Annotated in this window: 607 protein-coding genes, 1 pseudogene and 4 riboswitches; of the genes and pseudogenes, 400 read left to right on the top strand and 208 right to left on the bottom strand. The window is 58.4% G+C overall.

The annotated features are described in order from the left end of the window. Positions 1 to 145: 145 nt before the first annotated feature. From GYN08_RS08755 to purD, 28 genes are all read left to right on the top strand, one after another. Positions 146 to 1921 (top strand): sensor histidine kinase, encoded by a 1776-nt coding sequence (locus tag GYN08_RS08755; RefSeq protein WP_166273787.1) that lies wholly within the window; start codon positions 146 to 148, stop codon positions 1919 to 1921. Further along, positions 1893 to 2678: a response regulator transcription factor gene (locus tag GYN08_RS08750; protein WP_166273786.1), complete on the top strand. Its 786-nt coding sequence runs from the start codon at positions 1893 to 1895 to the stop codon at positions 2676 to 2678. The genes GYN08_RS08755 and GYN08_RS08750 overlap by 29 nt, the downstream gene beginning before the upstream one ends. A gap of 106 nt (positions 2679 to 2784) precedes the next feature. Further along, positions 2785 to 4113, top strand: coding sequence for an extracellular solute-binding protein (locus GYN08_RS08745; RefSeq protein ID WP_166273785.1), 1329 nt, complete (start codon positions 2785 to 2787; stop codon positions 4111 to 4113). 86 nt (positions 4114 to 4199) lie between these two features. Beyond that, complete coding sequence (locus tag GYN08_RS08740; RefSeq protein ID WP_166273784.1) at positions 4200 to 5078, top strand: carbohydrate ABC transporter permease; 879 nt, start codon at positions 4200 to 4202, stop codon at positions 5076 to 5078. Positions 5079 to 5094: 16 nt separating this feature from the next. Next, complete coding sequence (locus GYN08_RS08735; RefSeq protein ID WP_166273783.1) at positions 5095 to 5988, top strand: carbohydrate ABC transporter permease; 894 nt, start codon at positions 5095 to 5097, stop codon at positions 5986 to 5988. Positions 5989 to 6729: 741 nt separating this feature from the next. Beyond that, positions 6730 to 8574 carry a right-handed parallel beta-helix repeat-containing protein gene (locus tag GYN08_RS23675; RefSeq protein ID WP_328802911.1) on the top strand — a complete coding sequence of 615 codons (1845 nt, stop codon included), beginning with the start codon at positions 6730 to 6732 and terminating at the stop codon, positions 8572 to 8574. A 548-nt stretch (positions 8575 to 9122) separates the two neighbouring features. After that, positions 9123 to 10739 (top strand): right-handed parallel beta-helix repeat-containing protein, encoded by a 1617-nt coding sequence (locus GYN08_RS23670; RefSeq protein ID WP_328802910.1) that lies wholly within the window; start codon positions 9123 to 9125, stop codon positions 10737 to 10739. Between the two features lie 286 nt (positions 10740 to 11025). Beyond that, positions 11026 to 11850, top strand: coding sequence for an RNA polymerase sigma factor (locus GYN08_RS08715; RefSeq protein ID WP_166273782.1), 825 nt, complete (start codon positions 11026 to 11028; stop codon positions 11848 to 11850). Positions 11851 to 11906: 56 nt separating this feature from the next. After that, complete coding sequence (gene clpP, locus GYN08_RS08710; protein WP_166273781.1) at positions 11907 to 12500, top strand: ATP-dependent Clp endopeptidase proteolytic subunit ClpP; 594 nt, start codon at positions 11907 to 11909, stop codon at positions 12498 to 12500. 169 nt (positions 12501 to 12669) lie between these two features. Next, positions 12670 to 13854: a GNAT family N-acetyltransferase gene (locus GYN08_RS08705; RefSeq protein ID WP_166273780.1), complete on the top strand. Its 1185-nt coding sequence runs from the start codon at positions 12670 to 12672 to the stop codon at positions 13852 to 13854. Between the two features lie 316 nt (positions 13855 to 14170). Beyond that, positions 14171 to 15118 carry an ABC transporter ATP-binding protein gene (locus GYN08_RS08700; RefSeq protein WP_166273779.1) on the top strand — a complete coding sequence of 316 codons (948 nt, stop codon included), beginning with the start codon at positions 14171 to 14173 and terminating at the stop codon, positions 15116 to 15118. 2 nt (positions 15119 to 15120) lie between these two features. Then, the gene (locus GYN08_RS08695; protein WP_166273778.1) at positions 15121 to 15858 is read left to right on the top strand and encodes an ABC transporter permease; all 738 of its coding nucleotides are present in this window, start codon (positions 15121 to 15123) and stop codon (positions 15856 to 15858) included. 7 nt (positions 15859 to 15865) lie between these two features. Then, positions 15866 to 17053 (top strand): sensor histidine kinase, encoded by a 1188-nt coding sequence (locus GYN08_RS08690; protein WP_166273777.1) that lies wholly within the window; start codon positions 15866 to 15868, stop codon positions 17051 to 17053. Then, positions 17050 to 17652 carry a response regulator transcription factor gene (locus GYN08_RS08685; protein WP_166273776.1) on the top strand — a complete coding sequence of 201 codons (603 nt, stop codon included), beginning with the start codon at positions 17050 to 17052 and terminating at the stop codon, positions 17650 to 17652. Before GYN08_RS08690 ends, GYN08_RS08685 begins: the two co-directional genes overlap by 4 nt. Before the next feature lie 147 nt (positions 17653 to 17799). After that, complete coding sequence (locus GYN08_RS08680; protein WP_166273775.1) at positions 17800 to 18096, top strand: DUF1294 domain-containing protein; 297 nt, start codon at positions 17800 to 17802, stop codon at positions 18094 to 18096. A 153-nt stretch (positions 18097 to 18249) separates the two neighbouring features. Continuing rightward, positions 18250 to 18684 carry a universal stress protein gene (locus GYN08_RS08675; RefSeq protein ID WP_166273774.1) on the top strand — a complete coding sequence of 145 codons (435 nt, stop codon included), beginning with the start codon at positions 18250 to 18252 and terminating at the stop codon, positions 18682 to 18684. A 276-nt stretch (positions 18685 to 18960) separates the two neighbouring features. Beyond that, positions 18961 to 19062, top strand: a riboswitch (purine riboswitch). Positions 19063 to 19396: 334 nt separating this feature from the next. Next, on the top strand, positions 19397 to 19879 hold the full coding sequence (gene purE, locus GYN08_RS08670) for a 5-(carboxyamino)imidazole ribonucleotide mutase (RefSeq protein ID WP_166273773.1): 483 nt from the start codon (positions 19397 to 19399) through the stop codon (positions 19877 to 19879). Continuing rightward, a complete protein-coding gene (gene purK, locus GYN08_RS08665; protein WP_408015051.1) occupies positions 19876 to 21093 on the top strand; it encodes a 5-(carboxyamino)imidazole ribonucleotide synthase in 1218 nt (405 codons plus the stop codon). Before purE ends, purK begins: the two co-directional genes overlap by 4 nt. A gap of 159 nt (positions 21094 to 21252) precedes the next feature. After that, a complete protein-coding gene (gene purB, locus GYN08_RS08660) occupies positions 21253 to 22551 on the top strand; it encodes an adenylosuccinate lyase (protein ID WP_166273772.1) in 1299 nt (432 codons plus the stop codon). Between the two features lie 24 nt (positions 22552 to 22575). Further along, positions 22576 to 23481: a phosphoribosylaminoimidazolesuccinocarboxamide synthase gene (locus GYN08_RS08655; protein ID WP_166273771.1), complete on the top strand. Its 906-nt coding sequence runs from the start codon at positions 22576 to 22578 to the stop codon at positions 23479 to 23481. Positions 23482 to 23636: 155 nt separating this feature from the next. Then, entirely contained in the window at positions 23637 to 23879 is a 243-nt protein-coding gene (gene purS, locus GYN08_RS08650; protein WP_018978120.1) for a phosphoribosylformylglycinamidine synthase subunit PurS, read from the top strand. Positions 23880 to 23884: 5 nt separating this feature from the next. Then, a complete protein-coding gene (gene purQ / locus GYN08_RS08645; protein WP_166273770.1) occupies positions 23885 to 24574 on the top strand; it encodes a phosphoribosylformylglycinamidine synthase subunit PurQ in 690 nt (229 codons plus the stop codon). After that, positions 24552 to 26813 carry a phosphoribosylformylglycinamidine synthase subunit PurL gene (purL, locus tag GYN08_RS08640; RefSeq protein ID WP_166273769.1) on the top strand — a complete coding sequence of 754 codons (2262 nt, stop codon included), beginning with the start codon at positions 24552 to 24554 and terminating at the stop codon, positions 26811 to 26813. The genes purQ and purL overlap by 23 nt, the downstream gene beginning before the upstream one ends. After that, on the top strand, positions 26798 to 28273 hold the full coding sequence (gene purF / locus GYN08_RS08635) for an amidophosphoribosyltransferase (protein ID WP_166273768.1): 1476 nt from the start codon (positions 26798 to 26800) through the stop codon (positions 28271 to 28273). The genes purL and purF overlap by 16 nt, the downstream gene beginning before the upstream one ends. 668 nt (positions 28274 to 28941) lie before the next feature. Further along, a complete protein-coding gene (gene purM, locus GYN08_RS08630) occupies positions 28942 to 29982 on the top strand; it encodes a phosphoribosylformylglycinamidine cyclo-ligase (protein WP_166273767.1) in 1041 nt (346 codons plus the stop codon). After that, positions 29979 to 30812, top strand: coding sequence for a phosphoribosylglycinamide formyltransferase (purN, locus tag GYN08_RS08625; protein WP_328802909.1), 834 nt, complete (start codon positions 29979 to 29981; stop codon positions 30810 to 30812). Before purM ends, purN begins: the two co-directional genes overlap by 4 nt. Positions 30813 to 30900: 88 nt before the next feature. Next, positions 30901 to 32448 carry a bifunctional phosphoribosylaminoimidazolecarboxamide formyltransferase/IMP cyclohydrolase gene (purH, locus tag GYN08_RS08620; RefSeq protein WP_166273766.1) on the top strand — a complete coding sequence of 516 codons (1548 nt, stop codon included), beginning with the start codon at positions 30901 to 30903 and terminating at the stop codon, positions 32446 to 32448. 207 nt (positions 32449 to 32655) lie between these two features. Then, positions 32656 to 33939 carry a phosphoribosylamine--glycine ligase gene (gene purD, locus GYN08_RS08615; protein WP_166273765.1) on the top strand — a complete coding sequence of 428 codons (1284 nt, stop codon included), beginning with the start codon at positions 32656 to 32658 and terminating at the stop codon, positions 33937 to 33939. A 715-nt stretch (positions 33940 to 34654) separates the two neighbouring features. Here purD and GYN08_RS08610 read toward each other — a convergent pair. Then, positions 34655 to 35551, bottom strand: coding sequence for an AraC family transcriptional regulator (locus tag GYN08_RS08610; protein WP_166273764.1), 897 nt, complete (start codon positions 35549 to 35551; stop codon positions 34655 to 34657). A gap of 349 nt (positions 35552 to 35900) precedes the next feature. On the opposite strand from GYN08_RS08610, the gene ilvA reads away from it, so the two are divergent. Next, complete coding sequence (gene ilvA / locus GYN08_RS08605; RefSeq protein ID WP_206023655.1) at positions 35901 to 37190, top strand: threonine ammonia-lyase IlvA; 1290 nt, start codon at positions 35901 to 35903, stop codon at positions 37188 to 37190. Between the two features lie 118 nt (positions 37191 to 37308). On the opposite strand, the gene GYN08_RS08600 is transcribed toward ilvA, so the two are convergent. Next, positions 37309 to 38580: a mechanosensitive ion channel family protein gene (locus tag GYN08_RS08600; protein WP_166273763.1), complete on the bottom strand. Its 1272-nt coding sequence runs from the start codon at positions 38578 to 38580 to the stop codon at positions 37309 to 37311. A 190-nt stretch (positions 38581 to 38770) separates the two neighbouring features. On the opposite strand from GYN08_RS08600, the gene GYN08_RS08595 reads away from it, so the two are divergent. Further along, positions 38771 to 40087: an ArnT family glycosyltransferase gene (locus tag GYN08_RS08595; protein WP_328802908.1), complete on the top strand. Its 1317-nt coding sequence runs from the start codon at positions 38771 to 38773 to the stop codon at positions 40085 to 40087. Positions 40088 to 40157: 70 nt separating this feature from the next. Continuing rightward, a complete protein-coding gene (locus GYN08_RS08590) occupies positions 40158 to 41198 on the top strand; it encodes a S66 family peptidase (RefSeq protein WP_166273762.1) in 1041 nt (346 codons plus the stop codon). Positions 41199 to 41286: 88 nt separating this feature from the next. Here GYN08_RS08590 and GYN08_RS08585 read toward each other — a convergent pair whose 3' ends face one another. The 3 genes from GYN08_RS08585 to GYN08_RS08575 form a co-directional block, all read right to left on the bottom strand. Further along, positions 41287 to 42687, bottom strand: coding sequence for an ABC transporter substrate-binding protein (locus GYN08_RS08585; RefSeq protein ID WP_166273761.1), 1401 nt, complete (start codon positions 42685 to 42687; stop codon positions 41287 to 41289). 346 nt (positions 42688 to 43033) lie between these two features. Continuing rightward, positions 43034 to 43858, bottom strand: coding sequence for a carbohydrate ABC transporter permease (locus GYN08_RS08580; protein WP_328802907.1), 825 nt, complete (start codon positions 43856 to 43858; stop codon positions 43034 to 43036). Next, positions 43855 to 44829: a carbohydrate ABC transporter permease gene (locus GYN08_RS08575; RefSeq protein ID WP_206023654.1), complete on the bottom strand. Its 975-nt coding sequence runs from the start codon at positions 44827 to 44829 to the stop codon at positions 43855 to 43857. The genes GYN08_RS08580 and GYN08_RS08575 overlap by 4 nt, the downstream gene beginning before the upstream one ends. Positions 44830 to 45075: 246 nt before the next feature. On the opposite strand from GYN08_RS08575, the gene GYN08_RS08570 reads away from it, so the two are divergent. Continuing rightward, a complete protein-coding gene (locus tag GYN08_RS08570; protein ID WP_166273836.1) occupies positions 45076 to 45888 on the top strand; it encodes a glycerophosphodiester phosphodiesterase in 813 nt (270 codons plus the stop codon). A gap of 175 nt (positions 45889 to 46063) precedes the next feature. Then, the gene (locus GYN08_RS08565; RefSeq protein ID WP_166273760.1) at positions 46064 to 47632 is read left to right on the top strand and encodes a Ppx/GppA family phosphatase; all 1569 of its coding nucleotides are present in this window, start codon (positions 46064 to 46066) and stop codon (positions 47630 to 47632) included. A 196-nt stretch (positions 47633 to 47828) separates the two neighbouring features. On the opposite strand, the gene ppk1 is transcribed toward GYN08_RS08565, so the two are convergent. Continuing rightward, positions 47829 to 49931: a polyphosphate kinase 1 gene (gene ppk1, locus GYN08_RS08560; RefSeq protein WP_166273759.1), complete on the bottom strand. Its 2103-nt coding sequence runs from the start codon at positions 49929 to 49931 to the stop codon at positions 47829 to 47831. A 634-nt stretch (positions 49932 to 50565) separates the two neighbouring features. On the opposite strand from ppk1, the gene GYN08_RS08555 reads away from it, so the two are divergent. The 3 genes from GYN08_RS08555 (at position 50566) to GYN08_RS08545 (ending at position 52615) form a co-directional block, all read left to right on the top strand. After that, entirely contained in the window at positions 50566 to 51465 is a 900-nt protein-coding gene (locus GYN08_RS08555) for a hypothetical protein (protein ID WP_166273758.1), read from the top strand. Positions 51466 to 51622: 157 nt separating this feature from the next. Next, positions 51623 to 51913 carry a putative quinol monooxygenase gene (locus GYN08_RS08550; RefSeq protein WP_166273757.1) on the top strand — a complete coding sequence of 97 codons (291 nt, stop codon included), beginning with the start codon at positions 51623 to 51625 and terminating at the stop codon, positions 51911 to 51913. A gap of 51 nt (positions 51914 to 51964) precedes the next feature. After that, entirely contained in the window at positions 51965 to 52615 is a 651-nt protein-coding gene (locus GYN08_RS08545) for a histidine phosphatase family protein (RefSeq protein WP_166273756.1), read from the top strand. Between the two features lie 146 nt (positions 52616 to 52761). Here GYN08_RS08545 and fucU read toward each other — a convergent pair whose 3' ends face one another. The 4 genes from fucU to GYN08_RS08525 form a co-directional block, all read right to left on the bottom strand. Further along, positions 52762 to 53184 (bottom strand): L-fucose mutarotase, encoded by a 423-nt coding sequence (gene fucU / locus GYN08_RS08540; protein ID WP_166273755.1) that lies wholly within the window; start codon positions 53182 to 53184, stop codon positions 52762 to 52764. A gap of 18 nt (positions 53185 to 53202) precedes the next feature. After that, positions 53203 to 53880 (bottom strand): class II aldolase/adducin family protein, encoded by a 678-nt coding sequence (locus tag GYN08_RS08535; RefSeq protein ID WP_166273754.1) that lies wholly within the window; start codon positions 53878 to 53880, stop codon positions 53203 to 53205. Positions 53881 to 54144: 264 nt separating this feature from the next. After that, the gene (locus GYN08_RS08530) at positions 54145 to 55854 is read right to left on the bottom strand and encodes a rhamnulokinase (RefSeq protein ID WP_166273753.1); all 1710 of its coding nucleotides are present in this window, start codon (positions 55852 to 55854) and stop codon (positions 54145 to 54147) included. A gap of 50 nt (positions 55855 to 55904) precedes the next feature. Beyond that, positions 55905 to 57683, bottom strand: a complete 1779-nt coding sequence (locus GYN08_RS08525; protein ID WP_166273752.1) for an L-fucose isomerase — start codon at positions 57681 to 57683, stop codon at positions 55905 to 55907. Between the two features lie 318 nt (positions 57684 to 58001). On the opposite strand from GYN08_RS08525, the gene GYN08_RS08520 reads away from it, so the two are divergent. The 15 genes from GYN08_RS08520 to GYN08_RS08450 all read left to right on the top strand — a co-directional run bounded on the left by GYN08_RS08520 (position 58002) and on the right by GYN08_RS08450 (position 85214). Continuing rightward, positions 58002 to 58796 (top strand): DeoR/GlpR family DNA-binding transcription regulator, encoded by a 795-nt coding sequence (locus GYN08_RS08520; RefSeq protein WP_166273751.1) that lies wholly within the window; start codon positions 58002 to 58004, stop codon positions 58794 to 58796. A gap of 712 nt (positions 58797 to 59508) precedes the next feature. After that, positions 59509 to 60657 (top strand): beta-galactosidase BglB, encoded by a 1149-nt coding sequence (bglB, locus tag GYN08_RS08515; protein WP_166273750.1) that lies wholly within the window; start codon positions 59509 to 59511, stop codon positions 60655 to 60657. Further along, positions 60650 to 61948 carry an SGNH/GDSL hydrolase family protein gene (locus GYN08_RS08510; protein WP_166273749.1) on the top strand — a complete coding sequence of 433 codons (1299 nt, stop codon included), beginning with the start codon at positions 60650 to 60652 and terminating at the stop codon, positions 61946 to 61948. Before bglB ends, GYN08_RS08510 begins: the two co-directional genes overlap by 8 nt. Positions 61949 to 62498: 550 nt before the next feature. Beyond that, positions 62499 to 63365 (top strand): ABC transporter permease, encoded by an 867-nt coding sequence (locus GYN08_RS08505; RefSeq protein ID WP_235946091.1) that lies wholly within the window; start codon positions 62499 to 62501, stop codon positions 63363 to 63365. A 13-nt stretch (positions 63366 to 63378) separates the two neighbouring features. Further along, positions 63379 to 64254 carry a carbohydrate ABC transporter permease gene (locus tag GYN08_RS08500; RefSeq protein ID WP_166273747.1) on the top strand — a complete coding sequence of 292 codons (876 nt, stop codon included), beginning with the start codon at positions 63379 to 63381 and terminating at the stop codon, positions 64252 to 64254. A 41-nt stretch (positions 64255 to 64295) separates the two neighbouring features. Beyond that, entirely contained in the window at positions 64296 to 65981 is a 1686-nt protein-coding gene (locus tag GYN08_RS08495) for an extracellular solute-binding protein (RefSeq protein WP_166273746.1), read from the top strand. A 78-nt stretch (positions 65982 to 66059) separates the two neighbouring features. Continuing rightward, positions 66060 to 68132, top strand: coding sequence for a hypothetical protein (locus GYN08_RS08490; protein ID WP_166273745.1), 2073 nt, complete (start codon positions 66060 to 66062; stop codon positions 68130 to 68132). A 113-nt stretch (positions 68133 to 68245) separates the two neighbouring features. Next, complete coding sequence (locus GYN08_RS08485; RefSeq protein ID WP_166273744.1) at positions 68246 to 72484, top strand: Ig-like domain-containing protein; 4239 nt, start codon at positions 68246 to 68248, stop codon at positions 72482 to 72484. Between the two features lie 170 nt (positions 72485 to 72654). Then, positions 72655 to 74931: a helix-turn-helix transcriptional regulator gene (locus GYN08_RS08480; RefSeq protein WP_166273743.1), complete on the top strand. Its 2277-nt coding sequence runs from the start codon at positions 72655 to 72657 to the stop codon at positions 74929 to 74931. A gap of 45 nt (positions 74932 to 74976) precedes the next feature. Further along, the gene (locus tag GYN08_RS08475; protein WP_235946024.1) at positions 74977 to 75741 is read left to right on the top strand and encodes a hypothetical protein; all 765 of its coding nucleotides are present in this window, start codon (positions 74977 to 74979) and stop codon (positions 75739 to 75741) included. A 4-nt stretch (positions 75742 to 75745) separates the two neighbouring features. After that, on the top strand, positions 75746 to 80167 hold the full coding sequence (locus GYN08_RS08470) for a glycoside hydrolase family 2 TIM barrel-domain containing protein (RefSeq protein WP_235946023.1): 4422 nt from the start codon (positions 75746 to 75748) through the stop codon (positions 80165 to 80167). Positions 80168 to 80238: 71 nt separating this feature from the next. After that, a complete protein-coding gene (locus tag GYN08_RS08465; RefSeq protein ID WP_166273742.1) occupies positions 80239 to 82842 on the top strand; it encodes a GH36-type glycosyl hydrolase domain-containing protein in 2604 nt (867 codons plus the stop codon). Between the two features lie 218 nt (positions 82843 to 83060). Continuing rightward, positions 83061 to 83219, top strand: coding sequence for an antibiotic biosynthesis protein AlbB (locus tag GYN08_RS08460; protein WP_166273741.1), 159 nt, complete (start codon positions 83061 to 83063; stop codon positions 83217 to 83219). Between the two features lie 56 nt (positions 83220 to 83275). Further along, positions 83276 to 83938 (top strand): ATP-binding cassette domain-containing protein, encoded by a 663-nt coding sequence (locus tag GYN08_RS08455; protein ID WP_235946019.1) that lies wholly within the window; start codon positions 83276 to 83278, stop codon positions 83936 to 83938. Between the two features lie 235 nt (positions 83939 to 84173). Next, complete coding sequence (locus GYN08_RS08450; RefSeq protein WP_166273740.1) at positions 84174 to 85214, top strand: bacteriocin biosynthesis protein AlbD; 1041 nt, start codon at positions 84174 to 84176, stop codon at positions 85212 to 85214. A gap of 98 nt (positions 85215 to 85312) precedes the next feature. On the opposite strand, the gene GYN08_RS08445 is transcribed toward GYN08_RS08450, so the two are convergent. Further along, positions 85313 to 85954 carry a DUF1129 family protein gene (locus GYN08_RS08445; RefSeq protein ID WP_166273739.1) on the bottom strand — a complete coding sequence of 214 codons (642 nt, stop codon included), beginning with the start codon at positions 85952 to 85954 and terminating at the stop codon, positions 85313 to 85315. A 54-nt stretch (positions 85955 to 86008) separates the two neighbouring features. Then, complete coding sequence (locus GYN08_RS08440) at positions 86009 to 86656, bottom strand: YukJ family protein (RefSeq protein WP_235946012.1); 648 nt, start codon at positions 86654 to 86656, stop codon at positions 86009 to 86011. Positions 86657 to 86858: 202 nt separating this feature from the next. On the opposite strand from GYN08_RS08440, the gene GYN08_RS08435 reads away from it, so the two are divergent. The 3 genes from GYN08_RS08435 (at position 86859) to GYN08_RS08425 (ending at position 90207) form a co-directional block, all read left to right on the top strand. Then, complete coding sequence (locus tag GYN08_RS08435) at positions 86859 to 87674, top strand: alpha/beta hydrolase (protein ID WP_166273737.1); 816 nt, start codon at positions 86859 to 86861, stop codon at positions 87672 to 87674. A 754-nt stretch (positions 87675 to 88428) separates the two neighbouring features. Continuing rightward, positions 88429 to 89043: a DUF47 domain-containing protein gene (locus GYN08_RS08430; RefSeq protein ID WP_166273736.1), complete on the top strand. Its 615-nt coding sequence runs from the start codon at positions 88429 to 88431 to the stop codon at positions 89041 to 89043. 174 nt (positions 89044 to 89217) lie between these two features. Further along, positions 89218 to 90207, top strand: coding sequence for an inorganic phosphate transporter (locus tag GYN08_RS08425; RefSeq protein ID WP_166273735.1), 990 nt, complete (start codon positions 89218 to 89220; stop codon positions 90205 to 90207). A gap of 65 nt (positions 90208 to 90272) precedes the next feature. Here GYN08_RS08425 and GYN08_RS08420 read toward each other — a convergent pair whose 3' ends face one another. Continuing rightward, positions 90273 to 91370 (bottom strand): hypothetical protein, encoded by a 1098-nt coding sequence (locus tag GYN08_RS08420; RefSeq protein ID WP_166273734.1) that lies wholly within the window; start codon positions 91368 to 91370, stop codon positions 90273 to 90275. Between the two features lie 189 nt (positions 91371 to 91559). Here GYN08_RS08420 and GYN08_RS08415 point away from each other — a divergent pair, with 189 nt between their 5' ends. Beyond that, positions 91560 to 92534, top strand: coding sequence for a hypothetical protein (locus GYN08_RS08415; protein WP_166273733.1), 975 nt, complete (start codon positions 91560 to 91562; stop codon positions 92532 to 92534). Between the two features lie 60 nt (positions 92535 to 92594). Here GYN08_RS08415 and GYN08_RS08410 read toward each other — a convergent pair whose 3' ends face one another. The 6 genes from GYN08_RS08410 to GYN08_RS08385 form a co-directional block, all read right to left on the bottom strand. After that, positions 92595 to 93569 carry an acetylxylan esterase gene (locus tag GYN08_RS08410; RefSeq protein WP_166273732.1) on the bottom strand — a complete coding sequence of 325 codons (975 nt, stop codon included), beginning with the start codon at positions 93567 to 93569 and terminating at the stop codon, positions 92595 to 92597. A 105-nt stretch (positions 93570 to 93674) separates the two neighbouring features. Then, positions 93675 to 94697: a glycoside hydrolase family 130 protein gene (locus GYN08_RS08405; RefSeq protein WP_166273731.1), complete on the bottom strand. Its 1023-nt coding sequence runs from the start codon at positions 94695 to 94697 to the stop codon at positions 93675 to 93677. An 87-nt stretch (positions 94698 to 94784) separates the two neighbouring features. Then, positions 94785 to 95660 (bottom strand): carbohydrate ABC transporter permease, encoded by an 876-nt coding sequence (locus GYN08_RS08400; protein WP_166273730.1) that lies wholly within the window; start codon positions 95658 to 95660, stop codon positions 94785 to 94787. After that, a complete protein-coding gene (locus GYN08_RS08395; protein ID WP_328802906.1) occupies positions 95661 to 96533 on the bottom strand; it encodes a carbohydrate ABC transporter permease in 873 nt (290 codons plus the stop codon). It abuts the gene before it with no gap. Positions 96534 to 96882: 349 nt separating this feature from the next. Further along, on the bottom strand, positions 96883 to 98211 hold the full coding sequence (locus GYN08_RS08390; RefSeq protein WP_166273729.1) for an ABC transporter substrate-binding protein: 1329 nt from the start codon (positions 98209 to 98211) through the stop codon (positions 96883 to 96885). A gap of 282 nt (positions 98212 to 98493) precedes the next feature. Further along, positions 98494 to 99261: a helix-turn-helix domain-containing protein gene (locus GYN08_RS08385; protein WP_166273728.1), complete on the bottom strand. Its 768-nt coding sequence runs from the start codon at positions 99259 to 99261 to the stop codon at positions 98494 to 98496. Positions 99262 to 99451: 190 nt separating this feature from the next. On the opposite strand from GYN08_RS08385, the gene GYN08_RS08380 reads away from it, so the two are divergent. From GYN08_RS08380 to GYN08_RS08370, 3 genes are all read left to right on the top strand, one after another. Further along, a complete protein-coding gene (locus tag GYN08_RS08380) occupies positions 99452 to 100408 on the top strand; it encodes a glycoside hydrolase family 113 (protein WP_166273727.1) in 957 nt (318 codons plus the stop codon). After that, positions 100405 to 101691, top strand: a complete 1287-nt coding sequence (locus GYN08_RS08375) for an AGE family epimerase/isomerase (protein WP_166273726.1) — start codon at positions 100405 to 100407, stop codon at positions 101689 to 101691. Before GYN08_RS08380 ends, GYN08_RS08375 begins: the two co-directional genes overlap by 4 nt. A gap of 67 nt (positions 101692 to 101758) precedes the next feature. Continuing rightward, on the top strand, positions 101759 to 103012 hold the full coding sequence (locus GYN08_RS08370; RefSeq protein WP_166273832.1) for a glycoside hydrolase family 130 protein: 1254 nt from the start codon (positions 101759 to 101761) through the stop codon (positions 103010 to 103012). Between the two features lie 207 nt (positions 103013 to 103219). Here GYN08_RS08370 and GYN08_RS08365 read toward each other — a convergent pair whose 3' ends face one another. From GYN08_RS08365 to GYN08_RS08355, 3 genes are read right to left on the bottom strand one after another with little or no spacing between them, the layout of a single operon-like run. Then, entirely contained in the window at positions 103220 to 104317 is a 1098-nt protein-coding gene (locus GYN08_RS08365) for a LacI family DNA-binding transcriptional regulator (RefSeq protein WP_166273725.1), read from the bottom strand. A 46-nt stretch (positions 104318 to 104363) separates the two neighbouring features. Then, entirely contained in the window at positions 104364 to 105653 is a 1290-nt protein-coding gene (locus GYN08_RS08360; protein ID WP_166273724.1) for an ABC transporter substrate-binding protein, read from the bottom strand. Continuing rightward, the gene (locus GYN08_RS08355; RefSeq protein ID WP_166273723.1) at positions 105650 to 107548 is read right to left on the bottom strand and encodes a cache domain-containing sensor histidine kinase; all 1899 of its coding nucleotides are present in this window, start codon (positions 107546 to 107548) and stop codon (positions 105650 to 105652) included. The genes GYN08_RS08360 and GYN08_RS08355 overlap by 4 nt, the downstream gene beginning before the upstream one ends. A 264-nt stretch (positions 107549 to 107812) precedes the next feature. Between GYN08_RS08355 and corA the strand changes: the two genes are divergently transcribed. From corA to rlmD (GYN08_RS08330), 5 genes are all read left to right on the top strand, one after another. After that, positions 107813 to 108769 carry a magnesium/cobalt transporter CorA gene (gene corA / locus GYN08_RS08350; protein WP_166273722.1) on the top strand — a complete coding sequence of 319 codons (957 nt, stop codon included), beginning with the start codon at positions 107813 to 107815 and terminating at the stop codon, positions 108767 to 108769. A gap of 326 nt (positions 108770 to 109095) precedes the next feature. Continuing rightward, a complete protein-coding gene (locus GYN08_RS08345; RefSeq protein WP_087800104.1) occupies positions 109096 to 109386 on the top strand; it encodes a YerC/YecD family TrpR-related protein in 291 nt (96 codons plus the stop codon). A gap of 3 nt (positions 109387 to 109389) precedes the next feature. Further along, on the top strand, positions 109390 to 110172 hold the full coding sequence (locus GYN08_RS08340; RefSeq protein WP_166273721.1) for a sirohydrochlorin chelatase: 783 nt from the start codon (positions 109390 to 109392) through the stop codon (positions 110170 to 110172). Positions 110173 to 110317: 145 nt separating this feature from the next. Further along, entirely contained in the window at positions 110318 to 111199 is an 882-nt protein-coding gene (locus tag GYN08_RS08335) for a diacylglycerol kinase (RefSeq protein ID WP_166273720.1), read from the top strand. Between the two features lie 171 nt (positions 111200 to 111370). Continuing rightward, positions 111371 to 113311 carry a 23S rRNA (uracil(1939)-C(5))-methyltransferase RlmD gene (gene rlmD, locus GYN08_RS08330; protein ID WP_166273719.1) on the top strand — a complete coding sequence of 647 codons (1941 nt, stop codon included), beginning with the start codon at positions 111371 to 111373 and terminating at the stop codon, positions 113309 to 113311. Positions 113312 to 113436: 125 nt separating this feature from the next. On the opposite strand, the gene GYN08_RS08325 is transcribed toward rlmD (GYN08_RS08330), so the two are convergent. After that, positions 113437 to 116007: an FAD-dependent oxidoreductase gene (locus GYN08_RS08325; protein WP_166273718.1), complete on the bottom strand. Its 2571-nt coding sequence runs from the start codon at positions 116005 to 116007 to the stop codon at positions 113437 to 113439. Then, entirely contained in the window at positions 116004 to 116318 is a 315-nt protein-coding gene (locus GYN08_RS08320) for an ArsR/SmtB family transcription factor (protein WP_166273717.1), read from the bottom strand. Before GYN08_RS08320 ends, GYN08_RS08325 begins: the two co-directional genes overlap by 4 nt. A gap of 215 nt (positions 116319 to 116533) precedes the next feature. Here GYN08_RS08320 and GYN08_RS08315 point away from each other — a divergent pair, with 215 nt between their 5' ends. Beyond that, positions 116534 to 117421 carry a fructose bisphosphate aldolase gene (locus tag GYN08_RS08315; protein ID WP_166273831.1) on the top strand — a complete coding sequence of 296 codons (888 nt, stop codon included), beginning with the start codon at positions 116534 to 116536 and terminating at the stop codon, positions 117419 to 117421. A 123-nt stretch (positions 117422 to 117544) separates the two neighbouring features. On the opposite strand, the gene GYN08_RS08310 is transcribed toward GYN08_RS08315, so the two are convergent. Next, positions 117545 to 117853 (bottom strand): hypothetical protein, encoded by a 309-nt coding sequence (locus tag GYN08_RS08310; protein WP_166273716.1) that lies wholly within the window; start codon positions 117851 to 117853, stop codon positions 117545 to 117547. 401 nt (positions 117854 to 118254) lie between these two features. After that, the gene (locus tag GYN08_RS08305; RefSeq protein ID WP_166273715.1) at positions 118255 to 119781 is read right to left on the bottom strand and encodes a S8 family serine peptidase; all 1527 of its coding nucleotides are present in this window, start codon (positions 119779 to 119781) and stop codon (positions 118255 to 118257) included. Between the two features lie 307 nt (positions 119782 to 120088). Between GYN08_RS08305 and GYN08_RS08300 the strand changes: the two genes are divergently transcribed. The 3 genes from GYN08_RS08300 to GYN08_RS08290 all read left to right on the top strand — a co-directional run bounded on the left by GYN08_RS08300 (position 120089) and on the right by GYN08_RS08290 (position 123463). Next, positions 120089 to 122374: an ATP-binding cassette domain-containing protein gene (locus tag GYN08_RS08300; RefSeq protein ID WP_166273714.1), complete on the top strand. Its 2286-nt coding sequence runs from the start codon at positions 120089 to 120091 to the stop codon at positions 122372 to 122374. After that, on the top strand, positions 122364 to 122783 hold the full coding sequence (locus GYN08_RS08295; RefSeq protein WP_166273713.1) for a MarR family winged helix-turn-helix transcriptional regulator: 420 nt from the start codon (positions 122364 to 122366) through the stop codon (positions 122781 to 122783). Before GYN08_RS08300 ends, GYN08_RS08295 begins: the two co-directional genes overlap by 11 nt. A gap of 113 nt (positions 122784 to 122896) precedes the next feature. Then, on the top strand, positions 122897 to 123463 hold the full coding sequence (locus tag GYN08_RS08290) for an SF0329 family protein (RefSeq protein ID WP_166273712.1): 567 nt from the start codon (positions 122897 to 122899) through the stop codon (positions 123461 to 123463). A 108-nt stretch (positions 123464 to 123571) separates the two neighbouring features. On the opposite strand, the gene GYN08_RS08285 is transcribed toward GYN08_RS08290, so the two are convergent. Continuing rightward, a complete protein-coding gene (locus GYN08_RS08285; RefSeq protein WP_166273711.1) occupies positions 123572 to 123778 on the bottom strand; it encodes a DUF2536 family protein in 207 nt (68 codons plus the stop codon). Positions 123779 to 124004: 226 nt separating this feature from the next. Between GYN08_RS08285 and GYN08_RS08280 the strand changes: the two genes are divergently transcribed. The 27 genes from GYN08_RS08280 to GYN08_RS08150 all read left to right on the top strand — a co-directional run bounded on the left by GYN08_RS08280 (position 124005) and on the right by GYN08_RS08150 (position 151753). Then, positions 124005 to 124613, top strand: coding sequence for an accessory gene regulator B family protein (locus GYN08_RS08280; RefSeq protein WP_166273710.1), 609 nt, complete (start codon positions 124005 to 124007; stop codon positions 124611 to 124613). A gap of 6 nt (positions 124614 to 124619) precedes the next feature. Then, the gene (locus tag GYN08_RS08275; RefSeq protein WP_166273709.1) at positions 124620 to 124766 is read left to right on the top strand and encodes a cyclic lactone autoinducer peptide; all 147 of its coding nucleotides are present in this window, start codon (positions 124620 to 124622) and stop codon (positions 124764 to 124766) included. A 43-nt stretch (positions 124767 to 124809) separates the two neighbouring features. After that, positions 124810 to 126093 (top strand): sensor histidine kinase, encoded by a 1284-nt coding sequence (locus GYN08_RS08270; protein ID WP_166273708.1) that lies wholly within the window; start codon positions 124810 to 124812, stop codon positions 126091 to 126093. Positions 126094 to 126104: 11 nt separating this feature from the next. Continuing rightward, a complete protein-coding gene (locus GYN08_RS08265; protein WP_166273707.1) occupies positions 126105 to 126827 on the top strand; it encodes a LytR/AlgR family response regulator transcription factor in 723 nt (240 codons plus the stop codon). A 259-nt stretch (positions 126828 to 127086) separates the two neighbouring features. Beyond that, entirely contained in the window at positions 127087 to 128121 is a 1035-nt protein-coding gene (locus GYN08_RS08260; protein ID WP_166273706.1) for a hypothetical protein, read from the top strand. 17 nt (positions 128122 to 128138) lie between these two features. Beyond that, positions 128139 to 130709 carry a hypothetical protein gene (locus tag GYN08_RS08255; RefSeq protein WP_166273705.1) on the top strand — a complete coding sequence of 857 codons (2571 nt, stop codon included), beginning with the start codon at positions 128139 to 128141 and terminating at the stop codon, positions 130707 to 130709. Next, a complete protein-coding gene (locus GYN08_RS08250) occupies positions 130706 to 132283 on the top strand; it encodes a hypothetical protein (protein WP_166273704.1) in 1578 nt (525 codons plus the stop codon). Before GYN08_RS08255 ends, GYN08_RS08250 begins: the two co-directional genes overlap by 4 nt. After that, positions 132267 to 133952, top strand: coding sequence for a YcaO-like family protein (locus GYN08_RS08245; protein ID WP_166273703.1), 1686 nt, complete (start codon positions 132267 to 132269; stop codon positions 133950 to 133952). The genes GYN08_RS08250 and GYN08_RS08245 overlap by 17 nt, the downstream gene beginning before the upstream one ends. A 14-nt stretch (positions 133953 to 133966) precedes the next feature. Next, the gene (locus GYN08_RS08240) at positions 133967 to 135253 is read left to right on the top strand and encodes a hypothetical protein (RefSeq protein ID WP_166273702.1); all 1287 of its coding nucleotides are present in this window, start codon (positions 133967 to 133969) and stop codon (positions 135251 to 135253) included. A gap of 15 nt (positions 135254 to 135268) precedes the next feature. Then, on the top strand, positions 135269 to 136087 hold the full coding sequence (locus GYN08_RS08235) for a lantibiotic dehydratase C-terminal domain-containing protein (protein WP_166273701.1): 819 nt from the start codon (positions 135269 to 135271) through the stop codon (positions 136085 to 136087). Beyond that, positions 136074 to 136808, top strand: a complete 735-nt coding sequence (locus GYN08_RS08230; RefSeq protein ID WP_166273700.1) for a SagB family peptide dehydrogenase — start codon at positions 136074 to 136076, stop codon at positions 136806 to 136808. The genes GYN08_RS08235 and GYN08_RS08230 overlap by 14 nt, the downstream gene beginning before the upstream one ends. A gap of 51 nt (positions 136809 to 136859) precedes the next feature. After that, entirely contained in the window at positions 136860 to 137615 is a 756-nt protein-coding gene (locus GYN08_RS08225) for a hypothetical protein (RefSeq protein ID WP_166273699.1), read from the top strand. Between the two features lie 19 nt (positions 137616 to 137634). After that, positions 137635 to 138537, top strand: a complete 903-nt coding sequence (locus tag GYN08_RS08220) for an ABC transporter ATP-binding protein (protein ID WP_166273698.1) — start codon at positions 137635 to 137637, stop codon at positions 138535 to 138537. Next, positions 138530 to 139288 (top strand): ABC transporter permease, encoded by a 759-nt coding sequence (locus tag GYN08_RS08215; RefSeq protein ID WP_166273697.1) that lies wholly within the window; start codon positions 138530 to 138532, stop codon positions 139286 to 139288. Before GYN08_RS08220 ends, GYN08_RS08215 begins: the two co-directional genes overlap by 8 nt. A gap of 137 nt (positions 139289 to 139425) precedes the next feature. Next, positions 139426 to 139596, top strand: coding sequence for a thiazolylpeptide-type bacteriocin (locus GYN08_RS08210; RefSeq protein WP_166273696.1), 171 nt, complete (start codon positions 139426 to 139428; stop codon positions 139594 to 139596). Positions 139597 to 139669: 73 nt separating this feature from the next. Beyond that, positions 139670 to 139840 carry a thiazolylpeptide-type bacteriocin gene (locus GYN08_RS08205; protein ID WP_166273695.1) on the top strand — a complete coding sequence of 57 codons (171 nt, stop codon included), beginning with the start codon at positions 139670 to 139672 and terminating at the stop codon, positions 139838 to 139840. Between the two features lie 73 nt (positions 139841 to 139913). Beyond that, positions 139914 to 140084 (top strand): thiazolylpeptide-type bacteriocin, encoded by a 171-nt coding sequence (locus GYN08_RS08200; protein ID WP_166273695.1) that lies wholly within the window; start codon positions 139914 to 139916, stop codon positions 140082 to 140084. An 83-nt stretch (positions 140085 to 140167) separates the two neighbouring features. Further along, positions 140168 to 140626, top strand: a complete 459-nt coding sequence (locus tag GYN08_RS08195) for a hypothetical protein (RefSeq protein ID WP_166273694.1) — start codon at positions 140168 to 140170, stop codon at positions 140624 to 140626. A gap of 202 nt (positions 140627 to 140828) precedes the next feature. Continuing rightward, positions 140829 to 142043: a Bcr/CflA family efflux MFS transporter gene (locus tag GYN08_RS08190; RefSeq protein WP_166273693.1), complete on the top strand. Its 1215-nt coding sequence runs from the start codon at positions 140829 to 140831 to the stop codon at positions 142041 to 142043. A gap of 355 nt (positions 142044 to 142398) precedes the next feature. Further along, positions 142399 to 143766 carry an amino acid permease gene (locus GYN08_RS08185; RefSeq protein WP_166273692.1) on the top strand — a complete coding sequence of 456 codons (1368 nt, stop codon included), beginning with the start codon at positions 142399 to 142401 and terminating at the stop codon, positions 143764 to 143766. A gap of 128 nt (positions 143767 to 143894) precedes the next feature. Next, positions 143895 to 145616 (top strand): methyl-accepting chemotaxis protein, encoded by a 1722-nt coding sequence (locus tag GYN08_RS08180; RefSeq protein ID WP_166273691.1) that lies wholly within the window; start codon positions 143895 to 143897, stop codon positions 145614 to 145616. 211 nt (positions 145617 to 145827) lie between these two features. Further along, positions 145828 to 146931, top strand: a complete 1104-nt coding sequence (locus tag GYN08_RS08175; protein WP_166273690.1) for an acyltransferase family protein — start codon at positions 145828 to 145830, stop codon at positions 146929 to 146931. 290 nt (positions 146932 to 147221) lie between these two features. Further along, positions 147222 to 147863 (top strand): helix-turn-helix transcriptional regulator, encoded by a 642-nt coding sequence (locus GYN08_RS08170; protein WP_328802905.1) that lies wholly within the window; start codon positions 147222 to 147224, stop codon positions 147861 to 147863. A gap of 18 nt (positions 147864 to 147881) precedes the next feature. Continuing rightward, a complete protein-coding gene (locus tag GYN08_RS08165) occupies positions 147882 to 148685 on the top strand; it encodes a pyruvate, water dikinase regulatory protein (protein WP_166273689.1) in 804 nt (267 codons plus the stop codon). Positions 148686 to 148944: 259 nt separating this feature from the next. After that, on the top strand, positions 148945 to 149949 hold the full coding sequence (glpX, locus tag GYN08_RS08160; RefSeq protein WP_166273688.1) for a class II fructose-bisphosphatase: 1005 nt from the start codon (positions 148945 to 148947) through the stop codon (positions 149947 to 149949). Between the two features lie 161 nt (positions 149950 to 150110). Next, positions 150111 to 150647, top strand: a complete 537-nt coding sequence (locus tag GYN08_RS08155) for a hypothetical protein (protein WP_166273687.1) — start codon at positions 150111 to 150113, stop codon at positions 150645 to 150647. A gap of 200 nt (positions 150648 to 150847) precedes the next feature. Continuing rightward, positions 150848 to 151753 carry a cation diffusion facilitator family transporter gene (locus GYN08_RS08150; RefSeq protein WP_166273686.1) on the top strand — a complete coding sequence of 302 codons (906 nt, stop codon included), beginning with the start codon at positions 150848 to 150850 and terminating at the stop codon, positions 151751 to 151753. A gap of 154 nt (positions 151754 to 151907) precedes the next feature. Here the strand turns inward: GYN08_RS08150 and GYN08_RS08145 are convergent, their stop codons facing one another. Continuing rightward, positions 151908 to 153140, bottom strand: a complete 1233-nt coding sequence (locus tag GYN08_RS08145; RefSeq protein ID WP_166273685.1) for an MFS transporter — start codon at positions 153138 to 153140, stop codon at positions 151908 to 151910. A 96-nt stretch (positions 153141 to 153236) separates the two neighbouring features. Further along, a complete protein-coding gene (locus GYN08_RS08140; RefSeq protein ID WP_166273684.1) occupies positions 153237 to 153839 on the bottom strand; it encodes a TetR/AcrR family transcriptional regulator in 603 nt (200 codons plus the stop codon). Between the two features lie 242 nt (positions 153840 to 154081). Between GYN08_RS08140 and GYN08_RS08135 the strand changes: the two genes are divergently transcribed. The 3 genes from GYN08_RS08135 to GYN08_RS08125 are packed head-to-tail and all read left to right on the top strand — an operon-like array spanning position 154082 to position 156473. Beyond that, positions 154082 to 154849, top strand: coding sequence for a spermidine synthase (locus tag GYN08_RS08135; protein WP_166273683.1), 768 nt, complete (start codon positions 154082 to 154084; stop codon positions 154847 to 154849). Between the two features lie 27 nt (positions 154850 to 154876). Continuing rightward, the gene (locus GYN08_RS08130) at positions 154877 to 155551 is read left to right on the top strand and encodes a histidine phosphatase family protein (protein WP_166273682.1); all 675 of its coding nucleotides are present in this window, start codon (positions 154877 to 154879) and stop codon (positions 155549 to 155551) included. 49 nt (positions 155552 to 155600) lie between these two features. After that, on the top strand, positions 155601 to 156473 hold the full coding sequence (locus GYN08_RS08125; protein WP_166273681.1) for a hypothetical protein: 873 nt from the start codon (positions 155601 to 155603) through the stop codon (positions 156471 to 156473). A gap of 156 nt (positions 156474 to 156629) precedes the next feature. Here the strand turns inward: GYN08_RS08125 and sstT are convergent, their stop codons facing one another. From sstT to GYN08_RS08100, 5 genes are all read right to left on the bottom strand, one after another. Further along, on the bottom strand, positions 156630 to 157859 hold the full coding sequence (sstT, locus tag GYN08_RS08120) for a serine/threonine transporter SstT (RefSeq protein WP_166273680.1): 1230 nt from the start codon (positions 157857 to 157859) through the stop codon (positions 156630 to 156632). Between the two features lie 243 nt (positions 157860 to 158102). Next, positions 158103 to 160076: a TcaA NTF2-like domain-containing protein gene (locus GYN08_RS08115; RefSeq protein WP_166273679.1), complete on the bottom strand. Its 1974-nt coding sequence runs from the start codon at positions 160074 to 160076 to the stop codon at positions 158103 to 158105. 46 nt (positions 160077 to 160122) lie between these two features. Continuing rightward, on the bottom strand, positions 160123 to 160983 hold the full coding sequence (locus tag GYN08_RS08110) for a hypothetical protein (protein ID WP_166273678.1): 861 nt from the start codon (positions 160981 to 160983) through the stop codon (positions 160123 to 160125). A gap of 200 nt (positions 160984 to 161183) precedes the next feature. Further along, the gene (locus tag GYN08_RS08105; protein ID WP_166273677.1) at positions 161184 to 162542 is read right to left on the bottom strand and encodes a PFL family protein; all 1359 of its coding nucleotides are present in this window, start codon (positions 162540 to 162542) and stop codon (positions 161184 to 161186) included. A gap of 19 nt (positions 162543 to 162561) precedes the next feature. Next, the gene (locus GYN08_RS08100) at positions 162562 to 162831 is read right to left on the bottom strand and encodes an ACT domain-containing protein (protein WP_268952860.1); all 270 of its coding nucleotides are present in this window, start codon (positions 162829 to 162831) and stop codon (positions 162562 to 162564) included. Positions 162832 to 163950: 1119 nt separating this feature from the next. Here GYN08_RS08100 and GYN08_RS08095 point away from each other — a divergent pair. Beyond that, entirely contained in the window at positions 163951 to 164649 is a 699-nt protein-coding gene (locus GYN08_RS08095; protein ID WP_166273675.1) for a hypothetical protein, read from the top strand. A 90-nt stretch (positions 164650 to 164739) separates the two neighbouring features. Here the strand turns inward: GYN08_RS08095 and GYN08_RS08090 are convergent, their stop codons facing one another. Next, positions 164740 to 165405 (bottom strand): TetR/AcrR family transcriptional regulator, encoded by a 666-nt coding sequence (locus GYN08_RS08090; RefSeq protein ID WP_235946009.1) that lies wholly within the window; start codon positions 165403 to 165405, stop codon positions 164740 to 164742. A 185-nt stretch (positions 165406 to 165590) separates the two neighbouring features. Between GYN08_RS08090 and GYN08_RS08085 the strand changes: the two genes are divergently transcribed. The 5 genes from GYN08_RS08085 (at position 165591) to rlmD (GYN08_RS08065) (ending at position 169808) form a co-directional block, all read left to right on the top strand. Continuing rightward, complete coding sequence (locus GYN08_RS08085) at positions 165591 to 166349, top strand: SDR family oxidoreductase (RefSeq protein WP_166273674.1); 759 nt, start codon at positions 165591 to 165593, stop codon at positions 166347 to 166349. 189 nt (positions 166350 to 166538) lie between these two features. Then, positions 166539 to 167021 carry a DUF2975 domain-containing protein gene (locus GYN08_RS08080; protein WP_166273673.1) on the top strand — a complete coding sequence of 161 codons (483 nt, stop codon included), beginning with the start codon at positions 166539 to 166541 and terminating at the stop codon, positions 167019 to 167021. Positions 167022 to 167031: 10 nt separating this feature from the next. Then, the gene (locus GYN08_RS08075; RefSeq protein WP_166273672.1) at positions 167032 to 167265 is read left to right on the top strand and encodes a helix-turn-helix domain-containing protein; all 234 of its coding nucleotides are present in this window, start codon (positions 167032 to 167034) and stop codon (positions 167263 to 167265) included. Positions 167266 to 167440: 175 nt separating this feature from the next. Continuing rightward, on the top strand, positions 167441 to 167716 hold the full coding sequence (locus GYN08_RS08070; protein ID WP_166273671.1) for a DUF7660 family protein: 276 nt from the start codon (positions 167441 to 167443) through the stop codon (positions 167714 to 167716). A gap of 238 nt (positions 167717 to 167954) precedes the next feature. Continuing rightward, on the top strand, positions 167955 to 169808 hold the full coding sequence (gene rlmD / locus GYN08_RS08065; protein WP_166273670.1) for a 23S rRNA (uracil(1939)-C(5))-methyltransferase RlmD: 1854 nt from the start codon (positions 167955 to 167957) through the stop codon (positions 169806 to 169808). A 382-nt stretch (positions 169809 to 170190) separates the two neighbouring features. Here the strand turns inward: rlmD (GYN08_RS08065) and GYN08_RS08060 are convergent, their stop codons facing one another. After that, positions 170191 to 170670, bottom strand: coding sequence for an NAD(P)H-binding protein (locus tag GYN08_RS08060; RefSeq protein WP_166273669.1), 480 nt, complete (start codon positions 170668 to 170670; stop codon positions 170191 to 170193). 23 nt (positions 170671 to 170693) lie between these two features. On the opposite strand from GYN08_RS08060, the gene GYN08_RS08055 reads away from it, so the two are divergent. After that, positions 170694 to 171203: a TetR/AcrR family transcriptional regulator gene (locus GYN08_RS08055; RefSeq protein ID WP_166273668.1), complete on the top strand. Its 510-nt coding sequence runs from the start codon at positions 170694 to 170696 to the stop codon at positions 171201 to 171203. A gap of 99 nt (positions 171204 to 171302) precedes the next feature. On the opposite strand, the gene GYN08_RS08050 is transcribed toward GYN08_RS08055, so the two are convergent. The 4 genes from GYN08_RS08050 to GYN08_RS08035 all read right to left on the bottom strand — a co-directional run bounded on the left by GYN08_RS08050 (position 171303) and on the right by GYN08_RS08035 (position 175195). Continuing rightward, complete coding sequence (locus GYN08_RS08050; RefSeq protein WP_166273667.1) at positions 171303 to 172055, bottom strand: iron ABC transporter ATP-binding protein; 753 nt, start codon at positions 172053 to 172055, stop codon at positions 171303 to 171305. After that, positions 172052 to 172987: an iron chelate uptake ABC transporter family permease subunit gene (locus GYN08_RS08045; protein WP_408015053.1), complete on the bottom strand. Its 936-nt coding sequence runs from the start codon at positions 172985 to 172987 to the stop codon at positions 172052 to 172054. The genes GYN08_RS08050 and GYN08_RS08045 overlap by 4 nt, the downstream gene beginning before the upstream one ends. Before the next feature lie 125 nt (positions 172988 to 173112). Next, positions 173113 to 174111, bottom strand: a complete 999-nt coding sequence (locus tag GYN08_RS08040; protein ID WP_206023673.1) for an ABC transporter permease — start codon at positions 174109 to 174111, stop codon at positions 173113 to 173115. Between the two features lie 43 nt (positions 174112 to 174154). Beyond that, complete coding sequence (locus tag GYN08_RS08035; RefSeq protein WP_166273664.1) at positions 174155 to 175195, bottom strand: siderophore ABC transporter substrate-binding protein; 1041 nt, start codon at positions 175193 to 175195, stop codon at positions 174155 to 174157. A 274-nt stretch (positions 175196 to 175469) separates the two neighbouring features. On the opposite strand from GYN08_RS08035, the gene GYN08_RS08030 reads away from it, so the two are divergent. The 6 genes from GYN08_RS08030 to GYN08_RS08005 all read left to right on the top strand — a co-directional run bounded on the left by GYN08_RS08030 (position 175470) and on the right by GYN08_RS08005 (position 180632). Further along, entirely contained in the window at positions 175470 to 175844 is a 375-nt protein-coding gene (locus tag GYN08_RS08030) for a GntR family transcriptional regulator (RefSeq protein ID WP_166273663.1), read from the top strand. A gap of 6 nt (positions 175845 to 175850) precedes the next feature. Next, complete coding sequence (locus GYN08_RS08025; protein ID WP_166273662.1) at positions 175851 to 176714, top strand: ABC transporter ATP-binding protein; 864 nt, start codon at positions 175851 to 175853, stop codon at positions 176712 to 176714. 1 nt (position 176715) lies between these two features. Continuing rightward, positions 176716 to 177354 carry an ABC-2 transporter permease gene (locus GYN08_RS08020; protein ID WP_166273661.1) on the top strand — a complete coding sequence of 213 codons (639 nt, stop codon included), beginning with the start codon at positions 176716 to 176718 and terminating at the stop codon, positions 177352 to 177354. Between the two features lie 15 nt (positions 177355 to 177369). Next, positions 177370 to 177681, top strand: coding sequence for a YfzA family protein (locus GYN08_RS08015; RefSeq protein ID WP_166273660.1), 312 nt, complete (start codon positions 177370 to 177372; stop codon positions 177679 to 177681). Positions 177682 to 177763: 82 nt separating this feature from the next. Further along, positions 177764 to 178771 carry a tRNA dihydrouridine synthase gene (locus GYN08_RS08010; RefSeq protein ID WP_166273659.1) on the top strand — a complete coding sequence of 336 codons (1008 nt, stop codon included), beginning with the start codon at positions 177764 to 177766 and terminating at the stop codon, positions 178769 to 178771. A 361-nt stretch (positions 178772 to 179132) separates the two neighbouring features. Then, the gene (locus GYN08_RS08005; RefSeq protein ID WP_166273658.1) at positions 179133 to 180632 is read left to right on the top strand and encodes a DEAD/DEAH box helicase; all 1500 of its coding nucleotides are present in this window, start codon (positions 179133 to 179135) and stop codon (positions 180630 to 180632) included. Between the two features lie 123 nt (positions 180633 to 180755). On the opposite strand, the gene GYN08_RS08000 is transcribed toward GYN08_RS08005, so the two are convergent. Both GYN08_RS08000 and GYN08_RS07995 read right to left on the bottom strand, forming a co-directional pair. Next, positions 180756 to 181805, bottom strand: a complete 1050-nt coding sequence (locus tag GYN08_RS08000; RefSeq protein ID WP_166273657.1) for an NADH:flavin oxidoreductase — start codon at positions 181803 to 181805, stop codon at positions 180756 to 180758. A gap of 211 nt (positions 181806 to 182016) precedes the next feature. Continuing rightward, positions 182017 to 182622 carry a TetR/AcrR family transcriptional regulator gene (locus GYN08_RS07995; RefSeq protein WP_166273656.1) on the bottom strand — a complete coding sequence of 202 codons (606 nt, stop codon included), beginning with the start codon at positions 182620 to 182622 and terminating at the stop codon, positions 182017 to 182019. A gap of 129 nt (positions 182623 to 182751) precedes the next feature. Between GYN08_RS07995 and GYN08_RS07990 the strand changes: the two genes are divergently transcribed. The 5 genes and pseudogenes from GYN08_RS07990 to GYN08_RS23660 all read left to right on the top strand — a co-directional run bounded on the left by GYN08_RS07990 (position 182752) and on the right by GYN08_RS23660 (position 188485). Further along, entirely contained in the window at positions 182752 to 183459 is a 708-nt protein-coding gene (locus tag GYN08_RS07990) for a DNA alkylation repair protein (RefSeq protein WP_166273655.1), read from the top strand. Between the two features lie 174 nt (positions 183460 to 183633). Beyond that, positions 183634 to 184203, top strand: a complete 570-nt coding sequence (locus GYN08_RS07985) for a PadR family transcriptional regulator (protein WP_166273654.1) — start codon at positions 183634 to 183636, stop codon at positions 184201 to 184203. Further along, positions 184184 to 184915: a CPBP family intramembrane glutamic endopeptidase gene (locus GYN08_RS07980; protein WP_235946004.1), complete on the top strand. Its 732-nt coding sequence runs from the start codon at positions 184184 to 184186 to the stop codon at positions 184913 to 184915. The genes GYN08_RS07985 and GYN08_RS07980 overlap by 20 nt, the downstream gene beginning before the upstream one ends. A 246-nt stretch (positions 184916 to 185161) precedes the next feature. After that, positions 185162 to 187054: pseudogene (locus GYN08_RS23665) on the top strand (rhamnogalacturonan lyase); the annotation flags it as partial. After that, complete coding sequence (locus tag GYN08_RS23660) at positions 187031 to 188485, top strand: cohesin domain-containing protein (protein WP_235946082.1); 1455 nt, start codon at positions 187031 to 187033, stop codon at positions 188483 to 188485. The pseudogene GYN08_RS23665 and the gene GYN08_RS23660, both read left to right, overlap by 24 nt. A gap of 308 nt (positions 188486 to 188793) precedes the next feature. On the opposite strand, the gene GYN08_RS07970 is transcribed toward GYN08_RS23660, so the two are convergent. Further along, the gene (locus tag GYN08_RS07970) at positions 188794 to 189681 is read right to left on the bottom strand and encodes a prenyltransferase/squalene oxidase repeat-containing protein (RefSeq protein ID WP_166273652.1); all 888 of its coding nucleotides are present in this window, start codon (positions 189679 to 189681) and stop codon (positions 188794 to 188796) included. Between the two features lie 97 nt (positions 189682 to 189778). Here GYN08_RS07970 and GYN08_RS07965 point away from each other — a divergent pair, with 97 nt between their 5' ends. Next, the gene (locus GYN08_RS07965; protein ID WP_166273651.1) at positions 189779 to 190777 is read left to right on the top strand and encodes a hypothetical protein; all 999 of its coding nucleotides are present in this window, start codon (positions 189779 to 189781) and stop codon (positions 190775 to 190777) included. A 16-nt stretch (positions 190778 to 190793) separates the two neighbouring features. Next, complete coding sequence (locus GYN08_RS07960) at positions 190794 to 192434, top strand: hypothetical protein (RefSeq protein WP_166273650.1); 1641 nt, start codon at positions 190794 to 190796, stop codon at positions 192432 to 192434. A gap of 285 nt (positions 192435 to 192719) precedes the next feature. Here GYN08_RS07960 and GYN08_RS07955 read toward each other — a convergent pair whose 3' ends face one another. Next, positions 192720 to 194129: a sensor histidine kinase gene (locus GYN08_RS07955; protein WP_166273649.1), complete on the bottom strand. Its 1410-nt coding sequence runs from the start codon at positions 194127 to 194129 to the stop codon at positions 192720 to 192722. After that, a complete protein-coding gene (locus GYN08_RS07950; RefSeq protein ID WP_166273648.1) occupies positions 194113 to 195597 on the bottom strand; it encodes a hypothetical protein in 1485 nt (494 codons plus the stop codon). The genes GYN08_RS07955 and GYN08_RS07950 overlap by 17 nt, the downstream gene beginning before the upstream one ends. 351 nt (positions 195598 to 195948) lie before the next feature. Here GYN08_RS07950 and GYN08_RS07945 point away from each other — a divergent pair, with 351 nt between their 5' ends. Then, entirely contained in the window at positions 195949 to 196449 is a 501-nt protein-coding gene (locus GYN08_RS07945; RefSeq protein ID WP_166273647.1) for a hypothetical protein, read from the top strand. Positions 196450 to 196520: 71 nt separating this feature from the next. Here GYN08_RS07945 and GYN08_RS07940 read toward each other — a convergent pair whose 3' ends face one another. Next, a complete protein-coding gene (locus GYN08_RS07940; protein ID WP_166273646.1) occupies positions 196521 to 197582 on the bottom strand; it encodes a sensor histidine kinase in 1062 nt (353 codons plus the stop codon). Further along, on the bottom strand, positions 197579 to 198253 hold the full coding sequence (locus GYN08_RS07935; RefSeq protein ID WP_166273645.1) for a response regulator transcription factor: 675 nt from the start codon (positions 198251 to 198253) through the stop codon (positions 197579 to 197581). Before GYN08_RS07935 ends, GYN08_RS07940 begins: the two co-directional genes overlap by 4 nt. Positions 198254 to 198392: 139 nt before the next feature. Here GYN08_RS07935 and GYN08_RS07930 point away from each other — a divergent pair, with 139 nt between their 5' ends. The 7 genes from GYN08_RS07930 (at position 198393) to GYN08_RS07900 (ending at position 205574) form a co-directional block, all read left to right on the top strand. After that, positions 198393 to 198989: a hypothetical protein gene (locus tag GYN08_RS07930; protein WP_166273644.1), complete on the top strand. Its 597-nt coding sequence runs from the start codon at positions 198393 to 198395 to the stop codon at positions 198987 to 198989. Beyond that, complete coding sequence (locus tag GYN08_RS07925; protein ID WP_166273643.1) at positions 198986 to 199792, top strand: hypothetical protein; 807 nt, start codon at positions 198986 to 198988, stop codon at positions 199790 to 199792. The genes GYN08_RS07930 and GYN08_RS07925 overlap by 4 nt, the downstream gene beginning before the upstream one ends. Then, a complete protein-coding gene (locus GYN08_RS07920) occupies positions 199768 to 200724 on the top strand; it encodes a DUF2262 domain-containing protein (protein WP_166273642.1) in 957 nt (318 codons plus the stop codon). The genes GYN08_RS07925 and GYN08_RS07920 overlap by 25 nt, the downstream gene beginning before the upstream one ends. 140 nt (positions 200725 to 200864) lie before the next feature. Continuing rightward, the gene (locus tag GYN08_RS07915; protein WP_166273641.1) at positions 200865 to 201335 is read left to right on the top strand and encodes a hypothetical protein; all 471 of its coding nucleotides are present in this window, start codon (positions 200865 to 200867) and stop codon (positions 201333 to 201335) included. 193 nt (positions 201336 to 201528) lie between these two features. After that, positions 201529 to 203118, top strand: coding sequence for a glycosyltransferase family 39 protein (locus tag GYN08_RS07910; protein ID WP_166273640.1), 1590 nt, complete (start codon positions 201529 to 201531; stop codon positions 203116 to 203118). Continuing rightward, on the top strand, positions 203111 to 203626 hold the full coding sequence (locus GYN08_RS07905) for a hypothetical protein (protein WP_166273639.1): 516 nt from the start codon (positions 203111 to 203113) through the stop codon (positions 203624 to 203626). The genes GYN08_RS07910 and GYN08_RS07905 overlap by 8 nt, the downstream gene beginning before the upstream one ends. 214 nt (positions 203627 to 203840) lie before the next feature. Further along, the gene (locus tag GYN08_RS07900) at positions 203841 to 205574 is read left to right on the top strand and encodes a sensor domain-containing phosphodiesterase (RefSeq protein WP_166273638.1); all 1734 of its coding nucleotides are present in this window, start codon (positions 203841 to 203843) and stop codon (positions 205572 to 205574) included. A gap of 184 nt (positions 205575 to 205758) precedes the next feature. Here GYN08_RS07900 and GYN08_RS07895 read toward each other — a convergent pair whose 3' ends face one another. Continuing rightward, complete coding sequence (locus tag GYN08_RS07895) at positions 205759 to 206286, bottom strand: pyridoxamine 5'-phosphate oxidase family protein (protein ID WP_166273637.1); 528 nt, start codon at positions 206284 to 206286, stop codon at positions 205759 to 205761. Positions 206287 to 206602: 316 nt separating this feature from the next. On the opposite strand from GYN08_RS07895, the gene GYN08_RS07890 reads away from it, so the two are divergent. Then, positions 206603 to 207499 carry an SDR family oxidoreductase gene (locus tag GYN08_RS07890; protein WP_166273636.1) on the top strand — a complete coding sequence of 299 codons (897 nt, stop codon included), beginning with the start codon at positions 206603 to 206605 and terminating at the stop codon, positions 207497 to 207499. 129 nt (positions 207500 to 207628) lie between these two features. Next, positions 207629 to 208525 (top strand): SDR family oxidoreductase, encoded by an 897-nt coding sequence (locus tag GYN08_RS07885; protein WP_166273635.1) that lies wholly within the window; start codon positions 207629 to 207631, stop codon positions 208523 to 208525. Between the two features lie 128 nt (positions 208526 to 208653). Here GYN08_RS07885 and GYN08_RS07880 read toward each other — a convergent pair whose 3' ends face one another. Then, on the bottom strand, positions 208654 to 209292 hold the full coding sequence (locus GYN08_RS07880) for a hypothetical protein (RefSeq protein ID WP_166273634.1): 639 nt from the start codon (positions 209290 to 209292) through the stop codon (positions 208654 to 208656). Between the two features lie 165 nt (positions 209293 to 209457). On the opposite strand from GYN08_RS07880, the gene GYN08_RS07875 reads away from it, so the two are divergent. Next, complete coding sequence (locus GYN08_RS07875) at positions 209458 to 210045, top strand: hypothetical protein (protein WP_166273633.1); 588 nt, start codon at positions 209458 to 209460, stop codon at positions 210043 to 210045. A gap of 106 nt (positions 210046 to 210151) precedes the next feature. Here GYN08_RS07875 and GYN08_RS07870 read toward each other — a convergent pair whose 3' ends face one another. Together GYN08_RS07870 and GYN08_RS07865 are read right to left on the bottom strand one after the other, a co-directional pair. Further along, positions 210152 to 210607 carry a GNAT family N-acetyltransferase gene (locus GYN08_RS07870; RefSeq protein ID WP_166273632.1) on the bottom strand — a complete coding sequence of 152 codons (456 nt, stop codon included), beginning with the start codon at positions 210605 to 210607 and terminating at the stop codon, positions 210152 to 210154. Positions 210608 to 210742: 135 nt separating this feature from the next. Further along, entirely contained in the window at positions 210743 to 211366 is a 624-nt protein-coding gene (locus GYN08_RS07865) for a DJ-1/PfpI family protein (RefSeq protein WP_166273631.1), read from the bottom strand. A gap of 197 nt (positions 211367 to 211563) precedes the next feature. On the opposite strand from GYN08_RS07865, the gene GYN08_RS07860 reads away from it, so the two are divergent. From GYN08_RS07860 to map, 3 genes are all read left to right on the top strand, one after another. After that, entirely contained in the window at positions 211564 to 213582 is a 2019-nt protein-coding gene (locus GYN08_RS07860) for an elongation factor G (protein ID WP_166273630.1), read from the top strand. A 271-nt stretch (positions 213583 to 213853) separates the two neighbouring features. Further along, positions 213854 to 214804: a glycoside hydrolase family 43 protein gene (locus GYN08_RS07855; RefSeq protein WP_166273629.1), complete on the top strand. Its 951-nt coding sequence runs from the start codon at positions 213854 to 213856 to the stop codon at positions 214802 to 214804. 112 nt (positions 214805 to 214916) lie between these two features. Then, entirely contained in the window at positions 214917 to 215666 is a 750-nt protein-coding gene (gene map / locus GYN08_RS07850; RefSeq protein ID WP_166273628.1) for a type I methionyl aminopeptidase, read from the top strand. Between the two features lie 236 nt (positions 215667 to 215902). Here map and GYN08_RS07845 read toward each other — a convergent pair whose 3' ends face one another. Next, the gene (locus GYN08_RS07845; RefSeq protein ID WP_166273627.1) at positions 215903 to 216256 is read right to left on the bottom strand and encodes a YtxH domain-containing protein; all 354 of its coding nucleotides are present in this window, start codon (positions 216254 to 216256) and stop codon (positions 215903 to 215905) included. Between the two features lie 225 nt (positions 216257 to 216481). Between GYN08_RS07845 and GYN08_RS07840 the strand changes: the two genes are divergently transcribed. From GYN08_RS07840 to GYN08_RS07815, 6 genes are all read left to right on the top strand, one after another. Next, the gene (locus tag GYN08_RS07840; RefSeq protein ID WP_166273626.1) at positions 216482 to 216748 is read left to right on the top strand and encodes a hypothetical protein; all 267 of its coding nucleotides are present in this window, start codon (positions 216482 to 216484) and stop codon (positions 216746 to 216748) included. A 291-nt stretch (positions 216749 to 217039) separates the two neighbouring features. Continuing rightward, positions 217040 to 220444 (top strand): S-layer homology domain-containing protein, encoded by a 3405-nt coding sequence (locus GYN08_RS07835; protein WP_166273625.1) that lies wholly within the window; start codon positions 217040 to 217042, stop codon positions 220442 to 220444. A gap of 231 nt (positions 220445 to 220675) precedes the next feature. Next, positions 220676 to 221335 carry a M48 family metallopeptidase gene (locus GYN08_RS07830; protein ID WP_166273624.1) on the top strand — a complete coding sequence of 220 codons (660 nt, stop codon included), beginning with the start codon at positions 220676 to 220678 and terminating at the stop codon, positions 221333 to 221335. Positions 221336 to 221395: 60 nt separating this feature from the next. Further along, positions 221396 to 222838 (top strand): serine hydrolase domain-containing protein, encoded by a 1443-nt coding sequence (locus GYN08_RS07825; protein ID WP_166273623.1) that lies wholly within the window; start codon positions 221396 to 221398, stop codon positions 222836 to 222838. A 122-nt stretch (positions 222839 to 222960) separates the two neighbouring features. Beyond that, positions 222961 to 223770, top strand: coding sequence for a WD40/YVTN/BNR-like repeat-containing protein (locus tag GYN08_RS07820; protein ID WP_166273622.1), 810 nt, complete (start codon positions 222961 to 222963; stop codon positions 223768 to 223770). Positions 223771 to 223961: 191 nt separating this feature from the next. Continuing rightward, positions 223962 to 224585 carry a LysE family translocator gene (locus GYN08_RS07815; RefSeq protein ID WP_166273621.1) on the top strand — a complete coding sequence of 208 codons (624 nt, stop codon included), beginning with the start codon at positions 223962 to 223964 and terminating at the stop codon, positions 224583 to 224585. Positions 224586 to 224696: 111 nt separating this feature from the next. Here the strand turns inward: GYN08_RS07815 and GYN08_RS07810 are convergent, their stop codons facing one another. Beyond that, the gene (locus tag GYN08_RS07810) at positions 224697 to 225506 is read right to left on the bottom strand and encodes a polysaccharide deacetylase family protein (protein ID WP_166273620.1); all 810 of its coding nucleotides are present in this window, start codon (positions 225504 to 225506) and stop codon (positions 224697 to 224699) included. Positions 225507 to 225770: 264 nt separating this feature from the next. On the opposite strand from GYN08_RS07810, the gene GYN08_RS07805 reads away from it, so the two are divergent. From GYN08_RS07805 to GYN08_RS07780, 6 genes are all read left to right on the top strand, one after another. Further along, positions 225771 to 226352, top strand: a complete 582-nt coding sequence (locus tag GYN08_RS07805; protein WP_166273619.1) for a hypothetical protein — start codon at positions 225771 to 225773, stop codon at positions 226350 to 226352. A 98-nt stretch (positions 226353 to 226450) separates the two neighbouring features. Further along, positions 226451 to 227323, top strand: coding sequence for a hypothetical protein (locus GYN08_RS07800; RefSeq protein WP_166273618.1), 873 nt, complete (start codon positions 226451 to 226453; stop codon positions 227321 to 227323). Positions 227324 to 227525: 202 nt separating this feature from the next. Continuing rightward, positions 227526 to 227882, top strand: coding sequence for a DUF2087 domain-containing protein (locus GYN08_RS07795; RefSeq protein WP_166273617.1), 357 nt, complete (start codon positions 227526 to 227528; stop codon positions 227880 to 227882). An 11-nt stretch (positions 227883 to 227893) separates the two neighbouring features. Next, complete coding sequence (locus tag GYN08_RS07790) at positions 227894 to 229231, top strand: MFS transporter (RefSeq protein WP_166273616.1); 1338 nt, start codon at positions 227894 to 227896, stop codon at positions 229229 to 229231. A 17-nt stretch (positions 229232 to 229248) separates the two neighbouring features. Beyond that, on the top strand, positions 229249 to 229863 hold the full coding sequence (locus GYN08_RS07785; RefSeq protein WP_166273615.1) for a histidine phosphatase family protein: 615 nt from the start codon (positions 229249 to 229251) through the stop codon (positions 229861 to 229863). 107 nt (positions 229864 to 229970) lie between these two features. Then, complete coding sequence (locus GYN08_RS07780; protein ID WP_166273614.1) at positions 229971 to 230585, top strand: DUF2087 domain-containing protein; 615 nt, start codon at positions 229971 to 229973, stop codon at positions 230583 to 230585. A 531-nt stretch (positions 230586 to 231116) separates the two neighbouring features. On the opposite strand, the gene GYN08_RS07775 is transcribed toward GYN08_RS07780, so the two are convergent. The 4 genes from GYN08_RS07775 to GYN08_RS07760 all read right to left on the bottom strand — a co-directional run bounded on the left by GYN08_RS07775 (position 231117) and on the right by GYN08_RS07760 (position 236894). Further along, entirely contained in the window at positions 231117 to 231527 is a 411-nt protein-coding gene (locus tag GYN08_RS07775) for a DoxX family protein (RefSeq protein WP_166273613.1), read from the bottom strand. 239 nt (positions 231528 to 231766) lie between these two features. Further along, positions 231767 to 233461 carry a cellulase family glycosylhydrolase gene (locus GYN08_RS07770; protein ID WP_166273612.1) on the bottom strand — a complete coding sequence of 565 codons (1695 nt, stop codon included), beginning with the start codon at positions 233459 to 233461 and terminating at the stop codon, positions 231767 to 231769. 379 nt (positions 233462 to 233840) lie between these two features. Beyond that, on the bottom strand, positions 233841 to 234950 hold the full coding sequence (locus GYN08_RS07765; RefSeq protein ID WP_166273827.1) for an aminopeptidase: 1110 nt from the start codon (positions 234948 to 234950) through the stop codon (positions 233841 to 233843). Between the two features lie 225 nt (positions 234951 to 235175). After that, complete coding sequence (locus GYN08_RS07760; RefSeq protein ID WP_166273611.1) at positions 235176 to 236894, bottom strand: cellulase family glycosylhydrolase; 1719 nt, start codon at positions 236892 to 236894, stop codon at positions 235176 to 235178. Between the two features lie 279 nt (positions 236895 to 237173). Between GYN08_RS07760 and GYN08_RS07755 the strand changes: the two genes are divergently transcribed. The 4 genes from GYN08_RS07755 (at position 237174) to GYN08_RS07740 (ending at position 241194) form a co-directional block, all read left to right on the top strand. After that, entirely contained in the window at positions 237174 to 238886 is a 1713-nt protein-coding gene (locus tag GYN08_RS07755; protein WP_166273610.1) for a methyl-accepting chemotaxis protein, read from the top strand. A gap of 386 nt (positions 238887 to 239272) precedes the next feature. Beyond that, entirely contained in the window at positions 239273 to 240184 is a 912-nt protein-coding gene (locus GYN08_RS07750; RefSeq protein ID WP_166273609.1) for a P-loop NTPase family protein, read from the top strand. A gap of 31 nt (positions 240185 to 240215) precedes the next feature. After that, the gene (locus GYN08_RS07745) at positions 240216 to 240743 is read left to right on the top strand and encodes a GNAT family N-acetyltransferase (protein ID WP_166273608.1); all 528 of its coding nucleotides are present in this window, start codon (positions 240216 to 240218) and stop codon (positions 240741 to 240743) included. A 22-nt stretch (positions 240744 to 240765) separates the two neighbouring features. Next, positions 240766 to 241194, top strand: coding sequence for an NUDIX domain-containing protein (locus GYN08_RS07740; protein WP_166273607.1), 429 nt, complete (start codon positions 240766 to 240768; stop codon positions 241192 to 241194). A 132-nt stretch (positions 241195 to 241326) separates the two neighbouring features. Here GYN08_RS07740 and GYN08_RS07735 read toward each other — a convergent pair whose 3' ends face one another. Next, on the bottom strand, positions 241327 to 243147 hold the full coding sequence (locus GYN08_RS07735) for an ABC transporter ATP-binding protein (RefSeq protein WP_235946001.1): 1821 nt from the start codon (positions 243145 to 243147) through the stop codon (positions 241327 to 241329). Between the two features lie 296 nt (positions 243148 to 243443). Here GYN08_RS07735 and GYN08_RS23935 point away from each other — a divergent pair, with 296 nt between their 5' ends. Beyond that, entirely contained in the window at positions 243444 to 244133 is a 690-nt protein-coding gene (locus GYN08_RS23935; RefSeq protein ID WP_166273606.1) for an OmpA family protein, read from the top strand. 128 nt (positions 244134 to 244261) lie between these two features. Here GYN08_RS23935 and GYN08_RS07725 read toward each other — a convergent pair whose 3' ends face one another. Further along, positions 244262 to 244732 (bottom strand): C40 family peptidase, encoded by a 471-nt coding sequence (locus GYN08_RS07725; protein ID WP_206023651.1) that lies wholly within the window; start codon positions 244730 to 244732, stop codon positions 244262 to 244264. A 2-nt stretch (positions 244733 to 244734) separates the two neighbouring features. After that, a riboswitch (cyclic di-AMP (ydaO/yuaA leader) is annotated at positions 244735 to 244874 on the bottom strand. Positions 244875 to 245213: 339 nt separating this feature from the next. On the opposite strand from GYN08_RS07725, the gene GYN08_RS07720 reads away from it, so the two are divergent. The 8 genes from GYN08_RS07720 to GYN08_RS07685 all read left to right on the top strand — a co-directional run bounded on the left by GYN08_RS07720 (position 245214) and on the right by GYN08_RS07685 (position 254893). Continuing rightward, complete coding sequence (locus tag GYN08_RS07720) at positions 245214 to 245369, top strand: aspartyl-phosphate phosphatase Spo0E family protein (RefSeq protein ID WP_166273605.1); 156 nt, start codon at positions 245214 to 245216, stop codon at positions 245367 to 245369. 96 nt (positions 245370 to 245465) lie between these two features. Next, entirely contained in the window at positions 245466 to 245963 is a 498-nt protein-coding gene (locus GYN08_RS07715; protein WP_166273604.1) for a CYTH domain-containing protein, read from the top strand. A gap of 144 nt (positions 245964 to 246107) precedes the next feature. Further along, complete coding sequence (locus tag GYN08_RS07710; protein ID WP_328802904.1) at positions 246108 to 246500, top strand: NifU N-terminal domain-containing protein; 393 nt, start codon at positions 246108 to 246110, stop codon at positions 246498 to 246500. 84 nt (positions 246501 to 246584) lie between these two features. Continuing rightward, positions 246585 to 247325 (top strand): pseudouridine synthase, encoded by a 741-nt coding sequence (locus GYN08_RS07705; protein ID WP_166273823.1) that lies wholly within the window; start codon positions 246585 to 246587, stop codon positions 247323 to 247325. 143 nt (positions 247326 to 247468) lie between these two features. After that, positions 247469 to 248140: a vWA domain-containing protein gene (locus GYN08_RS07700; protein WP_166273603.1), complete on the top strand. Its 672-nt coding sequence runs from the start codon at positions 247469 to 247471 to the stop codon at positions 248138 to 248140. Beyond that, complete coding sequence (locus tag GYN08_RS07695) at positions 248140 to 248928, top strand: PP2C family serine/threonine-protein phosphatase (protein WP_166273602.1); 789 nt, start codon at positions 248140 to 248142, stop codon at positions 248926 to 248928. The genes GYN08_RS07700 and GYN08_RS07695 overlap by 1 nt, the downstream gene beginning before the upstream one ends. Continuing rightward, positions 248925 to 250922, top strand: coding sequence for a protein kinase domain-containing protein (locus tag GYN08_RS07690; protein WP_166273601.1), 1998 nt, complete (start codon positions 248925 to 248927; stop codon positions 250920 to 250922). The genes GYN08_RS07695 and GYN08_RS07690 overlap by 4 nt, the downstream gene beginning before the upstream one ends. 173 nt (positions 250923 to 251095) lie before the next feature. Further along, complete coding sequence (locus GYN08_RS07685; RefSeq protein WP_166273600.1) at positions 251096 to 254893, top strand: collagen binding domain-containing protein; 3798 nt, start codon at positions 251096 to 251098, stop codon at positions 254891 to 254893. Between the two features lie 136 nt (positions 254894 to 255029). Here GYN08_RS07685 and GYN08_RS07680 read toward each other — a convergent pair whose 3' ends face one another. The 4 genes from GYN08_RS07680 to GYN08_RS07665 form a co-directional block, all read right to left on the bottom strand. Continuing rightward, a complete protein-coding gene (locus GYN08_RS07680; RefSeq protein ID WP_166273599.1) occupies positions 255030 to 256220 on the bottom strand; it encodes a response regulator in 1191 nt (396 codons plus the stop codon). A 29-nt stretch (positions 256221 to 256249) separates the two neighbouring features. Further along, the gene (locus tag GYN08_RS07675) at positions 256250 to 259423 is read right to left on the bottom strand and encodes an ATP-binding protein (RefSeq protein ID WP_235945999.1); all 3174 of its coding nucleotides are present in this window, start codon (positions 259421 to 259423) and stop codon (positions 256250 to 256252) included. 229 nt (positions 259424 to 259652) lie between these two features. Further along, the gene (locus GYN08_RS07670; RefSeq protein ID WP_166273597.1) at positions 259653 to 260405 is read right to left on the bottom strand and encodes an SGNH/GDSL hydrolase family protein; all 753 of its coding nucleotides are present in this window, start codon (positions 260403 to 260405) and stop codon (positions 259653 to 259655) included. Between the two features lie 435 nt (positions 260406 to 260840). Further along, complete coding sequence (locus tag GYN08_RS07665; protein WP_166273596.1) at positions 260841 to 261920, bottom strand: permease; 1080 nt, start codon at positions 261918 to 261920, stop codon at positions 260841 to 260843. Positions 261921 to 262159: 239 nt separating this feature from the next. Between GYN08_RS07665 and GYN08_RS07660 the strand changes: the two genes are divergently transcribed. From GYN08_RS07660 to GYN08_RS07595, 14 genes are all read left to right on the top strand, one after another. After that, positions 262160 to 262840 (top strand): Na-translocating system protein MpsC family protein, encoded by a 681-nt coding sequence (locus tag GYN08_RS07660; RefSeq protein ID WP_235945997.1) that lies wholly within the window; start codon positions 262160 to 262162, stop codon positions 262838 to 262840. A gap of 163 nt (positions 262841 to 263003) precedes the next feature. Continuing rightward, on the top strand, positions 263004 to 263402 hold the full coding sequence (locus GYN08_RS07655) for a response regulator (protein ID WP_166273595.1): 399 nt from the start codon (positions 263004 to 263006) through the stop codon (positions 263400 to 263402). Between the two features lie 153 nt (positions 263403 to 263555). Further along, a complete protein-coding gene (locus GYN08_RS07650) occupies positions 263556 to 264236 on the top strand; it encodes a Na-translocating system protein MpsC family protein (RefSeq protein ID WP_235945995.1) in 681 nt (226 codons plus the stop codon). A gap of 145 nt (positions 264237 to 264381) precedes the next feature. Continuing rightward, positions 264382 to 264771 (top strand): response regulator, encoded by a 390-nt coding sequence (locus GYN08_RS07645; protein WP_166273594.1) that lies wholly within the window; start codon positions 264382 to 264384, stop codon positions 264769 to 264771. A 131-nt stretch (positions 264772 to 264902) separates the two neighbouring features. Then, positions 264903 to 265952: a selenide, water dikinase SelD gene (gene selD / locus GYN08_RS07640; protein ID WP_166273593.1), complete on the top strand. Its 1050-nt coding sequence runs from the start codon at positions 264903 to 264905 to the stop codon at positions 265950 to 265952. Between the two features lie 80 nt (positions 265953 to 266032). After that, positions 266033 to 267082 carry a tRNA 2-selenouridine(34) synthase MnmH gene (gene mnmH / locus GYN08_RS07635; protein WP_166273592.1) on the top strand — a complete coding sequence of 350 codons (1050 nt, stop codon included), beginning with the start codon at positions 266033 to 266035 and terminating at the stop codon, positions 267080 to 267082. Between the two features lie 28 nt (positions 267083 to 267110). After that, positions 267111 to 268238, top strand: coding sequence for a WG repeat-containing protein (locus GYN08_RS07630; protein ID WP_166273591.1), 1128 nt, complete (start codon positions 267111 to 267113; stop codon positions 268236 to 268238). Between the two features lie 412 nt (positions 268239 to 268650). Further along, positions 268651 to 269289: a deoxynucleoside kinase gene (locus GYN08_RS07625; RefSeq protein ID WP_166273590.1), complete on the top strand. Its 639-nt coding sequence runs from the start codon at positions 268651 to 268653 to the stop codon at positions 269287 to 269289. Positions 269290 to 269365: 76 nt separating this feature from the next. Next, entirely contained in the window at positions 269366 to 270034 is a 669-nt protein-coding gene (locus GYN08_RS07620; protein ID WP_166273820.1) for a deoxynucleoside kinase, read from the top strand. A gap of 25 nt (positions 270035 to 270059) precedes the next feature. Continuing rightward, positions 270060 to 270782 carry a hypothetical protein gene (locus tag GYN08_RS07615; protein ID WP_166273589.1) on the top strand — a complete coding sequence of 241 codons (723 nt, stop codon included), beginning with the start codon at positions 270060 to 270062 and terminating at the stop codon, positions 270780 to 270782. A 158-nt stretch (positions 270783 to 270940) separates the two neighbouring features. After that, the gene (locus GYN08_RS07610) at positions 270941 to 271786 is read left to right on the top strand and encodes an undecaprenyl-diphosphate phosphatase (RefSeq protein WP_166273588.1); all 846 of its coding nucleotides are present in this window, start codon (positions 270941 to 270943) and stop codon (positions 271784 to 271786) included. Positions 271787 to 271989: 203 nt separating this feature from the next. Continuing rightward, positions 271990 to 273054, top strand: a complete 1065-nt coding sequence (locus GYN08_RS07605) for an iron-hydroxamate ABC transporter substrate-binding protein (protein ID WP_166273587.1) — start codon at positions 271990 to 271992, stop codon at positions 273052 to 273054. 221 nt (positions 273055 to 273275) lie between these two features. Continuing rightward, the gene (locus tag GYN08_RS07600) at positions 273276 to 273863 is read left to right on the top strand and encodes a hypothetical protein (protein ID WP_166273586.1); all 588 of its coding nucleotides are present in this window, start codon (positions 273276 to 273278) and stop codon (positions 273861 to 273863) included. 296 nt (positions 273864 to 274159) lie between these two features. Then, complete coding sequence (locus tag GYN08_RS07595; RefSeq protein WP_166273585.1) at positions 274160 to 275050, top strand: L,D-transpeptidase family protein; 891 nt, start codon at positions 274160 to 274162, stop codon at positions 275048 to 275050. A 148-nt stretch (positions 275051 to 275198) separates the two neighbouring features. Here the strand turns inward: GYN08_RS07595 and GYN08_RS07590 are convergent, their stop codons facing one another. Continuing rightward, the gene (locus GYN08_RS07590) at positions 275199 to 275588 is read right to left on the bottom strand and encodes a hypothetical protein (RefSeq protein ID WP_166273584.1); all 390 of its coding nucleotides are present in this window, start codon (positions 275586 to 275588) and stop codon (positions 275199 to 275201) included. Between the two features lie 3 nt (positions 275589 to 275591). Further along, complete coding sequence (locus tag GYN08_RS07585) at positions 275592 to 275792, bottom strand: helix-turn-helix transcriptional regulator (RefSeq protein ID WP_166273583.1); 201 nt, start codon at positions 275790 to 275792, stop codon at positions 275592 to 275594. Positions 275793 to 276258: 466 nt separating this feature from the next. Here GYN08_RS07585 and aroD point away from each other — a divergent pair, with 466 nt between their 5' ends. From aroD to GYN08_RS07560, 5 genes are all read left to right on the top strand, one after another. Next, entirely contained in the window at positions 276259 to 277017 is a 759-nt protein-coding gene (gene aroD / locus GYN08_RS07580; protein WP_166273582.1) for a type I 3-dehydroquinate dehydratase, read from the top strand. A 689-nt stretch (positions 277018 to 277706) separates the two neighbouring features. Next, the gene (locus tag GYN08_RS07575) at positions 277707 to 278297 is read left to right on the top strand and encodes a hypothetical protein (protein WP_235945993.1); all 591 of its coding nucleotides are present in this window, start codon (positions 277707 to 277709) and stop codon (positions 278295 to 278297) included. Positions 278298 to 278562: 265 nt separating this feature from the next. Further along, positions 278563 to 279357: a nucleotidyltransferase domain-containing protein gene (locus GYN08_RS07570; protein ID WP_166273581.1), complete on the top strand. Its 795-nt coding sequence runs from the start codon at positions 278563 to 278565 to the stop codon at positions 279355 to 279357. A 6-nt stretch (positions 279358 to 279363) separates the two neighbouring features. Then, on the top strand, positions 279364 to 280680 hold the full coding sequence (locus GYN08_RS07565; protein ID WP_166273580.1) for a class I SAM-dependent methyltransferase: 1317 nt from the start codon (positions 279364 to 279366) through the stop codon (positions 280678 to 280680). 76 nt (positions 280681 to 280756) lie between these two features. Next, on the top strand, positions 280757 to 283306 hold the full coding sequence (locus GYN08_RS07560; RefSeq protein WP_235946072.1) for a metallophosphoesterase: 2550 nt from the start codon (positions 280757 to 280759) through the stop codon (positions 283304 to 283306). Between the two features lie 48 nt (positions 283307 to 283354). On the opposite strand, the gene GYN08_RS07555 is transcribed toward GYN08_RS07560, so the two are convergent. Both GYN08_RS07555 and GYN08_RS07550 read right to left on the bottom strand, forming a co-directional pair. Beyond that, positions 283355 to 283843 carry a hypothetical protein gene (locus GYN08_RS07555; protein ID WP_166273578.1) on the bottom strand — a complete coding sequence of 163 codons (489 nt, stop codon included), beginning with the start codon at positions 283841 to 283843 and terminating at the stop codon, positions 283355 to 283357. 227 nt (positions 283844 to 284070) lie between these two features. Then, entirely contained in the window at positions 284071 to 285861 is a 1791-nt protein-coding gene (locus tag GYN08_RS07550; RefSeq protein WP_166273577.1) for a DUF4127 family protein, read from the bottom strand. A 251-nt stretch (positions 285862 to 286112) separates the two neighbouring features. Between GYN08_RS07550 and GYN08_RS07545 the strand changes: the two genes are divergently transcribed. The 15 genes from GYN08_RS07545 (at position 286113) to GYN08_RS07475 (ending at position 306837) form a co-directional block, all read left to right on the top strand. Further along, on the top strand, positions 286113 to 286451 hold the full coding sequence (locus tag GYN08_RS07545) for a sigma-70 family RNA polymerase sigma factor (protein ID WP_166273576.1): 339 nt from the start codon (positions 286113 to 286115) through the stop codon (positions 286449 to 286451). Then, positions 286448 to 286621: a helix-turn-helix domain-containing protein gene (locus tag GYN08_RS07540; RefSeq protein WP_235945990.1), complete on the top strand. Its 174-nt coding sequence runs from the start codon at positions 286448 to 286450 to the stop codon at positions 286619 to 286621. Before GYN08_RS07545 ends, GYN08_RS07540 begins: the two co-directional genes overlap by 4 nt. 631 nt (positions 286622 to 287252) lie before the next feature. After that, positions 287253 to 287621, top strand: coding sequence for an Asp23/Gls24 family envelope stress response protein (locus GYN08_RS07535; RefSeq protein ID WP_166273574.1), 369 nt, complete (start codon positions 287253 to 287255; stop codon positions 287619 to 287621). An 81-nt stretch (positions 287622 to 287702) separates the two neighbouring features. Continuing rightward, a complete protein-coding gene (locus GYN08_RS07530; RefSeq protein WP_166273573.1) occupies positions 287703 to 288590 on the top strand; it encodes a radical SAM/SPASM domain-containing protein in 888 nt (295 codons plus the stop codon). Positions 288591 to 288821: 231 nt separating this feature from the next. Then, positions 288822 to 290129, top strand: a complete 1308-nt coding sequence (locus GYN08_RS07525) for an acyl-CoA dehydrogenase family protein (protein WP_166273572.1) — start codon at positions 288822 to 288824, stop codon at positions 290127 to 290129. Between the two features lie 227 nt (positions 290130 to 290356). Next, positions 290357 to 290779, top strand: a complete 423-nt coding sequence (locus tag GYN08_RS07520; protein ID WP_166273571.1) for a hypothetical protein — start codon at positions 290357 to 290359, stop codon at positions 290777 to 290779. A 78-nt stretch (positions 290780 to 290857) separates the two neighbouring features. Then, positions 290858 to 295975, top strand: a complete 5118-nt coding sequence (locus tag GYN08_RS07515; RefSeq protein WP_235945988.1) for a DUF4132 domain-containing protein — start codon at positions 290858 to 290860, stop codon at positions 295973 to 295975. 213 nt (positions 295976 to 296188) lie between these two features. Further along, a complete protein-coding gene (locus tag GYN08_RS07510) occupies positions 296189 to 297910 on the top strand; it encodes an alpha-keto acid decarboxylase family protein (protein ID WP_166273570.1) in 1722 nt (573 codons plus the stop codon). 258 nt (positions 297911 to 298168) lie between these two features. Further along, positions 298169 to 299626, top strand: coding sequence for an N-acetylmuramoyl-L-alanine amidase family protein (locus GYN08_RS07505; protein ID WP_166273569.1), 1458 nt, complete (start codon positions 298169 to 298171; stop codon positions 299624 to 299626). 474 nt (positions 299627 to 300100) lie between these two features. Beyond that, positions 300101 to 300670, top strand: coding sequence for a hypothetical protein (locus GYN08_RS07500; RefSeq protein ID WP_235945986.1), 570 nt, complete (start codon positions 300101 to 300103; stop codon positions 300668 to 300670). A 217-nt stretch (positions 300671 to 300887) separates the two neighbouring features. Then, positions 300888 to 301649 (top strand): methionine ABC transporter ATP-binding protein, encoded by a 762-nt coding sequence (locus tag GYN08_RS07495; protein WP_166273816.1) that lies wholly within the window; start codon positions 300888 to 300890, stop codon positions 301647 to 301649. Beyond that, positions 301646 to 302323: a methionine ABC transporter permease gene (locus GYN08_RS07490; RefSeq protein ID WP_206023650.1), complete on the top strand. Its 678-nt coding sequence runs from the start codon at positions 301646 to 301648 to the stop codon at positions 302321 to 302323. The genes GYN08_RS07495 and GYN08_RS07490 overlap by 4 nt, the downstream gene beginning before the upstream one ends. A gap of 47 nt (positions 302324 to 302370) precedes the next feature. Then, positions 302371 to 303225 carry a MetQ/NlpA family ABC transporter substrate-binding protein gene (locus GYN08_RS07485; protein ID WP_166273568.1) on the top strand — a complete coding sequence of 285 codons (855 nt, stop codon included), beginning with the start codon at positions 302371 to 302373 and terminating at the stop codon, positions 303223 to 303225. A gap of 168 nt (positions 303226 to 303393) precedes the next feature. Further along, entirely contained in the window at positions 303394 to 305097 is a 1704-nt protein-coding gene (locus tag GYN08_RS07480) for a methyl-accepting chemotaxis protein (RefSeq protein ID WP_166273567.1), read from the top strand. Positions 305098 to 305211: 114 nt separating this feature from the next. After that, positions 305212 to 306837 (top strand): glycosyl hydrolase, encoded by a 1626-nt coding sequence (locus GYN08_RS07475; protein WP_166273566.1) that lies wholly within the window; start codon positions 305212 to 305214, stop codon positions 306835 to 306837. Between the two features lie 51 nt (positions 306838 to 306888). Here GYN08_RS07475 and GYN08_RS07470 read toward each other — a convergent pair whose 3' ends face one another. Both GYN08_RS07470 and GYN08_RS07465 read right to left on the bottom strand, forming a co-directional pair. Continuing rightward, on the bottom strand, positions 306889 to 307443 hold the full coding sequence (locus GYN08_RS07470) for an NAD(P)H-dependent oxidoreductase (protein ID WP_166273565.1): 555 nt from the start codon (positions 307441 to 307443) through the stop codon (positions 306889 to 306891). Positions 307444 to 307573: 130 nt separating this feature from the next. Next, the gene (locus GYN08_RS07465) at positions 307574 to 307963 is read right to left on the bottom strand and encodes a winged helix-turn-helix transcriptional regulator (RefSeq protein WP_166273564.1); all 390 of its coding nucleotides are present in this window, start codon (positions 307961 to 307963) and stop codon (positions 307574 to 307576) included. A gap of 176 nt (positions 307964 to 308139) precedes the next feature. Between GYN08_RS07465 and GYN08_RS07460 the strand changes: the two genes are divergently transcribed. The 3 genes from GYN08_RS07460 to GYN08_RS07450 all read left to right on the top strand — a co-directional run bounded on the left by GYN08_RS07460 (position 308140) and on the right by GYN08_RS07450 (position 309874). Continuing rightward, positions 308140 to 308637 (top strand): LURP-one-related/scramblase family protein, encoded by a 498-nt coding sequence (locus GYN08_RS07460; protein ID WP_166273563.1) that lies wholly within the window; start codon positions 308140 to 308142, stop codon positions 308635 to 308637. A 79-nt stretch (positions 308638 to 308716) separates the two neighbouring features. Continuing rightward, positions 308717 to 309301, top strand: a complete 585-nt coding sequence (locus tag GYN08_RS07455; protein ID WP_166273562.1) for a DUF1273 domain-containing protein — start codon at positions 308717 to 308719, stop codon at positions 309299 to 309301. A 48-nt stretch (positions 309302 to 309349) separates the two neighbouring features. Continuing rightward, entirely contained in the window at positions 309350 to 309874 is a 525-nt protein-coding gene (locus GYN08_RS07450) for a hypothetical protein (protein WP_166273561.1), read from the top strand. 130 nt (positions 309875 to 310004) lie between these two features. Here the strand turns inward: GYN08_RS07450 and GYN08_RS07445 are convergent, their stop codons facing one another. Further along, positions 310005 to 310499: a hypothetical protein gene (locus GYN08_RS07445; protein WP_166273560.1), complete on the bottom strand. Its 495-nt coding sequence runs from the start codon at positions 310497 to 310499 to the stop codon at positions 310005 to 310007. A gap of 144 nt (positions 310500 to 310643) precedes the next feature. Here GYN08_RS07445 and GYN08_RS07440 point away from each other — a divergent pair, with 144 nt between their 5' ends. From GYN08_RS07440 to GYN08_RS07430, 3 genes are read left to right on the top strand one after another with little or no spacing between them, the layout of a single operon-like run. Next, positions 310644 to 311351 carry a response regulator transcription factor gene (locus tag GYN08_RS07440; protein ID WP_166273814.1) on the top strand — a complete coding sequence of 236 codons (708 nt, stop codon included), beginning with the start codon at positions 310644 to 310646 and terminating at the stop codon, positions 311349 to 311351. Further along, positions 311348 to 312811 (top strand): sensor histidine kinase, encoded by a 1464-nt coding sequence (locus tag GYN08_RS07435; RefSeq protein WP_166273559.1) that lies wholly within the window; start codon positions 311348 to 311350, stop codon positions 312809 to 312811. Before GYN08_RS07440 ends, GYN08_RS07435 begins: the two co-directional genes overlap by 4 nt. Further along, entirely contained in the window at positions 312808 to 313971 is a 1164-nt protein-coding gene (locus tag GYN08_RS07430) for a WD40 repeat domain-containing protein (protein ID WP_166273558.1), read from the top strand. The genes GYN08_RS07435 and GYN08_RS07430 overlap by 4 nt, the downstream gene beginning before the upstream one ends. On the opposite strand, the gene GYN08_RS07425 is transcribed toward GYN08_RS07430, so the two are convergent. Then, the gene (locus tag GYN08_RS07425) at positions 313955 to 314110 is read right to left on the bottom strand and encodes a hypothetical protein (RefSeq protein ID WP_166273557.1); all 156 of its coding nucleotides are present in this window, start codon (positions 314108 to 314110) and stop codon (positions 313955 to 313957) included. The two genes, GYN08_RS07430 and GYN08_RS07425, sit on opposite strands and share 17 nt — an antisense overlap. A gap of 221 nt (positions 314111 to 314331) precedes the next feature. Between GYN08_RS07425 and GYN08_RS07420 the strand changes: the two genes are divergently transcribed. Next, positions 314332 to 315354 carry an LCP family protein gene (locus tag GYN08_RS07420; protein ID WP_166273813.1) on the top strand — a complete coding sequence of 341 codons (1023 nt, stop codon included), beginning with the start codon at positions 314332 to 314334 and terminating at the stop codon, positions 315352 to 315354. 143 nt (positions 315355 to 315497) lie between these two features. Here the strand turns inward: GYN08_RS07420 and GYN08_RS07415 are convergent, their stop codons facing one another. Together GYN08_RS07415 and GYN08_RS07410 are read right to left on the bottom strand one after the other, a co-directional pair. Further along, the gene (locus GYN08_RS07415) at positions 315498 to 316277 is read right to left on the bottom strand and encodes a Cof-type HAD-IIB family hydrolase (RefSeq protein WP_166273556.1); all 780 of its coding nucleotides are present in this window, start codon (positions 316275 to 316277) and stop codon (positions 315498 to 315500) included. Between the two features lie 95 nt (positions 316278 to 316372). Then, positions 316373 to 317149, bottom strand: a complete 777-nt coding sequence (locus GYN08_RS07410) for a Cof-type HAD-IIB family hydrolase (protein ID WP_166273555.1) — start codon at positions 317147 to 317149, stop codon at positions 316373 to 316375. Between the two features lie 289 nt (positions 317150 to 317438). On the opposite strand from GYN08_RS07410, the gene GYN08_RS07405 reads away from it, so the two are divergent. After that, on the top strand, positions 317439 to 318845 hold the full coding sequence (locus GYN08_RS07405; RefSeq protein WP_166273554.1) for an NAD-dependent malic enzyme: 1407 nt from the start codon (positions 317439 to 317441) through the stop codon (positions 318843 to 318845). 147 nt (positions 318846 to 318992) lie between these two features. Here the strand turns inward: GYN08_RS07405 and GYN08_RS07400 are convergent, their stop codons facing one another. Both GYN08_RS07400 and GYN08_RS07395 read right to left on the bottom strand, forming a co-directional pair. Further along, positions 318993 to 320150: a DUF418 domain-containing protein gene (locus GYN08_RS07400; RefSeq protein WP_166273553.1), complete on the bottom strand. Its 1158-nt coding sequence runs from the start codon at positions 320148 to 320150 to the stop codon at positions 318993 to 318995. Then, the gene (locus GYN08_RS07395; protein ID WP_328802903.1) at positions 320150 to 323530 is read right to left on the bottom strand and encodes a M14 family metallopeptidase; all 3381 of its coding nucleotides are present in this window, start codon (positions 323528 to 323530) and stop codon (positions 320150 to 320152) included. The genes GYN08_RS07400 and GYN08_RS07395 overlap by 1 nt, the downstream gene beginning before the upstream one ends. Before the next feature lie 239 nt (positions 323531 to 323769). On the opposite strand from GYN08_RS07395, the gene GYN08_RS07390 reads away from it, so the two are divergent. The 5 genes from GYN08_RS07390 to GYN08_RS07370 all read left to right on the top strand — a co-directional run bounded on the left by GYN08_RS07390 (position 323770) and on the right by GYN08_RS07370 (position 328413). Further along, the gene (locus GYN08_RS07390; protein ID WP_166273552.1) at positions 323770 to 324471 is read left to right on the top strand and encodes a copper homeostasis protein CutC; all 702 of its coding nucleotides are present in this window, start codon (positions 323770 to 323772) and stop codon (positions 324469 to 324471) included. Positions 324472 to 324922: 451 nt separating this feature from the next. Beyond that, positions 324923 to 325126 (top strand): DUF6440 family protein, encoded by a 204-nt coding sequence (locus tag GYN08_RS07385; protein ID WP_166273146.1) that lies wholly within the window; start codon positions 324923 to 324925, stop codon positions 325124 to 325126. A gap of 463 nt (positions 325127 to 325589) precedes the next feature. Next, entirely contained in the window at positions 325590 to 326405 is an 816-nt protein-coding gene (locus GYN08_RS07380; RefSeq protein ID WP_166273551.1) for an ABC transporter permease, read from the top strand. After that, on the top strand, positions 326402 to 327196 hold the full coding sequence (locus GYN08_RS07375; RefSeq protein ID WP_166273550.1) for an ABC transporter permease: 795 nt from the start codon (positions 326402 to 326404) through the stop codon (positions 327194 to 327196). Before GYN08_RS07380 ends, GYN08_RS07375 begins: the two co-directional genes overlap by 4 nt. A 59-nt stretch (positions 327197 to 327255) precedes the next feature. Next, the gene (locus tag GYN08_RS07370) at positions 327256 to 328413 is read left to right on the top strand and encodes an ABC transporter ATP-binding protein (protein ID WP_166273549.1); all 1158 of its coding nucleotides are present in this window, start codon (positions 327256 to 327258) and stop codon (positions 328411 to 328413) included. 80 nt (positions 328414 to 328493) lie between these two features. Here GYN08_RS07370 and GYN08_RS07365 read toward each other — a convergent pair whose 3' ends face one another. The 6 genes from GYN08_RS07365 to GYN08_RS07340 all read right to left on the bottom strand — a co-directional run bounded on the left by GYN08_RS07365 (position 328494) and on the right by GYN08_RS07340 (position 341401). Continuing rightward, the gene (locus GYN08_RS07365) at positions 328494 to 329852 is read right to left on the bottom strand and encodes a hypothetical protein (protein WP_166273548.1); all 1359 of its coding nucleotides are present in this window, start codon (positions 329850 to 329852) and stop codon (positions 328494 to 328496) included. A 73-nt stretch (positions 329853 to 329925) separates the two neighbouring features. Next, on the bottom strand, positions 329926 to 330378 hold the full coding sequence (locus GYN08_RS07360) for a bifunctional (p)ppGpp synthetase/guanosine-3',5'-bis(diphosphate) 3'-pyrophosphohydrolase (RefSeq protein WP_166273547.1): 453 nt from the start codon (positions 330376 to 330378) through the stop codon (positions 329926 to 329928). 98 nt (positions 330379 to 330476) lie between these two features. Further along, positions 330477 to 332003 (bottom strand): glycine betaine uptake BCCT transporter, encoded by a 1527-nt coding sequence (locus GYN08_RS07355; protein ID WP_166273546.1) that lies wholly within the window; start codon positions 332001 to 332003, stop codon positions 330477 to 330479. 451 nt (positions 332004 to 332454) lie between these two features. Beyond that, a complete protein-coding gene (locus GYN08_RS07350) occupies positions 332455 to 333285 on the bottom strand; it encodes an aldo/keto reductase (protein WP_166273545.1) in 831 nt (276 codons plus the stop codon). A gap of 276 nt (positions 333286 to 333561) precedes the next feature. Continuing rightward, positions 333562 to 334917, bottom strand: coding sequence for an MFS transporter (locus tag GYN08_RS07345; RefSeq protein ID WP_166273544.1), 1356 nt, complete (start codon positions 334915 to 334917; stop codon positions 333562 to 333564). A gap of 244 nt (positions 334918 to 335161) precedes the next feature. After that, entirely contained in the window at positions 335162 to 341401 is a 6240-nt protein-coding gene (locus tag GYN08_RS07340; protein WP_166273543.1) for a cadherin-like beta sandwich domain-containing protein, read from the bottom strand. Between the two features lie 300 nt (positions 341402 to 341701). Between GYN08_RS07340 and GYN08_RS07335 the strand changes: the two genes are divergently transcribed. Then, positions 341702 to 343426 carry an alpha/beta hydrolase gene (locus tag GYN08_RS07335; RefSeq protein WP_166273542.1) on the top strand — a complete coding sequence of 575 codons (1725 nt, stop codon included), beginning with the start codon at positions 341702 to 341704 and terminating at the stop codon, positions 343424 to 343426. An 89-nt stretch (positions 343427 to 343515) separates the two neighbouring features. On the opposite strand, the gene GYN08_RS07330 is transcribed toward GYN08_RS07335, so the two are convergent. Then, positions 343516 to 344520, bottom strand: a complete 1005-nt coding sequence (locus GYN08_RS07330) for an FUSC family protein (protein WP_166273541.1) — start codon at positions 344518 to 344520, stop codon at positions 343516 to 343518. A gap of 199 nt (positions 344521 to 344719) precedes the next feature. Here GYN08_RS07330 and GYN08_RS07325 point away from each other — a divergent pair, with 199 nt between their 5' ends. Continuing rightward, positions 344720 to 345379, top strand: a complete 660-nt coding sequence (locus GYN08_RS07325) for an HAD family hydrolase (protein ID WP_166273540.1) — start codon at positions 344720 to 344722, stop codon at positions 345377 to 345379. 309 nt (positions 345380 to 345688) lie between these two features. Here GYN08_RS07325 and GYN08_RS07320 read toward each other — a convergent pair whose 3' ends face one another. The 6 genes from GYN08_RS07320 to GYN08_RS07295 form a co-directional block, all read right to left on the bottom strand. Next, positions 345689 to 347188 carry a methyl-accepting chemotaxis protein gene (locus tag GYN08_RS07320; protein ID WP_166273539.1) on the bottom strand — a complete coding sequence of 500 codons (1500 nt, stop codon included), beginning with the start codon at positions 347186 to 347188 and terminating at the stop codon, positions 345689 to 345691. 290 nt (positions 347189 to 347478) lie between these two features. Then, positions 347479 to 349326, bottom strand: coding sequence for an oligopeptide ABC transporter substrate-binding protein (locus GYN08_RS07315; protein WP_166273538.1), 1848 nt, complete (start codon positions 349324 to 349326; stop codon positions 347479 to 347481). 15 nt (positions 349327 to 349341) lie between these two features. Then, complete coding sequence (locus GYN08_RS07310; RefSeq protein WP_166273537.1) at positions 349342 to 350262, bottom strand: ABC transporter permease; 921 nt, start codon at positions 350260 to 350262, stop codon at positions 349342 to 349344. Between the two features lie 33 nt (positions 350263 to 350295). Further along, the gene (gene opp4B / locus GYN08_RS07305) at positions 350296 to 351258 is read right to left on the bottom strand and encodes an oligopeptide ABC transporter permease (RefSeq protein ID WP_166273536.1); all 963 of its coding nucleotides are present in this window, start codon (positions 351256 to 351258) and stop codon (positions 350296 to 350298) included. 5 nt (positions 351259 to 351263) lie between these two features. Beyond that, positions 351264 to 352193, bottom strand: a complete 930-nt coding sequence (locus GYN08_RS07300; protein WP_166273535.1) for an ABC transporter ATP-binding protein — start codon at positions 352191 to 352193, stop codon at positions 351264 to 351266. Next, positions 352180 to 353241: an ABC transporter ATP-binding protein gene (locus GYN08_RS07295; protein WP_166273534.1), complete on the bottom strand. Its 1062-nt coding sequence runs from the start codon at positions 353239 to 353241 to the stop codon at positions 352180 to 352182. The genes GYN08_RS07300 and GYN08_RS07295 overlap by 14 nt, the downstream gene beginning before the upstream one ends. A 349-nt stretch (positions 353242 to 353590) precedes the next feature. Here GYN08_RS07295 and GYN08_RS07290 point away from each other — a divergent pair, with 349 nt between their 5' ends. Continuing rightward, a complete protein-coding gene (locus GYN08_RS07290; RefSeq protein WP_166273533.1) occupies positions 353591 to 354874 on the top strand; it encodes a cytochrome P450 in 1284 nt (427 codons plus the stop codon). Between the two features lie 242 nt (positions 354875 to 355116). Further along, positions 355117 to 357117 carry a CAP domain-containing protein gene (locus tag GYN08_RS07285; protein WP_166273532.1) on the top strand — a complete coding sequence of 667 codons (2001 nt, stop codon included), beginning with the start codon at positions 355117 to 355119 and terminating at the stop codon, positions 357115 to 357117. Between the two features lie 92 nt (positions 357118 to 357209). On the opposite strand, the gene GYN08_RS07280 is transcribed toward GYN08_RS07285, so the two are convergent. After that, positions 357210 to 358094: a helix-turn-helix transcriptional regulator gene (locus GYN08_RS07280; RefSeq protein WP_166273531.1), complete on the bottom strand. Its 885-nt coding sequence runs from the start codon at positions 358092 to 358094 to the stop codon at positions 357210 to 357212. Positions 358095 to 358258: 164 nt separating this feature from the next. Here GYN08_RS07280 and GYN08_RS07275 point away from each other — a divergent pair, with 164 nt between their 5' ends. Continuing rightward, entirely contained in the window at positions 358259 to 359410 is a 1152-nt protein-coding gene (locus GYN08_RS07275) for a Gfo/Idh/MocA family protein (protein WP_166273530.1), read from the top strand. Positions 359411 to 359447: 37 nt separating this feature from the next. After that, the gene (locus GYN08_RS07270; RefSeq protein ID WP_166273529.1) at positions 359448 to 360560 is read left to right on the top strand and encodes a Gfo/Idh/MocA family protein; all 1113 of its coding nucleotides are present in this window, start codon (positions 359448 to 359450) and stop codon (positions 360558 to 360560) included. A 91-nt stretch (positions 360561 to 360651) separates the two neighbouring features. Here GYN08_RS07270 and GYN08_RS07265 read toward each other — a convergent pair whose 3' ends face one another. Next, positions 360652 to 361860: a MalY/PatB family protein gene (locus GYN08_RS07265; protein ID WP_166273528.1), complete on the bottom strand. Its 1209-nt coding sequence runs from the start codon at positions 361858 to 361860 to the stop codon at positions 360652 to 360654. Positions 361861 to 362205: 345 nt separating this feature from the next. Here GYN08_RS07265 and GYN08_RS07260 point away from each other — a divergent pair, with 345 nt between their 5' ends. From GYN08_RS07260 to GYN08_RS07250, 3 genes are all read left to right on the top strand, one after another. Continuing rightward, positions 362206 to 364356 (top strand): 5'-nucleotidase C-terminal domain-containing protein, encoded by a 2151-nt coding sequence (locus GYN08_RS07260; RefSeq protein ID WP_166273527.1) that lies wholly within the window; start codon positions 362206 to 362208, stop codon positions 364354 to 364356. A 245-nt stretch (positions 364357 to 364601) separates the two neighbouring features. After that, entirely contained in the window at positions 364602 to 365765 is a 1164-nt protein-coding gene (locus tag GYN08_RS07255) for an S-layer homology domain-containing protein (protein ID WP_166273526.1), read from the top strand. Positions 365766 to 365949: 184 nt separating this feature from the next. Further along, complete coding sequence (locus GYN08_RS07250; RefSeq protein WP_166273525.1) at positions 365950 to 368328, top strand: glycoside hydrolase family 3 N-terminal domain-containing protein; 2379 nt, start codon at positions 365950 to 365952, stop codon at positions 368326 to 368328. 651 nt (positions 368329 to 368979) lie between these two features. On the opposite strand, the gene GYN08_RS07245 is transcribed toward GYN08_RS07250, so the two are convergent. Then, the gene (locus tag GYN08_RS07245) at positions 368980 to 369780 is read right to left on the bottom strand and encodes an SDR family oxidoreductase (RefSeq protein WP_166273524.1); all 801 of its coding nucleotides are present in this window, start codon (positions 369778 to 369780) and stop codon (positions 368980 to 368982) included. 259 nt (positions 369781 to 370039) lie between these two features. On the opposite strand from GYN08_RS07245, the gene GYN08_RS07240 reads away from it, so the two are divergent. From GYN08_RS07240 to GYN08_RS07230, 3 genes are all read left to right on the top strand, one after another. Beyond that, complete coding sequence (locus GYN08_RS07240) at positions 370040 to 371839, top strand: ABC transporter ATP-binding protein (RefSeq protein ID WP_166273523.1); 1800 nt, start codon at positions 370040 to 370042, stop codon at positions 371837 to 371839. Beyond that, a complete protein-coding gene (locus tag GYN08_RS07235) occupies positions 371832 to 373691 on the top strand; it encodes an ABC transporter ATP-binding protein (protein ID WP_166273522.1) in 1860 nt (619 codons plus the stop codon). Before GYN08_RS07240 ends, GYN08_RS07235 begins: the two co-directional genes overlap by 8 nt. A 229-nt stretch (positions 373692 to 373920) precedes the next feature. Further along, on the top strand, positions 373921 to 374190 hold the full coding sequence (locus GYN08_RS07230) for a hypothetical protein (protein WP_166273521.1): 270 nt from the start codon (positions 373921 to 373923) through the stop codon (positions 374188 to 374190). 103 nt (positions 374191 to 374293) lie between these two features. Here the strand turns inward: GYN08_RS07230 and GYN08_RS07225 are convergent, their stop codons facing one another. The 4 genes from GYN08_RS07225 to GYN08_RS07210 all read right to left on the bottom strand — a co-directional run bounded on the left by GYN08_RS07225 (position 374294) and on the right by GYN08_RS07210 (position 377135). Beyond that, positions 374294 to 374890 (bottom strand): GNAT family N-acetyltransferase, encoded by a 597-nt coding sequence (locus tag GYN08_RS07225; protein WP_166273520.1) that lies wholly within the window; start codon positions 374888 to 374890, stop codon positions 374294 to 374296. Continuing rightward, positions 374887 to 375357 (bottom strand): pyridoxamine 5'-phosphate oxidase family protein, encoded by a 471-nt coding sequence (locus GYN08_RS07220; RefSeq protein ID WP_166273518.1) that lies wholly within the window; start codon positions 375355 to 375357, stop codon positions 374887 to 374889. Before GYN08_RS07220 ends, GYN08_RS07225 begins: the two co-directional genes overlap by 4 nt. A 55-nt stretch (positions 375358 to 375412) precedes the next feature. Then, positions 375413 to 375886: a translation initiation factor IF-3 gene (gene infC, locus GYN08_RS07215; protein WP_166273516.1), complete on the bottom strand. Its 474-nt coding sequence runs from the start codon at positions 375884 to 375886 to the stop codon at positions 375413 to 375415. Positions 375887 to 376085: 199 nt separating this feature from the next. Beyond that, a complete protein-coding gene (locus GYN08_RS07210; protein WP_166273514.1) occupies positions 376086 to 377135 on the bottom strand; it encodes a LacI family DNA-binding transcriptional regulator in 1050 nt (349 codons plus the stop codon). Between the two features lie 312 nt (positions 377136 to 377447). On the opposite strand from GYN08_RS07210, the gene GYN08_RS07205 reads away from it, so the two are divergent. The 12 genes from GYN08_RS07205 (at position 377448) to gntK (ending at position 394828) form a co-directional block, all read left to right on the top strand. Beyond that, on the top strand, positions 377448 to 378410 hold the full coding sequence (locus tag GYN08_RS07205) for an ABC transporter permease (protein ID WP_166273512.1): 963 nt from the start codon (positions 377448 to 377450) through the stop codon (positions 378408 to 378410). A gap of 25 nt (positions 378411 to 378435) precedes the next feature. Beyond that, on the top strand, positions 378436 to 379317 hold the full coding sequence (locus tag GYN08_RS07200; RefSeq protein ID WP_166273510.1) for a carbohydrate ABC transporter permease: 882 nt from the start codon (positions 378436 to 378438) through the stop codon (positions 379315 to 379317). Between the two features lie 40 nt (positions 379318 to 379357). Further along, positions 379358 to 380959, top strand: a complete 1602-nt coding sequence (locus GYN08_RS07195; RefSeq protein ID WP_166273508.1) for an ABC transporter substrate-binding protein — start codon at positions 379358 to 379360, stop codon at positions 380957 to 380959. 47 nt (positions 380960 to 381006) lie between these two features. Then, the gene (locus tag GYN08_RS07190) at positions 381007 to 382578 is read left to right on the top strand and encodes a glycoside hydrolase family 32 protein (protein ID WP_166273506.1); all 1572 of its coding nucleotides are present in this window, start codon (positions 381007 to 381009) and stop codon (positions 382576 to 382578) included. A gap of 3 nt (positions 382579 to 382581) precedes the next feature. Then, positions 382582 to 383529: an ROK family protein gene (locus tag GYN08_RS07185; protein WP_206023648.1), complete on the top strand. Its 948-nt coding sequence runs from the start codon at positions 382582 to 382584 to the stop codon at positions 383527 to 383529. A gap of 122 nt (positions 383530 to 383651) precedes the next feature. Next, positions 383652 to 386891, top strand: a complete 3240-nt coding sequence (locus GYN08_RS07180; protein WP_166273504.1) for a GH32 C-terminal domain-containing protein — start codon at positions 383652 to 383654, stop codon at positions 386889 to 386891. 268 nt (positions 386892 to 387159) lie between these two features. Beyond that, positions 387160 to 388404: an FxLYD domain-containing protein gene (locus GYN08_RS07175; RefSeq protein ID WP_166273502.1), complete on the top strand. Its 1245-nt coding sequence runs from the start codon at positions 387160 to 387162 to the stop codon at positions 388402 to 388404. 13 nt (positions 388405 to 388417) lie between these two features. Next, positions 388418 to 389581, top strand: a complete 1164-nt coding sequence (locus GYN08_RS07170) for a S1C family serine protease (RefSeq protein WP_166273500.1) — start codon at positions 388418 to 388420, stop codon at positions 389579 to 389581. A gap of 317 nt (positions 389582 to 389898) precedes the next feature. Continuing rightward, entirely contained in the window at positions 389899 to 390798 is a 900-nt protein-coding gene (gene gnd / locus GYN08_RS07165; RefSeq protein WP_166273498.1) for a phosphogluconate dehydrogenase (NAD(+)-dependent, decarboxylating), read from the top strand. A 117-nt stretch (positions 390799 to 390915) separates the two neighbouring features. Continuing rightward, positions 390916 to 391587 carry a GntR family transcriptional regulator gene (locus tag GYN08_RS07160; RefSeq protein WP_166273496.1) on the top strand — a complete coding sequence of 224 codons (672 nt, stop codon included), beginning with the start codon at positions 390916 to 390918 and terminating at the stop codon, positions 391585 to 391587. A gap of 241 nt (positions 391588 to 391828) precedes the next feature. Then, positions 391829 to 393190 (top strand): GntT/GntP/DsdX family permease, encoded by a 1362-nt coding sequence (locus GYN08_RS07155; RefSeq protein ID WP_166273494.1) that lies wholly within the window; start codon positions 391829 to 391831, stop codon positions 393188 to 393190. Positions 393191 to 393280: 90 nt separating this feature from the next. Then, entirely contained in the window at positions 393281 to 394828 is a 1548-nt protein-coding gene (gntK, locus tag GYN08_RS07150) for a gluconokinase (RefSeq protein ID WP_166273492.1), read from the top strand. Between the two features lie 188 nt (positions 394829 to 395016). Here the strand turns inward: gntK and GYN08_RS07145 are convergent, their stop codons facing one another. Next, complete coding sequence (locus tag GYN08_RS07145) at positions 395017 to 396087, bottom strand: S-layer homology domain-containing protein (protein ID WP_166273490.1); 1071 nt, start codon at positions 396085 to 396087, stop codon at positions 395017 to 395019. 582 nt (positions 396088 to 396669) lie between these two features. Beyond that, a riboswitch (SAM riboswitch) is annotated at positions 396670 to 396806 on the bottom strand. Between the two features lie 162 nt (positions 396807 to 396968). On the opposite strand from GYN08_RS07145, the gene GYN08_RS07140 reads away from it, so the two are divergent. Further along, positions 396969 to 397757 carry a carbon-nitrogen family hydrolase gene (locus tag GYN08_RS07140; RefSeq protein ID WP_166273488.1) on the top strand — a complete coding sequence of 263 codons (789 nt, stop codon included), beginning with the start codon at positions 396969 to 396971 and terminating at the stop codon, positions 397755 to 397757. A gap of 19 nt (positions 397758 to 397776) precedes the next feature. Here GYN08_RS07140 and GYN08_RS07135 read toward each other — a convergent pair whose 3' ends face one another. The 7 genes from GYN08_RS07135 to GYN08_RS07105 all read right to left on the bottom strand — a co-directional run bounded on the left by GYN08_RS07135 (position 397777) and on the right by GYN08_RS07105 (position 406220). Beyond that, positions 397777 to 398874 (bottom strand): glycosyltransferase family 2 protein, encoded by a 1098-nt coding sequence (locus GYN08_RS07135; protein ID WP_328802902.1) that lies wholly within the window; start codon positions 398872 to 398874, stop codon positions 397777 to 397779. Positions 398875 to 398937: 63 nt separating this feature from the next. Beyond that, positions 398938 to 400467, bottom strand: a complete 1530-nt coding sequence (locus GYN08_RS07130) for a phytoene desaturase family protein (RefSeq protein ID WP_166273486.1) — start codon at positions 400465 to 400467, stop codon at positions 398938 to 398940. Between the two features lie 42 nt (positions 400468 to 400509). Then, a complete protein-coding gene (locus GYN08_RS07125; RefSeq protein ID WP_166273484.1) occupies positions 400510 to 401907 on the bottom strand; it encodes an aldehyde dehydrogenase family protein in 1398 nt (465 codons plus the stop codon). Beyond that, positions 401894 to 403402 carry a phytoene desaturase family protein gene (locus tag GYN08_RS07120; protein ID WP_166273482.1) on the bottom strand — a complete coding sequence of 503 codons (1509 nt, stop codon included), beginning with the start codon at positions 403400 to 403402 and terminating at the stop codon, positions 401894 to 401896. Before GYN08_RS07120 ends, GYN08_RS07125 begins: the two co-directional genes overlap by 14 nt. 108 nt (positions 403403 to 403510) lie before the next feature. After that, positions 403511 to 404299 carry an alpha/beta hydrolase gene (locus tag GYN08_RS07115; RefSeq protein ID WP_235945976.1) on the bottom strand — a complete coding sequence of 263 codons (789 nt, stop codon included), beginning with the start codon at positions 404297 to 404299 and terminating at the stop codon, positions 403511 to 403513. A 386-nt stretch (positions 404300 to 404685) separates the two neighbouring features. Next, the gene (locus tag GYN08_RS07110; protein WP_166273480.1) at positions 404686 to 405525 is read right to left on the bottom strand and encodes a 1,4-dihydroxy-6-naphthoate synthase; all 840 of its coding nucleotides are present in this window, start codon (positions 405523 to 405525) and stop codon (positions 404686 to 404688) included. Further along, the gene (locus GYN08_RS07105; RefSeq protein ID WP_166273478.1) at positions 405522 to 406220 is read right to left on the bottom strand and encodes a futalosine hydrolase; all 699 of its coding nucleotides are present in this window, start codon (positions 406218 to 406220) and stop codon (positions 405522 to 405524) included. The genes GYN08_RS07110 and GYN08_RS07105 overlap by 4 nt, the downstream gene beginning before the upstream one ends. A 207-nt stretch (positions 406221 to 406427) precedes the next feature. Here GYN08_RS07105 and GYN08_RS07100 point away from each other — a divergent pair, with 207 nt between their 5' ends. The 3 genes from GYN08_RS07100 to GYN08_RS07090 all read left to right on the top strand — a co-directional run bounded on the left by GYN08_RS07100 (position 406428) and on the right by GYN08_RS07090 (position 410743). Then, positions 406428 to 406946, top strand: coding sequence for a mismatch-specific DNA-glycosylase (locus GYN08_RS07100; protein WP_166273476.1), 519 nt, complete (start codon positions 406428 to 406430; stop codon positions 406944 to 406946). A gap of 175 nt (positions 406947 to 407121) precedes the next feature. Further along, the gene (locus tag GYN08_RS07095) at positions 407122 to 409542 is read left to right on the top strand and encodes a bifunctional diguanylate cyclase/phosphodiesterase (RefSeq protein WP_166273474.1); all 2421 of its coding nucleotides are present in this window, start codon (positions 407122 to 407124) and stop codon (positions 409540 to 409542) included. A gap of 310 nt (positions 409543 to 409852) precedes the next feature. Then, the gene (locus tag GYN08_RS07090) at positions 409853 to 410743 is read left to right on the top strand and encodes an aldo/keto reductase (RefSeq protein WP_166273472.1); all 891 of its coding nucleotides are present in this window, start codon (positions 409853 to 409855) and stop codon (positions 410741 to 410743) included. A 132-nt stretch (positions 410744 to 410875) separates the two neighbouring features. Here the strand turns inward: GYN08_RS07090 and GYN08_RS07085 are convergent, their stop codons facing one another. Continuing rightward, on the bottom strand, positions 410876 to 411181 hold the full coding sequence (locus GYN08_RS07085) for a hypothetical protein (protein WP_166273470.1): 306 nt from the start codon (positions 411179 to 411181) through the stop codon (positions 410876 to 410878). A gap of 505 nt (positions 411182 to 411686) precedes the next feature. On the opposite strand from GYN08_RS07085, the gene GYN08_RS07080 reads away from it, so the two are divergent. Next, the gene (locus GYN08_RS07080; protein WP_235945973.1) at positions 411687 to 412841 is read left to right on the top strand and encodes a polysaccharide deacetylase family protein; all 1155 of its coding nucleotides are present in this window, start codon (positions 411687 to 411689) and stop codon (positions 412839 to 412841) included. Between the two features lie 345 nt (positions 412842 to 413186). Further along, positions 413187 to 414458, top strand: a complete 1272-nt coding sequence (locus GYN08_RS07075; RefSeq protein ID WP_166273468.1) for a methyl-accepting chemotaxis protein — start codon at positions 413187 to 413189, stop codon at positions 414456 to 414458. 204 nt (positions 414459 to 414662) lie between these two features. On the opposite strand, the gene GYN08_RS07070 is transcribed toward GYN08_RS07075, so the two are convergent. Next, positions 414663 to 415583 (bottom strand): AEC family transporter, encoded by a 921-nt coding sequence (locus GYN08_RS07070; protein ID WP_166273466.1) that lies wholly within the window; start codon positions 415581 to 415583, stop codon positions 414663 to 414665. A gap of 291 nt (positions 415584 to 415874) precedes the next feature. Between GYN08_RS07070 and GYN08_RS07065 the strand changes: the two genes are divergently transcribed. Beyond that, positions 415875 to 416669: a DUF4261 domain-containing protein gene (locus tag GYN08_RS07065; RefSeq protein WP_166273464.1), complete on the top strand. Its 795-nt coding sequence runs from the start codon at positions 415875 to 415877 to the stop codon at positions 416667 to 416669. Here GYN08_RS07065 and GYN08_RS07060 read toward each other — a convergent pair. The 3 genes from GYN08_RS07060 to GYN08_RS07050 form a co-directional block, all read right to left on the bottom strand. Then, positions 416663 to 417778 carry an MFS transporter gene (locus GYN08_RS07060; protein WP_166273462.1) on the bottom strand — a complete coding sequence of 372 codons (1116 nt, stop codon included), beginning with the start codon at positions 417776 to 417778 and terminating at the stop codon, positions 416663 to 416665. The genes GYN08_RS07065 and GYN08_RS07060 overlap by 7 nt on opposite strands. A gap of 199 nt (positions 417779 to 417977) precedes the next feature. Further along, the gene (locus GYN08_RS07055) at positions 417978 to 418553 is read right to left on the bottom strand and encodes a TetR/AcrR family transcriptional regulator (RefSeq protein WP_166273460.1); all 576 of its coding nucleotides are present in this window, start codon (positions 418551 to 418553) and stop codon (positions 417978 to 417980) included. Between the two features lie 228 nt (positions 418554 to 418781). After that, the gene (locus GYN08_RS07050; RefSeq protein ID WP_166273458.1) at positions 418782 to 419819 is read right to left on the bottom strand and encodes a PocR ligand-binding domain-containing protein; all 1038 of its coding nucleotides are present in this window, start codon (positions 419817 to 419819) and stop codon (positions 418782 to 418784) included. Between the two features lie 274 nt (positions 419820 to 420093). Between GYN08_RS07050 and GYN08_RS07045 the strand changes: the two genes are divergently transcribed. From GYN08_RS07045 to GYN08_RS07015, 7 genes are all read left to right on the top strand, one after another. Next, positions 420094 to 421230, top strand: a complete 1137-nt coding sequence (locus tag GYN08_RS07045; protein WP_166273456.1) for a glycerol dehydrogenase — start codon at positions 420094 to 420096, stop codon at positions 421228 to 421230. Positions 421231 to 421260: 30 nt separating this feature from the next. Continuing rightward, positions 421261 to 423021, top strand: coding sequence for a dihydroxyacetone kinase subunit DhaK (gene dhaK, locus GYN08_RS07040; protein WP_166273454.1), 1761 nt, complete (start codon positions 421261 to 421263; stop codon positions 423019 to 423021). Positions 423022 to 423157: 136 nt separating this feature from the next. After that, the gene (locus GYN08_RS07035) at positions 423158 to 425287 is read left to right on the top strand and encodes a serine aminopeptidase domain-containing protein (RefSeq protein ID WP_166273452.1); all 2130 of its coding nucleotides are present in this window, start codon (positions 423158 to 423160) and stop codon (positions 425285 to 425287) included. 127 nt (positions 425288 to 425414) lie between these two features. Further along, positions 425415 to 427235, top strand: coding sequence for a sensor domain-containing diguanylate cyclase (locus GYN08_RS07030; protein WP_235945968.1), 1821 nt, complete (start codon positions 425415 to 425417; stop codon positions 427233 to 427235). Positions 427236 to 427496: 261 nt separating this feature from the next. Beyond that, complete coding sequence (locus GYN08_RS07025; protein WP_166273450.1) at positions 427497 to 429536, top strand: beta-galactosidase; 2040 nt, start codon at positions 427497 to 427499, stop codon at positions 429534 to 429536. 67 nt (positions 429537 to 429603) lie between these two features. Beyond that, positions 429604 to 430314, top strand: a complete 711-nt coding sequence (locus tag GYN08_RS07020; RefSeq protein WP_166273448.1) for a pirin family protein — start codon at positions 429604 to 429606, stop codon at positions 430312 to 430314. Positions 430315 to 430337: 23 nt separating this feature from the next. After that, the gene (locus GYN08_RS07015) at positions 430338 to 430688 is read left to right on the top strand and encodes a hypothetical protein (RefSeq protein ID WP_166273446.1); all 351 of its coding nucleotides are present in this window, start codon (positions 430338 to 430340) and stop codon (positions 430686 to 430688) included. 97 nt (positions 430689 to 430785) lie between these two features. Here GYN08_RS07015 and GYN08_RS07010 read toward each other — a convergent pair whose 3' ends face one another. From GYN08_RS07010 to GYN08_RS07000, 3 genes are read right to left on the bottom strand one after another with little or no spacing between them, the layout of a single operon-like run. Then, a complete protein-coding gene (locus GYN08_RS07010) occupies positions 430786 to 431328 on the bottom strand; it encodes an arsinothricin resistance N-acetyltransferase ArsN1 family A (RefSeq protein ID WP_166273444.1) in 543 nt (180 codons plus the stop codon). A gap of 20 nt (positions 431329 to 431348) precedes the next feature. Beyond that, a complete protein-coding gene (locus GYN08_RS07005) occupies positions 431349 to 432134 on the bottom strand; it encodes an arsenite methyltransferase (protein ID WP_166273442.1) in 786 nt (261 codons plus the stop codon). Positions 432135 to 432193: 59 nt separating this feature from the next. Next, a complete protein-coding gene (locus GYN08_RS07000) occupies positions 432194 to 432679 on the bottom strand; it encodes a MarR family winged helix-turn-helix transcriptional regulator (RefSeq protein ID WP_166273440.1) in 486 nt (161 codons plus the stop codon). A 131-nt stretch (positions 432680 to 432810) separates the two neighbouring features. On the opposite strand from GYN08_RS07000, the gene GYN08_RS06995 reads away from it, so the two are divergent. From GYN08_RS06995 to arsC, 3 genes are all read left to right on the top strand, one after another. After that, positions 432811 to 433161 carry an ArsR/SmtB family transcription factor gene (locus GYN08_RS06995; RefSeq protein ID WP_166273438.1) on the top strand — a complete coding sequence of 117 codons (351 nt, stop codon included), beginning with the start codon at positions 432811 to 432813 and terminating at the stop codon, positions 433159 to 433161. 115 nt (positions 433162 to 433276) lie between these two features. Further along, positions 433277 to 434572 carry an arsenic transporter gene (locus GYN08_RS06990; RefSeq protein ID WP_166273436.1) on the top strand — a complete coding sequence of 432 codons (1296 nt, stop codon included), beginning with the start codon at positions 433277 to 433279 and terminating at the stop codon, positions 434570 to 434572. A 37-nt stretch (positions 434573 to 434609) separates the two neighbouring features. Beyond that, the gene (gene arsC, locus GYN08_RS06985; RefSeq protein WP_166273434.1) at positions 434610 to 435029 is read left to right on the top strand and encodes an arsenate reductase (thioredoxin); all 420 of its coding nucleotides are present in this window, start codon (positions 434610 to 434612) and stop codon (positions 435027 to 435029) included. A 591-nt stretch (positions 435030 to 435620) separates the two neighbouring features. On the opposite strand, the gene GYN08_RS06980 is transcribed toward arsC, so the two are convergent. After that, entirely contained in the window at positions 435621 to 438431 is a 2811-nt protein-coding gene (locus tag GYN08_RS06980) for an endo-beta-N-acetylglucosaminidase (RefSeq protein ID WP_166273432.1), read from the bottom strand. Positions 438432 to 438757: 326 nt separating this feature from the next. Here GYN08_RS06980 and GYN08_RS06975 point away from each other — a divergent pair, with 326 nt between their 5' ends. Beyond that, positions 438758 to 439444 (top strand): DUF559 domain-containing protein, encoded by a 687-nt coding sequence (locus GYN08_RS06975; protein ID WP_166273430.1) that lies wholly within the window; start codon positions 438758 to 438760, stop codon positions 439442 to 439444. Positions 439445 to 439805: 361 nt separating this feature from the next. On the opposite strand, the gene GYN08_RS06970 is transcribed toward GYN08_RS06975, so the two are convergent. The 3 genes from GYN08_RS06970 to GYN08_RS06960 form a co-directional block, all read right to left on the bottom strand. Continuing rightward, the gene (locus GYN08_RS06970; RefSeq protein ID WP_166273428.1) at positions 439806 to 442241 is read right to left on the bottom strand and encodes a GH36-type glycosyl hydrolase domain-containing protein; all 2436 of its coding nucleotides are present in this window, start codon (positions 442239 to 442241) and stop codon (positions 439806 to 439808) included. 283 nt (positions 442242 to 442524) lie between these two features. Then, positions 442525 to 443256, bottom strand: coding sequence for a hypothetical protein (locus GYN08_RS06965; RefSeq protein WP_166273426.1), 732 nt, complete (start codon positions 443254 to 443256; stop codon positions 442525 to 442527). Between the two features lie 117 nt (positions 443257 to 443373). Then, the gene (locus GYN08_RS06960) at positions 443374 to 444126 is read right to left on the bottom strand and encodes a hypothetical protein (RefSeq protein ID WP_166273424.1); all 753 of its coding nucleotides are present in this window, start codon (positions 444124 to 444126) and stop codon (positions 443374 to 443376) included. A gap of 179 nt (positions 444127 to 444305) precedes the next feature. On the opposite strand from GYN08_RS06960, the gene GYN08_RS06955 reads away from it, so the two are divergent. Beyond that, the gene (locus GYN08_RS06955) at positions 444306 to 445097 is read left to right on the top strand and encodes a DUF3891 family protein (RefSeq protein WP_166273422.1); all 792 of its coding nucleotides are present in this window, start codon (positions 444306 to 444308) and stop codon (positions 445095 to 445097) included. A 73-nt stretch (positions 445098 to 445170) separates the two neighbouring features. Here GYN08_RS06955 and GYN08_RS06950 read toward each other — a convergent pair whose 3' ends face one another. Together GYN08_RS06950 and GYN08_RS06945 are read right to left on the bottom strand one after the other, a co-directional pair. Further along, positions 445171 to 446124 carry a WYL domain-containing protein gene (locus GYN08_RS06950; RefSeq protein WP_166273420.1) on the bottom strand — a complete coding sequence of 318 codons (954 nt, stop codon included), beginning with the start codon at positions 446122 to 446124 and terminating at the stop codon, positions 445171 to 445173. After that, the gene (locus GYN08_RS06945; RefSeq protein WP_166273418.1) at positions 446108 to 447406 is read right to left on the bottom strand and encodes a helix-turn-helix transcriptional regulator; all 1299 of its coding nucleotides are present in this window, start codon (positions 447404 to 447406) and stop codon (positions 446108 to 446110) included. The genes GYN08_RS06950 and GYN08_RS06945 overlap by 17 nt, the downstream gene beginning before the upstream one ends. A 381-nt stretch (positions 447407 to 447787) precedes the next feature. Here GYN08_RS06945 and nikA point away from each other — a divergent pair, with 381 nt between their 5' ends. The 12 genes from nikA (at position 447788) to GYN08_RS06885 (ending at position 460714) form a co-directional block, all read left to right on the top strand. Continuing rightward, entirely contained in the window at positions 447788 to 449419 is a 1632-nt protein-coding gene (gene nikA, locus GYN08_RS06940) for a nickel ABC transporter substrate-binding protein (protein ID WP_166273416.1), read from the top strand. Between the two features lie 35 nt (positions 449420 to 449454). Then, positions 449455 to 450399: a nickel ABC transporter permease gene (gene nikB / locus GYN08_RS06935; RefSeq protein ID WP_166273414.1), complete on the top strand. Its 945-nt coding sequence runs from the start codon at positions 449455 to 449457 to the stop codon at positions 450397 to 450399. Further along, entirely contained in the window at positions 450396 to 451226 is an 831-nt protein-coding gene (gene nikC, locus GYN08_RS06930) for a nickel ABC transporter permease subunit NikC (protein ID WP_328802901.1), read from the top strand. Before nikB ends, nikC (GYN08_RS06930) begins: the two co-directional genes overlap by 4 nt. 34 nt (positions 451227 to 451260) lie before the next feature. Beyond that, entirely contained in the window at positions 451261 to 452061 is an 801-nt protein-coding gene (locus GYN08_RS06925) for an ABC transporter ATP-binding protein (RefSeq protein WP_166273410.1), read from the top strand. A gap of 1 nt (position 452062) precedes the next feature. After that, positions 452063 to 452863 carry an ATP-binding cassette domain-containing protein gene (locus tag GYN08_RS06920; protein ID WP_166273408.1) on the top strand — a complete coding sequence of 267 codons (801 nt, stop codon included), beginning with the start codon at positions 452063 to 452065 and terminating at the stop codon, positions 452861 to 452863. Between the two features lie 609 nt (positions 452864 to 453472). Then, complete coding sequence (locus tag GYN08_RS06915; RefSeq protein WP_166273406.1) at positions 453473 to 454972, top strand: TROVE domain-containing protein; 1500 nt, start codon at positions 453473 to 453475, stop codon at positions 454970 to 454972. A gap of 114 nt (positions 454973 to 455086) precedes the next feature. Next, positions 455087 to 456319 (top strand): RtcB family protein, encoded by a 1233-nt coding sequence (locus tag GYN08_RS06910; protein ID WP_166273405.1) that lies wholly within the window; start codon positions 455087 to 455089, stop codon positions 456317 to 456319. Positions 456320 to 456423: 104 nt separating this feature from the next. Beyond that, positions 456424 to 456639 carry a hypothetical protein gene (locus tag GYN08_RS06905; protein WP_166273403.1) on the top strand — a complete coding sequence of 72 codons (216 nt, stop codon included), beginning with the start codon at positions 456424 to 456426 and terminating at the stop codon, positions 456637 to 456639. Between the two features lie 12 nt (positions 456640 to 456651). Next, on the top strand, positions 456652 to 457470 hold the full coding sequence (locus tag GYN08_RS06900) for an RNA 2'-phosphotransferase (protein WP_166273401.1): 819 nt from the start codon (positions 456652 to 456654) through the stop codon (positions 457468 to 457470). A gap of 2 nt (positions 457471 to 457472) precedes the next feature. Next, positions 457473 to 458324, top strand: a complete 852-nt coding sequence (locus GYN08_RS06895; protein ID WP_166273806.1) for a TatD family hydrolase — start codon at positions 457473 to 457475, stop codon at positions 458322 to 458324. Between the two features lie 193 nt (positions 458325 to 458517). Then, complete coding sequence (locus GYN08_RS06890) at positions 458518 to 458868, top strand: hypothetical protein (RefSeq protein WP_166273399.1); 351 nt, start codon at positions 458518 to 458520, stop codon at positions 458866 to 458868. Positions 458869 to 460081: 1213 nt separating this feature from the next. Next, positions 460082 to 460714 (top strand): AAA family ATPase, encoded by a 633-nt coding sequence (locus GYN08_RS06885; protein ID WP_166273397.1) that lies wholly within the window; start codon positions 460082 to 460084, stop codon positions 460712 to 460714. Positions 460715 to 460887: 173 nt separating this feature from the next. On the opposite strand, the gene GYN08_RS06880 is transcribed toward GYN08_RS06885, so the two are convergent. From GYN08_RS06880 to GYN08_RS06870, 3 genes are all read right to left on the bottom strand, one after another. Further along, positions 460888 to 461139 (bottom strand): hypothetical protein, encoded by a 252-nt coding sequence (locus GYN08_RS06880; RefSeq protein ID WP_166273395.1) that lies wholly within the window; start codon positions 461137 to 461139, stop codon positions 460888 to 460890. After that, positions 461132 to 462166, bottom strand: a complete 1035-nt coding sequence (locus GYN08_RS06875) for an exonuclease domain-containing protein (RefSeq protein ID WP_166273393.1) — start codon at positions 462164 to 462166, stop codon at positions 461132 to 461134. Before GYN08_RS06875 ends, GYN08_RS06880 begins: the two co-directional genes overlap by 8 nt. A 184-nt stretch (positions 462167 to 462350) precedes the next feature. Beyond that, entirely contained in the window at positions 462351 to 462995 is a 645-nt protein-coding gene (locus GYN08_RS06870) for an NAD(P)-dependent oxidoreductase (RefSeq protein WP_166273391.1), read from the bottom strand. A 282-nt stretch (positions 462996 to 463277) separates the two neighbouring features. Between GYN08_RS06870 and GYN08_RS06865 the strand changes: the two genes are divergently transcribed. The 4 genes from GYN08_RS06865 (at position 463278) to GYN08_RS06850 (ending at position 468310) form a co-directional block, all read left to right on the top strand. Further along, positions 463278 to 464888, top strand: a complete 1611-nt coding sequence (locus GYN08_RS06865) for an alkaline phosphatase (protein ID WP_166273389.1) — start codon at positions 463278 to 463280, stop codon at positions 464886 to 464888. A 310-nt stretch (positions 464889 to 465198) separates the two neighbouring features. Next, positions 465199 to 466176 (top strand): ABC transporter ATP-binding protein, encoded by a 978-nt coding sequence (locus GYN08_RS06860; protein WP_166273387.1) that lies wholly within the window; start codon positions 465199 to 465201, stop codon positions 466174 to 466176. Then, positions 466176 to 467693 carry an ABC transporter permease/substrate-binding protein gene (locus GYN08_RS06855; RefSeq protein WP_166273386.1) on the top strand — a complete coding sequence of 506 codons (1518 nt, stop codon included), beginning with the start codon at positions 466176 to 466178 and terminating at the stop codon, positions 467691 to 467693. Before GYN08_RS06860 ends, GYN08_RS06855 begins: the two co-directional genes overlap by 1 nt. A 41-nt stretch (positions 467694 to 467734) precedes the next feature. Continuing rightward, the gene (locus tag GYN08_RS06850) at positions 467735 to 468310 is read left to right on the top strand and encodes an STM3941 family protein (RefSeq protein WP_166273384.1); all 576 of its coding nucleotides are present in this window, start codon (positions 467735 to 467737) and stop codon (positions 468308 to 468310) included. A gap of 344 nt (positions 468311 to 468654) precedes the next feature. Here GYN08_RS06850 and GYN08_RS06845 read toward each other — a convergent pair whose 3' ends face one another. Continuing rightward, positions 468655 to 469392, bottom strand: a complete 738-nt coding sequence (locus tag GYN08_RS06845; RefSeq protein ID WP_166273382.1) for a superoxide dismutase family protein — start codon at positions 469390 to 469392, stop codon at positions 468655 to 468657. Between the two features lie 247 nt (positions 469393 to 469639). Between GYN08_RS06845 and GYN08_RS06840 the strand changes: the two genes are divergently transcribed. The 9 genes from GYN08_RS06840 (at position 469640) to GYN08_RS06800 (ending at position 482222) form a co-directional block, all read left to right on the top strand. Continuing rightward, positions 469640 to 470617, top strand: coding sequence for a sugar ABC transporter substrate-binding protein (locus GYN08_RS06840; protein ID WP_166273380.1), 978 nt, complete (start codon positions 469640 to 469642; stop codon positions 470615 to 470617). Further along, a complete protein-coding gene (locus GYN08_RS06835; protein WP_166273378.1) occupies positions 470614 to 472080 on the top strand; it encodes a sensor histidine kinase in 1467 nt (488 codons plus the stop codon). The genes GYN08_RS06840 and GYN08_RS06835 overlap by 4 nt, the downstream gene beginning before the upstream one ends. Next, entirely contained in the window at positions 472055 to 473602 is a 1548-nt protein-coding gene (locus tag GYN08_RS06830; protein ID WP_166273376.1) for a response regulator, read from the top strand. The genes GYN08_RS06835 and GYN08_RS06830 overlap by 26 nt, the downstream gene beginning before the upstream one ends. Further along, positions 473599 to 474885 (top strand): D-xylose ABC transporter substrate-binding protein, encoded by a 1287-nt coding sequence (gene xylF / locus GYN08_RS06825; RefSeq protein ID WP_166273374.1) that lies wholly within the window; start codon positions 473599 to 473601, stop codon positions 474883 to 474885. The genes GYN08_RS06830 and xylF overlap by 4 nt, the downstream gene beginning before the upstream one ends. A gap of 397 nt (positions 474886 to 475282) precedes the next feature. After that, positions 475283 to 476401 carry a sugar ABC transporter substrate-binding protein gene (locus GYN08_RS06820; protein ID WP_166273372.1) on the top strand — a complete coding sequence of 373 codons (1119 nt, stop codon included), beginning with the start codon at positions 475283 to 475285 and terminating at the stop codon, positions 476399 to 476401. Positions 476402 to 476514: 113 nt separating this feature from the next. Further along, positions 476515 to 478083, top strand: coding sequence for a sugar ABC transporter ATP-binding protein (locus GYN08_RS06815; protein ID WP_166273370.1), 1569 nt, complete (start codon positions 476515 to 476517; stop codon positions 478081 to 478083). Positions 478084 to 478182: 99 nt separating this feature from the next. Further along, positions 478183 to 479358: a sugar ABC transporter permease gene (locus GYN08_RS06810; RefSeq protein WP_166273368.1), complete on the top strand. Its 1176-nt coding sequence runs from the start codon at positions 478183 to 478185 to the stop codon at positions 479356 to 479358. Between the two features lie 613 nt (positions 479359 to 479971). Continuing rightward, positions 479972 to 480976, top strand: a complete 1005-nt coding sequence (locus GYN08_RS06805) for a Gfo/Idh/MocA family protein (RefSeq protein WP_166273366.1) — start codon at positions 479972 to 479974, stop codon at positions 480974 to 480976. Between the two features lie 133 nt (positions 480977 to 481109). Continuing rightward, positions 481110 to 482222, top strand: coding sequence for a WG repeat-containing protein (locus tag GYN08_RS06800; protein ID WP_166273364.1), 1113 nt, complete (start codon positions 481110 to 481112; stop codon positions 482220 to 482222). Positions 482223 to 482382: 160 nt separating this feature from the next. On the opposite strand, the gene GYN08_RS06795 is transcribed toward GYN08_RS06800, so the two are convergent. After that, a complete protein-coding gene (locus GYN08_RS06795) occupies positions 482383 to 483261 on the bottom strand; it encodes a 3'-5' exonuclease (RefSeq protein ID WP_235945965.1) in 879 nt (292 codons plus the stop codon). 284 nt (positions 483262 to 483545) lie between these two features. Here GYN08_RS06795 and GYN08_RS06790 point away from each other — a divergent pair, with 284 nt between their 5' ends. The 3 genes from GYN08_RS06790 to GYN08_RS06780 all read left to right on the top strand — a co-directional run bounded on the left by GYN08_RS06790 (position 483546) and on the right by GYN08_RS06780 (position 487592). Beyond that, positions 483546 to 485621: a methyl-accepting chemotaxis protein gene (locus GYN08_RS06790; protein WP_166273362.1), complete on the top strand. Its 2076-nt coding sequence runs from the start codon at positions 483546 to 483548 to the stop codon at positions 485619 to 485621. A 122-nt stretch (positions 485622 to 485743) separates the two neighbouring features. After that, positions 485744 to 486127 carry a hypothetical protein gene (locus tag GYN08_RS06785; RefSeq protein ID WP_166273360.1) on the top strand — a complete coding sequence of 128 codons (384 nt, stop codon included), beginning with the start codon at positions 485744 to 485746 and terminating at the stop codon, positions 486125 to 486127. A gap of 247 nt (positions 486128 to 486374) precedes the next feature. Continuing rightward, positions 486375 to 487592: a threonine synthase gene (locus GYN08_RS06780; RefSeq protein ID WP_166273358.1), complete on the top strand. Its 1218-nt coding sequence runs from the start codon at positions 486375 to 486377 to the stop codon at positions 487590 to 487592. A 671-nt stretch (positions 487593 to 488263) separates the two neighbouring features. Here the strand turns inward: GYN08_RS06780 and GYN08_RS06775 are convergent. The 3 genes from GYN08_RS06775 to GYN08_RS06765 form a co-directional block, all read right to left on the bottom strand. Then, positions 488264 to 488941, bottom strand: coding sequence for a DUF559 domain-containing protein (locus GYN08_RS06775; protein WP_166273356.1), 678 nt, complete (start codon positions 488939 to 488941; stop codon positions 488264 to 488266). Between the two features lie 674 nt (positions 488942 to 489615). Continuing rightward, positions 489616 to 489984 (bottom strand): hypothetical protein, encoded by a 369-nt coding sequence (locus tag GYN08_RS06770; RefSeq protein ID WP_166273354.1) that lies wholly within the window; start codon positions 489982 to 489984, stop codon positions 489616 to 489618. A 16-nt stretch (positions 489985 to 490000) separates the two neighbouring features. Continuing rightward, the gene (locus GYN08_RS06765; RefSeq protein ID WP_166273352.1) at positions 490001 to 490993 is read right to left on the bottom strand and encodes an AraC family transcriptional regulator; all 993 of its coding nucleotides are present in this window, start codon (positions 490991 to 490993) and stop codon (positions 490001 to 490003) included. Between the two features lie 174 nt (positions 490994 to 491167). On the opposite strand from GYN08_RS06765, the gene GYN08_RS06760 reads away from it, so the two are divergent. From GYN08_RS06760 to GYN08_RS06750, 3 genes are all read left to right on the top strand, one after another. Further along, the gene (locus tag GYN08_RS06760) at positions 491168 to 493162 is read left to right on the top strand and encodes a glycoside hydrolase family 31 protein (protein WP_166273351.1); all 1995 of its coding nucleotides are present in this window, start codon (positions 491168 to 491170) and stop codon (positions 493160 to 493162) included. Positions 493163 to 493316: 154 nt separating this feature from the next. Continuing rightward, positions 493317 to 493679: a hypothetical protein gene (locus tag GYN08_RS06755; protein ID WP_166273349.1), complete on the top strand. Its 363-nt coding sequence runs from the start codon at positions 493317 to 493319 to the stop codon at positions 493677 to 493679. Positions 493680 to 493874: 195 nt separating this feature from the next. Then, positions 493875 to 494849, top strand: a complete 975-nt coding sequence (locus GYN08_RS06750; RefSeq protein WP_166273347.1) for an aldo/keto reductase family protein — start codon at positions 493875 to 493877, stop codon at positions 494847 to 494849. Between the two features lie 81 nt (positions 494850 to 494930). Here the strand turns inward: GYN08_RS06750 and GYN08_RS06745 are convergent, their stop codons facing one another. Further along, entirely contained in the window at positions 494931 to 495233 is a 303-nt protein-coding gene (locus tag GYN08_RS06745; protein ID WP_166273345.1) for a hypothetical protein, read from the bottom strand. Positions 495234 to 495318: 85 nt separating this feature from the next. Then, complete coding sequence (locus GYN08_RS06740; protein WP_166273343.1) at positions 495319 to 496032, bottom strand: hypothetical protein; 714 nt, start codon at positions 496030 to 496032, stop codon at positions 495319 to 495321. 251 nt (positions 496033 to 496283) lie between these two features. Between GYN08_RS06740 and GYN08_RS06735 the strand changes: the two genes are divergently transcribed. Both GYN08_RS06735 and GYN08_RS06730 read left to right on the top strand, forming a co-directional pair. Continuing rightward, positions 496284 to 497462: a phosphodiester glycosidase family protein gene (locus tag GYN08_RS06735; RefSeq protein ID WP_206023647.1), complete on the top strand. Its 1179-nt coding sequence runs from the start codon at positions 496284 to 496286 to the stop codon at positions 497460 to 497462. 113 nt (positions 497463 to 497575) lie between these two features. Then, complete coding sequence (locus GYN08_RS06730; RefSeq protein ID WP_166273341.1) at positions 497576 to 499075, top strand: methyl-accepting chemotaxis protein; 1500 nt, start codon at positions 497576 to 497578, stop codon at positions 499073 to 499075. Between the two features lie 148 nt (positions 499076 to 499223). Here the strand turns inward: GYN08_RS06730 and GYN08_RS06725 are convergent, their stop codons facing one another. The 4 genes from GYN08_RS06725 to GYN08_RS06710 form a co-directional block, all read right to left on the bottom strand. Continuing rightward, on the bottom strand, positions 499224 to 499433 hold the full coding sequence (locus GYN08_RS06725; protein WP_166273339.1) for a hypothetical protein: 210 nt from the start codon (positions 499431 to 499433) through the stop codon (positions 499224 to 499226). Positions 499434 to 499654: 221 nt separating this feature from the next. Continuing rightward, positions 499655 to 500086 (bottom strand): hypothetical protein, encoded by a 432-nt coding sequence (locus GYN08_RS06720; RefSeq protein WP_166273337.1) that lies wholly within the window; start codon positions 500084 to 500086, stop codon positions 499655 to 499657. Between the two features lie 87 nt (positions 500087 to 500173). Further along, positions 500174 to 500545 (bottom strand): hypothetical protein, encoded by a 372-nt coding sequence (locus tag GYN08_RS06715; protein WP_166273335.1) that lies wholly within the window; start codon positions 500543 to 500545, stop codon positions 500174 to 500176. A gap of 43 nt (positions 500546 to 500588) precedes the next feature. Continuing rightward, complete coding sequence (locus GYN08_RS06710) at positions 500589 to 500954, bottom strand: hypothetical protein (RefSeq protein WP_166273333.1); 366 nt, start codon at positions 500952 to 500954, stop codon at positions 500589 to 500591. Between the two features lie 319 nt (positions 500955 to 501273). Here GYN08_RS06710 and GYN08_RS06705 point away from each other — a divergent pair, with 319 nt between their 5' ends. Both GYN08_RS06705 and GYN08_RS06700 read left to right on the top strand, forming a co-directional pair. Next, positions 501274 to 503205: an AAA family ATPase gene (locus tag GYN08_RS06705; RefSeq protein WP_235945963.1), complete on the top strand. Its 1932-nt coding sequence runs from the start codon at positions 501274 to 501276 to the stop codon at positions 503203 to 503205. Beyond that, on the top strand, positions 503202 to 504542 hold the full coding sequence (locus GYN08_RS06700) for an McrC family protein (protein WP_166273329.1): 1341 nt from the start codon (positions 503202 to 503204) through the stop codon (positions 504540 to 504542). The genes GYN08_RS06705 and GYN08_RS06700 overlap by 4 nt, the downstream gene beginning before the upstream one ends. 50 nt (positions 504543 to 504592) lie before the next feature. Here GYN08_RS06700 and GYN08_RS23930 read toward each other — a convergent pair whose 3' ends face one another. Further along, on the bottom strand, positions 504593 to 504724 hold the full coding sequence (locus GYN08_RS23930; protein WP_268952854.1) for a hypothetical protein: 132 nt from the start codon (positions 504722 to 504724) through the stop codon (positions 504593 to 504595). Between the two features lie 346 nt (positions 504725 to 505070). Between GYN08_RS23930 and GYN08_RS06695 the strand changes: the two genes are divergently transcribed. The 9 genes from GYN08_RS06695 (at position 505071) to GYN08_RS06655 (ending at position 521912) form a co-directional block, all read left to right on the top strand. Next, entirely contained in the window at positions 505071 to 506996 is a 1926-nt protein-coding gene (locus GYN08_RS06695) for a 3'-5' exonuclease (RefSeq protein WP_166273327.1), read from the top strand. A 163-nt stretch (positions 506997 to 507159) separates the two neighbouring features. Continuing rightward, complete coding sequence (dptF, locus tag GYN08_RS06690) at positions 507160 to 508965, top strand: DNA phosphorothioation-dependent restriction protein DptF (RefSeq protein ID WP_166273325.1); 1806 nt, start codon at positions 507160 to 507162, stop codon at positions 508963 to 508965. Between the two features lie 5 nt (positions 508966 to 508970). Next, complete coding sequence (dptG, locus tag GYN08_RS06685; RefSeq protein WP_166273323.1) at positions 508971 to 510377, top strand: DNA phosphorothioation-dependent restriction protein DptG; 1407 nt, start codon at positions 508971 to 508973, stop codon at positions 510375 to 510377. Then, on the top strand, positions 510358 to 515622 hold the full coding sequence (dptH, locus tag GYN08_RS06680; protein WP_166273321.1) for a DNA phosphorothioation-dependent restriction protein DptH: 5265 nt from the start codon (positions 510358 to 510360) through the stop codon (positions 515620 to 515622). Before dptG ends, dptH begins: the two co-directional genes overlap by 20 nt. A 47-nt stretch (positions 515623 to 515669) precedes the next feature. Continuing rightward, on the top strand, positions 515670 to 517772 hold the full coding sequence (locus GYN08_RS06675) for a DEAD/DEAH box helicase family protein (protein ID WP_166273319.1): 2103 nt from the start codon (positions 515670 to 515672) through the stop codon (positions 517770 to 517772). Between the two features lie 15 nt (positions 517773 to 517787). Further along, positions 517788 to 517961 carry a hypothetical protein gene (locus GYN08_RS06670; RefSeq protein ID WP_166273317.1) on the top strand — a complete coding sequence of 58 codons (174 nt, stop codon included), beginning with the start codon at positions 517788 to 517790 and terminating at the stop codon, positions 517959 to 517961. Further along, a complete protein-coding gene (locus tag GYN08_RS06665; protein ID WP_166273315.1) occupies positions 517961 to 519973 on the top strand; it encodes an AAA family ATPase in 2013 nt (670 codons plus the stop codon). Before GYN08_RS06670 ends, GYN08_RS06665 begins: the two co-directional genes overlap by 1 nt. Next, a complete protein-coding gene (locus tag GYN08_RS06660) occupies positions 519942 to 520403 on the top strand; it encodes a DNA phosphorothioation-associated protein 4 (RefSeq protein ID WP_166273312.1) in 462 nt (153 codons plus the stop codon). Before GYN08_RS06665 ends, GYN08_RS06660 begins: the two co-directional genes overlap by 32 nt. Positions 520404 to 520508: 105 nt before the next feature. After that, positions 520509 to 521912 carry a hypothetical protein gene (locus GYN08_RS06655; protein WP_166273311.1) on the top strand — a complete coding sequence of 468 codons (1404 nt, stop codon included), beginning with the start codon at positions 520509 to 520511 and terminating at the stop codon, positions 521910 to 521912. Positions 521913 to 522101: 189 nt separating this feature from the next. On the opposite strand, the gene GYN08_RS06650 is transcribed toward GYN08_RS06655, so the two are convergent. The 5 genes from GYN08_RS06650 to dndB are packed head-to-tail and all read right to left on the bottom strand — an operon-like array spanning position 522102 to position 528211. Beyond that, a complete protein-coding gene (locus tag GYN08_RS06650) occupies positions 522102 to 523235 on the bottom strand; it encodes a cysteine desulfurase family protein (protein WP_166273310.1) in 1134 nt (377 codons plus the stop codon). An 18-nt stretch (positions 523236 to 523253) separates the two neighbouring features. After that, positions 523254 to 523631: a DndE family protein gene (locus GYN08_RS06645; RefSeq protein ID WP_166273309.1), complete on the bottom strand. Its 378-nt coding sequence runs from the start codon at positions 523629 to 523631 to the stop codon at positions 523254 to 523256. After that, on the bottom strand, positions 523628 to 525619 hold the full coding sequence (dndD, locus tag GYN08_RS06640; protein ID WP_166273308.1) for a DNA sulfur modification protein DndD: 1992 nt from the start codon (positions 525617 to 525619) through the stop codon (positions 523628 to 523630). Before dndD ends, GYN08_RS06645 begins: the two co-directional genes overlap by 4 nt. 17 nt (positions 525620 to 525636) lie before the next feature. Then, complete coding sequence (gene dndC / locus GYN08_RS06635) at positions 525637 to 527127, bottom strand: DNA phosphorothioation system sulfurtransferase DndC (protein WP_166273307.1); 1491 nt, start codon at positions 527125 to 527127, stop codon at positions 525637 to 525639. Next, positions 527120 to 528211, bottom strand: a complete 1092-nt coding sequence (dndB, locus tag GYN08_RS06630) for a DNA sulfur modification protein DndB (RefSeq protein WP_328802900.1) — start codon at positions 528209 to 528211, stop codon at positions 527120 to 527122. Before dndB ends, dndC begins: the two co-directional genes overlap by 8 nt. 297 nt (positions 528212 to 528508) lie before the next feature. Here dndB and GYN08_RS06625 point away from each other — a divergent pair, with 297 nt between their 5' ends. Next, complete coding sequence (locus tag GYN08_RS06625) at positions 528509 to 528988, top strand: hypothetical protein (protein WP_206023646.1); 480 nt, start codon at positions 528509 to 528511, stop codon at positions 528986 to 528988. A gap of 58 nt (positions 528989 to 529046) precedes the next feature. On the opposite strand, the gene GYN08_RS06620 is transcribed toward GYN08_RS06625, so the two are convergent. Further along, entirely contained in the window at positions 529047 to 529706 is a 660-nt protein-coding gene (locus GYN08_RS06620; protein WP_166273305.1) for a PIN domain-containing protein, read from the bottom strand. Beyond that, complete coding sequence (locus tag GYN08_RS06615) at positions 529696 to 530271, bottom strand: hypothetical protein (RefSeq protein WP_166273304.1); 576 nt, start codon at positions 530269 to 530271, stop codon at positions 529696 to 529698. Before GYN08_RS06615 ends, GYN08_RS06620 begins: the two co-directional genes overlap by 11 nt. Before the next feature lie 84 nt (positions 530272 to 530355). On the opposite strand from GYN08_RS06615, the gene GYN08_RS06610 reads away from it, so the two are divergent. Further along, positions 530356 to 531282, top strand: coding sequence for an AlbA family DNA-binding domain-containing protein (locus tag GYN08_RS06610; RefSeq protein ID WP_166273303.1), 927 nt, complete (start codon positions 530356 to 530358; stop codon positions 531280 to 531282). Between the two features lie 51 nt (positions 531283 to 531333). Here the strand turns inward: GYN08_RS06610 and GYN08_RS06605 are convergent, their stop codons facing one another. Next, entirely contained in the window at positions 531334 to 534228 is a 2895-nt protein-coding gene (locus GYN08_RS06605; RefSeq protein ID WP_166273302.1) for a DUF3427 domain-containing protein, read from the bottom strand. Next, the gene (locus GYN08_RS06600) at positions 534228 to 534626 is read right to left on the bottom strand and encodes a (deoxy)nucleoside triphosphate pyrophosphohydrolase (RefSeq protein ID WP_166273301.1); all 399 of its coding nucleotides are present in this window, start codon (positions 534624 to 534626) and stop codon (positions 534228 to 534230) included. The genes GYN08_RS06605 and GYN08_RS06600 overlap by 1 nt, the downstream gene beginning before the upstream one ends. 232 nt (positions 534627 to 534858) lie before the next feature. On the opposite strand from GYN08_RS06600, the gene GYN08_RS06595 reads away from it, so the two are divergent. Next, entirely contained in the window at positions 534859 to 536001 is a 1143-nt protein-coding gene (locus GYN08_RS06595) for a hypothetical protein (RefSeq protein ID WP_166273300.1), read from the top strand. A gap of 201 nt (positions 536002 to 536202) precedes the next feature. Here the strand turns inward: GYN08_RS06595 and GYN08_RS06590 are convergent, their stop codons facing one another. Then, positions 536203 to 536544 (bottom strand): hypothetical protein, encoded by a 342-nt coding sequence (locus tag GYN08_RS06590; protein ID WP_166273299.1) that lies wholly within the window; start codon positions 536542 to 536544, stop codon positions 536203 to 536205. 346 nt (positions 536545 to 536890) lie between these two features. On the opposite strand from GYN08_RS06590, the gene GYN08_RS06585 reads away from it, so the two are divergent. After that, positions 536891 to 538036, top strand: a complete 1146-nt coding sequence (locus tag GYN08_RS06585) for an NAD(P)/FAD-dependent oxidoreductase (RefSeq protein WP_166273298.1) — start codon at positions 536891 to 536893, stop codon at positions 538034 to 538036. Positions 538037 to 538116: 80 nt separating this feature from the next. On the opposite strand, the gene GYN08_RS06580 is transcribed toward GYN08_RS06585, so the two are convergent. Together GYN08_RS06580 and GYN08_RS06575 are read right to left on the bottom strand one after the other, a co-directional pair. Beyond that, the gene (locus tag GYN08_RS06580) at positions 538117 to 539223 is read right to left on the bottom strand and encodes a hypothetical protein (RefSeq protein WP_166273297.1); all 1107 of its coding nucleotides are present in this window, start codon (positions 539221 to 539223) and stop codon (positions 538117 to 538119) included. Between the two features lie 176 nt (positions 539224 to 539399). After that, positions 539400 to 540104, bottom strand: a complete 705-nt coding sequence (locus GYN08_RS06575) for a hypothetical protein (RefSeq protein WP_166273296.1) — start codon at positions 540102 to 540104, stop codon at positions 539400 to 539402. A gap of 179 nt (positions 540105 to 540283) precedes the next feature. On the opposite strand from GYN08_RS06575, the gene GYN08_RS06570 reads away from it, so the two are divergent. Then, positions 540284 to 540508 carry a hypothetical protein gene (locus GYN08_RS06570; protein ID WP_166273295.1) on the top strand — a complete coding sequence of 75 codons (225 nt, stop codon included), beginning with the start codon at positions 540284 to 540286 and terminating at the stop codon, positions 540506 to 540508. A gap of 136 nt (positions 540509 to 540644) precedes the next feature. Here GYN08_RS06570 and GYN08_RS06565 read toward each other — a convergent pair whose 3' ends face one another. Further along, positions 540645 to 540959: a hypothetical protein gene (locus GYN08_RS06565; RefSeq protein ID WP_166273294.1), complete on the bottom strand. Its 315-nt coding sequence runs from the start codon at positions 540957 to 540959 to the stop codon at positions 540645 to 540647. Between the two features lie 737 nt (positions 540960 to 541696). Between GYN08_RS06565 and GYN08_RS06560 the strand changes: the two genes are divergently transcribed. The 6 genes from GYN08_RS06560 (at position 541697) to GYN08_RS06535 (ending at position 549656) form a co-directional block, all read left to right on the top strand. Continuing rightward, positions 541697 to 543364 carry an ABC transporter substrate-binding protein gene (locus tag GYN08_RS06560; RefSeq protein WP_166273293.1) on the top strand — a complete coding sequence of 556 codons (1668 nt, stop codon included), beginning with the start codon at positions 541697 to 541699 and terminating at the stop codon, positions 543362 to 543364. Between the two features lie 257 nt (positions 543365 to 543621). Continuing rightward, positions 543622 to 544626 (top strand): ABC transporter permease, encoded by a 1005-nt coding sequence (locus GYN08_RS06555; RefSeq protein WP_166273292.1) that lies wholly within the window; start codon positions 543622 to 543624, stop codon positions 544624 to 544626. 10 nt (positions 544627 to 544636) lie between these two features. Then, on the top strand, positions 544637 to 545545 hold the full coding sequence (gene nikC, locus GYN08_RS06550) for a nickel transporter permease (protein WP_166273291.1): 909 nt from the start codon (positions 544637 to 544639) through the stop codon (positions 545543 to 545545). Positions 545546 to 545741: 196 nt separating this feature from the next. After that, positions 545742 to 547769 carry an McrB family protein gene (locus GYN08_RS06545; RefSeq protein ID WP_166273290.1) on the top strand — a complete coding sequence of 676 codons (2028 nt, stop codon included), beginning with the start codon at positions 545742 to 545744 and terminating at the stop codon, positions 547767 to 547769. A 99-nt stretch (positions 547770 to 547868) separates the two neighbouring features. Then, on the top strand, positions 547869 to 548309 hold the full coding sequence (locus GYN08_RS06540) for a MarR family winged helix-turn-helix transcriptional regulator (protein ID WP_166273289.1): 441 nt from the start codon (positions 547869 to 547871) through the stop codon (positions 548307 to 548309). A 324-nt stretch (positions 548310 to 548633) separates the two neighbouring features. Next, positions 548634 to 549656 carry an NADH:flavin oxidoreductase/NADH oxidase gene (locus GYN08_RS06535; RefSeq protein ID WP_166273288.1) on the top strand — a complete coding sequence of 341 codons (1023 nt, stop codon included), beginning with the start codon at positions 548634 to 548636 and terminating at the stop codon, positions 549654 to 549656. A gap of 449 nt (positions 549657 to 550105) precedes the next feature. Here the strand turns inward: GYN08_RS06535 and GYN08_RS06530 are convergent, their stop codons facing one another. The 3 genes from GYN08_RS06530 to GYN08_RS06520 are packed head-to-tail and all read right to left on the bottom strand — an operon-like array spanning position 550106 to position 551609. Further along, entirely contained in the window at positions 550106 to 550579 is a 474-nt protein-coding gene (locus GYN08_RS06530; protein ID WP_166273287.1) for a hypothetical protein, read from the bottom strand. Positions 550580 to 550605: 26 nt separating this feature from the next. After that, positions 550606 to 551157 (bottom strand): hypothetical protein, encoded by a 552-nt coding sequence (locus tag GYN08_RS06525; RefSeq protein ID WP_166273286.1) that lies wholly within the window; start codon positions 551155 to 551157, stop codon positions 550606 to 550608. Between the two features lie 47 nt (positions 551158 to 551204). Beyond that, on the bottom strand, positions 551205 to 551609 hold the full coding sequence (locus tag GYN08_RS06520; RefSeq protein ID WP_166273285.1) for a cupin domain-containing protein: 405 nt from the start codon (positions 551607 to 551609) through the stop codon (positions 551205 to 551207). A gap of 246 nt (positions 551610 to 551855) precedes the next feature. Between GYN08_RS06520 and GYN08_RS06515 the strand changes: the two genes are divergently transcribed. From GYN08_RS06515 to GYN08_RS06490, 6 genes are all read left to right on the top strand, one after another. After that, the gene (locus GYN08_RS06515) at positions 551856 to 552320 is read left to right on the top strand and encodes a GNAT family N-acetyltransferase (protein ID WP_166273284.1); all 465 of its coding nucleotides are present in this window, start codon (positions 551856 to 551858) and stop codon (positions 552318 to 552320) included. A 26-nt stretch (positions 552321 to 552346) separates the two neighbouring features. Beyond that, on the top strand, positions 552347 to 552772 hold the full coding sequence (locus GYN08_RS06510; RefSeq protein WP_166273283.1) for a hypothetical protein: 426 nt from the start codon (positions 552347 to 552349) through the stop codon (positions 552770 to 552772). 180 nt (positions 552773 to 552952) lie between these two features. Further along, complete coding sequence (locus GYN08_RS06505) at positions 552953 to 554317, top strand: cryptochrome/photolyase family protein (protein ID WP_166273282.1); 1365 nt, start codon at positions 552953 to 552955, stop codon at positions 554315 to 554317. 21 nt (positions 554318 to 554338) lie between these two features. Then, entirely contained in the window at positions 554339 to 555292 is a 954-nt protein-coding gene (locus GYN08_RS06500) for a dipeptidase (RefSeq protein WP_166273281.1), read from the top strand. Positions 555293 to 555322: 30 nt separating this feature from the next. Next, entirely contained in the window at positions 555323 to 557485 is a 2163-nt protein-coding gene (locus tag GYN08_RS06495; RefSeq protein WP_166273280.1) for a DUF2357 domain-containing protein, read from the top strand. Between the two features lie 6 nt (positions 557486 to 557491). Then, positions 557492 to 558121: a DUF1269 domain-containing protein gene (locus tag GYN08_RS06490; protein ID WP_166273279.1), complete on the top strand. Its 630-nt coding sequence runs from the start codon at positions 557492 to 557494 to the stop codon at positions 558119 to 558121. A 320-nt stretch (positions 558122 to 558441) separates the two neighbouring features. Here GYN08_RS06490 and GYN08_RS06485 read toward each other — a convergent pair whose 3' ends face one another. Together GYN08_RS06485 and GYN08_RS06480 are read right to left on the bottom strand one after the other, a co-directional pair. Next, positions 558442 to 560850 (bottom strand): LamG-like jellyroll fold domain-containing protein, encoded by a 2409-nt coding sequence (locus GYN08_RS06485; protein WP_166273278.1) that lies wholly within the window; start codon positions 560848 to 560850, stop codon positions 558442 to 558444. 378 nt (positions 560851 to 561228) lie between these two features. Then, positions 561229 to 561534 carry a hypothetical protein gene (locus GYN08_RS06480; protein WP_166273277.1) on the bottom strand — a complete coding sequence of 102 codons (306 nt, stop codon included), beginning with the start codon at positions 561532 to 561534 and terminating at the stop codon, positions 561229 to 561231. Between the two features lie 417 nt (positions 561535 to 561951). On the opposite strand from GYN08_RS06480, the gene GYN08_RS06475 reads away from it, so the two are divergent. From GYN08_RS06475 to thiD, 4 genes are all read left to right on the top strand, one after another. Beyond that, complete coding sequence (locus tag GYN08_RS06475; RefSeq protein WP_166273276.1) at positions 561952 to 562275, top strand: YesK family protein; 324 nt, start codon at positions 561952 to 561954, stop codon at positions 562273 to 562275. Positions 562276 to 562342: 67 nt separating this feature from the next. Beyond that, positions 562343 to 562447, top strand: a riboswitch (TPP riboswitch). A gap of 232 nt (positions 562448 to 562679) precedes the next feature. Then, on the top strand, positions 562680 to 563345 hold the full coding sequence (gene tenA / locus GYN08_RS06470) for a thiaminase II (RefSeq protein ID WP_166273275.1): 666 nt from the start codon (positions 562680 to 562682) through the stop codon (positions 563343 to 563345). Between the two features lie 192 nt (positions 563346 to 563537). Further along, complete coding sequence (thiM, locus tag GYN08_RS06465) at positions 563538 to 564374, top strand: hydroxyethylthiazole kinase (RefSeq protein ID WP_328802899.1); 837 nt, start codon at positions 563538 to 563540, stop codon at positions 564372 to 564374. Next, positions 564371 to 565471, top strand: a complete 1101-nt coding sequence (gene thiD / locus GYN08_RS06460; protein WP_166273273.1) for a bifunctional hydroxymethylpyrimidine kinase/phosphomethylpyrimidine kinase — start codon at positions 564371 to 564373, stop codon at positions 565469 to 565471. The genes thiM and thiD overlap by 4 nt, the downstream gene beginning before the upstream one ends. Before the next feature lie 842 nt (positions 565472 to 566313). On the opposite strand, the gene GYN08_RS06455 is transcribed toward thiD, so the two are convergent. The 3 genes from GYN08_RS06455 to GYN08_RS06445 form a co-directional block, all read right to left on the bottom strand. Further along, positions 566314 to 566460 (bottom strand): hypothetical protein, encoded by a 147-nt coding sequence (locus GYN08_RS06455; RefSeq protein ID WP_166273272.1) that lies wholly within the window; start codon positions 566458 to 566460, stop codon positions 566314 to 566316. Positions 566461 to 566697: 237 nt separating this feature from the next. After that, the gene (locus GYN08_RS06450; protein WP_166273271.1) at positions 566698 to 567867 is read right to left on the bottom strand and encodes an ROK family protein; all 1170 of its coding nucleotides are present in this window, start codon (positions 567865 to 567867) and stop codon (positions 566698 to 566700) included. Then, positions 567864 to 568667, bottom strand: a complete 804-nt coding sequence (locus GYN08_RS06445) for an N-acetylmannosamine-6-phosphate 2-epimerase (RefSeq protein WP_206023645.1) — start codon at positions 568665 to 568667, stop codon at positions 567864 to 567866. Before GYN08_RS06445 ends, GYN08_RS06450 begins: the two co-directional genes overlap by 4 nt. Positions 568668 to 568963: 296 nt before the next feature. On the opposite strand from GYN08_RS06445, the gene GYN08_RS06440 reads away from it, so the two are divergent. The 5 genes from GYN08_RS06440 to GYN08_RS06420 all read left to right on the top strand — a co-directional run bounded on the left by GYN08_RS06440 (position 568964) and on the right by GYN08_RS06420 (position 575511). Then, positions 568964 to 570313 (top strand): FAD-dependent oxidoreductase, encoded by a 1350-nt coding sequence (locus GYN08_RS06440; protein ID WP_166273270.1) that lies wholly within the window; start codon positions 568964 to 568966, stop codon positions 570311 to 570313. A 103-nt stretch (positions 570314 to 570416) separates the two neighbouring features. Continuing rightward, positions 570417 to 571712: a citrate transporter gene (locus GYN08_RS06435; protein WP_166273269.1), complete on the top strand. Its 1296-nt coding sequence runs from the start codon at positions 570417 to 570419 to the stop codon at positions 571710 to 571712. Between the two features lie 15 nt (positions 571713 to 571727). Further along, positions 571728 to 573872, top strand: coding sequence for a hydantoinase/oxoprolinase family protein (locus tag GYN08_RS06430; protein ID WP_166273268.1), 2145 nt, complete (start codon positions 571728 to 571730; stop codon positions 573870 to 573872). Positions 573873 to 573912: 40 nt separating this feature from the next. After that, complete coding sequence (locus tag GYN08_RS06425; protein WP_166273267.1) at positions 573913 to 574599, top strand: hypothetical protein; 687 nt, start codon at positions 573913 to 573915, stop codon at positions 574597 to 574599. A gap of 54 nt (positions 574600 to 574653) precedes the next feature. Next, positions 574654 to 575511: a MurR/RpiR family transcriptional regulator gene (locus tag GYN08_RS06420; RefSeq protein WP_166273266.1), complete on the top strand. Its 858-nt coding sequence runs from the start codon at positions 574654 to 574656 to the stop codon at positions 575509 to 575511. A 28-nt stretch (positions 575512 to 575539) separates the two neighbouring features. Here the strand turns inward: GYN08_RS06420 and GYN08_RS06415 are convergent, their stop codons facing one another. The 7 genes from GYN08_RS06415 to GYN08_RS06385 all read right to left on the bottom strand — a co-directional run bounded on the left by GYN08_RS06415 (position 575540) and on the right by GYN08_RS06385 (position 586001). After that, complete coding sequence (locus GYN08_RS06415) at positions 575540 to 576874, bottom strand: hypothetical protein (protein WP_166273265.1); 1335 nt, start codon at positions 576872 to 576874, stop codon at positions 575540 to 575542. Positions 576875 to 577074: 200 nt separating this feature from the next. Beyond that, positions 577075 to 578013 (bottom strand): prenyltransferase, encoded by a 939-nt coding sequence (locus tag GYN08_RS06410; protein ID WP_206023644.1) that lies wholly within the window; start codon positions 578011 to 578013, stop codon positions 577075 to 577077. A gap of 884 nt (positions 578014 to 578897) precedes the next feature. Next, positions 578898 to 581429, bottom strand: coding sequence for an alpha-xylosidase (yicI, locus tag GYN08_RS06405; protein ID WP_166273264.1), 2532 nt, complete (start codon positions 581427 to 581429; stop codon positions 578898 to 578900). Between the two features lie 83 nt (positions 581430 to 581512). Beyond that, complete coding sequence (locus GYN08_RS06400) at positions 581513 to 582391, bottom strand: carbohydrate ABC transporter permease (protein WP_235945956.1); 879 nt, start codon at positions 582389 to 582391, stop codon at positions 581513 to 581515. Beyond that, positions 582391 to 583323 (bottom strand): carbohydrate ABC transporter permease, encoded by a 933-nt coding sequence (locus tag GYN08_RS06395; protein ID WP_166273263.1) that lies wholly within the window; start codon positions 583321 to 583323, stop codon positions 582391 to 582393. Before GYN08_RS06395 ends, GYN08_RS06400 begins: the two co-directional genes overlap by 1 nt. Before the next feature lie 29 nt (positions 583324 to 583352). Continuing rightward, positions 583353 to 584672 (bottom strand): ABC transporter substrate-binding protein, encoded by a 1320-nt coding sequence (locus tag GYN08_RS06390; RefSeq protein ID WP_166273262.1) that lies wholly within the window; start codon positions 584670 to 584672, stop codon positions 583353 to 583355. 297 nt (positions 584673 to 584969) lie between these two features. Then, positions 584970 to 586001 (bottom strand): LacI family DNA-binding transcriptional regulator, encoded by a 1032-nt coding sequence (locus tag GYN08_RS06385; protein WP_166273261.1) that lies wholly within the window; start codon positions 585999 to 586001, stop codon positions 584970 to 584972. A 256-nt stretch (positions 586002 to 586257) separates the two neighbouring features. On the opposite strand from GYN08_RS06385, the gene GYN08_RS06380 reads away from it, so the two are divergent. After that, a complete protein-coding gene (locus GYN08_RS06380; RefSeq protein ID WP_166273260.1) occupies positions 586258 to 586974 on the top strand; it encodes a metallophosphoesterase in 717 nt (238 codons plus the stop codon). An 84-nt stretch (positions 586975 to 587058) separates the two neighbouring features. Here the strand turns inward: GYN08_RS06380 and GYN08_RS06375 are convergent, their stop codons facing one another. The 3 genes from GYN08_RS06375 to GYN08_RS06365 form a co-directional block, all read right to left on the bottom strand. Continuing rightward, positions 587059 to 587802 carry a hypothetical protein gene (locus GYN08_RS06375; RefSeq protein WP_166273259.1) on the bottom strand — a complete coding sequence of 248 codons (744 nt, stop codon included), beginning with the start codon at positions 587800 to 587802 and terminating at the stop codon, positions 587059 to 587061. Between the two features lie 216 nt (positions 587803 to 588018). Then, positions 588019 to 588285, bottom strand: a complete 267-nt coding sequence (locus GYN08_RS06370; protein ID WP_166273258.1) for a YkgJ family cysteine cluster protein — start codon at positions 588283 to 588285, stop codon at positions 588019 to 588021. A gap of 1 nt (position 588286) precedes the next feature. Further along, positions 588287 to 588994: a peptidylprolyl isomerase gene (locus GYN08_RS06365; protein ID WP_166273257.1), complete on the bottom strand. Its 708-nt coding sequence runs from the start codon at positions 588992 to 588994 to the stop codon at positions 588287 to 588289. A 146-nt stretch (positions 588995 to 589140) separates the two neighbouring features. Between GYN08_RS06365 and GYN08_RS06360 the strand changes: the two genes are divergently transcribed. From GYN08_RS06360 to GYN08_RS06330, 4 genes are all read left to right on the top strand, one after another. Further along, complete coding sequence (locus GYN08_RS06360) at positions 589141 to 589824, top strand: TIGR00266 family protein (protein WP_166273256.1); 684 nt, start codon at positions 589141 to 589143, stop codon at positions 589822 to 589824. 249 nt (positions 589825 to 590073) lie between these two features. Continuing rightward, positions 590074 to 592362 carry a YcdB/YcdC domain-containing protein gene (locus GYN08_RS06355; RefSeq protein ID WP_166273255.1) on the top strand — a complete coding sequence of 763 codons (2289 nt, stop codon included), beginning with the start codon at positions 590074 to 590076 and terminating at the stop codon, positions 592360 to 592362. Positions 592363 to 592644: 282 nt separating this feature from the next. Beyond that, on the top strand, positions 592645 to 597426 hold the full coding sequence (locus GYN08_RS23645; protein ID WP_235945953.1) for a S8 family serine peptidase: 4782 nt from the start codon (positions 592645 to 592647) through the stop codon (positions 597424 to 597426). 491 nt (positions 597427 to 597917) lie between these two features. Further along, positions 597918 to 601364 (top strand): S8 family serine peptidase, encoded by a 3447-nt coding sequence (locus GYN08_RS06330; protein ID WP_166273254.1) that lies wholly within the window; start codon positions 597918 to 597920, stop codon positions 601362 to 601364. Between the two features lie 187 nt (positions 601365 to 601551). Here GYN08_RS06330 and GYN08_RS06325 read toward each other — a convergent pair whose 3' ends face one another. From GYN08_RS06325 to GYN08_RS06295, 7 genes are all read right to left on the bottom strand, one after another. After that, positions 601552 to 602496, bottom strand: a complete 945-nt coding sequence (locus tag GYN08_RS06325) for an NAD(P)-dependent alcohol dehydrogenase (protein WP_166273253.1) — start codon at positions 602494 to 602496, stop codon at positions 601552 to 601554. A gap of 243 nt (positions 602497 to 602739) precedes the next feature. After that, positions 602740 to 603729 carry a class 1b ribonucleoside-diphosphate reductase subunit beta gene (gene nrdF / locus GYN08_RS06320; RefSeq protein ID WP_166273800.1) on the bottom strand — a complete coding sequence of 330 codons (990 nt, stop codon included), beginning with the start codon at positions 603727 to 603729 and terminating at the stop codon, positions 602740 to 602742. 274 nt (positions 603730 to 604003) lie between these two features. Further along, positions 604004 to 606088 carry a class 1b ribonucleoside-diphosphate reductase subunit alpha gene (gene nrdE, locus GYN08_RS06315; protein ID WP_166273252.1) on the bottom strand — a complete coding sequence of 695 codons (2085 nt, stop codon included), beginning with the start codon at positions 606086 to 606088 and terminating at the stop codon, positions 604004 to 604006. After that, positions 606075 to 606434, bottom strand: a complete 360-nt coding sequence (gene nrdI / locus GYN08_RS06310) for a class Ib ribonucleoside-diphosphate reductase assembly flavoprotein NrdI (protein WP_166273799.1) — start codon at positions 606432 to 606434, stop codon at positions 606075 to 606077. Before nrdI ends, nrdE begins: the two co-directional genes overlap by 14 nt. Before the next feature lie 577 nt (positions 606435 to 607011). Beyond that, positions 607012 to 607590 (bottom strand): GNAT family N-acetyltransferase, encoded by a 579-nt coding sequence (locus GYN08_RS06305; protein ID WP_235945950.1) that lies wholly within the window; start codon positions 607588 to 607590, stop codon positions 607012 to 607014. 41 nt (positions 607591 to 607631) lie between these two features. Beyond that, positions 607632 to 608381: a 2,3-diphosphoglycerate-dependent phosphoglycerate mutase gene (gene gpmA / locus GYN08_RS06300; RefSeq protein WP_166273250.1), complete on the bottom strand. Its 750-nt coding sequence runs from the start codon at positions 608379 to 608381 to the stop codon at positions 607632 to 607634. A 177-nt stretch (positions 608382 to 608558) separates the two neighbouring features. After that, the gene (locus GYN08_RS06295) at positions 608559 to 609212 is read right to left on the bottom strand and encodes a hypothetical protein (protein ID WP_166273249.1); all 654 of its coding nucleotides are present in this window, start codon (positions 609210 to 609212) and stop codon (positions 608559 to 608561) included. Positions 609213 to 609586: 374 nt separating this feature from the next. On the opposite strand from GYN08_RS06295, the gene GYN08_RS06290 reads away from it, so the two are divergent. Together GYN08_RS06290 and GYN08_RS06285 are read left to right on the top strand one after the other, a co-directional pair. Continuing rightward, positions 609587 to 610738 carry an iron-containing alcohol dehydrogenase gene (locus GYN08_RS06290; protein ID WP_166273248.1) on the top strand — a complete coding sequence of 384 codons (1152 nt, stop codon included), beginning with the start codon at positions 609587 to 609589 and terminating at the stop codon, positions 610736 to 610738. Between the two features lie 246 nt (positions 610739 to 610984). After that, a complete protein-coding gene (locus tag GYN08_RS06285; RefSeq protein WP_166273247.1) occupies positions 610985 to 611467 on the top strand; it encodes a hypothetical protein in 483 nt (160 codons plus the stop codon). Between the two features lie 86 nt (positions 611468 to 611553). Here the strand turns inward: GYN08_RS06285 and GYN08_RS06280 are convergent, their stop codons facing one another. Beyond that, the gene (locus tag GYN08_RS06280; RefSeq protein ID WP_166273246.1) at positions 611554 to 613203 is read right to left on the bottom strand and encodes a DUF4179 domain-containing protein; all 1650 of its coding nucleotides are present in this window, start codon (positions 613201 to 613203) and stop codon (positions 611554 to 611556) included. Further along, positions 613160 to 613744 carry an RNA polymerase sigma factor gene (locus GYN08_RS06275; RefSeq protein ID WP_166273798.1) on the bottom strand — a complete coding sequence of 195 codons (585 nt, stop codon included), beginning with the start codon at positions 613742 to 613744 and terminating at the stop codon, positions 613160 to 613162. The genes GYN08_RS06280 and GYN08_RS06275 overlap by 44 nt, the downstream gene beginning before the upstream one ends. 227 nt (positions 613745 to 613971) lie before the next feature. Between GYN08_RS06275 and GYN08_RS06270 the strand changes: the two genes are divergently transcribed. The 3 genes from GYN08_RS06270 to GYN08_RS06260 all read left to right on the top strand — a co-directional run bounded on the left by GYN08_RS06270 (position 613972) and on the right by GYN08_RS06260 (position 617597). After that, positions 613972 to 616098, top strand: coding sequence for a class I SAM-dependent methyltransferase (locus GYN08_RS06270; protein ID WP_166273245.1), 2127 nt, complete (start codon positions 613972 to 613974; stop codon positions 616096 to 616098). Between the two features lie 176 nt (positions 616099 to 616274). After that, on the top strand, positions 616275 to 616997 hold the full coding sequence (locus GYN08_RS06265) for a M50 family metallopeptidase (protein ID WP_166273244.1): 723 nt from the start codon (positions 616275 to 616277) through the stop codon (positions 616995 to 616997). Positions 616998 to 617066: 69 nt separating this feature from the next. Further along, positions 617067 to 617597, top strand: a complete 531-nt coding sequence (locus tag GYN08_RS06260; protein ID WP_328802898.1) for a YkvA family protein — start codon at positions 617067 to 617069, stop codon at positions 617595 to 617597. Between the two features lie 88 nt (positions 617598 to 617685). Here the strand turns inward: GYN08_RS06260 and GYN08_RS06255 are convergent, their stop codons facing one another. Next, positions 617686 to 618558, bottom strand: a complete 873-nt coding sequence (locus GYN08_RS06255; protein WP_206023642.1) for an ROK family protein — start codon at positions 618556 to 618558, stop codon at positions 617686 to 617688. A gap of 147 nt (positions 618559 to 618705) precedes the next feature. Between GYN08_RS06255 and GYN08_RS06250 the strand changes: the two genes are divergently transcribed. After that, positions 618706 to 621729 (top strand): beta-mannosidase, encoded by a 3024-nt coding sequence (locus GYN08_RS06250; RefSeq protein WP_235945947.1) that lies wholly within the window; start codon positions 618706 to 618708, stop codon positions 621727 to 621729. Positions 621730 to 622326: 597 nt separating this feature from the next. Here GYN08_RS06250 and GYN08_RS06245 read toward each other — a convergent pair. Further along, on the bottom strand, positions 622327 to 624567 hold the full coding sequence (locus GYN08_RS06245) for an endonuclease MutS2 (RefSeq protein ID WP_166273243.1): 2241 nt from the start codon (positions 624565 to 624567) through the stop codon (positions 622327 to 622329). Positions 624568 to 625344: 777 nt separating this feature from the next. Further along, positions 625345 to 625920 (bottom strand): hypothetical protein, encoded by a 576-nt coding sequence (locus GYN08_RS06240; protein ID WP_166273242.1) that lies wholly within the window; start codon positions 625918 to 625920, stop codon positions 625345 to 625347. Between the two features lie 455 nt (positions 625921 to 626375). On the opposite strand from GYN08_RS06240, the gene GYN08_RS06235 reads away from it, so the two are divergent. Together GYN08_RS06235 and pdxK are read left to right on the top strand one after the other, a co-directional pair. Then, positions 626376 to 627602 carry an MFS transporter gene (locus tag GYN08_RS06235; protein WP_166273241.1) on the top strand — a complete coding sequence of 409 codons (1227 nt, stop codon included), beginning with the start codon at positions 626376 to 626378 and terminating at the stop codon, positions 627600 to 627602. Positions 627603 to 627827: 225 nt separating this feature from the next. Beyond that, positions 627828 to 628637 (top strand): pyridoxine/pyridoxal/pyridoxamine kinase, encoded by an 810-nt coding sequence (gene pdxK, locus GYN08_RS06230; RefSeq protein ID WP_166273240.1) that lies wholly within the window; start codon positions 627828 to 627830, stop codon positions 628635 to 628637. A 126-nt stretch (positions 628638 to 628763) separates the two neighbouring features. Here pdxK and GYN08_RS06225 read toward each other — a convergent pair whose 3' ends face one another. After that, on the bottom strand, positions 628764 to 628928 hold the full coding sequence (locus GYN08_RS06225; RefSeq protein ID WP_166273239.1) for a hypothetical protein: 165 nt from the start codon (positions 628926 to 628928) through the stop codon (positions 628764 to 628766). Positions 628929 to 629214: 286 nt separating this feature from the next. On the opposite strand from GYN08_RS06225, the gene GYN08_RS06220 reads away from it, so the two are divergent. After that, positions 629215 to 631119 (top strand): sensor histidine kinase, encoded by a 1905-nt coding sequence (locus GYN08_RS06220; RefSeq protein WP_166273238.1) that lies wholly within the window; start codon positions 629215 to 629217, stop codon positions 631117 to 631119. A gap of 81 nt (positions 631120 to 631200) precedes the next feature. Here the strand turns inward: GYN08_RS06220 and GYN08_RS06215 are convergent, their stop codons facing one another. Continuing rightward, positions 631201 to 631482 (bottom strand): NHLP leader peptide family RiPP precursor, encoded by a 282-nt coding sequence (locus tag GYN08_RS06215; RefSeq protein ID WP_166273237.1) that lies wholly within the window; start codon positions 631480 to 631482, stop codon positions 631201 to 631203. Between the two features lie 204 nt (positions 631483 to 631686). Beyond that, a complete protein-coding gene (locus GYN08_RS06210; RefSeq protein ID WP_166273236.1) occupies positions 631687 to 632622 on the bottom strand; it encodes a hypothetical protein in 936 nt (311 codons plus the stop codon). 159 nt (positions 632623 to 632781) lie between these two features. Here GYN08_RS06210 and GYN08_RS06205 point away from each other — a divergent pair, with 159 nt between their 5' ends. From GYN08_RS06205 to GYN08_RS06195, 3 genes are read left to right on the top strand one after another with little or no spacing between them, the layout of a single operon-like run. Beyond that, on the top strand, positions 632782 to 633252 hold the full coding sequence (locus GYN08_RS06205) for a cupin domain-containing protein (protein ID WP_166273235.1): 471 nt from the start codon (positions 632782 to 632784) through the stop codon (positions 633250 to 633252). A gap of 1 nt (position 633253) precedes the next feature. Then, positions 633254 to 633574 (top strand): hypothetical protein, encoded by a 321-nt coding sequence (locus GYN08_RS06200; protein WP_166273234.1) that lies wholly within the window; start codon positions 633254 to 633256, stop codon positions 633572 to 633574. A 25-nt stretch (positions 633575 to 633599) separates the two neighbouring features. After that, positions 633600 to 636491: a CHASE3 domain-containing protein gene (locus GYN08_RS06195; protein WP_166273233.1), complete on the top strand. Its 2892-nt coding sequence runs from the start codon at positions 633600 to 633602 to the stop codon at positions 636489 to 636491. A 165-nt stretch (positions 636492 to 636656) separates the two neighbouring features. On the opposite strand, the gene GYN08_RS06190 is transcribed toward GYN08_RS06195, so the two are convergent. Beyond that, on the bottom strand, positions 636657 to 638483 hold the full coding sequence (locus GYN08_RS06190; protein WP_166273232.1) for an ABC transporter ATP-binding protein: 1827 nt from the start codon (positions 638481 to 638483) through the stop codon (positions 636657 to 636659). After that, complete coding sequence (locus tag GYN08_RS06185; protein ID WP_166273231.1) at positions 638467 to 640218, bottom strand: ABC transporter ATP-binding protein; 1752 nt, start codon at positions 640216 to 640218, stop codon at positions 638467 to 638469. Before GYN08_RS06185 ends, GYN08_RS06190 begins: the two co-directional genes overlap by 17 nt. Before the next feature lie 376 nt (positions 640219 to 640594). Here GYN08_RS06185 and GYN08_RS06180 point away from each other — a divergent pair, with 376 nt between their 5' ends. The 5 genes from GYN08_RS06180 (at position 640595) to GYN08_RS06165 (ending at position 644353) form a co-directional block, all read left to right on the top strand. Further along, positions 640595 to 641512 carry an ABC transporter ATP-binding protein gene (locus tag GYN08_RS06180; protein ID WP_408015052.1) on the top strand — a complete coding sequence of 306 codons (918 nt, stop codon included), beginning with the start codon at positions 640595 to 640597 and terminating at the stop codon, positions 641510 to 641512. Further along, the gene (locus GYN08_RS06175) at positions 641509 to 642444 is read left to right on the top strand and encodes an ABC transporter permease (RefSeq protein ID WP_166273229.1); all 936 of its coding nucleotides are present in this window, start codon (positions 641509 to 641511) and stop codon (positions 642442 to 642444) included. Before GYN08_RS06180 ends, GYN08_RS06175 begins: the two co-directional genes overlap by 4 nt. A gap of 81 nt (positions 642445 to 642525) precedes the next feature. Next, entirely contained in the window at positions 642526 to 643242 is a 717-nt protein-coding gene (locus GYN08_RS06170) for a response regulator transcription factor (protein ID WP_206023641.1), read from the top strand. Continuing rightward, positions 643239 to 643676: a hypothetical protein gene (locus GYN08_RS23470; protein WP_206023640.1), complete on the top strand. Its 438-nt coding sequence runs from the start codon at positions 643239 to 643241 to the stop codon at positions 643674 to 643676. Before GYN08_RS06170 ends, GYN08_RS23470 begins: the two co-directional genes overlap by 4 nt. After that, on the top strand, positions 643565 to 644353 hold the full coding sequence (locus GYN08_RS06165; RefSeq protein WP_328802897.1) for a sensor histidine kinase: 789 nt from the start codon (positions 643565 to 643567) through the stop codon (positions 644351 to 644353). The genes GYN08_RS23470 and GYN08_RS06165 overlap by 112 nt, the downstream gene beginning before the upstream one ends. A 234-nt stretch (positions 644354 to 644587) precedes the next feature. Here the strand turns inward: GYN08_RS06165 and GYN08_RS06160 are convergent, their stop codons facing one another. After that, on the bottom strand, positions 644588 to 645835 hold the full coding sequence (locus GYN08_RS06160; RefSeq protein ID WP_166273227.1) for a GNAT family N-acetyltransferase: 1248 nt from the start codon (positions 645833 to 645835) through the stop codon (positions 644588 to 644590). A gap of 704 nt (positions 645836 to 646539) precedes the next feature. On the opposite strand from GYN08_RS06160, the gene GYN08_RS06155 reads away from it, so the two are divergent. The 10 genes from GYN08_RS06155 (at position 646540) to GYN08_RS06110 (ending at position 656242) form a co-directional block, all read left to right on the top strand. Further along, positions 646540 to 647772, top strand: a complete 1233-nt coding sequence (locus GYN08_RS06155) for an aminopeptidase (protein WP_166273226.1) — start codon at positions 646540 to 646542, stop codon at positions 647770 to 647772. An 83-nt stretch (positions 647773 to 647855) separates the two neighbouring features. Beyond that, the gene (locus tag GYN08_RS06150) at positions 647856 to 648269 is read left to right on the top strand and encodes a DivIVA domain-containing protein (protein WP_166273225.1); all 414 of its coding nucleotides are present in this window, start codon (positions 647856 to 647858) and stop codon (positions 648267 to 648269) included. Between the two features lie 81 nt (positions 648270 to 648350). Further along, entirely contained in the window at positions 648351 to 648671 is a 321-nt protein-coding gene (locus GYN08_RS06145; protein ID WP_166273224.1) for a thioredoxin family protein, read from the top strand. 187 nt (positions 648672 to 648858) lie between these two features. Further along, positions 648859 to 649392: an RNA polymerase sigma factor gene (locus GYN08_RS06140; RefSeq protein ID WP_166273223.1), complete on the top strand. Its 534-nt coding sequence runs from the start codon at positions 648859 to 648861 to the stop codon at positions 649390 to 649392. Next, the gene (locus GYN08_RS06135) at positions 649376 to 651196 is read left to right on the top strand and encodes a hypothetical protein (protein ID WP_166273222.1); all 1821 of its coding nucleotides are present in this window, start codon (positions 649376 to 649378) and stop codon (positions 651194 to 651196) included. Before GYN08_RS06140 ends, GYN08_RS06135 begins: the two co-directional genes overlap by 17 nt. Before the next feature lie 84 nt (positions 651197 to 651280). Continuing rightward, a complete protein-coding gene (locus GYN08_RS06130) occupies positions 651281 to 651625 on the top strand; it encodes a hypothetical protein (RefSeq protein ID WP_166273221.1) in 345 nt (114 codons plus the stop codon). Positions 651626 to 651869: 244 nt separating this feature from the next. Next, positions 651870 to 652409: an RNA polymerase sigma factor gene (locus GYN08_RS06125; protein WP_166273220.1), complete on the top strand. Its 540-nt coding sequence runs from the start codon at positions 651870 to 651872 to the stop codon at positions 652407 to 652409. After that, the gene (locus GYN08_RS06120; RefSeq protein ID WP_166273219.1) at positions 652393 to 654138 is read left to right on the top strand and encodes a hypothetical protein; all 1746 of its coding nucleotides are present in this window, start codon (positions 652393 to 652395) and stop codon (positions 654136 to 654138) included. The genes GYN08_RS06125 and GYN08_RS06120 overlap by 17 nt, the downstream gene beginning before the upstream one ends. A gap of 189 nt (positions 654139 to 654327) precedes the next feature. Then, positions 654328 to 654864, top strand: coding sequence for an RNA polymerase sigma factor (locus GYN08_RS06115; RefSeq protein WP_206023638.1), 537 nt, complete (start codon positions 654328 to 654330; stop codon positions 654862 to 654864). After that, entirely contained in the window at positions 654848 to 656242 is a 1395-nt protein-coding gene (locus GYN08_RS06110) for a hypothetical protein (RefSeq protein ID WP_166273218.1), read from the top strand. The genes GYN08_RS06115 and GYN08_RS06110 overlap by 17 nt, the downstream gene beginning before the upstream one ends. Before the next feature lie 83 nt (positions 656243 to 656325). Here the strand turns inward: GYN08_RS06110 and GYN08_RS06105 are convergent, their stop codons facing one another. Both GYN08_RS06105 and GYN08_RS06100 read right to left on the bottom strand, forming a co-directional pair. After that, entirely contained in the window at positions 656326 to 657615 is a 1290-nt protein-coding gene (locus GYN08_RS06105) for an MFS transporter (protein WP_166273217.1), read from the bottom strand. A 182-nt stretch (positions 657616 to 657797) separates the two neighbouring features. Further along, positions 657798 to 658763, bottom strand: coding sequence for a S8 family peptidase (locus GYN08_RS06100; RefSeq protein ID WP_166273216.1), 966 nt, complete (start codon positions 658761 to 658763; stop codon positions 657798 to 657800). A gap of 62 nt (positions 658764 to 658825) precedes the next feature. Between GYN08_RS06100 and GYN08_RS06095 the strand changes: the two genes are divergently transcribed. Continuing rightward, a complete protein-coding gene (locus GYN08_RS06095) occupies positions 658826 to 660028 on the top strand; it encodes a cation:proton antiporter (protein ID WP_235945940.1) in 1203 nt (400 codons plus the stop codon). 126 nt (positions 660029 to 660154) lie between these two features. Here GYN08_RS06095 and GYN08_RS06090 read toward each other — a convergent pair whose 3' ends face one another. From GYN08_RS06090 to queC, 5 genes are all read right to left on the bottom strand, one after another. Continuing rightward, on the bottom strand, positions 660155 to 660550 hold the full coding sequence (locus GYN08_RS06090; RefSeq protein WP_166273214.1) for a rhodanese-like domain-containing protein: 396 nt from the start codon (positions 660548 to 660550) through the stop codon (positions 660155 to 660157). A 123-nt stretch (positions 660551 to 660673) separates the two neighbouring features. Then, positions 660674 to 661171, bottom strand: a complete 498-nt coding sequence (queF, locus tag GYN08_RS06085) for a preQ(1) synthase (protein ID WP_166273213.1) — start codon at positions 661169 to 661171, stop codon at positions 660674 to 660676. Positions 661172 to 661211: 40 nt separating this feature from the next. Next, positions 661212 to 661976 carry a 7-carboxy-7-deazaguanine synthase QueE gene (gene queE, locus GYN08_RS06080; RefSeq protein WP_166273212.1) on the bottom strand — a complete coding sequence of 255 codons (765 nt, stop codon included), beginning with the start codon at positions 661974 to 661976 and terminating at the stop codon, positions 661212 to 661214. Beyond that, a complete protein-coding gene (queD, locus tag GYN08_RS06075) occupies positions 661973 to 662476 on the bottom strand; it encodes a 6-carboxytetrahydropterin synthase QueD (RefSeq protein ID WP_166273211.1) in 504 nt (167 codons plus the stop codon). The genes queE and queD overlap by 4 nt, the downstream gene beginning before the upstream one ends. Further along, positions 662473 to 663135: a 7-cyano-7-deazaguanine synthase QueC gene (queC, locus tag GYN08_RS06070; protein WP_166273210.1), complete on the bottom strand. Its 663-nt coding sequence runs from the start codon at positions 663133 to 663135 to the stop codon at positions 662473 to 662475. Before queC ends, queD begins: the two co-directional genes overlap by 4 nt. A gap of 631 nt (positions 663136 to 663766) precedes the next feature. Here queC and GYN08_RS06065 point away from each other — a divergent pair. From GYN08_RS06065 to GYN08_RS05985, 17 genes are all read left to right on the top strand, one after another. After that, positions 663767 to 664513, top strand: a complete 747-nt coding sequence (locus GYN08_RS06065; protein WP_166273209.1) for a metal-dependent hydrolase — start codon at positions 663767 to 663769, stop codon at positions 664511 to 664513. A gap of 91 nt (positions 664514 to 664604) precedes the next feature. Beyond that, complete coding sequence (locus GYN08_RS06060; protein ID WP_166273208.1) at positions 664605 to 665909, top strand: MFS transporter; 1305 nt, start codon at positions 664605 to 664607, stop codon at positions 665907 to 665909. Positions 665910 to 665994: 85 nt separating this feature from the next. Then, the gene (locus GYN08_RS06055) at positions 665995 to 666750 is read left to right on the top strand and encodes a VWA domain-containing protein (protein WP_166273207.1); all 756 of its coding nucleotides are present in this window, start codon (positions 665995 to 665997) and stop codon (positions 666748 to 666750) included. Positions 666751 to 666843: 93 nt separating this feature from the next. Then, positions 666844 to 667290: a tellurite resistance TerB family protein gene (locus GYN08_RS06050; RefSeq protein WP_166273206.1), complete on the top strand. Its 447-nt coding sequence runs from the start codon at positions 666844 to 666846 to the stop codon at positions 667288 to 667290. Between the two features lie 289 nt (positions 667291 to 667579). Next, positions 667580 to 668179, top strand: a complete 600-nt coding sequence (locus GYN08_RS06045) for a TerD family protein (RefSeq protein ID WP_166273205.1) — start codon at positions 667580 to 667582, stop codon at positions 668177 to 668179. A gap of 51 nt (positions 668180 to 668230) precedes the next feature. Next, a complete protein-coding gene (locus GYN08_RS06040) occupies positions 668231 to 668812 on the top strand; it encodes a TerD family protein (protein WP_166273204.1) in 582 nt (193 codons plus the stop codon). 130 nt (positions 668813 to 668942) lie between these two features. Further along, positions 668943 to 669524 (top strand): TerD family protein, encoded by a 582-nt coding sequence (locus GYN08_RS06035; RefSeq protein WP_166273203.1) that lies wholly within the window; start codon positions 668943 to 668945, stop codon positions 669522 to 669524. Positions 669525 to 669571: 47 nt separating this feature from the next. Next, on the top strand, positions 669572 to 671059 hold the full coding sequence (locus tag GYN08_RS06030; RefSeq protein WP_166273202.1) for a TerD family protein: 1488 nt from the start codon (positions 669572 to 669574) through the stop codon (positions 671057 to 671059). Positions 671060 to 671224: 165 nt separating this feature from the next. Beyond that, on the top strand, positions 671225 to 672007 hold the full coding sequence (locus tag GYN08_RS06025; protein ID WP_166273201.1) for a TerC family protein: 783 nt from the start codon (positions 671225 to 671227) through the stop codon (positions 672005 to 672007). A gap of 305 nt (positions 672008 to 672312) precedes the next feature. Further along, positions 672313 to 673497, top strand: coding sequence for an HpcH/HpaI aldolase/citrate lyase family protein (locus GYN08_RS06020; protein WP_166273200.1), 1185 nt, complete (start codon positions 672313 to 672315; stop codon positions 673495 to 673497). Continuing rightward, positions 673460 to 674965, top strand: a complete 1506-nt coding sequence (locus GYN08_RS06015; RefSeq protein WP_166273199.1) for a phosphoribosyltransferase family protein — start codon at positions 673460 to 673462, stop codon at positions 674963 to 674965. The genes GYN08_RS06020 and GYN08_RS06015 overlap by 38 nt, the downstream gene beginning before the upstream one ends. Then, positions 674962 to 676113, top strand: coding sequence for a cysteine protease StiP family protein (locus GYN08_RS06010; RefSeq protein ID WP_206023637.1), 1152 nt, complete (start codon positions 674962 to 674964; stop codon positions 676111 to 676113). The genes GYN08_RS06015 and GYN08_RS06010 overlap by 4 nt, the downstream gene beginning before the upstream one ends. Further along, positions 676110 to 676937, top strand: coding sequence for an HAD family hydrolase (locus GYN08_RS06005; RefSeq protein ID WP_166273198.1), 828 nt, complete (start codon positions 676110 to 676112; stop codon positions 676935 to 676937). Before GYN08_RS06010 ends, GYN08_RS06005 begins: the two co-directional genes overlap by 4 nt. A gap of 91 nt (positions 676938 to 677028) precedes the next feature. After that, the gene (locus GYN08_RS06000; protein ID WP_166273197.1) at positions 677029 to 678078 is read left to right on the top strand and encodes an ATP-grasp domain-containing protein; all 1050 of its coding nucleotides are present in this window, start codon (positions 677029 to 677031) and stop codon (positions 678076 to 678078) included. A 54-nt stretch (positions 678079 to 678132) separates the two neighbouring features. Continuing rightward, positions 678133 to 678945, top strand: coding sequence for a hypothetical protein (locus tag GYN08_RS23465; protein WP_206023636.1), 813 nt, complete (start codon positions 678133 to 678135; stop codon positions 678943 to 678945). A 30-nt stretch (positions 678946 to 678975) separates the two neighbouring features. After that, positions 678976 to 680106, top strand: coding sequence for a toxic anion resistance protein (locus tag GYN08_RS05990; protein WP_166273196.1), 1131 nt, complete (start codon positions 678976 to 678978; stop codon positions 680104 to 680106). Between the two features lie 110 nt (positions 680107 to 680216). Beyond that, positions 680217 to 680492 (top strand): hypothetical protein, encoded by a 276-nt coding sequence (locus GYN08_RS05985; RefSeq protein ID WP_166273195.1) that lies wholly within the window; start codon positions 680217 to 680219, stop codon positions 680490 to 680492. Between the two features lie 92 nt (positions 680493 to 680584). On the opposite strand, the gene GYN08_RS05980 is transcribed toward GYN08_RS05985, so the two are convergent. Next, on the bottom strand, positions 680585 to 681292 hold the full coding sequence (locus GYN08_RS05980) for an AIM24 family protein (RefSeq protein WP_166273194.1): 708 nt from the start codon (positions 681290 to 681292) through the stop codon (positions 680585 to 680587). A gap of 13 nt (positions 681293 to 681305) precedes the next feature. Continuing rightward, the gene (locus tag GYN08_RS05975) at positions 681306 to 681773 is read right to left on the bottom strand and encodes a hypothetical protein (RefSeq protein WP_166273193.1); all 468 of its coding nucleotides are present in this window, start codon (positions 681771 to 681773) and stop codon (positions 681306 to 681308) included. A 286-nt stretch (positions 681774 to 682059) separates the two neighbouring features. On the opposite strand from GYN08_RS05975, the gene GYN08_RS05970 reads away from it, so the two are divergent. Then, positions 682060 to 682221, top strand: a complete 162-nt coding sequence (locus GYN08_RS05970) for a hypothetical protein (protein WP_166273192.1) — start codon at positions 682060 to 682062, stop codon at positions 682219 to 682221. Between the two features lie 129 nt (positions 682222 to 682350). Here the strand turns inward: GYN08_RS05970 and GYN08_RS05965 are convergent, their stop codons facing one another. The 4 genes from GYN08_RS05965 to GYN08_RS05950 all read right to left on the bottom strand — a co-directional run bounded on the left by GYN08_RS05965 (position 682351) and on the right by GYN08_RS05950 (position 687770). Next, positions 682351 to 684042, bottom strand: a complete 1692-nt coding sequence (locus GYN08_RS05965; protein WP_166273191.1) for a methyl-accepting chemotaxis protein — start codon at positions 684040 to 684042, stop codon at positions 682351 to 682353. A gap of 377 nt (positions 684043 to 684419) precedes the next feature. Beyond that, positions 684420 to 686642 carry an Ig-like domain-containing protein gene (locus GYN08_RS05960; protein ID WP_166273190.1) on the bottom strand — a complete coding sequence of 741 codons (2223 nt, stop codon included), beginning with the start codon at positions 686640 to 686642 and terminating at the stop codon, positions 684420 to 684422. 207 nt (positions 686643 to 686849) lie between these two features. Continuing rightward, positions 686850 to 687263 (bottom strand): ImmA/IrrE family metallo-endopeptidase, encoded by a 414-nt coding sequence (locus GYN08_RS05955; protein ID WP_166273793.1) that lies wholly within the window; start codon positions 687261 to 687263, stop codon positions 686850 to 686852. Positions 687264 to 687362: 99 nt separating this feature from the next. Further along, positions 687363 to 687770, bottom strand: coding sequence for a helix-turn-helix domain-containing protein (locus GYN08_RS05950; RefSeq protein ID WP_166273189.1), 408 nt, complete (start codon positions 687768 to 687770; stop codon positions 687363 to 687365). A gap of 310 nt (positions 687771 to 688080) precedes the next feature. On the opposite strand from GYN08_RS05950, the gene GYN08_RS05945 reads away from it, so the two are divergent. The 3 genes from GYN08_RS05945 (at position 688081) to GYN08_RS05935 (ending at position 690102) form a co-directional block, all read left to right on the top strand. Further along, the gene (locus GYN08_RS05945) at positions 688081 to 688578 is read left to right on the top strand and encodes an ArpU family phage packaging/lysis transcriptional regulator (RefSeq protein WP_206023635.1); all 498 of its coding nucleotides are present in this window, start codon (positions 688081 to 688083) and stop codon (positions 688576 to 688578) included. Positions 688579 to 688660: 82 nt separating this feature from the next. Then, positions 688661 to 689197, top strand: coding sequence for an RNA polymerase sigma factor (locus GYN08_RS05940; RefSeq protein ID WP_166273188.1), 537 nt, complete (start codon positions 688661 to 688663; stop codon positions 689195 to 689197). Then, positions 689194 to 690102 carry a hypothetical protein gene (locus tag GYN08_RS05935; protein WP_166273187.1) on the top strand — a complete coding sequence of 303 codons (909 nt, stop codon included), beginning with the start codon at positions 689194 to 689196 and terminating at the stop codon, positions 690100 to 690102. The genes GYN08_RS05940 and GYN08_RS05935 overlap by 4 nt, the downstream gene beginning before the upstream one ends. Before the next feature lie 159 nt (positions 690103 to 690261). On the opposite strand, the gene GYN08_RS05930 is transcribed toward GYN08_RS05935, so the two are convergent. Beyond that, positions 690262 to 690504, bottom strand: coding sequence for a type B 50S ribosomal protein L31 (locus tag GYN08_RS05930; RefSeq protein WP_166273186.1), 243 nt, complete (start codon positions 690502 to 690504; stop codon positions 690262 to 690264). 655 nt (positions 690505 to 691159) lie between these two features. Between GYN08_RS05930 and GYN08_RS05925 the strand changes: the two genes are divergently transcribed. The 6 genes from GYN08_RS05925 (at position 691160) to GYN08_RS05900 (ending at position 697755) form a co-directional block, all read left to right on the top strand. After that, complete coding sequence (locus tag GYN08_RS05925) at positions 691160 to 691627, top strand: phage holin family protein (protein WP_328802913.1); 468 nt, start codon at positions 691160 to 691162, stop codon at positions 691625 to 691627. Positions 691628 to 691653: 26 nt separating this feature from the next. After that, entirely contained in the window at positions 691654 to 692640 is a 987-nt protein-coding gene (locus GYN08_RS05920; RefSeq protein ID WP_166273184.1) for a peptidoglycan recognition protein family protein, read from the top strand. Positions 692641 to 692688: 48 nt separating this feature from the next. After that, complete coding sequence (locus GYN08_RS05915) at positions 692689 to 692853, top strand: hypothetical protein (protein ID WP_166273183.1); 165 nt, start codon at positions 692689 to 692691, stop codon at positions 692851 to 692853. Positions 692854 to 693047: 194 nt separating this feature from the next. Beyond that, complete coding sequence (locus GYN08_RS05910) at positions 693048 to 694454, top strand: deoxyguanosinetriphosphate triphosphohydrolase family protein (RefSeq protein WP_166273182.1); 1407 nt, start codon at positions 693048 to 693050, stop codon at positions 694452 to 694454. A 210-nt stretch (positions 694455 to 694664) separates the two neighbouring features. Further along, the gene (locus GYN08_RS05905; RefSeq protein WP_166273181.1) at positions 694665 to 695624 is read left to right on the top strand and encodes an MsnO8 family LLM class oxidoreductase; all 960 of its coding nucleotides are present in this window, start codon (positions 694665 to 694667) and stop codon (positions 695622 to 695624) included. Between the two features lie 361 nt (positions 695625 to 695985). Next, positions 695986 to 697755 carry an ABC transporter ATP-binding protein gene (locus GYN08_RS05900; protein WP_166273180.1) on the top strand — a complete coding sequence of 590 codons (1770 nt, stop codon included), beginning with the start codon at positions 695986 to 695988 and terminating at the stop codon, positions 697753 to 697755. Between the two features lie 149 nt (positions 697756 to 697904). On the opposite strand, the gene GYN08_RS05895 is transcribed toward GYN08_RS05900, so the two are convergent. Further along, a complete protein-coding gene (locus GYN08_RS05895) occupies positions 697905 to 699458 on the bottom strand; it encodes an aminotransferase-like domain-containing protein (protein ID WP_166273179.1) in 1554 nt (517 codons plus the stop codon). 404 nt (positions 699459 to 699862) lie between these two features. Further along, entirely contained in the window at positions 699863 to 700813 is a 951-nt protein-coding gene (locus GYN08_RS05890; RefSeq protein WP_166273178.1) for a D-2-hydroxyacid dehydrogenase, read from the bottom strand. Positions 700814 to 701001: 188 nt separating this feature from the next. Here GYN08_RS05890 and GYN08_RS05885 point away from each other — a divergent pair, with 188 nt between their 5' ends. Together GYN08_RS05885 and thpR are read left to right on the top strand one after the other, a co-directional pair. Next, positions 701002 to 701874, top strand: a complete 873-nt coding sequence (locus tag GYN08_RS05885; protein WP_166273177.1) for a YihY/virulence factor BrkB family protein — start codon at positions 701002 to 701004, stop codon at positions 701872 to 701874. Between the two features lie 104 nt (positions 701875 to 701978). Beyond that, positions 701979 to 702617 carry an RNA 2',3'-cyclic phosphodiesterase gene (gene thpR, locus GYN08_RS05880; RefSeq protein WP_166273176.1) on the top strand — a complete coding sequence of 213 codons (639 nt, stop codon included), beginning with the start codon at positions 701979 to 701981 and terminating at the stop codon, positions 702615 to 702617. A 167-nt stretch (positions 702618 to 702784) separates the two neighbouring features. Here thpR and GYN08_RS05875 read toward each other — a convergent pair whose 3' ends face one another. The 3 genes from GYN08_RS05875 to GYN08_RS05865 all read right to left on the bottom strand — a co-directional run bounded on the left by GYN08_RS05875 (position 702785) and on the right by GYN08_RS05865 (position 705169). Then, a complete protein-coding gene (locus tag GYN08_RS05875) occupies positions 702785 to 703246 on the bottom strand; it encodes an AraC family transcriptional regulator (RefSeq protein WP_166273175.1) in 462 nt (153 codons plus the stop codon). Between the two features lie 217 nt (positions 703247 to 703463). Next, a complete protein-coding gene (locus GYN08_RS05870) occupies positions 703464 to 704594 on the bottom strand; it encodes an anti-sigma factor (protein ID WP_166273174.1) in 1131 nt (376 codons plus the stop codon). Further along, a complete protein-coding gene (locus tag GYN08_RS05865) occupies positions 704591 to 705169 on the bottom strand; it encodes an RNA polymerase sigma factor (RefSeq protein WP_166273173.1) in 579 nt (192 codons plus the stop codon). Before GYN08_RS05865 ends, GYN08_RS05870 begins: the two co-directional genes overlap by 4 nt. Before the next feature lie 576 nt (positions 705170 to 705745). Between GYN08_RS05865 and GYN08_RS05860 the strand changes: the two genes are divergently transcribed. The 11 genes from GYN08_RS05860 to tsaD all read left to right on the top strand — a co-directional run bounded on the left by GYN08_RS05860 (position 705746) and on the right by tsaD (position 721518). After that, positions 705746 to 706711 carry a cell wall hydrolase gene (locus GYN08_RS05860; protein ID WP_235945934.1) on the top strand — a complete coding sequence of 322 codons (966 nt, stop codon included), beginning with the start codon at positions 705746 to 705748 and terminating at the stop codon, positions 706709 to 706711. Positions 706712 to 706895: 184 nt separating this feature from the next. Continuing rightward, entirely contained in the window at positions 706896 to 707579 is a 684-nt protein-coding gene (locus GYN08_RS05855) for a metal-dependent hydrolase (RefSeq protein WP_166273172.1), read from the top strand. A 246-nt stretch (positions 707580 to 707825) separates the two neighbouring features. Next, complete coding sequence (locus tag GYN08_RS05850) at positions 707826 to 708407, top strand: TetR/AcrR family transcriptional regulator (protein ID WP_166273171.1); 582 nt, start codon at positions 707826 to 707828, stop codon at positions 708405 to 708407. Positions 708408 to 708541: 134 nt separating this feature from the next. After that, complete coding sequence (locus GYN08_RS05845; RefSeq protein ID WP_166273170.1) at positions 708542 to 710989, top strand: YhgE/Pip domain-containing protein; 2448 nt, start codon at positions 708542 to 708544, stop codon at positions 710987 to 710989. A gap of 649 nt (positions 710990 to 711638) precedes the next feature. After that, positions 711639 to 716231: a glutamate synthase large subunit gene (gene gltB, locus GYN08_RS05840; RefSeq protein WP_166273169.1), complete on the top strand. Its 4593-nt coding sequence runs from the start codon at positions 711639 to 711641 to the stop codon at positions 716229 to 716231. 230 nt (positions 716232 to 716461) lie between these two features. After that, positions 716462 to 717424: an ABC transporter ATP-binding protein gene (locus GYN08_RS05835; protein WP_206023634.1), complete on the top strand. Its 963-nt coding sequence runs from the start codon at positions 716462 to 716464 to the stop codon at positions 717422 to 717424. Further along, the gene (locus GYN08_RS05830) at positions 717417 to 718199 is read left to right on the top strand and encodes an ABC transporter permease (protein WP_166273168.1); all 783 of its coding nucleotides are present in this window, start codon (positions 717417 to 717419) and stop codon (positions 718197 to 718199) included. The genes GYN08_RS05835 and GYN08_RS05830 overlap by 8 nt, the downstream gene beginning before the upstream one ends. 248 nt (positions 718200 to 718447) lie before the next feature. Next, complete coding sequence (gene tsaE / locus GYN08_RS05825) at positions 718448 to 718981, top strand: tRNA (adenosine(37)-N6)-threonylcarbamoyltransferase complex ATPase subunit type 1 TsaE (RefSeq protein ID WP_166273789.1); 534 nt, start codon at positions 718448 to 718450, stop codon at positions 718979 to 718981. Next, entirely contained in the window at positions 718968 to 719801 is an 834-nt protein-coding gene (gene tsaB, locus GYN08_RS05820) for a tRNA (adenosine(37)-N6)-threonylcarbamoyltransferase complex dimerization subunit type 1 TsaB (protein ID WP_166273167.1), read from the top strand. Before tsaE ends, tsaB begins: the two co-directional genes overlap by 14 nt. 107 nt (positions 719802 to 719908) lie before the next feature. Next, positions 719909 to 720436, top strand: a complete 528-nt coding sequence (rimI, locus tag GYN08_RS05815) for a ribosomal protein S18-alanine N-acetyltransferase (protein ID WP_166273166.1) — start codon at positions 719909 to 719911, stop codon at positions 720434 to 720436. Between the two features lie 5 nt (positions 720437 to 720441). Then, a complete protein-coding gene (gene tsaD, locus GYN08_RS05810) occupies positions 720442 to 721518 on the top strand; it encodes a tRNA (adenosine(37)-N6)-threonylcarbamoyltransferase complex transferase subunit TsaD (protein ID WP_166273165.1) in 1077 nt (358 codons plus the stop codon). 471 nt (positions 721519 to 721989) lie between these two features. Here tsaD and GYN08_RS05805 read toward each other — a convergent pair whose 3' ends face one another. Continuing rightward, positions 721990 to 723951 (bottom strand): ABC-F family ATP-binding cassette domain-containing protein, encoded by a 1962-nt coding sequence (locus tag GYN08_RS05805; RefSeq protein WP_166273164.1) that lies wholly within the window; start codon positions 723949 to 723951, stop codon positions 721990 to 721992. Positions 723952 to 724253: 302 nt separating this feature from the next. Between GYN08_RS05805 and GYN08_RS05800 the strand changes: the two genes are divergently transcribed. From GYN08_RS05800 to groL, 4 genes are all read left to right on the top strand, one after another. Further along, positions 724254 to 724865, top strand: coding sequence for a 5-formyltetrahydrofolate cyclo-ligase (locus GYN08_RS05800; RefSeq protein WP_166273163.1), 612 nt, complete (start codon positions 724254 to 724256; stop codon positions 724863 to 724865). Between the two features lie 184 nt (positions 724866 to 725049). Beyond that, on the top strand, positions 725050 to 725535 hold the full coding sequence (locus tag GYN08_RS05795; RefSeq protein ID WP_166273788.1) for a MogA/MoaB family molybdenum cofactor biosynthesis protein: 486 nt from the start codon (positions 725050 to 725052) through the stop codon (positions 725533 to 725535). A gap of 281 nt (positions 725536 to 725816) precedes the next feature. Next, complete coding sequence (gene groES, locus GYN08_RS05790; protein ID WP_166273162.1) at positions 725817 to 726098, top strand: co-chaperone GroES; 282 nt, start codon at positions 725817 to 725819, stop codon at positions 726096 to 726098. Between the two features lie 78 nt (positions 726099 to 726176). After that, the gene (gene groL / locus GYN08_RS05785) at positions 726177 to 727805 is read left to right on the top strand and encodes a chaperonin GroEL (protein WP_166273161.1); all 1629 of its coding nucleotides are present in this window, start codon (positions 726177 to 726179) and stop codon (positions 727803 to 727805) included. Positions 727806 to 728008: 203 nt separating this feature from the next. Here groL and GYN08_RS05780 read toward each other — a convergent pair whose 3' ends face one another. Then, a complete protein-coding gene (locus GYN08_RS05780) occupies positions 728009 to 729679 on the bottom strand; it encodes an S-layer homology domain-containing protein (RefSeq protein ID WP_166273160.1) in 1671 nt (556 codons plus the stop codon). A 354-nt stretch (positions 729680 to 730033) separates the two neighbouring features. On the opposite strand from GYN08_RS05780, the gene GYN08_RS05775 reads away from it, so the two are divergent. From GYN08_RS05775 to GYN08_RS05765, 3 genes are all read left to right on the top strand, one after another. Continuing rightward, entirely contained in the window at positions 730034 to 730237 is a 204-nt protein-coding gene (locus GYN08_RS05775; RefSeq protein ID WP_166273159.1) for a helix-turn-helix transcriptional regulator, read from the top strand. Further along, positions 730234 to 730662: a DUF6442 family protein gene (locus GYN08_RS05770; protein ID WP_166273158.1), complete on the top strand. Its 429-nt coding sequence runs from the start codon at positions 730234 to 730236 to the stop codon at positions 730660 to 730662. The genes GYN08_RS05775 and GYN08_RS05770 overlap by 4 nt, the downstream gene beginning before the upstream one ends. A gap of 130 nt (positions 730663 to 730792) precedes the next feature. Further along, positions 730793 to 733027, top strand: a complete 2235-nt coding sequence (locus tag GYN08_RS05765; RefSeq protein WP_166273157.1) for a sensor domain-containing protein — start codon at positions 730793 to 730795, stop codon at positions 733025 to 733027. Between the two features lie 547 nt (positions 733028 to 733574). Here the strand turns inward: GYN08_RS05765 and GYN08_RS05760 are convergent. From GYN08_RS05760 to GYN08_RS05750, 3 genes are all read right to left on the bottom strand, one after another. After that, on the bottom strand, positions 733575 to 735551 hold the full coding sequence (locus GYN08_RS05760) for a beta-glucoside-specific PTS transporter subunit IIABC (RefSeq protein ID WP_166273156.1): 1977 nt from the start codon (positions 735549 to 735551) through the stop codon (positions 733575 to 733577). A 250-nt stretch (positions 735552 to 735801) separates the two neighbouring features. After that, positions 735802 to 736632: a BglG family transcription antiterminator LicT gene (gene licT, locus GYN08_RS05755; protein ID WP_166273155.1), complete on the bottom strand. Its 831-nt coding sequence runs from the start codon at positions 736630 to 736632 to the stop codon at positions 735802 to 735804. Positions 736633 to 736942: 310 nt separating this feature from the next. Further along, positions 736943 to 738382 (bottom strand): 6-phospho-beta-glucosidase, encoded by a 1440-nt coding sequence (locus GYN08_RS05750; protein WP_166273154.1) that lies wholly within the window; start codon positions 738380 to 738382, stop codon positions 736943 to 736945. Between the two features lie 338 nt (positions 738383 to 738720). Here GYN08_RS05750 and GYN08_RS05745 point away from each other — a divergent pair, with 338 nt between their 5' ends. After that, positions 738721 to 739938: a dicarboxylate/amino acid:cation symporter gene (locus GYN08_RS05745; protein ID WP_166273153.1), complete on the top strand. Its 1218-nt coding sequence runs from the start codon at positions 738721 to 738723 to the stop codon at positions 739936 to 739938. Between the two features lie 237 nt (positions 739939 to 740175). Then, positions 740176 to 741237, top strand: coding sequence for a Gfo/Idh/MocA family protein (locus GYN08_RS05740; protein ID WP_166273152.1), 1062 nt, complete (start codon positions 740176 to 740178; stop codon positions 741235 to 741237). Between the two features lie 117 nt (positions 741238 to 741354). On the opposite strand, the gene GYN08_RS05735 is transcribed toward GYN08_RS05740, so the two are convergent. The 3 genes from GYN08_RS05735 to GYN08_RS05725 all read right to left on the bottom strand — a co-directional run bounded on the left by GYN08_RS05735 (position 741355) and on the right by GYN08_RS05725 (position 743420). Continuing rightward, positions 741355 to 741759, bottom strand: coding sequence for an Lrp/AsnC family transcriptional regulator (locus GYN08_RS05735; RefSeq protein ID WP_166273151.1), 405 nt, complete (start codon positions 741757 to 741759; stop codon positions 741355 to 741357). 41 nt (positions 741760 to 741800) lie between these two features. Continuing rightward, the gene (locus GYN08_RS05730) at positions 741801 to 742481 is read right to left on the bottom strand and encodes a GntR family transcriptional regulator (protein ID WP_166273150.1); all 681 of its coding nucleotides are present in this window, start codon (positions 742479 to 742481) and stop codon (positions 741801 to 741803) included. Between the two features lie 177 nt (positions 742482 to 742658). After that, the gene (locus tag GYN08_RS05725) at positions 742659 to 743420 is read right to left on the bottom strand and encodes an MBL fold metallo-hydrolase (RefSeq protein ID WP_166273149.1); all 762 of its coding nucleotides are present in this window, start codon (positions 743418 to 743420) and stop codon (positions 742659 to 742661) included. Between the two features lie 250 nt (positions 743421 to 743670). Here GYN08_RS05725 and GYN08_RS05720 point away from each other — a divergent pair, with 250 nt between their 5' ends. Together GYN08_RS05720 and trxA are read left to right on the top strand one after the other, a co-directional pair. Further along, the gene (locus GYN08_RS05720) at positions 743671 to 744006 is read left to right on the top strand and encodes a thioredoxin family protein (RefSeq protein ID WP_166273148.1); all 336 of its coding nucleotides are present in this window, start codon (positions 743671 to 743673) and stop codon (positions 744004 to 744006) included. Positions 744007 to 744042: 36 nt separating this feature from the next. Then, positions 744043 to 744357, top strand: a complete 315-nt coding sequence (gene trxA / locus GYN08_RS05715; RefSeq protein WP_166273147.1) for a thioredoxin — start codon at positions 744043 to 744045, stop codon at positions 744355 to 744357. Positions 744358 to 744414: the final 57 nt, after the last annotated feature.

Genomic DNA, 744414 nt, shown 5'->3' with positions numbered 1-744414 from the left:
TGTATCTAGGATCACTTTTTAATGGTTTTTCAAAAAAATGTTTCTTTCGCATGGATTGCTCCCCTGATGCTTCCCGCTTATAATGACCCTATTCAAAAGTCTCCCGGACTTTTGTCACTTCATGTCCAAGAAAGGCGAATCCATAATGCTCTCACGTCTGAAGAAGTGGAATACCTTGCGGAACCAAATCTTGACGGTCTTTCTGGTCGTAATGGTCATTGTTCTGCTGATTGTCAGCTTCTTGACTTTCAGACCCGTCTCTTCTCTTTTAAAGAGCAATGCCGAAATGCAGATTCGACAGGTTGCAATCGAAGCCAGCGGAAGATTCGATTCCCTGTACGAGCAGGTCAATATGGTATCCAAGCTGGTCACGACCAACGGGGAAGTCCAGCATGCTTTGACTCAGGATTATTTCGGCCGCGAGGTAAGTTTTAGCGAACGCCAGCGTCTGAAAGGGATCGTGAACACGATTCAGGCCAATTCCGAAGGAATCTTTTCGTTCGAACTGTATACCGGGGAACTGGAACGAATGCTCCCGCTGGACGACTCCGAGCTGACGGCCCGAATCACCGACCCTTGGATTCAAAAAGCCGATGAAGCAAAGGGGCAGCTGGTTATGCTTGGACCCGATCCGAACGACCGCAATTATTTCTTGGCGATCCGCAGGGTAAATCTAATGGAACACAGTTATGCCAAAGGGGGATACCTGCTGATCAGCATTTACCGTTCTTATTTCCAATTCGCGAATCAGGAACTGACGGGGCACACCAACCAATATTCCATTCTTCTGGACCGGGAATCGAAGCCACTTACTTCTAATTACGGCGGACCAACGGATTCCCTCGTGAATTTCCCGGATACGACGGTGCAGATCGACGGCCGGGATTATATCATGACCAAGCAATCTTCCGCCGCGACCGGATGGACCGTTTTGATTCTCACACCTGTAAGCGCTCTTACGAGCGGCGTGAACGTATTGCGCTATGGCATTATTTTCTCGGGTTTTATCGGTTTCGTCATCTATTCGATCTGTTCCTTCTTTCTCTCTACCATGATCACCACCCCGATTCTGCGCTTGACCCGAACGATGCAGCAGGCCGGCGAGGGGACGCTGACGCAAAACCCCAAAGTTTCCGCCGTCAACGAAATCAATGAGCTCAACAGTACATATAATCAGCTGGTCAAAGAAACAAATCATCTGATTCGCATGGTATATCAAAAAGAAATCATACGCAGCCACAGCGAGCTTCGGGCTCTCCAGGCACAGATTAATCCGCATTTTCTATTCAATGCTTTGGATGCGCTGCGATGGTCGCTTGAAGACAACGATCAAAGGGAGCTCGCCGAACACGTCATCGCGATGTCCAATCTGTTTCGCTATACGATTACCAAGCAGTCCGGAGAAGACTGGGTATCCATGAAAGATGAAATCCAGCATATTGAAGACTATATGGAGATCATGAAGATGCGCTTCGGGGAACGTTTGAAATGCCGCATTTCGCTCTCGCCGGAATGGGAGCGGGTGGAGATTCCCAAGCTGCTGATCCAGCCTTTGGTGGAGAATGCCGTGCTGCACGGAGCAGGCAATAAGCGGGGCGACTGTACCGTCAGTCTGACCATAGAACCTGCCGGGAAGGAGAATCGGCTCCGGATCGAAGTTCGGGATGACGGACCGGGCATGGACGAGAAAAAGTTGGACGAGGTGGCGGCCTCGATGAAGGAGGAAGGCGTGCGCTCGACTTACGGTCAGGGCATGGCGATCTCCAACGTGTATAAAAGGCTGCGCCTGTATTATCCTCATCTTATGCCCGAGCAGGCGTTATCGATCGAGAGCGAGCCTCGCCGCGGGACGCGCATATTTTTCGAAATACCGATTAACGGAGGGATGGACGATGTACGCCAAGACGATACTGGTCGTTGACGATGAGCCGAGAACGAGACAAGGCATTCAAAAAATGCTCGATACGTGGGCGGAAGGCAAACACCGGATTTTGACGGCCGCGGACGGAAACGAAGCGATCGAGACGATCCGACGCGAAAAGGTTCATATTCTGTTGACCGATATCCGCATGCCGGAAATTACGGGAATCATGCTGCTGAAAGCGATGAAAGAGCAAAATCTTTTTCCCGTCGTGATCGTGATTTCCGCCTACTCCGAATTCGAATATGCCAGGGAATCGCTCCGATTGGGCGTCGTCAATTACCTGCTTAAGCCGATCAGCAGGGACAAACTGATCGAAGCCGTGGAAGACGCGCTGCGCATCGAAGAGAAGCAGGAACGAACGGAAATTATCGAGAAGGTAGTGGACGATCGGTTGGTCAAGGCGAGCGAAAAAGGCCGGGAAGCGAGGGAGCCGATTCGCGAAGCCATTCTCTACATCGACCGGAATCTTCAGAACGAAATCACCCAGAAGGAAGTAGCGGATCATGTGCACTTGAATCCCAGCTACTTCAGCGCTCTCTTTAAAGAGCAGACCCGCGTGACTTTCAGCGAATACGTCACCCGCCGTAAAATTCAGCATGCCAAGCAGCTGCTTCTCACGACCAATCTGCCGATCGGGGAAGTGGCGGAAGAGTCGGGTTATAAGACGGCGAAGTATTTTATCAAAATTTTCAAAGAACTCGAAGGAATGACGCCGAGCACCTATCGGAAACTCGAAAATGAAAGGGCTTTCTAAAAAAAAGAGAATTTTATCCAATCGCTGTGCCCTTACGCCTTCAACACCCCGATGTTAGACTTTGAATGCACGGAACGTACAAACAACTTTCAAGGGGGTAGTTGAATTGTCCAAAAAGAAAGCGCTTCCGATTCTATTGTCTGCAGCTTTGATTTTAATCCTGATCTTGTCAGGCTGTTCCTCTTCCGAACCGACAGCGAAAGGAAGCGGCACGAATGCCGCAGGCGGCGGCCAGACGGTCGTCAAGTTCATGCATTTGTGGCCGGAAGGCAGCTCGAACGCCCAGTATAAGATCGTCGACAACATTATCAAAGAATATGAGAGCGAGCATCCGGACGTGAAGATCCAGACCGAGATTTTGGGCAATGACCAGTATCGGGACAAAATCAAAGTTCTCGCCTCTTCCAACGAACTTCCCGATGTCGGCATGACCTGGTCGGACGGATTTTTACAGCCTTACGTCGAAGGAAATTTGTTTACGCCGCTCGACGATGTGATCGACGCGAACCTCAAAGATGCTTTTATCCCCGGCGTCAAAGAGTCGTATGCGGTGGACGGCAAGACGTACGGCATGCCGCTCGAGTTGAATATCTCCTACGTTTTTTATAACAAAGAAATTTTCGAGAAGTACAACCTGGCAGTGCCGAAGACGTTCGAAGAGTTCAAAACCGCGGTTAAAACGCTGAACGATAACGGAGTCATTCCGGCAACGGTAGGCAACAAGGAAGGCTGGCCGGGTTCCTTCTGGTTCATGTATTTGGCGGATCGGATCGGCGGCCCGACAATTTTGACCGACGTCATCGACGGCAAGACGAAATTCGACGACCCGGCCATCGTCCAGGCGGCGACCGAAGTGCAGAATTTGGTGGACATGAACGCTTTTGAAAAAGGCAACAGCGGCCTCTCCAACGACGAAGCCAAAGGCTATTTCATGAACGAGCAGGCGGCCATGTTCCTGACGGCGACCTGGGAGCTGCCGAATTATACGACCAGCCCGGACGTCGACCAGGCCTTCAAGGACAAGATCGGTTACTTCAAGTTCCCGCTGTATGACGGAGGAAAAGGCACGGACATCAACAGCTACGTAGGCGGTCCCGGCGTCGGATTGTTCGTAGCCGAAAATTCCAAGGTCAAAGAAGCGGCCAAAGACTTCGCGGCATTCCTCGTCAAGGAATGGGGAGAGCGCTCCGTGACCGAAGCCGGCGTCATTCCGGCAACCAAGGTCGATACGGAAGGCAAAGACCTCAACCCGATGTACACCGAAATCCTGAACGATCTGAACGGCGCTTCGAACGTGACGACTTACTTCGATACGCAGGCCAGCCCGAACGTGGCCGAGCTGCATCACGATCTGGTCTCGGCGCTGTTCGGCAAGCAGATTACCCCGCAGGATTTCGTCAAGCAGACGCAGGAAGCGCTCGACGCCGAAAGATAAGGGCTCGAGATCCCCGATATTTCTGCCGCGAAGAGGGCATATGAGCATATGCCCTCTTCCTTTATCCCAAGGGAGGGAACGAAGCCTTGAAAACCGTAATGTCCAACAAATGGGCCATTGCCCTCTATGTATGGCCGGCACTGCTGCTGATCGGCTGCCTGATTTATGTCCCGCTCGTCATGACCGGTTACTACGGACTGATGGACTGGAACGGATTCGCGCCTAAACGTTTTATCGGATTGGAGAATTACGGCCGTTTGATGCAGGACAGCATGTTCTGGAAAAGCACCTACCATTCCTTCCTGCTCGGCATCTTTTCGACGCTTAGTCTGCTGCTGTATCTGGCTGTGTCGCTGGTTCTCGCCAGCCGGATCAAGGGAGCGGATCTGTTTCGCAAAATTTACTTAATCCCCATGCTGCTCTCATCGGTCGCGATCGCGCAGCTGTGGTCCAAAATCTTCGATCCGTCCAACGGCATGATCAACAGCCTGCTCATCTCGCTCGGCGTGGAAAATCCGCCGCTGTGGCTGTCGGATCCCAATATCGTCTTGTTTTCCATTTTTATTCCGATCATCTGGCAGTACGCCGGCTTTTATATCATCATTTATTATGCCGCGCTGAAGAACGTGCCGGAGGAAGTCGTCGAAGCGGCCCGCATCGACGGAGCTTCTCCTCTGCAGATCGCTCTTCGCGTCAAGCTGCCGCTGATCTCCTCCGTATTCAAGGTGACGATCGTGCTGGCGCTGGTCGGTTCCCTCAAGTACTTCGATCTGATTTACGTGATGACGGGCGGCGGACCGAACCATGCGAGCGAAGTCATGGCCTCCTATATGTACGGGGAAGCCTTTACCAAGTACAACTTCGGCTACGGCAGCGCGATCGGCTTTGCCCTGCTGATCATCTGCCTGATCGTGACCTGGCTGATTCGCAAGCTCACGACGTCCAAAGACGACTACCAATACTGAAAAGGGGGGACAACCGATGAGCGATTTTGCAGCAAAAAAGCATTCGGGCCTGGATGGCGCCGCGTCGAGAAGCGGACGTTCGGCCGGCAGCCGGCTCGGAACGGGACTCCTGTATGTGATACTGGGAGTGCTGGCCTTTCTGCAGGTGTATCCCCTGTTCTGGCTGTTCTTGTTCTCTCTCAAAACGAATCAAGAAGTGTTCGGCGCCTCGCCGTTCGCTCTTCCTCAGGATCCGCAGTGGGGGAATTACGCCAAAGCCTGGACGCAGGGGCATATCAACCTGTACTTCCTGAACAGCGTATGGTACACGGCGGCGGCCGTGTTTCTCACCATTATCCTGGCCAGCTTCGTTACCTTCGCCATCACCCGGATGTATTGGAAGCTGAACCGTCTCGTTCTGGGATTGTTCATGATCGGCCTCATGATTCCGCTCCATTCGACGCTGATTCCGCTGTTCAGTTTTTTCAAAAATGTCGGTCTGATCGATAATCCGCTGTCGATTATTTTATCCTATACGGCATTCAATCTTCCGCTGACGATCATGATTCTGCTCGGGTTTTACCAGACGCTGCCGAGAGAGATCGAGGAAGCGGCCGTGATGGACGGCTGTTCGGTACATCGGATTTTTTTCCGGATCACGCTGCCGCTCACGACGCCCGTTATTGCGACAACGGCTATCATTAACATGATTTACAATTGGAACGAGTTCGTATTCGTCAATACGTTCATTAACTCGGACCGTCTGAAGACGCTGACCGTCGGAGTCAACAGCTTCGTCGGCCAGTATTTGACGGACTGGGGCGCGATCGGCGCAACGCTCATCATCAGCATTGTTCCGATTCTTATCGCTTTTCTGGTGCTGAGCAACCGAATCGTGGAAGGGATGGCCGCCGGTTCCGTCAAAGGGTAGATCAAGTCCTCATTCAAAAGTACCATAAGAAGTAAACCGGCTTGCCGCCTCGGCATGGCCGGTTTATTTGTGTTTTCGAAACAAATTAGAGCGTAAGGTGGCTAGGAGCTACAAGCTGTGGAACGGTAAGAAAGGTCCCATAAGAATCGCGTACGATTTCTTATAGGAAGAGAATGTGTACAAATGTGGAACGGAAGGAGATAAGATGAATATTTTTGGAGGTTTTCTAATGGAGGTTCCATATTCGGGAGAACCATAAAAAATTAGAGAGCCATTATTCCTAAAAAAATCTTAAGTTTTTTTGCCGGTCGATACCTTTCTCTTATTATTTTTAGCTTAAACCCAGACGAAACCAAAGCGTAAAAGCACAGCGGAGCGCAGTCGACGAATCGATAACGCCTTAAAGATTTTTCCTCTCAGCTATAGTACTTAAGACTGAAAATAATCAAAAATACAAAAGATATACTGCAAGGCGAATGTTTTTTTTTGAAGTTGTTAGTTCATCCGACCGAAAATGAATTCGCCTGTAATTTGTCAAAAAGAATCACCGATATAAATCCATGTAAAGAAAAGCGCATAGGTTAAACGACTGCTGTTGAAAGGTTCTTCGAACGTGCTTCAATTCTTTTGCTCTTTCTTTTTTTAAAAGAAAATTTATTTTCTTTAAAAATGATTTGGCTTCTCGGGAGAAAGGTCGGAATAAAGCTGTTGAAAAATTAACATCATTGGGGGCACATCAAAGTGGGTAAAAACAAAGCGTTAAAAGTGGTATTGGCTTTTTCTTTGGCAGCCGGAAGCGGTGTAATCGGGATTGGACAAGCTCAAGCGAATGCGGTTACGGAGTATAAGGCTTCTTCAAACTTCAGCACCGGCACGCAGGGTTACCAGCAATGGTCCTACGGCCAAATGATTAACGGACAATATACGGATTTAACTTATAATTCGGCTCGGAAACAGTGGGAAGGCGAAAAGGGTTATCCTTGGGTAAACGGCAGCGACATGTACCCTGCGGATAATGGGGATGCCGTCCGAAAGTGGGTTTCTCCGGGAAGCGGAACGGTCTCCATCTCGGCGATGGCAAGAAAAAGAACCCCTAATGGAGACGGAGCCGTTGTGACGATTCGTAAAGACGATACCGTTCTCTGGACAGAAACGCTGGTGCGCGCCAAAACTTACTATGCTGAAAACGTGAGCAGCATCCCGGTCGAGCAGGGGACAGTGATTTACTTTATCTTAAATAAAAAAGGCGATTCGGTATCCGACCAAACGCTTTGGAACCCGACTGTGACCTTTACGGCTCAAAGCCCGGCACCGACGCCAGAACCGACACCAGAACCGGCACCGACACCGGTACCGACGCCAGAACCGACACCAGAACCGGCACCAGAACCGACACCAGAACCGGCACCGACGCCAGAACCGACACCAGAACCGACACCAGAACCGGCACCGACACCGGTACCGACACCGGTACCGACGCCAGAACCGACACCAGAACCGGCACCGACACCGGTACCGACACCGGTACCGACGCCAGAACCGACACCAGAACCGGCACCGGTGGACATCAACACCGTTTCGGTGACAAGCTACGGCGCGGTAGCAAACGACGGCAAGGACGATCTGAGCGCATTCAATGCGGCGGCCAAAGCGGCCAAGTCCCAGGGCAAAACGCTGACGATCCCGGCAGGCGAGTTCTTGCTGAGCAGCATTTTCACAATCGACGGAATCAAGGTCGTAGGCGCAGGCTCGGCGGAGACAGTACTCATTTCGACAAACCCGGAAAAAGGCTCGATCGATCTGAAAGGCGACAGAGTCGAACTTCGCAATCTCAAGCACGAATACAAGACAACCGTGCCTAGAGGCAACGGCGCCCACGAGAAAAACAGCATTACGGTACGCAGTGCGAGCAATTTTGTCATCGACAATATTCATGTCAGCAAGTCCAGCACGGCCGGCATCATGATGGCTTATGGCTCTAAAAATGGCGTCATATCCAACAATACGGTCGAAACTACGGGTGCTGACGGCATCCATATGACGACGGAATCCCATCACATCACGGTTGAAAACAATACGGTGATGGGCGTAGGAGACGACGGTATTGCAGTAGTTAGTTATGGAACCAGTTCAACGCCGGTCAACAATATTACGATCCGCAACAACAAGATCGGCAATTTCTCGAAAGCTCGCGGCATTTCGGTCGTAGGCGGAGAAGATGTTCTGATCGAGGGCAACAACGTGGCTGATACTATGATGGCGGGTATCTATATTTCGGCAGAGGGATCCTACAATACGCTTAATGTCGATCGGATCAAAGTCAACGGCAACACGATCCATCACACGGGCATTCAGGAGCCTCAGAACCATCCGAACGTACTCGTATATGCTTCGACAGGGGTCATCGATAACGTCGAATTCAACAACAACATGATTACGCACGGCGCGCACCGCGGCATCGGTGTATGGGGCGACGCGACGATCAAGAATGTCACGTTCCGTCAAAACACGCTGATCAACACAAACGGCGCAGCGACAACTTTCAAAAACGGGATCATCAAGCTCATCGATAACATCGGCTTCTAATCTTTTCAAATCTTCTCTCACAAAAATTCGATTCCGCGGGGACCAGGTCGCAACTGGTCCCCGCTTTTTTTAGGCAACAAATCCGAAACGGTCGACTGGCCATGGAAGCCTAAATCCGGTTCTAGGAAGAGCGATTCGAGAAATGAGAGCCAATCTTCCTGAAAAAGCCCGTAGTTTTTTTTATGCAGTCGGCACCTTCTTCTTATTCTTTTCCATTAAAATCCATTTATACTAAAGAAGAGAAAACGAAACAAAGCAGCATCAAAGAAGCGGTTAAGCGTCGTTATCTCATTTCCGTTGACAGAAGCTTTAGGCTGGCAGAACCATGGAATGCTCCTGTATATCCCACAAAAGAGACTGACTTTTTCTAACTTGCTAGTTCCAACGGTTCTAAAGTAACATCCCCTGTAAAATGTCGAAAAAAATCGCCGATATAGGGGCATGTAAAGACAAGCACACGGATCGGACGGTTGCCTGAAGGGACCTTCCCGGTTCCGCTCGAAACAAGTTCGATTCAGGAAATCATACATCATTGGAGGAACATCATAGTGGGCAAAAATAAAGCGGTAAAAGCGGTATTGGCACTTTCGTTGGCGATCGGCGGCGGCTTAATGGGGATCGGACAAGCTCAGGCAGCCACGACTTCATATAGCGCTTCTTCGAATTACAGCACGACTACGCAGGGTTACGGACAGTGGTACTACGGTCAAATGGCAAACGGGCAGTATACCGACCTGAGATATAACGGAACGGTAAAACGCTGGGAAGGAACCAACGGTTATCCTTGGGTGAGCGGCAGCGACATGCACCCGGGGGATACTTCGGACGCCGCAAGAAAGTGGGTATCTCCGGGCAAAGGAACGGTTTCCCTGTCAGCCATGGTAAGAAAAAGAACCGTCGAAGGCGACGGAACGGTAGTTACGATTCGCAAAGACAGCACGGTTCTGTGGACAAAAACGCTGCTGAATGCGACAGAAACGACGCCGGACAACTTGAATAATATTCCGGTCGAACAGGGTACGGCGATCTACTTCAGCGTAAACAAAAAAGACGGCAAGAACTTCGATCAGACGCTGTGGGATCCGACCGTGACGTTTACGGAAGCCAGCCCGGCGCCGGCACCGGCGCCGACTCCGGTAGATACCGCGAGCATTTCGGTGACAAGCTACGGCGCGGTAGCGAACGACGGCAAGGACGATCTGAACGCATTCAATACGGCCGCTAAGGCAGCGAAGGCGCAGGGAAAAACGCTGACCATCCCGGCGGGCGAGTTCACGTTGAGCGGAATCTTCGTCATCGACGGCATCAAAGTGGTGGGCGCAGGCAAATCGGCAACCGTACTCGCTTCGACGAATCCGGAAAACGGCTCGATCGATCTGAAGGGCGACAAAGCTGAGCTCCGCAACCTCAAGCATGAATACAAGACGACGGTGCCCAGAGGCAACGGCTCGCATGAGAAAAACAGCATCACGGTACGCAGCGCGACCAACTTCGTGATCGACAACGTGCACGTCAGCAAGTCCAGCACGGCCGGCATCATGATCACGTACGGAGCGGCCAACGGCACGGTGACCAACAACCTCGTCGAGAATACCGGTGCGGACGGCATTCATATGACCAACTCCGTCAACTCCATGACCGTGGAAAACAACGTGGTGCGCGGAGTGGGCGACGACTGCATCGCGGTAGTCAGCTATAAGGACGGAGCCGATCTGCCGGTCCGAAACATCACGATTCGCGGCAACGACGTCGGCTACAATTCGAAAGCGCGCGGCATCTCGGTCGTAGGCGGCACGGACGTGCTGATCGAGAACAACAAAGTGCAGGAAACGCAGATGGCAGGGGTCTATATCTCGGTAGAAGGTTCTTACAATACGCAGAATGTGGATCGGGTCAAAGTCAACAACAATACGATCAATCACACGGGGATTCAGGAACCGCAGAACCATCCGAACGTGCTGGTGTACGCTTCGCAGGGTGTCATCGACAACGTGGAATTCAATAACAACATGATTACGAACGGCGCGCACCGCGGCATCGGCGTATGGGGCGACGCGACGATCAAGAACATCACGTTCCGTCAAAACACGTTGATCAACACAAACGGCGCGGCAACAACCTTCAGTAACGGGATCATCAAGCTCATCGATAACATCGGCTTCTAATCTTTTCAAATCTTCTCTCACAAAGATTCGATTCAGCGGGAACCAGGTCGCAACTGGTTCTCGCTTTTTTTGTGCCGATTATCCCATTATTCAAGGTTGTATGCCGCGCCGTATTCCGAATCGGAGTCCGGTTTGGTTTAAAATCTCTATGTGGTGTTATAACCTTATAACAGAAAGTCGAAACACGGTCTGCGGAAAAAAATAAAATAAATTCGTTTCGTCGGAGTATCGTTTGGAGAGATTCGTTCGTTTAAGCCGATGAATCCGGCAGGGAGGAGGGAACGGAATGGCAGAGACGAAGACAGGCAGGGCAGAATTCGGTATCGAACAGAACGGACAAAAAGAGGAGCGGCAATCTGCGTCGAACCGCGCCCGGTTCGACGAGCTGATCTCGGAGCACGGCGAAGCCCTGAAAAAGTACTGCAGGTTCCTGACCGGTTCGTCACCGGACGGAGAGGATCTGCTGCAGGAAACCTGGCTTAAAGCGTGGTCCGCGTTTCGCGGCGGAGGAAAGACCTGGAATCGTACGTATTTGCGCAGCGTCGCGTATCATGCCTGGATCGACCGGATGCGCAGGGGACGCGAAGAAACCGGGCTCGAAGCGGAAGCCGAAGCGGCTGCCGAATCGCCGGATCCGCTGAAGCTGTGGCCGGCCGCGGATCGTCTGGTGCGGGTATTGACGCCCGATCAGCGCACCGCATATCTGCTGATGGAGTATTTGCGCTTCACGGCGGCGGAGACGGCGGAACTGCTTCGCACGACGGAGGGCGGCGTCAAAGCCGCGCTGCATCGGGCGAGAAAGAAGCTGGACGAGTACCGGCAGGAGGAAAGCGAGACAAAAGCCGCGCCGGACGGCAGAGAGACGGCAAGCGGGACGGAAGACGAACAGACGGTCTACGCTTATATGGAAGCGATTCGTCTGCAGGACGTGCGGGCGCTGCTTATTTTGCGGAACGGAGGCAGCGGCGAAGAAGCGGTTCTCGCGGTTCGCTGCGCGGCCGCACCGAAGCCGGGAAGGACGGAACGGCCCGGGCGCCGTCCGTATTCGTGCCGAGGCGGCAGAACGGACGCAAGCAGCCTTCCGCCTTTCCTTCTCTTTTCGGCGGCTTGAGAACCTGCGGCCGCCGCGGATTCCACCTTATTTGCATTCCGAGGAGGAAACGAACGATGAGCACTTTCATTCCTTACGTCGTGGAACAAACGAGCCGCGGCGAGCGATCTTACGATATTTATTCCAGGCTGCTGAAGGACCGGATTGTCTTTCTCGGTTCCGCGATCGACGATCAGGTCGCCAACAGCATTACGGCGCAGCTGCTGCTGCTCGAAGCCGAAGACCCGGAGAAAGACATTCATTTTTACATCAACAGTCCGGGCGGCGTGACCACGGCGGGCTTTGCCATCTATGACGCCATGCGCCATGTGAAGCCGGACGTGCATACGATCTGCACGGGCATGGCCGCTTCTTTCGCGGCGATTCTGCTGCTGGCCGGTTCCCCGGGCAAGCGCTGCGCGCTGCCGAACAGCGAGATCATGATCCATCAGCCGCACGGCGGCGCGCAGGGGCAGGCCAGCGACATCGCGATCAGCGCCAAGCGGATCATCCGCACCCGCGAGCGGCTGAACGAGATCGCGGCCTCGCATACGGGCCAGCCGATCGAACGAATCGCGCGGGACATGGACCGGGATTACTTCATGTCGGCGGAAGAAGCGCTGGAATACGGCGTTATCGACCGGATTATCGACGGATCGAAGCGCGCGTAGAAGGTTTGACCCGGACGAATCGGCCCGTGAAGCCGAATACAGAGGCCCCCTCCGCATCGCGAAGGGGTCTTTTTTGCGGATAAGACTCCGGCAGACTCGCAGGAATTCGCCGCCGCGACGTAGAAGCATGAAGGTGGATACGGAGAAGACGAAGGAGGTAAACGAACCGATGGAAATCAGACGGCTGACCGACGCGGAGTTCGATGCGAATATCGCGCTGGCGGAATATGCGTTTTTATACAAATTGAGCGAGGAGAAAAAAGAGGAGCGCAGAGCCCGGTTCGCGGACGAGCCGGTATGGGGCGCCTTCGAGGACGGAGAGCTGTGCGCCAAGCTGGCCTTGATTCCACTCGAAGTCTACGTGCACGGGCGGCGGGTCAAGATGGGCGGAATCGGCGGAGTGGCGACCTGGCCCGAGAAGCGGCGCAAAGGCATGGTTACCCTGCTGCTGCGCCGGGCGCTCGAGGAAATGAAAAATCAGGGGCAGCTGTTGTCCTATCTGCATCCTTTTTCGGTCGCTTTTTACCGCAAATACGGATGGGAGCTCTTTACCGACAACAAAAACTATTCCATCCCTGTGGATAAACTTCCGGTCCGCAAAAACGTTCCGGGACGCGTCGTACGAAATATCCGCGAGATCGAGGTGCTGAAGTCCGTGTATGACCGTGTCATTCCGCGGTATAACGGGGCGATGACCCGCAGCCGGAGTTGGTGGGAGAACCGCGTGATGAGCGGAATCCCGTATACGGCCGTCTATTATAACGAAGCGGGAGAACCGGAAGCTTATGTCCTGTACGAGATCGAAAACAGAGTATGGATCACCGAAGAGATCATCTGGTTGAACGAGACGGCCCGGCAGGGAATGTGGGATTTTATCGTCAATCACGACTCCAAGCTGAAAGAAGTCCAGCTCAAGCTGCCCGTCGACGATCCGATGTCCCTGCTTCTGTCCGACCCCAGGGTCAAACAGGAGATCGAGCCTTACTTTATGGGACGGATCGTGGACGCCGAAGCGTTCATTCGGGCCTATCCTTTCGCCGAAGCCGATGCGCCGTCCCGGTTTATCCTCCAGATCGAAGACCGCGACGCACCCTGGAACGAAGGCGTTTGGAGATGGACGATCTCGCCGGATGGACAAGGAAAGCTTGAGCCCGTTCATACTCCTGGGGATACCGGACATGAAGCGGAGGAGCGGATCTCCGTATCCATCGGAATCTTGACCGCCATGCTGCTCGGCTATCGCCGCCCGCCGGACCTTCAGCGCTTCGGCCTGATGGAGACTTCCGAAGCGGTCGCGAAAAAGCTGGATGTCTTGATTCCCGCGCGGACGCCCTATCTGCCCGACTACTTTTAAACAGTTTTGAACAGGTTACCCCCATGTCGGGGATAACTGGAAGAAGAAACAAGGTTTTCTGAAAGTTACCCACATGTGTATAACTTCCGAAAAAGACGGCAGAGCGTTTTCTGCGGTCTTTTTTCTTGTTTGAACGCCCCTTATCCCCAAATTATGCCCGGATGGGCGTAATTCTTCTCTGCCGTTCGGGTGACAGTTGTCATCCGAAAATCGTGACAGCCCATACTACTGTCATGTTCTCCGCTTCGGTAAGCTGAATACATAGAGAACAGCGGCCAACACGCACCGAACACCAACCGACGGAGGAGAGAAACTCATGACAACCGTAATCGAATTGAAAAACGTCTCCAAAACGTTTCGCGGCAAAAAAGCGGTCGACGGCGTCAGCTTCGCGATAGAAAAAGGAACGATCACCGCGCTGCTCGGACCGAACGGAGCGGGGAAGACGACAACGATGTCCATGATGCTGGGCCTGCTTCAACCGAGCGAAGGCGCCTTGAGCCTGCTGGGCGGAGCGCCGGGCGACCGGAGAACCCGCGACCGCATCGGCGCCATGCTGCAGGAAGTTGCCGTCATGGACGGTCTGAAAGCCAGGGAGCTGATCGACCTGTTCCGCAGTTATTACAGCAGGCCGGCCGATCGGGATTATCTGATTAAGCTGAGCGGATTGAGCCCGTCTGATCTCAATCGCAGCGGACAGAAGATGTCGGGCGGGCAAAGAAGAAGCCTGGGCTTCGCTCTGGCGATGGCGGGCAATCCGGACGTGCTGTTCTTCGACGAACCGACGGTCGGGCTGGACACGACGGCGCGGCGCCGGTTCTGGGACGAGGTCCGGCAGCTGGCGAAGCAGGGCAAGACCGTGCTGTTCTCGACGCATTATCTGGAAGAAGCGGACAGCGAGGCCGATCGGATTCTGCTGTTCGACCAGGGAAAGATTGCCGCGGACGGAACGCCGGACGAGATCAAGCGCGCGCTGGTCAAACGAAGCGTCTCGTTCCTGCCGGAGACGGCGGATGCCGATTGGCAGAAGCGAACGGCCGGGCTGCTCGGCATGCGGCTGGAGAACGAAGCGGAGGTTACCGAATCGAACGGACGCATCATCGTTACGGCCGAAGATACCGACGCCGTGCTGCGAATTTTGATCGAATCGGGTCTCGGCATCCGGGATATCCGGGTCGATGTCGGCCGTCTCGATGCGGCTTTTGAACAGCTTACCCGCAATCACGGAACAAACGCTCAAATCGATACCCGGGAGGCGATCTAATCATGAAAAGTTTGTGGATGCAGAGCAAGGCGGAAATCTTGCGAATTGTTCGCAATCCTTATTTCGTATTCTGGTCCCTGGCCATGCCGATCCTGTTCTACTTCATTTTCACCCGGGTCCTAAACGGCGATATGCCGAACCTGGAAGAGTGGCAGGCACATTATCTGATGTCGATGGCGGCGTTCAGCGTGATGGGCACCTCGGTTATGACGTTCGGTCTCCGGCTCGTGCAGGAGCGGACGCAGGGTTGGTCGACCGTGCTGCGCACGACTCCGCTGCCCGGCGCCGTCTACGCCGCAAGCAAGATGTTCGCCCAAATGCTGCTTAACCTGCTTTGCATCGTCGTTATCTTTACTTCGGGTTGGCTGATCAACGGCGTCCGTCTGAGCGCGTCCCAATGGCTGATGGCCGGATTGTGGATCGTTATTGCTTCGCTGCCTTTCTTGGCGCTGGGCGGATTGATCGGCTGCATGAAAAAAGTCGACACGGCAAACGGCATCAGCAACGTGCTGTATATGGGACTCGCCATCTCCGGCGGGCTGTGGATGCCGTTCGAGATCATGCCGGAGGCGATGCAGCGGGTCGGAAAGTGGCTGCCTTCCTACAATTACGGCGACGGGGCCTGGTCGATCGCGGCGGGCGGAAGTCCTTCTGCGGTAAGTATGCTGATTCTGCTCGGCTACCTGATCGCTTTTATGGTAATATCGGGATATGTGAGAAAAAAGCAGGAGGCGGTGTAAGCAAGCGATGAAAAACATCGGAACCTGGTTTCGGCTGCCGAAAAAGTTCGGAATCGTTCCTTATATCTTTCTGATGTATTTGATCTTTCCGATCGTCAGCCTTCAGGGCAAGTCGGATTCGGTCAAAATGCTCATCTACATACTGGTTGCCGTGTTCGTTGTCGTTTATCGGCAGATTTATTGGGCGAAAACGGACCGTGGATTCAACGTGCTGCTGCTGATCCTGATGCTCCTGACCTCCGTTTTCACCCTGCTGGGCGATATCGGCAACCTCTATCTCGGGCTCTACTGCTCATTTTTCGTCGGATGGATTCGCGACAAAAAAGCGTTCTTCGTTTTTCTCGGACTGCTGCTGATCCTGGGTTCGCTCCCTATTCTGTTTACGACGAGAACGCTCGAGATGGCAGACATCATGGCAATCATCCCGTTCTTTATTATTTTGGGGATGATGCCTTTTGCCGTTCGTTCGGTTAACCGGCAGATCGAACTGCGCGAGCAGTTGGCCGCGGCCAACGAACAGATCGGCGAGCTGATGAAAAAGGAAGAGCGGATGCGAATCGCGCGCGACCTGCACGACACGCTCGGCCATACGCTGTCGCTGATCACGCTCAAAAGCCAGCTGGTGGAACGGCTCGCGAGCAAAGATCCGGAACGCGCGCAGCACGAAGCGAGAGAAATTCAGGAGACGTCGCGCGCCGCGCTGAGTCAGGTGCGCGAACTGGTCTCGGAGATGCGGGCGATCAAGCTGAGCGAGGAATTGATCGAGGCGCGGGAGATGCTGCGCACGGCGGAGATCGCCATGCATGTGGAAGGAGACGAGGGGCTGGAAGGCGTGCCGGATCTGACCCAGAATATTCTCAGCCTGTGCCTGAAAGAAGCGGTCACGAATATCGTCAAACACAGCCGGGCGCAAAGCTGTACGGTTACGGTGCGCCGCAGCGGTTCCGAGGTGGAAATGAAGATCGAGGACGACGGCATCGGGCCGAGCGGCAGGAAGAACGAGGGACGAGAAGAAAAAGCGGGCGGCAGCGGATTGGAGAACGTGGGCGGCGGCAACGGCCTCAAAGGAATGCGAGAACGGCTGGCGCTGATCGAAGGCACGCTGGACCTGGCTTCGCGGCCGGGCCGGGGAACCGTGCTGAGCGTAAAGATCCCGCTGGTCGTCCGAGCCGGACAGGGAGGCAAAATGGCATGATTCGTATTATAATAGCCGAAGACCAGCGTCTGCTGCGCGGAGCGATGGCGTCGCTGCTGGGACTGGAAGACGACATCGAAGTGGTCGGCGAAGCGGGCGACGGCGAAGAGGCGCTGCGAATGATCGAAAAGCTGCAGCCGGATATTTGCTTGATGGATATCGAAATGCCGAAGCTCAGCGGACTGGACGCGGCGGAAAAGCTGAAAGCGGCCGGTTCCGCGTGCAGAGTCGTCATCCTGACGACTTTTGCGCGGCCGGGCTATTTCGAACGCGGCGTCAAAGCCGACATTCGCGGCTACCTGCTCAAGGACGAACCGGTAGAGAAGTTGGCGGAAGCGATCCGGCGCGTGATGCAGGGACACCGGGAAGTGTCGCCGGAACTCGTGTTCGGCAGTATGCGCGAGGAGAACCCGCTTACGCCGCGAGAGCAGGAAATTTTGCGGCTGGCCGCGGAAGGCAGCAGCGCGAGCGAGATCGCGGAAAAGCTGCATTTATCCTACGGGACGGTGCGCAACTATATTTCCGAGACGCTCGGCAAGCTGGCGGTCAAAAGCCGGATCGAAGCGGTGAAGCTGGCGGAGGAAAAAGGTTGGATTTAGTTCGCTCGCGCCATGAACGAATAACTTTCGTTCATAGCGCGAGCGAACGGGATTACGTTCACGCTTTAGGAACGAATCCCGCATACGCCTGCCGTATCGTTCAAATCATCCAACCATGCTTTTGGTAACGGGAAATGAGGGAATCAAATGACTCTAACCATTCCGGCGATCGATCTCGTGTTAGCGGGATGGTTGATCGTGCTGAACGCGATCGCTTACGCGATCATGGCTTCGGACAAGCGGCGGGCCCGAAAAGGCCGGCACCGGGTGCCGGAGCGCACGCTGTTTATTTGGGCGGCCGCGGGAGGCGCGCTCGGAATCTGGGCGGCGATGCGGACGAAGCGGCACAAGACGCAGCACGCTTCGTTCAAGTTCGGCGTCCCGGCGCTGCTGCTGTTGAATATAGCCGTATACGGGGCGCTGTTTTACCTGTTTAACCGCTAAAGGCCCGTACCGGCGGGGAAAGCAAGCAAGAACGTTTGATTCTTCTTTTCGAAAGGGTAATAATGAAAGCAGACGGATATCCGCCTTCGGCGCCGCATCGGCGGCAAGCGCGGATGCAATCCGAATTCGAGAGGAAGAAAGAGGTGCTTGATTATGCTGTTCACCAAAATTCTGGTGGCCTATGACGGTTCCAAAGCGTCGAACAAAGCGCTCGATCGCGCGGTCGCGCTGGCGAAAGCTTCGCCCGAAGCCACGCTGGAAGTGCTGCACATTTACGATTATCCGCGATTCTTTGTCGGAGACGGCATCGCGCCGGTACCGGGAAGCGTAAACAAGGAATTTTTCGACCTTGCGGAGCAGACCGTGGAAGAAGCGCGCCGCCGCATCGGCGAATCGGGGATCGACGCTCGGATCGAGATGCGTCAGGGCGCGCCGGCCGTACTGATTCTGGAATACGCGAAGGAAGTGGATGCCGACCTGATCGTGATCGGCAGCCGCGGACTCGGGGCGATTCGCGAATTCGTGCTCGGCAGCGTCAGCCACAACGTCGTGCAGCAGTCGCGCATTCCGGTTCTGGTCGTGAAGTAACGGCCCGTTCGTGGCAGCGGAAAAACGAAGAAATAGAAGGAACGGGGCCCGGCGGCGCGATGCGTTTGCCGGGCCTTTCGTATCCGGAAATTTTACAAATCGGTCGCTATTTAGCGTGGAAACGGTTATAAGTACGGTTATACGGCCCGGGGTTTGTGTAAAAACGAACATTGGGATTTTACGTTTTTAAAATGTTCGGCTTTTAATTTGACACGGCATGTACGAAATTGTTAAACTGAAACTGAAGTCGGGCGCGTGACAACCGCGCTTCCGACACGAACCAATTGAACACTGCACCGTATAAAGCCGGGGATAAGGCCCGGCAGTATCTACCCGGGAACCGTAAATTTCCGGACTACGGGACAAACGAAGGGGCCGGTAACGGGCGCGCGCATGCGCGTTCCGTCCATCGGCTTCGGCGCCGGCTTGCCGGCCGCCGCTCCCGCACGCCCTATGAACGAGACTCCGTTTCACCGCAGCCCGACTCGAGCCGGGCTGCGAAGGAACGCGCGTTTTTGTCTTGGCGCGCCCGTGCCGGGAGGCCTGCTGAGGCCGTATTCGACGCGCCGTCCGCCATGTCGGACGAATGACGCCCGAGAACGGATGTGAAGGCCCGACGTTTCTTCCCGTGTCCGGATTCCCGAGAGATCATTGCGATTTTGCGGAAATGCCGGACTTTTTTTCATCCAAAACGATCAATGGAGAGTGAATCATGTCTTTGCAGGTAGCGGTCATTATGGGCAGTACGTCCGACTGGGAAACGATGCAGCACGCTTGTCAGATTCTCGAAGAACTCGAAATCCCGTATGAGAAGAAGGTCGTCTCGGCCCATCGCACGCCGGACCTGATGTTCGAGTACGCGGAGAAAGCGCGCGAACGCGGATTCAAAGTCGTCATCGCGGGAGCGGGCGGCGCGGCTCATCTGCCGGGGATGGTGGCGGCGAAGACTCCGCTGCCGGTCATCGGCGTGCCGGTCAAGTCGGCCGCGCTGAACGGTCTGGATTCGCTGCTGTCGATCGTGCAGATGCCGGGCGGCATTCCCGTGGCGACGGTGGCGATCGGCAAAGCCGGCGCGATCAACGCCGGCCTGCTGGCGGCGCAGATCGTCGGCGTCTCCGACGACGCGGTGCTGGACCGGGTGGCGGCCCGCCGCGCGAGAATCGAGCGCGAAGTGCTGGAGGCGGAGCTGCCATGACGGAAGGAGCGAACGGAATGAAGCGGAGCGGAGCGGAGTTCGGAGCCGAAGGCGCGCGCAAGGAAGCGCGCATGATCGAGCCGGGCGCTGCGATCGGCGTGCTCGGCGGCGGCCAGTTGGGCCGCATGATGGCGCTGGCCGGAGCGCCGCTCGGTTACCGCTTCGTGGCGCTGGACCCGGCGCCGGAAGCGCCCTGCGGCCAGGTGGCGGCGCAGATCGTCGCCGCCTATTCGGACAAGGACGCGGCGGCGGAACTCGCCGAGCGGACGGACGTGATCACGTACGAGTTCGAGAACGTGGACGCGGAAGTGGCCGCTCTGCTCGAAGAGCGGTCGTACGTGCCGCAGGGCAGCCGGCTGCTGTACACGACCCAGCACCGGCTGCGCGAGAAGGCGGCGCTGGAGGCGGCGGGAGCGACGGTCGCCCCTTACGCGGAAGTCAAGAGCGAAGCGGAGCTGGACGCGGCCGTGAAGCGTCTCGGCACGCCGTGCGTGCTGAAGACCGCGACCGGAGGCTACGACGGCAAAGGGCAGGTCGTCGTTCGCGACGGCAGCGAAGTCGCGTCGGCTTACGCGGAGCTGGCCGTCACGGGCGCGGAGCTCGTGGTCGAGCAGTTCGTCAAGTTCCAATGCGAGATTTCGGTCATCGCGGCCCGCAGTTCGAGCGGCGAGACGAGCACGTTCCCGCCGGCGGAGAACATCCACCGCCGCGGCATCCTGCACGCCTCGATCGTGCCGGCCCGCGTGCCGGCGGACGTGCTGGCCGAAGCCGAACGGCTGGCGGCGAGAATCGCGGAGTCGCTGGGCGCCGTGGGACTGCTCGCCGTCGAGATGTTCTACGGCAGGGACGGCGTCCTGTACGTGAACGAAGTCGCGCCCCGGCCGCACAACTCCGGCCACTACACCATGGAAGCCTGCACGACGTCGCAGTTCGAACAGCATGTGCGCGCGATCTGCGGCCTTCCGCTCGGCAGTCCCGAGCTGCGCACGCCGGTCGTCATGGTCAACGTGCTCGGCGAACATCTGGCCGGCGTGCATAAGCTGATGCTGTCGCCGGAGAGCGCGGGAACGGAAGCGGTTCGCCCGAAGCTTCACCTGTACGGCAAAGCCGAAACCAAGGCCGGCCGCAAGATGGGGCATATCAATCTGCTCTGCGGCGACACGGCCGACGCGCTGGCCTGGATCGAAAGCGCCGGCATCTGGCCGTCGGAATAACGTTCGGACGGCGCGGCGCCGACGGTCGAAACGCGAAAGTCGGCCGTCGGCCTTTTAACCCTATATAATGTAAGAAGGCTTCGTCCGCCGCTGCGGCGGGACCTGCGCAAGGCGCGTGCGGCGAACCTCAAACTTTACCCTTTGGAGGCTATACCCCTTATGATCGAACGTTACAGCAGACCGGAAATGCGCAATATCTGGAGCGAGGAAAACAAATTCAAAGCATGGCTGGAAGTCGAAATCTGCGCCTGCGAAGCGTGGGTGGAACTCGGCGTGATCCCGGCGGAAGACGTCAAAAAGATCCGCGAGAACGCGACTTTCGACATCGACCGCATCTACGAGATCGAGCAGGAGACCCGCCATGACGTAATCGCGTTCACCCGCGCCGTATCGGAAAGCCTCGGCGACGAGCGCAAGTGGGTGCATTACGGCCTGACTTCGACCGACGTCGTCGACACGGCGCTCGGCTACCTGCTGCTGCAGGCGAACCGAATTCTCGAGCGCGACATCCTGAACTTCATCGAGATTCTGAAAGACAAAGCGATCGCCTACAAAAACACCCCGATGATGGGCCGCACCCACGGCGTTCACGCGGAACCGACCACGTTCGGCCTGAAAATGGCGCTGTGGCACGAAGAGATGAAGCGCAACCTGGAGCGTTTCCGCCATGCCGCCGACGGCGTGCAGTACGGCAAAATGTCCGGCGCGGTCGGCACGTACGCCAACATCGATCCGCGCGTGGAAGAAATCGTCTGCGCCAAGCTCGGCACGAAAGCCGCTCCGATCTCGACCCAGACGCTGCAGCGCGACCGCCACGCCGAATACATGGCTTCGCTCGCCCTGATCGCGACGTCGCTCGACAAGTTCGCGATCGAAGTGCGCGCCCTGCAAAAGAGCGAGTTCCGCGAAGTGGAAGAAGCTTTTGCAAAAGGTCAAAAAGGCTCGTCGGCGATGCCGCACAAACGCAACCCGATCGGCAGCGAAAACATCTCCGGCCTGTCCCGCGTCATCCGCGGCCACATGCTGACGGCTTACGAAAACGTGGGGCTCTGGCACGAACGCGACATCTCGCACTCCTCCGCGGAGCGCGTCATTCTGCCGGACGCGACGATGCTGCTCAACTATATGCTGAACCGCTTCGGCAATATTATCAAAAACTTGACCGTGTTCCCGGAAAACATGAAGCGCAACATGGAACGCACTTACGGCGTGCCGTTCTCCGGCCGCATCCTGACCAAGCTGATCGACGCCGGCATGAGCCGCGAAACGGCTTACGATACCGTGCAGCCGCGCGCGATGCAGGCTTGGGAAGAACAGCGCAGCTTCAAGGAAATCGTGCTGGCGAGCCCCGCGATCACGGACGTGCTGAGCGCGGAAGAGATCGAAGACGCGTTCAACCCGGCCTGGCATCTGAAGCATGTCGACACGATCTTCGCGAAGCTCGGCCTGAACGAATAGTCCGGTAAAAAGGGGGAAGCATTCATGTTCGTATCTTCGCAGGCTTTGTCCACCGCCGAACCTCTGGTGGACGCGCCGCTGCTCTACAAAGGAAAAGTGCGCGAGCTGTACGATCTCGGCGAGCATTACCTGATCGTGGTGACCGACCGCATCTCCGCGTTCGATTACGTGCTCGATCCGGCGATCCCGTACAAAGGCGACGTGCTGAACAGCCTGAGCGCGTACTGGTTTCGGCAAACGGCCGACCTGCTCGAAAACCACGTCGTCCACACGGACGTGCTGAAGCTCGGCGCGGTCGCCAAAGACCCGCTGGCGCTCAAGAACCGCATCATGGTTACCCGCAAAGCGGAACGGATCGACATCGAATGCGTCGTGCGCGGCTATATCACGGGCGGCGGCTGGCGGCAGTACCGGGCGGACGGCCGCATCAACGGCATCCCGCTGCCGGAAGGCCTGCGCAAGAACGAAGCGTTTCCGGAGCCGATCTTCACGCCCGCGGCGAAAAACGACGTCGGCCACGACGAGGACATTCCGTTCGAGCGCATGGAAGAACTGATCGGCGCAGAGCTGGCCGCGGAGCTTCGCGACAAAAGCCTCGCCCTGTACGAATTCGCCCGAAAAGCCTGCGCCGAGAAAGGCATCATCCTCGCCGACTGCAAGTTCGAGTTCGGATTGGTCGACGGCAAAGCGATCCTGATCGACGAGATCTTCACGCCGGACTCTTCCCGCTTCTGGGCGGAGGACAAGTACGAGCTGGACGTCGAGATCGACAGCATGGACAAAGAACCCGTTCGCGCTTATCTGTCCGGTACGGATTGGGACAAGAACAGCGCGCCGGACCCGCTTCCCGCGAGCGTCGTCGAAGAGACGACGAAGCGCTATCTCGGCATTTACGAGCGGCTGACCGGCAAAAGCCTGCTGGGCATTTAAGTTTTCGTATACGCACCGACGTTCAAGCGTGTCCCGTCAGGGACGAAAGCGGCCCGCCGCGCATCATACCACTATAAAAACGGCCCATTCCCGCCTCCGTCAGCCTTTTAAGCAGAAGGAAGAGAGTCGGGAAGGCCTTAATCGGGAGGATATCCATGAAAGCCAAAGTCTACGTCACCATTAAGCAAAGCGTACTCGATCCGCAGGGGGTTGCCGTTCAGGGCGCGCTGCATTCGCTGGGCTTCAACGAAGTGGAAAGCCTGCGCATCGGCAAGTATATGGAACTCGAGCTCGGCGACGTGAACAAGGAAGAGGCCGAAGGACGCGTGAAATCGATGTGCGAAAAGCTGCTGGCCAACACCGTCGTCGAAGACTACCGCTACGAACTGGAGGGTTAAGCGCCATGAAATTTGCAGTGCTCGTATTTCCCGGTTCCAACTGCGACATCGACTGCTACAAAGCGGTAGAGAGCGTGCTCGGCGAGCCCGTCGATTATGTCTGGCATACCGCGACCGACCTGTCCGCTTACGACTGCATTCTCGTTCCGGGCGGTTTCTCCTACGGCGATTACCTGCGCTGCGGCGCCATTTCGCGCTTTGCTCCCGTCATGAACGAAGTGGCGAAGGCGGCGGAAGAGGGCAAATTCGTGCTCGGCATCTGCAACGGTTTCCAGATTCTGACCGAAGCCGGACTGCTCCCGGGCGCGCTGCGCCGTAACATGTCGATGAAGTTCGCCTGCCGCGACACGGTGCTGAAGGTGGAAAACAACGCCACGCCGTTTACCCGCGACTACGAAGCCGGCGAAGAGATCATCATCCCGATCGCGCACGGCGAAGGCAACTACTACTGCGACGAGGAAACGCTGGAAGAGCTTCGCGCGGGGGGCCAGATCGTGTTCCGTTATAAAAGCAATCCGAACGGTTCGGTCGACGATATCGCGGGCATCACGAACAAAGCGGGCAACGTGCTCGGCATGATGCCTCACCCGGAACGCGCGGTCAATGAAATCCTCGGCACGACAGACGGCAAGAAGATGTTCACATCGATCATTAACGCTTGGAGGGAACAACATGACGCAGCAAATGTCCGTTAAGGAACCGACGGCGGAGCAAATCGCGGATCAGCAAATTTACAAACAGATGGGCGTGTCGGACAGCGAGTTCGAGCTCATCTGCGGTTTTCTCGGCCGTAAGCCGAACTACACGGAAATCGGCGTTTTCAGCGTCATGTGGTCGGAGCACTGCGCGTACAAAAATTCGAAGCCGCTGCTGCGGAAGTTCCCGGTAACCGGACCTCGCGTCCTGATGGGACCGGGCGAAGGCGCGGGCATCGTCGATATCGGCGACAACCAGGCGGTCGTGTTCAAGATCGAAAGCCATAACCACCCTTCGGCGGTCGAGCCTTTTCAGGGCGCGGCAACGGGCGTGGGCGGCATTATCCGCGACATCTTCTCGATGGGCGCGCGCCCGATCGCGTCGCTGAACTCGCTGCGCTTCGGCAAGCTCGAGAGCGACCGCGTGAAATATCTGTTCGAGCATGTGGTCAGCGGCATCGCGGGCTACGGCAACTGCATCGGCATCCCGACGGTGGGCGGCGAAGTGGTGTTCGACGAAAGCTACGAAGGCAACCCGCTCGTCAACGCGATGTGCGTCGGCCTGATCGACCACGACAAAATTCAGCGCGGCGTGGCGAAAGGCATCGGCAACCCGGTGTTCTACGTCGGTCCTCCGACGGGACGCGACGGCATCCACGGCGCGACATTCGCGTCGGAAGAGCTGACGGAAGACTCGCAGGAACGCAAGACGGCGGTTCAGGTCGGCGATCCGTTTATGGAGAAGCTGGTCATGGAATCGTGCCTCGAGCTGATCGACAGCGGCATCGTCATCGGCATCCAGGACATGGGCGCGGCAGGCCTGACCTGCTCCAGCGCCGAGATGGCGAGCAAGGCAGGCAACGGTCTGGAGCTGTATCTCGACCAGGTGCCGCAGCGCGAAGACGGCATGACGGCGTATGAAATGATGCTGTCGGAGTCCCAGGAGCGCATGCTGTTCGTCGTCGAACCGAAAGACGAGGCGCAGGCGACGGAAATCTTCGAGCGCTGGGGCGTCATCTGCGCGAAAGTCGGCAAAGTGACGGACGACGGACGTCTGAAGCTGCTGCACCACGGCGAGGTCGTCGGCGACATGCCGGTGCACGCGCTGGTCGACGAATGCCCGATCTACAACAAGACGTCGAGCGAGCCGGCTTATTACGCGAAGAATGCTTCGGTCGATACGACGGCGTACAAAGAAGTGACGGAACTGGGCGGCGCGCTGAAAAAGGTGCTGGGTTCCCCGAGCGTCGCGAGCAAAGCGTGGGTGTACGAGCAGTACGATTACATGGTCCGCACGAATACGGCGGTGCGTCCGGGTTCGGACGCCGCGGTCGTCACGATCAACGGCACGCGCAAAGCGCTGGCGATGACGACGGACTGCAGCGGACGCTTCGTCTACCTTGATCCGGAAGTGGGCGGACGCATCGCGGTCAGCGAAGCGGCGCGCAATATCGTCTGCTCCGGCGCGGAGCCGCTGGCGATCACGGATAACCTGAACTTCGGCAGCCCGGAGAAGCCGGAAATCTTTTGGCAGATGGAAAAAGCGGTCGACGGCATGGCCGAAGCGTGCCGCGAACTGGATACGCCGGTCATCGGCGGCAACGTCAGCCTGTACAACGAAAACGCCAAAGGCGCGATCTACCCGACGCCGGTCGTGGGCATGGTAGGTTTGGTGCATGACACGGACCATATCACGACGCAGCATTTTAAAGGCGAAGGCGACGTCATCATCCTGACGGGCGTGACTCGCGCGGAGCTCGGCGGTTCCGAGTTCCAGCAGGTCGTGCACGGCGTAACGGAAGGACGTCCTCCGCAGCTTGACCTCGCGGTCGAGAAAAAGCTGCTGAGCGGCGTGCTGGAAAGCATCCAAAGCGGCCTCGTGCGTTCGGCGCACGACCTGTCGGACGGCGGCCTCGCGGTCGCGCTGGCGGAAAGCTGCATCGGCGGCGGCCTGGGCGCGCAGGTTAGCCTGCATACGGGCGAGATCGGCGAAGAGGGACTTCGTCCGGACTTTGCCCTGTTCAGCGAAAGCCAGTCGCGCATTCTGCTGTCGGCGGCACCGGAAAACGCGGACGCGCTGCTGAGCGGACTGGGAGCGCACGGCGTGCCGGCGGTGAAAATCGGACGCGTATCGGGTCTCCAGCTGCATATCACCGTAGACGGCAAAGAAGTGCTCAGCGAAGAAATTCACACACTCAAGCAGGTCTGGGAGGATGCGATTCCATGTCTGATGAAGTAAAGCAGCCGCTCTGGACCGGGGATTACTACAACGAGGGAGCGGATCAGATCGATCCGTTCGACACGCTGCGCGAAGAATGCGGCGTGTTCGGGGTCTACGGACATCCGGACGCCGCGTCCCTGTCCTACTACGGCCTGCATGCACTTCAGCACCGGGGAGAGGAAAGCGCGGGGATTTGCGTCAGCAACAGCGTCAACTTCAACTATCATCGCGGTTTGGGCCTCGTCAAAGAAGTCTTTGACAAGGATACGCTCGCCGGACTTCAGGGAAGTCATTCCATCGGGCATGTCCGTTACTCGACGAGCGGAGGCGGAGGCCTGACCAACGCCCAGCCGCTCGTGTTCAAGTATAAAGGCGGCGATCTCGCCATCGCGACCAACGGCAATATCGTCAACGCGCCGCAGATCCGGCGCGAGCTGGAGGAGAGCGGTTCGATCTTCCAGACGACGAGCGACACGGAAGTGGTGGCGCATCTGATCGCCCGCTCGCCGAAAGAGTTCGTCGAAGCGGCGAAAGACGCCATGAATCGGATCGTCGGCGGCTACGCGTTCATGCTGCTGACGCACGACAAGCTGCTCGTCACCTGCGACCCGAACGGTCTGCGTCCGCTGACGATGGGAAGGCTCGGAGACGCGTACATTTTCACGTCGGAGACGTGCGCTTTGGAAGTTATCGGCGCGGAAATCGTGCGCGATGTCCGTCCGGGCGAGATGCTCATTCTCGATCGGGACGGCCTGCATGAAGACCGCTTCACGGAAGAACATCGCAAAGCGCTGTGCGCGATGGAGTACATCTACTTCGCGCGTCCGGACAGCGACATGAACGGTTCGAACCTGCACTCCGCCCGCAAGCGTATGGGCAGCGTGCTGGCGCGCGAGCAGTTCGTCGACGCCGACGTCGTCACCGGCGTGCCGGATTCCAGCATCTCGGCCGCGATCGGCTACGCCGAGCAGACGGGCATTCCGTACGAGCTGGGACTCATCAAGAACAAATACACCGGCCGGACGTTTATCCAGCCGAGTCAAGAACTGCGCGAGCAGGGCGTCAAAATGAAGCTGAGCGCCGTGCGCCGCGTCGTCGAAGGCAAACGGGTCGTCATGATCGACGACTCGATCGTGCGCGGAACGACGTCGCGCCGCATCGTGAACCTGCTGAAAGAAGCGGGCGCGACGGAGGTGCATGTGTGCATCACGTCGCCGCCGTTCAAAAACCCATGCTTCTACGGCATCGATACTCCGGACAGCCGCGAACTGATCGCGTCCTCGCGCACCGTCGAAGAGATCCGCGAAGAGATCGGCGCGGACTCGCTCGCTTTCCTCAGCTACGAAGGCCTGATCGAAGCCGTAGGCGGGGAAGATCGGGATTCTTATAAAGGCGGGCTGTGCATGGCCTGCTTCGACAACGATTATCCGACCCAGGTGGATTTCGGCGGGGAGGAAAAGTTCGGGTGCGGGTGTTGAGGTGACGGGGGTGGATGCGTCGGGAGGTCGCTGCGGGTAGAGGGGCCTTCCGATCGCTGTCTCAATTCGATTCCTTTTATTGGAGTAAAACATTTCAGAGGTGGGAATCGAATTTCAAAGGCGACCTATAGCGTATGCTTCCGATGCAGTTTTCCTACAGAAAACTTTTAGCTTCTTCAGGCTCCCTCTACCCTCCGCTGACTGCGGCGCATCCACACCCGTTTTGGGGTAGGGGAGAGGGCAGTGCTGTTTTTTCTTCTTCTCGAAAAAGCAAGTCGCTATTCGCTGGTTGCTAATGTCTTGAACTTGGCTCGCTTCGTAGAAGCCGAGCCGCACTTGACCCTAAGCTGTTCTCAAGCGGAGGGCTTTTGCGCAGCAGGACTTGATTTGTCAGTTTGTTCTTTTCGGATGAAGTCGAAAAGATCTTTGCCCCTATAAAAATTTCCAGGCGCAAGCGGCGCTTGCATCTGGAAATTAAAATGTGTGTTCGGAAGCTGTTAAGCGGAGGGAGAAATTCAGTGAAAGACGCCTTTGAACCCGAAAAATACAAATAAAAACTTCAATCCATTTTTCGGGTGAGACAGCGGCTTGAACGAATTTCTCCCGCAGCGCCCTTCAGCTTCCCCACGAACAGGATTTTAATTTCAAAGATAAAGGATGTGTCGGTTGTGTCTGAAGCCTACAAAAATGCCGGAGTCGACATCGCGGCGGGCAACGAAGCGGTCGAGCGGATGAAAAAGCACGTCAAAAAAACGTTCCGTCCCGAAGTCATGACGGATCTGGGCGGGTTCGGCGCGCTGTTCGGGCTGAACAAAGACGCGTACGAAGAGCCGGTGCTCGTCTCCGGAACGGACGGCGTGGGCACGAAGCTCAAGATCGCGTTCGCGATGGACAAGCACGACACGATCGGCATCGACGCCGTCGCCATGTGCGTGAACGATATCGTCGTGCAGGGCGCGGAGCCGCTCTTTTTCCTCGATTATCTGGCGACGGGCAAAGTGGTGCCGGAGAAGATCGAAGCCATCGTCGCGGGCATCGCGGAAGGCTGCCTGCAGTCCGGCTGCGCCCTGATCGGCGGCGAGACGGCGGAGATGCCGGACATGTACACGGAAGGCGAATACGACATCGCGGGCTTTACGGTGGGCGTCGTCGACAAGAAAAAGATCATTAACGGCCAATCGATCTCGGCCGGCGACGCGGTGATCGGGCTGGCTTCGAGCGGCGTGCACAGCAACGGCTTTTCGCTCGTGCGCAAGCTGCTGCTGGAGCAGCACGGCTATCAGCTGACGGACGAAGTGGAAGAGCTGGGCGGCACGCTGGGCGCGACGCTGCTGGAGCCGACCAAGATCTACGTCAAGCCGCTGCTGCAGCTGATCCGATCGATCGAAGTCAAAGGCATGGCGCATATCACGGGCGGCGGCTTTATCGAGAACATTCCGCGGATGCTGCCGGAAGGCGTGAACGTCGAGATTCAGCACGGCACCTGGCCGGTGCTGCCGATCTTCGAGCTGATGCAGCAAAAGGGCGATATTTCCGACAGCGACATGTACACGACGTTCAATATGGGCATCGGACTCGTGCTCGTCGTGGCGGATGCCGACAAGGAAGAAGCGCTCCGTCAGTTGAAAGAAGCGGGCGAAGAAGCTTATCTGATCGGCCGCGTGACGGAAGGCGAGAAAGTCGTGACGTTTGCGGGGAACGCGCAATGAGTCGCAGCGAGCAGGAAGTCCGTACGGGAGCGGAGCCGCTCGGCTCCGACGAACAGGTGCCGCAGAAGCCCGGACCGATGCCGTCGCTGCCGAACGAACCGGCTCCGGAAGACGACGGGGGTGCCGCGACGGCTGCGCTCGAAGACGACCCGGCCGTCCAGCTCATGGAGCTGGAAGAAGCGCTGCCGCAGCCGGTAGGACCGGTCATCGACCGGCCGTACCGCGTCGCGGTGTTCGCGTCCGGTTCCGGCAGCAATTTCCAGGCGCTGCTCGACGCTTCCCGCGCCGGCAATCTCGGCGCGCAAATCTCGCTGCTCGTCTGCGATAAGCCGCAGGCCCGAGTCGTGGAACGCGCCCGCGCGGCGGGCGTGCCGATCTTCGTGTTCACGCCCAAGGAATACGAGTCGCGCGAAGCGTACGAACGCCTCATTCTTGCCGAGCTGGAAAAAGCGAAGATCGACCTGGTCGTGCTCGCGGGCTACATGCGCCTCATCACGAGCGTGCTCGTCGAGCCGTACGCCGGGCGGATGATCAATATCCATCCTTCGCTGCTGCCGTCTTTTCCCGGCAAAGATGCCGCGGGCCAGGCGATACAGCACGGCGTGCGGGTGAGCGGCGCGACGGTGCATTTCGTCGACGGCGGCATGGACACCGGTCCGATCATCGCCCAGCGCGCCGTGGAGGTCATGGCGGAAGATACGGCGATCGAGCTGCAGGCGCGCATTCAGGACACGGAGCGGCTGCTGTACCCGGAAGTCGTCTCGTGGTTCGCCGCGGGACGGGTGAAGCTGGAAGGCCGCAAAGTCGTTCTTTTTAACAACGAACATTGAATAGCGAACATCGAAAATCCGCCTTCGGGCGCTGCTTATCAACGAGCGAGTTTCCCCATTCCAACCATCCTAAGGAGGACTTTTCATCGTGAGTATCAAAAGAGCGCTGGTCAGCGTATCGGACAAAACGGGCATCGTGGACTTCTGCCGCGAACTGTCGCAGCTTGGCGTGGAGATCGTATCGACGGGCGGAACGAAAAACCTGCTCGCGCAGGAAGGCGTGCCGGTCATCGGCATTTCCGACGTGACGGGTTTCCCGGAAATTCTGGACGGACGCGTCAAAACGCTGCATCCGGCGGTACATAGCGGCCTGCTCGCCGTGCGCGACAGCGAAGAGCATCAGAAGCAGATGGACGAGCTGGGCCTCGGCTACATCGACCTCGTCGTCGTGAACCTGTACCCGTTCCAGGAAACGATCGCGAAGCCGGACGTGGCTTACGAAGACGCGATCGAGAACATCGATATCGGCGGTCCGACGATGCTGCGTTCCGCGGCGAAAAACCACGCGTTCGTCAGCGTGGTGGTCGACGCGGCCGACTACGGCAAAGTCATCGAGGAAGTGCGCGCCGAAGGCGATACGACGCTGGATACCCGCAAGAAGCTGGCCGCCAAAGTCTTCCGCCATACCGCCGCTTACGATGCCCTGATCGCCGACTACCTGGCCAAGCAGACGGGCGATCCGCTGCCGGAGCGCTACACGGTCACTTACGAGAAAATCCAAGATCTGCGTTACGGCGAGAACCCGCACCAGGCGGCCGCTTTCTACCGCGCGCCGCTCGCGCCTGCGGGCACGCTGACCACCGCCGAGCAGCTGCACGGCAAAGAGCTGTCTTACAACAATATCAACGACGCCAACGCGGCGCTTCAGATCGTCAAAGAATTCAGCGAACCGGCCGTCGTGGCGGTTAAGCATATGAATCCTTGCGGCGTAGGCGTGGGCTCGACCATCGCCGAAGCGTACAATAAAGCGTACAGCGCCGATCCGGTGTCCATCTTCGGCGGCATCGTGGCGGCCAACCGCACCATCGACGCCGAGACGGCGCAGCCGCTGAGCGAGATCTTCCTCGAGATCGTGCTGGCTCCGGACTTCACGCCGGAAGCGCTCGAGATCCTCACAAAGAAGAAAAATATCCGTCTTCTTAAAATGGGCGAACTGACTTCGGCGGAAGGCCGTCAATCCGTGCATGTCGTGACTTCGATCGAAGGCGGCATGGTCGTGCAGGAGAGCGACGTGCACTCCCTGAGCGACGCCGATCTCAAAGTCGTGACCAAGCGCCAGCCGACCGAAGACGAAATGAAGCAGCTGCTGTTCGGCTGGAAAGTCGTCAAGCACGTCAAGTCCAACGCGATCGTGCTGGCGGCGGACGACATGACGATCGGCGTGGGCGCGGGCCAGATGAACCGGGTCGGTTCCGCGAAGATCGCGCTGGAGCAGGCCGGCGACAAAGCGCAGGGCGCGATTCTCGCGTCCGACGCGTTCTTCCCGATGGGCGACACCGTCGAACTGGCGGCCAAGCACGGCATCAAAGCGATCATCCAGCCGGGCGGCTCGATCAAAGACGAAGAGTCGATCAAAGCGGCCGACGAAGCGGGCATCGCGATGATCTTCACCGGCGTGCGCCACTTCAAGCACTAAGAGCGAACAAGGAGAGGCGGCAGCGCTGAGCGCATTAACGTCCCGCCGACGACCCGAAGCGGTCAGGCACGGTGTATCACAGCGATCGGATCGACGCGCGGCGCGCAGGCGGAGCGGATTCTGCGGACAGGCGGACCGTTTCCCGGGAGCGGCGCGCGTTTTCTTTTGGGAAAAGGAACACACGAGGACGCGAAAGGGGCGGATTTGATGGATATTTTGGTAGTGGGAGGCGGCGGACGCGAGCACGCGATCTGCGCATCGCTGGCCCGGTCGCAGCGAGCCGGGAAAATTTACTGCGCGCCGGGCAACGCCGGCATCGCGCAGGTGGCGGAATGCGTCGACATCGGCGTGTTCGATTTCGACAAGCTGACGGCGTTCGCGCTGGAGAAAGGGATCGGCCTGGCCGTGATCGGCCCGGACGATCCGCTGGCCGGCGGCATCGTGGACGCGTTCGAAGCCAAAAGCATTCCGGTCTTCGGCCCGCGCGCCAACGCGGCGGAGATCGAAGGCAGCAAAGCCTTCATGAAGGATCTGCTCAAGAAATACAGCATCCCGACGGCGGCGTACGAGACGTTCGACGACTACGAGACGGCGCTGGCTTACCTGCGCCGGCAGGGCGCGCCGATCGTCGTCAAGACCGACGGCCTGGCCGCGGGCAAAGGCGTCACCGTCGCGCAGACGCTGGAAGAAGCGGAGAAGGCGCTGCACGACGCCATGGTCGGCGGCGCGTTCGGCACGGCCGGCAGCACCGTCGTCATCGAAGAATTCATGACGGGCGAAGAGATGTCGATTCTCGCGTTCGTAGACGGCGAGACCGTCCGCGCGATGCCCGCGGCGCAGGATCACAAGCCGGTCTACGACGGCGACAAAGGCCCGAATACCGGCGGCATGGGCACCTATTCGCCGCTGCCGCATATCGATCCCGCGATCATCGAACGCGCGATCGAAGAGATCGTGAAGCCGACCGCCCGCGCCATGGTCAGCGAAGGACGGCCGTTTACCGGCGTCCTGTTCGCCGGTCTCATGATCGAGCCGGACGGCACGCCGCGCACGGTCGAATTCAACGCGCGGTTCGGCGATCCGGAGACCCAGGTCGTGCTTCCTCGCCTGGAGAGCGACCTGCTGGAGATCTTCCTCGCCGCCGTGAACGGCACGCTTGCGGACGTCGAAATCCGCTGGAGCGACGAAGCGGCCGTCTGCGTCGTGCTGGCTTCGGAAGGCTACCCGGCCTCATATCCGAAAGGGCGGGTGATCACCGGCATCGCGGAAGCCGAAGCCGGAGGCGATGCTTTCGTCTTCCATGCGGGCACGGCGCGTAACGACGCCGGCGAGCTGGTCACCGCCGGCGGCCGCGTGCTCGGCGTCGTCGGCCGCGGCGCCGGCATCGCCGAAGCGCGGGAAGCCGCCTACAAGGCGTCGGAACTGATCGCGTTCGAAGGCGCGCACAAGCGCAGCGACATCGCGGCGAAGGCACTGACGCCGCGGCAGTGAAGCGGCGGCGGTGGCGGGCCGAGCCGCGAAGGCGGATTGAGCGCAGCTCGGCATCGCGGCGAAGGTGTACTGACGCCGCGGGGATAGAGCGGCGGCCGGGCGGACCGAGCCGCAGAGGCGGGACTGAGCGCAGCTCGGCATCGCGGCGAAGAGGCTGACACCGGGAGAGCGAAGCGATGTTGGGGGAACCGGAGCGGTTTCTTGCGGACCTGCCGCGTTCGGGACGCTTGCATTCATGCTTGGACCGACGAAGCCTGCACTGTTGTATCGATCATCGATACAGTGCGGGAAGAGAAGACGAGAACGATCCGATGTTCCGATCATTTTAACGGAACGTCATTCCTTTAGCGGCCCTTTCGGGGGCCGTTTTGCATTCTAACGGAACGTGATTCCGTTAGAATGCAAAAACCGGCGATTTGGCGTCCGAAAAACGCCAAATCGCCGGTTTAAGGGCACACGGTTCCGTTAGAATTTCCAGCGGTCGATATTTACGCTCTAAGGGTCGCTGTGTTCCGTTAGCGCGGAAAGCAGCGACACGACGCTCAGAAATCGTTAGCCTTCGCCGCGCCAGCTCTCGTAGCGCCGGCCCGCGCGGCTCCCGCCTTCGCCGTTCCGGTCTTCGCAGCGCCAGCCTGCATCGCGCCGGCCCGCGCCGCGCCGCGCCGATCTTCGCCGCTCCGGTCCTCCATAAGCCAGCCCATCGGCGTCCGCTGCCCTACTCCTGCTTCTCCACCGGCACATACAGATCCATCTGGAGATTTTTATCCCCGTGGCTTCGTTCGTCATACAATTCGAAGTCGACGCCGCCTTTGGCATAAGCGTAGCCCGAATTCGGGAACCATTCGTTATAGACGTACGTCGTCATCCCTTGGATGGCCGTGGTGAAGGCGCCGCCGTCGCGATCGGCCGTGGGCGAAGTGAATACGGCGTAGGTCGAGGCGGGGATGACGGCTGTCTGCATTTTCTCCGGCACGTTGTCGAAATCGGCTACTTCAACGCCGATCAGGTACAGAAAGTGTTCGGGTTTGTCCGGCAGCATGATGCAGGCCCCGTACTCGGCGTGGTTGACGGGAGACAGGACTTCATGAAAGTCATGCATCCAATTTTCCTCGAAATAGCGATTCCAAAAAGCCGGAATGTCCGTCATGTTTTCGCCGGTCATCCGGGTTTCCAGGGCATAGCCCGCCAGCTTGAATTCGGGTCTTGTCATAATCGTCGGTCTCATCATCATTCCTCCGGTCATGTTATATTGAGCCAGCTTGGTCAGGTCCACCCGCTCGGGAACGCGGCCGGTGGCGTGGATTCGATACTGCTCGGGGGTCAAGCCGTACGTTTTGCGGAAAGCTTTGGTGAAGCCCGCGTGCGTCTCGAAGCCGTAATCGAGGGCGATCTCCAGCAGGGTGCGGCCGCTGGTCAGGTCCGCCGCCGCGTAGGCAAGCCGGCGTCGGCGGATATACTCCATGACGGGCAGCCCGGTGCGCGACTGGAACACTTTGTAGAAGTGGTACAGCGAGAAGCCGGCCAGCGACGCCAGTTCTTCGGCCGTCAGCCGTTCCTTGAGATGATCTTCGATATGGTCCAGCGTGCGCTGGAGGCAGGCGGTATAGTCCATGTTTTCGTTCCCTCCCGATCGGTAATTTCATATTAACAGAACGAAAAAGCGAACGCTTGTCCGTTTTTGCGATTTTCTCGGGAAGGGAGATCGGGCCGGCGGGAGGCGGGGACTCTTCTTCTTCGGAAGCGTTGTCGGCAGTTCGGGGCTTCCGCATTTCCTCGGCGGAGAACCCGCACCGCGGACGGTCGGCAACGGCGCGAAAACGGCGGAAAACGGGGCGGCCGATCGACGCTTCTTTTCCGCGCGGAACTTGAATTTTTCGCGAAATCGCGTTACCTTTAAGTTTAATTCGATAAAACGCTGCAGTGCGATATAGAGAAACAATACCAGGAGCGAGGAGAACGACATGAGAACCGAACCTACCGCGGAAGCGGACGATATGAAGAACGGCGGCTTGGTGACGATGGAGGACATCGTTCGTGCGCATCACCGCCTGCGCGAAGCGATCGTGCGCACGCCGCTGCACCGGGATGCCACGTTGTCGGCGAAGTACCAGTGCGACGTCTACTTGAAGCGCGAAGACCAGCAGGTCGTGCGCTCGTTCAAGATTCGAGGTTCCTACAATAAAATCCGCAGCCTCAGCGAGGAACAGCGCGAACGCGGCATCGTCTGCGCGAGCGCGGGCAACCATGCCCAGGGCGTCGCCTTTTCCTGCCATGCGCTCGGGATCTACGGGAAGATCTATATGCCGAGCACGACGCCGAACCAGAAAGTAAAAATGGTGCGCAAATTCGGAGGAAAGAGCGTCGAAGTCATCCTGACCGGCGACACGTTCGACGACGCCTACGAAGAAGCGATGAAGGCCTGCACGGAGCAGGGGCTGACCTTTATCCATCCGTTCGACGATCCGATGATCATCGCGGGCAACGGCACGGTCGGCATGGAGATCATGGAAAGCCTGGAACAGCCGGCCGATTACGTGTTCGTCACGATCGGCGGCGGCGGTCTGGCTGCCGGGGTGGCCCAGTACATCAAAACGATGAGCCCGTCCACCCGTCTGATCGGGGCGGAGCCGCTCGGCGCCGCTTCGATGAGCGAAGCGATGGCGCGCGGCCAGGTGGTCACGCTCGACGAAATCGATAAATTCGTCGACGGCGCCGCCGTGAAGCGAGTCGGCCAGCAGACGTACGACATCTGCAAGAAGATGCTCGACGAAGTGGTCAAAGTGCCGGAAGGCAAAGTCTGCACGACCATCCTCGACCTGTACAACGAAAACGCGATCGTGGCCGAGCCGGCGGGCGCTCTTCCGGTCGCTTCGCTGGATCTGTACCGCGACGAGATCAAAGGCAAGACCGTCGTCTGCGTAATCAGCGGCGGCAACAACGATATCGACCGGATGCAGGAGATCAAGGAACGCTCGCTGATCTACGAAGGGCTGAAGCATTATTTCCTGATCAACTTCCCGCAGAGAGCGGGAGCGCTGCGCGAATTCCTCGAGAAGACGCTCGGTCCCGACGACGATATCGCCCGTTTCGAATATACGAAGAAGAACGACAAAGAAAACGGCCCGGCGCTGGTCGGCATCGAGCTGGCGACGCGGGAAGACTACGAGCCGCTGATCGCCCGCATGGACGCGCACGGCATCAAATACACGGAATTGAACCGCGATCCGAGTCTGTTCAGCCTGCTGATCTGAATCGAGCCGTCCTCAGGCCGCAGTTAATCAGCTTCCATCCCCAAACAAAGCCTGTCCGACCCCCGTTGATCCGGGTTCAGGACAGGCTTTTTCGATAAAGAAGCCGGCAGACATAAGCTTAATCCGTGCCTTTGGACAGATTGGGCGCGGCGAAATGACTGTCGCGGCGATCGTTCTCCCGCTGTTTCGCATCGAAGCGCCCGCCGGAGGGACGCTTCGGCTCGGCCGGCTGCGGGCCTTCTGCCGATTCTTCCGCCGCGCTCGGGTTGTCCGCGTCTTTTTCCCGCGGGCCGGACTGCGAGGCGTCGGGCACGAACGGCATGCCCTGCTCCCCTTCGAACAAAACGCGCTGCGCCGGAAACGCCAATTTGACGCCTTCCTCGCGCAGGACGCGCAGAATCATAAGGTTGATCTCCTGCGCCGTGACCAGGTAATCCGCCCATACGGTCGTCTTGGTGAAGCCGTTGAACAAAATGCGCAGCGAACTGGCCGCGAAAGCATTGAATTTGACCTGGACCGTCGATTCGTCGACGTTGTCGTTGCTTTCGAATTCCTTCTGCATGCGCGCCACGGCCACTTTCAGACGTTCGGGATCGGAATCGAGTCCCACTTCGAGATTGAAGTTGATGCGCCGTCTGCCCATCTGGCTCCAGTTCGTAATGGACTGGTCGGCGATTTTGGCGTTCGGGATGATGACCAGCGAATCGTCGAACGTCCGGATTTTGGTGCTGCGGAACGTGATGTCTTCGACGATCCCCTGGGTCTCGGGCGTCTGGATCCAGTCTCCGCGGACGAACGGTTTTTCCAGAATCAGCACGACGCCGCCGAAAATATTGCCCAACGTGCTCTGCGCCGCCAGCGCGATGGCGAGACTGCCGAGCCCCATGCCGGCCACGATTCCGTTAACGTTGAAGCCCCATTCCGAGAGTATGGCGGCCAGCGTCAGCAGCACGACCAGAATGCGCAGAAAACGCGAGAGGAACGGGATCAGCATGCTGGTATTATCCTGTCCGAACTGTTTGCCGATGCGGGCCAGCAGGAACGAGGACGAAGCGGACAGCTGATAGACGGCCCAACCGACCAGCGCGATGGTGAAAGTTCGGAAGAACGGACGCAGCCAGTGCTGGGCGCTCCAGCCGTCCCCGATGAAATAACGCACGCCGAAATAGGCGCCAAGGAGCACGAACAGCATTTCCAACGGGCGCTTGAACGCTTCGAGCGTCGTCACGATTCCGCGGACGTGGTCGAATCTTTTCATCAAAAAAACGTATAAGTATCGCACGAACAATCGGCGAAACGCCAAAAACAACAAGAAAATGCCGATTGCGATCAAGGCATCGAGCCATCGGAATTCCCGAAAGGCCGACAGCACGGATTCGACGAATGTCATGGGCAGCGACCTCCTTTGATGTAGACTGCTATTTTCTGAAAGTCATCTCTTGTTTACATACCCGATATTTGTACGCAGGCAACGCAAAACGGGAAGAATGAAGGCGGATTCGGAAAGCTCTTTTTGTGGCTGGTACAAAATTCGGATAGAATGGGAGGAAAGAGAGACGGAAACGAGGAGGAGAGAAGGCGTGCGATTTTCCATGCAGAGGCCGGAGGAAACGAGGCCGAGAGACCGGATTTGGTTGGCCGGCATCATGGCTTTCGTACTGGCGGTGTCCTGTTTCGTTGTGTTGGCGCACAATGACTATTTTTTATTGGGAGACTTGAACCAACCGAACAACGACGACGTGAAATATGTTCGAAGCGCTCAGACCCTGCTGGAAGGAGGACCGCTTACCTATATCAATCACGATAGCGGAACGGAGCCTAGTGCCTTTATTATGCCGGGGATGCCTTTGCTGCTGGCCGCCTTTATCGGACCGTTCGGGGAGCAGGGAGGTATCGTCGCGTTCCGGCTGTTCCAATGCCTGGAGCAGGCGGCCTGCGTTTACATTCTGTTTCTGATCGCCCGCCGGGTGTTCGACCGCAGGGTCGCCTTTGTTGCGTGTGTAATCATGGCGCTGTATCCGCCGGACTATTTCTCTTCGGGCGTCATTTTGACCGAATCGACTTTCCGGCTGCTGTGCATGCTGCTCGTGCTGAGCATGATGATTGCCGCCGAGACTCGAAAAGGTTCGTCTTACATAGCGGTAGGCGTTCTGACGGCTGCCGCTGCCTACTTCAAGCCGCATGCTTCGCTGCTTCCGGGTGTGATGCTGTTTCTGTGGATGAGGGAACGTTACAGCGTCAGAGAGATGGCTAAGTTTACGGCAATGATCGCAGGGACATTCATACTCCTGCTCTGCCCTTGGTGGATTCGCAACATGCTGACATTCGACCGCTTCATCCTGTTTACCAGCTCGGCGGGCAGTCCTTTTCTGCTCGGGACCAGAATCAATTATCAGATGCCGCCGGCCGGCTTTTTCGATGCCTACCCGCAGTATGATCCGGCTACCCTATTCAAAGGGTGGGACGACGGAGCGATCTCCAAAGGCCTGGACATTCTGCGCTACGGCTTCTCTCACCATTTTTGGACGTATCTGCGCTGGTACACGCTCGGCAAACTGGAAGGGCTGTATATCGATCCGTATTACTGGCGTCCGATCTGGCCGATCCAGCGTCCGTTGATGGATGCGCTGCAGAAGATTTTGATGTCCGTGACGTTTGTCGGTTTCGTATGGGCGCTGATTCGGGAACGCTTCGGCCGCATGCTGCCGCTGCTGCTGACTTTTGCTTATTTTACGGCCATTTACATTCCTTTCGTGGCATTCGGGCGCTATGGGTATCCGACTATCGCGTTCATCCTGCCGTTTGCGGCGTACGGGCTGTGCCAAGCATGGGACTTCATCCGTCTGCGGCATAAGGTCCGGATCAAGTCGAGCGGAAGATATACGTTTAACAAATAGGTAAGCTTGAACAAAAAGTCCGGTCGTGCCCGTTACAAGCGGCGGCCGGTCAAGCGAAGGAGCGCTGAGCATGATCCGTTATCCGTTTTTGAAAGAAGGCACGACGATCGGCGTGACGGCCCCGTCTTCCGGGCTGGAGCCCGAGCTGCACGATATGCTGAGGCAGGCGATCCGCCGCATGGAGGAAGAGGGCTTTTACGTATCCGGCGGCGATACGATTTGGACGCAGCACAAAGCCAAATCGGCACCCGCCCCGCTGCGCGCGGAAGAGCTGAACCGGATGCTGCAGGACGAAAACATCGGTCTGGTGCTCCCGCCTTGGGGCGGCGAGCTGCTGATCGAGGTGCTGGAGCATATCGAGTACGATCGGATCGGAGAGAAGTGGATACTCGGCTATTCGGATATCAGCCTGCTGCTGCTCGCCGTCACGCTGCGAACAGGATTGGCTACGGCGCACGGCACGAATCTGATCGATTTGCGCAGCGGTACCCCTGACGAAACGACCGCCAAGTGGCGCGAAGCGCTGACTACGCCGCCCGGCGGCGTGATCGAACAGCATGCGTCGGCTCTGCATCAAGTGAAGTGGAAGCACCAACTGGACGAGGCGGAGCGGGAGGGTCTCGGGGAAGACGTGTTCAATCTGACGGAGCCTACTATTTGGAGAAGCGTATCGGGCGGCGATGTCGGCATGAAAGGCCGGCTGCTCGGAGGCTGCGTCGATGTGATCCGGCATCTGATCGGCACGCCGTACGGCGATGTGCGGGCTTTCCGAGAAGCCCATATTCCCGGAGAGCCCGTGCTGTGGTTTCTCGAAAACTGCGAGCTGAACACGGCGGATCTTCGCCGCTCGTTGGTCCAAATGAAGCTGGCCGGCTGGTTCGAGAACTGCTCGGGTCTGATGTTCGGCCGCAGTCCGGCCAATACGCCGGTCGGCGGTTATACGGCGGAAGACGTATACCGCGATATGGCCGAGGAACTCGGCGTCCCGGTTCTGCATGACATCGACTGCGGCCATATGCCGCCGCAGCTGACGCTGATCAACGGCGCGATGGCGGAAGTGGAATTTTCGGAGGAGCAGGGGACGGGAACGGTCAGGCAGACGTTGAAGTAAGGGAACACAAGAAAAAGGAAAGGCCCGGAATTTCGGGCCTTTCCTTTTTGCTTTAGGTACGAACGGCTTGCCCGTATCTGCCGAAGATTTACTGCGCGACCGTGCTGTTGTACTCCTGAATCTTCTGCGTGATCTCCGCCGAGGCGCGATCCAGCGCGTCCTGAGGCGCTGCGGCGCCGGTGAGCGCTTCTTCGATCGCCGTTTCCGTCAGCTGGCGGGCTTCCGGGAATACGCCCATGACGGCGCCGCGGGTAGCCGGCGTCAGCTCGGTGTTATGCAGCTGATCGATCGCCGTCTGGAACTGCGGATATTTCTTCAGGTTTTCTTTGACCAGATCTTCGTTATAAGCTTCTTTCGTGATCGGGAAGTAGCCCGTGTTCACGTGCCAGTGAGCCTGCGTCTTCGGCTCGGCGAGGAACTTGATGAATTTCCAAGCCGCCTGCTGTTCTTCTTCCGGACGGTCGTTCAGAATCCAGAGGCTGGCGCCGCCGACGACCACGCCGCCTTTGTCCGCGTCGGCTTCCGTCGGCTTAGGCAGCGGAGCCGTTCCGACTTCGAACTTGCCTTCGGCCGCCTGCACGATGCCGCGCAGGGAAGCCGTGCTGTCGAGCGTCATGGCGATTTGCCCTGCGGCGAAAGCTTTTTTCGTATCGTCCGTTTTGCGGCCGAGGTTCAGCATCACGCCTTCGTCGACCATCTTTTTCCACCATTCCACCGTGCTGACGGCGGCCGGCTGGCCGAGCTGAGCTTCGTCCGCCATGCCGTCGCGGCCGTTGCTGTGATTCAGCAGCTCCGCGCCCTGGTTGGCGAGCAGCTGTTCCATGAACCAGCCGTAGATCGCGAACGATCCGCCAGTCATGCCGTCTTTCGTGAGCTTTTTCGCGGCCGCTTCCACTTCCGCATACGTCTTCGGCGGGTTCTCCGGATCGAGGCCGGCCGCTTTGAAGGCGTCTTTGTTATAGTACAGAATCGGGTTCGAGGTGTTGAACGGCATCGAGTAGAGACGGTCGTCGAACGTGTAATAACCGAGAATGTTCTCTTCCAGATGCGAAACGTCGTAGCTTTCCGCGTCGATAAACTGCTGCATCGGGGTGATGGCGCCGGAATCGATCATGAAGCGGCTGCCGATCTCGTACGTTTGGATCATCGTCGGTCCCGTGCCGGAGCCCATCGCCGTTTTCAGCTTGTTCAGGCTCTCGTCGTATGTACCCTGGAACACGGCTTCGACTTCCACTTCATCCTGCGATTCGTTGAACTGCTTGACCAGTTCGTCGACGACTCCGCCGAGTTCGCCGCTCATCGCGTGCCACCAGACGACTTTGACCGGTTCTCCGCCCGTCGTCTTTGCGCTTTCTCCCGTGTTTGTCGAAGCGGCCTCGGCCGTGCCGTTACCGCTTGCCGTTTGTCCGCCGTTTCCTCCTCCGCAGGCGGTCAAGACCACCATCAGCATGCACAGGCAGGCGAACATCCATTTACGACTCGTTTGCATGAAACTTCCCACTCCCTCTTCTGAATAGTTATTTGTATGGGGCGAAGCTTTGAAGCCTTGAAAAAGGACCCGGCGGAAGGCGAAGCCGCGCCTATCTTCGCGTGTCCGTCCGGGTTATCAGGAAATCCGGTCTTCCCGCACAAGGTAGGGGGATGCCGGGGCAGAACGGATTCCACGAGAACCGCGCTTCGCCCGTAAGCGGCACGCGGACCGTTTCGATCGGAGGAGCCGGGCGGATAAGCGCCGTCTCCGCTGCCGCACGAACCGTCCGGAAAATTCCGGGTTCGTGCGGCAGCGGAAACGGCGGCCGTGCCCGCTTCCTTGGATTCTTCGGCGTAACGCCGTTTCAGCCCTTGAGCGCGCCGGCCGTCAATCCGCCGACGAGGCGGCCGAGGCCGAGCGCCAGCATGATCAGCGAAGGGAGCAGCACCAGCACGAGACCGGCCATGACGAGGTTCCAGGCCGTCATTTCGGAGAACTGGAGCATGCTCACGCCGATCTGGACCGTGCGCATCTTCTCGCTGCTCGTGACGAGCAGCGGCCACAGATACATGTTCCAGTGGTTCAGGAACGAGTAGACGCCGAGCGTCGCGAGTCCCGGCATGGACAGCGGCACGGCCAAGCGCAGGAAGATGCGGATATGGCCGCATCCGTCGATGCGAGCAGCTTCCATCAGCTCTTTCGGAAGCTGGAGGAAGAACTGGCGCATCAGGAACACGCCGAACGCGGTCGCCAGGAACGGGACGGTCAGGCCGGCGTAGCTGTCGAGCCAGCCCCAGCTGCGCACCGTCAAGTAGTTCGGGATGACCGCGACTTCCCAGGGAATCATCATCGTGGACAGGAACAGCGCGAAGATGATCTTTTTGCCGGGGAAACGGAGAAACGCGAACGCATAAGCCGCCATGCAAGACGTGATCAGGCAGCCGATCGTGATGACGCTGCTGACGACGAAGCTGTTCAGGATGAAGCGGGCGATCGGGATCGAAGCCAGCACGCCGGAGAAATTGTCCAAATGCAGCCCGGTCGGCCACAGCTTCGGCGGATACGCCGCCGATTCGGCTTCCGTCATCAGCGAGTTCGACAGCGTGATCCAGAACGGAAACAGAATGAAAATCGCGGCCAGCGCCGACAGCAGATAGGCCAGAACGCGCGATGCGGAAACGCTCTTCACTGGTAATGCACCTTCCTTTCGGCAAACACGAACTGCAGCACCGTAATCAGCAGCACGATCGCGAACAGGACGAGCGCCTGCGCGCTGCCGACGCCGAAGCGGAAGTTCACGAACGCGTCTTCGTACAGCTTGAACACGAGCACGTTGGTGCTGTTAACCGGTCCGCCTTTGGTCAAAATGTTGATCTGTCCGAACGCCTGGAACGCGCCGATCACGGAAGTGACGGAAGCGAAGAACAGCGTCGGCGAGACGAGCGGAAGCGTCAGACGCCAGAACGTGCGCAGCGGGCCGGAACCGTCGATCTTGGCGCTCTCGTAGATTTCTTCCGGAATGCCCTGCATGCCGCCGAGCAGCAGGATGAAGAGGAAGCCGATGTTCATCCAGACGGTCATGAGCGAGATCGAGAGCAGCGCCATGTTCGGATCGGTCAGCCACTGGACGGGCGCAAGGCCTATCTTGCCGAGAAAATAATTCAGCGTTCCGAGCGTGGGATGGAACAGGATCATCCACATGATCGAGCCCGTGCTGACGGATACGGCGATCGGCAGCGCGAAGACGAAGCGGAATATTCTCATGCCCCGAATCCGGCTGCGGCAGACGGCCGCGAAGGCGAGCGCCAAGGCCAGGCTGGCCGGAACGGTCAGCAGGATGAACTTGAGCGTCACGATCAGGCTGTTCGGGAATCCCGGCGAATTGAACAGATTGCGGAAGTTCGTAAGGCCCACGAAATTCGCCACCTGCCCGCGCGGATTCGTCGAATGCAGACTCAGGTAAACGGACTGGACGAGCGGATAAAAGAGGAAGATGCCGAACAGCAGCAGGGCGGGCGCGATAAAGACCGCCGCCAGCGCCGCTTCCCGGAACCGGCCCAGATTCGCCGCCCGGGCGGGTTCGCTGCCGCGGATCGCGCCCTGTTCCTGCTGAAGCGGAACGGGGGCGGCCTTCTCCATGTTTTCGATGCGGTTTTCCATGCGTATGCCGTGCCTCCTTATGTAGTTCGGTCGGTATGCCGTGCTGCCGGGATCGTCGCGTCCCGGCCAAACATGTCTAGCCTAACAAGGCAGTGTAAAATAAAAACCCCCTCTTTTGTAAAATATCCATTTTACGGTAAACGTTTGCGTTTAACATCGCCTTTACGCTGGGCGGGTATACTGAATGGAAGGATTTCAGACCAACGAGGCCCGGCATGCAGCCGGACCGGAGAAGAGGCGATCATGATGAACGAGTCTATTCGCGGCATTGCCGCGCTTCAGGCGGAGAAGCGGCAGGCGGCGGGAAGACCCGGCGCCCCGATTATTTTTGCGCACCGGGGAGCTTCGGGTACCCGTCCCGAAAACACGATGGCGGCGTTCCGCCGGGCGGTGGAGCTGGGAGCGGCGGGAATCGAGACCGACGTGCAGCTGAGCGCCGACGGCGAACCCGTGCTGATTCACGACGAAACGCTGACCCGCACGGCGGGCGCGCCGGGCTGGGTAGGAGACAAAACGTACGAGGAGATTCGGGGGCTGGATGCGGGAAGCTGGTATCATCCCGAATTCATGGGCGAGCGCATCCCGCATCTGGACGAGCTGCTGCAGCTGAGCAAAGAAACGGGAATCGTCGTTAACATCGAGCTGAAAAATACGCTTCGCGCTTACGAAGGGATCGAGGAGAAAGTCATCGCCGCCGTGCGCGCGCACGGATTGGAACGGCAGACGGTCATCTCGAGCTTCAATCATTATTCGCTGGCGCTGTGCAAAAGACTGGCTCCGGAAATTCGGACCGGCATTCTGTATATGGAAGGTTTGTACCGGCCGTGGGACTACGCGAAGTCGATCGGCGCCGACGCCCTGCACGCGTACGACCCGGCCGTTCGGGCCGAGTGGGTGCGCGAAGCGCTGGAAGCCGGCGTCGATTATCATCCGTTCACGGTCAACGACGAGACCCGCATGCGCGAGCTGATCGGAATGGGAACGGCAGGCATCATTACGGATTATCCGGACCGGGCGGCGCGTCTGCTGGCGGAGCGGGACGAATCCCGTACGCCGTGAACGGCGAAAAAACCGGGATAAAGGTAAAGTCTGTGTAAAAACAAGGGCGGCGCGCATTGCGCCGTCCTGTTTGGTTTGCTAAGGTTAAGGCTAAAGAAGACGTAAAGAAACCGGCCTTCAATCACCCTCCGGCGGCCCGATCCGCGGAAGCCGGAGACAAGGAGCTGTACACATTATGACTACCATATCCGAAAGTCTCCGCCCCGAGGCGGAGCGGACGAGCCTGCGGGCCGGCATCATCGACATCGGTTCCAACTCGATCCGGCTCGTCGTTTACGAAAGCAGCGGCGGCGGTTCTTACCGCGTGCTGACCGAGTCGCGCGAGGCCGCGAGGCTCAGCGCGCTCGTTACGCCGGACGGGATCATGCCGTCTCCGGCGATCCATTCCGTCGTGCCGGTGCTGCGGCAGTTTACCGAAATCTGCGAAGCTTACGGCGTGGAGCAAATTCGCGCGGTCGCCACGGCGGCGATCCGCAACGCGTCGAATTCCGGCCAGATCATCGAGATTTTGAACCGGGAGACGGGGCTGGACATCGAATTGCTGCCCGGCGAGATGGAAGGGCATTACGGCTTTATCGGCGTCGTCAACAAGATCGACATCGCGGAAGGATTCATTATCGATATCGGCGGCGGCAGTACGGAAGTCACGCTGTTCAAGGACCGGCGCCGCGTATCGAGCTATTCGTTCCCGTTCGGCGCCGTCAACATGAACGTGCGCTTCGGCGGAAGCGGAAGCTGGACGGAAGAGCGCGTGCGCGAGCTTGAAAGCTTCGTTCTGGCGGAAGCCCGCAAGCATCCGTGGATGTCCGCGCATCCGGGGCTTGACCTGGTCGGCTTGGGCGGGACGATTCGCGGACTCGGGAAAATGGATCAGCGGCGCCGCAATTATTCGCTCCCGCATACGCATAATTACGTCATGCAGGGCGAAGACGTCGATCATTTCTACCATTCGCTGCCGGGGATGGACAACAACCGGCGCAAACGGGTTCCGGGACTGTCCAAGAGCCGGATCGACATCATCGTGCCGGGCATGATCATTCTTCGTACGCTGTTCCACCATATGAAAGCTTCGCGTTATATCGTCAGCGCGACGGGGCTGCGCGAAGGCCTGTTTTTCGAACTGCTGCATCCGGAACAGGCCGTGCACGACAACGTGCTGGAGTTCGAGCTGCGTTCTCTGCTGGCGAGCCAGCCGGAGCCCAGGCAGCGCCATCTGCAGCAGACGGAACGCTTCGCGCGCATTCTGTACAAAGAATTGGGCGAGGGCGAAGAGGACGCATGGAATCGCAAGCTGCTGCGCGTAGCGGCCTGGACGTATCAGACCGGCACCGAAATCGGGTACATCGACTATGAAGAGCATACGCAGTATCTGCTGACCAAGCGGCCGCTGGCCGGGCTGACGCACCGCGAGATCATCCTGACCGCCCTGATCGCCGCCATTGCCGCCAAGGTGAAATGGCGCAAAAGCGTCACGGCCCAGACGTACAAAGACATTCTGCTGCCGAAGGACGAGGAGCGTACCCGCCGGCTCGGCGCCGTGCTGCGGATGGCGGTCGCCCTGGACGCCAGCGAGACGCAGGCGGTCACGGATCTTGCGGCCAAGCGCCGCGGCGACCGGTTCGAGCTGAAGCTGAGCTGCCGGACGGAAGCCTTCATGGAAATTCGCGATCTGAAGCTCGCGACCAAGGACTTCGAGAACGAATGGAACGTGAAGCTCGAACTCAAGATCGAATCGGCAGGCTGAACGGACAGAGCGCAGGCGCGGACCGATGCCGGGACGAACTCAAGGACGCCGGCGGCCGAGCCGTAAACGAGAAAAGCCGCGTTCTCCATCTTTGAAGATGGGGAACGCGGCTTTTTGCGTAGGGCAAGAGTTTGAAAGGAACGGAAGAACGCGGAAGTGCCGGCATGAAACCGCTGACGGCTTCTCGGCGCGGCGGCTACAGCAGCGTCGACTTCCACGTCCGGATATCTTCGGCCCGGAATTGGCTGCGGTAAGGCTCTTCGCCGTTCTGGAACAGCTCGTAGCCGCCGCTGGACGTCAGCATGCGCGCCTTTACGTTGTCTTTCAAGTACATTTTGACGATATTGAGCAGCGTATCCTTGGAGCTCGGATCGAGAATCGGGCACATCAGCTCGACCCGCCGGGTCAGGTTGCGCGTCATCAAGTCGGCGCTCGCCAGGAAGATTTCCGATTCGCCGCCGTTTTCGAAATAGTAGATCCGCGAGTGTTCCAAATAGCGGTCGACGATGCTGCGCACCGTGATATTTTCGCTCAGCCCCGGAACGCCCGGGCGCAGACAGCAGACGCCGCGCACGATCAGGTCGATCTTGACGCCGGCCTTCGACGCTTCGTACAGTTCGTCGATGATCTGCTGGTTGGACAGCGAGTTGAACTTCGCGATGATGCGGGAAGGGCGGCCCTCTTTGGCGTGCTCGGCTTCGCGGCGGATATTGGTAACGAAAGTGCCCATCATCGTATCCGGCGCGACCGAAATTTTCTGCCAATCCGGATGGCGCGAATAGCCGGTGATATGGTTGAACAGCTCGGACGCGTCTTCGCCGATCGAAGCATTGGACGTCATCAGGCCCACGTCGGTGTACAGCTTGGCGGTCGTATCGTTGTAGTTGCCCGTCCCGACATGCACGTAGCGGCGCAGCCCGTCTTCCTCCCGGCGGACGACGAGGATCGCTTTGGCGTGCGTCTTAAGGCCGACCAGTCCGTAGACGACGTGGCATCCGGCCTGCTCCAGCGCGCGCGCCCACGTAATGTTGCGTTCTTCGTCGAACCGTGCCTTCAGTTCGACGACGACCGTAACCTGCTTGCCCGCTTCGGCGGCTTCGGCCAGCGAGCGGATAATGGGGGACTTGCTGCTGACTCGGTAGAGCGTCATCTTGATCGCCATGACGTTCGGGTCTTCGGCGGCCTGCTCGACGAAATCGCTCACGGCGTCGAACGATTCGAACGGATGGTGCAGCAGCACGTCGCGGTCCTTAAGCGCGGCAAAGAAATCGGTGTCTTCGCCTTCCGCGAATTCCGGCGGATAGATGCAGCGGGCGGGCGGATAACGCAGCGCATCGCGGTTCTTGACGGAGCCGGCGAACGAAGTCAAGAAGCCGAGGTCGATCGGTCCGTCGATCTCGTAGACGGCGTCGTCGATCTCGAATTCTTCGAGCAGCAGCTGCAGCGCATACGGATGCAGCCCTTTCTGCACTTCGAGGCGTACGGGAGCGCCGCGTCTGCGCTTGCGAAGCTTGTTCTCGATCTCTTCGAGCAGATCTTCCGCTTCTTCCTCGTTGATCTCCAGGTCGGCGTCGCGAGTCAGACGGAACGCGTGCACGTCGACCGGCTTGTAGCCGCTGAACAGCGTCTGGACATGATGGCAGATCAGTTCGTCGATCAGAACGTAGCTCTGCTTCTTGCTGTGGCTGCGGCTCGCGACCGGAATCAGCCTCGGCAGAATAGAAGGCACCTGGACGATGGCGAAGTAATACCGTTCGTCGTCGGGCAGATCGGACGTGACGTTTTCGCTCTCGAGCACGGCCGCCAGGTAGACGTTTTGGCTGTGCACGAGCGGGAACGGCCGGCTGAGGTCGACGGCCATCGGCGTCAGAATCGGAAAAATCACGTTATGGAAGTAATCGTCCGCCGACTTTTTCTGGCTTGCGCTCAAGTCGTCGTAACGGTTCAGCACCAGATTTTCTTTTGCCATAAGACGGATCAGATCGCGGTATGTACGGTACCCGGCTGCCACCATCTTTTCGATCCGCTTGGACAGGCGCTTATACAATACGGGCGGCGTGTAGCCCGAAAAGTCTTTTTTGGTAATCCCGGCCTTAAGCTGATTGCGGATACCCGCGACGCGGACGCTCATGAATTCGTCCAGGTTGCGCGAGACGATCCCGAGAAACTTGGCGCGTTCCAGAAGCGGCGTATCCGGATCCTGCGCTTCTTGGAGCACGCGATAATTGAATTCGATCCAACTGAGGTCACGATTGATGTAATACGGGGACGTTCCCCGGTGAGCGGCATGGTTATCCATAATTCCTCCATATTATTCGCGCTGGGCGGGCGGCCGGAAAGCCTCGTCCCGCCGCATATCCGGCGTTTTTAAAACGTGAATCGCGATATTTCCTTTTCGTCTGTGTCGACTTCAGAAACGTTTACGGACGAAATCGGCTGCGGTTGCGGAGCCTCCGCTTTTTGCCCGACTTGATTTATTTACCCTGTCCGGGAGCCGCCGACATTAAGCGCGCTCGATAACTTTACGTCTTCGGACAGCCTTTTCTAAGTATATCGTCAAATTGTTAAGTCAATGTAAAAATCTCCTTTTCCCATTTTAATTCCAAATATGGGCTTTCGAAACGGAACAAAGTCGAAGAAAAAGGGTGAAACGGTGAAGCCGAGCGTTTTTGATCCTTCGATCGTTCAAAACGGAATCAAGGGGAGAGCCGCCTCAGGAAGCCGATTATCAGCGGAGAGTAAAAAAAGACAAAAAGGGTTCGATACGGTTCTGTCCGTACGGCGCGCACAAAGCCGGGAGATAGGAGAAGAGGCGGGCCGCTCCGCCGGCCGAAGCGCGGCCGCGGCGGAAGCATACCTTTTTCGGACGGGCCGCGCTATGATAAGGGAACGACGCCGATTGCGGCGAAACGGCGGAAAAGGGGCGGTTTGCGATGAAAAAAGAGGAGTATCTATTGAGAGGCGGCGACCTGACGGTCACGGTCAAAGCGCCGGAGTCGTGCGGCGGCACGCGCTTTGACCGGACAGGTTGGATTGCGCAGGTAAGGCTGGAGAGCGCGGGCGTCGACTTCTGCGTGCCGGAGAGCCTGGAAGCGGGCGCGGGTACGGGCGGCGAAGGGCTGTCGGGCGAGTTCGGGATCGACAAGCCGATCGGCTACGCGGAAGCGCGCCCGGGCGGCGGGTTTCATAAGATCGGCGTCGGGACGCTGACCCGAATCGACGGCGGGCGTTACGACTTTGCGCGGACCTACCCGGCGGAGGCGCACGAAGTGCGAACGGAGAGCGGGCGCGGCGAAATCCGGTTCGTCTCGGAAGCCCCGGACAGAGGCGGTTATTCGGCGAAGCTGACCAAGACGATCGCGATCGACGGACGCCGCCTGCATGTTCGTTACGGGCTGAAGAATCTCGGCCGCAAAGCGATCTCCACCAATGAATACGTGCACAATTTCGTCGGGATCGGCGGACATCCGGTGGGACCGGATTATGTGCTGAGACTGCCTTACGCGCCGGAACTCAAAATGCTGGGCGACGGCGGCGTAGAGGAGAAGCTGGCGCTGACGGACGGCGAGCTGACCTGGACCAGCGAAGCCGGCGGCGAATATTACGCGCTGTTCGGCGGGTTCCCGGTCGGCGAAGCGCCCTACTGGGAGCTGCTGCATAAGCCGAGCGGAGCCGGCGTGCGCGAGAGCGGCGATTTCGACGCCGCCAAGCTGGCGGTATGGGGAGCGGGCCACGTGGTAGCGCCGGAAGTGTTCATCGATCTCGAACTTGAGCCGGGCGAGAGCCGGGAATGGACGCGGACGTACGAGTTTTTTGCAGGAGGCCGATCATAACACCCGCCGCATTGATCGGTTGTCCGACAGAACGAGAAACGGATTCGCGCGTTAGGCTGTCGCTGCTGGCCGCGGCTCCTCTTCTTATGGTAACTTAAGGGAGTAAGCCGTACGCGAGAACGGGACTTTTAACCCGCCAACAGAAGGAGGAACAACAATGATCGTTATTCATGCCGATATGCAGATCAAGCCGGAGAAGAGGGAGGCTTTCCTGCAGACGGTCCAGCCGCTTGTCGCCGGATCGCAAGCCGAAGACGGATGCCTGCGCTACACGCTGACCCAGGACGTCGCGAACCTCGACCGTTTCACGATGATCGAAGTCTGGGCCGACGAAGCCGCGGTCGAGCGCCACAACGCTTCGCCGCATTTTACCGGATTTTTCAAGGTTGCGAACGATTTCTTTGCAGTGCCGCTCAAGGCGGAGAAATTCAGCGCGGCGGATCTCTAGGGAGACGGACTGCCGGAACATACAAACCGAGTGGATATGGGAGGGCGCGGAATGGGAAAAAAGGTGAATCTATATCTGGTCCGGCACGGCGAGACGTATCTCAATCGCTACGGCAGAATGCAGGGCTGGGCGGACAGTCCGCTGACCGAAGAAGGCAAAGTCGTCGCGGTCGCGGCGGGGCAGAAGCTGGCGGATACCGAGTTCGCTTACGTGTATACGAGCGATTCCGGGCGAACGCTTGAGACGGCCGAGATTATCCTGAAAGAAAGCCGGTATCCGATCCCCGTCATCAACCGGACCAAGGCGTTTCGGGAAACGTTTTTCGGCAGCTTCGAAGGGGAAGTCTCCGCGGTCGCCTGGAGCAAAATCGCGCAGGAAAACGGCTTGACGAATTTTAGGGAACTGATCGCGGGCTGCACGGTATCGGAGATCGCCGATCTCACGAAAAAAGCGGACCCTTATCATCATGCGGAAAACTTCGAGGAGCTGTGGGCGCGCATCGGAGGCGGGCTGGACTCGCTCGTCGACCTGGACTGCGCGGACGGCGCCAATATCCTGATCGTCACCCACGGCAATACGATCCGCAACATCGTGAACCGCTTCTGCCCGGACATCGACGTCACGATCGACATCCGTAACGCGAGCGTGACGATTCTGGAGTATGCGGACGGGGAGTATAGGATGGTTAGTTTTAACGGGTGAGCGGAGAGAGTCGAAAAAGGGCTTCGGGTCCGCAGTGACCTTCCCGAATCGAAGAAAAGGAGAAAGGCCGCGGCCTTTCTCCTTTTTCGTTCTGCGAAACCTCGACCGTATCTCCCTTCCGCTTCGGGAGGCCCGGAGGAATCCGCTTAGATCACGCCTTTTTTCAAAATAATGTTCCCGTACAGCGCCTCTTCGCCGGTCACGACGATCGCATAGGCGTTTTTGGCGCGTTCGTAAAAGGCGAAGCGGTCTTCGAACGCCAGCTGCGCGGACGCGTCGTGGACGGCGACGATCTCGCGGTACGCGTCCCAGATCGTCGGCACGACCGGGTCGCCGGGCACGACGCTCATCAGCGCGGCCTGGTGATCGGCGTACGGATCGAGCGGCAGCAGCTCCAGGATGGCGTCCAGCAGCGGCGGAATGCCGAGGCCGTCGCAGCGGATAACCCGGTCGTGCAGCGAGTGGCCGGGAAAGTTGGCGTCCGCCAGCACGATCTCGTCGCCGTGGCCCATCCGCATCAGGGCGTGGACGAGATCGGGGGAGAGGATTTTCGGGATCTTTTTCAGCATGTCGGCCGAACTCCTCTCCTAAAAACCGTAAAACGAACGCAGCGCGACCAGCTCGTCGATCCGGTGCTTCGGCAGCTCGCGTTCGCCGTCGATCATGCGCGTGAGGAACGTGAGCTTGGCCGTGTATTCCAGGCGCTCCATGTTCATGTAGGCGTCCATCACGCTTTTGCCCCAGGTCAGCGCGCCGTGGCTCTCGAGCAGGACGGCCGTCTTCTTGCCGAGGAAAGGCATGATCGAATCCGGAATTTCTTCGGTCGACGGCGTGCCGTACGGCGCCAGCGGGATCTCGCCCATGGCGATGACGGATTCCGGCATCATCATTTTATCGAGGGATTCGCCCTTGATCGCAAAAGCGGTGGCATAAGGCGGATGGGCGTGAACCACGCCGTTCATCTCCGGACATTCGCGGTATACGCGCAGGTGCATTTTGACTTCGGTGGACGGGCGGTAGCCTTCGCTCGCTTCGACGATCTCGCCGTCCAGGTTGACCCGGACGAGCATATGCGGCTCCAGGTAGCCTTTGCTGACGCCGGTCGGTGAGGCGAGGATTTCCGTCTCGGAGAGGCGGGCGGAAATGTTGCCGTCGTTGGCGGCGATAAAGTCCTTGTTGAACAAATTGCGGCCGATATCGCAGATCTGCAGGCGCAGCAGGCGCTCGCGTTCGGTCGGATCGGCGATCGTGTGCGGTTGGGTCATGGGACGGATTCTCCTTTTTGGTCGGTTGAATGGATAATGCGTGTCGGTAAAGGATGCCGGTTGCAGCTAAAAGGATGAGATTGCGGCAAGCGATAAGCTAACGAATGCTGGACACGCTATTCGAGCGGATATTGAAGTCAGGAAAAGGTAACGAATCCACGTATCGCTATTTCGGATTTTTGCCGCCATTTCAGACGAATAAGAAGAAATAGCGTGCTCAGGATTCCTTGGAAACAGAATTAGCCTTTGGGAGCCTCTCTGACGTCATGAAGATTCGTTGGGCAGATAGCGTTCGAGCGCAAACGAGCGCTCGACGATCTCCGCCCGGCGGGCGAAGTCCAGCTCGCCCAGCGCGGCGAGCTGCACGAGCGCGCTGCCGGCCGCGCTCGCTTCGACCGGGCCCGCGATGACGACGCGGCCGGTGCGTTCCGCCGTCAGGCGGCAGAGCAGGCGGTTGCGGCTGCCGCCTCCGACGAGATGGACCGCGGCGACGCCGCGGCCCGAGATCGCCTCAAGCTCCTCGATCGCCCGGCCGTAAGCGTCGGCCAGGCTCTCGAGGATGACGCGCGCGATCTCGCCGCGGCTGCCGGGCACCGGCTGCCCGGCGTCCCGGCAGTACTGCCGGACCCGCTCCGGCATATCGCCCGGAGCGGCGAAGCGCGGATCGTCGGGATCGATCCGCGCGGCGGCGGGGCCGGCGGACTCGGCCAGCGCCGCCAGGTCCGCGTGGCTCAGATTCTCGCCCGCGGCATTCCAGTGTCTGCGGCACTCCTGCAGCAGCCACAGGCCCGTAATGTTCTTCAGCAGGCGGTTTCCTCCGCCGAAGCACCTTTCGTTGGTGAGGCCGCTCCCGTAGGCGGCCTCCGACAGCACCGGCCGCGGGGTCTCGATCCCCGCGATGGACCAGGTGCCGCAGCTGATGAAGGCTGCGGCGGGGCCGGCTTCTCCCGGCGCGGCCGTAAGCGCGCCGGGAGCCGCTTCCGGAAGCGAAGCCGGCTTGGCGCTCCGGCCCGCCGCCTGGAGCTCCGCGGCGGGGCTTTTCGCGGTTCCCTCACTCGAGGTTCCCTCACTCGCGGTTTCCTTACTTGTGGTTCCTTCACTCGCTACTCCTTCGCTCGCCGCTTCGCCCCGTCCGTACGGCACCGCCGCCGCCGCCGAAGCCGTGTCGTGCGACGCGCCGGCCACGACGCGCAGCGGGCCGCAGCGAAGCTCGGCCTGCAGCTCCGGCCGCAGCTCGCCGAGCACCGTGCCCGCCGGCACGATCGGCGCCAGCAGCGCCGCCGGAATGCCCAGGCGCTCCAGCAGAAGCGCCGAAGGTTCGCCGGAATCGGCCGACAGCAGCCCGCCGGTGCTGAGGATGGTTCGCTCCGCCGCCATCACGCCCGACAGCGCGTAGTGGAACAGATCCGGCATCATCAGGAAGCGCGCGGCCCGCTCGCGCAGCTCCGGCTCTTCCCGCAGATCGGCGAAGAGCTGATACGCCGTGTTGATGGCGGCCGGCTGATTGCCGCTCAGCCGGAACTGTTCGGCGGGCGGCACCCGGCGCTCCAGTTCCTCGGCGTGCCGGGACATTCGCTCGTCGCGGTAATGGTGAGGCCGGCGCAGCAGGCGGCCGTCCGCTCCGATCCAGCCGTAGTCGACGCCCCAGGTGTCGACGCCGACGCTCAGGATCGGAGATCCTTCGGCCGCCGCGATCCGAATGCCCGTCTTGATCTCCGCCAGCAGTCCCTCGGCGTCCCAGTACAGGCCGCCGCCGTCTTCGACCGGCACGTTGTCGAACCGGTGAATCTCGCGAAGTTCCAGCCTGGCGCCGTCGTAACCGGCCAGCATGACCCGGCCGGAACTGGCGCCGAGATCGACGGCCAGCACCCTTTTAATGCCGGAACGGTCAGGAGCTTCAGAGGCCGTAACCCGCGCTTCGCGGCTCGCGTTTTCCTTCTGTCGCTCCTGTTCCGGCCGTCCCCGTTCGCTCATGGACGTTCCCCGCTTTCCGATGAAAATGGGCTTTTACTCAGCCGTGTCTTTCAATATAAAGGTCCGAAGTTTTTGCAGGCCGCGTAATCCGCCGCTTCGAGATTTTCCGTGCCGAACAGCGACCAGACGCGCGGGCGGAAAATCTGCCGTTCATCCACGTTGTGCATGCTGACCGGAATGCGCAGGATGGAGGCGAGCGTAATCAGGTCCGCGCCGATATGGCCGAAGCTGATCGCCCCGTGGTTGGCGCCCCAGTTGTTCATGACGTCGTAAACGCTGGCGAACGATCCTTTGCCCGTCAGCTTCGGCGCGAACCACGTCGTCGGCCACGTCGGGTCGGTGCGTTCGTCGAGCGCGCGGTGCACGTCTTCCGGCAGGTCGACCGTGTAGCCTTCCGCGAGCTGGAGCACCGGCCCAAGCCCTTTGACCAGATTGAGACGGGCCATCGTGACCGGCATGCCGCCGCGCGTCAGATAATCCGTCGAGAAGCCGCCGCCTCGGAAATATTCCTGCGAGGCCGGGCGGAACAGCGTTTTCTCCAGCATGCGCGAGACTTCCTTGTCCGTCACGTCCCAGAACGGCTTGATTGCGGGCTTGCCGTCGATTTCCTGCTCGCCGGTCCCGTCCAGCGCCGCCGAACCGGAGTTGATCAGATGCAGCAGGCCGCCTTCGGCGGGACCTTCCAGCTTGTGTCCCGTCACGCGTTCCACGGCCGCCGGACTCCAGAACGTGCGCACGTCCGCGAAGATCTGCGCCGTGCCCGTCAGCAGATGGTTGAACAGCATGACGACGCCGTTGAGGCTGTCGTTCTCCGTGGCGACGATATACGGCGCGCGCCGTCCGTTCCAGTCGAACGAGGAGTTCAGGATCGTCTCCATGAAGTCGCCGTTCGGGAAATGGTCCGTCCAATGCCGCTGACCCTGGAAGCCGCCCGCCAGCGCGAAGTGCCCGCCGGCTTCTTCCTCGAAGCCCAGTTCCGCGAGACGCGGGTTGCCGGCCATGAGGTCGCGCGCGATCAGCGTCATTTTGACGACGAATTCCCACTGTCTCTCCTGTTCTTCGTCGCTGATGATCAGATGCTCGGGGTTGTTGTTCGGGCCCATCTTGCAGTTGGCCTTCGTCCATGCCAGCGCTTTTTCGTATTCGTCCTTGTCGTAAATCTCTTCTTCGACGCGGCGCACGAACTCCGACATGTCGACGTATTCGTTGCGCATGCCCAGATAATGCTGGAACAGATCTTCGTCGACGATCGACCCGGCGATGCCCATCGAGACGGAGCCCATCGAGAGATACGCCGTTCCTCTCATGATCGCGGCGGCCAGCGCGGATTTCGCGAAGCGCAGCAGCTTGGTCCGCACGTCGGCCGGAATGTCTTCGCTGCCCGACTCCTGCACGTCTTCGCCGTAGATGCCGAACGCCGGGATGCCTTTTTGCGCGTAAGCCGACAGCACCGCCGCCAGATACACCGCGCCCGGGCGCTCCGTGCCGTTAAATCCCCATACCGCGTGCGGGATCGAAGCGTCCATGTCCATCGTTTCCGAACCGTAGCACCAGCACGGGGTGACGGTGATCGAGACGCCGACGTTTTCCGTCTTGAACTTGGCGGCCGCGGCGGATGCTTCGGCCACGCCTCCGATCGTCGTGTCGGCGATCACGCACTCGACGGGCGATCCGTCCGGATAACGCAGATTGTCCCGCAAAAAAGCGGCCGTCAGGCGCGCCATGCCCATTGTCTGTTCTTCCAGCGATTCGCGTACTCCTCTTCTTCTGCCGTCGATCGTGGGACGAATTCCGATTTTCGGATACTGCTTGATAACGGTGGATGGCATAACGTTCCTCCTTGAATGTGGGTGGAATTGCGGACCGGAACCGGCACTGGCGGAAATGAACCAAGAGAGGACGGCCGGCGGGCAAAGAGGGAGTTTCGAGTGTGTTAAAGCGCTATCATTTTAAGGCGGCCGCCGTTCTTTTTCCGGTTTCTTCCTCATCTTAAATTTCCGAATCGACAAAGTCAACATAAAAGCCACATTATATTTGGTTTAATCTGTGGTTTTGAGGTATTTAACGCTATTGAATATGAATATATTGTGGTTTTCTTTTTTTCGTGATACGGTAAAAAGCAATCGAAAGATGGGAGCGGATCGGGCATGAAAGCGGAGCAGCGGCGGGAATGGATTATCAACGAACTCTATAGAAACAAAAAAGTGCAGGTGTCCGCGCTGGCGCAGGAGTTCGGCGTATCGGAAGAGACGGTGCGTCGCGACCTCGACAAGCTGGAGAAAGAAGGCATCGCGCAGAAAAATTACGGCGGAGCCGTGCTGAGCGCGCCGACCAACCTCGACCCGTCCTACGCGAGCCGGCACGATCTCAACCTGGAGGCCAAGCGCCGCATCGCGGAGCACGCGCTCGGATTGATTCACGACGGCGACAGCATTATGGCGGACACCAGCTCGACCGCGTTCGAGACGCTGCGGATGCTGGCGGAGCGGCGGGCGAATCTGACGCTGATCACCAATTCGCTCGTGGCGCTGTCCGCGCTGCAGCAGTCGGGTCATCGGCTGATCGGCACCGGCGGCACGCTGGGCGCGTCGACCAGTTCGTTCGTCGGACCGGACGCCGCGCGAACGATCGAACGCTACAACGCCGACGTGGCGCTGCTCGGCTGCAAAGCGCTGTCGATGAACGGCGGCATCTGCGACTCCAACGAAGCGGAGAGCGAGCTGAAGCTGCTGATGCGCAGGCAGGCCAACAAGACGATCCTGCTGGCGGACCGCTCGAAGTTCGACCGTCTGGCTTTTATCCGGCTGCTCGATTTCGCCGAGATCGACTTCGTGGTGACGGACCGTCGGCCGGCGGAAGAATGGGTCGAATTTTTGCGTCGGCGCGGGGTTACGCTGGTATATGGGGAAGAAGCGGCGGGAAACGGACGGCTGCCGGACTGACGAAGCGGGGAAAAGACGGCTTTTTCCCGCGTCTTCACCTCCCGCGTACTTTCCTCCGCCATCTTCCTGCACCACCTCGTTTCGCCGCTTGGCTTTGCCATCTCGCTCCGCTCGGTATCGGACTTGCTCGACACGTCAAATAACTGCGCATAAGCAGTTATTTTTCTTTTTGGTGCCCGATTTTCCAAAATAACTGCACATGAGCAGCTATTTCAAGAAAATGAGGCGAAAAAGGAGGCTGTACAAAATAATAAGTGCTCTCCTGCATCTATTTTCGTGAAACGATCGTTTTTAAGCAAAATAAGTGCTCTGGCGCAGTTATTTTAAAATCCGGGCGTTTCGTATCCGTCAGAAGTTAGAGCGACAGCGGCCGGCGAACGGGCGGGCGTACGCTCAGATGCACGAGCAGGCGCACGAACAGACGGACGAGCAGATAGACGGCGTCCCGCTTTCTGCAGGGCAGGAAGAATTTCGATCCCGAAAAGTACAGGAATATTGGAAAAGTACAGATTTTTAACCCCCGACGAAGCGCGGCCGAAGTTCTTTCGACGATCGAAAGAATCTCGGACCGCGTTTTTTCGCGTTTTCTCGGAGTATGCAGGATTCTTGTTTATTTACGCGGGCGTCCCGGACGGTCTACACTCGCGGTACGGCATGGGGGAAGGCGGCATTCGTTTTCCGTGTACGCAGACGGGACAGAAGGAGCGATAAAATGACTACGCTTACAAAAGAAAGCCTCGAAGAAACGATTCTCAAAGTCATCGAACGAATGAAGGATATGCGGGGGTCGATCAAAGAAACGGCGCCGATCGGCATCATTTCGATGGAGAATTGGGAATGGCCGCAGGGAGTCGGGCTGTTCGCGCTGTACGGCTATTACCGCGAAACCGGCGATCGGGCGCTGCTGGATTTCCTGACGGACTGGTTCGACGCGCGGATCGCGGAAGGACTGCCGGCCAAAAACGTCAACACGATGTGCCCGATGCTGACGCTGGCATACGTAGCCGAAGAAACCGGACGTCCGGATTATTTCGATCTGTGCCGGGACTGGCTGGATTACGTGCTGCGCGATATGCCGAGAACCGAGGAAGGCGGCATTCAGCACGAGGTCAGCGGCAGCGCCAACGAAGGCCAGCTGTGGGACGACACGCTGTACATGACCGTCCTGTTTACGGCGAAAATGGGCGTGCTGCTGAAAGAAGACGCCTGCATCCAGGAGAGCGTGCGGCAGTTTCTCGTGCATTTGAAATATTTGACGGACCCGGCGACGGGACTGTTTTTCCACGGTTGGACATTTCTCGAAGGCGGGCATCATTTCGCCAAAGCGCTGTGGGCGCGCGGCAACTCCTGGTATACGGCGGGGCTTGTCGATTACCTGGACATGACGGAGCAGCCGGAAGGGGTCAGATCGTTCCTGCTCTCGTCGCTGCGACGCCAGGCGGACAAGCTGCTGGAGCTGCAGTCGCCGGAAGGCGCCTGGCATACGCTGCTGGACGAGCCGGATTCGTATCTCGAGACGTCGGCGACCGCCGCTTTCGCTTACGGCATGCTGAAGGCGTACCGACGCGGTTATTTGGAAGAGGCGTACCGCGACTCCGCCCTGCTGGCGCTGGATTACGTGCTGGGACAGATCGATGCGGACGGCGTCGTGCAGGGCGTATCGTACGGAACGGGGATGGGACGAACGCTGCAGGCGTACCGCGACATTCCGATCTGCCCGATGCCGTACGGCCAGTCGATGGCGCTGCTGCTGCTGGTGGAAGCGATGAAGCATGAAGGCGGCGCGGCGGAAGGCTCGGGTTCGCACGGGCCAAAAAGAACGGCGGAAAGCCGGGGAGAAGGAGGGCGTTCCGATGGATAAAGCGGAGAAAACGCGGCCGGGGGAAGAACGGATGAGGATTCCCGGCGCGGAAACCGGGGGCGCGCCGGCACTCGGCGCGCCGATGCGATCCGCCTCGGCGGAACCGGCCGGAGCCGACATGGGTCAGGCGCCCGGTGCCCGGCAGGGGTCCGACGCGCGGCAGGCGTCCGACATGCGGCAGCCGGCCGACGTAGGGCCGGCTGCCGATGCCGGCGATCCGGGTTCGGCCGGCGGCTCCGCCGCGGCGAACGGAGCCGCGCCGGGGCTCCCTCCGAGCGCCGTCCCCGTCTTGGACGGCGCCGCTTTCCACGGCGCGGCCGAGCTGGAGCCGGCGCCCGCGGGCGGCGTGTACCTCCGCCGTATCCCCGCCTTCGTGCGCCGGCGGCTCGGGGCGCGCGGGCGCTTTATCGCAGCCGAGTCCACGGGCTGCGAGCTGCGCTTCGTCACGTCGTCGCAGACCGCGGACGTGACGCTGTCCCTGCCGGTGCAGGCCGGCACCGTCACCGTGTACCGCGGCGGAATGTTCCATTCCGAGCACCGGCTTCCGGCCGGCGAGATCCGCACGCTGCGGCTGACCGCGCCGCCGCGCCTGCAAACGGCCGACGCCGCCCGGTTGTCGGCTTCGGGCTTCGCGCCGGACGTCTGGCGCGTCCGCTTCGCCCGGGGGGAGGCCGTGTATTACGGCCTGAACGCCTTCGGTGAAGAGGTGCGGCCGCCGACGGCCGGCGAGCTGCCCCGGACGAGGCTGCTCGCCTACGGTTCGTCGATCACGCACGGCGGCGAACAGAGCCGCTCGGCCTATATCGATCAGGCCGCCCGGCGGCTGGGGGCCGACCTGTACAATCTCGGGATGAGCGGCTCCTGCCTGTGCGAAGCGGAGATGATCGACTGGATCGCCGGACGCGACGATTGGGACATCGTTTTTCTGGAGCTGGGCGTCAACATGAGAGACGGCATGGGCGGGGAGGAATTCCGCGAGAAAGTCCGCTATGCGCTGGAGAGGATCGCCGCTCGTCATCCGGACAAGCCGATGTTCCTGACGACGATCTATCCGAACTTCGCCACGTTGGGCGAAGAATCGCCGAAAGCCCGGGAACAGGATCTGCTGTTCAACGGCATCCTAAGAGAAGAGGTCCGGCGGCTGAATCACGACCGGCTGCACTTGATCGAAGGCGATACGGTGCTTGACGATCCCGGCGGCCTATCCTGCGATCTGATTCATCCCGCCGACGAAGGACATATCCGCATGGGCGAAAATTTGGCTCGGCAGATACGGGAGACGTTGCGATAAGCCGCCCGACCGAGCGATCTTTCGCGGACCTCGCGCCGGTGCGTGCTCGGACTCCGGCGACGGTTCGGACCCTGCGCCGCGGCGTTCTCCGGCTCGGGCTTCGCGTCCCCGGATTCCCGCACTGCGCGATCCTTTCGCCCGCGCGGCCTTTTCGGCCCGGCGCTCCGACAAGCGCCGGGCCGAAAACATGCCGCCGCTTCGGCCGCTTCCGCGTTAACCCGATTCGCGCAGCATTCCTCCTGCGGTTAACCTTGCGCAAACCGCGCCGTTATGCGGTTTGCAGGCGATAAACGCGAAAACTGAATATTGCCGCAGACCGGCGCCGGCGGTATCGTTGCAGTCAGAAACGGCCATTTCGACAGCTTGAACATCGCAAAATGATAACGCTTACCAAAAGGTCGGCGAGCGGACGGCGGCGTGCCTCCCTCCCGGACCGGCGGCAAAAGGAGGTTCCGGCATGAAAGCCAATCCCACCGAAGAAGTCGGGCTGTTGACGAACGCGTCAAAGCCGACCCGGCGCTTCTGGCAGACTCAGCGCTTCAAGACGAACATGCCGCTGTGGCTCATGTTCGTTCCCGTCATTCTTTTCTATCTCGTCTTCAAGTACGCCCCGATGGCCGGGTTGGTCATCGCCTTCAAAAACTACACGTTTTACGAAGGCGTCTGGGGCAGCCAGTGGGTCGGACTCGACAATTTCAAGATGCTGTTCACCCAGGCGCAGTCGCTGCAAATTATCCGCAATACGCTGCTGCTGAGCGTGCTCAGCGTCGTGGTCGCTTTTCCTTTTCCGATCATTCTCGCGATCATGCTGAACGAGGTGCGCAAAAAGTGGTTCCAGAAAACCGTGCAGACGCTCGTCTATCTGCCGCATTTCTTCTCGTGGGTCATCGTCGGCGGCCTCGTGGTCACGATCTTCGCCCAATCGGGCGTCGTCAACGTGCTGCTGGAGCGGCTGACCGGCCAATCGTTCGCCTTCCTGTTCCATGAAAGCTCGTGGGTCGCCATTTTCCTCGGATCGGGCATCTGGAAAGACGCCGGATTCAGCGCCATCATTTATCTCGCCGCGCTGACTTCCATCGACCCGAGCCTGTACGAAGCGGCGTCGATGGACGGGGCGGGCAAATGGAAGCAGATCCGCCACATCACGCTGCCCGGCATCGCGCCGACGATCGTGATCATGCTGATTCTGGCGATGGGCCGGGTCATGGAAGTCGGTTTCGACCAGGTCTACGTGCTGCAGAACTCGATCGTGTCCGGCATTTCCGAAGTCATCAGCACTTATATTTACGCGATCGGCTTGCAGGGCGGACAGTTCAGCCTGACGGCGGCGCTCGGCATGTTCGAATCGTTGGTGGCGTTCGTGCTGGTACTGATCACGAATGCGGTCGCCCGCCGCTTCGGCAAGGGACTTTGGTAGAAGGAGGGATAATATGCGATCGACAAGAGGAGAGCGCACGTTTTACTTGTTCAATTATGTGCTGCTGACGCTGGCCGGCATTCTGTGCCTGCTGCCGCTGCTGCATCTCGCTTCGCTGTCGCTGAGCGGCAAAAACGCCGTCCTGTCGGGCTTCGTGTCGCTGTGGCCGAGAGACGTCACGTTCGAGTCGTACAAGCTGCTGTTCGAAGGCACGCCGATTCTGCGCGCGTTCGGCAACAGCGTGCTGATCACGGTCGTCGGCGTGGCGCTGAGCATGATCGTGACGATCTGCGCCGCTTATCCGCTGGCCCGCCGGGAATTCTACGGACGCCGCTGGATTTCGCTGGCGATCGTGTTCACGATGCTGTTCACCGGCGGCCTGATTCCGACGTATCTCGTGGTCAGCTCGCTGGGTCTCGTCAACACGTACGGCGCGCTCTGGCTGCCGGCGCTCGTCAGCACGTACAACATGATGATCATGCGGTCCTTTTTCGAAAACATCCCCGAGGAATTGGTGGAGGCCGCGCGCATCGACGGTTCCGGCGAATGGAGGCTGCTGCTGCGGATCGTGCTGCCGCTGTCGCTTCCCGTGCTGGCCACGATCGGATTATTCTACGGCGTGTACTATTGGAATTCGTTTTTCAACGTGATGATCTACGTCAACAGCCCCGAGAAGCTGAACCTCACCGTGCTGATCCAGCAGATGGTGCGCAGCCAATCGGTGCTTCAGGAGATCAACGCGATGGATACGCAGCAGGCAAACAACATCACGCCGGAAGGGATCAAGTCCGCGGGCATCATGGTCATGATCATTCCGATGCTGATCGTCTATCCGCTGCTGCAAAGATATTTCGTAAAGGGAGTCACGATCGGAGCCATCAAAGGTTGAGAATCGTCAATCCGCATCTATCCTAAGGAGGGTCAATCCGTATGACGAGAAAAAAACTTTCCGCAGTCCGTTCCGCCCAAAAAGCCAAAAAAGCCGTATATGCCGCTCTTGCCGTGACGTTCGCCCTGACCGCGGCGGGCTGCAGCGGCGGCGGAGGCTCGACAAGCGCCGAAGGGGAAGGCGGAGCATCCGCCGAGAAGCGCGGTTCGATCACCGTTTCCTTGTACGACCGCGGCACGGTGCCTTCGTCGGAAGGCACGATGGACAACAACCGCTGGACCAAGTGGGTCAATGAAAAAGGTCCGGTCGACGTGAAATACGTGACGGTGCCGCGCTTCGAATCGCTGCAGAAGTTCAACGTGCTGTTCGCTTCTCGTCAGGCACCCGATCTCATTTTCGAGTACGACACCGCTTATCAGGGCCAGCTCTACAACCAGAAGCAGTTGATGCCGCTGGACGACCTGATCGCGCAGCACAGCACCGAATACAAAGCGATGCTGGAAAAATATCCGGCGCTGCGGAAAGCGGCCACGATGGAAGACGGCAAAATGTATCTGCTCGGCCGTCCGATGGCGCTGAATCCGCACCATTATCTGCTGATCCGCAAAGATTGGCTGGATAAGCTGGGACTCGAAGTGCCGAAGACGCCGGAAGAATTCCTCGCGGTCGCCCAAGCGTTCACGCAGCAGGACCCCGACGGAGACGGCCAGGCCAACACGGAAGGAACGGGGCTCAGCTTCGTGGCCGGCATCATCTTGAACAATATGTTCGGCACGGGCTTCACGCTGTTCGGGGAAGATCAGATTCCTTGGGTGCTGGAAAACGATCAGGTCGTGCACGATTGGGACCGCATCCGCGCTTCGATCGCGTTCCAGCAGCAGCTGTATGACGCGGGAGTCGTCGACAAAGATTTCGTGACGGACAAAAACGGCGAGAAGCAGAAGCAGATGTGGATCTCCGGCAAGCTGGGCATCACCGGCAGCAACGGCGCGGACGTCGGCTCGTACGAAGCGCTTAAGCAGAACGTGCCGGATGCCGAAGTCATCGCGATGCCGCTTCCGGAAACGCAGTTCGGCAGCTACAGCCCGACGCTGAGCAGCCCCGTGCAGATGACCGGCATGATCAATTCGGCGGCCAAAGATCCGGAATCGGTCATGAAAATGGTCGACTTCATGGTCACCGACGAATACACGAACACCATTCAGAACGGCATCGAAGGCGAACATTACGAGAAAACGGACGACGGCCGCGCGAAACCGATCGACCCGGAGAAGAACAAAACGGAGCTCGAATACAACCGCGACATGAGCATGCTGACCCCGCTGCTCGGCAAAAATTACGGATTGAAAAACAAAGTCGATCCGACGCCGGCGGAGCAGGATTACATCAAAATCTATGACCAGGCGGTGGAAGCGTACATGAATCCGGAACGTCCGATGGTCGGCATCACGCAGCGTTCTTACCTGCCGCTGCTGCCGCAGAACCTGGCGACGATCAACACCAACGCCAACAAGACGATCCTCGACATGGCGATGCAGACCATCGTCGGCGGAGGCGGAGAGGCGGCGGTCGACAAGTTTATCTCGGATGCGCAGGGCGTATGGGAAAAAGCCGGAGGCGCGCAGATCGACGAGTTTTACGCGAAGTGGTACGCCGAGAACAAGGACGATGCCATCCTGATGGAAGACATTTACGAGATGGGCGAACAGATGAAGAAGGAAGAATAAAACGGCGGAAGTCCGCGGAAGCGAAACGCTTTTAAGTCCGGAAAAGGATAAATCTCGCGGCGGGAAGGGGAGTCTGCGTTGAACGAATGGACAATTCGCGCGATGCGCCGGATTTACGAAAAGGCATCGGACGGCATCGTCGTCGAAGACGGGCTGATCCGCTACGATTGGTCCGGGCATACGCGTCAGATCGCGCATCTGCCGTACTGCCACGAAGGCCGGTACTCGGCCGGTTATTACGCGCTGGAAAGGCTGCTGACTTGGGTCGGCGCGCCCGACACCGAAGAAGAAGCGGGCGGCAGAGCGTCCGGACTCGCCCGGTCGCGACAGGCCGCGGAGCCGAGCCAAGCGGCTTTCGGCGCCGCGGTCGACCGGCCGGGGGCGAGAATATCCGCGTCGGCCGCCGATCCGGCCGATCGCCCGGGCGAGGCGGGATTGGACACGCTGCGGGCGCTGGCCGGGCTGCAGATCACGGATCCGCAGAGCGAGTTTTACGGCGCGTTCCGCTGGTACGCGGAGGAGGAAGAAGTGCAGGACTCGAACGCGGCGTTCTTCATTCTGATGCCGCTGGTGTCGCTGCGGTTGAGGGTGCCGGAAGCCGTTCCGGCGGAGCATGCCGCCGTCACGGACGAGATGCTCCGGCATGCGGCGGCCTGGTTCGAGCGGGAATGCCGGGAGCCGGAGCTGTATTACCCGAACAAGACGATGAGCGACGGCGCGATGCTGCTGGCCGCCGCCGGTCTGCTCGGCGACGGCGCACGGCTGAACGCGGCGGCGGATTACTTCGAGCGGTGGGAGTCTTATACGTCGCGGAGGGGCTGGGGATGGGGCGAGAACATGAGCCTCGTGTACCAGAGCGTCATGCTGAACGCGCTCGAAATTTCCGTGCCGCTGCTGAAGGAGCTGCGTCCGGAACTTGCGGAGCGCCTGGCGGCGCACCGGGAGACGCTGCTGAACATTTTGCGCTTTCACGACGGGAGGGAATTGGTTCCGTCCATCCGCAGCTACAACTTCGGCGGCGAAGTTCGGCGTTCGAGCCTGGCCTGGCTGATTGCCGGCGTAACGGGGACGGAACAAGCGGAAGAAACGGAGTTTCACGTCAACGACTTCTCGACGCTGCTGCTGTTCGACAGCGCGTTTCGGGAAAGGGGGCCGCAGGACGGAATCGGGGCGGAAGCGCGGCGGAAGGACGCGGCGGACGCGCTTCCCGCGCCCCGAGTCCGAGAGGAGCGCGTGTTCGACGGCGCGAGGGCCTACAGCTGGATCGGCCGGCGGACGCGGCTCGGCAGCCTGAACGCGTTTCCCGTCATTCCCGGCAGCTACCAGCACGAGAATTGGGGACTCGGCTGGCAGAGCTTTCCGCTGTCCGCGGCGGCCGAAGAGGGGCAGGTGTCGTATGCCCGCTGGTACGTGGACGACGGGGAGACGGTCCGGACGCATCCGGCGGAGAGCTATAAGACCGCTTACCTGATGCCGGCGCTCTTCCGGCAGCGGCCGTATCCGGAAGTGCGCACTTACGCCGCCCAGAACGGACATGCGCTGCTGGCGCTGCGGGTGCTGGAGAATCTGCGGCAGCCCGCGGCGGAAATCGCCGACGAGTGGATCGTCCACCGATATGCGGGCGAAGCGGAAGAAGTCGCGGGCGGCGACGGACGGACCTGGCATGTGCTGCGCTATCCGGGAGCGGCGATCGCGATCGCCGCTCTGCAGGGCATCCGGTTCGGCGAGGAAGAAGGGAAGCCGGCGTCCGGAAGCGGCGGCGCGGAAGACGGTCCCCAGACAAAGGGATCCTTGGCGGGGAACGAGCCGGACGCCTCTGGCGAGCGGAAACTGAACCCGGCGGAACGCCGGCCCGGCACGCTGCGCGCCGAGCGCGAGGAAGGGCGGCTGAAGCTGCGCCAGCTGCTGTACGCCGGCGCCCGGAGAACGCTCTGCGCGCCGCGGCTCGAGACCGGCTGGGCGGTGCTCTGCCTGGACGAAGCGGCGGACGAAGCCGCCGTACGGGCAAGGCTCGAGCAGGTGACGATCGAAGACTCGGTGCTGGACGACCGCGAAATGCCGCGCGATCCGCATGAACGCATCCGCCGTATCCGTCTGCTCGAAGGAGGCCGCGAACGGACCGCGTTGAATATCGACCCGCACGGAAGCTGAAGCGAAACGCCGAAAGATTCAACGCGCGTGCCGTCCCGAACATATCGAATACCGCACTCGCTTTTACGTCATCGATAATAGTCAATCCAAGAAACGGCAGAAGGAGATGACCTATGAAAGGAAAAGTATGGAAACAACTGAATGTATGCGTTATCATAACGGTGTTGACGGCAGGGCTTTTGCCCGTAGGAGCGACGGGGCGGACGCAGGCCGCGGAAGCGGCGGCGAAGTCCGTCGAAACACAGGCGGCTGCGAAGCAAACGGAGGCTGAGGCCTCCGGTCCTGTGTCGTCCGATGCCGTCCGGCCCTCTTCGGCCGACCCCGCCGAAGAGGCCGCGGAGACGACCGAGCCCGCATCTTCGGCGGCGGTCGTCGCCGAGACGTTCGAGTCCGGAACGGCGGGTTCGCCGCCGACGGGCTGGTCGATCACGAATCCGCCCGCCGGCGTTTCGGCCCTGATCGCCGACTCGCCGGGACGGGGCGGCAAGGTGCTGCGGGTCTCGCAGGCCGCGCCGGTCGCCCAGGGGTATAACTTCCGCCATAACGCTCCGGTGACGACGGGGAAAAGCTCGCTGTCGTACGCTTTCAGCGTCGAACAGAATAACGCGGTGGTCTATCTGCCGACCCCGGCGCTTCCCGCGCCGATCGGCTCGATCGTCCAGTTCGCCGTGTACGACGGACAGATCAGCTACATGAAGCAGGACACGAAAGGCTGGACCAAGCTGATGCCGGTATCGCCGGACGTCTGGTACGACGTGCGCGTCGCGATGGACAGCGGCGCGGGCACGTTCGATCTCGAAGTCGACGGGCGCCGTCTGCTGACCAAAGAACCGATGAAGACCGCGGACCCGATGACGAGCTTCTATCTCGGCATTTATAAGGAAAGCTCAGGGGCCGCCAGCTTCGACGACATTTATGTAAACGAATACATTCCGGCGTCGGCCGCCGCATTCGGCGAACCGGAATATTGGGTGGCGACGGGAAGGACGGTCGACTTGAAGCTGAATTTCGAGCCGGCGAACGCGACGGACCGCAACGCGGCTTTCTCTTCGAGCGACGAGAGCGTGGCGACGGTCGACGCCAACGGCCGGGTAACCGGCATTGCGCCGGGCACGGCGGTCATTTCGGCGCAGCCTGACGAGCCGGTCCCGGCGGCCGAGGCGACGGTCACCGTCGCGGACATTCCGGCATCCGGCATTACGATCGCGCCGCTTGACCGTCCGGTGCCGGCTGGATCGCGCGTGCTGCTGGACGCGACGATCGAACCGGAAGACACGACGGAAGCGGAGCTGAGCTGGAGCTCGGCCAACGAATCGGTCGCGACGGTCGACCGATACGGGGAAGTAACCGGCGTCGCGCCGGGACAGACGACGATCACGGCCCGTTCGGCAAACGGTTCGGCCGAAGCCGAAGCATCGGTTGCGGTAGAGGCGCGCACCGTCATGGCCGAGCTGTTCGTGTCGCCGCAGGGCGTCGATACGGGAGACGGCAGCCGGGGCGCGCCGTTCGCGACGATCGCCCGGGCGCAGCGGGAAGTCCGGGCGCTGAACGATGACATGACGGGCGACATCGTCGTGAATCTGGGGGCGGGTACTTACGTGCCGGCCGGGACGCTGGCGTTTACGCCGGAAGATTCGGGCACGAACGGACACTTCGTCGTGTACCGCGGCGCGGGCGGCGAAGATACCGTCATCAGCGGCGGAAGGGAAATAACCGGCTGGACGGAAACGCAGGCGGGCAGCGGCATTTACCGGGCCGACGTCGGGAGCGGCTTGGAGACCCGCCAGCTGTTCGTCGACGGCGTCCGCGCGGTGCGGGCGCGCAGCGAAGGCGGGCTGGACCGACCGAACAAGACGGCCGCCGGCTATGCGTCGCGGGATACGGAGATCGCGTCTTGGAGCGACCCGAACGAGCTGGAGCTGGTATTCGAGGATGTATGGACCAATTCCAGAGTCCGGGTGCAGTCGGTGACGGAAGCGAACGGCCTGGCGGAATTCACGCTCCGCGAGCCCGGCTGGTCCAACACGGAGAACCGGGGACAGACGTCGGCGACGCTGCCGGTCCGTTACGAGAACGCGATCGAACTGCTCGACGAACCGGGCGAATGGTACCATGACCGGGATGCCGGAGTCATGTATTATATGCCTCGCGAATGGGAGGATCTGAGCGCCGCGCGGGTGATCGCGCCGGTGCTGGAGCAGCTGGCGACGGTGACGGGCGAATCGGCCGACAATCCGGTCCGCAACCTGAACTTCGAGGATCTCGCCTTCATGTACTCGACCTGGACGCATCCGAGCACGGACGCCGGCCATTCCGACGCCCAGAACAATCATCTGCGGTACAAAGGAACGCCGGACGAACTGGCGCCCGCCGCGGTCGAGATCGAGTTGGCGAACACGGTGAACTTCAGCGGCACGACATTCGCGAAGCTCGGCATTACGGGGCTTCGGCTGCAGAACGGCGTGCAGAACAGCTTGATCGAAGGCAATCGGTTCTACGACATTTCGGGCGGCGCGATCAACGTCGGCCAGCCGGATTCGTCGGACCGGAACGTGTTCAATCCGGACGATCACCGGCTGAGCATGAAGAACAACGATATCCGCAGCAACGTCATCCACGATATCGGCGTCGATTACAAGTCGGCGGCGGCCGTATCCGCGGGATATCCGCTCGATATGGAAATCAGCCACAACGAAATGTACAACCTGCCTTACAGCGGCGTGCACATGGGCTACGGCTGGGCGAAAGATTTTGATCCGGTTACCAAAAATGTAAAAATCGAGAATAACCTGATTTATGATCTAATGGGAATGGGACTGCGCGACGGCGGCGCGATCTATACGCTGGGCACGACGGGCGGTACCGCGGCCGACAAAAACCTCGTTCGGGGCAACTATGTGCGCAATCAGTTGGATGCCAATGCGGCGCTTTATACCGACGAGGGATCGGCCTACTGGCGGTTCGAGAACAACGTCATCGACCTGAAAGACACGCCGCCGTGGACCTCCTCGATCCGCTGGGCGATGGCTTACGTGGCGTCGATCCACGACGTGGAGTACGTGAACAACTATACGACGACCGGCACTTACACCAATAACGGCACAGGCGTCGTATTCGAAAACAACACGGTCGTGCCGGACGCGAATTGGCCGCAGGAAGCGCGGGCGATTATCGACAATGCCGGTCTTGAATCCGCTTACTTATCGCTGAACGACGCGGAGATCGGCCGCTGGAGCGCGGCGGATCTCGAACTCGAACCGGGACAGAGCGCGGCGCTTGCGCCGATCAAGCGCGGCGGCAAGGATGAAGCGCTCGGCAGCGAGGGCGCGGAAATCCATTATCGCAGTCTGAATCCTTCGGTCGCGACGATCGACGCGCAGGGCGAGGTGACGGGCGCCGCGCAGGGAACGGCGGAAGTCGAAGCGCTTATTATCGAAGGAAGCGTGCTGCGGACGGTGAAGGCGCAGGTACAGGTCGGCGACGTGCCGGAAAGCATCGCGCTGGAAGGCCAACCGGGCGGCGTCGCGCATGTTCGCGAAGGCTCGACCCGGCAGCTTGAACCTTACGGAGTCACGAAGTTCGGAGATCGGGAACCGCTCGGCAAAATCAAGTACAAAAGCTCGGACAAGTCGGTATTCGACGTCACGCCTTCGGGCGAGCTGACGGCTCTGTCCGTCGGAACGGCGGCGCTCACGCTGACGGCCGAATCGGAGTCGGGCGACAAGATCGTCACCGAATATACCGTGCGCGTCTGGAACGGGCAGAGCGCCGACGTCCATTCGCTGGAGCCGGAGATCGGCAATCCGGAAGGCTGGTACGTCAATACGCCGGCCAACGGGCTCAGCGAGCTGGAAGACGGCGTGCTGGCGCTGCGCGCGCCGGCCGGCTATATGGTCTACGCGGAGCGCAAGTTCCAGAACGAAATGCTGGAGTTCGATCTGAAGATCGACGATGCGCCGGATTCGGCCAACTGGTACGCGATGATGCTGGGCAGCCAGGATATCGAACAAAACTACAATACCGGCACCATGTATCTGGTAATCGCGGACGGCAAAAAAATCGAGCTGCACCGGTTCAATAAAGGCGAGCGCACGATCCTTTACGGAGCGCTCGACAAAGAAGGCAAAATTCCGGGCCTTGAAGGCTTCGGCGTTCCGAACACGATGCTGACCTTCGGCCAGAAGCACGAGCTCGAAACGGGCGTGTTCCAGGAAGAAGGAGGCGTGCGCATCATTCTCAAGTCGGACGGCCAGGAAGTATTCAACTATCTCGACACCTCGGAGGAAGCGATCGGCGAAGCGGGGCATCTGGGCTTCATTTCCCGCCAGCGGATCACGGAATTGTCGCATTAAGCAAGAAGAGGGGCCGTATCGGCGCAGCGGAGAGCTTTCTCTCCCTGCGCCGGTTCGTCCGTATGGCGGCAGGAGTCCGTTCGGGAGAAAAAGGACGGTTTTGACGGAACGGCCGGGCATTCGACGCGGCCTTCACGGCTGCGCCGCGGGTCATACAGGGGAGGGAGAACATGCATAAAAAGTGGCTTTACCGGCTCATTTTGTCGTATCTGCCGATCCTGTTCGCGGTGGTGTCCTGCCTCGTGATCGTTTTTTTCATGACGCTGAGCGAGACGGTGCGCAAGCAGACGCTCCGCGCGAACGAGATCTACGCGCAGAATCTGGTGCAGGTGGTCGATACTTCGCTGCGGGGAATCGAGACGCCCACGATCAAGGGGCTGCTGCTGAGCGACCGGGTCAGCGGTTTTTTTCAGGAGTCGGCCGTGTCCACGCCCTACCGCGATTACGGAGTGACCGAGGCGCTGCTCGATTTCATGTCTCCCCTGCCGATGATCGATTCCGTCTACCTGTACCGCAAAGCCGACGACAAAGTGCTGATGCAGTCGTTTTCGTCCACGCTGCCGGCGTTCGGCGATCGGGATTTTATCGAGCGAACGCTGGCCGACCCGGCGGCGCCCGCCTGGAGCGGCCTGCGGCAGATGCAGCTGTTTCCGGGCGACCGCGAGCCGAGGGCCGTCGTGTCGCTCAGCAAGCAGGTGCCCTATTTTTCCGGGGAACAGGGCTTGATCGTCGTCAACGTGCGCAAAGAGTCGATCCAGTCGATGATTCAGGAAATGAGCCGTGAAAATACCGACGTCTGCATCAAAGACGAATTCGGCGGCATCATCGGAGGGTCCGAGCAGAGCTGCTCCGATGAAGGAGGACGCGAAACGATCCGGATGACTTCGGCTTATACCGGATGGGGCGTGGAGGTGCGCTTGGCCGGCGCCGGCGCGTTCTCGCTGCTGACCGCTTTTTCCGGCGCGTGGGCGCTGCTCGGATTCGCCGCCGTCATCGGGGGGATCGCCGCCATGACGTATATCAGCCACCGGCATTACCGGCCGCTCGGACAGGTCATGAACCGGATCGCCGCGCTGGCGGAGCAGCACCGGGGACGGGGGATTCTGACGCCGGGCCGAAGCGACGACGAATTCGCGTTTATCGAGCGCTCGCTGGAGAAGCTGATCGAACAGACCAACGACTATGAGCGCCAGCAGGCGGAAGGGCTGCCGTACCGGCGGGCTCATATGTTCAAGGAGCTGCTGGAGGGCAGCCGAGAGATGCCGCCGGAGGAATGGAGCCGGGAGACGGAAAATCTCGGCGTGACCGGCGAATTCGAAGGCAGCGTCGTCGGCGTCGCCGAGATCGACGCCTATGCTTCGCTGTCGGCGGAGCATACCGCCCGGGACTTGGCGCTGTTCAAATTCATGCTGCGCAGCGTCATTCAAGAGATCGCGGACGAATGCGGGGAGCCGCTCTGGACGGAATGGATCGGGCCCGACCGGCTGGGCTTGCTGTACCGGCGGCGTCCGGATTCCGCCCGGCCGGCCGATGCCGCCCGTCTGGCGGCAATGGCGCAGCAGGCGGGCGGATGGCTGAAGCAGAACGCGAAGTTTACGGCGACTTTCGGCTTCGGCGGCCCGGCCGGCGACCTTTCCGGCATTCCGGCCGCATACCGCAAAGCATCGGCCGCGTTGGACCGCAAAGTGGCGGAAGGCCCGGACCGCGTGTATGTGTTCGGCCGCGCCGGGGAAGGCGCCGCCAAGGGAGAAGGCATGGACGTGATGGTGCAGACGGTGCGCGAAGCGGCGCTGGCGTTCCGGCTGGGCAGCGCGGAATGGGAAGAGCTGGTGGAACGCTTCTTCGCCCTGATCGCGTCGGACGGCTATTCGAAGGAAGATATCGTCCGGCTGCTGAATCTGCTTCAGGCGCAGTTCGGGCGGGAGATGCAGGAGCTGCCGCAGCCGATGCAGGACATCTGGAACGGCTGCGACCTGCGCGGCATTCCGTCCTCGCCGGGGGATTTCGAATGGATCGGGGAACTTCGCGCCCCGCTGCTCGACTCGCTGCGCGAAGCGGAAGGAAGACTGCGCGAAGGCCGGATGAACCGCGAGCATTACGACTTGGCGAACCGGATGCGGGAATACGTCGCCGAGCATTACAGCGACCCGGACTTCTCGCTTACGCATATCAGCGAAGCGTTCGACGGCAATGCCAAAGCGATCAGCCGGATCTTCAAGGAAGAGATCGGCGAGAAGTTCGTCGATTATCTGGCCCGGCTGCGGATGGAAGAGGCGAAGCGGCTGCTCGTGGAGACCGAGGAGTCCGTGCAGACGATCGCGGAAAAAGTCGGTTATCTGTATCCGATGTCCTTTATCCGCGTGTTCAAGAAGCTGGAGGGACTGACGCCCGGCGAGTACCGCAAAGAGCGGCAGAACGGCGGCCCGAGACGAAAGCGCGGCGGTTGACGGCCTGCGCTGCCGGAGCACTGGGGAAAACGGAAGGAGAAGCGCATGAAAAGGTGGATATACCGGGCTTGGAGTCCGGATACGGAAGCGGCGGCGGCTTATTTTCGGCAGGCGGAAGGCGAGCGGGACCGTCTCGAATCCGCAATGGAGGAAGCCGGCGCCGCGCGGCTGAGCGTCTTCGGCGAAGGCGGGCACTGGTTCCTGTATGCGGAAACGACCGGGCCGACGGAAGAAGCCGATGCCGCGCCGTTGGATGCGGAAGCTCTTTTTCCCGGGGCGGAGAACGTGCTGTCGGTCTGGCCGGGAGAACGCGGAGGAAGGTTGTTCGTGCCGATGACGGACATTTTCCATTATCGGCGTCCGGATGCGAGAGAACCGTGGCGGAAAACGGCGGCGCCGAACAAGGGGGAAGCGGACAGAGGGAAGGCCGAGAGCGATCTGAAAGCCGGCGGGGCCGGGGGAGGAAGGTCGTCGGAAAGTCACGGGCGCGTCGCGCGGCTGAAGCCGGACATGACGGCGAGCTACGTTTTTTACCATTATCAATATCAGGAAGAGAAGCCGGGGGACGGGGACAAATACGGGATCATCGGGCTGCATGAAAACCTGCTGTTTTTCTATGCGGAGCGTCCGGCCACGATCGGGCCTCCGCCGTACGAAGGAACGCTGAAGACCCGCAATACGCCGAAAGATTGGGGATCGGCGATGCAGCCGCATTTTATCGAATGGCGGGATGCGCCGGAGGGGCAGACGGTCTGGCTGAACGCGGACCGGGTGCTGGAGGCGCGGCTGCCGGATCAGGAAGGAGACTGAAGCGATGCCGAGAGAGACGAAGGATACGGGAGCACGGGCGGAAGCCGTCATGCCCGGGCAAGCGAACCGCGCGGCGATGCCGGGAGATTCGGGGCGAGACCGGATCAGCCTGAACGGGGAATGGGATTTCATGCCGCTGCCCGATCGGCCGCAGGAGCTGTCGCTGCCGAAGTCGGCGGTTTACGGGGAACGGAAGGTGAGGGTGCCGTCCAGCTGGCGGGGGTCGTACGAATCGCGGCCGGGGTACGCGTTCGGAAAGATCGAAGAGTACGATTACGAGTTGTTCGCGCCGTACGGTTATCCGCCGGAGTGGGACGCCGCGGAAGCGGGCCTGCTGCGCCGGAATTTCGCGGTACCGGAAGCCTGGGCGGGACGGCGGATCGTGCTTCGGCTCGACGGCGTCATGCAGCAGGCGGCGGTCTATCTGGACGGGGAGCGGATCGCGGTCTGGCGCGACGGCTATCTGCCGCTGCGTCTCGACGTCACGGATCGGGCGCGTCCCGGCGGAACCCACGAGCTGCAGGTCGTCTGCGCCAATTTCGACAAGACGGCGATCCCTTCGGGGGCGATCAAAGTGACGGGACTGACCGGCTCCTGGTTCGGTTATCTGGGGCGTGGGCTGTGGCAGGACGTCTGGCTGGAAAGCTACCCGCGGGCGGCGCTGGAACGGATCGCCGTTCGCACTTCGGTGCGGGAAGGCAGGCTGGAAATCGACGCGCTCGTCGGCGGAAGCGGCGGATGCCGGCCGTCCGGCGATCTGTCGGTCGCGCTGAAGGTGCGTCGCGCCGGCCGGCCGGAAGAAGCGCCGGTGCTGGAAGCCCGGGCGGAGGTGAAAGCTTCAAGCGGGGCCGGTGCGGTACGGGAAGGCGGCGAGGGGAACGATTGGCCTCATGCCCAGGCCGGGAACGCGGCGCCGGCAGCCGGCGGCCCGCATACGGGCAGCAAGGCGGAAGAAGGATCGGGGGACGGGTTCCCGTTTCGTCCCGGAGAAGCTGCGCATTCCGGCCGGCTGTGCGAAAACGACGCGCTGCCTCCGATCGGCGCGGCGGAGTTTCGGCTGGATTGGACGGACGCGGAGCTGTGGAGTCCGGACTCGCCCGTCTTGTACGAAGCCGAACTGGAGCTGCAGGAACGGGGGACTCCGATCGACCGGACGCTGGAAAGGTTCGGGTTCCGCGAGTTCTGGAGCGAAGGGCCGAATTTCATGCTGAACGGCGTTCCGCTTCGTCTGCGGGGCGACTCCTGGCATTTTCAGGGGCCGACGCAGCAGACGGAAGAATACGTGCGATCCTGGTACGCCGTATGCCGGGAGGTCGGGGTCAACTGCATCCGGCTGCACGCGGAACCTTACCCGGAATATTTCCTGCGCGTCGCGGACGAGACCGGCATGCTGCTGGTGAGCGAAACGGCGATCTACGGTTCGGGCAAGTCGATGGCGGCGGATCATCCGGACTACATCCGGAACTGCATGGAGCATGTGCGCCGTCTGGTGCTGCGCGACCGCAACCATCCGTCGGTGATTCTCTGGAGCGTGGAGAACGAAATGCGCTGGGTCGACGGCCGCGACGAATTCAAGCGGCATATTCCCGCCATGATGGACGCCATGCGCAGTCTCGATCCGACGCGTCTCATCGTGGCGGAAGGGGATAACCGGCTGCTGCCGAAAAATCTGACCGAAGTGGAGAGCCGGCATTACAACATCGACGGCACGATCGGACAGTGGGATCGCAGCGTGCCGCTGACGTTCGGCGAGCACGGCAGCTGGTGGTATATTTGTCCGCAGAACGCCAGCGTCTATATGGGGCTAAACGCGTACCGGCACACCGACGAAGCGGTCAAAGGGCTGGCGGAAAAAGAGCGGCTGTTCGTCGAATATGCGCGCCGCCGAGGCGTGTCCGGCATTTCGACGTTCAACTTCGCCCATTATTTCATGAGGGCGATGCCCGAGCGGGATATTCCGCTGGAGTGGGAAGAGCTGGAGTCGCCCGGCGTGAAGCCGGCGTATATCCCGGCCTACTCGCTGACGCTGAACAACGGACTGCTGCCGCCGGAATATCCGCTTTACCGCCCGAACCCGTCCTTTGCGATCATGAAGGAAGCTTTCCGCCCGGCCGCGCTCATCGCCGCCGAATACGATCGCTGCTTCTTCGACGACGGGGAGATCGCGCGAAGCTTTGACGTGCATAACGATACGCTGACGGGGCGCGACGTCGAAGTGGAATTTACCGTGACGCAGAACGGAGACGAAATCCGCCGAGAGACGCTGATGTTCCGGCAGGAGCCGGCGGAAACGAAGACGGCCGAATTCCGCTGGATGCCTCGTCCGGCATCGCGCCCGGCAGGCCGGGCGGCGGAAGCCGGGTATGCCGAGGACGCCGCGGAACTGACGGCTGTCCTGTATCATGACGGCGAGCCGGTGCACGAAGTCCGGAAAACGTACCGGATCTTCCCCGCCGCCATGAAGACCGATCCGGTGACGGTCGACGGCGAAAGCTTCTATGTCGGAGGGGCGGACGATTACGGGCTGATCCGTTCGCTGCTGCCGGGCTGCCGCGAAGTCGAGCCGGAAAGATTGGCCGATCTGCCGCGGGGGGCGCTGCTGATCGTCGGCAGCCGCATCCTTGATCGGAGCGGAGTCATCGAGCGAGGGGCCAAGAGCTTCGCTGCGCGCGGAGGACGCCTGCTGGTGCTGGAACAGGACAGCTTCTCGATCGGCGGCCTGGCGCTGAGCCGGCGCGATTTTCTCCGCGCCCATTCGGGCGGCCGCGATCATCCGGTGCTCGCCGGACTCGGCGACGACGATCTTATGTTCTGGGACCCGGAGCTGCGCGAGGAGGGGCCGGTGCCGATCATCGACGCCGCTTTCGAAAAGCCGGCGGCGGGCGACTTCCGCCTGCTGCTGGAATGCGCCGCCGGCGACTTCGGCGACGGCGGCGATCTGTGGACGCCGCTGCTGGAATACCGCGGCGGGGAAGGATACATGCTCGCGAACCAGCTCGGGCTGACGGGCCGGTTCGCGCGCGTGCCGCAGGCGTGCCTGCTGCTGCGCCGGCTGCTGGCGCATGCGGGCCGCGCCGACGCCGCGCGGGCGGGGGCGCGCGGCGCCCTGACGGCTCCGCCGGGCGGAGCCGAAGGAAGCGCGGCCGCGCCGGTGCGCTTCCTGGCCGCGCGAGGCGGCATGGCCGAGCGCTTCTTGGCGGCGCTGTCGCTGCCGTACGAGCCGCTGCGCCGCGCCAGCGACCTGTCGGCGCTGGCGGTTCGCCTGAGCGGGGAGAGCGCGCCGGAAGCTGCGCGGAGCTCGGCCGTCCGGCCCGGACTGCTGCTGCTCGATCCCGCCCTGCTGCGCGAGCCGGGCGCGCCGGAGGCGGCCCGCGCCTTCGCCGAAGCCGGCGGCGCGGTGCTGGTGCTGCCGTGCGACGAATCGCACGGCGACGCGCTGTCGCGCCTGCTCGGCCGTCCGGTCTCGGTGACCGCCCACGAGGCTTACCAGCTGGAAGCGGATTATGCCCGTCCGCTGGCCGCCGGCCTGAGTCCGGCCGATCTGTTCGGCCTGGACAAAGTGCACCTTTCGCCGCGCGACGTCGACAATCTGCCGCTGGGCCTGCACCGCATCGACGCCGAAGGCGTCCGCCGGGTCTGCGTCAGCGTCGAAGGGACGGCATGGAAAGATTATTTCGTGCACAAGCACACGGCCGAGCACAGCCGGTTGGCGCTGGTCGAGCTGAATCGCGAGCGCGCGAGAAGACCGGGTGCGTTCGTCGTCGAAGCGCCGGTCGGCTCCGGCTCGATCGTCTGCTCGCAGATTCCTCTGCGGCCGGGGCTCGACAAGAGCCTGCGGGTGTACGCCAGGCTGCTGGCCAATATGGGCGCCGCTTACGCGGACGATCTGTGGAGCAGCGCCAAAGGCGACGCCCAATACGCGGCGGAAGCGATGATGGCGCTGCCGTGCGAGCCTTATCAGAACGAAGAAGAGATGAGGGCCTATTATACCGATCCCGAATTTTCGCTCAACAATCTGGGCGAAGGGCTGTACGGCTGGATGAAGAAAAAAGAACGCAGTCCCGAAGACGGGAAGATGCGCATTCAAGGCTCGGCCGGGGGGCTGTGGTTCCTGAGCGCTTTCGTGCTGCCGCCGGAAACGGAGCCGCGGGAAATGGGCGCCGCGGAATCGGATGCCGAAGCCGGACGGCCTTTCCGGCTGCGGATCACGGGAAACGCGGTCTCGGTCGAGCCGTGGCTGAACGGCCGTCGGCTCGAAGGCCCTCATTATCCGTCGGAGCTGCGTCCGGGCGTCAACCGCCTGATCGCCGTCGTCCGCGGCGCGGCGGAAGATATCGCGCTGGGCGTCTTTTTCGAACATCCGGACGGCACGCCGATGGACGATCTGCGCTATCGCATGACGATCGACGAGGTCGAACCGAAGTAAACGGGGGCCGACAGAGGCCCGACTAGATTTTCCGAATCCGCAGACCGCAGCCGAAAGGAGCGAATCCAACCATGAACGTTAACGAAAAACGAAGCGCAGCCGGGAATGCCGGCCGATTGTCCGCGCTCGGTCCCGCCGCGGCCGCGGCCGCCGGGGCAGCGGCGCTGTCCGCCGCCCGTTCCGGCGCCGACGGCGCTTCGTCCGTCGGAGAGACGGTGCCGGACACCGCCTCTCCGTCCGCCGCCGGCATGCCCGAACGCCGCTCGGACGGCGCTTACGCTTTCCTCGACGAAGCGCGCGAAATCGAGTTCTACCGCCGCGATCTGCCGACGCCCTGGATGAACTACCTGTCCAACGGCACTTTTCATATGATGCTGTCGCATGCCGGAGGCGGAGTCGCCTTTTACAAGTCGCCGCAGATCTGGAGAATTACGCGCTACCGCTTTTTCCACCTGCCGACCGACCGCTCCGGTCCTTATCTGTACATCCAGGAAACGGACCGGGGAAGCGGTTCGGACGCGGGTTCGGCTGCCGATTTGAATCGGGCTTCGGCGGAATACTGGTGTCCGACCAACGAGCCGTCCTTCACCCGCCCGGACGCCTGGAAAAGCGCGCACGGCATGGGCTACACCCGCTTCGAAGCGGCGAAGGGCGGCATCTCCGCCCGTACGGTCTATTTCGTCGGTCCGGAAGAGAATTCGCTGATCTGGAACCTTAATCTGACCAACGACGGTCCCGAGGAAAAAACGCTCAACGTGTACGCCTATGCCGAATTCGGCATGATGGAATTCATGCGCGAGCTGCAGTGGCAGTGCTACAACAAGCATCAGGTGTCGGTCACGCATGCGGAAGGCGGCGTGCTGCTGTACCGCTACGGCGTCGAGAACCAACCGAAGCCGGAGGAGACGCCGCTGGTCTATTTCGCCGCCGACGTTCCGCTGACCGGCTATGACGGCGACCGCGACGCGTTTATCGGCAGCTACCGGAGCGAATCGAATCCGCTGGCGATCGAGCGCGGCGGCTGCACGAATTCGACGCTGCTCGGCGGCGATCCGTGCGGCGCGCTGCAGATGACGGTGACGCTGGCGCCCGGCGAGACGAAGGAGATCAACGTGTTCCTCGGCACCGCGCCGGACGAGGCGGAGGCGCTGCTGGCCGTGGAGCGGTCTCGGCAGAAGGACTTCGCAGCGCGTTCTTTTGCCGGATTGCGCGAGAACTGGGACGATTACCTGGGCGCCTGGAACTGCGAACTGCCGGACCCCGAGGCGCAGCGGATGCTGAACGTCTGGAACCCGTATCAGGCGCAGCGCAACTTCCTGTTTTCCCGCAACATCTCGTTCTACGCGACGGGCACGTTCCGGGGCGTGGGCTTCCGCGACACGGCGCAGGACGTTCTGGCCGTCGTCCCGCACGACATCGAAGCCGCGAAAGACAAGCTGCGCCTGCTGCTCGGGCAGCAGTACGCCGACGGACACGTGAACCATTACTTTTTCCCGCATGAAGGCTGGGACCCGGTGACGAGCGTCCATTCGGACGATCATCTGTGGACGGCGCTGGCGGTGTGGGATCTGATCGCGGAGAGCGGGGACGCTTCCTTTTTGGCCGAACAGATTCCGTATTACGACGGAGGGGAAGGCAGCGTCTACGAACATCTGCGGCGGGCGATCGATTTTACGGAAGACCATCTGGGCGCGAACGGCTTCCCGCTCATGCTGCGTTCGGACTGGAACGACCAGCTGTTCCGCGTCTGCCGCGAAGGCAGGGGCGAGAGCATCTGGACGGCGATGCAGTTCGGGACGGCGCTGCTCAAGATGATCGATCTGGCGCCTATGGCGGGCGGCGGCGAAGACGCGGAACGCTACCGGAAGCTGTACGATGACCAGCAGAAGCGGGTAAACGAGGCGGGCTGGGACGGCAAATGGTTCCGGCGCGCGGTGATGGACGACGGGCGCTTTCTGGGAACGGACGAGCACGATCAAGCCAAGCTGTGGCTGAACGCGCAGACGTGGTCGGTGCTCTCGGGCATGGCGGACGGGGAAAAAGGGCGGATCGCGATGGACAGCGTGAGGGACATGCTCGATACGGAGCTGGGCATCAAAAAGCTGCATCCGCCGATCGTCGATTTCCCGAGTGCCGAAGATCCGCTCACGAATTACAATCCCGGAACGGGCGAAAACGGAGCGGTATTCTGCCATGCCAACACGTGGGCGATTATCGCGGAGTGCATGCTGGGCCGCGGCGATCTGGCGTACAAATACTACCGGCAGCTCATCCCGAGCGTGGCGATGGACAAGGCCGGAATCGAACGCTACCGCGCGGAGCCTTACGTGTACGCGTCGAACCTGTTCGGCCCGGATTCCGACAAATTCGGCCTGGCGAACGTCTCCTGGCTGACGGGAACGGCCGCCTGGATGTACGTGGCCGCCACGCAGCATATTTTGGGCGTCCGGGCGTCGCTGGAAGGGCTGCGGATCGATCCGTGCATCCCGCCGGAGTGGGAAGGTTATACGGTATCCCGCCGTTTCCGGGGCGCCCTGTACGAGATCGAGGTTCGCAACGAGAGCGGGGAAGGCCGCGTCGTCAAGGAAGTCTTCGTCGGCGGAGAACGCCTCGAAGGGAACCAGCTGCCGATATACGCTCCGGGAGAGACGGTGAGGGTAGAAGTCGTTTTGTGATTCGCATTGAACCGAACAGGGATGAACCGGGCAGGCCGTCATTTAAATGGCGGCCTTTTCGCTTTTTTACAAAAAAGTTACGGATGGAGAATAGATATTGAAAAAATGAAGCTGAAGACTTAATGTATATACACACCAATAAATTACATAAAATAAGAATATCGAGAGAAGCTTAAGCCAATTCCGGAACTCGCAGCTTATATTAAGGAGGAATTTTCATGGAAAAACGTCACGCCTGGATTTCCGTACTGGTCACTGTCATTTTTTTGGTTTCGGGTATTGTATACGCGGTAAAAGGAGATCTGCTTTTTACGGTTATCGCGTTCGCGGTTGCCGCTTTGTTCGGGCTGCGTTTCTTGAAGGCGGGCCGTAAGTAATGCGGCCGCTGCAAATCGAAGGGTTATCCGCGTGATACAAGCCGGGAGAAATCGTATTGGATCGTATCGATTTAACGCTGGAAGGCGGCAGGGTTTACGGGCTTCTCGGGATAAACGGTGCGGGCAAGACGACGCTCTTGCACACGATTTGCGGGTTGAATCGGCGTTTTTCGGGCGGTTTTCGAATGTCCGAAGTCGCCATCAATCCCGAATCCGATGAAGGGGACTGGTTCAGGGTCAAATGCGAGCGTTACTTGGCTGCGGATTCGCCGGTTTTGTTTGGCGAGCTGACGATGAGGCAGTACGCGGAGTTCGTTCATAAGCTGTATCGCCGTTCTTTCGAAGAAGGGGAGCTCGTCGAATTGGCCCGGCAGTTTCATTGCGAAGCGTACTTGGATCGGACGATTGGCGAACTGTCTCTCGGAAATAAACAAAAAACGGTTCTCATGACCGGCCTGCTATTGAATACGCCGCTGTTTATTCTGGATGAACCGCTTGTCGGCTTGGACGTGGAATCCATCGAGGTTTTTTACGATAAAATAAGGGAATACTGCCAGCGGGGCGGGAGCGTCTTGTTTTCTTCTCACTTGCTGGAGATCGTTCAAAGATTTTGCCAGTCGGTCTTTATTTTGGATCGTAAAAAAATTGCGCTGCATGTGCCGGTCGATTCGAATACCGATCTTCACCGGATTTTCTTCGAGGTGGTTCGCCATGAATGACGTTTCGTCGATGTTTCGTTTTCTGACCCGGCAGTTCTACGGCAAGTACGGTAAAAAAGACGGGATTCGGATCGCGTTCGGTCTTCTGGTCCTCGTCGTATTGGAAGTATCCCTGCTGCGGCAGGCGGGAATCGGAGCCGCGATTTTGGATCGTCCTTATATCATCGGGTCGCTTATTTTCATGAACGTATACTTGACGGCCTTATTCGTGTTATCGCAGTGGAGAGACTCTTTTATGGAATTGGTATGCACCCTGCCGATTTCTTCCCGAGTATTTTGGACGGCGGAAGTGTTGTTCGTCCTTATGGATACCTGTCTGCGAAGAACGGTTTTCTTTTTGATTCTTCCGGTTTTTCTGGTTGTTCGGAGCGAACTGCCTTTTTACGAAAGTCTATACTGGCTGGCCAAGTTCGCGACTTTGACTTTTTATGCGGTCATGCTGGGCATTTTGTTCGGAAATCTTGTGCTTTATGCTCGCCTGGCGAGAATCGCGTTACACGGGGCTGCGCTGGTCGTCGTTTGCGTGGCGGCATTTCATTGGAGAGCGGCTTACGCCTTTCCTCTTCTGCTTCATGCCGCTTGGATGCTTTGGAAGGAATATCCGCTTTTACTCAGACCTGTCCCCCCAAAAAAACATGCGGCCGATCGAGCTCGAAAAGGAAGTTTTTCTTTTTATCGGCGAGAGTGGAAGAGATTCGTTTCATCCAAGCCGATGCTTTTGAATTATGGAGTCATGGCCGCCTTTTCGGCTTTTTTCTGTTATAACTTCGTTCACTCGAGAATTGCGGGGTTATCGGGGGCTCTGACCGCGCTGGCCGCGCTCCTGTTATCCGTTTCGCCGATCGCGCTGCTTTATTCCATCGAGAAAAACAATCGCATTCTTTTGTTGGCTCTGCCGATTCGGCCCAAGTCTCTTTTTTGGCAGAAATACGGATTCTACTCCGGCCTGTTGATCGCGGCTTTTGCGACGATCGTCGCGGTTTTGTCCGGGGTGCTGAAAGAAAGGCCTTCCTTGTGGGCGGTCCTGCAAGGATTGGAACTTGTCGCCGCCGGCGCGGCCATCCGTCTTCGCGTTGACGAACGGCAGCCTCTTATGCAGTGGACGACCGAACAAAAGTTGTGGAACAATTCCCGCAAATACCGGTCCTACGCATTTTGCGCGCCGTTGTTCCTTGCCGCGCTGCTGCCGCAGCCTTATTCCAATCTGGGCGTCATCCTGCTTTTTGCGATCATATTTTACATTTTGAGTATAAGGGAGGGCGGCTTCTTTGCTTAAAGCGAAGGCGAGCCGTTCCGAATCGGATGTAAAAAAAGGACGCCGCAGGCCTGCGGCGTCCTTTCTTTTTGAACCGGGGAGACTTCGCGGTCCGAATTCTATCTTCTCCGCAGCAGCGCGAACTGGCCCACGAAGCCGGCCGCCGCGAGCGCGAGGCTCAGCCAGTACGGAATCGTGACGACGGGCATGATCCGGATCAGCAGCAATCCCGCGATCCCGACGGCAACGAGCACCGCCAGCATCGTGCCGACGTTACGCGCGTTGAATTTCGGCGGCGCCGGGACGCCCTCGCCGGGATCTCGGCGAACGAGGCGCATCAGCACCTCGACAAGAACAAGCGCTCCGACGACGACGATCAGCAGCAGGCCGATATTGACGTTCTCGGTTTCCGGCGCGAATAACGCGGTCAAGCCGAGCAGAAGGAACGTCCAGCTCAGCGCCGCCCAAGGGGCGAGCAGCCACAGGCGCGAACGGTTTTCGGCTCTGCGCTGCGGCAGTCCGGCGAGCGCTCCGTCGGCGAAAGCGACCGGATCTTGCCCGAACAGTTTGGCTGCCGTGCCGCCTTTTTGCTGGGCGGCAAGCAGCTCGCGGCCGCGCGCCAGCAGCCAGTCCTCGCCGCTTTCTTCCGTAACCCGGCTCGACCTGACGTGCACGATGACTTCATCGAAATATTCGGCGTTCTTTTTGCTTAATTGGTCGCGGATACCGTTGATCTCGCGAATTGTTTTTCTGACGCTCAAGCTTGTAATCCTCCTCGATATCTCCTGGATGGCCTTGATGGGAACGGGAACGGATCAGTCCGCCGCATGGCCGCGTTCGTCTGTTTCCCACGACTGCGACTGAAAGGCGAGAAAGAGACCGATCCACCGGTCCCCTTCCGCGAAGCGGACCAGAATCGCTCCGTCCCGAAAGGCGCCGTTATCGTCATGCCACGGCCGCGCGTTGCCCTGATTCATATGGATGTTATGCAGCCCCCGTCCGGGGCGAAAGCCGAAATAATAGTCCGGCGTCTCCGGTTCGGGGCCCCAACTGTCGCCGAAGACGTACAGATCCGCGCGGGCCGCGATGGCCGAATCGATCAAGGCGACGATCTTCTCGTTCAGGTCGTTGTCCGGTCCCGGCAGACTGGCCGGCAGCGGGACCATTTCTTCGCGGCGGAACAGCGGACGACGGACGAAATCCAATCCCCGAACCGGCAGCTCCTTCTCGATGGGAGTAAGCCCGCGGGGCAGCGCTTTCAGCTGCTCGGCATCGCCGGGGAAACAGGGACGGATGCAGTAAAGCAGCTCCGACGGCGAAGCTTTGGACTTGATGTTGATCGACGCCCGGTAGCGGGTTCCCCGGTCGTCTTCCAAGCAAATATGAAAGTGCGGCTGACTGCCGAATCCGTGAATCGACCGAACCGCCTTGGCTTTCAGCACGCCGTAACGATAGCGGCTCAATGGACATTCCCTCCCGTGCTGTTGGACTCTTTTAAGCATATCGCAATCGGAGGTTCGGGTCTACGCCGGAAGAGGTCAGCTTGGCGGAGACGAAGAAGGAAGCACGGACGAAGTTCAAATTGACAGGAAGTCGCTCGGGGCGGTAAGATAGATATAATTCATACCAAAACACTAGGGATTAAAAAACGGGGAGGCTGCTGCCATGGAACGCCAGATTCTGATCCGCCACGAACAACACGATTTGACCGCCACGATTCATTACCCGACTTCGGGAGGCTGTGAAGGCCGTCTGCCGCTGACGGTCATCTGCCACGGATTCGTCGGAAGCCGGATCGGCGTGGATCGGCTCTTTGTGACGACGGCGCGCGAACTCGCCGCCGAAGGGCAGCTGGTCGTCCGCTTCGACTATGCCGGCTGCGGGGAGAGCGGCGGCGTTTACGGCGAAGAGGGGATCGAATCGATGATCCGCCAGACGCGGACCGTGCTCGATTACGCGATGACCTGCGCGGATATCGATCCGAGCCGCGTAACGCTGATCGGGCACAGTCTCGGCGGCGCGGTGGCGCTGCTGACGGCGGTCCGCGACCGCCGGGTCAAGAGCCTGGCGTTGTGGTCGGCCGTCGGCTACCCGTTCAACGATATCGTCAAGATTACGGGACGCGGCACGTATGACGAGTCGGTCCGCACGGGCAGCGCCGATTACCTCGGTTATTCGTTTACGCCGGTATTTTTCGAATCGCTCGGCGCGTTCCAGCCTTTTCAGGAAGCGGGCAAGTTCTACGGCGACGTGCTGGTCGTGCACGGGACGTCGGACGATGTCATCCCCGTCGACTATGCCTTCCTGTACCAGAAGCTGTTCTGGACGCGGGAAGACGCCCGCTGCGACAAGGAGATCATCTTCCAGGCGAACCATACGTATTCGTGCGGCCCGCACCGCCGGCAGCTGCTCGATATTACCAAACGCTGGCTGCAGGACCGGCATAAGAACGAGGTCGATTGGCAGCACTGGACGATCTGACGTCTCGCGGAGCGCTGCCGGGGCTGCTGGCAGCATTGGACAATCTGCCGCGCTGCCGGGGCGGACGATCCGGCTCTTCAGAAATAGAGGCGCGAGAGCACCTATTTCGCGCAAATCCTCGTCTAAATTCAAAATAAGTGCAGGAGAGCAGCTATTTTGCGAAAAAGAACGAAATCAGAGGCGGAAAAACGTAAATAAGTGCTCCTACGCAGTTATTTTGTCAAAAAGCACTCATAAGCCGAAAATAAGTGCCCCTGCGCACTTACTTTCGGTTTTTCTTTGTTTCCGGCCTGCCGAGGCACCGCCGCTCCCTAGCGGAGCTCGGGAGCTCCCGAATTCCCGAGCTCCCAAGCTCCCGAGCTCCCGAGCTCCCGAGCTCCCGAGCTCCCGAGCTCCCGCTCCCGAGCCGCGAACTCGCAATCCCCAACCCGCCCAGTACCCTCCCGATTCGCCCCGCATTGTGCATCAAAGTCGCTGCTCTTCGCAGCCCGTTTGCCCTTTTCCTTTCAGGCTCGTTTAATAAACGCAGTGTAAATTGTAAACAGATCTACAAGGGTTCCGGAACCCGAAAAAATATTAATCCGCAGGAATCGGCTTTTTTGTTAAATTAATTGAGTTTTCATGTAAAAATTACGTGAAAATCGTAAGAAAATTTCGTTTGAACCTTTACATTGTTATGATAAAATGATGGAGGTCGCAGAAGCGGCTTCAAAGTCCTGTCCAGGATTTTGAAAATTTGAAAAGGGGTTTTAAAATGCGTGCAAAAAAGAAAGATATTTTCTTTCAGACTTTGGAAAACATGGCCGATACGATCGTACAGGCCGCCGACTATTTCTCCAAGCATGTCGCGGATCTGAAAGACGTCGACCTGTTCGTCAAAGATATGAAAGATTATGAATCCAAATGTGACGAATTTACGCATACGATCATCACCGAGCTCAACAAAACCTTCATTACCCCGCTTGAGCGAGACGATATCCTGAAGCTGGCCACCACGCTCGACGACGTACTGGACGGGCTCGAAGCGACCGCTTCGCGTTTTTATATGTACAACCTGGGCCAGCCGGATAAATATATGGTTCAGTTCGGAGAAATTCTGCGCGAATCGGCGTACGAAATTCAAAAAGCGATCCACCTGCTGTCGCAGAAGAAGCTGCTGGCGATCCGCGAATATACGATCCGCCTGAACGACCTGGAGAATCAGGGCGACGAGCTGCTGCGCATCTGCATCAAGGAGCTGTTCGCGAACGTGACGGATCCGATCGAGCTGATCAAGCGCAAGGAAATCTACGAGCGCCTGGAAACGACGACCGACAACTGCGAAGACGTTGCCGATATTCTGGAAACTATCATTATGAGCAACTCCTAAGCGGAGCCTGCCATTTTAGGGCTAAAGGAGGTCTGGACCGCTTTTTTCCGAGATGCGCTTCCGAGCTTGGGCTTCGTCTCATCTTCGGCGTTTGTTTCGTAAAAAGACAGCGGCACGGCGTTTGCGGGACCGTAAACGCGGCGGAGCCGTCTTTCTTGATGCGGTCAACATACTATGGAAACAACTATTTTGGTTCTCGCGATCGTCGTTATTCTGGCGCTCGCCTTCGACTTCATCAACGGGTTTCACGATACGGCCAACGCGATCGCGATGTCGGTATCGACCCGCGCTCTGAAGCCGCGTACCGCCATTCTGCTGGCGGCCGGGATGAACTTCCTGGGCGCCATTACGTTCACCGGCGTCGCGAAAACGATCGGGGGCAGCATCGCCGACCCGACCAAGCTGGACAACGGGATCGAGATCGTCATCGCGACGCTGATCGCGGCGATCATCTGGAACCTCGCGACCTGGTGGTTCGGCATCCCGTCCTCGTCGTCGCACGCCATGATCGGAGCGCTCGCCGGCGCGGTATTCGTCGGCGCGGGTTCGGATAGCGTCAACTGGAAAGGGTTCCTCGAGATCGTCGAGGCGCTCATTTTCTCGCCGCTGATCGCGTTCGCCGTCGGTTACGTCATCATGATGATTCTCAAATATACCGTAGGACGGCGCAGCCCGCATACGGTCAACAAAGGCTTCCGCTCCATGCAGGTGCTCACGGCCGCGCTGCAGTCGTTCGCGCACGGCACGAACGATGCGCAAAAAGCGATGGGGATCATGACGTTCGCCCTGATCTCCGCCGACAGATGGGACACGCTGGAGCCGCCGCTGTGGGTCAAGTTGGCCGCGGCGACCGCTATCGCGCTCGGCACGTCGGTCGGCGGCTGGAAGATCATCAAGACGCTCGGTACGAAAATTTTCAAAATCGAGCCGATCAACGGCTTTGCGGCCGACGTGTCTTCCGCTTCCGTTATCTTTACCGCAACGATGTTCCACCTGCCGATCAGCACGACGCATGCCGCCACTTCTTCGATTCTCGGCGTAGGCGCGGCCAAGCGCTTCCGGGAAGTGAAATGGGGCATGGCCGGACGGATCGTGGTCGCCTGGTTCATTACCATCCCGATCGTGGCCGTCATGGCCGGATTGATCTTCAAACTGCTGTTCTGATACAAAGCATGACAAAAGACCTTGCGGAATCATCCGAAAGGTCTTTTTTTTGCAAGCAGAAATGATCAGAAGGAGATTGTCCGTACCGCCGCCTTTCCTGCGGAGGAGGAGTCATCGACAAGGAAATAAGCTTTTTTCGAGGCCGGATCGTAACGGAGAAATCTCGCTTTTGTTGCCAGGTCCTTCTGCGCCGAAGCGACCGGAGACGAAGCGTCGGCGGCGTACAGGTTCCAGGTTCGGGCCGTCAGATCGCGCACGAAAACGTAATTGCCGGCGACCTGCGTTTCCCAGCCGCTCGGCTCAAGGCCTTCCTGTAGATCGAACATGAGCGCATGGTCAAGAGAGACTTTGCCGGAATCCAGATTGTATACCGTGTGAAAAGACTGCTTCTTCGCGGGATCGGGACTTGCCGCGTTTGCGGGTCTGATCCCGTTGTAGCCGAAAGAGTTCCAGACTTGGAGCCGATTCCGCGCGTCGATCTTCAACTGCTTGTAGATCTCGAGGCTCGGCAGCTCGCGAACGGACTTGTTATAAAGATTCACGGTGCGGACGAAAAAATCCGAAGCCATGATTCGCTGTCCTTGATACTGGATCGCAAGGTACGGATATGCGGAGAAGTCCCAACCTTCTATGCTTACGTATTCGTACATCGCGCTCGGCTGGATGCCCGCGTCGTAACGCAGCACTTGATGCCCGCCCGAATCGTATAGAACAAAAAGATTTTCGCCGCGTACCGCCAGCTGTTCCTTCGCTTTGGCGGAAGGCGCGCCCCAGCGAGCTTCTCCGCGCTCCGGCAGCTTTAGCTTATAGACGGTGCTGCTTATTTCCTTGCCGCTGCCGTCGTAAACGTGCTTCTCGATCTTTCCGGATTCGCCGGCGGTAAGCAGTACCACCTTTAGCGGATTTGACAGCACCTCGGCATCGAGTGTTTTTTGGTCGGGCAAAAGGCGCTTCAGACGGCCGCTGTCCAGATCGAGGAAAGCCGCCGAGTCGGAGGATCGCAGCAGAGCGGCGCCGCCGCCGACAGGCAGCACCTTTTCGGCGGACAGCCAACGATCGGACAAAAGCGTCTGCGCAGCTGCCGAGGCGGTGCCGATCGGGAGAATTGCGGCGGCACAGAGCAGAAGAGCGGCCGACACTTTCGATAGAAGCAACTTCATCATACAAAACCCCTTTCTTGACGGTGCGAATGTGTATGGATATTTGATAGACATCCGCAGAACGGCTTTCGCTGGTTGTTTTGGCGGAAAGGTTTCGTGGTGTGTATTATACAATATGAAGCAAAATCGCCGCCGCGTTATCTGTAACATTTTCCGGCGGAGACCCGTCTAATAATTATGGAGGTGTTTACGATGAACAAAACCGCGAAAATGATGAGCCTGGCCTCCGCGCTGCTGTTGACTTTTGCTTTGACAGCCTGCTCGACGGCCAAAGCGCCGGCGCCAGAGCCGGGAGAAGTGCCTGCCAATACGACCCAGGAACCGCCTGCCGATCCGGCGCCGAGCGAACCCGCCAAGCCCGACGAATCGCAGCACGAAGCCGTCGAAGCGACCGGCGTATATAACGGACAAGCCGATCCGCATACGATCGAAGTGAACGTGGACGGCAAGCCGACTTCGTTCCAGCTGTCGGAAGGAGCGGCGTCGCAGCTCGAAGGCCTCAACGAAGGCGACACGATCTCGTTCGAATACGTGGAACATCCGGTCGAGGGCAGCGGCACGCCGCAGCTGGAGATTCAATCGCTGGCAAAAGCCGATGCCGCTTCGTCGGGAGAGGCCGGAGAAGGAACGGGAACGGCAGGCGGAACGGAAACGCCGGATGAGACGGCGGCTTCCGAGCGCCCCGCGACCAAAGAAATCTCCATGATGAGCGAAGGCATGCCCGATAAGCGTACGGCCGCATTGAAGCAGGGCGACGGCTACTCGCTGTACGTGTTCGACGCCTATACGTTCGATGACGCGAAAAACCGATTGTACCTGACCGCTTATCCGGACTACTATGCGGATATCGAAGTGCTGCCGGCCAAGGTGAATCTGGACGAACTGCGCAAAAGCGGCGAAGCCGAATTCAAGCAGTACGGGGAAGTCAAAGAATACTCGGGCGACCAGCTCGCGGAAGGGCCGCTGTACGGCGCGTCCCTGCTGCTTCAGGTGTCGGACGAAAAAGGGGTGCACGATTACGTCGTCTGGGAGCCGGGCGGCTCGAACGCGTACGTGTTCCGCGTTCACGCCCCGAGCGGAGAAGCTTCCGAGACGTTCCTGACGCCGGCGCTGACGTCGCTGACTTCGATTCAGGCCGATTCCGGCACGGGCACGGCGAAAAAGTAACTTTTACGGGTAGACAAAAAGGGACGCATTCGACAAGCGAATGCGTCCCTTTTTTCGTCTTCACAGCCCGCAGATTTCCGTCAGCGCCCGGTCGCCGACGCCCGGCAGCCATTCGTGGCCGTGCTCATGCAGCAGGATCATTTCTTTGTCCGCCGTAATCTTGTTGTAGGCGGCGAACTGCGTGGACGGCGGGCAGACCGTGTCGGTCAATCCGGTCACCCAGATCACGCGGCCGCGAATGCGGGGAGCCAGATTCTGAATGTCGATGTAACCGAGCCTGCGGAACGTCTCTTCCTCGCGCTTATGCTGGGGGTCGAACCAGCGGAAGTAATACGAGAGCTCTTCGTAAGCGGAAGAGACGACTTCCATTTCCCACGCGCGGCGGTAATCCGACAGGAACGGATAGACGGGGATCGCCAGCGCGATGCGGGGTTCCAGCGCCGCGCATGCGGCCGTCAGGGCGCCGCCCTGCGAGTAGCCGTAAGCGGCGACCCGCGTCTCGTCGACTTCCGGCATGCTCATCAGGATGCGCGCCGTCTGCACCGTGTCGAGGAACACGTTCCGGTAATACAGGCTGTCCGGACTGTCGTCTTCGAGACCCCGGATGATATGGCCGCGCAGCGTCGGGCCTTTCGTCCGCAGATTGTCTTCGGACGGCCCGCCCTGCCCGCGGCAGTCCAACGCCAGCACGCTGACGCCGCTTGCCGCATACAGGATCTTCTCGCCCCAGTCGCCGCTGTCGCACGAATAACCGTGGAACATGACGACGCCGGGACCGGCTTCGACGGGTTCGGCGCCGGCGGGGCGTTTGGGCCGCACGTATTTGGCGTGTACACGAGCGCCGCCCACGCCGGTAAAGTACAGATGAAAGCACTCGGCCGCCGGGCTGGTCATCTCCGCGGGCACCAGTTCGTAATCCAGCGGCTGCGCGTCGAGTTCGGCCAGCGCCCGCTCCCAATAAGCATCGAAGTCGTCCGGGAGCGGACTTTTTCCTTCGTATTCGCGCAGTTCGCGCAGAGGCATATCCCGATCCATGTTCATTCCCCCGTTTTCATTGGAAATAGCGGCTCCGGTTATCCGACTAACCGAAACCGCTTTCTTTCCCAGTATATGATTTTCGGGCGTCGATGCCCAGTCCTGTTACATCCGTCCGATCTCGCGATCGTCGCCGATGATTTCGTTCGTCTCGATCACGTAGCGGACGATTTCTTCCGCCGTCGTGTAGGCGACGCCCACGTACGTATCGGCCGCGCCGTAATAGATGGCGATGCGTCCGGTATCCGCGTCGTGCAGCGTGGCGCACGGGAACACGACGTTGGCGACGAAGCCGCGTTCTTCGTACCATTCCTCGGGCGTCAAAATGAAGTTGGCGGAGCGGTATTTGACCTTGGAAGGTTCGTCGAGATCCAGGATGACGGCGCTCATGCTGTAGACGAGACCGTTGCAGGTGCCGGTCACGCCGTGATAGAACATCAGCCAGCCTTCGCTGGTCTCGATCGGAGCAGGACCGCCGCCGATCTTGACGGACTGCCACCAGCCCTGGCCGCCCTTGCTCATGACATGGCGGTGTTTGCCCCAGTAGACGAGGTCGGGGCTTTCGCTCAGGAACACGTCGCCGAACGGCGTGTGGCCGCTGTCGCTCGGACGCGACAGCATGACGTAATTGCCGCCGATCTTCCGCGGGAACAGCACGCCGTTGCGGTTGAACGGAAGGAACGGGTTTTCCAGCCGGACGAACGTCTTGAAATCTTCCGTGCGGGCCAGCCCGATCGCGGCCCCGTAGAAATCGGTGCACCAGATGATGTAATAGACGCCTTCGACCTGAACCAGCCGAGGGTCGTAGGCATAGCCCGGATTGAACGGACGGCCTTCTTCGTCGACGAAGTCGATCGGCCGTTCGTCGAACGTCCAGCTCAGCGCGTCGTCGCTCCAGCCCAGCGACAGATGCGGACGGCCGTTGACCGTCTCGGCGCGGAACACGCCGACGAAGCGGTCTTCGTACGGAGCGACGGCGCTGTTGAAAATGCGGGCGATGCCGGGAGCGGGGTTGCGGGGAACGATCGGATTGGCGGAATGGCGCCAGATCGGCGCTTCCAGGCCTTCCGGTTTGTTTTCCCACGGCATGCGAGGCAGCGAATTTCCGATGATGCGTACATTGGACATGAGGACAGTCTCCTTTTTATGAGCGTAAGATTTGCCGGGCTGAGCCCGGCCGTCATCTTTCGGGCAAGAGTGCGCGGCGCGACGAAATCAGCCTTTTTCCGAGCCTTGGGCGAAGCCGTTATAGATGTACTTTTGCAGCGACAGGAACGCGATCAGCGTCGGGATAATCGTAATGATGATCGCCGCACAGATGACTTCCCACTGGGAGCCGTACGGGCCTTTGAACTTGAATAAGGCGGTGGATATGACCTGCAGCGACGTCTTGGGCATGTACAGGAACGGTGTATAGAAGTCGTTGTAGATGCTGACGCCTTTGATAATGACGACCGTGACGATCGCGGGCAGCAGCAGCGGCAGGATAATGCGGAAATAGATGGTGAAATACGAAGCGCCGTCCAGCATCGCCGATTCGTCCAGCGAGACCGCGATCGTGTCGAGGAACTGGAGGAAAATGTAGACGGCGATGATGTCCGTGCCCAGATACAGCACGATCGGCGCCAGTCGCGTGTTGAACAGATTCAGATCGTTGATGATCTGGAACGTGGCGACCTGCGTCGTTACGCTCGGAATCAGCGTGGCCAGCAGGAACGCGCCGAGCAGCAGTTTTTTGCCGCGAAATTGGAACCGGCTCAAAATATACGCGATCATCGATCCGGTAAAGGTAGCTCCGACGATCGACACGACCAGAATAATCATGGTGTTCATAAAGCCGACCATCATCTTGCCGTTGACGAACGCTTTGGTGTAATTGTCGAAGTTCAGCCAGTTCGACGGCGGCGTCAGCGGTCCGGTCGAGCCGTATTCGGCCCCCGTCTTGAGCGAAGCGAACAAGACGACGACGATCGGCACGAGCGCGGCCAGCGCGCCGATGATCAGCGAAGCATACTTGACAATCGAGGCGGCCGTATAGCGGAACGTATGCGAACGGGATGTATGGCGTGCGGCGGGTTTGGCGGCCTGCATCTATTTCTCCTCCTTTACGAACAGCTGCTGGATCAGCGTGACGACAACGACGATGAAGAGCAGCACGACGGCCATGGCCGAAGCCAATCCGACTTTTCCGTATTTGAATGCGACGTCCACAGTCTGAATGACGAAGGTGTTGCTGCCGTTCGAGCCGCCGGTCATGATGTACGGAATATCGAACGCGCTGATCGCGCCGCTGATGGACAAGATGATGTTGAGCTGGACGATCCTTTTGATGCTCGGCAGGATAATGTGACGGAACTGGTGCCAGCGGTTGGCGCCGTCGATGTCCGAGGCTTCGTAAATGTCTTTCGAAATCGAAGAGATGGCGCCGAGGAATACGATGAAGTTGAAGCCCATGTATCTCCATACGGAAGCTCCGGCGAGCGACACGTTAATGATATTCGGGTTCAGCAGCCATTTCTGGGTGAGGAAGTCGAGGCCGATCAGGCTCAGCACGGTATCGAGGGTTCCGCCCGGCTTGAAGAAGAACAGGAAGATGAAGCCGATCGCGACGCCGTTCAGCAGATACGGGAAGAACAGTACGCCTTTGAAAAAGTTTTTGCCGCGAACGTTAAAGCTCAAGATCGTGGCAAAGTACAGGGCAAGCCCCATCTGCACGAACGTGGCGAAGAAATAGTAGAGACTGACCTTGAAGACGGAAAAATATTTGGGATCGGTAAAAATGCTCTTATAGTTGTCGAACCCGACATACTTGAGCGTCTTGCTGTACCCGTTCCAGTCGGTAAAGCTGTACCGGAACATGTTGACGACGGGCAGATAGGCAAACGTGATGAGCAGCGCCAACGGAATAACGGTAAAGCAGGCGATAATCAGGATTCGCTGGTTGCGGTAACTCAAATTCCACACCTCCGTAAGGGTCTTTCGTCCGGTCCTGCCGGCTATAAAAAGGAAGAGGAGACGCGGCGCGTCTCTTAGTCTGTCGAGAATGTCTTATTCGTTCTAGAAGCGCAAAGGCTGCGGGAGAAATTCGTTCCGGTCGCGTGTTGAAATCGAGAAAAGAGATCGAATTTGAGCGGGATTTTCTCGATTTCAAAGGCGATCACTATCGTTCCTCCACTGAATTTCTCCCTCCGCCTCCTCGCTTCACTCGGAATTAGACTTTCTCGACAAGTTAGGAGACGCGGCGCGTCTCGTTCCTCCGAAGCCCTTTTCTATGTCCGCCGGCCGAAGCCGGCGGTGTTTGCATGTGGCGCGATTACTTTTCGCTTACGACTTTGGCGCGGGATTTCACCCAGGCATCGTTAAGTCCCTTCATGATGTCGTCGTAGGAATCCGGACGGTTGCCGATGCCGGCTTCGATGATGACTTTCTTGAAGTCCGGCTGCCAGAGACCGATTTCCGCGTCCTTGTCGATCTTGTCGACCCAACCTTGTTCTCCGTCTTTGGCCGGCGTCTGCGTTTCGAACTTCACGTCGGTTCCTTCGAACTGCTTCAGAATTTCCGGCAGCTCGGCGCCTTTGACCGGGCTCATGCCGCCGCCTTCGGTCGTCGGATAGCCGGATTCGTTGATGAACCAGTCGACCCAGGCGCGGGCCGCGGCTTTGTTTTCGCTGTGTACGTTGATGCCGAGCGTATAATCGTCGGCCAGCGGCACGATGCGCTCTTTGGCATTGGTCGGGAACGGCATGAAGCCGATATCGTCCGGGTTCGGCGCGATTCCTTTGATCTGGCCGATCGCCCAGGAACCGAGTACCATCGTTCCGATTTTGCCGTTGGCCAGATCGGCTTTGGACGATTCCCAGTCGGTCGTCGTCGGATCTTCTTCGATGAGACCGTTCTTGGCCGCGTCGTACATCACTTTATACAGCTCGTAATGCGGAGCGCCCGGGACGAAGTTGTCGTCCGTGTTCGGCTGCTTGATATTGACGTAATCCGCATCGCCCGCCACCGTGGTCAGCACGGCTTCCCACTGCGTCAGCGGCCAGCCGGCGGCATAGTTGGTATAGATCGGCACGGCGTCGGTCTTGTCCTTGATCGCCTGCAGCGCCTGCATGAATTCGTCGATCGTCTTCGGAGGATCGGCGATGCCGGCCTGCTGGAAGACCGCTTTGTTGTAAATGACGCCCGAGTAGTTGATCGTGATCGGGATGCCGTAAGCTTTGCCGTCGACTTCGCGTTCTTCGAGTCCGTCGTACTGCTTGGACAGCTCGTCCATCGTGCCCAGCGGCTCGAAGAATGTCGGCGTGTCGGCCAGCGGAATGCTGGTCGGCAGCAGCAGGACATCGCCGTAATCGTTCGTGTTCATGCGGATTTTGATCTGGTCTTCGTAATTGGCCAGCGCTTCGAAATTGACGTGCACATCGGGATACTTTTCGTTGAACTTCTTGGCGTAGTCCTGGAAGACGGTGTCGACGATGTCGGTACGCTGGGTGATGACGGTGATGTCGCCTTTCGGCGCGCCGTCTTCGGCGGCGCCGTTCGAACCGGACGCGGACGTTCCGCTGTCCCCGGAGGAGCAGCCGGTAAAGAGGGAAGCGGACAGCGTCAGAGCGGCCAGACTCATAATGGATTTGCGTTTCTTCATGATTTTGAACCCCTTTCTTTGTTGGGAACTGCTTGATTTCACACGCTAACAAAATAGATAAAATCAGGCGTATGACTTAGGTGTAGTGGAGATGAATGCGCTTTCTGATATGGATTATAGACCCGCGGAATTTTTTTATCGATGTGCTGATTTGTTATTTATAGTCGTGGTTTGTTATTCTTCGTTTTGTTATTTTGTTTTGGAAGTTTAAAAGGGGCGGAGAGGTTGGCAGCATGGGCGGAAAATAAAAAAACGGAAGAGCCGGCGATGCGGCTTCTTCCGTCAGGAGCGTGAACGAAAAGCGTTGTTTTTATAGTCTTTGGGCGTCATGCCGACGATTTTTTTGAACAGTTTGTTGAAATGGACGGGGTCTCCGTAACCGACCTTCTCCGCCACCTCGTAGTTTTTGAGTTCCGGCTGTTCGACCAGGAGCCGCTTCGCGCGATCCATTCGCAGGGCGATCAGATAGTCGGTCAGCGTCTGCCCGGTTTCGAGCTTGAACAGCCGGCTGACGTAGCTGGGATTCATCCCGAGGCGTTCCGCCAGCTCCGCGAACTCCAGCGGTTCGGCATACTCGCTTTCGATCATCGACTTCAAGCGCTCGACGGCGTAATGATCCGGGGAAGATTCCGTTTCCGGTGCGTCCGATCCGGCAGAAAGTTCCTCTTCCTTCTTCCGCGCGGAGCGGATCTGCGTCAGCAGGGCGAGCAGCTCGGGTTTGTCGATCGGCTTAAGCAGATAGTCGGTCACGCCGAAGCGCAGCGCGCGTCTGGCGTATTCGAAGTCGTTGAATCCGCTGAGCACGATGACGGGGAGATTCGGCATGATTTCGCGGCTGCGCCGGATCAGTTCGAACCCGTCCATGACGGGCATGCGGATATCGGTAATCAGCGCGTCGATGCCGCCTGGCGGAAGGGTCGACAGCCGGTTCCAGGCTTCCGCTCCGCTGCGGTGCGAGCCGACGATTTCGGCGCCGGGCACTTCGCGCAGGCAGATCTTCTCAAGCCCCAGTCGGATCAGATCCTCGTCGTCCGCAATCATGATTTTCATGGCTGGGTCCTCCTTGTCTCTGTGATTTGTTATTTATTTGTTTCTTTATCATACCGCAAAAAAGCAAAAAAATGTTTTTGAATATTGTGAGAGTTGGACTTGAAAAAGCGTTTGAAAACGTTTATAAAGAAGTTATTGAAATGATTTGTAATTTAAATAACAAAATAATAACAAAATGCAAGGAGGGTATATGGAAAAGCTGGAGGAGTTCGTTTGCGGGATGACATGGGGCTTTATGGGGATACGCGGAAGCTGGGGAAATGACGAGGCTCGGCGGTCCATGCGGGAAATGGCGGAAACGACAGGCGCCGATTGGATCGCGATCGCGTTCTCGGCGCTGCAGGATACGGCGCATTCGACCGAAGTTCGCTTCCGGGAAGAGCCGACGGTGACGGACGAGGAAGTGCGCTGGGCCGTGGCGGAAGCGAAAAGCCTGGGCTTGAAAGTCTGCCTCAAACCGATCGTCAACTGCGCGGACGGCACATGGAGGGCGCATATCAACTTTTTCGACAAGGACGTTCCGTGCGAGCCCAAATGGTCCGACTGGTTCGCTTCCTACGGACGCTTCATGACGCATTACGCGGAAATCGCCGAACAAACGGGCTGCGAGATGTTCTGCGTCGGCTGCGAGATGGTGCAGACGGATCGCAGGGAGAACGAATGGCGGGAGCTGATTGCTCGCGTGAGAGAAGCGTACTCCGGGATCGTGACCTACAACTGCGACAAATATCAGGAAGATAACGTGACCTGGTGGGATAGCGTCGACGTCGTTTCTTCCAGCGGCTATTATCCTTCGGACGATTGGGAAGCTCAGCTGGATCGGATCGAGAACGTCGTGCGGGCGGCGGGGAAGCCTTTTCTGTTTCTCGAAGCCGGCTGTCCGAGCCGAGAAGGCTCGTCTGCCGTTCCCAACGATTGGACGCTGGAAGGGGGCCCGGACGAAGAGGAACAGGCTGCCTTTTACCGGGCGATGTTCGGCAGCTGCGAGCGGCGTTCCTGGGTCGGCGGCTTCATGCTGTGGGACTGGCCCGCGCGTCTGTACGAGCGGGAGAGCGCGGCGCAGGACGACGGATACTGCATCTACGGCAAGACGGCGGAAGGAATCGTGCGCCGCTATTATGAAGGGAAACGGGGGAAATCCGAATGAGCGCGGCGGACTTGACGGCCGGTTGGCGGGAAGAGCTGGACCGGGAACTTCGGCATAATATTTTGGGGTTTTGGATGGAACATGCGCCGGCGGCGGGAGATAGCGGGTTTGTCGGAGAAATCGGGGCGGATATGGACGTGCGCGGGGACGCGGACCGCAGTCTGGTTCTGAACGCGCGCATTCTGTGGACGTTCTCGGCCGCCTACCGCCGCTTCGGCAGCGAGGAGTACTTGAGCATAGCCGACCGTGCGTACCGCTATTTGCAGGAGCGTTTCCTGGACCGGAAATACGGAGGTTACTACTGGATGGTGCATGCCGACGGAAGCGCGGCGGAGACGAAGAAGCAGGTGTACGGCCAAGCGTTCGCGATCTATGCGCTGAGCGAGTACGCGCAGGCGCTGGACGAATCGGCGCGGGCGGGCGCTGCGGAAGCGGGTTCGGAAGAACGCCGCTCGCTGCGAAGCGAACTGGAATCGGGCGCGCGCGAGCTGTACCGCCTGATCGAAGCCCACAGCCGCGATCCGCTGCACGGCGGTTATATCGAAGCGCATGCGGAGGATTGGAGCGATACGGAAGATTTCAGTCTCAGCGGCAAGGACCTGAACGAGAAAAAATCGATGAACACCCATCTGCACGTGCTGGAAGGCTATACGAATTTGTACCGTATCTGGCCGTCGGACGAGCTCAAGAACCGGCTGGGCGAGCTGATCGAAGTCACGCTGACGCATATCGTCGATCCGGCGAGCGGACATTTTCGTTTGTTCTTCGACGATGAATGGAACGTCAAGTCCGATCACGTATCCTACGGACACGATATCGAAGGCAGCTGGCTGCTGATGGAAGCGGCCGAAGCGCTCGGCGGCGAGGCGCTGATCGAACGCGCGAAAGCGACGGCGCTGAAGATGGCGGAAGCCGTGCTGCGGCGCGGCGTCGATGCCGACGGCGGCATCTGGAACGAAGCGTCCGGGGGCAGTCTGGTGGACGATTCCAAGGATTGGTGGCCGCAGGCCGAAGCGATGGTCGGGTTCTACAATGCGTACGAGCTGACCGGCGATGCCGCCTACAGGGAAGCGGCGGCTCGGTCCTGGGCGTTTATCCGCGACTATCTCGTGGACCGGGAATTCGGGGAATGGTACTGGAGCGTCTCGAACGACCGGACTCCGAATCGCAAAGAGCCCAAAGTCAGCGCCTGGAAATGCCCGTACCATAACGGACGCGCCTGCCTCGAGATGCTGGCGCGCCTGGAGCGGACGGAAGCGGCTTTGCAGGAATCGAGCCGGTAACCGATACCGGTAACCGAGCCGAAGGGCGGAACGAAGACAAAAGACAACGGAGGAGAACAAGATGCAGATGCAGGAACCGAAAACGGACAGAGAAGTAAACGGGCAGCGCGCGGACGGAGAAGGCGCGGCGCTGTTCGAGCGGCGCAAACGCCAGGTAACCGAACGTTACGAAGCGCTGGTAGCCCGGCCCAACGAGCGGATCGAACCCGGAAACGGAATTTATGACCGTTACGTCAATCCCGTGCTGACGGCGGAGCACGCGCCGCCGATCTGGAAGTACGACTTCGATCCGGAGACCAATCCTTACTTTTCGGAGCGTCTGGGCGTAGGAGGCGCGTTCAACCCCGGCGCCATGTATTGGAACGGCCGATACGTGCTGGTGGCCCGCGTGGAAGGAGCCGACCGCAAATCTTTCTTCGCCGTCGCCGAGAGCGACCGTCCGACCGAAGGATTCCGCTTCCGCGACCGTCCGATTCTGATGCCGGAAACGGAAGATCCCGACGTGAACGTCTACGACATGCGGCTCGTGCAGCATGAAGACGGATGGATTTACGGCCTGTTCTGCACGGAGCGCCGCGATCCCGCCGCGGCTCCGTCGGATCTGTCCAGCGCCGTCGCGCAGTGCGGCATCGCCCGAACGCGCGACCTCGAACGTTGGGAGCGCTTGGCGGACCTGAAGACGCCGTCCGCGCAGCAGCGCAACGTCGTGCTGCATCCCGAATTCGTGGACGGCAAATACGCGTTCTACACCCGCCCGCAGGACGGCTTCATCGACGCGGGTTCCGGCGGCGGCATCGGCTGGGGACTGTCCGATTCGATCGAAAACGCGGTGATCGAACGGGAGATCATTATCGAAGAACGGGCTTACCATACGGTCAAAGAGGTGAAGAACGGACAGGGTCCGGCCCCGATCAAGACCGATAAAGGCTGGCTGCATATCGCGCACGGCGTGCGAGGAACGGCAGCGGGACTGCGCTACGTGCTGTACGCCTTCCTGTCCGACCTGCGGGAGCCGTGGAAGGTGACCCATCGCCCAGGCGGACATCTGTTGGCCCCGGAAGGCATCGAGCGGGTCGGCGACGTGTCGAACGTGCTGTTCTGCAACGGCGCGACCGTTAACGAAGACGGAGACATCCATATCTATTACGCCTCGTCCGATACGCGCATTCACGTGGCCGCGACCAGCGTCGAGCGTCTGCTCGATTACGTCCTGCACACGCCGGAAGATCCGCTGCGCTCCCATGCCTGCGTCCGGCAGCGGCTGGATCTGATCGAGCGGAACCTCGCTTATCGGGAGGCGGAGCAGAGCGGACGGGCCTAAGCGGCCCGTCGACACCGCAAGGCCGCCGAGGCCGCGCGCCCGGGCGGCGACTGCCGCCGCGGCCGACCGAGAAGAAGCCGGATTTCGTCCGAAGCCGCCGAATAAAAGTCCGGCCCGATCCGCGGCAGCGAAAAGCCCGACCCTTTCGCTCACGCGAAAAGGTCGGGCTTTTTCGGTTGGCCGGATTCGGGGACCGCCCGCGGCCGGTCAGGCTTCATTTTCCCCGGCAGCTTCCCGGGCGGGAGCGCATTCCGTCACGGAATGGCGGAATACAAGGTCGGACGCGACCAGAATTTTCTCGAGCGGGGCTTTGGCATCCTGCACGCGTTCCAGCAGCCGCAGGGCGGCGCGCCGGCCCATCGCTTCCTTCGGCACGTGCACGGTCGTCAGTCCCGGCTGCGCGCGCCCGGCGTCCTCGATGTTGTCGAAGCCGGTCAGCGAGACCTCCTCGGGCACCCGGACGCCGACGGATTCCAGCACCCGCAGCGCCACCAACGCCACGGAATCGTTGGCGCAGACGAGCGCCGTCGGCATCGTGCGCTGTTTGCGCCGCTTGAGCAGCCATTGGCGAAGCTCGCCTTCGAAGCTGCCGTCGTCGATGCCGGTCAGCGTATTCATGGGATCGTCGCCGTCCTGCGGCTTGATCCCGTGCGTCTCCAGCGCGGCGCGATAGCCGCTCCAGCGGTCGCGGAAGCTGCGGGAGAAGCCGGAGCTTCCGATAAAATGAAGCCGGCTGTGGCCGCTGCCGAGCAGATGGTTGGTCAGGCGCATGCTCGCGTCCGTATTGTTGGCGAACACGCTGTCCGCGGGGATCAGCGGATCTTCGTGATCGATCAGCACGGTCGGCAGGCCGATCCGGTGCACTTCCAGCAGCAGCGGAGTCGAGATTTGGCCGATCCCGATCAGCCCCAGGATGCCGCTGGGATTCAGCACGCTGGTCACGGCGTCGATCCGCTGCTCCGAGATGATGATGACGCCGAAGCCTTTCTCTTCGAGCGTCTCGGTCACGCCGTCCAGAATGCGGCCCCAGTACAGGGACTCCCGGGTCTGAAAGCGGACGTTCGGCATCAGCACCAGCACCGATTGACGGGCGGAAGAAGCGGATGGGAGCCTTTCGGGCTCGCGTCTGGCCGCCTGTCCGTAACCTCGGGGCTGCGTGAAGTAGCCGAGCTGCGAAGCGGCCTGGATGACGCGTTCCCGGGTGCTTTCGCTGACGCCGCCTTTGCCCGACAGCGCTTTGGAGACGACGAATTTGGAAACGCCGAGCTGGTCCGCGATTTGCTGCATCGTTATTTTTTTTGCCATGATGTTCGCTCCTCTATTTCGAATAACCTCCGGAACTCCGGTCGGTCTATGGTTTGGAACTCGTGCTGCGCGCTTCCTTCCAGTTGCGGTTCAGCCGATCGAACGCCTCGCCCAGGTCGTCCGCGGCGATCAGTTCCTGCATGTAGCCGCCCGACCAAAAGGAGAAGTTCGCCCGCTCCGCCAGATCGATAAACGCGTCCCCGGTCTGAACGCCTTCCACGAAGGTCGGCCGGAACGAGAGGAATTCCCGGAACTGCGCCATCTTGGGAGTCTGGGTGCTGTCGACCGGCAGAAAGCCCCAGTCGTCCACGAACCCCGATTTTTTGACGAAAAATTCGACCCAATCCTGGGCCAACTCCGGCTCGGCGCTGAATTTGCTCACCCCGATAAAATAGTCGGGATTGAGCGGGGCGTAATACGAACCTCCGTTATCGTACGGGAAAGGGAAAAATCCGATTTCGTCCGGATCGGCTCCGGCGTCGACGAGCTGCCGAATCGCCCAGCTTCCTTGAAAATACATGGCGGCCCGTCCGGAAGCAAGTTCCGTTTTCGACGTTTCCCAGGTGTTGGCGAACAGATTCTTCTCGGCATAGCCTTCGCGCACCAGCCGGCGCACGATCTTCAAGCTGTCGCCCCAAGGACCGTCCAACTGCCAGGGCTCGTCGGTCAGCGCCATCCGGTTGAGGTAGCCGGCACGGCCCGAAGAATAATTGACCAGGATGTCGCCCCATTCCTTCAAAGGCCATTTGGCGCCGTAATTCAGGTACACGGGAACGATGCCGATGTCTTTCAGCTTGGCGCAGGCGGCGAAGAACTCGTCCAGCGTCTGCGGAATTTCGTCGATGCCGGCCTGCTCGAACGCCTTTTTATTGTAAATGATTCCGTCGGTAGCGGTGCCCGTCGCGAGTCCGTAGCGCCGGTCTCCGTATTTGCGCATATCCGCAAAGCGCATGTTCTCGAACAATTCGTCCTTCAAAGGGGCGAAAAAGTTCGGGAGCTCGCTGCCGGGCATGTTGATCGGCAGCAGCAGCACGTCGCCCGCTTCGCGGGTGGACAGCCTCGTCATGATGTCGCCGGCATAGTCGGACAAGCCCTCGAAGCGGACGTCGGCGCCGGGATGTTCGGCTTCGAAGCGCTTCGCGTAGCCGTCGAACACGCCGTTCTCGATCAGGTCGATCCGGTTGGTCAGGACGGTCAGCGACCGCGTCTCGGGGGCGGGCATGGCAGGGACCTCCGGCGTACTGCCGGGCGCGGTGCAGGAAGTCAGCCCGAGCAGCAGCGCGCACGCGGCCGCGCGGACGATCCGCCCGAAGGCGGCCGAATGGATCATATTCATATTCCGGGCTCCGTTTCTTCAATAGTGGTGCCGGGTGCCGGACCGCCCGGAGGCAGCGACAGATCGACGGTCGTTCCGATTCCCGGCTCGCTGAATACGCGCAGACCGCATCCCGGTCCGTAGCGCAGCGCGAGGCGGTGGTGAACGTTCTTGAGTCCCACGCCGCCCCTCACCCGCTTGCGGGAAGGCAGCCCGCCGGCAATGTCCCGGTTCAGCCGCTCCAGCGTCGCCGGGTCCATGCCGCAGCCGCTGTCGGACAGCCGGAAGCGCAGCTTATCCTTTTCGCGTCCAGCTTCGATGCGCAGACGCATCAGCGGCTTGTCGTCCAATCCGTGATAAGCCGCGTTCTCGATGATCGGCTGCAGCGTCAGCCGGGGCAGACGCTCGTCCATCAGTTCTTCCGGAACTTCGATCTCCAGCGCGAAGCGTCCCCGGTAGCGATAGTTCAGCAGATCGACGTAACGGGCGGCGTGTTCCAGCTCTTCGCGCACCGTCGCTTCGCCGCCGGGGTCGCCGGTGCTGTAGCGGAGCATGCGCCCGAGAAGGGCGATCATGTCCGCGGAATCGACGTCGTCGTTCAGCTCGGCGGTCATCCGGATCGCTTCGAGCGTGTTGTACACGAAGTGCGGATTGATCTGGCTTTGCAGGGCGCCGAGCTCCGCTTCTTTTTTCTGCGCTTCGATCCGGTAGATGTCGGCGATAAGCTCCTCGATGCGCACGAGCATAAAATTGAACTGGCTGCCGAGCCGTCCGATCTCGTCCCGCCGCCGAACCTGAAAACGGACGCCCAGGTCGCCCTGCTGCACGCGCTTCATCAGCTGCATCATGCCGTCGAGCGGGCGGGTCAGCGCCGAAGAGAGGAAGATGGAGCTGAGCAGCGCGATCAGCGTCACGCCGAGGGTCGCGGCAAGCGTGGCGTTTCGCGTATGGGCCGCTTCCCGGGTCAAGGCGTCCAGCGGAATCGACAGCACGACTTTCCACCCGGTCTGCTTCGAAGTATCGTACACGACCAGCTGTTTGCCCCGGCCGCTTCCGGCGTCCGCGGGCGGATCGTATACGAAACTTCCCTGCTCTCCGGCAAAACGGAGGAACAGGTCGCTGCCCGAGATGTTCGTGCCCAGATCCCGCATGCCGCTGCCGTAAACGAGCACGCCCGCCGCGTCGACGACCAGCGAGCGGCCTCTCGTCACCTGGTCCAGCTCGTCGAAGGTCGGCTCGAACGCGCTGACGTTCGTGTCCACCGCGATCAGCCCGATCGGCTTCTGAAAACCGTCCATGACCTGGCGCACGACGGTGAAGGCGTAGCGGGTGCTCTGCAGGTTGCTTTCGAACGCCTGGGTCGGCAGCAGCAGCGCTTTGCCGCCCGAGTCCCGGGTCTTTTCCCGCCAATACCGGTAGCTGCCCTCGATGTCGAGCCGCAGTCCTCCGCCGGCCGCCGAATAATAGCTGCTGCCGTAGCTGTCGAACACGTAAATCGAGCTCGAGTTTCCTTTGAACGTATTGACCATATTCATGTTGTCTTCGATCCCCCGCTGAATGGACAGCCGCAGCACGTAATCGTCCGAAGCCGAAATCTGCTCGCCGAGACCCGCGTGCTGTTGGGCGTAACGGTTGGAGAGGTCGAGGTTTTTCTTGAAGTCGTCGACATAAGAAGGCATGGCGGAGAGCGCCGTCATGTCGTCGATATAATCGTCCAGGCGGTCGATCACCTGACCGATCAGCTTCTGCGAATAGGCGGCCGTGTTGTTTTGAATGGAATGGGAATAGCTGCCGTACGAAATGGCGCCGATGAGAAAAAGCGGGAAAAGGATCAGCAGGACAAAGACGACCAGCAGCTTTTTTTCCATCCGCATATCGGCAAACCGGAAACGGGAAGAGCGCTTGGGGGCAGACATCGCGATATTCACCACTAACCTATAAATTGTTTGCTGTATAACATAAATTTAGTATAACAAATCGGAAAAACCGACGTCCATAGCCGGCGTCGGGAAACGGAAATTTTATCGGGCGCAAGCCGGCTGCCGAGGCGAAAAGGGAAAGATTGCAAGCCGCCGCGGGAGGCCTTACGATAGAGAAGCATTTGCGCGGCGCGGGGAGGCAGGGCCGCTCGGCCGAAAAATTCGAATTCTACCATCGAAAGCAGAAGGAGGGCGGCCGCCTTGATTCGGACGCTTGCTGTAACTCGCGATTATCAGGTCAAACTCGATATTCCGCTGACGGAGCTGGAGCCGTCGGATTATAAATGGTTCTGGGCCGATTTTGTCGCGCCCACCGCGAAAGAAACGGAACTGCTCGATACGTATTTTCATTTTCACCATCTGGAAATCGAAGACTGCCTGAACGATGTCCAGCGTCCCAAGATGGACCCGCACGAAAAATACGTGTTCCTGATCACCCACGCGCTCGGGAAAAGCGGCCTGGAAGCCGGGGAAGTGGACCTTTTTCTCGGGCAAACGTTCCTCGTCACTTTCCACTTCGAACGCATGAAGCAGATCGACGAGGCCTGGGAGCGCACCGCCGCGCGCGGAACGGACCCGTCCAAGGAAACGAATCCCGTGACGGCGGCGTATCTGGTGCTCGACGCGCTGGTGGACGAATATTTCCCGTGCGTGTTCCAGATCGAAGACGAACTGGCGGACTTGGAAGAGAGAGGACGCACGGAATCGGTCGACAAGCTGCTGGGCCAGGTGTTCGATCTGCGCGCGCGGCTGCTCAGGCTGCATCACACGGTTGTTCCGATGCGGGATCTGCTGTACCGGATCATCAATTCGCAGCATGTCGACGACGAACAGAGATACCGCGTGTACTTTACCGACATTTACGATCATCTGCTGAAGTTGTCCGAGATGATCGATTCGAACCGCGAAATGACGGCCGATCTGCGCGACAGCTACATCTCGCTCAACTCCAACCGGATGAACGGCATCATGAAGACGCTGACGGTGATCACGACGATCTTCATGCCGCTGACGCTGATCGCCGGCATCTACGGGATGAATTTCGACAATATGCCCGAGCTCCGCTCCGAATACGGATATTTTGCGGTGCTCGGCATGATGGTGTTCTTGGCGGGTGCGATGATCGGCTGGTTCTGGCGCAGAGGCTGGTTCAAATAAACGAAGTCGGAAATGGCGGGAGGAAGCCGAAACGGGTCGGCAGCGGATCCGCAAAGCGGGCAAAGGTTCGCCTGGAGCGGACACCCGCCCCGTCAAAAACGCGAAAAGTGACGTCCTGACGGCAGGTGTTGTCCGTTTGGCCTGCATCGCGTGAAACCGTTAACGCTTGAAAAACATAACTTGGGCCGCTACAATGATAAAGTAAGCACAAATATTCTGGCCTTCAGGCTTATGACTCGGCATCGAAAGCGTTTCGAAAGCCGGGAAATCCCGGCGGTTCGCCGCTTTGAGCCTATAACCAGTAAACGGTAGGGGATGATCTTTCAGTGCAGCTGAAAAAGTTAAACGATAAAACGGTCGACCAATTGTTCGAGGCGATCCTGACGCTCAAAGATCTGGAGGAATGCTACGTATTCTTCGACGATCTGTGCACGGTCAACGAAATCCAGTCGCTCTCGCAGCGTCTCGAAGTGGCGCGCATGCTCGGCAAGGGCAGCACGTATAACCAGATCGAAGCCGAGACGGGCGCCAGCACGGCGACGATCTCGCGCGTGAAGCGCTGTCTGAACTACGGCAACGACGGCTATAAGATGACGCTCGATCGTCTGGGGCGCTAACTTATGACGATCAAAGCGGGCGCGCTGATTATCAGCCACGGTTCGCCGCAGCCCGAATGGGTGCAGGCGGTGGAGGAAGCGGCCGGCGAAGCAAGAATCAAGGAACATATGCCGGTCGCGGTGTCGTTTCTGGGCAATGTGGAGGGCGCGTCGATCCAGGACGGGATCGACGCGCTCGAAGCGGAAGGCGTCACGGATATTTTGGCCGTGATGCTGTTCGTGTCGGAAGGCAGCACGCATATCGACGAGATCGAATACGCGCTCGGCATGAAGAGCGAACCGGATAAGGAAACGGATCTCGAGCCGTTCCGAATCTCGGCGCGCATGCACGTCGGCCGTCCGATGGGCGACGATCCGGACGTGGCGCGCATGGTCTGGGACAAAGTATCCCCGGTTTCGGTAACTCCCGAAAACGAGGTGATCCTGCTTGTCGGCCACGGCAGCATTCACGACGGCTTCCGTCAGCGCTGGGAAGCGGGAGCGTCCGCTTTGACGAAGCGGGTCGGCGAGACGAGCGGGCTGGTCTGCGATTACGCGCTGCTCAATCCCGACAACGTGCGGGCCAAGACGCAGGAATGGACGGAGAAGGGACGCCGGGTGCTGATCGCCCCGATCTTCCTGAGTACGGGCTATTTCCTGCAGACGGTCATTCCGCGCAAGCTCGAAGGCTTGACGTACGGATATACGGGCGAGGCGCTGCTCCCTCACCCGCTGCTGCCGGCCTGGGTCGAGCGGCAGATCGAGCAGCTGCTCGAAAACGTCGGCCGGGAAGACGCGGCGGAGTAACAAGATGACAGGAAGCGAAGAAGCGAAGGTCCCTCCCGAGGCGGCCTTCGCTTCGAAGCGTATCGGCGACCGCCGCATTCGCCGCCGAATTCCCGGCTGCCGTGCGGAGGGCAAGAACTTATAAGGAACGGGTGGAGTTTGACAGATGAGAAGAGCGAGGCTGATCTACAATCCGACGTCCGGACGCGAAGAAATGCGGCGGCGGCTGCCGGATATTTTGCAGCGCCTTGACGAAGGCGGAATCGAGACGACCGTGCATGCCACGACCGGCGAAGGCGACGCGACGATCGCCGCGGCCGAAGCGGCTAAGCGCGGCTACGATATCGTGATCGCGGCAGGCGGGGACGGAACCATTTACGAGGTCGTGAACGGACTGGCGAACCAGGAACACCGTCCGGAACTGGGCGTATTTCCGCTCGGCACGACCAACGACCTGTCGAGAGCGCTGGGCATTTCCCGTCAGTGGGAAGACTACTGCGATCTGGTACTGCGCGGGGAATCGCGTCCGATCGACGTAGGCCGGGCGAACGACCGTTATTTCATTAACATCGCGGGCGGCGGCTCGCTGACGGAGCTGACGTACGAAGTCCCGAGCCGGCTGAAGACGATGATCGGACAGCTCGCCTATTACTTCAAAGGCGTCGAGAAAATGGTCAACCTGACGCCCATGCAGCTGAAGATCGACGCCGAAGGCCAGGGGCCGATCGAAGGCGAGTTCATGATCTTCCTGATCGGCAACACGAACTCCGTCGGCGGATTCGAAAAGCTGATGCCGGGCGCGCGGATCGACGACGCCCAGCTCGACGTCATTCTGCTCAAAAAGTGCAACCTGGCGGAATTCATCCGTGTCGTCTCGATGGCGCAGCGCGGCGATCATTTCAACGATCCGAACGTCATCTATTTCCGCACGCAGCGTCTCGAAGTGACGTCGCCGAACGACGTGCTGCTGAATCTGGACGGCGAACTCGGCGGACGCCTGCCGGGCGTGTTCGAAGTGCTTCCGCAGCATCTGCGGGTGTTCGCGTAAGATAAGCGTGTCCCGCCGGGAAATAACATGTTACAATACGGGAGGAACGACCGCTTCGGCGTCATTCCTCTTTTTTGTCATGTCCGGAAAACAGAGACGGGCGTGCGGCGAATCGCTTGTCCTATGAACGAATAATAAAGATCAATACGAGCGAAAGAAGTGAACTTATATATGAAGAACAACAATAACCGCGGAGGTTCGGCAAGAAGCGGCGGGTCGGGCGGAAAACGGGGTTCGGCAGCCGGTTCTTACGGAAAAGGCGGCTCCTCGCGCGGACGCGGAGCGTCCAGGCCGACAGCTGCAGCGGCGGAGATCGAAGGTCTTCCGGTCGCCAAAAACGACGAAGTCACGCTCGACATTATCGGCATGAACCACAGCGGCGAAGGCGTAGGCCGAGCGGACGGATACACGCTGTTCGTGGCGGGCGCGCTGCCGGGCGAGAAGATCTCGGCCAAAGTGTTGATGACCAAAAAGCAGTACGGGTATGCCAAAATGCAAAAGCTGCTGCAGCGCAGCCCGGCGCGGGTCGAAGCCCCGTGCGAAATCTTCGACCGCTGCGGCGGCTGCCAGATCCAGCATATGGACTACGCGGCGCAGCTCGAATGGAAGCGGCAGCAGGTCGCGGACAGCCTGCAGCGGATCGGGAAGCTGAACGTGCAATCGTTCGTCGCGCAGTCCGCGAACGGGACTTCGGACGAGGACGAAAATCTCGAAGGAAGCACGCGGGTATCCGGGGATACGGCGCGGGCAGGAGCGCATGCGGCCGGGCTCGGCGAAGCGAGCCGTCAGGGCGATGCGGCTTACGAGGTGTCGCCGGCAGCCGATCCGGCGGCGAGCACGCAGAGCGAGGCGGCCGAATACGCGCTGGAAGCTTCAACGGATCAGCCTCGCCAGACGCTGGAAGCGGAAGCTTTCGGCGGAGGAGAAGGGCACGAGGATTCGGGTCAGCCGGGCGAAGAGAGCAGAACCGGAAATGCGGCGGCGGAACAAACGCCCGAAGCGGCCGGCACGGCCGGTTACGACGAAAACGCAGCTGTTTCCAGCGGGGGCCAGGCAGCTGCGGGTGAGGGCATCCTCGTGCCGCCGACGCTCGGCATGAGCGAGCCGTGGCGCTACCGCAACAAAGCCCAGGTTCCGATGGGCGAAGAAAGCGGCCGCCTGATCGGCGGCTTCTACGCGCGCGGCAGCCACCGCATCGTCGACATGCAGACGTGCATCATCCAGCATGAAGCCAACGACGAGATGGTCGAAGCGGTCAAAGCAATCGGCCGCGAGCTGGGCATCTCCGCTTACGACGAAGAAACGGGACGCGGCCTGCTGCGCCACGTCGTTGTCAAAGTTGCTTTTGCCACGGGAGAGAAGATGGTCGTGCTGGTCACGAACAGCGACCGCCTGCCGAAGGCCGAACAGTGGATCGAAGCGATCCGCGAGCGCGTGCCGGGCGTCCGCAGCATCTGCCACAACGTGAATACCCGCCAGACGAACGTCATCTTCGGCGACAAGACGACCGTGCTGTGGGGCGAAGAAGTCATCCACGATTATATCGGCGACGTGAAGTTCGCGATCTCGGCCCGTTCGTTCTACCAGGTGAACCCCGCGCAGACGGAAGTGCTGTACGGCAAAACGTTGGAGTATGCCGGCCTGACGGGCAGCGAGACGGTCATCGACGCCTACTGCGGCATCGGCACGATCTCGCTGTTCCTGGCGCAAAAAGCGAAGCGGGTCTACGGCGTCGAGATCGTCAAGGAAGCGATCGAGGACGCGCGCAAAAACGCGGAGATCAACGGCATCACGAACGCCGAATTCGAAGTCGGAGCGTCCGAAGACGTGATTCCGCGCTGGCGGGAGCTGGGCATCACGCCCGACGTGATCGTCGTCGACCCGCCGCGCAAAGGCTGCGACGCCCGCCTGCTGGAGACGATTATCGAGATGAAGCCGGAACGCGTGGTGTACGTGTCATGCAACCCGGCCACGCTGGCGCGCGACCTGCGCGTGCTGGAAGACGGCGGGTTCAAGACGGTGAAGGTGCAGCCGGTGGATATGTTCCCGCAGACGGTGCATGTGGAGGCCGTGGCGCTGCTTGAGCGGCTTGTGGAGCTTCCGACCGATTGAGCAAACGCAGCGGAATATTCCTAAAAGAGATATAGAAGCCTTTAGGACAAAATGTGTGAATTCACTTCATTATCCAAAAAGACCTCGAATCCGCTTCGGCGCGGATTCGAGGTCTTTTTGATTTTCTATACGAACAAATTGTGGTTGGCCTGCGCCGCATGACCCAAATAATAACCCACGCCGCCGCTGCGAACGGGGGCGATCAATTCTTCGCGCTTGATGCCCATCAGATCCATGGACATTTGGCAGGCGACGATCTCGACGCCCTGATCTATGGCGCTCTGAAGCAGTTCTTCCAGCGAAGGCACGTTGTGACTTTTCATCAGGCCGCGGATCATTTTGGGACCGGCACCGAACATGTTCATTTGGGACAGACCCAGCTTGCGGCTGCCGCGCGGCAGCATCATGTCGAACATGCGGCCCATCCTATTTTTGGACACCCGCGGGCTCGCGTTTTTGCGAATGATGTTTAATCCCCAGAAGGTGAAGAACATCGTCACTTTGCGGCCGCTGGCCGCCGCGCCGTTGGCGATGATCAGCGAAGCGATCGCTTTGTCGAGATCGCCGCTGAACACGACCATTGTGCTGGCGGAATCGCCGCTTGGAACCGTACCCGGCGCGTCGGCCGAGAGCGAAGGAACCGACGGAGTTGACAGGGCCGAAGCCGCCGCGTTTGCCGCAGCTTTCTTGGCGATCACGGCTTCGATCACGCCGCCGGCCAGACGTTCGCGCTGCACCAGCGCATTGCCGGTCATTGAAGCCCAGGCTGCGATATCTTCATAGAATCCCGGATCGGACGCTTGAACGCGCAGCGTCTGTCCGTCCTCCAGACGGTCCATCGTCTGCTTGACCTGCATCAGCGGTCCCGGGCAGCTTAAGCCCCGGGCGTCCAGCTCGCGATCGATAGAACTCGGAGCCGCGGGAGCGGACGGCGCATGCTGCGCCTCCGCGGTCTGTACCGCGTGTTCTTTTACAATGGGAGCGGCAGGCTGTAAACTTTTACTTCCGCCTCCGCCGTTGTCGTCGTTATCGCCGCCGGGAAGAGGGGCCGGCTTGAACTGCGCCTGGCGATACGTTTTGTAGCCGCCGCTCAGGTTTCGGACGTCGAATCCGTGCTGCCGCAAAATTTGCGAAGCCGTGTACCCGCGCAGGCCGACCTGACAGTACGCCCAGATTTCTTTGGCAGGGTCCAATTCGTTCAGCCGCCCGCGAAGCTCGTCGACCGGGATGGAGATCGAGCCGGGGATGTGTCCGCCGCGGTGTTCCAGATCGCTGCGCACGTCCAGCAGAACGGAGTTTTCCGGGATGCGCTCGTCAAGCTGATCGTACGTAAACGAGCGAACACGGCCTGCCATGATATTTTCCGCCGCGTAGCCGGCCATGTTTACCGGATCTTTCGCGGAAGAGAACGGCGGCGCGTAGCTCAATTCCAGCTCGGTCAGATCGCTCACATGACCGCCGAAGTGGATCGCGACCGCGATATCGTCGATCCGTTTCTCCACGCCTTCATAGCCGACGGCCTGCGCGCCCAGCACCTTGCCTTCCGGCGTGAATAGCAGCTTCAGCATGATCGCGCTGGCACCCGGATAATAGGAAGCGTGGGAGGACGGGTGCACGATCACGCTGCGGTAGTCGACGCCGAGCCGCTTCAACGTTTTTTCGCTGCTGCCGGTAGAGGCTCCCGCCATGTCAAATACTTTGATGACGGACGTGCCCATCGTGCCTCTGTAAACGGAGTTCAGTCCGGCGATCCGGTCCGCGACGATTCGTCCCTGCTTGTTGGCCGGTCCGGCCAGCGGGACCGCCGTTTGGCCGCCGTGCACGTAATCGCGCACTTCGATCGCGTCGCCGACGGCGTAAATATGCGGAATATTGGTCTCCAGCGCTTCGTTGACCATGATATGTCCGCGCGCGCCGAGTTCGATTCCGCTCGGTTTCAGGAATGCCGTGTCCGGGGTTACCCCGATCGCCAGAATGACCAGATCGGCGGACAGAACGCGGCTGTCGGCAAGCTCGACGCCTATTCCCCGGTCAAGCGAGCGGAAACCTTGTACGCGCTGCGAGAACAGCAGCTTCACGCCGTGCTGCTCCATCTCCTGCGCCAGCGCCGCCGCCAGCTCGGGATCGAAAGGAGCAAGCAGCTGGGCATTGCCTTCGACCAGCGTTACGTCCAGACCGGCTTCTTTCAGGTTTTCCGCCATTTCGACGCCAATGAATCCTCCGCCGATCACGACCGCGGATTGTCCGGTGCCGGAAGAAACTTTCTCCTTGATCCGATCAATATCGGGGATATTGCGGACCGTATAGATCAGCGGATGGTCTTTGCCCGGCAGATCGGGAACGATCGGACGTGCGCCCGGCGACAGGATCAGCTCGTCGTAGCTTTCTTCGTAGAGTCCGCGTTCCCGGCTCTGCACCTGAACGGTACGGCTTTGCGGATTCACCGAGATCACTTCGCTTTGCGTGCGGACGTCGATCCGGAAGCGGTCGGCCATGCCTTTCGGCGTCTGAACGAGCAGGCGCTCGCGCTCGGCGATCGAGCCTCCGATGTAGTAAGGCAGGCCGCAGTTGGCGAACGAGATATAGGGTCCTTTTTCGAACATGATAATCTCTGCATGCTCGTCCAATCGGCGCAGACGCGCGGCCGCGGAAGCTCCTCCTGCCACACCGCCGACAATCAATACTTTTTTGCTCATGCTTGACACTCTTCCTCTCCGAATAAGGCTTTCACGACTTCTTCAATTCGTTGATCGGCCAGAATATAATTGACTTCGAGACCTTTGCGTTCAGTCGTCACGATGCCTGCTGCGCGCAGTTTCTGCAGATGCTGGGAGATCGTCGACTGCGGGATATCCAGGCATTCCTGCATATACGAGACGTTGCATTTCTTTTTGCGCATCAATCCGCGGACAATGCATAGGCGAATCGGGTGGGACAAAGCCTTCAACAGATTGGCGGGTTCGTCGAACTGGTTCAGATCGTTTTTATCAAAAGCGGGTAGCGTCATCTTCATCGCTCCTATATCGTTATATTCAAATAATACGATATATGACTCGGAGTGTCAAACGGATTCGAATTTCCTAAGGCGAGCGAGTAGGAGGCCGGATCATCCGATCGTCCCGAATTTCCCGATTTCCGGATAACCCGGGCACGTTTCGGTTAATAAGAAAAGGGAGATCTTCCATTCGCAATCCGAATTTTCGGAAAGAAAGGAGCATCATGATGAACGAGAAACAATTGGAACGGATCAAGAACGGCAAAGGATTTGTAGCGGCACTGGATCAGAGCGGAGGCAGTACGCCGAAGGCGCTGTCGGAGTACGGCGTGGAAGAAACGGCCTACTCGGACGAAGAAGGCATGTACGCTGCCGTGCACGAGATGCGGACCCGGATCATCAAGAGCAAAGCGTTCGATTCGGAGCGGATTCTCGGCGCCATCCTGTTCGAGAACACGATGGATCGGGAGATCGACGGCAAGCTCACTTCCGATTATCTGTGGGAAGAGAAAGGCATCGTTCCGTTCCTGAAAGTGGACAAAGGACTGGCGGACGAGGAAAACGGCGTTCAGCTCATGAAGCCGATGCCGGACCTGGACGGGCTGCTGAAGCGGGCGACAGAAAGGAATATTTTCGGCACCAAGATGCGTTCGGTCATCCATAAAGCCCAGCCCGACGGCATCAAACAGGTGGTCGACCAGCAGTTCGAGATCGGCAAACAGATCGCCGCGGCGGGCCTTGTTCCGATCATCGAGCCCGAAGTCAGCGTGCTGATCGACGACAAAGCCCAGGCGGAAGAGCTGCTCAAGCACGAGATCGCCAAGCATCTGTCCGAGCTCGACCCGGATACGAAGGTAATGCTTAAGCTGACGATTCCGACCGAAGACAACCTCTACCGCGATCTGATCGAAGATCCTCATGTGCTCCGCGTCGTGGCGCTGTCCGGCGGTTATCCGCAGAAGGAAGCGAACGAGAAGCTGACCCGCAACCACGGCCTGATCGCCAGCTTCTCCCGCGCGCTGGCGCAGGACTTAAGCTTCAGCCAATCGGAGGAAGAGTTCGACCGGACGCTGTCCGCTGCGATCGAATCGATCTACGCGGCTTCGATTACCTGATTGCCCTGATCGCTCCGTACAAGCGGACATCCGCAATCGAATCCAATTCCTTTCGGCCATCAAAGAGCAAAAACCCAGAACTTCCTAACGGAAGTCCTGGGTTTTTGACTATTCTGCCTGCCGTTATTCTTTTCTCCATGCACCAAATTGCAAAAGATCTTGAAAAACGCCTACTCCCAGCAGCGCCGCTATAAAGAGCATGCAGCCTAAATTCATCTTTCGACTAAATCCTCGTTTGAATCCGTCCGCGAAAATATACACAAACAAGAGCAAATTAGGGATCAGTAAAATCACGTAGATTTCAAACATGTCCCATCCCGTATAAGCCTGCGGCGCCAAGACGAAGGCGCTTATACCGAGAAACCAACCGGCGACATAAAACGGGATAAGCAGAAGATTAAGAACGATATAAAAAAGCACGGTTTTAATCAAAGTATTTTCCTCTTAGTCGATCTCGTTTGAATAAGGATAGAAATCAGTTAGAGCGTGGTCATGCACCCGTTCTCCTGAGGCATCCAATACACCGTAGATTTGGAACTCATTTCATTATACAGTTTGGCCAACTTTTTTTCGGCTAAACCACAGGTGCACAACCGTCATAATTTCATGTTTACCGAAATCGAAGAGGCGGCGTAAAAAGAGGTCGAGCAGCGCCTGCTGAAGCTGATTCATTTACGCAACGAATACGGCGCGTTACCGGGGCAGAAAAAAGTCAAAAAAGAGACGCGATTAAATTCGCGTCTCTTTTGCCGTGGGGCGAAATGAGCTTGCTCAAGCTTACGCTTCGGCAGACCACCGGGCGAAAATTTCGCATTATGAAAGCATACAGCTTTTTATCTCAATTGGAACGAAGTCGAAGCGCTGCTGCCGGTGTAGTTGGACAGGGAAACGGCGGCTTTGACTTGATAAGTGCCTTTCACGCTGCTTTTGCCCGTAGGGAAGCTGAACGAAGCCGTGCCGCTCGATCCCGTCGTGGCTTGGGCCGTCGCGACGGTGCCTTTAGGGTTGGTAACCGTCAAGGACACGGTCGCTCCCTGCAGAGCGATACCCGCGGAATCCGTCGCTTTGACCGAAATGGCGACCGTCTCTCCGGTTCTGTACGACGATTTGTTGGTCGATACGAAAGTCTTCGTCTCCAGCGTAGGAGCCGGTGCCGGAGCAGGGGCCGGCTGGGAACCGGTCGATTGCGGCGCTTGAATCAGGCCGTAACCGAACCAGTTATCGCGTCCGGCCGCGCCGAGGTCGATCACGCCGCCGGCGAGTTTGGCTCTCAGTTCGACGTGCGTCAGCGACGGATAAGCCTGTTTGAGCAGGGCCAGATCGCCCGCGACGTAAGGAGCGGCCATGGACGTTCCGCTCATTTTGACATACTGATTGCCGAGGTAGGTGCTCAATACGTTGACTCCGGGAGCGGCTGCTTCGATCGCGGAGCCCGTGGCGGAGAAGCTGCCTCTTTGATCGGCGGAATCGACGGCCGCCACGGCGATGGCCGAATCGTAGCGCGCCGGGTAGTTGACCGTATCGCCCGATCCGTCCGCAGTGCCGTTATTGCCGGCTGCCGCGACAACGAGGATGCCCTGCGCATAAGCTTTATCGACGACCTGCTTGAGCGAAAAAGAATCGCTTGTGGCGCCGAGGCTGAGGTTGACGATGTTCATCTGATTCGTGATCGACCAGTCGATGCCGGCTACGACGTCGGACAGGTATCCGCTGCCGTTCTGATCCAGCGCCTTGACGGCATATAGGCTGGCATCCGGCGCGATCCCGACTGTGCCGATGCCGTTGTTCAAAGCGCCGATGATGCCGGCGACATGGGTGCCGTGTCCGTTATCGTCCGAATAAGAAGACGTGTAGGAGACGACCGAAGCCCCGCCCGCGATCGCCAGATCTTCGTGAGCGGCGATGCCGGTGTCGATAACGGCGACTTTAACGCCTTTGCCCGTGTAACCGGAAGTCCAGGCCGACGGAGCTTTCGTTTTCGAAATGCCCCAATCTTGGGTCTGCTCGGTACGGACCGGTTGGTCGATTTCGATCGATTCGATATTCGGATTATTTTTCAATCCTTGAATGGCTGCGGCCGGAATGCTGACGGCGAGAGCCGGGATATTTCGGAATTCTTGGTTGACGCGGCCTTTTGCCTGCTCGACCAGTCCTTTGTCCGCTTTGTCTTTGAAGGTGACGATTACCCGCTCTTCGGCCGAAGAGGCGGCGGATTCAACCGTTTGTTCCGACGTTTGCTGCGCGACTTTTCCGCCTCCGCCGGCCGGCTGGGGCAGGGTAGAAGGTTTCGCCGAAGCCGCTGCGGGAAGCGTTCCCAGAGCGAGCGAGAGAGACAAGATGACTGAACTGATTTTTTTCATGGAAATCCCCCTATGCCATTCTTATTCTTCTCTCCGGTTCAAGAAAGAAGCTTGCTGTCTTTATCGGCGGTGGGAGAAAGAAAGTTAACAACGAGCAGAAGCGAAGATTCGACATTTTTTGCGGCTGTCCGAAATTCGAAATGCGGCTCCGGCGTCGGCGTAGCCGGTGGGCGGCGGCTTTCGGCTTGCATCCCCGGATGCCGCGGAGTTGAAAGGAAAAACGGAAAGGATTATCATATACATAACTAGGTTATATAATATCTCAGTTATGTATTTGGCGGCGAAAGCACGCAAGGAAGGTGAGTGAATGGGCAAGAACCAGGAGCATGAATACATTCGGCTGATCGGCGCGCGGGAAAAGAACCTCAAAAACGTGGACGTGCAAATCCCCAAAAACAAAATCACGGTCTTTACCGGCGTGTCGGGCTCCGGCAAGTCGTCGCTCGTATTCGATACGATCGCGGCGGAATCGCAAAGGCAGCTCAATGAGACGTATTCCAGCTTTATCCGGCATCGTCTCCCGCATTACGGGCAGCCGAAAGCCGACGCGATCGAAAATCTGTCGGTGGCGATCATCATCGACCAGAAACGGATCGGCGGCAGCGCGCGCTCGACCGTGGGCACCATTACGGATATCCACGCCCTGCTGCGGCTGCTTTTTTCGCGGAACGGAGAGCCTTTTGTCGGCTATTCGGACGTTTTTTCGTTCAACAATCCGCAGGGCATGTGTCCCGAATGCGAAGGGCTGGGGCGGGTGGACCGGATCGACGTCGGGCGTCTGCTGGACCCCGAACGTTCGCTGAACGAAGGCGCCGTGCTTTTCCCGACGTTCGAGCCGGGGGGATGGCGGCTGAAGCGGTACGTCCATTCCGGGCTGTTCGACAACGATAAAAAGCTGAAAGATTATACGGAGCGGGAAATGGAACTGCTGCTGCACGAGAACGGGCTTAAACTGTCTTCCCCCGATCCCGAATGGCCCAAAACGTCGCTGTACGAAGGGCTGATCCCGCGGATCGAGCGCAGCTTTTTGCAGAAGGAAGAGGGGGAGCGGGCGAAGTACAAGCGGGAGATCGCCCGGATCGTCGGCCGCGAAATCTGCCCGGCCTGCGGCGGGGCGCGTCTGTCGAAGCATGTGCTGACGTGCACGATCGGGGGAATGAACATCGCGGACTGCTGCGCGATGCCCGTATCCGACCTTGCCGCCTTTATCGGCGGCATCGATCACCGGGCAGCCGAGACGATGGTCGACGCGATCGTCGGCAGGCTCGAACATTTGACGTCGATCGGGCTGGGCTACCTCAGCCTGGACCGGGAGACGTCCACGCTCTCGGGCGGCGAATCGCAGCGCATCAAGATGGTGCGTCAGCTCGGCAGCAGCCTGACGGGCCTGCTGTACATCTTCGACGAGCCGAGCATCGGGCTGCATCCGCGGGATCTGGAGCGGGTCAATACGCTGATGAGGATGCTGCGGGACAAGGGGAATACGGTGCTGATCGTCGAACATGATCCCGACGTGATCGAAATCGCGGATCATGCGATCGAGATGGGGCCGGAAGCGGGCGCCGCGGGCGGAAGGATCGTGTACCAGGGTTCGCTGGAAGGGCTGAAAGCTTCGGATACGCGCACGGGGCGGGCTTACCGCAGCCGTACGCCGATCAAGCGGCAGCCCCGAACGCCGTCGGGCCGCTTGAGCATTCGGAACGCGAATCTGCATAACCTCAAAAACGTCAGCGTCGATATTCCGAGAGGCGTGCTGACGGTCGTGACCGGGGTGGCCGGTTCGGGGAAAAGCACGCTGATCAACCGGGTGCTTCCGAGATCGTATCCGGATATCCGCTTGATCGACCAAAAGCCGATCCATGCGTCCAAACGTTCGAATATCGCGACGCACAGCGGCATTTTCGACGATATCCGGGAATTGTTCGCCGAAGCCAACGGGGTCAAAGCCTCGCTGTTCAGCTTCAATTCGGCGGGCGCCTGCCCGGCCTGCAAAGGGCTGGGAATCACCTATACCGATCTGGCTTTCATGGACCCCGTCGCATCGGTGTGCGAGCGATGCGGAGGCCGCCGCTTTACGGAAGAAGTGCTGGCTTATGCCTGGAACGGCAAGAACATAAGCGACGTGCTGGCAATGACCGTCGACGAAGCGCTCGATTTTTTCCGGGGACATCCGCTCGCCGCGGTGCTGCGCAATCTGCACGAAGCGGGCGTCGGCTATATCGCGCTCGGGCAGCCGCTGAACACTCTGTCGGGAGGCGAGCTGCAGCGGGTCAAGCTGGCGCCGGAGCTGGATCGCGGCGGCGGCGTCTACGTGCTCGACGAACCGACGACCGGCCTGCATATGTCCGACGTCGCGCGGCTGATCGCCGTGCTGAACCGCATGGTCGACGCGGGCGGCACCGTGATCGTGATCGAGCACAATCTGGACGTCGTCGGGCAGGCCGACTGGGTCATCGATCTCGGTCCCTCCGCAGGCCGCGAAGGCGGGGAGATTCTCTACTCGGGCGAAGTGCGCGGACTGATGAAGTGCGAACGTTCGGACACGGGCAGGTATTTGAAAAACGATCAGAAGGGGGAACACGATGCGGAATAAAAATCTGGAAAGCCGGTATATCCCGTTTCAATGTCTGATCTTGAGCCGGGTCAACCGCTTCAGCGTCGAAGGCGTCACGACGGCGCAGTATACGATTCTCGATATTTTGGACAAGCAGGGGGACAAAACGACCAAGGAACTCACCGAGCTGCGGGGCATTTCCCAGGCGGGCATGTCGAAGCTGACGAAACGGCTGCTCGACAAAGGGTATATCCGGCAGAGCCGCAGGGAGACGGACCGCCGCGTGTACGATCTTTCCCTGACGCCGGAAGGCCGGGAATTTCTGGCGAGATCCGAACGTTTCAGACATACGATGCTCGACCTGATCGAAAGCAGGCTGACGGCCGAGGAAGCGGAGCAGTTTGCGGCTTTGTGCGAAAAAATATCGGCGGCCGGGGACGAGGAGTGAAGCAGCGGAATGCCTCGTACGGGATCGCACGAAAGGCCGCTTTCCCGCTCCGGATGTGATAAAATAAAGGATCAACCGCCGTTCCGATCTCAGACTTATAATAGGAGGATTCCATGTCCTGGAGCAAACTGCAGCAGCAGCTGGAGAGCTTTCTGTCTCCGGCGTTGAAAGGAAGAGTCGAATACCGCGCCACCAGCTACCGGTATCTGCTCGATAAATCGGGAACCTGCCATATCGCGGTGGATCAGAAAAACATCCTCAATATGAGCGACAAAAACAATGCTATCCGCTGGTATCAGAGCGAGCAGGAGATCAAAAGCGACCCCGAATTTTACGTTCCGGTCGGTCCGGAAGACATCGAGGCGGTCAGAAAAAGCGCCAAGGGCCCTATTCCCGAAGACCGGCTCAAAGTCATGGCCCGAAGCAAAAAAGCGGGGGAACAGGCCAAAGCGCTGATGTCCGCCCAGGCTTCGCTGACCAAATCGAATTTCGTCGCCGCGGCGAACAAGTTTTTGACGACGCCGATCGAAGAAAGTCTGGAAAGCCCCGATATTCTGCCGAACATTTTGGCTTTGATGGACAGACGGGTCGGCAAAAAGCGGATTCAGAACCTGTCCGAACAGATACAGACGAAGCATCCGATCGTGCGGTATTTTTACGAACTGAGACGCGACGCCTGATCGGAACGTCCGCCGCGCCGACAGATCGCGCGTGCGGCGTGTGCGAGACACGGAAAAACCGGACGGCCTCGGCCGCCCGGTTTTTTGCGCTTCTTACTTCTTGAGGCTTCAGCTCGCCGCGAAATGCACGACGGCGCTGTACAGCATTTTATTGCGAACCGGATCGAACGTGACTTGATGCTGAACGTGCTTCACCCGAAGCAGCAGCGGCTTGTTGATTTCGACCCGCTCTTCGATCTGGCGTTCCAGCTCGCGGAAGTCGTAGGCCTGCAGGCATTCGACTTTGTCTTTGATCATATCGAGAATAAGTTCCATATGCGGGATAAGCCTCCTCTTCAGACAAACAGGATATGCAAGAGAACTGCAGGATTCATTGTAGACGAGCCGAAGGAAGGCGGCAAGACGCTTGCGACCGAAAAATCGACGATTGCGACAAGCCTTGTCGTCTGAAGACAAACGATTCCGATTCAAAAACGTTCGTTTCGGATAAAGCCGGCTTTATCGCTTGAGGGCGGGTTAAGATGAAGTCAGGAGGTGGGCAATGAAAACGCAAGCGATGCCGTGGCCGGAAAGGACGGCTCTGGCGATTACCGACCGGTTGACGTCGAATCGCCAAGTCGAACGTCTGGATTACCTGAAATGCAAACTCGGGCTTGAAATGATGTTGATCAACGTATCGAAGCTGATTGTGGTCTATGCATTGGCATTCCTCATGCAAGTCGCCGTTCCGACGCTGCTGTTCCACTTGGCTTTCTTGTCGATTCGGACATTCGCTTACGGGGTGCACGCGAAATCGAGTCTGGTTTGCACGTTTGTCAGCAGTCTGTTTCTGGTCGGGATTCCGTTTCTGATCACGGACCGGTTCATTCTCCTGCCGCTGCCTGCGCTTCTCGCGTGGGGCATATTCAATGCTTTTTTTCTAGCCAAATACGCTCCGGCCTCGACGGCCAAAAACGCCATCGGTTCTGCCGCGAAGAAAAAGCAGCTTCGGCGTAAAGCGCTGGCGTCCAATGCGATCGTCGTTCTGCTCGCGGCAGTTATGCCTTCCCTGGAAGCAGCCAATCTATTGGTGATCGGAAGCTCGGTCGCCGTTATCTTCGTACTGCCTCTCACTTATCGTTTGTTCGATCCATCATCCCATAAGGAGTGAATGAATATGAAAGAGAGCTTGATTAATACTTTTGTGAAATTCGGAGAAATGAGCATAGGGTCCTGCTGCGCGTTTGCCTTTTACGAACCTGAAATTCCGTATGAATTGAAAAAAGATATGGAAGAAGAAATTATGGAAGATTTGGACAAGTGATTGTATAATGAGTTCATTCTTATTTTAAAGGAATGACTACATAATGAGCGTATTCATCGTTATGCTCCAACTGCTGCTGATGGTCTCTACGGCGCAGATTATAAATCAAGGCAAATACATATCTTGGAAACCATTGGCAGTTACCATTGCGGCGGGCATTTTGTTCGCCTTTTCTTTTCGTTGGTTCGGAGTTTACACCTCGATTCCCATGCTGTTAGGGGCTTTTCTTATTTTGTACATGAGCGAGCGCGATGCTCTGAAGGTGCTGGGCGGATTATCTTACGGAACCATTTTGCTTCTTCTGAGCGACGCGTTGGTGACTTTGATCGAAAACGCCCTATGGTTCACGATCGGAAGTCCTGCGTTTTATGCCGTTTACGCAGTTCTGCTGATCGTATTTTCATTGGCGGGAAGTATCGGAATACGCGTGTTCAAGCAGTCCGTTGAACGGAAAGAAATGCTGGACGACCGACTTAAGAAGCTGCTCGTTTACTTGGGAGTGCTCACCGTCGTCGTTTACTATCTCTGCATCTACTTGAGCGCCTACATCGGCGAGACGGTCGAGCTGATCCAGCTGAACCTGTTCTTCTTCGTCGTGTATCTGCTGATCGCTTTTCTGGCTTTTTACTTCTATTCCAAATCTCTTCGCAAAGCGTACGAAATCAAGCAAAAAGAACTTCAACAAGAGGCGATGCAGCGCTACACGCAGGAATTGGAACAGCAGTATACCGAGATTCGCAAATTCCGGCACGATCATCAGAATATTCTGTCTTCGCTCGATGCTTTTATTCAGGAAGAAGACTTCGAAGGGCTCAAGCGGTATTACCGGCACAAATTGAAGCGGGCGTCGGAGCATCTTGCGGCCGAAAATTTCAAATTGGAGAACTTGAGCCGGATCAAAGTCAAGGAAATCAAAAGCATCGTCGCCTCGAAGCTGATCCGTGCGCAGGAACTGGGGATCGACGCGACGTTCGAAGCGCGGGAGGACATCGAGTTCGTTCCCGCCGATTCGGTCGCAATGGTGCGGGCGCTCGGCATCCTGCTGGACAACGCGATCGAAGAGCTGCAGGAGGTTAAGAGCGGCAGCATGACGGTAGGGTTCATCCGGGACCGGAAAGCGCTCCATATTATCGTACAGAACAGCTGCAGGCCGGATATGCCTCGGGTACACAAATTGAAAGAAGCCGGTTTCTCCACCAAAGGGAAAAACCGGGGATTGGGACTTGCCAGCTTGACGGAGCTGATCGGACAGCTTCCGAACGTGGTGTCCGAGACGATCGTCGAGGATGGGCAGTTCAAGCAGATTCTCGTCATTAATTATACGTAGAAGGTGATCCTATGCTGTCCGTATTCATATGCGAAGACGATCCCAAGCAGCGGGAGCGGCTCCGCAAAATCGTAACCGATTATATCATGATCGAAGCGCTCGATATGGAGCTGGCGCTCGATACCGGCGATCCCGTCTCGGTGCTGGATTATCTGGAACGCCATCCCAAGACGACGGGATTGTATTTCCTCGATGTCGATCTGCAGCACGAAATGTCCGGCATCGCGCTGGCTTCGGAGATCCGCGAACGGGACGACTCCGGCAAGATCGTGTTCGTGACCACGCACGGAGAGCTGTCTTACCTGACGTTCATCTATAAGGTGGAAGCGATGGATTATATCATCAAGGACCGGCCGGACGAGATCGAACGCAAGGTGAGGGAGTGCATCGCGGTAGCCGACAAGCGCCATTTGAGCGACAGCGGAACGCAGTCGCGCCGGTTCAAGGTCAAGGTCGGCGAGAAGACCCGCTCTATCGACCATAAGGATATCATGTTTTTCGAATCGTCCAGCGTTCCGCACAAGATCATTCTGCATATGGACAACAGCCAGCTGGAATTTTACGGTTCGATCAAGGAACTCGAAGAGATCGGCGGAAGCTTTTACCGCTGCCACAAGTCTTACGTCGTGAACAAGGACAATATCAAGAGCGTCGATCGGGCCAAAAGGGAGATCGAGATGATCAACGAAGAGATCTGCCTGGTGTCCGTGCGCGCGCTCAAAGGATTGGACTGACCCCGCGCCGACGCGATCCAACTGCTTATATAGAAGCCGCTTTGCCTCCGTATTCCGGAAGCGAAGCGGCTTTTTCGTGCGTTCTTTTTCCTTCCTCCTTTCCGACGATTCGGATATCGCGAACGTTTCTTGCGGCGCCGAGCGACGATTCTGCGCGAAATCCGCGGTTTTGCGATCAAAACCGGGATGAAGGAGCCGTCCGCTCTATACTTAAGCCACAAGGAAGAGAACCATAAAAACGCGCAGAGGAGAGACCGAAATGCCGATCCGGATTTACGATTACGAAGGGAGCAAGCTCCCGCTCATGCTGAAGCTGGCGGAGGAAGTGCTGGAGGTTCAAGTGCCCGGGAGCTACTACCTCGATACGGACTGGCTGAACGGACCCAACATTCTGGTGACGCTGGAAAAGGCGGAAGACGAAGGACGGCTGCTGGGACCGCTCGAACGCTGCACAGCGGACTATAAGCAGGAACGCCCGCTCGACTTCGAGACGGTCGAGAGAGTGAAAGCGAAGTACCGCAAAGAGCAGCGCAGGCTGAGCGACCTGGAACTGCGTTCGGGCGCGGACGCCGTCATGCGGGAAGACGGCGAAGTGCGGCTCGGAGAAGGGAAAACGGGCGTATACAACTCGGAATACCATCTGGAGCTGTTCCGCCGGTATCGCTGCCTTCTTCAGCCGGTGCACAACAAAATGCTGGCGGGTCTGGGCGAACTGGACGAGCCGCGCCGAATCCGGATGTTTACCGACATGTTCCTTCATATCGCGACGCTATACAACGGGGACGCCGCGCAGGGATACATTTCCTATCTCTCGCATGTGCTGGGGTTCTTCTCCAGGCTGAAGCTCGAAGGGCATATGGAAAACGTGCAGGAGCGCTTCGAACGCTTGTACCTGAACGTTTTTGCGGAAGAGAGCGACGGCGGCCGGGAGAAGGACGGAGCGGCGTTGGACGAGTGGAAGCGCGCCTGGGCGGACATCGACCGGGATATGCGGCTCAGCTTTGCCAAAGAACTCTTCGAAGAAGAAGATCATATGGATCTGGGCGAGCAGTACCGGAGATTCGAACGGTATATCGCGGGGATGGACAATCCCTTCCACAAACGGCTGCTCGAACGGGGCGATCTGGAAGAGATGATGATGTCCGACGACATGCTGATCTACCGCAATCTCATTAACCTCTTCTACATGACGCTGCCTCTGTTCGAACAAGGCATGGCTCAGAAGCACGTCTACGGCTACTGCGCGATCCGCCGGATCGAGGAGAGCCGCACGGGCCTGTTAATGAAAATTTAGAGAAAGGAGCTGCCGTTATGCCATCCGTTAACCCGTTTATCCTGGTGCGAACGAATTCCCTGGACAAACAGGCGGTCGAAATCGACTGCCGGAACGAATTGGAGAACCGCAATCGGGAACTGCTTGAACTGCGCCGCCGTTTCGATGCCGCCAAGGCGGAAGTGATCGCGGCTCTGGAGACGCTTGTCGAAAGCGAAGGTTCGAGCCGGCTGCTGAATCTCAAGCGTGCCGTGTACAACGAAAAATTCGCCCGCTTCGAAAAGCTGCTGCGGGAAGCCGGACCGGAACTTGCGTCGGCCGCCGGAACGGTGGAAGAGTTCCGTAAGCTGTGGACCGCGCTGGCCGAAGCGGACGTCGCATATACGGACTTTTACGACGAAGTGTGCATCCGCGCCAGACGAAGCATGCATGCCGCCGCCGGCGGCAGCGCCGAACTGCAAAATAATCTGCTGATGATCCAGCCGAATATTCATCCCAAGCTGCGCAGGTATCTCGATACGCCGCCCGAGCAGCACAAGAACGCGGAGAGAAAGCTCGACTACACCCTGTACAAAGTTCTGGCAAGAGCCGCCTTCAAGACGAGCCCCTTCGCCGAAATTACGCGGGTAGGCCGCGCCGAACTGGTCCGGGGAGGCGGCGCGGAGCCGACAAGCGGGGCGGAACTGCGCACGGAGAGACGCTGCAAGATCAATTACACGTTCCTGAACCGCCTGATCTTCGAATACCTGCTCGGCGAGGACAGCTTCTACGGCCGGGTGCGCTACAAAATTCCGCCGCTGTCGATCGAACGCGCGGACGGGCAGGTGGCGATCAGCTTCGTCGCGACCCGGGACGACCGCAAAAGCGAGAAGATTTTCGAAACGAGCGAGATTCTGAAGAAGCTTCGGATGACCGAAGAGCTGGCGCGCTTCTTCAAGTCGAACAGCGTCAATCACACGGTGGGCCTGTCCGATTTCGAAGATTTGTTCCGGGGAAGAGGAGTCGCGCGGGCCGAGCTGTGCCGGCTGCTTCGCGAATATGTGCAGATCGGGCTGCTGATTCCGGCCGTCGGATTCTCGCAGCAGACGGAAGCGGGCTTTATCGAAGAAATGCTCGAGGCGGGACGCCTGTATCTGCCGGAAGACAAGTTCGATGCGCTGAAGCGTACCCTGGACCAGCTCGTCGCCATCAAGCTGGAGCTCGAGCGGTGCGGCGATACCGCAGAGCGGAGCCGGCTGTACGCCGAGGTCGGCGGGCTGCTGGGCGAGCATCCGGAAACGAGACGGATTCGCATGGACCCCAGCCGGATTTTCTACGAAGACGGCATTATATCGACTCCGCTGCCGTTTGCGCAGGAGTGGATCGAAGACGATCTGCGGACGTTCGAAGCTCTGCAAAAAGTCTCGCTGCTGTTCGACGTCAATATCCGGATGCAGCTGGAGCTCGGCGCGCGGCTCGACCGGGAAGGCGTCGGCGAACTCGACAGCCGCTTCTTCACCGTCCTGTTCGAAGTATCGAAGCACATCCTGCCGTATTGGTCGGGGCCCCTGTACAGCTACGAAGGCAGCGGCTCCGAATGGGTGAAGACGCTCGACCGCCTCAAGCTGCGTTTTATCGAAGAGCTGAACACGCTCTGCGCGGGCCGCGCGGAGGCGGATATCCTGCCGCTGGTCGAAGCTTACGGGCGCCGGATTCCGGAAGAGATCTACCGGATGGCCGACCTGTCTTCAAGCTTTTTCATCCAGGTGAACGGGCAGCGCAAGATCGTCAACGCCATCTACGACGGACAAGAGAAATATAAATCGAGATTCATGGATTACTTCCCGGATTACCTGCACGAGAGCGAAGCCTACAAGCGATTCGAAGAAGATTATTATTACGCCCAGGGTTACCGGGAGTATACGGAGAACTTCGGCTTCAACGGCAACATCAAGGAGTCGACCCTGACGAAATGCGTCAAGACGGTCGGCACGGGCCGCAAGCGATTCTCGAAAATCGCCGAGGATTACCTCAAGGTCGAAGCGCTGTCCATCGGCTGCGACCCGGCCACGAAGGCGGTCCGCTTCTTCGAAAAAGAAACGGGAATGCCGCTCAAAATTTTGTTCAGGGGATCGCTGATTCCGACGGCGATGCCGGGCTATATCTCGACGCTGCTGCAGCTGTTCGCTTCGGGCCGCATGACTTTCAAATTTTCCGATCTGATCCGGGAAAGTACCGTGCCCCGCATGACGGCCGGACGGGTCGTCGTCTGCCGCCGGAGATTCGCGCTGGCCGCCTCGGCTTCTCTGCTCGGAAAAAGGGAGGAAGAAAGCGCGGCGGATCATTACAAGCGGCTGAACCTGCACTTCGCCGAGCGGGAAGAGAGCACCCGGTTCTTCATTACGGCAAAGCGGGATCTGTCGGACAAGACCTTCAGGCTTATCGACTTCAAGCCGTTCTATGTGGACGCGGCCAATCCGGTATCCCTGAAAGTGCTGGAAAAAGAAATCATTCAGAAATACGCCGAATCCGGCTACGAAAACCTGTATATCGAGGAATTCCTGGGGGATGACGCGCCTTACGCCACGGAGTACGACATCGAATTTTACAAAAAGGAGGGACAGCCGTGAATCCGGACCTTCGGCTGCTGAACCGGGAGAACGTGATGGTCTACCGGGGAGAAGATACGACGCTGCTCAAAACCAGTTACAAAACGTTGAAATTCCGGCTCGATGCCGCCCGGCATGAACGGCTGCTCGACATTTTGCGGAAGACGAAAGGCGGCGCTTCCCTTGCCGAGCTGGCGGGCGGAGAGCGCGGGGAGAATCTGAAGCTGATCAAGATGCTTACCGGAAGCGGCGTCCTGTTCGCTTACGGGGAAGGGGATGCCGTTCACCGTTACGGCGGCGAAGCGTGGTTCCCGATTCTGGCCCAGTATTGGCCGCACGCGGATGCGCCGCACGGGGCGATCGAGCGCATCGTACATACGCCGATTGCCGTTTCGCGGGAGCTGGCGCAGAGTCTGCCGGAGCTCGAAGGCACCTTCGAGAACTACGGGAAGAAGGCCGTCGTCTACGACCGTCCGGACGAGGTGCCGGAAGAAGCGCTGCTTATAACGGCGAACCGGGACGACCTGAACGGCCGGCGCGATTACGTGCTGCTGCAGGCTTACAATTCCGGCTGGTGCGGAACGGCGGTCGGCCATCTCGAATACAAACGGCTCACCTCCGAGATCCACCCGCTGCTGCGGAAATTCGGGCCTTTCTATCTGCTGATCTTCGCTCTCAAAAGGCTGGCCGGTTTCGGCCGGGACACGTTCTATATCAACGAAAACATCAAGTTCATCGAGACGGATTCGCTGCTGGGCGAAATCGAGGTGGTCAGCACGTCTCAGGCGCCTCTGACGGTGCACGAATGTTCGCCGATCGAGCGCATTGACCGCTTCGAACGTTATTTGACGGAAGGCAGGCTCGGGCTGCGGATCGCGAACCAATCGGACGAATACGGCCGGCTCAAGCAGATCGGATTTTCCGCTTACGGCATCCGCGATACCTCGGACCGCGAAGAGTACGGAACGGCGGGACTGAATTTCGAAGAAAACGGCGTGGACGCGATCATCTTCGCGCTGGAGCGGCATTTCGCCAAACAGACGGGCGGCGAATGGCTGGTCGCGAAGGCGGACGATTATTACTACCGCAAGACGCAGCTGCTTCTCGGCCACCTGGAAGAATCGGGTCGGCGCTTCAAGCTCGACTCTTCCGCCCGGGAATCGGTCAAGACGCTGCGCGCGTACCGGGATTTCCTGTCCGGTACCGAAATTTGCCTGGAGCATTTTCCCGTCTCGGGTTCCTACAAGGTCTGGATCGCGGACCCGAACGGAAGGCTGTTCGGAAGCGGACTGAAGACGATCCGACTGCGCGAAGAGCTGGAGCGGGCGGTCGTCCATTATATTTGCCGCAGGCTGAACGAAGAAGTGCGGATTCGCCTTCCGTTCGACGCGAGAGAGACGGAGACCGACCCTGCCGCGCTTCCCTGGGGGATGCTGCCGGAAGACGGCGACGAATCGGCGTTCATCGAAAAAGCGCTGGAGCTGTTCAAAGCGCACAATATCCGCTACGAAGAGCGGGCCTGGAGCCGCGAATACGAGCTGCTGGAAGCGGGCTTGTGCGCAAGGCGGATCGACGTGGGTGAGTACAGTGCGTGAGGAGCGGATGTTCAACAAAGTGCGGGAAATGGTCGTCGTCAGCGAAGCCGAAGGCTGGAACGGTTACATCGCTTCCAGATTGGCCGACAACACGGAATTCGAGATCGAAGAGTGGGACGAAGGAGGCCTCGGACGGCTTGACCTGGACATGACAAGGGCGCTGGCGGAATCGGCCGGTCCGGAAACGTACGGCGTGTACGACTTGATCGGCAAGCGGATCGAGATTCGCAGCCTGCTCGATCACGCCCCGCTCGATACCCGAGCGGCGGGCGCGGATGAGCCGGACGATTCCGGGAGCGTCACGTTCGAGCAGTTTCGCAGCCGGGATTTCCGTTCGGTCGTCGAAGCGATCGAACCTTACCGGTCCAGCCTGGTGCATCCGCTGTTCGGAATCTTCAAGGGACATTACCGGGGAATCGCGGATTCGATGCCGCTGATCGCTTTCGATGCCCGGCTGGGCACGCGAAGCTACGACGCGTACGGACGTTCTTCCAGCTACGAAGAATCCTATTATACGGGCCTGCTGGAAGCGTTGGAGAGGTTCCACGGAGCCGCCCCGCAGAATGCGGACTTCATCCGGATGAGCGAGAGCGAACTGGAGGAGGAGGGAACCCGGTACGTGCCCATGCGGCACTTCTGCCGCTACACGGAGAAGCAGTACGGGATGAGCGCGTTCGCCTTCGGCCGTTATTCGCCGGAGAAGCGGATCAAGTGGAGAAAAGCCTACGATTACGGACAGTCATGCGAGGTGCTCGTTCCCGAGCAGATCGCGTACTTCTCCAGCGAGCAGCTGGACCGCTTCGATCCGGAACCCCGCTACGTCGCGGAGACGTCCAACGGAACCGCGATCGGGAGCAGTTGGGAGGAAGCGGCTGTCGCATCCTTGATGGAAGTGATCGAACGGGACGCCTTCCTCGTCCACTGGTACACGAAGTCGAGCCCGGTGCGTCTGGAAGGAGCCGAACGATACTCCGACCCCGAGATCCGGCTGATGATCGCGTATTTGGAAGCGATGGATTATCGGACCCATCTGTTCGACATCACGCTGGATTCGGGCATTCCCGCTTACTGGGTGCTGCTGGAATACAGGGGCGAAGATCCGGACTGCCTGGCGTATTATACGGCGGCCGGAGCAAGTCCGAACCCCGTTTCCGCAATCCGCTCGGCTCTTGTCGAAGCTTCGACTTCGATCAAAGTGTTCAAAGCTTATATGTACGCCAAATACTCCAAGGAAGAACTGGAGGAGCTGCAGCGGGATTACGCGAACGTAAGCCGGCTTGAGGATCATCTGTATCTGTATTCGTCGAGCGCCATGAAGGAGCATCTGCTGTTCGCTCTGGAGACGGAGCGTACCGAAGAATTGGAGCGCAACGTCGTCAGGCGCCGCCTCGGAAACGGAGAGAAGCTGGGACGGCGGGAACTGCTGGACCGCCTGCTGAAGCCGCTGCTGCCGAATCATCCGGAGATCTACATCTCCGATCTGAGCCAGAAGTTTCTGGGCGAAATGGGCCTGAGCTGCACCAAGATCCATATTCCGTCGATGCAAAATATCGGCTTCGGCATGCAGTACCAGAATATCAACCTTGAACGGCTGGAGCAGGCGACCCGCCTGAACGGTCTCGACGGAAACATGCGGTTGGCCGACAGCATTCCCCATCCCTTTCCGTGAAAGGAGCGGCATACGTGGAAGAATTGGAATTCGAGTATTACAAGCGGTATTCGCAAAGCCGCTATCAGATGACGCATCTGACGCATTTGACTCCGTTCGTCAAAAGGCCGTACTTCTCCGGAGGAACGATCGCGCATCCCGAGAAGGGAAGCGGACTGGAAGCGCTGCTCGATCGCCTGACCGCGGATACGCTGCGGATCGACCGGTTCGATATTCTGAGCCGCTATCAGGATCATAACGCTTCGCCTTCGACGAGAAACATGCATTCCTGCCAGCTGCTGTTCGTGATCGACCGCAGGGTGCACTTCTATGACCTGTACGAAGACCGGCTGTATCTGACGGACCCGCGGGAATTGGGACCGTGCTGGAACAGGGACCGGATCTATGTGATCGGCCTGTCCGATCTGCTGAACATCTCCAGGTATTACAGCGAATTTTCGCTGTATCTGAGCATTCTCGACGCGGGACATGTGCTGGGCAACGCGAAGAACGCGCTGAATGCGCTGGGAGTCCGATACCGGATCTACGAAGCGGCCGACACGGAAGAGGTATTCGACCGGTTGGGCATACCGACGGATTCGATTTACGGCTCGTTCATGCTCGACTTGGAACGTCCGCCCGGGTCTCTGGCCGTGACCGGAGCTGCGCGGAGCAGCCGGATTCCGGCGCTGAAAAGCTTCGACGAGCTGCGGCCCACGGAATATGTCAGTCCGCTGCTCCGAAGCTTCCGCGCTGCCGGCGGAGACCGGAGAAAAGCCGAAGCTTCAAGCGGCGTCGTTCCGATCCCGGCCTGCAGGGGTCTGCGCAGTTCGGCGCACACCATGATCGGCAACTTCAATATGTCGGAAACGTTCGAACGATTCGAACCGGAAGAAGCGGTAAGGCTGCTGAGCCGGGTGAGGGACCGATCTTCCAATCCCGCCCTTCGCTTCTGCGTCGCCGAGAAGGAGAAGATTTGGACGGACGACGGAGAGTTCGTAGACAAGCGGATCGACTTCAAGCGGATCCTGTACAACGATCACGAATTTTTCGACCTGCAGACGTATTCCAGGGTGGTGATCTGCTACTCCGAGGATCGCGAGATGCGAAACGCGGGCTTGATTCCGGCGCTGATCCCGGCCGGAGAGCTGATGCAGGCCGCCTGCCTGTACAGCGCCGACCGGGGCTACGCCTTCCGGCCGATGAAAAATCACAACGACGCTTATCTGAAGGAAGTGCTCGGATTGGGAGAAGGCTGGGAGATCAATTACATCGGCGTCTTGTGCGGCAGCGAAGTCAGTCCGCTCAGGCGGGTGCTTTAGAAAGGAGGAGCGAAGATGTGGCATTCGTTTCACGCTTACATTCACGATTATTCGGCGCTGGACCGTTACTTGCAGCTCGAGTTTCCGGCCTTCGTCAAGGAGCGGATCGCTCCCGGGGAAGACTGGTTCTTCATCCGCTACTGGCTGGGAGGGCCGCATATCCGTCTTCGCCTCAAGAGAGCGGAAGGATTCGGCGCGGAGGAGTTCGCGGAAGCGTTCGGCCGCTCGGTCGGTCGATTCCTGGAGATGAACCCCGTCCGCCTGATCGACTATGAACGCTTCTACACGGACGCGATGCTGGCCGGCGAAGGCATTACGGAGACGTACTGGAAAGCTCACGGCACGGTGGAACCCGATCGATACGAGCCCGAGTACGGCCGGTACGGGGGAGCGAACCATATGGCGCGTTCGGAAGCGGTGTTCCGCGCCGGCAGCGAGCTGGCGCTGACGCTCAATACGTTGGCTTTCCCTTATCGGGTACTCGCCGCCTGCGACCTGCTGCATTGGAGCCTGGGCGGACCCGGCGCCGCCGAATCCGCGTTCGGACGCTATGCGGAATTGTGGAAAAGTTACCGTTCCCGCGACGCATCGTCTTTCCGGAGCTTGAAGGAAGCGGCGGTCCAAAGAGCGGGAGCGCTGATCGCCGCGGATTCTCCGCCCGAACGCTACCGGAACTATCTGGACTCTCTTCGGAACCTCGGAGACCTGCACGAAGGCGTGCTCTTCTCCCACGTGCACATGATGAACAACCGGATCGGCGTTCACCCCGAGCTTGAATACGAGCTTGCGGCGCTGCTCGCGGAAGAGGGGGAGAAGCGATATGCGCGGCATTGAGGAGAAGGCGGAGCAGGGCGGCACGCTCTGGTGGGAGACGGAGCCCGACCGTTCGGCGCTGCGCAGATACTTCCACGAACGCTCCGTCTCGCGGAAGAATTACACCTCGGTCCAGATCAAGAAAGTGAAGGCGGTCAAGCGGTGGGACCGGAAGGAAGGCTTGGCGTTACGGCGTTTCGAACCGCAGACGGAGCTTGAAGAGCTGCTGCTGCGGCGCCGAACCCGGCGGTTCAGGTCGGCCGCCGAACCCGACGCGGAACTGCTGGCCAGGCTGCTGCAGTTCGCGGTCGGAGTCACCGACGAACGCAGCGGATACTTCGCCTATCCGTCGCCCGGAGCGCTCTATCCCTGCACGCTGTTCCTGAGCGTCGACCTGCCGGAACTTCGGGGGAACGTTTACCGCTACAATCCCTATCTTCACGTGTTGGAGCTCTACGCGCCGGGACGCGCCGATCCGTTGGAAGCCGCGATTATCGACCGGGAACTGGCCGCGTTTCCGATCAAGCTGTTCTTTGCGAGCGACTATCAGCTGCTGGAGGAGAAATACGGCGAGCTGTCCTACCGGCTGCTCAATCAGGAGATCGGTCACATGGCCCAGAATTTGTCGCTGTGCGCGGAAGATCTGGCGCTGAACACGGTATGCATCGGCGGATTTTACGAAGAGGAATTCAAGCGGGCCGTGCCGGATTACGACTTACTCTATGTCATGGTGGTGGGCTGAATGTTTTGTATATTGAAAGCCGAGAATCGGCTGATCCGGGATGGACAGACCTTGTATATTGAACACATTTTCGACAAAAGCATTGCGCAAATCCGCCTCCGTCCTTCCGTCGATTACGCGGCGCTGCACAAGATGCTGTACGAAGGAATCGGGATCGGAAAAGCGAAAGCGGGCGGAAGCGAGGAGGCGCGGCTGCTGCTCGGCATGGCGAAGGTTTCGCCCGAGCGCTTTCTGATCGCGGACGACCCGAGCCTGCTCAACAAGGAATTGAATCTGCGCAACGTCTTCCTGCTCTGCGAACGCACCGGAACGCCGACCGAGGAACTGCGGCACTACCGGGAGGCGCTGGAGCGCACGGCGGTCCGGGTGTTGGGCGATGCGAACGGAATGCTCTCGGCGCTTCTTCTCGGCAGCGGATTCCGATTGGCCGGGCAGGGGGAAGGAAATCCGGCCATCGCGGTCGCGGAGCGGGAATGCCTGAAGGAACACGAGGAAGAGTTGAAATCGTTCAGCCGCATCCTGCCGTACTCGACGACGGAAATGACGCTCGGTCCCTGCCTGTTTTCGCCGGAAGAGAGGGAGTCGCTGACGCGGCGGCCCGCCGGCGGCGAAACGGAAGTTCCTTCGCGCGGAGCGAGTCCTTCCTACGCCAATGTGCTGACCGTGTATTCGCTGCTGATCAACAATCTGATGTATCTGATCAACGACACGCACCAGAAGCTTTACGTGGACGCGGCGCTTCCGATCAACCGGATCTTCCGCTTCACGCTTCCCGAGATGAAGTTGACCGCCGCCCAAGTGTTTTGAACAAAAAGGAGGGAATCCCATGTCTACTCTGATCAAGATGGAAGGCCTGTCGAAAAAGTACGGAAGCAAGCAGGCGCTCGAAGACGTCAGCTTTACGGTGGAACGGGGCAGCATCGTCGCCGTGCTCGGCCACAACGGCGCCGGCAAGACGACGCTGATCAATTCCATCATGGATATCGTCGATTACGAAGGGCGCATCGAATACGGCTTCGATCGCAAGGAGCTGTACCGCAAGGTCGGCTATCAAATGCAGTCCTCCTCTTACGAGAAGGAAGCGAAAGTATACGAGGTATGCAAGCTGTACCGAAAAATACTGAAAAGCGACGTCGATCTCGACAGCCTGCTGGAAGAATTCGACTTCGCGTCCTGCCGGAACATGTACGTCAAAAATCTCTCGGGCGGCCAGCGTCAGAAGCTGTCGATCCTGCTGACCCTGATCGGCGAGCCGGAGCTTATCATTTTCGACGAGCTGTCGACCGGCCTCGATTCCATGACACGCCGCCAGATCTGGGACTACATCAAACGGCTGAACGAAGAGAAAGGCGTGACGATCATTCTGACCAGCCATTTCCTCGACGAAGTGGAATATCTGGCGGATCGGGTCGTGATTCTGGACAAGGGCCGGATCAGCCGGATCGGCGACGTGTCGACCCTTATCCGGGAAGAGTTCGAAGCGGCGAAGAAAATCGAGTTCCGCACCGACGACCGCGAAGCGTTCGGACAGTGCTTCGGCAGCGAGCTCTCGAATAACGGCGGCCTGCTGTGCATTCGCTACAAAGAAGACGCCGAAGAAGAGATTTACCGGCAGGTGAAGCGGCTGGGCGGCTATGATATCGCGATCAAAAACTACACGTTCGAGGACGCCTTCCTGAAAATGCTGGGCTACAAACTCGTGAAGAATGGAGAGATCTCGCATGGATAACCTGCTCGCCCTCTCGGGCTACCAGATCAAGCTGGTGATGCGCAACGCCAAGAGCCTTATTCTCGGATTCTCGCTTCCCATCGTCATGTTCTTCATCTTCAGCAATCTGTTGGCCGGCTATAAGGTCGACGGCGGCGTTCCGCTGACGGAGCTGCTCGTTCCCGCTTATATTCCGATCATCATCGTCAACGGGGTGTTGGTCATTTACGGCCAGACGTTCCTGCTGTACAAGGAGCAGGGCAACCTGCTGAAGTTCAAGCTGCTGGGCATTTCCGGGCTGACCGTTTCGTCCGGATTATATATCGCCACTTTCCTGTTCCAGATCGCCGCCTCTTTTCTGCTGATCGCTTTCGCAGCCGGAATCAAGCATATCGCGATTCCTTATGCGAGCCTGCCGAATATCGCGGTGGCCTTCCTGCTCATCAACCTGTACCAGTTCGCGATCACTTACTTCCTGACGTCGTTCATCGGCAAAAGCGTAACGTACCAGGGCGTATCCCAGATGGTGTTCTACTATCAGATCTTCCTGGGGGGACTGACCTTCCCGCCCGAGATGTTCCCGAGCTTCCTGCGGGAGTTCGTCTACATCTTCAATCCGATCGTCTACGGGCTGGAGATGATGCGCGGACTGTGGGCAGGCAGCGGAACCCTTCTCGATTACGGGAAGGAAGCGCTGATCCTGGTCGGCGTCTCGCTGGCTTTCGTCGCGGCGGGCGCCGTGCTCCAGAAAAAATTCGGAAAGCTGAATTGAAGCCGAAGTGCCGGCGAAGCCGCGGCGTTACCGGATCGTAATGGCTAGCGGAGGCGGGGGTTTTTCGAATCTTCAAAGCCCGACCCGAGCTATTCATCATAAAGCACAACCAACCCCATTCAAAGGAGAGATCGAACATGGAAAACACGAACAACAAGCTGGTAGAGGAACTGTTCTCGGACATCGAGGATTTGGATTTCGTGGAGATCAGCGAAGCGACCGCGCTGCCGGAAACGGCGGCGACGAGCGGATCGATGGTCAGCAACGGCTGCTCGACCTGCGGTTCCAGCTCCTGCTGCTCGTCCTGATTCACAGCTTGCGGTCACGCCCCCGACAATGAGCTTATAAACGCATTTTACTTATGAAAAGGAGAGATCGAACATGGAAAACGCGAACAACAAGCTGGTAGAGGAACTGTTCTCGGACATCGAGGATCTGGATTTCGTGGAGATCAGCGAAGCGACCGCGCTGCCGGAGACGGCGGCGACGAGCGGATCGATGGTCAGCAACGGCTGCTCGACCTGCGGTTCCAGCTCCTGCTGCTCGTCCTGATTCACAGCTTGCGATCACGTCCCCGACAGTGAGCTTATAAACGCATTTTACTTATGAAAAGGAGAGATCGAACATGGAAAACGCGAACAACAAGCTGGTAGAGGAACTGTTCTCGGACATCGAGGACTTGGATTTCGTGGAGATCAGCGAAGCGACCGCGCTGCCGGAGACGGCGGCGACAAGCGGATCGATGGTCAGCAACGGCTGCTCGACCTGCGGTTCCAGCTCCTGCTGCTCGTCTTGATTTCGCACATACGCATCCGGGCGTTCAGGCCGGTTTGAAAGGCCGCCGAACGTCGTCACCCGGCACGGAAAGGAGAGAGTCGAATGGAAGAACTGCTCGGGAAACAACTCGCCAAGCTGGAACTGCCTTTTTTCGAACAATTGAGCCGCGAAGCTTTTGCGGATGATACGCTGTACCTGTTATTCGAAGCGGCGGCGGAGCACGAGCGAAACGGTCTGAAAGGAAGCTCGCTCCGATTCTTGTTCGTGAATGACGGAAAAGCGTTCATGCGCTCGGACGGCCGGAATTCCATCCATATTTACGAAAGCGGACGTTTGGATCTGGCGCGAGGAGAATCGCAGTATATCCTGCTTCTCGGGGAAGAGGAACAGGATTCCCTTTCCAAGGAAGCCGAAGCGCTGTTCGCCCGGCTCCAAAACGTGCTGCGCCGCAAGCGGGTGCAGTACCGGACGCTGGAATGCGAAGCCGTCCCTTCCGCGAAGCACGGCGTCCGGGTGCTCCGGGCGGCTTCGCTTCGGATCGGAGCGGCGGCGATGCTCTGACTGCGCGGCAAACTTAACGAACATGAGCAAAAGGAGAGTCCGGGCGGCCCGAAGCTGTCAGGATTCTCCTTTTTTCGTCTTTTCCGCTGCCGGCCGCATCCGCGCAAGAAAGGACATGCGTCGTTGACAGTCTCTTCCATGGCTTATACAATTCCTTCTATGATTATTCATAGTTTGTTTCATCAAAGGAGAACCTTCAACCATGCCGCATAACCCCACGGGCCGTGAGCGCCTGGGCCTCGCCCTGCTGCTGTCCACGCTCGGCATTCTCGGACCGCTCAACATCGATATGTATCTGCCCAGCTTCCCGGGCATCTCGTCCGATCTCGGCGCGCAGGCGTCGCTTGTCCAGCTCAGCCTGACCGCCTGCCTGATCGGGCTGGCGGCCGGACAGATCATCGTCGGTCCGATCAGCGACGCGCGCGGACGCCGCGGCCCGCTGCTGATCTCGCTGCTGCTGTTCGCGGCGTCGTCCGTGATGTGCGCGCTGTCGACCAGCATCGAGATGTTGATCGCCGCCCGATTCCTGCAGGGACTGACCGCCTCGGGCGGCATCGTGCTGTCGCGCGCGATCGTCCGCGACGTATTCAGCGGCCGCGAGCTGACGCAGTTCTTCTCGCTGCTGATGGTCATCAACGCCGTCGCGCCGCTGCTTGCCCCGATTGCCGGCGGCGGGGTGCTGCTGCTGCCGGGCTCGAGCTGGCACACCATCTTCTACGTGCTGGGCCTGCTCGGCTTCCTGATCCTGCTGACGGTCGGATTCAAGCTGAAGGAGACGCTGCCGCCGGAGAAAAGGGTGCCGAGCTCGATCGGGCACTCGCTGCGCACGATGGGCAGCCTCATGCGGGACAAGTCGTTCATGGGCTACGCCCTGACGCTCGGCTTTATCCACGGCGGAAGCTTCGCTTATGTGGCGGGCACGCCGTTCGTCTATCAAGACATTTACGGCGTGTCGCCGCAGACGTTCAGCATCCTGTTCGGCATCAACGGCATCGCGATCATTACGGGCAGCTTCATTATCGGGCGCTTCAGCAGCATCGTGCCCGAACGCAGTCTGCTGCGAATCGGCGTGATTACGGCGGCGAGCGCGACGTTCCTGCTGCTGATCGCTTCGATCGTGCAGGGCCCGCTGTTTACCATCGTCGTCCTTCTGTTCGTGTATATGATCACGATCGGCATCACGGCGACAAGCACGTTCACGCTGGCCATCGCGCGCCAGGGCCACCGGGCCGGCAGCGCCAGCGCGGTGCTCGGCCTGTTCCCGCTGCTGATCGGCTCGATCGTGTCTCCGCTCGTCGGCCTGGACGAGACGACTCCGGTACCGATGGGCGCCATCTTGTTCGTTACGGCGCTGCTCGGCGCGGCCGCGTTTTTTGTGCTGACGCGGGCGGACAAGCAGACGGACGCAGCCGCATAAACGAGCAGGACGATTCGCGGCCCCTGAACGGATTCCGTTCAGGGGCTTTTTATATGCGAAATCGGATTCGAAGAGCTGAAAAGAAGACACGCCCTAACCCTGAATATAATTTTTTTTGTTTTTTTTTGCGGGACACTTAAGTTGAATGTTTTATTCGAATCGATGATGCAAAAGCATTCTGCATGAAGGAATGTCCTCTCTTAAGGAACAACAGTCCCTTATGAAGACTACACGGGCGCTGCGAGGGTGATCTTTTCTGTTGTGTTCCCGGCTGGCTTGTCATAGAATTTGCTGGTGCGTTTTGGCGGTGCCGGAACGCGGAAAAACGGCAAAACATATATGGGGGCACAGCTTTATGGAAGAAAAACAACTGAACCGGGGTCTGAAAGCCCGGCATATCGAGCTGATCGCGCTGGGAGGGACGATCGGGGTGGGCCTGTTCATGGGTTCCTCGAGCACGATCCAATGGGCCGGACCGTCCGTGCTGCTGGCGTATATGCTGGCGGGGATCGTCATGTTCTTGGTCATGCGGATCATGGGGGAGATGCTGATCGCCGAGCCGGTGACGGGATCGTTCGCGACGTTCGCGCATAAATATATCCATCCGGTCGCGGGTTACCTGACGGCCTGGAGCTACTGGTTTCTGTGGCTGACGGTCGGCATGTCCGAAGTGACGGCGATCGGCATTTATTTCGGTTATTGGTACCCCGACATTCCGCAGTGGATTCCGGCTCTGGTCGGCGTCGGCATCATCGCGGCGGCGAATCTGGCGGCGGTGAAGTTCTACGGCGAGTTCGAATTCTGGTTCGCCATGATCAAAGTCGTCGCGATCGTCGCCATGCTGATTCTGGGGACCGGCCTTATCTTCTTCGGCTGGGGAAACGGAGGCGTGCCGATCGGACTCGGGAATCTGTACGAGCACGGCGGATTTTTCGCGGGCGGGCTGAAAGGGTTCCTGTTCGCGCTCTGCATCGTGACCGCCGCTTACCAGGGCATCGAGCTGATCGGCATTACGGCGGGGGAAGCGGAAAATCCGACGGTTACGCTGCGCCGCGCGATCCAGAACATCGTCTGGCGGATTCTCGTATTCTACGTCGGCGCGATCTTCGTGATCGTGACCCTTTATCCGTGGAACGAAGTCGGCGTAACGGGCAGTCCGTTCGTGCTTACCTTCGCCAAAGTCGGCATCACGGCGGCGGCCGGCATCATCAATTTCGTCGTGCTGACGGCGGCGATGTCCGGCTGCAACAGCGGCATTTACAGCGCCGGGCGCATGCTGTACACGCTGGCCGAGCACGGCCAGGCGCCGAAATTTTTCCGTAAAGTCTCGAGCAGCGGCGTGCCGCGGAACAGCATCATGACGACGATCGCTCTGCTGCTCATCGGAGTGCTGCTCAATTACTTGATGCCGGGCTCCAAGCTGTTCCTGTACATCTACGGGGCCAGCATTCTGCCGGGCATGATCCCGTGGTTCGCGATGGCGATCGGACAGTTCCGCTTCCGGCGCGAGCATGCGGACGAAATCGGCAGTCATCCGTTCAAGTCGCTGTTCTTCCCGGCGGCGAATTATTTCATTGTCGTGTTCTTGATCCTTGTCCTGACCGGGATGGCGATTAACGCGGATACGCGAATTCCGCTCGCCGTGGGCGGAGGGTTCGTGCTGATCATGCTGGCGGCCTATTACGCGCTCGGCATTGGCAAAAAAGCGGGGGAGTCGCGCTGACGCGGCCCCGCTTTTTTTTGCGAATGTTTTTACAGAGGATTCCAAAAAAACCAGGAATAAAATCTCATTCACATTTGTCGAAATTTGCCGATAAAAAGAATAAGATTTTAACCGGAAGGGTGATCCGAATGCTCAAGAGACTGCGCTTTAACAATATGCCCCTTAGTTTTAAAATGCTGTTTCCTCTGGCTCCTCCGTTGATTGCGCTTGTGCTGCTGTCGGCGCTGTCGGTAGGACTCGTCTCGCAATTGTCGAACCGGCTGATTGACCGTCTGTACAACGAAGCGCATCAGAGCATTTCCTGGCTGCTGAACGCCGACCGGGACTTTTATCAGGCGCTGTCGGATCAGCAGGCTATCACCGCTTTGGGCGGCGGTACGTCTGCCGAACTGCAGGCGAGCTTCGACGAAAACGTCGTTCAGACGGAAGAGCGCGTGCTGAAGGCCGAATCCATTATGAAAGCGAATGCGGAACGCTTCGAAAGCTACAAGCATCCGGATTCCGGCAAGACCGCGTTCGAGCTGTTCGACGAATTCAAAACGCAGTTCGCGGCCTGGAAAGCGGGACCGGTAGGCGGCTCCATGGAGCAGTTCGACGCGGCGCGAGGCAGCATCAACGAGATCGAGGAAATTTTGGACGTTTACAGCGAAGACGTGATCGCCGAGAGCGCCGCTTATCAGCAGCAGCTTCAGCGCACGATCTGGATCGGCCTCGCGGCCGCGCTGCTGGTGTCGGCCGCCATCGGCGCCGCGGTTATCCGCAACGTTCGCCGCCGGACTCAAATCGTCGTCGGCCTGATTCGCAAGACGGCCGACCTCGATCTCAAATACGATTCGACCTATGAGCGTTTCTTGGAGGAGAAGGACGAGTTCGCCCTGCTGATCCGCTCGGAAGGGGAAGCGCGCAAAGCGTTCCGGGAGATCATCGAAAACGTGCAGCGCGAGAGCCGGGAAATCGAACAGACGATGGATCGCGTCGCCGGACGAATGGCCGGGCTCGACGACAGCGTACAGGATATTTCGGCCACGACGCAGCAGCTGTCGGCAGGCATGGAACAGACCTCGAGTTCGACGGCGGGCATGAGCGAGACTTCGATCGAAATCGGACGGGCGCTGGAGTCGATCGCGCTTAAAGCGCAGGAAGGCGCGCGATCGTCGGAACGCCTCAGCGCCCGGGCCGCCGAACTGAAATCGACATTCCAGCAGTCTTATCGGGAAGGTACGGCTTCTTACGAGGAAGTGAGAGGCAATCTTGAGCAGGCGATGGAGGAATCCCGCGCGGTGGAGCGCATTACGCTGCTGGCCGAGTCGATTCTCCAGATTACGGCGCAGACGAATCTTCTCTCGCTGAACGCTTCCATCGAAGCGGCGAGAGCGGGCGATGCCGGCCGAGGCTTTGCCGTGGTCGCGGCGGAAATCCGCAAGCTGGCCGAAGATTCCAAACAGGCAGCCGACGAAATTCAGGAAGTGACGGGCACGGTGCTTCGTTCGGTCGGCAGCCTGAAAGACAATTCGGAAAACCTGCTGGAGTTTTTCGCCGAAAGCGTTCAGGGAGACTATGCCCTGATGCTGCGGGCGACGGAAGAATATGCCGAAGGGGCTGTCGATACGGAGGCGCTGTCGACCGATCTCAGCGCCACGACGGAAGAACTGCTGGCCTCGATGGAAACGTTGGTCAAAGCGACGGACGAAATCGCGATATCCGCGAGCGAAGGCGCGAGCGGAACGGGGACGATCGCGGAGAAAGCGGGGCTGGCCGCGGAAACCGCTTCGGACGTGCTGAACGGCGTGCAGACCTCGAAGCGCGGGATCGACACCCTGGCGCGTTCGGTCGAGAAGTTCAAGCTGTAAAAAAACGAATCAAAGAGCATCAGCCGCATAGAAGGGGGATCCGGCCGGATTCCCCTTTATTTTTTTTGACTCTTCTCTTCTCAGGGCGAAGCATACCGTTATTTGATCGGTTAGCTAACTTGTTCCAAAAATGTTTTTGAAATTATGGATGCGTGCTATGTATTTTCTGTTATAGTGTGTAAGGAAATTGAAAATCCGGGGAGGGAAAAGCGTGAAGGGGCCAAAGCCCGAATACATACAGGAAGTAAGTACGGTCAGGGTAATTGCTTGTCTGAGCATCGTTCTGCTGCACGCGATACACTTTACCGTAGGATTCGACATGGAGCAAGGATCGACGGCCGCGGATTACGCCTTGTTGACGGCAGCCGGAATCTTGTCTTTCGGGACTCCCGCTTTCGTATTTATATCGGAGATGCTCCTGGCACACTCTTATCCGGACCGTCTGACCCGCGAGTTTTATAAAAAAAGACTGCTTTTGATCCTGCTTCCCTTCGCCTGCATGGCCGTTTTTTATGCGTTTTTTGCGCATTACAACGAGCCGTCGCAGATTCCCCGATTCCTCCTGCTGAACTTCGTGGGCGGCTATCACGGATGGTTCGTTCTGGTCATTTTTCAGTTTTACATTCTTCATCGGCTCTTTACCAAATACTTATCCAGAGTCCCCGCAAAAATCATGCTGCCTGCCGCGTTTGCGATCAATGCGGCGTATCTGTGCGTGTTCAATTTTATCGAGCCGCCCGATTATCCGGGAACGTCTTTCGTCTGGGAAAGAGGGTACTGGGTTCCTTTCTTCGGATGGTTCTTCTATTTTTGCCTGGCGTATTATTGGGGAAAAGATTACGGCAAGTTTCTGGCGGGGATCCGAAAGTTCCGAGCGGGAATCGCGGCGTTCGTTCTTGCTTCTCTCGCTCTCGTCGTATACGTCAATTCGTTGGGTTTCGGATTGATCCATTTCAACTCCAAACGGGCCGACATGCTTCCTTTGAGCGTCTCGCTGATCCTGCTGCTGTTCCTGGCCGCATCCCGGCTGAACGTCAAATCGCGCATCATGAGCCTGGTCGACCGCTGTTCCTTCGGGATCTATCTGATCCACTATGCGTATCTGACCGTGTACGGCGGAATAATCGATGCACTCTGGGAGATCGGATATTGGAAAATCCCGCTGCTGTTCGTCTTCGCGCTGGCTTCTTCGATCGCCACGGTTCTGCTGGTCAACAAGCTGCCTTTCGGCAAATACATATTGGGAAGGACCGGCGGCAAAAAAAGAAGAGCGGGAATCGGCCTGCTTGCCGGACGAAAAGGGATGGAACTGTAGCGATTTTCGTTTGCGAGGGCCTGCCTCCCGGCAGGCTTTTTTTGTGCTGAAAAGAAATGAGCGAAAACGTTATACAGTGTGTCATAATAGAAGAGAAAGAAGCCTGTATCGGCGAAAATGGGCTTATAATTGCTGCTTAATGAGTTCATAAGCAAAAATAATAGGTTAATAGTACGTCATATATGTTTCATTTTATGGATTAGTGTCGTATTATATGTGTACGCAGAGGCGGATACGGATGAAGATTCGTTACCGGGCTCAACGCGAAAGCAGGAAATCGGAGGGTAGCCGTGATCGAATTGACGGCAAGGCAGTTGAAGATCGTAGATATCGTGAAGAAGCAGGCTCCGATCACCGGCGAGCAGATCGCCGAGAATCTGGGGCTGTCCCGCCCGACGATCCGCTCGGATCTCTCGCTGCTGGTCATGCTGGAATATATCGACGCGAAGCCGAAGGTCGGGTACTTCCCCGGCCGCAAAGCGAGCGGCGGCGGAAACGGCAGCGACCGGATGAGGGAAGCGAAAGTGCGCGACATTCAGAATGTGCCTATCATCATCCGCGAGACGACGACGATTCAGGATGCGGTCGTGACGCTCTTTTTGCAGGATGTGGGGACGCTGATCATTTGCGACGAAGAAGGGAAGCTTGCCGGGGTCGCTTCGCGCAAAGATTTTTTGAAGGTGACGCTGGGCAATCCCGGTTCCGCCTCGATGCCGGTCAGCATGGTGATGACACGCATTCCGAAAGTCGTGACGACGTCGCCGGGCGAGTCGGTGCTGGAAGCGGCGCACAAGATGATCATGCACGAGGTAGACAGTTTGCCGGTGATCGACGCCGGCCCGGAAGAAGCGGGCGGCAGACCGGCGATCGTGGGACGGCTGACGAAGACGGCCATCGTCCAGCTTCTCCTCGAGATCGAAACTACGGGATAACGGGAGGACACGCAGACGATGGGACAAGGCACGCCATTCATTACAATCTGTTCGGACTCGGTCGGCGATACGGCGGAAGCCGTCGTACAGGCCGTCATTCACCAGTTCGAGCACCGGGAAGTATCGATCAAGCGCTACGGCAACGTAAGGCACGAAGAGGAGCTGCGCAGGCTGATGGAAGAAGCGGCCGAGCATAAGGGCTTCGTCGCCTATACGCTCGTTCAGCCGGAGCTGCGCGAGACCATTCGCGAGGAAGCGGTTCGGCTGGACGTGCGGATCGTCGACATCATGGGTCCCATGATGCAGGCGTTCATCGACACGTTCAGCGGAGCGCCGCCGACCCGGCGGCCCGGCGTGCTGCGCCAGATGGACGACAATTATTTCCGGCGGATGGAGGCGATCGAATTTACCGTGGCCAGCGACGACGGCCGCGACCTCGGCGCGATGCTGAAAGCCGACATCGTGCTGATGGGGATTTCGCGCACGTCGAAGACGCCGCTCGGCATCTTTCTCGCCCATCGCGGCAAAAAGGTCGTCAACTATCCGGTCGTGCCGGAAATCGCGCCTCCGCAGCAGCTGCTGGGGCTGCCCAAGGAGCGGCTGGTCGGCTTGACCATCGCGCCGGAGGCCATGCTGAAGATCCGTTCCGAGCGCCTTCGCTCGCTCGGTCTTCCGGTCGGTTCGCAGTATGACAGCCTGGAGCGCATCAAGGAAGAGTTGGAATATGCCGAAGCGCTGTACAATCGAATCGGCTGTCTGGTCGTCGATATTACGGACAAGGCGATCGAGGAGACGGCGAGCCTGATTCTCGGCAGGTTATAACGTTTCCGGCAGGCGCACATGGAATGCCGGCAGACAGAAGGCCCGCAGAGAACGGCGCGAAGACAAGAAACGACGGAAAGTTCAAAGGACGTTCGGCGTTCATCGACTTGACGCGGATCCGCTCGGGTTTCATGGACGGTTCTCCGGTTGAAGCGAACGCTGGCGGACTTTCGACACTTATAGGCTTTAACGCGGGGATCGGGGAATGCGTTCATCCCCGGCCGACAGGCGCCCGACGAATCGAATGGAGGGATTGGAAATGGAACGGGAATTGACTCTGGAAATTGTACGCGTAACGGAACTGGGTGCGCTCGCGGCGGCGAAATGGGTCGGCAGAGGGGACAAAAACGCGGCGGACGACGCGGCCACGACGGCGATTCGCTCCATGTTCGATTCGGTTTCCATCGACGGCACGGTCGTGATCGGCGAAGGCGAGATGGATGACGCCCCGATGCTCTACATCGGCGAGAAAGTCGGCACCAAGGAAGGCCCGGAAGTGGACGTGGCCGTCGATCCGTTGGAAGGGACGGAGGTCGTGGCCGCCGGCCTGCATAACGCGCAGGCCGTTATCGCCATCGCGGAGAAGGGCAGCCTGCTGCATGCGCCCGACATCTATATGGAAAAGCTGGCCTGCGGCCCGGAACTCGCGGGCAAGCTGAGTCTGAACGACCCGGTCGAACTGACGCTGCAGAAGGCGGCGCACTATACGGGCCGGGCGCTGTCCGATCTGACCGTCATGGTGCTGGAGCGCGAACGTCATGCCGACCTGATCTCCCGCCTGCGCGCGGCCGGCGTGCGGATCAAGCTGCTCGGCCACGGCGACGTGGCGGGCGCGATCGCGTCGGCGCTGCCGGACAGCGGCGTCGATCTGTACCTCGGCTCCGGCGGAGCGCCGGAAGGCGTGCTGGCCGCCGCGGCCATGCGATGCCTCGGAGGCGACATGCAGGGACGCCTGCTGCCGGACGGGCCGTTCGAGAAGCAGCGCTGCGTCTCGATGGGCATCGAGGACCCTTCCCGCGTCTTGACGCTGGAAGACATGGCGGGCACGGGCGACGTGCTGTTCGCCGCGACGGGCGTCACGAGCGGCGAATTCCTCGACGGCGTCCGCATGATCGGCTCAGACCGCGCCGAGACGCATTCCGTCATCATGCGCGCGAGCAGCCGCACCGTCCGCTACATCCGCAGCATGCATTACCTGCCGCTGAAGCAGTTCCCCGCCGGCCTGCCGGAAGTGCCGAGCATGGGACGTGCAGCTTCGCTGTAAAAATGCTCCTTACCCCGCCCCGGTTTCCGATTTTATGCGGAACGGGGCTTTTTTGCGTCTTTTTCGCTTCTGCCGCGTATGAACAGCGGGAACGAGTACGTTTTACCCTCGATAGGCAATTATACTGCGGCCGGCACGGCGCACCATTAGGGAGGAACGGGATGAAAAGTTATGATTTCCGCGACACGATCCATTGGGGAAGCGAGAGAAGATTGAGGGTGGATAATGCAGCCGGTGAGCAGGTCGGCCTGATCGGACGCGGCAGCTTGGAAGGCTGCGAGCGCAAAAATACGTTCGCTTACTGGCCGGAAGGCGGCAGGGAACCGTACCTGCTGGGGATTCGCAAACGCGGAATCACCGACCTGTTGGCGGTGAGTTATGCGCTGACCGGACCGGGATCGGCCGGCTCCTTCCGCGATAAATCGGGCAACAGCCTGCTGTATTTCTGCGTAACGGGGATGCTGGACGGAGTCGAGGTGCGAATCGAAGAGAACTGGGACGAGGAGTTGGAAATCAAAACGGCCGGCCGCCTGACGGCTCTGATCAAGCAGGAAGGCTTTTCGCTGCGAACGGCCTTGCAGATCGACGAGGCGGCGGAAGAAAATTCTTCGCTGTTCGCCCTGTCGCTGATGGCCGTGTTTATGTTCAACGTTTACAAAAAGGAATCCGCCTTTATCGAGGAGTTGCTGTTCAACTGACCCGCCGATCGGCCTCCGTTTCGCACAGTTTGCAGCCTGAAGCCAATTCTTGCCCAGAGTCAACAAAGTTTGGTCGCTATCAGACTATTTGCCGGGGCTTACAACGTTCGCCGGCGGCTATAATGTTTCTCTAGACCCACTGCCAGCCCGCTTGTTATGATGGACAACGTTCCTGAAATACAGGGTTTGGAGGCGGAACGATGGTCGACATTTATGACAAAATCAAAGAAGGCGAACGAGGGGCCTGGGCCAGCATAGTCGCTTATTTGGTGTTGTCCGCGCTCAAATTGACAATCGGCTACGTTTTTCTGTCCAGCGCGCTGCAGGCGGACGGATTGAATAATTTAACGGATATCGTGGCTTCGGTCGCCGTACTCGTCGGACTCCGGATTTCGCAAAAACCGCCGGATGCGGATCATGCCTACGGTCATTTTCGCGCGGAGACGGTCGCGGCCTTGATCGCGTCCGTCATTATGGCGCTCGTCGGACTGCAGGTGCTGATAGACGCGGCACGGAAGCTGGCCGGCGGAAGCGGAGAAGCGCCGCAGGCCTGGGTAGCGGGCGTCGCCGTGCTCTGCGCGGCGGCCATGTACGGCGTCTACCGGTACAACCGCGATTTATCGATCAAGACGGGAAGTCAGGCGCTGATGGCCGCGGCCAAAGACAACTTATCCGACGCTCTCGTCAGCATCGGCGCGGCGGTCGGCATCCTCGGCTCGCAGCTCGGCATGCCCTGGCTGGACGTGATCACGGCTTTCGTCGTCGGGCTTATTATCTGCAGGACGGCCTGGGAAATTTTGAGCGACTCCCTGCACCGGCTGACCGACGGTTTCGACGAACAAAAACTCGCGGAGATCCGGGACACGATCGGAACGGTCGAAGGCGTCCAGGAAGTGCGCGAAGTCAAGGCGAGGGTCAACGGCAGTCAGACCGTGCTCGACGTGGTCGTCGAAGTTTCTCGCGATCTGAGCCTGGTCGAAGGGCACGATATCGCCGACCGGATCGAAGAAGAGATGAAGGCGAAGCACGACATTTATTTTGTCAGCGTGCATGTGGAGCCGAAAGAGGAAGAAGCGCAAAAACCGGCAGCCGACAAAGAAGTATAGGCGTATGCCGTCGGCGGTTGGGCTGTACGGAATGGGGCTGCACGACAAAAAAGGACTTCGAATCCCCGCCTTGGCGCGAAGACACGAAGCCCTTTTTTCGATTGCGGTCTTTTTTTGTTCCGCGTTCGGGAAGCGCTCGAGATTTCCGAACGTTTTACGTATGCTCGACCGCCCCAGGGCCCGCCAGGCTTGCCGCGCGTTTCCGGTCGCTTCGGCCCACGTACAGCACGAGCAGGAAGCAGAGGAAGAGCACGATCGAAGCCGAGACGTACGGATAATTGATATTGACGTCGAACAGCGCGCCGGCGACGATCGGTCCGGCAATATTGCCCAGACTGCTGTAAGCGGAGTTCAGGCCGGCGGCGAAGCCCTGCTGATCGCCGGCGCGGCGGGAGATCTGCGTGCCGATCGCCGGACGCAGGATGTCGATCGCCAGGAACACGATAAACGTGACGGTCACGATCAGCCAGTACGGATGCACGAACAGCGTCATCAGCACGAAGATCGCGGCGGCGGCCAGACAGATGGAGATGACCCGCTGCTCGCCGAAGCGGTTCAGCAGCCAGCCGAAGATCGTCGCCTGCACGACGGCGCCGGCGATGGAGCCGAACGTGATGATCACCGCGATATCGCGCGCCGTAAAGCCGAACTTGTGGTCGACGAACAGGCCGAACACCGTCTCGTAATTCGCCAGACCGAACGCGCTGACGAACACGATGACCAGGCTGAGGAAGTACGGCGTCCGGTACGACGTCATCAGCTGCTTGAACAGGCTGTCGCGCTTGCCTTCGGCCGCCTTGGCGATTTCGGCCCGGCGCTCCATGCTGAGCGATTCCGGCAGTACGAGCAGCGTGATGAAGCCGGAGATCAGGGCCGCGATGCCGGCGGCGAAGAACGGCACGCGAATGCCGAATTCGGCGAGGAAACCGCCGATGCCCGGACCGATAATGAAGCCGGTCGTGATCGCCGCGTTAATGAATCCCATGCCTTTGGCGCGTTCTTCGTCCGAAGTAATGTCGGCGGTGTAGGCCATGACGGCCGGCATGATCAGCGCGGCGCCGACGCCGCCCAGAATCCGCGAGACGAACAGCAGCCAGGGAGCGTTGGCGATACCGAACAGGAATTCCGACACGGCAAAGATCAGCATGCCGGCGATAATGACCTTTTTCCGACCGAGTCGGTCGGACAACCGTCCGGCGATCGGCGAGCAGACCAACTGCGAGACGGAAAACGTGGCGACGAGCAGACCCACGACACTGCCTCCGATATGCAGCGTATTCATGTAGGTCGGCATGATCGGGACGACCAAACCTATTCCGGTAAAGACGAGAAAAATATTGAACATGAGCAGCAGCATGGCCGCCCGGTTACGAAGCATTAACGACATGGTAAACATCCTCCAACGATGTGCTTTTGATAAGCGTTAATTTTATATACTGAATATTCGGTCTGTATCGGAGCGTGAAAAAAGCGCGAACGGCCGCTAAGTCTCCGGCCGCCCCGCGATGCCGTAGAGAAATACTTCGATCGCCAGGCGATAAGTGTCGAGCGCCTGCTCGAGGCTGATGCGCCGGGACACCTGGCTGAGCCCGATCACGAGCGCCTCCAGCACGACGGCAAGCCCTTCGGCCGCACCCGGCTTGAATTCGCCGCTGTCGATGCCCTGCTGGATCAATCCGCGGTTGAACGCGAGATGGCTTTCGACCATTTCCGCCAGCCGGTCTTCGACTTCGCACGTCTTGTCGCCGCCGACAAAGAACTCGTCCGCCGCCTTGGTCAGCGGATGGTTCAGGTCTTCCCGTACCATCTGCTCCGCGAAGCCGTACATTTTTTCCGTAATCGACGTATACAGATGTTCCTTCTCCTGCCACTTGGCGATCCAGTCGCGGTCCCACTCGTCGAGCAGGTAGAGGAACAGGCCTTCCTTGCTCTTAAAATGATAATAGATGTTGCCCTTGCTGCTCCCCGTCGCGTCCGTGATGTCCTCGATCGAGGTCGCTTTATATCCTTTCTGCACGAACAGATGGCGCGCGGCATCGGCGATGCGCTTGCGGGTCTGTTCGCTCTGCAGCTGCTTTTTGTTCAAAACGGCGCCTCCTTGAATCCTGAACTTTCGTTCAGTATATTAACACGAATATCCGAAGAAATGCAACTTTATCGCTTCGGAACGCTTAACGCCGGGCTGCCGGCATGCCGAGAGGGAGCCGAAAGGAATAGGAAATCGTTCCGAATTTTGCGGCGGCGTTCCGTATTCCTTATAATTGAGGGAAGATCCCAAAAAGGCACGGATCGTATCCGTGTCTTTTTGCCGTAGGGAGGAGTGTCGGTATGGAGCTGCTGCGCCGGGCCGAAGAGCCCGGATTTGAGGTCGCCGTTTACGAGACGGACGAGCTGTACGGGGAAAAAGGGCGCTTTCGCGTGCTGCAGTTTGCCGACGGTGATGTGCAGGGCGCGCTCGATTTGAACGATCCGAAGCGGATCGTGCTGGAATACCCCCGGGCGATCGTTCATTTGATGGAGCACAACGATCCCGGATTCGAGCGGGCGTTCATCGTCGGGCACGGGATCGGCACGATCGCGGGGCACTTTGCGGGCCGGGACATCCGTACGGCGGAGATCAGCCCGACGATCGCCGAGTGGAGCCGGACTTTTTTCGGTTATGCGGGACCGGCCGCGGGAATCGGGGACGGACGCGAGCTGTTGGAACGGGAAGCGGACGGTTCGCTGGATTACATCGTGCTGGACGCTTTTACGGAAAAAGGAACGCCCTGGCATCTGTTCACGCGCGAATTTTGGAAGTTGGCGCGGCGGAAACTGAACGAAAGCGGGACGATTCTGCTGAACGTGTTCGGCCGGGGCCGGCGGGATTCGTTCGTCGAAGCGGTATGGGCCGGCCTGTCGGAAACGTTTGCCCATACGCGGGGGTTCGCGCTGCCGACGGACGACCCTCGGGATCCGACAAACCGGATTCTGGTCGGGGCCAAGCGTCCGATCCAAGGAAAACTGCGGCGGATGGCGGGCTTCGAGCCGTCGGAACCCGAGCCCGGTACGGTACTGGAAGATGTCATGTTCGGTTATTCGGACATGAGGCGCTGAATTCGATAGACAGGGGGACATACATAGATGAAAAAAAATATCGAAACGCCGGAGCAAACGGACGAAAAGAAAGAAACGGCGATCACCACGCTGTACATGACCCGGCACGGCCAGACGGAATGGAATCTGGAAGGCCGATTGCAGGGGAGAAAAGATTCGCCGCTGACCGAAAAAGGACTGCTGCACGCCCGCTGGCTCAGAGATTCGCTGGCGGACGCGCCTCTGGACGCGATCTATTCCAGCTCGAGCCCCCGCGCCCTGAGAACGGCGGATATTCTGCGCGGACGCCGGGCGCTGGAAGTGACGGCCGTGGACGATCTGCGGGAGATCGACATGGGGAATTGGGAAGGCCGGACGGGAACGGAAATTCAGGCCGAACTGCCGGACGATTACGACCTGTTTTGGAACGATCCGCATTTGTTCGAGCCCGTGCACGGGGGCGAATCGTTCCTGGATCTGGGGCACCGCGTCGTTCCCGCGATCGAGCGCATATTGAACGTCAATCAAGGTCGCAGTCTGCTGGTCGTGACGCATGCCGCCGTGCTTAATTTGCTGATGACCGCATTCCGCCGGCAGCCGGTCTCGGAAATGTGGAAGCCGCCCGTTCTGGAATCGACCTGCCTGTGCAAAGTCGTGTACGGACCGGAAGGGATGAAAGTGGAGCTGCACGGGGACGTCTCGCATTATCGGGAGCAGGCTTAACGCGCCGAAAAAAGCGTCCGATCAACGAATCCCAAGGAGGCACACCGTAATGTTGGAACTGAGCGACCCGGCATGGAGCCGATTGACGACGGCTTACGGGGAAGGGGACGAGGCGGCGGAACTGCTGCGCCGTCTGAGGCCGGACGCGGCGAACGGGGAACTGCGGCAGGAGCTGATCGAGCTGCTGCTGCATCAGGGTACGATCTACGCGTCCACGCTGGCGGCGATGCCGTATTTGGCGGACATGGCGGAAAAAGCGGGCGACGAAGAGGCGCTGATCGATCTGTATATCGCCGGCGGGATGATGACGGCAGGCCGCGAAGGAGAAAGCGGCGAACCGGTCGAACGATCCGGCGAATTCCGGCGGAGCCGCCAAGGAGAGCTGGATGCGAAAATCGTGCGGAGCATCGCGGCCGGCTGGCGCGAGGGGGTAAGCCGGCTTGCGGCTTTGCATGAGCGCGCGGCGCGGCAGGCGCTGAAAGCCGTACAGGCGGGATCCGCGGAAGCCGTCTATCTGCTCGCGGCGCATGCCGCATATGCCGGGCACGCCGAGGCGGCCCGGCTGCTGTTCGAGGGTCCGGCCGGCGACGAATATGCCGGGATCTGCCCGTCCTGCGGCGCGGACTGGTATGTCCGGCCGGAAGCCGGCGGCTCCCGGTCCGAAGGGGAGCCGGAGAGATGGGTCGTCTACACGGACGACCCGGTCATGCCGGGGACGGACGGACTGCCTTCGGCGGACGTCCGTCCCGCGGCGCAGGCGGAACTGCGCCCGGCACTGCGAATGCTTGGGAGCGAAGCGCGGCGGCTCGGCGCGCGCCGCCTGGCCCGGGCGATCCCGTCGCTGGATGGCCGGGCTTCCTGCCCGGCCTGCGGGCGGGAAGCGTCGGTATGGGAGGCGCTTACGGCTTGGCGGCGGACTTGAACGTAGCCCGGCTGCTTCTCGCCTTCCGATCTTTGCTCCGACCGAACGATCGAGCGGCCGAATGAGCGAATGCCGCCCGACAAAAAGCCGTCTTGACCGCTTCTGCGGCCGAGACGGCTTTTTTGTTTTTTTGGCTGGGGAACGGAAGCGAAGCGCTTAGCCCTTTTTCAAGAAGGCAGTGCCGTCCTTGCGCTTGCGCGCGCGGTCGGCGGCGGCGGTAAAGAGCACGTCGGTCGAAGAATTCAGCGCCGTTTCGCACGAATCCTGCAGCACGCTGATAATGAAGCCGGCGGCTACGACCTGGATGGCGATCTCGTTCGGGATGCCGAACAGGCTGCACGCCAGCGGAATCAGCAGCAGCGAGCCGCCGGGCACGCCGGAAGCTCCGGCCGCCGCTACGGTGGAGAGCAGGCTGAGCAGCAGCGCCGTGCCGAAATCGACCGGAATGTTCAGCGTATGGGCCGCCGCCAGCGTAAGCACGGAGATCGTGATCGCCGCGCCGCCCATGTTGATCGTGGCGCCGATCGGAATGGAGACGGAATACGTTTCTTTGTCCAATCCCAGCTTCTCGGACAATCTCATGTTGACCGGGATGTTGGCCGCCGAGCTGCGGGTAAAGAAGGCCGTGATGCCGCTCTCTCCCAGGCAGGTCAACACCAGCGGATACGGATTGCTGCGAATCTTGAAGTAGACGATCAGCGGATTGACGACGAAGGCCATAAACAGCATGCAGCCGACCAACAGGATCAGCAGTTTGCCGTAATCGATCAACGATTCCAGACCGTTCGCGGTAATGGCATCGAACACCAGGCCCAGAACGCCGAACGGCGCCAGGTTGATGACCCATTTGACGATGAGAGTCAGGGCGTCCGACAGACCGCCGATTACTTCCTTTACGCCTTCCTTCGCATGTCGCAGCGCGATTCCGAGCAGGACGGCCCAGGCCAGAATGCCGATATAGTTGGCGCTGATCAGAGCGTTGACCGGATTGTCGACAATCTTGAGCAGCAGCGTTTGCAGCACTTCGGCGATGCCCTGCGGCGGGCTGAGTTCCTCGGAAGTCGTGACGAGCGACAGGCTGACGGGAAACAGGAAGCTCACGATCACGGCGGTCAGGCCGGCGAGAAACGTGCCGATCGCGTACAGCGCGATGATCGATTTCATATTCGTTTTCTGGCCTTGACGGTGCCGCGATATAGCCGCCATGACCAGGAACAGCACGAGGATCGGAGCGACGCCTTTCAGCGCCCCGACGAACAGCGTGCCCAGCAGCGCGATCCATTTTGCCCCGGGAAAGACAAGAGCCAGAATGATGCCGACGACAATGCCGACGAGAATTCGCTTAACCAGGCTGATTTGATTCCATTTCATGATCCATGTACGCATAAACACCCTCCGAAATCGAATATGGCAATATCGCCGCCGTTTCGTTTATTTAGCCGGCCGGCAATATAGGTTTGTGACAGTTTACCACACAAAAGCGTTGATGTATGCACGTATTTGAAAGTTTTTATGAAATCTTTTGGAGGCGGCATGCCGTTTCGGCAGTCGGAAAAACGGTCTGCGCAAACAGCCCGATCCGAAAAGTTTCGGACCGGGCTGCTGTCGTTATCGTTCAAACGAGTCGGGTTACTTGATCTCTTTGGTGCTGAGCAGCGTATGGGCTTTCAGGGCGCCGTCGACCACGCTCAGCTTATAAACGGAGTTGTAGCTTCTCGCCGTACCTTCCATATCCTTGTTGTAGATGATGTAGGACTCGCGCGTGGACACGGTATACGTGGAGTCGCCGTTGTCCTTGAAGCCGGTCACGACGGCGTCTTCGAATTGTTCCGTAATCCCTTTCGTCTCCAAATATCCGATGTAGTCGGACGATTCCTTGGAGGCCGGCCCCGACGGGTCCATATGCCAGGTTACGTAGCTGAAATCCCGGGCGTTGATGGCCGCGACCGATGCGTTCAGATAGTCGAGCATGAAAGATTGGGCGTCTTCCTGCTTGAACGCGGCGCTGCCGGAAGCCGATGCCTGGACGGCCGAGCTGCCCGAAGCGTCTGCGGCGGAAGCGGCCGCGGCGCTCTTGGACAGAGCCGCCCGTTCCTTCTCGAACGCCGAATTCGCGCGTTCGACGTTGGCTCCCGATTCGCTTACGTAAGCGGAATTGTAATCGGTGATCCACCATTCCTTTTGATCGCCGTGACGGGCGATCTCCAGACGGACCGCCGAATGTTCTTCTTCGTCCGGGCTGTCGGAATCGACATACTCATACCGAATATCCGCCGTCAAATAATCTTCGTAAAAGCGGATGCTGAGCGGATTGACGGCGACTTTGCTGAGCGCGTAGCGTCTGTCGGGGTTATTTTCCATATCCCAGGTCAGAAATTCGGAAAATCGTCCGTTCGGGTCGTAGCCCGTCAGCTGCTTTTTGCTGTGAGAGTTGGTCGCCTTGGCCCAGTTTTCCATCGTCGAGTAGGCCAGGTCGGCGACTTTTTCGGCTGCCGCCTGCTGGAGGGCGGAGCCGATCTCGTAGTTGGATTCTTCGGCGGTATCGATCTTCGCCTCGCTGCTGAGCTCGACGCCGTAAGCGTCTGCGGCGACTTTGAGATCGACCTGCTGCGGGAGAGGACCGAACGTCTTGTAGTCGTTCGGCGCTCCATCTGCTTCCTTGCCGTTCAAACTGACGGTCGTCGCGATGTCGGGGAACTTGAGCGAGAGGCGGTTCATCCGCGAAGCTTCGAAGATGACGGTATTCGGCGCCGTATAATCGAAGGCGCTCACCTGTCCGTCGTACGGCTGGCTGCCGTACGCTCCGGTCAGCGCGCCTTCGTAATCGTAAAAGGAAGGCCATAAATTTTCGACCGTATCGGCGTCCGCCGCTATTCCGCCGACCTTCATCGAACTTTTGACGTCGTCGGACGGCTCGGAATTCTGCGCGGCGACGGATACGGGAGCGACATGCGCGCTCCATTTGCTGCCTCTCCAGGAGCGCTCTTTGACAAAGGTCAGCCAGGCGTCCGGCAGATCGGCGTTCGGACCTTCGAGTTCTTCCCTGAGCTGGTCGCTGAACGAATCCCGGCTCGGCGCGTCTTCCTCGGTCGTCTCGGCCAGCTGGATCGCGGACAGGATGCCTTCCTTGTAGGCGCTGCGGACGCTTTCGTTTTCCAGCGTCGCCCCGAACGCCTTGAGGCGATCGTCGGCCAGAATCGGCGAATCCGCGTCGTCCAGGTAAGAAGCCAGCGCAGCCGGGTCTTTGGCGTCGATCGCCGCGTTAAGCTTCTTCGCCAGTTCTTCCGGAGTGGACGGTCCGTAGGTCATCCGCAGAATCAGAAAAGCGGCGGCCAGCAAAACGACGACTCCGCCGATCGTGCCGGCCAGGATTTTGTTCTTCTTCGACATGGGCCGCTTGGGCTTGGCTGCCGGAGCGGCCGGGACCGCAGGGGCTGCCGAATCGCTCCGCATCGCGGGCATCGGAGTCGGAGTCGGCGTCGATGCCGAGGGCGACAGCGGGGCCGCCGGTTCGCCGGCGTGATTCCGCTCCAGCGGAGCGCCGCATTTTTCGCAGAACTTCCAGGCGGGATCGGCCGGAGCTCCGCATTTCTGGCAGTACATCAATCAATCATTCCTTTCGGGAAAATGGCATCGCCTGCATGAACGCTTAGAAAAAATTCATAAACTGCGCAGCCGTTTTTTCGAAAGCGGCCTGCAGTTGGAGATTGAACGTAATGGCCGTCACGGCAACCACAAGAAGCATGAACAATCCGACCAGAGGAAGGATGCGGGCTTGGGAGACGCGGAACAGCTGGGCTGCGGCGAACAGCGTAAGCGCAAGCGCGGACAGCACCACGACCGTCAGCACAACGAAGCCGAAGCGGAGCGACACGAACAGCATCAGGGCGGACACGAGGAAGCCTGCGCCGACCGAAAGCTGAACCGCGCCGATCTTCGCCAGACTTTCTTTCCAGGAGACTTTATGCGTGCCGAGCCCGCCGCCGAGCAGAATCGCGCCGGCCGTCAAGGCGATAAGCGACACGAGTCCCAGGACGAACATCGGACTCAAAATGGCGAATTGATCGCTGGCATACTTATAGCCTTCTCTCCATTCGGATCGCGAACCGCCGCCGCTCAATTCGAAAACGGTATGTATGACGTTTCTTTTCAGCGACCAGGCCCACAGCATATAGCCGATCAGCGAAGCCGCCAATCCGATCAGACCGTAACGCAGGTCGGATTCGCCGCGAAGCTGAAGTGCCGACAGCGGATTTTTGAGCAGTTCCAGCAGCGTGCCTTTTTCGAACTTGGACAGCTCGCCCTTGACCAGCTCGCCGTAATTGCGGGCATTCGGCTCGCCGCCGGCGAAGCCCGACGGTTGAGAAGCCTGCTGAGGAGCCTGCTGAGAATCTTGAGGGGAAGCCTGAGAAGAAGCCTGCTGCGAAGCGGGAACGGACGGAACCGAAGCCTGGCAGACGTGGGTCTGGCCTTCCGTGATCGGACTGCCGCAGTTTGTGCAAAATGACATGAATGTTTTACCCTCCTGGTATGTAGTCGCATAGACCGGATGATTTTGCCTTTTTTATCTGTATTCAGGCATTGTTTATAATAACATTTTGCTAAGTGGGAGACTAGAAGAGTTTATGAAAAAAGTTGCATTCCCGGGCCTCGGGAACAGAAAAAAAGCTCTGCCGGGTTCTGGTGCCCGGCGAAGCTTTCGTACACGCCCTAGTTCTTGAAGCTGTGAATCGGTGCCGGTACCCGTCCGCCGCGGTTGACGAACGGCGCGCAGTCGAAGCGGTTGACCGGCATGACCGGCGCATAGCCGAGCAGGCCGCCGAATTCGGCAATCTCGCCGACGTCCTTGCCGATGACGGGAATGAGGCGGACGGCGGTCGTCTTGTTGTTAACCATGCCGATCGCCGCTTCGTCGGCGATGATGCCCGCGATGGTCGAGGCGCTCGTGTCGCCCGGAATCGCGATCATGTCCAGTCCGACGGAGCAGACGCACGTCATCGCTTCCAGCTTCTCGAGCGTCAGCGCGCCTCGCTGCACCGCTTCGATCATCGCCTGGTCTTCGCTGACCGGAATGAACGCGCCGCTCAGGCCGCCGACGTACGAGGAAGCCATGACGCCGCCTTTTTTGACATTGTCGTTCAAGATGGCGAGCGCCGCCGTAGTGCCCGGAGCGCCGGCTTCCTCGAGCCCCATCACGCGGAAAATCTCCGCGATGGAGTCGCCGACCGCCGGCGTCGGAGCGAGCGACAAGTCGATGCTGCCGAACGGCACGCCGAGGCGTTTCGCCGCTTCCTGGGCGACGAGCTGGCCGGCCCGCGTGACTTTGAACGCCGTCCGCTTGATCGTTTCGCACAGCGTCTCGAAGTCGGCGTCCTTCACTTCTTCCAGCGCTCTTTTCACCACGCCCGGTCCGCTGACGCCGACGTTGATCTCGCATTCCGGTTCGCCCGGTCCGTGGAAAGCGCCCGCCATGAAGGGATTGTCTTCGACCGCGTTGCAGAACACGACCAGCTTGGAGCAGCCGAGCGAATCGCGGTCCGCCGTCAGCTCGGCCGTTTGCCGGATGATCTCGCCCATCTTTTTGACCGCGTCCATGTTGATGCCGCTGCGCGACGAGCCGATATTGACCGACGAGCAGACGCGTTCCGTGACGGCCAGCGCTTCCGGAATGCTGTCGATCAGCATGCGGTCGCTGTCGGTGTACCCTTTTTGCACCAGCGCGGAGAAGCCGCCGAGGAAGTTGACGCCGACTTCGCGCGCCGCGCGGTCCAGCGTCTCGGCGATCGGCACGTAGCTGTTCGTCTCTACCGGACCCGCCGCGATGGCGATCGGCGTGACGGAGATGCGCTTGTTGATGATCGGAATGCCGAATTGGCGCTCCAGGTCCTCGCCCGTCTTGACCAGCTTTTCGGCAAGGCGGGTGATTTTGTCGTATACCTTTTGGTTGAAAATTTTGAGATCCGAATGTCCGCAGTCCATCAGGCTGATGCCCATCGTGATGGTGCGCACGTCCAGCTTCATCTCGGAGATCATCGTGTTCGTTTCCTGTACTTCGAATTTCGAAATCATGCGAAGCTTATCCCCTTTCTCAAATCCGGTGCATGCTGTTGAAAATGTCTTCGTGCTGCAGCTTGATTTCGACGCCGATGCCGAGGCCCAGTTCGTGCAGATCGGTAATCAGATCCTCGAACGCCTTGGCCGGCTTCGCAATGTCCACGATCATCATCATGTTGAAGTAATCCTGCACGATCGTCTGCGAGATGTCGAGAATATTCACGTTCTGCTCCGCGAGATAGGTGCACACTTTGGCGATGATGCCGACTTGGTCTTTGCCCAGTACCGTAATAATGCCTTTCAACGAAAAAGCCCCCTTATTCATATACGCCTGCGATTGCGGGATACCCGCCAAAAGCGGTACCCGGTAATGCTTCAACGCGTTAAGTTATGACTCATTATGTCAGATAGCGGGCAAGGCTTCAATCGAAGATTTTGTGGAGAAAAAATGTAAGGGCTTTATCGCTTCTGAAGCCTGTTTGGAGGCAAGCCGAGACGGGCCGCGGATCGAACGCTGAGGAGGCGGGGGCGAAAGTTCGTTCAGAATTCGTTCAGAGCCGGTTGGTATATTGGGCGAACGATATAAGCGCGGGCCTCGGACGATATGCCGGGCGCAGAGAAGGACAGAACATGGGGGTAAGGGCTTTGAATATTCGAACACGCAATATGGAATGCGGCCGGAAAGGCCGGCACGGCGGGGGACGCAGCGGGGACCAGGATAAGGTCAGGAAGTGAACGAGGGGGACGCAGGAGGAAAGCGGAAGAGGAGACGGCAGGGCGGGATGAAAGAGCGAGGTAAGAAGGCGAGATAGAAGAGCTGGATAAGAAAGCGGGATAGAAGAGCGGGATACAAGAGCGGGATAAGAGATTAAAGATAAAAATATTAAGTGATTAAAGATTAAAGATTAAAGATTAAAGATGAAAAGATAAAAACATTAAAGATAAAAACATTAAAGATAAAAACATTAAAAGATGAAGACGGGGGAGCCGGGGGGGTCGGCTTCCGTCTTCGGGGGGGCTTGGGAGAGCGGTTAGGCTCTCTTTATTTAAAAGAATTCGCTCGGCGCGGCCCCAACTTTTCATCCGCACGGAGTGATGCACCGAAAAGTTGGGGCTTGTTCAGAAAATGTTCAGATCGGGGGGTTATACTCATACGGTAACCACCCGGCGGGGAACCCCAACTCTCTCCGCCGGAAGCCTCGCTGAAACCGCCCCCGCTTCATGGTTTCGAGCACCGAAAGACACCCGTACAGTTTGTTCTGTGCGGGTGTCTTTTTTCGGGTTCGGCGGAAAATGCGATTTTAATCTTTTTCCGCGGGCCTGCTTGCCAAGATGGACGGAACCGGGTAATAAATGGAAGAGACTGCCGGAACCGGACAAGAAACGGCCCTGCGCCCATTTTCCATAGAAAGGTGTGACCGCCATGACCCGCATCCCCCGCGCGCTGCTGCTCGTCGTATGGCTGGCCTTCATCGTGTACGCGCTGTTTTTCGCGCCCGGAGCGGGCGGCGGGGAGGACCCCTGGTTCGTGCCGCTGCTGACGCTGCAGGCCGTCGAGCCTTCGCTGCTCGCCATGTTCACGCTGCTCGGATTGTTCCCGCTGACCTATGCCTGCCTGCTGCTGAGGCACGACGATCGCGTCGTCCCGGCCTGGCCGTTCGTGCTGCTGTCTTTTGCGCTCGGCGTATTCGCGCTGCTGCCTTACTACATTCTCACGTCGCATACCCATGCCGGATCGCATACGCTCCGCCTGTCCGAAAGCATACGCCGAACGGCGGAGTCGCAGGTCACCCACGCTATCCTGTTCGTCCTGACGCTGGTGGTCATGGGCTGGGGATTCCTGGCGGGCGACTTGGGCGTCTATGCGGAAGCGTTCCGCACGTCGCGGTTCGTCAACGTGATGACGATCGATTTCGCGCTGCTGACGCTGCTCTCGGTATACGCCATCTATACCGGCTCGCGCCGGCGTTCCATGCCGCAGGCGATGGCGCTGCTCGGGCTGATCCCGATTCTCGGGCTGCTCTTATACATCTGGATGACGCGGATGGACCAGAGCGCCTCGCCTTACGTTCCGTCCCATAAGCCGGCGAAGAACCGGCGCAGGGCGCGCAGCAGCGGCTGAATGCCGCGCTGCCCGGCTGCGAATCGAATTCGGCGAGACTCCGCAGGCCCCGGCTTATCCGAGGCGGCGGAGTCTTCGGCGTGCCGTCTGTCAATCCGTGCTCGCTCGGGCGTCCGGATCCCGTCTTCCGCTGCGGTACACGACGTCCGGGCCTTCCAGCCGGCTGCGGATATACTCCAGCAGCTGGCTCGCCATATAGTCGGGGGAATGGGCGAAGCTCCCCTTGATCCACTCCAGAATCATGCCCCAGATCGCATAGGCCTGATAGCCGGCGAAGAGAGCGCGGTCGATTCGGGGATTAAGCTCGGCCGTTTCCAGATCGTGCAGGCTCAGTTCCTTGATGACGGCGCAGATCCGATCGGGGAATCCGGGCAGCGCCCGCGACTCCACGATCAGGGCGTAAAAGGCGGCGTGACGATGCACATGTTCGAAAATCTTGATGCCGGAAGCGGTCAGTTTGCGGATATCCAGCGAATCGGCATGCCGATAAGGCTCCCGGTAAGAAGCGATCAGGTCGGTCATCGTATCGTCGACGGCTTCGGCGAGCAGCTCTTCTTTGTCCCGGTAATGCTTGTAGAAGGTCCCCCGGTTCAGGTCCGCGCCGCGCACGAGATCGGTGATCGAGATGTCTTTGAAATCGCGCTCCCGCATGAGGGCGATCAGCGTCTCCTTGAGCGCTTTTTTGGAACGGCGGATGCGTCGGTCGATCGAAGAGAGAGAGTCGGGCATGGCGGATTCCGCCGGTGTGCCGGGCATGGACAGTCCTCCTTTTCAACAAAAATAAACATAATGAACAGAGAAGCGGGAAAATGGTCGTTAACGCACAAAACGCTCCCTTTTTACCGATTGTATGCGCTGTCTATGATTTATTATACTGGTCTCAGCGGTAATTAATGAACATTTGTTGAAAAAACAATTCCAACCTACAGGAGGCCAAAAAGATGAAACTTCAGGGCAAAACGGCGATCGTAACGGGCGCGGCATCGGGCATGGGACGCAGCATCGCGATTCTGTACGCGGCGGAAGGCGCGAAGGTGGCCGTGTCGGACATCAATCTCGAAGCGGCGGAAACGGTCGCGCAGGAGATCAAGGACGCGGGCGGCGAAGCGTTCGCGATCAAGACGAACGTGGCGTCCGAAGAGGACATTCAGCAGTTGGTCGACCGAACGGTGGAACATTACGGCACGCTCGACATTCTCGTCAACAACGCGGGCATCATGGACGGCTTTACGTCCGCGGGCGACGTGACGGACGAGCTGTGGGAGCGCGTCTTCGCGATCAACACGACGGGCCCGATGCGGGCGATCCGCAAAGCGCTCCCGATTTTCCTCGAAAAAGGGCAGGGCGTCATCGTCAACATCGCTTCGGCGGGCGGCTTGAACGGTTCGCGCGCGGGCGCGGCGTATACGGCGTCCAAGCACGCGGTAATCGGCCTGACGAAAAACGTCGGCTTCCAATACTCGGTCAAAGGCATCCGCTGCAACGCGATCGCGCCGGGCGGCGTGGCCACCAACATCTCGGCTTCCATGGGCCAAGTGAACGAGTTCGGCATGGAGCGCGCGATGATCGGCATGGGCATCAACCCGCGCGTCGGCGCACCGGAAGAAGTGGCCAAAGTGGCGCTGTTCCTCGGCTCCGACGACGCCAGCTTCGTCAACGGCGTGACGATTACCGCCGACGCGGGCTGGACGGCTTACTGATCGGGGAACGCCGTCCGCAGCAGGAGGCTTCCGGACGACCGGCGGCGAGCGCTTTTTACCGACCTTTTCGGCTTCTGCCGGAGAGGTCTTTTTTTTGCTTTCTCTAAAATTAACAACATATTTTTATTGTAAAACGATAAATAATGCGATAAGATCGAAGCAAATCCAATCATAAGCGAGGGAAGGGTTATGCATCGAGGAACTACGCTTTTTTTGAAGGCGGCGGTCGTGCTGATCGGGCTTCCGATTCTGGCGATCTACATTTTTCTGGTACCGGGAATCGGGAATTTTGCGGCGGAACTGTACCCGGAGTATACTGCGATCAGGATCTGGATCTGGATCGATCTGTACGCGACGGCGATTCCGTTCTATCTGGCGCTGTACCAGTCGTTCAGGCTGCTGATCCATATCGAGCGCAGGCGGGCGTTCTCGGATCTGGCCGTGCAGGCGCTGAAAAAGATCAAATACTGCGGAGCGGCGGTGGGCGGATTGTTCGCGATCGGCATGCCTCTCTACTATATGATGGCGGAACGGGACGACGCGCCTGGGATCATCGTGATCGGCCTGGTCATCATCTTCGCTTCCTGGGTCATCGCCGTGTTCGCCGCCGTGCTCCAGAAGCTGCTGCAGGAAGCGATCGCGATCCAGCTTGAAAACGAATTGACGGTCTGAGGTGAAATCCATGGCAATCATCATTAATATCGACGTCATGCTGGCGAAGCGAAAAATGAGCGTGACGGAATTGTCCGAGCGGATCGGCATCACGATGGCGAACCTGTCGATCCTCAAAAACGGCAAAGCCAAAGCGGTCCGCCTGTCGACGCTCGAAGCGATCTGCAAAGCGCTCGATTGTCAGCCCGGCGACCTGCTGGAGTATCGGGCGGACGAAGAAGAAGCGCCGGAGCAGGCGGAGTGACGGCTTGGCGGGGGAGCGGCCTCCCTGCCGAATCCGACCGTCTGCGCCGCAGTACCCAAGTTTTCCCCTGCCGTCTGTCACGGTTTTGTCGAAATCCTTTTGCCGCTGTTCTCTATTAAGAGACGCGAGGGATGACGTACACTGGAAGCAGGCATAAGCGACAGGGGGAGCGGGAATGAACATCTACGAGGAATTGGAAAAAGTGACGGGGCGCGAAGGGTTCGTATCGTTTGTTCATCGGTTGGCGGGGGATCTGGAGAACAATTCGGATAAATGGGCGAACGTGACGCTGAAGGATTATCTGTTGAGCATCGCTTCCTGGGTCGAGGACGGCGCGCCGGAACGGGAGGAAAAAGAAAGACGGGTGCCGGAGGCGGCGTTTTCTTCGGGAAGAGACGTGGAGTGGGAGCGTCTGGCGTTCCTGCTGTTCGCGGCGAGCCGATACGAATAAGCCGGCCCCGCGATTCGCGGAGCGTCGGCCGTGCGATAACCGGGACCCTTTCCGCCGAGGCGGGAAGGGTCTTTTGGCGAAAAGGAAAATGCGGCGGGCGGCTTGCCCGCAAAGCGTAGTCGCCGGACTCCCCTTCATGGTATAGTGAACACGGAAACAATGGACGGACGTTGGCGGTACGCAGCATGCGGCACGACAGTTATTCAACAATTTTATAATAGATGGAGAGTTAACAGCGATGAGCGAACAAAAAGGCAAGTTCAAATCGACGGGATCGGCGAACGGGAAAAAGGACCGCGAGCGGAACGGACAGGGAGCCGGACGTCCGGACGGGAAGCGTGCGGACGCGCGCGGAAGCCGTCCGGACGGCGGAAAAGGCGGAGCGGGACGCAAGCCGGAGAGCGAAGGATTCGGAGCGGCGGGCGGCAGCGGCGCCAAGAGCGCGTCGGGACGTCCGTATGCCGGCCGATCGGCCGCTCCGGCCGCGGGCCCGGAGCGCACGGGACCGGGACAGCGCGACGGCAAGCGCTACGACGAGCGCGCGGCCGGTTCGGCCTCGCGCGGCGCGGGCAGCGGATCGCCGGCTTCCGGCAGCGCGTCGGGCCGTCCGCATGAGGGCGCCAAGCCTTATGCCGCCGGCAAAGGCCAGGGCAAGCGCACGGCCGCTCCGGTCGACGCGGAGCAGATCAAGATCGGCGACCGCATCGTGGTGACGATCAAGCGGATCGGCATTAACGGCGAAGGCGTCGGCTACTACCGGCGCAAAGCCGTCTTTGTCGACGGAGCGATCACGGACGAAGTCATCAAAGCCGAAGTGACGGAGACGCAGGAGAAGTTCCTGAAGGCGAAGCTGATCGAAGTGGAAAAGCGTTCGCCCGACCGGGTGGAACCGCCCTGCCCCGTATTCGGCATCTGCGGCGGCTGCCAGATCCAGCATATCTCGTACGAAGGCCAGCTGAAGGCCAAGCTCGAGATCGTGCGCGAAGCGTTCAGCCGATACGCGAAGCTCGACAACCTCAAAATTAAGCCGACGCTCGGCATGGACCGTCCGTGGGACTACCGCAACAAGGCGCAGCTGCAGGTCGAGCGCCGAGACATCAAGGGCGGCAAGGTCGAGATCGTGGCCGGCCTGTACGAGATCGGCAGCCACGAGATCGTGGACATCAGCGGCTGCCCGATTCAGCATCCGCAGGTCAACCGCGCGATCGAGCGCGTCAAGGCCGTGCTGGGCGAGCTGAACATTCCGCTGTCCAAAGGCGACAGCCGCGGCGGCCGCAGCGACATCAAGGGCAGCGGTACCCGTAAAGGCGTCCGCACGATCGTGGCCCGCGCCGGCTTCCAGTCCGGCGAGATTCAGGTCACGCTCGTGACCGAGACCGCCGATCTGCCGCGTCAGGACGAACTGGTCGAACGGCTGCGTCTTGAACTGCCGGAGATGAGCGGACTGTCGATCAACGTCAACCCGCTCAAGACCCCGCTGATCTTCGGCGAGAAGACGGTCAATCTGTGGGGATCGGAAGCGATGAAAGAATCGCTCGGCGATCTGCAGTTCGAACTGTCGCCGCGGGCGTTCTTCCAGCTCAACCCGGAGCAGACGATCAAGCTGTACGAGACGGTGAGAGCCGCGGCCGCCTTGACGGGCAAAGAGACTGTCGTCGACGCTTACTGCGGCACCGGCACCATCGGCCTCTGGCTGGCGCCTTACGCCGCCGAAGTGCGCGGCATCGAAGTGATCCCGGAAGCGGTCGAAGACGCGCAGCGCAACGCCGAACTGAACGGCCGAGGCAACGCGCAGTTCTTCGAAGGCGAAGCGGAAGACCTGCTGCCGCGCTGGGCCAAATCCGGCCTGACGCCGGACGTCATCGTAGCCGACCCGCCGCGGACCGGCCTGGACCGTACCTTCCTCGACACCGTGCTGCGCACGAAACCGAAGAAATTCGTCTACGTCTCGTGCAACCCGTCGACGCTGGCGAAAGACTGCAAAGTGCTGCTGGACGGCGGCTACGAAATCCAGTCGGTGCAGCCGGTCGATATGTTCCCGCAGACGAGCCAGGTGGAAGCCGTGACGGTGCTGGTGCGCAGCGAAGCGTAGAGGCTTGTCAGGCTGGCGGCAGACGTGTGAGGCGCATTTCATAGCCAAAAAAGAGAAGCGTCTTTCCTAAGACGCTTCTCTTTTTTGGCATGAAATAACCGAGGAAGTCCGCTGCAGATCCGCCGACCGCTGCTAACGGATCGCATGTCCGTTAGAGAGGCGTTTGGGGCGCCGCTCGAATTTTAACGGATCGCAGCGACCGTTAGACGTCCCGATCCTGCTCAAACGGCCGAGAAACTCGCCTTTTTGCCATCTAAGCGCCGCCTCGATCCGTTAAAAAATCAGCATCGCCCGATTCGGCTTCTAAGCGTCGTGTCGATCCGTTAGCGCGAAACGGCCCAGTCGATCGGTTCCGAACCGAAGCCCGCCGCCCTGCCGCGTTTCACTTTCCCACATTGACGATCCTGCCGCTCCAGCCCGGCTCTCCGGCTGCCGCGCGTATCAGGCAGTCGGCGCAGTCCGCGTACGGAATCGGGCGAAGCGGGGCGATACGGGCCCGCGGACCCGCGGTATAGTTCAGCGTGGCGTCGGCGTATTTGAGCACCGAAGCCCGCACGATGATCCAATCCAGGCCGCTTGCCATCACCGCCTGCTCGGCCGCGCTTTTGTCTTCGATCGCTGTCCGGAACATGCGGCGCATGCCGCGCACCATGCCGCGATGGCAGAAGGCCAGTTCCGTTCCGTCGCTCAGATTGATGCCGCTCTGCATAATCAGGCGTTTGACCCCGGCGCGCCGGCTGGCGGCGAGAATGTTGGCCAGACCTTCCGACATGATCGTGCCCGGCGCGAAGTTCGCTGCGGTTACCTTCAATCCCGCCCGCAGGTTCGTCCATCCTCCTGTTCGTTCATCGCTTTGCGGCATGCCGCCGGGCGCTGATCGAATGGATGGCGGAGAAAGAATTCGACAAGATCACGATTCAAGATCTGTCCGAACGGGCGGACGTCAGCCGAAGAACGGTGTACCTGCATTACGAAGACAAGTTTGACCTGCTCGACCAACTGATCGCGGAACATATCGGAAATTTGGAGAGAATCTGCGAAGACATGGACGAAGACGTGGATTACGAACGCGCGGGGCGGCTGTGGTTCGAGTATTTCGAAAGCGCGGCTTCGTTTTTCTCCGCCTTGCTGACGAGCAAGGGAAGCCCGTTTTTTCGCCGGCATTTCCTGGACTTTTTTATCCGCGAATTGGAGAAGGGTACACCGGCATCGGCAAAAACCGAACAGTCCGTGGAAATCGGAAGAGATGTCGAAATGCATTTTTTGGGCGCCGCTATGGTCGGGATCGTGGAATGGTGGTTCCAAAACGGCAGACCGTATCCGCCTTCGACGATGGCTTCCCGCTTGGGAACGCTGCTCGAGCGGAACGCCGAAGCCGTATTATCCTCGACATAAAAAAGCCGCTCCCCGCCGAGCGCGGAAGCGCGTCGGACGTCGGGAACGGCTTTTGGCTGATAGGTTGGCGATCGGTGCGGCATTCGGAGCCCATCCGGCTCAATACACCGCGATCGGCCCGTACGGCCCCTGCATGATCTCGATTTTCGTTTCGAAAATATCGGTCAGCAGCTCGGGCTTCATGATTTCGTCCACGGTGCCGAACGCGGCGATCCGGCCGTGTTTCATGGCGCAGATCCGGTCCGAATATTTGGCCGCGAAATTGATGTCGTGCAGCACGGTCAGAATAGTCCGGCCGAACTCGGAAGCGGCGTACTTCAGATGCTCCATCATCTGCACGGAACGGGCGACGTCGAGGTTATTCAAAGGCTCGTCGAGCAGCACGTATTCCGTTTCCTGGCACAGCACCATCGCGACGTAGGCCCGCTGCCTTTGACCGCCGGACAGCTCGTCCAGATACCGGTTCTCCAGCGCGGTCAAATCCAGAAAGTCGATGTACTTGGAGATAATCTCTTCGTCTTCGTTCGTCAGCCTGCCTTTGGAATACGGAAAGCGTCCGAATCCGGCCAGCTGCCTCACGGTCAGCCGCGTCACGAAATGATTCTCCTGCCGCAGGATGGTCAGAACCTTGGCCAAGTCTTTCGATTTGGAGGACGAGACGTCCATATCGGCGACCGTGATCCGTCCTCCGTCCGAATCGAGCAGCCTGCCGATCATCAGCAGCGTCGTCGACTTGCCGGCGCCGTTCGGTCCGATGAGCGAAGTCAGTCCCGCTTTCGGAATTTCGATATTCAGAGGGCCGATGGCCGCTTCGGACGTATACGATTTTTTGACGTTCTCGATTTGTATCATAGACTGCCCCTTCTTAAGATCACGATTAAAAACAGGATGCCGCCGAACAGCTCGATAATGATGGATACGACGCCCTGCGCATGGAACACATGATTCATGATAAAGTAAGCGCTCGTGATAATGACGAACGCGATCGCGAACGCCATCGGGAACACGTACCGGTGATCGTACGTTCGCGCGGCCTGATAAGTTAACGTGGCAACCAAAAATCCGTAAAACGTAAGCGGACCGACGAGCGCCGTCGAGACCGCCATCAGGATCGACACGAGTACCAGCACATAGATGACGCCGGCTTTGTGCCGGCTTCCGAGCGAAGTCGAGACTTCTCTTCCGAGCGACAGCAGGTTCAGGCGCTTGGCATTAGCCAGCAGCAGGACAGCCGCGACGACGACGATGGGAATCGCGATCGGAAAATAAGCGGCGTCCGCGTTGTTGACCGAAGCGAACAGCCGGGTCTGCAGCAGATCGAACTCGGACGGCGCCAGCAGTCTTCGCATGAAAGCGGAGACGGAACCCAGGCCGGTTCCCATGATGATTCCGACCAGAAGCAGGATTTGCAGATTGCCGTACTTGCCGGACAGCAGCCAGCCGTACAGGATCAGACACATCAGCACCATGGCCGCCACTTGATACAGAAAAGAATCCACGCCGCTGAAATTCACGAATGCCGCAGTGCCCAGGAAAAAGAGCGTGCTCGTATGGATCGTGGAGTACAGCGCTTCAAAGCCGAGCAGCGACGGCGTAATGATCCGGTTGTTCGTAATGCTCTGAAAAGAGACGGTGGCAAGGCTCTGGCAGACGGCCGCGATCAGCATTGCCGCGATCGCGACAGTTCTTCTTTTGACGACCGGGATAAAAGAAGGCGAAGTGACCGGAACGGGATTGTTATACACCAACAGCCCGTAGGAAGCCAGAAGGCCCAGGAGCAGCAGCGTGACGAGCAGCAGCCAATAGTTCCGGACTTCTTTCGGCGTGCGGAAAGCTCCGGACGATCTTCTTTTCCCGGAAAGCCGGGTTTGGGTTCTGACGGGTGACGGATTGCTTTGCGTTAGTTCGCTCATCGCGGTGTTCTTGCGGACCTCCTTTGCTTCAACAAAATCAAGATGAACACGGCCGATCCCACCGTTCCGAGAATCAGGGAAACCGGGATTTCGAACGGCATGATCAGCACCCGCGACAGGATGTCGCATGTCATAATGGTTCCCATCCCCAGCAGGCACACCCAGGGCAGATTGCTTCGGAGATCGTCGCCTCTGAACATGGATACGATATTGGGCACGATCAATCCCAGGAAAGGCAGGTTGCCGATGACCGCCGCGACAATGCCGACCGCCAGCGAGATCAGCGCCGTTCCGAGAAAGATAATCCGGTTATAGTTGACGCCCAGACTCGTGGCGACGTCCTGACCCAAGCCGGCCAGCGTCAGGCGATCGGCGCAGATGAAGATCAAAACCGTCACCAATACGATAATCCACAAATATTCGTATCTGCCGATTTGAACGTTCGAGAAGGAACCGATGTACCAGCTCTCGATATTCTGGGTCATTTGGAACAGAAGTCCGACGAACGTCGAGATTGCGGAAATGACCGCTCCGAGCATCATCCCGACGATCGGCACAATCAACGACGAACGCAGCTTGATTCTTCGCAGCAGCAGGAAGAACAGCGATGTCCCGATAAACGAAAAAAGGATCGCGCCGGTCATCCGCAGCAGCAGGCTGGGGGCCGGGAAGATCAGGTAAACGGATAAAAGCCCCAATCCCGACCATTCGATGGTTCCGGTCGTGGTGGGCTCGACGAGGCGGTTCTGCGTAACAAGCTGCATGACGAGTCCTGCCATGGCCATCGCGGCGCCGGTCAGCATCAACGAGAGGGTTCTCGGCACCCGGGTGGTGAAAAACATCTCTTTGCCGTCAGCTTGTCCACGAATATCGTAAACGCCGGTGAACAGGGAAATCGCGCCCAGAGCAAGAATGGCGAAGACGGCCAGAATGAAAGGCCACGTCCAAAGCTTATTATGATGATGCCGGAGCGGGTTAGAACCCACTCCGGCCATTTGTGACGCTGCATTTTTCAACACGATGCGAGACTCCTTTGGATTACTCGGCTAAAGTCGCCGCGAGGTTGTCGAACAGCTCGATGTATGTTTGGATCGACTCGTTGGTGTACGTATCGTTCGGCGCGTATACGGTATGTCCTTCTTTGATCGCTTTGGTGTTTTTCAGGGCAGGCGCTTTGTCGATCACGTCCTGCGCGGGCACGGCTTCCGTTTCGCTGGCGATCGCCGCGTCGCGGTCCAGCACGAAGATCCAGTCCGGATTGCTCTGCGCGATGGCTTCAACCGAAATATCGTCGCCCTGGTGGTCGGTAGAAGAAGCGGCGACTTCCAGAGCCGGAGTCCAACCGAAGATTTCGTACATCGGTCCCCAGACGCGTCCGTAATGCGGAGCCGCGAATCCGATATCCCCGCCGGACACGATCACGCTCATCACCTTGTCTGTTCCGTTGTAAGCGGCTTTGGCTTTGGCGATCGAATCGTCGAACTTGGCGATCAGAGCGTCGGCTTCCGCCGTTTTATCGAAAATTTTGCCCAGATTGACGGTCGAATCTTCGAGCCCTTTCACCAGGTTTTCTCCCGGCGTCGCCGATTTTTCGGAGACGTCGAAGCTGAAATCGACGACGGCGGCGTTAGGAACGAGCTTTTTGATGTCTTCGTAATAGCCTGAGAATCTTTGTCCGACAATGACCAGATCGGGATCGGCGGCGGCCAGAATTTCGAGATTCGGCTCGCGGTGATCGCCGATATTTTGAACCGATTCGTCCGCTACGTAAGGAGAGTCGGCAGGCATGACAGTTTTCGGCGCGGCGGCCAATTTAATGCCCCAGTCGGACAGCGTTTCGAATGTCCGGTTGTCCAGAGCGACGACCTTTTCAGGGTTTACGGGTACGGTAACCTTGCCGTGAATATCGGTGATTTCGACGGTCGCGGGCGCTTCGGCAGCCGTTGTCCCGGCAGCGGGAGCCGCGGCGGAAGCTTCGGGCTGGGCAGCCGGCGTACTCGAATTGGAGCAGGCGCTCAGCATAAGCATCGCGGCCAATACCGGAGCGGACGTCAATTTCAACAAAGCGGATTTTTTCATAACAACCTCCTGAGATAAAGTGTATGTAAGTTTCTGTGTGCGGCGCGTGTCGGCCGGTCGGCTCCTCTTGCAAAGAGAGTGCCAACGAGGACGATATAGTCAGATAATGATAATCATTATCAACCAACGAGATTTATTATAACAAAATCCATGTATTAATCAATCATTATTGTGCATAAATTTTGTTTTCGTCGTTTCGATTGACAAATTACTCCTAGTGATTCATAGTGTACTTGTTGAATAAGTACACTACAGTTCGGTAAGGTGGTTTCATGTGGAGATCATAATCAGCAGCAATACGAGCAAACCGATTTACGAACAGATCACGTCGCAGATGAAAGCCATGATCATGAACGGAGAACTGCGGACGGGCGATCCGATTCCGTCCATGCGTTCGCTGGCCAAGTCCATCCACGTCAGCGTAATCACGGTGCAGAAGGCTTATGAGGACTTGCAGCGGGACGGCTTCATCGAGACGACGGTGGGACGGGGCAGCTTCGTGGCGGCGAGGAATCGGGATTTCATTCAGGAGGAACTGCAGAAGAAGCTGGAAGAACATCTGAGCTTGGCGGCGGAAGCGGCTCGAACCGGAGGCATCTCCTTGGATAAAGCGATCGAATTGCTGACTCTATTCTATACGGAGGAGTAGGAAGTCATGACGTACAGTTTGGAAATCGATAATCTGACCAAAACCTATCCCGGTTCGGACTTTCGGCTGGACAATGTCTCGTTCTCGATCCCCCGCGGGACGATCATGGGATTCGTCGGCGAGAACGGAGCGGGCAAGACGACGACGATGAACGCCGTGTTGAACATCGTCAAAAAAGACGGCGGCACGATCAAAATCTTCGGCCGGGAAATGGGCGATAAAGACCGGGACATTCGCGAGCAGGTGGGCGTCGTGTTCGACGGAGCCAACTTCCCCGAAATGCTGACGCCGGCCAGGCTGGCGAAAGTAATGGCCGGTACCTATAAGCAGTGGGATCAGGAACGCTTTTTGAACATGACTGCGAGATTCAACCTGGATACGGGGAAGAAGATCGGCCGGTATTCGAGAGGGATGAAGATGAAGCTGGCGCTTGCCGTCGCGTTGTCGCATCGGCCCAAGCTGCTCATTTTGGATGAAGCGACCGCCGGCCTGGACCCGATCGTCAGAGACGAAATTTTAAGCGTTTTTCTGGAATTTATCGAAGACGAAGACCATTCCATCTTGATGTCCTCGCATATCACCGGCGACCTGGAGAAGATCGCCGATTACATCACGTTCATTCATCGGGGCCAAATACGGCTGACGGAGAGCAAGGATCGCCTGATCTACGAATACGGCATAGTCCGCTGCAAAGCCGAACAATTTCGGCTGATCGACCGCGCGGATATGATGGCCTACAGAAAAAGGGACTATCAGATCGACGTGCTGGTGAATAACCGGGCAGCCTTTGAACGCAAGTACGGCGGAATGGTCGTGGACCGGGGGAGCATCGACGAGATCATGCTGCTTCTGGTCAAGGGAGGAGATTAACATGACCGGTTTGGTAACAAGCAACTTTTATTCCATGCAGGGCAATATCAAGCTCTCGCTTATGATCGCTCTGCCGATCGCGCTCGTTCCGTTTCTGCTCGGGGACGCCTCCATGATTCCGATGATTGTCGCGATCCAGATCTTTGTTTTCGCTTCCAATACGGGAACTTCTTTGAAGATGGACGAGTCGTCCAAATGGAACAAATTCGAAATCACCCTGCCGGTCACGCGCACCGCGATCGTCAGCGCCAAATACGTTTCTTTTATGCTGCTGATCCTGCTGGGACTTGCGACCAGCCTCGTTACGGTGCTGCTTCAAAGCATACGGGGCGAGCTGTCTTTCGATCTGCTCTTCTCCGGGTACAGCTTCGGGCTGCAGCTTTCTCTGATGACGATCGGAATCGTCTATCCGCTCATCTTGAAGCTCGGCGCGGAAAAAAGCGAAACGCTGCTGTTTGCGGCGGCGGGTCTGTCGGTCGCGCTGCGGTTTCTGCTCTGGTATCTGCTGCATCTGTCCGACGCGACGATCGATTTCAGAAGTTCCGAGGTGGACCGAGTGTCCCTGATGGTCGCACTGGCGATTTTTGCCGCGTCTTATGCCGTATCCGTCATGATGTATCGCAGCAAAGAACTTCACTGATTCGGGGGGATTTCATTGGCCGGAAAACGAAATGCGGTTCCGTTTTTGAAAAGATATTGGGTATCGTCTATCGGCGTTTTTTTGTTGTCGCAAATTTTCTTTATGGGGTCCGAGGCGGCGGGGTGGATTCTTCGTTACCGGGATCCCGAAGGGACGGTATTCGGAAAGATTCTGAACTCTTCGCTGATTACGGAATGGTTCGATTTTTACGAAACGCCTCAGTATAATCTGCTCACCGTCTTTTTCGGCCTTTTTTTCCTTCTGCCCGGCATAATAAGCGCGGTAAAAAGCGGTCTTCGTCTCCGGATGTCTCAAAATACGCATTAGTCTATTCGGCGGCGGCTATGTATAATGTTATACGGAAATCAAGACGCTGTTATCATCAATACGAGATAGAGAGGTTTTTGCAATGACGCAAAATTTTTGGAACGAGCTTCCTCGTCCCTTTTTCATATTGGCCCCGATGGAGGACGTGACGGACGTCGTGTTCCGCCATGTCGTAAGCGCGGCGGCCCGGCCGGACGTTTTTTTTACGGAATTCACGAATACGGAGAGCTACTGCCATCCCGAAGGGAGCCACAGCGTGCGCGGACGTTTGACCTTTACGGAAGACGAGCAGCCGATGGTGGCCCATATCTGGGGAGATAAGCCGGAATACTTCCGCCGCATGAGCATCGGCATGGCGGAGGAGGGGTTCAAGGGCATCGATCTCAACATGGGCTGCCCGGTGGACAACGTGGCGGAGAACGGAAAAGGCAGCGGCCTCATCTGCCGTCCCGAGCTTGCGGCGGAGATTATCCAGGCCGCCAAAGCCGGGGGACTGCCGGTCAGCGTGAAGACGCGGCTCGGCTTCACCGAAGTCGACGAATGGCGCGGCTGGCTGACCCATATCCTGAAGCAGGACATCGCGAACCTGTCCATCCATCTGCGGACAAGGGAGGAAATGAGCAAAGCGGCCGCCCACTGGGAGCTGATCCCGGCGATCAAGCAGCTGCGCGACGAGATCGCGCCGCAGACGCTGCTGACGATCAACGGAGACATTCCCGACCGCCAAACGGGGCTTGAGCTCGCGGAAAAATACGGCGTGGACGGCATTATGATCGGCCGCGGCATTTTCCACAATCCGTTCGCGTTCGAGCAGGAGAAGAAGGAACACGGCAGCGAAGAGCTGCTGAACCTGCTCAAGCTGCATCTGGATCTCCACGACAAATATTCGGCGGAGCTGGAACCCCGTCCGTTCAAAGCGCTGCCGCGCTTTTTCAAGATCTATGTCCGGGGCTTCCGCGGAGCGAACGAACTGCGGGTCAAGCTGATGAACGCCAGATCGACGGAGGAAGTGCGGGCGGGATTGGCGGAGTTCGAGAGCCGGATGCGGGAAGGGGCAGCGGCGGATCACGGCGGCGAGTTCGCTGAATAAAAGGTTTAAAAATTCACTTGAATCGTTGATCTATCAGTAGTTTGAATTGAACTTCCTAATCGTCACTGCTATAGTCATACTACAAAGAATTCAATGCAAAAGGAGCCGTGCGTCAACACGACTCCCGATGCAATAGCCGCTTTTAAGGGCGGTGGGCTTTAAGGTTGGCCTCAAAATGAATAGACCGCTGCCTTGGCTGAGGGCGGTCTATTTCTTTTTGTGGAAAGAAAGAATCAGTACGACCAATGCTGCGAACGAGATCATCAACATCCTAAAACGCCCATCCTCTTTTCTCACGATCTGTGGTACGCTTATCCGATATCCGCACAGCACCAAGCGAGACCGAAGGAGTTTACCAAACATGATCGATAACAATCCGAATTCCGACATCCAGCAAAGCGGCTCGGCTCAGGCTGAACCGTCTGCTTTCTCCGACTACAACCTCGGCCCCGACATTCTCCGAGCGCTCGAAGCGCTGAATTACAGCAGCCCCACCCCCGTCCAGCAGCAGGTGATCCCGCAGGCTCTGCAGGGCCGAGACGTCACCGTCAAATCCCGCACCGGCAGCGGCAAAACGGCGGCGTACGGCATTCCTTTGTGCGAAAAGCTCGAATGGGAAGAAAGCCGTCCGCAGGCGCTGATCCTTACCCCGACGCGCGAACTGGCCGACCAGGTGAAGGAAGACATCATGAACATCGGGCGCTTCAAGCGCATCAAAGCGGCGGCGATCTACGGCAAGCAGCCGTTCGACCGCCAGAAGCGGGAGCTGACGCAGCGCAATCATGTCATCGTCGCTACGCCCGGACGCATGATGGACCATATCGAAAAGGACACGATCGACCTCGAACGCGTCCGGTATCTGGTCATCGACGAAGCCGACGAGATGCTGAGCATGGGCTTTATCGAGCAGCTGGAGAAGATTATCAAGCAGCTGCCGACGGAGCGCGTCACGATGCTGTTTTCAGCCACGCTGCCGCAGGACGTCGAACGTCTCTGCCACCGCTACATGAACGAACCGGTCGATATCGAGATCGGCTCGCCGACGGACAAACGTCAGACGCAGATCGAGCACAGGCTGTACCGGATCGGCGAAAAAGCCAAGCCGGCGCTGCTGCAAAAGGTGACGGTCGTCGAAAATCCGGACAGCTGCATGATTTTCTGCCGGACCAAGGACAATGTCGACGCCGTGGCGGCTCAGCTCGAGCGTCTCGGCTACCCGGTCAATAAGATCCACGGCGGCATGGAGCAGGACGACCGCAACCGCGTCATGAACGAGTTCCGCGCCGGGCAGTTCCGCTACCTGGTCGCGACCGACGTGGCCGCGCGCGGCATCGACATCGACCGGATCACGCATGTCGTCAACTACGACCTGCCGATGGAAAAAGAAAGCTACGTCCACCGCACCGGCCGGACCGGCCGCGCGGGACAAAGCGGCATCGCGATCACGTTCGCCACGCCGTTCGAAGACAAGTTCCTGGGCGCGATCGAGAGCTACGTCGGCTTCGAGCTGCCGCTCGCCGAGGAGCCTTCCGCTTACGCGGTGTCCGAAGCGCAGGCGGCGTTCGACCGCAAGCTGCGCGACCGCCCGGCGCCGAAGAAGAGCCGGGGCGAAGAGCTGAACGCGGACATCATGAAGCTGTATTTCAACGGCGGCAAAAAGAAAAAGCTGCGTCCCGTCGACTTCGTCGGCACCATCGCCCGGATCGAAGGGGTGACCGCGGACGATATCGGCATCATCAGCGTCCAGGAAACCGTGACTTACGTGGACATCCTGAACGGCAAAGGCGCTAAGGTGCTGAAGGCGATGCAGGAGACGACGGTAAAAGGCAAGCTGCTGAAGGTGCAGAAAGCGCGGACCTGACGCAGAATCGAACAGAGGAAGAAGGATCGGCAAAAAGATCTTTCTCGCGCAAAAAAGAGCCTGGACAAACGCGTTGCTGCGTTTGGGTCCAGGCTCTTTTCGTTAACCGTTCGGTTCTTCGGCTCAGTACAATTCCTGCACGGCGGCCGGGGAGAACGCCACCAGCTCGTCTTGGCGTCCCTGCCGGACTTTGTTCGCCCAGGCCGGATCGGCCAGCAGGGCGCGGCCGATCGCGACGAGATCGAACTCGCCGTCTTCCAGACGCTTCAGCAGGTCTTCGATCCCGCTCACTCCCGCGCCTTTGCCTTCTTTGAACAAAGTCAGGAATTCGCCGTCCAGCCCGACCGAGCCGACGGTGATCGTCGGTTTGCCGGTCAGCTTTTTGGTCCAGCCCGCGAGGTTCAGGTCGGAACCTTCGAATTCCGGCTGCCAGAAGCGGCGTGTGGAGCAGTGGAACACGTCGACGCCCGCTTCGCTCAGCGGCTTCAGGAACCGCTCCAATTCTTCCGGCGTTTCCGCGAGCTTCGCCGTATAGTCGCTGCCTTTCCATTGGGAGAAGCGGAACACGATCGGGAAGTCCGATCCTACGGACGCGCGGCACGCTTCGATCACTTCGACCGCGAAGCGCGTGCGCTGGACCATATCGCCGCCGTAGCGATCGGTGCGCGGATTCGTTTTGGCCCAGAAAAATTGATCGATCAGGTACTCGTGCGCGCCGTGCAGCTCGATGCCGTCAAAGCCGGCTTCCTTCGCTGCCGCTGCCGAATGCGCGAACTGCCGCACGATTTCGGCCACTTCTTCCTCGGTATACTCGCCCACTTGGCCGCGAGCGCCCATATGCCAGATCTGCGGAATGATCTTGCCGCCTGCCGCGTGGACTTGGGACACGACGTTCTTCCAGCCTTCAAGCGCCGCTTCTCCGTAAATATGCGGCACGTTCGGCTGATTGGAGGCGTCCGGGTGATCGATGATCGTGCCTTCCGTCACGATCAGGCCGACGTCGTTCTCCGCTCTGCGGCGGTAGTAAGCGGCCACATTCTCGCCCGGCACGCCTTCCGGCGAAAATTGACGGGTCATCGGCGCCATGACGATCCGGTTGGATAAAGAAAGAGTGCCCGAAGAGAAGGGGCGGAACAGCGATTGAACGGAGCGATTGGATTGCGAATCGGTCATGAAAGTCAGCCTCCTGTTATATGTGTAATCAAAATTTTAAGTATGTGAATGCGGCATCCGTCTCGTCGAACATTCATTTCGTGCATCTCTCGATCGGCTATCCGGTATCGAGTATCGGGCCTCACCTCCTTCATATGGGGTTCAAGTTTTTGACTGCTCGGTCAAGTAAGAGGCGGAAAAGAACCGGCGTATCTTCCCGATAAGCCGGTATCTAAATATCCGAAGGATCGCGCTTGGTTTCTTCGATCAGCGCAATCGTCGTGCGCATCACGCCGCAAATCTCTTCTCGCGGGATGCCGGACTTCTCCATCATCTTCGCGCCGTTGATCGCGTTGCCCAGATAAGCGGCCAGTTCTCGGCTGCCCAGCCGCGAAGTAATCGTGCCCTCCGCCTGCCCGGCGCGAATCGCCTGCTCGATCATCGCTTCCGTGCGCTCCATCATCTGCCCGATCTGCCGATTGACGTCGGCATCTTCGCTTCCGAATTCCTGCGAAGCATTGATTATCAGACAGCCGCGCAGCCGCGCTTCTTCGTCGGGGTATAACGCCGCTTCGCAGATCGCTTCCAATTGGCGAATCGGCAGCGTCTCTTCGGCGATCCTTTTTTCCAAAATCGACAGATTCCGTTCCCTATACAACGCCAACGACTGTAAAAATAATTCCCGTTTGTTTTTGAATACGCCGTACAAACTCTGCTTCTTCACCTGCGTGGCGCGGGTCAGGTCTTCATAGGACGTGGAGTGAAAACCTTTCGCCCAGAACACCTCCATGCATTGATGAAGCGCGAGGTCGGCATCGAATTCCCTTGGTCTGCTCATGGGAGAAGCTTATCAGTTATTGACTGCGTAGTCAATAATCAATCGGAACAGCCGCTTCCAAGGACGGTCTGTTACCGACATGCTATAATGAGCCCAAATTCCTCCAAAGCGAAAGGAGTCGGTCCATCCATGAACATGCAGGAAGTCATGAACGAGCTGGAGTCCCTCGGCACGGAACGCACGAAAAAGCGGTATCTCTCCGAAGGCGCGCGCGAGCCGGTGTTCGGCGTAGCCGCCGGAGCGATGAAGCCGATGGCGAAAGCGATCAAGAAGGATCAAGCGCTGGCGGAAGAGCTGTACCGGACGGGGAACTACGACGCGATGTATTTTGCCGGGGTGATCGCCGATCCTTCGGCCATGACGGAAGCGGACTTCGACCGCTGGATCGACGCCGCGTATTTCTACATGATCGCCGATTTCGTCGTGGCGGTGACGCTGTCCGAGGCGGACATCGCGCAGACGGTGGCGGACAAGTGGATCGCAAGCGGGGACGAGCTGCGGATGTCGGCCGGATGGAGCTGCTACTGCTGGCTGCTCGGCAGCCGGAAAGACGAAGAGTTCGACGCGGAGAAGCTGGACGGCATGCTGCGGCTGGTCGAGCGGACGATTCGCGAAGCGCCGGAGCGCGCCAAACACGCGATGGCGAACTTCGTATATACGACCGCCGTTTCGTATACGCCGCTGCATGAGCGGGCGCTGGAAACGGCCGAATCGACGGCGCCGGTGGAAACGGGACAGGGACCGGCCAAACGCAAAGTGCTGCAGACCGCGGAAAATATTCGGAAAGCCGCGGAAAAAGGGCAGCTGGGCTTCAAACGGAAACATGTGCGCTGCTGATCGCCGTATCGAAGACTGCCGGGAGATTCCCGGCAGTCTTTTTGCCGCGGATTCAGTACAAGCGCTGCTGCGAAGACAATTATTTCACGAGGCGGATTGTGATTCGTACGTTGATCGGTTATGATACTAATGTATCTTAAAGATACATAATAAAAAACGAAAAAGGAGGGGAGCATGAAAAGGATCAACACCACCCACTTCGCCATTTTGGGGCTGCTGCGGATCAAGCCCATGAGCGCCTACGAACTCGTGAAGTTTTCGAAAGAAAGCATCGGCCTGTTCTGGAACGAATCCTACGGGCATATCCACAAAAGCATCAAGCAGCTGGAAACGGAAGGCGACGTCGAAGTCGTGGAAGAGGCGGCGACGGGCAGGCGGAAAATCGTGTACGGCGTGACGGGACAAGGGCGCGAACGGCTCGATTCGTGGTTGGTTCGGCCTCCCGAAGAGTCGGTCATACGCAACGAACTGCTGATGAAGGTGTTCGTCGCGGACGAAAGCCGCATTCCGCAGATCGTCGCGTTCGTCGAGGAAGAACTGCGGGCGAGCGAGGAGATGACGGCGGTACTGGCGGGAATCAGAAGCGGCATCCCGGCCGGACACGACAGGCAGACGCAGCTCTGGCTGCTCACGCTCGATTACGGCGAACGGTATGTGCGAATGACGACGGAATGGTGCAGGCATGCGCTGGACACATTAAATCATCCGAACGAGGTGCGGGAACATGGGTATGATCATGAATAAAAAAAGAGTCGGCGTTATTCCGGTCGCGGCGATTACGCTTGTCGCGATTGCGTGCGCTCCCCTGCTGGTGTGGCTTAAAGGCCATGCTCCCCTTGCCTTGAACGTATTCGCGAACGAACGGTACAACCTGGAGATCGGTTATCAAGTCACCGTGCTGGCTCTGGCCGCGATCGTGATCGGCCTCGTTTACGCCATGACGGGCCGCGAAGGGCTGGCGTATCTGAACCTGAGGAGGCGGGGCGGCGTCATCCGGCCGGAACCGTGGATCGGCGTCAAGCCGAAAGCGGGGGAAACGTGGAGACATCTGGGATTGAACTTTGCGGTCGTCATCACGCTGGCCACGGCGATCGTCATCTATTTTCAGGTAGTTCACGGGAAAAGCATAAGCTTCGACTGGGTTCCCGGCATTTTTCTGGTGCTTGCTTTTGCGCTTGCGAACGCTTTTTCGGAGGAAATCCTGTTCCGCTTCTCGTTCGTCGCCGTCGTAAGCAAATACGGCTATTCGCCCTACCTCGCGCAGGGGCTGGCGGCCGCGATCTTCGGCGTCGTGCATTATTTCGGCAACCCGGGCGGCTTGGTCGGCGTGCTAATGGCCGCTTTTATCGGATGGTTCCTGGCCAAGTCGATGTTGGAAACGAAAGGGTTCTTCTGGGCGCTGATCATTCATTTCCTGCAGGATGTCGTGATTTTTACCGCTTTGTTCATGGAGTAGCGCTGCGACGTTCGGCTTTGCGCGGCGAAAAAATAACCGAAACCTTTGCCCGGAAGCAAAGGTTTTTTTGTCGTTTAGCGACTTGTTTTTAAGTTAGTAAACGAGCGGAAAATTTCAGAAATCCATTTAATAAATATTGTGGAAATCTTTTATATTCGGTAAGATGCCTATGAGGGATGTGGTTTTCAAAGAATTAAAAGTCTGTTTTTAGTTAAATGATGAGGAGGTTTGATCGATTTGAAAAGAATGAGGGCAAAAGTACGGCAAACCGCGCTTTTATTCGGTACGGCGGTATTGGGGATATCGCTGATCGGTCCGGTCGGACCGCTGCCTGCAGCGGCCGCGGAGAGCGCCGGTGGGTCCCGGCAGATGGAATATCTGGAGCGCGGGCTCGTGGCGGTAAATACGGGTGAAGGCGTCTTCGTCAGCTGGAGACTGCTCGGAACCGATTCGGAAGGCACGACGTTCAATCTCTACCGCGACGGACGGAAGGTAAACGCCGAGCCGATCTCGTCGAGCACCAACTACCTGGACGCCGATGGGCAGACGAATTCAAGTTATTATGTAAGCGCTATACTGAACGGGAAAGAAGTCGGCACTTCGGACAAAACGAAACCCTGGACCGATTCGTACAAGTCGATTCCTCTGCAAAAGCCGGCGAATGCCGTGCTGCCGGGCGGCGAATCGATCCCTTACAGCGCCAACGACGCCAGCGTCGGCGACCTGGACGGCGACGGCGAGTACGAGCTGATTTTGAAGTGGAGCGCCGGCGATCAGGACAATTCCCGCTCGGGCTACACCGGCGAAGTGCTGATCGACGCTTACAAGCTCGACGGCACGCGGTTGTGGAGAATCGGGTTGGGCAAAAACGTACGGGGCGGCGCGCATTATACGCAGTTCATGGTGTACGACCTGGACGGCGACGGCAGAGCGGAAGTGGCGATGAGAACGGCCGACGGCGCGAAAGACGGAACCGGCCGAACGATCGGGGACCCCGATGCCGATTACCGGAACGCGAACGGATACATTTTGCAAGGACCCGAATACTTAACGATTTTCGACGGAGCGACGGGCCGGGAATTGGTCAGCACCGATTTCTCGCCGGCGCGGGGCAATATCGGGGATTGGGGCGATACTTACGGCAACCGGGGCGATCGCTTCCTGGCGGGCATCGCGTACTTGGACGGGAAGCGGCCGAGCTTGATCATGACACGCGGCTATTACGCGAAAACGATGCTGACCGCTTACGACTTCCGGGGCGGCGAGCTGAAAAAGCTCTGGACGTTCGACAGCGACGACGGCAATCAAGAGTATGCGGGGCAGGGCAACCACAGCTTGAGCGTCGCGGACGTGGACGGCGACGAGCGGGACGAGATCGTCTTCGGCGCCGCGGTCATCGACCACGACGGTACGGGATTGTACTCGACAGGTTGGCGCCATGGAGACGCGCTGCATGTGGGCGATCTGAACCCGAACCGGCCGGGACTCGAAGTGTTCCAGGTGCACGAGTCCGGACCGTACGGTTTGACGATGCGCGATGCCGCCACGGGCGAACTGCTGTGGAGCGTGGCCACGGGCGAAGACACGGGCCGCGGCCTGGCGGCGGATATCGATCCCCGCTATCCGGGAGCGGAAGCTTGGGCCATCTCCGGCGAATGGAACAGCAAAGTCGGCCATCTGCATACGGCTGCCGGAGAGAAAATCGGAGAAGATATTCCGAGCTCGAACTTCGCGATCTGGTGGGACGGCGATTTGTCGCGCGAGCTGCTCGATCACGACTGGACGGATTACGATATCGGGATCGGAACGCCGCGCATCGACAAATGGGATTACGAGAACGGCAAACTCGTTAATCTGCTGACGATGGAAGGCGCGACTTCGAACAACGGCACCAAAGGCAATCCGGTTCTGCAGGCCGATCTGCTCGGCGATTGGCGCGAGGAAGTGATCGTGCGGAATCTCGACAGCACGGAGCTGCGCCTCTACACGACCACCGATCTGACGGAACATCGCATTCCGACGTTGATGCACGATCCGGTGTACCGGTTGGGAATCGCTTGGCAGAACGTGGGCTACAACCAACCGCCGCATACGAGCTACTTCCTGGGCACGGGCATGGAGAAGCCTCCGGTATCGAACGCCGACTACATCGTGCCCGCGAAGATCGACATCGACCCGCACGTATTGGCCGGCAAATTGACGGGCAGCGTGAAGATCGGCATCGGGATTCCGGACAACGCCGCAGCATTGGCCGGTTCTTCGGTTCGGCTTGCGGTGAACGGGAAGGACGTAGCCGCGGAGATCAAAAAAGACGCAAAAGGCTATCAAGTGAAGGCGGATCGCAGAGCGTTCGTGCAGGCGCTCGCCGGACAGACCGGCGAAGTGGAAGCGAAGATCGCCATCGTCTCCGATACGGGCTCCGCGTTCGTCGGAACGGATACGGTGATCGTCAAAACGGAATCGCTGACCCTGTCCGTTCGGGGAGACGACTCCGTGAAAGCGGGCGAGGAATTCAGTCTGAGCTATGCGGTGAACGGAGCGGGCGACAGCATGCGCGAATTGAACTTGAATCTGTCCTACGACCCGGAAGTATTGGAATTCGTGGCGGCGGAGTCCGCCGTCAAACAGCTGAATTTCAGCGCCGAAGCCGGGCAGCCGGGCCGTGTTACCGTGAAGGCGAGCGGAACGTCGAATCAGCTGTTCAATAAGGAAACGTTGTTCACGGTACGCATGAAAGCGAAAGAGACGGAAGCGGCAAGAAGCGAAGTAGCGGCTCGTGACATCGTCTATGCCAACGCGAAAAAAGAACGTCACGCGATCGCGGACGCCGTGCATGCTATTAACTTGTTCTTCGAAGCGCGCGAAATCGCGGTGAGCGGGGAAGGCGGCGCTTCCGCGATCGATTCGAACCGGGGCACGCTGCGCCTGAGCGCGCAGGTCAAGCCCGCCAACGCGAATCAGTCCGTGACTTGGTCCGTGTACGGCCTCGACGGCGAAGCGACGGAGCTCGCTTCGATCACCCCGGACGGCCTGCTGTCCGGCAACTCGAAAGGGCTTAACGGCCAAGTGAAAGTCATCGCGACGGCGACGGACGGAAGCGGCGTGACGGGAGAACTGACCGTCGATATTTCCAATCAGCTGCAGGCGCTGACAGGTTCCTTATTCGGAGCCGAACCGGCATGGGCGGCGGGCAGCGAATACGACAAAGCTTTCGACGGAGACGTGAATACGTATTACGATTTTAAAAACGGCGCGGGAGGCTATGCCGGCATGGACCTCGGCGAAGGGGCCGAGGCACGCCTTGACCAAGTCCGGTTTTATCCGCGCAAAGGCATGGAAGTCCGAATGGTCGGAGGCAAATTCCAGGGCTCCAACGTATCGAGCACGGAAGGGTTCGTCGATTTGCACACGATCGGCGAACAGCCGGCCGCGGGATGGAACACGGTAAACGTTTCGGCGGATACCGCATACCGTTACATCCGTTACTATACGCCGGAGACCGGGAACGCCAATGTCGCCGAACTGGAATTTTACGCGGCTCCGGCCGCTTCGGACCTGATGCCGGAATAATCGGGATCGGAATCCGGCAGGGCTTCGAAGCAGCCGACAAAGAATCCATAAAGAACCGCAGCGTCCGCTGCGGTTCAACGTGTCGAGAAAGTTCAACGTGACAAGAAGCAAGAAGACGGAGAGAGAAATTCAGTGAAGGAACGACAGTGTTCGCCTTTGAAATCGAGAAAATTCCATCAAAATTCAATCCTTTTTCTCGATTTCAACACGCGACCGGAACGAATTTTTCTCGGAGTCCGCTTGCTTCCCGTGTCTACGTACTTTTCTCGACAACCTGAACCGCAGCGTCCGCTGCGGTTCTTCCGCGTTTAAAAGATCCGTCTGAGCTGCCCGCTCAATGTCTCCGACACTTCCCCGATCCCCGGCAGCGCCTCCAGCAGCCCGAACGTCTCCCCGCCCCATTCGCCGTCCGGGTCCCAGACCTGTCGGCCGATCCGCACCTTTTCCCCGTCCGTATAAGGTTCGATCCGCGCCAGCGCCTCTTCGACGAATCCTTCCGGCAGCGGTCGGCCGAGCTTTTGCGACCATTCCGTCAGAAACGACAGTCCGCGCAGCAGATCGTATTCGAAAAATCTCGGGAAGCACGGCTTCAGCCAGTCTTCGTTAATGACCTCGCCGCTGGACTTGGAGCAGACCAGGCGGTGTTCGATCAGATACCGCGCGCCTTCGTCGAGAACGTTTATTTCCCGATCGGTGAACGCCCGGTCCGTATGCCGCAGAATCGCTTCGAGCGGAGGAAGGGTGGACACGAGGGAGCTTTTGCGGGAACCGACATAGGCATCGGGATCGCAGTTCAGTCCGCCGTCGGGCAGCTGATGACTCAGCAGCCATTCGCGAATCCAAGGCATCTCCTCGTCGACCGGACGGCCGCAGGCGCGCAGAATCATGTAAAAGACGGCGAGTTCGCAGTGGCAGCAGTCCCATTTGGCGCGGTCGGCTTCGTTTTGCGGCGCGTCTTCCCCGGTAATGACGAACCGCGGCCAGACGCGCGTTCGGAGCAGCCGTTCGGCTTCGAGAATCGCGGATTCCGGGATGCGCCCCGCTTCGCCCAATTCGTGCAGCGCCGACATCCGCCACCAGGCGCCGTCCCATTTGCGCCGGCTGTCTTCGTCGCTCCCCGGGTCGAAGTGCGTCGTCGTTTCCAAAAAACGGACCGATCGTTCGATGGCGGCGGCGACAGCGGATCGAGAGCTCATAAGCATTCCCCTTTGACGTTTGTTTTTTTGCCTGCCGTCAGGCTTTCCCTGTATCATGGAGCATAACGGAAAAGAGTTCAAGGGAAGGAATGAAAGCATGGGACAACGGGTCAATCTGGCGCTGGTTCGCGGAGGCGGATACCGGCTTTATTATCACCATTGGTGCGCGGAGACGCTGACGAGGGACTTGTTTTGGGGAGAAGAATACGCTTTGCGTTTTATCGAGGCGCAGCGCGGGGTGGAACCGGAAGAATGGATGAACGAAGATTGGGCGGAAGGCGGAGCGGTCGTCGACCTGGATCGGAAAACGCTGCTGCTCTACGGAGGGGGCGACATTTTGCTGGATATTCCGCTCCGGCAGATGTATATGCGCCTGCTGGGAGCGTCTTGGCCGGGCTGGGAGGTCAAATGGGCCGGCGAAGGGATCGTCGGGCTGGCCGATTACGTCGGCTATGCGGGACATCGCCTGCTGGGAAGTTTTCTGCACGATCCGGACATTCCGCTTCTGACGCCGGCGGAGAAAAAGGAGTGGATCCTCACGGTCGCGAGCGTCCGTTTCCCGGACGGGGAACTGCTGCTGTATCCGCAGAGCACGTTTTACGAGTATACGCTGGAATACGGGGAACGTTCGGCGGCTTATTTCGACCGTTCGCTCGGGGTGAAAGAGCTGTATACGCAGGATTGGCCGGAACCGGTGCCCAGCGGAGGGCTGCATCTCGATATCGCCGAGCGTCTGCTTTATTTTTGGCATGCCGATTGCGTCAGCGGCATGGCTGCCAAGCTGGCTCCGTACTGGCCGGGTTGGACGATCGTCGATCTGGGAGAAGAATACGGGCTTCATGCCGGCCTGGCGGAAGGAAGACTGACATTCGGCGAGCCGGACCCGGAAAAAAAGCTGGCGAGATTGCGGGAGATGCTGCTGTACGAGTGGAACAGTCCGGTCGAAGGCGTGCTTCGGTTCGCGGAGTCTCAAGCGGAAGCGGGCAAAAGCGTCGCGGTCAACGCGGCCGCGCTGTCGGACGATCGGACCGAACCGGATCGGGAGACGAAAAAGGAAATTTTGGAGCGGGCGATCCGCGGAGCGGGTTTGGGATGAATCAGGGGGGATGAACTTGAATTGGACGCATATTTTGGGACAAGGACTTTTCGGCGAACACGGGCGGCCCGACGGCCTGTATTGGAACGAAGACCGCAGCTTGATGGCCGTGACGTCCACGTTCGATTCGATGCAGTGGAGCGCGCGGGACCTGAACGGAGGATTGAAGGTGCGCCGGCGGGTGTCGATCTATCGCACCGAAAGTTTGAGCCGGTTGGCCGTACTCGACCTGCGGGGGCCTTGGCCGATCAACGACGCGGCGTTCCGCCCCGGCCGGAACGAACTCGCGATCGGGAGGGGAAGTTATGACGGCGGTTATTTGTTCGAAGGCGAACTGCTGCTGTGGGATTACGAGAATGACGTCAGCCGTTCTCTGTTGGACGTCTCCCGGGAAGTGACGGCCTGCCGGTTCGACGAAAACGGAGAGCGGCTGTACATGATGCTGCGGCCGTTCTCCGAAGAGGCAGAGGAAGGCGATCCGTTCGAAACCTACGAAGCGTACGAAATGGAAAACCCTTCGGCCGAGGGCCGCGTGGTCGCGGGAGAATTGAAGCCGGTTCCCGCCGAAAAAACGGGAATCGCCGAGCCTTATGCCGAGCAGGACGCGAACGCCGTGCTCGGCCTTTTGCAAGAAATGTCCCGCGGCGATTTCGAGATTCGCCGCCGCGTGTGGGATATTGCATGGCTGGGCGAGCGGGAGATCGCCTGCGTCGGAGGCAGCCGCCAGCTGGAGCGATGGGATCTGGATACGGGACGGACCGGTTCGTGGGGCAGCGATTCGGCGGGAGAGGCTTACGAACTGATTCGTGCCGCAGACGGCACGCTGCTCGTCAACTGCTCGAAGCGCGAGCTCGACGGCGGAATGTTGAAGCACCGGTCGACGCTGCTGCGGTGGGACGCCGATTCGGGAAGCTGCTCGGCCGTGCTGGAAACGGACGTTCCGTATTCGCTCAGCCGAAACGCGGCAGGAGTCCTGCTGGCCCGGGACTGCTCGGGCAGCCGGAGAAAAGGGACCGGCACCCGCGATTTCCTGCTGAACGGCGGATTCGAACGGGAGGAAGACTTGAATCTTGGGCACTACGACCTGTTCAACCATTACTTGAGGATCGACGGCGCGCCGGGGCTTTATTTTTTGCAGGGAACGCCGGCTTCTTCGCACGAGCACAAATGGGTATGCGCGTTCGAGCCTTCGAATTCGCAGGTTCGCAGGCTGTTCCCGCTGAACACCGATTCGACCGAACGCGAACATTTGATGAGCGACGGCGGATGCTTCTGCACGGACGAGCTGGGCGAGTCGCTGGTTCTGGCCGCCGGTATTCACAGCTACCGGCCGGGACGCGCCGCCGATTCGGAAGTGCTGGCAAGGCGCGCGTTGGAAGACGGGAAGACGCTCTGGGAGCTGCGTTTCGGAAGCCCGGTTACGGCGGTGACGTTCGAGCCGGAAACGCGGACCGTCTGGTTCGCGCTGGCGGAAGGGAAGCTGGGCTGCGTCGACTCGGCAAGCGGCAGGCTGCTGGCTCTGGAAGACGTGAGCGTCGAAGGGATCAGCACGGTCATTATGTCGCTCGCGCCGCGCGGAGGACGGATCGCCGCGGGCACCATCGAAGGATGGATTCTCGTAGGGGAAGCTTCCGGCGCTTCCGCGAAATTTGAATAGAAAAAAGGAGGACTCGAATGACGAGTCCTCCTCAGGCTGTCCTCGAAAGCTGCGTAGACGCGGGAAGCGAGAAGACTCCGAGAGAAATTCGTTCCGGTCGCGTGTTGAAATCGGGAAAAGAGATCGAATTTTTGCGGAGTTTTCCCGATTTCAAAGGCGAACACTATCGTTCCTTCACTGAATTTCTCTCTCCGTCTTCTCGCTTCTAGCTACGCTGGACTTTCTCGACAAGTTGAGGAGGACTCGAATGACGAGTCCTCCTTCGAACGTTATATGAGGAAGCTTTCAAGTCGCTTCCGCGGATTCCACCGCCAGCGGGAGCGTCACGGTCACCGTCGTGCCCACGCCGTACTCGCTGTCGATCTTGATCTGTCCGCCGTGCAGGCGGACGATTTCTTTGCTGATCGCAAGGCCCAGGCCGCTGCCGGACATTTTGGAGCTGCCTTTGTAGAAGCGTCGGCCGATCTTTTCGAGGTCTTCCGCCGGAATGCCTTCGCCGTCGTCCTGTACGGAGATGTGAACCTGCAGATCTTCGCGTACCGCCGTCAGCCGAATTTCGCCGTTCAGTTCCGAGAACTTGATCGCGTTGTCGATCAGGTTGACGAACACCTGCTTGAGCCGGTTGAGGTCGGCATGCATCGGCAGCGGTTCTCCGGGCAGCCGGGTGCTCAGCACGACGCCGCGCCGGTTGCCGGCAAGACTGTACTGGAGGTCGAGCTGCGCCAGCAGGTTGTTCAGGTCTACGGGAACGGACCTCATCCTGATCTCGCCCGCCTGGTATTTGGAAAAGTCGAGCAGGTCTTCGACGAGCCCGATCAGCCGGTCCGTCTCGCTGGTAATGACGCCGAGACCCAGCATGGTCGTCTCCTCGTCTTCCAGCCCGCCTACGACCAGCGTTTCGCCCCAACCTTTGATCGACGTCAGCGGCGTGCGCAGCTCGTGGGAGACGGTGGAAATGAAGTCGTTTTTCATTTTCTCGCTCTTGGACAGCTCTTCGTTCATATGATTGAGCGATTCGGCCAGCGTGCCGACCTCGTCGTTATGCTTGAGCACGGCCTTGGCGGTGAAGTCGCCGGTCGCCATTTTGCGCGAAATGACCGTCAGCTCCTTGATCGGGGCGACGATGCGGCGGGCGATAATCAGGCTGAGTCCGAATCCCAGCAGCAGCACGGCGGCTCCGATGCCGATCGACCAGCCGATCAGCTTCGCTACTTCCCGGTACAGCGGCTCGGTCGAAACGGAGAAGCGAAGCGTCCCGATCACTTCACCGTAGCTGACGAGTGGGCTGGACACGGCCATGATCCGCTGCTTGAAAGCCTTCGAGTAGCCCGTATAGCTGCCGACGCCGCCCTGCTGGGCGACACGGACATCGGGAGTGCGAATACGCTGGGAAGAGGAGAAGCCGTAGGAATCGACGACCGTCCGCCCCTGCAGATCCAGCACCTCGACGCGGCTGCTCTCGCCCGGAACGAGGTTTTCCAGAATGTAGCGGGCCCGCTCGGGCAGCGTATACCCTTCCATGAATTGATTGGACAGCGTTGCCGCCGTAACGGCGCGGGACTGCACGATCTGCCGGGCGCTGTCGAAGTAATACGTATACACGGCCGCCGCAAAAATGGCTTCGAGCACCAGCACGATGGTCAGGAGCAGCAGTCCGATTTGGAGCAGGAGTCGGCCCTTAATGCTCTTCAACATTGCTGTCCGCCTCCTCTGCCTCGTCGGTGTCCAGTCCGGCCAGCTCGACCACTTCGGCTTTGGTGAGCCGGAGTTCTTCGTATTTGTCGGCTTCTTCGCCGGTTAATCCGGCATTTTCGGCGGGAAGAAGGGCGACCGTGATCTCCGGCGATCGGCCGGGCATTACCGAGCCGGTGCCGCCGAGCACCACATAGTCGCTTTCGCTGCTGTCCAGAACCGTCTTCAGGCGCTCCCATTCTTCGGGAAGCAGCTGGCGCAGCGTCAGCAGCGGAGCAGGCTTTCCGTTTTCCGGCACGTACATGAACCGAACTTCCCCGGCGGCGTTTTCGCTGCCCGCAGGAAGGTCGATCCGATACAGGCCGAGCCAGCGGTCCGGAATGCGCAGGTCGAACCCCCACTGCCAGAACCGGTCTTCGACGAACGTCATGCCGCGTCCGCCGTCCCATCGGTAATACGACTCGCTCCACAGCTGCGGCGTGCCCGACGAATCCTCGGCGCTCGGCAGCGGATTGGGAAGAGCGACCTCCAAAATGCCGTCTCCGTCGACGTCGCGGTTCTGCGCCGGATAATCGATCCACCATTTCTGTTCCGTAGCGCCCAAATCCCGGCTGTAATCGGGACGGCCGAGCTTCAAGTTCTGCCGGGATGCGCGTTTGCCGTAGTCGCTCTGCGTAAGCGAGAGCACGTTGGCCAGCCTGCCGCCTTCCCAGGCAAACAGGACGGCATAGCCCGAACGGGTCGTGCTCAGAATCTGAGCGAACAGTCCGCTGCGGTCCGCCGAAGCGCGTTCGATTCTCATGTTGGCGACGGCGCCGTCGGTGCGGCGTTCCGCGAGCGCCGCCAGTCCGCCGTTTTTTGCGCCGATCAGCGTAATCTCCGAGTGCGTGTCCTCGGTGCCCACGGCGGGAGGAACGAGGGCAATCTGATCCAGGCCGTTCCCGAGCAGGTCGCCGACCGCGATCTGTTCGTACGATTGATGGAAGAGCGACTGGGCTTTGCCGCCGGAGAAAGAGTACACGAACAGCTCTTTGGGCAGTCCGGAGCCGCCTCCGTCATAGCCGAGCAGCAGTTCGTGCGACGATGCGTCCGTCAGCGGCTTGATGGCCAAATAATCGAGATTCATGCCGCTGCCGGTAATCTGGTCGGCTTTTTTCCATACGCCGTCTTTTTTGTTCAGGATCAGCACATTGACTTCGTAGTCGGTATCGGGTTTCTTATAGGAAACGATCAGTTCTTGCTCGCCGTCGCCGTCGAGATCGGCCAAACGGATGGCGCTGCCCTGATCGGATTGGTCGGGAGTGGTAAGCTGGTACCCGGCAGGCAGGAAGGGCTGCACGGCGCGGTACAGCGACTGCTCTTCGTTCGCGAGGTTGGGCGCGTGCAGCAGGTCGCCGGGCGAAGCGATCCGGCCGCATCCGGCGGCAATCATCAGAAGAAGCAGCAGTCCGGCGATTTTTAAGGCGTTCATAAGCGGGTTCTCCTTCGGAAAGTCAGAGCTTTTTTTATTTTATCGGCATCCGTGCCCGGTTTGGAAATACGACAGCCGTAAGGTTCGGCGGTTCATTTTCGCAAGTAAACGGGCGCAGGTCAAGGGGAAAATTCGGCCGGACCGAAACGGCGGACAGCGGAGGGGCCGCGGGTACGCCGACCTCGAAGCCCCGGGCGGCCGCGCAGATGCGCGAACGGCAAAAAACGCCGACCGTAGGCGGACGCGCGGCGAAGAACCGGATCTAAACGAAACGTTATCGGCTGTTCAGTTTGAATTTATTATTGGAGGTTATGCTGAGGTCATCAACCGAAGACCAGGAGGTTTCCCGTCATGCAAAAAAACGTCACGAACAAAAACGATCTTCCGCCGCTTCTTCCGTTCCGGATTGCGGCCGCGGCGCTGAAAACCTTATATGTGCTGCCGCATGCCGCCGTCATCTTGTTCGGATACGGGCTTGCGTTCGTATTGGCCGCGATGTCCGGTTATGCGTTCAATGCGGCGGCCGCCAACACGGGAGGCGGCCCGGGCGCGATGCTGCTGAGCTTCGGCGCCGGGGCCGTCCTGCTGGCTGCCGCGCTGCCGGTCGGACTCAAGACGACGAACTTTGCGCGCCGGTTTCTGCGCGGGAAGGAAGCGGGAATCCGGAATCCGTCCAGACGGCCGGCCGGAATCCGCACGCTCGAAGAAGCTTATCGAAGCGGCAAAAGCCTCTTCGGCTCTTTGGCGCTGACGATGTTCGGAACCGGATTGTTTTCGCTGGGGCTCGGCATGGCGCTGGACGGACTGAACATGCTGATGCTGCCGGGCGTCGCGCTTTCGTTTCACTCCTGAAGGCGCCGAAGGCATGCCCGCCTTACAGGGCGCCTTCGGCGGATCGCCATCCGTCGGCCCGTCGGCCGCCGTTATTCTCTCGGCAGCGTCACCGTCACGGACGTGCCTTCGCCGGGATAGCTGTCGATCCCGATCTCCGCTTCGTGCAGCGTCAGAATCTTGCGCACGAGCGTCATGCCGAGTCCGCTGCCTTCCGAAGCGTGCGAGGTGTCTCCCTGATAGAACTGGTCGAAAATTCGGGCCAGCGTCGCTTCGTCCATGCCCGGCCCGCGGTCGCGCACCGTGACGGTTACGGCGTCCGGACCGCCGTTCACCCGAACGCTCAGAAGCGAGCCGTCCGGCGAAAACTTGATGGCGTTGTCCAAAATGTTGACCCAGACCTGATTCAGCAGCCGGGCGCTGCCGAGATATTCGGTCTCCTCGAGCTCCAGATCGAAATTGAGCGCCTTGGCGGACCATTTGCTCTCGGCCATCAGGATCGCGCGGCGGATCTGTTCGCTGACGGAGAAGATTTCTTTTTCCGAGGCGACCCGTTTGGATTCCAATTTGGACAGTTCCAAAATGCTGTTCGCCAGTTGGGCCAGCCGGTCCGATTCCGCGATCATGATCGACAGATATTCCTCCCGTTCCTCTTCGGACACCCCGCCTTCCCGCAGCAGTTCCGCAAACCCTTTGATCGAAATGATCGGCGTTTTGAATTCGTGCGAAAAGTTGTTGATGAAGTCTTTGCGCAGCAGTTCGACGCTTCCCAGCTCTTCCGCCGCTTTGTTGTAGCTTTTGGCGAATTCGTTGATTTCCAGCGAATGCGAGCCTTTGTTCAGCCGGATGCGGGTGGCGAAATTCCCTTTCGCCAGTTCGTTCATCGCCGCGATCATATGCCGCATAGGCTTGATCAGCACGCTGTTGATCATCAGCAGGATGGCCGCGCCGATCATGAGACTGATTACATAAGCGAAGATCAGCAGGGGAACGCTCGGCTGCTCGTAGAAGTTGTCGGGCAGCCAGCCCCAGTGGATCAGCAGCACGCAGAGCAGCGCCGCCGCGCTCAGCAGAAACAGGATGATCACGAACAGATTGATCGACAGCAGCAGGAACAGGTTCAGCTTGGAGGCCGGAGAACGGAGCTCTTTCATGCCTTTTTCACCGCCCGGTATCCGAGCCCGCGTACCGCCTGAATCTCGAATTCCGGATAATGCTCGAAGCGTTTGCGCAGCCGATTGACATGCACGGTGATCGTGTTTTCCCCGCTTTCCGTCTCCAATCCCCAGATTTCGTCGAGCAGCTGCAGCCGCGTGAATACTTGGCCCGGATAAGCGAGCAGCTTGTACAGCAGATAAAATTCCTTCGGAGGAAGCGCCTGAATGTCGTCGCCGCGAGATACGGTCAGCGCGTCGTAATTCAGCGTCACGCTGCCGATCGCGATCCTGCGCTCGTTCACGATCCGCGAACGCCGCAGCAGCGCCTGAATGCGCAGCAGCATTTCCTTTTTGTCCACCGGCTTCGTCATGTAATCGTCCGTCCCTACGAGAAACCCCTTGTGCTTGTCTTCCGGAAGCTCCTTGGCCGTGACCATCAGGATCGGCATCCGGTAATCGGCTTCCCGCAGCATTCTCGTCAGCTCGTATCCGTCCAGATTCGGCATCATGACGTCGGCGACGATCAGATCGAACTGGTGCTCCTCCAGCTTCTCCAGCGCTTCCCGGCCGTCGAAGGCCGACGTCACCGTATAGCCTTCGGCCCTCAGCACGGCTCCCATCAATTTGTTGGCGTTACGGTCGTCTTCCGCAATCAGGATATGAAACAAATCCGCCCACCCCTTTCTTCTATTTTAATGATATAGCGGCCGAACGTAAACTTAAGCTAAACGATTTCGCGAAGAAAGTTTATTTTCGATTTAGGTTGGCGGACTATGCTGGACAGGGCAACAGAAAGGAGAAGGGATTATGCGGCACATGAAAAGCGGGAAGAATCACGGCGAAGAAGCGTTTTGGAGTGATTCCCGTCAGGGGCAACCGTCCGAAATCGTGATCAAATCGATCTTCGCGCCGTTTCTGTTCCCGTTCAAAATGATTTTCTTATTGTTTCGACTGCTGTTTCTGGCCGGCGGCTGGGGAATGGTCGTGACCGCATACTGCGCGGTCCTGGGAACGGGCTTGATCGGAGCCGCGGGACTGCTCGGAGGTTTCTTATCTGTCAAAAACGGCTTCGGCGCTTCGCTGCTCAGCTTCGGAACCGGATTTTTCTCGCTGGGCTTGTGCCTGCTGGGCCTGGCGGCGGCCGGTGCGGCCGCGGGCGCGTTCATCCGCATGATGACGGGGAGAACCGCTGCGCAAAGACGAAGTCGCGCGGAAGAAGGCCGGCTTTCGAAGTTCGGGAGCGGGAACGGGCTGAAGCTGGCGGCAATTCTGCTGGCGGCAGGCCTGCTGACGGGCGGGATCGGCGTCCTGGCGGGCGGCTTCGAACACACGCCTCGTCCCGAGCTGCCCTTCTGGCATAACGGCGAATGGGATGATCGGAACGGAGGAGGGGGAGCGCCATGAACGCCGAGAGAATGGCCAGGCAGATGCGCTTCTCCGCCTGTTCGGCCGGCTTCAATCTGCTGATCGCGGCCGCCAAACTGGCGATCGGCCTGTTCGGCACTTCGCTGCTGCTGTGCTTGCATGCCTTCTGCAACGTAGGCATGGCGACAGCCAAACTGACCGCGGTCAAAAGCCACCGCGCTTACGGGAAGACGGACGATTCCCGACCGGATTCCGGCGAAGAATGGCTCTGCTGCCTGCATATGGGGCTGATCGTGGCAGGGTCGAGCCTGATCTTTTTGCTGTACGGCGCGGCGGTTCGGCATTTCGGTTATTCGCCGGCCTATTCGTTCAAGGGAGCTCTGCTGATCGCGGTCGTCTCGTTCACGGAAATCGGCATCGCGGTATTCGGCATGTTTGTGGCGGGAAGAGCGAAGAAGCCTCTGGTCACGGCCATCAAGCTGACGAACTTGGCTTTTTCGCTGTTTACGCTGGCGCTGGTCCAGACCGCGATTCTGTCGTTCAAGGAGCAGCAGGATCATTCCGCCTACAACGGCATGATCGCCATGGTTCTCGGCGGCGTGTCTCTGCTGATCGGACTCGGCATGGCGATGCGGGCTTCGTATAAGCTGCAGGAGATCGGCGAAGCGGACCGACCCGAAGCTCCCGTTCCGTCTGCGGCGGCCGCGATTCGGTTTCGGAGCCGGCCTCGCTCTGGTATGATCGTAGATAGACAGCGGCCGATGCCCGACCTGATCGAGGCTCGGTCCGAATCAAGCGACGAAGGAGAGAGTCTGACATGTATTACGGCACCGACAAAATGACGGAACTGCTTAAGCGCGTCTATGCGCGCGAGCCCGGGGCCCGGGAGGAACTGGACGCGATCGAAGCGCCGCATGCGCTTTCGGCGGACGGAACCGCTCTCGTGCTTCTTCAGTTCAAGCATGCGCAGCGTCTGCCGAGCGGGCGAATTCGCATTTTATCGAAAGCTCCGGAACCCGATGCGGAATCGTTCCTATGCGCGGACCTGTACCGCTGCCTGCCTTCGGGCGGAACTTCCTGGACCCATATTCCCGTTCCGGGTCCGTTCGGGCCGGCCTCGGTCTTTTTCGAGGAAAGCGGCGCCGGAACCGGAGCGGAAGGTCGCTTCGTTTTCGAATCGGCCGACGGCCGACGGGCGAGCGCTTCGATGGCCCAGATGGGCATGTCGTTCCGTCAGTTGGATCTGATTATGGAAGGCGCGGAGGAATCGGAGATCGAAGAGGAATTCTATGCGATGGGAGAAGCGGTCGTGCCTCCGCCTCCGATCAAGCGAACGGCCGCCGACAATCCTCCGATCGGCTGGGCCGGCGGGCTGTTGACGTTCAAGACGGAGCTTCAATGGTTCGAGGGCGAATGGGAGGCGGAAGGGCGGCGCATCGACATTCGTCTCCAAACGCCGGAAAGAAAGCGGGCGTTGGAGCTGCTTCCGATCTTGGAGCAGCGGATCGCCGGTCTGGAATCGACGGACACGTCGGCCCGCCGTCTGGCGGCGGATGAACTGCTCGACGCGAAAAACGATTTTTGGCTGGACGAAGACGAAGAAGAAGCGACTCCCGAACAATTTGCCGGCTTGATGGAACTGGAATCGCTGACGCTGGACGAAGACGGGGACGTGGCGCTGTGGTATGACGACGGAGAACTGTTTGCGGGCCATACGATCTGCGTCCGTTTTGATGCGGCCGGCGTTTTCCTGTCGGCCGACATGATGGGATGAATCGGCGAAAAACGATTGGCCGCCGCGCCGCCGAAAAAGGGGCTTGCCGATTCGTTTTTTTCTGCGCTCAAACGGTTACAAATAGTGAAGAGGCACGACGTTCGGCGAACGGATCGGCCGGCGCAGAGGAGGACACACACATGTACAAACGGCTGATTGCGGTTTTGGCGATATCCATCCTGCTCGGCGGCTGCGGCAGGGAAGCGGAAAATGCGGCGGCTCCGGGCCCGGCGGCGGCTCCGATCCGAAAGGAGGCAGCGGCGGCCGCGCGCGATTACGAGGGCGAAGGAGAAGCTTGGACGGCCGAATACTCCATGTATGTGCCGGAGGACGGAGGAAAGCTTCGCGCGCGCTTGACTGCCCGTTACGAAGGCGACGAGCCCGCTCCGACGGGCGAGGTCAAATATTCGTATTACGGAGCGGACATCGAAGCGGGCAGCGGCGGTCTGGTCGTCAAGCAGGTGCCCGATAACGGCATTTATCTGCTTCGGGACCTGACCACGACGGAATATGTGCCGGACCAATCCGGCACGGTGGAACTTCTGCTGATTTGGAACGGAGGCAGACGTTCCGAGACGATTCGCCTGAAGCCGGCGGGAGAGTATTTCTGACCGGTCCGCGCATCGAACGGCGGATCGGGCGCATAAGAAGCGCGGCACGTTTTCCGGCAGTCGGGAAACGTGCTTTTTTTTGCGCTGCTCGCCCAAATTCCGCCGCATTTTTCAGCTTTTTTTCAGGCTTGTTGCCTATACTGGTTGAAGACCGTTTCCTTATGGGAATTTTTTGCCGAGAAGGGGCTGGACCATGCCGCAAGTATTCAAAAAAGCTTTCTATCTGATCCTGACGTTTTTTTTCGGACTGTTTGTCGTCTCGTCGTTTTTCGTGCGGGCCGAATATAACTTTGCCGCTTACGGCGACAATCCGATTCTGGACACGCAGCGGCCGATCGTGCTGATTCTGCTGCTGCTCGCCCTGGCGGCCCTTGCGCTGTTCGCCTACCGGCTGTGCCGAAAGCTGAACCGGTATTCCCCCGCCGCTGTCGTTCCGGCCGTGCTGGGCGCGTCGCTGCTCGTGCAGGCCGCGCTGATCTTTCTGCTGCCGCGGCTGCCTACGGACGACTCGCAGACGGTGCTGGCGCTGGCGCTCGATATGCTGTATCGGAACGACTACTCCACCTTCGAGCCGGGCGGATATCTGCATATGTTTCCGTTCAATTTCTCGATCGTGCTGTATCTCAAGACGCTGCTGGCGATCTTCCCGAACAACTACCTGGTCATCAAGCTGTTCAACATCCTGTTCTCGCTGCTGACGACGCTGATGATCTATCTGATCTACCGGGAGCTGACGGGACGGAATAAGGCGAACGATTATGGCGTGCTTCTGTTCGCCGCGTTCTATGTCCCGTCCCTGCTGATGCCGAATCTGATCTACAACGACGTGATCGGAACGGCTCTGCTGACGTCGGCGATTTATTTCGTACTCCGGTTCGTCAATACGAAGTCGTTCAAGTCCATCGTCTTCGCGGCGCTTCTGCTGGCGCTGGGCAATTATTTCCGCGGCATCGGCGCGATCGTGCTGATCGCTTCGGTTCTCTGCATTCTGCTCGGCATCCGCAGAATCGGCGTACGGCGCGGCCTGCTGTCGCTGCTCGTGTTGGCCGCGCTCTTCAACGTGCCGGCCTGGACGCAGAACGCGGCGCTGCAGGCGGGCGGCGTGACGGAAGATCCGGCCACCGAACATTCGGCGCCGGTCTACATGTGGCTGAACATGGGGATCAACCTGGAGCGCTTCGGTTTCTGGGACAACATGCAGAGCTACCGGATCTATCAAAGGGAAGCGGGGTACGACAAAGCCGTCAGCGCGGAGCTGTACAAACAATCCATCCGCGAAAAGCTGTCGGACGCTTCGTTCGGCGAGCTGCTCGGCATGTATTATAAAAAGCTGATCTGGACCTGGACCGAAGGCACTTACCAGATCGACCGCTACGGAATCGGCAGCGGGTCGCCGGACCGAGGATTCGCCCGATCTTCCATCGCCGGCAGCTACAGCTACGATACTTGGCTGACCGGGCTGTTCGAGGGCGATTCGGCCGCTCGCGCCGGCCTGCTGTGGGCCCTGTACGCGGCCGGCGTGCTCATGTACGCGTTCGCCGGCGTGAGGCTGGTTACCGGCATTCGCGCCAAGCGTTACGGCGAAGTGCTGCCGGTACTGGTGCTGCTGGGGTTCATCGGCTTCTATCTGCTGTGGGAGATCAAATCCCGATACTTGTATCCGGTCTATCCGCTGTTGATCGTGCTGTCGTACATGGGCTTCAAAGATACGCTCGCCCTGCTGGCGAACAGCGCGTTAGGACGGCGGTTGGTTCCGGACGAGGAGGAATCGATCGATGGATAAAAAAAAGACCGGAACTCTGCTGTCGCTGCTCGGCTTGTCCGTCCTGCTGTCGGCCTGCGAGGCCGTGACGGCGCAGAACATCCCGAGCACGCTTACCGCCGCCGGAAGCGGAGGAGCCGGCATGGGAGGGCCGGGCGCGCGGATGGAGATGCCCGGAAGCTTCGCCGGGAGAGGCGGATTTAACGGGCGCGGCGGCATTCGCCAGGCGCTGGACGCCGATCTGATCGGCCGGATCGCGGCGCTGGAAGGAGATAAAATGACGCTGGAACTGCTCGAGAGCGGAACCGGGACGGCTGGCGGCGGCTCACGGTCGCCCGGGGGCGCCGCAGCCGATCCATCGGATTGGGAGTCGACCGGGATAACCGTAATGCTGACGCTCGGGAGCGGCGTCAAGATTACGGGCGAATCCGGTTCGCTGCGCTCCGACGGGCTCAAAAAGGGGCAGGTCGTGATGGTTTGGTATAAGGAAGGGAGCGAGAGAGTCGAACGGATTCGCACGTTGAAATAGCGGGATTCCGTTAGTGCCGTGAATGAAGAGCGAGAAATTGAATTGTGAAAATTTAAATTTCGAAGAATTAAAGCTTACGAAGTCGAAATTAGAGGTAAAACCGCGAATAAAGTAGAAAAAATTGTCTGTTTGAGGCGTGACGCCTGCCTGCTTATCCTTTATAACAAGCTCATATACCTATTCCGGTACAACTATAGACCCATGGAGGCTTATTATGAAACCGATGAAGGAACAGCGGCAGGATTTGATCCGGATCACGTCCAAAACGCTGTTCTCGCTTTTGCACTCCGTCATCGATGCCAATACTTTTTTTATGGCTTACAATAACGGCAAACAGAACACGATTCTCAGTACCTGGAACGCCGATGAAGAGATGGTCAGGGAAGGAAGCGTTCTGCCTTATCCGATCTCTTACTGCAGTCTGGTCAATAACGAAGGACCGATTATCATCGAAGATACCACGACTTCGCCTCTTACGCGGGAAATGCCGGTGACGTCGGAGATCGGGAAAGCCAGCTTCCTCGGCGTTCCGATCCATCTGGAAAACGGCGAATTGTACGGCACGATCTGCTCGCTGGACCGGGAGCACGCCTTCACTGCGGAGGATGTCGAGCGGCTGAGCCATGTCGCCTCGGTCATCGCGAGTCTCATTCATCTGGAAGAGACGACGTATTTCGACGATTTGACCGGCTTCCTGCGCCACAGCGCCCTGGAACAATTTTACGAGCGGGAACTCGAAGATTCGCCCAAAGCCGTAATTTTCATGGATTTGGACAACTTCAAGGAAGTCAACGACGGCTACGGACACACGACCGGGGACCGCGTCCTCCAGTCGCTGGCGGACGCGATCCGCAAAGCCGCCGACGACGACTGGCTGCTCTGCCGATACGGCGGCGACGAATTCGTGATCGTTCTGCCCACGAACGAAGCGGAGCGGGTGCAGGAAGCGGTCGACCGTCTGGTCGCGGCTTTTCGCGTCGAAGATCTGCCTTTGACCGAGCAGGAAGAACAGCTGACTCTCTCGATCGGGGTCTGCCTGGAAGCGGACTCGCTGCGCGAATATATCGAACGGGCGGATACGGCGATGTACAGCATCAAAAAGGGCGGAAAGGCGGGGATGGGCATATTTCGCATCGAGGATCAGCAGGCGGAGCTCGATATGCGGCAGGCTCTGCAGAAGGGCGAATTGGAGCTCTATTATCAGCCGATCGTCGATTCCGTAACGGGATATCCCGTATCGTACGAAGCGCTGCTGCGCTGGAACCATCCCCAGCGAGGGCTCGTCTCTCCCGTAGAGGCGATCGAAGCGGCGGAAAAGGCGGGATTGATCGAACAGGTCGATCTCTGGGTACTGCGCGAAGCGTGCCTGGCGCAGCGCATGCTGAGCCCGGAGAAACGCATTCATGTCAACATTACCGTCAAGTCGCTGCGCGATCCGTATTTTGTCGAGCTTGCGGCGGAAGTATTCGTGCAGACCCAATGCCCGCCGGAAAAAATCGAGATCGAACTGAACGAGACGACCCAGCGGCTTGACGCTTCGCATATTTTGCCGCAGATGCTTCGGCTGAGCGAATGGGGCGTGACCTTTTCCCTGGACGATCTCGGAAGCCGTTCTTCCTCGGGCATAGGACTGCTGCAGGAGCTGCCGGTCGCCACGCTGAAGATCGACCGGATGCTGATCCGCAATGCGCAGCAGAATCCGGTCAGCCGCGCGATGATCCGCGGCATCATGGGGCTGTCGAGAGAACTGGACCTTTCGGTCGTAGCCGAAGGCGTGGAGACCGAAGAGCAGCGCGCCCTGCTGGTTTCGCTCGGCTGCCGGGAGCTTCAGGGCTACCATTTCTCGCGTCCCCAACCTCTGGGAAGGCTGCGCCCGGAACCGCGGTCTTATTTGCGGGAGGAAATTGTGTTCGGGAAAGATGCAGGAGGCGGCTTGAAAGCTCAATGACGGGGCCGAAAGCAAGAATGCGGCATGGCGGTATGGATGCGGCATAAGAATACGGCCAGACCAAAACAAGGTTCCCCAAATGGCGGGGAACCTTGTTTTCGTTGCAGGGACGGATCAAGGGCTTTCCCTGCGCCCCGCTGCCGGCCGACGGACCGTACGTGGACCGGCAGCCGCGCGCCGCGTCTTACGGTTTCGGCGTCGAAGTCAGATCGACCGTCTCGTTGAGGCCGGGTTCCGATTTCGGATCGGAGCCTTTGCCCACCGCTTTTTTGAGCAGATGGGTCATCATTTTCACGGCGCTGCCGCTCTCCCAGTATTCGGCCGTTTCCGCTTTGACGCGGATAAGGACGAGGTTGGGGTCGTCGTAGGGCGTATCGAGAATTTTTTCGTACATTTTGTTCCACAGCACTTTTTTGCGGGCGTCATCCTCGACGAATTCCGCTCTGCCGCTGATCGACACGTAAGACTTGTCCGCATAGGCCACGTTGACGCGGGGGTCCTTAACGATTTCGTCGTATTTGGCCGTATCCTTTTTCGTCAAAAACCACAGGTCGCCGTCGAACTCGATATGTTGGGTTTGCATCGGACGGGACACCAGGCCGGCATCGGTCACCGTGGTCAGCATCGCCGTTTCGATATCTTTGATCAGATCGCGCACGGTCTCGACCGCTTTCGGATCGGAGGTCGTGGCATGTTCGCTCAGGTTGGACATGGTGAATCGCTCCTTTTCCGCAATGGGCATTTGTTAAACCCTTAAACGTCAGGCCCTGCGGATAAACGGCTATTTTTCGACAAATCGGCAGCCGGATCGCCTCGTCGAAAAAATGTCATAATGCCGCCGAAAAGAAAACGCCGCATTACCCGAAAAGCGCTCGTTTAAACCGCAACCGCTGCGGTTACATAGAAAAGGAGTTCGACGGCGGCGGGCATTTACCGTCCCGGCATAGGCCGTCGATACACGAAACGGTTGTACGGAAACGACGGCAGCTTGCATGAAGTCCATTCATTATGACGAGGAGGCGTTCAGCATGACCGACCAGTATACGTTTCAGGATCCGACCAAGCAGTTCCCGAAAGCGGGACCGGAGTACGAACAGCAGCAGGAGGGACCGGGCCTTCAGCAGGACATGGCTCCGAAGCCGGATTCCGGCGAGACGTCGTACGTAGGCAAGGGACGGCTGACCGGCCGTAAAGCCGTCGTCACGGGAGCGGACAGCGGCATCGGCCGCGCCGCGGCGATCGCTTACGCGAGAGAAGGCGCCGACGTGGTGCTGTCCTATATGCCGGAGGAAGAGCCGGACGCGCAGGAAGTCGTCAAGTTGATCGAAGCCGAAGGCCGCAAAGCGGTGGCCGTGCCCGGCGACGTGAAAGACGAGCAGTACTGCGTGAACTTGATCGAGACGGCCGTCAAAGAATTGGGCGGCCTCGATATTCTCGCGATTGTGGCGGGCAAGCAGCAGTTTGTCGAAAGCATCGACGAGCTGACGACGGAGCAGTTCGACGAGACGTTCAAGACGAACGTATATGCGATGTTCTGGCTGTGCAAAGCGGCGATCAAGCATATGCCTCCGGGCGGATCGATCATCAATACATCGTCGATTCAGGCGTACAAGCCGGCTCCGATCCTGCTGGATTACGCGACGACGAAAGCGGCGATCAACACGTTCAGCAAGGCGCTGGCGCAGCAGGTCGCCGAAAAAGGCATCCGCGTCAACGTGGTCGCGCCGGGTCCGGTCTGGACGCCGCTGCAGGTCGCGGGCGGACAGCCGCCGGAAAAACTGCCGAGCTTCGGCGAGCAAACGCCGCTCGGGCGCCCCGGCCAGCCGGTGGAAATGGCGCCGGCGTACGTCTTCCTGGCCAGCCAGGAGTCGAGCTATGTCAGCGGCGAGACGCTGAACGCGAACGGCGGCATGCCGACGCCTTAAGCGGAGGCGGACGGCATAAGCCGCAAGAAGATTCCGAACTTGTCATCGGCAGACGCTCATCGCGAACAGCCCGCCGGAACGCCGCAAGCGCTGCGGCGTTCCGGCGGGCTTCATAAGGAGGAGAATAACATGACCGATCAATATACGTTCCAGGATCCGACCAAGCAGTTCCCGAAAGCCGGCCCCGAATTTCAGCAGAAGCAGGAAGAGCCGGGCCTGCAAAAAGAGATGACCCCCCTGCCGGACTCGGGCGAAACGTCGTACCGCGGCACGGGCCGATTGACCGGCCGCAAAGCCGTCGTGACCGGAGCGGACAGCGGCATCGGCCGCGCCGCGGCGATCGCTTACGCCAGAGAGGGCGCCGACGTCGTGCTTGCGTACCTCCCGGAAGAGGAAGCGGACGCGCAGGAAGTGGTCAAGCTGATCGAAGCCGAAGGCCGCAAAGCGGTTGCCGTCCCCGGCGACGTGCGCGACGAGCGGTACTGCGTGAATCTGATCGAGACGGCCGTCAAAGAACTGGGCGGCATCGATATTCTGGCGAATATCGCCGGCAAGCAGCAGTTCGTGGAACAGATCGAAGACCTGACGACGGAACACTTCGATGCCACGTTCAAGACCAATGTATACGCGATGTTCTGGCTGTGCAAAGCGGCGATCAAGCATATGCAGCCGGGCAGCACGATCATCAATACAGCCTCGATCGAAGCTTACGAACCGGAGCCGATCCTGCTGGATTACGCGACGACCAAAGCGTCGATCAACACGTTCAGCAAAGCGCTGGCGCAGCAGGTCGCCGAGAAGGGCATCCGCGTCAACGTCGTGGCGCCGGGTCCGGTCTGGACGCCGCTGCAGGTCGTCGGCGGCCAGCCGACGGAAGTGCTGAAGGAATTCGGCGAAGAGACGCCGCTGAAGCGTCCGGGTCAGCCGGTCGAAATGGCGCCGGCGTTCGTGTTCCTGGCGAGCCCGGAATCAAGCTACGTCGTCGGCGAGACTTTGAACGCCAACGGCGGGATGCCGACGCCTTAACGGACAAACCGGGCCTGCCGCCTCACAAGGCCTGCCCGGATCCCGGGCAAAAGGCTCGGAACGTCCGAAAAACCGATTCTCCGTCCGGAGAATCGGTTTTTTTCGTCTTCGGGGACGCGGACCCCGGTTTACTGCGAATCCGGGGGATCGATTTGCAGGTAGAAGTCGGGCTTGAGCAGATATTCGGGCGGGTACAGATCGTCGCGCGACGACAGCAGCCCAAGGAAACGGATGATCGGAATACCGACGGGGTCCTGCCTCGCCTTTTCCGAAAGATCGGGAATTTCGTGCGCCGACAGGGCGGCGATTACAAAGACGTCTTCGCGATCCGACATGCGGTACAAAATATTGCGTTCGTCGAACACTTTTTCCGAGTCGTCAAGGGTTAGCAGGCGAAAAAGCCGGCTTTTCCAGCGCACGTCGATGACTCGAAAAACCTGGCGGTTCACCAGTTCGATCATGCGTTTTGCTGTCAGATTCAATTCGATGCCCGTAATATAACCGTTCTCGTCCATATCGTTGCCGTACAGCGTATCGTAGCCTTTGCAGAAATCCTGCTTGTAAGTGAGCTTGGCGATCTTCATCCGGTCCAGCTTGGGGGCCGGATCTTCCGCGGGTTCCGCGATGTGGGGGATATGCAGGCGTTCCGCAGGCACATGGCCGAGAATGTCGCCGGCAAGGCCTTCCAAGGTCGAGCGGTGCGTCGGAGGCATCAAATAAATGTGACCCATCGGCCAGTATCCGTCGTCGAAGCAGGTCATGCGCATAAGAGGAAAGCTCCTTTTTGAGGAAATATTCATGGACGCCGAGGTATCCCCGAACGGTAAAATAGACGCCGTCCGGCAAAAAAGGTTGCGCCGCGATCGAATCGATGAGACCTGCAGCGTCCCGGTAACGTTTATATAGAGATTGGAAAGAAAGGAGAGGGTCGGATGAAAAGGAAGCAAGCCGTGCCGGGTCTGCTGTCGGCTGCCTGCATCGCCATGACGGTCGGCTGCGGCGGGGAACGGGAAGAAAAATTCGAACCCAACGTATTTTCCGAGCGGGATATGTGCATCGTCAAAGCGGAGGAGACCGGTTCGCGTGTCTGCTACGGGATGGAACGGGAGGAAGCCGAAAAAGCCGTCGGAGCGCTCGTCGGCGAGGAGAAGCCCGGTGGTATCGCTTACGAAGAAGGAGTCCGGCTGACTTATCGGGAAAACAAGGTCGTTGGCATGGATCTGCTGGAGGACTCGCGTGGTCGCTACCAAACGGCGCGGGGCGCGCAGGTCGGCATGTCCCGCGAAGAACTGGTTAAGCTGTACGGCGATCGTTACATGAAGCCCGAAAGTCCGGGAATGCTCGTTTATTATTACGACTCGCGGACGAAAGAACTGCTAACGGAGGCAAACCCGGAGATGATGAAAGGGGGGATGGATGAGGCGCAGGATTGGTATACCGCATCCGTCATTCTCCGCGCCGACGACAAGGCCGAGTTTATTTCGCTCATGGACAGACGACGGGCCGTTTATATGAATTGACGGCGGTTCGATCCCGGCGGAACGCGGCAGGAAGCGCGTCATTCAAGCCGAAAAAGGTCGTTTCCCGACGGACGGGAAGCGGCCTTTTTTGGGGAATGAAAAAGACTTACAGTTCCTTCGTCATGAACATGCTGTTCGGATCGAGCGCATAATCCCCGAACGGTCCGCACTCCGCAAATCCGTGCTTCTCGTACAGCGTGCGGGCCGGCACGAACGCGTCCATCGATCCCGTTTCCAGACTGATCCGCTTGTATCCTCGCCTGCGGGCCTCTTCGATAATATGAATCAGCAGCTTCTCCGCGATGCCTTTGCGCAGGTGACGGCTGTCGGTCTTCATCGACTTCAATTCCGCATGGGTCGGGTCAAGCTCCTTGATTGCGCCGCAGCCGAGCAGCTCGCCGTCTTCCCAAGCGCTCCAAAACGTGATTTCCGGCTTGCGCAGCTTGTCGAGATCCAGCGCGTGAATGCTCTCCGGCGGCGAATGCAGCTTCATGCTATCCAGATGATCCTGCAGCAGCGCCGCGACTTCCGGACCTCTCAGATCGTCGATTACAATATTCATGGCAAGGTCCTCTCATTTAAGTTATGTTTGCTCACATAAAATGATTATATCTCCTTTTTTTCGTCTCTTCAATTCTTTTCGAAACGTATTTGACTCTCTTTTTGGATATGTATCCTTCTTTTGTGATAGGTTAAATCACATAATCGTCTCCATCAAGGCATAGAAATAAGAAGGGTCGCCGGTATTGAAGTAGTTATACCAAGCCTCCAACGTTTCCGGACTGAACAGTTCCAGCAGCGCGATGACTTCGCGGGCCAGCAGGAGTCCGCCCGAAGCGCCGGTAGTGATCAGATTGCCGTCCGTCACGATCTTTTCGTCCCGGTAATAAGCGGAGCCTCGGTACGCGGGGCAGAATAAATTCAAGTATTCCAACCCGTTGCTCGTATGCGGACGGTTATCCAATATGCCGTGATTGGCCAGCGCCGCGGTTGCTCCGCATATGGCGGCCGCCCTGCCCCCCGCATTCAGCAGTTTTTCGGTTTTTTCGATAATCGGCAGATGTTCGGGATCTTCCCAAGTATTCGCGCCGGGCAGGAGCAGAATAGCGGAAGTCTCGTGCGTGACCTCCTCGACCGTCAGATCGGGCTGAATCGTCATGCCTCCCATCGTGGTGATCGGACGTTTGGAAGCTCCGACCGTTTTGACGGGCAGGCGGCTGCCGCGATGTTTGAAATATTGTCCCGAGTTAAGCTGCGCGGTGACCATTCCCAGTTCCCAATCGGCCATCGTGTCCAGCACGTAAGTATAAGCGTATTTCATGGCTCCTCCTTGGCGGTGCGTTTATTTGTCGAGCAGAGCCCAACCGTACAGCTTGAACATGGACAGCGTAATGTCGAGGATCGCGAAAAAAAGCGGCGGGAGCATTCCTTTCTTTTTCTCCTGGGACGCGCTTGACCGAAGCTTTGTTTCCCGGGTACGGTACATACAGAATACGATTTCGCCAAAGGAGCTTTTTTATGAACAAAACGATCGGAATGCTGGCTCATGTGGACGCGGGCAAAACGACGTTCGCCGAGCAGCTGCTTTACCATACGAACAGCATCCGCAGCCGCGGCCGGGTGGATCACAAGGACGCTTTTATGGACAATCACGAGATCGAGCGGGCGCGGGGCATTACCGTGTTCGCCGGGCAGGCGGTCATGCGGTATCGCGATTCGACGTATTACCTGCTCGATACGCCGGGTCACGCGGATTTCTCGGCCGAAATGGAACGCGCGCTGCGGACGATGGACTATGCGGTCGTGCTGCTCAGCGCGGTGGAGGGCGTCGAGGGGCATACGGAGACGGTCTGGCAGCTGCTGCGTCGTTACGGGATTCCGGCGTTCTTTTTCATCAATAAAACGGATCGGGAGGGCGCGGACGTCGAGCGGGTACTGGGCGAGATCCGCAGCCTGCTGACCGAAGACGCGGCGGAGATCACGGAATCGTTGAAGCCGGCCGGCTTCGAAGAAACGGCTTCCGCGGCTTCCGTAGAGAGAACGTTTATTCTCGACGATTCGCTTAAAACGTTCCTCGCGGAACGGGACGAAGCGCTGCTGGAAGACTACCTGGAAGACCGATTGACGCCGCGGCAGTGGACGGACTCCCTGATCGCCATGATCCGCGAGTGCCGCGTCTATCCGTGCCTGCACGGCTCGGCGCTGCTGGATAGCGGGGTGACGGACTTTTTGGACAAGTTCGACCGGCTGACCGTGACCGATTACGCGGCGCCGGAGCGTGCTGCGGAAGAAGCGTTCGCGGGACAGATCTACAAGATCGGGCACGACGAGAGCGGGACGCGGCTGACGTATATTAAGGCGCTGCGCGGTTCGCTGAGCGTGCGGGAATTCGCGAAATACCGGGGAGCGGGAAACGGCTTGCTGGAAGAAAAGGTCACGGGAATCCGTATTTACAGCGGCGATCGTTATACGCAGGCCGACCGGGCCCATGCGGGCGAGCTGTTTGCCGTGACCGGATTGACGGAAGCGCAGGCCGGAGCGGGAATCGGAGAACTGGCCGACGAACGCGTCCCGTTCGAGATGACGCCGACGCTGACGGCGGACGCGGCTTTTCCGCGCGAGCTGCCGGTCAAGGACGTGCTGCGGATCTTTCGCATGCTGGAAGCCGAAGATCCGGCGCTCGGCGTAGTATGGGAAGAAGAACTGCAGCAGCTCCATATCCGCATGATGGGCGCGATTCAGCTCGAAGTGCTGAGCAGCGTGCTGAAGGAACGGTTCGGGCTTGACGTTTCTTTTGGAACGCCGGAGATTTTGTACCGGGAAACGGTAGCGGCTCCGGTAACGGGCTACGGGCATTTCGAGCCGCTGAAGCATTATGCCGAGGTCCATCTGCGGATCGAGCCCGGCGAGCGGGGGAGCGGCGTCCTATTCGCGGATGCCTGCCATGCGGACGATCTGTCCGTCGGCTACCGCAATCTGGTCGGACAGCATGTGCTGGAGCGGGAGCATCACGGCCTGCTGACCGGTTCGCCGCTGACGGACGTCAAGGTCACGCTGCTGACGGGAAGGGCGCACAACAAGCATACGCACGGCGGAGACTTCCGCGAAGCGGCGCTGCGCGCGCTGCGGCAGGGGCTCGAGAAGGCGGACAACGTGCTGCTGGAGCCGTGCTATCGCTTCCGCATTCGGGCGGAGCTGGAACATATGGGCCGAGTGATGGCCGATGTGCAGCAGGCGCACGGCATCTTCGATCCGCCGGAGACGAGCGAGACCCATCTGCTGCTGATCGGCCTTGCGCCGGCGGCGACGTTCATGAATTACGGAACGGAGCTTGCTTCTTACACCCGCGGGAAAGGTCTGCTGAGTCTGACTTACGGCGGCTATCGTCCGTGCCACAACGCGGAAGAGGTGATCGCCCGGCGCGGATATGACAAGAACGCCGATCCGCTGTATACGTCTTCGTCGATCTTTTGCGCCAAAGGGGCGGGATATTCGGTGCCTTGGGACGAAGCGGAGGCGGCGATGCATTTGCTGTAACTCGATCATCCGGCCCGACTGGCCAGGGAAGGACAGTCGGGCTTTTCGAGGCAAAAAACTTACAAAATTTATCATATATTGTTGACATTTGCTTTAGATCAACCTAAACTTTTATACATAAAGCTGAAGTTAAAGCGCATACATAATTCGGGAGCTTTGGCGGAAGGCTTTAGGAAAGGAGGAGCGAAAGGAAGAAACGGCGGTTTTTGAAAGCGTTATCTATTTGGTTGGGATTACTCACACACGTACAGAAGGGCAGGGATAAACCGAAATGAAGCGCAAATTCGGCATTTTACTTATCGTGCTGACCGTTATGGCGGCAGCGCTCGGCGAAACTCGCAGTTATGCGGCCCATTGGGAATTAAGCGGCGATGTCGGCGTGCATGATCCTACGATCATCAAGGAAGGCAGCAGCTGGTACGTCTTTTCGACCGGCCCCGGGATTCAGGTGCTGCGTTCCGACGACGGCGCGAATTTCTATCGGGTTCCGCAAATCTTCTTGAACGCTCCGTCATGGTGGAAAACCCATGTTCCCAATCAGAATCCGATGGATGTCTGGGCGCCCGACGTCAAGTCGTATAACGGAAAAGTATGGCTCTATTATTCCGTTTCGACCTTCGGCAAAAACGTATCGGCGATCGGTCTTGCCTCGGCGAGCAGCGTCGGCGCGGGAAGCTGGAAAGACGAAGGAATGGTGCTGGCGACCAACGGCACGCAGGATTACAACGCGATCGATCCCGAGTTGGTCATCGACGCGAACGGCGATCCTTGGCTGGCCTTCGGTTCGTTCTGGAGCGGATTAAAGCTGACCAAGCTCGATAAAAATACGATGAAGCCGACCGGCAGCCTTTACTCGATCGCCCGGCGCACCATAAACGACGGAGCGATCGAAGCGCCTTCCATCACGTATCGAAACGGCTATTACTATCTGTTCGCTTCCGTTGACAAATGCTGCAGCGGAGTGAACAGCACGTACAAAATCGTGTACGGCCGTTCGAAAAACATTACGGGACCTTACGTGGATAAAAACGGCGTAAGCCTGATGAACAACGGCGGAACCGTTCTCGACTCCGGCAATGCCCGTTGGAAAGGACCGGGCGGTCAGGACGTCTACAACTCGAACCTTATCGTTCGCCACGCCTACGATGCCGAAGACGGCGGCAATCCGAAGCTGCTGATCAGCGACTTGATCTGGGATTCCGGCGGTTGGCCGAGTTATTGACGGTTCGGCCCTGCGGTTGCACGCTTTTCCGAAGCGCGTTATCCTTATGAGACAGATGCGGCGGCTTAAGGCTCCGCTCCGACAAATTCATAAGGAATCGAGCGATAAATCCATGATCACACTCAAAAGCGAACGCGAAATTCAACTGATGGACGCGGCCGGGGATCTCCTGGCGGCCTGCCATAAGGAAATTGCCAAAATGATCAAGCCGGGGATCACCACGATGGAGATCGACCGGTTCGTGGAGAAGTATCTGAAGCAGCACGGCGCCACGCCGGAACAAAAAGGCTATAACGGCTACGAATACGCCACCTGCGCGTCGATCAACGACGAGGTCTGCCACGGGTTCCCTCGCCGCCAGCCGCTCAAGAGCGGCGACATCGTGACGATCGACATGGTCGTCAACCTGAACGGCGGATTGGCCGATTCGGCCTGGACCTACGCGGTCGGCGACGTCTCGGAGGAGGATCGGCGCCTGATGGAAGTGACCCGCCGCGCCCTGGAACTGGGCATCGGGCAGGCCGTTGCCGGAAACCGGCTGGGCGATATCGGCTACGCCATCCAGAGCTACGTGGAAGGCGAAGGCTTCTCCGTCGTGCGAGAGTATACCGGACACGGCATCGGACCGACGATTCACGAGAAGCCGCAGGTGCTGCACTACGGCGAACCCGGCAAAGGCCAACGCCTGAAGGAAGGCATGGTCATCACGATCGAGCCGATGGTCAACGCGGGCGTCTGGCAGACGTCGCGCGACGACAACGGCTGGACGGCCCGCACGCAGGACGGCCGCAACTCGGCGCAGTACGAGCATACGCTGGCCATTACGAAGGACGGTCCGCGGATTCTGACGTCGCAGGACTAAGCGGCCGGCGCAAATCCGGGAAAAGAGCAGGGAGAAAGCGGGACTACCCGCCGACTCCCTGCTCTTTTTTTGATACGGTGAGAAGCGCGGGGGAAAGCGTCCCGATCAAGTTGACGGCCGTCCGCTTTCGTTCGCGCGATCTCGTACGATTCTCGCAGCCTGGGCATAATCCCGCGCGGGCGCGTCAAAAAGCCCTTTCCCGCCTGGGGAAAGGGCTTTGATTCAGAAGGAACGGGTTACATGCTTCCCGCGCTTCCGTCGGTCGGCTTGTCGCCCGTGCCGGAAGTGCGCATGGAATCCTGCACGTTCGATTTGACGTCGCGCGCCGCGGATACGGTATCTTCCTTGAGTTCTTTCACGGCGCCGAGCGTTTCCTTGACGACGCCCGTCACTTCCTGGCTCTTCTCGGCCAGCGCATGACCCTGCTCGTTGACCTGAGGGCCGACTTCGCGCAGAGCTTCCGCGGCGTCGAGCACCGTGTGGCGAATTTGCTCGCCCTTCTGGGTAGCGACGAGAACGGCGGCTCCGGCTCCGATCAGCGCACCTGCTGCGGCGCCGATCGCGGCTGTGGTAACAAAGGATTTTTCCATGGTTATAATCTCCCTTCGATTAAAATCTTTGTTCGTTATTACCCGGTTGGCGGAGCTTTTAACAGAAAGCGGTTCTAAAAAAGCTTGAGTCCGTTTATCGAGCGGATGGAATTATTCTATTTTTTACATAGAGATCGATTCGATAAAACCCCCTGTTAACAATTGACTGCTATGCTGGAACCCGACTGGAGAGGGGTTTCCAGAATACATAACGGGGAGCGAATCATGCTTAAAACCTGGGTACGCGCATTATCGGTAACGCTGGCTTTTGTTTTGCTGTTGGGAGTATTGAGTCCTGGATTGTCCGTTCGCCACGCGGCGGCGGCAGACGGCGCGCAGCCGAAGATTCTTCTGGCAGGAGGCTCGCAGTGGCAGTATCTGGATAACGGAACGCAGCCGCAAACGGTATGGCAGAGCGTCTACGAAGACGGAGCGTGGCAGTCCGGTCCGGCTCCGCTCGGATATAAAGAACCGGCCGACGAAGCTTTCTAAACCGCCGAATTCGGCGGTCTGAAGACTTCGACGGGATACGGAGCGATCCAAAGCCCGCAGGGCGAAACGGCTTACTTCCGCGCCGAAAAAACGCTGGACGCTTCGCAGCTTCAAGAACAAACGAAGTTCGAAGCGCAGTTCGGGCATTTCGGCGAAATCGTTTTCTATGTCAACGGTCAAGAAGTTTACCGAAGCGCATCCGGCGGAGCGGTTGAAGCGAGCGCCCTTCCGCGCGTCGATAAAGTCGATCTCACGGAAAAATTGCGGGGCGTCCTGAAAGAGGGCTCCAACGTGTTCGCGGCGGAAGTAAGCCGCGCGAACGGGTCCGACTTGTACTTCGACATGAGCCTGACCGCTCAAGCGCAGACGGAGACCCCGATCCCGGCGGGACGTCCGGAATCGATCACGCTGAACTTCAACGGCGACCCGTCCACGAGCATGGGCTTCGCCTGGTACGCGCCTAAGGACGTGACGGGAACCAAGCTTGAAGTGGTCGAAGCGGACCGACGCGTAAACGGAGCTTTCCCGGCCGAAGGCGTCATGACGTACGAAGGCACTTCCGTCACGACGGCGGTCTACGAGACCAAAGCCGACAAAGACGCGAAAAAAACTACCGAGTACAGCAGCCATAAAGTGGTGGCGAACAACCTGAAGCCGGGCACGACGTACGCTTACCGCGCCGGCGACGGAAACGAAGGCAACTGGAGCGGAATCTCCACCTTCACGACGGAAAGAGCGGGACGCGAAGATTTCGATTTCCTGTTCACGACCGATTCCCAAGGCACCACGCAAACCGATTTCAAAATTTGGAATACGGTGCTCCAAGCGGGACTGAACAAGTTCCCGAAATCGGAATTCGTGCTGATCTCCGGCGACGAGGTGGATAACGGAGACCGCGAAGAGCAGTGGAAATGGTTCTTCGGCGAAGCAAGCGAAATCTTGACGAAAATGCCGCTGATGCCGGTCGTGGGCAACCACGAGAGCAAAAACTACGACAATTTCGCGACCCATTTCAATCTGCCGAATCTGTCGGCTACGGGCGCCAAGCCGGACGGGTCGGTCTACGCGTTCGACTACGGCCCGGTGCATTTCATGGTGCTGAACAACGAATATTCGGGCAGCAGCTCCGACGCGAATATTCGCGACGTGTACGACAAGCAGGTTCAATGGCTGCGGAACGAAGCTTCGCGGACCGATCAGAAGTGGAAAGTGGTCGTCCAGCACAAGGCGCCTTATTCGGTGGCCAACCATGTGGACGATACGGACGTCAAATATTTCCGCGAAAACCTGACGAAAGTATTCGACGAATTGGATATCGACATGGTGCTGAGCGGACACGACCACACGTATACGCGCAGCTACCAAATGTACGATAACCGTCCGCTCACGGACATCGTGCCGGATCAAGACGGATTCGTCACGAATCCCGAAGGCACGCTGTACCTGATCACGAACGCGGCCGGCAAAAAGATGTACAAGATGAAAACGGACCGGACATTCGACTACGCCGCGAAATCCGGGCAGCCGAATCTGCCGATGTTCTCGGGCTTCCGGGTCACCGGCGACACGCTGAGCTACCAGACGTACACCGTCGATCCGGACAGCGGCGAGGCGGTATTCTTTGACCGTTACGGCATCCGCAAAACGGACGAAAGCGCGGAAAAGCCGCAGGTAAGCAAAGTGACCGCGACGTTCCACGGCGACAGCCGCACGTCGAGAGGCCTGACGTGGTATACGCCGCAGTCCGTGACGGGCAGCGACGTTCAGGTGACGGAGAACGGCGCTGACTTCTCGCAGGCGATTCCGTTCAAAGGCGACAGCTACATTTCGACCAACTCGCCTGAAGAGCGGGTGCACAAAGCCGTCGTATCCGGATTGAAAGCCGGAACGACGTACAGCTACCGCGTCGGCGACGCTTCCCGGGACATCTGGAGCCAAACGGGCACGTTCCGTACCGACGACGGCAGCAATTCGTTCACCTTCATCGATCTAGCCGATACCCAGGCGAAGGAAGAAGACGAAGCGGCGCTGTCGGCGGAGACGCTGGAAAAGGCGCTGCAAACGGTGCCGAACGCCGAATTCGTCGTGCATAACGGCGACATCGTCGACACGGGCACCAAAGAACTGCAGTGGGATTGGCTGCTGGGCCATTCGCAGGACAGCCTGATGCGGACAACGATCGCGCCTTCGGCGGGCAACCACGAAGACGAGAACTACGCGTTCATCGACCACTTCAACCTCGATACGCCGGAAGGTTCGGCAACCGAGACGGGCGCTTACTACTCGTACGATTACGGCAACGCGCATTTCATGGTGCTGAACTCGAACGAGAATTCGGAGACGTACGCCAACTTCTCCGTCGATCAGGTGGAATGGATGAAGCGGGACGCGCAGGCCGCCAAAGCGGCGGGCGCCCAGTGGATTATCGTCAATATCCACAAAGGCCCTTACACGACGTCCAACCACGCGACGGACAAAGACATCATCGGAGAAAACGGCGTACGCAAAAAGATCGCTCCGCTGATGGCGCAGCTCGATATCGACTTCGTGGTGCAAGGACATGACCACATCTATGCCCGCACCAAGCCGATCAAGAGCGACGGAACGGCCGGACAGGCTTCCGTCATCAAAGAATCCGTCGGCGGGCAGCAGGTGGAATACACGGTGAATCCGGACGGAACGATCTACATGATCCCGGCTACCGCCGGCGCCAAAGTGTATTACAAGAACAAAAAAGACGCGCTCGGCGACGCTTATTACAATCTGTTCGAGCGTGCCGAGGAGAACCATGCCGCCAAATACGGCCCGGACCCGTCGAATAATACCCGTCCGGTACGCGGACAGGTGCAGAACTTCGTCGCGATCACGATCGACGGCGGACGCTTGACGGCCACGACTTACGAAATCGATCAAAAGATCGACAATGCCGCTCCGTTCGTGATCGACCGGTTCGGCATTGTCAAAGAGACGCAGGCACCGGCACCGGCTCCGGGCGGAAGCGCGCCTTACGTGCCTGGAAATCCTGCGCCGACGTTCCCGGCTGCTTCGTCGCCGGCACCGGCCGCCCCGGCTCCGGCAGCGCCTACGCCTACGCCGGCGGCACCTGCGGCACCGGCGCCGAACGCTCCTTCGGCGCCTGCGGATAACGCGACTGCCATCCCGCAGCCGGCGCTGAACGATCTGGCCGGACACTGGGCGGAATCGGCGGTACGCCGAGCCGTAGCCGCCGGATTCGTCAGCGGCTACGCGGACGGAGACTTCCGTCCGAACGCCAAAGTCACGCGCGCCGAGTTCGTGACGATGATTGCCCGCGCGCTCGATCTGCCGACGCAAGCGGCACCTGCTTCCTTTGCGGACAGCGATCGCGTCGGAGCCTGGGCGGCGCCTCACGTGGCGGCCGCGGTCGAAGCGGGAATTATTAGCGGCTACGCGGACGGAACGTTCCGTCCGGGCAAAGCCATGACGCGCGCCGAACTGACCGCGACGATCGTCCGGGCGGCGAAGCTTCCGGTCGATCCGGCGGCGAAACTGTCGTTCCGCGACGCGGCGGACGTGCCGAAGTGGGCCGTGCCGTACATCGCGGCAGCGAACAAAGCCGGTCTCGCCGGCGGCACAGGCGGCGGACGTTTCGCTCCGAACAAGGAAGCGACCCGCGCCGAAGCGGTCAGCATGATTCTGGCGATGATGAACAAGTAAATTCGCTTCGCGCGGCAAACGTGTCGACGAATAAATGGAGACGAATAGATCGAAAGGAAACGGCTTTCCGTTTGCGAAGACCCATGAAGAAGCGCTTTCCCCGGCGCTTCTTCTTTTTTATGCCGAATTCCGCCGAGCCGAAAGTTGTGGCCGACCGAAACGCTATCTATACTGGGACTAGCGAGAGATCGAATACGAAGCAAGCGGAAAAAGGCAGCGAAGGAGTTTTCCATGAACATCGAACATAACAACCAAACGATCGAATTCCACGTCGAATACGCCAAACGCAAAAAAATATACGTTCAGCTCGATCCGAACGGCTTGGTCACGGTCAAAGCGCCGAACGGCATGCCGGAAGAGGCGATCCGCGAGGCCGTCGCGGGGCAGGCCGATTGGATCTTGGAGTCCCGGGCCAAACAGGAAAAAGCGCGCGAAGGCCCCAGACCGAAAGAATACCGCGAAGGCGGCGAAGGAGATTTCCTGCATTTGGGCCGCCGCTGCCGACTGGACGAGCTGATCGCCACGGAAGGGCGGACCGAAGAGCAGCTGCGCGCCGACTTGAAGAAGTTTTACTTTTCCAGCTGCAAAAAGGTCGTGAACGAGCGGATCGGCGCCTACGCCAAGCAGCTCAAAGCCGAACCGAAGTCGATCGAGATCATAGAATCCGCGACCAAATGGGGCAGCTGCGATTCGAAAAGAAGGCTCAATTTCAACTATCTGCTGGCGATGGCTCCCGTGTACGCAATCGACTACGTCATCGTGCACGAACTATGCCACATCCACCATATGAACCATGACCGCTCGTTCTGGCGCAAGTTGGGCAGCATCCTGCCGGACTATAAAGAGCGGGAAGCCTACCTCAACCGCTACGGGCATTTTATGGTCATGTGACGCTCCGGCATCGGGAGAAGACTAATCCGGGTGTACGCATTTGGGAAGGAGAGCTGACTTATGATAGCCGGGCAAAACGAATATGCCGCTCTGCCGAAGATCATCGAACGCGCGGGGCTCGAAGTCAACAGCCTGGTGCTGCTGCGCGGAGGCCGCTCCGTACTGGAATGGTACCGGAAGCCGTATCGGCGCGGCGTTCCGCAGCTGCTGTATTCGCTCAGCAAAAGCTTTACCTCGATCGCCGTCGGCATCGCCTGCGACCGGGGCCTGCTGAAGCTGGACGATCCGATCGTTTCCTTTTTTCCCGACAAGCTGTCTGCCGGCATCGGAGCCTCTCCGAATCTTGCGGCCATGAAGGTCCGCCATCTGCTGTCGATGACGGCGGGGCACGAAGGCGATATTTATCCCGCCGTCGTCTCGCGCGAGGATTGGGCGGCGGCTTTTCTGGAACAGCCCGTCGAGCGCGAACCGGGTACCCATTACCGCTACAGCACGCCTTCGAGCTATATGCTGTCCGCCGTTGTCGAACGCGTGTCGGGCATGAACCTGGTCGATTTCCTCATGCCGACGCTGTTCGATCCGCTGGGCATCGCCCGGCCGGCGTGGGAGGTCTGCCCGCTCGGCGTGACGGCCGGCGGAATGGGGCTGAGCCTGGCGACGGAAGACGTCGCGAAGGTCGGACAGATGCTGCTGGACGGCGGCCTCTATGACGGACGGCGCATCCTGTCGGCCGAATACGTCAAGCAGGCCTCTTCGGAACAAAGCGACAACCGCGCCGGCGTGGGGCCGGAGCGGATCGACTCGGCGCAGGGCTACGGCTTTCAGTTCCATTTATGCCGCTTCGGGGCGTATCGCGGCGACGGCTCGTTCGGGCAGTTGTGCCTGATCTCGCCGAAGCACGGTCTCGTGGCGGCCGCGGGCTGCGCCTTTCCGAGCATGGGCAAACTGCAGACGCTGCTGGACTTCATTTTCGAACTGTCCGGCGAAGCGCCGCCTCGCGTCGATCGGTCGGCCGAAGAAACGGATGCCGATCTTGAGGCGAAGGCGATATCCGGCGAATTCGCTTCCCGAATGCCGTTTATTCCGGGAGCCGTGTACGAACTTGAGGACAACCCGGCCGGACTGCTCTCCGTCTCTTTCCGTTTGACGAAAGGCGGACTGGAGCTGACGGCCGACTACGGCGGGGAAGACGAGAGAAGCGGCACGCTGCCGTTCGATTTCGGGCGGCCGCTGGAAGCGGAAGGCGTCTTCGTAAAAGACTTGTCCCTGCATCGTCAGCGTGTCGTGACCTCGGCCGAAAGCGCCGGGGAAGGGGAGCGGATTCTGCGGCTTACGATGCGGTATATCGAGACGCCTTACATCGCGGTTCATACGATCCGCGAAGCCGACGGAGGCATCGAATGGAGGTTCTCCCTTAACGTTTCGTTCGGCTTCAAGACTTATAAAGCGCTCGGACGAATGAACGGAACACGGGCGGAAATCCGGCATCCGAGCCGGCGTTAGGTTCCCCGCCGGCAGGAGATTGGTTACCGAATTTTAACCTCGAAGTGACAACGCGTGCGGATGCTGTCACTTTCGCGCTTCCGAAGTTTGTTATACTGGCGGCGAATGAGGAGGTTATCATCATGATGAAACGACACCGATTTTCGATAAATGCCGGCGGCTTGGCTTGCGTGCTTCTCGCGGGCAGTCTGCTGGCGGGCTGCTCCGCGCAGAGCGGGCTTGCCGGCACGGGAGCTTCGCCGCTGCCCGTATCGCCTTCTCGGACGGCTTACGAGCCGTCCGCCGCAGAAACGCCGGAGCCGGAAGCGAAAGCTGAATCCGGCACGCCTGCCGAACAAACGCAAACCCGCGAAACTTATCTGGACGACAGTCTGGCGGGCTGGAAAATAGAAGCTCAAATAAACGGCAAGTCCAATATCGACAATACGCTGTACGCCACACGGGACGGCGGCCAAGAGTGGAAAAAGATCGACGATTCCCGCAAAGGCTCTTTCCCTTCCGGTTCGGTGGGCGCCGTGCGATTCGCCGACGAACGGCGCGGATGGGTCTCGGTCGATACGCCGCAGGAAGGGAACCCGCTTCTGTTCGAGACCCGGGACGGCGGCTTATCCTGGAGCCCGACGGCACTGAAGATCCCGGCCGACTTCCGCACCGCCCGATTCCGGCCGAAAGCGCCGCTTCTGTTCTCCGGTACGGAGCTGGGCCTGTTTATCGCGCAGGCCGATTACGCAGCCGGCAGCGGAGAGGAAAATCCGCTGCTGTTCTACGTCACTTCGGACGGCGGCGAGACTTGGTCCGATCCGCTTCGGAGCGAGCAGGGGGAACTGCACGGATTAAGCTGGAAAACGAAGCGCCTCGCCGACGAGACCGGGCGCGCCTGGTCGATCACGATCGAAGGCCGAACCTGGACGTTCGAGCGCGGCGACGAGTGAGGCGGGAAGAAGATGTGACGGGAAGAAGAACGGAAGGAGCCGGATGCCGGTTCCTTTTTTTTGTCGACGCCTCGCCGAGCAGGAGGGTGCGCGGACTGCCTCGCGGCTTCGTTTTCGGCCTCCGGCGGACCGTATTCTTTTTCGCTTTCCTGTGATAAACTGGATCAAATTCGGTTTCGGGAGGTTGGGAAATGGAGCATTTCGGGCTGTTTGCGTTCATGTCGTTTCTGCTGATTCTGCTGCCGGGGCCGGACACCGGTCTGGCGACGCAGAATACGATGATTTACGGGCGAAAAGGCGGCGTCCAAACGGTATTGGGCAGCGCGGTCGGCACGCTGGCGCATACGTTTGCCGCCGTGCTCGGCCTGTCCGCGCTGATCGTGAAGTCGGCGCTGCTGTTTTCCGTTTTCAAATATGCGGGAGCGCTGTACTTGATCTACCTGGGCATTACGTCGCTGATCGCGCTGCGCCGGAACAAGGGCAATCCTGCGGCCGATCCGGATAACCGCCATCGAAACCGCTCGCCGCTCCTTCAAGGAATGCTGACGAACATGCTGAATCCGAAGGTCGCCGTCTTTTTCCTGACGTTCCTGCCGCAGTTTCTCGCCGCCGGCGCGGAACCGCTGGTGCCGTTCCTGCTGATGGGCTTGACCTATACGGTCATGACGGTAGTCTGGATGTTCTTCTACGTCTGCCTGCTGGATCGGATCGGCGCCTGGCTCAAGCGTCCGTCCGTGCGCGGCGCGATGCAGGGCGTGACCGGTTTCGTGCTGCTGGGCTTCGGCGTGAAATTGGCGCTCGAGCGGCGTCCGTAGATCGACTCGGCGATTCGCGGCGAGCCGAAAAAAGACACGGGGATGGGAATCCCCGTGTCTTTTGCGTATCTCGCTTGCGATCTTTTCGTCCGCGCTCGTCCGCCGGTGAGGTTATGCGTCCAGCCGCTTGGTCTCCCCCGCGCCGATCTCGATCGCCTGTCCGTCGGCCGTCACCCAGACGGATACGGCCGACGGATTGCGCACCATCGCCCCGCTGACCGAAAACTCCAGCCTTTGCAGGGCATCCAGATAATCCGCGATTTCGATATTCGTCGCGTACCAGATGTCTTCCCGTCCGGAAATGCCGGCGCAGAATTCTTCGATCTCCTGCCAGTTGTCGTCGTTGTCGAATTCGTAGCTGTGGCCCCAGACGTACAGCAGCGCCAGATTGGCGTAGTGGGCGGGCGGATCGAGCTCCAGAAACTTTTGTCCGTACTCGCGCATCTGCTTGTGATGGCAGGTCGGGTGCCAGGTCAGCGGCCGCCGGGGCACCGCGAATTCGCCGGTCGAACGGACCGTGCGGCAGTAGCGGATGCCGAGCGATCCGATCGCTTCCGCGACTTCCTCCGTATAGGCGCCGTAGGGGTAAGACATGCCCCGCACGGGATAGCCCGCCAGTTCCTCCAGGGCGCCGCGGTCGTCCATCACTTCCATGATCAGGCGCTCCCGCGGAATCCGTTCCAGAAACGGATGGTTGACGGTATGCGCGGACACTTCGTGCCCCGCGTACAGCGCCGACACTTCCTCGTACTTGACGTAGCCGGGTTCGTCGAACTTGCCGGAATTGAGGTGGAACGTCGCCTTAAGGCCGTGCCGATTGAAGATCTCGACGAGCCGCCGGTCCTGGGTGCGTCCGTCGTCGTAGCTGAACGTCAGCGCTTTGTGCCGTCCGCCGGGAAAAAGGTTCAATACAAGATTCATGCTCTGCCCCCTTGTTCGGTGTGACCCGGGTATTTCGCGGCGATTTCCGCTGCGGGATTTCCGCGATTCCACGAATAGAATACGCTTACAGCATGCCGCGGTCAATGCCGTCTAAGGCCCGCAGGCGGGTCTTTGCATAAAAAAACGGCCGTGAGCCTCGCATTCTTTCGTTCAGCGGGTACAATAACGGTAAGAGGAAGACGGCGAGCCGGCGGACGCATGCGGCAGCCTTCTTTCATTCAAACGAAACGGGAGGGATCGCCCATGTGGAGACTGTTTTTCGGTCCGAAGGAAAAAAAAGGGCCAAAACGCCATGTGCCGACTCAGGAAGAGCTCGAGGAAATCTGGTACCGCTACTTTTACGAAACGCATCCCCGGCTCGAATTGAAGGAATGGGCCGGCCGCCTGCGGGTATTCCGGTTCTGCCGGGCCAATGCCGACCAGACGGGCGACCGTGACCGGCTGATGGCGGCGTTCCGCGTTTCCTCGCGGGAAGAGCTGGAGAAGGTATGCGGACAGCTGGGCATTACGCTGGAAGAACTGCCGGAAACGGACGAAGCGAGCGCGGCCGCCGATCGGTTCCGCATCCCCAATCATCCGAACCTGCGCCAGCCTGGCCATCTTCGTCTGTTCGGCCTGCCGGCGCACGTCTGGGTACGGCGGGATAAGCTCGTCGTGACGATCTCCGATGCCGACAAGCCGTCCGACGTGACGCCGCGGACGGTCAAAGCGGTGGAAGGCCTGGAAGCGAAGCTCGGCGAATTGGCCGAACGAGCCGTCGATCCGCCGCTGAACGACAAGCACTGCCTCAGCCCGAAATTTTATCCCGAGCTGTTCGAACGCTAAGCGGCGCGGCATAAATTCCTTTTCCAACCCTGGGCGTCATGGTAAAATACATCAGTTCGTTCACACCGGCAACCAAGCATTAGGGGGAAAAAGAAAGCATGATTCTTGCACCGCGCATTTACGCTACCATTCAGCATTTGTTTATGAAAGGCATCATCGAGACGGTCGAGCTCCGGGAAAAGCCCGAAAGCGAAGAAGAGGGCAAGCGGACGTATCTGCTGACCGCGGACGGAAAACCGAAATACGCGCTGCGCATGGACGCGCCCGAAAATATCGCCATGGCCGAGCAGCTGTACAAAGCTTATCCGGACAGCCCGCTGCTGCCGAAGCTGCTGTATGCCGATCCGGTCAAAGGTTATCTGGTCCAGCCTTACGTCGACGGAACGGCGGGGGGCGAAGCCGCGGACCGGGGATCGAAAAAAGTCTGGCTGCCGCAGCTCGTCGACGAGCTGCTGAACCGCTACGAAGCGGACGAGGCGGGAGGCAAATGGGGAAGGCTGACCGAGCCCTGCTCGTCCTGGAGCGAATTTAACGAGCGGGAGCTGTCGAAAGCCCGGGAGAACTTGAACGGCCTGCAGCCGGCGGAAGACTGCGAGCGAGTGGCGCTGCTGCTCGAGCCGCTGGCGGAAGCCGGAGGCAAATACCTGCTGCACGGCGGCATGGATGCGCGCAGCCTCGTGTTCCGCAAGGCGGAGCTGGTCGGGGTGCTCGAACCGAAGCCGACGGCCGGACCGGTGCTGTACGATTTTGTGCAGGCCTTCTGCTCGACGCCGGACGACCTGTCGCTGGAAGTGCTGTTCGGCGCCTACTCGGGGCTCGGCATCCAAACGGCGGATCAGGAGCGGCTGGTGCAGGAAGCGCTGCTGCGCCTGTACTGCCGGATGGGCGTGTGCGCCGCGGAGAACGGAAGCGAGCTGCCGGAATATCTGGCCGCCTGGCAGTTCTGGCGGATGCTGCTGCCGGAAGCGTAAGCGGAAGGGGAATCGGCCGCGCGGAAACGGAAGATGAAGACAAGGAAGCGGAGACCGCGATGCGGCCCGCTTCTTTTTTTTGCGTTGACAACGGGACAATCCGGCATTAACATCTAATTTAACAAATAACTAATTAGATTTTTGTTAAATTAGATAGGGGGAAGGAAGAGCTCTCTTTCCCCCGGCTGGAGGAGAAGCGAACATGATTGAACGGGAAACAGCGGAAACAAACGAAAATCCCAAGCCGGAATCGCTCCCGGAGGCGCTGCGCAGGCAGAGGGACTCGGTCATCCGGAATTTTTTGGACAAGGAAGGCCGGCTGAAAAGCATTCCGTCGCAGTTGAAGAAAAAGTTGATCGTGCTGGAGCATCTGACAGGCAAGCTGGAGCCGGACCGCCCGTACTCGGAGAGCGAGATCAACGCGTTCATCCGCCTGTATCATGACGATTACGCGACGATTCGGCGGGAATTCATCGTGCAGGGCTTCATGACGCGGGAAAACGAAATTTACAGGCGAACCCCGGCGGCTTCGGCCCGCCGCTGGGAAGAACTGTCGTAAGGGGGGGCGGGATGAACGAACTGCTGAAGGTAATGAAAAGCGAGCCGGCCTACCGCAAGCTGGCGGCGGCCAACTTCGTCAGCGGGATCGGCGACTGGTTCAGCAGCGTGGCGATTCTGAGCCTGCTGCTTCAACTGACCGGCTCCGGCATGGCGGTCGGCATTACGCTGGCCGCAAGGACGCTGCCGTTTCTGGCCATGGGACCGATCGGCGGCATGCTCGCCGACCGTCGGAACAAAAAGGCGATTCTCGTCGTTTCCGATTTCTCGCGAATCGGGCTGGCGCTGTCCCTGCTGCTGGTCGACTCGCCGGATCGGGTCTGGATCGCTTACGCCGCGACGGTCGGGCTGGTCGTGTTCTCGGCGCTGTCGCTGCCGGCCAGGCAGGCGCTGATTCCGCGCATCGTGCGCGCCGAAAATTTGCAGGCTGCCAACGCCTTCGATCAGAGCCTGGCGGGCATGAACATGACGCTCGGCGCGATGCTCGGCGGCGCGGCCAGCGCGGCATTCGGGCCGCAGTGGTCGTTTCTGCTGAACGCGGCGACGTTTCTGGCGTCGGGGCTGCTGGTTTGGCGCATGCCCTACGGGGAGCCTGGGCAGGAGGAGGGGCGCAACGCGCAATCGCCGAAAGGCGCCGGACGGAACGTCCGGACCGCAAGGGGCGAACAGGCCCGGCAGATCGGACGCGCCCGAGAGGCCGAGCAGATCAGAAAGGCCGAGCAGGCCCGAAGCGAGTCCGACTTCTGGAAAACGTTCCGGCGTTTGGCCTTGATGAGGGTCGTCGCCGTGCAGTCGGTCGCCTGGCCGATCGGCGGCGGAGCGATCAACGTGCTGATCAGCGTGTACGGGTATCAGGTGTTCGGCGCGGGGGACCGGGGAGTCGGGCTGCTGTACGGCTGCCTGGGGATCGGTTTTATTCTGGGGGGCCTGCTGGCGCCTTATTTTAAGCGCTGGCCGGTGCAGGTGTTGATTGCGGGCGCCGCGGCGGAAGGGCTGGCCCATATTCTGGTCAGCGCCGCGCCGAATCTGGCGCTCGGCGGCGCCTTCATTCTGCTGGCGACGCTCGGCGGAGGGGTCGGCAACACGGCGCTGGCGACGCTGATCATGCGCGCCGTGCCGGAACGGGTCCACGGGCGGGCATTCGCGTTGAACGAGACGCTGTCGAACGTCACGATGGGCGTGTCGATGCTGGCCGCCGGCGTCTTGTTGGATGTTCTGCCCGCTAGGACGATCGGTCTGGGAGCCGGCCTGCTGATCGTCTTGTCCTGCATCCCGGCGCTGACGCTGCTGCCGCAGAGGCGGGAGCTGAATGCCGCAGCGGGGTCCGCGCGGCCGCAGCCTCAATCTTGAATACGCGGAGGATAAACATGGACATCACGTTTTGGCTGATTCGCCACGGTTTGAAGGAGGCGTCGATGGGCGACGTGCCGCTGACGCCCGAAGGCGTCCTGCAGGCGCGGGCCGCCGCCTATGCGTTGAAAGACCGTCCGCTCGCGGCGGTCGTGACCAGTCCGCTGCGGCGCGCGCGGGAAACGGCGGCCTTTGTGGCCTCGGCATCCGGGCGGGAAGCCCAAGTGGATAGCCGGCTGCGCGAGCGCGCGAACTGGGGCGACGTGCCCGGGCAGACGTTCGGGGAATTCGCAGCGGTCTGGGACCGCTGCACGAAAGACCCCGATTATGTCCCGCCCTGCGGCGGAGATTCGGTCCGTCTGGCGTCGGCGAGGCTGGGTGCCGCTCTGCGGCACTGGGCGGGCTTATGCGCTCCGGGCGGCGAGATCGCTTTCGTCACGCACGGCGGACTGATCACCGATTTTCTGGCCTGCACGTTCCCGGAAGCGGAGCTGAATGCCGTTTGCCCGAACTTTGCCGACGAGCAGAGCGGGCTTGTGCCGGAATGCTCCTTGACCGAGCTGATCGCCGGGACAGGCGGAACGTTCCGCCTGGGCGTTTTCGCGGACGTCCGCCATCTCGGCCGCGATTAGAGGTTTGGCAGCTTCGGCAGGGAGCGTCCGTCAAGGTTGCTTCCTCTGCCGGATTCATGCTCTAATTGGGGAAGAAACGGAATCAACCCGAGAGGAGTTCGGTTGGCATGCAATTGGAGAAACTGGTCGCTTACCACAAGGCGCTGGCCGATCCGACGCGGATTCGGATGCTGATCCTGCTCAGCGAAGGCGAGCTGAACGGGCAGGCGCTTGCCCAGCGGCTGAGCGTCACGCCGGCGACGATTACCCATCACGCGTCGAAGCTGCGGGCGGCGAGCCTGATCCGGGAGCGGCGGGACAAAAATACGATTTATTTTTCGCTCGACGATTATTTTATCCGCAGCAGCGGCTCGGCCACGGCCGAATTGATCTACCGGCGCGGAGCGGAAGCTTCGGAAACGGCAGCCGATTCGGAGATGCTGGAGCAGCGGGAGAAGACGAAAGCTTCCGTGCTGAAAAGCTTCTTCGCCGCCGACGGCCGTCTGAAAAGCATTCCGGCCCAGCTCAAAAAGAAGCTGATCGTGCTGGAGGAGATGGTCCGCCGGCTCGAGCCGGGACGCAAATACGAGGAGCGGGAGATCAACGACTTTATCAGAACGTTCCATGACGACTTCGCCACGCTGCGTCGGGAATTCATCATGCATCAATACATGTTCCGCGAAAACGGCATCTACGAGCTGAACCCGCCGGAATTGTGGGAGCGTTGGGAGACGCTGAAATAAAGCGAGGCCTGCGTGCGGCGCCCGTTTGCGATGCGAATACCGCAAGGGTGCTCCGCGTGGATTCCCGAGCGGCTTATGGTTTTAACGGAATCAGCAGACGCTTAGCGGGCATTTGGAGCGGCGGGGAAATTTTAACGGATCCAGGTGACGCTTAGAGCAGAAATCAGCTGATTTTTGGCGGAAAAAGAGGCTGGGCGAGCGGCTAACGGACATGCGATCCGTTAAAATCGCGGAGAGGCTTGATTTGCCGGTCTAAGGGACATAGAATCCGTTAGCCGAGCCGAGCCGAGCCGAGCCGAGCCGAGCCGAGCCGAGCCGAGCCGAGCCGAGCCGAGCCGAGCCGAGCCGAGCCGAGCCGAGCCGAAGGCCGCCGCTGCGGGCAGGCTGCCGGGCTTCCGCCGGCGGTCGCATGCTCGCCGGACAAATCCCCGATTCTGCACAAGGGAACACCCGCGAAAAAAGAAGCTGCAGGGCATTTGCCCGGCAGCTTCTTCGCAGTATACGCTTTCGCAGCACGGCGCGCTTCTTCGCTCAGCGTTTCTCCTTCGGAGGACGCGTCGCCCACAGGATCCACCAGATGAACAGAGGCTGCACCAGCAGACGGAGCCACAGGTAGATCGGCGGCGTGTAGTGCTGGCCCGGCATCGGAATGTTCATGATGGCGGAATAGATGTTGGCGGGGAAGATCGCGATCAGGAAGATCGCGATGATGATGCCCATCTTTTTGCGGATCGGCGGCACGAACAGCAGGATCGCCAGAATCCATTCGACCACGCCGGAGATCCAAACAATCCATTTGCGCAGCGGCACGAAGTCGGGCAGCATGGCGGCGAATCCGATCGTTTCCTGAAAATGATAAATGCCCGCCGCCACGAACAGCAGGGCGAACAGGATGCGCCCGATCGTGCGCGGGACGGTTGTCGGGGGATTGCGGTCGTTCATCGCATTCAGCTCCTTTTCGATGGATGGGTCCGGATACGGTTGCAAGTTTTCGTCAGGCAAGGATGCGAATACCTGTTATTACCCGCCTGCCGCCTTGCGTACACCGCGAAGGGGAAAAAGCCCGGTCAAGCGGCGCAACACGGATGGCGGCACGCAAAAAAACGGAAGGTCCGCGCAGCGTTCGCCGGCGGAAGCCTTCCGCTTTTTTTAAGTTGGAATCCGGGCTGCCGCCCCTTGCTTTAAGACGCCGTGCCCGTCACGTTCGAGCCGTTTTTAACGATCGTATACGTGATTTTCTCGCCGCTCCAGAAGTGGAACGTCAGCTTGACCGTGCCGTCGTTCGTTTCGTTGAAGAACGCCGGCTGCAGCTTGATGCTGCTCGCGGTCGGGCTGAATGCCGTTTCAAATTCCTTGAACGTCGTCCAATTCTGCGGGCCGGCGCTGCCGCCGCTCGCGTAGACGGCTTCCATCGTGGCCAACTGGTCGCCGTTGAACGCCGTCGGAATCGAGAACGAAGCGGTCGTGCCGCTCGAGTTCGACAGCTTCGGCGTCTGCTGGAGCACGACGTTGAACTTCCAGTCCGCGCCGCCGCTGAATTTGGCCGTAATGACCGCGCTCTTGCCGAGCGTGCCCGACGAAGTCAAGCGCGACAGCAGGGAGGCCTTGAACGTCAGCGTGCTGCCGCTCAGCGAGTAATCCGTGCCGGATTTAAGCGCCGTGCCGTTTGCCGTCAGCGAGGAGAGCGCGCGGCCGTTCAGGTTGAGCGTCACGCTCTTGTCCTGCGCGGCAGCTCCTTTTTTGACATAGACCAGGTCGCTCGAAGCCGTGGCGGAACGTCCGCTCCAGCTCGCCTTGACGATGTTGAACAGATCGGCGTCGGACCATTTGTAGGTCGTGCGGTTGAAATGCTGACCGTTGTCCCACAGCATGGACGCGATCTGTTTTTGTTTCAGGTAATGGCCGATGTATTCGAAAAATTTCAGCTTCTCGCCCTGCTCGATGACGCCGGTGTTTTTGTCGAAGCCGAGCAGGCCGTATTCGCCAACGATGACCGGAATGCCTTTGGCCACGAAAGTGTTGTAGACATTGTCGAAGGTCGTCGTGATGTCGTTTTGCACTTCGGCGTTAAATGTCGTGTAGCCGGCGATGTTCACGCTGAACGGCCAGAAGCCGTAGTAGTGAACGGTCGCGATGATGTTTTTGTCGTTCCATTTGGAGATCGCGTTATAGGTGGCCGTCATGCGTTCCTGCGACGGCGAAGCTTCCAGCGTCGAGATGACGAGCGGACGGGCCGCGTTGCCGCCGCCGGAAGCGCGAACGATCCGATGAAAAGAATCGTTCAACTCGTTCAGCAGCGCCTGCTGCTTGGCTTCGTCGGTCGTGCCGCCGTCGGTGAAGCGAGGCTCGTTGACGCTTTCGAACATCAGCTTGTTCGGGCTGTCTTTGAAAGCATTTGCGATCTGCGTCCAGACCGCGTTGTAGCGGGCGAGGGTTTGGGTACGGTTGCTTTCCATCTTGCTGAGCCAGACCCACGAGTCGTGGTGCACGTTGACCATGACATAGAGGTTCGCGTCGAGCGCCCACTGGGTCACTTCCTTGACGCGAGCCATGTAGGCGGGATCGATCGCGTAGTTCGGCGCTCCGCCGATATGGGCATCCCAGGTTACCGGGATCCGAATGCTTTTATAACCCTGGGCGGCGATGCCCTGAATGAGTTCCTTCGTGACGCGGGGATTGCCCCAGGCCGTCTCGTCGGCGCCTACGGCATCGAGCGAGTTGCCCAGGTTCCAGCCCGGCTGCATCGCTTCGACGTAAGATTGCATGGCGCTCTGCGGAGCGGCGGCCGATGCGGGGGAAGAGACAGGCAGCAGCGAGAACAGCAGCGCGGCGGCGAGCGCCAACGCGGCGAACGGTCTGACGGATCTTTTTCTCATATCGATCTCCTTTTCGAGGGGATGTCGCAAACGAAAACTGGAAATGTAAGCGTTTGCTGATACTAAAATATCATAGATATAAATTTGGAAACACCCGAAGAATCAGTCATAAAATCATATAAAAATCAGGCATTCGCACAAAGGGACGGAGGAGAAGGTCTTTCGGCTTCAGCTGCGATCGAGTCTTCCTCGCGGACGACCGCGAATCGCAAAAAGTCGACGTCTCGCGAGAACGCAGGTAAAAGCCTGTTCGAAGGGGGCGGCAGACAAAAAACGGCCCTCCGCATGGAGGGCCGTACTTCTTCGATCTGAGTTTCCGCAGAAGGCTGCGTATACCTTCTTCGGCGAAGGTTCGCGAAACGGAGGATGCAAGGCGGGTTCAGATCAGGTTTTCCGGATTGAGTCCTTTCAGGGAGTCGACCACGAACCGTCCGTTTTTGCTGACCCGCACGTCGTCGAAATAGATTTCGCCGCCGCCGAATTCTTCTTTCAGCAGCAGCACGATATCCCAGTGGATATCCGACGCGTTGCCGTTATCGGCATTCTCGTAAGCCTGTCCGAGCGCAAAATGGATGCTGCCGTTGATTTTCTCGTCGAAGCCGATATCGTTCATGATCCGGTTCACGTAAGGGTTGGTGCCGATCGCGAACTCGCCGATATAACGGGCCCCTTCGTCGGTATCGAGCAGCTCGTTCAGCTTGACGTTATTGTCGCTGCGGCAGGACACGATTTTCCCTTTTTCGAACGTGAACGACAGATCTCCGAAGCTCTGTCCCAAGTAGGAAGAGCGGGTGTTGAACGTGATCGTGCCTTCGACGGAATCGCGGACCGGAGCGGTATAGACTTCGCCGTCGGGCAGGTTGACTTTCCCGTCGCACTTGATCGCGGGAATGCCTTCCACCGAGAAGCTCAGGTCGGTGCCCGGCGCCTTGATGCGCACGCGCTTCGTCTCCGTCAGCAGCTTGGCCAACGGGTCCATGGCGGCGGACATGCGGCTGTAGTCCATCGTGCAGGTATCGTACAGGAACTGCGTGTACGCTTCCGTGCTCATCTCCGCCAGCTGCGCGTAAGCTTTGGTCGGGTAGTTGAACAGAATCCATTTTTTCTTCGTCTGCTCGTCCGTGACCGGCTTGTACCATTTGCGGTAGGCGTCGCGTTTGGCGGCCGGAACGTCGGCGTATTCGGAAACGTTGTTTTCGCCGAGGATGAGCAGGACGGCGTCCATTCGTTTCATCTGGTCGAGCTTCATCGCCGCGTCGAGCTTGAACTGTTCTTCGCTGCCGCCCAGCATCATGCGCCGATTGACGGCATAGTCGCTGACGTCGACGAAGGCATGTCCGCCGGCCTGGTGGATCTCGTCGATAAACGGCGCAAGGATATCGGCGTCATGCACGTCGAGCGCGCGGATCAGCACGTTTTCCCCCGGCCGCACGTCGGCGGAATAATGCACGACGGTACGCGCGAGCTGCTGTAATCTGGGGTCTGTCATCATAAAAGTTCCTCCCGGGCTTCCGTTCGTCGGGCCGGCCCGGCCCTCGAGAAAACGGAGTGCTGCCGGAGCGTTGGAACGGATGTCATGGCTGTCTGTTCGTGGCTGCCTGGTCTGACTTAATCATAAGGCAAAACAGGATAGCTGTCTGCCGGCAAAAGGAAAACCGCCCGGCATCGTGGAGCGATGCGGGCGGCCGAAGTCGGCATTTTTCGTAAAATGGCGTTACTGCGCCGGCTGTCCGCTTACGCTTCCGCCGGTCTTCGTGATCGTGTAGGTCACCTTGTCGCCGCTCCAGAAGTGGAACGTCAGCGTAACCGCTTCGTTATCGCGCACCTCGTTCAGCAGCGTCTGCGTCAGCGCAATCTCGCCGCCGGCGTAATCCGGGTCGAAAGTCCGCCCGAATTCCTTGAACGACGTCCAGTCGTTCGGTCCGGCATTGCCTCCGGATACGTATACGGCTTCCATCGTGGCGAGCTTGTCGCCGCCGAAGTCGGCCGGGATGGCAAAGTCCGCCGCTGTACCGCTCGCGGCTTCCAATACCGGCGTCTTATGCACGGTCAGATAGAAATTCCAGTCCGGGCCTTTGGTGAAGCCGGCGGTCAGGACGGAATTGACGCCCAGCTTGCCGGGCGAGGTCAGACGCTGCAGCGTGGCCGCCGGGATCGTCAGCGTTTCGCCGTTCAGGCTGTATTCCTTGTTGCGGACCAGACGTTTGCCGTCGGCTTTGAGCGACGTCAGCTTGTTGCCGTTGAGCTGCAGTTGGATGACGGCATCGGTTACCGTTTCTCCCTGGCGCAGCATGATCAGATCCGTTTCGGCCACGGCCGAACGCTGCTTTTGACCCGAGCGGATGATTTCGTACAGTTCGGGGTCGGACCATTTGTATTGGGTGCGGCTGAAATGCTGTCCGTTGTCCCACCACATGCCGGTCAGGCGTTTTTCTTTCAAATAATAGGTCAGGAATTCGAAGAACTTCAGTTTTTCTCCCTGTTCGACGACATCGAGGCCCTGATCGAAACCGAGCAGGCCGTATTCGCCGACGATGACCGGAATGCCTCGGGCCGTAAACGTGTCGTACACGTTGTCGAACGTCGTGACGATATCGTTACGGGTCGTTTCGTCGAACGTCGTCGTGCCGGCGACGTTCACGCTGAACGGCCAGTAGCCGTAATAGTGAACGGTGGCGATCAGGTTTTTATCGTCTTTCAGCTGCTCGAACGTTTGATACAGCGCGTCCATGCGTTCCTGGGAAGGGGATGCTTCGAGCGTGGACAGGACGAGCGGTCGGGTCGCGTTTTTGCCGCCCGAACTCCGGACGATCTCGTGGAACGACAGGTTCAGCTCGTCGAGCATCTCCTGCGCCACCGCTTCGTCGGTCGTGCCGCCGTCCGTGAAGCGCGGCTCGTTGACGCTTTCGAACGAGAGCTTGTCGGATTCGTTTTTGAAACGCTCGGCGATCTGCTTCCATACCGCGTTATAGCGGGCCAGCGTCTCGTCATGGTTGCTTTCCATCTTGCTGATCCATACCCACGAGTCGTGATGCACGTTGATCAGGACGTACAGGTTTTCCGTACGGGCCCAGCCGACGACTTCCGCGACGCGGTCGAGGTAAGCGGGATCGATCTTATAATCCGGAGCCGGTCCGATATGGTTATCCCAGGTGACCGGAATGCGGATGCTGTTGAAGCCCTGGCGGGAGATCTGCTTGATCAGTTCGCGCGTGACGCGCGGATTGCCCCAGGCCGTCTCGTCGGCGCCGACGGAATCGAGCGTGTTGCCCAGGTTCCAGCCGGGCTGCATACGGTCGACGTAAGTTTGCATCTTGCTTTTCGGCGGATTTTCCGCGGCGGAAGCTTTACCTGCGGCGGCGGGCAGCATCGAGAGCATCAGCACGGCGGCGAGCAGCACGGCAAAAGCGGGCTTGAAGCGTCTTTTGAACATGTGAACCTCCTTGGGGGTATGTAAGTTCTGTGACAGTGCGCGGCCAGACATTTTTGTAACCGCTTTATCCTTTACCCCGTCAAACTTGCGGTGAATATAAAACGTTATCGAAATGAAGGGTTTTTCAAAAATAAAATCGTTTCTCTCAAATCCGGAGCAAAAAGTCGCAAATTTTTCGGCGGGGCTTTATATTCGGAATCGATTTTCCGATAAAACAAGTACTGGAATTTGCCTTACATTTCATGGATTTTATTCACAACAGGGAGAGTGCAGAACAGAATGAAAAAATTCAGGCTCAACATAGGCGCGAAAATCGGAGTCGGCTACCTGCTCGTGATCGTGGCCTTGGCTGCCGCCATTCTCATCGTGCGCGGCCAGATCGACAAGCTGGAGAACGAGATGAACTTTATCGCTGGTCACGACATGGACGTTCACGACCGCATCAGCCAGATCTCGAAAAGCGCGGTCGACATGGAAACGGGCCAGCGCGGCTTCATTATTACGGGCGAAGATAAATACTTGGGTCCATATAACGCCGGCAAAGAATCCTGGCAGCAAAATTACAACGCGCTGTACGAACTGGTGTCGGATAATCCGGCCCAGCAGGAGAAATTGAACGAAATCAAAGCCAAGATCGAAGACTGGATTCAAGTGGCGGGCGAAGCGACCGTGGCGATGAAGCGCGCGGGTGACACCGAAGGGTTGAACCAATTCTTCGTGGACGACCCGGGCAAACAGGACATGGACGTTTTCCGCCAACTGGTTGACGGCTTCGTGACGACGGAAAAAAATCTGACGGAGAAGCGCGTAGCCGATCTGCATAACAGCAACCAGACGCTGGAAGGACTGCTTCTCATTCTGCTCGGCGTCGTCGTAGTCGTCGCGCTCCTGCTGGCCTGGTTCATTTCTTCGGGCATCTCGCGCAGCGTGAGAACGGTGACCGGCACGATCCGCGATATCGCTTCTTCCGGCGGCGATCTCACGAAGCGGATCGAAGTGAAAACGAGCGACGAGATCAAGGATCTGGGCGAAGCGACCAACCTGCTGCTGGCCAGCCTGCAGGATATGATCCGCGACCTGAAAGACAACACGACGCAGCTGATCGGCGCTTCCTCCGCGCTGCAGCAGGGCGCGCAGGAGAACTCCCGCGCCGTCAAGGAAGTGACGACTTCGATCCAGCGCGTGGCCGAAGGTTCGGAACGTCAGGTATCGCAGACGGAAGACATTTCCGCCGTCATGCAGCAGACGATCACCGGCTTGGAACAGGTGGCGGAAGCGACCTCCGACGTGGCCGAACTCGCGAAGGAAACGCGGGGCGTGGCCGCCGACGGCGAGCAGCGCATCAAGCGCAGCGTCGCGGAAGTGCAAAGCGTGGCCGATGCCTTCCTGAGCATTCGCGGCAGCGTGTCGGAACTGGCGGAACGTTCGAACGAAGTGCTGTCGATCACGAGCTATATTTCCGAGACGTCCAGCCAGACCAACCTGCTGGCGCTGAACGCGGCGATCGAAGCGGCCCGCGCCGGAGAGCACGGATTGGGCTTCAGCGTCGTCGCGTCCGAGATCCGCAAGCTCGCCGACCAGTCGTCCCGTTCGACGCAGGACATCAGCCGCATCATTACGGCCATGACGAGCGGCATCCGGGAGATCGTCGACCTCGTCGAAGCCAGCTCGGGCAGCGTCGATCACGGCGTCGCTTCTCTCGGCGACGCGGGCAGCGCGTTCGAAGCGATCGTCGAGCGAGTCAATTCGCTCAGCGGCCAGATGGTCGAAGTGGCCGCGACCGTCGAACAAATGTCGGCGGGCTCGCACAGCGTCGGCACCTCCGTCATGGAAATTACGCGCGTGACGGAAGAGATGGCCGCGCTGACGGAAGAAGTATCCGCCATGAGCGAAGAACAGGCCGCTTCCATGAGCGAGATGGAAGGAACTTCGCTCCGCCTGAAAGAAATGGCCGATTCGCTGTCGGACATCGTGGAGAAATTCAAGATTTAAGCGAAAATACCGAAAGAACGTAAGCAAGCCTCCGGCGCCGCGCCGGGGGCTTTTTGTTGTTTGCGGGTTACACTGTCCGGTTCGCGGGCTCCGGGCTCTCCATAGCTGCGAAAAAGCACTTATTTTCTTCCGAAGCGCTTTTTTTGGAGAAATAGCTGCAGGAGAGCAGCTATTTGGCCGTAGGAATGCTCTTTTCCTCCTTTTTTTGTGAAATAGCTGCTCTGGTGCAGTTATTTCTAAAGGATGTCCGTCAATTCGGCATTCGGCGGAGCATGCCAACCGGCAGCCCGGTCAGGTTCGACAGACAGAGCAAGAAAAGTTCGGAACTCCTCCGTATGCTCCCTTATAATGAAGAGAGCACACGGAATTTGAGGAGGAAACGGTTTATGCGAACCCGACTGATCCTGGTGGAAGGCCTGCCGGGCTCGGGCAAGACAACGACGGCGGAGACGATCCGGAGGCTGGTGGAAGAAGGCGAACCGGAGACGGATGTCCGCCTGTACGAAGAGGGAAGAACGGATCATCCCGCCGATTACGAAGGCTTCGCTTATTTGACGGACAGCGAGTGGAGAGAGCTGGAAGCGGCGCTTCCCGGATGGACGCGGCAGCTGAAAGCGGAAGAGAAGCGCGAATCCCTGATCGAAGACGGCGGGACGCTGCTGGCCTATCGCTCGATTCGGGAGCGTACCGGCCGGGATCTGCCGGAGCCCGCGCTTCGCGCCATCGAAGGACGAGATGTTTACGAACTGCCGCTGGGGCTGCACATCGAGCTTATCGCGGCGGCCTGGAACCGCTTTGCGAAGCAGGCGTCGGCATCGGCGTCGCGGGGCGGCGGCAGCGTCGCGTACATCTTCGAGTGCTGCTTTATTCAGAATCCCGTGACGATGGCCATGATCCGCTGCGGCGCGGAACCGGAGACGGCAATCGGCTATGTAAAGCGGCTGGAAGAAGCCGTGCGCGAATTGAATCCGCTGGTGGTCTACGCCGATCAGCGGGATGTCGGGAAAACGTTCCGGCGTGCGGCGGAGGAACGCCCGGGCGAATGGTCGGACGGGTTCATGGACTACTATTTGAATCAGGGCTGGGGGGCGGCCAACGTAAAGCTGCCGGCGGACGGCGAAGCGGCCGGTTCTTCGCGCGAATCCGCCATCGCCGGGACGATCGAGGTGCTTCGCGCGCGGCGCCGGCTGGAGGAAGAGATTCTCGGCCGGCTGGAGATTCGAACGGAGAAGTTCGATAACTCCGCATATGACGAAGAAGAACGGACGGCCGCGCTGCGCCGCATGCTGCGGAACTGAACGCTTTTTTCGGATCGAGAGGGGAAGGAAGATGAAGAACACGGATATTCGGCTTGTGCCGCTCGCGGCCGACGATGCCGACGCGCTGCTGGCATTCGAGCGGGCAAACCGCGGTTATTTCGAACGCTCCGTTCCCGGACGGGGAGACGCTTATTACGAGCGGGATGGTTTTGCCGCGCGGCATGCCGCGCTGCTGAACGAACAGGCGGAAGGCGGATCGCGGTTTTACCTGGTCAAAGACGGCGAAGGAACGATTATGGGACGCGCCAACTTGAACGATGTCGATCCGGCCGCATGCTGCGCCGAAGCCGGTTACCGGATCGGCGAGCGGTTCTCGGGCCGCGGACTGGCCAAGCGGGCGCTGACGCTGCTGATCGCCGAAGCGTCCGCCGCCGGTCTGGAACGGCTGACGGCCAAAACGACGCTGTCCAATCCGGCTTCGCGCCGCGTGCTGGAGAGCTGCGGGTTCGAGCAAACGTCGGTCGAAGAAACGCCGTACGAACTGAACGGGCAGCCGGTCGTTTTTGCGCACTATACGCTGGAGTTGGAACGAAGCTGACTTCCGAAGGAGGCTATCAAGCATGTTTATCGTAAATGTCGAAGGGGCGATCCGCAGGCACGGACGCTGGCTGCTGATCAGACGCGGCGCGAAGGAAGAGCATGCGGCCGGCACGCTGGCGCTCGTCGGAGGCAAAGTCGAAGCGGAAGGCGCTTCGGCGGACGTATTGGAAGAGTCGCTGCGGCGCGAGATTAGGGAAGAGGTCGGCATAAGCGTCGCGGAGCATATGCGCTACTCGCACAGCACCTCGTTCGTGACGGACCGCGGCGATCCGGTGGTGAACGTCGTTTTCGCCTGCGAGTGGACAAGCGGAGAGGCGTTTGCGGCGAGTCCCGAAGAGGTGGCGGAAGTGCTGTGGCTGACGACGGAGGAAGCGTTCGATCGCGCGGACGTGCCGGAGTGGACGCGGGAGAGCGTGCGGCGCGCCGAGAACGCGCTGGCACGGCGGTGAAGGATTTACTCTAACGAATGCAGGAGAGAAAAGCAAAAAGAAAAAGCTGCCGGTGCTCGATTGAACGAGCGCAGGCAGCTTTTTTGTGGGAATCGGACCCGAAGTTGCGATGATAATCGGCGGTTCCGGGATTCAAGCGAAGCGAACAGACGGCTCTTCCCCGTCCCGGCTCCACAGCTCCCGGAAGTATTCGCTTCGCTCCAGCAGCTCGTCGAAGCTTCCCTGGTCGACCAGCCGCCCGCCGCGCATCAGCAGAATGCGGTCCACGCTGCGGATCGCGTGCAGCCGGTGGGCGACGATGATCAGGGTCCGTCCGCGGAAACGCTCCAATACCGTTTCCATGATGATCCGCTCCGTGATGTTGTCCAGCGCCGAGACCGGCTCGTCCAGCACGATCATGCCGCGGTTCTGAGCGAACACGCGGGCAAAGGCCAGGCGCTGTTTTTCGCCGCCGGACAGCTTCGCGCCGCGTTCGCCGACCGGAGTGTCCAGACCTTCCGGCAGACTGCGCGCTTTCTCGCCGAACCGGGCATCATCCAGCGCCCGGTACAGCTCCGCCTCGTCCGCCGGTTCGTCGAAGACCAGATTGCCGCGCAGCGTATCGTCGAATACGGGCGCATCCTGAGAAATGTAAGAGAGGCGGGCGTACAGGCTGTCCAGTCGGAGTTCGTCGATATCCGTTCCGTCCAGCAGGATGCGTCCCGAATCTTTTTTCAGCAGGCCGAGCATCAGCTTCACGACCGTGGATTTGCCGCTTCCGCTGAGGCCGACGATCGCGACGGACGAGCCTGCGGGGAGCGCGAACGAGACGTCCTGCAGCAGCGGAGGCTCTCCCTCGCCGTAAGCGAAGCGGACCTGGTCAAAAACGATCCCGCCGCGCAGTTCCGCGACTTCCCGGCCCTGTTCCAGATTGCGGTCGGCGGGCGCGCTCAGATAACGCTCGAAACGCTCGTATGTCAATCGGTCCAGCTTATAGTCCACGTAGATCACGCTCAAGATGGCGATGGGCGAATATACTTTGTCGATCAGCAGCAGCAGGGCCAGTACGACGCCGACCGTCGTCCCGCCGGCGGCGGCGTCCCGAATGCCGAGTGCCAGCACGACGATTTTGATCAGAATGACCAGCAGCTCGAACAGCGCGAAAAAGGATTCGTGAATCATGCGGATCCGTACATTTTTGCGGACGATATCCTCGGCGGCGGAGGTCAGCTTCCCGATCTCGTGCCGGTAGCGCCGGTTCAGCCGGAAAACGACCAGCTCCATGAATCCGCGCACGGAATACCGGGAACTTTTCTCCTGGCTTGCCAGCAGCGATTCTTTGACCGAGTAGAGGAAGCGCAGCAGCAGCCGCGTCAGAATGAAGACGATCACGTATCCGGCCAGAACCGCGAGCATGACCGCCGGGCTGTAGAAGCCGATGAACAGCAGGCTGAACAGCATCGCCGGCAGCAGCTCGTGCAGGATGCGCAGATAGAATCCGTACACGATACCCGCTCCGGCCTGGGCTCCGTTTTCGATCGTTCGGATCAATTCGCCCGTGCCGAGGCTGCCGTAAGCGAGATAGTCCATGCGGGAGATCCGGGACAGCGCAAGCAGCTTGAGACGTTCCGCAATCCCTACGGGAAGCGCCGTCTCGGGATATTCGGTCAGATAGTTGAAGACGGCGCAGACCGCCAGCAGGCCGCCGTAGAGCAGCAGCGTGCCGCCCAGCTCGCCGAGGCCGGAAGACAGGGGAACGGCGTCGATCAGACGCTGAAACGTATGAATGCCGTAAGCTCCGAAGAACTGCAGCGCGAAGCCGAGGAGGATATACAGCAGGATTTGTTTTTTGAACAGGGAGACGCAGGATTTGAGCACGATGAAGCCGCCTTTCGAAATGGGATGAAATGCTGCGCGCAGCAAAAAGAGAATGCCCTGCCGGGCATCGCGTCGAAGAATGAAGAGTTTGATCAAAAGGGCGGACTTCCCCCTTGATAGCCGGTACGCGTTTTGATCCGGCCCGAAACTCAGTTACTTCGAACGATGCGGCAGAACATTCTCCGATTCACCCCGTTTGGAAAGATGCGTTTACTATAACAAAAAAACGGAAACCGGTAAAATCGAAAAAAACTTTCTCCCTTTTGCAACTAAATGATTCGGCCGAGCGTCATTAAAAGAGAAGGCGGCGGGCGCGAAACTTTTTTGCGGCCATACGCGTATAAGTCTCCCATGTGCGGCGTTCGCGCCCAATCGATTGGAGGCTAAGCGGAATGAAAAAAACGAAATTCAATGCGGCAGCGCGCACATTGGCGCTCCCGCTGGCGACGATGCTGATCTTGGCGGCCTGCGGCGAAGCCGACAGCCGGGATGCGGCGGCATCCGACACGGAAGAAGCATTCTCCTCGGCGGCCGAGGACAGCGCGGAAGCGGGGACGGATACGGCGAAGGCGAACGAGGAGGAAGGCGGCAGAGGTACGCCGATTACTCCGGGTACGCCGATCAAGCCGGGCAAAGCGATCGAACCGGGGACTCCCATCAAGCCGGGCAAAGCGATCGAACCCGGAACTCCCATCAAGCCCGGCGAGCCGATCACTTTCGGCACAGGAGACGAGCCGGTGAAGCTGGAGATCGAGGATACGCTGCTGTTCGATTACGACAAAGCGGAGTTGAAGCCGGAAGCTTCAAAGACGCTGGACGGAATCGTCAAGGCGCTGAAGGAGTTGGACGGCGCTTCGGTCGAGATCCAGGGGCATACCGACGACCGGGGTTCCGACGATTACAACCTGGATCTGTCGGAACGGCGCGCGCAGGCGGTGCTTCGCTATTTTGAAGAAAGCGGGCTCGAGAACGTGAACTTTACGGCGGCAGGTTACGGCAAAAAGCAGCCCGTAGCCTCGAACGATACCGAAGAGGGACGCGGACGAAACCGCAGGGTCGATCTGGTGGTCGCTCCCGACTGACCGCTTCGGCCCGGGACCGCGTCCGAAACGTCCTCCGCCCCGAAACGATAAAACCCGTTCCCCGGCTCATGCGCCGGAAGGAACGGGTAAGTGAAAAGTATTTAGTTGGATGAGTACATAAACGACGATCAGCTTTCGATCATTTGGCCGTAAGTCCAGTCGCTCGTTACGCGTTTGGCCGTCACATAACGATTGGCCCAGTACGAGTTGGACAGGCTTGCGATGCTGACGCCTTTGCTGCTCGAAGAGTTGGCGAACTTGCCGTTGCCGACATAGAATCCGACATGCGAAATGCCGCGCCCCGTCGTGTTGAAAAAGACGAGATCGCCTACGCGAAGATTGGACTTCGATACGGTAGTGCCCTGCTTGGCCTGGCTTGCCGCGGTGCGGGCCAGCGTAACGCCGAATTTTTTGAAGATGTATCTGGTAAATCCGGAACAATCGAAACCTGATGTGGTGGTGCCGCCGTATTTGTAAGGCGTTCCTGCGACTTGACTGACTGCGGTGTTGATCGGCATGGAGCTGGCTGCGTATGTACTCGCTGCCCCTGAAGTGAATACAATGGCTGCTCCCAATACGGAAATGACTAGCTTCTTCAAAAAAGTTTTCCCCCTGATGCCTACGGAGTTAGCTAAGGGTTCGGTGGAAGGAATTTCCCTATACTCCCTCTGGAACAAGAATAATTCACCCGCGATGGTTCCCCCGTTTTCTTGCGAAAAAGAAATTCGGCATTTATTAAGATTTTGTAACTATTGATACTTTACCTTACTGCCTGCTGATTTGTCAAACTCCCCTGAAAAACTTTCGGTACCGCATGATTATAACAGCCTAATTATGAAACACAAGTGACAAAATTGTAATTAAACCTAGGAAAAACGTACGTATTTGTTACAAATAGCTCTATAGGGTGACTGAGTTAAGCAATTTCGAAGCTTTCGAATAATAGTTTTCGGCAGAAAACGAGTTTTCGAACAGCTTTTTTCAACAATAATTTCGATAAAATATTGAGTTTCACTCTTTCCGGAAAACGAACTTTTACCGATTTATGGGTTAAGAGGAGTCGTATGGGAGGTTGTGGGGATGAAAAGCAAAGAAATCCAAGTTGAAATGGAGCGCCAGCGCAGCATTCTTCATCAGTTGGCGAGCGAATACGGATTTTTGGACAATCGGGTTCTGATGCAGTCTCAAAAGCTTGACGAATGGTTGAACAAATACGAACGTCACAAAAACGGCTGAAGCGGCTGCGCTTATTTGGGGGCGGCCGCATTTTCGACTTCTTCGGTTTCGGGGTATACTGAAAGAGACGGAACGGAAGAAGGAGGAGAGCGCGAAATGGCTATGGAGATCGAACGCAAATTTTTGTTGGACCGCAAGCCGGACGAACTGATCGCCGAAGGGGCGTTTACGCGCCGGACCCGGCAGGTGATCGAGCAGACCTATCTGGCGCTGGACGAACAGCAGGAAATTCGCGTGCGCCGACTGGTCGATGCCGACACGGGCGCGGTCGAATATACGCATACTTTCAAGCAGGGCAACGGAATGAGCCGGGAAGAGGTCGAATATTCGATTACGGAGAGCATTTACGAACAGCTTTTCCGGGCATCCGGCGCAGTACCGCTGACGAAGACCCGAACGACCGGCGAGTGGAACGGGATCACGGTCGAACTCGACCGCTACGATCAATTGAACCTGACGGTGGCGGAGGTGGAATTCGATTCGCTGGAAGAGGCGGAATCGTTCGTTCCCCCGGAATGGTTCGGCGAAGATATCAGCTCGAAACGCGAGTACAGCAACAAAAAAGTCTGGCGAGACCTGCAGAACCGAAAATGAAGCCGATAGGACTCGGGATTTCCGAGCATGCGGGTTTAATGTAAGAGGAAGCAAAGCGTCCGCCATCGAAGTCGAAGCCTTGTCCGCGAAGCGGGCGGGGCTTTTTTTGCTCGAGCGGAAAAGATTCGGAAAGAGAGCGCGAACGTGGACGAAACCGCTCTTCGCCGCCTGAAATCCGATTTAGCCAAGCCGCTTGCGGCGGGCGTATGGTACAATGAAGCCAATCCGTGCAGGTTAACATGGAAATCAATGAAAGAGGTGAGGATCATAGCGGTTCAAATTCATATTCAGCATACGCCTAATCCCAATGCGGTTCGCGTGGGAGCCGACGCCGTTTTGTTCGAAGGTCCGAAAAGCACGTCCGTGAAGGCGGGAGAATCCAGCGATCATCCGCTCGCCGCGGCGCTGGTCGCGATCGACGGCGTCGACAATATTTTCGGGATGCGGGATTTCGTAACCGTCAGCAAACTGCCCGATGCCGATTGGGACAGCATTCTTCCGCAGGTGGAAGAGGCATTCCGTCAGGTGTACGAATAAGCGCTCCTTTCAGGAGCGTTTTCGCTTTTCGGCAGGCTGGCAGCAGGTTATTACTATAGAGAGTAAAGAAAGTTGGCAGGTTTCATGCGGATCAACAAATACATCAGCGAAACCGGCTATTGTTCGCGCCGGGAGACGGACCGGCTGATCGCGGCCGGGCGCATTACGATCGACGGGGAAGTCTGCGCCGCCGGCGCCGAAGTTTCTCCCGGCAGTCTCGTCAAGATCGACGGAGAAGACATTCCGCCCAGGGAGAATCCCGTCTACCTGGCGCTCCACAAACCTCGGGGAATCGTCTGCACGCACGACAGAGGAGTATCCGGCAATATCGCGGATTATATGAACTATCCGGTGCGCATTTTTCCCGTAGGCCGGCTCGATAAGGATTCGGAAGGCTTGATCCTGCTCACCAACGACGGTGGCATCGTCAATCGGATGATGCGGGCCGAGTACGGGCACGAGAAAGAATACGCCGTAACGGTGGATAAGCCGGTCACCGAAGAGTTTTTGGGGAGGATGGCCGCCGGAGTCGCCATTTTGGGGACCGTCACGCTCCCCTGCCGGACTTACCGGATCGGCGAGCGGGCTTTCGGAATCGTACTGACCCAAGGGCTGAACCGGCAGATTCGCCGCATGTGCAAAGAATTGGGCTACCGGGTGACGGAGCTGCGCCGCGAACGTATCGTGAATCTGCATCTGGGCGGGCTGGACGCGGGACGCTGGCGGGAACTCGAGGCGGAAGAGCTGGAGGGCCTGCGGGCGGCGCTGGGCGAAGCGAACGATTCCGTCCGTCAAGCAGGGAATCCGGGGCTTCTTCCCGAATAAGAGCGGTGTTCGCGAACGCGGAACAACGCTCTTCGCGCATCGAGCGCCGGACGCGCGGGTACGCAGCGTTCGGGACGGCGCGGCAGGGAGAGACAAAGCGGCGGAAGCGACGTCGCGATTATAGAATGAAGGGGCTGCTTTCGATGTTTGAATTCGACCAGATACCGTTTGCCGCGGAGTTTGCGGAAAATCCCGAGCCGAGATGTCCGTGCATTTTGCTGCTGGACACCTCGTATTCGATGAGCGGACAGCCGATCGATGAGCTGAACCGCGGACTTGCTTCGTTCAAGGAAGAGCTGATGACGGACAGCATGTCCGTCAAACGCATCGAGCTGGCCGTAGTCAGCTTCGGGCCGGTGCAGGCCACGTCCGATTTCGGCACGCCGGACGATTTTTATCCGCCGATGCTGACGGCCAGCGGCAACACGCCGATGGGCGCGGCGATCGAGAAGGCGGTCTCCATGCTGGAGACGCGCAAGAACGTGTATAAGCAAAACGGCATTTCCTATTATCGTCCATGGATCTTCCTGATTACGGACGGGGCGCCGACCGACGACTGGCAGCGCGCCGCGTCGTTGGTACGCGAGGGAGAGGCGGCGAAGTCGTTCATGTTCTTCGCCGTCGGCGTGGAGAACGCCGACATGAACGTGTTGGGACAGATCGCGACGCGGACGCCGCTGAAGCTCAAAGGGCTTCGTTTCGCCGACCTGTTCTCCTGGTTGTCGAACTCGCTGAACTCGGTCTCGCACTCGACGCCGGGCGACCAGATCCGTCTGGAAAATCCGGCCTCTCCGGAAGGCTGGGCGCTGATCTGATGTGGCGGTATTCGAAAGCTTCCGTACGGGGAACATCGCATGCGAAGACGGACAAGCCCTGCCAAGACCGTGCGCTGTGCCGGACCTTCGACGGTCCGGGCGGAGCGGAAGTGCTGCTGGCGGCCGCTTCCGACGGAGCGGGCAGCGCTTCGCGTTCGGAGGAAGGGGCCGAGCTTGCTTGCTCGATGTTTGCCGATGCGGTGGACCGGCATCTGAAGTCCGGCGGCCGCGTCGAGGAGCTTACGCGCGAATTTTGCGAAACGTGGCTCGGCCGGTTCCAGCGGGCGGTGCGGAGGCGCGCGGCGCAGGCGGGCTGCCGTTCGCGCGAGTATGCCTGTACGTTCCTGGCCGCGGTCGTGTGCAAAGATGCGGCGGTCTTCGTCCAGATCGGGGACGGCGCGATCGTACTCTCGGAGAAGGAGGACGACTATATGTGGGAATTTTGGCCCCAGCAGGGCGAGTACGAAAACACGACGTATTTCGCGACGCAGAGCAGCGCGAAAAAAGCGATGCAGCACAGCCTGCATGCCGGCCGGACGTACGGCGAAGTGGCCGTGTTTACCGACGGGCTGCAGCGGCTGGCGCTTCATTATCAGACCAAGACGGCTTACGGGCCGTTCTTTCGTCCTTTTTTCTCCGTATTGAGGCGGTTGGAGACGGCGGAAAATGATCGTTACGACGACTCGCTGCGCAAGTTCCTCGACTCGGAGCGCGTAAACGAGAGAACGGACGACGATAAGACGCTCGTGCTGGCGACCCGAATGATGCCCCGGGAAGACGCGTCATGAAGCGGGCGGCCCGGATCGTCGACGGAAGCGGCAGAGAAGTGGCGTTCGGACGGGAGCTTGGACGGGGCGGGGAAGGCTCGGTATTCGAGATCGCCGGTCGTTCGGATCTCGCGGCCAAGGTATATCACAAGCCGCTGCCCAAGGAGAAGCAGGAGAAGATCGAAGCGATGGTCCGGCTGAAGACGGAACGGCTGCTTCGTTTCACGGTCTGGCCGGTCGACGTGCTGCGCGACGGCGCACGCCGGGTCATCGGCTTCTTGATGCCCGTGCTCAGCGGCAAAGAGATCCACAAGTTGTACGGGCCTAAGACCCGTCTGACGGAATTTCCCCAGGCCGGCTATTCGTTCCTGATCCATACGGCCGCGAACCTGGCTCGCGCTTTTGCCGCGGTGCACGAGGCGGGGCATGTAGTGGGCGATATCAACCACAGCAATTTCTATGTCACGGACCAGGCGACCATTCTTATGCTGGATTGCGACAGCTTCCAGGTTCAATCGGACAGCACGCGTTTCGGCTGCGACGTCGGCATTCCGATGTACATGCCGCCGGAGCTGCAGGGCGCGGCTTCCTTCCGGGGCATCGTTCGCACCCGCAATCACGACAACTTCGGACTGGCCGTCTTCATCTTCATGCTGCTGTTCATGGGACGGCATCCGTTCGCGGGCAAATATTCGGGTTCCGGCGACATGCCGATCGAGCGGGCGATTCGCGAATTCCGCTTCGCTTACGGTCCGGGCGCGTCCTCGCGGCAGATGCAGCCGCCGCCGGGCGCGCTGCCGATTCACGTCCTGCCGCCCGAGGTGCAGTCGCTGTTCGCCCGGGCATTCTCGCAGGATTCCATGACGCGGAGGCCGGACGCGCAGGAATGGATCGCGGCCCTGCAGGATATGGGCGGCAGCCTGGTTCCCTGCGCCGCGAATCCCTGGCATCAGTATCCGGCCTCCGCCGGTTCCTGTCCGTGGTGCGCGATGGAAGGCGCGACCGGAGGCCTTCTGTTTCGGCCTGCGGACCCGGCCCGCGGCTCTGCGGGAGCCGCCGGCGCGGCGCAGACGGGCGGGGTTCACCGCGCGGCGCGCGACTCCGCGGGCGGCTTCCAGCTGCCTGTCGCCTGGACGCAAATCCAGCGCGTTCCCCCGCCTCCCCCGGCTCGGACACTGCCGGAGCCTTCATCGCTGCCTTCGCAGCCGTCCGAGCCCGTCGCCGCCTACTTGCGGCGGCGGAAGCGGCTGGGCGCGCTCTCGATCCTGTCGCTGGCGGCGGCGGCCGGCGTCTGGATCTTCCTGCCGGGCTTCTGGATGATTACGGCCGGCTCGCTGGCCGGATTCAACCTGCTGCTGCTCGCGGCGGGAAGAGGACGCCGCGCGCTGCGTTCCGCGCGTACCGAAGAACGCGATCTTCTGCGTTTGCGGTGGAACGAACTGTCCCGCCGTTACGCCGAGGCCAGCGAACCGCGACCTTTCGCGGACAAGCTGCAGGAGCTTGAACGGGCGAGGAACGAATATCTCTCGCTGGAAAGCTTCAAGGCTGCCGAACTTCGGCGCCTGCAGGCCAAGCAGCGAAGCGGTCAGATGAAGATTCATCTGCGCCGTCACCGGATCGAGCAGGCGCATCTCGACGGCATCGGACCGGGCCGGAAAGCCTCGCTTGCGCTGTTCGGCATCGAGACCGCGCTGGAGGTCGAGACGCATCGTCTGGCGCGCGTGCCGGGCTTCGGCCCGGCGAACACGCGGATGCTGCTCGCCTGGCGCGATCGGATCGAGCGCCGCTTCGTCTTCGATCCGGTGCTCGGCCGGGTGCCTCAGGCCGAAGTGCTTGCCGTGGAGCGTGCGGTCGAAGCCCGCACGCGCGAGCTGGAGCGCCGGCTGTCCGCGGGCGCATCGGAACTGATGCGCATTTCTTCCGGCATCCGCTCGCGCCAGGAAGCCGCGCTGCGCGAGGCGGGCGGAACGGCCCAGGCGCTTGCGCAAGCGGAACTCGACGTGAATGCCCTGTAACGATAAAAAGCGAGACGAACCGAAAGCCGCCTTGTGCGGCTCTCGGTTCGTCTCGCTTTTTTTTGCGTGTTCGGAACCTGTTCATTTTTTGTATATGTGCTTGGGATATGCTTCTGTTCAGGCAAGTGCCGAGCAAGCATAGGTACATATACCATTTAGGAGGGTAACGAAACATGAGAAAGCGAATAAGCCTGCTGGCCGTCGGCCTGCTGCTTGTCGTTCAGATTCTGCAGGGCTTCGGCTTTGTGGCGAACGCAAGCGCGCAGCCGACGGTGACGGAAGCGACGTATACGGCAGAGGGAGCCGGCGGAGCGCCGGAGCAGCCGGAAGTGATCGTAGGCGGCGGAGAACAAACGTCAACCCCGGCAGAAGCGGGCAAGACAGACGCCAAGACCGGACTTTCCGCCCTGGCTGCGCAGCAGAGAGAACCGAAAGCCATGACGGAAAACCTGATCACTTCCGTCGATTTGACGGTATTTGATTCGGCAGGCGGCACGGTGACGGATGCCGTCTACGAACAGGGAGCGAAAGTAAAGCTCGATTTCAATTGGGTACTTGGAGACGGGCACGATTACGTGAAAGGCGACACCTTTACTTTCGATCTGCTCCCGGCAGACAAGTTCGTGCTTTTCAACGACATTTCCGGCGACCTGATGATGGATGACGGGCAGAGCGTCGGCACGTTCGACGTCAATCGGCAAACGCGCCAAGTCGTGATGACGTTTAACGAGTGGATTGCCGAATATGACGCGGTTCAAGGCAAGATCAGCCTGGAAACCCAGTTCGACAAACAGAAAATTACGGGTTCCGCGCAGCAGCAGATCAAATTCCCGATCCGGAGCGGCGAGCAAGTCGTCGATCTGGTGTTCAAAACGGACGTCAAGCCGTTGATGAGCAAAGCGGGAGCCGCGAACGGAAATTTGAATGCCAAAAGCATTAATTGGACGCTTGAAGTGAACCGCGGCGGTCAGACCGTGCAAAATGCGGTCGTGACCGATCCGCTTCCGAAGGGACTGAAGCTGGACCCGAGTTCGGTTGTCGTTTATCCGATGACGATCAATCTGGACGGCACGGTAGCGGCCCAGAGTACGGCTTTGCCGGCAAGCGAGTATACCCTGGGCAACACGGCGGACGGGAACGACTTTACGCTCTCGTTCAACAATCCGATCAGCTCCGCGTATCAAATCAAGTTTTCGACGGACCTGACAAGCGAAGCGGCATTCGTGAACGACGAAGCCGGATTCGAAAACAAAGCGACGTTCGGCGGAGACGGAATCGACGGGGCGAATGCGTCCGCGACGGTCACGGTCAAGTCCGGCGAACTGCTGAACAAAAAAACGACCGGCTACAGCAAAGAAAAACAGACGATCGATTGGGCAATCGAGTACAACTACGGCGAGCAGCCGATCGCAAACGCGGTTCTGACCGATTCGTTCGACGATTCGCACAAGCTGAACGGCAGCGTGAAAGTCTATCGGGTTTCGCTGGCGACAGGCAATCCGGTGAAAGGCGCATTGGTCGATTCCTCGGCTTACGAAGTCACGAACACGCCTGCAAACGGAGGGAAAGCAGGTTTCGTGCTTACCTTTAACGGTCCCGTCGATTCCGCTTACCTGATCGAATATCAGACGGTGGCGGCGGGCGAAGTGTACAAGGACGGCTCCGTCGTCAACGAAGTCACGACGAACGGCGTCACGAAGAAGGCGTCCCGCAGCGTCGTCCAGGTTTTCGGAGAAAAAGGCTTGAGCGGCACGAACTATGCGACGCAGCGCGCGAATTGGACCATTACGCTCAATCAAAACGAAGCGGACATGAATAATCTCAAAGTTACGGACACATTCCCGAACGGCGGATTGACGCTGCTGCCGGGTACGCTGTCGGTCAAGGATTCGAGCGGCGGCACGGTCGATTCGGCCGCTTATACGCTGGCTCCGTACGGAGATCCGGCAAGTTACAGCAAAGGATTTACGCTCGAATTCAAAGGTACGGTCTCCGAAAAGTACACGGTAACGTACCAGACTTCATTCGATACCGACGACCTGACGGGAACGGACAAAACGATGCCGAACCGCGCCCTGATCGCGTGGATCGATACGGTTACTGCCGAGCCGCACACGGTTACGAAAGTAACGCCGTTCGATCCGAACGGCTACACGAAAAACAACGGCTATAAAAACGGTTCTTACAACGCGAAAACCAAGGAAATCACCTGGAACGTAGGCGTCAACTACAACCGGGACAGCCTTGCCGACGCTTCGATCGAAGATACGCTGGAAGCGAACCAGAAGTTGATCGAAGGCTCCGTAAGCCTGCACAAAATGACGATCGCTCCGGACGGTACGCCGACGGCCGGAAGCGAGGTGGCGGAAGCCGACTATGAAGTCGATTACGACGCCCAAAGCCGCAAGCTGGTCGTTACGTTCGGCGAAGCGATCGATTCCGCTTATATCCTGACCTTCAAGACCAGCCTGGAAGGCGAAATCATCAACAACGCGGTCAAAAACACGGCCGTGTTGAAAAAAGGATCGACCGCTTCCGCTTCGCTGACAGGAACGGTCAACATTCCGAACGGCGGCGAATACGTTTCGAAGAAAGGCGCGCAGAACGGGGAAGTCGTCGATTGGCAAATCGTGATCAACGCCGGACAGTCGTACGTAAGCGACGCGTTTATCACCGATATCCCGAGCGCCAACCAGGTCCTTCTGCCGAATACGTTCAAGCTGTACCAAGCCGAAGCCGCTTCGAACGGTACGCTGACGAAATCGGGAGCAGTATTGAAGGACGGCGAAGCGTACACGCTGAAGATCGAGCGCGACGCGCAGGGCAAAGAATCGTTTGTCCTGAGCTTTAACGAAGACATCTCGACCGCTTACATGCTGGAATACCAATCGTTGATTAACGCCAACAACGGCGAAAAAGTGACGAACAGCGTTTCGTTTGCAGGCAACAACGTGAAGGAAGTGACGCTGGATAAGCCGAGCGAAGTTACCGTCGGCGTATCCTCGGGTTCGGGCAGCGGCAGCGGCGTTCGCGGTCAGCTGACGGTCGTCAAAGTCGACGCGCAGGACCCGGCGCAGATGCTGGAAGGCGCGACCTTCACGCTCGACCTCAAGCGAAATGACGGCACGATTGTCCGAATCGGTACGCAGACGACCGGCGCGGACGGCAAAGCCGTATTCACCAAGCTGCTGTCCGGCAGCTACATTCTGAAAGAAACGAATGCTCCGGAAGGTTACGTGCTGGATCTTGCCGCCGCCGAACATGCGGTAACCGTCAATGCTTCCGGCACCAATGCCGTAACGATCAAAAACAGCAAAAAACCGACCGATCCGGTTACGCCTACGGATCCGGAGACGCCTCCGACAGACCCGGGTACGCCGCCGACCGATCCGGTTACGCCTCCGGCAGACCCGGGTACGCCGCCGAGCGATCCGGAGACGCCTCCGGCAGACCCGGGTACGCCGCCGAGCGATCCGGGCACGCCTCCGGTAAACCCGGGTACGCCGACGCCGGAAACGCCGACGCCTAGACCGCCGGGCCTGTACTTCCCGGAATTCCCGCTTCCGACTCCGCTGATCGTGGTTCCGGAAGACGGCTCGCCTTCGGGCGGAATCGAAGTCGATCCCGATCCGGTCACGCCGGAACCTGTGCAGCCTGCGCCGACTTCCCCTGTCGCGCCGCAGCCGGCCGTGCAGCCGGAACCGGACGACAGCGTGGACCTCTTCGACGAGACGCCGCAGGGCGGACTGGATGTCGATCCGGATGCCGTGCCGGTACCGCAGGAGCCTTCCCCGTTACAGTCGCCGGACGAACCGACTCCTTCCGGAGCCGCAGCGCCTGCGGGCGGCCTGCTGCCGCAGACGGGCGAAAGCGACCAACTGCCGCTTCGCGCCGCCGGATTCGGACTGATCCTGCTCGGCCTTATCGGATTCCTGCTGGTTCGGAAACACAGCACCGAAAAACAAAATTGATTTGCAGCTGTGCATGAATTCCCCCAATCCCCCTCATCAAGCTATAAGAAAGGCCGCTGCCGAAGTGCGAATGCACTTCGGCAGCGGCCTTTCCGCATTCAAAACTCGGCAAGGGAGAACCGGGCGAAGCCGAAGCTCATCCCGCGCCCGAGCGAAGAGCGGCGGGCAGGGCATCGGTATCGGAGAATTCGCCCGCATTCCAACGCTCGTACCACTCGGACAGCATGTGCGGCATCTCTACATCCAATTCCTGCTCGAACAGACGCTCCGCCTGCCGATATTGAACGTCCACGGCGCCGCGGTCGCCCAGCAGCGCGTACGCCTGCAGCAGGCCCAGATGCGCATGCTCGGAATAAGGATGCAGTTCCGTCAGCTTTTTGTACTCGGCGGCCGCTTCGACGCTTCTCCCCTGCTCCAGCAAAAACAAAGCCAGACCCGAAGCATGGTGAAAGTGGATCGCGCTCAGCCTTTGACGCTCGCCCTGCGCCCAAGCGTAATCGTAATCGGCGAAATATTCGCCGATGTAAAGCCGGGACAGCCGAAGGTGCTCGGCACAGTTGGCTTCGTTCACGGGGCCGAGCGATTGCACGCCGGCTTCGAACCGATCGACGTCCAGCGAAGCCTCGCCCAGACGAAGCGTATAGCCTTCGCCGCCGCTTGCGTTGACGATCTCCGCGCCGATGCCGCTCTGTTTAAGGCATTGGCGAATCTGATAGATGGTCGTATACAGATAAGTGGATGCCTGTTTGAACGGCGAATCCGGCCAGAACTGCTGGAGCAGCGCGCCTTTGCCGACAAAGCGCTCGCGATGATGGACCAGGTAAGCGAACAATTCCTGCGCGCGGGTCGTACGCCAGCGGAACGGCTTCACATCCGCCGCGGGTTCCGGCAGGGCATGGGCTCGCAGCGTTTTGAAGCAGCCGATCACCGTTTCCGCCGTTTGCGTTTCCGGTTCCGGAACGGTTTGCCTTCTTCCGTTCAACCGGGACAAGGTCTTGGCCAGCCGGACCCGCTGGACGGGCTTGAGCACGTAATCGAGCGCGTTGAGCTCAAACGCTTCGATTGCGTATTTGTCGTATCCGGTGACGAATACGATGTCCGAATCGGGGCTTGCCTGCTGCATCATTTCCGCGGCCTGCATGCCGTTGATCTCGGGCATTACGATATCGAGAAAAATGACGTCCGGCCGGTTTCGTCGCGCGGCTTCGACGGCCGCCGCCGGATCGGTGTAAGATTCGATATTTCCGAATTCCGGAAGCTCGCGCAGCAGCTTTTCCATATGCATCACGGCCAGCTTTTCATCGTCGATCAGCAGAGCCTTCATCATGTTCGTTTCACCTCTTTACGATTTTGCGTTTAGTCTGAAGCCATTTCGCCGTTCGGCTTGGCCGCATACGCCGCCGGGATGCGGAACGATACGGTCGTGCCGGCTCCCGGTCGGCTGTCGATCGCCAGGCCGGAACCGTACATCCGCTTCAGCCTGCGATCCGTGTTCAGCACGCCGATGCCCTGCCGGCCGCTGCGGGCGGGAGTCAGCAGGCTCCGCACCATGTCTTCATCCATGCCGACTCCGTCGTCGCGGACCGTGAACACGATGCCGTCGCTGCGGAGTTCGGCGTTCAGCGAGACGGACCCGCCTTTGGAACGGCTGAGCACGCCGTGCCGAACCGCATTTTCCACCAGGGGCTGGATGCAGAGCGGCGGCAGCATGATTTCGTCCGGGTCGATCTCTTCCGCGATATTCACCTCGACGCGCAGACGGTCCTCGAAGCGCATCGATTCGATGTACAGATAAGAACGGACCAATTCCAACTCCCGTTCCAACGGGACGAGCGGACGGGAACTCCAGTAATCGAAGCTGATTTTGAGGTACGAGCCGAACGCTTCGATCGTCTCGTTCATCCGATCCAGATCGATCCCGCTCAGCGCCGTAATAGAATTCAGGGCGTTGAACAGAAAATGGGGCTGGATCTGGGCCTGCAGATAAGCGGCTTCCAGGCTCAAACGTTCGCTTACCGAGCGCTTGAGGTCGGTTAACGCCTTGACCCGGTAGTTCAGCTCCAGCGCATCGGCCGGCTTGGAGAGATAGTCGTTCGCGCCCGCCGCAAATCCGGCATAAATGTCTTCCGGCCGGCTGCGCGCCGTCAGCAGCAGGATCGGCAGTTCCGCTCGGGAATACCGCTCGCGAATGCGGGCAGACAGTTCGTAGCCGGACATCTGCGGCATCATGACGTCCGCGATGATCAGATCCCAAGGGCATTCCTCCAGCCGTTCCAACGCTTCGGCGCCGCTTAAAGCGGAAGTCACGCGGTAATGTTCTTCGGGCAGCATGCTGCGCAGCACGCGAAGGTTGACCGGATCGTCGTCGACGGCGAGCACAGTCGGCCGGGAATCGGAATCTTCCGGCCCGTCGTTCCAGCCGGGTTCCCCGCCGCGAACTTCGGCCAAGCCGGCCGCGGCCGGGTGCGCGGGCAAAGGCGACTCGCGGCGCTTTTCCGGCGCTTCGGCAATCCGCCGGACATCGGCGTCTTCGTCGAAAAGGAACAGGGCCCCGGCAGGGGCATCGGCGTTCCTCCGGTTCCCGGAAAGCGGCTCTCCGACGGAGACTTCCGCAAGCGGCAGAGAAAAGAAGAAGGAAGAGCCCCTGCCGGGCTCCGATTCCGCCCGAAGCTCGCCGCCGTGCAGTTCGGCCAAGCTGCGGCTGATGCTGAGCCCCAGGCCGATCCCTGCCGCGTTGCGCAGCGAATCGCCCTGTTCGTACGGGGAGAAGATTCGCGCAAGCTCCCGGCCGTCGATGCCGATTCCGGTATCGGAAACCCGGATTTCGGCGTGCCCGCCGACGACTTCGGCCCGCACGGTTACCTCCCCCGAAGGCGTGAATTTGATGGCGTTATGCACAAGGTTGAACAGAATCTGCGTCAGCCGCTTCTCGTCCGCATAGACGGCAGGGAAGCCATCGGGGATCTCCAACTTTAATTCCAGCGGCTTGCCGGCTGTCATATACCGAAGCATGTCCAGGACGCCGGCGGCCGCGGACTGAACTTTGACCGGCCCCGGGCGAACGGTCAGCCGGTTTTCGCGCAGCTGCGAAACGTCGAGCAGGTCGCCGAGCAGCACGTTCATGCGGCGGCCGACCTGGCCGAGCAGCTGCAGATCCCGGCGGGAGCGTTCCGTCAGCGCGTCTCCTTCGGCAGCGAGGACGCTGTCCGCCATATTGATCATGCCGTGCAGCGGCGTGCGCAGCTCGTGCGAAGTGTTGGCCAGGAAATCCGCTTTCGTCTGATTCGCTTTTTGAAGCTCTGCCGCAAGTCCGGCCAACGCCCGGTGGTTGCGGAAATAATGCCTGATCGCATAAGCGACTGCGCCGAGGAAGGCGAGCAGGATATCGAAGGCATAAAAGCCCGGCTCGACCCAACCCGCATTTTTGAAGCCGCCCCAGATCAGGGTCGAAGTCATGCCGGCAGCCGCGATTAACAAAAATACGGCTCCGCGATCTTTAAGAAGAATGTGGCGAATCAGCAAAATCGGTACCCAGAAGGAAGGGAACAGCGTAGCGACGCTGAAGACGCCGATCCTTGCGGAATAAAGTCCGGCTTCGACGGGAGCCAGTACGATGAACGCGCCGTAAAGCCACGCCAGCCCGAAGTAAATCCGGTACTTCCGCTGACGCTCGGGCTCCAACGCGAAGGAGACGGCGAGTTTCAGCATCAGGGTGGACATGGCGGCATAAGCGAAAATGGAAATCTTTTTGGCCGCCGCATAATCGAACGGCCATACGGCCAGCAGAATTTTGTCCTCGTCCAGCGAAATGCTGAACATGGCCGCGATCAGAAGCAGGGTGAACAGCAAAAAGACTTTATCCCTTTTGCTGAACAAGTAGATCATGGCGCTGTACAGCGCGTGCATGAGCAGGATGGCGAGCGTGATCAGCTGCATGCCGACGTTGTAGGTCCGCTCGGAGTTGATCGCGTTGGACGAACCGAACTTGATCGAGCGTACGATGCCGCCTCTGCGGGCATTCTCGAAATTGGCGGCTTCGACCACCAGCTCGATTTCCGCCGTTTCCGGCAGCGACACCAGCTCGGTATTGACGTTCGCGATATGGGCTTCCTTGGTCTCGGAGGGGCGGCCGAGTCCGTCTTTTAATTCATTGTTGACATACAGGCGAAAGGAGGTTTGCACCTCTTTGACCATAAGCTTATAAGAAAAATCCTGCGAAGGATCGGTCAGAATGCGAAGACGGTAGCTGCCGAATCCTTCGGCCGAGTCGGAGCCCGTTCCCAGCCTGCCTTTCCAATTCGCGGGCACCTCGATCAAATCCGGACGTCCCTCGCCGGAAACACCCGAGCGGATGAAGCGGCCGGGGTAAAATTCCCACTCTCCGTCGAGCCGCAGCGTATGCCAGTTGTCGAGCTTCGTTCCCCGAAGGTCGAGCACGCCGTTCGAAGCGCGGGGCGCTCCCTGCATAGAATAAGGGTTAGTCAGCACGAGGCGCAGTCCCGCGAGAACGACCAGGAGCAGAATCAGCATCAAAAATACCGAAAGGGTAGGCGATAGCCGAAAAGGTGTTTTGGTTTTTTTAGAGGTAGAGTGTCTCATGTTATCTACTTTAAATCGAGCGGGCGATCGAATCCATACTTTATTTTCCTGATTGCGCATAAATTCGGCATTCGTTCCAAACAAAAAGCCGAAAAGGGGAAGAGTCCCGTTTTTCGGCGTATGACGGTTATTTTTCGGTAAGGCGGCGTTCGGCGGGGAATCATCGTTCCTGCAGCAGATGTCCGTAATCCCTGTTCAAAAACTCCATGACTTTGTCGCAGATCAACCGATGGCCTTCCTTGTTCGGATGAATACCGTCGGAACAAAGGAAGCGGGTAAAATCCGGATGCTCCAAAAACGCTCCCCGCACGTCGATCACTCGGGTTCCGGTCGATTGCGATACGTTCAGGATCGTCGAATTGTAGCGTTCCTGCCACCAATAAATTTTCGTGACGCTGCCGAGCCACTGAAGAATGCTGCGCTGCGCTTCCGGATCGTTTCGGCTGACCCATTTGAAATAACTTTCCGCGTTCAGCGGAGGCAGCGTCATCAGCACGGGCGTGATCCGCAGGCTTTTGAGATAATCGATCGACTCGATCAGCATGGTCTTGAACTCGTCGAATCCGGTCTTGGGCCGGTGCTCGGCGTGCGGATCGCGGGCGATCTCGTCCCAATCGAAATCGCAGTCGTTGCCGCCGTACTCGATCAGGACGATGCTCGGCCGGTCGTTCAGCGCGTCGCGCTTGAGATGGCCGATGCCTTTGAGCAGCGTGTTGCCGAATCTGGACGTATTTCGAACCGCGCCCTGGAGGCTGCTTTGAAGCAGCGAGACGTAATTTTCTTTTAAAATGACGTACTTGCTGCGCGCCTCGTCGTACACGACGCCTTTGGAGATGGAGTCTCCCGATACCAGATAGCGGATGCCTTCCTCCGCGCTCGGCGTTTCCGCTTTGTTCGTGCTTTCCCGATTCATTCGCTCACCCCGCGTTTTTCGATTTTGCGATGCGCTGCCTTCATGTTTCCGCGTCGTTCGCTCTACTGTTCATTGTACGCCCCGCTTCCGAACAGGGGCAAGCCGGAACGACGGAACGGGTTCCTTTTTCGAAAAAAAACGGCCGCTCCACCAAGGAGCGGCCGTCAACTTGTCGAGAAAGTCTAATCTAATGAAAAGCCGACAAGCAGGGGAGGAAATTCAGTGCAGGAGCGATAGCGTTCGCCTTTGAAATCGGGAAAATTCCTTTACCATTTGATCCTTTTTCCTGATTTCAACACGCGACCGGAACGAATTTCCTCCGCAGTCCCTGCGGATTTTCTACGTACTGGACTTTCTCGACACTCTAGGCCGCTCCACCAAGGAGCGACCGTTCATCGTTTTTTCGCCAAAAGGCCCGTTCCGCTGAACTCCGGCTTACAAAATCAACATTCCCGCCAGTCCGCAGAGCGCGCCCAGCACGACGACGGAACCGGCGACGAACAGCAGCACTTTTTTCGGGAAAGAGCGCGATACCATCAGCAGGGAAGGGAGGCTGACGGCCGGCAGCGTGAACATCAGCGCCGCTGCGGGTCCGCCTGCGAGGCCGAGCGCCATGAACGACTGCACGATCGGGATCTCCGCCGCCGTCGGGATGACGAACAGCATGCCCGCGATCGCGAATCCGGCGATCAGCAGCAGCTGATTCCCGCCTTCGATTCCGCCGGCCGGGAACAGCCATACGCGCGCCGCGCCCAGCAGCAGCACGAAGATGAAGTAAGCGGGCACGAGCGTCAGCGCCATGCTGCCCACGCTCTTGATCCAGCGGAGCAGCAGCGGCTGTTCCGGCGCGGCGGAAGCCGTGGTCAGCGTCCCTTCGGGTTCCGGCTGCATTTCTTCCGGCAGCTTCGCTTCCGGGGCAAAGCGGTTCGCCCAGTAGCTGACCCCGAACACGAGCAGGATGCCGAAGACGATCCGCAGCGCCACGAACTTCCATGAGAGAACGAAGCCCATGAAGATCAGCGTCGCCGGGTTAAGCGTCGGATTGCCCATCCAGAAGGCGAGGCTGGCGCCGACGGATGCTTGTTTCTTGCGCAGGCCGACGGCGATCGGAGCGGCGCAGCACGAGCACATCATGCCCGGCAAGCCGGCCGCTCCGCCCGCGAGCGTGCTGCCGAACGACGTTTTGCCGAGCGTCTTGAGCAGCCACTGCGCCGGCAGCAGCACCTGCACGAGCGAACCGAGCAGGATACCGAGCACGGCGGCTTTCCAGACGGCTTTGAAGTAGACGACGGCATAGTCCCAGGCCGCGGCCCAGGAAGGCGCGGCTTGCCCGCCTTCGCCGAGAATCGACGATCCGATCGAATGATCGGCCGCCGCCTTGAACGCTTTATGGTAATACGGCCACCATTTCACATAAAAAAGCCCCGCAGCCGCGATCAAAATAAATACGGCGGCAAGCAGGATTGCTTTGTTGCGTTGGGAATGGGAGCCTGAAGCCGAAGAAGCAGCAGACATGTTACAAAAACCCCCTGTTGTCGAATATGCTTTACAAACGCCAATTATAGCATAACCGCCGCAAAACGATATCGTTTTTTACGCTTGCTATCTAAAAGTTTTCCTAATTTTGCTATCGCTTCTTCAGGAAACTTACAGTATACTGGTTTAGAATGCTCATTATTCGGCTGCTTCACCTAGGTCGTAGAGCCGATGTGTCCGAATTCTGGGCATATCTTGACAAGCTGGGCCGGTGTTTGATGATGAATGAAAAAGAAACAATCAGCCTGGTGACGAGTTACGTCGGAAAGCTGCTGAGAAATCGTTTCGGCAAGGGCCCCGAAGCGGTAAACGTCTTTCTGTGCGAGCGCTGCATCGTGTTCCATCTGCGCAACTTCATGGGACCGGTGGAGAAGTTTTTGCTGACGCAGGAAGAAGAAAAAGCGTTCCGTTACACGCGCGAGCTCCTGATGGAATCGCTGCTGCCGGAACTCAAAGTTTTTTTGCAGGAAAACGCGGATTTGAACGTATCGGAGTTTTATTACGATTGGGGCGTTCATAACGCGTCCGGAGCGATCGTCGGTATGTTCGGTTCGGCGCTCGACAGCCAGGAAGATTATCCGGGCAAAGAGGACGTTCACGAAAAAGTCGTCAACGTGACGGCCGCGATCCAAAAAATTCCGGAACACATCGACTCCTGGTGGGTCACCCCGAAAATGTTGGCGGTCTTTAGACAGGGTATAACCGTACTGCTGGAAAAAGAGATGGTCGAGTTGGGCTATACGGAAGTCCTCAAAGCGACCAAGCGTCGTCTGGAAAAGCGCATGCTGGAACAAGACGCGAACGCCGGCGCCATTCTGAACAAAAAGTTAACGGATCTGTACGCGGATTGGGATTTCGATCGCGATCGCAGCGTCGTCATTTACATATTTCAGGAATAGAAGCCTGCCTGAAGCCGCATAAGCGCGGTTTCGGGCAAGTTCGGAAAAGAATACGATCGGCAACGATTCAGACTCCCGCGGGATGCGCTGATCAATCGGGTCGAAGAAAGGGTGCGGGCGCACCTCTTCTTCGGCCTATTTTTTTGGACAAAGGAGGGTCAACTTGGTCAAAGATGCGATGTGCGTGCTCTATATTGAAGACGATCGTTCCAGCATGCTGCTGATGCGGCATATATTCAAGAAGAAACTGCCCCGGCTTACCCTGCTGGAGGCCTGGAATGTGGAAGAAGGGCTGGCGCTCGCGCGTCTGCACCGTCCGAAGTTGATTCTGATGGACATTCAGCTGCCCGACATGGACGGGTACGAGGGAGTGGCCGGTCTGCGTTCCGATCCGAACACGACATCTATTCCGGTATGGGCGGTTAGCGCAAGCGCGCTCGACGACGACGTAAAGCAGGGACTGGAAGCGGGATTTCAGAAGTATCTGAAAAAACCGCTCGGAATGGGAAGTTTCGTCAGATTGGTCGAGGAAGCGCTGGAACCGGAAACGGCCGAAAAATAAAGCCGGAAAAATACGGAATTCGGCCCTGGTTTGACCAATGTGCGCGAAATAGGTGTATACTGGTGGGGAATGCTCACGTTCGGCCACGCCGCCAGCACCCAGATCCTGAACGCCGGGTATACCTTGGGGAAGTGAAGTACAGGTAACCTAGACATGATGAACAAAAAGGATCAAATCAAGCTGATTACGGGTCATGCGGGCCGACTGCTCAGAAGCCGCTTCGGCAAGGGACCCGAAGTGCTGGGAGTCGCTCTGGATGACCGCAGCGTCGTGCTTCATTTTAAGGGATTCCTGAATCCCATGGAAGACGTTCTGCTTGCCGAGAAAGAGGAGAAGACGCTGAGATACGCCCGGGAGCTTATGATGAAGTCCCTGGTACCGGAGCTGCAGACCTTTTTCGAAGAAGCGCTCGGGTTTCGGCAGACGAAAGTCTTCTACGACTGGAACTTGGATGACGCTTCCGGCGTAATCGTCGCTCTGTTCGAACAGGAACTGAGTACCGTCCGGGATTACGAAGGCAAGGAAGAAGTGCATCGGCAGACCGTCGAAGTGCTGACGAAGACGCAGGCAAAGCCGAGCACGATCGAATCCTGGTGGGTCGATCCGCGGACGCTGCTGATTTTCCGAAGAGGAATCGCGATTCTGTTGGAAAAAGAACTTAACAACCTCGGTTATACGGACGTCATGAAGACGGCCAAGCGCAAGGTTGAAAAGAGGTTGCTGTGGCAGGACGCTCGTTACGGAAGAGCCGTGCGCAGGCCGCTGCAGGACCTGTATATCGATTGGGACTTCGATCGGGACGACAGCATCATCGTCTGCCGATTCGATGTCTGAAAGGCCGGAAGGCCGGAGGGCCGGAGCAAATTCATAAAGCGGGAGCGAATCGGACATCTTCGGATGAGCCGAACATTCGAGCCGGAACGAGGACGTGCATGCGCGTGCCTTTGTTCCGGCTTCTTTTTTTTAAGGAGTGATTTTGTTGCAAAACGCGAAAAACCGGATTTTGTATATCGAAGACGACGTCTCCAACATGTTGGTGATGCGTCACGTGTTCAAACAGAAGCTTTCACAGCTGACTCTGCTGGAATCCCTCACCGTCGAGGAAGGCCTCGAGCAGGCGCGCGCCGCAAGTCCCTGCCTGATCCTGATGGATCTCAAGTTTCCCGGCATGGACGGATATCAAGGGCTGACCGAGCTGCGCCGCCGGCCGGAAACGCTGCTTATTCCCGTGTGGGCGGTAAGCGCCTGCGTACTGGACGAAGAGATCGAGCAGGGAATGCGGGCGGGATTCGACGTTTATTGGACGAAGCCGCTCGAAATGAAAAGCTTCGTTCAGGCAGTGAGGACCTTTTGGAGTTCCTGTTCGTGAAGAGCGGCACCGCTGCCGGAGGAAAAGTGGTAGAATGGACAGGAGCGCATCCGTGCGCCGAGTTCGATCTTCGCGATTCGCCGGACGGCTGTCCGGCTTCCATAAACGGAAATGACGAAAGGAAGGTTCCCATGTCCACACCCGAAAAAATCAAACTGACTTCCCTCTCCTCCAAAGGAGGCTGCGGCTGCAAAATAGGCCCCGCCGATCTGGCGCAGGTGCTGCGCAACCTGCCTCCGCAGGCCGCCAATCCCAACCTGTTGGTCGGACTTGATACGAGCGACGACGCCGGCGTCTACCGGCTGACCGACGAGCTGGCGCTCGTGCAGACGCTCGATTTCTTTACCCCGATCGTCGACGATCCGTACGACTTCGGCCAGGTGGCCGCGGCCAACGCGATCAGCGATATCTACGCGATGGGCGGACGTCCGCTGACCGCGCTGAACATCGTCGCGTTTCCGATCCATACGCTCGATAAATCGGTCCTGACCGATATTCTGCGCGGAGCGGGCGACAAGATGGCCGAAGCCGGCGTCACGCTCGTCGGCGGCCATTCCATCGACGATAAGGAGCCCAAATTCGGCCTGGCGGTAACGGGCACCGTTCACCCGGACCGTGTGCGCACGAACGCCGGCGCCAAGCCGGGCGACAAGCTGATTCTGACCAAGCCGATCGGCGTGGGCATCCTGACGACTTCGATCAAGAAGGACCTGCTGAGCGAAGAAGAGATCGCCCGGGTCACATCCGTGATGGCGACGCTGAACAAGACGGCCGCCGAAATCATGGAGCCGTACGACGTGCACGCCTGTACCGACGTGACGGGCTTCGGCCTGCTCGGCCATGCGACCGAGATGGCCAAAGGCAGCGGAACCGGCATCGTGATCTCTTCCGGCGACGTGCCGCTGCTGCCGCGGGTGCGCGAACTGGCCGAAGGCGGTTCCGTGCCGGGCGGCACGCGCAACAACTACGCGCATATCGAAGGCGACGTGACGTTCCCCGAGGAGATGGACGAGATCGGGCGCTTCATTCTGTGCGACGCCGTGACGTCCGGGGGCCTGCTGATCGCCGTAGCCGGCGATCAGGCGGACGAACTGCTGGGCAAGCTGAGAGCGGCGGGCGTGGAAGCTTCGGCGATCGGCGAAGCGACCGCCGAGAACGCCGGCCGCATTACCGTCATTTAACATTTTGGGCGGCCGGACACGGAAAAGGTTCGGCAGTCGTTCGGCGGCCTTCCGGCGGCTCATCAAAGGAGAGAACGAATTTGTTTCAGGATATTACGATAGAAGAACTTTTGGCCAAGCGGGCGAGCGGCGAGATCTCGACGATCGACGTACGCTCCCCGTCCGAGTACCGCAGCGCCTCCATCCCGGGCAGCGTGAACATTCCGCTGTTCGACGACGAAGAGCGAGCCGAGGTCGGCACGCTGTATAAACAGGTCGGCGTCGAACAGGCCAAAGATCGGGGCCTGCAGATCGCCTCGGCCAAGCTGCCGGAATTCGTCCGGCAGTTCAAAGAGGTCGAAGGACAGAAAGCCGTTTTCTGCTGGAGAGGCGGCATGCGCAGCCGGACGACGGCGACCGTGCTCGACCTGATGGGCATCCGCGCGTATCGGTTGAACGGCGGATTCCGCGCCTACCGCAAGTGGGTCGTGGGGCAGCTGGACACTTTCGAGCTGAATGCCCGCGCGTTCGTGCTGAACGGCAACACCGGCAACGGAAAGACGGCCATTCTGCACCGGCTGCGGGAAGAGGGCTATCCGGTCATCGACCTTGAAGGAATGGCCGGGCACCGGGGGTCCGTATTCGGCGGCATCGGCGTGGAAGCGCGCAATCAGAAGACGTTCGACGCCCTGCTGCTGGAGCGCCTGATGCAGATCGGCGATGCGCCTTACATTCTGCTCGAAGCCGAGAGCAAACGAATCGGCAAAGTGGAAGTTCCGGCTTTTTTGATGAAAAAGAAGGAACAGGGCGTGCAGCTGCGCGTCGAACTGCCGATGGAGGAACGGATTCGCCATATCATCGAGGACTACAGGCCGGAAGAGCACGCCGAAGCCTGCATGGCGTCTTTCCTGCGCATCAAAGAGCATATCCACCAGCCGATCGCGGCCGACATTCATCGTTTGATGGAAAGCGGCGAGTACGCCGACGCCGTGCGGATGATGCTGGAATTCTATTACGATCCCAAGTATGAGTATTCCGAGGGCCGGTTGAATCCCGAGGCGACGCTGGAGATCCGGACTGCGACGGCCGAAGAAGCCGCGGAGCGGATCAAGGATATTCTGGCGGCGGAGTTCGGGAGACCGAATCGCTGATCGAATAAAACGTGACGGAGAGGCAATCATGATGAAAAGAATGTTAACAATCTCGTGTGTCGTCGGATTTTTGCTAATCGGGGCAAATTCGTCCGGGCCGGCCCATGCAGGCTCGACGGGGCTCCATACGGATTTGATCCATACGGGCACTTTGGCGGAGACGTCTTCGGTAAGCGATGATTTATATCCCGTTATTATCGGGGAGAATCAAATCGGTTTTATCGATGCCGGGGGGAACGCAATCGAAGGGCTTGTGTACAACCAAAACGAACTGGGTACGGATCTGTTTATCGAGGGTCTGATCGGCGTGAAACAAGGAAAGCTATGGGGATTTGCCGATCGGACGGGGAAGCTTGTTATTCCTCCGAAATACCAAGACATAAGATCGTTCAGCAGCGGACGGGCGGCCGCGAAGGCAAACAACAAGTGGGGGTTCATAAATCGTGCGGGCAAATGGGTCGTTCAACCGACCTACCGCGAAGTGCAGGACTTTCATGAAGGACGGGCGGCCGTCAAAATCAATAAGTCTTGGGGATATATCGACCTGAACGGGAGCTTAATCGTCAAAGCCAAATTTAAAGCAGCCGGACAATTTTCGGAAGGACTCGCGGGAGTCCAAGTGAACGACACTTTACTAGTGTATATAGATAAAAATGGCAGGGAGGTTATTCGTTATCCCGCTGCTCCATTCGGAACGCTTGAAGCCGGACCTTTCAGAAACGGAGCCGCTGCCATAGTTATCAACGGGAATTCTGTTTTCTATATCGATAAGACGGGAAAATTAATTTTCGATAAAGGTCAGGACCCCGAATACCGTCACTTTTTATCGGATTGGCCTGATTTCTCTGAAGGACTTGCCGGAGTGAAAAACTCCAAATATGCTTACCAGAAATACGGTTTTATCGATACGACGGGCAAATTCGCGATCAAGCCGGCTTACGATTTCGTGAAACCTTTTCATAACGGGCTGGCCGCGGTAAGCTTGAACGATAAATGGGGATACGTTAACAAACAAGGAAAAGTCGTAATCCCCATTCAGTATGATAACGCCGACGATTTTAAAGGGGAGCTGGCCATGGTTAGCCGTAACGGACAGATTATGTACATCGGCAAGCAGGGCCAAAGGGTATGGACTTTTGCTTATCCGACCCCATGACGAATACTTAAAAGCTGCGGTAGAGAAATCATTTGCCGAAAAGACCTTTAGGGGTCTTTTCGATATGCCTTGAAAGCCCAATTTGTTGTAAAAGCTTGTCGGCTGCGGGAGAAATTCATTCCGGTCGCGTGTTGAAATCGAGAAAAAGGATCAAATTTTAGCGGAATTTTCTCGATTTCAAAGGCGAACGCTGGCGCTCCTCCACTGAATTTCTCCCTCCGCCTTCTCGCTTCACTCGTAATCAGACCTTCAAGGCACGTTGAAAAGACCCTTCGGGGTCTTTTTTTTACGCTTTTTTATGCCGCATGATTTTTGAATTTGCCTATCCGGTTTTGCGGCCGGCTGTGATACAATGTGTGAGTCTATTTTCGGACCGGCGCCGCTTAGGGCGGCAGAAGCAGGAGGATTCCCAATGAACCAAGTTCCCTTTATCGCCGTGGAAGGACCGATCGGAGCGGGCAAGACGACGCTCGCGACGATGCTGGCCGCGGAATTGAATATGCCTGTGCTCAAAGAAATCGTCGAGGAAAATCCATTTATGGAGCGGTTCTATCAGAATCTTGACGAGTGGAGCTTTCAGCTCGAAATGTTTTTCCTGTGCAACCGGTACAAGCAGCTCGGCGACACCGAGTCGAAGCTGATCCGCCAGGGCACGCCCGTCGTGTCGGATTATCATATTTACAAAAATTTGATCTTCTCCGAACGCACCCTTAAAGGACGCGAGCGCGAGAAGTATCGGCAGATTTATCATGTGCTGACCGACGATCTGCCGAAGCCCGGCGTCATCGTATATATCAAAGCCAGCCTGGAAACGCTGCTCGCCCGCATCGCCAAGCGCGGACGCTCGTTCGAGCAGGACATGGACCGAGCCTATTTGCGGCAGCTGATCGAAGATTACGAATCGGCGATGGCTTCGCTGGCCGTAACCGAGCCGGAGACGACCATCATTACCGTCGACGGCGACGCCGTGGACTTCGTGGCCGAGCCGGAACATTTTGACGCGATCGCCGAACAGGTCAAAGCGCATATTTACGGCGGTCCCGTCCGCTGAACGAGGAAGCCGCTTCGCGCAGCCGAATCGAGTCCCGCGACGATATTTTCAATTACAGAAGGAGTCTGACATGACCATGACACAATCCCATATTCCCGCCGATGCCCTCATTACGGTAGCCGGCACGGTAGGCGTCGGCAAATCGACGCTGACCGCGGCCCTGGCCGAACGTCTCGGTTTCAAAACTTCGCTCGAAAAGGTCGACCACAATCCCTATCTCGAAAAGTTCTACCACGACTTCGAACGCTGGAGCTTCCATCTGCAGATTTATTTCCTCGCCGAGCGCTTCAAGGAGCAGAAAGCGATCTTCGAGGCCGGGGGCGGATTCGTGCAGGATCGCTCCATTTACGAAGACACGGGCATTTTCGCGAAAATGCACGCCGATCAGGGCACGATGTCCGCGGTCGACTTCGAGACCTATTCCAGCTTGTTCGAAGCGATGGTCATGACTCCGTATTTCCCGCATCCCGACGTCCTGATCTATCTGGAAGGCAGCCTGCCGTCCATCCTGGGACGCATCAACGAGCGGGGGCGCGAAATGGAGATCCAGACGGAAGTGACCTATTGGGAAAAGATGCACGTCCGCTATGCCGATTGGATCGGGAAATTCGACGCCTGCCCGGTACTGCGCCTGAACATCGACGAATACGACGTGAACGATCCGGCTTCGCTGGACGAGATCATCGTCAAAGTGAGCGAAAAAGTTGCGGAAGCCCGCAGGGAGAAAGCCGGCTTGAACGTCTAATGACCGAATACGGAGGTGGCGGCGCATGAATCTGTTCCGAATTTCGCCTGTCGTGCAGGGGAAGAACCGCATGGAAGACTTTCTGCGTGACTGCTTCGTCAGCATCGGTTACCCGGGGATCGGAAACTTGGAAGAGGCCGACGGGACAGAGGTTTCTAAGCGGCTTAATCGGGTGTATGGATATGAAGGGAGCGAGCTTGAGCGCCGCGCGGAGGAAGTCGTCCTGTTCGTCCGCGGCATGAAAGACGGCGATTACGTCTTGGTTCCCTGCGGAGGCAGCGTCTGGTTGGGCGATCTGGGCGATTACTATTATCGCGAAGATTACGACAATCCGGATGAGGCGACCTGCCACCGCCGGGGCGTCACCTGGCTCGGCGTGCTTCCGGCGGCCTCGCTGAATCCGCTGCTGCGGGAATTCGCGGCGGCGCCGGAAGCCGAAGGAACGGCGGCTGCGGCGTCGCGTTTTCCGCTTCCGGCGGAACTGGCGGGCCTCGAAGCGTTCGCCGCTCAGGCTCCCGGCGGGAGGCTGCCCGGAATTCAATCGGCGGCGACCTCGGAGGCGAATGCTTATAAGGCGGGGCAGCTTGAGCAGCAGGCCGTTCCTTCGCCCGCCGCCGGATTCGCGGCATCGGTCATAGACGAAGAAACGCTGCGCGAAGCGGTCGCCGTACTGCGGGAAGCGCTTCGCGGCGGCGATCCGCAGCTGCGCGTGCGCGCCGCGGAAGCGCTGCTCCGGTATGCCAGATAACCCGGCCGCACCGAAGCGTTTCCTTCCCCAGGGAGGCGCTCTTCGGTTCCGGCGGAAAACCGCCGTTCGGCTGTCGATTTCGCATGCTGACCTGCCCTGTATCGCCGTGCTAAGATAGGAAATGCCTTAGAAAAAAGAACGCGGAGAGGCGTGAGAGAGTGGACTGGGATTTATTTTCCTTATTCAAGTCGCTGATTTTGGGGTTTGTCGAAGGGATGACGGAGTTCGCTCCGGTATCGTCGACGGGGCATATGATCATCGTCGACGATCTGTGGCTGAAATCGAGAGAATTTTTCGGCTCCAAAGAGGTGGCGAATACGTTCAAAGTCGTGATTCAGTTGGGTTCGATCCTGGCGGTCGTCATCTTGTTCCGGGAAAAGTTCTATCAGCTGCTCGGTCTGCGCGGACGCCATTCCGGCGCGCCGGCGGGTACGCCGAAGCTGAATCTGCTGCATGTGCTGATCGGCCTGCTTCCTGCCGCGGTTCTCGGGCTGCTGTTCAACGATTATATCGATGAGCATTTGTTCTCGCTGGAGACTGTGCTGGGCGCGCTCGTGATCGGAGCGATTCTGATGATCGCGGCCGATATCGTCATGCGCAATTCCAAACGCAGAACGATCGAAAGCGTGGATGAGATTACATACGGAAAAGCTCTTTATATGGGATTGTTCCAGTGCATCTCGCTGTGGCCGGGTTTCTCGCGCTCCGGCGCGACCATCTCGGGCGGCGTCTTGGTGGGCATGAGCCACCGCGCCGCGGCCGACTTTACGTTCATTATGGCCGTTCCGATCATGCTGGGAGCGAGCTTGGTATCGCTGCGGCACAGCTGGGCATCCTTCACGCTGGACGCGCTGCCTTACTTTATCGTCGGCTTTATCAGCGCTTTCGTATTCGCGATGATTTCGATCCGCTTCTTCCTGAAGCTGATTAATCGCATCAAACTGATTCCGTTCGCGATTTATCGGATTGTGCTGGCGGTCGTTCTGTACTTCGTATGGTTCTGATCGTCCGCTCGGCCCGCTCTTTCAAAACCGTACGGCCTTATCGGCCGTACGGTTTTTTTAGGTGCTTATCCGAGACAATGTGACAATAATCCATGAAATATAGTAATCATTGTCCATGGACGAAGGGGAAAGGCATTTGTTATGATCTCCATGGATATGATAATGATAACCATTATCAAAATACATATAGGGGGATTACACATATGTACAAACGAAAATACCGCCTGGCGGCCGCGGCTTTCCTGCTGCTGCTCGTCATGGTGCTCTCGGCCTGCGGGGCTTCGAACGACGCTCAGAAGGCGGAAGGAAGCGAAAATGCGGCGGCTGTCACGGAAAAGGAAAGCGCGTCTGCCAATGAGGGGGCCGATAAGGCCAAGACCGAAGCCGAGCCGGCAGCGAAGGAAGAAGCGTCCGACGGCGAGATGCGCACCTATGCGAGCGTTAAGGGCGACATCAAAATCCCGGCCCATCCGCAGCGGATCGTAACCGACTACTATGCGGGCGAGCTGCTGACCGTCGGAGCGAATGTGGTCGGCGCGGAACCGAGCGTCAAGGACAATCCGTTCTTCGAAGGCCTGCTGAACGATACCGAAGACGTCGGCTACCCGACCAACCTGGAAAAGGCGATCACGCTTAAGCCCGATCTGATCGTCGTCATGTACGACGACCAGTACGACGCGCTGTCGAAGATCGCGCCGACGGTATACATTCCTTACGGCACGGCAAGCACGGTCGAAGACAACGTCAAGCTGTTCGGCGATCTGACCGGACGTGCGGCGGAAGCGGACGCGTTCCTGGCCGACTTCGAAAAGATCGCCGAGGAAGGACGCGCCAAGCTTGCGGGCGTCGTCGACGAGAACGCGACGTTCGGTCTTTACGAAATCACGGACAAAGGCGAGCTCTGGACGTTCGGCGAAAATTCCGGTCGTGCCGGCCAGGCGATCTACAACGCGCTGCAGCTGAAGATGCCGGAGAAGATCAAGACCGATGTCGCCGACAAAGACGGCTTCCTGCAGCTGTCGATGGAGGTGCTGCCCGACTATGCGGCGGACTACATGTTCGTGACCTCGTACGATCCGGAGAAAAAAGGCGACAAGCTGAAAGAGCTGCAAAATTCCGCCGTATGGAAAAACCTGCCGGCGGTGAAGGCTAACCGCGTCTTCGTCAACGACTTCGACAAGTTCTACCGCTACGATCCGATCTCGATCAAGGGACAGGTTACGGAGATTGTCGACATGCTGACAAAGAACGCCGAGGAAAGCAAGTGAAAATATTTTGAATCAACAGGGAAACGGCGGCGGGACGCATGAAATGGCCTGCCCCGAAACCTCTGCCTTGATCGAGCCCGCGGCCGCCTTTGCGATGCTGCGGGCTTTTTCGCGGTTCGGCGCGGATCGAAGGAACAGGCCGGGGAAAAACGGCGAAAACGCGACTTCGGGTATAATAGACACGTATACCGTAAGAAGTATCGGAAAGGAGCGCGGGTATCGTGACTCTCGGAAGTCTGGCGAAAAGTATGCTCAGGGGCATCGTCTTCCTTTTTTATTTCCCCATTTATTTGATTCAGCTTGCCGCCGGATGGCTGTGGGGCAAAGTGCTGGAACCGTCGGTTTCCTGGCTGCTGCTGCGGATCATGGTCCCGACTGCGGAATGGGTATGGCGCCATGCACTGGGGCCGCTGTGGCGGTACGCGTTCCAAATTCCGGCCCGTTGGCTGTGGGAGAAGCTCGTTCGGCCGGCGCTGCGTTTCGTTTCGGCGTATATCGTCTATCCCTTTTTCCGTTACGCCGTGTATATGCCGCTGCGGTTCATTTGGATTTACGGACTGCGGAGCTTCTACGTTCATATTTTGCGTCCGGTCATGCACGCCTGCCGCATCGCGGCGTTCTGGCTCGGCACGGCTATCGCCGCATTGTGGCGCTTCCTGATTCTTCGCCCGCTTCGCTGGTTGTGGAGAAACGCAATAAAGCGTCCGATCCGCTGGCTTTATCGGGAAATGGTCGCTCCGCCGCTTCGCTGGATCAAGCGGGAAGTGCTGAAGCCCATGGCCCAATGGCTTAAAGATAGGTTCCGTTGAACGGTTTACGATTCGGATACAATTCGGAGGCTTTTTCGCAATGCATGCTGTATAAAATAGACGAAAGACGGGCGGGAAAAGCGGCAAAGGATACAGTTTTGTCTCTTTTGCGCAAAACAATAGCAAGCGGTTTAGTTTAGGGTAAAATAAAACGGCGGCGCTTTCGATGCGGCAGCGGATAAGTCAAATATTGTCGATTTGTGCAACTTATCTCGCCCCGCCGACGTCTAATGATAAAGAAGCGTCCGATTTACACGGTGCTGAATGCACGACGCAACAGGAAGGGGATACCTCACATGAAAAATTTGAGAAAATGGATGACGGCGCTGACTTTGCTGGCCTTGTTCGTCGGAAGTTTTTCGTTCGCGGGAGCCGCGCAGGCGGCAGGCGGCGATCAGCTGCTCATCATCAACAAAAAGACGAACCAATTGGCCTTTTTCGATAACGGGAAGCTGAATTCGACTTTCCCGGTCGCAACCGGCAAAACGAAAGACTTGACCCCCGAAGGCAAATTCAAGATCGTCAACAAAATCAAAAACCGCCCTTATTACAAAGACAACATTCCGGGCGGCGATCCGACGAATCCGCTGGGAGACCGTTGGCTCGGCCTCGAAGTCGGCAGCACGTACGGCACGACTTACGCGGTCCACGGCAACAACAACGAGAATTCGATCGGCAAATATGTCAGCGCCGGCTGCATTCGGATGCATAACAAAGACATTCGCTGGCTGTTCGATCAGGTCGACAAAGGGACTTATGCGGTCATCACGTCGTCGAGCCTGAGCTTTGAGCAGATCGCGGCCAACAACGGCTACTCGCTGAACGGCAGCGGCGAATTCACCGGCAGCGTGTTCGTGAACGGCAAGCTCAAGACGATGGACGACGAAATCATGAACATCGATTCCCGCCTGTACATGCCGCTGCGCGAAGGCTTCGAAATGCTCGGCGGCACGGTCAACTGGAACGCCAAAACGATGACCGTAACGTCCAAAGTCGGCAGCAAAACGATCGTCCATAAGGCGAAAAGCGGCACGGCCAAAGTCAACGGCAAGTCCGTGAACATGACCGCTTCCCGCTTCGTCGGCAACAAGCTGTACATTCCGCTGCGCGACGTATCGAAGCTGTCCGGCTATACGGTCAAGTGGTACGGCAAAGAAAACGTCGTGTCCCTGATCGCGCCGAAATAAGCATGAACGTTTCGGGCGGCCGAAATCCTCGGTCCGCAGCGCCGAACGCGGAAAAGCGCCTCTCCCTTCGGGGAGAGGCGCTTTTTGCCGTTGGCCAGAAAGAGAACGGAAAAGAATCGGGCGACGAAGCGACCGGGCCGCGGCGCATTCAACGATATTTCCGCGTCTGCAAAAATTCGATCATCGGATGCAGGAAGATGCCGACCGCCAGCAGAATCAGCAGCCAAGGCGATTGGACATCGTATAAATATCGCTCTCCTATCACCGACAGGAACAGCAGGACCAGCAGAACGTAATAGCCGATCATTCCGCTTCGTTCCGAAATGCGCCGCCCCAGTTCTTCGTCCTGCCGGACGCCGTCGTCCTCGCCCTTGTGTCCCCAAGCGATCGCGGAGAAGAACATCGACAGAGTAATGCCGATCGCGTAAATCTCGCTGCTTCCGATTTGCTGCCCGTTTGCCATTTTGTACAGCGTGTAGCCGATTACGATCAGAGTGGCGGAGCCGGAGATCCAGCCCAGAATTTTTTTGGTCTTCACGGTTCATCCCTTCCTTTCCGGTATGAAGCACTGTTCCATGGTGAGCCCCAAAATGCGCGCGAGATCGAAAGCAAGCTGAAGGCTCGGATCGTATTTGTCGTTTTCGATAGCATTAATCGTCTGGCGGCTGACGTCGCACAGTTCGGCGAGCCGGCCCTGGGACAGACCGAGACGTTCGCGGTATTCTTTGATTCGGTTTTGCATGGCATGACCGCTTTCTGCAGAGAGTGGGCGCAGGAGCATAAAGACTGATCCCGGGGTTGCCGGCTCCTTCGACATTTAAGATGGGTGTCAAGAATGTTTTACACTTTGATTGTAGCGAAAAGGCGTAATTTTGTAAAGACGGATGGGAGGCGAAGCGCGGAATGCGCGGAATGCGCGGAACTGCCCGGCGGAAGCGGCGAAGAACGGTGTCTCCGTTACGCGGAGCGTCTCTGTCGGCTCGAACCGGGACCCCGGTGCTTTCGGAATCTCGGTGCCGTTCGGAATCCCGGTGCCGTTCGGAAGACCGGTATCGTTCGGAAGACCGGTATCGTTCGGAAGACCGACGAAGCCGGGCTTCGCCTGCTGCGGCAGCCGATTCTGTTCGCGTGTCTCTGGTAATTAACGCGGATATGCGTTACCGTAGAAGAACGAGATACCGGGCAGCCGGCGAAGGGAGAAGAACGGAATGAACGGGATAGTGGAAGTGAGAGGCGTACGCCTGGGAGAGGGCGCGCCGAAAATTTGCGTGTCGCTGACAGGGCGAACACGGGAAGATCTTCGCGAAGAGGCTGCGATGCTGCGAACGATCGACCTGGATTTCGCGGAATGGAGGGTCGATTTCTTCGAAGCGGTCGATTCGATCGGTACGGTACGGGAAGTACTGGCGGAGCTGCGAGGCCTGCTGGGGAACATCCCGCTGATCTTTACGTTCCGCAGCGCCCGCGAAGGCGGACAGCGGGAACTGCCGACGGACGATTATATCCGTCTGAACCGGGAAGCCGCGGCTTCCGGTCATGCCGATGCCGTCGACATCGAGCTGTTTGCCGGAGACGAGGCGGTTCGCGATTTGACGGCCGAAGCCTGCCGTCTGGGCGTCGTCTCGATCGTGTCGAACCACGACTTCGACAAGACCCCTCCGAAGGAGGAACTGACGGCGCGCCTGCGCCGGGCGCGCGAACTGGGCGCCGACGTGCCGAAGCTCGCGGTCATGCCGCGAGATCCCGGCGACGTGCTGGCGCTGCTTGAAGCGACCTACATCGCGAGCTCGGAAGGCCTCGGTCCGGTCATCACCATGTCGATGGACCGGACCGGCGCGATCAGCCGCGTCGCCGGCGGCACGTTCGGCTCCGCGCTGACGTTCGGCGCGGCGAAGCAGGCTTCCGCGCCGGGGCAGCTTGCCGCGTCTGAGCTGCGCGGCATCTTGAACGCGCTGTACGGCGGGTAAGACCGGCGGAGAAGCGAAGGCCGTGGAGCTCCGGGGAGCGGCCGGAAGGAAATCCGCAAAGAAGCGCGACATTCGGCGCGGCGGCTGTGCCTGTCCCCCGCGTACGACCGCAGCCAACGAAAAGGCGAAAATAAGTACGCCACGACACTTATTTTCGCTTTTTTTGCGTTTTGGGAACAAATAGCTGCGTATAAGCACTTATTTGGCAGATTCCGTGCGTTTCTCGGCGATTTTTTGTAAAATAGCTGCTCCGGTGCATCTATTTTCTTTTTCGCGATCGATTTTTGTTAAATAACTGCTTATATGCACTTAATTTAAGATTCGATGATCCGATCGTTGGTTTGGCTATTGGTTTGTCTGCTGTTCAGGCTTTCAGGTCCTGGCATTTCCGACCGCCGATCCTCAAAAGGAAGAAGATGACTTGGACTTTGCGGTCAATTTTGGAAGCTTCGCCGGGATCGTCTGCATAGTCCTTTTATGCGTATCCACACTGTTGCCTTTGACTGTACCCAGGCTGCCGGAGGACAAGATCATGAACAAGGAATACCGCGTCCGACTCCGGCCTTTGTTCGGTAAATTTGAATTGCTCAAAAAATAGATAAAACTTTGTGAATAATATTACATTCCTTTCTATAGCTTTGTGATAGATTGAACAAAGTAAAGAGAAAATATGCATAAGGGGAGACATAATGATGAACAAAGCAGCAGCAGGTTTGGGATTGGTACTGGGATTCGCATTGCTGGCAGGATGCGGCAATAACGATGCGACGACGGCGACGACCGAAGGCGAACAGAATCCGGCGGCAACCGAAGCGCCTGCGAAAACGGAAACGCCTGCGGCAGCCGAAAAGACGGATGCGCAGACAAGCCCTTCCATCGTAAACGATCAAGACGCGTTCCTGAACGCGATCAGCGCCAAAGGCACATGGATTATCGCCGTGCTGAACGACATGACGATCGATCAAGATCTGGTCCTCGACGGACAATTCGAAAATAAAGGCGAGCCTGCGCGCAAAATCGCCCTGTATTCGCAGGATGCGGACCGCAACGTAACGGCACGCTACACGCTGACGGCTCCTAAAATGACCGTCAACAGCGAAAATGCCCGCATTCAAGGCGGCACGTTCAAGGGAGACGTCTACGTGACCGCCAACGGATTCCAAGTGGTCGACGGCACGGTCGACGGCAACCTGTACTTCTCGACGCAGGAACAGCTGGACGCTTTCAAGCTGGAAGACGGCGCGAAAGTTACCGGCGAAACGGCCGTCAAAGCCGAGTAAGCGAATCTTCGGCGACTTTTCACAGCGTAACCCCCACTCTCCGGAACCTTCATTCGCCGGAGCCGAAGCTCCGAACCGCCAAGCGGTTCGGAGCTTTTTTGCGTGCGCGGCGCAGCGCCTGGCGAACGCAGGAGCCGCGAAGATCGCCATACTTTCGCCCTTCCGGCCGGCTTCCTTTTCCTCCACAATAAAAAGCATCCGATCAACGGCAAAGAGATCCGTCAGGACATCCGTCATAAGATCCAGCAGAAGGAGGAGAACGACCATGACCCTAATCGATTCCGCCATGCGTACCCGCATCCGGCAAGAACTTGCCCGCATCGAACACGAAGAGAACGTCCGCATCCTGTACGCCTGCGAGTCCGGCAGCCGGGCATGGGGGTTCCCTTCGCGAGACAGCGATTACGACGTGCGCTTCCTGTACGTGCACGAACCCGACTGGTACTTGTCCGTATTCGACCGCCGCGACGTGATCGAGCGCCCGATCGACGATCTGCTCGACGTCAGCGGCTGGGATCTGCGCAAAGCGCTGCGGCTGTTCCGCAAAAGCAATCCGCCGCTGCTGGAATGGATGCAGTCGCCCATCGTGTACGTGGAGCGGACGGAAGCGGCGGACGAAATCCGTTCGCTGGGCGGGCCCGCTTTTTCGCCCAAAGCCTGTACCTTCCATTACCTGCACATGGCGCGCGGCAATTACCGGGACTACCTGCAGGGCGAATACGTGAAAAGCAAAAAATACTTCTACGTGCTGCGTCCGCTGCTGGCGTGCGCGTGGATCGAACGGTTCGGCGAAATGCCTCCGATGGCGTTCGATACGCTCAAAGAACTGCTGCCGCCCGGCGAGCTGCGAACGGCCGTCGACAGGCTGCTGGAACGCAAAAAATCCGGCATCGAGCTGAAAGAAGAACCTCGTATCGAGGTTGTTAATCAATATTTGGAAAACCAAATTTCTTATTTCGAACATGCAGCCGCGCAGATGGCAAGTTCCGGCGAACCGGTCGACGACCGGCTCGATCCGCTGTTTCGGTCCGTGCTGCGGTCGGCCTGGGAGGAGCGGTAAACGATCATGGCCATCATTCAACTGAGCTCGACGCATCCCGATTTCACTTTTCTGATCCGCAAAAATCCCGAGACCGGCATGCTGATCCGTCCCGTCCGCAAAGGACTGGCTTACGGCTGGTACAGCGATCCGCGGACGTTCAACGTGTACTTCAAAGACGCGGACAACGAAGTTTCCTACAAACGCAGCGAGCAGGAGGAATTCGAATATTTGAACGTGTCCCGCTACAATACGCCGCTGTTTCCGCTTGGCGCGATCAACGAGTTTTTCTCGCATCCGCTCAAGCCCGACGAACGCGATACCGCAGGACATACGCATACGCTGTTCGTGAACATGATCCATGTGGAGCGCGACCGCTACATCGACTTTTTCGCCAAACATCTGCCGGATATCTCGTTCGAATTGGAGCATCTTGCGCACAAAAGCTATTCGCTCAAAATGACGACGGACCGCAATCTGTATGTGCTGCTGCATGCGGCAAGCGTGCTGTTCCTGTTCTTGTCGATGTTCGGCAAAGAATTTCTGGACCTTACCGACGCCGTGCTGGAAAAATACATCCGCAGCGTGAATATCATCGACGCGCCGTTCTACATTCGGAGCTTGTTCGTCCGCAATTTCCTGAATTCGCGCGCCCGGTTCCGCAAATATGCCGGCGAGCTGGAGCGGACGGACCGCTGCGAGATCCGGTTCGATTTCGGCGGCACGGCCTATCAGCGGCGCAGCGCGATTACGGAGCTGCTGGCATTCGACAAATCGATCCTGGACATCGGCTGCGGAGAAGGTTTTTACGCCGTTCCGTATGCGGAACGGATCAAGGACGATCACGGCTATTACGCGGTCGACGTGAACGAGGAAGCGCTGGCGCAGACCGCGTCCAAGGCGCAGCGCAAAGAGCTCGAAAACCTGATTCCTTTTTCGTCGCTGGAGCATTTTTTGGAAAGCTACGGCGGCGAGCGGGTAGACGTCATTTTGACGGAAGTGGTCGAGCATATGGGCAAAGAAGAGGCGGCGTCGCTGGTGCGGCGCGTGCTGGACGACGTCGACTTCGAGCGTTTCGTCATCACGACCCCGAATGCCGACTTCAACGCTTACTACGAATTGGAAGGGCTGCGGCATGAAGATCACGACTGGGAAATGGGGCGGCGCGAGTTCCGGGCATGGATCTCGGCGCTGGCCGAAGTACGGGGATTGGACACGCAATGGCTGGAGATCGGCGACCGGGTAAACGGCACCGCGACGACGCAGGGGGTCCGGTTTATCGCGAAAGACCGATACGCTTTGACGGGAACAGGAGGAGCCGCGCATGACGGAATGGAGCCATAACAAGGAAAAGAAGGATGAAGGACAAACCGCGCCGGCCCAAACGCCGGAAATCCGGACGAAAGTCCATACGATTCTCATGCTGGTGGGACCGACGGAATGCGGGAAAACGACGTTCGCGAACCGGGTGCTGATCCCCGCGCTGCGGATGGAGGACGAGGAGCGCGGACTGCGCGGCAACGTGCAGCTGCTGTCTTCCGACGTCATCCGGCAGGAGATTCTCGGATACGAGTACGACAAATACGACTCGGTCATGCTGGAATCGAGCGAGCAGGCGTTCCGATTGCTGTTCGAACGGCTGCGGCTGGCGACGAGCTTTCCGATCAACGCGGAATTCGTCATCGTCGATACGACGGGACTGGCGGAAGACTTTCGGCAAAAAGTGCGCGAGGTCGCCAGAGACAACCATTACCGTGTGGAAGCGGTCGTATTCGATTATCGCAGACGGGGCGACTATTATGCCTCGGAGCGCTCGAAGCGGCTGATCTCGAACCATATCGGCCGGCTCAAAAAAGACGTGCTGCCCGTGCTGGCGAGAGAAGGGTATGACGCCGTGCACCGGATTCGCGCGAAAGATTTCGGCGGATACGAACCGACCGCCTATTCCGTCGTGGTGGAGAACCGCCGGGAGTACATGGACTGCATTCTCCCGGGCGGCCGGAATTACGTCGTGATCGGCGACGTGCACGAAAGCGTGGACGCGCTGCGAGGACTGCTGCTCGATTACGGATGCAGCCTGGAAGAGGATCGGCTGCTGCCCGAAAAGCCGGCGAATACGACGTTCATCCTCGCCGGCGACTGGATCGACAAGGGCAAGCGGACGAAGGAAACGGTCGAATTTCTGTACTTGAACCGGGATCGTTTCCTGTTCGTCAAAGGCAATCACGAGAACTTCGTGTACAAATATCTGCGCGGGGAAGTGGACGGCGTGGATCGCGAGCTGCTGGACAACTACTTCGATTCGATTCCGGCGCTGAGGGAAGACGAGGCGCTGCGCGCCAAATTCGACGAGCTGGTCGAGGCGTCGCTTCCGTTCTGCCGGCGGATCGGCGTCGGCGAAGGACAGCCTTCCTTCTACGTCACCCACGCGCCGTGCGAACGGAAATATATCGGCAAGTTGGACGCGGCGGCGCAGCGGCATCAGCGGACATTCCGGCTGCGCCCGGACCTTCCGAAGGAAGAGCAGCTGTCGTTCCTGCCGCTCGAAGCGGTCGGGAATCATCCGTATCATCTGTTCGGCCACGTCGCCGCCAAGCGGGCGTTCCGGCTGCGCAACAAGCTGCACCTCGATACGGGCGCGGTGTACGGCAATCTGCTGACGTCGGTCAGCATGGGTTACAAGCCGTTTTTCAAGGCGCATAAGTCGCCTTCCGCCGGTATCGCCGAAGAGCTGGAGACGCTGTTCCCTCAGGAACGCCGCATTCGTCCGCGCGAACTCAGCGAAGACGATCTGCGCCGTCTGCGCTATATTTCGCGCCGGAAGATCAATTTCGTCTCCGGCACCATGCCGCCGGCGGATAAGGACCTGCGCGCCGGCGAGCTGGAATCGCTGCGGCGCGGGCTCGATTACTTCCGGGGACACGGCGTCCGCGAAGTCGTGCTCCAGCCCAAATACATGGGCTCGCGCTGCAACGTCTATCTGCACCGCGGCGCGGAGGAGAGCTTCGCCGTCAGCCGGGGCGGCTACAAGATCAAGGGGACCGATCTGACGGCGATCTACGCTCGCCTGCTGGAACGCTTCGGCGGCTATATGGAGCAGCAGGGCATCCGAATCCTGATTCTGGACGGCGAGCTGATGCCGTGGCATACGCTCGGAGAAGGCTTGATCGAGCGGCAGTTCCGGCCGATCGGCGCGGCGCTGAAGAGCGAGCTGGGCTTCCTGCGGAAACACGGCTTCGAGCAGGCGCTGGACCGCCTGACGGAACAATACGACGCAAGCGGCTTCGACCGCGACCGCATTCATATGCCGAAGGGCAAGCTGAGCGAAAAGTACGGAAACGGCGCTTACCAGAACTTCAAATACGTGCACCAGATCCGGCAGGCGAGAATGCCTCTGGCCGCTCACGAGGAAGCGTATGCCGTCTACGATCGGCAGCTCGATCTCTACGCCGGCGAAGGCGAAGCCGAATACAAGCCGTTCGGTCTGCTGAAGATCGTCTATGAGGACGGGCGCGAAGAACAGCCCGGGCTGACCCGGAAGCAGTCGGAGCTGTACGGATTGCTGTCGGACGACGCGCAGCTGCAGCTGAATTTGGAAGAAGAAGGCGCGTACGAACGGGCGGCCGCCTTTTTCGAGACGCTGACGTCGGAGCAGGGCATGGAAGGCGTCGTGATCAAGCCGGAGCTTCCGAAGGACGGCGCGGCGCCGAACATGAAAGTGCGCAATCCCGAATACCTGAGCATCGTGTACGGCTACGATTATCGTTTTCCGCATAAGTACGGCAAGCTGCTCAAGCAGAAAAGCATTCAGCGCAAGCTGCGCACTTCGGTCGACGAGCATAAGCTCGGCCTGCGCATGCTGGCGGTACCGATCGACGACATCTCGCCCGAACACGCGGAATACCGCGAAACGGCTTCCGACCTGCTGTTCGAGGTGGCGGGAGAGAAGGAGATCGATCCGCGGCTGTAACCGCATGATGCCGTTAAATCGTGTGAGGGAAGGGCTCGCTCGGGACCGTCAATCGATCGCCAGCAGCTGCCACTGTCCGTTTTCGTCCTGCTCGAAGTAGTAATAATATCCGCCGTTCTGCACGGAATCGCTGCCGGCCATCAGCACGTCATGGTCGACCTGCACGAGCACGCGGTTTCTCTCTGCCCGGACATCCGTAACTTTTCGGAAATCGTACTCGTCCTCCAGCATGTAATCGAAAGCTCCCGGGGAATCCGGTTTGACTTCTTCGTTTAATGTCTTGGCGTCTTTTCGGATCACGGCGTCCAGGACGGCTTTTAATTTGGTTTCGATCCCCGGATTCCACAAGGGACTGTCCACCGCATCCCAATCGACATGAACCCCGGGATCGATCCGGGCCTCGCTTTTGGCGGGGACGGCTTCCGTATTTGCGCTTTGAACCTCGGGGGGGCTGTCGACATCGGATTCGGGCCGGCAGGCTGCCAAAGAGCCGACAGCCAGCAAGACGATGCCGAGGGCAAAAACGATTTTCTTCATGGGGTGCCTCCTTTCAATGAAGTGCTTTCTGTAATGAAATATCTCTTTTGATGAAAAGGACGATTAGCATGCCCGAAAGGTTACGGCTTCAGTCGCGCTAAAGGAAGGAATAAATCGAGGAAGGAAACAAAAAGAAGCCCGATCGTGCCGAACGCACGCGACCGGGCTTCTTTTTTTGGCGGTTGGAAGAGCTGCGAGGTGTATGCGGGCCGCAGCTTCGGCTTACCTTATCGGCAGGCTCCCTGCGAAGTCCGCTCCAGATCGATCTCCGGATTCAGCGAGATCTCGAACGCGCGCCACCAGATGAAGTCCGGGTCGTCTTGCGGCAGCACGACGCCGGCATACTGAGCGAAGCGCCAGTCGCGGGCGTTCGGACCGGGCTCGCCCTGCGGAACGCCGAAGCGGCGGATGGCGCAGGCCGGCGTCCTGCCGCCGATGCCGAACGCCGGCATGGCGGCCAGCTCGTTCGTGCGCGTCTGCATGTCGGCGCGCAGCAGCTGCGTGAGATACTCGTAATCTTCCGGCGTGTTGAAGATGCGCATGTTCTGGTCGGCCGTCACGTTCGTGTACGGCGTGCGGGCGCGGGATTCCGTCCGGATAACGCCGATTTCCAGCGTTTTGTACGAATAGTCTTTCAGGAAGCGCTTGAACAGCAGCGATCCGTGCGCGTCGAGCGCGGGGCCGAGCTGCCGTTCCTGCGTTTCTTTTTTGAGGAAAAAGAAACGCGACAGCGCCATGCCGAGCGAGATGCCGATCTTGTTGCCGGCGGTGTTCCAGCCGCTGTAGCCCAGCAGGCTGCCCGTCGCCGGAGTATTCAGCAGCTTCGGCGTGACGACCGCGCCGGACGAACCGCCGCGCGTAAAGTCGACGACCAGCGTCGGTCTATTCGCCGCGCGGTTGGCTTCCAGATGCGCGACGGCGCCGTCGACGGCGTCTTCGCTCGTCAGCGCCACTAGTTCGAGTTCGAACGCGGCGGCATCCGTTTCGGAAGCGGCCGGCGAACGGCCGTCTCCGCTGTAAGTTCCGCCGGCGATGTCGATATGCCGCAAAATGTTGGTATGCACGTCCATATATTCGTACGCATTGACGATCTCCGATCCGTCCCGTCCGAAGTAGCGGACGGCGACCGCCGGCTTGACCGGCTGGGCGTTCGCGTGCAGGCGCGCCGCCATGCGGGCCATCAGCGCGTGTCCCAATCCGTCCGCATCCGGCAGAATTACGGCTCGATCCGGATTCTGCCCGCCGCTGCCGCCGAGCATCTCGTCGATCCGGGCTTCGATCCAATGAATTTCGTTCGCCTGCACGCCCTGCGTCGAAGCGTCGTCGACGCCGAAGGCGGCGAAGTCCGCGCCGGCGTCCCGAACCAGCGCTTCCAGCACGAAGCGGTTCGTCTTGAACTTATGCCGGCGGGCGTTGTAATAGAGCGTCTTGTCGAAATGAACCGTGTCTTCGTAAGGCGTACCGTCCGGCTGCAGATCGTACCCGTTCAGGATTTCGTCGAATTCCGTCCGCTCCGCGCGGGGCTTCATCATGAGCGCCCGGGATTCGTTGTACGTCTCGATGCTCAGTCCTTCGGCCATCGTCGTGGTCGCGAGCCGCATCACCGTATCGAGCAGGAACACCGGCTTGTCCGGATACCGGCGCTTCAGCCCGGCGACCGTATCCAGCAGAGCCGTCGCGGCCTCGTCGTAAGCGGGATACTCGCCGCCTCCGTCTTCCCGCAGCCGGCGGCTGCCGATCAGCCCGCCGTATACGAGCATGTCGATCGAGATAATGAAGCCGTCGGCTTCGGCCGCGCGGCTTTGCAGAAACTGCCGCACGCCTTCCGTGCTGCCGTATACGGCGCCGCTCGTGCCGACCACTTCCGTGCCTTCCACCTCTGCGGTATCGTCCATCCGGTTGCGGATGACGGCGCGGTCCGGCGTCAGCACTTCCAGTCCTGCGGCTTTGCCCTGCACAATGACGTCGTCGAGATTGGCCGGACGGTCGTCCAGCGGAATGTACGCTACTTTTTTCATGGGGATCGCTCCTTCGGTTCGATTTGGTCTGAAATTCCGGTCTTCACTTAGGGAGGAGGAATAGAAGCTCTTTTTACAACCGCCTCTCGAAAAAAATATGTATAAAAAAATCCCCTCTAACCGTGTACGCGGAGACGCCGGAAACGTTGTGCAAAGAAGAAACGAGACAAATGGTTCTATCCAAAAGGCAACAGTTATATTATAATCGTATCGAACAAGTGTTCCTATTTTGGGTGCGAGGGGTGAATGCGGTGGAAGAAAACACAATCGGCTACTATCGACGGGAATTGGAACGCGCGGCTTGGCGGGAACGTTATTATCAGCGTAAAAAAGCCGCCCGGGAGATCGCCTGGAGCGATTCCGGCCGGGAAAACGAACAGGCCGATCCCGGGGAATTCGAGGCGGAATGCGCGATGCGCGAATATTTGGAGCTGATTCCTTTTGACAATGGGAGGAAAGTGATGCGGGCGCTGTATGCGGAAGGGAAGACGGAGGCGGCCGCCGCGGCCGAATTGCGGATCAGCCAGCAGGGGGTGAGCAAATGGAAACGCAAATCGCTGGAGCATCTTCGCCGGACGCTCGATTTATGAGTCTGCTGGAACGTTCGCGCTCCGGCGATTCCGAAGCGCTGCGCAAAGTGGTCGAACTGCTGGAACCCGATATCGAACGGCTCAGCCGCCGCATGCGGATGGAACGCGAAGACGCCAAGCAGACGCTGCGGACGGAACTGATCGGACTTGTGCTGGGCGAACGGCGGTGAACGAACTGCTCGGAGCACCGCCTGCTTTTTGCGCGAACGGCCGGGCCGAATGTTCAGCAGACCAATAAATAGCTGCGTATAAGCAGTTATTTATGCGTTTGAAGCCTGCCGATCGAAAATAACTGCGCCAGAGCAGCTATTTTGCAAAAAAGAGTGCCAAAAGAGGGGCAAACGGACAAATAGCTGCTCTCCTGCAGCTATTTTCTGCGAAAAGGTGTTTTGTAGAGAAATAAGTGCTTTTTTGCAGTTATTTCGCAAACCGCCGCCGCCCGGCTTTGACTGGAACGGCAGCGGAATCGCAGTTCGCCGGCCGAACGGGATCGGACGGCGGCAGGTCGGCGCTTCGGCGCGGCGTGCGCGAGTCGGCCGGAAGAGACGTCGGTCCCTTTTTCGTATGTCATGAATTTGGAGATTTTAATGAAAAACGCGAACAAGCCGCGACAAAATCGCGATCGATTCGTTCATACTTATAAAAGAGCTTTAATGACGGGAAGTTTCCGATGACAGAAGGTTCCTTATGGAAAGCCGTATGCCGGCAAGCCTTCCCTGCGCCTGCAGGGACCAAGGCGCCGGATGACGTCTGTGTGGACAGAGGGGAAAGACTGCACATCCATTTTAAGGGGGATTCGCGATGAACATCGAAACGGGATACGGAAGCATCAGAGTCGCCGAGAAGGCGCTGCAAAAAATCGTGGCCGGAGCGGTCGCGGAGACGGAAGGCATCGCGCTGTCCGGCGATTCCGCGGCTCTGCAGGATCGGCTGCGCGCGGCGGGCCGAAGCGGGCGGATCGTGCTGCGCATGAGCGACGCGGGACTCGAGATCGAGCTGCGCATCGACGTGCGGTTCGGCGAACGCATTCAGGAAGTCTGCCGCCGGCTGCGGGAGAACGTGCAGGCGAGCGTCGAGAAGCTGGCCGGCCTGCCGGTCCGGGCGGTCAACGTCGCGGTGGAAGGCTTGAGCGGACCGAGAATCGACCGCGGCGGCGCTTTTTCCGTCTGAGAGGCTTTTCGGGGTTGAGCTTTTTCCGGCGGGGACACATAATAGACACAGAACCCACACCCGGAAATGGAGCGTCAATTCTTGAAAACATTCAAAAAAGTCTATATCGAAATTACGAGCGTGTGCAATCTGTCCTGCCACTTCTGCCCGCCGACGGCGCGTCAGGCGAAGTTCATCAAGCCCGAGACGTTCGAGCAGATTCTGGACAAGATCGATCCGCACACGAACCATATCTATCTGCATGTCAAAGGCGAGCCGCTGCTGCATCCGAAGATCGACCTGCTGCTGGACGCGGCGCACGAGCGCGGTTTCAAGGTGAATATTACGACGAACGGCACGCTGATCGAGAAAAACCGGCATAAGCTGCTGGGCAAGCCGGCGCTGCGCCAGATGAACTTTTCGCTGCACAGCTTCGACGGCCATGCCGGTTCGACGGACCGCAACGGTTATCTGGCCGATATTTTGACTTTCGTGCGCGACGCGTCGGAGCATGAAGTGTCGAACAAGGTCGTCTTCTCGTTCCGCCTGTGGAACTTGACCGAAGACAATATGACCAACGTCGCCCGCAGCCGCAACCGGGAGACGCTGGAGCTGATCGAGCGCGAATACGGCCTGGACTACCGGATCGAAGAGAAGTTTGAGCGGGGCAAAGGACTGAAGGTGTCGAACAACGTCTACCTGAACCAGGACCACGAATTCCAATGGCCGAGCCTTAGCGCGCCGGAAGACGACGGCAAAGGCTTCTGCCATGCGCTGCGCAGCCACGCGGCGATTCTCGTCGACGGCACGGTCGTGCCGTGCTGCCTGGACGGGGAAGGCGTCATCAATCTGGGCAACGTGCTGGAGCAGGAGTTTTCGGAGATCGTCGAGAGCAAGCGGGCCAACGACATCGTCTACGGCTTTTCCCGCCGCGAAGCGGTGGAGGAGCTGTGCCGCAAATGCGGATACCGGAAGCGGTTCGGGGCCTGAGTTCGCGGCGCGGGAAATCGGGTTGCGCCTTGACGGACTACAATATAAAAAAACGCTATAATTCAAGGCGATAAGCGGCGGTTCGGAGATTTCGATACATAAATCCGAGTCGGCCGCTTTGCTTTTGCATGCTTTTTTTCTCTATAATGAAAGGAAGACATGAACAGGCAGGGCGCGGTCCGGGCGAAGCCGCTCGAGACGTCCGGACGGCCCGCGAAAGGGATGAACGGCATGAGACAAAAAGCGATCGACGTTTTCGTGAGAAACGAACGCGAGGAACGGCTGGCGGTCTGGGCGGACGCGCTGGCGGAACGGTTTGCGGAACGTGCGGCGGAGCACGACCGGGAAGGTTCGTTCCCGTTCGATAATTTCGAAGAATTGAAAGCGGCCGGCTACGCCAAGCTGACGCTGAGCGAAGAACAGGGAGGAGACGGGCTGTCGCTGTACGAATGGCTGCTCGTGCAGGAGCGCATCGCTCGCGGAGACGGTTCGACCGCGCTCAGCGCGGGCTGGCACGGCGGCATGATGCTGCATTACCGAGAGACGGACATCTGGCCGGAGCCGAGTTACTCGGCTTTCTGCCGGGACGTCGTCGCTTCCGGCGCGATGATCAATAAGTTCGCGAGCGAGCGCGCGACCGGCAGTCCGACGCGCGGAGGACGTCCGCAGACGACCGCGGTGCGCGTCGACGGCGGCTGGAAGCTGAGCGGGCGCAAGACGTACAGCACGCTCAGCCCGCTGCTGACCGATTACATCGTCAGCGCGGGGATCGAGAATTCGCCGGAAGTCGGCGATTTCGTTATCCGGCTCGGCCGTCTCGGAGAGGAATCCGGGGCCGCGGCGGCTTCTCCGTTCGCGCGGGGCGGAGCGATCCTGCCCGCGCCGGCGGACATCGCCCGCCGCGCGGAAGCTTCGCAGCGCCGCGCGGCGGAGCTGCGGGCGGCGGCAGGCGTCACGCTCGAAGAAACCTGGGACACGCTCGGCATGCGGGCGACCGGCAGCCACGATATCGTTCTGGATAACGTCTTCGTGCCGGACGAACAGGTCATGGGCATTTACGCGCCGGGACAGCCCAAAGGCGGAATCGACGACGGCGACGGCTGGCTGCTGCATATTCCGGCCTGCTATCTGGGCATCGCGCATGCGGCGCGGGATTACGCGCTGAACTTCGCGAAGAACTATACGCCGAACAGCTTGAAGGAGCCGATCGCGACGCTGCCGCATATCCGGCAGTGGATCGGCCAGATCGAGAGCGAGCTGCGTCTGGCGCGCACGGCGCTGTACGATATCGCGGACCGCTGGGACCGCCTGCCTGAAGAGCGGGCTTCCATGCGTCCCGAGTTCGGGTGGGTCAAATACAACGCGACCCATCTTGCCGCGCAGGTCGTCGACAAGGCGATGAAGATCGTCGGCGGTTCCAGCTTGTCCAGAAGCGTGCCGTTGGAGCGTTATTACCGCGACGTGCGGGCCGGCCTGCACAATCCGCCGATGGAAGACGCGGTGCTGCAGACGCTGGCGCGCACGGCGTTGGAAGAATAAGAGGTCGGTCTCCGGAGGTGCGGAGCCGGTTTGCGCGAACTCGGCCTTAAGGCAGGGTTTTTTACGCACCGGCGCCGGATGCCGGGGACTTTACGACGATAACCCGTCCGCTCCCGCGGCGGGTTTTTTTGCGTTCCGGATTCTGGTAAAATAAACTTCAAGTCATATAGGAACGTTTATTCGCTTTTCGGAAAGGTTCATGGAACGAACGGTGAGGAGGAATCGAGATGAAGCTGACCGCAATGGTGAAAAGTCCCGGCCGCAGACGCGGTATCGCGGGACGGGAATTGGATCTGCCGGGCATGCCGCGAACGCTGCGCGAGCTGATCGAACAGACGGTTGACCTGATGATAAGCGAGTACGAAGACAAACGCATCGGAGGCGATCTGCTGCCTTATTTGACGGAGAAACACATCGATACCGGAGCGAGCGCCGGAAAAGTGGGCTTCGGCAGCGTTTACGGCGACAGCGCGCCCGACGCGGAAGGTGCGACGTCGGCTGCCCTGCTCGGATTCGAGGACGGGTTATATCGGGTGTTCGTGCGCCAGGAGGAAGTAACGGGGCTTGACGTTCCGCTGACGCTGGTAGACGGCGACGAAATCGTCTTTATGCGGTTTACGATGCTGGCCGGCGGACTCTGGAGAAGGTAAGGAAGCTCCGGCGGCGGGAAACGGAACGGCGGGCGATCGAGAAAAGGCATGACAAGCGATAAAGGAGGCTTATGCAGAATGAACGAGGATCAGGATCAACGGATGCGGAAAGAGCGGGAGGAACGCTATTTCGAAGCGCTGAAAAATAGGGCGCGCGAGCTCGAAGGCAGGGAAGCGGAGATTGCCGGCCTGCTGCTGGATATTGTCGAGGAGGGCTATGTCGACGAGCGCCACGAGCCGGTGCGGCAAATCCGCGCTCTGTTGGAAGAAAGGGCGCAGGACGAACCGGATACGATGCTGGAGCCGCTGGAGTACGTCGTTTTCCTGCTGGCGGGAGAAGAGGTATCGGGCCGCGTATCCCGGGCGATCGAGCTTGCGGCGGAATATCCGTATTCCGCCGGATACATGCGGCGTCCGTTCCGCACTTCGGACCTTTCCGCGCATCTGGTATCCGTCCTGACCAAAATTTCGGGGCTGCTGTGGATGCGGGCGTCGGATTTTTCGCTGGAAGATTACCTGAGCCTGCCGGAATATTCGAACAGCCGGACCCGGTCGTTCTACCGAAGCAGCCGGGTGCTGCCGGACCTGATCGCGCAGCGCCTCGACGAGGGCGACGAGCGGACCGAATCCGCGCTGCGCGAGATCATTCTGGGCGAGAATCAGACGGCTCTGCTCAGCCGCGAGATGATCTCCGGCATGCTGATGAGCCATCGTCCGGACATGCACGAGCTGGTCGGGAAGCTGCTGATCGCGGCCAGGCTGCAGGAAGGGCTTCGGCAGTCGATCGTCGAGAGCATGGATTTCGGGACGCCGGAAGCTTTCGCATACCTGCTGAAGCTGATTCTGGATCAGGGGTTCGTCCGCTACGCTTCTGTCGTCCGCGCGGCCGCGGTCTGGTCGGGGCTGCCGCTGGAAGCGTCCGAGGAGCGGGTCGTGTCGAAAATGCTGGAAAAGACGCATGCGGCGCTCTCCGACGCGGCGCTTCGGGCGGAGTGGCTGGATTCCCGCAACGGGCAGGAGGTGTACGTCGCCCTGTTCGCCCAGGCGATGATCGAGGAGAACGAACTCCCTTCCCAGGTGAAGCGAATCATGGAGGACGGCGAGCATTACCGTAAAGTAGCCGCGCAGTATGTGCTGTCCATGAGCCGGCGGGAAGAGCTGAAGTACGCTTCGGCGCTCGATCTGCTGCATGGCGAAGAACGCGATCCCGAACTGCTGTATTGGATGCTGAGCAATTATACATACGATTACGAAGCGAAGTGGACGGCGGAACACGAAGTTGACGAAGACACGGCCTGGATGAAGGACGATCCTCAGCGGAGGCTGAATTTTCGCCCGGCTCCCGGGCTGGAAGACAAGGAGGAGCGGCGCCGACAGTTCGAGGCATGGACGAAGCTGCTCGAGAACGGTCCCGCCAAGCCGATCAAAGGTACGTCGGGCGCGCTCGATTTCCTGTCTTACCGCTATGACCCGGCAGACGTGCTGCGCAAGATGATGTATCTGACCGCGTTCGACATGGACCGCGAATGGACGGCGCGGCTGATCGCTCTGTCCGGACGAATGAGTCGGGACGGCCGCCATGATCTGCTGAAATTTTTCTTGAAGCATTTGGAGGCCGAGGAACAACGGAACTTCGTGTTCGAGATGCTGGCGGACAAAAATATGCGCAACCGTGAAACGGCGCTCAAGCGGGCGAAAGGCTTAACGCTGTCGGATGACGAGATGCGGCGGGTCGAAGGGCTGCTTAAGCTCAAGACGGGAACGCTGCGGCAGGGCGCGATCGCGCTGCTGCTCGAACAGCCTTGCGAAGCCTTGGCCGGCTCGCTGGAACGGCTGCTGGGTGCGAAGGCGGAGCTTCAGCGTCTGGCCGGACTGGAACTGCTGACGGAGCTGTCCTCGAACGAAGAACGTTCGGCGGACTACGAAGCGCTGCGTCCGCTTGCGGGCAAGGTGGAGAAGCCGACGCCGAAGGAAGAGCAGCTGCTCAAGAAGCTGGAGACGCCGGAGCGGCGCAGCGAATACTCGGCGGCCAAAGGTTTCGGATTATGCGATCTGAACGCGGTAGAGCCTTGGCTGCTGGAATCGACCGAAGAACCGCTGGACTTCCAAAAGTTCTTCTCGCTCGATCCGAAGCAGGCGGAGGGTTTTATCCGCGGCTTGGACGAGCTGGTGCACGAATTCCGCGATTACGAATACGAATATTCCTATTACGCCGGCGCCAAGCAGCAGGCGCTGGTCGGGACGGATTTTCGGGTGATGGCTTATCGGTCGACGGACTGGGTATCCCTTGTTCTGGATGACGGGTGCCGCCGCGAACCGGAATTGGATCGGTACCCGCTGGCGGAGAAATGGAGGGCGTATGTCGAAAACAGCGGATTGGATGCGCTGCAGCTGCTCCAGCTCTATCTGATCGTACAGACCAGAGATCTTGCGGGAACGCTGGACGATCATTATCACGAGTTCTCGGATCATTACGATTATCAGAAGAGGGGGCGCATGCGGCTGCTCGACGGTTGGAGAGGACAGTGTGTCGCGAATCTGTACCCGCTGGAGTATCTCCGCCCGCTCTGGAAGCTGCTAGGCAAGTGCCGCTACGAAGACGCGGTATGCACGCTGATCAACGTCTTCTACACGGACAGCGATCCGCAGCCCGCCTTCGAGGCCGCGGCTTCGGCGATGGAGCGGCTGCTGGCCGAGGTTCCCGCGGATGCTCCAGACAACGAACGGCCGGTCTGGCTGGTGCTCGCCAATACCTGGCTGCCCGTCCTGCGCGGACGGATCCACGACAATGCGTCCGTGCGCCGTTATCTGCCGCTCAACGTGCGTTATGACGAAGCCCGGAAGAAGCTGGGCGAAGATGACGGATCTTCGATCGATATCCGCCTTTTGCTCAAAGCGCATAGCGAAGGCTGGATCGGCGACAACGAGGTCTATAAAGCCGTTCTTGGCAGCCGCCGAGGTTATGCGCTTCGCCAACTGACCGCGAATCCGCCGGAAGAATTGAAACAAAGCGAACAGCTGCAGACGATCCTGAAACGAATGATCGATCGGCTGCTCGAGATCGAGCTGGCCCGGGGCGATCTGGCGACCGAAGCGACTCCGCTTACGATGGTTCTTCAGCGCATCGAGGGTCTGGATACGTTTATCCGCATCCTGATCAGCCTGGGCGGGGAGACGTTCGTCCGGGGGTTCATCTACAGCTACAGTGACAATCAGACGAAGGAGGAGTCGCTGAGCCATCTGCTGCGCGCCTGTTATCCGGCCAAAGACGATAACGCAGCCAAACTGGCAGAGAAGCTGAAAGGAACCGGCATCTCGGAGCAGCGCCTGCTGGAAGCCGCGATGTACGCGCCGCAGTGGATCGACATCATGGCCGAACATCTGGATTGGCCGGGACTGCGCAGCGCCGCCTGGTATTTCCACGCGCATATCAACGAGAGCTTCTCGGCGGAAAAAGAAACGGTCGTCGCGCATTATTCGCCGATCACGCCGCAGGAGTTCAACGACGGCGCGTTCGACGTGCAATGGTTCGAAGAATCGTACCGGACGATCGGCGAGAAGCGCTTCAAGCTGCTGTACGACTGCGCCAAATATATTTCCGGAGGCTCCAATCACCGTCGTTCGCAGCTGTTCGCGGACGCGGTGCTCGGCAAGCTGAAGCTCGAAGATACGCGCAGGCAGCTCGAAAGCAAGCGCGGCAAAGATCGACTGCTGGCGTACAGCCTGATCCCGCTCGGCAAAAATCGCGAGCAGGATCTGCGCGATCGTTACGATTTCCTCCAGAAGTTCCTGCAGGAGAGCCGGAAATTCGGCGCGCAGCGCAGAGCCAGCGAAGGGGCGGCCGTTCGGATCGCGCTCGGCAACCTGGCGCGCGGCGCAGGTTACGCGGATGCCACGCGGATGCAGTGGGACATGGAAGCGGGCAAGATGGACGAGCTGGTCATCTACACGCGGCCGAGCAAGATCGAGGATGTAGAGGTTGCATTGGCAATCGCTGCTGGCGGCATGCCGGACATCGAAGTGACCAAAGGCGGCAAGAAGCTGAAATCCGTGCCGTCCCGTCTGAACAAAAACGAACATATCGTACGGCTCAAAGAAATCAAAAGCGAGCTGACCGACCAGCACCGACGCTTTGTCCGCGAATTGGAGCATTCGATGGAGCACGGAGCGATCTTCCGGGTATCCGAGCTGGTCAAGCTTCACGGCAACCCGGTGGTCTCGCCGCTGCTGGATCATCTCGTGTTCAAGCTCGTCGGCGCAGCGTCGGAGAAGCCGGTGCTCGGTTATTTCCGGGAAGACGAACGTTCGCTGACGGACATCGAGACCCGTCAAGGCATGCGGCTGGCCGAAGACGCGGAGCTGGTTATCGCGCATCCGGTCGATCTGAACGGCAGCGGGCAGTGGCATGTGTATCAGCGCGATTTTATCGACCGCAGCCTGCATGCCGAATCGACGGGCCGCTTCGAAGCGCCGAAGCAGCCGTTCAAGCAGATCTTCCGGGAGCTGTATGTCCCGAACGCGGACGAGAAAGCGGCGGGCGCGTCGTCGTCGCGCTACGCGGGACATCAAGTGCAGCCGAGCAAGACGGTCGCGCTGCTGCGCGGACGCGGCTGGACGGTCAGCTACGAGGAGGGACTGCAGAAGGTCGACTACGAACATAACGTGATCGCGACCTTGTATGCGATGGCGGATTGGTTCTCGCCGGCCGATATCGAAGCGCCGGCGCTGGAAACGATCGAGTTCTCCGACCGCCGCACGCGCAAGCCGCTGAAGCTCGAAGACGTGCCTCCGGTATTGTTCTCCGAAATTATGCGCGACGTCGATCTGGTGGTCAGCACGGCTCATGTCGGCGGCGTCGATCCGGAGGCGAGCCTGACCACGATCGAGCTGCGGACGGCCATCGTGCGCGAAGCGCTGGATCTGCTCGGCAAAGAAAACGTCCGTCTGGACGGAAATTATGCGCGTGTTGCGGGAGAACTGGGCGAATACGCCGTACATCTGGGCAGCGGCGCGGCGTACAAGCAGGCGACGGGCGCGCTCAATATCATTCCCGTCCATGCCGGTCAGCGCGGTCGACTGTTCCTGCCGTTCCTGGACGAAGATCCGCGCACGGCGGAGATTCTGTCGAAGATCGTGCTGCTGGCCGAGGACGCGAAGATCAAAGACCCGCAGATTTTGGCGCAGATCCGGGGCTGAACGCCGAAACGAAAAGCTTGGCCGAAGACTCGCGCTCCCGTCGTACTTCGTCGGCGGCCGCAGCGGCGTTTTTCGCCCGGCGTTCGGGGAAAGAGCCGCCTTTTTCGAAAATAGCTGACCTGTCGCCCCGCTTCCGGGGTAATCATAGTTAGGGGTTGACCTGTTCGGCGGAAGCCGGCAGGCAGCACGCGATCACGGAAGGAGTGTGCCGGAATGGCCAAAACGATTATGGGAAAAGTCCGTTCGAACACGCAGGGGAAAGGCAAACCGACTCTGGGAACCTATCTGTTCGATTGTTTGCGAAAAGAAGGCGTCACGGAAGTGTTCGGGGTGCCGGGCGACTACAACTTCACGCTGTTCGACACGTTGGAGGAATACGAAGGGATCAAGGCGGTTCCGACCCGCAACGAGCTGAACGGAGGCTACGCCGCCGACGGTTACGCGCGCGTCAAAGGACTGGCGGCGCTCATTACGACGTTCGGCGTCGGAGAACTGAGCGCGGTCAACGCGATCGCCGGAGCTTACAGCGAAAACGTGCCGATCGTGCACATCGTCGGTTCGCCGAAATCGGAAAAGCAGAAACAGCATAAGCTGATGCACCACACGCTGATGGACGGCGATTACGACGCGTTCCGGCGGGTATACGAGCCGATCTCGGCCTATACGGCCGTGCTGACGCCCGACAATGCGATGGCGGAAATCCCGAAGGCGATCTCGATCGCCAAGCGGTTGAAAAAGCCCGTCTACCTCTCGGTCGCCATCGATCTGGTGCAGCAGCCGATTTCGATCAAGACGCCGAAGCCGGAAATGCGGAAAACGAATGAATCGTCGCTGAAGTCGGCCTCGAAGCACGCGCGGAAGATGCTCAAACCGGCGAAGAAGGTCGTTCTGCTCAGCGATGCCAAAGTGAAAAGCTGGAAATGGGAACCGCTTGTGCGCGAAGTGGCGGAAAAGCTGCAGATCCCGGCCGCTTCGACGGCGATGGGCAAAGGAGGATTCGACGAAAGCCATCCTAACCATATCGGCATGTACGGCGGAGCTTTCGGCAGTCAAAAAGTTCGGGAGATCGTGGAAAGCGCCGACTGCCTGATCGTGGCCGGATTCGTGCCGTCGGACATCAATCTGGCGAGCGAGACGGCCAATCTGAATCCCAAAAAAATGATTATCGTGCAGCCGGAGTCCGTCAGCGTCGGCGGTCAGGAATACACGGATATTTTGGGAGCGGATATGCTGCGCGAATTGGCCGGCCTCGGCTTGACGGGCGAACAGCCGATTCCGGGCGCCGATCGCCCGTACAACAGCGGTACGCAGCTTGACGGAAGCCTTCCTCTGGCGGCGAAAGACTACTATCCGCTGATTCAGCGGCTGCTGCAGCCGGGGGACATTATCGTCGCGGAGACAGGTACTTTTGCCTATGGCCTCGGACAGACGCATCTGCCGCAGGGAGCGACCTATATCGCGCAGGGCGGCTGGCAGAGCATCGGTTACGCGACGCCGGCGGCGCTCGGCGCCTGCATGGCCGCCCCGAGACGGCGGGTGCTGCTCTTCACCGGCGACGGCTCCCTGCAGCTGACGGCGCAGGAGCTCAGTTCGATGATGGAATACGGCTGCAAGCCGATCGTCTTCGTTCTGAACAACGGCGGGTATACGATCGAGAAATACTTGAACTTCCGGGTGCCGGTCGAAGACCAGCCTTATAACGAAATTCCGGGTTGGAATTACGTGAAGCTGGTCGAAGCGTTCGGCGGCGGCGCCTACGCGCAGCGGGTGAGAACGATCGGCGAACTGGCGCGGGCGTTCCACGATTCCGAGCTGCAGCGTTCGGACAAGCTGTGCCTGATCGAGATGATGGTGCCGGACGACATGGACGCGCCGGAGTACTTGAAACGGATGAGCGAGGAAATGGAGAAGCAGGAGAGCGGCGGCAAAAAATGACCGAAGCGCGCGCGTGAAGCGGCTTTTCCGGCAGGAGCGGAGAGAACGGAGGCCCGGCGTCCGCGCCGCGTCATAAAAGAAGCGGTGCCCGGTTACCGAAAGGAACCGGCGCCGCTTCTTTTTTTGTGCGTAAAATCAAAAGAAAACAAGTCTCCGCAGTGAAACTTTAGCTTTCGCCCGGGCGTCTATATCTACGATGCGCTTTTTGCGGCGCGTTCAATATTTTTGGGAGAAGGAGAGATACGGGGTGGAAGAAGCATGATGAAAAAAGCGGGGCGGACGGCATTCGGAAAAGTCTGGATTGCGGCGATTTTTGCTTTGGCGGCGGTGTTTTTCCTGTCGGTGCAGGTGAGCCAGGCGGCTTCGGCGACGAAGATCGTGCTCAATGACAGGGAAGTGACCGGTGCCAGAGACGTATTGACCGTGAAAGGGACGACCATGGTGCCGATCCGGGTCATTTCCGAAGAACTCGGTTACGCGGTCGGCTGGAATTCAAGCAGCAAACAGGTCACGGTCGGTCCTTCGGGGGACCGGATCACGCTGACGCTCGGCAGCCGCTCCGCGGCAGCGCCCGAAGGAACGGTTACGCTCGAGCAGGCTCCTTTTTCGCAGGGGAACACGACCTATGTGCCGCTGCGCTTCGTCGGAACGGAGATGGGGCTTACGGTCAAGTGGGACGGAGCGGGCAAGACCGTTTACCTGGAATCGCCGCCCATGCTCGAAGAGCCCGGAACGAAGGGACCGAACGATGACGTCGATCCGCCGGCGGAAGTGCCGAGCGCGGGGCAGCCGACATCCGCGGCGGTCGAACAGATCAGCTTCAGCGATAACCGGCTGATGATCGGCGTGAGCGGCAGCGTGGAGCCCAAAGTCTCGGCGATAGATTCGCCGAACCGGATCGTCGTCGATCTTCCGGACACGTCGTTCAGCCCGCTGTTCGCCGAAGGCCAAGGACTGTTGAAGGGACAGCAGGGGACGATCGCGGCGAACGGAGCGCCCGGCGTGACGGGAATTCGTTTCGCGCTGAATGACGATTCGCCGATGCGGGTACGGATCGTCCTCGACCTGAGCAAGAAGACAGGCTATCAATTGTATCGGGAAGGCAGCCTGATCTTTATCGATTTGAACAACGCGGGAGGAACCCAGACGCCGGGCGTAGGAGACAACGGCAAGAAGATCGTCGTGCTCGACCCGGGACACGGCGGGAAAGCGACCGGAGCCATTTATACCGGCGGTCCGACGTTGATGGAGAAAGACGTCAATCTCGACATGGCGCTCAAAGTGGAGGCGCTTCTGAAACAGGTGGCGGGGCTGGACGTCGTCATGACCCGCAGCGACGATACCGACGTTTCGCTGCAGGGACGCGTGGACATCGCCGAGAACTTGAACGCCGACATCATGGTTTCGATTCATGCGAACAGCATGACGAAAGGGACCAAACCGACGAGCGGCACGGAAACGCTGTACACGAAACCGGAGAGCAAAAAGCTGGCGGAGACGATTCACAAGCATCTCATCAAAGCGACCGGACTGCCGGACCGCAAAGCGAGATATCAGAATCTGCACGTCGACCGGGAGTCGAACCTGCCGACCGCGTTGGTCGAAACGGGCTTCCTGTACGCCGGCGGGGACGTGGAGAAGATTACGGATCCGGCTTGGCAGAACCGAGTGGCCGAAGCGATCGCAGCGGGTATCGTGGAGTATTTAGGATTGTAAAAAAAGGGCCTTCCTTCGGGAAGGCCCAGGCTGTCGAAAAAGTCACGTAGACGCGGGAAGCGAGCAGACTCCGAGAAAAATTCGTTAGCGTATGCTTACGAAGTGCCTTTCTTCGAAAGGCTGTAGGTCGCGTGTTGAAATCGAGAAAAAGGATTAAATTTTGATGGGATTTTCTCGATTTCAAAGGCGAACACTATCAGCGTATGCTTCCGAAGCGGCTTTCTACGAAAGCCTGTACTTCACTGAATTTCTCTCTCCGCCGTCTCGCTTCTAGCTACGTTAGACTTTCTCGACACGTTGAGCCTTCCTTCGGGAAGGCCTTTTTTTGTTGGAAGAAGGGGGAGAGCGCGCGGGCGCCGCAAAAGAAAGATTGTGCGGCGCGAAGTGACGGGATAGGCTCGCGGAAAGGGTAAAAGGGGATAGACCGCCGCGGCGGAAGAGCCGAAGTAGGCGGACAAAGGAGAAAACGAATACATGAATACATCCGATCGGGAAAAATCGAAGGGACAGATACCCCCCGCGGAGACGGCGGCGGACCAAACATTATCCCCGACGTCTTCGGGCCGGCGCGGAATGCGCTTGGCCGCTTACGCGGGGGTCGGGCTGGCGGCGGGAACGGCACTCGGGTTGATCCTTAAGGCCGTGCAGTCCCTGAGCGGGCATCGGGTATATCGGCTGCTGTTGAACGCTGATTATGTGCCGGTTCTGAAAAATTTTCGTTTGAGCGAATGGACGGAATTCGTCATTCATCTGATTATCTCGGTTGTGCTCTGCGTGGTGCTGGGACTGCTGTGGGAGCGGCGGGCGAAACGTTCCCTTCCGTCTGCCGGACGGATGACCGGCATAACGGCCTTGATCGGCGGCGCAATCGGTCTGCTTCTGTATCCTACGACGCTGCTGTCCCGGGGAGGCACGCCGCCGATCGACAGCCTGCCCGCCTGGCTGTGGTGGCTGGGGGTCCATCTGCTGTACGGAGCCGCCGTAGGCCTGCTGCTGTACGCCGTTTTGCGCGCGAAAAATTCCGATGCGCTTCCTCGCCGATAGAGGCGGGAAACCCTCAAAGGCATGAGGAAGAAAAACGTTTCTACGAAAAAGTTTGGACTTTGTTGTGGCGACAAGCATCCCCGCCGCTGCGGCAAATGTAAAAATAATATTAAAATTCTTGCTAAAAATGGTGACACAGAGCGCCAGTTACCTTATAATTTAGTCGATTAAAGAATGTAACAGCTTCGAAAAATACTGATACAAGGAGGGCTCGACCATTCTATCCCTGCAGGAAGTCAGCAAGACGTATACGGCGCAGGGCCAGACATTTCGGGCCGTTCTTCCCGTCAGCATGGAGATCGAGACGGGCGGCATTCACGGCATCATCGGGACAAGCGGAGCGGGCAAGTCGACGCTGCTGCGGCTGATGAACATGCTGGAAAGACCGGACAACGGGAAGGTGCTGTTCGAAGGACGCGATCTCATGCGGGTAAGCGAGCGGGAACTGCGCGAAGCGCGGCGGTCGATCGGAATGATTTTTCAGCAGTTCAATCTGGTGCATAACCGTACCGTGCATGGCAATGTCGCTTCGGCGCTTGAGCTGGCGAGAACGCCCAAGCACAAACGGGAGGCCCGCATCAGGGAAGTGCTGAGCTTCGTCGGTTTGGAAGACAAGATCCGCCAGTACCCGGCGCAGCTGAGCGGCGGACAAAAGCAGCGCGTCGCCATCGCGCGGGCATTGGCGAGCAGCCCCAAGCTGCTGCTGTGCGACGAGCCGACCTCGGCTCTCGATCCGCAGACGACGGAAGACCTGCTTAACGTACTGCTGCACATTAATCGGACGCTGGGGGTCACGATCGTGATCGTGACGCACGAGATGGAAGTCGTCCGGCAGATCTGCACGCGCGTCTCCGTCATGGAGATGGGGGAAGTCGTCGATACGTTCGACCTTCCGAAGCGCGCGGAAGAGAGCGTCCGTCCGAAGCTGTCCTACCGGGAACAAATTCTCGGCTTGGTACATAAGGAGGAGACGCCATGAGTATCGACCGGATCATGGAGATCTGGGCGCAGTATCACGAGCAGATCTGGAAAGCGATCGGCCAGACGTTTTATATGGTCGGAATGTCGACAGTCGCGGCCGTAATTCTGGGCATTCCGCTAGGAACGCTGATCTATTTGACGCGGCCCGGAGGAATGCTGGCCAACCGTTCGGCTTCCGTATCTCTGAATACGCTGGTCAACGTCATTCGTTCTTTCCCGTTCCTGCTGCTGGTCGTGTTCATGTTTCCGCTCACTCGGGCTATCGTGGGCACGACGATCGGGACGACGGCAGCGACGATTCCGCTGGCGGTTGTGGCGATCGCAGGCTATTCCCGTCTCGTCGAACAGGCGCTGCTGGAAGTGCCGCGGGGCGTAGTGGAGGCGGCGAGGTCGATGGGCGCGTCGCGTCTGGAGATCGTGTACAAGTTTCTGTATGTGGAGGCGCGTTCGGGACTCGTGCTCGGCTTGACCACCTCGATCGTCAGCTTCATCTCGTACTCGACGGTCGTCGGCATTGTCGGCGGCGGCGGCGTGGGCGACTTCGCCATCCGCTACGGCTATCAGCGTTTCGAGATGGACGTTACGATCTGCATGATTGTGCTTATGGTACTGCTCGTCCAGATCGTGCAGGTGGTAGGCAGCACGATTTCCCGCAAGATCGACAAACGATAACGGAAACATCGGCAACACAATACACTTAACGGGGGTACAACACGATTATGAAAAAGTCTCTGATCCTTATCTTGACCGCACTGTTTCTCGTATTGGCAGGCTGCGGACAAAGCGCCTCGACGTCTTCGGACAAGGCGAACGGCACGACCGACCAAGCCGCATCCGAAAGCAAGGACAACAAGGAAATGACCACGCTCAAAGTCGCTTCGCTTCCGGCGCCGATGGATGCCATCCTGCTGCTCGTGAAGCCGCTGCTCGTCGAAGACGGCATCAACCTGGAGATCGTCGAAATGTCCGACAATATCCAGCCGAACGACGCGCTGGCGAACAAGGAAGTGGACGCGAACTTCTTCCAGCACGTGCCTTACGCCGAAGCGTACAACGACGCGCACGACAGCAAGATCGTGCCGGTACAGCCCGTGTATAACGCCCTGTACGCCGGTTACTCGAACAAATACAAGTCGATCGACGAACTGCCGGACGGCGCTTCCGTCGCGATTCCGAACGACCCGCCGAACATCGCGCACTCGCTGCTGCTGCTTGAACAGAACGACCTGATCGAGTTGAAGGAAGGCGCGGGAATCAAAGCCACCCTGCAGGACATTACGTCGAATCCGAAAAATCTGCAGTTCAAGGAAGTCGATCTGCTGACGCTGAACCGTATGATGGACGACGTCGACATGGTCACCATGTATCCGGCTTACGCCAAGCCGCTCGGCTTGTCGGCCAAAGAAGACGCCCTGATCGTCGAGAAGGACATGCAGGCGTTCGCCATTACCCTGATGGCGCGCGAAGACAACAAGGATGACCCGGCGATCCAGAAACTGGCCGAACGCATGCGCGGGCCGGAAGTCGAGAAATTCCTGAAAGAAGAATACACGGATACGTATCCGGCGTTTTAACTTTTTGTTAAACGGATAGCGGGAAGACCGATCGGCTGAGGCCGATTGGTCTTTTTTTGTCGAAAAAAGACCGACCGACCTTAACTTAAGGAATACACCTGCCGAAATAGTATGGAGAGCAATTGGATTTGCGGAAATTATTCGGGACAGCAGAGGAGCGGCATCAAGATGAAGCTTACGATCAGGCAGAAGTTACTTGGCGGATTCGGGATTATCATCGTATTGATTATTGCGTTGAACACCGTGACGAACTTGGGGACGAGAGTGCTCGGGGAACGGGCCAACGAACTGAAGGACCAGCATATTCCTAGCGTCGTTAGGCTCGAGGAAATCAACGACCGGTTGAAGACGATCGATCAACTGACGATGCGCAACATTTTGGAAACGGACAATGCCGGCATGGAAGGCAGCCGCAAAGAGATCGATCAGGCGATCGTGGACATGGACGACGCGATCGAAAGATATTCCGCGGCGTTGACGTCGAAAGAAGAACAAGAAGGGGCTGCTGCGTTCAAGCAGGCGGCGGACGGTTATAAAGCCGCCGTGATGCAGATTTTGGAATTGTCCGGAGTCAATCGGGATGACGAAGCTGCCGCCATGCAGAAAAACACACAGGAGCTCGTGGTCAAGATGACGGAGGCCCTGCGCGGCTCGATCGACCAGAAGGTCCAGACGATGAACCAATCGGCCGAGGCGCAGGCGGAAGAAACGCGCAGCATTCTGAAAATCTCCATTGCCTCGGTAGTCATCGCCGTCCTGCTGTCCGTTCTGCTGGCTTTCGTGATCTCCCGCAGCATTACCCGCCCCCTTGCTTCGATGACCCGTCAAGTCGGTTATATGGCCGAAGGGGAATTGGATAAACTGGACGAACTGCCGACCGGTCTTAAAGGGGAAATGGGCCGACTGGCTTCCGCCCTGCAGAAGATGGGCCATAATCAGCGAGACATTCTGCTCGAAGTCGGACGTACGTCGGGAGCGCTTGCCGACTCTGCCGAAAACTTCAAGTCGGTAGCTCAGGAAAGCTCGGAAGGCGCCGAACACTCGGCTTCTTCCATGCAGCGGATGGCGGAATCGAGCGAGGCGCAGTTGGAAAGTTCGCGCGCCGGCGGCGAATTGATGCAGCGTATGATGGATAAAATTTTTATCATTCGGGACCGGATCGGCGAAACGTCGGAAGCGGCCGAGAACGCGAGTGCCCATTCGGAGCAGGGCGGCGAAATCGTCGGGGAAGCGGTCCGCCAGATGGAGTCGACGACGGAAGGCATGGGCGAAATGACGGAAGCCGTCGAAGCGCTGAACCGGCGCTCCATCGAAATCGGAGAAATCGTCCAACTGATCACGAATATCGCCAGACAGACGAATCTGCTGGCGCTCAACGCCTCGATCGAATCGGCGCGCGCCGGCGAACACGGTAAGGGCTTTGCGGTCGTCGCCGGCGAAGTCGGCAAACTGGCCGAGCAGTCTTCGTCCTCCGCCGCGCAGATTATCGGCATGATCGACATGGTTCGTGCGGATGCCGAGCGGCTGAGCGAAGTCATCAAGCAGGCGTCGAGCCGCGTCGCGGCCGGAAGCGAAGCGATCCAGGCGACCGGCGAACTGTTCGGACGCATCCGCGAAACGGTCGGCCGGGTCGGAATGCAGAGCGAGCAGGCGGTTCAGGCGTCCGGAGAAATGGTTCAGGTCGTCGAGACGGTGGCGTCGTCCATTATGGAAAGCGGAACGCAGATGGAGCGCACCGCGGAAGAAATTCAGAACGTGTCGGCCGTATCGGAACAGCAGGCGGCTTCCATGCAGGAAATGTCCGCCAGCGCGGTATCGCTGTCGGACATGGCCGCGGAGCTGGAGCGTTTGCTGGCCCGGTTCAAACTGTAAATCCGAATTCAAACCGGGACCCCATTCTTCAAGAATGGGGTCTTTTGGCCGATAAAGGAAAAGATAGCCTGTGAGCAATCAGAGGCGGCAGAGAGAAAAAAGGGGATGACGGGGTTGAAGGGAAGACGCGGGGAATTCAAAAGATTATGGGCGGTCGCGTTGGCCGCGGCGCTGCTGACGGGAACGGGAGCGTCGCTGCAGCCCGGCAAAGCCGAGGCCTACAGCGTCTGGAACGTGTACAACGAGGCTATGAGATTGAACAAGCAGGGAAAGTATGCGCAGGCGATCGCCAAATTCGAACAGGCCGGGCGCGAAATGGCGGCCAGCCGCGATTACGGCAATGCGGGGCGCATGTACCGCAACGCGGGCGAAGCTTACGTCAAGCTGAAGCAGTATGACAAAGCGGTGTCCAGTTGGGATCTCGAATCGGGCTATTATGCCAAAGTGAATCTCGTTCAGGACAGCATCGCGGTCAAACGCAAAGCGGACGCTCTCCGCAGTTCGGTAGAGCTGTATTACGAGACGGGATTGTCCGATTCGGCGCTGCGGAATCGCAATCGCGATCTCGCGCCGTTGGAGCCGGCGAACGGCATTTTGCTCGGCGCGTATGCGGAACAGAACAAGAAGGTGCATAATTCGGCGGGCGGGAAGTTCTATGCCGACGAATATCCGAAGTTTGCCGGGAAAAAGCATGCCGGCTACCTGATTTATTTCACCTACAACATGCCGCTGTCCAAGATTCAGTCGCATATCGATGCGGCCAAACGCAACGGCACTGCGCTGGAGCTCGGGGTACAGCCGATGAACGGCATGGCGGAAGTGCAGGATAACGCCTATCTGCATCAGCTGGCGAAAGACGCGGCTGCGTCCGGCGTTCCGATCTTCCTGCGTTTCGCCAACGAAATGAACGGCAACTGGGCACCGTGGACCAGCACGCCGCAGACGTATATCGACAAGTTCAGAATGGTGGCGGACGTCTTCCATAAGGAAGCGCCGGACAACGTGGCGATGGTCTGGGCGCCGGGAGCCAACCCGATCGACAATATTCGGAGCTACTACCCGGGCGACAAATACGTGGATTGGGTCGGCGTCAGTCTGTATTCGATCTATAATCCGACCGCCGATCCGCTGAAGCAGGGCATCGACCGGAGCAGCCATATCGCCAAGCTCGACGCGGTATATAACTGGTACGCGGACCGGAAGCCGATCATGATCGCCGAAGGCGGGGTATCGTACATGTATCCGGAGGAGAAGCGCGACGTGACCGATTGGTCCGTCTATCAGACGCAGCAGCTGTTCGCCACGCTGCCGATGAAATATCCGAAGGTCAAGGCGGCCTTTTGGTTCGATGTGGATGCCAAGGGCACGACCGACCGGATCAAGTATTACGGATTGTCGAACAATGACAAAATGCTGGCAGCCTACAAAAAAGCGATCGCGAATCCGTATTACCTGAGCGCTGTCGGAAGCGGTACGACGCTGTCCTACAACCCGATCGCATCGACGGTTCCGGCAAAAAAATTGAAAGTGTCCGGGTACGTCAAGACGTGGTCGCCGACGCTCGGCAAAGTGGTTTACAAGATCGGCGGCAAACAGGCAGGCGCCGCGGCGGCTCCGCCGTGGACGGCCGAGATCGATTTTGCCAAGTACAAAGGCAAAAATATCGCGATCGACGTGCTGGCCTTCGACAAGCAGGGCAAGCTGGTGACGACGCAGACGGTGAAGACGAAAGTGCAGTGAAAAAAGCAAGGGAAAAGACTTGGGTTTCAAGTCTTTTCCCTTATTTTGTATTCAGGATTCCACTTTGATTTCCGCGCTTTGCGCCTCCAATACATGCCGCGCATAACGCTCCGCGCTCTCTTGGAGCTCTTCTTCGCTTGTCCGCGAATTGACTCCGTATTGAATGAAAGGCTTCTCGTAGCCGCTTTGCAAATACCTCGCCGTCATCTCGAACGGGAGCAGCAGCGTGTTCATCTCGTGGAGATAGTCGCCGTTCGGGCTGTAATCGCCGTCCCGGAGACCCGTGGATACGGCAAGTCCGATCGTCTTGCCTCGGAACAGCCAGGAACCTTCGCCGAACGCCCATCCTTCCAGCAGCACTTCGTCCAGCCACTGCTTCATCAGCGGCGGGCAGTTGAACCAATAGAACGGAAATTGAAAAATAATGCGGTCGTGCGCTTCCGCCAGCGCTTGCTCCGCTTCGATATCGATCACGCTGTCGGGATATTTTTCATACAGAGAGCTTACCGTGATCCGATCCGGATATTTGCGGATCTCTTCCAGCCATCTGCGGTTGAGACGCGAAGTGTCCAAAGCGGGATGCGCGGCGATTACCAAAGTTTTCATAACGGATGCTCCTTCCTGTTCTTCGAATCGATAAGCTTAAGCCTATTGTAGAAGCGGCGGGACGGGCTGTTAAGTACGCACTTTCCGGTAACCGCGGGGCCGGTCCGCGCAAAACGGCGGGACGTCGGCTTTATTCCGAACCTTCTTCCGCCCCGGAACCGCCGAAGTTCTCTTCCAGCATCAGGCTTTTGTCGCCGTACACCCGGTCCAGATGGGCTTCGCCCCAATGGCAGAAAAAGTCCAGCACGCCGATCAACCCGCCGCCGTATTCGCTTAATTCGTATTCCACTTTCGGCGGAACTTCTTCGTAGTCTCGGCGCAGCACGATGCCGTCCCGTTCCAGCTCCCGAAGCTGCTGAGTGAGCATTTTATGGCTGATGTTCGGGATAAGCCGCCGAAGCTCGTTGAATCTTTTCTTTCCCTCGACAAGGTGATACAAAATCACGCTTTTCCATTTTCCGCCGATCACGTCGAGCGTGACTTCGACGCCGACCCGGTATTTTTTTTGAGGCTGCTGCACAGTCCATGCCCTCCTTTTGCTTGTCCGCCGCCGATTCGCTGTTTCGGGGCGGCTTGGATATATGTCTCAGTCTAACACGGCGCGCGGGCGAAAATATGCAACGAACAGAGCCCGGCCGACGTTTATAAAGGATAAGGCAAGACGTATGCAGATCGATGAACCAAGGAGGAACTCTCATGGAACTTTATTTTTCGGACAACTTTTTCGGCATGGGCGAGACGGAAATCATGAACGAGGCCGGGGAAGCGGCGGGCACGCTGGATTTGCGCAGCGCGTTCGGCTCGTCGCTCGACGTGTACGCCCGTTCGGGCGAACTGCTGTACACGGGCAAGTTCCGCATGATGATGAACCGGTGGCGGGTGCTGGACGCGAACGACACGGAGGTCGGAATGCTGCGCCCCCGATTCACGCTGTTCAGCAAGAAGTTCGAATACGACGCGGGCGAACGCGGCGTGTACGAAATCGAATCGCCCAACTTTTCCAAGGAATATTCGATTACGGAAAACGGGACGGAAGTGGCAACCTTCGCCAAAACGAACGGCTGGCTGCGCAGCGACGCCTATGTGCTGAACAACCGGTCGAGGCTGGACGATTACGAGCTGGTCGCCGTCGTGATGGGCGTGAACGCGATTCGCAAACGCCAGCAGTCGGCCGCCAATTCCGCCGGGAGATAAGGTCGGCCGGGCATGACCGGCAGGCTCTCCGGCACTTATGGTACACTGGAATCAAAAGGATCGGGGAGGCTGCATCAACGTGAAAAATTTGCTGGTCACCGGCTACCGCGCGAACGAGCTCGGCATTTTCAACCAGAAGCATCCGGGCATTCCGTTCATTCGCGAGGCGATCAAGCGCCGGCTGATTCCGCTGATCGAGGAAGGGCTGGAGTGGGTCATCACTCCCGGCCAGTACGGCGTCGATCTGTGGGCATGCGAAGCGGCGATCGAACTCAAAGAAGATTATCCGCAGCTCAAGCTGTCCGTGCTGGCCGCGTTTGCGGGCATGGACGAGAAGTGGAGCGACGAGAAGAAGGACTATTGGCAGAACCTGCTTAAAAAAATCGACTACTACGGGCTGGTGAGCAAGGAGCCGTACAGCGGACCGTGGCAGTTCAAAGCGAGAGACGGGCTGCTGCTGCGCAAATCGGACGGCATGCTGCTGGTGTACGACGACGAAGCCGCGCCCGGCAGCCCTCGCTATTTCCGGGAGGCGGCGCTCAAGATGCGCGACGAGGAAGGGTATACGCTGATCCAGATCACGCCCGAAGACATTCAGTCGGTAGCGGACGACATGCAGGCCGATCTGGTCGAGGCTCAGGGCGACGGAGGAGATTGGAGTTAGCACGAAATATCAAAAGGTGTCGGCATCAAACCCGAGGGGGAGGCAGGCATGGAGCTTTATTTCTGCGGACAAAAAAGGCCGTTCGGCAAAGGCGTCATCCGTCAGATCGGCGGGAATCGGAAAGGATCGATCGATTACAAAGGAGAAGGCGAAAACGGTCTCTATGTGCTGGACGGCGAAGATTACGTGCTGTACCGCGGCTGTCTGGAACGTTCGCCGAACAAATGGACGGTCCGTGACGCGAGGGAAGAGATCGTAGGACGCCTGAGCCGGGAAAAAAACGGAACCGAAACCTACTTCGGATACGACGCGGGGCAGCGCGGTTACTACCGGATCGAATCGGATATCGGCGGATATCGGATCAAAGGGACGAACAAAGAAGCGGCTTTCGTCGATATGAAGAAGCATTGGTTGAAAAGCGGCGAGTATTGTCTGCAAACCGAAGACGGCATGGAATCGGCCGTCGGCGAATACGAATGGGTCGCGGTCATGCAAGGCATCGAAGTGCTTCGCGGTCAGCGTCCTTTTTGGCAGAAAGCGATAGCAAAAGTGATCAGCGGCACGTTTTTCTGATAACCTATACGGCGGAAAATGCCGAAAACCGCTTGGAGACACGTTCGAACGTGTCTCCAAGCGGTTTTTTCGCGGTGTCGGCGTCGCCCGCGTCCGACGCGTCGGATCGCCGAAAGACGCTGCCCGACGCTTATTTGCGGTTGAACGAAAATCCTTCTTCCGCCAGATACTCTTCCGCTTCCTCGCGCGTCTCGAACGCCATTTCCAGGCTGAAGCCGGAGTAGACGAAGAACGTCTCGTCCTCGAATTTCAGGATCAGCTCCTGACCTTCTTCGTCGGTCCAAATCTCGTCGCCCGGAGACTGCGCCGAATCCGCGGAGCCGCGCTTCGGCGCGGATGCGCCTTCGGCCGGAGCCAGCGAACGAATCGACGCGTCGACGATTTCGCGCAGCTGCGCCTCGGTATAGTCGCGGACGTTGACGAAGCCTTTGTCGTCCGTGTCGTAATCGCCGACCAGTCCGGCGAATACGTAGCCGTTGCCGTTCGGATGGAAGCGGTAGCCGACCGTTTTCTTCTCGTGGGCGCTGCCCTCGAAGTGATAATTCACCCGTCCGAGCGAGACGTCGTTGCGCGTAAGTTCCGGAAACGAATCCAAAATGGCGAGCTTTTGTTCGAAAGTAAGCATATAAAAGTGAACCTCCAGTGGAGTGAATTGATCTGCTTGTCATTATAGCATACGGTCGCTGAAGTACGCGGGCTCCTTTTCATTCCGGGGGCAAAACCGATATAGTTTAAATAGCGAGTAAAAAAGAGAAGAGGCTGTTCAATGCTGAATAACGCGAAAATATTGATTGTCGAAGACGATGCTCCCATCGCCGACCTGCTGGCCTACGGACTCGCGATGGAGGGCTTCCAGACGCGGACCGCTCCGAACGGAGCGCGCGGTCTGGCCGAACTGGAACAATTCGTTCCCGATCTGCTGCTGCTCGATTGGATGCTGCCGGACCAGAGCGGACTCGATATTTGCAAAAAAGTAACCGCGACCCACAATATCCCCATTCTTATGATCACCGCCAAGTCGGACATTACGGATAAAGTGCTGGGCCTGGAGTTCGGCGCGGACGATTACATCACCAAGCCGTTCGACCTGCGCGAGGTAGTCGCCCGGGTGCGGACGATTTTGCGCCGGACCGTTCAGACGGAAGAGGAGCCGGGCGGAGAGAGAAGCGAAGAAATCCGCGCCGGAGAGCTGACGATCGGAGTCCGGGAGCGCGAAGTCCGGATCGGCGAAGAATCCGTGGAATTGACGCCCAAAGAATTCGATCTGCTGCTGACGCTGGTCAAGCGTCCGGGACAGACGTTTACCCGTTCCGAGCTGCTCGATCTCGTATGGGGCTATCAATTCGCCGGGGACACGCGGACCGTCGACACCCATATCCAGCGGCTGCGCAAGAAGCTGGGAGACGGAGGCCAGCGGATCGCGACAGTGTTCGGCATCGGCTATAAATTCGAAAAACCGCCGGGAAGCGGCTCATGAAGAGGATCAGCACCAAGTTTTTGGCCGGTTTTTTCCTGATTTTTCTCGTTTCCTTCCTCGTTCTTAACAGCGCCGTCAAGGAAACGATCTTCACGAGCAACCAGGAGCGCGTCACCTCCGAATTGGCCGACTTGAAAAACAACAGCAGCGTGTACGTACGGCAGGCTTTCCTGATCAATCATTTCACGAACAACGAGCTTTACTTCGGTCAGATGGCTCAGGAGATGGCCGCCGACCTCAACCATGCGACCGGCAGCATCGCGGGCGTCTACACGGTGGACGGAGAGCTGCTGTATGCCACGGAGAAATCGAAGTTCACCGGCGTGACGACCAGCGACCTTCGGCGCGCGATCGGCGGTCAGACCGCTTACAGCATCGCGTACGACTCCACTCGGGCCTCGGTGCTGTTTTCGTATCCCGTCGTCATCGACGGAACGAAGGTGGGCATTCTGCGTTTCGCCAAAGATTTCAGCCCGCTGTACGCGCAGACCGGCCGGATTTTGGATATCGTGTTTTACGTGACCGTTCTGATCTTTGCCGCGGCGTTCCTGTTTTCTTACGTGCTGTCCCGGCATATCACCATCCCGCTCGTCCGGCTGACCCGCGCTTCGAACGAAGTGAAGAACGGGAATCTGAACGTCCGCCTTCGCTTCAAGCGCAAAGACGAGATCGGCCGGCTGGCCGACAACTTCAACGATATGATCGCCCAGCTCGACCGTCAGATCGCCATTATTCAAAAGGACAGGGACCGGCTGAAAGAGCTGAACGAGCAGGAGAAGCTGTTTTTCGACAACGTGACCCATGAGCTGAAGACGCCGTTAACGTCGATTCTCGGTTATGCGGAGCTGATCCGGCAGAAGGAGACGCAGGACCGCGAATTTTTCGAAAAAGGCATGAATCATATTATCCAGGAAAGCAAGCGGCTGCACGAAATGGTGATCCGGCTGCTCGAGATGGCGCGCAAAAATCCGCCGGAAAACGAGCTGGAGCCGGTTCCGGCCGGCCGGATTTTGCGTGACGTGTGCGAATCGATGACCATTCGGACGCAGCGCTACAAGAAAAGCATCGTGTGGGAGATCGACGAAGATCTGCTTGTGACCGGCCAGAGCGACCGGCTGCGGCAGCTGTTTATCAATCTCATCGACAACGCCATCAAATACAGCCTGCCGGTTTCGCGGATCTCCGTCTCGGCGCGCGAACGGGACGGCAGAGCGCTGTTCGTTTTCGATAATCCCAGCGAGCCGATCGAGACCGAACGCCTTGACGAATTGTTCCGTCCGTTCCGCGGGACGGGCGGCGGAACGAGGGAAGACGGGAGCTCGGGGCTCGGGCTTGGCATCGTTAAATCGATCGTCGACGATCACGGCGGCTCGATCGCTTTGACGCATGCGGACGGCCACACGGCGGTTACGGTCGAACTCGCAGGAATGGATGCGGAAGGGAAGGGGGAGCGGAGATGAATAATAAAAAAACGGTTTTCCTGCTTGCCGCCGTCTGTGTGCTTTCCGTCCTCTTCTCCGGCTGCGGTTCGGGAATGAAGACGGCTACCATCGTCATGTCGGACGGTACGGACGAGCCGGGCATCGGAGGACGGAAATTCGAATCGTTCCATATCGCGGACATTTATCGGCTGCCCGAATCGTTTACCCGGAACGAACGGATACTGGGCTGGTCGGCTTCCGGCGGCGTGCTGGCTTTTGCCCGGGAACGGGACGAGACGGGCGCCGCGATGATCAACCGTATCGCTTTTCCTTACGAACAAAGCGATACGCTGCGCAGAGTCAAGCCGGACACGACGGAAGGCGTCCTCTCTCCCGACGGCCGGTTCATCGCCGAGACCCCGTCTTCCGCTTCCCGTACGTCATCCGCGCTGCAAATCGTTTCGCTGGCCAATGCCCAAACGACGGCGATTCCGACGAGCGCCATGCCGAGTCCCGCGTTCATTCAGAACTTCGGTTGGTCGGATAACGGGCGCTATCTGGTATATCTGACCGTCGATCCGAGCGGAGGCGGCGACGCGCGGGTCGGAGTGTACGAGGTGAGCTCGGGCAAAGCGCGCGTGTACCGGATCGACGGATCTGACGAAGCCGTCGAAGGCAGGACGCTGCTGAGCGCCGACGTCTCCGACGACGGACGGAGCGTTCTGCTGACTGCTTTCAAAAAGTCCAGAAACGACGATAAAGAGGTTCTTCTCGGTACGGTGCGCGGAAACGCAATCGAGATCGTTTATACCCATTCGATCGAGTCGGAGCATACGGAATGGATCGGTTCCGATCAATTTCTGTTCCTCGGAACGGAAGGGACGCTGTATCAATACGACCGGAGAAACGGCGCGCTTGCCGTGCTGCTGGAAAAGGTGGACAGTTTCGCGCTTTCCCAGGACGAAAGCCGTATCGCTTATTCCCTGTACGACCAAGAAACCATATACGCGGGAAAAATGCAGGGGAAGAACGTGCTGTACAACGAGCCGGTCTATCACGGCCTGCTGCCCGAGCTGCTGACCTGGAGCCCCGACGATAGCGGCAATCTGCTTATTTACGGTTCGAAATTGTACGCGTCGCAGTCCTATGCCCCGGGGGACACGGAAGGGCGTCAAGCGTTCGTCATTCGTTTTCAATAATCTGCGCCGCTGCCGCGTTCGGCGGCGGTTCGTATCGGCCCGACGTCTTTTTCGGCCTGCCGTCCCTTTGGACGGCGGGCTTTTCGGGCTGCTTGTCCTGCAAGTTCTTCAGCCGCATCCCGCTCGGTTTTTGTGACATTTTGTTTACATCCTGATCAAACTTTCGCCACATGAGCTCTTTATGATGGAGACGAGCAGGAAATGCAGAGCGGAAAACAGCGAACAAAGGCAAAGAATCCGGAACAATTCCGGGAGTCGGCGTTCTCTTCGTCGTCTCCGGCGATGTGCCGGATTCGGGAAATCGCGCCTTTCGAGCGAATGAAGAAAGGAAGAATCGGAATGACAGCGAAAAAAAGCGGAATGACCGCCGGGAAAAAGAAAATTTTAATCATCTCGGCCGCCGCCGTGGTGCTCCTGTTAGGATTTGCGGCCTATTATGTCTTGTCCCTGTATCGGGGGTTGGAAAGCTTGAGCAAGCCGCCCGAAAGCTCTCCGTTCAAGGCGGTGAGCACCGAGGACTTGAAAGTCGCGGCTCCGCCGGAATGGAAGGGGACCGAACCCGTAAACATTTTGCTGATGGGCGTGGACGCGCGCGACGCGGAGGACGACGACGTGCCTCGTTCCGACAGCATGCTGGTGGTCAGCCTGGACCCCGTCAAGAAGAGCGTGCATCTGCTCTCCATTTTGCGCGACGTGTACACGGAGATTCCGGGGCACGGAAAAGGCCGGATCAATACCGCGATTACGTACGGCCCGAATACGGCCATGCAGGCGGTGAGCGACCTCCTCGGCGTGCCGGTTCAATATTATATGTATACCGACTTCCAGGGATTCATCAAGCTGGTCGATGCGGTAGGCGGCGTGGACTTTTACGTGGAAAAAGACATGTATTATCCGAGCGAAGCCGACAAGCATCAATACGACATCGATCTGAAAAAGGGCGAGCAGCATCTGAACGGAGACGCCGCGCTGCAGTACGTGCGGTTCCGTCACGACGCGATGTCCGACTATTCGCGGACCGAACGGCAGCGCGAGTTCCTCAAAGCGCTGAGCGAAAAGGTGAAATCGACCACCTCGATCATGAAGCTGCCGGATATTTTGAATCAGGTCGCGCCTTTCATCGATACGAACCTGTCGGTCGACGATATGTGGAAACTGGCTTCGGCGAGCTACCAGAGCACGCTGGAAAGCACCGAGCAGATTCCGCCGATGAACCTGATCAACGAGACTTACGTCGGCCGCGCGGCGGTATTGAAAGTCAAAAACGAGAATGAATTGAAAGAATACGTCCGGCGGAAGTTGGACAATCCGGATTCCGAGAAGCCGGAGAACAAGGAGAAGGTGGAGGCCGCGGAGACGGACGGCACGGGAACGGCCAATTAAGAGGATTTCAAAAAGGACGGCGAAATTTCGCCGTCCTTTTTTCTGTTCGAAAAGTTCGTGCCGTCGAAAAGCCGTTCCCGCCCAAGCGCAGAAAAAGCAGAGACGCAGCTTGAGGCGGGGCGTGCGGGGAGACTCCTCTTCCGCTACAGCAGCCCGACCATTTTCAAGCCGTGGGCGATTCCGTCGTCCTCGTTGGTCTTCGTGACCCACTTGGCGGCTTCCTTCGCTTCCGGCATTCCGTTGCCCATCGCGACGCTGTTCGGAATGCCGCTAAGCATCTCAAGATCGTTCAGCGCGTCACCGAACGCGTACTGGCGCTCCGGCGGAATGCCTAGCTTTTCGGTAATTTTGCGGATGCCTTCGAGCTTGCTTCCTCCCGCGGGGAGGACGTCCGCCGACAGCGGGCTCCAGCGGATGAAATGCAGCGAAGGGAAGATCGCTTCGTACAGCGCTTCGTCCGCTTCGCTGCAGAACAGCGATGCCTGATAAACGAACCGTTCTTTGTAAAAATGCGGATCCGGTTCCGACAGCGAGATGTAATTCAGCATCATGCCGAAGCCCTGCGCGACGAATTCGTCGTCCGGCACGGTCGCTTTCATCTGTTCGTCGTCGATCAGAATGACCGGATGGTTGTGTTTCAGCGCGATCTCCGTCATCTGTTCCAGCGAACGCTTGTCGATCGGATTCGCGTAGATGACTTGGCCGTTCAGCACGACATACTGCCCGCTGTAGCTGACATAGGTATCGATCCCCAGCTCTTCGCGGATTTCCTTGAACATGAACTGCGGCCGGCCGGTCGCGATCGCGACGATATGGCCCCGGCGCTTAAGCTCGGCTACCGCTTCCTTGGCCGACTGCGGAACCTTTTTTTGTTCGTCCACCAGCGTGCCGTCGATATCGAAAAAAACAATGCTCTGTTCCATGCTTGCGCCCCCGTTTCTTAAGTTTGGATGCTGCCCGGCGCGCGTTCTCGAAGCCTGCTAGGGCCGACGGAAAACGAGCCGTTCCGGCCGCTCCCTTAGAGCAGTCCGGCCAGCTTCAGTCCGTGCGCGATGCCGTCTTCGTTATTCGACGTCGTGATCCATTTGGCGGCTTCTTTCGCTTCCGACAGTCCGTTGCCCATCGCGACGCTGTTTTGGATTCCTTTCAGCATCTCCAGGTCGTTCAGCGCGTCTCCGAAAGCGAATTGGCGTTCCGCCGGGATGCCGAGTTTTTCCGTGATTTTGCCGATTCCTTTGAACTTGCTGCCGCCCGCCGGAAGAACGTCGACCGAGAAGGGATGCCAGCGAATGAAATCGAACGCGTGAAGCAGCGACTCGTAAGGCTTCTCTTCGCCTTCGGCGCAGAAGAGCAGCGATTGATAGATAAAGCGGTCCTTGTAGTACAGCGGATCGTGCGTCGGCATGATGTTCACCTGCAGCGTGCCGATGCTCTCGTTGATGCGGTCGCTGTTCGGCACATTGGCGCGCATGTCCTCATGGTCCATGTATACGATGGCGTGGTCGTTTTCCAGCGCGAGATCGGTCAGCGTCTGCAGCGCTTTTTCGTTGAGCGGGTTCGTGAACACCACTTCGCCTTCCAGCACGACATAAGAGCCGTTATAGCTGACGTAGGTATCGATATTCAGTTCTTTGCGGATATGCTCGAAAAAGAAAGGGGCCCGTCCCGTCGCGATCGCGACGATATGTCCCTGTTCCTTCAGCGCGGCGATCGCCTCGCGGGTCGAGTCGTTGACTTGTTTGTCGTCGTTCAGCAGCGTGCCGTCAAGGTCGAAAAAGATGATGCTTTTTTCCATATGCGTTTCCCTCCGTTTGCGGCTGCCGCGGATGTTCCGCGGGTCGGCGCGATTTGTATCGGTTTTCTCTAGGGGCAGTCTCGAGAACGGCCGCGCCTTGTCTTTGCAGGGCGGACCCTTGTCCCCGGACTGCCGGATCTCTGTCTTCCCTATTATACCATGAGGAGAGCAGGGGAATCTTTTGTTTAAAAACTGTGATATAATAAGTCCGAATTTGGTTTGTAAGCGTTATCAGAGAGCGAGCGAGCTTTAGTGCCCGCCGCCAATCCGTATCCTCAGGAGGTAGACGATGGCCCTTGGAACGAGCATGATCATACGTTTGCAGATGGACAAGAAACAGGTGACGTTCGGCGAGGTGGCCGGCGCGATCGGCGACGGAGGCGGGGACGTGGTCGCGATCGACGTCATCCATGCCAGCCCCGACCACACGATCCGCGACCTGACGGTCAATCTTCCGGAGAAAATGCGCGAGTCGGTGCTGGAAGCGGTCGAAGCGCTGCCCGGCGTCACGATCGTCAACGTGTCGGACCGGACGTTCCTGGCGCATCTGGGCGGGAAGATCGAGATCCGGTCGAAGACGCCGGTCAAGAACCGCGAAGACCTGTCCCATGTGTACACGCCGGGAGTGGCCAAAGTGTGCCGGGCGATCCACGAAGATCCGCAGAAAGCGTTCACGCTGACGATCAAGCGCAACACGGTGGCGGTCGTGTCCGACGGAACGGCGGTGCTGGGGCTCGGCGATATCGGACCGCGCGCGGCGATGCCGGTCATGGAAGGCAAAGCGATGCTGTTCAAGCAGTTCGCCGGCGTGGACGCGTTCCCGATCTGTCTCGATACGAAGGACACGGAAGAGATCATTCGCACGATCAAGCTGATCGCGCCGGCGTTCGGCGGCATCAATCTGGAAGACATCGGGTCGCCCCGCTGCTTCGAGATCGAGCGCAGGCTGAGCGAGGAATTGGACATTCCGGTCTTCCACGACGACCAGCACGGGACGGCCGTCGTCGTATTGGCGGGGCTGCTGAACGCGCTGCGCATCGTCGGCAAAAAGCTGGAGGACGCGAAGATCGTCGTGCTCGGCGTCGGGGCGGCCGGCTCGGCCTGCATCAAAATGCTGCTGTCCGCGGGCGCGCGCAATCTGATCGCGGTCGATCGGTGCGGCGCGCTGCACAAAGCGGAAAAGTACGATAACGAAATGTGGGATTGGATCGCGGACAACTGCAACCCGAACGGGGAGACCGGCGAGCTGGAGCAGGTGATCGCGGGCGCCGACGTCTTCGTCGGCGTGTCCCGTCCGAATCTGCTGACGCTGGAACATATCAAGTCGATGGCGCCCGATCCGATCGTGTTCGCGATGGCGAATCCGGACCCCGAAATCGATCCGGAACTGGCGGAAGAGCATGTGCGGGTGCTGGCGACGGGCCGAAGCGACTTCCCGAACCAGATCAACAACGTGCTCTGCTTCCCGGGAATGTTCCGCGGCGCGCTGGACTGCCGCGCCAGCGTCATCAACGAGGAGATGAAAGTGGCCGCCGCCCAGGCGATCGCTTCCGTCGTCGAAGACGACGAATTGAACGAGCAGTACATCATTCCGAGCGTGTTCAACGACAAGGTCGTCGACCGCATCCGCGACGCCGTCGTTCAAGCCGCGCTGCGGACCGGCGTGGCGCGGCGGACGCCGCCGGAGTTTCGCTAAATACAAGCATTATAAAAGGATGACAGCAAAAAAGGAGCGCGCGCAGCCGCTCCTTTTTTATGCCGAGCTTCTATATGGATTTTATCTTTTCGAATCCGAATCATGCATGCGGCAACGGGCCAAAACCTTCAGCCTGATCCCCTACGCTTACTCGCCTTGGATCACGGTTCCGCTTTTTTCGGCTAAAGCCGTTTTTTTGCTGGGCGAAACCGCGGACGAACCGACGAACAAACGGTCGAACCGCCGCATTATCGTTTCAAGCGGCCCGCCCGGAAGCCGGGTAAGCAGCCATCCTGCCGCAACGACGCCGATCGCGACCAACCCATCGCCGAATGGCACTTCGCCGAGCCCGCTTTCGATCCCGTTCAATCCGAGAATCCATACGACGACAAATTGAGCCGCATACAGAGTCAACGATACGCGGCCGACGGCAGCGAAAGGAGACAGCAGGGCCGCGGCTTTTTTGGCGATCAGTCCGCATAAGCCCAAGACGAGCACCGCCAGGCCCGTACCGGTGGCCGTTTGAAAAGTCGAGGCTGAATGCGGTGCCCAACTGAACAGCATATGCCACAAAGGCCCGTTCGTGTTGAGCGGCCAGGTCGCGTATTCGTCCGGCGGCTGGGCATGAGCCGGATCGGCAGCGGCGACCAACCACTGTTCGAAGGCGGCGGACCAGCCGGGCAGAACGTGGACAGCCATGATTCTTCCGGCGATAAAAAAGAACAGTCCGCTTGCGGCTAGGGTTATTCCGCTGCGAAGCGAGGTCAGATCCAGCCGCCCGAGCGCCATGCCCAGCACGAACGTAGGCGCCAGTGCCAACGCGGACATGGGACCGCCCGCCAGATCGCCGAGCAGGAAAGCGCCCGAAAACAGGCTTCCTCCGAGGATCATAAGCGGCGGAGCGATCAGCAGCATTGCGCCTGCCGTAACGAACAGAGTCCGTGTCGAACGGCGAATCAAGACGAGCGCCAGAACAAACAGTCCCGCGTAAGCGGGCAGGATCACGCCGAACGGGCCGTTAAGCATAATCAACAGATAGCCGATCAGATCGACGAAGACGGCGCGGGCCAGCATGCGGGCGCGAAACGGCTTGATATCATTTTCGCGCTGCGTCATGCGTCCGAACATAATTGAGTAAGAAATGCCGCCGCATAAAATAAACAGCAGGGTCGTATTGCCCGATACGAGCGATCCGTTGATGCCGTTCAGAGCGAAATGCTGGATAAACATGCCGATCACGGCAAGTCCGCGGGCGGCATCCAGTGCGATCAGGCGTCCCGCTCCTTTGGGTTTGAGTGCGTTCATCAGTTCCTTCCTTTCTGTGCGTCAAGCATGCGGCTTACGATAACGGCAGCCTGCGCGCGAGTCGTAGTTTGTTTCGGACCGAATTTGGAATCGTCCAAGCCTTGAATAATCTGATTTGCGCTTAACAAAGCCGCAGCGTCTTGCGCGTAATCGGCAATCTCATTTTGATCCGAGAAAACGACCGGCGCTTTCGATCCGGGGCTGCTCGGCGCGGCGGTACCCGAACGGTTGCGTTCAAATGCTTTTGCAACGATGACGGCCATCTCCTCGCGGGTAATCGGCCGATCCGGCTGCAATCGACGGTTCCCCGTGCCGCCCGCCAATCCGGCCGCCGCGGCGGCTTTCAGCTCGCGGTACGACCATCTTTCCGGATGGACGTCATTGAACAGAAACGGAACCTGCTGTTCGCGAAGATCGAGAGCCCGTACTATCAGGGTCAAAAACTCGGCCCGCGTCACCGGTTTGTTAGGAGCAAAACGGCCGGGAGCGACGCCGCTGATCATTCCCCGTGCCGACAAATCCTTCACCGCCGCTCCGGCCCATTTTGTCGCAGCGCCGAGATCCGAAAAGGCTGCGCCGGCAGAAGCTTGATTGCTGCTGGTGCTGCCGGTTTCGGCATCGAAGATCGCATTGGCAAGCAGACGGTATTGATGCTGCGGATGGCCGATGTTGGTCAATTCATTGGCGAAGACCGTAATATGTTTGCCGTCGCCTTTGTAAGTGAAGGCTAACGTTTTTCCTTTGGCTTTATCGTGTCCCGGCCACCAGCCTGCTTTGAAAAAGTCGCTGCGGCTGCTGATCGAGGCCAGTACCTGCGCGGGCTTCGGAAGCTTCGTCACGTAAGCGCCGGTAGACGTGTAGAAATATTCCTGTTCGTCATAAGGAGCGGTAATCGGATTGTCCTGCTTCACGTCCGTCAGGAACAAGCCTTCGTAACTTTCCCAGTCCGGACTTGCAAAAGCGAAGCCGGGCATCCATTCTTGAATATTCTGCATGCCCATTCTGCCGTAGGCGATGTAGGGCACTCCTGCTTCCACAAGCTTATCCGAATCGAAAGTATTGACGAGTACGCCCGCGCGGTTTGGTTCGCCGGCGACTTTAAAACCCAGATTTCGCAGCACGTAAGCGGCTTCTCCGAGCGCGCTGACCGTTACCGCTTCGAGCTTTTTCCCTGCGGGCGGCTGATCGCCGAAAGCGAACAGGTCGAGCGTATAGTCGGAAGCCAGCGGTTCAAGATCGTCGTAAGCAGCCGCGAAATCTCCGGCTTCGTATCCGTCTCCGCCGGTCGTGAGCATGGTGACCGTTTTGTTCGCGTTCAACAGCGCATTGACCGCTTTGATCGCATCGTTGTTGGTGTTGGCGATTCGAATATAAGCGGAACGTTCGGGCATCTTCGACTTAGGAATAGAGACTTCGCTTACCGGAACCGTTTTATCCGCAAAAGCGCCGGCCTCGCGAATCGTATAGCGGTCGAACCCGCGCAGATCGGCAAAGTTCTGCACCACCGTGGCGGCCACGCTTTCGAAGTCCGATACGTCCGGGCCGTCGTACAGCACCGTATTGGCCAAAGCCCGCTCTGCCTGCCGCATGTTGACGACGAACGATCCGGCAGGGTACGTCGCACTGCCCACGCTGACGTCCGCTTCGGAGCGTTCTACCTTGATTCCGTTGCGAAGCAGGTATTGAATCATGCGGTAAGCTTCCAATGGATTTTTTTGCAGCTTCCGATCCACGGGCAGCACGTAATAATCCGGGAAAAAGGTCTCGCCGTTTTTGCGCGGCCGTCCGATTGCTTGTTCCTTGGCATTCACGAGATAGCGGTCAACGGCAGGGTCATCGATATTATCGATGCCGCGTTCGTAAATTTTCAATTGATTGAAAAATAATTTTTGTTTGTTCTTCTGAACGAAGTGGGTCGCCGCGGCTGCGCTGTAGTACAACGTTCGTACTGATTCTTCGTTCATTTCCGGCGTTTCCAGCGTATGCCCGAGCGCGCCGTGGTGCATCGCGTACATGGCAGTGAATACCGGCGAAGCGTCATCCCAACCGGAAGACGTGCCTTTGGATTCATAAGCCGGATTTTTAACCTTTTTTTGGTGTTCAACGTAAGGGATATGATAATAATCGTATTTGGTGTTGGCGATCCCGGCTTCGCCCATCGCTTTCGCCTGCTCAACCATGCTGTCGATCAGCAGATCATATTCCACATTGGGATCGTGAGGCGGCGTGGACGGTTCGATCAAGAATGCCGTATCGAATCCGTGCATATCGAGAAAAGACAACGGCGACCATTTGGCGATCTGCTGCGTAACGCTTTGGGTCTCCGGCTGCGTCTGATACGAGTTATCGCGGTTGAGGTCGAAAAACTCGGCATTGGTTCGCATCGTATGGGTCATGCCGTCCGGATTGTCGGTATATACGAAGATAAAAAAGACGTCGTTGAGCGTATCGTCCGTCTTCATATTGACCTGCTCCGGTTGACCGTTTTCTGAAGTTGTTTTGTAGTTCACGGCATCATCCAAAGCCATGCTTTTGAAATAATTGACGATCGCATCGACGCCGGGCGATTCGTGCGGATGGATATTGTTCAGCCAGATCGGAACCTGATAGTCCTTGACGCGGCCTGATTCGATATCCGCGCGAAGCTTGGCCGGATCGTTCATCATCGCCGGATGCGTCACTTGAAGATAGTTGTCGACGACGTCTTTATCGCGCGCGACGACGGTCATGTAAATATCTCGGCCTTCGACGGATTTGCCGATCGAAGACGTCTTGATATAACGGTCGTTTTGCTTGGCTGCCTGGGCGGTCACTTTATCGATTTCCGGCTTGAGTTCGTCGTAGGTATGGAAACTGTCATACGGAACCAGCTTGATCGGCGCCTGAGCCAGAACCTTTCCGGCCACAGAGGCTTGAAGTTCAAACGTGCCCATAAGCGATAGGTAACGAGGCGGCTGCAGTAAGCCGGAATCGCCCAAGTCTTCCACCCCGTAAGCGAGATCGAAACTCAGCTCTGCCGTGAGTTCCCCGTTTTTAACCGTGGTCTTGGCGATGCGGATAAAAGGCTTGCCGGTGTAGTCGCGTGTGTTCAGGTCGAATGACTTCCATTGGGAAAGCGGTTTGCCTCCGTAGGTCCATTGGATTTGCTCGGCCGAAACGTTTTTGGGCAGTTTGAATTTGACCCTAATCTTGCGTTTCTGCGACAAGGAAGCAACGTTCTGACTAAGCTGCAATCGAGGTGGCTGTTCGCTCGGTGCGAGCGCCGCTGCGGTTGGCGGATAGGCATAAGCGGACGGAGCCGCATGGGCAAGACCGGCAGTCGATAGCATGACCGCCGACAAAGCCAGCAGGGATTTACGTTTGATCGTTGATGGTTTCACTCTGATTTCTCCTTCTCTGCATCTGCCCCGCCGGAAGTCCCGGCGGCGCGGATGATGGGGGCAAATGGTTTGTTGCTCGCTTTTCATGCTAAGCTTGATCAATTATAAAGAAAGGGTATGGCGGAAGTTTGACCAAGATGTCAAAGAAATGTCACAACGCGCTTTGAAGGACTTCGAGGCGCCATAAACGGTTTCGCTTGTTGGGAACAGGCTCGAATTATGGGAACGGAGGATTAACGATGCTGCTTGAAGTAATCGCCTGTACGCCGGAGGAAGCCGCGGCAGCGGAAAGGGGAGGCGCGGACCGGATCGAATGGATCGCCGATCCGCTGTCCGGCGGCGTAACGCCGGACCTGTCGCGCGCGGCGGAGATGCGCCGCGCGGTAAAGCTGCCGATCCGCGTCATGGTCCGGCCGCGGGGAGGCGGGTTCGTCTACTCCGAAGACGAACGGGAAGAGATGCGGCGGGACATCCGCCGCATCGCGGCCGCAGGCGGGCTCGACGTCGTGACCGGCGTGCTGACGCCGGAAGGGACGGTGGACGAGTCCGCGCTGGCCGGACTGCTGAACGCGGGGCCGGGCCTCGCGTTCACGTTTCACCGCGCGTTCGACGAGGCCGTCGACCTCCCGCGCGCGCTGGAGACGCTGTCCGTCTACCCGCAGGTGACGGACGTGCTGACCTCGGGCGGAGCGCCGGGCGCGCCCGAGGGAGCAGCCGCCCTGGCGGAGCTGCTGCGCCGCTCCGCGGGGCGGCCGCCGCGGATTCTCGCCGGCGCGGGCCTGACGGAACGGAATTTGCGTCCCTTCCTGGACGCCGCCGGCGCGGACCGGATTCATATCGGGTCCGCGGCCCGCTTCGGCGGCGATCCGCTGGCTCCGGTCGATCCCGAGCGGGTGCGGGCGCTCCGCCGGATTATGGAGGAACGGGCGGCGGGCCGCTAAAAAGCTGCCGTAGAAGCCGCAGGGATGCGGCGGCACGCCGAAAATGCAGCCTCAAGGATGAGCCGGACACGAGGAGCCGGAGACGAAGGCCGCCCCGGTTTGTCCCGTCAGTCTGAAAAATAGCTGCGTATAAGCAGTTATTTGCGTGCATATCGCTCGATTTTTATAAATAGCTGCATAAGAGCAGTTATTTTGCGAAAAAGGGCGGAAAAAGGAGCTCTATGGAAGAAATAGCTGCTCTCCTGCACCTATTTTCTTAAACGCACCATTTTATCGTGAAATAAGTGCTTTGTCGCAGTTATTTGGGTAACGGAAACAGCAGGAAACAGCAGCAGCGAAACCCCGGGCGTTAAACTTTCGTAAAGAGGACGACCCCGGGGCAGCCGGGACCGGAACGTTCGGCGGGAAGACTCGGCGAGCATGCACGAAAAGCAGAGGGAGGAACCCGAACATGCTGATTCGCAAGCAAAATGAAAACCGCTTTTACGAAAAATCGACGGATTATCTGCCTGAACTCGGATCGACCAAAATCACGGTGTTGGTCGATCGCGAGACAGGCGTGAACTATGTGTATACCTGGTGCGTTCCGAATTCGAGCGGAGGCTTGACGCCTCTGCTGGACGCCGACGGGAACGTAGTGGTGGATGAAATCTGACGCCGGACGGAGCTGCTTCCCCGGCTGCCGCGGCCTGCGGCAGCTTGGACCGAAGCCTCCAGCCGTTCGGCCAAACGGGCCGGGCAGCGAGAAGACGGCACAAGCCGAAAAAAGCGAAAAGACCGAAAAACCGGAAGAACATAAAAACCGGAAAGAGCGTAAAAATCGGAAAAGACCGGGAAAGAGCGTAAAAACCGAAAAGGACCGGGAAAGCCTAAACAAGGCTTTCCCGGTTTTTTGGCGTTTCGCCGAAAACGCAGCCGATTTCCCCGTCTCCGAGCGACCTTCTCCCCGCGCCGCTTCCCCGGTTCTGCCGCCGCAGCTCCGCCCCCGTTCCTCCTTTTCCCAAAAAAACGCTTGCATCCCGATTCCTGTTTCTGTTATATTGGTGACCTTCTCTTTTTTTCTCACCTTGTCTGAAGTGGACGTTCACCGTCAACACAAAGCTTATCGGAGGTGCAAGATGATTTCTTTCAGGACCCGTTTGTTCAAGAGCAACCCCAGGCTTTATTCGGCGCTGGCCGCCAAAGCCTACGCCCGCAACATCCAGTACAGGGGCTCGCATCTGCTGCATAATTTCGCGAGCGCCGTGTTCGGCTACCTGTACGCCTGCATCTGGATCGGCCTCGGCCGGGATCATTCGCTCGGCGAATACGGCATTCTCGGCATGATGCAGTACATCACGTTCACCCAGGCTTCGCTGTGGATATCGAGCTTCACCACGCCGGGACTGGGCATCCCGCAGTCGGTCCGCACGGGGCAGATCGCGCTCGATTTGATGCGGCCGGTGCATTTGTTCGCGCATTTGGCGGCGAAGGAATGGGGGCAGATCGGCTATCAATTCCTTTACAAGTCGATCCCCGTCTATGTCATCATGCTGCTGGCGCTCGGCCTGACGCCCGCGCATCACGGAACGACGCTGCCGATCGCGCTCGTCGCCCTGGCGGGGTCCGCCTACCTGTCGATCTGCATCGGCTACCTGATCGGGGTCAGCGCGCTGTGGACGACCGAATCGTCCTGGCTGCATTGGGGCAACCAGGCGCTGATGAATCTGCTGGCCGGATTTTTCATTCCTCTCCAATGGCTGCCGGAATGGCTGCAGGCGATCGCCTGGGCGTCTCCTTATCCGTTCATGCTCTATGCTCCGACACAGCTGTACCTGAGAAAAGAACATCCGATCGTGCTGCTCGGGACGCTCGCGTGGTGCGCCGCGCTGACGCTGACCTGTCTGCTCGCGACCCGAATGCTGCGGCATAAAGTGGAGGTGCAGGGCGGATGAACACTTACATAAAGCTGTATCTTCTGCTGGTTCGAACCAGCATCCGCAGCCGTATGCAGTACCGCTTCAACTTCGCGTTCGGCACGATTCTGGCGGCGTTTATTCAGCTGTCCGAATTTCTCATGATCGCGATCGTGTTGGCCAAATTCGGCGCGGTACGGGGATGGAGCGTGCACGAAGTCGGTTATTTGTTCGCGGTCATGACCCTTTCCAAAATGCTGTACCGAACCTTCGCCGACGAGGTCCACCATCTGGAGCGCTATCTGGTCGAAGGGGAGCTGGACCAGCTGCTGACCAAGCCGCTGCCGGTGCTGCTGTCGCTGATGCCCCGCGGCTTTCGGCTGATGCCCGGCGAACTGCTTCAGGGAGGAGGAATTCTGGCCTGGGCGCTCGGCGCCATGCTGGCCGGAGGCCAGGTGACGTGGTGGGCGGTTCCGCAGACCCTATTCGCCGTTCTGACGGGAGCGGTCGTGCTGTTCGCGATCGGCCTCGCGACGGCGACCTGCGGATTCTGGACGACCCGAATCTCCATGCTGCAAAATATGACCGAAGACGCGGCGCAGACGGCGGCGCGTTATCCGCTGACGCTGTATCCGGGCTGGATGTCGGGGCTGCTGCTGACGGCGCTTCCGGTGGGATTGGTCAATTACGTGCCGGCGCTGTACATTTTGCGGGGAGAGCTGGGAGCGTGGGTCTTTCCGCTGCTGGCCGCCGCGGCCTGCCTGGCGGTGCTGCTGGCACTGCGATTCTGGAAATTCGGCATAAGCAAATATCAGAGTACGGGAAGCTGAACACGGAATGCGGGCATGCGAAACGGGAAAGGACAAGCACTGCGCGAAGGAGGAAGAAGATGACGGATTCAGCGGCGGGTCAAGCTTCTCATGAATCGTCAAGGCGAACGGAAACGGCAATCGAAGCGGTCGCCTTATGCAAAAGTTTTAAAACGCCGGTGGCGGCGAAAGGAAGGTTTTCCGGCATCCGTTCGATGTTTTCCAGGGAATACACGGTCAAAGAGGCGGTAACGGACATCGGCTTCACGGTGGAAAAAGGAGACTTCGTCGGCTATATCGGTCCCAACGGAGCGGGGAAGTCGACGACGATCAAGATGCTGACGGGCATTCTGCATCCGTCGTCGGGAAGCGTGAAGTTGGCAGGCATTGATCCCCATCGGGACCGGACGAAGTGTGCTTCCAAGCTCGGCGTCGTATTCGGTCAGCGGAGCCAGCTCTGGTGGGATCTTCCGGTGAAGGACTCGTACGACATTCTGGCGCATATGTACGGGGTGGAAGAGAAAGACAAGCTTAGGCGTCTGCCACAGTTCGACGAACTGTTGGCGCTGGGCGAGTTCTGGGATACGCCGGTGCGCAAGCTGTCGCTCGGCCAGCGGATGCGGGCGGATATCGCCGCCGCGATGCTGCACGATCCCGATCTGCTGTTCCTCGACGAACCGACGATCGGACTGGATGTCAACGCCAAGCGGAATATTCGTGGTTTTCTGAAAATATTGAACGAAGAGTTCGGCAAGACCATTCTGCTCACGACCCACGACATGGACGATATCGAGCAGTTATGCCGGCGGGTGATGGTGATCGGCGGCGGGCAGTTGACCTATGACGGCACGATCGAAGGACCGCGGCGGGAGATCGGGCTGCCGACGGAGATCAAGATCACGTATCAAGGTAGGTATGAGCTGCCGGACGAGTGGAACGCGGAAGATGCGGCGCAGGGTCCAGCTGACTTGTTTGTCAGGGTTGACGAGGCAGGGCCAGCCGGTGCTGCCGGAGGGGAGCCGCCGACCCTGTCATCGGCATCCGGCGTTATCGGCCGTGCGGAGCTTCCGCGTATGCGCATCGTGTCGCGCGGCGAGCGCACATTGACCGTCGAGGTCAACCGGCAGGAAGTCCGCACAATGGATGCGCTGCGCGAACTCGGCCGCTGGGGCGAGATCGACGACGTGGAGATGCGCGAACCGGATTTCGAAGAGATTATTCGGCGGGTGTATGGGTAGAAAACGCAGAGAAGCCGTTCAGCTAGCAGCGAAAAAAAGAGCCGACAGCGCCGATGCTGTCGGCTTTTGCTATGTTCGGATCAATTTTCTCTAGACGAGGCATCGGCGTCGGACAGTCGAAAAGCTTGCATACGCCCGTCCGCTTGCAAGTCGATAAACAGCTTCGCTTCCGGATGATAAACGGCATCATGGAATTCGATCTCCGTGACCGGATGCGGCGCGGAATCGGGAAGCGCACGGGCCGCAGAGTTCGAAGCGGCGCTTTCGACAGCCGTTTCCGGCCGCGAATCCGCGAGATCCGCAGAAACGGCTCCGACCTGCGGCAGCGCCCAGATGTGCAGCGGCACGCCGCGCCCCCAGAAGAACAGCCGATTTTCCGCGGCTGCCATGCCTCCGAGCGGATAAGGGAAACATTCCGAACTCGGCACGAAAGCCGTCGACCGCAGATAAGGCGGAACATCTCTCGCGACGAGGGAGACCGAGCCGGTACGCGCGTCATGAATAGCGATCACGGGCTCGGAGCCGATCTCTTGATAGTCTTCTTCGTCGAGAATATCCGTATCGACTCTGCCCCAGGCGGCAAGCCGTTCGTTATCGATCCAAGCGGCCGGCATATCCCAATCTTCGGTCTGGAAAAAATGCTTCAGCGACTCCCCGTTTTCCGAAGCCCACGGATCGTCCAGCCATTCCCGCAGAGACCAGGCGGCGAGCAGCCCGACCGGCTGCCACACCCAACCGGTATCGGCGATCCGGCTTCCGTCCGGCGACGTCAGCAGGCCGCCGTGAAAATAATTCAGCTCCGGCAGCGTCGGGCTGTCGGCTTCGGCCGTTTCGGAAGCTTCGCCCGCTTCGTCGCGACCGGGAAAAGCCCGCTCGGCAAGCGGCCGAAGCGAAGGCAGTTCGGTCAATTCGACTCGGTTCCAATCGGAGCCGTGGATCAACAGCGTCCGCTTCTCCAGCTCGGCAAAAGCAAGCGGAAACCGGCTTTTGTCCGTGTAATAACTGCCTCGATCGAGTGTCAGCAGCTCCGCGGTTTTTTCGATCGGACCTTCCGGCAAAGCGTATACGGCCGCATAGCGGCCGTATCGATTGGATACCGCCGCATAACGTCCGTAAGCGTCGACGACGATTTGAATCGGCTTGAGCGGATCGAATTCGGGGATATTCAGAGCCGATAAGATCCGTATGCCGCCCCGCAGCGGCGACACCTGCAGAAGCTCCGCGCGATCGTTGACGGCGAGCAGCTCGCAGAGCTCGGCAGACTCCGCATTCGGCTCGGCAAGCGGGCAGGGAGCGGCAGATGCCGCAGATGCCGCAGCGCCGACCGGCGCCGATAACTCGTCCGATGCAAGAGCCGTTCGGTGCGGCAGCGGATGAATAGCAGTGATCCGGCCGGCCGAAGAAGGCAGAGCGGGGAAAGGGACAGCAGCCAGCGACATGATCCATAACCTCGTTTCTATAATGTTCGATTTCCGTCATGCTTTGTTTCTATTATCTCTTAGGGTTCTTTTTTTATTCCTCGTCGTTCGTTTGAGTCTCGTCGTCGTGCGAAAGCAGCGTATCCAGCGCACGGCTGTATTTCGCCAACCGTTTTTGATCTTTCTCCGACGGCTTTTTGATCCGGGTCAGATCCATATTGTCCTGCAGATCGAGAATTTTGACCCGCGCTGCCAAGCGGTTCTCTTTGATGCGCAGAATGAACTCGTGGTAATTCTCGTCGTCGCGGCGGGACAGCCGGTCGATGGCCTCGACGATCTCGTCGGAGAATCCTTCGCGGCGCAGATCGTCGAGCGTCAGGTCGGTATCCTCGATCGTATCGTGCAGCACGGCGATGATCTGTTCTTCTTCGGTCAGCGCCTTCAGCATGAGCCGAATCGGGTGGAACACGTAAGGATTGCCGCCTTTGTCGGTCTGGCCTTCATGATAACGGGCGGCAAGGGCAATGGCTTTGGATAAGGTAGACATCTGGGTTCCTCCTTTTTCCTTCATCTCTTCTCTATTTTACCCCATTGGATCCTAAACCAAAAAGCACCCCGGAAGGGGTGCTCAGACTGCAAATGGGCTCAGGCGTTCTTAGAAGCCGGCTGCTGCGTTCTTCGCTTGGCCGGAGCCAGTTCCTTCGCTTCCCGGTTCAGCGTCTTCAGCAGGCTGGCCGCCATCATAATGATGACGAAGGAGAACGGGAACGCCGCGATGATCATGGTGTTCTGCAGCGCCTGAAGACCGCCGGAATACAGCAGCACGAGCGCGATGGCCGTGAGCAGGGCGCCCCAGGTCATTTTCAGGACGTTGTTCGGATTCTGGGAACCGTTCGTCGTCATCATGCCGAGGACGAAGGTGCCGGAATCCGCCGACGTGATGAAGAACGTGCCGATCAGGCAGATGGCGAGAACGGAGATGACTTCCCCGAACGGGAAAGCCGCCAGCATGCCGAACAGGGACTGCTCCGTGGCCAGGGAAGAGATGACCGCCTGTCCGCTCCGCTCGAGCGAGATGGCCGATCCGCCGAAGACGGAGAACCACAGGAACCCGATCACGGAAGGGGCGAGCAGCACGTAGGCGACGAATTCGCGGATCGTGCGGCCTTTCGAGACGCGGGCGATGAAGATGCCGACGAACGGAGACCAGGAAATCCACCAAGCCCAGTAGAAAATGGTCCATCCGTTGATCCAGGTGCGGTTTTCCTCGTTGAGCGGCGAAATTCGGAAGCTCATGTTCAGGAAGTTCTGCAGGTAGCGGCCGATCGTATCGGTAAACAGGTTCAGCGTGAACAGCGTAGGTCCGAAGACGAAGACGAGCGCCAACAATCCGGCCGCGAGCAGCATGTTGACGTTGCTGAGAATCTTGATGCCTTTGCCGATTCCCGTCAGGGCCGAAATCATGAACAGCACGGTCACGGCCAGAATGATGATGAACTGATTGGTCATGTTCGAAGGAATGCCGAACAGGTACGACAACCCTCCGTTAATCTGTACGGCGCCGAAGCCGAGCGATGTCGCAACACCGATCACCGTGGATATCACGGCGATGACGTCGATCGTTTTGCCGATTCCGCCGCTTGCGTGTCGTCCAAGAATCGGCTTCAGCGTCGAACTGATCAGACCCGGTTCGCCGCGTCTGAACATAAAGTAAGCCAGGGAGAGGGCGACCAGACCGTAGACGGCCCAGGCGTGAATGCCCCAGTGGAAAAACGTGTACTGCATGGCTTCGCGCACGGCGAGATTCGTTCCCGTCTCGCCGCTGGGGGCGCTGATCGCGTAATGGCTGATCGGCTCGGCCGTTCCGTAGAACACCAATCCGATGCCGACGCCGGCGCTGAACAGCATGGCGAGCCAGGTAGGGCGGGAAAATTCGGGCTTGTCTTCGGCTTTGCCGAGTTTGATCCTGCCCAACGGACTGACCAGCAGATACAGGCAGACCGCGACGAAGCCGCTCACGATAATCAGGTAGTACCAGCCGAAGCTGTCGGTCAGGAATCCCTGGATCGTGGCGGTCACCCGCTCGAACGCCTGAGGGATCAGAGCGCCGATCAGGACCAGCGCCGCGATAATGGACGCCGAAATATAAAATACGCTTGAAGCTTTCTTCATAACAAAATGACAACTCCCATCTTTGATTTGCTCGCAGAGGGTTTTCTCTTTATGATTTGCGAGTCGGTCAAGCAGACTTAGGAAACGGATCTTAAATATGAAGCCTGGCCGGTGTTCGAGGCTCAAGTATACCCAACTCTCGATGACGATGCAAAAATTCAATCGTGTAATCTCGATTTTGTAAGCGCAACCAACTCAGCAGGGATAAGGGCTGGCAAAAAAATAAAAAAAATTGCTCGTCGTACCGAAAAAACGGTTTTTTCCGTACAAAAAGTCCGCCTGCACGCGTAGACGAAGCGCTGCCTGAATCGGAGAAAACGAATCCGTTTTCGGCATCCGAACGATGCTGCCCGGAATCGCTCCATACGAAAAACCGCCTTCTGCGAAGAAGGCGGTTCGAGCGGTCCGTGACCGAGTTTTGTTTTAAAGGAGTTCCCCGATCGTGAGCCGATCAGAAGTTGAAGTTATCCGGGTCCGGACCGGTGCGCTCGTTTTTGTTCAGCGCTTCGAGGCTCGAAATGTCTTCCGGCGTCAGCGTGAAGTCGAAAATATCGGCATTTTCGACGATTCGGCTTTCCTTGACGGAGCGGGTCAGGACGATTACGCCCTTGTCCAGCACCCAGCGGAGCAGGATTTGCGCCGGGGATTTGCCGTACTTGTCGCTCAAGCTTTTCACGGCTTCGTTGTCGAACAGGCGTCCCTGCGCCAGCGGAGACCAGGCTTCGACTTGAATGCCTTTTTGCGCGCAGTAGTTCAGCAGCTCGCTCTGGGTCAGCAGCGGGTGGAATTCCACCTGATTGACGGCCGGTACCACCTCGGCGTCTGCCAGCAGGTCGTCCAGATGATGCGGCTGGAAGTTGCTGACGCCGATCGCGCGAATGCGTCCGTCTTTGTACAGTTTTTCCATCGCGCGCCACGTGTCCTTGTATTTGCCTTTGACCGGCCAGTGGATCAGGTAGAGGTCCAGCACGTCGAGGCCCAGCTTCTCCATCGTGGCATCGAAAGCGGCCAGCGTTTCTTCGTAGCCCTGATCGCCGTTCCATACTTTCGATGTAATGAACAGGTCGTCGCGGTTGACGCCCGACTCGCGGATCGCTTCGCCCACGCTTTGTTCGTTTTTGTAAGCGGCCGCCGTATCGATTCCGATGTAGCCGGCTTTAATCGCCGCTTTAACGGAATCTTTCGCCTCGTCGCCGTCCTTTACCTGCCATACGCCCAGACCGAACCATGGCATTTCCACGCCGTTATTCAGCTTTACCTTTGCGGTTAAACTCGTCGTCATTCCAAACTCCTCCTCTGTCGTCAACAAATTAAGCGATTCTTCCTAAAGACGCGAATCTGTCTTGAATCGGAATATCGCTATTCGGTTACTAATTATAACAAACTTGCTTCGCATAACAAAACTCATTTATAAGATACCCGCCAGGTACAGCTTCAATCGGATTTCGGCAAAAGGAACGCAAAAAGCCGAAAATAACGCGTTCGCGCGCAATTTCGGCTTCGGTAAACGGAAAAGGAAGTTCGGCATCCGCAGAGCGGAGCCGGCGCTTCCCTTTTTTTAAGCTGCGGGTTCTTCCGCCGGCTTCTTATAAGGAACGCGCAGCAGCACGGCCAGACCGATGACGGCCATCACGACGAGCGACAGCAGCGCCGCGCGGCTCGCCAGCGTGCCGTGCCCGGCCAGCGCCCAGGTGACGGTGCCGTATACGAGCGGACCGAGCACGGAAGACAGCTTGCCGGAGAAGGCGAACAGTCCGAAGAACTGGCCTCTTTTGTCGGGAGGAGACAGCTCGACGATCATGGTGCGCGACGTGACCCAGAGCGAGCCCATGGCTACGCCGTACAGGCAGGCGGCGGCCCAGAACACGGCGTTCGAGAACGCGGCGGCGGCTAGGATCAGCGCGAGGATCAGCACGATCGCGACCAGTCCCGACGATACTTTGCCGCCGACTCTGCGCGTGATATGGCCGAAGATGAACGAACCGATGATCGCGCAGACGGTCGCCACCAGATACAGCAGGATAAACTGTCCGGCGCTGAAGCCCATTACCGCCGTGGCGTAGACGCTCATCATGGCGATGGCCGTCGCGACGGCGTCGTTGAAGAAGAAGTAGGCGACCATGAAAGTGAATACGGCGCGGTGCTTTTTCGCTTCCTTGAACGTCTCGTAGATGTCGCGGTAGCCGCTGAAAAACGATCGGCGTCCTTCGCTGGCGGCCGGCGCCGGAACGGCCGGTTTTTCCTTGTACAGCAGCATGATCGGCAGCGAGAAGATCAGGAACAGCGCGGCGGTCAGGATGAACGCGAACGGGTAGTCGCCGCTGCCGACGATCGCGTACACGACGAGCCCCATCAGCGTGCCGACGTAGCCGACCGCCACGCCGAAGCCGGAGACCAGCGGAACCTGCGGACCCGTGGCGATATCGGGCAGCATATTATCGTAGAACAGCTGGCTGGAGTTATAGAAGAATTTGGCCCCCGTGAAAAAGATCAGCACCATAACGATGGTCAGCGGCAGACCGAACATCGACGAAGGGCTGTCCGTGTAGGCGGTGAATCCCATCAGGAACGTAAAAAGAATCGCGGCGAGCGCGAACGGAACGAGAAACGCTTTTTTGCGGCCCGTTCGGTCCATCCACACGCCGAGCAGCGGAGTGAACACGACGAGCAGCAGCCCCGAAGCGGCGTTGGCGTAGCTGATGAACGTGCTGGCGATCTGATCCATCCGGGCGTCGCCGCCCAACACCTGCTGGAGATACAGCGGGAAGAAGATGGTAACGATGTTGGAAGAAAAAATGGTGTTCGCAAAGTCGAACAGCGCCCAGGACAATACGGGCAGCGACAGGAACAGCCCCGTACCGAGACCGCTTTTGCGGGTACGGCGGGGCGGTTTGGAAGCGGCGAGCTGAGACATGACAATCCCCTTTTCGATGGATTTGGACTCCGGCGGCAAGCCGGGTTTTGGATAAGTTCTCTTAACCGGATCATACCATTATTGAAGGGCCGTCGAGGACGAAAGCGGGCAAGATTTACGGCGGGCAAACAATTTTGACGCAGTTTTACAGTGGATGTATCGAACCGCATAAAAAGAACCCTGGCGCTTCATGCGCCAGGGTTCTGATCGACTCGTCCAATCCGTTTAAAAGGAAGGACGGGTCTTATTTGCTGAAGTTCTCTCCGCCTTCGGGGCGCAGAGTAAAGCTGTGATTCCGAGAAGCTTCTTCGATCTCTTCGTAAGCCCAGTTCGAAACCGGAACGTCCGGCCAGCTGGCCGACCCTGTCTCGTACAAAGGTCCGCGGTCGAACAGGCGATTGACGATCTTGACCGCTTCGCTTCGCGTCAGCGAAACGTTCGGGCGGTAAGTGCCGTCCGCGTAGCCGCTCAGAATGCCGGCTTTCCGCGCCGCGGAGATATCCTTGGACGCCCAGTGGCCGCCCGTGTCTTTGAAGCCGCCCGCAGCCGAAGAGGAGGCCAACTTCTTATAACGGGAAGCAATGGCCGCCATTTCGCCCCGGCTGATCGGAGCGTCGGGCCGGAACAGACCTTTGTCGTTTCCGACCATCAAACCGCTGCTTCGTACAAAGGCGATTTCTCCCGCTGCCCAATGCGAAGACTTGACGTCGGGGTAACCCGATGGGGCGGACGCCGCCGTATACCCGAGATTTCTGGCCAGGATAGCGGCCATTTCGGCGCGGCTTATCGTGCGGTTCGGTTTGAATGTGCCGTCTTTGAAGCCTTTGATATAAGCTTTGTGGGACAGCGTGCCGCCGTCGGCGTTTCCGTTCGGGCTGTCGTTCGAATCTCCGGTGCCGTTCGCGGGACCGAGCAGGCTGTCCAGATCGGCGCCGTTCATGTTCAGTACGGTAAACGTACTGAATTTGTTGACTCCGAACTCGAGGCCTTTCAGACCCTGCTTATAATCGACCACTTTGGCCCGGATCAATTCTTTGTCCCCGTCGCTGTGCTCGATGAAGATGGCGAGGTCGGACAGGAACGCTTCCCTTTCGGCCGGATCGCTCGGGAGAGCGACGCCGGTCAACGGCAGAACCAGCGTTACGGCCCGGCTCTGCATGTTCGTTTCGATCGTCATCGGGCGCGCCACAACCGTGATCTGGTCGTTTTGGGCGACTTGGCGAACAATTCTTTCCACTCTGGCGCGGCTTTCCACGGCGAGTCGTTCCGACTCTTCCTTGATCGGCACCAGATGGAAATAAAGGTCTTCGTCGAATCCGTTCATCGATGCTTGAGGCACGATGATTTTGATGTTTTCCGTAAAGAGTTCCATATCCACGCCGGCACCCCCGAGAGCCTGAACGGCGGCTTTCGCCACATTAAGACGCTGGTCGGTGACTTCGTCCTTGTCGTCCGGGATGACGACGCGAGCCGTCTTGCCTCCCGATTCGGCAAGTTTTTTCAACGCTTCGGTACTGTACTCTTGGCTCAACGTCACGATGTCGCGTACGCTGTTTCCTTCTCTCGTGCGATCGATCGGGATCTGCGTCAGCAGAGGTCCCTGATTCAATTCGCCGGTTTCGACCCGGATCGTCACTCTCTCCTTGACCGGAGCCGGCGACGGACTTGGCGTCGGAGCCGGAGTCGGCGACGGACTTGGCGTCGAAACCGGAGCCGGCGACGGACTTGGCGTCGGAGCCGGAGCTGGCGACGGACTTGGCGTCGGAACCGGAGTCGGCGACGGATCGGGTGTCGGAACCGGAGCCGGCGACGGATCAGGTGTCGGAACCGGAGTCGGCGACGGATCAGGTGTCGGAACCGGAGTCGGCGACGGATCGGGTGTCGGAACCGGAGTCGGCGACGGATCGGGTGTCGGAACCGGAGCAGCGGCGCGTTTGACGGTAAGCACATAGACTTTTACCGTTCCGTTTTCGGCCAAAACGACGATATTGAATTCGCTGCTGCCTTCCGGCAGACGATCGAGCGACGCGCCGTTCTTGCCCGTGATTTGGTATGTCGCCGTCTTCGGATCGGAGAGCACGGCATCCAGTTCGAGGGCTTGGACTTCATGTCCGACTTCGAGCGTGTACTGCGTAATTTCCGGAGCGAATTCCGGATCAAGCTTGCCTGCATTCGGCGCAAGCCGGATCAAGTTGGCGTCTTTGGCCGAATGCTGCCGAACGAGATGGAGCGAGTAGATTTGCTCCGTCCGCCCATCCTGCGCCGATACCCGGATTTCGAATTCGTTGTCGCCCTCCATAAGAGCGACTTCTTTGGCGCCGCCGACAGAAATGCCGTTGATCGACGTCTTTGCCAGAGGGTCTGTTGTCAACGCTTCGATCGATGCGCTGCGCACGTTATAAGGGACCCGTGCCGTATAACGATGTTCCTTGGCGGGGAAGTCCGGCGTAAGCGCTTCTGTTCCGCGTACGGACGTCACGTTAAGAGAAGCCAAGGTAGCGTCCTTCGGCAAGATTTCGCGATGAACGACGACTTTGTAAGTCTTGAGCGTCACGCCGTCGGGAGCCTTGACGGTTACGGTAAGGATGTTGTCGCCTTCTTCCAGCGCGACGTTTCCGCCCTGAACCGGCTTTCCGTTTTGCGTGATCGCATACGTTGCTCCGATGGCGTTGACCGTCGGATCGGCAGCCAGCTTATCGACCGAGTGGTCCACGTTCAAAGCGTATTCTTCCGTTTCCGGAGAGAAGGCCGGGGACAATCCCGGAAGATTCGGGCCCAGCACCAGATTTTTCAGCGTGGCATCGGTGCTCGGATTTTTGATCAGGTTGATCGTATAGCGCTGCATGCTTCCGTTTTGCGCCACCGCATAGACTTCGATGACGTTCAAGCCGGTCTGAGGCGCGAGCACGTAAGGCTCTTCCGAGAGGGTGCCGTTCATATAGACGCTCACGCCCGCATTTTCGTCCTGTGCTTTCACGCCCAGCGTGACGGTGTTCACCGTGGCGGGAACCGAAGCCCCGTACAGGAAAACGTTCGGAGCGAAGTTCGGAACGGGCACGACGGAAGCTCCCTGGTCGTCCGTCAGCGACAGCTCGCCCAGATTCGCGTTGCCGGAAGGAGCGCGTACAACGGTAACCGTGTACGTTTTGCTGGTCTGTCCGTCCTGAGCCTTGGTCACGAACGCGATCCGATTTTCTCCGACGGCCAGATTGATCGGCGCCTGTTTGACGGACAGATCATTGACCGTGTAAGAAGCGTTGGGATCGGCCGTTACCGCGGAAGCGGACAGGGCCGTTACATTGTTCGCCACATACTCGCGGTAAGTCGAAGTCGACGGATCGAATCCGCCGCTCAGCGTTTTTCCGTTCAAGAAAATGTCGGCGAGGTCGGCATTGGAAGACGCTTTGCGCACGACCGTTACCGTGTACGTTTTATAAGTTCTTCCGTCCTGCGCTTTAACGACGATTTCCGCCGTGTTGATCCCCGTTTGAAGGTTCAAAGCATAGCGTCCGCCGCTTTGTATCGGCAGGCCGTTCAGCGACAGTTGGGCATTTTCGTCGTCAGCTGTAGGAGAGAACTCCAGCTGCGTCGTCGCATTTTCCACCGTCACCGCGTATTGGACCTGATTGCGTTCGAATGCCGGAGACAGCGTGCTTTCGGATACGTTCAGAGCCCGGAGGTCGGCGTTGGAGGACGCTTCCCGCACGATGGTGACCAGCGTCGTTTTTTCGTACGACTTACTCTCGGAAGTGACTTTGACGACCGCCGTATTGAGACCGACGCGAAGCGTCTTGTCGTAGGCGGTGCCGCTCTTGTGCGGCGTTCCGTCCACCGTCAGGCTTGCCGACTTGTCGGAAAGCGTAGGCGTCAGCGCGATCCGCGAGACGTCGTTTGCCACACGAACGCTGTAAGCCGTATTTTCGTTCGCGAATGCCGGCATCAGCGTTCCGGGATCGGCCTTCAGATCGGCCAGATCGGCGATATCGGAAGGCGCTTTGACGATGAGCAGCTTGTACGTTCTCGAAGTGATGCCGTCTTCGGCCGTAACTTCGATATTGAAATAGTTGTTCCCGCTGATCAGATCTTTTGCGGTGAAGACCGTTCCGTCCGCATGGTCGATGCCGTTGACGCGGAGAGAGGCTCCGGGAGCCGCAGTAGGTCTGAAAGCAGCCTCCGTCGCATTGTACGGAACATTCAGAACGTAATCGCCCTTGTTGCTGTCGAAAGAAGGAGACAGCCCTCCCGGCTGGGTCGACAGGCTAAGCAGTCTCGCGTCGGCCGACTGCTTGCGAATGACGATGACCGTATAACTTTTGACGGTTCTTCCGTCTTCGGCCGTAACCTGCACCGAGACGGTGTTCCGGCCCGGTTTGAGATCGACGTTTCCGCTGGCTTTGGTCTCGGCTGCGGAGCCGATCGGGCTTCCGTTAAGCTGCACGCTCGAGAACGGTACCGATTTTTCGACGTCTACTCTAAGCCGCTGTACGCTGCCTTCGACTTCGGCCGTGTAATTCGGCGTATTGCTGGAGTAAACCGGCGTCAGCGGTACGGGATTCGTCCCGTTGAACAGCGCCAGGCCGTTGACGGCCGCGAGGTCCGCGTCGTTGCCCGGATAACGGATGATATCAAGGCCGTATTCCTTGAATCCGGTGCCGTTTTTGTCGGATACCCGAATTTTGACCAGCTTGTACGTGCCGACCGCCAAGCCGCTGACGGTGAACTTCGGATAGGAGCAGGTTACCTTGACTCCGCTGCCGTTGTCGGCATAAGCCGTAACCAGAACGTCGTTCGGATTGGCCGCGGTGACGCTGACCGTAATGTCGTTGTTCGGATTGCCGTTCGTTTTATTCGGAACGTGCACTTTGTTATACGTGATCGTTCGGCTGAAGAACGGGTCCATGACGCCCACCGAAGGCTTGATGGAAGTCAAGTCGTATTGGCCGGCGACGACGGCGAGCGAGAAACTGCTCGTGCTGACGCTGTTGGCGAGCCCCTGGCCGTCATCCAGCTTGACGGTGATCTGGGCGGTGCCGGCCTGGTCGAAAGCAGGCGTCAGCGTAAGTTTCTTCTGCGCGCCTTCGCCGCTGATCGCGATATTGCCGTCGGGGATCAGTTTTTGGTTCGACGAAGTGACCGCGATGCTTACAGGATCGCCGTCCAGCTCGTTAACCATGAAATCTTTGGTTGCGGGCGTGTTGACCGTCGTTTTCACCCCGTAATTGAAGCCTTCGCTCGATTTCCATTTGCCCGCGACGATGCTGCCGTTTTTGCCCGCGGGCGAGTAATCTCTGGCGACGGCCGCGTCGCCCGGATTGTCGAACCGGTAAAGCGCCGCGAGGCCCGGTTCGGTGCCGCCGAGACGAATGCCCATGTCATTGGCGACTTCGTTCGGGGTCTTGGCTTTATTCCAGAAGCGGACGTCTTTTATGCCGCCGGTGTAGTTGGCGTCCTGCGTCCATGCGCTTTCGCCGATATAGTTGATCGGTCTCGGGCCTCCGCCGTTTTCTTTGCTGGCATTGACCATCAGGCTGAGGTCCGCCGGGCCGGAAGCTTTCAGAACGCCGTCCCAGTAAATATAGGCCGTTTTCTGAGCATGATTGTATACCATGGCCACATGCGTCCATTTGTTCGTCGGAAGCACTTCCGAAGTGGCGACTTTATACTCTTTGATGCGAGTGCCCTTCTGGGGAAGAACGGTGAGACTTACTCTTCCGGTGTTGCCCTCGAATCCGAAAAATACGTTGAAGTTGTCGGGACCGTAGGCGCTCTCGAAAAAGCGCGCCCAAGTCGGCCGGCTGGTCGGATATACCCAGCTTTCGAACGTGAACGAATTCGCGTAAAGTCCGAGGTCGGGAATGGAAGCGTAGCTGCCTCCGTCGAGATCGTAATAGAAGGATCCGCCCACTTCGGTCACGAATGGAGCATCGTTGACCGGCGTTACGGTAATCTGCGCAACTTTCACCTCGCTGCCAAAGTGATCGGGTACGGCAGAATAATTCGCGTTTTGATCGATCCAGTTCTGGTTCGTTCCGTTAGGATCCGCGAGCCAGTCCCGGTATTTGATCTGAGCCGTACCGTTCCAGTTCGCTTTCGGGACGAAACGGATCGGAACGTTGCCGCCGAGCACGAAGATCGTGTTCGGCTTTTCGAGCGCATACCAGACGGTGCCGTTAAAATACTGCCATTGACCGTTGGTATTGTCCATTTCCGTCACGCCGACTCCCTGAGAGTAGAGCGTTGAGGCTTTTTGTCCCGGCGATTCGAATTGATCTTCCGCGATGGGAGTCAGATAGACGTTCGCGGTTACGCTTTGCGCCGAAAATTGAGTCGAAGCGTCCTGCGGAATATCCGTCATGGCAGGATCGGAATCGACGACCTGAGATTCTTCTGCATAAACGCCGATCAAGGGATAATTCGAAGTGCCCAGCAGGAAGGAGAAGATCAATAAGCAGATTAATACTCTGGATAGTTTCTTTTTTCGCACGCTTTCATCTCCATTTTCTTCGATGTCCTAACATTTGCTGCGGGTGTCCTCGGTACGAGCGCTTCTGGCAGGTCGAAAAATTCCCCTGTACTGCTCGTTTATACAGTCCTCCTTCCGCTTGCCTTACAGATGGAAACTACGCCATAGTTATCGGTGAGATATAGCCCTCAGTGTATACTTTCCATCCGAAAGAATATAAATTTTTAGATTTAATGAATTTCTTGCGAAATCGGCCGAATGATCGACAAATTTCTTCGGGAATAATAGGATACAGAGAGTATGAAAAAAGGAGAGGATACAATGGGATACACGGGGAGAGCCGGATTTTCGTCTTCGGCGGGAGGCGGCGGTTCCCGGCTTCGGAAGTGGGGAAGAATGCTGCTGCTGGCCGGCAACCTGATCTCGCTGGCGCTCGGGATCATCTATTTGTTTGAAGGGCGGGCCGCCGGTTGGTGGAATTTATACGGTCTGCTGATGCTGCTGACGCTGCTCGGCAACCTGCATTTGGCGATGGGACGCGGTTTACATAGGGGTTGGGAATATGCCTATCTCGCTCTGCACGCGCTGGGAATGATCGCGGTACCTCTGCTGAATACGGCGGCTTCGTCTTCGCTGGGCGATCACGATTCCCGCAGCGTCTGGTCGGCGATCCTCATGCTGGCGCTGTTCGCGTTGGGAGCGGCGGTTGCTTTCCTGAGATGGAGAAGCGGCACGGAAGATCGGGGAGAAGGCCGCGGATACGCCCCATATTCCGCTTACGGCGGTAGTTCATCGGGAAGCGGACGGCTCAAAAAAACGCTCAAGGCGCTGCTGACGCTCTGGTTCCTGCTGAACTTCGCGTTTGGCGTCTACGTGGCGGCGATTCTGCTCGGAACGGTCGATCCCGGCCTGCTGGAAGTGGTCGTGCCGGAATACGCGCTGTTCTTCGGATTGATGGTTCTCGGCGCAGCCGCGCTGTTGGTCAAAATGTACGGGCGTTCCGAGCGTTTTGCGGTCGGCGTGCTGCGCGCCGGGGTTCGGTGCATCGGATTGTTTGTCTTGATCGTCTGCCTGCTGCCGCTCGCTTCCGCGCCCAAGATCATCAGCGAAGCGAAGGAGGCTTATACGGCGGCGTTCGGCGCGGATCCTTTGAATGCGCAGGACGAGCATTTCATGAAGACCGCCTTTTTGCTGCCGGATTATTTTTACGGAGCCAAAAGCGAAGATTACCGGGTGCAGCCGGATATCGTCTATTATGAAGGCAAGGAAGGCGTGGATGCCGGCGTGAAGCTGGCTTTCGACGCTTATATGCCTCCTGAAGGGGCCAAGGATCTACCTGGACAAGGATCGGTGCTGATCCGCATCCACGGAGGCGGTTGGACGATCGGCGACAAGGGAGCCGGCAACTATGCGCAGATGAACAAACACTTCGCTTCGCAGGGCTATGTCGTATTCGACGTGCAGTACGGGCTCAGCGATCAGAAAAAATTCGTGGAATCCGCGCCGGTGCCGGAGCAGGTGGTCGGCAGCTTCAATATCGACGATATGCTTCGCCATATCGGGCTGTTTACGACCTACATGGCGGATCATGCGGAAGAATACGGAGCAAATACGGAATCGGTATTCCTGTCGGGCGGTTCGGCCGGCGGTCAGCTGGCGGCTGCGGCCGGACTCGCGCCTTATGCCGAAGGGTTCGGGAAAATAATCGATCCGCGCATCACGGTAAAAGGCATCATTCCGTACTATCCGGCCAACGGCCTGGCGGCGGACGTGGGCATTACGGGCAGCACCGACGAACTGGCCGATCCGGCGCTGCTCGTGAACGAGGACAGTCCGCCCGCGCTGATCTATCAAGGCCAAAACGACGGCATCGTCGATCCGGAGATCGCGCGAACGTTCGTCCGCGCGTACCGGGATGCCGGGAATGACCGGGTGGCGCTGGTGGAGATGCCTTTCGGTACTCACGGCAGCGATATCTACTACGCAAGCTATTACAACGAGCCGTTCACGTACATGATGGAACGGTTCATGAGCCGCTATAAATAAACCGGTTCGGCGGCGGTATATATCCGCGCCGCCGAACGCAAAAAACCGCCCGAGCAATCGGGCGGTTTTTTTACGGAGTTCAACGTCGGTCACGAACGGACCGGGACGGGAGAAGGGCTGCGGCCGCTTTTTTGTTCGACTGCCGAGCTGACGTCGTCCGGGCTGCCGCCGTTTGACGCCGAGCGGGCGGGATCTTCCAACGGATAAGCGATATCCGTCGGAACGATCAGGCCGAGCGTTTGCAGCTCGCCCAGGATGCAGGCCACGTGATAACGGTAAATGACGGCCTGCGACTCGGGAGAGAGCGCGCTTTCGGCTTTTTGGTTGGACGCTTGAAGCAGGCTGGTACCGAGGCTCGCGACGCCCTGGGGATCGGGATCGGTCAGCAGCCGGATCATCCGCATATGCGAATAAGTGTTGCGATAGACGTCGAGTTCCTGCTCGATACGCGAGACGAGGGCATGGTTTTTGTTTTTGCCCAGGTCGAATTCTTCCTTGTACGTGTCGCAGGCTTTTTGCAGCGCGGCGAGATCTTTTTTGAGCGGGCTGATATGGATGCCTCCGCCCTGGCGCAGCAGTTGACGGACCAACGCCGACAAATGGCGCCGGACGGCCAGCCTGGACTTTTCCAGGTTGCGGTCGTGCTTGGGAGGGAACAGGAAGTAGTTGACGAGCACGGCGACCCCGATGCCCAGCAGCGTGTCGAGCACCCGGTGCAGCGCGTAAGCGAATGCCGGCTCTCCGTCGCGCAGATTGAGCATGATGGCGAGGAACACGATGCAGGCGATCGAGACGGACTTGTTCCATTTCAGCAGATTGCAGACGGCGATGACGCAGACGATGCCCAGCGCGGAGAGGTAGGCGTTATGCGGCTCGATAAAAGCGAACAGACCGCCGAAGGCGGCGCCGACCAGCGTGCCCATCGTCCGGTTTTTGCCCGCGGCGTAAGAGCTCGTGATGGAACTCTCCATGGCGATGACGGTCGCGATAGCGGCATAGAACGGATATTCCAAATTTAAGGCAAACGAAATCAGTACGCAGAGCAGCACGGCGACGGCCGTCTTGATATTCCGCATCCCGATCGAAAATCTCATGGTGGATTCAAGTCCTTCCTATTGTCGGATTTCAATTATCGGATTTCAAATTTAAATAACCTATTTTCAAAATGTTTATCCATGTGAAATATTATACGTACTCCGAAGGCATAGGGCAATTGTCGAAAGTGTGGCGGGTTGCGAAAAGCTTCGTAGGCGGTTAAGGTGGAAAAGAATATGCGTCAAGGAGGGGATACAGATGATCGAAGCGTTTATTTTCGACATGGACGGAGTCATTATCGACAGCGAGCCGATGCACTTCGAAGTGGACCGGCGGATTATGGCGGATTACGGCTATCCGGTTACCCAGGAGAAGTTGGAGGAGTACGTCGGCATGACCACCCCCGAACTGTGGACCGCCATTCGGGCGGAGTTCGGCATGAGCCAGACGGTGGAAGAAATCGTGGCGTATCAGATGGGGCATAAGATCGAAGCGCTGCGCGCCGCGGACATGGAGCCGATCGACGGCATTCGCGAGCTGCTCGCCGAACTGAAGAGGGCGGGCATCCCGTGCGCGGTCGCTTCTTCGTCGCCGCCGGCCTTTATCGAAGCGGTGCTGGAAAAGTTCGGGCTGCGAGGCGAATTCGCGGCGGTCGCGAGCGGGGAGGAAGTACCGCGAGGAAAGCCGGCGCCGGACGTATTCCTGCGCGCGGCCGAACTGCTCGGCGCGAATCCGGAACGCTGCGTCGTGCTGGAAGATTCGAAGCACGGCATCGACGCCGCGAAGGCGGCGGGAATGAGCTGCATCGGGTTCGTGAATCCCAATTCCGGCCGCCAGGATCTGACGCGCGCCGATCTGATCGTCGACGACATTCGGAAGATCCGGCTGGACGATCTGGCGAAGGCGGAGGAGAAATAAGGCCGGGGCTGCCGGCGGCACGCTTCGAAAACGGACCGATCTGCGAAGGCGTCCGAAAGCGGGCGCTTAAGTACGTCCATCCTGAAATCGGACCCGATATCGGCGGCGAAAAAGGCTTCGAAGCGAAGACGAGGCCGGAATCCGGAAAAAAGGCACGAAAACGAAAAAAGCCGCGGCGGCGCCATGAGCGCTTTCGCGGTTTTTTCGTGCGAACGGATTCGGTTCGACTGCAAGGAGGCCTTTGATCGTTCGGGAAAGGAAGCTTCCCAGACGAGCCGAAGATGGAAAAAGTTGTATCCGGAATCGGGATTAAGCCGTTTTTTCGACGAGCTCCGGCTTGTCGGCTTTCTCTTCGGAGCGCTCGGTCAGCCCGCGCAGCGCTTCGATCATCGTATCGAGTCGGCTCACGCTGTCCGAAATCTGACGGATCGAATCGCGCTGGCGGTACACGCCGCTGGCGACCATCTCCACGGAAGCCGACGTCTGCTGGCTGATCGCCGAGAAGTCGGCGACCTGGCCGGCCACGCCTCCGTTGAATTCTTTGAGGCTGACGATGTTCTGCTGGACTTCGGCCGACTTGGCGAGCACGGTCGCCGCATCCTGCGTGATGCGATCGAACAGTTCTCCCGTTTCGTATGTGCTGCGCTCGAGGCCTTCCAGCGTCGATTCGCTTTTGCGCACATAATCCGATACGGTACCGGTCTGGCTGCGGATCTGCTGCAGCAGTCCGGCGATGTCTTCGGCGGAAGATTGGACGTTGCCGGACAGGCTGCGGATTTCGCCGGCGACGACCGCGAAGCCGCGGCCCTGCTCGCCGGCGCGCGCCGCTTCGATGCTGGCGTTCAGCGACAGCAAATTGGTCTGGTTGGCGATTTCCGTAATGGCGGTCAGGATCGCCTGCGCTTCTTCGGCATAACGGTTCAGCAGATCGACCTGAGAGACCGTCTCGGTCATGCTGCCGCGTACGAGCGACATATCTTCGCGCAGTTCCTCGGCCTTGCGGCCGCCTTCTTCCGTGAGACGCGTCGTGCTGAGGGAGAGAGCGTTCATTTCGCCGGTCTCCTCGCTGATCCGTTCGATGCTTTCGCCGGATTGGATCATCGCTTCGTTGATTTCCTGCATGTTCTGCGCCTGAATCTCGATGCCTTTGGAGATTTCCGCGAAGCTGCCCGCGGCTTCTTCCGAAATGCGCGACGTCTCGTTCGCGCCGGAGGCGACCGACTCGCCGAACGTTTTCAGTTCGGACGCGGAGCGTTCGACTTCGACCAGCAGCGCTTCGATCATGCGTTTTTGCCCTGCGGATTCTTCCAGCATGTTCCGGCCGATGGTGCAGACCGCGTAGTTGGCGACGCCGACCATGACCATGACGATGTACAGCACCGCGTAATCGAGCGGGCTGTAAGCCGGGACGTGAGAGTTGACGAACAGCTGGAGCGTCAGCGACAGGACGCCGGCGATGCCGCCCATGACGATCACCTGCTTGCACAGATAAACGAGCGAAAGCGTCATATAAATGAAGAGCGCCACCCAGATGATCGTGCTCGGGATAAACAGGAAAAGGATGTTTCCGACGATGAAGCAGCCCAGTACGAGCGGATACTTGCCCCACTCCTTGTCCGCGACGAATTTATACAAGGCGTAGTAGACGCCCATCAGTACGGTGTTGATCGCCAGAACGACCAGCGTGCTGGAGAGCGTCATGAGCCCGGTCAGCCAAAGAATGGCGAAGATCGGATACAGCGAGACGAGCAGCGATTCCAGGGTAAAGAAGATCAAAGTGGAAGAATGTCTTTCGAATTTGGTCGGCATTGAGCGGATGTCCCTTCTTTCTCGTTGAATATAATGTTCGCATGCGGCGAAGGTGCCGAGATTGCGGCTAACTATGTTATCGTCAGCCCAAGAGCATTTATTGACTGAAAAAAATAAGGTTTCGACAGAAAAGGCATAAAAAATGGAATTTCGAGGCGCGTAACGAGAAGAAGCCGGACTTCCGCCCGAGGCTTCCGAATTCGGATAAGCGATAGCGCGGCAAAAAAAGATTCCCCGGAAAAAGCTTCCGGGGAATCTTTGCCGGGCGAATCCGGCTGCGCAGGACCGATTTACTCGGCGACGACAGGCTTATCCGAATTCAGCGCGAGCTGATACAGATACACGCCGCTGCCGGTAGCGATGTCGTAGTTCATGACGCGTTTGTTGACCGGTACGAGCGAGGCGCGGTAGAGCGTCGGAAAGACCGGTACTTCGTCGACCATCAACTGCTGCCAATCTTTGTAGACCTGCTGACGATGAGCCACGTCCATCGACGCTTCCGATACGCCCTCCTTCAGCAGACGGTCGTTCTCTTCGTTGGACCAGCGGGAGAAATTGAACAGGGCATCCCGGCCGTAAAGGGCGGTCGGATCGACGTCGTAGCCGAGCGACCAGGCGCCCTGGAACACGTCCACGCTCGGATCGTCGTCGCCGTTCTGTCCGACCCGGTCATAGAACGTGTTGAATTCGAGCATTTCCAGCTTGACGTTGAGCCCGATCGCTTTCCAGGACTGGACGTAATACTGGGCCAAAGGTTCGGCGACGTCGCTGCCCGTCATGGAGACGAAGTTGATCTCGAGCGGGGTGCCGTCCGGATTGGTGCGGAATTCGCCGTCCATCTTGTAGCCGGCTTCGTCGAGCAGCCGCTTGGCTTCTTCCGGATCGTAGGCGACGCCCGGATTTTCGGTATCGTGGAAGTCCGGGTGGGACGGCGCGATCAGCGTCGTCGCGTTCCAGCGCAGACCGTGATAGAAGCGCTGTCCGACCTGGTCGTTATCGACCGCGTACCACATGGCTTTTCGCAGGTTGACGTCGGCCATTTTCGCATCGGGATTCGTGACGACTTCCTTCGCTTTTTTGTCCCAGGTTCCGAGCTTAAAGCCGATATACGTATAAGCCGCGTCGGTGTCGCCGAGATATTGGACGTTCGACATGTCGGCGTTATCGGGATACTGGTCGGCGGGGAAGGCGTCCACGAGATCGACGCCGCCCGTTTCGAGCTGCTGTACGACCGTAGACGGGGAAACGACGCGCAGCGTAACGCCGTCCAGCGCCGGCTTGCCGCGCCAGTAGTTGTCGTTGCGCTTGTACGTCACGGATTCGCCCGGCACGATGCGGTCCACGACGAACGGACCGAAGCCGATCGGATGCTCGCGGGTTTCGGGAGCGGCGGCCATCTCGGTAATCGGAATGTCTCCGTAAACATGCTTCGGAACGACGCTGGTCCAGAGGCCGCCGCTGAGCAGGGAAGGGGTGGCCTTCAGGAAGGTCATCCGCAGTTTTTTGTCGCTCAGCGCGACGAGGCCGGAGATCGTATCGGCTTTGCCTTCATGGTATTCCGCCATGCCTTCGATGTTTTCGATGTCCGATCCGTAGCGCGGCCCGTCGTATTCCGGATGGCCGATCACTTCGAACGCGAAGATCCAGTCTTCCGCCGTAACGGGTTTGCCGTCCGACCAGTTGACTTCGTCGCGGATCGTGAAGGTGAACACGCGTCCGTCGTCGGATACTTCGTATGTGGCGGCGCCGTCGTTCGTGTACACGTAGTTTTCGTCGACGGTCAGCATGCTTTCGGAGAAAAACTGCGAAACGTTCGCGTCCGGGACGCCGGAGGAAAACAAGGGATTGAGCGTGCCTTCGAACGGCGTGTCGGAAACGAGACCGTAATTCAAGCTGCCTCCTTCGATCGCCGTGCCTTCGTTGGCTGCGGCCGTATCGAAGTCTTCGATCGAGACCAGCCCGTCTTCCGACTTGTCGTCTTCGGCGGCCGTCCCTCCGCCTGCCGCCGCCTGGCCGGACTCCGCAGCTCCCGCCGCCGGTTCGGCCGTCTCCGTTCCGCCTCCGCAGGCGGACAATACCATCATCATGACCAGCAGCAGCGTAAAGAGACGAAATGCCCCCGTATACGATTTCTTCATTTCTCTTTTCCTCCCTTATCCTCTTCTTTGTCTGGCATCCGTTGCGCGCTTCAAGGCTTGACCGACATTGTTTATGCAAAGCATCAATACAAGGATCAGCACCGATGCGGGCAACCATATCCACCAGCGGGATTCCAACGTCTGCGGGTTCGTCGCGTAGCTGACCAGCGTGCCGAGGCTAGGCGTGCTTTCGGGGAATCCGAAGCCGAGGAAGGACAGACCCGATTCGAGACCGATATTGCCGGCCAGATTGAGCGTAAGCGTCACGATAATCAGGGAACTGAGGTTGGGCAGCACCTGCGCAAGCATGATTTTAAAATGCGGGGTGCCCATCGTGCGTGAAGCTTGGACATATTCCATTTCCCGTTCCTGCAGCGCCCTCGATCGGATCAGCCTCGCTTTGCCCATCCAGAGAAAGGCGGTCATGATGAGGGAAAAGGATACGATGCTATATTTCGGAACCGCGGTAACGAACGCGATCACGATCATCGTCATCGGCAGCACCATGAAAAAGTCGACGACCCGCATCAGCGCATGGTCCACCATGCCCCCGAAATAGCCGGCGACGAGGCCGAGCGTGATTCCGATGATGCCGGCAAGTCCCGTCACGATAAAGCCGATGCTGAGCGAATTTCGCGTCCCGATAATTAGCTGTCCGAAAATGTCGCGTCCTCCGTAATCGGTGCCAAGCCAGAAGTTGGCGGACGGTTTCTCGTACAGGGCGAACAGGTCGACCCGGACGATCTCGTCCTGATCCAGGAATAGGGCGGTGCCGTACACGGCCAGTACGATAAGGGAGAACAGAATCAGCGAGATCAGGGCGACTTTGTCCCTGACGATTTCGCGCCATAAAATGCGCAGCCCGGACGGGCTTTTCTCGTCGATGCCGCGGACTTCAAGATCCTGCACGACCAGGTTGGGATCGATATTTTCCATGAATGACGGCGCTCCTTTCCGAGGCGGATACGGTTATTTGATGCGGATGCGCGGATCGACTGCGCTCAAGATCATGTCGGACAGCAGCGCGCCGACGATCGAAGCGATGCCGAACAGCAGCACCAGGGACGTGACGACGCTGAAGTCGCGGATCGAAATGGAGCTGATAAACAGCTGGCCCATCCCGGGATAGCTGAAAATGTTCTCGATGAACACGGTGCCGCCGATCAGGCCGGTGATCTCGTATCCGAAAAAAGCGGCGATGGGCAGCAGCGAATTGCGCAGAATATGGCGGTTGTAAATGCGCGATTCGGAAGCGCCTTTGGCGCGGGCGGTCAGCACGAAATCTTTCTGCTTCGTGTCGATGATTTCGCTGCGCAGATACTGCACGGTCGAGACCGTGGTGATCAGCGCCATGGACAGCGACGGAAGCAGCAGATGGTAAATTTTGCTCATCGCATAAGCGAACGTGCCCGCGGCGCTGCCCGGCGCCACGCTGCCTTCGGTCGGGAACCAGCCGAGTTGGAACCCGAAGACCCAGAGCATCAGCAGCGCGAAGATGAATAAGGGAGCCGCGAAACCGAGATATGTATAGCCCGTGATCAGCCGGTCCGACCACGTATCGTTGTAGCGCCCGCTGATGATGCCGAGCGGAACCGCGATCACGTAAGTCAGGATCAGCGTGGCGACGGAGAGCCAAACAGTGTTCATCATCCGCTCGCCGATCAGCTGCGTTACCGGCATTTTGAAGCGGAACGACTGCCCCAGGTCGCCGGTCACGGCGTTTTTGATCCAATCCCAGTACTGAATGAACCAGGGGTTATTGAGGCCCAGCCGTTCCCGCTGCGCTTCGATGGCGGCCGGGTCGATGTTCGGGTCGATGGAACCGGTCAGCGCGTCGCCGGGCATCGCTTTGGCCAGCAGGAACACCAGAAGGCTTAAAAAGAAAATTTGCGGAATCATGACGAAAATGCGTCGGACGATCGTTTTCCACACGGGCGTCAGCTCCTTTCCGGAAGTGCCGCGAGATGGGTGTCGGAGACGGGACGGAGGGCATAGGCGAGTCCCGCTTCGTCGAAGTAATCGGCATAACCGTTTTCGTACTCGGCGTTGACAGAAGCCCGGAAGGCGGACAACCGCTCGCGCCGACGCGGATCGACATCGGGGATGGCGGACAGCAGGCGTTTCGTATAGATGTGACGAGGCCGCTCGAAAATGTCTTCGGTCGTGCCTTGTTCCACATGCCGGCCCCGATACATAATGCCGATCTTGTCGCACATATGCCGGATGATTCCGAGATCATGGCTGATGAAGAGATAAGTCAGACCCAGCTCCTGTTGGATATCCTGAAGAAAATTCAGCACCTGGGCCTGGACGGACACGTCGAGCGCCGATACCGGCTCGTCCGCGATAATCAGCTTGGGCTTCAGGGCGATCGCGCGGGCGATGCCGATCCGCTGCCGCTGCCCGCCGGAGAACTGATGCGGATATTTATAGAGGCTTTCGGGACTCAATCCTACCCGTTCGAGCAGTTCGGCCGCCCGGAATTTCTCTTCTTTATGAGAAAGCGATTCGTAATTGCGCAGCGGCTCGGCGATAATGTCGAGCACTCGCTTCTTGGGATTGAGCGAAGAATAGGGATCTTGAAAAATCATCTGCATGTCCCGGCGTGCGGCCGAACGGTTTCTCGCGGCGGTCAATTCCTGACCGTTGAAGAGGACGCTGCCCGAAGTAATGGCATTCAGGCCGATGACGGCTCGTCCGGTCGTCGTTTTGCCCGAGCCCGATTCGCCGACCAGGCCGTACGTCTGTCCCGGTTCGATGGACAGCGAGACGCCGTCGACGGCTTTGACGAATCCCTGCGTCCGGCCGAATAGGCCGCCGCGAATCGGGAAATGGACCTGCAGGTCGCGGACTTCAAGAAGTGCCATAGCGGAATTCCTCCCCGTTTATGGAATAGGCGTCTGCCGAAGGCGGCAGGCCGGCGTCCGAAGCGGAATCCGGAAAGCGAAAACGGAGATGGCAGGTGCAGCGGACGAAATGTCCCGGTTCGATCTCGTGCAGTTCCGGTTCGCTCTCGTGCTCCGAAGCTTCGATCCAAGGAATACGCGATTGAAAACGGCAGCCGCGGCGGGGAAGATGTTTGAGCGAGGGCACGATGCCTTGAATCGTATGCAGCCGGGAGCCGGATTCCGCCGAGTTCGGAATCGATTGAAGCAGCGAGCGGGTATACGGATGCTTGGGGTTGGAGGTGAGCGTGAAAATGTCGGCGATCTCGACGATTTGTCCGGCATACATGACGGCGACGCGGTCGGCCATTTCGGCGACAACGCCCAGATCGTGCGTGATCAGGATGACGCCGGCGTCCATATCGTTCTTCAGCGCTTTGATCAGATCGAGAATTTGCAGCTGAATCGTGACATCGAGCGCCGTGGTCGGCTCGTCGGCGATCAGCAGGCTCGGCTGGTTGGCGATCGCGATCGCGATGACGATCCGCTGGCGCATGCCGCCGGACAATTCGTGCGGATACTGCGCAGCGGTGCGTTCCGGGGACGGAATGCCCACTTTGTTCAGCAGTTCGATTGCGGCGTTCCGGCGCTGCGCGCGGGAAATGCCGTTTCGGTGAAGCAGAAGCGATTCTTCGATCTGTTCGCCGACGGTCATAAGCGGATTAAGCGCGGAGAGCGGGTCCTGAAAGATCATGCCGATTTCGCTGCCGCGCAGCTTGTTGAGCTTGGCGGCCGGCATGCCGATCAAATCTTCGCCTTTGTAATAGATGCGGCCGTCGATGCGGGCGTGAGCATGCAGTCCCATGACGGAGAAAGCGAGGGCGCTCTTGCCGGAACCGGATTCGCCGACGATGGCGAGCACCTCGCCGCGGTTGACGGTCAGCGATACATCGTCGACTGCCGCATAGTAGTCGTCGCCGATCCGGAAAGAGGTGGTCAAACGTTCGATTTTCAACAGGCTCTTTTTCAATATTCATCCTCCATTCCTTGTTTTGTCACAATCATGTAATATTATTAGCTTGATTGTTCGATATCCCGGACTTTTCGGAAGAGAAATAAGTGAATTAAGCTATTTATGGGATATAAGATATCATAAAAGAAAGAAAATGTAATCCATTTTTCGGAAAAATGATTTAAAATCAAATTCATGTAATAAAAAATAACGTATAAAGATAGATATAAATTAATCTTGTTAAAGAATTCGCTTCCTTGCCCAAGAGTCTTCGGACAGGAAGCGCCGCCCGGAAGATTTGTTCGTTCGAAAAACAGGTAATACGTTGACATGGAAGCATGCTTCAGCACGAAAGGAGAGAATCGCCATGACACAGCAAGGACAAACGCCGCAGGAGCATACGCCGGACAACAGCCTGGCTCTGCTCAAGGACGGCTACGATTTTATTTTTAAGCGGCGCAGGGAAATGGAGACGGAAATCTTCCGCACGCGTCTGCTGGGACAGCCGGCGATCTGTATCGGAGGCAAGGACGCGGCGGAGCTGTTTTACGATACGTCGAAGTTCCAACGTTCCGGCGCGATTCCGAAGCGGATCCAGAAATCGCTGTTCGGCGAGAACGCGATTCAGACGATGGATGGGGACGCGCATCGCCACCGGAAAATGCTGTTTATGTCGCTGATGTCGCGCGAGCGTCTCGACGTCTTCATGCAGCTGCTCGCGCAAGAGTGGGAAGCGGCGATCGGCAGATGGGAAGGTGCCGGCGAAGTGGAGCTGTTCGGCGAATCGCAGGAGCTGCTGCATCGGGCGGCCTGCCGCTGGGCGGGCGTGCCGATCGAAGAGGAGACCGTTCGTAATCGTGCCGACGACATGGGCGCCATGGTCGAAGCGTTCGGCGCGGTCGGTCCCCGGCATGCGGCGGGCAGACGAGCCCGGCGGCGAACCGAAGAGTGGCTGGAAGGATTCATTTTGGATCTGCGGGCCGGCGAGTTCAAAGCGGACGAAGGCACGGCCGCTTACGCGATGGCGTTCCACCGCGATCTGCAGGATCGGGAGCTGGACTCCCGAATGGCGGCGATCGAACTGATCAATATCGTCCGGCCGATCGTGGCGATCGGTCGCTACGTGGTCTTCACGGCGATCGCGCTGCACGAACATCCCGAATATCGGGAGAAGCTGGCCGCCGACGAAGGCAAATACCGGCAGTGGTTCGTGCAGGAGACGCGCCGTTATTATCCTTTCACGCCGTTCCTCGGCGCTTCGGTTATTCATGATTTTACCTGGAAAGGGCATGAATTCGAGGAAGGAACGATGGTGCTGCTCGACGTATACGGCACGACGCACGATCCCGCGCTGTGGGACGAAGCCGACAAGTTCAAGCCGGAGCGGTTCGAGAACTGGGGCGGAAGCCCGTTCGATCTGATTCCGCAGGGCGGCGGCGATCCGAACAGCGGCCACCGCTGCGCCGGCGAATGGCTGACGATCGACGCGATGCGGGTCTCGCTGGAATTCCTGACGAACCGTATGGCGTACGACGTGCCGGAGCAGGATTTGGAACTGAGCCTGTCGCGCATGCCGGCGCTGCCGGAGAGCCGATTCGTGATAACAAACGTACGGCTGGCGAGCAGCGAGGCGGCACCCAACAGAGGTTGATTTACCGTTGTAATAGGAAGCAAAAGAGCTTCGGATACCCAAGTATCCGAAGCTCTTTGACGTCTAAAGCAGGAAATTTAGAGAAGACCATCGAAAGCTTTACAGTCCAAAGCGAGTTAGCAGGTCTCGGAAACGGGGATAACGAGGGGAGAACCAAAGTGAATAGGACGAGGGGAAGCAAGAAAAGTCGACATCATCAGGGGAGCGGAAAGAAGCTGAGCCGCAGGTGGGGAGTTTGCTTATTGGCCGCGCTCATGGCCGTGACGGTCATGCCGGCGTATCCGGCGAAACACGTATCCGCCGCTTCGGCGGCGCAAGGAAGCTTCACGCAGGATCAGCTGGACGGATTGGCTTATCTGAACGAGATTCGGGCAAAAGTAGGGGTTGGACCGTTGGAGCTGGATGCCAGGCTTTCGCAGGCTTCTCAAGCTCACGCCGCTTATTACAATCAATATCGCTTTGAAGGATTAGAGGCGCACCGGGAGAAGGAAGGGACCGCAGGGTTCACAGGCATTACAGCCGGAGATCGCGGCAAGGCCGCCGGTTGGCCGAATCAGTCCGTAGCCGAGGTCATGTCTTATAACAATGCTACGACGCGGAAAGCCATCGACTCCTGGCTGAGCACCGCCTATCATCGCAAGATCATTTTGGACGGCAAGTACAACTCGGTCGGTATCGGGCTTCAGGAAGGCACGGCTGTCATGAATCCGGCTTATCTGTCGTATACGCCGAACGGACCGGAAGTAACGGTCTATCCGTATGACGGCATGAAAGAGGCGAACATCGGATTTTACGGCTTTGAAATTCCCAATCCGCTGGATCGGATCGGCGTCGAACATTCGGGAGGTATCATCTCGGCGTTATCCGGTCAGAAAATCGAATCGTTCCAGGCCAGCATTACGGATTCCAAAGGACAGGATGTGCCGTTTTACAACGAGCTTCAGTACGATACGTTGTACCTTTATCCGAAAGAAGTGCTCGACGGCTACAGCCTTTACACCGTGAACCTTGACTATACGGTGCGCGACGAATCGCAGCCTCGCCATAAGACCTGGTCGTTTACCACAGGCAAAGGACGGGAAATTCAAAGACTATCGGCTCAGTATGACGAATTGGTCGTGAATCCGGGCAGCAAACTGCCGCTGCGAATCGCCGCCCGATATAATGATGGCACATCCGGGATACCCAAGACGGCTCTAACCTATTCGAGCAGCTCGGCTGCGGGGCTGAAAGTCTCGGCGGACGGCGTTCTCGAAGGGGTTAAACCCGGCAGCTACAAGCTGACGGTCAGTTCGGGTTCGGTGCGTGAGCAGATTCCGGTCAAGGTCTTCGAACGCTTGAAGAGCAAAAAATATCCGGCCGGCGATCCTGCCAAAGCGAAAGACATCGCCGGACACGCCGATCAGGCGGCGATCGAGTGGGCACTGCGTTCAGGAGTGGCTGCGACGGATGCAGGCGGCAACTTCCGTCCGGATGCTTCGGTGACGGAAGCGCAGTTTCTGACCATGCTGCTGCGAACTTACAAAGTCGATTACGAAGCTTATGCTTCCAAGAAGAAAAAGCATTGGGCGGAAGGGGCATATAAAGTTGCAGCAGACCGCAACATGCTGCTGTTCAGCTCGAAATCGGGCAAAAGCGACTTCCGCGACAAACCGATCGATCGCTACCGCGCAGCCGGCCTGGTCGCGTCGGCTGACGGCGTAAACTTCGACTTTTTAGAAGCGGTAAAGTATGTCCAGGCTAACGGTTACATGCTCGGCAAAACCGGCAACCAGAGCTGGATGTTCGGTTATGACGATACGGTCACCCGCGCGCAAGCGGCCGTCATTCTGATGAAGCTGCAGTCCGAGATGAAGCAGCTGACCGGCGCGCCGGCTTCGGTTACGCCGAAGGAGAAACTGCCGAAAGAACCGTTCCCCGAAGTGTACGTAAAGCCGGAGTTCGGGCAGAAAACCCTGATCGCCGAATTCCTTGAGAACGGCACGCTGCGGGTTGAAGGACAATTTGTCGATCAGGCCAACAAGCAGCTGGATATTCAGGTATCCGAACGCACGGAAGAGGGGCGGAGCAAAGGAGAACTTGAGGTGATCCCGGTTTCGACGGATGCGGCAGGCCGCTTTTCCGTCGTTTCGACGAAAGCTTATGCCGAATCCATGCTCAATCTTTATTTCCGAACAGGAAATGTCAGCTACTTCATTCAAGTTAAAAAAGGGGCGATGAACGCATCCGAGTACTCGAGCTAGAATGATCCATAGGCATAAATGATCGTAACGGCCAAGCGCCTCCGAATCCATTCGGAGGCTTTTTGTCGTTAAGAAGGGTGATCCTTCGTTCTTTAGAGGCGGAAATAACGATCCATCCATCTTTTTCGATACTGATGCGGAGTCGCGTTCATATTCTCTTTGAACAATTTGCAAAAATAAGACACGTTGGTCAGCCCGATTTCCTCGGCGATCAGCGAAACCGGCTTGTCGGTCGTCGCGAGAAGGCGGACGGCCTCATGGATTCGGCGGGTCGAGATGTATTCCGAGATGCTGACGCCGATCGCGTCCTTAAACAAGTGAGATAGATGATACGGAGAAAGGTGCAGAGCGGCGGCGAGGTCGTCCAGCCGGTACGGCAGATGGTAGTTCGTCTCGATCCAGCTCAGAATTTCTTCGGCCCGGTGAAGCTTGCGCGCGGCCGAAGGCGAGGTTTCTCCCTCCGAGCGGTTCCACATCGGCTTGATCGCATGGAACAAGTTGATGAGAAACAGCGAGATCTCTTCGCCCCGTTCGGCTTCCGTCATGCGGAGCGAACGATCCCGGAAATCCCGAAACAAATGCGCCAGCATATGATCATCGCCGATGCCGTACAGGCACGGATCAGGCAGCCGTTCCCGATGCAGCCGCGCGAAAAAAGCATGCAGCAGCGGCCATTTTTCGAAATACGCTTCGAACAGGGTCGGCTCGAACACGGTCAGCGAACGTTCGAAGCTTTGGCCGTCGGAGTAATCCGGTCTCACCCGGTGCAGCTGATAAGGCTGAAACACGCAGAGCATGCCCGGCTCGATCCGGTAGCTGCGATTGTTGACGATCAACGTTCCGCGTCCCTGATGGATCAGCAGCAGCTCGATGCCCAGATGGGAATGGAACGTTTCCGGATGCTCGTTGTCGACGCTGCGGCGCCTGTAAGCGAAATCGATCGATTTTTCGTTGAAACGATAAACGTTGTTCGCCATGCCGCATGCCTCCCCGGTTTTCCATTTTCCGATAAACCCACTATAAATAATCTCCCGCACAACCGCAATCCAGCGTTATTTTTTCAGCCTTACAGCCTCACAATCGCACGGAAAAACACTTTATTCTTAGGGGGCAGACAATAATTCTCAGGAGGAACCCTCTTATGTTAAAAGTTGCGATCATCGGCACGGGCGCGATCTCCGGTGCTCATATCGACGGTTATTTGCGGTTCAAGGACCGGTGTCAAATCGTGGCGCTGTGCGACCTGTATCCCGAAAAAGCGGAAGCGAAGAACCAAGCGCACGGCTTGAACGCCAAAATCGTAAGCGATTACAGGCAGCTGCTGGACGACGAAATCGATCTGGTCTCGATCTGCCTGCCTCCGTACGAGCATGCGCCGGTCGCGATCGATTTTTTGGAAGCGGGCAGTCACGTATTGGTCGAAAAACCGATGGCGTCCTCGTTGGAAGAATGCGACCGAATGCTCGAAGCGGCGCGGCGTAGCGGCAGGATGCTGTCGGTCGTGGCGCAGAACCGGTTCACGAACCCGATCATGAAGCTTAAGCAGATGCTGGATACCGGTCTCGCCGGCCCGATCCTGCATGCTCAGGTCGATTCGTTCTGGTGGCGCGGGCACTGCTATTACGATCTGTGGTGGCGGGGGACCTGGGAAAAAGAAGGCGGGGGCTGCACGCTGAATCACGCCGTGCACCATATCGACGCGCTGATCTGGATGATGGGGCGTCCCGAGCGGATTCAAGCTTTCATGAGCAACGGGGCGCACGATAACGCGGAGGTCGAAGATCTGTCCGTCGCGCTGCTGAAATATCCGAACGGCGCGCTGGGGCAGGTAACAAGCTCGGTCGTGCATCACGGCGAAGAACAGCAGCTGATTTTTCAGGGAAAACAGGCCCGCCTCTCGGCTCCATGGAAAGTGAAAGCTTCCGTATCGCGGCCGAACGGCTTCCCCGAAACGAACGAAGTATTGGAAAAACAGCTCCAAGAAACGTATGAGGCTCTGCCGGATCTGCCGCATCAAGGACATGCCGCGCAGATCGATGACGCGCTGAACGCGATCGAAAACGGGCGGCCGCCGCTGATCGACGGCGTCAGCGGACGCGCGACGCTGGAAACGATCACCGCCATCTACAAAGCGGCCGGCACCGGAGAGAACGTCGTGCTGCCGCTCGCGTCCGACGATCCTTTCTATACGCGCGAAGGCGTGCAGGCGAACGCGATCCGTTTTTACGAAAAAAGCGGACACGTCGAGAACTTCGCCGATCAATCGATTACCGTCGGAACCAAGTTGGAATAGCGTGTCCCGATCATCCATCCCATACCCGAGGTGACTTATGAATAAAAAAGACGGAATGAATTACGCGCCGGTCGGCAAACCGAAACCGGTCGTTCATGGCGGAGAATTCGCGTTCGCGGCGATCGCGCTGGACCACGGCCATATTTACGGCATGGTCAACGGGCTGCTCGAAGCGGGCGCCAAGATCAAATGGGTGTACGACGCCGATCCGGCAAGAGCGGAACAGTTCAAGAAGACGTATCCGCAGGTTCGCGTCGCGTCGTCTGAAGAAGAGGTACTGTCCGACCCCGAAGTGCGGCTGGTGGCGGGCGCGGCCATCACGTCTCGGCGCTGCGCGCTCGGCCTTCGCGTCATGGATGCGGGCAAAGATTATTTTACGGACAAAGCCCCGTTCACGACGCTGGAGCAGCTGGAGCAGGCCCGGGCGAAGGTGCGCGAAACGGGCCGCAAATACATGGTCTACTACAGCGAACGCATCCACGTCGAATCCGCCGTATATGCCGGTCAGCTGATCGACAGCGTCGCGATCGGTCGGGTCGTGCAGGTGACCGGTTTCGGCCCGCATCGCCTGAACGCGCCCAATCGTCCGGAATGGTTTTTCCGAAAAGAGCATTACGGCGGCATCCTGTGCGATATCGGCAGCCATCAGATCGAGCAATTTCTGCATTACGCGGGCTGCAGGGACGCCCAAGTGCTGCACAGCAAAATCGCCAACTACAGCTGCCCGCAGTACCCGGAACTCGACGATTTCGGCGACGCGACGCTGCTGGGCGACAACGGCGCCACGAATTACTTCCGCGTGGACTGGCTGACGCCGGACGGGCTGAGCACATGGGGAGACGGCCGCACGATCATTCTCGGCACCGAAGGCTATATCGAGCTGAGAAAATACGTCGATATCGCCCGCGACCGTTCCGGCGACCATGTGTATCTGGTCAACGGGGAAGGCGAGTTCCGGTTCGAGGTCGGAGGCGAGGTCGGCTATCCGTTCTTCGGCGAGCTGATCCTGGACTGTCTGAACCGGACCGAAAACGCCATGACGCAGGAGCATGCTTTCCTGGCGGCCCAGCTGTGCCTGGAAGCGCAGGCGGGGGCCGACGTCATCCCGGCGGCGGGAGCGGAAGAGGCACCTGCCGGCATTCGAAAGTAGCCGCCCAAAAAGGCTGTCCCGAAATCCGCGAACCGGATCCGAGGCAGCCTTTTCTGTTCGGTATATCTTTTGCAAGCTTATCTTTTTGGACTTAATCCGTTTTCCCGCTCCGAAGCTCCGCTACCGCCGCCTTCAGCTGTTCCATCGCCTGTTCGACGATCGAGCGCGAGCAGGCGACGTTCATTCTCATGTAGCCCGCGCCTTCGAGGCCGAACATCGTACCGTCGTTAAGGGCGATGCCGGCTTTGTGCAGCAGGAACTGCATCAGTTCCTTGGCGTTCAGGTTCAAGCCGCGGAAGTCGATCCACAGCAGATAGGTCGCTTCCGGCAGGTTCATGGACAGTTCCGGCAGATGCTCTTCGATCTGATCCCGCACGTATTCCATGTTGCCGCGGACGTACGCCAGCAGCTCGTCCAGCCATTCGCCGCCGTGGGTATAAGCGGCTTCAGTCGCCGTCGCGCCCAGCGTGCTGATCGAACCCAGGCCGTGCATTTTGGCGACCGTGCGTTGGAACGTCACGCGCAGCTTGCGGCTCGGAATCACGATGTTCGAGACCGACAATCCGGCCAGGTTGAACGTCTTGCTCGGCGCGGTGCAGACCAGGCAGTTGTCGCGCGCCGCGTCCGAGACGGAGGCGAACGGCACATGCGCTTTCGGTTCGAAGATCAGGTCGGCGTGGATCTCGTCGGCGACGACGAGCACGTCATGCTTGAGGCAGATCTCCGCCAGCTTCTCCAGATCGGCGCGGGACCAGATCCGGCCGACGGGGTTGTGCGGACTGCACAGAATGAGCATTTTGACGTCGTCCGCCAGCTTGAGCTCCAGATCCTCGAAGTCCATCTCGTAGCCGCCGTTCTCGGTAACGGTCAGCGGGTTCATGACCAGCTGCCGCCCGTTCTCGCGCACCACGTTATAGAACGGCGGATAGACCGGCGTCTGAATGGCGATCTTGTCGCCCGGCTTCGTGAAAGCTTCCACGGCAAAAGCCAGCGCGGGCACGACGCCCGGCGTAAAGGTGATCCACTCGGGATCGATCGTCCAGTCGTGGCGTTCCTTCATCCAATTCACGACGGCGTCGAAGTAGGCCGGTGTGCGGAACGTATATCCGAAGACTCCGTGGTCGACCCGCTTGCGCATCGCGTCCAGTACTTCCTGCGGCGCGGCGAAGTCCATGTCGGCGACCCAGAGCGGCAGCGCGTCCGGCGCGCCGAATACTTTTTCGCGTCCGTCCCATTTCTCGGAAGCGCTCTGCAGACGGTCGATCTGCGTATGGAAGTCGAAGCGGCTTTTTAACGTCATGTTCACGATTCCTCCTTGGTTTCGGCAGGCGGTTCGGCGCGTCCGCGAAACCCGCGTTCCGCATGCTGCGTTCCGGTTCGAAGACGCGCCGAAAGCCGGCCCGTATCTGATTCATTATGCGTCATGGCCCCGTTTAAAGCAACGTTTCGAGACGGGAAGAAGGCGGCCGTTTTGTTCGGGTTTTGTTAAAAAACGGCGGCGAAAATGCATTTTATGTAAAAGCTATTTACTTTTGCTTGCTTGTTTATATATGATTGTGGGGAAAAAGTCGGCTTTTTGTTCGGGTTTTGTAAGGAAGAAGCAGAGGCGGCGACCATTACTTTTCCTCAAGGGGGCAAAAGATTCATGAAGAGAAGCAAAGCGAAGAAAAACGTCCGTGCCGCATTGACGGCCGCGGTGCTCGTATCCGCGCTGACGCCGGCGCTGGGCGGACAATCCGCGCAGGCCGCGGAGACGACCGCTTCGAACGGATTCGATCTGCGCATTTTACATACGAACGACACGCATGCCCATTTGGACAATATCGACCGCCGCGTGACGGCGATCAACACGGAACGCAACGACCGCACGCTGCTGCTGGACGCGGGCGACGTCTTTTCGGGCACGCTGTATTTCAACCAGTACGGCGGACTCGCGGATCTGTATTTCATGAACCAGCTCAAATACGACGCCATGGTATTCGGCAACCACGAATTCGACAAGGGACCGGCGGGCCTGGCGCCGTTCGTCAAAGAAGCGAAGTTCCCGTTCGTCAGCTCGAACATCGACTTCTCGGCCGATAAAGATCTGGGACCTCTCTCCGTCAAAACGATCGGCGATCCTGCGGCGGCAGGCAAAATCTATCCGTCCGTCATCAAAGAAGTGAACGGCGAGAAGGTCGGCATCATCGGCCTGACGACGAGCGACACGGTCGCGCTGGCTTCCCCGGGCGAAACGGTCAAATTCAAGGACGATATCGAAAGCGCGCAAAAAGCGGTGGACGAACTGACGGCCAAGGGCATCAACAAGATCGTCGCGCTGTCCCATCTCGGCTATGCGGAAGATCAGGAGCTCGCCAAGGAAGTGGACGGCATCGACATTATCGTCGGCGGCCACTCGCATACGCAGCTCGACGAGCCGACCGTGTACGAAGGCGGAAAAGCTCCGGTCGTTATCGTGCAGACGGGCGAATACGACAAGAATCTGGGCAGGCTCGACGCCACGTTCGACGACAAGGGCGTGCTGACGAAATGGGAAGGCAAGCTGATCAACCTGGACGCCCAGAACGAGGACAAGTCTTACGTCATCAAAGGCGACGAAGCTTCGGCCGCCAAGCTGAAGGAATACGCGGCCAAACTCGAGGAATTGAAAACGACCGTGATCGGCAAGTCCGACGTGACGCTGGACGGAGAGCGCGGAACGGTGCGCAAGCAGGAAACGAACCTGGGCGACTTCATGGCCGACGGCATGCGGGCGAAGGTCGAGAGCATCGTCGAACTGGGCGACGCCAAAGCTTACGTGACGATCCAGAACGGCGGAGGCATCCGCGCTTCCATCCCTGCCGGCGACATTACGCTGGGCAGCCTGCTGACGACGATGCCGTACGGCAACAATCTCAGCGCGCTGAAAATGACCGGTGCGGAGATCAAAGCGGCGCTCGAAAACGGCGTCAGCGGCGTGGAGACCGGCGAGGGCCGCTTCCCGCAGGTATCCGGCATGAAATTCACGTACGATTCCAAGCAGCCGGGAGAGAAAATCGATTCCGTAACGGGGCAGGTGACGCAGGAAGGCTCCCGCATTACCGATATTCAAATTCTCGGCGAAGACGGCAAGTATACGCCGATCGATCCGAAAGCGTACTATATCGTGGCGACGAACTCGTACATCGCGGCGGGCGGAGACTTCTACAGTTCGATGGCCGCGGCCAAAGAAGACGGACGTTACTACGAGCTGAACCTGGTCGACTACGAAGTATTCCGCGAGTATCTCGACAGCGTAGGCGACGTCAAGCAGAAGACGGAAGGCCGCATCACGGACGCTGCGGGATCGGCGGTCGAAGCTCCGGCAGGCGGGAAGCCGGCGGCGTCGACGTTCTCCGACATCGCGGGGTACGCGAAAGCGGACGCGGTCGAAGCGGCCTACTCCGCAGGAATCGTGAGCGGTTACGCGGACGGCACGTTCCGTCCGGCGGCAGCCGTGACGCGCGCCGAATTCGTGACGATGCTCGGACGCGCGATCGGCGCCGAAGGCGACGCGTCGAAGCACACGTACATCGATAACGTTCCGGCATGGGCGGCTCCTTACGTGTCGGGATTGGAAGAACGCGGGCTGCTCGGCAGCTTCCAAGACGAAGTCTTCGGCCCGAAACTGCAGGTAACGAGCGGCGAAGCGGCCGAGCTGATCGCGCTGGCGGCGAACGTCGATCCTTCGACGATCGAGCTCAGCGGCTCCGCCGATACGAAAATCACGCGCGGAAACCTGGTCGACATGCTCGCGAAATACCTGATCAAAGGCTGAACCGGCGGCATGCCGGCTCCCGCTTTTGACGCAAACCCCAAAAACGGCGGCCCGCCTCCTTCAAGGAGCGCGGGCCGTCTTGCGTACCGAAAATGCTTGCTGTCCTGCTATTCGGAAGAAGAGGGCGAGTCTTCCTTTTTTGCATCAAAAGAAGTTTTTTTGTAAGGTAGTAGGGGAGAACGATAGAATCCGAACGTTGGACACGCCTGTCTCTCGGACAGGGCTACAAGGAGGAGAAATCAAACATGTACAAGCCGACCACCCACAGATCCCGCAAACGAATCTTAATTCTGGCCGCCGCTTCCCTGATCGCGGTGCCCGCCTTGAGTTTCCCGGCCGCGCACGCGGAGCAGACGCCGCCGTCCGCTTCCTCGGGTGCGCCGTCCGCCGGCGCCGTATCGCCTGAGCCGTCGGCTCCGCCGCTCCAAGCCGCTCCGCCGACGGCTCCGTCCGCGGGGCCCGGAACTTCGATGCCGTCCGACGAGGTTCCGCCCGCCGACGGCGTCTCTGCCGCTTCGGAAGCTCCCGTGCAGTCGCTTCCGGGCGACACGGCGGCCCCGGCTCCCGCTCCTGCGGGAACCGATAAGACGCCGGCCGATCGGACGAAGACGCCGGCCGCTTCGGCGACGGGCAAGCCCAAGCCGGCTGCCGGAACTCCTGCGGCTCCCGCCTCTCCTACGGCGCTCGCAGCCAAAGAACCTTTTTACGATATCGCCAAAGACCCGAATCGCGACGCGATCATGACGCTGTATAACGAAGGCATCGTCAAGCCGGCCAAAGACCGTAAATTCCGGCCCGCGGCGGAGATCGGCCGTGCCGACTTTACGGTTATTCTCGGCCGCGCGATGAACGCGAACGGCAGCATTTTCGACGTGTATTTCACCGATCCCATCCCGGACTGGGCGATCCGCTACGTCGGCGGCCTGTCCGCGGCGGGTATCTACGAAGGTTATCTCGACGGCGACACATTCGGCCCTAAAAAGCCGGTGACCCGCGCCGAAGCGGCCGCCATGGTCGCGCGCGCCGCTCATCTGGAATCGCAGCCTCTCCCGCAGGGACTGGGCGGCGTAGGCAACATTCCGGTATGGGCGCTGGACGACGTGGGCGCGGCCTACGCGGCCGGCCTGATCGAAGCGACGAGCACCGGAACGCTGAACCCGAACAAAAAAGTCACGCGCAGCGAAATGGCGGCCATGGTCGCTCCGCTGCTTGAGGCGGACGCCTTCCACACGCCGATCAAGATCGAAGAAGATATTACGCTGCCTCAGCAGCCGCAGCCCCAATTAGAGCCGGTGCCGCAAACGCAGCCAGTGCCGCAAACGCAGCCGGTGCCGCAAACGCAGCCAGTGCCGCAAACGCAGCCGGTGCCGCAGCCGCAGCCGGTGCCGCAAACGCAGCCTCAGGGCTAAAGCCAGCCGGCGTGAAATGTTCGTCGGACAACGCGGAAACGCCGCTTTCCTAAGGGAAGGCGGCGTTTTTTGCGAGGCGGCGTAGATTTTTCCGAAAAGGTTTTATATAATCGTACTCGTAAAGTAAAGCGTTTACATGAATGCGCAGCACATCGGTATCCTACCAAAGGGGGCAGCACTCGATATGACGTATAAAGACGCATCGAAGCCGGTACAGGAACGTGTGGACCATCTTCTTGCACAAATGACGCTGGAGGAGAAAATCGCCCAGCTCACATCCGCGCGCACGGGAAGCATGATCTCCGACGTGCAAAACTTCGTTTTCTCGGCCGAATTGACGAGCAGGAACGTCCCGCACGGCTGCGGCTATATCGGACGGATCGGAGGAGCGACGGATCTGCTTCCGGCGGAAATGGCGCGCGCGATGAACACCATCCAGAAGCACTTCGTGGAAGAAACCCGGCTCGGCATTCCCGTGCTGTTCATGACCGAGGCGACGTCGGGCGTGCTCAGCCGCAACCATACCCTTTTCCCGCAAAACATCGGCGCCGGCGCCATGTTCGACGAAGAGCCGGTGCGCCGGATGGCCGACGCCATGCGCCGCGAGATGATCGCCACCGGCGAACGCTGGGCGCTCGGGCCGGTCGTCGACGTGATCCGCGACCACCGCTACGGCCGCTACGAGGAATCGTTCGGCGAAGACGTCTATCTGGTCAGCCAATACGGCTCGGCCTACGTGCAGGGGCTGCAGTCGGACGATCTGACGAAGGGGATCATCGCGACGCTGAAGCATTTCGTGGCCCAGGGGATCAGCGACGGCGGGCGCAACTGCGGACCGGTGCATATTACGGACCGCGAGCTGCTGGACGGCTACGCCGTTCCGTTCGAAGCGGCGATCCGCGACGCGGGCGCACTGTCGGTCATGGCGGCGTACCACGAGATCGATCAGGTTCCGGTGCACGCTTCCTCCCATATTCTGCGCGAACTGCTGCAAAATAAATTGGGCTTCGAAGGCCTGACCGTCTCGGACGGCAACGGCATCCAGCTGATCCAGTCGTTCCAGGAATACTGCGAGACCCAGGAAGAAGCGGTAAAGCTGGCGCTGGAAGCGGGCATCGAATGCGAACTGGACTTCATGTTCGAGAAATATTTGAAGGGACTCGTGGAAAAAGGCGAAGTGGAGCCCGGATTGGTCGACTCCGCCGTGCGCAAAGTGCTCGATCTGAAATTCCGCCTCGGTCTGTTCGACAATCCTTACGTGGACGAATCCGCGGTTGAGTCTTCCGTTTGTACACCGGACATGGTAGAGCTGTCGAAAGAGATGGCGCTGCGCACGATGACGCTGCTCAAGAACGAGAACGGCATTCTGCCGCTGAAGCCTTCGCTTCGCAAGGTGGCCGTGGTCGGTCCGCTCGCGCACGTCAAAGAGTTCGCTTACAGCGACTATTCGTATCCGGCTCATATCGAAGACATGTATTACCATTCCGAAGGACTGACGGAAGAAGAAGTGCTGGCCCGGACGCTCTTTTTCAAAAAGAAGGACACGCGCTACGAGGACCTTTACCATCAGGACATGCCGACCGTCTACGAAGCGCTGAAAAGCGCGCTGCCGCAGTCGGAAGTGACGTATTCGATCGGGATCAAGGACACGTTCGATTATAACGGCGACGCCGACTTCTACCAGATCGAGGCGGCGGTCGAGATCGCTCAAGACGCGGACGTGATCGTGGCGGTCTGCGGCGACACGAGCGGCATGGGACGGGAAAACGACAGCGGCGAATCGACGGATCGCGTGGAGATCTGCCTGTCGCACGAGCAGAAAAAATTGCTGCGTGCCCTCAAGGAAACCGGCCGCCCGGTGGTGCTGGTGCTGTGCAACGCGCGTCCGCTCGAGCTGTTGGAAGAAAGTCAGTCGATGGACGCCATTCTCGAAGCTTGGAAGCCGGGAATGCGCGGAGCGGAAGCGATCGCGGAGACGCTGACCGGCGCATACAATCCGGGCGGTAAACTCTCGGTCACGCTGCCGAAAGCGCTGGGCCAGCTGCCGGTGCACTATTCGCAGCTCGCCACCGGACACAAGCAGTTCTGGCGCGGCAAATACTTGGAGATGGATCTGGCGCCGCTGTACCCGTTCGGCTACGGCTTGAGCTACACGACGTTCGAAGCGGAAAACGTCCGGTTCGAGCAGACGGCGGACGGCATCGCGGTAACGGCGGACGTGCTTAACACGGGCGGCCGCGAAGGCGATCAGGTCGTGCAGGTGTACGTCCGCAAAAAGTACGCCAGCGTGCTCCAGCCGGAGCGCGAGCTGAAGGCGTACAAGCGCGTGAGCATCCCGGCCGGCGGCCGCGTCTCGCTGAAATTCGAGATCTTATTCGATTCGCTCGGCTACCACGACCGCGATCTGAAGCTGGTGCTGGAAAACGTGCAGCTCGACGTCATGCTCGGCTTCTCGTCGCAGGATATTCGGGCGGAGGAGACGTTCAAGCTCGCGTTCGACGGAGGAAAACGGGAAATTGCGCGGCGGGTGTTCGCGAATTCGGCCGAACTAAGCGGAAACTGAACTTGTCCGCGGAAAAGTGCTCTTGCAAACTGGGAATGTGAAGAGGTCATGCGAATAGAGCATACGAATAGGGGAAAGGAAGGCCGAAGCGGCGCTGCGAGCAGGACACGTACTCGGCACCCTGACGGAATAGCTGCATAAGAGCAGCTATTTCCTGAATCATCGAGCGTTTTTTGAAAATAACTGCGTCAGAGCAGCTATTTCGCGGAAAAGGACGTAAAAAGGGGATTAAAAGCAAAAATAGCTGCTCTGCTGCAGCTATTTTCTGAGAAAGACTATTTTGGAGCCAAATAAGTGCTTATTCGCAATTATTCGAAAACGGAATCCGTCGGCCTGTTCCGGAGCGAACGCGCTGTATGCGCCGGCGGCGATCATCCTCGGCTCGGTGCGCTTCGCTTCGTCGGCGGCTTGCTTCGGCAGGCGACTGTTTGCTTCGCAAAAAGGCGGCGCGGTCCGGCGGCGATCATCCTCGGCGGGAAAACGGCTCGGTGCGGTCCGCCGGCAGCTTGTCGGCTTCCCGTTCTCCGCTTCAACAAGCGGCCGAAATGAATCTCGCGCGCAGTCCCGGACTTTCCTCACGAGGACCTTCTCCCGGCGGCAAGAAGCAGCCTTCCAGGCTGCTTCTTTTTCCGTTCCGAGTCTGGGTCGAAGTCATCCCACGAACAGCGATTCCGCCCCGTCGATATGCACGACCGCGCCGCTGATGTGATCCGACTCCTCCGAAGAGAGGAACAGCACCAGATTCGCGACCTGCTCCGGCTTGCCGTTGCCTTCCGGCAGCGGTACCGTGCCTTCCGGGTATTCGACGGGTTTGGTGTTCATATCGTCCGCTTCCGGTTCCTTGTCCTCGCTGCTGAAAATGTTCGTGTCGATCGTGCCCGGAGCCACGACGTTGACGCGGATATTGGACGGCGCCAGCTCGAACGCGGCCATTTGGCCGAACGCGGCGATCGACGCTTTGGACGTGCTGTAGGCGGAGAAGCCTTTTTGCGAAAAGACGCGGGTGCCGCTGAGCGAGCTGGTCAGGACAATGCTGCCTTTGCCGTTTTCTTTCAAGTAAGGAATGGCGTATTTGACGCTGGTGAACGTGCCTTTGACGTTATTCGTGATCGTCTCGTCCCATTCGTCGTCTTCGATCGATTCAATCGGGCCGACGACGCCCAGGATGCCGGCGTTGGCGAACAGCGTATCGATTTTGCCGTATTCGCCTGCGACCTTCTCCAGCGCTTCGCGGTACTGGGCGGGCGCGGAGATGTCGACGGTCAGCGCCAGCGCTTGTCCGCCGGCCGCTTCGATCTCGGCGCGGACGCTCTCGACGAACTGGGAATCGCGATCGATCAGGGCGACTTTCGCGCCTTCTCGCGCGAGCAGCAGCGCGGCGGCGCGCCCGATGCCGGAGCCGGCTCCGGTAACGACCGAGACTTTGCCGTTCATTCTTGGGGAATTGGGCATCAAGATCACTCCTTCGGTTTGATGGGCTTTCGATTCTATAGTTACCCTTTCGCAAATTCGCTAATCACGCATAAATATGCGAAATTTTAACATTCGCCCTCCGAGGAAGTTTTTCGGCTTGGTTGGGGGGTAAATAATTTTTAACATAATCCGGTATAATGGAAATATCGCTTTTCAAGGGGCGCTTGCAAGGTTGTTGGTCGGATGGTTTCGGTTGAGGTCTTTAACATTAAACGCTGTACGGTTCGGAGGAATGATCATGTCGCTAGTGTTTGCCTTTTTAAAAAAATACCGTACCGCATCTCTTCTGGCGCTGCTCATGATGGTCATCGAGCTGGCGGTCGAGCTGGCTCAACCGTATCTGATCTCGAAGATTATCGATGACGGCATCGCGAATTCGGATCTCGGCGTAGTCTGGATGTGGGGCGGAATTCTGGTCGCGGGAGCCGTATTCGCGTTCGGAGCGGGGGTGGCCAGTTCGTTCTTCGCCTCCTATGCGAGTCAGGGCTTCGCCAGCGATCTGCGCGAAAAATTGTACGACAAAGTGCAATCGTTTTCTTATTCCGTGTTCAGCAGGTTCGCCACTTCGTCGCTGATTACGCGGATGACGGGCGACGTCACGATGCTGCAGGATACGGTATTCATGAGTCTGCGCTTCATGACGCGGGTTCCGCTGGTCGTCGCGGGCAGCGTGATCATGGCGATGATCGTCAATATCAAGCTGGGTCTGCTGCTCGCTCTGACCGTTCCGCTGCTGCTCGTGTTTGTCTTGTGGATCATGCGCCGCGCGGGCGGAATGTTCAAGAACGTTCAGCGCCGGCTCGATAAGGTCAACAGCGTCATCCAGGAAAACCTGACCGGTATCCGTCTGATCCGCGTCTTTGTCCGGATGAAGCACGAGAACGGCCGCTTCGCGGCTTCCAGCGGCAAGCTGATGAAAAACACGGTGTCGGCGCTGCGCCTGACGGAAACGACGATGCCGTTCATTATGCTCGTCATGAACGTTGCGATCGTCGCCGTGCTGTGGTTCGGCCGCGCGGACATCGCGAGCGGAAGCGCCAGCGTCGGCGAAGTGGTCGCCGTCGCCAATTACGCGCTGCGCACGATCGGCGCGCTGTCCGCCTTTTCCTGGATCGCGGTCACGTTCTCGCGCGCCGGAGCTTCCGCGCAGCGGATCGGCGAAGTCATGGACACGGAGAGCGGCGAATTCGCGGACCGCACAGGAGCAGAGCGCGGCCGTGCCGAAGCCGGAGCTTCCGCGCTGCCGAAAGTTCCGTCCGCCGATTCCGCCGACCGGTCGGCCGAGCCGGCCGTTCAAGGCGAAGTCGAATTCGAAAACGTCGCGTTCAAATATCCGACCAGCGATATCAAAGTGCTGGAAGATATTTCGTTCAAGATCGGCGCGGGCAGGCGGGTCGCCATTATGGGCGCCACCGGTTCGGGCAAGTCGTCGCTGGTGCAGCTCATTCCGCATCTGTACGACCGCGACCGGGGACAGATCAAGATCGACGGCCGGGGCATCGACGAATGGAACACGGAACATCTGCGCCGCAGCATCGGCTACGTGCCGCAGGAAGTGCTGCTGTTCACCGGCTCGATCCGCGAAAACATCGCCTGGGGGCGCGAAGACGCCTCGATCGAAGAGATCGTTCAAGCGGCGAAAATCGCCCAGATCCACGAGACGATCGAGAAGCTTCCGAACGGCTACGACACGCAGCTCGGCCAGCGGGGCGTGAATCTGTCCGGCGGCCAGAAGCAGCGCCTGTCGATCGCCCGCGCGCTGGTCCGCCGGCCGGCAATCCTGATTCTGGACGACAGCACGAGCGCGCTCGATCTGGCGACCGAAGCGAAACTGCTCGGCGCGCTGGAAGACATCGCGTGCACGACGTTCCTGATCACGCAGAAGATCAGCTCCACCGAAGCGGCGGATCTGATTCTGCTGCTGGACGAAGGACGTTTGATCGAAAGAGGAACGCACGGCGAACTGATGCGGAATTCGAAGCTTTACCGCCACATTTACGAATCCCAATTTGAAAAGGGGGAAGCGCTGCATGCCTAAGTCCAATGCGCTGACCGAGCCCTTCCTGCAGCCTCGGCCGCCGGTCATCGCCGATCCGTCGAAGGCCAGCGGCGAATACAAGAAGAAAAAGCGGGCCAAAAACGTCTCCGGTACGTTGGCCCGAATCTGGGCCTACCTGGCCCGCCGCAAGCTGAAGCTCGGATTGGTCCTGTTTATGGTATTGATCAGTTCGGCGCTGTCGCTGCTCGGCCCGTATATGATCGGAGTCGCGGTCGACGACTACTTGAGCGGAGGAGACGGCTTCTGGGGGCTCGGCTGGGGCCGCTTCCTGATCGTGCTCGGCATCGTCTATCTGCTGGGTCCGATCGCCATGTTCCTGCAGAGCATCTGGATGATCGAGATCGCGCAGGAAACGGTATACCGGATGCGGGTCGATCTGTTTTCCCATCTGCACAAGCTGCCGATTCCGTTCTTCGGCAAACGTCAGCAGGGCGAGCTGATGAGCCGGGTCACGAACGATATGGAGAACGTCAGCGCCACGCTGAACAGTTCGGCGATCCAGATTTTTTCCAGCATTCTGATTCTGTTCGGCACGCTCGGCGTCATGCTGTCCTTAAGCCCGCTGCTGACGCTGCTGACGTTTATCGTCGTGCCGCTGATGGCGCTGGGCATGCGATGGATTACCCGGCGCACCGGTCCTTTGTTCAAGGAGCGCCAGAGCAATCTGGGCGACCTGAACGGCTATATCGAGGAAACGCTGTCCGGACAGCGCATCATCAAGGCATTTTCCCAAGAAGACCGGGTCAAGCAGGAATTCGCCGTGCGCAACGAGCGCATCCGGCTGTCCGGCTTCTGGGCACAGACGATCTCCGGCATGATCCCGAAGCTGATGAACAGCCTTAACAACCTCAGCTTCGCGCTCGTCGCCGGGCTCGGCGGCATTCTCGCGATCAACGGCCAGGTGACGGTCGGCGTGATCATCATTTTCGTCGAATACGCGCGCCAGTTCACCCGTCCGTTGAACGATCTGGCGAACCAGTGGAACACGCTGCTCTCGGCGATCGCCGGCGCGGAGCGGGTATTCGAGATCATGGACGAAGAAGTGGAAAACAAAGACGAAGGGAAAGCCTCCAAGCTCGACCGGATCGAAGGCGCGGTCAAATTCGAAGACGTCTCGTTCGGATACGACGAAGGACAGACGACGCTGTCGGACATCTCGTTCGAAGCGAAGCCCGGCGAGACGATCGCGCTGGTCGGTCCGACCGGCGCCGGCAAGACGACGCTGATTCAGCTGTTGTCCCGCTTTTATGACGCCAGCAGCGGCAAGATCACGATCGACGGCCGCGAGATCGGCTCGATCCAGCGCGAGAATCTGCGCTCGCATATGGCGTTCGTGCTGCAGGATACGTTCCTGTTCCAAGGCACGATCCGGGAAAATATTCGCTACGGCCGCCTGGACGCGACGGACGAAGAAGTCGAAGAAGCGGCCAAGCTCGCCAATGCGCATTCGTTTATCGTCCGGCTGGAGGGCGGCTACGACAAGATGTTGGATAACGGCGGCAGCGGGATCAGCCAGGGACAGAAGCAGCTGCTCGCCATCGCCCGCGCGATGCTCGCCGATCCGGCGATTCTCGTGCTCGACGAGGCGACCAGCAGCATCGATACCGTGACGGAGATCAAGATTCAGCAGGGGCTTCAGCGCCTGATGAAAGGCCGGACCAGCTTCGTCATCGCCCACCGGCTCAACACGATCCGCCAGGCGGATCAGATTCTCGTCTTGAAGGACGGCGGCCTGCTGGAGCACGGTTCGCACGAAGAACTGCTGGAGCAGGGCGGGTTCTACAGCGGGTTGTACAACGGACAGGATATGCACGAGGAAGCGGGGGATTGAGCGGTCGAGCGATAGGACCGGGTTGATTACGCTGTGGAATCAGGTTCCGCGATTTGCGTTGACCCCGACTCTTTACGGAGAGTCGGTTTTTTTGCTGTACGTTCTGCAGCAGAGCGAAAGCGCAGCGGTGCAGCTTTGGCCGGGAATATGACCGCAGACGAAGCGAAGTCGCTCCTTCATGCCGAATCGCCTATAATCAAAAGAAAAAGCATGGAAAGAAGGACGGGACTTGCTTACTTATTTGCTGCTGGCATTCATGCTTCTCTCATTGGGATTTATCGGTTATCGCACGGTCCGGCACGGCCCTGAATATCGGTTAGTGGAAAATGCGGGATTGGCGGTCGTGATCCTGGTCGCGGCTTCGGCATTGGGCGAAGCGGCCGGGGCCGGCGATTGGTTCCGCTGGGCTCGTTATGCCTACGCGGTTCTCGGCGCCGCTTATATCGCTTACGGCGCGTATGCGAAGTACCGCGGGGGAACGGACGGATACGGTCAGTAAGGGAAGCATCCCTCGTAAAAAGACAACAAAAAATGCGGCCGCTAGGCCGCATTTTTGTTGTCCTTGCACCTGCGCCGTTTTACCGCCTCTGCGGCGCTCCCGTTTACCGGCTTTCCTGCCCGTATTCGCTCGCCAGCATCGAATAGGCGGCCAGGTCCACGTAGCGTCCTTTTTCGAATTCGTGCTGCCTCAGCAGCCCTTCCCGCACGAAGCCGAGCTTGTCCATCAGCCGGACCGACGCCGAGTTGTCCGGGTCGACCCGCGCTTCGATCTTGTTGGCGCGAAGCGGGCCGAAGCCGAAGTCCAGCACGGCGCGCACCGCTTCCGGCATCAGCCCTTTGCCCCAATGTCCGCGCGCCAGATCGTAGCCGATCTCCATCCGGTTATGTTCGCGTTCGATGCCGAGGAAGCCGCAGGTGCCGACGAAGGCGCCGCTCTCCCGCTCTTCGATCATCCAGCGGATGCCGGTGCGTTCGCGGAAAATGCGGGCGTGCCAGCCCATTTCGTCATCCGCTTCTTCCGCCGTTTCAAAAGGATCGAGCGGCAGATAGCGCATCACTTCTTCGTCCGCATAGAGCGCGAACAGGCCGTCGCGGTCTTCGGGCCGCGCTTCGCGCAGAATCAGGCGGGGCGTCTCCAACAGCGGGAATTCGCTCCAATCGAAAATGGAGCTGCCGTTTTTCGTTCTTGTTTCGTTCATCGCTTCAATTCCTCCAATGTTTCTTCCCACCGCGCCACGACGGCGCCGGGGTCGTGCAGTTCGATCGTGATGCCGCTCGTCAGCGCCGCGTATTTGGCGACGTCGGCGCGGGTTTCCAGCACGGACGCGGCGAAGCGGGCGCGGGGATGCCGCGCGTCCGGGAGTTCCGGCAGCGGCTCCGCGCGCAGGCGGACGGTATACGACACCCCGCCGCATACGACGCCGAGCAGTCCTTTGCCGTCGCGCAGCAGATTGCCCGCCGTGTTCGTGCCGAGCCACAAGGCGATTCGCAGCCGGCCGCGCGATTCGGCCCACACTTCGCCGGCGCTGACCATCGCCTGATGCGGATAGCCTTCCCCGTCGACGGTGTGCAGCGTCATGGCGATCTCCGTTTTGCGCTCCAGCCGCGTACCGTCGAGCAGGGCATAGAGATCGTCGTTCAATGAAGCGGTGTTCGCGGTGTCCATTTCTTCACTTCCTTTTGCGAAAATGCCGGGATCGGCCCCAAACGGGAACCGTCGCTTAGGCCGGGTCCACCTGCACCGCCGCCTGTTTGCCGCTGACTTGAATGCCGGTTTTTTTCTGCCCGGTTCCTTTCAGGTCGCGCAGCAGCTCTTCCAGCAGTTCCTTCGCTTTCGCGCCTTCCTTGCCGGATACTTTCACCACGAATTGGACGGAATCGCCGCCTTCGAGGATGCGCTGCGCCTGGTTCTTTTTCGTCTCGTAATCGTGCTCTTCGATGTTCGCGGTCAGCCGGATTTCTTTTACTTTCGCCGGCCGGGCCGCTTTTTTCTCCTGCTGCTTCGCTTCCTTCGCTTTGCCGGAAGAGATCAGGGTGCAGGGAGGAGGACTGGAGTAAAGGGAGGTGCAGACCAGGTCCACGCCCAGCTCCTTCGCCAGCTTCAGCGCTTCGCTTGTGGGCATGACGCCCAAAGCTTCGCCGTTTACGCCGGTGACGTCCACTTCGGCGGCTTTGATTTTTTCGTTTTTGATCATGGGGAATGACTCCTTTTATAAGGGGATGCACCGCCCGAACGGGACGGGATCACTCAGATTCGTTCCGTCCCTTTTCCGGCTGCTCTTTCTTCGTATGGTTCTCCGGGCCGCTGCTCCGCATGACGACCGCGACGGTCGGCTCCGCCGGAAGAATTCGGTGTCTAAACGTTTCCCGGCGTAAAAAAGTTGGGTCGAGGCATCAGCTTTTATGCTGTCCTTCCGCCGTCGATTCCCGGGGGATCGGCTTGGTGTACACATGGGTGACCTGATACGGCTGCTGCGGATTCCGGATGCGGGACAGCAGCATTTCGCCGGCTTTGACGCCCATGTCGCTGCTGTAAATGTGCACGGTCGTCAGATGGGGTTCCACGATCCGCGATTCCGACGAGTCGTCGAAGCCGCAGACGCGCACGTCGCCGGGCACGGACAGCCCGCTGTTTTTGAGCGCGCGCATCAGACGGACGGCGATAAAATCGTTGGCGCATACGAACGCCTGCGGCATGTTCGCGATCCGCTCCAAGCGGCGTTCCATCCAATCGGTCTCGAACAGGAAAAAGCGGTCTTCGTCGAGGATGGATTGTTCGCGGGGAATGCCGAGGCCGGCATCCGTCAGCGCGCGTCCGTAGCCGATCCAGCGCTCGCGGAAGCTTTTGCAGTGGTTATAGTCGCCGACGAATCCGATTTCGGTCAGGCCGTCCTCGATCAATTTGCGCGTCATCGCATAGGTGCTGTGTTCGTTTTCCATCAGCAGAACGTCGGCGCCGAAGTCGGGGTAGAAAGCGTCGGCCGCGCAGTCGATAAAGATGACCGGAATGCCGAGTTCGGTGAGCAGGCGGCTGTAGACGGGATCGAACAGCTCGATGCAGACGATGCCGTCCACGCCGCCCGCGTCGAAGTTGACCGGAAGCGCGCGTTCGCCCCGCTCGTCGTCGCGCACGATATGGATCGACAGATTATAGCCTTCCAGGCTGATCTTTTTTTCCAGTCCGCTGATGACCTGGGAGCCGAAATGCGACGTGTTCGGCATATTGGTCGTCAGCAGCGCGATATTGCCTGTTTTTTTGGGCAAAAAACCGTCGCTTTCCATATACGCGAACTGCTTGTACTTCAGCTCGATCGCCTTTTTGATCACGCGGGCGCGGGTTTCTTCGGGTATGCTCCCGCTGTCGTTCAGCGCTTTGGAAGCCGTGTTGCGGGAAATGCCGAGCGCGTCCGCGATATGTTGAATGGTCACTTTCTCTTTGGCCATGGATGCGGTCCACCTTTTTCGATTCGGTTAGGATAAGAAGCTTCTGCCGCCGGTCGGCGCGAAGATAAGGCTTACATCGTCAAATGTAACGCAAAAAGTGCCGAATAGCAATCCGTTGTTTACAAATGTAAATTTATAAAAGCGTTAATGCCTAATGATTATCAAACAAATGTAAAAATTATTTTGACAAAATGAGTTGACATATGAATCATCCCTCTGTTAAATTGTAAACGCGGAAGAGGTCAAACGTAAAATGTAAGCCCTTACGATCTGCCGCGACCAAATCGATCAGCAAGGAATGGAGGAAGGGGAATGGAGAATTCGGCAGAGACCGGGACCGGCAGCCGGCCGCTTCACCGAAAAAAAGCGGCGGGCAGTCGGCTGGGGACGTTCAAAAAGAACGGATTTCTGTACCTGCTGCTTGCACCGGCGCTTTTATTAACCGTGATCTTCAAATACGTGCCGATGTACGGCGCCGTAATCGCTTTTAAGGAATTCAGTCCGATCCGGGGAATTCTGAACAGCGAGTGGGCGGGACTGAAGTACTTTGAGAAGTTTCTGTACTCGCCCAATTTCGAAGTCATCTTTATGAACACGCTTAAACTCAGCTTCTACGGACTGCTGTTCGGCTTTCCGGTTCCGATTCTGTTGGCGCTGATGCTCAATCAGGTCCGCAAAGCCGGAGCGAAAAAGAACATTCAACTGTTTCTGTACGCGCCCAATTTCGTGTCGGTCGTCGTCATTGCCGGGATGCTGTTCATTTTCTTGTCTCCGACCGGGCCGATCAACGCGGTGGCGACCTGGATCTTCGGCCAACCGCTGATGTTCATGACCGATCCCGCTTACTTCCGCTGGGTGTACATCCTGTCCGACATCTGGGCGACCGCCGGCTGGGCTTCGATCATTTACGTGGCGGCGCTGGCGGGCGTCGATCCCGAGCTGCATAACGCGGCCAGCCTGGACGGAGCAAGCCTGCTGCGGCGAATCTGGCATATCGACCTGCCGACGATCAAGCCGATCATGGCCATCGTCTTCATTCTGGCGGCGGGCGGCATCATGTCGATCGGCTTCGAGAAAGCCTATCTGCTTCAGACGTCGATGAACCTCCCGTCTTCGGAGATCATCGCGACCTACGTCTACAAAGTCGGCCTGCAGTCGGGGGATTATTCGTACTCGGCGGCCGTAGGATTGTTCAATTCCGTCATCAACGTCATTCTGCTGCTCACCGTGAATTTCGTCGTCAAAAAGCTCAACGACAATCAGGGCCTCTACTAATCTTGCCGGAAAGGAGGGAACCGCGATGACTGTCAAAAATACGCCGTTCGACCGGTTTCTGCTTCTGTTAAACGGATTGTTCCTCACGTTGGCCGTTCTCGTCGTCGTCGTCCCGTTCGTGTATATCATCGTGGCTTCGTTCATGGACCCGACCGTGCTGCTCAATCGGGGACTTTCGTTCAGCCCGTCCGATTGGAGCCTCGAAGGGTACCGCAAAATTTTGAGCAACGACGCCATGATCCGCGGCTTCTTCAACTCGCTGCTGTATGCCGGGGCGTTCGCCATCTTCACGGTTCTGGTCTCGGTCTGCGCGGGGTACGCGCTGGCGGACGAGACGCTGGCCGGGCGCAGGCTGGTCATGACGCTGTTCATCATCACGATGTTTTTCGGCGGGGGACTCATTCCGACCTACCTGCTGATCCGGCAGCTCGGCATGCTGGACACGCCGTGGGCGCTCATCATACCGGGCGCGGTCAACGTGTGGAACATCATCCTGGCGCGGACTTTTTTCAAAAGCATTCCGAAAGAACTCAAGGAAGCCGCGAATGTCGACGGCGCTTCGGAATTCAAAATCTTTATGCGCATCGTCATTCCGCTCTCCAAGCCGATCATGTTCGTGCTGGCGCTCTACGCGTTCGTCGGGCAGTGGAATTCGTATTTCGACGCCATGATCTATCTCGAAAACTCCAAGCTGTTCCCGCTGCAGCTCGTGCTGCGTTCGATCCTGATCCAGAACCAGGCGGCGCCCGGCATGATCGGCGACCAGCAGGCGATGGCGGAGCTGAAGAGACTGTCGGAAATGATCAAGTATTCGTCGATCGTCGTGTCCAGTCTGCCGCTGATCGTGATGTATCCGTTCTTCCAAAAATATTTCGAAAAAGGCGTCATGGTCGGTTCCTTGAAGTAACCCTGCCGCTTCGTCCACTATCCGAAGGAGGAAATCGCAAATGAAGAAGCTTCGCCTGCCTCATTGGAAAAAAGCGCTCGCCGCATCCGCCCTGTCTGCCGTGCTCGTCGTAACCGCCTGCGGAGGCGGTTCGTCCGAACCGCAGAAGACCGCGGACGGCAAACCGATTCTGCGCGTGCTGACTTCAAGCTCGCCGCTCGCTCCCGCCGATCCCAACGAGAAGCTGGTCGTCAAGAGACTCGAAGAGAAAACCGGCGTGCATATCGACTGGACCAGCTATACGAGCGACGTGTTCGCGGAAAAGCGCAATCTGGCGATGGCCAGCGGCGATCTGCCGGACGCCGTTTTCGCCGCGGAATACAGCGATTACGATCTGCTCAAGCTGGCCAAGGACGGAGCGATCGTACCGTTGGAAGATTTGATCGACGGGCAGATGCCGAATTTCAAAAAGGTGCTTGACGAACATCCCGAATACCGGTCGATGATTACCGCGCCGGACGGCCATATCTATGCCTTCCCGTGGATCGAGGAATTGGGTTCGGACAAAGAGCGCATTCAGTCGGTGGACGATATGCCGTGGATCAACGTGGAATGGCTGAAGAAGCTGGGGCTTGAGATGCCGAAAACGACGGACGAGCTTAAAGAAGTGCTGATCGCGTTCAAAACGCAGGACCCGAACGGCAACGGCAAAGCCGACGAAATTCCGCTCTCGTTCATCGATAAGCCGGGCGGCGAAAATCTGACGTTCCTGTTCGCCGCGTTCGGCCTTGGCGAAAATCCCGATCACCTGGTCGTGACGGACGAAGGCAAAGTGGTCTTCACCGGTACCGAACCCGGTTACAAAGACGCGGTCAACTACGTGCACGACCTGTACAAAAACGGACTGGTCGATATCGAATCGTTCCAGCAGGACTGGAATACGTATGTGGCCAAAGGCAAAGACGACCGCTATGGCCTGTATTTCACCTGGGACAAAGCGAACATTACCGGCATGAACGACAAATACGATCTGATGCCCCCGGTCGCCGGACCGAGCGGCGAAGTCAACGTCACGCGCAATAACGGCATGGGCTTTTTCCGCGGCTCGATGGTCGTGACCAGCACGAACAAGCAGCTGGAGACGACGGCGAAATGGGTCGATCAGCTGTACGATCCGCTGCAGTCGGTGCAGGACAACTGGGGCACTTACGGCGACGAAACCCAGCAGAACATCTTCGAATTCGACGAAGCCAAACAGATGCTGAAGCATCTTCCGCTGGAAGGATCCGCTCCGGTCGAACTGCGCCAGAAGACGAGCATCGGCGGACCGTTGGCCATTCTTGACGAATATTTCGGCAAGTATACGACGATGCCCGACGACGCCAAATGGCGGATGGACTTGATGAAAAAGGTGCTTGTGCCGCATATGACCGCCGAAAATACGTATCCGAACGTCTTTTTCAGCATCGACGAACTGGACCGTCTCTCCACGATCGAGGCCGATCTGTTCCCGTATATGCTGCGCAAACGCACGGAATGGTACCAGAACGGCAAAGCCGACGCGGAATGGGACGCTTACTTGGCGGAGCTGGATCGGCTCGGGCTGCAGGAATGGCTGAAGATCCGGCAGGACGGCTACGATCGCAGCGCCGTAAAATCTTAAGAACGAAAACGCAGTGCCGATAGCAGGCAATAGGAGGCGGACCGGATATGACAATGCAAAAAACGAAAACCGATTACCGGGGAACTTATCACTTCTCTCCGCGGCAAAAATGGATGAACGATCCCAACGGCATGGTGTACTTCGACGGCGAATACCATTTGTTTTTCCAGCATCATCCGTTCGGCGATACGTGGGGTCCGATGCACTGGGGACATGCGGTGACGCGCGACCTGACGAACTGGGAAGAGCTGCCGATCGCGCTGGAACCCGACGAACACGGCACGATCTTCTCGGGCAGCGCGGTGGTGGACTGGAGCAACACAACGGGATTTTTCCCGGACGGACCGGGACTGGTGGCGATCTTTACCCATCACTCGGAGCGCGAGGGCGTTCCGACCGTGCAGACCCAGAGTCTGGCTTACAGCCGGGACAAAGGGCGCACATGGATCAAATACGAAGGCAATCCGGTGCTGAAACGCGCGGACCTTCCGGATTTTCGCGATCCCAAAGTTTTCCGGCACGAACCGAGCGGACAATGGATCATGGTCGTCGCCTGCGGGCAGATCGTCTCCTTCTACCGGTCGCCGGATTTGAAAGAATGGACCTGGAGCAGCGACTTCGGCCAAGGGATCGGCTCGCATGACGGCGTCTGGGAATGCCCGGATCTGTTCGAACTGCATGTCGACGGCGATCCGGCCAAAAGCCGTTGGGTGCTGCTGGTGAGCATCGGCGACGGGGGGAGCGGAACGGAAGGCTCGCGGACGCAGTATTTCACGGGCGATTTCGACGGCAGTACATTTGCGCCGGACGAAGCTTCGCGGCAGGTTCGCTGGCTCGACCACGGCCGCGACAACTATGCCGGGGTCAGTTGGTCGGACATTCCGGACGAAGACGGCAGGCGGCTGTACCTGGGCTGGATGAGCAACTGGCGCTACGCGAACCAGACGCCGACCGACGGCTGGCGCGGCGCGATGACGATTGCGCGGGAACTGACGATGGAGACGGCGAACGGCGTCGAGACGCTGATGCAGCGTCCGGCACGTGAACTGGAAGCGGCGCGCGTGCCGGTGCTGGAGTTGACGGACGTCGCGCTGCCCGAGCTGCGGCAGGCGCTGAAGCCGCTGCGGCTGGACAGTTTCGAGCTGGATGTTCGGGCCGAAGCGGGCCGTTCCTTCGAATTCCGGCTGCGCGAAGGGGAAAGCTGCGCAACGCCGGTCGGCTTCGACGCGGAAGCCGGGGAGCTGTACATCGACCGGAGACAATCGGGCGAATGCGGATTTCACGCGGATTTCGCGGGATACCATGCGGCGAAAACGGTCGGCGGAGCGGCGGACACTCGGCTGCGCATATTCGTCGACCGCTCCTCGGTCGAGGTCTTCGAAAACGACGGACGTCTGGTCATGACGGATCTGATCTTCCCCGAAAGCGGATCGGATCGGCTGTCCGTATTCGCGGACGACGAGAATTTGATATTCCGCCGTGTGGGCATATACCGGATTGCCGGGTCGGTCGGCGAAGCGGCGGACGAACAGCCTCGGCGGAAGAGCGATGAACAAGCGGGAAGAGAAGAAGCGGATTCGGTGCCGCCTTCGGACGCCGATCCCGTCAAGGGGGCGTAAGGGATGACGGACGGATATTTCGAACGGGCGCCGCATTCCGGCAGGCCCGCGGTGATCGGCGCGATCGAAGCCGGCGGCACCAAGTTCGTCTGCGGAATCGGCGACGATAACGGCTCGATTCACGATTCGATCAGCTTTCCGACGGGGCGTCCGGAAGAAACGCTGCGCCGGGCGATCGATTATTTCTCCGAAAGCGGCGTAAAGGCGATCGGCGTGGGTTCGTTCGGGCCGATCGACCTGCGCCCGGAAAGCCGGACTTACGGCTTCGTCACGACGACGCCGAAGCCGGGCTGGAACGGCTTCGATTTTCTCGGCGCGCTGCGGGGCTCGTTCGGCGTGCCCTGCGGCTGGGATACCGACGTGAACGCCGCGGCTTACGGCGAAGCGATATGGGGCGCCGCCCGCGGCCTCGACAGCTGCGTCTACTATACGATCGGCACGGGCGTCGGGATCGGCGTCTATGCCGAAGGCCGGCTGCTGCACGGACTGCTGCATCCCGAAGGCGGGCATATGCGCCTTCGCCGCCATCCGGACGACGGCTTCGCGGGCGTCTGCCCTTACCATGGCGACTGCCTGGAAGGCATGGCCTCCGGGCCGGCGCTCGAAGCGCGCTGGGGAACGAAAGGGCACGAGCTGGCGGAGGATCATCCCGCCTGGGAGATGGAAGCCCATTATATCGCCGAGTCTGTCGCCTCGGCGATCCTGCTTCTCTCGCCGCGCCGGGTCATTCTCGGCGGCGGCGTCATGCAGCAGCAGCATCTGCTGCCGCTGATCCGGCGGAAAGCGGCCGATATTCTGAACGGTTACGTCGCCGCGCCGGAACTTGCCGAAGGACTGGACGATTATATCGTCGCGCCGGGACTGGGCACGCAGTCCGGCCTTCGCGGGGCGCTGGCGCTCGGCATCCGGGCGCTGGAACGATCTGGCGAGCAGGCCGCGGCATCGGAATAAGAAAAGAGCGGCGATCGAAAGCCGCGCGCTGTCAGGGCCCGCTAACTCGGATTGGAATCGTTAGCGGGCTTTTCGTTTTGGAACGGCCCCGATCAGACAGAGTCGAAAAGAGGAGGATTTTCATGAACAAAAACAAAACGGCCGTCTCGCTGCTGTGCGCGGCGCTGCTGCTCGGCATTCTGCCGATAAACGGAATTCGGGCATCCGAGCCCGCAGCCGTTCGGGAACCCGTCTGGAACCACAATTTTGAAAGCGCCATCATCGAAACCGGCACCTGGACCGCCGACGAGCGCGGCATACGCGGCACGGCGGAAAGCGGATCGGCCGCGGGGCGCATGTACACCGTAAACCAGTCCGGCGGCTTTGTATTCGGCGGCGACCTCTCGCCCGGATCGGCGGACGCTTCCGCCGGGTTGGTCTTTCTGGCCGAAGCCGACGGGACGGGCGGTTACGCCGCGCTGCTGGAGCGGGAAGCGGACCGCATGCGCGTGCGGCTGGTCGGACCGGACGGAACGGCGGCCGAGTCGGCCGGCACTTATCCCAGCGAAGAAGGGGTAAAGCATCGGCTGGAGATCGTGGCCGAAGACGGCCGGGTGCGGATTTATGCCGACGGTTACGAGCCGGCGGCGATCGAAGCGGAACTGCCGACGTCCGGCGGGCAATCCGCCGGATTGTCGGTGCTGCGCGGAACGGCCGTTTTTCAAGACACGTATTCGACGCCTTTGGAAGATTACTACGACGAGGCGTATCGGCCGGCATACCATTATTCGCCGCAAAGAGGTTCCGCCAGCGACCCTAACGGAATGATTTATTACAAAGGCGAATATCATCTGTTCCATCAGGACGGAGGACGCTGGGCCCATGCGGTCAGCACGGATATGCTGCATTGGAAGAGTCTGCCGCTTGCGCTGGAATGGAACGAGCTGGGCCATATCTGGTCGGGGTCTACGATCGCCGACCCCGGCAACGTCTCGGGATTGTTCGACGGATCGCCGGACGGCGGCGGCATGATCGCGTATTATACGTCCTACAATCCCGACGCGCCGGGCGGCAATCAGCGGATCGGGATCGCTTACAGCTCCGATCGGGGCCGAACCTGGCATTATCCGCAGGACCGCCCGATCGTGATCGACAATCCCGGCCGAGAGGGCGACGACCCCGGCAGCTGGGATTTCCGCGACCCCAAAGTGGTGCGCGACGAAGAACGGAATCGCTGGGTCATGGTCGTATCGGGCGGCGACCATATTCGCTTTTTCACTTCGACGAATCTGGTCGACTGGACGCTCACCGACAATTTCGGTTACGGCGAATACGTGCGCGGCGGCGTCTGGGAATGTCCCGATCTGTTTCCGCTCCCCGTGGACGGCACCGACGAGAGCAAATGGGTGCTGATGATCAGCACGGGAGCCAATCCGGCGACCGAAGGTTCGGACGCCGAATATTTCGTCGGCGAATTGACGGATGACGGCAAATTCGTCAACGACAATACCGCCGGACAAGTGCTCAAGACCGATTGGGGCAAAGAGTTTTATGCGTCTTCTTCGTTTACCGACGCCCCGGACGGCCGGGTCGTCACGATGGCATGGATGACCAACTGGGATTACCCGTTTGCGTTTCCGACAGCGGGCTGGAAAGGCGTGCTCAGCCTGCCGAGAGAACTGACGCTGACTCGGACGGACGAAGGGATACGGCTCGTTCAGCGGCCGATCGCCGAACTGGACGGGCTGCGCCGCGAGCTGCGCGCGATCCGCGAAACGGTCGTAACCGACGCTTCGCCGAATCCGCTGCAGGGATTGTCCGCCGGCGCTTACGAGATCGAAGCGGAGCTTGAACTGCCCGCGGACGGCGCGGCGGACGCATTCGGTTTCCGGGTGCGGGAAGGAGGCGGGCAGCGGACGGAGATCGGCTATTCGGTCAAAGAGGCCAAACTTTCGATCGATCGTTCGGCTTCGGGGATGACGGATTTCTCGCCGGCGTTCCGTTTGCGTCAGGAAGCGGCACTCGAACCCGAAGACGGAATCGTCAAGCTGCGCCTTTTCGTGGACGAATCGTCGGTCGAACTTTTCGCTAACGCCGGAAAAACGGTCTTCTCCGATGTCATTTTCCCGGACCCGGCAAGCCGGGGCATGAGTTTCTACGCGCAGGGAGGCTCGGTCAAGATCCGCTCGCTGAACGTACATGCGCTGAATTCCGTCCGGAAAACGCAGCCCGCTTCCGATCTCGTGCTGGATGCGGCCGAAGTGGAACTGGGCCCCGGCGAAGTCCGGAATCTGTCGGCCGCTCCGCGCGCGTCCGCTTCCGAGGGATCGCCGCTGAGCTGGACCAGTTCCGATCCGTCGGTCGTGTCGGTCGCGGCGGACGGCGGCACTGCCGCGCTTCGGGCCGTCGCTCCCGGCCAAGCGTCGGTCACGGCCAGAGCCGCCGACGGGACTTCCGGCAGCGTGCGGGTGACCGTGCATGGAGGGCGCTTCGTGTCCGAGCTCGGCAGGCTCGATACCGCGCCGGGTTCCGCTTCCTGGATTGTGACGGAAGACGGTCTGCGCGGAAGCGATAGCGGGGATACGACAGCCGTCTCCGCGCGGCAGGCCGGCGACTTTACTTATGAAGCGACCGTAAAGCTGGATGCGCGGGGCGGCGCGGCTTCGCTGCTGTTCCGCTCCGATGCGTCCGGCGGCAGCGGCTACTACCTCAATCTCGATCCCAATATGGACGCGGTTCGGCTGTTCTACAAAATAAACGGAAAATTCGAGGAACGCCAGGTCGTCGGGAACTCGCCCGCTTCGATCGAATCCGGCGGCACGTATCGGTTGAAGGTACAGGCCAAGGGCCCCGTGCTCCGGGCTTGGCTGGACGGCAAACGGGTAATCGACGTCAAAGACGGAACATTCGCCCAAGGAAGATTCGGTCTGCACGCTTTCGGCGGCAGGGCTTCGTTCCAAAACGTCAAAATATCCAAACTCTCGCCGCCGCGCCTGGATAGCTTCAAAATTATGAATCCGTCTTCCGGATCGTCGCTCGCGGCATCCGAGAGCGAACGGGGTGCTTCGGTCGTCCTGACGTCATCCGTCGGTGCCGCGCCGGCTTGGACGGCAGTCCCGACCGGCGGCGAAGACGGCTCGATCTCGCTGCGGATCGAATCCGGGCCGGCGCTGGACTTCGATACCGGCCGCGGGATGCTTCAGCTGTACGATTATATGGGGTACGACAATCAGCGCTGGATCATACGCAAGCGCCCGAACGGAACGGTGCTCCTCATAAACGCCGCGAACGGGCTGGCCCTGTCCGCCGAAGCGGACGGCCGTGCGCAGCTTCGGACTCCCGATCCGAACAGCGGGGCCCAGCAGTGGAAATTGAAAAAATAGTCCGGGAGCCGCTTCCGACAAGCAAGGTCGTCGGAAGCGGCTCTTTTTTGTCGTTGAATCGTTCTTCGGCTGACGAGGCTTATTCGGTTTTCGTCCCTGACCATGGATAAGCTGCCCGAAATTGAACATTTTTGGCCATCAGGAAATTCCCTCCTTAATCCTCATGAATTGTGCTACATTATAAGCATCCAAGCAGGCGGATAGGTACAACGGTCCGTAAGCTTGTTCAATGGTCATACGAATCGCTTACTTACGGGAGGGGTCCTGAATGTATTGCAATCACTGCGGAGCGCGTCAGCCGGCGGACGCGGCGTTCTGTTCGTCGTGCGGCATGCGTCTGAACGCCGCGGAACCGAGAGAAGAAACCGCCGGGCTGCCGGTGTCCGCGCAGCTGGCCAAGCGGCCGATCCATGAAGCGGCGGAACCGAACAAGTCCGAAATGACAGCCGTCCCGGTCAAACGCAAAGGCGGCTTCCGGCATCCCATGTGGATCATCCCGGTGCTGCTGCTGGGAATCGGCGCAGGCGGCGTGTACATGCTGTACGAACGGGAGACCGATATCAACGAACAGGCGTCCGCGCTGCATCAAGAGGCCGGCAAGCTGGCGCTGGACGGGAAATACGACGAAGCGCTGGCCAAGCTGCGGCAGGCCGGGAAGCTGCGCCCGGAATTCGCGGCCGCAGAGACGGACCGGGCGCTGGTGGAGACGGCGCAGCGGGTGCACCAGAAGCTGAATACGGTCGCCTCCCAACTGAAGCAGAACAAGCTGGAGCCGGCGGAGAAGTCGCTCGGCGTGCTGGAAGCGTCGCTGAACAAGCGGCCCGAGCCGCTGTTCAACCGGGAAAAAGCAGCAGCGGCGGACAACCGCGACCGGCTGTCCGTCCTGCTGGTCAAGCAGGAATTGGACAAGCTGAACGACGTGGAAGCGCTCGGCTACAAGCTGGAAGAAGTGGATCGGCTGGCTGCGGAAGAAGCGGACGAGGTGCATAAGCTGATCGTCGGCAAGATCGTGGCGATCAGCACGAAGAACGCCGAAGCGCTGCTGCAGGACAAAAGCTTCGACGAAGCTTCCCGGGCGGTAAAGACGGGGCTGAGCTACGCGAAGAAGGACGCAAGCCTGCTGGCTCTGCAGGACCGGATCGGCTCCGAGCAGGCGGCGTTCGAAGCGGCCGAACAGGCACGCATCGAGCGGGCGCAGCAGCAGGCGGAAGCCGACGACCTGACCAATCGCACGGCGGCGGTCGACGTAAGCGGACTGAATATCGAAGTCTCGGACTACGGCGACATTACAACGACGGGGACCGTAACCAACGTGGCGACCCGGCCGATCTACGGCGTCGAGATCCATTATTCGGCGTACGACGCGTCCGGAGGATATCTGTTCTCTTCGTCCACTTACGCGTCTCCGTATGATTTGGCTCCGGGCAAGAGCGGCACGTTCACCTCTTACGATTACGGCTGGTACGATTACGTGCAGATCCAGGTCGACAACGTCACCTGGTATCTGGAATAGGAGGAGGCTCGGCATGAAAAAAGGATGGTTATTCAGCGGGTTGGCCTCCCTGCTGATCGCGGCCGGAACGGGCGGCGCTTCGTGGTATGTCATGGAGCGGGTGCCGCAGGAGATGGACGGAGCGCCGCTGTTGGCGGCGGCTCCCGCGAGCAAGGCGGCTGCCGCTAAGACGCAGTCGCAGAAGCAGGAGCAGGCTCCGAAAAACGCCACGCTTAAGGAAATCATCAACGAGACGCAGAAAAAAGTCGTCATGATCCAGTTGGAGGACGGCTCGCTCGGCTCGGGGTTCCTGTACAACGAAAAAGGCGACATCATCACCAACGCGCACGTCGTCGAAGGCGCCCGCAAGGTGAAGGTCAAAACGGCCGACGCCCGCACATTGGACGGCGAAGTGATCGGCGCCGGCACCGATACCGACGTGGCGGTAGTGCGAGTGCCGGAACTGGCCGGCGAGACGCCGCTGAACATGGCGGAGAAGGAAGGGGAGGTCGGCGACGAAGTGCTGGCGCTCGGCAGTCCGCTCGGTTTGCAAAATACGGTCACGACGGGAATTATCAGCGGAACGGGACGCGATCTGACCATCGACCCGTACGTGTACAGCAACTTGTACCAGATCTCCGCGCCGATCGCGCCGGGCAACAGCGGAGGGCCGCTGGTCGACGCGAAGACCGGGTCCGTGCTGGGGATCAATTCGGCGAAGGTCACGGAGGAAAATTCGATCGGCTTCAGCATTCCCGTCGCCGAAATGATCGACACGGCCCGGGGCTGGTCGAAGAATCCCGGAGCCGACCTGCCGGAGCTGGTCTCGACGGAAGGCACGGACGCCGGCGATTACGGCTGGTCGGCGGCGGACGATGCCGAGTATCTCGTGACCGCGTACTATAACAGCCTGTCCGCCAAGGACTACGTTACGGCTTATTCCTTCCTGGGCAGCAGCTGGCAGGCGGGTACCGACTACAACGGCTTCCGCGACGGCTATCTGAATACCGGAGACATCTTGGTCAACTCGATTTCTTCCGAGCAGAACGGGGACGAGATCAAGGTCGTCCTGCACATCACGGCGGAGGAATTCAAACAATCGGGCACTGTCTACACGGATTATAAACTGACCTACCGGGTAGGATACGAGAACGGCATGCTGAAGATTATCAGCGGCAAAGGAGAAAAATTGTCCTGAGCGGATGATAAGAAGAATCGAAAAAGGAAAATATTGTTTGCAAGGCGGAGAGCGGGGTAATGGTGAGCAGAACGTTCTCGGTGCAGGCGATGAAGGCGGCGCCCGAACAGGGGGCCGCCTTCGTACGTTTGATCCGAATCCGGGCTCCAATCCGCAAGCTGTGAATTTTGACACAAATAAACCGCTTTCATTTTTTTCTTTACAAGAGCGGAGGAGGAGGCGTAAGATAAAAAAGAAAGTTGTATACAGGTATACTTGTTTAATTATCGACTGTGCCGTGTATGGAAATATAGGAAACCGCAGAAGGAGTGGACAGCATGAAAATTGGCATGATCGGCCTCGGCAAGATGGGCTATAATCTCGTATTGAATCTGTTGGAAAACGGGCATGAAGTCGTCGTGAACGACGTCAACCCGGAACCGGGACGCGAACTGGCGAAGAAGGGCGCGTCGGCCGCGGAATCGGTGGCGGATCTGGTCGGACAGCTCGAAAAACCGCGCGTCGTCTGGGTCATGGTGCCGGCCGGCCCGATCGTCGACGGGGTGCTGAACGGCCTGTCCGACCTGCTGGAAGAAGGCGATATGATCATCGACGGCGGCAACTCGCAGTATAAGGACTCGATCCGCCGTTCCGAGACGTTGGGCCGCAAAGGCATCTTCTTCTTCGACGCGGGCACGAGCGGCGGCATGTCGGGCGCGCAGAACGGCGGCTGCTTCATGATCGGCGGAGACAAGGAAGCGTTCAAGACGATCGAGCCCCTGTTCAAGGATCTCGCCGTAGAGAACGGCTATCTGTACACCGGGCCGAGCGGCAGCGGACACTACCTGAAGATGGTGCACAACGGCATCGAGTACGGCATGATGCAGGCGATCGGAGAAGGCTTCGAAGTGCTGGAGAAAAGCGCGTTCGATTACGACCACGAAGCGGTAGCCCGCGTCTGGTCCAACGGTTCGGTCATTCGCGGCTGGCTGATGGAACTGACGGAGAACGCCTTTTCCAAAGACCCGAATCTCGACGAGATCAAAGGCGTCATGCAGAGTTCGGGCGAAGGCAAATGGACGGTGCAGGAAGCGCTCGATCTCGAAGTGAGCACGCCGGTCATCGCGCTGTCGCTGCTGATGAGATACCGCTCGCTGGAGAACGACACGTTCCACGGCAAAGTCGTCGCGGCGCTGCGCAACGAATTCGGCGGACACGCGGTCGTGAAGGAAGACTGACCGCCTTCCCGTGCGGAACTTTCCCTTTAAGTATGATAAAATCAGGGGAAGTGCGTTTGCCGGGGAAGGGAATACCGCGTTCTTCGGCAGGGCAAATTCGGTAACGGGGGTTTGACCATGCAATATCCTTCCGCTTGGCTCCAGGGCGCTTCGCTCGGCGAGTCCATCGCCAGCCGGCTTCGGCTGCAGATTATCAACGAAGACATCAAGCCGGGCGAAGTCATCTCGGAAAACCGCGTCGCGGAAACGTTCGGCACCAGCCGCTCTCCCGTGCGCGAAGCGCTGAAAATGCTGGCCGGCGAAGGGCTGATTCGCCTGGAGCGAATGGGCGCGGTCGTCGTCGGGCTGAATCTCGAAGACGTGAAGGAGCTGTACGACGTGCGCTACCTGATCGAGAGTTTCGCCCAGCAGCGGTTGGCCGGCCGCGACAACGCGTCGCTCGCTTCGGCGCTCGAACAGGCGATCGACCGGATGAAGCTGGCCGCGAAGCACGGAGACTACGTGGAGTTCGCCTACCAGGACTTTTCGTTCCATGAGCGGATCGTGACGGAGGCTCGGCATACCCGCATTTTGCATCTATGGAACAGCATCCGCCCCATCGTCATGACCGTCATTTTGCTGACGACGGAAAAGGGATTCAAGCAGGGCGTCGACCGGATGAACTGGGTGGCGGACAAACACCGGATGGTGATCGAAGGGCTGCGTTCGGGCAGCGCCGACGAGATTCGGGAAGTCGTCAAAGCCTATTTCGACGATTCCGGCGAGACGCTGGATCGCAGCTTGCCTTGAAGAGCGGTCTCGGTTGACAGTGGCCCGGAAACCGGCTTCGGCCGGCTTCTTTCCGGCTAACTTGTCGACAAGTATACTAAGCAAAAAAGCAAGCGCATACTTAAGGGAAGGCATACGGAGACTTTTCGGTTCGCGAAGGGCCGGAGGTTAGGAGTCTTCGATCGGAGAAGATTTTGTAAGCGTTACGAAACGAAAAATTGCGGCTGCCCGCAAACGGGTGCCTATTTTGAAGGAGGATCTTATGGAAAGTTTGTTCGGACTCAGCCACAATGCCACGCTGCTCGTATGGACGGCGGTCGCGATCGTATTTCTCGTTCTTCTGATCGCCAAATACAAATGGAATCCGTTCGTCACGCTGCTGATGTCCGCGCTCATTCTCGGCCTGCTGGCCGGAATGGAAGCGCAGACACTGATCAAGTCGGTTACCGGCGGCCTCGGCGGCACGCTCGGAACGATCGCGATCGTCATCGGTCTCGGCACGATGCTGGGCAAAATGATGGCCGAGTCGGGCGGGGCCGAGCGCATCGCCAATACGCTGATCGACAAATTCGGCATCAAGCGCGTCCACTGGGCGATGGTGATCGTCGGCTTTATCGTCGGAATTCCGGTCTTCTTCGAAGTCGGCGTCATCCTGCTGATTCCGATTATTTTCCTGGTCGCGCGCAAAACGGGAATGTCGCTGCTGCATATCGGCATCCCGATTCTGGCGGGCCTTTCGACCGTGCACGGCCTCGTGCCGCCGCATCCGGCGCCGATGATCGCCATCGAGGCGTTCGGCGCCAATCTGGGCACGACCATTCTGTATGCTTTGATCGTCGGGATTCCGACGGCGATTATTGCGGGTCCGGTGTTCGGCAAGTTTATCGGCAAACGCATTCTCGTTGCGCCGCCGTCCGAGCTGGCCGACCAGTTCTCGGCCAAGAGTTCGGACAACCTGCCGGGCTTCGGCATCACGCTGTTCACGATTCTGCTGCCGGTGCTGCTGATGCTGCTCGGCTCGATTGCCGGCATCGCCGATCCGGCGGGCACAAGCGGATTTACGCACTTCGCGGAATTCGTCGGCCATGAAGTCATCGCCCTGCTGATCTCGGCCGTCTTCTCGTTCTTCTCGCTGGGCTTCGCCCGCGGGTTCACGAAAGCGGACATCTCGAAATTCACGTCCGACTGCCTGGCGCCGACCGCTTCGATCATCCTGATTATCGGCGGCGGGGGCGCGTTCAAGCAGGTGCTGATCGACAGCGGCGTAGGCGACGCGATCGCCGCGCTGGCAAACCAGTCGCATATCAACGTCATTCTGTTCGCCTGGCTCGTGGCCGCGCTGATCCGCGTCGCGACCGGTTCGGCTACCGTCGCCATGACGACGGCTGCCGGCATCGTCGCTCCGGTGCTGGCCGTGTCGACCGGCGTCAACATCGAATTGGTCGTGCTGGCGACGGGAGCGGGTTCGCTCGTGCTGTCGCACGTCAACGACGCCGGCTTCTGGATGATCAAGGAATTCTTCGGCATGACCGTCGTCCAGACGCTCAAGTCGTGGACGGCGATGGAGACCATCTTGTCGGTGGTCGGATTAATCTTTATTCTTATCTTGAGCGTTTTCGTTTAATAGAGAAGAGAAGCACGGAAAATAAGCAGGCAAAAGCGGGCCGGAACCTCCGGCCTGCTTTGCCGCATTCGGAAGGAAGGATCTCGACTTATGAACGATAAACTGATGATTGGCGTCGATATCGGCACCACAAGCACCAAGGCGGTGGTGTTCAAGGAAAACGGGGAAGTGGTCTCGCAGGCCAATATCGGCTATCCGCTGCATACGCCGTCTCCGTCGGTGGCCGAGCAGGACCCCGACGAAATCTACCGCGCTGCCGTCCGGGCAATCGCGGGAGCCGTACGCGAAGCGAATGCGGAGCCGGAACACATTCTGCTTCTTTCTTTCAGCTCGGCGATGCACAGCGTGATCGGCGTCGACGTGGAAGGGGCCCCGGTAACGCCGTGCATCACCTGGGCGGACAACCGCAGCGCGTCCTGGACGAAAAAGCTGAAGCGGGAAATGAACGGACACGAAATCTACCTGCGTACGGGAACGCCGATCCACCCCATGTCGCCGCTGTCCAAGCTGCTGTGGCTGCGGCACGACGAACCGGAGCTGTTCGAACGGTCGGCCAAATTCGTCTCGATCAAGGAATACGTCTTTTTCCGCTTGTTCGGCAAATACGTGATCGACCATTCGGTCGCTTCCGCGACGGGCATGTTCAATCTCGAAAAGCTCGATTGGGACGAAGAAGCGCTTGAAGCCGCCGGCGTGACGCCCGAACGTCTGTCCATGCCCGTGCCGACGACGCACATCGTCAAAGGGCTTGAGCCGATGTTGGCGGAAGAGCTCGGGCTGTCTCCGGATACGCCTTTCATTGTGGGAGCGAGCGACGGCGTGCTGTCGAACCTCGGAGTCGGGGCAATCCGTCCGGGCGTCGTCGCGGCGACGATCGGAACGAGCGGAGCGATCCGCACCGTCGTCGACCGTCCGGTCACCGATCCGAAAGGACGCTTTTTCTGCTACGCGCTGGCGCCGGGGCTTTGGGTAATCGGAGGACCGGTCAACAACGGCGGCATGCTGTTCCGCTGGGTACGCGACGAGTTTGCGGCTTCGGAGGTCGAAACGGCCAAGCGGCTCGGCATCGATCCGTACGACGTTCTGACCCGGATCGCCGAGCAGGTGCGACCGGGCTCGGAAGGACTGCTGTTCCATCCGTACCTGACCGGCGAGCGCGCGCCGCTGTGGAACCCGGATGCGCGGGGATCGTTTTTCGGCCTGACGATGAACCACCGCAAAGAGCATATGATCCGCTCCGTGCTGGAAGGCGTCATTTTCAATCTCTATACGGTGATGCTGGCCATGGAAGAGCAGATCGGGCGGCCGCAGAAAATTCACGCGACCGGAGGATTTGCCCGCTCGCCGCTGTGGCGGCAGATGATGGCGGACATTTTCGACCAGGAAGTCGTCGTGCCGGAGAGCTTCGAGAGCTCCTGCCTGGGCGCCGCCGTGCTCGGTTTGTACGCGCTCGGCCGCGTCCCGTCGTTAGACGTGGTGGAAGACATGATCGGCGGCACGCATCGGCACGAGCCGATGGAAGACAACGCGAAAATCTACAAGCATCTGCTGCCGATCTTCATTTCCGTGGCGCGCAGCCTGGAGAACGAATACGAGTCCATCGCCCGCTTCCAGCGGGAGATGGCGGGAGAGATCTGAGCGCCGAAGCATCGTTTTTTCCGCGGTATCGAGATACGAATACCGGAAAACGCGGAGCATGATGCGCATGTCAAAAGCCGCGTGGCCGTCGACGATCGTCGATCGGGCACGCGGCTTTTTGGCACGCTGCGGGAGCGGGGACATGAAGAGGAAGCAGGCGCGGCCTGGCGGGCTCCTACCGGGGCCGCTTAACGGGCGCCGCTCGGCGTATGGTCGATCGACGCGGCCATTACGTCGCCGTAGGCCCAATACGACGGAGGGACGTCGCTCCACGTCATCGGCAGCCCGGCATCGGCCGGCCGGCCGATCAGCCGGTTGATCAGCGCCGCGATCTCGGCGCGCGTTACCGCCCGGTCCGGCCGGAAGCTGCCGTCCGGATAACCGCTCAGCGCGCCGTGCGCCGCGGCGGCCGCGATAGCGCCGGACGCCCAATGCCCGTCCGTGTCCTTGTACGCCGTGCCGGAGCCGCCGCTTTCCGCGCTCCAGCCGAACACATTGGCGAGGATGCGCGCCAATTCCGCGCGGCTGACTTCCCGATTCGGTTCGAACCGGTCGGCGCCCGTGCCCTGCATCCAGCCGTTCGCGGTGACGAACGCGACGCTGGCCGCCGACCATTTGCCCGGCTCGACGTCGCGGAACTTCATATCGGCCGCCGCGTATTCTTGGCCCATCGACCGCTGCAGGATCGCGGCCAGCTCGACGCGGGTCACGTTCTGCTCGGGACGGAACAGGCCGTCCGTGTAGCCGCTCATGTAGGCGGGATACTTATGCGCCGCCGGGGTCATCGCGAAAGCGTAGTCGGCGCCGGCCCCGCCGACGCGAAGAACGCCGCCTGCCGCGCCGGCGGCGTTCTGGTTTCGGCTATCGAAAGTCAGATAGCCGGCTTTCTCGCCGACAACGTAATAGTCGGCTTCCGCCGGAACCGTTCGCTCGTACCGGCCGGCTCCGCCGCCCTCCCGCGGGAGCGGCCCAGCGAAGACGGAACGGCCGGGGACGCGGCCTGCGGACCGGTTGCCGGCGGTATCGGCCCAATACAGGGTGAGAGTCACCCCGTCCAGCGGCTGCCGGGTCACCGCGTCGGTCACGCTGACGCGCAGCGCGGCCGCGTCGGCGGCCGGCATTCCGCTCCCGGCCGCTTCGGGGAAGGCGGCCGGCGAAGCGGAAGCGTAAGACGGCGCCGGGAACAATAGGCCGGCGCCCAACAGCAGGGCGGCAAGAGACGGACCGACGCGCTTGGGCGTCAGGGGTTTGGACTTCATGGCAATCGCCTCCGTAATCGGGATAAAGTCTTAAACCGAGCGGCAGAAAACGGCTTGACGGACCGATGACGCTGTGCGAGCATTCGGGGGGCGGGCGGCTGTGAAGAAGCGGTGTATACGTATTACATAAACCTGCACCGTACAGCCTGACCCGCGAGCCGCAGCTTGTAAGGAAAAAATGTTAAAGGATGGGTTTTGAGGAAGCGGAAAAGAGCCTTTCCGCAGGCGAGCCGGGAAAGCTCGTTTGCGAAAAGGCTCCCGTTCCGAAAGCGCCGACGGTCCGGATGATTGCATTTGAGGATGGAATCACGCGTCTGATGCAGCCGGGATCGGAGCGAAACGCGAACCGATCCGGTGCCTGTCGGCGAGAAGACAAGAGCGGCGTTGGGACGGCCGGGCGCGGGAAGCGTTCCGGCGGGCGAAGGCCGGCGGCGTGGGCCGAGGGCTTCGCGTATAAGAACCGGCGGAAGCCGGGCTTACGCGGTAAGTGAAAGAGCGGGAGCAGGCGGCGAAGAGGCGGGAAAGGCGAGACGTCAAAAAGCCTCTTCCCGATAAGAAGAGGCTCGAATAGGCGAAGGTCTCTTCTTATCTCTCCGTGTATTCGGCCGGCCGCGCAGCGGACGGAACGAACATACGAGCAAGAATTAGCACCGTGCCCCGTAAAGGGGTCGGTTGCCGGGCTTCATCGGGCTGGTCCCTCCGCCTGCTCTTGATAAGATGTTCAATTCATCATCTATAAAAGGTGCATATGTTTGAATTATGGCATGCCGTATCGGGACTGTCAACGGTGGCAGCGTTTGCAATTGCCATCTTCTATCGTATAGGCTTAAGAGAAACCCGCAGCCGCATAAAAAGCACGGTTGAGGAATGGAGGCATTGCGATGGCGAAATGGAAAATCACCTGCATTCAGTACGATATCGCATTCGGCGATCCGGAAAAGAACTACGAGGCGATCGAAGCCCGAATCGAGCGGGCCATGGAAGACAAGCCGAATATTCTCGTTCTGCCCGAGCTGTGGACGACAGGGTACGACCTGACACGATTGGGCGAAATCGCCGAAGACCAAGCGTCGCGCACCAAAAGTTTCCTCTCGGAAATGGCCCGCAAACACGGCGTCCATCTGGTGGGCGGATCGACCGCGAAGAGCACTCCTCAAGGCGTGTTCAACACGATGCTGGTGTACGACCGCGAAGGGCGCTTGTGTTCGGAGTACGATAAGGCGCACTTGTTCCAATTGATGGACGAACATCTGCATCTGAATACGGGAACCGAAAAAGGATTGTTCGAACTGGATCATGTCCGAAGCGCGGGTGTCGTCTGCTACGATATCCGTTTTCCCGAATGGATCCGCGCGCATATGTCCGACGGCGCGGAAGTGCTGTTCGTCGTGGCCGAATGGCCGATCGAAAGGCTGGATCACTGGCGCGCCCTGCTGATGGCCCGGGCGATCGAAAATCAATGTTGGGTCGTCGCCTGCAACCGGATCGGCAGCGATCCGGATCATGACTTCGCCGGGCATTCGACGATTATAGATCCGTGGGGAGAAGTGATCGCCGAAGCGAACGAGACGGACGAGTTTTTGACCGCGGAGATCGACACTTTGGCCGTTCAGGAAACGAGGGGCCATATTCCGGTCTTCAGCGACCGAAGACCGGAGCTTTACCGGTAGGCGGTAGGCCCAAGAACGTTCAGACTTTGATTTTGCGGCCTTTCCAATTCACGGAATGGAAAACGTTCACCCGGATGAACGAATACAAATAGATGCCTGCGAAAAACAAAAAGAAGATCGGATAAAAAAGGAAAACCGCTTTTTTGAAATTACCCACCCGGCCGGCAAACCATGCGGTCTGAACGGCGTACAGCGCATACAATGCCCCGCTGAACAGGATGGAGGCCGGATTCCAGGCGATAAGGGAAGAGATCAGGGCCGATGCGGCGATGAAGCTGCCGGAAATCCAGAAGATGACCATGAGCATGACGATGGGATGAGTGGATTTGGAGCCGACGGCGAAGCTTTTGCACCAACCCTCGATCAGGCTTCCTACGCCTTCCGGGTACATGCGCAAAGAGATAAGGCCTTTGCCGCCGAGGCAGCGAACAGGAAGATCCTGTTCGAGAAAGACTTCTCCCAGCGCCAGATCGTCCATGATGGCGCCCTCGATTTTTTTGTGGCCTCCCGACAGGAAGTAATCGTCCCGATTGCATAAAATGCACGGGCCGAACGAACCGGCCGTTTTGAACCGCGAGCCCCAAACGGTGAAAAGGTTCATTCCGACCACGACGATAATATTAAAGACGACGGAGATGTATTCGTACAGGCGCTCGACGGTGTGAAACGGCTGCAGCGCCGTAATGCCCCGGGCGCCCTTTTCCTGATAAAAATGCAGCAGCCGGCTTAACCCGTCCGCGCTTTCGAACTTTGTATCGGCGTCCAAAAACAATAACCAGCTTCCTTTGGCCTGCTGAGCGCCGTACCAGCAGGCCGACGATTTGCCCGCCCCTTCATTCCGCAGCACCTTTGCGCCGAAGCTTTCCGCGACGGCCGCTGTCCCGTCCGACGAATCGTCGTCGATCACCAGAATTTCGAAGGACTTGAACCGCTGCTCCCGCAGCGACCGCAGCAGGGGGAGGATTCGGCTTTCTTCGTTTCTGGCCGGAATAATGACGGACAGAAACGGAAGGCCGGTCGCAGAGCCGGAGGAGGAAGCCGGGACCGGCAGCGACCGGAACACGAGAACACCGGCTATCACGGCCGCAAGTCCGACCGCCAGCTTAATGATATCCACAGTCGTTATAACATCCGCCACCTTTCCTATCTTACGGTTTTTATCTCGCTTTCCTTATCTCGCCTATTTCACCGAATAATCGAACAGCTCGCCCGTATCGTCCTGGATCAATTCCTGGGCGGCAATCTTGGCCGACAGAAGCACGATCGGGACGCCGGCGCCGGGATGCGTGCTGCTTCCGGTAAAGTACAAATTTTCGCAGTGGCTCGCTTTGCTTTGCGGACGATAATGGTTGCTTTGTTTCAGAATGGGCTGCAAACCGAATGTGGCGCCGTTATACGCATTGAATTTCGAACGGAAATCGAGCGGCGTCGTATGCGTCTCGGTCACGATCTCGTTCTCGACGTTTTCGAAGCCGCGAATCTTTTTCAACTCATTCAGGATGTAACCGCGATAATAAGCAACCGTCTCTTCGTTCCATTCGTAATCGGATTCGGCCGCATTGGAGACGGGCATCAGGATATACAAGCCGTCTTTTCCTTCCGGCGCCAGAGACGGGTCCGCTTTCGAAGCGATGTACACGTAGAAAGAAGCGTTCGTCAGCTTTTTGCCGTCGAAAATATCTTTCAGATTCTGGTCCAAGTTTTCGTTGAAAATAAAATTATGCACATGCTCCGTTTCTTCGTACTTCCGGTCCATGCCGAGGTACAGCAGGAAGCAGGAGCAGGAATACTTCATGCTGTCGACCTTTTCGTCGGTATACTTTCCTTTGGCAGGCTTGTCTTGGACCAGGTGCTTGATCGCGTACGGGAAGTCCGCATTGCAAACGACGTAATCCGAAGAAATTTTTTGCCCGTCCACGATAATCCCGTCCGCTTTTCCGTTTTGAATGGAGATCTCCTCTACGTTCTTGCCGTAATGAACGATTCCTCCAAGCTCATTGAACAGCCTTTCCATCGACAGGGCCATCGTATACATGCCGCCCTTGATAAACCATACTCCGTACAGGAATTGAAGCATGGGAATCATCGTATAAAAAGAAGGGCTGGTCAGAGGGGAGATGCCGATGTACAGCGTTTGAAAACTGATCATTTGCCTCAGCCTTTTGTTCTTGATATACCGGCCGACGAACTGATCCGCGGTGTCGTAAGGCTTCAGCTTCACCGCTTTTTTCAGCATCGGAAGATTATAAAAGTCGGACCTTTTGCGGAAAGGCCTCGGAAGAATGTAATGCTTGGCAATGACGAATTTTTGGTAAATTTCATTCATATACCGAAAAAAGCCCGCCGTGTCTTCTTCGCTGATCGCTTCGATCGTTCGGGTCAGCTTGGTCATGTCGGAAGAGATGTCGAAAGGCTGGTCGGGAATATCGCTGAAGTAAGCCCGGTAGATCGGGTCCAGCTTTTCCATCGGAATGTAATCGTCCGGATCGCGGCCGCACAGTTCGAAGACTTCCCGGTAGATTTCCGGCAGCATCACGATGCTCGGCCCCAGATCGAACCGGTATCCCCCTTCCAGTTCGATGCGGTTCATTTTCCCTCCGGGCGTTAGTCCTTTTTCGTAGATCTCCGCCTGATAACCCGCATGCTGCAGCCTTATGGCGGCGGCAAGCCCTGCTACACCTCCTCCGATGACGATCACCTTTTTACTCATGTAAACCCTCATTTCCGTCTCGTATTTGCTTCGTTTCTTCGATTAGAGCAGCCACTTTCGCAGCTTTTTCAACGCGTTCAGGTTCTGATCGGAATACGGCGGAAATTTCCCCGGAAAACGCAGGTAATGATAGGTTCGGACATTCGTTTTTTCATAACTGAAAGCCAGAAAGCCGGCTTTGCCGTGATAAGCGCCGTATCCGCTTTGTCCGACCCCGCCGAAGGCGATATGGGGACTCGCGGCATGATGGATCACTTGATTGACGCTGATGGTGGAGGAGCGCATATAGTCGTTGAACCGCTGAATTCGATGTTTGTTTGTGCTGAAGATGTATCCGGTCAGCGCATCGCGCTGAAGGCTGTCGCCGGACAATAAAGTTTCCAGATCCGTATAGGGAATGACCGGAAGAACCGGACCGAAGATTTCTTCCCGCAAAACGGGACTTCCCGGTTCGATATCCGTTAACACGGTCGGAGCGATAAAGCGTTCGGAGGAATCATGCTCGCCGCCGAGGCGGACCGTGCCCTGCCCGATAAATTCAACGACCTTTTCAAAATGGGCGTCGGTACAGATCCTGCCGTAATCCCCGCTTGCCTGCGGCTGCTCTCCGTAAAAAGCGGAAAGCGCGGCGGAAATTTCGTTCAGCGTCTGCTCGTAAACGGAGCGATGGACGAACAGGGTATCCGGCGCGATGCAGGTTTGGCCCGCATTCAGGAACTTCCCCCAGACGATGTCTTTGACGGCGGCTGCCGAAAAGCCCGTTTCGTCCAGGATGCACGGGTTTTTCCCGCCGAGTTCCAGGATCACCGGCGTAAGCTGCTTGGCGGCCTGATCGGCCACCAGCTTGCCGGTTTGTCCGCTGCCCGTGAAAAAAATCAAGTCGAAAGGGGCCGAAGTCAGCAGGGCCGCGGTCTGTCCGTCTCCCGTCACCACATGCAGCTGTTCGGGAGGGAAATTTTGATTGATGATCTCTTCCAGCAGTTCGGCCGATGCCGGCGCGTATTCGGACGGTTTGATCACGCAGGAGTTCCCGCCGGCGATCGCTCCGATCACCGGCATCAGCGTAAGCTGGACCGGATAATTCCACGAACCGATGATCAGGGCGCTGCCGTACGGATGCCTCTTTTTTCGGAGTCTTTCTATGCAGCCCAATTTAAGATGCAGCGATCCCCCAGGCCGGTTCCATTTGGATAGATGCTTGCATACATAATCGATCTCGTTCAACAGAACGGCAATCTCGGACGAAAAAGATTCGAAAGCCGGTTTGCCCAAATCGGAATAAAGGGCATCGGTCAATTCTTTTTCGCGCTCCGAAAGAATGGTTTTCAGCTTTAAAAGCTGCCCTTTACGCATCTCGCTCGAAGGGCTGCCTTTGGACAACAGTTCTGCCCGCTGCCTTTCCGGTAAGGCTGTCAAAAAATCCGTTTTATCGTCCGGCATGGGAAAAATCCCTTTGAACGATTTTCTTGCTGACAAGCTGGCCGCTTAACGTGACCATAGGCATTCCGCCTCCCGGATTTACGGTTCCGCCCACGAAGTATAAGTTGTTATAGCGTTCACTTTGTTTGGGATGCTTGAAGCCTTTATTTTTTTTGCGGTCCGACAAGGTTCCGTAAATCGCGCCCCGGTCGGAGCCGTACATTTTTTTGATATCTTCCGGCGTCCATACGTCTTTGGTTACGATATTGGCCCGCAGATCGTGCAGGCCCATTCGCTCCAACTTGATCAGGGTCCGCTCGGCGAATTGTTCGTATTCCTCCCGGGTAATGGGGTGCTGATCCTGAATATAAGGGATATGGGGCAGCACTTTGATGTTTTCGTGTCCTTCCGGCGCCTGCGACGGATCCGTCTTATTGACGTTGACCAAATAAATGACCGGATCGTCCGGCAGTTTATGCTGATGGAAGATGGACTGCATCTGCTGCTTCATGTTTTCCGCGAAAAAGAAATTATGGTGGCGAAGCTGCGGATAGCTTTTTTTCACGCCCAAATGCATCACGAGACCGGAGCTGGCCGGTTCGAATTTTTTCTTCAATTTGCCTACGAAATCGCTGTCTTCTTCCAGAAGCCGTTCGTAAACCGGGATGACTTCCATATTGGAAACGTAATAATCCGCGGTCAGCCTTGTTCCGTCTTCCAGAAGAGCGCCCGTAATTTCGCCGTTCTTTTTTTCGAGCTTGGCGACCGGTTTGCCGAGGTGGAAATCGACTCCGACTTCCTCGGCCAGCTTCACCAATCCGCCCGCCAGCTTATTCAAACCGCCGGGCACGTACCAGACTCCCTGTTCATGCTGCATGTAGATCATCATGTTCAGCACGGCCGGCGCGTCGTAAGGAGACGAACCCACGTACTTGATGAAGTAGGACAGCATATCGCTGAACTGTTTGTTGCTGATCCGTTTGTCGATCGCCCGGCGAACGGTGGAGAACAAATCGAATTTTTTCAAGGCAGCGAACAGGGTCGTATGTTTCATGATTTCTTTCGTCGAGTCCACGCCGTGCGTAAAATACGTTTTATCCGTCATCTCGTAAAGCATCTTCGAATAATCGAGCAGTTCCCGATATTCGCGCATGTCTTTTTCGCTTAGGGAGTTGTTCTTCTCCTGCATTTCCCGCAAATCTTCGTATAAGTCGATGACGTTGCCGTCGGGGAAAAAGGAACGCCATTGATGATCAAGCTTTTCGATCCGAACGTAATCCTTCATCGATTTGCCGCTGGCCGCGAACAAATCTTCGAACACTCGGGGCATCGTCAGAATGGACGGACCCAAATCGAAGCCGAAACCGTCCTGGTCCAGCCGGTTCAGCTTTCCTCCGATATGATTGTTTTTTTCGTATAACGAGACATCGTACCCCGCCTGAGCCAGCGAAATCGCGGCCGACAACCCTCCGAGTCCGCCTCCGATAACCAGTACGCTTTTGTTTGTGTTTTCCACTTGTCGGATTTCTCCTTCCCATGAATCGAAAATGGTGTTCGTTCCTGCGCCAACCCGGCATGCGCTTTACGTTATTGTACCTGCCGGGGAACGCTTGATCAGAAGTGCTTAATTCGCGGGAAATTCGGCCGCCTCCCTGATTTTGCGCGCGACCGTTTCCCAGGCTTCCTCCGCTTTTTCTTTCGGACCCAGATGGGTAAAAGCGTGTTTGCAGTCTTCGAACAGGATTTCCTGAACGTCTACCCCGGCTTCTCTTAATTTCTTCGCGTAACGTTCGGCTTCCGGCCTGAACGCGTCATGTTCCGCGATCACGATAAGAGCGGGCGCCAATCGGTCGCTGACCGTCGCGTAAACGGGAGAAGCGAGAGGGTTCTCCGCTTGGCCTTTTTTCGGCACGTAACACATGTTCAAAAGATGGGCGGCTTGAGGATACCGGGCACGCAGCATGTCCGGTTCCGGTTTGTTCGAGTGCGGGGTGGCAAAATCCAGCATCGGACAGTTCAGCACTTGAAGCCGGGGTTGAGCCTCCCCTTTTTCTTCCAGATAAAGACAAAGAGCGGCAGCCAGATTCGCGCCGGAGCTTTGCCCGCCGATCATGATCCGTTCCGAATCGAAATTCAAGTCGTCCGCATTTTTCTTGATCCACCGAAAAATTTCATACAGCTGTTCGATCGGCTTCGGAAAAGGATACTCCGGCGCTTTGGCGTATTCGACGTTCGCCACGACGCATTCCGTCCGGTTGGCCAGGTAGCGGCAGTACGGATCGTCCATCTCTTTTTCGTGCATGATGAACGCTCCGCCGTGGAAATTGATGTACACCGGGAGTTTTTTGCGCGCGGCTTCCAAAGGATAGTACAGGGCGATATCCGCGGTTTTCACGGATGTCTCGACTTTCATCTCTTTTTTCTCTCCGACCGGCTCGAAGGGGAGCAGGGGCGTCTTTTTGGCCTGATTGGGCAGGAGACGAAGGAGCCTTGCCGCCATAAGGGTGAACAATAGGATAACCTCGCTTTTTTTAACCGTTTCGCTTGAAGACAGCCTATGTATGCTTCCGCAACACTTATAGTTACCCGAAAAAGAAAGCGGCGGATGCAAAACTTGGTCACTTCCGCAAAAAAAGGTTTATTCTGCTGTCGGATACGGGCCGGTTCGTTCCGAAAAGATTCGTTCAGCAGTCCTTCATCCTAATAAAGACGCCCGACTTTGATTGAGAAAAGTCGAGCGTCTTTGTCTTTTACTGCATGCGGGGTACCCGCAAATGATGAATCGGCCGGCATCGGATATCAATAGCCGGGCTGCAGCAGCTTCTCGTCGAACGCCGGCACCAGGCCTTCGCGGGCCGCGCGGGTCAGCAGCGAACGGATCGCCGCGTAGCCGTCTTCGCCGAGATCGGCGGTGAACTCGTTGACGTAGAGCGCGATATGCGAATCGGCGACGGACGAATCCATTTCCTGCGCGTGCTCCAGCACGTATTCGCGTGAAGCTTCCGGATGCTTCCAGGCGTATTCGACGGAAGCGCGCACCCATTCGGCGATCGGTTTCGGATCGACGGCGCCGCGCTTGGCGATGATCGCGCCGAGCGGGATCGGCAGGCCGGTATCGGACTCCCACCAGTCGCCCATGTCGGCGAGCTTGTGCAAGCCGTAGTTCTGATACGTAAAGCGGGCTTCGTGGATGACGAGTCCGGCGTCGATCTCGCCGCTTTGCACGGCCGGCATGATCTTATCGAACGGCATGACGACCACTTCTCCGATGCCGCCCGGAATGCTTTGCGCCGCCCAGAGGCGGAACAGCAGGTAAGCCGTCGAGCGTTCGCTCGGCACGGCGATGCGCTTGCCGGACAGGTCCGCCGGCGACGCGGCGTCCTTCGTCAGAACGAGCGGGCCGCAGCCGCGGCCCAGCGCTCCGCCGCAGGGGATCAGGGCGTATTCGTTCAGCACCCAGGGAAGGGCGGCGTAAGAGATTTTCATGACTTCGGGACCTTCGCCGGCCGCGGCCCAGTTGTTGGTGATATCGATATCGGCATACGTCACTTCAAGCTCCGGCGCGCCTTCGATCAGGCCGTGCGTCAGCGCGTGGAATACGAACGTGTCGTTGGGACACGGGGAAAATGCGATCTTCAAGCGAACAACACCTCCGGTAAAATTGAGCTTGCCATGCGAAGCGCGCCCAGCGCTTCGCCGATCTTCCAGGATTCGCGGTCGCGCGGGCCGACCGCGTTCGAGATCGCCCGCAGCTCAAGCGCGGGCAGCCCGAACTGCCGGGCGGCTTCCGCCACGCCGAAGCCTTCCATGCCTTCGGCCGCCGCGCCGGGCACGCGCGCGGCAAGCGCCTGCGCGCCCGCAAGCGTGCCGGTCGTCGTGGCGACCGTCAGCACCGGCCCGAGGCGCGCGTCCAGGCCGGCGCCCCGCAGCGCGCAGGCCAGAGCGGCCGAGACTTCGTCCTCGGCCGGAATCACGGACGAGCCGAAGCCCAGCTCGTCCACGGAAATAAAGCCGTCCGGGCTGTCCGAGCCCAGATCGGCCGCAACGATTCGGCTCGCGACGACGAGCGAGCCGATTTCCGCCGCGCCGGCGAAGCCTCCGGCAATGCCGGCGCTGACGACGCGGGCGTAGCCGCCGCCCGCCAGCGCGCGCGCCGTGCCGGCGGCCGCCGCGGCGACGCCGACGCCGGCGGCGACCACGTCGAAGCGCTCATCGCCGTTCAGGCCGGCGAGCACCGCTTCGCGCTCCGCCTCGACGGCGGTCACGACGAGCACGCGCGGCTCGGCCGGGCGGACGCCGCCGGCTTCGTTTAGGTTCTGCTGCGGCTGGTACATTCGATCGACTCCTTGTATGATGATAAGGGCTGTTCATCATAAAGATTTGAAACAACCTATTCGTTAACGGTAACTCTAAAACTAACGATTGTAAAGCGACTGCCGGATGCCGAAAGACATGCCGGAAAGCGGGCTCCGCACGGAACGTCGTTTCCTGTCGGGCCGGCTTTGCTTTGCGGTCGGCCGGAAAGGGGAGTGCCGGCCGCCATGCCGGAAATCAACGATCATCTGGACCACGGGCTGTCCGTGCTGTTTATCGGCTTCAACCCGAGTCTCCGTTCGGGAGAAACCGGGCATCATTATGCCAATCCGCGCAACAACTTCTGGCGCATCCTCGAAGAATCGGGACTGACCCCGCGGCGCTACTCGCCCGCGGAGGACGGAGAGCTGCTGAAACTGGGTTACGGCTTTACGAATATCGTTGCCCGCCCGACGCGCGGCGTCGAAGATATCGCGCGCGAGGAATACCGCGAAGGCCGTAAGATTCTGCGGGCCAAGCTGTCGTCGTATCTGCCGAGGGTAGCCTGCTATGTGGGCAAGGGAGTCTATACCGAATTTACCGGCCGCAGACAAGCGCCTTGGGGCTTTCAGCCGGAGTCCGCCGTCGACGGCGTCGTCGACTTCGTGGCTCCTTCTTCCAGCGGGCTCGTCCGTATGCCCATGAGAGAAATCGTGGAGATTTATACCGAGCTTCGCTTCTATCTCGAGGACGAGCTGAAGCATTGAACCGGGGGACAGAAGCCGACGGGACCGCCCAAACCGGCATATGCAGGCTTGAAAAAGGACCGACTGCCGGAATTTACCTGTCCGAAGGACGGGAAAATGCCGATATAACAGATAGCTTAATCCGTCTGTCGACCAAGATCGTCAGATAAGAGGCAGGGCTCGAAAGGGGAAACACATGGAAATTGCACAGGGCACATATAACCTCGGACTGGTCGTTGTTTCCTGCATCATATCGGTACTCGCGTCGTACGCGGCGCTGAACCTTGCCGGCAGAATCCACTTGGCGCACGGAAAGTCCCGAGCTTTTTGGCTTGCCGGAGGCGCGGTGTCCATGGGCCTCGGAATCTGGTCCATGCATTTCGTCGGCATGCTGGCTTTGGAGCTGCCCATGCGGATGACTTATAACATTCCGCTCATCATTCTGTCGATGATCATGCCGATTTTCGTCTCGTTCATCGCGCTCTGGACGGTGAGCCGGCAAAATCTGACCTGGCGTTCTCTGCTCATCGGCGGGCTGCTGCTCGCTTCGGGCGTGGTCGATATGCACTATACCGGAATGGCTTCCATGGCGATGAAAATAAGCTACGATCCCTGGCTGGTCGCCCTCTCGGTCGCGGTCGCGGTCCTTGCCTCCATCGCGGCGCTGGCTCTGATGCGCGAACTTCGCCGAGAAGGGAGACGGCTGCCGGTCAAAGTGGCAAGCGCGCTCGTTATGGGGGCGGCCATTGCCGGGATGCACTATATCGGCATGGCGGCAGCAAGCTTCCACGTTCATGAAGGACATATTCCGGAATTCGGAGGCAGTCAAGTCGATACGAACAGCCTGGCGCTGATCATCGCGCTGAGCAGCCTGCTGCTGATCGGTTTCACGATTTACGGCGCGTTTATCAACAGCCGCCTGAATCAGAAGGACAAACTGATTCGGCGGCAGGAAAAATGGTATAGAGCGCTGTACGAGAACAACGTCGACGGCATTATTTCCATCGATACCTCAGGCGAAATCGCGGACATCAACCCTGCGATCTTGGATCTGACCGGCTTGAAGCGCGAAGATTTCGTCGGTCAACCGGTCGAAGTGCTGCGCCGATTTTTCGATCCCGAGGCGTACCGGCAGGTCCGGGTTCGGCACGGCGAAGCATCCTTATCGTCGGCGCTGGCTTACGAAACGCAAATTTCGCATCCGAACGGGCGGACCATTCAGCTCGGCGTCGTCAGCGTTCCGGTCAATCTGGAAGGGGGCATTACCGGAACCCATATTATCGTGCGGGACATCACCCGGCAAAAAGAAACGCAGGCGCGCGTCGAACATTTGGCTTATCACGACGAGCTGACCAATCTGCCGAACCGCCGTCAGTTCGACGCGACCGTCCAGGAACGGATCGAGCGATCGCTCGGCACGGAGCGGTTGGCCGTGATGGTGCTCGACATTGACCGCTTCAAGATGATCAACGACTCGCTCGGCCATGCCTACGGCGATACTTTTCTTCAGAAAGTCGCGCAGCGGATCGGCGAAGTGATCGATCCGTCCAAGGCGGCGCTGTCGCGGATGGGCGGGGACGAATTTGCTTTGCTGTGCCATTCGTTTGCATCGGACGAAGAAGTCGCGGAACTGGCCGGGCGGATCGTTTCGATCCTTCAAGTTCCTTACACGCTGAAAGACAACGACTTTTACGTCAGCGCAAGCATCGGCATCGCCATGTACCCCGAGCACGGCGAAACCCGCGAAGAATTGATCAAGAACGCCGACTCGGCCATGTACGAAGTGAAGCGCGGAGGGAAGAACGGCTATCGTTTGTATTCGGCGGAGCTGGACGACGAGCTCCTGTTCAAGATCGAAGTCGAAGCCGATCTGCGCAAATCGATCGAGCGCGGCGAGCTGGAAATTCACTATCAGCCTCAGTACCGGATGCCGGACCGCGAACTGATCGGGATGGAAGCGCTGCTGCGCTGGCGTCATCCGGTTCGCGGGATGATTCCGCCGGGACGCTTCATTCCGATCGCGGAAGAAACGGGACTGATTATCGAGATCGGCAGTTGGGTGCTTCGCGAAGCGTGCCTGCAGGCCAAAGCCTGGCACGACGAAGGCCGGGCTAAAGTTCCGGTGTCGGTCAATCTCTCGACCCAGCAGTTTCACCAGCCCGACCTCGAGTTCGAAATCGAACGCATTCTGGCGGAGACCGGTCTGGATCCCCAGTACCTCGAACTCGAAATTACGGAAAGCATGATGATGGACGCTTCCGCGTCGATCGATATCCTGAATCGGCTGAACGGGCTGGGGATCCGTCTCAGCCTCGACGATTTCGGGACGGGTTACAGCTCGCTCAGTTACCTCAGCGTACTGCCGATCAACCGGCTTAAGATCGATCGCTCGTTCGTCATGCGGCTCGAAGAAAGCGGGAGCGAGCAGGCGATCGTCAAAACCATCATTGCCATGGCTTACAGCCTGGGCATGGATGTCATCGCCGAAGGCATCGAAACGGAAGGACAATTGGAGATTCTCACCGGGCAGCGCTGCTTGGAGTTTCAGGGTTATTACTTCAGCCGCCCGGTTCCTCCTCATCACCTGTTCGACGGAGAGACGCAGCGCGGAGCCTAAAGGCTCCGCCAGGCTGTCGAGAAAGTTACTTCAGCGCGGGAAGCGAGAAGACTCCGAGAGAAATTCGTTCCGGTCGCGTGTTGAAATCGAGAAAAAGATTAAATGTTAAGCGGAATTTTCTCGATTTCAAAGGCGAACGCTGTCGCTCCTTCACTGAATTTCTCTCTACGTCTTCTCGCTTCCAGTTACGCTAGATTTTCTCGACACGCAGCGCGGAGCCTAAAGGCTCCGCGTTTTGGTTTGCCTCCGTTTTTGGTTATAGTTGGAGGGAAGGCCCGGGCGGCCGATCAAGCGAAAGAGGGGATGCGCGATGAACCGATATTCGGCGGACGAGATCCGCGAGGGATTGAACAGCCGGACCGTCCGATTGGCGGACGGAACGGAACTTCCGGCAATCGGCCAGGGGACCTGGTATATGGGCGAGGACGCCCGGAAAGCGCGGCAGGAAGTCGAGGCGCTTCAGTTGGGACTGGACCTCGGAATGACGGTGATCGATACGGCGGAAATGTACGCAAACGGAGGCGCGGAGCGCATTGTCGCGCGCGCGATCAAAGGAAGGCGCGACGACGCCTTTCTCGTCAGCAAAGCGCTTCCGAGCCATGCGGGACGCCATTCGATCGTTAAAGCTTGCGAAGACAGTCTGCGCCGTTTGGAGACGGAGTTTATCGATCTGTATCTGCTGCATTGGCGGGGGAACGTGCCGCTTGCCGAGACGGCGGAGGCGATGGAGAGACTGAAGAAGGACGGGAAGATCGGACGTTGGGGAGTATCCAATCTGGATACGCGGGATATGGAAGAGCTGTCGGAGACGCCGGACGGCGGCGGATGCGAGATCAATCAAGTGCTGTACCACCTGGGCTCGCGAGGCATCGAATACGATTTGCTTCCCTGGCAGCGCCGCGCTTCGATGCCGATCATGGCTTACTGTCCGCTGGCGCAGGGAGGCTCGCTGCGCCGCGAACTGATGGACCATCCCGAAGTTCGACAGATCGCACAGCGATTGTCGGCCGCGCCGGCCCAAGTGCTGCTGGCCTGGGTCATCCGAAGCGGCGACGCAGTGGCGATTCCGAAAGCGTCCGATCCGGATCACGTGACCGAGAATGCCTCAGCCGCGCTGATTGAACTGACCGAAGAGGACCTGAAGCGCCTGGACCGCGCCTTCCCGGCACCGGGGAGAAAAGTCCCGCTCGATATCGTCTGAACGGCGAAAATCCGGCGGACGAAGAACTTCTTAAATTTTTGACATCATAACAAAAAGACCCGGCTTCCTCATGAAATGCGGAAGTCAGGTCTTTTTGCTTGGCAAACGTCGCGGCTGTCTCCTCATAGGCAGTTAACCCTGGACGCCGTCTTTATAATGTTTGCTCCAGTTCTTGTCGCCGGTGTGCAGCACGTCTTGTACCGTTTTTTCCAGCGTGGAGAGCAGGTCGGCCTTGATTTGCGACACTGTATCGAAATAGACGCGCTCTTCGTTTCCGTTGATTCTTTCTCCGTAAATCGCGAGAGCGGCATTGTCGCAACGATGTTTTTCGACGAGTTGATCAATCGACTGGAGTGCGTGCTCTACATAGGCCGAAATGCCCTTGTGTTCTTTCGGGAGCAGGTCTCGCAGTTCTTGTACACGGTTTTGCATTGGCATGATGGGTCACCTCTTTGATGAATGTAAATTTACAATATCACATTTTCACAAAATATTCATTAATTTTTCCTTAAATCTATTTTTACATATGATTAAAGGGATAAAACCAATGAAAATAAGGAAAATGCAGCTTGGGGAAAACCGGCTTAGCGTCAGGAAAGGTCGATTTTTGAAGTTTTTAAAGTGTCTAACTTGTGTCTAATTGATATTTCGGTTGGTTGTTTTCATTTGTTTATAGTTTTTCGCTGCTTGGTAGATAAAAATTTTAGGACTATTTTACTAAAAAGCCCCAGGCTCGAAAAAACGCGAATTTTCTAACAATCTGTAACTTTTTTTAACCGCGATGTAAAGACATGCCGCCCGGCCAATCCCTATACTTGGACGCAGGAGTTGGAACCGGGCACAGCGATGAAGCACCCGTACGAAAATTCCGTAGCATCCGGACAGACGGCCGCCGAAACGGCAATAACGAGCGGCCCCCCGGAAAAAAACGGAGGTAGGGACAATGAAAAGCTTCGATTGGAAAAGGATTTGGAAAAGCGGAGGGCTTGTCTGTCTGACAGCGCTGCTGCTTCTGGCGGCGGTGCCGCGGGCGGAAGCGTCCGGCGTTCGCGAAATTCCGCTGGGTTATAATGACGAATTGACGGGCATCAAAGCGGAAATGAAGGACGGCGCCTTGTACGTCCCGCTGCGCGAAACGTCGAACAAGATTCATCTGGCGGTCAGCGGCACGAACGAAAAGATCGTACTCACGGGCAGCAAGCATCGCATCACGATCGTTCCGGGCGCGCAGGAGGCGATCAGCGGCGGTCAAACGGCCCCGCTCAAGACCTACGTCAGCGCAGGTCGCACGATGATTCCGGCTTCCCTGCTTAAGAGTGCTTTCCATTTCGGCGTCGCTTACGATGCCGGCGTGCCCGTGGTTCGGATCACGAGCGGCAAGCAGAAGCTCAGTCTTCAGGATTTCGTTCTGCAGAACCGCGGCACGGAGGACGGCGGCCGGGGCAAGACCGAAGACAAGCCGCAGCAGCAGAAGCCGGTTCCGACTAAGCCGATTTACTTGACCTTCGACGACGGACCGACGGCGCATACCGGCGAGCTGCTCGATATTTTGGACAAGTACGGCGCGCGCGGCACGTTCTTCATGCTGGGGCCGAATATCGCTTCTTACCCGAACGCGGTCAAGCGTCTGGTGCAGTCCGGGAACGCGGCGGGCCTGCACGGCATGACGCATGTCAAAAGCAAATTTTACGCTTCTCCGGCTTCCGCTTTGAAGGAGATGGAACAGGATAACGCAGCGCTGCGCAGCGCGGCGGGCATCGACACGACATTGATCCGGACGCCTTACGGCAGCAAACCTTATTTCACGGAAGCTTACCGCAACAAAATGATGTCCGCGGGATTCCATTTATGGGATTGGAACGTCGATTCGGAGGACTGGAAGTACAAGACCGATCACAACAAGGTCATCCGAAGCGTACTGCAGCAGATCGAAACGGTAGAAAAACAGGGAACGGTCCCAATCGTGCTGATGCACGACCAGCCGGCGACGCTCAAAGTGCTGCCGGAAGTGCTGAAGACGCTCAAAGCCGAAGGCTTTACGTTCGAAGTCATTGACGGTCAAACGACTCCGGTCAACTTCTGGCACGACAAACGTTAATCGTATCGGAATGGGTCCTTTCGTGAAGAAAGGGCCTATTTTCTTTTGCCGAAGGGGTTCAAACCGCCCGGTCAATGTGGGATAATCGTCTCGGGTTGAAAAAAGGAGATCGTGATTGGCACCGGAGGCACGCAGGGGGCGTGTAAGGAAGGAGGATAAACAAATTTGTTTTTTTGTTAATTGAAGCGTTTACAAATTCGATATAAAGAATAACAAGCGGGTTTGAAGAAGGCCGAAAGCGTCTGTTCCGGGGGGGACGGCGGAGACCGGCCGGAATCGGCGTCCCGCGCGATTGTCGATCGCGGAGGGCGGAACCCGGAATCGAAGAGTTGGGGGACATTGCAGATGAAGTGGAATCTAGGAACCAAAATGGTCGCCGGTTTTGTTTTGATTTCCGGCGTGACTTATGCGACAAGCGCTTTTTTTATTTTCTTTTTGAAAGCTTATATCGCTCCTTCGATGGCCGATTGGCTGTACACGGTCATCATTTTGCTGCTGGGCGTCTTTTGGAGCGGGGTTCTGGGCTGGCTCGTCTCGAAACTGCTGACCAAGCCTCTCGTTCGGCTCGCCAAGACGGCGCGCGAAGTCTCGGACGGGAACTTGGCCGTCGACGTGCCCGTTCGCGGGACGCAGGACGAAATTACCGTTTTGAACGACGCGTTTCGCCAAATGGTGGGCAGTCTGCGGGATATGGTTGAAGATATCGCTTCCGGTGCGGGAGTGACTTCCGAGAACGTGCGCATGATGAGCGCCGCCATTTCCGAAGCCGCCGATCAAATCGAGGAAATCTCGGGCGGCGTCGATCGGATTTACGAAGGGGTCGAGCATCAGCAGCAGTCCACGGAAAGTTCGCGCCGCAATGCCGACGAAATGCTCGAAGCGTTTCGCGGCATGAAGCACAGTTCGGAAGAAATGATCGGCCTGTCCGGCGGTATGGAAGACTCCGTTCGCACGACCCGCGACATCTTTTTTTCGCTTCGGGAGGGAATGGACGAGCTCGCCGCTTCCAGCGTCCGCTCGGAAGAGATGGTTCTTCGCCTGGAACGCGAAGCCGCGGACATCGAAGTCATCAACCGCTCGATTCGCGATATCGCCGAACAGACCCATCTGCTCGCGCTGAACGCTTCGATCGAAGCGGCGAGGGCCGGCGAACACGGTTCCGGATTTGCGGTCGTGGCGCACGAAATTCGCAAGCTGTCCGAACAGAGCGCGGATTCCGTCGGGCAGATCGGCGATCTGATTCGCCGCATTCAGGATCAGGTTCGCGATACGGTGGCGCTGATCCAGCAGCAGGGCGAACGGGTAACGCGCGAGGCGCAGCATACCGGCGCCGTCGAAGAGAAGCTTGAACTGCTGGGAGCCGCGGTCGACAGCATGGTGTCTTCGGTGCGCAGCATCGAAACGATGATCTCGCAGCAGACCGGCCGCGTAGACCTGGCGCATCGTCACGCCGGCGAAATCAGCGAACGGGCGATGCTGTTCGCGGAAGAAGCCAAACGAATTTCCAGTTCGATTCACGAAGAGACGGCGATCATGCAGGAACTGTCCTCTTCGTCGGAAGAACTGAACCGCATGACCGGACGTCTGCTCGACAAGACGACGGCATTCCGCATGTAAAAGCCGGAGGCCTCCTGGCGGCGTGCGCGCGATCCGCGCGGCGTCGTCCATCCGAAGACCCGTATCCGAACCAAAAATCCCGCAGCGGATAGACGGACGTAAAGTCCGCCGCTGCGGGATTTTTGCGTTCGGCAGCCTGCGCGTCAAGCGAACTGTTCCATTGTAGCGGGCTCGGGGCCGCGGAGCTGTGAAGGATGTCTCAGTCTAGAGGCCCCGGGCGACCGTAATGAGGATAGTGACCGTGACAATATTGAGAATCGTCGAGACCAGTACCGTCTGGGCGGCGAAATCCGGTTCGTTGCGGTATTCTTCGGCCAGAATGGAAGAATTGACGCCGGTCGGCATGCCGGAAGCGATTAGCAGCGCCTGCGCCGGAAGCCCTTCGAGACCGAGCGCCAAAATAAGCAGGTAACCGATAACGGGAGCCGCGATCAGCCGCAGAATCATGCTGAAATAAATATCGAGCCGGCCGAGCCTCAGCGGATATTTGACGATCTGGGCGCCGAGCGTGAGCAGGGCGACCGCAACCATCGAATTTTGAATATAGCCGAGCGGCTGCGTAACGAAATTCGGCAGAGGCACGGAAAAGACGTGAAATACGAATCCGAGCACGAGCGCGTACGGGACCGGCATTTTCAAAAAGCCGATCAGGACGCTGCGATAGTTTCCGCTCAGCTTGGCTCCCTGAATCGAGATGACGCCGTACGTAAACGTCAGCAGACTCTGGAACGACATGATCAGCGCCTGGATCGAGGCCGCAAGCGGCGCGCCGGCGAATACAAGCTGATTGATGGGCAGCCCGTAGTTGCCGGAGTTGTCCAGCAGAACGCTGTTCGTGAAGGCTGCTTTCATGCCGCCCGAATATTTCAGCGAACGGGTTAGCGCGAACGAAATCAAGTAAAGTACCCCGATATAAAGGCTGTAAAAAAGCGCCACGCTGCCGAGCAGCTCGAACGAAATATTGGATTGATACAAGCTCATAAAAACGACGGCGGGCGTAATGTAATAGAAGTTTATTTTGGACAGGGTATACAGGTCGAGTCGAAACAGCCGCTGCATCAACGAGCCCGCGATAATCAGGACGAAGACAGGCAGTACGACGTTAAGCAAAATCTGGACAATCATCGGAGGCTTCATCTTCTTTCGATCGGGTTTTCGCCGAAAGGCGAATCGTGTTCCATTATAGCACCAATACGCGCGGCGGAGTGCCGGACGGCTGCGGGAATGAAAACGATTCGGGTGCCGATTTGCCTATTATTTTCCGTGTGAGCTTTAGACTTTTGGTTATTAACCTGCGCTGTAGGACGGCATTTCTTAAGTCTCCGGCAGGAGTTGCGCTTTTTTGGGCTGATTTTTGCCAGGTAAAGGGTAAATAAATATTTGATTATACATATAATTTTCCGAAAAGGGGGCATCATGATGGAATTGTTCGAACGCTTCGGTGAGGAACGGAAGCGAAACAAGCGCAGCAAGCGTCCGGTCGAAGCCGGACAGTCGCTGCTCGGCTTCGTGCTGCTGCGCGAGCGGGAATGCGATTTTCCGCGTTTCATCCGCAATCTGAAAAACGATTGGGATCTCGGAATTTCCGCGCTGCCGGAGCACGGGATGATGGAATTCGAAGCCGACGGGTTGACGGTGACCTGCTCGCTGGTACGCGCTCCTCTTCCCGGCGACGAAGTGGAAGAGTGCTGCAGCGTCAACCCGCTCTGGCCGGAAGCCGCGCAGTCGATCGACGGCTACCGCGCCCATGTGATCGTATCGGTATCCGGAATCGCCGATCCGCTCGGCGGCCATGTGCTTTTTACCCAGGTGCTGTGCAGCATGCTGAAGCAGGAGCACGCGCTGGCTCTGTATATGTCGCCGATGGTCGTGTCGGCCGAGGCATACGTCCAAAACGCCATGCTGCTTAAGGAAGGCGAACTGCCGGTGCAGCTGTGGGTATTCGTAGGGCTGTACGAGGAGGAGGAAGGCGTGTCGTCCTATACGGTAGGGCTTCGCAATTTCGGGCACGAAGAGATCGAAGTGCTTCGTTCGCGCCGGGATCTGGCCGATGTGTTCGAGCTGACGTTCAACATCGCGGGTTACATCGTGGACTGCGGCGCGACGCTGCGTGACGGCGAAACGATCGGATTTTCCGTGGAGCAGCGTCTGCCGCTGAAGCTGTCGCCGGGCATAGCGGTCGAAGGGCAGTCGATCAAAATCGGTTATTGAGAAATATTTCGGACAGGCGGTTTAATGGCGAGTCCCGCCAGCGAGACGGCGGCAAAGATCAGGAAAGTCTGATCGTAGCCGACCGCTTCGATCAAGCCGCCGGCTGTCCATGAACCGGCGGCTTGGCCGACGCCGAGCGCCAGGAAAGAGAGGGAGATCTGCGCCGCCGCGGCTTTCGATGCGCCTGTCCCCCACAGAATGAACAGTCCGGTCAGGAACATATAGGCGGCTCCGAAGGAAGCGGCCGACAACAAATTGATCCAAGGCGACGCCAAAGGGACCGCGGCGATCGAAAGCGACAGAAGCAGAACCCCCGCGGCATAAGCCCGGCGCAGGCCGAATCGCCGAACCGCCTGCCCTCCCAGGCCGCCCGCGAGCCCGGCGACGCCGATCGCGATCCAGTACAGCGATGACGTCTGAGCGGAAACGCCTTGCTCCGACTGCAGGTGGCTCATAAAATAAGTCCAATAAACCGCGGAGCCGGCTCCCGTCAGCAGGGAGGCGGGGAGAAGAAGTCCGGAGCGGCGCGCTTCCTGTACCAGTTCTGTCCGTGCGGGCGCCCTTCCCGAACCGTATGGGACTCTTTTTGCCAGCGCCGCGATGACGAGCAGGCCGATCAGGGCGAACAAGCCGTAAGCGCCGCGCCAATGCCCGGCCAGCAGCAGCGCCGCCGGTCCCGACACGGCGATTCCCAGACTGGTTCCGCTGTTGAGCCGCGCGTTCAAACCGTCGCGCCGCGCCTCTTCGACGCTCTCGCCGACGAGATGCCCCAATGCGGGAGATACCCAGCCCGTGCTGACGCCTGCGACGAACAAACCGGCTGCCAGCCAGTACGGGCCCGGAGACAGCGCGATGCCGGTCAATCCCGCAACGGCAAGCAGAGCCGTAAGCAGAAGGGTCCGTTTCGTTCCGGCAATTCGCAGCGCGAAAGAAGCGGAGAGCAGGCCTGACGCATACGCGGCGTAGCTGAGGGCCTGCATCAAACCGGCCGCCGCGCTGCCGATTCCGAGCTCTTCCGAGATTTCGGGCAGAAACAAGCCGAAAGCGAACCTGGCAAATGCGTAACAGAGCGCGACTAAGGCCATTCCGGGGAGAAGGATCGATTTCATAGTTCTTCGCCTCTTTCTTTTTTGAAAAATTTAGATAGAACGATCACTATATTTTGTCCAAAAAAGCAGCACCTTAAAAAAGAGATCAGGTACCGCTCCCCTCGTCCCGCGAATCCCCATCCCGCGGGGCGCGGCAGGCATCCCGCCGGCATCGCGGAGGACGGAGGGCGCAGAATCGGTCGCGCGGAACCGCTCAAAACTAGGGCTTGCTGCGCGAAGCGCCCGCCGGGGGAAACAGCAGCTCGGCCATGGTGACCAGCTCGCGCGCGACCGTATCCGCACTCTCGCTCTCGGCCAGAGCCGTCGATCCTTCCAACAGGAGGCAGAGCCGCAGCGTTTCTTCCGGGGAACGCAAAGGATCCGAAGCCTGAACGAATTCCTTCAGCCGACGCTTGTGGCCGTTCGCCAATTCGACGATCGGATGGTCGGGTTTCGAACCGTATTCCTCTTTGGCGCGCAGAAACAGGCAGCCTTTGGAGGAATGGTCGGTCAGCCAGCGGGCGTGGGCGACCGCGATCCGCACGAACGCGGAGTCGGGATGCTCGCCGTTGTCCCGAAGATAAGTATCGAAGAACGTCAGATGATCCATATACCGTTCTTCGCGGCGCTTCAGCACTTCCGTCGCAAGCTCGTCTTTGGAACCGAAATGGTTGTATAAAGTCATTAAGGCGATGCCCGAGTCGCTTACGATTTTTTTCAATCCGATCGAATGAAAGCCATGATCGTAAAACAAAATTTCGGCCATGTGAAGCAGGTCTTCTTTTTTTGTGCTCATGTCGATACCTCCATAAATAGATAGAACGATCACTCTACTATAACTCATAACCCGAAATAAAGACCCGCGACACGCGAAAAGCCGCCGAAATTGTTCGGCGGCGCAAGTTTCCGGCACGCTTACGCTTACGGGCTCACCCACAGCGACGGATTGCCGAAGCTGCGGTCGAGCTTTCCGCTGAACCAGCGGCCGTTGGCTCGAAGACCGGCATCGATTCGCCGTTTTTCGTTACGATTTATAATACTTGCGATATACGGCGGGCGTGATTTCTTCGTACTTTTTGAACGTTTTGATAAAGTATCCCGGCTCGTTGAAGCCCAACTCGCCGCTGATCTGCGCCACCGGCATGTCCGTGTTCTCAAGCAGCTGCTTCGCCCATTTGATCTTCAGGCGGGCCGTATAACCGGAATAGCTTTCTCCCGTTTCTTTGGCGAACAGGCGGCTGAAATAGCTGGGACTGATATGGCAGAGTTCGGCCATCTTTTTCAGCGGGACGGATTCGCTTTTGTGCGCATACAAATAATCGAAAGCGGGCTTCAGCACCGGGTTGGCGCATCGTTCGCCCTCTTCTTCTTCGGCGCCCAAATAGGCTCCGGCCAAAATATGGGTCATTTCCTTGCGCACGTTCTCCAGATTTTTCATCGTATAGCCGGGCAGAATATCGGACAGACGTGGAGAGGCGCCGGTGCCGGAAGAAGACGCTTTTTCGAACATTTCCACGATCAAATTTTTGTTCAGCGCCTCTTCCACGATATAGCTGCACAGCAGCGAGAGCATGCCTGCGATCGTGACGATTTCCTGGTAGGACATGACGGGAAGGTCGGCGTAATGGTCCTTCAGCTTTTCCCATTTTTCGCTGTACAGTTTGCGGTTCTTGGACGTCAGAATTTGTTCCAGTTCGGCCGAACCGGAAGGATCGGAGAGCCGGACCTGTCCAGCCATGACGGCGCCTATGTATTTGTCGTCGATGATGACGGGAACCGCGATATCGATGATGTTGTAATGGCAGAGATAGATGTAAGGTTTATTCGAACGGACCGCTTCCAGCCCGCCGCGCGAATCGCATTTCTGGCAGTAGGGCAGCAGGTCTTCGTCCTGGCGCACTGCTTTGCAGAACGACTGGCAGCCGCTGTGGCTGGTGACGGCGTTGCCTTTGTAATCAACGGTCAGAATCGCCAGCTTGGTGACGGAGGCAAGGGAATCTTGAAGGCGCTCCCATTTTGGCAGATCGAAAATTTTTTGAATGCTGAGGTGTTCGCCGATCACGGGGATTCCTTCTTTCGGAAATGGGATTTTGAACACTGATTAATGATAAAAAGAAGTTGTAAGCGATGACAAAAAGGTGCCATTTCGCAGGCGAAGTACATTAAATTACGATTGCAGATTATAATATATTGCTCTTAAAGTCCAATGTAAACCTAAAATTTGTGGATTATCATGGAGGAAAGCGCGGCCAAGACACAATTTAGCCACTTTTATCGCACTCTTCAGGCACCCGGTCACGGCCGGCACATTCATTTTATAAACGGAGGGAATTATTATGAGAAAAGCTTTTATCAGCCCGTCGAAGTATGTACAGGGAGAAAACGAACTGCTGAATCTGGGTTACTTCGTCGGCTCGTTCGGCAAGTCGGCTCTGCTGATCGCCCATCCGGACGACGCGGCGCGCGTCAAAGACAAGCTCGACGCTACCGCGGAGAAGTTCGGAGTCACTTTCGTTGAAAGCGGTTTTATGGGCGAATGCTCCCGTCAGGAAGTGGCGCGTCTCGAGCGGATCGCGGCGGAAAACAACTGCGACTGCATCGTAGGCCTCGGCGGAGGCAAAGCGATCGACGCGGCCAAGTGCGTGGCGAAAGGCGAGTCGCTGATCATCTGCCCGACGATCGCCGCGACGGACGCGCCGACCAGCCACTCCGCCGTGCTGTACACGCCGGAAGGCGCGTTCGACGATTATGCGTACTTCAAGCAGAGCCCGAGCGTGGTGCTGGTCGACACGACCGTCATCGCGAACGCGCCGACGAGATTCCTCGTCTCCGGCATGGGCGACGCGCTGTCCACGTATTTCGAAGCCCGCGCGACGTCGCGTTCGTACTCGAAAGTCAACGCGGGACTGCCGAGCGGCGTCCGCGAAGGGCTGACGGCTCCGGCGTTCGGCACGAACGCGGCCATGGCGCTGGCGACGCTCTGCTACGAGATGCTGCTGCGCGACGGATTGAAGGCGAAAGCGGCCTGCGACGCGAACGTCGTGACTCAGGCGCTGGAAAACATCGTCGAAACGAACATCCTGCTGTCGGGTCTCGGCTTCGAAAGCGGAGGCCTGGCGGCCGCCCACGCGATCCACGACGGCCTGACGGCGCTGGAAGGCACGCACCATTACTTCCACGGCGAAAAAGTGGCGTTCGGCACGATCGCGCAGCTGGTGCTGGAGAATGCCCCGACCGAAGAACTGAACCAGGTGATGGACTTCTGCCTCTCGGTCGGTCTGCCGGTCTGCCTGGCGGATATCGGCGTGGAGTCGATGACCCGCGAAGAGCTGCTGGAAGTGGCGGAAAAAGCCTGCATCCCGGAAGAATCGATTCATGCCATGCCTTTCCCGGTTACGGTAGAAGAGGTGGCGGCAGCCGTTCAGGCGGCCGACCGAATCGGCAGCGCGTACAAAGCGTCCAAAGGGCTTTAAGCCCGGAAGAGAAAGAGGAGGGTTCACGTTTTGAAAAAAGTCATCAACAAACCGGAAGATCTTGTTATGGAAATGTGCAGCGGGCTTGCGCTGGCGCATCCCGAGCTGGAATTCGTGCAGAAATATAAAGTGATCAAGAAAAAAGAACCGAACGCGAACAAAGTCACGCTGATCAGCGGCGGGGGCAGCGGCCACGAACCGGCGCACGCCGGCTTTGTCGGCAAAGGGATGCTGGACGCGGCGGTCTGCGGCGACGTATTCGCTTCGCCTTCGCAGATTCAGGTGTACCAGGCGATCAAAGCGACCGCCGGGGACAAGGGCGCGCTGCTCATCATCAAAAATTACAGCGGCGACATGATGAACTTCAAGAACGCCGCCCATCTGGCGGGCGAAGACGGCATCGAGGTCGATTACGTCCGCGTCGACGACGACATCGCCGTCGAGGACAGCCTCTATACCGTCGGACGCCGCGGCGTGGCGGGCACGGTGCTCGTGCACAAGATCGCGGGCGCCGCGGCCGAAGAAGGCCGCAGCCTGGCCGAGGTCAAGGCGGCCGCCGAGAAAGCGGCGGCGAACGTGCGCAGCATCGGCTTCGCGCTGACGTCCTGCACGGTGCCGGCCAAAGGCACGCCGACGTTCAAACTCGGCGAAGACGAGATCGAATACGGCGTCGGCATTCACGGTGAGCCGGGCATCCGCCGCGAGAAGATGGTCACGGCCGACGAGCTGGCGGCTCACACCGTATCGGACCTGATCCGCGACATGAAGCTCGCGGGCGGCGAAGGCGAAGAGATCGCGCTGCTGATCAACGGCTTCGGCGCGACTCCGATGCAGGAGCTGTATCTGTTCAACCATGCCGTCACGCGCGAGCTGACGGAGAAGAAGATCAAGATCAACCGTACGTTCGTCGGCAACTACATGACGAGCATCGACATGGCGGGCATCTCCGTCACGTTCATGAAGCTGGACGACGAGCTGAAAAATCTGCTGTCGAGCGAAAGCGACGCGCCGGCGTTCAAAGTGTCCGGTCCGGTCGCGCCGCCGGCTTACGAAGAACTGCGCCGTTCCGGCGCGGACGATCTGCCGGCTTCGTTCAAGGTCGAGACGCCGGAAGAATACGCGAAGGTATCGGGCGATAAGATTACCCTGGGCAACATGATCTACCTGATCGACAAGATGAGCGAGGTCATCATCGAGAACGAAATTCCGTTCTGCGAGCTGGACTCGCACGCGGGCGACGGCGACTTCGGCATGAGCGTCGCCAAAGGCTTCAAGCAGCTCAAGCGAGAATGGAAAGACATCCTCGCCCATGAAGACAAGTCGATCGGCGGTTTCCTGAACGAGTGCTCGCTCGTCATCATGGAATACTGCGGCGGCGCTTCCGGGCCGATCTGGGGTTCCGCGTTCCGCGCGGCCGGACGCTCGGCGGGCGACAAGACGGAACTGGACGTCTCCGGGTTCGCGGAGCTGATGCAGGCCGCCGTGGCCGGCATCCAGTCGACCGGCGAGCGGTCTTTCGGCCGCGGGGCGGTCGTCGGCGACAAGACGCTGATCGACGCGCTGGTTCCGTGCGCGGACGCCTGGACGGCGAGCGCGGCTGCCGGTGACGACGTCAAAACGGCGTTCGCCAAAGGCGCGGAAGCGGCCGCGACGGGAGCCAAAAAGACGGAGGAGATCGTGGCGCGCATGGGCCGCGCGGGCGCGGTCGGCGAGCGCAGCATCGGGTATCCGGATGCGGGAGCGCACGCTCTCGGCGTGATCTTCGCGGCGCTGTCGGACAGCTTGAAGTAAGAAGAACGAATAAGCGGGAACGCAAATAAAAACAAGGGGCGGCGGTACGGCTGGAATCCGGACCGCCGGTTTTTCTCCTGCCTTCATAAGCGACATTTCATAGACTGATGCGATCCAATCGCGAGGAGCCGAATTTGTGAAAACGATATCCAATCTGTTCAAGAAACCGACGGGCCTGCTGGCCTTGTCCCTGGTTCTGATTCTGCTGGGCAGCTGGCTTGCCGGCATGTTCAACACTTCTTTTTATAAAGTGAACGTCAAGGAAATCTCGTTCAAAGCCGACCACGGCACGCTGAACGGTCTGCTGTACATGCCGAAAGGAGCGGGCCCGGACGATCCCCGTCCGGTCATCGTGACTACCCACGGCTATCTCAATACGAAAGAAATGCAGGACGCGCCGGCGATCGAAATGTCGAGACGCGGTTACATCGTGCTGGCGCTCGACATGTACGATCACGGCGATTCGCGTTGGGACGGCGATATCAAGGTCGGCGAGCAGTTCTCGACGTTCTGGATCTACTCCCAGTTCGACGCCGCCAAGTATATGTACGACCAGCCTTACACGAAAAAGGACGAGAACGGCAACGCGTACCTCGCGGTCAGCGGCCATTCCATGGGCGGCTTCTCCACGCTGCTCGCCATGTACATGGACGAAATGAATGCGCTTCAAGCCGGGCACCGAATGATCTATACCGGGATCTCGGTCGGATCGGACTTCTCTTACGCCGCGGCCGTCGCGCCGCAGGATCAGCTGACGGCCGCTTACGGCAGCCGCACGGTCGGCATGATCGCCGGCCGTTACGACGAGTTCTTCTTCAATAAGTCCGACGAAGAGAAGACGGCCGAAGAGAAAGAAATCGTAGGCACCGTCATGCGCAAAGACTTCGCCAAAACGCTGTCGGGACGCGCCTTCCTGGGACTCGGTCCGGACAGCGCGGAACAAGCGCAGGCCGGGCGGTATTATACGGTCGACTCCGGCGACGTGAAAGTCGAAGATCAGATCGTACGTCCGTCGCAGGGCGGCGAACGGATCATTTACACGCCGAACCAGACGCATCCGTGGAATCATTTCTCGCCGGAGACGACCGGTCACCTGATCGACTTCTACGCCCACGCGTTCGAAGGCGTCACTTCGCCGAGCCAGACCGATGCCGGCCTGTCGTCCGGCAATCAGATCTGGTGGCTGAAGGAAGCGTTCAACTTCGTGGCCATGATCGGCTTCTTCCTGATGATCGTGCCGCTGTCGGCGCTGCTGCTCCGTCTGCCGTTCCTGAAAAAAGCGGTCACGACGGTGACCGCTCCTCTGGCCAAGCCGCTGCGCGGCGGACAGACGGCGGCGTATTGGATCGCGATCGTGTTCAGCGCGCTGATTCCGGCGATCCTGTTCCCGACGCTGATGGACAAGCAGGCCGGAGGACTTCGCGTCCTGACGATCGTCGCGATCGCGCTGCTGTTCGTGTCGATCGTGTCCGCCGTCGTCGGCTTCGTATCGGGCCGCAAATCCGCGGCGATGAAGCATGTCGGCATCGGAGGCGCCGTGCTCGCGATCGTATCCGCCGTCCTGTGGATTTTGTTCGCCAAGGCGGACGGCATCGTGCCGCTGAGCCCGTTCTTCAACGAACCGACGACGAACCAGATCGTCTACTGGGCGCTGGTGTCCGCTTCGATCACGGCGTTCATCACGTTCGCGTTCTATTACTTCAACAAGAAGCGTTCCGGCGCGAGCTTCGGGGATTACGGCATCAGCCTGAATCCGGTAACGATCGTCGCCAGTCTGTGCACGGCGGCTCTCGCCGTCGCGGTCGGCTATCTGCTGCTGTTCGCCGTGCAGGCCGTGTTCGGCACGGACTTCCGCATTTGGACGTTCGCGGTGCGCACGTTCACGTTCGAACATTTCGTGACGGCGCTGCGCTACATGCCGTTCTTCCTGATCTACTATTTCGTCAGCGCGATCGCGCTGAACGCGGATACCCGTTCGCGCAGAGGAGGCTACGCGCTTGCGATCTTCCTGAACGTGGGCGGCCTGATCCTGTGGCTCATCGCCCAGTACGGACTCGATTTCGCCCGCGGCGTCGCGCTCTATCCGGACCAAAATCTGAACGGCATCCTGCTGTTCGCCCTGGTTCCGGTGCTTATCGTCGCGGCGATCTACGCCCGCAAGCTGTTCGAGAAGACGAACAACGTCTGGCTGCCGGCCTTCGTGAATACGATTCTGTTCACTCTGGTGACAGTCGCGAATACGGTCATGTTCTGGAATCTGGTTTAATCCCTACAGGTCTTATCGAAAGCCGCCGCATTTTTGCCGGCGGCTTTTCTTGTTTTTGCTAAAAAAAACACCCCTGCCGGCAGATATAAATAACGTGGACAGCAAATGCTTGGCGGAGGCAGATAAGATGAATAAAATGCTGCAGGACCTTTTGCGGGGCAAAAAGTTCGTAGGTTCCAATCTAATCAGAGTCAATATCCTATTCATGATTATATTCGCGTTGAATGTCATTTTCGGGTTCGGCTACATGGCGCATTCCGTACGGGCCGATTATCAAAAGGTACGGCAGGCGGCCGATCTGCGCATTCAGCTGCTGATGCTCGAGAACGCGCTGATCGACCAGGAGACGGGACAGCGGGGCTTCCTGCTGACCGGAGACGTGCAGTTCCTCGAGTCGTTCGACGAAGGCGTGCAGAAATACGCCAAAGTCGCCGCGGGCCTGTCGAACGGGAGCGAAGGGGTAAAGGAATATCCCGATTTGCAGGAAAAAGTCGCCGCCCTGATCGAGGAAGGAATAAAGTGGAAGACCGAGTACGGAGATCCGCAGGTCCGAAAGATCGTGGCCGGCGGAACGATTACGAAAACGGAACTGCTGAGCGGCAAGCAGCAGTTCGATACTTTCCGGGCGGCGGAAGAAGATACGCTGAAAATCGTCGAAAAACTGCGCGATGATCGCCGGGCGGTCATGCTGCGCAATCTGTATTACTTGTTCGGCGCAGTCGGAGCGATATTCATCGTGGTCCAGTTCATCATGCTCTTTTATCTGCAAAAAGGATTGACCCGAATTACCCGGCCGATCATCCAGCTGGACGAAGCCGTCGCTTCGTACGAAGCGGGCAATATTCATTCCGGGCTGCCGGCCTATCGCGAAGACAACGAAATCGGTCGTCTGGTAGGCAGTTTCGGTATGATGCACGAAGAGATGGCCAGGGAGAAGGTTATCTTGAAAGAAACCTACCGGATGATCAATGTGCTGAATCAGACGCGCAGCATCGAAGAAGCTTACCGGGTGACTTTGGATTCGATCCGGTCGCTGGTTCCCTGCGATCGGGTCTCGGTCATCACCCAGAACGAAAAATACGGGTTTTCGATCAAAGCGCTGTTCGAGCACGATTCGTTTACCCGGCAGGACATTCCGCTCGGCGGAGAAGAAGGGGACGTGTACGATCTGCTGCGCGGCGGATTTTCGATGATTCATGCCGACTGGTCGCAGTACCGGGCCAAGGGCGTCATCACGGATAAACTGTACGAGAACGGAATTCGTTCTTCCATGCATATCATTTTAAGAAAAGAAGTCCGGATTTTCGGCGTGCTGAACCTGATGTCCAGCGGCAGGAACGCTTTTTCCCAACAGGATAAGGAACGCCTCGAACTGCTGGCCCCCATGATCGTCACGGCGCTGGAAAACGCGACGGAAACGACCCGGATTCGGGAAATGGCTCTGCACGATTCGCTGACGGGATTATGGAACCGCAGACATTTCGATCATTCGCTGGAGATGCTCGCGGACAAATACGGACAGAGCGAACGCGATAATCCGTTCAGCCTGATCCTGCTCGACGTCGACCGGTTCAAATTGTTCAACGACACATGGGGACATCCGGAGGGCGACCTTGTGTTGAAGCATCTGGCCAAGCGGCTTGAAGACTGCGTCGGTCCGGGCGATATTCCGGTGCGTTTCGGCGGGGAAGAATTCGCTGTGCTGCTGCCCGGGACAAGGCTGGAAGAAGCGAGACTTACGGCCGAGCGAATCCGGGAAAAGCTGGAATCGGAATCGCCTTCGCGCAAATACAAGATTACGGCAAGCTTCGGCGTAGCCGAATGGGGCACAGGATTGGATCGGCAGGGGCTGATCGAAGCGGCCGATCAAGCCCTTTATCAAGCCAAGGAGTCCGGACGAAACCGGGTATGTGTCCACCGTCCGGGAAAAGGCGGAGAACTCGCTTAAGAGAACGGTTAGCCGCCGTTCCCGCAACCTCGGAACGGCGGCTCTCTTGAAGGAAACAGCGGATTCGAGGGCGAACGACAGGGCAAAGACAGCCTAGGCAGCATGCGGGCTGTCTTTTTTTGCCGTTCAAAGAAAACGGTTGCGGCAGGGATACGCGGGGCGACCTCGAATGTTTAAGGCACACGCATGCAAGCGAACGCGCAAAGGCATGCAAGCGAACGCGCAAAGGCATGCAAGCGAACCTCGAGAGGAGCAACCGTCATGACACAGCCGCAGAAGAGGCTTACTTACGAGAGCGTCCGCATGGGCGTCGACTATTACCCCGAGCATTGGGAAGAAGCGCTGTGGGAGGAAGACGTCTCGCTGATGCAAAAATCCGGCGTCGCCGTCGTCCGGATCGGAGAGTTCGCCTGGAGCCGGATGGAACCCCGGGACGGCGAGTTCGACTTCGGCTGGCTGGACCGGGCGATCGACTTGTTCGGCCGATACGGGATCGACGTCGTCATCGGAACGCCGACCCATACTCCGCCGAGATGGCTGACGGACAAGCATCCCGACGTGCTGCCGGTCTTCCCGGACGGCTCGGTGTATTATCCGGGCGTGCGCGGCCACCGCTGCTTCAACAGCCGGTCGCTGCGCCGTTACGGCGAGAGGCTGATCGACAAGTTGGCGGAGCGTTACGCCGGTCATCCGGCCGTAATCGGCTGGCAGACCGACAACGAATTCAGCATGCTGGACAGCCAGAGTCCGCAGGCGGCGGAAGACTTCCGCGACTGGGCATACCGCAAATACGGCACGCTGGATAACTTGAACCGCGAGTGGGGCACGGTCGTCTGGAGCGGAGAATATTCGGACTGGAGCGAGATTACGCCGCCGCTCGGCGGATCGCCGTATCAGAATCCGTCGTTCCTGCTGGACTTCGCCCGCTTCCAGTGGGACACGGTCGCCGATTTCCAGAACGGGCAGATCGCGGCGATCCGGAAGCACTGTCCGAACCATTTCATCACCCACAACTTCCACAGCTACCCGCAGCGCCTGGATCTGTACAAGGTCGGCGAGGCGCTGGATTTTGCTTCTTTCGACTACTATCCGAACACGTCGCCGGACAAAGCCGCGACGTCGCCTTACAGCGGCGCGCTGTCGCTCGACGTGACCCGCGGCGTCAAGCGGAAGAACTTCTGGATCATGGAGCAGCTGAGCGGCTCGCCGGGCGCTTGGATGCCGATGTGGCGCATGCCGCAGCCCGGCTATATCCGGGCTTACGCCTGGCAGGCGATCGCCCGCGGCGCGGACACGGTCGTGCACTTCCGCTGGCGCAGCGCTCCGATCGGCGCGGAGCAGTTCTGGCACGGCTTGATCGATCACAGCAGCGTGCCGGGCCGCCGGCTGGCCGAATTCGCGCAGACGAGCGAGGAAGTAAGGCGCCTCGCCCCGCTGCTTGAAGGCACGGCGCCGGAAGCTCAGGTGGCGATCCTTATGTCGCACGAACAGCTTGAAGCGCTGCGCATCCAGAAGCAGACCGACAATTTCGATTATTACGAAAATATCAAGGAATACCACCGGGCATTAACGAAGCTCGGCATCGGCTGCGACGTGATCGACTGGCGCCAGCCGCTGGAAGGCTATCGCGTCGTTATCGCGCCGAATCTGTATCTGCTGGACGAAGAAGCGGCGGAACGGCTGTGCCGTTTCGCGGCCGACGGAGGCACGCTGCTGCTGACGGCGCGAACCGGCGTGAAGAACATGAATAATGTCTGCGTGATGCGGCCGCTTCCCGGGCTGCTGTCGGACTGCGCCGGCGTGACGGTGCGGGAGTATGACCCGCTCGGCAGCGATATCGTTCGTTTGGATACGGAAGAGGGCGGGCAGTTCGCCTGCAGCCAATGGGCGGATATCCTCGACCCCGTAGAAGGCGAACGCACGGAAGTGCTGGCCCGATACGGCGGCCATGTCTTTTTCGCGGGCGAGGCGGCGGTGACCCGCCATGAGTTCGGGCGGGGAGAGACGTATTATCTCGGCACGCATCCCGAGGAGGATTATTTGCGCAGCCTGCTGCTGCGCATCGCCATGCAGCGCGGTTTGGCCTGCGCGGAAGGACTGCCCGCAGGGGTGCAGATATCGGTGCGCGGCGGCGATTCCGGTTCCTATCTGTTCGTGCTGAATCTGGGACGCGAAGCGCGCAAATTCCGATTGGGCGGCATTTATGCCGAAGCGGTCCGAGGGGAAGGACTGCTGAGCGGCGAACGGCCGGGAAGCGAGCTGGAACTGCCGGCTTACGGCGTAGAGATTTTTCGGTTATAATTTTTATTAAGCCGCTAACTTTATTTTTGTTTTCCAGACTTCCAATCGGAAAGGGGCATGCCCTACCATGATTCAAGTATATCCGGCAAGTTCGCGTTTCGAATACGACAAAGGCTGGCTGAAAGGCGGCCACAGCTTCTCCTTCGCGGAGTATTACGACCCGGAGAACGTCAAATTCGGTCCGATGCGCGTCTGCAACGACGACGTCATCGCGCCCGGCAAAGGCTTCGGCGCGCATCCGCACAGCGACATGGAGATCGTCTCGATCATTCTGTCCGGCAGGCTGCGCCACGAAGACAGCCTGGGCAACGTCGCCGTTACGGGCTTCGGCGGCGTGCAGCGCATGAGCGCGGGAACCGGCGTGATCCATACGGAGCATAATCCGTCCGAACACGAAGACGTGCATATCTTGCAGCTCTGGTTCGAACCGGCGGAGCGGGGCAAAGCGCCTTCCTATACGACAGGCGAGTTCGATACCGCCGCGCTTGACGGCGCTCTGGTGGCGATCGCGTCCGGTCAAGGACTCGAAGGCGTGACCGATATGGGACAGGATATGACGATTTATTTGAGCCGGATGGAGGAAGGACAGAAGATCGGATTCAAGCAGGCGGCGGGACGCCGCGTCTTCCTGTTCGTCATCGAAGGAGAACTGAACGTCTCCGGCGCTGGCGATACCGTCAGCCTGGGACGCCGCGACACCGCCCGGATCACGGAAGCGCCGGAGCTGTCGCTGATCGGAAACAGCCCGGTCTTCTACATGCTGGTCGATCTGCCGTAAGCGGAAAAAGGAGGAAGCGACATATGACTGCATCAGAACATGATTACGAGCGCATTCTCGTCAAGCACGCGGTGACGGGGCGCATGTTCGTCAACAGCGGGACGGACGACGTGACCTATACGCTCGAACGGTTGGGCGAGGACGGCGGCGCCGTGCTGAGCATTCAGGGAATTTCGCCCTGGCTGGCGGAAGAGATCCGGGAAGTCCGCCGCGAACTCAACGTATTCCACTTCGAAGAGCCGCCCGGCGCGCCTCCGGTCAAGCACTGGTTCTACGTCGGCGAGCACGATGTGACTTACGACGAATCGACTTCCGCGCTGACGATCCGCACGGGAGCGGAAATCACGTACAAGCCCGACGAGTACTGGGCGTAACGATCGGAGAAAAAGGAAGATCAAGAAGAGAGCCGCACGGTGCGGATTCGGGCACCGTGCGGCTCGTTTTCGTTTGGCTTAGGCTGCTACTCGGCTGCTACTCGGCTGCGCCTCGTTCTCCCAGCAGCTTTTCCATAATCATCACGTCGACTCTGCGGCCGTTCAGCATGCCCTGCTGCTCGAACGTACCGACTTCCCGGTAGCCGGCTTTGCGGTACAGCTTTCGGCCCGCGGCATTGAAGGGGAGGGCAAGCAGCACGATTTTATGGAAATCTTGCTCCAGCGCGGCCCGCTCCAATTGTTCCAGCAGCCGGGTTCCGACGCCGGTTCCCCGTTCGGTGCGCGCGATATAGACGGACAGATCCGCTACTCCGTCATAAGCGCAGCGCTGCGCATAACGGTTGAGAGAGGCCCAACCGACGACCTCGCCGCCCTTTTCCGCGACCCGTACGGCGTATCTGCCGCGATGTTCCTCGAACCAGGCGAGCATGTCGCCGGACGTCTTGGGCGCCGACTCGAGCGTGGCGAACCCGTCCTCGATCCCTTGATTGTAAATGTCGCGAATCGTCTCGAGATCCCGCGCTTGCGCGGGACGAATCGACAGAGACGACGAAGAGAGTATCCCGGTTTTTTCTTCCATGACAGTACCCCCTCCGATTTTTAAGGCTTGACGGCGCGAATAACGGCCGAGCGGATGTAGTCGTCGATCTGCGCCCCCGGCACCCAATCGCGGATGAAGCTTCGGGATTCTTCCTTGGGTTCGATGGAGATATCCGCAAAACCGCTTCGTTCCAGCATTGTCGTCAGTTCGGCGGCGGAAGAAGCTCCGGAAATGCAGCCCGAATAAAGTTCGTGCAGATCGTTTTTGATCGCGGGCGGCAGCTCGGCCGTCGTCACGATATCGGAAATCGCCAGCCGGCCTCCGCTGCGCAGCACGCGGAACGCTTCGTCGAATACCTGCTGCTTATCCGGGGAAAGATTGATCACGCAGTTGGAAATAATGACGTCGATCCCGTTGTCCGCGACCGGAAGATGCTCGATCTCGCCCAAGCGAAATTCGATGTTGGACGCCTTGGCCTTTTCGGCATTGCTTCGGGCTCTGCTGATCATTTCCGGAGTCATGTCGACGCCGATGACTTGCCCTGCCGCGCCGACCTGCCGCGCTGCCAGGAAACAGTCGAAGCCGCCGCCGCTGCCCAGGTCGAGCACCGTCTCGCCCGGACGCAGCGAGGCGATGGCCTGCGGGTTGCCGCAGCCCAGACCCAGGTTCGCGCCTTCGGGAGCGGCCTGCAGCTCGGCGTCGGAATAGCCCATCAGCGCGGAAGCGGCGTTCGCGTCCCGGTCGGGAAGGCTGCTTGCGGAGCAGCAGGAAGAAGGAACTGCGGCAATCCCGCGGTAATGGCTGCGTACGTTTTGACGAATCTGGTCTTTGTCGATCGAATTCATGAGGGATCATTCTCCTTTTGATAAGAGGGATTGAATTATATTTTGTTGCATAAATCAAGTTATTCGGGATCGTTCGGCGTTGTATCTTCGGCTTGATCGTCTCTGATCGGGGCGCAGCAGCGGTCGGATTTGGCCATGGCGCCGTTCAGCAGATCGATGGAACGGAGCACCGTTTCGCGTTCGAACGGCGTCAGATAGGAAAACACTTCGTCCAGGTAGCCGTTCATCTGGGTATCGATCGTCGCGGCGACGAATTTGCCGGTAGTCGTCAGCGAGAGCAGCGATACTCTGCGGTCGGCGGGAGACGGCGACTTTTCGATCAATTCCATTTTGACCAGGCTTTGAATCTGCCGGCTGAACGTCGTGATATCGGTTCCCAGCGACTCGGCGACCTGCTGCATGGAAGGGGCTTCCGCCCGGTCGATCTCGTACAAAATGTGGCTCTGCGCGGCGGACAGGTCGTGCCCTCCGACGCTGCAGCAGTTTTTGTTCAGCAGTCCGAAACGTCTCGTCATGATTTGGAACAGTTCTCTTTTGTTTGTCATGGTTTCACCTCGTGACTCCGTTATAAACTATTTATTTGCATTATGCAAGTTATTTTTGGGGATAAATAAGTGCTTGCTTATATTAGAGCGCTGTACTATGATGATTTTGCAAGAAGCGAAGGAGGAAGAGAATGGACCCGATCGGTGAAATGGCGGAACATCTCAAGCTGCTCGGCGACCGGACAAGGCTGACCATGCTCGCCCTGCTCCGTCAGCGCGAATGGTGCGTGTGCGAATTCGTCGAAATTTTCGATATGTCGCAGCCGGCCGTGAGCCAGCACATGCGCAAGCTGAAAAAAGGCGGGCTGGTGCGCGAAGAGCGGCGCGGACAGTGGGTTTATTATTCGCCGAATATCGAAGACAAACCTTATATCGCGGCGATTCTCGGATCTCTGCCCGAGCCGGCCGAAATTTTGCGCCTTATGGGAAAAAGACAACCCGAAGCCGCCTGCGGCCCGGAATCTTCGATTTGCTGTTCTTAAAAGAAAATCCGTTCGTCTCCCCGAAAGGAAGAGGCGCGTTTAATATATAAGCATATGCTTATTTAATAAGGCATATGTATGCTGTGGCTTTCAATTTATCGACGGAGGTTTCGCCGTGCTGTCTGTTATTCTTGCTTGCCTGATTTTCCTGATTACGCTGACGTTCGTGATCTGGCAGCCCCGCAACCTGTCGATCGGGTGGTCGGCCTGCGGCGGAGCGCTGCTGGCGCTGCTGCTGGGCGTGGTCGACCTGCAGGACGTCGCGGACGTGACGGGAATCGTGTGGAATGCCACTTTGGCCTTTATCGCCATTATCCTGATCTCGCTCATACTGGACCGGATCGGCTTCTTCGAATGGGCCGCCCTGCATATGGCCGCCGCGGCGAAGGGAAGCGGCATCCGCATGTTTGTCTACGTGACGGTGCTGGGCTCCCTGGTCGCCGCCTTTTTCGCCAACGACGGAGCGGCGCTCATACTGACTCCCATCGTGCTGGCCATGGTGCGCGCGCTGCGTCTGGACGAGAAAAAGGTCTTTCCGTTCATCATCGCCAGCGGCTTCATCGCGGACACGACTTCGCTGCCGCTCGTCGTCAGCAACCTGGTCAATATCGTATCCGCGGACTTTTTCGGAATTACGTTTATGGAATACGCCGGACGCATGATCGTGCCGACCTTATTCTCATTGGGCGCAAGCATCCTGGTACTGTACTTGTATTTCCGCAAAAGCATCCCGGTGCATTTCGACGTCCAAGGGCTCAAAACGCCGGCGGACGCGATCAAAGATAAGCGGATGTTCCGGCTCTCCTGGTACGTGCTGGCTCTGCTGTTGGTCGGCTACTTCATCAGTGAATTTTTCGCCGTTCCGGTGTCTGTCGTGGCAGGGGTCATCGCGCTCTTGTTCCTGTTGATCGCCGGCCGCAGCTCCTCCGTTTCGGTTCCGGAAGTGGTCAAGGGCGCGCCCTGGGCGATCGTCTTCTTCTCGGTCGGCATGTACGTCGTCGTGTACGGCCTGCGCAATGCCGGACTGACGGATGTGCTGGCGGGCGCCATTCAGCGGGCGGCCGACGGAGGCCTGTTCGCGGCGACGATGGGCATGGGCTTCCTGGCGGCTTTCATCTCGTCCGTCATGAACAATATGCCGACGGTGCTGATCGACGCGCTGGCGATCGACGCGACGCATACGTCCGGCAGTATCCGGGAAGCGCTGATTTATGCCAACGTCATCGGTTCCGACCTGGGTCCGAAAATCACTCCGATCGGTTCGCTGGCTACGCTGCTGTGGCTGCACGTGCTGAGTTCCAAAGGAGTCAAGATTTCCTGGGGCACTTATTTCAAAACGGGCATCGTGCTGACCATCCCGGTTCTGTTCATTACGCTGCTGGGCTTGTATCTGTGGATGCTGGTTTACTGATTCCGTTATTCCATTCAACTTGAAGGAGAGATCGATCATGTCCAAAAAAACGCTGTATTTTCTCTGCACCGGCAACTCCTGCCGCAGTCAAATGGCGGAAGCCTGGGGCAAAAAGTATCTGGGAGACGAGTGGAACGTGCTCAGCGCCGGCATCGAAGCGCACGGGCTGAATCCGAACGCCGTCAAAGCGATGCAGGAAGCGGGGATCGACATTACCGGCCAGACGTCCGATATCATCGACCCGCAGATTCTGAACAGCGCGGATTTCGTCGTGACGCTGTGCGGGGACGCCGCGGACAAATGCCCGGTGACGCCGCCGACGGTGCGCCGCGAGCACTGGGGCTTCGACGATCCGGCGAAGGCGCAGGGAACGGACGAGGAAAAATGGGCAGTATTCCGGCGAGTGCGCGACGAGATCGGCGAGCGGATTCGCACATTTGCCGAAACGGGGAAATAAACCGGAAAGCAGACCGAAGAGCAGACCGAAAAGCAAAGCGGAAAGCCAAGCGAAAAGCAGACCGAAAACCAAACCGAAAAGCAAGCGATAAAAGAGCCTCTTTTCTCCGCGGAGAAAAGAGGCTCTTTTTCTTGGCTTGCGCATCGGCCGATCGGATTGCCGGCACGGACAAATAACTGCACAGGAGCAGTTATTTGCGGAAAAAACAGACGAAAATCGAAAATAAGTGCAGGTGAGCAGCTATTTCGCGCACAATCGGCATTTGGGGCACGAATTTGGCGAAATAACTGCTCATATGCGCTTAATTTATTGAAATGCCCGTACATTTAAAAAATAGCTGCTTATTTGCAGTTATTTTGCGCGGCGGTCGTCGAGAACGTTTCGAAGAAGCAGCTCCGGCCGAGCAAGCGCCTTCGCCGCCGAGGCTGCTTCGACGGAGCCCCTGCCGCCGCGCGCCGGCACCGCACCGCGTCAACCCTGCTTCGCCGCACGCCGGCACCGCACCGCGTCAACCTTGCTTCGCCGGCACTTCGCCGGCACCGCACCGCGTCACCCCTGCTTCGCCGCGCGCCGGCACCGCGTCGCGCCGCCTTACTCGCCTCGCAGCACGACCGGCTCCGACTTGTTGCCGCTGTAATCTTCCAGCACGACTTCGACTTTCGAAGCCGTCGAGACGAAGCTGAGGCTCGCTTTGGTCGTGCGGCCGCGGATGATCCGGTCGCGGTCGCCGACGTTGTACGTCGTCGGGAACGAGCGAAGTTTGCCGTCCTCGTAGACGTACAGATAGCGCCAATCGCGCGTATTCGGCATCGGCAGGCTCAGCGTGTCGCCATTCCAGGACCAGTCTTCCGCGTAGGGCTCGGCGACTTTGTCGGCAAGCGTCCCGGCGATCGAGACCGGGGTCAAGCCGTTTTTGCTGACGGTCGCGATATATTCGTCGCCGTTTTCCGGCAGATCCTTGAATACCGCTTTCGTCTCGCCGTGCGGGATCGTCAGCGTCTTTTCGATCGGCTGCCCGGTCGTCGTCCGGTTGACGGTGCGGATACCGACCGTCGTATCGCCCTTGACGCTGCGCGGCACGGTCCAGCTTACCGTCAGCTCGCCGTTCGCGCCGGAAACGGCTTTGAGCTGTGCGGGCGCTTTGTTCAGGTTGAACGGAGCTTCGGCCGCGGCGCTTTCCTTACCGTCCGGTCCGACCGCTTTCACTTTCACGACGCCCGACTGCGCCGGAATGTTTTTGATATAAAACGTCTCGTCGTATTTGCCGCCTACGAACGTATCGTTGACGTAGACGTTGTACATCTGTACGTCGTCGTAATTTTCGTCAAGATTCCAGTTCACGACCATCTCGCCGCTTTCCGGGTAGACGGAATCGATCGAAAGGCCCGTAGGCGCGGCAGGAGCGGCCTGCGCATCGTTCGAAATCCGAAGCTCGCCGACGTTCATGCGGTAGTCCTGCACCGGCTTGGCGCCGGGAGCGAACGCCAGTCCGAACGCGGCGACCTCGCGGCCCGCGTAAGCGCCGAGGTCCAGCTCCGCCGTTTTCCATCCCTGCGTTTTCTTTCCGCTGCCGGGCACTTCGACCTTCACGACTTCTTCGGGAGCGTCCGCGAAGATCAGGCCGACGCTCATGAGCGAGTCGTCGCTCTTGACGTTCTTGTTATACGTCACCTCCAGCGTCGAATCCGCTCCGAGAGACAGATCCGTCTTGTACAGCCGCAGGAACGTCTCGGCGTCGAGTTTTCCGCGCAGCGCCAGCGAGCTGCCGCCTTCGTACGCGCCGATCAACGGATGGTCGAAGCGGCCGCCGGTCTCGTACTGACGGCCGTAATCGAAGGCGACGTCAAGCCGGCTGCCGTCCGTTTCCTGCCACCACTGCCAGCTCGGCAGGATGTCCTGCAGGCTCATGTTGGACCATTCTTCGCCGTTCGACACTTTGCCGTTCACGTAGTAATCCAGACCGTGCCCGGTGTTGAAGTTCGTGCGGAACGTATCGCCGCCCACGACCGAACGCTCCGCGATCACGGAAGCGATGCCCGGCCAATAGCGATTGTCCGCATAGACGTCGGACGCCGTGTTTTGCGCGGACACGGCCGTGTCGGACGGATCGAGATTCGGCCCCGACCACCAGAGCCGTTCGCGGATATCGGTCATCCACTGATAGCCGTTTTCGCTGCGGCGGCTGCTCGGCCAGCCCTGGCCCATGTCTTCGTCGAGGCCCGCGTGCACGAAGTCCGCGCCGAGCGTCGCCAGGCTGGTCCGGGGCTGCCCGCTCTCGCTCAGCTTGGCTTGAAGCGCCGAGCCCTGAACGTTTTTGAACCGGTCGCGGCCCGCTTCCAATCCGGCGTAGCCGTGGTCGAACAGATTGAAATCCGTGCCGTACTCGGCGTTCCAATCGGCCAGGAATTTCTCCGCGGCGTCGATCTGATTTTTGCCCATGCCGTAATCGAAGAAGAACGAATCCGACACCTGCTGCCCGTCTTCCTTGTCGTGCAGGAACATGATGTTGTTATCCCGGAACGTGCGCGCGAACGTGTTCGAGCCTGTATCCGTATCGAGCGAATCGTACCACTGGATGTACAGGCCCGACTGCTTCAGCGTCTTGACGAACTCCTGATAATCCGGAATATCCGCGACGGCGACGTTCGGCCCGATCTCCTCCTGATTGACGAAGTAGCCGTCGTAGCCGAAGTATTTCGCCATCTCGATCAGCTTTTCCGCTACCGGAAAGTTCCCGTTTTCGTCTTTGACGATCATCTGCTTGTACGTCTGCTGGCCGCGGTCGTTGTTGGAGAAAAAGATGCCGGCCAGCGACATGACGCCGTTTTTGTGCGCCGCGTCGGTATAGGTCGGGTTCGGAATGTTCAGCATGCCGAATTCGAACCATTTCTGCTGCCAGTCTTTTTGCGCAAGTTCGTCGTAATATTCCGGCGGCGTATAAGCGGTCGCGGTGCCGTGCCAGTACGAATAGTAATCCGTGTACTGCCAGAAGTTGAAATGGTACTGCGCGAACTTGTTGGTATAAGGCGCATTTTCGATAAACGCGTTGCCGTAATCGCCCGCCACGTTCATCATATGCACGTCCGGGCTGAGAGACGGATTCGCCTGGGTCGCGGCGAACGGCGCGATGCGCGGCTGAAGCGGCACGCGCGAACGCAGCAGCTCGGCGTCGGGATCGCGTTCGGGCGTCCAGTCGAGAATATGGCCGGCGGTATATCCGTGCACGCTCGGCTGGTTTTGTCCGTGGGCGCTGTCGCCTCGGAACGGCCAGGTATCGCCGGCGCTGGCCTGAAGCGGCAGGGCGGACGCGATCAGGGCAAAAGCGAGCGCCGCGGCAGCGGCTCTGCGGGGAAAACGGGACTGGGAACGGCGGGACGGCTTGATCCTTTTGCGGGTGCTCATGGGATTCCTCCGTTTCGGTAAATGGTCAAAAGCAGACGACGGATCTTTTGAAGCGGGTTCCTTATCTAAGCTATACGATGAAAACCCTTACAAAAAGGGGCGAAACTAAAGATCGAAGGGTCAAAATAAAGAAAAAGTCCGAATTTGCACTCCGCTGGCATTCTTCCCCGTTTCGTTCTACAATAAAAGCAATCGTTTTTTTGTACGGATCGGCGACGAAGAACGTCCCGCTCCTTTCCTGTTACCGGGAAAGGCAGCCGGGGCGTTTTTTGTTTTCTTGCCGCCCGTACTGCCTGTACGCACTCTTAGACCCGGGAGGTATTTTTATGGATTTTGACTCCGCGCATCGCCTGTTTCTCGAGCATCATCTTGCGGAGCGCTCCGGCGAACGCCGGGATCGCCTGCAGCGCGGACACCGCGAAGCCGAACGGCTTTTCTGCCGAAACGTCTGGTGGCCGCTTCGCCAAAACTTCGACCGCCTGCATCCCGAGTACGAAGTGACCGATTGGAGGGGGTTGGCTTATTTTTGCGATTTCGCCTGGATCACGCCTTACGTGAAACTGATCATCGAGATCAAAGGCTTCGGCCCGCATGTCCAGGACATGGACCGCCGCAAATTTTGCCGAGAGCTGAACCGCGAGACGTTTCTGACCGCTATGGGATTTCAGGTAGTTTCTTTCGCTTACGACGACGTGTCCCAACGCCCGGAATTGTGCATCACGCTGCTGAGGATGCTGTTAGGGCGGTATACGAGTTCCGAAAGTCCGGTATGCGTCAAATCAGGCTTGCTTGCGGAACGGGAAACGATTCGATTGGCCTGCACGCTGGCTCGTCCGCTTCGACCGATCGATATCAAAACGCATTTTCAAATCGACCATCGCACCGCGATCAAAATTTTGCAGTCTTTGTGCGAAAAAGGCGCCCTGAATGCGGTCTACGCCAATCCGAAAACGGACAAACCCCGATATATCGTTCGTTACGAGCTGCGCGGCGAGGCGTTGAACTGGCTTTGATCCAATGAATGCGAATAAAACGACATAAAATGTTGCAGCCATCCATCATTTTCGCTCTCGTCTACCGATTTCCTCGAAAATGTTGCAGCTATCCATCATTTTCAGCTCTTTTTAACGATTTGAGGCTCTTTCTTGTGAAAATGATGGATACTCGCAACATTTTACGTCGATCAGTCATTGATTAAGTGAATTTGTTGGATGCTCGCAGCATTTTGACTATATACGGAAACGCAAAAAGGGCGGTATTCCCGCCCTTAGGTTGTAGAGAGAGTCACGTCGGCGATAGAAGCCGGCAGCGTCGGACTTTCTCTACGCGTTGAGATTGTTATAAAAGCGATCTTTTAGCAAACTTCCAAAAAGATTAGCCCAACACCACGACGACCTCATGGCTGCTGCCCGCTTCGAACACCGGCAGCACATTGCCTTCGACCGCTGTGCCGTCGACGGTGACGGATTTGACGCCTTTGGATACATGATCCGGGTTCTGAACGGAGATCTTGTATTCGGCGCCGCGGAACGAACGGACGATGCTGTAGCCGTCCCACGCCTGCGGAATGCAAGGGTTCACGCGCAGGCCGTCGTAATCCGGTTGGATGCCGAGAATCGCCTGCGTGATCGCGACGTAGTTCCAGGCCGCCGTGCCGGTCAGCCAGGAGTTTTTCGCTTCGCCTTCGCGCACCGCGTCTTTGCCTGCGATCATCTGCGAATAGACGTAAGGCTCCATGCGGTGCACTTCGCTGATGTCTTCGAGATACGCCGGCGCGATCTTGGCATACGTCTCGAACGCGCGGTCGCCGCGGCCGATGACGGTCTCGGCGATCGTCACCCAAGGGTTGTTATGGCAGAAGATGCCGGCGTTTTCTTTGTAGCCCGGAGGATAGGTCGAGATCTCGCCCAGGTTCAAGTAATATTTCGAGTAAGCCGGCTGCTGAAGCATGATGCCGTAGTCCGTTTCGAGACGGTCGCGCACGGAGTTCAGCGCTTTTTCGGCCAGTCCTTCTTCGACGCCGATGCCCGCCATGACGCAGAAGCCCTGCGGCTCGATGAAGATCTGGCCTTCTTCGTTCTCGCGGCTGCCGATCTTCTCGCCGTGGTAGTCGTAAGCGCGCAGGAACCAGTCGCCGTCGAAACCGTGCTCCATCGTGACTTTGCGCATGTTTTCGATTTCGCGTTCGGCGCGGGCCGCTTCGTCTTCCAGGCCGCGTCTGCGGGCAAGTTCCGCGTAGTCCGGTCCGGCGAACACGAACAGTCCGGCGATGAAGACGGATTCCGCCGTTTTGCCGTCCAGGTTGGTCGTCGTCTGGAACGATTCGCCCGGTTCGTTCGAGAAGCAGTTCAAGTTGAGGCAGTCGTTCCAGTCGGCGCGTCCGATCAGCGGCAGGCCGTGCGGGCCGAGATTATTCGTCACGTGGTCGAAGGAACGCTTCAGGTGCTCGAACAGCGTCGCGCTGCCCTGGCGTCCGCTGTCGAACGGCACTTCTTCGTCGAGGATGCCGTAATCGCCCGTTTCCTTGATATAGGCGGCCGTGCCGGTAATCAGCCAGAGCGGATCGTCGTTGAAGCCGCTGCCGACTTCGTTATTGCCCTGCTTGGTGAGCGGTTGGTATTGGTGATAAGCTCCGCCGTCGTCGAACTGGGTGGAGGCGATATCGATAATCCGTTCGCGGGCGCGGTCCGGAATCTGATGCACGAAGCCGAGCAGATCCTGGTTGGAGTCGCGGAAGCCCATGCCCCGGCCGATGCCGGATTCGAAATACGAAGCGGAACGGGACATGTTGAACGTAACCATGCACTGATACGGATTCCAAATATTGACCATCCGGCTCAATTTCTCGTCGCTGCTGTCGATCGAATATTTGCCGAGCAGTCCGTCCCAATAAGCGGCGAGGTCGGCCAACGCGGCATCGACCTGATCGTCGGTGGCGAACGCTTCGATCATCGCTTTGGCCGGCTTTTTGTTGATGACGTTCAGGCTTTCCCATTTCTCTTCCTGCGGATTTTCCACATAGCCCAGCATGAAGATCAGGGATTGTTCTTCGCCCGGCGCTAGTTCCAGATTGATGCCGTGCGAGGCGATCGGCGACCAGCCGCTGGCGACGGAGTTGCCCGATTTGCCTTCCGCGGCGACCTTCGGCGTGTCGAGCCCGTTGAACGCGCCGAGGAACGAGTCGCGGTCGGTATCGAATCCGTCGATCCCGCGGTTGACGGAATAGTAGGCGTAATGGTTGCGGCGCTCGCGGTATTCGGTCTTATGGTAGATGACGGAATCCTCGATTTCGACTTCGCCGATGCTCAGATTGCGCTGGAAATTGGTCATGTCGTCGTGCGCGTTCCAGAGACAGAATTCCAGGTAGGAGAAGAGCGAAACCCTTTTCGGGGAATCGCCGACGTTGCTCACGGTCACGCGGTACACTTCGGCGTTGAATCCGAGCGGAACGAAGGCCAGCTGGTTGACCTTTACGCCGCCGCGCTGTCCGGTGATCGACGTATAGCCGAGGCCGTGGCGGCATTCGTAAAAGTCCAGATCGCGCTTGACCGGCATCCAGCCGGGCGTCCAATAATCGCCTTCGTCATGCACGTAGAAGTAACGGCCGCCGTTGTCGAGCGGGACGTTGTTGTACCGATAGCGGGTCAATCTTCTCAGTCTGGCGTCGCGATAAAACGAGTAGCCGCCCGCCGTATTGGAGATCAGGCCGAAGAACTGCTCGTTGCCCAGATAGTTGATCCACGGATAAGGCGTTTTTGGCGTCTGAATGACGTACTCCTTGCGGGCGTCGTCGAAGTAACCGAATTTCATCGTATGGACTCCTTTCAAAATACCCTCGATTGGTCGTAAACAACTAGAGTATAATAGGGATGTAAGCGGTTTACAATGGGTTGGGCACAAATGACTTGGAATGTTCAGAAATCGTTTTCGAAAAATGAGGAAAAAGAGCGGCCGCCGACGGAGAACGATACGGGCGGCCGCGGGAATAAGCGTTGGCGAAGCGAAAAAGTCTCGGAAAACTTCGGGAAAAGCCGCGGCCGTCCGGGTGGACGTGCCGCGGCTCCGAGCGGATTCGCGTTGATGACGCCGCGCTTCAATCGCTCCATGTGCGCGCGCGTTTACCGTCGTCCAGGGTCAGAATGAAGCCGCTGCCCAAATGGGCGAATCCGCTGCCCGTCGTCCCGCGTTCTTCGCCGGCCAATTCCGCGCTGAATTCGGGGCCGACATACCGGGCTTGCCGGGGCGGGAGCACGATCGGATCGAACGAGACGTCTGCTCCCTGCTGCCCGTCCGCGGATCCGTAGTCGATCCGCGCTCGAGGCTGAATCGTGACTTCGCTTCCGCTGTTGTTTTTGACCAAAATCGAGCATTGGCCGGCGACTTTGCCGTCTTCGAACTGATAAGTGCAGTTGCTCTGGTCTTGATCGACGGCAAGCGCGTAGACGCCGGATGGGACGAGCATTTGATAGCCGGTCAGCGCCGCTTTGCTCAACATCGGCAGCAGCCACAGCAGCGCCAAGCAGAACAAGATCCGGTGCCGATTGAGCGAATCCCAGATCAGAAACAGCGCCCGAAGCCCGAAACCGAGAAAGATCAGGCCCGAATAATTGAAATTCCCGCCTCCGGGAAGCGGAATCGACAGCGGAATATGCAGAGCCAGCAGCGTTTCTTCGTACAGGGGACGCGTACCGGGATAGCGGATCGACAGCAGCGTCAGGACGGCGGTCAGAATCATGGCCCTGCGGAAACGTTTTTTGTCGCGGATCCAGGGCGTTTTGCCGGAATAGTAATCGGCCGCGGACGGATTGTGGGATGGATTGTGCATGCGAATGGCCTCCTTTGCCGGTGCTTGGATCGAAGTCTTTTTAGGATGCCTGTCTTGAATTGAACGCTGCGCGTACAGTTTTCGTTACGGTTTGTCCGGACGGAAATGGCGGGAGCGTCAGCGCCGGTCCGTCATCCAGGTGCGACCCCATGTCCGTTCCCGGCGGCCGTCGCTTATCGTGAGCAGAAAATTGCCGTTTTGGAGAGCGCTGCTTATGCCTGACGTTCCTTCAAGGTCTTCAAGCCGCGAAGGCCGAACGGTAAAGCTGCTTTCGATTCTTGCCGGGCCGCGCGGGTCCAGATGCACGGGATCAAGCTCCGCGTCGACGAACGTGTCCCGGTTCATGCCGCCTTTATAGAAGATCCGTACCGAAGCCGCGCCGTCGATCGCTTCGCTTCCGTGATTGTGCGCGACCAGCATGCAGCCGCCGGATATCTGCGCGTCTTGAACGACTGTATGGCACACCGATTGTTCCTGATCGAGATCGACCGCGTAGATGCCCGGCGGGACCAGCGTCAGGAAACCGGCCAGCAGCGCTTTGTTGAGGAAGGGAATCAGACAGACGAGAAAAAGGCAAAACAGAAAGCGCTGGCGGTTGAGCGAGTTCAGGATCAAGTAGAGCGTCCACAAAATGCCGCCGATAAACAATAATCCGGTATAATGAAAAGGTTGGACGCCGCCGGGCAAGTGAAGAAAGAGCGGGATTCGCAGCGCCAGCAGCGCTTCTTCGTACAAGGGACGCGTGCCGGGGTAAGGAATCGAGAGCACGGACAGGGCGGCGGTCAGGATCATGGCCAGCCGGAACCGCTTTTTATCGCGAATCCAGAGCTCGGACCGTGAAGAAGGCCGATCCGCGGAGTTTGAATTCATAGGCTTCTCCTTTCCATGGAGATTTTCGGCTTATTTAAGCTTATACGTTTCAAAACCGCTTTCCGTTACGGCCAAGCGGCAATTCGGGTAATGAACGGTATGACGACGGAACAAAAGGACGGGTGCGCGGACCGGCATCGCTTCCGCGTCCCCGCCGCAAAGAATGGGGGAACCGACCAATGATCGTACGCGAGACCGAACACCACTTCGTGCTCGTTCGGCAGCATGACCACGGAAACTTTGCGGGGCAGGCGGCCGAACGTTTTCAGGACAAATTTTACATGATGGAAAGAGTGGGGCCGTCGCCGGGTATGCCGGAAGTGACGAAAGAGGCGATCGTGCTCGGCGTCACGGAACACGACCGCGCCTGGATCCGTCCCGACGAAACGCCGGTATGGGACGACAAGCTGCATGCGCCTTACTCGTTCAACGAGTACCCGCTGCTGCCGAAGCTTACCTTTTACCGGATGGGCATCGACGAGCTGGAGGAGAAGCATCCCTACGCGGCGCTGCTGAACACCCTGTATTACAGCGTGTTCGAGGATATCCGCACGTCGGACCGCGAGGAGTGCGTGGCGTTCGTGCAGCACGAGGAAGAGCGCCAGCAGCGTATTCGTTCGAAGTATACGGGCGTGCAGGAAGAGACGCTGCTGCTGCACCGCCAAGTGCTGCAGACCTGCGACGGCATGTCGCTGTACGTCTGCTTGAACGCGCCGGGCACGCCTAAGGAAGAGGAGCACGAATGGTTCAAAGACGGCATTCCGGGCTCCGAGCCGTTCGGCGGAGGCGGGCTGCTGCAGCTGAGCTGGCAGGACGAGCAGACGATCAAAGCCGATCCTTCGCCGTTCGGCGGGAAGATCACGGCGACGCTGCGCGAGAAGGTCGTGCCGAAAGACCGCATCCGCGAAGTCGGCATCGCGCAGGCGTACGAGGAGACGGAGTGGAGCGAGCGGGAGATCACGTTCGTGTAATCCGCAAAAAGAAGACGGACGAAAAAGAGGCCGAGCCGGAGCGATCCGGTTCAGCCTCTTTTTTATGCGGAATTCAAGCTCCGGATGCCAGCCCGCCGGAGCCTTCCGGTTCGGCCGGCCGCGTATCCGCAGACGAGGGAGCTTCCGTCCGCGCCTCGACGTCCGGCCCGGCAGCCGCGGCGTAACCTGCTCCGGCCGCGTCTGCCCCGGTTTCCGCCTCAGCCTCCGCCCCGTACAGAGCCAGCGCTTTTCTCGCCGTCATCCGCATCCGGTTTTTCAAATACTCGCCTTCGACGACTTTCACCCGTTTGCCGAGAAAGCGCAGTTTGGTCAGCACGTATTCGCCTTCGCTGCCGTTAAAAGTCAGGTGAATCCGGTACGTCCGTTCTTCCTCGTCGAACTCGACCCGCTTGTCGAAGCAGGAAAAAGCGTGCAGAATCCGCGTCAGCTCGGCATTGAACACGCGGATGACTTCGACGGTCGCTTCGTAACGCGGGCCTTCCGCGATCCTTTTCTGCGCCTGCGCCGACAGTTCTTCGTAACGGGAGCGGGCCATGCGCACCTCTTCCGCGGACACGATATGGCACAGCCGCGTATGCATCAGCGAACGGGTCGCCGAGTTGTACCAGTGCAGATACCATTCGCGCTTGACCATCGAATACTCGAGTTTGCAGGGAATGCCCGGCTGCGGATCGTTCAGTTTGCCTTTTTTGGTCCGGCATTGAAGCCGCATTCCCTGACGGCGGCGCAAAACGGAGCGGAGCTCGCCCAGCAGCGGGTGAACCGTCTGCACCTCGCGGCTGCCGGCTTTCTGCTCCAGCCCGCCGGTCAGGTCCGGCATTCCGTCGTCCAGCGTGCATTCCCGCAGCTTCTCGATCGTGCGGGGTTCGAGCGCTTCGGCGGCCGCCGGGTGTTCCAGCATCAGCTTCAGCCAGGAGCGCTCCTGCGACGTCAGCGTGTAGACGCCCGTATCTTCCAGACGGGACGACAGCTGGTAGCTGAATATTTTCTCAAACGGATGCATCATAATAGTCCGCGATCTCCTTCCATTCGTCGATGAACGACTGTCTGAGCTCCGCCGGTTCCAGCACCTCGCAGCTCGAGCCGAATCCGCGCAGCCACGGCCGGATTTCGGTGATACCGTTGACCTTGATCTCGTATACGAACGATTCCGGCGTTTCTTCCACGATCTCGCCCCACTGTCCCTGCAGCCGGACGCGCTCTTCGATGAAGTCCGCCTGTCCGTTCGCCGGCCGGTAGAATCTTGCCCGTACCGTCACCGTCTCGCCCGTGTCGATCAGCCAGCTGAAGCGCATGCGCTCGTCGAGATCGGCTTTTTTTAACGTGAAATAAGGTTCCGGCACCTGCTGCTCTTCGGCGATGTCGACCATGCCTTCCATGCGGAACTTGACGAACCGGCCTTTGGGCGCCGCTCCGATCAGATACCATCTGCCGTACTGGTGGTCGTAGACGACTTTGAGCGGGAGCGTGCTTTCGCGCCGGGCTTCGCCTTCGCGGCCGAACAGGGGATTGGTGTCTTTGGCGGCGTAGCTTTTGCGTTTTTTGGGCGAAAAGTATTGGAACGAAATGCGTGTGCGCAGCCGGATCGTCCGCAGCAGCGTGTACAGATGGGCTTCGTCCAGAATGCGCGCGTCGTAATGATATTTATAGGAAAAAGGCTCCAGCAGCCCGTCGTCCCACTCTTCCTCGGGCACGGCGGCTTTGAGCGCTTTTTTGAGATTGTCGCGCAGCAGATAGCCCTGGACCGAGGGGATCTGCGTGTTCGCCATGATGTCGACGAATTCGTACAGGTCGATCAGTTCCTTACGCGACAGGCAGTCGGTCAGGTCATTGTTCAGGATGTAGCGGTACGGCCGGCCTCCCGGTTCGCGCCGCACGACGCCGATCTCTTCCAGATAACGCAGGTCGGAGCGGATCGTTTTCTCGTCCGGCATGACGGCGTCGGGCGGAAGCTGCTCGCAGCAGGCGTCCATCAGCTCGGCGGCCGTCTGCGGGTTGCCTTTGAGCGACGTCAGCAGCAGCGGCAGCCGGCGGCTCTCGGATTCCTTCATCGACTTGGCCCGGTACAGGAACAGCAGTACCGGCTCGGCCGAATCGGCGTACCCGTAGCGGAACAGGTCGGCAAAATCCGCGTCTCCGCTCACTTCGCGCAGGCGCCGCACCGTTTTGTCGAAAGTATGTACGGAGATGCCCAGCCGTCCCGCGAACTGCTGCCGGTCGTAGCCGCCGCCGGTCAGTGCCAGCAGGCGGAGGAACTGGATCTCCTTGTCGAAGCTTTCTTTGGCCATGAGACTATCCTCCGTTTCTCGTACCTCTTTATTGTAGGGATTATGAAATCATTTGTAAAAATCCGGGCGCTTCGCGTATGCACATTTTAAGCGGAAAGGAGGGAGGAGGGACAGGGCGTAAGTATGGCAATACATATATTGTCTCACACTGCCGAGAAAGTTACGTCGGGCAGAGCAGCGAGCTGGCCCCTGGAGAAATGACTTCCAGCCGCGTGTTGAAATCGGGAACAATGATTAGATTTTTAGCGGACTTTTCCCGTTGAAAGAATATGCAACTAATGACTTAGCATTGACAAAACAGTCATCGCTCGATAATGTAACGAATGAATATGAGAATCATTATCAGAATAATCATCAGAAAAAGAAAAGGGGAACTTTTGCATGTTCAATATCCATCGCCGTTCGGCGGTACTGATCGGAGCGTTTTTGCTGCTGGTTGCTTTAACGGCTTGCAGCGGCAAAGAAGAATCGAAAGCGACTGCCGAATCTTCCGCGCAAGACCAAGCTTCGGCCAAAACGATTACCATTTCGTGGCCTCGCGATATCGGGACCATGAATCCTCATACGTATAACCCGTCGCAGCTGTTCGCGCAGTCGATGCTGTACGAGCCGCTGGTCAGCTACGGCAAGAACGGCAAGTTGGAACCCGCGCTGGCCGAGTCCTGGGACATTTCCGAAGACGGAAAGAGCTACACCTTCCATCTGCGGCCGAACGTGAAGTTCTCCGACGGCAGCGACTTCAACGCCGAGATCGTCAAAAAGAACTTCGACGCGGTGCTCAAGCATCGGGATACGCACGACTGGCTGGGCGTCGTCGGCGTGATCGACCAGACCGAAGCGGTGGACGAGCATACGTTCAGACTGACGCTGACCGAACCGTATTACCCGGTGCTGCAGGATCTATCGGTCGTTCGGCCGTTCCGTTTCCTCGGCGAAGCGGGATTCCCGGATAACGGCGACACGGCGGAAGGCGTGAAGCAGGCGGTCGGAACCGGTCCGTGGCTGCTGGCGGAATACAAGCAGGACGAATACGCGGTGTTCAAGCGCAATCCGAATTATTGGGGCAACGCGCCGGCGATCGATCAAGTGACGGTGAAGATCATTCCCGACGCGGAAACGAGAGTGGCGGCTTTCGAAAAAGGCGAGCTGGACCTGATTTACGGCGAAGGCGTCATCAGTCTGGATGCGTTCCAGGAGCTGCAGGCGAATGACGAATATACCTCCAAGCTGTCCGACCCGGTCGGCACGCGCAGCCTGCTGCTGAATTCCTCCAATCCCAAATTGGCGGACATTCGGGTTCGCACGGCGCTGCATCAAGGTTTCAACAAGAGAGCGATGGTCGAAGGCATCACGTCCGGGCTGGAAGAGCCGGCCGATACGATCCTGTCCAAAAACTATCCGTATACCGACGTGGATCTGAAACCTGTCGAATACAATGTCGAACAGTCGCAGGCTCTGCTGGACGAAGCGGGTTGGCTGCTGCCGGCGGGCAAGACGGTTCGGGAGAAAGACGGCCAGAAGCTGGAGTTCGAATTGATCTATGAGAAGACCGATCCGATCCAGAAAGCGATGGCGGAAACGATTCAGGCGGAATGGAGCCAGCTCGGCGTGCAGGTCAATCTGACGGGACTGGAGCTGACCGTGCAGATCAAGCGCCTTAAAGCGAACGACTTCGATCTGTATTTCTGGTACAACTACGGCGCGCCGTACGATCCGCATTCTTTCGTGAACGTGGTATCCAGCCCGGGCTTCGGCGTCTCCGAGACGCTGAGCGCGATTCCGATGAAGCAGGAGCTGGACAAGAGCATCCATGAAGTGCTGTCCTCGACCGACGAGAACAAGCGCCGCGAACTGTACCGCTCGATTCTGGAGACGCTGCAGGAGCAGTCCGCGATCGTTCCGATTTCGTACATCAAGAAAACGGCCGTGTATCAGAAAAAAATTACGAAGTTCGAATTCCCCGCGAACCGTGACGAAAATCCGTTCGCAGGGTTGGAGACGCAGACGCCGTAACAAGCGCCGCGCGGTTCATCGAGGAGGACGCAGCATTGATTCGTTATGTCGGCAAAAGAATGTTGGCCATCGTGCCGATCGTGTTTATCGCCACGCTGGTGACGTTCGCGCTTATCCATATTTCCCCGGTCGATCCGGCGGAAGCTTATCTGACGGCGGCCCATATTTATCCGACGCCCGAGCTGCTGGAACAGAAACGGCGGGAGTTCGGATTGGACCGCCCGTTGATCGAGCAGTACGTCGATACGCTCGGCCGAATCGCCCGATTGGACTTCGGCAGTTCGTATCTGACCAATCGTCCCGTATGGGACGAAGTGAAAGCAAGGCTGCCCGCGACCGCCGAACTGGCCGTAAGCAGCATCTTGTTCTCCGTGCTGGTCAGCGTGCCGCTCGGCGTTCTGGCCGCCGTCTACCGGCGGGGGTGGGTCGACCTTCTGACCCGCGCGATCGCCTATTTCGGCGCTTCGATTCCGCAGTTCTGGCTGGGCTATCTGCTGATGTTCTTTTTCGCGGTCAAGCTCGATCTGCTGCCCGTCGAAGGACGGGGGGACTGGCGGAATCTGGTGCTGCCGACAATCACGCTGTCTTTCGTGCTGATCGCCTTATATACGCGCATGCTGCGTACCGCCATGTCGGAGCAGCTTGACGAGACGTACGTGCGATATGCCCGGACAAGAGGGCTGCGCGAACGTTCCGTCGTGCTGAAGCACGCGCTGAAGGTCGCGATCATGCCGCTGATCACGAGCATGGGCATGAATATGGGCAGGCTGCTGACCGGAACCATTATCGTGGAGCAGGTCTTCTCGTGGCCGGGGTTCGGGCGGTATTTCGTGGAAGCGATCTTTAACCGGGACATTCCGGTCATTCAATGTTACGTCTTCCTGGCGGCCTGCTTGTTCATCGTATGCAATCTGATCGTCGATCTGATCCAGATGTATATGGACCCGCGGATCTTGACGGAAGGAAGGGCGAATACGTGAGCAAAAAATGGCATACGGCCTTGAAAGGTCGGCATACGATCGCGGCCTGCTCGGTTTTGATTCTCTTTTTCTTCGCCGTCGCGATCTTCGCGCCCTGGATCGCGCCGCATGATCCCGTGAAAGTCGATCTGGCGCATAAGCTGGACGGACCGTCCGCGCAGCATTGGCTCGGCACCGATCACTTGGGCCGCGACAATCTTTCCCGCCTGATCTACGGAGCCAGAGTCTCGCTCGGCTTCGCGTTCGTGATTTTTCTGTCCTCGTTGGTGCTCGGGATTCTGATCGGCGCTCTGTCGGGTTACGTCGGCGGTTGGCTGGATAATCTGATCATGCGCGTCTGCGAAGGGATTATGGCTTTTCCGAATCTGGTACTGGTGCTCGGCATCGTGGGAATCTTCGGACCGGGGCTGATGCAGGTGCTTCTGGCGCTGCTGATGGTCCAGTGGGTGTATTACGCGCGAATCTGCCGAAATATGGTCATCTCGCTGAAAGAGCGGCCGTTCATCGCGGCGGCGCGGGTCAGCGGCTCGTCTTCGTGGCAGATTATCCGCAGGCATATCATTCCCAACGTGCAGCGTCCGATCGTGGTGATCGCGACGCTGGAGATGGGCTGGGCGATCATGGACATTTCCGCGCTGTCTTTTCTGGGACTGGGGATTCAGCCGCCCAACGCGGAATGGGGAGCGATGATCCACGAAGGCACGAGCCATATCCGCAGCCACCCGGAGCTGATGATCTACCCGGGAATTTTGATTCTGATCGTCGTGATCACGTTCAATATCGTCGGCGAAGCGCTGTCCGAACGTTACGGCGTCGCCAAGCGTTAAGCCGGAAAGCGAATGCTGAAAAGGAGGGGGAAAGATGCGGGAAACCAACGTGCTGGAAGTCCGCGGTCTGCGGGTCGGATTAAAAGCCGGCGAGCCTGCGGAGCTGCTCCAGTCGGTCGGCTTGAGCCTCGGGCGCGGCCGGGTGCTGGGGATCGTCGGCGAAAGCGGAAGCGGAAAATCCCTCACCTGCAGCGCGATTCTCGGGCTTCTGGATACGCGATCAATGACGGTGGAGGGGAGCATCCGGTTAAACGGGCGGGAACTGACCGATCTGCCGGGCAGAGCGTTAAGACGAATCCGCGGCAAAGAGATCGGCTGCATCATGCAGAATCCAATGAACGCTTTTACGCCGGTATATACCGTCGGCTCGCAGTTCGTCGAGACGCTGCGCACTCATTCGCGGCTGTCCAAAGCGCAGGCCCGGGAGCAGGCCGTCCGCTCGCTGGAATCGGTCAACCTGCCCGAGCCGGACAAGATCATGAAGCGTTATCCGCATCAGTTGAGCGGAGGGATGCTTCAGCGCGTGATGATCGCGATCTGTTTGTGCCTGCGTCCGGATTTGGTCATCGCCGACGAGCCGACGACCGCGCTGGATGCCGTCAATCAGCTTCAGGTGCTGCGGGAATTGGAGCGGCTGAAGACGGAATGCGGCACTTCCGTTCTGCTGGTCTCGCATGATCTCGGCGTGATCGCCCAGATGGCGGACGAGGTCGCGGTGATGAGAAAAGGCGAGATCGTCGAATATGCCGGCGTGCACGAACTGTTCGACGACCCTAAGCACGAATACACGCGCATGCTGCTGCAAGCCAGACCCCGCATCGGAAAGGAAGCTTGATATGCTCCAGGTTCAGGAAGTCGGTTACGGCTACGGTCATCGAAGTTGGTGGAGATCCCGAAGCGAAAGTGATTTTGTGCTGAAGCGGGTCTCCTTCGAATTGGAAAGCGCCTGCTGTCTCGGACTGCTCGGGACGAGCGGCGCGGGGAAAAGCACGCTGGGCCGGGTCGTGCTCGGTCTGCAAAAGCCCCACCAAGGGCAGGTCTTGTTCGAAGGCCGGGATCTGTACGCGGCCGGCGGCCGGCTCCGCAAAACGCTGCGCCGGGAGGTGCAGGTCGTGTTCCAGGACTGCCATTCCTCCGTCAATCCGCTGATGACCGCGGATCAGATCATCGGCGAGCCGCTTCGCAATTACGAGCGGCTGTCGGCCCGAGAGTTGAAGCGGCGGACAGGCGAACTGCTGGAACAGGTCGGATTGTCCATTGACGACGGAAGCAAACGACCGGATCAATTCAGCGGCGGACAGCTGCAGCGGATCAATATCGCCCGGGCTATCGCGCTTCGTCCCAAACTGATCGTGCTCGACGAGCCCGTCAGCAGCCTGGATCGGATGCATCAGTCGCTGATTCTGGACCTGCTGGCCGAGCTGAAAGCTTCGCTCGGCGTGTCGTATCTGTTCATCACGCACGATATTCAGGCCGCGATGACGCTGTGCGACCGGGTCGCCGTCATGGACCGGGGAGAGATCGTGCATCTGACGGACTCGCCGGATTCGCTGCGGGATTCCGGGCAGACGGCGGTCAGGGATCTGATCGAGGCCGTGCTGCCGGAGCATCCGGCCGATCGGCTTACGTTATTTTGATTTTGGACGGCCTTCCCTTTTATGAGGGGAAGGCTTTTTGTTGTGGAAATTATCATGCTTTCGCTAAGACGCGAAGTATATCAGGCAATGATCTGCCTGGCCGCAAGCTTCGCGATGCGTCTTCGCAGGAGCCATGCTTCCGCCAAGGCGCGAAGTATAACAGGCAATAATAGTTATTGCCATACTTCCGCCCTGTTCCCTCGCTCCGCATCGTGCGAATATGGACACAGGCAAGGGAATACGCCAAGGCCGGCAGGCCGGAAGCGGAATTTCCGATCGTCCGAGGCGCCAGAGAGGGTTACTTCGACTTCTAATCGGCAGGTCGCCGGTTCGAATCCGGCTTCCGTCATTACGCGGCGGAATAGCTCAGCGGATAGAGCAGCAACGTTCCTTCTCACCATTCTTCCTCGGACGAGCTTTTACTTATATGACAATCAACTTTTCCAGTTCGACCGGCGAGGCGCCGAAGAGGGCTACTTCGACCCTACGAAACCCAAACGGCAGCAGGCGGGTTCGAGTCCCGCCGCGGCCTTCTTCATCGATTTCCTCGCCGGATCTTTTATCGCGATTCCAATATTCTTTTACCTATATAAAAAGGAGGCCGCCGACATGAGCCGAGCCGTTCAGCGTTTTACCCCGCCGCATGCACCCAACCGAGAAGGATACCGCAGCTATCGGCGCAGCATCGAAGAAGAATATCTGCAGATGCTGCTGACCAACACTTTAGGCCGGACGTTTTACGCCGACGCGAACGAGCTGCTGGCTCAGGCGGCCGAAACGCACGAGATGATGGCCGAACTCAATCCGGAATTCATGGCGCGGGCGCTGCCTTTCGCCCGCAAGCAGGGCTTCATGCGTCTGCAGCCGATCTACGGTCTGGCCGTGCTGTCGAAAGCCCGCCCCGATCTGTTCGCCAAAGTCTTTTCGCAGGTTGTCCTGATCCCGTCCGACCTCGCCGAATTTCTGACCATTCTCAAAAGTCAGGGTCGCGGCCAAGGCGGGCGCGCCGTTAAGCGGCAGGTCGCGAACTTCCTGCGCGGAACGACCGAATATTGGGCGATCAAATACGGGGGCCGCGGCCGCGGTTACAATCTGGGCGACGCGATCGCCACCGCGCATCCGGTTCCGGTCGACGAGCGCCAGCAGGCGCTGTTCCGTTATCTGCGCGGCCATGAGCCGAGCCTTGCGCAGCTGCCGCAGATCGCGGCCGTCGAGCAGCTCAAGAAAGCGAACAAAGAGAAAGAAAAAGTTCGCCTGATCCGCGAAGGCAAGCTGCCTTACGAGACGGTCACGGGCGCGGTCACGGCCACCAAAAGAATCTGGGAAGAGCTGCTGTATCAGATGCCGACGTTCGCGCTGCTGCGCCATCTGAACATGTTCGAGCGCGAAGGGCTGTTCGAGAAACCGCAGCATCTGCGTTACGCGATCGAACGCCTGACGGATGCCGAAGCGCTGCGCAAAAGCAAAATTCTGCCGATGCGTTTCGCGACCGCTTACGATCAGGTGAAGCGCGCGTCGCTGAAGGAAGCGCTGGCGGAAGCCGTCGAGCTGACGTTCGCCAGCCTGCCGGATCTGCCGGGACGGACCGCGATTCTGCTCGATATCTCCGGTTCGATGGAAGGCGAATATCTGCGTACCGGTTCCGTGTTCGCGCTGGCTCTGCATAAAAAAACGGGCGGCAATTCCATCTTCCTGCTGTTCGACGACCGCGTGCACGATCCGAAGCCGTCGAAAACGGCGGGCATCATGAGCCAAGCGGCGAGAATCAAAGCCAGAGGCGGAACGAATACCGGTCTTCCGGTACGCCATCTGACGGAGCTGCAGGAGAACGTCGACCAGATCATCATGATCACGGACGAGCAGCAGAACGAAGGCAGTCCTTTTTACCGGGAGCTTCGAAACTATCGCAGCAAGATCAATCGGAACGCGCAGGCGTTTATCGTGGATCTGGCTCCCTACCGGGGTTCGATGGTTCCGCCGGAAGACGAGAACACGTATTACGTCTACGGGTGGAGCGATCAGGTGCTGCCTTATATTTCGGCGGCGGCGCGAGGTTTCGGTCCGATGAGCGAACGCGTGGCGAAGATGGATCTGGACCGGCAGGAATGACGAGGCGGAGATGTCTTCGAAGGCCTTAAGGGTAATGGAGAATAAACGATGACTGCGGCGGCTACGCGGGATGCGTATCTGTCGTTTTTTCAATATAGAAGGGAATGAACAAATATGAGTTACGAGACGATCGGAAAAGTACGGGTATGGGGAAAGACGGACGAAGGCGCGCTGAAACAGGCCCAGACGTGCGCGTATCACGGCAACGTGGTGCAGGCGCTGCTGATGGCCGATCATCACAAAGGGTACAGCCAGCCGATCGGCGGCGTCGTCGCGTACGAGGGACAGATCTCGCCGAGCGGCGTCGGCTACGACATCGCCTGCGGCAACAAAGCGGTGCGCACGAACCTGATGGCCGCCGACGTGAAGCCGAACATCAAACGCATCATGGACGAGATCGCGCGCCGGATCGAATTCGGCATCGGCGGCGTCAACGCCAAAAAGTCCGACCACGAGCTGTTCGACGATCCCGACTGGTCGGTGTACCGGCAGGTCGGCGGAGCCGGCGACGTGCACGACAAGCTGCGCAAGCTGGCGCGGGAACAGCTCGGCACGGTCGGCAGCGGCAACCATTACGTCGACATTTTCGAAGAGCCGTCCACGGGGCGGATTTGGATCGGGAATCACTTCGGCAGCCGGGGCTTCGGGCATAAGACGGCGAGCGGGTTCCTGAACCTGGCGGCGGGCCGCGAATTTCTGGGCAAAGCGCCGGGCGAAAGCATGGACCAGCCGCCGGTGCTGCTCGACCTGAACAGCGAACTGGGCGATCTGTATTACCGCGCGATGAAGCTGGCCGGACGCTACGCTTACGCGGGCCGCGATCATGTCATCGATCAGGTGCTGGACATCCTCGGCGCGGAGAGCGACTTCGAAGTGCATAACCATCACAATTTCGCCTGGAAAGAAGAACATGACGGCAAAGAATGCATCGTCGTGCGCAAAGGGGCGACGCCTTCGGCGCCGGGGCAGCTGGGCTTTATCGGCGGCAGCATGGGCGACATCTCGGTCATCGTGCGGGGGAAGGACACGGCGGAGAACCGGGAAGCTTTTTACAGCACGGTACACGGAGCGGGCCGTGTCATGAGCCGGACCCAGGCCGCGGGGAAAATGAACTGGAAAACGCGGGTGCGCCTCGGCGGCGAAATCAGCGAAGACCGGATGATGAGCGCGGTCAAGCGGTTCGGCGTGGAGCTGCGCGGCGGCGGAACGGACGAAAGTCCGTTCGTGTACCGGCAGCTGCAGGAAGTGCTGGACGCCCACTCGGAGACGCTCGACGTGCTGCATACGCTGAAGCCGATCGGCGTGGCGATGGCGGGCGCGAACGAATACGATCCGTATAAAGATTGAGCTTGGGCAAGGCCGCGAGTCCGCTGTCCGTCATTGCGAAAATTCGGCTCCGGGGAAACAAACGGGGCCTTTTTCGCGTTCAATAAAGAAAGGGGAAGTTAGCGATGGAAGAAGATCCGAAAATCCGGGCCTTGTATGAACGTTTGGACCTGCTGACGATGCGTCTGGACGAGGATGCGGAAAAGGCTTTGATCGCGCTGATCGACCTGCATGCGGAAGCGTCGGAAATCGTCGGCCTTCATGATATCGTCGACTTCGTCGCGCTCGCGATCGACCGGGAAGCGACGGCTCGCGTGGCCGTAGAGAATAAAAAGAATTGAGGGAAACGCAGTATGGGGAAAACGAAAAAAAAGCAAAACGGCGAACCGCCTAAACCGCGTGCCGGCGCAGGCAATCCGTATCGCGGACCGGGTCGAGAACCCAAGCTGTCCGCAGCCGAACGCTACAAAAAAATCAGCAAGCTGATGTCGATGATGCTGCGCCATTCGCCGGAAGAATTCGGACTGACACTCGATCCGGAAGACGGTTCGTGCGGCCTGGACGAGCTGCTCGAGGCGGTGCGCCGCCGCACGGGTTACGAACAGACGACGGAGGAAGACATTCGCGGCGTGGTGCGCAGATCGGACAAGCAGCGGTTCGAGATCGTGGAAAACAGAGCGGTTGACAGCGAAAGCGGCCGAGCGGCAGGAGCGGACGGCGGCGAAGCGGCATCGGAACGCAGCGGAAGGATTACGGCAGCTGGCGGGAAGCCGGAAGCTCAAGGCATCTCGGAAGCGGAAGAAGAGCCTCCGGGCGCTCCGCGCATTCGGGCGCGTTACGGTCACAGCTTCGGCCGGGTGACGTATCCGGAAGGCACGCCGCCGAGCGTGCTGTATCACGGCACGAGCCGACATGCCCTGCCGTCGATCGCGGAACACGGGCTGCTGCCGATGGGTCGTGAGTATGTGCATTTGTCGGCCGAGACGCAGTTCGCCGCGCTGGCCGGACGGCGCAAAGGCCGACTGGTCATGCTGCGCCTGGATACGGCCGCCGCGTCCGAAGCGGGCGTCGTGTTCTACGACGCGGGCAGCGGCGTCTGGTTGGCGGAGCGGATTCCGCCGGGCCTGATGGACGAAGACGAGGAATTCGAAGGAGGATTACCTGAACCATGAATATGAATCAAAAACGAGAACAAACTCAACGCAGCCGGTCAAGCGGCCCAGCCGGACGGAACCGGCCGCCGCAGACGATCGATATCGGCGTCAATCTGATGCACCGCTCGTTCGGCTCCGACCGCGAGCAGGTGGTCGAAGCTGCCGCGGCGGCCGGGGTGACGCCCCTGGTCATTACCGGAACGAGCGTGCGCAGCAGCGAAGCCGCCGCCGAGTATGCGCGTCGTCATCCGGGCCGCCTGTACGCCACGGCGGGCGTGCATCCGCATGATGCCAAAAGCTGCGGCGAACGTACGCTGCAGAGCCTGCGGGATCTGGCCGCGCAGGACGAAGTCGTGGCGATCGGCGAATGCGGACTGGATTACAACCGCAATTTTTCTCCGCGCGACACGCAGCTGGAATGGTTCGCGAAGCAGGTGGAGCTGGCGGAGGAGCTGGAGCTGCCGCTGTTTCTGCATGAGCGCGAAGCGCACGAAGATTTCGCCATGATCCTGCGCCGGATGAAGCCCGCGGAGCTGCCCGCTGTCGTGCACTGTTTTACCGGCAGCGAGCAGGAACTGCGCGCCTACCTCGATATGGATCTCCATATCGGCATCACCGGCTGGATCTGCGACGAACGGAGGGGACGCCATCTGCGCGAGCTGGTGCGCCTGATCCCTCCCGATCGGCTGATGATCGAGACGGACGCGCCGTTTCTGACGCCGCGCGATCTGATACCGAAACCGAAAGACGGACGCAACGAGCCGGTCTATCTGCCGCATGTCGCGAAAGCGGTCGCCGAGTGCACGGGCAGAAGCGCGGAGACGGTCATGGAACAGACGACGGCGGCGGCCCGGGCTTTTTTCCGCATTTAAGCCCGAACGCCGCACACAGATCATTTCCGCCGATCCGCAGCTTCGGTTGTCGCCGATGTGCAGCTCGATTCTCATCAATGTGCAGCCCTATTTTCATCAATTTGCAAAATGATCTTCGCCGATCCGCAAGGTTTGCGGGGAATCGTTCGTCTTTACGAAGAACGTTCAAAATCGATGCAGGGGAGATGCGAATATGGACAAGCGATACGGCGACGAACGGTTTGAACTTATAAACTCGACGCTTGGGCAGATCGGGACGAATATGGATAACATGCGCGAGACCGTGAACAGGGCGGCGTCGGGCATCGAAAAGGCGGCGGAAGGAACCGGCGGGCTGGACCGCGGTCTGCAGGCGATTCGCGATCTGATGTCGGAACGTCGGGAAGAGGGCTTCCTGGCCGAAGATCTGGCGGATCTGGCTCAAGACCTGAAGGGACTGCGCGAGGATCTGGCGGACTTGAAGCAGGATCTCGGAACGGTCCGCGAAGATCTGGCCGATCTCAAGCAGGACCTGTCGATGCTGAAAGGGGACCTGGCTGACTAAGCGCCTGCTCCGCGTCCAAAAAGTTCGGGAACTCCGGAAACCGCGTCTTCTTAAGCGGGTCCGGGGTTCTTTTGCCTGCCTGAGCCCGTTACGATAGCGCCGCCTGCCGCGAAGCTTGCGTCGAGGTTAATCCGTTTTAAAAGTCTTCATAAGGGACCGATGAGAGGCGATACGTGATCGATAAGGGACGATAAGAGGCGACGAGCGGCAGCAAAGGACCGGTGTAGAGCCAACGGGGAACGGTGTATGACCGTGGGAGATCGGTGTATGACGGACGGGGGATCGGAGGCGAGGAGGTCCCGAATGGCCGGTAAATTTTGCGCAGACGTTCTGCAAATAGCTGCGTATAAGCAGCTATTTGCCCGATTATCGTCCGATTTTCGGAAATAACTGCGCCAGAGCAGCTATTTGTCCGAAAAGGACGGGAAAAGGCGTTCCAACAAACAAATAGCTGCTCTCCTGCAGCTATTTCTTTGAAAAAATCGTTTTGGAGGGAAATAACTGCTTTCACGCAGCTATTTTGGACGGCGCGGTAAGCGGCATGACGGAGGACGGCGCGGCTGACGGGCCGACGGCTTTCCGCTGGCACGCTGCGGGTTGCCGAAGCCGAGCCATCCTCCGCTGATGCCTCGCTCGGCCGAAGCCGGGCCATCCTCCGCTGACGCCTCGCTCGGCCGAAGCCGCGCCTTCCCGCCGCTGACGCCTTGATCGGCCGAAGCCGAGTCATCCCCCGCCGATGCCTTGCCGCGGGCATTCCGCCTTTGCCAACGCCGAGCCGCGCTCCGCAGTTTATCGGCATCGCGCCTTATCCCGCCGACGCTCCGCGATCCGGCGGCATTTTGCCGGCTTGCGTTCATGCTTCGGCCATCGCGGCAAGCGTTCGGAGCTCGTTCGGCGTTCCGGGGCATGGGGGCGAAGTTTTGCACGGACAAGCCGGATTATGCTCAAAAAAACGTTAACGGGTGCCGAAAAAGGTTAGAAGTAAAGTAAGGGGACGTTCGGGCGGCGGGAAGGTCGCGTTCGGGCGGAACCTCCCGGGAGCTGCGGCAGCGCGAACGAAATTGAATGAACCATTTCGAATTGATTATGTTAAAATGAAAATTATCATAATCGTTGAAGCAGAGGCGCGTTCCCATGACGCAAGCGTGGGGAAACGCACCTATTCATTCTAAATCAGCCATCAAGCAGGCAAGTGAAGGGGATGAAAGACAATATGCGCAAACTGGTATTTTTCGTAGGGGGAGCCGGAAGCGGCAAAACGACGATCGCCAAAGGAATCACGATCAAGGAACATCCGGTCTTTCTCGATATGGACACGGCGTCGCGTCCGGCCAGCGAGAAGATCATGACGCTCGCGGGACACGATCCCCATGATCGGGACTCGCAGGCGTACAAGGAGCTGTGCCGCGATCTGGGCTATCGCCTGACGATGGACACGGCGCTGGAAAATCTGGAGCTCGGCTCCGACGTCTTTGCGGTCGGGCCGTTCACGAGCGAAATCCGCGATCCAAACTGGATTCACGAAGAGCTGGCGAAGATCGGGGCAACCGTGAACGACGTCGAAGTCAAAGTCGTGTACGTGTACCTCGGCGACATGACGCAGTACAAGAAGCGCATCCAGGACCGCGGCCACAAAGCCGACGAGTGGAAGCTGGCGAACTGGGACCTGTTCGTGCAGCGGATGCAGCGGACGGAAGTGCAGTGGGAACTGCCGGGCCGTTCCGTGCTTTATTTCGACAACTCCCTGGGAACGCTGGAAGAGAACATCATCAGCGTGGAACGGTTCATTTACGGCGATCCGGAAGCGACGGAAGACGGCATTCCGGTATCGCTGGGCGAAGCCTGATCGGGCCGTTCGCCGAATAAGGAAGCCGCAGTATGAAAAAGCAGTATAAAAAAAGCCCGGCCTGCCTCATCCAGAGGCGGCCGGGCTTTTTGCCGTGGACGCGGCCGGCTGTCCGCTCCGGAAGTCTCCGCTGCGCGAGCGGCGGGCCGCAAGCGCAAGTATCGCGCCGGAGCCTACAGGTCTTCTTCCCGGTCGTACAGCCGGCTCTTGGGCTGCTCGCTCTTGACCTCGGCCGATACGCGCCGGAAACGGCGCAGATTGAGGACGAAGGTATAACCGCGCAGCGCGGCCAGCAGCAGCGGAAGCAGAATGCCGGGCAGCGTGTACAGGTCGAAGAAGAAAATGGCGGCGATCGCGAGGGCGACGAACAGCACGTCGAACATCATCTTCTGCTGCAGCCGCAGCTGAAGCTTGCGCTTATCCATGCTCCCCGCCCTCCGATTCCGCGGAGCCGGCCGCCGCTTCGCTCAGCCGGGCGGCGAACTCGTCCTCCGACAGGATGCGGACGCCGCTGCCCGCCGCGGCCAGGCGTGCGGCCGACTGCGTCTTGCCGCTTGCAGGGCCGCCTGCGGCGTATTTCGCGTAATCGCTGCGTCCGATGACGACATAATCGGTCTTCCATTCGACCGATTCCGAGCAGAGAGCGCCGAATTCGGCCGCTCGGCTCTGGGCTTCCGCCTTTTTGAGGCCGCTCAGCCGCCCGGTGAAGACGATCCGCTTGCCGTACAGCGGATTGCCGCGGTCCGCGCCCGGGTTGGGCGCCGGAGGGACCGCCTTGGCTTTCGCGGTTCCCGCCGAACCGCCGGCCGTTCCGGCGCCCGAAACGCCCGTCTTCCGCGCGCTTCGCGTGCGCCCGCTTTTCGAAGCGGACGACGAGAAGGAAATATGACCGCCGTCCTGCAAAATCTGTCCGATCCGGTAGCCGTAACGTTCGGCCAGGCTGCCGCAGTCCGTCGCTTCTCCCGCTTCGGAGCAGCGGAGAAAAATCTTCGCCGCCGTGCGGGCATCGTCCATCGCGTCGTGATGCTTGAACGCGCCGAGACCCAGCTCGCGGGCTACCGTGTTCAGTTTATGGTTCGGCATGTCCGGCCAGATTTTGCGCGACATCAGGCAGGAGCACATATATTGGATATGCGGCATGTCCAGTCCGTGATCTTCGGCGCTGCGCCGCAGCACGCTCATATCGAACGAAGCGTTATGCGCGACGAGAATTCGGTTCTCGATCCGGCGGCGGAGTTCGGGCCAAATGTCGGTAAAGGAAGGCGCGTCCTCGACCTGGTCCGGCGTGATGCCGTGCACCGCGATGCAGAAGTAATCAAAATCGTCGTGCGGATTGACAAGCGTGTAATATTCGTCGACGATACGCCCGCCGCGCACGTCGACCAGGCCGACCGCGCAGACGCTCCCGCGTTTGGCATTGGCCGTTTCGAAGTCGATCGCCACGAAGTCCATTGTTCCGATTCCCCCTCTATATACAGGCGCGGACGCAAACTCGCCGCTGCGGACTGGGAAAGAGGCTTCCGTCCGGAGCGGCATCGGGATTGCCCGTTTTGCATAGGCGCCGTGATGTGTTTCGCTGCCTGCTTACGACCTTACGACCGGGAACGCCCAACCTTTCGGCGAGGCGTCCGTGCCGTCAGCTGCCGATGAACGGACAGTGCCGGACGTAGTCCGGCGTCTCGATCTGACCGACGAGAAAGCGTGCCACATCTCCGTTGTAGATGCGGTTGCTTGTCATTCGCTGGAGGTCCGCCTTGACCGCGCAGCCGCCCTGGCCCTCCTTGACGACGGGGAGCCGGACGAGCGTCCAATCGACGGAACTGCCCTGCAGCACCGCCAATTCCGCTACCCGATCTTGGGCGAACTGGGGATGGAGCGAGCGCAGCATGCGCGATACGACGCGGCCGCCGAGCGACTTGTGATCGCCCGGCAGCTTCAGCGACAGGCCCGTGACGCCGATATAGCGCCGAACCCCCGCCCGCTCCATTTCTTCGAGCACCTGCCGGGTGACCGCGCTGTACATTGGAGCTTCGTGCGGAGGGCGGCCGAACGTATTGATGACCGCCGAGCATCCGTGCAGCAGTTCGCGCAGCGAATCGAAACGCATGGCGTCGCCCTGGACGACGGACAGCCTGGCGGCCATTTCCGGCGGCAGCTGCATGCTCCGCACGCTGCGGACAAGCATCCGGACCCGATAGCCCTGCTGCAGCGCGCAGCTGACGACGTATCGTCCCACGCTGCCGGTCCCGCCGATCACGGCAATGAGCTTGGATTGATTCATGTGACCCTCCATCTATACCTATCCTGGAAATTCGTTGGTCGATTCCTTTTCTAAACGGAAAAGGCCTCCTTTCTATTATGCGTTTCCGGCGGCCGCGTTTCAACTTTGAGGCGGGAAGCGAGCCGCCAGGGAGGGTTTTTTTTACACAAATCGTAACTCTTCTTAATATTCCGCAAACGCTATCTTCCTACACTGGAAAAGGTTTCAAAACTAGACAAAAGGGAGTGGAACGATTTGCAAAAGGTTGGATCGGCACGCGAAAAGCGCAAGGCGACGACATGGATGGCCGGGGCTCTCTCGGCGGCAATGCTGCTCGGAACCGGAATGCAGACGGCGGCGGCTGCGGAGCAGCCGAATATTTCGGCGCAGAATGTCATCATCATGATTCCGGACGGCATGGGCATGGACGGCACGACGCTGACGCGCTGGTATAACGGCGGAGAGCCGCTGGCGATGGACGAAATGGCAAGCGGACTCGTGCGTACATATTCCGCCGATGCCGCTATCGCCGACTCGGCTCCGGCCGGAACGGCTTTCGCGACCGGGCATAAGTCGCACACGGGCTACGTCGGCGTGCTGCCGGACGAAACCACGATGCCGGGCCTGGATCCGATCGCCGAAGGCGACGCGAAAAAGCCTGTGGCGAACGTGCTGGAAGCGGCGCGGCTGGCCGGCAAATCGACGGGCATCATCGCCACTTCCGAAATTATGCACGCGACTCCGGCGGCGTTCAGCGCGCACTATCCGGACCGCGGCAACTATGACGCCCTGAGCGAGCAGCAGGTCTACGCGGGCATCGACGTCGTGCTGGGCGGCGGCGCCAAATACTTTACCCCGGCAGGACGCAAAGACGGCGAAGACCTGCAGGCGGTTATTCGCGACCTCGGCTACGATCTGGTCAAGACTCCCGCGGAGCTGACGGCTTCCGATTCGGACAAGCTGTGGGGCATGTTCGCCGACACGGCGATGAGCTACGACATGGACCGCGATCCGAGCAAGCAGCCGAGCCTGGCCGAGATGACGTCCAAGGCGATCGACGTGCTGGACCGCAACGAAGAAGGATTCTTCCTGATGGTCGAAGGCAGCAAGGTGGACTGGGCCGCGCATGCGAACGATCCGATCGGCATTATCAGCGACGTGAACGCGTTCGACAAAGCGGTGGCCGAAGCGCTCGCGTTCGCGAAGGAAGACGGCAACACGATGGTCATCGCGGTAACGGACCACGGCAACGGAGGCATTTCGATCGGCGACCGGGCGACGACGGGCACGTACGACGAAGAGCCGCTCGAGACGTTCACGGGCCCTCTGCTCAAAGCGAAGCTGACGGGCGAAGGCGTGGAAGCCAAGCTGGCCAGCCCGCGTACGAACAACAATATCAAGCAGGTCATGGCCGAATACTACGGCATTACGGACCTGACCAATAAAGAAGTCGAAACGATCCGCCGCGGGGACAAAGGCAAGCTGAATTCGATCATCGGTCCGATGATCAGCGAGCGGGCGCATATCGGCTGGACGTCGGGCGGCCATACGGGCGGCGACGTGGTGCTGTACTCGTACGCGCCGAACGGCCAGAGACTCAGCGGCGTGCTGGAAAACACGGATATCGCGCGCGCGATGGCTTCCGCTCTCGGCGTCGATCTGGACGCGGTAACGGAGCGCCTGTTCGTGCCTGCCGAAGCGGCTTTCGAAGCCAAAGGGGCCGAATGGGAAATCGACGACAGCGACAAAGCGAACCCGGTGCTGGTCGTGACGAAAGGCGAAGATACGCTGCGCCTGCCGGTATATAAAAACATCGCGGAACTGAACGGCGAAGAAGTGACGCTGGACGGCAGCGTGGTCGATAACGGCGAGCGGATTTTCGTGCCGCAGGATGCGGTGGATCTGCTGCCTTAAGGCGGCCGGACACGCGGCGGGCTGCGGAACACGTTGTCCTCGGCCGGCGCGCATCCACGTCTGCGGCAGCGGAACGAACACCCCGGAATAAGAATTCCGGGGTGTTTTCCGTGCCTTGAAATCCGGTGCGGGTTCGGTCCCGCAGAAGGATTTCGGCACCTTCGAGCCGCGTTCCGCCGTTTTTTGATCTCGCGTGATACCAAGCGGCCAAAAGCGGGTATTGATAGGAGAAAGCAGGCGCTTGGATCGCGGGAGAAATAAGACCGCTGCAGGCCGACGCTTTCTACGACAATCGATCCGGGAGAAAACTATGATCTCATTTGAAGGAGTCACCAAAATTTATCCCGACGGCCGTACGGCCGTCGCCGGACTGTCTTTCGAAGTGCAACGAGGCGAATTTTTCGTCCTGATCGGCCCCAGCGGCTGCGGAAAAACGACGGTACTGAAGATGATCAACCGTCTGATCGAGACGAGCGGCGGCCGAATCGCGATCGACGGGCGCCCGATCGGCGATTACAAGCTGAACGAGCTGCGCTGGAATATCGGTTATGTGCTGCAGCAGATCGCCCTTTTTCCGCATATGAGCATCGCGGAAAACGTGGCGGTCGTGCCGGAGCTGATGAAGACGCCGCATGAGGAGACCGACAAACGGGTCGAGCGCCTGCTGCGCATGGTCGGACTCGAGCCTGACGTGTACCGCGACAAAAATCCGGCCGAGCTGTCCGGCGGACAGCAGCAGAGAGTGGGCGTCGTCCGTGCGCTTGCCGCCGACCCCGACATTCTGCTGATGGACGAGCCGTTCAGCGCGCTCGATCCGGTGACGCGGGAGAAATTGCAAAACGACCTGCTGGATTTGCAGCGCGACATTCACAAGACGATCGTGTTCGTGACCCACGACATGCGCGAAGCGCTGAAGCTGGGCGATCGCATCTGTCTGATGAACGAAGGAGAAATCGTGCAGATCGGAACGCCGGCGGAGATCGTCCACCGGCCCGCGAACGACTTCGTGCGCGAGTTTTTGGGCGATGCGGGAGCCGGCGGCGGCCGGTCCGGGCTTCCTGAGCTCACCGCGGAAGACCTGGCCGAGCTGCTGCAGCCGGACAGCCGCCTGATGAACGACGGAGCGGTCACGATCGCGGGCAGCACCGCAGTAAGCGAGCTGCTGCGGCACTTCGCCGCCGAGGAGCGGCTGCTCGTACGCCGCGGCGACGACGTTATCGGTCTGCTGGACCGGGAACGTACGCTCAAGCGTCTGGCCCGCGAATTCGAAGAAGGGGGCGAAGCTTGATGTCGACGTTTCTGGACGTGCTCCGCGAACGGCAGGACCAGCTGTGGACGACGCTCGGTGAACATATCGCCCTGTCGTTCGTCTCCCTGCTGATTGCCGCGCTGATCGCGGTGCCGCTCGGCCTGCTGCTCGCGCGCAATCCGCGCGGCGCCGAAGGCGTGATCGGCGTCACCGCCGTGCTGCAGACCATTCCGTCGCTGGCGCTGCTCGGGTTGATGATTCCTCTGCTCGGCATCGGCCGCGTGCCGGCCGTGGTCGCGCTCGTGATCTACGCCCTGCTGCCGATTCTGCGCAATACATATACGGGCGTGCGCGAAGTCGATCCTTCGCTGCTCGAAGCGGCCGACGCGATGGGCATGAACCGGCGGCGGCGACTGATCAAGGTCGAGCTGCCGCTGGCGATGCCCGTCATTATGGCCGGCATCCGTACGGCAACCGTGCTGATTATCGGCACGGCCACGCTGGCCGCCCTGATCGGCGGCGGCGGTCTTGGCGAACTGATCCTGCTCGGGATCGACCGCAACGATACGAATCTGATCCTGCTCGGCGCGATTCCGGCTGCCCTGCTGGCGATTGTGTTCGACTTCGCGCTGCGCTTTCTGGAGAAGCTGTCGCTCAGAAGAACGCTCGCGGCGTTGGGCGGATTCGCTCTCGTCATCGCGCTCTTCTTGATCGTTCCGCTGCTCGGCCAGTCGAACAAGGCCGATCTGGTCATTGCCGGAAAGCTGGGCGCGGAACCGGAAATTCTGATCAACATGTATAAAGAACTGATCGAACAGGATACCGATCTGACGGTCGAACTGAAACCGGGTCTCGGGAAAACGTCGTTCGTCTTTGCCGCCCTGCAGAGCGGGGAAGTGGACATTTATCCGGAATTTACGGGCACGGCGATCAGCGAATTTTTGAAGACGACGGCCGTCAGCACCGATGCCGCCGAGGTGTACGCCCAGGCCCGCGACGGGCTGAAGAGCGAATTCGGCATGGCGCTGCTGGAGCCGATGGCTTATAACAATACGTACGCGCTGGCCATGTCCAAGCGATTGGCCGACCAATACGAAGTAACGTCCATCTCCGGGCTCAAGCCGCTGGAAGACAATCTGGAAGCCGGCTTTACGTTGGAATTTTCGGATCGGGAGGACGGATACCTCGGCATCCAGAAGCTGTACGGGATCGAATTCCATACCGTGTTCACGATGGAGCCGAAGCTTCGTTACCAGGCGATCGAGAGCGGCGATATCGATCTGCTGGACGCTTATTCCACGGACAGCGAGCTGGCGCAGTACGACCTGACGGTGCTCGAAGACGATAAAGGACTGTTCCCGCCGTACCAGGGAGCGCCGCTCATGCTGCAGAAGACGCTCGACGAGCACCCCGAACTTGCGGATGCGCTGAACGTGCTGGCCGGACAGATCACGGACGACGAGATGCGCAAGATGAATTACGCGGTCAACGCCGAAGGACGTCCGGCGGAGGAAGTGGCACGCGAATTTTTGCAAACGAAAGGGCTGCTGCGCTAAGATCGAAAGACCTATTCGACATCGAAAGGGAGAAGACTTCCATGGATATGGAGAAACGGACAGAAGGCGGCGGGCCGCTGCATTTTTACCAGAAACGGGGAAAGGCGCTGCAAATCGCCCTATTCGGACTTCTTTTTGTGGCGGTGGGCGTATATCTCGTGAGTCTCGGTTCGAGTCCCGGACCGGACCGGTCGGTTTTCGGGGTGCTGATCGGCGCATTGTCCCTGCTGCTGGGAGCGGCTGGGCTTTGGTTCGGCTTCAGGCGGGCTTTCCGTCTGTCTCCGGTGCTGACGCTCGACGAAAAAGGCTTCCACGACCGGGTGGCCGCGGCCGGCGCCGGCTTCGTCGCCTGGAGCGAAGTCAGCCGGATCGAGCCTTACACGCTGATGGATCAGCCTTACATCGGCGTCGATCTGCATGATCCCGGAGCGTTCATGGCGCGCCGCGGCGGTTTTATGAAAGGGTTGATGAAGGCGAATCGAAAATTGGTGTCGATGCCGGTCAACATTCCCATGCAGGGCTTCGGTCCGGAGGCGGCGGTCATCCTGCGGGAGATGGAAGAATATTGGCTGCGTTTCGGCGATCCGAACCGATTCGACGAGCAAGAGGAAGAATGAATGCGTGCTTATGCCGAAGCTCTGCCGATTCCGGCCGAGCCGCAGCCGAAAAACACCGGCGTCCTGACGGACGCCGGTCAGGCTGTCGAAAAAGTCACGTAGTAGAGAGAAGCAAGCCGGCTCCGAGAGAAATTCGTTCCGGTCGCGTGTTGAAATCGGGAAAAGAGATCGAATTTTAGCGGAACTTTCCCGATTTCAAAGGCGAACACTATCGTTCCTTCACTGAATTTCTCTCTCCGCCGTCTCGCTTCAAGCTACGTTAGACTTTCTCGACACGTTGACCGGCGTCTTGACGGACGCCGGTATTTTTGCGCGTTCTTTCGCTTTCGGGAAGCGGACATTCGTTATTTCGGAATATTCCCTCCGGCGATCCGGTCTCCCGAGTCCCCTGCCGGATCGGTCTTCTGATCGTCCGGACCCGCGTGGATAATGATCGAGCGGCCCGCGATGGACATCGGGCTGTCCGGTTGCAGATTCGCGTCTTCAAGGAAGAATTCCTGCACCGCCGTGCCGTCGGAGGCGGCGGTCAAATTTTTGGTGAAGTCGCCGACATGCGCGCCTTTCGGATTGTCATGGCCGTGTTCGTGTTTCGTCGGATTGAAGTGGCCGAGGGCGGTGGCGAAATCGTTGTTTTTGACCGGCATCTGGTGAACGTGAATGCCGTGCGGTCCCGGAGGAAGGTTCGACAGGCTGACTTTGACGCGGACGCCGCCTTTCTCCTCCGTCAGATCGATCCCGCCGTGCACGGCGCCTTTCGCGTCCTTGACGAGAACTTTGGCCGACCCGGCCGAAATCGCGCCGTTCGTGCCGTCCCAATAGATCGGTACGTCCAGCATGCCGCCGAGCGCGCGCACCGGCACGTAGGTCGTGCCGTTGTAAGTCAGCGCGGCGGGCGCTTTGGAGCCGTCGCTGCCGACAGGAGCCGGCGCCTGCTGCCTTTCGCCGAACGCATAGAACGTCAGTTTGGATGCCATGGCCGTCACGGACGTATCCGCCGCGGCCGCGGACAGACCGGAGAACAGGACGGCGCCGCACAGAAAAGAAGCCGCCAGATGCCGTTTGCCGAGAGGTTTTTTCGACACGTTGAAATTCCTCCTCGAAAGTCGGGATTAAGAACGAAAAGCGCTCTTTGCTGCTCCTTACCCCTCGCGAAAAACGGCGAAACGGCATGTGATTACAATTACATAGGCACATCTGTAAAAAAAATCTATTCAGAGAGCGGCCGATTTGCTACAGTAGAAAAACTGGATTCCGGGAGATCGGACTTCAATATTTTTGGAATAAAATGTTATAATTTAAATATCTTTATCCAGGGAAGAGGGATCGCGCTTGCACAAGACGATCAGTCTGGCGCTCGGTTCGATATGCGCCATTTTTCTGTTTTTTACGATGATTTCGGCGATCCGCTTCATGCAGTCCGCCTGGCAGCCGCCGCAGACGCAGGAAGAATCGGACGAACGCTACCGGCTCGTGCTCATTACGCAGGATCTCGGAACGCCGTTCTGGAACAAGGTCGGCGAAGGCGCCGAAGAAGAGGCGGAGCGCCTTGACGTGAATCTGGAAGTGTGGGGCACGTACGGGGAAGACCGCGAAGATTTTCTCAAGCAGCTCGAGATCGCCATCGATTCGGGAGTGGACGGGATCATCGTGCAGGGCATGGACGAGGATGCGTTCGACAACCTGACCAAGGTCAAGGCGGCTTTTTACGGCATTCCCGTCATCACGGTCGCGAGCGACGTGCCGATGTCCGAAAGCATGCGGAAAACGTATGTGGGCTCGGACGCGCTGGCGGCGGGAAAGATGATCGCGAACCGCCTGATTGCCGATATGGGAGAAGAAGGCGTGGTGGTGATCATGGGAGACGACCGCGAGGAATACGATCAGCGGAGGCGGCTCGAAGGGATTCGGAGCGTGCTGGACGATTATCCGGGCATCCGCGTCGAATATACGGTCACTTCCGACGAAGGGGAAGAGATCGCGGCCGCGACGCAGGAGGTCATGAACCTTTCTCCCGACGTTAGCGCTTTCGTTTCGGTGGACGCCAACCTGACTGCCGCGATGGTGCGGGAGATCGGCAGGCGTTCGCAGCTGAAACCGTATCACATCTATTCGTTCGACGATCATCCGGACATATTGCCGCTGCTGCGTCAAGGCAAGCTGGACGCCGTAGTGGAGCAGTCTCCGTCCGAGATGGGCGAGATCGGCGTGCGGATGATGGTGCGCTGGCTGGACGGCGATACCGTTCCGCTCGATGCCGAAGGGTACCCGACGGACATTCGCCTGCTGACGACGGAGGACGCGCAATGATCGGAATTCAACGGAAAATTTGGACGCTGACCGCCCTGATCATGTTCATCATGGCGTCGATCTGGATCATGCTGACCTATTACAACCAGAAGACGCAGGATCAGTACAACGATATTCTCCAGCGCTATCTGCACATGAACGAAGTGACGGCGTCGAGCCGGCAGACGGTCAATTCGCTCAACATCTACCTGCTGACGCCGACCGAGGGCAATTTGAGCAGCCTGAAGCGGAACGAGCAGCTGCTGAGGGAAGCTCGGAGCTCGGTGGCACTGCTGCGCAACGAAGAGAACGACTTCGCGCTGACCAGCTACATGAACCTGATCGACAGCCTGCTCGAGGCGACGGACCGCTCCGTCATGTTTCAATCCGAGCGGGAAAACGAAGATTCGTCGAAGGCGTTCGCGGAAGCGACGCGCATTTCCCGTTACATCTCGGAAATGACGCTGCAGCTGATCGACATCGAATTGAATACGTACGAACGCTTCTACCGCAGCATCATCGAACAGGCCGAAGAACTGAAGAAGCTGGGCATCTGGATTCTGCTGTCGATCACGTTCGGGCTGCTGCTGTTCGCCTACTGGTTCTCGCTGAGCATCACAAGGCCGGTGGAACAGCTCACGAAAGCGGCCCAAGAGCTGGCAAAAGGAAAGTTCGAGCGGCAGATCGTGGTCAACTCGTCGGACGAAATTTACTTTTTGGCCACGACGTTCGAGCGGATGCGGGTCAGCATCAATAACCTGATCGTGGAAATGCAGGAAAAGGCGAGGTTGGAAAGCGAGCTTCAGAAGAGCCGCCTGCTGCTGCAGGAGAGCCAGCTGCGCAGCCTGCAGAGCCAGATCAATCCGCATTTCCTGTTCAACATTCTCGATACGCTGTCCAAAAAGTCTTTTCTGGAAGGGGCGGAGGAGACGAGCGACCTGCTGGTGAGCGTCGCCGGACTGCTGCGTTACAATCTCAAGCGGCTCGACCGCGCGGTAACGCTTCATGACGAAGTGCGCGTGATGCGTCAGTACATGGAGATCCAATCGGCGCGATTTACGGATCGGCTGCGTCTGGTGACCGAGATCGACGAGCGCTGCCTTTCCGTGCAGATGCCGGGTCTGACGCTTCAGCCGATCGTGGAAAACGCGGTCATTCACGCGATCGAGCCGTCGGAGAGCGGAGGAACGATTACCGTCGCGATCACCGACGAAGGCGACCGGGTAGCGGTGGAAATTGCCGACGACGGCCCGGGAATGGACGAAGACAAAATTCGCGGCATTCTCGAAGAACGCGAGATGCAGCCGGAGGGGCACTCGACGGGAATCGGCTTCGGCAACGTCGTGCGGCGGCTGCGGCTGTTCTACGGCGTGACGGACGTGATCGACGTCGAGAACCGGCCGGGCGGAGGCGTGCGGGTAGTGCTCAAATTACCGAAGACAAGGAGAAGCGACACCTATGACAAGACTGCTGATCGTGGATGACGAGCAGGTCGGCCGGGAAGGCCTGCAGGCCATTTTGCAAAAAAGCTTTCCGGAACTTGCGATCGAACAGGCGAAAAACGGCCGGATGGCGGTCGAACTGGCGGATTCGTTCCGCCCGGACCTGATTCTGATGGATATTAAAATGCCGGGCATGGACGGACTACAGGCGGCGGAAATTATCGGGGAAAAATATCCGCACGTCAAGATCGTCATGGTGACGGCTTACGATACGTTCGATTATGCCCGGCGCGCGCTCAAGCTCGGGGTAAAAGATTATCTGCTCAAGCCGAGCAAGGCGGGGGAGATCAAAAAGACGGTCGGCCGGGTGCTGGAGCAGATCGGGGAAGAAGCCCGCGAACGGGAGCGCAGCCGGCTGCGCGAAGATGCGCTCGAGCGGGTAATGCCCGTAATCGAGACGGATATCGTGACGCAGCTGCTGTTCGATCACGTGCACGAAGTGCATTCGGACGAGCTGGTGGCCTGGTTGGGCGCGGATGCGGACAGCGAGACGTTCGCGCTGTCGGTATTGGTGCCGGCGGGGGCGGAAGGCGCCTATGCGGCAATCCGCGATCGAATCCGGCGCGACGGAGCGGGCTGGGTCGGCGCGCTTTACGGCCGCCAGATTCCCATTATCGCTTTCCGGGACAAGAACCGTCCGTTCCGCGTGCAGGCGTCGGAACTGGCGCGTACGCTGCTGGAGGCGGCCGGCGGCCATTCCCGCGAAGGCTGGCTGATCGGCGTGGGCAACGTCTGCGATTCGCTGGCCCGGGTACGGCAGTCCTACCGGGAAGCGCTGATCGCGATTCCCGACCCTTCGCAGCCGGTCCGCTACCGTCTGTACGCGGAGAAGCCGGAGCGGGGGCCGGGAAATTCCGTACTGGACCTGCCGGACAAGCGCTGGGAGCAGCATTTCTTCGAGCAGATCCGGGTCGGCGACTGGGACGGCATCCGGTCGGAAACGCTGGATTTCCTGCGGCAGTGCGAGAGCGAAGGCGCGGATCGGCTGAACGCCCAGCAGCGGGTGCTGGAACGCTTATGGGTCGCTTCGCGCGTGCTGGCGGAGATGGGCGTGGAGATCGGGACGCCGACGTTCTCGTTTCAGGCGCAGGATTACCGGCAGCTGCGGTCGGAAACGGGCGCGGTTCTCGACCGGATCAAGCAGGCGTACGCGGAGCATTTGGAGCGGATCAAGCCAGATACGGTCCGGCGGATCAAGCAGTATATCACCGAGAACTCGCACGAAGACATTTCGTTGGAGGCGATCGGCGAGAAATTCGAGTTGAGCCCATTTTATATCAGCAAGCTGTTCAAGGAGCAGATCGGGGTCAACTACATCGACTTCCTGACCCAGTGCCGGATCGACAAGGCGAAGAAGCTGATGAGCGATCCGGCCCGTAGCCTGAAAGAAATTACGTTCGAAGTGGGCTACCACGACCCGAATTATTTCAGCAAAGTCTTCAAAAAGATGTGCGACATCTCGCCGACGGAGTACAGAAAAGCGCTGCTGGGAGGTGCGGAATGACCGGAGGGCCGAGCGCAGCGGCAGGAAAGGCGGACCGGAGCCGCAGCCGCGGAGCGGCAGAAGCCGGCAGCGGCCCTTCGTTCCGGCAGCTTGCGGCGCTGGCATGCGCGCTTCTGCTTCTGCTGCTGGCGCTGGCGGGGTGTTCGAGCGGAAGCGGCGGGCCGCAGGCGGCGAACTCGGCCGAAGACGGCCGTTCGTCCGCCGAATCTTCCGGCGGGGCGGGGCATGGTGGAGGCTGGGACGGCGCGGAGGCAGGCGCTTCATCCGGTTCGGAGCAGGCGTCCGGAAGCGGGGAAGAAGCCGCGCCGCCGGCCAAGCCGGACGCGATAAGCGGGGAAAAGCGGATCAAGATCGGATTCGCCATGGACACGCTGCTGGAGGAGCGGTGGAAAAAAGACCGCGATCTGTTCGTCGAGGCGGCGCAGCGGCTGGGCGCGGAGGTGATCGTCAAGTCCGCGGACGGAGACGACGCGAGGCAGATCGCCCAGGCGGAAGCGATGATCAGTCAGGGCGTCGACGTTCTGGTCATCGTTCCGCATAATGCGGAAGCGACGGCGGCGATCGTAAGCAAAGCTCATAAGTCCGGCATCAAAGTCTTGTCCTATGACCGCCTCGTGACGAACGCGGACGTCGATCTGTACGTCTCCTTCGACAATGTCGAAGTGGGGCACCTTCAGGCGGAAGCCATCATGAAGATTGTGCCGAAGGGGAATTACGTCTATATCGGAGGCGCCGATACGGACAACAACGCCCGCCAGTTCAAGGAAGGCGTGTTCGAGGCGCTGCAGCCGTCGATCGAGCGGGGCGACATTCGCATCGTGTACGACCAATGGTCGAAAGATTGGAAGCCGGTCTACGCGCTGGAGAACATGCTCGAAGCGCTGAAAGCCAACGGAGCGGGAGGCATCGACGCGGTCATCGTCGCGAACGACGCGACCGCGGGCGGCGCGGTTCGGGCGCTGGAACGATACGGCTTGGCGGGAAGCATCCCGGTCGCCGGACAGGATGCGGACCTTGAAGCCGTCCGCCGCATCGTCGACGGCACGCAGACGATGACCGTCTATAAGCCGATCGGCCGGCTGGCCGAAGATACGGCAAGACTCGCTGTCGCGCTGGCCAAGGGCGAGCCGACCGGAGCAACCCGGCGGGTCAACAACGGCAAGATCGAAGTGCCGTCGATTCTGCTGTCCCCGATCGCGGTCGACGCTTCCAATCTGGACGGGACGGTGATCGCGGACGGCTTCCATTCGCGGGAAGAAGTCTACGGAAAAGGCGGCGAATAGGGAGGACGATCCCTATCCGCGAAAGACTGTAAAAATTTGTCGTGCCGAGCGCGCGTTTATTCCGGATTCAGGAATGAAAACGCCCGGACTTGACGGATTTTTGCAGTCTTTTTTTGCATGGCGGAGCAGAAAACCGTCTCATGCCCGATTTCGGAATCCAAAGCCCCTCAGTCAGGAAAACGGCTTAACGGCGCGGTTTTTCAGACGGTCGCTCGCTTGTTCGGAGCGTTGTCCCGCACTTTTGTGCAAACGCTTTCCCGAAGAGATTAAAAAAGTACAGAAGGTAGCAAAAGAGTGCTAATGATAAGCGCTTACAGAGAATGAAAGCGGTGTTATATTTAATCCTGCCAGAACGATTTACTCCATCATCAGACAAACCGAAAGGGGTTAGGTCAAATTGAAGAAACACTTTAAGGGGATTGTGCTTCTCATTGCGGTCATGATGTTCTCGATCGTCGCAACCGCCTGCGGCAACGGCGGCGGAACAAGCGGCAGCGGAGGAAGCGTAAGCGTCGGAATCGTACTGCCGACCAAAGACGAACCGAGATGGGTGCAGGACGAGCAGCGTTTCAAAGACGCGCTGTCGGGCACCAAGTATACAACCGAAATTCTGTTCAGCCAGGGCTCTTCCGCCAAAGAAAAAGAAAACGTGGAAACGCTGCTGAACAAAGGCATCAAAGTGCTGATCATCTGCCCGCAGGACGGCGACGCCGCGGCGGCAGCGGTAGAAGCGGCGAAAAAAGACGGCGTGACCGTCATCGCTTACGACCGTCTGATCACAAGCACCGACGCGGTCGACTACTATGTCACATTCGATAGCCTCGCGGTAGGCGCGGCTCAAGCGCAGTACCTGATCGACAACGCAAAAGGCAGCGGCCAGCCGCTCTACCTGTACGCAGGCGCCGCTACCGACAACAACGCTTTCCTGTTCTTCCAAGGCGCATGGCAGGTTCTGCAGCCTAAAATCGCGGACGGCACATTCAAAATCGCCAACTCCACGGAAGCCGAAAAGCTGAAAGACACGAAAGACCTGTCCCGCGACCAAATGAGCAGCATCATCGGCCAGGTTACGACGAACTGGGATCCGAACGAAGCCAAGAACAAAGCTCAGACTCACCTGACGGCAGCCGCGGCGGACATGAAGGGCGACGTTGCCATTCTGGCTCCGAACGACGGCACGGCACGCTCCATCGCCGACGTATTCGGTTCCGACAGCGCGGTAACAAGCTACGTCATCACCGGTCAGGATGCCGAGCAGGCTTCCATCCAGTATATCCTCGACGGCAAGCAGTCCATGACGGTCTTCAAAGACGTGCGTACGCTCGTTAAAGACGCAATGGGCATGGCAGTCGAAGTACTCGACGGCAAAACTCCGGAAACGACAGGTTCTTACAACAACGGAGAAGTGGACGTCAAAGCGAAACAAACCGACGTTATCGTCGTCGACAAAGCAAACGTGCAAAAAGAACTGATCGATTCGGAATACTACAAAGCCGAAGACTTCACGGGCCTGTAAGCACAGGACGGCGGGTTAACCGTATACCACAGCAAACAGCCGGCTGAGAAGCAGGGACGGGGACGCCCCGTTCCTCTTTCTCGGTAAACCGGGCGGTAAGGGGTGCGATAGAAATGGGCGGAAATATACTGGAAAAAACGAACGGACCTACAGCCGGAGGCCCGAACGGCAACATTTTGGAGATGCGGAACATTTCCAAAAGCTTTACCGGCGTCAAAGCGCTGCAGGACGTGAATTTTCAGGTCAAAAAAGGCGAGATTCACTTTCTTGTCGGCGAAAACGGCGCAGGCAAATCGACGTTGATGAAGGTGTTGAGCGGGGTCTACCCGTACGGCACATACGAGGGCGACATCGTTTACGAAGGAACGGTACAGCAGTTCGCGAAGATTACCGACAGCGTCAAGACGGGCATCGCGATCATCTACCAAGAGCTGGCTCTTTTTCCGGACCTGAGCGTATACGAGAACATTTTCGCGGGCAACGAGGTCAAAAAAGGCGGCGTGATCGACTGGAACGAGACGATCATCGAAGCTCGCAAGATGCTGGACAAGGTTAAGCTGAACGTCAACCCCGAGACGCTGATCCGCGATCTGGGCGTCGGCAAGCAGCAGCTCGTCGAAATCGCCAAAGCGCTCAGCAAAGACGTCAAGCTGCTTATTCTGGACGAACCGACGGCGGCGCTGAACGAAAACGACAGCGAGAACCTGCTTAATCTGCTGCGCGAGCTGAAGAGCCAGGGCATCACCTGCATCATGATCTCCCACAAGCTGAAGGAAGTCATCTCGATCGCCGACAAAGCGACCGTGATCCGCGACGGCAGAACGATCTGCACGCTGGACGGGTCCAAAGGCGAAATTACCGAAGCTTCGATCATCAAGAACATGGTCGGACGCGATATCGAGGACATCTATCCGAAGCGGCCCGATAAAAAGTTCGGCGACCCTATTCTCGAGGTCAAGAACTGGACCGCATTCGACCAACAGCTGGGCCGCAATGTTGTCAAAAACGTCGACCTCTATGTGAAAAAAGGCGAAATCGTCGGTATCGCGGGCCTGATGGGCTCGGGCCGTACGGAGTTCGCGCTCAGCATTTTCGGCAATCCGAGAAACTACAAGCTGGACGGCGAACTGTACGTCGACGGCAAGCGCAGCAAATTCTCGCATACCAGCGAAGCGATCAAGGCGGGCATCGCTTACGTGACCGAAGACCGCAAAGGCGACGGGCTGTTCCTTCTGCAGGACATCAAGAACAACGTCAGCGCGGCGAATCTAAAAGGAATCGCGCCCGGCGGCGTCATCAACGACAACGAAGAAGTCAAAGTCGCCAACGAATACAAAGGCTCGATGAACATCAAGGCGCCTTCCGTGGAACAGCTCGTCGGCAATCTGAGCGGCGGCAACCAGCAGAAGGTCTCCCTCGGCAAATGGCTGTTCGTCGGACCGAAGCTGCTGATCCTGGACGAACCGACGCGAGGCATCGACGTCGGCGCCAAATTCGAAATCTATACCATCATGAACAAGCTGATCGCCCAGGGCATGAGCATCATCATGATCTCGTCCGAACTCGGCGAGGTGCTCGGCATGAGCGACCGGATTTACGTCATGGCCGAGGGCCGGATCAAAGGCGAAATCCCGGCCGAAGAAGCCGATCAGGAAAAAATCATGCATTTCGCGACGCAGTAAAGCGTCCGCTGCATGCCGTGCAGCTTTGCGTTACGCCGGGCGTGTCCGATTAAAGACGCGAAACGAATAACGCACCTAACGCATTAGGAGGGGAAAACCATGAACTTCTTCCAAGAAGCCAAATCTTTGCTCAAAGTGAATATCCGCGATTACGGCATGTACATCGCTTTGTTCGTCATCATGCTCACCTTTACCATCTTGACGGACGGTCTGTTCATGTCCTCGCGCAACATCAGCAACCTGCTCGACGCCACCGGCTACATCGCCGTTCTGGCCGTCGGCATGACGCTGGTCATCGTCATCCGCCACATCGACTTGTCGGTCGGCTTCGCCGCCGGCTTTATGGGCGCCATCGCGGCGATCATGCTGTCGCAGCTGGGCGTGCCGGTCTACTTCACCATTCCGATCATCCTGATCCTCGGCATCGTGATCGGCATGTTCAACGGCGTGCTGGTCGCGTCCGTCGGCATCCCGGCCTTCGTCTCCTCGCTCGCGGCGATGCTCATCTTCCGCGGCGCGCTGCTCCAAGTGACCGAGAAGACGGGCACGATCATCGTCAAAGACGATACGTTCAACGCGTTGGGCAACGGCTACCTGCCGTCGCTCGGACAAATCGCGGGCCTGAACGTGCTGGCGCTGATCCTCGGCGCGCTGGTCATCCTGTACTTCGTATACGCCGAAATTTCGAAACGCGGCCAGAAGATCAAGTACAAATTCGACGTGCCTTCCAACAAGATCTTCGCCGTCAAGCTGGTGTTCGTCTCCGCGATCATCGCTTACGTGACCTGGATTCTGGCCGGCTACAACGGCTTCTCCTGGACGGTCGTCATCACCCTGCTCGTCGTGGCGATCTACCATTTCCTGACGACCAAAACGGTGCTCGGCCGTCACATCTACGCGGTCGGCAGCAACCCGGAAGCGGCTCACCTGAGCGGCATCAACGTTAAAAAGATTACGTACATCGTATTCGGTTCCATGGGCATGCTGTCCGCCTTGTCCGGCATCCTGTACACGGCGCGTCTGCAATCGGCAACGACGACGGCCGGCACGCTGTTCGAGCTTGACGCGATCGCGGCCGCTTACGTCGGCGGCGTATCCGCGGCGGGCGGCGTCGGCAAAGTCACCGGCTCCATCATCGGCGCGGTCGTCATGGCTTCCCTGTCGAGCGGCATGAACCTGCTGGGCGTCGGCATCTCGTACCAGTACATGATCCGCGGCGCGGTTCTGGCGCTTGCCGTTATCTTCGACGTCATGACTCGCAGAAAAAGAGCTTAATCTGTCGGCTTCGCTCCCGGCGATCGCCGTTCGAACCCCGATCTTCCGCAGCCGCTTTTGCACTTCTTTCCTTTCCGGAGAGAGTCGCAGAAGCGGCTTTTGGCATTGCGTCATCGCGTGGGCGGCCGAGGCTGCGGAGTCGGCCTTCTATCGGCGGCCGCGGAAGGCTGCCGGGCATGCTGACGGAACGAGCCGACGCGGAGAGGCGAAATGCGGCTGGTTTGACAATGTAACGGAACCAGGAGACGCTTAACGGGTATTTTGAGCGGCGGGAAAATTCTAACGGATTCAGGTGACGCTTAGAGCGGGAATTAGCTGATTTTTGGCGGAAAAAGAGGCTCGGCGGGCGGCTAACGGATATGCGATCCGTTAAAATCGCGGAAAGGCTTGATTTGCCGGTCTAAGGGACATGGAATCCGTTAGCCGAGCGGTTTGCTGCACGGCGGCCGTCTCGCTACCTTTTCCCGAGCCGATCTGGTAAAGTATACAAGGAAAGGCCTTACATAAAAGCGGCCCCATGCTAAACGATAGTCGAAGCGGCTGTCCGAACCCTGCGGCAGACGGGCCGATATGTAAATCGAAAACGATTTCTATCTATCAAGGAGGAGAAACAATGAGCGAGGCGGCAAACGGCAACATCAAATGGGGCATTTTGGGGACGGGCTGGATCGCCGAGCAGTTCGCTTCCGACCTGAAGCATGCTTCGAACGGCGAACTGTACGCGATCGGTTCGCGGACCGAAGAGAGCGCGCGCAAATTCGCGGATAAGTTCGGCGCGCCCACGGCGCACGGCAGCTACGAAGATTTGGCCAACGATCCGGAAGTGGACGCGATTTACGTAGCGACTCCGCATCCTTTTCATAAAGAAAACGTGCTGACGGCCTTGAACGCGGGCAAAGCGGTACTGTGCGAAAAGCCGTTCACGGTTAATGCGGGCGAGCTGAACGAGCTGATCGAGACGGCGCGCGAGAAAAAGCTGTTCCTGATGGAGGCGATGTGGTCGCGTTTCCTGAAGCCGCTTGAACAAGTTCGGCAGTGGCTGTCGGAGGAGAAAATCGGCGATGTCCGCGTCGTCAAAGCCGAGTTCGGCTTCGATGCCGGATGGAATCCGGAAGGCCGTCTGCTGAACCCGGAACTGGGCGGCGGCGCGCTGCTGGACGCGGGCATCTATCCGGTCTCGTTCGCTTCGATGATCTTCGGGCCGAATCCGGACAATATCTGGACGACCGCGCATATCGGCGAGACCGGCGTGGACGAGCATTTCACGATCCTGCTCGATTACGGCGACGGCAAGACGGCTTCGCTGCACGGGGGAATCCGCCTGGATATGCCCAACGATGCCTTTATCCACGGAACCAAAGGCTACATTCATATCCCGCAGTTCCTGTTCGCGAAGGAAGCGACGCTGTACGTTTCCGGCGAGGAACCGGTCAAAGTCACGGACGACCGGGAAGATCGCGGCATCAAGGGCTACGCGTACGAAGCCGAGGAAGTCGGCCGCGCGCTGCTGGAAGGCCGCCGCGAGAGCGGCGTGATCTCGCTGGCCGAGTCCATGGGCATCATGCGGCTGCTGGACAACGTGCGCGCGCAGTGGGGACTGAAGTACCCGTTCGAGTAAAGGTTTTGCGCGAAGCGAAGCCGGCCGGGCCCGATTTTCCGAAAGGGAAATCGGGTTTTTCGCGATGCCGGGACCGAAATCGTGGGTAAATAACTGCTAGGCTTATGTACATACGAGAGAGGGGAAACAGACATTGAAAAAAAGAACATCCATCCTGCTTGCGCTGGCTTTGACCGTGTCGGTCTCGGGAGCCCCCGGATTACCGGCGGCGCATGCGGCCGACAGTGCGGCAAGCATCGTGAACGGCACGGCCAAAACGGTAAGTTACGACGCGATCGGCGGATTGAGCGAAGGACTCGCTTTCTTCTGGAACGCCGGCAATAAGCTGTACGGATATACGAATACGGACGGCAAGACGGTCATCAAGGCGCAGTTCGACGAAGTCAAACCGTTCAGCGAAGGTCTGGCCGCCGTCCGCAAAGGGAAACTGTGGGGTTTCGTGGACAAAAAGGGCAAAATAGCGATTAAACCGCAGTACGAGCGGGTCGTCGAAGGCTTCAACGGCGGACTGGCGGCGGTCAAGAAAAGCGGCGGCAAATGGAATTATATCGATAAGACCGGCAAAACGAAGCTCACCGCCGCTTACGACGAAGTTCACGAGTTCAAAGACGGCATGGCCGTCGTATGGAAGCGCAAAGGATCGGCGTATGTCGGCGGCTTTATCGACCTGAACGGCAAAGAAGTCGTCAAGCCGCAGTACGCGATGCTGGACGTGTTCAGCGAAGGCCTGGCTCCTGTCATGAAGAACGGGAAGTGGGGCTATATCGACAAAAAAGGAAAAACGGTCATCAAGCCGCAGTTCGACGGAGCCGCGCCGTTCAGCGAAGGTCTGGCCCTGTTCCTGCAAAACGGAAAATACGGCTACGTGAACGCCAAAAGCAAAATCGTCGTCAAAGCGCAGTATACCGGCGGGCAGGCGTTCAGCGAAGGGCGCGCGGCCGTGAAAGTCGGCGGCAGCGCAAGCGACCGAAGCGGCAAATGGGGCTACATCGGCGCAACCGGCAAACTGGTCATTCCCGCGCAGTACAGCGACGAAGGCGCCGAGGTCGGTTCTTTCAAGGAAGGAATCGCTTTTGTGCAGCGCCAAGGCGGAAACAAAATTCTGATCGACCGGTTCGGCAAAGCGATCGTCGATTTGCGAACGAACGATATCACGGTCGGCGAATTCGAAGGCGGCGCGGCCGTCGTGAATGCGCCGGTCGGGCAGGGACATTATTACTTTATGAAGAACCCGCTGAAGAAGTGATTGCGGGAGCAGCCTTCCCGGCGCGAATGCGCGGTTGAAGCGAATATTCGTGCCGACAAGCTGAGCGACCAGACCCGAACGACGAACACCGAACGACGAAAAGAACCGCCCGACGGACCGGAGTCCGCGAGCGGTTTTTTTTTGTCGCTTGGCGAAACGATCACTCCGCCTGTTCCGGCTCCGCGAGCGGCCGTTCGGCTGCGGCAGCCGCCGCTTCCGGCCGGGACGCGGAATTCGCGGCTTCTGCCGCAGCGGCGCCTTGAGGAGCTTCTTCCGCCCGCGTCGGCATCGGGAATGCCGGCAGCGCGTCGAAGTAAGCGCGCAGTTCCGCTTCCTTGCGCGGATCTTCCAGCGCAATTTTCCCCTTCAAATAATGCTCCACCGCCAGCTCCCACGTCGGCGCGATGCGGCGAGAAGCCAGCGACTTCGCCGCCGAGCGGACGATGCGGCGTTCCTTCGAATTCGAGAACGTGTCTTTGTATTCCTTGGCCAGCGTCAGATCGAGCTTCTCGTAGGCGGCGCGGAAAATGTCGGCGGTCATCTTCGCGTCGTCCAGCGCGCGGTGGGCGGCTCCCGAAGCTTCGATGCCCAGCATTTCCAGGGCGCCTTCGACGCTGACGTCGTTCTTGAGCCCCTGCGTCTGCAGGAAGCCTTTCAGCAGGTCGAGCGAAGGGGTCTGCGTCCAGTACGTCTCGTCCAGCTTGTGCATCCGAACGTCCTGCACGATGCGCTTGATGTCCTCGCCGCCCCAGACGACGAAGGTGACGGGACCCGGCTTGGCGTCCAGCCATTCCCGGAAATCCCCGATAACTTTCGGGAAGCGGGCCGCGCCGTCGATCGATTCCTGCGGAATCCCCGTCTTTTTCTTGATGAAGGAATTCAGCTTGGCAAAATACACGGGCTTGATGAATGCCGCGAACGTATCGGTATCCCGCAGCGATTCGTCCAGCCGCACGGCACCGATCTCGATCACTTCCATCGGGTGCGGGCTGGCAAACTTGCGGCCGTTAAACTCAATGTCCAAAACGATATAATTCAAAAGTTCTGCCTCCATGCCGTATAGAAAATGAAAAACAATCGCTTTGTACAGTTTAACAAAAAAACGGCCGCAAAGGGCAAAGGAATGCGAAACCTCCACGCGAAAAAGCGATTCGTTCATTTTTGCGGCGAACGGAGGAAAGAGGCTGCATTAGGAGCTTTCGGTGCCGATGGCAAAAAAATGGGAAAAAATAGTTAGGAATCGTGTAATTATTTTGTCGAAAAAGGCCGATAAAACGCTTATAGCGGCCGGGAGTGGCCCATGTGCAGAAAGGGGTACAAATAATGGCGAAACAAATAAAGGAACAGAAGCAGAACGAACCGAGGAAGGCGAAGCGTCTTTCGCTGAAAGTCAAACTGCCTTTGCTGATTAGCTTGCTGATCGTGATCGTATTGGTAGGTTCGAACCTGCTGGCTTTCACTTTCAGTTCTGCTTTGATCACGGTCAAAAGCAAGGACGAGATCAATGCCAATGCGGACCGGACGAGCGAGAGCCTGTCGGCGCTGGTCGATCTGGAAGGTCAACTGGCCCATAACATATCGGTATCGCCCAGTCTTCGGAATCTGCTGGAGCTGAGGGATGCCGGAACCATGAACGAAGAGGCATTCTTTTCTCCGTCAAACGCGCTGCAGGCCCAAACGAACGAGCTGTTCAAGGAAGCGCAGGCCGGGTCGACCGGAATCGAGTCGATGATGGTTGCGGACAGCAAGGGAACGATCGTGGCTGCCAGCAATCCGGATTCGCTGAAGGGAGACCGCTCGGACCGCGAATACTTCCAGAAAGTGATGCAGTCGGGCCAACCCTTCATCAGCGATGCGATTCTGTCGAAAACGACGGGCAACCTGATCGTCGTTTTCGCTCAGCCGGTTAAGGGAAGCAGCGGAAAAGTGCTCGGCGTGTCGATCAATACGATATCGGCCCAATTTTTCGTCGAGAAGCTTCAGAACATCCAGATTAACAAAGAAGGCTCCCTCATCGTGACAAGCCGCGGCGGTACGGTTATGTACGATTCGAAGGACGACTCGACAGTGGGGAAACCTTATGAGTCGGAAGGCTTCGAAAATCTGTTGGCCGAGGAAACGAACGGGGAAATTTTGAAAGGCAGCGTGGAAAACGATCAATCGTACATCCGCTATTCCAAGATTCCGGCTGCGGATTGGGTCGTGCTCGTACAGGACTCCTACAAAGATATTCAAGCTCCGCTCGGCGGCCTGCTGAAAAACATGCTGCTGGCGATTCTGGTCTCGATTCTGCTGGCCGTAGCGGTCGGTATCCTGATCTCGCGCAGCATCACCGTGCCGATCGCGCGCCTGAACGGACTGTTCAAGCGGCTGGCGGAGGGGGATCTGACGGCCCGTGCGGAAGGCAAGTACAAGAGCGAACTCGCCGACCTGGCGGACAGCTTCAACACGATGGCCGACAGCAACAAGCTGCTGATCGGGCAGATGAACCACTCTATCGAAGTGCTGACCGCCAATACGACCGACCTTGAGCGCACCTCGCAAAGTACGGCGCGTTCGATCGGCGAAACGTCGGTCACGACGATGGAAATCGCGAAAGCGATGGAATCGCAGTCGCACGACACCGAGCGTATCGTCGGCCGGTTCTACGGCATCGGCGAGCGGATCGAGTCCCTCGGCCGCAAGACGGAAATCATTCAAGGCAGCGCCGATTCGATCAATCAAGTCTTCGATGCCAGCAGCAGCGTCGTGAGCAGCCTGATCGATATCAACGCCAAAAACGAGCTGGAAATTCAAAATATTTCGACGACGACCGAAATGCTGGCCGAAAGCTCGCAGCGGATCGGACAGATCACGGACGCGATCAATCAGATCTCGACGCAGACGAACCTGCTGGCGCTGAACGCTTCGATCGAGGCGGCAAGAGCCGGAGAGCACGGACGGGGCTTTGCCGTAGTGGCGGATGAAATTCGCAAGCTGGCGCAGCAGTCGGCCGACCAGGCGAACGAAATCGGCGGCATTATCCGCCAGACGCTCGAACAGGTGGAGAAGAGCAACGAAAGCGTCGGAGCGATCCGCGAAATTTCGTCGACGCAAAACGAATACGTGGACCGCACCCGCCAGTCGTTCGAAGACATCATGCAGAGCGTAACGGCGATTACGGGTCAAATCCGCGACATGGCGTCGGAATTCAAAGCCATGGAACGCGATAAGGACGAAGTGCTGGAAGCGTCGCAAAGCATGTCGGCGTCGGGCGAGGAAGTGTCGGCTTCGGTTCAGCAGGTGACGGCGACCGTGCAGGAACAGTCGGGCATGGTCAGCCACCTCGCCGATATGGTACAGAGCATCGAACGTCTGACCCAGGAACTCGGCGAAGCGGCCGCCAAATTCAAGATTTAAGCGGCCTTGGGCAGCCGGAGGACGGAGCCGCGGCCGAACGACGCTTACGCACCTGCAACGAAATACCGTCGCCCGGCCTTCGCTTTTTCGGGAAAGGCCGGGCCTAAGGAGGAAGCCGCATCATGCCTATCAAGCCGATCAACAACGTGAGAAACGCTTCCCGCGTCGTTCCGGTTCAACCCGTGCAGCGTCCCCAGGCGGCCGGACTGAGATTCAAGCTGCCGGGCACCGAGCAGGCGGGACGCCCCGTGCATCGCCGCAGGTCGTCGCCCGGCCGCCGGCTGGTTATCCATGAAGACGGCTGGGTCCGGGAGTACGGCATGCTGCCGGACGGAACCCGCATTTTGCTCGCCGAAACGCCCGAGCATAAAATGCATGCGCTGCCGATGCAGCCCGTCAATGAACGAAGCGTATCCGTTTCGCCGTCCGCGGACGAGCACGATCCCGAATGCAGCATGAGAATCAGCGGGCGCAAACTCAAGTCGCTGTTGGAAGACGAGGCGTGACTTGACGAAGTCCGCGAAAACGAATCACGAGCGGCCCGCATGTTCCTATAGGGACATGCGGGTTTTTGCATTCGGAGAAGACGAACGGAGAGCAGGACGGCCCGAAAAGACGGGCTTCGGCGAAAATTTGTAAATCTATCACTTTCCTGATAGAATAACCCCGAATAAAGAGATCGTGCAGCTTCGTACGGATGAATGTCCGGGAGCCTTAGCGAACGCGAACAACAACAGGAAAGAAGGAACCGTGATGACTTACAGCTATCTTTCTCATCTGCACTGTCCGAAATGCGGCACCGAATACGACGCTTCGCAGCTGCATCAGCTCTGCGTCTGCGGCGCGCCTCTGCTTGTCGACTACGATCTGGAACGCCTCGCAAGCGAAGTGAAGCGCGAAGATATCGCGGCGCGCCGCCCGGATCTCTGGCGCTATCACGAACTGCTGCCGGTACAAAGCGAAGCCAACGTCGTATCGCTCGGCGAAGGCATGACGCCTTTGCTTCCGGTTCCGGCGCTCGGCGAAAATATGGGCATCGAGCATTTATACATGAAGGACGAAGGCATTATTCCGACCGGATCGTTCAAGGCGCGGGGAGCGGCGGTCGGCGTCTCGCGGGCAAAAGAACTCGGCGTGACGGAGCTGGCGATGCCGACCAACGGAAATGCCGGAGCGGCATGGGCGCTGTATGCGGCCCGAGCCGGCATTCGCGCGACGATCGTCATGCCGGTCGACGCGCCGAAGATTACCCGCAACGAATGTGCCGTATCCGGCGCCAATCTGGTACTGGTCGACGGCTTGATCAGCGACGCGGGCAAAATCGTCGGCCGCGCGGTGCAGGAATTCGGCTTGTTCGATGCTTCCACGCTGAAGGAACCGTACCGGATCGAAGGCAAAAAGACGATGGGACTGGAGCTCGCCGAGCAGTTCGGCTGGGACGTGCCAGACGTGATCCTGTATCCGACCGGAGGCGGCGTGGGGCTGATCGGCATCCATAAAGCGCTGAAAGAGCTGCAGGCGATCGGCTGGATTCCGGCGGAACGCAGACTGCCGCGTCTCGTCGCGGTGCAGGCCGAAGGCTGCGCCCCGATCGTCAAAGCCTGGGAAGAAGGGCGGGAAGAATCGGAGTTCTTCCCGAATTCCGAGACGATCGCGTTCGGCATCAACGTGCCGAAGGCGCTGGGCGATTTCCTCGTGCTGCAGGCGCTGCGCGAGACGGACGGCTGCGCGATCGCGATCGGAGACGAAGCGCTGCTGCGCGAGCAGGAGAACGCCGCGCGGCTCGAAGGCGCGTTCGTCTGCCCGGAAGGCGCTGCCGTATTCGCCGCCGCCCGCGCGCTGCGCGCTTCCGGCTGGATCGCGGACGGCGAACGGGTCGTCGCGCTGAACACCGGCGCCGGCATCAAATACCCGGACACCGTATCGGCCGAAGTGCCGGTGCTGCAGCCGGAGGACAGCCTGAAGCGCTAAACGCGCGGTGATGTACTCGCCGCTAAGGCTGCCAGCTGGACTAGCGCGTTAGGCGCTGCTTGCACGCAGCCGAAGACGGACTGCCTGCCGCCGGCAGCCGCGTTTTTCGCGGCAGCGCGGGCTATAAGGCGGCAGCGGCAAGAGCGCGGAAGGCGGGAAGCCGGCCGTCAAAAAAAGGATCGCCTGTGAAGGCGATCCTTTTTTTGAGCCAATATTGAACGATCCTGCGCGCTCGCCGGTCAAAGCCGCATCGAAGCCGCACCGAAGCCGCAGAAGAATCACTTTGAAAGACGCGACCCGTCGAGCGCTCCGAAATAACTGCAGGAGAGCACTTATTTTACTTCGAAACGGCCTTTTTAACAAAATAACTGCAGGAGAGCGCTTAATTCGTTCTTTTTACCTCAATTCCGGGCCTTTTTCGCGAAATAGCTGCTCCGGCGCAGTTATTTCTATAACTTGAGTCTAATTTGCGGAAATAGCTGCTTATATGCAGTTGTTTTTCGATTCTCTTGCGCTCCGCCGTTCCTGTCGAGCACGCTCATCCTTCCTGCGCGCTTCACCGTTCCTTTCGTACTCCGCCGTTGCTCCTGCGCGCTTCGCCGTTTCTTTCGTACTCCGCCGTTGCTCCCGCGCTTCGTCGTTCCCCGCACGCTCAGCCTTCTTTCCCGCCTCTATAAATACCCGAATGCCCCGTCGCTCAGCGAGTACCGCACCACCCGCTTGTTCTGCGCGCCCGATTCGCGGGTCAGCACTTTTTGTTCGCACAGCGCATTCAGCAGTTCGACCGCCGTTCGGTGGTTGACGCCGAGGTGCTTCCGCACGTCGATCGGGCGGATCGGGCGTCCCAGCGCGCAGGCGAGCCGGACAGTCTCGCGTTCCGCGCCGGAGGAGCGCGTGCCGGGGCTTCCGCCGCCGAGCTCCGCGTGATATCTCCCCAGCACCATCCGCAGCAGCGTCATACAGAGTTCCGGCCGCTGGGCTACGTCGTCGTAGGCGAAAGAGATGACCTGAAAGCCCACGGCGGTCAGGAACGTCTCCCGGTTCAGTTCGCGGCAGTATTTTCGGCGGTCCATGTCTTGAACGTGGGGGCCGAAGCCCTTGATCTCGATCACGAGCCTGACGTACGGCGTCATCCAGACAAAATCGCAAAAATAGTTCAGTCCGCGCCAATCCGTCACTTCGTACTCGGGATGCAGCCCGTCGAAGTTCTGCCGGAGCGGCCACCAGACGTTTCGGCAGAACAGCGTCTCGGCCTCGCGATGCCCGCGCCGCAGCCGGTCCCGACGTTCGCCGGTTCGCGCCTTCAGATGTCGGTCGAGAAAAAAGAGATGCGCTTCTTCGAAATCCATATTTGTTCCTCCTTGCGTAGGTTTGATCGACGCGCAAAAAAACGCCCCGGCTCGCTTCCCCGTGAAAAGGAAAGGAGCGGGACGTTCTTCGTCGCCGTTCGGTAATGGGACGATCCGGCCGGCAGTCGGCTGCGGATCGTTTGAAAGTATCTTCATTGTAGAACGAAAGCCTCCGGTCTGCCAAGCGTTCGGAGGAAATCCGGATTCAGCCTTTCGATGACTGCGGGCGAGCTCGGCCGGCTCGGCCGCCGCCGCTGCACTTGCGGTCGCCCTCCGCGCGCCGTCTGCCGCCCCGCAGTCGCCCTGCCCGCAGCACGCCCATCGCCGCTTCAGTCGCCTCGCCCGCCGCGCCGCCGCTGCACTTGCGGTCGCCCCCTCGCGCGCCGTCTGCCGCCCCGCAGTCGCCCTGCCCGCAGCACGCCCATCGCCGCTTCAGTCGCAGCGCCCGCCGCGCCGCCGCTGCCAACACGCCGCTGCCCGCTGCCAACACGCCGCTGCCCGCTGCACCGCTTGCCGCCCGCCGCACAACGCCCCGCCCGCGGCCCGTTTGCCGCCAGCCTTCCCCGATCGCCGCGCCGCCGCTGCACGGCTCCGCCTTCCGAACCGCTCGCCACCGCCCGCCGCGCCGCCGCGCCGCCGCGTGCTGCCCGCCATCGCCTTCCGTTCCCGCCAGCCTACTGGCCGGCCGTTCCCGCTTTGTCCGAAGCCGGCTTGATTCCTTCAAGCTCCGCTTCGATCAGACCGGCTTCGTTCGGCTTTTTCCGGCTGTCGTGGGTATAGCTGATCAGATACAGTCCGCCCGGTTCGATCAAGTTCCAGGTGTTTTCTTCGTCGACGCGGATCTTCCACGTCTCGCTGTCCGCCGCTTGGGAGGAGAACGAATTGTAGGCGGTTATCGACAGTTGATGATCGCCTTCGGTGCTTTTCTCCTTGATCGTCAGCAGGGCCGACGTGTGGGACGTTCGCCCTCCGCCGCATGCGCTCAACGCGATCGCGCACAGCAGCAGAACCGTCAGCATCGCGAAGCTCTTTTTCCTATGCATAGCTGTTTCTTCTTTCCTATTCATAGACGTTTCTCCTTTCGTATTCGGCTGCTTCCGTTTCTCGGCGTCCTTGTTCCCGTTCCGATAAAGGCATCCGCTTGGCGTACGCCCCCGGCGGCATCCCTTTGATCTTACGGAACACGCGGCCGAAATATCCGGGGTCCGCATAGCCTACCGTCCGCGCGATCTCCTGCACCGGCATATCGCCGCGCCGCAGCAGCGCTTCGGCTTCCTGGACGCGCAGCATGTTGACGTATTCCGTAAGCGTCCGGCCGGTGGAGCGCTTGAACACATGGCAAAAATACGTCGGCGTCACGCAGCAGAACTTCGCCGCGTCCCGGACGCCGATCGGCTCGCGGAAACGGTCGCTCAAATGCAGCAGCAGAGGGTATACGACGCTGTCGCTGCCGGCATCGCCGCTTCCGCGGCCCGTCCGCCCGCTCCGTTCGGCCGCTTCGCCCGGGGCGGAAGCGCGCAGTGCCAGAGCGAAAGACGCCAGCAGCGCCGACTTCACCATCAGCTCGAAGCCCGGCGCGCCGCTTCGGTACTCGTCGACCGCGCGCAGCAGATGAGCCCGAATGTCCGCCGCCTCTTCTTCGCCGTAAAAAGAACGGAGTCCCAGCCGGCCTTCCAGCAGCGGACGGACGTAGCGCGTCTCCGTATGGTCGAGCGCGTGATTGCGCAGCAGCGCCTCGCCGAACACCAGCGCATGCAGTTCGCTGCCGGGTTCGAGCGGAAACGCCGCATGCAGCTGGGCCGTGTTGACGAACGCGCAGCCGCCGGCGGCCAGTTCGCGCAGCGAGGAACCGACCTGCACCCCGAAGCGGCCCCGCGACACGACGATCCATTCCAGATGTTCGTGCCAGTGCGGCGGAATGCAGAACATGTCGGGGTCCGACTCGCGAATCCGGAACGCGTTCAGCGGAAACGTCCGGTCCGGAATATGCGTATGTTCGCGCCGCCGTTTTTCGTTCTCGGATGCGGCGGTCACGCCAAGCGCGAAAGCCATGCCTTTTCCTCCTTTACCCTATCATGAAGGTTCATGCTGCCCAAAACGTAATTTAGTCCTATCTTCCCGTATTCGGCGCTCTGCTGCTCGCCCCCTGCTTCCCGTTATAATAAGTCTGAAAAAAGATAGCGTGATCATCACGGCCTCACAACCGACAAGAGGAGGAACCCCGATATGCTGTACGAAAAGGACAACGCGCTGATCTGGGAATACGACCACGAGAGTCTTCGCATCGAACCGTGGGGAGCGAACGCGTTTCGCGTGCGGGCGTCGAAAGACGCTCTGCGCGATGACGATTGGGCGCTGCTGCCGGCCGGCGAATCTTCGCCGAACGCCGCCGTTACCGTCGCGGAGGACGGCCGCGGCGCCGCGATCGTCAACGGCAAAATCCGCGCCGAAGTGGACAAGAGCGGCCGGATCGCGTTTACGAACGACAGGGGAGAGACGCTGCTGCGGGAAACGGAGAAGACGTATCAGCTCAAAACCGGCGGGCGCGACATCGTGCCGATCCCGGGCAGCAGCGATTATGCCGTCACCGTACGGTTCGAATCGAATCCCGGCGAGAAGCTGTACGGCATGGGGCAGTACCAGCAGTCTTTGTTGAATTTGAAAGGCTGCCGCCTCGAACTTACCCACAGCAACAGCCAGGCGAGCGTGCCGTTTCTGCTGTCGAACCGGGGTTACGGCATGCTGTGGCACAATCCGGCGATCGGACAGGCGAGCTTCAACGTCAACGTGACGGAATGGACCGCGGCGTCGACCCGGCAGCTCGACTACTGGATCGCGGCGGGCGATACGCCGGCGGAGATCGAGGAAGCGTACGCCGGCGCGACGGGCAAAGTGCCGATGATGCCGGAGTTCGGGATGGGCTTCTGGCAGTGCAAGCTGCGCTACCGCAGCCAGGAGGAGCTGCTGGGCGTCGCGCGCGAACATGTCCGACGGGGACTGCCCGTCTCGGTGATCGTCATCGACTTTTTCCACTGGACGAACCAGGGCGACTGGAAGTTCGACGAGAAATACTGGCCGGACCCGGAAGGCATGGTGCGCGAGCTGAAAGAGATGGGCATCGAGCTGATGGTATCCGTGTGGCCGACCGTGCAGACGGAGAGCGAGAATTACGGCGAGATGGTGGAAAAAGGGTATCTGGTCCGCTCCGACCGGGGCGTGCGCACGCAGTTCCAGTTTCTCGGACAGAACGAAATTTTCGACGCCACCCATCCGGACGCGCGGCGCTTTCTGTGGGAGAAGATCAAGCGCAACTATTACGACAAAGGCATCCGGCTGTTCTGGCTGGACGAAGCCGAGCCGGAATTCGCCGTCTACGATCACGATATTTACCGCTATCACGCGGGCCCGGCGCTGCAGGTCGGCAACTGGTATCCGAGCCAGTACAGCCGTACGTTCTATGAAGGAATGACGGGGGAAGGCCAGGACAACGTCATGAATCTGGTCCGAGCCGCCTGGGCGGGCAGCCAGCGCTACGGCGCGCTCGCCTGGTCCGGCGATATCGCGTCGACCTTCGAAGTGCTGGGGCATCAGGTGCGTGCGGGGCTGAATATGGCGATCGCGGGCATTCCGTGGTGGACGACGGACATCGGCGGCTTTCACGGGGGGAACCCGGACGATCCGGCTTTCAGGGAGTGCATCGTCCGCTGGTTCCAATACGGAACGTTTTGTCCCGTCATGCGGCTGCACGGGGACCGCGCGCCGTACCGCGAAGCGGACACCGGCCTGCCGGGCGGCGGGCTGTGGGGCAGCGGCGCGGACAACGAAGTCTGGAGCTACGGGGAAGAGGCGTACGACATTTTCGCGGATCATATGAGGCTGCGCGAGCGGCTGCGTCCGTACATCGCCGAACTGATGAAGGCCGCGCACGAAAAAGGCACCCCGCCGATGCGCCCGCTGTTTTACGATTTTCCGGACGACGAGGCGGCATGGGACGTCGACGATCAGTTTCTGTTCGGGCCGGATCTGCTCGTCGCGCCGATTCTGCAGGCGGACGCGCGCAGCCGAAGCGTCTATCTGCCGGCCGGCGCGAAGTGGACGGACGCGTACGGCGGCGAGACGTACGGCGGCGGACAGACCGTGTTGGCCGAAGCGTCGCTGGAACGGATTCCGGTATATCTGAAGAACGGGGCGAAGCTGCCGATTCGGGAGAACCGAGACTAAGGCCGCCCGCGGTCCGGCTTCTGCTCATGGCGCCGTGCTCCGGTGTGCTTCGAAGCGGGAGACGCTGGTCTTCGCCATTTCCCGCTGGTATACTGAGGAAGGCTTGCGAATGGGCAGGCCGACAACTCCAAGCGAGCGAAACAAGGAGGAGACCATGACAGAGAAATTCAAGATCGAAGCGGACCCGTCCCGGAAGTTGTTTGTGGCAGCGGTCGGAGGCTCTTTTCAAATAAGCGACGCGGGCGGATTGGCCATGGCTTTCCTGCAGGAAGGCGGCAAAATCCAGTCCCAGACGAGCGAGTATACGTTTGTCGCCGACACGCGCGAACTCGAAAGCGTCGATCCGGCTCTGCTGGAGATGCTGGAGCAGGCATTCAAGATGTACAAGACGATCGGATTCAAGAAACTTTATGTCGTCGAATCCAAGTCCGCCGACACAAGCCGGCAAATCCGCGAAATCGCGGAGAAGATGAACTTCGGCGGCGAATTCGTACAGAGCATGGACGAGATCAAGTAAATCGTTGACGGCTATCGACAGCGATAGGCCGAAACCGCAAGAAGCCGTTCCGAGCGCCTCCGCGTTTCCCGGAGCGGCTTTTTGCGGTTTTCGGCTGTATTCGGAAAGCGCTTGCGAAGCTTCGGGCACTGCGTTAATATTTAATCGAATGATTAATGTATATAGAAGTATATCGAATTCGAGGAGGAACCATCGATGAAATACCGGAATCTGGGCCGCACCGGCCTCAAAGTCAGCGAGATCGGACTGGGCAGCTGGCTGACGTACGGCACGGCGGCCGAGCAGCAGGCGGCGGACGCCTGCATCGAAGCCGCTTTCGAGCAGGGAATCAATTTCTTCGATACCGCCAACGCGTATAACCGGGGCGAAGGCGAGAAAGCGATGGGCGCCGCGCTCCGCAAATACGAGCGTTCGAGCTACGTGCTCAGCACCAAAGTATTTTTCCCGATGGGCGACGGTCCCAACGACCGCGGGCTGTCCCGCAAGCATATCATGGAGCAGTGCGAAGCCAGCTTGAAGCGGCTCGGCACGGATTACATCGACGTCTACTTCTGCCACCGCTACGACGGCGAGACGCCGGTCGAAGAGACGCTGCGCGCGCTCGACGACCTGACGGCGCAGGGCAAAATCCTGTACGCCGGCGTCAGCGAATGGACCGCCGCGCAGATCACGGACGCGGCCGCGATCGCCGACCGCCGCAATCTGCGCCTGCTCGCTTCGAACCAGCCGATCTACAACCTGTTCGAACGCTATATCGAAGAAGAAGTGCTGCCCGTCTCGCAGAGCGCCGGGCTGGGCCAGGTCGTCTTTTCCCCGCTGGCGCAGGGCATCCTGACCGGGAAATACAAGCCCGGCCAGCAGCCCGCCGCAGGCACCCGCGGCGCGGACGATTCCGTCAACCAGGTCATCGGCAGCTATCTGCGCGACGACGTGCTGACCGTCGCCCAGGAGCTGAACGCGCTGGCCGACAGTCAGAACCTGAAGCTGTCCCAGCTGGCGCTGGCCTGGGTGCTGCGCCAGGCGGGCGTCAGCTCCGCGATCATCGGCGCGAGCCGTCCGGAGCAGGTGCGCGAGAACGCCGCCGCGTCGGGCGTCGTCTTGAGCGAAGAGACGATCGCCGAGATCGACCGGATCATGGAGCCGGTGAAGGACTTCGCGCCGGCGCGATAAGCTTCGGCCCGCATGCTAAACAGACCGCGGAGAGAAATCCGCGGTCTGTTCGGCGTATACGCGTAATCGGTGCCCGTTCTTTTATTCCACCCACAGCGCCAGCAGGATGAACGCCGCATAGGACGCGGCGACCGCGGCCGCCGCGCCCAGCGGAACCGCCCACAGCAGGTGGGTGCGCAGCGGCTTCAGCGTCTCGAGCAGACGCCGGCCCGGCGGCATCAGCTCCCGGCGGCCGCGCTCCAGCATCCGCGATACTTTTTCCGCGTCGGCTTCCTGCATGTCGGCCCAGAGCTGCTCGTACTCCGCCCGGATGCTTTCGAATTCCGGACTGTCTTTCACCGGATTCGCGGTTTTGGATCGGATGATGCTCAATGTCCGATGCATTCGAATCTCCTCCTTATCGGTATGCCGGATCTGACCGGTATTGACCTGCCGTCTGCTCGCGAGGCGCTATCTTCCGCATCCGCGGCTATTCCGCGATCCGAAACTGCGGATTGCCCAGATGGTCCCGGTTGCGCTCCGTCATGTTCGTCAGGAAGCCGCGCGTCCACTTCTCCGGGCGAGGGGCGTTGTAGGCCTCGTACCCGCCTTCCAAAGCCAGTCTGCGGATATCGAGACTGACCGCGTACAGCTCTTCCAGCGCGGCCCGCTGCCGCTCGTCGGGAACGATGAGAGCGTCGTCGGCCGGAACCTCGTCTTCCGCTCCGTTCGCCGGCGGCAGGTAGGTCGTAGACGGATAGGATCGGATGAAAAATTCCGGATTGACCAGTTCGTTTTCCCCGGGCCGCGAGAAGAGCGAGTAGAGATTCCAATACGCATCCCGAAGTTCGAACTGCTCATGACCCAACTGCCGAAGCTGCCAGGCGGGATAGCTTTCTTTTAATCCTACCACGGGCACGCCCTCGGGGGTTGTCTCGATCAAGCCGATGACGGAATCGGCGGCGCTCGCCATGTCTCCCACCGACTCCCCGTAAAAGATCCGGCTCACTTCGCGGTAATGCAGCATCTGCGCCCATGCGTACGCGAGCGCGCCGGCGAGCAGCAGGACCGCCGCCAGCAGCGCAAGTCCCGCCCTTGTCCGCAGCAGCTGCGCGAGAGCGGAAGGAGCGGAGGGGGCGGCCGCTTTGCGTTCCTTTTCCAATTCGAGCCGTTCGTTCACTTCCGCCGAATGACGTCCGTCCATCCGAGTGCCTCCTTTCGTTCCTCTTTATTCATTAACCTTTCGGCACACGCAAAAGTTACGTTTTTCGCTGCTTCTTTTTCGCATTCGGCTGCCGCGGACGGTCCGCTTCGGCGTCTTAAAAAAACCTCCCCAGAAATTGTTCCCAAAAGGTTTATTTTTCTCCGCCTTATGCAGATATATAACAGGGGAGTACATAGATCCGGGTTCGGTGCATGCGCCGTACGAGAACCGGACGGAGAGGGGCCTACACCATGAAGAAAACAATCGGAAGAAAAACAATCAAAACGCTGCTCGCGGTCGCGCTGGCCGCGGGCGTGACAACGACCGGAATCGCGCCGGGAACGACGGGGAAGGCGGCCGCCGCGGTCTCGTCCAAAACATTCGGCTATTCGGACCCGGCGGCCGGCCGGACCTACGTGCCGATCCGCGTGCTGAGCGAATTTTCGGAGGCGAAGGTTGGCTGGGACGCGTCCTCCAAGCGAATCGATATCGTCAAAGGCAAGAAGAAGATCACCCTGCACGCCGGCAAAAAGAAAGCTTACGTCGACGGCAAGCCGGTCAAGCTCGACGCGGCGCCTTTCAGCGACCGAAACGTTACGTACGTGCCGCTCGGGCTCGCCGCCGCGGAGCTGGGACTCGGCCTCAAGTGGGACGGCGCGACTTCCTCCATGCATATCGAGAGCGGGGAAAAGGAAATGGACCTGCCGGTCATCAAGCGGGGTTCGCTGACGAACAAGCCGGTCCGCTATCGCCAGCAGAAATTTTACGTCGGCGGTGCGCCGCTTACGGCGAATATCGTGACGGTGCAGCTGATGAACCCGCGGGTATCGCTGGACGCCGCGTTCGCGAACCACAAAGTCGGCGCCGTGCAGGATCTGCGCAGCATCGCGGCCCAGAACGGCGCTTACGCGGCGATCAACGCCACTTATTTCGACGCCTATACGTCCGCGGCCTATAAAGCGCCTTACGGCTATCTGGTCAGCAACGGCCGCATGAAGTTCGTCAACGGCGGCACGGACCGGACCGTATTCGCTTATGACGGCAACCATCTGGCGCGGCTGATCCCGGGCCTGAAATTCGGGGCGGCTTACGAAGCGGGACAGGTCGAAGGGGCCGTTCAAGCGGGACCGCTGCTGCTGAAGAACGGCAAGCTCGCGCTCCGCGCGTCGGCGGAAGGCTTTCGCGACCCGCATGTGCTGAACGGCAGAGCGGCGCGCAGCGCGATCGGCATCACCGCCAACCACGAACTGATTCTGCTGACCGTTCGCGGAGCGACCTTGAAGCAGCTGGCGGGAATCATGAAGCGGGCCGGCGCGTATCAGGCGATGAATCTGGACGGCGGCGCTTCGAGCGGACTGTACGTCAACGGAAAATATGTGACAAAGCCGGGACGCAAAGTCAGCAATGCGCTGTTGGTCAAAGTGAAGTAAGCGGGATCATCCAACGAAATTAGAACTAAAGTTGGAACTTTAGTCTAATAGGAACAAGACTTTATTCCGATAAAGAATAGGGGCTTTAAGAAAAAGATAGGGATGTGAACGCGATGAAGAACTTGAATCAACTGCATTACGAAGATTTGCGCCTCAAAAATCAGCTGGTGTTCTACTCGCTGACGGTTACGGTGCTGTTGGCCATCTTGATGTACGCCTTGGTCGAGATGAACACGGCATCCCGGGTCATGCTGATCGCCGGCGACCTGATCACGCTGGGCGCGGTAGGTTTCCTGCATTTCGCGCGCAAGCAAGAACAGGCTTTGCCTTACGTGGCGCTGAGCATGCTCGCGATCGCCCATACGGCGGCCAATCTGATCGTGCCGAGCATGGTAAATATCGTGCCGGTCTATCTGCTGCTCGTGCTGTCGCTCGTCTATATGCGCCGGGGACCGATGTATACCGGCTTTGCGGGGGGCGCGCTGCTGCTGGCCGCGTATTTGTACCGGGGCGGCGATTACGGCATGGAAAAAGACCAGGTTATCGCGCATTTGATCTTCTTCCTCATCATCAGCGCGATCATGTACAACTTCCAGCGGATCGGCGACCGCATGACCGGGCAGCTGGAAGAAGCGCAGCGGCAGACCCAGGAACTGCTGGAGATCACCGAGCGCAAGAGCGCTTCGCTGCGCGAAAACGTGCGGGTCGTGTCGGAGAACATGGAGGCGGTATCGACGGGCAGCGAAGAGAACGCCGTATCGTTCGAAGAGATGCATGTAGCCGTGCAGGAAGTGACGAAGGGCGCCGTCTCGCAAAACGAACTGCTGACCGGCGTGACCGATTCCATCCGCGTCAGCGGCGAACAGCTCGGCAGCATGCTGGAGTCGCTGCATCAGCTGCGCGAGAAGAGCGTCACCGCGGCGGATTCGTCGCATAGAGGCGACGAGATCGTCGGCGGGCTGTACCGCTTGATCGGGCAGTTCGAGACCCAGGTGCGCGCCGCCGCGGAAGAAGTCAATCAGCTGGCGGAGCAGGTATCCGCTTCTTCGCAGCTGATCGGCACCATTCAGGAAATTTCGTCTCAGACCAATCTGCTGTCGCTCAACGCCAGCATCGAAGCGGCGCGCGCCGGCGAATTCGGCCGGGGCTTCTCGGTCGTCGCGGGCGAGATCCGCAAGCTGGCCGAGCTGTCCGCGAGAGCGGCCGAGCAGATCTCCGGCAATCTGTCGTTGGTCGGCGGCCATTCGGACAGCACGCAGCGCAGCATGCAGTCGATCGCGGTCCGGATGCAGGAATGCATGGGCATGGTCGAAGAGACGCGCGACGTGTTCACGTCCATTACTTCGTCCGTCGAGGAAGTGAGCCAATCGGTCGTGCGCTACGACGGCATGATCGGCACGGTGCACGCTTCGTCGGAAGAGATCGAGCGTTCGTCCGAGAGCCTGGCCGCGATCAGCGAGCAGTCCACGGCCGCGCTGCAGCAGGTATCCGCGTCGCTGACCGAACTGGTCCGCAAAAACGGCGACATGCTGGAACGTATCCGGCATAACGAGAGCGCCCTGCGCGGCATGGCCGGCGAAGACGCCGAGCCGCAGCGCGCGCTGGAAGCCTGATCAGCCGCAGCATCCCTTTTACGATAAGAAAGCCCGCCGGCCGAAGCATTCGGTCAGCGGGCTTTTTTGGGCTAGGGCAATGACCGCCCAGCCGTAAACGGATAACAGCATTCGAACTCCTCCTTCCGGTCGAAGCGCGGGTACCGGTTCAGCGTCCGCCGCTGCCGCGTTCGTGCCAGTGGGTCAAGATGTAGAGGATGCCGCCGAACATGCAGCCCGCCGTCGCGGCGCTGATCACGAATACCAGCAGGACCATCCCCAGCAGATGAGGCTGAGGCGAACTTAGATTCATGGCCAGCAGCAGCGTACTCAGCAGAGTCGGAATCCAGAACGATTTGGAGCGGAAAAAGGGTCTCATCGCGAAACCTCCTATCAGGTAAAAGTAATAATACAGCCGCTTCCAGCGTAAGTCGTCCGAAAGTAAAGGCCGAAAAGCAAGCAGAGGCAGCCGATCCGGCAGAGCGTGACCGGAGGCAGATCCCCGAAGGGCACCGCGCCCGGCAGCGCAAGCGCGCCGCACGTGATGCCGCACGTATACCTTTTCAAGCGGGGCGCATCCTTCGTCTGCCGCCGGCGGCTCTACATGCATTCATCCCGGACGGATACCTGCCCGTCCTTCCCGATCGTCACGGCCGAAGAGCCGGTCAGCCGATCCGTATAGCCGCATACCGTTCCGGTATACGCGCGCCCTTCGGCGTCGACGGCCCGCAGCTTCACGGAACCCGCGCTGTCAAGGCTCAGTTCCGGGCGGATATTGCGCTTCTCGCCGGCCGGGATCTTCCGTTCGTAGCCGTACCGCGACTGTTGGCCGTCGACGGACAGCTCCACCGATACGAGCTCCGAGCCGGAGCGGTTGTCCAGCGTAACGACCAGCGGCCGCATCGATTCCCAGACGGGCTTCAGCTTGAAAAAGCAGAACAGGGCCGCGGCAAGCAGAATCGCCGTTATCGACAGCAGGACGATTCGCTTGCCCGGACGGACTTTTTTGTCGGCAGTGCGTGCGGATCTCACTCGGCATTCCTCCGTTGATCGAAATGAGGCGGTTCGCCCCTTAAATAAGACGGAGGAAAACGCGAAAAAGTATCGACGAAGCCGGAATCAGAAATAGGTCGCCCAGGCATACAGGCCGCAAACTGCGCAAAAGCAGCCGATCCAGCAGAGCGTGACCAGATGGCGGCGGGTATTCGGCAGGTACTTTTTCTCCAAATACATGAAGATCAAGCCCAGCGAGAGCACGATCGCAAACGCGAGCAGATCCGTTTGAACCGGAGGCAGATCCCCGAAGATCACCACGCCCAGCAGCGCCAGCGCGCCGAATGTGAGGCCGTACGTATACCTTTTCAAGCGGGGTACGTCTTTCATCTGCCGCCGGTCCGGGCCCGTCACGATAAAGCGCGGAAAGACGGCATGGACCAGCAGGATCACGATCAGATTGCCGAAAGCAATGATGGGGAACGACGTCGGATTCATCGGTTAGACCTCCTATTCGTTAGAGCATGGTCCAGCACTGCCGTCAAGGCAGCGGGTTCCATGCCATGTAAGCCGCGAACAAAGCCAGCAGAATGCCGAAAGACAGCAGCGTCGCGATATGCCTGCGGGTATTCGGCAGGTACCTGCGTTCCAGTAGGGCCTGTGCCAGCGCGAACAGCGCCACGATGCCGAGCATCGCCCAGAACTTGATATCTTTGTCCAGCTCCGAAAACGTCAAGACGGCAATCGCGACGATCATCACGATATTGGCGATATACGCATAGAGGCTGGGCCTTCCGCCCAAATCCCGAAGGGTCCGCCGGTCTTCTCCGCGCACGATCATCCGGTGAACCAGCGTATAGATTCCGAGGACGACGACAATCACGATCAGAAAAGGAAGAAGGGTCATGGGGTTCACTCGCTTTCGGCTTGGAATGCTTCGTTTCTATGAACAATACGCGTCGAGCAGCGGAAAGGTTACACATAAGGGAATATATGCATGAAATTCCTGTTATAATTTAAACGGAGCGGAGATCGGGAGGACGATGAAAATTCGTTTCTGAACAGGGCAACGTTTACCGAGATCGATGCGTTATAGAAGCATGATGGACAATCCGTACCCGGATTCGCCGTCCGGCTGTCCGATCTGTCCGAGAGAAAACAAACCGATGGAATTCGAGTCCGGAGCGAAGATCGAATGACAGATGCCTAACAGAGGAGAAAAAGAAATGAACGAACAAGCAATTTTGCGCAGAAACGAATTCGAAAAATGGATGTTGAATAAGAAGCAGGGTAACGGAAGGCCTTACGCTCCGAAGACGATCAGTGATTACGCCGTAGCTCTGGCGGGAGCCGCTAAAAAGTTGAAAGAAGCGTCTGCGCTGGAAACGACCAATATGTTCGAAATCGGCGAATACGATCGTTATGTGAAAGTGAAGGCCATTATTACCACAGCGGAAGGGTTTGAAGAGATCGATCGCAAAGCCCGTACTCAGGATTTTACGCAAGGGCTGAAGTTTTACAAAGAATTTCTTGAAGACAAGGAGCATGCAGCCATGACCGAATCCGCTCGATCTAATTCCTCTGAGGAAGCGTACCACGACAAAAACATCATCCTCTACGGCCCTCCCGGAACAGGCAAGACGTATCACACGGTGATCTACGCCGTCGCCATGATCGAAAACAAACCGCTGCAGGATATAGTGGAAGAAGCGGGGGCGGACGGGGGATACGAACAAGTCAAGACTCGCTACGACAAATATAAAGCAGCCGGACAGATCGTTTTTACCACGTTCCACCAATCCTACGGTTACGAGGAGTTTATGGAAGGGATCAAGCCGGTCATGGCGAATGCCGAAGAAACGGGCGCAGACTCGGGCGATATTTCTTACAAGATCGAACCCGGTATATTCAAACGGTTCTGCGAGAAAGCCGGCGAACCTATAGTGGCAGCCGATAATGACTACGGCATTCGAGAAGAGCCTGTTATCTGGAAAGTTTCGCTGGGAGATTCCAAAGACAAAGGCGTTATCAAACGTTACTGCTACGAACATGGAATGATCCGCTTAGGTTGGGACGAGTACGGGGAGAACGTGAACGAGGCTACTGTATATGCAAACGGCGGCAAAGGCGTGATCAACGCGTTCGTGAATGAAATGCAGCAGGGCGATATTGTGCTTGTGCTCAAAGACGAGAAACATATCGGAGCGATCGGAGTCGTTGCAGGGGATTATGAGTGGCGCGAAGATCTGGACAGTTATAAACGCACCCGAAAAGTGAATTGGCTTCTCAAGGGAGACGATGTGAATATAAACGTGGTGGAGATGAACGGCGGCGTAAAGCTTACATTATCTTCGGTTTATCGCCTGCACAGGGTCACTCTCAATAATGTGCTGTCCATCTTGCAAGAGCACCAAGCGGCCCTGCCTCAGTCCGTCGCCCGCGAGAACCCCAACAACTACGTCTTCATCATCGACGAAGTCAACCGCGGGAATATCTCCAAGATCTTCGGCGAGCTGATCACCCTGATCGAGCCTTCCAAACGTCTGGGCATGCGGGAGGCGACCAGCCTGCAGCTGCCGTACTCGGGAGAGCTTTTCGGCGTGCCGAATAACGTCTACCTGCTCGCCACGATGAACACGGCGGACCGTTCCATCGCCCGGCTGGATACCGCGCTGCGCCGCCGGTTCGCTTTTGCCGAGATGATGCCGCGGCCGCAGCTTCTGTCCTCGCTCCAGATCGACGGCACGGGGCTGGATCTGGAAAAAATGCTGGATATGATCAACCGGAGAATCGAAGCGCTGTACGACCGCGAGCATATGCTGGGACATGCGTATTTCTTGGGTTTGAAGAACGAACCGACGCTCGAAAAGCTGGGGCAGCTGTTCGAACATGCCGTCATTCCGCTGCTGCAGGAGTATTTCTACGACGACTACGAGAAGATTCGTCTGGTGCTCGGAGATAACCGCAAAGCCGACGAGCGGGATCGCTTCATCACGGAAGTCGCCATTAACGCAAACGATCTGTTCGGCAGCGGCGGAGACCGTTACGCGGACGAGCGCAAGACGTACCGCATCAATGCGGAAGCGTTCAAGCGGGAGGAAGCTTACCGGGGCATTTACGAAAATCGATCTGCGGCGAACGCGGCGGTGCAGCCGTGAATGCGCGACCGTCAGCTCGGGGCGCAGCCTTCACGCTGAGGGAATACGACACGCTGTGCCGGGGAGCGGGCGTTAACGCGTACGGTTATGTAGGTCTGCCCGAGAAGACGTTCGATCAGTTGGAAAAATTCATCCTCGAGACTCCGACGGCCGGCGACCCGCTCGACGATCCCTCGATGCTGCTTGCCCTGGGCAGCCGCCCGGGAGCAGGCCGCACGATTACCGCCCGCAATTACGTGGGCATGATCGCCCTGCCGGACGGCAGCGTCGTCGAGATTCTGCCCAAGCTGTACGACCGCCGTGCGGAGAACCCCGAGCAGTCGGCCGAACGGGCGCGGCGGACGTTCCTGCATATGCTGCGCACGATCGGCGATATTCCCAGCAAAGTCTCGCGGCAGACCGGCCTCGGCACGTCGCGCGGCACGCTGCTCGATATCTTTATCCGCATGTTCGCCGAAGAAGCGCTGCTGCTGGTCAAGCGGGGCTTGAAGTCGGATTACCGCGAGCACGAGGACAACGAACGTTTCTACAAAGGCAAACTTCAGGTCTCGGCGCATATCCGGCACAATGCCGTGCATCGGGAACGTTTCTATATCCGTTACGACGAGTTCGGCATCGACCGGCCGGAGAACCGGCTGATCAAGACGACGCTCGAGCGGCTGATTCGTCTGACCGGCAGCAGCCGCATTCAAAAAGAACTGCGGATGCTGCTGGACGCGTTCGACACCGTCCCGTCCTGCGCTGATCCGGCGCGGGAGTGGGACAAAGTGTCCATGGACCGCAATATGCAGGAGTACCGGACCGTGCTGGATTGGTGCCGCATTTTCCTCGACAGCAGAAGCTTCACCCCGCTCGGGGGAGCCGACCGCGCCTATGCGCTGCTCTTCCCGATGGAGCGAATCTTCGAACGTTATGTCGCTCTGCTGCTGAAGCGCCGCTTCGCCGAGTCTTCCGTACAGGTGAGCACGCAGGATACGGCGCATAAGCTGTTCGAAGAACCGGCGCGTTTTCCGCTGAGACCGGACATCGTGCTGCGGGGAACTCCGTCCGGCACGATCGTGATGGATACGAAGTGGAAAATGCTGTCCCGGCGGTATGGGCGGGATTACGGCATCTCGCAGTCGGACATGTATCAGATGTACGCGTACGGGAAAAAGTACGGCGCGAAGAAAGTGGTTCTGCTGTATCCCCGAGCGAATTCGGAAGACAGCTTCAAAACCCCGGTCGAATACGACAGCGGGGACGGAGTGAAAGTAGAGGTGATGCTGCTGGATCTGGAGCTGGGGGAGCAGTGCGTGGACGAAGCGATCCATAGCATACTGCTTGCGGAAAGTTAAAAGGTAGCGTCCAAACTCGAACGCGGCTGCGGCGGTTCCGCGCAGCCCGTTCAGCGGAACAAAAACAGCGCGATCGCCAGCACCGCGTGTACGGCAGCCATAATTCCCGACACGACATGCTTTTTCGTTCCGCGCACGTATTTCAGATCGACCAGAGCGTGCACCAGGTAGATCGGAGCCACCGTACCTATAGCGGCCGGCAGCGCGGTCTTTTCCGGGAGCAGGCAGCCCTCTCCATAGACGCGTCGGAACACCTAAAAGTTAAAGAGAAGAATAGTTATTCGAATGAATTCGAGCCTAAAATTGTTATTTCTTCGTGAATCGGATTCCCATTTCCGCCCAGACCAAGTACAATAAGGACAGCAAGCAAAGTCTTATGACCCATGACATTAGACATGCGCAATCGTGAACTGCCCCTTTATATTAGGCGGCGCGGACTCTGTGAATCCGGGCCGTCCCATCATCTCGCCAGATTCCGGAAGCACCGGACCTTCAACGGGATCTGACATCATCAGGGAGTGACAACCTATGGCTTATATGATCCCGGAAACCATCCCCAAGAAAGCTACGGCGGGCGAACGCCTGCTGTTCCATACGCTCCGCGAACACCTTCCCGACGATTACATCGTCTACTACGAACCCCAAATCGGCGGCCGGCGCCCCGACTACGTCGTGATCGGCCCGGACCTCGGCATGCTCGTGCTGGAAGTGAAAGACTATACCGAGAGCACGCTGTACGAACTTTATCCCGACGAATGGCGCGTCTATAACACCCAGGGCCAGCTGAGCACGGTCAGCAACCCGCTGCATCAGGCTCGGGGTTACGCGTTCCGCATTACGGACAAGCTCAAAAAAGACAAAAGTCTCGTCAAAATCGGCGGTACCTATCACGGCAATCTCAAATTCCGCTTCGGCTTCGGCGTCGTGCTGACCCGCATGCGGGAAACGCATATCGTCAAGCACCAGCTGCACCGGGTGATCGATCCCCAGTTCCTGCTGACCCGGGACGATATCGACACGGAACACGAAGACTTCGACGGGGTCAAGCTGCTGGAGCGGATGCTCGGCATGTTCACCGTTCCTTTTCACCAGAGTCAGCTGCTCAGCGAAGAAGACGTCAAAGCGATCCGCTACCATCTGTTCCCCGAAGTGCGGATCAGCGCGGAATTCAAAACCCCTGCGCATTACGACGATCAGCTGCTGCTGTCGCTGCATAATCTTCAGGCGATGGACCTGCATCAGGAATCGCTCGCGCGCCAGATCGGCGACAAGAACCGCTTGATCCGCGGCGTCGCCGGCAGCGGCAAGACGCTCATCCTGTCCGCACGCGCCCGCCTGCTGGCGAAGGATCATCCGGAGTGGAAGATCCTCGTGCTCTGCTACGGCATCCCGCTGTCCCGCGTGCTGCGCTCCATGATCGAGAAGATGATGGAAGAGCCGGAGGATTTGTTCGACTTTGCCGTTATGAGCACGGACGAAAACGGTAACGGCATTGCCCCCAAGCACAACATCGAAACGGCGACTTTTCACGAATGGCTGTGGAACGCGCTGAAGATCCGGGACGACGGCATCGAAATGCTGCTGCCCAAGATCGACCGCGGCGAGACCATCCTGCCGAAATACGACGCAATATTAATTGACGAAGGCCAGGATTTTGAACCCGAATGGCTGGAGCTGCTCAGCAAAGTCTTAAACCCGGAAACGCAGTCGCTGCTGCTCGTGGAAGACAAAGCGCAGAACATTTTCAGACGGAAAACGAGCCTGTCGTCCAGCACCGGACTCGACTTCCGCGGACGCTCCAAGATCCTGAGCATTAACTACCGCAACACGTCGCAGATCGTCAATTTCGCCTGGGACTTCTACCGCACGCATTCGGCGCTGAAGGATCGGGTCAAAGAAGGGACAAGCATCGAAGGTGTAGAGATCATCCCTCCTCAGAGCACCAAACGCAAAGGCGCAGAGCCGATCATCAAGCAGTGTGCCAATTTCAATGAAGAAGCCGCCTGGGTCGCCGCCGCGATTCGCAAGCTGCATACGGAGAAAAAGGTCCCTTATTCGGATATCGCGATCCTGTACCGGATACGGAACCGCTATTCGTATTCGTACGTGGACCGGCTGCGGAAAGAGCTGGATCGGTTGGAGATTCCGCATGACTGGATCGCGGAGAGTACGGCGTCCAAACGGGCCTACGACCGCGGAGCCGAGAAAGTGAAGCTTTCGACGATCGACAGTTCGAAAGGACTGGACTTCAAAGCGGTGTTTATCGTGAACGTGGAGAGCATGCCGTTTAAGCTGGAGGAGAACGTGGAGCGGGAGGTTTCGCTGTTTTATATCGGGATGACGCGGGCGATGGATTGGTTATTTTTGAGTTATTGTGAGGCGGAGGGGTTTGCTGGGTGGTTGGAAGGTAGGCAGCCCGTTAATGGTAGTATTTTCAAGCTACAACAAAGGTGACAATCAAGTAGCCAGTAATTATTGATATAGTAAAAGAAGATGGATTTTTAAAAAGAATGACCTTATTACAGGAGATAGGATGTAGATTTGCGAATTGTTAGTATTAAAGAAACTGAAATTATCGTACTGACTTATAGCTAACATTTAGTTCGGAGGCCCTTACATGACTTCTATTCAACCGAATCACCTCATTAACATCCTAAAACGCTGTAAACAATCATCCAAAGAAGCCGTCGAAAACCTCGAAAGCTTCAGTGATTTTAAACAATACATGCATATTCAACGCCCGGTAGAAGTCGAACTCGAGCAGCATATCAACGAAGCCCATGATTCTGCTGAACCACGCTTGATTCTGGTTTGCGGCGGGGTAGGCGACGGCAAGTCGCATATCCTGTCGTATCTCAAAAACAAGCATTCTTTCTTGAATGATGAGTCGCTTTTCTATCTACATAACGATGCGACTGAAAGTTTTTCTCCTAAAAGAACCTCGATTGAGACGCTGGCGAAGGTACTGCAACCTTTCTCCGATGAAGGCTTGCAAGCCGGCGGTACGCAAAATATCGTACTGGCGATCAACCTCGGCGCCCTGAACAACTTTATCGATTCGGAAGAAGGCAAAGCTTTTTCAAGATTGAAAACTTATGTATATCAAAAGAAAATCTTAGAGTCGGTCATTGCCGACGAAGCAAGCCCCGATGATCATATCTTCAAATACGTGAATTTTAGCGATTATCACATGTATCAGTTGACAGCTGACGGACCGAAATCGAATTATATTAAAGGCATTTTCCAGAAGGTTACGCAACAAACCGCAGATAATCCTTTTTACCAAGCTTATCTGCGGGATCGAGAAGAAGATTCGGAGATTGCCGCCAAGAATCCGATTATGCAAAACTACGAGCTGCTTCAGCACGAAGACGTACAAGACAAGATCATTACGCTGCTCATTCAAGTCATGGTTAAGGAAAAGCTGATCATCTCCACCCGGGCGTTGTTGGATTTTGTATACAACTTGCTTGTCCCGTCCGTTATGGAAAACATGAGTCACAAGAAAATCGTCGAATATGTACGCGAACAGGATTTTCAAGATTATGTAGCTTGCCTGCTGCCGTTCCAGATTTTCGAAAAGGTTGATACGTCGGCTATTCACCAAGCGATCGATCGAATCAATCCGACTCGTATGCGTACGGAACAGCTTGACCAGTTTTTAATCGAGTTCAAGTCCAATCGAGAGGGTGCCGGGCTTTTTGCCAATCATATCAGCATCACTCGACTGCCGTATTTTTCACGATCTCTATTTCAACAGTCGCCTTGGCGCAATGGGGACAATAAAGAGCAGACTTACAAACAGCGCTTGATCAAACTTTTCGTTTACCTTTACTACTTTATTCCGAAAGAACAACATCAATCGTTCAAGGACAAGACATATGAGCAGTTCATGCGTTATCTGTTCTATTGGAACAAACATGAAGTGCCGATGCTTGTGAGTTTGTATCGAGAAGACATCCATGATGCGATTTATAAATGGAACGGCGAAGCGAACAACGACTTGGTTTATATACAAGTCGGCCAGCCGCAGACTCAATATTATGCGCTGCAGAAGCTGGAGATTGAGCCGCATATCGAACGTGCTAATACTCTTCCCGAAACGGAACTGTTCAAATTCTTAACCATGATGAGAATCCAGTTTAGAACCAAAGGAGCGAATTATGCCGATGGCTTCGAGATTCCTACGATCGATATCGATTACTCTTTGTATTCGCTCTTGATTCGCATCAAACAAGGGTATCGCCCAAATAAGAAAGATAAGTTCCAATACATCAAGTTTGTCGAGTTCATTGATAAGCTGAACAACGCCGGGACACAAAAGAACGAAATGGTCTTTGAAAGCAAACAATTCGGAAAGTCGACTCGCTACCGTTTGCAGTACGACGAGACATTCGATCAATACTCGTTTATGGAGACGTGAATCTAATGAGTTATCACTTGAATCTTGAAGAAGTTCGCAAGCAATTCAAGTTCGATTCTTCGATCAAGCACAATCCGAAAGTCGACCTTGAATTTCTGCCATATACAACAAAGTTCAAAGAAACCCAGTATAACTTCCGGGAAGTGACGGGGGAGTTTATGCGATTGGTCGGACAAAAGAAATTGCCGGAAGCTGTCGATGCGGAAAAATTGTTGAGCACGGCGTTGGACTCTATTCATTTTAACCAAGCAAATCAGCGCGGCGAGTTTAGACAAATGATGAAGACCCTTTTCTTGGACGAGAACGATCAGCTTTACTTATTCCATCCACAAACGTTGTATTACATCAATACTATAGAAAATGAAAATAAGAGATTAGCGCTCTTTTTATACAATGTGCTCTGGAATCGGCAAAAGCCTTGGTCTGTCGACACATCGGATCAGACGGACGCAGACTTAATGAGCAAGTTGTTATTCCGCTCTTTGCCGGCTTTAATGGATGCGAAGGAAGGTAGCAAAAATTATGCGGTAATGCTGCCTGAGATTTCGGATTTGTTCATTCAAGATTTTCAGTGGCTTACGACCAAGAACGAGCTGTTTACGCAGCAAGTCGAGAAAATCATTTCTTATTACTACTTCTTCTATGTCACGCAATTCGCCATTCGAAACGAAGCTTTATTCAATTCGAATGATAATGCAATTCGTCCCGTTTATTTCACTTTCGAAGAAGAAGAACGGTTGTCCAAAACAAGAGTGAGCTATGAGTATGGTTGGAGAAGCTTGGAAAAGTCGGTTGGACGAATTTTCTCGCATGTGAATCTGCTAAAGATGTTGAATTTTGCGGACGTTTCTCAAGAGGGACAATCTTTGCAGGTTCCGCTTTCTTATGAGCAAATCGCGGAGCAAGTTCGGCATATGAGCTTGGAAGAACAACAAGTCTTGGAGCAACAACTTGATCAATTGATCGAGGAATACCAACAGAAGCTGTCGGGCGATAGCCGGTGGGCGCTGATGGGAACTGTAGCAGATCGTTACGAATTTCCGGCCTTAAATAAGATTCATCATCTCTATCGCATGATTGATCATCAATTCAATCAGACTTCCAGATCCAAACCCTATAACGAATATAAGCAATGGTTTGTCCATTTTTGTCAAAAGACCTTCCTGAAGTCTCGCGGACGTTCGGGCAAAATGTTGATTTTGGACACCGATTATTTGCTGTTCTTGACCAAATTAATTATCAAAGACGAGGACAAAGTCCGCTTGAAGCGATTGGTCGACGAGTTTGAAATTCGAGGGATTATATTTGACCGAGACACGCTGACTGCAATTGTCGATTATTTCGAAAAGCTAAACTTATTGGAGAAAAAAAGCGATAGTGGGGATGCTATATATGTCAAAGCATTTTTATAATTACCTGGCTGAACGCATCAAGCGTTTCTTTAACGACACCAATATTCAGCCCGGCGAAAAATACCATATTCAATTTGAGCGAACCGAACAAGTCGAAGACTTAGTTGCACAAGTTAAAACATTGTCAGATGCCGAGCCTTTTTACATGCAGACTGAAGAAGGCGTCTATCAATCGGTTTGCTTGGTCGCTCCTGAAGCGAAAGTTCTAGTAGCTTCCAATTCCAATGAAGTGACACCGGACTTTTTGACGACGTTGCGAAATAAAGTCGGTACGCAAGAAGATCCTTTTATGGATAAAGCAATGCTGCTCATTCATAATTCTAACCTGGATAGTCTTGTGCAAGGGATGACTTCTTTCGGTAAAGAGGGCATGCCTTTTCATATCAATTCGATCGAAGAGAACTTGCAAGAGATGATGAGCAGCTCCAAATTGTCTCAAGCGGAAAAGCAGATTTTAAAATTCAGTATGGCCGCCAACAAAGCTCAGCAAGGCATTCATGAGCAGGTCACGTTGTTCGATTACGAGAAAATTCTGACCGTTCTTAATAATCAGAAACTTGAAGATAAAGATTACAAAGATTTTGGTCTGTTCCGAGATTCGGAGTTATTCAACACGCCTATGAAGGAGAAACAGATTCAAGAACGTTTGATTCAAAATCAAGCACTTTTTAGTAATGTAGAAATGGCTCACCAGTACGGCCCGATCGATATCAGCTTGGAACGCCATTTCGACGAGCAAGGGGTCAAAGAGCTCTCAGCGATGGATTGGCAGTCTACCGATTTCGGCAGAGTCATACGTTCCAATCAAAAAAAGCTTGAAGGTAAAGGCTTGGAATACATCGAACCCATCAAAAAGCTCACGCTTGAAGGATTGACCTATTGGGAACGCCCGGACGGAGAAACCAAAAGCAAACAACGTAAGCGCAATTTGATCATCTTTAATCCAGAACAGCATAGAAAGGTTACTCTGGAGTTGCCGTTCAGCGATTTTATCAAAAACCAATTCATCTCGAATACGACGATCAAATACAACATTAACTCCGAAGCGTCGGGCAAAAAGATCAAAGTCGAATTGACTCACTCGCCGGGACAAACCAACTTTTACGGCGTGAAATATAAAACAGACGTCTCGCAAACGTACGATTTCAGAATCGCGATTGTCGAAACCGAAGAGAAGCTGCTTCAAGCCATTCAAACTTCTTATACCGTGAACTTGGTTAAATCGAGATCCAAACATTCCAGCATCCTTATCAATTCGGACGATGAACAATGGATCTTTAACAAAGACCAACCGGATGTCATGAAATTCGAATTGATGGAAGAGTTCGAGCAGAATCAGTTCGAGATCGCGGAAACGGACGAGCTTGTCGTAACGAAAAATCCCGATATGGCAAGCGAAGAAGAACTGATCCATTTTGTCATCAAATTGGTTAACACCGAGATCCCGCTGTCTATTCAGGATGTCGTGGACCGCCCGGTTCCGATCGGCGGTTTCAACGTGTGGAAGATGAAGCGCGAGAAACAAGAACACTTCGTTTATCGCATCGAAAACGACAAGATGAAGATCATTCAAGGGACAAGAGAGACTTACGCTCAAGGCGAATTCAAAAAGAATCTGGAGCGCGAGCTTAAACTGATCGAAGCCAATCACCTTTACTTCACAGAAGAGGTTGGCACTTTGAATCCTGAGCCGATTAACGTGCCTGAGCCTGTCAAAGAGGCCTATATCGATCTGCTTCGTTATTTCCGCGACAATCAATTGCTGCCTAGCTTGGCTTATTTCGACGAAGATTATGCTATTCTCGCTAAGCGCTATGTACAAGCTTACTTGAAAGAATTAGAACAGCTGCAAAACGGACAATCTCTGCTTCCTTCCCACCGGGAGATGGTTCTTCTAGGAACAATTCGAAAGGGCTTGAAAGATCCGGAATGGTTATATACGCCGCTTCATCCGCTTAACCTGGCTTATCAACTGCAGATAAACGACTTGATCGGAAAAGAAGCGATTAACGACGAACTTTTACGTTCGCTCCGACCGACCCATCTACTTCCTTATGTTTCTTATAACAATGCGCTGTATAAAGCAATTGAGCCAAGCGATTCTTACGAATGGACGACTTATATCGATCAGAGCTTGCCGAGATTCGAGTCGTCGAAGATGTTCGTAAACAAGCTCGTTCAAGAAAAAATCGAAGAATTTACCGAACATTTCTCTTACCTGTTCGATCTGGATTATCGCGCTCCGCTGAAGATCAACACGATCAATATGGGAGATTGCCAGGAGATCCTTCAAGGGCTGTTCGAGTATTACAAGCGGCAATTAAAGCGGGAAATTGAAAAAAACGATCTGTTGCCGATCGAGCTGCACATTTATGCGGAAAAAGGCATCAACAATGTCTTTGAAGAGATGTCGCAGTATAGCGATGCCGAAGAGATTGCCAAGAACTTTAACCTGAAATTGGAGCTGGAAGGTTATCACTCGGAAGAGCTACTGAATATTTTCCGCGATCAAGTGAAGTTCTACTCTCGCGACGTAGCGGCTAACCAATACGAATACAGCCACGTTACTTTCTATCAAATGAGCAGGATCGAGCAAGTGGCGACGAGCAATGCTTCCGAAATGATTACCGGCGTATCGCTGTTCGGACTGGTTTCGGGTATTCCGTCCGTCTTCATTAACGAAGATTATAAGACTGGTTTCGGAACGAAATACTATAGAACTTCGGACGCGCCTTTGCTTGCTTTGGTTCCAAAGCTTAATTCGCTGCTCCGTGTAGCTCGTACCCTGGATAACTACCAAGAAGATATGAACATCGTAACCGCGATTTCAGCCGAGCATAAGCAGAAGTTGGATGCTGTATACGATTCCGCACATTGGGTGACTTTCATCGAGCCTAAAGTAGACTTGAGTTTCTTCAAAAATAACGATGCGCAGAAAGATTTGCTGGTCATTCATTACAGCGATCAGTACACGTCTTCAAGCGGTTTTGATGCAATAACGGTAACAAGACGCTCGAAGCAATATCAGAAACTGATCAAGGAGTTTTTGCATTCGCATGAGATCAAAGCTACGGATGAAGTCTTGCCGCCGATCATCAATTTCTTTAACGCGATTAACGGCAACTGGCTGCTCCGTTTATTGGCACAGAAAAATCAATTCCCTAGAGAAAAGATTAGTATATTGTCTGCGGTGAAATTAGCATTGGCTGCCTTTGCGCATAAAGACATCATCTGGATTCCGATCTCCATGGAAGAAATTCTGCGAATCTCCGGAGGAACAGGGCTTCGTCAATCGGAAGGACTGTTCTCGACTCGTAACCTGGGTAGATTCGGTTCTTATAGCGACGATCTTCTGCTGATCGGCATCGAGCAGCAAGATCAAAACGTCAAAGTTCACTTTTACCCCATTGAAGTGAAGATCGGTCATAACCCGTCTGGGGTTTACGAGAAAGCGATAGCACAAGTCAAAGAGACTCGGCAACTGTTGCTGGACTTTTTGACGGAGAGCGAAGAAGATCCGTTCAAAGCCAAACTGTATCGCAATTTCTTCATGCAGCTCGCAATTGCCAGCGCCGAGAAAATGGATCTCTATTCGATCTGGCCGGAACAGTATTGGCAGAATGTAACGGACAGCGGCTTGAGAGAAAAACTGTTGAACGATGATTATACGATCTCGAATGCTTTGGAAGAATACATCGGTGATGGAGCGGTCATTTCGTTCAAGAAAGAGCTGGTCTTTACGGAGATCAAACGGACGGAAGACGTGCTTGTGTTCGATTATCCAGAGAAAAGCGGATACGACTTCATCATCAAGGATATTGAAGAAATCAAAAATCATATCCAGAGCGAATATGGCGATATTCCGGCGGATCAGTTGCTTTCGAAGCTTTATGTTGCTGGAGAAGAGGAAGTTGTGGTTTTACCGGGGACTAGAGAGACTGAGGACACTAAAAGCATAGAGGGCTCGAAATGGCCTCAGCTTGTGGCGGAAACCACTGAAGGCTACGAAGCTGATCAGAGGGAGCGGGCTGCATCCGATAGTTCGGAACAGCCGGGTGACACGAGGCAGCAGAAGGAGAAAGTACAGCCAGTCGCAATGGAGCAGAGCAAGCCACTGGAGATTTTGTTTGGACATAATGCTCAAACCCAGGAAGAGATCAAGTGGTATCCGACTTCGACAGATAAAGTCATGCACACGAATACAGGAATCATCGGCACAATGGGAACGGGGAAGACCCAGTTCACGAAGTCATTGATCACACAGCTCAGCCGCAGCAGCCAAGATAACGTGAACGGTACAAAGATCGGTATTCTGATCTTCGATTATAAAGGCGACTATATTAAGCCGGACTTTACAGAGAAGACTGGGGCGAAAGTATATGACCTTTACCACCTGCCATATAATCCACTGTCGCTCTACGTCACGAAACCAATCCGTCCGTTGCTGCCTGTGCATACAAGCGGCTCGTTGACCGATACGATTGCCAAGTCCTTTAACTTAGGGCAGGTTCAAGTGAATACTTTGAAAGGGGTCATTATGGATGCCTATAATCAGAAAGGCATCATAAAGAACGATCCAAACACTTGGGAGCAGCCAGCACCGACGCTTAGCGAAGTGTACGACATCTATGCAGGAAGAGAAGATGCGAAGGTCGACAGCTTGTATGCAGCTTTGCAAGAGCTGTACGAAATGGAAGTCTTCGAACCCGATGCGAGCAAGACGATTCCGTTATTTGACATGATTGATGGGATTACCGTTATCAATTTGTCTGGCTTCAACGCAAGCATTCAGAATCTAGTGGTATCGATTACGTTGGACGTATTCTACAATCAGATGCAGATGCAAGGGCACAGTTCGATCAATGGGAATTATCGTGAGATCACGAAAATGATCTTGGTCGACGAGGCAGACAACTTCTTGAGTAAAGACTTCACTTCGATTAAAAAGATTCTCAAAGAAGGACGTGAGTACGGAGTAGGAACGATTCTGTCTACGCAGTTCCTAAGCCATTTCTCGACGTCGGATAACGATTATGCTAATTATATTCTGACTTGGATCGTGCATAATGTTTCGGAGATGTCCGCGAAAGAGATTCGGATGGTGTTCAGCACGCAGAGCAAGGGCGAGGAAGAGAACATCATGAATCGGATTAAGTCGTTGCAGAAGCACTTTAGTATTGTGAAGGCTGGAGCAGGACAACCGGTTTGGATGCGGGATCGGGCTTTTTGGGAACTTAATATTTAAATAAGTATTTTCTATAATATATAAAATAATGAGTTTCGGAGGATCTTATGGGATTCAAAAACTTAAATATTTCTTATCAATATAGATCGGATCAAGAATCAGGAAATATTATTAAGGACTTTTATATCCCAGTTTTATCACAAACCAAAATATATAAAAGAGCTGTAGGTTATTTCTCTAGCGGTTCCTTGATGCTTGCTGCAAAAGGAATTTCTGAACTCATTGATAAAGGCGGCAAAATGCAATTAATAGCTTCTCCTCGACTCAATGAAAAAGATATTGAGGCTATTGAACTAGGCTATCGGTTAAGAGAAGATGTGATTGAAGATTCTATAATAAGATCTATTACCAAGCCTACTACGCTTTTGATGAAGGAGAGGTTTAACTACTTGGCATGGCTTATTGCCAATGAACAATTGGATATAAAAATTGCTATGACTAGGAATGTCCTGAGCTATGGTCTTTACCACGAAAAAATTGGAATAATGGAGGACTGGGAAAATAACAAAATCGCCTTTTCTGGATCATCTAATGAAACAGAGGGTGGTCTATACAATAATTTTGAATCAATCGATGTATTTTGTAATTGGCAAGATGGTGACGATATTCGAGTCCAAAGAAAAGAATTAGACTTTGAAAAACTCTGGGGAAATTCTACAAGCCAATTAGAGATCATTGAATTTCCACAAGTAGCCAAAGAAAGGTTATTAAGCTATAGAACCTCCCAATATGCTGAAAGAGATCCGGAAATAGAAGTCACGCATGTAGACATAAATAAATCAAACTTAAATACTCCTCGCATGCCAGAAAATTTAGAAATTAGAGATTATCAAAAGGAAGCTATCAAAAGCTGGTTTAGAAATGAATGCAAGGGTTTGCTTGAAATGGCAACTGGAACGGGGAAGACGATTACCGCTATCACAGCAGTGACTAAGCTGTGGGAAGTAACCCAAAGGCTTGCTGTAATCGTAGTTTGTCCATATACACATCTCGTTGATCAGTGGGTAAAAGATTTAAAAAAATATAATATGAGTCCGTTGATTGCTTATAATTCTAGGAACCTGTGGGAAGAAGATGTCAATAATCATATTACGGCTTTTCAGTCAGGAGCCATAAATCACTTTTGTTTGATAACAACAAATGCTACTTTTTCACTGCCTCATATGCAAGTGATCCTTAGAAAGTTAAATAAAAATGTAGTCTTCATTGCTGACGAAGCTCACCATCTGGGTGCTGAAAGTAGTAGAAAGCTTCTTATTGAAGAATTCCCTTATAGGCTAGCTTTATCTGCTACTCCTAATCGTTGGTATGATGAAGATGGAACTGATTCCTTGCTCTCTTATTTTGGTAATCAAGTTGTCTTTCAGTTCGGTTTAGAAAAGGCTATTGGCAAGTACCTTACAGAATATTATTATCATCCGCATATTATTTACCTTGATGAAGATGAAAGTGAAAAGTATTATGAAGTTACTCGGAAAATTGTAAAGTTGTTCCCGAAAGATGGAAACTTTAAAAATGATGACTCAAAAGGGCTCACAAGCCTTCTTATTGAAAGAGCTAGAATTTTGAGTAGAGCAAGGAATAAATTAATTAAACTAAAAGAACTTTTAAGTAATAGAAAGGATTCCTTGTACAATATTGTTTATTGTGGTGATAGTTCTGTTGATGGAGAAAGGCAGATAGATGCAGTTAGTAAGTTGTTGGGAAATGATTTAGACATGAAGATACATTCGTTTACTTCTCGAGAAGATGCAATTCAACGAAAAGAATTGCTGGAACGCTTTGAAACAGGTGACCTACAAGCACTGATTGCGATTAAATGTCTTGATGAGGGAGTTGATGTTCCAGCAACACAGAATGCATATATATTGGCAAGTAGTACAAATCCACGAGAATTCATTCAGAGACGTGGTAGAGTTTTAAGAAAACATCCCCAAAAAAAATATTCTTATATTCACGATTTTATTGTCCTTCCTCGTGAATTAGATCAAATTGAATTAATCGAACCAACATTATTTAATATGGAGAGAAATATAGTAAAACGTGAATTAACACGACTCTCTGAATTTGCTGATTTGGCTCGTAACGGACCTTTAGCGCACGAAGAAATTGCTAAAGTAAAGCATGCTTATAATCTATTAAATTTTTAGGAGGATTCAAACATAGTGGAAGAGAAAGAAGAGATCCAAGCAATTTTAGCAGAACTTCCAGAAGCACATGCATGGATACTTAAGGAAATTTTGCAGCAGGAAAAGGAATTGTTGAATAGGAAGAATCTTCAAGGCAGCAACATTGTTAATCAGATTATGGATATTGTCAAAGAAAGGGTGAAAGATTAGTGTTATTGGAATCCATAAAACTTTTTAATTTTAGGCAATATTATCAAGAGCAATATATTGAATTTTCTCAATCCTCTACTCGAAATGTAACCGTTATTCACGGCGAGAATGGCGCCGGGAAAACGGCGTTGTTAAATGCGTTTATGTGGTGTCTATATGGGACACTCAATCTCCCAAATGGAAAGAATATTATAAATGAGCATGCCATTTCTACTGCACTAGAAGACAGTGAGGTAGAAGGTTCTGTTACGTTGAAGTTTACAAGTAATGGGAAAAAGTATACCCTTGTTCGTAAAGTTACAGCAAAGAAAAGCTTAAAAGACATTTATTACCATGATCCTGAAGTGGTTCTAGAGTATCGGGAAGATGGTCAATCAGAGATTATTACAAATCCCACAGTAGAAATTGGAAGGATTTTACCTGAGGATCTTAGAAGTTATTTCTTTTTTGATGGAGAGCGTATTGATAATTTGTCAAAAGAAAGTGGTTCTGCAGATATTAAAAGAGCTATCAAAAATATTATGGGTCTGGAAATTTTAGAAAGAGCCATTTCGCATACTGAAAATGCTAGAAAAAAATTCCGCAGTGATCTAAAAAATGTAGGAGATTCTAAGACAGCCAATCTAATAGAAGAAATAGAAAAGTTAGATCAACAAATGATTGATTTTCAAAACCAAGAAAAACTGCAAAAAGAGAATTTAAGAGCTACGAATAAACAAATTAAAGAAGTTGAAGATCGTTTGAAGCAGATCGAAGGAGCAAAACATTTACAAGAGCTGCGAGATCAGAAAACCAACCAGCTAGAAGAAATAAGAGGAGTTATAAAAGATGTTCGTAAAAAGTTAACCTTATTAATAAGTAAAAATGGTTATCTTGCATTTAGTCATTTGGTAGCACAAAAAGCAGAAGCATTTGTTAGAAGTAATAAAAGTCAGAAGCCGATTACGGGAATTAAAAGACACTTTATTGAATCTCTTGTGGAAAATAGAACTTGTATTTGTGGAGCAGAATTAACAGAAGGCTCTTCACACTGGCATCATATTAATAATCTAATGAGTAAAATTAGTAATGATCAGGTCGAAAATAAAACATTTGATTTTATGGGTGATTTGAAAATAATTACCGAGAAGAAAAAAAACCTTTTTTCTGAAATGAAGCAATTAAAGGTAGAAGAATTAAGCAAACTACAGGAAGAAAAAAAACTAAATGAAGAAATTGAGGAGATTAGTCTTCAGTTAACAGGTAAAGATTCTGAGGAAATAGCAGAATTAGAAAATCGAAGAATTCAGTTGATTGAAGGTAAGAGTGAAATAGATAGAAAGATTGGCGGTATAATATCTAAAATCGAGGATATAACAAAGCAAATTCAATCAAAACAATTTGAACAATCAAAAATAGATAAAATAGAAAGTAGAGCTAAATTGACACAAAAAAGAATGGATACTTGCGAACATTTAGAAAAAACAATGCGGAAGATTTTAAACATTCGTGAGAAGCTAGTAAGAATACAATTGCAGGATAAAATTTCGAGTGTATACTCTCAATTTTTGCGTAAAGGTTATACTTTAAAACTCTCAGATTCTTATGAGTTGAATGTATTGAATAATACAGGAAACATTGTAGGGATGTCGCAAGGAGAACGCCAAATTACTAGTTTGTCTTTTATCGGAGCAATTGTAGATATTGCGCGTGAGCAATTCAAAAAGGAAAATAAGCAAGATTTTGACGAAGGAGGGATTTATCCATTGGTTATGGATTCACCTTTCGGCGCTTTAGATTCTGATCATAGGGAACGCATAGCTAAAGGCATACACAAACTAGCAGATCAAGTCATTGTAATTGTTTCAACTTCGCAATGGAAAGGAGAAGTCGAGAACCAAATGAAAACATTGATTGGTAAAGAGTACAAGTTATCTTACAATGATCCACGTACAAGTGATCAGCAATACGAATTCACAAAAGTTGAGGAGGAGAAAAGAAATGGTCACGAGAAGGAGAATCAGGAGGCCTAAGGAACAGGAGTTGCTTTATAAGAAGCTTGTAGACGAAGAGGAATTCGGTGTCTTTTCGACTTATAAAGATGCATTCATGCTTGCGGGCGCTGTCGGGTTTATGGAAAAAAAACGTATCGAGTTCACGTCACAGGCAGAGGGAATGCCTTGGAGTGTATTTAATTTAGAAACTGATGAACCTTTTATCGATGCTATTGCGCTTATCGAGACAGAAGATCTTAGTTTGTTTAATCAAGATGATGAAGCGTTTGATAAAAAAATGAAAATCTTTGAAGAATATGCTGCAGGCGGAATTGAGATTATTTATGAAAAGATTATGGTACACCCCAAACAATCATTAAATAACTTTTTTGAATATATTATGAGTATGGAAGATGATTTAACTGATAAAGAAAGAAACCTTAAAGGCATAGCAGATATACTTTTTTGAAACTATTTTATATTTGAGAAGTAGAAGCCTCTCGTTTTGTGAAAGAAGTAAAATATATTTCTTATCTCAACAATTGTAATGAGTGATTTGAAGTGGAGGCACATCATGGATATCTTAGGGATAATAGATGATTTTTTGGACGGTGATAGGTTAACAGATAGGCAAGTTAAAGATGCGATCACTGAACTCAATGATGGGATGCTTTTAGAAGAAGTTGCTAAGAGATTAGGTGTTAGTGTTAAAAGCTTGAGAGAGAGACTTCTAAAAGAAGACTATGAGATTGATTCAGACAATATTGTTATTAACAATAGAGAAAACAGAAATTCTAATACAAAGGTGGGAAAAGAAAAGATCGATCCAGACTTACTCTTACGAATTGCTGTAGAAACACAATATAATTCAACTGATTTCGTAGCTAAGGCATTTAACATCAATTTGGATCATCTTGTATCTCAACTAAAAGAAAACGGCTATAAATTACGATGGCTTGTTCATTGTAAAGGTGGAGTTCTTAAAGATAATTCGCTTTTAAATGTGCTTGCTGAACTCAATTTAAATAATAAAACTTTAAATGAGGTTTCTCTTGAACAAAATATTAGCTCAAGCCAGATGTTAAGACAATTTAGAAAAGAAGACATTAAGGAAAGTTGGGTATATGAAACTAGTAAAGATGGTTCTACAAGTATTGCGGACATGGATGAAATTAGTGTTTTGACCGATGTAGTAACTGGAAAATTGTTGTGCTTAAATTATAACAATCAAAAGGTTATAGATAATTATCAGATTGATACTATATTCGGAAGAGATTTCATAACAAACATACAAAGGAAATTAATTGAAAATAAGCATTATATTATTTTGGATAAAATTCTTATAAGGAAAATAAAAAACTACCTGCCTCAATTATCGTATCTTTCCGAATGTATTTTTTACACAATTGAAGGTGTTAAATTCTTATCGAGAAATAAATGGTCAGTAGAAGAAAATCTAAAAACTTATCGTGATAGCAAAGCACTTGAAGAAAAGCTCCCAATATTTTTCACACAAATTTCAAAAGAATCACATCCACATCTTTTAGAAGACAATAAGAACAGCTCTAAAGAGCAGCAAGAGCTAGAAAAAACTAATATTCCTTTAGCTGAGCCAACAGGAGCTAGAGATTACCATTTAGATTCTGAAAAAAAACAATTGCCGATGTTGAAGGAAACGCAAGAAGTACCTAATAAAGCAGAAGAAGAAGAGCAGCCTACAACTGAGGAATCACAGTTAGCGCTGAAAGATGTTTTCTCAAAGGAAGATATAAAAATCCTACATGAGATAATTGCAGAAAGAAAACTTAACATTATAGAACAATCTAAATTTTCTAATCAAGTTAAGTCTTCAAGTCAAACGTATACCATACATTTAAATGATAAGATTAATGATGAATTGATAAGTTTTAGCGAAAGAAACAAGTTGTCGATTTCTAGAGTGATTGAAATAGCCTTGCGAAACCTTTTTCGAAAATAAGTACAAGTTTGAATTAGGTGATTTTATTGATTTGAGAAGCTGTGAGTTTGAATGTGATAATTTATAAAGAGCCATTTAGCATTCATAAATATTTTATAATTTTATTTAGATTTACTCTAATGGCTCTTTGTTTTTCTAATTAGTTAATCTTAATTAATTAGAACTAAGAATTTTAAAAATAGGTTTACGTTATTGAATTTTTTTGAATATAAATAAGTCTTTTTCAGAAACCTCTCTTTCTAGACTGATTCGTATAGTTTGTCTTACTTCTTCTAATGACCTACCAGCAGCACTCAACACATGACTCGGCTTACTAGAACTACAAGCCGATCCAGAAGAAAGCGCAACATAATCAGCCAATTTCTTAAGCAGCAGCTCATTATTCACTCCAATGAACTGCAAGCTAATCAACCCAGGAATCTTATCTTTTTCATCACTGTTGAATTTGATCTTCCCAGATAGGTTAGTCTTGAAAATGTCAGTCAAATACTGCTCAAGCTCAGTCAAGCGCTGTACATTCTGCTCAAGGTTAGCGGCAGCCAATTCAGCAGCTTTACCCAGCCCCACAATATTATGAACGGCAAGCGTACCGCTACGATAGTTGTTCTCTTGCCCACCTCCATGCATCAGAGGAGTCAAACGAGTATAAATCTCTTTCGACTGCTTGCGAATGATCGCAGCGCCTATCCCTTTCGGGCCGCCGATCTTATGTCCGGACATCGAGAGGAATCGAACACCTTTCAGGTTCTTCAAGTCGACTGGCACTTTACCGATTACTTGTGTAGCATCCGTATGGAAGAAGAGACCATTCTCCTCGAACAACGCGGATAGCTCGGCAATCGGGTTAAGCGAACCAATCTCATTATTTCCCCACATGATCGAAGTGAGAAGTGGCTGCGTTTGTGCAGCCGCTTCTTTTATTTGTTCTACCGTTACTCGCGCATATTGATCCACATCCAAGAAAGAAACCTCATAGCCGCGCTCTCCTAAGAAGTTGAACGTCTCGATCACGGAAGGGTGTTCCACTTTTGTTGTCATGAGACGTTTATTCGCTCCATCTTCCCGACCGTAATAATCTGCAATGCCTTTGATAATCATGTTATTGCTTTCCGTTGCGCCGCTAGTGAAAACGACTTCGTCCGGATCGCAGCCAAGCAGCGAGGCGACTTGCTCGCGGGCTTTGGCTACGGCTTTTTTGGCGTTTTCCGCTAAGGAATAAAATTTGCTGGACGGGTTGCCGTACTCCTCTTGGAGATAGGGCATCATGGCTTCCAACACTTCAGGGTGAATCTTGGTTGTTGCGCTATTATCCAAGTAAAGCATGCAGATCCCTACTTTCCGTTAGAGTATTAAGGCACGGAGAAAACGCTCGGAATTACCTGCGCTCTTATATTCGCCTGCAAGAGAACGAATCCCGCGTTCCAAATGGGCATTGAAGTAACCCGGGAAGTATTCTTCGTCTGTTAGTTCTTTGCCTGCTGCTTGCGTGATAAGAGCTTTGAATACATAGTCGTATTCGCCTGTTACGGTATTACGGTTCAGCACCAACCCGTCCGAGAAGTCTTTGGTTACAGGTTCGACTCCGCCATCTAGAACGCTATTTCTAAGCGATAGGCTGACTGCGTAACGGATCAAGATATTCGGCGTGATGCTTGTAGCCGAGCTTAATTGAGTTAGATTGTCTTTGGCATATTTCGATGTTCGTAAAGTGAAGTTCATAGCTGGTTGCTCTCCTCACTGATGGTAAAGTAGCGACCCTTCACGATTTTGGCGCTGTCCATGGCTTGATCGAATTCGAGGGTGTAGCACTTGGCTGTAATATCTTTGAGAAGTTCATATTGTTCCTTGGAAACTTCGGAATCGGTCGTAAACATCAATACTTGATCGCCGCATCTTGGAATGAAATGTTGAATGAGAGCTCTCTTATGATCCTGATCCAGACGACCCATTAAAGTATCGAATACAAACGGAAGTTTCCAACCTGAGACTTTGAACATGGCCCAAATCACGGTCAGCATGAGCATTTCCTTTTCGCCTGCTGAGAGACGTTCTTTGGTGATCAAATGCTGCTGACGATTATAGAGATGCAACTCAAAGGTCGAATGATCGATATGAATACGGTCGATGTATTCTTTTTTGCGGAAAAGAATATTAACCATCTTGGTCGCCTCATTCGCTACGTCGTCCAACTTTTTACGCCATTGCCGGTCTCTGAACCGTTGGCTGACCAACAGCAGTTTTTCGGTCATTGCAAAGGAATTCTCAGCTTTGTGATATTCACGAATTTTGTCTGTGATTTTATTTGCCGCAGCAGTATGAAGGCGGATCGTTTCCGTAGCTTCATGAATTTCTTTGTTGTAGTGCTCGATGAGCAAGCGCAATTGCTCAACGCGTTTAGTCTTAGTTTCGATCTGTGCAAGGATTTCTCTGAATTCGCTGGACTGATCGTTGACTTCAATCGCTTTACGCAATCTTTGAGCTTCGATGAGCAATTCAGCGTTTCTGTCATATAGTTGAATATATTGCTTGGGATCGATTTGCTCGATCTGCTTGAATAAGTTATGAATCTCGCTCCGTTGCGCGAACGAAGCTCGATGAATTAATTGAATGTTCTCTGGCTGCATAATCTCTAAGATGCCCTTATGTAGCTGAGCAATATCAAGGCTTACATTCGATTTTTGGAGCTGATGAACCAGTGCGTTTAACTTCTCTATCTCTAGAGCGGAAGAGACATATTCGAAAGACTCATTTTCTTTCTCTAAATCCAATTGCTTTACGACTTTACTCAACAAATCTTTGGCAATATAGAAGGGAAGGAGAGAGTTTGTAAACGAACGAATTTGTTCGGTGTTTGCTTTTCTCTCATTCTCGATTACGTTAACTTGGCTAGCCAGTCGTTGCCGTTCTTCACGCTGCAAACCGCCATGTTCGTCGAAGTCTTTCTTATGCTGCTTGATCTCATCGTTTAGATGAGTAATTTCATCTTCACTGAGGACAATTAGAGAGGCTTTTTCCTCGACAATCGTTTGAAGCTCCGCAATTTTGTTCATTAATTCTTGTTGGTCGGCAATTTCTTTAGCCGCACTTGCGTTCTTCTGAGCATATTGCATTCGGTAAGTCTGCAGATCTTTTTCCAAGTTCATAAACAAATCCAGATTGAATAGGATTTTACCGGACTCGCTCAAGTACTCCGGGATCTTTTCGTCCGATACGATCCTCGAAATGTCCTCCCCGTCAAAAAGACAAAGTTCAAAAAGACGGGGAGGCATTTCTTCGCGCAAGCGATTTTGGAAGTCGGATTGTTCTTGATTATTTAAGTGCACACCATTTCTTTGGACAGAAAATTCTTCTCTAAGTTTTCCTTTTTTGAAATGCCAATGCCTAATTATCACGTAACGGGTTGGCTCGAATTCTTCAATCGAAGTGTATTCTAATCTAATTTGATATTTGTTTTCTCCGCTTTGAACAGCTTTACGATTTAAGAGAGAAAGAATTTTTTTGAAATAAGGCTCATTATCGACCATGAATCCATACGCCATTGAGCCAAATAAAACGATACGTAGAGACTCTAGAATTGTCGTTTTTCCGGCTCCGTTTTTACCTCCTAACAAAACTACGTTTCGTTCCTTAGTAGTTTCAAAGTCAAAGGCGTGAGATGGGCCATAATAAGCACCAATGTTGCCAAGCAACAGCTTAGTAATATGCATGAAGAGCTAATCCACCTTTACAAATGCAAGAAGTCTTGCTTCAGAGTTTTATCGAATGCTTGGAACAGTCCGCGTCTTACTTTTACGCCGGAGTAATCTTTTTCTACGGAGATCAATTGTTTGAGTACGCTCAAGTTCACGCCCTCTTCTTGGCAAAGCGTCTCCAGATCAGTGAGTTGATCGTCTTTGAATACAGGTCGGTCATTGTGATCCCAATCGTACACTTCGCCTGTTTCTTCTTCAACGATCATCGGCAGGCGGTCTTCCCACTGCAGGTCGTCGTGCCAGTATTTGCGGATGGCTTTCAATTCTTCAATAGTGATCAGTTCAATCGTCGGATCATGTAATTCGCGAATTTGTTTCTGCGTGCGCAGCAATTCTCTCAAGATTTCTTCGCGAGCTTTCAAGGTGAAAGGACCTACGCCCAGGCGCTTAAGTTCATCTCCGTCTTGAATAACGATATCCAATTCTTCCACGGTAGCCAGGTTGATATTGTTTTCATCCAAGTATTGCTTCAAATTTTCTTTGAGGATCGGCTCGCGACCATTGAGCTCGTCATTAAAAGGAAGCAGATAAACTTCACCGTTCATCCGTTGTTTTTGTCTTTTGGTTTTATCTTCTCGGATTTGCACCAAGAAGCTTCTGAAATCATACAACGGACGCAGCCAGTCTACGCCGTTATTGATAAATCCGCTCAAAGCTTTGTCTTCGCTTACGACCGTGCAAGTCCAGCAACCAAAGCGGCTATTTCCGCAAGAGCCGGCGCTTTCCTTAACTTCTTTATCTACGATCAACGGGCATTCGCTATTGGAGCTTTGGTAAAGTTCAAGCAACTCGTTATTGTCGTCTCCCCAAGGGGATTCATATTGAAGCAAGAATTCCCAGACATCGTCTACGTTAAAAGTACGAATCGGCGCAAAAACAAAAGCGTTTCTCAAAGTCGAATGACGCATGAGCTTCTTGCCTTCGATCGTGTGCGACTGCATGACGGCAGCGCGAGTAGCACTTTCCGAATCGCGTACGCCGAGCAGCATGATGACTTCGCCGAATTGGTCGACTTTATCCAAAATGAAACGGTTAGCAGGCTCAATTTTCAAACGGTCCGTACACCATCTGAACTTTTGACGCGGCGTCGGATAACCTTTGCCGATAATCGAAGACCAGAAAGTTTGCTCGACTTTCGGGCGTACTTTTTGCGTTTCGAAAGGCAGACCGAGTTCCAAAGCCTTGGCTTGAATGCGACCGAGCGTTCGCGTAATCTTATCGATAATAAGCGGCGTCTCCACCTGAGTGTCCGAGGAGATCACATAGACTTTCTTATGCAGTTGGGAAGGTTCAAGTTCTTGAAGAGCTTGAAAGACGAGCTGAACGACGGCCGTCGAATCCTTACCGCCGCTGAATCCTACAACCCAAGGGCGTTCGTCCATTTGATAGACTTCTTTGACGAGTTCTTTGGCTTCCGTAAATTTGGTGCCTGTGTTGAATATGTTAAGTCCGAAATCAACCATTTTGAGAAGCCTCCTTGAACTTGTTCTCCATCTTCTGTTCTTGCTCGGTGAGAGGGAGACCGATTTTTGATTTGATCAGGTTAGCGGTGAGCTGCACCGTTTCGCCTGTTTTATTAATGCGGCCGGTATTGCCGTAAGCTCGGCCTTGCCAGTCCGTTTTGTTTTCGCGATTCCAGTCAATACTCTTGAGTTTCTTAATGTAAGATTGCCATTCATCCGGATGATTGAGATATAAGTAGTAGCCTATGACGCCCAAGGCTTCCAAAAAGATTCCGTGCGCGACTACCGAGTGAACTCTAAGTTCGCGCGGAGAGATTTTCTTTTTCAAGACGTCTTGCCACTCGGGAATCGAATTGCAAAGCAACTCCCAAAACTCCGACACAAAAGATTTTTCTTGCTCCGAAACCAAGTCTCCTTTTCGCTTATTGATAAGCTTGGAGGTGGCGTTAAAGATATGATTGAGAGCAAAAAGCTTAGGCGAGTTCTTGGACAGCGATACTTTCTCGCGATCCGTATAACGCTCCAACAGAGGAATATCGGCAATTAGGCTCTTGGTAATAAGCGAAAGTTGATCCCGATGATCATATAAGATTCCGATCGAAGACGTCGTATTTACGGCATGTCGATTGAGGTCCGAGAACATCTGCTGAGAGCGAGTCAGGCCTAAATCATGAAAAAAGACCACTGAGATCGTCTCGTCGCCAAGATCGGGAGAGATTTTCAGGGCTTCTTCGATAGCGGCTCTACGATGTTGACCGTCATTGATCAAGAACTTAGAATCGAGAGAGATGGTTAAATAGCCTATGTCTTTCATATCCTTCGAGCTTTCCTTGAACTTCATGTCTCCGTCTACCGAAGCTGTAAGAGAAGAGAAAATGTAGTCTTTCGGATTCTCTAAAATATAATTGGCGATGTCGGGAATTCGCGATTTGTTCATCAGACGCTGCGCGCGATGTTCAGCCGGAATTTCTTCTTCATCGAACAAAAAGATCTTAGGAATTAGACGCAACGGACACATGACGGTGTAAAATTCTCTACCCGCCTGAATGCCTCGGAGTGCAGGGAAAGTATAACTGAAGTTCATCAGCATTCTCCTTTATTACGTACGTAATAATGTGCTTTGTACGTGTATTTTACCTTAAGACGAACAGACGTTCAAGAGAACATGAGCGATTTATCGTGTGCGTTTTGCTAAATTTGATTTATAAGTGACGTTTTTTTCGCATACTAAGAGCAAGCCTTTATAAATTCACGCAAAACGTTTTTTTATCTCCGTAAACAGATCCCGACTTACCTCGAACTGCATCTGCAGGGACGCTCGATCAGCAAAGCCTACCGCGACGAGTTCGGTTCGTATGTCGGCTTCTTGAGTTGGGCCGAAATGTTGAACGAACGGGAGCAGCAGGTGTACGAGCGGTACGAAGCCTGGCTGCGCGATGTGGAGAAGACGGTCATGACGAAAAGCTACAAGATGATCGTGCTGCTGGATATGCTGGAACACGGCGCGAAGCACTGGGATGAGCCGGTGACGGCGGAGGAAGCGGCAGCGTTTTTCCACGGGTATCTGACGGAGAAGGAATACCGGAAGCGGATCGACTTCAGCGACAAGGAATCGAAGCGGCTGTGGGATTGGAACGAGCAGACGCGGGCGAAGGTGGCGAAGCTGATCGCGGACATGCCGATGAGCAAGTGGGCGGGAGCGAAAGGCAGTCAGGTGGAGTTTGCGGATGGGAAGTTTCGATTGGCGTTCGATGTGGCGGAGGAAGATCGGGAGCTGCTGTATCGGTGGACAAGGGAAATCTGCGAGTATCGGCTGCATGTGCATTTTGAGCGGCGGGCGCAGACTGAACATTTACAATAAGAAAGCACGGTTCCGTCGCGCTCACGGAGCCGTGCTTTTTGGTATGGATACAATCCTATTATTCTTCCCCGATCAGCAAATGCTCCAACTTGGCTCGAACTTCCTGGAAGTGCGGGTCTTGAGCAACAAGTTCCAAGCCTTCTGCCGGCACCGTCACAAACTGTTTCTCGACAAAATCGTATAATCGTTTTTCTTCCGGAGCACAGAATAGGAGATAGACAATGAAATCTTTGATGTTTCGAGTCACTAAGATGGCGTCGTTCAGATAGGCGGAAACAAGAATACGAGCGTCGGAGGTTTGCAGGTATTCGAGTTTGTAGTCTTTCATTCCGCCTTGCGTAGTTGTTTGCTGGCGAGGCCGAATTTGATCTTGATATTTTTGAATCGCATAACTGCTGAACTTCCTCAGTTCATATTCGAGAGAAGAAGAGAGATCGAAACTTTCTTTCTCTAAAGAAGCTATGATTCGATTGAGTTGTTCCTGAGTTTCATTGGGCAGCACGTGCATTTGGACGCTTAACTCGCGCACGACTTCCTGCGGAAGCAAAATTGCGGCACCGGTATCTCTGACCTCGTGCAGACTTTTTGTCCAGAATTCTTCTGCACTTTCTTTTAAGCGCTGCAGCTCGGCTTGATTTGAATCTTTCCCGGTCAAGTAGCGCAGCAGGTTGGTATCCAGCATATAAGTCACAGGCGCATCCGGTTGTTTATTGCTCATGATCGTCGAGATCCTTTTCAGGAATTCCGTTACGACCGTCCCGCCACAGTTCTATCGCCATTTTCGCAGCTTGCGCCGTTCTTTCGGCAATTTTGTTTCTTTCCTGAAGAAAGTCTTGGAACCCTTCTTCAGATTCAAATTGTTCGCTGGAAATTCTCCATGAAGAGTGTTCCCCTGCGACCTGCTCAGCCTTATACTTTCCGGCGATACAGTTCCGTCTAACCTGTTGAGGCGTAATGCCTTTGTATTTTGAGACTTCGCGCACGGTAAAATATTTGGGCGCAGCCCGCTTGTTTGGATTCGAAATTTCTTCTTCTCTTTCTAATTCGGAAACGACCCGTTGGATCTCTTCCTGAACGTCGCCGTCTTCGATCGTTTTTGAAAATTCGTCTTGAATTTCCGGGGACAGCTTCGCTTGAGCTTGCTGCAGTTTTCTTTCGGCTCGAAGTTTGAGAATATGCGCCTGCACCAGCGTATCGGCATCCGTTTCGCTGATTCGCATCTTTTTAATAATTCGATTTTTGAGGCCATCGTAAGAGGAATCTTTTTGCTTAAGGCTTCCCATAGACGACTCAACTCCTTTTGTTTTATGGTAGAAATATACCACAAACTATTCGAAAAGAACATTTGGAACATGGAGGTTGCGTACATGGATAAAATCAAAGACTTGCTTTTGAATGGACACGAAGGTTATGAATTAGATTTTAAAGCCGTTCAATATTCTCCAGCGTATCTTGCAGAGTTAATCAAAGATATTGTGGCTATGGCGAACTGTCATATAGAAGGCGACAAGTACATTGTCATAGGTGTAAAAGAGCGTTCGGAAGGAAATGAATATAAGGGTATTCCACCAGAAGAATTTATCGACTCGGCCGTTTACGCTGAAGCCGTACATAACCATGTTGAGCCGGAACTTACTTTTGAATATTTTAAATACGAGTACGACGGCAAGTTATTTGGTATTTTTAAGATTTTTAATAGTGAGAACAAGCCATATATGATCAAAAAGAAAATTGGGAAATGGCAAGAGGGTGATTCGTGGATTAGGAGAGGGAGCAGAAATGATCGTTTGAAAAGACCTGATTTCGATAGGATCTATGAAGGAAGAGAGCAAATCGATATTGCCTTTTGCGAAGAAGAGTTATTTGCTCGTAAGGAAGAGTATGGTTGTGCTTCGATAGAGGTTTGTATTTCGAACTATTCCAAAAAGCCAATAACTATAATTTCAGGTAGTTTTCAGATTATTGATTTGAACGGCCGTTTACGAACGAGGCACTCGGTACGTGGGTGGAAAGAATATTCTAATAACGACTTTAAATTATCGTTGAAGCCATTTGATGAAGAAGTAGGCCATATTTTCGTGAATTTCGAGTCTAATGACGCGCTACTGCTCCGAATGAATGAGTTTGGAAATCCGGACCAAGAATTTTTTAAATTCAGATTGATTCTGAGAGATGCCAGAGGAAAGGAATATATTAAGGAAACTGTGGGATCTGTATTTGCGCAAGGCGAAGTGTTATGGAAAGTCCAAAAATTTTTAGAGAAGCCCAAAGGTTGGTTAGGAAGAAGGCGGTAAGAAAAGAGGTTACAGTCAACTTACAACTGTAACCTCTTTAACATATCGATTTCAATCCCCCGTCAAATACCCATACAACTTACTCTCCACCGCATGCTCCAACACCAAATTCATATGCACCACCGGAATCGAATTGCCGTTTTCGTCCGCCATGGTGCTCTCGACCGCGCTTTTTCCGTCGTAATGCGCTTGTCCCAGGTAATAATATTCGGGTCCTTCCGAGTCGTCTTTCTTCACGAAGATATGCAGCTCGATGCCTTCGCGGTCGGCGTCCAGGATGAGCTGGACTTCTTCGGATTGCAGGGTTCGGCGGCTGCGGGTGGACCATTGGAGCACTTCCGCGTTGACGAATTCGTCCTGGTACTTGGTGCTGGCTCCGATGTTTTCGTGCTTCTTGTAGGTGACGAAGATCGGGCAGGTGCCGTTTTTGATCTTGTAGCCGAATATCGTAGGGGTGCCGTCCTTGTCCCAATTCAGCAGCTTGCTGGCGTCTTTTCTGGAATATTTCTTGTACAAGGTCATTGTCGCTTTGTTGTCGTACTGCTCGTTTTTGGTAAAGGCGGTTTGGATCAGATCCGACACCGACTGCAGGAAGTAATCGTCTCGACGCAAAGCTTCTGCCATCGCGGGATGGAAGCTGTAATTCCCGTCGTCGTCCTGCCGGACAAGCGGCGTGTTTCCGTATTTTTGCCGCGCCTGCTCGTTGAAGAATTCCAGGCTCAGCACTCGCATGACCGATTCCAGCGTATCCACGCCTACCCGGCAGCCGTCCGCGCGCAGCCGTTCCAGATAATCCGACTTCGCGACGGCGCCCTGCTTCAGCAGCATGTCCAGCAGCAGAATCTCGTGCCGTCTTTTCCCGTTCAGCATTTCGCCGGTGAGCATCGTCAAAACCTGCTGTTCCGGCTGCGACAGACTCGGCACCGGTTCTCGGACCCTCAGCAGAAAATGATAATAGCTCGGGAACTTGTCGGCAAAAATCAACGGGTCGAGCGAATGGTTCTCCACGAAGTCCATCAGCAGCGGAATGCGGTTCAGCCGATTTTTCAATTCCAGATACGCTTCTCGCAGCAGCTTGAACGCGGTCAGATTGCTTTCGCTGATCGACTTGAAGATCTGCTGCCGCGCGACTTCTTCGAAGTTGATCGAAGACAGGCCGCGGATATAGCTGGTGTCTTTCATATGCCGGCGGATATTGTCTTTATTTTGCGACTTGTCTCCGGATAGGGCGATCGGGATCAGGTAGTTGTTTTGGTAGTTGCCGATGAAGTCGATCACGGTCACGAATTCTTTGCTCTCGTGCTTGCGCAGTCCGCGGCCGAGCTGCTGGATGAAGACGATGCTGGACTGGGTCTGACGCAGCATCACGACCTGGTTGATCGACGGAATATCGATGCCCTCGTTGAAAATGTCCACGGTCAGGATGTACTGCAGCTCGCCCTGCTCCAGCTGATTGATCCGGCGTTCGCGTTCTTCTGGACTGTCAGTGCCGTCCAGCGCCGCCGTTCGGTAACCGCGAGCATTCAGCATGGCGGACAATTCGGCGGCTTCCGCTTTGCGGCTGCAGAAGATGAGGCCGCGGACGGATTCGCCGGAGTGCCCGTAATATTCGATTTTTTCCGTCAGATAATCGACGCGCCGTTCCCGATCGTCTTCGGATAAAGCGGAAGCGTCGGCCAACAGCTCGCCGTTACACCTATAATCCGTCACGCCGAAATAATGGAACGGGCACAGCATGTCTTCTTCCAGCGCTTCCTGCAGCCGAATCTCGTACGCGATATGGTAGTCGAACAATTCGTAAATGTTAAAAGTATCCGTCCGTTCCGGCGTCGCGGTCATGCCGAGCAGGAACTTGGGACTGAAATGTTCGATCAGGTTGAGATAAGAAGCCGCGCCGGCTTTGTGAACCTCGTCGATCAGGATATAGTCGAAAGTGTCGGCGGCGAACAGGCTCAGATGCTCGGCTTTGGATATCGTTTGGATCGTGGCGAATACATACTTGGCCTCCGCGTCCCTTCGATCGCCGGAGAACATGCCGTAGTCGCTGTCGGGTCCGCCGATGATTTTCCGGTAGTCGCTGATCGCTTGGTTCAGAATCTGCTCCCGGTGCACGACGAATAACATACGGCGAGGTGCCGCGCTTTTGACGTCGAAGGCGGACAGATACGTTTTGCCGGTGCCGGTGGCCGAGATGACCAAGCCTCTGCGGGCTCCGCTTTCGCGCAAAGCGCCGAGGTTTCGCAAAGCCTGCCGCTGCATCTTGTTCGGCTGTACCGGGCTTAACACGCCGTAAGGCGTCGTGTTTTCCGGGAGCGGCGGAAGTTCGGCCTGCAGCTTCTTGTCCGCTTTGCGCGTCTCGGTGTACATGATCTGATAAGCTTCAATCCATTCGGACGAGAGAGGCGTAGCCGCCTGCCAGGCTTTGTCGAATTCGGCGTGGAACTGCGCGAGCAGACCGCCGTTTTCGAATGAAGTCAGCTTCACGTTCCATTCATAGTTGGTCTTGAGCGCCGCGGCCGTCAGGTTGGCGCTGCCCATGATGATCGTTGAATGCCCGGGATGCCGGAACACGTACCCTTTGGCATGAAAACCGCTTAATTCCGTCAGACGCACCTCGATATTGGGAATCTTCAGCAGCTCCCGAAATGTCTTGGGATGATTGAATTTCAGATAATGGGAAGTCAGGATTCGGCCGCTAACGCCTCGGGCATGCAGATCGGCGAGGTGGGCTTTGAGCACGGCCAGACCGCTTTCCGTGATAAAGGCCACCGAGAACGTAAACGACAAACAGTGCTGCAGCTCATCCAACAGCGGGGTCAGGATATAGTCGCCGTTTTGCCGATCGTTGAGAAGCAGCTTGGGCTTGTATCGCTCCGGCGATTCCTGCTCATGGTTGATAAATCCCCAATTCAGGGATTCGTTCAAATGTCGCGTAGAATGGTCCATCAGGGCATCATCCGCTCCTTAATCTTCTCTACCGCCGGAACATCCGCCGGTGCCCAGTCCAGCTCCCCGAGCGCCTCGGCGGCCAGCCATTGGATGTCGACATGCTCCGTCAGCGTCGGCCGGCCTTCGATCAGCGAGCAGTAGAAGGTCGACAGATGCACGAAGCCGAAGTCGTATTCGTGCACCGTCGTTTCGATAAACTCCCCGATCTCCACCGTGCAGTTCATCTCCTCGCCGATCTCGCGCTTCAGCGCTTCCTGCGGCGTCTCGCCTTCTTCGATCTTGCCGCCGGGGAACTCCCACTTGTAAGGCAAAGCCTTCGTATTCCCGCGCTGGGCGCACAGTATTTTGCCGTTCTCCACGATGACGGCTCCGACGACGTGTATGTGTTTTTTCATGAGTTCCTCCGGTATCCAAGGGTAGGTAGAACTAGAACATAAGAGGCTTCCTGCTTCTTATTTTAGTATGGAAAGGGGAGGAGAGCCAGGCCGGCGTATTCGGGGGCTGGGCTTCAAGATGCGGCATCGTCAGGCGAATCTTATATTTCCCAATCCAAGCAGCAACTAGATGTGGAATTTTGCTCGCCTGCTTGGTATGATTCAAGAAAAAGCAGCGGGGGTTGTCGTGAGAATGAATGATTTTGTGAAGGAGCAGATCGGGTCGACGCTTCATAAGCTGGCCGTGATTCTGTTTCCGCTGGCGGTCTTTTCCGCTTATTTCGGGCCTTATGTGTTTGCGGGCGCCATGCTTGTGTTTTTTCTGGTCACTTCGTTCGGGATGCTCAAGAAAATGCTGTTTTACATGCTGCTGCTGGGCCTGGTCTCTTTGATTCCCGGGCTGAACATCGTGGTGTGGGTCGTCATGGTGATCTTTTTCTTGATGAGAATCGGATTCGTGGTCAAACATTGGCGGCCTTTTGCGTCGGGCGTGGCGATCTACGGCGGCTCGGCGTTGATCGCGACAAGAGGAAGTTACATTGCGGAATTGAGAAGGTTCGCCGAAGAGCTCGGGAATCCTGTACCCGATACATATTGGTTCGAGGCGGTGCTGGTATCGGTATCGGCGGCGCTGGCGCTGCATCTGACGCTTCGCTGGTTGTATGCGCATCGTTACGGCAGCGCCGCGGCTCTGGGCATTATGGGAAGCGTGCCCTTGATCATCATTTCCTTCATTCTGCCGTTTCTTAAGCTGCATATCGGAGGAGACGCCGTGGCGCATTATCATGGGACCGGCGAGCATTTAGGGCACGCGGGAGAACCGCTGGGAGGGCACCATGGAGGAGCGGAAGTGCAGGACCCTCAGCATCTTCATGTCAAATCTCATCTGCGTACACCGCCCGACGGCGATCCGACCAACAATTTGTCGTACCGCGGTCCCGACGCGAAGCCGGTCAATCCGGATACGCTTGTCCATGTAGGCGAACATATGCGTACGGCCCCCGACGGCATCGCGGAAAACAACTTCTCGTACGCGGGTTCCGAATCGACGGCTTTCTCCGGCATCGCGCCGCCCTTGCACGCGCCGGATCGAACCGCGATCGACGACGACCTGATGGACGAACTGCTTCGGGGCGGATACGGGAGCGGAATTGCGGTCGAAGGCGAGAAGGATGAGTATTTCTACGGCAAAGACGGAGTGCTCTTAAGCGCAAGCGCATTGGCCCCGGCCGTTCGCCAAAAAATGACGGAAGTCGACAAGCACAGGGCGGTCGGACAAAACGCGGTGGATCGCATCATCAATCAGCACGGCCGAAACGACGGTCTGCAGTCCTGAACGGACGAAGGCCGCAAGCATCCCTTTCTTCGGAAACGGATGCTTTTTCGTGTGTGCGGATAAACGGGGATAAGGAACGCCGTGCGGAAGAGCGTTTTGACGGCGCCCCACGCCAAACAGCGCCCGCCTCCCCATCGGAGACGAACGCTGCCTGGCGATCCATGCCGATCGGGATCCTTGCGGGTCCGGTCGGCTTTTTCGTTAATCGAGTTCTTCCTCGTCTGCCGCTTCTTCGCCGTCCGCGTAGTCCGCGAACAAATCCAGCGCTTCCAGCAGGGTGGTGACGTCTCCGGATACTTGAAGCAGCACGGTCTCCCCGTCTTCGACGCCGGCGCGTTCGTACTGCACGTCGGTCAGCAGGTCGCTGTCCGTCAGCTTCATCGAAAGGTGGTCGGCCAGTTCTTCGGGACCCAGATTCGAGATTTCGTCCAATCCGACCGGAATCACGGCTGTGATCCGATTGTTTTCTTGAAGGGATTTAATCTGTTGAAGCGTGAAAGGTTGGGTAAGGATGTCCTGCGCAGATCCGGATGTTGTGGCCATAAGTGAGCGCTCCTTTTGGATAAAAGATGTGAGGGTCAAGCGGCACAGCGTATAGAGATCAGGAAGTGGAAGGTCGAACTTGGGGAATATGTAAAAAAGTAAAGGTACACTCCTATTCTAGAAGGGGATACCCAATTTGGGTATTTAGTAATATGATATCTCGAGAAAAATGTTGAACCAGGCATAAATCCCTAATCGTTCGTCTGGTTACAAAGCTCCGAAATAGGGCTCTATCGGTTCATGGGACCGCCCGCCGAGAAGACTGCGCGAATCTCCTCCCGAAGTGGTAAAATAACCGGAGTTCGACGATTTTTCTTTTTAAACCGAAGCGGAAAGGAATTCTCTCATGAAAAAAATCATCGTCGTCGGCTCCGGTATTCTCGGGGCATCGGCGGCTTATCATTTGTCTCGCTCGGATGCGCGGGTCACGCTGGTGGACGCCGGGCATCCCGGACGCGCGACGGACGCGGCGGCCGGCATCATCTGCCCGTGGCTGTCGCAGCGGCGCAATCAGGCGTGGTACCGCCTCGCCAAGGGCGGCGCGCGCTATTACGCCGAACTGACGGAGCGGCTGCGGGAAGAAGGCGAGCGCGATACAGGCTATGCCCGGGTAGGCGCGATCAGCCTGCATGCCGATCCCGCCAAGATTCAGCAGATGCGGGAGCGCGCCGAGAAACGCCGGGAAGACGCGCCGGAGATCGGGGAGATCGAAGTCTTGGACGAAGCGCGGGTGCGGGAGCTGTTTCCGCTGCTGGGCGAAGGCTATCTGGGCGTTCGCGTCAGCGGAGCCGCGCGGGTGGACGGACGCGCGCTGCGAGGCGCGATGGTATCGGCGGCCCGGCGGGGCGGCGTGACGGTGCGGGAAGGAAGCGCCGTGCTGAACGCGAATGCGGCGGAAGGCCGCGTCACCGGCGTTACGGTAGGCGAAGAGACGCTGGAGGCGGACGAAGTCGTGGTCTGCGCCGGAGCCTGGGCCGGAGAGCTGCTGCGGCCGCTGGGGCTGGATTTTCGCGTAACGTTTCAAAAAGGGCAGATTCTGCATCTCCGGATGCCGGATCGTTCGGGCGGCGGAGAATGGCCGGTGGTCATTCCGCCGACGGATCAGTATCTGCTGGCTTTTGACGACGGGAAAATAGTCGCGGGCGCGACGCACGAGAACGACGCGGCGCTATCGGACATTCGCGTAACGGCCGGCGGCATGCATGAAGTGCTGGACAAAGGAATGGCGCTGGCGCCCGGCCTGTCGGACGGCGAATTGGAAGAGGTGCGGGTCGGCTTCCGGCCGTTTACGCCGGGCTTCCTGCCGGTCATCGGGCGGGTGCCGGGCTGGGAAGGGCTCATCGCGGCCAACGGCCTCGGCGCGTCCGGCCTGACGATGGGACCGTTCCTCGGCCGCCAGCTGGCCATGCTTGCGCTCGGCCTGGAACCGGATCTGCCGCTGGACGATTACGCGGTGGAGAAGGCGCTTGGCGAAGGCTCGCTGCCGCATTGAACATAATCAAGCCGCCGGGAAAGTTCCCGGCGGCTTTTTTGAAACGGTAAGTCTTCTTCTTATGGGAATTCGGCGTCCGGCTATACCGTTTGGAAAGCAAGCAGGGCGGGCGTCGACAGGCTGCCGGCCGTGGAGGCGGACAGAATCCGGGTCAGCGATTGATTCGGCGCAAGCGTAACGGTCGCGACTTCGACTCCCGCCTGAGTCGTGGCGCCCTCCTGGGGTCCCGCCAGTGTCGGAACTTTGTAAGTCACGCCGTCTCCGCTCCACTGCAGCGCCCCGCCGTAAGGTTTTACGCGGGCTCCGACATAAATTTTGACGGTCTTTTGGACGGAAGTCGGATTGCTCAGATTGACGGTCAGGCTGTATTTCACGCCGTAATGGCCTTTGTTGCTGGCGACGGCTTTGGTGCTGCCGGGGGACGGATCGTAGGAGTTTTCCGAGGTCATCAGGTTGTCCTTGACCCCGTTGCTCATGTTGTAATATTTCCAGCCGTCGCCCGCCGCGTAACTTACCGAGCTGTCGATATCCGCAAAGTTCCAGGAACCGCGCGGATGAAGCTCGCCGTTCCCTCCGGTTACGTAATCGGTGACCGGGTTCTGGTTGAGGCGCAGGTTGGCGGAAGAATTGGAGGCCGCGACCGTACGGAGGCGGTAATTCAATCCGACGGATGCCGCCGTATTGCTGAGCGTGAATTCCAGTACGCCTCCGACGAGCGATCCGGCCGGAACGACCCATTCTTTGACGACTCCGACGTTGCCTGCCGCGATCGAACTGTCGGTCGGGGCGATGTTGTCCATGGTTCCGCCCAGCAGCGCCGCCGCCATGCATTTGCCGTGCTCCACGTAATTGGCCGCGATCGCAACGGAATTGCTCAAATTATGCACAGAGTAGGAAGTCGACCCCGCGTTGCCGATCGTGATCCCCAACTTGATCGGAGTGCTTCTGCCGTTCAAATGCCATAGGAAGACGCGGTAGCGAATACTGGAACGTCCCGTCGTCGTGTCGTGCCAGAGCGTGACGAATCCGTTCGGAAACGGAACGCTGCCGCTGATCGTTTCCGGATTGTCCGAGCAGACGAAGCGAGTAGCGGTATTTGCCTGCGTACCGGTCAGATGTACGGGGACCGAACCGGCTGGAACGACGGGGAAAGAAGTGACGGATTTCGTTGGCTGTGTGCAAGTCATGGATATTCCCTCTTTTCGTCAAATTGAAAGTATGAAGGCTCCGAAAGGGAAGAAGAAAGAAGCCGTCCTTCCCCGACGCTTCTTTCTTTTTTCGTTCTTCATTAAGGGAGGAAAGGAAAAGAGGATTTTCACAACCGCAGCACCGAACTTTTTGGAAGGGTTCTGTTTTCGCCGTTCTACTCCGTCAGCCGGGTGCATTCGTTGTATTCGCCCGTGCATACGTCGAACGGGGAATCGTCCTGCAGGCTGCGGTATCCGCTGCCGTCGGCGTAATAGATGCCCGGGACTTCGGTCGCGAAAAAGGATTCTTTTCCGGCCGCCCACAGATCGAGGTAGATCGTATACGGGGCGCCTTTGACGAGATGTTTCAGCTGCTCCGAGGTCAAGGTGCCCGGCTCGTCGAGGTCGCGGCGGACGGGAAAGGTCGTCGTGCGGTTCATCCGATCCTTGTCCAGGGAGATCATGTCGAGCGGGTTAGTGGAGGTGAGGATCGCGACCGTCGGCTTGAAGTCGAGGCTGACCAGCGTATCGCCTTCCAGCTTGTAATCGACCAGGATGCCTTCGTAGGGATGCGAATGCGTGTCGGCATATTCCCAGTGCTGCGGCGAGCCGTATGGGGCGGCCGGCACGGGCTTCGTGGGCTTATGCCGAATTACGCGGGCGGGATCGATGTCGGGGGCTTCGTAGTCGATGACCGGCTTGGCGTCGACTGGCGGCTGCTTGGCGTTCGCGGCCGGAGCGGAATCGGCGGCAGGGATCTCCTGCGCGGAGCCGCCGCCGGCGCGGTCCGGGGCCGGGGTACAGCCGGCAGAGGAGACGGCCAGTCCCAGCGCAAGCAGCGCGGACAGCGTTTTGGAGATCGTTGCAGCGGTAAACTTCATAAAGCAGGGCTCCTTTCGGTGATGAAGATGCGGTCTCTGCGGACTTTTTTTCAGCATACCGATTCGTAAAAGGGTAAAAGTAACGATCATGTGGCCTGGCGGTAACGATCTGTTCACCGTGCGCGTTTATTAAAAGGTAGGGTACGCGGGAGAGAAGATCCTAAAAGGAGCGTGGAAGCATGACCGAATCGGCGAGCAGGCAGGAGCTTCGGCGAAATATGATTTGGGCGGTCGGATGTATAGTTTTTTTGGTGGCGATGATGGCGGCGCTGGCGATTATGGGGCGCTATACGGCCATCTGGATTGCCGTTCCTCCGCTGCTTCTGTCCCTATGGATGCTGCGCAGATACCGCCGGGAGAAGCGGCGAATCGGTACGGGAAGCGAAGAGCCGAACGCAAAATGAATATCGGGCATGACAAAGGCCCCGCCCGGGGGAGCGCGATTCAGCACTCTTCCGGCGGAGCCTTTTTATGTCGAGATCAAGCAGGCGGCGGCCGGAACCCATCTGCTGCTTTTCATTGTCCGCTCCTCCCGTCTCTCTAATCCAGCAGCCGGATCTCCACCGGCGAAAAGTCGTAAACGGGATACGAGTAGAACGAGCCGTTCTTCGTTTCGTCCGCTTGAATCTCGATGCCGTTCATCTTATCGTCCGCGTTCTCCGCTTCCTTCGCTTCGTCTTTCCGGGGGAAGACGTAAGGGATTCTGCCCTTCGTCTGCGGCTGTGCCGCCGGCTTCGTGTAAGCCTGCGAGTCGCCCGCCGCGGCTTCGCCGCCGGGAGCGGAAGCGCGTTCGGCGCAGAAGGAAATCGGCAGCAGCAGGAGAGCGCAGACGGCGGCGGTTTTCCGGGATTTCATGGCGAGACCTCCTTGTCCGAGTATCGTTATGCTTATTTTACACGAAAAAGATGGAAAAAACTTCAATCCATCTCCGATCTCTTCAAGTCCCGAAAAGGTAAGCGAGCGGCGTCAGCATAAACAGGTACAAGATAAGCACCGCCCATGAAGCATATGTCGCGATTTTGTACAGCGGGGGCCTGCGGCGGAGCGGAAGAAGCCTAAGGGCGAGCAGGCCGGCGATCAGCGCGAGCAGAAACCCGGGCAGCCACTCGGAACCGTACAGACGGAAGGACGGGAAAAAGAACAGGTAAGCGGAGACGGCGCTCATCGCAAGCAGCAGCGGCGCCAGCAGACGATCTTGGATACTCAGGGCAAATCCCTCCTTCTTTTACCGAATTAAACGGGCGCCGGAAGCGGAAAGTTGCCGGGAATCGAAAAAATAAGCCGCGCCGGACGTTCGTTCGTATGGGATTCAACAGGAAAAAAGCCGGTCTATTTTTTCAAACGTTTCGATCGGTTCGTATAGATGAAAGGAAAAAATGGACATCAAATCACTTAAAGTGTTATTTTAATTAACATATAAAACTTGTAAAGAAAAATATATTGCGAATAACCTCTCTATCATGTAAGTTATACTCACTCGACACGAGGCCGAGGAGTAGACGACAATCCAATATACATAATGAACATGACATGTTGGGCTTGACGGGCGGCGTGCGCGGGCAGAATGCGATCTTGAGGGGAGCGTACTGTTCATGAGAAAAAGATTAGGTTGGCTGTTTCCGGTCATGTTGGTGCTGGTACTGATGTTGGCGGCGTGCGGCGGAGGCGGAGAGAGCGCTTCGCAGCCGGCGGCGCCAAGCGAGGCGGGAGGAGAGACGGCCGCGACGGAACCGGCGGCCGAAGGCGGCAGCGGCGGTACGCTGATCGTGGGACGCGGCGGCGATTCGGCGGCGCTAGATCCGTCGATCGTCACCGACGGCGAATCGCTGAAGATCGCGCAGCAGGTGTTCGATCCGCTGCTGGCGTACAAATCCGGCACGACGGAAGTGGAGCCGGCGCTCGCGGAGAGCTGGGAAATCTCGGACGACGGTCTCAAGTACACGTTCAAGCTGCGCCAAGGCGTGAAGTTCCATGACGGGACGGACTTCAACGCCGATGCGGTCGTGTTCAACTTCACCCGTTGGAACGACCCGAACAGCGAATACAAATTCGAAGGCGATTCGTTCGACTACTACGATTCCATGTTCGGACCGGAAGAAGCCCGCGTGATCAAAAGCGTGACGGCGCAGGACGAGTCGACGGTCGTGTTCGAACTGAACCAGCCGCAGGCGCCTTTCCTCCAGAACCTGGCCATGCCGCCGTTCTCGATCGCCAGCCCGAAAGCGATTCAGGAATCGGGCGCGGACTTCAAGGCGAACCCGGTCGGAACCGGCCCGTTCGTGTTCAAGGAATGGAAGAGAAGCGACTCCATCACGCTGGAGAAGAACCCCGACTACTGGCAGGAAGGCCTGCCGAAAGTCGACACGGTGATCGTGCGCTCGATCCCGGACAACACGGCCCGCTTCAACGCGCTGCAAAACGGCGAGATCGACCTGATGGAAGATCTCAGCCCGGACGATCTGGCGACGCTCGAGAGCAACCCGGATCTGCAAAAGTTCAACCGTCCTCCGTTCAACGTGGCTTATCTCGGCTTCAACGTGACGAAGAAGCCGTTCGACGATCCGAAGGTGCGCATCGCGCTGAGTCACGCGGTCGATAAGCAGGGCATCGTCGACGCGTTCTTCGCGGGGCAGGCCGAGCCGGCCAAGAATCCGATTCCGCCGTCGCTGTGGGGCTACAACGACAGCATCGAAGATTACCCGTACGATCTGGAAAAAGCGAAGCAGCTGCTGGCCGACGCCGGTTACGCGAACGGCATCGAGCAGCCGCTCACGTTTTACGCGATGCCGGTAGCCCGTCCGTACATGCCGGACGGCCGCAAAGTCGCCGAAGTCATCCAGGCGAGCTTCGCGCAGGTCGGCGTGACCGTTAATATCGAATCGCCGGAATGGGCGACTTATCTGGACGACCTGAGCAAGGGCGAGAAAGACGACTTGTTCATCATCGGCTGGACGGGTGACAACGGCGACCCGGACAACTTCTTCTATCCGCTGCTCGACAAAGATTCCATCGGCGGCAACAACTACGCGCAGTACGCCAGCGAGCCTCTGCACGAGCTGCTGGTGAAAGCGCAGCAGGAGACGAACCAGGACGAACGCGCCAAGCTGTACGAAGAGGCGCAGGTCGTCATCCACGAAGACGCGCCGTGGGTGCCGCTCGTGCACTCCACGCCGCTGCTGGCCGCTTCGAACAAAGTGCAGGGCTACGAGCCGTCGCCGACGGGATCGGAACCGTACGCGGACATCTCGATTCAGGAGTAAGACGGCCGCGTCCGAGGCCGCGGCGAAGGATGCTCCTTCGCCGCAGACGGGCGGATCGATATGATCGACCAAGTGGGGGAGACCGCGAGCCTGAAGCTCCGGTCCTGCTCCCGGCTGCGGCCCGAGAGGAACGCCCCCGCGAGCGGCGCTCTTCCCGGGCCGTGCCTTATAATCCCGTATTCGAAGCGGCCTTCGCATCGTTCGTGCGATGCCGAGCCGGCCGCGACCACTACAAACCTACGGCGGGTGATGGATAAGTGACTTCTTACGTTTTCAAAAGACTGCTGGTGCTGATTCCGGTGCTGCTGGGGATGACGATCATCGTGTTCTCGATCATCCACGCCATTCCGGGCGATCCGGCGGATACGATATTGGGCGAAAAGGCCACGGAGCAGTCCAAGCAGGCGCTGCGCGACCAGTTGGGATTGGACCGGCCGTGGCTGGAGCAGTATTTCAAGTACCTGGGCGATCTGCTGACCGGCGATCTGGGCAATTCCATCCGCACGCGGGCGCCGATCTCCGAAGAGATCGTGCCGTATTTGGCGGCGACGTTCGAGCTGACGGCGGCCAGCATGCTGTTCGCGGTGTTTTTCGGCGTCAATGCGGGGATTATCAGCGCCTGGAAGCATAATTCCTGGTTCGATTACATCTGCATGCTGATCGCGCTGCTCGGCGTCTCGATGCCGGTATTCTGGCTCGGCTTGATGGAGCAGTGGATCTTCGCGAACGAGCTGCACTGGCTGCCGTCGAGCGGACGGATGAACGCGCGCGATCCGATGGAGGCGGTGACCGGATTCTATGTGTTCGACGCTATCATTCAAGGGCAGTTCGGGCAGCTGTGGACGGTCATGAAGCATCTGGTGCTGCCGGCGATCGCGCTCGGCACCATTCCGATGGCGGTGATCGCGCGGATGACCCGATCCAGCATGCTGGAAGTGATGCAGCTCGATTACGTGCGCACGGCGCGGGCCAAAGGTCTGTCGCAGTTCGCGGTCGTCTACCGGCACGCGCTCAAAAATTCGTTCATTCCCGTGCTGACCGTCATCGGCATCCAGACGGGCGCGCTGCTCGGCGGCGCCGTCTTAACAGAGACCATTTTCGCCTGGCCGGGCGTGGGGCGCTACATTTTCGAGGCGATCAGCAATCGGGATTATCCGGTGATCCAGTCCGGCATCTTGATCGTCGCCGTCATCTTCGTTTTGATCAATCTGCTGGTGGATCTGCTGTATGTCGTGTTCGATCCGCGCATCCAGTATAAATAGGAGGGATATCATGAGCGACGCATTCCTGAAAGCCGATATCCGTCCCTCCGAAGGTACGGTGAACAAGAAAGCGCAGCCCGGCCCGTGGCGGGACGCGGCCCGGTCTTTCGCGAAAAACAAGACGGCCGTGGTCGGTCTGTGCCTGGTGCTCTTCTTCGTGCTGCTGGCGCTGCTGGCCCCGCTGATCGCGCCGTTCGATTACAAGACGCAGGTGCTGACCGACCGGCTGAAGCCGCCGTCCGGCGAGCACTGGTTCGGCACCGACGATCTGGGGCGGGATCTGTTCAGCCGGGTCATCTACGGCGCACGCATCTCGCTCTGGGTCGGTCTGCTGTCGGTCGTGGGCTCGATCGTCGTCGGCACGCTGCTCGGCATCATTGCCGGTTTCTACGGCAAATGGGTGGATATGATCATCTCGCGTCTGTTCGACATCCTGCTGGCCTTCCCGGGCATCCTGCTCGCGATCGCGATCGTGGCGATCCTCGGCCCGTCGCTGCAAAACGCGCTGTACGCGATCGCGATCGTCAATATCCCGACCTACGGGCGGCTTGTCCGGTCCCGGGTGCTGTCGCTGCGGCAGGAGGAGTTCATCACGGCGGCCCGCGCGCTCGGCGCGAACGACGGCCGCATCCTGTTCAAGCATATTCTGCCGAACAGCTTGACCCCGATCATCGTGCAGGGGACGCTTGGCGTCGCCACCGCGATCATCGAAGCGGCGGGCCTGGGCTTCCTCGGTCTCGGCGCCCAGCCGCCCGACCCCGAATGGGGGAAAATGCTGTCCGACTCGAGGCAGTTTATCCAGACCGCGCCGTGGACCGTCATTTTTCCGGGACTGTGCATTCTGCTGACCTCGCTCGGCTTCAACCTGATGGGCGACGGGCTGCGGGACACGTTCGATCCGAAAATGAAAGGAAGATAGCGCGGCGAATTTAATGAAGCGAAACGAAAAAGAAAAAGGTTGTTCGGATCCGCGTCGGCGGTCCGGGCAGCCTTTTTTTGTTCGTTCGGCGTCTTCGCGGGAGCGGTCTTCTTTTGATTCCGGGAGCCAGCGGTTAAAATAGAACTATTGGCCGCGTCTCGGCGGTACGGCGCACGGATAGGAGGAGAAGAGGCTTATGATCAAACAAAACGGAAGCTGGTGGAAAGACGACCGAATCCCCGGCCTGATCGCGCGCAAGCAGGTCGACGGATTTCTGTTCGGGCACGGATTCGCGATTCCGGCCGATTTTTACCCGGACTTCGGCGAAGCCGGCGGCGGCTCCCTTCCTGCGATCGGGGAGAGCCGCCCGGTTCGGCTGCTGCACGAAAACGGCGGCGTGTACGCCACGTACGAAGCTAGGCTGGAGCACTGGCGCATCGCCGTGCCGAGCGGCAAATCTTCGCTGGAGATCCGTTACGACTCCAACAAGGAACTGAAGCAGTTCCTGCTGTCCGTCTTCTCCTCCACTTACTTGGAGGTGAAAGAATGGGCGGAGCGGCTCGCCAGTCAGCCGGCCCGTCAGGACGGCGGTTCCGCGCAGAGCCGCGAATACGGCCCGGCCGGCGTCTATGCCGCCGCGGCGGAAGCGCGGCAGGCGGAAGCCGCCCGGCGCGCGGCCGCCGGCAGCCGCCGCATTCCGCCGCGCGGCGAAGCGGCGGACAGAGCCGCGGCGCGCAGCCCGTTCGATACGCCGGACGCGTATCTTCCGCGCGAGGAGCGCGCCGAATATCTGTATCTCTACCGCACGGATACGCCGTTCACGTACCGGCTGGAGCTGCGCCCGCTGGGCGGCCAGGAACTGCGGCCCGCGCACTTTTTCGTCACGGAGACCGGAGCCGAATATTTGGTCGCGCCTCCGCCGGAAGACGCAGGAAAGCCGGCCGAAGCGGGCGGTCCTCCGGTCGAGCCGCGGCCGCATATTCCCGATGCGGGCGTGCGCGCGGCGGTCGGGAAAATATCGGCGTATATCCGTCAGAGAGGCTTTTCGTTCCCGGACGGTCTGGTCGAGCATTTGTATCTGTCGCTCAAGACCCGGCCGTTCGTGATCCTCGCCGGCATCTCGGGCACGGGCAAAACGCAGCTCGCCCGGCTGTTCGCCGAAGCGCTGGGCGCGTCGACGGACAACGGGCAGTTCGCGCTGATCCCGGTGCGTCCGGACTGGAGCGATCCCGCCGATCTGATCGGCTACAGGGATCTGTCGGGGGCGTTCAAGCCCGGTCCGCTGACGCTGGCGCTGAAGGAAGCGGCACGGCCGGAGAACGCGGACAAACCGTATTTTATCGTGCTGGACGAGATGAATCTGGCGCGGGTCGAGCATTATTTCAGCGACGTGCTCAGCTTGATGGAGACGCGCCGCCGGACGGTCCGGGAGCCGGAAGAAGACGGAAACGGCGATCGCGGGGTTCGGAACGGACCCCCGCCCGGCGAGATCGCGACGCAGCCGCTGCTGCCGGAATCTGCCTTGGAACGCGAGGAAGACCGGCGGGCTTACGGCAATCTGTCCATTTCGGGCAACGTGTACGTCATCGGGACGGTGAACATGGACGAGACGACCTATCCGTTCAGCAAAAAGGTGCTCGACCGCGCCGGCACGATCGAGTTCAATCATATCGACCTGATGCAGCTGCCGCGGCTTCGCGCCGAGGCGGAACCGGAAGCCGGCACGCTGACGGCGGACCGGCATCTGCTGGGCGGCGACTATCTGCAGCTGGTGGACGCGATGCGGGATTATGCCAAACTGATCGAGCGCACGTCCGAAGAGCTGGCGCAGATCAACGGGATGCTCGAGGAGATTCAGGCGCACGTCGGCTTCCGGGTAAGGGACGCCGTGTGCTTTTACCTCATTTATAACGAGCGCTTCGGCCTCATGACCCGCGCGGAGGCGTTCGACAACCAGCTGATGCAGAAGATTCTGCCGCGCATCCAGGGAAGCCGATTTTCCGTCAAAAGGGTGCTGCTGGATCTGCTGCGGCACTGCCTGGGCGGCGAAGCGGCAAAAGCGTTCGACTGGCGCGAGCTGGAGGATTCGGCGGAACCCGTCTATTCGGGCCGCCGCAGCCGGGAAACGCTGGCCGCCGCCCGCTATCCGCAGAGCGCGCGCAAAATCGCGTACATGCTGCGGCGGCTGGACGAGGACGGGTTCACGTCGTATTGGTTGAGCTGAGAGAGAGCCGCCGGCCCGCTGCCGCTGGCCGAACGTCCGCAGAGGCGCTATAATACAGAAACGCATCATCCATTTAAGCGAACGAAACAGGTGAACTTTATGCATCCGAACGAACCGAACGGACTTTTGAATAATTGGCTGGAGCTGGCGAATATCCAGGCGGGAATCAATGCGCGGCTGGAACGCGCGCTGGAGGAAGAGCCGGGCTTGTCGCTGAACGAATTCTATGTGCTGCATTTCCTGTCGCTGAACGAGAAGAAAAAGCTGCGGCTGCAGCAGCTCCAGGAACGGGTCGGACTCAGCCAGAGCGCGATGTCGCGCCTGGTGGTCCGGATGGAAGCCCCGAAATGCGGCGCGCTGCGGCGGCATATGTGCGAAGACGACCGGCGCGGCGTGTATACGGAAATGACGGAGCTCGGCGCGGACAAGCTCGAGCGCGCGCGGCGGACGGTGGACGCCGTGCTGCGGTCGCTGGTGGAGCAGGAAGGACTTCCGGACGAGCTGCGGACGTTCCTGCTGCGCGCAGGCTCTCCTTTATAGAACGCGGATAGAAGAAGTTAGGGGAAAGTAAAAGTAAAAGTAAAAGTAAAGGCCGGGGCGGGTACGCTTCGGTTTTTTTGCGTGCATGCGGCCGCCGTTGCGGGAAGGTTCGACTCGGCGTGCGAAGTCCATGTTAAATCGGCATTCGGTTTGCGGCATGTGCGCCGAAGCAGAAGTCGGGATTCCGCACGGGAAGCCTGCTCCGGCACGCTCGTGCCCGCTCGTGCCCGAGACGGATGGCCGGACCCAAATTGACAGGGAAAAAAGGATAGGCTAAAATACATGCAGACGCATACATCTAAACGGAACCGAGGCGAATTTTACATGGAAAACTTGTTCAGCCCTTATACATTGAAAAATCTCGATCTTAAAAATCGCGTGGTCATGCCGCCGATGTGCCAATACTCCGTGGAGCAAAAAGACGGCATCGCCACCGATTGGCACTATGTGCATTACGTGAGCCGCGCGGTCGGAGGCACGGGACTCATCATCGTCGAAATGACCGACGTCGAACCCGACGGCCGCATTACCGACAACGATCTCGGCCTGTGGTCGGACGAGCAGATCCCGGCTCTGAAGCGCATCGTGGACGCGGTCCACGGTTACGGTTCGAAGATCGGCATCCAGATCGCGCACGCCGGACGCAAAGCGGAAGACGCGGAAGTGCCGGTCGCTCCGTCCGCGATCGCGTTCGACGAAGGCTGGAAAACGCCGCGCGCCCTGTCCACGCAGGAAGCGAAAGAGATGGTCGGCAAGTTCCGCAGCTCGGTGGAGCGCGCGGTCCGCGCCGGTTTCGATACGATCGAGCTGCACGGCGCGCACGGCTATCTGATCCATCAGTTCCATTCGCCGCTGACGAATAAGCGCGACGACGAATACGGACGGGATCGCACGCTGTTCGGCCGCGAGATCATTCGCGCCGCCCGCGAAGTGATGCCGGAAGACATGCCGCTGATCATGCGCATTTCCGCGCAGGAATACGTGGAAGGCGGCTACGGCATCGAAGAAAGCGCGGAGATTTCGCGCGCGTATCGGGAAGCCGGCGTCGACATGTTCCACGTCTCTTCCGGCGGCGAAGGCCCGATCGGCGCGGGAGGCAGACCCGGCACGCATGCCGGCTACCAGATCCCGCTCGCGAGAGCGATCCGCGAGAAGCTGGACGTTCCGGTCATCGCGGTCGGCCGTCTGGACGAAGCCGCGCTGGCCAACGCCGTGATCGGCAACGAAGACGCCGACCTGGTCGCGGTCGGCCGCGGCATGCTGCGCAATCCGTACTGGACCATCGAAGCGGAAGCGCAGCTGCGCCGGCCTTCGACGGCGCCGAAGCAGTATGAGCGCGGATTCTGATTCTGCGCTGACGTAAGCGGCCCTCGGGGGCCGCGGCGTGCGACGAGCTTACGAGTCGCGCCCGGACAAGCCGCGCGCCGGGTGGATGGCGCAGGGCCGCCGCGTGTGCGGGGGAACCGCACAGCCGCCGAGTCGAATGCTGGCCGGATGGGGCGGAACGGCGCAAGCGCCGCGTCGAATGTTCGCGGCATGTGACGGAACGGCGCAAGCGCCGCATCGATTGCTCGCTGCACATGGCAGAACCGCCTAACCGCCGCGTCGAATGTTCGCCGTATGTGGCGGAACCGCAGAGCTGCGCGCCCGGCTCCCTGCTCCCGCAAATAGCTGCGTAAAAGCACTTATTTTTCTTTTCAAAACCCTTTTTTAAGAAATAGCTGCAGGAGAGCAGTTATTTCTCCGTTCAAGAACATTTTTTCGCTCTTTTTCGTAAAATAGCTGCTCTGGCGCAGTTATTTTGAATAATCGAGTCCTTTTTGTTCAAATAACTGCTTATACGCAGTTATTTGGCGAAGCAGATGCGGGGGCCCGTCGGATGGCTCGAATGTGATCAGGCTCGTGCCCGATTCCGCGGAGCGAGCCGCACAGCGAGCGAATGCGGTGCGGAAAAGCGCTTCGAGCAGGCGGCCGGAGCCGCGGGGCAGCGGAAGCGGCGCGGCCCGGCGGACCGGTCTGCCGAAGGTCCGCCGGCCGAATCGATCCATACAGGAGCCGAGAAACTCGCCCTCCGTGCCGGAGGCCGGGTTTCCCGGCAAGCCAAAAAGCCGTTTTCCCTCAGGAAGGGAAAACGGCTTTTCGAGTGCCGCACGGCTGTTTCGAGTGCCGCACGGCTGTTTCGAGTGCCGCACGGCTGTTTCGAGTGCCGCACGGCTGTTTCGAGTGCCGCACGGCTGTTTCGAGTGCCGCACAGCTGTTTCGTTTACCATGCAGCCGCTCCGGCCGCATTAAAGCGCTAGTCGTCCAGGTTCACCGTCGAGATGCCGGGCAGGCCGCTCTTCGACGGAGTGAACCAAATATCGCCGTCGTCGACCATCGCGCCCTGCCAGTTCACGAACAGCTCGGAGAACGAGGTGTCGGCGAGGCTTTCGCGGATGTCTTCCGTGAAGATCTTGTTATAGTTGTTCAAGAATTGAGCTTTGGTCTTGATGACCCGCTTTTTGGTCTTCGCGTCGTCGTCGCCGTTATACACGGTCAGCGGATAATGGACGCGGGCCGCGACGGCGGCTTTGTCGCCTTTGGCGACGGCGCGCTTCAAGTTGGCGTAGTAGGCTTTGAAGTTGGCCGCGCTTTTGAAGCCGGCCACGTCGACCAGCCGCTTCTCGACGGACGAAGCCGCTGCCGAAGCCGCCGTCGCGGAACCCGCAGCCGTCGAAGCCGATGCCGCGATCGAAGCCGCGGAACCCGCGGCCGCCGAGAACGGCTGCGCGGATACCGGAACGGCGAGCGAAGCGGCGAGCAGCCCCGTCGCGGCCAGAGCCGTCGTTTTTCTCCATGTATTTTTCATCGTGAATCCCTCCAGTCGTAAAATCAATGCCGTCCAAGCGCCGTTTTCTATTCGCCCAAGCTTCCGTAAGTCCCGTCGTCCACCGGTTCCATCCACTCCGTCTCGCCCGGCGTCAGCGCCAGGTGTACGAACCAGCTGTCCTTCGTCGCGCCGTGCCAGTGCTTGACGTTCGGCGGAATATTGACGACGTCGCCCGTTTTGAGCGTCCGCGCCGCCCTGCCTTCCTCCTGGTACCAGCCTTCCCCGCCGGTAACGATCAGCACCTGGCCTACTTTGTGCGAATGCCAGTTATTGCGCGCGCCCGGGGAGAAGGTGACGCTGCCGATCGCCGCGTTCAGCGGCGTCGGATCGGTGAAGATCATGTTCAAGTACGTGTCGCCGGTAAAGTAGTTGTTTTCGACCTTGTCGCCCAGAGGAAAAAGGCCGCCGCTGTTCAGCGATTCGTGAGCCATGGTTCATCCCTGCTTTCTATAGAGGTAATGAAGTGCGTTAATATACGCTTGTTCATTAAGTATAAAACCTTTCCGGAAGTCCGCAATCGACAAAAGAGGCCGGGATATTCAATAATGAACGAAAGACGCTCAAGTATCCGGATTTTTGCGGGCTGTGTCCGCTTTTGTTTTTGGATATACTGGAGAACGGGAAGCGGGAGAGAACGCCGGCCCGCAAACGGGAAAAGCGGAAAGGGTGAAAAGATATTGGAAACGATCAAGATCGGCAGCGCGGAAGAGTTGGAGCAGGCCTTTTTGATTAGAAAAACGGTATTCGTAGAAGAGCAGGGAGTGCCGCTGGAGGATGAATTCGACGAATTTGACCGTCCGGACGCGGCCTGCGAGCATGTGCTCGTCTTTTACGAAGGCAGGGCGGTCGGCACGGGCCGGATTCGCGTCGTCCAAGGCACGGGCAAGCTCGAGCGGATCTGCATTCTGGAGCCGTACCGCAAGCACGGCATCGGGCGGCGAATTCTCGAAGCGCTGGAGCGGATCGCGGCCGAAAAAGGGCTGGTCGGCGTGAAGCTGCACGGACAGAGTCAGGCGCGGGGCTTCTATGAAAAGCTTGGCTACGCCGCCGCGTCGGACGAGTTCATGGAAGACGGCATCCCGCATCTGCTGATGGTCAAGGCGCTGCGTGATTCTGCGAGCGAGCAGACTTCCTGTTCGTAAGTTATGCCCAAAGGTAAGGGATGGTTATGAATAAGCTCAAACCCGTGGTGGCTCTGTTGATTTTTTCTTTCGTTTGGCTCCAGGCAGGCTGCTTGAGAAGCGGCGACGACGTTTATTTTCGCTCGGAGTACGTCGGGACCTCGGCCGCGTTCGATATTCGCCTGGTTGCCATCCAAACGAACCCGTCCGCGCCCGAAACTTCAACGCTGCTGATCGAGTCGAAGGATGAAGACGGAGCGAAGGCCGGAGAGAAAGTGAAAATGTATTTTAAGCTTTCCGAAGGGATGATCGAAGGGACGGTCGGAGAAAAAGTAGAGGTGCCGATCGATCAGATTCCGGATCAGGTCTTGAACGGGCTTGATTTCGAGACGACGCTGGTATACGGCGACGGCGAAGAAGAGCAGGCCGTCTTCAGCCGAGAAAGCATACAAAGAAAGTTTTTTAACCCGTAATTAGTGCCGATGCCGTTTCCCGGATCAACGGGGAACGGCTTTTTCGCGCGGTCGCTTCGTCGCTTCGTCTGTATTTCGCCGGTGTTCCGATCGTAACCCGCGCGTTTCCGTTTCGTCCCGCGCTCGGGTAATATAGGGGAAAAGCCTATTTATCGAACGCCGGAAAGGGGAACGCCTCACTTGAAACTGTTTATTCACCGCAAAGACCTTCGCACCGAAGACCTGACGGCCTTCGACTATCTGCACGAAGCGGGCGCTCCCGCGGCGCATCTGCTCATTCTCGATCCTTTTTTGCTGAAAAGGGGCCGGGAGAAGGAGCACAGCGGCGTCAACTTCCTGCGTCACGTCAACCGTCTGCGCAGCAGGTACGAGCAGGCCGGCCGCGTCCTGCATATCGCCTACGGCGCGCCGGAAGAGGTGCTGTCGCATCTGCTCGGCCGGCTCGAAGGCGGACCCGAGGAGATCGACGAAGTCGTCGCCCACCGGGATTTCACGCCGTACGCGCGCGATCGCGACCGCAAGCTGAAAGGAGCGGCGGAGGCGCACGGAGCCGCGTTCACGCTGCTCGTCGACACGCTGATGATCGAGACGGAGCGGTTCGCCGAATTTACGGGCAAAGACGGCTTTTACAAAATCTTCGCGCCGTTTCACCGGAAATGGCTGGAGTATTTGGCGCATGCGCCGAACGAACCTTCCTCCGTCGCGCTGGGCGACCTGCGGGAAGGCCGAATCGAGCCGGAATGGCCGAGCCGCTTCGATCTTCCGTTCGATCTGGACGAATACGAGCCGGCCGACGAATGGAAGGAGAAGCTGGAGCCTTTTCTGGAAGACGGCATCGCGGAATACGGGGAAAAGCGCGATTATTACCCCGAGCTTCCGGCCAGCGGCGTCAATCCGCACGTCAGCGCCGGCGCCGTCTCGATCCGCGAGCTGTACGCCCGGGCGATCCGCCGCGAAGGCAGCGACGAATGGGTGCGCCAGCTGGCGTTCCGCGACTTTTACCAGTACCTGGCGATCTACGACAAAGACTATTTTTCCTATGAGAAAAAATACGACCTGTCCGCCCTGACGGACGAGCATTTCGAACGCTGGGCCAAAGGCGACACCGGCATTCCGGTCATCGACGCGGCCATGCGGGGCCTTAACGAGACGGGGCTCATGCCGAACCGGCTGCGGATTCTGTGCGCCATGTTCCTGACCAAAAACCTGCAGTGTCCGTTCACGCTCGGGGAGAACTATTTCCGCCGCAAGCTGCTGGACTACGACAATATTCAGAACCGGGGGAACTGGCTGTGGTGCGCGTCGCTCGGCGCGAATTCGGCTCCGTATTTCCGCGTTGTCAATCCCGTGACCCAATCCGAGAAGTACGATCCGAACGGCGAATACATTCGCGAATGGCTGCCGGAGCTGCGGGACGAGGACGCCAAAAAGGTGCATCTGCCGCGCCCGGACGCCGTCGTCGATCTGAAAGCTTCGCGGGCGGCGGCGATCGGGACGTACAAATCCATCGTAAACGGCCGGCAGGAGGAAGCGGAACCGGAATAAACGCGAAAAGGAGTTGGGAAAATGCGGATCATCGACCTGCACGGCGATGCGCTGGCCAAGATCGAAGCTTCCGGCGGAGGGCTGTCCTATACGGACGCCCCGGAGCTGATGACCAATCGGAACCGGCTGAAGGAGGGCGGCGTGGCCGTTCAAGGCTTCGCGATTTTCGTCGATCCGGCGCTGCCGGGACACATGCGCTTTCAGTCGTGCCTCGACCAAATTCATTATTTTTACGAGGAGATTCTGGATAAGCACGACGACATGACGCTGATTACCGATTGGTCGCAGATCGCGCAGCCGGAGGAAGGGAAGATCGGGGCGCTGCTGACGCTGGAAGGCGCGGACCCGATCGAAAACGACCTGAAAAGGCTGCATCTGCTGTATCGGCTCGGCGTGCGTTCCGTCGGCTTGACGTGGAACTATGCGAACCAGGCCGCGGACGGCGTGCTGGAGCCGCGCGGGGGCGGGCTGACGTCGCTGGGCCGCGAGATCGTGGCGCTGAACAACCGGTACGGCATGCTGACGGACGTCAGCCATTTGAGCGAGCGGGCTTTCTGGGACGTGCTGGAATGCGCCGATTATCCGATCGCCAGCCATTCCAACGCGAGGGCGCTGTGCGGTCATCCGCGGAACCTGACGGACCGGCAGCTGCGGGCAATGTTCGAGCGCGGCGCGCAGGTGCATGTCGTGTATTTCCCGCCCTTCGTCGTCGACGCGCAAGAAGGGCGGAGTGCGGGGATCGGCGACCTCGCCGCGCATATCGACCGGATGTGCGAGCTGGGCGGCGAACGCCATATCGGCTTCGGTTCCGACTTCGACGGCATCACGGAGACGCTCGAAGGATTGGAGCACGCGGGGCGCAGTCAGAACCTGATCGACGCTCTGCTGAAGCGCTGGAGCGAGGAACAGGTGCGGGGATTCGCTTACGGTAATTTCGCGCGTTACGTATCGGGCATCGGACGCGCGGCGAAGTAGGCAGGCGGGCCGGGAAAAGGCGGACGGAACATGCGGCTTATGCCGGTGCGGACGACGTTCGGCGGAACGCGTGTCGGGAAAATCAATTATTCGAAAGAAGGCGAAGCCATGTCGTTCTCTTCTCCGGTCGGTCCCGATTCCGGCACCGAGCTGCTGCGGATCGAGACGGATCTGTTCGAACTGTATATCGCCGGCGAACCGCTGCACGAGACGGCGGAACGCCTCGGGCTGCATCGCGATCCGGACAGCGGAGAGCGGCTGACGGCCCGTTTCGGCGCAGAAGCGGCAAAGACGCGGTTGACGGAATGCCGGGTGAAGCTGTTCTCGCCGGAGAGCGGGGCGGCGGAAGCCTGGGAGCCGGGAATGCCGGCTTACCCGTGTTTTTTCGAGACGAAGGCGTACGAGCTGACGCTGGTCAAGGCGAATCCGGCGCTGGATTTGACGTTCCATCATGAAAACGTCAATCTGCGGCGGCGGATCAAGCCGAGAGGAAGCAGCGTGTTATCCGGCACGCTCGATTTCGGCAGCGAGATCGGCGAGACGGAGCTGGAAGTCCGGCTGAACGGACGTCCCCTGCTGACGGTCGGCATCGAAGTGTTTCCCGCCAAAATGGATTACCGGCGCGATTACGTCCGGCTGATGGAGGAAGTGAACGAGGAGGCGTACGACTTGACGTTCGACTTCCTGCGCCGGACGTACCGACCTGCCGAAGAGCGGGAGACTTTTCGTCAAAGCCTGACGGAATTTCATACGATACTGCGCCGGGTATTCGATCGCATGGAAAGCGCCATGAGGCGTATCGAATCCCATCCGCATCACCGGCTGGGCAGCGAGCGCCGGCTGGTCGAGGCCGGACGCGCACGCCGAACCGACCGGAAGGCGCTGGACGATCTGCGCCGGCATCCGCAGCGGCTGCAGGCGGACGAGCGGGGCTGGCTGGAGATCGAAGCTTTGGGGAGCCCGGAGAGCGAAGGAAGAGGCTTCGGCGCAGGAAGCGCAAAGCCTACGCGCTACATGCCGACCCGGCTGCTGGAATCCCGGCGGGTCATCTCGGCCGATACGGACGAGAACCGCTTCCTGCGCTGGATGCTGGAGCGGACGTCCCGGCGGGTCGACGAGCTGCGCGGGGAACTGAAAGGCAGCCGCGCCGGGCGCGATCCGCTGCTGGAGCGCGAGCTGGAGACGATCAGCCGGCGCCTCGGCGTCATGCTGAACGCGGACTTTCTGCGCGAAGCCGGTCCGCTGCGGCGGATGAACGTCAGCCTGGTGCTGCAGATGGCGCCGGGCTACCGCGAGATGTACAAGCTGCATCTGCTGCTGCTCAAAGGTCTGTCGATTCGCGAAGGGATGCTGCGGTTGTCGCTTAAGGACATGGCGCAGCTGTACGAGTATTGGTGCTTCCTGAAGCTGCGGCGGCTGCTGGAGCGGCGCTGCCGGGTAATCAGCCGCGCGGGTTCCGGCATCGACCGGAGCGGGCTGTTTCCGTCGCTGGTCCGGGGCGGCGCTTCCCGGATCGATTACGAACATCGCGAGAGCGGCGCGGAGCTGTCGCTGGTTTATAACCCGTCGATGCTCGGACGGAGCCGGCCGACGACGGAGCAGCGGCCGGATCTGCTGCTGACGCTGCGGCGGCCGGCGGACGGGCCGGCGGGAGGCGGACTTGCGGGCGGCAGCCGCAGTACGTTCGGCGGCAGCGCGGCCCAAAGCGTCGCGGCCGGAGCCGCCGGAGATCGCGGCGCGCGGAAGGGAGCCGGCGACCCGGGCAGCCGGGAGACCGCCTTCGTGCTCGACGCCAAATACCGGCTCGATCCGGCCTTGCCGGGCAGCGCCTATGCTTCGCTGCACGGGACGCCGGGTCCGCTGGAAGAGGACATTAATGTCATGCACCGCTACCGGGACGCTATCGTGCGGCGCAGCCGGGAGAGCGGGGAGTACGAGCGAAGCGTGTCGTCGGCCTGCGTGCTGTTTCCGTACGCGGACGAGTCCGAGTATGCCGGGCACCATTTTTACCGGAGCATCGGCAAGGTCGGGGTGGGCGCTCTGCCGTTTCTGCCCGGTTCGACGAGGTTGGTCGAGCGCTGGCTGGACGTACTGCTGGGAACGGCTGGTGCGGCAAGCGAAGATGGGAGAACGGCCGAAGAAAGGGGTAATGACGGGGGGATGCAGCCCGACCCCTACACGAAAAGGATGTGAGCGAAATTGGAAAACGTCATCGTCGTTTTTTTCAATGAGGAAAGCAAGGCTTATCAAGCTCTGTCGGAACTGAAAAGCCGCTCCGTCGCCCCCGATTACACCGTCACGGAAGCCGCCGTCGTGAAGAAAGAAAACGGCCGCGTCACGTTCAAGGACGGGTACAACTTCGATACCGGCTTCGGCGGCCGCCTGCTGGCGGGCAGCCTGATCGGCTCCTTCGTCGGCATTCTCGGCGGGCCGTTCGGCATCCTGCTCGGCGGCAGCATCGGCTCGCTGATCGGCGCCTCGATCGCCGGCAGCAAAGCCGAGGAGAATATCGGCATTTTGGAGCTGACGGCCGACTCGCTCGCGGAAGGCGAGAGCGGATTGGTCGCGCTGGCGCAGGAAGAACGGATCGATTCGCTGAACGCCTACTTTCAGTCGCTCGGTTCCCGCCTCGTGCTGCGCCGCGACGTGGAAGACGTCGAGGACGAGCTGGTTCAGGCGCGCGAAGCGGAAGAAGAGATGGCGAAGGAAGCCCGCCAGAAGCTGCGGGACAAGCGTCAGAACGAACTGCGGGATCGGGCGGAGAACGTCCGCGACCGAATCAAGGAAGAGTTCGACCAGTTCCGCGAGCGGTTCAAGGGCGATCGCTGAGGCGGCGGATCGTTCCGGCGCCGAAGGCGATAAGGCGGCCTTTTTCCCGGAGCCCCAGGGCCCGAAGCGGCCGGGCCGACCGGCGGCCCCGCTGCGCAGAAGCGCGAAGAACGCGCGAAAGCCCGTAAAAGGCGCGAAAAGGCATCAAGGCGCGAAAAAGGCACGCATGAATATTCATGCGTGCCTTTTTCTGCCGCTCGTTCGAGCGGCCTGCCTCTGTGAGCCGACTGCTCGAGCGGGCCGCCGCAGCCGCTCCGTCAGCCGCTTCTCCCGCCGGACGGCCGGGCTTTCGGCGGGAGAAGCGGGAACCTTACGCCCGGTTATTTCGCCAGCGCCGCGATCTCGGAGGCGCTCAGCGCTTTGTCGTACACGCGGACTTCGTCCAGACTGCCTTTGAAGTAAGGGTCCGCCGCGAAGCGGCTTTTGCCCAGCCACGCTTCGCTCGTCCGCAGGTCGCGCGGTTTGTACGTCATCGCCGCATTGGTTCCGGCGGCTTTGCCATCGAGATAGAGCGTGCCCGTATCGCCGGCGAGCGTGACGGCGACATGGACCCATTTGCCCGTCGGCAGCGGCGAAGAGGTCAGGATGCTCTGGTCTTTCCCCTCGCGGTGAATGGTGAACTGCGCGCCCTGCCCCTGCGAAGGAGTGAGGAACATATAGCCGTCCATGCCGCCGCCGAAATCGAAGACGCGCTGCCAGTTCGCGCCGCCGTCCCATTTGACCCAGGCGGCGAACGTGTAATCGGAAGCGTCGGTCACCGCGGCCGGCAGATTGACGTAGCCGTCTTTGCCGTCCAGCAGCGCCGCTTTTCCGCTTTTTCCGTTCTTCGCGTACGAAGCGCCGTTTTCGAGCGTGCCGTTGTAGCCGTTCGGCGAAGCGTCTTTCAACCGGTTCTTCGAAGCGTCTTCAAAGTCGTACGAAGCGATCAGCGGGCTCTGCGCCGCTTCCGGCACGGTGAGCTTGAACGATTTGTTCTTCTTGGCGCCGCCGTTCGCGATCGTGGCGGTCAGCGTCACTTTGGCATCGCCTTTGCCTGCCGCCGGACGGGTAACCGCGCCGGTATTCGAGACGACGGAAGGCTTGGACGAAGACCAGGAGATTTTCGTGCCCTGCGTGGCGGAAGTCGGCAGCGTCAAGTCGTAATAGACGTCGCCGGACAGGCTCAGACTCAGCGCTTTGTCGACGGCGGAGACGATGCTTTTCGCCGTGACGTTCGCCGCCTTCGTTCCCCAGACGCCCGTGCCTTCCGCGGACAAAGCGGACAGGGTCAGCGTCTTTTCGCCGGATTCCGGGTTGGTTTCATGCAGGAAGACGCCTTTGTACGTTTTGCCGCCGGTTTGGATCGTGACATTGCGCTCGCCTTCGAGCTTCCACGTGCCGGATACCGCGCCGCTCAGCGTTCCGTCCGCTTTCAGCGTCACGGAGACGTCTTTGACGATGTCGGCGCTGATTTCTTTGGTCTGCGCGATCCAGCGGTAGCTGCCGGGAACGTCTGAAGCTTTGACCGCGGCCGTGGAATCGGCCTCGCCCGCATAGCGGTACGGCGCCACGACCGGCCAGCCGTCCGCGTTCATGGCCATCTCGTGCACGCGGATCTCGTGCTCTTCGCCGCGTCCTGGGAAGCGGGAGTGGAAGATGAGGAAGTGCTTGCCGGTCTCCTCGTCGTAGTAAGCGGAGTTATGCCCCGGCGAGACCGCTCCGATGCCCAAGCCGGCTCCCGGGTCGCCGAGCTGGCGCTCGAACAGATAGTTGCCGATCAGCTTGACGCCGTACGGCTCGATCGAATCGTCGTCGAACAGCGGCTTGGACGGGTCGGCTTTGACGTTCGCCATGTCATGGCCCTGGGCGTCGAGGAACGGACCGTCCGGCGTTTTCGAGCGCACGACGCGCAGGTTGTAGCCGCCTACCGCATCGAGCCCTCCGAAGGACAGGAACATGTAATAATAATCCGTTTCCGGGCTGTACAGCATGTACGGGCCTTCGATCCGGCTGTGGTTGCCCCCGATCAGCTTTTTGCCGTAGCCCTGGCCGGGCAGCGGCTTGCCGGTCTTGGCGTCCATCTCCATAATGAAAATGCCGCCGGAGTAGGAGCCGTACACCATCCACAGTTTGCCGTTTTTATCGAAAAAGACGTCCGGGTCGACCGCGTTCGGATGCTTCGTCGCATCGTAGATCGTGCCGTCTTCGCTCTTCTCGTCCCACATGCCCGATTTCAAAAAGATGCCGGCATCCTTGTACGGTCCTTCAATCTTGTCGGCGACCGCGATGCCCATCGCCGAGCGCGGAGAGTCGCCTTTGCAGGCGTTGTAGTACATGTAAAACTTGCCGTCCGCCAGCTGAATGACGTCGGCCGCCCACAGCGTGTCGCTCTGCGCCCATTCCAGCGCTTCCTTCAATTCGGTCTTCACGTTCGGGATGATCGGATTGGAATCCGTCACGCCGGAGGCGATCAGGTCCCAATTCATCAGGTCCGTCGATTTGGCGGCCGCGAGATGCGAGCCGAATACATAGAACGTATCCCCGACCTTAATGACGGACGGGTCGTGTACGGAAGCCTCCCGGAACGTCGGCGCCTTGGCATTGAAGGTCGGCATCGTGACGGACTTTTGCGCGAGAACGGCGGAAGCCGGCGCTGCGCTTGCGGTCGGAAGGGCCCCTGCGGAAGCGGGGAGCAGCAGAGCCGCGGCGATTACGGTAATGCCTGTTTTGGTCCAAGTTTTTCGGTTCATGGAAATCTCCTTTGCTTTTTAGTAAACTCTAATATTAACTTAACTAGGGATATGTCTAAGTTGATTTATCCGAAACAAAACCTTGATACCGCTTACAAAAGCTATTAAACACATAATTCGTTTATTTTTCAAGACTTTATTTCGGGTTTCGTCAAATAATCTTTTATTTAGTTAATATTAAAGTTAATCAAATTCTCGGGTAAGCAAGCTCTCCGGATCTGTAAGAAGCCTTTAGGTTTTCAACAACCCGGCAAGCCCGCCGGGACCAGCCGGCGGCTGAAGCGTCGCAAAAAGCCCCGACTCCGCGAGAAGGAGTTCGGGGCTTTGCGAATGGGGAATCGGACGGGAAGCATCCTGCGGGCATCGGAATCGCCTTCGTCAGCCGACGGCAGGAAAAGGATTGTGCTTCAGGCAGACCAGCGTGACATAGCCGTCGTGCACGGATACGACCGCGCGCGTCGTGCGCATGCCGTACAGAATGTACGAGCAGCCGTTGTCGCGCCGGCCTTCGTACTTATCGATCCGGCGCGGAGAACGGAGGAACTCACCCAGCATCTCGTCATCGAAATGGGCGCGTTCCATGTCTCGTTCCGCACGTTCGGTCAGCAGCAGCCGATTTTGCTCCAGCGCCTCTCTCAAATGTGCCGTAATCATTTCCGAGTCCACTTCGGGGGATTTGATCATCAGTAAGCCTCCTTCTGCTTTTTTGCGTTTTCGCTTTTTAGCTTTTTCGCTTTAATGAATGAATGGATTTTGCTTAAACTCTATTTTGCACAAAAAAGCTTGTTTCGTAAAGAAGTTTAATAAACCAGTTGTCAAATTACCTTACGCGAATGAAGCGGAGAAGGTATTGAAACAAGGGAATGGCGAAGGCTTTGCCGGGCCGCCGTATAAATCATAGTGCCGCTTCCGACCGGAGAGATAGGAACAAAGTCATTGTTTTTTGTTTTGTAAGCGCTCTATGACGGAAGATGCCGCCGGCTGCCCGCTTGGTTGACGAAAGCCCCTTTTTTGTTTATTCTTGAAACCGTTATGCGTCCGATTTTTCAAACAAATGGACTTATGCGGATAAATGGAAACATTAACAATATTTTTACTTCTTTGGCGGGCATTTATGCTATTCTCGTGGGCAAGGAGGTGTTCAAGCTGAGCGGCATCGTGTTTTTATCAGCGTCGACGTTTATCATCCTGATGGGCGCTTCATACTTGATCTATAAAAAATTTCCTTACCGGCAGCAGTTGACCTACATTCCGTCCGGAGTCGCGCTGTTATTGAGTTTCCTGATGATTTTCATAAGCTTCGATCTGAACCGATTCGACGGGTTGACCATGAGCGGCATGAGCGTGGCGGTAGGGCTGGCCAGCCTGGCGGCTTTTATGTGCTCTCCGCTGATCGATTATTTCTTGCGTTACCGGCAGCATTGACAAAAGTACCCGGCGGGGGCTACAGTAGACAACGTAACGTCACCCGCTCGTCGGGCAATCGAATAACGCATTCCACTGGGGGGGCCGCGGCGCGGCTGAGACAAGAACAGTTCTTGGACCCTTCGAACCTGATCCGGCTCGTACCGGCGTAGGGAAGTGGAGCCGGTCCTTTTCAGAAAATTTTGCTTGCATCGTCGTTTGTTCGTACGGATGCCGCGTTTGCCGCCGCCTTATCCTTTTCCAGCGGGAAAAGGATAAGGCGGCCGAACGGCAGCCGGTCGGCCGGCGCCGCGTGCTGCGTTTAACGGGAACCGCTCCATTTCGGAGCGGTTTTTTTGCGTCCGTTCCTTCCGTGGAAATGTCCGTTCGGGCGGGAGCCCAAATTACCGGAGGTGCGTCAATTTATGTCTTTTACCGAAGAACTCCGCCGCGGAGCGGACCCGATCTACGAAGCGATCTTCAAACATCCGTTCGTGCGCGGCATTGCCGAAGGCACTCTGTCGAAAGAGCAGCTGATCCATTACGTCAAACAGGATTTCGAATATCTGAACGCCTACATGCGCATCTACGGCATCGCGATTTCCAGATGCGAGAAGCGCGAGCATATCCAGATGTTCAACGAACAGATCTCTTTTATTCTGAACAGCGAAATTCATCCGCACCAGAACTTCTGCGAACGCGCGGGCGTCACCTACGAGGAGCTGCAGGGCTATCCGCTGGCGCCGTCGGCGCACCACTACACCCGGCATATGCTGAACGCGGCTTACGAAGGCACGCTGGAAGACATTTTGGCCGCGCTGCTGCCTTGTCCCTGGACCTATACGGAAATCGGACGGCGTCTGCTGGACGAAGTGAATCCCGCCCCGGATCATCCGTTTTACGATTGGATGCACTTCTACGGCAGCCGCGAGATCGGCGTCACGGAGAAGATGCGCGAACTGCTCGACGAATGGGCGGAAGTCCTGACTCCGGCGCGCAAGGAGAAGCTGAAAGAGCAGTTCGACGCCAGCTGCAGGCTGGAATACATGTTCTGGGATATGGCGTACAAGCTGGAGGAATGGCCGGTCTGACCGTGAAAAGCGGAGGCGTACAGCCGGAAACGGGACCGAAGAAGGGCGGCGTCCGGCTTTCCGCGGCGGTCGCGAATGTCGACGGCGGTCGCAGGCCGTAGGCGGGCACCTTGCGCAGGAGCGGGCATCCAGGTCAGGAAAGGGCGTCCCTGCCTACAAAAGCAGGGACGCGTAATCACGAAGCGGAGGACGATGAAGATGCGAAAAGAAACGGGAGAACTGCTTGAGCGGCTGCGGAGCGAGCGGCCGCTGGTTCATAACATTACGAATACGGTGGTCACGAACTTCACGGCCAACGGGCTGCTGGCGCTGGGCGCTTCGCCGGTCATGGCTTATGCGCGCGAAGAAGTGGCGGACATGGCCAAAGTGGCGGGCGCGTTGGTGCTGAACATCGGCACGCTGACGGCGGAGCTGGTCGAAGCCTGCATCATCGCCGGCAAAGCGGCCAACGAAGCGGGCGTGCCGGTGCTGCTCGATCCGGTCGGCGCGGGAGCGACGCCGTACCGGACGGAATCTTCGCTGCGCATTCTGCGCGAAGTGAAGGTCGCGATCGTGCGCGGCAACGCGGCGGAGATCGCTCATCTGACGGGCGAAATACGCGAGATCAAAGGCGTGGACGCGGGCGACGGAGGCGGCGAAGCGCCGGTGGAACTGGCCGTGCGAGCGGCGGCCAAGCTGGGCACGGTCGTGGCCGTGACGGGACGCGAGGACGTCATCACGGACGGAACGAAAGGCTTTGTGGTCGCCGGCGGCGACGAGCTGCTGGCGCGCGTCACGGGAGCCGGATGCCTGCTGACCTCGGTCATGGGCGCGTTCGCCGCGGTGGAACGCGATCCGCTGCGGGCGGGCGCGGCGGCGCTGACGCTGTACGGCGCGGCTGCGGAGGCCGCGGCCGTTCAAGCGGGCGGACGCGGACCGGGCAGCTTCCAGATCGCTTTCCTGGATGCGCTGGCCGGACTGTCCGCGAATTCGGCGGGCGCGGATGCGGTGCGTCCGCTGGAGCTTGCGGCCGGGGGAGGCGCAAGATGACGGCGCCCAGAGCGCTGACGATCGCCGGCTCGGACAGCGGCGGCGGCGCGGGCATTCAGGCGGATATCAAGACGTTCCAGGAGTTGGGCGCGTTCGGCATGTCGGCGATCACGGCCGTTACGGTGCAGAACACGCTCGGCGTCGGTGGCGTCTATCCGATGACGCCGGCCGCGGTGGTGGAGCAGATCGACGCCGTCGGCTCCGATATCGGCGTCGACGCGCTCAAGACGGGCATGCTGTTCGACGCGGCGATCATCGAAGCGGCTTCGGCGCGCATTGCCGCGTTCGGCTGGACCAACGTGGTGGTCGATCCGGTCATGATCGCCAAAGGCGGAGCGGAGCTGCTGCGCGCCGAAGCGGTAGAGGCGATGAAGCGCTATCTGCTTCCGCTCGCACTCGTCGTTACGCCGAACATTCCGGAGGCGGAAGCGCTGGCCGGGATGCCGATCCGCACGATGGAGGACCGCCGCGAAGCGGCGCGGCGCATTGCCGCGCTCGGCGCGAAGACGGTCGTCATTAAAGGCGGACATGCCGAAGAGGGCGCGGAAGGCGGCATCGACTCCGGAGCGATCGGGGGAGTGAGCGGAGCGGAAGCGGCTGCGGCTGAAGGCGGCGCGGAGGCAGACCACGGACGGACGCGGCCGGTTGAAAGCGATGCGGCGGAAGCGGAGGCCGGTCGGATAAGATCGGCCGAAAGCGATACGGCGGAAGAAGGCATCGCCATGCCGAGCGGAGAACGTCCGCTGGAAGGCGGCGCGGAGGCCGGGCATGCCGCGGTGTCGGCTCTGCGCGCCGACCGGGCCATGCCGGATGCTGCTCGCGCGCAGGTCGTGGTCGACCTGGTATACGACGGGCACAGCTTCGAGGAGCTGACGGGCGTCCGCATTCCGACGCGCCATACGCACGGAACCGGCTGCACGTTCTCGGCCGCGATCGCCGCGCGGCTGGCGGCCGGCGCGGACGTGCGCGAAGCGGTGCGGACCGCCCGCGATTTCATTCAGGCCGCGATCGAAGGCGCGCCCGAATTGAATCTGGGCGGAGGCCACGGACCGACCGCGCACTGGGCCTACCGCCGTCTGAAGCGGGAAGGCCGGTAAAGACAAAAGCTAATAGCAGAGACGGAGCTGGACGCAAAGGTAAGGCCGCGCTCTCCCGGCGGAGCTCCGCGCACGTACGGGAACAGTTGGCCGAGAACCATAAGCAGCTGCCCTAGCACCGTAAATAGCTGCATATAAGCACTTATTGCTCTTCTTTTTTCAGTTTTCGGGCCAATAAGTGCATATGAGCAGCTAAATCCGATTTTTCGTGCCAAATAACGCTGGATCGGGCGAAATAGCTGCTCTCATGCACTTATTTCAAAAACAACTCCCAAATCAAGCAAAATAGCTGCTCTTATGCACTTATTTTTAGCAATCGACGATCGAACGAGCGAACCCGCTGCCTTTGCGGAAGAAGTCTCATCTTTATCGCGAATTGCGTTCCTTTATGAAAAAACAGCCCGGGCAAAAAACAAGCCCGGGCTGTTTGGCGTTTGGAGCGGGCGGAGTCCGCTATTTTTGATGTTCCTCCGGCGGAACGTTTTTCGTAAGGCGCAGCGTTCCGCAGGTTCCTGCTTCGGCCCGGACCCGGCAGAACGGGAATTTCCTTGGGCCGAAATCGACCGGCATGGCCACCCGCCTCCCGGCGGACTGCCGCCCTCCCGGCGGACTTGCCGCCCTCCCGGCGAACTGCCGTCTTCCGACGGCCTCCCGCGCCGAGGCAGCAAAAAATGCCCGCCGGCGCGCGCCAAGGACCCCGTAACGCTTGCAGGCGGGGGCGACAGGTTATGGTCGGCTGCCGATACAGCCGGTTCTGAATTCATTATGTATGCGGAGAACAAGCGGCGATTGCAGCGGTGTCCGGTGGATTCATTGCGCGGAACGGCTATCGTTCTCCGGCATCAATCGAGAAACGTCAGAATCGACGAAGACGACGGAGCGCTGTTGACGGCCAGCGAAGCGGCTTCGTGACTCCACGTCCAGACGCTTGTCAGCAGCAGCGCGGCGGCCAGAGCCACCAGCCATTTGTTCTTGTTGCGGTTCGGCATGGGAACCTCCTTCTGCGTGGAATAGTGTCGGTTTGCATTTAGTTTAATTTTTTTCTATTTTAAAACAGGTTCGCCGGGAAAGCTATGATTTCCTTCTCTTTTTCGCCCGAACGCGCTAAAGTTTTGTTATTTCGCGCCGCCGTCGAATACGGAAAGCCCTTCTGCCGCCGTTTGAACATAGGGCGGAGACAGAAGGGCTTTTGAAATTTCGCGGTTTGCGGCTCGGCATCCACAAGGTCAAAGCTGCCGCAGCAGGGAGAAGGCCGCGCCGGCGACGCCGGCATGATCGCCGAGCGAAGCGGCATGCAGGCGGATGCCGGAGCCGCGATAGACCGGCATGATTTGCCGGTCTACCCGCTCGGCGATTCGCGCCAGCAGGAAGTCGCCCTGGGCGGCGATCGCTCCGCCGATTATGAAGTCTCCGGCGTTCAGGGTATGAATGAGATTGACAAGGCCTGCCGCGACGCGAGCGGCGTATTCGTCGACGATCTCCAGCGCCAGCCGGCCGCCGGCGCGAGCCGCGTCGAACAGAACCCGGGGATCGGCGGTTTTCGAGGCTTGCATACCGCGGAGTATGCCGGTGGGTACGTCGATGCGCGTATCGTCGCCGTGCACGCAGGCGTGCGCGACAGTGCGTATATCGTCGTCCGCGCCGCGGTCCGCTCCCATGTGCGCGGTACTGTCCGCGCCGCGGTCCTCTCCTATAGGCGTGCCGCCGTCCGCGACTACGTCCGCGCCATCCTCTACGCCGCAAGCAGGGGCTTCGAAGAAGCCTTGCGGGGCCCGTTCGTCGATCAGCCGTTTCAGCGCGTTGACGGACGCGTAGCTCTCCCAGCAGCCGGACATTCCGCAGCCGCACGGAATCCCGCCTTCCCGCATCACGATCTGATGCCCGAAGCCGCCGGCATGGCCGTCCCGGCCGCCGAAGATCCGGCCGTCTTCGATGATGCAGCCGCCGATGCCGGTCCCCAGCGCCACGCATACGAAGCTGCGCAGCCCGAGAGAGGCGGCCGTTCCCAGCCACAGCTCGCCCAGCGCCATCGCGTGCACGTCGTTCAGCGCCACGGCGGGCAGGTCGGTGGCGCTCTCCAGCTCCCGCCGCAGTTCGGTACCCGTCCAGCCCGGCAGATTTTCGGTCGCGTAAGCGACGCGGCCGCTGCCGTCGACGAAGCCCGCCGTGCCGATTCCGGTTCCGAGCAGGCGGAATCCCTGCGCGGAGGCTTCGCGGCCGGCCGTATGGCAGGCTTCGCGAAGCGTCGACAGCAAATGTTCTTTTCCTTTCGCTCCGTCGGTCGGAACCGTGCGGAAGCGATGAACCGTCCCCTCCCGATCGACCAAGCCGATCTTGATTCGCGTTCCGCCCAGATCGAACCCGAGCACGGCGTCTCTCGTGCCGCTTCCGTTCATAAAAATTCCTCCTCCGAGCCGCCCGGTCGGGAAACGGCTGCGTTTTTCCTTTCCGCTTTCCTCGCAGGCTGCTCCCGCTTCAGCGCGTCCGCGAAACGCCGGGACAGCGTATGCGGCCGCGTGATCGCGGTGCCGACGACGACGGCGTGCGCGCCCCGCATCAGCGCTTCGGCCGCGAGTTCCGGCGTGTCGTAGCGCCCTTCCGCAACAACGGGAATGCCGCACTCCCGCGACAGGCGTTCCACCAGCTCCAAGTCCGGCCCCGAATCCTGGCGGCTGTAAGACGTGTAGCCCGAGAGCGTGGTCGAGAGCAGATCGAATCCGAGCGCCTCGGCGGCCAGTCCTTCTTCGAAGGTAGACACGTCGGCCATCAACAGCGTTCTGTCGCTGCCCGAAGACTCGGTTTCGCCGCCCGCGCGCAGAGGCCGCTCCGAGAAGCGCCGGACATTGGCCAGCAGGCCCTCCAACGTTTCGCCGCCGGGACGGGAACGCCGCGTAGCGTCGAGCGCCACGATTTCCGCCCCTGCCGAGATCAGCGCGAGTACGTCGGAGGCGGAAGGCGTGATGTACACCTCGGAGTCCGGGAACGTCTTTTTCCAGATGCCGATGACCGGGAGCCCGCAGATTTCGCGGATCGCGGCCACGTCCTGCGGAGAATTGGCGCGGATTGCCGCGGCTCCGCCGTCTTTGGCCGCCTGCGCCATAGCCGCCATATGATGGCTGCCGTACAGCGCTTCGCCGGGATAAGCCTGGCAGGAGACGATCAGGGCGCCCTTCAGTTTTTCCAATAGTCCATGCATGTCGATTCCTCCTTGAACTTCGTCGATTGTCGAACCGGATTCGGCCTGGAAGCTGCCTCTTCCTGCTTACGAGCTGCAGTTTGCTTTCTTTTTCGGGACTTCCTTTTCCTGGGTCCAGTATAGTTTTCACACATCTAACATGTAAAGAAAAATATTTTCTAAAAAACCGGACAAAAAGAAAAAAATAAACAAAAAGCGTTTACAAGTTAAAAAACCTCTGCTAGTTTATAGGCATGGATTTTGAAAATCCTGGATGCGAGAACGCGATAGGAAATTAGCGGAGGAGGGATGCGCAGATGAAATCGTATGACGTAATCGTAATGGGCGGAGGCGTATCGGGGGCCATGGCGGCCTGCGCGGCGGCCAGAAGCGGCGCCAAGACGCTGATCGTGGAGTCTCAGGGGTACCTGGGAGGCACATTGACCGCGAACGGAGTCGGCCCGATGATGACTTTTCATGCCGGGGACAAGCAGGCGGTCCAGGGAGTGACGGACGAACTGATCGAGCGGTTGAAAGCCGTCGGCAAGTCTCCGGGACATATTTTCGACACGGTCGGCTATACGTATTCCGTCACCCCGTTTGATGCGGAAGCGATGAAAGTGGAGCTGGAGTCGATGGTGCTGGAGAGCGGCGGCGAGATTCTGTACCATACGATGCTGGCCGAGTCGAACGTGGAGCACGGCAGAGTAAGCTCCGTTACCGTCTGCAACAAATCGGGGATCGGAAAGCTCGAAGCGAAAGTGTTCATCGACGCGACGGGAGACGGCGACCTGTCCGTGCGTTCGGGGGCGGAATTCACCAAAGGGCGCGAGTCGGACGGAGCCGCGCAGCCGATGACGCTCAAGATGAAGATGATCGGCGTCGACATCGGCAAAGTCAAAGCGTACATCCATGCCCATCCGGAAGACTTTCCGATCTACAAAGGCGATACCTCGATCATCGAGCGCGCGCCGCGCCTGTCGACCGCCGGCTTCGTCGGTCCGTTCAAAGCGGCCAAAGCGAGGGGAGAGCTGCATATTCCGCGCGAGGACATTCTGTTTTTCGAGACCAATACGCCCGGGGAAGTCATTTTCAACACGACGCGCATTCTCGGACATGACGGCACGGACGCCTGGAGCCTGAGCCGGGCCGAGACGGAAGGGCGCAGACAATGCCGGGAGCTGGAACGGTTCGTGAAGACGTATATTCCGGGATTCGAAAACGCCGTCGTCACCTCGACCGGTCCGTCGATCGGCGTCCGGGGCTCTAGGCAGATCAAAGGATTGTACACGCTGACCGCCGACGATATCCTGAACCAGACCAAATTCGAAGACACGATCGCGCACTCCGGATATCCGATCGACATTCATAGTCCGGACGGAGAAGGGACCAACAGCCGCAAGCTGGAATGGGGCGGCATGTACAGCATTCCTTACCGCTCTCTCGTAACGGAAGGCGTATCCAACCTGATCGTGATCGGCCGCTGCCTCTCCGCCACGTTCGAAGCGCAGGCGGCCGTGCGGACCACGCCGACGACGGGAGCCATCGGTCATGCGGGCGGGGTAGCCGCCGCTTTGGCCGCGCAGGGCGGCGGGGATGTGCGGACGGTGGACATCAAGCGCGTGCAGGAGCGGCTCAAGGAACAAGGGGCATATCTGGAAATATAGCAGGGGACCGAGGAGAAAAGCAGCGGCGGATCGGGTTTTGCGGAACCGATCCGCCCGAAAGCGGGGCAGGCAGTTTACCTGAACATAAAAGGGGAACGATTCGATGACGACATGGATGTGGGTACAGGCGGTTGGCATTCTGCTGGTTTTTCTGATTTTCGTCGGGTTGATGATGACGCGCAGGATCCCGACCATTCTTGCGCTGCCGAGCATGGCGATTCTGTTCGCCTTGATCGCCGGCGTGCCCTGGCGCGCCGCCGATCCCGAGACGGCCACGATCAGCGGCACGATTCTCGCCCAGGGGGCGATGAGGCTTTCCACTGCGATCGCCGGGCTGATCTTCGGCGCCTGGTTCGGCCAAATTCTCAACAAGGTCGGCATTACGAAAGCGATCATCCGCAAGGCGGCCGAATTGGCCGGCGATAAGCCGATCCTGATCGCGCTGCTGTTTTTCGTGACCGGCTCGATCATCTTTTCCGCGGCGAACGGTCTGGGCATGGTTATTCTCGTCGGCACGATCGTCATCCCGATCATGCTGACCGCGGGCATTTCCCAGTTCGTCGCCTCCATCGTCGTGCTGGCCGCGGTCGGAATCGGCGCCTTGTTCAACGTATCGACCTGGGCCGTCTACGTCGACGTATTGGGACTGCCCGTTTCGACAATTGCCGATTACACGCTCATCGCGGCCGCGCCGCTGTTCGTGGTCAGCGTCGCCATGATCGTGTTCCATATCAAGCGCGGCGGCCAGGGCCGCAGAGCCTGGGCGATGCCGAACGGATCGTCTTCCGGCGAAGGGAGAAAAGTCCCGACGATCGCGCTGATCAGCCCGCTTGTGCCGGTTCTCATGGTCTTCATTTTCAAAATGGACATCGTGCCCGCCGTCATTATCGGAGCGCTCGCCACCCTGATCCTGTCGCTGCCCAAGCGCCCGGTACATATTTTGTCCAGCGCGCTCGTCGAAGGGATTCAGGACGTGGCCGGAGCGCTGGGACTCATGATCGGCATCGGCATCCTGCTCAATTCCGTCATGGCTCCGCAGGTCACGGCCGTCATCTCTCCGCTGATCGAGAGCGTGCTGCCCGGCAGCCCGTGGACGTATATCCTGTTCTTCACCGTGCTGTCGCCTCTGGCGATCTACCGCGGCCCTCTCAACGTCTGGGGGCTGGGCAGCGGCATCGCGGCCCTGTTCGTGGGCGCCGGCATGACGCCGGTCGCCGCGATGCTCGCGCTGCGGGTCGTCAGCAACGTGCAGGCCGTATCCGATCCGACCAACTCGCATAACGTCTGGGTAGCCGATTTTACGAAAAGCGATATCAACGACATCTTGAAAAAGACGCTGCCGTGGATGATGGCGTCCGTCCTGTTCTCCATGCTGTGGGGCGCGTTTATCGTATTTTAGAAAGGAGCTGGCGCAATGTCCCGGAAAGTAAGAGTCGGCATCGACGTCGGCGGCACGTTTACCGATGCCGTCGTGCTCGACAACGAGACGTTCGAAATATTGGAGCAGATGAAAATCCCGACGACGCACCACGAGGAGGAAGGCGTGGCGAGGGGAATCGTCGACATTTTGCAGGCCGTGCTGGAGAAGTGCGGCGCCGCGCCGGAAGACGTGGCGTTTATCGCCCACGGCACGACTCAGGCGACCAACGCGCTGCTCGAAGGCGACGTGGCACCCGTCGGCGTCGTGGGCATGGGGACCGGCATGGACGGGCTGAGCGCGCGCGGGGAATCCAATCCGGGACGGATCGAATTGGCGCCCGGCAAGCTGCTGGAGACCCGGCATACGTATCTCGATTCCAAAGGACTGACCGACGAGCGCGTGAATGCGGCCGTGGAAGAGGTGCTGGGGCAGGGAGCCGAAGTCGTTGTCGCCTCGGAAGCTTACGGCGTCGACGACCCGGCCGCCGAGCTCAAAGTGATCGAGGCCGCGAACCGCAGAGGCGTTTTCGCGACGGGAGGGCACGAAATTTCGCAGCTGTACGGGCTGAAGACCCGGACCCGTACCGCCGTCGTCAACGCCAGTCTGATTCCGAAAATGATGGAGACCGCCAACATGACCGAGAAATCGGTCAAAGACGCGAATATCGCCTCCCAGCTCATGATCATGCGCTGCGACGGAGGCGTCATGAGCATCGAGGAAGTCCGCAAGCGGCCGATCCTGACCATGCTGTCGGGCCTTGCCGCCGGCGTCGCCGGAGCGCTGATGTACGAAAAAATCTCGGACGGCATCTTCTTCGAAGTCGGCGGCACGAGCGTGGACATTTCCGTCATCAAAAACGGCAAGGTCATGATCCAGAACGCGCAGGTCGGCGGTCACCGGACCTACTTGCAGTCGCTCGACGTGCGCACGCTCGGCATCGCCGGAGGCAGCATGATCCGCGTCCAAGGCCGGCAGATCGTCGACGTCGGTCCCCGCAGCGCGCACATCGCGGGTCTGGCTTACGAATGCTTCGCCGACCCGGCTGCGCTGGAAGGGGCGGCCGTGTCGTTCGTCAGCCCGCGTCCGGGCGACCCGCAGGAATACGTCATCGCCGGCATGCCGGACGGAACGTCGTATTCGTACACGCTGGCCGGCGCGGCCAACCTGCTGGGCTATGTGCCCGAAGGCGATTACGCCTACGCGGGACGCGAAAGCGCGGCGAAAGCCTGGGAAGCGCTCGGCGCTTACCTCGGCGTAAGCATGGAGGAAGCGGCGCGCCGGGTGCTCGACCTGGCGATCGCCAAGACGATGAAGACGGTGAACGAGATGATCGCGGACTACGAGCTGGACCGTTCGTTCATTACGCTGGTCGGCGGAGGAGGCAGCGGTTCGGTGCTCGTGCCGGCGATGGCGGAAAAAGAAAATTTGAAATGGAAAATCGCGAACAACGCGCCTTACATTTCCACGATCGGAGTCGCGCTCGCCATGGTCAAGGAGCAGATCGAGCGTACCGTCATTAACCCGACCGAAGCGGACATCAAGCGCATACGCGGCGACATTTTGGACAAAATCGTGCGCTCCGGCGCGAACGAGGACACGGTCGAGATTTCGATCGAGATCGACGCGCAAAAAAACGTGCTTCGCGCCATCGCCACCGGTTCGACGGAGCTGCGCTCGAAAGACTTGTCGCAGGCCGAACTGAGCGAAGCCGAAATGCTGGGCATCGCCGCCGCGTCGGTGGATGCCGTTCCGGAACAGACCCGGCTGAACGCGCAGACCGGAAGATGGCGCCTGTTCGTGGCGGAAGAAGTGCGCAAAAGCTTTTTCGGACTGCTGAAGAAACGCAGGATGTCCGTCAGCGTGCTCGATCGGGAAGGCGTCGTCCGCTTCAAGCAGGGAAACGCGCAGTACGGGCTTTTTCGCAAAAAAGAACGGGATGGACGGTTCGCCGAATTTCTCGACGACAGCACCATTTACTCCGACGCGAACGCCACGATTCCCAAAGTCTTTTTGTTCTACCGCGAAAAAATGCTCGATCTGACGGGCATGCAGACCAAAGAGCAGCTGATGTCGATAATCGATCTGGAGACGGAACGACTCGAAAGCGAAGAGGAATGGATTGCGGTCGCTTACCATTAAGAGAAGGACTGTCAATCGGGTTGGCGAAGGGAGGAGAGTCATGCGCGTCAGCATGGAAGATCACGTAGGAAAATCGGAGTCGGATGCGATTCTGGGTCTGATGGAATTGAAGCGCGATCCGCTTTTCAGGCGGATTCCGGAGGAACGCCGCGGGTATTATGTGGAGCGTTCGCTGGCGTTCGGCCGCGAGGCCGCCGCGGAGCGTGCCGGCCGGCCGATCGGCGAGTGGCTGGAGCGCGAAGGAATCTCGGTACGGATCGACGACTCTTCCGGCAGTATGTTCGGCACGGCGCTTCGCGCCCAAATCGATTGGACGGCCGCCGTGCCACGCATTACCGTCTACCGGGAATCGATGCGCCAGCTGGCCGAGGCGGCATCCGTGTTTCCCGAAATGTTCGGAACGCTGACGCCCGAACGGGCGGCGGACATTCACCTGGCGCACGAGTACTACCATTGGCTCGAATACCGCAGCGGCACGTTTACCAAAGATCGGCTCGATCCCGTCGAGACCCGGCTGGGTCCGCTGCGAAGGAGGTCGGCGGTTCGGCAGTGCGGGGAAGTGGCGGCTCACGCTTTTGCCCGCGATCTGACGGGTCTGCCTCATCTGCCTAACCTGCTCGATTACCTGTATTTGATGCATGCGGGAGAGCTAAAAAAAGAAAATTTTGATGAAGAAATGGAAAAATGCAGGAAGGCTTTGGGCGTCGGAGGGCGGCATATGGTATAATGGGGCAATCGTTGATGTCGCAAGCGCGATGCGCGCTGTGCAGGAGGACAAAACATGGCTCAAGAAGTACCGGCTGTCATCGCGAAGATCGTGTCGCAGCAGCAAAAATTCACTTACGGCGAGAACCAGATCGCCAACTTCGTCATCGAACATTCCGACTTTATTACCCGCCATACGATTACCGCCCTGGCGAACGAAATCGGAGTGTCCGAGACGAGCATCAACCGCTTTTGCAAAAAGATCGGGTTCAAAGGCTTTAACGATTTCAAGATCGCGATTGCCCAGGACTCCTTCTACCGGGAAATGCAGACGCGCAAAAAAGAACGCCGGGAAGTCAACCTGGTCGACGGCCTGGCGCTGGATTACAATGAATTGATCGTGAGCACGTCGGCGATGGTGGAAGAAGCGGAGCTCCTCCGGTTGGCGGAACTGCTGAAAAACGCGCGCCGCGTACACGTATTCGGCATATTCGATTCGTTTCTGGCGGCGACCGCGCTAAAGAACCGCCTGCTGCTGCTCGGCATCCACGCCGAAGCGGCGAACGACAGCCGTGCGATGAAGATCGCCGCCTCCCAATGCACGGAGGACGACGCGGTCATCGCCTTTACGCGTTCGGGAACGACGCAGGAAATCGTGGAAGCGATCTCCGCGGCGCGCGCCAACCGCGCGCAGACCGCGGCCATCACCTGCTACCATTCCTCGCCCGTAACCGAGTCGGCGGCGATCAACATCATCGTGCCGGACAAGAAGTCGGTCAGCAGCAGCGCCATGATGTCCAACCACATCACGTTTTTGTTCGTGGTGGACGCCGTGATGAGCCTGCTGATCTCTTCGGACAAGACGTATTTGAAAAAGAAGCTCGACAGCGAAGGATTGATTTCCAACCGTCCCCGTCTGAGCGACTACTACTAAGCCGGCGGAGCCGGCTTTTTTTGCGTCTTTATTTCACGACGTCCCGGATTCTCAGGATGCTGCCGGTTGTCGCGGTCGGCGTTTTCTCGTCATGGGTGCCGAGGCCGAAGTAGAAGTCCCCGTCCTGCAGTTCGAACGAGCGGGCGAACGTATTCTGCCGGAAACGAACGACTTCTTTCCAGGCGTCGGCGTCGGCGACGGAAGAGACATCCGCTTCGAATACGAGATTGGTGTAGGTGTTTCCGGTTTGCGTATACGCGAGCACATAGGCTTTGTCGCCGCGGACGAGAATGTCCATCGCCGAAGCTCCGCCCGGCAGGCCGATCGGCGCGGCCTGCTTGATCGAGGAAGCGACGAACAATCCTTTCGGCAGCCATTGATGGTCGTTATGCGTCTCGGCGCCGATGTAGATCAGCCGGCTGCCTGCGGGCGTCGGACGAGCCATGCGGATCAGCGTCGGAGAGACGGAGCCGGCCGGCGGGTCGATTCCGGGGAACAGCGCGGAAGCGGCGACGTCCGAACGCGATGCGGCGATGCCGTTCGGGGTCGAGGCGTCTTCGCGAATTTCCAGCACGCCGTACCCTTTCGCGATTCCGCCGTCAGGCTGCGCAAGCAGCTGGCTGAGCGCGTAAAGCTTGCCGTTCAAAGGAAACAGCGTGAAGTTGCGGGCCGCTCCCCAGTAGGAAGGAACGCCCTGCGGAGCCCAGGATTTCCCCCGGTCGGCCGACATCAGAATCTGCGGTGGGGAAGAGCCGTTGCTGCCTGTGGCGGCAAACAAATAACCGTGATAAGCGGCCATATCGTATACGTGCACGGCATTCGGGACGGAAGTCGTTTGGGTCCACGGTCCTTTGTCGCCGAGAACGTAGAAGCTGCTTGTTTTGGAGCCGACGACCGTCGTATCATGGCCCGGAATGTAGAGTCGGCCGTTTAAGGTCTTGAAGACGTCGATCTGCTCTTCGGGAATCCGATCCGTCAGACTGCCGTCCGCCTTCGAGATTTGATCCGACACGAAGCGGCCGGATGCGGGATCGTAAGCCCGTACGGGGACCGGCCCCGCATTCGGCGAACTGCCGTAATTGCTGCTGTTGCCCTGCCCGATATAAATTTTGCCGTTCCAAAGCTGCATGTCCCATATGTTCTGCGCATAGGCTCCCGCTTCGGCAAAAGGCCGCCCGAGATTTTCGACCGGCGCTCGGGACGGTTGGGCTGCGGCGGAAGCGGAGGATTCCGCATCGGCCGGCGACTGGGCGGAAAGGGGCGCTTGGCCGAGCAGGGAGAACAGCAGCAGCGAGCAGGCGGACGCGCGCGCGGCCGACCCCGCGGTCTTGCGTGAAAAACGTTGACGCATACTGACGGACATCGTGTAAGCCTCCTGAATGGAATTTGCCGGCCTGAGCCGACAACTCCATTATAGAAGAAAAAGCAGCCGTTAAAGCGGAATGGACGCAAGAAGCGAAAATGGTTTCGGAACCCGCCGGGCGCCAGTGTAAAAGGACGCAAAAAAAGCCGCTTTGAGGCGGCTCTTTTGCTTTTGAAAAAGAAGATCGGCAAGCGACCCGGTCAAAAGCCTCCCGCCAGCCCCTGCACGGCCATCGCCGCGATCAGAATCGCCCCGCAGCGGATGGTCATGGTCATGGACATCGCCATCAGCGACCTGTGCGACTGAAGCGTTCGCTCGGTTCGCATTTTGCGGTACATGCGCACAAGCGGCCAGGCGGTCAGCAGCGCGATCAGCGCATAGGCCGGCAGCGCTCCCGTCAGCACGCAGGCGACTACGCTCAGGCAGACGAGCAGCAGCAGAATAGGGGAGAGGCGGAACGATTTGCGTTCGCCGAGCGAAACGACGAGCGTGCGCTTGCCGGCCAGACGGTCCGTCTGCCAGTGCAGAAAATGATGGTTGAAAAAGACCAGCGTCGTCAGCAATCCGATCGGCAGCGACAGGGGCAGCAGCCGCCAGTCGAAATGCGAGACCTGCACGTAATAAGCGCCCATCACCGGCAGCAGGCCGAAGCAGATCACGTGCGCGAGCTCGCTGGTTCCCTGTCCCCAGTAGCCGAAGCGGACCGGAGGGGCGACATAGAAAAAGGCGAGAAATCCGCCGACCAGACACAGCGGAACGACGCCCCAGCCGCTGCTCAGGAACAAGATCAGGCCGCACAGGCAGGCGATGCCGCCCATCAGCAGCGTGACGATCAGGAAAGCGGGCAGACTCCAAATTTTTTGCGTCAGGAACCCGGAATCCGTCGAAGCCGTATCTTCCCGTTCGTAAGCCGCTTTGTCCGCGCCGCTGAGGTAGTCCCAGAAGTCGTTGAACATGGTCGAAAAGAGATGGGCGGCGCAGGAGCCGACCAGCGCGAGCACGAATGCGACCGGATGAAAAACGCCGTTCCAGACGTAAGCCGCCAGCGTGCCCAGAGCGATGCAGATCAGCATGATCGGCAGAAACAGCATGCGGGAAGCTTGAACGAACTGCCGCAGCCGCAAAATGACGTTGGACAAAATCTCGCCTTCTTTCGGATAGATTGAGGGTGGATTTGCGATTAAGACGAGCACGGGCCATGCGACCGAAACGGGATGGCGGCGCGAACAACGCGTAAAAATTTTAACATCTTAAAATTAAACGTTTGAACCGACAAGCAAACAGGCGAATCGATTCCGTCGAACAAACTTTTCGTGTAACTGCCGCAAGGTGCGGGAAGGGAACGCCGGTACGGGGAGGATAGTGGAGTGGGGACAGGGAGCGAGCGCTGATGCGGAAACAAAAGCGAATGCAGAAAGGGGGTGCTGGCGCGGAAACGAGAGGGGGCGGAGCAAAAGCGCTGGCACGGGGATGAGAGCGGGTGCAGGGCACGAGTGCGGTGAGGGAAACGAGAGCGGGTGCAGGACAGAAGCGTCGGTGCGGGAAACGAGAGCGGTGCGGCAATGAAGAACGGCATTCGGTCGGGCTGCCGGCCGAAGAGCTGACCGTCCTTGCCGATACGGAACGCTGTCCGTATTGCTGCTCAAGGGAGTGTCCGAGGCGTGAAGACGGAGGCGGAGACGGAGGCTGAAGCTGGGGGGACTGCCTAAGCGGCTAACGGATCGTATGTCCCTTAGCGGGGCATTTTGCGAGCTTTCCGATTTTTAACGGAACGCAGAAGCGCTTAGCCGCCGAAAAGCCGTTCAAACCGCCGCTGGTCGAGTCTTTTATGCGTCTAAGGGTTCTCTCGTTCCGTTAAAAATTTCGAACGGCAGAAATACGGCTCTAAGTGTCGCTCATTTCCGTTAGAAGGGAGGCGTGCGGTGTGTGGGGGGACTGGCAGGCTCAGCATGCGGAGAGCAAAACAAAACGGCCCGCCAGACGAGGCAGACCGTTTTGTTCGCGTATTTGTTTTCCTTCTGCGTCAGCCTTCGCTCAGCGTGACCGTGAACGAACCGCCGCGCGCCGCGGGCGTCAGCACGACGCCCTGCTCGCCGGCCGCGGCATCGGCGCCGTCGGCGGACTCGATGCCGCCGATGCCGCGCAGCACCAGCGTCCACGGCCGGCGCTGGGCGGTGCCTGCGGCTTCGCCGCCGCGTCCCGGCTCTTCGGCCGTGACGGTCAACACCCGTCCGTCGCGCCGCACGGCGACGGACAGCTCCGGCCGGCGCTCCGCTTCGCCGCTGGCTGCTTCGCTGCCGCCTCGCTCCGCGCTTGCCCCGCGCCCCGCGCCCGCTTCGCCGCTTGCGCTCCACATCGCGCCTGCTTCGCCGCTGGCCGCTTCGCTGCTGCCTCGCTCCGCGCTTGCCCCGCGCCCCGCGCCCGCTTCGCCCGCTCCGGCCGCCGCATAAATCGCCGCGCGTGCCTCGCGGCCGTCCTCCAGCGCGAACAGATGCAGCTGCGCGCCGTCGGCGTAATCGTAATCCGGGCGCGACTCGTTCGCGCCGAGAGCCAGCAGCGTATTCGGCCGCACGAATAACGGCAGGCCGAAGTAATCGTAATTCTCGCGGCGCCAGCGGCCGCCTTGGACTTCTTCGCCGCTGAGCAGGTGGGTCCAGCGGCCTTCCGGCAGGTAATAGAGCGCTTCGCCGCGCTCGTTGAAGATCGGCGCGACGAGCAGCGAGCCGCCCAGCATGTACTGGCGATCCAGCTCTTCGCAGGCCGGATCTTCGCCGAATTCCAACAGCATGGCGCGCATCATCGGCAGGCCGCCGGAGACCGCTTCCAGCGAAGAAGCGAACAGATAAGGCATCAGCCGCATCTTGAGCGCGGTGAAATGCCGGAGCACTTCGCTCGCTTCGTCGTCGAACAGCCACGGCACCCGGTACGACTGGCTGCCGTGCAGCCGGCTGTGCGACGACAGCAGGCCGAACGCGCTCCAGCGTTTGTACACGTCGGGCGAAGCCGTATTTTCGAAACCGCTGATATCGTGGCTCCAGAACCCAAAACCGCACAGTCCGAGCGACAGCCCGCCGCGCAGCGTTTCGGCCATCGAGACGTAGGAAGCGGTGCAGTCGCCGCCCCAGTGCACGGGGAACTGCTGGCCGCCGGCCGTTGCCGAGCGGGCGAACACGAGCGCTTGATCCCGTCCTTTGACTTCCTCCAGCACCTCGAACACCGCTTTGTTATACAGGAACGTATAGTAATTGTGCATTTTGACCGGATCGGAGCCGTCGTGGTACACGACGCCTTCCGACGGAATCCGTTCGCCGAAATCCGTTTTGAAGCTGTCGACGCCCATCTGAATCAGCGGGCGCAGCTTGGACTTGAACCATTCGGCCGCGTCCGGATTCGTGAAGTCCACCAGCCCCATGCCGCCCTGCCAGCGGTCCCACTGCCAGACGTCGCCTTCGGTCGTTTTGACCAAGTAACCGCGCTCCATGCCTTCCCGGAACAGATACGACTTTTGCCCGATATACGAGTTGATCCAGACGCAGATATTCAGGCCTTTGGCTTTGAGCCGGTTCAGCATGCCCTGCGGGTCGGGGAACTGATCGGTGTCCCAGCGGAAATCGCACCATTGGAATTCTTTCATCCAGAAGCAGTCGAAATGGAACACGTGCACCGGAATGTTCCGCTCGAACATGCCGTCCACGAAATGGTTCACCGTGTCTTCGTCGTACGGAGTCGTGAACGACGTGCTCAGCCACAGTCCGTACGACCAGGCCGGAGGCAGGGCGGGACGTCCGGTGAGCGCGGTATAGTTGGCCAGCACGTCTTTGAGCGTATCGCCGCCGACGATATAGTAGCGCAGCCGCTCGCCCGGCACGCTGAACTGCACCTTTTCCACCTGTTCCGAACCGACCTCGTACGATACTTTTTCCGGATGATCCACGAACACCCCGTAGCCGAAGCTGGACAGGTAAAACGGTACGTTTTTGTACGCCTGCTCGCTGCACGTCCCGCCGTCTTCGTTCCACAGATCGACGACCTGGCCGTTTTTGACGAAAGGAGTGAAGCGTTCGCCGAGCCCGTAAATGCGTTCGCCGACGCCCAGGTCGAGCTGTTCGCGCATGTACGTGCCGTCCGCCGTTTTGAGATGTCCCGGGCTTTTGTAGCCGCTGCCGGTCAGCCGCCGTTCCCCGTAATGAAAATGGGTGCTCCAGCCGTTGTTTTTGTCGATGCGCACGCTCAAATTTCCGCTGGTCAGCACCGCTGATTGCTCGTTTTCGGTAACGGTGACGGGCGCGTCCGGATGTTCGTTTTTCTCGAAACGAGGCCCGAGCACCCGCTTGCCTTCGTGATGCACCGATTCGACGCAGATCACGTCCGGCATGGGGGAAGAGTAGCGGAACGTGAGAATGGCCGTGTTGAGCGTGTCGCCGCGGGTGACGATCTTTTTGCAGGCGCCGAACACTTGAATATGATCGGATTCGGCGTAGACGTCCCGCACTTCCACGGGATAGTTGAGCGTGACTCCGGGTCTGATATGCCAGTAGCCGTCGGTAAATTTCATGGACATGCCCTCCAGGTCTTTGGTATAGGTACGGATGCGGGTCTGATTCGGATTCGAATCGCTCTATATATAGTAGGAAAAATTCAATCTTTCATCGCGCCCGACGTGACGCCGCCGACCACGTAGCGCTGCATGGTGATAAAAATAACGATGATCGGCAGCGCCGCGATCGTGGCGACGGCCATCAGATTGTTCCATTCCGTGCCGTACTGGCCGATAAAGCTGTACAGGCCGAGCGTCAGCGGCTTGACCGTATCCGACGAAGACAGCGTCAGCGCGAAGATGAAGTCGCCCCAGCCGAACAGGAAGCAGAATACGGCGACCGTCATCAGCCCCGGCTTGACGAGCGGCAGAATGATGCGGACAAACGCGCTGAACTTGTTGCAGCCGTCGATCTTCGCCGCTTCTTCGAGTCCGGACGGCAGTCCGAGAAAGAACGGTCTAAGCGTAATGACGGCAAAAGGCAGCGAATGAATCAGGTCCGCGAAGATCAGTCCGGCGTAATTGTCGATCAAGCCGACGCGCGAGAACATGATGAACAGCGGCATGGCCATCATGATGCCCGGCAGCATCTGGATCGACAGCAGCAGGATCATGATCAGCGCTTTGCCTTTGAGCGGAAGACGCGCCAGGGCGTATGCCGCCGGAACGGCGATCAAAAGCGACAGCACCATGGTGCCGGTCGCGATAATGAAGCTGTTGCCGATATAGCGCAGCATGTCCCGGTTGCGGACGAAGTTGTCGAGATACGCGTCCATCGACGGATTGGCCGGGAAGATCTGCGGCGGGTTCTGGTACAGCGCCGTGACCGGAGTCATGGACGTGCGGATCATCCAGTAGACGGGGAACAGGAACACGGCCAGCATCAGCAGCGACAGGGCGGTCTTCGCCCAGGGCTGCCAGCGGACTTTGCGGCGGGGTTCTTCGCGAAGTCCCGCGCTCGGAATCTGCATCTGTGCCATCAGTTCGCCTCCTCTTTGCTTGTCAGTCTCAGATAGAAGATCGCGATGACGATCAGCATGGCGAACATGATCATGGACACGGCCGCTCCCCGGCTGAATTCGAAGGTGGAGAAGGAGAGCTGGTACGCGTAGATCGGCAGCACCGTGGACGAGTTGACCGGCCCGCCGTTCGTCATGATGAACACGAGATCGAATACTTTGAACGTGTAGATAATGCCCAGCATCAGCAGCACGAGCAGCGTCGGCCGCAGCAGCGGCAGCGTGATATGGCGGAACTGCAGCCATTTGTTGGCGCCGTCCAGCTTCGCCGCTTCGTACAGATGCTCAGGCAGCGTCTGCAGTCCGGACAGCAGGATGATCATGTTGAACGGAATCCCGGTCCAGATGTTGGCGACGACGGTGGCGAGCAGAGCGGTCTTCGGCTCGCTGAGCCAGTTGTAAGGCGCGTCCAGAATGCCGACCGACTGGAGCAGCGCGTTGACGACGCCGTAATCGCCCGACAGCATCCATTGGAAGATGGTGCCCGTGATGACGACCGGCAGCATCCAGGACAGCAGGGTCAACGAGCGGAACAGATTGCGGCCGGGGAACTTCATGTTGAAGAAGAGCGCCAGCGCGAAGCCGATCGTGAATTGGAAAACGATGCTCAGCACGGTGAAGATGACGGAATTGACGAACGATGTGCCGAACACGGGATCGCGGAACGTCTGGACGTAATTGTCGAGGCCGACGAAATTGCGCTCCTGGCGGAAGTTGTAAATGTCGACGTCTTGAAAACTGAGCACGACGTTGTAGGCGATCGGATAAACGATGAAGATCGCCATGAACAGCAGCGCCGGCAGCAGGAACAAATAATTGTTCCAGGAAGAGAAGCCTTTGTAGCGCCGTCCGGCTTTGCGTTTGCCTTCGGCGATCGAAGCGGTCTTGGCCATGATTGAATCTCCTTTCCGGGTAGGGGATGTTAAAGCTCCTGTTCGATCTTGGCGGCCGCGTCCTTCACGGCTTCTTCAGGCGTCTTCATGTCGATGATGACTTCCTGGGTCATCAGCTGGATCGCTTCGGACATCTTCGGATAATTCGGTCCGTAAGCGCGGGCACGGGCGACGGACATATTGTCCGCGAAAATCTTGAGCTGCGGATCGTCCTGCCAGAACGGGTCCTGCAGATAATCTTCGCGGCTCGGCAGACGGCCCGCGGCCTGCAGGAACTTTTTGGATTGTTCCGGTTCGCTGGCGAACTTGATGATGTCGAACGCGATGTCTTTATGCTTCGACGCGTCCGTGATCGCCCAGTTCTCGCCGCCCAGCACGGTGGCGCTCTGTTTGTCCGCGGGAAGCTGAACGACGTCCCAGTTTACCTTCGCTTCTTTGCGCAGCAGCGGAATCTGCCACGTGCCGTTCATCATCATGGCGACTTTGCCGGTCGAGAACTGGATCACGGTGTCGGACTGCTTCTGGTTCATGATTTCTTTGGACATGTAACCGTTTGCTACAAGTTCGTCAATCAGGGTCAGAGCGCGTACGGTGTCCGGATTATCGAAGTTCGTCAGATCCGATCCGGACTGATACAGCAGCGGCAGGAATTGAAACGTGCCTTCCTCGGTCTTGACCGCGGTCATGGCGAATCCGTATACGCCGGGCTTGCTCAGCTTCTCCGCCGCGGCATACAGCTCGTCCCACGTCTTCGGCGGCTCGATGCCCGCTTCGTTCAGCATGTCCTTGTTGTAATAGAGCGCCAGGTTATTGCTGCCGATCGGCACGCCGTAATTGCGGCCTTCGTACACGGTGGAGGACCAGGGCCCTTCGAAATACTCGTCCGCTTCGCCCCAGGCCTGGACCTCGTCCGTGATATCGGCCAGGATGCCGGCGGCCGCGAACGATTGGTGGTCCGGGCTGTCCATCCAGACGATGTCCGGCATGGTGCTGCCCGCGGAACCGAGCAGCAGCTTGTTCTTCATATCGGCGAACGAGACGTAGGTACGCTCGATCTTGACGTCGGGATGGGCGGATTCGTAATCGGCGATGATCTGCCGCAGCGCTCCCTGGGTGGCTTCGCTGGTCATGGTGTCCCACCAGCGAATGACGGTGCGGCCCTGGGCGTCGGACGAACCGGCCCCCGAAGAGCAGCCGGACAGTGCTAGCACGAGCACAAGCAGAGCGAGCAGCGGAAGCTTCATGCGGGAACGAAGCCGCGGAAGCCGGGAATGCTGATGCTGCCTGCATGCGGACCGGGCGGAGAGGGAAGGTTCTTTTTGCGGCGGACATCGGAAAATACGAGACATGGGAAATCCTCCTTTGACGATAGTGGACGAGCAAACATCGATGTCGAAGAGACGGTCCTGCCATTCCGTAAGCGATTTCAAAACGATCTGCGAGCCGAGTAGAGGTAGAGCGGCTGTCGGCCGGTCACGTCAAAAGACCTGTCGAGACGGATAAACAAAATGATGATAATAATCAGAAAATGATGTACGTACATCATTTTGGCGCAAACGGAAGGACTGCCCCGTCGGGCCGGTCTTCCGCCTATGCCGAACCGGATTCTTACTCGTAATCGCTTGACTCGATCTATCGAAGACAAGCTAGTAATACATGGCGTTCTCCCGGGTAACGAGCTCGAGCCGGCTCATGTTTTCCCGCGCGCCGGGCAGTTTTCTTGAAGACATATACTCGAACAGCGACTTGACGATCAGATAGCCTTGATTGAACGGGTCCTGACAGATGGAGGCCGTGACCGTATCGCGCTGCAGGCCGTCCCGAATCTCCTCGTTCATGTCGTGCCCGATCAGCACCGTCCGGCCCGCCAGACCCGCCGCTTCCAGATGCCGCGCGATGACGTGCAGCTTGGCGCTGGCCACATAAATGCCGTCCAGGCCTTCGAAATAGTCGGAGAATGTCTCGAACGACGTGTATTCCTCCTGATCGACTTTGAGCGGCGCGCGAAGCTCGACTTGTGGGTAACTGCCGATCACTTCGCGGAACCCCGTCACTTTTTGCTGCATCTGGAAGTTGGTATAGGACATAATCAGTCCGATCCTGCCCCGTCTGCCCACCATCCTGCACAGCGTATCCGCGGCCAGCCGTCCCGCTACCCGGTAATCGCAGCCGACGTAGAACAGCCGCGAGCTGAGCGGGGAATCGCTGTTGAACGTGCCGACCACGACGCCTTTGCTCATCGCGTAGTCGATCACGTCGGTCATTTCCTGCGGATCGTTCGGCGAGATGGCGATCGCGTCGTATTCGCCGGAGTCGACCAGCTGCAGCATCGTTTTTTTCTGATCGGTCAGATCGTAATCTTTGGAACGGATCGCCCGGACTTCCAGACCGAAATCCCTCAGCTCCCGGACGGCGGCATCGATGCCTTTCTCGACCTGGCTCCAGAAATACTCCGGCAGTTCGGGGAAAGCGACGGCCAGCGAGATGCTGCGTCCTTTCGACAAAAAGCTGGCCGAACGGTTGGGGGTGTACTCCATCTCGCGAATCTTGTCCATGACAAGCTGAACGGTCTGCGGTTTGACGTTGCCTCGCTTGTTCAGCACGCGGTCCACGGTGGCGACCGACAAGCCGACCTCCCGCGCGATTTCTTTGACGGTCAGACGTTTTTTCGTATTCATGGCATCGGATCCTTTGCATAAAATGGCGGCAGAACGGTATGTACCCTTCTTGCAATCGCTTACTCCGGTTTGGGGAAGATGATAGACCAATTGCGGCAGGGTGTCAATGCCAATGATCGGATTTTGTCTGATACAAAATGATGTAAAACCATCATTTTGTGGGGTGTGGGGAAGGATGGAGAAGGCGGGAAAGAGGCGAATGAGCCGGCAATCAGGTATAATGGAAAGAAACTTTTTCATGGATGTGAACCTGACAATGACCCCGAAAACGGAAGAACGCAAGCTGTTCGTCACCGATATTCACGGCGAATACCGCGGACTCATCGAGCTGCTGCGGGAAATGGACTACGATGCGTTCAACGACCGGCTGACGGTTGGCGGCGACCTCATCGACCGCGGACCGGACAGCGCGCTGGTCGTCCGCTATCTGCGCACGCTTCAGCTGACGCACCCGGAGCGGGTGACGGTGCTGACCGGCAACCATGAAGAGATGCTGAAATGGTACCGCGCGGACAAATCGAAGATGTGGCTGATCCACGGCGGAGCGGAAGCGCTGGCGAGCTTCGAGCGCACGTTCGAGGACGACGCGGAAAGCCGGGAAAACCTGGATTGGCTGCTGACGCTGCCGATGGTGGCGGAAGACGACGAGTATGTTTATACGCATGCGGGATTCGTGCCGGACCAGCCGCTTTACGAACAGAGCCGGGATATTTTATGGATGTCGGAAAATGAATTTTACGCGTATTCGCGCGAATCGGTCCTTCAAGCGACGGGGGGCCGAACGGTCGTGCACGGCCACACGCCGTGCGAATTCATCTGCTTCGACGGCGCGCGTCTGAACTGCGATCTGGGCTCGCACACGTATGCGATCGAGGAATCGCGGGGGCTTGCGCTCGTGGATCTGACCGGCCGGGAATACGCGGTGTACAACTGCGGAAGCGGTGCGGTGACAAGAAGGAGGCTGCGGGGTTGAAGGAGGATGCCCGGCCCCGCTTTGGATGCGGCGAGCGCTCCGGACATCGAAAAGCCGACGGAGAATTCCGTCGGCTTTTCGGCGTTAAGGATTGCTTGGGGCGGAGGAAGCCTGCTTCTTGCGTTTGCGGCGCAGCAGCAGGAAGACGGTCAGCGCGATAACGGCGACCAGCACGGCGGAGGCGGCGTAGACGATCTGTCGCACCTTCGGCACGGTCAGCGTCAGCTCGATCCGGTTCTCGCGCGTGGCGGCGATATTCCAGATCAACGTCCGGCCGTCGGCGGAGACCTCGTCGGCATTGTTCGCGTCCGGCTTGATCGGGAGAGTGAGTTTGAAGTCGAAGTCGAACTCTTTTTCGACGAACCGGCTCAGCAGGCGCGATCCGATAAAGCCGGTCAGCGACGAAGATTCGCGCGGAATCAGTTCGGGCGGGTCGGCGACCACGACGAAATGATGGGTTGTCGAGAATAAGCCTTCTTCCTTGCGGTCTTCCACCGTGATGCCTTCCGGCAGTTCGGGCAGTTCCCCGCCGCTGATCTCTACCGTGCGCGAGGCGCTGATCCCCGACTGTCCGTCGCGGCTGATCGCCCGGGCGTCCAATCCCTGTTCGCGCAGGCTCGAAGCGATCTGTTCGGGAAGATCGTTCTGGCCGATCGTCTTCAGCGCCGATTCGTCGATGGTGGCGTTCATGAGAATATCGGCGGTACCGTTCGTTTTGACGGTGACGTCCACTTCGCCCCGGGCACAGGCGCTCAGCAGCAGGGAGAACGCCAGCGGAAGAAGCAGCATGGCGAAGCGGGAACCGAATGGTTTTGCGGATTTGTTCATGGGGGTTGCACTTTCCTTTCCGGACCGGATTCACGTTTTAAATATAACCGATTTCGCCCGTGAGGTCACACCCGGACGCGCCGCCGCAAAAGCGTCCGGCCGAAGCATGCCCGTTTCTCCCGGTCGTTTGCGCTCTGCGCGCGCCGCCGGGCTCGACAAAAAAACCGCCGGTGCGCCTGATAGGCGTCCGGCGGTTTTTCGCGGTTTTTTAACGGATCAAGGTGTCGTCTCGCGTTCCAGCCATGCGAGATAGGCAAAGGCCTCCTCGGTGGAAGAACCGCACATTTCGGGAGAAGGCGGCAGTCCGCCGCAGACGGCCGGACGTTCGGTCCGCCCGAACAATTTGCAGCGTCGGCGCTCGTCGAGCTGCACGCACGGCACGCCAGCGGGCTTTCCGCCGGGCATGCCCGGAATCGGAGAGGCGATCGATACGGCGGTGCAGCAGGCTCCGCAGCCTTCGCGGCACTCGAATTCGGTATCCATGTTACTGAATCTTTTCCGGTTCCGGATATTCTTTGCCGAAGGTGTCGACCGTAACGGTCTTCATCGTCGCGCCTTCCGTCGAGCTCGGCTTGTCGTTGGTGCCCGTCGGCAGCATGGCGACGGCATTCACCACGTCCATGCCCTCGGTCACTTTGCCGAAAGCGGCATACAGATCGTCGAGGCTCGGCTGTGCCGCCAGCATGATGAAGAACTGCGAACCGGCCGAATCGGGTTCTTCCGTACGCGCCATCGACAGAACGCCCTCGGTATGCTTGAGCGTATTGTTGAATCCGTTCGAAGTGAACTCTCCCTTGATCGCGTAGCCCGGTCCGCCTTTGCCGCTGCCGTTCGGGTCGCCGCCCTGAATAATGTAACCGGGAATCACGCGGTGGAACGTCAGTCCGTCATAAAATCCCGATTTGGCCAGCGAGATGAAGTTGTTGACCGTATTCGGCGCGACCTCCGGGTACAGCTCCAGCTTGATGATGCCGCCGTTATCCATTTCGATCGTCACGACAGGATTCTGTCCGCCGCTCTGCGTCGGGTCGCCCGCTGCCGGAGCGGTATTCGTTTCGGTTTGACTTTGCGCTTCCGCTGCCGGCGCATCCTTCTGCGGGGCCTTGGACCCGCAGGCGGCGAGCAGAAGCAGCGTCAGCATCAGGAGCGCGGCCAGCATCGTTCTGCGTCCGGCTCTCCCGTTTCTGTACATGGTGTTGCCCCCTTGATTGAATGAATTGTGGCGATCCTGCGCCATTGTGCGTATCGCTGCATCTGATTATAGCACAGCCGGCTGCGAACTCCATTGCGCGGCGGGCTAAATCTCATTAAGATGGAGGGGAGAGGGGGCAATCAGGCATGCAATATCAAATCTTGTATCAAGGCGCGTTCCCGCTGCTTCAGGTTCAACTCGAAGGCGGGGAAAGCATTAAGGCCGAATCGGGCGCGATGGTCTCCATGTCGCCGAATATCGAACTGAAAGGCACCGCGGACGGCGGCATCATGCGCGGTCTGGGGCGGATGCTCAGCGGCGAGTCGTTCTTCTTCCAGGAGCTGTTGTCGGTCGGCCGTCAAGGCGAGGCGACGCTGGCTCCGTCCAGCCCGGGGGCGATCGAAGCGGTGGAGCTCGACGGTTCTTACAGCCTGCTGGTGCAAAAAGACGGATTTTTGGCCGGCACGGCCGGAATTCAAGTCAACACGAAAATGCAGAATCTGAGTCGGGGGCTGATGTCCGGCGAAGGCTTTTTCATCATCGAAATCAGCGGAAAAGGAACGGTATTTCTGTCTTCTTACGGCGGCATCCACGCGATCAATCTGGGAGTGGGGCAAGAAGTCGTCGTCGACAACGGGCATCTCGTGGCTTGGCCGGACTACATGCGCTACGATATCGAAAAAGCATCCAAAGGCTGGGTGTCCAGCTTCACGAGCGGAGAAGGCCTTGTCTGCCGCTTCCGCGGGGAAGGCGTCGTCTTGATTCAGACCCGCAGTCCGAAGTCGTTCGGCGAATGGATCAGACCGTACATTCCGGGCGGCCGCAGCTGACGCGAACGCTTATCCGCCGATTTAAGGGCTCGCTCCCGGGCGAGCCTTTTTGCGTGTCTCGAAAGAGAGGACGAGCCTCTTCGCCTAGGGGCTTTTTGTCATTTTTTCGTTTCCGCTTCGTCTCCTGAACGTAACTTTTCTTTTTTTGCCCGGTGATAAGATAGGAACAGGAAGAAAGGTCCGCCAAAGGGCCTTTTTGTCGGGAGCCAAGCCTTCCAGGGCCCCCGAGAATCGAAAGGAGCAATCAGAATGAAGAAGAACAAACGGGAGTTTTCGTCTGCCCGCAGAACGGCGGCGGCGGTGCTGGCCGCGGCCATGCTGTGCACGCCGGTACTGGCCGGTCAAGCTTCGGCGGCGGCCGAAAAATCGACGGATTTTACGACGTCCGAGCTGACGAAGTCGATTCCGCAGGGCGCGAAAGTCTCGTCTGCCGCGGCCGCGGCCGCGGTGCGGAAGCTGTTTCCGGAACTGACGCCGGATCGGGTGACGACGGCCGAATACAGCGCCGACTACGAGAGCGACCATATTGCCGTCAAAAGTTGGAGACTTACATATACGCTGCCCGGAAGCGAAGACGATTCCGCTTCGGCGACGGTCGATGCCGTGAGCGGAATCGTGGTGGACGCCTACACGACGGCGTTTTCCGCCCGAAACACGGATCCCGAGCTGACGCGCGACAAGGCGGCCGAGCGGGCGCTCGCCTTCCTGCTGCGCGCGCTCCCCGATAAAAAAGCTTCCGACTTTGCGGGAGAAAACGAGTCCGACGAAAGTGCCGATACGATAACGCCGTTGTTCGGCAGCCCGGATTATTCGTTCTGGTTCCTGCTCAAAGTAAACGGGGTTCCTTCGCGAAGCGAAACGCTCACCGTGTCGGTCGACCGCGCCGGAAACGTAACGGCCTATACGCGCGGCCTGAGCCGCCTGCCGTACCCTTCGGCCGTCCCGAAAATCGCGGCGGACAAAGCGCGCGAGGCCTTCGCATCGGCTTTCGGCGCGAAGCTGGCTTATATTCCTTCGGGCAGCCTTGAAGGAGCATTGTCCGGCTATTATCTGGGCTATGCGCCGTCGGACGCGTCGCTCGCTCCCATCGACGCGTCCGACGGAGAGCGGCTGGACCCGACGACCGGCCTTCCCTACGCTTCCGCCGCGGCGCCGGAAGGCGAAGCGGTCAAATCGGCCGCTTCCGCTCCGCCGGAGCCGCTCAAGACGGAAGAAGCCGCGCGTCAGCGGATCGAGAAGCTGGGACTGATCCCGCAGGGGTACAAGCTGAGCAGCCAACAGACCCATACGCAGGACTACCCGAAAAAAGGAACCGAAGTATGGGTGCTCGACTTCAGAAGCGTCGTGAAAGGCCGCACGAACAGCATCAATGTGCAGTTGGATGCGGCGACCGGGCAAATCTACAACTATTATTTCTTCGACCAGGCCGGACAGGGCGCTTCCGGAGCGAAGGCCGAAGCGCCGAGCAAAGCGCGCGCGGCGGCATGGGCGGCCAAGCTGCTGCCGAACGCGGAAAAATGGAGACTGGTTTCCGCGCCGCAGAAAGGCGACCCGATCCTGACGTACGGATTCCAACGCTATGAAAACGGGCTTCCCGTCCTGGGCGACACGGCCAGCGCGACATTCGACGCGCAGGGAGCGCTGACGGAATATTATGTCAACGAACCTTCGCTTTCGGTCAGAGGAAGCTTCCCTTCCCCGGACGCCGTCAAGATTTCCGCGGCCGAAGCCAAAGCGAAATTCCTGGAAGCGACCGAATTGGGACTTTACTATAACCGTTTCGGCCGTCCGACTTCCGGAGCTTCAAATGCGGGAACCTCGGAGATGAAATTGACCTATCTGCCGATGCTGAAATCCGGCAGCCAGCTGAGCGTCTCCAATGTGCTCGACGCTTCGGACGGCAGCTGGAAAACGCTGAACGGTCCCGATGCCTCCGGGCATCCGTCCGACGCCGCGTCCGACATTGCGGGACACGAAAACGAGGCCGCGCTCAAAGAAATGCTCGATCACGGAGTCCTGACGCTCGACGCGGCGGGCAAAGCGAATCCCGATGCCCGTTTGACGCGCGGCGAATGGGCGGATATGCTGGCGCGTGCCATGCAGCCCGATTACTCGGTTTACGACGCTTATACCGGCATGGCCTTGTTCCGCGATGTGGATGTGGACAGCCCGTATCAAGCGGCGCTGGGATACCTGGCCGGCCAAAACTGGGTGACGCCGAACAAGTTGTCCGATTTCAAACCCGAAGCCGAGCTGACCCGCGACGGGCTGGCGCATCTGCTGATGGGCGTGCTGAATTACGACAAGCTCGCCGGCTACTACAACTCGGCCGTCGACCTTCCGGGCATCGCCGATTCCGCGGCGATCGAACATAAAGGAGACGCGGCGTTGGCGATGAAATTGGGCCTGCTTCCGGCGGTGAACGGCAGCTTCCTGCCCGAGAAAGCGGTAACCCGGGCAGACGCGGCTTTCGTGCTGAGCAAGCTGGCCGATCTGCAGGGGAAGACGGATACGTTCATGAACTGGAATTCGTGGTAAGCGATCCGCGCTCGCGGACAATATACCGAGAAAAAAGCCGGGACTGCAGTCCCGGCTTTTTTCTGTGTCCGCCGCAGGAAGACGAAACCATCTAAAGGATTTATTTTCCTTATTTTTGTGTAGCATTTTTTATCATCGTTTGCTAATATAGTTGGCAAGTAATTTTTAACCATGCATTTACATAAAGGGAGGGACGCCGAGGGTTCGATTCGAGCCTTTTTATTTACCCGAAACTGACCAATGGTCAAGCTATTCATCGTTTACCTACAGAGAGGGGAAGTTATGTTGACAGGAAGAAGCCGTTTTGCACGTAAAATTTCGAATCTTTCATTTGCGGCCGTATTGACGATCGGGACGGCGCTTCCTTACGGCGCTTCGGCGTTCGCGGCGACCGCCGATAAGACGTTGGAAAACAGTCTCAACCTCGAGGCTCGGGAAACCTTGGCTCCGGCGGTGATTTCGTCCGAAGTCGATACGCAATCTTCGCGCAAGCAGCGGGTAATCGTACAATTCAGCCGGGAACCTCTTGCCGCGAGCCTTTCCGAAGAAGGCCTCGGCTTCGGTACGCTCGAAGTCCGCAGCGCGGAGCAGGCGATCGATACCCAGCAGAGCAGTTTCGTCAAGCAGGCGAAAAAGCTCGGCGTCAACGTAGTCGTCAACTATACGTACGATACGGTTCTCAACGGAATGGAAATCACGGTGGCGGCGAAGGATATTCCCAAGCTTGCTTCCATTGCCGGCGTTACCTCGATCGATCCCAATCAGCAGTATTACGAGATTCCGGTAGACGAAGCCGCAGGCGCTTCGATGCGAGATAGTTTCGAATTATCGCCGCTGAAGCAAATCGGTGCCGACCAGGCGTGGGCGCAGGGCTTCACGGGCAAAGGGTTGAAAGTCGGCGTCATCGATACCGGCGTCGATTACCTGCATCCGGACCTCAAAGACGCTTATAAGGGCGGCTACGATTCCTTCGAAAAAGACGCCGATCCGTACGAAGAGCCTCCGATCGTCATCGACGGCACGACGTATGCGGGGACGAGCCACGGCACTCACGTATCCGGCACGATCGTCGGACGCGGCACGAATCCGACGTCCGAGCTGGTGCAAAAAGGCGTGGCATACGAAGCGGACCTGTACGTCTATAAGGTGCTGGGACGCAATATCGAGACGGGACGCGCTTCCGGTTCGTCGGCGCAGGTCATCGACGGCATCGAGCACGCGGTCAAAGACGGCATGGACGTCATCAACTTGTCGCTGGGCTCGGACTCCAACAAAGACCCGAATTCTCCGGACGCGGTCGCGATCAACAACGCCGTCTTGTCGGGCGTAACGGCGATCGTCGCCAACGGCAACGCGGCGGACGAAGGCCCTTATTACTATTCCATGGGTTCTCCGGCAACTTCGCAGCTGGCGATTGCCGTAGGCGCGGTCACGACCGAAACCAACCATTATAAAGCCGAGTTCTCCGCTTCGGTAGGCGAAACGCCTGCGGCAGAGAATCAAATCGAACAGCTGACGGAAGAAGCGCCGGCGCCGGCGCGGGAAGAATCGGAAGCGGCGGCCGAAGGCGCCGAGGCAGCGGCGGAGGCCGAAGCACAGCCTGCGGCATCCGAGGAGCAGGCGGCATCCGGCGGAGAACAACCTGCCGAGCCCGAAGAACAAGCGACGGCAGAAACGGCGGACGCTTCGGCGGCGGAAGACTTCGCGGCGGCTACCGTATCGCAGGCGGTCTACGGCGATTACGGCCCGTATACGACCGACATCCTGGCTTGGAAAACGGGACGGGAAGACTTCGCGGCTCAGTTCGGCACGGGGCCGAACGATGCGGTGTACGCGAATCTCGGCGCGGACGCGGACTACGATAAGCTGGCGGAAGAGGGCGTCGACGTGGCGGGCAAAGTCGTCGTCGTTTCGCGCGGCGCTCTGACGTTCGATGCGAAAGTGCGCGGGGCCGCGGCTCACGGCGCCAAAGCGATCGTCATCTTCAACGGCAACACCAAGCCGGGCAGCACGAAGGAAGCGGATCTGTCCGAGTCGATTCCGGGCCGCGACGAGCCGGTCGGTTCCGTAGCGTTCTTGGGCGACAGCTTCAATTATGTGCCGTACTTCGACATGAGCGGCACGGAAGGGCGGAAGCTGGCGAGACAAGCGCTGGAATTGGATACGCCGGAATTCGAAATCACGTTCGGAAGCGACTATCCGAAGACGGTCGTCGAAGGCGATCGCATGGCTTCGTTCAGCTCGCGCGGGCCGAACGGGGACGACAATTTGAGCATCAAGCCGGACGTGGTTGCGCCCGGCGTCAACATTCTGTCGACTTATCCGGAATACGGAAAGAGCACGGAAGGCGTGAGTTATGACGAAGCGTATGCGCGTTCCAACGGAACAAGCATGGCGGCTCCGCACGTCGCGGGTCTGGCTCTGCTGCTGAAGCAGAAGCATCCGGAGTGGACGCCGTTCGATGTCCGTGCGGCACTGGCCAACACGGCCGACGAGATCGTCGACGAAGAAGGCACGCCGTACGACGTATATTCGCAGGGCGCGGGCCGCGCCGACGTGGCGGCCGCGCTGAATACGCCGGCACTGCTGCAGGCCGTCGAAGAAATCCGCATTTTGAATACGGATCTGGTCGAAGTACCCGTGACCAATTATTCTCCTTCGATCTCGTTCGGCGTGATGGCGGCGGGCAGCGCGGAAGCGAGCCGCAGCCTGCAGCTGAAGAGCGTGACGGGCGGGCCGGTTTCGTATTCGGCCAGCGTGCTGTGGCATAACAGCGTGACTTCCGATCCGAACGATCCGATCGCGACGCCGGATCCGAGCAAGATTTCGGCGCGTCTGACGGGACTGGGGGCGGGCGATACGGTCAGCGCTTCGGGCGGCGCGCCTTCGGCGTTCGGCCTGACGATTGCTCCGGCCGCAGACGCGGCGAAAGGCGTGTACGAAGGCGAAGTGCTGCTGCAATCCGCCGGATCGCCGGATCTGCATCTGCCGTTCGTGCTCCATGTCGGCGACGAGCAGCCGGCGACGGGATTCGGCATTCAGGACGTCGAAGTCTCGAACCGGATTATTACGCCTGACGGCGACGGCGACCGCGATACGACCGACGTATCGTTCACTCTGTCTGCGGATAACGTGAACTATATCCAGATCGCCGCTTACGGCATCAACGACGAATATATCGGTACGCTGGACAAGATCAGCGTTCCGGACGACAGCGGCGAGATGCTGGAACCGAAGCGCTACACCTTCAAAAACATCGGCGACGAATACGTCAACGAGCGGACCGGAAATGAAGGCAAATTGGCCAAAGGCGCTTATCAGCTCGAGATTTATGCGGTTCATATGACGCCGGAAGGCCCGGCCGCGGAATACTACGCGTATTCCAGCTACCGGATCGCCGAAGGCGGCAGCGTGCTTGTCGACGAAGCGGCCGCGGCGTTCGATAAGAAGGCGGCCGTCGTCAATACGACCGCAATCGGCTTGAACGTGCTCGATCTGAAATCGACGGATAAGGTCAAGTTCGCGGTGACGGCAAGCGACCGGCCGAACCTGATCGACGCGAACGGCGTGCTGCGTGCTCTGCCGACCCAGCCGACTACCGTCAATCTCGACGTGAAAGTCTCTTATATCCCGAATGAAACCTTCAGCGAAACGCTGACCGTACCGGTCGTCCTGCTTCCGGGCCAACCTGCGACGGGAGGCGGTTCGTCGGACGGCGGCGCTGCGGGAGGCGGCGTTTCCGGAGGCGGAGGTTCGGCGCCGGTAAGCACGGCCCCGGCGGCTCCGGCCGCTCCGGCCGCCGGTGCGCCGACTGTCGAACAACCTGCGGTTCCCGCTTCGTCGTCTGCGGTCGCGAACGCGGCCGCTCCGGCGGGTCAGCGTCAGATCGTGATCGTGCCGACTCTCTCCGACCGTACCGGCGCATCCGTTAAGGCGGGTCTCACGGACGCGGCGCTGGCGGAAGCGCTGAAAACGGCGGGCGGAAGCGCGGCTTCGCTGATCTTCTCCGTGCCGGTGCAGTCCGGTCAAGGAGCGGAGGTGTCGATCACTTCGGCCCAGCTCCAAAAGCTGGCTGCCGGGCAATCCGGAACGGCTCTGGTCATCGATGCCGGAACGAGCGCGGTTTCCCTGCCGGCCAACCTTTTCGCCATTCTTCCGCAAGACGTTTCGCTGCGCATGAATATCGCGCGGGCGGAAGAAGAAAAAGCAAAGTTCGCTTCTTATGCGGACGGAGCCTCGGTCATCGGCTCGCCGGTCGCGTTCGAACTGCAGACGGTCGATGCCGCCGGCAAAGCGTCTGACGTCGTTTCGACCGGTTCGGTATTCGTTCCGCGCTCCTTTGTCGTTGACGCTGCCATACCGGCCGGCGGAGCAGGCGTATTGTATGAAGAAAACGGACGCCTGAACCCGGTCGCGTCGAAATTCCAATCCCAGCCGAGCGGCGGAACGATCGCGACGGTCAGCCGTCCGGGATTCTCGACCTACGCGGTCGTTTCGTCCCCGGCCACTTTTAAGGACATCCAAGGCTCTTGGGCGCGGGGCGCTATCGAGAACCTTTCGGGCAAACTGCTGATTAACGGCACATCCGATACGTCGTTCTCGCCGAAGCGCAGCATTACCCGCGCCGAGTTCGCGGCCCTGCTGGTTCGTTCGTTGGGGCTCGGCGAATCGTCCGAAACGCCGTTTGCCGACGTGAAGGCCGAAGACTGGTTTGCGGCAGACGTGGCCGCCGCTTACCGGGCAGGACTGATCAGCGGAACGGGTTCGGGCAAATTCGATCCCGACGCAGCCATCACGCGCGAGCAGTTGGCGGTCCTGCTGACCAATGCGGCACAGCTGCTCGAGCTCAAAACGGAAGGCAGCGGCGGAACATATGCCGACGCCTCCGAATTCTCGGCTTACGCCAAGGAAGAAATCGGCTACGCGGCCGCGTACGGCCTGATGCAGGGCAACGTGCGCGGCGGCAGATCCTATTTCGATCCGAAGGCCCCGGCTACTCGCGAAGCGGCAGCTCTGACGCTGCAAAACCTGCTGGGCAAAGCGGGAATGATCGAACAAAAATAACGGAATCGGCTGCCGGAAGACCGATTTCTCCCGGAAAGCGTCTCATCTGCGGATGAGGCGCTTTTTCTTATGCTGGCCGTTTGCCAAAATAGAAAGGCAATGTCGAATTTTTAAGTCTTTTGGCTTATCATAACCCCCGTTTAAGCAACCAAAAGAAGGGTGAAGGGCGATATGAACCTGTCAGCTTCTTTACACGGTTAAGACTTTTGCTTACTGCGTTTGAACGATTTTGCGTAAATATGCGAAAAGTCGATTTAAAATCCGACATGTTTCGCCAAGTCACTGAACTGAAACCTCTTTTCGAAAAAATTTACAAGTGGTCAACTTTTACTGACGGTGCTAACATAGGTGGCAAGCTTTTTGACAAGAGAATGAAGGGAGGCCGGTTTTCGGAACGTTTATTGAATTGTTTGTGAAGATAGCTGACAAGAATTGAAGCGAAGCTGCAGCAATGCCGTTCACATTTCAAGCCACAGAGAGGGGAAGTTGCATTGAAGAAAGAGCAGCATTTGTTCCGTAAATTGTCGGGCGTATCGCTCAGCCTGGCGCTGGCGCTGGGGGCGGCGCTCCCGGGGGCAGCCTCCGCGCAGTCTCCCGGCGATCTTGTACCGTACAACCTGTCCAAAGATTCGCTGGGCAGCGAAGCGGCGGAAAGCGGCACGATGAGCGCGTTTGCCGTTCAGACCCGCGATCCCGCATCCGTTATCTCGCCCAAGCTGGACACCGAATCTCTACATAAAGTGCGGGCAATCGTCCAGCTCAGCCGCGAACCCGTGGCCGCCGCCGAATCTTCCGCCGAAGAATCGGGGATGAGAAGCTTCTCCGCCGCTTCCGCCGAGCAGTTGGTCGAAACCGAACAGTCCGACTTCTTGAGCCGGGCCGCCGCGCTGGGAATCAACGTGCAGGTTAACTATCAATACAATACCGTTCTGAACGGACTCGAAGTAACCGTGGCCGCCAAAGATCTGACGGCGCTGGCTTCGATCCCGAGCGTCGTGTCGATCGACGAAAACCAAACCTATTACGAAATTCCGGTAGACGAAGCTTCGGGATCGGCCGGCGATAACTTCGAAATCCAGCCGCTCAAGCAGATGGGCGTCGACGAGGCATGGGCGGAAGGATATACGGGCAAAGGGTTGAAAGTCGGCGTTATCGATACCGGCGTCGATTACCTGCATCCGGATCTCAAGGACGCTTATAAGGGCGGCTACGACTCCTTCGAAAAAGACGACGATCCGTACGAAGAGCCTCCGGTCGTCATCGACGGCACGACGTATGCGGGGACGAGCCACGGCACTCACGTATCCGGCACGATCGTCGGACGCGGCACGAATCCGACGTCCGAGCTGGTGCAAAAAGGCGTGGCATACGAAGCGGATCTGTACGTCTATAAGGTGCTGGGGCGCAATATCGAGACGGGACGCGCTTCCGGGTCGTCGGCGCAGGTCATCGACGGCATCGAGCATGCGGTCAAAGACGGCATGGACGTCATCAACCTGTCGCTGGGTTCCGCGTCGAATAAGGATCCGAACTCGCCGGATTCGGTCGCGATCAACAACGCCGTACTCTCCGGAGTGACCGCGGTCATCGCGACGGGCAATTCGGCGGACGAAGGTCCGTATTACTACTCGATGGGCTCCCCGGCCTCGTCGCAGCTGGCGATCTCGGTCGGAGCCGTGACGAGCGAAAGCAACCATTATACGGGGACGTTCTCGGCTTCGGTAGGCGAAGCGCCGGCAGCAGAATCTTCTGCGGAAGAACCGCCGGTATCGGAAGAAGAAGCGGCCGGGCCGGAAGTGCCTGCCGCTCCGACGTCGGAAGCAGCGGCGGACGAGCGGACCGACGCGCAGGAGTCGGCCGACGAGGCGCCGGCTGCGCAGGAACCTTCCCCGGAAACGACGGATGCCGATAAATCGGCCGCGGCGGAGGAAGCTGCGGCGGATACGGTATCGAACGCCGTTTACGGCGAATACGGTCCGTATACGACGGATATTCTGGCCTGGAAAACGGGGCAGGAAGACTTCGCGGCTCAGTTGGGCACGGGGCCGAACGATGCGGTGTACGCGAATCTCGGCGCGGACGCGGACTACGATAAGCTGACCGCGCAGGGAATCGACGTAACGGGCAAAGTCGTCGTCGTTTCGCGCGGCGCTCTGACGTTCGATGCGAAAGTGCGCGGGGCCGCGGCTCACGGCGCCAAAGCGATCGTGATCTTCAACGGCAACATAAAGCCGGGCAGCACGACGGAAGCGGATCTGTCCGAGTCGATTCCGGGCCGCGACGAGCCGGTCGGTTCCGTAGCGTTCCTGGGCGACAGCTTCGATTACGTGCCGTACTTCGACATGAGCGGCACGGAAGGACGGAAGCTGGCGAGACAAGCGCTGGAATTGGATACGCCGGAATTCGAAATCACGTTCGGAAGCGACTATCCGAAGACGGTTGTCGAAGGCGACCGCATGGCTTCGTTCAGCTCGCGCGGACCGAACAGCGACGAGAACCTGAGCATCAAACCGGACGTTGTGGCACCGGGCGTCAATCTGCTGTCGAGCTATCCGGAATACGGGAAATTCGATGAAGGCGTAAGCTACGACGAGGCCTATGCCCGCGCCAGCGGCACCAGCATGGCGACTCCGCATATCGCGGGCCTGGCGCTGCTGCTGAAGCAGAAGTACCCGAGCTGGACGCCGTTCGACGTTCGCGCGGCACTGGCCAACACGGCGGATACGATCACGGACGAGAGCGGCACGCCGTACGACGTGTACTCGCAGGGAGCGGGACGCGCCTATGTGGCGGATGCGCTTGACGCGCCGGCCCTGCTGCAGGCCGTCGAAGAAATCCGTATTCTCAATACCGATCTGGTCGAAGTTCCGGTGACCAACTACGCGCCTTCGACCTCCTTCGGGGTGGTCAGCGCGGACAGCGGCGCGATCAATCATCCGCTGCAGCTGAAAAGCGTGTCGGGAGCGCCCGTTTCTTACGAGGCAAGCGTAATCTGGCACAATAACGTGACTTCCGATCCGACCAATCCGATCGCGACGCCGGATACGAGTAAAATTTCGGCTGTATTGACGGGGCTGGAATCCGGCGGAACGGTTCGTGCATCCGGGGGAACGCCGACGGCATTCGGGCTGGAGATCGACCCGGCATCGGATGCGGCGAAAGGCGTGTACGAAGGAGAAGTGCTGCTGAAGTCGGCCGGATCGCCGGATCTGCATCTTCCGTTCGCGGTTCATATCGGCGACGCAAAGCCGGCAACCGGATTCGGCATCCAGGATGTGGAACTGACGGAACGCATTATTACGCCTGACGGCGACGGCAAACGCGATACGACCGACGTATCCTTCACCTTGTCGGCGAGCGACGTGAACTATATCCAGATCGCCGTGTACGGCGTGGACGATAAATATATCGGCCTGCTGGGTCAAATCGTCGGCGAAGACAACGGCAGCGGCGGCATGAAGCTGCTGAAGCCGGGACGTTACACGTTCGAAGACATCGACGATTATTATCTCAATGAAAACACGATGCGGATGGGCAAGCTCGAACCGGGCACTTATCAGCTCGAAATACTGGCGGCTCAGCTCGATAACGCCGGACATGTGGTCAACGACAAGACTTACCTGGCCTACTCGAGCTACCGGATCGCGGACCGCAGAGAACTGCTGGTCGACGAAGCGATCGCCGCATTCGACAAGCAGGCAGTGATCGTCAACACGACCCGCATCGGTCCGAACGTGCTGGAACTGAAATCGACGGGCGAGGTCAAGTTCCAGGTAACGGGCAGCGATCATCCGAATCTGATCAACAGCAAGGGCGCGCTGCGTGCCCTGCCGAAGGAACCGACGGTCGTCAATCTGGAAGTCACCGCGTATTATAAGAAGAATTCCAGAATCAACGAGTCGTTTACCGTACCAGTAACGCTGCTGCCGAAGAAGTAAACGGCAGAAAAAATCAAGAAACCCGATGATCCGAACGTCGCTGCGGCTCAGGCCGCAGCGACGTTTTTTTGTGCGCCGAAGAGCGGGAATAGGAGGGAGACGCCTCGATTTCGGCGAAAACGAACAAACCGTATAGAAAAAGCCGGTCTCCCGTGAGGAGACCGGCTTCGACATTTCCTTTTATGGATCAGGTAGTCCGAATGACCACTTTGCCGCGGGTTTTTCCCGATTCGGCCAGTTCATAAGCCTGTCTCGTTTCCTCCAGCGGGAACACGGCTTCGATCGTCGGTCTCAGGCGGCCTTCGCCGCACCATCCGCGCAGCAGGCTCAGGTCGGCGTCGTTGGAATTGGCCACGACAAAACGGGCTTTGCGGCCGCCTGCCGCCGTCAGCGCGCGCCGCAGCATCACGGCAGGCCCCGGCACGGTCGTCACGTAAGCGCCCTGCGCGGTCAGCAGGGAGCGGCAAGTCCCGAATCCGTATTTGCCGGCCGCATCGAAGATGACGTCGAAGGTCTGTCCGCGCTGCCGGAAGTCTTCCCGGTCATAGGCGATGACTTCCTCGCAGCCGAGCTCGCGGGCCGCGGACTCGCCGGACGAGCGGCACACTCCGGTTACGCGAGCGCCCAGAATGCCGGCCAGCTGCACCGCAAAATGTCCCACGCCGCCGGTTGCGCCGATAATCATGACCCGCATGCCGGATTGCAGTCCGCCCGCCTTCGTCAGCGCCTGGTAAGCGGTCGAAGCGGCGAGGGGAACGGCGGCGGCTTCCTCGAAGTTCAGCGCGGCAGGCTTCCTCGAAGCGATGGAAGCTTGGCAGCACAGACTTTCGGCCAGTCCGCCGCCCTGCGCGGCGCCGTTCGTGAATCCGTACACTTCGTCGCCGGGGGAGAAGCCGGTCACGCCGGAGCCGCATTTTTCCACGATGCCCGAGAAGTCGGAACACAGGATCTTGGGAAAGCGGAATCCGGACAGGAAAAACATGTACCCTCTGCGCACCTTGAAGTCGATCGGATTGATCGACGTGGCCCGCGTGCGAATCTTGATCTCGCCGGCCGCGGGATCGCGTTCGGCGACTTCTTCGAGCCGGAAAGCGTCAGGCCCTCCGTATCTGCGTATGACTGCGGCTTTCATCGTAAGCTTCGCCTCGTTTCTTCGTTCGGAATGGGAATTTCGGGACGGCGGTGACGGAACGGCGGCCGCTCGGACACCCGGCGGTCTCGCGAATACTATAGTTCATTCGCCGGCGCTTCGCCAGTCCCGGCTTGATCCGCCGCGCGAACAGGTACGCAAAAAAAGCTTCGTCCGGGCAGGGAACCGTAAACCGGGTTCCCGTCCGCGGGACGAAGCTTTGGTAGGGGCGAAAAACGAGTGAGGTTACAGTCCGCTCGTAACCGGCGCTTCCGCCGTATCGAACAGGAAGTCTTCGTCGCGCAGCGGTTCCACGTGAACCGTGCGGACGTAGCCGTTGCCTTTTTTGGAGAAGAAGTCGTGCTGCTTGGTCTGCGTCTTCAGGCCGTTGAGGACGATCGGGTTGATGCTTTCGTCGTCTTCTTCGAACTGAGGCTCCAGGCCGAGGTTCATCATCGCTTTGTTGGCGTTGTAGCGCACGAACTTGTCGACTTCTTCTTTCAGGCCGATCTTCGTGTACAGCTGGGCCGTGTACTGTTCTTCGTTCGCCTGCAGCGTATGCAGCAGCTCGTACAGCTCTTTGGTCGCCGCCTCGGCTTCCGATGCCGGGAGGTCGCGCAGAATCTCCTGGGCCAGTACGCCGACGTACAGGCCGTGGATGCTTTCGTCACGCAGAATCAGGTCGATGATCTCGCCGCTGCTCGTCATTTTACCTTGTCCGGCCAGATAGAGCGGGTAGAAGAAGCCGCTGTAGAACAGGTAGCTTTCCAGCATGACCGAAGCGCCCATCGCCAGATAGAGATCTTTTTGCGACTGGATGTTCTGATAGTACTTGGAGATGATCTCCGCTTTTTTCTGCAGCAGCGGATTTTCTTCGACCCAGCGGAATACTTTGTCGATCTCTTCGGTCGAAGCGAGCGTCGTGAAGATGCTGCTGTACGACTTCGCGTGGATTTGCTCCATCATGCCCATGAACGCCAGCACGGCTTTGCGCTGCAGGTTCTCGACGTGTTCCATGATCTGCGGCATGCCGACCCCGCCCTGTACCGTATCGAGCAGCGTCAGGCCGCCGAGTACCTGCATGTACGCTTCCTGTTCGTCCTCGTTCAGCGTGATCCAGGACATTTTGTCGTCGGACAGCGGAATCTCTTCGTCGGTCCAGAACTGCATAATATTTTGATTCCAGAACATCTGGGTGAAGTCGTCGGCAGGGCGGTTCCAGTTGACGGCTTTGATCATGTTCGGTCATCCCTTTCGTCGTAAAGTGGGTGTAGACATCTATAATAAAGGAAGATGTGGATATTGTTGGATGCGGCAAGCCGTAAGTAACGGCCGCTCCGGAAAGAGCGACGCACAAGTTACTTATTATGGGCCATAAATTTGCAAAAGTAAAGCGGGGCGTTTTGGTCAGACCGGCAATCCGGATCGTGAAAAAGGCGCCCCGCAGATTCGCATTATCGTTCGAACGGCATTCGGAAATTTCGAGCCTCGGCGGCGAATTCCGAGCTTTTTAGATCGCGCAGCTGATGCACTCTTCCACGCTCAGGTGGTTCGTGCGCGTGTAGTAGAGAGCCTTAAGCCCTTTGCGCGCCGCATACAGGTAATAACGGGCCAGATCGCGCGTCGTCACGTTGCTGTTGACGTGCAGGATAGCGGAGATGCCTTGATCGATATGCTCCTGAATTTCGGAGATCAGATCGATGACTTTGAACTGGTTCATCTGATAAGCCGATTTGTAGTAGAAGAAGTTCTCCTGCGACAGGTACGGCATCGGATAATAAGTCGTCGAGTTGGCGTACGTACGCGTTTCGATCGCGTCGACGATCGGCATGACGCTCGACGTGGAGTTCTGGATGTACGAGATGCTCTGCGTCGGCGCGATCGCCAGACGGTAGGCATGGTACAGGCCGTTGGCTTGAACGAGCGTGCGCAGATGCGCCCAATCGGCGGTCGTCGGGATATGCATGTCGCCGAACAGTGCTTTTACTTTATCCGTGCGCGGGCTGTAGTCGGTCTGTACGTACTTGTCGAAGTATGTACCTTTCGCGTATTCGGATTTCTCGAAGCCTTCGAACGTGACGCCGCGGTCGCGGGCGATTTCCATGCTCTTTTCGATCGAGTAGTAGTTCATCATCATGAAGAACGTGCGGGCGAAGTCGATCGCTTCGTCGCTTTCGTAAGCGATTTTGTTTTTCGCCAGGTAGCCGTGCAGGTTCATCGCGCCGAGGCCCACGGAGTGCATCTCGCGGTTCGCTTTGGCGACGCCCGGAGCGTTCTGCACTTCGGTCATGTCGCTGACGGCGGTGAGGCCGAGCATCGCTTCGTGCACCGACTCGCGGATCTTGCCGAGGTCCATGACGTTGGCGATGTTCAGCGAAGCCAGGTTGCAGCTGATGTCGCGGCGAATATCGTTGTCCTGGCCGTAATCGCCGATCGTCGACGTTTCCTGCAGCTGGTAGATCTCCGTGCACAGGTTGGACATTTTGACCATGCCCAGATCTTTCAGCGCGTGGTTCTTGTTGGCGTTGCTCTTGTTCATGATATAAGGGTAACCCGATTCCAACTGGATCATGGCGATCTTCACCAGCATGTCGCGGGCGCTCATCACGGTCTTTTTCTTGATGTTATCGTTGGCCAGCAGCTCGTCGTACATGTCGTCCAGATCGAGGTCGTCCAGGTGCTTGCCGTACTCTTTGTACACGGAGTAAGGACCGAATACCACCAGCGGCTTGTTTTCTTCCGCCAGCTTGTAGAAGCGGTTCGGTACGATCAGGCCGATCGACAGCGTCTTGAGGCGCGATTTCTCGTCGGCGTTGATCTTCTTGCTGTCCAGGAACTCCAGCACGTCCCAGCCGAAAATGTTGTAGTAAGCGGCGCCCGAACCCTTGCGCTGACCCATCTGGTCGGCGTAGGAGAAGGCGTCTTCCATCAGCTTCAGCACCGGCATGATGCCTTTGGCCGCGCCTTCGACGCCCTTGATCGGCTCGCCGCGTCCGCGCAGCTTCGACAGGTTGACGGCTACGCCGCCGCCGATCTTCGACAACTGCATGCAGGTCGAGAGCACGTAGTTGATGGAGTTGAGCGCGTCGTCCATTTCCAGCAGGAAGCAGGAGACGAGCTCGCCGCGGCGGCTCTTGCCCGCGTTCAGGAACGTAGGCGTCGCCGGCTGCACGCGCTGTTCCATGATCGCCGTCACGAGAGCTTTTGCCGTTTCCGCGCTGCCGCCGCCCAGGTGCAGAGCGACGATCGCGGCGCGGTCCGCATACTGTTCGAGATACACGGCTTTATCGTTGCTTCTCATCGCGTAGTCCGTGTAGAACTTGGAAGCGGCCATGTACGAAGCGAATTCGAACGGGACGTTGTGCGACGTCTCGAATACCGAGATCACTTCTTCGCGCGTGTAGTTCTCGTAGACGTTCTCGTAGTAGTCGTTCTCGATCATGTAATCGACCTGCGAGCCGAAGTCCGGGAAAGTCAGGCTGCGCTGCGCGACTTCCTCCATGAATGCGGCTACCGCTTCTTTATCTTTCTCGAGGCGGAAAAATCCGTCCGCGTTTCTCAGCATCAGTTGGTTGTTCAGTTCAATATGCCGCAAGGGTGTTCAGCTCCTCTTTGAAGTGTTGGATATCTTTGTTCGTTCCCGATAATTCGAATTTGCAGAGCACCGGCACCCCGTATGTCTGGGAGATCGTGTCCGCGCTCTTGGCAAAAGAAAGTCCCCAGTTCCGGTTGCCGCTGGCCGATACGCCTCTGAGCTGCTGTCCGTTCTTCTGGAGAAAGAGTTTGACTTTATCCGGCACTTGGCCGAACCCCGTAGTGTAAGTGACCAGGATGAACGGCTCTTCCAGCCTCATCGTTTCGTCAATTTGCACCGCCGGAAGTTCCAGTTTTTCGATGAATTTACGCACGTTTCCGGTCTTGGAATCGTAAGCGATCACCATGTTCATTCACGCTCCTCAACACCCGGCAATAACTAGATATAGGTTTAACCGGGTCAGTGTTACTCATTCTATAACCATATATGGGGTTTGTCAAAGCACAAATTTTAGAAAATAAAAGGGGTGAAATTGTCTGGGAAGGCGAAAAAGCGAGCAATTGAAGGGAAACGGGAGATTTTGCCGGGCAAGCCGCTTCAGACGGGGATTGACGCAGAGGAAAGCAGGTGGCTTTTTCGGAAAATGGCTTAACGGTGCGGAACGCGGAGCGGGCAGCGTCCGAAAAAGGGGAGAGAGCTGTAAAGAAGTGCAAATAAAATTGCCGAAGTAGAGTGAGAAAAAGTTAGAAGCGCGGGAAAAGGAGGAGTGAACGGCAGCCGAATCGGAAGGCGGCATAGCGCCGAAAGTTGTGGACAGCGGGGATAACAAAGGGGCGGAACGTTGTGGACGGCGGGGATAATGGGGATAGCGAAGCGGCTGCGCCGAAGTCTGGGAAACCGGGCAGCAGGCGGCAGACTGTACAAACACGCAGGCGCAATCTCCGTTTTTGCATGAAAAGAGGCGGCCGCAGGGCCGCCCTCGTTCATACCGGCTTGATCATCCGGTCGTATAGATGCCCGCTCAGTTCGACGGAGCCGTCTTCTCGGTAGCCAAGCCGCTCGTACAGCGCCCGGGCCTTCGGGTTCGCGCGGTCCACCACGAGCATGGCTTTGCGCCAGCCGAGCTCGGCCGCCCGGCGCTCGAACGCTTCGATCAGGGTGGTTCCGATACCCGCCCCCCGATAAGCGCCGCTCACCGCCAGCGAATCCAAGTAATATTCGCCGGGACGCGCTTCCGGCACCAGACCGTCCGTCGGCAGTCCTTGCTCCCGCAGGCGGCGAAGCAGCGGCTCATCCAGCGCTTCCGCGTCGTCGCCGGCGTAGCCGAGAGCAAAACCGGCGATGCCGCCTTCTTGGTCCTCGCAGACGATAGCGTTCGAGAAGCTCAGCCGGCAGCCGGGCTGCCGGAACAGCTCCTCCAGCGCAGCCAGCGTATCGGGGAGGTCGGTGGTTCCCGCGATCGTATGGGCGATATCGCCGATCGCTTCGTACATCAGCAGCGAGACGGGGTAAGCGTCGGCCGGCTCGGCCGGCCGGATGCGAAACTTCGCATTGTCGTTCATGTCCATGCTCCTTTTCAATCAGACTGCCGGACTGCCGAGGTTCAATCCGGATCGTGGTCGGGATCGGCCGCCTGGCGCTTCTTCTTCTCCACATGTTCGGGATGTCCCAGATAGAAACGGCGGATCGGCTTCGCGTCGTCGTCGAGCTCGTAGACGAGCGGAACGCCGGTCGGAATGTTCAGATCCAGCAGTTCATGTTCTTCGAGGTCTTCCATAAACTTGATCAGGGCCCGGATCGTGTTGCCGTGCGCGGCGATCAGAATATGTTGGCCGTCCTTCACCATCGGTACGACCCGCTCGTCCCAAAACTCGCCGACGCGCCGGATCGTATCCTGCAGGCTTTCGCCGGCGGGCAGCTCCTCGGGCGCGAGGCCGGCATACCGGGGATCTTCGCCCGGAAGGCGATTGTCTCCCGGCTCGAGCAGCGGAGGCCGCACCGAAAGGCTGCGCCGCCAGAGATGCACCTGCTCCTCGCCGTACTTCTCGGTCGTTTCCGGCTTGCTTAGCCCCTGCAGCGCGCCGTAATGGCGTTCGTTCAGTTTCCAGGACTTCTCTTCCGGAATCCACAGCAGTCCGAGTTCGTCCAGCGCGTAATGCAGCGTCTTGATGGAACGCTGAAGCACCGAAGCGAAGGCGGCGTCGAAGGAGTAATCGGATTCCCGCAGGATGCGGCCGGCGTCTTTGGCTTCTTCGATGCCCTGCTCGGTCAGGTCGACATCCGTCCAGCCGGTAAACAGATTTTTTTTGTTCCATTCGCTTTGTCCGTGCCTGATCATCACTACCCGGTACATAATCGCATCTCCTTTTGGCAAAAATCGTCGGCGGTTCCCTTAAGGCACCCGGCAGCGAATCAGAGGCGAACGGCCTCCGCTTCCGCTCGACGAACGGGGCCGGTTTTTAAGGGATAAACGAAAAAATCCTTCCCGCCGGCCGGAAGCCGAAACGGAAAGGATAACGGACGCCGTCGGTTATTTGGCTTCCTTGATGTCGGTAATCGTGATCACGGTCGTGTCGGCGTCGAACTGCTCTTCCGTATAGGTGAAAGTCACTTCGGCGTCCGCAGGAATCTGGCCGACCTGTTTTTGGGCTTCCTCGGACAGCTGGTACGATACCGGCTTGCCGTCCACTTCGATCTCGGCGGTGTGATTGTCCGCCAGTCCCGAATAGGTGCCTTCGCCGCTCTGTTCTTTGGCTGCTGCCGGAGCGCTGCCTTTCGAAGAATCCGCGGTTCCTTCCGACTTCGTGCCGGCTGCGGAACTGTCTGTCGCGGCATCCGTAGACGGGCTGCTCGCAGAGGAGCTGTCCGTCGAACCCGACGAACTGTTATCGGTCGAGCCGCTTCCCGCCGCCGCGTCGGAGTCGTCCGTCGTCGTCACGTCGAGGTCCGTGCTTTCGGTCGCTGTGCCGGTATCCGGACTTTCCGCCGCTTCTTCGTCGATTTCGATATCCGTTTCATTGGTCGGATGAGCGTCGTTGTCCGCGGCCGCCGGAATGTTCTCGATGGCTTCCTCGGCGTTGGACTGGGAATCCGGCGAAGCGGCCTTGTCGCTGCCGCAGGCGGCCAACACGCCGGTCAGCATCAAACTCACGGCCAGGCAGGATAAAGTTTTCATTTTAGTCATTCAGTTAAACACCTCCAAATGGTTATACGTCGAAGTTCTTCAAAAGTTACACGGCCGGCGGCCGCGGCGAAAAAATCGAAAAGATGCGGCCGATCGGCAAAGAACCGCGAGAACGACCCAAAAAGGGCCTACTCCGTATTGTTACCCAAAAAGGGTGCCGGATGCAAACCCGATCGGTCAGCAGGAGCGGACAAGCCGACATTTCGGTTCGATTCCGTCTTCTTTTCTTTTTTGTGAAGAAAAATAAACAGAAAGCAACATGTAAATGTGACTTTTATTGCTGAGTGAACGTAACCGCGGGAAGTAGGATGAACCTGTACGGCGCTTCAGGGAAACGGAACGCAAATCCTGCCAAACGAGAAAGGAAGAGACCTTTGACTACTCACGTCTACTATGTACCTCCCGTCAATTTGATGGGCCGGGGCTGCCTGAACGAGGCCGGCCCGTATATCCGTCAGCTCGGCGGGCGAAAAGCGCTTGTCGTCACGGACGCTTTTTTGCTGAAGAACGGCATTGCCGATCGCGTGTTGGACGTTCTGCGGAAGGAAGGCTTCGAAGCCGTCGTTTACAGCGACGTTCGCCCGAACCCGACCTGCAAGAACGTGCATGACGGCGTCGACCTGCTGCAAAAAGAAGGATGCGAGATCATCGTCTCGGTGGGCGGAGGCTCGCCGCAGGACGCGGCGAAAGCGATCGGCATCATCGCGGCGAACGGCGGGCATATTACCGAATACGAAGGCGTTCACAAGTCGCGGTTCAAATCGATGCCGATCGTGGCCGTCAATACGACCGCCGGCACGTCGAGCGAAGTCACGATCAATTACGTCATTACCGACGAGAAGCGCAAAGTGAAAATGGTCATGGTCGACAAAAATTCGCTTGCTTCCGTCTCGGTCAACGATCCCGAACTGATGACCGGCAAGCCGGCCGATCTGACCGCCGCGACGGGCATGGACGCCCTGACGCATGCGATCGAAGCTCTGGTCACGCCGGGCGCCTATCCGGTCACGGATGCGACGGCGCTGGCGACGGTGCGCCTGATCTTCGATTATCTGCCGCGCGCCGTGAAAGACGGCGGCGACATCGAAGCGCGGGAACAGATGGTCTACGCGATTTTCCTCGGCGGTCTGGCGTTCAATAACGCGGGCCTCGGCTATGTGCACGCGATGGCGCATCAGCTCGGCGGCGTATACGATCTGCCGCACGGCGTATGCAACGCGATGCTGCTGCCTTTCGTCGAGGAAGAGAACGCCAAGCACGTGCCGGAGAAATTCCGAGCGATCGCCCGGTCGATCGGCCTGGACGATTCCGACAGAAGCGACGCGGAATGCGCGCGCTACGTGATCAACAAAATTTCCGAACTGTCGCACGAAGTCGGCATTCCGGCCAAGCTGTCGGAGCTGGGCGTCGACGATCCCGATCTCGACCTGCTGGCCGATAACGCGATGAAGGACGCCTGCGCGCCGGGCAACCCGTTCCAGCCGACGAAAGAAGAAGTCGTGCGGATGTTCGAACGGATTCTGTAAATCCGCTTCGGGCAGGGTAAACGGGCGATCTTTGAACGCGGAACATTATTAATAGAAGAAAAATATAAAACAGCGAGCGAAAAAAGCCGCCCGACAGCCGATAAGTTCGGTTCCGCGCGGCTTTTCGAGGCTGTCTTCGCATTCCTCTTCCCGATTGGGTACAATGATAGGGAGCGTCTATTATACCGAGCGCCGGTGCCCCTGCAGTCAGGAAGCGCTGGGCACAATCGAGAGGAGCTTTTCCCCATGACCCAAGAACAGAATCAACAGCAGCAGGTGCGCGAAGCCGCCGAACTGGCCGCGCATTTCGACGTAACGGTGGAACAGGCGAAAGAGATGCAGTTTTCGGAAGGGCAGACGCTGATCTGGACCGAAGCTTTCAAATTGGACAGCTGGCTGATCCTGATGAAGCCGTCCGACAATCCCGAGCAGCCCGAACCTTTCTTCGGCAACGTGGACGGGCACGGTTGGGCTTTCCTGTTTACGGACCCGATGCACGCGCAGGTATTCGGACGGCAGAACAATCTGGTTACGGCGTCCGGCAACGTCATGATCGCCAAAATGAAAGTGGACCCGATGATCGAGTGGCTCGAAGAAATCGGCAAGTCCGGCCTCTACGGCGTACGCTTCAACGAAGGCGAGAACGGTTGGTTCACCCCGGTGGACAGCCTGCGCGCGATGAAGGAATACGTGGAGATTCAACAATCCCGGGGCAGCGAGCAGGAGTAGAAGAGCGGTTTTCGATAACAAAAAGAAGCGCGCGGGGCGAGAATCCGCGGCGCTTCTTTTTTTTTCGTGAGGACGTTCCGTGACCGTTACTCGGGGACGACGCCCGAACTTCCTGTCTGCGGGATCTGGAAGGACCAATCCGCGTCCCGGTACAGTCGGTGGACGGCGGTCCGTTTGATCGTCAGCCGTTTCGGCAGGCTCGTCATGCCTTCGGCGATAAATTGCTGATCGCCGTCGAGTTCGCCGCCTGCCGTATCGCTCGTCACGGCGCCTCTGAACGTCAGCGGATATCCGCGGCCGGATTCATCGACGGCGATCCAGGTATCGCTCGGGAACTCGGGATTGTTGAAGTGCCCGCTGAAGGTGAGAATACCGACGGAAGATTCGGGTGAGCCGTTCGGATCGGGACCGACCGCAAAGCCAGTAAAGGCGAAGCGGTCGCCGGAATCTGCAAACTCGGCGGGCCGGTCTTTCGACAGCTCTTCGGGACGGAAGCTGACGGAAGCATCGCTTTGCTCCTCGATGACGTAGCTGTCCAATACGAAGCGCAGCGGCCGGCTTTCGCTCGGGAAATTGTTGAACGGACAGAACCAGCGCGTGCGCCCGCTCCAGCGATCAAAAGTCGAAGAAGCGTTAAATTGGGTCTGCAGATTGTCCGCCAGCGATTCGCCTTCGCCGCTTTCGATGCGGAAATAGACGGAATGTTTTCCCTGCGCGCCTCCTTCTGCCCGCTTTCGGGCTTCCGCGTTCAAAAAGGTTTCGAATTCCAGCGTTCCGCCGCTCGGGGTGCGCGAAGTGCCCAGCATTTCGATCCGCAGGCCGTGCGGCGTTTCGTAAGACTCTTCGATTCGGGTCGTCTTCGACAGGGCGTTGGCCTTCGACAGATCCGATTTGACCAGAAGATTCCAACTCCCTTTGATCGTCTTGTTTTGACTTCCGTCCGACAAGTTCTCGCCCGGGCTCACGGCGATTTCGTCGGCTTCGATATACAGGGAGACCTCGCTGCCGACCGCGGAACGTCCGAAAGTGAAATCGCGTCGGTCGATGCTCGGGTTGCCGCCGCTGCCGGAGCGGAACGGAATCTCGCCCTGATCGTCGAAAATGCGATAATGGGCACCAAGAATCGTGCCCGCCGCCGGCTTGCCGTCTTTATCGAACATGGCCACGCTGATCACCATCCGGGTCGAGTCCGCGATCACCTCCTGCACTTTCAGCGTATAGCCCGCATCGGAGGCGGCAGCGTCGGAGTCCGCGACCATGCCGGCCTCGCGGGCTTCGCGCATTCCGGTGTCCGCGTAGCTGTCCGCAGCGAACAGCGAGCGGAAGCGCTCCGCGATCGTCGGCTGCGTATAGACCAGCAGGCCGCCCGCAAGCAGGAGCACCGCCGCGGCCGCCGCCCAGAACGATTTGCGCGCGGCCCATTTTTTTCGATAGGGGCCGCGCGGGCCGGAATCTGCCGACTGTCCTTCATGTTCGGCAGCCCGGAAATCTTCCTCGGCTTCGATCTCCAGCGATTCCAGTTCCGCCATAAAGCGCTCCGTAAAATCTTCCGGCAGGGTTTCTGCCGACAGCAGCTCCGTCCAGCGCGCGTCTTCCGGCAGTTCTTCGGACCTTTCCTCCGATCCTTCCGCAAGGGAGGGACGATGCTGCTCCGTCCGCTTTTCTTCTTCGCCGCCTCCGGTTTCCCGCGGGCTATACGCGGCTTTTCCGGCTCCGGTATTCGGCCGCCATTTCATAACGCGTTCCCTCCTTCTCCGTTATCTGCCGCCGCAGGCTTTTCTTCGCCCGATGCAGCGCATTGTTCACTTGAGATACGGTCATGCCGGTCATGCCGGCGATCTCTTCATGGCCGAGTTGGCCGACGTAGCGCAGGACCATCGCCAGCCGGTAATGCTCCGGCAGCGTATCGAGCAGCGCGTCCAGTTCGCTTCTCAGCTCGGCGCGCAGCACCCGCTGTTCGGGAGCGTCGCGGTCGGGAGCCGCCTGTTCGGCCGTCTCCTCGCGGGGAACCGGCACTTTGCGGCGTCCGCGGTCGCGGTACAGATTGACCGCGATCGTATACAGCCAACCGGCGAAGCTCTGCTCCGGGCGCTGGGACGCCAGCTTGCGGTAGGCTTTGAACAGCGTTTCCTGCGTCAAGTCTTGGGCGTCGGCTTCGGACAGACCCATTTTGCGGAACAATCCGTAAAGTTTGTTTTTATAGCGGTCGACGAGCCCCGCATAGGCCTGCTTGTCGCCCGCGAGCACCGCGCCGACAAGGGTCCGGTCGTCCGGCATTTCCACTGGTGGGTCACCTCTTTTCTTTTTTCACTGCTAAGACGCGAAGCGGGAAAACTTCTCTCGCCGCGGAATCGATTTTTTTGCTCCGTGTTTTTAGGGTATCATATAGAGGACAATTTGCCGGGCACCGCGAACAAGGAGTAGGCGGAAGAAAATGGGGCCGCGCGGGAAGACCCGCATGCCGATCGGCACGAATAAAACGGAAACCGAAAGGAGCGAACGTTATGGGCAGCGCCCTGGACGAAATACGCGCTTACATGGAGGGCGAAGAGGAAGACGAAGGGCTGGGCGCGCGCGGCGTCGACGAGCTGCCGCCCTGGCTGCAGATTCTGGCGTCCGCCGAGGAATACATCGTCAATTACGAGCGAATCGGCTCGATCGGCGAGCTGGAGCAGCTTAATCCGGTATTGGCCTATGTAGAACGCAGTCTCGATATTTTGAACGGACTGCAGCTTTCGTTTTGGATGAAAGAGCTGCTGGAAGAAGTGCTGGCCTGGAGCGAAACGGCGAAGGGCGGCACGAGACTCGACCGGATCGGCTGGCAGCGCCAGGGCATCAACGTATTCGTACATAACGAAGGATCGGCCGATCTGTATCTGGCGAAGTCTTCCGGCATCGCCGGCGACCGGCGACGGCTGACGGCGCTGCTGATCCGCACGCACGGGCTGCTCGGGCAGTATCTGCGCGGCGAAGTGCCGTTCGCGGCCAATCTGCCCCTGCACGGACCGGTGGACGAAGGGCTGCTGACCGAGACCGAGCTGGCCCGGCTGCTGATGGCGCTGAACCGATGCGTGATCGGGGCGGTGTCCGAGGAGCTGTGGCAGTCGGTCGAAAGCGATCTGGAAGCGTGCGTGCTGCACGTCTCTCTCGGCACGGTACCCGAAGGCGACGGGCTGGAGCGGCGTCTGCGCAGACTGCGCACGGAATCGATCCGGCGCGGCGAAGACTTCGGCGGCGAGCTGCAGAGCGTGGACGCGCAGCTGCGGGAGGCCGGCCTCGAAGGCGGGCTGGAGCGGGCTTTCGCCCGTCTGGACGACAAGACGCTGTGGTACGTCGAGGCGGCGCTGTCCGAATTCTCGTTCGAGGAATTCGCCAAGATGATGCTGCTGGCGCTGCGCGGCGCGGAGGAAGGCCCGGGCGCGCGGCATATCAGCTTCGAACGGCTGATGCACGGCTTGTATTACGATTATAAAGGCGTCAAAAAGATCAATCTGTACAAGAAACGGATCATCGAGAAATATTTGCGCGAAATGCATTGGACGGCCGTCTGCGAAGGCGAACGCCACGGCGACAGCCCGCATCTTCAGCACCGGACAAGCCGGGAAAAAAGCAACGGAGACACCTGCTTCTTCGGATTCGTCTTTTCCCCGGCGGCGGAGAAGCTGATCGATTTCTGCGTGGAGGCCGAAAAATCGCCGCTGTACGAACGGGCCGTGCTGATGCTGATGGACCTGTTCGGGCTGCGGCGCGACGCGTACGACCGGTTTCACAACGAAGACGAATACTTGGAGACGATGAACGGGTCGGCGGGCGACAAAAAGATTCTGCTGGACTGGATCGCCGGCTCGCGCGTGCTGGACATCGGCCCCGGCGGCGGCGTGCTGCTGGATCTGATCGAACGCGAGCTGCCGGACAAGGAAGTCATCGGGGTCGACATCAGCGAAAACGTGGTCGAGGCGCTGGAGCGCCGCAGACGGCTGGAAGGCCGTTCCTGGCGGGTGATGAAGGGCGACGCGCTCAATCTGTCGGAATCCTTCGAGCCGGGGAGCGTCGACACGGTCGTCTTTTCGTCCATTTTGCACGAGCTCTATTCCTACATTCCGTTTAACGGCAAAAAGTTCAATCTCGATACGGTGCGGGCGGCGCTGACCAGCGCGTTCGAACTTATTCCGGAAGGCGGACGCATTCTGATCCGGGACGGGATCATGACCGAGCCGGCCGGACAGTTCCGGCGTTTGAAGTTTCTCGATCCGGACGCCATGGGCCGGCTGGAGCGGTATGCGGCGGACTTTGCGGGGCGGCGGATCGCTTACGAGCAAATCGGTCCGGACGAAGCGCGGATGCCCGTCAACGACGCGATGGAGTTTCTGTACACGTATACGTGGGGCGAGGAGGCGTACGTGCACGAGGTGCAGGAGCAGTTCGGCTATATGACGCCGTCGGAATACGAAGCGTGCATCCGCGAGTTGTTCGGCGACCGCGCGGAAATACGGCTCAGCCGCCACTTTTTGCAGGAGGGCTATACGCTCGCGCTGCGGGATAAAGTCCGGGTGACGGACGACGCGGGGGACGAGCTTCCGCTTCCGGACAGCACCTGCATGATCGTTATCGAGAAGAAGAGCAGCGCGTAAAAAGCGGACCGCGAAAGCGCGGATCGAGGAGGGGCGGCGCCGTTTTTATGAACGCGGCAGCATTTCGGCCGGAACCTGACCCGCCGCCGCGGCGTAACGTAACGGGTAAACGCAAAGATTTGAACGAACCGTTCGCGGAAAGCGAAGGTTCGCGATCCGTTTGAGGAGGTTCTACCATGCCAAAATGGGCAAAAACGGTGCTGTATCTGCTGGCGGCGGCGGTACTGACCCGGCTGATTCCTTTTTCGTCGCTGTTTCGCAATCTGGATACGATGATTCACGAATTCGGCCATGCGGTCGTGGCGCTCGCCACGTCGGGCCGGGTATCGCAGATCGACCTGAACGCGGACCACAGCGGCGTTACTTACGTCACGACGTATTCGACCTGGAGCTCCATCGTCGTCTCGCTGGCCGGATACATGTCCGCTTCGTTGTTTGCGGTGCTGATGTTCTACGGCTACTACAAACGGCAGCAGAAGCAGGGACTGATCCTGATGACGGCCGTGGCGCTGATCATGCTGATTCTGTACGTGCACCAAGGATTCGGCGTCGTCTGGCTGATCGGATTCATCGCGGTGAACGCGGTGATGTACTTCATTTGGGAACCGGCGCGCAACTTCTACTACTTGCTGCTCTGCTTCCTGACGCTCGAAGAATCGGTCATCAGCCCGCTGTATCTGGTTTGGGCGTCGGTGACGTCCCCGAGAGCGGCCGGCGACGCGGCGCTGCTGGCGCGGGAAACGTTCGTGCCGGCGATCGGCTGGTCGATTTTGTTCGTGGCGTTTTCCTTGTTATGCGCGAACTGGGCGATCCGGCTGTTTGCCAAGACGCACGAGAGCCGTTCGGCGGGTCGCAGCGGTTCGGGCAGCGGCTCGCGGCGGTCGAAGATGCGGGTCTAGCTTCCGGATTTTCGGCCGCGCCGAACGCGGGCAGCAAAAAAGCGTTCCATACGAAAAGGAGGCCGCAAAATGGCGGACAAAAAAAATTGGCGGGATCGCGCGGCGGAGTACGGGCGGGACAGACTCGGGATCGGCATGAACGATAACAGCCGCGCGGAAAAACTCGACGCGGCCGCAGCGGCGGGAAGACCGATCGACGAAAGCGAGCTGAAATCCCGAATCAAAGGCTACGGCAAAGAGTATTCGGACGAATCGTTCTGGGACAAAATCAAGAAATTCGGCAAAAAAGCGGGCGTCAAAGTCGTCTACGCGGCGCTGCTGCTGTTCTATACGCTGAAAGACGCGGACGTTCCGCCGTGGGCGAAATCGGTCATCATCGGCGCGCTGGCGTATTTTATCGCGCCGATCGACCTGATTCCGGACTTTATTCCGGTCGCGGGCTATACGGACGATTTCGGCACGCTGCTGGCGGCGGTCGCGGTCGTGGCGAAGCATATCGACGACGGAACGCGCGCCAAAGCGCGTGCCCGCATCGTATCCTGGTTCGGCGAGAGCGCGACGCTCGATCTGGGCGAAGTGGAGGACAAGCTGCGCGATTAAGAAGTGCGGCAGGACAAAAAGACGCAGCCTGAGAATCGGCTGCGTCTTTTTTTCGCGTCGAGAAAATATGCTGTCAGGCGAAGCGTCTTCATCCGCGAAGCGCTTCGATCCCCAGCGCCAGCGAACCGGCCAGGCCGGCGTTGTCGCCGAGGGCCGGCGGCACGATGTACGTCTCCAGATCGTCCAGCGCGGAAGAGGCGACGTAGCCGTTCAAGTTCCGGGCGACTTTGCCCCGGATCAGCGGGAACAGTTGGCTCTGGTGCATGACGCCTCCGCCGAGGATGACTTTTTTCGGCGACAGCAGCAGTACGGCGCCGGTGATCGCCTCGGCCAGATAATGCGCTTCGATCTCCCAGGCGGGATGGTCCTCCGGCAGGCTGTCGCCTCCCTGACCCCAACGCTTGGCGATCGCCGGGCCGGCGGCCATGCCTTCCAGGCAGTCGCCGTGATAAGGGCAGGCGCCTTCGAACTTGTCGTCCGGATGCCGGCGCATCGGGACGTGTCCGCCTTCGGGATGCACCAGTCCGTGCACCAGCTGCCCGCCCGCGTACACGCCGACCCCGATTCCGGTACCTACCGTATAATACAGGCAGCTGTCGAGGCCTTTCGCGGCGCCCCAGCGCGCTTCGCCGAACGCCGCCGCGTTGACGTCCGTATCGAATCCGGTCGGAACGTTCAGCTCCCTTTTCAAGTGTCCGAGCAGGTCGTAATGGTTCCAGCCCGGCTTCGGCGTCGTCGTGACATGGCCGTAGGTGGGGCTGTTCTTGTCCAGATCGAGCGGGCCGAACGAACCGACGCCGAGCGCTTCGATGCCTTTGTCCTTGAAGTACTCGGCCGCGCGCTGCGTCGTCCGTTCCGGTGTCTCCGTCGGAAAGCTGATGCGGTCGAGAATCTCTCCGTTTTCGTTGCCGATGCCGCAGACGAATTTCGTTCCGCCCGCTTCGATTGCTCCGATGATCATATGCGTGTCCTCCTCAGATGGGTATGAAGCGGCAGATGCCGTTTGTCCTCTTGCGATCATTATACCCGTTATGCTGTACCCGTTTCCCGCATTGTGCTATTTTAATCAAGAAGATTGGAAGCGTTATCTCAAAGGGGGAGCGAAACGATGGGCAGAAGCGGAAGCGGCGGTACGAGCATTACGGAATTGAGCGGAAGCTGGAGAATCAAAGATTTTGCGCCGGGAACGGTACCTTCGCAGGAAAACGCGGCGCCTATGCTGGATGACCGGTATTGGATGACGGGCGCGGTGCCGGGAGACGTACACAGCGCGCTGACGGAACGTCGAATCATCGACCCTCCGTATTACGGGCACAACGATCTGAACAGCCGGTGGATCGAAGAACGGGAATGGTGGTACCGCCGGGGATTCGAATACGACGGGGAGCTGACCGGGGAAAAAGCCGAGCGGTTCGAGCTGACCTTCGAGGGACTGGATACGTTCGCGACGGTGTTCGTCAACGGTCACGAAGTCGGCACGGCGGCCAACATGCTGATGCCGCATACGTTCGACGTGACGCGCGTCATCCGCCGGGGATGGAATGCGGTCGCCGTCCGTTTCGATCCGCTTGGGCCGCATCAGCGGGACAAAGAGCGGTTCGACTGGTCTTCGTATACGAAGGAGCGCCCCTGGCTGCGCAAAGCGGCGATGAACTTCGGCTGGGACTGGGGTCCGAGGCTCGTGACGGTCGGCATCTGGGGCGGCGTGCGGCTGAAGCGGCATCTGTTCGCCAAGATCGAAAGCGTATTCGTTCAAACGGAAAGCCTGCAAACCGATGAGGCCGCGCTGCGGTTCGACGCCGAGATCGGGACGTATCGCGGAATGCCGGATCTGCCTCTGCTGCTGCGCGTGAAGCTGGAGGACGCGGACGGAAATACGGCTTATGACGCGCTGCTGGCCGACGAAGAAGCGATGCGCTCGGAGAACGGCATGCCGGCACACTACCGTCCCGCCCGCCGTCGTCAGGCGAACTTCCGCGCGTCTGCGGCGATCCGCCAGCCCAGACTCTGGTGGACGCACGATCTGGGGAAGCCTCATCTGTATACGCTGACGGCCGAGCTGTACGCGGGAGACGAGAGGATCGATACGGTGACGCAGGCGGTCGGGGTGCGCACGCTCGAACTGCGGACCGAAGACGAAGAGGGCCGCGCGGCGTTCCGCTTTTTCCTGAACGATAAACCGGTTTATGCAAGAGGCGCCAACTGGATTCCCGCGGACAATATGATCGGGGCGATCCCGGATTCCCGTTACGGCGAGCTGATCGCCCTGTCGGCGGAAGCCGGCATGAACATGCTGAGAGTGTGGGCGGGCGGGATCTACGAAAAAGAGATTTTCTACGACGAATGCGACCGGCGCGGCGTCTTGGTCTGGCAGGATTTCGCTTTCGCTAACGCGTTGTTCCCGGACTTCAATCGGGATTTTATGGACAGCGTTCGGGCCGAGGTCAAAGCCAATGTGCGAAGGCTGCGCGGACGGGCTTCTCTGGCGCTGTGGTGCGGCAACAACGAGATCGACTGGCTGTACGACATGAAAAGCGCGAGCGGCGACATCAAGAGCGAATTTTACGGCGAGCTGATCTATCACGACCTTATTCCGGAAGTGCTGGAGCTGCTCGACCCGAACCGGCCGTACTGGCCTTCCTCCCCTTATGGCAGGGCGGGGGACCAGGACGACAACGATCCGGCGGTCGGCGACCGGCATAACTGGCAGGTATGGCACGGGTCCGTCTATCCGCGGGCGTTCGGCGAAGCGCCGCTGCTGGATTACAGCATCGAAGGCGTGACTTTCCGCAATTATAAGCAAGACATGGCGCTGTTCAGCAGCGAATTCGGCATGCACGCGTCGGCGAACCGCTATACGCTGGAGAAAAACATGCCGGAGGGCGAACTGGTCTGGGGAAGCGAAGAGATGGCGTACCGCAACAAAGACACCAACCATCGCAAAGGCATCCTGCTGATGGAAGGGTACACGGGCTTGCCCCGGGACATCGAGGAGTACATGAACTTCTCCATGCTGACCCAAGCGGAAGGGCTGCGTTATGGCGTCGAACATTACCGGCGCAATCCCCGCAGCGGCGGGAGCCTGATCTGGCAGCTGAACGACAGTTGGCCGGGCACGAGCTGGTCGATGATCGATTACGAACTGCTCCCCAAGGCTTCTTACTATTATGCAAAAAGGTTCTACGCGCCGCTGCTGCTCTCGCTCGAACACGAGCCGGGGAAGCCGCTGCGGGTCTGGGCGGTGAACGACGGGCCGGAGCCGGTCGAAGTCGAGGCGGTGCTGGAAGTTCGGCGTTTCGACGGAGGAAAAGTCGGGGAATATGTTTTCCGCTCGGACGGCGGCGTTCATGGACCGGTGCTGCTCGGGGAAGTGGGCGAAGCGGAAGCGCTGGACGGCGGAGACGCGGCGGAAACGCTGGCGCGGCTGCGTTTGGCAGAGCGGAGCGGAAGCGGCCTGGCGGGAGCGGAAGCGTGGGGAACCGTCGAAGCGCCGGAAAGATTCATGCAGACGTATATGCTGCGCGATCATCGTGAGCTGAAGCTGGGGCAGGCGGAGCTGGAACTGGAATGGAGCCTGCCGGAACACGGCGAAACGGCGGCAGACGGAACGAGTGTGGACGGAAAAGCCGGCGAATCGGCTCGGGCCGACGACGAGAAATCATCGGAACCGGACATCGGCGGCTCCGGCGCTGGCGAATCGGCGGAAAATCGCGATATTCGCGCGGCCTGGCTGATGGACGAGACATTTGCGGCGCGGACGGGCCGCGAAGCTGCCCGGGCGAACACTCCGGACGCGGAAAGACACGAAAACGCACACGCAGGAGGGAGAAGCGGCGAGCTTTCGATAGCGCCGGCAAGCGCAAGCGGCGCAGGGGAGCGAACCGGCTGCGCGGTGACGGTCCGCGCTTCCGGTTCGCTGGCGCGCATGGTGAAGTTGGAGCTTCCTCTGGGCCGGGTGCGGTACAGCGACAATTATTTCGATCTGCTGCCGGGCGAGAGCCGGACGGTGGAACTGTCGATGCTGGACGGCTCCGCGCTCGAAGCGGAGTTCGTCCGGAAGCATCTGCGGGTAAGCGCCATTAACGCGGAAAGCCGCACAAGCGGGGGACGGGAAGAAGACAGCGGAAGGTAAAGCGGGAACGGCGGTACGGGGACGGCGGTACGAGAACGGCAAAGAGGAACTTCGGCAAAGATGCCGGGGGAGGCGCCGCGGAAGACGCGAACACGAATTGGCGTTTCGGCCGGAGATAACGGCGGATGGTGTCGGCATCCCCGTCCGTTTCGGATTCGGAGACCGAAGCGGCGATCCGGACGCCGGCTCGGGAAAAGAAAAAATGCGCTTTCGCCGATCAGGCGGGGGCGCATTTTTGTCGGAACATGGGATGGGAGACGAACACGGAAGGAACGGGAAACGGGATAGACCCGGCCCGGTCCGTTCTGCGTTCTAACGGAACGGAGCGCCTTTAAAAGGGCGATTCGGCCGTCTGCGAAATTCTAACGGAACGTATGGACGTTAAAATCGATTTTTATGCCGATTTTGCGGGATTCGGGCCGGTTAAGAGGCGCTAAGGGCAATAAGATCCGTTAAATCTTCAAACGCGCACCGAAAAGGGTTCTAACGGCGCTGAGTTCCGTTAAACTTTTGCTGTTTGCTGTCTGCTGTCTGCTGTCTGCTGTCTGCTGTCTGCTGTCTGCTGTCTGCTGCCGCTCATCGCTTACGGCCTGCCGCCTACCGCCGCCACGTGTCGCCCCGTTCGTCGGGGGACTGTTCGATCGTCACGCCTTCCAGGTGCCGGCGCTCCATTTTATGCCGCTTTTTGCGGTTTTCTTTGGAGTCGAGCACGATGCTGAGATCGTAATCTTCCGGGTACAGCGATTCGCGCGGGATATGCGGCTGAAGCCGTTTGCGGGCGATGCGGAACTTTTTGCCCTGGATCTGCACGCCGATCGTACCCATGCCGTCTTCTTCGGAATAGACGATGCCCGTCTTGCCGAGATAAGGAACGGAGACGCTGTCGCCGATCCGGAAAGCGGGCGGCTTGGGCTCGCTTCCTTCCGGATCGCCCTCTGCGCCGGCGTTCGCGTCGGTATTCCGCGCCGGCGGTTCCGGCTCCGCCCGCCGCAGCGAGGCGCCGGGGAGCAGGCCGGGATCTTCGGCCGGAAGATCGGGCGGCGCGGCCTGCCGCTCCGCCGTTTGCGGCCGGCAACCGCCGGGACCTGCGGCATCGGCCTGCCTGCCGTCCGCCGTATGCAGGCCGGCGGCGGAAGCCGCTTGCGCCGCCGTTTCCTTCGTCTGCCGCTCGTCTGCCGCGTCCGCATCCTTAGGCAGCAGATCGTCCGCCGCATCGCCTTCCGTCTGCCGCGCGGGGCCGGCCGCCCTGACCGTCATCGGCGCAGGCGCCGCATCGCGTTCGCCGGCTTCTTTGGAGCCGCGCCGCGTCAGCTCTTCCGCCCGCCGGGTCACGGCGTCCGGAATGCCGAGCTTCTTGGCGATGGCGAAAGCGTAGCTGCGGCCGGCTTCGCCGATCGTCAGCCGATAGAGCGGCTGCAGCGTCTCGGCGTCGAATTCCATTCGGGCGTTCTCGCAGCCCGGGGTGGCCGAGGCGAAATTTTTGATTTCGGTAAAATGCGTCGTGACTACGACGCAGGCGCCGCGCCGGTGCAGCTCTTCGAGCACGGCGATCGACAGGCCGACCCCTTCACCGGGGTCCGTGCCGGAGGCCATCTCGTCGATCAGGACGAGCGTGCGCCGATCCGCCGTCTCCAGAATGCTTTTGACCCGGCGGATATGGGCCGAGAAGGTGCTGAGCGCCTGCTGGATGCTCTGCCCGTCGCCGATGTCCGCTTCGATGCCGGTAAATACGGCGATCTCGCCGCCTTCTTCGGCCGGGATAAGCAGGCCCGATTGGGCCATCAGGGTCAGCAGGCCGACCGTTTTGAGCGCAAGCGTTTTGCCGCCGGTGTTCGGTCCGGTCACGATCAGCATCCGGAAGCGGCCGCCGAGCTCGAAATTCAGCGGGACCATCTGCGCGCCCATCAGCGGGTGACGGGCGCCGCGCAGGGAGATTCGGCCGTGTTCGTTCAGCTTGACGTTGACGGCGTCCAGCGCCAGCGCATAGCGCGCTTTGGCGAACAGGAAGTCGTATTCGCCGACCAGCTCGGCGTTGACGGCCAGCTCCTGACCGAACTGCTCGGCCAGGCCGGTCAGCTCGCTGAGGATTTTGGTCTCTTCGCGCGCTTCCTCGGCGCGCAGCAGTTCAAGCTCGTCGTGGAACTGCCGGATTTCTTCCGGCTCGATGTAGACGGTCTGGCCGCTGGACGATTCGTCCAGCACCGTGCCTTTGACGAGCTTCCGGTACTCTTTGCGTACCGGAATGGCGGATCGTCCTCCGCGCTGCACGGCCAGGCTCTCCTGCAGGATGGAACGATGCTTGGCCATCAGCTCGGCCAGTCTGCGGGAGCCGCGCTCTTCGGCGGTGGCCATGCGGCGCCGGACTTTGGACAGCTCGCGGCTGGCGGAATCCAGCACGCGGCCGCCGCGGACGCAGCGCTCGATCTCCTCGCGCAGCCGGTCGAGCCGGTGCATGCCCGACGCGTAAGCGGCCGCGTTCGGCGCCCAATCGGCTTTGGCTCGCATGTAGTCGATCAGCTGCGCGCAGCTGCGCAGGAACTGATGCAGGTGCATGAAGTCCTGCTCCTGGAACACGTAGCCCGTACCTAGCAGATCCAGGATCTGCTCCATGCCGGTCAGCGACGGCAGGGGAATGCTGGCCCCCCGGCGCAGCACGCCTGCGGCTTCGTCCGTTTCGTCAAGTTTTCGCCGCAGGGCTCGGGCGTCGGATACGGGCTGCAGGGCGGCGATATGCCGTCTGCCGAGATAAGAGACGGCGTAAGCGGACAGCTCGTCTTGAATGCGTCCGTATTCGAGACGCTCCAGCGTTTGGGGATTGAGGATCGGTATGGCGGTCATTGGGAATCGCTCCTTGTTTTTTCGATTTTGGACATTCGGACAGCCGGAATACAAAAAAAGACGGAAGACAGGCCGATTCAGCCGTCCGTTACGGAATCGAGGTGCTCGATTCCGCAGCGGACTTCAGATCAGCTTATCTTCCGTCTTCCGAGGTTCGGTTCCGGCGCTCCCGCGCCTCCGGACCGCGCCGATGCGCGGCGCGATCTTCGGACGACCGGAGCTTCGCGGCCCGCGCCTATGCGCAGACCCGAAAGCCGCCGATGCGTCCGTTCCTTCCGGCTGTCCGTCCGTCTCCCGCAGCTGCCGCGCGGAAGGGTTTGCCGGCGCGCCCGAGCGGGAGGCCGGCTGCCGCCGGCTTCTTGCCCGTGCGCGCGGCAAAAGCCAAAAAGGGCCGCGCTTCAGCTACAGCGCGGCCCGAAAAGTCGAAAGGATAGGAATAACCCACCTCAAGCTTATGGAGAAATGATTCGCTGTTCTTAACTGAATTCCGGACAGATTCGAACAGGCGTCGCAAAAACAACCGCCAAAAGCGATTTTTCGCGCGTTCCCGCTGAAACCGTCCAATATGGAATTGATTAGTTAAGAACATACCCCGTCATCAATATTTCCCCTTTGCACTCAAAGTTATTTTCATCATAAGACCGCGGAAGCATCCGGTCAAGACCGAAATTGCGCAGACGTCCGATAAGGAGCGCCCGGCGCAGCCCTTTCTTCAAAAGAAAGCGAAGGACGGCCGCCGTAAAGAGCGGCCGTCCGCGAACGGAAAGCGTTAAGGCTTTATTCGTCTTCGTCCGTATACACTTCGTCTTTGTATCCCTGGTCGGTCTCCGAGTCGATCAAGTTCTTCTGCACGTCGTCCGGCAGGGAACGCGGGAAGGAACCTTCGCGGAACAGCCCGCCTTCCGGATCGGTATCGCGTTCGGTGACGAGATCGCCGGACGGCTGCGGTTCGGTCTCCCGGTCGCCGTCCGTGATGAGCGGCCGGGCCGGGTCGTCCGATTCGGCGGCCAATTCGCGGCGGCCTTCTTCTCCGCCGGCCCCGTTCAGCAGGTCGGTGCCGTGAGGCTCGTCCTGGACGGGAGCGGCCGGATCGACCGGCGTGTCCGGATGCAGATCGTCGGCGTCCGGCACGTCCTCCAGCAGCGGCGAGCTTACGTTGGGGTCTTCTTCGGTCCGGTTCGGATAAGCGTCCGGATCGGTAACGGCGCCGTCGGTATCCAGAGCGTCCTCCTGGACCGTGTCGACATATTCCATCGTCTCCGAAGGAATATCGCGTTCCGTGAAGTCGTTGTCCTGGGAGAGCTCGTAGCGCTCGTAGGCGCGATCGGATTCGTTGCGTGGATCGTAAGCCATGGTTATCCTCTCCTTTTCATGCGTTCTTACATAGGCTTTACCCGAAAGCAAGACATCGGAACCGCTCGCGGCCGTCCTTTGCGGCGAAGACTTTGCCTCGCTTATTCGGAGCGGCGCGCGCGGGCACCGGAGCGAAATCGGATCGCCGGGGAAGAACGGAGCCGCGATCCGCCAAGCCGCTGCGTCCCGGGGAGCCTGCCGCGCCAGATCGGCCGAAACCGCAGTTCAACTCCTCAGATCGCCCCGGGACCTATTGGTCATTTTCGTAAACCGAGAGTAAAATTAATAAGTTGAAACGATCGGAACGTTTGCAGCGCGCGATTGAGCCGGCGGGGGTATCGCGCGGATGAACAGCGAAGGACGGCGGACGAACCTCCGGAATCTGGCGGTCGGCGGATGTGAGCGGGCCCGGAGGAAAGCCGTCGTTCTTTCGAAGACGAAGGGACGGGCTGGCTATGGAATTTTCCTGGAAGAAAAATTTGGTCGTATTATGGGCCGGCGTGTTTTTTTGCAGCATGGCGTATTCGATCTCGATTCCGTTTCTGCCGATCTTCATGCACGAAGAGCTCGGCGTCGGAGAAAAATATTTGTCGATCTGGGCAGGGTTGGCGTTCGGCATTACGTTTCTGTCGAGCGCGTTGATCTCGCCGTTCTGGGGCTCGCTCGCGGACAAGTACGGACGCAAGCCGATGCTGATCCGCTCCGGTTTCAGTCTGGCGGCGCTCTATTTCATTAACTTCTTCGTGCAGGACCCCGTTCAGCTCGTGGCGCTGCGCTTGTTCCAGGGCCTGCTGGCCGGCTTCATCCCGGCGGCGATCGCGCTGGTCGGGACGAACACGCCGGAGGACAAGAGCGGTTACGCGCTCGGCGTCATGTCGACGGCGACCGCTTCGGGGAATATCATCGGACCATTGATCGGCGGGGTGGTCAGCTTCACGATCGGCAACCGCAATGCGTTTCTGTTCTCGAGCGCCATCGTGCTGATCGCGGCGCTCGTCGCGACTTTCCTCGTGCACGAGAAGGAGTTCAAGCGCCCGAAAGTCCGCTCCAGGGTCAAGGACGACCTGAAGCAGGCGGCGGGCATTCCCGTATTCTTCGCGCTGCTCGGACTGGTCGCGATGAGCAACTTCTCGGTCATGATCCTGGAGCCGCTGATTACGATCTACGTGCAGGGCATGGGCATTTCGTCCGACCGGACCTCGCTCGTGTCGGGCATCATCTTCTCGGCGGTCGGCGTCGCCACCGTTATCATGGCGCCGCGCTGGGGCCGGATCGGCGGGAAGATCGGCTACGGCAAAGTGCTGCTGATCGGCCTGATCGGCGGCGGCGTCGGCAACCTGCTGCAGTTTTTCGTGACGGGTTACGTCGGCTTCGGCATTCTGCGGTTCGTGTACGGACTGTTCTTCGCGGGCGTGTTCCCGGCGGTCAACGCGATGATCGTTCAGGTGACGAGACCGGAGTTCCGGGGCCGCGCGTTCAGCTTGAACCAGTCGGCGACCCAGATCGGCACGATGGCGGGACCGCTGATCGGAGGCGTGCTCGGCGCGCTCATGCCGATCCATTACATCTTCGTGGTCAACGGAATCGCGCTGCTGATCTGCGCGTTCATCGCCCATTACAAAAAAATCGATCAAACCTCGCCGTTCCGGCGCACGGTCGTGGAAAGCGGCGAGTCGAAATAGGCGGCAGCATCGGCGTCGGCGGACGGTTGACAAGACCGACGCTTCGTCTTACCATTACCGAAGGCCGCGGCGCGTTCCGTTAATCGGATAAAGCGCCGTCCGCGGCCCGCTGCCGCTCGCCCTTGGGCGGGAAGCGGCAGAAGATGCGGGATAGCAGGCCGGCGCGCCCGAACGATCGGGCCTGCCAACAGGCTTAAAATAGAAGATCCAGGAGGCGTTTGCGAAATGACGATACCTAAAGTTTTGACGATTGCCGGTTCCGATACGAGCGGAGGAGCGGGCATCCAGGCCGACCTGAAGACGTTCCAGGAACTGAACGTATACGGGATGACGGCGCTGACCTGCGTCGTCACGATGGACCCGCAGCTGTGGAGCCACAATGTGACGCCGATGTCGGCGGAACTGCTGGAAAGCCAGCTCGATACGGTGCTGAACGGCATCGGCGTGACTTCGGCGAAAACGGGCATGCTCAGCACGGTCGAAATCATCGACGCCGTAGCCCGCAAGATCGAAGAGCGTCCGCTGAAGCATTTCGTGGTCGATCCGGTCATGGTCTGCAAAGGCGAAAACGAAGTGCTGAATCCGGATACGGCCGAAGCGATGCTCGAGAAGCTGGTTCCGAAAGCGACGGTCGTGACGCCGAACCTGTTCGAAGCTTCGCAGTTGGCGAAAACGGCGCCGATTCGCACGATCGAAGACATGAAGGCGGCGGCGGTCAAGATTCACGAGACGGGCGCGCAGTATGTCATCATCAAGGGCGGGGTAAAGCTGCTGCATGAGAAAGCGGTCGATTTGATCTATGACGGACAGGAATTCGAGCTGCTCGAATCCGAACGGATCGAGACCAATTACATTCACGGCGCGGGCTGTACGTTCTCCGCGGCGATCACGGCCGAACTGGCAAAGGGAGCGGACGTGCGCACGGCGGTCAAAAACGCCAAGGCGTTCGTGACCGCGGCGATCCGCCACGGTTTCCCGATCAATTCTTTCGTGGGTCCTACGCTGCACGCCGCTCAACGGCTGTACCGCGACTGAAGCGAATATGAGGGCTTCGCAGCCCGGCAGACGACAAAAAGACGGATTTTTCGCGGCCGAAAGGCCGTGAAATTCCGTCTTTTTGTCGTTCGGGCGTTTAGTTCCGTCCCTTTTGCGTTTATGCGTTTATTGGAACATCGGAAATACGTAGCGGACCAGGAAGTATAAAATTCCGAACGTAATAATGATGTACGCTGCATATTTGATGAAAGTTGAAGCGACCATGCTCGAATCCGATTTTTTCTCGATTCTGCGTTCTTCGACGTCCACGTCTCTATGCGAATTATTCATGGTGAAGACCTCCTCATTGGGGCTCCGCCGTACTTCGGCAGGCCGGAATTCGTTGAAGTTGCTTATTAATACACAGGCCGTAAGACCTTGAAACAAGGGCTTTTTACCCGGAACCGGCAAAAGGACGGGGCAGGAGGCAGGGAACGGAAGGGCCTGCGGCGAATGTTCTTCTTAAATGGATTCGGTCGGATCTGCAGAATCGATACCGGCATGCCGCTCGGGCGGAATCCGTCGCTGGGTCGGGTAGACGCCGCATTTGCCGCGGACGATGCAGTAGGGGGTGCAAATGAGAAACTTACCGAAAATGCTGGCCGTCCTGATCGGACTGCTGGCCGTCGTTTTCCTCGGCGTGGAAGCGTACCCAAAAGATAAAAACGAGACCGATGCGATCGAAGTCGGAACGTGGCAATTTCTCTGGGACCCGGCGGACAACCAGACTGCCGCGGAAGCGCCGCCGGAATATGTGCTGCATTCAAGCGATTGGACGCCGATGAACGAAGAAACGATGCCTCCGGCCAAGGCGGCAAGCACGGATTGGGCCTGGATCCGAATCGACGTGCCGCAGCTCGGCTGGCCGATTCCCGCCGTTCTGATCGAAAAAGCGTACGGACGGCACGTCGTCGCGTATACGGAGTATCGCGAGCTGTTCGATTCCCGGCGGCAGTATCGCTACGCCATGAACGAACTTCTGCTGCCGCTGCGCGCGGAAGATGCGGGCGGTTCCGTCTATATTCGTATGCAGGTTGCGGAGCCGCGGCCGGGCATCGTGCAAAATATCGCCTTCGGCAGTTTTTACGAACTGCTGACCGTCTATTTGACCCGGGACATACTGGACATTATGCTCGGCGGCTCTTTTGCGCTGATCGGGCTTGTCATGCTGATCTGCGCCGTTTTCCTCAACCGGAACTATTCGAAAGCCTGGCTGTCGCTGAGCTGCGTCATTTTGTCGATCGGCCTGCTCGTCATTTCGTATTCTCCGTTTTTGTTTACGCTCTATCCGGATTACGGCGGCATTTTGCAGCGGATGTTCGACGTGGCGCTTTTCGCGCTGCTGCCGTCTTTCCTGTTCTTTTTCCAGACCGTTTTCGGAAAAGGCTACAGAAATTCCATCCTGCATTTGAGCCGTTTTCAATTGGGCTACTCCTTCTTTTGCCTGCTGCTGCTGATCGGCAACGTCCTTACGGGGGAACGTTACTTCTCCGTTTATTATTTGCTCACCACGACGGTGCTCGGCGTCCTGATGATTGTCGAACTGCTGACGATGCTGACCTGTTCGGTGCTCTACAGCCTGCAGCGGAACAAGGACGCGCTGATCTTCAACGCCGGCTTGGCCGCTTTCGCGGGAATCGGAATTTTCGAGCTGTTCCGTTATTACGCGAGCGGAGAGCAGTACGACCTGTATTGGTGGAAATGGGGAATGGTGATCTTCGTCGTCTCGCTGATCGTCGTGCTTGGCCGTCGTTTCGCCGAAACGCATAACCAAGTGCTGGAATACTCGCGGCAGCTGGAGACGTTCAACAATGAACTGCAGCGGGCGGAGAAAATGGAAATCATCAGCGAACTCGCCGCTTCGGTAGCGCACGAGGTCCGCAATCCGCTCCAAGTAACACGCGGATTTTTGCAGCTGCTCGGCGAACGGTCGGCGGCATCGGAAAAAGCTTACATCGGGATGGCGCTGGAAGAGTTGGACCGGGCTTCGGGCATCATCACGGATTTTCTGACTTTTGCCAAACCCGGCGCGGAAAATGTCAAAACGCTGTCGATCGCCGAAGAGTTCCGTCACATCGAGGGCGTGCTTACGCCGCTGGCCAGCATTCATCACGGCAAAATCACGCTCGATATCGCTCCCGATTTATACGTGAAGGGGAATTCTTCCAAGTTCAAGCAGGCGTTCATCAACATGATCAAAAACAGCATCGAGGCGCTGCAGGAGGAAGGGAAAATCGCGGTCCGGGCGGCAAAGGAGGACGGAGAGGTCGTGATCCGCATCCGCGACAACGGAGTGGGCATGGGACCGGAAGAGTTGAAGCGGCTCGGCGAACCGTATTTTTCGAATAAAACGAAGGGGACGGGGCTGGGGCTGATGGTCACGTTCCGGATCATCGAAGCGATGCAGGGAACGCTGACTTTCGACAGCGAAAAAGGAGCGGGAACCGAAGCGACGGTCCGTTTTCCGGAAGCCTCCGATTAGGAGGCCCGGACGGACGCCGCGGGGTTCCCGCTCTTTGCGCGCGGATGGTCGTATCGGGCTCGAAAAGGGACTGCCGGACGGTCAGCCTCCCGTTCCCCACATGGCGGCCGGCTCGATGCTGATGCGGTCGGCCTGCGGAATAACGGCCGAAGGATGCGGAGGGACGACGAGATAGAAGTGCTGCGCCGTCTCCTCGACCGCCGTCAGCTTCACGCCGTCCGGCAGCTCGACGCCGAAAGCGTCGCGCAGCGCCGCCTTGGCATCGGCGAGCAGCCGGGCGCGGAATTCGGGATCCTCCCATGCTTTTTGAATCACTTGAGTTTTGAGAGCAGCTTCTCTTGTCAGGTTTGTCATTGAAATCATCCTTTCGCGTGCGAATTGGCGATGATAGGCCGCGCGGCAATAGATGAGCAAGAGATAATGCCGGCACGTTGAAAGACAAGCGACGCCAGAGCCTGGGCCTGCCGAAATCGGCAGGCTTGAAAAGTCTGTATTTTTGTGGAAGATTATAGCATGCGCTTTCCGAGGAAACAAGCGGGCCGGCAGGATGACGCGAAGCCGTTGGGGTCAGGACGGATGCCGGTTTCCGAGGAGCCAGTAGCTGAAGCCGCCCTGCGCCAGATCGCGCTTTTCCGTTTCGATTCCCGCGGCGATGCGTTCGAGATCGCCGGCCAATGCGGCATGGAAAGCGATCAGTTCCCCGAAATCTTCCCGGTAAGTCTCCAATTCGAGCTGTCTGCGCGCCGCGAATTCCGCATATCGGCCCAGCAGCCCTCCCGCGTAGACGGCGTCGCCGATTTCCCGAGCCTCGACCGGCGTTTCCGCAGGAAGGCCGCGTTCCTTCCGGTACAGCGATACCAGGCTGTTATACGAACCTTCGCGCAGATCTTCGGCATAGTCGGCCCAGTCGTCCGCCATTTGCAGCGTAATCAGCGTTTCGCGCACGGCGTGCAGCGCCCGGGCGCGCAGGCTTTCGCGTTCTTCGAACAGGGAGAGCGGGCAGAGCAGAAGGGGGGCCGAGCGGGAGGCGAGGTCCTGCTGCCGCTCCGGGAAAGGGTCGGATTCCCGTTCCGCGGCCATTCCGGAAGCCCATTCGGCCGTGCAGGCGAGCAGAGCGCTTCGGAACGCTTCGGGCGAGCGGAACAGCGCCGCATAGCGGGCGATCATTTCCGCGTTGAGCAGTTGGGACAAGACGATATGCGTACGGTCCAGTACGGCCGCGCGGTCCGTCCGTTCATCCTGAAGATGAAAATGCAGCATGCCGAAAAGGTTCGCTTCGGCGATCGGGCGGCACTGCTCGAGCGGGATGCCGGCCGCCTGCCGCAGCCAATAGGGGAGCAGGCAGCAGATGTAATTCGTCGGTCCCCCGCCGCGATCCGGATCGAAACGGTCCAGATAGCGGACGCCGCATTCCGCAAACGGAACCGGAAAGCCCTCGATCGTCTTGCGGCACGCTTCGAACGCCCGCCTCATTTCGCTTTTCATTTCGACCGGCAGCTGCATCGTTGTACGCCTCCTCCAGCTTTTTGATTTCAGTCCTTATATACCCCGACGTCTGCGGCAAATCGCAAAAATTATTTGGTCGAATCGCCCGTCTTATAGTATGCTGAGAATCAGAAACTTCTATATAAGGATTTGTATAAGGAAGGAAGATCCCTAACCATGAATTCCAATCAACCTACATCCCTGTCCCCGCTCGTCGAACTGCTGGGACTCGAACGCCATGTCGAAGGCGGCTGGCATAAAGAACTGTGGAAATCCTCGTTCAAAATCCCGCAAAGCGTGCTTCCGAAAGAATATACGGGAGACCGTTTCGCGGCGAGTTCGATTTATTTCCTGCTGCATCCGGGCGAGTTTTCGGAATGGCACGTCGTGCATTCCGACGAGCTGTGGCTGTGGCATACCGGCGGACCGCTGGCGCTCACGCTGGGCGGCGACGGCGAAGAGCCGGTCGAAGGCGGAGAAGAAATCATTCTGGGTCCGGATGCGGCGAACGGCCAATCCTTCCAGGGACTCGTGCCGGGCAAAGTGTGGCAGAAGGCGCGTCCGCTCGGCGACGAGCCGGTGCTCGTCTCCTGCATCGTGGCGCCCGGGTTCCATTACGACGACTTCAAGCTGATCGAGCGGAAGTAAAATGGACCGATACACGTTCGGTCAGATGCTGCATCGTATCGAACTGGGGCAGATTGCGGAAGCGGCGGACGGAGTCCGCCGGATGCGCCTGCTTCCCGAGGGGCTGTTCTGGTTGAACGGCCCTTTTGCCGGCGACTTGGTGCGCGTGCAGAATTACCTGCTCAGCGATCTGTGGACGATTCGCGAAGACGAAGGGAACGATGATCCGCAGCTCGGCAAGCAGGCGCGGGAAGAATGGCAGCGTAAACGGGTGGAAATGCTGGAGAACCAGCTGTTCGAACAGCGCGCGCGCCGATTCGATTCGCGGGACACCCGAGAGTAGACTGAACGAAGCGGAGGGCATGCAGGTGCCGAAAATAAGACGTTTCAATATTCGCGCCAAAATATTGGCCGGATATCTGTTTATTTTGGCCTGTCTCGGATTATCGCTGTTGGCGGTATCCGGGCAGGTCCGCAGTTTGCAGGAAGCCAACGCGTTTATCAGCAATCATGATATTGCGGTTCACGACGAGCTCAGCGAGCTGCAGAAAAATTTGCTCGATATGGAGACCGGCCAGCGGGGGTATTTGCTGACCGGGGACCGCAATTATTTGGAGCCTTACAATAACGGCCGTAACCGGTGGGAAACCAGTTACGGCAAGCTGTACGAGCTGGTCGGCGACAATCCGGCCCAGCAGGAGAGCCTGCGTCTCATTCGCGCCAACGTCGAAGACTGGATCTCCGAGATGGGCGATCGGACGATCCAACTGAAGTCCGAAGGGGAAGACGAGGCGGTGCTCTCGTTCTTCGCCGGCGAAGCCGGCAAACGGGAGATGGACCAGCTTCGCGTTCAGTTCGACACTTTCCGCGAGCAGGAGCAGGCTTTGACCGAATCCCGGGTAGCCTCGCTTAAAGCGGAGAGCGACCGAACGATCTATGCGATGATCGGCTTGTGGGCGCTTGTCGGGATCGTTTCCATCGCGGCCGCTCTCGCTATTGCGGGCAATATTTCGAAAACGATCTCCCGCGTAACGGACGCGATTCGTTCCATCACGGCCGGCGGCGATCTGCGGAAAAGGATCAACGTCCGTTCGAACGACGAAGTCGGCGATCTGGGCGAGTCGACCAACGCCCTGCTTGCGAAGATCGAAGCGGAAGACCAGCATAAGGAGCGCCTGATCCGGCTGGCGGAACTGCTGCAGGAGCAGTCTTCGTCTTCGATCGCGAAGCTGGCGGAAGCGTTCATGTCGAGGGTGTCCGAGTCGACCGGCATTCCGGTAGGCGTCTTCTATTCGGCGGATTCTTCCCGGCATACCCTGCTGAAAACGGCGGCGATCGCCGAAGATGCCGAACATGCGATGCGGACCGGAAATGTCGAAATCCCTTTCGGCGAAGGCCTGATCGGACGCTGCGCCGTCGAAGGCAAAACGATACATCTGCGGGACGTTCCTTCCGATTACGTCAAAATCTCTTCGGCCGTGGGAGCGGCGGACTCGGCCGAAGTGCTGCTTGTTCCCGCCTGCTACGGCGGAGCGGTCAAAGCCGTTATCGAATGGGCGTCGGCCAAGCCGTTTACCCGGGACGAGATCGAGCGGCTCGAACGCAAAGCCGAGCTGCTCGGCAGCACGCTGGAATCCGTCGAAGCCCGCCAGGAAATCGAGCGCCTGTACCGCGAATCCCAGACGCTGAACGAAGAGCTTCAGGTGCAGTCGGAGGAACTGCAGGTGCAATCCGAGGAGCTTCAGGTTCAATCGCAGGAACTGATGACGCAGCGGGACGAACTGGAGAGCATCAACGAACAGCTGTCTTCCCAAAAACACGAGGCGGAGACCGCCGCGCGGGAAATCGAAAAATATGCGCAGCAGCTGCAGATCAGCTCGAAGTACAAATCGGAATTTTTGGCGAACATGTCGCATGAGCTGCGTACGCCGCTCAACAGCATGCTGGTTCTGTCGCAGATTTTGGCCGAGAACGAAGGTCGGACGCTGACCGCGAAAGAGCAGGAATACGCCTCCAGCATCTATGCCTCCGGCAAGGACCTGCTCAGTCTGATCAACGACATTCTCGATCTGTCCAAGGTGGAAGCCGGCAAAATGGATATTGACCTGGGACTGGTCGATCTGGCCAAAGTGGCTGCGGACATGAACCGCTACTTCGAGGAACTTGCCGTCCGCAAAGGGCTCGATTTCCGGATCGAGATCGAAGATAACGTGCCGGGCCTTATCTTTACCGACGAGCTTCGGCTGCAGCAAATTCTGCGGAATCTGCTCTCGAACGCGTTCAAATTCACGGAACACGGCGAAGTGGTGCTTCGCATCGGACGGGTGCCGGGCAAGCGGATGAGTCCCGAAGGCGCCGCTTACGATCAGCTGGCGTTCAGCGTCAGCGATACCGGGATCGGCATCACGGAGGAGAATCGTCAGCTGATCTTCGAGGCGTTCCAACAGGCGGACGGCACGATCGCCCGCAAATACGGAGGCACGGGGCTGGGCCTGTCCATTTCGACGCAGTTGGCCGCGCTGCTCGGCGGAGAGATCACCCTGGAAAGCCGATACGGCGCCGGAAGCACATTCTGTCTGTACCTGCCGTGCATCAAAGACGACGAAGAGCTCGCCGATCTGTTCATTCCGCTCAGCGTGCGCCGTTCGCTGGCGGGCAAAACGGAATGGACGGATGCGCTGCCGCCGGACAAGCCGGAGTCGGATACGAACGGAAAGTTTACGCCCGGAAACGATCGCGAACGGCTGCTCTCCGGCCGCGCGGACGCAGTCCGGATCGTGCCGGATTCGGAAGGCGGAGAGACCGGAGGTCCGTATAACGGCGGAACGCCGTTTCCCAAGACGACCGGCCGGACGGAGATGCCGTTCGAGGGGATGCGGATGATGATCGTCGACGACGATATCCGCAACGTCTATGCGCTGACAAGCATGCTTGAGAATCACGGCGTGGATAATATTACGGTTGCGTTGACCGGTCTGGACGCGCTGGATAAGCTTCATGCGGAAGGTCCGTTCGACATGATCTTCATGGACATCATGATGCCGGAATTGGACGGTCTGGAAACGATGCGCCGCATTCGTCTCGTTCCGGGGCTGGCGCATATCCCGATTCTGGCTTTGACCGCGAAGGCGATGAAGGAAGACCGGGAGAAATGTTTGAACGCCGGAGCTTCCGATTATTTGAGCAAGCCGCTGGACATGGAACTGGTCGTCGAGCGGATAAAGGCGCTGCTGAACGCTTCCAGGGTGATTGCCGATTGACGGCAGAGCCTGCGAATCCGCCAAAAGCGGACACAAAAAACCCGTAACCAAAATGGTTACGGGTTTTTCGCATGCCGGCCGATCGGCGCGCGGCTCCGTTCCGCGCCGGGTGCCCGCACGGCCGGGAACTCGTTTCCCGCAGAACCGGCAGCCCGCAAAGGGCTGTCAGCCGGGCAGCTGCTCCCGTCCGGACTGACGCGCATGCCGATACAGTTCGGCGTAATGACCGCCGCGCGCGAGCAGTTGAGTATGCGTCCCCTGCTCGGTCAACCGGCCGTCCTGCATGACCAGGATGCGGTCGGCGTGCATGATCGTCGACAGGCGGTGGGCGATGACGACGGTCGTGCGTCCCTGCGATACGGAGGTCAGCGCTTCCTGCACCAATTTTTCCGTTTCCGAATCGAGATTGGCCGTCGCCTCGTCCAGAATCAGAATTTTCGGACGGAAAACGACGATCCGGGCGAAGGAGATCAGCTGGCGTTCGCCCGCCGACAGCCCGCTGCCGCGCTCCGACAGATGGGTATCGTAGCCGCCCGGCAGCCTCAAGATCATGGGATGCGCGCCGACGAAGCGGCAGGCCTCGATGACCTGCTCGCGGGTGATATCTTCGCGGAACAGTCGCACGTTATCGACGATCGAGCCGGAGAACAGATAAGGATCCTGCTGGATCAGGCCGACGGCGGCATGCAGATCGCTGCCGGCAATTCGGCGAATATCGATACCGTCGATCTCGACCGAGCCTTCGTCGACGTCGTAGAATCGGTTCAGCAGGCTGATCAGCGTGCTTTTGCCCGCCCCTGTCGTTCCTACGACCCCGATCATCTCGCCGGCTTTGATACGCAGGTTCAGCTTCTTCAGCACAGGGCGGTCCGCCCGGTAGCCGAACGTCACGTCCCGGAAATCCACTTGGCCGCGGATGGACGGAGCCTCGAACGGCAGCCGTTCCTTTTCCGTCGGTTCCGGCACGTCCGGCTTCGTCTCCAGTACCCGCTGAATGCGCTCCACCGCCACGGTCGTCGACTGGAACGTGTTCCACTGCATCGTAATCTGGTTGATCGGCTGGAAAAACTGACGGATATAGCTGACGAAAGCGTACAGCACGCCGACTTCCATGCTCTGTCCGAGCACGGCGCGCCCGCCCAGCCAGACCATCAGGACGAGCGCCGCGTTGCCCAGAATGTCGAACGTGCGGTTGAACAGAACGTTCGAGCGGATCTGCCGCAGGTTGGCGTTCCAGTAATTTCGGTTCTGCTCGGTGAAGCGGCCCAGCTGTTCTTCCTCCTGACGGAAAGACTGGATCAAGCCCATGCCCGACAGATTCTCGGCGGTGAAGGCGATCAGTCTCGACAGCCGGCTGCGCGCCTGCTGGTACGTGCTGCGCAGATAAGAGCGGAACAGAGCGGCGACGACGAAGATGACCGGCAGGATCAGCATGGAAAAGGCGGCCAATTCGGCATCGAGGCTGAACATCAGGACGACGATCAGAATCAGCATCATCCCGTCGCGCACGAGGCTCAGCAGCACCTGGGTGAAAAATTGGCTGATCGTTTCCGTATCGTTCGACACGTTCGTGACCAGGCTGCCGCTGTGCGTCCGATCGAAGAACGACATGGACATTTTCGAAATATGCCCGAACAGGTCTTTGCGGATGCGGGCGACGATGCTTTGTCCCGCGTACTGCAGCAGATTGTTCTGCAAATAGGTGAAGACGAAGCTGACGACGGCGATGCCCAGATAGAGCAGGCCGAGCTTTACGAGCGCGCCGCCGGCTTCGCCTTTGACGATATGGTTGTCGATCGCGATCTGGACGAGCAGCGGCTGCAGCAGCTCGGCGGCGATGCCCAGCAGCGCGCAGAACGCCACCCCGAGGAAGGCCAGCTTATGCGGCTTGGCGTAGCTCATTAACAGCTTCAGCGTCGAAGAGGCGGAGAGCTTGGCTTCCTGCGGAACTTTGCCCCCGGCCGGCGCTTCCGCTTTATTCGTATTCGTCATGGCGAAGTCCCTCCTCCTGCAGCCGGTGCATCATGGCGTAAGCCCCTTCGCGCCGCAGCAGCTCGTCGTGCGTGCCGCGCTGGACGATCCGTCCTTCGCTAAGCACGACGATTTCGTCCGCATGCTTGACCGCGCTGATCCGGTGCGAAATGATGATCGTCGTCTTGCTGCGGCGCTCGCGGATCAGATTGCCGAGAATCCCCGTCTCGGTCACGGCATCCACGGCGCTCATGCTGTCGTCGAGAATCAGCACCTGCGCCTTCTTGGTCAGGCCGCGCGCCAAGCTCGTCCGCTGGCGCTGGCCGCCCGACAGCGTCACGCCGCGTTCGCCGAGCCGGGTCTCGAAGCCTTCGGGGAAACGTTCGATATTATCGTAGATCATGGCCCGCTTGGCGCCGCTTTCGACTTTCTCCATCGGCGCTTCCCGATCGCTGAAAGCGATATTGTCGCGGATGGTCGTACTGAACAGGAAGCCGTCCTGCGGCACGTAGGCGAGACGCCCGCGCAGGCTCTCGAGCGACAGGTCGCGAATGTCCGTTCCGCCGAAAAAGAGCGTGCCGCGAGGCGATTCGTAGACGCGCAGCAGCAGCTTGACGAGCGTCGTTTTGCCGCTGCCGGTACGCCCGACGATGCCGACGGTCTGCCCGGGCCGGATCGTCAGGTTAATGTCCCGGAGCGCCGGCTCGCGGCTGCCCGGATAGGCGAACGTCAGATGCTCGAACCGGATTTCCTCCGGCCGATCGAGCGTTTTGGCGTTTTCCGCGTCCTGAACGTCGGGCTCTTCGTTCATCAGGCGGTTGACCCGCTCGAGCGAGGCGCCGGAACGCTGCATCATATTGATCACGTTGCCGATCTGCTGGAGAGGACCGACGATGATGCGCATATACAGCGTAAGGGACACGAAGCTGCCGAGCGTGATATTGCCGTTCAGCGTCTGCGTCCCGCCGATCAGCAGCGCGAGCACGAGCGACAGGGCGCCGAGAAACGGGATGGACGCTTGGAACAGCGAAGACAGCCGGACGAGAAAAAGCTGGGCGCCGCGGATCTGATCCACTTTTTCGCCGAAACGGTTCTCTGCGATTTGCTCCGTTCCGAACGTCTTGCTGACCCGGATGCCGCCGAATTGTTCTTCCGCCGATTCGGTCATGCCCGCGAGCGACTCCTGCACGTTCATCGATCGCTCGCGGATCTGCGGTCCGATGCGCACGACGATGAGCGGGATGAACACGAGCGGACTGATGCAGATCAGAATGAGCGACAGCGGGATGCCGCCGATCATCATCATGACGATACAGGACAGCAGCAGCACGACCGCGTTGGTCGTCTGGGTGACGCCGTTCGAGATGGACTCGCGCACCGACTGGACGTCGTTCGTCACGTAGCTGAGCAGTTTGCCCGTTCCCTGTTTGGAAAAAAAGTGCTCGCTCAGCGTCGAAAATTTGCCGAAGAGCTTCTGGCGCACTTCGAATTCGAAACGCCGGCCGAGGCGCATGACCTGGTACTGGCCGAGCCCGAACAGCACGCCGTACGCGATCCCGATCCCGAGCAGCAGAAGCGCGAAGTCCGTGACGGACCCGTAATTCAGCGCGCCTGCCTGAAGATCGTCCGTAAACCGCCCCAATACGAGCGGCAGCGCGGACTGCACGGCGTTGGCGACGATAATCAGCAGCACGGCCAGCAGATAGCCGGGAATATGGGCGGTGACGTAGTCTTTGAGCAGTTCTTTGCCTTTCAAATGTGCTTCAACTCTCTTTCGGGCCGCCGGGCGGACGAGGAATCAATCCGAGCGGAGAAAGGCGCGAAAAGGCAGAGCGGACGTCCGCCTGCCTGGAGATCGCATACCTGCCTGCCGGTCGTCCGACGGGAGCGGTCTTCTATTTCATCATATACATATTACCCGGCGCTCGGAAAGGCAAACTTGATAACGAACAAATGCCGTCGATGCCGCTGCATTTGTTCGTTATGGAGTTTGCGGTTTGTTCGTTTTCCGTTTACCGTCCATTTACTTTCGCTTTTTACAATGGGCTCGAAGCCGACGGAACGACACTCGTACGTTGACCGCATCAAATCCGCCGAGAATTCTATGGGAAGGAAATGAAAACATGAATCATATGCCGGTAGTCCGGTTTGAACGCGCAGCGAAAAAAGTCGGGAAAAGAACGATCGTTCATGATCTGTCGTTCGATATCGCGGCCGGGGAAGTGTTCGGTTTCCTGGGTCCCAACGGGGCAGGGAAAACGACCACGGTTCGCATGATGGTAGGGCTGATCAAGATCAGCCGAGGCGATATTTTCATCAAGGGCCACAGCATCACCAAAAGTTTCAAACAGGCGATCCGGCATGTGGGGGCAATCGTCGAAAATCCGGATTTATACAATTACCTGACGGGATATCAAAATCTGAAGCATTATGCGCGGATGGTTCCCGGCGTTACCTCGGACCGTATCGAAGAAATCGCGGAAACCGTCGGATTGACAGGCAGGCTGCACGACAAAACGAAAACGTACTCCCTCGGCATGAGGCAGCGTCTGGGAATCGCACAGGCTCTTCTGCATCGGCCGTCCCTGCTTATTCTGGACGAGCCGACCAACGGGCTTGACCCCGCCGGCATTCATGAACTTCGCGGTTATCTCAAAAGGCTCGCCCGGGAAGAAGACGTCGCGGTGTTCGTTTCGAGCCACCTGCTCTCGGAAATGGAATCGATGTGCGATCGGGCGGGCGTGCTGCAAAACGGAAAGCTGATCCGCATCGAAAAAGTGAACGATCTTGTGCGAGGCGGCGACAAAAAGCTTGTATGCCTCACCCTCGATCCTGCCCAGGCGCAGCAGGCCCGAAACTTGATGACCGCGTCGAATTATGAAGTCCGCTCCGAAGAACGGCCGGGGGAGCTGCGGATTCCGCTGCGTCCGGACGAAATTCCGGCCGTCAGCCAGATGTTGATGCAGGCAGGCATTCGAATTTACGGCATTCAAATGCGGGAGCCGTCTTTGGAGGATAAGTTTTTGGAGTGGACGGAGGAGAAAAAATGATCGGATTGATCGCCAACGAAAGCATGAAAATATACAGCCGAAGATTGACCTGGATTCTTCTGCTGCTGTTGTTGGGCATTACGATCGGCGCGTCCGTTCTGGGGAATGTGAATTCGGCGCGAGCGGCGGACTGGCGGACGGAGACCGAGCAGCTTGTTCGTCAATACGAAGATCGCCTGCGGATCGCGGAGCTGTCTCCGACTCTGCGTGCCGATGCGGAGAACAAGCTGAAGATCGCGAACTATCGGCTGGCGAACGATGTTCCCGCACCCGACCCCGATCCCTGGACGGCTTTGCTTTCTTTTTCCGGATTGATCGAAACGGTGATCGTGTTCGCGATCATCGTCGGCGCGGATATCGTGGCCGGAGAATACACGGCCGGCACGATGAAGCTGCTGCTGATCCGCCCCCACAGCCGCGCCGCGATTTTATTTTCCAAATATATCGCCGTGCTGCTGTTCGCGGCCGCCATGCTTGCGCTTTTGCTCCTATGCGGTTATGCCGCGAACGTTTTATTTTACGGTTGGGGCGACCTTCGCGCGACGGATCTGTTTTTGAACGGACAGGGACAAGTCGTGCAGTCGACCGTTTCGATGCAGGTGTTGAAAATGTACGGGCTGAGCCTGTTCCCGATCGCGGCGTATGTCACGTTCGCTTTCGCGGTGTCGACGATCTTGCGAAGCGGCGCTTTGGCGATCGGAATCTCGCTGCTGATCATGATCGTAGGCAATTCGATGATCGAAGCGACCGCCAAGATCGAAGGGTTGAAATACCTGCCGTTCGCCAACAGCGATATGAGTCTGTACATCTTCCATCTTCCGGCCAGACCCGAGATGACGCTGAACTTTTCGATCGCCGTTCTGTCCGCGTATATCGCGGCGCTGCTGCTGCTGAGCTGGATCGTTTTTCAACAGCGCGATGTCTCGTTCTAACCTTCATGGCCGATGGTCATTCCGCCGCATTCGTCGCATAATGAAGGAACAGGGGGCCTGCCGGGAAAGGAGGAAGAATCGTTGCGTCCGCAAAATATATTGATCGTCGACGACGAGCCCGGCATCGTGAAGATGTTGGACACGATTCTGCGCAAAGAAGGTTATGCTTCCGTCGACTGCGCTTTGACGGGGGAAGAAGCTATGGAGAAGATAAGACGTCATGCTTACGATCTCATTGTGCTGGACGTTATGCTGCCCGATACGGACGGATTCCGGTTATGCCAAGAAATCAGGCGGCATACCGACGTGCCGATCCTGTTTTTGACCGCCCGTTCCGGCGACCTGGACAAATTGACCGGGCTCGGAATCGGAGGAGACGACTATATCACCAAACCTTTTAATCCGCTTGAAGTCGCCGCGCGCATTCATGTGCAGTTTCGAAGACTGGAGCAGTATCGGACAGCGGGACAAGCGCCGGAGATTTATCGCTTCGGTTCGGTCGTGATCGACAAGAAAGCGGCCCGGTTATGGGTGAGCGAAAAAGAGGTGTTTTGTCCCGCCAAAGAATTCGAGCTGCTGCTGTTCCTGGCCGATCATCCGAATCAGGTATTCACCGCAGGGCAGCTGTACGAACGCGTATGGGGATATGACAGCATCGGAGACGAGAAGACGGTAGCCATCCATATCATGCGTCTGCGCAAAAAAATCGAACCGGACGCCAAAAACCCTTCCCTGATCGTGACGCTGAGAGGAATCGGCTATAAGTTGGTTCCTCCCGGAGGGGGAAATCCGGCATGAAGACGCATTGGGCGAACGGCAGGTTGGTCGTTCGATTTACGTTGAATTTTATCGCGCACCAGATCCTGCTGTTTCTGACCGTGTCGCTGCCGGCGGTATTCTACATCGTCGTGCTGAACCGGCCGGAGAAGCTTTTTGCTGTCAATGCGACGACTTGGATGATCTTTATCGCTTATGGTTTGTATTGTTTGTTCTACGGCTATTATGTCGCGAGGCCGATGGCGGATATTTTGGCGAAGATCCGGCAGCTGTCCTGCGGAGAATACCCGGCTTTCGGCGAGCGCGGGAGATCGTTTCCGTTCTCGAGCCGCCTGTACCGGGAGTGTACGCCGACCTTGAATCTTTGTCGTCGGTCCTGCGGGAAAACGAACGGAAACGGCGGGAGTTCGAGCAGGCGAGGCAGGACTGGGCATCGGGCGTCACCCACGATCTGAAGACTCCGTTATCTTATATTTCCGGTTACGCCGACATGCTGCTATCGGATCGGCATGAATGGAGCCCCGACGAGCAAAAGGAATTCCTGCAATCGATTCGGGAAAAGTCCGCTTATATGGAAGAACTGATCCACGATCTCGGGATCGCTTTTCGAATGGACCGGTCGGCGGGGGTCGAACTTGCCGCGCAAAGTATCGAGCTGACGGAGTTCGTTCGCAGGACGGTCGCCGAAACGGCGAACCTGCCTTTGCATAAACAGAACCGTTTCGAGATATCGGGCGGGGAGCAGCCTCTGTACATTTGGGGAGATGCCGGATTGCTGAAAAGGGCTTTTTCCAATCTGCTTCTCAACGCGATCGTTCATAATCCGGCAGGCACTTCCGTCTTTGTGCGCATGGAAAGCGCGGAAGGCGGATCCCGGGTCCGACTGCAAATCGCGGACAACGGCGAAGGAATGGACGAGCGAAGCGTCGCCCGTCTGTTCGACCGGTATTATCGCGGAACTTCGACGGATACTCCCGCAGGCGGCACGGGACTGGGAATGGCGATCGTCAAGCAGATCGTCGCCGCGCATCAAGGAACGATCGAGGTCGAAAGCCAAGTCGGCCGCGGCACGTCGATTACGGTCGTGCTATCTGCAGATCGCCGCTCGGAAGCGGACGAAAAGCATGAATAGAAGATGAAAAATAAGAACTTATGAAAGAAGTGCATGAGAATATAGGCATAGCACGAAATGCATGAAACTCGGCCCTCCGAAACCAAAGTTTCGGAGGGCCGAGTTGTTTGTTCGGAAGGATTTATCTTGGGCAGGCATCCGGAAGAAGAACGGCTTCCCGCTTTTATCGGCGCGGCGGCGCGCAGGCAGGGCGCAGGGTGCAGGGAGGTCGCAGGGTGCAGGGAGGCCGCAGGGTCAAGTGAAGTGCAATCCGTATAAATAAGGCAGCGGAATCGGCGTCAGCCAGTCCGGCACGTCGTCCGAACGCGGGTATTCCGGATCGAACAGCAGGCCGGTCCACTCCGAGCGGTCGATCTGCCGTTTGCCGGAAGCCGCGAACAAATTACCCCGTCCGTCCGTTTGCAGCGCTTCCCGCCACGGCCGGGACCACAGCTCCTGCGCCTGATTCAGCAGATGTTCCGGATCGGTAATCAGCAGCGTGCCGGCGTTGGGACCGAAAGCGACTTCCGCTCCAGCCTTTCGCAGCAGCGACAGCAGCTCCTCTTCCTGCCAGGGGACGGGGATATGCAGCTCGTCCAGACCCCATCTTTCCGCCGGATACCGCAGCAGATCCGCGGCATAGAGGGGAGCCCCGCCGTAAGCGATCACGGTCGGCGGGGAGGCGGGAGCCGCGTCCGGAACCCCAGCCGGAGCGGGAGGAGGCGGTTCGATCCCGTCGAACGAATAATGTTTCAGATGGGGCGGCATGCCGATCACGGCGTAAGCGACAGGGGTGTCCTCGATGCTGGCGAGCAGGACTCGCTGCTCCAAGCCGAGCACGCCGCACTGGGCGGCCGCCGCGATCAGGTCGCCGAGTCCCGCGGCGCCCTCTTCGAAGGCCGTGCCGCCGGCCGAGTACAGCCCGTGCAGGCGCAGCAGATCCCGCGTTCCCGCTTCGCGCACGGTGAGCGGAGGCGGAGCGGCGGGCGCATACAGGGCGCGCCGGACGGCGGCGGAGGCGTGGGCGAAGGCGTCCGCGGCGGCTCGGAAATCCGAGGGAGCGAGCGAGTCCGAGCGGACGCCGCGAAGGACGGCGTTCGCGGCGCGGCCGAACGGGACGCAGCCCGCCCGCGTGTAGAGCGTGCGGTCGCCGGAGACGAAGAGCAGCGGCGCTCCGGCATGCCGGGCGTAAGCCGTGCAGCGCTCCAGCAGCCGGCCGGCAAGGCCGGCGCCGCGGTGCTCGGGCGCGGTGCAGACCGAGCCGATCGAGAAGGCGCGGATCGTCGCCGCGCCGCCGACGCGCAGCGTCGAGGGGGCGAGCCCCATGAAGGCGGCGAGGCTGCCGTCTTCGGCGAACGCGCCGAAGGAATGCGGCATGCGCGGCGAGAACAGGCGCGGAAACATCTCGGCCATCGACGGCCGTGCGCCTTGCCGGAATACGGCATCCGACAGCCGCGCGGCTTCGGCGAGTTCGTGAGATTGCATTAAGCGATAATCGATCATGGACGCAGCTCCTTTGAACAAGCGATTCTGCCGCGAATATAACAGAAAGCGCTTTGATTTGCAAAAAAGCGGGGTCTGAGCTGCGGCCGAGAGAGGGCCGGTTGTACGGCGTCCGGTCCGGCATGGCATCGGATGCGGTCCGCCGCCTTTTTGGCTTGCCGTATGTGCGCGATAGGCCGCGAGCTTAAAAATAGCTGCAGGAGAGCAGCTATTTAAGCGAAAACGGCGGTTTTAAACGAAATAACTGCAGGAGAGCACTTATTTGCTAAAAATAAGCGCAAAAAAGTTCCGAAACAGCAAAATAAGTGCTCTGACGCAGCTAATTGAGAAAAAGGGTCAGCGGTGAGCAAAATAAGTGCTTTTATGACGCTATTTTTGCCGAGGCGCGCCGCTCGCGGGAAACCTTTCGATCGCGGCTGAAGCGTTCCGCGAACGAAAGCTCTTATTGTAGTCGCTCAGTGGATTTTTGCGAAATCTCCAAGATTTCGCAAAAGACGATTGGAAGCCGCTCACGGGAAACCTTTCGATCGCGGCTAAAGCGTTCCGCGAACGAAAGCTCTTATTGTAGTCGCTCAGTGGATTTTTGCGAAATCTTTGACTATGATAAAAAGAGGTCTTTTACGATTCGTTTTCGGAGTTTTTCATTTTTGGGGTATTTGCAAGCTTTTCCATTTTACATAAACCATTTGGGGGCAAGAGAGACCATGGACACATTTGCACAAAAGTTGGAACAGTACGCGGAATTGGTCGTAAAGGTAGGGGTCAATATTCAAAAGGGGCAGGTGCTGCATCTGCAGTCCCCGATCGAAGCGGCGGAGTTCGCGCGGCTGGTCGTCAAAAAGGCGTACGAAGCGGGAGCGAAGTACGTGGAGATCGAGTGGGAAGACGAAGCTTCGACGCGGCTGCGTTACGAGTACGCGTCCGAAGATACGTTCGACTACTATCCGGCCTTTAAGGCGGAGGCGCTGGAGAAGCTGGCCGAAGAAGGCGGAGCGGTCATGCACATCAAGGTGCCGGACCCGGAACTGTATCGCGGCATCGATTCTTCGCGCGTGGCGCGCGCGACCAAAGCGGCCGCGGCGGCACGCAAAGGCTACCAGCAGTACGTACGCAGCAATAAGCTGTCCTGGTGCCTGATCAAGGCGCCGACGCGGGCCTGGGCGAACAAAGTGTTCGCCGACCTGCCGGAAAGCGAGCGCGTCGACGCCATGTGGGAAACCATTTTCCGCATGAACCGGGTGGGCGAAGGCGACGCGGTCGACAACTGGCATCGTCACATCGACACGCTGAAAGACCTGCAGGCCAAGCTGAACGCGAAAAGCTACAAAAGCTTGCATTACCGCGCGCCGGGCACCGACCTCAAAGTCGAACTGGCTCAGAACCATCTGTGGCTCGGAGGCGGCGACACGAACCAATCGGGCGTGTACTTCGTAGCCAACATGCCGACCGAAGAAGTGTACACGATGCCGAACCGCACGGGCGTAAACGGCAAAGTAACTTCGACCATGCCGCTCAACCTGAACGGACGCCTGGTGGAGAAGCTGTCGCTGACGTTCGAGAACGGCCGCGTGACGGACTTCGACGCCGAATCCGGACGCGAACATCTGGAGTCGCTGCTGGACACGGACGAGGGCGCGAAATATTTGGGCGAAGTGGCCCTCGTGCCGCACGATTCGCCGATCTCGAACCTGAACCGCATTTTCTACAATACGGGCATCGACGAGAATGCTTCCTGCCATTTTGCGCTGGGCAGCGCTTATCCGGTTAATATGAAGGGTGGCACGGAATTGTCGCAGAACGAACTGCTCGCCCGCGGCGGCAACACGAGCCTGACCCACGTGGACTTCATGGTCGGCTCGGATGCGCTGGATATCGACGGCGAACTGCCGGACGGGACGGTCGAGCCGGTGTTCCGCGCGGGGAACTGGACGATTTAAATTCCGGTTTTGCAAAATCTTTTAATTAAAAATTTATCAATTCAGCGGCACAATATGGTACATTAAATGAAGGAGGGATGGGCATGGAGGAGCAGTATCAGCGCCAGCTCGAGGAGCAAAAGCGGCTGTTCAAGCAGCTCGGCATCAAGCTCGACGCGTTGCAAATTCATGAGAAAGATTTCCCCGTTAAAATGCGCGGGTATACGAAAGAGGACGTCGACGCTTTTCTGGACGATATCATTGTCGATTACGAGCGTTTTTATCAGGTGATCTCGGACCTGCTGGACAAGTACAACGCGCTTCAGCGCCGCCACGGCTACGATCTGGAGAAGAAAGATGCCGAGATCGCGCGTCTGGCGGAAAAAGCGAAGGTTCAGGATTATCTGGTCGACCGCCGCATCGTGGAAGAAGCCGTGCAGGACATGGAACGCGCGCTGCAGGCGGCCAAACGGCGGATGCGTCCGGGCTCGGGCGATTCGTACGCGGACCCGTACTGATCCGGGAAACGCCGGCCTTTTATACGTATATCCGATCTGCGGCAGCGGGCCCGGCCCCGAACCCGAGAGGAGAATGCGGATATGGAACGAATCGAAAGCTTGGAACAATATAACGAACAGATCGGCGGAGACGGATTGACCGTCATCAAGTTCGACACGAACTGGTGCCCGGACTGCAAAAACCTGGACCGGTTCATCGGCGGCATCATCGAGAAAAATGCGGACAAGCAGTTTTTCGCGATGGATGCGGAGAAATTCCAGGAAATCGCGGAGTCGAACGAAGTGCGCGGCATTCCGAGCCTGCTCGTGTTCAAGAACGGCGAGAAGATCGCGCATCTGCACAGCAAGTTCGCGAAGACGCCGACGCAGGTGTCCGAGTATCTGGAATCGATCGGCAAGTAAAACCAGCTTCGAACGCGCGCCGCTCGGCATAAGCCGGCTCGGCGAACGTTTCGGACACGGGAAGGGCGGCCTCCGGCCGTCCTTTTTGGCGTGCGAATTTTTTTGGGCAAAAAGGGAACCGTTTCTCGCGCTTGCTAGTTCTTATAGGCGAGCGATCGCTACAGAGGGGCAAAGGAAGTGATAAAAGTTGGAAGATAGAGAGCTGTTCGAAACCCATAAAGAGGCGGTGTACCATTACTGCCTGTACATGCTGCACAGCCGCGCGGATGCGGAAGACGCCTGCCAGGAGGTCTTCGTCAAGGCGCTGTTGGCGGACCGGAGCGGCATCGAATACGTCAAAGCCTGGCTGATGAAAATCGCCGCCAACGAGTGTCATTCGCTGGTACGGCGCAGAACGAACGGAAGAGTGAAGGAGAAGCGCGCGTTTTGGTTGACCGTGCCGCTGAGTTCGTCGCAGTCGGTGGAGCAGACTTACGAACGCACCGAGACGTCGGGCGAGTTCGAGGAAATGCTGGGCCGGCTCAAGCCGAAGCTGCGCGAAGCGCTGCTGCTGTATTATATGGCGGATCTGTCGACGAACGAAACGGCGGAAGCGCTGGGCGTGCCGCTCGGAACGGCCAAGTCGAGAATCAGCCGAGGACTGAAGGCGTTAAAAAAGCTGACGGAAAAAGAACCGGCGCTGCCGGAGAAAGAAGGTGACGCTCGTGCTTCGAGTTACTGATAACGATACGGAAAAAAAGCTGCGCGGACTTCGGAAAGAAAATCCGAACTACGACGCGATGTGGAATCGGATTCGGCTGGAGACGGACAAGCGGAATTCGGGGTGGCAGGAGCATACAGCGGTGCCTCAGCCGCGCCGCGGCCGCCGCAAATGGGCCATCCCGGTCGCATGCGCTTCGCTGGCGGCCGTCGTCGCGCTGGGCGCCGCGGCGTCGCAGGGGTATTTCGAAAGCCTGTCTCCGCAAGCCCAGGCGGCTTCGGTCGGGCAGGCGATGCAAGCGCAGGCGGAAGCGGAAGGCATCGTGTTGAAATTGAATAACGTCGTGCAGGGAAAGGACCGGGGTTACGGGCAGAACGAAGCCTTGAGCAAGATGGTGCTGGACTTTTCGCTCAGCGGTTTCGGCAGCGAAGATGTGCAGGTCGCGGGATTCGACAAGTCTTCGATCACGGACCTCGACACCGGCAAAAAGCTGGAACTGAGCATGGGCGATTTCAATACGAACGATATTCGCAGCGTCGATGCTTGGGAAGCCGACCGGACGCTGAACACGTCGGCGAGAGCGACGGGGGAGCTCGGCGAGGCGGAAGGGCCGCATCGCTATCGGCTGGAGACGTCCGATTTGTACATGATCCGCCGCACGACGGTGCCGATCGAAGGCGGCATAAAGTTGGGCGCGGAGTACACGGTGCTTCCGGACCGAGATTTCAAAATGAAGATCACGGATATCAAATGGAACAAAAAGTCGGGAATGCTGAAGATCAAGTTCCTGCCTGACGAAAATGTGCCGAAAATCGAAGCGCAGGACAGCACGCTGCTGGCCATGGATCGCGGCAACTCCGTCGGCTTGAAGCTCGGCGATCGGGAGCTCGGATGGGACAGCTGGTCGGAAGGAGGAAATTCCAGGGAAGCGGAAGGTTCTTACAATGTCAAAGGTCTGACGGAAGATCAGCTGTCCGACATGACGATGACCTTCACCTACGCCGAGCCGCTGCGGGTCGTCAAAGGTCCTTGGACGATCGACTTCACGATCGATCCGGCGAAAGCCGAAATTCCGACCGAAACGATCCCGGTCGAAGACGATTCCGCGCTGACCGAGCAGACGGGCTGGAAGCTGGGAGACGCGCAGCTCGATGCTTACGGCGTCACGATTCCGCTCGATCGGGGAGCCGAAGACCGCCCGCTGCATGACGGACAAATCGTGAATTACGGCAGCATCTCGCTGACGGACGGAGAAGTGACGACTTTAGGGGGGCAGGATCCCACTCCCGAGATGAAGATGAACGGATACCGCTCCGAAGAGCAGGAGTTCGTCAAGTTCGGCGTGCAGGGCATGGTCCGCAACGGAAACGAAAACAAAACGACCAACGATTACTGGGAAAGCTACGATTTCCGCGGCAAGCCGCTGACCGCCACGTTCAGCGGCGCCTGGATCGCCCATATCGATCCCGATCGCTGGGTTTCCCTGGGCGTCCCGACCGAGGAAGAACAGAAAGTCACGGACACGCTGGCCGACGGCAAAAAGGTCGTGTACACGGTTCACCGCAAAGGCAAAGACGTACTTGTTGAGATCGAGGTGCCGGACTACGCGTCTTTGTACGAAGGCACGCGCCTCCGGGTGGACGGGAAAGACTACGCCTACGATAAGGAGCCGACCGAAGACAGTTCGATTCAAAACGCTCGGGGTTACTACAACCAAGTAGACATTTATCGCAATGTGCCGGAAGGCGAGAAGTTCGAAATCAACCTGCTCGCTTACGGAACGGTCGACAACACGAAGGACGCCAAAGTCATTATCCGCAAATAAAGGACTCGCCGAAGAACGCCCGGTTTTTGCAACCCGGGCGTTCTTTGCCGCGTATATTAAGGATTGACAAGAAAGCGGGTGATCTTGATGATCGTTATTCCTCCGGTCGTCGCTATTCTGATCGCGCTCCAATGGCTGCTCGATCGAATCGTGCTGGACAGCAAGGAAAAGATTTGGGAGACGGACGGTTTCAAGCCTTACGTCTGGTTCGGTGCCGCCAGCGCCGTCGCGGCGGTCGTCTGCGTGATCCTGTTCAAAGAGCCGTTCGGTTACGTATGGATCGGGGCGCTGCTCGCGGCGATCTTCGCGGTGCGGGGCGCATTCGAACGCCGATACATTCCCGGCGCGCGCCGGCATGTCGTTTCGTACGGAATGGCGGGGCTCTGCCTTGCGGTAACGCTGCTGCTTGCGATCGGCATTTACGGTTGAAAAACAATCGGTTAGGATGAAGCTGCCGGGCATGTTCCCGGCGGCTTTTTTTGTCTGCTCGTCGGCCTTTTTTTCGGCCGCGCGGAGCTTCGGGTTGCTGCCGAAGCTCTGTTTTTTTCGGCCGCTCGGCAAACGGGAACCTCTTCGCCGTTTCGTCAGTCCTCTATAAGAAGCGCGCGCTCATTCATCATATGGGCAGGGAGGCAAAAGGAAAGCGGAAGCTTATAAGGATGTGAGAAGAAACATGGACGACCTGGAGTTGTTCGAAACGTATAAAACGACGGTATACCGGTACTGTCTGTATATGCTCAAAGACAGAAGAGATGCGGAAGACGTATGCCAGGAAGTATTCGTGAAGGCGATGCTGGCCGACCGGACCGATCTGCGGAGCGAAAAGGCCTGGCTGCTGCGCATCGCGGCGAACGAATGCCACGGGCTGATGCGCCGCAGGATCAGGGGCCGGGACAAAGAGCAGAAAGCGTATCTTCGGACCGCCCCGCTGAATCATTCGCCGTCGGTGGAAGCCGGATACGAGCTGCGGGAGGCAAGAGCCGAATTCGGCCTGAAGCTCCGGCAGGTCAAACCCAAGTTCCGGGAAGTCCTGCTGCTGTATTACATGGCGGACCTTCCGATGGCGGAAGTGGCCGACATGCTGAATCTGCCGCTGGGCACCGTCAAATCCCGCATCAACCGGGGATTGAAAGCATTGAAAAAGCAAATGGAAGACGAGAATACGGCCGTACAAACGAAAAAAAGGAGTGACATCCATGTCTCGAATTATTGATTCCGATCTGGAGAACCGGCTGCGCGAAGTGGACGACGGCGATCCCGATTACGTCAGCATGCGAAGACGCATTGTCGAGGAAGCCGGCAGGCGGAGATCGGGCTGGAAGGAAGTAACGCCGGCAGCCGGAAGAACCGTCGGCCGCAAATGGGCGTTTCCCGCGGCTTCGGCGGCGCTGGCCTGCGCCGTCGCGGTGGGCGTCTTGGCCTGGCAGCCGGACTCCGATCCGGATGTGCCTGCGCCGAGCTATGGCGCGCCGGCCGGTCAGTCTTTGGAAGCGTCGGCTGTCGTGGACGGCGTGAAGCTTACGCTGAACAGCGCGGTTCAGGGACACTTTGAAGGAACACGGCTTGCTGCGCCGGAGCGGAAGGATCGGCTCGCGATGCAAATGAGCTTGAGCGGCCTGAACGTGCCGAATGCCGAATACGCGGGATTCGGATCGGGGCGGTTGATCGATCTCGACAGCGGAAAAAGCAAGGAGCTGACCAGCGGAGCGTACTTCGATCTTCGAACCGGCATGGACAGCGCCAAGCTGGCCGAAGGCGATTGGACGAAAGAAGGGGAAACCCGGCGTCTTCGGCTCGAGATGGACGATTTGTACGTCATTCGGCGCCATGAGGCTGCTCTTCAAGGGAAACTCCAGCCCGGAACGGAATACAAAGTCCCTTCCCTCCCGGGAACCTCCGTGCTGCTGACCGGTTCCGAATGGGACAAAGATCAGGGACTGCTGACCTTGACCTACAAACTTCAGGGAGCGGAAGAGAACGCCTCCGCTTCGTACCCCGAGTCGCTGTCGATCGAGAGCAAAACGCAGCTGCTCTTGAACGCGGGTTCGAAAGCCATCGAGCCGACGTCGGGAACTTGGAACGGGAACGAGGTTAACTGCAGCTACCAGCTGTACGACATGAGCGAGCAGGAGCGTCAAGCGCTCACCCTGACGTATAGTTACGCCGAAACGGTTCGGAAAATCGACGGCAGCTGGAAAGTGGACTTTACGCTCGACGGATCGAAAGCGATCGATCGGGCCGTCGCCATTACGCCGGAGAACGCGGCAGAGATCGAGCAAAAAACAGGCTGGACGCTCGGCGAAGCCGTCGTCGGCGCGTACGGCGTCTCCCTGCCGATCGAGCGGGAACCGCAAAACCGCGAGCCGCATGACGGACTTGTGCTCTACTATCAAAAACAAACGTTGGTTTCCGAAGGAGCCGAGTTCGGAACAGGGGAGTATCAAGGCGGTCCTCTCCAGCTGATTTCCGGCCAAGCCGGTCAGGAACAGCAAGCATTATCTTTCCGTATTCTGAGCGCGGATATTCGCAGCTTGAAAACGGGGCCTCTGTCCGTCAGATTGCAGGATGCGGTCGTTCTCAGACAGGCGCCGGGCGACTTCTGGACCCCTCTTGCCGCTCCGCGGCAGGAGGAGCAGAACGCCGACGCCGAACTGCCGGACGGCAGCGCGCTGCATCACCGTTACTTGCGCGAGGGCGACGACCTCAAAGTCGTGACCGAGACGAAGGACCGCCTGCAGCTGCTGGAAGGCACCGTCCTGAAAGTCAACGGCGAAGTGCGAAAGCCCGACAAAAATTCTTCCTATAATTCGTACCGGGAACAGGGAGATTACCGGATCGACATTTACAAAAACGTCCCGAAAGACGCCGAGCTGGAGCTCGGATTGGGTCTTTACGGTCAAGTCGATCCGTCTTTGAACACGGAAATCGTGCTGCGGAAGTAACGGCAAGAGCGGCGCGAAAATCTCGAATAAACAAAGTGTGAACCCGCTTGTCCCGTCAAGCTCGGTTCGGTCTGCAAGAAGACCGAATCGGGCTTTTTGGCGTTTTATCGAAAAAGCAAACCGTTTTCGGCGTCTGTAAGTCTCTATAGAGGGAAAGACTCATAATCAGAGGGGCAAAGGACGTGAGAGATGGTGGACGATAATACGTTATTCCAGACGTACAAAGAAGACGTATACCGTTACTGCTTACATATGCTTCGAAGCCAGACGGACGCGGAAGACATCTGCCAAGAAGTTTTCGTCAAAGCGATGCTGGCGGATCGGGACAAAGTCGAGCATATGAAAGCCTGGCTGATGAGAATCGCCGCCAACGAATGCCATTCGTTGATGCGGCGCCGGACGAACGGGAATATGAAAGAGAAAAAGGCCTTTTCGATCAACCTGCCGCTGCGCTCGCCGCAATCGGTAGAAAGCGCGTACGAACGCGCCGAAACGGCCGACGAGTTCGGCAGGCTGCTCAATAAGCTGAAGCCTAAAGTGCGGGAAGCGATGCTGCTCTATTACATGGCCGATTTATCGACGGCGGAGACGGCGGAAGCGCTGGGCATACCGGTCGGAACGGCGAAGTCCAGAATCAACCGCGGAGTGAAAATGTTCAAGAAGCTGTATGAGAAAGCCATGGAATCGAGAGGGAAAGGAAGTGACCACCATGTCTCCAATTACTGAACAGCAGATCAAGCAGGGGATGAGCCTTTTATCGGACGGCAGCCCGGACTACGGCGAGATGTGGAACCGGATTCGCGCGGAAGTGGAACGTCGGCGCTCCGGATGGGTCGAGGAAACGAGTGTCATCGAGAACAAAAGAGGCGTTTCGCGCGCTCGCCGATGGGCGCTTGCGGCTTCGGCCGCCGCGATCGTAGTGGCGGCAGGAGGAACGGCGATTTATTTCGACCAGCAAACGGAAGTCATTCCGACCGAAATGGGACAGAAAATCGACGCTTCGGCAGAGGTCGGAGGCGTCGAGTTGACGTTGAGCAGCGTGGCGATAGGCCGCAAACCGCTGGAGGAAGAGCAGCAAATGGCGCTGCGCCTGCGATTGACCGATCTGCAAAAGCGCGGTTTCGGCACGGTCGAATTCGGGGAAGCGACGTTGACCGACTTGAGCAGCGGACAAAACCTCGCGGTATCGGGGGATAAACGCAACCTGTTCGAGTTCGAGGAAGGCGGCAGCGCATCGACGCTGACTCAATATTTCGAAGGCAATCTGCCCGCGGGCGGTGAAAGCAGGCAATATCGGTTAACGTTAAAAGATGCGACCTACTCGACGGCTCAAACAATCGATTCGATCCAAGGGGACTGGGTCGTCGAATTTACCGTCGAGGGCGAGCAGGCTGCCTCGGCAACCTACGCCGTACCGATCGAAGAGCAGGCGGCGATCGAAGAGCGTACCGGGTTGAAGCTGGGAGAAGCGCAGATCAGTCCTTTCGAGATCAGGATTCCGGTAATTCGCGAACAGGGCTTCTCCGTCGATCAAGGCGATTTCATGTATTACAAGGATTCTACGCTGAAAGTGGACAATATCGGCGTACAAGGGCTGTGGACTCCGCTGCCCGGGCGCGAACAAGCACAGCCGGGTCTCGACCCGAACGCGCCGGAAACGCTCTATTTCAACCTTGCGGCGAACTCGCTTGAAGACGTGAGAAAGAGCTCTTTGACGCTGCAGCTGAGAAACGCCGTGGTCAAACGTTCGTACCCGGATATTTGGACGCCGGTAGCTCCTCCGAGCGAGACAGCGCAGTCCGTATCGGAAACGCTGCCTGATCAGAGCGTCATGGCTTACAAGGTGAAGCGGGAAGGCAAGGATATCCATGTCCATATACAAACCCGAAATGATTTCTTCATGATCACCGGGACCCGGCTCCGGGTCGACGGCAAAACGTACGAGCGCAGCGAGAGCGAATCGTACAGCAAGTATAACGGCGATACCGGCTTCCAGGTGGACGTGTTCAAAAACGTGCCGGAAGGCAGCGAATTCGCGATTAACGCGGGAGAGTACGGCGTATACGATTCTTCGCGGGATCTGGACATTCCGATTCAGAACTGAAGTCGGAACGCGCGGGAGCCGCAAATCACCGTCAGCAAAAAGGGAGAGCCGTATCGGCTCTCCCTTTTGCCGTTCCCGAAAACTTAAGCGTCCGCTCCGTTCGCCGAAGCCCAGCCGTTCAGCTTCCGGTCGCCCGGCAGCAGGAACGTCAGCACGCCGAGCAGCGGCAGGAAGCTGCAGAAGCGCATGACGGCCGCCACGCCGGCGGCATCCATCCAACTGCCCAGCACGAGACCGCCGAGTCCGCCCATGCCGAACGCCAGACCGGTAACGAGGCCCGATACGGCTCCGACCCGGCCGGGAATCAGCATCTGCGCGTATACGACCGACACGGAGAAGCTCGACAGCAGGATGAAGCCGATAAGCGACAGCAGGATGCCGGTCCAGAGCAGGTTGGCGTACGGCAGCGCCAGCGTCAGCGGAGCCGCGAACAGCATGGAAGCGAACAGAACGTTGCGCTTGCCGAAACGGTCGGCCAACGGGCCGCCGAGCAGCGTGCCGACGGCGCCCGCCGCGAGGAACAGGAACACGTAAATCTGCGCGTCGGCGATGCTGACGCCGAAGACGTCGCGCAGATAGAACGCGTAGTAGCTGCCGACCGACGTGACATACCACGAGCGGACGAAGACAAGGAGCAGCAGCAGCGTCATGGCGGCAGCGACTTTGCGGCGCACTACCGGGTCCATGGCTTGGCGGACAGCCGTCTTCTTGGTCTGCGCCGCCGCTTTCAGCGTGCGTCCGTACCAGCGGGCGATGAACAGCTGCACCGCTATACCGAGCGCGGCGATGCCCGTGAACCAGATCGCGCCGAACTGGCCGAGCGGAATGAAGATGAGCCGGGTCAGCAGCGGAGCGAGCGACTGCCCCGCGTTCCCGCCGACCTGAAAGATCGACTGGGCGAGACCGCGTCTCGGCCCGGCGGCCATATGGGATACGCGAGAGCCTTCCGGATGGAAGGCGGCGGAACCGAGACCGACGAAGATCACCGCGACGATCACGGCGGCATAGCCGGGAGCGTAGGCGAGCAGCAGCATACCGGTCAAGGTAGACGCCATCGCCATCGGCAGCAGCGCGGGAGTCGGCCTTTTATCGGCGAACAATCCGATCGCGGGTTGCATAATCGACGCCGTGAAATTGATCGCGAACAGAATCCAGCCGAGCTGGCCGTAGCTGAGGCTCATGGAATTCTGCAGGATCGGCATGATGGCCGGAATGACCGCCTGCATCGAGTCGTTAAGAAGATGCACGAATCCGATCGCGAACAGGACGCCGTAGACGGTGGCGGGGGGACGTCCGCCGGAAGCGGACGCCTTATCGCTTCGCCCGTTCGATGCGTCAGGAGCGGCGCTTTCGGCTCCTGGTTTGACCGACATAAACATTCCTCCGCAGCGTGGCTGAATTTTCCGTGTTGCAGGAATGTCTCTCATTGTAATCCAGCGCGCGGCAAAGGCCAAGAGCGGCCGGGCCGAAGCCGGGCCGCTTTCTGCCGCGCTGCTTCCCGCCGCGCGAATGCGTTTAAAGGTGTGGGAGCGGAACAGGCGCGTCGGCCGCAATGTCAATGCTTGTTCAAAATGCGGGCCGTTTCTTCCGGACCGAATACCCGTTTCAATTCTTCGAGCGCGGTCAAATACAGAAGGCCGTTGCCTTCGAAGTAGGGCGAAGTGCCGAGCGGAACCGTCCGGCGCACAAGCTGGGCGTACAGCTCGGGTTCGGTCAGGCTGCGGCCAAAGCTTTCGTTGGCGATTACCTTGATCAGCGCCATCGCGCCCGACACATGCGGCGTGGCCATGGAGGTGCCGCTCAGGGAAGCGTAGCCTCTGCCCAGGTAAGCGGACAGAATGCCCTCGCCGGGAGCGACCAGATCGACTTCGTTATTGGTGTTCGAAAATTCCGAGGCCTGACGGGCCAGATTGACCGAGCCGACGCTGATCACTTCGTTATAATAGCCGGGATAGCCGAATTCGTTCGTGCTTTCGTCGGAGTCGCCTTCGTTGCCCGCCGCGCAGATGACGAGAATGTTCGCGTCGACCGCGCGCCGGATCGCTTCGTGCAGAGCCGGCACGTCTTCCGGTCCGCCCAGCGACATCGAAATAATGTCGACGCCCTGCTGCACGGCATAATCGATTCCGCCGATAATCCAGTCGTATTCGCCGGAACCTTCGCCGTTCAGAACTTTCAAAATCAGCAGATCGGCTTCCGGCGCGACGCCGGTAACGCCGGAACCGTTCCGTACGGCCGCGATGGTGCCCGCGACATGGGTGCCGTGCCCGTTGTAATCTTCGTAGATTTCGGGATTCCCGCCGTCGTCGTCCGTGAAGTTGCGGCCGCCGACGATTCGTTCCGCCAGGTCGGGGTGATCGGCGTCGCAGCCGGTGTCGAGAATGGCGACCGTGACGCCTGCGCCCCGGGTGCGTTCCCAGAGGCGCGGGGCCTGAATGAGCTCGACGCCTTCGGGAATTTCTCCGACCTGCTCGGACCGGGCCGTCATGCGATAAGGAATGACGCGAAGTCTGTTTTTCATTAAGGTTCCCCCCCGTATTTAAGGATATGGTCCAACCGTGTAAGAAGAAAGGAGTCGTCCTATTGATTACCCATCAAATCGTCCTCATGCTGCTGATCGGTTACGTCGTCTACACCGTCGACCTGCGAAAGAAGTATTTTCCCGTTCCCGTCGTCCTGGTCGTGCTCGGAATCGGGCTGTCGTTTATTCCTTACTTTTCTTCGCTGCATATTTCAAAAGAAATCATCTTCAACGTATTTCTTCCCGGTATTTTGTTCACGTCGGCCTATCAATTTCCGCTGAAGCGGTTCAAGGAAGACTTCGGGTTGATTGCGGCGCTGAGTACGGGCGGGCTGATCGTCAGCGCCTTTTTGCTGGGATCGGGCGTTTATTACGCGGCGCAGTGGATGGGAAGCCCGCTGTCCTGGGCGGGAGCGCTGCTGCTGGCGGCGATCCTGATTCCGACGGACCCGGTATCGGTGACCGCCATTTTGAAGCAGAGTTCGGGTTCCGGCAGGCTGTCCGGCGTGGTCGAAGGCGAATCGATGATCAACGACGGGACCAGCATCGTCATTTTCACGATTTTTCTCTCCATGCTGCAGACGGGGGAGGGATTTTCCGTCGGAACGTTTGCTTCCGAGTTCCTGCTCGTATCCGTCAAGGGAGTCGGAACGGGACTTCTGCTGGGCTGGCTGCTCAGCCGCGTCGTCCGTTTCAACGATAACAAAGCATATCGCGTCATGGTCACGCTCGCTGCCGCGTACGGAGGCTTTTATGTCTCGGAAGCGATCGGAGGCTCGGGCGTGCTGGCGACCGTGGCTTCGGGAATGATGCTTGCCTACGAAATCGGACATACGGAGGGAGAAGGCGGCTTGAAAGGGCATCTGGACGGCTTCTGGGATATCGTCAAACCGAGTCTGCTCGCCGTGCTCTTCTTATGGATCGGCCTGGACGGGGCGGGGTATTTGGGGTTCCCGGGTTGGGGGCTGGCTGCCGTGGTCTTCATGCTGTCGCTGCTCGTTCGCCTCGTCATGATCACGGCTTCGATGTATTCGGTTCCGGCATGGAGACGGAAATTCGGGCATGCGGGCCGCGCTTCGCTGCTCATCACGTGGTCGGGCATCAAAGGCACCATGTCGGTCGCGCTGCTGCTGTGGACGCAGGAGGCGGTATCGGGCCCCGACGCGCGGCTCGTGCCGCTGGCGTTCGCCGCCATTTTCCTGTCTCTCCTGCTGCAGAGCACGGGGGTGTATCCGCTGACCCGGCTGCTGAACCGCGACAAGTAAGGCTTTCTTCTACATGCCGAAAAGCCGGCATCGGGCTGCGGCCCGGGCCGGTTTTTCGCTGCGCCGCTTTATCGGTGCCTTTTGCCATCCTGCGATGGCCGGCACGGTAGGAGCGGGCGGATTCGGTTACGCTTCTTCGACGTCAAAGCCCGCCTGCTTCCAGGCCGCCGTTCCGCCGTCAATGTACGCCACGTCGGTGAAGCCCATCAGCTTCAGCGCATAAGCGCCCAGGGCGGCTTGTCCGCCGGCGCCGCAGGTGACGAGAATCGGGCGATTGCGATCGCTCAGGCGCTCGTCGCGCAGTTCGGCCGGCACGCCGAGGTCGGCGCGGATCGGCAGCATGCCGAGCGAAATGTTGACGCTGCTCGGAATCAGGCCGCAGGCGCCCGCATCGGCGGCGTCCTGTACGTCGATGATGAACGTATCGGGGTTGGCGTTGATTTTCTCGCGCGCTTCCTGCGAAGTGACGCCCGGTACGTTGTTTTTTGCCTGGGTAACCATGTCCGTAAATGTCAGAGCCATTGTTGATCATCCTCTCGGTTGGGTATGGGCGAAGCTTTTTCTCTTCCCGTCCCATTATACCCTCAGAAAAATCCCCGCGTCACTTCCGGATTTCGAAAGCGACGCGGGGATGCCGGAGGTCTTTTAGCGGTTGTCCACTTTTTCCGGATACAGATCGTGGTTCATCATCCGGTTCCATGCCAATTCTTCGTACTTCGTGCCCGGCTTGCCGTAGTTGGTGTACGGGTCGATGGAGATGCCGCCGCGCGGCGTGAATTTGCCCCAGACTTCGATGTAGCGGGGATCCATCAGCTTGATCAGGTCGTTCATGATGATGTTCATGCAGTCTTCGTGGAAGTCGCCGTGGTTGCGGAAGCTGAACAGATACAATTTGAGCGATTTGCTCTCGACCATTTTCACGTCCGGAATGTAGCTGATATAGATCGTCGCGAAGTCCGGCTGTCCCGTGATCGGGCACAGGCTCGTGAACTCCGGACAGTTGAATTTGACGAAATAATCGCGGTAGGCGTGCTTGTTGTCGAACGACTCCAAAATGCCCGGATCGTATTCGAACGTGTATTTGGTGCCCTGGTTGCCCAGCAGCGTCAGGTCTTCCAGACCGTCTTGGCGGGAATGGCTCATGAAAAATCTCCTTTATATGAAAAAGTTATAGATGAAAAAGTTAGACGCCGCGCTTGTTGCCCCAGACGAGCGTATGCAGCTGCGGCAGCGCGCGGGCGTCCTTAAGATCCGGCAGTTCGGACAGGCGTCCGATCAACCATTCGTAGCGCTTCAGCAGGGAAGAGACGTGATCGTCGGACTCGCCGGAGACCTGCGGATTGCCCGTCTGCAAAATGAACGGCACGTCCGGATAACGTTTATGCACGGCTCGGGCGTAAGTCAGATCGTTTTCGTCGAAAATGACGATCTTGATGCACAGGTCGCGCCGGCCGGGCGCTTCCAGCAGGCGGGAAACGATGGAATCGAGCGCTTCGAAGTCGGTATCCATGCCCGAGCTCGGCGGCTTCGGGGACAGCGTCACTTCGTCGATGCGCACCAGCCAGTCCTGCCAGCGGGAGCCCTGGGTCTCGACGGCGGTCCGGATGCCTCGTTCGCGCAGCTGCTGCACGAGGCAGGACATCTGCGAGATCAGCAGCGGATTGCCGCCGGAGATCGTCACGTGATCGAACGTATCGCCGCCGAGGGCGAACAGTTCTTCGACGATCTGCGCCGCGCTCAGCATGCGGATTTCGTCTTTGGCGCTGCCGTCCCAGGTGAATTTGGAATCGCACCAGGAGCAGCGGTAGTCGCAGCCGGCCGTGCGAACGAACATCGTTTTGCGGCCGATCGACATGCCTTCGCCTTGAATGGTCGGGCCGAAGATTTCCAATACGGGAATCGGGCGCGCCGACGGATCGGGAGGAAGGGTTTTCGCGGAATCGCTCATTCTTCCATCCACTCCCGTCTCGCTTCGGCATAGGAAGTCGGCGTCTCGAACAGACGGACGAATTCGGTGCGGGCGCCGAGCGTCCGATATTCGTCGGAGCGGAGAGCGGCTTCCATCTGCTCGTAGATCCAGACGACCATGTTCTCCGCCGTCGTATTCATGAGCGGAAGCGTCTCGTTCAGGTAGCGGTGATCCAGATACGTCTCGATCCGCTCTTTCCAGATGGTCTTGATCTCGCCGAAGTCCACCGCGATGCCGTTCGATGCGGGGACCGCCGAGATGCCGAATACGACCTCGTAGGTGTGTCCGTGCAGATTTTTGCACTTGCCTTCGTAGTCGTGCAGGTGATGGGCGGCGTCGAACGTGAACGACTTGCTGACCATGACTCGTTTGCGGTGATAGCGGAGCTGCTCGCCCGTAATGTCTTCGCCGAACACTTGAAGCTGCCGAACGATATGAAAAGGTCCCGGTTGGCGGTGCTGCTTATCCTGTTCGCTCATGCTTTTGCCTTCCGTTCCGTCATATATTTGTCGAGACCCGCGCGGCGCAGCCGGCAGGCCGGGCATTCGCCGCAGCCGTCGCCGATGACGCCGTTATAGCAGGTCAGCGTACGCTCGCGCACGTAATCGAACGCGTCCAGCTCGTCGGCCAGCGCCCACGTCTCGGCTTTGTCGAGCCACATGAGCGGGGTATGGATGACGAACGGATAATCCATGGCCAGGTTCAGCGTCACGTCGAGCGATTTGACGAACGTATCGCGGCAGTCCGGGTAGCCGCTGAAGTCCGTTTCGCACACGCCGGTCACGATATGGCGCGCGCCGGACGTTTTGGCGAGGATGGCGGCGAAGCTGAGGAACAGCAGATTGCGGCCTTCGACGAACGTGCTCGGCAGCTCGCCTTCCTCATGCGCGATTTCGATGTCGTCTCTCGTAAGGGCATTGGGAGCGAGCTGGTTCAGCAGGCTCATGTCGAGCACGGTATGCTTGACGCCGAGCTCCTGCGCGATGGACTTGGCGCATTCGATCTCGAGCTTATGCCGCTGGCCGTAGTCGAACGTGACCGCCTGAACTTCGGCGAACGTCCGCTTCGCCCAGAACAGGCAGGTGGTGCTATCCTGGCCGCCGCTGAACACGACGACCGCTTTTTCGTTTTTGAGCATGCAAAAAACCTCTTTCTTCTTCATGATGGGAAGGAAAGAGGTCCAGGAACTTGCCGTAAAAAACAGTGCCGACCGAGCGCGATCCGCGCAGCGGTTCCAAAAAGGCACGCCGAAAAAGCCTCGAATTCGGCGGGGCGGCGAATAGTTTTTTATAGAGGGAGTTCTCGAACCTCTCCCGCGCCTTAGGGGCGCGGAATCTCTTCATCTGGCGATGATATGCGATTATGCCGGAATCGGCAGCCGCCGAAGCGGCATCCTCGAGTATAACATGATTTTGCCCGGCTGGATACGAAGAAATGCCCGTTAGGGAGCAGTTTTTCGGGCGGCGGAAGCCGCGAAAAAATCCCCGAATGCCCGTTCGCAAAAATTTCGTGTTCGTATTGAGACGCGAACAGGGGTGTGATATGATGAAAAAGACGAAAATTTACATAAGCCTTGCCAAAAGGTTAAAGATAATTCGACGATTCGGGGAGCGTGTTTCCGTTGTGAAATAAAGGCTGAAGAAGTTGTTGATCATATACGCGAAAGAGTGCTCCGAGAGCATCCCGACCGCCTGCCGTAACGGAACTGTTTCCATATGGGGAAGCGCCGTTCCTATCATTGCCGAACAAACGAAAGGACAACCAAGACCATGATGGGAAAAGCTCATTTTATTATCGGGACCGGCGTATCGCTGTCCCTGCTGGCGCTGACGGGAGCGCCGGTCACGCCGGGAGCGGTCGCGATCGCGGCGGTCAGCTCGCTGCTGCCGGACATCGACCATCCGAATTCCATACTCGTTACCCGGGCGCTGCCCGACCGCCTGCTGCGCATTCTGCAGTCGGCTATGCTGCTGATCGGCGCTGCGCTGTTATTTTATGCGCCGATCGAGCAGCCCTGGAACAGCGTACTGGCCGCCATCGCGGTCGTCGCCATGTTCCTGCCCGAACAGGCGCTGCGCAAAGGCGCGTTCGTGCTGATCGGGCTGGCCGTCATCGTGCTCGGGGAGCATTACGCGCCCTGGAACCGGATGGGAGGCATTTTGCTGATCGTCTTTTCGTTGGCTCCGCACCGGGGAATCACGCATACGTTTTACGCGACGGCAGCCTGGACGCTGCTGCTGTACGGACTCACCGCTTCGCACGGACCGTCGATCTGGCTGGCCGGAGGGCTGGGCTATCTGCTGCATCTGGCGTGCGACTCGCTGAGCAAGAACGGCATCCGCCCGCTGCCGCCGCTGAAGTGGAAGATCCGCTTCGGCCTGATGACGACGGGCAAAAAATCGGGCAAGCGCGTCGAACGGATCGGCATTTGGATCACGGTGATCCTGTTTGCCAGCGTATTCGGCATTCGATTGATCGAATACGGGGCGCGGCTGTATGTAAAGCTGACGTCGTAAAGCCGGGAATTCCACCGATCGTTTTAGTCAACTCGACTTAAAGATCTTTGATAAACGCATACCGGATGCTTCGACAGGAGAGAACCCGATCATGAAAAAACAATCGTTCTACTGGCTGTGGAGTTCGCAAACGATGTCCAACGCGGCCGATATTTTGTACGTGACGGCGCTCACCGTTCTCGTACTGCAAGGCACGGAATCGGTCGTTTCGACCATTCTCGTGCCCTTTTTTCGTATTTTCTCGCAGATTCTCAGCGGGTTCCTTGCTCCGCTTATGCTGCGCAGATTTCGCCTGCCGCGTCTGATGCTGCTGTCTCAGGGCGGCCAACTGCTTGTTTTTGCGGCGCTGCTGCTGTATTTGCGGGCGGGCGAAGGCTCGGCGCCGCTCGTTCCGGTCTTCGCGCTGGTGTTCGTCATGTCGTTTCTCGACGGCTGGACGACGCCGGTGCGAAACGCTCTCGTCCCGCGCCTCGTAGAAAAGGAATGGCTGATGCGCGCCAACGGCCTGATCTCGGTCAGCGATCAGACGGTACAGTTTGCCGGTTGGGGCGTCAGCGGGGTGATCGTCGCTTTCGCCGGCGCGTCCCGAACGCTGTTGGTTGCCGGCGTGCTGTATGCGGCCGCGCTGCTGTTCACCGCGCTGATCCGCGAGCCTTCCGGCCGGAAAGCATCGGTCTCGGTCGGCTTCGGGACTGCGGAGGGAACGGCCGGCACGGCGCCGGACGATGCGGAGTTGATCGGGGACGAAGCCGGACAGGCCGAGCTTTCCCGCCGCGAAGCGCTGCTCGAGGGCTGGAAGCTGATCGGCCGCAGCCGGAAGCTGCGCGCGCTGACGCTGATCGATTCGATCGACATGCTCGGCGGATCGGTCTGGGTCGGCGCGTTTACCCTGCTGTTCGTGCAGGAGGCGCTCGGGCGGGGCGAGGAATGGTGGGGATTCATCAACGCCGCTTATTTTGCCGGAGCGGTACTGGGGGGACTGCTGGTCGTCGCGCTGGTCAAAAGGCTGCAGCGTCGGCTGTTCGATTCCATGCTGACGGGTATTTTCGGTTATTCGCTTCTGACGATCGCGTATTCGCAGACGTCTTCGCCGTCCGCCGCGCTGCTGCTCGTTCTCGTCATGGGACCGTTCGCCGAGCTGTCGATGGTGGCGCGCCGCACGCTGATCCAGCAGAGCGCGAGCGACGACGAGCTGCCCAAGGTGCTGTCCGCGCAGGCGACGGTGCTCAACATCATCTTCTGCGCGTCGCTGCTCGGTATGGCGAAGCTGGCGGAAACGATCGGCATCGTGGATCTGTATCTGTACGCCGGGGGGATATCGCTGCTCGCCTTCTTTATCGGGGCGGCGGTCCGACGGTACTTCGGCGTTCGCGACTCGATCGAAAAAAACGTTTAGCCCATTTTTTTGAAAAAAGCTCCGCAGGTGTTACAGTGAGAACAAAGCTGACCCGCAGGCGGCGGGCGGAAAGGAGATGCAGGGCATGAGTATCGATTTGCGCAAAAAAGCCGAGGAGAATCTGATCAGCCTTTCCAAGACGGCAACGATTTCGCTCGGCAAAAAAGGATTGGGCAATCAGCGGGCACGCGTCGCGCTGGCGCTGGACATCTCGGGTTCGATGACGGGACTGTTCTCGAGCGGTATCGTTCAAGCGGTATGCGAACGGACGCTGGGTCTCGGCATGAACTTCGACGACAACGGCGCGGCCGACGTCTTTTTGTTCGGCGTCGGCGATTATTCCGTCGGCGAGATCGGCAAGGAGAATTTCTACGAGTTCGTCGACCGGGAGATCCGGCCCAAGTACAAGCTGGAAAACGGAACGAATTACGCGGGCGTTATGCAGCGGATCGCCGACTATTATTATCCGGGCGCGCTCAGCGTGAAAAAAGGATTATTCGGGCTCGGACGCGCCAAGGTGAGCGTCAGCGCGCCGCGTCCCGAAGAACCGGTGTACGTCATTTTCGTGACCGACGGCAACTGCTTCGACGGCGAACGCGCGGCGGAAATCGTACGCCGGACGTCGCGTCTGGGCATCTTCTGGCAGTTCGTCGGCGTGGGGAAAGAAAATTTTCAATTCCTCAAAAAGCTCGACGACCTGGACGGCCGCCTGATCGACAACGCGAACTTTTTTCAGGTCAACGATCTGAAGAAGATTTCCGACGAAGAGCTGTACGACCGGCTGCTCGGCGAGTTTCCGGACTGGCTAAAAGCGGCGAAGGAGAATTCTCTGATTAAATGAGTTATACTGAGGTTACATCAGGAAGAAGCAAAACGGCATCTCAGACCAATTGCGAAGGTTTACCCATTTCCTAATCAAACGGAGGCGTATAAGATGAGTTCGTTTCAAAGCTGGCTGAACAAGACAAAGACGGGTTTGCAGGATCAGGTAAGCCGTTTTAAAAATAAGGATTTGATGGATGCCATTGTGGCGGGCTGCGCGATCGTATCGGTAGCCGACGGCACGATCGACGCTGCGGAAAAACAGAAGATGGCGGGGTATATCGGCCGCAACGAACAGCTCAAAGTTTTTAACATGAGCGAGGTCATCGACCGTTTTAACCACTTCGCCGGCAACATGGAGTTCGACGTCATGGTCGGCAAGCAGGAAGCGCTGCGCACCATCGCGAAGTTCAAGTCCAAGCCTGAAGTCGGGCGGGTCATTGTGGGCGTCTGCTGCGCGATCGGCGCCGCCGACGGCGATTTCGACGAGCAGGAAAAAGCGGCCGTACGCGACATCTGCAATGTGCTGAATCTGAATCCGGGCGAATTCGGCCTGTAAGCGGCAAACGGGATTGCGGGCGGAACCGATCCGAATCGATAAGGGAGGAAGAACCTCCGGCATGTCCGTTTTACGGTCGCGGCCGGAGGTTTTTTCGCAAGCCGCGTTAAAATTCGCGCTCGTTGAAACCGGATTGCGTTTGCGCCGTATACCTAACCATGCGGCCGAGCCCGGACGATCGGCGCGGCCCGAACGTTACGGGCGAAGTTGTTTTGTACCCGGACGAACAGGTATAATTTGATTATCAGTTCGAACCATACCATTCCAATTGGGAGGGCAATAGACAGCAATGACAATTTCTCTGGTAAAAGGTCAGAAAGTCGATCTGACGAAAGGGAATGCCGGCCTGTCGAAGATCACGGTCGGACTGGGCTGGGACCCGGCCGAGTCGGAAAGCCGCGGCTTGTTCGGCATGAAGAAGAAAGCGGCCAATATCGACTGCGACGCATCGGTACTGCTGCTCAGCGAGCAGGGCAAGCTGACGAACGGCAAGAACGTCGTCTGCTTCCATAACCTGCAGAGTCCCAACGGCTCCGTGGTGCACGGAGGCGACAACCTGACGGGCGCCGGCGACGGCGACGACGAGCAGATCCATATCGATCTGTCTTCGGTGCCGGCCGACGTTCACCGCATCTTGGCGGCCGTCAACATCTACGACTGCGAAGCGCGCAAGCAGCACTTCGGCATGATCCGTTCCGCGTTTATCCGCGTGTTCGAGTCGGGCAGCGGCCGAGAACTGATCCGCTTCAACTTGACCGACGACTACTCCGGCATGACCGCGCTGCTGGTCGGCGAGATTTACCGTCATGGCGGCGAATGGAAGTTCAGCGCCATCGGCGAAGGCGCGCAGGCTCCGCATATCGATCTGCTTGCACGCCGCTACAGCTAATCCATATATTCGAATTCCAACCAAAACCAAACAGAAAGAAGGAATTTAATCATGGCAATCAGCTTGCAAAAAGGTCAAAAAGTCGATCTGACAAAAACGAATCCGGGCCTCAAAAAAGTACTGGTAGGTCTTGGCTGGGATACCAACAAATACGACGGCGGCAAAGACTTCGACCTGGACTCCTCGGCGTTCCTGCTGGGCAGCACGGGCAAAGTAACGGCTGACACGGATTTCGTCTTTTACAACAATCCGAAAAACGCCAACGGCTCCGTGGTACATACCGGCGACAACCGCACGGGCGAAGGCGAAGGCGACGACGAGCAGCTGACGGTCGAACTGGCTTCCGTGCCGGCAGAAGTTGAAAAAATCTCCTTCTGCATCACGATCCACGACGCGGCGGCGCGTTCGCAGAACTTCGGACAAGTCTCCAACGCTTTTGTTCGCATCGTGAACGAAGAGACGAACGAAGAACTGATCCGCTACGATCTGGGCGAAGATTTCTCGGTGGAAACGGCGATCGTCGTAGCCGAGCTTTACCGTCACGCTGGCGAGTGGAAATTCAGCGCGGTAGGCAGCGGTTACCAAAACGGCCTGGAAGGCCTCGTACGCGACTTCGGACTGGCTGTATCCTAATTCGATAGGCCGCTCGTTATCCGAATTTTATACCCGAAGGCCGTCTTTTACATAGACGGCCTTCGGCCGTCCTTAAGCCTATTCATTTATGCTCAAACAGATTTGAATAAACGAAACGGAGGAATCACCCATGACGATCAGCCTTTCCAAAGGACAACGTATCGACCTCACCAAAACGAATCCCGGCCTCAAAAAAATCATGATCGGCCTTGGCTGGGATACGAACAAATACAGCAGCGGCGCGGATTATGACCTCGACGCGTCGGTCTTCCTGCTGCACGAAGACGGACGCGCCAAAGGCATCGAAGACTTCGTTTTCTACAATAATCCGAAGACTCCGAACGGCGCGATCGTGCACACGGGCGATAACCGCACGGGCGAAGGCGAAGGAGACGACGAGCAGATTCTGGTCGACTTCTCGCTGGTGCCGGCTAACATTACCCGGCTGGGTATCACCGTAACGATTCACGATGCCGAAGCGCGCGCGCAAAATTTCGGTCAGGTATCGAACGCATTCGTGCGCGTCGTCGACGAACAGGATAACCGCGAAGTGCTCCGCTACGATCTGGGCGAGGAATTCTCCGTCGAAACGGCCGTCGTCATCTGCGAGCTGTACCGTCACGGCGAGGACTGGAAATTCCAGGCGATCGGGTCGGGCTTTGCGGGCGGGCTTGCCGCGCTGTGCAAAAACTACGGCCTCGACGCCCAGTAATACGATACGCAACCGACCGTACCCCTTAACGAAAGGCGGAATTTGCTGTGACGAGCACGATTATCAGGGGGCAGAAGGCCGACCTGACCAAAACCAATCCCGGTCTTGACCGGATCGTCGTCGGAATGGGCTGGCAGGCTTCGCCGGGGGTCGATCTCGATTTTTCGGCTTTCCTGCTCGGCGCCGATTCCAAAGCGGCGGCCGACGAAGATCTGATTTTCTACGGCAATCCGGCGGGAGCCGGGGGCGCCATGCAGCTGCAGACCGGCAGCCGCAGCGCTTATGCGGGCGTCACGGACAACGAACAAGTGTCCCTTTCGCTGCGCGGCGTGCCGGCAGCCTACGAGCGGATCGCCTTTACGTTGACGCTGTACGAGGGTGAGAAGCGGCGGCAGAATTTCGCCGGCGTGAACGGCGTGTATCTGCGAATTATCGACGAACGCGGCGGCTCGGAGCTTGTCCGCTTTACGCTGGACAAGACCTCGGGCGTCGAAACGGCGATCGTCGTGGGCGAGCTGTACCGCTATAACGGCGAATGGAAGTTCAGCGCCGTCGGCAGCGGCTATACGGGCGGACTCGAAGCGCTGTGCCGCAGCTTCGGCATCGAAGTGCAGACGGAACCCGATCCGGTTCCGCCGTCCGCTCCCGCGCCGACGCCGACGCCGGCCCCGCCCGCGCCGCGCCCGGCAAACCCGGCTCCTACGCCTTCGCCCGCTCCGCCGGCGCAGCCCCCGAGCGGCGCGAATCCGTCGCCGCTCAACCTGGGCCGCCCTTCGCAGCAGGGAGGCGGAACGCCTCCCGCGCCGCAGGGCGCGCAGGACGGGGCTTCGCCCCGCGTGCTGCCGCCTCCTCCGGGCGCACGCCCCGCTCCCGCGCCGCAGGCGGGAGCGCCTTCCGCTTCGTCGCCTTCCGCAAGCCCGCAGCCTTCGGCTCCGAGCCTGCAGAAGATCGAGCTGAAGAAGCGAGGCGACAAGATCAGCCTGGAGAAGAAGGCGGGCACGGATTCCATCGGCGAGATTTTGATCAATCTGAACTGGAACCAGCGTCAGGGCACCGGATTCTTCGGCAAGACGTCCGGAGTCGATCTGGATCTGGGCTGCCTGTTCGAGCTCAAGGACGGATATAAAGGCACCGTGCAGGCGCTCGGCCGTGCTTTCGGTTCGCTGCACGACGAGCCGTACGTTATGCTCGACGGCGACGACCGCACCGGAACCAAAGCCGGCGGCGAAAACATGCGTATCAACGGCGCTCACCTGCGCGACATCAAGCGCATCGTGGTGTACGCCTTCATCTATGACGGCGCGGCGAACTGGGCGCAGGCGGACGGCGTCGTGACGATTAAGGGCGGCGGTCCCGATATCGTCGTCCGCATGGACGAACACGCCAGCCGCAAAGGCATGTGCGCCATCGCCATGATTACCAACGTCGGCGATCAGACGTTCAGCATCGAACGTCTTGTGGAATATTTCTCCGGACACCGCGAACTTGACCAAGCTTACGGATGGGGACTTCGCTGGACGACCGGAAGCAAGTGATTTGACTACGGCCGTGCGCCGCAGACATAGAGACGGCATAAGCTTTTGCATCCGACAGAAAAGCATGACGGTTCGTTCCGTCCTGTACAGGTCTCTGCCCGCATGGCAATGCCCGCAGTCTCCGCAGCAGGCCGCCTCTGAACCGCCTTGAAGGAGAGAGACGTCATGGCGGATTTTTTTCAGAGTTTCTTCGGCAATTTCGCCAACTATTTTCAATGGGAGCATGTCGGCGCCATTTTGAGCGAACCGGCGACCTGGGGCGTCATCGGTACCCTGGTCATTCTGGAGGGGCTGCTCTCCGCCGACAATGCGCTTGTGCTGGCCGTGATGGTTCGGCACCTGCCGCCGAATCAGCGCAAAAAGGCGCTGTTCTACGGCATTATCGGCGCCTATCTGTTCCGTTTCGTCGCCATAGGCGTCGGAACGTTCCTCGTCAAGATCACGTGGGTCAAAGTGATCGGCGGGGTGTATTTGCTCTGGATCGCCATGAGCAATCTGTTCGGACTCGAACTTCGCTGGGGACGGGTCGGCGGGATTCCGCTGATTCCGCATATCGGCCGCAAGCCGGATTCCGGCGACGACGAAGTCGAAGAGAAAAACTACGGATTTTGGCGCACCGTGCTCGCCGTCGAGATGATGGACATCGCGTTCAGCATCGACAGCGTGCTGGCGGCTTTCGGCCTCAGCCAGGAAGTTTGGGTGCTGCTGCTCGGGGGCATGATCGGGGTGCTGATGATGCGCGGCGTGGCCCAGCTGTTTCTCGGGCTGCTCGAGAAGTTCCCGGAGCTGGAACGCGCCGCGTTTATTCTGATTACCATTATCGGTCTGAAAATGATCGTGGCGGCCGTATTCGATTACGAGCTGCCGCAGGAAATTTTTTTCCCGCTGCTGATCGCCGTTTTTGTCGGCACCATTCTGCTCAGCCTGGTCCGCCGTCGCCGGACGTAACGCCGTTCGGCTTACGCCCAAACGGCGCGGTCGGGCAATAGTTTCGCTTTTTTACTCCTCCGCATGCGGAGAAAGGCCGGCTGACCGGGAAGTACCGGCAGCGTTTCGCTCGCGCCGTGTCGCGTCGGGCAGAAGGTTTTTCTCCGTCCACGGTACGTCTTCAAAATTTCGATCTTTTGAAGATGCTCCGTCGGCGGAGTTTTTTCGAATTAGCGGCGGGACGCGTCTTCGGGACGCATCGTTGTCCCTTCTGCGTCCGTGCTGCGGACGCCGCAAGACGCACTTATATCGTGGGAGGCAGGATCATGCGTTATTTCGATTATTTATCGGTGGAAGAGACGGAAAAGCTGTTCTACCTCGCTCCCGCACCGTTTTGCAACCGGTCGGATAAAGAACGGCTGTCCCATGCGCTCGGCGCGGCGCTGTATATGCCCGCGACCCGCCCGACCATTGCACGGGACCTGAGCACCGGCAAGCATATGGGGCTGACCACCGTCGTCATCGACCTGGAAGATGCCGTTGGCGACCTGAAGCTCGAAGAGGCGGAAGCGTCGCTGGTGTCGCAGATTCGAAGTCTGGGCGAATGGGCCTCGAACGGCACGATCGATCCCGAATCGCTGCCGCTGATTTTTGTGCGCATCCGTACGCCCGATCAGGCGAGGCGCATACTGGAGCAGTTGGGCGAAACCGTCGCTTTGCTGACGGGGCTTGTGTTTCCCAAGTTTGACGTGTCCGCGGGAGAGCGCTATCTGGAGCTGCTGAGCGCTTATAACGAAGCCAAGCCGCCGGATCGTCCGACGCTGTACGGCATGCCGATTTTGGAGAGCGCGGAGATCATCTACGCGGAGACGCGCCGGGAGAGGCTGCTCGGCATCAAATCGCTGCTGGACCGGTACCGCGAATACATATTGAACGTAAGGATCGGGGCGACGGACTTTTCCAGCCTGTTCGGCCTCCGGCGAAAACCCGACATGACGATCTACGACATCGGCGTTATTCGCGACTGCGTGGCGGATATCGTGAACCTGTTCGGCCGCGCGGGCAGCGGTTATGTGATTTCCGGGCCGGTATGGGAGTACTTCAAGAGCGACCGGGTGCTGAAGCCTCAGCTGCGCGAGACTCCTTTCCAGGAAACGGCGGGAAGGGAAGGACTTCGGCTGCGGATGCAGTACATCAACAAGTACGTGGACGGCTTGATTCGCGAAGTCGAGATGGACAAGGAAAACGGCATCGTCGGCAAGACGATCATCCATCCCACGCACATATGTCCGGTACAGGCTCTGTATACGGTTACGCACGAAGAATATATGGACGCTTCGCATATTCTCGCCAGCAGCGGAGGCGAGATCGGAGTCGTCAAAAGCGGTTACGAAAATAAAATGAACGAGATCAAGCCGCATCTGAATTGGGCGCGGCGTATCTTGATTCGTTCGAAAATATACGGGGTGCTGAATGAAAACCAGAATTTCACCGCATTACTCGTTCGCTGACGACAGATCGGCGCGCGGCTCGGCAGCCTTCGGCGGCGAAGGAGCGGCCGAGTACGTGTATGAAATGCCCGAAGGGCTGACGGTACGGGTTCGTTTGACCGCCAATCCGTTCGGCCTGCATCCGGACGATTTATTCCGGATGGCGGCACGGATCAATAAAAAGCGCAGCTTCCTGTTCGTCAGTCGGATTCTAGGCAAGCATATTCCGGTCGATCCCCATCAGTCGCTGCTCGGCGGCGCGGCGCTTGCCCTGCTGTGGCAGCGGCGCCGGGCCGAAGAGGGCGCGGGCAACGATAAGAGTCTGTCCGCCCCCGTGCAGGACACCTTGGCCTGCAGCCTGGAAGAAGTCTGCTCGGCCCTTCGCGGCGGAGGGGAAGAGGCCCGAGAGCTGTACGGACGGCTGAAAAACCGCAAGCTGGAGACAGAGACGCCGACGCTGTTTATCGCTTTCGCGGAAACGGCGACCGCGCTCGGCCATGCGATGTACGACTGCTTCGCCGGCGATACGAGATTCCTGCATACGACGCGCGAGATGCTGGTCGGGCAGGAACCGGTTCTTCGCTTCGAAGAAGAACATTCGCATGCCACCGCGCACCGCTGCTACGCGCGCGAAGCTTCGTTTTTCGAAGGGGAAGACACGGTCGTGCTGGTCGACGACGAAGTAACGACCGGCAAGACGGCGTTGAACATTATTCGCGACCTGCAGGGCAAGCATCCGCGCCGGCATTATGTCGTCGCCAGCCTGCTGGACTGGCGCGGCGTCTCGGACCGGGAGCGGTTCGCCGAACTCGAAGCCGAATTGGGCATTACGATCGAGACCCTTTCGCTGATCGAGGGCGTAATCGAAGTGGAAGGCGGTCCGGTGGAACGGCTGCCGCAGCCTGCGCCGGATCGGCGCGAATCGGGCGGACAGCAGCTGATCCGGCACGACCTGGCTCCTTTCTTCACCCACCTGGCAGCCGTATCGGCCGACTCGGCCGGCAGAACGTCCGACTGTCCGTATCTGGAGTGGACCGGCCGATTCGGTATGCACGAAGCGGACAATGCCCGGTTGGACCGTCAGGTGCTGGAGGCTTCCGCTTACCTGGCTGCCCGGCGCACGGGAACGCGCACGCTGTGCATGGGAACCGGAGAGTTCATGTATGTGCCGATGCGGATCGCGGCCGGAATGGGGGAAGGCGTACGATACCAATCCAGCACGCGCAGCCCCATTCATGTTCGGGATGAAGAAGGATACGCGGTGCGCAGCGGATTTCCGCATGTTTCGCCCGACGATCCCGGGGTGGCCCATTTCTTTTATAACGTTCCCGCAGGGGAATACGACGAAATTTTCGTATTCCTGGAGCGAATGCCGACCGAAGCGAACTTGAAGCCTCTCCTGCGCGCGCTGGAAAACACCGGGGTGCCGGTCGTGCATTTGGCCGCTGCGGGAGCGGCGGACAGAGGCATAGAGGGGGAAGGAGCATGACTATGTTGAACGATTTACCGGCTTCCAAACGGCTTCCGCATCCGGAGCGATTGGGCAGCTACCGTCCCGAAGACGTCGTTTTTTTGCTGAAGGACTTAAGCGACGCCAAGCTGGAGAGAGGCACGGAGGACAGGGAGGAAGCGATTCAGGGAGGCACTCACTATTCGGAGATGCTGCCCGTCGAATACCGGCCGACGCCCGAGTATTTGGCGCTGTTTCACGAGACGCTGGAGACGACGGCCCGAAAAGTCGCGCTGGCCGCGGGAATCGTCTCGGAACGTCTGGCCGCGCGGCACGGCAGCGATATCGTATTGGCTTCGCTGGCCCGCGCGGGAACGCCGATCGGCATTCTGATCAAACGCTACTTCCGCGCCGCCTACGGAACGGAACTGCCGCATTACAGCATTTCCATCATCCGGGGCAAAGGCATCGACGAGAACGCGGTGCTCTATATGCTGAGACAGCATCCGGAAAGGCGCATCCAGTTCGTCGACGGCTGGACGGGCAAAGGAGCCATCCGTAAAGTGCTGGCGGAAGCGAAAGAGACGATGCGGGCCAAGTACGGGATCGAGCTCGACGACGATCTGGCCGTGCTGGCCGATCCCGGCCGCTGCTCGGAAACGTTCGGCACGCGGGAAGACTTCCTGATTCCGAGCGCCTGCCTCAATTCCACGGTGTCGGGGCTGATGAGCCGGACCGTGCTGCGAGGCGACCTCATCGGTCCGGACGATTTTCACGGGGCGAAGTATTACAAGGAGTGGCTGGAGGACGACGTGTCCAACCTGTTCGTCGACCGGGTCAGCCGTTACTTCGAAGAAGTCCGCGAAGAAGCGAAGGCGGCTGCCGCGGAGCTTGAAGACCTGCCGGAAGCGAACGTATCCAGTTGGCAGGGAATGAAGGATATCGGCCGGATTCAGCAGGATTACGGCATTGCCGACGTCAACTTGGTCAAGCCGGGCGTAGGCGAGACGACCCGGGTGCTGCTGCGGCGCGTGCCCTGGAAGATTCTCGTCGATCGGCTGGACAACCCGAATTTGCGCCATATTTTGCTGCTGGCCGAAGATCGCGGCGTTCCCGTGGAAGTGTATCCCGAACTGACTTACTCCTGCTGCGGCATCATCAAACCTTTGAACGGGGGCACGACATGATCTTTGCCAGCGATCTCGATCGAACGCTGATTTACTCCAAAAAGGCGATAGGGGAAGGGTTCGGAGCCGCCGAGGTCATTCCGGTGGAGCTGTATCAGGGCGAGCACATCTCGTTCATGTCGCCGGAAACGGCCCGCCTGCTCGTCGAGCTGTCGAAGACGGCGCTGTTCGTCCCGGTCACGACGCGGACGATCGAGCAGTACGAACGCATTTTCTATATCCGGGAAACGTTCAAACCGCGATATGCCGTCACGAGCAACGGAGGCAATGTGCTGATCGACGGCGAGCCGGACCCCGATTGGCGGCGCCATGTGGCAAAATCGTTGGCGGAGAGCGAGGAGGCGGAAAAGGTCATCGAGGCGTTCGGCCGAATCTCTTCTCCGGAGTGGGTCAAATCCTACAAGCATTCGGACAGTCTGTTCTATTCGATCATTCTTGACCGGGAGAACATGCCGCTGGAACAGGTCGAAGATTTTCGCAGGGAGCTGGCCGGCATGAGATGGAATCTGTCCGTGCAGGGACGCAAAATGTATCTGGTTCCCGACGGAGTGAGCAAAGGGGCCGGGCTGCTGTACGTGAAAGAACGGACCGGTTCTTCCCGGATTGCCGCTTCCGGCGATTCGCTGCTGGACGAAAGTCTGCTGCGGGCGGCCGATTATGCGATCGTGCCGCGGCACGGAGAAATTTACGCTTCCTATATGGAGGCCGGATTGTATACGTTTACCGAACGCGACGGCATGGGAGCCGCCGAGGATTTGATCTCGAAGATCGCCGAGTGGTTCGCTCTGCCCGCGGCGGAGAACGATTCGCCTTCCGCGAAATAAGGCCGGACGAAACCGCGCAGCCTTTTGACACGTAATACACCGTAATTCCGCCGGACCTGTTAGTTCAAAACGCCGAAGAGGAAGATGAACGATGAGAAAAATATGGTTGAACCGCTGGTTCTCCGTCGCTTACCATTACGTAAACTTGATCCGCGACAACGAAGACGGGGAAGGGTTCGAGTTTTACGGTACGCATCCCAATATCGACCACGCTTCCTTAAGCGCCTGCGACGTCAAAGAGACCGAACCGCAGGCCGAGGGCGAAGATTATATCGAATTCTGTCTCGACTTCTGCCGCAGGCACGGGATCGATCTGTTCATTCCCCGCCTGCATATGGAATTGATCGCCCGTCATATCGGCCGTTTTGAGGCGATCGGCACGCGGGTTATGGTCTGCGGCGATCTGGAACTGCTGGAAAACATGATGAACAAGGAAAAATTTTATCGTTCGCTCGAAGGGCGGGGGATCGTCGATATTCCGGACTACCGGGTCGTTCGCACGGCAGGGGAGTTCGCGCAGGCTTATCGGGAACTGAGGGCGGCCGGCCAAAAGGTGTGCTTCAAGCCGACCGAAGCGGAAGGCGGCATGGGCTTCCGGATCATCAAGGAAGAAGCCGGCGATCCGCTGCAGGAACTGTACGGATGGGTAACGCTCGAAACGACGTACGAAGAAGCCTACCGAACGCTGTCGTCCGCCGAAAGCTTCGACGATCTGATGGTCATGGAGCTGCTCGAAGGCGAAGAATACAGCATCGACTGTCTGGCGGATGCCGCGGGCAATCTGCTGACGGCCGTCCCCCGGCGCAAGTCGGAAGGGCGAGTCTATCATTTGGAGCGTTCCGAAGAGCTGCTGGCGCTGTCGCGCCGGATCGCGGAAAATTGCCGCATTCCCTATGCTTTTAACGTGCAGGTGAAGTACAATAAAGGTGTTCCCAAGCTGCTCGAAATCAACCCGCGCATGTCCGGCGGTCTGTATATTACCTGCTTGTCCGGCGTCAATTTTCCGTATTTCGCCGTCAAGGCGGCGTTCGGCGAGGAGTGCCGTCCGCCGGAGCCGGAGTTCGGCATCAAGGCAAGTTACGTGGAGCAGGCCGTGAGATTGGACCGTATTCGCAGCGAGGCGGAAGTGACCGGCCTCTGAAGCGCTGCGGGCGGAGCGGTTTATGCTCGGCCATCAAGCTGGAGGTGTTAAGGCATGATCGATTATATCAAACGTTTCGGGCTGCCCATTACGGCCCTTATCGCGGGTTATGCGGTCGCGGTTGTGACTCAGGGATTTTTGCCCGAAGAGATCTCGATATTGATTCCGGGAGGCGCGGTGCTGCTCAGCATCGGAGCGTTCAAGCGCAGAAAGCCGAAGCAGCCGCCGCAGCCGGCCCCGATCGATGTCTCGTCCCAGCCGCAGCCCGAGATTCTACCTCCGAGCGGCAGACGCACGGGCATCCCGGCGGTCGACGAGGCGGTGCAGCGCCGTCTGCGCGAAGAAGAGGCCGCGCGCCGCGAACAGGAACGCCGGCAGGCGGCCTCCGCGGCCGCGAATCCTCCCGCCGCGCCGGCGGCGGCTCCGGCTAAGCCGGCAGCGGCCCCGGCCAAGCCCGCGGCGGAGCCGGACGAGCTGTGGGACCCGGTTCACGAATATATCTCGGTCATCGAAGAGTTGATCATTTCCGAAGGACAGAAAAACGCGCTCGACGACGAGATCGTCGAAAAGACGACGTCGCTGCTGGCCCGCCTGTCCCGTCTGATTCCGCAGCTCAAAGAATTGAACGACAGCAAGATCAACCATAACATTCAGCGCCTGGTGTTCAAGGATCTCAACGGAGCGATCAATCCGTTCCTGAAGCTCAGCGGCGAAGCGAAACGCAAAAACCGCAGGCTGCTGCTGGACGCCATCAAGGACATCAATTCCCGGCTGTCGCTCTACGTGGAGACGATCGAGCACCGCGACCTGATCGAACTGCAGAGCCGCATCGATCTGATCCAGCAGCGCTACCGGACTTCGGATTAAGGCGGAAACGCCGTAAAAGGAGGAAACTTTATGTCTATGAATCTTGCGGTCGAGTTGAAAAAAAACGATGTGGATAAAGTCGAGCAGGAAGCGAAGCAGGTCATCCAAAAAGTGGCCAACACCGACAATATGCAGCTCGACGAACTGATGGATCAAATCGGACGGATGGGCCAGCGCACGATGGAGAAAGCCGGCCAGTCGCTGGAAATGCTGCAGCGCCCGGTCAACGATATGGTAGCCGGCAAGCGCTCGGAAGTCAGCAACAATATTTTGCGGCTGCGGACCGAGATCGACTCGTTAAGCAAGAGCAAGCAGCTCGGCTTTATCGACAAAATCATGCGCAAGACCCCGCTGAAGAATTACATTTACAAGTACCAATCGGTCAAGACGAACGTGGACGCTATCGTCGTCTCGCTGCGCAACGGCAAAGATACGCTGGAAGAAAATATGGCGTATATGCGCAATCTGAAGCGGACCGCGATCGAAGAAGTATACAATCTTCAGATGCGGATCGCGATGGGCAACCGCTTAAAAGCGCTGTTCGAGGAAGAGATCGCCAAGCCGGAGAACGAAGGCCGCAAGGCGACGCTGGAACGGGGACTTCGCAAAGTCGTGACTCGCATTCAGTCGTTTACCGAGATGATCATGCTGTATCAGCAGGCGATCGCCGGAGCGGATATCATCAACGACAATAACGACAAGCTGATCGATTCCGTAGACGCCACGATCGACAAGACGCAGCATTTGATTACCGTCTCCGCGATGATCGCCATGGCGCTGCAGGATCAGATGCAGACGATCGAAGCGGTCAACACGGCGAACCAGACGCTTCAGAATATGTTCGAAGAGAACTCGCGCATGCTGAAGGAAACGACGCAAAAAACGAACGAACTGCTCGGCAAGCCGGCCATGCAGATGGAAGCGGTCGAACGCGCGATGGGCGACCTGTTTACCGCAATGGATTTGTACGAACAATCCAATCGCACGATCATCCAGTCGGCGACGGAACAGACCGGCCGCATGACGGAGATCAACCAGCGGATGCACGACCGTCTCGGCTTGATGCAGGGCAGCTCGGGCGGCACCGAGCCGGCGCGCGTCGGAACCGGGCAGCAGAGCGAATCGCAGCGCCTGCAGTCGATTTCGAGCCTGCTGGAATAGACCAAGCCGGACGGAGCCGCAAAATGACCGCAGCCGGGTTCGCGTTCGCCGGAGCGGAAGAGACAAAAGCCCGCACGCCGGGAAAGATCGAAGAGAGGGGACTGCCGCGAATGAACATCAAGATCCTGAATGCCCGTATGGAGCGCAGGGAAGACAAGAGCTACATGGGCAAAGTCGAAGTCGAGGTCGAAGGGCATAAAGAACCTTACGAGCTGACGATCTACAGCAAAAGCGGGGATGCTTGGGAGTACAGCCTGCATTTCCTTCAACAGCCGGGGCCGGAGGAAGAAATTCTGGCTTTCGAAGAACATATCGAGAACGACGACGAAGCGTTCGATAACCTGGTCGACGCGGCTTGGGATACGATGGAGCACGAAGCAGAGTAAGGAGCCGAGAAGCAGAAGCCTGCACAGCGAAAACCGCCTTGTCCCGTACGCGGGAGGCGGTTTTTTTGGGCTGTTCGGGGGGATTTTCAAAGCTATTTAATAAATACATTGCCGAAAGGGATGGCTTCCCGCAAGATCCGCTTGACCAATCCGTCATCTTCCATATGTTCGCGCAGTTCCTGGCTGCGCGTGCCTCCGGCCTGAAGCAGCACATGGCCGCGGCCGGTCATTTTCCAATGATAGTTCATATGCTGGCTCGCGAGGTGGTTGCCGTAAACGGCGAGATCAAGCCTGGCGTTCTCGGGATAGGCGAGGATGCTGCCGGCATTGACGAAGAGCGGTTCCTTTTCGTGGAGTTCGGCCCGAAAAACCGTTCCCTGCGTCATAATGCCGATCTGTCCTTCGCCGGAAAATTTCATTTTGATCGCGTCCTGGGTAATCAGCATATTTTTCAGCTTCAGAATTTTGCTCTTCATCTCGATGCCGTCCGTATAGAAGAACAGCTGGCGGAAGTCGTACAGCATATCGCTGCCCCCGGCCAGCTCGAGCGTCTGCAGGCCGAATCCGGCCGGCAGGACGGCGGTGAACGTACAGCGGCCGCCGAAATCGGCGCGGATCAGCTTGCGCTTGCGCATCATGCGGCTGATCTCCAGCAGGCGGTCGCTGCGTCCCCGCGGATCGCCGCGGTAGGCGATCACCTGCTGCGGATGCAGCACGTGGGCGGCATCGCCGACATCGAGCTCGAACGTGTAGGCCTGCGCCCCGAAAGAATCGCCCGATTGTTCGTGGATAATGTTCATAAAAGGCCTCCGATCAACGTCTGCCGCGCAATCCGAGACGCAGCACGCGGATCAACAGGAAATAGCCGACAAACAGGCCGACGAGAATGAAAATGATGAACTTCATCGTCCGTGCGCTGCGTTCGCGTTCTTTTTGCGCGGCATTCAAAGCGGCCACCGTCTGCTGCAGCTGCCGGTTTTGTTCGTCGAGCCGCACGTTTTGTTCGTTCAGCTGGGTGATTTGCTGCTTGTAAGCGTCCATATCGTCGCGATAGCCTTGGATATCGGCTTTGGCCGCATTCAATTGGTCTACGGTTTCCTCATAGCCCTGGCGAAGCTCGTTGACCTCGCCTGGCAGTTGGCCGAACATCTCAAGCCCGTTGACGAAATTGTCGAACGGTTCCCAGGCCTGGGCCCGGTTTCCGGCAGGAAGCAGCAGCAGAGCCGTAAGCAGGCCCGCCGCGATGCTCCGGCCGGCAGTACGGGCGAAACGATGCTTCATGATGAAAGGTCACCTCAATTTAAAAAGTCGAGTACGTTAACGCCGACCGGGCGGCAGACGTCCGCTCGGGGCGGAAAATGTTTGACGAGCGAACGGAACGGGTAAACATAATCAGCGCAGGCGGCGGATCGCCGCGACCACGCAGCGTTTTTATGCAAAAGATCATACGTCAATTGTACGTCATTAGTGTACCGAAGTTCCCGTTCAAACACCAATTTCGGATAAAAATTTGGTTTACATAGAATGACGGACCCTTATTATAAATCATCGACTGGAGTGAAGCGACATGTATACGACAAATACGAACTTTAAAAAAATCACGGTGACGGTGAACGGAGAACCGGTAGGCAACGGCCTGCTGCTCGACAGCGTCACGTTCCGTCCCGTGAACGAGGATACCAACCTTCTGGCCGTCTCGGAGAAGTCGGCTGCGAAGCAGTTGGGATAAGTGCCGGACACGGCGGAAACCCTGTCAACAAAACCAAAACGCTGCCTTCCTCTCTTTCGGCGCCGCGCCGGCAGAGAGGAGAGCAGCGTTTTTTTGGTTTGTTCGATCCGAACGGCGATTTTTCTCCGCTCAGATCTTAAAACGGCCGACCAGCGTAAACAAATCCTCGGACAGATGCGACAGCATGGCGGAAGAAGCCTGGATCTCCTGCATGGAGGCATGCTGCTCGCCCGACGAGCCGGCCAACAGCTGTGCCCGTTCATACGTACCGTCGGCGATCGAGGAGATGAGTTTGATCCGCTGCGCCACGGAGCCGGCATCTTCGGCCAAGCGCTTGACGTCGGTCATGGCCGCGCCGGCATTGGTCTTGGAAGCCGACCAGGCGCTCCGGATCGCGCCGAACGATTCGGAAGCGGAAGCGAAGGTGCGGGTTCCGCGGTCCGCGGCGGCGGATACGGAATTCATGGAGCCGGCCGCGGCTTCGATCTGTCCCAGTGTCGATTCGATAATGCCGTGAATTTGCCGGACGGACGAACTCGAGCGCTCCGACAGCTTGCGAATATTGTCCGATACGACGGCAAATCCCCGGCCGTGTTCGCCGGCGCGCGCCGCTTCGATGGCTGCGTTCAGCGCGAGCAGATGCGTCTCTTCCGAAATTTCGGTGATCACGCCCAGAATATGCCGAATTTCTTGGGAGTGCGCACGCATGTCTTCGATCGAAGACTTAAGTACGCCAAGCGCTTCGCTTGTCAGGTTAATCTGGAGCGCGGCTTGTTCCAGGTCGCCGCCCGCCGTATGGGAATGCCGTTCCGATTCCGAAGCGCTGCGCGCAAGGTCTTCGACTCTGCCGAGCACCTGCTCGGCGAAAACGGAAATCTGCGTCAGCAGTTCGGAACTTTCCGAGAGGGAAGCGCGCTGCAGGGACGCTTCGTCTTCCAGATTCATCGCGACGTCGTGAATGCGTTCGCCGGCCTGCCCCGTCTGCCCCGCGCTGGCCGTAAGCTGTTCGGAAGCGGCAGCGACCTGATGCGAGCTGTCCCGGACTTCCGTCAAGATGCTGCGGAAACTGGCGGCCATCGCATTGAAGTCGGAGGCGAGCATGGCGGTCTCGTCCCGGCCGCGAACGGGCATCTCCAGCGTGAGGTCTCCCCTGGCCAATAAACGCGTCTGTTCGGATAGGCGAACGACCGGCGACACCATGCGGCGGATAATGAAGTATACGGCGATCAGCGCGGCCGTAAGCAGCAGGGCGCCGATCAGCAGCGGGAGTTCGAATACGGAGAGCGTACGCTCCCGAATAATCGAAGAATCGAAGTTGATGGCCATAAGCGCGACGACTTTCCGGTTATTGCCCTCGCCCGAATAAATGGGACCGTATCCCGTTTTCAATCCGACTCCGTCGTATGTATACACTTTCGAATAGACGCCATGGGACATGGTCGCCGCCATTTGACGATCTTCGTCGGAGAAATAAAAGGGATCGCCGGCTTTGTATCCGCGCTCCCTGAGATTGGAGTCGGCCGCCAAAATTTTTCCGTCTAGCGACAGGATGAAGGCTTCTTTGAAGATCGGCTTGTGTTCGTGAATCCAGTCGATCTTGTCTTGAATCTGTTCGAGCTTGGAGCTGCTGCCCGCCGCGAGCGCTTCGACGTCGGCAGGATCGACCAGCCCGGTCGTGATGTTGGCGCAGCCGACGAGTTCGATGCCGACGGCTTCGTCGACTTGTCCGTAAGCGGCGCGGTACGCGAGCAGGCCGACGGCCAACCCGATCACAAGGAATAGGGATACAATGGCGCTGGTGATTTTTCCGGCTAATTTCATAATCGTTTGTGCCTCCTAAAAGTGCCTTTGAACAACGTCGTGCCTGCCGCCGCCGTCATTCGGAACGAATAAAGCCGGAGTGGACGAATGGCCGGAGGAATCCCGAGTTGTATCATACGTTCATATCCTGCAAGATCGGACAAAGGGTTGCTGTGATAAAAATCTCAAGAAATAGAAACGCCGAAAATTTTAATCAATACGGAATCCATAACAACCAAATTATTCATGAAAAGAAAGAGTTGAGGGGAGAAAAGAAAGGAACAAAACGGCGAGCTCGGAGCGCCGAATAGGACGGGCGAGAACGCGAAAAAGCGGATGCCGCATCCTCGTGCGAGGAGCGGCATCCGCTTGATGCGCAGGCAGTCGCTGCGCTTGGCTTACTTCTTGACCGTTACCGAAACGGTAACCGTTTTGTTTCCGAACTTGCCTTTGATCGTCGCTCGGCCTTCGGCGACAGCCGAGATTTGGCCGGAAGCCGAGATCGTGGCTACGGAAGGCTTGGAACTGGTCCAAGCCGTCTGGGCGGCTACGTTGGCGGTTACTCCGGTATCGTAGGCAGCCGTCACGACGACGGTCTTGCCGGCGCCCGGAGCGAGCTTCAGCGATTTTTCGTCGACCGTCAGCTTGGTGAGCTTCGGCACGACGCTGACGTCGACCGTCAGCGGAATGCCCTGATACGAACCGCTCAATCTGGCCGTGCCTTCCGAGACGCCCTTCACGGAAGAAGTCGTAATGGAGGCGACCTGCGGATTGGAGGATTCCCAGCCCACTTTGCTGCCCAGCGAGACTTTGGAGCCGTCCGCGAAATAGCCGGTGACTTTGATCGCCTTGCTGGACTTGATGTTAAGCTGAATCGAAGTCGGCTCGACGACGATTTTGGTGATCTTTTGTTCGATTCTTACCGGGACGGTGATCGACTTGTTCAAGTAAGTGCCTTTCAGCGTCGCGGAACCTTTGATCAGACCTTTGATCTCCTGGCCTTTGTCGGTCGTCTTGATCACGGCGTTCGAGCCGCTGACCGTCCACTTGACCAGCGAAGAAATGTCTTTTTCCTCTCCGTCTTCCCACACCGCGCTAACGGTCGGCAGAGAGTCCGTATCGCCGACGATCAGGCTGAGCGTTTCGTCGGGACCGATCAGAACAAGCACTTTCTCGTTGACCGTAACTTTGAATTCAACGGTCTTGCCGCGTACCGATACGTCGCCGGACGGCGTAGTGACGGAAGCGACGTCCGGGAGAGAGGCGGTCAGGGTGACGGTTCCGGCCGATTTGGCGACCAGTTTTCCGTTCTCGATATGAACGACTTCGTCGTCGGCGGAAGTCCATTTGACGTCGCTGCTCAGATCAAGCTTGGAGTTGTCCAGCTTGATTCCGCTGATCTTCGGCAGAGCTTCGGATTCGCCTTTGTACAGCTCGGTTTCGTCTTTGGCGGACTCCAGCGACTTCAGCGTCGGATAAACGGCGACCTTGACGTCTTTGGAGATGCCGCTGTAGTCGGCTTTGATCGTCGTGCTGCCTACTGCCTTGGCCGTTACTTTGCCGCCGTCGACCGTAGCGGCAAGCTGGCTGCTCGACGTCCACTTGGAAGAAGCGGATACGTCAAGCGACGAATTGGCGCGATCGCGCACTTCGGCTTTCAGATCGAGCGTTTCGCCCAGGAAAAGGGTCACCGATTCCGAAGGAACCAGCAGCAGCGCCTCGTACGGGGAACGCACGTACACGTCGACTTTGGAAGTGACGCCCAGATACTGGACCGTAATCGTCGCTTTGCCGGCCGCGGCGACGGTCAACGCGCCTTTGTCGACGGCAACGACGGATTCGTTGGACGTGCTCCAGGTCGCATCGGCCGTCACGTCATGCTCGCTGCTGCCTCCGGCAGCCGGAGCAATGGATTTCAGCTTGATTTCGTCGCCGATCAGCAGCTCCAGATCGGAAGCTTTGCCTTTGTCGTCGCGGATCTCCAGGGACGAGTAAGGCAGTTCGACCGTCGCCTTATACGTTGCGCTCAAGCCTTTGTATTTGGCGGTGATCGTCGCGGTTCCTTTGCCTGCCAGCGTAATCTGTCCGGCGTCGACGGTCAGCGCCGACGTGTTGGAGCTGGTCCAGGTCGCGAGGGAAGTGACGTCGGTAACGGCGTCTTTTTCGTCGCCGCCCGTCATTTTGGCGACGATCTTCAGCTCTTTTTCGGAATCGCCCAGTTTATATGTACCGCTTTTGGCAGGTTCGAGGGCGAGCTTGGTGTAAGGATAGGAAGCCGAGACTTCGATGGTCGCGACGGCGCCTTCGTACGTAGCGGTAATAAGCGCGTCTCCGCTTGTCTTCGGCGTGACGAGACCTTTCACGACCTGCGCGACGTCCTCGTCGGAGGAAGTCCAGGCGGCGGCTGCCGTTACGTCTTTTTTGGAGGTGGAGCCTTCGACGGTCGCATAGACCTTCAGCTGTTTCGCCGATTGCCCGATGACCAGTTCTTTTTTCGTCGCATCGTCGAACGATATCGAGGTGACGTCTCCCGTGGCGGCAAACATCTTTGCCGGAAACGCGAGCGAGGCGATCATCAGCAGGACGGCCAGGGTTCGCATCACACTTTTTTGTCGGATCATGATCTTCTCCTTCAACTAAATGGGTTTGGATGGCAGCGCAAGCCGGTTCCATCTTTTTTATTATCGGAAAAAAGCCCTTGAACGTTACTCTTTTTATATAAAAAAATGGAAATGGTCAATTTGACCTACGGTCGGCGGAAAGGCTTGACGAAGCCTGTCGAACAACCGCGAACCGAAAAAAACGCAGCGATTGGAACGTATGTTCGATCATCGGGCAAAAAAATAAACGCAATCCGCGGGAATTCCGCTGCGCAGCAGAAACCGCTCGAACGGCTCGCCGGGAATCGGCTCCGTCTCGCTCGTCAGCAGCAGCAGCGCGAAGCGGTTGGCCTGCCGTTCCAGCTTGCCCGCGCTGAAAAACGAATGTTCTTCGATAAAGAAGCGATTGACGCCCTTATGCAGCCGGTCGTGTCCCAGTTCGTGGGCGCAGACGAAATTCCGCCATTCTTCGGGCAGCCGTTCGTTAATGACGATAAATCGCCGTCGCAGCTTACGGTAATACAGGCCTTTGGTCGATTTGCCGAGATCCATATAGCGAATGTGGATGCCGAGCGCTTCCGCCATGGCGAACGGATCGGTCGTGCGGGTCTTGCGAATGAGGCGGGTTACGAGCTTGTCCATCGGGTCCACCGTCCGTTTCCTCCTTTGGCGGAATGTATCGGGCGCCGACTGCGGCGTACGTTCGATCGGAAAGATTCCGAATCGGACGAAAACCGCCCGTCAGCTTCTGCGCTTGTTCATCTGCTTCGCTTCCCAGAACAAGCCGGTCAGGACGTCCTTGATGCGCTGCTTGTCTTCCTTGTCCAGGGGAATGCCGTCGAACATCAACTCGCCGTCTTCTTCCAGCATTTTCTTGAAGTCACGCTTGTCGCGCGAGCTGGCCCAATCCGGTACCGAATGGTCGTGAGCATCGGGCAGGTAGCCGGCCTCGTTCATCATCTCTTCGTACGGAACGCCGAGCGCCTGGGCGATCTTGGCGATCGTCTGCGGCTTGGGCACGCCCCGGAGGCCGTGCTCGATGCGGGAAATCTGCGACGTGCTGACGCCCGCCGCTCCGGCCAGGCGGTTGATGCTCCAGCCTTTGCGTTCGCGAACCTGTCTCAAATAACTGCCGAACCGGTTTTCCATGTGCGCACCCTTTCTCGTTTCCTCAATTTAGCCGGCCGCGCATGCGGCGCTCCATCTCTTACTTAATATACCCCAATATCCCGTGCCGGGTAAATGTGTGCGGAGAAAATATTGCCAAAAGGCGGAAAGCCCGCCGCACAGCCGGTTTTTTCGCGCGGGTGGAAGAAAACGCCAAATTGTCTCTTTACGAGTTTGGAAACGATATGGTAAGGTTAAAATGGAAATGCGAACAAAATACGAACACATCCATAAAATAGCAGAAAAAGTTCGCTTTAATTGTTGCCAAAAGACAATAAAAGGAGAGATAGACATGGACGAAGCGTTGAATCTGCCGAAACTCGACCGCCGTAAGACGCAGGCCGCCATCGAGGCAGCCATGGAAAAATACCGGATTTACAAAACGATCACGTTCGAAGAGCGGGAAGCCCGCATTACGTCTTCTTACAGCGAAACGCGTTCGGGATTTACGGGCACGACCAGCGATTCGACGGGGCAGGCGGCCGTCTACAACGTCGATATGCCCGCTGCCCGCGCCGCTTATTGCGAACGCATCGAACGGATCGTCGATCGCCTGAACGACCGGGAACGGCTGCTCATGCGCGAACGTTATATGAAGCAGGACGACGTGTTCGATTACAAAGTGTACAACCACGTATTCGATCCGCCGATCAGCAAGGATACGTACGTGAAGGTGCGGACCGGCGCTTTTTACAAAATGGCGCTGACGCTGTCGGCGGCGGGACTGCTGCCCCTGGGCGATCTGCTGACCAAGGAAGCAGTGAGGAAAAAATCCGGCCGAGCGGAATAAAGAAAATGAAAGTCGGATTTTTTGCCGAAAAAGGGAACGATTCCGGCTCCGTCTTGTCTAATAGGGTAGAAGAGGTGAGGAGATGGATAAAATCAGAGAACGTTCGGAAGGACGCATGGAAGCCGCCGATCCGGACACCGTCGTACGCACACACTGGGGCGAAGTGTGGAAATATCTCTTCTTCATGACGGGCAGCCGCTCTGCCGCCGACGATTTGACGCAGGATACGTTTATCCGGGCGATTCGCGGGCTGGAACGCTTCCGAGGGGACTCGTCGCTCAAGACCTGGCTGATGCGCATCGCAAGAAACACGTATATCAATCATAAACGTTCCGCGTTCGTGCGCCGGGTGCTGCCGTTTTCGCAGGTGGAACCGGACGGAGCGGCAGCCTCGGCGGAAAAAGCGTACTTGGCCGAAGCGGGCGAACGGCGGTTATGGGAATTGGTCTTCCGGCTTCCGGACAAGCTGCGCGAAACGCTGCTGCTGGAAGCGCACTACGGCATGACGGCGCGCGAAGGAGCGGACATGCTCGGCATTCCGGAAGGCACGTACAAGTCGAGGCTGTCGCGGGCGCGCAGCCGGATGGAGCGGATGATGAACGAGGAGGAAAACAGATGAGCCGATTCAATGAGCCGGACGACAGCCGAAATAACGGCGCGGGCAGCGAAGGCCGGCCGGATTGGTACGACGCGCTGAGAAGCGAGCCGGGGCGGATGAGCACGGAGCCGTCGCTTGCGCAGATGCGCAGAATAAAGGAGGAATCGGGCATGGAACATACAAATACGCAAATGTCGACGAAACGAAAAGGGAGAATCGCATTGGGGTCCGTATTGGCAGCGGGAGTCGTATTCGGCGGAGTCTGGGGCGCGAACTCGGCCGGTTGGCTGGACGGAACGCCGAATGCGGCGCAGACGCAGATCGCCGGGCAGACGCAGAATGCTCCGGGATCCGGAGGGAGCAATGCCGGAGGAGCGGCCTTAGGCGGCCAAACGGATTGGCAGAGTGTGGTGGCGGCGGAAAAAGAAGCCGAATCGCAGGCGCGGGAAGTCGCGGAGACGTTCAAACGCGAAGATCTGACCGTGACGAACGAACAGCTGGATGTGTTTAAACGAGAGTTTCAATCCAGGGATGAAGACGGAGAAAACATGATCACATGGATCGAAAGACGTCACGCCGAATTGTCTCCGTACGCGGAAAGCGAATTTTTGTCGGTTTATTTCAAGAATCAGGCCGGCAACCTGCCTTACGAAGCGGCCATCAGCACCGACTCCGAGCTGTCCATCGATCATGTGCAAATGACGTTGAAGGAGCTCGAGAAACAAAATGAACGGGTCACGCGGATCACGTTCGATTACACGTTGGACATTATGTTCTCAAGCGGACGTGATCCGCTGCCGATGAAAGGCACGATTCGGATGCAAAACGGAGAAGACGGTTGGAAAGTGCTCAAAGACACGCCGCAAAAAGCGAGCTATCTGGAGTTGTATAAGATCGCGCATCCCGAATTGGCGGGCGACGAATGAGTAAAATCAACGAAGCGCATATTGGAAGAAGAATCAAAAACGAAAAGCCGTGATTCCCGTTTGGGGAGCCGCGGCTTTTTTTGCGTAAAAAAGCAAAAAAAACAGGCGTCGGAGTAATCCGCTGCCTGGTTGTAGAAGTCCGCTTGCGCGAACTTGATCTTACATGTTGTATTTCTTTTTGAAGCGTTCGACTTGGCCGCCAGCGTCGAGGATCTTCTGTTTGCCAGTGAAGAACGGGTGCGAATCGGAAGTGATTTCCACTTTGATCAGCGGGTAAGTGTTGCCGTCTTCCCATTGAACCGTCTCGTTCGACTTACGAGTCGAGGCGCTCAGGAACTGGTGCCCAGTGCTCGTGTCCATGAACACAACTGGTTGGTAATCCGGGTGGATTCCTTGTTTCATCTATTTTCAACTCCTTCACAGAATAATCAATAATCACATACACTATATAGTAGCATAAGGCAAGAGTGTTGACAAGAATGAAATAGGGATGGAAAGAGGGAATTTGAATATGCCGCTTCCGTATACCGCAACATAGCTGTATTTATGGAACAAAAGCAAGCGGCTGTCCTTTTTATCACCCGAATGTCGTCTTTTTTCGCCCTTTTATTGGACATAAATCCGACGCTTCTCCTTCTTCGTTTGGAGAAAAAGGCGGTAAGATTGTATTATCGGGAAGTCGAGCGAGAGACCGGACGCCGAAAGCTTAAAGAAGCTGTTTGCGTCGGGAAAACGGGTGCTGCCCTTCGGGGAGATGCAGCCGTTTTTGTCGTGCGAACAGCGGCGTAAGCCGACTCCGCGAAACTCCTGAGGACATGAAGGGAATCGAAGCAAGTAATAGAAGCCTACAAGCGTTGGAGCCGCCTTTCTACACACGGAAGCGGCTCCAACGCTTGTGGGAAGAGAGGAGGAGATGCGCGAGACGATCAAGAAAGCGTTGGAAGATAAGATGCCGATATTTGCGGGCCGCGCTTGAGACCTGGCGTCGGATGATTCGAAAATTCACTCTGTGCAAACGGAAGTACGCTTATCGAAAAGGCCGGAGGTCAAATATTAAATAGAGCGCTGCGGCGGCCGTAGCCGTGGACGGATAGGAGGACTGTCAATGCTTATTTGTTTACTTCTGATCCTCATTGTCTTGAATGGGCTGACAAGTTGGGCAGCTAATTGGATATGCGGCGGGCTGCGGAGTCGGGTCAATCTTAAAAAGATCATTCGCAAAGTCGCGATCTTTGCCGTTATCGCTATTGCCCACCTAATCGATTTGGTACTTGGCGATCTGCATATATTCCGAAACGCGGTCATTTTCTTCTATCTGGCGAATGAACTTTTGAGCGTTACGGAAAATATGGGCAAAATGGGCGTACCGATACCGCCGGCGATTCGGAGTGCGATGCGGATTTTCGAACATCGTGCAAAGGCCGAGGAGGGGCCGCGGCTCAACTTGGACGAACGGCCGGAGATGCTTAAGGTAGAGCAAACGGGAAAGACTGCTTCGAAAGCGGAAGAAAATAAATCAACCTAATTACAAATCGAAGGAGGAACCCTACCTTGAACCCGCAAAAATATCCCATCGAACGCCGCTACATCGCCAAGCGTTCGAACACGCGTCCCGGCCTCCGGCTTACCACCGGAGCGCCGGCTTTTTTTGTCGCGCACGATACCGGCAATCCCGGTGCGGGCGCGGAGAACCACTACCGTTATTTCAACAGCCTGGCGGATCGTTCCGCTTCGGCGCATACGTTTATCGACGACGTCAAGATTCTGGAGATTATTCCCGCGGGCACAGGCCCCGATCCGGCGGAAAAGGCATGGCATGTCATCTACAACGTCACGACAGACAACGAAAGGTTCGGTTATAACGCCAACGACGCCGCGCTCGGGGTGGAGCTGTGCTACGGCGGCGGCATCGACTTCGAAGAAGCGTACAAGCGGTTCGTCTGGTACCTGGCATTCTGCTGCAAAAAGTGGAACAAGGATCCTCGCCTATTTATCCCCAGCCACAAGCAGCTCGATCCGGCGCGAAAAATCGACTGCGACAACGCGCTCAAATTCGGCGGCCGCACGCTCAAAGACCTGATCGCCGACGTGACGGCGGAGCTGGGGAGTATCGGCGGCGCATCTCCCGCGCCGAATCCCGGCTCTTCGCCCGTTACCGACCCGAAGCCGCCGCAGTCTGAGGCTCCGTCGACCGATTTCGTCCCGCTGCCCGCGGACATGGCGCTGGCGCTGATCGCCGAATACGTGCGTCCCGCCTGGGCGGCGGCGCGCGCGGCGAACCGGCAGCCGGAAGCGGATCACTTCCACCGCCTTGCCGTCAATTTGCGTTCCGCCGCGGGTATCGACGAGGCGGGCGGCAGGCTCCCGGCGGCCGTCAAGCTGCACAAGTCCAACGTGCAGGAGCTCATTTTCCGCTGGCTGTCGCCGGCCTGGTACCGGGCCAAAGAGGAAGGAGACGCCCAAGCGGCCGACGCCGCTCACGAACGCGCCGATCGTCTGCGCCTCGCGGCCGGTTTGCCCGTGCAGAATGAGGTATGAGATGTGAGGCTTGTCCGCGCGCCGGAGCCGCCCTATCCGTTAAGCTGAATGCTTTACGTCGGATTCGGACAGCTGATCTGGATTTCGGTTCAGACTTACATGATGAACTCGGTTTCCGCGGTGCATCTGGTCTATACGGGGCTCGCTCTGGCGATTTTGATCGCGACGCTTCTTCCTTCCGTGCGTAAAGTCTTTCTCGAGCAAGCGTCCTGACATCCGGCCGAGCGGTCTTTCGTTCTTCTCTTTTCGTCTTTTTTGCGCCGGCCGTACACGCGTTCCGGGTTTCAAACCCGCACACTCTGGTATAATGGAAAGCGGACGACCCGACTCTCTTTTACGCGCATGGGAAAACGGGTATAATCGACTCTAATCGATTGATCAGACAGAGAGGGCGAGGCTGGACCGATATGAGTTTGACGGACAAAAGAGAACACCGGCAGCATGCCGAAGACAAGCACGAAGCTTCGCGGTCCTCGTTCGAACGGGACTATTCGAGGCTGATCCATTCCCCGACGTTCCGCCGGCTGCAGGGCAAGTCGCAGGTATTCGGCGCGGGGACGGGCGACTATTATCGCACGCGGCTGACGCATTCGCTCGAAGTGGCGCAGATCGCGCGGCAGGCGGCGAAAAACCTCGTGTTTCAATATCCGGAGATTACGCTGGAACGCGCGGACAATCCGGGACTTGTGCTCGATCCGGAAGTGGTGGAATGCGCGTCGATCGCGCACGATTTCGGCCATCCGCCGTTCGGGCACAAGGGCGAAGAAGTGCTGGCCGACATTTTGGAGAAGCTGATCGAGGAACGCACGCGCAAGGCGCTCCGGGGCAAGAAGGAAAATGCCGAGCAGAAGCGCGAGAAACGCAGCGAAATGCGCTACCGCTACGAACATTTCGAGGGGAACGCGCACAATTTTCGGTTAATGATGTTTTTGGAGAAACGGGAAAATCTCGACGGGCTGAATCTGTCGGACGCGGTGCTGCTCGGCATCAACAAATATCCGTTCTCCGGGCTTGAAAATAAAAAAGGGATGTACCGCAGCGAATGGAATTACATCTCGGAGATCCGCAAGGAATGGCGCATTCCCGAACGCCGGACGACGCTCGAAGCGCAGCTGATGGACTTGTGCGACGACATCGCCTATTCCGCGCACGATCTGGAGGACGGCATCAAGGCGGGCAAGATCGAAGTGCACGAGCATTTCATGCACGACGAGAGCACCCACCGGCTGATCATCGAAAAAATTCAAACGCTCGAAGATCGGGTATGGCAGGGAATGGGGCGCGAAGCGATCAGTCTGAAGGTCAGCTCGGTGCTGGACGACTACCTGCGGGTCTGGAACGCGAAATGGCCGGTATGCGACCGTGACTTTTCCCGTACCCGCCGCGAAGTGAAAGCCTATTGGGTCAACCATTTCGTCAGCAGTCTCGGCGTAATCGACGACGGCAGCTGGAAAAAAGTGACGTTCGTCAAAGACGGCGCGGAAAACGACGATATGCTGCGGACGGTAAGCGTGCTGAAAAGCTTCGCCTGGGTTACCATGATTCGCGACCTGCGCGTGCAGCGCCTGCAAAAACGCAGCGAGTGGATTATCCGGCGGCTGTGGGACGCGTTCGTCGATCCGAAAACGGCGATCTCGATCATTCCCGGCGACTGGATTCACCGCTTCGAACGCGACCAGCGGCAGGAGACGCCCGTGTGGACGTGGGAGCGGATGGTCATCGACTACATCGCCGGCATGACGGACATGTTCGCGGAAAAAATCTACAACGAGCTGTACGGACTTAAAGTCGGTTCCATCTACGACATCGACTGACCTTTCTTTGCTTCCCGCAACAAATCGGAAGAAACGGCGTCAAAGGAAGCAGAAGGCGGAATCCGCATACGAAGGGACATCCAGCCTTCGGCGGAAAGCGCCGGGAAGCGTGAAGAACGGCGCCGGCGAAAGCCGCGGCATTTGGCCGGACAGCAAGAGAGAGCGGCGGACCGGAGCAATCCGGACGCGAGGGAAGGGGCATGAGGCATCATGACGAAATTGGCATTGGGAATCCTGGATATGTCGCCGCGGCTCGGGGGAGCCGCGGACGAAGAAGCGCTGAGCCAATCGGCAAAACTTGCCGCCAGCGCCGAGAGCTGGGGCTACGGGCGCTACTGGCTGTCCGAGCATCACGGCATGGAGTCTCTGGCATGCACGGCGCCGGAAGTTATGTTGGCGCATATCGGGGCGCGCACCAGCCGCATTCGTATCGGTGCCGGTGCCGTACTGCTGCCGCACTACAGCCCGCTCAAGGTCGCCGAATGCTTCAACCTGCTGTCTGCCCTGTACCCGGGCCGGATCGATCTGGGGATCGGGCGGGCGCCCGGCGGCGACGCGCATACGACGATGGCGCTGAGCGGCAATTTCCTCGCGCATGTGGGCGAGATGCCGGAGAAGGTGCATCAGCTGTGCGAACTGATGAACGGCAGCTACCGCTACGACGGCGAGTCCGTAAGGGCGCGGCCGGAACCTGCGCAGCCGCCCGAATTGTGGATGCTCGGGACAAACACGAAGAGCGCAGGCATGGCGGCTTCCTGCGGCGCTTATTACGCGTTCGGGCAGTTCATGAGTTCGGGCGACGGGCCGGAAATCGTGGAGAGCTACCGCGAAGCGTTCACGCCTTCGCCGACGCGAGAGAAGCCTTACGTGATGGTCGCGGTGCACGCGATCTGCGCGGAGACGGACGGCGCCGCTTTGACGCTGGCGGAGCAGTTCCGGGCGCAGTTCCCGGAATCGCCGGTCGGACGTCCCGATCTGAAAGGCAAGGACGACCGCATGTCGCTCGTCGTGGGCGATATAAGGCGCGTGCGCGAACGGCTGCTGGAAATTCGGGACGCTTACGACGCGGACGAAATCATGGTCGTCTGTCCGGTCATGAATTACGGGGACCGGCTGGAGTCTTTCCGTCTGACGGCGGAAGCGGCAGGTCTGATCGAATCGGAACAATGAATCCGGATGCCGGCGGCGCAGCCCGCGGGAAGCGAAGGAAAATCTTCGCTTCCCGCGGGCTTTTTGGCATTGCCGCGCGTACACGGCTTCGCGAACGGAAGATGCGGTTTCGCGGCCGAAGAAGTCTGCCGCGCCTTGCTTAATCCGTTTCCCGGCATTCCTTCGCTCCGTCGCTCCGTCGCAGGCCGCCTGTCGACTCGGTCCGAAGACGGACAGGAATTCCGGTCCGGCGGCCAATTCGAAAGATCCTCGATTCCCTTATACTGGATACGAGAAAGAAAACCAAGGGAAGCGGGGAGAAAAAATGAATGGCTCAATCGAGGGTAATCCGGGAAACCCGGCAAAAGGAACATTCAGACGGATGGCCGCCTACATAAGAAATTACAAAGCGCTGTATACGGGCTTGAGCGTCGTCTCGCTGGCGAAAATCGCTTTGAGCCTGAGCATCGCTTGGTTTCTGGCACTGGTCACGAACGCCGCGGTATACGGTTCGGAACAATCGTGGGGAACGCTGCTGTCGATCGGCGGAGCGATTCTGGTCGGCGAGATCATCGTAGATTACATCGATCAGGTGATGCGGACGAAAGCTTCGGCCTCGATTCGCAAAGATCTGCGCGAAGATACGCTGCACCATATTCTGCGACTGCCGACCCGATACACGGATAAACATCACTCCGGCGAATTCCTGTCTCGCATGACCACAGACAACCAGGCGGTGGGCGAAGCGATGGGCACCACGCTGTTCGGATTGATCAGCAACCCGCTGCTGGCAATCGGAGCGTTCGTCTACCTGCTGACGATCAGCTGGCCGATGGCGCTGCTGTGCTTCGCGATGGGACCGGTCATGATCCTGATCGGCGCGATGACCGGCAAAGCGATTCGGCGCAGCGCGGCCGGTCAGCAGGAGGCGATCGGCGAAGCGACCGTTTATCTGCAGGATGTGTTCGGCGCGCCGTCCGTAGTCAAGGCGTACGGCATGCAGCGGCGAACCTTCGGCGCTTTCCTGAAACGCAGCCGGGAGATCCTCGACTGGGAAATGCGCAGCGCCCGCATCCAGGGCGGCAGCGCGGCGGGCAGTTCGTTCGCCGGCAATCTGATGTTCGTCGGCGCGATCGTGGTGGGAGCTTATCTCGTGAAGACCGGCAGCATTGCCGTCGGCTCCATGCTGGCCTTCATCCAGCTGATGAATTATCTGGTCATGCCGTTTACCGTCCTCCCGGGCATGTGGGCGAGCATGCAGCAGGGAATGGGCGCGGCCGACCGGATCTTCAAAGTAATCGACGCGCCGGCCGAGACGGAGGAACTGCGCGAAAACGGCGGAGCGTCCGTCTCGCTGGACGAACTGAAGATCGAGAATATGAGCTTCTCGTACGGGACGGACGGAGAAAACGCAAATGGAAGCGGGGAAGAAACGGAAGGCAAAGGTCTGCGCAATCTGAATCTGACCGCGCAGGCCGGCGAGACGGTCGCGCTGGTCGGCGAGAGCGGAGGAGGCAAGACGACGCTGTTCAAGCTGCTGCTCGGGCTCTATCCGCCTCAGTCGGGCCGGCTGCTGCTGAACGGCAAGGATGCGGAGAAGATGGACCCGCAGCATCGGCGCAGTTATTTCGCATGGGTGCCGCAGGAGGCGCATTTGTTCTCGGGAACGATTCGCGACAATATCGCGGACGGGCGTCCGGATGCGGGGAATGAGGAGATCGAATGGGCGGCCAGGATGGCGGAAGCTTACGACTTTATTCGGGAGTTCCCGGCCGGTTTCGAGACGAAAATCGGCGAACGCGGCGCTCGCCTGTCCGGCGGTCAGCGGCAGCGGATCGCGATCGCCCGGGCGCTGCTGCGGGATGCTCCCGTGCTGCTGCTCGACGAAGCGACCTCGGCGCTCGACAACGAATCGGAACGCAGGGTACAGAAGGCGCTCGATCAGCTGAAAAAAGGGCGGACCACCTTCGTGATCGCCCACCGTCTCTCGACGATACAGGGCGCGGACCGGATTATCGTGATGGAGCAGGGCAGAGCGGCCGAGATCGGGACGCACGACGAACTGATGGCGTCGAAAGGCCGTTATTACGCGCTCTACCAGGCGCAGGTTAGGGAAGAGGGAGCGGAAGCGTCGGCGGTTACGGCTTCCTGAGGACAGGCAAAGGACAGAGATCGTTCCGTCTGCAGCCAAGCAAGCGGACGGATTGCTTCGGGCACCGGATTCGGCAGGGCGGCAAAAAGAAAGCGTCCGGGATAAATACCCGGACGCTTTTTAATGACGGGCCGTGCCGTTTTCTTCCGCTACCTGTCCGACTGCCGCTGCGCATATTCGCGCAGCAGCGCCACGCCTTCCGCGATGCGGCGTTCGTTGAGCAGCGAGTAGCTGAGCCGGATATGCCGGTCGAGACGACCCGACGGATCGAAAAACGAACCCGGTACGAACGATGCCGTCTCGCCGCCTTGTCCTCCGTTCAGCGCATCGGCCAGCAGCCGCGCCGGATCGACGCCTTCCGGCAGCTCGACCCACAGGCTGAGGCCGCCCGAAGGGGAGTGCCAGTTCCATCCGGAGCCTTCCAGCGCGGTCTCCATCGCTTCCTTCCGCAGCTGCAGCGCGATGCGCAGCTTGTGCAGATGGCGGCGGGAGCGTTCCGACTGGAAATGATGCACGAACACTTTTTGGTTCAGCAGCGGCGTTCCGCCCGAGCTGCGCGCTTTGGCGGTCAGCAAGCGGCGCATGATATCCGCCCGGGCCGCCATGCAGCCGATGCGAAGACCCGGGAAAATATACTTGCTGAAGCTGCGCACATAGATCGTATTGCCGGCCGTGTCATAGCCGTAGATCGGCGGCGGAGGGGGCGTGCCGAAATAAATATCTCGGAACGCGTCGTCCTCGACCAGGATGCAGCCGTATTTTTCGGCCAGATCGGCAAGCTGTTTGCGCTGCTCGGCAGGCACGCAGCGGCCGGTCGGGTTATGGAAAGTGGGATTCAAGTAGAACAGAACCGGCCGGTAACGGCGCATCAGCGCTTCCAGCTCCTCGAGGTCGTAGCCTTCCGGGTGGATGCCGACCGGCACGAGCCGGGCGCTGCGGTGCTTAAAGATCTCGATGGCGACGCTGTAGCTGGGCTGCTCGATCAGCACCGCGTCGCCTGGACGGACGAGCGCTTCGCAGACCAGATGGATCGCTTCCTGGGCGCCGTTCGTGACCAGAAGCTCCTGCCCTTCCGGCACGAAGCTGCAGGTCTCGGCCAGATAGCGGCGCAGCGCGGCCAGCAGATCTTCGTCTCCCTGCAGCGGAGCGTAAGTGCCGAGCACGCGCGGATACAGATCGAACACCCGCTTGGCTTCCTCGGCCAGATACGAATTGGGCAGCAGCAGCGGGTCGATCAGCGCCTGCGAGAATTGATAGCGACAGTCGACGCTGTGCAGTTCGCCGAGCAGGGCCGGCAGAGGAGGTCCTGCTTCCGCCGGCTCCTGCCCGCCGCCGGAAGCAGGACGGAATTTGAAGACGCTGCCGAAGCCGGATTCCACCGGCCGGCGGGATACGGTCAGGAAATAGCCGGATTTTTCCCGCGATTCGATCAACCCTTCGTCCTTGAGCAGATTATAAGCTTTGTAGACGGTGAGCCGGTGCAGTCCGGTCTCTTCCGACAGCCGGCGCACCGAAGGCAGCTTCTCGCCTTCGATCCAATCTCCGCGGGCGATGCGGATGCGCAGCTCGGCCGCCAGCGCGTTCGAGGTGGCGAGCGGCGCCTGGAAGGGCGGCTGGGCGTCGCCGGTATGTCCGGCGCGCACCGCGCTGCCGGGCTTGGCCGCCCGGTCACGTCTGTTGTACATGGAATGCTGTTGTTCCATAAGCGATTCTCCCTGCTTCCGGTTCTGCCGGATCATAGATAATGTCCCTGTCTTCCGATTGCTATTGTCCGTTTATTCGTTATATCGTCATCATAACCGATTTCGGCGAGAGAGGAGATCGGATCTGTTCTGTTTGCCTCCTTCTGTTCTGCGGACCTTCTCTTACAATAAGGCAAACGAAGGAGAATGAACAGATGAACCTGCTCGGTTATTTGACGATGTGCCTGATTTTCGGGACGACTTTCTTGGCGACCAAGCCCGGCGGCGGATCGTAAATCGCGGCGTCCAAATCACAGCGAAAAGGGGCTTGAATCCGGCAAAAAAGCACGGCGGCCGCATCGTGATCCGGCTGTCCGTGCTTTTTTCTACTATAATATAGGAACTGGAATATAGGGGGTTTCGTTCTAATACTTGCGCGAATAGTCCACGAGGTTGCGCGGCAGCGTTTCGCCCCGGACGAAGGCTTTCAGATTGTCGATGAAAATGTCCGCGGCGCGCTCTTCGTAATGATCCGTATTGCCGGCTACGTGCGGAGTGAGAATGAGATCTTCGCGCTTCCACAGCGGATGATCTTCCGGCAGCGGTTCCTGCTCGAAGACGTCGAGCGCGGCGCCCGACAGGATGCCGGAATCGAGCGCCTCGATCAGCGCTTCCGTATCGACGCTCGGCCCGCGGCCGACGTTGATGAACAGGGCGCCTTTTTTCATCCGGGAGAAGCTTTCTTTATCGAAAAAGTGATGCGTCTCGTCGGTCAGCGGCAGAATATTGACGATCACGTCGCCCTGGGCGAAAGCCTGCTCCAGGCCGTCCGTCTTGTACATCTCGTCGATGTATTCTTCGGGCCGCCCGGAATGGCGCACGCCGATCGTCTTCATGCCGAACGCTTTGGCGAGCTTGGCCGTCGCGCGCCCGATATGACCGGTGCCCACGATGACCATCGTTTGCCCGGACGCTTCGCCGTAGGTGCCGCCTTTGTCCCATTTGCCGCGTACCTGGCTGCGAATGTTGCCGTGCAGATTGCGGGTCATGGCCAGCAGGACGGCGAAAATATGCTCGGAGATCGGAATGGCGTGCACGCCGCCGGCGTTGGTCAGCAGCACTTTTTTCTCCTCGAAGCGGTCCATCGGGAAATAATCGACGCCCGCGGACCAGGCCTGAACCCATTTCAACCGATCGCTTTCCAGCGCGGCTTCTTCCGTTTTGCGGTTCCACCCGACCAAAATATCCGCTTCGCGGATCTGCTCGGGGGTCACTTCTTTGGTCGTCGCGCTTATCAGTTCGTAGTCCGGCGCGATGTCGCGGATTTGCTCAGCTTGTTCTTCGGAAAATTCGTACAGCGTCAAGATCGTCGGCATTTCGTACTCCTCCTTCGGCTTCGAAAAGATCTACCCGTTTATCTTAGCAAAGTTTTCCTTATAAATCTTCCTGCCGCCCCGTTCGCGCAAGTTGTAGGCGGAAAACGGGTATAATACGAGTAGGCAAGGGGGCGAAGGACGAAAGATTTCCCCCCGTACACCGGCCGAATAATTTTGAAGGAGACGCCATGATCGGAAAATATGCGATGTACGCCCTTGATTTCGGCTACCGGCTGTTCAAGCAAATCCGAGACGACGAGGTGGGCGGTATCGGCGCCCAGCTCGCTTATTATCTGCTGCTGTCCTTTTTCCCGTTTCTGATCTTTCTCGTCACGCTGGTCGGCTACGCGGATCTGTCGATCGAGGAAATGATGAAGCTGGCGCGCCAGGTCGTTCCGGAAGCGGCGATGAACAGCGTGGAAGGCATTTTGAGCGAAGTGACGCAGGGCAGCCAGGCGCTGCTGTCGATCGGGATGATCGCGACTCTGTGGACCGCTTCGCGCGGCATCAATGCCGTCATTAAAGGACTCAATAAAGCGTACGATGTCGAAGAAGACCGCAAATTCTGGCAGATTCGCCTCGTATCGCTGCTGTCCACGCTGGTTCTCGGAGTCGTGCTGCTCGTCAGCCTGCTCCTGCTCGTATTCGGGAGCTGGATCGGCGATCAGGTGAACCGGCTGCTGAATTATCCTTCCGGATTCGAGCGAATCTGGAGCACTCTGCAGTACAGCATTCCGCTCGTGGTTCTGATCGCCGTATTCACCGCCCTGTACTGGATCGCGCCGAACCGGAAAATTCGGCTGCGCGAAGCGATCCCGGGCGCGATATTCGCGACCGTCGGCTGGCTGCTCACGTCGCTCGCTTTCTCGTTCTATGTCAGCAACTTCGGCAATTTCACCAAAACGTACGGCAGCCTCGGCGGCGTGATCATTCTGCTGACCTGGCTGTATCTCAGCTCGATCATCATTATCGTCGGAGGCGAAGTGAACGCGGCGCTCAAGGCAGGCAGAAGCGAACCGCTGGAGCGGCGCGGCGAGAAAAAAGGATTGGATCCGCAGTGAACGCGGGTATCCGGGAACGCGGACATTCCGGCGGAAAGTACCTTTTCTCGGGACAGGCCGTCCGAGCTTCCCGTTAAGCCTGCGTCAAAGAAAGGGGAATGCGCATGAATACCGATCCGGCTTCGAAGACTGCCGGTCCGCAAGCCGAAACGGACCGGCGGAGCCCCGGTCCGAACGAAGAGAGCCGGCCGCGGATTTTCGCCGCGGTACCGGTCGGAGAACAAGCGGCGGCCGTGCTCGCCGAGTGGATCGAATCGGCTTACGGAGCGGAGAGCTTCCGCCGCCGGACGGATCCGCGCGACGTTCATTTCACGCTCAAGTTCCTGGGCGACGTGGAGAAGGATCGCATCCCGGCGATCGAGGCCGCGCTGCGCGAAGCTTTTAGGCGCGAGACGCCGTTCGCGCTGACTTTGAACGGCGCAGGCACCTTCGGGCTGCCCGAAGCGCCGCGGGTGCTGTTCGCCGAGCCGGACGAGGGCTCGGCGGCGCTGAGCCGCCTGGCCGCGGCGGCGGAAGCGGCGCTGGCGCCGCTCGGCTTTGCGCCGGAGAAGCGTAGCTTCCGCGCGCATGCGACGCTGGCCCGCAAGTATGCGGCGGGACGGCGTCCTTTCGAGCCGTCGCTGCTGGAGACGGCTCCGGCCGTATCCGCCGGGATCGCGGACCGGGCGGTGCTGTACCGGACGCATATGCATCGGCGTCCGATGTACGAACGGATTGCCGAGTTTCCGCTCGGCGAGGGCTGAGCGGGGGAGCGGCATGCCGACGCCCTGACGGGCGGGAGGGCGTTCGCTCCGCGAAAGAGCCGAAGCTTTCGTTTTAAGGCCGATGACAAAGCGTACGTAGCGCAGGGAACCGCTTCCGCTTCTGCCAGCGGGCCAACCCGCCTTTTTGCCCTTTTGATCCGGGCCGGTCAGACCCCGTCGGCTTCGATCGGAACGCAGAGCTCGCAAAATCCTTGCAGCAGCTGCGTTCCGGCATACCGCTCGACAGCCGGCTGATCGGATAGACGACAGCCGGCTTTTTGCAGTGCGGGAAAAGCGGCTGCCCAAGCGGCTTGCATGCCCTCGGCCGTGTGTGGGACTCGGAACACGGCGTAGGTTCCGCCTTCAAAGCGGCGTTCGAAGACGCCCTCCTCGGCTCCGATCGGCTCCCCGGTGACGATACAGGCATCGTAGCGGCATTGTTCGGCAGACACGGCTTGAGGATGGTCAAGAGGCATTCCGTACAGGACCGCGGCTTCGGTCAGCAGCCCGCGTTCTCGCGCCCACGCTTTCAACTGCTCCATAGCCTTCGCGTTTTCCGGCCCGTAGACGCCCCTGCGCCGTACATAGACGATTCGGACCGGTTGAAGCGTTTCAATCTTAAATTCCATTTCTTCTATTCCTCTCCGCGGCCTGTTTGCGCCGCAACTAGAAACTAACAGGATATAAAATGATAATCAATAATTATTTTTATAAATAATGGAATTTATTTATTAATTAAAAAAGAATAAACGAAGAAAGACCTTGAACTTTTCGGAAGAAAAGTTCAAGGTCTTTGCGGTTGCGGCCGAACCGGATCGGCCGTATTTTATCGGTTGACGCTTCGGTTCAGCCGTTCAGCGCGCCCATCAAGACCATGCGGCCCCGCGGCTGCTCGCCTTCGGCGTCCGGCTCCAGCGTAATGGCCACCATATCGTAATCGTCCGGCTGCATCGTGTAGGACAAAGCCCCGATGCCGTTGCCCGATTGGAAAGTGCCCGCGTTGATCGGCCGGTCGTCCTTGATCAGCCACACCTGATAAGCTTCGCTGCCGCTCAAATCCGGCAGGTCGTTCGCTTGGACAACCAGGTGCATGCCGGTATCGTCTTTCACCATCGCGGCCATGCCGCTGGCGTTCGGATCGTCTTCGCTGCCGACGAGAGGCACGGTCCGGGCGACCTGGGCGCCGACGGCAGGCTGGGCCGCCGCGGCCAGCTGCCGCTCCATGTCCGACGTGCGCTGCTGCATCGCGGTCATGTCCGATCGCATGTCGTTCAACTCGCCGCGCAGCTGGCCCGAGTAGATGCCCAGCATGATCGCCGCTGCGGCCATAACCGCGGCCGTACCGGCCCATAAGCCCCGCGTCCCGCGCGCCCGCGCGGCACGGCGCGTCGTTTCGGCCTGCGCGGCCGACGGTCGGCCGATAGGGGCCGTCCCGCTTTTCGGCAGCGCCGATTCGCCGGATGCGGGGATGCGGTCCCGCTCCGCCGTATGGGACTCGGCCGCCGCCGCGGCAGCGCCGATTGATTCCGCGGATTTGTCTTCGCTTCCGCCGTGCGTTACGCTGGCGGCCGGCTCTTCCGGCGTTCCGATCCTGCCGATGCCTCCGCGCTCTTCCGCGATCCGCCGGGCTTCTTCGGCTTCGATCGTCTGCCGAGCCTGCTCGAGCAGCTCTTCCGGGTTCTGCAAGGACTGTTCGGTTCTTGCGTCCGCCGTGTCTGCCGCGTCCTTCTGACGAGGCGATACGCTCGCGTCTGCCAACACGTTCGCCAGAATTCTCTTCTTCATTCCGGCCGGGGGAGCGGCCGGACCGACGGCCAGAGCCAGCATGCCTGCCGTGTCCTGCAGCTCGGCGACGAGCTGCCGTTCGTCGGCGCTTTCCCACAGATAAGCTTCGTATTCGGCTTTTTCCGCCTCTTCCAATCCGCCGAGCACATAAGCTTCCGCCCAGCCCGCCATAGATTTATTAGGTTCGTTCATGCCTGCGATTCCCCCCTTTCCATTCCCGCAAGCCGCTTGTGCAGCTGCCGCAGTGCGAGCCTTACCCGGCTCTTGACCGTCCCGAGCGGGATGGCGCAGCGGTCGGATACTTCCTGCTGCGTCAGTCCCTTGTAGTAGATCAGGTCGATGACCTGTTGTTGTTCTTCGCCGAGTTCATGCAGCGCGGCCCGGACCGTTTCCCCCTCCAGCGTCCGCTCCACGGTGAGCTCCGTATCGGCCGTCTCGTCCAGCACGGCGTTCAGATGTTCGTCTTCGACCGGAACGGCGGCAGCCCGGGCGCTTCTCCGCCGGAGCATATCGATCGAAATATTGCGCGTCAGCGCGAACATCCAGGTCGACAGCTTGCCGTGGGAAGCGTCGTAACGCTCCGCGTTGTTCCAAATGCGCAGGAACAGCTCCTGTACGGCTTCTTCGGCCGCCATTGCATCGTTCAGCAGCCGGTAAGCGAAAGCGTAAACAGGCCGTTCGTAAATGTCGTATAAATGCTCGAGTGCTCCCGCATCCCGATCGGCAATTCGTCCGATCAGCTGCAGGTCTTCCGCTTGTTCATTCATCCAGGAGCTCCTCTCAATAATTCTCCCTTCTATTATAACGTTCGCAAAATCTTTTGCTATGGATTACCGGAAAAGAAGAAGATTTTGGCCGCCGGGCAAAAAAAACGAAAAAATTACGTTACAAATAAATCCAAAGTATACAAGCGAGGCTGAAAAATCGGCCGAAAAATTCCGTAAGACGCGCGAGTATACGTGGATAAAAATTCCAGAAAAATACCGAAAGGAGACGGGCCGGCCGACTTGCTGCCCGAAATTTTTGCAAGGTGTGCACAATAAAGAACGATCATAGCGGAAAACCGCGCGGTTGAGGCAAAACTGCCGATTTTTCAGGATGAAAAAGTCGAAGATTCGCGCGTTTGAACACGCTTGAAAAAGGGGGAGCAAAGAGAACGTTTATGAAAAAAGGTGAAAAAAATCGCGTTTTGCGATATAATAGCGTTTGTGCATTTTTTAGATCGACCCTTCCTTGTATGAGTATTACCAAAAAAAGCGAACATGCTTTCGGCAAAATGCGGATTCAAATCGCATTGGAACGGTTACATAGGAAGGGAGTATGCCGAGAGCTAGGAGGATAATATGGAACAACTCAAAAATAATCGTTGGGTCGTGCTGCTTGTCGGTGTGATCTTGATTTTCATTTGTGCAGGAACCGTGTGGGCTTCGAACGGCGTTCGTCCGTCTTACGCGGAATCGGCAAGCGCCGGCATGGGGGCCTGCGAACTGACCGACGTCGTTTTCGATGAAGTGCTTCATCCCGAATTCATAGCAAGGACCGCCGCTTGGACGCAGCAGGAAGAGACGCAGCAAATCTCTTCGGCGGACAAGCAGCAGGAAGAGCGCCAGCCGGCCGTCAAAGCCAAAACCGTGATCAAAAAAAATCCCGAAACAAAAACAACAGCTTCTTCCAAAACCGCTCAAAGCGAGACTTCTTCGAACGTCTCCAAGCAGCACAAGAGCGACAAGCAAACGGCTGCGTCCACGACCGTTTCCGCTCAAAAAAATCAAAAGTCCGCATCCGCAGCACAAGCCGATCGAAAAAAAGAAGATTCGGCTCCGGCTCGACAGGCCATCGTCAAGGAAGCGGCAACATCCCATACTCCCCCAAAAAAATTGTTTTTCACACAGACCGCGCTGCTCAGCCAGGATCAGGCTTCTCAAGCGACCTGGTCTTACGCTCTGTCCAAAGAAGACCTTCTTTTGCTGGAACGCATCGTCATGGCGGAAGCGGAAGGCGAACCTTACGCGGGCAAAGTAGCGGTCGCCAACGTTGTGCTGAACCGGCTCCGGTCTGCCAATTATCCGGATACGATTCGCGACGTCATTTATCAAAGATATCAGTTTTCCCCTGTGCAGAACGGCCGTTTCGATCGCGTCGTGCCATCCGAAGACTCCGTTAAAGCCGCAGCCGAAGCGCTGAACGGCCGCAAGGAAGTGACGGACGACACGTATTATTTCGTGTCCATGGAACTGGCGACGGACATGACGATTCCGAATACGCGCACGCCTGTCAAAAAGATCGGGCATCATACGTTTTTTAAATAACCGGCATCTCTGGCGAAGCGAATACGAATTTGGTATACATACTTTTCACGCGTTATAATGATGAAGTGAAAATCGTATATACCTGATCCCCTGAGGATAACGGCATCCCTGCGTCCGATTTCGGATACAGCGGTGCGGGAAATTCCAAGCAGGTCAATTCGAACGCGAAGGGAGCATTTCGTCTATGAAAATTACCTATCTCGGTCACTCCGCGCTGTTGGTGGAAGGCGGGGGCAAGTCCGTCATCATCGATCCGTTCCTGACCGGCAATCCGAATTCCGGAGTGAAACCCGCCGACATCAAGGTGGACGCCGTGCTGCTGACGCACGCGCACAACGACCATTTCGGCGACACGATCGGAATCGCCAAAGCCAACGATTGTCCCGTGGTCGCTCCCGTGGAACTTGCGAATTACTGCATGGAACAGGGCGTGAAGACGGTCGGCATGAACATCGGAGGCTCGCATCAATTCGACGGTTTTAAGGTCAAGTATACGCTGGCGTTCCACAGCTCCTCGCTGACGGTGGACGACAAAGTCATCTACGGAGGCGAACCGGCGGGCATTCTGCTGACCATGGGCGGAAAGACGCTGTATCATGCCGGCGACACGGCGCTGTTCGGCGACATGAAGATCATCGGCGAACTGAACAAGATCGATATCGCGGCGCTGCCGATCGGCGACTTTTTCACGATGGGACCCGAAGACGCGCGGATCGCGGCCAAGTGGGTCGGAGCGCCGAAAGTGCTGCCGCTGCATTATAATACGTTCCCGGCGATCGAGCAGGACGCGGAATCGTTCTGCGAGCGTTTGAAGGAAGACGGCATTGAAGGCATCGCGTTGAACAACCGGGAAAGCGTCGAAGTCTAAAAGAAACGGGGCGGTTCGTTCGAGAAATCGCGCGGATTCGCGGAATGACGTCTCTCCATCCGAACGCTGCGGCTTGTCCGCGGGCAGCCGGTCCTTTCCGCAGCAGCGGGAAGGACCTTTTTTAAACCCGGCGAAGGAAGGCGGATAAATGTCTTGCCATCCCCGGGACGGTATGATAAATTGAAATTGACCGAATGACCGTTTTGTAATTTTAGTCAAAATACAGACAAAAAGAGGAGGGGGAGTATGGCTGTCGTCGACCGCCGCGAGCAGGTGCTGCATGCGGCTGCCCAGTCGTTCTCGCTGTTCGGGTACAAAGCGACCACGATGGACCAGGTTGCGAAGATTGCCAACGTGGGCAAAGGGACCATCTATACTTTTTTTGAAAACAAGGAAGAGCTGTTCGACGAAATTCTGCTGGGCGCCATCCGGGAGCTGCGGCGCAAAGCGGAGGCGGAAATTCATGCGGAGCGCCCGTTTTTCGAAAATGCCTACCAGGCGCTCGATGCCATTCTGGAGTTCCGCGAAGAGCATGAATTATTCCTGAAGCTGTCGCAGGAACTTCGGGACATCGGCACGCCCCAGGCGAAGGCCGCGCTATTCAAGGTGGAGAGCGTCGTACTGGAGTTTCTCGAACGCGTCATCCGCGAATCGATGGACAAGGGCGCGATCCGCGAAGGCAGCGCCGAGGTGATCGCATTCGGCATGCTGAAGCTGTTTATCGCGCTGACCGGCGAGTGGGAGATGCATCATCCGCCGATGTCGAAGGAAGAACTGAAGCGCCACATGTTCACTTTTTTGACGGAAGGTTTTACCGCCGCGCCCTGAAACGGGATTCGAAGGCGACGGGCCTGCTGAAAAGCGGGCCGTTTTTTTGCTCTAAAATGACTAAATGATCGAATTAGTCATTCGGTCCGAAAAAGGCTGGATAAAAAAAGAATGAAATCGGGGAGAGAAACAAATTGAAATCTTTAGGCGTATTTTTCAGCGATTTGAAGACTCATTTGAAAAATCCGAAGATTCTGATTCCGATCGTCGTCGTTCTGTTCATTCCCGTACTGTACAGCGGGCTGTTCCTGACGGCATTCTGGGATCCTTACGGTAAAATGGACGAAATTCCGGTCGCGGTCGTCAACCTCGATCAGGGAGCGCAGTATGACGGAGAGACGCTGCAAGCGGGACAGGATCTGATCGACGAATTGAAAAAGGACGGTTCGTTCGATTGGCAGTTCGTCGATGCGGACACCGCCGCCCGCGGTCTGGAAGACGAAACGTATTATATGCGGATCACCGTTCCGGCAGACTTTTCGCGGAAAGCGACGACGGTCCTGGACAAGCAGCCGCAGACGGCGGAGATCGAATTTTCGCCGAACAAAGGGTATAACTTCCTGGCCGGCCAAATCGGCGAAACGGCCATGAAGGAAATCAAAGGCAAAGTATCCGAAGCGGTCACCAAAACGTATACCGAAAAGCTGTTCGCCAAACTCGACACGATTTCGGAAGGATTCGGTGATGCCGGCGAGGGAGCGGGCAAGCTGAAAGACGGAGCCGGCGACCTGGGCAGTGGAGCCGGTGAATTGAAAGACGGCGCTTCGCAGTTGAAGGATGGGCTGGTTCAAGCCGGAGACGGTGCCGTCGCTTTGAAAGAGGGAGCCGGCAAGCTTCAAAACGGCACGCTTCAGCTTCAAAACGGAGCGGCGACGCTGCAGGAGAATCTGGACAAGCTGGCCGCCGGGGCGGTCAGCCTGCAAAGCGGACAGAGCAAGCTTCAAAACGGCGCCGCGCAGCTGAAGACCGGAGCGGGTTCGCTGCAGACCGGAGCCGGCAAGCTGGCGGGAGGTCTCGGCCAGCTGTCCGATGCGCACGGCAAGATCGAAGCCGGAGCGGCCGGCCTGACCGAAGGCGCGGTGCAGCTGCAGGCCGGCATCGGACAAGCGGCGGGCGGAGTCGGCAGCCTGCGGGATGCGCTTAAACAAAGCGCGGCCGGCAGCGCGCAGCTCAAAGACGGACTTGCCGCTTCGAGCCAGGCGAGCCAGCAGCTGAATGCGGGAGCGCAGGGCGTAGCCGACGGGCTGGAACATCTGCTCCAGGCATCGCCGCAGCTGGCGCAGAGTCCGGACGCGCAAAAACTGCTGGCAGCCGCCCAGGCGGTCGCGGCCGGCAGCGGAGAACTTAGCGCGGGCCAAGCCAAGCTGAGCGAAGGCGCGGCCAAGCTTGACGGCGCGCAGCAGCAGATGCTGAGCGGCGCGGAGCAGCTTGCCGCGGGGGGCACGAAGCTTCAAACCGGAGCGGACAGCCTGATTGCCGGACAGAAGCAGCTCGGCGAAGGCCTGAAGCAGTTCGGCGCCAAACTGGACGAAGCGGCGGCCGGCGGTCGGACGCTTAGTGCCGGCGCGGGACAACTGGCCTCGGGCAGCGCTCAATTGGAAGCCGGGCTCGGCCAGGCGTCCGCGGGCGCAGGCGAACTGGCTTCCGGCGCGCGGCAGCTCAGCGCGGGGGCCGGCAAGCTCGGCAGCGGCGCGGGCGAGCTGGCTTCGGGCGCCGCGCAGCTCGGCGCGGGCACCGACACGCTGGCTTCGGGAGCGGTCAAGCTCCGTGACGGAGCGGGCAAGCTGGAAGACGGCGCCGGACAGCTCCAAGACGGAGCCGGCCGATTGGCCGACGGTTCCGGCGAGCTGCAGAGCAAGCTGAGCGAGGCGGCGGCAGAGACCGCCGACGTCAATAAAGGCGACGCCAACGCGCAGATGTACGCCGCCCCGGTCGAACTGAACGAGACCGTCTATCATGACGTGCCGAACTACGGCACGGGCTTCGCGCCGTACTTCCTGTCGCTGGGCCTGTTCGTGGGCGCGCTGATCTCGACGCTGGTCGTGCCGCTGCGCGGCTCTTCCGTCGCCGAGACGACAGGCTGGAACCGGTTTGTCAGCCGCTTCTTGTCATTCTTCGGCATGAGCCTGCTGCAGTCCGCTTTGGCGGTCGTCGTGACGCTGTTCGTGCTGAAGATGGACGTGCAGAGCGTGCCGCTGTTCTGCCTGTTCACGTGGGTGGCCAGCTTCTCGTTTACGATGATGATTCAGGCGTTCGTCACCTGGCTCGACAATCCGGGCCGGTTCATGATGCTGCTGCTGTTGATCTTCCAATTGACGACCAGCGCAGGCACGTTCCCGCTGGAATTGATCCCGAATTGGATGAAAGCATTCAATCCTTGGATGCCGATGACCCACACCGTAATCGGCTACAAGGCCGCCATTTCGACGGGAGCCGCCGACGTCGTCTGGCATCAAACGATTCTGATGGGGGCGATCGGCGTCGCGTTCCTGCTGTTGACCCTGTTCTACTTCCTGCGCGAGCGCGACGTGCGTCAACCGGAGACGAGCGCCAATCCCGCTCCGGCAGGAGCGCACGCTTAAGCGGGATCGGATTCGAAGCCCGGCGCCTGCCCGCCGCATGCGCCGGGGTCGCGTCCTATATAATAGTAGATAGCCGACATTGTTAAGGCGTATACCATAGGCGGACACGGATTTTTCGCTGTTCAACCCTCTTCTCCGCGCGGGAAGAGGGTTTTGCTTTTTCTTCCGCTATTTTCGTTCAAAGGTTCCCCCGCTCCGATTGCATGGAAGTTTTGCGTCGGATTTTGCACATTTTGCATCATTGCTTGGACAAATCGCCCCAGGCATAGGCAAAGCGTAAATTTTGTCGTATAATGACTCAAAATCATGCCGTCCACTCCGAACGCCGCCGCGGGCGCATGGCTGCTCATTTCAGTACATCAATGCGCTAATGCTTCTCTGCGAAAACTTTTTCTATCGGGCGGATAAAAGATTTAAATTGCATGCTGTGTAAGCTGAATGTTACAATGGGGGAACTAAAATCCAACTGCGAACCCGCTTTTTCGCGGGATGTGGAAGACTGCTTTTTGACCCCAGCGGAACCCCCGCCGGGTGCGAAAAGGAGTCTGTTCTCTTATATCTGCGGCTTTTCGGTGGCGTGCCACGCGCGAGCACCCTTATCTCTTTGTCGGGATGAACGAATTTCATTATAGAAAGGTTGTTTGATGAAATGACTGGATTGCCTCCGAAACAGGGTCTATACGATCCGCAGTTCGAAAAAGACGCCTGCGGCATGGGCTTTATCGCCAATATCAAAGGAAAGCCCGCGCACGATATCGTCAGCCGGGGACTGACCATGCTCGAAAACATGGAGCACCGCGGCGGCCAGGGGGCCGAACCGAACTCCGGCGACGGAGCGGGCATCATGCTGCAGATTCCGCACGGGTTCTTCGCGTCGCAGGACCTCGGCTTCGCGCTGCCGGCCGAAGGCGAATACGGCGTCGGCATGCTGTTCCTGTCCACGGACGACAAGATCCGCGCCCGTCACGAGTACCTGCTGGGCGAGATCGTGCAGGCGGAAGGACAGAAGCTGCTCGGATTCCGCACCGTGCCGACCGACGACAGCACGCTGGGCCATTCCGCCAAGGCGGCCAAGCCGTGCGTGCGCCAGATTTTCATCGGACGCGGCGAAGTGAACGGAACGGACGACCTGGCTTTTGAACGCAAACTCTACGTCATTCGCCGCCTGGCCGAAATGTCTATCCGCTACGCGGAAGGCGAAGGCGCGGAAAGCTTCTACATCCCGAGTTTGTCGAGCCGGAAAATCGTGTACAAGGGCATGCTGACCACCGCGCAGGTCGGACAATTTTACCCGGATCTTCGCGACGAGAAGCTGACTTCGGCGATCGCGCTGATCCACTCGCGTTTCAGCACGAACACGTTCCCGAGCTGGGACCGCGCGCACCCGTACCGCTTCATGATCCACAACGGCGAGATCAATACGATGCGCGGCAACGTCAACTGGATGCACGCGCGCCAGACGCTGTTCGAGAGCGAAGTGTTCGGCCCGGACCTCGATAAGGTAAAGCCGGTCATCAACCCGGACGGCTCCGATACGGCGATGTTCGACAACACGTTCGAATTCCTGTACCTGAGCGGACGCTCGCTGCCGCATGTGGCGATGATGATGGTGCCGGAGCCGTGGAGCAAGCACGAGACGATGGACGATACGAAAAAAGCGTTTTACGAATATCACAGCTGTCTGATGGAGCCGTGGGACGGCCCGGCCGCGATGGCGTTCACGGACGGCGTGCAGATCGGCGCCATTCTCGACCGCAACGGCCTGCGCCCGGCGCGCTACTACGTCACGAAGGACGACGAGATTATTCTCTCCTCCGAAGCGGGCGTACTGGACGTGGCTCCGGAAAACATATTGTACAAAGACCGCCTGCGTCCGGGACGCATGCTGCTGATCGACACGAAGGAAGGCCGCATCATTTCCGACGAGGAAGTGAAAGAGCAGATCGCTTCGGAGCAGCCGTACCGTCAATGGCTGGACGAACATATGATCAATCTGGAGGAGCTTCCGGACGCGCAGGAACCTCCGGCGCCGAAGCACGAGAACGTCACGCAGCTGCAGCTGTCGTTCGGCTACACGTTCGAAGAGCTGCGCAAAGTGCTGGAGCCGATGGCGTCCACCGGCATCGAAGCGACGGGCTCGATGGGCTACGACGCGCCGCTCGCGGTGCTCTCCGACAAGCCGCAGCGTCTGTACAACTACTTCAAGCAGATGTTCGCGCAGGTCACGAACCCGCCGATCGACGCCATCCGCGAAGAGATCGTCACGTCGGCTTCGACGGCGATCGGCGCGGAGCGCAATCTGCTGCATCCGGAACCGGAAAGCTGCCGCATGATCGCGCTCGACACGCCGGTGCTGTCCAACGAAGATTTTGCCAAGATCCGTCATGTGCACCGTCACCGTCCGGGCTTCCGGGCGATGACGATTCCGATCTTCTTCGAAGCCGCGCGAGGCGCGGAAGGACTGCGGGATGCGCTGGACGAGATGTGCGCGGCCGCAGACCGGGTCATCGAGAAGGGGCATAATATCCTGATTCTGTCCGACAAGGGCGTGGACCGCGACAATGCCGCCATCCCGGCGCTGCTGGCCGTCTCGACCATGCATCACCATCTGATCCGCAAAGGCAGCCGGACCAAGGTCACGCTGCTGCTCGAATCGGGCGAACCGCGCGACGTGCACCATTTCGCGCTCCTGCTCGGCTACGGCATCAGCGCCGTGAACCCGTATCTGGCGTTCGAGACGCTGAAGGACATGATCGCGCAGAACATGCTGAGAGGGATCACGCACGAGAAAGCCGTCAAGAACTACATCAAGGGAACGACCAAGGGCGTCGTGAAAATCCTGTCCAAGATGGGCATCTCCACGATCCAGTCGTACCGCGGCGCGCAGATCTTCGAAGCGGTCGGCCTGAAGTCCGAATTCGTGGACCGCTACTTCACGTGGACCCCGTCCCGCATCGGCGGCATCGGCCTCGAAGAGATCGCGTTCGATACGCTGCTTCAGCACAACCGGGCGTTCTCCGACAAGGAAGGCATCGACAAGGTGCTGGACTCCGGCGGCGAATACCAGTGGCGCAGCGACGGCGAAGAGCATTTGTTCAATCCGCAGACCATTCACCTGCTTCAGCAGGCGGTGCGTACGGGCGATTACGAAACGTATAAAAAGTACGCGCGTCTCGTCGAAGGCGAGTCCAAGCAGCATCTGACGCTGAGAGCGCTGCTGAACCTCAAGCCGGCGGGCGAACCGGTGCCGCTGGACGAAGTGGAACCGGTCGAGAACATCATGAAGCGCTTCAAGACCGGCGCCATGTCGTTCGGTTCGATCAGCAAGGAAGCGCACGAAGCGCTGGCGATCGGCATGAACCGCGTCGGCGGCAAGAGCAACACGGGCGAGGGCGGCGAAGATCCGGCGCGCTTCGTGCCTGACGCCAACGGCGATTCCCGCCGCAGCGCGATCAAGCAGGTGGCGTCGGGCCGTTTCGGCGTCACGTCGAACTATCTGGTCAACGCCGACGAGATTCAGATCAAGATGGCGCAGGGCGCCAAGCCGGGCGAAGGCGGACAGCTGCCGGGCCGCAAGGTGTATCCTTGGGTCGCGGAAGTTCGCGGTTCGACGCCGGGCGTCGGACTCATCTCGCCTCCGCCGCACCATGACATCTACTCGATCGAGGACCTGGCGGAACTGATCTACGATCTGAAAAACGCCAACCCGCGCGCGGACATCAACGTCAAACTGGTATCCGAAGTGGGCGTCGGCACGATCGCGGCCGGCGTCGCGAAAGGACGCGCCGACATCATTCTCGTCAGCGGCTACGACGGCGGCACGGGCGCGTCTCCGCAGGGCTCGATCCGTCACGCGGGCATGCCTTGGGAGCTGGGTCTGGCCGAGACGCACCAGACGCTGATCCTGAACAATCTGCGCGACCGCGTCGTGCTGGAGACGGACGGCAAAATGCTGTCGGGCCGCGACCTTGCGGTCGCCGCGCTGCTCGGCGCCGAAGAATACGGCTTCTCCACGGCGCCGCTCGTGGCGGTCGGCTGCATCATGATGAGAGTGTGCCAGCTGGACACTTGTCCGGTCGGCGTCGCGACGCAGAATCCGGAACTGCGCAAGAACTTCATGGGCGATCCGGAGCATGTGGCGAACTTCATGCGATTCGTGGCGGAAGATCTGCGCGAGATCATGGCGCAGCTCGGCTTCCGCAGCGTGCAGGAAATGGTCGGCCGCACCGACTGCCTGGACGCGGTGGACGCTTCGCATCACTGGAAGAAGAAAGGCCTCGACCTGACGCCGCTGCTGCACACGCCGGAGCTTCCGGCCGGCAGCAAGCCGTTCCGGGCGCAGACCCAGAACCACGGGCTGGAGCAGACGATCGATATGCGCGAACTGCTGACGGCGGCCGCTCCGGCGCTGGAGCGCGGCGAAAAGGTCGAAGCGTCGTTCAAGATCACGAACGTGGACCGGGCGACCGGCACCATTCTCGGCAGCGAAGTGACGCGCCGCTACGGCGCGGAAGGCCTGCCGGAAGACACGATCAAGCTGCATTTTACCGGCTCCGCGGGTCAGAGCTTCGGCGCGTTCGTGCCGAAAGGCATGACGCTTGAAGTGGTCGGCGATTCCAACGACTATGTCGGCAAGGGACTGTCCGGCGGCAGGATTATCGTCAAGCCGGACCCGAAAGCGACGTTCAAGTCCGAGGAGAACATCATCATCGGCAATACGGCGTTCTACGGCGCGACCGGCGGCGAAGCGTATATCAGCGGTATCGCCGGCGAACGCTTCGCGGTCCGCAACTCCGGCGTCAAGGTCGTCGTCGAAGGCACGGGCGACCACGGCTGCGAATACATGACCGGCGGACGCGTCGTCGTGCTCGGCGAGACGGGCCGCAACTTCGCGGCCGGCATGTCCGGCGGCGTCGCTTACGTCTACGACGGAGCGGGCGACTTCGTGAGCCGCTGCAACCTGGAAATGGTGCTGCTCGAGCCGCTCGAGAACGAAGCCGAGAAGGACGAAGTTCGCGGCATGATCGAGCGTCACGCCGAGCTGACCGGCAGCGGCGTGGCCAAGCTGATCCTCGACGGCTGGGAACAGACGTCGGGCCGCTTCGTCCGCGTCATTCCGAAGGACTACAAGCGGATGCTGGAACAGATCGAAAAAGCGGAATCCAGCGGCCTGAGCGGAGATGCCGCGCTGCTGGCCGCTTTCGAAGCCAATATGCGCGAGCTGGCGCGTACCGGCGGTTAAGGGACGAGTTTCTTTTCCGAATAGCATGCATTTCGCAAAAATGCTGAATCAGCAGGCCTACCCCTTTCTCCCCAAGAGAAGCGGGTAGGCTTTTTTTGCGGAAACGATCGAATGAAACCGCAGAGCTATGTTACATTGGTAAGGCGGGGGCTTTTTTCGGGGAAAGGGAGCGGTGCAAACGGAAGCGGAGGCGAAGAAACAAATCGAATAAAAGGAGGAGCACATCCGATATGGAAATCATAAGCGACAAGATGCCTCATTTGAACGAAACAAGCGGCATTGTCGGCGAACCTGTCGTTCGCTTCAACAATGTCGTCAAACGGATCGGCCGCAAAACGATCATCGAAGGCTTGACGCTCGACGTGCCGCCGGGGCAGGTGTTCGGCTTCCTCGGACCGAACGGTTCGGGCAAAACGACGACTATCCGCATGATGACGGGGCTGATGGCGCCGAGCGCGGGAGATATTCTCGTCTGCGGCCGCAGCATCACCCGGGAGTTCGAGCAGGCGATTTCGCAGGTCGGGGCGATCGTGGAAAACCCCGAGATGTACGGATTCCTGAGCGGCTACCGGAATTTGCAGCAGTACGCCCGCATGCGGGCCGACGTGCCCAAAGAACGAATCGACGAAGTCGTGCGGTTTATGGGGTTGGAGCATCGCATTCGCGACAAAGTATCTACATATTCGCTCGGCATGCGTCAGCGGCTCGGCGTCGCGCAGGCGATTCTGCATCGGCCGAAGCTGCTGATCCTCGACGAGCCGACCAACGGTCTAGATCCGCAGGGAATTCGAGAGCTGCGCGATTATTTGCGGGAGCTGACGCGCCTGGAAGGGACGACCGTGTTCGTGTCGAGCCACCTGCTGAGCGAAATGGAGCTCATGTGCGATACGGTCGCGATCATTCAGGCGGGCCGGCTGATCGACGTGCGCGAACTGCACGGCGAAACGGATCTCGAAGCGGCGGTGGAAGTCGCGTTCGAGGTGGATCGGCCGGAAGAAGCGCTGCGGCTGTTCGGCGACGGGGCGGGAGAGATTCGCGAAAGCCGACTGATCGTAAAAACGAACCGGGAAGGGATCGCGGAAGCCAATAGACGCCTGGTACAGGCCGGCATCGCCGTATACGGCATCCGAATGCTTACCCGTTCGCTGGAGGATCAATTCCTGGAGATGACGGGAGGCGGGCATATTGTCTAACTTTTTCGGATTGGTTCATAACGAAAACGTAAAAATTTACGCGCGGGTGCGGACTTGGATCATGCTGGGCATTATTGCGCTGACGGCGCTCCTGATGCCTGTCCTGATGTACTTCGTCAGCGACGAAATCGGGCTGTGGAGCGTCATGAATACCCTGCTGCTCTTCAAGTTTCTGCCGACGGTATTCGCGATCGCCGTAGCGGCCGACTCGGTGGCCGGCGAATTCGCCAGGGGAACGATCAAGCTGCTGCTGATCCGGCCGTGGAGCCGGAGCAAGGTGCTGCTGGCCAAATATTTGTCGCTGGTGCTGTTCATGCTGGGCCTTTTTACGCTGTTTACCGGACTCGGGCTGCTGGCGTCGGCGATCTTGTTCGGGACGGGCTCCGCTTCGGACGACTTGCTGGCCCAAATTTCCGGGAGCATGAGCGCTTACTTCTGGTGGTCTTTGCTGTACGGAATCGTCGAGAGCCTTATCTATATGACGATGGCGTTCATGTTTTCGGCGGTCTTCCGAAGCAATTCGCTGGCGGTTGCCCTGACGATTATCCTGCTGTTTATGGGAAATGTCATCACGCTGCTCGTCGATCCCGCCAAATACGCGATCGGCCGCTATCTGCTGTTCGCCAATCTCGATCTGACCCAGTATATCAACTCGGCGACCGGGCAGCACGGCGTCATGTCGCTTGGATTCTCGCTGGCCGTGCTGGCCGTCTATTACGCCGTTTTCTTGGGGCTTGCGTTCTGGGTATTCCGAAAAAGGGACGTGGCGGCTTAAGGCGCGGCGGTTTTCCCGATACCCGAAAGCCGCTGCGCGCATCGGAGCGGCCGTATCGGATCGAAAATAAATCTGTCCTGCCCGCTTCGGCGGCGCAGGACGTTTTTATTCGGGCGGGGAGGAAAGCGGGAGTGCCCGCGGCGAATCATTTGCGTTATAATGAAGAGATCAACGAAACGGCCGGTTTTTTTGAAGCCCGTGCCGAAGGGGAAGCGAAGGTGGAACGAAGCGTGCACGCATACGAAACAATCCGCAGGGAATGGATCTCTCGCGGCGAAGCCGATACGGCCGAATTGGCCGCCTATTTCGCCAAGCTGGCGCAGCCGGGAACCGTCATCGCGCTTGACGGAGACCTGGGCGCGGGCAAAACGAAGTTTTCGCAGGGCTTTGCCGCCGCGCTCGGCGTCCGGGGCGTAGTGAACAGCCCGACGTTTACGCTGATCAAGGAATACGAAGGCAGACTGCCTCTCTACCATATGGACGTCTACCGGATCACGCAGGACGAAGCGGAAGATCTGGGGTTGGACGAGTATTTCGAAGGAAGCGGCGTATCGCTGGTCGAATGGGCCGTGCTGATTCCCGACCTGCTGCCGGAGTGCCGGCTGAATCTGCGGATCGAGCATGCGGGCGGAGAAAGCCGCCTGATCCGCTGCGAAGGCGTGGGCGCGCCGTATACGAAGTGGGTCGAATCGCTGCCGGAGCCGGCACGTCCGCCCGGGGCAGAGAACGCGGCAGCGGAAGAAACGAACAAGAATGGGGAATTCGAAAATGGAAAAGCATAACCGGCCGGAGGGCCGGATTTTGGCGCTGGACACGTCGAGCGCGGCGCAGGCCGTAGCCGTACTGGACGAGAACGGAGTTTTGTACGAAAGCTGCAATCCGGCCGAGCGCAATCATTCCGTCAATCTGCTGCCGGAGATCGAACGTGCGCTGCGCGAGTCGGGAACGGATAAAAGGGAACTGGCCGGCATCGCCGTCGGCATCGGTCCCGGCTCGTATACCGGCGTTCGTATCGCCGTCACGTCCGCGAAGACGCTGGCTTGGGCGCTGAAGCTGCCGATAGCGGCGGTATCGAGTCTGGAAGCCCAGGCGGCTTCGGGACGGGAAGCCGCCTCTCCGCAGGGCCGGGGGTGGATCGTGCCGCTGGTCGACGCCCGGCGCGGGCAGGCGTATACCGCGCTGTTCGGGACGCCGGAGCTTCCCGCGAGCGGCGGCGATGCGGCCGAAGGGAACGCGCCGAACGGCGGCACGGAGAACGCTGCGCGGTTGAAAAGGCTGGCCGACGATGCGATTCTGATGGTCGATGATTGGACGGCGCGAATCGCGGATCGCCTGAAGAAACTGCCGGAGAGCGAGCGGCCGGAATACGTGCTGTTCACCGGCGAGACCGAAAAGCATGCCGAAACGGTTCGGGGACTCGCTGAACTGGCCGGACTGCGGACAGAACAGGTCCTGCTGCGGGACTGCCCGGCGGAAGGGCGCTGGATCGGCCGGATCGGCCGGCTCAAGCTGGCCGCCGGCGAGACGTCCGACGCGCATGCGCTGCTGCCGAACTACACTCAGGTCACCGAAGCGGAAGCGAATTTGCTGCGCAGGCCGTAAGCGGGGCATAATGGGGAAGAAGCGAACTGCGCGGCGTCGTGCGGGCGCGCGCAGTATCGCGGGAAGACACCGGATATCCAATCTTGCAGAAAAGGGGGCCGCACCGGATGCAGCACCGAGAAACCGAACCGGCACAGTCTTCGGGCAATCCGTCCGTATCTTTTCGCGCCATGCGGCTCGAAGATATCCCGGACGTGATGATCATCGAACACGAGTCGTTTTCGCTGCCGTGGACGGAACAGGCGTTTCGCAGCGAGATGACGCTGAACCATTTTGCCCGTTATCTCATCATGGAAGTGGGCGGGAAGCCGGCCGGCTATGCCGGCATGTGGACGGTCATCGACGAAGCGCATATTACGAATATAGCCGTGCGCACCGCCTACCGCGGGCGCAAACTGGGCGAACGCCTGCTGAACGAACTGTTGGATACGGCGAAGGCGCTGGGGCTTGAACGCGCGACGCTGGAAGTGCGCGTCAGCAACGGCGTCGCCCGGAATCTGTATACGAAAATGGGATTCCGCGAAGTCGGGATCCGCAAAGGGTATTACTCCGACAACAACGAAGATGCCGTCATTATGGTGGTCGATCTCAAGGATCGTCCGAAGGCGGCCGGAAATACGGAAGGAAGCGTGTAACGGGCATGAACATGGCACCCAAGCAACAAAAGGAAGACGCGAACCGGAAAAGCACCTGCATCTTGGCCGTGGAAACGAGCTGCGACGAAACGTCGGTCGCGATCGTCAGGGACGGCCGGGAAGTGCTCGTCAATCTGGTCGCCAGCCAGATCGAGACGCATAAAGCGTTCGGAGGCGTCGTGCCGGAAGTCGCGTCGCGGCAGCACGTCGAATGCATCACGCTGCTCATGGAGCAGGCGATCTCGGAATCGGGCGTCGCTCCCGAAGAACTGACGGCGATCGCCGTAACGGAAGGCCCCGGACTCGTCGGCGCGCTGCTGGTGGGCATCATGGCGGCGAAGGCGCTGGCCTTCGCGCTGGACAAACCGCTGATCGGCACGCATCATATCGCGGGGCATATTTACGCCAATCGGCTGACCGAAGAAATTCAATATCCGGCGATTGCGCTGGTCGTCTCCGGCGGACATACGGAAATCGTGCGGATGGAGAGCGAAGGACGGTTCGAAGTTATGGGACAGACGCGAGACGACGCGGTCGGCGAAGCGTACGACAAGGTCGCCCGCGCGCTGGGATATCCGTATCCGGGCGGTCCCCACGTCGATCGGGCGGCTCAGGCGGCCGAATCGGCCGTTCCGCTGCCGCGGGTATGGCTGGAAGAAGGCTCGTACGATTTCAGCCTCAGCGGACTGAAGTCCGCGGTGCTGAATCTGGTCAACCAGAGCCGAATGAAAGGCGAAGAGGTCGACGCGGGAGGCATCGCGCGAGGATTCCAGGAATCCGTCGTCGAAGTGCTGGTCGGCAAAGCGATCCGCGCCGTGCACGAATTCGGGGCGAAGCAGCTGCTGCTCTGCGGCGGCGTGGCCGCCAACGGCGGGCTGCGGAGCGAGCTTGCGGCCCGCTGCGCGGCGGAAAGCATTACGCTGGCGATTCCGCCGATGAAATACTGCACCGACAACGCCGCGATGATCGGCGCAGCCGCCCATGTCAAGTGGATTCACGGCGAAGTCAGCGACCTGTACATCAAAGGCGAGCCGGGCATGTCGCTGGAAGGCTGGTCGGTCGGGGCGTCGGGCGCTCGCTGAACCGGCCTTCGGCAGGCGGCCCAAGCGGCCGACAATTCGAAATATCCGAGAGCCTCTCCCGATCGGGAGAGGCTCTTTTGTGCGTACGCGCCGTCTCTTTCCATCGTGTAAAATGCGGGTAAAAAAGTACGCGGCTGCGAAACTCTTTTAACGCACGTTTTACTCTCGCTTGTCAATCCCTGAATAATCTTATCCACATATCCCCTTTGAGTTGTGAATAAACGCTTCCATCCCGCGCCAGACGGCTGCTTTCTTTTCTCTGCAAAAGGGGATATGTTTTTCATGTGGAATCCTATAAATCTGTGGATAATGTGCATAACAAAGTGGATAAAATTGGTTTCAAAGCAGAAGAGCCGATTTAAAAAGCAAAAAACCGGCCTGGAAGGCCGGTAAGTAAGCGAGCTGCCTCTTAAAAATGTGGATAAGCCGGTGGATAAAAGGGATAGATAAAAATGCCGCTTGACAAAAAAATTATTCCGCAGCCAGCGACTCCCATTCATCGTAAGCTTCCGCCAGCTGCGTTTTGTTGGCATCGATGGCCGTCTGCCGTTCCTGAATCGCCATGTAATCTTCGTAAATTTCCGGAAGCGTCAACTCCAGTTCAAGGGCGGCGACGGCGCTCTCGAGCTCGGCGATCACCGTCTCCAACTGTTCCAGGCGGCGCTGGCGGCTTCGCTCTTCGCGTTTTGCCTGTTTGCTCTCCTCGAACGAAGTCGGGGCGCTCTTGGATTCTTCGGCCGAAGGCGCCTGAGCGGCGGCTGCGGATTTCTGCTTGTTTGCGCCGGTCAGCGCAGCTTCGCGCGCAATTTCTGCAAGCTCCTGCTTTTTTTCCACATAGTCGTCGTAGTTGCCCAGATAATTGGTGATGCCGTCCGGGCTCAGCTCGACGACCCGCTCCGCCATTTTGTTCAGGAAATAACGGTCGTGGGAAATGAACAGCAGCGTGCCTTCGAAATCGATCAGCGCCGATTCGAGCACTTCCTTGCTGTACAGATCCAGATGGTTGGTCGGTTCGTCGAGCACCAGCGTGTTCGCTTCGAGCAGCATCAGCTTGGCCAGGGATACCCGCGCTTTTTCCCCGCCGCTGAGCGCCGAAATTCTTTTCAGGACGTCTTCGCCGCTGAACAGGAAGCTGCCGAGAACCGTGCGGATACGGGCTTCTTCCATGTGCGGATACGTGCTCCACAGTTCTTCCAACACGGTATTCTGCGGGTTCAGCGTGTCCTGTTCCTGATCGTAATAGCCGATCTGCACTTTGGCGCCCCAAGTAATCCGGCCGCGGTCGGGCTTAAGGCGTCCGATCAGCGCCTTGAGCATCGTGGACTTGCCGACGCCGTTGGGACCGATCAGCGCGACCGTCTCGCCGCGGCTGAGCGCGAACGAAGCTTCCCGGAACAGCGGATCTTTGCCGTCGTAGGAGGCGGATAGGCCTTCCACCTGCAGCACGTCTTTGCCCGAAGTGTACGCGGCCTGGAACGAGAAGTTCGCCCGCTTCAGGTCGCCGGCCGGCCGGTCGAGCCTGTCCATTTTCTCCAGCGCTTTGCGCCGGCTTTGGGCCCGTTTGGTGGTGGAGGCGCGGACGATGTTCTGCTGAATGAACGCTTCCATTTTCGCGATTTCGCCCTGCTGCTTCTCGTACTGCTTCAGATCGGCCTCGTATTCCGCGGCCTTCAGCTCCGTATAGCGGCTGTAGTTGCCCGTGTAGCGGCGCGCCCTGTGGCGTTCGATCTCCACGATCGCCGTTACCGTCTTGTCGAGGAAGTAGCGGTCGTGGGAGACGATCAGCAGGCCGCCTTCATAGCCGCGCAAATAATCTTCGAGCCAGGTCAGCGTCTCGATATCCAAGTGGTTCGTCGGTTCGTCCAGCATGAGCAGGTCCGGTGCCTGAAGCAGCATTTTCGCCAGCGCCAACCGGGTCCGCTGTCCGCCGCTGAGCGTCGACACGACCGTTTCCGGAGCGAAGTCGCCGAAGCCCATTCCGTGCAGCACGCTGCGGATTTTGGTGCCGATCTCGTAGCCGCCGTGATCGCGGAACCAATCGGAACGCATCGCGTAACGGTTCAGCAGATCCTGGTAGGCTTTGTCGCTTTCGGAATGCGAGGCGCCTTGGGTAATCTGCAGTTCCATTTCGCGGATTTCCTTTTCGGCTTCGATCAAGTCCGCGAACACGTCCAGCATTTCCTCCTGGATGGTGCGGTCCGACTGCAGCCCGCTGTTCTGGGCCAGATAGCCGATCGTCGTTTCTTTGTTTTTGAAAATCTGTCCTTCGTCGTGCGTCATCTCTCCGGCCAAAATCTTGAGCAGCGTCGATTTGCCCGCGCCGTTTACGCCGACGAGGCCGATCCGTTCGCGCTCCAGGATTTGGAACGTAATGCCTTCCAGAATGCTCTGGACGCCGTATCTTTTCGTGATTCCCGTTGCTTGCAGCAGCATGTTTCCGAGTCCTCCGTGCTTGTGAAATGGTCTTTTGTGATTTTATTTTACATTAATAGAGACGAAAAACCAAAGAAGTCTTGCAGGACGCCGGCCGCGCCGCGGCGCAGAACCGCCTTCGGGCGCAAACGCGTTCAAGAAATGCCGGCCGCGCCCGGAGAGCGTTTCCGAAGAAAAAACCGCCGGCGGGTCCGGCAGGGGCCCCGGGCGGTGGTTATTTGCGCAAAACAATGATAAACTTGAGCATGTGAGAACAAAAAAGAGAACAGCAGAGAATTCGGGAGGGGAACGGCATCGAACCTTTGGCGGATAAGGCGGAGCTGCGGCGCCGCATGGAGCGGGTGAGAGCGGAGCTGCCCGGATCGCTGCGCGAGGAAGCTGCGAACGCCGTCTGCGCAATGGCGGCGGAGCGGCTCGCGACGCTGCGCGAACGCAAAGGCGGACCGCTGGTTCTGCTCGGCTATCTGCCTTTTCGCGGGGAGTTGGACGTGCGGCCCTTGCTGGCGGAATGCCGCCGGCGAGGAGACGTCGTGCTGGCGCCGCGGATCGAAAAGCAAACCCGACGGATGCGTCTTCTGAGGATGGAAAGCGCGGAAGACGAAGTGCCGGGAACCTGGGGAATCCCGGAACCCAAGGAGGGGCTTGCGGAATGGCCCGAGTCCCGGCTCGGGGAGATCGACGTCGTTCTGGTGCCCGGGCTGGCGTTCGACCGAAAAGGCGGACGGATCGGCTACGGAGGCGGCTTTTACGACCGGATGATGCAGAGGTTCGAAGCGGTCCGGGCGAAGCCGGGCCTGTGGGCGCTTGCTTTTGACGAGCAGGCGGTCGGCGAAGTGCCGATGGAACCGCACGATTTCCGGGTGGAGCTTCTGATCGTGCCGGACGACATGACGAATACGACGGGACGGGCGTAAAGCAGGCCGAACAGGCCTCTTGAGGCGATATAGATCTGACAGGGACGGCCGATCGCGGAAGCGGCGGACGATTGCCACGAATGAACGCGCAGCACAGGCGGGAAGAACCGCACGGCTTTGCGCGGAAGCAAAAGGCTTCCAAGGCCGGGAGCAAGAAGAGCGATGGATGAGAAGAGGTGACCTCATGCTGTGGAAAGTGGCAATCTTGACGGCCAGCGATAAGGGAGCACGAGGCGAGCGGGAGGATACGAGCGCGCAGGTGATCCGGGAGCTGGTGGAGGAAGAAATAGGCGGCGAAATTATCGAATATCGGATCGTGCCCGACGAGTCGGACGAGATCGTGGCGGCGCTGATCGAAATGACCGATTATTTTCAGGCGGATTTGGTGCTGACGACCGGCGGTACGGAGCTGGCCAACCGCGACGTAACGCCGGAAGCGACAAAAAGAATCATCGAGCGGGAAGTGCCGGGCATGGCGGAAGCGATGCGCATGACCGTCATGCAGAAAAACAGGGCGGCCATGCTGTTCCGGGGCATCTGCGGCATTCGCGGAAGATCGCTGATCGTCAATCTTCCGGGAACGCCGAAGGGCGTGCACGAGAATCTGGCGGCCGTTATGGACCAGCTGCCGGAAGCGCTTCTGATGGTAACGGGACAATATCGGCAGTAAGGCGGAGGCGCCGGTCGTCCGCATTCCTTGCAGCCTTCATACGACCGGCCGTTCAAACCGCCCTGCCGGGTCCGGAGGCGCCCCGCCCCGTTCCCGGCGAAAGGCCGAATAAGAAAGACGACCCTGAATGGCAGGGGTGTCTTTTTTTGTGAGAGGGGACTTGAAATTTTTCTCGGAGGCTAGTAATATAAGACTTGGCTGTTAGCACTAGACGTTGTCGAGTGCTAACGATGAAGCATCATCCTTTACTTAATTCCAATTTTACAAGGAGGCTATTTTTCATGATCAAACCGTTGGGTGAACGCGTACTCGTAGAACCGATCCAGCAGGAGGAGACGACTTCGTTCGGCATCGTGCTTCCGGATGCTTCGAAGGAGAAACCGCAGGAAGGCAAAGTCGTTGCCGTAGGCAGCGGTACTCTGAAAGACGGTGTCCGCACTCCGCTTGAAGTCAAGGAAGGCGACCGCGTCCTGTTCTCCAAATATGCCGGAACCGAAGTGAAATACGAAGGCAAAGAATACCTGATTATGAAAGAAAGCGACATCCACGCCGTTCTGGCTTAAGTGTCATCCTTACACATAACCGTTTTTTAGATTGAGGCAGAACCCGATCATTCACCATACCAGGGAGGTTATTCGATAATGGCTAAAGACATTCTGTTCAGCGAAGAAGCACGCCGTTCGATGCTTCGCGGCGTCGACGCACTGGCTAACGCGGTAAAAGTAACGCTCGGACCAAAAGGACGCAACGTGGTGCTGGAGAAAAAATTCGGCAGCCCGCTGATCACGAACGACGGCGTGACGATCGCAAAAGAAATCGAACTGGAAGACGCTTTCGAAAATATGGGCGCCCAGCTCGTTAAAGAAGTCGCGACGAAAACGAACGACGTAGCCGGCGACGGCACGACGACCGCTACCGTTCTGGCTCAAGCGATGATCCGCGAAGGCCTGAAAAACGTTACGGCCGGCGCGAACCCGATGGTCGTTCGCAAAGGCATCGACAAAGCCGTCAAAGCGGCCGTGCTCGAACTGCAAAAAATCGCGAAGCCGATCGAAGGCAAACAGTCCATCGCTCAAGTTGCGGCAATCTCCGCGGCTGACGAAGAAGTGGGCCAACTGATCGCGGAAGCGATGGAAAAAGTGGGCAAAGACGGCGTGATCACCGTCGAAGAATCCCGCGGATTCGCGACGGAAATGGAAGTCGTGGAAGGCATGCAGTTCGACCGCGGCTACATCTCCCCTTACATGATTACGGATACGGACAAGATGGAAGCGGTTCTCGACAACCCTTACATCCTGATCACCGACAAGAAAATCAGCACGACGCAGGACATTCTGCCGCTGCTCGAGAAAATCGTTCAGCAGGGACGCGCTCTGGTCATCATCGCCGAAGACGTCGAAGGCGAAGCGCTGCCGATGCTCGTCCTGAACAAACTGCGCGGAACGTTCAACGCCGTTGCCGTCAAAGCTCCTGGCTTCGGCGACCGCCGCGAAGCGATGCTGCAGGATATCGCCGCTCTGACGGGCGGACAAGTCATCACCGAGAAACTCGGCCTGGAACTGAAAGCGGCGACGCTGGATCAGCTGGGTACGGCTCGTCAAGTTCGCGTAACGAAAGAAAATACGACGATCGTGGACGGCTCCGGCGACAAGGGCGACATCGACGCTCGCGTCAACCAAATCCGTTCGCAGCTGGAAGAAACGACTTCCGAATTCGACAAGGAAAAACTGCAGGAGCGTCTGGCTAAACTGGCCGGCGGCGTAGCGGTTGTCAAAGTCGGCGCGGCAACGGAAACGGAACTGAAAGAACGCAAACTGCGCATCGAAGACGCGCTGAACGCGACTCGCGCGGCCGTCGAAGAAGGTATCGTATCCGGCGGCGGTACGGCGCTGGTTAACGTCTACAACGCGGTAGCGGCCGTAGAAGTGGACGGCGACGAAAAAACGGGCGTGAACATCGTCCTGCGCGCTCTGGAAGAGCCGATCCGCACGATCGCGGCCAACGCCGGCGAAGAAGGTTCGGTTATCGTGGAACGCCTCAAAAAAGAAGAAGTCGGCATCGGCTACAACGCGGCTTCCGGCCAATGGGTCAACATGTTCGAAGCGGGCATCGTAGACCCTGCGAAAGTGACGCGTTCGGCTCTGCAAAACGCGGCTTCCGTAGCAGCCATGTTCCTGACGACCGAAGCGGTCATCGCCGACAAGCCGGAACCGGCAGCGCCTGCAGGCCCGGATATGGGCGGCATGGGCGGTATGGGCGGCATGATGTAATCGGTTCGCCCAGAACCTTGATTTAACAATATTAAAAGGCTCCCTCGGGAGCCTTTTTCTTTTTTATCGCAAAATCCGACGAGTTCCGTGTACAAGACCGGGTTTTATCGACACGGACCATCGGATATGCAGACAGGATCTCATGAAAAAGCCGCCAGCGTAATATCCGCTAGCGGCTTTTACCTATGATAGAATCGGTTGAATTAGTTCAGCTTCTCGAGCGCCGCTCTGATCGACGGGCTCAGGCTGTAAGTCTTGATGATCGTTTCGATCGCTTCGGCGCGAGTCGTTCCGCTGTTCGGATCGAAAGTGCCTGCGGCTTTGCCCTCGAAGATGCCGAGCGCCGTCGTCTTCTTGATGACATCGGCGGCATAAACACCGTTCAGGTCATTGAATTGAACTTTGGACGTGTCGACGCTCAGGATGTTCGCGTTCAAGACCCGCGTAATCATAAGCGCCATTTCCTGGCGGGAAATGGTCTGTTCGGGACGAATCGTGCCGTCCGCGTAACCGGTCAGCACGCCGACCGCCACGAGTTTCTTCAGGTTATTCGTGGACCAGTGACCGTTAATATCGCTGAATTTCGCAAAGTCCGCTTCGTCGATCGTAACTTGGCGCGAAGCCATGCCGACGAATCCGCGTTCGATCATGGCTGCGAATTCGGCGCGGGTGATTTGCCCGTTCGGCTCGAATCCTCCGTTCGGATAGCCGTTAATAACGCCAAGCTTGGTCAGTTTCTCGATGGAAGGAAAAGCCCAGTGCTGAGCCACGTCTCCGTAAGATACGGATGCGAAGGCACTGCCTTTGGCGAGAATGTCCGCGGTTCTGTTTTCTACGCCGGCAATGACGTTGCTGTCCGCGCTGACGACACGGCTTCTGAAAATGTCGTCGGGGTTTTGACCGTCTGCCGGCGTTTCGACCGTGCTCGGCTGCTCCGGAGCAGGCGTTGGGACCGGCGCCGGAGTTGGAGCAGGAGCCGGAGCAGGAGTAGGAACCGGAGTCGGAGCGACCGGCGGAACATATGGCGGGTTATAAGGTTCATAGTAAGGCGGATCGTACGACGGAACACCCGGAGTCGGACTGCCGCCTGTGCCGCCTCCCGTACCACCGCCTGCGGAATCGCCGGTGACGACTTGGATCATCGGTTCGGATATCAGATCGGCTATGCCGTATCGGCTGTCTCCGAAGTATTTGGCCGTAAGCGGATGCTCGCCGACAGTCAGATCGCTTGTCGTGAACCGAGCGGATGCGTCGCCGTTGGAAATGCCGTTCGGCCACATGGCGAGTCTGGCCAATTCCTTATCTCCGTCCATGAGAATAACGCTTCCCGAAGGGTCGCCGCTTCGAGGCAGATTCAATCTAATATCGAAATTCAAAGTTTCTCCGAATTTGGAAGGGTTGCGGTAGCTGTTGACCGTGAGCTCCGTCGAGACGGTCGCGGGAACCGCATCCGGATTCTCCGCTACGGTTTGGGTAACAGAATCGGAAACGTTCGCGGCAAACTTATCGTCACCGCCGTATTCGGCCGTAATCTGATGCTCGCCGGCTTCGAAGCTCGGAGCCACGATGAAGACTTCGCTTGCGCGGGTAACATCCGTCCCCAGCTTGGCGCTGCCCAACTCGCGATCTCCTTCTTTCAAAGTCACGGTGCCTGTGGGCATGCCGGAAGATCCTCTTACGGTTGCCATAAACGTAACCGGCTCTCCCGGAGCTGCCAGACTGCGCGTGCTGGCCAGCGTGACCTTCGCGGCAGCAAGAGTCGGCGTGTCGTCCGAAGGGGCGGAACTTTCGTTTGCATAAACGGCAGACGTCGAAGTGATCATCAATGCCGTTACAAGCAAAGCGCTGACTTTCTTTTTAAGTGCGATAAACATCTACGTACCTTCCCCTTTATCGTGGTGTGTGTGCTGTATGCGCATATTATCGGCGGAAGTGGTCGGCAAGTAAATACTTCACCGCGATAAATAGTGAAAAATTTTCTCTTTTTATCGACCGGTTTTGCAGGGCTAAGACCCTGCCGTCATGATCGTAGCGCAGCGGAATATGCGGGCGACTATTACGCGGGCCGTCTGGCTTTAACGAAGCGCAAGCACGGAGCAGGCGAAGCCTGGGACTACGGCGGGGCGTTCATCTCAAACCTCGCGTTCACGGAAAGTTTGCTTTCCATTTTTCCGAGATTGTTTTACCTTAAGAATGGAAAGCATACTTTACATGGAAGGAGCTAAAGCGTGCGAAACCGGCTGGAAGAGATTCGCAAAGAGCGGGGCATCAAGCAGGAAGAACTGGCGGCCGCGCTTGAAGTGTCGAGGCAGACGATCGGTTCGCTCGAGAACGGCCGTTATAATCCGTCCATTCTGTTGGCGTTCAAGATTGCCCGTTATTTCGGAATGAAGATCGAAGACATTTTTATTTACGAGGAGGAGCAGGGATGAGAACGATCAAAGGAAGCGTGCCGGCAGCTGCCGGGATCTTGCTGTTTGCCGTGGGGATTTATTTGGTCAAAGGACTGGACCGGCCCGACGGCGTGCTGAGAGCGCTGCCGTATGTGTGCGTCGGATTGGGCTGCGGCTTGTTCGGACAGGGAGCAGGCGAGCTGCTGAACGCACTGATCCTGCGCAAGCACCCGGAACAGGCGAAGAACCTGGAAATCGAGCGCAGGGATGAACGGAACGTCATGCTGTCCGAGCGCGCCAAAGCCAAAGGCTTCGACGCGATGACGTATATCTTCGCCGCTCTGCTGCTGGCGTTTGCCCTGATGGGCGTATCGTTCGAAGTCATCCTTCCGTTTGTCATCGCTTACCTGCTGGTCCAGTTCTATGCGGTATATTGCAGAATCAAGCAGGAAAAGGAATACTGAGCAAGGAATTGCAGACAGCCGCTTTTCTCTCCGCCGAGTAAAAAATACCCGATTTCAAGCAAGCTTGTGTTACAACACCGATAAATCAAGGTATTTTGAGGTATAGAAGGAAAGCGAAAGGTAGATGCCCATGGACGAAGGAAAAAGAAAAGCGGAAACGCCGGCATCGATAACCGGCGTTCCCCTGCTCGCGGAGGAACAGCAAATCTACCGTTCCCTGTATGCGTACAGCATTGATGCGATTTTTCTTCTCAATGCCGAAGGCGGCGTCGTCGACATCAATCCGAGCGGGGAGCGGATGAGCGGCTATAGCCGGGAACAAATGCGGAATGAAGACTTTAACCGATTCGTGCTGCCCGCGGATCTGCCCAAGACGTCGAAAAGTTTCGAAGCGGTGTTCGCGGAGCGGCTTCCGGGCAGGCTGCAGTTTTCGTTCCGCGCAAAAACGGGAGAGCTGGTGACGGTCGATACCACGGTGATTCCGATCTTGAAAAACGATACCGTCGTCGGCCTGCTCGGCATTTCGCGGGATATTACGGAACGCGAACAGTCGGCCCGTATCCTTGATGTCCAAAATCGCGTGCTGGAATTAATCGCGAAATCGACTCCGCTTGAGGAGACGCTGGATAATCTGCTGCGCATGGCGGAATACGAAACCGGAGCCAAGTGCTCGATTCATCGCTATGACCCGGACCGGAACGCGCTGTACAATCTGTCGGCTCCCAGCCTGCCCGCCGACTATATGCAGGCGATCGAAGGGTTGGAGGCCGGAGAGCGGGGCGGTTCGTGCGGTGCTTCGGTTTCCCGCCGGGAAATCGTGATCGTCGAAGACATCGAACGGAGCGCCCTGTGGGAAAAGTGCCGGGATGCGGCATTGAAGCATCATTTGCGCGCCGGCTGGTCGCTTCCGATGATCGACGGCCGGGGCGAGGTGCTGGGAACGTTTGCCGTCTATTATGAAGAAACGCGTGTGCCGACGGACAAAGAAATGGAATTCATTCGAAAGACCTGCTATCTGGCACGCCTGGCTATCGAACAGGATGCCGCCGGAGCGACCATTTACCGGATGGCTTATCACGACAGCTTGACCGGCCTGCCGAATCGCCGTTACTTTCGGGAAAAGCTGCGGCAGTCCATCCTGGAATCGGAGGAGCAGGGCTTGAAGCTGGCCGTGCTGTACTTGGATTTGGACCGCTTCAAAACGATTAACGATTCGCTCGGGCACAGTGCGGGAGATATTTTGTTGGCCGAGATTGCCGAGCGCCTGAAGGAATGCCTGGATAAAGAAGCCTTTATCGCACGGCACAGCGGCGACGAATTTTCCGTGCTGATCAAGGACGGTCAGGTGCCGGAAACGGAGCGGGTCGCTCAGCGGATTCTTGCGGTTTTCGACCAACCTTTCGAAGTCGGCGGCTATGAAATCTTCATGACGCCGAGCGTCGGCATCAGCGTCTACCCCGAGCACGGAGAGGACGCGGGTGTCCTGCTCCGGCATGCGGACGCCGCCATGTACGCGGCGAAAGAAGCCGGCAAAGATACTTACGCGCTGTATAACCCGCAGAGCGAGACCAAGGACGGGGACCGGATTCTGCTGGAGAACGATCTGCGCAAGTCGCTGGAAAGAAATGAACTGCAGCTGTTCTATCAGCCGCAGGTATCGCTGTTTCCGACCCGGCGGATCGGAGCGGAAGCGCTGCTGCGCTGGAATCGCGGACATGCGCAGTGGATTTCCCCGGCCGACTTCATTCCGCTTGCGGAAGAGACCGGATTGATTCTGCCGATCGGGGAATGGGTGATCCGGACGGCATGCGAGCAGGGGAAGCGGTGGATCGATGCCGGATACGAGCCGTTTATCATGGCGGTCAATTTGTCTCCGAGACAATTCCGGCAGCAGAATCTGGTGGAGCTCGTTCGCGACATTCTGCGCGATACCGGCTATCCGCCGGAATATCTGGAGCTGGAAATTACGGAAGGGATGACGCTGGATGTCGAGTCGGCTTCCGAAAAAATGCGTCAGCTGCGCGAACTCGGCGTACAGATCTCGATCGACGATTTCGGTACGGGATACAGTTCGCTGAACTATTTGAAGCGTCTGCCGATCAGCCGGCTCAAGGTGGACCGTTCTTTTGTCCGAGATATCGAGAGCGATCTGGGAGACCGGGATATCGTGAAAGCGATCATCTCGATGGCGCACAATCTCAAAATTACCGTCATCGCGGAAGGCGTGGAAAACGAAGAGCAGCTGTCTTTCCTGCAGGAGAACGACTGCGACGAAGTACAGGGATATTTCTTCGGCAGGCCGGTTCCGGCGGACGAATTCGAACGGGGCATGGATATTCAGAACGTACCGCGCGGTGGTGAATAGATCACAGAGCTAGAAGAAAAAGTTAACCTAAGCAAAAGGAAGAGTGTGTGCAGGGAGTTGATGGATTGATGCGTTTCGGCATCGGTGCGGTACATTGCCGGGCAGACGAAGCAGGAGAAAAGTTGAAAAATCAATTCCAATAGGGATCATAAGACAATTAAATAGCAGACGGGATTTGCCGTTTACTATCCGCCTACATTCATTCTCAATTAGCATTGGCTAAATGAATTCAATAAACAGGTGTTCTAACGCAAAAAAAGCTCCCTCGAAGGGGGAGCTCAACGTGCCTTGAAAGTCTGATTTCCAGTGAAGATAGGAGGCGGAGGGAGAAATTCAGTGAAGGAGCGCCAGCGCTCGCCTTTGAAATCGGGAAAATTCCACTGAAATTCGATTCTTTTCCCGATTTCAACACGCGACCGGAACGAATTTTTCCCGCAGCCTTTGAGCTTCTGTAGCGAATAGGATTTTTGAGGGTAGTCTGAGCTCACTCAAGGAAGCTTTTTCGGGTGAATCCGAGCGGGTCGTGCAGCGCGCTTCCTAAGAAGCTTCAAGCGCTCTGCTTCGAACTCCCGTCTCCGTCCGCATCGCGGCCCGGAACCGTCTCCAGCAGCTCGTCTCCGGCTTGGACCGGACCCTGCTGCAGAGGCAGTACGTCCTCGTAATCGAACGTGTTGGTCACGATGACCGGAGTGACCGTCGGATAGCCGGCGGCGCGGATCTGCTCGATATCGAACTCGAGCAGCAGCTGCCCTGCTTTGACGCGGTCGCCTTCCCGGATATGCGACGTGAAATGTTGCCCGTCCAGCTTGACGGTGTCCACGCCCACATGCACGAGAATCTCCGCGCCGGTATCGGATACGACGGCGAGCGCATGCTTTTTCTTGAACGCGACGGTCACGGTGCCGTCGAACGGAGCCACGACGCGGCCGACGCTCGGCTCGATCGCGACGCCTTTGCCCATCGCTTCGGCCGCGAAAGCCGGATCGGGCACGTCGGCCAGCGGAACGACGGTGCCGCTCAGCGGGCTGAGCGCCGTCTCCGCGATTCCTCCGGCCGCCCGGGCCGTTGCCGGCGCGCCGGTCGGAGCCGGAGCCGCAGCCGGCGTGCCGGAAGCCGGAGCGGAAGACTTATCGGTACCGGCTTTGCCGCCTTCGCCTTCTTCGACTGGATCTTTGAAGCCCAGTACGTAAGCCAGAACGGCGGAGATCAGGAACGAAGCGACGACGCCCGCGATCAGGGCCGGGAAGCCCTGTCCGCCGGGACCGTAGAAAATAGGCAGCGTCAGCAGGCCCGGGGCGCCGGAAGCGAATGCCTGCGTGCCGCCCTGGCCGATGATGGCGCCGCCGACCGCGCCGCCGATGATGCCGGCGATGAACGGACGCTTAAGCGGCAGGGTTACGCCGTATACGGCCGGTTCGGTAATGCCGAACAGGGCGGACAGGGTGGCGGAACCGGCGAGCGTCTTCAGCTTTTTGTTTTTCGTTCGCAGCATGACGCCGAAAGCGGCACCGGTCTGGGCGAAGACGGAAGCCGTCGCCGCCGGTTTGATGCCGTCGCGGCCGTAGACCGCGATATTGTTGATGAACACCGGCACGAGTCCCCAGTGAACGCCGAAGATGACGAGCAGCTGCCAACCCGCGCCCAGAATCGCGCCGGCGATCAGCGGGCTGAAGGAGAAGGCGGCGAGCAGGGCGTCGGCGATGCCGTTGCCCACGTAGACGCCGAACGGTCCGAAGACGATCAGGGTCAGCGGAACCATGATGGCGAGCGAGAGCATCGGCGTGATGAAGTTTTTGACGCTCTCGTGGATGACGCGGTTGAAAAACTTTTCGAGCTTGCTCATGACGATGACGGCCAGGATGATCGGGATGACCGTCGACGAATAGCTCATCATGACGACCGGAATGCCGAAGAAGTTGACGTCGAATTCGGCTCCGTTCAACGCGGTGACGGAAGGGAGCAGCAGCGCTCCGGCGATCGTCATCGCGGTGAAAATATTGCCGCCGAATTTGCGGGCCGTCGTGACGGCGAGCAGCACCGGCAGGAAGTAGAACAGGCTGTCGGCCGCTCCGAACAAGATAATGTAGGTCGGATCGGTCTTGGGCAGCCAGCCGAAGTTGTCCGCGATCAGCAGCAGCCCCTTCAGAATCCCCGCTCCCGCCATGACGCCGAGCAGCGGAGCGAAAATGCTGGAGATGACGTCGATGATCGCGCCGAAGCCCTTTTTGCCGGATGCGGCTTGATCTTTCGACTTTTCGCCGTCTTTCGATTCGTTCAGGATGCCGGATACTTCGCCGATCGCGGCGTATACTTCCGGAACCTTGTTGCCGACGACGACTTGGAATTGTCCGCCGCTTTCTTTGACCGTGATGATGCCGTCCGTTTTTTCCAGCGTTGCCTTATCCGCTTTGGCGTTGTCCTTCAGCGTGAAACGGAGCCGGGTCGCGCAGTGAACGAGGGAGACGACGTTGTTTTCTCCGCCGACGCCCTGCACGATGTCGCGCGCCAATTTCTCGTAACTCATAACCTGCACCTCCAAATATTTTCTTAACATGAACATTTTGGCGGATTTTGACAAACAAAAAACCTAAGCCTCGAAAAAGAGCAGAGAGAAAATTCCCGCTGTTTTTCGCGACTTAGGTTTTGCCTGCATCACCAGTAACAATCCCGATTGATGATATTCAATTTGGATGTGTCTAGAATATAACGCTTTCACGAACTTGTCAACGCATACATTTCGGATTTTCGAATTTTTTTACGAATTTTGCCGACTTTTAACGGTTCACGACCCGCTCCAGGTGGACGGTCAAATACAGCATTTCCTCGTTTGTGAGTTCATGATTGTATTCCTTGAGCACGAAAGCCCGGATTTTCTCCGTGCATCTGGCGGCGTCCGGATGTTTTTCCCGAATGGCATCGTACAGATGGTCATAGTTGTTTTCGTAATGGGCGCCTTTGAACACCCGCTGAGCGAAAAACTTCAGGTGGGTGATGAAGCGGAAATAGCTCAGCGATTCTTCGTCGAATTCCGTTTTGAAATGGTATTTGACGATGTTGATGATCTGCTGCATAAACTTCGTGATGTTCATCGTCGTCGACACTTCTTCGTTCATCTCCGCGTTGACGATATGGATGGCGATGAAAGCCGCTTCGTCTTCGGGCATATCCAGCCCCATCTTTTTGCGGATCTGTTCCAGCATGTTCAGGCCGATATCGAACTCGTCCTTGTACAGCTGCTTCACTTCCCACAGCAGAGCGTTTTTGATCTCGATTCCTTCGCGCTGGCGTTCGACGGCGAAATTGATATGGTCGGTCAGCGAGACGTACAAATTTTCGTTCAGCTTGCGCCCGAGCGTCCGCTTGGCGTGGTCGATAATTTCTTCCACGATGACGATCAGCTCGATCGGCACTTCGCGCAGCAGCATTTTGAAATTGTCCGAAGTCTGTTTGTTTTTGAGCGCGAATACTTTCTGTACATTGCGTTCGTCGACCGAGTCGCCCGGCTTTTTCTTGAACGCGATGCCCCGGCCCATCACGACCAGCTCCGTGCCGTCCGTTTGATAGACGCTGACGACGTTATTGTTGATGACTTTGGCGATTTTCACGCGGCGTCCCCCTTGTTCTCTGTCTGTCCCCATTGTAAAACGAAAAAAACCCAAGACACAACAAAATAGGCAGGGCCGGATGCGCGTATGCGGAAGCCCCGATTGCTGTGGCTCAGGTTTTGCCTGACGAATCAGTAACAATCCTGTGCGAATTATTCAGTTACGTCCAGTGTAAAGCGAGAAGGGAAGGGTTGTCAACGCTTTCAGCGGCTCTCGCGGAAAGCGGTTCGAAGCGGCGGATCCGAGCGGGAAGAGGCGAACGGGAAAAAGCGGCTCCCGAATTTCGGGGCCGCCTGTCTGCGCGAACCGCTTATCCTTCCAGTTCCGCGCCGTTCGTTTCGATCACTTTTTTGTACCAGCCGAAGCTCTTCTTTTTGGAACGTTCGAGAGTGCCGTGTCCTTCGTTGTCGCGGTCGACGTAGATGTAGCCGTAGCGTTTGCGCATTTCGCCGGACGACGCGCTGACGATGTCGATCGGTCCCCAGCAGGTATAGCCGATGATGTCGACGCCGTCTTCGATCGCTTCGCCCATGGCGGCGACGTGGCGCTTCAAGTAATCGATGCGGTAGTCGTCGTCGATCGAGCCGTCCGAATCGACTTCGTCATGCGCGCCGAACCCGTTTTCCACCACGAACAAAGGCTTCTGATAGCGATCGTGCAGCTGGTTGGCGGTGATGCGCATGCCCAGCGGGTCGATCGTCCAGCCCCATTCGGATTTGTCCAAATACGGATTGGCTACGGAGCCGAACACGTTGCCGCTCGTCTGATTCTTGTTCACTTCCGGATCGGTGCTCGTCGTGCGGCTGGAATAATAGCTGAAGCCGATATAATCGACGGTGTGCGCCTTCAGAATCTCGGCGTCGCCGTCGTCCATAACGATGTTCAGGCCGTTGTCGCGGAAGAAGCGCTTGGCGTAGCCCGGATATTCCCCTCGGGACTGCACGTCGATGAAGAAGTACGATTCGCGGTCTTTTTCCATGCCCTGATACACGTCGGCCGGGTTGCAGGTATACGGATAGAAGCTGCCCGCCGCGAGCATGCAGCCGATCATGGCGTCCGGAATGATCTCGTGGCATGCCTTGACGGCGAGGGCGCTGGCCACGAGCTGATGATGGGCCGCCTGGTATTTGATCTGCTCGACGTTGTCGCCTTCTTCGAACGCGAGACCCGCTCCGAGAAACGGCAGATGCAGCAGCATGTTGATCTCGTTGAACGTCATCCAGTATTTGACCTTGTTTTTATAGCGTTCCAGCACGGTCTTGGCGTATGTCTCGAACAACCCCACCAGTTTGCGGTGGCGCCAGCTGCCGTATTTGTCGACCAGATGGATCGGCACGTCGAAGTGGGCGAGCGTCACGACCGGCTGGATGCCGTTCTTCAGCAGTTCGTCGAACAGGTCGTCGTAGAATTTGAGGCCGGCTTCGTTCGGGGTCTCATCCTCGCCGGTCGGGAAAATGCGGGCCCAGGCGATCGATACCCGCAGCGCTTTGAAGCCCATCTCGGCGAACAGCGCGATGTCTTCCTTGTAGCGGTGATAAAAGTCGATCGCTTCGTGCGACGGATAAAACTCGCCTTCGAGGGGAGTCAGCGAAGGCACGCTTCCCTTCATGATCGCGCGGCGCTTCTCGCCGGTCGGCAGCAGGTCGACGACGCTCAGTCCTTTGCCGTCTTCGAGGTAGGCGCCTTCGGCCTGGTTAGCCGCGATCGCGCCGCCCCACAGAAAGTCTTTCGGAAATGCGGAATAGGTCATGTTCGTTTCCTCCCGGACATTGAATGTATGGGGATGCGGCCGAATCCGGGCAAATAAAAAACCCGAACCGCCCCGCTGCGAACGAACGCAGATGAGGCTGGCTCAGGTTATGCCCGAATGGTAACATCCCATGAAAGTGTATGCGGTTTATGACCAAACTTTAACAAGGATTCGGAGCGATGTCAATTTGCGGACGTGCCGCCCGGCGTAAAAGAAATACGCACGCCCAAAAAAACCAACTATATTTATAGGTTTTATGATAGAATAAAATTCGTCTTGAAGAGGGCTTTTTCGGCCCGATTTTTCATTTCAGCCAGATGCATATAAAAGGAGGCTTCATGCGTCTTAACCTGCTTACCCAAATTTTGATCGCATTCGTCTTATCGATCGTCCTGGGATTGATCTTCGGTCCGGCGATTGCCGTCATTCAGCCTCTTGGCGATCTGTTTTTGCGGCTGATCAAATTCGTCGTCGTTCCGCTCGTCCTCTCCTCGCTCGTGATCGGCGTCGCCGGCACGGGCAGCCTCAAGCAGCTCGGGGCACTGGGCGGCAAGACAATCGCCTATTATATGGTCACGACGGCCGTCGCCGTCGGCATCGGTATCGTCGCAGGCTTGATCTTCATGCCGGGAGCCGGCCTGTCGATGCCGGGTACCGGAGAGAAGCCGGAGGTAGCGCAGGCGCCGGGCGTCACGGATATGCTGCTGGGGATCGTTCCGACCAACCCGGTGGAGAGCCTGGTCTCCGGAAATATGCTGCAGATTATTTTCTTTGCCGTCTTTGTGGGGCTCGGCATCACGATGCTCGGGGAAAAGAGTCGGACCGTATACAAATTCTTCGAGGAATTCGCCGAGATCATGTACAAAATCACCGGCATCGTCATGCGCTTCGCTCCGTTCGGCATTTTGGGCCTGACGGCGCCGATCGTCGGCCAATACGGCCTGTCCGTGCTGCTGCCGCTGATGAAGCTGCTGCTTGCTTTCGCAGCGGGATGTTTGGTTCATTTCGTCGTGACTTACCTTCTCGCCGTTCGCGCGCTGGGCCGAATGAGTCCGTTAGTCTTTGTCCGCGGCATCGCTCCTGCGATGCTTGTCGCTTTCAGCACATCGAGCAGCTCGGGAACCCTCCCGGTCACGATCAAATCGTGCGAAGACAATCTGAAGGTCCCCCGCCGAGTAACCAGCTTCGTGCTGCCGCTGGGCGCAACGATCAACATGGACGGCACCGCCATGTATCAGGGACTTGCGGCGCTCTTCATCGCGCAGGTGTTCGGAATCGACCTGTCGTTTACCCAACTGCTCATGATCGTACTTACGGCGACGCTCGGTTCCATCGGAGCGGCTGGCGTGCCGGGCGCGGCGCTCGTGATGCTGTCGATGGTGACGGCTTCGGTCGGTCTCCCGCTGGAGGGCGTTGCCCTGATCGCCGGGGTAGACCGGATTCTGGATATGTTCCGGACGACGCTGAATGTCAGCGGCGACGCTTCGGCGGCCGTCGTGGTCAGCGCGAAGGAACGCCGCCGGGTACAGAGCCCGAAAGAAGCCTCCGTGCTCTGAAGCGGCTTTCGATTTTCCGCATCCCGCTTGTATGACACTGCATATCGGTTAAAACAAAGGACAGGCGGCCCGCGCGGCGCCTGTCCTTTTTGCCTGGTTTCGGATTATGGGGAAGGGAATGCTCTACTTTCACAGACTGTTCGAAAAAATGCTAGCGCTTTCCTTGCTGCGTCTTATATATTAAAATTTGTAAACCATCATTTTATCGGGCAGCTTCGGGAAGGGAAGGCGGGCAATATGAAAAGCGAAAAAACGTATAATCTCGTCATCGCGGGTTTCGGCGGGATGGGCAGTTATCACGGACAATTGGTGGAACAGGCGGAGCGGATCGCCGTGCACGGCGCATACGATCCCATCGAATACCGAATGGACCTGGCGCGAAGCCGGGGCTACCGGACTTATGACAGCTTCGAAGCGGTCCTGGAAGATCAGGAAGTCGATATCGTGCTCATCGCGACGCCGAACGATGTGCATAAAGAGCTGGCCGTTCAGGCGCTGCAGGCGGGCAAGCATGTCGTATGCGAAAAGCCGGTGACCGTCAGCTCGGCGGAACTGTCGGAGATCGTGCGGGCGGCCGAGGAGGCGGAGCGCGTATTCACCGTGCACCAGAACCGGCGCTGGGACGAAGATTTCTTGATCGTCAAAGACCTGGTCGAGAAGAAAAAAGTCGGGGAGGTCTTCCATCTGGAATCCCGCGTGCAGGGCGCGAACGGCATTCCGGGCGACTGGCGCCAGCTGAAAGCTTACGGAGGCGGCATGCTGCTCGACTGGGGCGTGCATCTGCTCGACCAGCTGCTGCTGCTCACGAACAGCCGGATCGAAAGCGTACATGCCGACCTCAGCTACATTCTGGGCACGGAAGTGGACGACGGGTTTACGGCGACGATCAAGTTCAAAGACGGGCTGACCGCGGTGATCGAGGTCGGCACGACCAATTTCATCAAGCTTCCGCGCTGGTATGTCAAAGGAACGGAAGGGACGGCGGTCATCCGGGACTGGGACCTGAGCGGGGAGATCGTGACGCGCAACCGCGAAGTGGAACATGTCGAACCCAAGCCGATTCAGGCGGGGAAAGGGCTGACCAAAACGATGGCGCCGCCGTCCGAGGAATCGACCGTTCGCCGACCGATCGAGCACGTCGAGGACTTGTCCGAGGGATTCTACGCCAATCTCGTATCGACGCTCGAAGGAGCCTCGAAGCAGGCCGTTCCGAACAACGAAGTGCACCGCGTGCTGACGCTGATCGAAGCGATCTTCGAATCGGCGGAGAACCGTTCGGTCATCGTGCGGGAGATTTGATTATCGGATCGCCTGCGACAGAAAGACGACAAAAAGACATCCCGGTTTCGCGCCGGAATGTCTTTTTGTCGTCTGTTGGATGGAATCGGGACCGGGGAAAGCGGACGCAAAGGACGTTCAACTGACCACGATGGACAGCTTGTAATTCACGTACCGGTTCAGGTCTATAAGAAATCCGTCCAAGACTTTGTTGGAAGGAAAGCGGCATTCCAGCAGGTAGCAGCTTTCTCCGCTGATCTTATGGTTGCGGATCACGTATTCGTCCTGCGTCGCGATAAAGGTCAAATAAGGTTGATGGGACAAGCCGCCGGTCCAAATGTTAAGAAAGGCATGAACGGGATAGCCCAGCTGTTCCCGATCGACATCGACCGTGTAGCGTTTGATGACGCCGCGATCTTCCAGCTTCAGCACTCTCGCCGCGGCGGCCTGTCCGGTCAGGTGCACCCTCTCCCCGAGTTCTTTCATGGTGATTCGGCCGTTTTGTGACAGCTCTTCGACGATTCTCAGATCGACATGGTCCATCTTGTCGCTTCATCCTTTCGGCATTTGCGCGTCTTCGCGTCTTAGGGCTGTCTGACCAGGTTGAGCAGCAGCGGCACGTCGCGGGTGGAGCCGACCGTGATGACCGTTTTGCCGGCGTCGTCGGCGAATTTCTTCAGCCTCTCGGCCAGGTCCGAGCGCGTGACGATCACATCGGCGCCGCGGATCGCCGCGATCGCTTCCTCTTCCGTCAGAGAGGAGAGGTCCATGCTGCGGATCTCGGCGGAGGTCAGCCGCTTGATCTCGTCCAGGTAGAACACGCACGAGCTGTCTTTGCATTCGACGAACAGATAGCGCGGCTGCCGGTTCCGACGCTGGCCGAACAGCTGCATATAAGCGAAGCCCGACAGCAGCACGTCTTCGGCGGACAGGTTCGCTTCCCGCGCTTCCTCGATCATTTTTTCCGCGAAAGCGAAATGGGAATTGGACGCTTTGAAGCGCGCGATTTCGTCTTCGCCGGCGACCCGCGTTCCCCGTCCTTTTTGCATGAGCAGCAGCCCGTCGTCTTTCAACTGGGTATAGACGCTCTGAATGGTGTTCCGGTTGATGGACAGCTGCTCGGCCAATTGATTGGTGGAAGGCAGCGAATCGCCCGGCTTGAGCAGGTCCTTGCCGATTAACCACTTGATCTGCTCCTTGATTTGAACGTGCAGAGGCAGCGGAGACTGCGAGTCGACTCTAAACAGCAAGTCCGGCATTTCCATCGTGGCACTCCTACTTTCTTAATTGCCTATTGATTTAGATATTCCAAGCTTAAAAAAGAATCGGGCAAAAATCAAGCCGGGCGTTTACCCGCAAGCCGGAAGCACGCGAAAAGCCAACCGAATCCCCGAAAGGAAGCGGTTGGCTTTGACGTTCATGCCGATCGGCGGGGAATCCGGCTAAAACGAATACGATTCGCCGTCTTCCGGAACATTGACGAAGGCGGACATGCCTTTTTCTTCCGCGAAAGTTCTCAGCTCTGCCCGGGACAGGTTCCAGTGGTTGACGGCTTCCATGTGCACGCAGACGATTTGGGCTTCTGGCGCGGCGCGATGGACTTCGTGGACGTCGCTTCGGTCCATGACGAGCGAACCGCCCTGAAGAAACCGGTTGTCGCCCGCGTTGACGACGATCGTCTTTGGCTTGTGCGTTTCAAGAGTGCGGCGGACGGCTTCGATCCATACGGTGTCTCCCGCCACGTAAAGCGTTTTTTCGTCCGGGTGCTTGAACACGACGCCGCATACGAGCCCGGTCCGGTTTAGAATGTCTCCGCGGCCGTGTTCGCCGTACGTTTTGATCAGCGAGATGCCTTTGAACGTCGTGCTTTCCGTCAGTATCTCCACGTTCGTGAAGCCGTTATCGCGGATCGCCGCCGCGTCGCCTTCGTTTTGGGCGAACAGTTTGACGTCCTTCGGCAGGGCGGCTTTGGCCGCGTCGTCCCAATGGTCGAGATGCAGATGAGTGACAATGACGGCGTCGATTCCTTGAACGATCTCTTCGATCGGAATAGGGAGGCCGACCAGCGGATTTTTGCGGTCCTGCCTGGCGGAATTCGGAAAAGGGGCATAGCTGCCCTGCTCCGCCAGCATGGGGTCGACCAGGAAAGTTCGGCCCGCGTATTCGATCACGAGCGTCGCGTTGCGGATAGATTTGATGTTCATCATAAAACTCCTTTTAGGAAGGGTGTGGGCAAGCGCCGTTTGATTTCATTTTACGAAATTCTTTTTCTGCCGGTACAGGGATAGAATCAAGCGTTTGCCCCGTTTGACTTGATAAATGAAAGTGCTGAGCGTCCCTCTTGACAACCCGGGCGCCGGGTATTATTCTATATACATAAATGATTATTTAACTAGTTAACCGTTAAAAATATGGATTTTGCATCGATCGTCTGTCTGAAGGAGGGGATGAGAGATGAAGGAAGTCCGCGAATTGAAAACGATCGGCGAAGTCGATGCTTTTCTCGCCGAACACGAGTTGAGCTTTCTTTACGTGTCGACGCCGGGCTGCAGCACATGCGAGTCGCTGATGCCCAAGCTGAGGGAACTTCTGGACGACTATTCCCCGATCTCGTTCGGACATGCCGACGCAAGCGAAGTCGAAGAGGTGGCGGAACGTTTTCTGATTTTGGCCGCCCCGATCATGCTGCTGCTGATCGGCGGCAGGGAATATCTGAGGGAAGACCGCTTTGTTCGTTTCGGCCCTCTCCGGGAGAAGTTGGACCGGATTTGCGGCTTGTATCAAAAGTAAAAGATCGCGATTGCGAACCCACAGGAGGAATTTGACATGGCAGTTGCACATACGACGGATCAAACGTTTGCGGAAGATATCAAGAGCGGACTGACGCTGGTGGATTTCTGGGCGCCCTGGTGCGGTCCCTGCAAAATGATCGCTCCGATTCTCGACGAGCTGGACGGAGAATTGGCGGGTTCGGCGGACATCGTCAAACTGAACGTGGACGAGAACCCAGAGACCGCATCGGCTTTCCGGGTCATGAGCATCCCGACGCTGATCCTGTTCAAGGACGGCCAACCGGTGGAAGGCGTCGTCGGCGTCCAGAACAAAAATGCGCTGAAACAGCTGATCGAGAAGCATCGTTAAGATTCAGCCCGCCCAATTGTTTCATAAACGGCAGTTAAAAAAGCCCTTTCCGTCTAA

This window comes from Saccharibacillus alkalitolerans, from assembly GCF_011090185.1.
Classification (GTDB): domain Bacteria; phylum Bacillota; class Bacilli; order Paenibacillales; family Paenibacillaceae; genus Saccharibacillus; species Saccharibacillus alkalitolerans.
This window is presented reverse-complemented; position numbering and strand designations above follow the sequence as displayed.

Coding starts and splice junctions, on each gene's coding strand:
- GYN08_RS08755 (WP_166273787.1), top strand. CDS start 146: ATGCTCTCACGTCTGAAGAAGTGGAATACCTTGCGGAACCAAATCTTG.
- GYN08_RS08750 (WP_166273786.1), top strand. CDS start 1,893: ATGTACGCCAAGACGATACTGGTCGTTGACGATGAGCCGAGAACGAGA.
- GYN08_RS08735 (WP_166273783.1), top strand. CDS start 5,095: ATGAGCGATTTTGCAGCAAAAAAGCATTCGGGCCTGGATGGCGCCGCG.
- GYN08_RS08715 (WP_166273782.1), top strand. CDS start 11,026: ATGGCAGAGACGAAGACAGGCAGGGCAGAATTCGGTATCGAACAGAAC.
- clpP (WP_166273781.1), top strand. CDS start 11,907: ATGAGCACTTTCATTCCTTACGTCGTGGAACAAACGAGCCGCGGCGAG.
- GYN08_RS08705 (WP_166273780.1), top strand. CDS start 12,670: ATGGAAATCAGACGGCTGACCGACGCGGAGTTCGATGCGAATATCGCG.
- GYN08_RS08700 (WP_166273779.1), top strand. CDS start 14,171: ATGACAACCGTAATCGAATTGAAAAACGTCTCCAAAACGTTTCGCGGC.
- GYN08_RS08695 (WP_166273778.1), top strand. CDS start 15,121: ATGAAAAGTTTGTGGATGCAGAGCAAGGCGGAAATCTTGCGAATTGTT.
- GYN08_RS08690 (WP_166273777.1), top strand. CDS start 15,866: ATGAAAAACATCGGAACCTGGTTTCGGCTGCCGAAAAAGTTCGGAATC.
- GYN08_RS08685 (WP_166273776.1), top strand. CDS start 17,050: ATGATTCGTATTATAATAGCCGAAGACCAGCGTCTGCTGCGCGGAGCG.
- GYN08_RS08680 (WP_166273775.1), top strand. CDS start 17,800: ATGACTCTAACCATTCCGGCGATCGATCTCGTGTTAGCGGGATGGTTG.
- GYN08_RS08675 (WP_166273774.1), top strand. CDS start 18,250: ATGCTGTTCACCAAAATTCTGGTGGCCTATGACGGTTCCAAAGCGTCG.
- purE (WP_166273773.1), top strand. CDS start 19,397: ATGTCTTTGCAGGTAGCGGTCATTATGGGCAGTACGTCCGACTGGGAA.
- purK (WP_408015051.1), top strand. CDS start 19,876: ATGACGGAAGGAGCGAACGGAATGAAGCGGAGCGGAGCGGAGTTCGGA.
- purB (WP_166273772.1), top strand. CDS start 21,253: ATGATCGAACGTTACAGCAGACCGGAAATGCGCAATATCTGGAGCGAG.
- GYN08_RS08655 (WP_166273771.1), top strand. CDS start 22,576: ATGTTCGTATCTTCGCAGGCTTTGTCCACCGCCGAACCTCTGGTGGAC.
- purS (WP_018978120.1), top strand. CDS start 23,637: ATGAAAGCCAAAGTCTACGTCACCATTAAGCAAAGCGTACTCGATCCG.
- purQ (WP_166273770.1), top strand. CDS start 23,885: ATGAAATTTGCAGTGCTCGTATTTCCCGGTTCCAACTGCGACATCGAC.
- purL (WP_166273769.1), top strand. CDS start 24,552: ATGACGCAGCAAATGTCCGTTAAGGAACCGACGGCGGAGCAAATCGCG.
- purF (WP_166273768.1), top strand. CDS start 26,798: ATGTCTGATGAAGTAAAGCAGCCGCTCTGGACCGGGGATTACTACAAC.
- purN (WP_328802909.1), top strand. CDS start 29,979: ATGAGTCGCAGCGAGCAGGAAGTCCGTACGGGAGCGGAGCCGCTCGGC.
- purD (WP_166273765.1), top strand. CDS start 32,656: ATGGATATTTTGGTAGTGGGAGGCGGCGGACGCGAGCACGCGATCTGC.
- GYN08_RS08610 (WP_166273764.1), bottom strand. CDS start 35,551: ATGGACTATACCGCCTGCCTCCAGCGCACGCTGGACCATATCGAAGAT.
- ilvA (WP_206023655.1), top strand. CDS start 35,901: ATGAGAACCGAACCTACCGCGGAAGCGGACGATATGAAGAACGGCGGC.
- GYN08_RS08600 (WP_166273763.1), bottom strand. CDS start 38,580: ATGACATTCGTCGAATCCGTGCTGTCGGCCTTTCGGGAATTCCGATGG.
- GYN08_RS08590 (WP_166273762.1), top strand. CDS start 40,158: ATGATCCGTTATCCGTTTTTGAAAGAAGGCACGACGATCGGCGTGACG.
- GYN08_RS08585 (WP_166273761.1), bottom strand. CDS start 42,687: ATGCAAACGAGTCGTAAATGGATGTTCGCCTGCCTGTGCATGCTGATG.
- GYN08_RS08575 (WP_206023654.1), bottom strand. CDS start 44,829: ATGGAAAACCGCATCGAAAACATGGAGAAGGCCGCCCCCGTTCCGCTT.
- GYN08_RS08570 (WP_166273836.1), top strand. CDS start 45,076: ATGAACGAGTCTATTCGCGGCATTGCCGCGCTTCAGGCGGAGAAGCGG.
- GYN08_RS08565 (WP_166273760.1), top strand. CDS start 46,064: ATGACTACCATATCCGAAAGTCTCCGCCCCGAGGCGGAGCGGACGAGC.
- ppk1 (WP_166273759.1), bottom strand. CDS start 49,931: ATGGATAACCATGCCGCTCACCGGGGAACGTCCCCGTATTACATCAAT.
- GYN08_RS08555 (WP_166273758.1), top strand. CDS start 50,566: ATGAAAAAAGAGGAGTATCTATTGAGAGGCGGCGACCTGACGGTCACG.
- GYN08_RS08550 (WP_166273757.1), top strand. CDS start 51,623: ATGATCGTTATTCATGCCGATATGCAGATCAAGCCGGAGAAGAGGGAG.
- GYN08_RS08545 (WP_166273756.1), top strand. CDS start 51,965: ATGGGAAAAAAGGTGAATCTATATCTGGTCCGGCACGGCGAGACGTAT.
- fucU (WP_166273755.1), bottom strand. CDS start 53,184: ATGCTGAAAAAGATCCCGAAAATCCTCTCCCCCGATCTCGTCCACGCC.
- GYN08_RS08535 (WP_166273754.1), bottom strand. CDS start 53,880: ATGACCCAACCGCACACGATCGCCGATCCGACCGAACGCGAGCGCCTG.
- GYN08_RS08530 (WP_166273753.1), bottom strand. CDS start 55,854: ATGAGCGAACGGGGACGGCCGGAACAGGAGCGACAGAAGGAAAACGCG.
- GYN08_RS08525 (WP_166273752.1), bottom strand. CDS start 57,683: ATGCCATCCACCGTTATCAAGCAGTATCCGAAAATCGGAATTCGTCCC.
- GYN08_RS08520 (WP_166273751.1), top strand. CDS start 58,002: ATGAAAGCGGAGCAGCGGCGGGAATGGATTATCAACGAACTCTATAGA.
- bglB (WP_166273750.1), top strand. CDS start 59,509: ATGACTACGCTTACAAAAGAAAGCCTCGAAGAAACGATTCTCAAAGTC.
- GYN08_RS08510 (WP_166273749.1), top strand. CDS start 60,650: ATGGATAAAGCGGAGAAAACGCGGCCGGGGGAAGAACGGATGAGGATT.
- GYN08_RS08505 (WP_235946091.1), top strand. CDS start 62,499: ATGCCGCTGTGGCTCATGTTCGTTCCCGTCATTCTTTTCTATCTCGTC.
- GYN08_RS08500 (WP_166273747.1), top strand. CDS start 63,379: ATGCGATCGACAAGAGGAGAGCGCACGTTTTACTTGTTCAATTATGTG.
- GYN08_RS08495 (WP_166273746.1), top strand. CDS start 64,296: ATGACGAGAAAAAAACTTTCCGCAGTCCGTTCCGCCCAAAAAGCCAAA.
- GYN08_RS08485 (WP_166273744.1), top strand. CDS start 68,246: ATGAAAGGAAAAGTATGGAAACAACTGAATGTATGCGTTATCATAACG.
- GYN08_RS08480 (WP_166273743.1), top strand. CDS start 72,655: ATGCATAAAAAGTGGCTTTACCGGCTCATTTTGTCGTATCTGCCGATC.
- GYN08_RS08475 (WP_235946024.1), top strand. CDS start 74,977: ATGAAAAGGTGGATATACCGGGCTTGGAGTCCGGATACGGAAGCGGCG.
- GYN08_RS08470 (WP_235946023.1), top strand. CDS start 75,746: ATGCCGAGAGAGACGAAGGATACGGGAGCACGGGCGGAAGCCGTCATG.
- GYN08_RS08465 (WP_166273742.1), top strand. CDS start 80,239: ATGAACGTTAACGAAAAACGAAGCGCAGCCGGGAATGCCGGCCGATTG.
- GYN08_RS08460 (WP_166273741.1), top strand. CDS start 83,061: ATGGAAAAACGTCACGCCTGGATTTCCGTACTGGTCACTGTCATTTTT.
- GYN08_RS08450 (WP_166273740.1), top strand. CDS start 84,174: ATGGAATTGGTATGCACCCTGCCGATTTCTTCCCGAGTATTTTGGACG.
- GYN08_RS08435 (WP_166273737.1), top strand. CDS start 86,859: ATGGAACGCCAGATTCTGATCCGCCACGAACAACACGATTTGACCGCC.
- GYN08_RS08430 (WP_166273736.1), top strand. CDS start 88,429: ATGCGTGCAAAAAAGAAAGATATTTTCTTTCAGACTTTGGAAAACATG.
- GYN08_RS08425 (WP_166273735.1), top strand. CDS start 89,218: ATGGAAACAACTATTTTGGTTCTCGCGATCGTCGTTATTCTGGCGCTC.
- GYN08_RS08420 (WP_166273734.1), bottom strand. CDS start 91,370: ATGATGAAGTTGCTTCTATCGAAAGTGTCGGCCGCTCTTCTGCTCTGT.
- GYN08_RS08415 (WP_166273733.1), top strand. CDS start 91,560: ATGAACAAAACCGCGAAAATGATGAGCCTGGCCTCCGCGCTGCTGTTG.
- GYN08_RS08410 (WP_166273732.1), bottom strand. CDS start 93,569: ATGGATCGGGATATGCCTCTGCGCGAACTGCGCGAATACGAAGGAAAA.
- GYN08_RS08405 (WP_166273731.1), bottom strand. CDS start 94,697: ATGTCCAATGTACGCATCATCGGAAATTCGCTGCCTCGCATGCCGTGG.
- GYN08_RS08400 (WP_166273730.1), bottom strand. CDS start 95,660: ATGCAGGCCGCCAAACCCGCCGCACGCCATACATCCCGTTCGCATACG.
- GYN08_RS08390 (WP_166273729.1), bottom strand. CDS start 98,211: ATGAAGAAACGCAAATCCATTATGAGTCTGGCCGCTCTGACGCTGTCC.
- GYN08_RS08385 (WP_166273728.1), bottom strand. CDS start 99,261: ATGAAAATCATGATTGCGGACGACGAGGATCTGATCCGACTGGGGCTT.
- GYN08_RS08380 (WP_166273727.1), top strand. CDS start 99,452: ATGGAAAAGCTGGAGGAGTTCGTTTGCGGGATGACATGGGGCTTTATG.
- GYN08_RS08375 (WP_166273726.1), top strand. CDS start 100,405: ATGAGCGCGGCGGACTTGACGGCCGGTTGGCGGGAAGAGCTGGACCGG.
- GYN08_RS08370 (WP_166273832.1), top strand. CDS start 101,759: ATGCAGGAACCGAAAACGGACAGAGAAGTAAACGGGCAGCGCGCGGAC.
- GYN08_RS08365 (WP_166273725.1), bottom strand. CDS start 104,317: ATGGCAAAAAAAATAACGATGCAGCAAATCGCGGACCAGCTCGGCGTT.
- GYN08_RS08360 (WP_166273724.1), bottom strand. CDS start 105,653: ATGAATATGATCCATTCGGCCGCCTTCGGGCGGATCGTCCGCGCGGCC.
- GYN08_RS08355 (WP_166273723.1), bottom strand. CDS start 107,548: ATGTCTGCCCCCAAGCGCTCTTCCCGTTTCCGGTTTGCCGATATGCGG.
- GYN08_RS08340 (WP_166273721.1), top strand. CDS start 109,390: ATGACGATCAAAGCGGGCGCGCTGATTATCAGCCACGGTTCGCCGCAG.
- GYN08_RS08335 (WP_166273720.1), top strand. CDS start 110,318: ATGAGAAGAGCGAGGCTGATCTACAATCCGACGTCCGGACGCGAAGAA.
- rlmD (WP_166273719.1), top strand. CDS start 111,371: ATGAAGAACAACAATAACCGCGGAGGTTCGGCAAGAAGCGGCGGGTCG.
- GYN08_RS08325 (WP_166273718.1), bottom strand. CDS start 116,007: ATGAGCAAAAAAGTATTGATTGTCGGCGGTGTGGCAGGAGGAGCTTCC.
- GYN08_RS08320 (WP_166273717.1), bottom strand. CDS start 116,318: ATGACGCTACCCGCTTTTGATAAAAACGATCTGAACCAGTTCGACGAA.
- GYN08_RS08315 (WP_166273831.1), top strand. CDS start 116,534: ATGAACGAGAAACAATTGGAACGGATCAAGAACGGCAAAGGATTTGTA.
- GYN08_RS08305 (WP_166273715.1), bottom strand. CDS start 119,781: ATGAAAAAAATCAGTTCAGTCATCTTGTCTCTCTCGCTCGCTCTGGGA.
- GYN08_RS08300 (WP_166273714.1), top strand. CDS start 120,089: ATGGGCAAGAACCAGGAGCATGAATACATTCGGCTGATCGGCGCGCGG.
- GYN08_RS08295 (WP_166273713.1), top strand. CDS start 122,364: ATGCGGAATAAAAATCTGGAAAGCCGGTATATCCCGTTTCAATGTCTG.
- GYN08_RS08290 (WP_166273712.1), top strand. CDS start 122,897: ATGTCCTGGAGCAAACTGCAGCAGCAGCTGGAGAGCTTTCTGTCTCCG.
- GYN08_RS08285 (WP_166273711.1), bottom strand. CDS start 123,778: ATGGAACTTATTCTCGATATGATCAAAGACAAAGTCGAATGCCTGCAG.
- GYN08_RS08280 (WP_166273710.1), top strand. CDS start 124,005: ATGAAAACGCAAGCGATGCCGTGGCCGGAAAGGACGGCTCTGGCGATT.
- GYN08_RS08275 (WP_166273709.1), top strand. CDS start 124,620: ATGAAAGAGAGCTTGATTAATACTTTTGTGAAATTCGGAGAAATGAGC.
- GYN08_RS08270 (WP_166273708.1), top strand. CDS start 124,810: ATGAGCGTATTCATCGTTATGCTCCAACTGCTGCTGATGGTCTCTACG.
- GYN08_RS08265 (WP_166273707.1), top strand. CDS start 126,105: ATGCTGTCCGTATTCATATGCGAAGACGATCCCAAGCAGCGGGAGCGG.
- GYN08_RS08260 (WP_166273706.1), top strand. CDS start 127,087: ATGCCGATCCGGATTTACGATTACGAAGGGAGCAAGCTCCCGCTCATG.
- GYN08_RS08255 (WP_166273705.1), top strand. CDS start 128,139: ATGCCATCCGTTAACCCGTTTATCCTGGTGCGAACGAATTCCCTGGAC.
- GYN08_RS08235 (WP_166273701.1), top strand. CDS start 135,269: ATGTGGCATTCGTTTCACGCTTACATTCACGATTATTCGGCGCTGGAC.
- GYN08_RS08230 (WP_166273700.1), top strand. CDS start 136,074: ATGCGCGGCATTGAGGAGAAGGCGGAGCAGGGCGGCACGCTCTGGTGG.
- GYN08_RS08220 (WP_166273698.1), top strand. CDS start 137,635: ATGTCTACTCTGATCAAGATGGAAGGCCTGTCGAAAAAGTACGGAAGC.
- GYN08_RS08215 (WP_166273697.1), top strand. CDS start 138,530: ATGGATAACCTGCTCGCCCTCTCGGGCTACCAGATCAAGCTGGTGATG.
- GYN08_RS08210 (WP_166273696.1), top strand. CDS start 139,426: ATGGAAAACACGAACAACAAGCTGGTAGAGGAACTGTTCTCGGACATC.
- GYN08_RS08205 (WP_166273695.1), top strand. CDS start 139,670: ATGGAAAACGCGAACAACAAGCTGGTAGAGGAACTGTTCTCGGACATC.
- GYN08_RS08200 (WP_166273695.1), top strand. CDS start 139,914: ATGGAAAACGCGAACAACAAGCTGGTAGAGGAACTGTTCTCGGACATC.
- GYN08_RS08195 (WP_166273694.1), top strand. CDS start 140,168: ATGGAAGAACTGCTCGGGAAACAACTCGCCAAGCTGGAACTGCCTTTT.
- GYN08_RS08190 (WP_166273693.1), top strand. CDS start 140,829: ATGCCGCATAACCCCACGGGCCGTGAGCGCCTGGGCCTCGCCCTGCTG.
- GYN08_RS08185 (WP_166273692.1), top strand. CDS start 142,399: ATGGAAGAAAAACAACTGAACCGGGGTCTGAAAGCCCGGCATATCGAG.
- GYN08_RS08180 (WP_166273691.1), top strand. CDS start 143,895: ATGCTCAAGAGACTGCGCTTTAACAATATGCCCCTTAGTTTTAAAATG.
- GYN08_RS08165 (WP_166273689.1), top strand. CDS start 147,882: ATGGGACAAGGCACGCCATTCATTACAATCTGTTCGGACTCGGTCGGC.
- glpX (WP_166273688.1), top strand. CDS start 148,945: ATGGAACGGGAATTGACTCTGGAAATTGTACGCGTAACGGAACTGGGT.
- GYN08_RS08155 (WP_166273687.1), top strand. CDS start 150,111: ATGAAAAGTTATGATTTCCGCGACACGATCCATTGGGGAAGCGAGAGA.
- GYN08_RS08150 (WP_166273686.1), top strand. CDS start 150,848: ATGGTCGACATTTATGACAAAATCAAAGAAGGCGAACGAGGGGCCTGG.
- GYN08_RS08145 (WP_166273685.1), bottom strand. CDS start 153,140: ATGTCGTTAATGCTTCGTAACCGGGCGGCCATGCTGCTGCTCATGTTC.
- GYN08_RS08135 (WP_166273683.1), top strand. CDS start 154,082: ATGGAGCTGCTGCGCCGGGCCGAAGAGCCCGGATTTGAGGTCGCCGTT.
- GYN08_RS08130 (WP_166273682.1), top strand. CDS start 154,877: ATGAAAAAAAATATCGAAACGCCGGAGCAAACGGACGAAAAGAAAGAA.
- GYN08_RS08125 (WP_166273681.1), top strand. CDS start 155,601: ATGTTGGAACTGAGCGACCCGGCATGGAGCCGATTGACGACGGCTTAC.
- sstT (WP_166273680.1), bottom strand. CDS start 157,859: ATGCGTACATGGATCATGAAATGGAATCAAATCAGCCTGGTTAAGCGA.
- GYN08_RS08115 (WP_166273679.1), bottom strand. CDS start 160,076: ATGTACTGCCAGAAATGCGGAGCTCCGGCCGATCCCGCCTGGAAGTTC.
- GYN08_RS08110 (WP_166273678.1), bottom strand. CDS start 160,983: ATGTCATTTTGCACAAACTGCGGCAGTCCGATCACGGAAGGCCAGACC.
- GYN08_RS08105 (WP_166273677.1), bottom strand. CDS start 162,542: ATGATTTCGAAATTCGAAGTACAGGAAACGAACACGATGATCTCCGAG.
- GYN08_RS08095 (WP_166273675.1), top strand. CDS start 163,951: ATGACCCGCATCCCCCGCGCGCTGCTGCTCGTCGTATGGCTGGCCTTC.
- GYN08_RS08090 (WP_235946009.1), bottom strand. CDS start 165,405: ATGCCCGGCACACCGGCGGAATCCGCCATGCCCGACTCTCTCTCTTCG.
- GYN08_RS08085 (WP_166273674.1), top strand. CDS start 165,591: ATGAAACTTCAGGGCAAAACGGCGATCGTAACGGGCGCGGCATCGGGC.
- GYN08_RS08080 (WP_166273673.1), top strand. CDS start 166,539: ATGCATCGAGGAACTACGCTTTTTTTGAAGGCGGCGGTCGTGCTGATC.
- GYN08_RS08075 (WP_166273672.1), top strand. CDS start 167,032: ATGGCAATCATCATTAATATCGACGTCATGCTGGCGAAGCGAAAAATG.
- GYN08_RS08070 (WP_166273671.1), top strand. CDS start 167,441: ATGAACATCTACGAGGAATTGGAAAAAGTGACGGGGCGCGAAGGGTTC.
- rlmD (WP_166273670.1), top strand. CDS start 167,955: ATGAGCGAACAAAAAGGCAAGTTCAAATCGACGGGATCGGCGAACGGG.
- GYN08_RS08060 (WP_166273669.1), bottom strand. CDS start 170,670: ATGCCGCAAAGCGATGAACGAACAGGAGGATGGACGAACCTGCGGGCG.
- GYN08_RS08055 (WP_166273668.1), top strand. CDS start 170,694: ATGGCGGAGAAAGAATTCGACAAGATCACGATTCAAGATCTGTCCGAA.
- GYN08_RS08050 (WP_166273667.1), bottom strand. CDS start 172,055: ATGATACAAATCGAGAACGTCAAAAAATCGTATACGTCCGAAGCGGCC.
- GYN08_RS08040 (WP_206023673.1), bottom strand. CDS start 174,111: ATGGCCGGAGTGGGTTCTAACCCGCTCCGGCATCATCATAATAAGCTT.
- GYN08_RS08035 (WP_166273664.1), bottom strand. CDS start 175,195: ATGAAAAAATCCGCTTTGTTGAAATTGACGTCCGCTCCGGTATTGGCC.
- GYN08_RS08025 (WP_166273662.1), top strand. CDS start 175,851: ATGACGTACAGTTTGGAAATCGATAATCTGACCAAAACCTATCCCGGT.
- GYN08_RS08020 (WP_166273661.1), top strand. CDS start 176,716: ATGACCGGTTTGGTAACAAGCAACTTTTATTCCATGCAGGGCAATATC.
- GYN08_RS08010 (WP_166273659.1), top strand. CDS start 177,764: ATGACGCAAAATTTTTGGAACGAGCTTCCTCGTCCCTTTTTCATATTG.
- GYN08_RS08005 (WP_166273658.1), top strand. CDS start 179,133: ATGATCGATAACAATCCGAATTCCGACATCCAGCAAAGCGGCTCGGCT.
- GYN08_RS08000 (WP_166273657.1), bottom strand. CDS start 181,805: ATGACCGATTCGCAATCCAATCGCTCCGTTCAATCGCTGTTCCGCCCC.
- GYN08_RS07995 (WP_166273656.1), bottom strand. CDS start 182,622: ATGAGCAGACCAAGGGAATTCGATGCCGACCTCGCGCTTCATCAATGC.
- GYN08_RS07990 (WP_166273655.1), top strand. CDS start 182,752: ATGAACATGCAGGAAGTCATGAACGAGCTGGAGTCCCTCGGCACGGAA.
- GYN08_RS07985 (WP_166273654.1), top strand. CDS start 183,634: ATGAAAAGGATCAACACCACCCACTTCGCCATTTTGGGGCTGCTGCGG.
- GYN08_RS07980 (WP_235946004.1), top strand. CDS start 184,184: ATGGGTATGATCATGAATAAAAAAAGAGTCGGCGTTATTCCGGTCGCG.
- GYN08_RS23660 (WP_235946082.1), top strand. CDS start 187,031: ATGGAGAAGCCTCCGGTATCGAACGCCGACTACATCGTGCCCGCGAAG.
- GYN08_RS07970 (WP_166273652.1), bottom strand. CDS start 189,681: ATGAGCTCTCGATCCGCTGTCGCCGCCGCCATCGAACGATCGGTCCGT.
- GYN08_RS07965 (WP_166273651.1), top strand. CDS start 189,779: ATGGGACAACGGGTCAATCTGGCGCTGGTTCGCGGAGGCGGATACCGG.
- GYN08_RS07955 (WP_166273649.1), bottom strand. CDS start 194,129: ATGTTGAAGAGCATTAAGGGCCGACTCCTGCTCCAAATCGGACTGCTG.
- GYN08_RS07950 (WP_166273648.1), bottom strand. CDS start 195,597: ATGAACGCCTTAAAAATCGCCGGACTGCTGCTTCTTCTGATGATTGCC.
- GYN08_RS07945 (WP_166273647.1), top strand. CDS start 195,949: ATGCAAAAAAACGTCACGAACAAAAACGATCTTCCGCCGCTTCTTCCG.
- GYN08_RS07940 (WP_166273646.1), bottom strand. CDS start 197,582: ATGAAAGAGCTCCGTTCTCCGGCCTCCAAGCTGAACCTGTTCCTGCTG.
- GYN08_RS07930 (WP_166273644.1), top strand. CDS start 198,393: ATGCGGCACATGAAAAGCGGGAAGAATCACGGCGAAGAAGCGTTTTGG.
- GYN08_RS07925 (WP_166273643.1), top strand. CDS start 198,986: ATGAACGCCGAGAGAATGGCCAGGCAGATGCGCTTCTCCGCCTGTTCG.
- GYN08_RS07920 (WP_166273642.1), top strand. CDS start 199,768: ATGTATTACGGCACCGACAAAATGACGGAACTGCTTAAGCGCGTCTAT.
- GYN08_RS07915 (WP_166273641.1), top strand. CDS start 200,865: ATGTACAAACGGCTGATTGCGGTTTTGGCGATATCCATCCTGCTCGGC.
- GYN08_RS07910 (WP_166273640.1), top strand. CDS start 201,529: ATGCCGCAAGTATTCAAAAAAGCTTTCTATCTGATCCTGACGTTTTTT.
- GYN08_RS07905 (WP_166273639.1), top strand. CDS start 203,111: ATGGATAAAAAAAAGACCGGAACTCTGCTGTCGCTGCTCGGCTTGTCC.
- GYN08_RS07900 (WP_166273638.1), top strand. CDS start 203,841: ATGAAACCGATGAAGGAACAGCGGCAGGATTTGATCCGGATCACGTCC.
- GYN08_RS07895 (WP_166273637.1), bottom strand. CDS start 206,286: ATGTCCAACCTGAGCGAACATGCCACGACCTCCGATCCGAAAGCGGTC.
- GYN08_RS07890 (WP_166273636.1), top strand. CDS start 206,603: ATGACCGACCAGTATACGTTTCAGGATCCGACCAAGCAGTTCCCGAAA.
- GYN08_RS07885 (WP_166273635.1), top strand. CDS start 207,629: ATGACCGATCAATATACGTTCCAGGATCCGACCAAGCAGTTCCCGAAA.
- GYN08_RS07880 (WP_166273634.1), bottom strand. CDS start 209,292: ATGCGCATGACCTGCTTCGACGACGGATACTGGCCGATGGGTCACATT.
- GYN08_RS07875 (WP_166273633.1), top strand. CDS start 209,458: ATGAAAAGGAAGCAAGCCGTGCCGGGTCTGCTGTCGGCTGCCTGCATC.
- GYN08_RS07870 (WP_166273632.1), bottom strand. CDS start 210,607: ATGAATATTGTAATCGACGATCTGAGAGGTCCGGAAGTCGCGGCGCTG.
- GYN08_RS07865 (WP_166273631.1), bottom strand. CDS start 211,366: ATGAAATACGCTTATACTTACGTGCTGGACACGATGGCCGATTGGGAA.
- GYN08_RS07860 (WP_166273630.1), top strand. CDS start 211,564: ATGAACAAAACGATCGGAATGCTGGCTCATGTGGACGCGGGCAAAACG.
- GYN08_RS07855 (WP_166273629.1), top strand. CDS start 213,854: ATGAAGCGCAAATTCGGCATTTTACTTATCGTGCTGACCGTTATGGCG.
- map (WP_166273628.1), top strand. CDS start 214,917: ATGATCACACTCAAAAGCGAACGCGAAATTCAACTGATGGACGCGGCC.
- GYN08_RS07845 (WP_166273627.1), bottom strand. CDS start 216,256: ATGGAAAAATCCTTTGTTACCACAGCCGCGATCGGCGCCGCAGCAGGT.
- GYN08_RS07840 (WP_166273626.1), top strand. CDS start 216,482: ATGCTTAAAACCTGGGTACGCGCATTATCGGTAACGCTGGCTTTTGTT.
- GYN08_RS07830 (WP_166273624.1), top strand. CDS start 220,676: ATGAACATCGAACATAACAACCAAACGATCGAATTCCACGTCGAATAC.
- GYN08_RS07825 (WP_166273623.1), top strand. CDS start 221,396: ATGATAGCCGGGCAAAACGAATATGCCGCTCTGCCGAAGATCATCGAA.
- GYN08_RS07820 (WP_166273622.1), top strand. CDS start 222,961: ATGATGAAACGACACCGATTTTCGATAAATGCCGGCGGCTTGGCTTGC.
- GYN08_RS07815 (WP_166273621.1), top strand. CDS start 223,962: ATGGAGCATTTCGGGCTGTTTGCGTTCATGTCGTTTCTGCTGATTCTG.
- GYN08_RS07810 (WP_166273620.1), bottom strand. CDS start 225,506: ATGAATCTTGTATTGAACCTTTTTCCCGGCGGACGGCACAAAGCGCTG.
- GYN08_RS07805 (WP_166273619.1), top strand. CDS start 225,771: ATGTGGAGACTGTTTTTCGGTCCGAAGGAAAAAAAAGGGCCAAAACGC.
- GYN08_RS07800 (WP_166273618.1), top strand. CDS start 226,451: ATGATTCTTGCACCGCGCATTTACGCTACCATTCAGCATTTGTTTATG.
- GYN08_RS07795 (WP_166273617.1), top strand. CDS start 227,526: ATGATTGAACGGGAAACAGCGGAAACAAACGAAAATCCCAAGCCGGAA.
- GYN08_RS07790 (WP_166273616.1), top strand. CDS start 227,894: ATGAACGAACTGCTGAAGGTAATGAAAAGCGAGCCGGCCTACCGCAAG.
- GYN08_RS07785 (WP_166273615.1), top strand. CDS start 229,249: ATGGACATCACGTTTTGGCTGATTCGCCACGGTTTGAAGGAGGCGTCG.
- GYN08_RS07780 (WP_166273614.1), top strand. CDS start 229,971: ATGCAATTGGAGAAACTGGTCGCTTACCACAAGGCGCTGGCCGATCCG.
- GYN08_RS07775 (WP_166273613.1), bottom strand. CDS start 231,527: ATGAACGACCGCAATCCCCCGACAACCGTCCCGCGCACGATCGGGCGC.
- GYN08_RS07770 (WP_166273612.1), bottom strand. CDS start 233,461: ATGAGAAAAAGATCCGTCAGACCGTTCGCCGCGTTGGCGCTCGCCGCC.
- GYN08_RS07765 (WP_166273827.1), bottom strand. CDS start 234,950: ATGACAGACCCCAGATTACAGCAGCTCGCGCGTACCGTCGTGCATTAT.
- GYN08_RS07760 (WP_166273611.1), bottom strand. CDS start 236,894: ATGTTCAAAAGACGCTTCAAGCCCGCTTTTGCCGTGCTGCTCGCCGCC.
- GYN08_RS07755 (WP_166273610.1), top strand. CDS start 237,174: ATGAAAAAATTCAGGCTCAACATAGGCGCGAAAATCGGAGTCGGCTAC.
- GYN08_RS07750 (WP_166273609.1), top strand. CDS start 239,273: ATGCGAACCCGACTGATCCTGGTGGAAGGCCTGCCGGGCTCGGGCAAG.
- GYN08_RS07745 (WP_166273608.1), top strand. CDS start 240,216: ATGAAGAACACGGATATTCGGCTTGTGCCGCTCGCGGCCGACGATGCC.
- GYN08_RS07740 (WP_166273607.1), top strand. CDS start 240,766: ATGTTTATCGTAAATGTCGAAGGGGCGATCCGCAGGCACGGACGCTGG.
- GYN08_RS23935 (WP_166273606.1), top strand. CDS start 243,444: ATGAAAAAAACGAAATTCAATGCGGCAGCGCGCACATTGGCGCTCCCG.
- GYN08_RS07720 (WP_166273605.1), top strand. CDS start 245,214: ATGAAAAGCAAAGAAATCCAAGTTGAAATGGAGCGCCAGCGCAGCATT.
- GYN08_RS07715 (WP_166273604.1), top strand. CDS start 245,466: ATGGCTATGGAGATCGAACGCAAATTTTTGTTGGACCGCAAGCCGGAC.
- GYN08_RS07705 (WP_166273823.1), top strand. CDS start 246,585: ATGCGGATCAACAAATACATCAGCGAAACCGGCTATTGTTCGCGCCGG.
- GYN08_RS07700 (WP_166273603.1), top strand. CDS start 247,469: ATGTTTGAATTCGACCAGATACCGTTTGCCGCGGAGTTTGCGGAAAAT.
- GYN08_RS07695 (WP_166273602.1), top strand. CDS start 248,140: ATGTGGCGGTATTCGAAAGCTTCCGTACGGGGAACATCGCATGCGAAG.
- GYN08_RS07690 (WP_166273601.1), top strand. CDS start 248,925: ATGAAGCGGGCGGCCCGGATCGTCGACGGAAGCGGCAGAGAAGTGGCG.
- GYN08_RS07685 (WP_166273600.1), top strand. CDS start 251,096: ATGAGAAAGCGAATAAGCCTGCTGGCCGTCGGCCTGCTGCTTGTCGTT.
- GYN08_RS07680 (WP_166273599.1), bottom strand. CDS start 256,220: ATGATGAAGGCTCTGCTGATCGACGATGAAAAGCTGGCCGTGATGCAT.
- GYN08_RS07675 (WP_235945999.1), bottom strand. CDS start 259,423: ATGCTGATTCTGCTCCTGGTCGTTCTCGCGGGACTGCGCCTCGTGCTG.
- GYN08_RS07670 (WP_166273597.1), bottom strand. CDS start 260,405: ATGAATCGGGAAAGCACGAACAAAGCGGAAACGCCGAGCGCGGAGGAA.
- GYN08_RS07665 (WP_166273596.1), bottom strand. CDS start 261,920: ATGTCTGCTGCTTCTTCGGCTTCAGGCTCCCATTCCCAACGCAACAAA.
- GYN08_RS07660 (WP_235945997.1), top strand. CDS start 262,160: ATGATGAATGAAAAAGAAACAATCAGCCTGGTGACGAGTTACGTCGGA.
- GYN08_RS07650 (WP_235945995.1), top strand. CDS start 263,556: ATGATGAACAAAAAGGATCAAATCAAGCTGATTACGGGTCATGCGGGC.
- selD (WP_166273593.1), top strand. CDS start 264,903: ATGTCCACACCCGAAAAAATCAAACTGACTTCCCTCTCCTCCAAAGGA.
- GYN08_RS07630 (WP_166273591.1), top strand. CDS start 267,111: ATGATGAAAAGAATGTTAACAATCTCGTGTGTCGTCGGATTTTTGCTA.
- GYN08_RS07625 (WP_166273590.1), top strand. CDS start 268,651: ATGAACCAAGTTCCCTTTATCGCCGTGGAAGGACCGATCGGAGCGGGC.
- GYN08_RS07620 (WP_166273820.1), top strand. CDS start 269,366: ATGACACAATCCCATATTCCCGCCGATGCCCTCATTACGGTAGCCGGC.
- GYN08_RS07615 (WP_166273589.1), top strand. CDS start 270,060: ATGAATCTGTTCCGAATTTCGCCTGTCGTGCAGGGGAAGAACCGCATG.
- GYN08_RS07605 (WP_166273587.1), top strand. CDS start 271,990: ATGTACAAACGAAAATACCGCCTGGCGGCCGCGGCTTTCCTGCTGCTG.
- GYN08_RS07595 (WP_166273585.1), top strand. CDS start 274,160: ATGAAAAATTTGAGAAAATGGATGACGGCGCTGACTTTGCTGGCCTTG.
- GYN08_RS07585 (WP_166273583.1), bottom strand. CDS start 275,792: ATGCAAAACCGAATCAAAGAATACCGCGAACGTCTCGGTCTGTCCCAG.
- aroD (WP_166273582.1), top strand. CDS start 276,259: ATGAACGGGATAGTGGAAGTGAGAGGCGTACGCCTGGGAGAGGGCGCG.
- GYN08_RS07575 (WP_235945993.1), top strand. CDS start 277,707: ATGATGAACAAAGCAGCAGCAGGTTTGGGATTGGTACTGGGATTCGCA.
- GYN08_RS07570 (WP_166273581.1), top strand. CDS start 278,563: ATGACCCTAATCGATTCCGCCATGCGTACCCGCATCCGGCAAGAACTT.
- GYN08_RS07565 (WP_166273580.1), top strand. CDS start 279,364: ATGGCCATCATTCAACTGAGCTCGACGCATCCCGATTTCACTTTTCTG.
- GYN08_RS07560 (WP_235946072.1), top strand. CDS start 280,757: ATGCTGGTGGGACCGACGGAATGCGGGAAAACGACGTTCGCGAACCGG.
- GYN08_RS07555 (WP_166273578.1), bottom strand. CDS start 283,843: ATGAAGAAAATCGTTTTTGCCCTCGGCATCGTCTTGCTGGCTGTCGGC.
- GYN08_RS07550 (WP_166273577.1), bottom strand. CDS start 285,861: ATGAAAAAAGTAGCGTACATTCCGCTGGACGACCGTCCGGCCAATCTC.
- GYN08_RS07540 (WP_235945990.1), top strand. CDS start 286,448: ATGAGTCTGCTGGAACGTTCGCGCTCCGGCGATTCCGAAGCGCTGCGC.
- GYN08_RS07535 (WP_166273574.1), top strand. CDS start 287,253: ATGAACATCGAAACGGGATACGGAAGCATCAGAGTCGCCGAGAAGGCG.
- GYN08_RS07525 (WP_166273572.1), top strand. CDS start 288,822: ATGAGACAAAAAGCGATCGACGTTTTCGTGAGAAACGAACGCGAGGAA.
- GYN08_RS07520 (WP_166273571.1), top strand. CDS start 290,357: ATGAAGCTGACCGCAATGGTGAAAAGTCCCGGCCGCAGACGCGGTATC.
- GYN08_RS07515 (WP_235945988.1), top strand. CDS start 290,858: ATGAACGAGGATCAGGATCAACGGATGCGGAAAGAGCGGGAGGAACGC.
- GYN08_RS07510 (WP_166273570.1), top strand. CDS start 296,189: ATGGCCAAAACGATTATGGGAAAAGTCCGTTCGAACACGCAGGGGAAA.
- GYN08_RS07505 (WP_166273569.1), top strand. CDS start 298,169: ATGATGAAAAAAGCGGGGCGGACGGCATTCGGAAAAGTCTGGATTGCG.
- GYN08_RS07500 (WP_235945986.1), top strand. CDS start 300,101: ATGAATACATCCGATCGGGAAAAATCGAAGGGACAGATACCCCCCGCG.
- GYN08_RS07490 (WP_206023650.1), top strand. CDS start 301,646: ATGAGTATCGACCGGATCATGGAGATCTGGGCGCAGTATCACGAGCAG.
- GYN08_RS07485 (WP_166273568.1), top strand. CDS start 302,371: ATGAAAAAGTCTCTGATCCTTATCTTGACCGCACTGTTTCTCGTATTG.
- GYN08_RS07480 (WP_166273567.1), top strand. CDS start 303,394: ATGAAGCTTACGATCAGGCAGAAGTTACTTGGCGGATTCGGGATTATC.
- GYN08_RS07470 (WP_166273565.1), bottom strand. CDS start 307,443: ATGAAAACTTTGGTAATCGCCGCGCATCCCGCTTTGGACACTTCGCGT.
- GYN08_RS07460 (WP_166273563.1), top strand. CDS start 308,140: ATGGAACTTTATTTTTCGGACAACTTTTTCGGCATGGGCGAGACGGAA.
- GYN08_RS07450 (WP_166273561.1), top strand. CDS start 309,350: ATGGAGCTTTATTTCTGCGGACAAAAAAGGCCGTTCGGCAAAGGCGTC.
- GYN08_RS07445 (WP_166273560.1), bottom strand. CDS start 310,499: ATGCTTACTTTCGAACAAAAGCTCGCCATTTTGGATTCGTTTCCGGAA.
- GYN08_RS07435 (WP_166273559.1), top strand. CDS start 311,348: ATGAAGAGGATCAGCACCAAGTTTTTGGCCGGTTTTTTCCTGATTTTT.
- GYN08_RS07430 (WP_166273558.1), top strand. CDS start 312,808: ATGAATAATAAAAAAACGGTTTTCCTGCTTGCCGCCGTCTGTGTGCTT.
- GYN08_RS07425 (WP_166273557.1), bottom strand. CDS start 314,110: ATGTCACAAAAACCGAGCGGGATGCGGCTGAAGAACTTGCAGGACAAG.
- GYN08_RS07420 (WP_166273813.1), top strand. CDS start 314,332: ATGACCGCCGGGAAAAAGAAAATTTTAATCATCTCGGCCGCCGCCGTG.
- GYN08_RS07415 (WP_166273556.1), bottom strand. CDS start 316,277: ATGGAACAGAGCATTGTTTTTTTCGATATCGACGGCACGCTGGTGGAC.
- GYN08_RS07410 (WP_166273555.1), bottom strand. CDS start 317,149: ATGGAAAAAAGCATCATCTTTTTCGACCTTGACGGCACGCTGCTGAAC.
- GYN08_RS07405 (WP_166273554.1), top strand. CDS start 317,439: ATGGCCCTTGGAACGAGCATGATCATACGTTTGCAGATGGACAAGAAA.
- GYN08_RS07400 (WP_166273553.1), bottom strand. CDS start 320,150: ATGAACGCACTCAAACCCAAAGGAGCGGGACGCCTGATCGCACTGGAT.
- GYN08_RS07390 (WP_166273552.1), top strand. CDS start 323,770: ATGCTGCTTGAAGTAATCGCCTGTACGCCGGAGGAAGCCGCGGCAGCG.
- GYN08_RS07385 (WP_166273146.1), top strand. CDS start 324,923: ATGCTGATTCGCAAGCAAAATGAAAACCGCTTTTACGAAAAATCGACG.
- GYN08_RS07380 (WP_166273551.1), top strand. CDS start 325,590: ATGATTTCTTTCAGGACCCGTTTGTTCAAGAGCAACCCCAGGCTTTAT.
- GYN08_RS07375 (WP_166273550.1), top strand. CDS start 326,402: ATGAACACTTACATAAAGCTGTATCTTCTGCTGGTTCGAACCAGCATC.
- GYN08_RS07370 (WP_166273549.1), top strand. CDS start 327,256: ATGACGGATTCAGCGGCGGGTCAAGCTTCTCATGAATCGTCAAGGCGA.
- GYN08_RS07365 (WP_166273548.1), bottom strand. CDS start 329,852: ATGTCGCTGGCTGCTGTCCCTTTCCCCGCTCTGCCTTCTTCGGCCGGC.
- GYN08_RS07360 (WP_166273547.1), bottom strand. CDS start 330,378: ATGTCTACCTTATCCAAAGCCATTGCCCTTGCCGCCCGTTATCATGAA.
- GYN08_RS07355 (WP_166273546.1), bottom strand. CDS start 332,003: ATGAAGAAAGCTTCAAGCGTATTTTATATTTCGGCGTCCATTATCGCG.
- GYN08_RS07350 (WP_166273545.1), bottom strand. CDS start 333,285: ATGACGACGAGTTTAACCGCAAAGGTAAAGCTGAATAACGGCGTGGAA.
- GYN08_RS07345 (WP_166273544.1), bottom strand. CDS start 334,917: ATGTCTCAGCTCGCCGCTTCCAAACCGCCCCGCCGTACCCGCAAAAGC.
- GYN08_RS07335 (WP_166273542.1), top strand. CDS start 341,702: ATGGGATACACGGGGAGAGCCGGATTTTCGTCTTCGGCGGGAGGCGGC.
- GYN08_RS07330 (WP_166273541.1), bottom strand. CDS start 344,520: ATGAGATTTTCGATCGGGATGCGGAATATCAAGACGGCCGTCGCCGTG.
- GYN08_RS07325 (WP_166273540.1), top strand. CDS start 344,720: ATGATCGAAGCGTTTATTTTCGACATGGACGGAGTCATTATCGACAGC.
- GYN08_RS07320 (WP_166273539.1), bottom strand. CDS start 347,188: ATGCCGACCAAATTCGAAAGACATTCTTCCACTTTGATCTTCTTTACC.
- GYN08_RS07315 (WP_166273538.1), bottom strand. CDS start 349,326: ATGAAGAAATCGTATACGGGGGCATTTCGTCTCTTTACGCTGCTGCTG.
- GYN08_RS07310 (WP_166273537.1), bottom strand. CDS start 350,262: ATGGAAAATATCGATCCCAACCTGGTCGTGCAGGATCTTGAAGTCCGC.
- GYN08_RS07300 (WP_166273535.1), bottom strand. CDS start 352,193: ATGGCACTTCTTGAAGTCCGCGACCTGCAGGTCCATTTCCCGATTCGC.
- GYN08_RS07290 (WP_166273533.1), top strand. CDS start 353,591: ATGACACAGCAAGGACAAACGCCGCAGGAGCATACGCCGGACAACAGC.
- GYN08_RS07280 (WP_166273531.1), bottom strand. CDS start 358,094: ATGGCGAACAACGTTTATCGTTTCAACGAAAAATCGATCGATTTCGCT.
- GYN08_RS07275 (WP_166273530.1), top strand. CDS start 358,259: ATGTTAAAAGTTGCGATCATCGGCACGGGCGCGATCTCCGGTGCTCAT.
- GYN08_RS07270 (WP_166273529.1), top strand. CDS start 359,448: ATGAATAAAAAAGACGGAATGAATTACGCGCCGGTCGGCAAACCGAAA.
- GYN08_RS07265 (WP_166273528.1), bottom strand. CDS start 361,860: ATGACGTTAAAAAGCCGCTTCGACTTCCATACGCAGATCGACCGTCTG.
- GYN08_RS07260 (WP_166273527.1), top strand. CDS start 362,206: ATGAAGAGAAGCAAAGCGAAGAAAAACGTCCGTGCCGCATTGACGGCC.
- GYN08_RS07255 (WP_166273526.1), top strand. CDS start 364,602: ATGTACAAGCCGACCACCCACAGATCCCGCAAACGAATCTTAATTCTG.
- GYN08_RS07250 (WP_166273525.1), top strand. CDS start 365,950: ATGACGTATAAAGACGCATCGAAGCCGGTACAGGAACGTGTGGACCAT.
- GYN08_RS07245 (WP_166273524.1), bottom strand. CDS start 369,780: ATGCCCAATTCCCCAAGAATGAACGGCAAAGTCTCGGTCGTTACCGGA.
- GYN08_RS07240 (WP_166273523.1), top strand. CDS start 370,040: ATGTCGCTAGTGTTTGCCTTTTTAAAAAAATACCGTACCGCATCTCTT.
- GYN08_RS07235 (WP_166273522.1), top strand. CDS start 371,832: ATGCCTAAGTCCAATGCGCTGACCGAGCCCTTCCTGCAGCCTCGGCCG.
- GYN08_RS07225 (WP_166273520.1), bottom strand. CDS start 374,890: ATGAACGAAACAAGAACGAAAAACGGCAGCTCCATTTTCGATTGGAGC.
- GYN08_RS07220 (WP_166273518.1), bottom strand. CDS start 375,357: ATGGACACCGCGAACACCGCTTCATTGAACGACGATCTCTATGCCCTG.
- infC (WP_166273516.1), bottom strand. CDS start 375,886: ATGATCAAAAACGAAAAAATCAAAGCCGCCGAAGTGGACGTCACCGGC.
- GYN08_RS07210 (WP_166273514.1), bottom strand. CDS start 377,135: ATGGCCAAAGAGAAAGTGACCATTCAACATATCGCGGACGCGCTCGGC.
- GYN08_RS07205 (WP_166273512.1), top strand. CDS start 377,448: ATGGAGAATTCGGCAGAGACCGGGACCGGCAGCCGGCCGCTTCACCGA.
- GYN08_RS07200 (WP_166273510.1), top strand. CDS start 378,436: ATGACTGTCAAAAATACGCCGTTCGACCGGTTTCTGCTTCTGTTAAAC.
- GYN08_RS07195 (WP_166273508.1), top strand. CDS start 379,358: ATGAAGAAGCTTCGCCTGCCTCATTGGAAAAAAGCGCTCGCCGCATCC.
- GYN08_RS07190 (WP_166273506.1), top strand. CDS start 381,007: ATGACAATGCAAAAAACGAAAACCGATTACCGGGGAACTTATCACTTC.
- GYN08_RS07185 (WP_206023648.1), top strand. CDS start 382,582: ATGACGGACGGATATTTCGAACGGGCGCCGCATTCCGGCAGGCCCGCG.
- GYN08_RS07180 (WP_166273504.1), top strand. CDS start 383,652: ATGAACAAAAACAAAACGGCCGTCTCGCTGCTGTGCGCGGCGCTGCTG.
- GYN08_RS07175 (WP_166273502.1), top strand. CDS start 387,160: ATGTATTGCAATCACTGCGGAGCGCGTCAGCCGGCGGACGCGGCGTTC.
- GYN08_RS07170 (WP_166273500.1), top strand. CDS start 388,418: ATGAAAAAAGGATGGTTATTCAGCGGGTTGGCCTCCCTGCTGATCGCG.
- gnd (WP_166273498.1), top strand. CDS start 389,899: ATGAAAATTGGCATGATCGGCCTCGGCAAGATGGGCTATAATCTCGTA.
- GYN08_RS07160 (WP_166273496.1), top strand. CDS start 390,916: ATGCAATATCCTTCCGCTTGGCTCCAGGGCGCTTCGCTCGGCGAGTCC.
- GYN08_RS07155 (WP_166273494.1), top strand. CDS start 391,829: ATGGAAAGTTTGTTCGGACTCAGCCACAATGCCACGCTGCTCGTATGG.
- gntK (WP_166273492.1), top strand. CDS start 393,281: ATGAACGATAAACTGATGATTGGCGTCGATATCGGCACCACAAGCACC.
- GYN08_RS07145 (WP_166273490.1), bottom strand. CDS start 396,087: ATGAAGTCCAAACCCCTGACGCCCAAGCGCGTCGGTCCGTCTCTTGCC.
- GYN08_RS07140 (WP_166273488.1), top strand. CDS start 396,969: ATGGCGAAATGGAAAATCACCTGCATTCAGTACGATATCGCATTCGGC.
- GYN08_RS07130 (WP_166273486.1), bottom strand. CDS start 400,467: ATGAGTAAAAAGGTGATCGTCATCGGAGGAGGTGTAGCAGGGCTTGCC.
- GYN08_RS07125 (WP_166273484.1), bottom strand. CDS start 401,907: ATGCCGGACGATAAAACGGATTTTTTGACAGCCTTACCGGAAAGGCAG.
- GYN08_RS07115 (WP_235945976.1), bottom strand. CDS start 404,299: ATGAAAGTCGAGACATCCGTGAAAACCGCGGATATCGCCCTGTACTAT.
- GYN08_RS07105 (WP_166273478.1), bottom strand. CDS start 406,220: ATGTACCAGCCGCAGCAGAACCTAAACGAAGCCGGCGGCGTCCGCCCG.
- GYN08_RS07100 (WP_166273476.1), top strand. CDS start 406,428: ATGCCGGAAATCAACGATCATCTGGACCACGGGCTGTCCGTGCTGTTT.
- GYN08_RS07095 (WP_166273474.1), top strand. CDS start 407,122: ATGGAAATTGCACAGGGCACATATAACCTCGGACTGGTCGTTGTTTCC.
- GYN08_RS07090 (WP_166273472.1), top strand. CDS start 409,853: ATGAACCGATATTCGGCGGACGAGATCCGCGAGGGATTGAACAGCCGG.
- GYN08_RS07085 (WP_166273470.1), bottom strand. CDS start 411,181: ATGCCAATGCAAAACCGTGTACAAGAACTGCGAGACCTGCTCCCGAAA.
- GYN08_RS07080 (WP_235945973.1), top strand. CDS start 411,687: ATGAAAAGCTTCGATTGGAAAAGGATTTGGAAAAGCGGAGGGCTTGTC.
- GYN08_RS07075 (WP_166273468.1), top strand. CDS start 413,187: ATGAAGTGGAATCTAGGAACCAAAATGGTCGCCGGTTTTGTTTTGATT.
- GYN08_RS07070 (WP_166273466.1), bottom strand. CDS start 415,583: ATGATTGTCCAGATTTTGCTTAACGTCGTACTGCCTGTCTTCGTCCTG.
- GYN08_RS07065 (WP_166273464.1), top strand. CDS start 415,875: ATGATGGAATTGTTCGAACGCTTCGGTGAGGAACGGAAGCGAAACAAG.
- GYN08_RS07060 (WP_166273462.1), bottom strand. CDS start 417,778: ATGAAATCGATCCTTCTCCCCGGAATGGCCTTAGTCGCGCTCTGTTAC.
- GYN08_RS07055 (WP_166273460.1), bottom strand. CDS start 418,553: ATGAGCACAAAAAAAGAAGACCTGCTTCACATGGCCGAAATTTTGTTT.
- GYN08_RS07045 (WP_166273456.1), top strand. CDS start 420,094: ATGAGAAAAGCTTTTATCAGCCCGTCGAAGTATGTACAGGGAGAAAAC.
- GYN08_RS07030 (WP_235945968.1), top strand. CDS start 425,415: ATGAATAAAATGCTGCAGGACCTTTTGCGGGGCAAAAAGTTCGTAGGT.
- GYN08_RS07025 (WP_166273450.1), top strand. CDS start 427,497: ATGACACAGCCGCAGAAGAGGCTTACTTACGAGAGCGTCCGCATGGGC.
- GYN08_RS07020 (WP_166273448.1), top strand. CDS start 429,604: ATGATTCAAGTATATCCGGCAAGTTCGCGTTTCGAATACGACAAAGGC.
- GYN08_RS07015 (WP_166273446.1), top strand. CDS start 430,338: ATGACTGCATCAGAACATGATTACGAGCGCATTCTCGTCAAGCACGCG.
- GYN08_RS07010 (WP_166273444.1), bottom strand. CDS start 431,328: ATGGAAGAAAAAACCGGGATACTCTCTTCGTCGTCTCTGTCGATTCGT.
- GYN08_RS07005 (WP_166273442.1), bottom strand. CDS start 432,134: ATGAATTCGATCGACAAAGACCAGATTCGTCAAAACGTACGCAGCCAT.
- GYN08_RS07000 (WP_166273440.1), bottom strand. CDS start 432,679: ATGACAAACAAAAGAGAACTGTTCCAAATCATGACGAGACGTTTCGGA.
- GYN08_RS06995 (WP_166273438.1), top strand. CDS start 432,811: ATGGACCCGATCGGTGAAATGGCGGAACATCTCAAGCTGCTCGGCGAC.
- arsC (WP_166273434.1), top strand. CDS start 434,610: ATGTCCAAAAAAACGCTGTATTTTCTCTGCACCGGCAACTCCTGCCGC.
- GYN08_RS06980 (WP_166273432.1), bottom strand. CDS start 438,431: ATGAGCACCCGCAAAAGGATCAAGCCGTCCCGCCGTTCCCAGTCCCGT.
- GYN08_RS06975 (WP_166273430.1), top strand. CDS start 438,758: ATGGATTTTGACTCCGCGCATCGCCTGTTTCTCGAGCATCATCTTGCG.
- GYN08_RS06970 (WP_166273428.1), bottom strand. CDS start 442,241: ATGAAATTCGGTTACTTCGACGACGCCCGCAAGGAGTACGTCATTCAG.
- GYN08_RS06965 (WP_166273426.1), bottom strand. CDS start 443,256: ATGCACAATCCATCCCACAATCCGTCCGCGGCCGATTACTATTCCGGC.
- GYN08_RS06960 (WP_166273424.1), bottom strand. CDS start 444,126: ATGAATTCAAACTCCGCGGATCGGCCTTCTTCACGGTCCGAGCTCTGG.
- GYN08_RS06955 (WP_166273422.1), top strand. CDS start 444,306: ATGATCGTACGCGAGACCGAACACCACTTCGTGCTCGTTCGGCAGCAT.
- GYN08_RS06950 (WP_166273420.1), bottom strand. CDS start 446,124: ATGATGCATCCGTTTGAGAAAATATTCAGCTACCAGCTGTCGTCCCGT.
- GYN08_RS06945 (WP_166273418.1), bottom strand. CDS start 447,406: ATGGCCAAAGAAAGCTTCGACAAGGAGATCCAGTTCCTCCGCCTGCTG.
- nikA (WP_166273416.1), top strand. CDS start 447,788: ATGTTCAATATCCATCGCCGTTCGGCGGTACTGATCGGAGCGTTTTTG.
- GYN08_RS06925 (WP_166273410.1), top strand. CDS start 451,261: ATGCGGGAAACCAACGTGCTGGAAGTCCGCGGTCTGCGGGTCGGATTA.
- GYN08_RS06920 (WP_166273408.1), top strand. CDS start 452,063: ATGCTCCAGGTTCAGGAAGTCGGTTACGGCTACGGTCATCGAAGTTGG.
- GYN08_RS06915 (WP_166273406.1), top strand. CDS start 453,473: ATGAGCCGAGCCGTTCAGCGTTTTACCCCGCCGCATGCACCCAACCGA.
- GYN08_RS06910 (WP_166273405.1), top strand. CDS start 455,087: ATGAGTTACGAGACGATCGGAAAAGTACGGGTATGGGGAAAGACGGAC.
- GYN08_RS06905 (WP_166273403.1), top strand. CDS start 456,424: ATGGAAGAAGATCCGAAAATCCGGGCCTTGTATGAACGTTTGGACCTG.
- GYN08_RS06900 (WP_166273401.1), top strand. CDS start 456,652: ATGGGGAAAACGAAAAAAAAGCAAAACGGCGAACCGCCTAAACCGCGT.
- GYN08_RS06895 (WP_166273806.1), top strand. CDS start 457,473: ATGAATCAAAAACGAGAACAAACTCAACGCAGCCGGTCAAGCGGCCCA.
- GYN08_RS06890 (WP_166273399.1), top strand. CDS start 458,518: ATGGACAAGCGATACGGCGACGAACGGTTTGAACTTATAAACTCGACG.
- GYN08_RS06885 (WP_166273397.1), top strand. CDS start 460,082: ATGCGCAAACTGGTATTTTTCGTAGGGGGAGCCGGAAGCGGCAAAACG.
- GYN08_RS06880 (WP_166273395.1), bottom strand. CDS start 461,139: ATGGATAAGCGCAAGCTTCAGCTGCGGCTGCAGCAGAAGATGATGTTC.
- GYN08_RS06875 (WP_166273393.1), bottom strand. CDS start 462,166: ATGGACTTCGTGGCGATCGACTTCGAAACGGCCAATGCCAAACGCGGG.
- GYN08_RS06870 (WP_166273391.1), bottom strand. CDS start 462,995: ATGAATCAATCCAAGCTCATTGCCGTGATCGGCGGGACCGGCAGCGTG.
- GYN08_RS06865 (WP_166273389.1), top strand. CDS start 463,278: ATGGCCGGGGCTCTCTCGGCGGCAATGCTGCTCGGAACCGGAATGCAG.
- GYN08_RS06860 (WP_166273387.1), top strand. CDS start 465,199: ATGATCTCATTTGAAGGAGTCACCAAAATTTATCCCGACGGCCGTACG.
- GYN08_RS06855 (WP_166273386.1), top strand. CDS start 466,176: ATGTCGACGTTTCTGGACGTGCTCCGCGAACGGCAGGACCAGCTGTGG.
- GYN08_RS06850 (WP_166273384.1), top strand. CDS start 467,735: ATGGATATGGAGAAACGGACAGAAGGCGGCGGGCCGCTGCATTTTTAC.
- GYN08_RS06835 (WP_166273378.1), top strand. CDS start 470,614: ATGATCGGAATTCAACGGAAAATTTGGACGCTGACCGCCCTGATCATG.
- GYN08_RS06830 (WP_166273376.1), top strand. CDS start 472,055: ATGACAAGACTGCTGATCGTGGATGACGAGCAGGTCGGCCGGGAAGGC.
- xylF (WP_166273374.1), top strand. CDS start 473,599: ATGACCGGAGGGCCGAGCGCAGCGGCAGGAAAGGCGGACCGGAGCCGC.
- GYN08_RS06815 (WP_166273370.1), top strand. CDS start 476,515: ATGGGCGGAAATATACTGGAAAAAACGAACGGACCTACAGCCGGAGGC.
- GYN08_RS06810 (WP_166273368.1), top strand. CDS start 478,183: ATGAACTTCTTCCAAGAAGCCAAATCTTTGCTCAAAGTGAATATCCGC.
- GYN08_RS06805 (WP_166273366.1), top strand. CDS start 479,972: ATGAGCGAGGCGGCAAACGGCAACATCAAATGGGGCATTTTGGGGACG.
- GYN08_RS06790 (WP_166273362.1), top strand. CDS start 483,546: ATGGCGAAACAAATAAAGGAACAGAAGCAGAACGAACCGAGGAAGGCG.
- GYN08_RS06785 (WP_166273360.1), top strand. CDS start 485,744: ATGCCTATCAAGCCGATCAACAACGTGAGAAACGCTTCCCGCGTCGTT.
- GYN08_RS06780 (WP_166273358.1), top strand. CDS start 486,375: ATGACTTACAGCTATCTTTCTCATCTGCACTGTCCGAAATGCGGCACC.
- GYN08_RS06775 (WP_166273356.1), bottom strand. CDS start 488,941: ATGGATTTCGAAGAAGCGCATCTCTTTTTTCTCGACCGACATCTGAAG.
- GYN08_RS06770 (WP_166273354.1), bottom strand. CDS start 489,984: ATGCATAGGAAAAAGAGCTTCGCGATGCTGACGGTTCTGCTGCTGTGC.
- GYN08_RS06765 (WP_166273352.1), bottom strand. CDS start 490,993: ATGGCTTTCGCGCTTGGCGTGACCGCCGCATCCGAGAACGAAAAACGG.
- GYN08_RS06760 (WP_166273351.1), top strand. CDS start 491,168: ATGCTGTACGAAAAGGACAACGCGCTGATCTGGGAATACGACCACGAG.
- GYN08_RS06755 (WP_166273349.1), top strand. CDS start 493,317: ATGACAGAGAAATTCAAGATCGAAGCGGACCCGTCCCGGAAGTTGTTT.
- GYN08_RS06750 (WP_166273347.1), top strand. CDS start 493,875: ATGAAATACCGGAATCTGGGCCGCACCGGCCTCAAAGTCAGCGAGATC.
- GYN08_RS06745 (WP_166273345.1), bottom strand. CDS start 495,233: ATGCATCGGACATTGAGCATCATCCGATCCAAAACCGCGAATCCGGTG.
- GYN08_RS06740 (WP_166273343.1), bottom strand. CDS start 496,032: ATGGACGGACGTCATTCGGCGGAAGTGAACGAACGGCTCGAATTGGAA.
- GYN08_RS06735 (WP_206023647.1), top strand. CDS start 496,284: ATGAAGAAAACAATCGGAAGAAAAACAATCAAAACGCTGCTCGCGGTC.
- GYN08_RS06730 (WP_166273341.1), top strand. CDS start 497,576: ATGAAGAACTTGAATCAACTGCATTACGAAGATTTGCGCCTCAAAAAT.
- GYN08_RS06725 (WP_166273339.1), bottom strand. CDS start 499,433: ATGAGACCCTTTTTCCGCTCCAAATCGTTCTGGATTCCGACTCTGCTG.
- GYN08_RS06715 (WP_166273335.1), bottom strand. CDS start 500,545: ATGAATCCGACGTCGTTCCCCATCATTGCTTTCGGCAATCTGATCGTG.
- GYN08_RS06710 (WP_166273333.1), bottom strand. CDS start 500,954: ATGACCCTTCTTCCTTTTCTGATCGTGATTGTCGTCGTCCTCGGAATC.
- GYN08_RS06705 (WP_235945963.1), top strand. CDS start 501,274: ATGAACGAACAAGCAATTTTGCGCAGAAACGAATTCGAAAAATGGATG.
- GYN08_RS06695 (WP_166273327.1), top strand. CDS start 505,071: ATGGCTTATATGATCCCGGAAACCATCCCCAAGAAAGCTACGGCGGGC.
- dptF (WP_166273325.1), top strand. CDS start 507,160: ATGACTTCTATTCAACCGAATCACCTCATTAACATCCTAAAACGCTGT.
- dptG (WP_166273323.1), top strand. CDS start 508,971: ATGAGTTATCACTTGAATCTTGAAGAAGTTCGCAAGCAATTCAAGTTC.
- dptH (WP_166273321.1), top strand. CDS start 510,358: ATGTCAAAGCATTTTTATAATTACCTGGCTGAACGCATCAAGCGTTTC.
- GYN08_RS06675 (WP_166273319.1), top strand. CDS start 515,670: ATGGGATTCAAAAACTTAAATATTTCTTATCAATATAGATCGGATCAA.
- GYN08_RS06660 (WP_166273312.1), top strand. CDS start 519,942: ATGGTCACGAGAAGGAGAATCAGGAGGCCTAAGGAACAGGAGTTGCTT.
- GYN08_RS06655 (WP_166273311.1), top strand. CDS start 520,509: ATGGATATCTTAGGGATAATAGATGATTTTTTGGACGGTGATAGGTTA.
- GYN08_RS06650 (WP_166273310.1), bottom strand. CDS start 523,235: ATGCTTTACTTGGATAATAGCGCAACAACCAAGATTCACCCTGAAGTG.
- GYN08_RS06645 (WP_166273309.1), bottom strand. CDS start 523,631: ATGAACTTCACTTTACGAACATCGAAATATGCCAAAGACAATCTAACT.
- dndD (WP_166273308.1), bottom strand. CDS start 525,619: ATGCATATTACTAAGCTGTTGCTTGGCAACATTGGTGCTTATTATGGC.
- dndC (WP_166273307.1), bottom strand. CDS start 527,127: ATGGTTGATTTCGGACTTAACATATTCAACACAGGCACCAAATTTACG.
- dndB (WP_328802900.1), bottom strand. CDS start 528,211: ATGAACTTCAGTTATACTTTCCCTGCACTCCGAGGCATTCAGGCGGGT.
- GYN08_RS06625 (WP_206023646.1), top strand. CDS start 528,509: ATGTTGAACGAACGGGAGCAGCAGGTGTACGAGCGGTACGAAGCCTGG.
- GYN08_RS06620 (WP_166273305.1), bottom strand. CDS start 529,706: ATGAGCAATAAACAACCGGATGCGCCTGTGACTTATATGCTGGATACC.
- GYN08_RS06615 (WP_166273304.1), bottom strand. CDS start 530,271: ATGGGAAGCCTTAAGCAAAAAGATTCCTCTTACGATGGCCTCAAAAAT.
- GYN08_RS06610 (WP_166273303.1), top strand. CDS start 530,356: ATGGATAAAATCAAAGACTTGCTTTTGAATGGACACGAAGGTTATGAA.
- GYN08_RS06605 (WP_166273302.1), bottom strand. CDS start 534,228: ATGGACCATTCTACGCGACATTTGAACGAATCCCTGAATTGGGGATTT.
- GYN08_RS06600 (WP_166273301.1), bottom strand. CDS start 534,626: ATGAAAAAACACATACACGTCGTCGGAGCCGTCATCGTGGAGAACGGC.
- GYN08_RS06595 (WP_166273300.1), top strand. CDS start 534,859: ATGAATGATTTTGTGAAGGAGCAGATCGGGTCGACGCTTCATAAGCTG.
- GYN08_RS06590 (WP_166273299.1), bottom strand. CDS start 536,544: ATGGCCACAACATCCGGATCTGCGCAGGACATCCTTACCCAACCTTTC.
- GYN08_RS06585 (WP_166273298.1), top strand. CDS start 536,891: ATGAAAAAAATCATCGTCGTCGGCTCCGGTATTCTCGGGGCATCGGCG.
- GYN08_RS06580 (WP_166273297.1), bottom strand. CDS start 539,223: ATGACTTGCACACAGCCAACGAAATCCGTCACTTCTTTCCCCGTCGTT.
- GYN08_RS06575 (WP_166273296.1), bottom strand. CDS start 540,104: ATGAAGTTTACCGCTGCAACGATCTCCAAAACGCTGTCCGCGCTGCTT.
- GYN08_RS06570 (WP_166273295.1), top strand. CDS start 540,284: ATGACCGAATCGGCGAGCAGGCAGGAGCTTCGGCGAAATATGATTTGG.
- GYN08_RS06565 (WP_166273294.1), bottom strand. CDS start 540,959: ATGAAATCCCGGAAAACCGCCGCCGTCTGCGCTCTCCTGCTGCTGCCG.
- GYN08_RS06560 (WP_166273293.1), top strand. CDS start 541,697: ATGAGAAAAAGATTAGGTTGGCTGTTTCCGGTCATGTTGGTGCTGGTA.
- nikC (WP_166273291.1), top strand. CDS start 544,637: ATGAGCGACGCATTCCTGAAAGCCGATATCCGTCCCTCCGAAGGTACG.
- GYN08_RS06545 (WP_166273290.1), top strand. CDS start 545,742: ATGATCAAACAAAACGGAAGCTGGTGGAAAGACGACCGAATCCCCGGC.
- GYN08_RS06540 (WP_166273289.1), top strand. CDS start 547,869: ATGCATCCGAACGAACCGAACGGACTTTTGAATAATTGGCTGGAGCTG.
- GYN08_RS06535 (WP_166273288.1), top strand. CDS start 548,634: ATGGAAAACTTGTTCAGCCCTTATACATTGAAAAATCTCGATCTTAAA.
- GYN08_RS06530 (WP_166273287.1), bottom strand. CDS start 550,579: ATGGTAAACGAAACAGCTGTGCGGCACTCGAAACAGCCGTGCGGCACT.
- GYN08_RS06525 (WP_166273286.1), bottom strand. CDS start 551,157: ATGAAAAATACATGGAGAAAAACGACGGCTCTGGCCGCGACGGGGCTG.
- GYN08_RS06520 (WP_166273285.1), bottom strand. CDS start 551,609: ATGGCTCACGAATCGCTGAACAGCGGCGGCCTTTTTCCTCTGGGCGAC.
- GYN08_RS06510 (WP_166273283.1), top strand. CDS start 552,347: ATGAATAAGCTCAAACCCGTGGTGGCTCTGTTGATTTTTTCTTTCGTT.
- GYN08_RS06500 (WP_166273281.1), top strand. CDS start 554,339: ATGCGGATCATCGACCTGCACGGCGATGCGCTGGCCAAGATCGAAGCT.
- GYN08_RS06495 (WP_166273280.1), top strand. CDS start 555,323: ATGCGGCTTATGCCGGTGCGGACGACGTTCGGCGGAACGCGTGTCGGG.
- GYN08_RS06485 (WP_166273278.1), bottom strand. CDS start 560,850: ATGAACCGAAAAACTTGGACCAAAACAGGCATTACCGTAATCGCCGCG.
- GYN08_RS06480 (WP_166273277.1), bottom strand. CDS start 561,534: ATGATCAAATCCCCCGAAGTGGACTCGGAAATGATTACGGCACATTTG.
- tenA (WP_166273275.1), top strand. CDS start 562,680: ATGTCTTTTACCGAAGAACTCCGCCGCGGAGCGGACCCGATCTACGAA.
- thiM (WP_328802899.1), top strand. CDS start 563,538: ATGAAGATGCGAAAAGAAACGGGAGAACTGCTTGAGCGGCTGCGGAGC.
- thiD (WP_166273273.1), top strand. CDS start 564,371: ATGACGGCGCCCAGAGCGCTGACGATCGCCGGCTCGGACAGCGGCGGC.
- GYN08_RS06455 (WP_166273272.1), bottom strand. CDS start 566,460: ATGCCGAACCGCAACAAGAACAAATGGCTGGTGGCTCTGGCCGCCGCG.
- GYN08_RS06450 (WP_166273271.1), bottom strand. CDS start 567,867: ATGAACGGAAGCGGCACGAGAGACGCCGTGCTCGGGTTCGATCTGGGC.
- GYN08_RS06445 (WP_206023645.1), bottom strand. CDS start 568,667: ATGCATGGACTATTGGAAAAACTGAAGGGCGCCCTGATCGTCTCCTGC.
- GYN08_RS06440 (WP_166273270.1), top strand. CDS start 568,964: ATGAAATCGTATGACGTAATCGTAATGGGCGGAGGCGTATCGGGGGCC.
- GYN08_RS06435 (WP_166273269.1), top strand. CDS start 570,417: ATGACGACATGGATGTGGGTACAGGCGGTTGGCATTCTGCTGGTTTTT.
- GYN08_RS06430 (WP_166273268.1), top strand. CDS start 571,728: ATGTCCCGGAAAGTAAGAGTCGGCATCGACGTCGGCGGCACGTTTACC.
- GYN08_RS06425 (WP_166273267.1), top strand. CDS start 573,913: ATGCGCGTCAGCATGGAAGATCACGTAGGAAAATCGGAGTCGGATGCG.
- GYN08_RS06420 (WP_166273266.1), top strand. CDS start 574,654: ATGGCTCAAGAAGTACCGGCTGTCATCGCGAAGATCGTGTCGCAGCAG.
- GYN08_RS06415 (WP_166273265.1), bottom strand. CDS start 576,874: ATGTCCGTCAGTATGCGTCAACGTTTTTCACGCAAGACCGCGGGGTCG.
- yicI (WP_166273264.1), bottom strand. CDS start 581,429: ATGAAATTTACCGACGGCTACTGGCATATCAGACCCGGAGTCACGCTC.
- GYN08_RS06400 (WP_235945956.1), bottom strand. CDS start 582,391: ATGGCACAGATGCAGATTCCGAGCGCGGGACTTCGCGAAGAACCCCGC.
- GYN08_RS06395 (WP_166273263.1), bottom strand. CDS start 583,323: ATGGCCAAGACCGCTTCGATCGCCGAAGGCAAACGCAAAGCCGGACGG.
- GYN08_RS06390 (WP_166273262.1), bottom strand. CDS start 584,672: ATGTCTCGTATTTTCCGATGTCCGCCGCAAAAAGAACCTTCCCTCTCC.
- GYN08_RS06385 (WP_166273261.1), bottom strand. CDS start 586,001: ATGAATACGAAAAAACGTCTGACCGTCAAAGAAATCGCGCGGGAGGTC.
- GYN08_RS06380 (WP_166273260.1), top strand. CDS start 586,258: ATGACCCCGAAAACGGAAGAACGCAAGCTGTTCGTCACCGATATTCAC.
- GYN08_RS06375 (WP_166273259.1), bottom strand. CDS start 587,802: ATGAACAAATCCGCAAAACCATTCGGTTCCCGCTTCGCCATGCTGCTT.
- GYN08_RS06370 (WP_166273258.1), bottom strand. CDS start 588,285: ATGGATACCGAATTCGAGTGCCGCGAAGGCTGCGGAGCCTGCTGCACC.
- GYN08_RS06365 (WP_166273257.1), bottom strand. CDS start 588,994: ATGTACAGAAACGGGAGAGCCGGACGCAGAACGATGCTGGCCGCGCTC.
- GYN08_RS06360 (WP_166273256.1), top strand. CDS start 589,141: ATGCAATATCAAATCTTGTATCAAGGCGCGTTCCCGCTGCTTCAGGTT.
- GYN08_RS06355 (WP_166273255.1), top strand. CDS start 590,074: ATGAAGAAGAACAAACGGGAGTTTTCGTCTGCCCGCAGAACGGCGGCG.
- GYN08_RS23645 (WP_235945953.1), top strand. CDS start 592,645: ATGTTGACAGGAAGAAGCCGTTTTGCACGTAAAATTTCGAATCTTTCA.
- GYN08_RS06325 (WP_166273253.1), bottom strand. CDS start 602,496: ATGAAAGCCGCAGTCATACGCAGATACGGAGGGCCTGACGCTTTCCGG.
- nrdI (WP_166273799.1), bottom strand. CDS start 606,434: ATGGTGATCGCTTACGATTCCAAGACCGGAAACGTGCGTAAATTCATC.
- GYN08_RS06305 (WP_235945950.1), bottom strand. CDS start 607,590: ATGAACGACAATGCGAAGTTTCGCATCCGGCCGGCCGAGCCGGCCGAC.
- gpmA (WP_166273250.1), bottom strand. CDS start 608,381: ATGTACCGGGTAGTGATGATCAGGCACGGACAAAGCGAATGGAACAAA.
- GYN08_RS06295 (WP_166273249.1), bottom strand. CDS start 609,212: ATGACTAAAATGAAAACTTTATCCTGCCTGGCCGTGAGTTTGATGCTG.
- GYN08_RS06285 (WP_166273247.1), top strand. CDS start 610,985: ATGACCCAAGAACAGAATCAACAGCAGCAGGTGCGCGAAGCCGCCGAA.
- GYN08_RS06280 (WP_166273246.1), bottom strand. CDS start 613,203: ATGAAATGGCGGCCGAATACCGGAGCCGGAAAAGCCGCGTATAGCCCG.
- GYN08_RS06275 (WP_166273798.1), bottom strand. CDS start 613,744: ATGCCGGACGACCGGACCCTTGTCGGCGCGGTGCTCGCGGGCGACAAG.
- GYN08_RS06270 (WP_166273245.1), top strand. CDS start 613,972: ATGGGCAGCGCCCTGGACGAAATACGCGCTTACATGGAGGGCGAAGAG.
- GYN08_RS06265 (WP_166273244.1), top strand. CDS start 616,275: ATGCCAAAATGGGCAAAAACGGTGCTGTATCTGCTGGCGGCGGCGGTA.
- GYN08_RS06260 (WP_328802898.1), top strand. CDS start 617,067: ATGGCGGACAAAAAAAATTGGCGGGATCGCGCGGCGGAGTACGGGCGG.
- GYN08_RS06255 (WP_206023642.1), bottom strand. CDS start 618,558: ATGATCATCGGAGCAATCGAAGCGGGCGGAACGAAATTCGTCTGCGGC.
- GYN08_RS06250 (WP_235945947.1), top strand. CDS start 618,706: ATGGGCAGAAGCGGAAGCGGCGGTACGAGCATTACGGAATTGAGCGGA.
- GYN08_RS06245 (WP_166273243.1), bottom strand. CDS start 624,567: ATGACCGCCATACCGATCCTCAATCCCCAAACGCTGGAGCGTCTCGAA.
- GYN08_RS06240 (WP_166273242.1), bottom strand. CDS start 625,920: ATGGCTTACGATCCACGCAACGAATCCGATCGCGCCTACGAGCGCTAC.
- GYN08_RS06235 (WP_166273241.1), top strand. CDS start 626,376: ATGGAATTTTCCTGGAAGAAAAATTTGGTCGTATTATGGGCCGGCGTG.
- pdxK (WP_166273240.1), top strand. CDS start 627,828: ATGACGATACCTAAAGTTTTGACGATTGCCGGTTCCGATACGAGCGGA.
- GYN08_RS06225 (WP_166273239.1), bottom strand. CDS start 628,928: ATGAATAATTCGCATAGAGACGTGGACGTCGAAGAACGCAGAATCGAG.
- GYN08_RS06220 (WP_166273238.1), top strand. CDS start 629,215: ATGAGAAACTTACCGAAAATGCTGGCCGTCCTGATCGGACTGCTGGCC.
- GYN08_RS06215 (WP_166273237.1), bottom strand. CDS start 631,482: ATGATTTCAATGACAAACCTGACAAGAGAAGCTGCTCTCAAAACTCAA.
- GYN08_RS06210 (WP_166273236.1), bottom strand. CDS start 632,622: ATGCAGCTGCCGGTCGAAATGAAAAGCGAAATGAGGCGGGCGTTCGAA.
- GYN08_RS06205 (WP_166273235.1), top strand. CDS start 632,782: ATGAATTCCAATCAACCTACATCCCTGTCCCCGCTCGTCGAACTGCTG.
- GYN08_RS06200 (WP_166273234.1), top strand. CDS start 633,254: ATGGACCGATACACGTTCGGTCAGATGCTGCATCGTATCGAACTGGGG.
- GYN08_RS06190 (WP_166273232.1), bottom strand. CDS start 638,483: ATGACGAATACGAATAAAGCGGAAGCGCCGGCCGGGGGCAAAGTTCCG.
- GYN08_RS06180 (WP_408015052.1), top strand. CDS start 640,595: ATGCCGGTAGTCCGGTTTGAACGCGCAGCGAAAAAAGTCGGGAAAAGA.
- GYN08_RS06175 (WP_166273229.1), top strand. CDS start 641,509: ATGATCGGATTGATCGCCAACGAAAGCATGAAAATATACAGCCGAAGA.
- GYN08_RS23470 (WP_206023640.1), top strand. CDS start 643,239: ATGAAGACGCATTGGGCGAACGGCAGGTTGGTCGTTCGATTTACGTTG.
- GYN08_RS06160 (WP_166273227.1), bottom strand. CDS start 645,835: ATGATCGATTATCGCTTAATGCAATCTCACGAACTCGCCGAAGCCGCG.
- GYN08_RS06155 (WP_166273226.1), top strand. CDS start 646,540: ATGGACACATTTGCACAAAAGTTGGAACAGTACGCGGAATTGGTCGTA.
- GYN08_RS06150 (WP_166273225.1), top strand. CDS start 647,856: ATGGAGGAGCAGTATCAGCGCCAGCTCGAGGAGCAAAAGCGGCTGTTC.
- GYN08_RS06145 (WP_166273224.1), top strand. CDS start 648,351: ATGGAACGAATCGAAAGCTTGGAACAATATAACGAACAGATCGGCGGA.
- GYN08_RS06125 (WP_166273220.1), top strand. CDS start 651,870: ATGGACGACCTGGAGTTGTTCGAAACGTATAAAACGACGGTATACCGG.
- GYN08_RS06120 (WP_166273219.1), top strand. CDS start 652,393: ATGTCTCGAATTATTGATTCCGATCTGGAGAACCGGCTGCGCGAAGTG.
- GYN08_RS06115 (WP_206023638.1), top strand. CDS start 654,328: ATGGTGGACGATAATACGTTATTCCAGACGTACAAAGAAGACGTATAC.
- GYN08_RS06110 (WP_166273218.1), top strand. CDS start 654,848: ATGTCTCCAATTACTGAACAGCAGATCAAGCAGGGGATGAGCCTTTTA.
- GYN08_RS06105 (WP_166273217.1), bottom strand. CDS start 657,615: ATGTCGGTCAAACCAGGAGCCGAAAGCGCCGCTCCTGACGCATCGAAC.
- GYN08_RS06100 (WP_166273216.1), bottom strand. CDS start 658,763: ATGAAAAACAGACTTCGCGTCATTCCTTATCGCATGACGGCCCGGTCC.
- GYN08_RS06090 (WP_166273214.1), bottom strand. CDS start 660,550: ATGGCTCTGACATTTACGGACATGGTTACCCAGGCAAAAAACAACGTA.
- queF (WP_166273213.1), bottom strand. CDS start 661,171: ATGAGCCATTCCCGCCAAGACGGTCTGGAAGACCTGACGCTGCTGGGC.
- queE (WP_166273212.1), bottom strand. CDS start 661,976: ATGAGCGATTCCGCGAAAACCCTTCCTCCCGATCCGTCGGCGCGCCCG.
- queD (WP_166273211.1), bottom strand. CDS start 662,476: ATGAGCGAACAGGATAAGCAGCACCGCCAACCGGGACCTTTTCATATC.
- queC (WP_166273210.1), bottom strand. CDS start 663,135: ATGCTCAAAAACGAAAAAGCGGTCGTCGTGTTCAGCGGCGGCCAGGAT.
- GYN08_RS06065 (WP_166273209.1), top strand. CDS start 663,767: ATGATGGGAAAAGCTCATTTTATTATCGGGACCGGCGTATCGCTGTCC.
- GYN08_RS06060 (WP_166273208.1), top strand. CDS start 664,605: ATGAAAAAACAATCGTTCTACTGGCTGTGGAGTTCGCAAACGATGTCC.
- GYN08_RS06055 (WP_166273207.1), top strand. CDS start 665,995: ATGAGTATCGATTTGCGCAAAAAAGCCGAGGAGAATCTGATCAGCCTT.
- GYN08_RS06050 (WP_166273206.1), top strand. CDS start 666,844: ATGAGTTCGTTTCAAAGCTGGCTGAACAAGACAAAGACGGGTTTGCAG.
- GYN08_RS06045 (WP_166273205.1), top strand. CDS start 667,580: ATGACAATTTCTCTGGTAAAAGGTCAGAAAGTCGATCTGACGAAAGGG.
- GYN08_RS06040 (WP_166273204.1), top strand. CDS start 668,231: ATGGCAATCAGCTTGCAAAAAGGTCAAAAAGTCGATCTGACAAAAACG.
- GYN08_RS06035 (WP_166273203.1), top strand. CDS start 668,943: ATGACGATCAGCCTTTCCAAAGGACAACGTATCGACCTCACCAAAACG.
- GYN08_RS06025 (WP_166273201.1), top strand. CDS start 671,225: ATGGCGGATTTTTTTCAGAGTTTCTTCGGCAATTTCGCCAACTATTTT.
- GYN08_RS06020 (WP_166273200.1), top strand. CDS start 672,313: ATGCGTTATTTCGATTATTTATCGGTGGAAGAGACGGAAAAGCTGTTC.
- GYN08_RS06015 (WP_166273199.1), top strand. CDS start 673,460: ATGAAAACCAGAATTTCACCGCATTACTCGTTCGCTGACGACAGATCG.
- GYN08_RS06010 (WP_206023637.1), top strand. CDS start 674,962: ATGACTATGTTGAACGATTTACCGGCTTCCAAACGGCTTCCGCATCCG.
- GYN08_RS06005 (WP_166273198.1), top strand. CDS start 676,110: ATGATCTTTGCCAGCGATCTCGATCGAACGCTGATTTACTCCAAAAAG.
- GYN08_RS06000 (WP_166273197.1), top strand. CDS start 677,029: ATGAGAAAAATATGGTTGAACCGCTGGTTCTCCGTCGCTTACCATTAC.
- GYN08_RS23465 (WP_206023636.1), top strand. CDS start 678,133: ATGATCGATTATATCAAACGTTTCGGGCTGCCCATTACGGCCCTTATC.
- GYN08_RS05990 (WP_166273196.1), top strand. CDS start 678,976: ATGTCTATGAATCTTGCGGTCGAGTTGAAAAAAAACGATGTGGATAAA.
- GYN08_RS05985 (WP_166273195.1), top strand. CDS start 680,217: ATGAACATCAAGATCCTGAATGCCCGTATGGAGCGCAGGGAAGACAAG.
- GYN08_RS05980 (WP_166273194.1), bottom strand. CDS start 681,292: ATGAACATTATCCACGAACAATCGGGCGATTCTTTCGGGGCGCAGGCC.
- GYN08_RS05975 (WP_166273193.1), bottom strand. CDS start 681,773: ATGAAGCATCGTTTCGCCCGTACTGCCGGCCGGAGCATCGCGGCGGGC.
- GYN08_RS05970 (WP_166273192.1), top strand. CDS start 682,060: ATGTATACGACAAATACGAACTTTAAAAAAATCACGGTGACGGTGAAC.
- GYN08_RS05965 (WP_166273191.1), bottom strand. CDS start 684,042: ATGAAATTAGCCGGAAAAATCACCAGCGCCATTGTATCCCTATTCCTT.
- GYN08_RS05960 (WP_166273190.1), bottom strand. CDS start 686,642: ATGATCCGACAAAAAAGTGTGATGCGAACCCTGGCCGTCCTGCTGATG.
- GYN08_RS05955 (WP_166273793.1), bottom strand. CDS start 687,263: ATGGACAAGCTCGTAACCCGCCTCATTCGCAAGACCCGCACGACCGAT.
- GYN08_RS05950 (WP_166273189.1), bottom strand. CDS start 687,770: ATGGAAAACCGGTTCGGCAGTTATTTGAGACAGGTTCGCGAACGCAAA.
- GYN08_RS05945 (WP_206023635.1), top strand. CDS start 688,081: ATGGACGAAGCGTTGAATCTGCCGAAACTCGACCGCCGTAAGACGCAG.
- GYN08_RS05940 (WP_166273188.1), top strand. CDS start 688,661: ATGGATAAAATCAGAGAACGTTCGGAAGGACGCATGGAAGCCGCCGAT.
- GYN08_RS05935 (WP_166273187.1), top strand. CDS start 689,194: ATGAGCCGATTCAATGAGCCGGACGACAGCCGAAATAACGGCGCGGGC.
- GYN08_RS05930 (WP_166273186.1), bottom strand. CDS start 690,504: ATGAAACAAGGAATCCACCCGGATTACCAACCAGTTGTGTTCATGGAC.
- GYN08_RS05915 (WP_166273183.1), top strand. CDS start 692,689: ATGCTTTACGTCGGATTCGGACAGCTGATCTGGATTTCGGTTCAGACT.
- GYN08_RS05910 (WP_166273182.1), top strand. CDS start 693,048: ATGAGTTTGACGGACAAAAGAGAACACCGGCAGCATGCCGAAGACAAG.
- GYN08_RS05905 (WP_166273181.1), top strand. CDS start 694,665: ATGACGAAATTGGCATTGGGAATCCTGGATATGTCGCCGCGGCTCGGG.
- GYN08_RS05900 (WP_166273180.1), top strand. CDS start 695,986: ATGGCCGCCTACATAAGAAATTACAAAGCGCTGTATACGGGCTTGAGC.
- GYN08_RS05895 (WP_166273179.1), bottom strand. CDS start 699,458: ATGGAACAACAGCATTCCATGTACAACAGACGTGACCGGGCGGCCAAG.
- GYN08_RS05890 (WP_166273178.1), bottom strand. CDS start 700,813: ATGCCGACGATCTTGACGCTGTACGAATTTTCCGAAGAACAAGCTGAG.
- GYN08_RS05885 (WP_166273177.1), top strand. CDS start 701,002: ATGATCGGAAAATATGCGATGTACGCCCTTGATTTCGGCTACCGGCTG.
- thpR (WP_166273176.1), top strand. CDS start 701,979: ATGAATACCGATCCGGCTTCGAAGACTGCCGGTCCGCAAGCCGAAACG.
- GYN08_RS05875 (WP_166273175.1), bottom strand. CDS start 703,246: ATGGAATTTAAGATTGAAACGCTTCAACCGGTCCGAATCGTCTATGTA.
- GYN08_RS05870 (WP_166273174.1), bottom strand. CDS start 704,594: ATGAACGAACCTAATAAATCTATGGCGGGCTGGGCGGAAGCTTATGTG.
- GYN08_RS05865 (WP_166273173.1), bottom strand. CDS start 705,169: ATGAATGAACAAGCGGAAGACCTGCAGCTGATCGGACGAATTGCCGAT.
- GYN08_RS05860 (WP_235945934.1), top strand. CDS start 705,746: ATGGAACAACTCAAAAATAATCGTTGGGTCGTGCTGCTTGTCGGTGTG.
- GYN08_RS05855 (WP_166273172.1), top strand. CDS start 706,896: ATGAAAATTACCTATCTCGGTCACTCCGCGCTGTTGGTGGAAGGCGGG.
- GYN08_RS05850 (WP_166273171.1), top strand. CDS start 707,826: ATGGCTGTCGTCGACCGCCGCGAGCAGGTGCTGCATGCGGCTGCCCAG.
- gltB (WP_166273169.1), top strand. CDS start 711,639: ATGACTGGATTGCCTCCGAAACAGGGTCTATACGATCCGCAGTTCGAA.
- GYN08_RS05835 (WP_206023634.1), top strand. CDS start 716,462: ATGGAAATCATAAGCGACAAGATGCCTCATTTGAACGAAACAAGCGGC.
- tsaB (WP_166273167.1), top strand. CDS start 718,968: ATGGAAAAGCATAACCGGCCGGAGGGCCGGATTTTGGCGCTGGACACG.
- rimI (WP_166273166.1), top strand. CDS start 719,909: ATGCAGCACCGAGAAACCGAACCGGCACAGTCTTCGGGCAATCCGTCC.
- tsaD (WP_166273165.1), top strand. CDS start 720,442: ATGAACATGGCACCCAAGCAACAAAAGGAAGACGCGAACCGGAAAAGC.
- GYN08_RS05805 (WP_166273164.1), bottom strand. CDS start 723,951: ATGCTGCTGCAAGCAACGGGAATCACGAAAAGATACGGCGTCCAGAGC.
- GYN08_RS05795 (WP_166273788.1), top strand. CDS start 725,050: ATGCTGTGGAAAGTGGCAATCTTGACGGCCAGCGATAAGGGAGCACGA.
- groES (WP_166273162.1), top strand. CDS start 725,817: ATGATCAAACCGTTGGGTGAACGCGTACTCGTAGAACCGATCCAGCAG.
- groL (WP_166273161.1), top strand. CDS start 726,177: ATGGCTAAAGACATTCTGTTCAGCGAAGAAGCACGCCGTTCGATGCTT.
- GYN08_RS05780 (WP_166273160.1), bottom strand. CDS start 729,679: ATGTTTATCGCACTTAAAAAGAAAGTCAGCGCTTTGCTTGTAACGGCA.
- GYN08_RS05770 (WP_166273158.1), top strand. CDS start 730,234: ATGAGAACGATCAAAGGAAGCGTGCCGGCAGCTGCCGGGATCTTGCTG.
- GYN08_RS05765 (WP_166273157.1), top strand. CDS start 730,793: ATGGACGAAGGAAAAAGAAAAGCGGAAACGCCGGCATCGATAACCGGC.
- GYN08_RS05760 (WP_166273156.1), bottom strand. CDS start 735,551: ATGAGTTACGAGAAATTGGCGCGCGACATCGTGCAGGGCGTCGGCGGA.
- GYN08_RS05750 (WP_166273154.1), bottom strand. CDS start 738,382: ATGACCTATTCCGCATTTCCGAAAGACTTTCTGTGGGGCGGCGCGATC.
- GYN08_RS05745 (WP_166273153.1), top strand. CDS start 738,721: ATGCGTCTTAACCTGCTTACCCAAATTTTGATCGCATTCGTCTTATCG.
- GYN08_RS05740 (WP_166273152.1), top strand. CDS start 740,176: ATGAAAAGCGAAAAAACGTATAATCTCGTCATCGCGGGTTTCGGCGGG.
- GYN08_RS05735 (WP_166273151.1), bottom strand. CDS start 741,759: ATGGACCATGTCGATCTGAGAATCGTCGAAGAGCTGTCACAAAACGGC.
- GYN08_RS05730 (WP_166273150.1), bottom strand. CDS start 742,481: ATGGAAATGCCGGACTTGCTGTTTAGAGTCGACTCGCAGTCTCCGCTG.
- GYN08_RS05725 (WP_166273149.1), bottom strand. CDS start 743,420: ATGAACATCAAATCTATCCGCAACGCGACGCTCGTGATCGAATACGCG.
- GYN08_RS05720 (WP_166273148.1), top strand. CDS start 743,671: ATGAAGGAAGTCCGCGAATTGAAAACGATCGGCGAAGTCGATGCTTTT.
- trxA (WP_166273147.1), top strand. CDS start 744,043: ATGGCAGTTGCACATACGACGGATCAAACGTTTGCGGAAGATATCAAG.